Source organism: Calothrix sp. NIES-2100 (assembly GCF_963875285.1).
In the GTDB taxonomy this organism is placed as follows: Bacteria; Cyanobacteriota; Cyanobacteriia; order Cyanobacteriales; family Nostocaceae; genus Aulosira.
In genome coordinates this window covers 2,740,133-3,662,878 of sequence record NZ_CAWNLA010000001.1, presented here as the reverse complement: position 1 = coordinate 3,662,878, position 922,746 = coordinate 2,740,133, and the positions used below count along the sequence as shown (strand labels likewise).

The following is a 922,746-nucleotide window of genomic DNA, read 5'->3' as shown; positions in this document are numbered from 1 at the left end:
TTCCTTGAGTAGCGATCGCCATTTATCACTTTTATCTGGCTCCTCTCCACCTTTGGCACAGATTTCGTTGTCAGCGATCATTTCCCAGAGTGCGCGTTCATAATAGACAACATCACCTTTTTGATAAGTCTGGTGAGGTTTCCACACCCCATGAAATTTATCCTCTTTTTTATTTAGTAAAGAAGTAATTAACTCATGAAAATGTGTCACCGACAGATAAGTATTACTTGTGAATAAAATATTAAGTTCATTGCGATTTTTTAAAGTCATTTTATTAACAGTTGTGCTTAACATATAGGACTCCTATTTGATTTTGATGAAGCTAGATACACTTTTATTCCTTCTTTCCTGTTAAGAGTTAAGAGTTCACTCTCTACATCATATATTCAGGAATCAAATCGTACTACTATAGTTAAAAATTGGGTTGATTGTTGTTTATAATGTTTGGTTTATAGCTCTGAATTGTCAAAATTAAAGGTTTAAAACCTTACCCGTTATCACCTGTTGCCTGTTGCGTTTCCGACTGTTCTGGTTGTAAAATAATCTTCCCTAATGGCTCATATCCAAGAGTTCCAGAGAAGAATTTTTGATTATCAGCAAGTGTAATTGCTTCATTAATAATGTGAGTTGAACTAGTGCTGGCAATTGGTACTGAGGTGAGTATCGATCGCGCAGTTGAGGCGATCGCCTCCCGGACATCCCGTTGGTTTTCATGGTGCATCTGAAAATCCACAACATAGTCAACGTAATATTGCTGTTCAACAAAATTGAGAATAGAAGAACGGTAAATAACACCTCCAAAATTAATTTCTGCTTGAGGATCGATTGTCCAGGGTGTGAGAAAGTTGATAATTCCTCGATCCAATTCCTGGCGATAATAGCCAAAGTTGACGTTATATGCAGATTTAAACTTGACCGCAAACTCCACCTGGATATGCTCGTATATCGGATTCACAACCTGAATATCTGCCCAAGGGGAACCAAGAGCGAGCAAATATTCTTGAATTTTCTCGAGCAGATTAATGTTGACTTTGGGTTCCAGTTCCTGGGAGATGCGATCGGGCGATAATTTGGGAATCACCACCAAAGTTACAGTTCCAGGTACCAGTTCCTGAAACTGCTGATCCTCATCTACCTTTCCGTGGTTGATGCAACGTACCTTATAAATTTCCGGGAATTTTTCTAACACCAAGCGCTCATAATCAAAGATGGTGACAGCCCGACCTTTATGACGCAGGTGTTCGCTGATGCGGGTATAAAAATGACTCGGCTGTTCCTTAACCTTACCACCAAAGGAATTATAGGGTTGCTCAATTTTTTTGATTGCTGCTGTGGGGACAGCTAATTTGGCGATCGCACCCGATGGTAAAGGGGTGGCTAAATGGTTGGGATCGTTACCGACATCAAAAAAAGTTACCCGTGCAGCTTGGGTATGGACACCAATAATTTGACAAATAGCTCGACTACCTGATTTCACACTGGCTTTAATCCAGTGTAAATTTGGGTCAAGGATAGTATTGTTTTTGCTAATATCCCCGGGAATCCCCAAGTTGATGATACCAGAACTAATTAACCCATTAGTAAAATCGCTGACGATGCGATCGCTCAGGGATATCCAGTGATTATCTTTAAGGTAGTACCAATCTACATTTACCCTTGCCAAATTTGTGTCTGCACTTTCTTCCAGCACCTGAAACAGCAACGGTAACGCCGTAGGTGGATCGAGGTTTTCCAATCCGATCAGTAATTCGCCCTCATTAATAAATTGCGGTAAAAAATCTGGTTGTTGCTCATCCCAAGGAGCAAACCCCGCAAATGGGTAAAGATGGAATAGCGTGCAATCCTTTTGCTCTGCTATTGCTGTGTATTTGAGAGAAATTTCCTGAATTACAGGTGTATAAGGTTCGTTGATTGTAATAGGTGCGACATTTTTATTTTTTGGTAAATCATCATCACCAGTCCGCCATCGTTTGAAGGTGGAGGTTTTCTTTTGTTTGTCGTCAACTGTCACCACTTCATAAACAGCTTGATTCACATATTCCCCAGCCTGAAAATTTTTCGCTGAGGCTAATGTTTGGATGGTATATTTAGGAGCAAACTCATCGTGTAGAAAACTCTGCTTGAGTACGAAACGCAAGAAACCAGCATCGGTTTGTAGATTAAAGCTAGTTAAGTTGTCAATTTGATCGCCAGGTATAGGTGTTTGGGAAGCTGTCCTGTCTGCAAGAATGCGATAATCCTCATCTGATGGCTCAAAAAGGTTGTAGTCATTAGGTAAACTTTCTGATGACCAAGTGCGGTGAGTGAGTCGCTCCACCTTTGCCGCAAAATTCTTAAAGTTAGGCGAATTTGCTTCTCCCTCTAGATAATACCCACGATAATGAGTAGATAAATCAGTAGGTAATCCTTGCCATAAAATTTTAATTTTGAGTACAGAAAGATTTTTCTGAAAAACCTCCTTACTTCCTACATAAAAAGTTGCCCCTACTTTTGGGCTGACACCAAAGGGTTGAAAAGGTTTTGTGGGATTGATAATGGATAAATCATTTTGCAACACCAAATCACGGACTTCTATTTCCTTTGTACTGATAGTTAACCCGGTGAGTTTGAGATTGCGAAAATAACTATAAGCAGATAAACCATTTACTAGCACCTCATCTTGTAATTGCAATCTCGCCACGGCTTGATTGATCGAGAGTTTCGCTCCATCTAGTTCGGGATGGTAAATCTCGATTGGTTCCTTGTCAGCGCCAAGATTCACTGCCAATTTGAGGATTTGACCTTCTAGACTGGTTTCGCTAGTTTGGGATGGGAGAATTTCCCCTTTTATCCAGCCTTTTTTACCACTAAAATCAACAGTAAAAATATTCGCTAAATCGCTGGTTTTCAGCGTTACAGGTGCTTTGTCAAAAGTCAGGGTAAAAACTAGGGTACGGCTTCCTTCCCGCAGATAAAAAATATTTGAGGCGATCGCTAATCCTAACTTCCCGCGATCGCGTTTTTGATCGCCAAAAGGCAACCATGCTTTAACTGCTTGTTCTTTGGGAAAATCCCCACCTTTACCATCAAATGAGTTAACCTGGGGAGAGATGTGCAAACCCAACAGATTTTTTGGTTCCTGACCACTAGCAATTTCTTGTGAGTTTAAAAATAACCCTTTCAGACTAGCTATTTGGGCTTTGTGGATGACAGTTTCGCTATCCAGTTTGTAAGATAGCTCAACACCACTAGCATCAATACCTGCGATTAGGCGAGTTTCTCCATCTAGCTTATATTCTGTTTGTGATTTAGCCAGTTCAAAGATTAAGTGAGCATGGTCTGGTTCAGCTGGGCGATCGCTTAGGTGCAGCACTTGACGATAGAAAAAGTCAAGGTGTCTCTGGGTCATGCGATTCAGGTCATCTCTGGCTGGTTGCATCACCTCCCAAAAAGCAAAATATAAAGATAGGTGGGGCGGATGATCCTGTCGGTTTTTCAGGCTATCGCGGAGATATTTAGGAGCCAGTTGGATGATCTGGCGGTAATTTTGAAATAGCGTCTGAAATACAACGTCTAATTCTGCTCGGGCTTCTGGGATTGTCCCAAGCAAAAGTATTTGGGCAGTCTCTACTTGTGAACTAATTTGCAGATCAAATTCCTGAGCAAAATCTTGATAAAACTTTATTGACGATTCCTGAGCTATTTGTTCAAAAGACTGTATTCTCTTGAGAGCTTCCCTCAGATTTGTTTGCACCAATCCTTTAATCGTAGACTTTAGGGAAGTATAGGCTTCCAAATGCCGATGCCAATCCCAGATTTGCTGCAAAAGGTTATGCCAGGTAGCTATTATCGGCTTCAGAGTCTCAGGCAACCGATTTTTTAGAAAATTATCTAAATTTGCTGTATAGTCGTCTTTAACTTTTTCAGGACGGGTTTTACTAATCAAGGCGATCTGCACGGGAGTGCTACCAGCAAAAAATTCTTGCCAAGAATACGGCACAAATTTTTTGTTCTTATCTTCATAGTAATTTTTATTCTCGGTGTCGTAGTAACTAACTCGCTGACTAAGTTTGTGAGCAAAGACCAGAAAATCAGCCAAATCGCCCTCGTCAACCTTGACATAATCGGGTGATAGGGCTGGAATCTCTCGCTGATCCTGGCTCACACCATCGCGGATTAATGGATTTTTCGGTGGCTCGCGGCGGATGTTCATGGGTTTGGGGACTGAAAATCAAACATTGGAGATGCTCTCTACTTGCAGCCTAACAGGGACTTCACCTGTGCTAGCACCTGGAAGCAGGCTACCAGTACTTTCTTCCAGGTAGAAGGGATAGACCAAATTAAAGCGAGAATTAGTATTAATAATTGTGTAATCTATGGTGAGATTCACGCGCCCCTGTAATTGTTCATCAAGGCTAAGGTCTAGCCCGTTGAGCAGAATACGCGGTTCGTGATAAAGAATAGAAGTACGCAGTTGTTCTTTGATACTGCTGGTTATGGTGGGGCTGAGAGGTTCAAAGAGAAAATTTTGCAGATTACAACCGTAGCTTGGCTGCATCACTCGTTCTCCCAGGCTGGTGGATAACAGAATTTGCAAGCTCTCACAGATATCGTCTTCCGCACTCACTAGTTGCACACTTCCTGATGCTGTATAAAAGGTGGGAGGAAATCCCCAACCAGTTCCCAAGAAGGCTTTGTCGTTGTTTTCCATGTCAGGCTCCGGGTACTCCAATTGGCGGTGATGGGGGATAGGAGGGCAATTATTGGGGTGACGCTCGTTCCTCGCTACCGCTTCGCTAACGATACCCCGATAATTGCCAATTCATTGGTTTTTGATTTTCTTTCTAAGACTACGGATAAATTCACGAATTACCTCTGTTTGAGTTCTATCTTGTTGTTGGCAGTAGGTTTTTAATATTTCCAACTCTTGCTCTGGGAGTCTAATATCTATGCGAGTAGTCATACAAAAGTACGGATTAATGCTGTACAATAGTTATATGCTACTAACTTACCAGTTCAAACTCAACCCCACTCCCGAACAAGTTATCATTCTTGAGACTTGGGGAGAGTTGCTGCGTCGTCATTGGAACTACGCGCTAGGGGAAAGACTTGACTGGCTAATGCGTACAAGGTCACGGATAGACCGATGCAGCTTAGTTTCTGAACCAATTGGGGAGATACCAGAGAAAGCAGATTACTACACACAAGCAAGTGACCTCAAACGGACTAAAGAACTATTCCCCGACTACAAAAACATCTATGCCGACTGCCAACAACAAAACCTGATGAGATTGGACAAGGCGTGGAAACGATGGCTAACACCTGATAAGAAGGGTAAAAAGGGAGGAAAACCACGTTTTAAAAAGCGTGGTGATATAAGTTCATTTACTTTCCCGCGTGTTAATTCACCCAAAGCTGGCGCACATCTGGTAAGTAATATTCTTAAATTATCCAAGATTGGTGAAGTCGAGGTTATCTTGCATCGTCCGATTCCAGATGGTTTCGAGATTAAACAAGCAACAATTTTAAGTAAAGCTGATGGTTGGTATGTCAGTTTTTCTTTAGAAGATAAAACTGTTCCTGATTCTTTATCTGTTGATGAAATTAAGTCTGCCACAGGTATAGATGTCGGGTTAGAGAAATTTTTGACTACTGCTGATGGAGAAAGTATTGAAGTGCCGCAGTATTATCGCAAGGCACAATCAAAATTAGCACGTATTCAACGCCAACTTGCTCGTAAGGTCAAAGGGTCTAAAAATTACCAGAAGCAATCTAACAAGGTAGCTAGGCTTCACTTGCACGTTGCAAGGCAAAGAAAAGAATTTCATTATCATGTCGCTCATTGGTTGGTTAACTCTTATGACTTAATTGTTTTTGAAAACTTGAACATTAGAGGATTAGCTAGAACACGACTAGCTAAATCAATACTAGATGTTGCCTGGAGCGCGTTCCTCCAAATTATGCAAGCAGTAGCGGTAAAACGCGGCAAGCTGACACTTGGGGTTGACCCTAGAGGTACGAGTATTAATTGTTCGAGTTGTGGTGAGAGGGTCGAAAAAACTCTCTTCATTCGTGTTCATAGTTGTTCGTGTGGATTGGTCATTGACCGCGATTGGAACAGCGCATTGAATCTTTTAAAGCGTGGATCGGTTGGACTACCGATTTCTGGCTGTGGAGGCTTAGACAATAGTCAGCCCGTGAAGCAGCAAGTCTCATTTGTGAATTTGAGATGCTCCCGCTACATTGCTTGCAATTAGCGGTGAAAGTTGTCACGTCAGCCTCCGATCAGTACGGTGAATGCTCCTAACACAATCGAGCCTCCGTGAGATGTGGTATCTCCAATCCGAGCGGCGGGTTTTCCCCCGATCGTCACGGTTGTCGATCCCAGGATGATGGCATCTGGTGGCCCAGTACAGGTGCATGTATCACCCACTACAGCGGCTGGTATCCCAGCAATTAAGACATTTGGTACTCCTGGACTTACGATCGGGCCGCCAACATGGGGGACAACCCCAGTTACCATTGGACAGACATGCATATCAGTGAGGCGAGCAGCAGGTTTTCCCATAGGTTTTTCCTTTTTGAGTAGAATTAATGGTTCGGTTTATCCATTAATTAATCTGTACTAACGAGCCTTTCAACACCGCGATCGCACCTGTCGAAACTTCAGCCCCAGCATTACCTTCAGCTTTAAATTGAGCATTGGCTTTAGCATTCACATTCAAACCCTCAATACTGGTATCCTGTGTTGCTTTCAGCGTCAGCTTCCCTGTAGCCTCTAGGGTGATGTCTTTGGGACTTTTCATGGTGATACCGCGATCGTTCATAGTCATGGTATTGCCGTTTTGGTCTTTCAAGGTAATACCCTTATCCTCGTCGGAGATGATAATTTTGTTACCTCCTGGTGTTTCTAAGGTGATGATTTTCTTTTCGTCATCAAAGCTGACTTTCATTTGAGAACGGGTAAAAAAGCCCTTGTGATGATTCTCGTCAGCAGCTTTTAGGGGTGCTGGCTTAGCACTGCTGTTGAGCATCCCCAGTACGATAGGGTCGCGGGGATCGTCGTTGAGAAAGCCCAGGATAACTTCGTCGCCAATTTCGGGACGAAAAAAGGAACCGCGATTTTTCCCCGCATCTAAGGTGGCAATCCGAGACCATATTCCCTCGCTTTGAGAGTCAATAATCGGCGCTTTGACTAAGATTCGGTCTTCGCCGTTGGGGTCACCCTGCAACTGCACCACCACCCCAATTTGTAAGCCGTTGACACCAGGAAGTAGCCCTGATGCTTGTTTATCTACGATGTCTGTTTCCTGGTAAAACCACTGAGGTGCAAAACCAAGCTGCATATGGGTATACCAGGCTCCGCCAATCATCTCGTGCCGAACACCGGAGACGTAGGCTAACCCATTGAAGCGTTTACCTAACCCTTTGAGTTCAATTAAGGCATCAGGTTTGGCATCGGGGTAACCGACGGTCTTTACCCGTCCTTGAATCTTGGCTAACCGACTTTTCAGCAGTTGAGCATCAGCCCAGGCTTTGAGTTCTGGCTGTTGTATTCGACCACTGTGACGTAGTTCCCAGGTGCTGAGAGCGATCGCATTAGCCAATGTCTTACCTGACAAATTGCCCTGTTTATCGATGTTTGGCTCGCTCCCTTCTTCCTCAACCAATGTCTGATCGGTATAGCTCCAAGCCGTTGCTTTTACAGCTTGATACTGGTTTCTAGCATCCATTTCCGCTTCAAACTCCAGTAAGTTCCCACCATAAGTCAGGGTAACTAAAGGACTACCACTGGTGTTTGGGGCTTTCACCTGCAATTTGCCTTTATCCGCAAGCACAATCTGCCCATTTATCTGTGCCCGTGACAGAATAAAGTCCCAATCAGTAGCGTAGTATTGGACAATTTCTGGATGCTTGACCTTGGTAGCTTCCACTTTTGAGGATATACCACTGTAACTGCTGATAATTTGTGCAATGGCATCGCTGTCTTTAACTTCAGTAAAGTATCTACTGTGGCGACCGATGGTTAACTTTGTGGCAACATCTTTGCAATCGAGGATGAGTAGAGAATCACCATTTGCACCAACTTTAATTGCATGTTTAACAATCAGCCCTTTAAACATCCTCTTATCCTTGCCATCGTAACCGATGGCAATTTCCACTTCCTTACCTGGAATCAGGTCAGGAGCCTCGCTAGCTGCAAAGGTTTCTTCTGCTGTTGCACCATCCCGCAGCACAACTTTTGCTGTTGGCACTCGGTTAACTGCTCGGTTAACCGTCAGAGAAAGCACGGTATACTCATTCGTGATGTCTTTACCCTCAGAGAGTAACGTGAAGGTGGCAACATTGTAGAGCGAATTTTCCGGAATGATTAGATCGCTCATGGTTCCGTTTTTTCTAGTGGTGGGAATCTTAAATCGGAGTTGGTCACTAAACGGCGGAAATTCACCAAACCGTTAACTTTGGCAATCTGGAGATAATAAGATGGGTCGTCATAGATGCGATAAGTCATCAAGGGCAAGGTGTCACCTGCTGTTACCTTGCGCTGGTGGGTGAGATCTGGAGATTTTTTGTTTTCTTCTCGCAGTCTCCGCTTCATCTCGACATAGCTGCTAAAAGTGGCTTTCAGCTCGGCTCGCAGGGGCTTACCATCCGGAGCAAAGAGGGTGTATTTAATCTCGATATTGGTCAGGAGACAATTAAAGCCATACTCGCCGTAGCCAAAAGAAAAGTCCCCCCACAACAGACGCAGAAAATTAGGCTTGTGGGTCTCAGGATTCATTTTGTAGGTCAACCGGAAAAATTCCTGTAGTTGCCCGACAACATCTCGGTGAAATTTCCCAGAATTTTGCTTGTCAGGGACTACACCAGTGCCATCCAAGGTAAAGTCAAGCTTAAGTTCTTGCGGTCGAGTGAATTTATATTTCAGATCGTTGTGCTGAGAACCCTGGTCTTGGCTGCGGTTGTATTCGATGTGACACTGTTGGGAAAACTGCTCCGGATTGATGGGTAGATCGAACGCCCCGATCTTGCTTTGATAGCGATCGTCCTTATATGCCTCAAGCCTAACTTTGGTAAGTTCACCTGTTTTGGCGGGTTGGCTGAACATGAGTTATCGCTCCGATTTTTCTTTGAGAATTGCCAGTACCTGTTCTACGCAGGCAGCAATGATATCAGCTTGGTTATTTACATTAGTGCTGCTTTGTGCTGACCCTTGATTTGTGTTTTGTCCCTGCTCCCCATCATTGACGGAGGCTTTGATCACTAGTTCTCGGATTTCTAGAGGCATTGGAGAACCCTCCTAATTTTTTGAATGATTGCTACTTCATCGGCTCGAAATAGCTGTAGTTAAGTTCCATCGATTCAATCGCGATCGCATTTTGTTCAGCATTGAATTCTGAAACAGACCACTTTTTGGGCCAAGCATTGATCACTTTCCAAGTCATTAAGGGTTCGCTCTTTTCAGGGGGTTTTTGGGTATCGGAGCGCTTGAGATATAAGAGATGCACCACTATATTCATGGGCTGGATGTCAAAGTTAACAATGGCATCCATGCACCATTTCGACAGCTTTGAGTCCTTCACTAAGCCTCGCTTGAGAACCAGTGGAGTATATTTACTACGCACCGGAAGCGTATGCTCAAAGCGATTTTCGCCTCCTTCCTTCAAGGTCTCAGTCTGCATATCTACACTCAGTCCCGTCACGCTCTGAAATCCGGTTTTTACCTCACCTAATTTTCCGCCTTGAAAAATGACCTCAAAAAAGAAACTAACTGGAGGATAGGTAGGTGTTTTCATCAGAGATTATTTATTCTCAATAGTGAGTCCTTCGTAGACAATCTCAATGGTTTCGATCGCAACTTCGTTACCATCACTTTTAAGATCGGTGGAAGTTGCCTTCGTCGGCCAAGCCCGATTAACCTTCCAAACCACAACTGGCTCATGCTTCTCATTCAAGAGACTAATCGTCAGATCGCGACGCGTAATTGTGTTCAGAGCCACGGTATTCCACCAAGTGTAAAACTCGTTGTCCCCCTTGACAGTCCCCCGTTTCATTGTGATGGGGCCAAACTTCTGCATTCCAGGCATCTGTAGCTTGCTATATTGTTTCATATTTCCTTCACGGTATTCAATGGGCTGAGTTTCCAAATTGAGTCCAGAAACTTCGGTGAATCCTAAGCGTTTGCCGCCCCACTCTACTTGGAAATGAAACTTGGGTAATGGATAGTTAATGTCAGTCATAATTAGTTAATCAGTAAATGAGTAATTTCGATTGATTATTTATTTGTGATTATGAGCTAATTCGCTGATTAGCCCATGAGATGATTTGCTGGTCAGCTTTCCTGCATCTTGTGGGAGAACTTGAGGATGATGAATTCAGCTGGACGCACCACAGCCATGCCGATTTCGATGATCATGCGACCTTCAAGGATGTCTAGGGCAGTCATGGTTTCACTCAGCCCCACTTTCACATAAAAGGCTTGCTCCGGCTTGGCTCCAGCTAATGCACCAGCCCGCCATTGCAGGATGAGGAAGTTTTCGATCATGGCCCGTACTTTCACCCAGGTGTTGGCATCGTTAGGCTCAAAAACAAAGCCCTCAGTGGCTTTTTTGATCGATTCTTCTGCCATGTTGAAGAATCGCCGTACTGGGACATATCGCCATTCGTTATCGTTACCAGCCAGAGTACGGGAACCCCAAATTAAGGTACCTTTGCCAGTAAACGCCCGGATAGCGTTGATGGACTTGCCTGTGGTGTGAACGTTCAGCTGATCCTGCTGGTCATTTGTGATTTTGAGGGTAGGTTTGACTACTGAAGCCAGGGCAACATTGGCTGGGGCTTTCCACACACCACGAGCATTGTCGGTACTCGCATATTGACCCACCACTAATGGCGAAGGGGGGAGAACTAGAGGCATTTGATCAATTGCTGCTGTAATCAAGGCATATTGAGTGCCATCAGCGCCGGAGGTCGTAGCAGGGTTGAAGGTATTCATCTTACCTTCTTCCGTTTCAGCGCCCCCATTTACACTGCGGAAGATACTAACTTGATCCTCGTCGTAGAAATAGTTGAAGATTGTTTCAATGTTAGGGGTGTAAATTGCGCTGTATTTCAAGTTGTCCAAAGGTAGGCTTAAGTCCCGAAAAGCATTTGCTGCATCCAGGATGGTTTGGGGCGAGGCGAGGAGTTTGAGATCCATGACCGTAAACCGATCCTGTAACTTACCACACTGCTCTAAAGCGGCAGTCATTAAGCTAGCATAGTCAGCATCACTCAGACTTTGGCTTTCAGGAAAAACCAGCAGGGTAACTTCATCTTCCTTAGCAACTTCAGCCAGACCATTTCGCAGGGCGTTGACATCGATGGTGCCGCTCATCGGGCCTACTGAGACAATGTAGCAGGGACCGCCACCATTATCGAAAAAAGCCTGCATGGCGTAATACAGGTTGTTGGGATTGGGGGTGCCAATCCGGGCATTCACTTTGCGATCAATCAGTTTGCCATCTTTATTAGTGTCCTTGATCACAACTTGAATTGTCTTTTCACTGTTGGCTTTACCGAAAAATAATTCGTATTCCAGCAACGAAGTGATCCGTATTGGTCGCAGAATGGGATTAGCAGGATCGGCGTGAAAGTTTTCGACACCGTACTTAGCCATTTGAGTGTAGCCAATAAAGGCAGGAATGGCGGTTTCAACCTGGGCAACAGAGGGAGGGAATTTTGGAATTTCCTCGATATAAACGCCTGGAGTTTTGTAGGTACTTGCCATAGTTTTGTGCTTGGTAATTATGTGATTCGTTACAGATGTATATCAGAAAAAATGGCGATCGCTTCTTTCTCTGTTTCAGGATCAATCTGTGTTTCTGGCTTAATCAGCATCACTCCTGGTGCTGGTAGCAGATGGTCTTTACCGTCAATGAGTAAATACTTGGGTTGTCGCAGTAATCCCTGCGGTCGTTTAGTAAAGTAAGTTTTCTCATCTTTTAATTCAAAGTTAGGTAACTCGTCTTTGGTGAAGCCATGAGGCTTTTCGTAGCGATATCGCCAATGGGTGGCGCGGTTTTTAAAGCGGATGATATAGGTTTGGGGTTGAATTAGGGTCTGTTTGTTCTGAGGTTGCAACAGGGAAAAAGCTGATGGTACTAGCTGGGGATTCAGCAAGATTTCTACTAGCCCAAAGGCATTGGAAGCAGCCATCGGGTCTAATAGTACAAACTCATCTACCTGAGTACCATCTAGATATAGGCGATAGCGGCCTGGTATTTGCCCGGAAAAATTGAGGCTGGTGGCGATCGGCTCACCAGGAGTATGAGTATCTGGAACAGTAACTTCAAAGCTAAAAGATTTCTGTTTATTGACATCTAACAAGGTCAAACCAAATGTCTGATGAGGCGAGGCTCTAGGGATGGTATATGTTCGAGAAAGTCCTGATCGTGGTAGTTGGTCTAGTTCTGTCACATACTGACTCAAAGGCAAGGTATTCCAGTTTTTGACATCAGGCTTCGTACTATCAGAAGTATGATCGCGCAATGCTTCCAGAGTCTTACCATTGTGAGTTACCAATTGTCCCAGGTGGTATGTGGTATTGGCAGTGTAAACCGACAGAGGTTGAGTGAGGAATAAGGCATGACCTTGATTACCCGAGAGGTTGGAGAAATAATAAATTAGATGGCGAGGTATGCTCAGGGGTAGATTTGTGAAATTAGCAAAATAGCGATCGCGCACCACTAACCAAAATGTCAGCCGTTCAGGACGATTAACTGGTATTACAGTCCCAAAATCACTGGATGATACTTGTTCTACATGGGCAAAGATACTTGCACCCCTAGGCTGTGGGCGAAATATCCAATGTAGATTTCGCAATATCCGCAGACATTCTGGTGTAGGTACTACTGTCAATATCTCAGAAATATCATAATCAGGTGGTGGTGACTTAGGAGGATCGGGCTGGCCTAGGTAATAATCATGCCAGATATCCAAATCGAGGATTTTTTTGTATAGAACCTGCATAACTGGTTACCCCTCACTCATTAATAGAGATTCCAGAAATAACTTCGCTTTCGGCCTGCCGTTTTTGTGCTTCTACTGCTACAAGACGGGCACGATAGAGTACAAAGGGTACTTGTTTACCACCTAGAGATCCCCATAGTTGGTTAAGTTGTTCAAAGCTGAGGGAATATAGATCTGGTATGACTCGCACATTGCGCGAGATACTACCATTTCCAGGCGTAGAGGTAAATGAGATTTCCTGTTGCGACTGAAAAAACTCCACTACCCGCGTCAGCAGTCTCAGGGCTGTTTCATACTGATTATGTAATGAGCAAAAGAGAATAAATAGGTTGAGATTTACTGGAGGATTTTGGTAAATAGTGCGCCCGTTTCCTAATCGATAGTGACTGGCGTTTTTGAGGGTGGACTCTTCTTGGAGATTTACTAAACTCATCACCACACGCCCATTTAGCTGATTATTGGGTCCACCCAGTTCTTCGGCCATGCCAATGTTATCTATGACGACAACCTGACCTGGCCCAAGTTCTGGCTCAGTCTCAAGGATGTAACGTTGCAAAGCAACCTGTATTAACCTCATTGCATCAAATATCATAATCACTCGGTGAATGAATCAGCCGGATGCCTGGATGTTGGATTTATTACAGTAGTAGCCAAGAAAACATTAAGCAATTGATGAATAGATCCATCTGTTACTTAAGTTTTTCCAATTAGTAAGGTATTTCTGTTTTTATCAACTATTAAACTTCTTGCAAAAGTTCCACATTAATGAATAACTAAAAGTCTATATAGATGCCCTTTAGATGGCTGAATGCAGAGTACGATGATGAAATTAACTTATGCAAGAATTTTAATGAATTAAGTTCTTTTCTCTACAATTAAAGCATAATTTTTGGGATTTTTACTCAGGATTTTTTAAATTTGTAAAACTTAATGTCTCGTTTATTTTTGTTGAGAATAGAGTTTACTCATATCGCATACTATTACCAATCTTCAAATTATTCATCAAAAAAATGATGAATGACTGGTGATTTTACTGCACAAATAATAACATACATAAATTATGTATCGAGTTTTTATATTTTACTAGTACACCGGGCGCGTAGTTTTTCACTTTCCCCCCTAAAACAAGAGTTTGCAGTGTAAGTAAAAGTAGGGGTAACTATTGTGTAGTAATGTAAAAAATAATTGTGCAACAAAGCCCAAGCGCAAATGAATTGGGACTACTTCCAATCTCTGGACAAAGAGAAATTGGTAGAAGTTGCATAAAAGTTACTCAACAAATTTTTATTTTTCAGCTATGAGTTTTTCCAACTCATCTAAAATCTTGGTAATTCGCTCTTTGTTCTGAAGATTAATTAAAGATTTCTTCCTACGTAAAAGGTTGCTGATTTCACTAAACCTCTCAATTACGATATTCTTAGGCTGGCTTTCTGATTGAGATTTAAGTTCCTTAACTTTATTCCTGATTTCGCTCAAAGATAAGTTTTTTGCAATTGCTAGCTCGATCAATTCAGTACGCAGTTGTTGTGACTTTATCTGTGCAATCGCTTGGGCTTTTGTGTACTCAATCTCCCCTCGTTGGAGTACCGACAGGATATCGTGGGGAAGATTCAGTAAAGGAAGCCGAGTAGAGCGGAAAGTCCCAGCATTGAATTTTCCGATTTGCGATAATAAAGATTCAATCTTATTAAGTTGAATCTGAACGTTCGGATTCAATTCTTGACCTCTTTGCTTAGCGTTGAAACTCTGGTGCAAAATAGATACCACTTCCTTAGTATCTTTTTCCAGGGACAGTGCTAGCAGATCTAACACAGCTTTAGTTTCTTCCACCGGATTTAAATCTTCCCTCTGTAAGTTCTCCATCAGCGCAACTTGTAGGGCTTGTGTATCATCTAGTTCATGTAAGACAATTGGTATTTCAACTAATCCAGCTTCGCGTGCTGCTCTGATGCGTCGTTCACCAGCTACCAGTTCATATTTCCCATCATCCAATAAGCGAACTATAATAGGCTCCAAGATACCATGAAGCTTAACTGACTCTATAAGTAGGTCAAGCTTGTTAGTGTCAAAGTAGCGACGTGGTTGCTTGCGAGGTAATTGGATTTGGTCAATTGGAACTGTAGTAGGGCATTGTTTAAGAAGACTACTGTGGTTAATATCAATCCTATTCAAGGATGCTACTTGGCTTAAATTTTTCGATAGCATAATACTCTCCCTAACTTTTAAGTAATAAATATAGCTATTTACACAGCTAGTATTGAGATACATCAAGTGCTAGAAACTTTTATAAGTTTCAAATTTTCCTAGCCGAGCTGTTTATATACATGAAATTACGGAATAAATATGAGGAACTTGTGAAGATAGGCAGTAATATTACTTAATTATTATTTTGTTCAGGCACTTGATGAATTAGAGCGATCGCCTGGAAATATCCAAGAGAGAGGTTGGGTGCGATAGATTCATCGAACTCCCGTTAACTTAAATCTTGCCTCCTAGATCATCTTTCCCGCTTTGCTAAATTCCCGCTTGATCGCTTCTAGCAGATCCTGCTGATGAATGACTGTATCACCTCGCTGTAATACCTGTAGACAGCAGTATTGCACCACATTCATAATGTCAGACCCAGTCAGTTCATAGGCAGAAGAAAGCTGAGTTAGATCTACTTGATCAGCTAGTTTCACCTGGGACGGAAAAGCCATTTGCCACAGTTGTAGCCTTTCTTTGGTGTTGGGCAGAGGAAATTGGATGAGCGATTGAAATCTGCGAAGAAAGGCCTCATCGATGTTGCTTTTGAAATTGGAGGAAAGGATGACCAGCCCGTCGTAGTTTTCTACTCGCTGCAATAGATAACTGACTTCTTGATTGGCGTACTTATCATGGGCATCACGTACATTGGTACGCTTACCAAACAGAGCATCAGCCTCATCGAAAAACAGAATCCAATCCTTACTTTCAGCTCGCGCGAAGAGATTGGCTAGGTTTTTTTCAGTCTCACCAATAAATTTGGAAACCACCATAGAGATGTCTATCTTATAAACATCTTTACCAGTGTATTTACCTAATAAACTGGCTGTAAGAGTTTTACCTGTACCAGGAGGTCCGTAAAATAGGGCCCGATAGCCCAACTTCAGCTTTTTTTTCATACCCCATTGATAGAGAATAGTGGGGCCATGAATAATCCAAGCTTCCAGGTCGCGAATCTGTTGTAAGGTTTGGCTATTGAGAACCAGATCCTCCCACTCCATTTCAGTGGTGATGCGCTGGGCGGGAAAACCGATGCTGAAATGGGGACGGGAAAAGTGCCCCAGGGTAAACAGGTCAATGTAATCATGATTCATGACCAGTTTACCACTCATCAGTGGTTCACCCTCTGCTGGTGGATCGAGGTAAAGCACGCGATCGCGGGCAAAGGGATGTTCCTCACTAAAAAGTTGCTGGAGATGCAAGCGTTCCCGAAGTGACTCCTTCGGAGTATCGGCAAACTGACTACTCCCGAGGATGAACAGCACTGTTTCACCAGTTGGCAGAAAACCCCTATGAGATTTGCCTCGCCAGCCACCTATCTGGGGATAGTCCCCAGCCTGGGGCAACTGCGCCATGATCAGCTGATCAAAAAAATCAGGTTGCAGATGCGGAGCTAAGGCCATCAGTAGGGTGAGTTGAGCGGCAGTATCCAATTGATGCTTGCGAATAAACCAAGTCAGGGGAGTCTCTGCGCTCAACCATTCATCCGGTAGACTAGGTATTGCAACCTTTGCCTGTCCGTTATCGCTGAAGTAAGAGTTTAAGCGCCACTGAATGACTTGAGCTAGGTAATTTAGTGCTGTTTGTAGGCTTTGGATATCAGGCGATCGCATTATGCTACGTGCAGTTTAGAGGATCTGACCAATTTTAGATTTTATAATTTTGGAAAATGGAATTGAAAGATTCAAGATTAAAAATTTAAACCGGGTTTTAGCGCGATCGTAGTTTCAACTATCGCAAAATCAACCCTGACCAAGATATTTATTTTTTAACTAATGTATCAATTTTAGTTCTGATCATCTCATTCCATAATAAATTAGATTGGTGATGGAATAAAGAGCTTAGTTTAGTCACAAACGCTAGTGAAGATGTTTCTTCAAGTAAAGCAGATCAATCTGAAGCGGTGACAATACTAGAAACAATTAGTTTTTCTGCTAACGGAAATTTAGATAAAGTTTCACAACTTTATTGAATTGTCAAAATGTAGTTGTATCAAACTAAGAAACAGACTAAAATTTATGCCGGAAACAATAGTCCAACAAAGTCAGAAATCTCTAAAGAACCTTCCAGTCCTCCACCAACCGATTAACCTCAAGATAATACAGCCAAATCCCATTCAAGAATCTATACAGCTATGGGCAAATATTTGTGACAAGAAGACTATAGAAGTTTATCAACAAGCGGCTGGTAAAACATGGGATCTTTTCAAGCAAGCGATCTCCGTTATCTTATTTTTATGCAAATTACTGATTGCTTTGATTATCTGGGTGTCCGGTATCGCTTTTCAAATGGGCCAGATTTTTCGGAATAAACTTGAGGTTGAACAACCAAATCTTGAGCAGATCATATCTACTTTGCTCGAATTCTTCCTATGGCCTGTTGCGCGTGTATACGATTGGGCTGCTTCTTTCATTAAACAATATTTGGGATGGGATAATCCTCTAACAGAGAAAGCGTCTGCAATCCAGTCGGAAAAGACAGATAGTGCTAGTGGAGCATCAATAGAAAGTTCATCTGCAAATTAAAATATTCCCATCCCGTTGGCAGAATACCTAATTTTTCAGGTAGACCTGTAGTAGGAGCAAGTTGATAGATCATTCTATCTTTCTTTAAAGAATCACTTTGCATAAAGCTTATATTCTAAATATATGATGTAGGGTGTGTTGTCGCGAAGCGCAACGCACCTTGAATTTTTAATTTCTTCAACATCGTATTTATCGGCGTCAATATCGTTTTGATCGGCGTCAATACCGTATTTGGGACATCCAATTTTTTAAATACCCAATAAATTTGTAGTGCGAACGCGAGAGCGTGTCCGTAAAGCCTGCGGCATAGCTACGCTTAGGGCGCAGCCTCCCGCAGGGAAGGACAAACGTCTCGCTCGCTGGTGTTAAAAAGCGAGCTTTCCGGCTCGCACTACGGAATATGGGTAATTTATTTTTTGTAAGTGCGATCGCTTTTGAGTCAGACACAATCACCAAAAACACAGTATAAATTTTACACAGCTAAAGGTGGATTGTCTTCACCAAAATTAGCAACTTCTACAAAACGTGCAACCGCCAAACTTTTTCTATTACTTTTAATCTTTTCAATTTCATGCAAGGTTGCTGCTGTGAGGTAACTCTCGCCACATTCAGGACAACTGATAACAGGAATATTTTCAATTACTAGTAAATCTTTACCTTTACCATAAGTTCTGGATACCTTACGAATATTTACTCCTTCGGTGCCACAAAAGTCACATTTCATATAATATTTTCTCGTCTTATAGTTGATATACTGTATGCGTGGAATTTCTGCTTTTGGGTATTATAAAACCCCGGCTTCAGTTAACGCCTGACTGAACACATCAACAAGTCCTAAGTTTCCCGCCCATTCGGTAAGATAACTATAGTCTAATCTCTCAGCTTGTAGTTTGATTATCCCTAACACATCGCGCCACTGTTTTTCTGACTGACTGCTTCTACCCCACAATAACTTTTGCAGTACCATATCTTCAGGCGACGCAACCCAGAAAGGGGAAATTCCTTCAACATCAACTAACTGTCTGCGTGTCATCTGCGAGGTAGCAAATGGCGAATTATCCATTACAATCAGGTCAGCATTAGAAATTGTTACTGTATGGGTAATGCTGAGGGTGCGTTCTCGCCCCAGTTTTATATCCTCGACTGCACCAAGAGGACAGTAAAAACCCGCAGTTTCTAATGTCTGCACCAGTGAATCAATTTGTTCTCCCTGAACCTGTATTACTAAATCTAAATTGCGTGTGGAACGGGCTTCACCGTGAATCGAACTAGCAACTCCCCCACTCACGTAGTAGGGTATATTCATCGGCTCAAACAGCAAGTGCAATTCGCCAGCCAGTGCAATGGAATCTTGAATCCAAATAGTTTCATCACCCCCTATTGGTTGAAAGTCAAGATTGAATTTCTCTCCTAGTATTGCACGAGTGTAGTGTCGGCGGATTTCTGTAAGCGGTGCATTGCGATCGCGCATTTTTACGCCAGCAAGGGATAGTTTCTTGACTCCCCTGTCATGGGCGGCGAACATTTCTATCCTTTGTTTGAGGCATAATTGGCGTAATCGGGTAAACAGGTAGATATCTGCGTCGATGCTGATGTCGGATGCTTGCGCTCTATAACCTGGTTTAATGGTAATTGTGGTTATGTTGCTGGAAGGTATTTTTTCCATTCTATTGTTTGAGAAACAAGGCAGAAAAAGGAAAGCTAATGTACTATTTACTATCATCCAGGCAAAATTTGTGGGGATTTTTGAGAATAAATACACCGTTTTCCTTAATTAAGTCACCTGTGCAGTAAATTGGCAAGCGTTCTTGATAAGCTTTAAGTGCCAGGATGTAGTCACGGTCAACTAATTCTGTATGAATGGGGCGCAGTTTATTAACAACAATACCCAGCAGGGTGATTTCGCCACTGAGTTTATCGGCGTTGGGTGTGGCGATGTGCCCTTACGTGTCAACTTAACGCGAAACCCAGTTACCGCAAGGAACTGAAGTTCCTTGCTAATAGTAAAAGTCATCGTCAGATTCCTAAATATCCTCAAAATCTTGAGTCTACTTCAGTAGGGGCGGGTTTACAGATCATTGGTGTCAACTTAAGTCAAAACGCTTATTCCACAGGCATTTTACCCCACCCCTCAATCCCCTCCCCGTTTACGGGGAGGGGACGTTTTGCGTCAGCAAAACTGGGGTGGGGTAGCGCGGATCTTGGTGGTACGTGATTTTGTATCAAATCATATCCAGGCAAGGGTTTCACGTTAAGTTGACACCAATGGTTTACAGATATGCTCCAATAATTCACGACTATCTCGCTTAACCCGCCCCTACTTGGACTTTGTCCCTTGGAATTCATTCCCAGGCGGGTGACTCATCCATAGAGAAGGCGATCGCATTTGTGACCAACTAGATCGGGTTGTTTATCAACGAGTACTCATCCATAGAGAAGGCGATCGCATTTGTAACCAACCAGATCGGGTTGTCTATCAATGAGATCTCATCCATAGAGAACCTCAACTCCTTCATAACCAACTAGATCGGGTTGTCTATCAATGAGATCTCATTCATTGAGAACCCGATCTCATTTGTCACCAAGGAGTTGAGGTTAAGGGGAAAAAGGGGAAAGGGGACAGAAAAACCTTTAACCTTTAACCATGACGAATTCTTGCAATGCTGCTACTAGTCGATCAATATGCGTTGCTTGATGCGTCGCCATTGCAGATATCCTAATTCGGCTGGTGGGTACTGTGGGCGGGCGTATGGCTGGGGCGAAAATTCCGGCATCTTTTAAATATTTACCTGCTTTTAAGGCATCTGCGGCGGTTGGCAATTGAAAACATATTATAGGTGATTCGGAAGGTAGTAGTTTTAATTCCGATACCTGTTGTTGCATTAATTTTTTTAGGTAATCTACATTCTCCCACAATTGAGTACGGCGTTGTGGTTCTTGTTGTACTATCTCAATGGCGGCTAAGGCTGCGGCTGTGTCTGCGGGTGAAAGAGCTGTGGTGTAAATCCAAGTGGGGGCGCGATTGCGTAAGAAGTCAATTAAGGTGGCGCTTCCGGCGACGTATCCGCCTAAACTACCCAAGGCTTTACTTAATGTGCCGATTTGAATTAATTGCTTTCCGGTACAGTTAAAGTGTTCAACACAACCTGCGCCAGTTTTACCCATGACTCCTGTTGCATGGGCTTCATCTACTAGGAGCATACAGCTAAATTCTGCTGCTATATCTATTAATGTAGGTAAAGGACATAAATCGCCATCCATGCTGAAAACGCTATCGGTGAGGATTAAGCAGCGACGGTAATTTTGTCTTTGCTCAATTAACTGGTTTCGTAAAGCTGTAACATCACAGTGGGGATATTCGAGAATTGCTGCACCACTGAGAATTGCGCCATTTTTCAGGCTGGAATGATTGTACTGGTCAGAGAGGATTAAATCGCGCTTACCTACCAATGCGGCGATCGCACCTAAATTCGCTAAATACCCTGAACTAAATACTAATGCATCTTCGGTTTGTTTCAAAGATGCGATCGCTTTTTCTAATTTTCTGTGTAATTCCCGATTTCCACTAAGTAATCTAGAACCTGTGCTTCCTGTGCCAAATTCTTGAGTAGCTGCAACCCCGGCTGTAATTAAACGTTGATCCCCTGCTAATCCTAAGTAGTCATTGCTGGCAAAATTTATTACTTCCCGCCCTTCTAACAACACAGTAGCACCGCATCGCCCATCAATCGTTTGGACTGAGCGATACCAATCCGCCCGATGTATAGTTTCCAAAGACTGCTCTAGCCAAGCATAAGGATCTATGGGCATTATGAATTAGAGGCACAAGGAGGACAAGGGGGACAAGGAGGACAAGGAGGACAAATTACCAATGACAAATGACAAATGACCATTGACTATTAACCAATTTGTTCGCTACTACTAAGATGAGCGATCGCTTGTTTAATCCAGTCTTCTACATAAGCATCTTTAGGGAGTCCAATATCTTCGCTAACTACGTGTAAGGCGTGGCTGACTTCGTTGGCGGTATAGCCTAAAGCAAACAGTGTCATTTGCACTTCTTCGAGAATACCTGGTGCTGGCCCGCCTGTGGCGACGAAGAAGCCTGCTGATTTGCGCCACTCGATTAATTTGCTTTTGAGTTCTAAACAAATACGTTCGGCGGTTTTCTTACCCACACCTGGGGCTTGAATGAGAATTTGAATATTCGCCGCGATAATTGCTTGGACTAAATCTGGTAGTTCTAAGGTGTCTAACAGGGTAATCGCTAAAGCCGCACCAATACCGCTAACACTTTGCAAGTGGCGAAATAAGTCCCGTTCGGCTGGGGAAGAAAAGCCATACAATAAGGGCACTTCTTCCCGAACTTGGTAGTGGGTAAAGATTTGCACTACTCCCCCCGACTCTGGTAAAGACTTTGTTAGCCGTTGGGGAATTTGCAAATCATACCCGATGTTATTAACCTCAAGAGTCAGTATGACGCGATTACTGCTTATTGTTTGAACACCAGCAACGATACCTTTGAGATAACTAATCATTCTAAGAATCCAAAATATTTTAAGCCTTCGAGAATGCCACCAGCACAAAAATTTTGCGCTAGGTAACGGTAGTCAGCCGGATGCTCATTATGCCACTGAAGTAATTCAGGGCGAGCATTACCAACAATGATTCCCCGTTCGTCGCCTACAGCAAATAAAGCAATATCATTACCCGAATCGCCACAGACAACAGTTTGTTCGGCTGCAAATTTCCACTTTTGACGTAAAAATTGCATTGCCTGACCTTTATCGCTGGAAAGGGGAACAATGTCAAGATCAATTCCGCTACTATAGATTAACTTTTTCTGTAAATTATGTTTTTGTAACTCTAACTCAAGTTGCGATAAAACTCCAGGTGCTTCAGATTGTTGTAAGAAAAAGCTAACTTTAAAGGGGCGCTGTTCTGAATCTGGTTGCAAAATTAACTCAGGGTATTTTGCAGTTATTGATAGTATCAATTCGCGATTCCATCCGGGGGAAAGGATTTGAGACCAACCTGCATCTGGTGTATCACTCCCATCAAGGTAAATTTCCGTACCTACAGATAATACCAGTGCATCTGGTTGTAAAAGATTTTTTGCGATTTGTAATTCTCGGTAAAGTTTAGGCGATCGCCCGGTAGAATAGACTATTTTAGTACCATATGCTTGGCGATGTTGCTGTAGGCGATCGCTTAACTCTCTAAGAGCATCATCATTACCAGCGTCATGATCTACAAAAGTATGATCTAAATCAGATACAAATAAAAAATTAGTCATAGCAACTCCTTGTTTGAACCGAGGTCTGTTACGAAACGTAAATATACCTGAAAGCTTCACCAATGACAAATAACTTCAGAAAGGTAAAGCGCTCAAACTAGGAAAAATAAATTTTCCCTCTCGCTCGGTTTAGCGCAACTATCTTAAGGATGAAATATCAAAAAAACATGGATTTATATTAAGTAGGCGCAAGAAATAGGAAAATTATATGAAACTGAGCAAAAGCGAAAAAATGGGCAACGTAACTACCTCAATCACTATTACCAATCGAATTGATCAAATACTTGCAGAAAGAGGATTTATTCCCCCAGAGCAAATACGCACAATTACCTTACATGATGTTTTAGTTAACATATGTGCAACAAGACTGTGCTTACCTAAAAATATTATTTTCGATTTAGGATTACCTTTTCAAGGGGAAGTAGATGTAAAAATAGCTACAGGAGTACAAAAAGCTCTGATTTTTAAAATGTTAAATCTTTCTGTTGAGGGAAGAGAAGGGACATTTAATTGTATTGAATTACCAGAAGGTTCTGATCCCTTATTAGGATTAATACCTTTAGAAGATTTAGGATTAGAACCCGATTTACAAAATCAGAAATTGCGAGTTTTGCCAGTAGAAGGAAAAGATACTTATTTGATGGTTTTGTAAATAGTCAATGGTCAATAGTCAATAGTCAATGGTCAATGGTCAGTTGTCTTCCCCATCCTCCTTTTCCTCCTTGTCTCCCTTGTCCCTCTCATCCTCACTTCAGCAAGCAAATGTGTGATTGTCCATCCTTCAGACATTCATAGGCTATTTGTTTACCATCCTTTGACCAAACTGGATGTGAATCTTTACCTTGATTTGTTGTTAGTCGAGTTTGTTCAGAACCATCAGCATTCATGATATAAATATCTAAGTTGCCATCACGATTAGATTCAAAGGCAATTTGTTTACCATCCGGCGACCAAGCAGGATTTTGCGAGATTCCTTGGTCTGTAAGTTGAGTATTACCAGAACCATCAGCATTAATTACATAAATGTAACCATTATTCTTGGAAGGTTCAGGAGTTGAATGGTAAGCAATCTTTTGACTATCGGGTGACCAGACTGCACCAGCATTACTATTTGGGTCATTAGTTAAGCGAATTTGACCAGAACCATCAGCATTCATCACATAGATTTCTTCATTACCATCACGATCAGAAATGAAAGTAATTTTTTTCCCATCTGGTGACCAAGAAAGCACTGAATCATATCCCGGATTATTAGTGATTCTCGTAATATTAGAACCATCAGCATTCATCGTGTAGATTTCATAATCATTATTTTCCCGACGCGAACCAAAAGCAATTTTTTTGCCATCAGGTGACCATACATAAGGGTAATCACCTGCTGGATTTTTCGTTAAATTAGTTTGATTGGAACCGTCAGGATTCATCACGTAAACTTCCGGGTTGCGATCGCGTCCAGAGAGAAAGGCAATTTTATTACCATCAGGTGACCAGATAGGAGAGCGATCCTTGACTTTATTATTAGTAAGATTCTTCAGTTTTGAACCATCAGCATTCATCACATAAATTTCTTCATTACCAGGATTGTCCAAACTCATAAAAGCTATCTGCTTACCATCGGGTGACCACTGCGGTTCTTCGGCTAGTTGAATTTTGGGAGTTAAATCGGTTACGGTTTTTTGGGTAATAGGAGATTTTTTGGCAGAGATTTCAGCTTTCACATCTGTAAAATTCTGACCAGCACAACTGCTAAGGCTAAGTATCATTCCTAAGAATAAAGACCAGCGGATAGGGTGGTTATTTAGATTACACATTATTCTTCACTAATTTAAAATTACAATATTTGTTCTGTTGATGATGTGTTGGTTACACTTAATTATCTTGACTGTTTAAAGTTCAATTTTGTTCTCGATTTTCTCTGTGCTGATAGCTAAATTTTTTCAATAGCAAACTCAACAGTAATAGCTGAGAAAGCATCTAGCTAAACCTTAAGCATTACAACTACACACTGCAATCTGGTGATTCCGCATTTTTTCTCAATAAATTCGTAGTCAGGGCTTTATACCATTTCACTTTAATAATGATACAAATATTTGGGTAGGGGCACAGCAATGCTGTGCCCTCCGGGGAATCTATATGTATCACGATTTTCGTGAATTGGTATTAGTCCTAAATTTTAGGGATATAGTCGCTCAATACGAAACGTTATCAGAACTTACGCAAAAATTGCCAAAAAGCTTGATTTATCGAACTGCCAAGTACCTGTAGGGTGGGCATTGCCCACCATATCCGGGCTTTGGTGTGCATAAATTTATTGAGCTTACCCTATAGAAATTTTGAACGACTAGGTACTTACATGGTGTAACTTTACCAAAATTACCTGTTTAAAAACAAGCAATAAATTTATGAGTGACTTACTAAAGCGTTTGGAACATCTCTCGCCGCAAAAACGCGAACTTGTTCTGCAAAAGTTGTTAGTGCAAAAATCGGATACGATTAAAAATAAACATAAATTTCCCCGAATCGAATCCGTTAGCACTGATAAATTAATACCTTTGTCTTTTCCCCAACAAAGACTTTGGTTTCTCGACCAAATGGAAGGTAATAGTGCTGTATATAATATGGCGGCTGCGGTAGAAATCACTGGCAATTTGCAAGTATCTATCCTTGAACAAATAATTTCAGAAATCATTCAACGTCATGCCATTCTTCGGACTAACTTTAAAACCGTTGATGGTAATGCTGTCCAAATAATTACGCCTCAATTCACAATAAATATTCCAGTCATTGACTTACAAACATTGCCAGCAGCAGCACAATTTGCTGAGGTAGAACGTTTGGCGATCGCGGAACAATTAAAACCTTTTGACCTAGCAAATGATTGTTTGTTGCGAGTGACATTGTTGCATTTAGCACCAGAATCTTATGTATTGCTGGTGACAATGCATCATATTGTTTCTGATGGCTGGTCGATGGGAATATTTATTCAAGAATTCTCCACTTTATACACCGCTTTTTCGCAAAATCAACCTTCCCCACTCCCAGAATTAGCCATCCAATATGCTGATTTTGCTTATTGGCAAAGACAATGCTTGCAAGGTGAGGTATTAGAAAATCAACTCAACTACTGGCGACAGCAGTTAGCTGGTATTCCCCCCATTTTAGAATTACCTACAGACCGTCCGCGTCCGCCAGTGCAAACTTTTCAAGGTCAAAATTTATATTTTGAACTCAACCAAAATCTCACCAAACAACTAAATATCCTGTGTCAAAAGTCAGGGACAACTATGTTTATGACCCTGATGGCAGCTTTTGCAACTTTACTGTACCGCTACAGTCGCCAGTCAGATATTGTTATCGGTTCTCCTATTGCTAACCGCGATCGCCAAGAAACACATTCACTAATTGGTTTATTTGTCAATAGCCTAGTGCTGCGGACTAATTTAGAGGGAAATCCGAGTTTTGCAGAATTACTGCAAAGAGTCAAACAAGTGGCTTTAGATGCCTATGCTCATCAAGATGTACCTTTAGAGCGATTAGTCGAAGCTTTGCAACCAGAGCGATCGCTCTCGCATATGCCTTTGTTCCAAGTAGCATTTGCAATGCAAAATACACCGATGGGTAAATTAGAATTACCCAACTTGAGCTTAAATCTCTTAAAAATCGAAAATCGCACAGCGAAATTTGATCTGACACTATCAATGCAAGAAACCGAGTCAGGAATTTTAGGAGAATGGGAATTCAACACCGATTTATTTGATGCTACAACTATTAGCCGCATGGCAGGAAATTTCCAGACTTTGCTGGAAAATATTGTGGTTAATCCGCAACAAAGAATTGCGGAAGTATCATTATTAAATGCTAGCGAGCAGTACCAATTACTTGTAGATTGGAACAACACCGCCACTGATTATCCCCAAGGTAAATGTATTCATAATTTGTTTGAAGAGTGGGTAGAAAAAACACCAGATGCGGTGGCGGTAGTCTTTGAAAATCAGCAACTTACCTACCGAGAGTTAAACGATCGCGCCAACCAATTAGCACACCAATTGCAAACCTTGGGTGTCAAACCAGACGTATTAGTGGGGATCTGCGTTGAGCGTTCCCTAGAGATGATAGTTGGCTTATTGGGAATTCTCAAAGCTGGTGGTGCCTATGTACCTTTAGATCCTAATTATCCGAGCGATCGCTTGGCTTTTATGCTCAGTGATGCTCAATTACCAGTGTTATTGACACAACAGCGATTAGTGGAGAAATTACCAGAGCATCAAGCGATCGCAATTTGTTTGGATGCAGACTGGAACGAAATTGCCAAAAATAATAATTCTAATCCCACCAGTAAAGCTACCACTGCCAATTTAGCCTATGTAATTTATACCTCTGGATCGACAGGCAAACCAAAAGGCGTGATGGTGGAGCATACTGGGTTATGCAACTTAGTAACAGCGCAGATTCAGACTTATAACGTCCAAACTGATAGTCGTATTCTCCAGTTTGCTTCCTTTAGTTTTGACGCTTCTATTTTTGAAGTTGTGATGGCTCTGGGAACGGGTGCTAGACTTTACCTGGGAACAAAAGAATCTTTATTGCCCGGTTCATCGTTAATTGAGCTATTACAAAACTATGGCATTACCCACATCACTTTACCACCCTCAGCTTTAGCGGTCTTACCTGCCGAAGAACTCCCAGCTTTGCAAAATCTTACTGTAGCAGGAGAAGCTTGTCCTCCCGATTTGGTCGAGCGTTGGTCTTGTGGTCGCCGTTTCTTTAATGGTTACGGCCCAACAGAAGCCACTGTTTGGTCAACAATCGCAGAATGCAGCAGCCATAGCACTAACAAACCCCCCATTGGTCGTCCTATTGCGAATACGCAAATATATTTGCTCGATCAATATTTACAACCTGTACCCGTTGGTGTTCCAGGCGAACTGCATATTGGTGGTATTGGATTAGCCAGAGGTTATCTCAACCGTCCTCAGTTGACACAACAAAAATTCATTCCTCACCCTTTTAGCAATGAACCAGGAGCGCGACTTTACAAAACCGGCGATCTCGCCCGCTATTTAAGCGATGGCAACATTGAATACTTAGGACGTATCGATAATCAAGTGAAATTACGCGGCTTTCGCATTGAATTAGGAGAAATTGAAGCCTTACTCAGTCAGCATTCAGGTGTAATCCAAAATACAATTATCAACCGTGAAGATATCCCTGGTATTCAACGGTTAGTGGCTTACACAGTGCCCAATCCCGACCAAATACCAACAATTAGCGAGCTGCGACAATTCCTCAAGGAACGGCTACCTGAGTACATGGTTCCGTCAGCCTTTGTGATGTTAGATACTCTGCCTTTAACACCAAACGGCAAAATAGACCGTCGTGCATTACCTGCACCAGAATCCCGTCCTGAGTTAGCAGTCAACTTTGTCGCTCCACGTACCCCACAAGAAGAAAAGTTAGCGGCGATTTGGGCGGATGTGTTGAGATTGCAGCAAGTTGGGATTCACGATAACTTCTTTGAAATTGGTGGCGATTCTATCCTCAGCTTGCAAATTATTGCCAGAGCCAACCAAGCCGGAATTCAACTCAATATCAAGCAGTTATTTCAACATCAAACAATCGCTGAGTTGGCGGCTGTGGCAAACACGACACAGAGTATCACAGCAGAACAAGGTTTAGTTACAGGTTCGTTACCCTTAACACCGATCCAACATTGGTTTTTTGACCAGAATCTACCGCAACCAGCCCATTTTAATCAGTCGGTGTTGTTGGAAGTACCAAATGACCTGAAACCAGAAATCTTGGAATCAGCCTTGCAGCAATTATTATTGCACCACGATGCTTTACGGTTGAGATTTGTCCCAGAAGGGGAAAGTTGGTCACAAACTCACGCAGATGCTGATGCTACAGTAGCTTTAACTTATGTAGATTTGTCAGGGAAAGCTCCTCAAGCACAACAAACAGCCCTGGAAACTACCGCCGATCGGCTACACGCTAGCTTAAATCTGTCCCAACAGTTAATGCAAGCTGCTCTGTTCCACTTCGGTGCTACACAATCTGCTCGGTTGCTGATCATTGTGCATCACTTAGCTGTGGATGGTGTCTCTTGGCGAATTTTGGTAGAAGATTTATTTCATGCTTATCAGCAACTCAATCGTGGCGAAACAGTTCAGCTACCAGCCAAAACGACTTCCTTCAAAGAATGGTCGCAGCGATTGGCTGAATATAGTAACTCAAACGCACTCACAACCGAACTCGACTTTTGGTTGGCGCAGTCATCAGGCTCTACACCTTTGCCTGTAGACTATCCCCAAGCAGTTAATACTGTGGCTGACTCTGCACAAGTTTCGGTATCTCTCGATACAGAAAAAACTCGTGCCTTGCTGCAAGAAGTTCCGGCGATTTACAACACCCAAATTAACGATGTGTTGTTAACTGCTTTGGTACAAAGCTTGGCTCAATGGACTGGTGAATCTTCCTTACTCGTTGATTTGGAAGGCCACGGACGAGAAGAACTGTTTGCAGACATCGATTTATCGCGCACTGTCGGCTGGTTTACTTGCCTGTTCCCAGTAAAATTTGAATTGGCAACAGCCGATGCAGGTAAAACTTTAAAATCAATTAAAGAACAACTACGCCCTTCCCAAAAAAGGGGTATTAACTACGGTATTCTCCGTTATCTTAGCCCTAACCCCGCAATCCGTCATCAACTCACAACTGCACCCCAAGCACAAGTTAGTTTCAACTACTTGGGACAATTTGACCAAGAGTTATCGGAGTCTGGCGCTTGGAAATTGGCTCAAGAGTCTGCTGGTGCAGAACAAAGTACATTAGGCGATCGCTCTCACTTATTGGAAGTTAACGCCTTAGTAGCATCAGGTAAGTTGCAACTTAATTGGACTTATAGCCAGAACATTCACCAAAAATCTACTATTGAGGCTTTAGCTGCTAGTTTCATTAATGCACTTACATATATTATCCATCACTGTCAGTCTACTGATGTTGGCGGTTATACACCTTCAGATTTTCCCGAAGCTGAGTTAACTCAGGAATATCTGGATAACTTAGTCGCAGAAATGACAAACCGTGACACAGCCAGCCACAAGAAAAATATCGAGTCGATTTATCCCCTTTCCCCAATGCAACAGGGTATTCTCTTCCATAGCCTGTATGACCCAGAGTCCGGGGTGTATTGCGAACAGTTAAGCTGTACGCTCTACGGATCTATTAATACCACAGCGTTTGCACAAGCTTGGCAACGTGTAGTTGAGCGCCATTCGGCTTTGCGTACCTTCTTTGTTTGGGATAATCTGGATAAGCCGCATCAAGTTGTTTGCAAAACTGTCAATCTACCTTTTGTGGTTGATGACTGGCGTTCTCTATCGCCTACCCAGCAACAAGAACAACTGACAGCTTTTACCGCAGCAGATAGAAACAAGGGTTTTGAACTTAACCAAGCTCCCTTGATGCGTTGTAGTCTCATTCAAACAGCAGATGATACTTACGAATTCGTCTGGACATTCCATCATTTGCTGATAGACGGATGGTCTTTACCTATCGTGGTTCAAGAAGCTTTTGCTTTCTATGAAGCTGCGAATCAGGGGCATGATTTATATTTAAAAACACCTCGCCCCTTCCGCGATTATATAACTTGGTTGCAACAACAAGACCTTTCCCAAGCCAAAGAATTTTGGCTGCGATCGCTGCAAGGTTTTACAGCCCCAACGCCGCTCATGGTAGATAAATCTATTGTTCACAATTCCCAACAACAACAGACCTATCACGAGCAGCATCTTCAATTACCACAAGGATTAACAACTAAGCTGGAATCTCTAGCTAGACAAAATCAACTGACTCTTAACACCTTGGTACAAGGAATTTGGGCACTGTTACTCAGCCATTACAGTCATCAACAAGATGTAGTATTTGGCACAACTGTATCCGGTCGTCCCCCATCACTTGTGGGTGTAGAAACTATGGTAGGGATGTTTATCAATGCCTTACCAGTACGGGTACAAGTATTAGAAGATGATCAAATATTACCTTGGATGAAAGATTTACACACAAGGCAAGTAGAACGGGAGCAATACTCTCATACTCCCTTAGTGGAAATTCAAAGGGTGAGTGAAATAGCTAGCGGGACACCAATGTTTGAGACTAACGTCGCCTTTTATAACTACCCGGTAGATCCTGCTTTGCAAAATTCTAGTAGTGGCTTAAAAATTGCCAACATCAGTAATTATGAACGCACAAAATATCCTTTGATGTTGGTAATTATGCCTGGTGAAAATATATCTGTGGGACTAAGCTATGAAGGCAACCGCTTTACACACGATACTATTGCTAACATACTAGAAAACTTTGCCACTGTCGCCAACACAATTACCGCACAGCCTGATGCCAAGTTACAAACAATAGCAGAAATACTTGTCCAAGCAGACAAACAAAAACAACTCATTAAAGACCAACAATTAGCAGCAACAGCAATCAATAAATTGAACAAATTCAAGCGTAAATCAGCTTAATTTGCTGTAATTGCTGACCAACACTGACTTTTTCAAAAGCAGACATGCAAAGCATAATTTCTGTTCTTTAACTGTAATCATTTGCATCTCTGTCACTCTTTTCCTCTGATACCAAGTTGCTATCAAAGATAGTATCTGTCATTGTGACCGGAACGCAGTGGAGGGAAGCAATCTCATTAATCTCAAGCTACTACAACAGACCGCAACTTAGTATAAGCATCGGCACCTCTGAGTGAAACAAACAAATCTATTAACCAAAACAAATCAAAATGAACAACTTAGAATTCCCAACAAACAGCATCAAAAAACTACAAATTGGCAAACGCAAAGTAGTTGAAAAATTAGTCAACATAGAACCACTCAACTCAGATAATCCTTTACCGTTAGTTATTTCCCCTACTGTAGATGGGATTAATTTAATCAATTGGGCACAGCAAAATCGTGATTTAATTGAAACTAACTTACTGAAAAATGGTGGCATACTATTCCGAAATTTCCATGTCAATACAGTCGAAGATTTCCAAAACTTTGTGAAAGTAGCATCCACCGGAGAACTCTTAGATTACACCTATCGCTCAACGCCACGCACAGAAGTCAGCGATAAAATCTATACTTCAACTGAATATCCCGCCGATGAAATCATTCCACTACATAACGAAAATGCTTACTCTCCCGTTTATCCCATGAAGATATGGTTTTTCTGCGTAAAAGCATCAGAAATTGGCGGAGAAACACCAATTGCTGATAGCCGTAAAGTGTTTGAACGCATCAACCCGTCCATCAAAGAACGGTTTATCGAAAAGCAAGTCATGTATGTGCGAAATTATGGCGATGTCGATTTGCCTTGGCAAGAAGTTTTTCAAACCACAAATAAATCTGAGGTAGAAAGTCATTGTCGCCAGTTGGGTATTTCTTTTGAATGGACAGGAAACAATACCCTCAGAACTAGCCAAGTGTGTCCAGCTGTTGCCAAACACCCAAAAACTGGTGAAATGGTATGGTTTAACCAAGCTCATCTTTTCCATATTTCCAGCTTGAAAGCAGAAGTACGCGAATCATTATCTGCATTACTCAAAGAAGACGAGTTTCCCCGCAATGCCTATTATGGTGATGGTTCTCCTATTGAAGTTTCTGTTTTAGATGAAATCCGTGAAATATATCGCCAAGAAGCCGTTATTTATCCTTGGCAGAAAGGAGATGTCTTAATGCTGGATAATATGTTGGCTGCACATGGAAGGATGACATTCGTTGGTAAACGAAAGATTGTAGTGGCGATGGCAGAACCTTGTTGATCATTTGACCTGCCTTGAAAATAGTTTTGCAAGAGGGGGAAAGGGAAAAGGTTAAAGGGAAAGGGTTTTTTCACCAGCCGCTTTCCCCTTACCCTTTTCCCGACTTTTGCAAGAAGTCTATTCTAGGTGCGTTAGCGGCAGAACACACTCTACTGATTATGCTACCAAATGCTTATTCAGTAAGCATTTGGGAGTTTTTGTGTAAAATTTGGCGAATGGAGCATAAATTGATTTTGCTACTCCTATTAAAACATTGATGCAGGTGTCTGGCTTAAATTTACATAACTTGTATCACTAATATTTATTCATTTAATTGACGTTTTACTCTCTCAAAGGATTTCAATTTTATGCACACTGAAATGACTAATCTGATTCGCATTTCTCCTCAGCAAAAGCATTTATGGTTACAACAAAAAGATAATTATCAAGCGTACTGTTCCCAAATTGCAATTAATATCGCAGGTCATCTGCACTCCGATATTCTGAAATTAGCTTTAGTAAATATTAGCGATCGCTACGAAATATTTCGCACCGCTTTTCATTCCTTACCAGGTATGAATATCCCATTCCAATCAATTAGCGATGCTCATAAAGAAGCCTGCAATAATATTTTGCTGGCAGAATATGACTGGAGCAGTTTGAATTCTCAGGCACAACAAGCCAAAATTGATGCACTTTTTGAAGATGCCAACCTGCGAATTTTTGATTTTGAACAAGCTACAAATTTACATTTGGTTTTAAGCAAGCTAGCTACAGACAAGCATATATTGTTTATCAGCTTGCCTGCTTTATATGCAGATAATACAACACTCAATTATCTAATCTGCGAAATCGGTCGTGCTTATACAGCTTGTTTACAGGGCGAAAAACTATCAGATGATGTCATGCAATATGCAGATGTATCTGAATGGCTGAATGAATTATTAGAATCAGAGGATACAGAAACAGCTAGAAATTATTGGCAGCAACAAGATATTTCTGCTGTGTTAAATTTACGAATTCCTTTTGAAAACAAAAATGCCACTCAGTCATCTGAAAAAATTAGCTTTATACCTCAATCGCTCCGTTTGGAGATGAATCGCGATACGGTAGAAAAACTAGAAATTTTGCAGGAAAATTATAATAGTTCAACTGAAGCAATTTTATTAGCTTGTTGGCAATTGCTACTGTGGCGTTTAAGCGGTCAGTCGGAAATTGTAATTGGGGCGGCTGGTGATGGACGTGAATATGAGGAATTAAAAGAAGTTATTGGACTTTTAACTAAATACTTGCCGATTCATTCCCGCTTAGAGGATGTTTTAAAATTCTCAGAACTGATGGAAAGAGTTTCTGAGTCTTTGCGGTTTGTTAAAAAGTGGCAAGAGTATTTTGACTGGGAGAATCTCATCTCTACCAATGATAAATTTGCTGCTCGTCCTTTTTTCCCTTTCTGTTTTGATTTCACACCACAGTCACAGAGCTATGTAAATGGGGATATTGCTTTTTCGGAATATAAAAAATCTGCCAACATCGACAAATTCCAAATTAAGCTTTCTAGCGGTTATAGACAGGATAATTTGGTTGTAAATTTTGATTACGATTCCAGCTTATTTTCAGAGAATAGTATCAAAATTATTGCCGAACAATATCTGACATTAATAGCAAGTGTCACTTATAATCCAGAAGCAGCGATCGCGGATTTAAATATGATCGGTGAAAGCGATCGCCAAAAATTATTGATTGATTTTAACAATACAAAAACAGAATTCCCCCAAGATAAATGTATTCATGAATTATTTGCTGCACAAGTAGAACGCACTCCCAACAACATCGCCGTTGAATTCAATCACGAATCTCTTACTTATGCACAACTAAACGCCAAATCCAACCAGCTAGCGCATCACCTCCAAAAGTTAGGAGTAAAACCAGAAGTATTGGTAGGAATTTGTGTAGAACGTTCCTTAGATATGCTGATTGGTATCCTGGGTATTCTCAAAGCTGGTGGTGCATATATACCATTCGATCCCACCTATCCCCAAGAACGATTGGGATTTATGTTAGAAGATGCTCAAATTCCCATTTTGTTAACGCAACAAAAACTGGTAGATAAATTTGTTGAACATAATACCCAGATAATTTGTCTCGATCGAGACTTACCAGAAAATGCCACACTCAGCATTGACAACCCTGTCAGTAATGTCACACCGGAAAATTTGGCTTATATCATCTACACCTCTGGTTCTACAGGAAAACCCAAGGGAACGATGATTACCCACAAAGGCTTAGTTAATTATCTGAGTTGGTGTACAAATGCTTATGAGATCGCCCAAGGTTACGGTGCGCCAGTACAATCTTCCATCGGTTTTGACGCTACAATTACCAGCTTATTCTCACCGTTATTAGTCGGAAAAAGGGTTGTATTATTGCCTGAGAAGGAAGAAATTGAAGCTTTGTCTGCACTTTTACAATCTGATCAAAACTATAGCTTGGTGAAAATTACACCAGCACACCTAGAAATGCTCAATCAGATGTTACCTAACCACGAAGGTGTTACGGAAACGAGAGCATTAATTATCGGTGGCGAAGCATTATTGGGTAAAAGCTTGAAGTTTTGGCGCGATAATGCCCCAAATACCAGAATCATTAACGAATATGGCCCCACTGAAACAGTTGTTGGTTGTTGTGTTTATGAAGTGGATGAGCAAACTTCTTTATCAGGTGCAATTTTAATCGGTCGTCCCATTGCGAATACTCAACTTTATTTGCTAGATGACAATCAAAAACTTCTACCAATTGGTGTTCCTGGCGAACTATATATTGGTGGTGCAGGAGTAGCTAGGGGTTATCTCAATCGTCCAGAATTAACACAACAGCGATTTATCCCTAATCCTTTTAGCGATGAACCTAATTCTCGCCTATACAAAACAGGTGATTTAGCAAGATATTTACCTGATGGTAATATTGAGTACCTCGGACGCATTGACCATCAAGTGAAAATTCGTGGTTTCCGCATTGAATTAGAAGAAATTGAGTCTTTGCTGGCGCAACATCCCCTAGTAAATGCTGTGACTGCGATCGCGAGAGAAGACCAACCTGGAGACAAGCGTTTGGTAGGTTATATTGTGCCAAAACAGCCAGCGCCCACGAGTAGTGAACTGCGCCAATTTTTACAGTCCAAGTTACCGGAATACATGATCCCCTCTGCCTTTGTGATGCTAGAGGTCATCCCTCTCACCACTCATGGTAAGGTAGACCGTCAAGCCTTACCGCAACCAGATACATCTCGTTTGGATGAACTAAAAGTAGAATTTATCGCACCACGCGATCGCTTAGAACTAAAATTAGCCAATATCTGGGAAAATCTGCTCAATGTCCATCCTGTAGGCATCAATGATAGCTTTTTTGAACTCGGTGGTCACTCTCTGCTAGCTGTGCGCTTAATGGCTCATATTAACCAAGAGTTTGGTAAAAACTTAGCCTTAGCCACACTTTTCCAAAATCCCACAATCGAAAAATTGGCTAATCTGCTTCGCCAAGCATCAGAAATTTCATCTTGGTCTCCCTTAGTAGAAATTCAAACAGGTAATTCCCAATATCCTTTCTTCTGCTTACCTGGAGGCGGTGGTAATGTCCTTTATTTACATGATTTGGCGCGTGATTTAGGTGAAAATCAAACATTTTACGGCTTGCAAGCACCGGGTTTAAATGGAGAATCTGCACCATTAACTACTGTTGAAGAAATGGCGGCTTATTACATCCCGGCGATACAAACAGTGCAGCCTGAAGGGCCATATTTTCTCGGCGGTCACTCCTTTGGGGGTATTGTGGCCTATGAAATAGCTCAACAGTTAGTCAAATCAGGACATGAGGTGGCTTTAGTGGCGATTTTAGACGCTCCCGCCCCAGTTGCTAGTGACAAACCTATATATATTGATGTTGATGATGCAAGCAGACTGACCGAAACTGCTCGCCTAATTGAACGTTGGGCAGGTAAGAGCTTAAATATCAGCTATGAAATACTCCAGCCGCTAGAACTCGACGCACAATTGGAATATTTCAAGGAACAATTAATCGCCGTTGGTTTACTCCCTGCGGGTACTGATACAAAGCAAGTGCGTGGTTTGGTGCAAGTGTTCGAGGCAAATCTACAAGCTAGTATCAAATATTCACCCCAGGAAATTTATCCACATCGCCTGACACTGCTGCGGGCTAAGGAAGTGAATGCAGAAGATGTGGGACTTTTAACTGAGTTGCGCCAAGACTCCGCTTGGGGATGGAGTGAGTTTTCGGCTCAAAACGTCAATATTCACGTTGTTCCAGGCGACCATCTGACGATGATGACTCAACCCCACATCTCATCTGTAGCAGATCAACTCAGAATCTGTATTGAGCAAGCACATGTAGGTTCATGAGGAGTCTTGCAATGACCCAACATCCAAAAAATACAGGAATGCATATTTTTACCATCATCTGGTTTGGACAGATGATTTCCCTCATCGGCTCGCAGCTAAGTAATTTTGCCTTGGGTGTATGGGTATACCAGCGAACTGGTTCGGTAACACAGTTCGCCTTGATTTCCCTGTTTACCAGCTTGCCCATGATTCTGATTTCTCCCGTAGCTGGCACGCTGGTAGACCAATTCCCCCGCCGTTGGATGATGTTATTTAGTGACCTTGGAGCAGGTATTTCTACGGGGGTAATTGCAATTTTGTTAGCCGCTGACGATTTGACTATTTGGCACATATACGTAGGTGCTACTATTAGTTCTTGCTTTGCTGCCTTTCAATGGCCAGCTTATACAGCAGCTACTACCTTGCTTGTGCCACCAGCAAAATTGGCACGAGCCAACGGTATGCTGCAAGTGGGGGAAGCCGCAGGTCGCTTAGTTGCACCAATGTTAGGAGGTATACTGCTGCTGTTTCTGGAAATTGACGGCATTCTCTTTATTGACTTTGCTAGTTTTCTGTTTGCTTTGAGTACTTTGTTACTAGCTCCGTTTCCCAAACAGTACATTGATAGACATCGCGCCGAAAAAACTCCTTGGTTGAAGGAAGCATCTTACGGTTTGGTATATCTGGTTCAACGAAGAGGACTGTTTGCACTATTACTGTTTTTTGCTGTAAACAATTTCCTAGTCGGAATTGTGCAAATGCTAATTACGCCGCTAGTCTTGTCCTTTGGTTCGGCTACAGACTTGGGGACAATTATGACTACTGGCGGTATAGGAATGCTAGTGAGTAGCATCCTTGTGAGTACAGTGAAAACGCCACAGTATTTAACTCTCAGTATCTTTATTTTTATGCTGCTAGGTGGGATCTGCATTACCTGTGCAGGGTTTTACCAATCGATTTTAGTCTTAGCACTGATAGCTTTTTTGTTTTTCTTTGGTCTCCCAATTATTAACAGTTCAGCCCAAGTTATTTTTCAAAAGAAAGTACCCTCTAATTTGCAAGGTCGAGTTTTTGCGACAATAGGAGCGATCGCTAACGCATCACAGCCTTTGGCTTACACTGTCGCCGGTCCACTAGCAGATAAAATCTTCGAGCCATTAATGACTCCTGATGGGCTGTTGGCAGAAACTATGGGAAAAATTATTGGTGTTGGTCAAGGACGTGGTATCGGTCTGATGTTTATCGTCATGGGAATACTCACCGTATTGGCGACGATCATCGCCTATCAATATAAACCATTGAGACTAGTAGAAAAGCAACTGCCTGATGCTATTAACCCAAGTTCCTAGTAGAGCATCAATTCAAAATGAATAATTTTCATCTGGAAGTCCCCCCAGATGCTGTGCAACCAAGGCTAATTCTCTGTTTTCTGTTCCCTTTCTCAGGGGTTTAATCAAGCAACTGCATAAAAAATTTGCTTATCCCCTATCAAAATACAGGAGCAATTAAGTTAATTAACGCTCCATAAAATTAGCCGAATAACCAGAATAATCACAAATTACCCATACCTATAATCGCACTCATATTAATTGAGGTTAACCACCAATGGACATTTTTCGCAAAACAGTAAACTTTGATCCAAAATCCAAAAAATTGACACTAGCTTTCATAGTTCCTGTAGGATTAGCGGCTATTGGTGTGCCAGCTTATATTTTTGCTACTACCTCAAGCTTTAATGGGCAATCTAAAAAGCAGAGTAATGTTACCCCAACAGTAGCTCCAAAACCTGTAATTCCCACAGTGGCAGCGTTAGGACGCATTCAAACCAAGGATAAAATCATTAACTTATCTGGGCCATCAGCTTTGCAGACTGCTAGGTTAGATCAAGTTTTGGTCAAAGAAGGTGATAATGTTCGTCGCGGACAACTAATTGCTGTTTTGGATAACGTCAATCAACTGCAAACAACTTTAGAAAAAGCCAAAACGGGTGTTCGAGTTGCTCAATCACAACTGATTCAAGCCCAAGCAGGAACTACAAAACAAGGAGAACTGGCTGCTCAACTTGCACGCATTGCCAATTTACAAGCCCAGTATCAAGGGGAGATTAACATTCAAAAGTCTAAGATTGCTGGCTTAGAAGCACAATTGAGAAATGCCGAAACCGAATATGGACGCTTTCGGTCATTATATGAGCAAGGTGCTATATCTGCGTCAACAAAAGATACAAAATTACTAGCAGTAGAAACTTTGCAAGCGCAACTCAAGGAAGCTAAAAGTTCTCTCAACCAGAGTTTATCATCGTTTCCCAAACAGATTCAAGAAGCAAAAGCTAGTTTGGCACAGTTAAAAGAAGTTCGTCCTGTAGATGTGCAAGTGGCTCAAAGCCAATTGGAAACAGCCAAAGCTACTGTTTCGGAAGCACAAGCTAATTTAGCTCTTGCTTATGTGCGATCGCCGATGAATGGAACAATTTTGAAGGTTAATACTTTTGCCGGAGAAACTATTAGCGAAAAGGGGATAGTTGAGTTAGCTCAAACTCAACAAATGTATGTAGTTGCAGAAATCTATGAAACTGATGTCAGCAAAATTAAAGTAGGTCAAAAAGCAGAAATATCGAGTAAAGCACTACCTACAGGATTGACTGGAACTGTTGAACACATCGGAGTCGAAATAGGTAAGCGAAATGTGGTCAATAATGACCCTTCAATCAATATCGATTCAAGAGTTGCAGAAGTCAAAATTCGTTTAGATCCAAATCAGGCTAAAGAAGCTGCTAATTTTATTAATTTACAAGTTGATGTCAAAATTAAAACTTCTAATAACATTTAAATTCATTCAAAAATTTTAAATTATGGCTGCTATTACTCCTGTCGCTTGGTTGCAATTAATCCATCGTAAACCTCGTTTACTAGTTACCATTACTGGCGTTACTTTTGCAGTAATGTTGATGTTCATTCAATTGGGTTTTAGAGACGGACTTTTTGAAGATGCTGTGGTATTTCATAAAAAAATCCAAGCTGATTTAGTATTACTGCATCGTGATACAGAGCGTTTTTTTGATATGAAGGTGTTTCCGCGCCGCTATCTGTATAACATCTCATCTGTGGATGGCATAGAATCGGTTAATCCTTTCTATTTTTCGGTTACTAACTTCAAAAATCCTGAAACTTTTGTCAGCAGGCCAATTGCGATCGCTGGTTTTACACCCGATCAACCTGTGTTTAATTTGCCAGAAGTCAATCAACAAACAGAAGTCCTCAAAGCCGCTAATACCATATTATTTGATCGCCTGTCTCGACCTGAATTTGGCCCCATTGTTGAGCGTTTAGAGAAGAACGGCGAAGTGATAACAGATGTATCCAATCACCAAATTACAGTGAGAGGATTATTTTCTCTCGGAGGTGGGGTAATGACAGCTGATGGTGTAATTATCACCAGTGATTTAACCTTTTCTGCAATTTTAGACCAACCGTTAGAAAAAGTTCAGATGGGAGTGATTAAAGTTAAATCTGGTGTTGACCCCCAAAGCATTATCAAAAAAGTCTTACCAGACTTACCTCAAGAACTCAAAATTATGACTCTAGCAGATTATATCCAATTAGAAAAAGATGTTTTAGCACAATCAACACCCATTGGATTCATTTTTAATATGGGTACAGTTATCGGTTGTGTATTTGGTGGCATTATTGTTTATCAAATTCTCTACACACAAATTTCTGATAGTATCTTTATCTACGCCACATTTAAAGCTATTGGATATGCGAATTCATACTTAGTTAAGGTAGTTTTACAACAAGCATTTTTAATGTCCTTGATTGGATATATCCCTGGGTTCGCTATTTGTATGTATCTCTATAACTTTGTTCAAGAAGCTACTCGTTTACCGATGATCATGACTATCACTAGGGGTGTGATGGTGATGTTACTCACAATTATTATGTGTTCAATTGCTGGGATGCTAGCGATGAATAAACTTCGTTCTGCCGATCCTGCCGAACTTTTTGGCTAAATTCAAAATCTCTTAACCCTCAATGTGAGATTTGGAATTTTAAATTTTAGATTGTATTGTTCAATCCCAAATCCGTTTTTAAAATTTTCCTCCGGAGAGAAACCCAGCTAAAGAACTCTTGTATCCAAAACGCTACGCAAAATCTAAAATCTAAAGTTCTTCTGTCTCCTGCTTTATCCCAACTACAAATCCAACTACAAATATTTATGCAGTTCAACTGAATTTATAGGTAATCATCATGTCCCAGTATTCTATCATTTCTGTTCAGCACCTCAACCACCACTTTGGTAAAGGCTCATTACGAAAACAGGTTTTATTTGATATTAGTCTATCAATTAATTCTGGTGAAATTGTAATTTTGACAGGCCCTTCTGGTTCGGGAAAAACAACTTTATTAAGCCTGATGGCGGGTTTACGAAGTGTACAAGAGGGTAGCGTCAAAGTTTTGGACAAGGAAATATATCGAGCTGGTAATAATAAGTTATTGCAACTACGTCGTCAAATTGGATATGTGTTTCAAAAACATAATTTAGTCCCTTTTCTCACTGCTAGCCAAAATGTACAAATGACTATGGAATTGTCTCGCAATATGTCTCGTAAAGAAATGTGCCGTCGAGCAGAAGCGATACTGGAATTAGTAGGTTTAAATCACCGTATTAATTATTATCCAGATCAACTTTCTGAAGGACAAAAACAACGTGTAGCATTCGCACGCGCACTGGTTACTCAACCCCAATTAATTCTAGCTGATGAACCAACAGCATCTCTAGATAAAAATAGCACTCAGATAGTCGTCGAGACATTAAAAGAACGTGCCAGATATCAAGGTTGTTCTATTCTTTTAATTACTCATGATAATCGCATTCTGGATATGGCTGACCGCATCATTCACATGGAAGATGGTTATTTAAAGAATGATGTCCGCGCTGCTTAATTGATTTACTTAGACCAAAAACACCTAATTTCTCTCTATCTAAACTAACGAGGAGATATCTCTCATGATCGCTACCGAAAAAAGTTCTATTACAAGAATTTCTCATCCTAGCAAGCAAGAATTCTTAAATTTGTGGAAGCAAGGGCAAGCATTTATTATTAATGATGTAGCTAACCAATGGGATGCTTATAAAAATTGGTCAAATAGCTATCTAACAGATGTTTGTGGAGATAATCTAGTTCCTGTTGAAGCTTATAACCAAACCTTCTTCCAAAATTACAATTTTGCTGCTGCTGATTATTATCACGCTCGTAAGCAAATGAAATTTAAAGACTATATTAATATAGTTCAGGGTAATCAACAGGATGATAATTTATCTTACTACATGGCTCAGGTAGATTTTCTGAAGCACTTTCCTGAACTTGTTAAAGATATAGTTTATCCAAAATTTTTTGAGAAAAAGCCAAAAGTAATGTATTTCTTTTTTGGTTTTGCTAATAAAAAATCTACCTCAAAAACTTACTTACACTTTGACGATGTACATAACATTTTTGTCCAGATTCGGGGGCGCAAAAAATTTATTTTATTTCCGCCATCTAATTATCTATCATTTTATCCACCTATTAGAGAGAATGGTTTTTCACCTGCTTGGAGTAAAGTAAATCCTGTTGTTCCAGACTTAAAATCATACCCTGAATTTCCTTGGCAAGACAAAATTGAGGTAGTTCTAGAAGCAGGAGAAATACTTTATATTCCTCCTTTATGGTGGCATCATGTTACAGCTGTAGAGGAAAATATTTCATTAACTTTTTGGTATCCTCCAAGTATTAAAGATCTGTTTGCGCAGAAGGGATTTTTACCGACTTTGTTGCAAATAGCGCCTTATGTAATTCCTTACCAAATCAGACAGAACTTGAGAAAATCATAAGTACAGATAATCGTAAGGGCACGGCAATGCCCATTGGTGTCAACTTAAGTCAAAACGCTTATTCCACAGGCATTTTACCCCACCCCTCAATCCCCTCCCCTTGGCAAGGGGAGGGGAGGTTTTGCGTCAGCAAAGCCGGGGTGGGGTAACGCGGATCTTGATGGTAGGCGATTTAATTCAAAATCAAGTCCTGATAAGGCTTTCGCGTTAAGTTGACACGTATGGGCAATACCGTGCCCCTACCCGTGTACTTCATTTACATACAATACGCTGTATATTCTGGTCAAGAGTCAATGGTCAAGGCTTTTTGGACATTTGACTCTTGACCGGAGGCGGAGCGTCTCCGGCTCCGCTCTGGACGTTTTTGGCTGAAAAAATATGACACTTGCGTAAGTCCTATTGAGTTGTGAAAATTTTTTTTGAAACGAACCGCCAAGGGGAAGAGAAACAATTTAGAGTTTGTAAATTTCACAAATGATTTAGGGCTGCTATATTAACTCTAGCTAAGGGTTTTATCTGTTGGCTGGTATGGCTTATACCACAATGTCAACTTTTATATATTCGCCAACTGTATATTTTCTGCATAATTCTTGAGGATACAACACTATTATAAGTAGGGCGGTGCAATTAAACATAACTGGCGAGGACTGTCATTTGTCATTTGTCATTGGTAAGGGTTTCAAGCCAATTTACGTTTCGTAACATAGTTTGGTTTTTTTCCACCGACTTACTTATAAAAAATCATGTTGACACCAAATGAACAACGTATTAAAGATGAATACAGAAATTGAGGCAGGAACTTTAATACACGGTCGTTACCAGATTCAGAAGTTGCTTGGTATGGGAGGATGTGGACGAACTTATCTAGCATTAGATCATCAGCGATTTGATGAACCTTGCGTTTTGAAAGAGTTTGTCCCCACAGCATTACAAGCAAAAAATGTTTGTAAATCTAAAGAGTTATTTGAGCGCGAAGCCAAAGTTTTATATCAACTTCAGCATCCTCAAGTTCCTAAATTTTTAGCTTTGTTTACCGATAACGATCGCACTTTTATTGTTCAGGAATATATTGATGGTAGAACTTATTCTGAAATTCTATTTGAGCGGGTCGCAGAAAATGGTCAACCTTTTTCTGAAATAGAGGTGAGAACATGGTTGATAGATGTTTTACCAGTTTTAGATTATCTCCACGAGAGTAATATCGTTCACAGAGATATTTCACTAGAGAATATTATGTTACCTCATCATCAATCTAAACCAGTGCTGATTGATTTTGGGGTCGTCAAAGATAATGTGACTCAACTTCTGTCTCCTGATTCCATAAATTTTTCTAACTCAAATTACACTTCAATCGTGGGTAAGTATGGTTATTCCCCTCCTGAACAGTTGCGGTTAGGACTTTCCTATCCTTCTAGTGATATCTATGCCCTTGGTGTTTGTGCAATTGTTCTATTAACAGGGAAAATGCCACATTCACTTTTAGATGAATCACTTAATTGGCAATGGCGATCGCAAGTCAACATTGGTCATGATTTAGCAGCAATTATCGACAGAATGTTGATAGAATCACCCACTGAACGCTGCCAATCAGCTAAAGAAATTATTCTGAATTTGAATAAGAACCATAGTAATTCCTCTACTGTACCTCGTTTTGAATTCAAAATTGTATCTCCCTTAGAAGCAATTAAAACTCGTCAACAAGAAAAAGAGACCAACAAGGCATTAGAAGAGCTATTAATTCTACAAAATTTAGAACGCACCCTTAGACAATATCATGATAAATTGCCGAAACCTATTTATCTCAATTTAGATTTACCAGAGTATATGGAGAACCACGCAACTCCTGCTAGTGAATCTTCTGTTGTTAATTTAAAAATAACTTCTAAAATAGCTGCAAAAGTTATTAAATTTTTTACTAAAAAAAGTAACAAACCTATAATAAAAAAGGTGGTATTGACCAATAATAATATTCAAACTAATAACAATAAGTTTTTTGAAAACAAATCCATGAATGGCAATTCGCTACTTTTAGAAGTTATTAAAGAAGAATTTACTAACTTTATTGGACCAATCGCTGAATTAATTATGAATAGAGTATTGGTAAGCTTTCCAGATTGTTCTCCTAATGAATTTTTAGAAATTTTAGCAGCATCCATTCCTGACAAAATAACAGCAGAACGGTTCCAAAATGATACACATAACCTCATTAAATCGAAATTTAATCAAAATCATATATCGTGAATACTAATGAATAGCAGCTTTTCTACCGATTGAATAGTTGATAACTCAATTAGGTTAATAGGCAGTCAATCAACCATAAATAAACACAGCTTTATATAAATTTATCTATTTTTACAATCGTTGATTTTGAGTTTTTTATATAGGACTCATATTTGATTTCTGAAATACACGTAGGATGCTGTACCCTCAGGCGTAAGACACCAGTTAACGATTTAGGTGCGCGATTGCTACGCCATAACACACCCTACAGATACTGCCTGCTGTCTTCTTGAAATATGTAAGTCTATTTTCAAGCTTTTGAATTATTTTTTGATAAATGTCTTTTTTGAGTGCATAATTTCACAGTACTGATCCCTAATATCTGATATCGCTTATCTAAATGCCTACATGAATTTACTGGAGTTAATTTCACAATGAAGTAGGAAAACAATGAATAATTTAGTATTAATTGAGAAGCAGCCAGAAGAATTACACAAACTGATTAATGAAAGTAACCTCAAACAAGAATCTATCAAAGACATAATTACTATTAGAGGTTGCAACCATTGCACGCAAGCTATTGAACAATCTGTGAAACAAAGCCATCCATCCTTAAGACCAAATGCTGGAGTGGCATTTTCTGTAGAAATTAACGATCGAGAACGGTTAGTAGTTGTTCAAGAAGTGAAGAAAACTTATTTACGAATTCTCAATGTCGATGAGGTAATTAAAGCTATTCGTACTGCTATTTTAGAAGAACATGGATTGCAAATTTATGCTGTGGTACTTCTGAAAACAGGTAGTTTACCAAAGAAATCAGATAGAAAGATTGACCGCCATGCTTGTCAAAATACTTTTCTGAATGCTAATTGGAATGCGATACATACTTGGACAGTAAACCCTCAACAAGATTTGCAGCAACTACAAGCAGATGTAAATGCTTTATTAGAAACAGTACAAATGTGTGTTCAGCAAGCACAGTTAAAAGTTTCTTAACTTTACTATTAATGATCAACTCTGCGGATTATTTTATTTATTTTGAGGAAAAACTCAATGATTACTAACAATAATGTTGAATTTTCAACTTGGGTAGACTTTTTAAGATACAGAGCGCAAAATCAACCTACACAAACAGCTTATACTTTTCTGGTTGATGGAGAAACTGAAAGTATCAATTTAACTTATCAAGAATTAGATCAAAAAGCACGGGCGATCGCAACTCAACTTCTGCAACGGGGAGTACCAGGTTCACGGGCTTTGTTACTTTATCCACCGGGAATGGAATTTATCCCCGCCTTTTTTGGTTGTTTATATGCTGGCTTTATTGCTGTTCCTGCTTATCCACCCCGACGCAACCAAAAAATGTCTAGGCTAGAGGCGATCGCATCAGATGCTGAAGCTGTGGTAGCACTGACGACATCGGTGGAATTAACCTCCATAGCCTTACAGTTGGCTGAAAATAATACCTTGGCAGCGATACCCTGGATCGCAACTGATAATCTGAACACAGATATAGCTGAAGATTGGCAACGGCATCATATCAACAGCGATACTTTAGCATTTCTGCAATACACTTCGGGTTCAACAGGTACACCCAAAGGGGTAATGATTACCCACGGCAATTTATTGCACAATTCCCAACTCATCTATAACTTTTACCAACACACACCCAATAGCCAAGGTGTAATTTGGCTGCCTCCATACCACGATATGGGATTAATTGGTGGGGTTCTGCAACCGCTGTATGGTGGTTTTCCAGTGACTTTAATGGCTCCGGCCGCTTTTTTGCAAAAGCCTTTCCGTTGGTTGCAGGCGATTTCTCATTACAAAGCAACTACCAGTGGCGGCCCGGATTTTGCTTATGACTTAGCCTGTCGTCAAATTACTCCCGAACAACTAGCAACCTTGGATTTGAGTAGTTGGGAAGTGGCGTTTACCGGTGCTGAACCAATCCGCGCACAAACTCTAGATAGTTTTGCAGAAACTTTTGCTCCTTGTGGTTTCCGAAGAGAAGCTTTTTATCCTTGCTATGGGATGGCGGAAACAACCTTAATTGTCTCTGGGGGTTTGAAATCTGAAGCTCCCATTGTGCGACATATTGACACCACAGCTTTGTTACAAAATCAAGTCAGAGAAACTACTGCGGCGGCTGGTGGTAAAGCCATTGTGGGTTGCGGTAAAAGTAGCCCAGACCAAACAGTATTGATTGTCAATCCCGAATCATTGACACCTTGTGCAGATGGACAAGTGGGAGAAGTTTGGGTATCGGGGTCTAGTGTTGCTCAAGGTTACTGGAATCGCCCCGAACAAACACAAAATACTTTCCATGCCTACTTAGCAGATAATAAAACTGGCCCTTTTCTACGGACTGGAGATTTGGGATTTTTGCAGGATGGTGAGTTGTTTATTACTGGTCGTCTCAAAGATTTAATTATCATCATGGGACGGAATCATTATCCTCAAGATATTGAATTCACAATGGAAAATTGTCACCCTGCACTACGGAAAGCAGGTGGTGCGGCTTTTGCTGTCGAAGTTAACAACGTAGAAAAGTTGGTGATTGTCCAAGAAGTGGAACGTAGTTATCTCCGCAAGCTGAATGCTGATGAAGTCATCGGTGCTATTCGCAAGGCTGTAGCCGAACATCATGATTTACAAACTCATGCGATCGCTTTAATTAAAACTAACAGTTTGCCGAAAACTTCTTCTGGTAAAGTCAGACGTAGTACCTGTAAAGCTGAGTTAGCGGCTGGAACTCTGGAAATAGTCGCACAGTGGAGTGCTGATAATATATATCATAATTTGTCAGAAAAGTCAATTGCACCCCATGTAGAAAAAACAGTCAATACAGAAGCAGTTGCAGCTTGGTTATTAACAAAAGTGAGCGAACAATTACAAGTTCCTCCGCAAACAATCAACATTAACGAACCTCTAGCACAATATGGTTTGGGTTCTTTGGCAGCAGTGAGAATTTCGGGAGAATTGCAGGAATGGTTAGGACGGGAACTACCCACAACTCTGTTGTATGACTATCCTTCCATCGCTGCTTTAGCTCAATATTTAGGTGATGGAGTCCCACAACCAAAGATAGTCTCGCAGCAGCAAACAGATAATCATGCGATCGCCTCTGGCGGGGCTGCGCCCATCGCGATCGTGGGTATTGGTTGCCGTTATCCTGGTGCAAATAACCCGGAAGCCTTTTGGCAATTACTCCGCAATGGTGTGGATGCTATTAGTGAAGTTCCTCAACAACGCTGGGATGTGAATTCTTTCTACGATCCGAACCGCGCTACACCAGGCAAAATGAATACTCGCTGGGGTGGCTTCATCTCGGAAGTAGATCAATTTGATGCCCCATTCTTTGGCATTTCCCCACGGGAAGCAGAGTCTCTCGATCCGCAACAACGGTTACTTTTAGAAATTTGCTGGGAAGCACTAGAAAATGCAGGTAAAGCACCGAGTAAGTTAGCTGGAAGCAACACAGGGGTATTTGTGGGTATTAGTAATTTTGATTACTCCCAGTTGCTAGCTAAACAAGTGTCTGGATTAGATGCTTATAGTGGGACTGGTAATGCTTTTAGTATTGCCGCTAACCGCATATCCTATTTATTAGATTTACACGGGCCAAGTTGGGCAGTAGACACAGCTTGTTCTTCATCCTTAGTTGCAGTTCACCAAGCCTGTCAAAGTCTACGTCAGGGAGAATGCGAACTAGCTTTAGCTGCTGGTGTGAATTTAATTCTCACCCCACAGTTGACGGTGACATTTTCCCAAGCCGGGATGATGGCTGGCGACGGTCGTTGTAAGACTTTTGATGCTGATGCTGATGGTTATGTGCGGGGCGAAGGTTGTGGTGTAGTGGTGCTTAAGCGTCTGAGTGATGCTGATCGTGATGGCGATCGCATTTTGGCAGTAATTAAAGGTTCAGCCGTCAATCAAGACGGACGCAGCAACGGACTCACCGCCCCCAACGGACTAGCCCAACAAGCTGTAATTCGGCAAGCCATGCAAAATGCTGGTGTTGCACCTCATGAAATTGGCTATATCGAAGCGCATGGTACAGGCACGTTTTTAGGCGACCCCATCGAGATCAACTCCTTGAAAACAGTCCTCGCACCAGGACGTGAACCTGGAAATACCTGCGCGATCGGTTCAGTCAAAACCAACATTGGACATTTGGAAGCAGCCGCCGGCATCGCTGGTTTAATTAAAACTGTATTATCGCTACAGCATGAGGAAATTCCGCCCCATCTGCATTTCAAACAAATTAACCCCCACATTTCTTTAGCTGGGACTAACTTATCTATCGCCACTACACTGTTACCTTGGAATAGGGGCAATAAACGGCGGTTGGCTGGTGTATCTTCCTTTGGTTTTGGTGGTACTAATGCCCATATCATCTTAGAAGAAGCTCCTCTAGTTAGCCCCAAAGATACAGTCAGTGATGAACGTCCATTGCATTTATTTACACTCTCAGCTAAAAGTGAAAATGCTTTGCGTGATTTAGCAAAAGACTATGAGAATTATCTAGGTAATCACCCTGATGCTTCATTAACAGATATTTGTTTCACAGCCAACACTGGGCGATCGCATTTCGATCATCGCTTAGTGGCGATCGCTCAATCTAACATCCAATTACAAACCGTACTGGGTGCTTACGCAGCTGGAAAGAAAACCTCGCAATTGGTCAGTGGTAAAATCGCCAGCAAACAGCAACCGAAAATCGCCTTTTTATTCACAGGTCAAGGTTCTCAATATATCAACATGGGTCGCCAACTGTACGCAACTCAGCCGACCTTCCGCGCTTGCATTGACCAATGCGATCGAATTTTGCGGTCATATTTAGATAAACCACTGCTGTCAATTTTGTATCCTGACTCCGAAAGTACCTGCATCGATGAAACCGCCTATACTCAACCTGCAATCTTTGCTGTAGAGTATGCCCTAGCGCAATTGTGGAAGTCTTGGGGTGTAGAACCAACAGCAGTCATTGGTCACAGTTTCGGTGAATATGTCGCCGCTTGCATCGCTGGAGTATTCAGTTTAGAAGCAGGACTGAAACTAGTTACCAAGCGATCGCGCTTAATGCAAGAACTCAAATCAAAGGGTGCAATGGCTGCGGTATTTGCCAATGAGGAACAAGTGCAGACGGCGATCGCTGAATACAGCCCAGAGGTAACAATCTCTGCTGTTAACGCTCCTGATAATATTACCATCTCTGGTACAGTCGCTAAAATTGAGGCTGCGATCGCCAAATTCACAGCCCAAGGAATTGAGACTCGACGCTTGAATGTATCCCATGCTTTCCATTCGCCTTTAATGGATGAAATGCTTGATGGTTTTGAACAAGCAACCCGCCAAGTTGAATTCCAAGTACCAAATATTCCTTTAGTTTCCAACGTCACCGGGAATTTCTTACCAGCCGGACAAGTACCCGATGGTCAATACTGGCGATCGCATACACGCCAAGCCGTCAGATTTATGGACGGATTGAATACTTTATTGGCTGAAGGTTACGAACTATTCATAGAAATTGGTGCTAAACCAGTTCTTTGTAGTCTGGGTAAACGTTGTCAGGGAAGTGAAAATTCTGTTTGGTTGCCTTCTTTGAATGCCAAGCGAGATAATTGGCAAACATTGCTAGAAAGTTTATCAGCATTGTATCTACAGGGAGTAGATATTGACTGGATAAGATTTGAAAGTGATTATTCAGGTCAGGTAGTTCCACTTCCTACGTATGCTTTTCAAAGAAAACGTTACTGGATTGAATCTTCAAATACGGTTGACAATGCCCAAATAAATCACATGAGCAATAATTCTCAACCTGTCACTTCAGCTAATGGTGATAGTAGAGAACTACCATCTCAAACCTTGGTAGAAAAAATGCTCAAACAACAACTACAGATTATGTCTCAGCAATTGGAAGTTTTGCGTACTCATAATTTGACCACAAGTCAATTCTTGCCATTGCAAAATAGACACTTGCCAAAACCATCAAAGCTTAACCATAAGCCTAGTATTTAAAAAGGAAACAAGTGTAGGTTAGGTTGAGGCTTTGCAAAACCCAACATCTCGACGAATGTTGGGTCTCATTCTTTCTCCCTCTCTACAAAATTTATTGCTAACGCACCAGTTAACGATTGCTGGGGAACATGGAGAGAAGTCTGAGCGCCGGCTTCCGGCGTTAGCGAAGCGTTAGCGACGAAGGAGCGTCTGGCTTCTCCCAAGGGGAGACGCGCAAGGGACGCCAACGTCTACTCTTCGAGTTCTCCTTTGGAGTACGACGAACAGAACTTCGGGAGGACAAGGAAGAAAGAATCCTAGTTAAGTACACAAATTGGATAATTTATTTTTTAGAGTTCCCTTAAATCACAACTAAATTTTTCACCCCTTGCTCTGTTCGTTTAAGGAAGATAACTTAATCCGCCGACTTTCACGCGATAGTGGGACTAAAACTGGGGCTTGACTTTGAGCATTGCTTTCTTTAAAATTTTCCACCACTTTAGATATTTGTGCAATTGTTGCTCCTTCAAATACGCTACGCAAAGGTAACTCCACATGCAAGATGTCGCGCACTCTAGAGACAAGCTGAGTTGCTAGTAATGAATGACCACCTAATTCAAAGAAATTGTCATAAATCCCTACGCGCTTAAGTCCCAAAACCTCAACAAAAATTTTCACCAGTACGTGTTCAACAGGAGTTCGAGGTGCAATGTAATTTTCAGCTAATTGAGACTTGATTCCATCATGGAATGCTCTTAAGGCGCGGCGATTGACTTTACCATTAGCTGTTAGAGGTAAAGACTCCAATACTACAAAACCTGATGGCATCATGTATTCAGGCAGTTTTTCTGCTATGTAAGTCTGCAACTGCGGCACTAACTTATGCGCTGCTTTGGCTTGTAGGGGATTATTGGCGTAAGATTGCCAGGGACGAGAGAGAGCCGTGCTATGGGGAAAAATAGTCCTTTTACCTACTGCATCTTGTCTTACAAAAACCACATCATAATGTCCTTCAGTACTTGAATGAGACCAGGTAATATCAACCCTATAAGGTACGTTCAGCGCATAGAAATCTTCAGGTTCTACTCCGAAATTTTCTAGTTCTTGCAAAGCTTTACGTATTTGACCTACAGTTTTAAAACCTTCTACGTCTGATAAGCATTCTGCTGTTTTAATTGCTGACATCAGCCGCGCATTAGGTACATTGATAATGCTTAATATTTCTGGTTGATTCTCAATTAATAACTGACGCACTGCTGAGACTGTTAAATTATCTTCAGACCAGTTCACCACTGAATAATTTTTAGTATTATTAACAGTTTCAGTACTAACATGAAGAATCACATTGTAACGAAACTCAGTTAACTCATTGTGATGTTTACCCCGCATCAGTTGAATTTGTACATGATTAATTTGCGGAAAGCGTTGCTTGATTGCCGTAAAAAAATCTGGGTCAATAACTAACTCTGTTTCTTGAAATATTTGCCTTTGTACCCGTTGTTGCAACTCCAAGCAGGTAAGGGAAGGTTCAGCTTGATACAGTTGGACTGACGCATGGAAAGCTTGCAAGAGTGGCAAACTACGCACATCTCCTATGAAGATAAAGCCACCTGGAGCAGTTGCCTGTACAGCACCTTCTAATACACTAATCAGATAATCAATAGTAGGAAAATATTGTACAACAGAGTTCAGAATTACTGCATCAAAAGCTGCTGTTTCTACTTTCTCGAAGTCAGTAGCCATTTGCTGATACAGTGTTACCTGCGGCATTTGTTGTTTTTGTAGCTGTTGCTGAATGCAGTTAAGTGAAACTGAGGAAAAATCTGTTCCCCAATATTTAGTGCAGTGAGGTGCAATTCTAAATAGAATTAAGCCTGTTCCACAACCAATTTCTAACACTCGTTTGGGTTGCAAAGCCAAAATCTGCTCGACTTGGTTATCCACCCACTCACGCATCTGCTCTGCTGGAATAGGCTGATTTGTATAACTACTATTCCAGCCGACAAAATTGAATGTAGGATCTGAATTAGTAGATTGATTATAAGTTTCGTTATACAACATCTGCCATTGCAAAACCTGCTCATTCTGCAATTGCATTAATTGCAAATTCTCCTGTTCGTTACTGTATTCAGTTTTTGGTACTACATAAGCTACTATGCGCTTTTCCTGTTCATCCTCACGAGTTATTACTACAGTTTGCTGCACTGCTGGATGCTGACTCAATATCGCTTCAATTTCTCCCAACTCAATACGATAGCCACGAATTTTTACCTGCTCGTCGAGGCGGCCTAAAAATTCAATGTTGCCATCTACTCGATAGCGAACTAAATCACCTGTTTTATAAAGTCGTGCTTTTAACTGATTAGTAAAAGAATGATAAATGAAAGATTCAGCAGTTAATTCAGGATGATTTAAATAACCTCGTGCTAACCCATCACCACTTATGTATAACTCTCCCGGAACGCCAATAGGTACTGGTTGTAAATGTTTATCTAATATGTAAACTTTTGTATTAGCGATGGCTACGCCCGCCGCAGGCATCGCACGACCAATTACAGGTGCTAAATTACCTTGATTCTTAACAGAAACATATCCTGAAGTTGTAACAACTGTGTTTTCAGTTGGACCATAATTATTAAATACTTGAAAAGAATATGAAGGTAAAGGATATTGATTTAGTTTGTCTCCACCTGTGAGTAATATTCGTAAAGCTGCGTTCTGAGGAAAATCTAATAATAAAACTTTCTCTGCTAAAGGTGTGGGGATGAAAGAAATTGTTATTGCTTTTGATACTAGCCAATCTCGGAGATCGTCAGGCGATCGCCTGCTTTCATCATCTACAATATAAATGCTTGCCCCAGTACTCAGATAAGGCCAAATTTCCCAACCGCAAGCGTCAAAACCAACTCCAGAAATCTGCGTTGCTCGATCAAGGGGGGAAACTGCAAACGCTTTTTGATGCCAAAATACTAAATTTAACAATCCTCTATGTTCAATTTTCACCCCTTTAGGTTTTCCAGTTGAGCCAGAGGTATAAATAACATAAGCGAGGTTATCTACTGAAACTTTACTAGTAAGATTATCTTCAATCTCTTGAGAAATAATCTCCCAATCTTTATCTAAACAGATTATTTGTGAATTATAGTTTTTCAGGCGTTCAAGCCATCGCTCATGAGTTAATAGAACTGAGACTTGAGCATCTTCAAGCATAAAGTTTAAACGTTCAGATGGATAGCTTGGATCTAAAGGTACATAAGCTCCACCTGCTTTCAGGATGCCCAACATCCCGATTACCATATCAAAAGAGCGTTCTACACAAAGTCCTACTAAAACTTCGCTTTCAACTCCTAATTTTTTGAGATAATGTGCAAGTTGATTACTGCGTATATTTAAATCTTTATAGCTAAGTCGCTCATTGCCAAATACTAGTGCAGTTGCCTCACTATTCTGCTCTGATACGCTCTCAATTAACTGATGAATACACTTATCTTGAGGATAATTTGCCTGGGTATTGTTCCATTCAACTAACAATTGATGTAGCTCAGATTCGCTTAAAAGTGGTAAATGTGCAATTCGTTTTTCTGGATTTGCAACTATACCCTCTAGTAATATTTGGAAGTGTCCTATCATCCGGGTGATAGTAACATCATCGAATAAATCAGTGCTATAAATTACAAAACCACTAATTCCTTCTGAGCTATCTGCCCATAACCCATTTTGAGTATTTGACTCCCACAAGTGGAACTCTAAATCAAAGCGCGTTGTTTCCGTTTCAAATGGTAGCGGACTTAAAGTTAAACTAGGTAACTCTAAGGCTGTTATCGGTGCATTTTGAAGCGCAAAAACAACTTGAAAGAGAGGATTTTGATTCAAATTACGCTCTGGATGTAGTTCTTCTACAAGTTTTTCAAAAGGTAAGTCTTGATGAGCATAAGCTCCTAAAGCTACCTCTTTAACCCGACTCAATAAATCCCGAAAAGTTGGGTTTCCTGATAGGTCAGTACGCAGTACTAAGCTATTGACAAAAAAACCAATTAATCCCTCAATTTCACTACGGTTGCGATTGGCAATAGGTGAACCGATAGCAATATCTTCTTGTTGTGTGTAGCGGTAAAGTAAAACTTTAAATGCTGCTAGTAGGGTTATGAATAAAGTTACCCCTTCTTGTTGTCCGAAAGCTAAAAGTGCTTTGCTCAAACTTTTTGATAATTGCAGAGGTTGCCTTGCACCCTGATAAGTTTGAACAGCTAGTCTTGGTCTGTCGGTTGGCAAATTTAGCATAGAAATGCTGTCTAATTGCTTTTGCCAGTAACTCAGTTGCTTTTCTAATACTTCCCCTTGCAACCATTGGCGTTGCCAGTATGCAAAATCTGCATATTGGATTGTCAGTTTCGGTAGAGGAGAAGGCTGATTGCTGGCAAAGGCTGTGTAGAGTGCTGCTATCTCTTGAATCAGCACCCCTATAGACCAACCATCAGAGACAATGTGGTGCATAGTTAGCAGCAGGATGTATTGTGTCTCATCCAACCACAGCAGTTTTACTTGCAGCAACGAATCAGTTGATAAATTGAAAGGATGTTGAGCTTCTTGTGTAATGAGTCGTCGTGCTTGTATTTCTCGTTTGGCTTGTGGCAGTTGCCGTAAATCTATTATTGGTAAAGGTATTGTTAGGGTAGGATTAATTACCTGAACTGGTTGCCCTTTCTGTACGACAATAGTGGTGCGTAAAGCTTCATGTCGTTGCAAGATTTCGTTAAAAGTTTGCTCTAGCGCGGCTAATTTCAGCGAACCTGTTAAATGTAGTGCTAGTGGAATGTTATAGAAAGGATTATTAGGGATTAATTGGTCAAGAAACCACAGCCGTTGTTGAGCAAATGACAGAGGAATATTTCCTGACCGCGAAATAGGTGAGAGAGGTTTAAAACTCTGATTATTAGTACGACTAGATGCTTCTAAAAATTCAATAATTTCTGCTTTACGCTCTTGAATTTCTGCACGCAGTTCTGGTGTAAGAATTCCATCAGGGGCGTTAGCGCGAAACTTTTCACCATCAATAAAAACTTGAATATCTAAGCTGCGAAGATAAGTTAAAAACTCAACTGTATTCAAAATTAAACCCCTTCGCAAGTATTGTTATTTATTAGAAGTTAGTAGGCAGCTATGCTGTATAAATATTACTTGTGTCGTCAGTTTTTTAACATTTTTTAACTGGATAGTTCTTTTTGCCAAGGTGCACTGCTTATTACCTAACCCAACATTTTTATCACACTTCTAAGACTGGATAAATCATTCCTGGGAATGAAACTTGGATGATTATAACTATGGTATGAAGCTAAAAGACAACGCAGTTAATGACGTATCGCAAGGTTTAGGCTCATGCTGTTCATGCCTCATAATTTACTGCTCGTATGGTTGAGTCAACTGCTGTCGATTGGGGTACTTGGCGGGGGAATTTACATTTTCTATGAGTGGTACGAACGAGAACTTGTAGGAACATTTTACTTAGTAGCTGGGCTAATAATGGTTCTGTGGACTTTTGGCGGTCGTTTTATCAGTTTGCCACTGCTGCGCCGTCCTGGAGCCGATGAACCTAAGTTTATGCGTAGCAAAACTGTGCAACGTTTGCCACGACCGGATGGTAGTGTACTGCAAGTAGAGTTTTTTGGACCTGAAGATGGTCAACCGATTATCTTGTCACACGGTTGGGGGCCAAACAGTACTGTATGGTATTATGCCAAACGACAACTAAGCGATCGCTTCCGAGTAATTGTTTGGGATCTACCAGGGTTAGGAAAATCCTCCAAACCGAAAAACAACGATCATTCTATAGAAAAATATGCCCGTGATTTGGAAGCTGTTGTTGCCATAGCAGGAGATAAACCTGTTATTTTGGTAGGACACAGCATGGGTGGAATGATTAACCTCACATTCTGTCGCCTATTTCCAGAGCAATTAGGCACTCGGGTGGCTGGCTTAATTCTTGTAGATACTACTTACACCAATCCGGTTAAAACCTGTATATTTAGTAATTTGGTACGTAAATTACAAAAGCCAATACTTGAACCTGTGCTGTACCTGACTACTGTGCTGTGGCCGATTTTTTGGTTGATGACTTGGCTTTCGTATTTTAATGGTTCGCTGTACATCACCGTAGAACTATCTGGATTTACGGGTACTGAAACACGCGGTCAACTAAATTTTGCTGGTCTATTATCAGCATTGGGTTCGCCTGGTGTTCTGGCTCGTGGCACATTGGGAATGTTAAGGTTCGACGAAACAGACACACTTGCAACTATTAACGTACCTGTGTTGGTTGTTTGCGGCGCTTCAGATATAGCAACTAAACCTGTGGCGAGCGATCGCATGAAAGCAGAATTGCCTTATTCTCAACGAGTCACCCTAAAACCAGGTGGACACATGGCATTGATGGAACAAAACCAGCAGTTTGCCGAAGCAGTCAGCAGGTTTTGTACTGGCTGCTCATAGCTGCTTTCCTCACAGGCTAGATGTACTTAACACCTTTTGATTAGTTCCAAAGTAAAGTTCGCCCAATTCTTCCAAAGAAACATCGGTCTGCGATTGTGGATTAAGGAAGTAGGGATGGATGGGAAGGAGTTCAGCGCGAGGTCGGGTTTCTGATGAAGACAGAATCTGCTCAAGCAAAGTTAGGTAGTTTTCAGCAGTAGATTCCCAAGTGTACTTCTTCAGTACTCGTTGCTGACCAGCTTGGGCAAAATACTCCCACTCCTGAGCATCACATAGCAACCGTTCCAAGCCCCGCGCAATATCAGCAGGATCTTCTGGGTCAACGAGTACGCCATATTCCTTATTTCCCTGTTGGAAACTCTCGCTGGGGCCACCGTTCTTGGTTGCTACCACTGGCAAACCTGCAACTGCCGCTTCTAAGGGAGCAAGCCCAAAAGGTTCGTAGAGTGCGGTCAGCGCGAACACCGAGCGGTGTTTCACCATAAACCGATAGGCTGCTGCCAGTGACTCTTGAGACTGATCTGACAAGCCAAAGGCACTCACCTTGCCCCACAAGTCATTTTCTTTGATAACTTCCCGAATGGGAGCTAATACCTCTTCAGCTATGCTGTCACTAGCCTCCTCTCGTAAAGGATCGTCCAGCCCCCCTGTAATTAGCATCAAGTTAGCTCGTTCCTGAAGTGTTGGACTCATTGCAAAGGCTTGCACTAGCCCTAATATGTTTTTTTTAGGCTCTAATCGACTAGATGCTAGGATGACGGGCAAATCTCGACGGGCTTCTGCAATATCCCGTGCCAATCGTTCCTGAATGAACTCTTCGGTAGCTTCCTCATTTTCGGAACGTGCCTTTGCACCGAAAATCGAGAAATCGGCTCCCGGTGGAATTACTGCAAAGCAGTTGTCATTCTCTACATCCACTGCACCACCATAGACTCGATGAGAATACTGTTCAAAGCGTTCTTGTCTTGTACTGGTGATATTAATAGCCGAGCGATTCATGCTCAGGCGTTCGGCTAAAATGCGATATCTGAAATTAAATTGCTCGTCTATTTCTGGCAGATTTTCTGGGGTGATTTCCAGTTTGTCCATCTTTTGAGCGCCGAGAGAATGACCAGTAAAGGTAAAAGGTATGCCTGTCTCTTCTTCAATGAGAACGCCACACAATCCTCCATCACCGTAGTGGGCAGTCATTGCATCGGGTAAGCCACCTTGCTCTTGATAAAATTTAAAGATGTTGGGTACCCAATCACTAACCAGATGAGGCCACAATAACTCTTTAGAGAGAAATTCTTTTGGCCCTGCTGGTAAGCGGATAATGCGGACATTATCGATCCCTGGATAAGTGTCAATCGCTTCGGCAAACTCTGGCCATTCCGGGTCAATAATTTGACGGGTGAGAATATCAACTTTATGACCCATCTGAGCTATGGCTATAGCGACTTGCTTAACGTAGATCAGCTGACCCCCAAAATCTGGGTGTTTCGTAATATGACTATTGCCTGAATCAAAATTGCCTTGAGGGTTGAGAAATCCAATGTGCATAGCCCACTTCCTAATACAGGTTGATTTCTACTAGAGGTTTTTGCCTGAAGACGGCAGCAGAACACCTTAGTGAGCTTGTTAAAAACTCCCAAGACTGAAAAACACAGGCAGTGAGGCTGTAGATAAACGCCATAAAAAAGCAAGCTTTTCCACATGACGGGAAAAGTCAGTTTAGATTAAACCCAGCCAATTCGCGCATTTTCCTAATGCTTAAGTTAATCGCTACTGTGGCTCGTGCACATATATCGGATGGCATAAATGGCATAGCGATCGCTAACTTAGGGGTTTCTCAAAATTCTACTTCTTCTCGTTGAATTCCCGTAGTTTCAGCGTTATTTATACCTTTTGCTGTCCAATAGATTGTGTCTATATATCTAGATAGTTGTTCTACAGTCGGTGCTTCAAACAAGTTGCGTACAGACAAATCTATTTGGAAGGTATCACGGATACGGGAAGTTAGCTGAGTCGCGAGGAGAGAATGACCGCCCAATTCAAAGAAGTTGTCGTGGATACCTACTTGCTCTTTTCCCAAGATTTTAGCCCAAATTTGAGCAAGTAGCTTTTCAACTTGCGATCGCGGTGCCACATAATCTTGATGATTGAAAGTAATTGTATCAGGCGTAGGTAAAGCGCGGCGATCCACTTTGCCATTAAGTGTTAGCGGTAGAGATTCCAGTACCATATATGCTCTTGGCACCATGTATTCTGGCAACTTTTCTTTGAGAAATTGACGAAGTAAGGACGCAAAGCTTTGCATCTCTAACATCGGTATCTGTTCCTGATTGGGAACAACATAAGCCACCAAGTACTTATCATCAGGTACGTCCTCACCAGCAATAACAACAGTTTCTCTCACTGCTGGATGTTGGCTCAACACCGCTTCAATCTCTGACAACTCAATGCGAAAGCCACGGATTTTTACTTGATTATCAATGCGACCTAAAAATTCAATATTGCCATCTGGTAAATAGCGGGCTAAGTCACCTGTTTTATAAAGACGTGTTGTTGGTTTATTACTAAAAATATGAGGAATAAATTTTTCAGCAGTTAACTCAGTTTGATTTAGATATTCTCGCGCTAGTCCCTCTCCACCAATATATAATTCGCCAGTAACGCCAATAGGCACAGGTTGTAAATGGGGATCTAATATATAAATCTGCGTGTTTTGAATGGGGCGACCAATAGGAATAGATGTGACTGATTCTGGTAATTCTTCTACGTAATAGTAAGATGAAAAAGTTGTATTTTCTGTAGGCCCATAAACATGAATTAAATCTTTTGGCTTCCCATGTTTTATTATCTTTTTAACCCATCTTTTGTCAACCGTCTCCCCACCAAAGAGTAAACATCGCAAGGATGCAAAAGTTTCGGGAACATCTCTAGCAATCTGTTGAAATAAAGCCGTAGTCAAAAAGAGAATGCTAATCTTTTTTTGTTGTAGTTCTAATGCAAAATCCTTCGGTGAAAGCATGACATCTCTACTAATTCCTATAAGTTGAGCACCGTTAAGTAGCGCTCCCCAAATCTCGAAGGTTGCTGCATCGAAGGAAGTGTTTGAGACTTGGGAAATTTTATCGGATGGTGACAATTTTATATAGTTAGTATTGCACACTAACCGATTTACAGCTTTATGAGGTACAGCCACTCCCTTAGGCTTTCCTGTAGAGCCAGAAGTGTAAATAACATAAGCTAAATTATCACTATTTAAATCGCTTTTGCAATTGTCTTCCTTCTCTTGGGTAATAAATTCCCAGTCTTTATCTATAGAAATAATTTGATTTGAGAAACCTTGAAAATGCTTAATTAGATTTTCTTGTGTTAACAATATTGAAACCTGGGCATCTTCCAGCATGAACTTTAGGCGTTCTTGAGGATAGCTAGGGTCTAAAGGAAGATATGCTCCTCCTGCTTTCAGAATGCCTAACAATCCGATGATCATTTCTATAGACTGTGAAATGGAAATGCCGACTAAAGTTTCTGAACTTACCCCTAATTTTTGTAAATATTGTGCTAATTTATTACTACGGCTATTCAACTCTTGATATGTGAGTTGCTCGTTACCAAAGATTACTGCTATATCATCAGGATGCTGCTGTACCTGTTCTTCAAACAAATGATGGATACACTTATCTGAAGGATAATCAGCCTGGGTATTATTCCATTCCACTAATAACTTATATAACTCAGATTTACTTAATAGTGGTAAATTTGCTAGACGTTGCTCTGGATTTATCACAATACCTGATAATAGAGTTTTAAAATGTTCCAACATCCAGCTAATGGTAGCTTTATCAAACAAATCTGTCTTGTAAACCATCACACCTCGGATACCTTCAGAATACTCCCAGTTTGCACCCCATAAGCTCCTAAAATCCTCAGAACACTTCCACAAGTGTAGTTCCAAATCAAATCGTGTTTTTTTTAAATCAATATTCTTAAAGCTAGGCACTAATCCAGGCAGTTCTAGTGCCGACATTGGCGAATTCTGGAAACTAAAAACTACTTGAAATAACGGATGATGGCTCAAGTTTCGCTCTGGGTGTAGTTCTTCAACTAGCTTTTCAAATGGTAAATCTTGCTGACTATAAGCTCCTAGTGTTACCTCTCGTACTCTGCCTAGTAGTTCTCGAAAAGTGGGGTTTTCAGATAAGTTGGCACGTAGTACTAAACTATTGACAAAAAAACCAATTAACCCCTCAATTTCACTACGGTTACGATTAGCAATTGGTGAACCTACTGCGATATCTTCTTGATGAGTGTAGCGGTAGAGTAAAGTTTGAAATGCTGCCAGCAGCGTCATAAACAAGGTAACACCTTCTTGCTGTGAAAGCTTTTCTAGTGCATCAGTTAACTTTTTTGGTAACTCTAGAAATTGTGTTGCGCCTTGATAGCTTTGTATAGCTGCTCTTGGTTTGTCGGTGGGTAGATGCAGCCCAGAAATACCGTTTAATTGCTGCTGCCAGTAAGCTAACTGCGTTTGGAGTACTTCTTTTTGTAGCCACTCGCGTTGCCAGTGAGCAAAGTCGGCGTACTGAAGAGGTAGTTCTAATAGAGGGGAAGGTTGATTTTGTGCAAAAGCTGCGTACAGCGCTCCCATCTCCCGAATCAGCACCCCAATAGACCAATCATCGCAAATAATGTGGTGCATATTCAGTAATAGAATATGTTCTGTCTGGGAAAGCACAAGCAACTTCACTCGCAGCAATGGCCCTGAGGATAAATCAAAGGGATGTTCTATCTCTGCGGTAACAATGCTTTTGGCTTCAACTTCCCTTTCATCAGCTGGTAATTGCTGGATGTTTAATACAGAAATAGGTATTGTTAAGCTGGGTGCAATTGCCTGTAGGGGTTGCCCATCCCAGACTATAAATGTAGTGCGTAAAGTTTCATGGCGACGGACAATTTCGTTAAAAGTCTGCTTTAGTGCCGTTAAGTTAAGCAAACCTGTTAAGCGAATTACTGTCGGCACATTATAAAGAGTATTATGAGGGATCAACTGGTCAAAAAACCATAACCGCTGTTGAGCAAAAGATACGGGAAAAACGTAGACCTCTTCAGAAGACATATTGATTCTTATTTTAAAATTTGTGTTTTCTCAATACAGGCTTTTAACTGTGCGGCGAGAACCTGGATATGAGGTTTTCTCAGCATAGTTAAGTGATTGCCAGGAATATGATGAATTTCCGTTCCTTCTGCGGCTAGCTGATTCCAACCCAGACTCGGCTCTTTCTCGGCAATGGTTGACTGAACTTTTGTTCTGAAAAAATGAATTTGCTTAGGGTAGACTTGCGGAACGTAGTTGAGAACTGCTTGGCTATTAGCATAGAAAACACGAAGTATAGAGGGAATTGCTAACTCGCTTAACAGTCTTAACTGGGATTCTTCCGATATAAAGTTGACTGTTGCATCCTTTTTGAGAATGAAGTGGGAAAACAGATTTCTTTGGAGTATTTGCACAAACTTATTAAAATTAGGAAACCGAGAAATTAAACTGTTGATTCTGTTCTTCCCAGGAGCAGTAATTAAACAAAAATAATCGAGGAAAAAAGGCCATATATATCGCATTACTGTAGTCAAAAGAAACTTAAAACTCTTACTTAAAGAAGGTATATTGTCCTTAATTGGTGCTACAGTATCAAGCACAGCAAGTAGCGCTACTTCTTCACCAGCTTTTTGTAGTTGTTGAGCCATCTCAAAAGCAACCCAACCTCCGAAAGACCAACCTCCCAAAAAATAAGGGCCTTTCGGCTGTACTGAGCGCAATGCTTTAATGTAGTGGGTAGCCATATCCTCAATGCGAGTTAGTGGAGTTTCGCCATCAATGCCAATGGATTGTAACCCATAAAATGGTTGATTCTTTCCTAGATGATGAGCTAATTCGTAATAAGGAAAGACAACGCCAAAAATTGGATGAACACAGAAAAAAGGTGGATTTGAACCAGTCGTTTGAATCGAAACCAAGGGAGACCAAGGGATAAAATCTGTTTTTGAAGATAGAGAAGTTGCTAAACTTTCAATTGTTGGATTTAAAAATAAAGTAGATAGTGGCAATTCGCGCTCAAACTGTTTATTTATCTGTTGTAAACAACGTACAGTTAGTAGTGAATTTCCTCCTAAATCGAAGAAGTTGTCATGTATACCTACATCCTCAATATTAAGGATTTCAGCCCATATTTTTGCCAAGATTGACTCAGTTGGAGTCCGAGGAGCGATAAAGGCTTCATCTCTTGAGTAGCTCGGAGTCTCTAGTGCTGTTAGTGCATAAATATCCACTTTGCCATTAGCAGTTAGTGGTAGAGAATCCAGCACTACAAAAGCTTTTGGCACCATGTATTCTGGTAATTTTTCTTTTAAAAAATTGCGTAGTAGAGACGCGTTAGCGCAGCGGGACGAAGTACAATTTTTTGTCTCTACATTAGGGACAATATAACCTATTAAGTACTTATCGCCAGATACATTCTCTTGAGCAATTACTACTGCTTTTTGGACATTTCGATGCTGACTTAGTACTGTTTCAATTTCTGATAATTCAATGCGAAAGCCGCGAATTTTTACCTGATTATCGATGCGCCCTAAAAATTCAATATTACCGTCTGGTCGATACCGAGCTAAATCACCTGTCTTATAAAGTCGCGCTCCCTTTTGCTGATTAAAAGGATTGGCAAGAAATTTTTGGGCTGTTAATTCAGGATGGTTAAGATAGCCTCGTGCTAGTCCATCACCATCAATATATAATTCACCTGTAATTCCAATTGGTACAGTTTGTAAATGCTTATCTAATATATAAATTTTAGTGTTAGTAATAGGGCGACCAATGAAAGATTTTTCATTGACAGATTTAATTTCTGCAACGGTTGACCAAACAGTTGCTTCAGTAGGGCCGTAAGCGTTAAAAAACCTCCGGCTAGAACTCCACCAACGTTTTATTATATCGTCTGTACAAGATTCACCGACACAAATAATAGTTTGCAATATAGAGAGTGATTCTGTAGGTAAGACTGCTAATACCGCAGGTGGAAGAACGACATGAGTAATAGCTTTTTCGCGCAATAGTTGGAGCAAAGGTTGTCCGGGTAGAAGGGATTCTTTATTTGCTAAATAAAGAGTTGATCCTATTCGCAGTGCTATAGCAATCTCAAAAATTGAAGCATCGAAACTCAATGATGCAAATTGCAAAATACGATTACTCGATTGCAAGTTGAAAGTCTCAATCTGAGCTTCTACTAAATTAGATAATCCCCGATGTTCAATTAAAACACCTTTAGGCTTCCCCGTAGTGCCAGAAGTGTAGATGACATAAGCTAAGTTTTCAAATGTTACACAGTTGGTTGGATTTTCTTGGCTGTTTTGTGTAATAGCTGCCCAATCTTTATCTATACAAATAATGGGCTTTGAGAATTCCTCAAAATGCTTGAGTAACTTTTCTTGTGTGAGTACTACAGAAACTTGTGCGTCTTCTAGCATGAATTTAAGACGCTCTTGAGGTAGGCTTGGATCTAAAGGTAGGTATGCTCCACCAGCTTTGAGGATGCCTAATAGCCCGATTATCATCTCTAGCGAACGCTCTACGCAAATACCTACTAAAATGTCAGGGACTACCCCCAATTTTTTCAGATAATGTGCAAGTTGGTTGCTGCGTATATTTAACTGTTTGTAGCTGAGTTGTTCATCGTCAAATACTAGCGCGTTCGCGGAGCGTGCGCTAAGCGCAATCGCATCGGGAGTTTGCTCTACCTGTGCTTCAAATAACTGATGAAAACACTTATTATGCGGGTAACTTTTATAAGTGTTGTTCCAATCAATTAATAACTGTTGTCGTTCTCCTTCAGTAAGCAAAGGCAAATCTGAAAGGCGCTGTTTTGAATTGACGACAATACTTTCTAACAGTGTTTGGAAATGTCCCACCATTCGCGTAATGGTGGTGTCATCAAATAAATCGGTGCTATACACCACTTGTCCTTTGAGAGTTTCCAAATCTTGCCACAAATGGAACTCTAAATCAAACTTTGCAGTTTTGCTGTCGAACTCGAATAGCGAAAGCTTTAACCCAGGTAACTCTAGCGCTTCAATCGGAGTATTTTGCAGGCTAAATACAACCTGAAATAAGGGATGGTGGCTTAAATCTCGCTCTGGGTGAATTTCCTCCACTAGCTTTTCAAAGGGCAAATCCTGATGGGCATATGCTCCCAAAGTTACCTCTCGTACTCGATTTAATAATTCTTGAAACGTCGGGTTCCCTGATAAATCGGTACGTAGCACCAAACTGTTGACAAAAAAACCAATCAACCCCTCTAGTTCGCTACGGTTACGATTAGCAATAGGTGAACCTACTGCAATATCCTCTTGCTGCGTGTAGCGATAGAGCAAAGTCTGAAACGCTGCCAGCAGAGTCATGAACAAGGTCACACCTTCTTGGTAGCTAAGTGCCTCTAGCGCTTGAGTTAAGGACTTTGGTAGCTCTAGAAATTGTTTTGCACCCCTGTAGCTAGGAACTGCTGGTCTTAGTCGGTCAGTGGGGAGATTCAGCACTGAAAGCCCATCTAATTGCTTTTGCCAATAAGCTAACTGGGTTTGTAGAGGGGAGGTGCCGTTTGCCCCCACTCCTTGCAGCCACTCCCGTTGCCATTGGGCGAAATCTGCATATTGAATGGGTAGTTCTGGCAGGGGCGTAGACAGGGAGTTGTTAGAAGCGTCACCTGTTCGCCCAGCAAAAGGGCTTGCGATCAGACATCCCTCATCATCTGCAAAGGCTTTGTATAATACCCCCAGTTCTCTAATTAGTACTCCCATTGACCAGCCATCAGCAACAATGTGATGTAGATTTAGCAGCAGTACATATTCTGCTTCATCTAGTTGTAGCAGCTTCACTCGCAGCAATGGCCCGGTGGTGAGATTAAAAGGATATTGAGACTCTTGGGTTGCGATTTGCCGCATTTGTGTCTCACGTTCTTGGCTTTTGAAATTGCGTAGATCTATTAGGGGAAGAGATATGGTTAAACTGGGTGCGTTAGCGTAGCTTTCCGCAGGAATCGCCTGCACTGGTTGCTGGTCTACCATAACAAACCTAGTGCGTAAGGTTTCGTGGCGACGTACAATTTCGTTGAATGTCTGCCTTAAGGCGGTGAAGTTGAGGGAACCTGTCAGGCGAAGCGCTGTTGACACGTTGTAAAATGGATTGCCCGGTGCTAACTGGTCGAGAAACCACAATCGCTGCTGGGCGAAAGAAGTGGGAAAAACGAAAACCTCTGCTTCTTGAGAAAAATTGAGTTCTTCATCATCTGTGAGACTACTGAGAATATACTGGCTCATAAGTGAATGGCAAACAGTTGTGGTGGAATTTGCGGAAACTTTTTCTCAGTTCATCTTGTTGTCAAACCAGGAAATCGGTTATCAGTGATGCCTGTTTAACAAGCAGTGGCTTTGAAGATTTTGGCAATGGAAACTTCTTAAATGCCCGCTCAAAATAGAGATAGTTGTCCTGGCGATACATTTCCCCTCCGTCGCGGATGAAAACTGAGCAGTAACCCCTATTTTATAGATGGCATCCGTAGTCAATCTATGTCCAGAGTAGTGGAAAAATTTTTATGATGGTAAGAGGAGGTTGAGCCGAGATCCAAACTCAAACGGAAATAGTTCCTCAAAACCCTTGCTAAGTCTAGTTTTAGCGATTATATGTGATTTTTTATAAGAACACCCGCACATTAGACAGAACCTGTGACCTTTTTCTGGTTCTATTGGTATGCTCCCCAAAATATTGGCAATCATTCAGACATCTGCCGAGAGATGCAGCAAATTTACCCAAGAGCAGTTAACGCCAGCGCTACTATGCAAAATTGACTGAATATCTCTAAGATAAAGATAGTGCCATTCAACTGTTGTCAGTTGGCTCGCTTCATCCTTACACTTAGACTCCCGCGATCGCTTATGAATTTTTCGTCAGCGCGACAATATTTTTATCAGGAGATTCAGCAGCCTGACGAGCATATCGACCTGGTAAAGGCAGCTTTATATATTGCACAGGAAGAATATCCTCACCTTGATCTACAAGAATACCTCAATGCCTTTGAAACAATGGCAGCGGAACTACAAGAACGCTTACCAGAATCACGCTATCCGCTGCGGGTGATTCAAAGTATTAATCAGTATTTGTACGATGACTTGGGATTTGCGGGTAATAAAACAAACTACTACGATCCGCGCAACAGCTTTTTAAATGATGTAATTGACCGGCGGTTAGGAATTCCCATTACCTTAGCACTAGTTTATCAGGAAGTGTCCCGCAGAATTGATTTGCCAATGGTGGGCATAGGAATGCCGGGACATTTCCTCATCCGCCCAGATATTACAGATATGGAAATTTTTGTAGATGCATTCAATCAGGGTGAAGTGTTATTTCCCCAAGATTGCGAAGACAGACTATCGCAAATGTTTCAGCAAAGAGTGCAGCTACAGCCAGAATATTTAGCCCCAGTCAGCAATCGGCAATTTTTGGCGAGGATGCTGACGAATTTAAAATTTATCTATCTCAAAAAGCATGATTTAGAAAAAAGCCTAGCAGCGGTGGAACGAATTTTACTGTTGTTTCCTGGCGTGAGCATAGAATTACGCGATCGCGGACTGATTTACTATCAACTCGGTTACTACCCCCAAGCGGCTGAAGATCTGCAAACTTATCTCTCCAAAGTTCCTGATGCAGAGGATTCAGTCGCCATTCGACGGTTGTTGACTGAGTTGGGGAGATGAGGGGAGTGTTGACGGTTGACGGTTGACGGTTGACGGTTGACTATTGACTATTGACTATTGACTAAATCTGTTAGAATCTTTCCGCTATTGCTTTGAGGCGAAGCAGTTGGGCTTGCATATCTGCTTTTGTCCAGGATGCAGCGAAGGTATTGAAGCCCCAACTGACTAGGGGGTTGGGAATATCGAACTCAAAACGGTTGATGAGGTTTGTTCCTTGGGATATGGGTTGACATTCCCAGCGATCGCGTCCTTGGAAAAATCCTTTGAATCCCCAAACAACTAAACCTGGTTGGCGTTCGACAACCACGGTGTTTAAGGTGGGTTGAATGAAAGGAATTTGGATGATAAAGCGACTTTGACTCCCAATATCCGTACTCCAGACTTTGCCCACGGGTTCGCAACGTAAAACAGGGTTAAGCCATCGGTGCATGAGAGTTAAATCGGTAATACAATGCTCTACCACCGTGGCTGGGGCATTAATTTGAATCGATTGTTCCAAAACTTGGGACATTATACCTAGTTCATGGGGCTGCTGCAATTAGAGTAACTCAAAATCGCTTGTTGATCATAGGGGAGCAATGACCCCTGGGGGGATTTAGTTAAAAATTACTCATAATCCGAATGTCATATATGTTTTTACTGGTAAATTGTTAGGCAAAATCCTCGTAATCTTACGAGATTCCGGATTGTGCATCACAATCCACGCCAAAAACACCTTAAATGTTCTGGCTTCACAATTAACTTTTAATTCCGAAAAACCATGAATGCAACTTGGCTAGGAATAACCCAGGTAATAGATATTGGTTTGTCGATGAGGGTGCAGCGATTTTTGGCACAATCACCAAGCCTAACACCAGACTCACCAGCCGTGCAGCGGGGATTTGCTGATTTGCAAGGAATGGGCCAACAGATAGTTCTGTTTATGCCTCGATTGCTTGGTGCGGCGGCAATTTTGCTAATTGGTTGGCTACTTGCGGCGCTGATTGCAAAAGCGACGCGAACAATCCTCAATCGCACGAACATAGATAACCGCATTGCTTCCGGAATAACCGGTCGAGAAGATGTTCCCCAAGTGGAGCAATTCATCTCCGGCTTAGTTTTTTGGAGTATCATCCTGTTGACGGTGGTAGCTGTATTACAAGCTCTAGGCTTGGAAGTAGCTTCGCGACCGCTGAATAATTTTCTCGATCAACTTGTGGGCTTTTTGCCAAAGTTGGTTGGGACAATAATTCTTTTGGGTGTCGCCTGGGTAGTAGCTACCCTTGTCAAGGTTGTGACAATACGGGGACTCCAGGTATTAAGGTTGGATGAGCGGTTGAATGAAGAAGCACCGGATGCTACATCTGGCTTGTCTCAATTGTCTCCCAGTGAAACCATTGGCAATGCCCTTTATTGGTTCATCTTTTTACTATTTCTCGTCCCCGTTCTCGATACTTTGGGGCTAAGGGAGGCGCTACAACCAGTAAAAGCTCTGACTACAGAGATTCTGTCAATTCTGCCGAATATTTTAGCAGCCACACTCATTGCCGCTGTCGGCTGGTTTATCGCTAATATCGTCCGCCGAATTGTCACTAACTTGTTGATTGCAACCGGAATCGACCATTTAGGTAGTCGGTTTGGACTTTCTCCCAGTGCGGGGGCGCAACCGCTGTCGAATATTATCGGCACAATTATCTATGTTTTGATTTTGATTCCCGTAGCGATCGCTGCACTCAATGCTTTGAAAATTGAGGCGATTTCCCTGCCGGCGATCGCTATGCTACAACAGGTTCTCAATGCCTTACCTGCCATCTTTACAGCCTTAGCAATTCTGATTCTGGGCTATTTTCTCGGGCGGTTTGTTGGGGATTTGGTTACTAGTATTCTCACTAGTTTGGGCTTCAACAACATATTTTCTGTACTCGGTCTGCCATCACCGAGACGAGCAGCGGTATACACAGAATCTGGCGCACCAGTATCTACACCTACCCGTACCCCATCAGAAATTGTGGGGATTATCGTCTTAGTCGGTATTATGCTGTTTGCGACGGTAGCAGCCGTGAATATCCTGAATATTCCCGCGCTAACCGCATTAGTATCCGGCATTTTGATTATATTCGGGCGTATTCTCTCAGGATTAGTGGTATTTGGCATTGGTTTATTCTTAGCAAACCTAGCTTTTAACATCATTGCCAGTTCCGAGAGTTCTCAAGCCAGGATTTTAGGTCAAGTAGCACGCATTTCCATCATTACCTTAGTATCAGCAATGGCACTAAGACAGATTGGCGTAGCTAGCGATATTGTGAATTTAGCATTTGGACTCTTACTCGGCGCGATCGCTGTCGCTATTGCCCTAGCCTTTGGTCTTGGTGGTCGCGATATTGCCCGCGAACAAGTCAGAGAGTGGCTAGACTCTTTTAAAAGCAAAGGGTAATTGAATTAGGGCATGGGGGATGGGGCATGGGGGATGGGGCATTGGGCATTGGGCAATAGTTATTCCTTCTCTGCCCCCTTGTCCTCCTTGTCCCCCTTGTCCCCCTCTGCCCCTCTGCCCCCTCTGCTCCCCTGCCCCCTTGCCCCCTTGCCCCCCTGCTCATCTGCATTATCTGCTTCCCAAGGATCATCTAATGCCGGAGAGTGCGACACGATTACCAACTCAGCCTCTTGTTGCGGACTAGGACCCCATTGATCCAAAACATCTTTAATTAAAACTTCTTGCAACCAAATCTTGGCAACCACAGTTAGAGGTAGCGCCAAAAATAATCCTAAAAAACCAAAGAAAGTCACGAAAAATAATTGCGAAATTAAGGTCACAGCTGGTAGTAAGGAAACTTGATGAGCCATGACAATCGGTGTAATAAAATTACTTTCAAGCTGCTGAATAATAAAGTAGAGAATTAAGACCAGAACAGCTTTCCAAGGCGCATCCAAAAGTGCGATCGCCATTGCTGGAACTACACTCAATGTCGGGCCGAGGTTGGGAATCAAGTTTAAAAATCCGGCTAACACACCTAAAGCCAATGCGGCTTTGACACCTAAAGCCGATAAACCGATGACACTCAGCAGTCCGACTACGCCCATCGCAATCAGTGCGCCTATTACCCATCCCTCCAATGAAGTTTCGCACTGATCCAAAATCCCATTTACTCGCCGCCGATAAAATGAGGGGAAAAGACGCACAAATACTCGGCGATAAGCCCCGGGATTGGCTAATAACATTCCTGTTAAAACCAGCACCAGTAAAATTTTCAGCAAAGCTTCTAATGAGCCAGAAACAAAGGCAAAAGAGTTTCCTAATAGTCGATTGATGAATGGCTGTGCTTGTTGGATCAGACTGTCTATATCGGGAATATAAGGTACTAGCTGATTGGGAACCTGTGTTTTTAGTTGGTTAAACCAACTATTAAAGCGTTCCAAACCTTGGGGAACTCGGTAAGTAAGTTCGTGAAACTGCGCTGCAAACGGCGGTACAATTACCCGGAAAAAACCGACAATCAAGGCAAAAAATATTACCACCGCCAGCACAACGGCAAAACCACGCCTGACTCCCCAGCGTTGGAACCATCGCGCTAGGCGATTTAAGGTTGAAGCTAAGACAACTGCGGCAAACATCAGCAACAATACTTCTTTAATTTGCCACAAGATGTATAAAGACAGAACTATAGCGATTAAGCCGATCCATTGACCTAGATTCACAGGCGGACTCCAACCAGTTGGCAAGCTGCATTATCATGCATGATGCAGCTAAGTTAGCTGATTTTAGCAACTTCCGCCTATACAAAGATCAGCTATTTTGCCTTTGGGCCTGAAATCGCCATAATAATGCGATCGCCATAATCACAGGCGGTGACAAAACCATAATTAGGGCTACTGCATCTGTCCCCGGAATTAAAAGACTCGGTGCTGCATATTTAATCAAGAACGACAGCACTATCGAGAGTAGAAATACTTTAAACACCAAAAAGAGCTTATTTTCCATACAAGTTCGGCAATACGCATTGTTCTGTGGGGTATACACCAATTTGGTCTACGCCATCTAGTTTCTAGAATAGACCTAACAGATACAAAACTTTGCAATTCACGTTACTTTGTCATGGGGCATGGGGGGATGAAGGGGACTATTGACAACTGACCACTGACTATTGACCAATGACAAAATTAATTTGAGGGTACATCAAAATGCCTGTTGAAAAAAATAATAAAAATCAATTGAAACCTTCGAGATGGCGGCAGTTTGGTGGCAGCTTCTTGATATTTCTAACTGTATTGTTGCTGCTAAACTTTATTGTTCCTAGCTTCTTGGGGCCGAAATTGCCACAAGTTCCTTATAGCGATTTTGTTGTTCAGGTAGAAGCTGGTAAAGTCGAAAAAGCGATAGTCGGCGGCGATCGCATTGAGTATGTCCTGAAAACCCAAACTGCCGATGGCAAACCGGCACAACAGGTATTATCTACTACACCCGTAGCTCTGGATCTCGATTTACCAAAGATTCTCCGCGAGCATAATGTTGAGTTTGCTGCACCACTACCAGATCAAAATGGTTGGCTGGGTACTTTAGTTAGCTGGGTAGCGCCACCGTTAATTTTCTTTGGTATCTGGGGCTTTTTAATGAATCGTCAAGGAGGCGGCCCCGCAGCGCTGACGGTAGGTAAAAGCAAGGCGCGGATTTCTTCTGATGGCAGCACAGGTGTAAAATTTACGGATGTGGCTGGTGTCGATGAAGCCAAAGTTGAATTGGAAGAAATTGTTGATTTCTTGAAGAACGCGGATAAATACACCCGCTTGGGAGCGAAAATTCCTAAAGGTGCGTTGTTGGTAGGGCCTCCCGGAACAGGTAAGACATTATTAGCCAAAGCGATCGCTGGGGAAGCTGGGGTTCCTTTCTTCAGTATTTCCGGTTCCGAATTCATCGAATTGTTCGTCGGTGTCGGTGCGGCGCGTGTCCGCGATTTATTTGAGCAAGCGAAAAAACAAGCTCCCTGTATTGTCTTTATCGATGAATTAGACGCACTGGGTAAATCTCGCGGTGGTGCTGGTGGTTTTGTGGGTGGTAATGATGAACGCGAGCAAACCCTCAACCAGTTACTCACCGAAATGGATGGTTTTGATGCTAATACAGGTGTAATTATTATCGCCGCTACCAACCGTCCCGAAGTCCTTGACCCTGCATTGCGCCGTCCTGGACGTTTTGACCGCCAAGTTGTAGTCGATCGCCCTGATAAAATTGGTCGAGAAGCTATTCTTAACGTTCATGCCAGAAACGTTAAATTAGCTGATGATGTTAATTTAGCTACTATCGCTATCCGCACACCAGGATTTGCTGGAGCAGATTTAGCCAACTTAGTGAATGAAGCCGCATTGCTAGCAGCTCGTCAAAATCGGCAAGCGGTAGTTATGGCAGATTTTAACGAAGCCATCGAGCGCTTAGTGGCTGGTTTAGAAAAACGTTCTCGTGTGTTGAATGAAACCGAGAAAAAGACCGTAGCTTATCACGAAGTTGGTCACGCCATCATTGGTGCTTTAATGCCTGGTGCTGGTAAAGTGGAAAAAATCTCCGTTGTTCCCCGTGGTGTAGGTGCTTTGGGTTATACAATCCAAATGCCAGAAGAAGACCGCTTTTTGATGATTGAAGACGAAATTCGCGGACGAATTGCAACTTTATTAGGTGGACGTTCGGCGGAAGAAGTGGTTTTTGGGAAGGTGTCTACTGGTGCGTCTGATGATATCCAAAAAGCTACGGATTTGGCAGAACGGGCAATTACCATCTATGGCATGAGTGATAAACTAGGGCCTGTGGCATTTGAGAAGATTCAACAGCAATTTATCGAAGGCTATGGAAATCCCCGCCGTTCAATTAGTCCGCAAGTTGCAGAAGAAATTGACCGGGAAGTCAAGCAAACAGTAGATAATGCTCACCACATCGCTTTGAGCATTCTGCAACATAACCGTACATTGTTGGAAGAAACTGCTCAACAACTGTTGCAGGATGAAATTTTAGAAGGTACAGCATTGCGGGAACGCCTCCAGCAAGCTGTCGCACCAGAAGAATTAAATGAATGGTTGCGAACAGGGAAGTTATCGGAAGATAGACCTTTGTTGCAGACACTTTTAGTGTAAGGATTTGAGATTGAGTTAAAAAAGCGATCGCTGTTTGAAAAGGCGATCGCTTTTCAATACGGTTCGGTTAAAGGGAAAAGGGAAGTTGTTAAGTACATAAGCAAAAATATTTACAGTCATTGCGAGCGAAGCGAAGCAATCCCAGAGTCTTTGCGATTGCTTCGCTTCGCTCGCAATGACGTTAACCGAACCGTATTGGATCGCTTTTTTTCGCCTAACCACAAGCAAAAGGTAAAAGACGCTTGGACGAAAGCTGCCAAAATCTAATTAAGGGAAATACCTGTAAATATCTTTTCTTTGTAACGCTCTGACAAAAACAATTGCATTATCAGAGATTGTTAACCCAATTCTGTAATCTCCAACTCTAATCCGATAATAATCACCATCAGCTTTAAGTTTTTTAACATTATTCACTTCTGCAAGATTTTCAGCATTTTCGACTTCTTCAATTACTGTTTGTATTCTTTGCAGTAATGTTTCATCTTTAATTTTGCTCAAATCCTTTTCAAAGCTTTTGCGGAACTCAACAATTATCCCTTATTTCCTAAAATCTTAAAAATTGCCTCTCGGCTGACTGGTTCTGTATCTTCACCTTCTTTGATAGCTTTTTCTATAGCTATATCTTCGATAATTTCTGCTAACAAATCAGAAAATACTTCTTTCTGTTCTTGAATTACTTCGATAAGTGCGCTTTTAAATAGTTGCTTAATTTTCTCTTCGTCAAGGTTAAGTTTTGTCATATTATTCCTTCAATTTGGTTTGGATTAATATTAACATGCCTATTGGGGATAGGTTGAAGATATGTATGCGATCGCACTTTTCCAACATCCATCAGCGCAATGATTTATTAAATAAACATAAAACCACATTTCAGTTATCCACGAGTCATATATATTTTTTTTGACCAATCAAGAATAAATAATGCATCACTGTTTAAATGGCTAAAACACCTATTTCCTTATACCTTCAAGGCAATGCAACTTCTCCTAGAATGGATAATGTTAGACCAAATAAAGATATTGCCACATTTGAGGAGAACAGTGTCATTTTTGTTATGACCACTTTACCAGACGGCACATCACCCGGAGGTATTTCCACATTCGCTACTATAGGAAGAGGGAAAAATTGGTGGAAATTAGACCCGGCTACAGACATTGCTGCTGAACTAAAATTAGTTAACGATCGCGATAATCATTGGTTATGGCAACCTCAAGAGATTATGCCGCTTGCAAATTATAAAACTGCACTCAGGCAGATTGGAGAAAAGTTTTATAAAATTAATTAAAAGTCAAATATATACTTTGGTCAGGAAAAATGAAACTATCCTTTAAAGATATCCAGTTTATTATTGAAGCAATTGAAAATTTAATCAAAGTATATGAATCTCGTCTCAATAATGAAAATTTAGATGAAGATGAGTTATCAAATATTGGTAATGATTGTATGTTTTTAGAGACACTTCATGTGGATTTGTCAAATCATTTAAAGCAAGTGTTGGCACAGAAATCAAATACTGTGCAATCAGATTTAATAAATTTATCTGCACAGGATTTAAAGCAATCTGTTGTGCAATTACCGATTAGTCAGCGTTTGGTTTTAGTAGATGCGATTACTGAATCAATTAGACAAGAATTATCATTGAGTCAAAAGTAAGGCGATCGCAACTGGATAAAATAACAATAATGCAAAACAGTTGGCATATGACAACAGCAGCACCCTTGACTCTCAATGAATTTCTCACACTCCCAGAAACTCAGCCAGCTAGCGAATTTATTAATGGTCGCATTTACCAAAAACCTATGCCTCAAGGTAAACACTCGCGTCTGCAATTCAAATTTTGTGATGCTGTGAATCAAGTTGCAGAAACGCCACAAATCGCCTTAGCCTTTCCAGAATTACGCTGTACATTTGGCGGACGTTCGATTGTTCCCGATGCTAGCGTATTTCGCTGGGAGAGAATTCCGTTTGAGGTAGATGGTGAAGTACCCAACACCTTTGAAATTTTCCCTGATTGGACGGTAGAAATTCTTTCACCTGAGCAAAAAGCTACTAAAGTTATTAGCAATATTTTGCACTGTCTCAAATATGGTACTCAACTAGGATGGTTAATTGACCCAGATGACCGATTAATTTTGGCATTTATTCCCGGACAAGAACCTTTAGAATTAACTGGTAGTGAATCTCTACCAATCCCAAACTTCTTAACACTTGATTTGACAGTTGAGCAGGTTTTTAGTTGGCTGAAAGTCAATCGTTAAAAATTCCTCAGAAAATAATATAGCTTTTCCTAATCAAATGAGCTAAACAATAGGGGAGCATCCCAAATGTGTAAATTTATTTATTTGTAGTGCGGGCTTCTAGCCCGCTTCCTTTGTATTAGGGAGCAAGATGCTCCCACTACAAATTTTATTTTTGCAAAATTGGGATGCTCCCAACAATAGCCCCCTCCCCGCTTGCGGGGAGGGGGTTGGGGGTGGGGTGTATCTCACAAGGGACAAGAAATGCTATAGAATACCAATCTTATATCTTTCTTCGCTTACTCGGCGGTTAGTTAAAATTTTTATGCCCTTTAGGTTTGACATACCCTACCATTAATTTATCTACTGCTTTCATAACAGAAATTTGCTGACATTATGAATACTCTGCAATCTGCTCATCCGCCAAGGCTTGATAATTGCAATAACCAAACAATCCTCAATTATTTTGAGAATGCGTGGCAACTCGAAGACACCTTGATGAAAAGTCTGGTGGGGGAAGATACATTTTATCTCAATCCTGACCCATTGCGAAATCTTTTAATCTTTTATTTAGGACATTCGGCGGTTTTTTACATTAATAAATTAATCCGCGTCGAATTATTGTCCAGACGCTTGAATCCAGACTATGAAATTCTGTTTGAAATTGGGGTAGATCCGGAAATACCAGAAGAACTCAAAGATGCGATCGCTCATTTCAAATCGGCGCAAGTCCCACAGATTTGGGAGTACCGAAACAAAGCCTATGAAGTCATTTCGGAAGTGATTCAAAAAACGAAAATTACACTCCCAATTCATCCAAATCATCCCCTATGGGCGTTAATAATGGCGATTGAACACCAGCGAATTCACATTGAAACTTCTTCAATGTTAATTCGCCAACTTCCAATTGAGAAAGTCAAACGTCCCGAAAATTGGAAATATGCGCCTTTTAATGGTTACACTCCCGTTAATGAAATGATAGAAGTTGGGGGTGGGGTAGCAAAACTCGGTAAAGCCTTTGACGATCCAACTTATGGATGGGATATTGATTATGGTTCAAGTACTGTGGAAGTTGCACCTTTTTTAGCCAGTAAATATCTCATTACTAACGCCGATTTTCTCTATTTTGTCAAAGCTGGTGGCTACGAAAATCAAGAATATTGGGATGAAGCATCTTGGCGTTGGAAAACTCAATACAATATTCAATGTCCCAGATTTTGGTTACATGAAAATGGCAGTTATAAATATCGAGCCATGTTTGATGAAATGGATTTACCCTTAGATTGGCCAGTGGAAGTCAATCATTATGAAGCAATGGCTTACTGTCGCGCCCAAGGTAAAGATATCCGTTTAATGAGTGAAGCCGAATATAATTTAGCGACTTACGGTAATAATTCGGTAGCAGATGTAGACAATTACAATCTCAATTTCAAATTTGGCTCCCCCAGTCCCGTGGGTATGTTAGAAACCGCCAAAAGTCCCTCTGGATTGTACGATTTACGGGGTAATGTTTGGGAATGGTTAAGCGATAACTTAAACCCCCTTCCAGGATATCAACCTCATTTTCTTTATGAAGATAATTCAGCACTCTTTTTTGATACCAAACATCAGATGATGTTAGGGGGATGTTGGATAACTAATGGGACAGAAGCTTTAAAATATTATCGCAATTGGTTTCGACCAAATTTTTATCAGCATAGTGGGTTTAGAATTGTGAAAACCCAGTAAATCAGCGCCACTAATGTACATCATAGCCCCCTCCTCGCTTGCGGGGAACTCGGGGCCGCCTTTGGGGATTAGGGGCAGGGGTTGGGGGTGGGGTAAAATGCCTGTGGGATAAGCGTTAGAAGCTCAAAGCCACAAAAGATAGTACTTTTGACTTTTGCGCAGATATACTACTCGGTTACTACATTATCATTTGCTGTTTTCTCTGCGCTATTTTTATTTTTCAAGCGGGTTAATCTGCTTTTGCGGACACGTTCGCTTTGTTTAACGCCACCCGCAAGTTCATATTCATTGCTGTCTTTGCCATACTTTAAACCAACCCCAACCAGCATTTTATCGGAAATAATGTTTAAGGTTTTTTCCATGTCGTCAAGCTTGGTTCTAGAAGAGTCAATTACAGCAATAGCAGCATTATATTCATCAAGCATACTGTGAAACTGCTGTATTATTTGAGTCAGATTTTGTAAGTTGTAATTATCATCAAATGATATGTTTGGATCAATAGCTTTCAGTCCGGCAACTCTAAACTTAGCTTTTTCTAGAATCCGGGATGTACGTTTCTTTAAAGTCATAAATTTACTCCTTTTAGAGTTTTATATAGCTAGTTTGCCTCAATTAAGTTAGATTCTAGTTCAGCAAAAATATCCATTTTTTCACATAAATTTGGATTTATGTCCGTGATTTCTCGGAATTTATAGCGGTTCTCAGTTGGATGCAATACAAAATTATATCGTCGCGTGTAGGGGCATCGGCACTGCCGTGCCCTTACGAGTGTGGATAACACATATAATTTGTATTTTGCTATCCCCTTGACGAAATTATAGCGGTTCTCGTTTGGGTGCTATACACCATAGGGCACAGCATTGCTGTGCCCCTACGATTGATCTGTATTCTAAGCAATTGAGAACCGCTATAATCACCTAGTGCCGCTGCGCGGAAGTCAAAAGTCATCGCTTAAATTTTAATTCTTAATGGTCAAGGTTGAAGGTGATTTCCGAGAAAGAAATTACCTGTGTTGGCGAGTTTCGACACTTCGGCTAGCTCAGTGCATCGCTTCTCTGCGAGACGCTACGCGAACGCTCAACTCTCGACTCTGGAGTTGGTTGAGCGAAGTCGAAACCAACGGCGGCGGTATATTTATTCCTGTAAATCGCCTAAGTCTTAATGGTCAAGGTTTTGTTCTTAATGGTCGAGGTTTTGTTCTTAATGGTCGAGGTTTTGTTCTTAATGGTCAAGGTTTTGTTCTTAATGGTCAAGGTTTTATTCTTAATGGTCGAGGTTTTGTTCTTAATAGTCAAGGTTTTGTTCTTAATGGTTGAGGTTTTGTTCTTAATGGTCAAGGTTTAAGTCTTAATGTTGTAAAGTTGATGACTAAATTTTCTTGGCGATGCTAAAGACAGGCTACGCCTAGGCTGTAAACTCTTTGCCTGTTGGGTGAAAATTCATGCAACATATATGTCATTGCGAGCGGAGCGAAGCAATCGCCTGGGATTACTTCGCTCCGCTCGCAATGACTAGAGGGAGACTTTGCACGGAGAAAGAAACATAACTCCGCAGTGCCAGGTATCGGAAATCTGAAATGTTGATTCTACCGTGAATGAGGGGCTTGTAAAAAATCTTTATAAATTTCTGAAAGCCTTAAATGTTACAATTTTTAAGCCTGGATGCGAGAGAAGAGATACCCGGATCGCAATAGGTAGAGGTAAGTACCCCTCCGCCTCCCGGGAGGTGACCTCTAGGGGCAGAGGTATCATAAGTGTTGGTGTAACTTATCCACTTGCTTTTCACTCTCCATCCTACGCGATCGCTAAATTTTTCCCAGGCTTCTTCGTAATACTTACCGTCTGGCTTACCACCAACGCTCAAGTAAATTTCCTTTTGAACGCTGAAGCCAAAGCGTCCATTGCTATATTTTACCCATAAGCGGTCAATCGTGCGGAGGTCGGTACAAGGGAAGTTTAATAATTCTTCAGACGAAAAGTAATCACCTTCCTTCTTACCTAAAGCCTGAATCATCACTCGATATGTTTCATTATCAGCATCTTTCCACTTCCCTGCTGCTAGCAAGTCACGCAGTTTGCTATAGTCTACGCCTTTTTCAGAACTGAGGTCATCGTCTTCTTTAGCTGTTGGTTCTTTGGTGTCAATTGTTGAGATTGGCTTAATTGACTGCTGAGGAATTAAGCGATTATGTATAGCTGCAATATCCTCATCTCGAAGTTTGAGAATTTGCTGTAATCGCTTTAAATCATCAACAGTTCCATCACTGAGAGTTGGTTCTTCTTCTAATGCTTCAGTCAGGGTTTGTTCGTATTCCTGCAAGCTTTCCTGCAATTCACGGAATGGTTTGAGAACTTCTGCTTCTATCGCTGCTGCTATTTCCTGCTGTAACTTCAACTCCCTTTGTCTACGAATCAAAACCTTGCGTCCCACAACCGAGACGCGACCATTTCTAACACGTTGCTCAACTTCTTTGCGATACTCTAATTGCGGATCGCCTACTGGTGCTTTGGCTAGACGAATTGTATAACCTTCTTTAACTGCAAATATTTCTGGCTTCATTGCTGGTTTTGCTTCCTGCACCTTGCGCTTGGCATATTCATGCAGTTCAGCTACTGTAATGAAACCATCATTGTCACTATCAGCGGCTCCTTTTTCAATTCCCTCAACCAAATAGCGGGTGTAAACTCCGCCGCCTGAATCTTCAAAAGATTGTTGTGTAGCTGTTGATGAAGTTAACACGGCTCTACCTTCACCACCTAATTGCTCACGAATTTCATTTTTAATACTAAGATTAGCAACATCTTTGGCACTCATCCCCTCTGCAAAAGCACCACTAAAACAGCAGTCAAGAATTAAAACTTGTCGCTTAGACTTGCTGCGACTCATGTAATTTTGATGGATAAATTTAGCATCTACTGCTGTACCAATTCTGGGGAAACCTTGGGGATTGACTTGAGTGTTGCGGCTGATAAAAAATAGATTTCCGTCTTCATGTCTATAACCATGTCCAGAAAAATAAAGCAGCACTACGTCATCTTTCTGGCATTTTTCCATAAATAGCTGCTCAATTTCCGATCGCATGGTATCGGAATCAGGACTAGACAAAAATTTGACTTCATCAAATCCGCCTATCCCTGAATTCTCTAATACACGCTGCATTGCTTCAATATCTTTGACTACACCAGATAAGTTATTTATTTTTTGAGACTCATACTCACTCATCCCAATCAGCAATGCATATTTCGCCATTTTGCTTGCTTAGTTCCGTTAAAATACGCAAATTTTCTCTAATTCTATATTTTATACAGTATAAATCTCAAGGATTCCGTAAAATTGGGATGTTGCAGGTAATATAGCGGTTCTCGTTTGGATGCAATATACCATAGGGCACGGCAATGCTCATAGGTGTCAACTTAACGTGAAACCCATAGCCCGTCTCAGAATGAATTCTGAGTCTCATAGCAAAAGTCATCTAAAGATGACTGAAGATCCTGCAAAATCCTTAGCCTACTTTAGTAGGGGCGGGTTCACAGATATGCTCCCATAATTCACGACTATCTCGCTTAACCCGCCCCTACTTGAACTTTGATCCTTGGAATTCATTCCCAGGCGGGTGACAAAGCTAAGTTGTTCCACATTTAACTTACATAATTTGGGCGGGCAAGATGCCCACCCCACAAGATTTATTGACATTGTGTATATGTAAATTAGATGTGGTTTAGCTTATGAGAGAGTGCTTAAATATTTAGATGACAGCACTGAAGTGCTGACTACATTATTTCAACTTAAATTCATCAAACTTAACTACCTCAGAATCAGGTTTGCGCGTATCAAAACGGTAGCTGCTAATCGTACCTGTTCCCGTATCAAAAATACTAAAAACTGTGATGTCATTACTAGCAATATAAGGCATTGGTTTACCATCTTCCCCTAATAATGGGGCAATTGTTGGTACTATTGGTTCTAAATTATTAGGATCGCCCAAGACAACATATTCTTCTTGATATCCTATCGGAACTTCTCGCTTGTTATCACCCCAAGCTGCACCATAAGAGTTACCAACATTGGATGTTTCTAAAAAGTGCATTCCCGATGAGCTACAAAAGCGATTCCATAAATGAGAATGACCATATAAAACTAATTGCACATCAGCCGCTTCTAGTAACGGGATAACATCGCGGATAATATAATCAGCATCTTTGGGATATTCGTAACGCACTGCTTTGATGTTACCCAAATCATCGCGTTCAATTATCTGTACTGGATCTGTGTAAGCTGGAACAATATTATCACCCAAAGTATGGGGCGGATGATGAAACATCACAACTTTGTATTTCGCTTCTTTAAATTCATCACTATTCAGTTCTTGTTCTAGCCAATTGTACTGCTGACTACCTTTATTAATTGGTTCATAAATTAACTGTCCATAACCCCAATTTTCGGGATTATCTAAATCTTTTACTGCTTCTTTGTATCTACCTCGATACGGTGAATCAAATTTCGGCGTTCGCCACATATTTGTAATGTTAAGTACTACCAAACGCACATCACCAAAGGTAACAGCATAATATCGCTTTCCACCTGCTTTACTTGTTGGGAGGGTGAAAATCTCTTCGTAGGTATCAGTATTAAAGGAATTATCTTTTAAAGATTTACCGCTATATAATTTTTGCGCAACTGCACGGGGAATCGTATCATTAAATTCATCCCCTAAGCTGGGATTTCTTTGGAATCTTCCCATGACTTCATGATTGCCAATACAGGAAAACAATGGTGCATGTTGAATAATTTGTCCCCCGGTGTAGGTTGTATTTACACCGTCGTGGTTCATTGTATAGTTAGCGCGACCTTGCAAAGCGGGAAAAAACGCACCACCGCGATTATCATCAAACCATTCAGAAGCGCGATCGCTAATATTAACTAAATCACCAGCAAACCACACAGCATCAACTCGTCCGACTGTCTCCACCACCTTTTGCAGATTTGCTGCGGTCATCGGCTTGAGTTGATGGTCTGAGGTCAGTAAAATTTTTAATGGTGTCCCTGGTTTGGGATTAGGTGCAAGGGTAAAAACATCGCTGCTGACAGTTTCTCCATCTTCCCGCACACTCGTTACCCGATAATTCACCCGCACACCAGGCGTTAACCCAGTTACTTCAGCTTCATGTCGCCAAATGTCCCGCCAAAGCGTTTGTTGATACACTTGACCATTTTCGGTTTGGTTTGCAAAATGCGTAGGCGTAGCCCGCCGTAGGCATCGCTCATCTTCCCTGGTGCGACTCAGTTTAATTGTACTTGCCCTAGAAGTCAAAGCCAGATTATCGCCATAATTGACTAGATGTTGACTACCTGCAAATTCTGTAAACCAAACTACTCGCACTGAAGTTTCAGTTGGTAGCTGCAAAAATGGATCGGTCAGCAACTGCGGTGCTGATGTCATAATTGTTTCTCCAAATGAATGCACGCTTACCAGCGTAAAGCATATAGCCAGTATAATTAGTAAAAGACTGCATCTTTGGATTCTGTAACAACTCAATGGATAAGTCCCCCATCTGTTGGCTGAAGAAATTTATAACGGTTAATTCTCAATTAAAATTAGACTAAAATTGAATAGCTGAATAGCAATTAATTTCTTGTAATGAATCCCTACACTATCCTTAATCAGACCGAACTTCAGCTTGTTAGTGATGGCATGACCCGACCCCTACTAGAAAATTGCGACACTGCCTCACATATTCTGATTTTAGTCTGGCCACAACTTGGGGATTTTGATAGTCTTGAATATGCATGGTGGTTACAGCGCAAAGCTACACAATTACCACCGGAAAAACTCGCTATTCGTGCAGTGGGAATTGGCGATCGCGCTTCTGGAATAAAATTCTGTGAATATACAGGATTTCCACCCCAAAATCTATTTGTTGCACCTAATGCAGAACTACATCACCAACTCAAACTTTATTCAGGTCTGAATCTTTCTGTTCCTGGACTTTCTGTATCAGTGAAAGCTTGGCTAAATCTAATGTTAATGTGTGCAGGGTTTGGAAGTCCGGGAACGCTAAGAGAAGTTTTTCGGGGATACACGGGAGATCGTCAAGCTGCTCAACTGGTTGAAGATGATGAAATTATTCAAGGCACTCCTCTACCTGCTTTTAAAGGCTCGTTTTTCCAATTAGCTGGCGGAAATGGTTTTCAACGTCCCTTTGAATTAGCTACTCTACGGCTACGAAATATGATGGAAGTTCTGAGCAATTGGCAGACTTATGTACCAAATTCTGCCTACTTAACTCAACGCGGTGGGACTTTTCTATTTGATAGCAAAGGTCAGTTACTTTACTCTCATCGAGATCCAGGAATTTTGGGCTTTGCTGCTAATATGAGTCAGCCCCTCTCCTTTTTATCCTTAATTGAAATAGATAGCTTTACCTCAACTCACTGATTACTAATTACTGCGCCATACAGATTATATAGCGGTTTTCGGTTGAGTCCAATACACTCTTGAGGGCACGGCAGTGCCCATACGTGTCAACTTAACGTTTAACCCTTGCCAAGATGTAATGAGCGAATTCTCTCACTTAACATCATGATCCGCGTCACCCCACCCCGGCTTTGCTGACGCAAAACCTCCCCTCCCCGCAAGCGGGGAGGGGATTGAGGGGTGGGGTAAAATGCCTGTGGAATAAGCGTTTTGACTTAAGTTGACACCAATGGGCACTGCCGTGCCCCTACCCGCTAAACCACATCTATTTTGAGAACCATAGTTTTAAAAGTAGTGGGAGCATCTTGCTCCCTGCTCTTCGTAGCGGGCAAGATGCCCGCACTACTCCAGGTTTCAAAATGGACGAGGTTTAGTAGGGAATATTATGTTCCTGGACGAGAGCGAATATGATCGGGTAGATGATGGCGATCGCCTAAGATTTCTAGCAAAGGACCATTAACGTCAAATTTAACCATACTTACCGACGCGACCAAAATATTCACCCGATAGCGATAGCGTCCCAAATCAATTCCCAGTAAACTGCAAAGCATAATCCGAATCGTGGCTTTATGGGAAACTACTAAAACATTACCTTGGGGATGTTTTTCTTGAATTTCCGCAATTACAGGCATAGAACGGTTAGCAATCTCTACCGCAGTTTCTCCGCCTAGTGGTGCATTCCAAGCAGGTTCTGTCATCCATTTGAGATAATTTTGGGCGTAATTCTCTTGAGCAAACGATTTACTCTTACTTTCCCATTCGCCGTAACTACCTTCTCTAAGTCCGTCACGCAACTGCATATCCATACCGATAGCATCACAAAAAGGCTTGGCAGTTGCAATTGTCCGCTTCATCGGGCTAACATAAACGGCTTCCCACTTCAACTTTTGATAAACATTGGCAAAACTCTCTGCCATCTGCATCCCTTCAGAGGTCAACTCCGCATCAGTTTTACCGCAGAAATTACCACTTTGACTAAAAGTAGTTTCTCCATGTCGCAATAGATATAAATTGAGTGTCATGGCTTGTATCGCGATTAAGATAAAGGAGTTTTTGCAACAATAAACTACCATCAATCTAGCAATCTTTTCTGTACCGCCAGGACAAAGTAATCAACCAACAAAGTCAATCAACCACAAACTTTTGGCGCTTCGCGATTTTTATTGCCAATTGCCCACCAAAACATAAGGCGCCCAATAATAAGGATGGGGAGGAAGATTTTTCAATTCTGGGAAAGGTGGATTCGATTTCAAAGATTCTAATAGCGATAGTTGGGCGGTTCTGAGGGCTTCTATTTGTTTGTTTCCGGGCTTTTTGAGGTTTTGGTAGAATTGACCCATGAATAATGCTGTAGAAGTATCTCCCACAGGCCAAAGACTCGCAAGTGTACTATGGGCGCCGGAGCGAACAGCCATACCAGCTAAGCCTAAAACAGCGCGTTCATCGCCTGTGGCGGTTTCGCAGGCGCTCAACACTAGTAGTTCTATGTTTGTACCCGATTCTTTTAACAACTTACTCAACTCACCGATACTGATGCTTTTTCCATCTCCTGTTATAATAAAATTCCGCTGGGGATTGGAACTAAACAACCCATGAGTTGCTAAGTGAACAACTGGGAAGTTTGATTTTAGCTGTTTTTCAATAGTTTTGCTGGTAAACTCTTGATTTAGCAGCTTTTGGGAAGCGGGAAAAGTTTGTTTAATTTGCTCTAATTCTTTGGGTACATTAACTAGTGCAGCAAAAAATTCTCCTTGCACGTTAATTTGTTCGCTAACTCCAGCCGCTAATACTTTCAACTGTTTTCTGGGAAATTTTTGCGGAGAGATTAGTTGCAAGCTAGGAACCAGGGCGACGCTATATTTTTCGATGAGATATTTTTGTCCATCATAAAGTGCAGCTATTGGTACTCGCTGCAATCTCCCATTTAAGACAAAGACTAAGTTATTAATTTTGTTGGTATTTAACTGGCTCTCGAAAGGTTTAATTAACCAGTTATAAACTTCTGTGAGAATTGGTAACAATGTCTCAATATTTTCTTTTAATTCTCTGGGGTTGGGGTTAGAAGTAGAGAAAATATTGCGGGCTGAATTATTGATAGTAACGTTGTCTAAATAATCATAAAGTCGGTCTAAAGTTTCATTAACTTCTGATTCACTGAGAGGAATTTTTACTTCTTGTAAGGGATTCCCTGCTACAGACAGAATCACTTCTAAGCGGTCTGGTAACACAATGGGATAGATAACAGCAGCAGATGGATCAATATTATCAATTTGCACCGCAACATTTGCGGTTTCGGAACATGGGTCTTGAAAGAAGTTATCTAGTTCTGCTAATTGTAGAGACTCTATGACTCGGCGAGCTAATTCTAAACTTTCTTGGGAATTTTTGTTTTCAGCTTTTTCTTGCTTACGGCTGGGATTGGGTACGATGAGGTAATTTAATTCTTCTTTGCTGAGATTTGATTTTAAAAGCAAATCGACTAATTCTACATATACAGGTTTAACTTCTTGGAGAAAGTCAAATTGGACATCTTGATTGTTAGCATTTAAATCGCTGCGCAGAGATTGGAGAGTATTGAAGGCGGCGGTATAAGCGGCGATCGCTCCTTTGGAATCTTTCTGTTTTCGTAGTAAACGCCCTAACTGGGATTGCCAAAGATAAGTAATTTCCCTCGCATCACCATTGATATTTTGTTCCTGAGCTAATATCAGTGCTTGCTGCGTCAGTTTAGTTGCTTGAGTTAAGTCCCCTTGTTGATGATAAAATTTTCCTAGGTAGCCTAGGGCGTAAGTTTGGGATCGTCTATCTTGTAGAGTCCGCGCCTGTTGCAGTGCATTTTTTAATAAAGCTTCAACCTCTGATGTTTGGGCGCTTTGCATTAAAGATTCAGCAAAGTTAATTTGGGCATAGATGACAGCGCGACTAGGAGTCAGAGTCAGCAAATTCGGTGCAATTTGATTTTGCAATGTTTGTGCATCTTGACTCAGCTGTAACTGTAAATCAGAGATGAAATCTTTTGAGCGTTGGATTAATTTAGATTCAGCAAATCTCGTCCACGAAGCAATCCGGCGGTTAGTTTGTTCACCCCACCACCTTTGCATTTCTAGTAATAGCTGGAAATGATTAAGTTGCGCTTGAATTTTGGGAATGGGTGGCGCTGATGGGATATTTGCTGCTTGCTGATAGTAGTTAAAAGCTTGTTGGTAAGGCGCTAGTGCATCAGAGACAGATTTACGATCAATAATTTCCGTCACCACATCATAATCCCAGCGATCGCGGATTTGGTTACCTAAAGCGCGTTCGGTGTTACCTAAACTCAATAGCACAGCGCTTTTTGCTGGTGATTCGGGAATCGATGCTAAACTTAAGAGCAAAATTTCTTGCGACTTTTGCAACAACCCCTGTCTGCGCAGCACATCACCCAGACTCTGCAAACCAATTGCTTGAGTGAGAGTCAGAGAATCTCGTTTTGGCGTCAGAGTTTTCTGGAGTTGCTCAATTTGGCTTTGACTACAGTTGGGGTTATTGATGGCAAAAGCATCAAGTAAAGTATTACAAGCCTTGGGATAAAGCCCTAAATCTTGCAAAGCCTGAGACTTATTGATCAGACTTTTACTCATCCCCTCGCGATCGCCAATTTTTCGATAAGCCTCAGCCGCTTTTTGCCATAACTGTGCTGCTGCTGCTAAGTCTCCCCCATTGTAGCGGCGTTCACCTTCTGTGGCTAACTCTAAAGCATTGGCAGGCTGGGTAAATTGTACACTATCAGAATTCGACCAAGCGGGGATACTGAAACTCGATAACAGTCCCAATAAGCCTGAAAAAATGAAAATTAATAGACGACGGTATTTTTTTGTCATTTGTCATTTGTCATTTGTCATTTGTCATTTGTCATTTGTCCCCCTCATCCCTCTAGCCCCTAACCCCTAGTCCCTAGCCCCTAACCCCTAACCCCTCTCAAAACGCTTTATACTCCAATTGAAAATACACGCCGTTGTCTTGCCATGTCCGCTTGTCAGTATCAATATTGACCAATGGTATACCCCAATCAAGGCGGGCTGTGAATCGGTCGCCCATTTGCCAAAGTAAGCCTAATCCCGTACCTACTAGGGTGTTGGGGTGGGGATTTTCTCTATCTGTATTCCAAACAGTACCAACATCGATAAATGGTGCGACTTGTAAAGTTCCTTGCACTTCTGGGAAGCGGGCGATCGGTAATCGCAGTTCTGCGGAGGCAAAAATGCCATTGTCGCTGAGTAAAGTATCTTGGCGATAACCGCGCACTGTTCCTTGACCGCCTAAACTAAACTGTTCAATGGAAAGCAGAGAGCTAGTTGCCAATTGCACATTAGAACGCAACAATAATGTCGGGGCGATCGCTGTTTGGGTATTTGGCTGACCGAGGAGGCGTAAATAAATCATTTGTCCCCGCCAGAGGAAATAACGGCTATCTGGTTCAGTGTTATTAATTGTGGCTCTAAAGGCTCCAATCCCCAAATTAAATTCCGAACGCGCCGCGAAGACTTCTTGACGACTCCGCTGTAGCCATTCTTGGGCAAAACTCAATTCTGATACCCGTGTTTCTCCTTGGTTGTCAGCCCCAGGAAATACGGGAAACTTCACGCCTTGAATGGAAGAATCACTTTCCCTTCTCGCGGCGCTGAAACTCAAGGTGAGTTCTTGGCTGACTTCTGGGGTAGCTGTTTGCAGGATCGGTTGACGAAAAGTTAGTTCAAACTCACGAGAATCTACCTCGATATTCAAATCATTAAACGGGGGTTCAATAATTTTGTTGTTGCTAATCCGGTAGTTAAAAGCAACGCTGCCATTACGTGGATTTACAGGCAAAGTATAGCTGCCTTCAAAGCTATTGCTGCCATCGGTATTTTTGTAAGTAAAATTTAAGCGATCGCCTATTCCCAAGAGGCTAGCTTCTGATAATGCTATACCGCGCTCCAAACTCCCAACACTAGGGTTACGGTTATTATTAACATTGACTATGGCGTTGAAAGTTCTCGCTGCCTTGACTGTGACTGTAAGCGAATTTACACCGGGCTTAGTCCCCGCAGTAAGTTCAGCATCTAAGCTTTCAATCAGGGGATTGACTTGCAATAGTTGCAACGCTTCTTGGAGACGGTTGATATTCAGGGGTTTTTGAGTAGCGATCGCAATTCGACTCCGGACATAATCAGAGTTCAGCCGTCCTTTGGTAACATTGACTTGAATATCTTCTAAACTGCCTTCTACTACCTGAACTTTAATGATACCTGAGCGAAATTCTTGCGCTGGGATATAAGCACCAGAGGTAATATACCCTTTTTGCACATACAGGGCAGTGATTTGATTAGCAGCTTTGAGGAGTTCAGCAAAGGTAATCGGTTTGTTGGTAAAATTAGCGATCGCCGAATTTAACTCTTCTTGACTAAAGGCAGTATTCCCCACAAACTCGAACTTCTGCACCGTGATACTCCCAGGAATATCCAGAACTTCATCCGGAGTTGGCGGTGGGGTAGGCTGTATTTGAATCGGTGTATTTGTTGGTGGGAGGGGTAATGGTTGCGGTTGTTCCGGTGGCTGTGGGGTAACAGGATTAATCGATTGGGCGTAAACAGAGTTTGTCTGATACAAAAGATGCAACAGCAGCATCAAGCTCAAACAAGGAGACAAAGAAAATCTCTGTCGCCAAACACTCACCCCCACAGCAATTTTTATCCTCTGCAACTTTGCGACTGGGCGTGAGATAAAAGTAACCTCATCCCACCTCTGTTTAATTCTCATGACAATTAGATGAAGTTAACCCAGAATTATAAGGACTCGGATTAGGTGATTGACTGGCGAGAACTACCACACCTTGAGAATTCATATACCAACCTCTTGCAGGTAGTGGTAGTTGGGAAGTATTCTGCACCTCTTTTGCAGCACTAGCAGTCGGCTGAAAACTAATTAAAGCCCCACTACTTAGCTGTTCGCTTGGACGAGGTGGTAAACCTCCCCGTCCGGTGATGGTAAACTCGCTGCGATTTTGACTGGTTGTCGCGCGACAAGCTTGGGCTACAACTTGTTCAGGTTTCGCTACTTCTTGCGGTATATCGACAACTTCAAAGTTATTGGCGGCTTCTGGTGTATTGATGCTGATTTGTCCAGCGATTCCGAGTTGGGAACTAGCACTAATTTGGCAAGTTAAACAGACAAAGATTCCTCTAGTGTTGATGCTGATATTTCCTCCCCTTCCCTCCACAGCATCAGCAGTAATCTTACTTCCTTCCAGCAACGCCACAAAGTTGGCGGGACTAAAGCCAGTAATGTTGATATTACCCCCGTTACCACTGCCGCCGGCGGTAGCAGATATCTGACTGTTATGGCGCATCAGTACAGAACGTGTTTGCAGGGAAATGTTACCACCTTCACCAGATGTGGTCGCAGCAGATATGGTTCCTTGATTATCCAACAGGATAGAGTTAGCTACTACTTGCAAATTACCTGCATTTCCCGTCCCTAAACTTTGCACATCAATTTTTGCCCCATCCCGGACAATTAACTTGTCTGTAAACAGCTTGATGTCGCCCGAAGCACCAGTGGCTTGGAGTTCTGGTAAGTTAGCCCGACCAGCCGCCGCCGATATACTTCCTAATGTCAAGTCTCCGACGGTCTTACCACTTAGTTCAATGGACTCGGAAGCGTTGACAGTTAGAGTTCCCCCTGTACCAGCGCCCAAAGTAGCAGTTGATGCATCTGCCCCTTCGCGGAGAATCAACTTCTTGGTAGAAATCGTTAAATCTCCTGAACGAGAAGCACTAAACCCTGTAGTTCCCAAACCACTGGGAAATCTCGGATCGGGTAAGACTCCCGCAATTTCTACAGAGTCGCGAGCATTAACCGTGACATTGCCGCCCGGCCCCCCAAATGGAATCACACCCGCAGGGGTGGAACTTCCTGTATTACTGCCAATCACCCCGTCTTCGACAAACAGTTTGCCGGTATCAATTTGCAGGTCGCCACCCTTTCCTGTACCGAAGGTAGTATTGGTGTAGATACCAGTTAACAGCGCGGCTCCTGGTGGGGTTCTCTGTATTTGTATCGTGTCAGCAGCGTTAATTTCAATATTTCCACCTTGACCATTCCCTAAGGTGGCGCTGACGAAGGTGGCGCCATCTTGCAATGACAATTGCTTGGTATCAATTTTGATGTTACCTGCTGTGCCAGTACTGCCGATGACATTTCCAGTTTGGATGGCAGAACCATTCAAGTCTACGAAGTCGGAGGCACGAATATTCAGATCCCCGCCTATTCCCCCAGTAAATGTCAGATTAAATATGATGGCTCCGTTACGCATAATTAAGGAGGGAGTCTCAAGATTGAGGTCACCGGAAGTACCCGCACCGGCAGTGCTAATAAAAATGCCAGTTCCCCGGTCAGTGGGCTTGAGTGTGCCCAAAAGCGCTCCGACTTGAAAAGTACCTTGCATCTGTGCAAATCCATCGCCCAATATTTCTACTGAGTCGGTAGCGCGGATATTAATATCTCCTCCCGTACCATCACCAAAAGTTGATGCAGATAAGAAGGCGCGATCGCCAATTGTCAACTTACCTGTATCTATTATCAAGTTACCACCAGAGCCTGTACCTAGATTGTCCGCCGTGATCTTTCCTTGACTATTCAGTAAAATCGAGCCAGCATTCACCCGCAGCGTTCCTGCATCCCCCGTGCCATCATTCCTCACTGTCACTTGCGCACCATCTGTGACCAGCAATTGCCCAGTGTTAATTGTCACATCTCCAGAGTCTCCACTCGGTACAGGGGGCACTTGCAATAACTGTTGCAAAGCCGGATCAACAATGTTGCCGCTGGAGATGATCAGACTGGGATTAACAGAGCCAGGAACTGTCCCACTCACCTCTACAGCATCCTGAGCGTTAATCGTCACACTCCCAGCAGTGCCACTAGCTAAGGTGGAAGCATCCACTCTCCCGCCATCTTTGACGACCAAACGCTGAGTATTGATTGTCACGCTGCCCGCTTTTCCTGGGCCGCCAGTACCCGCCGTGACTGTGCTGGGGGTGAAAACGCCTGGTGTCACGCCAATCAGTTCTACCAACTTGGCGGCATTTAAAGTCAGATTACCACCATCGCCTGTACCAGCGGTGACGGAGGAAATACTTCCTCCTGAAAGTGCCGTCAACTGCTGTGTTGATATAGTCAGCGTTCCCGCATCACCCGCTCCAAAAGTTGAGGCAGTAATATTACTGAATCGACTTGGATTAAATGGTGAAAATCCTAACACTTTCACAGAATCTGCTGCTCTGATATCGACATTACCACCAGGAGCAGGAGTGTAAGTAGCCGCAGAGATCACTGCCCCATCTTGAACCAGTAAGCTGGGGGTAGAAACAATAATATCGCCACTCCTACCACCGCCAATAGTTTCTGTAAATAAGTTGCTGGAAATCTGTCCGTTTGTTGTAGTGCCAATCAAGGACAAGGATTCAGAGGCATTGACATTAATACCGCCTGCTGCTTCAGTACCCAGAGTTTGAATTAATACAACTGAGCCATCGCTAACGGCAATGTTTCTTCCTTGCAGCTGAATTGAGCCACTACCTATGCCACTGGTATCTGCTAATGCTTTTTGCGATAGGGAAATATCCTGAAAGTTGCTCACTCCCTGATAGCCTAAATTCCAGCCTTGAGGGCTGGGATCAAGACTTACCAAGCCACCACCTACGCTACCTAAATCAATGCGTCCGCCCTCGGCTGTAACAGTTCCACCCTCAAAGAAAATTCCCCCACCTACCAAGGCTAAGGTATTTCCTGGTTGCACCTCCAACCCGGTGCTGTCCCCCCTAGTGAATGGTGAGAATATCGGACTTTGCAAAGTTATGTTATGCCCATTCCCTTGGACACGAATCGGTTGCGGATTTTGCCCAAATTGCAAGCCAATGGGTACGCTAATTGTGAGTCCAGGGGAAGCTGAATCAGTGGCGCTAAATTCTGCACCATCAGCAAATTTGATACTATTGGCCGTACTTGCCAAAAACGAGCCACCAATATTCAGTTGGGCATTGGCACCAAAGTTAATGCCACTGGGATTGATCAGGATAAAATTAGCACCGAAGTTTTCTCTGATTAAGCCATCAATCTGGGAAATTGACCCACCGGTGACTCGACTGATGATGTTGGTAATGTTATTAATATTTGTGCTGTTTTTGAAAAAAGCCTCGCCACCATTGGGAACAGAGAATTCCTGAAAGCTATGAAAAAGATTGTTACCTAATTGTGTTCCTCCAGTAACTTCAAATAATTTACCAGATTGCGTAATATTGCTTGGAATAGGAAGTGTGTTATCTGACGATATTTGAGCTTTACAGGGGAAACTAGCAAATATACAGCAGATATAAATACTACCAGTAAATAAAATTTGGCGAGGTACTTGTTTCATTTTGCACAGGGGAAAAATCAATCCCACGGGAAAATTACTTGATGTTTTTTTAGTTTAATTTAGGTAAAATTAACTAAAAAGAATAATATTATTGAGTCTATATTCAAGCCTAAATATCGGTCAAGAAAGGGAGTTAAGTAATATGAACAAGTGGCAGTGGTGGCTAAGTATGGGGACAGTGCCAATATTAGCTCTGGGTGCTGTAGCCGCACTCTCCGCGCCGAGCAAGGCTAGCAACGTGCAAGTCACTTGCAAGACTAATGCCAGTACACCAACCGTGGTTTTGACTTTGATTCAAGCCGGAACTGCTAAAGATTACACTATGTTGAAATTTATTCCGAAATACTTCTCATCTACGGATGCTGTGGAAGATTGCCAGAATACAGCTAAAACTTTACAGAATATTTATGATACGGGTAGTTCTAAATACTTAACAACTGATAAGCTGAAAAACCAACCTGTTGTCTGTGCTGTAGAACGCAGAGGGATCGGTTGCGATCATTACAGTGCTCAAGTTTTATTTAGTTTAAAACCAGCTGATAACCCCTCTCAAGCTTTATACGAAATGTTGGGTAAAGATTTCAAGCAAGCACAACGTCCAGATGTCCGGACTATTAGCCGTACTTACACGGAGACAAAACCTTTTTGGTGGCCATTTTAACAAAAAGGCTATTGGGCATGGGGCATGGGGCATAGGGCATTGATTATTTCTCCCTCATCTCCCTTGTCCCCCTTGTCCCCCTTGTCCCCTACTCAATTGGGACAAGCTTTTTTCCCTTGTTCGGCGGCTTGGTAGTCTGGTTTGAGCTTCAGGGCTTGATCGAAAGCGGCGATCGCTCTTTCGGTTTGGTGGAATTTACACAGGCTTAATCCCAAATAATACCAGGCTTCTGCTTTTTCGGTATTAGTTAACTGGGGACGCTCTAGGAGAAAATAAAATTGGGCGATCGCTTGATCGTCTCGCTTTAAGTTTTGTAGGGCGATTCCTTTCCCCCGCAAAGCTGCAAAGTAGTTAGGATTGTATTTTAATGCTTGCTCAAAAGCTTTGAGCGCTCCAACATAATCCTGTTTTTGCAATAATACTTTGGCTAGATAGGTAAACCCAATAGCTAATTCTTTGGCATTTGCATCTTTGCCTTCAACTTCCCATACCTGTTTTAATAACTCTATGCCTTGATTAATCGTAGTCAGCGCTGTATCTGGTTGTTTCAGTGCTATTAGTGCTTCGGTTTTATTGATCCAGAATACAGGGTCTTTGCCGTTGAGCATAATAGCTTTATCAAAAGCCGCGAGCGCCTGGTTATATTGTTTTAAATTATACATCGCTTCGCCCCGGCAATTCCAGGCATAAACAGCTTCTGGATTGATGATAGTGGCTGTGGTACAGGATTCTAGCATCTGGTTATAGTCTTTTAGTCCGGCTAGGGCATAGCCTCGGTTAGTCCAAGATTGGTAGTAGTTGCTATCGAGTTTTAAAAGTTTATTATATTTGGCGATCGCTTGTTGATATTCTCCTTGCTGCAATAGCGCATTACCTCGTTTAAAAATTGCTTCTACTTGTAACCATCTAAAAACACTCAAACCAAAAACCATCAAGCTAGAACCACAAACCATTAACCCAGCTATTGCTAGCAACACCAACCACCGTTTAGTTCCTTTCGGTTCAGGTGATGTAAGGGTATTGCGGACATTCGGAGTATGAGTCGCTCTTACGGGATTATATATAGTTGTTTGTGCCAAGGAGGCTCTAATTATTTTCTCTAACTCCTGCCTTACCCAATTGCGATCAAAAACTGCTTGGTAAATGCGGTTTCCCAGTTTCAGCCGCTCTTTTTTTTGGACTACTAATCCGATGCGCAATAGTTCCGCCTGTTCCCGACTGCTATTGTCATTTGCAACTTCCCCTTGTTGCCAAATTTGCTGGTACAATTCCAACAGCAATAATGGATCGCATTCCTGATTGCCAAGCAGACTTTCGCGCACCCCTTGCAAATGTTCAGCTGCGGCTTGAGTTTGCCAATTGTCAATCAAGCGACTTTGGACTAGCTGTTGTACTGTTGCGGCTTCGTTCCCTGCACTAATAAAAATTTCTGACTCACAGAGCAATTGACAAAGCAAAGAAGTGAGAAGCGGTTGTCCATCTGTCCACAACAATATTTCTGAACTTACAATGTCGGGACAAGCAGCTTTTTGATCTAATTTGAATAATTTGATATTGCTGCGGCTAAATAATCTTAACCTTGCGGATTCCTGCTCTATCCAATTGCGATCGAAAACTTCTTGGTAAATGCGGTTCGCCACTTTTAGCTTATCTTCTTGTGGCGCTACCAAGCCGCTCCGCAACAGTTCAGCCTGTTGTAAACTGCCATTGCTGGGGAATTCGCCCTCAATGCAAATTTGCTGGTACAATTCCAATATAGATAACGGATCGCATTGCTGATTGTGAATGATACTTGCGCTGATCCCTTGCAAATGCTCAGCTGCGGCTTGAGTTTGCCAATTGTCAATCAAGCGACTTTGGACTAGCTGTTGCACTGTTGCGGCTTCGTTCCCTGCGCTAATAAAAGTTTCTGACTCCGCCAGCAATTGACAAAGCTTTTGGGTGAGAATCGGTTGCTCATTAGTCCAAAACCGTACTTCTGCCCATAAAACCTCAGGACAAGCAGCTTTTTCATCTAATTTGAATAAATTGAGCTTGCGGCTGCTCAATAGTCTTAACTTTACTGATTCCTGCTCTATCCAATTGCGATCGAAAACTGCTTGGTAAATGCGATTGGCAACTTTTAGCTGATCTTGTTGTTGCACTACCAATTTTAACCGCAACAGTTCTGCCTGTTCTGGACTAGCTTTGCTCTTAACTTCACCCTCAATGCAAATTTGCTGGTACGCTGCCAACAGCAATAACGGATCGCATTGTTGATTGTGAATGATACTTGCGCTCAATCCTTGCAAATGCTCAGATGCGGCTTGAGTTTCCCAATTGTCAATCAAGCGACTTTGTACTAGCTGTTGCACTGTTGCGGCTTCTTTCCCGGCGCTAATAAAAGTTTCTGACTCCGAGAGCAATCGACAAAGCTTTTGGGTGAGAATCGGTTGTCCATCTGTCCAGAACATGACTTCTGTCAGCAAAACTTCTGGACAAGCAGCTTTTTGATCTAATTTAAATAACTTGATAGTACTACGGCTAAACAGTTTTAACCTTGCGGATTCCTGCTCTACCGAATTGGATGCCACAACTGAATGTTCAACAGGGTTCGAGACTTTCAAATTGTTCTGGTTTGGCACTGCCATTTTCAAATATAATTGTTCTGTATGCGCTGGATTTTCATAGATTCGAGATGCTCCCTGTTGATTGATATGCTGCCGCAATTGAGATTCTAAAGCAAGATGCTCGAGAAAAAATTTAATGGTCGTGGGTTTCAACCATCCCTTAAGTACTGCTAATTCTCCAAAACGAAGTTGCTGCTGTGGTTGTTCAGCCAGAATCGTGCTGACTTGCTGTTCATTTAACAGCCCAGCTGCTGCTAAATACCTCCCCAAAGGCTGTTTTGGTGTCCGCTCCAGTAAAACCGGCCACTGCTGAGAGAAAAAATCAGCAGTTTCTTGTTTCACCCATCCATGCAAGGCGAGAATTTCACCAAGTCGCAACCCAGTAACTTGGCTTTGCTCTTGCAGAGCAATTTCCACCTGTTCAGATGAAATGAGGTCAGCCTGTTGTAAGACTTTACCAAGCGGCTTCATAATCAAAAGGAATATTAAGTTATGAAAATAACAAGATAGATTATTTTTTTATTTGATATCAAAAGCTGATCTTACCACTTACGTAATAATTCTGACTATGCTAATCTATTAAATTCAACCTAATTCTTCATAAAGAAATCTTAAAAGTTGGCAAGCGGCTTGACATCTAGCTGTGGATAGACGAGTTTAGCCTGTTTATATGCTGTTATCTGCTGCCTCAGTACTGCCGCAAAATATCTTTAAAATCTTATTGTTATAGCAATCATAACTTAATGTTATAGCAATCATAACTTTAACAGCAAGATCCCTTTTTTCTTTAAGAAGTCGGGATCTGAAGTTCACCGATGTTCACCAATCAAATAGAACAGCTATATTTTTATGTGAAGATAGACTTATATATTCATCAAAGTAGACGCGATCGCGGTAGGGACACCAAAAGCATCAGCATGAAGCCTTTGGTGTGGCTGCTCGCTCTAGACGATCAAATCCGATACCTGTTGAGCTAGAATGTTGAATCAGCGAATTAATTAAACGTGAGTTCGATGCACAGGATATTGACCTCACCCCCACCGCCTTTCCTCAAAGCAGAGGGTGAGGTCTTAATAATTCAAGTTAATTAACTTTGAAAGTTTCTACAGTTGCTTGTAATTCCTGGGAAATTTCTACAGTTTGTTTGAGAGATTGGGAAGCTTGATGGGAGTAGCGGCTAGTGAGATTCGACACTTGATAAATTTCTTGCATGAGTTTGCTGACTGATTGCGATGTTTTGACTTGAGATTCTGTGGCTAAAGAAATTGACTGTACTAAATCGTCAATTTGTTGGGATACATAGAGAATTTGATTCAGAGAATTTTTAGCATTTTCGACAATGTTAGTACCTTCTACTACCTGATTAGTTCCAACTTCCATCGCTGTGACAACTTCATTCGTTTCCCGTTGAATTTTATCGACAATTTGTGTAATTTCTTGAGTTGCATCAGAACATCTAGCAGCTAGTGCCGCAACTTCTTCTGCAATCATGGCAAAACCTTCACCTTCTACACCCGCTCTTGTGGCTTCTAGCCCAGCGTTGATCGCTAAAAAGTTAGTTTGCATAGCTATTTGATTGATCAAGGCGACTACTTGGGAAATTTGTTGTGAAGATTCTCCCAGACGCTTGACTTTCTTTGCTGTGTCGCCAATTGTTGAGCGCAGTTTGAAGATATTTTGTACAGCCAAATCCATAGCCTTGCCATTGTCTTGGGCAGTACCAGATACTGTGTGGGCGACTATAGCAGCTTGTTTGGCACGATCTGCTACAGCTGCAATCGAAAGTTGCATTTGGTCTATACTAACTAGACTGAGGCTAATATCGTCTGCTTGTTTGAGTACGGTTTCGGCTAGTTGGTGGATGGCTACTTCGTTGTCGCCAATGGCTGTATTCACCTGGATCGCAGATGCTTTCACTTTAGTCACGATCGCTCTGAGACTTTCAACAATCGAGTTAAAAAAGTCAGCGACAGTACCAAGTTCTCCCATTGTCACTTCCGATCGCACAGTCAAATCGCCTTGGGATGCACCTTCAATATCTCTGAGGAGTGTGAGTATTTGCTGTTGTAATGCTTCGTTGTGTTGGCGTTGTTCCATCGCCGCAGCTTCTGCGCGGAAACGGGCTGTGACTACTTGCTCTAAAAGATTTGATTGCTCTAAAGCATAGCCCACAGGAATTCCTACCTGTCTCAACAATTCAATTTCTAGTTCTTGCCATTTACGAGTACTGGAACATTGGTGAGCAATCAACAAGCCATATAACTTGTTGTCGAGCAAAATTGGTGCGACTAAATTCGCTTTGACGGCAAATTGTTCTAGTTGGTTAAGGTGACAATCAGTTAAGCCTGCGGCATAAATGTTTTCCAGGGCTTGAACACGGCCATCTTGGTATTTCTGAACATAATCACTGGCAAAACAAGGATCGGCAATTTCTTTTCCTAAGGTTTTCGGCCAATCCGGATCAACGGATTCAGCAATAATTGTACCTTGCCAATTTTCGTCAAAACAATAGACAAGCACCCGATCAGCGGCGATCGCTTCTCTGATACTGGTGACTGCTACATTTAAGATATGTTCTGTGTTCAGGCAACCACGGAAACGCCCAGTAATTTCATTGACTATCTGTGACAATTTGGCTTCATTTTCCAGGCTGGTAGCTTGTGCGCTAATGGTCTCTGCCATTTGATTAAAAGTGTTAGCCAATTGACCGACTTCATCAGTAGCAAAAATCTCAGTTCGAGCAGAGCGATCGCCACGGGCAAATTTCTTGGCTGTTTGCTCTATTTGCTCGATCGGTTTCACAATTGAGCGCTGCAAAATTACTGCCCACAATAAGATGAGCTTCAATCCTAAAATAATGGCGACTACTTCGATCCAAAAACTATTTTTTAGTAGCTGATTCGGCGCATTTTCGGCAGTTCCCCGCACTAAAATAGCTACAGATTTATCATCAAAAACATTACTTGTTTGCTCATCTTTTTCAATAATTTTATTGGGTACAGCTTTCGCTGCCATTGAGTAAGTTTGGTTACCTAATTGTATTTTAGCTGTAACTGCTTGCCCTTTTGCTGATACTGCTGCTTTCAATAAAGCTATCCCTGTTTCGGGTAATTTAACATTAGGTTGCGCTTGATTAACATCTTTAAATTGACCTTGGTCTAAAGCTGTTGCTAGAGCAAATTCACCCGTTGGCTGGTGTAAATATACAGCACTGTAGCCGCCGGCTGTAGCTTTTAATGTATCCTTGACAATCTGGTCTTTTCCATTGACAAGATCACCAGTCACTAAAGCTCCCACCACTGCTTGTGTATCTGGATCTTTGAGCGGTGTCACTGTGTAACGAATCAGCGCATTTTGGTTGTTAAGTCCCGGTGGTAACAACGGTAATTCTTGACTTAGCTCTGATAAATTGATAACTCTGCTAGCTTTAATTTGTTGAGGATTAGCTAAGACTTCACTCACCAAATTATCAGGATTAAAAATTTCCCCACTCCGGTTAGTATTGGCACTAACAATTACTTGCAAATCTTGACCTACTAGGGTCGCATACTCAATTTTATTCAGCTTGACTTCGGTTTGCAGAATTTGCTTAACTTCTGCTTGCAATTCCTGACTTAATGCTTGTCCAGATGTATGCAAAATTGCTGCCTTAACAATCTTTGGGTTTTCAGCTTGACTACGAAATCCCAATCCCATCTGATTAACTTTGATATTGTAATTAATCTCGGAAATCGCTAATTCTGACTTGGCTTTTTCTAGGGAGCTATTTTGTAAACTACTTGTTATTAAATATCTGCCTACTATACTGATACCTAGAATAGATATCAATTGAGATACTATTAATGCAACCAAGTGCTTGCGGCTAATAGAAAGATTAGAAAATCTCTGGAATAAAGATGGTTTTCCTGCTTGATATTCAACATTTTGGCGGTGATTTTGGGCAGAAATACCAACAGAAGAACCGTTATGAGTATCAACAGTAAATTGTGGGTTTAAAGAAGGTAGTTGAGATTTTACTCTCGACCCATTTTGCTCGGCATGAAATCCATTTTTCATAAATCAATTTTTACCTATCAGTCAATGAGTATACCCAAATTACTAAAGTCATTACTCAGCCACTTTCTTGAGAAAATAGAAGAGTAAACCGCAAACCTGTTTGTAAAAAAGCAACTGTAACTCGAAAAATCTTGATTATTTATGACTGAAGCCGTCTAGAATATCATCGAGCCATAATCACGTAGTAACGACTCCAAAAAATGTATAAATAACAACCTGATTTTATGGCTTGTTAATTCATAATAATAATCTAATATTACTATGATTATATATAAATAAATTAATGGTGAACTGGTAATTTTTTAAGTAACTTTTACTTACTAACAATTTATAAAAGTTACGGAAATAATTCCTGATGATGATAAAATCAGCATTTTTGAATAATTCCAGAAAAACTCTGCCTGAGATTTGCTTAGACCAATGATGAACAGAATAAAAATCCCTAAATTCTGTTCTTGACATTAGTGCTTGTTCTGTCACCCATAAAAATAGTCCGAGCAGCCAAAACTGATAGATGAGAATAGCAATATCTGGAAAAATCACCAGTGATACTATGTTGATATCAGGTTTGTAAATAGCTAAGTAGCAGGTTAACATCATTACTGTTTAATAAAGTGTGTTGCATGGCTATTTTTGTTACTTGTTAAATATTCGTAGTAGGTAATTTGATGTTTTACTATTTTGATAATTGTTAAAAAATTACACTTACCTAAATTAGAATTTACAATTTTCCGAGTAATTTTGTCAAGTCAAAATGGCAGGGGTAATAATTATTACATAAAAACAACATAAATAGGACTGATATCTTTGTAATTAAATTCAGGTTAAAACTATCACCTTTGGTAGCTTTGTCTACGATCCAATACAGAATAGATCTTCATGAAACTTTTACAAATAAAGGCAGCTATGCTATGCCAAGGAGAAAATTTTCATCACCATGCATCAATAAAGAAGGAGGACAGGGGGACGAGGGAACAGGACAAGGAGAATGTCAAATGACAATTGACCAATGACAAGACAGCGATACTAGCCATTTTTCTAGGGTAAATTCTCCCCATTTTTCCGATGCCACTGAAGAGTAAAACAGGACAGGATATGAGCATCTTGTGAAAATTTGTCGAGAAAAATAGATGTCTTCATTACTGGAATTTTCCAACAGTTTAGCCGATATCGTAGAACAAGCCGGAAGTGCTGTAGTTGCAGTGAATGCTGGCACAGGGATTTCCTCTAGTGGAATTCACTGGCGTAATGGGATCATTGTTACTTCTGATGAGTCCCTGCCGCGTGATGAAGAAATTACCGTCACGTTATCAGATGGTCGCTCTGTTGCTGCTACACATCTAGGTCATGACTCTAGCACCGATGTAGCTGTTTTCCAACTGCAAGATGTAGAAACACCAGTGGCGAAAATTGGCGATGGGACAACACTGAAAGTCGGTCATTTGGTACTGGGAATAGCTAGAAGTAACGAAGGTGACTTGCGGGCGGCTTTAGGTACGGTAAGTGTGGTGAGTGGTGCTTGGCGGAGTATGAGTGGTGGCAATATCGACCAATACATCCGTCCCGATATTACTCTTTACCCTGGCTTTGCAGGTGGTCCGTTGGTAGATGCGGCTGGTTATGTGGTAGGCATGAACACATCGGGAAGGCGGGGTACGGCTTTAACGATCCCAGCAGCGACAATCAATCGTGTAGTTGACCAATTGATTGCCAGAGGACATATTGCACGGGGTTATTTAGGTGTGGGGATGCAACCTGTACGCTTACCAAATAATCTGATCACATCTCTGAATTTAACTGCTGCTACTGGTGTGATTGTTGTCAATGTCGAGCCTGAGGGGCCAGCTGATAATGCAGGTTTGCTGCTGGGGGATGTGTTGGTGAAATTTGATGGTGTAAGCGTGAGTGATACAGGTGATGTGATGGCGTTGCTCAATAGTAGCGATCGCGTCGGTAAAACTGTCAGCGTCCAACTAGTGCGGGGTGGGGTGTTAGTTGAATTAGCGATCGCAATTGGCGAACGACCATTTGAGGAATCCCCAGGTTCAGAAAGTACTGAAAAACGCGATGATTACCGCCATCACAGACGCGGGAGACATGGTAGGAGAGGTTCTCGTTAATCATCACCATGTATGAAAGGGGGATGAGGGAGACAAGGAGAGAAGTCTGAGCGCCGGTGTCCGGCGTTAGCGCAGCGGTAGCGAGGTACGAGCGTCTGGCTTCTCCTAACGGAGACGCTGCGCGAACGCCAACGTCTTCTCCCAAGGGGAGACGCTGCGCGAACGACGAACAGAACTTCGGAGGGACAAGGGGGACAAGGGGGACAAGGGAGACAAGGGAGACAAGGAAGAAAAATAAGAAATGCCCCATACTTCGGCTCCGCTCAGTACAAGTGCCCAATGACAAATGACAAATGACAAATAACAAATGACTACCACAAAAATTACACACTTTAGCGATGAACTAGCACACCTCGCTGCTAAATTACGCCATAGCACAGTCAAGGTTCAAAGCAATTCTCAAGGAGTGGGTTCTGGTGTAATCTGGCAAGCTGATGGCTTAATTATTACTAACGCCCATGTAGCAACCAGTAACAGAGCAACGGTAGAATTGGCGGATGGACGAGTATTTGATGCTGTGCGCACCCACTTTGACCCCCAGCAAGATTTAGCTGCACTAAAAATTACTGCTACTGATTTACAGGTTGCAACTATTGGTGACTCTGATGCACTACGAGTGGGTGAGTTAGTCTTGGCGGTGGGTAACCCCTTTGCTGATAGTGGTGCCCTCACCGCAGGGATGATCCACACTCGTCATCAGCAAGCAGTGATGGCTGATATTCGGCTGTATCCTGGTAATTCTGGGGGGCCACTAGCTGACTGTCTCGGTCGAGTTGTCGGAATTAATACAATGGTTGTTCACGGTTTAGCTGTGGCAATTCCCAGTGTAGCTGTTAACCGCTTTTTGCTTGCTGCCAATCGTCCGCGACTAGGAGTAACCTTGCAACCTGTGTTAGTAGGTAAACGTAACTTTGGTTTATTGGTGTTGTCTGTCCTTGGTGACAGTGTAGCGGCGAAAGCTGGTGTGCAAATTGGTGATGTGTTAATTGGAGTTGCAGGGCAATTATTTACTCAAAAAGATGACTTAGGCAAATATCTCCACCAAAGCCAAGACAGCGAATCACTACCGCTACAACTTTTACGTGGTGGTGAGCAATTTGTGGTTTATGTGCAATTGCAGACTGGGAAAACTGCGGTGGAGGCTACATGATCCGGGTGATGGTAGTTGCGACTTCCTCTGTGGTGCGGGCGGGTTTAGCGGCTGTCGTTGGGAGTGCAAATTCCCAGATGACTGTGGTGGGGAGTGCATCCGATTTGGATAGCTTAACCAGGGAAGTTGGGCAATTACAACCCGATGTAGTACTGCTAGATTTAGGTAGTAATCTGCAACCATCAATCTGGGAAAAATTGCTGCTGATTCAAGAGGAGCAATATCCTATAGGATTCTTGGCGATCGCAGAGTCACTCGAAAGCCTTGATTTAGAAGCCGCAATTCGTTCTGGTGTCCGGGGTATATTACCCGGTATCAGTACAGAGTCAGAAATTATCGCTGCGGCGATCGCGATCGCTGATGGTTTATTCGTCCTACATCCAGATTTTTTGGAGTTACTACCCATCCGGCAAAAAGTCGCAACTACCCCCGTACAAACCTTGACACCAAGGGAAATTGATGTATTAGAAATGCTCGGTTCTGGTTTAAGTAATAAAGCGATCGCCAAACACTTGCAGATTTCTGAGCATACCGTGAAGTTTCACATCTCATCGATTTTTCAAAAGCTTGCTGTCTCCACCCGTACCGAGGCTGTAACTGTTGGTGTCAGGCTGGGTTTGATTATGTTGTAAAGGCATGGGGCATTGGGCATTTGTCCTCCTTATCCCTCCGTTCGCGCAGCGTCTCCCCTTGGGAGAAGTTCTGATGCCTGCGGCAAGCCGCTCCGCGTCTACGGAGGAAGCCTCCGCTCAGACTTCTCTCCTTGTCCTCCTTGTCCCCCTTCCCTTGTCCCCCCTGCCCCCCTGCTCCCTCATCCCCCTTAAATGGCGATTGTGGATGATGGAATTTGGTGATTATAATGCCAAATTAATTAGTGATGTATTTATTTCTATATATTTGGCAGTGTAATCTTTCATGATGGCAAATATTTTTTCTGATAACTCTGGATTGATATATAAATATACTAAGTTAATTTGGAAATGTTTACAGTTTCACTGGTTAGCAATTTTGAGCTTGGGTATTTGGATATCATTAGCAGATAAATCACAAGCTAATCAAATATATAAACACTCGGATTCATCCTCGAAATTGCTAGAAAAAATTACTTCTATAAATGATTTAGAACAATTTGATATATTTCCCGTTAATGAAAATGAAAATCACTCAATAACGCTGCCATATTTGATTGCTGCACCGGAGAATTTCAATCCAAGTTTGCAGATACCGCCCCCATTACCAGAGTTGCCAAAACCTTCTCAACCATCGTCAACTACAGCTGAACCAGAGAAACCGCTCGCAGTTTTGGAAAATATCCAAACAGATTTTCGCAATGATACAGATAACTTTGGTATACATAATTTGTTTATCGAACCAACATTTCAGTTTCGATTACCTAATGGCAATAAAATATTTGTCAAAACAGGTTTCAATTTTTTCGAGCAAATCGGTATAGAATCAATTAGCAATATTCCCATACAAATTGGCTGGCAAGGAAAAGTTGGGGACGTAAAGCTGCAAACAGCAGCAGGAGTTGATATTTTCAACCGGTTACCTCCGGCTATCAATCTCAATGCTCAGGTAGAAGCGCTAATTATACCGCCGAAAGTTTCTGATTCAGGTCAATTACTTTCGGGTTTAATAGTATCTGTGAATGTAGAGCAAGGGCCTTATAAATTTAACGCTCAAACTTTAGAAAATCAAATTACTGCTTGGCGATTTGGGCCTAATTTATATTGGCAGATTGATCGTGACACGAGTTTATTCTCATCATTACGCTTGGGTAATTACAGCGATCGCAATTCTGAGGTGCAGTCTTTCAGCAGGTTAGAGCGCAAGTTTGGACAATTTTCGCTCGCCGCTAACTTGTTCACATGGAGTTACGATCGCAATTTGGAACGCACAAGCGGCTATTTTTCTCCACCTGATTTTTTCGTATACAACGCTGAGGTGGCTTGGGAGGGAGAAGTTGTCAATTTCTTGCGCTGTCGGTTATCTGCTAGCTTAGGACAGCAACGGCTAAATGGCGAATTTGATAACGCCAATGCCTATCAAACTCGCTGTACAGCAAAGCTTTCACCTAGCATAGAAGCAGATTTAGGCTATAGCTTTAGTAATGTGCGCAATCAGGACACCGGGGGAAGTGCTTACGGTGGTAACTCTCTGACAGGACAGTTGCGAGTCAAATTTTAACATACATGAAAGGGGGATGAGGGGGATGAGGGAGAGTAATGACAAATGACAAATGACAAATGACAACTGACAAATGCCAAATGACTTTTTCAAGTGTGTTAGTTAGCTGTCAATGCTGGGAAACATGAACAAAGCAACAGTGACTAATAAAATAAAGGCTGAAGCATCATGAGTTCTGACTTTCAACCACCACCTAAAGGCTTGTCCATACTGGCTACTGTCGGAGGGGTAGTTACCGCAGTCATCGCGATCGCTGGGTTAAATTTTTGGTCTAGTCGTCTTTCTCAAAATACACAAACGCCTGCAATATCAACATCTCAAACTGTTACCCCGACAGCAAACTTGGAAACACAAGCGCAAAAAGTAGCAAAACTTGATGCTAACTCTATCGTGCTACAAGGAACACCTATTACTCCCAGTGAACTAATCAGCAAAGCACCTTTTATTACGCCTGGAGTCAAAACACTAGATGCAGTTGACATCGCAGCTGCGCGTCAGGCTTGGTTGTATTTCCAACGCAACTGGAACGATAAAACTGGCTTAGTAAATTCTGTTGATGGCTTTGCATCTGTGACTATGTGGGATCAAGCAGCTGCGATCGCTGCTTTGGTGAGTGCGAAAGAACTCAACATCATCCCCGCCGCAGAATTTGAAGCGAAGATGACTAAGATGTTGCAGACTCTAGCATCGCTACCTTTATATAAAGGTGAACTGCCCAACAAAGTCTACAACGCCAAAACTCTGATACCTGTGAATTATGGACAATTAGAGAAAAACGAAGAAATTGGTTGGTCAGCCATCGATTTGGGGCGGATGGCATTATGGTTGAAAATTGTCGAAGCCAAGTATCCCAAAATGCGATCGCCTGTGCAAGCTGTGTGGAAGCATTGGCAAGTTAAGCGCCTCACCAAAAATGGGCAAATGTACGGTACTGCTGTTGTCCAAGGTAAAGAACAGTACAACCAAGAAGGTCGCTTAGGCTATGAAAACTATGCCGCCTATGGTTTGAAACTGTGGGGATTAGATGTCAAGCAAGCCTTAGATTATAAGTCTAATACCGCCTTTGTCAATCTTTATGGACAGGGTGTGCCCTATGATCGCCGCGACGCTAACAACTCAGGTGCTAATAACTACGTTCTGAGCGAACCTTATATTCTCGATGGCATAGAAACTGGGTTCCAAGCATTACCGAAAGCTTACGCCGATAGAATTTTAGCTGCTCAACAAGCACGTTATCAAGCAACGCAAGAATTAACAGCCCTGACAGAAGACAATTTAGATCGCGAGCCTTACTTCGTTTACAACAGCTTGTTTGTTAACGGCAAACCTTGGGCAACAATTACAGATACTCAACAACAGCACAATAATTTACGCTTCCTTAGTGCTAAAGCTGCGATCGGCTGGCATGTACTTTACAACACCGATTACACGCACTCCCTATCAAATATTGTCTTCAATCAACTGAAATCTGATAAAGGTTGGTACAACGGATTGTACGAATCTCTGCGTCAGCCAAATAAATCTCTCACAGCTAACAATAATGGCGTAATTTTAGAGAGCTTTCTTTATAAGCAAGTTGGTAAACCTCTGATTGTTTGGGCGGGAGTAAATTGAAAAGGCGATCGCATAAGTCGATTTTTTGGATATCGAACCACAGATAAACACGGATGCACATAGATAAATATCGGTGTTTATCTGTGGTTTTTGCCAGAAGCCTAAATCATACCAAGTTGCTATCAAAGGTAGTATCTGTCATTGCGACCGGAAAGCAGTGGAGGGAAGCAATCTCATTAATCTCAAGCTACTACAACAGACTGCAACTTAGAGGATGTTTGAAAAGTGGTTTGCTGTGATTTTAATCACATTATTACCCCGATATATTGGGGGGAAACAAGAAAAATCCAGTTCCCTCCCCTTTATTGGTTATACGAATCGCAAAAGTTGGTTGTACGAGTTGCAAAAGTTGATTTACGAAGCGATCATCAGCAATGTGTTCACAAAGTTGGACATCGTCGAGATATGTAAAACTAATTATTTATAGCTACCTTATATCGTGTGAGCGATCGCCCATTGCTGCGATCGTTAGCTGTAGTCTAGTGTTGGTAAACTTTTGGTAACGCTTGTTTTCAGCAGCGGCAGACAAATTTTCGCGTCCGCTGTCACAGAGTTGTTATATTCACTACATTTAGCTGTTAATGTTCAAAACAAGGGCTAAAGCTTGGCTAATTCCTTGCATTGTCTCATCAGCCAAGGTTCCCACTTGCCCGATCAGTCTTTGCTGGGAAACAGAACGTACCTGAAACGCATCTGCAGCTGACAATTTGCTCAATCCATTGTCTGGTATAGGTTCAACCTTGACCATCCAGGGAATCTGGGCAAATGCTTCATTCCAGGCTGTAATGGGTACAACGATTTTCAACCGGAGAACCCCGATCTGATCGTTGCTGACAATCACACAAGGGCGAGTTTTACCAATTTCATCGCCAACGGTGGGATCGGCACGATAAAGCCAGATTTGACCTCTACGCATAGTCATGATATTCGTAAAAGTCTTCATTACAAGTATCAACAAACTCAGTTAGGTCACTGCCTTCTGCGTAGTAGGGATTCATGATTTCAGCAGCAGCCATCAAGCTAAGTTTTTCGGGTTTCTCCATGTCTTCGCGCACCAAACGCAGTGCAAATTCAATCACCTCTAGCCGTTCGACATTCGGCATTTGCTTGATTGCTTCTAAAATTTGAGATTTGATCATAGTTAATTATATCTACCTACTTAATGCCATAACAAATTCAGGCAACTGGCTGCCAGTCAATACATTTATCTTAATCTACAGCCAGCTGAGGATTTTATCTGAGATCTGACGCTGTTGTTATGCTGGCTGGCGATCGCAATCAGACAGTTTTCTCTGTTTGCTTTCTCTACGTGAGCGATCGCTATCACTGTTGAAATGCTAGTATCACGAAGAGTGATCGCTGATTGTTATGCTATGTGCATAATCATTTCAACATAACTAAGCTGACTCCTCAGTATCGAGATATGTTTTGTCTCCTATATATATTAATTCACCATCATCTTTAGCGATAGGTGCCCAAGCTACTTTCATACCATCTCGCTTCAATTTTTGGGCAACGAATTTTATATATTCCATATCAGTTGAGCCTGATATAAGTTTCAACAATTCTGTACCTGCTTTTGTTAACAGCCCAACTTTATTTTCGATTTTAGGTGTATCTTTCTCTCTTTCAAATAAGAGAACCAAAGAGGAGTAGAATAATCGAGATGTAGTGCCTGAGATGGAAGCCTCAAAAGAAAAATTTATAAAATCACTATCAGTTATAAGACCAGCTTCTCTTAAACTAAGAATTTCAGGAAAAGTAATCGTATTGTTTTTTTTAAAGATATATTCCTGTGGATCAAGGTAAAAAGCTATTTTCCTATTATTTAAAACATATTGCACTAGTTTGACAAAGTTTTCTGCTTCTTGTCGTGAAAGATTTTTCACTGTCTCAAGAGTCCGCAGCGAGAAAGAACCTGGTTCTGTAATCTCCCCAGCCAGGATTTTTCCCCACCAGTATTGGAGATCTTCTGTCGAAATTTTCTCTGCTATGTCGAAAAAATGATTAATCCATTCTGGTTCTGGCTTATTTTCTGGGATCTCACTTTTGTTTGCTAGTTCCTCAGCAGCGTTTGCACATATGGATTCTATATTCTGCTGCTTTCGTAACTCCTGGTATTCACTACGGCTTGTCACACGCTCAGGAAGTGAGAGGATCTGGCTAGGTGTTTCAGACGATGCCAACATCTTAATTTTTCCATCCTCATAATCAGCACCACCAAGCAACTTGCGGTTCTCAGCCATAGCTTCGGAAATAACTCGTATTTCGTAAGCTTTAGCTTCAGCATTTTTCTTGATCAGGTATGGGCGTGAAACTGCTCCGATCCCTTCAGCTATCACTTCAATCAGTCTCTTGAGTGGCTCACTAATGCCAGCTAAATCTTTGACTTCCATTTACAGCAGAGATTGAGTAAACAACTTAATACTGAATGCTAACAAAAATTTAGGCGTTGCTGAATCATGGGAAGATTTCGCCCAATTTGGAACGAATTTTCAATGGTTTCGACCGCCAATACATGCCGTATTTATGCAACGCCAAAATTTAATACTATGCTCTAACCAAGATCTCAAGCAGCATGAATATCCGCAAGATGCAGGAGTTACTAGGAAACATCAATAAAGCTCGATTTACGGATATAACTGTACAGACGGGTTACGACACTCCTAACTCTTTCTTCGTATATGCTATACAAGCACCATCAGCAAAAGCTGTTGAGATGGATTGCATTGTTCCTGGTTGGGACATTTCTGCAACTGTTGTTTTACATTCCAACGCCAGTCTTATCTCAAAATTCCAGTAGCTGTAGTAATATTACTGCTCCACTCACGCCGGAAGAACAAACTTATGCTCGTGCGGCTTGGCAATATTTTGTCAAAAATTATCAGCCAGCAACGGGATTTACCAATTCTACTGGGGGTTATCCTTCCGGTACGCTCTGGGATATGGGGAATTACTTGATGGCGTTGAATGCGGCGCGATGGTTGAATCTCACTGACCAAAAAGATTTTGATAACCGCCTCAACAAGTTTTTGACGACTCTTAGCAGCCTGAAGCTATTTGAAGATGCTTTGCCTAATAAAGTCTACAACGCAGCTACGGCAGAGATAGTTGATTATGGTAACAATAAGAGCGATCGCGGTATTGGTTGGTCTGCTTTAGATATCGGTCGGATACTGGCGGCGTTTGATGTGATTCGCACTTGTTACCCGCAATATAATGATTGGCTGAAAGGGATTGTAGCCAAGTGGCAGGTTGGGCGATCGCTCAAAGATGAACAACTGTTTGGTGCGATGGTTCTTCCAGATAATAAAACATTACTGGTACAAGAAGGACGACTCGGCTACGAAGAATACGGCGCTAGAGGTTATCAACTTTGGGGTTTTTCTGCACCAAAAGCGATCGCCTTGGAACCATATAAGATGGTGGAAATTAATGGCGTGCAAATTCCTGTTGATACCCGCGATTTTCAAAGCACTAACGCAAATAATTACGTTGTCAGTGAATCTTACATCCTTGATGGTATCGAATTTGGCTTGCAAGGTGAGTTAGCAGATTTTGCGGCTAGGGTTTTAGAAGTGCAGAAGCGGCGTTACGATGCTACAGGTCAGTTGACTGCGGTCACAGAAGATAACATCGACCAAGCACCCTATTTTCTTTACAATACTGTTTACGCTAACGGTAACGCTTGGGCAACAATTACAGATAACAACCAACCTTACCCGCAGTTTCGCAGCATTAGTACAAAAGCAGCTTTTGGTTGGCGGTATCTTTTCCCAGACAATGCTTATGCGCAAAAGCTGTTTGATGCAGTTAAGGATCTGCGCAGTCCTGATGACGGTGGTTACTATACTGGGATTTATGAGGAATCGAAGCAGCCGAATAAGGTTTTAACCGGCAATACTAACGGGCTAATTTTGGAGATTTTATACTACAAAGCCAGGGGGAATCGCCCTTTAATTGCATCTGCTGCTACGAATACACCAACCAAACCCCCTAGTAACAATAATTCGACTCCAACTCCGCCAGCAAATTCTAGCGTTCCAGCGGCGACACCAACCCCGCCAGCAAATTCTAGCGTTCCGGTGGCGACACCAACGCCTCCAGCAAATTCTAGCGTTCCGGCTCCAACTCCAACCCCTGGGAATACTCCCAAGGTGGTTGAGGTGGCTGTTGCGCCGATTCCACCAGTTGGGAGTCCAGAATCATTATCTAACCTGAAATTAGCTCGACCCTTAACGGTAATTGAACGGCGCTATGCAGAAGCCGCATGGAGATATTTTCAAGCAAATTATCATTCTCAAAGTGGGCTAATTGACGATCGCAGTGATTTTAAAGGAGCAACTGTTTGGGGATTAGGAGATTATCTCGCAGCGCTTCATGCAGCGCGATCGCTCGATATTATTTCCGCTAAAGAATTCGATCAGCGCACCCGCCATCTGTTAGCAGCTATAGCCAAGCTACCGTTGTTTGCTGGAGAATTGCCGAATCGGGGTTACGATACGCGATCGCTCCAACCAATAGATTACGGTGGTAACCCAGTTCCTGAAGGTAATGGCTGGTCAGCTTTAGATTTAGGCAGGATGTTAGCAGCGCTGTACAATTTGAAAAGCTATTATCCAGAATATACAAAAGCAGTTGATCAAATTGTCTTGGATTGGTCGTATCTCCGGGTAGTGCGGGATGGGATTCTCTCTAGCGCGACAACCGCCAAAGATCAACAAGGGCGAACCCTCACCCGCGTCAACCCAGAAACCCGCTTGGGTTATGAAGAATATGCGGCGCGTGCTTTTCAATTATGGGGTTTTGATGTTGCGGGTTCTGTTGTTGGGGGTGAATATCAAACGACTTTGGTGGAAGGGGTGAAAGTCCCAATCCAACGCCAGCGTCCAGATACTAACTCCAAAGTTAACCAATACACAGTTAGCAATCCTTTCTTACTGTATGCCTTAGAGTTTGGACTAGATCCAAAAATGCGATCGCTCTTTGAGCCAATTTTCCAAGCGCAAGCCGAACGTTACCGTCGCACAGGTATTTTGACAGCCTCAGCTACTACCTTAATAGATCGCAAGCCTTACACCGTCCACAGCACAATTACTGCACAGGACAAACCTTGGGTAGTTGTGGGTGCTTTGGGGGATGACGCACAGACTGTACCCCAACGAATGGTGAGTACAGCAGTAGCTTTTGCCTATTATGCGCTGCTGCCAGAAAATCAATATAGCCAAAAGTTACTGCAAGGAACAACTGACTTATATAACCCTTTAGCAGGTTTTTATGAAGGCTTTTATGAAACCACAGGTAAAACCGCAGTTGGTTTCACTGGAAGCACCAACAGTATGATTTTGCAATCCTTGCTATACACACTCATGAATCGCCAACCGTTAATTCGTCCTACGGCGATGAAATCTCCTTGGTGGGAGGCTGTCACCCAAGGAAATTCTGGGCGCGGTTTACCTAGGATTGCTAAATCAACAGCTAGGTTGATTTCTGATAGTTATGGAAATTACTGGGTATCTGATGGCGAAAATACCAGAGTTTCAAAATGATTGAGTAAGTGAATTCGGCGAACACCCACCCAGCGAATCTCTCCTACGAAGAGCTAAGGTGTCTAAATTCCTTGCTAATCAAACCAAATGCTCATCTTTTACCCTCTGTGTTCTCTGCGTTCTCTGTGGTTAGTAAAAAATGATTTTTTAACCGCAGAGGGCACAGCGAAAAGTCCGATCAGAACTTTTCAAGACAGAGAACACAGAGTAAAGAGCTTGGAGCTGAGGTCAAATATTAATGCGATGAACCACTGGACTGTTAGTTATGAATTTCACTAGGGAATACTTACTCTTAGGTCAATGCAAATTATTGCAACAGCGATGACAGAGATGATAACAAGTGTGCTTATGCCAACAATGTTATATGCAACTATTAATCAGGAAACCCTAGTTTGTCTTAGTCACAAGGTAGGAGAATGTGCTGATATAAATATTAATTTTCGTTTGAGGGAAACTGGTTTTGAACAACATCATCAATTAATTGCTGCGCCCGATAACTTTAATCCTGACTTAGATTTGCCCACACCCGCATCTGTACCTTCATCTCCAACTCCTGCTGTTCCTCCACCTATACCAAAACCAACAACAATTCCGCCTGCAATAACGTCTCCACCACGATTAACGCAAAAAGCCGATCAAATTGCTGCCCAACAAGCCTGGAAGTATTTTGAGCGTAACTGGAATCCGCAAACGGGTTTAGTGAATTCCGGAGATAATTTTCCTTGGACTACTTGGTGGGATCAGGGTAGTGCTTTACTAGGTATTCATGCGGCTTACCAGTTAAGGCTATTGCCAAAAGATGTGTTTCAGCAGCGAATGCACACATTACTTAACACATTAGAAAAATTACCGATACCGCAAACGGGTTTACCCAACAAAGCTTATAGCACTGATACTGCCCAAATGCGTCAACTCAATAACAAACCTGACCCCAAGGGTCTTAGTGGTTGGTCAGCTTTAGACATGGGGCGATTTTTGTTGGGATTGTATGTGATGCGATCGCATTATCCAGAATATAGCTCTCGCATTAACCGCATTGTCGCTCGCTGGAATTTAGCAAAACTAATCAAAGATGGTTGGTTAAATGGTGCTATTCCTGACTCAGGGGGCAAATTTCGAGAAGTCCAAGAAGGGCGTTTAGGCTACGAACAATACGCCGCCTATAGTTTAAAGCTGTGGAATCTTCACGCCCTAAAAGCTCTTTCTCATCCCCCAGTACAGACAGTACAAGTAGATGGTATTACTCTGTTAATCGATCAGCGCAATTTAAAAAATTCTGGAGCTACCAACTACTTAACAAATGACCCTTATGTGCTTTGGGGTTTAGAAATGGGTTGGCCGGATACCGTCAAACCTCAAGTGCAAAATCTCTTCCAAGTGCAAGCACAAAGGTTTAAGCGGACTGGAATTTTAACTGCTGTCAATGAAGATTCTTTAGATCGTCCTCCTTATTTCTTGTATTACAGTGTCTACGCCAATGGTCAACCTTGGCAAGCTACTAGTGTGAGAGAAAAAACCTATCCCCATCTGCGATTTCTTAGCACCAAAGCGGCATTTTCTTGGTATGCATTAATGCCAGATGAACCTTATAGTCAAAGGTTGCGAAACTTTGTTCAGGATTTAACTAGTAAAAATAACGGTTATTTTTCTGGGCGCTATGAAAATTCCCAACTAGGTATTAATAATTCATTAGATGTTAATACTAACGCAGTTATTTTAGAAAGCCTGCTTTACCAAGCAAGAAACAAACGTCCGTTAATTTTTTAATTTTATTTTTGGTAATACAATGACTTCAGTATCTGTGGTTAATAATTCACCTAACTTTTCTGGTAATAGCCGTTCGAGTCTGAAAAAAAGAACCTTACTCTTTCGCTATTTAGCAGAAATTAATTTAATTTTTGGTGCTTGGTATATATATTGGCGCATCACTCATTCCATCAACTTTGATTTACTTTGGTTGGCAATTCCGTTGCTGATAGCAGAAATTTATAGCTATATCGGCGGGATGATGTTTGTGATTGGATTATGGCGACCCCTAGAGAGGCAGATTAAATCACTTGAGTATCTAACACCTCCTTTATTAAAGTCTCATTGGCCAACTGTAGATGTATTTATAGCCTGCTACAACGAGCCACCAGAAATTGTTGAACAAACTGCCAGAGCCGCCCTCGCCATAGATTATCCTCCAACTAAGCTGCGAGTTTATATATTAGATGATGGCAATTCTTCCCAGATGCGAGCTATGTCAGAAAAGCTAGGGATTGAGGATTTACAGTCACCGCTATTACAACAGGAGGTGAATCGAATTGATAGCGAACTTGCTGATTTGATGAAGCGATCGCACGATTTAGAAAATCTCAAACCGACTTTGATAGATGCTGAACAATGGCTGCAAAACCTCCAAGCAGAAAATGTCAACATTGAGGAATATACGGATACAAAATTTGTATATAGTTTGCGACAGTTTCTACTTTGGTTAAATCCTCATCCCCAAAATCTTGATGAACGTATAGTTACTGAGCAGCAATTATTAGAACAAGCTATTCACCAAAAATCATTAGAACTAGTTTCTCTTTCCCGATTACGTTATATTGCCCGCCCCAAACAACCAGGTGTACCTCATCATGCCAAAGCAGGTAATCTCAATTACGCAATTTTTTCTGGAGAAACTTCTGGGGAATTTATTCTGACTTTAGATGCAGATCATATTCCTAAACCACAGTTTCTCAAGCGAGTATTACCATATTTTTATAACTACAATTTGTTTGTTGGGCAATATGAACAAAATAAAATCGCGTTTGTGCAAACACCCCAGGATTTTTATAATATTCCTGCTGGCGATCCCTTTGGACATCGAGCCAATTTATTTTACGGGCCGTTACAACAAGGTAAAGATGGCATGAATGCCGCTTTCTATACAGGAACAAATGCCATATTGCGAAGAGAGGCACTGATTAGTGTTGGACTACAATACTTTGTAGATGAGTATGCCAAAGATGAAAAACGCTTAGACGAATTTGAATTAATTGGTGGCGTATCTAGCAACAGTATTACCGAAGATATGAATACAGCCATGCGTCTGCATAGTGCTGGGTGGCAATCTGTTTATCATCATGAACTATTGGCAGAAGGTTTAGCCCCAGATGATTTGAGTTCTACACTCAAACAAAAGTTACGCTGGGCACAAGGAACTATTCAAGTATTAGTACGCGAAAATCCCTTGAGTAAACCAGGCTTAAGTTTTTGGCAACGGCTGCACTATTTCAAGACAATGTATAGCTATTTTTCTGGTTTTGCTACTGTGATTTTTATCTGTTGTCCAATTATCTATTTTTTTACAGGACTCATTCCAGTTAAAACCTATGGATATGAATTTGCCTTACACTTCTTTCCGGCTTTTCTTCTCAATAGATTGACATTTTTGATTGCTGGCTGGGGAATTCCGGCTAGGGAAATATGGCGTTCTGAACAATATGCGATCGCTCTCTTTCCTCTCTTAATCCAAGCAGTATGGAGTGTCATTTCCGGTAGATCAATCAAGTTTCAAGTTACACCTAAACAGCGTCAATCAGGTATTTATTTTCAGCTAGTTTGGCCACAACTGGTGATATTTACTTTGACGATTTTAGGCATGATTTGGAGCCTCTATCGCTTTGCAATTGGTAATTTACATGACCCTTGGGTACACTTACTTAATGGTGCTTGGGCTACATATAACTTATTACTTCTGTGGTCTATTATCCATGCTGCTTTTTGGCAGCCACCACAAGACGCTTGAGATCTGCTCATCACTCGCTACCAGATCCCCGACTTCTTGAAGAAGTCGGGGATCTTAATAAAAACATCTTGCAGTTTTCATGATGTCAATGCCAGAATAGCGATGTATAATCAACCACCAAAATAATAGGTCAATGTAGATATGGCAGTTACAGTGACAACAATAGAACTATCTGGTATTTTAAATGCTGATAGAGGTAATCAGTTGCGGCGTGATGTTAGTGATTTGATAGCGCAACAACAAAAATTTGATGTTTTATTGATTGACTTGAAAGATGTAAACTTTATTGATAGTTCTGGTTTAGGTGCTTTAGTATCGTCTATGCAAACAGTGCGCAATGCAAATGCAAAACTCTTTGTCTGTTCTGCTAGCGCTCAAGTCAAAATGTTATTTGAACTGACTAAACTAGATAGAATTATTCAAAACTTTGTGGATCGGGAAGACTTCAAACGCCAAGTACTTTCAGTACAGTAAACAATTACGTACCTTTGCGCGACTAACCAAAGTTAACCTTCAGCAAAGATAAGTCATCATCCAGATGTTCTTGAGCATTTAAGGACATAATGTGCGCTAAAACTTGCTTGAGTTGACTGGTATTGATATTGCTAGAATTTATTAGCAAATCAATCAAGGCATTGAGTCCCCAAATCTTACCATCTGGCTGATGGATTTCATAAGCACCATCACTAAAAATGAATAAAGTACTGTTGGTGGAGATGTCCAAAGCCGCATCCTCGAAGTAGATATCAGCTAAGAAACCAATTGGTAAATCTAAAGAACCTAGCTGTCTCACATCGATGTCTGTTTTATCTTTACCCGATATCAGTACAGCCGGAGGATGTCCAGCACTGGCGTAAACAAGTTGACGTTGAGGGAGGTGATAAACTCCATACCAGATGGTAAAGTATTTCTCACCGTGGTGGCTCATCTGAAAAGCTTGATTAAGAGCTTTGAGGACTTGACTAGGTTGACAAAAATTAGTGTTAGGTAGAGATTGCGATCGCAACACATTCAGCACAGATACAGATAATAGCGCTGAACCAACTCCATGTCCTGATACATCCAACAGATAAATTGCTAAATGCTCATCATCCAGCCAGTGATAGTCAAAGCAATCGCCTCCTAATTGGGTTGAAGGAATAAACAGCGCTTCTATAGTGACTTTTCCGGACAAAGATGGCGGTAAAAGCGATCGCACATAATCGGCTGCTTCAGCTAATTCGGCTTCTAAAATTTGCTTTTGAGTTTGCAAATTTTGATTAAGTTGCTCTAAAGCTTGCTTTTGAGTTTGTAAATCTTGATTGAGTTGGTGTAACCTTAACCCTGCTCTGACTCTCGCTTTTAATTCATTCATCTCTATTGGCTTGGAGACAAATTCATCTGCACCTGCATCTAATCCCTGAACTCTATCTTTTTCCTCTCCTGGTGCTGCGCCTTTAGCAGTCAACAAAATGAAAAAAGTAGTTGCCAATTCTGGATCGGCTTTAATGCGACGACAGACTTCTAATCCGTCGAGTTTCGACATCATCCAATCACAGATAATTAGCGCTGGATGTAAGCTTTTTGCTAAGATAATTCCTTCCTCACCATCGCTGGCTGTGGTAGTATCATAACCTTGGTTTAGCAGTGTTCTTTTGAGTACTGTACGTACTATCGGGTCATCATCAATAATCAGGATTTTTAACATAAATACATTGATTAATTTTCACTTATATTCGGCTATCAATAGTTATAAATTAACACATTTGTTAGCATAATATAACCGCGTATATCTAGCCAACAAGATGTATAATCCAAAAATTACATTAAATTAATTATATTTATTGAAAAATTTCCATTAATCAAGTTTTTATATTAGGGAATATGAGTACCAAAATCTTTCTCCAAGTCAATACAGACCTCAAAGAATCTTCAAAAGTTTTAACATGGTTTGAGCAGATAAATAATCCTCCTCTTCCTGATAAAAAAGTCTGGTGGGAATGTCAAACATTGCTGATAGAAGGCTTCGCTAATATTGTAGAACATGCACATGTCAATTTACCAATTCAAACGCCAATTGAATTGGAAGCTGTGCGGTTAAGGGAACGCATAGAAATTCGGATATGGTCGCAAGGTGTAGCTTTTAACTTAGAGCAGAAATTACAAAATGTGTCAGAATTTGAGGAAAATGAAGCAGCGCGAGGACGAGGATTAAAAATTATGGCAACGCTCGCTGATAAGTTGAGTTATGAACAAACAGCAGATAATCGTTACTGTTTATTTATCAGTAAATATTATTGATTTTGAATAGCTATTAAAAAAGCTTGAATTTGGTTGATGAATTCTGCTAACTCATTAATTAACTTAGCAGTACCTCTACGCTCTTGCTGATGAGCTAATTGTTCTAATTGCTCTGCGGCTTGTTGCATCGTTGTCGCTCCCACATTAGCACTAGCACCTTTGAGATGATGAGCTTCCTGTGCAACTCGCTGAAAATCATTATTATCGATGGCTGCTTTGGTTAATTCTAAATGAAATTTGCTATCTTCAACAAAGATTTGTAATAGCTCAAATTCAAATTCTGGATTATTTTCTGAGAGTTGATGCAAGTATTCCCAATTTATAGCTAGATTTGGTAGATCATTATCTGTTGTTGTTGGCTTTGCTGCCTGTGTTTTTAAGATTTCGCTTTCCCAATGCTTTAGTACTGCTGCTAATTTTTCTTTGATCACTGGTTTGCTTAAATAGTCATCCATACCTGCATCTAGACACATTTGTTTGTCTTCTTTCATGGCATTAGCAGTCATGGCAACTACCACAGGACGGCGACGACTAGCAAAAGCGCTTTCTTGCCAACGATGAATTTCTTTTGTGGTATCTAAACCATCGAGAATTGGCATTTGGCAATCCATGAGAATCAAGTCGTAGGGAATTGTTGCTAATAGCTGCAATACTTCTTGACCATTGGCAGCAACATCGGCACTGTAACCTAAGCTTTGTAGCTGTTTTAGGGCGACTTTTTGATTTACCAAATTATCTTCGGCTAGGATAATTCTTAACGGGGATTTATCAGAGTTATTTGTCTGGGTGATCCGGGGACATTTAGAAAAGTTTGTCACACTTAAAGCATCAGAATTATCTGGTTTTGGCTGAGTTTCTAAGTTAGTCATAATAGTATCGAGGAGGCGAGATGGTTTAACGGGTTTAACTAAATAAGCAGCAAATCCTATTTGCTGCGCCTGTTGTACTTCATCGCGTAAATTACTAGAGGTGAGCATAATCAACGGTATATTAGCGATCGCAGAATTGGCTTTAATTTGTGTGCCTAGAGTTATACCATCGGTATCGGGCATTTGCATATCAATCAAAGCGATATCATAGGGTTGTTTCTGCTCACAAGCTTGTTCTAGAGCAATAATTCCCGCCGCCGCACAGTCAGCGGTATCTACTCTCATTCCCCAACGGGTAGCTTGATGGTAGATAATTTTCCGGTTAGTAGCATTATCATCTACTACTAATAAACGGCGATTGTTTAACACTCCGCGATCGCGAATTACAGAATTAGGCTTTTGTTGCTTAGCAAAAGTCATTTCAAACCAAAATTTCGAGCCTTCCCCTATCTGACTTTCTACGCCAATTTCTCCTCCCATCAAAGTTACCAGTTGTTTGCAAATCGCTAATCCCAAACCTGTACCGCCATATTTGCGGGTAGTAGAAGCATCCACCTGGATAAATGGTGTAAAGAGTTTACCTTGATCTTCAGGCGCAATCCCAACACCTGTATCTGTGACAGTAAAGCGAATAGTGGCTGTAGTGGAGGAATGCGTTCGCAATTCTGCTCGTACTACAACCTCACCGCTGCTGCTAAACTTAATCGCATTGCTAATTAGGTTCACCAAAATTTGTCGCAGACGGCTAGCATCCCCCAATAGTTGCGTGGGAACGTTGCGATAAATTAAGGCGGCAATTTCCAATCCTTTATTGTGGGCTTGGGGAGCTAACAAATCTAAAACTTCTTCAAAACAAGTTGATAAATCAAACTCGAGAATTTCCAGCATCATTTCCCCAGCCTCTAGTTTGGATAAATCCAAAATTTCGTTGATCAGGGATAACAATGCATCGCCACTAATGCGAATAGTTTCTACAAAATCTCTTTGTTCAGAGTTGAGTGTAGTTTCTAACAACAAACCAGTCATCCCCAACACTGCATTCATGGGAGTGCGAATTTCATGGCTCATATTAGCGAGGAATCGAGACTTAAATTGTGAAGCTTCCACCGCCGCTTCTCGTGCTTCTACTAACTCATTAATTACGTCAGTCACCATAATTATCCCACCCACTTGGTCATTGTGATTTAGCCAAGGGTGAATTGCCCAACGTAGATAAATTTTCGAGCCATTTTCCCGATAAAATACATCTTCTGGGTTAGAGATAGCCTCACCTTGTAGAGCTAGCTGATGAATAGCTTTCCAATGTTCAGGGATATCTGGAAACACTTCATAATGGCTGCGATTAATAATAGATTGCTCTTGAATACCGTAATCTGTAAGCCACTTATTGCTATAAGCCAGATAACGCATTTCGGTATCAAACATAGCCATTGCTACAGGTGCAGAGGTGATAATTTCCTGGAGTTGTCGCCGTTCTCTTTCTAGTGATTCTTCTACCCGCTTACGCTCAGTAATATCTGTATGGGAACCTGCCATGCGTACTGGGTTGCCTGCTTCATCCCAAAGTGCTTGACCCCGATCTAAAATCCATTTATATGTGCCGTCTTTACAAAGCATTCGATGCTCACTGATATAAAATGGCGTTTTTTTAGCAAAGTGATCTTGGATTAGTTGTGTTACCCAGGCTAAATCATCTGGATGCACTCGCTTTGACCATTCTTCTACATGGTGAGAAATTTCCTGCTCTGCGTAACCCAGCATTTCTTTCCAACGAGTAGAGAAAAAAACCTCATTAGTTTTAACGTTCCAATCCCAAATACCATCACTGTTGCCACGCAAAGCTAATTGCCAACGTTGTTCACTTTCAGTCAATATATTGTTAACTAGTTGCAGGCGATTTTGACTTTCTAAAAGTTGTTCTTCTGCTTGTTTACGTTTGATAAACTGACCTACTTGATTACCAAGTGATGTCATGATTCGCAGCAAATCTGCGTCTTGTGGTTGAATTCTTTGCTGAAAAAATGCCATCACCCCAATAGTTTGATTCCCGCTACAAATCGGAAAAGCAAAAGCTGTGTGCAATCCCAATTGCGCTGCAACTTCTACTCGCAGAAACTTGTCATCATTCATCACATCACTCAGCCAAACAGGTTCACCACTAGCCCAGACACATCCAGGTAGTCCTACACCCAAAGCAAAAGTCATTTGCTGAGTGACAACTGCAAACTCTTGTAATTTTGAGGATGCTTTGTACCAGGTATTGAGACAGCGTAAAACATTAGCTGATTCATCCACTAGCCAAATCTCGCCCCAATCTAATATCAAATTCTCGCCAATTCCTTGCAAGATTCTGTTAGTAGCCTCCTGAATTGTCAGCGATTCTGCTAAAGCGCTGGTAGTGGCATATTCTGCTGCTAGATGTTGTTCAGCCCTTTTGCGTGCAGTGATATCAATCCCCGTAGCGATAATGTATTCAACGTTTCCCTCTTCATCTTTCAAGATAGTATTTGACCAAGCAATCAACCGTCGGCTACCATCTTTAGTTACCCAGTAGTTTTCGTAGTCTTTAGCACTTACTCCATTTTGTAGCTGTTGGAAAACTGCTTTGGCTGGCTCAACTTCTTCCGGGAGTACGAAAATATTCCAGAAATACCTACCTCTGACTTCATCAAATGAGTAACCAGTGGTTTGCTCACAAGCTTGATTGAAACGAACGATTTGCCCTTGTGCATCGAGAACTATGACTAAGGCGCTGGCTGTATCAAGCACCGCCGAAATAAAGTTGCGTTCTTCATTGAGTGTATCCTCGATCAATTTCCGTGCCGTAACTTCACCGTAAATTAGGTAATAAACTACGGCAAGAGTCAAAAAACCTGAGCCGATCGCGATCGCGATTATCCAAATTGTATTGTTAGCACTAGCTGTTGCAGCTTGGGACTGTTGCTGAAGTAACTCTTTTTCTTCAGTTTCCATCTCACGGATAACTTTGCGGATATCATCCATGAGACTTTGTCCTTTATTTGTGCGGATGAGCTGCAATGCAGCCTCCAATCCCTGACGCTGGCGCAAGTCGATAGTTTGCTTGATTTCGGTAAATTTTGCATCTACTAGGAGTTTGAGTGCATCGAGACGCTGCTGTTGTTGCGATTGGGCGGCTGCTAAATTTCTCAGTTCCTCAATTTCTGGATTTACCTTTGTCAGTGCTACTTGATATGGTTTTAAATAACTCTGTTGTCCAGTCAGAATGTAACCGCGTTGTCCAGTCTCAGCATCCTTAATGTGTGATAGCAGTTCTTCTAAATGGTGAATTTTCTCTTGGGTTCTTTTAACTTGATTAGTTGTATTAATCAATACTTTTGTACTGTGATCAGAAACTACGCCAATCAAGACTAAAATCACCGATGCTAATCCAAAACCGCCAGCAACCCTTTGAAAGAATTGCTGACGTAGCTTTTGCTTTTCTTTGCGTTCTTTAGTTACAAGTACCAAACTAGCCAAGTTCCGCCGCAGTTCCATTTGCTTAATTACTTGGCGCCCTAGAATTCGTAATGCTTCCACCTGTTCTGGAGATAGGTTTCGGGGTATTTGATCGATCACGCACAGTGTTCCCACACTATAGCCAAGAGCGTTGGTTAAGGGTACACCAGCATAAAACCGAACATTCGGCTCAGAAATAACTAATGGATTGGTCGCAAACCGTTCGTCATCTGTCGCATCAGGCACAATAAAAACGTCAGGTTGTAAAATGGCATGGGCACAAAATGCAATATCTCTTGGCGTTTCTAGTGCATCCAGCCCGACTTTTGACTTGAACCACTGACGATTTGTGTCAACTAGGCTGATTAAAGCAATAGGAGTTCCACAAATATACGATGCTAAACGAGTCAGGTCATCAAAGGCAGCTTCCGATGGAGTATCAAGGATTTTGTACTCTAAAAGCGACTCGATTCTCTGTTTTTCGTCATCAGGTAATGGTGCTTTCATCCTTGCCCCTTATCGACATTCACAGTTGCTATATTGCAACGTGCTAATCATTCTGGCACAAGGTTTTTAAGCTGTCGTGAAATTAGGGGCTAGGGGCTAAGGGGATGAGGGGGGACAAGGAGAGAAGTCTGAGCGGAGGCTTCCTCCGATCAGAACTTCGGAGGGACAAGGGAGTGTGGGGAGTTTTCTTCCCAATGCCCAATGCCCAATAAAAACAGTGCATGGTTTTTAGCTTCTGTCCCAATATAGTAAGTAAGGCATACTTGGCATTCAAAATTAATCATTAATTAAATAGCCTTCATCTCAAGGCTAAAAAAGGAGATAGCGACAATGATATTTCAAGAATTTTTTACCTTGCCTTTATTAAAAGAAGATGCAAAAGGACAGAAATTTATTTTTTGGCAGGTAGACCAAAAATTACAACAATATATCAATAGTATAGTTAGTCAAAAACCCAATATCAGTAAACCTGAATTAGTCAAAATTATTTTCCAAAATTTCCAGAAATATCCTGAAGATAAGTTAAACAGAAGAGTATGGATAGCTTTTTTAGCAAGATTTAGCTATAGAGCCGCTTTTCAAATTAGGACAAACATCATCAAAATTTCCACCAGAGTTTCTTTAGATTATGATTCCTTATTTCAGGATGTGTTTCAAATGGCTTTGACTAGTGCCTTACCTCCCGAAAAATGTCTGGGCAATTTGGTTAAAGATACTGAATTTGAAGAATTAGCATTAAATATTTGGTATTTTAAATTAGAAAAATATCTCAGGAAAAGAATTGAGGGATTACTCTGCGATAAATTGCGAGAAATCGAAGGATTCAGGACATTTCAAAGAAGTGATTTAGGTTTAGCATCCAGAGTAACTAAAACACGCGCGATCGCAGTTTTGAAACGCCTTGGTCTGAATGAAGTCACCATTTCACATCATACCTTAGCATGGCAATGTTTTCAAGAAGCTAAAGATGCCGGAATTATTAATATTAGTTCACCACAACCGCAAGCCTTTGAAGCCATTTTCCAGCGTTATCACCAATTTGCTCAAAAATTACCTAAATTATCTCCCAACAACCAAGCAGTAGATGGAACAGTTATTCAGCAATGGTTACAAGAAATTGGCAGAGCAATTCGTAATTACATTGATTTTTCTCAAGTTTCCTTAGATGAACCCATTTCTCAAGATTCGGAAACCTTAACATGGGTTGATTTAATTCCTGATGAAGATTCAATTATCCCCAAGGATACGATCTCACGTAATGAAATTGAAGACTTAGTCAAGGAATTAAGAGAATTTATCTATCACAAAATTGATAGCCTCAAAGCAGAAGAACAAAGAATTCCATTGTTTATGCATGGATTAGATTTATCACAAGAAAAAATCGGCATCGAACTGGCTGCTAATCAATCTACTGTCGGTCGTCGATACAAAAAAATGTTGCTGGAGTTATTAAGTCAATTAGGAACTTGGGTGAATGCATCTTTAAAAGTAGATTTAAACTCAGAAAAGCTGAACGAACTGAAAATTTATTTACAAGAATATCTAGATGTATTTTATCATAATTTAATGTATACATTTCTGGATCAGGCTATTCAATTACTGGAATTACAAACCAGAGAAATGATGCGACTATTTTGGCTCCAACAGATGCAGATAGAGCAAATTGCCGAATTAGTGAATTTTACCTTATTAGAAGTAGAGGATAAACTTTTATTATCTCATCAATCCCTGAAATTAGATATGATTCAACGAATCGAAAATCGCCTAAACCTATTCTTAAATCCTCAAGGAATAGTGTGTAATCAAGTGAATTATTTAATGGAAGAATGGCTAAAGATTGCACCTTTTGCGGATAAAAAGTAGTATACTGGGCATCTTTAACTCTTTCAAATTCTTCTCTCTGCGTTCTGGAGCATCCTCTGCGGTTCAAAAATAATTTATTTAACTACTCCAGGCGCAGAAATAACAGGTTATACCAATATGTATGAAGATGCGCTAACGAGCAAGAAATAAAAACTAACCGCTAAGACGCAAAGAAAGCGAAAAAAGGAGGTAGGGAGAGAATTTGGCGTAGCTTCAAAAATAAAGGGTATTACAGAATCCACATTGAAAGGCTAACTGTATTGATAAAATTTAAATTTCCAGGAACTGAACTATGAATAGTAATTGGCAAAATTTAAAAACTCTCACTTCCGAAAACTTGTGGTTAGAGTTTCTAGAAACAGAACACAAAGAAGCAGAAGCCGTGACACACTTACAAAGTAATCAAACTGCTCGTCATTATGCTTATATCAATCATCTTTGTCTCAAAGTCTTTTTCCGGTGGTTAAAAGAAAATTGGGAATTAGAATCTGCTGATGTATTTCCCAATGCTAAAGAATTAGCAAGTATTTGGGAAGTAGTGAATGGAACCGCCATAAATATTGGTCAAACTAGACTGGTGCTAATTCCTCATGATACGGTTGATACAGAAGAATTTTCTGTACCGCAAGAATGGGTTGATATTCCTAATTTTGCTGCTAACTATTATTTAGCAGCGCAGATAGATTTAGCACAAAACTGGATGCGGATTTGGGGTTATACAACTCATAAAACACTGAAAGAAAAAGGTAGCTATGACCCGATTTATCGCACCTATACTATTAAAGGTGACGAATTGATTGCTGATATAGATATTATTTTAGTAGCTAAAGAAATTTGTGGAGCAGAAACAGCAAATATTCCAACTCTACCTGCATTATCTGAGGAAACAGCCGCATCTATTTTAGCTCAAATCAGTCAGCCATCTCCCTATTCTCCCCGTTTGGATCTTCCATTTGCACAGTGGGGAGCATTATTAGGAAATGATCGGTGGCGACAACAACTGTATATTAAGCGAACTGCCACAGCACCAAGAAAGATGTTGGTAAATCTTAATCACTGGTTAACTAATAATTTTACAGAGTCGATCAAGCTGGGATGGCGTTCTGTGACAGAATTTTTAGCACCAGAACCAGAATTAGCGACTGTGAGAAATTATCCACAGTCTCATAGCGTTCAGCAAGCCAAGCTGTTAAATTTACAATTGCAACTTAAACAGCAAGCTGTAGTTCTTTTAGTAGCGTTAACTCCAGAAGCTGATGGTAGAGTTGGGGTTTCGATACAGGCGCATCCTTACGGAAATGAAAAACAACTACCTACTTTTTTGACTTTGGCTTTACTCTCAGACTCATTTCAACAGCTTCACACAGTAATTTCTAGAGAACGAGACAGCTATATCATGTTGCCGTATTTTCACTGCAAAAAGGGTACAAATTTTTATATAAAAATTGCGATCGCTGATGTTAGTTTGATGGAAGAATTTGTGATTGGTCAATAGTCAGTTGTCAGTTGTCAACCTTTCCTAGCCCCTAGCTTCTAGTCCTGGTTCCCCTAGCCCCTAGTTGACTAAAGCTTTACGTAATTCACGCAATTTCTGTGAATTCTTCATAAAAATTTAGTTCAAAAAACCGTATAAATACTATCAGAGGGTAAAAGTATCTCACAGAGAAATCAAGGTTATCAATTAGGAGCAACTACTTAGGGACTTCCGAGTAAAAAATATTTCATTGCTATTGTTGAGGGTTCACAGTTAACAGTCAACAGTCTGTAGGGGCGGGTTAACCGAGATTCCCGTTAACAATCGAAGATATTTGTGAACCCGCCCGTACGACTTTAACGGCATAATTTATTTTTTGGAGTTACCTTATACTTTTGTTCTCATTGTTAACACTTAATTTATGTGTAGTAGAGATTAAGCTGCATAGTAAAATAGCAATGAGTAAGCGCGTTGTCATCAATTTTGGCAGAGGTAGTTTTGAGGCGGGATTTTCGTCAGTTTCTGCTGAATTGTGGGAGACTGAAGGAGCGCGAGCGCAGCAATTATTTGGCAGCTTACCACCAGCACCAGAAATTATTACCTGTTATCGTGACTGGAAACTTTTATACAACGCTTTGGCACAACGTTTAACTCGCAGTGGTGGAATTGAGATTGAGCCTGCTAGTTTAACAAATATTTCTCAGGATGATTTATACAGTTTATGTCAGCGTTTACATGCAGAGATTAACTATTGGCTGAATGCAGAAACCTTCCGCAAAATTGACAAAAAACTGCGGACATGGCTGAGTCATACAGAGGAAGTACGGATTGTCATTGAAACTAGCGATGATTTATTGTGGCGCTTACCTTGGCATTTGTGGGAATTTGTCGAAGATTATCCCCAATCAGAAGTAGTTTTGAGTTTGTTAGAGTCAAAGCGGGTAGGTGAGGGAGCGCCGACATCTACCAATCAACTGCGCGTACTGGCGATTTTGGGAGATAGTCGCTTAATTGATATTAATGCAGATAAAAATCTCTTACAACAGCTACCAGGGATAGCACCCACCTTTTTATTGCAACCAGATCGCAAAATTATTAATGATGCATTATGGCAGCAAAGTTGGGATATCCTGTTTTTTGCTGGACATAGTTCCAGTCAAGCAAAGGATAGCCAAGCCAAGATTTACATTAATCAAAACCGAGAAAATCATAGTTTGAGCATCAATCAGCTAGAGTATGCTCTATCCAAAGCAATTAAGCAAGGTTTACAGCTAGCAATTTTCAACTCCTGTGATGGGTTAGGGTTAGCGCGACAACTGGCTAAGTTACACATCCCGCAAATTATCGTCATGCGCGAGGATGTACCAAACCTAGTAGCGCAGGAATTCCTCAAGTATTTTTTAGAAGAATTAGCGCAGGGTAAATCTTTGACGCTAGCGGTGCGACTGGCGCGGGAAAGATTACAAGGATTAGAAAATGAGTACCCTTGTGCTAGTTGGTTACCAGTGATTTGTCAAAATTCTACCAGTGAATTACCAACTTGGCAGGGGTTGCAAGACACAACGCCAAACTATCCTCCTGTTTCCCAACCAACTCCAAACCGCAAGCGTATTTTCATAGCCATGCTGCTAGTGAGTTTCATCGTTACCAGCTTGGTGATGGGAGTCCGTTATTGCGGATGGTTACAACCTTCAGAATTACATGCATTTGACCATTTTATGCACATGCGATCGCACATCTTACCAGAAAAACCAGACGATCGTTTTTTAATTGTCACTGTTGATGAAAAGGATCTCCGGTATCAAGATGCAAAAGGAATGCAAAGGTATCATTCACTTTCCGATCAAGCATTGCTGCAATTATTAGAAAAACTCGAGCAATATCAACCCCGAACCATTGGTTTAGATATGTATCGTGATGGCATAGTTACTGGTATAAATGCAAATTTACGGAATCGTTTTCAATCAGACGATCGCTTATTTACTGTATGTAAATTAGAGAATCAGGATGATAATGGTATACCATCTCCTCCAGGAGTTCCTAAAGTAAGACAGAGTTTTAGTGATTTCGTTGACGATCGTGATAAAGTTGCTCGTCGCCATCTTTTAAATAGTGAAACTCCGGCAACATCTCTTTGTACAGCCGAATCAGCCTTTAGTTTATCACTCGCGCTGCACTACTTACACCAAGAAGATAAAACATTAGATTGCACCCCATCAGGGTTGTGCCGAATTGGTGATGTAGAATTCAAACAATTAAAAGAACATAGTAGCGGCTATCAAAAATTTGATGATAAGGGTTATCAAATCCTGCTAAATTATCGTTCTCTTCCCTCTTTGGCAGAAATTGCCGAACCAATATCACTCAGAAATATTTTAGAAGATAAAATTTCTGAAGACTTTATCAAATCACACCAATACAGAATTATTTTAATTGGTCTGGGAAATGTGGCTAATAATGATGGTTGGGAAACTCCATATAGTGCTTTTACATCCAATCACCAAGAAAGTTTTGGAGTAATTGTACAAGCACATATGGTCAGTCAAATTATCAGTGCTGTCCTAGATAAAAGACCTTTGCTATGGTGGTGGAATGTTGAGAATGAAGCAGCTTGGATTTGGGGATGGTCATTAATAGGAGGAATTATAGCCTGGTTTTTATCCAAACCTTGGCATTTGGGAATAGGAATTTTCACAAGTATCTTGGCAATTTATGGTTGCTGTATTGGCATTTTTTTACGAGCCGGATGGATACCTTTGATTCCGGCATTATTAGGATTATTTCTAACTGCGATCGCTCTCTCTATTTGGTTAAAAATTTATCACAAAACTTCTGAAAAATGAAAAAGCATAACAGGAAAATTACCAATTATATCTTACTGATTTTCATCCCCTTATTAAGTATTATTCTTCCTAATAAGCAGATATTAACCGCTCAAAATCACCCCAGCATAAACAAAAAAGTTAATCAGAAAAAATTCCAACCTTTTCAATTACCGAGATTGCCCAAAAATGGTACTCCCACAGGTCGCCGTCGAGGTGGTGCAGGTCGTAATGAATGTCCTAGCCAATTGAGTAAAATTGTAGCTTTAGTACCAGGATTTACAGAAGAAACAATTGATAAATCTACCTTAGAAACAACAGCATCAGCATATCCCACTTTTTGGGTTTATGTGCCAGAACTGCCTAACAACGCCCGGTTTGCCGAATTTACTTTACAAGATATAGATAATAAAAGAAATATTTATTTGAAAAGTTTTGTCCTTTCAGGTCAAGCCGGGATTATCAGCTTTAATTTACCACCTCAGCCAGAATATTCCTTAAAAACAGGGACGAAATATCGGTGGATATTTACAGTTTATTGTAACGAAGAAACAGCCATATCTGAAGACTACGTTTCCGTCGATTCCTATATAAAAAGAGTAGTAATAAAAGCGAATATTAAACCAGATGATTATTTAACTTATGCAGAAAATAATATTTGGTATGACAGCTTAACTAAATTAGCTCAACTCCACCGCGAGCGCCCCAAAGATGAAATCATTAATCAAGACTGGCTAGACTTATTAACAGCCGTAAATTTAACAGATATTTCAACCGCAAAATTTATCGAAACTTATAACTTCGCCCAATAATTTCAACTTAAAACCTTTGCATCTTTGCGCCTTTGCGCCTTTGCGTGAAAAAATTGAGATAAAAATCAAAGCGAAAATCTATCAAAAAACCATGTACCAATGATTAAAAATTCCGTAATCTTAACTCTTTTATCATTATTAACAATAAGCGATCGCACTCTTGCCCAAGTCATCCCCGATAACAGCCTGGGAACTAAAGTAGAATCTCTCAACCCAAAAATCGACCAAATTACAGGCGGTTCCCAACGTGGTGCAAATCTATTTCACAGCTTCACAGAATTTAACGTCGATGCGGGTAGAGGTGTTTACTTCCAAAATCCCCACAGCGTCAACAACATTCTCACCCGAATTACAGGTAACAACCCCTCGCAAATTTTGGGTACACTTGGCGTATTGGGCAATGCTCACTTATTTTTGCTCAATCCCAACGGCATTATTTTTGGTGCAAATGCGCGTTTAGATATCAAGGGTTCATTCTTCGCCAGCACCGCCAAAAGTTTAGTATTTGAAAACGGCTTAGAGTTCAATACCACCAACCCCCAAGCGCCACCCCTACTAACACTTAACATCCGTCCTGGTTTGCAGACTGGTACACAGGGAAACATCACCAATGCAGGTAACTTAACAGTAGGTACAGGACAAAGCTTAACATTATTAGGAAACACAGTCACCAGCACAGGAACAATCACCGCGCCTGGTGGGAGAGTAGAAATATTTGGCGATCGCATCGGTTTATTAGACAATGCCAAAATAGACGTTTCTGCTGTCGGTGGCGGTGGTACAATCCTCATTGGCGGAGATTTTCAAGGAAAAGGTACAGTTCCCAACGCCTCAAGGACATTTATTGGTAAAAATACCAGCATCAACGCCGATGCTATTAATAACGGGAATGGCGGAAGAGTAATTGTTTGGAGCGATGGTAGTACCAAATTTTACGGAAATATCAGCGCTCGTGGTGGTGTAAATTCTGGTAATGGTGGCTTTGTCGAAGTTTCTGGTAAACAATTTTTAGATTACAACGGCTTAGTAAATACCAATGCTACTAACGGAAATATCGGCACTTTATTACTAGATCCGACAAATATTGAGATTGTCGCTGCTAGTGGAGAAACTTTCGATTTAAATGATGCTGATACTTTTAGTGATGCCGATATTGGTGGTGATGGTAACACAAAAATATTAGCAGATGCCTTTAATTTTGCCTTAGCTAATATTACTTTGCAAGCGACAGAAAATATCACGTTCTCTGCCCCAGTTATTACTTATTTCCCAGGTGTAGGCTTAACAGCCGAAGCTGGTAAGAATATTTTTGTGAATGCTCAAATTCTCAGTAATGGTGGACAAATTCAGTTAAACGCTGAGAAAGGTGATATAGAAATTAAAGCCAATGTTGTTTCTCTAGCAGGTAATATAGCAATTTCTACTAAAAATTTCACCATAAATCAAGGAACTCTTGCCACTCAAAATATTAATTCTCCTACCGTTGGCAATATCAAAATCAATGCTTCAGAAAATATTAATATTATTGGTGTAAAAAGTAATTTAATTAGCATCAGTTCTGGTTCTGCTACAGGAAGTAATGTAGAAATTGAAACAGGAACAATCAATATTCTAAATGGAGGATTTTTTGGGCTTCAAACTATAAATCAAGAAACAGCAGGTAATCTTATAATTAATGCCAGAAACTCTATTAATGTTATTGGTAAAGATGGTACTCGTGCTTCTAGCATAAGTACCCAAAATACAGGAACAAAAAATGGAGGTAACCTTTCTATATTTACAGAAAAATTATTAGTACAGGATGCTGGTACTATTGTTACATTAGGCAATCAGGCTAAAGCTGGTAATTTGTCTATTCAAGCTAGGGAATCTATAGATGTAATCAATAAAGGAACTATAAATTCACTTGCAATTCAGCTTAATGGAGTAGCAGGAGACGTTTTAATTGATACAAAAAATTTGAATTTGCAAAATCAATCTTTAGTGACTTCTAGCTCTGTTGGTTCTCAAAATCCTAGTGGTAAAGTCACAGTTCGCGCTCAAGAATCTGTTATTATAGACAATTTTAGTCAATTAGCAAGCACCTCTATTGGTTCGGGAAACGCAGGTGAAGTAAATATATTTACCGACACATTAACAATTAGCAATAAAGGTGCTGTCGCTTCCCAAACTTTAGGCACAGCCAGTGCCGAAAATTTGAATATATATGCTGATAATTCTGTCAATTTAATTCAGGGTGGAATTATATCTACATCTAGTTTTGGTACAGGTAGTGCTGGTAACCTTTACATTGAAACTAAAAATTTGAATATTGTAGATGGAAACAGTTCAATATCTACTATTAGTAGTGATGCTGCAACTCTATATAAAAGTTTACAAAATGATCCAGAATCCGATCTCGCAAAACTAATATCATTATTACCTTTAAATAGTCGTCAGTTTTTCTTTGAAAGTCTTGATGCAGCTAATCAAGAAAGCGGTATTCAAGGTAACTCTGGTAATTTGACCATACGCGCCACAGAATCAGTCAATATAGCTAATACAGGCGGAATATCTACAGCAGGTGCAGGTAAAGCATCTGGAGGCACTATCTTTATAGACACTCGCCAGCTAAATCTCCAAAATCAAGGCAACATATTTACCAATATCCTTGGTTCTGGAAATGCAGGATTTTTACATATTCGTGCTACAGATGCATTAGCAGCCAGTGGGAACAGTAAGATTTATACCGTAGCAGAACGAAATAGTACAGGTAACGCCGGCGGAATACTGCTGCAAACCGATAGCTTGGCAATTACAGATAGAGCAGATGTATCATCCGCAACTTTGGGCGCAGGACGAGGCGGCGATATTCAAGTACAGGCGAATTCTTTTTTCCTGACCAACACCGGACGGGTAAACAGTATCAGTGAGGGAACAGGTAACGCGGGCGATATCTTTATCGATATTACTGATAAATTGCAAGGAAACCAAGGACAAATCACAGCAACCTCCATCCTATCTGGGGGTGGAGATATCAATATTAATGCGAAAGACATCCGCCTCCGCAACAGTAGCGAAATCACAACCAGTGTTTTTAACGGTACAGGCGGCGGTGGTAATATCAATGTCCAATCTCAGGTATTTGTTGTTCTGGAAGACAGCGACATCCTAGCTAACGCCGATGCTGGGCCTGGAGGTAATATCACAATTAACGCCCCTGCATTTGTAGCGCAATATTCCCCCTCCGGTCTTAACCCCGGCGACTTTTCCCAATTTCGCGGTAACAATCAAGTTGATATCTCCGCAGATTCCCGTCTCGGACAAAGTGGCGAAGTTGTAATTAATAGTATCGACCCCAGCCGAGGTTTAGCAGCTTTACCACAAGTACCCGTAGATTCCCAAATCGCTGAAGGTTGTTACAGTCCAACTCAGACAGAAGGTAAATTTATTGTCACTGGACGCGGTGGATTACCCAGCAACCCCAAAGATGTCTTAACTACCGACGCTGTACAAGTTGATTGGGTAACCCTCAAACCCAAAACCGAAAATCGTTCCACAGCATCGATCAATAACCAAAGTGCGATCGCCTCAATCCCACAACCACTTATAGAAGCTACCGGCTGGATGGTGAACGAACAAGGACAACTCACCCTCACCGCAAATGTCCCCACAGTCAAACCCGATTCTTATTCCCAACAATCAGCAACTTGTAGCAAAGCATTGCAAAACTCAGCAAATTAAAATCTCAAAACCCTCATTCTTTCTGCGTCTCTGCGTCTCTGCGTGAAAAAACCATCCCACAAATATGTAACGCCCGTTTCAAAACTCCCCTCCCAACTTCACAATGAAAATTCTCAAACATTTTCTCCTTACACTATTAACAGCATCAATCTGTATCTTCCTCTCTCCCGTTTTCGCCATTAATAGTCCGCCAATTACCCCAGCCCAAACACTCTATCAAGCTGGGAAATATGCCGAAGCAATCAATGTTTTAAAACAAGCAGCAGCTACATTTCACCGCAATGGCGATCAACTCAATGCAGCCATGACATTGAGTAATCTATCCTTAGCTTATCAACAATTAGGACAGTGGCAAGAAGCAGAAGCAGCTATTACCCAAAGTCTGAATTTATTAGCAAAACTTTCAACTCCCGAAAGTTCACAAATTCTCGCTCAAGCTTTAGATGTCCAAGGGCGGCTACAATTATCTCAAGGACATACAGAAGTAGCCCTGAACACTTGGCAAGCAGCAGCTAAGATTTATCAACAATTAAATGATCAAGAATCTTTAATTCGCAATCAAATTAACCAAGCCCAAGCGATGCAAAGTTTGGGGCTGTATCTCCAAGCTGATAAAACATTAATTTCCGTTGCAGAAAGTCTCAATAAATTACCAGATTCCAGCGTTAAAGCTACAGGATTTCTCAGTTTGGGAAATATTCGCCGCTTAGTTGGTGACTTTAAGCAATCTCAGGAAGTTTTACAACAGGGTTTAGACGTTGCTAAACGAGTAAAATCGGAACAAATTACTAGTGATATTTTACTAAGTTTAGGCAATACATACCGCAGCCAGAGAGACATGCAAATTAATTTGGACAGTAAAGAAAATAAAGAAACTGCTAAATATACAGAAAAAGCAATTAATTATTATCAACAAGCGATCGCTCAATCAACAACCCCAGCCACAAGAATTAACGCCCAATTAAATTTACTCAATCTGTTGATAGAGGAAAAGAATTGGGACGCAGTATCACGTTTATTACCGGAAATTAAATCTCAGCTTGCAGAGTTACCTGTCAGCAGAACATCTGTATACGCTAAAATCAACTTTGCCCAAAGTCTGATTAAATATGCAGATCATGAATCTTCCAGCTTTAAACCTGCTGCTGAGATACTAGCACAAGCAGTTACAGAAGCACAAAACCTTAAAGATCAGCGAGGCGAATCTTATGCACTGGGCACTTTAGGAGGATTATACCAGAAAACGGGACAATTAACACAAGCTGAGAAACTAACTCAACAAGCTTTGGCGATCGCTCAAAGTATTAATGCTCAAGATATTGCCTATCAATGGTTATGGCATCTTGGCGGTATTCTAGAACAACAGGGAGATGGGAGAAATAAGAGTGCGATGTCTGACGACAAGCCACTTCGTGTCTACGCAGCTTATCAGCAAGCATGGAAAATCCTGCGATCGCTCCGCACCGACTTAATCGCAATGAATCAAAGTACCCAGTTTTCATTCCGCGAGAATGTAGAACCTGTGTATCGAGACTTCGTTGACTTACTCTTGAAAGATAATAATTCCCAAGCAACTGATATTCAACTTGCCAGGGAAGTGATAGAATCTCTGCAAATAGCTGAAATTGATAACTTTTTACGTTCACCCTGCTTACGCCCCACAACAGCAATTGACAAATTAGTTGAAAACGACAAATCCACAGCAGTCATCTATCCAATTATTTTAGATGAGCGGTTAGAAGTAATTGTTAAATTACCCGGTGCAGAAATTCGACATTACACAACTACTGTCCCTAAAAACGCAGTTGAAGAAACCATCAGCCAGTTACGAACTAATTTAACCCTGAGTAATCGAAATTTAGCAATTAACGAGTCTTCAGCCAAAATTTACTCCTGGTTAATTCTACCTGCTAAAACTGAGTTAGAAAAAAATCCGATAAAAACATTAGTTTTTGTCTTAGACGGCGCTTTGCGAAATATTCCGATGTCAGTTCTTTATGACAAAGAACAGCAAAAATATTTGATTCAAAACTATGCTATAGCTTTAGCTCCAGGTTTACAGCTAGTCGAACCCAAACCCTTAAAGAAGGTAAAATTAAATGCTTTAATCGGGGGAGTGGGAGCAGAGAATATAGTCGATGGGAAAATTTTTAGACCACTAGAAAATGTGAAAAGCGAAATCAAAGAGATTCGCAGCGAAATACCGCAGAGTCAAGAACTTCTAGATGAAGAATTTACTAAAATAAACTTAGACAAGCAGGTAAAATCTCATCCTTTTTCAGTAGTTCACTTAGCAACACATGGAGAGTTTAGTTCTCATCCCGAACAAACTTTCATTCTCACTTGGAAAGATAAACTCAAAATTAACGAGCTAGATAATTTATTAAAAACTAGAGATAAGACCAAACCAGAGAGTATAGAATTACTTGTACTGAGTGCCTGTAAAACTGCTAAAGGTGATAAACAAGCTGCTTTAGGATTAGCCGGAATAGCAGTCAAATCTGGCGCACGTAGTACATTAGCAACACTTTGGGTAGCCGATGATTCATCAGCGCGAAAATTAATGAGTGAATTTTATCAACAATTAAACAAAGGAGCGACGAAAGCTGAAGCCTTACAACGCGCCCAACTCAGCCTTTTCGCTAAACAGAAAGATTATCCCTACATCTGGGCACCATACGTTATCGTCGGTAATTGGTTATAAAATTTACTCGTCAATACTTCCTTCAACTGTGTGTGCATGGAAATCTGTATTCATCCCGATACATATACAGAACCAAAAAACACACCAGTACAAACCATGATTCATAAAACCAGATTTAACACAACACTAGCTCAACCCAAACACTGGATACTTGGGCTGATATCTACCGTGATAGTTTTCACCCCGGCGATCGCACTTGCTAACAATGAGTATTGGTTAAACAGCGTGCGCGAGCAACTCATCCGAGGTGCTTTGACTCTAAACTTGGGTGGTAACTACGAATTAACACACGATCCTTTCGTCGATCAACTCAGTAGCGAGCAAAATGACTATATAACTATAAATCTGCGTTCCGGTGTAGATTATGCGATCGTGGGAGTATGCGATCAAGATTGTCGAGATATCGACCTAAAACTTTACGACGAAGATGGTAACCTCATCGACTCTGACACTGACTCTGATGACAAACCTTTCGTTAGAGTCAGACCACGTTGGAGTAGTCAATTTAAGATTAAAGTAACTATGGCAAGATGTAGAGCAAATTATTGTTACTACGGTATTGGAGCATTTGGCAGATAGTAAAATCAAATTAAATTTTATTATTTCATCGCCAAATCAAACCAGGGATCACCCGATGCAACATACCACAATACAAGGTATGGGCACAGCAATGCTGTGCCCTTTTTTTAATTCATCCACCTACCAAAATAATTTACCAACAAAATTATTCAAATTTTCGTGCATGAAAAATGCCAACCTACCCGATTAAGTTAATCAAAGGGTTCAAACCTTCTTAAATTACAAAAAAAGGACTAAAAAAATGATTTGTCGCTCAGCTTCAATCGCCTTAACTACCCTTTTATCTTTACCTGTATCAGGTCTTATTAGTCAGTTATCAATCAATCCCGTGGCTGCTCAAACTAACAGATGTACTTTACTACAGCAACGTTGCAAGGAAGTCACTAATATACCAATTCAAACCTCGCCAAAAAAATCAAAATCTCGTCCACTTGCCCAAGCTCAAGTGAAAAATTGGGCTTGGGTATATAGTGTTATGGAAAAAGTGATTCGCGCTAATGAACTTGATGAACACACTTGGCGAGTGCGAGTAGTTAATCAATATATTGATAATGCTTTTGCCTCTGATGTGAATTTAGTGACTGTTTATGATGGGTTATTAGACAAAATTAATGGTGATGATGCCGCATTGGCTTTTATCATCGGTCATGAATTAGCTCACAACAGTCAACGTCATCTAGCTGTATCAGCCACTGTCAATGCAGAAGTATTGCAAAGATTGAACAATGAAGCAGAGACGGAAATACAAAAGTTGGTTGCAGATGAGCAACAGAAATTTCAACAGCAAGGAGAGGTGAGAGGTGGTGTTGAAATAGCTTGTGTAATTTTGGGTAGTTTTTGCAGAAAAGTACCAATACAAGCTGGAGCTTACTTATATCTCAATTCCCAAGGTCAGCCTGACCCCAACAGAATTGAACAACAAAAACAACAAATAATTGCTCAAAAGCAACAAGAGTTCAATAAACAACAAATTCAATTAGGTCGTCGCCAGGAAAGTGAAGCCGATGAATTTGGTTATTTATACATGGTCAAAGCTGGTTACGATCCAAAGGGCGCATTCAGGGCGATGGAAATTTTAGCACGGATACCTGTTCCAAACCCATCGATAGATGTCCATCCACCTGCTACCGAAAGAATTGAGGCTCTACAAACACTAACAAGAAAGGTTTCCTCACCAGCGTTAGTGGCTGAAGGTGCAGCTAAACTTCGGAAAACTAAGCCTCTAACTTATGCTGCTTCTAGCGATGGTCAATCTTTGCTAATTAACTCTCGATTTGGTTCTAAGTGAAATCGGCGCTGAGAAATTTAGATCCCCGACTTCTTTGAGAAGTCGGGGATCTAAGTTTCTTTTCCGTGAGGGTGCATGATTTTTCGTATCTTACCCGATACATAAGTAGAGGGGGAAAATCACTGTTTTTAATTAGCACTGGTTACCCCTTATTCATCTATCTAGGATTGGTATATGCCAGATTTAACAACAAAACAAATCTTCATATTTGGTGATAGCATTTATTTCCTATCTGCTTTAGGTACTTGGGGTGTTGCTCAGGCAGAAGCCCTGACTTTTGGTGGTAATCTTGTCACTATTAACGATGCCAAAGAACAAACTTTCTTGGCTGGTTTATTTGCTAATAAAAATCCTTGGATTGGTCTTTCTGATGCTGCTAAAGAAGGGACATATACTTGGGTTGGTGAGCAAAGTGCTTATCAAAATTGGGCACCAGGATTTCCAATTACTGACGTAAATAGGGACTTTATCTATTTAGGAAGCACTGGTTGGAGTCATGCTCCTCAAACTAGTAATTCTCAGGGTATTATTGAAATCAAAAATCCCACTACCCCAATTTTGGTGATTGAAGATTTGGGGATTATTGAACCCGCAAGCGGTACTAAACAAGTACAATTTAGGGTCAAGGTTTTTGGCAGTAGCAGCCAGCCTATTAAAGTAAACTATAACACTGTTATCAGCGATCAAGCTACTGCCTTACCTGGAATCAATTACGTTAATACCAGTGGTACTCTCACTTTTAATCCTGGGGAGAAAGTAAAACTTATTAATGTCACTATCCGCAATGATGGTGAAGCAATCAGTGGTAAACAATTTTTTGTGAATCTTAGTTCACCAACCAATGCTATTTTAGGAGATAGCCAAGCTACAGGCACAATTGCTGAAGCTACTGATGCATTCACTTTTGGCGGACACACTTATTTATTATCAAAAGCAGGTAGTTGGAGTCAAGCACAAGTAGAAGCCCAAAGTTTTGGTGGTAATCTCGTTACTATTAATAATGCCGCCGAACAAACTTTTTTAGCAGGTTTATTTGCTAGTCAAAATCCGTGGATTGGTCTTTCTGATGCGGGTAAAGAAGGGACATATAGTTGGATTGGGGAACAAAGTGCTTATCAAAATTGGGCACCAGGATTTCCAGTTTCTGATGTCAATAGGGACTTTATCTATTTGGGAACTACTGGTTGGAGTCATGCTCCTCAAACTAGTAATTCTCAGGGCATTATCGAGATTCCTACTGCTCTATCTGTTCCCATCCCTGATATGACTGGGAGAACAATTTACACATTTGGTAATAGTATATATCTGCTCAGTTCTGCGGCTAGTAGTTGGGGTAAAGCGCAAGCAGAAGCTCAAAGTTTACAGGGCAATCTTGTCACTATTAATGATACTAAAGAGCAAACTTTTTTAGCAGGATTATTTGCTAATCAAAATCCGTGGATTGGTCTTTCTGATGCGGGGAAAGAAGGCACATATAGCTGGATTGGTGAGCAAACTGCTTATCAAAATTGGGCACCAGGATTTCCAGTTTCTGATGTCAATAGGGACTTTATCTATTTGGGAACTACTGGCTGGAGTCATGCTCCTCAAACTAGTAATTCTAAGGGTATTATTGAAATCAAAAACCCCACTAAGCCGATTTTGGTGATTGAAGATTTAAGCATTGTTGAAGCTAACAATGGCACAAAAGAAGCTGTTTTTATTGTACGGCGCTATGGTAATAACAGTGGTAGTGCGACTGTGCAATACAGTACGTCTAATAATACAGCAGTTGCCAATAGTGAATACAAAGCTACAAGTGGGACGCTGACTTTTGCTCCTGGGCAGAGTGTACAAACAATTAGTGTAACTATCCTCAAGGATGCTGACACAATTACACAAGAAAGCTTTTTTGTCAATCTTACTGAGCCTACCAATGCTATTTTAGGCGACAATCAGGCGATCGCAACTATTTATGAACCTGGCGACGCAGTTACCTTTGGGGGTAAGACCTATTTGTTATCAAAATCTGGCAGTTGGAGTCAAGCGCAAGTACAAGCCCAAAGTTTTGGCGGTAATCTGGTTACTATTAATGATGCCGCCGAACAAACTTTTCTCTCAGGAAAGTATGCTAGTCAAAATCCGTGGATTGGTCTTTCTGATGCGGGGAAAGAAGGCACATATACCTGGATTGGTGAGCAAACTGCTTATCAAAATTGGGCACCAAGATTTCCTATTACTGACGTAAATAGGGACTTTATCTATTTGGGAAGCACTGGTTGGAGTCATGCTCCTCAAACTAGTAATTCTAAGGGTATTATTGAAATTGCCAATACTCTCAATTTAGTTGGCGGTGTAGATCCTGATTTCCTTTATGGCGGCGAGGGAAATGATACTCTTGATGGCGGCGAGGGGAATGATCAGCTGATTGGTAAGGCTGGGAGCGATCGCCTGATTGGTAACACGGGAAATGATAACCTGATTGGTAATAGTGGCAATGATACCCTGATTGGCGGTGCGGGAAATGATACCCTAACTGGCGGTAGTGGTGCAGATAGGTTTATCTTCAATTCTCGCACTGAAGATATTGACAAAATAACCGATTTCAGCGTGGTTGATGATGCGATCGCTGTTTCTGCTGTCGGTTTTGGTGGTGGGTTGGTTATTGGTACACTAGCAGCAACACGGTTTGCGATCGGTACAGCGGCTACAACTACTAGCCATCGATTTATCTATAACAAAACTAGCGGCGCACTCTTCTTTGACCAAGATGGGCTTGGTGGTACAGCACAAGTTCAGATAGCGTCTCTCAGTAGCGGCTTAACGATGACTAATGCTGATATTTTGGTGATAGCTTAGTTTGATAATTAGGAATTCGGAATTTTTGGGGAAACCTCTCATTGGCGGGGTTTCCCATTGGTGTCAACTTAAGTTCAAACGCTTACCCGATATACGTTTTACCCCACCCCTCAATCCCCTCCCCTTGGTAAGGGGAGGGGAGGTTTTGCGTCAGCAAAGCCGGGGTGGGGTAACGCGGATCTTGATGGTAGACGATTTGAGGCAAAATCAAGTCCTGATAAGGCTTTCGCATTAAGTTGACACAGGTGGGGGAAACCCCGCCCCTACAAATGCATGTGTGGTATTCTTTTTTTAAATTGGGGCGATTAATGGTATTCCCACAACAGTTATTTCTTTAAAAACCGCTGACGCAGACGAGATATAAAATTATTCACCTCTGGTATTTTTAGCCATGAGACAAAGATGGCAAACACAGCAATTCCCGCTAAGCCAGATATAGATAATTCTAACAGCAGAATCAGTAAATTTTCTGATGTGAATACCTGGCGACAACCGACTAAAGCAGCATAGCTAGCTACCCCAGAGACGATACTACCACCAGTTAAACCGATGATTGGGAGACTCCACTCACGCCAAGGTAAGCCGTTAAGTTTGCGATCGAGTATCCATAACAGCATTAATATGGAGCTACAATTAACACCTACTGTTGCTAAGACTAAACCGGGAGCGCCAAAAGGTTTCACGAAAAACAAATCTAGTACAACATTGAGGACGATGTTAAAGGTACTAATCCGAAAAGGTGTTTGACCGTCGCCTAATGCATAAAAGACTCGGACTAAAACATCACGCCCTAAATAGGCAAACATCCCAATACCATAAGCAATCAGTAATGAAGAAACTAGCTGTGTAGCCTCTTGCTTGAAAGCGCCGCGCTCATAGACTATTTGGACGATGGGAACAGATAAAGCTACCATCAGTGCCCCTAGCGGTAACATGGTAAAGGCGGTAAGTAGCAATCCTTGGCGAATGCGTAATTTGAGTTCTATCCAATTTTCAGGGGCTGCAAGTTTGGCAAACATTGGTAATAGGGGTAACAAAATAATGTTAGAAATAATCCCTAAAGGAGTTTGCACTAGCAGATTGGCATAGTTAAATCCAGCCGCCGCACCGGGGATGGGACTGGCAAAGTAAAGGTCTGTGGCGACGTTAATTGGCATCATTCCCGAAGAAATGGTTGCCGGTGTCATGATTTTAATCACTTCTTGAACACCAGGAGATTTAAAATCAAAACGTAGCTTTAATGTGCCTAGTCCTAACCGCCACTGCACAATTAATTGCACTAACCATTGGAGAATTGCTCCGGCTAAGGTTCCCCAAGCTAACATCATGCCACCGATGTAAGCGTATTCTGGCAGAATAATATCTTTGCCATATTGCAAAGCTAAAATTCCAATGCCGATAACAACGGTGATACTGGAAAGTAAGGGACTAATGGAGAGTAACCAATATTGATTAGCAGCATTGAGAGTACCAAAACCAATGCCGATTAAGCCAGAAAATAAAGCCATTGGAGCCATGATGCGGATCTGTTGAATGGCGATCGCTCTGGTGGTTTCTTTTAAACCATGACCGACGAAATCCACGATCGCATCCGCAAACAAAACTTGCGCGAAGGTGACTATTAACAGCACTCCGGTGACTAAGGTTGTTACTGTTTCCACTAACGGAGCCGCTTCTTCTTGCTTACGCTTCGCTAAAACGCTCACAATGGCACTGTGTAACGGCCCATTAACACCACCGAGTAAAATTAATAAAAAACCTGGAATAATATAAGCATAACTATAGGCAGTGGCAGCAGCACCTACACCAAAAGCCGCAGCGATCGCTTGCTGCCTTACTAAACCAAATATTTTACTAATTAAGGTCGCTATGGCAACAATGCCAGCAATTCCAGCGAAAGAACGAGTGGGTTTTTGGTCTTGTTTGGTCACGAATAATACCTGAAAACTCTTGCTGAGTCGATATCTGAAAACATTAACCTGAAATTGTAGGGTGTGTCAGGCAAATTTTCACCCTTGGGACTTCCAATTTTAAATTTTCCTCTCTGCTGTCCCAGGAATGTACGTGTGATTCGTAGTCAGGACTTTATACTCATGCTCCAAAATCAGCCAACCAATTTCGCCTCGTCGCCGTCAATGGTCAGTGGTCAGTGGTCAGTGGTCAGTGGTCAGTAGCAAAAACAACTTGTATGGGTGTCTTCACAGATATCCTCATTCATTAACAAAGATCTAAATTAACCCGCCCCTACTGACTGACCAAGCAGCTTAAGACTTTAAGGTGTTGGGGTGGGTGTGGGTGTGGGTGTTGGCGTTGGCGTTGGGGATGGTGTGGGTGTCGGCGTTGGGGATGGTGTGGGTGTCGGCGTGGGTGTGGGTGTTGGCGTGGGTGTGGGTGTTGGCGTTGGTGGGATAGGAGTTTCGGCTGTGATGCTCAGTTGATAATCTGCTGCTGGGGATGCTGTATTCACAACCACAAATTCATAAAATCCATCTTCGGGTAGATTGACTGATAAACTGCGTTGAGTAGAGTCTTCTAAAAATTTGATTTTGCCTGAAGGGGAATAAATTGACAGCAAAACTTGAGAATTGGCTTTGAGTTTCACTTCTAAAGATTGCTCTTTGGCAAGTCCAGCAATAAAAATTTTGCCGTTACCTGTCGTTAGATTACCACTGACTGTTTTACTTGTGGCTCCTTGGTCAAAGACGATTTTTTGAAAGGCGCTCTTAGCTAATATGGCACTGAGTTTGTCACTGACAAAGCCGTACCATACTTGTCCAGTAGGCTGATCGAGAAACTCCTTGTTGCGTTTTTGGGTGGGAAAGGCGGCGAAGAAGGCTGCATCGCCTAGATCGTATAAAGAACGACTACCAACATTGATTTGGTTAACTTCAACTTTCCAGCGATCGCGTTCTGCTGATGTGTAAGTTCCTAGTTGCTGGCGGGCTTTGGTACTCAGTTGTGCCAGTTTAGTTAATACTTCGCCTGCTAGTTTATCCCATTCTGCCCGCAAACTTTCATCCTCAGGGCGATCGCTCAGGGTCTTTCCTTTTAAACTGGGATTTTTCTCCCAGAATAGTTGATTTACTAAGTCTACATAAAAGTTATAGTTTATACTCAACTGTTGACGGCGATCGCGCAATTTATCTTTGCGTTCTTGTTCTGCTTGGGAATACTGGGGTGGGGTAGTAGTTGCACTCGGTTTTGGTGAGGGTGAAATCTGCGGATCGCCTCCTCCTGGGGAGTTAATGACATGATTTACTCCCCACGCACCTACGCCCACCATCCCCGCTGTAGCTAATGCTACAAGAATTGTTTGGGTTGATGTCCATGAATTTGCGGGTTGGGGGGGAGGTGATGGGAGCGGAGATGGGGAAGATGGGTAACGCGGGGAAGATATCGCTATCGTCTCCGATGTGGTGGGTGGAGTCGGCGCGGGAATAGGCGCTGGCGGCGGCGCTTGGGTAGGGAGTTGGGTGGGTATATAGCTCATCCCTGGCTGCTCTTTGAGTGCTTCTAGGACTTGACGAGCCGATTGGTAGCGATCGCCCGGTTTTGGCGATAGCATTGTCTTGAATAACTGCGTCAAAATTGGACTCAGGCTGACTTCTCTGTCCCATTGCCAACTCATGGTATAAGTATCAATTAATTCTTGCGGCGATTTCCCTGTCAGTAAAACTAACATGGTAGCGGCTAAAGCATAAAAGTCACTGTGGGGAGATACCAAACCAGTTTGCATTTGTTCTGGAGGTGCAAATCCCACTTTACCTAATAGAGTTGGCGCTGGGGGCGATGGGTCTACACCGGGCTGGTAATATTGGGAAGCTACCGTTGCTACTACTTGTTTAACACCGCCAAAATCAATTAATACTGGGAGTTGATCGACTTGGCGCAGAATTAAATTATCGGGGGAAATATCCCGATGAATTACGCCAAGAGAGTGGATATATTCTAAAACCGGGAGAATTTGCTGTAATAATTGCCTAATTTCCGCCTCTGTAAACCGCAAACCTTGTTGGAGGCGGGTACTTAATAAAGAATTATAAGTTTGTCCTTCAACATAATCTTGGACTAAAAATAAATATTCTTTTCCTCCCAAATTGATGTGAAAATTTTCCCGAAAGCGGGGAATTTGGGGATGTTGCAGTTTGTAGAGAACAGTTGCTTCTCTTTGAAACAGTTCTTCAGCCTTTTGTAAAACGTAAGCCGTTTGAACTTGAGGAGAAAATTCCTTTAAAACACAGAGTTCACGGAAGCGGTTGACATCTTCAGCTAAATAAGTACGCCCAAAACCACCTTGGCCAATTTGACGCACAATTAAATAGCGATCGCCTAAAACTTGTCCTGGTTGAATATTGTAACTGACTGGTGTATCTAATAATTTTTCGCCGCAATTCAAGCAAAAGCGACTACCTGCGGGATTTTCGTGTCCTTTGGAGCAATAAAAAGGATTCATATAAATTAGTCAATAGTCAATAGTCAATAGTCAACAGTCAACAGTCTAGTTGCCAGATTTTACCTTACTTACTTGATCGGCTGCGATCGCATACCAAATTTGACCATAAGTTTGTTGATTCTGTTTCCCACGCTGCTGATTGGGAAACAAGCGATCGAATTTGGCATTGGTATCTTTGATTAATTTATCTATTGTATAATCACCAAACTGTCCGGCTCGTGCTTGTCGCCTCCAGGTATCGACATCTTTCTCTTGGTAGCTTCCTAGTTTACGACGAGCTGGGGCACTGAGATTAGCCTGTTCCAGTTTTTGTAACAAGTTTTCGGCAATACCAGACCATTCATCCCGTAATGGAGCATCTTCTGCTTGAGAAGTTAGGCTACGTCCTTGTAATTCTGGCTTTTGCGTATAAAACAAATTATCTACCATGCGGATGAAAAATCCTTCGGGAATTTCCAGCTGTTGGCGACGACTTAAAATTTGACTGAGGCGACTTGTCTGTTTGTTTTGTTTGTCGCTCACTGGTTTACTGATAGGATTGGAGACTGTGGGAATAGTTGGCAGTGAAATTGACGATACACCGCGAATAATGGCATTTACTACCGCAAAACTCCCTGCGCCAACTAAAACTACCACCGACGTTCCCACCATACTCATAGCAAACGGACGCATCCAACCAGGAACCGGCATTTTGTTAGCTAGCAATTGCGTCTTGTTGTGAATTTTACTAATAATTTGATTGGGTTGTTTGCGTCCTGGGGCTACCACCATCGTCTTGATTTTGGTAAGGTGAGGATTTTGGGGTGGAGGCGCAACTTGTGACGACGGTAATTGTGATGACGGTAAATCTTTCAAGACTTGATTCGCATTTTGGTAGCGCGCACTCGGTTGATATGCCAACATCTTTTTTAAGACTGCTTCTAGTTTGGGACTGACTTTGATTTCTTTTCCCCAAAGCCAAACTCCTTGGTAACTGTCATACAGCGCTTGCGGTTCCTTCCCTGTCAACAGCACCACAGCTGTCACCGCTAATGAATATAAATCGCTACTAAAAGAAACTTTACCTTGGCGTAGTTGCTCTTCTGGAGCATAGCCTCTTTTCCCTAACAAAGTGTTATTGACAGCCAATTGGGTAAACCAAAAACCTTGAGAAGCCGGTAATTGCTTCACTCCACCAAAGTCAATTAGCACAGGTAGTTTATCAGAACGCCGCCAAATCAAATTATCTGGAGAAATATCGCGATGAACTACATCTTTAGAGTGGAGGTAGGTAAGCACAGGTAAGATTTTTTCTAATAAAGCTAGTACCTCTTCTTCCGTAAAAGTCTGCTTTTGACTTTGACGTTGTTCTAACAACTGGCGGTAATTATCACCATCTATATAATCTTGTACCAAAAAGAAAAAATCTTTACCCCCTAATTTCTCTTGTAGAGAGGCGTGAAACCTGGGGATTTGGGGATGCTGGAGTTTTTTCAGAACATTTGCTTCTCTCTCAAATAATTCTTTAGCTTTTTGTAAATCCTGCGCGTCTTCTACTTGCGGTGCAAATTCTTTGAGTACACATTGTTGATGAGATTGATTTTTATCCTCCGCCAAATAAGTACGCCCAAATCCACCTTGCCCTAATTGACGTATAATTTTGTAGCGCTTATCCACAAGCTGCCCGATAGGAAGAGGCAAAGGTTCACCGCAATGAGTGCAAAAACGGTTACTGCCATTATTTAGGTGTTGTTTAGTGCAATAGACTTGCATGGCGCTGAGGGATAAACTATGTTTTTAGAAATTGCTACAAGAGCCAAAGTTCCATTTACAGAAATTTTCGCAATTTCTCACTCTGTCTTGCAAGTAGATATGGCTTTGAGGCAATAACAAGGCGAGTATAAATTATTAATTCAAATTCAGCTAGAGAATGGTCGATCGCATTGTCCCAATGATAATTGTGCCCTGAGCGAAGTCGTTCGCGCTAGCGTCTTTGAAGGAGAAGGGCACAGTCAAACAACACTAAACAGCAGGTAAGCGTTTAGGCGATCGCAAGTCTGTTTAAAATTTGAAGTAGAGCGATCGCACTTATTCAGTCAAAAACCTGAACCTGTGTAGGTTGGATTGAGGAACGAAACCAAACATTTGGCGACATTTGTCAAGCGATCGCGATCGCACACCAGACAATGGAGAATTTTACACCATCATTCGCCTTGAGAACACCATCATTCCACCTCAGAACAGGAAACTACTAGCTCAGAACCGGAACTTTCTCGTTGAGAACAGGAAACTTCGAGTTCAGAACCGAAACATTCTCGTTGAGAACACGAAACTTTGACTTCAGAACACCATCATTCCACCTCAGAACAGGAAACTTCGAGTTCAGAACCGGAACATTCTCGTTTGGAACACGAAACTTGGAGATAAATAGCTCAACTTAATTAAACATAAAGTGTCATTACGAGCTCTACCCAGTGTAGCGTTCCCGTAGCGTCTCAAAGACAAGTAATCGCGAATAATTTATAGCGCTTGGAAGTTGGATGCAATCCAAAATTATATCCTTGCCGGTAGGGGCACGGCACTGCCGTGCCCTCAAGAGTGTAATCGACTCAACCAAAAACGCCTATATTTTACATTTTTTAAAGTTGACCTACTTAAAAGCTTGATTGATGAGGTGGGGAACTTGAATTTTACTGTTGTGGGGGGAATTGAGCGCGAAAATATGCTAAATTTTCACGTACAGTCACAGTATTGGGATGATTCTCCCCTAAACGTCGCTCAAAAATTTCCAAAGCTTCCAGGTACAGGGGTTCAGCTTCGCTGTATCTTCCTTGGGAATCGTAAAGTGAAGCCAGATTGTTCAGGCTAGAAGCAACTTTTGGATGTGATTCACCCAAGCTTCGTCGCCTGAGCTCTAAAGCTTGGACATACAAAGGTTCAGCTTCGCTGTATCTTCCTTGGGAATCGTAGAGTAAAGCCAGATTGTTCAGGCTAGTAGCAACAGATGGATGTGATTCACCCAAGCTTCGTCGCAATAGTTCTAAAGCTTGGACATACAAAGGTTCAGCTTCGCTGTATCTTCCTTGGGAATCGTAGAGTAAAGCCAGATTGTTCAGGCTAGTAGCAACAGATGGATGTGATTCACCCAAGCTTCGTCGCGTTAGTTCTAAAGCTTGGACATACAAAGGTTCAGCTTCGCTGTATCTTCCTTGGGAATCGTAGAGTAAAGCCAGATTGTTCAGGCTAGTAGCAACAGATGGATGTGATTCACCCAAGCTTCGTCGCCTGAGTTCTAAAGCTTGGACATACAGGGGTTCAGCTTCGCTGTATCTTCCTTGGGATTTGTAGAGTGAAGCCAGATTGTTCAGGCTAGTAGCAACAGATGGATGTGATTCACCCAAGCTTCGTCGCGTTAGTTCTAAAGCTTGGACATACAGGGGTTCAGCTTCGCTGTATCTTCCTTGGGAATCGTAGAGTCCCGCCAGATTGTTCAGGCTAGTAGCAACATTTGGATGTGATTCACCCAAGCTTCGTCGCCTGAGTTCTAAAGCTTGGACATACAGGGGTTCAGCTTCGCTGTATCTTCCTTGGGAATCGTAAAGTGAAGCCAGATTGTTCAGGCTAGTACCAACATCAGGATGTGATTCACCCAAACGTTTTTTGGTGACTTCTAGACAATTCTGACACCAAGTTACAGCCTGGTCATACAATCCCTGACCATTGTAAAATTTAACGTTACCGAAGAAAGGCCAAATTAAATCATCATCGCTGACGTATTGAATGAGATTGTTTGCAACTTCAGCTATATGAGGTATGGCGGGGGTGACATCGTTAATTTGCTCAAGGGTGGGGCTAAGAGGAATCTTCTTGGCTTCTGCTACCATTACTTTGCAAACAGAAAGCTTGAATTTCTCTGCTGGCTCTAAATCTTTAAGCTGATATTGAAAAAACTTCCGCAACAGGGGATGTAGTTGATAGATTCCCTCACCTTTGCGCTGGAGTAAATGCAAATTCAACAACTTATCATCTCTAATTTCTTCTAAATCTTCCCCGTCTTCCTCTGGTAAACACTGTTCTACCAAGTTCCAAGGTATAGGTGCGGCTGCAAATAAACTAAGCAAACACCCCAGTAGGGGCGGGGTTACCCCACCCCTACAATGGGCGTCTTCTAATTCTTGCCAACTTAACTCAAAAGCTGCTAACACACCCCGTTGTGCTGTCATGTCGGCTTCTGCTTTATTAAGCGCGGGTTGTTCTAGTCGCTTTTTCTCCAACCGTTGCAGCATTTCTGCTAAAGATAAATCTGGTTTCCGCGCCAAATACCGCCCCACCAACTCTAAACCTAAAGGTAAATATCCCAGCCACGCACATAACTGTAATGCTACCTGAGGGTGATGCTGATTTTCCTGTTCAACCCTTTGTTTCCCAATAATTGACTTTAATAATTCCAGCGCCACTTCTGGTTGCAGTACATCTAAGGATAATGTTGCTATCCGTCCCAACTGCTGACGGGTAGTCATCAGTATTTTAAACCGAGAAGATAGCGATATCAGGTAAGGTTTCACTTCCCGATAATCAGCAACATCATCCAACACCAGCAGCACTTCACCCTCAGGCCAATTGCGAAAGCAATATTGTACTTGCGCGGGTAAATCTACATCTGTTGGCGGGTTTAAATCAAGCTGCGTCCTCGCAAACTGGACAATTTGCACGCCCACATCCCCAGATTTTGGTAACAACCAGCAAATTCCACCTTGATAAGTGTCGCGGTGCTGGATTGCATATTGCAAAGCCAGTTCTGTTTTGCCAACTCCACCCATTCCTGCAATAGCAGCAATGGCTACCTGTTGATTTTGCTGCAAAAGTTGCTGGAGTTTTTGCAATTCTTCCCCACGCCCAACAAATTCTACCACCCCACTCAAGGGAATATTCTCGTAGTATGTGGGTGCGGCTTTAGCTTTTTTTTCACTACGCTGCACGCCTGGTAATTTTTCTCTGCGACTTTGCCATTCTCGATCAAACTGACGTAAATTTTCTTGTTTATTATTTTTGTCGTACCAAAGCGTCAGCTTAAAATGCCAATTCTCAGAACCTCGCTGATGTTCGCGCAAGTCTTCGACAATGCTTAAAAAATCCTCAAGTCGTTTCAGTGCTTCTCGGACATTATCTTTAGTTAAACCAGTGAGTTCTGCCAAAACTCGAAGCTGTGTCCTGATGATGACTTGGTTTGCTGTTTGCCAGTTGAGGTCAATTTTGAATCGTTCACAGTTATCTACCTCATCATTAGCATAAGCCAATAACTTCTCTAAAACCTTCCTGGTTCTGTCTTTGACATCATCACCGTAGCTAACACGCGCCATCAGTCATTATTGCCCAATTTTGTGACAAAGTTTGGGGATTCCCCAAACTAAATCTAGCATCCCCAAACTCTAAATTCAGAATATTCAAGCATTTCAGCCGATAAACCAGCGCTTTTGCTGTCAATTACTACCCCAAATCTACCTTGGCATCAGCGTTAAGGTAAAGCTCATGCTTAAGGCAAAAAAATCAATTAATTATAAAAAGCTGGTAGCGGTTTTAGTGTTTGTGATTCCCCTAATAGCAGATTGGTTAATCCCAGGTGCGGGTATTGCGATTGAATTGGTATTCCTGCTTTGGGAATTACTGCAAGCAGAGGAGAAAAAAGCCGATAATTTGCCGGAATAATCAAAACATCTGGCATTTCATACAGTTACACAACCTCACGCGGCTGTCTCCAAGGCAAACTTTCTATGTGTCCAGAAGTTGTAAGGGCGAGTTAACCAGAATTTTCCTTAATAATTGATTATATCTGTGAATATAGATTCCGTGGGTTTAAGTCCCCGGCTTCTACAAGCCGCAAGTTTTATAGTGGTGTCTAAATCTCTATGACAAAACTGTACTTGCGACTTGCGACTTGCGACTTCTTTACTCAGGCTTTCTCGCCACAATAGTCCGATGGCGAGGATCGCTAGCCACGGTAACTGGTAGCGCAAAACCTACAGCCTGCAATGCAGCTTCAATATCAAAAGTGTAGTAGTCATCGCTCCAGGGTTCGGTGCTTTTCATTAATGTAAATAACACTGGTGGCAGATTTTGGATCACCTGGGATTTTGGGTTATTATCTACCAGTGCGATCGCTCCACCAGGTCGCAATAATCTCAACGCTTCGGCGAAAATTGCTTGACTGGCGTACCCTGGTAATTCATGGGTGACAAACTGAAGTGTTACCAAATCAAAAGAATTATCAGGTAATTTTGTATCTTCGGCTTGTGCGTGAATCCACTGAGCTATCTCACCATTTACATCACGATTGCAGGCAACTGTGAGCATATATGGTGACAAATCAAGACCCACTGTACGTACAGGATGACTCTGCTTTTGTTGGTAGTAGCGGTGTAAGGCTAATGTAGAAACACCGACTGAGCAACCGATATCTAAAATATCTCGGACTTCTTGCGGCCCATAAGTAGCGAGAACTTCATGAAAGCTACCTCTAAGACGCGCATGGGCGACTTCCCAAGTCAGGTTTTCTTGCGGCCAAACCCGCAACGCCATTGAGTAGGTAGCTGACTCGGTTTCAAAAGCCGCATCCCAGCAAAGATTACCCTCACTGTAGGCGTGGAAAGGTACTTTGTAATAATCAGGATAAACAACATCGGGGTTAGTCATCTTGGCAATTTGCTGGGTTATTCCCGATGATTTCAGCGTCTCATAGTTTTTGCGCCAGGGAACGCCGTTTTTCTCAGCAGTTTTGATGAGTACTTTCCTGGCTTGCTGTTTCATCAATTTGTAGATCGGTTTAGTCTGGATCAGGAGATTGACAAACTGGGAAAGTTTATCTTCCCCAGCCCAGTCTGGTTTTAGCTTGTTGTTCATCGGCTGGCAAAAATAGCGGCAAGATAACTAATGTAGATAGGTCGAAACCAAGATAATTATCAGGTTTATCTGTTGCCTATTCTCATTAAATAAAAATGAGCAACCTCAATGCTCAGAGCGATCGCCTGTATTTTCATTGATTCATGCCTATATGCTTATATAGTACATTAACTAGTGCCCCAACTTTTGACAAATAAAAGCGATCGCACTTTCAGAAATGCGATCGCTAATACTGAGGTTAAGGAGTGAAAATTATTATGCAGCAGGCTCTAATAACTGGATGTTAGAGAAGATAAATTCTTGAGTGGTGACTTTACCTTCTACCTCGGTCTTAATTTCCCGGCGATTGAGAACGAAATACTTACCAACTTTTTCGTATTCATCGGTAAACTCACTTCTACCACCCTTTTGTTGACCTGTTGTGGGGTCATGGTATACAGAGTCATAGGTGTGAGATAGATAGCCTTCGCCAGTTTGGTGACTGCTAAAGGTATCAATGGTCACAAAAGTACCGTGAATCAGCCGATGAACGTGGCTGACTTCATTATTGCGGACTTTATATTTATCGCCCTCAGCCTTACCACCAACTAAGATTTCCACAGATCCATTGGCTTCTGTCGCACCATAGGTAAAACTATTTGCACCGTGGGTGTCTTCAAAGGAACGACGGACGCGGTGAATCGCGATTTCCCAAGCTTGATATTGAATCGCCTGCTTGGCTTGTTCATCCTCTGTGTCTGAGACTTCCGCCTTGAGATTGGCGCTAACGATTACCTTAGCTGTAGCCACTTGATCGTCATTCTTAAAGGTGACATCAGCTGTATACCCAGGAAAATCTTTGTCCCAAGTGTAACGATTTTCATAAGCAGCCCGGAAAAGTTCCTGAGCAGAAATTTGTGTAACAGTCATGTGTTTACCTATAAACAGTAGTGATATTAGCGTTTTTGCTTTGCTTGGTATTAGCATAGAAGTAATTGTGAAGCCCCGCATAGACCCCAACTGGGTACACTTATGGCTAATTCTCTTCATGCTGCATTTGCTGCGATCGCTAATGTCCGCAATGAGCAAGAGCTAAAACTCGCGCTCATGGACAAAATTGGCGAACATTTTGGCGTGCAACATTGGGGTATCGATCTCATAGATGACCAGTCAAAGACTCAGATTGATGTTCCCAGTATTCCCTCAGTTTGCTTACAAGGTAATCCCATAGGACGCTATGTAGTTGAGCGTCATGCGCCTGCTCATGAGCAATTAATACTATCAGAAGCAGATTGGAAGCATATTTGCCCACGCCACGACCACGAACATGTGATGACTGGCCCAATTGTCTGTGATGGTCGTCTGGTAGGAACCCTAAACTTAGCTCGTGCTAAGGGTAGTCCAGCCTTTGACGGTAACGATTTAGCTGATTTGAGTGCTTTATGCATTCACATTTCCGCAAAACTTGCTACTTTGCGGGCGAAACCAAAAACCAGCAAATCCTCTTTACCTCATCCACTGACACCGCGCGAGTTAGAAATTGCCGAATTAGTCGCCCAAGGCTTAACCAATGGGGAAATCGCCGCTAGGCTTTGGATTACCCACAATTCTGTCAAGCAAGCCCTCAAAAGGATGTTCCGTAAGCTAGGGGTATCAGCGCGTACAGAAATGGTCACAAAGCTGTATTCAACAATAATTCGTAATTCGTAATTCGTAATTCGTAATTCGTAATTCGTAATCCATGATTATTTCCCGTTATGGTTTGGGTTTAAATCTCGATCCATAACGTAATTACGAATTTTTCAGATCTTTTTCTCAACTCAAAAATAACAATTAAATTTTATGCTTTTATGAATCGCCCGCGCATTCTACAACCCGGTACAAGTTATACATTTAGCAAATATTTTGAATTGCCCTATGCGCTAGCCGACATCCTTGCAGAATTTAATTGTACTTATGAGCGTAAACGGCTTGATTTACCAAAATACGCAGGTAAACTTAACTGTTTAGATTTTTTAAGTCGCTATTTACAAAGAAATTTAGCCCACGTTAACCCGATAAGTGAAATAGCAAGAAGGGAAGTATTAATTGCCCCGACGCTATTAGAAATTTGTGTAGAAACTCAAACACAATTAAATATTGAATATCCCATTAATGTTAACGAACAACTAAAAGATAGCCTTGATTACTACATCAGCAGTGATGTGGGAATGTTAGTAGTTGAAGCCAAACAATCTGATTTAGGTAGGGGATTTACCCAACTAGCAGTGGAATTAATTGCCCTTGACCAATGCACACAATCGGAAACCCCTCTTCTTTATGGTGCTGTCACCACAGGAGAAAATTGGCGATTTGGCATATTTCACCGTCAAGAAAAACGCATTTCTCAAGATTTGAAACTTTATCGTGTTCCTGAGGAATTAGAAGAATTACTGCGGGTTTTAGTAGGAATTATTGTTGCGCCGACATCGTTAACTGAGGAAAATAGTTGAGTTAAAGATGAAAATGCTCCGGCGTAGCCCGTCGTAGCGAAAAGTCGGAGCGGCGGCTTCCGCCGATCTGAACTTTTCAAGACAGACATCGCCTGACTTTCTCAATTGACATGCGTTCGCGTAGCGTCCCGCTCTTAAGCACTGTAAATTAAAAGCTGTAGAGAAATACTCAATCATCTCTCTACGTAAAAACCGAATCAATATCTATGCCTACTACCACCTGGAATCGTCATCACATTCTTTCCCTAAGCGACTTCACTACCGTTGAATACGATGCTGTTTTGCAAACTGCTGCGAGTTTCCAAGAAGTGCTATCACGACGGACGAAGAAAGTACCAACTTTACAGGGACAGGTGGTGGCGAATTTGTTCTTTGAACCTTCTACACGGACTCGCAGTAGTTTTGAAATCGCCGCCAAACGCTTAAGTGCAGATACCCTGAATTTTGCCGCAGCCACTTCTTCTATGACGAAGGGAGAAACAATTCTGGATACGGCGAAGACCTATTTGGCGATGGGAACTGATATCATGGTGATTCGCCATCGGGAAGCTGGAGTACCAAATGCGATCGCTCAAGAAATGGATCGTTTAGGAGTGAAAGTCAGCGTGCTAAATGCCGGTGATGGTCAACATGAGCATCCTTCCCAAGGACTGCTAGACTTATTCACCATCTGTACTCTGCTTGACCCAGCCAATCCCCGGATAGAACTGTTAAAAGGGAAAAAAATTGCCATTGTTGGCGATATTCTCCATTCTCGCGTAGCGCGATCGAATATTTGGAGTTTAACTGCAAGCGGTGCCCAAGTTCATTTAGCAGCACCCCCAACTTTATTACCAAAAATATTTGCCGAGTATTTCTCTGAAGACGCAACCTCTCTCAATCGTCAGTTATTTTTACATTGGGAAGTTGAACCTGCTTTGCGTGATGCGGATTTTGTCATGACTTTGCGCCTGCAAAAAGAACGCATGACTGCCCATTTGTTACCCAGTTTACGAGAATATCATCAATTATTTGGTATTACACGCAATAAACTGCGGCTGTGCAAGCCTAATGTCAAAGTTCTGCATCCAGGCCCAGTCAATCGCGGTGTAGAAATTAGCTCCGATTTGATGGATGATCCGGAATTTAGCTTGATTCAAGCACAAGTTACCAGTGGTGTAGCTGTGCGGATGGCATTGCTGTATTTCATTGGTAGTGGCAAACTTTGACTATGCCCTCTGCCCTTCGGGTGACTTGTAGTGCGAGCGTCTCGCTCGCTGGTGTTCATTCATCGTGCAAGATGTTTGTCCTTCCCTGCGGGAGGCTGCGCCAACGGACACGCTACGCGAACGCACTACGGAATATGGGTAATTTATTTTTTGTAAGTCCCCTAATGCTGCGCTAACACCACTTGCTTGATGCTTACCTCCCAATACGGTTCGGTTAACGTCATTGCGAGCGAAGCGAAGCAATCGCAAAGACTCTGGGATTGCTTCGCTTCGCTCGCAATGACTGTAAATATTTTTGCTCATGTACTTAACAACTTCCCTTTTCCCTTTAATCGAACCGTATTGGCTCACCTCCTACCCTCTGCCTTCTTCACTTTTGTTTTTACCGTAATAACATTGAGGTAATAGTGCCATAAGATTCTGGTAGCGACTGCACGCCAAGGTCGCCATTGGTGGGCGATCGCTTCTAGTTCTGTGGGTGTGGGGCGTGTTGTCAAGCCTTTGAGCTTTTGTAAGGCGATCGCCACTCCTAAATCGCCTTTGGGAAAGACATCAGGACGTTGTAGCGCCATCAATAAGTAAATATCAACTGTCCAGTCGCCAATACCTTTGATCCGCTTTAATTCAGTTCTAATAATAGTTTCTTCCATTGTTTCCAAATGAATTAAATCAAGCTGACCTTTCATAATTGCATTCGCTAATTCACGACAATAAAGGATTTTTTGCCGACTAAAGCCAATTCCTCTTAATTGCATATCGTCAAGCGACAAAAAATTCTCTGGTGTTAGTGGTTGAACAACATCACATAGACGCTTAAATACAGCCTTTGCAGCCGCTAAAGAAACTTGCTGTTCTAAAATAATCCGCAGCAGCGTGGGAAAACCTGTTTCTCTTTCCCATAGAGGTGGTGTCCCAAATGTTTCTAAAATTTGCGCAAAATCGCTGTCAATATTAGCAAGCACCCTCAATGCATGGGTAAAAGTTTCTTGAGTCAATGATTCTAGTTCTGATGTTTGATTAATCGGTTCTTTTAAGGTCATCTTTTTTCTGAATTTATTCTGGTCACAGCTACCGTTAAAAATCAAAACTGATGCGAACCTACTAATTGCATATAGTATTGATATCAAAGTTGAGAATTGTTACGCCAAAATGGCTACAAAAGTGTCAGCAAAACAGTTACATTGTAAATTCAGGATTGAAATAAATTTATCAGCATTTAGAAAGGGTCTGAACCCTGCCAAATACCTTTTACTCAAATATTTCTTACTTAAAATATTCGCCTGTAATTCTCAATAAAGAGAAGGAAAATCAACATGAACGACAAGAAAAAACAGGGTAACAGTCACTTTGAAATTAACGACTTGATTGATGATGCTGTAAATAATGCCTTGGCACGCCGGAGCGAAGCCATACTGCCTTTGAGTGATGAAGAAGCAACAAGCATTTCCGGTGGAACAGCTCTTCCTACTACCATAATACATGGTGTGGTGATTAATCCTTGTCCTCAGCCTACTCCATTTCCCCCCACAATACATGGTGTGGTGATTAAACCCCCCACAATACATGGTGTGGTGATTAATCCTTGTCCTGGGTCTACTCCTTTTCCTCCGATCATACATGGTGTGGTTCTGAATCCCAATCCTCCTGAGACTGGAATCAATAATTCGTGAAATTGTCAGTAAATTTATAGTCTAAAATCCTCTTTCAGTTGGCTCAAGAAATGGAAGAAATTGCTACTCAAAAAACTACACTTTGCCCCAGTGCTAGAGCCGAGTCTGTGAATAGCATGGTTTTCGGAGTTGTTAGTGGAACTATTGCAGAACCTCGAGTGGCTTATTTGAAGCAGCCCCAACCTATCACAGATGAACTGATAGCAAAGGTTAGCCCAGTTACACCCACTGAAGTTTTTCGCATGGCGACACCTTGCGCTCATCAAGCTTGTCTGCATTTTGATGGTAAAGATTGTCGTCTAGCAAAACAAATTGCCGAAAAATTACCTGCTGTCACAGAGGAATTACCCCCCTGTTCTATTCGTCGAGATTGTCGATGGTGGAAGCAAGAAGGTAAAGCAGCGTGTATGCGTTGTCCGCAAGTTGTTACAGATATCTACAACCCATCTGAACTAGCAGTGACAGTGGCCAAACTAGCCGCAGGTTAAACAAAACTAACAACAGAAGCTGTTGGCTGCTAGTTGATTCACAAAAGTTAATGCCCTAATTCAGTAATTAGGTACGATTCAACTGAGCTATTTAAAGTTTAGCTGAATAACAGCTAAGGGGAAAAGGGTAAAGGTTTTATCCTTTTCCCCTTCTTAATATATTTATATTTATATTTATCTACCCTAATCTACTTAGATACCAATACTACTCGGTTAAGCGTTTTGAAACTAAAATTGGTTTTGGGTAAAAGGTGAAAGGGTAAGGGTTAAAGGTTTTTTCTTTCCCTTTTTCCATTCCCCTTTTTCCCCTTAACCGAAAAGTATTGACTTAGATACACCAAATTACACAGAAGCGTTTTGAATTTACATTAGGCGTAAATTCAAAATTAACAATCCCCCTTTTCTATAGCACTAGGTAATAGATACTCTGACAATAGATGTTTTTACGAATGATTCATAATTGGCAGATTACGAACTTGTAACTGTAAAATTATGGCTCTGCCCTAAACCCCAACAATCTCAATATTTAAGAATATTACGGTTTAAATAACCTGTGTATTGCTAACGGGAATAATAAAGCATAAACGCCTTTACATAAATGTTTAACCACACAATGCCTCTCACCGCATCAGAACTGAAGTCTGCGATTGTCCGCGATCCCCTGGTAGTTAAACTGGATACGATGGTGATGGACGCGATCGCCCAAATGAGCGGCGTGAGGGCTATCTGTAATGCTACGAAACTAGATGAACTCCATCTAGAAGCACGATCAAGTTGTGTGTTGGTAGTGGAAGAGGGGAAGTTGCTAGGTATCTTCACAGAGCGGGATGTGGTGCGCTTGTGTGCCCAGCAGCGTTTTTTGGAGAATTTGGCGATTCGGGAGGTGATGATCTCTCCAGTCATCACCTTGCATGAGTTTGAGTTCACCGATTTATTTTCTGCGGTTAATTTACTCCAGCAGTACCGCATTCGCCACTTACCTATTTTAGACGAGCAGGATCGGGTGGTGGGGCTACTAACTAATGAAAGTCTGCGGCAAATCTCTCGCCCTGTGGATCTGTTGCGGTTGCGGCTGGTGTTGGAGGTGATGACAAGTGAGGTGATTTGTGCTGCGCCAGATAGTTCTATGCTGGCGATCGCCCAACGGATGACAGAAAACAGGGTCAGTTGTGTGATGATTGTGCAACCCAGTGATAGCCCCGCCAACCAAGAGCAAATTCCGGTGGGAATTGTCACCGAGGGGGATATTGTGCAGTTTCAGTCCTTGGGCTTGAAACTGGCAACCTATCTGGCTCAGACGGTGATGAGTACGCCGATTTTTGCCGTTAGACCCAATGATTCGCTGTGGGCCGTACAGGAGATCATGGAGCAGCGCTTGATTCGTCATTTGGCGGTGACAGGTGAGCGGGGTGAGCTATTAGGTATTGTTACTCAAAGCAGTTTGCTGCAAGCCCTCAACCCTTTGGAGATATATAAACTGGCACAGATTTTGTCACAAAAGGTGGTGCGGTTAGAGAATGAGAAGGTTCAACTGCTGGAAACTCGCACCGTTGAACTAGAGCAACAAGTTGCAGCCCGGACAGCCGCCCTCAAGGCTAAGGTAGGTCGGGAGAAAATGGTATCCGCTCTCGCCATGCAAATTCGCTCGTCTCTAAGTTTGCAAACCATTCTGGACACGACTGTGGAGCAGTTGCGGCAATTGTTAGGTTGCGATCGCGTCAACATTTGGCGGTTTGAGGCAGATTGGCAAACCATCGTCGTGGCAGAATCCACCAACTCGTCCATGTCGCTGCTGGGCGAACAAATTAAAGAAACCTGCATGAGCCACAACTACAGGGAAATTTATCGTCAGGGGTTGATTCGTGTTGTGCCAGATATCTACACGACCGAAATGACAGACTGTCACCGGGAGATGCTGATCCGCCTCCAGACGCGAGCCAAAATTTTAGTACCACTTATGTGTGGCGATCAACTGTGGGGCTTACTCAATGTCAGCGAAAGCCAGCACCCCCGCCAGTGGCAGCCTGAAGAAGTTGAACTGCTGCAAGCCTTATCAGTACATCTGGCGATCGCCCTTCAGCAAGCTACTATCTACCAAAAATTGCAAGAGCAACTGATCAAGCTTCAGCAAAAGTCAGAGCGACTGCAACAGAGCGAACAGCGTTATATCACCCTCAATCAAGACCTAGAAGCCAAAGTCCAAGAACGCACAGCTAAACTCCAAGAACGAGAAGCCCAACTCCAAAAAATATCGGAGCGCTTGGCATTGTCCCTGAAATCTGGAGGGATCGGCTGTTGGGACTGGGACATTTTACAGAACACCATCCTTTGGGATGAGCGGATGTACGAGCTGTATGGTATGACAAAAACATCTGATTCTCATCTGTCCTACGAAATTTGGAAAAATGTGCTACATCCCGATGACCGTACACCCACAGAAACATTGCTCCAGCAGACACTTTTAGGACAGGCAGAATACGATACTGAGTTTCGGCTCGTACATCCCGATGGCAGCATCCGCTTTATTAAAGCCTATGGGGTGGTGGTGCGAGATGCCCAGGGTAATGCCGAGAGTATGATTGGAGTCCACTTTGATATTAGCGACAAGAAACGAGCTGAACTCGCCCTGCAAAGCAGTGAAATCCGGTTCCGTCGGATGTTTGATTCCCATGTAGTCGGGATGATCTTTGCCGATTTTCAGGGGAAAATTATCGATACCAACGATCACTTTTTACAGATGCTGGGCTACACCAGGGAAGAATTCAATACTGGGGCAATTAATTGGCAAGCATTGACACCAGTTGAACATGTCCCCGCTGATTTTGCCGCGATGATGCATCTGATGGAACATGGCGAGATCGATCCCTGGGAAAAAGAATATTATCGCCAGGATGGCAGCAGGATTCCTGTCCTAATAGGAGCGGCAATCCTCCCAGGCTCAGACGATCAAACTATTTGTGTAGTAGTGGATATTAGCAAGCGCAAAAAAGCTGAAGAAATTATTCGCCAACAAATAGAGCGAGAAAAACTGCTGCGAGAAATCACCCAGAAGATTCGTCAATCCCTAGACCTCCAGACCATTTTCGATACCGCTTGTCACGAAATCCGGCAAGTGATTCAGTCTGATCGGGTGGGCATTTTCAAGTTTTATCCCGAATCCAACTTTGATGATGGCGAATTTGTGGCTGAATCGGTTTTAGAGGGGTTTCCCTCAGTGATGGCGATTCGGGTACATGACCACTGCTTTGGCGAAAACTATTCATCTCTCTATGCCTTGGGTAGGTCTTATGTTGTTGATGATATTTATAACGCGGGGATGACAACTTGCCACACTGATATCCTGGCTCAGTTTCAGGTGCGTGCCAATTTGATTATGCCGCTGCTCTGCGGTGATGAGTTGTGGGGTTTGCTGTGCGTTCATCAATGTGGCACAACTCGCCACTGGGAGCAGTCAGAAATTGATTTTACCCAGCAACTTGCCAACCAGTTAGCGATCGCCATTCAACAAGCGAATCTCTATGAGCAATTACAGCAAGAACTCAAAGAACATCAGCATACAGAAGCAAAACTTACCCAGAGTAATCAACAACTGGCATTTTCTAACCAAGAACTCGCCCACGCCACCCGCCTCAAAGATGAATTCCTGGCCAGCATGAGCCACGAACTCCGCACCCCCCTCAACGCCATTCTCGGCATGAGCGAAGGGCTACAAGAGGGAGTTTTTGGCATCGTCAACGAGAATCAACTCAAAGCCTTGGAAACCATTGAGCGCAGCGGCTCTCATTTGCTGGAGTTGATCAACGATATCCTTGATGTGGCAAAAATAGAAGCAGGACAGATCACACTGAATTGCACCTTAGTTTCGGCGGCTCATCTGTGCCAATCCAGTCTAGCGTTTATCAAACAGCAGGCATTGCAAAAAGGAATTCAGCTTGACATTAAACTTCAGCACAATCTACCAGATCTACTCGTGGATGAACGACGTATTCGTCAGGTGTTAATTAACTTGCTCAACAATGCAGTCAAATTCACCCCCCAAGCAGGAAGCATTACCCTAGAAGTTCAGCAAATTTCCCCCGACATAGCCATTACCGATATCCCAGGGCAAAACTTCCTGCAAATTGCCGTGAGAGATACAGGTATTGGCATCTCGCTAGAGAATATCAATAAACTATTTCAGCCCTTTATCCAAATCGATAGTGCCTTGAATCGTCAATATGCGGGTACAGGCTTGGGACTAACATTGGTGAAGCGAATTGTTGAACTCCACGGCGGTAGGGTGGGACTAACCAGTGAACTGGGTGTAGGCAGTTGCTTCACTATCGAGCTACCTTCTACCTATGCTTGTCTGCTTTCATCGAATCATAAACCAGGCACTACTCCAGAACTCGATTCCCCAACTGCCGAAACAACCCCAAGCCATGCCCCCCTGATCTTGCTAGTAGAAGATAATGAAGCTAATATCAGTACAGTTTCTAGCTACCTCAAAGCCAAAGGCTACTGTATTCTGTTGGCAAATAATGGTCAAGAAGCCATCGACCTAACTACAAAGCACCAGCCTGACTTGATTTTGATGGATATCCAAATGCCGGGAATGGATGGTCTAGAAGCCATAAGACAAATTCGCCACGATCCTCAATTGGTTGATATTCCGATTGTGGCGCTCACAGCATTGGCAATGACAGGCGATCGCGATCGCTGTTTAGAAGCGGGAGCTAACGACTACCTGAGTAAACCTGTGAAGCTTAAACAATTGGCCTCCACTATTCAAGATCTGTTAAGTACCTAAACAAAATTAATACATACATAGTTTCCCTGTTCCCTTTATGCCCTCGATTTTAGTAATTGACGATGAACCCGATAACTTTGATGTTATTGAAACACTTTTAAACGAGCAAAATTATTTGCTGCACTATGCTGCTAGTGGTCAAGTTGCGATCGCCTCTCTCAACGTATTTCAGCCAGATGTGATTTTGCTCGATGTCATGATGCCGGAAATGGATGGCATCGAAGTCTGTCGGCAAATTAAAGCCATGCCCCAATGGCAACCAGTTCCCATCATCATGGTGACTGCTCTCAACAGCAAAGAAGACCTCGCTCGTTGTCTGAAATCAGGTGCTGAAGACTTCATTAGTAAACCTGTGAATTCGGTGGAACTACGGGCACGCATTCATTCCATGCTCAGAATTAAGCAACAGTACGATAATATCCAAAGCTTATCGAATATCCAAGCTAATAGCATCAAAGTCTTGGAAAATACCCTCAATGAGCTACGTGGTAACTTAGCTGCTACTTTACCCCATGAACTCAATACACCACTATATGGCATAGTCGGCACCATCAGCCTACTCATGGCAGATCTCGAGAACATGGATACTGCGGAAATCCGTGAACTTTTAGGCTTGGCAGATGAATCTGCTCGTCGCCTGGAAAAATTAACGCAAAAATTATTGATCTCTTTAGAATTAGAGCTATCAACACACCAAAAGCATATTATTAAACCTCAGTCAACTAAGTTTTCTATAGTAGCGATCGCCCCACCTTTGCAATCTCTGGCTCGCAGTGTTAATCGCAGCCAGGATCTCATGTTTGCAATCGAAGAAGCTGAGGTGTCAATATCAGCTCAATATCTAGCGATGATCCTTGATGAACTAGTCGATAATGCGCTCAAATTCTCCCAGACTGGCACAGCCATAACGATCAGTAGTCAGGTAGGGACAGGAATGCTCAATGTCTATGTTCATAATTGGGGACGGGGTATGACAGCAGAACAGATCTCGAAAATCGGTGCTTTCATGCAGTTTGAACGCAAAACCTATGAACAGCAAGGCTTAGGCATGGGCTTAAACTTGGTCAAAAAAATCGTCGAACGTTGTGGTGGGCAATTCTCCATTTCCAGTGTCTATAAACAGGAAACAACTATAAATATTAGTTTACCAATTTTAACTGTTGACGGTTGACTGTTGACTATTGACGGTTGACTGTTGACTAATATTAACTAATAAATAACCCGATTGGGTGAATGCGATCGCCGCAACCAGAATTACTCTGAAATAAGGAGCAGTTTTGCAGTTGACAGTGATGATTTTTGCAGCATCAAAATTGTCAAGATGGCAACAATTGCCACAATCAGATTAGTTGCTGGCTTTACAAAGGCATAAAAAGTGGATGAAACTGTAAAATTACTGCATAAACCAGATTTTCCACATGGGACTCTAACTTTGTTGGAAAAAATTGCTGCTAATTTACCGGGAATGATTTTCCAAGTCCTGCAACGGCGGGATGGTTCGGAGTTTGTGATGTATGTAAGTTCTGGTTGTCGCCAACTATATGAGTTAGAACCAGAAGTTATTCAAGCAGATTTGCAGGTTTTGCATCAACTGGTTCATCCACAGGATGTGAAAGCCTTAGCAGAATCTGTAGATGTTGCTAAAGCTACTTTATCACCTTGGCGTTGGTCAGGTCGCATCATTACACCTAGCGGCAAAATTAAGTGGATTCAAGGTGCTTCCCAACTAGAACAACAAGCTAATGGTGACTTACTTTGGGAAGGTTTGGTAATGGATATTACCGAACGCAAACAAGCAGAAGAACAGTTGCGCCACAGCCAGATGCGCTATGAAGCAATTTTAAATGCGATTCCCGATTTGATGTTTCGCCTCAGCCGTGATGGTGAATATCTAGATTTAAAAGACGATGATACAAGTATTGTGCTTCCTAGAGAAGAGATAGTCGGCAAAAATTTAGAAGATATCTTACCACCTGATGTGGCTGTGATTAGCCAGGAAGCGATCGCCAAAACTTTGGATGAAGAGAATTTGCAAACCTTGGAATATCAATTACCAACGCCTTTGGGAATTCGAGATTATGAAGCGCGGTTGGTAGTCAGTGGTACAGATGAAGTCTTAGCAATAGTCCGAGATATTACAGAACGCAAACAAGGAGAAGCTAAATTGCAAAGTCTCGCGCAAAAGTATGCTAAAGCTTTTCGTTGCAGTCCCAATGCCATTACCCTCAGCACTTTGCAAGAAGGACGCTACATAGAAGTTAACGATAGTTTTATCAGACTTGCAGATTTTGAGCGAGATGAAGTGATTGGGCGCACGGCTTTTGAATTAAATTTGTGGGTAGACAAGCGCGATCGCCTGAAATTATTGCAAGAGTTGCGGATGACAGGCTTTGTGCGCAACCTAGAAATGGAATTTCGCTCTAAATCAGGAAAACTAATTACAGCGTTGGTTTCAGCCGAAATAATTGATTTAGATGATATCCCCTGCATTCTTGCAGTCACTCACGACATTACCGAACGCAAACAGGTAGAAGCCCAATTGCGTCTCTCTGCCCAGCGCGATCGCTTGTTAACAGAAACTTTAGCGCGAATCCGCTCTTCCCTCAACTTAGACCAAATTCTCCAAACTACTGTAACCGAAGTCCGGCAATTTTTGCAAGCAGACCGAGTATTTATTGGTCTCAACGATCCCAAAGGGGGAGCCAAAACTGTTGCTGAATCAGTCAATCCCCAATATCCCGCCGTCTTGGGTTGGACTACTGATGATGAAACTTATCTCCAAGAATTAAAAAATCTCCTCATAACTAATCGTTTGCGGTTAGTCGAAGATGTTAACAAAATCGTCGTATCTCCCAAATTAAGGGCACATTATCAACAATTCCAGACGCGGGCTACCTTGGCTGTACCGATTATGCTCAATAATGAATTATATGGGGCGTTAATTGCTAATCAATGTTCCGGGCCTCGTGAATGGCAAACAATAGAAATTGATTTGCTACAGCAAATGTCAGAGCAATTAGCGATCGCGATTCAACAAGCTCGACTTTACCAAGAACTAGCCACACTTAATACTAATTTAGAACGCCAGGTAGAAGAACGCACTGCCCAACTACAGCAGAAAATGCAGGAACTAGAAGCAATGCAACGTGTTAAAGATGTGGTGTTGCATACCGTAGCCCATGATTTGCGCACTGCGGTGATGGGTAACTTAATGGTGCTGAAAAATTTACTCAAAACTCCGTCCTTGGGGACTGGTGAGTGGGAATTAGGTAAAGAATCAGGCTCACACCGAACCCCTAATTCCCAATCTTTCATTTCCGTATCTCGTTCAGTTATTGAACGCATGATTCAAGGTAACGATCGTCAACTAGGGATGCTTGACTCCTTGTTAGAAATTCATAGTTGCCAAGGTCAAGGAATTAATCTCCGCCGCGAGCTAGTACATTTTAACACGCTGCTAGGCTTGATTATTAAAGACTTGCAGCCCATGCTCAACCAAAATCAAGCAACTTTGAATAACTTAGTACCTGACGATTTACCCTTCGTCATGGCAGATCCAACTCGGTTACAAAAAGTTGTAGCCAATATATTTGCATATAGTTTGCAGAACAATCCCCCAGGACTAAGTTTTACCATCAAAACCAAAGTTGAAGGTGACATGATTCGCACTCTCGTTGAAGATAATGGTATATCCATGAGCAAACTAGAGTGCGATCGCCTCTTCGATTTGTACATCCCTGAACCACAAGCTTGTTGTTCTACAAGTATTGCCTTAAAAATGTATCTCAGCCGACAAGTGATCCAAGCACATGGCGGCGAAATTGGGATTATTAGTCACCGCAAACGCGGTTTAACTTTTTGGTTCACATTACCGCTTGTTTGACATTTTCGCCAAACTTCGCTTCCTATAGTGCGTAGACGCGGAGCGGCTTGTCGTAGACATCGCATCGGGAGCATCCCACTTTTTTGTATGTCATTGCGAGCCAAGCGTTCGACGAAGTCGTTCTCGAAGAGTAGCAATCGCAAAATCTCCAACGAAGAGTGATATCATGTCCGTTCAAATGCCCGTCATTGCGAACGAAGTGAAGCAATCGCAGAGTCCTTGTGATTGCTTCGCTCCACTCGTTCCGCTCGCAATGACATATTAAGGGTAATTAGGCGGACATCATATTTATTGGGTATTTCAAAAATTGGATGTTCCCAATGCCATTGCATCGGGTGACAATGCCATTGTATCGAGTAACAATGCGATCGCATCCCGTGACAATGCCATTGTATCCAATGACAATGCCATTGCATCGGGTGACAATGCCATTGTATCCAATGACAATGCCATTGTATCGAGTAACAATGCGATCGCATCGCCAAGGGACTGACAAAAAATAAATTACCTATATTCGGTAGTGCGAGCATCTTGCTCGATGAATGATCACCAGCTTCCGAGACGTTTGTCCTTCCCTGCGGGAGGCTGCGCCAACGGACACGCTACGCGTTAAGCGAAGCTATGCCGTTCGCGCAGCGTCTCCGCTAGGAGAAGGCTTTACGCACTACAAATTTATTGGATATTTCAAAAATTGGCTGTCCCCCAAGCAAAAATTACCAGAATGCGATCAATCGCCTTCCTCCCATAGCGGCTAATTGGCTACAGGAATTTATGGGATGTGGACTATTGACTCTTAATTCTCAATTTGCTATACTAAAATCGATAAGGAAGAACTATCTTACATATGCTTAGAGTGAAACAAAAAACCGCTTGCTTAATGGCAAGCGGTTTTTCTGCTGCTGAAGATTTAAAGTTGTGGGTCTTCGAGCCATAAATTGGTATTATTCCTACGCCGATTCAGAATAGTGCAAAATATCAGATAGGCAAAGTTGGTAATCAGCTAATGGCTACCTTATTGAGAACACTGCAAGGGTGGGGGAGAAAAGCGTTTAAAGCTTCAACATCAGAGAAAACGGCTGCTGTTGCTAAAAATCGCGTTCACGATCAACAGTGGCTAGCTGCTAGACGAAACTTTTTATGGCAAAGATTGCAGTTGTGGTTATTACTAGGGTTAATCTGCATATTAACCTTTACTTTGCGCAATATTTATGACATATTTTTCCCCTTAAAGGAGTTGGAAAAAGTACCAGAGTTCATAAGAACACAGGCATTATTCATCAATGTTTCCATGTTCGGTACTCTACTGGTTTGTTTTATTCTGCATAAAACTCAGTTTGGTCAACGTCATCCAGGATTGTTATTTTTAGGATCATCTTGGTCAATTAGTCTAGGAACACAGTTATTCTCTACCATCAAGGGTTTTGCCTTAGCTGATCCTCTAGCTTGGTCGCTGCTATTTTTGAGTCAAGCTACATTTATTCCTGTATGCTGGCGTTTGCATGTAATGTCCCAGGTGGGTTTGTTCATTTACTATTTTGGTGTCAATACAGCCCTAGGACTGAAAACACCCATACCTGAACATCCAGAAATCTATAATGTGACGTTTATCTTATATATTTTTTGGTTATGTGCTATATGCGACATAGGCGTTTACCTTTACGATCGCCTACAACGCTCAGATTTTTATGCCCATCAAGAACTAGAGTTTGCTTATGAAAAACTCAAAGTTGCAGAAGCTAAATATCGCAGTATCTTTGAAAATGCTGTAGAAGGGATTTTCCAAAGTAGTCCTGATGGCAAGTATATTACAGCTAATCCAGCCTTAGCCAAAATCTACGGTTATTCATCTGCACAAGAAGTCACAGCCAACTTGACAGATATTGGACATCAATTATATGTTGACCCCAACCGTCGAGCTGAGTTTGTCCGCTTAATTGAAAAGTATGGCAGCATTTCCGAATTTGAATCCCAAATTTATCGCCAAGACGGAAGCATTGTCTGGATTTCCGAAAAAGCCTACGCAGTTCGTGACGAACAAGGAAAACTACTTTACTACGAAGGATTGACGGAAGATATCACCAAGCGCAAGCAAGCAGAGGAAGCACTAAGAGTATTTTTTCATGCAGTTTCCCACGACTTACGCAACCCAGTACTGGGAACTTTAATGGTACTCAAGAACTTGCTAGCAAACCCAGACAGCAAAATCACAATTTCTCGGTCAATTTTAGAACGGATGGTTAAAAGTAGCGATCGCCAACTCAATTTAATTAATTCCTTGCTAGAAGCTCATATCAGTGAAGTCCAAGGCGTAGTATTACAACAGCAACCCGTGCAATTATATACAGTTGTCGAAGCAGCGATCGCAGATTTAGAACCGATGCTAGCAGAAAATCAAGCAACGCTGACAAATTTAGTTACCGCAGATTTACCCTTTATTAACGCTGACCCTACGCAACTATGGCGAGTCTTTTCTAACTTAATTGCCAACGCGATTAAACACAATCCCCCTGGTTTACTCTTAACAATCAACGCCACAGCTAAAGAAGACAAAATTTATTGCACTGTCAGTGATAACGGTGTGGGAATCAGTCAACAACAGAGCGAAAGACTTTTTGACCTTTATTACCGAGGTACTAACACCCGCAATTCTGTCAGCTTGGGCTTGGGATTATATCTCTGTAAGCAAATCATCCAAGCCCACGGTGGTGAAATTGGTGTAACTAGCGCATTGTCAGCAGGTGCGACATTTTGGTTTACATTACCGATAGTTAATGGGCATGGGGCATAGGGCATTGGCATAGGGCATTGGACAAGAAAGAAAAATTTGGCGTTGCTGAATCAAGGGATGAAATTGCACTTATTGAAATTTAAAACTCCTTATCCTCTCTGCGTCTTTGCGCCTCTGCGTGAGATAAATCATCCCGCATTTATGCAACGCCAAAAATTTTAATCTTGTCTCATAAGTTTCATTTTTATCGCGATCCCGATTGTTGTTCAGCGCAAATGGGTTAGCGTTGTCCTAGTTGATGCGGCTTAAAGCTCAAGCCGATTAGAGGGAAGCCGTCGCTTTTGAAATAAACTTGTCATATAAATTCCGCTAATTAGCAATCCCAGTAAACCCAGTCCATTAATAACCGGGAAAATACCATCCAATCCAAAAGTTTCTAGGGTATGTAGATGGATGAGAAAACCAGCTAATTCTCGCTGATGGAAAGCTTTAGCAATGGGAAAAGTCATACCAGTTATAACTGTTAGCAATAACGGTAGCGCACAAACAATTGCTAACCAACGATGATATTTGCGAAAAAAGCGACTCATAATAGCTCCAATATTAATTTAGATGGGGGCAGAGTTCCTGACAAAGGTGCTAACCCCCTACCCTTTTCTTGGCTTAGACTATCTGTTTCCCGCAGGCTCTGGGCGATCGCCTTCACTGGGAGGATGGGGAGGAACACCCAACGCATCTTTTAATTTTTGTTCAGTTACGCCTAGCTTTGCTGCTGCTGCTTTAAAATCAGGGCGAGGTGGGCGCTGACTTCTGTCACCTGGCGCGGGAGGATTAGCCGGAACACCCAACGCATCTTTTAATTTTTGTTCAGTTACACCCAACTTCGCCGCCGCTGCTTTAAAATCGGGATGGGGCGGATGTTGGCGATCGCCTTCGCCGGGAGGATTAGCCGGAACACCCAACGCATCCTTTAACTTTTGTTCAGTCACACCCAGCTTTGCCGCCGCTGCTTTAAAATCAGGGCGAGGTGGTCTTTGATTGCGATACTCCGAAGGAGTCGCTCCGCGAACGCCTTGTGCGGGAGGATTAGCCGGAACACCCAACGCATCCTTTAATTGCTGTTCAGTTACACCCAGCTTCGCCGCCGCTGCTGCAAAATCGGGGTGATGTGGTCGTCGCTGCTGTCCGTCTTGTGGTAGGTTCGGCTGTTGTGAAGCTTGGGCAATGCGATGGGATGGATTAGCAGCATTTACCTGATTCAGGGAAATCAAACCAAATGTACCAGCTAGAACCGAAATTGCTGCTACCACCACTGTTTTATTAACCTTCATAATCATCCTCCAAAAGTTAGATTGTTGATATTTCTCATTTAACCGACTCAAAATTACAGTTCGCCTTGCTACTTGATTACAGTTTTGTAATTTTTGTGCTTAGGCTATCTGAAGCCCAACATCAAAGGTTGCTGCATAGCCTTGTCCATTCTTGGTAAGCTTGAGTAACATTTGCTCGCCACCATCTTGAAAAATTCCGTCATCAGCATTTTTCAGGGTGCGTTGTCCGTTGCTGGCGTATGGTGCTTGGCTGTAGATGCGATCGCTTACCGCATCATCAAAATATAGCTGTGAGGTAAATTCGTAACCTTGTCCTGCTGTTCCATCTTTGCGGACTTTCAAGTGAATATGCACAGTTCTACCTGGATACCAACCAGGGTAAATGGTTGTAAACTGGACATTTCCCTGAGCATCGGTTACTTGATAGCCGCGCAGAAACTTTTTCCCCACAGTAGTAAAACTACGATCTGTCACGTCTGAATAAACACCCGATGCATCACAGTGCCAAATATCCACGATCGCACCTGCTAAAGGTGTGCAACCATTACTACCAACCTGAGAAACGTGCAGCGTCAGTTGCAGTGGTACACCTTCTTTCACCGAACCATCTGCCGGATCGGCGCGGATATCGGAACGGTTAAGCTTTTCGTCTACAAAATACGGCCCTTCAGTTTGCTGTGGACTGACGACACAGGCGGGTAATGTAGCAGACTTTACCGCCGATGCTGGTTTAGAGAAAGACTTTCTCGGTATGCATCCCACCACAAATATTGCCGTGGTGGCGGCTCTAAATAAAGTCAATGCTTCTCTTCGGCTCAAAATTCTACCCAAAGGGTGATTTTTATTGGTCATGTTGTATATTTAATTATTTCTAATTGACGTACCACTAACGGAAGAACAAACCGCAGAGGACGCAGCGAAAAGTCGAGCCAGTGCGTTCCTGAGCCACCCCCGTGCGGGGGTTCCCCCCGTTGAGAGGAGTGGCGTGTCGCCTTGCGTCGGAAAGCATCTGGCGTCGGAGATAAGGCTTCCTTAGATCTGAACTTTTCAAGACAGAAGACGCAGAGGAATAAGATTGTTTTGTAAAGCGGCACAAAATTCTCTTCATGTCTTATTTCTTCGCGTACTTGGCGTACTTCGCGGTTCGTTTTTTCCGAATAGCAAATTACACTTAACGATTATTCGGTCTTTCCACATTGGGATTTATTTGCTGAGAATGAGGTTGGGGAAGACGTTTTTTCTGTTGTGGACGGGGTTGGCGATGTTTTACCTGTGGTTTAGCTTGTGGTTTTTCATTCGGTCTAGCCTGTTGTTGTAGCTGATGTTGTTGCTGTTGTGCAATCTGTGGATTCTGATGGGGAGGAACTTCAGCATTTGCTTGATTGGGTGAAACAAAACCGAATGTTACAATTACAAAAGGAATCGCTAGCACAGCTAACACTTGACGAATCTTCATAACAATTAACCTCGCAAATCATTGTTGCTTACATTGATGATTAACCCACCCCAAAATGACAGTTAGCCTTGTTTCTAAATTACAGTTTTGTAATTTGAGCTAACAAGTAATCAATCTAAAATGGAACAATAAGTAAGTAATGAATGCTTGTGAATGTTCTGTTTGTCGAAGATGAAGCAAAAATTGCCAACTTCGTCCGGGCTGGACTGAAGGAGCAAGGATTTATCGTAGACTACTGCGATAACGGTGATGATGGCTATCTCCGGGCATTAGATAACGAATATGATGCAATTATTCTGGATATCATGGTGCCGGGAAAAGATGGACTGTCAATTCTCAAACAATTGCGACGGGAAGGGCGCAATGCTCCCGTGATTTTGTTGACGGCGCGGAATGAATTAGACGATCGCCTCCAAGGTTTGAACTTGGGAGCCGATGATTACATTGCTAAACCGTTTTTTGTCGAAGAATTAGCGGCGCGGATTCATGCGGTTGTGCGTCGCAGTGTAGGCGATCGCCAAAATTTACTGACAGTCGGCCCAATTAAACTCGATCGCATCGCCCGCGAAGTAACTTGCAATCAACGGGGAATTGAACTTACCAGCCGGGAGTTTAATCTGCTGGAATATCTTATGCGCTCTCCGGGACGAGTTTTTACCCGTACCCAAATCCTAGAACATATTTGGGGTTACGACTTTAACCCGAATACCAATGTTGTGGATGTATGTATTCAGCGAATTCGCAAAAAAATCGACCCCATCGATGAAGCTAGTTGGATTGAAAGTATTCGCGGCGTTGGTTATCGGTTTCGCAAACCAGAACAATCGTGAAACAACTGCGATCGTTTCGCTTCCGGATTGCTCTGTTATCTGCGGCTTTGGCTGGTAGCACCTTAGTCGGGTTTGGTGCTGTTTCCTGGTTTCAAATTTACAGTGCCAAAATCAGCCGTTTGGATGCAGAACTCTTAAATCAGTTGATGCGCGCCAGTCGTCCCCCAGAACGCGATCGCTTGCATCCCCGCCCAGAATTAGTACCCTTTGGCTTGGGAACTCATAGCACAATTCCCATTGCTGTGCTGGTACTTGATAGTAATGGCAATACAGTTTATCAATCTAATGCCCTACCTGATGACATAGAGGTGAAAAGTCTGCTGGTTAAGCGTCTTCAGTTAACGCCTTTACCACCACCACCTCCTAGAGAACGACGGCTAAACCCATCCGTAGAACCACCACCTTTTCGCCTCCTTCCACCACAATTTGTGACTGAAAACACAGCAAAAGCAACTTGGCGAATTGGTGCAGCTAAATTTCCTAATAGTCAGGTAGCGATCGCAGTTAGCTTGCAATCTGTTAATCAAGAGATGGCTAGCATTGGCAATATCTTTCTCGTTTCCATTCCCATAGCCTTGCTACTGGTTGCGGTGGGCGCATGGTTAATTTCTGGCGGTGCGTTGCGTCCCATCGGTCAATTAACGGGTGTGATTCAACAGGTGACAGTCAAAGGGCTAGATCAGCGCATTCCCATTGGAACAACGGATGTTGAGTTTGTGGAATTGATTGAGGTGTTTAACCAAATGCTCTCACGCCTAGAACGCAGTTTTACCCAAGCTTCCCGCTTCAGTGCTGATGCTGCTCACGAACTGAAAACACCCCTAACTATTCTCCAAGGCGAACTGGAAAGAACTTTACAACAGGTTGACCCTGGAAGTGAAGTGCAACAGCGTCTGAGTAATTTGTTGGATGAAGTGCGCCGTCTCAGTGGAATTATGCGCAAACTCTTACTGCTGTCTCTAGCAGATGCGGGACAAATGAGTTTGTATCTGGTTGCGGTGGATATGTCACAGTTGCTGATGGAAATGGTTGAGGATATAGAACTATTGGCTCCTCATTTAAGTGTAAAAAATCACATTCCTGCTGGATTGAAGGTACAAGGCGATCGCGATTTACTCATGCAAGTTTTGCAAAATCTCTTGAGTAATGCCATCAAATATAATCTTGCTAACGGCTGGATTGAGATTCAAGCTCAACAAAGGCAAAATACTCTCCACATTACCATTGCCAATGCATCTAAAGATATTCCGGTGAGCGATCGCGATCGCCTGTTTGACCGCTTTTATCGCGGCGATCCGGCGCGTACCCGCCAAGTCGAAGGAATTGGACTCGGACTCAGCCTCGCCCGGGAAATTGCTCGCGCCCACCGTGGCGAACTCACCCTGAATTCCACATCTGACGGTCAAACAGCCTTCACCTTGATATTACCGATAACTCATGCTCCAGAGGTAACACGATCTGGGCATTGACGAATAGGTATTTGGATCAAAATTTCAGTACCTCGATTGGGCGTTGAAACACAATTCAACTTTCCCCCATGTTTTTCTGTAATGAGTTGATAACTGATAGACATTCCCATTCCGGTACCACTACCAATAGCTTTAGTAGTAAAGAATGGATTAAACATTTGTTTTTGCACCTCATCAGTCATGCCTATGCCATTATCTGCGATCGCAATTTCAATCCAATCATTATCTATGACTGCGGTACGAATGATAATTTGATGAGGATTTGCTTGTATTTCCGCCAAAGAAAGTGTCTTATTTTTTTCTTCTATGGCATCAATGGCATTTGTAAAAATGTTCATAAATACCTGATTTAATTGTCCGGCATAACATTCTATTAAAGGTAATTTGCTATAGATTCTGCTAATTTCAATACTTGGGCTTTTTGCTTTTTCTTTGAGACGATGCTGTAAAATTAATAGCGTACTTTCGATACCTTCATGAATATCAACTTCCTTAAAATCAGCTTCATCCATGCGGGAGAAATTTCGTAAAGATAAAACAATTTCCCGAATACGTTGAGTACCCATTTTCATAGATTTAAGAGTTTTTGGTAAATCTGTCTGGATAAACTCTAAATCAAGCTCATGCAACAAGTTTTGAATTTGTGACTCATTTAAATTTTGTTGTTGATAAAAGCTAATCAAATACAATAAATCTTCGGTATATTGTTCTACATGGGTAATATTGCCGTGGATAAAATTGACGGGGTTGTTAATTTCGTGTGCTACTCCAGCTACCAATTGTCCCAAGCTCGACATTTTTTCTGATTGGAGCATTTGGATTTGGGTGCGTTTGAGTTCTTGAAGAGTGTTTTCTAAATCTTCTGCTTGCTTGCGAAGTTGGGTTTCCATTTGTTTGCGATCGCTCATATCTCTGGCGACAACAACCACAGTATCTTCTCCCATCACAGCTATACTGGCTTCAAACCAAACTTCTCGCTCGCCTATGGGTAAGCTATATTCTGCCTTCACAGTTTTTTTGGTGGCGATCGCCTGTAGAACGCAATCAAGAAAATAATCGGCAAAGGCAGACGGTAACACTTCATGCATAGTTTTGCCCACCATTTCTGCCGGGGGTTTATATAATGAAGGCGCACTACTAGGTGCGATTTTTAAGTATCTACCCTCAGTGTTGAGAACAAGAATGACATCTTCTATAGCATTAAATAATGCCAGTAATTCTGTTTGAGAACTATAAAGAGAATCATGTTCTTTTTGGGTGATAATAGCTTGATATTTATGATTAATTTCTGCTACCTGCTGCTTTAATTGCGCATTTTCGATTCGCAGCCAAGCGACTTCGTCATTTCTTGCTTCTTTTGCCAAGATATCACCTCTTTTTTATTGCTTAACAGGTATTTGAATTATCAACTCAGTACCTTTTCCTAGAAAGGAATTGCACTCTAGCAAACCAGCGTGTTTATCTACTATTATTTGACGAGCGATCGCCTATCATAACCCCGTACCTTACTTACTTATTTAATAGTAAATAAATTGTCAAAAATTCTTTGTTTTATTGCTTCAATCATGCCTATACCATTATCAGCAATGGTAATTTTCACTTGCTTATCTTCTAGTGAAGTTTTAATCGTGTTCACGTTGGGATTGGCTTTAATTTCTGCAAAAAGCCGTCCATCATTTGCTTCTTATAAGGATTTTTCAGCAGTTTCATCACTACAGGTTTGTCGTCAATCTCTCGGTATCCGCGATAAGCCAGAGTTCTCGAGCCGTTGTAGAGTTCTTCGTTAAATTGATATCCAGGAATTCTCAACATACCACTAAATCCTTAAGCCATTAGGATTTAGTATTCCCAGATATATGTTATCGAGTAACAGCAGCCAACATTTACACGGGAATTTCAATAAAAAATTCTGTACCCTCGCCCAAAACAGAGTTGCAGGTTAATTTTCCCCCGTGGGTTTCTTCAACTATTTGCCGCGCGATCGCCAATCCTAAGCCTGTGCCTTTACCTACAGATTTTGTAGTAAATAAATGGTCAAATATCTTTTGTTTAACTTCTTCATTCATCCCTTGACCATTATCAGCAATAGTAATCTTTACTTGCTTATCTTGGAATGATGTTTTAATTGTAATCTGGTTGACATTTGCTTGAACTTCTACAAAACTCTGCCCATTATTAGATTCTTCTAAAGCATCAATAGCATTTGCCAAAATGTTCATAAATACCTGATTTAATTGTCCAGGGAAGCATTCAACCTGGGGTAAATTCCCATAATCAGTAACCACCTCAATGGCGGGACGTTGTGTGTTAGCTTTCAGTCGATGTTTGAGAATTAAAATTGTACTATCGATACCTTCATGGATATTAAACGGCACTTTGTAATCTTTATCCGCCCGTGAGAAAGTGCGCAGACTCGTGCTAATATTTTTCAGGCGATCGCACGCCATGACCATTGCATCCATCATCTTCGGTAAGTCTTCTAGGATGTAATCTAGGTCTATTCCTTCGGCATGTTCAATAACTTCTTCACTGGGATTTGGTAGATTTATTTGATATAATTTCAGGTGTTCACTAATATCAGCAATTGTCGGTTTAGCTTGTTGGAGACTGGCATAAATAAAACCGAGAGGATTGTTCATTTCATGGGCTACACCTGCGACTAAATTACCCAAAGCTGACATTTTTTCACTTTGGACAATTTGTAGTTGGACTTGTTGTAAATCTTCTAGCGCTTGTTGTACTCTTTGATAAAGTTGCGCATTTTCTAAAGAAATGGCTGCTTGGGAGGAAAGGAGGTTAATGACTTGCAAGCGTTCTTGGGTAAATACTCCGCTTGTGAGTTTATTTTCTAGGTAGAGAATACCCAGCAAATGCCCTTGGTTAATAATTGGTGTGCATAATATACTTTTTGGTTGATGTGTAAGCACATATTCGCTAATTAGCCCACGAATATCTGTTTGACAATTATCTATAACAATAGATAATTGGGTATTCTTGACGTAATTGATAATTTTTCTGGGGACATCTCGACAAGTATCTAGTAATTGTAAGTCAAGGTTTGTTTGGATTTCACCTTGAGAATTAATAGAGGTAATTGCTCGAATTTGCCATGTATCTTCTTGCGGGAGAATCAAAACAGATTTTTTTGCACCGGAGTTTTCTAAGATAATTTTGGTGAGACTGGTGAGGAGTTGATCTAATTCGATACTGCTAGAAATAGTTTGAGCGGCTTTGAGTACGCTTGTAAAATCTAGGATTCCACAAATATCGGTGCTACTAGGAGTAGAACTATGAGCAGACGAAGATGTTTTAGGGAAAGCTATGGTGGAAATTGTTTCCCAAGGATTGAGGTTGATTCGTCGTTGTAGCAGGATCGGTTTTAGTAGTTGGGGATAACGTTTTTCTAAATCGTCGGTTTTGACTGGACTACCCCAACGGGAATAGCAATAGTAGGCTTGTTGCATATATCCGGCGGCGACTGTTTCTTTTTCCCAGTCAAGGTAAAATTTAGCCGCAAGTTCGTTGGCTAAAGCCTCTTCTTGAGTGTAACCGTTGCTTTTGGCAAGAGAAATAGCCCGATCGTAGCAATCTCCGGCTTCATAGTTTCTGCCTAAGACTCGATATTTTTCTGCATTTACCAAATTGAATTTATGTAAATAATTCATTGGCGCATGATTAGCCCAAACTTCCATTTTTTCCTGATTAGTTTGGATTTTTTCGAGAATAGCTTCTTGCTCAGAAAGTGAAACCCCAGGATACAACGCTAATCGTACTAAAGAATCGTAAAAATAGAACAGCGGCACAACAACTAATCCAGTAACTCCTCCTAAAGACTGTTCTGCCATTTCGGCATTATTTAATGCCAGTTCATAATTATTGAATAAATAACTGATGAAGAGTTTATTTACGAAAAGGTGATTTATTGTATATAAATCGTTGGCTTTTTGATGTATACCCAGCATTTTGTTTTCATCATAAGCTGTGCCAATCAAATCATATAAATGCTCAGATTTACCCTGGAGATTTAAAACACTCTGGTAATAAATTGAATTCCAATAGAAAGCGACTTGTTGCTTGATTTTTCTCAAAGATTCAACATAAACAGTAAAGTCTTTTTCCAGGTTTTCTAGTTCCTTACCTAACCAAAAAGAATGAACTGGATAAATATAAGCACAATAACCAGCATATTCGAGGTCGCCTGTTTCTATTCCTGTCGAATAACCGTCAATCGCAGGTGATAATGTTTCTTGAATATGCTGTTGCCAATGGGCTATATGAGCATTAACAACAGTCAATATTTTCGCTTTTAGATCTGAGGAATTAAATTTAGATAATATACCCAAAGCCAATTTTCCAAATTCACAGCCAGCGTTAATATCACCGAAGGCTCCACAAAGCAGCAATCCATACAAACTATAACCATAGGCAGAAACGGGCGTATTTCCGCATTTAATCGATAACTGAACCATTGCAAAAGTGATTAAGGGAACCATCACCGGGTCAATTTGAAAAGCAGCAGGTAGGACTCGCATTAAAATTTTCATTGCTGCGATATTTTCGGGTTTTGTCATTATCGGTAAATGAACTAAGTCAGCGATGGATTTACCTTGTAAATTCTCAATAACTTGTTGCAAACCTTGCTGAATATCCAAATTTGTTGGTTGTTCGGGAAAATTAATGCCTAATTGTTGGAGAATTGAACGGGCAATTTGGATTCCTTCTATTTGTTTGCTTTGAACAATGCAAGCAGTAATCTGAATTTCGTAAACAGGTACTTTATCTAGTAATGTTTTAGCATTTTGCAGAATAATTTCTGTATAATGTTGCATCTGCTCAAAATCGCCACTTAAGTAAGCAGATTCAGCAACTAAATCATGCAATTCCAATGTTAATTGGTATTGGTTTTTCCAGCTATCTGCGCTGAGGAATTCTAACCCAATCAGAGAATATTCCACAGCCGCAGTATAAGCAGTAGCAGCTTTGGCTTTTTTCCCAGCAATGAGATTTAATTGTGCTAATTGACTTCGTTCTTGGCTATCATCAATTAATACCCTACCAATATTTAACTGATTGACAATATCAAAAATATGTTCTCCTTGTTTAGCTGGGGAAATGCTTTGTAAAAGAGAACGCCCAATTTGCAAATGTGTCTTTTGTCTGTCTGCTTCCAGAATCAGAGAATAAGCTGCTTGTTGGATGCGATCGTGCAAAAATTTATACTTCGCGATGTGGCGATCGCTAATTTTCAGTTGGGTTTGTTCCTCAGCATCTTGATAAAACTTATAAACCGTACTTTGGGGCAAAACAAAATCTAACTGCAAAGCTTTCCACAAAGATGCAGCCGTTTCTACCGGAGATAATTGGCAAACAATCGCTAATGTTTCTAAATCAAAGGAATTGCCAATACAAGCAGCATATTTTAATACCTGTTGAGTCGATGCTGGTAATTTTCGTAATTGCAATACCATAAACTCCACAACATCGGAGGTGAGTGTTTGCTGATTGATTTGAGCAATATCACATTCCCAGCATCTTTCTCGCCAATTGAAATTAATTAATTCATCTTCATGTAATGACTTGAGAAATTGCGTAGCAAAAAAAGGATTACCTTGAGTTTTGCGGTAAATCAATTGTGAAAGCGGAACTGCCAAATCTTCGGCACACTTTAAGGTTTCAACTACAAGTTGATTTAAATTTAATTGACTCAGGGGTTGTAGGGTCAGTGTATTGACAATCGCCCCGACTTTGCTAATTCCATCTAATGTAATCATCAAAGGATGAGCGGTCGATACCTCATTATCTCGATATGCACCAATTAATAGTAAATATCCTTGATTTGTTTCCGCTATTAATAATTGAATTAACTTCAATGAAACCAAATCAGCCCATTGTAAATCATCTAAAAATATTACCAACGGATGCTCTTGGCTGGTAAATACTTGCAAAAATTTCTGAAATAATAAATTAAATCGATTCTGAGCCGCCGTACCAGATAATTCTGTTGCAGGTGGTTGTTGACCAATAATTTTTTCTAATTCGGGAATGACATCAATAATAACCTGTCCATCGTTCCCTAATGCTTGAATAATTTTACTTTTCCATTGGTGGATTTGCGCATCACTTTCGGCGAGTAATTGCCCCATCAAATCCCGAAATGCTTGGACAAATGCGGAAAAAGGAATATTCCGATTAAACTGGTCAAATTTGCCTTTAATAAAATATCCCCGTTGTTTAACAATGGGTTTATGAACTTCGTTAACTACCACAGTTTTACCAATACCAGAAAACCCTGCAACTAACATGAGTTCGCTATTCCCCTGGGAAACCCTGTCAAATGCTGCTAATAGTTGCTGAACTTCCGTTTCTCTACCATATAATTTTTCGGGAATGAGAAAGCGATCGCAAATATCTCGCTGAGCAATTTCAAAATAATTAATTTCACCAGTTTCTGCGATTTGCTCTAAACATTTTTCTAAATCATGCTTTAAACCTAATGCAGTCTGATAGCGTTCTTCGGCATTTTTCGCCATTAATTTTTGCACGATATCATCCAAAACTCGCGGAATATCTGACCTATTAACTGAAGGAGGTATTTTTGCAATGTGACTATGTACCAACTCCATCAGATCAGTTGATTGAAATGGTAATTGACCAGTCAATAATTCATAAAAAGTTACACCTAAAGAATAAAAATCAGTGCGATAGTCAATTACCCGATTCATTCTCCCTGTTTGTTCGGGTGATAGATAAGATAATGTTCCTTCCAAAACTTGCGGATTTTTCAGGGATTGGGTTTCTCTTGGTAGTAAGGAAGCAATACTAAAGTCAATTAATTTAACTTGTTTGGTTTCAGGATTAATTAGAATATTGGCGGGTTTAATATCCTTATGAATAATTCTATGACGATAGAGAAAATCTAAAGTATTGCACAGAGAGATAGCAATTGGTAAAAATTCCTGTAAATGCGTTAGATGTAAAGTCTCTTGGGTGAAATAATCCTTAAGGGAAATTCCCCCAAAGTCTTCCATTACCAATATATAACCATTGTCGTAAGCTTCTAAGCTATGGGTTTGGATGATTCCGCTGAAGTTAAGATTTTTCGCAATGGTATATTGATTACGAAATTGCACCACTTCCCGAAAGCTGGGATAAGGATTTTTCAGCAGTTTGATGACTACTCTTAAGGAATCTTGTTCTCGGATTGCTCGATAGACGATTGTTTTGGAACCATCATAAATGATTTCTTTGACCTGATATCCGGGAATACTAACTTGAGTGCTAATCATACTCATTGTCTATTTGCGAGTTTCGCACTTAGTATTCCCAAATACGCATGACTATTTAGCAGCCGAGTAAAATATTTACATCGGCATCTCGATGATCAATCTTGGGTAAAACCACAGGTAATAAGGTAAATAAGGAAGCAACATTAAATGAGAAAAAGCAAATATCAGAAGTTAATCAGTCTTCAGAGTATCACAACCTTAATAGCTGCGATTGCAACCGTAATTGTACTGATTGGAGGGACAATTGAACTTGCTTCTGCGTCACAACCCAATGCTAAATCAGACATTGAACAATTGGCTGTTTGCTACGCTTTGGGAACTGATGCGATTGGGCGAGGAGATATCCAAGTCGGAAAGAATATTTATCAAGACTGCTTTACAACAGATGCAAAAATTACGGCGATTTTCCCTGATGGAGTCACCACCGCGACACGTTTCGGGACAAATGACTGGGCGGATTTTGTTGCTTCCGTATTCCAAGGAAACGGCTATGTAGCTACACAGCACTTGATGGGTACATTCAACATCACTATTAACGGTAATACTGCAACGATGACTTCCTATCTAAATGCGACCCACAAACGTTCGGATACTAGCATTGATATTGCTAATGGTACTTATGAAGATGACGTTATCCAACAAAATGGGCGTTGGAAAATTCGCCGTCGCACACTTAAACTCATCACATTTCTGAACCTTGTTTCTCCTCCTAGTAATCCGGGTTTAAGAATGCCTGCTCAGTAAGTTAATATTTATTGTCAGTAATGGGAATAGTGATACTAAATTCTGTACCTAATCCCAATACTGACTCACAAGTCAAACTACCCCTATGCTTTTCTGTGATAATTTGGCGGGCTATAGCCAATCCTAAACCTGTACCTTTGCCTACTGCTTTGGTAGTAAATAAATGGTCAAATATTTTCTGTTTGACTTCTTCACTCATACCTTGAGCATTGTCAGCAATGGCAATTTTTACCAAATTATCTTCTCTAGAAGTGGTAATTATAATTTTATTGGGATTGGCGGAAATTTCTGCATAACTGTGCCCAGTATTTGCTTCTTCTAAAGCATCAATAGCATTTGCCAAGATGTTCATAAATACCTGGTTTAATTGTCCCGGGAAGCATTCAATTGCAGGTAAATCACCGTAATTGGTAAGAACTTCAATCGCTGGACGTTGTTCATTAGCTTTCAGGCGATGTTTGAGAATTAAAATTGTGCTGTCAATACCTTGATGAATATTAAAAGGTACTTTGTAATCTTTATCAGCCCGTGAGAAAATGCGCAGACTCATGCTGATGTTTTTCAGTCGATCGCACGCCATTGTCATAGAATTAATTATCTTTGGTAAGTCTTCTAAGCTGTATTCTAAGTCAATTGCTTCGGCGTGTTCTGTGATTTCCTCGGCGGGATTGGGAAAGCTTTCTTGATAGAGTTTTAGGTGTTCGGTAATATCAGCAATCGTGGGTTGAGCTTGTTTGAGACTAGCAGCAATAAAACCCAGAGGATTATTCATCTCGTGGGCTACACCAGCAACTAAGTTACCGAGTGCAGACATTTTCTCACTTTGGACAATTTGGACTTGTGCTTGTTGTAAATCTTGTAATGCTTGTTGTGCTTGTTGATAAAGTTGAGCATTTTCTAGAGATATGGCTGCTTGCGAAGAAAGTAAGTTAATTACTTGCAATCTTTCTTGAGTAAAAACTCCAGCAGTTATTTTATTCTCCAAATATAAAATTCCCACTAAATTACCTTGCTTGATAATTGGTGTGCATAATACACTTTTGGGTTGGTTTGTGAGGATATATTCGCTAATTATTTCCGGAATATCTGTTTGACAATTATCTATGGCAACAGTTTTTTGGGTATTTTTGACGTAATTAATAATTTTTCTGGGAATTAATCTACAAGTATCAATTGATTCCTGAATATTTATGATTTTTTCATATCTATCTGGGCTTTCGTGGTTAATAAAAACAACTGCTCGTACTTGCCAAATATTTGCTTGCGGCAGAATTAAGACAGCTTTTTTAGCCCCAGAGTTTTCCAGGATGATTTGAGTTAAGTTAATAATTAGTTCATCTAATTTGATACTACTAGAAATCGCTTGCGCACCTTTGATCGCAGAAGTCAAATCAAGCAAATCAGAAACACTCTTGCTATCTGTGCTGGAAGTCCAAGTTGATTTTAAAGTCTTACTACTGGTAATAGTTGCAATTGTTTCTAAAGGATTGAGTTTGATGTGTCTTGGTTGCAAGATGGGTTCTAGCAATTGCGGATAGCGTTTTTCTAAATCATCGGTTTTAGCTTTTGCTCCCCAGCGAGCGTAGCAGTAGTAAGCTTCTAACATATATACTTGGGCGACTTTTTCTTTGCCCCATTCGAGGTAAAATTTGGCTGTCAGTTCATTGCTGAGTGCTTCTTCATGAATGTATTCGTTGGCTTTTGCTCCAGCAATTGCTTGTTCATAAAGTTGTATAGCGTCAATTTTTTCTCCCAAAACTCGACATTTTTCGGCTGAAACTAAATCAACTTTATGTTGGTGATTCATGGGGGCGTATTGTGCCCAACTTTTGAGTTTTGCGAGATTTTCTGTAACGCGAGATAATAAAGCTTCTTGCTCAGTCAATGACGTATCTGAGTACAAAGCGAGGCGAGTCAAAGATTCATAAAAATAAAAATTAGGTATCAATACTAATCCAGTTATACTCGCCAAGTATTTCTCAACTATTGCGGCATTTTCTAATGCTTGTTTGTAGTCATAAAACAAATTACATAGCAGCAATTTACAGAAATGTACCTGACAAATTATACTGACTTGATTGGCAGCATAATGTAACGGTAACATTTTCGTTTCATCATAACTTTCTCCAATCAAATAACGAGGATTATCCACCATTCCCAACAAATTCAATACCGATTGATGATAAATATTATTAAAATTTACATAGGTGGTTTGCTTAAGTTGGAATATGACTTTACCATAGTTGCCTATGGTGCTTTCTAAATCGTGCAACTCTTGCCCACTTAAGTAAGCATATCTACTAAAAACATAAGCGGACATGGCTGCATATTCAATATCACCATGTTCTAACCCACAAGTGTAGGCTTCTAAAAGAGGATTTAATGTTTCTCGGAGATGGTCTTTCCAATGTCTAATAAAACAATTAACAGCAAATAAAGTTTTAGATTTCAGTTTGACAGCATTCAATTTTTCAATTAAATCTAATGCCACTTGCCCTAATTCATAAGCTGTATTAATATCTCCGAGAGCCGCAAAAATTATCAGTCCATAGGTTGCATAGGCATAGGTAGATTCTGGAGCATTGCCATAGATAATAGAAAGTTGAACCTGTTTAATGACAATTAACCTAAACAAAAATGGCGCTGCTTGGTAAGCAGTAGAAATAATGCTGGATAAAATTTGCATTGCTGCTAATATTGTCTCATCTTCCATTTCTGGCAGTGTCAATAAATCAGCCACAGATTTATCTGCTAGTAGCAAGCTGGTCTGCTCCATTGCTTGTACAATATCTTGTTGATTCGGCTGGTCTGGAAGCTCTACACCTAGTCTATGCAATACTAATAGAGCAGTTTGTAAGGCTTCTAAGTGGTTACTTTTTGCCATACAAGCTTGAATTTTGGTATTATAAACATGCACCTGTTCTAAAAAACTTCTAGAATTTTGCAGGACAATATTTGCATATTCTTCCATATTTTCAAAGTCGCCGCTGAGATAGCTAGCTTCTGCGATCGCTGTGTTTAATGCTAGAGTTAATTCATATTGGTTTTGCCAACTTTCAGCAGGTAGAAGTTGCCAGCCTGTTTGTAAATATTCAACTGCGGCGATATAAGCAGTTGCAGCTTTTGCTTTTATCCCTGTCAGCAGATTTAATTTGGCTAGTTGGGAGATTTCCACTGGCTCAATAATCAGTGCTTTGCCAATATTTAACTGATTGACAATTTCAAAAATTCTTTCTTCCTTTTCGATGTCTGGTGTACTGTGAAGCCAGAGTTTTCCGATGTGCAGATGGGTTGATTGTCTTTGTGCTTCGGGAATCAAAGCATAAGCAGCTTGTTGCACGCGATCGTGTAAGAATTTATAGGTAAAAATCCCCTGATTTTTTTTAGTAAAATCTTGATGTTTATCACCAACAAAAAATTTATATACTTCACTTTGAGGTAAAATCAATCCTGACTGCAACGCTTTCCACAAATCAGCAGATGCTTCTACCTCTGACTGTTGGGAAATAATCGCCAAAGTTGCTAAATCAAACTGATTACCAATACAAGCAGCTAACTGTAATATATTTTGAGTCGCTGTTGGTAGTCGGCGCAATTGAAAACTCATAAAAGCGACAACATCATCTGTAACCGCTTGCTGAACTACTTGTGTAATATCACATTCCCAACATCCTAAATCAAAGTTAAATTGAATCAGTTTATCTTGATGTAAGGCTTTGAGAAACTGAGTAGCAAAAAAGGGATTACCTTGAGTTTTCTGAAATACCAGTTTAGAAAGATTCCAGGCTAAATTTTCATGACATTTGAGAGTATCAGCAACTAATTTATTGATTTGGATTTCATTGAGTGGTGCTAAAGTAATTGTATTAACCTTGGCTTTGGTTTTGCTAATTTCGCTCAAAGTCAACATCAATGGATGGGCTGGGTTCACTTCATGATCGCGATAAGCACCCATTAACAAAAGATGCTCTGTATCAGCCATTAATAACTGCATTAACTTCAGCGATGCTGAATCTGCCCATTGTAAATCATCTAAAAATATAACTAATGGGTGTTCGCTACTAGTAAAAACTTGGGTAAATTTTTGGAATAATAAATTAAATCTATTTTGTGCCGCCGTACCTGATAATTCGGGTACTGGTGGTTGTTGAGCAATAATTATTTCTAATTCGGGAATGACTTCAATAATTACTTGTGCGTTATCGCCAAGTGCTGCTAATATCTTGCTTTTCCAAGACTGAATTTGCGGATCACTTTCGGTTAATAACTGCCCAATTAAATCTCGGAATGCTTGGAAAAAAGCACTGAAAGGAATATTCCGATTAAACTGATCAAATTTGCCTTTAATAAAATAACCGCGTTGTCTAACAATCGGTTTGTGGAGTTCGTTGACAACTGCTGTTTTACCAATACCAGAAAAACCAGCAACCAGCATCATTTCGGTTGCACCTTGGCTGACTCTGTCAAATGCTTGGAGGAGGATTTTTATATCGGCTTCTCGTCCATAAAGTTTATCGGGAATCATAAAGCGATCGCACAAATCTCTTTGAGCGATTTTAAAGTGTTCAATTTTACCAGTTGCTGTTAATTGTTCTAAGCATTTTTCTAAATCAAATTTGATTCCTAATGTACTTTGATATCTGTCTTCGGCATTTTTATCCATCAATTTCATCACAATATCAGAAAGTACTTGGGGAATGTTTTCACTTGGGATTGGCTTTGGTAATTGAGCAATATGACAATGGACTAACTCCATTGGATCATTGGACTTAAAGGGTAATTCTCCTGTGAGTAATTCATAGAAGGTGACACCTAAAGAATAGAAATCCGTCCGATAGTCAATTAAGCGATTCATCCGCCCTGTTTGTTCTGGGGAAATATAAGCCAGTGTCCCTTCTAAAAGATTGGGACTGATTAAGCTTTGTGTCTCCCTTGGTAGTAGAGATGCAATACTAAAGTCAATTAATTTAACTTGCTTGGTTTGGGGATTAATCAAAATATTGCTGGGTTTAATGTCTTTATGAATGATGCGATCGCGGTAAAGTATATCTAAGATGTTGCACAGCGCGATCGCTACTTGTAAAAACTCCTCTAAAGACGCAATATCTCCCATCTCTTTCAAGGAAATCCCCCCAAAGTCTTCCATCACCAGCATATAAGCATTTTGATACGCTTCTATGCTATAGATTTGGATGATTAAGGGATAGTGAAGATTTTTGGCAATGTTATATTGATTGCGAAATTGTACCAGTTCGTGGAAACTGGGATAAGGATTTTTCAGCAGTTTAAGTACCACTGGTTGTCGATCAGATTCTCGAACTGCTCGATAAACTAGGGTTCTGGAACCGTTGTAGAGTTCTTCCCTAACTTGATATCCGGGAATCTTGACAAGAGTGCTAACCATGCTACTAAATCCTGAGAATACTGGATTTAGTGTTCCCAGATAGGCGATGAGATTTACCAAATAACAAGACTCTTTATAGTGGAATCTCCAAGATAAACTCAGTCCCCTCACCAAGAATAGAATTGCAACTTAATTTTCCTCCATGCTTTTCTTCCACAATTTGTTTGGCGATTGCCAAGCCTAACCCTGTACCTTTATTTACTCCTTTGGTAGTAAATAATTGGTCGAAAATCCGCTGTCTTACTGCTTCACTCATGCCTGTACCATTATCAGTAATGGTAATTTTCACTTGCTGAGATTCTAGTGAAGTTTTAATCCTAATGACGTTGGGATGGGCTTGAATTTCCTGATAACTCCGTCCATGATTTGCTTCTTCTAAAGCATCAATAGCGTTTGCCAAGATGTTCATAAATACCTGGTTTAATTGTCCCGGGAAGCATTCAATTGCAGGTAAATCACCGTAATTGGTAAGAACTTCAATCGCTGGACGTTGTTCATTAGCTTTTAGGCGATGTTTGAGAATTAAAATTGTACTATCAATACCTTGATGAATATTAAACGGGACTTTGTAATCTTTATCAGCCCGTGAGAAAATGCGCAGACTCATGCTGATGTTTTTCAGGCGATCGCACGCCATTGTCATAGAATTAATTATCTTTGGTAAGTCTTCTAAGCTGTATTCTAAGTCGATTGCTTCGGCGTGTTCTGTGATTTCCTCGGCGGGATTGGGAAAGCTTTCTTGATAGAGTTTTAGGTGTTCGGTAATATCAGCTATGGTGGGTTTGGCTTGTTGGAGACTAGCAGCAATAAAACCGAGAGGATTATTCATTTCATGGGCTACCCCAGCAACTAAATTACCCAGTGCAGACATTTTCTCACTTTGGACAATTTGTAATTGTGCTTGTTGCAAATCTTGTAATGCTTGTTGGGCTTTTTGATAAAGTCTGGCATTTTCTAGGGAGATTGCAGCTTGGGAAGAAAGTAGATTGATAACTTGTAGCCGTTCGCTAGTAAATACGCCTGTTGTGATTTGATTTTCTAAGTAAAGAATTCCGACTAATTTACCTTGTTTAGTAATTGGTGTGCATAATACACTTTTTGGTTGCTGCTCTAACAGATATTCTCCAATTACCCCAGGAATATCTGTTTGGCAATTATCTATGACTATTGTTTGTTGAGTATTTTTGACGTAATTAATAATTTTTTTAGGTAGATATTGACAAGTATCAAGTGATTGTGAATTTATGATGGTTTGGATTTTTTCTGGAGAATTTGACTCCTGATTAATCAAGGTAATTGCTTTCACTTTCCAAGCGCCATTCTCGGGAATAATTAAGGCGGATTTTTTCGCACCGGAATTTTCCAGGATAATTTGGGTGAGATTTGTGACGAGTTCATTTAACTCAATACTGCTAGAAATAGTTTGAGCAGCTTTTAGTACGCTTGTATAATCTAGGGCAATGGAAATGTTTGTACCAGAAGTAGAAGTATGAGTGGATGAAGCAGTCCGAGGCAAGGTAATGCTACCAATGGTTTCCCAGGGATTGAGGGTAATTTGTCGCTGTTCCAGGATGGGTTTGAGTAGTTGGGGATAGCGTTTTTCTAAGTCGTCGGTTTTGGCTTTGGCTCCCCATTTTGCATAACAATAGTAAGCTTCTTGCATATAGCCTGCGGCAACTTTTTCTTTACCCCAGTTGAGGTAGAATTTAGCTGCAAGTTCGTTAGCTAGGGCTTCTTCATAGCCATACTTATTTGTTTGAGCTTGGGTAATTGCTTCATCATAAAGTTCAATAGCCTCTGTTTTTTCTTTGTTTAACCTGGCTTTTTCTGCTTGGATGAGTAGACATTTGTGCAGGATATTTTCCGGACAAGCCTTTGCCCACAAATTTAAGCGTTCTTCCAGGGGGATGAGTGCTGAAAGATGGTGTTGACGCTCAGAATATTCGGTAGCCACTTCAGCCAGAGCGAGATGGATTAATGCCACATAAAAAACGCTGGAAGGGACTTTTGCATGACTAGCAATAGTGTTTTCAATGATGCTCAGTTGGGGGATTAAATCAGGGTATGCGGCTTTATTGTCAAATAAATAAGCATGGCGAATTTTAACAGAATATAACCAAGCTAAGTGATAGGGAGCATTGACGTATTTTTGCAAATACTGGGCTTCACTAAAACTATCATCATCAAAGGTAAACGGTGTTTTGGTCAAACCAAGAAGTTGGCGTATCGGTTGAATTACTCCGACTCGTAAAGCATCTAGGTTATCTAAGCTTTTGATCTGATCAAGAAAAGCTGCGTGGTTTTGAGCGATCGCATATAGATCATCTAAATTTTTACCGTAAGTCAGGCGATCGGAACCACTCTGCATCATCATAAAGCCTACTGTTAGCCAGTTGCCAGCTTCCATTCCATATTTGTAGGCATTGTTATAGTATGTATCTGCCTCTCGAATGGGACGACTCCAGCTATGCACATCAGCCGCAAACAGGAAATTAGTCATACCGCGCACATCAGCATTATCAAACTGTTCACAAAGCTGAACTGCTATTTCCCCAAACTGATAAGCAGTAGCGGAATCCTTAAGTACACCATTAGCAATTAAGCCATAACCGACATAGCCAAAAGGAGACATATCGCTATTACCATACTCTAATGACAGTGTGGTCATCTTGGCCAGTGCTAGTAATGCTAAGGTGCTTTGACCGTCGAGCCATGCGGCATAAAACAAAATTTGTAAAATTCGCAGTATTTCTGCAATACTGGGATCTGCCATTTTGGGGGCTTGAAGAATGGATTCAATCGGATGTTGCGCTAGAAATTGTTGAACCGTGGCGATTTCTTCATCTAGGTTAGCTTGTATCATCTGAGGCTCTGTGGGCATCACCCACCCAAGCATCTGTAAACTTTGACGTTGAATAGCGATCGCCTCAGCATTTCTTCCCTGAAGCTGGTACTGAGTCATCTGCACGCGATAAACGATCGCTTGCTCCAGGGAGGTTTGAGCATGGGTGAGTGTCTGTGCATACAGGGCTTCGGCTTGGTCAAAGTTACCACAAAGGTAAGCTGCTTCTGAACCATCACGGTGCAAACTGTACATGAGTTTATAGTTTTTGTGCCAAGCATCTTGGGATAATAAAGCCATACCAATGGTGCAATAGTCCTGAGCCGCTTGATAGGCTGCTGAAAGTTTGGCTTTTTGTCCAGCTTTTAAATTGAGATTCGCTAGTTCTTGTTTTTGCTCATTGTTAGTCATAACAGCTTGTCCCATATTCAGCTGATTCACAATGTCAAAAATGTATTCCTCTTGTTCAGACTGGGATAGCCCTTGCAACAACAATTGACCAATTTTGTAATGGTTATACTGCTTTTGTTCTTCTGGAATCAATGAGTATGCTGCTTGTTGGACGCGATCGTGTAAAAACTTGTATCTCACAGTCTGAGAAATTTCTGGAGAAGCTGCTTGAGTTTCTTCTCCGACATAAAATCTATAAACATCACTAGTAGGTACAATCAAACCCTCTTGTAAGGCTTTCCACAAATTAGATGCTGCTTCGATTTCTAATTGTTCAGAAACAATTGCCAAAGTTGCCAAATCAAACTGATTCCCAATACAAGCCGCTAACTGCAATATATTTTGAGTTGATCGCGGTAGTCTTCGCAATTGAAATGCCATAAAGTCCACAACATCATCTGTCAGTGCTTGCTGAGTTACCTGTGTAATGTCACATTCCCAACACGCCAATTCCCAGTTAAATTGAATGAGATGATCTTGATGCAATGCTTTGAGAAACTGAGTAGCAAAAAATGGATTACCTTGAGTTTTCTGAGAGACTAGTTGAGACAAATTCCCTGCTATTGTTGTTGAACATTTCAGTGTATCAGCAACTAACTGATTCACTTGCATTTGATTGAGTGGTGCTAAAGTAATCGTATGAATCGTTGCTTGTGTTTTCTCAATTTCACTCAAAGTCAACATTAATGGATGGGCGGCTTGAACTTCATTATCACGATAAGCACCAATTAAGAACAAATGACCTGTATCTGCCATTAATAGCTGCATTAAGTTCAGTGATGCTGAATCTGCCCATTGCAAATCATCTAAAAACATCACTAAGGGATGTTTTTTGCTAGTAAAGACTTGGGTAAATTTCTGAAATAATAAATTAAATCTATTTTGTGCTGCCGTTCCAGATAATTCTAAGGCTGCTGGCTGCTTACCAATAATTCGTTCTAATTCGGGGATAAATTCAATAATTACCTGTCCATTGTCCCCAACAGCATTTAAAATCTCACTCTTCCATGACTGAATTTGAGCATCGTTTTCGGTTAATAATTGCTCCATTAAATCTCGAAAGGCTTGCACAAATGCACTGAAGGGAATATTGCGTTGAAATTGGTCATATTTCCCTTTAATAAAATAACCTCTTTGCTGGACAATGGGTTTATGCACTTCATTGACAACCGCAGTTTTACCTATCCCGGAAAACCCAGCAATCAGCATCATTTCCGTTGCACCATTACTGACACGTTCAAATGCTTGTAGTAGGGTTTCTACTTCTGTTTCTCGTCCATACAGTTTGTCGGGAATAATAAAGCGATCGCACAAATCCCTTTGAGCAATTGGGAAGTCTGCAATTGTGCCAGTTTCCTTGAGTTGAAGGGCGCATTTTTCTAAATCATATTTCAATCCCAAAACACTCTGATAGCGTTCCTCAGCATTTTTCGCCATCAATTTGCTAACAATTTCTGATAATAAAGAGGGAATTTGGGGATTTATTTCATGTACAAATGTTGCCGTTTTGGCAATATGACAATGTATCAACTCCATCGCATCTTCTGACGGAAATGGTAATTGTTTTGTCAGTAATTCGTAAAAGGTTACACCCAAAGAATAAAAATCTGTACGGTAATCAATCCCGCGATTCATTCGTCCAGTTTGTTCTGGGGAAATATAGGCGAGTGTTCCTTCTAGGACATTGGGACTGATTAAAGTTTGTGTTTCTCGTGGTAGCAGCGATGCAATACTAAAGTCAATTAATTTAACTTGTTTTGTTTCTGGGTTTATCAGAATATTGGCAGGTTTAATATCTTTATGAATGATGCAATTCCGGTACAGTATGTCTAAGGTATTGCAAAGTGCGATCGCTATTTCTAAAAACTCTTGTAGAGACATTGCTTGTACAGTATCTATATAAGCAAAATCCTTGAGGGAAATTCCCCCAAAGTCTTCCATCACCAACACATAGCTATTTTGGTAAGTTTCGAGGCTGTAGGTTTGGATGATACTAGGTGAGTGGAGATTTTTAGCAATGGTGTATTGATTGCGAAACTGTACCAATTCGTGGAAACTGGGATAAGGATTTTTCAGTAGCTTAATTACCACTGGTATTTGATCAGATTCTCGAACTGCTCGATAAACTAAAGTTCTCGAACCATTGTAGAGTTCTTCCCTAACTTGATATCCGGGAATCTTGACAAGAGTGCTAACCATTCTACTAAATCCTGAATCATACTGGAATTAGTGTTCCCAGATAGGCGAATATATTTACCAAAAAACAACACTCTTTATAGTGGAATTTCTAAAATAAACTCAGTTCCCTCACCAAGAATAGAATTGCAACTTAATTTTCCCCCATGCTTTTCTTCCACAATTTGTTTGGCTATTGCCAAGCCTAATCCCGTACCTTTACTGACTCCTTTGGTAGTAAATAATTGCTCAAAAATCCGCTGTTTTACTGATTAATTCATGCCTTTACCATTATCAGTAATGGGATTTTTCACTTGTTTATCTTCTAGTGATGTTTTAATTATAATCACATTGGGATTGGCTTGAATATCGGCATAACTCCGTCCATGATTTGGTTCTTCTAAAGCATCAATAGCATTGGCTAAGATGTTCATAAATACCTGATTTAATTGTCCAGGGAAGCATTCAATTGCAGGTAAATAACCGTAATTGCTGATAACTTCAATCCCAGGACGTTGTTCATTAGCTTTGAGGCGATGTTTGAGAATTAAAATTGTACTATCGATACCTTGATGAATATTAAACGGGACTTTATAATCTTTATCTGCCCGTGAGAAGGTGCGCAGACTCGTGCTAATATTTTTCAGGCGATCGCACGCCATCGTCATCGAATCAATTATCTTGGGCAAGTCTTCTAAGGTATAATCCAAGTCAATCTCTTCGGCGTGTTCTGTGATTTCCTCACTCTTGTTAGTAAAGCTTTCTTGATAAAGTTTTAGGTGCTCGGTAATACCAGCAATGGTGGGTTTAGCTTGTTTGAGACTAGCAGCAATAAAACCCAAAGGATTATTCATTTCATGGGCTACCCCAGCAACTAAGTTACCGAGAGCAGACATTTTCTCACTTTGAACAATTTGTAATTGCGCCTGTTGTAAATCTTGTAAAGCTTGTTGGGCTTGTTGATAAAGTCGAGCATTTTCTAGGGAGATTGCAGCTTGGGAAGAAAGTAGATTGATAACTTGTAGGCGATCGCGGTAAAGTATATCTAAGATGTTGCATAAAGCGATCGCAACTTGTAAAAACTCCTCTAAAGACGCAATATCTCCCATCTCTTTGCAGGAAATCCCCCCAAAGGCTTCCATCACCAACATATAAGCATTATGATAAGCTTCTATGCTATAAATTTGGATGATTAAGGGATAGTGAAGATTTTTGGCGATGTTGTATTGATTGCGAAATTGTACCAGTTCGTGGAAACTGGGATAAGGATTTTTCAGCAGTTTAATTACCACTGGTTGTCGATCAGATTCTCGTACTGCTCGATAAACTAGGGTTCTAGAACCGTTGTAGAGTTCTTCCCTAACTTAGTATCCGGGAATACTGACAAGAGTGCTAACCATACTACTAAATCCTGAGAATGCTGGATTTAGTGTTCCCAGATAGGCGATGAGATTTACGAAATAGCAACACTATTTATAGGGGAATTTCTAGGATAAACTCAGTACCCTCACCTTCAATAGAATTGCAACTTAATTTTCCCCCATGTTTTTCTTCTACAATTTGTTTGGCGATCGCCAAGCCTAATCCTGTACCTTTATTTACTCCTTTAGTAGTAAATAAATGGTCAAATACTTTTTCTTTGACTGCTACACTCATGCCGATACCATTATCAGTAATGGTAATTTTTACTTGCTGAGATTCTAGTGATGTTTTAATTCTAATCACATTGGGATGGGCTTGAATTTCCATATAACTACGCCCATGATTTGCTTCTTCTACAGCATCAATGGCATTTGCCAAAATATTCATAAAAACCTGGTTTAATTGTCCAGGAAAGCATTCAACAGCAGGTAAATCACCGTATTTGCTAAGAACTTCAATCGCTGGACGTTGTTCGTTAGCTTTCAGGCGATGTTTGAGAATTAAAATTGTGCTATCAATGCCTTGATGGATATTAAACGGGACTTTGTAATCTTTATCTGCGCGGGAGAAAGTGCGCAGACTCGTGCTAATATTTTTGAGTCTGTCGCAGGCGACGACCATTGCATCTATAATCTTGGGTACATCTTCCAAGGTATAATCTAAATCAATTGACTCTGCATGGTCAATAATTGACTCACTCTTGTTTTGGTATGTTTGTTGATAGAGTTTCAGGTGTTCGGTAATATCAGCAATCGTGGGTTTAGCTTGTTTGAGACTAGCAGCAATAAAACCCAGAGGGTTATTCATTTCATGGGCTACACCAGCAACCAGATTACCCAATGCAGACATTTTCTCGCTTTGGACGATTTGTAATTGGGCGTTTTGCAGTTGGTTCAACGCCTGTTCTAATTCAGATGATTTTTGCTGCAAGGCAACTTCAGCTTGTTTGCGATCGCTAATATCAATTACTACCCCATCCCATACAGTTACGCCATCGGCTTGTCGCGTTGGACGAGCAGCGGATTGAATCCATTTCACGCTTTTTGAAGGTAGGATAATCCGCCATTCTTCTACAAATGGTGTCAGATTTTGGGCAGAGTCGGCGAGTGCTTGGGCTAAAGTGGGGTGATCATCAGGATGATGCAAAGCATAAAGGCTATGTATTCCTGCCATTACAGCCTCTGGTTCTAACTCATACAAGTCCAAACAGCCGGAACTCACGTAGGGTGTTGAAGTTGAACCATCAACCGCCAGACGAAATTGGTACACCATACCCGGAATATTATTCGCCAAATTTTGAAAGCGAATTTCACTCTCCTGTAAGTTCGCTAAAGATTGTGCCAACTGTTTTGCATAATTCTGGGAATTTTGATAAAGTCGGGCATTTTCTAAGGAAATTGCGGCTTGAGTGCAAAGTAAATTCAGCAGTTCAATGCGATCGCTCGTAAATGCTCCCGTCGCTAAATTGTTCTCTAAATACAGCACACCTAACAGTTTACCTTGATGCAGAATCGGCGTACACAGCACACTCTGAGGCTGTTGCCGTAAAACGTAAGGCTCTGCTAACAGCGATGGATGCACCGTCGCATCGATGATCACAATTGGTTGTAAAGTGCGTTTGACAGTGTAAACCAGACTCACAGGCAGATCTTCGCTTGCTGATAGCGGGATGGACTGCAAAACCACCGGAGGTTTTCCCACCTGAGCTACTGCTTCAATATGGAGTTGATTGTGATTGAGCAATATCAACACACATTTATCTGCGCCTGCGGTGGCGATGACGATTTCTAAAAGAGCAGTTAGCAGCTTGTCAAGTTGAATTTGGCTCGATAGGTTTTGAGAGGCTTTGAGGACTGCACTCAAATCCAGAACTGTGGATACACTACTGCTGCTGCTTCCTGATGTGGAAGTTTGAGAGATCAATCGGTTTTCATTGGCATAGACAGTTTCCGTCGGCGTGAATGCCGTAGCAGATTGTTGGAGAATAGTTGCTAACAATTCGGGATAGCGTTGTTCCAAGTCGGCAACTTTGGCTTTTGCACCCCAACGGGCATAGCCGTAGTAGGCGGCAATTAAATAATCTTTAGCGATGCGCTCTTTGCCCCAATCGAGGTAAAATTTAGCGGCGAGTTCGTTGGCGATCGCTTCTTCTTGGATGTATTCGTTTTGTTTTGCGCCGACGATCGCGCGATCGTAAAATTCTATCGCTTGGGCTTTGTTACCTTGTACTCGCTCTCGTTCTGCCTCGACTAAATCAAATTTGTGCAAAAAATTCATTGGTGCATGATCCGCCCACAGCTTGAGCTTTTGCTGGTTGTTTGCCACTCGACTTAAAATATCTTCTTGTTGCGAGTCTGGCACCGATGAGTAAATTGCTAAGTGCGCCAAAGAATCATAGAAATGGAACATTAGCGCTAATAAAGTTCCTTGGGTGGCATCTAAATACTGTGCGGCTAGCAGTGTATTTTCCCAGGCTTTTGCGGATTCGCCAAACAGATAGCACAGCATCAGTTTGTTAAAATAAAACTGGAAAATCCCAGTGCGATCGTTAGCATTATTCAGCAGCAGTAAACAAGTTTTTTCATCGCAGATTTTACCCTGAAAACTGCATGGCTCTGCCGAGGGATTTAACAAGTTGATAACTACTTGTTGAAAAATGCCTAGTAAACATACAAGATGTTCTTGCTTGAATTGCTCTAAGACATGACTGCTGGTTGCCATTTCTTTTGCCAACACAGTTAATTCCTGTCCGACCAAATATGAGTTTTGGCATTTCATGACGGCAGCATAACCCACAAATTCTAAGTTGCCACTTTCTAAGCCGCTTTGATAGCTTTCCCAGAAAATTGGCAATGTTTCTTTTATATGTACTTTGCCGTAAATTGTCGAACATCCCGCCACCAAAAAAGCCGAGGCTTTCATTTCAGGAGCATTAAAGGTTTCTGATAAATTTAAGGCTAATTTGCTAAATTGATAAGCCGACTCTATATCTTGAAATTTTTCATTTAAAAGAATACCGTAACAAGCGTAACCATAGCTAGAGAATACTGAATTGCCGTAGTTGATTGATAAGTTAACCAGTTTGCAAATCACCAATGGAAACATTTCGGGTACAGCTTGATAGATAGCAGTGCCAATACTGTTTAACATCCTAGATGCGGCCAGCCTATCCATATCTATCATCAAAGGTAAGTTAATTAACTCTGCAATATTCTTGTCTTCTAGATAACTTGCAGTTTGTATAAGTGCTTGCTGAATATCTGAAGAATCGGGCGATTCGGGTAAAGTTACTCCCACTAGTGCCAAAGCTTCTAATCCAAATTTCACAGCTTGGAGCTTATTGGCTTGGGCAATTTCCGCTTGAATTTTCACAGCAAAAACTTTCATTTTGTCAATGGAAGTTTTTGCCTGTGGGAGAACAATATTTGCAAATTGCTCCATCTGGGAAAAATCCCCGCTCAAGTAGGCGGTTTCTGTTGCTAGTTCATACAGTGCTAAGGTGAGGTCATACTGTGTTTCCCAACCAGAATCTTCTGTGCCACAATTCAATAAATAAATACCTGTGGTGGCATACTCCAAAGCTGCGGTGTAAGCTGTTGCAACTCTGGCTTTTTTTCCAGCTTGAAGATTGAGTCCAGCAAGTTGTATTTGCTGTGAACGCTCAATTATCAGAAATTTGCCAATGTTGAGTTGATTGACAATCTCCAGCAGGTTTTCTTCTGGTGCTGTGGCTTTGGTATTCTTGAGTAGCAGTTGCCCAATTTTCAGGTGTGTTGCTGGTTTTTGATCATCTGGAATCAAGAAATAGGCGGCTTGTTGGACGCGATCGTGTAAAAATTTATATGTAATTGTGATTTGTTGTCCCTCGTCTACAAATGACTCTTGTTGATAAAACTTATAAACCTCACTTTGGGGCAGAATTAACCCTTCTTGTAATGCCTTCCACAAACAAGCAGCAGTTTCTAACTCTGACAGTTGAGAAACGATTGCTAATGCCTTTAAATCAAACTTATTGCCAATACAAGCCGCTAACTGTAATATCTCTTGAGTCGATTCTGGCAATTTTTGTAATTGCCATGCCATGAATTCCACTACATCATCTGTCAGGGCTTGCTGATTGATGCGAACGATATCACATTGCCACCCGCCTGTAGCCCCGTCTTGGTAAGGGGTTGGCGAGGTAAACTCGATTAACCCATCTTGGTGTAATGCTTTGAGAAATTGTGTACTAAAAAATGGGTTGCCTTGGGTTTTTTGATAGACCAATTTTGATAGGGGAAAGGCTAATTCTTCTCTGCACGCCAGGGTATCGGCTACTAACTGATTCAATTTTAAATGACTTAATGGGTGCAAGGTAATTGTCTGAATTTTTGCCCCCTTTTTGCTCATCTCATCCAATATCAATATTAAAGGATGTGCTAGTGATACCTCATTATCTCTATAAGCTCCTATTAATAATAAATATCCCTGATGAGCTTCAGCTATTAATAATTGCAAAAGTTTTAAAGAAGCCGCATCTGCCCACTGTAAATCATCTAAGAATATGACTAAGGGATGCTCTTTAGTTGTAAAAACTTGAATAAATTTTGAGAATAATAAATTAAATCTATTTTGGGCAGCAGTTCCTGATAGTTCTGGTGCTGATGGTTGTTGACCAATAATTAGTTCTAATTCGGGAATAACTTCGATGATTACCTGTCCGCTTTCACCTAGTTCGCCCAGGATTTTATCTTTCCATTGGGCAATTTGGCGATCGCTCTGGGTTAAAATCTGTTCCATTAAGTTGCGAAAGGCTTGCACAAAGGCATTTAAGGGAATATTCCGATTAAATTGGTCAAATTTGCCTTTGATAAAATATCCCCGTTGTCTGACAATCGGTTTGTGGATTTCGTTGACGACAGCGGTTTTACCAATTCCAGAGAACCCTGCAACTAACATCAGTTCGCTGTTTCCCAGCGCCACCCGCTCAAAGGAGTTTAGTAGTTCTTGGACTTCGTTTTCTCTACCATACAATTTTTCGGGAATGATAAAGCGATCGCTGAGATCTCTTTCACCGATGCTAAAAGGCGCAATTGTTCCTGTTTCTCGTAATTGCACCAAGCATTTTTCTAAATCAAATTTCAGTCCCAAAGCACTCTGATAGCGTTCTTCGGCCTTTTTCGCCATCAATTTCAGTACAATATCTCCAAGGACTTGGGGAATTTTTTCGTTTGTGAATTTATCTGGCATTTTCGCCAGATGACAATGTACCAATTCCATCGGCTCGTGGGTATTGAAAGGTAATTGTCCAGTTAGCAGTTCATAAAGAGTCACACCAAACGAGTAGAAGTCACTGCGGTAGTCAATACCCCGATTCATTCTTCCTGTTTGTTCTGGCGACAGATAGCCTAATGTTCCTTCTAATCCATTGGGATTTCTAATTTCTTGGGTTTCTTTGGTGAGTAGGGAAGCAATACTAAAATCAATTAGCTTAACTTGCTTAGTTTCGGGATGAATCAGAATATTGGCAGGTTTAATGTCTTTGTGAATTACACGATTTTGATAGAGAGCGTGAAAAATATCTGTCAGTTGTAACGCGATTTCCAATATTTCTATCACCGAAAGTAATTGCTGTTGGGCATATTGCTTCAAGGAAATACCGCCAAAATCCTGCATTACTAAAGCGTAACTGTTGCGGTATGGTTCTAAGCCCAAGAAACGGACAATTCCCGGAATGTCTAAGTTTTGAGCAATGGTGTATTGATTGCGAAACTGCAACAGTTCAGAGAAACTGGGATAAGGATTTTTCAGCAGTTTAATGACTACAGGTGTTCGATCAATTTCTCGATACCCTCGATAAACCAGGGTTCTTGAACCATTGTAAAGTTCTTGGCTGACCTTGTATCCGGGAATAATTACTGGAGACATTATCCTACTACTCAATCTTGACAATTTCTAGAGTTAGTGTTCCCAGAATTATGAATTTGTTTACAAACAGCCGTGCTAAAAACTACAACAGCGCGAAAACTATCGTAGTTTTGTGAGTATTTGCCTGATTTTCCGCGAAACTACGCCCTGTATTTAATTCATTATAAGTATCAATACTGCCGCTCACATACCAAGACTGTCCCCTTCTCCGCACGGGTGATGCGCAGTTCCTCATCAAGATAGATAATTGATAGACGACCTTTAGGCGTAGACGCGTTCGCGGAGCGTCTCGAAGAGAAGCGGCTTGTCGTCAGACATCGCTTCATACTAAAAGCAACTTCCCCTGTTTCTAAGTTCATTCCTTGGGGAGGAACCAAACCAAACATCAGCCGCACAATAGCCGACTTGAATTTTTCTTGCCAACTTATCCCGGAAGGTGGTTGTTGATTAGCAAACACCGCTTCCCATTGGGCCATGTTTGTTGATTCTTGCGGTGCTAAAGTACCTCCAGTAAACTGGACTTGCAGCACAGTATCATCCAGTGGTGAACAAACGCCTATGGTGCGAATAATACCAGCTAATTGAGGAAATGACTGATCGATAGTCGTAAATTCCACAATGATGTCGTGGCTACGCTCTTCTCCATTGCCCAGCAAAAACACAGGTTGTAGCACTCGCTTAATGGACAATTTCAGTTCTTTTGGTTGAAACATCTCAAAAGCCACACGCCCAAGAGTGTAAGCAAAGCTACCATCTGCCAGTTGCTCTCCGTCGGGGAAATTGGGCGCACTAATCAACAACCAATTACCATCTAGCAGAGTACCGCTACGAGTTGGTGCGATCGTTGGGTTGAGGGCTTGCAGATTCTCAATAGCATCAATTACTTGTTTGTCTTTGGTATTTCCACCACCAGCAGCAAGCGCCTGACGCAAATCTTGTTTTGCAGCTTCACATTGTTGTGCCCTTACCATGATCTGTACCTCACCAGTCCGATCCAAAAAAGCTAACTAATGCTAACAATAAGTCCCTAGCCCCTAGCCCCTATCGTCCCCACCATCACGCTGAAAAAATTGTTACATTTTGTATAGATGATGAAATCTTAGTTTGAAACTCCCACCATGTCTAACACTGTTTTACAGTCAGAGGAAGATTCTCTGAACGTAACATCTGAAACTCAAGCATTACAAGAGCTTCCTGCTGGTGGACGCGATCCAGAGCGGTTTGAGTTGCAGGAGGTTTGGTATCCTGTACATTACATCGAAGATTTAGATAAATCACAACCTACTCGCTTCACTTTACTAGAGCGCGATATTGTGCTGTGGTGGGATAAAAACGCCCAGACTTGGCGCGCTTTTGCAGACCAATGTCCACACCGTTTAGCGCCACTTTCCGAAGGTAGAATTAATGAGAGCGGCTGGCTGGAATGTCCTTATCATGGCTGGGCTTTTTCAGGAACGGGTAAATGCGAGGTAATTCCCCAACAACGGGAAGGCGGAAAAGCTGAAGTTTCCCAACGTGCTTGTGTAGATTCACTACCTACCACAGTTCGTCAAGGACTGTTGTTTGTATATGCAGGGCGTGCAGAAAATGCAGCCCAAGTCAAAGTTCCCATTGTTGATGTTTTGGAAGAAGATTCTGAAGGCTGGGTATGTCTGAATACATTTCGCGATATACCTTATGATGCGCTAACGTTAATAGAAAACGTCCTCGATCCCAGTCATATACCTTACACCCACCACCGCACCGTCGGTAACCGCGCTAATGTATCTGCGGTAGAATTAGAAGTTGTTGAATCTGGGAAATGGGGATTTAAAGGTACTTGGGCAGAAGGCCCCCGCAAAGGAACTTTAGGGCGACAAGATACTACCTTTATTGCACCCGGATTAATGTGGCATGACTTGACTTCTAAGCAATTTGGGAGAACGCTGACAGTAGTCTATGCAACTCCGACTCGCAAAGGCGAATGTCGGCTATTTGCCCGCTTTCCCTTCAAGTTCTCCTCCAAATTACCGGGGCTATTTCTTAAGCTGACTCCACGCTGGTACTCACACCTGAATCAAAATCATGTGTTAGAAGACGATCAGATTTTCCTACATTATCAAGAACGGTATTTAGAAAAATTCGGCGGTAGTGCTAATTTTAACAAAGCGTTTTATTTGCCAACCAAAGCTGATTTGTTTGTCTATCAGTTGCATACTTGGATTAATCAATATAAGGTTGAGGCATTCCCAGGCGAGGCTTTGTCACCAGCGCTACCTAAGGAAGTATTACTAGATAGGTATCATTCCCACACAGAAAAATGCGGTAGCTGCCGCCCTGCTTTACGGAACTTACAACGCTTGCGGCTGGGATTAGCTGTGGTTACAGCGGTGATTTGGGCGTTGCTTCCTTTATTGGTGGTGATTCAGAGTCAGGTATCTGTGTTAACTGTGGCGATTTGCAGCTTGGGAGTTCTGCTGAGTGGGGGAATTTGGTTAGGCTTGGGCAATTTAGAGAGACGATTTTATCAAGGACGAGAAACGCCGCCGCGAAATTTGCCCCAGAAAGGGAAAAGGTAGAGACAGATACATCATTCTGAGGGTACAGCACATTGGTGTCAACTTAACGTGAAATTAAGACGTGATAAGCGAATTCTCTCACTTAACATCAAGATCCGCGTTACCCCACCCCGGCTTTGCTGACGCAAAACCTCCCCTCCCCGCTTGCGGGGAGGGGATTGAGGGGTGGGGTAAAACGCCTGTGGGATAAGCGTTTGAGCTTAAGTTGACACAGGTGGGCACCGACAATCTTCTGGTACATATAATAATCTTACTGATGCCGTGCCCCTACGAAAGGATCTGTGGTTCAATTACCACCGAAACTGCTGTAAAGTAGAACGGCGTAATTAAACATAGGGACTTACAAGAAATAAATTACCCATATTCCGTAGTGCGAGCATCTTGCTCGCAGCTAATATATCTGTTTTAACCGTTAAAATAGCAGCAAACCCGCCCCTAATGACCCTTAACTGGATGACTATGGATGCCCAACTAACCAGCAATGAAATTAATGTAGCACGGGAGTTATTGGGAAATTACGCCCCAGCAAATCATGCATTGGATGTTTTGGAAAAACACAACGGTAATTGTGATACTTCCTTTGATGAACTGTGGGTAGAGAACAATGGGGTGTTAATAATGCCAGAGGGGAAATCGCTTTGGCAGACGACGCTGAAAGTATTGCGTCAAGAACTCTGCGGTGATGAAGGCTTTCGTGGTCAACTTAAAGAATATACTAAAAAGCCGGGAGATGCGCCTTTGCTGACAGGGTTAATTGTCTCCCTTGTGGGTGTAGCATCGGCGCATGGCTTACCGCTTGATCCTGCTATTGCAACTGTTATTGTTTTATATATTCTAAAAATCGGACTCAATATATTTTGCGACTACACTGAACCACCTGCTGGTAATTCTGGCACTCTCCCGCCAACGAACTAATGTGCTAAGATACCGCACAGTTAGCGGCAAAGTTGCCTGCTCTGGCTCAACATTCAGAGTAATTATAGAACGTAATACCAATTTTTTATGAAGCTGCATAGAATTCGATCCCCCCTAACCCCCCTTAAAAAAGGGGGGAAAAGAATCAAAGTCCCCCTTAAAAAGGGGGATTTAGGGGGATCGAGATATGTGCAACTTCACATTAAATTGGTATAAGTAGCAAAAGTCTGGGCATTCATGGCAAAAATTGAGCGATGAGTTCGCGTTTGTCATCAATATTTTGGTATTTGTGGCAAATGTCTTCATCTTTTCGATAAATAAGACGATATTCATAGTAAAGACGATCGTATTTATCGTAAATACGTTGATCTTCTTTATGGATAAGACGATATTTATCGTAAAGACGATCGTCTTTATCGTAAATACGTTGATCTTCTTTATGGATAAGACGATATTTATCGTAAAGACGATCGTATTTATCGTAAAAACGTTGATCTTCTTTATGGATAAGACGATATTTATCGTAAATGGGTTGATTTAGTTATCACTCCACATCTTCATTACCTGACTCAAAACTCTGCCTCACTTCCTCTACCGACACGCCAAAAATCTCGGATACGGCTGCTAATAAACTCTCATCCTGAGTAACTTGGTAGAAACGGGCAAGATTACGAAGAGAAATTCCTAAACCATGCTCATCATTAAACTCGACAAAAATCTGTAAAGCTTGCAGATAATAAGCTTTCGCTGACTCCAGTTCCCCTAATTCTTCTGCAAGTTTACCAAGTTGAAAATAGGTGCTGGCACAATTATAGCGATCGCCATATTCGATTTTAATATCCAAAGCTTGTTGATAATTGCGCCTGGCTTCTGCAAATTCCCGCAATTGTTGGGCAACATATCCCAACTGGTGGTAGGTGCTGGCACAACTATAGCGATCGCCATATTCGATAAAAATATCCAAAGCCTGTTGATAATTGCGCCTGGCTTGTTCAAATTCCCGCAACTCTTGGGCAACTCTTCCCAACTGTCCGTAGGTGCTGGCACAACTATAGCGATCGCCATATTCGATTTTAATCTCCAAAGCCTGTTGATAATTGCGCCTGGCTTGTTCAAATTCGTGCAATTCTTGAGCAACACTTCCCAAGTGGTGGTAGGTGCGGGCACAATTATAGCGATCGCCATATTCGATAAAAATATCCAAAGCTAGTTGATAATTGCGCCTTGCCTCTTCAAATTCCCGCAAATCTTGGGCAACATTTCCCAACTGTCCGTAGGTGCTGGCACAAGAAAAGCGATCGCCAAATTCGATTTTAATATCCAAAGCCTGTTGATAATTGCGCCTAGCTTCTTCAAATTCCCGCAAATCTTGGGCAACTACTCCCAACTGGTGGTAGGTGTTGGCACAAGAAAAGCGATCGCCAAATTCGATGTTAATATCCAAAGCCTGATGATAATTGCGCCTTGCTTCTGCAAATTCCCGCAAATCTTGGGCAACTGTTCCCAACTGGTGGTAGCCTGAGGCTTTGCAAAGTTGTTTTTGTCTTTCTTCTACACCATCTATAACATCAGATATTGTTAAAGCCTTTTCATAAGTTTGTCTAGCTTGCTGGTACTGCTGGGCATTCTGTTGACACATACCTAGTCTGGAAATTGCGAATGATATTTGATAACCTAATTCACCTTTGATAAATGCTGAGGGATAATTCTCTAAACGCTGACAAACTATTTTTGCTAAATTCAGGTTACTTTGGTTATCACTAATTAACTCAAAGTATTTATATAAACAAAAATATATGCTGATGCTTTCTCGATTTTCCAAACAAATCTGTAACGCATTGTAGAGATTTTCATATTCCAGCTTACAGAAAACTATCCCCCATTGCCGTTCTTGAGCATCTTTAGAATCCATGAACTGCTGATAGTCATCTGCCAATCCTTGATAGTGGTTTTTAAATCCCTCACGTAAAGCTGCACGAGTTGCTTCATCGATTGTATCTAACTTAGTCTTCAAAAAGTAGGGAAAAACAGGTTGAATCGTCAACAAGCGCGATTCTTCATCCATTGGTGAAAGCAAACCCCAGTTAATCGCCTCTTGAATTGCATCGGTGAATTTATCAAAAGGATAATCTTTTAATGGATCAAAACTTTGTAATTGCTCGATATACTGGGGAATAAATAGAGCGCAAATAAACTTACTAAACTGAGCTAAACACAACAGTAATTTTTGTGCTTCTGGCGATAAATTACTGTGAGAATATTCTACACACTGCAAAATACTTTTAGTCTTATCTTCACTCCCCGTATCTAAATCCACATCCCCAGCTTGCAACCCCTGCAAAATCTCCTGTGGCGATTGCTTTTGCAAATTTGTTAACACAACTTGCATCGCTAAGGGATATCCTGCTAACAATTTCATCAATTTCTGAAAATCCCCATCTTGGCGAATCCCAGCAATGCGGTGTGGGGGTACATTCCGTTCTAAAATCTTCTCTGCTAATTCCGTCCGGGCTTCATTATCTAAGCCACGCAACTCATAAATATTTTGTTTAAATGTGGTAGTTTGCAACCAATCTTCCCGACTGCGGGAACCTAAAATAACCTTGGTATTCCCACCTGGCAACCGCCCTAAAAAATCGCGGATTTGATGGCGTTCTGTCTCTGGTAAAGTATTTTGAATTGCCAGTTGTTGCCCTGTCACCGATTCTAAGTTATCTAAAATCAAAGCGTAAGCTTCAGCCCGCAGTTTTGCAACTAATTTTTGTACCTGCGCCGCCTGACTCATGGCTTGAAAATTAGCTTGTTCAAATCTGCCATATACCTGCTTACCAATTTCAAACAAAATTTGTGTGATTGTCCATGCCTTTTCGTCATAGCCAAAATAAAAGACATTCTTGACAAAATTTGTGCGTTGCCACCATTCCCGCAGATAATTTAACAGGGTAGTTTTGCCTGTTCCTCCCATTCCCTGCAATAGTAAAATGTTATGCCTGAGTACAGCTTTCTCAATTTTGAGAATCTCTAAATCCCGCCCGACAAAACCATATTCCGGCAACGGGAAGCGATACTGACTGCCAAAAGTTTCCCAATATTTTTCTTCTTCCTCTGGTGTAAACTGGCGTAAATTAAAATTTACTGTCTGATTGCAATACACCACAGGTAGCAACCAATCTTCTAAATCAATCGACTTATTAAAATAAGCTTTGCGTGATTTATTATTGAACAATTCCCGCCTACCCAAGCGAATCGCCTCAGTGATGGGTTGGTTATTAAATAAATGGCGATAAAGTTGTTCCATCATCAACTTAGCCGCCGACACGGTGACAGAATACCCCATCGCCACTACCATCTGCATTCCCGCCGTCATTAACCGACTTCCCAAGCTGGTTTCCCGGATATCTTCGTTGGTATTCATAACCCCGGAAAACCCCACCCCGACTGCGCCACCCCTCCCCGCAAGCGGAGAGGGGTTAAGAGAGAAAATCTGATTAGCTTCGTCGGCTACGGAGTTGGGTAAAGGGTGAACATTAGCATTCTCATTCACCCCCGCCTCGCTGACGGAATTAGCCTTAGCCCCCTCCTCGCCTGCGGGGAGGGGGTTGGGGGTGGGGTTCTTCACCTGCTTCCCAGATTGACAAGCATTGAGAATACAAACCGGAATTCCCTTCCCTGTGAGTAAATCGGCTAACTCCTGCGCCTCGACTAAATCAACTTTTCCCTGAGTCTCGCCCTCAAAGGATAAAAACGCCCTCAATCCGTCAAATTTCTGCCAATCATTCCGCCCATAGCGCCCTTGATATAAATAGCGTCCGGGTTTTTTGGGTTTTTGTGTTTGTTCATAAGTCATCAACGCCCCATGACAATCTAAATGGATGACATGGTAATATCCCGTACCTTTGGCTTCCAAATTTTGAGATAAAGCTTGGTAAGTTCCGGGACGCAGCAATTCTATATTCACCCGCAACTGGCTATTTTCAATCAACTCAATCAACGGGCGAGAAATTGTCCGATAACCTGCGTCCAGTTCTTCATCTGGACGCGCTACCACTACCAATAAATTAATTACTGGGGAAGTTTGCACTTCTGCATAGATGGGTGCTGGTTGGTTACGCTTACGCACCATCACACAATCTACTGCTAGGGGACGGGGTAAATCTGGATCGCGCAACGCTTCCCAATGCAGTGCTTGAAATTCTGGTGTTTTACCGACTATTTCTATTTGTAATTGACTTAAATTACCCCGCAGACGTTGATAGGCGCTGTAAGCATTGAAATCAACCCGAAAAACTTGCGCAAATAGCTGTTCGCCATAAGTTTTAATACTAGCTGCTGCTGCCTCTGCTTTCACAGTATCCAGCAGGGGACACATCAACCATTCCTCAAAATACCACTCTAGTTGTTTTTCTACCTTAGGTGTAAAGGGATCGGTAATTTTTACTAGATAATCTCCTCTACCATCAAAACTGAGAATGGCATTAAATCCACCTTCTGTTGTCGATTCTTCCCGAATAGTGATAATTGGCATGGTGTAGTCTGCTTGATGCTCAAGGCGATCGCATAGTCATATAGTACACAACAGATTTAGCGATCGCCTTTGAGGATACTTTTGGCGAATGGTAGGTTTTATTTATCAATATTTATATAAATATTTTTCGCTTACCCGACATACCGCCCGCAGGCTGGAAGCCACTGGCTCTCGTTACGAAGCCCACCTTTGTGGGCTTGGTTCGATTCTGGTACTGGTCAAGATGCCTTTGATACTCAGTGGGTATAAGTAAAGCTTAGATGAAGTGCGCAAAATAAAGCTTTCCCAATTGCGGAAGGCTCTATTTTGGTTTTGTAGTGATCAATCATACCTGTTGCAGAGCGCGATCGCTATGAGAACTAATCGACCTTGGATGTTTGCATTTTGGGTTTATTTAGGAATTTTGCTGTCTATCTCCCTATCAGCTTATTTAAGAATCATTCCTAGTGAAATTGCACAATTTCCTTATTACGATACAATTTTGCATTTTCTCTTACTAGGCATTGCGGCATTTTTGAGCCATTTAGCATTTAATAAACCTAAAGTTAAAATTTTTAATATTTCTCTACCACTTGCGCCCATTATTGTGATGTTTTTTTGTGTAATTGACGAAATAATTCAACATTTCGTACCTTACCGTTCTGCTGACTTAGTTGATTTAATTGCTGACTTTTGCGGTGTGATTTTATTTACTTGGTTAGCTGAAATAAAAAAGCTAAATAATATCATATCCGGGTAATTAGTTATGGTTCCCATCGTCACTGCACCCCTCCCCGTTTACGGGGAACTCGGGGCCCCCCTCTGGGGATTAGGGGCAGGGAGACAAAGCACAGCTTTGTCGGGGTGGGGTTCTTGGGATTTAGTAAGTAATCAAGCGGATATAATATAACGCTTAAAAAAAGCTAATTTGTAAATTTTGGATTGTGGAGTTAAAATTCAAATTTACTCAATCCAAAATCTAAAATCCAAAATCTAAAATTTTCTGCCTTGTCCCCTGGCTACTGGCTGCTGACTCATTTCTGGGATTAACCCAGCTTGCTCAATCGCCTTTTGTCCTTGCTCAGTGGCTAAAAGTCTGGTGTAGGCTTCTCCTACTTGTTGTTCTTTGCCCTGGTTTTGTTTAATAATGACAAATAATTTTGCGATCGCTGGATAACTACCATTTTTGATCGCTTCTGTATTTAGCTGATTACGCTTTTGCGGACATTCATTTGCTGGTACTAAGGGTTCCCGGTAGGGGGGAATTAGTTGAGCGGAAGTTACACCCAAAGGTAGAGGCTTAACTAAACATTGATAAACTATTCCCCGCGCCGAAGCATAATACAGCCCACCAGGGGTTTGATTAACACGGCGCAGGGCTTCTGTTGTCGAGTAAACATACTGGACATTCGAGCCAAGGGACTGCTTCGCTAAAACCTGCTTACCAGAGATTAATACCACATCTGCGTTTTCTGGATTTTGGGAGAATGGTGTAATCGGAATATCTGTCCCGCCTACCTCTTTCCAGTTAGTAATTTCTCCAGAATAAATCTTTTGCAATTGGTCAACAGTTAAGCCGGGAACTTTTAGCGCTGGGTTGACTACTACTGCTACCCCATCAATCCCTACTTGACGTTCTTCAAGTACAAAACCTCGCTGTTGAGCTAGATTTTTTTCTTCATCAGTTAGGGGACGAGAAGACTGAGTAAAATCTAATTGTCCATCCAGTAACATCCGAATACCAGAGCCAGAACCAGGGCTAGTGTTAGGGGGATTGACGTAACGCAACTGTAGCTCAGGACGAGTTACTTGGATCTGAGAATCTACTAATTGTCTGATTGGTGCCCAAGCTGTGCTACCACCGTAGTTAAATGCGCCTATGGGAATATTCTTGACATTATTAAAATTGGAAGCAGCAAGCGCAGAGGAAGTTGCTGTTCCTCGACCAGCAGAAAAAGCGCCGTTATCGACTTGCAGGCGTGGTCTTAGCCATAACCAAAGTCCACCAATGATAGCAACTGTCACAACTTCACCAATAATCAGACCTCTGATCATTTGCACAGCGTCTTGGCTGAGGGGCACACTTTTCCTGCTATCATTAGTCATCTTCCTTTTCTTCCTGTAATTAAAGTGAATATTCAGTAAGATAGAATCAAGACTGAGGTTAATCTTTTAGCCGAATTCTTATTTAATTTATTATCTAATCTTGTTGCAATTGCTAAATGTACTCTTCATCAAGTTTAGATAAGACTTCCGCTAAATTACGGTTAACTTCTTGAATAAAACTTTATATTCATGCCTATATATAGATTTTTTAAGTAACAATACTTAAATACAGCCTTCACAAAAAGCGTAACATGTTAAGCAGCAAGTTACTAGGCGATCGCTACCAGGTTGTGGAAGTTTTCAGCCAAGGAGCATTTTGTCACACCTACAGGGCGCAAGACACATACCTTCCCAATCACCCTAACCGCGTCGTCAAACATTTCTTACCTAGTAGTAAATATTCTATTTCCCTAGAAATCCGCAGAAGGCTGTTTACTAGAGAAGTAGAAGCTCTGAAGAAACTGAGCCACTATGACTTAGTACCGCGTCTTTTAGCTAATTTTGAAGATAACCTTGAGTTCTACTTGGTACAAGAGTTCATTGAAGGACATCCTCTGAGTGCGGAACTGTCGTCTGGTGAGTGCTGGTCGGAAAGTAAGGTGATTCAACTGTTGCAAGAAATTTTGACTATCTTGAATTTTGTTCACGGTCATGGGCTAATTCATCGAGATGTCAAGCCGAACAATATTATTCGGCGGAAGAAAGATAATCGGTTAGTGCTGATAGATTTTGGTGCTGTCAAGCCAATTTGGAATCACTTGATTAGAGGTCAAGAACAAACTGCAATCCTGACTCCAATTGAACAATACACCACGATTGCGATCGGTACACCGGGCTATATGCCGTCGGAGCAACAGCGAGGTAAACCACGCTTAAATAGTGATATTTATGCTCTTGGTATGATTGGCATTCAAGCACTAACGGGGATACATCCGACAAAATTACCAGAAGATGCCAATACTGGTGAAATTATTTGGCAACATTCAGCACAAGTTAGTACTGGACTAGCCGCAATACTTAATAAAATGGTTTGCTACCACTTTCAAGACCGATATAAATCAGCACAAGAAGTATTAGATGCATTATTAGAACTAAGCAATTTCTATCCAATCAAGCAGGAATCGGCTTTATTTACTGAGTTGGTCAACATTAAATTGGAAGAGCGGTTATCTTTAACTACAGAGGAAGCTAACCAAGTTTTTCCGGGTCAAGAATCAGCATCACTATTAGATCAAGACTCCAGCGATATTACATTATCAGAAACTCTGTTACCACCAACTCATATTTACGAGCCAACAGAAAATTCTCCCGTTTCTTCCTCAGCGCCAAATTATTATAGTAGCGAAACAAACAATACTACTATTTCTGCTGCTCCGAAACCATCTGCTTTGCTGATTGGTTTAGTAGTAGGCGTATTTTCTGGGCTAGTTTTAATGATTGTCAGCTACTGGTCTGTACAAATAGTTGCGCCCTCTCCTCAAGTCCAAGATTTGCGACTACAACAGCCAAACGAATCTCGATGAACTCTGATTATTATTGCCTTTGTTGGGCGGCTGATGGCTGAGGATCAGATTGCACACTATCTCTATGGATCAAAAACGCTACAATCCCGACGACAACAAAGTTAGTAATTAGCAGAGCAACAGCACTCCATATCCAAATTTTCGTTTTTGGGCTATCTGCCAATTCTGTTGGGTAGGGTTTGCGGTTCATGGGTTTTCTCCACAACAACCTCATCGATAATAATTTATTGTATCCCTACTTGAAACACACTTTAGAGAGCTGCAAAGTATGGCAATAGGCAGAAAGCTATTAAACCTCGCCAATGGTTAATAGCGCGCTCAAAGGCAAGTAACCTTGAGTGATTCTGCCATAATTTGTTACTTTTCAGGTTGTTTATGGTGATTAAACCTAATTCCTAAAAATATGTCGTAAACAAACTCAAAAAAATCTTTCTTTTGTAATAATCCTGAAGTTTGATAACAACCTTTTTCATCTAACAGCGGTTTCATCAAATGGTAGGTGGGCTGGTAATTATACCAGGGAATAGAAGGCCACAAATGATGAATTAGGTGATAATTCTGTCCGAGAATCAAGATATTGAGAATTGGGTTAGGGTAGACGCGGGCATTTTTCCAGCGATCGCGCTTTACAAATGGCCGATGGGGCAGATAATCAAAGAATAATCCTAGTGCTATGCCCACAATAAATGCTGGTATAAACCAAAAATTGAGAATATAGCCCAAAAAGTGGTACTGAACTGAGATATAAACAATTGCACCCACAATCAAACGGCTAATGAACCATTCCCATAGCTCATATTTACGCCACAGTTGCCGCTGAAAGAAAAATACCTCATGGTACAAAAACCGTACTGCAATCAGCCACAGCGGCCCACCCGTTGAGACATAATGATCGGGGTCATCCTTGGGATGATTCACATGGGCATGATGCTGTAAATGCACTCGCGTAAATACGGGAAAAGCAAAAGCTAGCATCAAAGCACTACCATGCCCTAACATCGCATTAATTACGCGATTGCGATGGGCAGCTTGATGGCAAGCATCGTGAATTACTGTCCCTGAACAATGCAAAGCCAAGGTATTAATACTAAAGCATAGCCAGTGCGGCCATTCCCACAGCCAGTAACCAAAGTTAGATAAGACCAGCATCGTCAACGCGGCAAAAAACAGCAGCATTGTTGGGTTAAAATCACCCGGAGGTGCTAAAAATTCCTTTGGTGGGATTGTCAGTGGCTTCTTTGCCTCCGACGTGAGCATTCTTGACTCCTTACTTTATCAAATATTACGAATATACGATAAATATTAGTGAATAATAAACTTTTATAAAATTTTGTATAGCAAGCTTTACCAGCAATTTAGCTAAATTGTATCGATAAATACGATATGATTCCAGACGGGACTTGAGTCTTCAGTATCTCTTGGGGTGTATAAAATACCAAGGATGAGATGCAAGAATATATTCCTTGGTAAGGATGGAACCAAGTTTAGTGTACGATATCTAGTCTATCCCACTGCCTAAAACCGCCCAGCTAGAGGGAGTCTCTCATAACTGACTGCTAATATAGCTTGGCCCAAATACAGATACTATTCAAGACAGCGCCAAAGCCCCAAATCAAAAACCTTTGATTTTTGACTTTCGCGTCACTTACTGGACTTTATTCCCCCCCTTTCTACCTGCTGCCATGATTGATATAGCAGTGACGGAAATAGAAATGCCCTTTAATTTACGATGGTTTCCTAGATAGATCCTAGAATCAGCCCCTATGCAACTAAGAGATTCTCTACGCCGCACAAAAATTGTCGCTACGATTGGGCCTGCTACTAGCAGTCCAGAAATGCTCAAGGCGATTATTGAAGCGGGTGCAACGACACTACGGCTAAACTTTTCCCACGGGACTCATGCCGACCATCAGCGTAGTATTCGCTTAATTCGGCAAACTGCTTTTGAACTAAATCAGCCAGTGGCAATTCTCCAAGACTTGCAAGGGCCAAAAATTCGCTTGGGGCGGTTTGAAAATGGGTCTATAGTTGTAGCAAAAGGCGATCGCTTTACCTTAACCAATCGCCCGGTAATTGGCACAGAAGAAATTAGCTGTGTTACCTACGACTACTTAGCCGAAGAAGTCCCCGTTGGCGCAAAAATTCTCCTCGATGACGGACGAGTAGAAATGCTAGTCGAGGAAATTAACCGCGATAAAGGCGATTTACATTGTCGCATTACCGTAGCTGGTAAGCTTTCTAACAATAAAGGTGTAAACTTTCCCGGAGTTTACCTTTCAATTAAAGCCATGACCGACAAAGACCGCGAGGATCTGATGTTTGGTCTAGATCAGGGCGTAGACTGGGTAGCACTGTCTTTTGTGCGCAATCCTCAGGATATCATCGAAATTAAAGAGTTAATTTCTAGCACAGGTAAAAATGTACCAGTAGTTGCCAAAATTGAAAAACACGAAGCCATTGAACAAATGGAAGCAGTTTTGGCTTTGTGTGATGGCGTTATGGTGGCTAGAGGTGACTTAGGCGTGGAATTGCCAGCAGAAGACGTACCTGTGCTGCAAAAGCGGCTCATTGCCACAGCAAACCGCTTGGGGATTCCCATCATCACCGCCACGCAAATGTTAGACAGCATGGTGAGTAACCCCCGCCCCACTCGCGCCGAAGTATCGGATGTGGCAAACGCGATTTTAGATGGTACAGATGCAGTCATGCTTTCCAATGAAACGGCTGTAGGTAGTTACCCGGTGGAAGCTGTAGCAACTATGGCGAGAATTGCCGAGCGGATTGAACAAGAAGAACGGCAAAACGCCAATCGTCTTTTAAGAGATACGAGACGTTCCATTCCCAACGCCATTAGCCTAGCTGTAGGACAAATTGCCGAAAATCTGGGTGCGTCGGCTATTATGACCTTAACCCAAACAGGAGCAACTGCTCGTAATGTTTCCAAGTTCCGTCCGCAAACACCGATTTTGGCAATCACGCCCCATGTGAATGTAGCGCGACAATTACAAATGGTGTGGGGAGTAAAACCGCTGTTAGTTTTAGAACTACCATCCACTGGTCAAACTTTTCAAGCTGCTATTAATGTCGCTCAAGAAAATAAGCTATTAACAGAAGGTGATTTAGTTGTGATGACAGCCGGTACACTCCAAGGTGTTTCCGGATCGACAGATTTAATTAAAGTTGAAGTGGTAACAGCAATTCTCGGCCAGGGAATTGGACTAGGACAAGGTTGTGTCAGCGGTCGCGCCAGGGTAGCTCACACAGGGATGGATGCAACTAACTTTAATCATGGAGATATTTTAGTTGCTCCCCGCACCAATGCCGATTTTGTCGAAGCAATTCGCAAAGCATCGGGAATTATTACAGAGGATGAAAGTCTTACCAGCCATGCAGCAGTAATAGCCTTGCGTCTTGGTGTTCCCGTAATTGTTGGCGTGAAGAAAGCGACACAAGTGATTAGAGATGGAGCGATTTTAACTATGGATATGAAACGAGGTTTAATTTACTCTGGCGCAGTGGGAACGCCCTAACCCCTTCGGGGAAATCAAAAGTCACGCATTCAAAAGATGAAATCTTTTTTCATCCTTCATCCTTTTGGTTAAAGTTGACTCGATCGTAAATCTGGCGATGAGGAATTTGGCAGTTGGCTGAAGCTAAAGTTAAAACTCCATCTTCATCGTCGGATTCTTTAAATAGCCAGTTACTTTCTGAAGTTTTGCTAAATTGTTCAATATGAAATTGATATTGGTCAATTAAAATATATTCTTGAAATTCGGGAATGGAACGGTAATAAGTAAATTTATCTCCTCTATCTCGACTGCTAGTAGATTTAGAAAGGATCTCAAAAATAATACTGGGATTTACTATCGTGTCGGTGCGTCCTTCTTGAAAGATGGGTTCACCTTTGATAATGAGAATATCTGGATATGTGTATTGCTGGTAACGAGGAATCCACAGACGTAAGTCACTAGTGTAGAGGAGGTAATCTTGTTGTCTAAAAGCAAGTCCGAGAGAAATGATTAAGTTGATAATAATTTGGTTATGATTAATTGAGCCACCAGTCATTGGTACAATTTCTCCGTTGCGGTATTCGCTACGATACTCAGCACTCTCTTCTAGGGTGAAGTATTCTTCAATAGAATATAGGCGAGGGGGAGTTTGCACTACCATAAGATTTATGGGATAAATATTTAGTAAGTTTACTTTAGCCTAGCACTCACAGATAGCGTGATAAAACTTCAGCGGTGGCAAGTCCTGTTTTCTCCCAGCTAAATTGCTTGGCTCTAATGATACCTTGAGTAGAAAGACGCGATCGCAGTGCTGAATCATTTGCGATCGCCTGCATAGCTGCTGTAATTTCCCCTGTATTGTAGGGATTTATGAGAATAGCCGCATCGCCAGCTACTTCCGGAAGGGATGAGATATTGGAAGTGATGACGGGAGTACCGCAGGCCATTGCTTCTAAAACAGGTAAGCCAAAGCCTTCCCAGAGACTGGGGAAGATAAGAGCGATCGCACCATTAATAATTTTTGGTAATTCGCTGTAAGCAATATAGTCCAGAAATTTCACTTGATTAGCAATACCCAATTCCTCAGCTTGCGCTTGTAAATTTGGGGTATAACGCTTATCCGATGGGCCTGCTAGCCAAAGTTCATAATTGCTATTGTTAGGTAAAGCAGCAAATGCAGCAATTAAGCGTTGAGAATTTTTGTGAGGATTATGTCTTCCTAAATAAAGAAAATAGTTTTGCTTTGGTAAATTTAAATAAGAAAAATTTTCGCTGTCATATGCTAACGGAATGGGAGTAATCTTATCTTCAGAAATTCCTAAAAAATTGCTCAAATCTTCAGCCGTAGTGATTGAATTACAAATTATATGCTCTGACTGTTGACTAACAGCAGCAACATAATAACTGCAATACATTCGTTGGTTTAGCGAAAAGTATTGCGGAAACCTTAAAGGAATTAAATCATGGACAGTAACAATATAAGCGCAAGATGAAAATAAAGGAGCTTCGGGAATCGGAGAAAATAATAATGTAGACTTAAGCTGATGATAAAACTTTGGCAAATAAAATTGTGTCCACCATAGGCGTTTTAAATGCCCTTTTATCCCAAACTCCGTCGTAATGTTTCTTGGAGATTTGTGACATCTCATTTCTCCAATTTTCATTGGACTTACTACATCTATATCTAAACCTTTTAAGGCAGGTAATAAATTAAGACTATAACTTAGCCAACCTGTAGGTTGTGTTGGAGCAAAAGATAAATTGGCTAATATAGACATAACAATATAAATTTTTATTGATTAGCGATTATCAAACAGCAGCTTTCTTCAGGTTAAATAATAAAATAATAATTTTCAAACAATTAGGGTTAGCTGTAGTAATAAACTCGCCCCAAAATTTAGAAAAAAGATATAATCGCAACACAAATTGCTCCCATAAAGGGCGATGTTTCTGATAGTAGTAAAGTTGGCTACGCCTATATTCAACAGCCATAGCATTCGCAGATTTTTGAATTGAGTATCCTTTTAAATGAATCAAAGATACATGAGGCGTGTAGAGTATTTTATATACCATGTTTTGCGCTCTTTGGCATAAATCTGATTCTTCAAAATACATAAAGAAGTTTTCATCAAATCCACCTAAAGCATGAAATAGACTAGAACGAACAAAGAAAGCAGCACCCACAACAATATCTACTTCTTGCATTTTTTGGAATTTCTGCTCAAGCAAATCTAGATTTGAGGCCTTTTGAGAAAATTGATGCAGCTGACGCGCTTGATATTCGCCTTTAATTCCTAGCGCTGGTGACACAGAAATTTGTAAGCTACCATCTGGATTTAGTAATTTTGGCCCAATAATTCCTACTTCTGGATGGCTATGCATCACCTCAATCAAATGCGGTAAAATGTTACTTATAAGTATCGTATCACTATTTAGTAAAAACAAAAATTCCCCTGTTGCTACTTTTGCTCCAGCGTTATTTCCTGCTCCAAAACCGCGATTTTCTGATTGTCTAATTAAGTGGATATGAGGATATTTCTCTGCAACTAATTCTGGACTACCATCACTAGAGGCATTATCTATAAGAATAATTTCATAATTAGGTGTATGAATAAATGTTTCTATAGAGTTTAAGCAATCTGGTAAAACATCTATGCCATTATAGTTAACTATAATAATTGATACTGAAATAGGGTGCTGATGGTTCATGTTTGTGGACATTGTTACTATTCTCTTATTGGCAAAGTCTTAAAGAAATATTTTTGAATTTGCTTAATATCGAATAATATCTTAAAAATCAAAATTCTCACCGCTATACCTTCAGCATCATAACCTCTTTGCCTACTTTGGTATAAAAGCTTGAGAATTCCTAAACCAAAATCTAATCTTTGATCATCCAAAGGATTAAACCAGTCAGAACCTAATTGTTGGTTAAAGCGTTGATGAAATGCTTTGCTCAAGTTAGAATGTATTAAATAACTTTTCCCTGTAATTCGATATTTTTTCCTTATCCATAGCATTAGTTCATTGTTAATTTTACCTGCATTTTGCATTGCTCCTACCGTATTAGAGTTGTGAAGTCTATAGCTGATTAAAGGTTGTCGAATGTGTACAATTTTTCCCATTTGGATTGCAACTAGTGCTACCCACCAATCATGATGCCAGCCAACTTCATTTTGCTGAGGAAAGGGAAGAATGGTGGATAACAGAGAACTACAAAACAGTAAAGAACACCCAGTTACAACGTTACGAAGTAGTAATAATTCAATCGTAGCGGCTTCAGGCTTACGTCCTTCAAAATTCCAGGTAGAAGGATGTATAGTTTGGTCATCACTATTTATAAGTTCCAAATCTGAATGCACTAACAGTGCTTGTTCAGAACGTAGTTTACATAGCAAAATTTCTAACTTGTCTGCGTGCCAAATATCATCTTGATCGCAGAAGCTAATTGCTGTAATTGTTTGGTCTTGAACGCAGTATTGCAAACCTCGCTCAAAATTATAGTAGTGTTTGAGATTTTGATTATGGAAATGACAAATAAACCGTGAATCATCTCCGACGATTTTTTGGATAGCAGCTTGAGATTCAGGTAAGGAGCAATCATCAACAATATGACAAACCCAGTTATGCCAAGTCTGGTTTTGAATGGAATGAATCTGCTTCTGAAAATATTCCAGTTGAGGATTGTAGGTAGCTAAAATAATACCAATTTTCTCTGGCATCAACATTGATTGTTAAATGAAATTAGTAATTTATATACTAAGTTTAAATCATTTGTAAAAAATCTTAGGTAGTGTATGGTAGGCAATTCCGACAATATTTTGGTTATTTTGGTTTTGCTAGGCTGTGCGAGCGCTTTAAGTAGGGTACTAATGTGTAGTTTGTTAAATAAATTTGGCTATGTAACCCTATTTCAAAAAAACAAAAGCATAAATTAAGAGGGGTAATACTTACGTTATTAACCCTCGGCTATTTTCAGTTTCAAATTTCCCTAACGTAATATTTTTAACTTAATAGCGTTGAGTCGGACAAATTCCCACGTTTTGGGGAACTTCTTTTTTAAAAGGCGCAAATACTGTCTTCTCTCCGAGAGAGAAACTGGCTTAAATAAATTAGAAGAAATTATTTGAATTGCACCTTTTGTATTTTCTTCTAGCTCAATTTTTTGTCCTAAAGACTTAGACATTCCTTCTTGTATTCTATTTTTTAAACTATGATATTTTTCAATTTTCAAATGAGCAGATTCTGTTATTTTCTCTCTTGATACATCATCATTTAAGTAGAAATCAAACTTATTTATTAAGTCATTTTCATTTTCAAAACAAACAAAATCAATATTCTCTATAAATCCTATTGTTTCCAGCGCATTCTTAGATGTTTTTTCTGTTAAGAGTAAGGTCTTACAAGCCATTAAATCAAATACACGAATTGGTAAGGAGTGATTTGATGCTTGATGATGCAGAATGTTGATTCCTATTTTTGAGATATTATATAGTGCTGCTAGTTCCTGTGCAGTTTTTATAGGACTGTATTGATACTTACTCAGGAGACTACTTTGAGAAATACTCAAATATTTAATCCACAAATGATTAGGCTCACCATATATTTTAATATTGAATTTGTTTAAAGCACTCATGAATCTCACTCTTTTTTCTATCGAAATTTGATCGTCAAATATCATCTGCCAAATTTCTTTAGGTTTTTCTGCGTATCTTTGATAACCTTTATCTTCTAAAGATTTGCTGATATCAAAGATATATTTCTGTTTATGAGACTCAAATACTTGAATAAAAGCTTCTCTAGCTTCTATATCATTAGCAATATTATTCAAAGTATCCACAAAAGATTCATTAGAAAATGCAGTTCCTACAAGGCAACCATCAATTATTCTCTCTTGATTATGCGGGTTAAAAATATTAGTGTTAGTAGCAAAAGGCGAAAATATTATTCTATTTTTATCAACTCCGTATCGATTACAAAAATTATCAGCATATTCATCTAAGCCAGTCAACCAAACAATATCTTTATTGGTAAATTGCAGCAGCTTTTCTGGTACTCTTTCGTAAGAATCAATAAACCAAGTAATATAGATGGCTTCAGGATTAATCACATCTGTTAGAGATGTGATTAATCCTGCTCGATTAATGGAAAATACAATATCGGGATTGAAGCGTTGAACATCATCTATTACCTTACTGAAATTTTTAAAAAATCTAATATCAGCACTGTTATTATGTAGAAAGTGGTTTGTGATAATCGCTTTAATCTCACTAGCGTATAAAGATAAAGTTTCTAATACCTCTTGTCTAAAAGGATCAAATGATCCATCTTGCATATAGGAATCTGAGAGAAAAAGGATTTTCATTGCTTTCAAAGTTTTGGTTTAAGTTATTGAATTTTTGTGATTATATTAAGTAGATGAAATTAGTCCAAAGTAGAGATGCAAGAAGAAAATAGAGATGAATCAAAACTGTAATCTTTGCTAGTACTTACAAAATATTGCTCCTCAGCAGCAGTATATGAAGGTACAGGATATATAAAAAGCGGTTGAATAATTATTTCCATCCTAATTTTAGTTTGAGTTGAACCAATAGTCTATAAATTTTCCAAAATTTACTACTTTCTATTGATGTAATTTTCATACTATTTGTCAAGTCTATATTTTTGGTAATTTCGTATAATTGAGGTAAACCAAAACCATATTTTTCTTTAGAAATAGACAGGAAAGAATTATTTTGTAACATGTTAAAAAGTTTTTCTACACCAATATTACGGAGAAACGTCAAATTTGCATTTAAATATAAAAAAGCTTTTTCTAACTCATATTCTATGCCATCTTGAAAATTATCTCTTGTTAAATTTTTAACAAACGCTTTTTTAAATAAGTCAATAGGAACATCATCAAGGAAATTTCTATATATTTGATATTTTTCAAAATAAGTACGCATGGAGTTATTATTTGGATGGCTTAAATTTTGGTTATCCCTGCGAACTCTATACTTGATTAATTTTTCGGGAAGTATAACAATTTCATACCTTTTTACTAATTTGATCCACATATCAAAATCTTGCAATTGAAGTGAGGATAGGTTAAATAGTCCAGCTTCTAAGATAATTTCTCTGTCTATAAAAGCAGTAACACTACATAGATAATTACCCTGAAAAAATAAGTGATTGAGGATTTCTGCTCTAGTTTTGTTCTGATAGTTAAAAAAGTTTTTAGCAAAATGATTGCCCATAATGAGATGACTATCATCATTGATAAAATCTACCCAAGAAAAAGCTATTTTTGTTCTGGTTGCCTCTAAATATTGATACTGCTTTTCTAAACGATCAGGATAGCAGACATCATCTCCAGACATTAAAGCAATGTACTTTCCTTCTGCTTTTATTATGCCGTTATTAACGGCAGCACTAGGTCCTTGATTTTCTTGAAAAATATAAACAATTCTCTTGTCATCCAAAAATAATTGAATAATTTCATCAGTTTGATCGGTAGAACCATCATTAACTATAATGAATTCAAAATCTGTGAAAGTTTGGGCTAAAACACTCTTAATTGCTTCAGCAATATACTGTTCGTGATTATAGGTAGTCATCACAACACTAACTAAAGGTGCATTGACTGCCACTTAAAATACCTCCATCAGACTTTTTATAACTGTCTGCACTTGTTCATCTGTCATATGAAATGACATCGGTATACTCAACACTTCTTTAGACAACTGTTCAGTAATCGGAAAACTACCTACCTGCCAGTTGTTGCCACTATATGCACCAGACAAATGCGGAGGAATTGGATAGTGAACAAGTGTACCAATACCAGACAGGCTTAAATGCTGTTCTAAAATAACTCGCTGGGGGTGACGCACAACAAATAAATGCCACACTGGTTCTGTCCAATCAGGTACTATTGGTAAAGTTAAGTTGGGACATTGGACGAGAGTTTTTAGGTATTGTTCCGCTACCTTTACACGACGAGCATTCCATTCATCCAGTTTGCCTAGTTTTACCCTTAAAAATGCCGCTTGTAGTTCATCTAATCGGCTGTTAAAGCCCTGAGTTTCATTTTCATATTTAATGCGGGAGCCGTAGTTACGCAGCAAACGTACTTTTTCTGCCAAATCAGCATTGTTGGTTGTAACTGCTCCCCCATCACCAATCGCCCCAAGATTTTTAGTAGGATAAAAACTGAAGCCTGCGGCATCTCCCAAACTACCCACTCGTCGACCTTTGTAGCGCGCACCGTGACTTTGGGCAGCATCTTCTATAACTTTGAGATTGTATCGTGCAGCAATTCCGTAGATTGCATCCATGTCAGCAGGTTGACCATAAAGATGCACTGCCATAATAGCTTTTGTACGTTCTGTAATTGCAGCTTCAATCAATAAAGGATTGATATTATAAGTCTTCTGATCTGGCTCGACTGGTATTGGTGTTGCGCCTGTGTAAGAGATTGCTAACCAAGAAGCAATGTAAGTATTTGCTGGTACAATTACTTCATCGCCAGAACTAATGTCTAATGCTCTGAGAATCAGATGTAAGGCATCTAAACCATTCCCTACACCAATGCAGTATTTTGTTTCACAATAATCAGCAAACTCTGCTTCAAAAGCTTCTAATTCTCTACCTAGAATATACCAGCTAGATTCCATCACCCTTCGGTAAGCAGCGTCCAATTCTTCCTTCAATTCTAAATAATAAGCATCGATATTAAGAAACGGAATTTTTATCATTTTGTTATCCCTAAATTATCTAAAAATTCTTGATAATCCCGATAATAATCAGCTTCATCATATAAGTTAGAAGCCAAAACCATACAAACAGAACCAGAGGAAAAATTATCAAGTTCTCTCCAAATCATGGGGCAAATATATAGCCCATAATAAGAGCGATTGAGATAAAAACGTTTTTTTTCAGTGCCGTCATCTAAAAGAACATCAAAACTACCTGACATGGCAATAATAAGTTGTTGTAATTCTTTGTGAGCATGACCACCTCGTTCTGCACCACCAGGAACATCGTATAAATAGTAAACTCTCTGAATCTCAAATGGAATATGTTTTCCACCTTCTACAAAAGTTAAGTTACCCCGAGGATCTTTGATTTTAGGTAGTTCAATAATTTTACACTTGTCAATCATATAATTGTTCGACTGATAAATATTAAATTCTAATCATTACTGGCAGAAATGTCAAATAATTATTGTTTCCCAACAATTCATGGCTCGTTAATCCTCATTTATTTTAGGCATTGTGGTAAGTTATTTGCTAATCATGTGTTGTGGATAACTCATTTATTTAATCAAACTTTTTGTCTTAGCAACTTTGATTATCCTTTTTCTGAGTGGAGTTTCAACAAAATAATACAGCAAAGAGGATATAGATAAATTGAAAACAAGTATAATTAAGGCTAAAATATAATTATTTTTTAAAATTGGACAAAGTGCAAGCATTAATTCATAGTTTTTCTCTGTAAAAAATATTGGTAGAGACTGCATTAGATAAAAAGAATAGCTAATTTTTCCTAATAAAACAAAAAAATTATTAGATAATAACCTATAAATAAAGCCCTGAGATATATGGGCACAATAGTATATAAATAAAGCAATTATTGGGATAACCAAAAAATTATGGCTTACATATATTAATGGTAAAGTATGTGCAAATAAACTTAAATAAGTAGTTAATAATAACAAGCAAAAAATTAACTTAAAAGTTATAGCTGCTGGGCGTTGATGGGAACGAGTTTTATCGATAAAGATAACAGCAACAATCATGCCTATAATACATTCTGGCAATCTATAAATTGGCAGAGCATATACTGTAGATGATAATACCTTAGGTTCCAGGGGAGACATAAATATTATCCCTGGTATAATAGAGAGAAAATAAAGAACAAACAGAAGCTTTTTTAATGATTTAATTGATATTTTTTTAAATACTGAAAGTATGTTAGGAAACAATAAATAAAAAAAACACTCAACGGACAGAGACCAAGTACTACCATTAATCCAATAGTTAAAAAGTGAAGGAAACCATGCTTGTAATAAAAATAAATTTATAATTACTACTATAAGATAGGTAAAACTTCGTAAAATCACATTTGGTATATCTGTTGAGATTTGAGGTATTACAAACCACGGTAAAGTAACTAAACTCGCTAGTATATAGATGGGATAAATTCTGGCAAAGCGTTTAATTACAAAATCTCTATATTCTTTTATTGGCTCTTGTTCAAAATAGTTATATGTCAGAATAAAGCCTGAGAGAATAAAAAAAATCGACATTCCTAGTGCCCCTTGAGAAACAATGTTAGACACAGGGACAGGTAACTTAAGGGGCCATCGCAATGTTATATGGAATAAAAAAACCCAAAATGCACTAATAAATCTCAGGCTGGTAAGTGGTAGCAGTTCCTGTTTAATCATTCTTCACTAAGAGTTTTAATTAGACGTGCTGGATTACCTGCTACCATTTTGCCCGCAGGCACATCTTTATTAACTACAGATGCAGCTGCAATAACAGAGCCTTCACCAATGTTTACTCCTGGAAGAATATTTGCTCCCGCACCAATCGCTACTTTATTACTAATTTTTGGCCCTTGAATACGTTCTTCTTCATATCCTAGTTTCCCAATAGCGCGGTCGTTGGTTGTCGCCACTAAAACACTAATAAATACATCATCACCTATTTCACAGTTGCCTGTAATATGGCTTAAATCCATAATTTTGGTGCGATTGCCAATGCGAGTATTATAATTTACTGTAACTCCCCTACTAAGAATACAAAACTCACCAATTTTAACTCCTTCCCTAATAGAAGCATTATCACCAATTAAAGTATTTCGGCCAATTTCTACATCATAATAAATTATGCTGTTTGGCCCAATAGAACAATTATCATGTATTATTATTTTTTTATCAAACTCTAATTTTCTTGTTGTTGCACCTGCTCCCTTTGGCTCTTTGCCAATATAAGCTCCTGGAAATATTTCTACTCTATCGCCAATAATGACACCGGGTTCTATAGTTACATGAGGATGAATAATAACATTATTTCCTATATGAACATCCGTGCCAATAACAACAAAGTTTTTAATCTCTGTATTTTTGCCAATAAACTGAGTTTTAACAACTGCATTTTCACTAATCATAAAATGTTTTTCCATTGCCAAATCAAGCATTTAGTTGTAGATATTTAATTTCCGCAGGAACATAAACTTTAGATGCAAAACGATCCAGCGTATCTTCAGGGATATTAACCTGAAAAACTACAGCGTCGTTAACCCAATCTAAAAAAATATGCTGTTGATTCAAGATAATTGGTCTTTCTACTGCAAATGTTAATGTATAGATCCCAGCATTGAGCATATTCTTAGATTTCATTTCTACAACATAAACTTCTCCTGCTGAAACTTGTGGCATATTTACTCTTTCAATTGATGTTACAGTCCCAATAAGATCAATTCCTTTAATATCTCTAATCAAATAGCCAAAACAAAAAGTAGGTAATTCCTGCTCAAACAGAATAGAAGCCTGAACAGTGAAATCTTCTTTCAATTCAAGTTGTTCTGTAGGTTTATGCTGACTATTTAACAGCTTAATATCTAATATTCTGGCCCCACCTTCTCCATACCGATGATTACCTTCAGCAAACTGAGCTTCTTGTTCAGTAGACACAAATATTTCAGATATGACTGAGTTATCAAGTAACTCACTAATTTGTTGGGGTTTTTGGTTGAGGATTGTTTTTTCTTTCTCGGTCTTCCCTTTTTTCTCTTTTAGTTGTAGTTTCAATTCTTGATTTATCTCACTATGTATAATACCAGCATAAAAAGATACCACTTCCGATGCTTTACCTATTTTTTGCAGTCTACCCTGCTCCAGAAACACACATCTTTGACATAAGCTCTTCACAGAACTAATATCATGACTGACAAACAAAACAGTTGTCCCTGAACTCATCATATGCTGCATCTGCGCCATACACTTAGCTTGAAAGAACATATCGCCTACGGATAGTGCTTCATCGACGATCAGAATATCTGGTTCAACATGAATAGCTGAGGCAAAAGCTAGCCTGACATACATCCCACTAGAATAAGTTTTTACAGGCTGCTCTATAAAATCTCCAATATCAGCAAAAGCAGCAATCTTATCAAAACGTTCATTCACCTCTTGTTGTGAAAGACCAATGATTGCCCCATTCATATAGACATTTTCTCGCCCTGTAAATTCAGGATTAAATCCAGCACCCAACTCTAACAGTGCTGCAACAGTTCCATTAACTTGAATTTCTCCACTCGTTGGGGTCAAAGTACCACAAATCATTTGCAGGAGAGTAGATTTACCTGCGCCATTGCGACCGATGATGCCCATTGTCTCGCCCTTCATCACTTCAAAAGATATATCTTGGAGTGCCCAAAACTCTTGGGCATAGCTTTTTCCTGGTAGTAGAATCTCTTTAAGCCGATCTACAGGACGAGCATACCGTTTATAGCACTTTGAGATATTCTTCAGGGCAATGGCAATTTCTTTTCCCATATAGCAGTTATCAATACTCAAAACTCACACACTTTAATTTAATAAATATAAATAGGGCTTGTGTAAGGCATTTATCTTTATTTTCTTAGATTAAGATGGTTGATAAAGATTGTACTTAAATATAGGGTTTCCCAGGCTACTGAAGTACACACGAACCTTTGATATCAAAATAAGTAGCTTTAAAAACGCACCTCAGTAGTACAGGTTGGCGGAAATAAGCAGACCATTCAAAGCTAAGAAAATTTCGCTACTCGCAAGGATTAAAGATGGTATGTGTATTTACGCCGTACGGTACTAGATTGAGAAACGCTATAGTTGTATGTTAAGTAGGTCAACATTGAAAAACGTAAAGTAGAGTTTTTGCGATTACTTCGCTTCACTGCGTTCCGCTCGTAATGACATTTCACATTTAATTAGATTGAGCTACTTATTGCAATCCTATCTGAATTGTGAAATTTCCAGTTGAGGCAGGCGTATGTAGATTTTTCTGATGCATGATTTAGGAGTGCTATATCTATTAAATGGTAATACCTTCACAATACATCAGCAAACGCCGGACGCAAACGTTTATATACCAAAAACCCGCTAAAAAACAGTACAGATGCAACTATTGAGGCTACTCCCCATTCGCCCCAATGTTTTACCTCCCCAACTAAAATTAAGTCACGATAAACTTCTGCGATCGCAGCGATTGGATTTAACCAAAATATCCAACTTCGCCATTGCTCTGGGATATTCGATGCTGGATAGACAAGTGGTGTTACATAAAACCAAATATTTAAAATTACTCCTAGTGTTTGGGGAATATCCCGCAAAAATACCGTTAGCCCTGCTGCCAAATAACCAAACCCTGCTGTTAACAATAACTGTGTTAACCAAACTAAGGGTAACAGTGCCAAGGTAGTATGTAAAGTATGGGAACTTAAGGCGACAAAAAAAATTAACGCCATTAAGCCAAAAGAACTTTCAATAAATGTGGACAAAATTGGCACTAAGGGTAACAAAGCCAAGGGAAAAACCACTTTCTTAACTAAATTTGGCTGTGCTACTACTGAATTAGCCGACTGCATTAGTCCACCTGTAAAAGCAATCCAAGGTAGTAACCCAGCAAACAACCATAACCCAAAAGTAAAGTTATTTTCTGGTAAACTCTTAAGAGTTAATTTAACTTTTAATACTATTGAGAATACGTATGTGTAAATCAGTAATTGCGATAGCTGATTGAGTAAAGGCCATAAATTGCCTAAGACAGAACCTTTGTATCGCGCCTCCAAATCTCGTCTTACCAAAGTTCTGAGTAAATCAAATTTTACCCATAATCGTTCATCTACTGGGAGAATACGCCTCAATCTTCCTGCATATCTGACAAATCCTCGCATTTTCCTTAGCAATTCTTGCTTCCTCGCTCACTACCTACACATCCCAGTGCTATTCATGAAGCTAATTAGCTATGAAAGTTCCTTTGCATTTTAATAGCAATATCACATTACTAGAAAATAGTCTCATAATTAACTGAGGGATGATACTTTAAGCTCATCCCACCCCTTCAAGGAGTGGGATTTCGCGTCAGTTGTTTTTCTTTACCACTGACCACTGACCAATGACCACTGACGGTATCTGTGACAAACATGGGTATATACCTGATTGGCTGTTGATTTTATTTTAGTCAACGGTCATTAGTCATTTGTCAAGAGTCAATAGTCCCCTGTGCCCCCAGCCTCCTCATCTCCGCAATCCCCTGGCTATTGCCGTGAATCTATGACAGAAAAGTCACGGATTCAGCTAAACTGAGACTTGGTTTATTGCATTGTATCTAGGCATGGAAATCGGACAGAAGGTTAAGGTCTTTCGTTTGCGCGATCGCGTATCTCCCCCTGTTGTCAAAAGATTAGGACAAGTCGGCACTGTTTTAGGTTACAAAGTCACCGATGGTAGCGGTGTAGGTGTAGTAGTGCAATTTGACGATAATTTCTCGACTTGGTTTTTTGAAGATGAACTTAAACTCGTACAGTAGGCGGAAGTTGAGAGGATTTGCTGAGTGCTAAGTTGGAGTTGACAACATCGGCGGTAAAGTGGAAATCAAGTAATGACCCTAATATTGACATTTTTGGGCAAAGGCGGCATTGCTCGTACCAAAATTGCGATCGCCGCTGCCAAATTATTGGCTAGCCAAGGTAAGCGCGTACTTTTAGCAGGACTTGCAGAACCAGCATTACCAATTTTGCTGGATACTACCCTAACGTCCGATCCCCAAGAAATTGCTCCTAATTTGCAAGTAGTACAGTTTAAAGCATCTGTACTCCTACAACGCCAATGGGAAGAAGTCAAAAAACTTGAGGCGCAATACCTCCGCACACCAATCATTAAAGAAGTTTATGGTGAAGAGTTGGTAGTATTGCCGGGGATGGATAACGCCCTTGCTCTCAATGCAATCCGTGAATATGATGCTTCCGGCAAATATGATGTGATTGTCTACGATGGCACAGGTGATGCTTCCGCCTTGCGGATGTTGGGATTACCAGAGTCTTTAAGCTGGTATGTGCGGCGCTTTAAGCAATTATTTGTCAACTCTGATTTAGGAAAGACAATTGCCGAATCGCCCTTGATTCAACCGCTGATTAGCACTTTGTTCAATTTTAATTGGACAGCAGATAACTTCGCTCAACCTACTAATCAAGTTAATAATTTCCTCGAAAAGGGTAAAGCTGCTGTGGCTAACCCCCAGCGCGTTGCTGCCTTTTTGGTAACTACACCAGAACCAATTGAGGTAGCAAGTACCCGTTATTTATGGGGTAGCGCACAGCAAATCGGTGTCACTGTAGGTGGCGTTATCGTTGTTTCTAGCGACGGTAGCCACAATCTCACAGAGGAATTTAGCCCCTTACCCATTAGTGTAGTGTCTGATGTGCCGACTGGCGAATGGCGATCGCTCATGGATGCCCTACCAGACTTTGCACAGCAAGCACTAAAAGCCCCTAAACCCATTGAAATAGATACCCACAACCGTCAGGTACGCTTATTCCTGCCTGGATTTGATAAAAAGCAAGTCAAGCTAACCCAGTATGGGCCAGAAGTGACAGTGGAAGCCGGTGACCAACGGCGTAATATTGACCTCCCCCCCTCTCTGAGTGGTAAACCCATCACAGGGGCGAAGTTTCAGAATAGTTATTTGATCATTTCGTTTTAAGTTAGAAATATTAGGGACTAGGGATTAGGGAGGGGCTAGGGACTAGGAGGACAAGGAAGAAATAATGCCCCATACCCCATACCCCATGCCCCATACCCCATGCCCCATGCCCTGTTTGCCCAATTTATCTTATGTCTGATTTAACTCCCATTACCCCAAATTCCAATTCGGCGGAAGCATTAGACGCAGTTAATCCCAGCGAAGAAATCACAGCAGTTGCCGATGATCGCAGTGCGAAAACTCGGCAGCTACTAGGGATGAAAGGCGCAGCACCGGGCGAAACCTCGATTTGGAAAATCCGGTTGCAACTGATGAAGCCCATTACCTGGATTCCCCTAATTTGGGGCGTAGTCTGCGGTGCGGCTTCTTCTGGTAACTACACTTGGACGCTGGAAAATGTGTTGAAAGCAGCTGCTTGTATGTTGCTTTCCGGCCCTTTACTGACGGGTTACACCCAAACGATCAATGATTTCTATGATCGCGAAATTGATGCCATCAATGAACCTTACCGACCTATTCCCTCTGGGGCAATTTCTGTACCCCAGGTAATTACTCAGATTGTTGTATTATTATTATCTGGTATTGGTTTAGCCTATGTGCTGGATTTGTGGGCTGGACATGAATTTCCCAATGTGACAGTACTGGCTATTTTTGGTACTTTTATTGCCTACATCTATTCAGCACCACCGCTGAAGCTGAAGCAAAACGGCTGGTTAGGAAATTACGCCTTGGGAGCAAGTTATATTGCATTACCTTGGTGGGCTGGTCACGCTTTGTTTGGCGAACTGAACTGGAAAATTATGGTGATCACCCTAGTTTACAGTTTAGCTGGATTGGGGATTGCCATTGTCAATGACTTCAAGAGTGTAGAAGGCGATCGCCAATTGGGATTACAATCACTACCTGTGATGTTTGGTGTGACTACTGCGGCCTGGATATGCGTAGTGATGATTGATGTATTTCAAGGATTAATTGCTGCTTATCTAGTTAGTATCCATGAAAATTTATATGCAGCAATTCTTGTACTGTTAATCTTGCCCCAAATCACCTTCCAGGATATGTATTTCTTGCGTGACCCGTTAAAGAATGATGTGAAGTACCAAGCCAGCGCCCAACCATTCCTCGTATTAGGAATGCTTGTGGCTGGTTTAGCACTGGGTCATGCTGGAATTTGAGTTATATTTCCTCAGCTAGAAGTTACAAATTGGGGTTAGGAGTTAAAATTACTTCTAATTCCCAATTTTTAATTATACCGATTTAATTAATGATTGCGTGTGATGGCAACTCGTCAAGGGTGGGGAGACCCCACCCCTACGAATACATCTGTCGCCTTCTTTTTGAAATTGGCATGAATATGAGAAATTGCCATGTTAAAACTTATTTCTGATCTGATTCATGGGATTCAATTTTTCTTAATCCCTATTTGCTTTGTTGTCGCTTGGTCTGTAATCATTCTCGGTGCTTGGAGTCTATGGGCCACAGTGCGAGATAGTGTTAATAAAGCCAAGCAAATGCATCAAATACCTTGTACTGGTTGCCAATTTTTCACTGATGATTACCGCCTAAAATGTACTGTACATCCGTCCCGCGCCAATACAGAAGAAGCTATCGATTGTACTGATTTTCACGCTAAAACCAATCCCATGCTTTATTAAAAGGATGAGGAAGCAGAGGGTACAAGGAGGACAAGGAAGACAGGGGAGAAATAACAACTGACAACTGACAACTGACCATTGACTATTGACTAATTTCCAACAAAACTTTTAAAACCCCCCGACTTTGAGCGTGTTTAAAAGCTGTCAACCCGTCGCTGAGTTGATAGCAAGCATGAATTAATGGTTCTACGTCAACTTGTTCTGTGGCGAGTAGTTGAAGTGCAGGTGCAAAGGGGCCGCAACGGGAACCAATGAGCGTGATTTCATCTACTACCAAAGACGAAGCATCTAAGCTGAGGTTCCCAGCATAAGTACTTTTAAGTACCAATGTACCTCTAGGACGTAAAGCACGACGAGCGATCGCAAATCCTTCTGGATTACCAGTACACTCTACTGAAATATCGAAAAATCTGTCTGTAACAGCAGCGGCTAAACCCGTTTTAATCCCTCTTGCCTCTAGATTACCAAGTTTTTCTTGATGACGACCAACTACCAAAAGTTCGCAACCTGTTAAGGCTATTGTCTGTGCTACCAGTTGTCCCAGCTTACCATCTCCCACTACCAGTACTCGGTGATTAGCACCTAACTCTACCTGTTGCTGAATTTCTAATGCTGCTGCTAATGGTTCAGTAAAGGTTGCTACTTCTGTAGGTACATTATCAGGTACGTGGTGTAAGTTCTCTATCGGCAAACAGAGATATTCAGCAAAGGCTCCGTGGCGATTAACGATACCTAATACACTGCGGTTTTCACAGTGAGTCGATTGTTTGCTCAGGCAAAATCGACAATGCCCACAAACAGCGTTAATTTCTCCCACTACCCGCTGGTTAAGTAGGTTTTCTGGCCCTTGTTCAACAACACCAACAAACTCATGTCCTAAAATACCACTGTAGGGATAGTAGCCTCTTAGCAGTTCTAAGTCCGTATTACAAATACCTGCACGCAAAACACGTACAAGGGCTTCTCCTGGTGGTGGTTCTGGAGTGGGAATGTCAGTGCGTAATTTTAATTGGTTGTTTTCGAGCCAGAGTCCTTTCATCAAAAACCTCCGAGAAACTCCAACCTCAACGGGATCTGGTTGGGGGTTAGGAAAAAATCATATTTCAGTATAAAATCACTTTGCATCTTTCTGAAGGATTGCAGTCTGGGTCATATTGTAGGAATTGGGCTGAGTTTTGCTTAACCAAGTCACTAGGTCATCTGCATGTACGGCTATCTCATTTCCTAAAGTTTTAATATATAGAAGTCCATCGCTAATAGTTAAATCTCTGATGGGATACCATGCATCTCGTGTACGGATCAGTAGTTCTAAAGGAATCCCTATTTGTAAAGCATATTTACGATATTTCCACCAAGCTCGCCATAGAAAAACCGATTTGGTACCGTGCATCTTATAGCCGTTAGGTACTTGGCAGTAGCGATACTCGTAGAAACCCCGACGATCTATTTCACCTGTAAGAATATAGCTATACTCAGCTAATACTTCATTAAGCGCTTCCCAGTACGATGAAGTTGCACTAATTACGAATATTGATGGTGTATAAGCTAATTCGGCACTAGCAATGACACCTTCTACTTTTGCTATTACTTGGGTACTTTGATATACTGTTTGCGCCGTCAAAAAAGCGTTGGACAGCAAAACTTCTTGTTTCTGGATAGAGTTATAAACAAAAACTCGCATCAATTCTAAATTAGACAACATGGCTTTTTTTATACTCAGTGTCCCACCGCAACATTATGGGAGTGACAACACAGTATAAATTAGGTATAACTAATTCCATCAACTGTAAATATAATGAAATCCTTATATATTAAGGATTATAAAGTATAATTTCACACTAAATATTCACTTAAGTAGTCATGCAAAATTAAATATACATCGTCCGTAGCGAGTGTAGCGATCCCTCTCAAGCGTTTCCTCTCTCAAGGGAGAGAGTTCCGCCTTTTTTAGAGTGAGGAGAAGCTTAAATTAGTCAAAAATGGTGTAAATACTGGAACCAATTCTGAATTGCTGACAACCAGAGTGGGAAAAGAGCGATCGCTGTAATCTTCCCCTGCTAACAGCGGAAATGGTTCTGATTTCAGGGATAACCAAGTACCGCCAGCGGCTTTGACAATTACCCAAGCGCCTGCTAAATCCCAAACTTTGGGCGTGGCTTCAATCCCACCCAAAGTTGCACCATTTGCTACAGTCAGGAAGTTATAGCTAGCTACACCCAACATGCGAATTTTACAGGGAAAACCTGGTTGCATAGCTGCCGTGCTGCGGGAACAGAGATTAAAAAAGTGATTATTGCTGGGAGCATCAGGACTGGTATGGATAGGGTGGTGGTTAAGAAACGCCCCAGTCGGTGTTGCTAATCCAGAAGCACCTTCCCAAAAACCATGAAAAGTTTGATTCAGTGTTGGCGCGTAGACAAAACCAAAAATTGGTATTCCCCGATACAATAAGCCTAGGGAAATCGACCAAATGGGAATGCCTCTTGTAAAGTTAGTTGTCCCATCCAAAGGGTCAATTACCCAGCACCATTCTGTACCTGGAAAAACTAGGTCTGCCTCTTCACTTAAAATACCGTAACCAGGGAAAGTAGAAGCGATCGCATCTCTCAGGGTTTGATCTGCCCATTTATCAGATTGCGTCACCAAAGTGCCATCAGCCTTTTGTGAAGCCTGCACCCGCCCAAAATCTTGCATTAATTGCTTACCCACTCTAGTGGTGGTAGTTTGGGCAAAATCGAGAATTGTATTCCAAAAATCGTTCATGTATCAGGGATGAGGGAGATGAGGTAGATGAGGGAGACAAGGAGGACAAGGGAGACAAGGAGGACAAGGGGGACAAGGGAGACAAGGAGGACAAATGACCAATGCCCAATGCCCCATGCCCCATGCCCCATGCCCATTTAATCTAAATCACTTTCCAAAACAGAAGCGATCGCTTGTTTGGTAGTTGTTTGGAATTCTGTCACATTTACGCGATTGAGAAACCAAATTGATACCAACATTCCTATAGCTTCTAAGACAAATACTAGTCCATAGGCTAATTGTAGGCTAGGTAGTAGCTTCTTTCCTGTATCTAATACAGCACCAGCAAATACAAATGCCAAACCTCTAGAAATAGATTGTGCTAGTCCCCATGCACCAATAAATGTACCTGCGGCTTCCGCAGCAGTCAAATCTAGCATCAAGCTAACTGCGGCTGTGGTTAAAACACCAGTAGATAAACCAAACAAAACTAGACCTAATTTGAGAAAGGCTGGATTAGCTGAAAATCCTGATATTCCTAGTAGTAGAGCAGAGAATGCTACTAAAATACAGCCCATTTTTGCAGTTCTGCGCTTACCTAGGCGTGGAACAACTAAAAAGCCAGCAACACCGTAAGCTATTAAAATGCCTATGCCGTAAAAAACATTAAGTCTGGTGCTTTCATCGTATTTCATGTTAAAAACATCAGCTGCATATAGTTCCACAATTGGATCTTGCATGAACAAGCTGATAGTCATAACTAATAAAAATGTGAAGAACAAGCCTGTTTGCGGACTAGCTGTGAGAATTTCCCATGCTTTAAATAAGGTGATGCTGTCTTCGCGATTAACTACTTGAGAACGCTTAGTGTATAGGGAATATTTTTTTTCTACACCTAATGTTGCGGCGATCGCTAACCCAAATACCAGAGCTGGCACAATCATAAATAATCTATTGACTGCTGCCTGCAAAGTTTCTATATTGGCTCCTGGCGTTAATTGCTTGAGTAAGCTAGAGCTAATAATCGCCCCAACAATAATACCTACCATTAGCATCGACCAGACAACACCAACGACTTTAGAACGGTTGTCTTCTTCCGACACATCCACCAACAAAGCAGCAAAAGCGGTACCACTGGCACAAAGGGCTAAACCGTAGATCGCAAATACTAAAGACAGAAGCGCAGTCCAGCCAATAGTTTGCGTTGTCCATACCCAAGTACCTGCATTTTCGACGGCAAAATCTAGCTGCCACATTACTTGTACAAATAAAAAGGCCGCGATCGCAAATATTGCTGCTCCTATCCAAACATAAGCTGTACGATGATAACCCCACATCGGTTTAGCATCTGATATCTGACCAAACCAGATGCGCGAAGGTGCAACAAATGCTTGTAGCGCCAGCACTAACGAACCTAACGTTGCAGGAATTGCTATTTCCTTAATCAGGACTCTGTTGAGTACCCCCAGAGTCAAGATAGACATCATACTCAACCCCATTTGAAACAAGCCTAGCCTAAACATGGTCAGCAGATTGACCCTGGGCACAGATGGGGAGTTACTTGAGGAATCAAATGCTTCACTGCTTGCCATAGCTACTTTATGCGATTTGGAATTTTATTGTCCCATTTACTCAAGATAAACCCTGACATTCCAGATTTCTCTAAAATTTGTCATTAGTCATTGGTCATTGGTCATTTGTTATTTCTCCTTGTCTCCCTTGTCTCCCTTGTCCCCCTTCCCTTGTCTCCCTCCCCTCCCCTGCGATTGATTACACACTTGGGGTGTAACGCTACACTAAAAAAGTAAAGAAATGTAACAATAAATATAATGTTGACAAACGTGGAAACCATCACTTTAGGGAAAAATGGCCCAGTTGTTACGCCGCTTTGTTTAGGAACTTGGGCTTGGGGTGATAAGCTATTTTGGAGTTATGGCGATGGCTACGGTCCAGAACAGTTAAAAGAAGCCTTCACCGCCGCCCTGGAGGCTGGTGTGACTTTCTTTGATACTGCGGAAGTTTACGGACTGGGAACTAGCGAAACTCTTCTAGGGCAATTTTTGCAAGAAACGCAGCAACCTGTGCAAATTGCCACAAAATTTGGGCCGCTACCTTGGCGATTTACCGGACAATCAGTTGCTGAGGCGTTAACAGACAGCCTCAAGCGCCTACAATTACAGCGAATTGAACTTTATCAAGTTCATTGGCCTTTTACCTTCTTTTTAAGCCACGAAACACTGATGAACGCCCTCGCTGATGAAGTGCAAAAGGGGAGAATTGGCGCTATAGGCGTGAGTAATTATTCAGCAGCCCAAATGCGAGAAGCCCATCAAATTTTGGCAGCTAGGGGAGTACCTTTAGCAGTGAATCAGGTACGCTACTCTTTGCTGTCTCGCCAAATTGAAAGTCAAGGTATTCTGTCTACGGCTCGGGATTTGGGTGTAACAATTTTGGCATATAGTCCTTTAGCTCAGGGATTACTCACAGGTAAATACACCGCTAATAGTAGCGAAACCCCAACGGGTGCAAGAAAAATCGACCCAAGATTTAGTAAAGATGGCTTGCAAAAAATCACACCAGTAATATCTTTGTTACAGAAATTTGGCGAAAAATACGATCGCACTCCTGCCCAAATTGCTTTAAATTGGTTAATTGCTCAAGGTAACGTCATTCCTATTGCTGGGGTGAAAACTGCGCAACAAGTTAAACAAAATGCTGGCGCTTTGGGCTGGAAATTAAGCGATGATGAAATTGGCGAGTTAGAACAAGTAACTCGCCCTTGGCTGTAATATTTTTTTTGGCAAATAATCAGGAATAACTCAAAATTAACGTGAGTTCGATGCACAAGATTTTGACCTCACCCCCAACCCCTCTCCTAAAAGGAGAGGGGAGCGAAAAGCTTAATTTTTCGTTACTCCTCCCTCTCCTGCGAGGAGAGGGAGGCCGGGTGGGTGAGGTCTGTCGAACTCACGTAAAATTAATGACACAACGTCGTTGCAAATGAAGCGATACAGAATGTAGATAAGAAATACTTTCCCGTTCCCTCAAACAGAAAACGGGAAAGCTCAAAAACTTCAGCGACCAATTTCAACATCCTCTAGGATACCCAGTGCGTCAGGAACGAGGACTGCGGCGGAGTAATAAGCAGTGACGAGGTAGGAAATGATGGCTTTTTCGCTGATACCCATGAAGCGGACAGATAAACTGGGTTGGTATTCGTCAGGGATACCGGTTTGATGTAAGCCGATGACACCTTGGTCTTCTACACCAGTGCGCATGACTAGGATGGAACTGGTTTGGCGATCGCTAATTGGGATTTTGTTACAGGGAAAAATCGGTACACCGCGCCAGGTGGATATCCTAGTCCCGTCTACGTCAATGCTTTGGGGATAGACACCCATGCGGTTACACTCCCGACCGAAAGCAGCAATAGTACGGGGATGTGCTAAGAAAAATTTTGACTTTCGGCGACGAGTCAGCAGTTCATCAAGGTCATCGGGGGTAGGTGGACCATTGCGAGTGTAAATGCGCTGTTTCAGGTCAGCATTATGCAGCAACCCGAATTCGCGGTTGTTGATTAATTCGTTTTCTTGACGTTCCCGCAATGCTTCGATGGTTAGCCGCAGTTGTTGTTCGGTCTGATTCATCGGTTCGTTGTACAGATCCGCTACCCGCGTATGTACCCGTAACACAGTTTGCGCCACACTCAACTCATATTCGCGAGGCTTAAGTTCGTAATCAACAAAGGTTCCTGGTAGTTCCGTCTCCCCCACATGACCAGAAGCGATCGCAATGGCGGCTTCTCCATACTTATTCTGTGGGGCTTGTAGGCGAGTTCGCAAGCTATCGATGTGAGCCTGCAATGTTTGGGACTGGTTGAGCAGTGCGCGAAATGATTGTTGTGGTATTGCCAATACCGTGGTGCGAGTAATAGCTTTGATTGTAAATTGCCATGTACTCTGGGGTTCTAGCAAAGTGCGATCGCCAAAATAATCGCCATCAGCTAATACACCTAACAAAGTCTGCTCATCATACTTACCTACACCAATTTTGTTCACCTTGCCATGAGCAATCAAAAACAGGCGATCGGCTGGCTGTCCTACTTCCACTATGATGTCATCCGGTGCAAACTCTTGCTGCACAAACTGACTCGCCAAAGCATTCAATACTTCGGTGTCCTCATATCCACGCAGCAATGGTAACTCACCCAATTCCTGGGGAATCACCTGTACCTCAGCCCCAGTATTGGTAAAAGTTATGCGCCCATCACCCAATGTATAAGTTAACCTTCGGTTCACCCGATAAGTACCACCCTTGGTCTGTACCCACGGCAACATTTTTAACAACCAGCGCGGGGTAATTTCCTGCATCTGCGGTGCAGATTTGGTTGTAGTGGACAAATTCCGCGCCGCAGCTGTACTTAAACTCAGTTGCGGTTGTCCATCAATATTTAAATTCGCTTCAATAGAATCTGTCATCACCTAATTCTCTATTTACTAACAAAAATGCTGGAAATAGGTGAGAGGGTAAGATGATAAAGCTTTTGTCAATAATTAGAGGACTTACGCAAAAAACCTCTGGAAATCTCATCTCTCTGTGTCCTCTGCGTCCTCTGCGGTTAATTTTTCCGTTACTTGTGCGTAAGTCCTGTAATTAATGTTGCTGAAAAATATTCCCAAAACCCTGGTAGCGAAACTCCTCACCCACAAAACGCTGCGAGAATCAAGGAGCTTCGCTAACCCATGCATCAACTTTGTACTGCTCATTCACTGTGAAATTGAAAATTCAGTACAAATTTGATTTTAATACTTGATTTTGCCTCTATTTTCAGTGTAATTTCTCATTGACAAAAGTCAATCACCTTAAACTCTCACCAATTCTCAAGTTCCAATTTGCACATCTTCGAGGATACCGAGTGCGTCAGGAACGAGGACGGCGGCGGAATAGTAGGCGGTGACGAGGTAGGAAATGATCGCCTTTTCGCTGATACCCATGAAGCGCACAGATAAGCTGGGTTGGTATTCGTCGGGAATACCAGTTTGATGTAAGCCAATCACCCCTTGTTTTTCTACACCGGTACGAAGTAAGAGGATAGAACTGGTGCGGTTACTGCTGATGGGAATCTTGTTGCAGGGAAAGATAGGTACACCGCGCCATGCAGGTACTTGGTTACCACCCATATCTATATTTTGTGGATAAACACCCATACGGTTAGCTTCCCGACCGATGGCCGCAATAGTACGAGGGTGAGCGAGGAAGAACCCAGGCTCTTTCCATACTGTGGCTAGTAGATCATCAAGGTCATCGGGGGTTGGCGGGCCACTGCGGGTATAGATGCGTTGTTTGAAGTCAGCATTATGCAGCAACCCGAATTCGCGGTTGTTGATCAATTCGTTTTCTTGACGTTCCCGTAAGGCTTCAATGGTCAACCTTAATTGTTGTTCGGTCTGATTCATCGGTTCGTTGTACAAATCCGCAACCCGCGTATGTACGCGCAATACAGTTTGCGCCACACTCAACTCATATTCACGGGGCTTGAGTTCGTAATCAACAAAGGTTCCTGGTAATTCAACCTCTCCAACATATCCAGAAGTAATCTCAATAGAGGCTTCACCAGATGCATTAGTTGGGGCTTCCTGGCGAGTTCGATAGCTATCGATGTGAGCCTGTAATGTCTGGGACTGGTTGAGCAATTCGCGGAAAGCTTGTTGTGGTAATGCTAATACAGTAGTGCGGGTGAGGGCTTGTACTGTGAATTCCCATGTACTTTCAGGTTCTAACAAAATGCGATCGCCAAAATAATCGCCGTCAGCTAACACACCTAACACGGTTTGTTCATCATACTTACCCACACCAATCTTGTTCACCCTGCCATGAGCAATCAAGAACACGCGATCGGCTGGCTGTCCTAACTGCACGATTGTGTCACCAGCGGCGAACTCCTGCTGCACAAACCGACCTGCTAAGGCAGTCAATACCTCAGTGTCCTCATATCCTCGCAGCAATGGTAACTCACCCAGTTCTTGGGGAATCACCTGTACAGCCGCGCCGGTGTTGGTAAAAGTCACGCGCCCATCGCCCAAAGCATAAGTCAATCTTCGGTTAACCCGATAAGTACCTCCCTTGGTCTGTACCCACGGTAATAGCTTCAACAACCAGCGTGAGGTAATTTCCTGCATCTGCGGTGCAGATTTGGTTGTTGTTGCCAAATTCCGGGCAGCAGGTGTACTCAAACTCAGTTGAAATCGTTCATCAACATTTAAATTCGACTGGTTAGCATCTGTCATAATCTCATCCTCTACTTTCTAGTTATTCAAAAAATCGATCTCGTGCGATCGCATACTCTATCCACCACCAAAAGAACCCGACTCTACTTGAGTAGGTACTGAATTTGAACCCCACGCACCAACCAAAGATTGAATCCGCGCCGCTGATGTCCCCAATCCTTTGGGACCTCTGAGCAATTGCCCTGCTGGCGTGTTATTACGCAATTCAAATTCCTTATAGCGGTCTACCGTTATATGCCACTTGAGTACGCCGCACATCCACTGCTGTAATTTTTGGACGTATCCATTCAGTTTTTCACGGGTGTTTGTATCCAGGTTGAAATCGTCGAACAGAATCGGCAATTCAGTAGCAACAATGTGTTCAAATTGACGCGCCCGCGAGGTCATCAGGTCGTTGACAACCTCGACGGCCTGTGAGGTATCGCAGTTGAGGAATTGCTGAACGACTAGCACACCGTTATTGAGTTCGCCCTCGAATTCGATTTCTTTCTGGTAAGAGAAGATATCGTTAGTCAAACAGGCGAAGTCGGCGGCGGAATTATCCAGCTGACGCATCGATCGGGTATGGTAGATTTCCAGCGGAATCTCGTCGCCTTGAGCTAATCGCGACAGGCTCATCGTCAGATCCGAGCCAAATGTCTTACGACGCATCTCAACATAATCTATCGGGTCTGGAATCCGATTTTGGATTTGGTTGGCGAGTTCCCACAACCAGCTTTCAGTCATGTCCTGAATAGCACGGCGGAACTCACGGCGGCCGATCTCCGACATCGGGCCAGCTGTACGAGACCACAGGTCAGCCAAACCACATTCCACCGGGTTGGTTGGGTCTGGAATCGGGCTGGAATCAACAGGCATAAATGCGGACAGTCGGGCATTGAACACTTTCGCACCAGCCATGTTGCGGTTGTGTCCGTAGAGTGCGGGGAAGTAATCGTCAGCATAGGTTCCCCAGACTAGCCAGCACGCCGTCAGATTTAGTTCCTCAGCAGACCCATTCGGATGGATGAACGCACCGCATAAAGCCACGTCAGCAACATCAAATTTGTGGTCATCCCAAATAACGGCTTCAGGAATACCAGGTAGTGAATCTAGCATCCCCATCTGACGCGCCCATTCCTTAGAATGATGCCTTGCAGTATTCAAGTGGCGATTCAAACTGGTAGTAAAAGGCATGTAAAACTTCGGTAGTTTCACAGTCCCTACAGCCTTGTAGGGAACGTGAGTGAAGCTTTTGAACCTTCCTATACCTAAGGTGGTGTATAGCGATTCTATACGTACCGCCGATGTCCCTAGTCCAGTCGGACCGCCCAAAAATAAGGTGGGTGTGGAAGAATTATCCCCTCCCTTGTTCATGTAGCGGCTCGATCGCATGTGCCACTCGTGACCGCCTGACTGCCAATCCTGAAGTCCTTTGATATATAGCAGAACGTTGATCCGTGCCACCGGGTCTAGTCCATGTTCCTCAAAGAGCGAGGGCAACTCAGTGACGGCGGTGTTATCAAACTGCTGTAATCGCGAGGTCAGCAGATCGTTGGTCAGGTTAGCGGCTACCTGGGTACTCACATTTAAGAATCGCTCTAATACCAACACACAGTTGGCGTTCTCTCCTTCATCCTCCACTTCTCGTTGGTAAGAAAACAAGTCATTACGCAGATGTACCCCATCTGCAAATGTATCTTTGAGTACACGCATCGGTCGAGTTGCGGCGATTTCCGCCGGGATCTCTACAAACGCAGCGTGTTCGACGAGATGGGCTGACCACGGCGCACCGCCTACCTTCCGCCGCATCTCGATGTATTCGATGGGGTTAGCAATCCGATCCTGACGAATATTGGAGAGTTCCCAAAGAGACTCTTCTAGTAAATGCTCGGTACTCTCCGCAAACCGCAACCGCCAGTCCACAGTTTTGCTAAATGCAGTACGAGACCACAAATCGGCTAAACCACGCTCCACCGGATTGGTGGGTACTGGGGGGGTGTCGGTGGGGTAAATTGGCATGAACGCCGGTAGTCTGCCAAGATACTCCTTCGCCCCAGCCATATCTTGGGTGCGCTTATAGATTTCCAAAAAGTGATCGTCGAAGAAGAACACCCAAACATACCAATCAGTCACTAAGTCAAGCTCCGTACCTGGCGCATCTGGATGGGTATAGGAACACAGCAAAGCGTAGTCATGGGCATCGAATGTCCGCTCGTCCCAGATAGCGGAGTTTTCCGCTTCTTCTTGTGAGCCAAGTATCCCCATCTCGTAAGCCCACGCTTTGGAATGCACTCGCGCCGCTTCCAAGTTTGGGTTCAACCGCGCGGGCCAAGGCATGTAAAAATCCGGCAGTTCAAAGGGTTGCATGATCTGCGCGTCACCTCCTGTAGAATTTTTTTGCTGAGCGTTGCTGAATTGAGTTATGAATCTAAATCTAGAGACGTTCCAGGAAACGTGTTTACAAGGGTTTTGTCAGAACACAAAATTATGTTCATACATGACATCAGCAACGCCTTTTGCTGTGTTGATTTCTTGCTTGAGCATCGTTGTGTTTCATGAGTATCCTGACCACCTGGGCTAGTCCCCACATCCGCTTAGCTTGTGGTGGCTCATGTTCAGGTGATAATACAAGATGCTCTTAACCAAATAACGAGCTATGTACGTTGTAGTTAAAGTTCTCTATACCCAAAGATCAGGTATTTGAAAAAGCAGTTTTAGCCATTAGTTATTTCTGCTTTTGGCAGATGAATTTTTAGCGATGTATTTATGTTGCTCTCATAATTTTTCATAGTCTTGTAAAAAAGTCAACAAGTAGATTACGACACTTAAGTAAGCGGGTAAATCATGAATTGAAGAATTATGAAGACAGTTAAGACACTTAAGCAAATAGTCGAATCATGAATTGAAGAATTAGAAGACACTTAAGACATTTAAGCAGGTAATTAAAATATTTAAGACAGTTATTGAATAATCATTACTAATTGTTAATTTCTCCCGCTAATAATCGCTGCTAAAACTAGCATTTACGCATTGACATAAAACTGCCTACGTGCATTTAATACAACTTTCTGTTTTAAGTAAGTATTCGTCATGAACGGTTAAGACGCTTCTAGATGCGTAACGGCTTAAAACAGGGTAGTCAGTGGTGTCATTGGTAAGGGTTTAGATCCCCGACTTCTTCAAGAAGTCGGGGATCTGAATCGCCATCAAGTCCAAGTGCGTAATTTTATCCCTGATACTTCTCTGGTTTCATTCGCTGCCAAGCAAAATTCATTTTTACCCATGCATCTTGCCAGTAACTTCTGAAGTCATATCCTCCTGCTTTGATAGCATGACGATGACCAAACCATACCAAAATTACTGTTAATAAAAAGAGAATTTTTTGTATTAGGTAAGTTAGTTGCCGTAACCAAATAGGTCGATTTTTATAAATAATAGCTAGCCGTTCATATTGAAAGCGGATGTGTTTAACTTCATCCCTTAATATCTGCTGACATAACTGTTGTAAAATAATAGAATTTGTGGCTTTTTGGATGGCTTTATAATAAACTAAAGCCAGTGTTTCTACAATGATGACTGGTGTTGTCCAAATCTCCATGTTTGGCGTTGAATAGCGTAGTAAACGGAATATTGTGTCACCCCAGTTACTTTTTAATCGGGGAATGTGGGCAAGATCAAGAAATCTTCCCAAATCGTTACCGTGGCGTTGTTCTTCCTTAATAAATAGTTCGATAACATCAATATATTTAGGATCGTTAATCTGCTTTGCGTACTTTCTAGTAGCAGCAAGTAAATGCGAACCATCTGATGTTTCACCCAATTGCCAAGCTGCTAGTGAAGCCGCTATTGCATTCCGTTCATCTTGTGTAATTTCTGCTCCTCGTTCCCAAGGAATATCCAACTGATATTCTGCATTGGCTTTGTAATATGCATACCACTGAGCAGATGTGGTTACTGAAGCTGAAGTGGGTAAAAGTTGGTGAGGATTCATCAACATTCTGACTGTTTATTAGATTGCTACTATCTGATTTTTCCCAAAATTAACTGCGAAAATTTAGAGGATTTGGGGCATGAATAAACAGTTTGACTACTTTGTGCCTAAGAAAGCGGGTTAATGCAAAAGTTTATCTTCAGATACCCGATAACTTCTGCGAAGTCGGGGATCTAAATCCAGCTTACTTTTTTTAATCAAATACAGGCGTCCACAGTTTTGATACTGTAAGCTCCCAACCAGGTAATAAATCGGGTAATGTCAGTTTATCGTTGTCTTGTAAAATTATTGGTTCTTGCTGAAGTCGGTAAACGGTTAATGTCAATTGATCGGGATCAATCAGGATACCAACTGTAGATCCAAGTTCTAAAAATAGTTAAATTTTTTCTATAAATGGTTTGGGGCGGTCTGACTTAGATTTTATTTCTACCAACAAGTCAGCTTCTCACTCATGGGAAAAACCCACAACCAAACATGAAAATATCTCTTCTTGCTTCCCCTAGCCCCTAGTCCCTAACCCCTATTTTCAAGCTAGGTACAAGTTCTACAAAGTCGCGTTGGTTTTTTTTGAGTCGATCAGCAATATTCTGAAAAAGTGCCAAAAAGTCGAAAGTCAAAAGTCAAAACTGTGAAGTACACACCACCAACCTAGTGGTTATAGTAAAAAACTTTTTGCTAACTCCAGTGAAATTCTAACTCTTGACTCTTGACTCTTGACTCTTGAAAGCCAGTTTACTAGACGGGGGTAGCCTCCGCACATCACTGGCTCCTCTTGATCGTGCCAATTTTAGATTTTGGATTTTGGATTTTGGATTGGGTTTTGCGAACCGCAGCAGGGAAGCCGCACAAATCTAAAATTGCTGGCTCTCAAATCCCTACCCTGCATACCAAAAGTGGTGCAGTCAATCTAAAATCGTAAATCTAACTTGAAAAGTTCAGATCTAAGAAAGCCTTATCTGGTGACTTTTCGCAAAATCCAAAATTGTTTGGCTTAGGAAGCCGATTCTCTAGCTGTAGATGAACCTAGCTTGTGATTAACAGGAGTAATGGCAGCATCACGACGGCCTGTCCGCAATTTTGGCTTGGGAGTACCACGTCTGTCATCATCCCCAATGTTGTTGTCTGATTTGCTCCAAGAAGACCGGGTGCGTTCAGAAGAACCATCACGACGCTGCTTGACGAGCTTGGGTTTGGGAGCGGAAAGATTTTCCTCTTGGGGAATTTCAATGTCTGAACTTAGCCAAGCGGGACGGGTTTGATCGTAAGCGATTTGCAGCGCTGCTGCTGCGATCGCCTGAGCGTCATATTTTTCGATCAGTTCGCTGACTATCGGTAAAAATGAAGCTAGGCGTTCGCCTGTCAAAGCTTCTCCTACCTGTTGCTGCAATTTATTGATGTGCCGCGCTTCAATTTGTGCCCTGGTGGGAATTGACAGCAATTGCCAACTTTGGCGGTTATGGCGTTCAAATATCTGTTGCTTGCGGCGCTCAAATGGTTGTACTAGGGAAATCGCTGTTCCTTCTTTACCAGCCCGACCAGTACGACCAATGCGGTGGACGTAGGTTTCTACGCTATCGGGTAAGTCGTAGTTGATCACATGAGACAGTTGGTCTACATCTAATCCCCGGGCGGCAATATCAGTTGCTACCACCCAGCGCACTTGACGATTGCGGAATCGGCTTAGTAAGCGCTCTCTAGCTTGCTGAGATAAATCACCGTGGTATTCATCGACACTATGTCCAGCTGCTTGCAGTTGACTGGTGAGTTCAGCAGCGGTGCGTCTGGTACGGACAAATATCAAAGCTGATTCTGGATCTTCCATTTCCAGAATTGGCTGTAAAGCTTTGGCTTTTGTCCAGTGACGGGGAATTAGGTAAGCTACCTGATTAATTTTCGTAGGCGCAGCTTTTGGCTGTTCTACGGTAACTGTCACAGGCGATCGCAAAAACTTGTTCACCAATTGCCGAATTGATGGCGGCATGGTAGCGGAGAATAAAGCTGTTTGGCGATCGTCGGGTGCTTGGGAAAGAATTTTGATTACATCGTCGATAAAGCCCATGCTCAACATTTCATCGGCTTCATCTAAGACAAACCACTTGACTTGATCGAGTTTCAGACAACCGCGATCTAGCAAGTCGATTACCCGTCCTGGAGTACCCACAACCATGTGTACACCACGTCTGAGTTGTAAAATTTGGCGATCAATTGATTGACCACCGTAGATTGCTAATACCCGCAATCCGTCATCGCCCATAAATTGAGCGATCGCATCATGGACTTGCATGGCTAACTCACGAGTTGGAGTCAAAACCAGTGCTTGCACGGCTCTTTGACTAATATCTAGTCGTTCTAAAATTGGCAGAGAAAAGGCTGCGGTTTTTCCTGTTCCGGTTTGGGATTGACCGACCACATCACGACCATCTAGCAGTTGGGGAATTGCTTGGGTTTGAATATTGGTGGGTGTGGTGAAACCGATTTTTTCTAGTTTTTCAACACGTTCTTGGGAAATGCCTAGTTCTTGAAACGAAAGAGTCATTAATTCTCCTAGATTTTATTTTGGATTTTTGGATTTAGTCATTCGTCCTCAGTCATTGGTCATTGGCGATTAGACAAGGGACTTTTGACAAATTAGTTATTGACAATTTGACCGTAAAGGTCGTATGTATCAGCACTTTGGATGTCTACTGGCACAAGTGTTCCTAACTTTGCCTGACCAACCACATAGACCTGCCCATCTATTTCTGGGGCAAATCTCGCCGAACGACCAATCAATTCTCCAGTTTCAGGATTTTCTTGCTCAATCAGGACATCAACAATTTTGCCTACTTCCTGTTGATTCTTTCGCCAAGTAATTGGTTGTTGGAGTTCCATGAGGCGGTTGCGGCGCTCATGCATGATGTCTTGAGGCAACTGATTTGGTAGCTTGTAAGCTGGAGTTTCCTCTTCTGGCGAAAAGGTGAACACGCCCACATGGTCAAATTCGTGCCGCTGGACAAACTTGAGTAGATGTTCAAAATGCTCGTCGGTTTCTCCTGGAAAACCAACAATAAATGTTGTTCTCAACACCGCTGATGGTAGCGCCATCTTGATGCGCTCAATAATCCCATCATTTACCTGTCCTTGCCAGGGACGGTTCATGGCGCGGAGAATTTCTCCATGAGAATGTTGTAAAGGCAAATCTAAGTAGGGCAGGACATTTGGTATTTCTTGGATCGCTGCTATGACATCAGGTGTCAGTCCGGTGGGATAAGCGTAGTGCATCCTGATCCACGGTACATCTACTTCTCCCAAAGCGCGGAGTAATTCGGCTAACTTTGGCTTACCGTAAATATCCAAACCATAATTAGTGGTGATTTGGGAAATCAGAATAATTTCTTGTACCCCTTGACTAGCTAACTGCTTGGCTTCAGCGACAATGGATTCAATAGTACGCGATCGCTGGTTTCCTCTTAGATGAGGAATAATACAAAACGCACAACGATAATCACATCCTTCGGCCACCCGCAGATAAGCTACGCCTTCGGTTGTAGTGCGGTAGCGCGGTGTAGTTTCATCGGCAATATAGGTTGGTTCAATACTAACCTGCTTGACCCGTTCTCCTTGTTCTACCCGCTCAATTACATTGACAATTTTGTGATAATCGCCTGTACCTACTACGGCCACTGCTTCTGGCAACTCTTCCAATAATTGTTCTTGGAAGTGCTGGGCCATACAACCAGTGATCACGATTTTTTTATTCGCCTCTGCCAACTCTACCAAAGTTTTAACAGATTCTTCTCTAGCTGCTTCAATAAAACTACAGGTATTGACAATAACGTAATCTGCTAACTCTTCATTACTATCTACGCCATAGCCTGCTTTGACAAGCAGTCCTAGCATATGCTCTGTATCAATTCGATTTTTCTCGCAGCCCAGGTGAGAAATTGCAATTGTTGGCTTGTCACCCATATTTTGCCAAAATTTTCCGTTTTTTTCTTTTCATCAAACACAAACAGCTCTTAGCTCTGTTTTCATTTGCACCCACATGCGGACAGTACTAAAGTGGAAGGGTAGCATTGCCCCGTCCCTATCCGCAAACCTATGACCTTAATCAAGTTTCAGGTCATGTTATGATGCTTTTATTAATCAGTTTTCCCAGGGTAATATAGAGTGTCTTGGGGTACATTTGACACTTGTTATGTTTTTTAACAATTCGCCTGTTGGTATTTTACATTACCGCAGCGTGTGCGTTGTTAATTTACCCATCGGGAAGCCGCCCAAAGGGCTGGTTGTGAGAAGTCGCTACCCTCAGGGAAATCGCACTTGCGACTACGCCTAATCAAGCAGTAACGCTACCCTTACAGATTAGGCTTTTCCTGCGAACAGGCGCAGGTGAGAGTCCTAAAACTGTGGGAAGCTGCCTCGCGTCTTGTGAGTTGCAAACTCCTCTTTGTAGTCAGGTTTTATCTTAACATATCTTATGGAAGGTTTGACCGCAATTTCCGCCTTAGGGTAGAGGCGGGAAAACCTACCACATAAAACAACATTTAATGCTAAGGAAGGGGCTAGAGATGAGGGACTAGGGGCTAGAGATGAGGGGCTAATGGTCTATCTCATTAATGTTTGAGGGGTAAATAAATTCGTAGTCAGTTAGCACTGCCTCACCGCGCTAGCTTACTACTAACTTATCAAATAACTTATCAAAACTTTTGAATGAACCACTTGGGAACTAAAGAATTATAAAATAAGAATTTTGAATTGCTAGCCTCTCACCCCTAGGCCCTGCTAACCTCTAACCCTGGTTCTCTTAGACCCTGGCCACTAATCGCTAACCCCTCCTAATAATTGACGTGGACTTATATCAGCTATTTAAAACTCGAACACCGATTATTGGCGTAGTACATTTACTACCACTGCCCACCTCGCCCCGCTGGGGAGGTAGCCTCAAAACAGTGATTGATCGCGCCGAACAAGAAGCAACCGCCCTTGCTAGTGGTGGGGTTGACGGTATCATTGTCGAAAATTTTTTCGATGCGCCGTTTACCAAAAATCAGGTCGATCCAGCCATTGTGAGTGCCATGACTGTAGTGGTGCAGCGTATTCAGAATTTGGTGACATTGCCTTTAGGCTTAAATGTTTTGCGGAACGACGCTAAAAGTGCTATGGCGATCGCCAGTTGTGTGCGGGCACAATTTATTCGCGTGAACGTCCTCACTGGGGTAATGGCAACAGACCAAGGTTTAATTGAGGGAGAAGCCCATCAAATACTCCGCTATCGGCGAGAATTAGGCTCTGATGTGAAAATTATGGCCGATGTCTTAGTCAAGCACGCCCGTCCTTTAAGTTCCCCAAATCTCACAGTCGCTGTCAAAGACACAATCGAAAGAGGTTTAGCAGATGCAGTGATTTTGTCAGGCTGGGCTACTGGTAGCCCTCCTAACATAGAAGATTTGGAACTGGCCTGTGGTGCAGCAAATGGCACGCCTGTCTTGATTGGCAGTGGAGCTAATTGGGAAAATATTGCTACACTGATGCAGGCAGCAGATGGTGTAATTGTTTCCAGTTCTCTGAAACGTCACGGTCGGATCGAACAACCAATTGACCCCATTCGTGTTAGTCAATTTGTAGAAGCCGCACGTCGGAGTTGGAACTCTAAGGGTGAAACTAAATCAATTTCTTCAATAACTATACGATCATAGGGCATGGGGCATAGGGCATGGGGCATGGGGCATGGAAGACAAGGGAAGGGAAGGAGGACAAGAAGGACAAGGAGATTAATCCCCAATGCCCAATCCCCAATTCCCAATTCCCAATGCCCAATCCCCAATGCCCAATCCCCAATGCCCATTACCTCATTCCCAATCACAGTTTATGATTCGCCGCCGTTCTACTCCTTGGATTCATAAATGGTCGCGTCCATTGATTGCCGCGATCGCTGGGCTTGGTGCCCTGGTCACAGGTTATCTGACCATCGAAAAGTTAACAGGAGGCAGTGCAGCGTGTACAGCACAAGCTGGTGTCAAAGGCTGTAACGATGTACTTTCTAGCCCCTGGGCAACGGTTTTAGGTCAGCCATTAGCCTTGTTTGGGCTGTTGGCTTATATCAGTATGCTGATATTTGCTTTGGCTCCCTTAGTATTGAAAGCCGGAGATAATAACCGCAAACAAATAGAAAATTGGACTTGGTGGTTGCTGTTAGTAGGCGCGATCGCCATGTCCATCTTTAGTGGCTACTTAATGTATGTACTAGCAACTCAAATTAAAGCCGTTTGTCCTTACTGTATCGGCTCGGCTATTTTCTCTATGAGTATGTTAGTACTCACTATTCTCGGTCGGACTTGGGAGGATGTCGGGCAAATCTTCTTTACCGCCATTATTGTCGGCATGGTTACACTGATTGGCACTTTGGGCATTTATTCTGGTATCAATACATCAAAGGATACAGTTACTTCAACTCCTGGCAAACCAGTACAAATCAGCTTCACTCCCAAAGTACAACCTAATCCACAATTTGGTTGGGAAATCACTACTACTTCCGGTGAAGCAGAAATAGCCCTAGCAAACCATCTTGTCAAAATAGGTGCTAAAGAATATGTTGCTTATTGGTGTCCGCACTGCCACGAACAGAAGCTAATATTTGGTAAAGAAGCTTACAAGATTCTCAATGATACTATTAAAGTAGAGTGCGCTCCCGATGGACTCAAAGGACAACCAGATGTGTGTAAAGCTGCCAAAATAGAAGGCTTCCCTACTTGGATAATTAATGGCAAAAGCTATAGCGGAGTGCAAAATTTAGAGGAACTCGCCAAAGTTTCTAATTATACAGGTTCCCGTAATTTCAAATATTTCAAGTAATCAGGCGATGACTGATACTGAATAGTCAACTGGCTGCATTAAGTAAATTTGCTTCCGGTTGACTTATTTTTTTTTGGTTAATTTTATACTTCATACTTCATAAGCTATTACGCAAATAAACTTGTATATTTCGCGCTCAGGTTGTCAAAAGTCAAGAGTCCACAGTCAAAGGCTAGCTTGGACTTTGGAATGCGTGACCCTGGACAACCTACAAGCGAGAATATTTAATCTAGGCGCGCATCAGCTTACTGAGCGTCTTTAGTTGACAGCCTCAACGATAAATCGACGACAAGTAGCTTTAGTCTTGTGAGTCATGAGTAATATACAGCTATCAGATATTATTTTGTATATTATTTATAGTTAATAATTTTCGGCAATCATTTCGTCTATAGTTGTAATACCTGAATAATCAAAGATATTCAAAATTTAACATTAAATTTAATTTAAGTGAATTCACTAGAATAAATGACTATATTTGTATTTTTTTACTCATGTTACACAAAAATGCAAATAGTTAACACCAATCTTAGGCTTTTAAAACTACCCATATATATACTACTGTTCTAAGCAAACACTATTTATACTAAATTTGTGATGTGAGACACAAAGGTTCCAATTACCCTTTGATTGGTTAGTCACAAACCCCGTGAACTGAAAAACTTGACCCTTCGGCTTGTGAGAGGGTAAACAGTAAGCGAAGCTGAACTGTTGATTTTTTCGCCCACGGCGGCTTGTAGCAATTCTCACTTCATTTTTCATCCTTTATCCTTTCTAGAATTAATGTAGCTCACCTGTAAGCTATATTCACCGAGTAGTTAATTGCGATCGCAAATAAAAAGTATTTCTCCCCACTAGGTAATGGGAATGAGTAAGCAGCTAGGCAAGCGTCTTGTGAAGTTCATATCTGGACTGAGAAAACCGCTTGATCGAGGACATAGGGAATTAATCACCGCCTCCTGCGTTGCAGTCTGCATCTTGCTTGTACGCTCTCTGGGATTATTCCAATCTTTAGAATTGGCAGCTTTAGATCAATTGTTCCGTTTACGTCCATATGAGCCACCAGAAGAGCGGATTACTATTGTCGCGATTGATGAAGCTTCTTTACGCCAAGTAGGTTCTTGGCCGATTCCCGATCGTGTAATTGCCGAATTGTTACAAAAATTAAAAGCTGCTAATCCCCGTGCTATTGGTTTAGATATATACCGGGATTTGCCAGTGGAGACTGGTTATGAAAATTTGCTCAAAACTTATAAGTCGATGCCAAATTTGATCGGCATTGAACAACTAGCAAATAACAAAAATACCGGTGTTTTACCCTCACCAGTGTTGAATCAACTTAAGCAAGTTGGTTTTAATAATGTTGTATATGACGCTGATGGCAAAATACGTCGCAGTTTGTTGTATTGGCACATTAATAATCAGGCACACGAAAGTTTTGCTTTGAAGCTGGCTTTAGTGTATTTAAAAACATCTGGTATCACTCCACAAAGCGCAGCTACCAAAGCTGAGTATTTGCAGTTAGGTAAGGCAGTGTTTACTAGATTTCAGGCTAATGATGGTGGCTATGTCAGAGCTGATGCTCAAGGCTACCAAATTTTGTCCAACTTTCCCAAACCAAGATGTCCAGATTCATCGCCAGAATCCTGTAGCTACCGCCAAGTATTGATGAGGGATGTGTTAGCAGACAAAATACCAAAAGAATGGTTTAGCGATCGCATTGTACTCATTGGTTCCACTGCTCCCAGTCTCCAAGATTTTGTATTTGTACCGCAATCTAGCAGGATGATGGGTGCAGCACAACCGATCACCGGAATTGAACTGCAAGCCCATTTTATTCATGAGTTAATCGCCGCAGCTCTAGAAGGACGACCGTTACTAAAAGTCTGGCCAACCTTCTGGGAATACTTGTGGATTTTTGGTTGGTCTTATTTGGGTGCTGTAACTGCATGGCGTATCCGACACCCAACCAGAAGCTTGATCGTCATTGTAGTTTGTTGCTTGTTGTTAATGTTGTCCGCCTACCTGGCTTTTTTGTTTGGTTGGTGGATACCAATTGCGCCTTCATTGCTCACTTTTGGCAGTTCAGCTATTTGGATTACCCGTTCTCTTGCTTACATGCAAGAAGAGTTAAAACGCTCTAAAGAGTTTTTACATCAAGTTATTAATACAATTCCTGACCCGATTTTTGTCAAAAATGAAGAACATCAGTGGATTGTGTTAAATGAAGCCTATTGTAGATTGATTGGTTATCCCAATCAGTTGTTAACTGAAAAGTCAGACTATGACTTTTTCCCCAAACATGAAGCTGATGTATTTCGTCAACAAGATGAGATAGTTCTACAAACTCAACATACTCAAGAAAGTGAAGAAGAATTTACCGATGCTTATGGAGTGACACACTTAATTGCTACGAAGCGTTCATTTCATAAAGATGCTGCGGGAAATTACTTTTTAGTTGGGGTAATTCGAGATATTACTATGCGCAAGCAGAGAGAAGAACAACTCCAGCGTAAAGCTGACGAGTTATCCCGCTCTAACAATGAATTAAAACGTAAAGAAGACCATTTGCGTTATTTGGCATATCACGATCCTTTAACTGGTCTATCCAATCGTAAATTTTTCATGGAACAACTTCATGAATCTTTGGATTGGGCAGCAAATAATAATTTATTATTGGGGCTATTGTTTATTGATCTAGATGGCTTTAAACAAGTTAATGATACTTTAGGGCACGAGCTTGGCGATCGCCTGTTAGTCACAGTGGGACAAAGGTTAAGCAACTGCTTGCGCGGTAGTGATACAGTCTCTCGTTTGGGCGGCGATGAATTTACTGTCATTGTCAGAGCAATTCCCAACATCCAAGTAGCTGCTAAGGTGGCTGAAAAAATCTTAGGTACTATTACAGAGCCAATAGTTTTGGATGGATATACTACTACAGTATCTGCTAGTATTGGCATCAGTATCTACCCTCTTAACAGCTGCGACACTGATAGTTTAATTAAACACGCAGATACCGCTATGTACCGTGCTAAGAATCAGGGTAAAAATCGCTATGAGTTTGCTTGATTAAGTTTTATTGTAACTGGATATCCATTTCTTAAGGTGGAAGATTTTTACTACTACAAATAGTTACGTTGAATGATGAACCTCTGTAAAAAGGAAGAGAATATCGGATGAACCTTGAGCTATTTTTCCAACGCACAGAAGTGTTGCATAAGCGGTTAGCAGATTTATACCAAACTGCTACGGTACTGCCTTGGGTACCAGCAGATATGCTACCGCAAGCTTTTCAGGAACTCCATAATAGCTCAAAAACATTGCAGTTAGCAGTGGAGGAACTGTATCAGCAAAACGAGGAACTAATACAATCACAAAATTTTTTAGAAACAGAACGCCAACGCTATCAAGAGTTATTTGAATTGGCACCAGATGGCTATATAGTCACTAATGCTTCAGGTACGATCCATGAAGCTAACCAGATGGCTGCTAAGTTACTCAATGTTTCAAAACACTTTTTAGTGGGGAAGCCCATTACTAACTTTCTTCCCATAGAAGAACGTCAGCAAATTCGCACCGAAATCAACCGATTAGCGGAAGCAGACAGAAGCACAGAATTATTAGTACACTTGCAGCAACGTCATGGTGAATGTTTGAATGCAGCTTTAACTGTGGCAGCTGTTCGCAATCAGCAAGGTCAGGTAACATCTCTCAGGTGGTTAATTCGTAATATTGCTGAGCGTCAGCAATGGGAACTGCCTAAAAGTAAGAATGTCAGCAGCATAATCAGGGATCGTCGCCTGTATAAATATTCTAAAACAGAGAATATTTCTCTCAACCCTTTACAAATTTTATATGTTTCTCAAGGTTGGGTCAAACTTAGTACTTACTGTGAAACAGGTGAAGAAGTACTCATAGGTTTGGTAGGGCCAGGAATGATTTTTGGCTCTAGTATGACATCACTGAAGATTTACCAAGCGATCGCCCTAGGCGAGGTGGAGTTGGTATCAATTCATGTGTCAGAGATAGCGGCTTCTCCTAGCCTCAGCCATAACTTTTTACCGAAAATAAATCAACGTTTACAACAAACAGAATCTTTATTAGCTATTTCTGGAAAGCGACAAGTACAAGAGCGGTTGCAGTATTTGTTAGAATTTTTTAAACAAGAAATTGGTGAACCTGTACCAGGCGGAACCCGTCTAAGTATTCGCTTAACTCATGAAGATTTGGCTAGTGCTTGCTGTGCGAATAGGGTAACAATTACAAGATTTATGAGCAAGTTGAAACAACAAGGATTAATTACTTTTGATTCTCAGAAACATATGATTTTGAAAGATGTTAATTAATTGTAGAAATTATAACAATTCAGCTTTCATCCTTCATTCACCATTGCCACAATGGTAGAGAGGGGGACTTCAGCAAAATACTCTCGCTGAAATTGTTCTTCGCGCACAGCAGCTAAAAATTTGGCAATAGCAGCATCGACAAGTAGGGTTAATGTTTCCCCAGAAGAAGTATTTTTGGTTTCTTGGCTGATGTGCAAATAACGGTCTTGGCGTTGTACTGTGAATCCTAAATATTTTAAAGCTTTCAGTCCCACAAGTAAGGTTTGGTCGCCGATGCCCAGTTTTTCTAAAAGTTGGACGCGGGTAACTAGTTGATTAGTGCGACTGAGGTATTTGGCAATTCCGACTAAGGTAAGCCAAATTTGATTAGGTGGTTGTTGGTTGGGTTTAGTCCAAGCGATCGCCAGTTGTTGATGATTATAGAGCGAGCGTTTCCACCATGCGCGTAAATCATCCCAACTAGTAGGACATTCTGCCAAAATAACTGCTGTTTCTTTAGTGTTAAGTTCTGGGTGTTGTTGATGTCGCCAATCTAATATTAGTTCTGAGTGCTGAGTGGCGAGTACTGAGTTAGCACTAGGACGGACAGCAATTAATCTAATTTCATAACGTTTTTTAAAGGTGTTATAGTCCAATTCGGCTATACAATCACATCTACCTATGGGTAATTCATCTTTGTAGTGTCCCCACCAAATACCGGGAAAGGGATTTCTCGTGGAATCATCCCGGATATCAAACTCGGTTTTAATATACTGTACTTTTTTTCCTTGGGAATCTTGTTGATTGCGATGCCAAGAATTTTCAAACCAGCAATTTTGAATTAATAGCTTGGGGACAGGATTACCCATTCCACAAGGTTCTAATATTTTCAATTCTAAAAATAAATCTTTGCCTAAATCTGCTACTGTAACGGCGATATCTGCTTGCACTGTGGGCGTGAGAGTTTTACCACCCAAAGATTGGCGTAACCTTTGGTTAATTGCTTGTGTAAATAAGGGAATATTCTCCACTAACATACTCAACCCAGCCGCATAGGGATGTCCGCCAAAGCGATGTAACAAATGTGCTTGGTCTTTGACTAATTGGTATAAATCGACCGAATTGATGGAACGGGCAGAACCACGGGCGAGGGGGGGGGATGGGGGGACAAGGGGACGCGGTGACAGGGAGAAATTTTCATTCTCCGCGTCTCCCTCTCTTTGCGTCTCCGTGTCTGCTAAAATCGCGTCTTCTGTACTTAATAAAATCGTGGGGCGGCCTGTTTCCTGTGCTACTTGTCCAGCTACTAAGCCGAGTACGCCTACAGGCCATTGGGCATCTGCTAAGACGATCGCACTTGTGGTTGATAAATCTAATTGACTCAGCTTTTGTGCTACTTGCGTTTGCACGTCTTTCTGTAAAGACTTACGGCGGGCGTTGGCTAGTTCTGTGTCTTCTGCTAGTTCGTGACACCGTTTAATATCACGGCTTGTGAGTAATTCTACGCAAAATCTCGCATCGCCTTGGATACGGCTAACTGCATTGATGCGCGGCCCCAAACCAAAGGAAATATCTGTGGGGCGATCGCCACTTTTCTGACACAATTCTAATAATCTGCCCACACCCGGCCGTCGTCTGGCTGTGGGTGGTTGTTTAAAATCTTCTTGTAATCTTTGAATTCCCAATTGCGCTAAATAGCGACAATCTCCGCTTAACTGCACTAAGTCAGCAATTAGCCCTACCGCTACTAAATCCAATAAATCCGCTAAGGGCTGTTTTGGTACATGAGGCAGAGTTTGATAAAGTGCTTCTACCAATTTGTAAGCTACAGCTACCCCAGATAAATTAAATAGTGGATGTTCCTGGGGTAAATTGCGCGGATTGATAATTGCTGTCACTCGTGGACGTTCTGCTGGTAAAGTGTGATGATCTGTAACGATGACATCGATACCTAGCTTTTGGGCATAAATAATTTCATCAATATTAGTGCTGCCAGTATCGCAGGTGACAATTAAAGTACAACCTTGTTTTTCTAAGTTATCAATCCCGGAATTATTCAGTCCGTGAGATTCTTTGAGACGATTGGGAATGTAGTAACTTAACTGGGAGTTTTGCCCAAAAAATTGCCCCAAACCATCCCAAAGCACAGATGTAGAGGTAATTCCGTCAGCATCAAAGTCTCCCCAAATCGCAATTTTCTCGCTAGCATTACGTGCTAGTTGCAAACGGGCGACGGCTAAATGCATTTCTTCCCCAAATTCAAAGGGGCTGGCTGGTTGATAAGCTTTATAGTTGACAAAAGCATCTAACTGTGATTTTTCCTGAATACCCCGTTGCCATAATAACTGTGCTGCATAAAGTCCACTGGATGCAGGAGTATACTTTTTCACGGCTTGGATAAACCACTCTGGGGGTTGTTCAGTTGCGGCTAGAGTCCACTGCATTTTGATACAAGGGAGTGAGGGGCTAGGGGCTAGGGAAGGGGGGAGCAGGGGGGACAAGTGGGACAAGGGAAGGGGGACAAGGGGGAAAAATGCCCAATGCCCTATTCATCATTAATCATGAAATCTATTTGCGGTTCAGTTACTAAGGGATTGAGGACTACTTCGTTAGAAAATCCCTCAGGTTTACGGGTGCGAATTGCTGCCGGACGCGATCGCCTATAACCGGCTCTTTCAGCTTTTTGATGTTCATAATCAATCAGTCTGCCATAGTATGGGTGTTTACTAAGATTCATCGACAAGAAAATATGCTGACGGATATTGCCAAAACCTTTGCGGTTAAAAAACTTGACTGCTGGTGTGTTGGTGGGATCGGTATCTACTAGCATAAACCGCGCCCCATCTTCAATCATGCGGGCGACGACTTTATCAACTAATTTATCAGCAACTCCCCGCCGCTGAAACTGCGGATTAACTCCCAGCCAGAGGATGTATCCGTAAGTCCAAGAGGCTTTGGTAATAATCGTTCCTAAAATAAATCCTGCTAGTTCGCCATCAATTTCTGCAACCAAGCAGTATTCGGGATCTGTGTTGTAAAGTCCAATTACTTCCCATTCATCCCAAGTTCTATATAAATAAGGATATAACTCACTGGTAAATAGCTGTTCTCCTAAATGGTAAACATCGGCTATATCATCAATTCCTAATTCACGCACATAAACGGCGTCCATCTCATCAACGTTAGTCATAATAGTTAATAGTCATTTGTCATTTGTCATTTGTCATTTGTCATTTGTCAGAGTCAACATTCAACAGTCAACCGCGCTCTTCTTTAGCTTGTCGAAGTGTCAACCGTCAACATATCTTCACAGTGATACTTCAGTTATACTGGCAAGATCTGGTAGCAAGTGGCGTTCCCCGAATGGGTTGCCGTAGCCATCGCTTTTTTGTTCAGTTGCTTGTGTGCGATCGCAGCGAGTGGCAAATTGACAATAGTTGCAGGCTTTATTTCCTAGTGGTAGTTGGGGAAATTGCTGTTTTTGCTGGTAACTTTCTAAGCAATGAGTTAAATCGTTTAACAGTTCTTTGAGGTCGTTGGCTGTTCGCTGGTGTTGCGTGGTATTGTAATTAAATTTAATATTTTGCGGTTGTCCTTGAGATTGGACAAACCAATAAGTCATGGAAATATTTTCTGGTAAGTATTCGCTAGTTTCTGCCAAAACATAGAGATAAAGACGGGTTTGCCAGTTTTTTTCTAACTTACTTTTGTGTGGTGGTTGGGGATAAGTTTTCCAATCGAGAATTTGCGCTTTTTGCTGATCGGCAATTAATAAATCATAGACAACTGTAAGCAGATAGTTTTGCACTTGCAGGGTGCGGTAGTGTTCGCTTTCTCGGAAAGTTTGACTATCAGCCGCAGGTGCGAGAATTTCTGGTGCAGCATTGGCAAAAGCTGACATCCAGGTTTGCAGTTGGCTATCTGCTTGCAAAAAACTCTGAATTGGTAAACCCATTTCTCGCTGTTGCATCAGCAGGTGAAAGCGACTACCTAAAGTTTGCCGTTCTTCCTGTTCGGGATCTGAGGGAGAATTGAGGTTTTCTAAGTAGGTATGTTGAAACTGACGGGGACAACGTTCTAGTAAGTTCAGTTGTCCTTGGGAAATTCGTAATAGTTGAGTATTAGTTGACAGCATTCTTCTATTTTAGAAGCGATCGCAGCTATGCAACTCACTAAAAAAGGGTGTAGAGGCTAGCTTGTTCAACTATACTTTTGACACCCATATTACCTTGTTTACTGTTTGTCTTTCGGCTTTCGAGAACCAAAGCTGTAAACCATCGCTATTTTCACAATATCAAAATATGCTGCTTGATTGTCCTTGTTGACAACTGCTAAAGAGATAGATCCTGCAACTAAAATGATTAAAAGCGGTGAGAGTATTTCTTCTGGGGAGCCGTTGCTGTTGTTGTTTGGCATTATATAATCTCCTGGTGGAAAGCCTCTGGCTGAGTAGCAGTTAGCCAAAGGCAATTTGATTGAGCTTCGCCATGAATATTGAATTGGTTAACCCCAAGACTCAATCATCATGGCGATTGCAAACAGGCAAAATAGGAATACCCCGCTCCGGAGAAACCAAATCCATACACTTGCTGAGAGCAGTATCCCAACTATCGAGACTGCACCAAAAGCTTGCGACACAACACACGCTATGAAAAAGCCCAGTACAGTCAGCAGAAAATATTTAAGTCCTCTACAAGCCCATGTGAACAGCAAATTTTGATCTTCTTTAAAATTGCTTTTCATCGCTTTTGTCCTGTTTTGAGAGTTAAATTTAGACAGCGAGCGTTACCTCGACTCTGCTAAATAAGGAGCGAATGCTTTATGCTTTGCCCCTACCCAGTCAAGGCACGCAACAGTCCCACTTCTGAGTAGAGTTGGAATGCTCACAAGGGTGTGTTGGTATTTACAGATGGAAAATAAACTCCTATGAATTCGGGTAATGTTGAAATTGAATAAATACATTCACCCTTTATATGCAATCCCTACAAGCACGCAGGAATTGATCTAACTCACTTAGTTTCGTTTAATTAATTTAAATCTTAACTAAGTTACCCAAAAATGCGATTAGACATAATATAAAGTAACTTAGTTACTTAGTCAAGGCAGAGTCAGGTAAAATTACTGGGAATCTGTCTAAAGAGTTATCTCCTCCTAACTTGTGACCAATAAATATCTCACTTTGTGAGATAACATGAGGGATGTAGTCTTGCTAGGGTGAGTATGAATGTCATTCCCAAACCATTTCTTCTGGCTTTAGCTCAAGAGCGGTGCTTGTCTGAAAGCGAAATAGAGGTCTTATTATATGCAGTTGAGGACAAATCACCCAATGCGATCGCCCAAGAACTCCATATCAGCGCTGAGGCGGTACGCAAACGCTTAAGTGAAGTGTACAAAAAATTTAAAGTAAGTGGCACTGGTCCCGGTAAGCTCACTAAGTTACAACAGGTGATTGCAGATGAGTATCAAGCATCTTTATCTGTTGTCAAACCAAATTCTCATGTGAAACAAGATTGGGTTGGAGCGCCTAGTATCTACCTTTTCTACGGACGGGTTGATGAACTACGCCAACTTCAGGAGTGGATAGTCAAAGATAAATGTCGGCTAGTGGCAATTTTAGGCATGGGAGGTATAGGTAAAACCTCTTTGTCTGTCAAGTTAGCCACACAAGTGCAGGAGAATTTTGAGTATTTGATTTGGCGAAGTCTGCGAAATGCTCCACCCTTGAAGGAACTCTTGGCAAACTTGATTAACTTTATATCTAATCAGCAGAATATTAACTTACCAGAAAGCACAGACGAGAGATTAACGCAGCTAATAAATTATTTACGAAAACACCGTTGCCTTTTGGTATTAGATAATGCTGAGACAATTTTACAAGGAGGCGATCGCGCCGGATACTATAGACCAGGATATGAAGATTATGGTCAACTACTCAAGCGCATAGGAGAAGAACTGCATCAAAGCTGCTTGCTGCTGACTTCGCGGGAAAAACCGAAAGAGTTTGCACCGTTAGAGGGAGAAGTATCACCAGTTAGAACTATATCCTTAGTTGGTCTGGGAGAAAAAGAAGGGCAAGACATTCTTAAAGATAAAGGCTTGTGTGGGACAAATCAAGCATGGACAAAGCTAGTTGAGAATTATTCTGGTAATCCCTTGGCATTAAAGTTAGTTTCTGAACCAATTCGCGAGTTATTTGGTGGTGATATTGATGACTTTTTAGATGCAGGCGAGATAGTTTTTGGTGACACCCGTCATTTATTGGATCAGCAATTTGAGCGCACTTCAAAACTAGAAAAAGAAGTTATCTACTGGTTGGCAATTAAACGCGAGTTAGTTTCCTTAGAGGATTTGCTCAATGATATTGTGCATCCCTTCACAAAAAGGGAATTACTAGAATCTCTAGAATCTTTACGCAGGCGATCGCTCATTGAGAAAAGTGCAGGACTTTTCACTCTTCAGTCTGTGGTTATGGAGTATATCATAGACCGACTGATTGAACAGATTCCTCAAGAGGTTACTACAGGTAAAATTACACTATTTATGAGTCATGCGCTGATTGAAGCGACTGCTAAAGACAATGTCAGAGATATTCAAATTCGCCTCATTCTCAAACCAGTTATTGAAAGATTCTTAAATCTATTCAGAAGTCCCGAAACTATTACAGAAAAGCTAACTCAAATTTTACAGAACCTAAAAGATAAATCTGCCTTACAACCAGGATATGCAGCTGGTAACGTTATCAATCTACTTTGTCATCTCAAAGTTAATTTAAGTAACTATGACTTTTCTTATCTGTCCGTTTGGCAAGCTTATTTACAAGGCGTGAATTTGCATAATGTCAATTTTGCTTATTCAGACTTATCTAAATCTGTTTTTACTCAAAGTTTAGGACCTATTTTGTCAGTCGCATTGAGCCAGGATGGAAAACTCTGTGCTACTGGTGATGCCAACAATCTAATTAACGTATTTAAAGTTGCCGATGGTCAATTACTTTTCACTTTTGAAGGACACAATAAGTGGATCAGATCAGTTACCTTTAGCCCCGATGGTCGGCTATTGGCAAGTGGCAGTGATGACCAAACCGTAAGATTATGGGATGTCCACACTGGTAAATATATCAAAACTTTATCGGTTGATAGTAGTCGGGTTAGGTCTGTTGCCTTTAGCCCAGATAGTCAGCTACTGGCAAGTGGTAGTGATGACCAAATGGTGAAATTATGGAATGTGAATGATGGGACATGCATTTTGACCTTACCAAAGCATAGTGATTGGGTTTGGTCAGTTACCTTTAGTCCCGATGGCAAGTTGTTGGCCAGTGGCAGTGAAGACAAAACAATAAAGTTGTGGAATGTCAGCGATGGCACTTGTCTCAAAACCTTGCAAGAGCATACCTATCCCGTATGGTCAGTCGCCTTCAGTCCCGATGGCAAGTTGTTGACCAGTGGCAGTGAAGACAAAACAATAAAGTTGTGGAATGTCAGCGATGGCACTTGCCTCAAAACTTTACAGGGGCATACAAGTTGGGTATGGTCAGTTGCTTTTAGTCCCGATGGCAAGTTGTTGGCCAGTGGCAGTGACGATCAAACAGTGAAGTTGTGGAATGTCAGTGATGGCAATTGCCTCATAACCTTACAAGGGCACAGCAATTGTGTTAGATCAATTGCCTTTAGTTCGGATGGCAAGTTATTAGCAAGTGCTAGCGAAGACCAAACGGTCAAGTTATGGAATATCAGTGATGGTAATTGCCTGAAAACTTGGCAAGGATATATTAATTGGGCAAGGTCAGTAGCATTCAGTCCTGATGGTACAACTTTGGCAAGTACTATTGGGGACAAAACAGTAAAGTTATGGAATGTCCACACTCGTAAGAGCTTTCAAATTTTGCAAGGCCATACTAGTTGGGTTAGGTCAGTGGCATTTAGTCCTGATGGTTGCACCTTGGCAAGTGGCAGTGAAGATAAAACAGTAAAGTTGTGGAATGTCAGCGATGGTAATTGTATCAAAACTTTGAAGGGTCATGCCAGTTGGGTACAGTCAGTGGCATTCAGTTCTGATAGTAGAACCTTGGCAAGTAGTAGTGATGACAAAACTGTGAAATTATGGAATCAAGAAACAGGTACTTGTCTCAATACTTTCAAGGGTCATGACAATCGGGTACAGTCAATCGCTTTCAGCCCATATGGGAAATGCTTGGTGAGTGGTAGTGAAGACCAAACTGTAAAATTGTGGAATCTTCAAACTGGTGACTGCTTAAAAACTTTCTTAGGGCATACTGGCTGGGTAAGGTCAGTTGCTTTCAGTCCTGATGGAAAGTTATTAGCAAGTGGCAGTGAAGACAAAACTGTGAAATTGTGGGATGTTCAAACTGGCGAATGTCTCCACACTTTGACAGGACATACCAGTTGGGTCAGATCAGTTGCCTTCAGTTACGATGGCAACATACTCGCAAGTGGTGGTGATGACCAAACAGTGAGGTTGTGGGATGTCCACACTGGTAAACCCTTAAAAGTTTTAGCGGAACATAAAGATTGGGTATGCTCAGTTGTTTTCAGTCCTGATGGTTGTACCTTAGCCAGTGGGAGCCAAGATGAGACGATTAAACTTTGGGATGTGAACACAGGCGATTGTTTTGGGACTCTGACCGATGAAAAACCTTATAAAAAGATGAACATTACTGCGGTTACAGGGTTAACACCCGCGCAAGTAGCAACACTGAAAGCTTTAGGAGCCTTGGAAGAGCAACAGAAAAAATAAAAAATAAAAGGCAAAAGGATGAATTTTGTGATATTCATTCATCCCTTTGCCTTTTTATGTACCTGATGCTTATTTAATGTTATCCCGTGCGTCCCTCACTGCGGCAAAGAAAAATAATCCTGTGAGTGGAATGCTTAAGATTAGGATAATAGCCGTGGCTTGGAAGCCTAAATCTGGTTGTCCGTAACTGAGTTCAAAAACCGAACCGACAGCCGCGATCGCACTTACACAAGAACCCGCTAGAAATAAACCGCTTTTTGGAGTTAAATACACTATGAGAACACCCTATGCTACAGGTTTCACCGCTTGATACGAGAAGCCATTTTTAGATAGTTCCTGTGCCAAAGTCAAGGAATTATCCACGCGATCTACAAATACCACGCCATTGAGGTGATCCATTTCATGCTGAATGCAGCGTGCGAGTAAGTCATTAGCTTTTAATGTCTTAGGACGGCCATATTCATCTTTATAGGAAATTTCCACGGTTTCCGGGCGCTTCACATCCAGATAAACGTTGGGAATGCTCAAACAGCCTTCTTGGGCAACGCAGATTTCTTTGCTCACCTGTTTAATGGTGGGGTTAATCAATACCAGTGGTGGATTAGCTGGGTTATCTGGTTCTAAGTCCATAACAATTAGTTGTTTATGAACTCCCACTTGGGGTGCAGCCAAACCTATCCCATCTTTGCTGTACATGGTTTGCAGCATTTCGCGTATCAGCTGGCGCAGTTCATCATCTATTTTGGTAATGCGCTTTGCTGGTTGACGAAGAACGCGATCGCCTAAATAGTGCAGTTCCAACGGAGGATTTTTTAACTTTTTTTTCTCGACAGCAATTTCGGAGGGCATGATTCCTTATCGGCTAGATTATGAAAATTCCTACTAGTTTAATTCTATCAATCGGCTAGGGACTAGGGGTTAGGAATTAGGGACTAGGGGCTAGGGATTAGGGGCTAGGGAGACAAACAATTCAAAATTCACGCATTCTGCCCTGTTAAGAGTTCCCTTTTACAAATGACTATTGACAAATGACAAATGACTATTGACCATTGACTATTGACAACTGACTATTGACAAATATTGTGTGTTGAAATTTTTCACGAAGTTTGACTACCTGCTAAAAGAAACTTTCCTCGGCTTGCTGCGCGGGGGTTGGATGAATTGGGCAGCTGTTAGCACTGTGACAGTGTTGCTATTTTTATTTGGTATGAGTTTACAAACTTCCTGGCAATTAGAACAACTGCTTTACCAGTTTGGTAGCCAAATGGAAGTATCAGTTTATCTTGATTCTGGGATATCAGCCGCCAGCCTTGAACCATTGGTAACAAATATGCCAGAGGTGGTAGCCACGAAAACCATCACCAAAGAGCAAGCTTGGAGTAAGTTAGTTACAGAACTGAGAATTTCTGATATTGAAGGTGCTAATGAGCAGTTAGGAGGAAATCCCCTAGTTGATGAAATCAAGGTCAAAGCACGTAATTCTCAAGCTGTGCCCAATTTAGCAACCCAGTTGGCTAAGTTACCAGGAGTGAGTACAGTCCAGTATATTGATGAAGTTGTTCAACGGATCGCCCAGTTGCGTAAAGGTTTGAACTGGATTAGCTTGACAATTACCGTTATTCTTACCTTAACTGCGATCGCTGTCACTAGCATTACCATCCGCCTGATTGTGATGGCGCGCAGACAAGAAATTGAAATCATGCAATTAGTTGGTGCAACTACTGCTTGGATTTACTTACCGTTTATTTTACAAGGTATAACTTTTGGCGTATTGGGTGGGGCGATCGCTTGGAGTTTTATTACTCTCATTCAACAGTTTCTCAAAAACCTGCTAGCCAACCAGCCTGAATTTATTCAATTTATTAGTCAAGGTTTACAACTCACACCCATACAAATTTTATTATTACCCTTGATTCTCCTCAGCTTTGGTGCAACTGTAGGATTAATTGGCAGTTTATTTGCTGTCCGACGTTTTGCTAGAACTTAGTCAATGGTCATTGGTCATTGGTCAATAGTCAAATTTCATGGGACAAATGACAAATGACAAATGACAAATGACAACTGACAAAGGACAAATACCTATGACATCTCAATGGGAAAGTTTGCTGCAAAACCTTGGTGTATGGGAAGGTTCATTCATTCGCTTCTCTCCTCAAGGTGAACTGCTGGAAGATATCAAAAGTGTTGTTTCTCTGGAAGGGCTGAACGATAATCAGACAATCCGCCAGATTGTTTGCCGTCAAGGACAAGAAGATTTGGTTTTAGAATACAGTTCTCTGGGAAAGAGTACTCTGTTTTTTGAAAATGGTGCATTTTCCCAAGGTTCAATCCAACTTGCACCATTTACCGAATTTGGCGCGGAATTAGGTTTGATTCATGAAAATCGCCGTTTGCGGCTAGTTCAATTATTTGATAAAAACGGTCAAATCAACAAACTCACCTTGATACCAGAACATTTAGCTGGTACTGAAGCCACAGCCAGCCCGACTGTACAGGTAAATGATTTGTTGGGAGAATGGCGCGGTGAAGCTACAACAATATATACAGATTTGCGATCGCCTACAACTACCCCTACGTCCCTCAAATTAGAATTAGATGACGCTGGGCGATTTGTCCAACATCTTTCTTTTGGTCAACACACAATTACCTCTAGTGCCACTATTAAAGGATCGATCATCCACTTCGATCAAGATCCGCAAAAGCAGATGCAAGTATTACTGCTACCTTATGGTGCTTCTGCTACTTCTCCACTGAAGGTAAATTTACGCCAAAGTTTAATCCTAGAAGTGGGTTGGTTAATCCAGCCAAATCTTCGCCAACGTATGGTTCGCAGCTACAGCGACAAAGGTGAATGGGTGAGCCTCACCTTAGTTACAGAAGAAAAAGTTTGAGATATTTCACCGTATATTCACTGATAAAAGTATAGTTCCACAACTGGCAAGCATAACAAAACGAAACAAAAAAGCGTAGGCGTAGCCCGTCGTAGACATCGCTTCTACCAGAGTTATGCGATCGCTCAATCATGGGAGTTCAACAGGTTGCATTTTGGGGAGGTTAGTTTATCCGTTAGATGAAGAAGCTTCAACTAATTTTTTAAATTTCATGTACGCTTCTGGTGCTGTGAGAGAAGTAGGAGTCTGTTCGTCAGGCAGATAAAATTCTGGGCTATCGGAGTAATGATGAACACTAAAAGAAGGAATCAGTCCCAAATTTACGGCTTTTTTTCCCAATTCTTCTGCTTGTTGTGCAAGACTCTTTGAATCGTGAAACAAGTAGTTACTCATAAAATTAACAACCCTTATTTTCTCTTTGTCAAACTTTACTTAACTAGGAGATAAGTAAATTTTTTAACTGCTGCTCATCTCCGTCAAACATGTTATAAGCAAAGAATTTGAGGAACTTGTGAGGAATCCTGCCAATTTTATTAAAAAATTCTATACACGTATCTTCTCGTAGCTATATTTATCATCCCTATTCACTGTTCACAGTCTGGTCATCCTCTTGAGCTTCCATCAGTAGATAGTGCGGCTGTAATAGTGATAGTCATCGCTGAATTTGGTTGTTAAACTTTAAGTTATCGATATAAGCATAATTGCGTGTTTGGTAAACCTATCCTCAAGTTATTGGTTGATCAAGGTAAAATCAATGGATGAACAGGTGCAAGTGATACGAGTTGCCTGGTGCAGTCCGATGGATTTGCCCCAACCACAAGATTTTCCCCTCAAGTTTGAGTGGATTCAAGTTGATGCTCCAGCTTTATCTGCAAAAGGTTTTGACATTCTTGTACTCGACATCAAAACTTTTGAAAATCTGGAGCAAATCAAATATTTGTATACCTCTGTGGGTTTACCGACAGTAATTTTAATAGACACTCTTGAGCAAGAATCTGCTGCTCTTCATTGGTTAGAACCAGGAGATGAAACCTGTCAACGCCAAGCAATTGATCAGCAAATAGGTTGGCGTTTACAGCGCAGTTTTTGGCACAGCCAGCAAAAGCATTCATTAAACCTTGATAAGCTCACAGGAATAGCGAATTTTCGTAAATTTAAAGATTATGCACTGAAGCTTTTAACATCGAAGGAAGATCAAGACCCTGTATGTTTGATTTACGTAGATATTGACCGATTCAAATTCATCAATGATCGTCATGGTCATGGTGCAGGAGATCAGCTATTGCAGGAATTTGGGCAAATTCTCCAACAATACGCACTCGGAGCAGGTATTGTTGCTCGCACAGGGGGTGATAAGTTCGCTATTTGTATGCTGGGCAATATTGAGCAGGGGAAAGCCTTCGCAGAATTTCTCAAGACTCAGCTACAGGATTATAAATTCCAGATTGATGAAAAGTCTTTTGTTCATTTAACAGCTTGCTTTGGAGTAGTGCCGATGAAGGGACATTCTTCGATGGAGCAACTATGGCAAGAAATCAATCAATGCATTTATGCTGCTAAGCAACGGGGACGCAACCAAGTTGTCACCATTGAGGAATTTGATGCGATCGCAGATGCAGCTGGACAAGACAAGCTGATCGCTGAATTTGAGCATCGCATCCGCGTAACTGCGCAACGAATGATTAGTGAAATGGTGCTTAAAGCTAGTCGCCTCGCTCAACAGTATCGAGCCGAAGCCGAACAGGATGGCTTGACTGAGGTTTTTAATCGCCGCTATCTTGACAGATTACTACCCCGTGAGATCGAAAAATCCCACAAGTATAAGCAATCACTAGTAGTTGTACTGCTCGATCTGGATAATTTTGGTGAAGTGAATCGAACCTATGGCTTTCCCACTGGCGATCAAGCTCTGAGAACGGCTGCACAAATACTTAAAAATAGCGTGAGAGCAGTAGATTGGGTTACACGTTACGGGGGAGAGGAATTTTGTATCGTCATGTCCGACACTGACATCAATACCGGGTGTCAGATAGCTGAACGAATTCGCCTAGCTTTGAGTAAGCAAATCGTCACGGCTTATAACGGTCAGCAGTTTCAAATGACCGCTAGCTTTGGGGTTGTCGAGCTGATGGAAGAAGATGTTCCTCTGTCTTTGTTGCAGCGTGCTAGCGACAAGGTTCGAGAGGCTAAGAAAAATGGGCGCAATCAAATCCGTTTCTGATCACACAGCCAATAACAGAACTTACTTGAAATCGCAGGGACTTTGCAACGCTTTCTGGAGTAGGGCTTGATATTCTTTATCCTGAATACGATAAGCGCCAAATCTTTCTAAATGAGGATTCATCATTTGTGCGTCAAATAGTACAAATTGCTTTTGACGCAATCTCTCTACCAATTTTACCATTGCTACTTTTGAGCCTTCAGGAATGCGGTAAAACATTGATTCGCCAATAAAAGCACCAGCGATCGCAATTCCTAAAATTCCGCCTGCGAGTTCGTCACCTTGCCAAGTTTCAAAACTATAAGCGTAACCATGCTGGTAAAGTAGCCAGTAAATTTCCTTTAATTCCCGTGAAATCCAAGTTGTCTCGCGGTTAGCACAGCCTGCCACCACCGCCGGAAAATCACGGTTAATTGCCACTGTAAACCGTTCTTGGTTCAAAACACGCCGCAGGGATTTAGGATAGCGAAATCTGTCATCTAAAGGAATTAACGTGCGATCGCGGCTACCATACCAGCCCAATCCCTCATCGTCGTCAGCCATGAGAAAATAGCCTTGAGCATAACCTTGAATAATCGCAGCGATATCATATTCCATAGTGAAGATCACAAGTAAAAAAGCCAGATTCAGAACGCAATTCGATGTTAACAGTCATCCTTTGCGTTCCTTTACATTTCCCGAAAGCGTTCCTCTGCGTTGAAAAAAAATGACACAACCAATTCCACCCATCACCCTACCACCATCGGAAAATCCCCAGCTTGAAAGCGAATGGCTACAACAACGCCTGCTGCGATGGCTGGATACAGAATTTCTTCCAGAAATCGTTAATCAAAAAATTGCTCAACGCGCCGCCCAGATTTTTATGCGCCAACGTATGGAAGGAGAAAACGACCTCGGTTCCTTGGTAATTGCCATTGTCACAGAGATGCAGGCGTTTGATTTTTCTAAAAGCTTTTATGGAGAGTTTGCGATCGCTAACGCTGTCAGCGATCTACTCTTAGAAAGTCTGGGAATTGATCGGTGTTGTGGTCAATAATCTTTGTCATTTGTCCTTTGTCATTTGTCCTTAGTAAATAACCAATGACTAATGACCAATGACTAATGACCAATGACCATTAACCATTGACTAATGACCAATGACTAATGACCAATGACCATTAACCATTGACTACCAGCTAGACTTAACCACTCCAGGTAACAGACCTTCGTGCGCCCATTCCCGCAGTACGTTCCGAGACAGCCCAAAGTCGCGATAAACACCTCTAGGACGACCAGTCAACCAGCAACGGTTGCGGCGACGGCTAGGTGCGCTGTTCCGGGGTAGTTGTTGAATTTTGCGGTGAATTTCTAGCTTTTCCAGGGGAGATTCAGCGTTTTGAAATTCTAGTTGCAATGCTTCCCGCTTATCGGCATACTTTTCCACCAACTTGGCGCGTTTTTTCTCGCGCTCAATCATGCTCTTTTTAGCCATACATTCTCTAATTTATTTAAAGACAGCATTTTCCATTCTACAGTTAGGATAGGTGTTTAGCCTTTATTCCTACCAATTCTAGGGCTGCTATTATAGCTTAGCCTACTGACGTTGGCTTATTAGCCGCTGGGCACAAAGAAGCTAATTCACAAGCAACACATAAGGGAGAACGAGCTTTACAGACAGCACGCCCATGATAAATCAGTCGAATTGACCAATTTTCCCAATCTGCTTGGGGCAATAACTTCATTAAATCTTGCTCAATGTGAACGGGGTCTGTATGTTTTGTTAAACCCAAATGATTGCTGAGGCGCTTAACATGAGTATCAACCGTCACCCCAGCATTAATGCCATAAGCATGAGCTAAAACTACATTAGCCGTCTTCCTAGCTACACCAGGAAGACGTAATAGCTGTTCCATTGTGTTGGGAACTACAGAGTTAAACTCAGTAACAATCATCCGACAAGCAGCTTGAATATTCTTAGCCTTATTCCGATAGAATCCTGTCGAACGTACCAACTCTTCTAACTCTGCTAAATCAGCATTTGCCAAACTTTCAGCATCAGGAAAGCGGGTAAATAAAGCTGGCGTAACTTTATTTACTCGCTCATCAGTACACTGTGCAGAAAGTATTGTTGCTACCAATAGCTGCACAGGTGTTGAGTAGTTCAAAGAGCAAGTTGCATCTGGATAAAGACGCTGTAAACGATTGAGAATTTCTAGCGCCCGTTGCTTCTTAGATGCAGCTTTGCGAGTAGTGGTCACTGGAACAATTTTTGTACCCACTCCAACTGTATGGTTAACTGAGTAGTTTCTTTAACGATCAGAAAAATACCTAGTCCTAACAGTAGCACCAAACCAGTTTGCATGACACCTTCTTGAATGCGCATAGGTAAGGGCTTACCGCGCAAACCTTCAATCAACAGAAAAGCTAGTTGTCCGCCATCTAAAGCGGGTAGAGGCAAAATGTTGATAATTGCCAAGTTAATACTAATGAGTGCTGCAAAGAAGAACAAACTGCCTGTATCATTTTGGGCAATATTCGCACCAATTTCCACAATTTTAATCGGCCCTGCTACTTGGCTTGCAGTTTCACCAAAGTTGGTAATTAGTTGTCCAAAGCCTTTAAATGTCATCACCACAATGCGCTGAAACTCTGTAGCACCCACTGACAAAGCTTCAACAGGGTTAGTAATGGGACGACGCTCAACTTTACCGTTGGGAGAAAGTCCAATCCCAATGGTACCGCCATTGGATTTGGCTTCTGGAACCACGTTTACCGATAGTTTTTGGTCACCACGGGCAATTTCTAGTTGAACTGACTTACCTGCACTAGTTTTAATTAAATCTCTAAAAGCGTCTATTTCTTGCAAAGAAGTGCCAAATTGTCTTTGATTAGCCGCTACAATGACATCTCCTGGTTTAATTCCCGCATTTGCTGCTACAGAACTAACTTCTGGTGCTAGCTGTTGGATTAACACGCCAGGTTGGTTGGCTTGTCCGATACCAACAAAACTAACTTGTCCCACCAGCAGCAAATAGGCAAATATTAAATTTGCGATCACACCCGCACTGATGACGATCGCTCTGTCTAATATAGGACGGTTACGCAGCAGATTTGGGTCATTGGGGGGAATATCGCTATCTGGATCATCATCGGGAAAGCCAACAAAGCCACCCAAAGGAAAAGCGCGGATAGCATATTCGGTTTCTGTACCTTGGTATTTCCAAAGAACCGGGCCAAAACCTAAAGAAAACCGGTTAACATGAATGCCCTGAGAACGTGCTGCAATGAAATGTCCTAGTTCGTGTACCAAGATCAAAACAGCCAAAACTGCGATCGCTGCTAAAACTGACATAGATCAAACAAGATATAAAGCTATATACATATTTCCATTCTAAAATGTGTAAATGGTTAGCATTGGTCTTGACACCCTGGAATTGAAGATTTTCCCTCTTAAGGTCAACAGTCAACAGTCAACAGTCAACAGTCAACAGTCAACAGTCGAGAAATTCTTGACCAATGACCAATGACCAATGACCAATGACTATTGACTACAATACCTCCCGCCCTAAGTAAGGTTGCAAGACTTCTGGTATCAATATCGTCCCATCGGATTGTTGATAATTCTCCAAAATTGCCGCCATAGTCCTGCCTACAGCCAAACCAGAACCATTTAGGGTATGCACAAACTGAGTGCCTTTTTTCCCTGCTTCTTTAAAGCGAATATCAGCCCGTCGAGCCTGGAAGTCAATAAAATTGGAACAACTGGAAATTTCTCGGTATTTCCCTGAAGAAGGTAACCACACCTCTAAATCATAGGTTTTGGTAGAAGAAAATCCTAAATCACCAGTGCATAAATTGATGACTCGGTAAGGTAATCGCAACGCTTGTAAAATAGTTTCCGCATTCCCCACCAGTTTTTCTAGTTCATCAAAGGAAGTACTAGGATGGACAAATTTCACCAATTCCACTTTATTGAATTGATGCAAGCGAATTAATCCCCGCATATCTCGCCCATAACTCCCAGCCTCGCGACGAAAACAGGGAGTGTACGCGCAATGGTAAATAGGTAACTCTTCCGCAGCCAGAATCTCTCCCCGGTAGAGGTTGGTAACCGGAACTTCTGCTGTCGGAATTAACCACAAATCATCATCAGCACATTTAAAGCTGTCTTCAGCAAACTTGGGTAATTGACCGGTTGCTGTCAAAGACTCGCTATTTACCAAAATTGGCGGACTGACTTCTAAGTAACCCGCTTCAATTTGACGCGCCAGCATAAATTGAATTAAAGCCCTCTCCAACGCCGCACCAGCACCGATGAGGTTCACAAAGCGACTTTGAGCAATTTTGACAGCCCGCGCCACATTGAGAATACCTAGCTTTTCGCCAATTTCCCAATGGGGGAGAATATTCGGGTTCTGAGGAAGATATTCATCGCCCCACCGTCGGACTTCTACATTCTCTTCTTCAGTCTTACCGACGGGTGTGGACTCACTAGGCAAATTGGGGAGTGCAAGCACTAGTTGCTCAATTTCCGCTTTGAGAGCTTTTTCTTGTGGCTCCAGTTCGCTCAATTGAGTTTTGATAGAATTCCCGTCATCCCGCAAAGATTGAAGTTCTGGAGACTGAGCATCGATTCCAGATTTAATCTTTTGCCCAACAATTTTACCTATTTCGTTACTCCGGGCTTGGAGTTGACTGCGTGTTGCCTCCAGTTCCCGTTGTTTTTGATTTAACTCTAATATTGGTTGAATATCGTATTTACCACTACGATTACTCAACCGTTGTTGAACTAATTGGGGGTTTTCCCTTATTTGCTTAATATCCAGCACAGATTTTTCTTTTATCTTTTGCCTAGTATCTCCTGCCAACACATCAGCATATACTGATTTTGGCCTGACATAACAGGATTTACAATACAAAATTTAATTAAATTCCGTCTATTTTGAAACCTATTTTGAAAATAGGGACGCTTAGGCTAGCGGGATGAGGGAGACAAGGAGAGAAGTCTGAGCGCCGGCGTCCGGCGTTAGCGAAGCGTTAGTGACGAAGGAGCGTCTGGCTTCTCCCAAGGGGAGACGCTGCGCGAACGCCAACGTCTTCTCCCAAAGGGAGACGCTGCGCGAACGACGAACAGAACTTCGGAGGGACAAGGGGGAGATATGCCCAATGCCCAATGCCCAATGCCCAATGCTAAGGTTTAGTAATTCGATTGAGAAGCCAAAGCGACGCAAGTAAGCCTCCAAAGTGAGCCATCACAGTATTAGTGTTTGCCTGTACGACAAACATATCCAAACCACTAATAAATGGTTGGTTCCCTTGGGTAGAAAAAATAAATTGAGTTTGGGTAATGGCTCTTGCTGCTAAAGTTCCCACGATCGCCTGTGCCCCTAAAAGAGTCAATAGTATTCCTACCAAATTTACTATCACTCCTAAGCGCAATACTTGTACCGTTTCGCTTTTACGCGGTCGGTTGTTGGGATTAGCAGATAGTAGTTGAGCGCCTAGTTTGGTGTAACGGAAAGCTAGATAAATTCCTACACCCAAGGTAACCAGCCCACAAATTGCCAGGAAAATGCCAAACCCTGCTCCCGCATTATTCCCCGCGCTACCAGGTCTTTGGCTAGAAATAGCAAATAGCAACAAAATCACGCCAGAAACTACGCCTAGTACCAACTGAATCCAAAAACTAATCCAACCTATCAGGCGAAACTTCTGGGCAATTGCCCGAAGAGTAGATGAAGATGATGTAATGTCGGGGTTTTGTGACATAAACTGATTACCAATTTGCTAGCCGCTTCAAAATATATCGGGGAAAGGGGATTGGGTATTAAAGCATTTGTCATTTGTCATTAGTTATTTCTTCCTTGTCCTCCCTTCGGGTTCGCAGTCGCCTGCGGAGGGAAACCCTCCCGCAGCGCTGTTTCACCTTGTCCTCCTTGTCCCTCCGAAGTTCTGTTCGTCGTTCGCGCAGCGTCTCCCTTTGGGAGAAGCCATCGCCGGACGCCGGCGCTCAGACTTCTCTCCTTGTCTCTAGTCCTTAGCCCCTAGCCCCTAATCCCTAGTCCCCATATTTTAAGGTTTGCACTGGCATAATCATTGTAAAAAAAGTGTTTATTAACTTTTGCAGACAAAACTGCATTTTACCTGTAAAATTTCTTCGATGGCATCTTATGCTTAAGCAGTTCTAACCAGCTCGGCATCACTTGACACTAAGGCATTGGCTTTGCCAATATCTTAAATTGCTCCTCACCACATCGTCTTGAGCTTGGGCAGGGATGCATATTCTGTTTCCCTGAAACTCACACACTCGTCCTACAACTTCAAGTGGCGTGGGATATCTTTTATGATGTCTACGCTTTGTAAATTATGCCTAAGTAGCGTTGTGTACTTACTTAAGCGTAAGTATTTTTATATACTGACTACTAGCATAGTAGATCTCACCCTAAGGCATTTTTTAGCCATTCACTAATTATGAAACTTGAGGATATATATCAATTCTTTGAGAATCCTCCGCCAACTTACCTTTGTCAGGAACTAGCAGTTTGTTACATACTGTATGTTTTGATACAAGGTGAATCTTACGGAACCGAGTTGATCCAGCGACTGGAGACTGAATATCCAACCTATCGGCTTTCGGATACCGTACTGTACAGTGCGATCAAATTTCTCGAAGACCAGAGGGCAATAAATGGATACTGGAAGAAACTCGAAGGGCGGGGACGCCCTAGGCGGATGTACCAAGTTTCTCCAGAATGGCAAGCTCAATCCCAGGATTTAGCTCAGCTTTGGCTCAATTACATACATCAAAGAACAAATTAACTAATAATTGATAAAGGAATGAATAAGTCCCCTCCAATCAAATAGTAACTTTTTTAGTTATGGATACTGCTATTCTGCCATCTACCTTCCTACTTACCTTGTTGTTGTCGGTTGGGCTGTTTTTCTTTATTCGTGCCTCTACTAAAGAGCGTACAAAGACAGCACAACTGATATCTGAGGAAGACGAAGCTACTTTAATGCCTCAACTCAAGGAGTATTTTCGCGGACGGTCTTATCGAGTGGCAGCGGTAGACCGCGAACAAAACCAAGTGACTTTTGAAGGGTTTGTTAAACCAAGCTGGTTTTTAGCTGTGTTTTTAACACTGCTAGCATTTACTGGTTTGATTTGTCTATCTCTGGTTTTGTCAATGCTTTTTCCGAGCCTTAGTACCATTTTTTTAGGGCTACTACTGCTCTCTCCTATGAGTGGTATTTATTATTGGAAAAAAGCTGGGAGACTTGAGAAAGTATCGCTCAAAATGGAAACAATCCTGAATCAGCAACACTCCTCAAGTAAAATAACTGTAACTGCTCATCGAGACGAACTCATAGAGTTGCAGAAGGCACTACATCTGAAGTACCTCAACTAAGCTAAGCTCAAGTTGAGGCTTCGCGTCTCGCCGTTGCTCTGTGTTCGTCACTCAAGAAGATCAGAGTCTTACACAGCGTCTCTCGGCAAAGCCGTTTATCTCCTCCAGGGAGAACCCGCGCAGCCGCCCTGTTTCCCAAGGCAGTTTGATTGTTTTGCTTCCAACACAGTTTGGTGTCTAACTTACGGCAATAGCCTGCCAGTGACCGTGTTCGTTCCCTCTTTCTCAGGCGCTTTTACCAAGGGTTTGTGTCTTACAACTACTGTGATGGCAGTCGCTTAGACTTTCCCTCAGTCCGGCGGTGTTTCGTTTTTATAAGCCTTATATTCCCACACCAACCGCTTCTCTACGAGACGCTACGCGAACGCGTTATGGTGTGGGGCTGACGGAAAGAAAGCTAACATTTTCCGGAAACACACATTAAGGATGTGAAATTACAATCTATAATATGTCAGTTTCCCTACGATACGAAGTCGTAGGGAAAAAAACTATAGCTGTTGACAAAGCGTCTTGAGCAATCTATCAAATTAACTTGCAAGTTAGCTCACGCTAGTAAACACTTTTCGCTTGCAGCTGACTTCCTTGTTGATCTTGAGGCTATAAATCAACCCATGCAAACCAGTTTGGTTTGAGACAAGTTGACTGTCCAATTACCTGGAATAGCTCTCTAGGCAAATCAGCTACAAACTAAAAAAAATGAATTTTTTGCATAACGTGAGCAATTTTGCCAGTTAAATGGTTGTCAGAAGTCACATAAATGCGTAAGATAACCACTGTTAGTTCAGCGACTAGCTAAAGCTAGCGTTTCCTGTCCAGTAGGAGCTTCTAGGGTCCTGAGGCTGGGAAACAAAAAATGGTTCTCTTCTACGTATTGAGCACCGAACAGTCCCTTTTCTGCCCAGAAATAACGGTCTGTGGTGTGTTCGTTCCGCTTTACAAGTAGCAAAGCAGGTGGTGCGATTCCTTCAGCTTGAATAAACTTTCTTGCTGCTGTCACAGGTTTTTCTTCACCACTTTCGATGCTATATTGAGGCACATGTTCTAAGATTCGTCGCCCTTCTTGGCGACGACGACTTTTCCGTTTACGTCTCCTTGCCAACCTATTTTCCTCCTCTTTCAAGCTATAGATTGTAGTGATAGCTACAAAATCCGTCGTAATTATATAAGTTCTAGTTCAAAAAATCAATAGTTTTTAAGCTTTTGATACAACAAAAATCAAATCTTTAAAAGTAGAAAAATCAAAATTAGGGAATATATTATTCCCTGGGGCAAAGCATTACTAAGAAGATTTAGTTAAGCTTTATTAAATAGGCGAGGAAAAAATTACCCTCTTCTTTAATCTACCCTCAAATTCTATAAACTTGAGCAAAAATCTGAAAAATGTTAATGTCTGCCAGTTCTGATTTTGTTGCTCTATGCCGAGAGCAAATAGCACTGTTAACCCAAGGGCTAGGAGCATCGTTAAGTGTGGTCTACTTAACGCAAGAATTGGTAGAGGCTCCGACAGGTGAGGCAAAACTGATTCCGGTGGTGGTATACCCAGAGACGTCTATATTAAGGCAAGTTGAGGGGACTGCTGGGCTAAAAACCCCAGAGCAACTGAAGGTACGGAATGTTTTGGCATTACCCCCGAATCAGGGAAAATTATTGACAGGGGTGGCAGAATCCTCCAGTTCATCACCGGAGCCTGAGACATCAAAAGAATATTTACTCAGTGAGAACCAAATTGTTTTACCCCTAATTCATGAGGGTGTGATGATGGGGTTACTGGTGACAGGTAGGGAAGACAGGACATGGAATGAGCAGGAACAAAGCGAGATTCAAAGGATAGCCCAAACTCTAGCGATCGCCTGTATTTTAGATCAGCGTCGAGCTTGGTTGCAGCAGCAATTGCATCAACAACAAATCCTGCAAGAACAGCAGCGGGATTTACTAGATAACCTCTTGCACCAGTTTCGCAACCCGCTAACGGCAATCAGAACCTTTGGTAAACTGCTGATGAAACGGTTGCGAGCGGGCGATCCTAACCGGGATGTGGCTGGTAATATCATTCGCGAAAGCGATCGCCTGCAAGAATTACTCCAACAGTTCGATCAAGTAATTGAGCTAACACCACCAGATTTAGCACCTCATACGCTTCCAGAAACTGAAGTAGTTGTAGAAGCAACTATCCAAAAAGAACCAAAACTTGCCCTGTTATTGCCAGGAACAGGAGAAAAAGCTACTGACTGTACGGCTTATGATTTACTCGCACCATTATTAGTATCTGCTAGGGCGATCGCCCAAGAACGCAATTTGCAAATCATCACGAAAATTCCGCGAAATTTACCTTTAGTCCGGGTTAACGTCAAAGCTTTACGAGAAGTTTTCAGCAATATTATCGATAATGCTTTAAAATACACCCCTGCTGGGGGCAAGATTTTGATCCAGGTAGGGCAAGAAAAAGATAACTTACAGGGAATCGCCATTAGTGACACAGGCCCCGGTATTCCCACAGAAGATTTAGAACATATTGGAGAACGCCATTACCGGGGCGTACAGGCGCAAACAGAGATTCCTGGTACAGGTTTGGGGTTAGCGATCGCCAAACAGTTAATAGAGCAAATGCAGGGCAAAATTGAAGTCTTTAGCCCTGCGATTAATTCCACAATCACATCACCCAAAACACCGGGAACTACATTTATTATTTGGTTGCCAGAAGTTGAGAATTAGTCAGTTGTCAATAGTCAGTTGTCAGTTGTCCAGAGTCAAGAGTCCATAGTCCATAGTCAAAAGTGTACAGTCTAGAATTTCTTGACCATTGACCAATGACCATTGACCATTGACCATTGACCATTGACTATCTGAGTGAAACTAACAAGTTTTGATTGATTGTCATTTGCAAGTCGGTGTCTGGATCGATAGCAATTAAGTCAACACTGTTCTTACCAAAGAACAGCCCAATTAATGCACCTATACCAGCGCCACCCAATACTTCTTCTGTAGCAATAGCGCGATCGCCTGTGACGGCAGATACGGCAGCGGCAGCGCCTGCACCCAATACAGTATTCTTGATAATGGCACCAGTACTTGTACCTTTTTTAACGGTTTCTGTTTTGGTAATCACTTCCGATGTAGCGTTGAGCTGATATTCTTGACCTGTGGTTAAAACTAGTTTTTGGGCAACGAATTGAGAACCACCAGCTTGAGCAGGTTTAAGTTGACCAATTACCTGACTACCAGCCGGAATTACTACAGATCCTTCTTGGGTGATCACGTTTTGGGCTACTGTCAGTGTCAAAGGTACTGTTTCATCCTTAGTGACAAGAATTTTCTCAGCCTTATCGTACTTCACAGGGATAGCAGTTCCTTGAGGAATTGTTACTGCCACAGGTGTGGGTGTGGTAGGTTGAACAGCGACGACATAAGGAGAGTTAATTGCTGAAGCTTGATTGGAACTAACTAACGCCTGATAGATGAAGGCTGCTACCTGTGCCCGTGTAGCGGTTGAGGTAGGATTGAGGAACTTCACATTGGGATAGTTGACCACAATTTGTTTTTCAGTAGCAGCAGCAATTGGGCTACGAGCATAGTCTGCGATGTTAGAAGCATCGTTAAAATATTGCAGAGTGCTATCTACATTCGCAGCAGGATTATATTCTAAACCGTTGGCGAGGGAAACCAAAACCTGCTGTCTGGGAATTGCTTGGTTTGGTTCAAAGCGATTACCAGGATATCCTGACAAGAAACCGATGGTATAGGCTTGCTGGATGGCGCTGTATGCCCAATAGTTACCTGGTACATCGGTAAAATTGATTGCTTGCCGTTGTTGTGATTTTTGGAAAGCTTTGTTAACCATAGCGGCAAATTGAGCGCGTGTCACTGGTTCTTCTGGGCGGAAACTACCATCAGGAAAGCCCGCAATTACACCACGCTGTGACAATTGTTGAATAAATTGTGCTGCCCAATAGTTAGATGAAACATCAGAAAAAGTAGTTTGAGCAAAAGAAGGTGCGGCTGTAATGAAGGGTGCTACAGTACCTGCTGTGACGCTCAAAGCCATTAATGCAGCGGTTCTTTGTTGCCAATTATTTAAAGCAAACATAGTTTTTTATCCTAGTAGAATTATTTGTTTTTCTCTTACTTACTTAGACCATTTCTCTTAGAGGATGTTCCCAATTTTTCAGTCTTTTAGTAAACCATTACTTAAGTCATAGATTTATTTCGGAACATTTATGAACAATCAGAAAGGTCATAGATAATCACGTAATTGGCTGGAGAATTAGTATGCCCAAAATCCCATGATCAATGAAGACGACAGAGAAATAAAATAGTTGCAGGCAAATGAGACTATTTAATTGCCAAAAATTAAGCGATCGCACACATATAACTAAGTGGCGATCGCTAATTACGGATGATTTGAGATCACGAGTGCAATTGAGTAAGCCTAGTAGCGTGATAGTACCAAACTAGAGTTCAATGTGATATCCAAATCTTGATCAGTCCGCAACACGAAAACATCAGCTTGCTTTTTCCGCAACAGTATACTTGCTAACGCACCAGCCGCCGCACCACCAACCGGTTCTAAAACTTCAATTTTGCGGTTACCTGTAATTAATGAAATGACAGTAGCCGCACCTGCACCAATAGCTGCATCCGTTAATATCCTGCCAGTATCACTTCCTTGAGAGATTCTTTCCGTTTGCGTAAATGTACGAGAAGTTGCATTAATTGCTTGTCGTTTACCAGAAGCAAATACTAATTCTTGGGCTACAAACCTCACACCCTTGTTGTTGTTATTATTTCTGTCAGTGGAATAAGTTCCATTCAAGTTTACAGGTTCTAGTCTGCCAACAACGTCAGTTCCACGAGGAATCAATACATTTCTGTTTTTATCGATAATATCACTTTCTATTTTCACAGTAAGCGGTAAAGTTTCCCCTGGATTAACAATCACTTTCTCTTTTTCGTAGGTAACAGGTAAAGTGACATTATAAGGAATAGTAATTGTTCGTGATTGGTTAATATTGTATTGAGCACTAGCAGGAGTAGAGGTGAATAGAGGAGTAATAGCACCTGTAGTAATTGCCATTGTCATCAGTGCAGCAGTTCCAGATTTCCAACGATTAAGGCGTGTCATAGTAGGGTTTCCGTTTTAGTCTGAGAGATATTTAATGACGCAGATTTACTGAGATTGTTTCTGAATATTTTTAAACCTATCTATAGGAATATTACTAAGGTAAAGTGTTTAGAAGACGCGGAATAGTTGTGATTGTTCCTCCAGCTTTTCCTAATAGTTTATTGCGCTTCCCTGCGGGACGCTTCGCGAACGCGTGTCAATGGTCAATGGTCAATAGTCAATAGTCAATAGTCATTCATTATTTCTCCGCGTCCCCGCGTTTCCTCTGCCCCCCTTCCTCCTGGCAATTTCCAGCCAAAACCAGACAACTAACTGTACACAATTAGGTACAAATGTACTATAATGAATATAGCGCCCACAAAGCCTGGTTAAGTTGAGAATGGCTCTGTGGAAGGTTTCTGGAAGGAAGATGGATTTAAAAATTAGTACTATGATGAAGCACTACATTCTCAACCTTAATCCCACTGCTAAGCATGAATGGGATCGGTGCATTTTACGCGATCCACTCACGGCGAAACGTCCAGATATTGCCAAATTAATCGCTGATGCGGTTGGTGCTGATACAGGAAGTTATTTGGTGAGTGTAAATATTGAAGTGACAGTATTGGAACAAGCGGCTGTACCGCAAGCCGAACAACTTTCGCTCTCATTTCCAGAGATGAGTCCTGCATCTCAATTACGAGAAGTGGCGTGAGCAGGGGGATGAGGGGGATGAGGAGGACAAGGGGGACAAGGGAGACAAGGGGGACAAGGGGGACAAGGAGGACAAGGAGGACAACTGACTTTTGAATGCGTGACTTTTGCCCAATGCCCAATGCCCCATGTCCAATGCCCAATTTTCCAGCAAGAGGAATATTATTTGATTATGCAACTGAGTTATTATCCGGATGCAATAGTACAAGCTGCCCATCGAGTGAATGAACTAGATTCTCAATTGATGGCAGTTCAGCAGCAAATTAACCGATTTGAAGGTAATGCTGATCGCAGCGCCTCCTTTGATATGGATTTAAAAAACGATGCACAACGTAAGGCGCGTCGCTTTGAAGTTCTGCTGGTAAATCAGGAATATCAAAAGGCGATAGATACACAGTTAAGATTAACCGCCGACAAAGCAAATGCGATCGCTCATTTGGAATATCTGCGGAACCAATTTAGTGTAGCGAAGTTGGAAGCCAGATTAGCGATCGCTCAACAACTCACTGATTTTGAATCTCGCGAACTTGTAGGATTGTAAGCGATCGCCTAACGCTTAACATCATTGAAGCTCCCCGACTTTACCAAAAAGTCGGGGAGCTTTTGATGAAAGGGGTCAAGAGCAAATTGTCTCACTTTTTTAACAATTTATTTGCAAAAAACACTGATAACGGCATGATTTAGCGCTTATCTTAGGAAAACAAACCAACCGCCAAGTACGCTAAGAATTGAAGAGAATTTGGCAAAGCTAACAAAGAAACGGTATCAGCAGTTTTAATTTAGCGCGATGAGACTTGGGGACTTACAAAAAATAAATTACCCATATTCTGTAGTGCGAGCATCTTGCACTACGGAATGAACATCACCTCGCGAGACGCTCGCACTACAATTAAATGGGTATTTAAAAAATTGGATGTCCCTTGACAGGCAAAGCTTCGAGTTGTGAACCGGAATGTTGGAGATATTTAGGCGAAGCTTCGAGTTGTGAACCAGAATGTTAGAGATATTTAGGCGAAACTTCGAGTTGTGAACCAGAATGTTGGAGATATTTAGGCGAAACTTCGAGTTCCGAACATGAATCTTCGAGATATTTACACGAAACTCCGAGTTCCGAACACAAATCTTCGAGATATTTAGGCGAAACTCCGAGTTCAAAGGTAGAACCTTCAAGTTTTGAGCTTAAATGATAGCGATCGGAACAGCAACTTGGTAACTTAAGTACAGCTGTCTTGAAAATCAGACAGAGGGCAGAACCACTTAAGTTAAAATTTAACTACTTCCATCCAGCCCCAAACAGTCTTTAATTACGAATTACGAATTACAAATTACGAATTATTGTAAAATCCTATGCTTGACCTGACAAAACTAGCGCGGCAAATGCAAGGGTTAAGTCAGCATCTGACAATAGAAGCTGCTCAAGGTCGCCAGCGTTTAGAATTAGCGCAACAGTATCTCCACAATGCTTACGCAGTTCAAAAAGATTTAATTGACCGTCAGGAGAAATGGCGCGATCGCATTCTCTTTGCTAATGCTACCCCAATAGAACCGCTGGAAACCTGTATTGATATCCCAGTTCCGCCGAAAATTCATACTGTAATTGCTACTGATGGTTCGCAAATTGCGCCTAACCACCACGAAATTGCTTATTGCTATCTGCTAAATATTGGCAGAGTCGTTTTACACTACGGACAAAATCGCCATCCACTGCTAGATAGTCTGCCAGAGGTATTTTACCGCCCAGAAGATTTATATATGTCTCGGCAGTGGGGAATTAGAACTGAGGAATGGATGGGTTATCGTCGCACCGCTAGTGAAGCGACGGTGTTAGCAGAACTCGCTTGTGCTGCGAAAACAGAAGCACCGGCTTTAGCAATGGTGGATGGTTCTTTAATTTACTGGTTTTTAGAACAGCTACCAATGGATGCGCGCGATCGCATTTTACCCCCCATCCTCGTAGCTTGGCAGCAGTTGCGAGAGGCGCAAATTCCCTTGATGGGCTATCTTAGCGCTTCTCGCAACATCGAAGGGATGAATTTTTTACGGTTGTTAGCTTGTCCCCATCAAGTACCAGACTGTATCAGTTATTGCCCTAATCAACTCGAAAAGATACCTTGTAAAATCTTTGAACCTTTGCGCGATACTACCCTTTGGTCAACGCAACTTAAACCGGGACAGCGCGGGCCTTTATGGCGGAGTAATGCCCGGATTTTAGATTTGTATGAAGGACAAACAATCTACTTTTGTTATATTCATGTAGGCACCGAAATTGCTCGGATAGAAGTCCCATCTTGGGTAGCAGAAAACACAGCTATGTTTGACCAAGCCCTAGGACTGATGCTGGCACAGGTGCAAAAAGGGTATGGTTATCCAGTTGCGATCGCAGAGGCGCATAATCAGGCTGTGGTACGTGGTGGCGATAAAACACGCTTTTTTGCTCTTCTGGAGAAGCAAATGATTAAAGCTGGCTTGAGAAATGTTGGTACTTCTTACAAAGAAGCCAGAAAGCGCGGAAGTATCGCATAATTACCCTCAATATGGCTGGAAAATCTCCGGCTTTTCCAGGTGATTGCTGATTATATAAATATCAACTCTAGCTAGTATTGGCTTTGATGAATTGCCATTTGATTTAGTTATATCAACTTGAAAAAAAAATGAGACAGATGTATCCCTAGGGGCGAGGTCTCCCCGACCTTGGCGACAATTTCGGATGTCACGATCATTAATTGAATCAGTATTAGATATTTAAAATAGAAAATTTTGATTCAAAGTGGCATAATAGCACATTCGATAAAGGTTGTGTAACACTTCTTAACTGAAATTCCCAAATTCAACGTTTACTTTTAAGTGTTTTAGGGAAATCTATATTTACATAGAAGATTAGCTGTACAGCAAGCTAGTAAGAAAAAGCAAAAGTCAAAAGAAAGAATACTTATTGTGTAAGCTTTATGCCTATTTTATAGGGTTGCTTGATTTCCGCCTTGTTGTACTAGTTTTTTAACTTCTAAATCAAACTCAATTGCGTACTTGGTGGTATACGCAACTTTTTAGACTATCAGTACGGTTCGTGAAGCAGTAGAAATTTGATGAATGCTTCACATCTCAATACTTACGAGATTTAGAATATAATACATTTGCTATTTTTATATGATCAAAGAATTAGAAAAACAACATTCGCGCTTTTTTTCGCTTTCCTTAGATTTACTTTGTATTGCTGGTTTTGATGGTTATTTTAAGCATTTAAATCCCATATGGGTAAAAACTTTAGGATGGACAACTCAGGAGTTATTAAGCAAACCATTTATTGAGTTTGTTCATCCTAAAGACCGCGAACCCACAATTTTTATATGTCAAAAACTTGCCAATTCTGTAGATACAGTTAACTTTGAAAACCGCTATATGTGTGCGGATGGTTCTTATAAATGGTTATCCTGGAATGCAACTTCTTTCGGTGAAGAGAAATTAATTTATGCAATAGCTCGCGACATTACAATTAATAAAGAAAATGAAATAGCATTACGGAAATCTATTCAAGAATTAGAAACTTTAAAATTTGCCTTAAATGCTCATTCTTTAGTAGCGATTACTGATAAAAAAGGAATTATAACTTATGCCAACGATAAATTTTGCGAAGTTTCTCAGTACTCTAGAGAAGAACTTTTAGGACAAGACCACCGGATAATCAATTCTGGTTATCAGACCAAAGAATTTTTTGCTGAGTTGTGGAGAACTATTGCTCAAGGTAAAATCTGGAGAGGAGAGATTAAAAATAGAGCCAAAGACGGTACTTTTTATTGGGTAGACACTATCATAGTACCAACATTGTCTGCTTCAGGTAAACCTGAGCAATATGTAGCAATTCGTACAGATATTACCCAGCGTAAGCATTCTGAGTTAGCAATTTTAGAGCGATCGCGTCTATCTCTGTTAAGTGCAGAACTTAGCTTATCTTTAGCTCAAAGCGGCACTCTGGCGGAAATTATTCAACACTGTACAAATACTATATCACAATATCTTGATGTTGCTTTTGTAGGCATCTGGACTTTTGATAAACAAACAACAAACCTGCAATTTCAAGCAGGAGTTAATTGTACAGATACTATCTGTAATCAGTTAAGTACTCTTCAAGAGTTTCCTAATCAGATGGTTGTCGTCAACAGCGTTATTGACACTATAGTTAACAAGCATGAAGCCATTGTTAATCGGGAAATTCAAAATTATTATCAAGACAAATTTCTCAATTCTAGTTTCTCTGCATACCCTTTGATTGTAGAACAAGAATTGGTTGGCATCATGGCTTTGTTTTACCAGCATTTTTTTACAGAAGCAACTCATCATTTGTTAAATTGGATTGCTAATAATATTGCTGTAGCTATTGACAGAATCTGGGCTAGAGAACAACTACTCAGTCGGAGAGAAGCCTTACTGTTAAGTTTAGCTAGCCAAATCCGCAGTTCTCTTGAACTCGATACTATTTTGGCTACTGCGGTTAATGAAATTCGGAGTTTATTACAAATTGACCGTTGCTATTTTCTGCGTTACTTAACAAATTCTTCTCAACCAACCTTGGCTATTACCCATGAAGCACGTCATCCTGATTTAAGCAGTATGTTAGGCATGATTCCCCTGCAAAAATCAACGTTTTTAGCACAAAATATGCTTAATCAAGAGCTAATTTGTATTCACAACATTCATAATGATTTTGCTCTCGATCCAAATATGCGAGAACTCTTAACTGAGTTTGGTATTACTTCCCAACTACTACTACCAGTGAAAAGTAATTCTGGAGAGTTAGGAGCAATTGTTTGTAGCCATTGCAGTGGTGAACGTGTTTGGAGTAACAGTGAAATTGGTCTGCTAAAAGCTGTTACAGATCAATTAGCAATTGCTATCGACCATGCACAACTTTATACTCAAAGTCGTGCTGCTACCTTAGTGGCTCAAACTCATGCAGAAAAACTCACTGAAGCGTTACATAAATTACAAGAAACCCAAGCTCAACTAATTCAGCAGGAAAAAATGTCTAGTTTAGGACAATTAGTGGCTGGAGTTGCCCATGAAATTAATAATCCAGTGAACTTTATTCATGGCAATCTATCGCCTGCTGAAGATTATGTTCAAGACTTAATAGAGCTACTAAAACTTTATCAAAAACATTATCCCCAACCAGATGCAGAAGTTCAAGATTTTTCTGAGGCAATTGACTTAGAATTTATTGTTGATGATTTGTCAAAAATTCTGTCTTCGATGAAAATTGGTACTAATCGTATTCGTGAGATTGTGCTAAGTTTACGAAACTTCTCACGTTTAGATGAAGCAGATATGAAAGTAGTCGATATTCATGAAGGTATTGATAGTACTCTGCTGATTTTACAAAATCGTTTGAAAGCAAAGCCAGAATATGCAGGAATTGAAATTATCAAAGAATATAGCAATTTGCCTTTAGTAGAATGCTATCCAGGGCAGATAAATCAGGTATTTATGAATATTATTAATAATGCCATTGATGCCCTTGAAAATTATCATGCCCAGCCAGATGATTTTAGACATCCCAGCCAAATTATAATTCGTACCGAACTTGCTAACCAAAATCGCGTAATAGTCAGAATTGCCGATAATGCTGGAGGTATAACGCCAGAGGTAATCGGAAAGCTATTTGACCCATTTTTTACAACTAAGCCTGTAGGTAAGGGTACAGGTTTAGGATTATCGATTAGTTACCAAATTGTTGTGGAGAAACATTCTGGTGTTCTCAGGTGTGAGTCAGAATTAGGGAAAGGAACTGAATTTTGGATTGAAATTCCTTTGCAACAGGAAGAAAAGCAGACTTTACCGCCAACGAAATCAGTCATGGCAATCTAACTGTTAACATGATTAAATTCAGAGTATAAACTGAATTTAGTAGCAGATATTGCTTCTTAAAAAATAAGCCATGCTGGAATTTTTGATGGTACATCGGTGCGGCGCTTGGCGACAACACACCCTACATTCAAATTTATTAAATATAGCTGGAAATATTAACAACGCTGTAACTGTGCTAACAAGACAACAATTTCATCAATTGCCTTTCGTAAATTGCTGACAGACTGCTCACTTTGATTCACCATAATACTAAAAACTAAAGGTTCATACTTAGCGCCATTCACATATCCAGACAAAGTAACTGCACCAGTTACAGTACCTGTTTTTGCTTGCACAATTCCCTCAGCAGGAGTATTGCGAAAGCGATTTTTTAAACTACCACTTTTACCTGCAACGGGTAAAGAGGCGCGATAAACAGCAGCGACTGGTGTTTTCGCCATTAAGCGCAAAGTTTGTACTAAAGCTTCTGGGGACAATAAATTACGCCGTGATAACCCAGAACCATCCACTAAAAAGTAACTTGTTGGATCAACTCCCAATTGAGTTAAACTCGTCTTTAAAACTTCTAAGCCAATATCAGCGGTAATTTTATTCTGCACTCTAGGTTGTTTAACAGCTAATGCCCTTAATAATGCTTCGGCATATAAATTATTACTCTTGACATTGGTTTCTGTTACCAATTGTGATACAGGAGGTGAATCAATAGCGGCAATTTCTTGTTGATTATTACCACCATTTAATACTAATGTTTGTCCTAACGTGATTTGCTGTGTGGCTAAAGCCGTACGGAAGCGACGCAGAAAGTAATAATTAGGGTCAACTACAGGTAAGGTGACTAAATAAGGTTGAGAATTTTCTGTTAGCTGCCCTTGAATTCGCAATACTGTTCCTGTTAAATCGCGGGTAACATTAATATAATTTGGCTGATTTTTGCTGACTGTTGTTGACTGATTAATGATGCGCCAACGTCTTTCTTCATTGTTATCATTCCAAGAAATTTGTAAAGGTTTACCGATAGCTTGAGGTAAAACCTTAAAACTAAAAATATTTTCATTCAAAATAAAACTGCTCACGGGTGCGCCATAGTCTGCTTGCACATCTTCCCATTCCCAAGTGGGGTTAACAATATCTCCTTGAATATAACTATCATCGGCAATTAATTGCTGAATTTGGGTTATCCCTTTTTGTCTTAATTGCTGTGCTAATGCTTGCAACTGATTATCACCTAAGCTGGGATCTCCTCTGCCGACAACACGCAATACTCCATTGGAATTCTGATAAATTGAGGTGCGAATGCGGAAGTTTGCACCTAAGTGTTGTAATGCCGCAGCGGTGGTCAGTAATTTTGTATTAGAAGCTGGTGTAAAGTATTTTTGGGCATCCCGACTGTATAGTGTTTGTCCAGATGAGAGAGGTTGTACTAATATTCCCCAACGCGCTCGACTAAATAAGGGACGATTGATAATAGCATCTATAGATGTTAAGAGTTGGGCAGGGCAAATTTGTTTTGTAGTGGTGGCTGGTGCTACTGGTGTTGGGGCTTGGGCGGTAGCTGTTTTTTGTGTAACGCTAATCTGGCTAGTAAGAAATAATAGCATCAACCCAACGGTAATTTTTTGAGTCATTAAATAGTGCTGAAAACTATTTGATGATAATAACTTATGGGTGCGTTTTTTTTAGCTTTCGGTTTCAAAATCCAGGATTTTAGTCCTGACTACGAAATTGCGATCGCTTGTTGCTTGCTAGCAAATAAAAAGCTCATGAGTAGCGATAATAACGCCATCATGAGCTATAGTTTTCTTGATTCTGCAACTTTATACATAAACGTTTGTCCCGTTCTTAGGTAACCCAGGCGACAAAAGCGGGACTTTAAGCAGCAAAAAAATTAATCGTCGTCTTCGTACTCCTGTTCATCGTCATCGCCAAAGATGTGGTCGATGATCTGTTGTGCGCGCTTGTTGGAAATATTCAAGGAGTCCTGAAGCTCAGAGATATACTCTTGTTCGCTTTCGGGTACTTCACCGTCAATCCCTACAACCAACAGGGCGGTAATGTACGCAGCTTCTCGATATTCTTCATCTGGTAAGGATGCGATCGCCTGTTCGATCACTTCTTCTGGGTCTTCTTCCTCTAGCAAGTCATAGACTTTTTGTGTCAATTTTTCAAAGTCTTTTTCGGAAAAATCTTCAAATTGAGAAATCCCCGCTAGCATTTCACTCAAAGCAAATTCTTCGGTTCTGCTGACACCTTCATCATCAGCTGCTGCAGAAAATAGCCCAATAACTGCGATCGCTACTTCTGGTTCTAAGGCGACGGAACTGTTGCTACCTCTGTTGGGAAATTTACGTTGAAACATAATTATCCTTTAAAAGTTATGTGATCGTTGGGAATGCTCTCTTTTCTCCTGAGATTTAGGATTCCCAAAAAAATCGCCAAACACACAACATCTGGAATTTTTGTGTAATTTGTCATTTGTCATTGGTCATTTGTCATTTGTTGTTGGTATTTTGTCATTTTTTATACTAAGCTGCATGAAAAAAACGCAGAGGATACAATCCCCTGCGTAGAAAGATACTTTTAGCACAAACAAATGACCATTGACTAATGACCAATGACCAATGACTACTTAAAGTTTATTACCACACTCAGAGCAGAAGTTATGGGTGGGAAGGTTTTTAGTGCCACAGTGGTTACAATAAACTGGCTCTGTAGCAGTTTTTGGCAGTTGTTTAGGCAAGCCTATCATTTGGGCGTTGTTCTTGCCTGGGGCTACCATTGGATAGCAGTTTTCATCTCTGGTGACGCGCACATCGACAACTACTGGGCCATTGTGTGCGAGCATTTCGGCGATCGCATCAGTGAGTTCTTCCCGTTTGCTAATCACCATGCCTTTAATACCATAGGCTTTGGTCAAATACTCAATATCTGGCATCCCGACTTCCATGTTAGAACAGGAGTAGCGCTCACCGTAGAAGGCTTGCTGCCACTGGCGTACCATTCCCTGCCAGCCGTTGTTGAGAATTACAGTCTTGACATTTAAACCGTATTGTGCTAATGTTCCCAATTCTTGTAAACACATCTGGAAACTAGCATCGCCGCTGATACAGATTACTTCTTCATCGGGAAAGGCTGCTTTTGCACCCATTGCTGCTGGGACACCAAAACCCATTGTTCCCAAACCAGCGCTAGAAATCCAGCGTCGGGGGCCATTCTTGAGAAATTGTGCTGCCCACATTTGATGTTGACCGACATCTGTAGTGTAGAAAGCGTGGGGTGCTTGGCGACCGATTTCGACAACTACCTCTTGGGGTGAGATACTGTCTGGATGCTGGGGCACTATTAAGGGGTATTCTTCCCGCCAGCGGTTAATCAGGCTCAACCATTCTTGGTTTTGGTTGGGTTTAGGCTTGATACTACTTTGCTTGCAGCGACGTAACAAGTCAACTAACACATGGCGCACGTCACCGACGATGGGCACTTCTGGGACGCGGTTTTTACCTACTTCGGCGGGGTCGATGTCGATGTGAATGACTTTGGCTTTAGAAGCAAATTCGTCTAACTTGCCAGTTACACGGTCATCAAATCTTGCGCCGACACAGATTAACAAGTCACAATCAGTAACAGCAAAGTTAGCGTAAGCTGTGCCATGCATTCCCAACATTCCCAAGGCGAGGGGATGATGTTCGTCAAAAGCACCGATTCCCATCAAAGTGGTGGTGACGGGTATATTAAATAACTCAGCTAATTCTTTAATTTCTTCGTGAGCGCCAGAAGCGATCGCACCGCCACCGACATACAATAGTGGTCGGTTACTGTCGCAAATTAACTGAATTGCGGCGTTGATTTGCCGGGGATTACCTTTTACTGTAGGACGATAGCCACGTAATTTCACTGAACCTGGTTCTACAGGTACATAGTCAAATTCTTCTAACGCTACATCTTTAGGAACATCAATTAAAACTGGCCCTGGCCGTCCGGTGCTGGCGATGTGGAAGGCTTCGGCGACAATCCGCGCCATATCCTTCGGGTCACGCACTACATAGGAGTGTTTGACAACTGGTAGAGTAATGCCATAAATATCAGTTTCCTGAAATGCATCTGTACCAATTGCTGCCCGTGGTACTTGTCCTGTGACGACAATCATGGGTATTGAGTCCATGTAGGCGGTGGCGATACCTGTTACCAAGTTAGTCGCCCCTGGACCGGAAGTACCAAAGCACACTCCGACCTTACCTGTAGCACGGGCGTAGCCATCAGCCGCATGGGAAGCACCTTGTTCGTGGCGCACAAGAATATGCTTAATGCCACTAGTTGCTTCCACTTTATAAAGATCATCATAAATTGGCAGAATGGCTCCACCAGGATAACCAAAAATATACTCAACACCGTGGCGTTGGAGACTGTCCAGGAGAGCAAAACCGCCAGAGGCCCTGGTAGGCGTGGCCACGACGGTTTGAATGCTGGTATTAGGCTGGGCGTGATTCTCGGTCTGTGGGGGACTGATTTTGGTTGGCGATCGCACTGTCAAACCTCTGACAATAGCTAAGTTAATGCTTGGATTCTGTAGTTAAGATTTCATTTTAATGTAAAACTTTAATAAAATCCGTACATCAATATCTATTTTTAATATCAGCTAAGACTATACAACTATGATTTGATTTTTGACAACAGGACTTAATCCTTGATTTGTCTAAGTTTCCGATGTTCTTTCTTCCGCAGTTAACAGTCAACGTCAACACTCAACAGTCAACAGTTAAATGACATCTTGCAAGACGCGGCGGGTATTTTTCCAAGCCCAAACACCCACAGCAGCGACTATCAGGCTCATAGCTACCAGAACAGTCCGTAACCCCAGAATATCAGTTAATGGCCCGGTAATTGCCAAAGGTAAAGACAGAGCAATATTCACGGCATGATTTTGAAACCCAAAAACTTTACCGTGCATGTTGGGCGGCGCTTGTTGTTGAATGAGAGTTTGCATCGGTACACCAATGAAGGAAGCACCTACACCTAATATTGCACACAATCCCAGTGCCAGTAATAAGTTGTGGGTGAAAGTAAACACCCCTAACACCAGCGCCATCAGCAAAAATCCGATTAAGGGTAAGGGCTTGCGATGCAATTTTACACCCCAGTGACCTAAAATTCCTGCACCTAACACCATACCTACCCCAGCTGCTGCTAAGAAAAAGCCAAATTGTTTTTCTTTTAAGCCAAAGTCTGCGGCTAATCTAATTGTCAACACTGTTAAGGCGGCAAACACGCAATATAAGGTGACAAGTTGCAGCATGGCATTTAACACCAGGCGGTTTTTCTTGAGATAGCGCAAACTTTCTGTAAATTCCGACCACAGGTGATTTGAGCCTCTATGCTCAACAATAGGTTTATCTTCCTTAAAATTAATCGGTTGCATAATTGCACCCGATAACAAATAAAGCGTACTGACTACTAATTCTTGACCGTATTCTTCACCCAAAAAGGTTTTCGCCCAGCTTAACATTGGCTCTCCAATGGCAAAGCCAACGATTAAAGCTCCCATCATTGTGCTGCTAAACAAGGCATTGGCTGCCATTAAATTCTCGCGCTTTACCAACAGGGGAATAGCCGCTTGTTCCGCTGGGGCAAAAAACTGCGTCACCGTGGATATGGCAAAAGTTAGTATCAAAAGAATTAAAAACTCTCGTGGTAAAAACGGAATCAATAATGTGAAAAACCCACGTACCACATCAGAGCCAACCATAATTAGCTTTTTGGGAAAGCGGTCAACAAAAATACCGCCCGCCGAACCAAACAAAATTGCTGGGACTGTAAAAGCCACCATCAATGTTGAGTACATCGAGTTTTCTGCTAATCCTGGAGGCGGTGGGTAATTTTCTAGCAGGGCAATCATCAACACGAAAAATACCTTATCTGCTAACTGGGAAATTAGTTGCCCAATCCACAGGAGCATAAAATTACGGTTTTTCAGCAGTGCGCCAAACCCGTTATTAACAGCAGCAGGTTCAGTAGGAAACATTTGATACTAAGTAAGAGGTACTAGGGTAGATGGGAGCAGGGGAGGGGGGGAGGGGAGATGGGGGAGGGGAGATGTGGTTCGACTGCGCTCACCAACCGGGAGATGGGGGAGAATTTTCTTCCTAATTCCCCTCATCCCCCTAATCCTCCTCATCCTCTTTATTTTTATCGCTCTATTGGAAAATTTTCCCTATTTCTCACTCCTGCTGGGCAAGTTTATTTTCCGGACTATTTTTCTTCATAGTGCTTTAGCAGCTGCTGTATGAATTGTGCGGCACTAGTGCGATCGCTTTTGGGGTAAAATTCCTCGGTAGGGTTTACCGCAAAACCTCGGACTGTTTGGGGCGATCGCCAAATAAATAAATGGTCAACTGCTGGTTGGGCATAAAAGTTATTGTTCCCACTACCCAATAAAGATGAACTCCAGTGGGTGAAATAATCATGGCTGATCCGGTGAATGGGAAAATCACCCCATAGTGGCACACCCCATCCATCTATAGCAATAAAAGCTGTGACTTTACCTCCGAGAAGTCGCCAAGAATTTGCAGCCAGTATCGCTCCGACTACACCAGCGCTAAAGCTAATGAAGAACACGGGCGATTCTAACCTATCGTCTAAGCAATTGTGTAAAAATTGTAAAATATGCACTGGTGATAGTGACAGTACACCCGGTTCTGGGTAAACTAGTATATTTACTTTTTCTTGAGTACTTGAACTATCAGAATTTAAATTTAAGCACCCTGCGATAAAACTTTCAGTTAATTCTGGCTCATGGATTCCAGGGCAAATGATGATGCTCATCTATCTTTATTATCTGGTTCAGAGCTATTACTTGTTATAAATATAACAGTAATATTTTCGGCAATTCAACGCTAATTTGCTCTCTGCAAAAAGTCTGAATTATTGAAGTAGTCAGCACTACCCTCCCTTCAGCCTCTGGGTGTCAACAAAAGGGCGCAAAAGCTGAGAATAGTCAGTCTTTTGACTGTTAACTTTTGACTGCCAAGACAGATGTACTGATTAATTGATTTAGGTATATTTAGGTAAATTTTTTTGTCTAGATCCTAACGGTAGAGGTATGAGACGCAATGCCCCGTTATGATATTTGTAATTATCCTATCCCCCCGGATGGGATTTATTTTACTCATCTGGGAAATAATTCATTATTTCCTTGATACTTCTCTCCATTCTGGTTATATTGAGGAACTCACTGTGGTAGCCACGCCGGAAAAAGTACAACACACCCACGAGCAATCATCACATCAAGACCGAGTCGCCGTATTGCTCATGGGCTACGGCGAAGTCGAAAGCTACGAAGATTTCGCTAACTATAACGAACAGGCTTTAAATTTACTGACAGCAAAATTTGCCCCAGTCCCTACCTGGATTTACCCACCCCTAGCCAAGTTGCTGGCGTTATTCGACCGTCATGAGTGGGGACACACCCATCACGATTTTATTTCTCCCCATAACGCCATCTTTGAACAGCAACGCGCTGGGATTGAGAAGCTTTTACAAGAAAAGTGGGGTGAGGGCGTTCAAGTTTTCAAGGCTTTTAACTTCTGCGCGCCTTTTTTGCCTAAACAAGTTTTGGCAGAGATTAAAAACCAAGGCTTCGACAAAATATTAATTTACCCCCTACTAGTTGTTGATTCTATCTTCACTAGTGGGATTGCGATCGAGCAGGTGAATAACGCTTTAGCTGAGTTGGCTGAGGGTGATGAACATTGGGTAAAAGGAATGCGTTACATTCCTTCTTTCTACAATGAGCCAGCTTACATTGATTTGATGGCGCATTTGGTAGAGGAAAAAATTAATGCTGATTTAGCAGCAACTTACCTTCCTTCCCAAATCGGTATTGTGCTGATGAATCACGGTTGTCCTCACAAAGCGAAAGGCTTCACCTCTGGGATTGTTGAAAGTCAATCGTTGTACGACTTGGTACGGGACAAGTTGATTAACAAATATCCTTTAATTTCTGTGGGTTGGCTAAACCATGACACACCACTAATTGAATGGACGCTACCAAATGCGGAGCAAGCTGCTAATAACCTGATTCAATTGGGTGCAAAAGTGATAATTTTCATGCCGATTGGTTTTGCGACAGAAAATCACGAAACTTTATTGGATGTTCACCACATTATCCATGCTATAGAGAAAAAGCATCCCGATGTGGATTATGTGCAAATGGCTTGTGTAAATGACCATCCAGAATTTTTGGCAATGGCTGCACAATGGGCTGATAAACATATTAGCGCGTTGAGGGCTGAGGAAGCAGTAACAGTTAATCCTCACCTAGATGGACATCATCACCATCATCACCATCATTAACGTGAATGATCAAGACCTTACCAACCCAGCCTTCCTCTCTTCTTAAGTCTTGACTCTGCGTCCCCTGCGTTCTCTGCGGTTGGTAAAAATAATTTTTAAACCGCAGAGGCGCAGAGAACACAGAGGGTAAAAGTGAGGATTGAGTATTAGTAGCAAGGGCTTTTTTTAGATATTGCTTGACTTTTGAGACTGTCGCTACTTATGGTAATTCGCCAAACTGTTCTCGATATCGAGAAAGTAGCGATTCTAATTCAGCGGCGCGTGTTTCTGCTTCTATACGTTTATCAGTCTCTTGTCTGAGTGCTGCAACCAACTCATCAGTTACTAACAGTTTTTCTTCATTATCTAGGCGATAAAAGCCAATGAGTTTTCCTTCTACAGCTAGACGTAGTTGTAATACTTGACTGCAACTATCGGTAATTGGCTCATAAATATCTCCCCTCAACCGATATCCTTGCAACTTTTGTTCAATCCATTCTCCTTTGGGATCAAATAACCAATATTCTTCTACTTCTAACCCTTCATAGAGATTTTTCTTAGTGGTTTTGTCTTCTTCCTGAGTTCCTTTAGATGTAATTTCAAAAATTACCTTTGGAACCTGTTTTTCTTGCCAAATTTTGTAGTTATCTCTTCCCCCTGGTTCAACGTCATAGATAACCATGACATCGGGTGCAACTCTTAATTTGGGAAACCCTTGTACATAATACAAGAATTGATTGGCTAACACTGTGGCGCGACGACCTTGAAGATATTGTCTGAGGACTTCTAATATGGTTAAAATTGCATATAAATGGTCGTAAGTTTCCGCCACAGGTTCTCCATCGCTGCTAGGATATATGATTTCTGATTTGGGAATAGCGGTGGTCATAACACATTTCTATATGTGTAAATGAATAATATTCTAGCAATAATTACGAATTAAAATCTGGTTTCATACTCAACAACAGCCCGCCCTTCATCTCCTAAATTAGTAGCACCACGGACACGTACTTCGTCATTTAAACGATAAATTACGTTGTAAAGTAAGGGTTCATTGCTAGCAAACACCCGCGATAAAGAAACAGAGAAGTTATTAGATACATCAAATACGCCTTCTGCTGCTAAACCGAGGACGGAAACATTGGTATTTCTATTAGTTACAAGTGTGGGAAATAGCCGCAATTCACTTAAGCCGATGGTTTCACCAATTTGGCTGATAGTTCCTTGTAAGTTAGAAAAAATTGCCGAACCAGCTATATTAATCAGTCCTAAACCTGTATCACCTTGCTGTAAATTGTTGAGGAATGAGCCTCCTAGTAAAGCAACGATTTCGCCTCGACTACGGCGAGGTTCGCTAGTGAGTACAAGGTTTCTAGATAATTGACTAGCTGGGCCTTTTGCTATGGCTTGAATACGAACGGTATTGAAAGTCCCAAAGTCAATTGCAGAAATATCTTGAATTTCGCTAGATATCCTTGAGGTTCGCCCTAAACTGCGCGTTGCTTCTGGAACTATTGTTACTAGGCGGACATCTAAGGTGGGATCAAATCCGCGACTGGGGGTAAATATTGCGGTTTGGTCGTAACCACGGGCTAAGGTAAATTGACTGGTAAATAAATTTATCTGGCCTCTCCTGAGACTAACTTCTCCTTGAGGAAGAGGTTTAGCTAAAGTTCCGTTGAGAGTGATATCACCTTGGGCGACAAAGCTGAATAGGGGTTGACGGGTAACGCGGACATTGTTAGCTAGAATTAACTGTAAGTTAGCAAATTCTATCGGTATTTTCGGTGTATTTACTGGTGTGGCTGGTGTCGCAGTATTAGTATTAGTGGCTGTTTCTGGGGTTTTAATGGTAATTTCTGGGGAATTTGCTGTCTGTGTGGTTGTATTTGTTGCCGCAGTGGCTGTTCCTAATAATACTTCACCATTATTTAGCTCAATTCTCCCGCCTAGTTGAGGAGCAAAGGCTGTACCTGTAATGACAGCATTACCGCTAACTCCGCCTTGATATAGGTTTTGGAAATTCAGCTGCAAGTTATTTATCGCCACCGTTAGGGGATTACTGGCTGCTTGTTGTTGGGCGGTTTGAGAAGCGAAAATTGGCAGAATTCCCGCCGCTGTTAGTTGTCCGCGACTGTATTCTGCTTGGAGTTTATCAACAATTAAGCGATCGCCTGCAAATTGCGCTGTGCCTGTAACATTAGTTAAGGGTTCTGTGAGGCTCTGGACATTAATGGTGGCATTATTAATTGTGGCAGTACCGGTGGCTTCTGGTCGGGCGAGTGTTCCCTGAACTTGGACGTTGACTTGTCCTTGTCCATCTACCCACTTGACTTGATTATTTAATAAGTTTAATACTGCCAAACCTTCATTTTGCACGTTGGCTTGAATGCTAATTTGATTACTATCTGGCTGGGTGGAAGCAAAAGGTAATTTAGCAGGGATACTACCATTAATTTGAATCGGTTGTGTGCTTGCGACTAAAATATTACTGTCAAAATTTAACCGCGCATTATTATAGTTAAAAGCAACTTGGGCTGATTGTACAGATTGATTATTTAAGCTACCATTTACTAGTGCTAATTCTCCGACAGCTTGGGGATTATTTAAATTTCCGCTGAGGGTAGCATTAGCATTGATATTTCCGGCAATATCTACAGGTAATTGGGGGAAGAAAGGTTTAATATCTGCTAGGGCTAAATTTTGGACTTGTGCTTGTCCCGATAAAGACGACTGACTTAATTGTCCGCTAAAAGCTAACAGGGAATTATTAAAATTGACTTGCACAGGTTGGAGAGTTAAATTCCCATTTTCATAATTGCCGCTAGCGACGACTTGATTAATATTATAATTGCCCCATACCCAATTATTACCTGTAAAATTAAAGCCAATATTCAAACCTGAGCGCAAACTCCCTGTTACGCCTAACCTACCGCTAATTATCCCTTGTAATTCTTCTAAGCTGGGAATGCGTTGTGATGCTTGCTGCTGGGTTTTTTCTTGGTTAACTTGGGTTTGAATTTTGGAGAGAAAATCTATTTGGGCTAATAAATTTCGATTGGGGAAACTGACAGGCTGAGTTTGTAAAGCCTCTGCACCAGCTAGTTTTGGCGGTTGTAAGCCTGTGCGGACATCTTGGAAATTGTAAATATTTAGGGTTTGCAGTAAATTTTCAATTTTGGCTTGTTCAAAGCTGACTTCAAACTGTAAGGGATTATTACCTGTGGTGGGTAAATTTCCGCTGAGTAAATAACGGGTGTCACCTTGCAGCAATTCTCCATTGGTTAAACTGAAATTGCCCTTACCATAACTGATATTACCGCGAAATTCATCGGCTTGAATTCTGCCAATTCGCGGTTGGGCGACGGCGACATTCCCCAATAAACTATAATCATTTAAGTTAACTGTTAAATTTCCTGATAACTGTCCGTTAATCGTGCCTAAATTGGCATTGGCAGGAATGAAGCTTTTGGCTAGAGATATGGGGAAATCTTGGACATTAACTGCAAGATTATCGCCGACGGTGCGTCCAGATGCAATAGTGGAGTCACGTCTGATATTAAATGCAGTGGGACGATTATCTGCACCTAAAGAAACCGCAATTTGGTCTTGTCTTCCAGTTACTTGAAATTGCGTTCCCTCTCCTTGTTGATAACTGACATTTCCAGTTAACACCGGCTCAAATGCTAAACCGTTGACTGCGAGATTTTCTAACTGAATTTTACCATTAGCAATTGGGGTAGTCGGCGTACCGGAAACTTGTCCATTAAAATCTACTCTCCCCGCCAAGGCAATATTTCCCGGAAGCTGAACCGGCAAACTTTGCAAATTATAATTCTGTGCCTGGACATTCAAATTTAACCCGGTAATTTGGGGAGTTGGTTGGAAAGCCACAGCAATATCACCCGCCGCTCTTAATCCTGGTGCAGTGGCTTGGACAATTTGCAGGCGCTGACCATTCCATTGAAACTGGGCGCTTAGTGGTTGTGTCAGTGCGGCTAAACCTTGGGAAAATCTCACATTACCCGCAGCTTGGATGTTTTGCGGTTGGAAAGAAGCCGTAGTTCCCCCAACTTGGACATCACCATTTAACCGTCCGCGCAAATTTTGTGATAAAGTACTTAATTGAAGCTGGGAAATAGTGGCTATAGCTCCCCAGTTGCCATTATTGAGATTGATATTTCTAACATTAACGCTTCCCCTAGCTAAACTTAACCGCGCATCGCCAGCAGCTTGAATGTTATTCAGGGCAAAGGAATTCGTATTACCAGAAATCTGTACGTTACTATTAACAATCTGCCCTTGGGCATTCTTCGCAAATTGATTGAGTTGGATGCGGGAAGCATTGGCGACAGCTTGCCATAGACCGTTATTCAAGCGGATATTATTCAGGTTAACTCTACCGCCAGCGACATTCAAATTTGCCTGTCCAGAGGCTTGAATGTTAGCAAGTTGCAAGGATTTTGTCGTTCCCGCTAAATTAAATTCCCCGTTTAAAGTCCCTTGGAATTGCGGTGGTAAAGCTGCATTAGAGTTTTCCTCACTGCGGGTGACTTGGGCTAAACTCTGGAGCGGAACTTGAGAAGCATCAACAACAGCTTGCCAGCGATCGCCTTTTAGTTGTCCCCTAGCTGCAACTGTCCCCCCCGCTATTTGTAAAACAGTATTTTGAATCTGAACGATTCCCTTGTTAATTGCTAATTCGGCTTTAGCGGGATAGGTAGCCATCGGTGCTTGGATTTGCACCAAGGTTTGTAAGTTAGCGAGAGTTCCTCTAACTTGGGTACTTGCAGCTATTGTACCAAGACGAATGTTCGGCGAACTAGTATTGTAAGTTTGAGCGATCGCATCTCCTGGTAAACTAGTAGCTTGCAAATTTATCGCCACTGTTCCCTGCTTTCCTAACCCAACTCTCCCCTTACCTGTAATTTGTCCACCTTGGGTTGGGGTAGCTTGAATCTGCGAAATAATAATTTCCTGCGGTGTTCCCTGAAATTGACTGGTAATTTTCTCAAAGCTAACACGGTCAATCACAGCAGGTTTAGTTGTACTCACCGCACCTGTAATCGTCGGCTTTTTAATTGCACCTTGTAACTTGATATTTGCTGTCCAATCCCCAGCCGTGGCGATTGGTAGTTTAGCATTAAAGGTTTGTAAAAGGTTCTGGGTGGTCACAGCTTTGACATTAGCTGTCAGATTATAACCAGTTTTGCTATTTATCGCCCCGTTAACTTGCACAGGAATGTTACCCAAGTTGGCGGTAAAATTTTCCAGTGCAACCTGCTGATTCTCAAACTGTAATTTACCTGTAGTGTTCGTGACTTTTGTCGGAAGATTATTAACTTGTCCAACTACTTGATTAACGTCAACCGTCCCAAATACCGTTGTTTGCGACTGATTTTTGGGTATATTAACAGTTAAATCGCTATTGATACTTCCAGCTTGTAAGCTAACTGGTGTCTGGACTAATTGCGATAGAGTAGCAGCTGGTAAATTAGCAGTGCGAATTTTTAGCGTTGTTTGTACTGTTTTGGGAAGCGTCTCACCAGAAAGCTGTAAACTTCCCCCAGTCATAGCTTGAGTACTAATATCAAAAGTGATGCGTTGATTTTGTTCTAAAAAACGCGCAACACCGTTAAGTTGATTAAACCCAACAATAACTCTCGGTTTACCTGCTTGCAGTAATGGTGATAACATCACAACACCATTTTGCAGATTCAGGGTTTCTAGTTCAGTTTTAATTAAACCAGCCTGTTCTTGAGTTGCAGTATTAATTCTCGTAGAAACCCAGCGCCCTTTTTCATCCTGTTCGATGTAGACATCTGGGCGAACTAAGGTAACATTGAGCTTTAAAGTCCGGTGAAAAACTAACTCCCAGGTATCAAATCCTACGTCTACTGCTTGTGCTACCAATGTATCTGCATCTGTAGTTGTTGCTGGGACTGATGTTGAGCCAAAACGCAGACTATTAGGCGAAAAACTTTGCACTGTACCTAACTTTACTGGTCTTCCTAGCAATTCCAACAGATTGCTTTCAATTAACGGTGCTAATTTTTCATGAATAAAAATATTCGCCCACCAAATACCCCCGACAATTCCAGCGATTAAAATCACCGCCAAAGCAATGCTGGTACGAGTTAATAACAGCAGCCATAAACGCCGATGAGAATTTGGAGAACGTGTCATCTTCTTTTTCCGAGAAGCAGTAGCAATGCTTCTTAAATACGCCTATGCATCAGGTCTACTTTATTAGACTGCCTGAAAATGTCGATTCTAAAATCATCTCTGCGGTAGATTGCATTTTTACCATGAAGTCTTCTACATCATACGCTGCTTGTGCGATCGCTTGACATTTAAGACAGCCATTCACGAAAAATCTCTCAGAAGAGTCAACACTCAACAGTCAACACTATTTTCAAGCTAGTCGATACCAGATAAAAGCCAATATCCAAAATCAGCTGAAATTTATTTACATTGATATATATAAATTACAACTAAAGATAGATTTATTAACAATTATTCATATTATATGTATTTTCTCATTATTATTAATGCAATAATCAAAATTCTTTTAATAAAATAATGATTTCTCCTTGGAAAACTCCTTTACCACTCGAAAGCTACTCATCAGCAAGAGTTGTGATATATTTTTACAACAATAACCGATGGGTGCCGATTAAGTACTGTTACTTATTAAAAGCACTTGAACTTTATGAAAACACCAGAAGTGTATTAGGTAAAGAAATTTTTTTATTTCCTCCTGACTTAGACCCGAATATATTCCATAGTTAATAAGCCAGGCAAATGTCTTTATATCAGCTTCAGTTGAATATTGATAGTGAGGCTGACGCAAAGACAACGGTACACAGGGAAATAACTATTGACCATTGACTAGAAAGTAATAACTTTTGCAAAGAGACGCTAATTTACGTGTTTCTATGGTTGTTATATGTAAAATTTATAGATGAGCATGGTAAGTGAGCTAAAACCAACTTTCTCAAAGATGATTTGACGATTTCACAAATTTCGCCAACTTGGGATTATTATGCTATGTCCAATTCATCGTTTATAGCTTCCAGCCAGAAAAATGCTGCAACAAAGCGGGATGTGAAGCAGGTTCCGTTTGTTGAGTTATTCAATCATCGTGTACAGGGAGTAGTTTCTAGCGGTTCTGATATTGAACGGGTTTACGTTTCATTTTTTGAAGCGGGAACCCTAGATTTTTATTGCAGTACAAATAATAACCGTCCTTGTGGGGGTTTGCAAGGCTATCCCTGTAAGCATTTGCAAGCTGTGATGAAAGAAGCGATCGCAGCTTATGGTATTGACCAGGTAATTAATTATCTTAAAGTTCCCGGTGACCCCAGTCAAATTACTTCCCCCCAGGATATTATCAACCGTCGCGGTACGGTAAAAAAAGAACCAGCCAGCGAAGTTTTCAGCCGCTTCTTAAATTACCTCCGCTACCTAGAATTACAAACCGCCAACTCTCCCCTCCCGGAAATGACTTGGTTTGTTTAATTGTCATTTGTCATTTGTCATTTGTCATTTGTCATTTGTCGCACAAAGAACTTACAGAGAATTAATTACGAATTACGAACTTGTACTGAGCGTAAAGCCTGCGGCATAGCTTCGCTTAGCGCGTAGCGTCTCGCAGAGAAGTCGAAGTATTACGAATTACGAATTAACATCATGGCTTTCCCCGGCGCATTACATCAATTAAGCGAAAGCAATCAAGTAATATTCGAGTTGATTGCTAGTTTAGATGAGTGTTTTATTACTGGTTTTGCGAATTTAGATGACCAACATCTGCAAATATTGCAGGCTTTAGAACGTGTATTTACTGGCACACCTCTACAGCAATCACTAGCTGATGCTACTGTGGCAATTAGCTCAAATGAGTTTGTAGATAAGCATTTTGCAATTTTAGCAAGTGCGCGTGCGTCAATAAATGGAGCATTATTTAATACATTGCAATCGCATGTCAGGACTTTGTTAGGGCGAGCGCAACTAACCGAGGTAGAGTTGGACTATGAAGCCAGCGAATCCCCAAATAACGTCAAAGTTCTGTTAGCAAGTGTGCGTCACTGGTTAATGGAAATTGCATTGATAGGCTATGCACGTTTAGATATAGCAACTTTAGTGCCGTTTTTAGGGACACTCGAACAAATCCAAGCCGAACCGTTGTTAGTTAGACAAGCTGCTTTACTGACTGGGTATTTTAATGAATTGATGGGAAATCTTCCCGTTGCTGATAGCCAAGCAATTCCCAAATATCGTTGGGTTGATTTATGGACGCAGGCGATGTTAGGGACGATGCGCCCAGCTATTTTACCAAAATCGCAGTTAATATCCGGGAATTTAGAAATTTTAGGTTTAGATTTACGCCAACACGCTAATTTAGTTAGCTTTACAGCCTACGGGTTGTTAGATGCAAATAATCAAACTCAGTTGGTGAGAGTTACCCAATCCGCTTACAAGGTAGATGCAATTAATAACGAGCAAATTTGGTTGTTATTTCCCAACGCGGCTATTTTATTGGATGCTTTCGCACAAAATCGCAGATTGCAAATTAAAGATGTACCCTTGCTACCTACTGGAGATTTACTGTGGCAAAGTCAAGGCGAACTTGGTGAAAATTATAATTTAATCAAACGGGCGGCGGAGTTTTTTGCAGAGAATACAGGGAATAGCTTGATTTATTCTACAGTTCCAGCGAGCGATCGCCATCCCATCCAACTCGCGGAACCGATATATCTCAGTAATTATCAAGTCGTGAAGAATGACGACAATATTATTTTAAGTTGGGGTGATGCAGGGGAACTGAGCATTGCTAGTGAACGTATCAGCGCATTATCAGAATTAAATTTAGACATAATTGCCAAATCTCAGCAAATCTTCGGCTTATTACGCTTCGATGCGGGGAAATGGTCAGTGCAACCTTTAGCAGTAGCAGTTAAAAACAAAACCACATATACCGGACAAACCGCCGCGTCAGTCATTGCGAAAAAAGATTCCATCAAAAATAGTGTTGTGGGAATCTTGCAAGAACGTTCTAGCCGCCTACTGCGTAAGGGTTGAGGAAAAAATTATGGATACAGAACAAATTGCCCAACGCCGTCAAGTTGTATACTGGCGCTTACTAACCAGTATGTTTGGCTTTAGCGAACAGGGTGCAAATTTTGAACACATGGCGACTGAAGTTGTTAGCGAGTTAAATTTACCCCAATTAATCCTCGACCCTAATATTAGTATTGAAAACTTACTCCACCGTTACCCAGAATTAGAAGCAGATTTTAAGAATCCCATTATTCCCGAAGACGATACAGCACCAGAAGTAGAAACCGCCACTCTGCGCCGAGGATTAGTTTTTTCTAAATTACTCCTAAATGCTTTTGGTCCCAACACCCAAACCGGAGTTGTCACCGCGCAACAATACGCGCAATGGTTGAAAGATGTGGGATTTTTGGAACAAGCTTTAGGATGTGCGCCGGGAAGTTTGCGAGGAAATAGGCCGGGAATTGGGAAAAACCAAGGTCAGCAAAATCAGGGACAAGGTAGCGGTAACAGTGGCGGTATGGGCGCAGGTATTGGTACTAGTGGCGGTTTCACCGTTACCGAAGAACAACTACGCGCCACCCTCAAAGCTTTGGAAGGTGAATTAATTCACCGCATGGCTTTACACGAAGTCCTCAAAGATGACAGATTAGCCAGTCAACTTACGCCATCAATGGCTTTGGTGGAACAACTTTTACGCGAAAAAGCGAATTTATCAGGAAATGCGCTGAAAAACGCTAAACGATTAATTCAGGATTATGTAGACGAACTAGCGCAAGTCCTGCGGTTACAAGTCGCCCAAGCTGTAGCCGGAAAAATCGATTATTCAACCCCACCTAAACGGATATTTCGCAACTTAGATTTAAAGCGCACGATTTGGAAGAATTTAACTAACTGGAATCCAGAAGAACAAAGATTATTTGTTGATAGGCTGTACTACCGCCACACCGCCAAGAAAAAAACACCAACTCGCATGATTGTAGTTGTTGACCAATCAGGTTCAATGGTGGATGCGATGGTGCAATGTACTATTCTCGCATCAATTTTCGCCGGACTTCCCAATGTGGATGTGCATTTGTTGGCGTTTGATACCCAAGTAATTGATTTAACAGCTTGGGTACATGACCCATTTGAGGTTTTATTACGGACAAATTTAGGAGGAGGAACACATATTTATGCGGCGTTAGTAGAAGCTGCACAAAAGATTTTAGAACCAAAGAATACGGCGGTGGTGTTAATTTCTGACTTTTACGAAGGTGGTAGCGACCAAGTTTTATATGACTATATTAAATCCTTGAAAGAGTCGGGATTACATTTTATCCCCGTTGGTGCGGTGACAAGTTCGGGATATTTCAGTGTGAATCAATGGTTCCGCGACAAGTTGAAGGAGTTGGGTATGCCGATTTTAACAGGGAGTCCGAAAAAGTTAATTCAAGAGTTAAAAAAGGTGATTGTTAACTAACCTCTTACCTCTGTGTTCTCTGCGCCTCTGCGGTTAGAAAAATAATTTTTGAACCACAGAGACATAGAGAACGCAGAGAAGAATTACAGATAATACTTTAGGAGATAAAAATGGCGAAGGCTAAAAGTAATACTACAAATGCTACTAGCAACGAGGTAATGTTAAGACAACCGGCGGAAATGAAATATGCAGAAGAATTAGAATATTTAGCCTCAATTGATAAAGGTACAAAGCCATTTTCTTGGCGACTGTCGCCGCAAATGGTGCGGACTTTTGTGTTGGGAAGTACGCCATCGCAAAAGTTAGACCGGCAAATTGAGCAGAAATGGTATGGAGATAGTGCGATCGCAGAACGTGCTATTGTCACTTTAGCTTCTGACCGTGGTTTATTGTTGATTGGTGACCCTGGTACAGGTAAAAGCTGGTTAGCTGAATTACTCGCAGCAGCGATTTCTGGTAATTCAACTTATGTAGTTCAAGGAACAGCAGGAACCACTGAAGACCAAATCAAGTATTCTTGGAACGTGGCGATGGTAATTGCGGCTGGTCAATCCCGCGATTCTTTGATTCCCTCACCAATTATGACAGCTATGCACACCGGGGCAATGGGCAGATTTGAGGAGTTAACCCGTTGTACTTCTGATGTGCAAGATGCACTGATATCTATACTCAGTGAAAAGTATATTTCTATTCCCGAATTGAAGACAGATAACGTAGCTTTTGCACAACCCGGATTTAATGTCATCGCTACAGCCAACAGCCGCGACAGGGGTGTCAACGAACTTTCTTCAGCCTTGAAAAGACGGTTTAATTTCGTACATATGCCGGTGGTGACGAATAAGAAGCAGGAAAAAGAAATTATCCTCTTCCGCACCAAAGAGTTAATGAACCGTCACGGCTTTGAAGTGGATGTTCCGCCAACACTGTTAGATGTATTATTGCAAACCTTCGCCGATTTACGCGAAACCAGCGCCGCCGCCAGTTCTGACGACCAGCGTTTAGAATCAGCGCTTTCCACCGCAGAACAAATCGGTGTTTTAGAAGATGCGATTTTACACAGTCGTTATTTTGGCGCTACCAATTTAGAAGCCGGTGCATTAGCAAAATCCTTGGTCGGTACTTTAGTACGTCGTCAACCAGAAGATATTTCCGTGATGAATCAATTTTGGCACGCAGTTGTTGAGAAGCGTAGTAAAGAAAACAAAGGTGAATGGGAAGCTTTTCTCGAAGGTGGTAAACAAGCGATGGGGTTATTTTAAAAACTCTTCTTTCTCTGCGTTCTCTGCGTCCTCTGCGGTTTATTTCTCTTTTATCTCACGCAGAGACACAGAGGCGCAGAGAGGAATGTAAAAGTGATACTAGTACCTCAATCAAACTCTACAGGCCATAAATCTGAAACTGCTACTTCCCAACCTGGAAGCAGTTCGGGAACAGTTAGTACATCGCCATTGTGCAGTACTATTACCTCTTTTCCCACATTGTAAACTTCCACAATTTGCGCATCAGGATTCAGCAAAATTCCGACCTTAGTTCCCAAACTCAGAAATTCTTGAATCTTCGCTCTGATATCCTCTAAATTATCGCTGGGAGACTTAACTTCAACAGTTAAATCAGGAGCCAATTGAGCAAAAGATTTGGGACTGCGACGCAAACGTTCGGCTAAAACAAATGAAGCATCTGGTGCGCGCAAATCTGAGTTTGGCAATCTAAAACCAGCGCTAGAAGCTGTTATTCGTCCTAGCTTACGCGGTTTAACCCAGTTACGTAACTGGGACACCATTTCAGCCGCAACCTCATCTGATTCGTATCCTGAGGGACTCATGACAATAACATTACCTTTAACTAGTTCCATGCGATAGTCGGGGTACTGTTGCTGCATTTTTTCTAAATCTTCAACTGTCAGTGACATAAAGCCTCCGATTCTGACATGGGTTGTATTTATATTATGAGAAATCCAAAACAAACAGGCGATGTCTACAACAGGCTACACCTACGCACAAATGACGAATTAATAAACTATGGTTAACCTCCCAACTGCATTCAACGCACTCCAAGAACAACTCCTCAATGCGGCGGAAAAATTCGCTACCGATGCTCAACCTTTAAGCGAAATGCTAACAGCTTTAATAGCAGATGTAGAAAAAGCCAGCAGCGAACCTCTAGAAATTTTCCCGGTGTGTCATCACTCCCCATCCTCCGCTTTGCAAATGGTGCGACGCTTACGGGAAAAACCGCCGAAAGTAATTTACTTGGAACTGTGCGAAGACTTACAAAACACTGTCGAGAATTTACGCGATTGTAAATTACCTGTAGCTTTACAAGCCTTCGCCGCCGAATCTGAGGATTTTCCACCTAAAATCATGCCGTTGAGTGTGGTTGCACCGATTACCGAAGCTTCCGCAGAATATCAAGCGATCGCCTTTGCTCTACAAAATCCCGAAACTCAGCTAGTATTTGTTGATAGGGCTGTGGATTTTGTCTTCCAATGGGAACCCCCCAATACTAAACCTGTGGAAGAGTCAGAAGAACCCCCCAGCGATGAAGCCAAAATGCACGGTTCAGCGGTAGGTGTAGAAGTAGGTAGCCTCATTCCCACTTTTGACCAATTTTTAAGCTTTTTACTCCGCAATTCCAATACCCGCCACTTTTCGGAATGGTGGGATGAGTATGTGGAAACAGCAATTATCGGCGCAGACTACGAAACCTACCGCCAAGTCATGTTCCTCATCGGTAGCTTGATGCGCCGTTTAGGAACTCGCAATAAAGATATCGAAAGCGATCGCCAGCGGGAACGCTATATGTGGACTTCCATGAAAAAACACATGGCGGCGCATAATATTGCACCATCGGAAGCTATCTATATATGTGGTGCAGCCCACTCAGCTAGCGATGTGGCAGAATATAGCGTTACTAATAATAATCTTTGGGAAATACCGGAACGCACCCAAACTAAATGGTTATACGGTTTAATTCCTTCCAGTTTTGCGGCTATCGAATACCAATTTCATCACCCAGCGGGTACAGTGTCGCTAGCGGAAGCAACTTGGAAAAAGAATCTCAAGGTTACAGGTTTAAAGGGATTTTCGCTCAATAAAGAAGAGAAAGCAAGCAAAACCAAAGCAATTCCTCTTACAGCTACAAATTCCACCCTCGCAGCCTTTTTAACCCGTCCCCCAGAACTAGCTAAAGCCGATACCGAACAATTATTGCAATGGTGTGCTGATATTGTCGGATTGGCGCGGAAAAATGCCTATTTAGCCAGTACAGCCGACTCTATCGCTATTTATCAAACCTCAATGCTGCTAGCGGGGATGCGAAATAGAATGCACCCCACGCCTTACGATTTCCAAGACGCAGCCATAACCTGTCTCGAAAAAGACCGCACCCCGAAAAAACGCAATATTTACCAACTTTGCCAAATTTTACTCGGAGGCGATCGCATTGGGACGGTTGGTTATGCTTCTTTACCTCCCCTGGCGCAAGATGTGTACGACAGACTTCAACCTCTGGGAGTCAACCTACTTGCACAAACCAACCAACGCGCCTTAATGGATTTTAAACAGCAGCCGGAACTTCTACCCTGTTCCGATGTGCTATGGCGATTGCATTATTTATTGGGTGATACGATTGTAAAACCAATTATGGGCGATCGCAGTCTTGGTTCCAAACCAATTCAAGAATCTTGGGAAATCCGCATCGGTAAATACCAGCGCCATATTATTATGCTCGGTTATGAGGGTGTCAGCATCGAGCAGGTTTTAGAACAGCGTTTGAAGAAATTGGCTTTTTCGCCCGAAGCACAAACCAGCGATGCGCTCAAAGCCACAGAAGATAGCATTTTATACGCACGCAGCCTCCGCTTAACACAAGAACTCGGAGAACACGCGATTTCTCTCCTCAAGCAGGAAACTGGTGTCAGCGACGCACCCCAAGTATTTGAACGCGTCCGCCGACTAGTACATTACTACCGCACCACACCCTCTGGCTTACAGGAATGGATAGAGCGTTTTGTCACCACAGGCTACGGACATTACGCCACATTACTACCCCAAGCCTTCGCAGATAGGGGAACAACCCCCGAACAAATCGCCGGGATGTTGAATTTTATCTTCACCCTGGAAAGTTTGGCATTATCTCTCGGTTGTAACCGCAGTCAATTATTAATCGGTGTTAAACAATCCAGCCAAGGTTTAGAAGACCCCGCCAAAATTGGTTTATTGTGGACAACGGAATGGTTACTAACATTAAGAAAATTAGAAGAAATTCGGAAATTCTTCAATGATGTGATTAACAATGAAATGTTAATTAAATCTTTCCCAGAATACTTAAATGGTTTCATCTTATCTCTGACATTTGCACCAAGAATTAGTAAATTTGTCGTAGAACTACTGAGTAAATTATTCGCCACCGTTCCCGATAAAATTTTATTACCTTGGTTACCCAGCCTGATTCTCAAATTGCGACCCCATGCCCAAATTCTCCAAGTATTAATCAAAGAAGCCGCTAGCAATTTCCCGAAAAATTTACCTGGCTTTAATACCTGGGTTCCCGCATGGTCAAAGCCGCAAGCAGAGATTAAAGAACAGGTAAATCGAGTTAAAAATGTCCCAACACTCAGCGAAAATGAATTAAAAATCCGAGAATTTATATTTAATTCTCCAGCCACAACCAATGCTTTAGCCAAATTATTAGGTATTGAAAATTTAACTTGGAAAGAAAATTTAGCAAACCATGAAAATGCTAGCGATAATTTATCTGAACCCGAACTAAAAACTCAAGCATTAATTACTGCTCATCCAGCAACCTTAAATTACTTTGCTGGCATTATTAATTCAACTCTTTAATTTACCTCGCTCCCATGCTCTGCGTGGGAGCGTAGATTTAGCAGGCTCCGCCTCATGAAATATTGCTTTATATAACTCACGCATAGACACGCGGCGGCTTCCGGCTTTCTTAGGCGCAAAGACCCAAAGATTGCTCGAATTATATTAAGCTAATTTTTACAGAGAATGCGTATTACACACGGAATATACAATATCCAAAAAACGCAAAAACAACTCACAACTGACAAACGAAGTAAAAGGTGGGGAACTCCCACCCCCACAAAATTTAAAAATCTTCCAAACCCAGTTTGAGAAATCTTTCAATTATTGGATCATTTTCTGTTATCAATTCCTTACTATAATCTGATTCAATAACCTCAACATGATGCTCAAGATGTGGTTCAATGGACTGAGAAATTAGTTGTATTGGCTGTGGTGGTTCTTCACTCACAGTAATTACAGAAGAAGCAGGCAGTAGTAATAACTGCGACCTTCGGACGTGAGATTTTGACTTAAGTTGTGTCACTTGTGTAGTTGCACCCAGTCCCAGCATTGCACCAGCAACTGTATACATTGCGGTCTGATTCAAGTATTGAACACCCAAGTATCCCAGTGCGATCGCAGATACTGTGGCGGTGATGCTTCCCATGATGACTTGCTGTTGTTTCAATTGTTTATCCTTGACTTTGCTGGTAGTTTATACTTATCTTTTCCTGATTTTAATGTAGCATTCATCACGATTTATCCTAGGGAATAACTACCTAAATGGCAAGTAATCCTGGCAGTCAAGCAGACCTAATACACTTAGTCGAGGTAAGCTGATTTTGGATAGCTTTTGCAGAGTAGAGAACAGGGAGAAGTGTTAAGCTTTAGCCCAACTCTTCCTTAGCCTGAGCTACTGGCAACGGTCAACCTTTTGCTACATATTGTTAGAGATAATACAGATACAGCATTTACTTCAAGTTGACAAGTATCTTTAAATACAAGATGTCATATTGTTCAATTTACCGTCGATTGGCATACAAGGTCAATATTCAACTCGACCCGCAAGGAGTCCGCGCGCGAAATCTTCGATTTGGTGTCGGGAGGAATTGCGGCAATCATCTAAACTGCTACGCATAGCCTTGTACTTCGATTGAGTGAAATTAAGAAATTGTCAAAATTCAGATAAACAGGAATTGAAATTGCGATCGCCCGAAATAACCAAGCAGCCAGTAGGAATTGCGGTTCATTGAATAAGGCAAAATCCGGCTAAAATCTATCCGTCTTCAATCAGCGTGTGTATCCTTTCAGCAATTGCAATCAACCCACCGTTGGCCAAATGCGTAGGCGCAGCCCGCCTTAGGCATCGCACGTAACAGAAATTTTCAGCCGACAAACTAACCTAAAATCAATGAACGCTTCAGGACAAACAGAATGTTAGAGAAAGATAAAGATATTTGGCAGAGCATTCGCGAAAAAGCGATCGCTTACGGAAGGGAGATGGTTCGCAAACAAACAGACATATCTCTCCCTCCTTTAAATACAACTGTTTCCACAAATCGTAGGCAGATTACCTTAAATTCCGTATCAGATAACGACTCCCAAAAATCGGCTTGAGCAAACGAATTCAACATTAGATAATCCTCTTGGGTCGTGGTATGAAGAGCGTTTTTTTGTTGCTCGTGATTTTTCAATTGGTGCTGCAAATCGGTAATAGCTAAATCAATAGCAGGGTTGCGGGGTAAAGTTTGGAGTGTTTGCAGTTGGTGAGTCAGGGTAATAACTGTTTCATCTGTTTTTACTTCTTTCTGCGTCCTGCTGTTTACCTCCCTTACTACATCCTGAGCATGTTGTGAGAGAACCGTTATTACCTTTTTTTTAACTATTGATTTTGCGATTATTTTTCCGTTTGGACAGGCAGTTTTACCTAGTCGCTTGTACTGGGAGCATTGAAACTGTTTCCCCGCTTTGGTTTTTGTCATTGCGCGTCCACAAACGCCACATTTGAATATTCCCGCAAGAATGTGTGGTTTAAACTTAGCTGGGTCTTTTTTGTTGACGTGAGCAGTTAGTTTTGATAAATCTTCATACTCTTGCTCAGATATTAACGCCTCATGCGTTCCGTAATGCCGTTCGATTTCTCCTGATTTTAGCTTATAAAATGTGTGTCCTCGCAGTGCGGGGTTATGTAACCAATTCCTTATGCTAGAAGGGTACATTTTGATTTCAAAACTTTCTAGAAGCCAACGGGAAATAGAACCGTAGGAGTTAGTGTAAAGCCTGTGAATAATTTCCTTGGCAATTAACCAGTTAGAAGGATGAGGAATGCATTTAGTATTTTCGTCCTTTGTGTAGCCAAATGGCGGACTCCCAAAGTATTTCAGATTGGAGCGGTAGTAATCAGTTCCGTGGGAGATACGTTCAGATAATAAGCGACTCTCAAACTCTGCCAACCCAGCAATATTATTAATAGTTAGCCACCCGAAAGCAGAATTTGTATCGCCTAGAGGAGAATCAAGGATAGTTAACTTAACCCCCGTTTGTTGGAGTACTTCTAATGTTTTATGAATGCTAATTACGTTACGCCCAAGTCTATCTAGTCGCGTCACAATTATTTCTGTTGCTACCCCATTCTTGGCTAGGGTAATTATTTGATTAAAGTTTTTCCTCGTGTCCTTTCTGCCAGATTCGATATCATATAGGATTTGCTCAGATCCAGCTTTTTCCAGGCGGCTTATTTGTTGGTCAAGCGCTTCTGTATCTGCTTGCTGACGAGTTGAAACACGAGCATAGCCTATACGCATTTTGGGGTTTTGGGGTTTTTATCAGGTTGAAAATCATAGTACCACAGCGTATTCAAAACACAAACAGTTATGGGAGTTCCCAAAGAACTACCACCAGGAGTCAAACCAAAAGACTACGCCTTACTCACAATGGTAGCCAAAGACATAGCACCAGCTTGGGCAGAAGAAGACTTTTTCACAATTTAGTCAAGAGTCCAAAGTCAAAAGTCCAAAGTCAAGTGACCATTGACCATTGACCATTGACTATTGACTATTGACCCTTGACAAATGACAACTGACAAAGGACAAACAACAAATGACAATTCAAACATTAGACATATCACCCGTCGGTAGAGTCGAGGGTGATTTAGATGTCCGAGTAGAAATTGAAGATGGGTATGTGGTCAACGCTTGGACACATGCTGAACTCTTCCGGGGATTTGAAATCATCCTCCGTGGTAAAGACCCCCAAGCTGGACTAATTGTCACACCTCGCATTTGTGGTATCTGCGGTGGTTCTCACCTGACTTCTGCATCTTGGGCATTAGATACACTTTGGGGTACAGAGGTTCCACGCAATGCGATTTTGGCGCGAAATTTAGGACAAATCGTCGAAACAATCCAAAGTATACCTCGTTACTTTTATGGTTTATTTGCGATTGACTTAACCAATAAAAAGTACCGTAGTAGTCGCTTCTATGACGAAGCCACCAAACGCTTTGCTGCTTTCACTGGGACATCTTACGAACTCGGTGTGACTATTTCTGCTAAACCTGTAGAAATTTATGCATTATTGGGCGGTCAATGGCCCCACAGCAGTTATATGGTGCCCGGTGGTGTGATGTGCGCCCCCACCCTGACAGACATCACCCGCGCTTGGTCATTGTTGGAATATTTCCGTACTAACTGGTTAGAACCTGTATGGTTGGGTTGTTCTTTAGAACGCTATGAAGAAATCAAGAATTATGATGACTTTATGGATTGGTTAGACGAAGACCGGAAACATCGGGATTCTGACTTAGGTTTGTATTGGCGCATGGGTTTAGATATTGGTCTCGATAGATATGGTGCTGGTGTCGGTAAATATGTCACTTGGGGATATTTAGCCCATGAGGACAAATACCAAAAGCCGACCATTGAAGGGCGAAACGCGGCGATGATCATGAAAAGTGGAGTGTACGATAGTTTTAATGACACTCACACCTTGATGGAGCAATCCTTTACCCGTGAGAATACCACTCACTCTTGGTATGATGAGGGGACAGCCAATGTTTTTCCTGGCGATCGCACAACTAATCCCATACAAAAGAATACCAAAGACTTTAATAATGCCTATTCTTGGGCTAGTGCTGTTTTGCACAAAGACTTCGGACGTTTAGAAGCAGGCCCCTTGGCGCGTCAGTTAGTTGCAGGTGGTAAGCATGGCGAATCTTGGCAACACTACGATGGGTTTATCCTAGACGTATTCAAGCAGATGGGTGGTGCTAGTATTCATGTGCGTCAGCTAGCACGAGTTCACGAAATTGTCAAGCTATATCGTCAAGCCGAACATTGCTTGCGCGAATTTAAGTTAAACGACCCCTGGTATATTAAACCCAAAGAAAAAGATGGCAAAGGTTGGGGTGCAACAGAAGCAGCACGAGGTTCTTTGTGTCACTGGGTAGAAGTAGAGGGAGGTAAGATTAAGAATTACCAAGTGATTGCCCCTGGTACTTGGAATATCGGCCCCCGTGATGGTGAAGGAAAGCGCGGCCCAATTGAAGAAGCTTTAATTGGCACACCTATATACGATTCTAGCGATCCAGTGGAAGTTGGTCACGTTGCGCGATCGTTTGATTCTTGCTTGGTCTGTACAGTTCACGCCCATGATGCGAAGACGGGCGAAGAGTTAGCACGTTTTCGGACTGCTTAGATGACGTTAATAGCTAATGGCTAATCATCATTAGCTATTTTCTGCTGAGAATTATGCGATCGCTCATATCTTAATTCGCCATAGCCAATATAACCAAAATACAATATGAAGAATTGCGATCGCCCAAAAGACAACTTGATAGGAAACTTTGCTACTTTTATGACGTAGTGTCTGTTGCGCCACAAACCCACCTAACCAACCACCAGTTAATTCACACAGATGTAAAGTCTTCTCTGGCACTCTCCATTGTCTTTGTTTTGCACGAGATTTATCATCAGCGTAAAGCGTAAAAGTAATGAAACTCATTACAGGATAAAGGATCAGCCCAATTGGGTTACTAGTTGTCAATGCAAGATGAATTGAACCTAAAGCAGGTAGAAGAGATAAAAGCAACGTCTTTAATGCTAATGATGAAAATTTCATCACAGACTTGGATTTAGATTTCCTCAGTGCGCTAGAAGATGAGGACTTAGGTATAGGTGTTGATGTCACCCCTTGAATCGAAGCATTACACGCGCTTACCTTACCGTTTTTATCAACAGTAAGTTGATAATGAATCAAATTTCCAACTTGGGGACGACGGTTAACATCTTTGAATCCACTGATGTGAATAAAGACTTCTTGACTACCATCGCTAGGTTGTATAAAACCAAACCCCCGATTATCTATCCATCTGATTATTTGACCTTTGCTGAAAACAGGTTTCATGAACAAGTATGATATCTATACCTGCTTTATAGTGTGCCCATTTTTCAACGAAGAAACAATAATAACTTTAGCTTTGCATATAGTCAATCATTGTGCATCGATTCTTCAGATTCAAGTAGATGCAATGAATCAAACAATGTACATTGATTGTTCAAGCTAGTATTTATTCTCTAAATTCCATAGTTCACACGTTAGAACCGCCACGAAAACGTTCGATGAATTCAGGATATTTATCCAAATCTTGCAATGACTCTAACGGTGGCATTTCAATCCAGTTTGCTTCCGCATGTAATTTGTCTACATAAGCATAAAAAGCTTCCTGGTCATCTCGATGAGCAAGAACGTAATCATGCAAGTCTTTTTGGCTCATTGCTTGAAAGTTAGGCTTACTCATCCTATGTACCTCCATCTTCCGTTAGGGTATATCTCTATAATATTTTCTTCACCTGCTAAAAAAAAGATATTTCCTGTCCTTTCATCCATACGAACGATATTGATAGGTAAGTAAAACTTCGTAAACCAACAGCACAATATATAGCACTGGGTTTTTTGTTCCGGTGTAGGAATAATTCTTAACTCCTCGCTGATGATGGTTGCTACAATCTCATTGTAAAAACAAGAGCGATGATGCTCTATTCATGTCCAATCCTCTGTGCGTAAATTGGCAATTTGCCCAAAATCAGCCGAATTTCGAGTCAATAGGATAGCTTGATTCACAAGCGCGATCGCCGCAATTTTCAAATCCATCGTTCCCAGTCTAGGATATAAAGCCTTAAGACGTTGAAATTCTTGGGCTGCTTGTGCATCAAATTCTAGGATTGGGATAGAGCAGTAATTAGTTAATTGCTTTTTCAACTGCTTGTAAGCTTCAACTTGTCCCTCAACAGTCCTAGCTTTTGTCACATAACTCAACCAGCCCCGCGTTTGTTCTTCGTAGCTAATGATGGTTGCTACAATCTCATTAGGATTGACATTTGCCAATCGGATGAGAAGACGTTGCGCTCCTACTCCTTTGCGCTCCAAAACACTGAGATGATCGGTATCGAGAATGTACATCTAAGCATCTCGTGATTCTACAGAAGCAGAACGCAAGGATTCACGATACTCGCGTCCTAGCTGCATGGCTTCATCATAAGCTGAGTTGTCAGCAAATGTACCAGCAATCCTCTCCCACCAAGGTTTTGTTGGCAAAGCAACAACTTCCAATTTATTTTTGAGGCTTGCAACTTCAGCCTCTAGAATTGCTACTCGTTCTTCTAGTTGCTGTGACACTGTTGACATAATTTACCTTGACTAATCTTTTTCCTTCATTTTCTAACATAGACTACAAGTAGTCTCATTCACCAAATTCTGCAAACAACTCCGCCAAAACTACATTAGAAAATAAAAAGCCTTGGGGATCGCTTAACCTCAATCTTCCTTCGATAACTTCCACCCAACCTTTATCAAAATAAGGCTGTAGAAATTGGTGAATATCTTCTACTTTCTTTTCCCCAAATTCCGCCCCTAAAGTTTCTAAACTCAAACCTTCAGCTAGACGCAATCCTAACATGAGAGTTTCTAACAAAACTTCATTAACTGGTGTAACTTCACAATCAACGATACAACCTGCTTCTACCCATTGGTAATACTCCTTAGTCTTTCGGGGACGAGTAAACCGTTTAGAGTCAACGTAGCTAGCCGCACCCATCCCAAAACCATAATATGGGCGATTTTCCCAATAAACCCGATTATGTTGACATTGATGACCGGGCTGGGCATAGTTAGATATTTCATAATGCTCGTAACCTGCACCAGTTAAAACTTGCTGTGCCATCTGGTACATTTGGACTGTGGTTTCATCTGTCGGTAAAGGGCGATCGCCTGGTTTGTAATAACGACCAAACGCTGTACCTGGCTCGATGGTAAGGTCATAAATTGAGATGTGAGTGGGTGCGATCGCCACTGCTTGGAAGAGTGAATCCTGCCAATCCTCTAAAGACTGATGCGGTAAACCAGAAATCAAGTCTAAACTGAATTCGGGAATCTCGACTTTGCGGAGTAATTCCACAGCTGCAAAAATATCTGCAATTGAATGCGATCGCCCAGCAACTTTGAGTAACTCTGCTTGAAAAGCCTGTACACCCAAACTTACCCGATTCACCCCTAGACTGCGGTAACCCTCTATATGTGCTAAATCAAACGTGCCAGGGTCCATTTCCATTGAAATCTCTGCCCCTGGTACAATACCAAAATGCCTTTCTAGTGAGGCTAGTATCTGCTGTAACTGGTCTATTGCCAGTAGGGAAGGAGTACCACCACCAAAAAAAATTGTTTTTAAGGGTTGACCAAATGACTGTGTAATGCTGATTTCTTGAATTAGCAGTTCTACATAATGGGAGATAGTACTAGATGTTTCACCACGGGAGCGATCGCCAACCACAAATATGGGAAAATCACAATAAAAGCACCTGCGTCTGCAAAAGGGAATATGCACGTAAGCAGAACTGGGAATGCTAGCAAAATTAAGTTTTTTATCCATTGTGAGAAATATTAAAATTAATCATCCTGAAATTTACCTACTATAAAAATTAGTAGTTTATTAACAAGTTTTATCGTTTTACAACAAAACGATTCATAATATGAAGTTAAAACTATTTGGTTATAATATTTGCAGATATTGCCTGCTTAAACCCCTAGAGTTGAGTAAACATTTATCAATCTAATTGCCGATGAAATAAAAACTACTTACACTCTTTCGGTTAATACAGTTGCAGGAAAACCACAAAACCATGCTAGACGCAATTATTATTCTCTCATTTATCCTAGCAGCAGCGGGAATAGGGTTCTATAGCATTGAACTACTACCCAATGGCTCGTTAGACCGGGTGACCAACCTAGAAGCCTTACGCTTAGTTGTTGCCGTGTTTGCTGCCATTATTGGCGGTGCAATTGGACTGAGTTTCCAAACGACCTATCGTCGCCTAGAAGCCCAAGTCAAAGAAATGCCTCTGGAAGTGATCTTAACGCGGGCGATCGGTTTGGTGATTGGACTATTGTTAGCCAACCTGATGCTAGCTCCGCTATTTTTGCTACCTATTCCCCCGGATTTTAGTTTTATTAAGCCCTTAGTGGCAGTTGTCGGCAGTATTATATTGTCGGTCACTGGCATGAATTTAGCTGATACCCACGGGCGAGGCTTGTTGCGATTTATTAATCCCAACACCGTAGAAACTATGGTAGCGGAAGGAACTCTCAAACCCGCCAATACGAAAGTTTTAGACACAAGCTGCATTATTGATGGTCGTATTGAAGCACTTTTAGAAACCGGCTTTCTGGAAGGGCCAATTATCGTCCCACAGTTTGTTTTGCAAGAATTGCAACAAGTAGCCGATGCTAGCAAAGACCAAAAGCGGGTGCGGGGAAGACGAGGACTAGAAATTCTCAACCGCATCAAAGAAGCTTACCCCGATCGCATTCTCATTAACCCAGCAGACTACGAAGATATTCCCACAGTAGATGCCAAGTTAGTGCGATTTGCTCAGGAAATCAACGCCACACTGCTAACTAACGACTACAATTTATCGAAAGTTGCTAGTGTGCAGAAAGTACCAGTATTGAATGTCAATGATTTAGTTAATGCTGTCCGTCCCACCTATTTACCAGGAGATAACCTAGATTTGAAGATTCTCAAGGAAGGGAAAGAACCCAGCCAAGGAATCGGCTACTTAGATGATGGCACAATGGTTGTCGTGGAAGAAGGTAGTAGTTATGTAGGTGGTGAACTGCGAGTGGTAGTCACCAGTGCTTTGCAAACTACAGCAGGACGCATGATTTTTGCTAAACCACAGGCTTCAGCATTGGCATAAGACAATAGTAATGTTTAATTCAAGTCAATTTAGCGATCGGTGTAGGTTAACTGCACCGATTGTTTATTTGTAGTGGGAGCATCTTGCTCCACAGTTAAAAGGGAACTCTTCACAGGCAACTTTTAACAGCCCTTTTAAATAAGTAGGTCAACATAATTAAATGTAAGATGTCATTGCGTAAAGCCTTCGGCATAGCTTCGCTTAGCGCGTAGCGTCTTGAAGAGAGGAGGAACGACGTTCGCGAAGCGTCTCGAAGAGAAGCAATCCCAGTCTTTGCGATTGCTTCGTTCCTCGCAATGACAAAACATATTATATTTATTTACGTTGAGCTACTTACCAGTATTAATTAGATTTCTTTCCACTTCAAGTAAAGCTTCTGCCTTCCCTTCGACTTCCCTTCAGCTTTCCCTGCTTATAGATAGATTGATCGATAATAAACGAGTAACTTTAGCAATCAAATATATTCAATAATAAGATACTCTAGTTGCAATTATCACTATTATTTGATAAATAACTGAGCCAATTAAATTGAAAATTGAGCAGAGCTATTTAGATAGATAATTCCTGTAAGTAGCACTAAGCGAGATGTTTACAAGCTTTGGATATTCCCTTTGAAATGCCAGCTATTTTCCATAAATTGTATCATAAAGTACTATTTTTTTGCAAGCGCAAAATTTTGCGCTCTACTGAAAGTTAGGTATTTACAAAAATACATTCATCTGTGTTGAGGAATGAATTTAACTAATATTATATTTTTTATTATATAAACAATAACTGTGATAATGATTATTTATAGGATTGGTGACAACTTTTATGTTGAAAATACTTAGGTACGTAGGTATTTTTTTAATTACTGGCTGTTTGCTATTTGCTTGCCATGCTTGGGCACCAACCGAATTAAAACGCCCTCCCTTGAAACTGGCATTTGCATCTTTTGTTGGCGAATATCCAGGTATCATTGCTCAAGAAAAAGGATTCTTCAAAGCTCAAGGGGTAGATGTGGAACTAATTTATAACCCATACACCCGATTAATATCTGCAAATTTCATTGCGGGTAAATATGATGTGATTACATCATCCTTGGGAACTTTTATGATCGTGAGTGCCACAAATCCTGATATACAAAGCGTGATGGTTATAGATGAATCAACAGGAGCAGATGTGGTAGTCGCCCAATCTCAAATTAAAACCGTCGCTGACTTAAAAGGGAAAAAGCTGGGTACAAATCTAGGTGGTTTTAGCGAAGTTTTTGTGACTGAGATGTTGAAAACTGCCAACTTAACCAGCGATGATGTGAATTTGGTTAAATTAGAGGCTGCGGAAATTCCGCAATACCTAAAAAATAATAATATTCAAGCCGGAAACACTTGGGAACCCCATCTTTCTAAAGCTATTAAATCTGGGGGACATATCCTATTTACCAGCAAACAAACCCCTGGCTTGATTATAGATATGATTGTCTGTCGCGGTGAGATTATCCGCGATCGCCCCGAAGACATTCGTGCATTTGTGCGCGGATGGCTGCAAGCTGTAAACTACTGGAAAGCAAATGTTCAGGAAGGAAACGCCATCGTTAGCAAAGCGTTAAACATTCCTAGCAATACAATCTCTTTGGCGGGAGTAAACCTCACTAATTTAGCCGAAAATCAAAAATTATTTCAACCTAGCAACCCTAACTCCATCTACAAAACTGCCAAGATATATACAGACTTTTTTATTCGCTCGGGAAACATCACTCGCATTCCTGAATTAAAAAGTTTGTTCAATTCTTCCTTCTTGAATCCTCCTTTCTAGTTTACAGCCATGCAGCAGGCTTTTTTGGGTAGCATCCGGAGAAAGTTGATCGCCTCATTTCTGATTGTGGCTTTGATTCCTTTACTGTTATTGGTATTTATTAACAAACAGACAACTGAAAAAGCACTGACTGACAACGCCCGACAAGCCTTATCTGCGGCGGCTAATGAAACTGCTAATCGAATAGATGCTTTTATTGATGCAAATCTCAATTCCGTGCGCGTAGAGGCGATTTTACCAGGTTTGGCACGTTATCTGAGCCTCACCCCAAAACAGCGAGATCACAGCCCGGAAATGAAATTGGCGACAGAAACATTAAGTAGTCTCAGTCGCAAAGATATGGTTAATATTCTCTCCTATGCTTTGCTCGACTTAAACGGGAAAAATATTTTGGATACCCAGATATCCAACATGGATAAAAATGAATCAGATGAAGATTATTTTAAAACACCAATGACAACTGGGTTATCCTTTGTTTCTAGTATGAAGAGATCGCCGAAAATTCCCGAGCTTGTTACCCTGTTTTTTAGTAGTCCGGTGCGCAATGCTAAGGGAAAGATATTAGGTGTATTGCGTGTTTCCTACAATGCTACTGTTGTCCAGCAGTTAGTCAATCGAGAAACTGAACGGGCTGGGGCAAAATCCTTGGCGATTCTTTTAGATGAAAATTATATTTATTTGGCACATAGCACGGCACCACAACTACTGTTTAAATCAATTGTACCTCTGCCTTTAGATGTTGTAAATCAACTGCAACGCCAAGGGCGTTTACCTAATTATCCTGTCACAGAATTGGTAACTAATGAGTCCCAGCTTCAGCAAGCATTGGATAATAAACAATCATATTTAATTGCATCTTTGTCAGCAACAGGTAATCAAGTTAATCTGATAGCGATCGCTCGGTTAAAATATCAACCTTGGTCTGTATTGTTCGCCCAGCCTCTTGATGTTGCCCTAGCACCAGTAAAAAAGCAAATTCGTGATGCTATGTTGCTATTTTCAATTATCGCTTCAGTAGTGACAATCATCGCTTTTTCTATTGTGAAACTACTAACTAAGCCAATAATTTATCTGACAGATATAGTTTTACAATTTACCGCAGGTGACTTAGATATCCGCGCCAAAATTAATTCTCAAGACGAAATTGGTCAACTAGCAAAATCATTTAATAAAATGGCACTTCAGTTGCAAACAGCTTTTGAAACTTTAGAACAACGGGTACAGGAGAGAACCGCAGAGTTGGTAATTGCTAAAGAAAAAGCAGAAGATGCAAATCAAAAATTAGAACAACTAGCAAATCTAGATGGTTTGACTCAAGTGGCTAACCGTCGCTGCTTCGACAAACGACTGCAAGCCGAATGGAACCGCCTTGCACGAGAACAACAACCCCTGTCACTGATTTTATTCGATGTTGATAAATTCAAATCTTATAACGACTACTATGGTCATCAGGGAGGCGATAATTGTCTCATCAGAGTAGCGCAAACAGTGCAACAGACAGTTTCTCGTCCTGGGGATCTCGTGGCGCGTTATGGTGGAGAAGAATTTTCCATACTCCTCCCTAATACTGACTTAGAGGAAGCGATCGCGGTAGCCCAAAGTATTCAGCAAGCAATTCACGATCTGGCTATTCCTCATTTACATTCTGATGTCAAGGATATCGTCACCATTAGTTTGGGTATTACTTCTGTTATACCCACTTCGGACATCAAGCCAGATATACTTATCACTTCAGCCGATAAAGCACTATACAATGCCAAACAACAGGGGCGCGATCGCTATTGTATAGCTGTAGCCAGATAGATTAGGACATCAAGCTAAGATAAAACCAAGTCTGTCAACAGGAGCCAGTGCGTTGGGCGGCTTTGCCGACTTGAAGCAACTGGCGTTCAACAGTCTGTAGGGGCGGGTTAACCGAGATTCGGGTTAACAATCGAAGATATTTGTGAACCCGCCCCTACAACATTCAACAATCAACAGTCAACAGTCAACAGCTATACTGTATAAATGCTGTATTGGCATCAGGAAAATGTCAGGTAAGATGCGAGTGAAATTGTGCGTTCGCTGTAGTCAATCTGCACCAATTTTGTACAGAGTGAAATATGAAGACGGTGGCAAATGGATATTTGTTTGTCCTGAATGTTGGCATTCAGTAAGTGACAACAACCCATTTTATGTTTACGGTGGAACTTGGAAAGCTCAGAAAAATAGAAGGTAAGTTCATGGCAGCGATCGCAATTATTTTCTATCTCTACCATAAAAATTATAACTAACTTCAAATGCTAGCTTTCATAAATTTCTAAAGGCAAGTTGTCAGGGTCTTTAAAAAAAGTAAATTTCTTGTCTGTAATTTCATCAATTCTGATATCTTCTACTTCTATACCTTGCGATTGTAAATCAATAACAGTTTGCTCAATATCATCAACTGCAAATGCCAGATGTCTTAAACCACAAGCTTCGGGAGTACTAGGTCTTTCGGGAGGATTGGGAAAAGAAAATAGCTCAATTTGGCTATTTTTGCCCACTCGTAAATCTAATTTATAGGAATTTCTATGAGCGCGAAAAGTCTCTTGGATAATCGGAAACCCCAAAACCTCTACATAAAATTTTTTTGAGCGTTCGTAGTCAGAACAAATGATGGCTATATGATGAATACTATTGATTTTCATAACATTTTTTCCTAATAGGGACTAGGCGCATTGCTGAATAATTCAGATTTCCCAAATAAATTACGAATTACGAATTACGAATTACTTGGGCAGGCGATCGCCCACCCCCTAGATTATTCTTGTAAAATCGTCTTTGAGACAATCCTGGTTTTCTTCCTGTCTGCTTCTGAGAGTTCTTCACCAGCTTGCAGGCGAGTAGCAGAACTTTGTAATACTGTCGCTGCACCTTTATCTCCGATTTGCAGGGCGGTTTTAGCTGCTGTTTGCAGCATAGTTGCTGCACCAATGAGATCGCCCTGTTGCAATTTGGCTTCTGCTAACTGAGTTTGGCGATACTTGGCTAGTGCTAAAATTGACTGCTGTACCTGGGGATTGATATTTGCTTGATAATGGCGAACCACATCTACATACACAGGGGCGATCGCCGACAGTAAGCCTTGTTTCTCTACTGCCGGATCGTCATAGCGAATTTGAATCTGCCCGATCTCATGTCTACCTTCCGGAAAATTACTTAGATAGATATTGGCTAAAATTACCCGGTTGACATTTTGCATCAAGTCTCCTATCCGCACAGCGAAGCGTCCATCTGCTTCTTGTTGCACTGGTAAATCAATTGTATCCGGGGCTACTTGGGCAATGGGTTTGAGTTCGGCTAACCGAACATTGGGCATCAAGGACAATAGCAAGTAGGCGTTAGTTAAACCAACAGATTGAATACGTCTAAATAAACGGCTAAATTCATTGACTGCTTGTTCCGGATGCTCAATATAAGCTAAAGTTCCACCACCAGCATCGGCGATTTTTTCTAGTAAATCAGAGTTCCAATTACTGCCAAAACCCAAAGTATTCACAGTCAAGTTCAACTTAGCCGCTTTCTGGGCGAGTTCTAGACAGCGTTTGTTGTCATCTGGGCCTAATTGCCATTTCCAGATGCGCCAGCCGCTTTCACCATGTCCATCTGTCAGTAAAAAGGCCTGGGAAACAGCACCTTTTGTACCCTTCATCAATTCTGTAATTCCCAGTTCTAAACCTTCAGCAATTACCGTACCACCGCTAGCTTTCAGTTTGTTTTTAATTTGTGATTTAATATTTCCTAGGTCTTGAACTACCTGATTAGGGACAATCACTTCCGCAGAACTAGCAAAAGCTACAACCGAAATGCGATCGCCAACTTTTAGTTGATCTAATAATCCCTCAACAGCTTGAATCACAGTGTTGATTGGTTTACCATGCATGGAACCACTCTTATCCAGAATCAAGCATAAGTTGAGGGGCAAATTGCTGTCAAATTCCCCAGCGATGGCAGAAATGGAAATTCCGAGTTGACGCTGGCTGGTTGGTTGCGCCAAGTCAACATGACTATCATTGAGTACCGACAGTAATTTTACTTTCATTGGTGAGGCGTATCCTGCAATACTGTTTTTGAGACAATCCGAGTTTTCTTGCGATCGCTTTCGGATAACTCTTCACCAGCTTGCAAGCGAGTGGCGGAAGTTTGCAACACTGTTGCTGCACCTTTATCTCCCATTTGCAAAGCAGTTTTCGCAGCTGTTTGTAACATTGTCGCCGCACCAGCGCGATCGCCTTGTTGCAATTTAGCTTCTGCTAACTGGGTTTGGCGATATTTAGCTAATGCTAAAATCGATTGCTGCACTTGGGGATCGGCAGATGGTTGGTAGGATCTGACGACATTCGCATAAATGGGGATGTTGGGTGTAAATAAACTCGTCTGGTTATTAGCGGGGTCATCGTAGCGGACTTGCACATTAGCGATCGCTTGTTTACCTTCAGGCAATTGTCCCAAATAAATATTAGCTAAAATCACCCGTTCCACATCTTTCATTAAGTCTCCCAACCGCACAGCAAACCGTCCATCTGCTTCTGATTGTACTGGTAACTCAATCGTATCTGGAGAAACTTGAGCAATTGGTTTAAGTTCCGCCAACCGGACATTTGGCATTAAGGAGAATAGCAGATAAGCATTAGTCAAACCAATTGTTTGAATTCGGTTAAACAAACGGCTAAACTCTTCTACTACCTGATTTGATTGTTGAATGTAAGATAGCGTACCTAAACCAGCATCAGCAATTTTTTCTAAAATATCTTGATTCCAGTTGTCACCAAATCCCAAGGTATTTAAAGTCAAATTATAACTAGCAGCTAATTGAGCAAATTTTAAACAGCGATTGTTATCTCCATGTTCATTTTCGCCATCAGTTAACAAAAAGGCTTGGGAAACAGTGTCTTTTTTACCCTTTGCCAACTCCTCAATACCCAAACGCAAACCTTCATCAATCGACGTTCCACCATCAGAACTCAGGCGGTTAATCTGCCTTTTGATCTGTTCTCGGTCATCGAGGACTTGATTAGGTACTAAGACTTTGGCCCGGTGATCAAAAACTACAACACTGAGACGATCTTCCGGACTTAGTTGGTCAACCAAACGAATTGCTGCTTGCTTGACAGTTTCTAGCGGTCGCCCATTCATCGAACCACTATGATCGAGAATCAGACATAAATTTAGGGGGACATTGCGATCCAAAGTTTCCCCAACCGCAGAAATCGAAAGCGATAACTGACGCTGACTGTTGGGTTGATTTACATCTAAACTACTATCATTCAGGGCAGGCTGCAAGTTAACTTTCATAAACCAAAGTTCCTATTGAGGATAGACATATTTATAAATAACTTCAAAGCGCAACATCAAAGCTACGGAAAACAAATAGATTAATAAGCTGTTACTTCTGGAAATGTCCAATGTCAAGAGTCAAAAGTCCAGAGTCCATAGTTAATAGTCCACAGTCTAGAATTTCTTCACCAATGACCAATGACCAATGACCATTGACAATTGACCCTTGATAACCTTAACGAAAAAACATGCAATTAAAAATCGAAGTAGCTTATATTCAAGAATATCCCAGAAGCTAAAGATTGGCAGATGCTCAGCCCCCTGAGCGATTAGCCAGAAATCCACACCTTGAAGATAGCTAGCATCGCGCTAGTATGTATTACAGTTAACGGCATAATTTCAGGCGATCAGTTGCTATGGACGTTTCCCCCATCAAGGCTGTTCAAGCCCCCTACTACGGCGATAATTCTTACCGGACGCCGCCGCCAGATTTACCTTCCCTGTTGTTGAAGGAGCGAATTGTCTATCTTGGGATGCCCCTGGTGCCTGCTGTCACAGAATTGATCGTCGCTCAACTACTGTATTTACAGTCCGACGACCCCGAGAAGCCGATTAAAATCTATATCAACTCTACGGGCACATCTGGTTATAGTGGCGATCCCATTGGCTTTGAAACCGAAGCTTTCGCTATCTATGACACCATGAAATACATCAAGCCACCCATTCATACTATCTGCATTGGTTCAGCAATGGGTATGGCCGCGATGCTACTTGGTGCTGGTACTAAAGGTTGCCGCGCCAGTTTACCCAACGCCAACATTATCCTGCATCAGCCCAAGAGCTACGCCCAAGGTCAAGCAACGGATATCCAAATTCGGGCGAAGGAAGTTCTGGTAAACAAAGCCTCAATGGTTGATATCATATCTCGCACCACCGGGCAAGCCGTAGAAAAAATTACCAAAGATATGGATCGCCTCTTTTACATGACTCCCTATCAAGCGAAGGAATACGGTTTGATTGATCGAGTTTTTGAAAAAGAAGAACTTGCCAATCCACCTTTACCTGCGAGCATTCTTTAATTCGTCATTTGTTCATTGTCAATAGTCCTTTGTCTAAAAACTTAATGACCAATGACTAATGACCAATAACTAATGACCAATGACTAATGACTAATTTACAAACGGAGTAACACAAATGCCTATAGGTGTTCCTAAAGTTCCTTACCGGATGCCGGGGGGTCAATTTACGGATTGGATTAGCATCTACGATCGCCTCTACCGCGAAAGAATTATTTTCTTGGGGCGAGACATTGACGATGAAATTGCTAACCAAATTATCGCAGTTATGTTATACCTGGACTCGGAAGATCCAGGTAAGGACATTTATTTGTACATCAATTCTCCGGGTGGTATGGTTACCTCCGGCTTGGCAATTTATGACACCATGCAACACATCAAATCAGATGTGGTGACAATTTGCGTTGGTTTAGCTGCCTCAATGGGTTCTTTCCTGTTGGCTGCTGGCACTAAAGGCAAACGCATGGCATTACCTCACTCACGGATTATGATTCACCAACCTTCTGGTGGTACCCGTGGACAAGCAACTGATATCGAAATTGAAGCTAGAGAGATTCTGCGGATTCGTCACCAGCTCAATCAGATTTATGCTAACAACACTACTCAGCCTTTGTCCAAAATTGAAAAGGACATGGATCGTGACTTTTTCATGTCTGCCGCAGAAGCTAAAGAATACGGTTTGATTGACCGTGTGATTGAAGAACGTCCCTAGGGGGATGAGGGGACAAGGGAAGGGGGACAAGGAGGACAAGGCAGAAAAATAATCAATGCCCCATGCCCCATGCCCCATGCCCCACCCCCAACTGTCAATCCTGAACATTAAATTATAATATTGGACTTTATTATTGATGACCTCAGACTTTAAGTTAAAAGCTTGAAGCTGAATATTGGATAGCTGATAGCTCAAGATGGATCTTGGAGATTGCTACCGTTTATTGGGTTTAAGGTCGGGAGCCTCTTTTGCCGACATCAAATCGTCTTACAGACGATTGGCGCAGCAATATCATCCCGATATCAACCCCGAAGACCACAAAGCTAAAGACAAGTTTATTGCCTTGACAGAGGCTTACAAATTCCTGTTGACTGTAGTCATACCAGAGGATACTGTTGGCGTTGCGGGTCAATCGCCTGCTTCTGCGCGTGAGGAAAAAAAAGCTACACCTCAGCACAAAGCACCAGCATCTGGGGTGAAAAACCCACAGGCGACCACACCAAAGCCACCTGGGGTCACAGCAATAGAACAGCGGCTCAAGTGGAATACTTACGAACAGTTACAGCGATTTTTAAAAGAAAAACGGTTTCCGCAAGCGATCGCACTGGTAGAAGCTTTGGCAGATCGCATACCTGAAGATCCAGAAGTGCGTCAGTGGCAAGCTATAGCTTATCAACTCTGGGGACGAGTACTGATTGATCAACATCAGATACTCAAAGCTAGAATTTATCTCAAAAAAGCTCTCAAGACTGACCCGAACAACAAAGCATTGTCAAATGAGGTGCAGCGGGATTTCGAGCGTTTGGATCAAATGTTTTGATAGGCAATCAGCAAAGTAGGGGCGGGTTAACAGATATCCTCAATTATTAATGAGGATCTTGGTAAACCCGCCCCTACATGTTTATACCAATTCAATTAACGATCGCGATTTACGGATTGTCGCAAAGGCGGAGGTTACCCCAGCCCGAAAGATGCTCTAAATCTTTAAATCTTGCAAAGCCAGACGAATTTGCTCTAAACGCCTGCGATTAACGCCGAGATCTGACTCTCCTACGCGCGAAGCCGATCGCACATGAATTACTGATTCATCAGCAGGAAAGTAAAACTCGACATCGTCAACAAATTTAAAGATACGGCTTTTAGAAAGAGCATGGATGTAATTATTTGTCTGTTCTACAACTTCTGTACGGGGAACAACAGTGAGAACTTTTAGTACGGTTTCTTTAGCGACATTGCGGTCTACATGATAAGCAATTGGGTTAATGGCGTGTTTAGAATCAGCCTCTTGACTGACAACACAGTTATCGGAAGCCGGACAAGAACTAAGATGACCATTATTCACTCCCAAGCCAGCAGCAAAGGCCCAGTTAGCAGTCGGAAATATCAGACTACTAGTCAGGGTGAAAAATATTGCCAAAGTTATACTTAGCAAGAGTCTCGGAAGAAATGCTCTTAGTAGACCGGACATGATAAATTTACTCCTCAAGGTGAAATAGCACTCAATTATTTTCGGTCATTTCAGATGCCAATCGCAGATAGGATTTATGTTGAATTTCAGAAAATATTAATTAGTCTCAAGCATTGAAAATAACGAGAAAAATCAGCTATATGAAACAATTATCAGGAGAGTGCTGGAAAATCCGCGATCGCTTTGTAGAATTGCGCTCAAGTTGGCTGACTGTGATTGGCGAACACCTGGAAGACAATCACGGACAAATTTTGGAATACTGGCGGGTTGAAAAAGCCGATTCTGTTGTGATTTTACCGATTCAGGCAAATCAGATAATTCTACCACCACCAAGCTACAGACCCGGATTGGGTAAACTCACTTTTGACTTTCCCGGTGGTCGCCTACCCGAAGGACAAAGCCCTGATGCTGTGGTTCCAGCTATTCTCCAAAGAGAATTAGGAGTTGAAACTGCGAAAATTAGCCAACTTATACCTTTGAATTCTGAAGGTTGGCCAGTAAATAGTTCTTTTTCTAACCAAAAACTTTACAGCTTTGTGGCTGAACTGCAACCTACGCCAATTATTTCCGATGAGTATGTTGGAGCAACTTATCCAGCGACTTCCACAGGTGTACATGATTTACTCCAAAGTCTCATTTGTCTACAATGTCGTGCTGTACTCATGGAGTGGTGGTTGAAAAAATTCGGAATTGATAATTAGTTTGTCGTCATGGGCGGGGTTACCCCAGCCCGACAATGCATCAGTCACATTCTTTTTTCAAATGACTGTTAAAAAGGATTGTAAATCAAAGAAAAATACAACCCATTTTCTTGCCAGGTGTTGTCCCTTGATTCCACAGATACTAAAGGAATACCCCAATCAAGACGCGCAGTAAAGCGATCGCCTTGTGTCCAGCGTAAGCCCAAACCAACGGATGCTAAGGTATTAGGGTCTGGGTTGTCTCTATTAGAACTATTCCAAGCAACGCCAAAGTCCACAAATGGTATGACCTGTAACATGCTATCTATTTGGGGTAAGCGCAGAATTGGTACTTGAACTTCTGCTGAAGCAAAAGCACCATTATCTGTTAACAAGTAATCTTGTCGATAGCCACGAACGCTGTCAATTCCACCTAAGCCTAACTGTTCTAAAGGTAGCAATGCTCTAGAAGCTAATTGCGTATTTGCCCGGATGATTAACAAGGTCTCTGGAGCTAAGAGCCGTGCCCATTGCGCTTGACCTTGCCAAGCAAAAAACTGATTATCAGGAGCGTCTTGATTAATAGTTGGATTTAATACATCTATGCCCAAGTTAAATTGCGATCGCAGGGCAATAACTTCACGGCTATTACGTGTTGTCCATTCTTGAAAAAATCGCAGTGCAGAGATGCGTGTTTTGCCTTCTGCATCAGATCCCAAGGAGGGAAAAGGTAACCGCGCTCCTTCAATATAACTAGCTTCGCTTTCCCGACGAGAAGCAGTCAAGCCTACAGCAAATTCTTGGGTAGGAGTTTGGATGATTGGTTGGCGGAATGTAATTTCGTAATAACGGGAAGAGGATTCAATATCGAGAATATTAAAAGGTTCTTCAATGACATTGCTGGATGTAGTGCCAAAGTTGAAAGAAAGTGTGCCGTTACGGGCATTGAGTGGTAATGTATAGCCTACATCAAAGGCATTGCTACCATCGGTATTAGTATAAGCAAAATTAAAGCCATCTCCGAATCCCAGCAAGTTAGCTTGATTGACTTGTAATCGGCGGCGGAAACTACCAACACTAGGCGATCGCCCATTATCCAGAACTATTTGCGAACTAAAGGTTTTTGCTTCCCTGACTTCTACTTGTAACACGCTCACACCGGGACTTGAACCGGCGGATAGTTCCGCAGAGAGGTTTTGAATCAAAGGATTCAGTTGTAATAGTTGCAGTGCTTCTAGTAACTTTTCTCGATTTAAAGGTGCGCCTGTGGCGATCGCTAAACGACTACGTACATAGTTAGGGTTCAACCGGCGAGTACCAGTCACCTGGATTTCTTCTAACTTACCTTCAACAATCTGAATTTTTACTACACCAGACTTAATAGTTTGCGGTGGAATGTACGCACCCGAAGTAATATAACCTTTCTTGACATATAAATCGGTAATTTTAGAACGCGCCTGAAATATCTCCGCCAGAGATATCGGTCTTTTAGTAAATTCTGCGAGTGCTTGGGCTAACTCTTCCTGGCTGAATACTGTACTACCAACAATTTCAAACTTATCCACCACAATAGTTTCTGGCAACTTTTCTGGAAAGGGTTGCTCAGGTGTGGGGTTAGGGCTAGGCGACGGGAGTAAATCTTCTGGTGGGGGTAATGGCTGTGGTGGGTTGGGTGAAGGAGATGGGGAAGGTATAGGTGGTTGTACATCTTGCGGCGGCGGCAGTTGTTGGGAGAGGATGGAACTACCATTTGGGATCTGTACAGTATTAATAGTCTGGGCTTGTGCTGCTCTGGAACTCATGCAGCCAAGCAACACCAATATACTCAGTTGTAACCACAATACTGCTTGCTTTGGAAGAAATTTATCGCTCATGCTCGTTGGTGACAATTCAAGGGATATTAAAATTTATGGGTCAGCAAGCTGACATTGCCGGGGAGCAGTTGGTGTAATATTTCTTGGTGCTACTCTCACCTAAATTGACAATTTAACCTAGAGTTTAAAGTAATACTCGGAATTTCACCATTATCTGGTATAGTTTAGTGATTTGCCAATAACATGAAAAACTCTGTTCAAAAGGGCAATTATCGAGAAATAAATATGTCGCAATCTTATAGCAATCCTATCTGAGTTGTGAAATTAGTCTGGGAGTGAGACAATAGGCACTCTGACAATAGGAAAGAGATTCTTTTGACGAATTGATTGAGGAGCGATATATTTAAGTCTCTAAAGTTTAAATTGGGCATTCCCAGCATCTCCAGGTTTTGTCAGGCATAGCCCTATCTAGCTGTAGTTCAAAATCAGATATAAATCCTATATATCCCTGAGCTAAGTAACGATAATTTTGATAAAAATTACACTTTCACCTAGATAAATTGTTGATAAAAATATTAGTTGTTTTTCAGAGGATGTCTGAGAACTATTAAATATTTCGCCCGCTCTCCTCAAAGCCCCTATTTTGACCCGAAACAGACATGTAATCAATCACACAACGAAGACATGAACATTGGGCATTGGGCATTGAGTAAACAAGGAGTGTGGAAGATGGGGGGAGCTAAGAAAGTGTGGTTCGTTTCTCCCCTCTCTCCCCTACTCCTCATCCCCCTACCTTTCTTAAAAACCTACTCTTTGGCAGTATTTTGTGAAGAGCCTTTAGGCATAATATCGGATTTTAACTTTTATTTCGTTAGATTGAAAAATCTATCATGCTTTTGGCTGTTACTGTGCGTTAATCGCCAGCTTATTGTCAGTTTATTACCACCAAATACAGTAAGATTTTCCGCTAGTGAAGACTCTATCAGAACTATTAGAAAAATCACCTCCTATAGAAGTAGAAGTAATCAAGCCCGCTCCAGCATCAGCACTCATACCTCAGACAGATTCGCCACCGAAAATCTCGAAGCAAGCTACTCGAACTAGTCTCAAGGCTTCCACTATAGATGGAGTGTTTGCCACTATTTTTTCTAATATTACTGGCGGCGTTTTGCTGGTTAACTTCTTACTCCAGTTGGGTGCTACCCCTGTGGAAATTGGCTTGCTATCTTCAATTCCCCTACTGGCGAATTTCTTACAACCACTAGGAGCCTATCTTGCCGATCGCACTTCTAGTCGCCATTGGTATACCATGATCGTGTTTGGCCCTTCCAGACTACTTTGGTTGATTTTAGTAGCGGGTATTACTTGGTTTTGCTGTTCTCATATTGAATCCCACCAATTAGTCATTTGGACGCTAGGAATCATTGTCGTCACTAATATTTTAGGAGGCTTAGGCGGTTGCGCTTGGTTTAGCTGGATGGCTGCTTTGGTTCCTCCTCCCTTGCGCGGGCGTTATTTTGGCTTGCGCAATAGTGCAGGTAGCTTGGCTAATTTCTTGTCTGTACCAGTTCTTGGATATGCTGTCTCGGCTTGGCCTGGTGGTGGCATCCAAGGTTATGGTGTACTGTTATTCTTAGGTGTAATCATCGGCCTAATCAGTTTGGCTTGTCAGTTTTGGATGGTGGATGTAAATCCCCAAGTTTATCGCGCTGGTAAAGCTTCGTCTCCACATGCGGAAAATCCCGACAGCCTCCAACCAAAAATATTCACCATTCTCAAAGACAGCAATTTCTTAAAATTTCTCCTCTACGTTGGTTTGTGGACATTCGCCGTCAACCTCAGCGCCCCGTTTTTTAACTTTTATATGTTGAAAAACTTAGAATTAGACTTGACTACGGTCACGATTTATGCAAGTTTGATTGCTGGGGCAAACTTAGTCATGCTTGTATTCTGGGGTAAGTTAGCCGATCGGGTAGGAAATCGACCAGTATTATTATTAGTTGGCGTTTTAATTGCTGTCACACCCTTATTCTGGCTGGGTGTTGGAAATGACATCATTTCTGTGTGGATATGGCTACCTCTGATACACCTAATTTGGGGTGGTTTTGGTGCAGCACTCGACTTGTGTAACAGTAATATTCAGATGGAAATCGCTCCTTTGGATCGTCCTTCGCAATATTTTGCGATCGCAGCTGCTGTTACTGGTGTTAGTGGTGGTTTAGGCGCAACTGCTGGTGGTTTCTTAGCCCAGCTAGATATTATTGGTGGTTTAAGTGGGCTATTTGCGCTTTCCGCTGCTTTGCGATTAATTGCGCTTTTTCCCTTATTATTTGTCCGAGAACCGCGCAGCAAGCCGATTGCTCATGTGATAGAAAAAATTCTGCCTTTTAAGCCAAAAGCAGAGTTAGTTTCCGCCGAAAAAATGGCAGTTTAATCCATATTTTCGCCAAAAAAGCAGAGGCTAGAAACTCATAATTTAAGCCTGATGTAAATTGCTGTAAATAACACAATCCTTCCCTCCTTGGGAGGGAAGGATTTCTTTTTTTCATGTTGCATGATGCGAAATAGTTACAGAGGGGAAAGTCTCATGGTGGAAACAACCACTGCGTCAGGCAGCGAAACTGAGAATATAAATGAGCAATTCGCAGATAATCCTTTAACAGATCCAAAACACGATCGATTATAGCGGTTTTCGGTTGAGTCCAATACACTCTCTTAGGCACGGCAGTGCCGTGCCCCTACCCGCCACGATATAATTTTGTATTGCATCCAACTGAGAATCGCTATAGAATACGCACCTTTTGCCAGATATCTAGCAGACAGTATTTGCAAAATGAATTTCCCCGGAGGATTTGCGATCGCAATTACCGCTCCTTGGGGCTTTGGCAAATCTACACTGTTAAATTTCTTAGTTCAATACCTTCAGGAAAAGCCAGAGGACGAAAAACCTATTGTTGTTACTTTTAATCCTTGGTTATTCCAAGCTTTTTTTGATGTCAGCGATCGCTTGCTAAATTCTGAAGCAGAACCGGAGGGGATATTTGATTTAGGAATTGACATGAGAGTTGAGCGAATTATTGCTCAACTGTTACGGCGGCTCAATGAACAAGAACAGTTTGAAACATTGAAAAATGCCATGTCAAATAGTAATTCTTTATCAACTCAAAAGATTGTTGATCGTAATCAAGATTTAGTAAATTTAGTGGAGCAGTTCCGCAACTAAGATTCTGAAATTGAGTTTTGTAAACTCCAATGCGGTATGATCTGGCTTATTTATTTTTCCCTAAGTTCATCAACCGATCGCGATCGCACAATCGAATCGTTGTACCGTTAATCTCAATGATGCCATCTTGACTGAGTTTATAAAAGGCGCGGGAGAGGGTTTCGGGAATTGTACCTAATAGTGCAGCAAGTTGTCCTTTAGCTAAATCCAACTCGAAAACATCAGCATTACCACGGCGATCGCTCAAATTTAACAAGTAGTTTGCTAAACGTTCGGGGACTTCCTTAAACGAAAGGGTATCAACCAAATGCGTCAATTTTCGCAAATGGCGGGCAAAAGTTCCTAAAATAGCGATCGCCAAAATTGGGTGTTGCTGCAAAACCATCAAAAATGCGGCGCGAGGTATAAACACTACCTCGGAATTTTCAATCGCAGCGGCTGAGGCTGGAAATTGTCCACCATCAAAAGCCGGAACCTCAGCAAAATGATCTCCCGCACCAAATATATGCAGAATTTGTTCTTTACCACCATTAGCTAGTTTAAAAACCTTAATTCTGCCAGATTTGACGATAAAAAACCCGCTACCAGGATCTCCTTCTAAAAATATTGTTGCACCTCTTTTATAACTCTGTAAGATAGCAATATTCGCTAATGCCTGTAATTGCTCATCTAATACACCTTGAAAAATCGGTGTACTTTGTAAAAATTGTTTAACTTCTAAGACACGTTCAGTTACAGTCATAGTTTGTCAGTAGTCAGTTGTCATTTGTCATTTGTCACTTGTCAACAGTCAACAGTCAACAATTATTTCTCCTCTGCCTTTTATTGTTACCAAACTTTATCTCTACTTTTGACTTAGATCAAGGATTTGCTTTTGGGTTCTCAATAAGCTGGAAGCATCAAGATTAGAGAAGAGAGAAGATTATGTTTTGCAACCAATGTGAACAAACAACTCGCGGCGATGTCTGTCATCAGTGGGGAGCCTGCGGTAAAAGTCCAGAAGTCGATGCTTTACAGGATTTACTAGTCCATTGTTTGCGGGGACTATCGCAAGTGGCTTTGCAAGCAAAATCTCTAGGAATTACGACTCGCGAGACGGATGAGTTTACTTGTGAGATGTTATTTTCTACGCTGACAAACGTCAATTTTGCGGCGGATGATTTTATTAGCTTTGTGAATCGCGCGATCGCATTACGTGAGAGTCTGAAGTTACAAATTCAAGCTACAGGTAATGCTGTTGTTGAGTCTGCAATCGCCAGTTTCCAACCTGCTAGCAGTTCAACACAACAAATTCAGCAAGGTAAAGACTTAGAATTTGAGTTTATCAGTCAATCAGCTAAAAATATAGATATTTTCTCACTCAAGCTCACAGTATTATATGGACTCAAGGGTGTTGCTGCCTATGCATTCCATGCTTGTGAACTCGATCAGCACGATGAAGGTTTATATATATTTTTCCATGAAGTTCTCGCTAATTTAGATGCCCAAGACAAGACTCTGCAAGATTGGCTCGATTTGGCTCTAAAAGTAGGACAGATGAACCTCAAAGCAATGGAACTGTTGGATGCAGGCAATACCATCACCTTTGGCCATCCTACGCCCACAGTTGTACAACTCGGCAACACAACAGGCAAGGCAATTCTTGTCTCAGGGCACGATTTACTCGCTTTGAAAGCTATCCTGGAGCAAACAGCCAAAACTGATATCAAGGTTTATACTCACGGTGAATTGCTACCTGCACATGGTTATCCCAAACTAAAGCAGACTTATCCTCACCTCTATGGACATTACGGCACAGCATGGCAAAACCAAACCCATGATTTTGAACACTTCCCTGGCGCAATTGTCATGACGACGAACTGTCTCGTACCTCCCCATGAATCTTACAAAGACAAAGTATTTACCTTGGGGCCTGTGGGTTATCCTGGATTGCAACATACCAGCATTGGCGATATTTCCGCAATTATTAACAAAGCTTTATCAATGCCCGGATTTGATTCAGAGTGCGATCGCGGTACAGTAACTACAGGCTTTGCTCGTAATGCCGTGTTAGGTGTAGCTGATACTGTAATTAATGCTGTAAAACAAGGTGATATCCGTCACTTCTTCCTAGTTGGTGGTTGTGATGGTGCCAAACCTGGACGTAATTACTACACTGAGTTAGTCGAACAAATTCCCGATGATTGTGTCGTCTTAACTTTAGGCTGTGGCAAATTCCGCTTTTTTGACAAAGATTTAGGTGATATCGGCGGTATTCCTCGCCTCCTCGATATCGGACAGTGTAACGATACTTACTCAGCGATTCAGATTGCTGTCGCCTTAGCAAACGCCTTCGGTTTCAGTGTTAATCAACTGCCACTTTCCTTGGTACTATCTTGGTATGAACAGAAAGCGATCGCAGTTCTCCTCACACTGCTTCACTTAGGTATCCAAAATATTCGTATAGGCCCCACACTCCCGGCTTTCTTCACACCTAATGTTGTCAAGTTGCTAACAGAGAAATTCAATCTCAAACTGATTACCTCACCCGAACAAGATTTAGCCGCATGTCTCGGATAAACCTTGAGTATTGCAGTCTTAATCAGCCGCTATCCTTTGTGAAAATAGCGGCTGACTTAAAAGAGTCAGTTGTCATTGAGCAAGAGGCAAAAGTCAAGAGTTCTTCGTTGTCCCCCTTCCCTTGTCCCCTCTGCCCTTGCTAATCTTCATTCCATGTTTCATTAGCTAACAAGTCAATAATCTTATCCCGTAACAAAAATTCATTTTTTTCTAGTTCTAACTCTAGACAAACCCAATCACGACCAGGAATAAACTTACATAATGCATAAATTGGTTCATTCCGCTTAATTGCTCCTTTCTTGACCAGATAGCGAGCTTCTTCTTTCAGAACTTCTAGGTCATATTTAACAGCAGTTTTCATAATAAGCACTCCCAATAAATTACTATTTGTAACACATTAGTCTAGTTCATTAATTTTGATGACTTCATAGTAAGTCAGTCAGCAATTGAATCTAATTATATTACGAAAAGTCCGATTTCAGGAAGGCTTCCTTAAATCAGACGGCAGTTTCTTTAAGCAGGGGAACCGCGCCCAGGGAATGCCTCAATTTTTTCCCAGAGGAGAAATGATTACCACTGCCAGTAGTTTCATAGCGTTGCCTTATTTAATCACAAACTGTACTTCAAACTTCACTCCTGAAGTCTTGACTACGAACTTATGAAACAGACCATACACCACAACATAAATCAACCACCGTTGGCAATAACTTAAAACCTTGACCAAATCTCATTACGAATTACGCATTACGAATTACGAATTACCTATATCTGTGTACTTGGCAATTCGCCATGCAGTTTGTAAACCCATCTTGCCAGCTTTTGTAAAAATCCAACAACCACGTTGAAATGAATCTTTACTTGCTTCGCATTTAGGTTTAACTCCGATTAATTTTTCTATTTCTTCACTTGTCAGCAACCAATTAGAAGATTGGGCACGTTCTAATACCTCCATGTACCATAATGGATTAGGAGATTGCCAGTTAGCAGTCAATATTTTCTCTAGCTTACTTAAAGATTGCGCTATTTCCCCCAGTACTTCAGCTAGCTGCTTGTTACTATTAACTGATGGCAATACTTCGGGAATTTGTTCTGCTTGCTGATCATCTAAATCATTTGTTGGCAATGCTGGAGAGGTTTTTAAAGAATCAGCTATTCTATTCACTGCTTCTTGAACAGTTTTATTGCTTAAAGTCTGGTGTTCTGACGAATTTTTTAAAGCGGAATTTGAGGAAGTCTGGTGGTGATTAGAGTTATTGTTTAACCGAGATAATAATTCTTTAAAATGTTTAACCTCCTGAGCTTGTTCATTGTTTACCGGATATTTAATTTGAGTTTCTCGCTCAAACTTGGGTTTGAGAATATCTGCTTGTTGTGCTAAATTACGACTTATTTGTGTAGCTAAATTACTTAAGTAAACAGCAGTATTATTTGCACCCCGTCCAGCCATTTGGCGTGCAACTTGCTTTAACAGGTGTACAAAGCGGGAATCAACTAAATCTTGATTTGCAGCTAAAACTTCACCTTCTTGACCATTGGTACAGTTTAAAAGTGCTTGAATTAAGTTTAAGTAAGCTTGTAATCGCTCGTTATCTTGATGATAATTAGCAGTTGGGGATAAAACATGATTTAATTGTCCTACCCAATAATACAAAAACTTTGCTGATTCCACCTCGCCGTCATTCACCATTTGTTGAGCAACTTGCTGCATTACTTGCACAAATTCGGTGTTTACAAGTTTTTCGTGCTGGTGCAAAATATTCCACTCCTCTCCATCGGCACAGGTGAGCAGTGCTTGAATTAAATTTAGATATGCACAGAGGCGTTGTTCGTTCATTTTAGCTAAGCCTCCAAAATATAAGCGATCGCGTCCTGCTAATTTAACAATTAGCAACAAATTTATTGCAACTCTCATATTGCTATACTTTGAAATTAGCAGAAAAATTTGAGGAACTTGTGAGCAATCAACCTAGTAGATTGCTAAGTGATAAAGTATAATTTTTAGCAAATTATTAAGATAATTTTTATCTAAACCTCGTCCATTTTGAAACCTGGAGTAGTGCGGGACCCAAAGCCCGCTACGAAGAGCTCTCTTGCAGATGCTCCCACTACTTTTAAAACTATGGTTCTCAAAATAGATGTGTTTTAGGACTAAAGTCCTGACTACGAATCTATAAAAAATATTGCCTACAATCACTGGGTGATTGGCATTAATACTGTTTCGGTTAAAAATAAGGAGCGAGAATCTTTTATACTGCCATTAATGCTACAGGATAACTCGCTTACCATTACTGACGTAGAATCTGCTGAGAAGCGGCTTTTAGGTATTGCCTACCATACACCTGTGTTAACGTCGAGGACAGTGAATGAACTGACTCAGAGTCAGGTGTTTTTTAAATGCGAAAATTTTCAACGCACAGGGGCATTTAAGTTTAGAGGTGCGTACAATGCATTAACACAGCTATCTGAAGCCCAAAAACAAAAAGGCGTTCTTACCTATTCATCGGGGAATCATGGACAAGCGATCGCACTGGCGGGAAAATTACTCAATATCCCCACAACTATTGTCATGCCCGATGATGCCCCCGCAGTTAAGCAAACAGCTACTCGCGGTTATGGGGCTGAGGTAATTCTCTATAATCGACACAATACTAACCGGGAAGAACTCGCCCAAAGTTTAGCAGGCGATCGCGGCTTGAAACTCATTCCCCCTTACGATCATCCCCATGTAATCGCCGGACAAGGTACAGCAGCTTTAGAACTGATCGAGGAAGTGGGCGAACTCGACTTTTTATTAGTTCCCTGCGGTGGTGGCGGCTTACTTTCCGGTTGTGCGATCGCAACTAAAGCCCTGTTACCAAAATGTCGGGTGATTGGCGTTGAACCACAATTAGCTGATGATGCTACCCGTTCCTTTTACAGCAAAACTCTGCAAACGGTCAATAACCCGAATACGATTGCTGATGGCGCACGTACTCCCAGCTTGGGGAAAATTACTTTTCCCTTAGTACTTAATCACGTTGATGATATGGTCACAGTATCAGAGTCTGCAATTGTCCGCACCATGTTTTTCCTCTGGGAACGCTTGAAAATTGTTGTTGAACCTACAGGAGTACTAGCCGCTGCTGCTTTACTAGAAGATGTGGTGACAGTCCCAGTTGCGAAGATTGGGATTATTATCAGTGGTGGCAATGTCGATTTGACACAAGCGCGTAAATTATTTTCTGTTTGATTTGAGTCTTTGGGGGCTGTGGTAGGTGTGGGAGATGAGGGAAGGGAGACAAACTGCATTGTGAATTGATTGCCTTTTGAGGCTTTTAGCTGCATTAAGGAACTTACAAACAAGGGACTTCCAAATAAAAAAATATTCCAATCATTAACCTACCAAACCCGCAACTCGTAGGGGCGGGGTAACCCATTGGTGTCAACTTAAGTCAAAACGCTTATTCCACAGGCATTTTACCCCACCCCTCAATCCCCTCCCCGCAAGCGGGGAGGGGACGTTTTGGCTTTTAGACAAAACTGGGGTGGGGTAGCGCGGATCTTGATGGTACGTGATTTTGTATCAAATCACATCCTGGCAAGGGTTTCACGTTAAGTTGACACCAATGGGGGTAACCCCGCCCCTACAATTTGGCATAATTTATTTTTTGGAGTTCCCCAATAAATTACCCATATTCCGTAATGCGAACGCGAGAGCGTGTCCGTAAAGCCTGCGGCATAGCTACGCTTAGGGCGCAGCCTCCCGCAGCGAAGGACAAACATCTTGCTCGATGAATGAACACCAGCTTCTTTTACGCTCGCACTACAAATTTATTGGGTATTAAAAAAATTGGATGTCCCTAACCAAGCTTTTAGCCTGAAACTTTGAGCTTGACAACTGACAACTGACTATTGACAACTGACCAATTGAACCTTTCTCTTAGCCATCCGGTCTAATAAATATCAGCCACAAATCGGATGGAGGCAAACACCTCAGGTGCTAGTTGTGCCAATCAGGCTTTCAAAGAATAGACAATTGCCCAGCAAATCCGTCAGCGAATCTGATAGTTATCTGGTACAGCAGTGCTTACAAGGTGACATCCAAAGCTACGGGCTGCTTTATCGTCGCCATCAGCAAAGGGTGCGCTCAATTTTGTATCAATGTGAACCATCCAGCTTAGATGATTTAGTACAGGAGGTATTTTTAAGAGCTTGGAAAGGATTACCCAAGTTTCGGCAAACAGCACAATTTTCTACCTGGCTATACCGCATTGCTTGGAATGTAGCTTGCGATCAGCGACAAGCAGAAGTTCAGCGACGGACTAAATTAAAAGCGCTTACAGAAAAGACTCCTACCCAACAAGAAGCCCCAGATTTGATGGCTCTGCATTATCAAGACTTGGTACAACAGGGGCTGACCAATTTAAGTTTTGACCATCGCACCATACTAGTTTTGCATGACTTGGAGGAATTACCGCAAAAAGAAATAGCAGAAATACTCGATATTCCTCTAGGAACTGTCAAATCTCGTCTATTTCATGCTCGTGCTGCTATGCGTCAATTTCTCCAACAACAAGGAGTGCAATTATGACTCAGTTTCCCCATGATGACCAAGATTTGGTGAATTTTCTCCGTGAACATCGTCCGCCAGTTCCCCCGGCTTCCCCGGATTTGGAACAACAGATTTTACAGCAGATACCAGCTTCAGTAGTTAAACCCCAACGCCATCTTGGGCGACTGTGGTTAGTTTCACCTGTTGTCGCTGCTTCCTTAGTAGCTGCTGTGGTTAGTTACCGTGTCTTAGTACCTCCTAAACCCAGTGCAGCTGAACTAGCGACTTTGGAAAGTTTCATGGAAAGTAATTGGCAAAGTACAAAAAGCGATCGCGCCGATAGTTATATATTGCATTTCACAGAGGTGGATACAGATTAGGGACTTACTCGTAAAAAAATATTCCCGAAGTGATTGTTGACGGTTCACGGTTCACAGTTAACAGTCAACCGTGAACCGTCAACATTCAACGACTTTAACGGAATAATTTATTTTTTGGAGTTCCCTTACTTAATCTTTTGGGGAGATCAGTTTAATTATGCATTTACGTCAGATTTCCATTGTGACGGCTATTTTAATTACCCTTAGTGGTGCTAGCGTTATTGCCCAGGTAAGTAATTCTCAAAAACAATTATCTGCCCAAACCCCGACAAATCCACCGACCCAGCCACGGAAATCGGGATGGCTACAGGATTTGAATTTGACACCACAACAACTAGAGCAAATTAAACAAATTCGCCGTCAATCCCAAGACCAAATCAAGCCGAAACAACAGGCTTTGCGTCAAGCACAGCAGGAATTACATAACTTATTAGCGGGACAGGCTTCTCCAGCAGAGGTGCGCACAAAATACAACCAATTCAAAATCCTCAAGCAGCAGCTTGCTGATGCTCAGTTTGAAAATACTTTGGCGATACGCGAGATTTTGAGTTTAGAGCAACGGCAAAAGTTTGCTGAATATATGTACAAGTCGCAACACAATTCTCCCAATCGTCGTCCAAATATCCCAATTAGGTGAAAAATAGCTTTATGAGCGCGAAGCCGAAATTCTTTGTCATGTCGCTGTTAATTTTACTGGTAGGAGTTACGCCCAGTAATGCAGCATCTCAAAGTGTTGATCCGAAAGTTCTACATCTAATTAACCGTTTGAGTTTTGGGCCTCGCCCTGGAGATGTGCAACGGGTAGAGTCTATTGGTGTAGACCGCTACATTAAAGAGCAACTCTCACCGGATACTATCCCAGAATCAGCCAGCCTCAAAAGTCAATTGGCGCAGATGGAAACTCTCAGCATGAAGCCGATGGAACTGTTGGCTTATGGCTCAGTTGGACAAAAACTCAGTCGAGAAGAAAAAAGAGCTGCCGATCGCAAACTTCAAGCAATTCTACAACAAACAACTCAAGCACGTTTATTACGGGCTACTAACAGTCCTAGACAACTGCAAGAAGTAATGGTGGACTTTTGGTACAACCATTTTAATGTGGATGCAGGTAAGGGACGCGATCGCTATTGGGTGGGAGCCTACGAACAACAAGCAATTAGACCATTAGCTCTGGGTCGCTTTCGTGACCTTTTAGGGGCAACGGCTCACCATCCGGCTATGCTATATTATCTAGACAATTGGCAAAATACTGCTCCTAGTAACCCTAAGGCTCGTCGTAAAACTCAGGGTTTGAATGAGAATTACGCCCGTGAGTTAATGGAATTACATACTCTCGGCGTGGATGGTGGCTATACTCAACAAGATGTCATCGCTCTAGCAAAAATTTTCACTGGTTGGGGAATTACTAGTCTCAAGCAGCCCAATATTAATAGTGACGGATTTTACTTTAATCCAAAACGCCACGATCCTAGCGACAAAGTTTTTCTCGGAACTACTATTAAAGGCGGTGGAGAAGATGAGGGGGAACAAGCTTTAGATATTTTAGCCCGGAGTCCGGCAACTGCTCGTCATATTAGCTACAAATTAGCTCAGTATTTTGTCAGCGATCGCCCACCCACAGCTTTGGTTAATCGTTTAGCACAGCGCTATCTCGCTACTGATGGCAATATTCAAGCTGTCCTCGATACTTTATTCCACAGTTCAGAGTTTTGGAACACAAAAAACTTTAACGCCAAGTTTAAAACACCCTATCAATATGCAATTTCAACAGTGCGGGCGACAGGGATGGAAGTTAAAAATACAAAACCAATAGTCAGTTTCCTACAACAGTCGGGAATGCCGGTTTATGGTTGTCCAACTCCTGATGGCTACAAAAATACAGAAGAAGCATGGTTAAACTCTGATGCTATGACTCGTCGGCTTAACTTTGCCACTGCGATCGCAGGCGGAAGATTACCGCTATCAAGTTTACCAGCACCAATGAACCAAGCTAATAATGTCCCCAAGGCAACTCAGTCAGCAGTGAAAGTAAGACCATCACCCATTGATAGCTTGCAACTCACAAATACATTAGGTAATTCTTTATCTAGCAAAACCCAAAGTGCGATCGCTTCTAGTCCGCCCCAACTCCATGCAGCTTTAATTTTAGGTAGTCCAGAATTTATGCGGCGTTAAGGGGCATGGGGCATTGGGCATCGGGCATCGGGCATGGTGTTAGAGGTGGGGTTAAGGACTAGGGGCTAGGGAAGAAGAATTTTTGTTGCTTAGGTATGGGATTGTCTTGTGAAAAACAGGAAACTTCGACTTCAGAACTCGACAATCCGAGTTAAAAGCATGAAACTTCGACTTCAGAACTCGACAATCCGAGATAAAACCATGAAACTTCCACCTCAGAACTCGACAATCCGAGTTAAAAGCATGAAACTTCCACCTGAGAACTCGACAATCCGAGTAAAAAACAAGAAACTTCCACCTCAGAACTCGACAATCCGAGATAAAACCATGAAACTTCCACCTCAGAACTCAACAATCCGAGATAAAACCATGAAACTTCCACCTCAGAACTCAACAATCCGAGATAAAAGCATAAAACTTAAACCTTTACCAATGACAAATGACAAAGGACAAATGACAGCCATTGCCATTTATCTTTAATTCCACCACCCTACTGAAATTGATATGAAAAGACGCAACTTTCTTCTCCAAGCAGGAATGTTTTCCGCCTCAGCGTTAGTCGCCGTAGGAACTAATGCTTGGATAGCTAGATCTGCTAGCGATAATAGTAATCAGAAACGCTTGATTGTGATTTTTCTGCGTGGTGGAGTTGATGGCTTAAACCTGGTGGTTCCCTACTCAGAAACAGCTTATTACCAAGCAAGACCGACTATTGCCATTCCCCAACCAGGTAAAGAAGGCGGAGTTCTGGATTTAGATGGTCGGTTTGGCTTGCATCCCGCCTTAAGTTCCTTGATGCCCCTGTGGCAAAAAGGTAGTCTAGCATTTATTCATGCTTGCGGTTCTCCCGATCCCACTCGTTCCCATTTTGATGCGCAATATTATATGGAAAACGGTGTTCCTGGGACAAAAAACACTAATGATGGTTGGATGAATCGTTTATTGGCTAGTATTTCCAACAAAACACCTATCCAAGCAGTCAATGTGGGACAGACAATCCCCAGGATTTTGTATGGTCAGATGTCTGTAGCCAGTTTACCACCAGGGAAAAAAGTTAATAATCCGCTGTCGCTTGATCGTCCGCAAGTAGGGGAAGCATTTGACCGACTTTATAGTGGTAATGATACCTTAAGTCAAAGCTATCAAGAAGGAAGGATGGCACGGCAAGCGATCGCCAAAGACTTGGAAGATGAAATGAAGATGGCAAATAATGGTGCGCCATTACCGGATGGTTTTGCTAGAGATGCCCAAAGGCTAGCTCGATTGATGGTCAAAGACCCTAAAGTTGAATTAGGGTTTATGGCTTTGGGTGGTTGGGATAGCCACGTTAATCAAGGTGGTAGTAAAGGCCCATTAGCCCAGAGGTTAAAAAAATTAGCAGAGGGTTTGGCTGTGATGGCACAAACTTTAGGGCCAATTTATCAAAACACAGCAATTGTCGTCATGTCTGAGTTTGGCCGCACAGTACAAGAAAATGGTAGTCATGGTACAGACCACGGACATGGAAATGTCATGTGGGTATTGGGTGGAAAAGTGCGCGGTGGTAAGGTTTATGGAGAATGGCCGGGATTATCTCCCGATCAACTTTACCAAAAGCGAGACTTAGCGATCGCTACCGATTTTCGTGATGTAATTTCTGCCGTGTTGAAAGATCATATGCAGCTTAATCCAGCCACACTCAACCAGGTTTTGCCCAGCTATACCCCAACACAGAAAATATCGTTAATTAATTCGTGATTTGTCATTAGTCATTAGTCATTAGTCAGTTGTCAGTTGTCAGTTGTCAGTTGTCAGTTGTCAGTTGTCAGTTGTCATTAGTCCTCCTTGTCCCCCCATTCCCCATTCCCCATTCCCCATTCCCCATTCCCCATTCCTCATTACCCATTCCCCATTCCCCCTTCCCCATTCCCCATTCCCCATTCCCCATTCCCCACCCACAGTGTTTTGCTAAAATTAGTTACATAATTTAACATTAACTTAGCAAATTGCGCCCATACTTGAGCATGACTCCTATGCAGACTGCGATCAAATCCAATCAACAAGAAGATACGCGATTGTTTTCTAACCTGGAATTTGATGGTAAGCGGCTAAGTCATCAACCAGGTAGTGTGCTAGGAAGCACAGCATTAATCGCGGGAACCACTGTAGGTGCAGGCATTCTGGCGCTACCTGCGGTAACTTTGCCATCTGGGGTTGTACCATCCACAGTGCTTTTAATTGCGGTCTGGTTATACACTTTAGTTTCAGGTTTATTGATTGCAGAAGCCAGCGTAAATACTATGCGTCTAGCAGGGCGTGCGAGTGTGGGGATGTTGGCAATGATTGAGAACACCCTCGGCTTTATGGGTGTACGAATTGCTGGTGGTACTTACCTGTTATTACACTATGCCTTGCTAGTAGCATACACTACCCAAGGTGGAGAGATTTTAGGATCTGCGATCGCCAAAGTATTAGGTGTGCAAAATACTGTCCCTGCATGGGTGGGGACAACTGTGTTCACACTCTTATTTGGTGGGATTATGTATTTTGGGCGAGACAAGTTTGTCGAAAAACTCAATAGCGTTTTTGTCGCCATTGTCTTGGCTTCATTTCTGGGACTCTTGTTACTCGCTGGAGGACAGGTTAAGACTACACAATTTTTATTTCAAAATTGGAGTGCTGTGGGCAGTGCTGTATCGGTGATGTCTGTAGCCTTGTTTTATCATAATATTGTGCCAGTGGTGGTGACTCAACTAGAAGGCGACACCCACAAAATCCGTCAATCCCTGTTTATTGGTTCTGTGATTCCCCTGATCATGTTCCTCGCGTGGAATGCAGTGATTTTGGGCAGTGTCAGTCCGGAAATCATGCAGAATACTGGTAATGGTAGGATATTTGATCCTTTGCAACTTCTGCGATCAGGTGGTGCGGGAGAATGGTTAGGAGTGCTAGTTTCGATTTTCTCAGAGTTTGCGATCGCTACATCATTCATTGGGTTTGTCTATGGATTGTTAGACTTCTTCCAAGAAATTTTCTTAGCTACCAAAGTGGAATTTTCTAGTCGCTTACCACTTTATTCAATGATTCTTTTACCTCCTATGAGTTTCGGGGTAATCAACCCCAAAATTTTCTTTACTGCCCTAGATTATGTTGGCACATTTAATATCTCAGTTTTAGGAGGAATAATTCCCGCCTTGATGATTTGGAAGCAACGCAAAGGACAGGAAAATTCAAATAAAATTTATCAACAACTTGTTCCCGGTGGACAAGTAACGCTGACAGTGATAATTTGCCTTGCATTAGCCATCATCGGCAAACAAATTTGGTCAACAATAATTCGTAATTCGTAATACTTCCCTGCGGGACGCTACGCGAACGACTTCGCTCAGTACAAGTTCGTAATTAAACCAATGACAAATGAAAAATGAAAACTAACAACCGACAACCGACACGCGCAGCGCCAGAAATCATGGATAATCGCTTACTTAAAATCAGCAAATACCTCAGCAAACATCTCCGCCACCAACCAGATAGTATTGGTATTAAACTCGCTGCTGGTGGCTGGGTAAATGTGCAAGAACTAATAGCAGCCTGTGCAAATCATCAATTTCCCATCACTCTGGAGGAATTGCAAGAAGTAGTAGCCACTAATGATAAAAAACGCTTTTCCTTTGACTCTACAGGTACTCTCATTCGGGCTAATCAAGGACATAGTGTAGAAGTCGATTTGCAGTTCCAACCAGTTATTCCCCCAAATGTGTTATATCACGGTACAGGACAAAAATCTGTTGAGTCAATTATGCAAACAGGAATTGCTAAAATGTCACGGCATCATGTTCATTTATCACTGGATATTGCTACAGCAAAAGCTGTCGGTGCTAGACATGGAAAACCCGTAGTTTTGGCTGTGGATGCTGCCGCAATGTATCAAGCAGGTTACCAATTCTACTGTTCAGATAATGGTGTTTGGTTAGTTGATAATGTACCGCCTAAATATCTGCAAAAAATTTGACTCGCATTTTTAGACACCGAGAAAGCTTAGATTGAAAAAAAAGTAATGAGAGATACAGGCTATGGGTTTAAAAATGAAGTAGAGGGTATTCAATCTCTAATTATTGATAGCCTGTCTGCGCATCAAAAGTTTTCTGAAAGCGAAACTCTTCACCTGGATTTATCACCAAATATTTTCCAACTTAGGCTTTCTTTTTGTCCAGAGATCATATGCTATTGTTCACAGTCAACAATCAACAATCAACAGTCAACGACTTTTTGGAGTTCCCTTGGGTTTGAGCCTAATTGCCAATAGTTTCATAAATTTTTCAGCAGTAGTTTGTTTAGTCCCTTAGCAGTCATAGGTGTAGACAATTTTATCCGTAGTTATACTGTTTTATTTTAGCTACAAAATTTCATAGCATATACATACAATGTACTCAGGATAGAAATATGTCAGACTTGTCGGTTCATTGCCAAAATTTAAAAGAACAAGTTGAGTATATATTACATCTTTTACAGCAAGAACCTACATTTCGTTCCTATGACATTACACCTGTACAAACTTCGTTAGCTAAAGCGATTTCTCCCAGATTTGAAATTGTCTTTGCAGGTGCCTTTAGTGCTGGTAAATCAATGTTAATTAATGCCCTCTTAGAAAGAGAATTGCTATACAGCGCTGAGGGACATGCTACTGGTACAGAGTGCAAAATTGAATATGCAGAACCAGATCAAGAACGTGTAGTATTTACATTTTTAAATGAAGCAGAAATTCGCGATCAAGCTTTGTCTTTATGTAAACAGCTAGGATTTAACACAGTAGCAAATATCAATCAAGCTGATGTAATTAACTTACTTAATCAAGGTTGTAAAGCTATTCTTCAGCAAGAGGGTGGGGAAAGTAAATCGGAACGTGCAAAACAAGCCAAAGCTTTAATGTTATTGCTGGAAGGCTATGTAGTAAATCGTCAACATATCCACACAGTTAATAATGCTACTTATTCGATGGCACAATTTAATTTTGCCAATATCAAAGAAGCTGCTAATTATGCGCGTCGTGGTAGTAATAGCGCTGTTTTAAAACGGATTGAATATTACTGCAACCATTCTCTTTTACAAGATGGTAATGTGATTATCGATACGCCAGGGATTGATGCACCAGTAAAGAAGGATGCACTGTTAGCTTATGAAAAAATTCAAGATCCTGATACTTCCGCAGTGGTGTGCGTGCTAAAACCTGCTTCAGCAGGTGATATGACAAAGGAAGAAACAGAACTTTTAGAAACCATGCGGGGTAATGGAGGAATCCGCGATCGCGTTTTTTATGTCTTTAACCGCATTGATGAAACTTGGTATAATACTCAACTAAGACAAAGATTAGAAGATTTAATTAGCGGGCAGTTTCGCGATACCAGCAGAGTTTATAAAACCAGTGGTTTGCTAGGATTTTACGGCAGTCAAATTAAGCAGACAAGTCAGAAAGATAGATTTGGCTTAGATTCTCTTTTTGCTGCTAGTATCAAAACTTTAGATGGTGGTGAGGAAACGCCACAATTTGTCAATGAATTTAATCGCTACTGTGCTAACTCTGGTAAATTATCAGGTAGTAAGTTCCGCATTTCTGTGAATAGCTTTGAAACCCCCAATGAAAACTATATCAGAATTTTAACAGAACAGGGTACACCATTAATTTTACAACTAATTCAAGATAGTGGCATTGAAGAATTTAGAAATGCTATTACTCGCTATCTTACCCAAGAAAAACGCCCTCAACTTTTTCTCAATCTGGCTGAGGATTTACAAGATATTTGTATTCAATTGAAAAAACATTATCAAACTGTATATCGTGATTTAGATAGTCAACCGCAAGAAATTGCGACGATGAAGGTGCAGGAATTACAACGGATCAATCAGCAATTACAGCAAGTTGCTAAAGACTTTATTGGGCATATTACAGAAGAAGTCAATCTAGTAATTAATAATACCTGCGATGAATTTGAGGCAGATTTTCGGCAATTGCAATCACGGATGATTCGTCGATTGGATGAATTGCTAGATACTTTTTCGGTTGCTGATGCTTATCGACGTGCAACTCTCAGTCATCCTCGCAATGCAACTGCACCTTTAATCGCCATTTTAGTAGAAGCATTTTATTATCTAGCAAATCAGTTAGAAGATATTTTGATTCTGTCTTCCCAGCAGTTAATTGCCAATCTTTTTCAGCAGCTAATGGAAAAGATGCGGAAATCAGAATATTATCGCCAATTGTATAGTTTATTAGGTCATGATGCCGGCATTGAACAAGAAGTAAAGATTGTCGAAAAGATGGTTTCCCAAGCCTTGATCAGTGCAGCTAGTGTAGAGTGCGATCGCTTTGTGAGAGAAAGCCCCAGATTTTACGATGAAGGCACTTTTTCTATATATCACTTCCGGCAAACATTGCAGCAAACTTCTCAAGGTTATGACTGCGAAAGTATGATAGAAGCCGAACCTGCAATTAGGCAGTTATTGAAATTAGATTTTGAGCCAAAAGTTTCCAAAACTATTCGCAAGTCTTTCCGCCAAACCATCAATCAAATAGTCAAAAATCAGTTATTGGAAATGGCTGATAAGCAAGCAGATTATATCTTGCAGCAGTATCCCCAAGCACGTACTTATTTAGAAAAAACCTTGGAACAAGAAGCCGAGAAAAAAATTCTCAACAATCACCGTTTACTGCAACTAGTTAAACAGAAAATTGCTGCATATAATTTAGCAGCTTCTAGCATTAATAATGGTTTGCAACTGATGCAAGTAAATGAGCATTTATTACCCTTAATTAATGATCTAGATTCGGAAATAGAAAATAGTGACAGTAGAATTTCTCGTAACGGATTTCTGATTTCCGATGGATTATTAGATGTTGTGGCGGAAACTTAATCTTTCAGAAAAAATATGGCTCAAAAGTCCTACATATCTGTACAAATAAATAGAATGGCATAGGAAGTGGAAAAGGGCTTTTAACCTTTTCCACTTCCTGTAGTTAATCACTTATTGAAGCAACAAATCTTGATAAGAGACTTGATTGTTCATGTGTTAGAGTTTATATGAAGGTTGACTCAATAAGAGATAACATTTTATCTCTCAAAGAGTCTAGTTTAAACTATCATGACGTTGCATAACAGGCGTAGTTCCGACGTATACAGGCCCATCCTCATCTGGCGATCCAACGTATATAGGCCAAGGGCCACCAGGCGATCCAAGTGGTACACCAAACGGATAGTTCTTCCCACCGACAACTTCCTTAAGTTCGCTGTCGTCGAGTTCATTTAACAGTGTAGATGCTGGCTCTAGATCGCTGATTTTGATGCTTTTTTGCGGTTTCATAGTTAGTTCTTGAATGTTTACGTCAGGAATACTTTTGATTCCCTGATGTAGCTTCAAATTTGAAAATGCTGTTTCCGGAAAACCGGATAATTTTATACTGAGAGTACATTCAGTTTCCACTGTTTTACTGCTATAAATGGCGTAAAATTCACCTCAGAAATGAGTATTTGACGCGGATAAAAGCGCCAAAAATCAATTTCTTCTCAGATATAGCGGTTCTCAGTTGGATGCACTACAAAGTTATATCGTTGCGGGTAGGGCCCTCAAGAGTGTATTGAACTCAACCGAAAACCGCTATATTATCGAGGCGAATCGAACATCACCGCTGAAAATTTTCAAGCCGGCAATGTATAGTATTGCGCGATCGCAGCTTTAATTGCATCGCGACTTTCACTAGCTGATTTACCATCACTATTTTCTATTTCTGCAACTTTATCTGCTAAGGATTCATCTTTAATCGCCTCTCTCAACCAACGGGAATAATCTCCGCGTTGTAGGTGAAATAACCAAGTTTCGTCATCAACACCTTCAGCAATTTGGGTGAATAAAATGAGGTTTTGCGCACGCAGATTTAATTGAGAATGAGGTCGCCGGAAGTAAAAGCTTTTATCTTCCCCTAACTCGCCTTCTGCATACTTGCGGACGTGACGACGGCGTTCAGTTCGTCCGGGAGTAATCCGAAAGCGGAATGGTTCTAAATCTTCAGTGCTAAACCAAGCTAATGCTTCCCCTGGTTCTAAAGTTTGGGGAGTCAATTGTGGTGGACAATGACCAATAGTTTCACAGAATGCTTTGATATTCCCTTCTGGTGAGTTACCGACGGTGAGAATAGTATCTACCAATGATAAGCCTGCTGATGCCACTTGATCGGGATGGACTGTAATTAAAATCATCCCCTTGAGTTGTTGGGGTAGGGTGAGAGAAGCTGGATTCCAAGATGCAGGGATGAGATGATGAGCTTCATCTACAACTATCCAATGGGGACGACCAGTACGCGATCGCAATTCTAACAACACTGCTAGAAGTTCCGCAAAAAACACCGGACGATCCTGTAAAGCGATACCCAGCAAGTTAACTACAATATTTTGATTCGGTTGTTCTAATAAATCTCTGACTTCTGCGATTCTCGGCGATCGTTCAGTATCGCCTAAAATGACTCCAGGCTCAAAGTTTTCATAGTCACCCTCTGGATCGATAATACAAAATTGGTAGTTTTGCTCGGCAATCCGTTCTAACAAAGCTGTGGCTAGGGTGGATTTTCCCCCTCCAGAGGTGCCAGCTAGTAAGATACTAGAACCATAGGCTTTAATATGAACTTCTGAATCGTCTGCTTTTGTACCCAACAAAATTTTGTGTCGTTGTAAGTGTTCATCCACCTCGGACACATCATCAGCAATCATTTTGTCAATTAATTCAACGACACCATCTCCCCGCTTACCGTCGGTAACAAAATCTACCTGTTCTTTCAGCGTCGGTAAAGCATTAGCTACAGCTACAGATAACTCGCTTAATTTGAGAAAAGCGTGGTCATTTTCCGCATCACCCACCCCAACAACATTGTGTGGTGATAACTTCATTTCATTCAAAGCTGCTAACAATCCTGCGGCTTTGTTGATACCAGAAGGTAGCACCATCACTGCACCTTTGTTAAAAATGACCTGCAATTCTAAGCCTAAATCGCGGATTGTTTGCAGCACAGTGGTTTCCTGGGGATGCCAAGTAGCAACAATGACTTTACCAACAGATAAAGGCTCGACATGGCGATCGCGCAATGCTTGAATAAACTCTCTTTGTGGTTGTGAACCTAATAACTTCTCCTGGCGAGAAGCTGGTGAATAAAGTAACGCACCATTTTCTGCTACCACATAATCAAATAAATCAAGGCGTTGAAAAACTTGCTGCAAATCATCTAATTGCCTACCTGTCACCAATATTAGCTTTCTACCGGAAGCCCGCAGACGTTCCAAGGCTGCTAAAGTCTGATCGTTGACTTGACCATCTGTGGCGATAGTGCCATCGTAATCAGTAGCTAATACAAAGTAACGCATGGGGTAAGTAGAAAACTGGCGATTTGGTTCATTTATTAGGATGACTCCCCCTAGCAGCTTTTTTTATCCAACTGGAGAGGTAAAAGTTATCCATGCGAGAATGAGAGCGATCGCTTTGGTTTCTTCGTCAGCACTTCATTGCTTCACAGTCCTGACGAAGAATTTATCCAATTTGCAAATCTGAATAATCATCTTTAACAAACATAACGCCCTGCAAATCCTGCTATGAGCAATCATTCTAGTCACACTTTTGTCATAATTTTGCAATAGCTCTGTCAATACTATGTGTCATAGTTTAGCCGATGTATATTTATTGATAACAAATATTGAAATAATTTAGTTTTTACTGACATTCATGGTAAGCTTATTTTTTATACTATATAATAATTAAAATTCACAAATAGTCTCACATTCATAGTGAGAGTTTTATTTATAGATATTAAATTATCTTGAGCTTTAGGTGTTTGTTTAAACTTATGTTAAGAGATGACTTTGAGAAATATATGTCAATCATGCTGTAGTTAATAATGCATGGTTGCCAAGAAGGGAAAATGTTAAAAATTATGGCTATAAATCAGAGCATTCAGAGCTTTTTGGAGGTATGAAGTGAGGAAAAATCACCAATCTATTTTTATCCAAAAAATATTAATTTTATCGCTTATGTTAGGTGCCAGTTTGAGTTCTGGCATCATAGTTTTATGCAAGCTCAACTCTTGCCTAGCAAAGAATAAAGAAGACACAAGTATCAACAATATAGCTAACAACATGAAAACTCAGCAGCGTCTTGAAGAATTAAAGACGACGATGCTCAATATTTGGCAGCAACAAGCACAAGCGAAAGGTTACTCCTATGCTGTGCCATCAAACTATCTTGGTAAAACAATTACAGCGGCAAAACTGACTCCAGAAAAGAAAGTAATTGCTTTGACCTTTGATGATGGCCCTTGGCCTGAGAGTACCAACCAAGTACTAGATATTCTCAAAAAAAATAATATCAAAGGCACATTTTTTGTTCTTGGACAGAACATCAAAAATTACCCAAACTTACTCAAACGTGAAAGTGCTGAAGGTCACGTAATTGGTAACCATACTTGGCATCATTGGTATCAATTCCTGAATCGACAGCTAGCTGCTTATGAAATTGACCACACAGCCGACTTGATTTATCAAATCACTGGTGTTAAAGCCAACTTGTTCCGACCACCAGGGGGAATCATGCACAATGGGGTAGCTGATTACGCGAGAAACAGTAACTATGCCATCATTTTGTGGTCAGCTGATTCTGTAGATTATTCACGCCCTCCGGTGACAAAGTTAATTCATAATGTTTTTAAAGAGGCAAAATCTGGCGGGATTGTACTGATGCATGATGGTGGCGGTAATCGCTCTAAAACTGTGCAAGCTTTACCGGAAATTATTGCCAAATTTCAAAAAGAAGGCTATAGCTTTGTGACTATTCCTGAGCTTTTAGAAATGCAAAATCATGACCAAAAGCTGGTTGCACATAGTAAATAGTAACAAAGCTTCTACTGAATAAATACGAATTTGTATTACTTTTTTTGTGTTGCAAATTTTGGTAATTCCTATTTGTGCTTGATGAGCATCCTGACAAATAGCCACCCACAATTCACAGTCCTGCTAGGATTGCTTTAGTATTACCAGTATTGGGTGATATTATATTCAAGCTTGTGACTTGTGTTAACAACTGATGCGAGCGGACAATATAGATCTTATTCAATACCTATCCCTAATTATAAAGACTTTATTTATGGGATAGGGTAGATGTCAGCAAAAATTCAGCAGTAAGTTTTGTTGATTAATTGCTCAAAAGCTTTATTTATGATGCTTTTGAGAGCCAATGTTGTTAACGTTGCCAGATATTGGCTGAAAAACAAGAGTAAATACCAAGAGGTGGCTAAAAAATTTATTGACACCGTCAAAAAGTCAATCTATCAAAAGGAGTATAAATTTATACTCCTTTTGATAGATTGTTTTAATGTTTAATTTTCTGGTAACTTTATTCCTGTTAGTTATCAAATAACAAAATCTTCAACTCAGGAAATTAATACGACTAACAAAATTACTTCCATTTTAATCATCTGGTAAAAAATCAGAATTGATGAATTTGGTTATTTTTGATTGATGAAATTCGGTTGAAGTGTGCATTGCCTTATTAATCCTAAATCTTACCCCATTGGCGTAAGCCCTGTAAGATAAAATTTTCAAGCTATTTCAAATAAACAATTTAGTAGTAGTTCTGCAACAGTTTTCTACTTTTGGTATTACATATAAAGTTACTCAGGAGCATCTGGTTTATTACTATACTTTCACATAGTAAATACACAGGATTACTTATTGAGCAATATGAAATTTCTACCTAACTCTATTTATATATCTAATTTTGTTGAGACAATTAAGGTAAAATTAATAGATGACTTACTTGTTCAAGTAACTTTTAGTAATGGTGTAAAAGATATAGCTAATTGGTGTTTAATCATTAGCGACCTTGATATTTCTATAAATAGCTTATTTAAAAAGCTGAAAATTCTTTCTAGCTCAAATGTTAGTGTTGAAAGAGTAGGAGTATCATTTAGTGTTTAAGTTTAGAAATGGTATTGTCCTACTTACAGTTATTTGCATTATTTCAATTGCTCTACCTGTCTATCTACTTGGGGGCATGAACCCAGAGCTAATTCAGACTTGGCTCAAATCTGCTGGCATTTGGTCACCTATTATATATGTCGCTTTGTATGTTGTTGCAACAGTATTGGTTTTACCTTCAACCGCACTTAATTTAACAGGTGGTGCAATCTTCGGGCCTGTACTTGGTACTGCATGGACTAGTGTTGGGGCAATCGTAGCAGCAATCGTATCTTTTGGGTTTACTCGCACAATTGGACGTGTTGCTGTAGCCAAACGATTGGCTGGGCGTTGGCAGGCTATGGATGCTGAGGTTCGTAGGGGCGGACTTTTTTATATGTTTGCCATTCGCTTAATACCGATTATGCCCTACGGTCTGGTTAACTTTGCTGCTGGGCTAACTTCTATTACCTTTAAGGATTATTTTCTAGGAACAGTCTTAGGTACTGTTCCCAGCGTTTTGCCCTTTGTACTACTAGGTAGTTCTGGCATCAAGGCAATTAAAACTGGAGATATCTTGCCACTGCTAGGCTCTTTAGCACTAACTGGAATTTTGGTAGCAGGCTCTACACTATATCGTCATCGTCGCCGCTTTCCTAAAAAAGCTACAGAAATTTTAGATAAGTCAAATAAATCAGATTCTAAGGATAGATAATTGTGAACCCCAAGTATTCTTTTATTATTCCAATTTACAACGAAGAAGAAACTATCCCAGAACTGTACAGACGGGTAAGTGCAGTAATGGAAGAACTGGATGATACAGCTGAATTAATTTTAGTCAATGATGGTAGTAAGGATCGCTCTCTACAACTAATGCGAAACCTGCATCAAAAAGACTCCCGTGTTTGCTACCTCAGCTTTGCTCGCAACTTTGGTCATCAGATTGCTGTAACAGCTGGTCTCAATTTTGTACGTGGTCAAGTAATTTTCATTCTCGATGCTGACTTACAAGATCCACCAGAACTGATCCCTGAAATGATTGAAAAATGGCGACAGGGCTATCACATTGTCTACGCTCAGCGTACCAAACGCCGTAAGGAAGGATGGTTTAAACGCTTCACTGCTTATGCATTTTACCGGATACTAAAGCAACTTGCAGATGTAGACATTCCTACTGATACCGGAGATTTCTGTCTTTTAGATCGACAAGTTGTGGATATACTTAATTCCATGCCAGAGCGCAACCGCTATCTTCGAGGCTTGCGTTCATGGGTTGGTTTTCGACAAACATCTGTGCAGTTCCAGCGTGACCCTCGCTTTGCTGGAGAAGTTAAGTATACTTTCCGCAAATCTTTAGCTTTAGCTATAAATGGTTTAGTATCTTTCTCAAGAGTGCCACTGCAACTCTCAACTTATGTTGGGTTATTATCAGCAATTGTGGCAATTTTAATGGCTATTTTAGTAATTTATTGGCGGATATTTACTCCCCATTCTCCTTTGACAGGATTTACCATTATTCTGGTTGCTATTTTCTTTATAGGATCTGTTCAATTAGTAAGTATTGGTATATTAGGCGAGTATATCGGAAGAATTTACGAAGAAGTAAAAGGCAGACCGCTCTACACTTTGGCAGAAATAAATGGTTTCTCTTTAGAGAATATCAATACAAAACAAATGACTGCTAGACAAGTAGTTAAAGCAGATCATGGTCGGAGCGATTAGAAGTAAGTATGGCTTTAAAAAAAGTGAAAATTGCAGCAAATTCACCTACAAACTTTGAAAATAATTCAAACATTAAAGTGTAACTATTTAAGAAAACATAAAGTACTAAATGCGAAATGGAAAATATTGTGAATTTAAGTTACGCATATTATTAATTACTTGATTTATAGTTGTTTCTCTAAAATTACTACTGCTTTTATTAAGAAAGTATTTTACCAAGAATTCTTTACGGGCAAGTTGGGGAAAATTAATCAGTTTATTCAAGGAAATTATAAAACGTGATAAATTTAGAAAAACTTGAAAGATTATTATCTATTCATGAGAAATTAACGATCATAATTATCTCAGTGCTTGGCTTAGTACTTCGACTTTATGGGATTAATTTCGGTTTACCTTATATTTACGATCCTGACGAACCGACTTTTGTGATTGCTGCTGTTAAAATCCTAGCTAGTCGCGATCCCAATCCCCATTGGTTTGGACATCCTGCCTCCACTGAAATATATATATTAGTTGCTCTTTATACAATAATATTTTTGATAGGTAAAAGCTTGGGTATTTTTGTCAATGCCGAGGCTTTTAAATCTCTTTATTTTCACGATCCAACAGTTTTTTACTTAAGTGGTAGATTACTGAGTGCGGTTGTCGGTACAGCGATAATTTTCCTAACCTATCTAATAGGTAGAAAGATTTTTAATAAAAATATAGGTCTTATGGCAGCAATATTGATGGCTATAATTCCTTTACATGTCCATTTTTCAAAATTGGTTCGTGCCGACCTTATCATGACATTTTTGATTTTGTGTGGGCTTTGGTATTGTTTGAAAATTTTAGAAAATAATAGCTATATTAATTATATTGGAGTTGGTTTTTTAACGGGTCTAGCTATTGTCACAAAATACCCATCTGTAGTATTCACGCTTACTATTATTTTGACATATATACTAAGCAAAGGATGGCAATCAAAAGGTGGTAAATTTTATCTACCTGTCAGCCTTCTAGCCTGTGTAACTGGAGCTTTTTTGGGTTCTCCTTTCCTATTTTTAGATTTCCAACAAGTCATCGCAAATGTTACCTTTGAATCAAGAGCAACACATTTAAGTGCAACTGGAGGAGGATTCATTTATAATTTAATATGGTATTTGCAATTTGCTGTTATAAAGAATTTTACTTTTTCTGGCTTGTTGTTGGCTGTATTTGGATTTGTTATTTGCCTAGCCTCAAAACAAAAGCATAAATGGCTATTACTAAGTTTTCCTTTATTTTTTTTGTTATTTATTTCTTCTCTTAACCTTATATGGGAACGTTGGATTATTCCCATTGTTCCTTTCACTTGTCTTATAGTTGCTTATGCTATTTACACAATAGCCAACTGGGTTGAACGTCGTTTAAATCCTCGATTAGCATTGTGGACAATTTTACTCTTGATGGTAATTAATTGTGTTCCTCTATCAACTCTAAGTATTGTGCAAGGACGAGAGATGTCTGGAGTAGACACCAGAACTCTAGCTGGAAGATGGATGATGAGTAATATCAAATCTGGAAGTTTTGTTTTGATGGAAGCTTACACACCACAACTTCCGAAAAGATCATTTAAGTTTTTTGAAGTTAATGGAGGAGCTATAGTTGAAATCAATCCTGATAGTCAAAAGCATGAGATATTCCAACCTCGGTTATCAAGCAAAATTGGAGAAATTAAAGAGGTTGAAGATATCCGCAAGAAAAATATAGAATACATTGTCATGAGTAATATGTGCGATCGATTTTTATTGGCAAGAGATAAATATATAGATGTAGTAGCTACTTGTAAAAAAATCATGACTTCAGCTAGTTTAATCTATGAAATTGAAAAAACTCCAAAAGTTAATCAGGGTCCAAAAATACGCATTTATAAAGTTCAAGGTTAGTAGTAGCAAACATTGATATAGCTAGGTTTTGGCAGGCTCTGCCTCTCGTCGGGATAAGACAAGAAATCAGAGCCTCTTGTAATAAACGCTCCTACGCACAGCATGGGAGGGAGTTATGATGGGGGTTTCACGTTAAGTTGACACTACTGAAACAAAGAGTATTACACTCGTGCAGGTAAAGATAATCTTTCTGGCTGGTTTAAATTCCGATTTTGATTATCATTAACTTCTTCCGCCGCTAACAAATCCCGAATGATTTTAGTTAAAGCCTTTTGCAGCAAGCGATTAGTAATTTGCTGACCTAAACGCTGTACCCCAGGATTTACTAATAATTGAGCAAGTTGGGGAGCAAGCTGCATTGGATCAAAGCCACGGGTATCGCGGAGAATATTCAAAATCCGTTTGATATGCTCTAAGGTTTGTTGTTGTTCAACTGTGGCTGCGGGAGTTTCGTTAATCGCTGTGATTCCTACTTGTTCGCGCAGTAGATAGGTGAAGTTATGCAAAACATTTTTGCCTAAAGCATTGATGCTGTTAACAAATTCATCTACCAATTTGTCGCGAATAAAACCGCCGCGTTCGGAAGCGAGAAAGTCTACCCCTTGATTGACTACCAAATTTAAATCGTAGTCTTCATTCCCTCGCGCATTTCGTAATAAGTTTTCTAAGCGATTCCAGCGGAATTTACCTTCTTTAAACAGTAAATCTTGTAGTGATGCTCTGAGTGCTGGTGCGGGGTCTGTTAACAAACGTTTGGCTACGTAAGGATAAGCTTCACTCAAAACTTTAAAGTTAGGATCTATATAGATTGCAATCCCTTCTAAAGTTACCAGAGAACGAATAATTAAAGCGTAGTAGGGAGGTACGCGGAAAGGATATTCATACATCAAAGCCGAGAGTTCATCGGTGATGCTTTTAATATTCAAATCTGCAACGCTTGCACCTTGAGCATCTGCAAATACTCTCGCAAAGGCGGGAATAATTGGTGTTAAGTCGGTGTCTGGTGATAAGAAATCTAGCTTAACGTAGTCTTTGGCTAAACCTTCAAAGTCACGGTTAACAACGTGGACGATCGCCTCTATTAAACCATAACGCTGGGGTGGCTGAATCTCGCTCATCATCCCAAAGTCGAGATAAGCTAGCTTACCATCCAAAGTGGCTAATAAATTACCTGGGTGGGGGTCAGCGTGGAAAAATCCATGTTCTAGCAACTGACGCAGAGAACACTGTACACCTATTTCGATTAAATATCGCGCGTCTATGCCTTTGGCTTTAATTTCGGGTGTTTGGGTTAATTTAATGCCGTTAATCCACTCCATCGTCAACACGCGACGATTGGTGTATTCCCAGTAGATTTTCGGAACATATATGTCTTTCATGTGACCATATAACTGGAAAAAACGCTCGGCATTTTCTCCTTCGTGTATATAGTCCATTTCTTCAAAAATGCGATCGCCTAATTCATCGAGAATCCCAACTAAATCGCTGCGCACCCGTTTAAAGCTTTTCTTTGCCCAACCAGCTAGGCGACGTAAAATATATAAGTCAATGGTAATCCGTTCTCTTAAATCAGGACGCTGAACTTTGACTGCGACTTCTTCACCAGTTTTCAGCTTACCTTTATAAACTTGCCCTAAAGAAGCCGCCGCAATTGGTTCTGGTGATAGTTCCGCGTAAATTTCATCTGGCGGTGCGCCGAGTTCTTCTTCAATAAATTGGTAAGCAATTTCGTTGGGGAAAGGCGGTAATTGGTCTTGTAGTTTGGTGAGTTCTTCCAGAAATGCGGGAGGAACTAAATCTGGTCTGGTGGATAAAGCCTGGCCAATTTTGATATAAGCAGGCCCCAGTCTGGTTAATAATTCTCGCAGTTGCGCTGCGCGCCTGCGGTCATTTTTCACCACAATTCCCCGTTTGCTATCCCACCACAACCCCAAAGCAAAGGAGAGTGTCGGCCTTAAAACTGACAAAATCCGCCCGAAAACTTCTAAGGGTCTTTGTTGATAATGCGCCGCAATCTCTACTGGATCGTAAAGCGTCATCTCGGTTTCGGCCTTGTTTGTTAAGGCTCTTTGTTGTTGGGCTGCTATCAGTCTTGGCGATTTCACCACCAAGCCTTGTGTGTCATTGTCTGACACAACTTCAGCAACGTATAGCTCGTCACGGCGGTTGTTGCTACCGCCATTGTCCTCCTCGATCGGTCGGGAAGTTGGGGGAAGTGTTTTCACAATCATGAAGAATGCCACCGGTCGAATTGATTATGTTAAGCATTGTAACAATATGTTTCGCATCCAGCACCCCGATTTAGTGAGAGAAAGTGGTTTGATCTCAAGGTTATCAGGATTTTCCTGTGCTAGTTGCCTCTGGCTTCATAAATTGGAATGTAATCATAGCAAACCACAATATTTGCTGGCATCTCTCATATTGAGCCAAAAATTCTTGTTTAACCTCATCCTCAAAAGGCAATTCCAGCAATTTTCAGTTGGGGAAACAGCAGAATGTAATAGACTTTGCTCGTGTTCCATCGCGTAACAGTACTAGGTTTGCTACACTTAAATGGGCCTGCTACTTCTATGGTAGTGGCTCATGCCTAGAGTCCCAGAAGTTGGAAGTATTCGGCATCTGCCTAGATGGAGAATTTGGCTTGATGTTGCTTTGCCTGAGAATTGAAAATTTTGCCCTAATTGACCAACTGGAATTGGAATTCGGCGCTGGACTGAATGTCTTGACAGGTGAAACCGGCGCGGGAAAATCGATTATCTTGGATGCGATTGATGCAGCGCTTGGCGGTAAGGTATCTAGTCGAGTGATTCGGACTGGAACCAGTCGGGCGATGGTAGAGGCTACCTTCAAATCAAATGCTAGCTTAGCTGCTTGGTTAAGCGAACAAGAAATTGATTCGATAGATGAAAACTCTGTAGTCATCAGCCGCGAAATTTCTGCCACTGCGAGTAATATCCGCAGTCGATCGCGGGTAAATGGCGTGTTGGTGAATCGCCAGATGCTGGGGGGACTGCGCGATCGCTTGGTGGAAATTACCGCCCAAGGTCAAACTGTACAAGTGGGACAATCTGCTCAAGTCCGCGATTGGTTAGATTTACATGGCGGCGATTCCTTAATGCAGCAGCGTCAAGCGATCGCTATTGTTTTTACGGCGTATCAACAGGCACATTTTGCCCTAGAAAAACGCCGGACATCAGAACGGGAACGTTTGCAACAACTGGATTTACTCACCTATCAAGTGCAGGAATTGGGAGCAGTCAACCTCAATGATGTCAACGAATTAGAACAGCTATTACAAGAACGAGAACGCCTCAATCATGTTGTAGATTTGCAACAGATGAGTTACAAAGTTTATCAGGCTTTGTATCAAAACGACGGTGAAGCCCCAGCCGCCGCAGATTTATTGGGAGACAGCGAAGCCACCTTAAATGATATGGTGGAATACGATGTGCAACTGCAACCATTGTTAGATTTGGTGCGGGATGCCCAAGCTACACTAATGGAAGTGGCTCGGCAAATTAATGCTTATGGAGAAGATTTAGAAGCCGATCCCCAACGGTTAGAGGAAGTCGAAGAGAGAATTAGGGAATTAAAGCAGATTTGTCGCAAATATGGGCCGACATTACAAGAAGCGATCGCCTACTATCAAAAAATCCAAGGTGAACTAGCTGAACTCAACGACACCGAACAATCTATCGAAAGTTTAGAACAGCAAGAACAAGCAAGTTTGGCGAAACTTACCCAAGCTTGTTATAAATTAACTCAATTGCGTCGCACAGCCGCCAACAAATTAGAGTCAAGATTAATCGCTGAACTCAAACCCCTAGCGATGGAAAAGGTGCAATTTAAAGTAGATATTGTACCTACTCCCCCAACGGCTACCGGTGCAGACAAAATTACATTTATGTTTAGCCCCAATCCCGGAGAACCAATCCAACCATTAACACAAATTGCCTCCGGTGGGGAAATGAGCCGCTTTTTACTAGCGCTGAAAGCTTGCGTATCTCAAGCCGATGCAGCTGGGACAATGGTATTTGATGAAATTGATGTCGGTGTTTCCGGGAGGGTAGCGCAGGCGATCGCCGAAAAATTACACCAACTTAGTCAACGTTCACAGGTATTGTGTGTTACGCACCAACCCTTAGTGGCGGCAATGGCAGATAGGCATTTCCGGGTAGATAAGCAAATTATCAATCAAAGCCCAGGTAATAAAAATAACAATGGTAGCAGCGAACAGCGTACTGTTGTGCGCGTCACAGCGTTGGATAATTTAACCACTCGCCGGGATGAATTGGCGCAGTTAGCTGGGGGGAAATCAGCCACAGATGCGATCGCTTTTGCAGAATCGCTGCTATTACAAGCTGCTAATCATCGACGGGGCGAGCAGTAATTTGATTTATTAGAAATAATAAAGAAAAATGGAAAATTGGCGGGATTTCGTCAAGAATAAAGAAAAGTAACCATAAAATAAAAATTTATACCAAATAAAAGTGGTTATTTAATCTTGGAAATATCTGCTATGAATATAAAACCCAATCAAAATAATCCATTTTATATCGGCGGTGCTGTTTCCCCAGATAAGTTTATGGGACGCAGAGCTGATATTAATGCTGCATTTGATGTAATTTGCAATCGGATGCATTTAGCAATTCAAGGCAGTAGTGGTATGGGTAAATCCTCACTGCTGCAATATGTCGCTACGCCAGAAACTTGGAAAGCGAAAAATCTTGAACCATCTGAAGCATTTATTATTTTGTTCAATTGTTCAGAGATTCAGCCTTCTTTTACTGCTATTAGCTTTTGGGAGAAGGTATCACTAGAGTTAGAACCAGAAAATAGATTAGCAAAGCGACACCTGAGTCATTTCTGAATTCGCTCATCCATCGATTAATAGTTTGAAACGCGCTTTAAATATTGATTACATCTTCGTAAATATCTGCCATTGTCAGAGTTAAGCCAATAGAATCTAAACGTAATTCATCATCTTTACCCAAAATTGTCAGTGACCAATTTCCTTGAGCATCTTTACGATAAACTTCTACTTTGATTTCTTCTTGGGAAACTAATACATATTCCTGCAAGCTTTCAATACTTTGATAATTCAGCCGTTTTTCTCGCTTGTCTATAGTTTTAGTCGAATTTGATAGCACTTCTACAATTAAAGTTGGACGAGTTTTAAAGTACCTTTCGCTATCGTTTAGGTCACAAGTAACTAAGATGTCAGGATAATAGAAAATATCAGCCTTTTGTGCTTTAACTTTAACTTTCATATCTGAAACAAAAGCACGACAAGGAGTTCCACGTAGATGAGGACGTAGTAAAGCGATGATATTAGTAGCTATTAAGTTGTGTTCCTCGCTAGCACCAGCCATTGCGAAGATTTCACCATCTACATATTCGTGACGGATATCGCTAGATTCTTCGGCTTTGAGGTACTCTTCAACGGTAAGAAAGTTGACAGGGGATTGCATAGGTTTTTCTCTAATTTTAAATTTTGATTGCATCTTCGTAAATTTCTGTCATTGTCATAGTTAAACCAATAGAATCTAAGCGTAATTCATCATCTTTACTTAAAATTGTTAGTGACCAATTTCCTTGAGTATCTTTGCGATAAACTTCTACTTTGATTTCCTCTTGGGAAACTAATACATATTCTTGTAATGTTTCTAAATTTCGGTAGTTAACAAGTTTTTCTCGTCTATCTGTTAGTTCTGTGCTTGGTGATAGCACTTCTATAATTAAACAAGGATAATTTAAATAAAAACGGTCTTGGTCTTGGGGGTCACAGGTAACTATGACATCGGGATAGTAAAATATGTTTTTATTTTGATTAGCTAGTTGTATCCTCACTTTCATATCAGCCATGAAGACGCTACAGGAACCACCCCGCAAATGCGATCGCACTCTGCTGGCAATGTTTAGGGTAATTGTATTGTGTTGTTTGCTACCGCCGGACATGGCGAAAACTTGACCACCAAAGTATTCGTGGCGAATTTCGCTGGTTTGTTCTAATTGGAGATATTCTTCAATGGTAAACAGGGTTATAGGGGATTGCATAGGTGTTCCCTCAATATTTCTTAATACTGTATGCGAGATTGTTGTTTTCTCTATTGTCCTACAGTCCATAGAGGGCGGCGACGCGTAGACGCGGAGCGGCTTGTCGTAGACATCGTCTATTTCTTTCTCCCATGTTTCACAGTCAACGCCTTTTGCGCAATTCCTAGAGCCAGTAGCTACTGGTTCAGCTTCACCTAAAATTGGTATATAAGCAAATTTTTGATTGTGGAGCGTAAATTACCTTTGGCAAGTAGCAATATAATTAAACTCGATCAGTTTTTAAAGTTGGTAGGTATAGCGCCAACTGGAGGACAAGCCAAATGGATTATTCTTGATGGTGCTGTCAAAGTTAATGATATAGTAGAAACCCGGAGAGGGCGGCAATTAGTAGCAGGCGATCGCGTCACGGTAGAAGGAAAAACTTATGATGTTGGGGAAATAATTGATAATTCGTAATTCTTAATTTTAAATTAATTTAGAGGGTAGGTTGGGGCAGCCATGCGTTGGACGAGTTTCCCGGCTTAAAACAAGTGGCGTTTGAGGAACTAAACCCAACATCCTCAAGACTTTGTTGGGTTGAGCGACAGCGAAACCCAAGCTAGTTTTGTGATGAACTGTCAAATTTATACTTGAGGAATAAAGGACTGATAATCTTCAATTTTCTTGGCTAAACGGGAAGCGAGAAAATCACTAGCCTCGTTCAAAGTTTGGTAAATTTGAATAGCTTCTTCTCGATATTTTGTAATTTTTTCTGTATTCCAATAATGTGGTGGTGCTTGGAGATTACTAATCCTATCTGCTAATTTCACCATCCAGATTTCTTTTGGTTGTTGTTTAATTCTTTCTAGGCTATCTGCCATTTGCAGGTGTTTGGCTAAACTATTATCTTTAGTTAAGGCAAGTACACCGTTAGCTACTGCTGCACCAAATTCGGTTGTTAGTTGCTCATAAGTTGTATTTGTATCTTCGATGGTATCATGCAAAATAGCACATTGAATTGCTAGATTGCCATCATATTCTTGATTTGCATTTAGTCCGGCAATTACTTCCATGCTGACAAAACTTAAATGCATGATGTAAGATATTTCTGAACCGGGTATTTTCTGACATTGGTGTGCTTGGGCTGCAAATTTATAGGCTTTAATATAAGTTTCTTGTGACCAGTTTTGTTTCATATATAAGAACTCTACTAATTTAATCATCGGGAAATTGCCAGGAGGAAATAGTTTCCACATCTTGACTACTGCATTGATTACAAGTAATATCAAATGTTGAATCCATCCATTCATAACCGCAAACACGACAATGACAAAAAATATTATTGCGGTTGGCATTTTTGATACCTTGATGCCATTGTTGTAATTCTTGAAGATTGGCGAAGGGAAAATTATCAGACATGAAAAGATACAAATAGGTGGTTCATGTAACTATTGTTTATGAATTATACTTGAGTTCGCTAAAATCTGCGATCGCTTGATTATTGCCCCACAAAGTATTTTTGTCAGTCAAGCAGGTGCAGAATCACCAAACAAACCTTGTAAGCTTCAGCAGCTTCATTGCCAAAACCACCAGCTTGGGTATGGTAGGTGGTGCGATCGCAAATACTAGACAAATCACCCCAAATTCAAAGCTTAACCGATTAGTTGAGCAACTCGCTTTGCAGATGCGATCGCGCCTTCATGTAAGCCATCTCCTAAGTAGGCTCCTGCATAATAAGTATTGTTCTCACCGTTAGTGGCAACTATTTCATCTCGGTATCGAAAAGATTCAGTGGTATACAACGGCGTGTGATGTTGCTGAATGTGAATGATGCAATCAGAAGCAATTAACTCTTCGAGTTGAAACGATAGGAAATGATGCTGTGGCGACGAGATGCCGCAAAGCTGATTCAAGCAGCAGTTATATCCCCATCTGGTATCTGTCTCAAAGAAATCAAATTCCGAGGGATGTCGGATGCCCTGTTTGTCATACATAGAAGTATCCTGATGAACTGTAGTAGTTGCATAATTGGCTTTCCAAGAAGAGAAGCGTTTAATTTCCGCATCGGTTGGGTCAGCTAAAAGTGCCATTATTTGGTCGGGTGGCGTGGCAAACACGACTTTATCAAACTCCTGCATTTCGCCGTTCACTCTCTGAATTTTCACAGCATCTGGGCTTCTGAAAATTTTGGCAATCTCCACATTCAGCAAGACTTCACCTTGAAAGCGTTCCAGAATTTTTTCAATGTAAGAATATACACCGCCTTCAATCCTGACCCAGTTGACCATAAGGTAGTCTCGTAACATGGGAATTGCCAATTGGGCGGGAAAATCGTCGATGAGGTCAAACGGTATCGAATAGCTATACATTGTCAGCAACTTCAGCCAGAGGCTGCTAGTACTATTGGCTTTCAGACAGCGAGATAGGGGCTGGTTGTAGAAATCCTGCATAGGAGCAAATTGCGTTTTCAACCATAATCTAGGGGAACACATCTGGAGACTATAAAATCGCAGATATTCGATCAGGCGTTGGTTGCCTGTGAAGTTTTTTGCGATCGCAACTTTCGATAAAAAGTGACTGCCATTTTTGGGAAACAGCGCTGAACCGATATCGACGGGTAATAGTTTTACTCCTAGCTCTTGCATCAGAGCAACAAAGTTATGAAATACAGTAGGAAATTCCAGCACTCCACTTTCCAAAATTTCATGGCACTGAGATTGGTTAGGTTTCACGTTTTTGTTGATTGTCCGAATGTGTCCCCCTAACATCGCTTGCCGTTCTAACACAGTGACATGATGCCCTTGTTTGTTGAGCCAGTAAGCTGTAGCCATACCACTGGCTCCGCCCCCAATGACCGCAATCCTCATAGTTCACCTCTAAGTTGATGAAATGAATCGTGCATGAAGGTCTGTTTAGTTATTACCTAAAATCACGTCCCCAGATAAGCGTTGATACAGTAATGCTCCTGTCCAAATGGTCGGAGCGAAACCTGGATAGCCGGATGAGGCATTGCAGAAATAGAAATTGTTGAGTGAGGTTTCGTGATTCAACCGTCCCAAACCCATGTTGCGCGGTGTGAGACTAGAGCCGTAGGAATTCCCCTGAGGACACCAACAGAAGCGTTCATTGGTGGTGGGGCTGCCTGTGATATGAAAGACCATGTGCTTTCTAAAATTCGGCACATAGTGTTTTTCCACGACATCCAAAATGGAATCTAGGATTTCTTGCTTTTTGAGGTTGTAGGTTTTGCGATTTGTCTCCCGCAATTGCTTAAAGTAGTCGTAATTGGCAACAGTGAGAAATTCGACAATCTGGCAGTCCTCTGGGCAATCCCGACTCGCCTCTGTCAATAAAGTGGGCGTTGTCATCGCAAAACTGGGATTGGAAAAGTCATGATGCTCATACATCTGCGTAAAGGCTTCATTCAGATCCTCATGCTCTGTATGAAAGAGATTCCACTTTCCAAATCCATAGTTGCGGAGGTCGATATCTTTGACGACGCAATAAGCCATGAAGTTGGATGGCGAATATTCATAGTTGAGTTTCCGGCGCAATTTTGGGGAGAACTTTTCCTCCCCAATCATTTTGGCGGCTTTTTTCGGGTCAATGTTGCAAATTACAGTTTCACCTGTAAATTCATGAGTTTGATGGGTGGTGAGATCCATCGCCTCAACTCCTGTGACCGTTTTGTCTGTGACTATAAAATTCGTGATTTCATGGTTAAGCAGCACCTGCCCCCCCTGTGATTCAATCACCTTGACAAATGAATTAATCACACGCTCAAAATGCTGAGTTGGGTAAAATGCTCCTGCTTGATAGCCGCGAAATAATAAGACCCAAGCATAAAATGAGAGTTGGTTGGGAGGCAGCAAAAAATCAGGCCATTGCAGGGCTAATAAAGTTTGGGCGGCTTGGGGTAGCTGAAACTTGTCAAATACATCCTGAAGTGTGCTGTTGAGATACTGGACAGCACAGAACACCTCATTGGGATGTTTCAGTAGTTCAGTTAGTTTAATTGGCGGAGCGAGTATTTGCAAGCCTGCACCAGTCTTTTCCACTTCGTTGACGAATTGGCGAAGGCGATCGCTATTTGCAGGAAATAGTGCCGACAATCGTCGAATCAGTTCCTCTGGTTGTGAAGGAATATCCAACGCATATCCTGGCATTCGCATATGGTCAAAGCCATCTGGATCATATCGCTCAAAAGTCACGTCCCGATCTAAGCCCAGTCTTTTGAGTACCTGATTCACCGTTTTTCCTTCACCGCAGTCCCAAACGTAGTGAAGTTGGGCATTAAACGTATATTTTTTAGCCATTGTAAACGTGTGTCCAAAGCCTCCTGGATGCTCATGGGCTTCGAGGATTTGCACAGACTTGCCAGAGTTTGCCATTAAAGCACCAAAGACTAATGCTGATAAACCACTGCCGACAATGAGATAATCCGGTTTCATAGGATGATTCCTCGGACGATTAAATGTAATTTTCCAAAAAACTATATGTATCTGCTTCTGCAATTGGGGGGAAGTTTCACATCCATGTCGTATTCACAAATTCGGTGGGTTTAAGTCCCCAGCAACAATCGCGCTGCAAGTTTTGTGGTGGGGTCTCAATCCCCATTACAAAACTGTACGAACGTCTTCCGACTTCATTTAACTCTTTACCTTGGTAATCTTTAGGATGCGTCTTACCAGCAAAAACAAACATGGATCTTGGATTTATTATATAATTGATAATATTAGTTGGAGCTTGTGAGGAATTTGTGAGGAAAGAAAAATTAAGTCTATCAAAAATAATTAATTGTAGCGGATACAGTAGAATATTTCACCTTTTAAATATTTTTAGAAAGTAGGATAAAAACCAATTATGTCAATATAATCTATCAGGCAAAATTTATTCTAAATTTTGTACGATAGGCTCAATATTTCAGTGTTAATGGTACATCTTGTATTAAGTGGGTCGAAAAGCAGGTAGTATTCGCAATCCGCATTGAGTACCACTCTGTATATAAAACATGTGTTTTGAATACGGTTCCGGGTTTGAGGTCGTAGAAGGGAAATTCAGGTTCGGTGCAACCTAAACAAGGCATTCCGGCGCGGGTTTTGGAGGAAACGCGGTTCCATAAGATGCGGTTGCAGGAAGAGTGGGTCATGGGGCCGCGACAGCCTAAGTCGTAAAATAGGCAGCCTTTACGCTGACCAAATTCGGCGGTTGATGCTTTGTAGGCAAAGTGGACGTTACGAGTACAACCTGTTTGGGTATAGGTATTGAAGAAGGTTTGGGGACGATGGAGTTCGTCTAAAGCAATATCATCAATGCGTCCGGTGGCGATCGCAACTAATATTTGACTAATCCAGTCAGGATGGGCGGGACATCCGGGTATGTTAATTACAGGTAACCCTGATTTGGTGCGGAAATCTTTGCCGAAAAAACCACCTTCTTGACGCTTAAGAAATTGCAACCCCTGCGACTCGCTGGGGTTGGGTGACATGGCGGGTATTCCTCCCCATGTCGCACAGTCGCCTACAGCCACAATAAAGCTAGCTACTTGGGCTAAATCTGTTAACCAGTCTTTCATGGGGCGATCGGCAAACCGATTCCATTCACCTGTACCGTTGGGGGCGTTGACAACACTACCTTCAAATACCAAGATATCTAAGGGAATTGTGCCGGAAATACAATCTCGTAGCAGTTGTTGTAAGCGATCGCCCAGTTCCAACCCTAAGGAAGGATGCCAAAGTAGCTTGATGCCAAAATCGGCAATTAAATCGCAGACTGTCGGTTCCTCAGCATTGAGAAATGACATACTATAGTCACTATAGAATAAAAATTTGGCAAGATGTCCGAGAAATGGTTTTATGGTCGGGTTTCGACGATCGAGCAACAAGAAGATCGCAACGCGCTCAAAAAACAACTAGAAAGGGGTAAGAATGTAGGATGCGATCGCTTTTACTGGGATATTCAAAGCCGCACAACCGAAGTCCGTAATGGGTTGCAGCAATTAATTGATGATTTAAAGATATCACCAAAGGGTATTGTTAGCGATCTAGTTGTGACCAGAATTGACCGGATTGGGTCATCATCGAAACTATTTTACTCGCTGTTGGAAGTGTTACGGAGTAAGGGTATTAGGCTTGTAGCACTAGACCAAACAATTGATACAGAAAGTTTGGGTGGTGAGTTGACGATTGATATTTTACTCGCAGCTAGTAAATTTGAAATCAAAATGTTGTCCAGCCGTGTATCTGCTGAACGCAAACATCGGATGGTGCAGCGGAAAAGCCATAGGTTTGCGCCTTTTGGCTGGAAGGTTATTGATGATTCCTATGTCAAGGATGAAAGTTGGTGTGTTTCCCTATTGGAAGGTAAGCGGAGTTTTCAAGTTTGGGAACTAGCTTTATTTATATTTGAAGTATTTGATAGTTGTGGGAGTGCGAGAAAAACTTGCAATATCTTAAATGAAATGTTTGGGGTAAGTGGGAAAGTAGACGCAAAAAGCACAAAATCAACAGGAAATCATCGGATTATGCCTGATGATATCGAGCAATTGGATTTATTACAAAATCATAAAAAAACTTATCAACGCTACCCTTGGACAGGGTTACAGTGGTCACCTGCGGGGCTAAAAAACTTCCTAGTAAATCCCGTACATGCAGGTGGAACGCCATTTAACGTCACCACATCGAGTCCTTCAGGTAAACAAATCAAGCATTTCGATCAGTGGGATTGCAACTGGGATACCCATGAGGGAATAATTAGCCGCGAACAACACGAACAAATAAAACGCACGATTCGCCACAATCGTCATAATAAATGGGCTGCACGCCAGGAAGATATTAACCCATTCGCTAATTTATTAAAATGTGGTAGATGTGGCGGCGCATTAACCCGGATGTCTTCCCGACGCGATCGCAATGGGCAATATACAGCCTACTATCAATGTACCTACTACGCCCTGGGACGTTGCGATGTCAAGGAAATGCTGAATAGTCGCAGTTTAGATTCACAGGTAGCTGATTTGCTAGTTAGTGAAGCCACTAGGCTGGCGGGTATGGTAGATTTTGACGAAGACAACAATCCTGAACCACAAGAAGTGCGAGAACTGCGCGAAAGCCTAGCGGGACTGGAGAAATTACCTACTAATGCTTTTGTAGAGACAGCCAAAGATGGTATCCGCGAACAAATCGCTAGTATCTTAAGTCTGCATGAAAACATCACAAAACGTAGCTTGTTGGTTAGAGAAGAGTTAGTGCAGATGTTTTGCGATCGCGAATACTGGGACAGTCGCACAGCTGAGGATAAAAAACGCATCCTAAATAAACTTGTCCGGCGGATTGTCATTGACGGAAGAGTTGTTTTGGGTATTGAGTTTCTTTAGTTTTCTTTGGCGGACAATTTCTCGGTATTCTTCTAATTGGCGTAACCAAAATTCTTTCTCTGATTCGATTCTCATTTGTAGCGTTCTCCAGCTATAAATTTAACGTGAATTATCAGGATCTCATCCACAACAGCGAATCTCTCCTGCTAGGAGAAATCAGAGCCAGAAAAATCAGCATTTTGCGCCTCTGGACTTGTAAAAGAGAGGTTTGAAGACAGGTGAGCATCCCACTTTTTTACATGTCATTGCGAGGAACGAAGCAATCGCAAAATCTTCCAGTTCAGAACGAGTCCATGAGATTGCTTCGTCGTTCCTCCTCTCTACGAGACGCTACGCGAACGCAATGACAGTTATTCTCTTATTGAGAAATAAAAACTGGGATGCACCCGGGAGAGAGTTCAAAATCATCATGCATCGAACTCACGTTAAATTTAGATTAGCTTTTAGTTGTAAAATTTCTGTTCTCTACGAACAGCGTTCATTTGTCGCCCCAGCGTCCCATCTGCTTTTGATACTAAGTGATAGCCAAGCACAGCAACCTCTGGAAGAGGAAACATCAAGAGATTGCTGAGTACGCAATAACAGCTAAATTTTTCGCCATCATATACAGCAGATTACAACTTTGTGATTACAGATCATTGTAGGGGCACAACAATGTTCATTGGTGTCAACTTAAGCTAAAAATAGCCTCTCTCTTAGCTTTCTCACCCGCCTGGGAATTAATTCCCAGGCTAATAGCCCAAGTCTACTGAAGTAGACTCAAAATTTCGGAGATAGTCCTGTTTATTTCAGACGAGATATCGCACTGACAACTCCTACTTATAAAAAAATCCCCTTCTGTTGCTAGGTGAAGAGGAATTATCATCAACAAATGAAAGTCAAATTTCAAAACATTCTTATTGTCATACCCGAATTAGATAATAGTTATCTGCATCGCTAGTTCCTGACTTATTATTGGCGATAAAATGCTTCTTGATGGCAAGATTACCATTCAAATTCCAGTTTTGATCCCATACATAAAAACCAGATACTCCATTCTCACTTCCATACCCAGCAAAGATGGCTGTATGGTTGCCAGAAGTGCTATAGTAAGAACCATTGGGGCCTAAGAAAGTGGCAATGGCAGTACCCACAGCAATGTTACCACTAGACATGACATTAGCTCCTGCTTTCCAATTATTGGCATTCCAATAAGTGCTAGAACTATTAATTCCTGTGGCATAAGCAACCAAATCCCAACATTGAGCGCCATATGCGCCATCGTAATCGATGTATTTACCGTTTAACTCTCCATTGATTAATTTGGTTAAATTGGTAGAAGTAGCCATTAAACCCGAGGGGGACTGTATAATATTTCCTGAATCATCTGCGGGAGTTAAACCTCCTCTTTCTTGCCATCCATTCCAATTTATTCCATTAAATGAATTACGGGTATAAATTCGGTCATCTGTTCCTTGTACTGCTTGAACTAATTGTCCATTAAATACTTCTACTTCTGGATCAGCTAGAGTAGCACCACCAAAGTTTTGCCAGCCACTCCAATTACTACCATCACCAGAGGAACGAAGATAAATTGCATTGTCAGTACCTCTTACTGATTGATAAAGTCTACCATTAAAGACTTCTAAATCAGGGCCACTAAGAGTAGCACCACCAAAGTTTTGCCAGCCACTCCAATTACTACCATCACCAGAGGAACGAAGATAAATTGCATTGTCAGTACCTCTTACTGATTGATAAAGTCTACCATTAAAGACTTCTAAATCAGGGCTACTAAGAGTAGCACCACCAAAGTTTTGCCAACCTGTCCAATTACTACCATCACCAGAGGAACGAAGATAAATTGCATTGTCAGTACCTCTTACTGATTGATAAAGTCTACCATTAAAGACTTCTAAATCAGGGCTACTAAGAGTAGCACCACCAAAGTTTTGCCAACCTGTCCAATTACTACCATCACCAGAGGAACGAAGATAAATTGCATTGTCAGTACCTCTTACTGATTGATAAAGTCTACCATTAAAGACTTCTAAATCAGGGCCACTAAGAGTAGCACCACCAAAGTTTTGCCAGCCTGTCCAATTACTACTATCGCTAGAGGAACGAAGATAAATTGCATTGTCAGTACCTCTTACTGATTGATAGATACGGTTGTTATATACTTCCATCGCAACCTTAGACATCTCAATGGAAATAGCTTGTCCATTTAAAGTGATGTTTGCTGTATCATCCTCAGCTTTCAGTGATAATAATTCACCACCACTAATACTTTCCCCCTGCACCAAACGCGAGAAAATATCCCCTTCATCGCCAGCGGCATCTTTTACATTAATCTGACTATCTATATAATGACCAAATTCCTCTAATAAAACCCCTTTAACTGTACCAATATTACCCAAATTATCCGCTACAAATTTTTGAGATAAATAAATAGTATTTGTTGACTTCGCATAAGCTCCATTAAAAGATTGACTAGATACTAATTGTATATCTGGTGTATTAGTAAAATCGTTTTGGGCTAAATGTTGCAATATTTGCGCAGCTAATTCTTTTTGATAATCTTGACCAAAAGCCACTCCCAAAATCTCATCAATTTGAGAATTGCTATTTAGCCCAATCAAGATATTTTTAGTTGCATCAATTGACTGAATAACCGTATCAAGAATAGGTTGTATATCAGGAAGTAATTGAGAAGACTGAGAAGGATTGAGGGTTAATAAAGGATCTTGATTATTATTTAATCCTGTAAATGGGTCGGTGGTGGATATTACGCCTTGCTGAGATTCCCATGATAACTCAAACATAAATGCTTTTTGATGTAAAACATAGTGATGTGTTACACAAAATTTTATGCGAACAAATATAAAAAAATATATATTTCGTATTAAAGATACTGTGAAAATTATGTGTATAAGTTATGTATTTTTGTGCTTATCTACAGATAATTTTTCACATTATGCGTGTTACTCAACTTGTTATGGCATGAATTTAAGATAAATGACATAACACAAAATTACGCTAAACCCTTATCAATGCTTGCTTTGAAGTATAATTGTATGTGCTAGGGAATATACCGAAATTTTATAAAATATTCTGCTGCTGTTAAAAATGACCTAATTCAACTTAAAGTAAAACCTCTGTACCGTAAGGAACTAAAGTTTCTTGCTCTTTCTTGAAAAGCCCTTACTATGACAATACGCTTGGTGTTAAGAATAAATGTAGGTTGGATTGAGGCAATGCGTTACCCAATAAACCCCGCCAAATGTTGGGTTTCGTTCCTCAAACGCCACTTGCTTTAAGTCGGGGAACCCGCCCAACGTAGTGGCTCCCCAACCTACGCAAAAATCAGGTTTTTGGCTCTAACTGAACTGTATTGCCTTATATGAGTCTATACCCAAGATCATCCAAAAAATCAGCGCTAAAATTAGTAATGTCAGTAATTTGCAATATTTGAGAAAATTATGATATCTGCTGACAAAAATTCTTCTCTTTTAACAATTCCACCCCTAGAAAATGGCGACAAGCTGACCCGTCATGAATTTGAGCGGCGTTATCATGCCATGCCTAATCTGAAAAAAGCTGAATTGATTGAAGGAGTTGTTTACGTGGCATCACCATTGAGAATCAAAAGTCATGGCGAACCTCATGCATACATTATGGCTTGGCTGGGAGTTTACAAAGCAGCTACATCAGGCGTGGGTTTGGCTGATAATACCACGGTGCTAATAGACGCTGATAACGAACCGCAACCGGATGCTTTATTAAGAATTGAGACAGACGGACAATCGCGTATTAATGACGATGATTATCTAGAAGGAGCGCCAGAATTAATTGTAGAAATTGCTGCTTCTAGTGCTTCTTATGATTTACATGAGAAATTGAAAGTTTATCGTCGTAATCAAGTCCAAGAATATTTAGTATGGCGAGTTTATGACCAACAATTTGATTGGTTTAGGTTAGATAGAGGAGAATATATCCTACTTGAACCCAATTCAGATGATATAATTTGCTCTCAAATTTTTCCCGGTTTATGGTTAGCTAAATCTGCATTATTGGCAGGAGATTTAGCTAAAGTATTAACCGTTTTGCAAAATGGATTATCTACACCAGAACACCAGAATTTTGTGCAAAAATTAGCTAGATAATTTTATACAGAATTGGTAGGAGAATGGTGCGTTAGCCTACGGCATAACACACCCTACGTATAATAAATAAAATGAAAGATTTAGTTTTTTTAGGGGCTCATCAATTGGCAAAAGCAATCCGCGATCGCCAAGTTTCTTCAACAGAAGTAATAGAAGCTTATTTGCGTCAGATTGCTCAATACAACCCAGAACTAAATGCGATTGTGACACTGGATGCAGAAAATACGATCGCGCTCTCGAAAGCGGCAGATCAAGCATTAGCGCAAGGAGAAAATTGGGGGATTTTACATGGAGTCCCCGTAACTATCAAAGACACCCTCGAAACCAAAGGATTACGCACAACCAGCAGTTATCAACCCCTAGCGAATTACGTCCCCAAGCAAGATGCTACTGTCGTTGCTCGACTACGCGCCGCTGGAGCCATTATTTTAGGTAAGACGAATACACCACAACTAGCTGATAACTTCCAGACTAACAGTCCTCTGTTTGGTAGAACAAACAACCCCTGGAATCATGAATATACCCCAGGTGGTAGCACTGGCGGTGGGGCGAGTGCGATCGCGGCGGGATTATCACCTCTAGAACTTGGTAGTGATATTGGTGGGTCGATCCGCGTTCCGGCTCACTTTTGTGGCATTTTCGGCTTGAAACCAACCGAGCATCGAGTGTCAACATTGGGGCATATTCCTGAGTTGCCAGGAACACCTAAAACCATTCGGCATTTACAGACAATAGGGACGCTTGCCCGCTCTGTGGAAGACTTGCGATTGTGCCTGTCACTGATTGAAGGTTCAGAACTGTACCAGCCAGAAGAAATGTTGATACCTCAACAAATCAATCCAGTGAATACTTTACAATCCTACCGCTACGCCTGGTCAGCAGGTTTTGGTGATATTCCCGCCACAGCCGAAACCAAAGCCGCTCTGGAGAAGCTGGCATCATCCCTAGCGGATTTAGGGTGCTGTATAGAGCAACACAACCAGTTGCCAAATTTTGATAGCAATGGGGTATGGGATACTTACCTCAATATTTATAATTTTGAATTGGGTTTATTACAGCCAGACCTGACGCAAATTCAACAGCAACAAAACTATATTACCGCCCTCAGTGAGCGTGATACTTTAATTGCAACTATGGAAAAATTCTTATCAAATTGGGATGCTTGGCTGTGTCCGGTGGTACCAGTCCCTGCCTTTACCCACCGTCAGCCAGGAGAACCGATTGAGGTGGATGGTTGCGAGTTTTCTTATTTGGAAGCAATCGGTGCTTACACCACAATTTTCAACCTCACTGGTAACCCTGCTGTAGTAATGCCTTTTACCCAGTCACAAGATGGATTACCCATTGGTGTGCAGGTAGTAGGGCAACGTGGGAGTGATATGAAGCTACTAGAAATTGCTGAAAAATTAACTCAAGTCACTGGTTTTTTTCAACGCCCACCTGGATATTGAAAACCTCAATTTCTATTTCTGGGCTATCTTGTGGCATTTCACCTAAAACCGTAAAATACAACCCCACTAATACCACAAAAAAGCCAACCCATGTCCAGAAACTCAGGTTTTCCCAGAAAATCACCCAAGCCAGGAATGTACTAAAAATCGGTTCTAACAGATGAACCAGAGAAACCCTGACAGATGATAGCCTCGTGAGGCTGAACGTTAAAAGTCCATGTCCGAGAAATTGACAAACCATTCCCATAGATAACATAGCTAACCAAACTTGGGATGATTGGGGAAAAATTGGCTCGTGATTCCATAGTAGAACAGGCAGGCTAGCCAACGCACCTGTGCTACATACCCACAGCTGGATGGTGGTGGGAGCAAATTTAGTCTGGAGGGTATCCAAAATCAGCAGGTATGCGGCTAACAACACAGCAGAGAGAATAGCATAGCCATCGCCTTGCACTCGACTAGGTGAAATTTGCATCTCTTGTAACTCCAGTATGAAGACTCCTGCGATCGCTAAACTCAAACCCATATAGAATCGGCGATCAAACTTGTGCCCCCACAGCCACCAAGCGCCAAAACTAGTGAAGATTGGGGATAGATTATGCAGCGCTGTTGTCATTGCAATACTGGTTTGGTTCAAAGCCCAATAAATACTTGCCAGATTCATCACCCAGAGTATACCTGCCAAAGGTAGCAGCAATAGATTTATGGGATGATAGGGGTTGGGTTCATCAGGACGGCATTGGAGATGTTGGTAAACTTTTGTACCTCCTGTCCAGAGACTAAAGGCGATCGCACCCACAACCAAGCGATCAAAAGCAATTCCTTCAGAAGTCAGATCGGGACTGGAAAATTTAGCAAAAATCGAGCCAAAGGACAGCGCGATAACGCCTACCAGACAACTAACCAGAGCGATCGCCGATTTACTGTAAGAATTCAATAACACAATTTATATCTTGTATATTTACCATTTCTCAATCTGGATAAGACTTAATAGAGTAACACAACTGAATAATGGTGCGTGATGCCAAAATTCCTTAACCTACTAGCATTTTTAGTTTGCCCTAAGTTGTCAGTAATTACCAGAATGCATATTTGTGGATTATTCATCATCAAATCAAGCCCTTCATTTTGTTGATTTAACGGCAGATTGACTTGATTGAGCTAAATATATACCTAATAAAATGACCACAAAAGTTATACAGTCAGAGAAACTGACTTGTTCATTGAAAACAGCCCAAGCAAAAAAAGAAGCAAGAACTGGCTCTAAAAGCAGCGTCACGGCGACAACTCCTGATGATAATTTACTCAAGCTGTAAGCCACAAGCGCTTGACCAAAAACCTGGCAGAAAAAGGCTTGGAAAATGATGAAAAACCACCCCATCCCAGTAGAGGGAAGCAATCTACTTTCAAATACAGGTAGGACAGGTAACAGAAAGACTGCTGTGAATCCGCTGCGCCACAGCATAATTGTTGCCGGGCCAAATCGGCTTCTTAGTCGTTCTACTAAAATCAGATATGTAGCAATAAAAATCGCAGTTAGTAGGGCTAGGAGATCGCCAAATATTTGATCGCTCGCAAATTGCACCTTACTGAGTTCATAAGCGATCGCACCACCGACTGCCATAACCATACCAATAATGAATCTGCGATCAAACCGCCGACCGAGTAAAAAATACCCCATTAAGCCGACAAATAAGGAGTTCATATTAGACAGTAAAGCCACGTTAGCAACACTGGTTTGAGTTACCGACCAAGCCCAAAGGATTGAGTATGTAGCGCCAGCAGTTCCTAATGCGAACAATAAGGTTATTTCTTCCTTAGTCCAAGGCTTCTGTTCGATGGGTTGGTCTTCAGACTTTTGACGGCGAACAGCTTCCAGCCCACACCACAAACCGAAAACGATTGTGGCGATCCAAGCCCGATGAAATGCTACAGCATTTGCGCCAATTTCCCGTTCGCATAATTTGACCAAAACTGGCGCTAAGGATATGGGAATCAGCGCTACAAATAATGAGGCTATACCGCTCAAGGCTGGTGTTTTGGAGAGTTGCTGATGTACTAATTCCTGTTTTGCTGTCATTAATTAAAACCACTTTAAAATTACGACTTACTCCTTGACAAAAAATACTAAATATACTTATTAGGAAAATTACATTTGTCGTAGGGGTTTAGGGCGTGTTTTCAAAGTCTTATATTCCCCATCATCCCCCTTAACCAGGGGGACTTTAAAGGCTTTTTGGGGGTATCTGCGCGGATTTTTAGGAATAACGATTAGTTTTAAAACACGCCTTAGCTGTGCTAAACCCCGAATGCGCGGATCAATTTACCATCGCAGCAATGATTAATCAAAGCCAGAAACTCCTGATTTTGGTGAAAGCATACCATGATTCATTTGTACAGTGTGTCAGTCCTACACATCATAAAACAGTTTTACATGTGATTACAAAAATTGAGAATCTAAATATAGATTTAGGTTTGGATATCGCGATCCCTACAGATTAATTACAGCCATTCAGATTTTGGACAATCTCATGAAAATGTGTCCAATTTGGACACATATATGCAACAGTTTTGTCAAAGCCTGAGAAGATTGCATCTGGTAAGTAATTTCGCGGCAACTGTACTATATTCACTTCTAACTAAATGGTTATAGGAGATTCTAAGTATATAGTTGGTTCTTGCATGCTAAATTCTCTGCCATGAACATGAAGTTTTGCCGAGATAGATTCATTAGCTAACTCTAACAAACGTTTGCGAAATTCCGAAATAAACCAGAAATTAATACACCGAAGCTGACAGCTATAGATAAGTCAGAAAAAAATTCAATAATTTGTAAAATCCTGTATATTGTTGAATTATATTGAGACAAACCCCCAGAAGAATTAATGTTGCTACTGTCTCCATAATCTGCACATCTGTATTGCGAATAACGTAAGGAGTTTGATGCCAAAAAATTAAACACCAAAAAATGTTAAGTAATGTTAAGTAAGGTTAAGTAATGAAATTTCAGCAGAGTCATCTTTGCAAAACTAGGCGAGGTCTGGATTTGAGCTATTTGAATATTGTTTGGTAAAAAATCTGGAAATTTAAATATTCAGGCTGTAGCTGAATATATCAATATGTTGTGATTGCTCCCTGAACAATGGACTTTGAAACAGCATTCAAAATATTAGATGCAGCAGTTGTCACCCAGACAAAAAGACATCTGAAAGATATTGAAGTCGCCATACTCCGCAGTTCTTGGCAAGGGAAGAAGTATGACGAGATTGCCCAAACGCATGGCTACACTACGGAATACTTACAGCACGATGTCGGACCGAAGCTATGGCAGATGCTATCAGAAGCATTTGGGGAAAAGGTCAGTAAAAAGAATTTTCAAGCAGCACTAGAGCGACAGCGGCTTTCACGTACTGGGGCTTCAGCAAAACAGTTAGAGGCAATTTTCCAGTCTCACAAACTGATGTCATCTTCACAACTAAAAATGGAGAACATGACATCGAATCACTTAGTTTCCCGAGGAAATCGGGAAGCATTACTAAGTGTAGACGCAAATGAGCGATCGCAACTAAACACAGAAGCAGAATTCCCCGTGGGACAAGTACCTCTAGGTTCTCACTTTTATGTTGAACGCCCGCCCATTGAAGAGCGCTGTTATCAAGAGATTTTGCAGCCCGGTGCTTTAATTCGCATCAAAGCACCTGGACAGATGGGCAAAACTTCGCTCATGGCGAGGATGCTCAATGAAGCCAGAAAGCATGGCTATCAAACAGTATCTTTAAGCTTTCATTTAGCAGATAAAGCTGTTTTCACCAGCTTGGATACATTTTTACGCTGGTTCTGTGAAAGTGTGGGACGGAAACTCAAGCAGCTGCATCACTTAGATGATTATTGGAGCATGTATGGCAGTAAGGATAAAACCACTGCTTATTTTGAAGAGTGTTTGTTAGAAGAAATCGATAGTCCATTAGTAATTAGTTTAGATGGTGTCGATCGCCTTTTTCCCTATCGCGACATTGCCGAAGATTTTTTTAGCCTGTTGCGCGCTTGGTATGAGTATGCTAAGTATGGCGATGGCAGTAGCGAACTCTGGAAAAAGCTCCGGCTAGTTTTGGTACATTCCAAAGAAGTTTATATTCCCCTAAATATTAATCAATCTCCCTTTAATGTTGGGTTGAGCGTTGAATTACAAGAGTTTAGTCTCGAACAAGTCCAAATTTTAGTTGCACGTCATCAGGGACTACATTGGACTGATGAGCAAGTGGAAAAACTGATGGACATGGTAGGAGGACATCCTTATTTAGTCCGGCTAGCTCTTTATCACGTTCAACAGCAAGACAGCACACTTGAGCAATTGTTACAAACAGCCCCAACAGAAGCGGGAATTTACAGCGACCATCTCCGAGGACATTTGTGTAATCTCGAACGTCATCCCAATTTAGCTGCAGCTTTTAGTCAAGTTGTCAACAGTTTAGCACCAATAGAAATAGACTCAGAGTCAGCGTTTAAATTAAACAGTATGGGTCTAGTGGTGTATTGTAATGAAAATAAGGTAATGCCACGTTGCGATTTGTATCGCCAATATTTTCAAAATCGGCTCAGTTAGTTATGGGGCATGGGGCATTGGGCATTGGGCATTGAGTATGAGTACTCCGATATAACAAATGAGTACTCCGATATAACAAATGAGTACCCCGATATAACAAATGGGTACTCCGATATAACAAATGAGTACTCCGATATAACAAATGGGTACTCCGATATAACAAATGAGTACTCCGATATAACAAATGGGTACTCCGATATAACAAATCAGTACTCCGATATAACAAATGGGTACTCCGATATAACAAATGGGTACTCCGATATAACAAATGAGTACCCCGATATAACAAATCAGTATCCCCAAACAGCAATTGAAGCAACAAAGCAGAATTAGCAAAAAACTCAATCACCAATGCCCAATGCCCCATGCCCCATGCCCAATGCCCAATGCCCAATGCCCATTGACAAATGACAAATGACAAATGACAAATGACAAATGACATCGGCTTATAAATATCAAGTCGGAGGGAGTCTACAAATTGATGCTCCAAGCTATGTGCAGCGCCAAGCTGATAAAGATTTTTATGCGGCGCTCAAGGCTGGGGAATTTTGCTATGTTTTTAATTCGCGACAGATGGGTAAGTCTAGTCTGCGAGTGCAAACAATGCGTAAGCTGCAAGCAGAAGGTTTTGCCTGTGGTGTGATTGATATTACAGCAATTAGTAGCCAAGATATCACCCCATCTGAGTGGTATCTGGGGGTACTGCGGAGGTTGGCGCGGAGTTTTATCCCCAAATTCAAAGTCCTGAGTTGGTGGAGCGATCGCTCTGGTTTATCTCCAGTGCAGTGCTTGAGTGAGTTTATTGAGTCAGTGCTGCTAGTAGAAGTCTCGCAAAATATTGTGATTTTTGTAGACGAAATCGATAGTATTCTCAAATTAAACTTCAAAGATGATTTTTTAGCTTTGATTCGCGCTTGCTATAACAAACGCGCCGATCATTCAGCTTACCAACGTCTGACTTTTGCACTCTTGGGCGTGACTACTCCCTACGATTTGATTGCAGACAAACACCGGAAACCTTTTAACATCGGTCGGGCAATTGAACTCAACGGCTTTCAATACCATGAAGCTCAACCATTGGCTGAAGGATTAGCGGGTAAATTCCTTAACCCGCAGATAGTGTTGCAAGAAATCTTAGCTTGGAGTGGTGGTCAACCTTTTCTGACTCAGAAGCTTTGTCAGTTAGCGATCGCTTTTGACTCTCCCATTCCCCAAAATGGTGAAGCTAATTATATTGCAAATTTGGTACATAGTCAAGTAATTGAAAACTGGGAATCCCAAGATGAACCGGCGCATCTGAGAACAATTCGCGATCGCCTTTTTTACCAGGGCGTTGATGAAAATGGGATTGTGAGCCATAAACAGCGCCCAAGGAAATTATTAAAGCTTTATCAGCAAATTTTACACAAAGGTCAAATTACAGCAAATAACAGTCCTGAGCAAATGGAATTACGGCTCTCAGGATTGGTAGTTAAGCAGCAGGGTGTGTTAACAGTTTATAATCGCATATATGCTGCTGTCTTTAATGAAAATTGGCTAGATAAAGCATTATCGAGCTTACCGCGTCAAAAATTGACTAGTCAGCGCCGGGTTTCAATGGTGCTGACTTTAGCTGCGATCGCCACAACCTTGGTTATGGGGGTGCGGTATCTAGGACTACTACAGCCATTGGAGCTAAAAGCCTTCGACCAATTGCTGCGGTTGCGCCCAAGCGAACAACCAGATCCCAGGCTGTTAGTAGTGACAATCAATGAGGATGATTTTCAGCTTCCAGAACAGGAGCAGCGAAAAGGCTCGCTTTCGGATCGCGCACTCGCTTTACTTGTGGAGAAATTAGAGCAGTTCCAACCACGAGCCATTGGCTTAGATATTTATCGTGATTTCCCTGTAGATTCCAGCGAAGCATCTCTAGCCACTTGGATGGGACGCAACAAAAACTTCATTGCTATTTGCAAAGCCAGCGACCCCCAGATTAACGAACCAGGTGTTTCACCTCCGCCGGAAATTCCTTTAGAACGTCAAGGGTTTAGCGATTTTGTCAAAGACACAGATCGTATTCTCCGTCGCCATTTAATTGCGATCGCACTCAAAAACTCATCCCCTTGTACTACCCCCTACGCTTTGAGCGCCCAATTAGCATTTCGTTATCTAGATGCAGAGGGGATTTCTGTCAAGTACAACAACAACAAAGAGTTACAAATTGGCAAAGTCGTATTTAATCGCTTGAAAAAGCATATGGGTGCTTATCAGCAACTGGATGACTGGGGTTATCAAATATTGCTGAATTACCGTTCCTTTCACTCACCCTCAAAGGCTATAGAGCAAATCAGCCTCAAAGATGCACTCAAGGGTGCGATCGCTCCCCATCAAGTGAAGAATCGCATCGTACTCATCGGCATTACTAACCAAAGTGCTGGTGATTATTTTCCCACACCTTACACTACTCACCAACAGCCAGAAATGCCAGGAGTGATTGTTCATGCGCAAATGGTGAGTCAAATTCTCAGTGCAGTTTTAGATGGGCGAACCCTGTTGTGGGTTTGGCCTAGTTGGGGTGAGGTTTTGTGGATCTTTTTCTGGTCTGTTTCTGGAGGAATAGTAGCATGGCGCATTCGTAATTTCTGGCTTTTAGGATTCGTGGGAATTGCTGTAATTGTAGTTATCTCTGCAATCAGCTTTGTTATGCTCCTGAAAGGTATTTGGATACCGCTAATTCCATCTGTACTAACATTGGTAGTTACAGGCACTAGCGTAGTAGTATTAATTTGTAATTTAGAAAGCCATATAGAAAAGGATAATTCCGAAATTATGTCTCATGATTTTGATGATCTAAATAGCCTTCATTAAGTAGCCATCATGAATTGCATACACCAAAACGCATGAAAAAATTTCTCATTCCCCTCCTCGCTTGCGGGGAGGGGTTAGGGGTGGGGTTCTTCGGATTTAGTAATTAATCAAGCGGACATGATATTACTCCTGAAGTCAACTTATTTTTTGCACGGCTTATACTAATTCTCCAAAAAAAGGCTAAGGATTCAAACCGGAAAACTTAGATTAAATATGACTTTATTAATTACGAATTATGAATTACGAATTACGAATTACTAACGCCTGCTTTCTCGCTTTAATATCGCTTAGCTTAACCCTACTACCAACACAGCCCGTAAAATCTCAGATTCCCGGAACGGAGATTTTTAACGTACCTCCACCACCTCCTGATATTAACGCACCCACCAATCGCACAGCAGGAGGAAAACGCGGCTGCTCGGTCATGACAAACCAATCCAACGAAAAGCAACTGACAGCGTTGGTTCCGGTTTATGGATCTCCAAAAGCGCAACTAGTCTTTGGATTAACGGCTAGCCCTAATCCAACTTTCTGGTTTTATGTTCCTTATGTAACCACAGCTAACGCAGAGTTATCTCTAGAGAATGAAGCGGGACAAACTTTATATAAAAGACCTGTTTCACTCTCTGGAAAACCAGGAATTGTCAGCGTTTCTCTACCATCAACAGCTTTCTCATTAGAAATTGGTAAGCGTTATCATTGGTATTTTGATGTTTACTGCGATCCACAACAACCACCTGTTTTTGTTGATGGTTGGATCAAAAGAGTTGAACTCAACGCCACTGTGAAAAATCAGTTAGAAAAAGCAACGCTAAAGCAACGCGCCACTCTTTATGCCACTAATAGTATTTGGTACGATTACTTGAGTGCTTCAGCTGAACTTCACCGCCTAGAGCCAAAACAAAATGATTGGGCTAAGATATTGCAATCTGTTGGTTTGAATGACATTGCTTCAGAACCGATAGTAGATTGTTGCCGATAATAACCAATTACCCACCATTTTTCCCCTTGGGAATGGTATCTTTATTTATCTGTTTCTTTGTTAGCTCTGCCAAATTCTCTTAATCTCTTATTTCTTAGCGCATATCGCAAGCGTTGCGAAGTGCGGCTATAAGCCGCACTTCGCAACATCAGCTTAGAATCCCCTGTGATTCCATCCAGGGGAGAAGTCAAGCAGGGTTGAATTGAGATCTGCGTTGTAGTAGTTGAATAATCGCAGCCTTTTCCAAAATCCCTACTAGTACGCCGTTTTCGCCAATCACATTCAACGCAGATAGCTGTTGTTGTTCTAGTAGCTGAACTACTTCTACTAATGGCTTGTCAGATTCGACTGTGGTAGATTCTGCAATCGGTCGCATTACTTGTTTGATTTGAGTTTCTGACCACTCGCCTGTGGGGATGGTGCGCAAATCATAAGATGCGATCGCACCTACTAATTGTCCTGCATCGTCAGTCACTAAGAAGCGCTCCCAGCTTTCTCCACTCAAGATGCGCTGATCGGCGAACTCTCTCAAGGTGAGATGAAGAGAAACAATCGGGCTATTGGGCGTAACCACATCCGCTGCTGTTAAACCTGTCAGTTTTTCCTGAACTTTGGCAAATTGCGCCGCATTCCCGGCATTTTGCAACAGAAAGAACCCGACTAACAAGTTCCAGATGTTAGCAAAGCTGCCAAATAATAGTAAAGGAATTAAACCAGTGGCGATCGCCACCCAACCAAATATCTGACCCACGCGGCTAGCAAATGTCACACCTTTATAAGGATTGCCTGTAATCTTCCAAACTAAAGCTTTCAGTATATTTCCCCCGTCCAAAGGCAAGCCAGGAATCAGGTTAAACAGTGCTAGGGCTAGGTTAACAGCAGCCAGAACACCAAGAATTGCGGCTAATGGCCCTGTGGCGGCGGTAGCATAACCAATGCCTGTGGTGAGACCGCATATCAGTAGACTAACTAACGGCCCTGCGATCGCTACCCAAAAAGCTTCACCAGGAGTTTTCGATTCTTTTTCTAAACTTGCTAAACCACCAAATATAAATAATGTGATTGATTTAACATCAATTCCTTGACGAAGCGCAACGAAGCTATGTCCTAATTCGTGGGCGACGACAGAGGCAAATAACAACAGCGCTGTCATCAATCCTAGTACCAAAGCTAGCCCCCCAGATAATTGGGGAAATTGTCCCATCAGTCCGCTGCTATAAGTCCAAGTGACTAAACCTAGCACTAAAAACCACGACGGATGGATATAGAAGGGAATCCCAAAGAGATTACCAACGCGTATTGTGCCATTCATGTCGTTCACCTTTGATTTCAGCATCTAGAGGTTTGCTTTCCTCTTGATGTTTCTAGTGTAACGAAATGTAAACAAAGATTAATCTTTCTTGCAGTAGGGGTGTCCGTCCTTTAAGGTGCGGTTATTTGGATGTAGATGTTTTTACATCTGCTGGCAAAGCGTAAAAACCCAAGTGATTGCCAACTGGACGTTCCCGCATCGGTAATTTGGTATGAACAGGAGCATTTAATACCTTTGCGTTATTAGCCTTTCCCATCACTAAGGTGACGGAACCGCCACCATCTAGGTTGAGTGCGGTATCAGCACCTAAATCTATAGCAGTTTTCGTTAACTCAGCCAGAGTCAGTCCGTCGCTATATAAAGGTTGTTTACCATCGACAGCAATTAGCCAAAGTTTATTACCCTCCCGATTGATTGCTGCTGCTAACCGGGGATAGGGTTTATTCTCAGAAATTCGAGAACTAACAGGCTTACCATCAACCACTAACATTTCTTGACCGGCAATTCCCTGAAATGTATCTTGAGGACATTTGCCAGCAGCGAAGATTTGGGCAATATTATTTTTAGCAAAGCAGATCACAGCCTTATCTGATAGTGCTTTAGTATAGCGCCGTCCATTAGAGATCGATTCTCCTTGAGGATTGGAAGGATCTCCACTATGGGGATAGTAATCCCAAGGTGATTTTTCCTTAAAATGATGAAAGTAGCTACCATTGACAGCCAATTGCAGCTTAAATTCACGCAGAAATTCAGAAGTAGTGCGGGCGAAAGTTTTTCTACCTTTACCGGTGTTTGGTGGAGTTACCAAAGGTTTGATTCCCGGTGCGGTTAAATCAACAGTGACGATATGCATCGTTACAGGACGCGGTTGGGAAATAGCACGACGTTGATAAACAATACCCTTAAACAATACTTGCTGTTGATCAGTCCGGGATGGACGTAACAAACACAACCAGCCGTAGAAGAGTGCGGGTGATAACAATAGACTGAAAACAGCCGCGATTAAAAATCGGCGGATGTAAACTCGGTAGGGATGTGGCATAAATTCATTGCGTAAAGTCAACTGATTTTTCATGCACCCCTATGTAATTATGACAAATGCCCAATCACCCATGCAGCCCTGGAAGTGCGATCGCCACTTTGCCGCAGATAATAAAAATTTTCTCAAAAACCCAAAAGTAAGAAATTCCCGTCTCGAATTTCTTACTTGGGCTGCAACAATCAAGGTAGCTCAATGCTTACCGGAGCCATTATCGCGCAGCTTTCTTGCTCAGCACTGGCTTTTAAGAAAATGCGATCGCTTTTTTAGGGACTTCCAGAAAATAAATTATGCCAAATTGTAGGGGCGGGGTAACCCATACGTGTCAACTTAACGTGAAACCCTTGCCAAGATGTGATTTGATACAAAATCACGTACCACCAAGATCCGCGCTACCCCACCCCAGTTTTGCTGACGCAAAACTTCCCCTCCCCTTGCCAAGGGGAGGGGATTAAGGGGTGGGGTAAAACGCCTGTGGGATAAGCCTTTTAGCTTAAGTTGACACCAATGGGGGTAACCCCGCCCCTACGAGTTGCGGGTTTGGTAGGTTAATGATTGGAATATTTTTTTATTTGGAAGTCCCTTAGGCGCGATCGCTAAAATGGATATGCATCTTATGGCACTTTTAGGATGCCCTAAAATCGGCTTGAAATCACTGGCTAATAGGGGTAGTGTGTAGCTGCAATCAGGGGCAAGATGAATGAACTGAGAAGAGTTTGAGGTTTTGATTATACGTAATGGCTCAATTGTGTAATCGTAGAAAGAACATTCGGGTGGTTTAACCACTACCTTTGTCTTAGCAAGGATTATGAGCGTCTACCAGAAATGAGTGAAGCAGCCATATATGCTGTCATGACTCGTATCATGTTGCGTCGTCTTGTCTCCTAAAGATTTACTTCATAAATAGTCTTTAATTTCACTATTTATTACTTGTTTAATCCGGAAACTGACAGAAGAGGGCTAATTGGGAGGGGCGGAAGATAATACTTCCCCTCGACCTAACTGATACTCGAAGAGGGATACACCACTTCAGTTTGATATTCAGCCAAAATGCTATCAATCCAAAGTTTTGCGCGATCGCTCAATTGAAAGTCATCCGTCATTACCCGATCGCGGACAATAATCCTGACAATATCACCCCCACAATAGCGATAGTTTCCTACGCCAGCCACTCGTTGAACTAAGGCTTCTGTTTTACTATTTAAGCTATGGCAACGATGGTCAAAGCGGCTATAGTCAAGATTACCAGCATCATCCATCGACCAAATTCCCGATTGGGGTGCTTTTATAACTTGCTCAATGCTGTCTTTGGTATGCTTAATAATTAGGGAACCCCAACAGTCCTTAGCTAATGAATCAGTTAGCCAAGCTGTATTAAACCCATGAACATCAAGTTCAAATTCAACATCCGCAAATTCCAGCAAATGAAATAGAAACAGGGGGATTTGAGCGGTGGCAAAGGCAGAATGGCTGGTCAAAGGAGTTACCCCGGAGATGCGGGGGTTAATCTCGCTGAGGTAAAGCTGACCTGACTGGCGATCAATAAGATAGTCAAGGTCAAAATAACCTCGGTAGCCGACTTTGCGTAACTGTTCGGCAAACTTAAGGGTATATTCTTGGGCTTGATGACAAATGGCTGGAGTAAACGCCCCTGAAAAAAGTTCATTCCCAGACCAACCACCGCGATCGGGCGTTAATTCTGGAAACCCAATCACTTCCGTTTGCAAGGGAGCAACAATCGTTCCGACTTTGGTAATGCAAGCTTCTTGAGTGGCTGGAGCACAATTGATCCGTTTCATGATTTTAACAACACCACTACTCCTAATCTTGTCTGCATAGTTTTTCCAGTCGGTTTCATTGGCAATAAAAAACGTAGTATGCCCAGAGTCGCCAAATGCGGTCTGAATCACAAGATCCTGACCAAGATTATGGATTCGGGCGAGGTCTAATAAATGAGGATAACTGTCAACGTTTGATAGGCAGTTAGGCACACTGGGAACACCTGCTAGATTGCCAAGACGAACCGTTTCAATTTTGTTATCGAGTTTGTTGCGGAGTTGAGCAGAGGGAAACCAAATCTCAATTTGATGTCGTTCGCATAAAGCTTCAGTTTCTTCGTCAAACATTAGAAATAGAGCGACCGATTGACTGCCAAACTGTTTGATATAGTCAATTACCTCTGGATGCCGGAGCAGGTAGTTATTATAGTCAACAACGTCCAGTGGTCCTTCTTGAAGATTGTGAATGTTTTCAAAAGGAGAGTCGTGCATTAATGAGGGCGTGAAATGATGGGGACATCGTTTATCCCAACAATCACGATAAGTAATACTGCTAAAATTTTTCACCCATTCATCCATGCCCAATAGATTAAAGTTGGTTGGACTTATGAAAAATAGAGGACGTTCATTAGCAAGTAAGAATCGGCGAATATCTGCAATGCTTTGTAGTTTCAGTGTTGATTGTGTCATAAATCGTTTCTAGTGAGGTTGGGCAGAATAATTCCAGCGACAATGAGTAACGAACCGATCCATTGATAATTAACAATATCCTCTTTGAGAAAGAAATAAGCGGCTATGAGTGCAAAGACTGGCTCAAAGGAGGAAAACAACGAAGCATAGGCAACCCCAATCTTTTCAATAGCTAGATAAAAGCAAATTCCACTCATTGCAGTAGGAACTAGACCTAAGCTGAACCCAACTACTAATTGATTGGCGTTCCAGCTTAATAAATTGGCTACACGACCGTTGAAGCCAAATAAGATTGCCATGAATAAAAAAGTGTAAAAAAGTGAACTGAGAGGATTAATTTCTCTCAACGATTTTTCCACTACAATCCAAGAAAAAGCAGAAATAATGAGAGTAGCAATAGCTAAACCAATACCCAAAATATTTAGTTGGCGGCTAAACGCATCGAAAAAGATAAAGGATGAGCCGACAATGACTAAAACCAATGCCGCAATAAACAAATGAGAAATTCTCTTTTTAAGCAATAAAATTGAGAATAAGCTAATCAAAACTGGATTTAGATAAACAATGAGGACAGTAGTTGAGACAGGAAGATACTTCAGCGATTGATAAAAAAGTAGGCTTTGAATAAAAAATAGGCTGCTAACTATAATGATTTTCCAGAAGGCTGACCTTTTAATTCGTAGAAAACTGGGGTTTTTCCAAATCGAAAAAATAAATACACAGATGGTAGCAACAACATAGCGAACTAGAAGAATATCCATCACCTGCATATTATTGCTGTAAGCGAGTTTGATCAGGATTGCAACCGTTCCATAGGCAACGGACGAAAGCAATGTTAACAATAAACCATGTATCAGATTGGCATTTAATCGAATGGTCAAAATATTTACTCCTGCTAATAACAAGTCATAATTTCTTCAATATCTTTGGTAATTAACTCAATCATGTCAAACGTCCAGTTTTGTTTCACAACTAAACGCAATACTTGGATCGTATTTGTTGTCAGGGGTAGGGCATAACTTGGTACAACCCAATGCCGTTCCCGCAATTTTTGAGAGAGTTCCACCGCAAATGTTGGATGGGCATAGGGATGCTTAAGACGAAGCACTAAAATTGGCAAGTAATTGGAATCACTAACAGTCTCGAAATAGCCTGTTGCCAGTAGCTTAGATTCCAGAGCTTGAGCCTTTTCCAAGGTTTCCAAAACAATCTGGCGATAGCCCGCCTTCCCTAAGCGGAGAAAGTTGTAGTACTGTAACAGCACCATCGCACTGGGACGTGAAAAATTCAGCCCATAGTTGGATAAAACATTACCCATATAAGACACATCAAAAACCAACTCCTCTGGTAGTACTGAGCGATCGCGAAACAACAGCGTACCCATGCCAGGGTAAACCAAACCAAACTTATGATTCGAGACATTGATCGATTTCACTTGTTCAAGGCGAAAATCCCACTGTAATTCGGGATGGGCGAAGGGTGTTATAAACCCACCAATAGCAGCATCCACATGGATGGGAATATCCCATCCCCGCTCTTGTTTAACGCTAAGGAGCAGGTCATTAATATTGGCAATTTCATCGAGTTGTGCCGTGTAGGTATTGCCTAAAACACAACTGACGGCAATGGTGTTTTCATCGATTTCTTTGGCAACCTGATCAGCAGTGAGAATGCACTGGTTCGTTTCTACGGGAATAACACGGCTGGGAACATCAAAATAGAGTGAAAATTTTTCCCAACAAACATGGACATTATTGCCCATCACAATATTAGGGCGGTCACTGGGCTGACGTGTCTGCTCACGCTGTCTACGCCAGGTAAATTTATGTGCCAGCAGCCCTAGCATGATGGCTTCGGATGAACCAACCGTTGCCGTACCAATCAGTTCGCATTTATCAGGAGCGTTGAACAGTTCCCCTATATGGCCAATCACTTGTTGATGGATTTCTTCAAGAATGGGATAGGCGAATTGGTCAATAAAGTTTTGACCAACCACCTGTTGCAGCAATGCTTCGGCTGAGTTCGCGAAATAAACTGGAGTTTGAGTGAAATCATGCCAAAAATAACCAACACACAAGGCAAAGTCTACCTAGTAGGTGGGGTGTTAGTACCATTGGAACAGAAAACCGGGATAAGCGTTATTACATGAATAATACAATTTTGTTTCAACGCTGAAACCCTTGTTTTCTCGTTAAGCAGCTACCTGGTGACTTGAAAAATCAGCTACTACAACCATAAATAAAAGCCTTACTACATAAGGATTTTAAGCTTAACCCGGTTCTCTGTTCTAATGATTCTCATACCCCAATGAGCGCTATTCGTCACATCAATATATATAGTCATTGCGTTACACAATTGGGCTATTATGTGTAATCAGAGCCTCAAAGCCTTCCCACTTCATTCATCTCCCACACGCGATCTCCGTCCCTAGGAGAAAAAGCCAATACCGCGCAAGGAAGTTGAACAGCATTGCTTCACCAAAAGCCCACCTGTAGGAAGGAAGCTTTACGGTGTTTACACACAGGCTTTCTTACTTTTTTCTTTCCGAGAATGAATAAAAAGATTTTATGAATTTTTGCTACGCTGCGAGATCCTCGAGACATACACGAAAACGAGGATCGGCGCAAGAGCAACCCCTAAAAAACTATGTGGTCAAGCAATAGTGTGGAAAACCGCCCTTGAGGATAGAGTTTGAAAAATTCCTACCTCCGGCACTAGCTAGATTTGTTAATCTAGGAATAATAAAAGTAGTACTAATGGTGCTGGCGTAGCTGGGCAACTGCTACCAAGCAGTAAATTGTTATTCAAACTGATACTCAGAGTAAGAATTATGACAGCATTTGAACCAAACAGTATCCGTTCTTATAGCCAAGAAGATGTACAGCAAATTCTTCAGTTGGCGATCGCTAGTCATGCTGAAAATACAGACAGAGAATTTTCTTACAATGAGTTGTTAGAAATCGCAGCTGAGTTAGAAATACCTCCAGATTCCTTAAAACTAGCAGAACGCGAGTGGCAGGTGCAACAGAGCGAAGTGCAAAGAAGGCAGGTTTTTCAGCTTTACCGCCGAGATAGATTTAAGAAACGGTTCGGCAAGTACGCGATTATTAATGTTTTCTTCATCTTAGTGGATTTACTTAGTGGTGGCGGTCTTTCTTGGTCGCGGTATATTTTGCTATTTTGTGCTTTTCTCGTAGGGCTGGATATCTGGAATACCTTCCAAACTAAAGGTGAAGAATACGAAAAAGCTTTCCAGAACTGGAATCGCAAGCATCAGATTAAACAAACTATCAATTCAGTTGTCAATAGATGGTTTAAAGCATTGCAGATTTAGACACCCTTCTAGGCTGCGGGCATTTGTTTATACTCGGCTGACTCTACCAACTCACAAGTAACTCCCAAAGCGGCGGTAAACTTTTGTTCAACAGCCTCTAATTCTTCTAAAGGAATGGCTTTCCACTGTTCTCGTGTTGCCCAACGAATGACAAATATAATTTCTGTAGAGTCGAGAGGATTGATCCAAACTTCTTTACCAATAAAACCAGGATACTCAGCCAGTGCTGTTGTCCAAATTTCTGCATCCTTGAGGAGAAAAGTTTCCCGAATCTCAGTAGCAATTTTAAACTTCAGTAATTCTATAACCACACCAAGCCATTCCTTGTACTTGCGAATTTGCCAAAATAGAGTTGTAGGCTAGAATAGCTACGCTTTTAGCATAGCTTGATTGCATACGCTCCAGAGCAAGGGTAGGCTGGTGGGAAATAACTTAAGAGGAAGGGAGTATGGATAATAACAATTGGATGCAGCAATTATTAATGCTTGGTATTGGCACAACGTCTTTAGTAGCAGACAAACTGCGACAAGTTAGTGATGAACTAGTTAAGGATGGTAAGCTCAATCCTGAGCAAGCAAAAGCTGTGATGGATGATATTGTACAGCAGTTGCGATCGGAACAGGGAACTTGGGAAGCGCAAATGCAACGGCAAATGCGCAATATGATGCAAGATTTAGGTGTTGCTCGTCAGTCAGAGGTGGACGAACTACGGGGTAGAATTGACCGTTTAGAGCGTCAAGTGCGCGATTTAGAAAATAAGCTTTGGCGCTAGGACATCCTTTGTGATTTAAACTAATTGTGTCCTGTTGGTCATGCTGTGACAAACTACCTAAGTAGGGAGGCTTAATTTTGAAAGCAATTTTACTCAGCGTTGGGTTAATGCTGGTATGTGTTGTCGTATTAGTGATAGCGCAAGTTGGCAGTAAACAGGACTCTGCCATTGCTGCTAATCTCACCGAAACTACACCAGCACCCACTACTATTACTGAAAACAATACTTTGATTGCGAGCAACACTATGTCTGATGCCAATACCGTAACTACCCCCTCTGGACTGAAATATGTTGAGATAAATGAGGGGACTGGGGAGACTCCTCAACGTGGACAAACGGTCAAGGTTCACTATACTGGTACTCTGGAAGATGGTAAAAAGTTTGATAGTTCACGCGATCGCGGCCAACCTTTTAGCTTTAAACTCGGCGTGGGACAAGTAATCAAAGGTTGGGACGAAGGACTTAGTACAATGAAAGTCGGTGGTCGTCGTCAGTTAATTATTCCGCCAGAATTAGGTTATGGCGCTCGTGGTGCTGGTGGCGTAATTCCACCTAACGCTACCCTAAACTTTGATGTGGAATTGCTAGGTATTCAATAAGAACTGAGATTTTCCACTATTAACTCAAATCTCGTCAAATCTGTACAGATATCTTCATCTTGTGCAGATTTTTAGTTTTAGCAGTTTTCATTGATTGAAAGCCCCTAACCCCTAGCCCCTAACGCCTAACCCCTAGCCCCTATTTTCAAGTTATTTCATGAAAAATTTATATATTTTTGCTCTTTTTTTATAAAGAATTTATTTAATATCAGTTTTTCTACTTAAATATTGATTACATTAATACCTGTAAATAACACTTAAAGTCACAAAAGCTAAGTATATTTATTCGCATTCATTGGCGAGTTAAAAGAAAAATGACATTAGCAACCAGACTATTGCAATGAACATTACTCACCTGAAATCAGCCAAATTGTTCAAAACCGAACCATTTTGGCTCTTAAGTATTGCCGCTGGACTACAGGCAATTTATCTTACCTTGGTTTGGAAAGCTGATGATGTCGGCCATTTAGGCATGAGCATTCTGTTTTTGTTCGCTATCAGCTCCATATTGTGGGATAAACGCCATACATTGAAGTTTGAAAGTGATGTTTTCTCCAGCATCGTAGGTTGGCTGATTATTAGTTGGGTATTATGGCAGAGTGCTACCCATATTTCCGAATATGCCCTGCGTGTTTTATCCTTCTCTGCTGCTGTTGGTGTGAGCTTGCTGGCTTCTGGTTTTAAGGGCTTAAAGCAATATTGGGAAGCATTGACTATTCTATTTTTCCTCGAAATACCCAGTGTACTGGCCGAGTTATTTTTGGATATTTCACCTTTAAGTGCTAAATTTGCTAGTCTTCTGTTATGGTACTTAGGCTTTGATGTCACGCTTAATGGTGTTAATATTTATCTGCCTACTGGTAGCGTCAAGGTAGTTCCTGGCTGTTCTGGCTTAGACACGATCAACTATCTATTAGGTATATCAGTTATTGCTCTCATCATGTTCCCCATCGCTAAGAATAAGCGGTTTTTTGTAGCGCTTTTTGCTATGTTCTTAGGTTTTGCTCTCAATGGAGTCAGGATTGCCATACTAGCAGTGATGGTAGGAACAAACGAAGCTGCTTTTCATAGCTGGCATGGAGGAAATGCCTCTTATTCCTTTGGTGTTTTGGCTATCGTGATATTTGGATTAGTTTACATGTTGCTGCTGAAGCAAGAAGAGCGGCAAATTCAGAATAAAGAACAATCTTGATATTGATCCATTTTAGCGGCAACAAAAACAAGCCCCACATCCAAAGAAAAGGCGGTGTGGGACTGAAACTCTGACATGCATCAGGTAAATCTAAAATCCACGCATCCAAAATTCTTTCACCTGTGAACAACCGATGTCAGTATTTGGTCAATAGCTGCTAATACATCCCCATTTAGCTGAACACCCGATGCAGCAGCATTATCAAAAATTTGTTCTGGACGGCTAGCACCGATAATTGCTGAAGACACACGCTCATCTGGCAGCACCCAACTTAGAGCTAACTGTGGCATACTCAACTTTAAGTCTTGGGCTATGGGTTTGAGTTTCTGTACTGCGGTGATTGTGCGATCGCTAAATAGATTCTCCATCATATACCAATTCATTTTTTCATTAGCTGCACGGGAATCTGGCGGTGGTGTCTGTCCTGGCTGGTATTTACCCGTAAGTACACCTTGAGCCAATGGCGACCACACAATCTGACCGATACCATTAGCTGCACACAAGGGAAAAACTTCTGCTTCCGGTTTGCGCCACAGCAGAGAATACTTATCGGGGGTAAGTAGTTAGCCCAATCTCTAGAGATCAGGACTTACGCAACTGGCACAGGCGATCGCTAATTACTGGTACCTTAGTACTATATAACTGACGCAACTGGCATAGGTGATCGCTTTAGAGGTAATGGATAGTTTATTTTGGGATGCACCAGAAGTAGTGCGCTTTGGTGTAACAGAAAACCTCTACGGTAGTGAAGAGATTCGCAATTTTCGCGCCTCTCGACCAAACCCAAAAATTGAGCGCGAAATTTCTAATCTTAAAGTTGTGACCTTTGGCAAGGAGACAGCAACTGTTACTCTAGAATTTCGCCGCATTATCAATAATGTAGAGCGTTTTGGCAGACAAAGCCAGACTTGGTACAGATTTCCTCAAGGATGGAAGGTAGTTTGTGCTCATGTTTCTTTGTTACCAGTATGACTAATATGACCGAATTCGTACCGAACCATAAATAGGTTAAAATGTGGATTCCTTAAATTGGAATATATTAAAGTCTAGATATCTAGTAAAAGATAAATGGCTTGCACATTGATGTTCTCACTTGTAGTAGCCATTTAATTGCAACAGTTTTGCGCGGTTGAAGCTAATTCAATATCGAATTTTTCCATTGTCTTTGAATGCGTAACATTTGAATGTTGTACAGACAATCATCAACGAGTCTTTTATCATGAAAATTTTCTTCAATAATCTGTAAATAATGCTCAATTTGTAAGGCATATAATCGATTAGCTACATATTGGAGTCTTTTACGCATTAAATCTATCCATAGCTCTGTTTCTTGTTGTTCTGTACTCATAAAATATTTCTCTTTCAATCAGCCAATATCTAATATTATTACTAAGCCATATATTAAATAATATACAATGCATCAATCAGGTGTGTAAATATTTTTACTTGAAAATTTGTTAAAGTAGCTCTAATGGCTTTAAACACACCTTGTTTAAGAGCGCTTTTATGTTATTAATATGACTTTCTTATTGGTATTACAATTGCAAATTTTTGTAGGATGGGTAATGACCACCGCCGATGATGACAAATTAAGATATTAGAAATGATATTTTATCTATTTTCAAAATAAAATAGGTCATGAGTAGTAGAGAAAAAACTCCTCCTATATCAAAAGGAATAGTACTATTCCCTAATGTGACGCAGTTAGATTTCACAGGGCCGTATGAGGTTTTTAGCAAATTACCCAATACAAGTTTATACCTGCTAGTGGAAACTCTATAACCCATCAGGAGCGATCGCGGTTTGACGTTTTTACCTGACACCACTTTTGCTCAATCCCCACCCTTGGATGTGTTGTTTGTCCCTGGAGGGCCTGGTATTGATGCCAAACTGGAAGATAGGAATTTTTTCAATTTCCTGAAAATTCAAGGATAAAACGCCCGCTATATGACATCCTTTTGCACGGGTTCTGTGCTGCTAGCTGCGGCTGGGTTACTCCAAGGCTATCGCGCCACTACTCACTGGCTATCCCTGGAGTTATTGGGGTTGTTTGGAGTTTAGGTAGTACCACAGCGAGTTGTGATTGCTCGCGATCGCATTACAGGGGTTGGTGTCACATCAGGAATTGACTTTGCATTAGTGATAGTAGGGGAATTTTTCCCAGAAGCGATGTCTGACGACAAGCCGCTTCTCTTCTCCGAACGAGACGCTGACGCGAACGCGTCTACGCCCAATCAAATCAACTAGGAATAGAATACAATCCCCAGCCTCGCTTTAACAGTGATTCTCCCCACACTGCGCCGGAGGTTTTAAGAACTAAAAACTAAAAAGTAAAAAGATAATCCCCATAAATAAATTGAGGGGATTTTATAAAGACGTATTATTTCTCGTTGCACTTTCCACTCGAAATAAATGTTTTTATTTCGTTTCCTAAATAAATTTAGGTGGCTCACAACCATTTTTATTTGCTGATTTGCCCAATCAAACCATCACAATTCATTTAGTTACAAGATATTTATAACCATACGATAAATCTGTCAAATTCAAGTATTATTTATGATTAACAAATGACCAATGACCAATGACCAATGACAATTAAGAAAAGTAGCAGTTCGGGAAGAGCAGCCAAACTGCTACTAGGAGCAGAAAGAATTAAAATCATCTGTTAATTGGGCGTAAGCGACTTCTTTTGTAGCTAAATAAGTCTTGATCGCTTTTACCAAATCATGCAAAACATCTTTGACATATTCCCAAGTCTGGGCTTAGTTACAACTGTGGGATTCGTGGTGCTAATAGCGATCGCAGTGTCATCCCATCTGATACCAATTCTATGTACTAGTTGGCAATACAGTATTTGGTTGCATTAACCCTTTAAATAGCTGGGATTCCATTGCAACCAGTAACTTTCCAAAGACCTAGCAATTACATCTGCTAATTTACCAAATAAAGCATATAGCAAAATGCTTAATACTACAACATCTGTTTGCATAAATTCTCTAGCGTTCATTGCCATATAGCCAATGCCAGAATCAGCCGCGATGGTTTCAGCAACAATCAGTGTCAACCACATGATACCTAAAGAGAAGCGTACACCCACCAAAATAGAAGACAATGCTCCCGGAAGAATAATTCGCCAAAATAAGCCCCAAGTATTTAAACCATAAACTTTTCCCATTTCAATTAATCCAGCATCTACACTGCGAATACCATGAAAAGTATTTAAATAAATGGGAAACATTACACCCAAAGATACAAGAAATAATCTAGCTTCGTCCCCAATACCAAACCATAAAATTACCAAGGGGATTAATGCTAAGTTAGGAATATTACGTAACATTTGAATAGAAGTATCTAACAATTTCTCAGCCAGGGGAGAAATGCCATTCACTAACCCCAGTATAAAGCCAATACTACCACCAACTAAAAAGCCAGAAATTGCCCTAGCAGCACTAATACCAATATTTTTAAATAATTCACCAGTTTGAGCTAAATGAACAGCAGCACCTACCACACTTAAAGGCGCAGGTAAAATTCGGGTAGGAATTACACCTATAGAAGATAGTAATTGCCAGACAACAATTATCGATAGGGGTACTAACCAGGGAATAAAGGATTGAACTTGGCGATTTTTGAGGAATTGATCCTTTAATTTTTGCTTTTTCATTGTCTGCCTTGATGAAAAACTATTAGAAGTAGAAGAGATAATTTTCATATAAATTCTCCCAAAAAATTTTCAGGTCAAAAAGATCTTTTTTTGGTGAGTGATTAACCGCACTAATTTTGAGAATAATATTTGTAGTCAGCACTTTAGTCTTCTATTCAATCAAAACTGTTGCGGTTATTCACTCACAATCTCAATTACTAAAACGGGCGACTTCCAGCTAAACTTATACGCTTCAATACCCGTCTTTCATTAGGGTCAAATGGTTGTCTGTGGTGCAAAGTAGCTTGATTATCCCAGTAAACAATGTCACCTATAGCCCATTTGTGTTGATAATAAAACCGTGGCTGATTGAGATGTTGGCGCAATTGAGCAATTAATTCTGCTCCTGCTTGCGGTTCTAAGCCAACTACTTCTACTTCTGTGGCGTAATCAAGGTATAAAATCTTTTTACCGCTTTCTGGATGCGTGCGTACCAGAGGATGAGGAAACACAGGGCTAATTAGGGGAATACTCTTATCAAGACGATAATCGGAACGAGGTGCATTCCGATCGCGCAAAAATGGATTGTAAGTAATTAACTGTAAATCTGCTATTCGCTGCTTGGTAGACTCATCTAACGTCTCATAAGCCAAATTCAAATTCAGCCAAGAAGTCTCACCACCTTGGGAAGGAACTTCTAAAGCATAGAGTAGAGAACCACTAGAGGGGTAGGGAGTCCAATGGTGATCGGAATGGAAAGCTAATTCACCTGTACCCGTATAACCACCATCGACGTTAGAAACAGGAATAATCACTGGTGTAACTCCTGTTTCTGAAGCTAAAACCGGGATATCTTCTGGTGGTACAAACAAGGAACCAAAGTAGAACGCAAAGTTCAAAAATTGCTCATCAGTTAGCCGTTGATTCTTGAAAATGAGAATATGGCGATCGCGCAATGCTTGTTTTAGTTGCAAAATTATTTCAGGTGCAACAGCTTGACTCGCATCTAATCCTGTAACAACAGCACCTAAAGGTGCATCTAAGGGAGTTATTTTAACTTCTGTTAACGTTAATGTGGGCATGGTGTTCTTCTTTGTGTTGTGAAAATGGTGAATGAGGAGTGGGGGAAATTTGTAATTGGTCATTGGCAGAAGGATTTTGATACCCTCTTTGTGGGGATATAGAAATTCCCTCTTGTCCCCATCATTCCCCTCATCTTCTAATTACTGCTTGGCCAATACATCTTGAGGTGTAATTTTGGTATATTCTTCAGGTGTCAAAAATCCATCTTTGACATTTACCTTTTTAGGTATGAGTTCCAAAGAAAACCATTTGTCAGCTACTTCTTGTTGTTTGGTAATGATTTTCTCCGTAATTGGTTCCAATGAGAAATCATATTTACCGTGCATAGCTTCTAAGGTTGGGACATCCAATTGCGTCACAGGTGCAAGTAATTCGGCGATTTCTTTTGGATGTTGTTTAGACCAAATTTGGGCTTTTTGTAGTTCGTCCAAAAAGACTTTAATTACTTCGGGATTTTCTTGATAGAATTTGCGGTTTGTGGAGTAAAAATTGTTAGTATCCCGCAATCCATTACCGCCATCTATCAGCACACGACCAACTTTGTTTTGCACATTTCTGGTAACAAATGGTTCCCAAATAAACCAAGCATCTATTTTGCCTTGGCTAAATGCGACATTCGCATCGGGAGGTGGTAGGAAAGCCGACTGGACATCAGATAGTTTCAGCCCTTCTTTTTCTAAAGCTCTCACTAATAGGTAATGACCAATAGATGCTTTTTGAAAACCAACTTTTTTACCTTTCAAATCTTTGACACTTTTAACTGTCGAATTGTTAGGTACTAACAGCGAAACTGCTTTACCATCAGAGGAATTAGCCGCTAAATATACTAAAGGAGTTCCGGCTGCTTGCGCAAAGACGGGGGGAGATTCTGCTGTGGAAGCAATATCTAGACCATTGGCATTTAATGCTTCTAATTGTTGTGGTCCCGCCGCAAACTCAGGCCATTCTAGCTTGTAACCAAGGTCTGCTAATTTTTTTTCTAGCTTACCTTGTTTTTCAAGAACAGCTAGGGCAGTCAGCTGTTTAGAACGTACAATTCTCACTACTTTCTGCCCACTACCAGATGTAGATGTATTAGCTGTGTTAGTAGTTGTATTATTTGTATTAGAAGCAGATGAATCTGCTTGTTTTTGAGGATTTTTATCTGGTGTACTGCAACTGAATAGTGTTGTTGATAACACTAAGCTGTAACCAAGAGCAAATAACGCTGACCGACGAGTAATATGTCCGCGTTTCCCAGATGCTAATTTAGCTTTCAGACCTTCCATTAATTGACTTACCTCTGCCTTAAAAATATTACAAAATACAAACTTAGACAAGACGAAATACCCTCAGCTAATGACTGCGGGTATCTACAAATTTTTTTATCTTGAATTCTAATTTCATAGGGTGTTGTTAAGCTTGAGCGAAATGCACTACAAAAATGTCTTGGATATAGATAGAACTACTTACTATCTAATTTTTGAAAATTAAGTTTGAATAAAATAACTACAGAGCCACAGCTTAGTTTTGATATCAGATTTGAGAAATTAAGGTGGAGTAAGCCACCTTAAGATAGATTCATGAGAGGGTTACTGTGATGGAAAATTGTAATTAAGGAAGCAGAATATGATTAATCTTGGATGAGCCATCTATATTTGGTAAGTATTGTCCGGGTATTTACTGGAAAAATTCAGAGAGGATTTTAGGAAATGGGGGGAAGAAAAATGTTCCGCTTGATGAGAGACGCAATTCTCCTCCCTAATGCCATGTGTGTTGAAGTTGACGAACCACTCAAGATGAAATATTTACCATCTGTGAAAAACTCTGATGGGGTTTTTGGACAGCCGTACCTTTGAAGAAGTCACGATTGAAACTGCTATCTAACTTCAATAGGTGGCTCAAATTTGAGGTAAGGGAAGCGCTGCGTCACTCTCCCGATGAATCGGGATTTACACAACGCTTCTCTGGCGGAGGCAAAGTGACCAATATATTTGTACTGGTAATTACTTAAGGCGATCGCTTTCTTTGTGTCTACAGCGATACATATCACAATTTATACTATCAAAGATGTGAATGACTGTGATTCTTGTAATGCTGGTTCGCGCTCTTGCTGACCCATTACTCGTTGTAAAAGTTTCTCCACAGTCTGAGCTAGTGCAACATCTCCTCTAACTCGTGGACGTGGCAAATTAATCTCTAAATCTAAGCCAATCTGACCGTTTTCAATGAGTAATACTCGGTCTGCTAGTACCACAGCTTCTTCCACATCATGGGTAATTAGTAATGCAGTAAATCCTTGCTCTTGCCATAATTTCTCTAGCAATTGCTGCATTTCAATCCGAGTCAGTGCATCCAACGCGCCCAGAGGCTCATCTAGCAGCAATAAAGCCGGACTACTTGCTAAGGCTCTGGCTAAGGCTACCCGTTGGCGTTGTCCACCAGACAAAACTGAAGGCCATTCGTGGGCCCGATCTTCTAATCCCACAGCACGCAATACTTGCAAAGCTGTTTGTTTTGCATACACTTGCGAGTTAGCACCTAACAAGCCTAACTCCACATTTGTTAGTACCCGTTGCCAAGGTAGTAACCGTGCATCTTGGAACATCATACGGATATCTGGGTTAATCCGATGATGAGAATGCTGATCGTTTAAAAACACACCACCCCCAGTTGGTGCATCTAGTCCAGCAATCAGCCGTAACATTGTACTTTTACCGCAACCACTGCGCCCAACTATGGCGACAAATTCCCCAGGCTTAATCTCCAAATCAATATCCTGCAAAACTGTCTTGTGCCCAAAGGACTTGTTTAGTCCTTGTAGTGTTAAACGCATTCCTCGTACTTCAGATGTCATTCTACAAATCTCCTTTTTTGCTCTCGCATCAGTAAACTGATTAAATGTCTCTATATGGCTAGAGCAGCCTCGTAGTCAAAAAAATACCAGCTAAAATATACCTATATGGTCTTTAGTAACTATATTTCTCATCCGATTCCTACGGTCATGAAGACCAGTTACTTAAGCGAATATCGGGCAAGAATGTCACTATCCTAAGTTGCGGTCTGTTGTAGTAGCTTGAGATTAATGAGATTGCTTCCCTTCACTGCGTTCCCGCCCCTTTTGACAGATACTACCTTTGATTGCAACTTGGTATTAACTACGGCTACAACAAGATTTTCTGCCTGACATTGCTTTTCCTCCCTTAAGTTTCTGTAATCTGAAAACCCTTTCAAGAAGACTCTTACATCAGCTAGCTACCTAGTAATTGTCTAATTGTTGATAAATCATCGCTAAAACTACGGTAACTTTGTCAAGTTTTAGTAGTATATTTCTAGTAGTCTCACATAGGTGGGGCAAAAAGGCAAGTAGATTTTTTATAAAAAAACTTAAAAAATGTGTTGATAGCTACACAATTTAGATATGCTGGATGAAAAAGGCGATCGCGTGATTATCTCTGCCGTGAAAGAATTAAATATCTTGATATATATGAATACCCACAGCTAGACTTACTAAAGTTTCGACTACGGACTCAAAAGGAAAGTAGAGATTTTTAGTAAGCATAAAGAGTCATCTTTGAGAAGATTCACATCAAAAAATTAACCCTACCTTCTTAGTATTGAAAGTAGGGACAATCCTCAAAATAGATTTAGCAAATAAAACTAGGTATCCTAGAAAAAATTAACGCAGTTCAAACCCCAAATTATTCAAAGCTTCCCGCAAGCGATCGCGCCCTGATATAGACTGAGCAAAAGCCACCCGTTTAGCAGAATGTTCTGTCCAATCACCAGGGACATTCATGTTTTGAGACTGGTAAAAAGCTTGCATTGCTTGGTTATAAACAGCGATATCTTCTTCTTGTTCTGCGAGTTTGTACGTTTCCCGATGTAGCACCGCCGTCTGGGGTAAGCGTGGTTTAATTGCTGTTTCCACAGTACCATTAGCATAACCGACACACAAACCAAAAACAGCAAATACCTGTTTTGGTAAACCTAAAACCTCCGCCACTTCTTCTGGTTTGTTACGCAACGCACCAATATACACCGTTCCCAAACCCAGCGACTCCGCCGCTACTACAGCATTTTGCGCCGCTAACGCTGCATCAATCGCCGCAGTCAAAAACATTTCCAGATAATCTAAGCCTTCATGGGGTAATCCCCGACTTTCAGCAATGTATGCGAGTCTCGCTAAATCTGCCAACCAGACAAGAAATAACGGAGACTGGCGAATATGGGCTTGATTATTAGCTAGTTGCGATAACTTTTCCTTGCGGTTTGGATCTTCTATAGCCACTACACTCCAAGTTTGGAGATTTGAGGATGTAGATGCTGATTGTGCTGCTGCTACTAAAGTTTCTAAGGTTCCTGACGGTAAAGCGTCCGGTAAGTAAGCCCGAATTGAACGGTGAGATAACAGAGAACCGATCAAGTCATTTCCAGGTAAATCTGTATTGACTGGGCTAGCGCCATAACGATGATTAAGCAACTCGGTAAAATTAGGCATGTGAAGAATAAAGAATGAAGGATAAAATTCAAGACCCTACATAAGTTTCTCTAACTTGGAATCAAGACGTTAAAAACTTCATCCCAGGGAGAATGGCTATATAGGAATCCTATAGTACGCGCCTATTGATAATTGATTGAGGATTGCGATAGTTTTTTTTCCAAAGTGATTTTTTCTCCTTCGTAAGCAAGAGCCTGATCGCCTGCTTCTGCAAATGTTTGGGCAAGTTCAATCAGCTTTTGTCGTTCTTGTTCATTGGCAATCCCATTTGGCGGAGGCATCCGTTTTTCTTGGATTTGGCGGACTGTTTCGTGTCGTAAGGTGAGTGCCTGATTGGGATAATTCAGGATTAATAAGGGATTCTGCTTACTGGTGTTGTCAGGACTATGACAAGCAAGACAAGAATGCGATCGCAGCTTGTCCTCGAATGCCCGATAAGCAGCATCAACTTTGGCTATGTGTGGGTTGGATGATGAAAATAAACGGGTATATAGTGTTACATAAGGCTGCTGTTTGCCACTAGCATCAGTCCAAACCCACTTACCGTCCCATGCATGATCTACCTTTGGACGTTTTGGATCAACGACAGCTGAACGCAGTGCCCCTTTGAGTTTTTTCTGTTCCAGAAAGAAAAGTAATTCTGTAGTTTGTTGGTAAGAATCCCACTTTTTTGATGAGTGCCAAAACGGATAAGGAAAATCTCCTATATCTAACTGATTGCGGAACTGAGTAGGGAGGTGGATGACGGTTAAGTTATTTACCTGTTCAACTAATGGTTCACCTTTAAACATAAATGTAGACAGGTAAGTATGTCGCCATACTAATGGATCAAATTGAGTGGTTTGAGTATCTTTAATATTGTAATTACCAACTTGACTTTGAGCGCCCCACAAAAATGGTGCATTCATGGTATCGCGGAGGGTTTTTAGCTGAGAGAGGTTGTCGGCGCATGAGTTGAAGGCTGCTAAATTTTTTGGCTCGTTAACCACAGGACAAGCAGTAATTATTTCTGCGCCTAGTTTCTTCGCTAGTTTTATATCTGGGGATATTTCCGGGGCTTGTAGTTTATAGATCAAAAGTGCGATCGCTAAAACTATACCCAAAAACACAAACCGCGATCGAGGGTAAAATTTCCGAAGCTGAGGCATGATGACATTCTTCGGCTAAATAGTCTGATATATGATAGTCAAAAGTTAGTAGGGATGGGGATAAGGCAAGGGAATAAGGGAGCGAATAAAATTCTCTGCCCTGATCTCCCTCATCTTACCCCTTTTCCCTAAATAACTCAGCAGTATTGGCAGTTGAAAAATTTTAGATGGTGACCTTTGTACCATCAAATTTGGTGAATGTGAAACCTGCAAATATTTCGCGGAAGGTGAGTTTCTCATCTCTGAGGATACCAATTGCGATCGCTTCCCCAAGTGCCAACGAGGCTGCTGCATCCGTGCGCCAGTGAATTCCCGCGCTATCACGACCCAAGCCAATATTCGCCGCTAGCTTGTTCAATTCTCCACCCACGGTCAACGGTGGCCCTTCATAGGGAATCAATTTGGTAGGATCTTTGGGATCTGGTATCACTGGATTAGGAATTACATAACTCTCATCAAATAGCGCCTTCAAAATCGTTACGCTAGCACCAGCAGAAACCGAAGCGCCCCCTGGATAAGAAGAGTGGAATGGTGCCCCTTCGGGAAAGGCTTGTGGCAGCAAGTAGGATTTGTTTTTGCTGTAAATGCGATCGAGTGCTTCTGACTTGAATACTTCCTGGTGAATCGGATAGTTCGTTTTATTCACCTTGTTGTTGTGAACCAACCCACCATAAGCCTCTGCCCGCAAACGACGGTGAACATAATACTTCTGCCAGTAGGCGGCTCTAATTGCGTGTGGACTAACCCAACCGATGAGAGATTGTGCATACCCAGGGCCAAATGTCCCTGAACCACCCACTTGAGTTTTTGACTTGTTATAAGGATTGCCAGGATTGTAAGGTGAACCAACGCCACCCGCTAGGGGATTATCACTGCTTGGTTTGGCGAGGAGAATTAACGCAGCATTTGTATAGACTGGTGGTGGCGTGTGGGCTATTTCTGATTGGTCGCGCCCATTGATAAAGTAGCGACGGGTTGAGTCAAACTTAATTGTTCGACCAGGATCACCACCATTTTGCACTAGTAACCATTCATCATAGTTTGTTTGAAATGTATTTTCGGGAATAGCTAGGGGCACACGATTAAGCTGAGGATAACTATGTGTTCCCGCAGGGACAGGACGCAGTAAGAACTGGGATACGTAAGGGCCGACTTCTACCCCTGGTAAGGTGTGGTAAGTCGTTTTACCAGAACCATCAGCGTAAATTGCCGTGCCTCGAAATAGTAGTTCTGGCGTTACCTTTCCATTCTGTTTCGGCCCTTTAAATGCTGATAACCGATTCAAATCTTGAACAGCTGCCAGAATCAGCGGGTTAGTTGTGTCATTACGGAACTCGCTAAAAGGTACATCCTGCAAGAGTTGTTGCCAAGCAATTTCCAGAAATTCCGCTGCTTGCTCTGCACTATCGAGGGTAGGGGGTACTGGAATCGCCAATTGGCAAGTATTTACCCCACTCAAACTAATTGCTAATGGTGTGAGTGGTTGTACCAGTTTCCGTTTGCCACCCAAGATGATTTTTTCATATTCGTTGGGGTCGCCAGAGTTCAGGGCATTAATAAAAGATTGATAAGCCTTCAGATCCACTTCGCCCAACTGATTATGGGGTAATCCGCGTGTATCTGTAGCAATTTTGTTGGCATATTTCGCCTCATCTCCATTGGTGGGATGGGGAGGAATGGGAATTTCCCGATTATTCTTGGCTGCTGTTGTACGGACTTGAAAAGCTTTCTCCCGTAAGTTGTTATGGTCGGACTTTACCCCAGGTTCGGCAGCCTGAACAATGTCTTCTCCCTTTTTGGAGGTAATGGGTGAACCTAAAACTCCAGCTACCACACTACTAGTAGTCAACAAACCGACACGCCCAAGAAAAGAGCGTCTACTAGCGCCACCAAGGAAGCGTCGGGGTCGCTTAACTTGGGGTGTTTCATGAGGAACTAAAGCATCCTGTTCGGAACTTTGGTGAGAATTGGGATCTACTGACATGAGATGTCTCCACTGGCAAAGAATTAGATAAAAAATTTGTAGTCAGGACTTCAGTCCTGAATACGAACTATCTCAACTACATTGGGGATAAAATCTGGAATTGTACTACTGGAAGGTAACTTTAGCTGTAGTGATTTAGTGCTGTTTCTCAAAGCGCGATCGCATAGCTACAACTAACAGGTTTTTCCCAGCATTTTTTAACTACGTTAATCCTAAAAATTTAAAGTACTTTAATCAAAATTTCCCATAAACAACAGCGAAAATCAAGTAGTTTTGATATCCCTTTGCAAAAAATACATTCATAAAAATTTAGATCCCCTGCTTTTGTAAAAAGTCGGGGATCTGGATAAGGCAAGATTTCACCAATTAAATAGGATTACTATATTTCTGAGCCACACCTATATTTTTGGTGAAAAAGCTGCATATTGTTCTGGTGAAAGCATTGCTTCCTTCACATCAATCTGTTTGGGAATCAATTTCAATTCATAGAATTTATCAGCGACTTTTTGCTGTAGAGTAATCAAGTTACTATCAATGGGTACAATGCCAAATTTCTTCCGCTGTGTAGCCTTTTGCATTGTTTCTAAATCAATACCTAACACTGGTGAGAGTGTAGAAGCTACCTCATCCCGATGCTTATCAGACCAATCTTCCAGGGTTTTAATTTCCTCTAAGATTGACTTAATTGTTTCTGGATTATCAGTAGCAAATTTACGACTAGCTAAGTAATATCCCCCTTGTTTATTAACTTCTGTACCATCAATCAAAACACGAGCATTGATGGCTTTTTGGGCGGCTGCATAAAATGGGTCCCAAATTACCCAAGCATCTAAGCTTCCCTTAACTAATGCAGCGCGTGCATCAGCCGGTGGTAGATAAATTGGTTGAATATCACTGTATTTCAAACCAAATTTTTCTAATACTTGCAACAGCAGATAATGAGCGCTAGAACCTTTCTGAAAGGCAATTTTTTTACCCTTCAAGTCAGTTACCGTTTTAATCGGAGAATCTGGAGGAAGGAGAATAGCTTGACCCGCAGGACTAGGCGCAATTCCCGCAATGTAAGTTAATGAAGCTCCCGCAGCTTGGGCAAAAATTGGTGGTGATTCTCCGGTATGTCCAAAGTCAATACTACCGACATTCATTGCTTCTAAGAGCTGTGGCCCGGCTGGAAATTCAATCCACTCAACAGAGACACCTTGAGGTTGTAAACGCTTTTCTAAAATGCCTTTACTCTTGAGCAGAATTGCCGATTTTTGATAACCAAATTTGACTACTGATGCTTTGTTTTGATGGGAATTATTAGCAGAATTAGCAGTATTGTTGCTGGAATTATTGGCTGTGCAAGCTGTAAATAATAAACTGAGACATAATCCAGTAATGAAAGCCCCAGCAACAGGAAGAGGTATAACCCATAAGAACCTGTTTTGACGCGCAAAGTGAGAAACCCAAAATCTCTTCCATGCCGCAATCAATCGTTGAAAAATTGAACTAATCATCAGAATTTACCTATCTGAGATTTATAATCATACAATAAATCTATCAATTTACCGTATTTTAAACTTCTAGTATTTGTAGAGTGCGTTAGGATGGAGTCAGTAACGCACCGTCTGAAGATTTTGGTGTCATACTGTTGCGAAGAACAGTAAACAGCGATCGCACATCGCGTTAAATAGTATTCTGTTAGAAAGTAAAGGTAGTACGGAGAGCGCCTACCCAAATCGGATCATTAGCAGAATTAGCCTCTGGGTTAGTAATGACAAACAACGTTGGAGTCACACTAATATTGTCATTCACCCTGTATGTGTAAAAACCCTCTATATGAAAAGAGGTGTCATTGTCTCTGCGAGTAGCTACATCATTGCTAGTAACTTTTGGTGGTATACCAAAGACAAACCCAGCTAGATTACCTTTTTTGCCTAAATCTGGCAGTGCCAGAGTCAGCGCCGCGTTAATGATACTAGCATCATTACTAGTACCTTCTTGATGGGCTTGTGTATAACCAAACCAACCACCTATATGGAAAGCATTACTAGGTTTCCAGTTAAATTGCAACCCAAAGTTATCAGATGAAGTGGGTGCTAAACCAAAAGGACGACCAGCGTTAGCCGTACCTGTACCACCAGTGATGTTATAACCAGACCCAGGGGCGACAACTACTGAACCGTTGGGGCCAGGAGAAACCGGGGTAGGGAAGTATTTGCGGGCGTAGGCGAAACTAATATCTAGACTGCGGCTGGGGGTGAAGGTTAACTGCGCCAGTGCTTCGTATGAATTACCAAACAATCCTCCTGTATTGGTGGCGTTTCCCCCAGGATTACTACCTAGAGCATCATCTACGATATAACCTGCGTTGAGTTGAAGTTGATTGCTAAATTTATGGGCAAAAGCTAAACCAGCACCATCAAAACCAGGTCGGTAAATCACAGGGTTGAAGAGTCCAAATCTTGAGAGGGTACCAGTTTGGGCATTACCAACTAAGGGATTGAGAGTAGGCGCAAAAGTCACCGGTTGCAGCGCCCTGGCACCTACCCAGACGGTAGTGTTTTTCCCGAATGGGAAGCGATAGAACAATCTATCAAGATAAAGATTACTGTCTGCTGCATAACTAGTGGTTCTTTCTGTATTAAATCGGGTTTGGTTAGTTCCCGTTAAAGGTGTCCCTCCAACAACAGTCGCACCTCCAAAAGCCACAAAGTTAGATGCTGTTAAGCTAGTTGTCAACTGGTCTTTGCCAGTAAAGCTAGTTTGGAGAGCGAGGGTTGCACGGTAGCTTAAAAAAGTATTGGTATTATCTCTATTATTACCGACACGATTACCAAAACTATCAGCGATAAAGAATTGTGCCAGCCCTTGCAGTTTGGTAGTTGTGGAAAATTGCGTGGCTTCTAACTTGGCAGAACGGGCTTCGAGAGAGTCTACTCTTCCTCGCAAAGTTGCGAGTTCAGCAGCAAATTGTTCTTGCAGCTTTTTGAGGGTTTCTAAGTCTTCCCGCCTAACTAACTCAGCAGTGCTAGTTGCAATTAATTCGTTAAGTCTATCAAGGGCTACATTTAAACCGGCGGCAAATTCATAGCGTGTCAGGGCCCGGTTTCCTTTAAATGTGCCATCGGGATATCCAGCAATTACGCCATAGCGCTCAACTAGAGACTGTAGGGCTTGGAATGCCCAATCTGTAGGCTGAACATCAGATAGTTGGGAGACAGAGGTGACTTGTCCTAGGTCGTCATTGGGTGTTGGGACGGTGGGTTGTACAACTGGAACTTGTGCGATGGGACTCAAGGGTGCTGTCTTGGCTGGGGCTGTTAAATCAGCCTCAACTACAGTTTTGTTCCCAGGCGGTAATGTCTGTGATGAAGTTTCTGCCTCTTTTTGTACAGGTACTTCTTGAGCAAGAGTTTTCGCGCTGGCTGCTAATAAAAACAGCACTAGAAACGTTGGTAAAGCTAGCAATGAATTCCCAAAAATTTTTTTCATTTTGATAGAACACACAATTTCGGTCTAGGACAAATATTTGGCAATTTTCTCCGCATCAGCCAGATGACATCAGCATTCGTAAATTTCTGGAAATTCTCTCCAGGTAATGCAATGAAGCCGTCAAGATTGCTGTTGAATAGCTATTCAGACTTCAGATTTTCATCTGATAGTTCTTCAAGAAATCTTTATTTTTTTCTCTGAGAGTCAGGAAATTAGGTAAGAGAAAAGCAATCTCTGGCAGGGACTAAACTACCTTATTTTTGCATACTCCGGTAATTCGGTCGAATTATAGTACTTTTATCTTACTAGATACAAGTATTCCAGAAAAACTGTAGGGGTATAGTATTTTTGGCTACACACAATATATATATTTATCAAAATAATAAATAAACTTGTGACGATGATTAATCTCTGGTAATATACGTATCCTAGATATTAACTACGCTAAATCGGTAGTTTTTTTGTATTTTATTTAGATTTGGCGTTTTATTACTTGAAGATTTGCCCAAGTAACTAAGAGAATTAGTTCCACAACTATGAAGTACAACCAACTCGGCGACAGTGACTTAAGGGTTTCGGAAATTTGTTTAGGAACCATGACTTACGGGCAGCAAAATACTATTGAAGAAGCCCATCAACAGTTAGACTATGCTATAGCCCAAGGGGTCAATTTTATTGATACGGCGGAAATGTACCCAGTACCCCCTCGCGGCGAAACCCAAGGAAAAACCGAAGCTTACATTGGCGAATGGTTGAAAAAACAGCAGCGAGATCAACTGATAGTTGCTACCAAAATTGCTGGGCCCGGTCGTCCAATTAATTGGCTGCGAGATGGAAATATCAAAATTGATAGTAAGAATGTTCAGCAGGCGGTAGATGATAGTTTGAAGCGATTGCAAACAGATTTTATCGATTTGTACCAAATTCATTGGCCTGATCGCTATGTTCCCACCTTTGGTCAGACAGAGTATAAACCGGAGTTGGAACGGGAAACTGTAGCCTTTTCTGAACAATTAGCAGCCTTTGCAGAAGTAATCAAAGCAGGTAAAGTCCGCTATATAGGTTTGAGTAATGAAACTCCTTGGGGTGTGACTAAGTTTGTTCATGCTGCTAAAAAGTTAGGATTACCGAAAGTAATCTCAATTCAAAATGCTTATAATTTGCTAAATCGCGTGTTTGATTCCGGTTTAGCAGAAGTTTCGCATTACACAAATGTTGGTTTACTCGCCTACAGTCCGCTTGGGTTTGGTTTGTTATCAGGTAAGTATATAGAAGGTAGCAAACCAGAAAATACCCGCTTGTCTCTATTTCAAGGTTTTGGACAACGTTATCTCAAACAAAATGTCAATGAAGCTGTAGCAGCTTATGTAGAAATTGCTAAAAAACATAATTTAACACCTGCTCAATTAGCTTTAGCTTTTGTGCGGAGTCGCTGGTTTGTGAGTAGCACAATTATTGGTGCTACATCACTACAACAACTACAAGAAAACATCGACAGTGTAAATGTAGTTCTTAACCCAGAGATTTTAGCAGAGTTAGACGCAGTTCATACACGTTATCCCAATCCAGCGCCATAATTTATGTAAAAACCTGTAGTCAGCACTTTAGTGCTTAAAAACAGCACCTTTGAAAGTGCTGAAGCACAAACTTGTAATCAGCACTTTAGTGCTTAAAAGCCCATTGGGAACAGCACTGAAGTGCTTACTACGCAATATATTTTTTATAAAAATTCATAAATTTAAGCTGATATTTAATATTTTACGCAAATAGATAAAACAGCGATAATAAGCCTATTTTAGGCAAAATATGCAGCTTTAGGCAGTAATTTTCTGATGTTAATCCTGAAAAACTCAGCTTTTTCTTGAGATTTGGAAGTTTGATAAAACTCCCTCTTGATTTTTTGAAAAAATTATGCAAGGCTTTAATTGAAAATAAATACAGTAACTTGACCGAGTAACCGTATTTTATGGTATTGTAAATACCAGTGCTGCAAAAATATGCATTTATCAACTGTATCTAATGACCATAGTTGCAGTTATAAATTGGTGTATTGATTGTGTAATTATCCAAGTTTTTCTGTAGTTCTTAAGTTTAAATATTGAGGCGAGGAATTCAATGAGTAGTCCCCATTGGCGATCGCAGAGTTCATCTACTATTGATGTTGACCATAACTTGCAAACAGATGTTCTAGTAATTGGAGGTGGCCCCGCTGGTACTTGGGCTGCTTGGAGTGCTGCATCTGCTGGTGCAAAGGTAGTTTTGGTCGATAAAGGCTACTGTGGTACAAGTGGCTGTGCAGCAGCATCCGGTAATGGTGTGTGGTATGTACCACCTGATGCTGAAGCGAGAGAAGCTGCAAAAGCCAGTCGGGAATCTTTGGGGGGATTTTTAGCCAATCGTACCTGGATGGATCAGGTATTGAATCAGACTTATACCAACGTCAACCTATTAGCAGAATGGGGTTATCCTTTTCCTGTTGATGACGAGGGAAAACCCTATCGGCGTAGTCTCCAGGGTCCAGAATATATGCGCCTGATGCGGAAGCAAATCAAGCGGGTGGGGGTAACAATTTTAGACAATAGCCCTGCCTTGCAATTATTAGTAGACGCAGAAGGTGCTGTTGCTGGTGCAACTGGAATTAACCGCCAAACAGGCAAGCAATGGGTTGTACGTGCAGGTGGAGTAATCATTGCAACAGGTGGTTGTGCTTTCTTGAGTAAAGCCTTAGGTTGCAATGTCCTGACTGGGGATGGATACCTCATGGCAGCAGAAGCGGGTGCAGAGATGTCAGGGATGGAGTTTTCTAATGCTTATGGCATCTCTCCCGCCTTTTCTTCGGTTACCAAAACCCTGTTTTATAACTGGGCAACTTTCACATACGAAGATGGTACACCAATACCTGGTGCAGGTTCTCAACGAGGGCGTTCAGTGATTGCCCAAACGCTGTTGACACAACCTGTTTATGCCATCTTGGATCAAGCGAATGAAGCAATACAGGCACAGATGCGCAAAGCACAGCCGAATTTCTTCTTACCTTTTGATCGCGCTGGGATTGATCCCTTTAACCAACGTTTCCCCGTCACCTTGCGTTTAGAAGGAACAGTACGCGGTACAGGTGGAATTCGGATTGTCGATTCTACCTGCGCTGCATCAGTTCCCGGACTTTATGCGGCGGGTGATGCGGCTACTAGAGAATTAATTTGTGGTGGCTTTACTGGTGGTGGTAGTCACAATGCAGCTTGGGCGATATCTTCTGGTTGCTGGGCGGGTAAATCTGCGGCTGAGTATGCCCAAAATTTGGGTGAGTGGGGAACACAGCGCTCTGTGCAAGCTGTTGGTGAAGCGGGATTGATTAGTGGTAGTCAACACCAAATCAAGGCGGGAGAAGTTATCCAAGCCACACAAGCGGAAGTTTTCCCGTACGATCGCAATTTGTTCCGTAAAGAACAAGGTTTGACTGCATCATTGCAGAGATTAAATCACCTCTGGCAAGAGATTCGTACTAGTCAAGCTGGGGATGGGCGCAATATTATTCAGATGCGGGAAGCTGCGGCAATGGTAGCTACAGCGCGATGGATGTATAGTAGTGCTTTAGAACGGAAAGAAACTCGCGGTATGCACAAGCATCTGGATTTTCCAGAAATGGATGCTAGCCAGCAACATTATTTAGTTAGTGGTGGGTTGGATGAAGTTTGGGTGAGAAGTGAGGGATTAGGGAGACAACAAGAATTGGTAGGCGCGTCTTCTTGATTGTTTTTTTTCTCACGCAGAGGCGCAGAGGCGCAGAGAGAAAGATTGGAGTTCTTGACTAATGCGCCTCATTCTTCAATCTAAAATCGAAAATCCAAAATTGTATGATTGAGTTAGTCAGCGCGTCGCGGTGTATTCAATGTAATATTTGCGTGAATGTTTGCCCGACAAACGTTTTTGACAAAGTACCAGATGCACCACCTACTATTGCTAGACAGAGTGATTGTCAAACCTGTTTCATGTGTGAATTGTACTGTCCGGTGGATGCTTTGTATGTTGCACCACAAGTTGATCCTCTAGATTCTATTGATGAACAATTACTGAAAGAGGCTGAACTTTTAGGAAGCTACCGGAGAAATGTTGGTTGGGGACGCGATCGCACTTCTCTAGCCAAAGAAGATTCTACACACCAAATTCTCAAGCTGATGAAATAGCATACATTAACTGGGTGATGTACAGATTATCCTCAGGGCACAACATTGTTGTGCCCCTACCTGGGTAACTTAACTATTTTCTTTTTTGTTTTGCGTTACGGGCAGTTTGCTCAAGTCGGGAAACCGCCCACGCAACTGCCCTCCTCTGTGTCTGAAGCGGTTCGTTTTCCATGCTTAAACTACCAACACTAGCTGTATCTGGCCTGTTATTTCTTAGCACAGCTTGTAGTTCCAATCAAACTGTTTCCCAAGCTGTACCCAATCCCACAACTACAACTAAGGCTGAAGTAAAAACTTCTACCTTGCGTTTAGGTTTTATTAGTAACGGTAAAATTAAAACACCCACTGGGCCGACAGGTTGGGCAATGCATCAAGGTAAACTTTTACCAGAATTGCAAAAATCGGGGATTACCGAAATCAAGACGCTGAATTTTCCCAACGGGCCGAACTTGAATGAAGCGTTAGTGGCTGGGGAAGTGGATGTAGGAATTTATGGTGATACACCTGCACTGGTTGGTAAAGCTAAAGGTTTACCCACACGTTTAATAGGTCAAGAACAAGTAGGCACAAATGCTTGGTTATTGGCTAAAAAAGATGGGCCTCGTTCTGTAGCGGAACTCGCAGGAAAGAAAGTAGCGACTTCCAAAGGTTCCTATATGCATCGCTATTTAATTGGATTATTGCAAAAAGCCGGGATAAGCGATCGCGTTAAGGTCATCCATATGTTACCTAGCGAAGCCCAAGCCGCATTAGAACGGGGAGATGTGGCGGCGTAGACGCGAAGCGGCTTGTCGATAGACATCGCGGCATCAACTGGAACCGGGCCGCTGTTAAAATCAAAAGGTTATCCTGTGATTGATGAAGCAATTCAACACCCAGACTTACGGGGAACTAGCGTTACTGTAGCCACGGAAGAGTTCTTGGCAAAACATCCAGATTTACCGCAAAAGTTGAATCAAATCAAACAAGCAGCTGTGAAAGATATTCAAGCTAACCCAGAAGCTTATTATAAATTTCATGCTGATGTATCAGGATATCCTCTTGATGTAGTGAAAGCTTCTTTCCCAATTACACAATTCCCAGTAGAACCTTTACCAGATCAAGGAGTGCAACTTTTAGAAGGAACAAAGAAATTTTTAGTCTCGCAAAAATTAGCCCAGTCTGATTTTAAATTGAATGATTGGATTGTGACGCAGCAGAAGTAATAAAAGACTTAAAATTAATTCAGGAAAAGGTAGCGACTGATGAAAAGGTAGCGACTGATGAAAAACTCAAAAGCTATTCTAGAAGAATTCAGTGAGTTTGGCACAAAGCACTATTTTAAACTGACAAATGGGCAAGTATATCAAGGGTGGATAATCGAAATCTTTGACGATGTACTCAGTTTCGCAGATTCAGGCCCACTAGCTTCCGAAGAAGACATTGAAGTTGCAATCTCAATGATAGATCTAGCTACATTATCCCACTGGGATGAAACGCAACAGCGTTGGCTTGATTCTCATTGGGATGTTGCTAAACAAACCTGGTTACATACTCATGCTAGATGATTAATCTAATATAAAGACTTCTAAATTAGACCAGCGTTCTTGTAGGATTCCAGATAATGAACGTAAACCCCACACTTCACTACAACGATGACCAACTGCGATCGCGCCTATTTTGGTTTCTTGTATTGCCTTTTGGGCTGGCTGGCGAATTTGTCCTGTGATATAAACATCAGCACCACGGGCGGCGGCTTCACGTACTAATGAATCTGTCATTGCACCAACAACAGCAATGCATTTAATATCATGATTAACTGCTGGTAATACTTGTTCTTGTCTGCCAAAAATTTGCATGACACAATTGCATAATTGTGCAAAAGATTTAGTCGGTATTTCTCCAATCATGCCAATGGCTCTATTTTCTTTTTCTCCCAATACTTCTAAATCAGACATTCTCAACACTTGAGCTAACCGGAGATTAAAACCCACTGTCAAGCATTCATCAAATGGGAGATGATAGGAAATTATTCCCAATCCTGGCGGAAGTTTCTCTACTTCTAATTTCCACGGTCGATGTAAGAATAATGCATCTAAACGTTTATCAATTACCCATTCCTGTAATTGCGTCTCTGGTTCAAGTGCTAATCCTAAACGTTCCACAGGATTTGATGTTGGTAAATATATACCGCCTCTTTCGTCCTCAGGAAATTTCTCAACATTAAAGAAGCTATTAAGGAACTCTACTATTTCTTCTATATAAATCGAATTGGATTGAATAGTCATTATTACAGCACATAATACTGGTAAATAATACAAGCATATTAGGATTAATAGTAAATTTTTCGGTTATCTAGAAAACATTTAACATAGATATAAATGGAGTAAGTGACTATGAAGCTAATTCTACCTATAGAAGTTGCTGATGAAATTGTACCGCATCTACCTGAAGATATAAAATATGTCCGGGCTGATGTGGATGGCAATATTGATGGTGATGCTACAGATGCGGAAGTTTATTTTAGTTGGCTTTATTATATAAAACCGACGACTTTACAGAAGGTTTTAGAATCTGCACCTAAATTGCGTTGGCATCAAGCAACAAATGCAGGTGTTAATAATATTCTGACACCACAATATTTAGAACGGGAAATTCTCCTGACTAACGGCGCAGGACTTCATGCAATTCCGATGGCGGAATTTGTGATTGCTTATATATTGTCTTACGCCAAGAATTTTCCCAAATTGCATGAACTACAAACTCAAAAAAGTTGGCAACGAGGACTTAGAAGTGAAGAACTGCTAGATAAAACATTATTAATTATCGGTGCAGGGGGAATTGGACAAGAAATTGCGAAACGTGCCAAAGGTTTTGGTTTTAATATTTATGGTAGTCGCCGTCATCCGCAACCATTACCCAACTTTGATAAAATAGTGGGTGCAAATGAATGGAAACCGCTATTAAGTGAAGCACATTATGTAGTTATTGCCACACCTTTAACTCCAGAAACCAAAGGCATAATTGATGCAGAAGTGTTTAGTTTGATGCGTCCCGATGCTTATTTAATTAATATTGCTCGTGGTGCAATTGTTGATGAACCTGCACTGATTAAAGCCTTGCAAACAAGTCAAATTGCTGGTGCAGCTTTAGATACAGTCTTTACAGAACCGCTACCGCCAGAAAGTCCCTTATGGAATCAACCAAATCTTTTTCTGACACCCCACTGTTCTGGACATTCCCCCAAAACCAGAGAAAGAGCGATCGCACTTTTTCTCGATAATTTTACACGCTATTACCACGGTCAACCCCTGCGTAATGTCGTTGATAAAATTGCTGGCTATTAAATCTAGTAGTGTTCAGATCCCCGACTTCTTGAAGAAGTCGGGGATCTCGCAGCACCGCAAAATTAATGCGATGAAGCACTACTTATCCAGTTAGAAGTCGTTTTGGTAAAATTGTAACCGAGCGACACCTAGAGATTGACCTTCTGTACCCTGCTCTGCGGGAGCAGCTTTGACATTAAACAGATAAAATCCTTCGTAAGCAGGATTACGGTAAGGCTTGAGAGCGATTGTTACCGTCTTACCAGGTGGTAAAGGCTGGGCGAACTGGAGTGTTACGGTATCATCTTGACTGGGGTTGCTAGCGATCGCAAATTGGAGATTTTCTCCACCGCGATCGCTTGTTCCCAAAAAGGCGCTACTTTGTTGAGCATCAAACTCAATATTTTCACCACCTTGAATCTGCGTCAGTGTCACTTGTTGCAAGGGTTTTGTTGCAGAAGCGGGTACTGCGATCGTGAAATAATATGTTGCAGTCGAAACATTGGTTTGATTATAGGTAGTCCTAGCAGCAAGAGCTACTGGAAAATCGGGGTTAGTGTTGGCATAGGTTTTGGAAATAGGCAGCAAACAGAGTCCAAAGCTGAAAGCCAACATAGCTTTGGATAATCTAGAAATATTCTTCATGGCAGTTACGGGATGGATATTTAAATTAGGCTTGAAAATTGGCAATTCAATTACAAAAGCATCCTCAAGTTATAGTCAATTTCTGACTATAAGCTGATGCCGCTTTTGTTGATATGCCATACGAGAGTAGATGATTAAACAACCTCAGGGTAATATATCTGAGGGTTTATCTTCTTACTGAAGACTTCATCTTTCCCAGCCTGATTTTCGGACATGGCAAATATATTCTGGCTTAATTATTGATATTTTTACAAGTGGAATACATCATTAAATAAAAAAAACGTTTACTTGTAAAAACACCCACAATCCTATGTGCATATAGGGCATTTAATTTCTCTTCAAAAAAGAGACTATTAATCGGAAGAAAGATATTTTATCCGGCATTGGGTATATACTTCATAGGCATCTTTTATCTAAAATCAAGCTAGAAATCTTTTAGTCTGGCGTTTAATACCTTGTATTTACAAGATAAAACTAAGCAAATAATTAAAGCAAATATTCTTTGTTCTTAAACTGATAAATAGAAATTATGGATAGTCACTGTTTTTGCCCTAAAGAAGTTACTTCCATACAATCTCACATCTTTGTCAGCAGGTTAGGTAATTTTGTAGTCATGACTAAAGGCTCTATGAACGATTAATAAATTCTGTTTATCGTTTAGACAAAAAATAATATTTGCTTTTATAGAGTGGCAAACCATAATATTAAGAGCATACACAGCAAAGCTAGCTTGCTAAAAAACAGCACAGATGTGATTGCAATCGCCATCAAAAACCACAAAATTTGATTTCAGAATCTGCTGAACTATTCTTACTTCTTCTATCAGCAGAGCAGAAATAGTCAAAAGAACATTGAATTATTGCGAGCAAAGACTATGGATTGGCTGATTGGGACATCAATTCTTGGGATATCTGCGGCTTTTGCCACTACCTTTGACGACAATATCTACTTAACGGCTTTTTTTGGCAAAGTTAATCATGTCTTTCGCCCTAAGCATATTATTCTCGGTGAATTTATTGGATTTACTGTATTAGTTGCTGCCAGTCTTCCTGGTTTCTTCGGTGGTTTAGTCCTTCCAGAAGCTTGGGTGGGATTACTAGGTATTCTTCCGATTACTATTGGTATTAGTAATCTCATGAGTCGAGAAGATGAGGAAGACACGATACAAGCTGTGTCATTAGATTTCAAACATTCAGTTAAATCTAAGCATCATAGAAACTCATTATGGGCAACTATTCGCGATCCCCAAACATACCGCGTTTCTGCTGTCACAATTGCCAATGGTGGAAATAATATTGGCATATATGTGCCGTTGTTTGCTAGTACTAATCTTCCCAGTTTAGGTGTCATTTTGTGTGTTTGTTATTTTACTGTTGGGCTGTGGTGCTTCCTTTCTTACAACTTGACTCGTAATCCTCTGATGGCTCCTGTTCTAGCCCGCTTTGGTCGAAAAATATTCCCTTTTGTGTTAATTTGGCTGGGAATTTCTATTATGATGAAAAGTGGGACGTTTCAACTATTACCAAGTCTGGCAACGCTTTTTAAGTAGATTTTGGACGCTCGCTTAGAGCGTCGCCTACTGTTTTTAAGTAATTTTAAATATTTTAAATTTATTGGATTTTTTATATGCTGAAAATTATAAGATGGGAAAATACATTAGCAAATTTATCTTTGAGGTAGCCCAGAAGATAGCAATGTATTGCTTTGGCTTAAAATCAAATTATTATGAGGGGAAAAAGATGAAGAAAGCAAACTCAAAAAAAATTACTTCCTGGATTTTTACAACTGTATTTCTAGCATTTGTCACAGTATTTTCTCTGTTTGATCAACCCAACGCCCTAGCGCAATCAGAAACGCAACCTATACCTTCTGTTCCTACTGAATCCATACCAGCCCCAGTAGTATCACCAGCGCCATTCACATATCCTACAATCTGGCCTGTAGATCCTGTAGCAGCAAATGTCAGCCGTTTATTAACAACTAATGAATGTGTGGGATGCAATTTGATTGGCGCACAACTAGAAAGAGCAAACCTACAAGCTGCTAATTTGGAAGGTGCGAATCTCCAAGATGCAGAATTAGAAAAAGCAAATTTACAGGGAACAAATCTACAAACAGCTAATTTGCAAGGAGTAGATTTGAGCAAAGCAAATATAGCAGGAGCAAATCTGCAAGGCGCTAATCTATATGATGCAGATTTAGAAGGTGCAAACCTACAAGGAGTAAATCTGCAAAGCGCTAATTTACAAAAGGCAGATTTACAAAAAACCAATCTCTTAACTGCGAACCTACAAGGAGCAAACCTGCTAGGGGCTGATTTAGAAGATGCAGCCCTACCACTAGGAATCATGACAAATAATTACTAAACCTTGTCCATTTTGAAACCTGGAGTAGTGCGGGCTGGAAAGCCCGCTACGAAGAGTAGGGAGCAAGATGCTCCCACTACTTTTAAAATTATGGTTCTCAAAATAGATGTGGTTTAATTCGTAATACTTCTCTTCTCTTCGAGAGGCTTCTCCTAACGGAGACGCTACTAGTACGAGTGTCTCGCGAGCTGATGTTCATTCATCGAGCTTTTCGGCTCGCACTACGGAATATGGGTAATTTATTTTTTGTAAGTCCCTGAGAGGTTATTTATTGAAGCGCCGGGAAACTGTATTCCAAGAGTGGGTGGACGAGGTTGTTTCGCCCGTCGCTTGGGACATTGGCCAAACAGTGGCGGTACAATCTTCCCCATGCCCAAAAACTCCATCTCCTTAAGGGTGGAGTTTTTTATTTATTCTATAGTGTCTACACTAATGACATTGTGTTACCCGAACAAGCACCACCCTGTAGCCATAGTACGTTAGTCATCGGCTATGTTTTTTCACTAGTTAGTATGCATGATTCAGGTGATAAGGATTGCAGCGTATCACCTGTTTATCACTGTTTATCTTTAAAATTAAAATATTTTTTTAAATTTTTCTCTCAGATTAAATAAAAATTAATAATTGCTGGCGGTTGCCATCTCAGAAAAATTTGATTACCAGGTTACAAATATAACTGTTTTTTGGGAAAAAAGCTGGATAATATATAGACCCTCATGAGATTAATTATTTAATTTAAATTTTTATTTTTCGCTAAAATGCAGTCATAGTAAGAATTTTAGCGGTATAAGAGCAAGAATCATGAGCAGATAAATGTTATTTTGTGATACAAATAAATTCTTGCTATTGGCTGAGATAATCACAAGAAATGTATATAATATAGTAGAAAAATTTAACTTGAATATCTACCTGTTTGTGAGCAGTGAATGTAAACTTGCTTAACGAATTTTTTAGGTATTTAAAAATTTCCTGAGTATTGGGAATTTCCCTCTAGATATTTATAAATAAATTGTTTTATAGTTTAAAAGCTTGATAAATTCAATTCCAGGATTGTTCTGTAGACTACTGGTAACAACACCTGACAATTGAAATTCTGGCTTCCCTGTTGTCATACCAACTCTAGGGTGAACAATCTACCTGTATGGTGTTTTGTTGCTAGTGGTGTTAAGAGATTCTTTCCCTGGTGAGGAGAGAAGAAAAGAGGAGGATAAACAGACAAAGTGATATTGGGGAAAATCAGGGAATTCCGCCTGAGAGATTCACAATCTGCGTAAATCGGCTGAGTATGTATAGCCCTTGATGAGATGCGTTTTCGTATCTTCATCACTCGTGGGCGTGGAAAAATTCAATTCCCCAACGGCCAGATTACGATAGTTATGACCCCTAGCATTAGAGATTCAGTAGTGAAGGCGGCGATCGCATCGGAGTCAGCAACTACAGAAGAAAAAATCCAAATGCTGATCGAGATGGGGCTAGGCTTTGAAAAACAGCCCCAAACTACCAAAGAATTGCGGAATGCACTTTCCCTATATTATCGGGCTTATTCCATGTGTGGTGAGGAATATCCCCTACTGAAAGCCAAGGCGCAAGTGGGGATGGCTCGGACATTACAGAGGATTCCGGATGTAGGTGCGCAACTGCTGCTGCAAGCGAAAGTCAGCTATGAAGAGGCATTGCCAATTTTACAACAGTTAGCTTCGCCAACAGAAGTGGCAGAAGCACAAATGAATTTGGGGTTGGTGTTGCAATCACTAGTACCCTTCAATTTGGCGCGGATAGTAGACAGCATCAACGCTTATCATCAGGCTTTGCGGGTGTTTACCTGGCAAGATTATCCGCAAGAATACGCCGTTTTATATAACAATATTGCGATCGCCTACCTTTCTCTACCTCTAGCCTCAGAACGGGAATATTTACGTCAGGGGCTAGCAATACAGTCATTAAAAGTGGCGCTAAAGCATATTCAGCTAATCGATCACCCTAGAGAATATGCGATGTTACAACACAACTTGGGTAACGCTTGGCAATATTTTGTGAGTTCCCATCCTTTAGAGAATAACTTAAGAGCGATCGCCGCTTACGACGAAGCTTTAAAAGTGCGTAACCCCAAAGACACACCCCTCGAATACGCTAACACAATTTCTCACAAAGCCAATGCCCTCAGCAAATTACCAGACAACCCCCAACAACCTCAAGCCGGTAATTTGCACAATCTCTTACAGTCTCGTGCTTACTATCAAGAAGCTTGGGAAATTTTCAGCCAACATCAACAGTTAAAACAAGCACAATTAGTAGCCCAAGCTATACAAAAAATTGTTACATACATTACAAAACATGATTAATAAATAGTTATTTGTTAACAGTTGTCATTCATTAGCTTGTGTACTGTTTACAGTTATAACAATCCTCAAAGATTTGGGTAAAAAGCTATTAGCTATTTTCCGGCAGAAGTTCACAACTTCAAGAGGATTGCTGCAAAAATCAACAAAACAATAAATATATTTCAAGGAAACCAAAAATGCTAGATGTTTTGAGCAATTTTTTATCGGGAGAACTTAACATTACTACAGTAATTTTGACGTTAATCATAGCAACTCTTGTATCCATGCTTGGTGGTGCTATTGGTGCAATGCTATTAGCTGGAAAAGATTTAGGTTATAAGTTTTCAGCAACATTGGGCGGATTATTTGGCCCTGCGGGTGTAATTCCAGCAGTAGTTTTAGGGCTAGCTGTACTTAATTTATTCACAAATTTTTAGGAGGTTTTATGTTTGAGCTTGGGTGGTTATCTGCTAAATTATTTTTCAAAGGAAAGTTACTGCGCGACCCAATATATTTTGTTCGGCAACTGGCAATTGGTATTAGCATAGGTTTCCTAATATTGGTTACACTTGCACAAACTGCCATGCCTTTTTGGTTACCAGTCATCATATCTAGCTTAGCAACCGGCGCAGCTATGCCATTTCTACTAAAAGACTTCAAGATGAAGTAAATTGTCATTTGTCAGTTGTCATTTGAATAAATGATAACTGATAACTTTGGGAGCATCCCAAATGTGTAAATTTATTTTTTTGTAGTGCGGGGTTCTAGGGCGCTGAATTGACATTAGGGAGCAAGATGCTCCCACTACAAATTTATTCAGGCGCTGAATTGATCTTAGGGAGCAAGATGCTCCCACTACAAATTTATTCAAGCGCTGAATTGATCTTAGGGAGCAAGATGCTCCCACTACAAATTTATTCAGGGCAAAATTGGGATGCTCTCATAACTATTGACAAATGACAAATGACAAATGACAAATGACCATTGACAAATGACCATTGACAAATGACCATTGACAAATGACAAATGACTAACCTAGAAGAATTGGTTCAAGAAATCAACCGATTTGAGGCAATTATAGCTGAGTGGGATGAAAGCCAAAGGTGTGTAGTTGTCGGTTTAAAAAGAGCAATTGAAGACTTACATAAAACAGCTTTGAAACGTTTAATTAAAAGCGTAAAATCAGAATCTATATCAGCCTTACGCCATGCTGTAGATGATGAAGTAGTCTATGCAGTATTGCTATATCATGAATTAGTCAAACCACCTACACCACCTTTAGAACACCGTCTGCAAATAGCCCTTGACGAAGTAAGACCAGGTTTACAAAGCCATAAGGGGGATGTGGAACTAGTAGCAATTAAACTACCAGATACAGTAGAAGTTAGGCTAATAGGAACTTGCAGTAATTGTCCTGCTTCTACTTTAACTTTATCTCAAGGAGTTGAACAAGCTATTAAATCCCATTGCCCGGAAATTACTAAAGTTATTGCTGTGAGTAGTGGGTCTGCTGTTGATAATTCTCAGTCTAACTTAACTAGTCCATTTGCGCTAAAAAGAGGTTCTACATGGCTGAGAGTCACAACTGTTGATCAAGTTCCCGAATCTGCTGTTTTAGCAGTACAAGTTGCCGGGAATTCGTTTATTTTATCTCGACAAGGTGATAGTATTAGCTGTTACCATAATGCTTGCACTCATCTCGGTTCAACTTTGGATGGGGGTAAGGTAGAGAATGGTATTATTACCTGTCCTGCCCACGGTTTTCAGTATAAGTTAGAAACTGGTGAATGTTTAACGGTTCCTGATGTGGCGCTTGGATCATATCCGTTACAAATTAAAGAAGGCAAGGTTTTTGTCCAATTGCGATGATTGGAAATAAGGCCATTTACAGGAATAAATATACCGCCGCCGTTGGTTTCGACTTCCCTGCGGGACGCTACGCGAACGCTCAACCAACTCCAGAGTCGAGAGTTGAGCGAAGTCGAAACTCGCCAACACAGGTAAGTAGGTCAACCTTAAAAAAGGTAAGATAGATTTTTTGAGATTACTTCGCTACACTACGTTCCGCTCGTAATGACATTTGACGTTTAATTAGTTTGAACTACTTATTTTCTTTCGCGGAAATCACCTAAGGCAGGAGGCAGAAGCGAATCAGATTTTTATACTGATAAATAATTAGGCTGTAGATATGTTTCCGGAAACGTCTCTACAAATTGCTTATTTAATAGTTAAAAGTTGGTGAATTGTAGCTGTTAGTTGTTTGAGTTTAACTGGTTTAGCAAGATATTTACTCGCTCCAGAGGCGAGACATTTTTCCCGATCGCCAATCATTGCCATTGCTGTCAGAGCAATGATTGGGATGGCGGCTAGTTGGGGATCTTGACGAATTCTTTCAATTGCTTGTAATCCATCAACTACTGGCATTTGGATATCCATGACAATCAAGTCAGGATGGTGGGTTTGGGTAAGGTTGATCGCTTCTTGTCCATTTTTCGCTACCAGCATCCGATAGCCTTTGGCTTCTAGGTAGCTAGAGATGGTGTTAATATTGGCTTCGTTATCTTCTGCTAACAGGATGAGGGGCGAATGGGGAGTTGTGGGTACAGTGATGACTTGTGTTGGGGCGATCGCTACTGAGTTTTGCTCTACATCAACAGATGGCGGTAAGCTGGAAGTTGACGTTTGCTGAAGTTGACAAGCATTATAAGGCAAGCTCACGGTAAAGCAGCTACCTTGACCGAGTTCACTGCGTAGGCTGACATTTCCCCCATGCAGTTCGATGATTCGTTTTACCAGCACTAACCCCAGTCCAGTACCTTCATATTTACGGTTAAGGCTGCTATCAATCTGCACAAAGGGTTGAAACAGTCTGGCTTGATCAGCCGGAGCAATACCAATACCTGTGTCGGTTACAGAAAACAGAATCCAGCTATGAGTATCTAACAATTCGCTGGAATTTTGCACAGTGACATCCAAGGTAACTTGACCACCATTAGGGGTAAACTTAATTGCATTGGATAATAGGTTAATCAATACTTGTTGGATGCGCCGCTCATCCGCAGAGATTTCTGCTTGGATTGTCGGCAAGGTGAAATTTAGTTGAATCTGTTTTTTAAATGCCTGTTGTTTAACAAAGTCCAAACTGATTTTGCAAAGCTGAGCAACTGAAACCGAGCTAACTTTCAATTCTAGCTTATCGGCTTCAATTTTTGAGAGTTCCAGAATGTCGTTAATCAAAGACAAAAGATGCTGACCGCTGCGTTCAATGGTGGCGATCGCTTCGTGCTGTTGGTGGTTGAGGGAACCGAATACCATCTCGATTAAGCTTTCCGACATCCCCAAAATCGCATTGAGGGGGGTGCGAAGTTCGTGGCTCATGTTGGCGAGGAATTCGTCTTTGAGGCGGGTAGCGCGGCGCAGTTCGGCATTTGTGCGCTCTAAGCGCTGTTCATATTCCTTGTGAATGCGCATATCACGCATGATGGTTGAGAAAAATTCTACTTCCCCTTGGGGGGATTTATGAGCCAGAAGCAATTGGGAGACGGGAATTTCTTGCCCTTGGGCATCTAGCAAGATGTTTTCTCCCAACCAACTACCGTTGGCGATCGCGGCGGGTAAAGCTTGCTGTTCGAGTAATTCCACACCCCTTTGGGGATGGTAATCAATTGGTTTTTGCTGACTAACTGCTAGATCGTCAAGCCCCCGGAAGCGTTTGAGTGCAGTATTGTTCCAGATCGCTGTACCGGCTAGGTCGGCAATCAGGATGAAATCAGTTGAGGCTTCCAGTATGGCAATCAAGCGATTTTGTGCTGCTTCCAAGCGTTTGCGATCGCTAATATCAGCACCATACCCGACAATTTCAATGGGATTTCTCTGCTGATCGCGGATTAAGCGTAGTTCATTCCGCATCCAGACATAATGTCCTGCTTGATGCAAGAAGCGGTATTCATGAATATGCTGCCCTTGCTCATACAATTGAGTCATGCCAGCCACTATCTGTGGTGCATCCTCCGGGTGAACATGGCTAGTCCAAAAGCCAGAATCCAAAACAAAATCATCCGGAGTATAGCCCAGCATTGTGCGGATATTATCACTGACAAAAGTAATTTCATTACTATTGGGTTTAACAGTAAAAATCACCGCCGGACTGGAAGAGAGTACAAATTGCAACCGTTCTTTCAGCAGTTGATTTTCCTGTTCAGCCAGTTTGCGAACGGTAATATCCTGGGCTGTACCGATGATCTGCTGGACTTGTCCCTCGGCATCGCGGCTAAATACCGCATCCCAACTGTAGAGCCAACGCCATTCGCCATTGGCATGTCTCATGCGATATTCATATTCGATAATTTCCCCATCCTTAGCTATTTTCAGGCGTGACAATTGGGCGGGTAGTCGGCTTAAATCGTCGGGATGTAACAAGATTTGAAACAAATTAGTCCCCATTGCCTGCGCAGCCTCAGGGCTGTAGCCCAGAATTACGCTAATCTCACGGTTTACGTAAACATTGCGCTGTGTTTGCAGGTCGCAAAGATACAGCATATTGGGTGTTGCATCGGCAATTTGTTGAATAAAACGCTGACTTTCTTGCAGCGCCAGTTCAGCAAGTTTGCGATCGCTAATATCGACAAAGTAACCCACAAATTCCTTCGGCGTTCCCTGCTGATCGCGCACTACACGGAGTTCATCCCGTATCCATATATAGTGCCCTTGCTGATGCCGGAATCGATATTCACAAGTATGCTGTCCCAATGCCAATATTTGGGTAGCTTCGCTCAACACCCTAGGCAGATCCTCTGGGTGAACACGATCAATCCAAAAGCTAGACTCAGCTAATAATTCTGCACTAGTGTAACCTGTCACATTGTAGATATTTTCGCTGACAAACGTAGCACCATAATCGCCCTCTGGTCTACAGGTATAAATTACAGCGGGGTTAGCGGCGAGTACAAATTGTAACCGTTCTTTTAACCGTTGATTTTCCTGCTCGGCAAGTTTGCGTAAGCGAAGCTCGTCGTAGACATCGCTAATATCGATAGTATAGCCGACAATTTCGAGCGGGTTGCCCTGGCGATCGCGAATGAGGCGGAGTTCATTCCGTATCCATATATAATGTCCTGCCTTATGTAAGAAGCGGTATTCATGAATATGCAGCCCTTGCTCAAATAAAGGGGAAATTTCCGCCATTACCCGTGGTAAATCCTCTGGGTGAACACGTTCAACCCAAAAGTTAGACTCAGCCATAAATTCTGCGGCAGTGTAGCCCGTCACATTGTAGATATTTTCACTGGTAAAAGTAAGACTATAGTCACCCCCAGGTTGACAGGTAAAAATCACAGCCGGGCTGGCAGAGAGTAAAAATTGTAATCGTTCTTGGAGCCGTTGATTTTCTAGCTCGGCAAGTTTGCGATCGCTAATATCGGCAAAGTAACCGATCCATTCTATCGGCGTTCCTTGCTGATTCCGCACTACGCGGAGTTCACCCCCTATCCATATATAGTGCCCCTGCTGATGCCGGAATCGATATTCATAAGTATGCTGTCCCGATATCAACAATGGGGCGTGAGCAAGCAAGGAAGGGAGATCATCTGGGTGAACACGATCGATCCAAAAGCTAGACTCGGCCAAAAATTCTGCACTGGTGTAGCCCGTCACATCGTAGAGATTATCGCTGACAAAAGTAGCACCATAATCGCCCCCAGGTTTACAGGTAAAGATGACGGCGGGGCTGGCAGAGAGTACAAATTGTAACCGTTCCTGAAGCTGTTGATTTTCTTGCTCGGCAAGTTTACGAGCGGTGATATCGGTTAATGTGCCAATGTAGCCAATAACTTGACCATTGGCATCAATTTCTGGTGCAACTTGGACGTAGAACCAATTAATGCTACCATCTGGACGTAAATGCCTACCCTCACCGTGGTCAATAAAATGATTACCTGAAGTCGCTTGGGCATAATTTTCAGTCCATTCAGCAAGGCGTTGCTCGCGATCGTCTGGATGTAAGGCTTCGATCCATCCCCTACCCAAGGCAGATTCTTTTGGTCTACCTGTCATTTGGCTCCAGCGATCGTTGACATAGACACAGTTTAAAGGCTGATCAAACCGAAAGATGGCAACTGGAGCAGCAGCGGCGAGAGTGCGATAACGGCGTTTACTTTCCCGCAGTTCTGCCTCAGCTAATTTGCTCTGGGTAATGTCTTTCTCGGAACCAGTCATGCGAACCACTTCCCCAGATTCATCGCGCAAAGCCTGACCCCGATCCAGCACCCACATATAACTCCCATCTTGACATTGAGTGCGATACTCAGTTTCAAAGAACTCAGTTCTGCCAGCACAGTGGTCATTAACGGCAGCCATGACGCGATCGTAGTCATCGGGGTGTATCCGGCTTAAGCAGTCATCCGGGGAATCACCAATTTCATCGTCAGTGAAACCACGCATTTGTTTCCAGCGCTGGGAATAAAAAATTTTGTTAGTCTTGAGATCCCAGTCCCAAATACCATCATTAGTTCCCTTGAGGACTAATTGCCAGCGTTCTTCACTAGCTTGTAAGGCAGCAGTGCGTTCTGCAACTCGGTTTTCTAAGTCCTGGTTTAATTGCTGTAAGGTTTGCGTTGCTAGATGCCGTTCAATGGCAATACTGGCAATATTTGCTGCTTGGGTCACAGTTTCTCGTTCTGGCATTTGGGGGACGCGGTTGTCTCGATAATAAACGCCAAAGACACCTAAAATTAAATCATCACTGCCAATAATCGGCACTGACCAGCAAGCTTTCAAACCTTGTGCTAAAGCCAATTCTCGGTAATTCTGCCAGAGTGGATCGGTAGCAATATCCGAAACGATGACGGTGTCTCGGCAAAAGGCGGCTGTACCACAGGAGCCAAATCCTTCATCAATTAGGATGCCATTGATTTGTTGCAGGTAGGCGGCGGACAATTGGGGAGTAGTTACCGAATACAATTTACCATCGCCATTGTGTAGCATGATGGAACATACAGCATCAACCAGTTGCATCTCGATTGCTTGCAGCAGATCCTGCAAAATTTCTGCTAGTGGTTCGGCTTTGGCAATGCGTTCCAATATCGCATTTTGAATTTGTAGCTGTTGGTAAGCGGTGGCTTGCTGAATTGCGATCGCTAATTGCAGGGAAATCTCCCCAAGCAAGCTCAATTCTGCCGCTTGCCAATGTCGATAGTCGGCACATTGATGCCCAATTAACAAACCCCACAGTTTCCCTGAGACTAAAATCGGCACTACCAACTTGGCTTTTACCTGATGTTGCTCTAACATTCTCAGGTAACAGGCGGGATAACCAAAGGTCTGGATGTTGTCAATGGCAAGCGTTTTGCCGTCGCGATATAAACCCGCCGCTAGGTGACGAAAACATGGATCTGTAATGTTAGCTTCTCGCAATGCTTGCCACTTTTCAGTCACAGACTCAGCAACGACGATGCCACTCCAATCTGGCTGGAATTGATACACTAGCAGGCGATCGCACTGCAAGAACCCTCTCAAGGCTGTCACCGCAGTATCTAAAACTTCTGCAAGGTTGAGGGAGCCGTGAATCTGGGTAGCGATTTGCGTCAGCAATTGTTCTCGTGCTACCTGTTCCTGGATCTTGCGGGTGCGTTCCTGCACCAACCGCTCTACCAAACCGGAGATTGCCATCGGGTTTAGTAGATTCAATAGCAAGCTTTGGGTGACAATGCCCAATAACTCACCGCGATCGCTCTTGACAATCACCTGATTGATTTGCCGCTGTTGCATTAATTGCCACACATCCCCCAGGGAGGTGTCTGATACCACAGATACCACAGACCGACTCATGATCGTCTGGGCTTGGACGATGGCGAAATCTAGCTCTAGAGCTAACAACCGCACAATATCCCGTTCAGTCACAATCCCAACCGGAATAACATATGACTCAGTAATATCCACAATCACCACCGCCCGAACACAATGGCTACTCATCAACTGGGTGAGTTCGGCTAGAGTCGCCGTAGGTGGTGCTTGAACTACAGCTCGATTCATCACCTCGGCAGTTTTGAGTAAATTCAGGATGTCAAACGGGCGCAATAGTGGGCGTAAGCTATCATGGGTGAGCAATCCCACCACCCTACCTTGAGCATCCACTAAAGGCAAATGACGAATGGGATAGTGCTGAAATAGACTTAGGGGGACAAAAATATCGGTGAAGTTGGCAGCTTGCAGGGTTCGCACCGGGGAAGACATGACTTGAGCGATCGCCACTTCTGCCAAATTTTGCCCAGAAGCAGTCAAGCGCACCAGATCCTGCGCCGTGACAATCCCTACTAGTTGAGTATCATCTATTACTAAAACACAACTTTGTTGCACCTGGGGTAGCAAAAGCCCAGATGCAGCATTGATTTCATCTGTAAAATTACCAGTTGTACTACCTGCATTCATTAAAGCGATCGCATCCACTACACTAGCATCCGGTGCGATCGTCAAAGGGTCAGTAACGATCGCAGTTACCAGTTCAGCTTGAAGCAATACAGTTGCAGGGGTAAACATACGTGAGCGCAAAACACTGAAAGAGCCTGAGACTGTAATTCAAGGCACAACAAACATCCAGTCTCACCAATGTCCAGCTATTTTACCTTGGATGGAAGTAACGCAGATTTCTGCAATGTCAACAATTTTTATCTATTGTGTAATCTTAGTAGCCAGGATTACATATTCCCTTAATAATTAGCTGGAAAATCAGGCAGAGGGAAAAAGGCAAAAGGCAGAAGGGGTAAGATTTTCATGCTTATTTGTGCCCACACTGGATGTGAATAACTATCTTGAGGCAGCAAATTAAATTTAATATTATTTTTATTTCATTAATTTCATTAATATTAATCAATATTTTTTGTTTAAGTTAAGTCGGTGCGAAAAAAGTAAAAATTTGGGAATTCATTTCGTAGTCAGGACTTCAGTCCTCTGGTGCATCCGTTGTGCGTAGCTTGCTTCCCCGCCCTCGGTTGTATTGCATCCAAGTGAGAACCGCTATAGTAGTCCTATTTGATTGGGTTTCAGATCCCCGACTTATTGAAGAAGTCGGGGAACTAGGAATTTGGGCAATTGCATCAAAAAATACAGATAATTCTCTAATATTAATTTACTAACATGATGTAGAGATTTGTTATTAGCTTTAAATGACATTAATTAATAATTAATTAATGTATTTTTTGATTCAAGTTGGCTATATAAATTTATTTATACATCAAAAAATTCAGTAGAGTATCTAATATCAATCTAATAAGATCGTGTAGCCTAAATAGCAGCATAATAAAAGATATTAATCAACAATTAAATTGTGTATATTTTGGTTAAAATAAGCTTGATAAATCTAGAAATTAAGCCGTAAATTACTCTAAAGTAGAAGCAACTTTCGCGCTAGGAAATCAATTGCGGCTAACCCTAAGTCAATTTAATAGGTAGAGAGCAGAAAAATCTTCTGCTTGAGACTGTCTAGCCTGCTTGAGTCGAGAATACTTGCCACTATGTGTACACCAATCATTTCATATTTGTTCAGATGATCCCTAGTATTACAGATTCAACAGTCAAGGCCGCGATCGCAGCGATTGCATCGGAGTCAGCAACGACACAAGAGAAAATCGAGATGCTGATTGAGTTAGGACAAGGTTTACAGAAAAAGCCACAAACTGCTCAAGATTTATGGAGTGCGATCGCACTTTATAAACGGGCTACGGAAATGTGCAGTGACGATTATCCCCTGATGAAAGCCCGCGCTAAAGTGGGTATGGCTGGGGCTTTAAAAACAATTCCCCAAGAGGGAACCGAGTTACTGCTAGAAGCGAAAGCAGCCTATACAGAAGCATTACCAATTCTGCAACAGTTAGCTTCTAAAGAGGAAGTAGCCGAAGCCCAGATGAATTTAGGGTTAGTGTTGCAATCCTTAGTACCGTTCAATTTGGCACAAATAGCGGATAGCATCAAAGCTTATCAAGATGCATTGCGGGTATTTACTGCGGATAATTACCCACAGGAATATGCAATTTTACACAACAATATTGCGATCGCCTATCTTTCCATTTCTGTGGGAATGGAACAAAAACAGTTGTGTGAAGGTTTAGCGGTACAAACATTTGAGGCTGCACTCAAGCATATTACCCTGATTGAAAACCCCAGAGAATATGCCATGTTACAAAATAATTTGGGGAATGCTTTACAATATCTTCAGAGTAACCATCCTGTAGAGAATAATTTGCGAGCGATCGCAGCTTACGAAGAAGCGTTAAAAGTTCGGAATGCTCAAGATACACCTTTAGAATACGCCAATACAATTTCTAACAAAGCTAACGCCCTATTCAACCTACCTGATGATCCTGCAAAGCCAGAAGCAGGTAATCCAGAAAATCTTGTCAAAGCCAGGAATTACTATCAAGAAGCTTGGGAAATATTCACTCAGCGTCAACATTTAGAACAAGCGCAAGTTGTTGCCCAAGCCCTGCAAGAAGTAGAAACAGAAATTCAAATGCAATATGAGAAAACATAGAATTATTAAGTACTAACGCAAAATTAAATGTACATTTGTCATTGCGAATGAAGCGAAGCGGAATCAAGCAATCGCAAGGGTTTGGAGATTGCTTCTCTGCGAGACGCTACGCGAACGCTACATTTTATTTCGTACCCTACGGGAAGGCTGCGCCTACGCAATGACATGAATAATTTTGCGTAACCACTTATCCTATAAATAGCCATTTGCAGGTGACACTAAAAATCTCCTTTCCTCTCTGCGCCTCTGCGTCCTCTGCGGTTTAAAAATAATTGATTTAACCGCAGAGGCGCAGAGAACACAGAGATAAGAGATTAAAAGGGATTTTTTGAACAAAATTTTTAAGCCAGTTGTAAATCAGAACAGTGTAGTTTTAGTGAAGTTGCAATGGCTGATACAGCAAGAATAAATCATTGGTGAAAAAATAAATACAAATGACAAATGACTAATAATAATTAGCATCACTCAGCATTCATCAGCGGTTAATGCCTAAATTTATTAAACTTAATTCCACACCTCCATTACCGCCAGAACTAACAGAAATTACCCCAAAATTACCCTTTTCCCTTCCAGGTGCCGAGGTAATTTTAGGTAATATTCTCGAACCAGGACAATTTGTCATTCCCATAGCGCCTAGTCCCACAACTATGTTTGGCCCTCGTGGTGCTTGTTTATTATCAGAAACAGGGCCATTATGGGTAGCTGATACAGGACATCATCGATTATTGGGATGGCAAAATTTACCTACTCAAGATAATCAAAGTGCTGATTGGGTAATTGGACAACCAGATTTTTACCATGAGGGACAAAATGCTAAAGGTACACCAGGAAAAGCAACTTTCAGTGTACCAACAGGGATTTGTGCCTGTGGTGAAGGATTAGCGGTTGCAGATGCTTGGAATCATCGGGTATTGATTTGGAAAAAATTACCAGAAGATAGTAATGTTCCAGCAGATTTGGTGTTAGGACAAGCTAATTTTACTGATAACGAACCAAATCGAGGTAGTCAACTAGCCGCAGCAAATACAATGCATTGGCCTTATGGGATTTGCTATCATCAAGGGCAACTATTTGTCACTGATACTGGTAATCGTCGGGTGTTAATTTGGCAGGAATTACCAACAGAAAATGGACAACCCGCCGATTTAGTATTGGGACAACCAGATATGATATCCCGTAATGAAAATGGCGGCGCTTCTCCCACAGCCTCAAGTATGCGCTGGTGTCATGATATTACCTTTTGGGGAGATAATTTAGTTGTTGCTGATGCTGGCAATAACCGGGTGATGATTTGGCAAGGGATGCCAACAGAAAATAATGCCGATTGTGCAGTGGTATTGGGACAAAAAAACTTTGATTGTGTAGAAATGAATCAAGGGGTTTATTCTCCCAGTGCGGCTAGTTTGAGTATGCCTTATGGTGTGGATGTTGCCGGCGATTGGTTGATAGTGGCGGATACTGCTAATTCTCGCTTGCTAGGATGGAAACAGCCAGAGTCAATTTTATCACTGCAAGGTGTGGCAGCAGATGGAGTTGCCGGACAAACAACTTTTAAAAATAAAGGTGAAAATCGTGATTTTGGATTGCCAACACGAGACAGTTTAAATTGGTGTTACGGAATTAAAATTTGTGGGAAAACTGCGGTAATAGCTGATTCTGGAAATAACCGAATTTTGCTGTGGCGATTTAATTAATTATGGCAAGTGAAGAAATTAGAGTTCGCGGTACAGTTCAGGGTGTGGGATTTCGCCCGACTGTTTACCGTCTAGCTAAAGCCTGCGGTTTGCGGGGAGATGTTTGTAATGATGGACAAGGTGTGTTAATCCGCGTAACTGGTAGCGAAGCCGCTTTAGGAGAATTTGTCCTCAGATTACAGCAGGAATGCCCACCTTTAGCCAGAATTCAAGAAATTATCAGAACTCCGGCTGTAGGTGAATTTAACTTTGAGGATTTTGAGGATTTTGCGATCGCTCATAGTGTCAGTGATACAGTAAAAACAGAAATTTCTCCTGACGCTGCTACTTGCCTTCAATGTCAACAGGAAATTTTTGACCCCTTTAGCCGCTTTTTCCGTTATCCTTTCACAAACTGTACCCATTGCGGCCCCAGATTGAGTATTATTCGCGCCATTCCCTATGACAGATGCAATACAAGTATGTCTGCATTTGCCATGTGTCCCGAATGTGAGAAGGAATACCACAACGTCGAAAACCGCCGCTTTCATGCGCAACCTCTAGCTTGCCATATCTGCGGGCCTCAAGCTTGGTTAGAACGTGCTGATGGTAAAGCGGTTACTGCTTCAATGTTCTCTATGTTAGATGATGTTGATGCTGTCTGTACCTTGTTGCAAAAAGGCGAGATTGTCGCCATTAAAGGATTAAGTGGTATTCATTTAGCTTGTGATGCAACTGTGGAAACCGCTGTGCAAAAACTGCGTCAGCGTAAAGGGCGCTATCACAAACCCTTGGCGTTAATGGCAAGAGATATAGAAATCATTGCCGAATATTGCACAGTTAGCCCTAAAGAAAGGGAATTATTAACAAGTTCCGCTGCGCCTATTGTTTTGTTGTCAAGGAAGGGAATAGGGAATGAGAAATTAACTCAATACTCTATCGCGCCTTCAGTTGCACCTGGGCAAAATCGCCTTGGTTTTATGTTACCTTATACGCCCTTACATCATTTAATTCTTAAGCGGATGAATCGCCCAATTGTCTTAACAAGTGGCAATTTATCTGATGAACCACAATGTATTGATAATGGTGAAGCCAGGGAGAGATTAAGCAAAATCGCTGATTATTTTCTCTTACACAATCGAGATATTATCAATCGCGTAGATGATTCAGTCGTGCGGGTTATGGGCGATAAAGTCCAAACAATTCGCCGCGCTAGAGGATATGCGCCAGCACCGATTAATTTACCACCTGGATTTGCGAAAGTACCGCCAATTTTAGCAATGGGTAGCGAGTTGAAAAATACCTTTTGCTTATTACGCGAAGGAGAGGCGATTCTCTCGCAGCATTTGGGAGATTTAGAAAATGCCGCAGCTTTTAATGCTTACGAAGAAACCTTAAATTTATACTTAAATTTATTTGAGCATCAACCCCAATCTATAGTTATAGATCAACATCCAGAATATCTTTCCAGCAAACTTGGTAAAGAACTAGCAGCCGCTAACCAAATCAAAATTTATTCCATCCAACATCATCACGCCCATATTGCTGCTTGCATGGCAGAAAATGGCATTCCTCTTAATTCCCAACCAGTTTTAGGTATTGCTTTAGACGGCTTGGGTTATGGCGAAGATGGTACATTTTGGGGAGGAGAATTTCTCTTAGCAGATTATCGCCAATTTCGGCGATTAGCTACATTTAAACCAGTGGCTATGATTGGGGGAGAAAAAGCAATTTATCAGCCTTGGCGTAATACCTACGCCCAACTCATAGCCGCTGATAGTTGGCAAAATTTAACACAGAAGTATGACAATTTAGAAATATTAAATTTTTTAAAGCAAAAGCCACTAAAGTTACTCAATCAGCTTATAGAGCAAAATATTAATTCACCCCTAGCATCCTCAACAGGGCGATTGTTCGATGCTGTAGCTGCCGCAATCGGCATTTTTCGAGAAGAATGTAGCTATGAAGGACAAGCTGCGATCGCAATGGAAGCATTAGCGGCTATCGATAGCTTAAATAATGATGAAGAAAAGCCAAACTATCCTTTTAATTTTACCTTTTTCGATAGTATTTATTGTATAGACTCTAGCCCCATGTGGCTTGCCTTGCTCACAGACTTGCAACAGCAAACATCTCCAGGGATGATAGCTGCAAAATTTCATAGAAGTTTAGCCAAAGCAATTGTCGAAATGGTCAAACATCTATCTCACGAAAATCTCATTAATCAAGTCGTCCTCACAGGAGGCGTATTTCAAAATTGTCTGTTATTAGAGCAAGTCATTCAGGGGTTACAAACATTAGAAATCAACGTCCTCACTCACAGCTTAGTTCCCCCAAATGATGGTGGTATATCTTTAGGTCAAGCAGTGATTGCCGCCGCTCATAATTTAACAGAAAACACACTTATTTAAGTATATATTCTCTCTGCGTCCTCTGCATCTGGGTGGTTCATTTCTCTTCAACAAGGAAAATAACAATGTGTTTAGGAATTCCCGGTCAAATTGTTGAAATAACAGACAATAATCATAAATTAGCCATTGTCAATGTCGGCGGTGTTAAGCGACAAGTAAACATTGCTTGTATCGTTGACGAACAACATCCCCCAGAAGCTTGTATTGGTGATTGGGTATTAGTACATGTAGGTTTCGCCATGAATCGCATTAACGAACAAGAAGCAGCAGAAACATTAAGACTGTTAGAAGAAATTGCCGCATATATCTAGCGTTACAATAATTATCTTTTCCTGCTTGACATCTTTGGCGGTTTCATAAAAGATTCATCTGTAAAAACTCTTCCCCACACCATCACAATATGAAATACGTTGATGAATTCCGCGAACCGGAAAAAGCTCTTGGTTTACGCCGTGAAATTACCAAAATCAGCCAGCAGCTAGAAAAACCAATCAAAATCATGGAAGTATGTGGCGGGCATACCCATTCTATATTTAAATATGGTATCGAAGAAATTTTACCCGATCGCATTGAATTAATTCATGGCCCTGGTTGTCCAGTATGCGTCATGCCAAAGGGGAGGATAGATGATGCGATCGCAATCTGCCAAAATGATAACGTTATCTTCACCACCTTTGGCGATGCCATGCGCGTTCCTGGTTCTCAAACTAGCTTACTGCAAGCCAGAGCCACAGGGGCAGATATCCGCATGGTTTACTCGCCCTTAGATAGCTTACAAATAGCCAAAGACAACCCAGACAAAGAAATAGTATTTTTCGCCCTCGGTTTTGAAACCACAGCCCCCAGCACCGCCTTCACCATCCTCCAAGCAGCAGCCGAAAACATTCCCAACTTTAGTATGTTTAGCAATCACGTTCTTGTGATTCCCGCCCTAAAAGCACTATTAGATAACCCCGACTTGCAACTAGATGGATTTGTCGGCCCTGGTCATGTCAGTATGGTAATTGGGACTGACCCTTATCAATTTATTTCTCAACAATATCATAAGCCAATTGTTGTTTCCGGCTTTGAACCCTTAGACATTCTCCAATCAATTTGGATGTTGTTGCAACAGCTATTAGAAAATCGTTGCGAAGTTGAAAATCAATATAATCGCATTGTGCAACCAGCCGGAAATCAAAATGCACTAGCAGCCATCAACCAAGTTTTTGTGGCGCGAGAAAAATTTGAGTGGCGCGGTTTAGGTGACATACCTGACTCAGGTTTACAAATTCGGCCAGAATATGCGCAATTTGACGCTGAATTAAAATTTACCATTCCCAACCAAAAAGTTGCCGACCATAAAGCTTGTAAATGTGGAGAAATTCTTAAGGGAGTCATGAAACCTTGGGAATGTAAAGTATTTGGTACAGCTTGCACACCAGAAACACCCATTGGTACTTGTATGGTATCTTCTGAAGGTGCTTGCGCTGCCTATTATAAATATGGCAGACTATCTACTCTTGCTAAAAAAACAATGCTAGAAAAACCAAAGCTAGCATTATCTCAAGAACCTCTGCCATCCTGTAGTACATCTTTGGTATAGCTAATCTCAACCACATATTTGAGGAAAAACTTTATGCCATTTGTCACAGTTAAAATTGCTAGAGGACACTCCATTGAAAAAAAGCGGCGGCTAGTAGAAGCCATTACTAATGCCTTAGTTACAGCCTTAGATACCAAACCCGAATGGATTACCATTCATATTGATGAATTTGAGAGAGAAAGTTGGGCTGTAAATGGCTTATTACTTTGTGATAGACATCGTGGCAGACACGATGAATCCGGTAGATAAACTAGGGGCACAACATTGTTGTGCCCTTATCAATCAAAGCGTAAAAAAATGAGGGGAATCTCCATGAATACTACCTATAATCAGCGTCAAATATGGCTACTTGTTTTAATAATCATTAATATATTTGCTTCCATTTTGCACTACGTTGATAATATTATTTTCTTTGATCAATATCCAGAACCATCTTGGTTTACGCCTCAGATAACAGATTCTATCTGGTTAATTATGACACCTTTGGGTTTAGCAGGATTTTATCAGTATATTAAAAAGGCATTTTCATCTGCATATTTATGCCTTTATCTGTATATCATCATGAGCCAGATTACTCTAGGGCACTATATTATTACCCCAATGTGGCATCTATCATTGAAAATGAACACCTTGATTTTATTGGAGTCAATTACAGCAATTCCTCTGTTAATTTTCGTTGCTTGGTCACAACTGTTTCTCAAAGAGTCAATAGTCAATAGTCAATAGTCATTGGTCATTAATCATTGGTTAGTTGTCAGTTGTCAAATTTCAACCGTTAACTGTCAACTGTCAACTGTCAACTGTCAACCGTTAACAGTCAACAATCAACCGTCAACCGTCAACATTCAATGGATTTATCACCAAATACCTCAGAACAAAATTCTTTATTTCAAAATCTGGAAAAAATTCGCCGTCGCCAAGGTAAAGTGCGAGATACTCATATTACTCTCGCACATGGTAGCGGTGGTAAAGCCATGCGCGATTTAATTGACGATATTTTTGTCAAGAGTTTTGATAATCCGATTCTTTCCCAATTAGAAGACCAAGCTAGTTTTAATTTAGCCCATCTCATGCAACAAGGAGATAGACTAGCTTTTACCACAGATTCCTATGTTGTAGATCCGTTATTTTTTCCTGGTAGTGATATTGGCGAATTAGCTGTCAATGGCACAGTTAATGATTTAGTCGTAAGTGGTGCTAAACCTTTATATCTTACCTGTAGTGTTATCTTAGAAGAAGGATTAGCAACAGAAACTTTACGACGGGTAGCCGCTAGTATGCAAGCCGCTGCTAAAAAAGCAGATATTCAAATTGTGACTGGTGACACAAAAGTTGTCCATCGTGGTGCGGCTGATAAACTATTTATTAATACCGCTGGTATTGGTGTTATTCCTAAAGGAGTAGACATTTCTGCCCGGAAAATTCAACCAGGAGATGCAGTTATTATTAATGGTGAATTGGGCAATCATGGGGCAGCCATTTTAATTGCTAGGGGTGAATTAGCTTTAGATACTGATATTAAAAGTGACTGTCAACCATTGCACAGCTTAGTAGCAACTATCCTTAGGGTTTGTCCAGAAGTTCATGCGATGCGCGATGCAACACGCGGCGGTTTAGCTACAGTCTTAAATGAATTTGCTCTCAGTTCTAATGTGGGAATTCGCCTTGATGAAACATCTATCCCAGTGAGGGAAGAGGTTAAAGGAGTTTGCGAAATTCTCGGTTTAGATCCCTTATATTTAGCTAATGAAGGTAAGTTAGTAGTAGTACTACCTAGGAAATATGCCGAGGCTGTTTTAGCAGCGATGAAATCTCACCCGGCCGGAAAAGATGCGGCAATTATTGGGGAAGCGATCGCTTCGCCGACTGGGGTGGTTTTATTAAAAACTCTGTTTAATTCTGAAAGAGTTGTTGATATGCTAGTCGGTGATCAACTGCCACGAATTTGTTAATAAATAAGTTGATAATTGCACCTACCTATATTACCAAACGTAAATGAGTTTTAACTCCTTACCAATGACAAATGACAAATGACAAATGACAGCCCTAGCCAGTATTTTCATTGGGACTACCTACTTATTTAATAGATATTTTGTATGCATGAACTAGGAATTACGCAAAATATTGTGGCGATTGTCAAAGAACATGCCAATGGCAATAAAGTCAGCCGAGTGTTATTAGAAATTGGCAAGCTATCAGCTATTATGCCTGATGCTATCCGGTTTTGTTTTGATATTTGCGCTCAAGGTACAGTTTTAGAAGGGGCAAAGTTAGAAATTTTAGAAATTCCTGGTTTGGCAGAATGTCGCCAATGTGGTGCAAAAATTCCTTTAGAAAAACCCTTTGGCATTTGCCAATGTGGTAGTGTGCAATTGAATTTAATCACTGGTGAAGAACTCAAAATTAAAGAAATCGAAATAGAGGAAATATGTGTGTAACTTGCGGTTGTTCTGAGGATGGAGAAAGCAAAGTCACTAATCTGACAACTGGTGAAGTTGATCATCATCACCACCATGATCATACTCACACTCACACTTTGGCTGATGGGACTGTAATGACTCATGCTCATAATCATGATGAGCATTCAGAGGCATCACAAATTCATGCCAAAATGCATGGCACAACAATATCATTAGAACAAGATATTTTAACAAAAAATAATTTACTAGCTGCCCAAAATCGGGGTTGGTTTAAAGGTAGAAATATCCTGGCTTTAAATTTAATGAGTTCTCCCGGTGCAGGGAAAACTACATTATTAACGCGCACGATTCATGATTTAAAATCTCAGATATCTATTAGTGTAATTGAAGGCGACCAAGAAACAACTAATGATGCGCAAAAAATTCAAGAGACAGGCTGTAAAGTTGTGCAAATTAACACAGGTACAGGCTGTCATTTAGATGCATCAATGATTGAAAGAGGTTTACAACAACTCAACCCGCCGTTAAATTCAGTGGTGATGATTGAGAATGTGGGTAACTTGGTTTGTCCCGCTTTATTTGATTTGGGAGAACAGGCGAAAGTTGTAATTCTTTCTGTGACGGAAGGGGAAGATAAGCCAATCAAATATCCCCATATGTTTCGTGCTAGTCAGGTGATGATTCTCACGAAAATTGATTTGCTACCTTATGTGCAATTTGATGTGCAAAAATGCATACAATATGCACGCCAGGTTAATCCAGATATACAAATTTTTCAAGTTTCATCTACTACAGGTGCTGGGTTGGATAGTTGGTATTCTTGGCTATCGCAAAAGGTTGGAGATTTGCAAACTCTTGTTAATGTATGAGGAACTTACAATTACAAAAATCTCCAATTTTTAGGGTTGTAGAGTGATGAATTGTCGTGATGGGCGGGGTTTCCCCGCCCCTACGGGGGTATTTTTGTTTGAAATTGGTATGATTGGCTGCTAGATCAACAAATTTGTTGTGAGTTGTCATATTCTAGCATTAAGAAAAAATGAAGCTGTTATTTACTGCACTGGCTATTACTTCAACTATCTTATTAACTCAAGGTTGCGCTTCAGTTGTTCAATCTACTGACAATTCAAAATCTGATCATCACAATCATTCTGATGGATCAAATAACCACGATCATCATGGAGGCCATTCCGAGTTAGAATCGGCTTCTACTATTGCCAAATTAACATTATCAGGCAAGATTGCTGCTAACACTCCTGTACCTTTAGTGATTGATGTTAAAGATAAGAATGGTCAGGCGATCGCATATTTTGATAAATTCCAAGAACAATTAATGCATCTCATCATTGTTGGTGATAATCTTGATACCTTCAATCATATCCATCCTACTTACAAAGGCAATGGACGCTTTGAAGTTCAAACTAGTTTTCCCCATCCAGGTAATTACACGCTGTTCAGTGATTACAAGCCAGCCGGCAAGGCTGAAGAAGTTTCTCTATTAAAAGCACAAGTTCCCGGTGAAGCGCCAAATACGCCGAAAATTGACTTTTCTAGCACTAATACTTTTGGTAATACTCTGGCTAATCTCAAGTTTTCCCAACCTACTTTAAAGGCTGGACAAGAAGTAAATGTAATTTTTAATTTACAAGATGCTGCTACTAAGCAACCAATTAAAGATTTGCAGCCTTATTTAGGCGAAAGAGGACATTTAGTTATTATCAAACGCACAAAATCATTAACACGAGCAGATTATATTCATGCTCATGCTTTGAAAGATACCCCAGATGGCGAGGTTAATTTTATCACTAATTTTCCGCAACGAGGAGATTACAAACTCTGGGGACAGTTTAATCGTAATGGCAAAATTATTACTGCTGAATTTTGGGTGACTGTGCAATAGTGAAAAATTAGATTCCCGACTTCGTAAAAGTTGTCGGGAATCTGGAAGTATCTGATATTAATTGCTGGAGACTTCTATCCCATTACTATATACATGAGGATCGACGGAAACGATCGCATCAAAGAATTCCTGATTATGTAAATCCTTAAAACCCTGAGTGTTTTTCATCGCCGCCAGCTGTTGTGTAGTTTCCCAATTAGCGATCGCGGTAACTCTTGTGCCATCATCGCTCTTGAGTAATTTAGCAGCAATAAATCCCGGTTGATGCTTGACAACCTCGAAATAAAGTTTCTGGATGTTTTTCAGCGCTTGTTCCTGCTTTTCTGGAAGGACGGTAAAAACATTGACAACAGTAATCATGATAGTCAGTAGTTACTAGTTTATAGTTTGGCTCTCCCTGGGCTAAAAGGCGCAGTAATTATGGCAATTTGTGGCGAATACACCTAAATTTTGGCTTTTTCGCTCACTATTCTCCTTGGTATGTGCCAACTGTTTTATCCTAGCTTGGGCAAGCCACCTCCAGAATATCAACTGAAGGCTGAAGTCTGTAGGACGAAGTCCTTCCCGTTCGCGTAGCGTCTCGTAGAGAAGGGTAGTATAAAATGACTCCACCCACAAAGCGAAAAGTCGAGGTAGTACGTCTACATCCTTTTTTGCTCAATCAATTTGGATGACAACTTTGCCAAAATGAGCGCCACTTTTGAGGTAATTGTATGCTGCTTTGGCTTCGGAAAATGGAAAAACTCGATCAATCACTGGCTGTAATTTATACTCTTGTATCGCGTGATTCATCGCCTCAAACATTTTGCGACTGCCAACATAAATGCCTTGCAGTGTTATGCTTTTGAAGAGTATGGGCATGGGGTCAATCACATCTCCTCTACCTGATAGCACCCCAATTAAGCTGACACGTCCCCCAATTCGGACTGCTTGTAAAGATTTTGGTAAAGTACCTGTACCACCTACTTCTACTACATGATCTACACCTGTGCGATTAGTCAGTTCGTAGACTTTCTTTTCCCAATCTGGCGTTAATTTGTAATTAATTGTCTCGTCTGCACCCAAATTTTTCGCTCTTGCTAATTTCTCATCACTGCTAGAAGTGAGGATAACTCTAGCACCGTATAATTTTGCAAATAACAGCGCAAAAGTAGATACTCCTCCTGTACCGAGCAATAATACACTGTTACCTTCAGTAATATTACCTTTGCTCACCAGTGCGTGCCAAGCTGTGACTGCTGCACAGGGTAAAGTTGCTCCTTCTACATAGGAGAGATGGTCAGGTAATATTACTACACCCTCTTGGAGTAAAACTACATACTCAGCCAACATCCCATCGATACCACCGCCTAAATCAGATTTCATTGACTCTCTGGTTAAAGCGCCAGCAATCCAGTCTTGGAAGAAAATACCAGCGACGCGATCGCCTACTTTCACCCTGGTGACACCTTCCCCCACCGCTACAACTTCCCCAGCACCGTCAGATAGGGGAATTAAGGGATATTTTACACCCGAACCGTAAGCCCCAACAGCCACCAGCAAGTCACGGTAATTCAGAGATACAGCTTTAACTTTGATGAGAACTTGTCCCACACTTGGTTGAGGTTGGGGGCGTGAGCTTAATGTCAGTGCATCAATTCCAGTATTACTTGACAGTACGTAAGCTTTCATGAAATTGCTCCTAGGCGAACAAAACAACAAAAAACCTAAAATTTGGCAAATTTCGCCTAATCACCAGAAATAGGCCTGTAGATAAACATGATGGCTTAAGTACAATCTAAAACTACAATTTCCAGTATGAATATTTCTTATAAAATATATCCGGAAAACTCTTGGAAATTTTTTCTTTGGAGTCAGCGGCTTTATCCTTCGTCTTGAAGACTAAAGTCAGAACTACGAACTTAAAATAATCTGCGAGTTGCTTAAGTCTTGAGTTAATTTTAGCTGTAAGAGGTTGTTTGAAAAGTCAAGCCGAGGTATTGCTATACGAACAAAACCTGCTTACCCTTCAAGTAAACAGGTTTGGCTTTTAGCCAGGGGCGTTTTTGCACATTTGGGATACTCAAAGCCGGAGAGGGAAGTTAGGGGACTTCCAAGTAAAAAAATATTCCATTGCTATTGTTCACTGTTGACGGTTGACGGTTGACGGTTGACTGTTAACTTTGAACAGTCAACCATCAACGACTTTAACAGCCGCTACGGGTCGGGTTTCATCCCCTGCTTAAAAGCGAGGGGTTCTCACCCTCCCGCACTATTTTTGATAGTTATTGCACTTGGTTGGGGAAAGCACCAGGTTGCACAGCTAAGTTGACATTCTGGCCATTGCGACGTAACTCTAGGCGCACCTCACCACCAATTTGGCTATTATCAACAGCTTGTTGGATACTGCTAGCGTCGGTGACTGCTTGACCATTGAGTTTTTGGATCACATCACCAGCACGAATTCCCGCTTTAGCTGCGGGAGAATTCGGTACTACTTTCACGACTAATACACCTTTATCTTCCTGAACACTCAAACCACTATTAGGATCTGAGTTAATGTTTTGCTTTAATTCAGGTGTCAAGCCCACCATTTGAATTCCTAAATAAGGATGTTGCGCTTTACCTGTAGTCGCCAGCTGATCAGAAATCCGTTGTACTGTGTTGATAGGGATAGAAAAGCCCAAGCCTTGCGCACCCTGGATAATAGCTGTATTCATACCAATTACTTCACCACGGGCATTAAGTAAAGGCCCACCAGAATTACCAGGGTTAATGGCTGCGTCAGTTTGAATAAATTGCACTCGTTTATCAGGCGCACCAATTTGATTGCTACTCCGTCCAGTAGCGCTGATAATCCCGGTGGTAACAGTATTATCTAATCCCAAGGGGTTACCGATCGCGATCGCCCATTGCCCTGGTTGCAGTTGCTCTGAGTTCCCTATAGTTACTGTTGGTAAATTCTCTGCCTGAATTTTTACCACAGCCACATCTGTTAACTCATCTTTGCCCAACACCTTACCTTGAAAACTGCGCCCATCCTTGAGGATCACTGTCACCGTATCAGCACCGTCAACGACGTGGGCATTAGTCAAAATCCGACCATCTTTACCGATGATAAACCCTGAACCCGTACCCCTTTGTACCTGATTTTGTTGTGGTGGTAGTTGGGAACCAAAGAAACGCCGGAAAAATGGATCGTTAAATTCGTCTGGTATTTGAGTTTTAACTGTGCGGGAAGAGTTAATTCGCACCACAGCAGGGCCGACCCTTTGTACCACCTCTGTAATAAAGTTAGGGTCTGTGGCTGCTGGTAATGGAGGTGCCGCATTTACTGGGCTAACTGCCAAATTCGATGCAGTCTGAGATAGCTTTTGAGGGTGTCCCGCTAAATAACCACCTGCCAATGTCATCCCAGATCCCAGCAGCACCAGCGATACAGAGGCAGCTGCCTTTTTCCAGGGTGCATAATTATGGTGTTTAGCGCTATCAGTATTCAATGAATTGTAGTTTGTGAGCTTTTCTCCGTCCCGTGGTTGGTTTTGCATTTGCTATCTGGAAGGATATTTTAGATGTACTACTAATATAGATAACCTTTTTGAAGCTTTTGTTGCAGGACTATTGCGCTGGTGTGAAACGCCTCTTTATGGTAAGCCCAGCTATCCGTGTTTTTACGCCATTGCCGCAACTCAGTATTCACCTCTAGCTTTTTTTGCACTAAAGTTAAGTCGGCAAAATAAAGCCAAACTATGTATCGCTTTCATCCAGGTCAAAATTAACCCGCTCATAAATATCCCGTAAGGAAATCTGGAAATTAACAGAATCCATTCCTAAAACTGCCGCTTCCCCTTCATACTCCCTAAAAATCCATTGACCTTCGGTTTGTTTAGCAAATTGTTCAATTGCAAAACTATACTGGTCAATCAAAATATATTCTTGAAATCCAGAAATTGAACGATAATATTTAAACTTGTCGGTTTTGTCATAATTCTTAGTTGAATTTGATAAAACTTCAACTATTAATAATGGGTTAATAATAATTGTTGTACTAGTTCCCTCGTAGATAGGTTTACCTTTAACAACCATCACATCAGGATAAGTGTAGATTTGATAATGAGGTATCGATAGCTTCACATCACCCATGTATATTTCATAATCTTCCTGTTGAATTGTCAAAGGGAATTTTCTACAAAAATTCAGAGCAATTTTATTGTGGTTAGTTGTACCACCTGCCATTGGCAAAATTTCTCCTCTTCTATATTCACTTTTATATTCAGTTTTTTCTTCTAATTCCAAATACTCCTCTGGAGTATAATGGCGTTTCTCTATTTGTAAAACCATATTCCTGACCTTTATTAACCAAATTATTTCCGAATAATTCAGTTTTTAGTTGTATTAATTCTAGCGACTTCGAGCGTCTGCTCCTTGTTTTCTCTGCTTCGCCGAAAATCCACTACAAAATCACAATTTTTATCCGCAACTATTGCTCTCTGTGCCCTCTGCACCTCTGTGGTTAATAACTTTTTAACCGCAGAGGCACAGAGAACACACAGAAGGGATTGTTCTACCGAGGGTTCAGATCCCCGACTTCTTCAAGAAGTCGGGGATCTCTCAGCCCAGCAAAATTAATGGGACAGACTACTAGCCCCTAGCCGATGACAAAATTCACCAACTTCCCAGGTACTACAATTACCTTTTTAATCTCTTTCCCCTCAATATAACGTTGAGCAACTTCTGATTCTCTGGCATATTTCTCTAAATCGGCTTTATCTGCTTGCGATGGTACTTGAATTGCACCGCGAGTTTTGCCCATGACTTGAATCACCAAAGTAATTTCATCAGCTACTAAAGCCGCCGGATCAAAAGACGGCCAAGTTTGAGTATGAACAGAATCACTATTACCCAATAAATGCCACAATTCATCAGCGATGTGTGGAGCAAAGGGGGCTAGCATTACTACTAAAGTCTGAATCCCTTCCGTGAAAATTAGTGAATTTTTACTGCTGGTATCAGCAAGGGCATTACTCAACTTCATCAATTCAGAAATAGCTGTGTTGAATTGATATTCGTCTTCTACATCTTCTGTAACTGCTTGGATAGCTGTATGAATTGCCCGCCGTAATTCTTTCTCTGGTTTCGTTAAATTTGAGATATCAGCTGTCTTTTTCGATACTCCAGCGGCAATATAATCTGTTACCAAGCGCCAAACCCTGTTCAAAAAGCGGAATTGTCCCTCAACATCAGCTTCATCCCATTCCAAATCTTTTTCTGGTGGCGCTTTAAACAAGATGAACATCCGCGCTGTGTCTATACCATATTTGCTAATTACGTCTTCTGGTGCGACACCATTACCTTTTGACTTGGACATGGTGGCGTACAGACGTTGTAATGCTTCCCCTGTCTGAGGATCTCGTGGATTGGCAGGATCAACTAAATGGGAGGGAATCCATTTATCTTTCCCGCCCTTATTAGGATTCATGTAAGTTAAACCCTGTACCATTCCTTGAGTCAACAGGCGTTGAAAAGGTTCGTCAAAGTTCAACAAACCTCTGTCACGCAGCACTTTAGTAAAGAAGCGCGAATATAACAAATGCAAAATCGCGTGTTCAATCCCACCCACGTACTGATCAACTGCCATCCAGTCATTGGTTTTACTGGACTCAAAAACCTGCTGTTCATTCTTCGCGTCAGTAAACCGTAAGAAATACCACGAGGAATCAATAAAGGTATCCATCGTGTCGGTTTCCCGCTTAGCTGGAGTGCCACAAGTTGGACATGGCACATTTACCCAGCTTTCTAACTGAGTCAAAGGTGAACCACCACGTCCAGTAAATTCCACTTCTTCTGGTAACTCAACTGGTAAATCCTTGTCTGGAACTGGGACTATGCCACAGTTTGGGCAGTGAATCACGGGTATTGGTGCGCCCCAGTACCGTTGCCGAGAAATCAACCAATCCCGTAAGCGATATTGTACCCGTGCTTTGCCAAAACCTTGTTGTGCGGCATATTCAACTATTGCTTGTTTGGCATCTGTGGAAGCCATGCCACTAAAATGACCGGAATTAATTAAAATTCCTGGTTCTGTGTATGCTTCGTTGTATTCAACCTGGATGATGTTGGAAACTTCACCGTTTTCATCGGGAATTGTGGCACTAAAATCTTTATCTGCAACTGCCTCTGGTTCGACAATGACAAACTCAATCGGCAAATTATATTTATTGGCAAACTTGAAATCTCGGGCATCGTGGGCAGGCACACCCATTACTGCCCCTGTACCATATTCATACAGTACATAGTCAGCAATCCAGATGGGCAGTTCTTCCCCGGTAAACGGGTTAATTGCCTTACCACCTGTGGGGATACCTCGTTTGGGTTTGTCTTCAGCAGTCCGTTCCAATTCACTTTGATTGGCAACTTCTTGAATAAAAGCTTCTACTACTGCTTGCTGTTGTTTTTCGGTAACACGCTTTGTTAAGGGATGTTCTGGTGCTAATACCAAGTAGCTCACACCATAAACTGTATCTGGGCGTGTAGTGTAAACGCTAATTTTTTCATCCAAGCCAACAATGGGAAATTCCAGGTATGCGCCTGTTGATTTGCCAATCCAGTTAGCTTGCATCAATTTGACTCGTTCTGGCCAACCTGTCAATTTATCCAAGTCATTGAGTAATTCTTCGGCGTAGTCTGTAATTTTGAAAAACCACTGCCGTAATAATTTACGCTCAACTTTAGCACCGCTGCGCCAGGAACGTCCTTCGTTATCAACTTGCTCGTTTGCTAATACTGTTTGATCGATGGGGTCCCAGTTAACTGCTGCTTCTTTTTGGTAAGCTAACCCCGCTTGCAAAAACTGCAAGAAAATCCATTGTGTCCACTTGTAATAGTCTGGTGAACAGGTAGCTAATTCGCTGTCCCAGTCAATGGACAAGCCAAGACGCTGCAATTGCAGCCGCATCTGGGCAATATTTTGATAAGTCCACTTGGCTGGTGGTACACCACGATCAATCGCGGCGTTTTCTGCTGGTAAGCCAAAAGCATCCCAACCCATTGGGTGCAGTACCCGGTAACCTTGCATTCGCTTGAGGCGAGCAATCACATCAGTAATTGTATAATTACGAACGTGACCCATGTGTAGGCTGCCCGATGGGTAAGGGAACATGGATAAAGCGTAGAATTTTGGCTTGGCTGTATCTGTAGGTGTCTTATCTAAGCCAAGTTCAGCCCATGTTTGCTGCCATTTTTCCTCAATCGCTGCTGGGGTATATCGGGAATCCACCAAAAAATGCTCCTACTGGAATCTTTGTCTGTATCTGCCTCCATAATTGTAATGGTAGGCAAACAAATTCAGTTGGTTAAAATAAGTTATGACTGAATTAAAAATAAAATCTTCTGGTCAAGTGCGTATTTTTGTCTACGGCACGCTCAAACCAGGTGAAGTCAATTATAAAAGATATTGTGCGGCTCAGGTGATAGATACCAAAAGAGCGATCGCTCCAGGTAAACTGTTTGCGATGCCAATGGGTTATCCAGCCATGACAATTGAAAATAGCCAAGTTCATGGATATTTACTTTCATTTGCTGACCCAGGAATTTTAAGTCAGCTAGATGAACTCGAAGATTACCACCCCCATAGAAACATGTCAGAAAATCTCTATAACCGTCAGCAAATTAAGATCCACGATTTGCAGGGACTATCCTTGGGGTTGGCTTGGGTTTACTTTATGTCTCCACAAAGAGTTCGCCAATTAGGAGGTGTCCCTCAACCTGATGGCTGGTGGAGTGGCTGCGGTTTGACAGCCAGCGAATTGCAGTTATGATGGGTTAATGAACTATTAACTGGGAAATTAGTTAATGTTCTGTTCCCAATCTCCCTGTTTAGGCTTTTGATGATGGGTTGGCTTAGGCGGAGAAGTTACTGCTGCTTTCGGAATTTCCACTACTGGTTTATTTAAAGTCACCATCAGTGGTGATACAGGCACAGCAGCAGGCTCTTTTGTTTGTTGTACTGGTTCTATTCGTTGTTGCGCCAGTTGTAGGGACTTATCCCCACCAGGAATAATACCTGCTAGTGAGCCAATGACACAAGCAGCAACGGCAGCGCCTCCAAATGCCCAAGCTAGCTGGGAACGACGACGTAAACGTGCCATCACATGCTGGACTGTTTTTTCTAGGGGCTGTTCGGAGGCTGGTACAGGCATACCCTGCAAGCCTTGCCTTAGCTTTAACAATCGAGCATACAAGCATTTGACGGAGGCATCGTTTGCCAGCCATTCTTCTACTTGTCTACGTTCAGCGGCTGTTACCTCTCCATCGAGGTAAGCACTCAATAACTCGAAGCGATCGCGCTTCACCATATCTTCCATAGCACCCGTTGATTCATTGGTATGCTTTGCCATTCCATCTGCTAAATCTTGAGAAATTTGCCAGCGAGAACGGTCGTAAAACTGAGAATCAGTAGTCATCTTAACATTATTACCAATTCATACACGGGTAAAGACGGGGAATATTTTTGAGAAATTCATCGATTCTCTTCCTAATGACAGACTCTCTTTAAGACTTCTACACAATTAGTAACAATTATTAATTAATGCTTAAATTCTGCCCAGGGGCAGCAGATAGATTCTGTAGATTAAGAGTCTAGGTAATTTTGCAACTGGGCTTGCAATCTGGATCTAGCTCTAGCGATTCTTGACTTCACTGTTCCTAAAGAAACGCCAGTGATTTCGGCAATTTCTTCATATGCCATACCTTCGATTTCTCTGAGAACAATGGTAGTGCGGAACACTTCTGGTAAATCAGCGATCGCTTCTCGCAGTTGTTCGTAAAATTCCCTCGTGGTCAGTTCTTCCTCAGGGCCTGGAGTATCTCCAGCAATTTCCCAATCCATCTCACCATCATCTACCGAGCGGGGAGCATCCAGTGATAAGGGGCTAACAACTCGCTTGCGTTTGCGCAACTCGTCGTAAAACAAGTTGGTAGCAATGCGGCTTAACCAGCCCCTAAACTTAGCTGGTTCTTGTAATCGGTTAATATTCCGATAGACTCGAATCCAAACTTCTTGAGCCAAATCAGCTCTGTCAGCCCAATCTGGTGCTAAGTGGTATAACACCCTATCGACCTGTGTCTGATAACGACGCAATAATTCCGCAAACGCAGCACGATCAGGACGCAGTCCAGTTTGACAGCGTAAAATTAAATCGTGATTAGAGAGTTTGTCAACTTGCACTGATGCTTCCGGAAACCCCGCATCAACCGTTGACCAGGATACAGTAATCGATTGACTCATAGATCGTACTGGCTGTAATTCATCCCTTACTATTAGACCTGTTAATTGGCTCTAAGTTCCTGAATCAGGGACGGATTTATGACTGGAACAATCAGGTATATAAGTTTGAGTCAAACTCTGGCAATGAAGTCAACTTTTTTTTGACTATAGATACTGCACAGCAAGCTTTTGAGCCATAGTGTACCAGATGCTAGAATTACAGCAATGTTACGTAAATCTGTGCTGCCACTAACATCTGGCACGATACGCTTGACATAAAGGGTAAAAATGGTTATAGCAGATCAGGGAAATTTGACAATTGTCAATAGTCAATAGTCAGTTGTCAGTTGTCATTGGGCATGGGGCATTGGGGAGGCAGTGCGTTGCTGGTTTCCAGTATTGTGCAAACTGCCGTCATTGGGCATTGAGAATTTCTTATTTATCTCCCTTGTCTCCCCTGCTCCCCTGCTCCCTTGCTCCCCTACTCCCTTGTCCCCTTCCGCGTCCCCATGTCTCCTTGTCAGAGCATCTGCTGTACTAGGCACAAACTCAGAATTCCTTTACGAGACGCTGTTGTAACTACTAGGACTGTTATTTATCTGGTCTTGTGACTAAAATTGTTGCTGATGTTTCTGTGTGCTGCTGATAAGTAGCACCAGTCTGTTCTTGATTGGGTACACGCACTTGCAAAAAGAAATTAAGGGAAAATGTAATCGTGACTGCTAGCAATAGTTTTTCAAACATGGTCTTACTCCCACCCACACCATTAATGATTGATTGCTGCACCCCAAGAGTTCCAAGTAATGAAGTTTCTTATTTAGAGTTATTCTTGCTGGGACTTCTGCATAGCCCTAGTGTGCCCAAAGGGATTAATAGATTCATAAGGGAACCAATAAGTATTGATAAATTTTTGATGAGTTAACGGTGAAGACAGCGAATTAGCCAACCGGATATGTCAGGGATCAACAAAAGGTGGTGGCAATGGTAAGAAATGAATCTGTAACGCGGATAATCATGTGGCTCTGTTTTGGGACAGCAATTTTATCTCTGGCTGTCCATTGGCGCGTTATGACAACAGGACAGCAGTTTGAGCAGCAAGCCTCCACGAAGACAAGCCATGAGAAGTCATCTCCAGGAGGCAGCTTCAGCGCTTTGGGAGCATCTGTACCCCCTGGTGAACGCAAACAGAGGATATCTACATCCCAATCCTCAGCAACAAAGCTTCATAATACTAAGTCGGGAACAGCCAGCAAAAATGTAGCTATAGCAACTGACGAGTCTCAAATAACGCCCTTAGTGTCGCCAGAAAAAAAACTCAACCCAACTAAGTCCTTTTTGCCGCAGTCGTTGTTACCTCAGGTTAGAGCTCAACTATTCAACACTGATAGGCAGATATCTAATACAAGGCAAGTGGTGGTTGATTTAAGCGATCGCCGCGCCTATGTTTACCATTCAGATGTTGTCATCGCCAGCTACCCAATTGCTGTGGGTAAGAAAGGGTGGGAAACGCCTACAGGTTCTTTTCAAGTGATGCACAAGCAACACAATCCTATATGGCGTCATCCGATTACTGATAAAGTATTTGCTCCAGGTACTGATAGTCCTCTGGGAGACCGATGGATTGGTTTTTGGTCAGATGGACATAACGAAATTGGCTTTCACGGTACGCCAGATACCAACGTTATGGGAACTGCTATTTCTCATGGCTGTTTAAGAATGCGTAATCCTGATGTCCGATTGTTGTACCAGCAGGTAAGCGTGGGAACACCAGTGATAGTACGCGAATGATTTTTGTCAATAGTCAACGGTCATTGGTCAATGGTCATTGGTCATTTGACTATGCACTCTGGACTGTTGACTATGGACTATTGACTCTTGACTATTAAGATTGGGATTTTTGCTCAAACGTGGGGGCGTAGACTTGTAGTAAGTTACTAACTTGGCGTAACACTTCATTGCCAGTACTTTTGCCCAAGACTGGGGTTCTGTTGTCATTGGGTTGGTCAAGGTTACGACCAATGGCCTCACCTATTTGCTGGGCAATTAATTCTTGAAGTTCTGCCTTAGCCCTTTGGCGCTGGTAGTTAGCACCTTCTTCGGTAGTGGCGTATAGGGGCGGAAGACGGTTCAGCGCGTAAGCAGCTATATCCCCAACATCTAAGGAGCTTTCGCTAGTAGCTTCTATTTCTGCTACTCTGGCGATCGCTTCTGTGAGTACCAACTCTTCCATGACGTTAATGAATTGTTTGCGAGGTACCGCCACAACCTCGCCCGTCAGTAGCGCTCCCATTAGTCGATCTAACGCCATATACTCTTCTATGGAGAGTTCGGAGGCGTTATCACAGATGCGCCCAACTTCTGCTTCCATTGCTGGTGTCAGATAACCATCCTGGAGAGCTTGTTCTACAATTTTTTCAATACTCATAACGCTAATCATCTTTAAGCCACCGCAGCAAGGTAGGGACGGTACCAATCTAGTTTATTTTGCCTAATTATAGGCAAAATAATATACAAATGATGTACAGTCGTGATTAATTTTATCTCTGTTATTCAAAAACCTTGGTGCGCCAAGGTGTTGGATCAACAGATAGTCCATTGACATACAGACCCCAGTGTAAATGAGGTCCAGTGGAAGCTCCCGTTGCACCTACTGCGCCAATTACCTGACCAGCTTTGACAATATCGCCTTCTTTGACATTGATGCGACTTAGGTGCATGAAAATACTTGTTACTCCTTGACCGTGATCGATGCCAATTACATTACCGTGAACCCGGAACCCTTGAGATACTTTGCCAACCAAAGCTACTTTGCCTGCGGCTGGCGCAATTACGGGTGAACCCTCTGCACCAGCGTAGTCAACGCCACGATGATAATAATCATTGGCGAATTCACCATTATAGTAGCGGCGTACACCGTAAATTGTACTTATTCGTCCCTGATTTGGCTTCAAAAACGAACCGTTCCAATACTTTTGGGGAGTTTGTAGTGCTTTGAAAGCTGCCACGCGTTTGAGTTCAAACTCTGTGGCATCTACTCCGGCTTTTCCTGGCGGTAAATTAATCCGTTGTACGGGAAATTTGTGATTTCGTACCTGTACAGAGAGGTTTTGCACCTGACCATCGCCGGATACTTGGATAGTTCTAGTTCCAGGTTTTTCTAGGGGCGTGGTGGGGATAAAAGCCCGATATTGATTGGGTGCGATTTCAAATGCTGGGTAAGACTTATCGCCACTAACCACTGTTGGGTTATTACCATTCCCTGGATTATCTAGATTAATCACAACTGAGACAGTATCACCCAACTGGGGATTATTAGGATTTACCTGTACCTGCAATGCATCTACAGGCAGAGCCAAAGCGACGGGAAAGGCTGCAAACATCCCCATCAACAGATTTGTTGTACAGCGATTGGCTGTCAAACCTTTGATATTAAAACCAAGCAACTTTGTTTGATTATTATCAGTCCGATCCTTAATAGTCATAGAGCCACAAAAAACTTTACTTCTGTGGACAACAGACTAGCTTACTACGACTCATGTTTCCTCATGGAAGTAAATGTTCTGTAGAAAGATAAATCTCCTTAAATTGTTCAGAGACTAAACTCTAATTGCCTTTTTGTCAAGAATCGGGAACGTTAATTAATTTAGCTGTACGACTACCTCAGATGTACAAGAGGTAGGCTGAGGCTAAAGAGATCTAGGGAACAACGGGTAGTTTAACTGTCTTTTTTATTTTAATCTATTGATCTGTGGCAATTATTTTTATACTGTTACAAATTTTAGCTGAACCAGAAAAGCCAAAGGGGAAGTGCTAGTAGTAATCCCACAAAAGTTAAGGCTATACTGCTCGCCAATAAACTCCGATCTAATTCATAAACTTCTGCCAAAATCAGTACAGACAGTCCTGTAGGTGTTCCAGACATGAGTACTAGTACTAGACGTGGTTCACCAATCACACCTAAATATGTAGCACATATCCCGACCAACAGAGGCACAATCACAACTTTCAGCATACTGGCAACTAAAGCCATCTGGAAATTTTTCCAGCCCTTAATTGATTGCATCCGTAGACCGACGAGCAATAAAGCAAAGGCGATTACTACCCAGACAGCTTGTTCAAGCCCTGACTCAACTACTGCTGGCAATTTGATAAACTGAGTATTCAACCCTATAAAAAATGTCCACAAACTGGGGACTGTTACCAAATCTCGCAGCTGAATCCACCAATGGTTTTTGGTTTGTCTGTTGCCAAAATAGCTGGCAATGAGGACAGCAATCCCGTATGTGCCGACAACGTTGTTGGTTACACTAAATAATACTGCCCAGTCCATATTTGCTGGGCTAATCAGCACTTGCGCCAATGTTAAGCCGACGAAGCCTGTATTGCCTAAAATAGTCGCTAAAATAAAACTGCCTAAACTTGCCCGTGATGGGGAGTTAACATGAGATAAGGAACTCTTGCTAGGCAAATGTGAACTTACCTGTTCTGGTGGTTTTTTTCGGCTTGCTAAGGATTGTAGACCCCACCAAATTAACAATGCTAGAACCAGACTCACTAGTAATATGAGTACTGCGATCGCGGGTATGTTTCCCCCATGAGATAAATCAGTGTGACGTGCTAGAACGAAAAGTTGCAGGGGAACTCCTACCCAGTAGAGCATATACCCCAGTAATTTGAGAAAACTATCGGGGATAAACCGAGACAGTATCAGTCCTAGACCAATCCAGGTTAACAGAGGAGTATAAGCATGGAGCAGGTTTTCAATCATCTAGTCAATGGTCAATTGTCAATTGTCAATTGTCAGTTGTCATTGGTTATTGGTCAAGGTGAATTACTCTGGACTTTTGACTAGAGACTATGGACTCTGAGACTCTTGAGTTTTGGCTGTAATTTGCCGTCTTCGAGATGGACAATGCGATCGGCGATATCAAGGATACGGTTGTCATGGGTCACCATGAGGATGGTACAGCCTTGTTCTTTAGCCAATTTTTGCATGAGGTTGACCACATCTCGACCAGACTGACTATCAAGGGCTGCGGTAGGTTCATCAGCTAGGACAATTTTAGGATGACTAACTAAAGCACGGGCGATCGCTACTCGTTGTTTTTGCCCGCCTGAGAGTTGTTCGGGATAAGAATCTAGGCAATTTCCTAATCCTACCTGTTCTAGTATCTGGGTTGAGCGCAGGTGTATTTCTGGTAATTTAATCTGCTGATGTAGTTCCAAGCCCATTTTGACATTCTGAAGTACGGTCAAACTACCATGTAAATTATGAGCTTGGAAAATATAACCGTTACAGCGTCTCACTTCTAGTAGTTCCAAAGGACTAGCACCGCATAGTTCTCGTTCTAATACTCGCAAACTACCAAACTGAGCAGAACGCAAACCACCTACTAAAGTCAACAGTGTCGTCTTACCTGAACCAGATGGCCCAGTCATCATAATAATTTCACCACTGTTAATCTCTAGATTGATATTAAATAAAACTTGCTTGCGGAGTTGACCATGACCAAAGTAGTGGTCAAGATTTTTAATTGAGATGGGCATGGGGCATGGGGCATGGGGGACAAGGGGGACAAGGGAGATGAGGGGGATGAGAAAGACAAATGACAAATGACAATTGACAAATGACAATTGACAAATGACCAATGACCAATGACCAATGACCAATGACCAATGACCAATGACCAATGACAAATGACAAATGACCAATGACAAATGACAATCAAAACATATCAGCGGGATCAGCTGATTGGAGTTTACGAGTGGCGATCGCACCTGAAATCATACACATAATTATTGTCAAAAATAGCACTTGTAATGCCCTGAGTGCAGTCATGTACATTGGTAAATTTGTGGCACTAAGAGTTATATAATAAAGTCCTAAAGATACGGCTGTTCCTGGTATAAAGCCTAAAATTGCTAAAATTACTGCTTCTTCAAAGACTACGCCAAGAAGGTATAAATTGCGATAGCCCATTGCTTTAAAGGTGGCATATTCTCTGACATGGGCGTTCACATCTGTAGAGAGGACTTGATAAACCAGAATTACCCCTACTGAAAAACCCATTGACACACCCAAGTTAAAAATAAATCCAATTGGGGAATTTCTGCTCCAAAAGTCATTTTCAAATTCAATGAATTCTTGGTGTGTCAGCACTTTGACTTCATTTCCTAGATGAGATTTTAATGCTGCTACTACTTGCTTTTGGTCAGCACCAGGTTGCAAACGAATCAAACCAAGACTGACATTCCCTGCTGGTTGTCGAGAAAATAACCGCAGAAAGTTTTCATCGCTAGTCATTAAAGTACCATCAGCCCCAAAGGAAGCCCCGACTTTAAATAGACCACTAATAGTCACTGTCTGGCGTTCTATTTCGGTTTTCACGGGGTTACCCTGTTCAATTTGGGCAATGGTTTTTTGATATTCTCCTCTAGCACCACGGTCAAAGATGACGGTGTATGGCTGTTTAATCACCTGCAATTGTTGATTAACTTCTGGTAAGTCAAAAGTTGGCTTGTCTGGATTGAAACCAATGACGAGAATTTCTGTGTCCCGCTTTGTTTGAGGATTTTTCCAGATCATTGTCCCGATATAAATTGCTGCTGCTGACTTTACTCCTGGTATGTCCATTGCTTGGTAAAGTCGCCGTCGAGAAAAGCTAGATATTCTTTGTAGGTTACGGGTTTGGGAACCGATAACAACGATGTCTGAGAGTAAGCTGCGATGTAGTCTGGTGTTACTGTCATACAAAGCACTCTGAAAGCCAAACTGCATGAACATGAGAACATCAGCAAAGGCTATTCCTGATAATGCTACTAGCAACCGACTTTTTTCATGACTCAGTTGTAGCCATCCTAAAGGTGTTCGTCGTCGCAGTTGTTGGATGAATCCCATCATTGAAAGTGCTGAGTAATACTAATTTGTCATTTGTCATTCATCATTTGTCATTCGTCATTAAGAAAGTCAGATTTAATTTGGGTTGTTAGGCTTTGAATTTATTGCCAAATTTGAAAGGTATAAATAAACCAATTTTTTTCTGGTGCAAAGGGGCAAAGTAGAAGGTTTTATAGTTGAATAACTACTTGGACTTGCATATTGGTAAATTTGGCTGCTTTATTGCTGGAAGACCGATCTAGACGCACACGAACTTCAATGACTCGGCCGTCAATGTTGCTAGAAGGGTCGGTATTGATGACATTTTGTCGGCGCACCTGTAAGCCAATCCAATCTACTGTTCCCTGTAATTCATGAGGGAGAAATTCATTCATTACTTGCACTTTTTGTCCGGAATGAACTTTGCTGATATCGCTTTCGTAAACTTCGGCGATCGCATACATTTGGTTGGTTTGTCCAATATTGGCGATTCCATCATCTGAAACTATTTCTCCTGGACGGGTATGGATCTCGAATACTTGTCCATCTTGGGGCGATCGCACGTAAGCTTGTTGTAAAGAAGCTTGTGCTAAATTCATGGCTGCTAGGGAACGTTGTACTTCTGCTTGTGCTGCGGCGATATCTACGCTGCGAACTTCCGCAATTTGTTCTAAATTGGCTGTGGCTTCTTTAATTTGTTGCTGGCTGGTTGATTGGATTTGCTGCAATTGTGCTTTTGCACCTTGCAAACTTGTGCGTTCTCTTTCTAGGGTGAGGCGTTTGCTGTCTTTTTGGGAGGCGGAAACTGCTCCTTGTTGATACAACTGCTGATAGCGGTTGTCTTCTTCTTGGGCGTTTTGCACTTGAGCTTGTAAGCGCTCAATTGTGGCTATTTGTGCTTCGATATTACCTTTGCGTTCTGCTGCTAAACGAGCGATCGCCGCTTTTTGGGCTAAAATCTCACCGGGTTTGGCTCCTGCTTGGATCTTAGCTAGATTCGCCTGGGCTACCTTCACTTGTTCTTGGGCTTCTTTTAATGCTGCTTGGAGGCGATCGCGGCTGTCTAAAATGGCAATAATTTGATTTTTTGTAACTGTATCTCCTTCCTCAACTAACAACTGCTCTACCCTGCTTCCTTGTGCAGATACAGTAGCAGAAACTTTGATTATTTCTCCTTTTGGCTCTAGCCTTCCCAAGGCTGTGACTGTTTTAATTTCTGGTAGTTTTTTTGCTGTTACTTGTGCATTGAAATTGCCGGAATCTTGCAACCGTTTCCCTGTATAAAAGCTAATTCCGCCAACCAATAAAGATGCAATTATACCGATCAAAACGGATGGACGCAGAATAGACTTAGGGGACAATGTGTACCCTAGTTTTGAGTTTTGCACCATACATTACCTCTTACTGGTGGCGCAGAAAGTTTGAAAATTTTGATTTTTTCCTCAGTTATGAATGCAACTTACTTAGATACTGGTGTTGATTAATTGGTGTTTTATCGCTTTAAATTCCATAAAAAATTGCTAATTTTTGATAGGTGGACTACACAAAAATCTGTGAATGTATACAGCAAAAACAAGCCTTTCCCAGAAATGAAAGACTTCTGCCTAAATGTATTGAAGTATATTAGACGAGGAAAATTTTCTGGGCTGTAACAGCGCCAACAATCACAGTGAAATAACTGTATTCGTTGACTTTCAGAGCTTACATCTTTTTTTTATAATCTCAGAGAGGTCATCTTGCGTAAAGTTTCACGATTAAATAGTTAAGTAAATAGTCAAATGTCAATACTTGTCGGTTAAGGCGAAAAAGGAGAATGGGAAAGGGGAAACAAAAAATCTTTAACCCTTACCCTTTAACCTTTTCCCCAAACCAAATTTTAAGTTCAAAATGCTATCCCTTGTAGTATTGAGTCAAGTGTTGTTTGCATTGAGTGCTAATGAACACCTTGCACTGAGATTAAGTTACATCTTCAGAACTGACACTATTTTAATGACCTGTACATAATATGAATTCGATAGATTCTGTTTCCCCAGCTGACAATTACGATCAACCAAAAATCCAGCGCCTGCTATCCATAGATTTATGGCGCGGACTTGTGATGGTGCTAATGGCTTTAGACCATGTGCGAGATTTTTTTACCAATGTCCGCTTTTCTCCTTTGGATGTCACCCAAACGACTATTCCTTTGTTTTTCACCAGATGGGTTACCCATTTATGTGCGCCCTCTTTTGTTTTTTTAGCAGGTATCGCCGCTTATCTTTCTTTTCAACGCCACAATAACAAGCGAAAACTTTCTCGGTTGCTTTTTACACGCGGACTATGGTTAGTGTTTCTGGAGTTGACAGTCATTAGCTTTGCATGGACTTTCAATACATCGTTTTTTGGAGCAAATGTGCTGTGGGCAATTGGTTGGTCTATGGTAGTCTTAGCAGGGCTGATTTATCTTCCAACTAGAGCGATCGCTACATTCGGAATACTGCTCATAGTCGGACACAATTTGTTTGATAATTTACATGTTGAACAACTAGGAAGTTGGGGTTGGATTTGGGCGGTGCTTCACGAACCAAAAATGTTCACGCCTTTTGGGGGAATTCGCTTTTTCATCGGCTATCCCCTGATTCCTTGGATTGGCGTGATGGCGCTGGGTTATGCTTTTGGCAGAGTATTGAATCTAGAAAAATCGCGGCGTAGCCAGTTACTAAAACGCCTTGGGCTAGGTCTAATTCTGAGCTTTATTATCTTGCGGACAATTAATATTTATGGTGACCCTAAACCTTGGTCATTTCAGTCCAACTTTGTACGCACTCTACTATCATTCCTTAATGTCAATAAATATCCACCTTCATTACTCTTTTTGTTGCTCACTCTCGGAATAGGAATCTTGATATTTAACTTGTTTGAAAATCGCCGATTTAGAATTCTCAAACCCCTCACAATCTTCGGTAGTGTTCCTCTATTTTTCTACATTATTCACTTGTGGCTAATCCACATCTCGGCTGTGATAATCGCTTTCCCTACTTACGGTTGGAAAGCAGTTACTCTGCCCTACCTGATTTCTACTCTTATGCCACCAAACTATGGCTATAATTTACCCAAGATTTATATCATTTGGATAGTCATACTGGTTATTTTGTACCCCATCTGTAATTGGTTTGCCAACTATAAGGCAAAACATAAGAGTTGGTGGTTGAATTATTTGTGAACTACTCTATTGAAGATGTTAATTACGAATTCCATCATTATCAATGGCGCTGTAGCTATCAGTACTCATCAGTCCTAACCAGGGGTCGGAACTAGGAGTTAAAAATAATTCGCTGTAAACTTTTTCATTCAACGTTTTCACATTATTTGTGGCATTTTCCTGCATAAACCACTGATGAATTTGGCTGTGCAGTGTATACTCATTTCTCACAGTATCTAATGCCATTGCTGTTTCAAAATTGCTGACAACACGCGGTAAATTATCAGCTTTGTTGCCGGAAAAACGTTTATTTTTAATTAATGCTACACTGTTATTATCTAACTTGGCATCTGCTGTGTAACGTTGGGCAATTTTTTGCCAGGTTGCTGCGTCAGTAATTTCTTGGAGTGCGGTTTGATTGCTGGTAGCACCATTAATGTTACGAAGCAGAGGAGATTCGACGCGCATTTTGCTGACAGCTAGTGTACCAGCTACGGGAGCGCTTGGTGTTTCATTACTATTAGTAATTTCGACAAGACGCGGTGGATTTTTGATACCTAATTTTGCTAAATCTGCTCGCCATTGACTTTGAGTAGATGCTAATTGTTGACGGTGGTAGTCACGTAAAAAGCTTTCACGGGCTACACCTTGTAAATTAGTATATTCTTTGACTGCTTTTTCGCCAGCAACTAACTGACGGAGAAAGGCTTGCGGCCCGTACAAACCAGGAATTGCATCCACGGGGACACCGGAACTATCGAGGATGTAGTGAATGCTATTTCCAGTCAGGGTGCGTTCTAGCTTGCGTCCATCGCCAAAATCTACGGTAACTTTTGGTACTGGGCGGACAGATTCCCAATGTAGAATATAGCGATCGCGCAGGAATTGGGAAATTTCTGCATTGGGATATAAAGCTACACGGAAAAAGCGACTGTTAGCACAACTTAAATCTTGGTCAAGATTTCCTAATAAACGTAGTGAAAGGATGGGTTTATTACTGGCTTTAGCAGCAGCTTTGGCTTGTTCTATATCGGTGTACCAGTAAAGCTTAGAGGCGTAGCAGTCCCGTTGCTGACAAAGTTTATCTAAGGCTTGGCGTATTTGCGGTGAAGGATTTTTCAGTTCTGCTGCGTGATTATTCAGAAATTTTTCTAACCCACTTGACCCCTGTGCGCGGAGTACCGTTACTTCTTGCGTTAGTTGTGCTGGTTGTGCGGTGGGAGTTTGTGTATACGCAATGTGTGAAAATCCCACACCGATCGCGCTGAGTGCGATCGCAGTTGAAATAGACTTAAGTTTCATATTATTAACTAGCTAATTTATCAGGTATATCTTTACCCAGTATGACTTTTGTCATGGTTATTAGTTCCATTTGTTAAGTAAAATTATCAACAGCTATTAATTCAACAGGATATTTGCTTGCAAGTTTTCATAATCCTGGGGAGTGTCAATATCAATTGCGCCTAATGGAAAATCAACACCAAATACTTGCTCGCGGTATTTTTTGATTAGATGTTTTGCACCAATACTCTCATTCAATGCGGCTAGTTCGGAAAAAAACTTACTGCTAAATAAAGCGGGTACTCCTAAAGCTTCTGCATATTGGGAAGCTACAATCGATTTTCCTGTGGAATCATATGCTGATACTAAGTTATTAATAATTTCTGGAGAAATAAAGGGTTGATCACATACAGTTATAACTGCTGCATCTATATTTTCAGAATAATTTGCAAGTGCTAAAATACCGCTACGAATTGAAGTACTCATTCCCAAATCCCATTGGGAATTCTCAACTATTTGTACCAAAGGTTGATTGATTTCCGCACGGATTTGTTGTGCATTAGCTCCTAAAACAACTATTACAGGTTTGCACAATGAAGCGATCGCACTCGCCACTATATGCTGAATTAGACTGCGTCCTTGATATAGTAATAGTTGTTTCGGCTGACCCATGCGAGTTGATGCACCCGCAGCTAGGATAATGATGGCAATATTTGCAATATACAATTCGTCATTGGTCATTGGTCATTGGTCATTCGTAATTACATTATGAAAATAATAGTAATTTTATATAGATCCCCGACTTCTTGGAGAAGTCGGGGATCTAGTTTTTAAAGAGTGATTTTGTAGAAATCTGTTTTACAGTAGGTTTTCATTACAAATTACGAACTTGTACTGAGCGACTCGCCCTGAGCGCAGTCGTACCCTACGGAAAGCAAGCTACGCGTAGCGTCTCGCACCAGAAGGGAGTCGAAGTATTAGTAATGATTTATGACAAACTAGGATTATCGGAATTTTTGATTTTTTGCAAAATTTGTTCAACTTGATAAGCTTTTTCACTTCTATTTTGGGCTTTGAAGATATCTAAAGCTTTTGTCAAAGAAGCGAGAGCCTCATCTTTTTTATTTGTTTGCCACAGTGCTAGTGCTAAATTAGTCAGTGCATCAGCATAATCAGGATTAATTTCCAAAGCTTTGCGATATTGACTCATAGCATCATCCCAGTGAGATTGACTAGCGTGAACAATCCCGATCGCATTGTAAGCAAGAGCATATTTTGGTTTGAGACGAATTGCTTCTTGGAATGAGCTAATTGCTTCATCTAGTCTGTTTTGGCGAAACAGTACATTTCCGAGTTGATAATGTCCAAAAGCGTCTTCGGGGAATCTTTTGAGGAATTTACGTAAACTTTCCTCTGCGCCTTTGAAATCTCCTTGACTGTATAAAGCATTAGCTTTTTGAATGAATTGCGATCGCTCTTGAAGCACTGAGTCTTCTTGAACCTGTGCTAGTTTTTGCTCTCTGGTGTTGAAGTTTGGCTGTCTGGGAGAATGTAAAGAATTTTGTGCAGTTACGGCAAATACTGATGGTGAGATAAAAATTGTAGTTACGATACTCAGTGTTATGTAACTAAGAGGTTGAACAAATACTGTTTTAAGTTGGTTGTTCAGCTTCATTGCCCTCATCCCTCAAGAGTGTTCTGATCCCTATAATAAATTGAGGTGCGTTAGCTCATCACAAACGCACCTCAATTAAAATTGACTGTTAATCCTGTGTTAAATGTTCCACAGTTGGTCATTAGTCATTGGTCATTGGTCATTGGTCATTGGTAAGTTGACTGTTGACTGTTGACTGTTGACTAAATATATTACGCGCCTTCCCGCAATTTATCTAAGACACTGCGGTCTTCTAAAGTTGAGGTATCGCCGGATACTTCTTGACCTGCGGCGAGATTTCGTAGTAAGCGGCGCATGATTTTACCCGATCGCGTTTTGGGTAATGCGTCTGTAAAGCGAATTTCACCGGGACGGGCGATCGCACCAATTTCTTGTACAACGTGTCGCTTGAGTTCTTTACTCAAATCTTCACTGGCTTGGTAAGTTCCTTCTAACGTGATAAAAGCGACAACTTCTTCCCCTTTGATGTCATCTGGTTTACCTACTACCGCTGCTTCTGCTACTGCGGGATGAGAGACTAAGGCTGATTCTACTTCCATTGTCCCCAGGCGGTGTCCTGATACATTGAGTACATCGTCTACCCTTCCCATTACCCAGAAGTAACCGTCTTCATCTTTTCTGGCTCCATCACCAGCAAAATAAGTATAGTTACCATCTTTGGGGGGTATGTGTTCCCAGTAGGTACGGCGGAAGCGTTCTGGATCGCCGTAAACTGTGCGCATCATTCCCGGCCAAGGATGGCGTATTGCTAAATAACCGCCTTGGTTGTTGGGGATAGAATTACCGTCTAAATCTACGATATCTGCAAGAATGCCAGGGAAGGGAAGTGTGGCTGAACCGGGTTTGGTGGGAATTGCTCCAGGTAAAGGTGTAACCATGATACCGCCAGTTTCCGTTTGCCACCATGTATCCACAATCGGACAGCGTTCACCACCAATGACTTTGTGATACCACATCCATGCTTCTGGGTTGATTGGTTCGCCGACGGTTCCCAGTAATCGCAAGGATGATAAGTTGCGGGCGTTGGGATGTTGTTCGCCCATTTTAATAAATGCGCGAATTGCTGTAGGCGCAGTATAAAAAATATTCACGCCATATTTTTCTATGACATCCCAAAAACAGCCGGGATTAGAAGCACGGGGCGCACCTTCGTACATCAGGGTTGTTGCACCGTTGGAAAGGGGGCCGTAAACAATGTAACTGTGACCCGTAATCCAACCGACATCAGCAGTACACCAGTATACATCTGTGTCTTGCAAATCGAAGATCCATTTTGTGGTCATGTGAGTATATAAGTTATACCCAGCCGTTGTATGTACCACACCCTTGGGTTTGCCAGTGCTGCCAGAAGTGTAGAGAATAAATAGTAAATCTTCGCTGTCCATTGGTTCGGCGGGACAATCTGCCGATACAGCTTTTTGTAAATCATGCCACCAATGATCGCGTTCTGGTTCCATGTGAGTTTCTTGCTTGGTACGCTGTACTACCAGCACATTTTTCACATTGGGAACGGCGTTATTGGCTAAAGCTTTGTCTACCTGTTCCTTGAGAGGAACGATCGCATCTTTACGCCAACCACCATCAGCCGTAATTACCAATTTTGCTTCCGCATCAACTAAGCGATCGCGCAAAGCTTCGGCACTGAAACCACCAAATACTACACTGTGGGGTGCGCCAATTCGCGCACAGGCTAACATGGCGATCGCGGCTTCGGGTATCATCGGCATATAAATACCGACGCGATCGCCTTTTTGAATTCCCAGTTGTTTCAAAGCATTGGCGAACTGGCAAACTTCCCGATGTAATTGCGCATAAGTCAAAGTCCGAGAATCTCCCGGTTCACCTTCCCAAATCAGTGCAGCTTTATTCTTACGCCAGGTGGTGAGATGTCTATCTAAGCAGTTGTAAGAAATATTTGTCTTACCGCCAACAAACCATTTTGCAAAAGGCGGTTGCCAGTCTAGAACTTTATCCCATTTTTGGAACCAATGCAACTCAGTTTCCGCTAATTCCCCCCAAAATGCTTGCGGATCGGCTTTAGCTTTGTCGTAGAGACGTTGGTAATCTGCCAGACTTTTAATATGAGCGTTTTGGGAGAATTCCGCAGATGGGGGAAATAAACGGGTTTCTTGTAAGATTGATTCTATGTTGGGCTGAGACATGATTTTAATAAATTAGTGCCTGAAAACTATTCTGTACTGCAAGTTACTCAGAAATGTTTTGCTTTTCGTTAAGAAATCAGAAGTATGGGCATGGGGTATTGGAGTGTCTACATCATGTGTATTTTGCGCTAGTCTGCCATTCTTCTGTATAAATGCTAAAAAAATAGCTGTTAATTTTACGGACATATTAAATTAATCTTTAAGCTCGTCCTACCCGTCAAAGGGAGTGATATGTCACGGGCGTGGGGCATCGAGAAAGAATCTCAATGCCCAATGCCCAATGCCCAATGCCCCAAGTCGGAAGACTTTCTATGAATCTAGATTTACAAAGATTTTTTGACAGTTGCAATCCTAGTAAGACTTTGGTCTTAGAAAATCCTGAAGAACGGCAATATTATATTGATTTTGCCTCTGTACGGGGTGGTAAAGTTATTGAAGCCCTGGGGCGAACGATTACCCGCCTTGCGCCAAATAAACCTACTTGCCAATTGTTTACTGGGCATATTGGTTGTGGTAAGTCTACAGAATTGCGGCGACTGGAAGTAGAGTTAAAGCAGCAAAACTTTCATGTGGTGTATTTTGAGTCCACCCAGGACTTAGATATGGCTGATGTGGATGTTACCGATATTATGCTGGCGATCGCACGCCAAGTAAGTGAAAGTTTAGAAGCTGTTAATATCAAGATTCGCCCTGGTTACTTTACCGGGTTGCTGAATGAAGTAATCGATTTTTTGCAAACACCGATAGAAGTAAAGGCAGAAGCAGAGCTTTCTTTACCGCTGAAAATTGCCAAAATTACGGCGAAAACCAAAGATAGCCCCAAGCTGCGCAGCCGCTTAAGGCAATACTTGGAACCGCGCACGAATAATATTTTAGAGTCGATTAATCAAGAAGTTCTCGAACGTGCCCAGCAGGAACTCAAAGCTAAGGGTAAAAATGGGCTAGTGGTAATTATTGATAACTTGGATCGGGTAGATCCACGCGCGAAAACTACAGGGCGATCGCAACCTGAATATTTGTTTGTCGATCGCGGTGAGCAGTTACGCAAACTCAATTGCCATGTAGTTTACACCATTCCTTTGGTGTTGATGTTCTCCAATGAAATTGAGGCGCTGAAAAATCGTTTGGGCGGCGGGATGGCTCCCAAGATTTTACCAATGGTGCCGGTGCAGTTGCGCGATGGCAGCGACTATGAGCAAGGTTTAGCACTTTTGCGCCAGATGGTGTTAGCTAGAGCTTTTCCTGGGATGAATCCTGACAGTAGATTAGCTTTAATTACAGAAATATTTGATACACCTGAAACTTTAGATAGACTGTGCCGCATTAGTGGCGGGCATGTGCGCAATTTGTTAGGACTGCTCTACAGTTGCCTTCAGGTAGAAGATCCACCTTTATCGCGGGAATGTTTAGAAAATGCTATCCGCGAATACCGCGAAGGTCTAGTATTAGCAATTACAGATTACGAATGGGATATACTGCGGTTAGTAGTGCAGAAACAAAGCGTTAGCGGAGAAGTTGACTATCAAATTTTATTACGCAGCTTGTTTGTCTTTGAATATCAGGATCAACAAGGGCGCTGGTTTGGGATCAATCCTGTCTTAGCTGAAGCAAAGCAATTTCAGGTATGAGTCAGCCAATCAACCCCGATGATGTAAGAGGATGTTTTAAAAGTCCTCTGCTTGGTAGCAAAACATTATAGATCCCCCTAAATCCCCCTTAAAAAGGGGGACTTTAAGAGTTTTTGCCCCCCTTGAAAAGGGGGGTTGGGGGGATCAAAACGTTGTGGGGCTAGGTTATGAGACTTGTGTGTACACCGTAGCCTTTTTAAGGGGGGCTAGGGGGGATCAAGCAGTGCTTAAAATCACAGCCAATTACTTTTCAAACAGCCTCTAACTGCTCAAAATGAGCGATCGCTTTCTACATTTGTAGGTTGGGTTGAGGCTTTGCATAGACCCGGAGCGGCTTCCCGCAGGGTAACCCAACAAAACCAGAGATTCTCTGGAGTAGTGCGGGACTCAAAGCCCGCTACTAAGATCAGGGAGCAAGATGCTCCCACTACTTTTAAAACTATGGTTCTCAAAATAGATGTGGTTTAGATGAGGGAAGAAGAATAAACAGACGCGGGGACGCAAAGAAATAACAAATGACCAATGACCAATGACAAATGACAAATAACAAATGACAAACCCCGATGATATCACTGCTCAAAATGAGCGATCGCTTTCTACTCTCGTTAGAGCTATTATCCATGCTCAAGGACGATTTTCGCTAATTTTAATCCGCTGTAATTATGGCGGTATCCAAGAACAGATATTAGCCCAAGTCCGACAGGATTCTGGGTTAGAGATTTTCGCAATTAAGCTGCAAAATTCCGAAAATAGCCTTTATTCTACCATGACAGATGCTATTGGTTCATCAACACCAAACGCTGTCATGGTATTTGGGATCGAGTCAGTCAAAAAATTAGATGATTTTTTGGTGGGGATAAATCGCTTGCGGGATGATTTCTTGCACGATTTTCCTTTCCCTTTGGTGTTGTGGGTTAATGATTTGGTGCTGCAAAAGCTGATCAAGTTAGCACCAGATTTTTATACTTATGCTGCTGTACCGATTCGGTTGGCGATCGCTACTTCGGAATTATTACATTTTCTCAACCAAGAAGCGGAGGAAATATTCACTAAAATCTTAGCTGTTGGAGCCGATCAATTTCTTGATAATGCGGCGCTTAACTTGGGAATGGTTGCAGGGAAACGCTTTGAAATTGAGTCAGCATTACAGGAATTGCAAAAGCGTGGGTGTGAACAACTAGAAATAGCCGCTAGCCAGAAATTTATTTTAGGGCGTGATGCTTATGCTAAAAATCAAATGGAAGAGTCCCGTGAACTTTATAGACAGAGTTTAGCATTGTGCTGGCAGCAATATATTGATGAAGTTCATCATCGAGCATCGGCAGATTTAATTCAAAGAAATTTACAAAAGCAAGCTTGTATCCTATTTTATCTTGGTTTATGGTGGCGGAGATATGCAGTTTTACATCGGGCGGAATATGATAAAGCTTGTCGCTGCGCCCGCAATTATTATCAGCGATGTATTAAAAGATTGCAAAAAGCCAATCGTCCCGATCTAGCAGCTAATTTTATCAATTCCTTAGGGGAAGTTCTGCAACAATTGGGAGAGTGGGATAGGCTTGAAAAACTGGCTAAAGATGCTATTATCTTACACACCAAATATTACCAGCCGATTAGATTGGCTAATGCTTATGCTACTTTAGCTGAGGTAGCGCTGGCTAAATTGCAATGGCAAAAAGCCCAAGAATATGCAGAAATAGCGATTAATAAAATTGCCCAAACTTCTCACCTAGACATTGAAAAAGGCAAGCCGCGCACTGAGCGGAGTCGAAGTGCGCCGGAGGCACAGAGCAGTATTCCTTCTGCCTCCCAGACTCTGCCCTCTGCCTTTCTTGATAATTGGGCGATTCAATATTATAGGAGTTGGCATTTATTATTACTAGCTCAAAGTAAACGCCATCTGGGACAGGCACAAGCAGCCCTCAATGATTTAGAAATTGCTAAAAGTGAATGTAAGCCTGAGTATAATCCTAAACTATATATTCGCATATTAGATGAAGTAAGAAAATTATATTTTGAACAACATCAATATTTAAAAGCATTTCATCTCAAACAAGAGCAAAGTTCTATTGAACAGCAATATGGTTTACGGGCTTTTATTGGTGCGGGTAGATTGCAGTCTCAAAAACAAGTAATTCATCCGGCTTTAGTTAGCTCAGATGAATTAAATAACTCTGTTTTACGGATAGAGTCTGAAGCCGGAACTATTGCTCAAGAAATAGTTGCTTATGGGCGCAAATATGATGTTGATAAATTAATTGAACGCATTAGCCGCGATGACCAAAAATTGATTGTTATTCATGGACAATCCGGTGTTGGTAAAAGTTCTTTATTGACGGCGGGATTATTACCAGCATTGCATCAAATTACTGTATTTGATGGTCGGAATATTTTGCCTGTGGTGGTGCAAATTTATACAGATTGGGTGGGGGAGTTGGGGATGTTGTTGCACCCCACCCCCAGCCCCTCCCCGCAAGCGAGGAGGGGGGTAGGAGAAGGAGAGGGGGGAGGAGAAGGGGGAGAGGGGGGACAAAGGGGACAGGGGGGACAAGGGGGAATTATTGAGGAATTGCGGGGAAATGTTGAGCGTAGGTTGGTGACTGTTTTAGTTTTTGACCAGTTTGAGGAATTTTTCTTTAATTGTCCTAACCCAGTTGAACGCAAAAATTTCTGGGATTTTTTACATTATTGTTTAGATGATTTTCATTTACCTTATGTGAAGGTAATATTATCACTGCGGGAAGATTATTTACATTATTTATTAGAATGCGATCGCCTGACTAACCTGGAAGTTACTGAACAGGATATTCTTAATAAAAAATTTCGCTATACTTTTGGTAATTTTACACCCTCAGCAGCTAAAGTAGTTATTCAAGATTTAACAGAAAGGTCTTTTTATTTAGAGCCTGCACTAATAGATGAATTAGTTAGAGATTTAGCCGGCGAATTGCAGGAAGTCCGCCCAATTGAGTTGCAAGTTGTTGGGGCACAATTGCAAGCAGAAAATATCACAACACTAGAGCAATATCAGCAAAGTGGACTGAAAGATAAATTAGTTGAGAGATTTTTAGAGGCAATAGTTAAAGATTGTGGTGCAGAAAATGAACGTGCAGCCCAGTTAGTTTTGTATTTGCTCACAGATGAAAATAATACTCGCCCTTTAAAAACTAAAGCTGAGTTAGTAGCAGCTTTAGCAGCAGAAGTCGATAAATTAGATTTGGTATTAGAAATTTTAGTGACATCAGGGGTAGTATTTTTAATTCCCCAATCTCCGGCTGACCGCTATCAGCTAGTTCATGATTATCTTGTGGCTTTTATTCGCCAACAACGGGGTGCTGAATTACTGGCAGAATTAGAAAGAGAAAAAGAACAGCGCAAATTGGCAGAAGCAAGATTAAATCAAGTTTTAAAACAGAAATTGCGCGAAGCTTATTTAGCAGGTTTGGGCTTGACAACATTAACAATTCTCGCTGGGATATTTGGCTGGCAATCATTTGTTGCTAATATTAATGCCCAAATTAACCTGATCAGTACCTCTAGTGAAGCGCTATTTGCCTCAGAACAAGATAGAGAAACCTTAATTGAAAGTGTAAAAGCAGCAGGGAAGCTGCAAAAAACACAAAAATTTTTGCTATCACCAGATACTAAAACTCAAGTTATAGTGGCATTGCGGCAAGCAGTATATGGAAGAAAAGACATAGAACTCAAAACCTTTAAAGGTCATAGCGATTCGGTTACTAGCGTCAGCTTCTCCCCCGACGGTCAGGCGATCGCTTCTGCTAGTGGTGATGGGACAATCAAACTCTGGAGTTTAGAAGGCAAAGAACTCAAAACCTTGAAAGGTCATAGCGCTTGGGTTTCTAGCGTCAGCTTCTCCCCGACGGAAAGGCGATCGCTTCTGCTAGTGCTGATAAGACAATCAAACTCTGGAGTTTAGAAGGCAAAGAACTCAAAACCTTGAAAGGTCATAGCGCTGAGGTTACTAGCGTCAGCTTCTCCCCCGACGGTCAGGCGATCGCTTCTGCTAGTGCTGATAAGACAATCAAACTCTGGAGTTTAGAAGGCAAAGAACTCAAAACCTTGAAAGGTCATAGCGCTGAGGTTACTAGCGTCAGCTTCTCCCCCGACGGTCAGGCGATCGCTTCTGCTAGTGCTGATAAGACAATCAAACTTTGGAGTTTAGAAGGCAAAGAACTCAAAACCTTGAAAGGTCATAGCGCTGAGGTTACTAGCGTCAGCTTCTCCCCCGACGGAAAGGCGATCGCTTCTGCTAGTGGTGACGGGACGATCAAACTCTGGAGTTTAGAAGGCAAAGAACTTAAAACCTTTAACGCCCCGGTTACTAGCGTCAGCTTCTCCCCCGACGGAAAGGCGATCGCTTCTGCTAGTGCTGATAAGACAATCAAACTCTGGAGTTTAGAAGGCAAAGAACTCAAAACCTTTAAAGGTCATAGCGACCAGGTTTCTAGCGTCAGCTTCTCCCCCGACGGTCAGGCGATCGCTTCTGCTAGTGGTGATAAGACTATCAAACTCTGGAGTATAGAAGGCAAAGAACTCAAAACCTTTAAAGGTCATAGCGCTGAGGTTACTAGCGTCAGCTTCTCCCCCGACGGAAAGGCGATCGCTTCTGCTAGTTATGATAAGACAATCAAACTCTGGAGTTTAGATGGCATAGAACTCAAAACCTTTAAAGGTCATAGCGCTTGGGTTTCTAGCGTCAGCTTCTCCCCCGACGGAAAGGCGATCGCTTCTGCTAGTGGTGATGGGACAATCAAACTCTGGAGTATAGAAGGCAAAGAACTCAAAACCTTTAAAGGTCATAGCGCTTGGGTTTCTAGCGTCAGCTTCTCCCCCGACGGAAAGGCGATCGCTTCTGCTAGTGATGACAAGACGGTAATTCTCTGGAATTTGGATTTAAATAATCTTGTGGTTTTGGGCTGTAATTGGCTGCAAGATTATTTACCTAATCATCCTGAGACTTTAGCAGAATTACAACTATGCCAAAACAAGTCTATGCTAATGGCAGCAGCGCTTACTTTAGTTACCCAAGGTGAGAAGTTAGCTAGTGCAGGTGAATTTGAGAAAGCAGTTGCCAAGTTTAAACAAGCTAAGGAATGGAATCCTGAATTAGTTATTAATCCAGAGACGAAAGCAAAAGTTCCCTCTCTGCTGTTTCAGGGTAAAGAACTAGCCAGCAAAGGAGATGTCAAAAAAGCCATTGCAGCCTATGCTGAATCTGAAAAACTCGACCCAAAACTAGAAATCTCTGCTGAAGATTGGAATAGCCTGTGTAAAGATGGTAGCTTGCATGGATATGCAGCTGATGTGATGTTTGCCTGTGAAAAAGCCGTTACCCTTGCACCCAAAGATGGAAATATCCGCGATAGTCGTGGACTTGCTAGGGCGCTAACTGGCGATAAAAAAGGCGCGATTGAGGATTTCCAAGCATTTATCCAATGGTCTAATAATTCTGAGCAGAGATCACAGCGCCAAGGTTGGGTTAATTCCCTCACTGCTGGTAAGAATCCGTTTACAGAAGAAGAGTTGAAGAAACTACGCCAGCCTTAGATAGGGAAGTTGGGTAGATTGCAGTACTTGTCGGTTAGCAATCACAAAAGCACGACGTAAACCATACACCCCTTCGCCATTGGTTGTGTTACCCACACCAGTCTGACAGGCGGAAAGTACGACTAATTTAGTACCTGATAAATTTAAGGAAGATGCTTCTAAAGCTGTCAGTACACCATCTTCATTACCACTGCGACGGTTGTTAAACCCAGCTAACGCAATACCGGAACGTAATAGGGGATTTTCCAGGTTTCTACTCACTCGCTGTCTAGAACCAGGTTTGACGATGATTCCCCGATTTCCCACGGCTAAATCATAAGTATCGGGAATTTCTATTTTTTCGTCAGTTAAAAAGAACCCGTGGGTAGCGATATGGAGAATACTAGGCGATCGCATTTGTTTGAGGGCGTTTTCTGTGGCTTGATTTCCTGTTAACAGGTTTACATTTATACCTTTTTGTTTCAGTATGGGTAAAATCGCATCAGCTTCTTGCTTTGTTCCCTGTAAGGGACTAAATGTGAGTCTGTTGATTTCTGAGGAGCGTTTTAAATCTTCTTTTGTACCTGGGGGTATAGGTGCGTTATTTACCGCATTATTAAAATCAATATTCGCCATCATCACAGGTGGTTGAACACTAGATGACTGATTAGATAATCGCAGTAAGTCACGCCCTGTCGTTAAATAATTAATAGTATAATTTTCTACTAAATAGCGGTTATTTTCATCGACTAAGGCAGCAAAGGGAATTAAATTAAGTTGGCTGTCGGGAGAAAGTAGCAGTTTTCGCTTGTCACCCAACAAGTTGCGGATGGGTTGCATTAATTGGGTATCCAGACGACGCGCTACTGGTTTAACATCGCGGGATTTGCTTTGCAGAACTGTACCAAATTCGGCTATTTCGCGATCAATGGTTTCTGCTTCTCCTAAATCTACCCATTGGGTTGAGCCTTGGGATGTCAGAATGTAGGCAGCATAGCGAGGTTTACCATAGCGATCGCTTCGTTTTGCTCCTTTGATGTTGGTTAAGGGTTTATACTGAACAAATTCTACTAAAGCTGTATCCGCAGGTATCAATTTTTGTACTGCTTCAATAGTTACAGGTTGAGTTGTGATGCGAAATTCCGCGCTGCGTTTAGAGAGTTGTGCTTCTAAATTCTCGGCTTTAGTCTTCAGTTGGGCAATTTCTTGACGATATTGTGTATTCGTAAAATTACTATTTCTGTTGTATAAAAGTCTTGCAAGCTGGGAGTTAGTGCTGGAAAGTTCGTCAAATAATTTTTGGTTTTCCGGGGTAAGATTTTGTCGCAACCAGTTTCGACTATCGCTCTCGACATCAAGTATGCGTCCTTTGCAACGGAGGATTGTAGTTAAAGCAAGGTTTGCTGCTTGGGGGTTATTGGGTGCTGACTGGAGGTGAGAGGAAATTGCAGTATCGCCTGATTCCACAAGTAACGCCATATAATTTTGTTTTTGGCGTTCCGAACCAATGCCAAGGATAATATTGAGATTGCGATCGCCTATTTCTAAACCACGCTTTCTCAACTCAATTGCACGAGATGTATCACCTTGGGCATTGTAGTACAAAGCTTGCATTCTCAAGTTATTCGCAAAATCAGGGTGTTCAGAACCAAAGATACTTTCTGTGATGTCAAGAGATTTTTGGGTGAATTCTATTCGTCTCAGGTAGAATTTCATAATCTTTCCTCAATCGTCGGCACCAGTTAACTCAACCAAAAGTTCGCTCAACCAACCAACGTTTAGGAAGTACAACAAAACCTTTCTGTTCCTCATGGCGGGTAACGACACTCAAAATCCATCGGTAGACATCCATCACCCAATGCTGAAAATCCTTACCGCGATAGCCGCCATCAACCCAAATTGTGATTAACCGACGGAAGCGATCGCGTATTGCGTCCAGCTTCAAAAGTACTTGTTTAGCGCCTGCTTGTTCACTAGTACTAGCAGCAGTGATCACCACGACTACCAGTAAACCCAAAGTATCTACGAGTATATGCCGTTTGCGACCCTTAATTTTTTTGCCGGAGTCGTAACCAACTTCTTGAGACACCATTGTTGCTGTTTCAACAGTTTGACTATTTCTTCCATTCCACCGACATAGCGATCGCCCTTCAGGAAGGTACGCGAATGCTCCAAGGAGGGCGATCGCTATCATCACAAATAAGGCTGACACAAAGCCATCGCGTCTCTACGAAACAGCATTAAGGACTATCTTCTGAGCCATCCTTCCATTATTCAATAGCTTTTAAAGCTGTGGTGCTTGTTCCGCATAGCTTATAGCTTTTCTTAGTGCCATTCCGCTATAAAAGTAATACCTCTGCCCAATTACGAGGGTTCAACGCCTGTAGAAACGAGAGTTTTTAACTTTTGACTTTCGGTTACTGGGCTTGTTGAAGTATAACTTCTGCCTTGCACTACTAGGGGATATTTGATTTATTATTGCGTGATATTACTAGTGCAATAATTCCATTTAAGTTGTAATATTGACTTTATACTTAAGTAAAAAAACTGTGGTTTGTTTTGCTAACTCATATCAGGTGGCAAACTACAAACATTTGTGATTAATTAAATGAGCTGACTAAAAATCCCGTTTTGGGTGGGATTATTAAAAATCTACCAATCATAAAATTAAAAACTCGCTGAGCGTGAACTATAGCGAGTTGCAAACGAGTGACATATACAGGTATGGGTGCAATAATGTTGCACCCTATTGAGGCCTGTACTTGATCTAATTGCAAATACTATATTCCTGTAACTTCACCACATACTAACCTTAAGATGACTACTCCTAACTTCATCAATACCCTTCTGTTTGTCGATCGCAATGTCGAGAATTACCAAACTATTATTGCTAATGTCCAAGCGGGAACTGAAGTTATTCTCCTTGATGCTAACCAGGATGGGGTAGAGCAAATTACCAATGTTTTAGCCCAGCGAAGTAATATCGCCAGTGTGCAGATTATCTCTCACGGAAGTGAGGGACAAGTTCAGCTAGGTTCAACTCTTCTCAACACAGAAACCATAGCTAACTACCGTCACTTACTAGAACAGTGGCGCAATTCTTTGACAGAAAATGCTGATATTTTACTGTTTGGTTGTGATGTAGCTTCAGGAGTAGGCGAGGAGTTTCTACAACAGTTAAGCGAAATTACAGGGGCTGATATTGCCGGTTCTACAGATATTACCGGGAATGTAAATTTAGGAGGAAATTGGAATTTAGAATTTCAGACGGGAAGTATTGAATCGAGTTTAGCAATTTCCGAAACAGCGCAGCAGGATTACACAAATATATTGGATTTAAAAGCACGATATTACAATGATCTGCAAAATGGTTCACTGACTGACTACAAAGGCACAGACACAGTTAATAATATTAATTATCCTTCTAGTAATGATAATATAAATTTCTTAAACGGAAATGATGATAGAGGAATAACCTGGGAAGGTTATATTTATATACCTACTAGCGGTTATTACAATTTCTATGCAGATATTGATGATCGTTTACGCTTATATATAAACAATAAACTCTATCTGGATTTATGGGATCGTAATTATAGTTCTGGTAGTTCAGGTAGTCAATACATAACAGGAGAAACATGGTATCCGATTTCGGCACAATTCTATAATGACGGAGGTGATTGGAAAGCCATTCTTAGCTGGAGTGGCCCTGGTTTTTCTAAGCAAGTTATTCCTACTTCAAATTTTATTATCCCTAATGATGTTCCATCTTACAAAGCCGTAGAAAGACAATTAAATCAGCAAGAGAGCAATCAAGTATATAGGTTTTTTGGTGGATATTTATGGAATGGGAAGCTAGTTGAACTGCGTGGAAGCAACTATTATTTAATAGAATATTTTCCCAACCCATATCAAGTTTCTATTACAACTTCTACATCAACACCAACAGAAGGCGAAACCGCGAGATTTACTATTACATCTGATCGTGCTGTTTCAGGAGAAGTAAAAGTTTTTTACAAGGTTGAGCCTATATCTGGAGCGGATAGTAATGATATTAATAATATTCCTCAATATCAGTATGTAGCCAAATACGTCATACTATCTGGGAATAGCGCAACAATAAATATCCCTATTACTGACGACTTACGCACGGGAGAATTTGGAGAGAAAGTAAGAGTAACCTTATTATCTGACCCTTCTAATGCTTACTCGATTAATACCAGTTCTGCTACCGTAACTATCAACGATAATGAACCCGTAATTAGCATCGAAAAAATCAAAGATGGTTCAGAAAACATCCAAAATGCTCAATTTAACCTAATTTTAGATTGCGCTGCTTCTCAACCGTTTACAGTTAATTTTAGCGTTAGTGGTAGTGCGACAATAGGTAATGACTATACCTTCTCCACTAGTCGTACAATAAATCCCGGTGATGGCACTAAAATTACCATTACAATTCCTATCATTAACGATGCAATTAGAGAAGGAGATGAAAGTTTTACAGTTTCCTTAAATTATCCTAGCTCTAGTGATGGATATACAATTAATTCTTCTCAGCGGATAATTAGTTTTAACCTCATTGATGATGAACCAAAAATAGGGATTACTAAACTCAAAGATGGTTCAGAGAATATCGGAGATAATGCCGAATTTGAGCTAACTTTTGACCGCCAACGAACCGAAGATTTTGTATTAAAACTAAACGTCGATGCTGTCACAAAGAAAGACGCATCAGACCCGAATAAATACCTAAAAACTACAGGTAGTCAAATTATTCGCGGCGATTATATCGACACAGCTAAAGGTGCTGACTATCTCTTTTATTGGCGCTACAAAGATGGTAGTAAAAAAGAATATATACCAGCCGATCAATTTACAGTTACCGCTAACACAGGACTTGGTGACAAAGCAATTATTATCGGCGTTGAACCGATTAATGACGAAGTAGCCGAAAATACTGAATCTGTAAAAGTCGAATTAGTTCAACAAACCTCTGGTAATGACAAACTCTACTATGAAGTTGATAGCAGTAAAAAATCTGCCACCATTAATATTAATGATAATGAACCAACCCTCGAATTAGTAACCGTCAAAAACGCCAAAGAATACGATACATTCTTACCTGATGGCGAAGATTCAGGAACAATTGGTTATATAGAATTAAAAGCTGATAAACCCGTTCTCAGTCCTTTGGGATTGTGGGTTAAGTATACCATTACGGCTGGTGATACCGTTATTGAAGGGGTAGATTATCTCAGTTCGCAATATCGTAAAGTTTCTTTCCAAGCCAGTACCCAAACAAAAGGGATTATAGTCCCTAACAGTGAAGACTTAAAGATTGCCGGTAACAGCGTTGTTGATGCTTCCAAAATCCGCATCTACTTTATGGCCTTACCAGATGCAATTAAAGAAAATCTTGAAAACTTAGATATTAAGATTCAACCCTATCACTTTGATTTAGATACGACAGGTAATAAGACAATCTCCAATTACTTCCTCAAACAAAATGGTACGATTGTCAATTCTATTAATACTACATTAAAAATTGAAGATAGCGGACTATATTCACCACAAGTATTAATTATCGACCAAACTGGTCAGTTAATTAGTGATAAAAATCCCTTAGCAGTTACAGACGGTAAAGCTACCTTTAAACTCAAATTAGGTAGCCAACCTTTAAATGATGTTACTGTTAAATTTAATCCCCCTGCACCAACAACATCTGCTTCTTTACCTACAGGTACAACTACAAAAACTGAAGGAACAGATAATAATGACCAACTGGTTAATGCTATTGCTATTACCACCAGTTCTTTCAGATTTGAGGGTGCAATCAGCAGTAACAAAGACATTGATACTTTTAAGATTGACCTCAAAGCAGGCGATAAACTTAAAATTGATACTGATGCAAGAAAACCCCAGTTATCAACACTAGATTCCCAAATAAATCTCTTAAACTCTCAGGGTGAAATAGTTGCTAAAAATGATGATAACCCCGGAGATGATTGGGATTCTTTACTAGAATATACTGTCAGCAAAGCTGATACTTACTATATTCAAGTTGTTTATAGTGAGTATTACGGTGCATCAGGTACAACATATAATAACGGTAAGTATAAATTAGCTGTAGATGTGACTCCTGTTAGTGTGGCGTTAAAACCTGGTAATAGTATCACTTTTAATGCGACTAATTGGGATAAATTGCAAACTGTAAATATTGAAGGAGTCACTGCTGATTTTAATTTACAAGCTCAACTTACTAGTAGTGATGCTAACTATCAAAACCTCAATCTCAGTCTTCCTGTTACAATTACGCCACCTCTACAAACAATAGTAAAAGAAGGTGTAGCAGCACAAAATTTAGGTACACCCAAAGTTAGTATTTTTGCTGTAGGTGATCCGACCTTAAACAATAAAGACCCACGCATTCAAGAAAATAGTTTAGAAGCGGCTCAATTTGTTGTTCAACTAGACCATGTAGTTGCTCAAGATTTAACAATTAGCTATAGCATTAATGGTACCGCAACTAAAGATATTGATTACTCCGGTACATTTCAAACAGGTGCTAACAATACTTATTCTGTCACAATTCCCAAGGGTGAAATTTCAGTTGCTTTACCTGTTGTGCCGATTGCTGACGATATCAAAGAATCACCAGAAGCAATTACCATTACCTTAAATTCTGGAAACAGCTACAATGTTGATGCAAATGCTAACAGTAAAACCATCACTTTAATTGATAGTAATATTGTTGGTTTTAAATTAGCCAATGTCAGCTTTGATGGCACTAACTTAGATGCACAGGGTAAACCTACAGCGATAATTGCTTCTAGCTTCCGTCCATTGCAAACTAAAGAAAGTGGCGAGAGTGAAACATTTGCTATTCGCCTAAAAACCAAACCAAATAGCAGTGTTACTGTAGATTTTACTGGACTAAATAGCAAAGAAAGTAGCCTCAGCACCTCTAGAGTTACCTTTACTCCTGATAACTGGGATCAATACCAATTAGTGACAGTTACGGGTAAAGCTGATAATCTGATTGATGGTGATATTACTTACGATATTCAAGCAAAAAGTAGCAGTAATGACTCTAATTACAATGGGTTAGGTATTCCCATTACCGTTACCAATGAGGATATCGACAATAGCATTGATAAACTTGTCACCTTAGAACGTCCCGATCCATCTCTACCGTTGGTAACACTCCAGGGAACTAATACTACCTTTGCAGAAAATAGCACTGGATTTACCACAGTAAAAGTAATTTTAGACCGACCTGCACCCCAAGGAGGATTACCAGTATTCTTTTCCTTTGATGGTAGTAGTGCTACTTGGAAACAAGATTTCACTGTTAATACTAACTACTTCCAGCCCCAAACCGAAGCGAAAAATCCTTTTAATAGTATTAATGTTGGTAAATTCAGTAATCCTAATTTTGCGGATCTCGATAAAGATGGAGATTTAGATTTAGTTGTTGGTAATGGTAATGGTGTTGTCCAGTTTTATCGCAACATTGGTAGTATAGCAACTCCCTTCTTTAGTGCAGAAACAGGTAGTAGTAATCCCTTCACAGCCATTAAGGTTGATGGTAATAGTACACCAACTTTTGCAGATATAGATCAAGATGGAGATTTAGATCTAGTTATTGGTAGTTCCACAGGTAATCTCTCTTATTCAGAAAATATTAGCGATAGTAAAGGAATTAAATTTGCACCACTGCAAAAGCTAGAAATAATTGGACAACCAACATTAACTAATAGTGCGCCTACTTTCGCAGATATTGATCGAGATGGTGATTTAGATGCAATTGTCGGTGCAGGCGATGGCACAATTAAATATTACCTAAATACAGGTACAAAAAATACAGGTACAAGCATACAACCAATCCTCATTCCCCAAGCAGACGCAAATAATCCCTTTAAGGGTATTGATGTTGGTGATGATAGTAAACCGAATTTCGTAGATGTTGATGGCGATGGTGATTTAGATTTATTTGTTGGTGGTAAAGATGGTAAAGTTTCCTTATACCGCAACATTGGTACAGCAAAAACCCCTCAGTTTAGCCTTGATAATAATACTCTTACTAATACCTGGAATACAGGGGGTAATAGTGCGCCCTTATTTATAGATTTAGACCAAGATAAGGACTTAGATGCAGTTATTGGTCGGGCTGATGGTACGCTGCAATATCAAAAACAATACCAAGCCATAGTTATTCCTGAAGGACAAACTACAGGGGAAATTACAGTTCAAGCTATTGACGATCAAATTCAAGAAGGTAATGAAACTATTAACCTAAAACTAGCTGAAGATGCTAGCTATCGGGTTAATAAAAATCAACCAGAAAATTATCGTCAAACTCTCTCCATTCAAGATAACGACAAAGCTGGATTACTACTAAAAAATGCTCAAGGACAACCTGTCCAAAGTCTGAAATACCAAACACAAGAAAATAGTAATACTCCTGTTAATTTCAGCCTTGAACTCACTAGTAAGCCGACAGATCAAGTTAAAGTCAGCGTCTTTAGTCAAAATGTCAGGGAAGGATTACTCCAGAAAACTGGAGATACCTCTGCTAATCAAGTTGTTGATTTAATCTTCACCCCAGACAACTGGAATAAACCTCAATCCTTTTCAATTATTCCCCAAGACGATCGCGTTCAAGATGGGGCAGTTGCTTATACACTAGGACATCAGGTTCAAAGTCTTGACCCTAACTACAATGACACCGCAGACTCTAAACTAGGTTTTGGTATCAGCGATAGATTAGTTGATCGGGTAAGTATTGCCGCAGATGGTACACAGGCAAACAACTATACCAGCATCTTTGATTCTCCAGCAATTAGCGCTGATGGACGTTATGTTATTTTCTCTTCTTTTGCCAACAACTTAGTAGAAAATGATAGTAACTCTAACTCAGACGTTTTCATCTACGATCGCAATACCAAAGAAACTGAACGCATTAGCGTCAGTAGTGATGCTACTCAAGGGAATAATTATAGTTTTCAGCCTGCGATCAGTGCTGATGGCCGCTACGTAGTTTTCACTTCTGCGGCTAGCAATTTAGTGTCGGGTGATACTAATAGCAAGACAGATATATTTATCTACGATCGCACTACTCAAGCAACCCAACGGCTGAACCTCAGCAATAATGGTACACAGGCAAACGCTGATAGTTATACCCCCGCAATCAATGCTGATGGACGCTATGTTGTCTTTGAATCCGATGCTAGTAATTTAGTATCTGATGATACTAATGGTAAGCGAGATATTTTCATCCGCGATCGCACTACCAATGAAACCCAACGGATAAACCTCAGCAATAGTAATCAACAAACAACTGGTAATAGCAATAATCCTGTAATTACTGCTGATGGTCGCTACATTATCTTTGAATCTGATGCTGATAACCTGGTAGCAGGTGATAATAACGGCAAAAAAGATATCTTCATTTACGATCGCACTACCACTCGCACCACCAGCTATAAAACTGTCACTAACCCCATTAACACCACTGACGGGACTATTTCTGTCTCTAGTACAAATTCCCCAACTGGTGAAGATAAAAGCAAAGCATTTGATGGCAATAACAGCACCAAATGGCTAGTTTTTGGTTCATCAGCTTGGATTCAATACGAATACCCTGCTAGTAATGTTGTCGCTAATAGCTACTCAATTACCTCAGCTAATGATTTTGCCGAAAGAGATCCAAAAGATTGGCAATTACTCGGCTCAAATGATGGTATCACTTTTGAAAAAGTTGATGAACAAACAGGGATTACCTTTAGCAGTCGCTTTGAAACAAAAACTTTCCAATTAAATAACACCAAACAATATCGTTACTATCGCCTGAATATTCTCTCTAATAAAGGTGGTAGTATTTCCCCATTATCTCAGTATGCTAATACGGTAATTGCTAAAAGCTCTGAATATTCCAGCAGCAGTTGGTCAGCACAACAAGCATTAGGCGTACCCAATGTAAACACATACGGGGACATTAAAGAAGCTTGGGCACCTTCTCCTACCAATAATGCTCAAAGATATGAGTTTCTGACAGTTGGCTTTAACACACCTGTTTATGCTAATGGTGTCACAATTCGAGAAAGCTATGGTAATGGATTTGTTTCTAAAGTAGAAGTTCTTGGTGTAGATAACACATACACAGAAGTTTGGGCAGGGAAAGATAACAGTCCTCAAGGTCAAATTGTTGATTTTAGAGTAGATTTTACTCAAACAACCTTCCTCGTCAAAGGTGTCAGAATTACCGTAGATACTAACGCCAGTAGTAGTTGGGAAGAAATTGATGCAGTGCAATTACATGGAACAACCTCCCAACCTAATGCGGTTCAATTAGCTGAATTTAAACTCAATGCTAATACCTCCACCACTGTCCCAGAATCTGTAATTACTGCCGGAGAAGGCATACAACGGATTAGTGTTAGCAGCGATGGTACACAAGCAAATGGCAATAGTGCGATCGCTTCAGTGAGTGCCGATGGACGCTATATTGTTTTTGAATCGGAAGCTAGTAACCTGGTAACGGGTGACACTAACGGCAAGAAAGATATCTTTATTTATGATCGCACTACTAAACAAACTCAACGCATCAGTGTTAGTAGCGATGGTACTCAAGGTAACGGCGATAGTTTAGATCCTACTATTAGTGCTGATGGACGCTATGTTGTCTTTGAATCGGAAGCTAGTAACTTAGTAGCAAATGACACCAACGGCAAAAAAGATATTTTCCGCTACGATCGCACTACCAAGCAAATCGAACGCCTCAATATTGCAAATAATAACGCCCAAGGGACTGATAACAGTTTCGATCCGGCGATAAGTGCTGATGGTAGCTATGTTGTCTTTGGTTCGCTAGCCGAAAACCTGGTTGCAGGTGATAGCAACAAATTTAGTGATATCTTCGTTTCTTCGCCTACTAACGATTTAGTTATTACCAATCTAGATGATAATGACACTGCGGGATTTGTCATTACTCCTTTACCAATTACTACTGAAGGAACTCAGGATGCCTTTAGTATTAAACTTGCCAGTCAACCCACAGGTAAAGTGGTTCTCACACTGACACCCCAGGATGATGAATTTTACTTTGTTGGTAAAAAACCCGGCGATACCATCACCATTACCTTTAACGCGCAAAACTGGGATAAAGCCCAAACCCTGCAAATTGCTGCCATTGATGATAACAAAGTAGAGTATTTACAAAGAAGTGCGATCGCCTTTGAGGTTAGTGGCGAAGATCCACTTTATAACAATATTGGTGCTAACCTTAAACCCATAACTGTCCTCATTCAAGATAACGATCTTCCCACAGCAAGTATCACAGCCGGCAGATCCGCCGCCGAAATTTACTCCACTCCGGGCTATTTTGTTGTCGAATTAAATCGCAATCTCCTCGAACAAGGTACATTAACGCTGGATGGAGTTGATGATTATGTTACTCTGGGCGATCCCAAAATTGGTGGTGATTTTACCCTTGAAGCCTGGATTAAGATTGACAAATATCAAGATTATGCAACCATTATTGATTTAGGAAATGGTCAAGATAAAGATAATATCCTTTTACAGTTTGATACTACAGGCAAACTACAGTTAAACACTCGCAACGGTAGTGGTAACCAGAAAATTATCACCACAAATCAAGTATTACCTATTGGTCAATGGATTCATGTCGCCGCAGTTAATGATGGTAAAGGTAATGCTTTTATTTACCTTAATGGTGAGTTAGCTACACAAGGAAGTGGTCAAACCATCGTCAACAATATTGGACGTACCAGTAACTATATTGGACGTAGTAACTGGGATAGCGATAAGTATTTTGATGGCAATATCACCGAAGTCAGAGTTTGGGATACAGCCCGTAGTAGCGATCAAATTCGGCAGAACATGAATCGTTTTCTCACCGGTACAGAAAACGGTTTAAAAACTTACTACAGCATTAATAATGCCAATCCCACTAACTTAAATCCCGAAACCTTAACCGACTATACAAATAACGGTATTGATGGCACTCTTAAAAATGGTGCAACTTGGCAAGTAGGTAATTTTGACGCGCCTGTTTATGCCCTTCCTGTTGATAATACAGGGCTGGAAATCAACTACAAAATTACAGGCGGAACTGCGACAAAAGACGCAGATTATCAATCAATTGGGACAGATGGTAACAACACAGGTAAAGTGCGGGTTTTTGGTAATCAAATTCTCATTCCTATTGTTCCTATTGATGATAAGAAAATCGAAGATGTAAGTTTTACGGTTAACAATGTTTCTACCGTATCTAGCAGTAATGGTAAGACAACTTTACGGCTAGATGTTCTGGGCAAAGCCATACAACCTTCCTTAAAAGTCAAGGAAATTAAGGTTGACAATACTACTTCTCCCACAGGAGAAGAACAAGAAAAAGCAGCTGATGGTAACATCAATACTAAATGGCTGACTGATATGAAGTCAGACAGCCCAAATATTGATAACTGGCTGCAATATAAATTAGAAAATGCGGCGGTTATTAAAAGTTATGCCATAACTTCAGCTAACGATCAATCAAGTCGAGATCCTCAAACTTGGCGAGTTTGGGGTTCAAATGATGGTCAAACATTTACCCCACTCGATGAGCGTAAAGGTATTACTTTTGCTAATCGCCTGGAAACTAAAACTTTTGATTTTAAGAACACTACACCATATCAATACTATCTTCTAGAAATCGTCAAAACCAATGGTGCAAGCTCAGTTCAATTAGCAGAATTTAAACTTCTGCCTACTGTTGATGTCAATTTACCAACAGGTAGTTTTGTTGATTTTGGTAATAACTTAACCGGAAACCTAACTCAGGATGTTACCCTGAATCAATTAGATCAAGGTTCATTCAGCTTTGATGGTACTAATGATTACGCTTCTTTAGGCAATACAAAAATTGGTGGCGATTTTACAATTGAAGCGTGGATTAAGATTGATAAACATCAAAACTATGCAACTATTATTGACTTAGGAAATGGTGAAGATAAAGATAATATTCTTTTACAGTTTGATGGTACTACAGGCAAACTACAGCTAAACACTCGCAACGGTAGTGGTAGTAGTAACAGGACAATCATCACTACAGACAAGGTGTTACCTATTGGTCAATGGATTCATATTGCCGCAGTTAATGATGGTAAAGGTAATGCTTTTATTTACCTCAATGGTGAGTTAATTAAAGAGGCTAGTGGTCAAAAAATCGTCAATAATATTACCCGCAGCAGTAACTTTATTGGTAAGAGTAACTGGAGTAATGAATACTTCGACGGGAATATTGCTGAAGTCAGAGTATGGGATACAGCCCGCAGCGCTGAAGAAATTCAGGAAAATATGAACCGTTTTCTCTCTGGTAAAGAAGACGGTTTAAAAATCAACTACAGCGCCAATACTGCTAATGCTAATGCCACAAATAAAACCATTGGCACAATTAACGATTTGACTGGTAATGGTATTAATGCCACCTTACAAAATGGTGCAGCTTGGAATGTTAGCAAACTTGATTGTCCTGTTAACAGTAACGTCATCAATTACACGGGAACATTAGAACTAACCGTTGATAATGCTGTTGCTAGTCAAATTAAAGCCGGAAATGCAGTAAGAATTCCTTCCGAAACAGTCACGGTAACATTACTTCCTGGTGACGGCTATAAATTAGGAGATACTAGTTCAAAAACTGCCAGCCTGAATATTATTGATAACGATGTTCCAGGGGTGCGGATTGTTCAAGGTGGAAATCGTACTATTGCCATTGAAGATGATTCGTTTAAAACCAATGATGGTGATACAATTCGCACTTCTCAGTTTGAACTCTCTCTACTCAGTGAACCTTCATCTGATGTCACCCTGACGTTAAAAACTAACACCACGAAGAAAAATGCCGCTGGTGAAGATAAGAAACAACTAGGCTTTATTGATAAAGATGGTAAGTTAGTTGATACGCTGCAAGTTACCTTTAAACCAGAAGAATGGTATCAATTAAAAACCATTACTGTTCAAGGTATAGATGATGGCATTCTGGAACCGGATTTAGAAACAAATATCGCTGTCATTGATTATAAACTGAGTAGCAATGATGCTAACTATGACAATCTGGCTGTTGTACCCCAAACAGTTTATATAGTTGATCGGGTTCTGGATAAAGTTGAAACCATCAAGGGGATTGAAGCTGGATTTGGTACACTTCAAGGTACAATTGATAACTTAGAATTACCCATTATTGGTTCACTCAAAGGACGTTCTCCAACTTTACTGCAAGATTTAGGCAGCATTGTAAGTAAAGGTGTCAGTCAAACCGATCCTAATCAACTGACAACAAAGTCGCTAGATAAGCTGATAGAAGATGCTTTAACTCAGTTGGGAATTTCTGGGGTAGATGTCAAAACTACAATGACAGATACCGATGTTTACTTTGAGTTTAATGCTAAGAAAAACTACGAATTTTTTAATCTCAATCTTTCCTCAGATTTAGGTGTTCCGGCTTTAGGGATTGGCTTTGAAACTCAAGGTAATTTAACGGGTAATTTTAATTATGATTTATCTGTTGGTTTTGGCTTAAATAAACTCCTCGGTTTCTATATTAATCCAGACAAAACTAAGTTTCATGCTGATGTCAGCCTGAATTTGAGCAAAGATTTTAAAGGTGTAGGTAATTTAGGCTTTCTGCAAGTTGATTTTGCTAACGATCCGAAGAATCCGACAAAATTAGGAATTTCTGCGGATATTAGCTTTAAAGATCCAGACGCTAGCAAGAAAAAACTTGTCACACCACAACCAATCACCACAATTGATGTCACAGCTACCAAGGTAGACAGTACCCCCGCCGATACTTTAGTTATTCCCACACCGCCACAGCTTCCACCTGCACCTACCGAAAAATTAGCGCCAAAATCACCAGCCGCTACCACACCAAATTTACCCACTCCGGTAAGTAAAACTAATCCTAGTCAAGAAATTGCAGAAATTCCCGTAGCCAACCCAGTTTTAGCGCAAACAGTAGATACAAAGACGGTAGAATATAACCGCAATCTGCAAACTATTCCCCAAGCAGCGCCTTTTACCTCTTCTTTCTCTAATGTTTCAGCATCAACACTAGCTGCATGGTTAAAGAATCAAGCGACAGCAACTGCGGGTATTCCCCAAGAGGTGCTGACAGCCTTAACAAATGCTTCCCCAGAAGTCAAAGTTCTGCTGCAAATTCTGTTAGCAGAAACCACTGGGGTAAATATTGCTTTTAACGATAAACAACTGCAATTTACCTATCCCGGATCGATTGATTTTGCGAAGTTAGCTACTGTGATTCCGGGAGTTAAGAATATACCCCTCAATGGCTTAACTTTGCCTGTTACAGGTGCAAAACTCACCATTAATAATCCGGGATTAGAAAATGCCGACTATACATTTAGTGCAGCTAGTTTACCAAAGGCACAGTTAGTTAGTTGGTTAAGTAATCAGGCAAAAACAGTAATACCGCAAAGCGTACAAGATGTCCTCAATTCATTACTAGCATTAACTAATAATGTTGATTTAGTATTAGGTAGAGATCAACTGCAAATTACTTATTTGGGTAATTTGGATCTTGCCCAAATTAAAGATAAAATTCCGGGGATTAAAGATTTACCTTTAACTGGCTTAACTTTACCTGTTACCAATCCCACAATTACCATTACTAATCCTGGTAATGCTAGTGCTAATTATGCTTTGTCGGCTGCGAGTTTACCCAAAGCACAGTTAGTTAGCTGGTTAGGTAATCAAGGCAAAACATTACTACCCCAAGGTGTACAGGATGTTGTCAATCAACTATTGGCGTTAACTAATAATGTAGATTTGGTATTAGGTAAAGAACAAATCCAAATTGCTTACCAAGGTAATCTCAACCTGACACAGTTCATAGGTATAATTCCGGGGATTAAAGATTTACCTTTAACTGGGTTGAATTTACCTGTTACCAATCCCAAGATTACAATTACTAATCCTGGTAGTTTTAATGCAGATTATGCCTTTGTTGCCGAAAAACTCCCGAAAGAACAATTAGTTAGCTGGTTAGCTGCTCAAGGTAAATCTTTATTACCCCAAGGTGTACAAGATGTTTTAAATCAACTCCTAGCACTCACTAACAATATTGATTTAGTGCTAGGAAACAATCAAATCGAATTTGCTTATCAAGGTAATCTTGATTTGGCAAAATTAGCAGCTTTGATTCCTGGGGTGAAAGAATTACCTTTAAATGGTTTAACTTTACCTGTTACTAATCCTCGCCTCACAATTACCAATCCTACAGGAACTAATCCAGATTATGCCTTTGCTGTTGATAGTCTACCAAAACGTCCAATTCTCAATTGGTTAACTAATCAAGCTAAATCTGTATTACCAGAAGCGGCTCAAAACCTCCTGAATCAGCTATTTATCGAGAACTTTGAACGAGTAGATTTGCTATTGGGTAGCAAGCAAATGCAAATTACCTACAAAGGTGATCTGCAATTGGATAAGTTAATCTCGGCGATTCCTGGGGTGCGAGATTTACCGTTAACAGGGTTAAATTTACCTGTGACAAATCCGAGTTTAACTTTATTAAATCTCGGTACACCTAATGTTGATTATGCCTTTAGTGTAGAACGTTTACCCAAACAAGAATTAATCAACTGGGTGAAAGGACAAGCAGTAGCTTTGTTACCAGAAGAAGTGCGTAATGTCCTGAATGGGTTACTAAATTTAACAGAAAATGTTGATTTACAACTGGGTAATAACCAGATTCAAATCGGTTATTTAGGTAAATTAGACCTGAGCAGTATTTTACAACAAGTTCCGGGGCTGAAGGATTTACCACTCAATACCCTCAAGTTACCTGTTACCAATCCGCGTCTGACAATTATTAATCCCAATAGTCAGGATATTGACTATAGTTTTGCGGTTGAACAGTTACCCAAACAAGAATTAGTTAATTGGCTGGTTCAACAGTTACCCACAGAAGCCCAATCTATTTTGAATACGGTTTCTGATGTTGCTCAACAGGTAGATGTTCTATTTAGTGACAAGCAATTAAAGCTGGCTTATCAAGGTAATTTAGATATTGCCAAAATTGCCAAAGTCATACCAGGAATTAAAGATTTATCTTTAGATGGCTTGGCGTTACCAGTTAGCAATCCCCAGTTGATTTTAAGTAACTTAGGCACACAGGATCTCAGTTACGCCTTTAAGAGCGATCGCTTACCCAAAAAAGAGCTAGTTACATGGTTAACAAACACAGTCACCAAGCTACTTCCGGCTGATGTGCAGTCGTTTGTCAAGCAACTGCTGAGTGTAGTTGAGAATATTGATTTGCAATTTGGGAATAATCAAATTCAAATTGGCTACTTAGGCGATCTCAACCTGAAAACCATCATCGATGGAATTACCAGTCAACTTGGCGATTTTCTGTTACCACTCAAGGGATTAAACGTCACCCTCACTAATCCCAGTATCACCATTACTAACCCCAATGTTGCACCAAGTTTTAGCTTTAATTTAGAGCGCCTCCCTGTAGCTCAAATTAAAACTTGGTTGGTGGATCAAGTTAAAACCCTAGTTAACGATCCGAGTGTGCAAGATTTCCTCACCGGATTATTAAACAACTTAACCAACATTGATTTAGTTCTCGGTGATAACCAAACCCAAATTACCTATTTAGGTTCAGTTGATTTAGTCAAAGCTTTAGATATTATTCCGGGTTTAGACTCTGTTACCCCCAAAAATTTAAGCTTACCTGTTCTCAATCCCAGCTTTACAATTAACAAAACCGGAAGCGATCGCAACTATAGCTTGACGGCGGAAAGTTTACCCAAAGACGAGTTAACCCAATGGCTGAGTAAAGAAGTCATGGCGCTGTTACCTACAGAAGTTGCAGGGATGGTGAAATCGCTGCTCAATGTAGCGCAACGCATGGATGCAATCATTGGGAGTAATCAACTGACGCTGAGTTATCAGGGTAATTTGGATTTAGCGACGATTATTAAAGAAATTCCTGGGTTAAATGAGTTACCCCTGAATAATTTATCTTTACCTGTGCTGAATCCCAAGATTGAGATTCTCAACCCAGGTAAGAATGCTAGTTATAACTTTAGTGCCGAGCAACTACCGAAGCAACAGTTACTCAATTGGTTAGTTCAACAGTTACCTGCTGAGGTGAAATCGGTATTACAGGCGATCGCATCTGAAGCCCAAAACCTGGATGTGGTTCTCGGTAATAGTCAGATTGAAATCGGTTATAACGGTAACATCGATTTAGCTAAACTCCTAGCGTTGATTCCTGGTGTTAAGGATTTACTCACCACTGGGCTAAGTCTACCTGTATTCAATCCCAAGCTTACCATTCTCAATCCTGGAGCAAATGCTAGCTACAGCATTGATGCCGAAAAATTACCGAAACAACAGTTAATAAATTGGCTCAGTTCTAAGTTACCCAGTGAAGTACAAACTGTACTGAGCAAGCTTTCTACTAATTTAGATATCAATATTGCCCAAAATCAACTGCAACTTAACTATCGTGGTGATGTTGATTTACTAGAACTAGCGGGAGTGATTCCGGGTGTTAAGGATCTACCTCTGCAAGGATTAAAACTGAATGTTACCAATCCCAGTTTTACCTTGATTAATCCTGGTAAAGCCAACGCAGATTATCTCTTCAATAGCGATCGCCTACCTACCAAGGATCTTCTCGCTTGGCTAAAAACGACAGCTACCAATAGCCTACCCGACGCGGTGAAATCGGTTCTCAATCAATTACTAGCGCTGGGAACCAATATTGATTTAGTTTTGGGTAAGGGACAAATGCAACTTGCTTATAATGGCAATTTGGATCTTTCCCAAGTGATCGGCTTAATCCCTGGAGTGAAAGATATTGGTGCTTTATCGGGGTTAAACCTCCCTGTTACTAATCCTAGTATCACCATTATCAATCCTGGTACAGCCACAGCACAGTATTTACTCAAGAGCGATCGCTTACCTAAAGAAGAACTGGTACAGTGGGCAAAAGAAAAAGCCACAGAATTACTACCCGCAGATTTAGTCAAGGTATTCAATACTTTGATGAATATTTCTGAAGGTATTGATTTAGAAGTAGGCAATAATCAGCTAGAAATTGCTTATGAAGGTTCGGTTGATTTAGCTACCCTCCTCAAAGAAATTCCCGGCTTAAATGAATTACCCCTCAATAACCTCAAATTACCTGTACTCAACCCCAGTTTAACTATTACTAATCCAGGTAAGAGTGCAAGTTATAGCTTTGCTGCTCAACATTTACCAAAACAAGAGTTAATTAGCTGGCTGAAAGACCAAGCAAAATCTTTAATTCCCACAGAATTACAGGGAATATTCAACGCTTTAGCGGCGGTAGGCGAACAATTAGATATTCGCTTTGGTGATAGTCAATTCCAGGTAAATTATCAAGGCAATCTCAATCTAGTAAATATCCTTAAAGAAATTCCTGGTATCAAGGATTTTGACTTTACTGGTTTAACTTTGAATGTTAAAAATCCCAGTATTACGATTACCAACCCAGGTAAGGATGCAGACTTTAGCTTTAGTGCCGAAAAACTACCAATTGCTGATTTACAAAATTGGTTGATTACTAAAGCTGGTAATGCTTTACCAGCAGAAGCTAAGGATATTCTTAATGGACTTAAGGGTTTAGCACAGGATGTTAATATTCTCCTGACGGATAAACAAATCCAAGTCCTTTATGACGGTACTGTTGATGTCGTTGGGTTAATTAAAAATATTCCTGGAATTAGTAGCGTTCCCCTACCACCAAATAATGCCCTTACTGTTACTAAACCAACTTTAACTCTCACAAGGGTAACTACAAATAACATTACCAGCACAGATTTTAACTTTAGTGCTGAGAAACTCAACAAAGAGGGATTGAAGAAATGGTTAATCGATCAAGCAGCGAGTGCGCTACCGTCATCAGTTAAAAATATTATTAGTTCTCTCATTACCACCGCCGCAGACTTTGAGGTTCTCTTCAAAAAGAATCAACTACAAATTAGTTACCCGGGAACTCTGGATTTAGCTAGTGTTATTAAACAGATTCCTGGCTTATCGGAATTACAAACCACTGGCTTAACTTTACCAATTACCAATCCAGTACTCAGCATTTCTAACCTAGATAAAGGTGCTTCTAATGCCAACTATTCCTTAACTGCGGATCATCTGCCAAAACAGGAATTAGTAGATTGGTTAACCAAACAAGCAAAAGCCGTTTTACCTGGGGAAGTACTTAACGTAGTTGAGGATTTGCTGGATTTAGCTAGAAGAGTAGATTTGCAAATTGGCGATAGTCAAATTCAGATTACCTATGAAGGTATCCTAGATTTGAGCGATGTTTTAGAGAAAATCCCAGGCTTAGATGCGCTCAATGTCAAGACTCTAGATTTACCAGTTACTAATCCTAGTCTCACCCTGACTAAACCCCTTGGCGCTACCAGTTGGCGAGATGCTAATTTTAGCTTTAAAGCCGATCAATTACCTACCAAACAATTAGCAGATTGGCTAATTTCCCAAGGTTCCGCATTAGTTCCTAGCAGTGTAGCTACGCCTGTAAAAGATTTACTCAATGCTTTTGGTAATGTGAATGTGGGGTTGAGTAATAATCAATTCCAATTCTCTTCTAACCAAATTAACCTCAGTCAAGTTATTAATGCTATTCCCGGAATTAATAGCATTTTCACTGCACCGCCAAATCTTACCCTGACTAATCCCAATCTACTGTTAACTAACTTTAAATCTGGGACTACTAGTTATCAGTTTTCCGCGTCTGGGGTTAATTTAGGTACTTTAGCGAGTTCTTTGGGGATTCCTACAAGTTTAAGTAGTAAGTTACCAACAGTCGATTTCTTTGTTAGTAACGATAAAGTGCAATTTTCTGCACCCCAAGGCATTGATTTGAAGTCTTTAGTATCTTTGGATAGTCTCGGTTTACCAGATGTAATTACCAAATACATCCCCGAAATTAAGATAGATAATCCGCAAATTACAGTAACAAAAGCTGCTAATTCCGCTAATAAAATTATTGACCTTTCGGGAACGGTTGCTGGGTTAAATATCGGCTTAAACTACGACGGTAATAAATGGATATCGAAAGGCATTGATGATGGTGGTCGCCTCAGCGCTTTAGATTTAATTAATGTCTTCAAGACAGCTAAAACTAATCAGCAGGGCTTCTATAACTTCATTGATTATCAACTTAAAGGTGAAGCCAACCTGGGTTTAAAAGCCAAAACCAGTATTAATGGTAGTCCTGTCTTTCCTTCCTTTAGTTTCGACGTGGCTGCTAATTTCCCCATTTTCAACTACGGTAATGTCCAACAAGCCAACAAGAATGGGACAAATATTAAACTCAATAATGTGGCGATTGATTTAGGCTCATTCATTAGTAATTTAATGGGGCCAGTCATCAAAGAAGTTAATAGTATTATTGAGCCAATCAAACCAGTTATTAAACTCTTGAATGCTGATACCAAGTTATTTACTCAACTCGGTTTAGGTGATTTATTTGATGCCAATCACGATGGTACAGTCACAGTTTTTGAAGTCGCTAAACGGTTAGCACCTCCAGAAGATCGGGCAAAATTAGAAAAATCTGAGCGCTTTATTAAAGCTGTAGGTGATATTGTCGATCTGATTACTGCACTCAGCAAGATTCCTGCCAATGAGCCGATTATTATTGATTTAGGTAGTTTTGCCCTCAGTGACTTGAAAGCAGCTAGCAAAGATACCACCCAAGCTGCGAATAAAGTTGATACCAGTTCTAGTAATACAGGCGGTTTACAAACTACCAAAACAGCAGCAGATCCCCTCACTAACGCCACCAATAAAACTAGTGGTAGTTCTACAGGTAGCTTCTTAAGTAAGCTGAAAAATATTGAAGGTTTAGAATTCCCAATTCTTACCAATCCCCTCAAAGCCATTGATTTGCTGTTAGGAAAAACCACCGACTTGGTGATTTATGATATTCCTGACTTGGAATTTAACTTTGGCATTTCCAAGAGTTTCCCAATTTGGGGACCGATTAAAGGTGAACTAGGTGGTAGTTTCTCGGCGAAAACTAACTTGGTTGTAGGTTTCGATACCGCTGGAGTTAATGATTGGAAAAATGATGATTTTGAGTTCAGCAGTATTTACAAAATCTTTGACGGTTTTTATCTCAAAGATTGGGACGCAAACGGTAAAGACGTTGATGAATTGTCTCTGAATGCCAAGATTACTGCTGGTTTAGGCTTAGATGTTGGCGTAGCTGATGCGACAGTGCGGGGTGGTGTTCAAGGTTATCTTGGTATTGATGTCGTAGATACTGGAGAAAATACAGGGACTAGCGATGGTAAAGTGCGCGGTTCCGAGATTATTTCCCGTATTAGCAAGCCTTGGGAACTGTTCAAGCTCAATGGTAGTATTGATGCTTTCCTGGAAGCAGAAATTAAAGTACTTTTTGTCGGGACTGTATGGAAAGAAGAATTTGCCCGCTTTAACTTAGCTAAATTTACCCTGAGTGCTGATGGTTTTACTTTCAGTGGCGCACTTTCCCAAAGCTATATTGCCGGCGCAACAATCTTCCTGGATACCAACTTTAATAATCAATGGGATGCAGGCGAAGTTAAGACAATTTCCGATGAATACGGTCAATTTAACCTGGATATTCCCCAAGAAGTCGATACCAATGGTGATGGTGAGATTGGTGTTGATGAGGCGCAATTAGTAGGATTAGGCGGCTTTGATACTTCTAGTGGTTTGTCTTCTGGTGCTTTAATTGCTTTACCGGGTTCGGCGATCGTCACACCTTTAACTAGCTTAGAAGCACGACTAGTACAATCGGGCTTGAGCCGAGAGGCAGCCGATGGCATCATTAAACAGCAATTGGGCTTAGATTTGGCATCAAATCTCGAAAGTTTCGATCCCCTCAAAGCTGTGGGAGAAAAGCAAGAAATTGGCTTAGATGTCTATTTGGCACATATTCAAGTACAGTCTCTGCTCAATGAAACCCGTGCTTTCTTAGATGGTTTGCAACAAGCTGCTACAGGTGTAGTCAATCCTAATAATTTACTAGAAGCGATTAATGCCCTAGCGGTATATCTGCAAAATAGCACTTATTCTCGCCTGGATCTGGCGAATACAGAGATTCTACAATCCTTCTTTAACTCAGTATTTGAGCGCAATCAATTAACTGCATCAGCTGAACAAGTAAGTGCTTTAGCTTTAGCCGCCGCCGCAGGTAATGAGTATTTAGGGAAAGTGGCGAAAGTGGGTGCATCAAAAGCTGTATCGGAAGCCTTACCAGTACTAGCCTCTCTCAAACGAGTTACCGAAGAACATATTCCTGTATTAGTACAGCAGATGGCTGCGGGGGAACTGACTACTGAGCAACTTATAGGTGCGATCGCCGCAACTTTTGATCAAAACTATTATTTAGTTGATGCTAACGGTAATAGCTTCGGTAATCGCTATGCTTCTGTGAGTGTATCGCCAGCACGGGTTTCTGAGGCTGATGCGACTAAGGTACAATTCCACATTGACTTAACCCAAGAAGCACCAAACCAAGGCTTAAAGATTCTCTATGATATCTCCGGTACAGCTACTTTAGGGGAAGATTATCAAATTGTCGGCGCAACTACAGGGGAAATCAATATTGCTCCTGGTGAAACCACTGCTGTGATTGAGATTCAAATTCTCAACGATAACTTGGCAGAAAACTTAGAAAGTATCACCTTAAATCTGAAATCTGTAGGTGAAGGTTATGCGATCGCGCCAAATGCTAAAGTCGCTTTGATCGATATTCAAGATGATGACCAAACAACCACAGATTCAGCGACTAAAGGAGTTGTTCTTAAGGGTAATTTGTTGGCTAATACCCTCACAGGTGGTGTTGGTAACGATCAACTCGAAGGTAAAGAAGGTAACGATTATCTTGATGGTAAAGAAGGTAATGACTTCTTACTCGGTGGTAGCAGTAATGATACCCTGATTGGTGGAGATGGTAACGACCAACTTGAAGGTAACGCTGGTGACGACTCCTTAGAAGGTGGCGCAGGTAGCGATAGATTAGAAGGTGGCGAAGGAAGCGATCGCCTTTTAGGTGGTGTCGGTAGCGATATTATCTTAGCTGGCTTAGGCGATGATTATTTAGAAGGTAATCAAGGTAATGATCAGCTAGAAGGTGGTGGTGGTAAGGACACCATTTACGGTAACGAAGATAATGACTGGATAGTTGCTGGCGATAGTAATGATGTCATCGTCGGTGGTACGGGAGATGATATCCTCAATGGCGGTGCTGGTGCAGATGTCTTCTTCTTTAACTCTCCCAATGACGGCTTTGACACAATTCTCGATTTCAATCCCGAACAGGGAGACAAAATCCAGATTTCGGCTTCAGGTTTTGGTGTGAGCGACCTCAGTGGTTTCCGCTTTATTAATGGTGTCTTAGACTTCCAAGGAAAAAATCTGGCACTGATCCAAAATCAAGGGAAAACCTACGCTTACTTTTCTCACCTTGAGAAAGTTGTGGAAATTGTTGACCAACCCACCCCAATTCCATCTACTGAAAATAAACTGATACAGGAAAACCTGTATAGCTTTAATGCTCCCGCAGTATTGAACGATCTAGTTCAAAGCAGCCAAGGAACTGCGGCTAACCTTTTAGAGACAATTTTACAAAGAGGTTATCTCAAAGTTGCTTCCTCCAGCCAAAATTCGATTCTCAGCTTTGATTTAGAGTTTGTTGGTGCTTTAGCAGCTGCTTTGTTTGGTAACAAAAACCAAGTCGAAATTGTTAACACCACCTCTAGCGATGGTTTTACTCAAGTTGCTAATAAAAACCTTGACCTCAGTGTTAGGCGAGTGACTGAGAATCTTGTCCGAGATGGTGGTTTAAATGTCGATTTTGGCCCGGTGTATCTTTACGATCACCAAGGTATTTTAGTCCCTACTGACGGCAAGATTCAAAAAATTGAAGATCTCAAAGGTGCAACAATTGGTGTTGTTAGTGGCAGTACAGCCTACGCTAATTTAGTAAATGTACTACAACCTTTAGGTATTAGCTTTACACCGCGCTGGTTTGACAATGGAGCGCAGATGTTTGCGGCTTACCAAAAAGGCGAAATTCCTGCGCTGTCTATTGATACAGCCTTAGTAGATAATTACTTACGTGACTTCCCAGATCCACAAAAACACAAGCTTCTCGATGGCGAATTTTCCAAAGAACCAATCGCCTTAGTATTACCAGAAAATGAATCTGCTTGGGCTGATGTGGTACGCTGGGTGACTTACGCCACAATTCAAGCGGAAGAATTTGGGATTACTTCTCAAAATATTGACCAAATCCTCAAAGATAATCAAGATGAAAACCCCAATAATGATTCTGATCCTGCTATTCGCCGTTTCTTAGGCTTGCAGGAAAAATTGGGGACTGCTTTAGGTTTGCGCGATGATTTTATAGTGCAAGTGATTAAGCAGGTTGGTAACTATGGCGAAATTTATCAACGTCACTTCCCCAATTTAGAACGCGATCGCAATCTTCTGTGGACTGATGGTGGTTTAATGTATACACCGCCTTTCTCAGGGACTCCGAAGGAACTGAACCTGATTGATAATGACAAACGCAACGTCTTAGAGGAAATCAAACAAAGAGGTGTACTGAATTTCGGTTTACCTGAACCCTTGAACTTCCCCGGTTTTACAGTCAAGCAAGCAGATGGCACACTCAAAGGCTTTGATGCAGATTTAGGTAGGGCTTTAGCAGCAGCCGTATTTGGCAATCCCAATCAAGTAGAATTTGTACAACAAGCCTTCGCCGATGGCTTTGGCAATACAGCTAATGGTGTGGTGGATGCTTCAGCCGCTGCGTATACAGAGAACTTAGTCCGTGATGCGAGTTACGGAATTGATTACAGTCCGATTTATCTCTATACCGGACAGGGTATTCTCACCCGCAAAAATAGTGGTATTAATTCCATCCCAACTCTTAATGGTCGTAAAATTGGGTTGCTTAATGGAATGTCAGGTACAACTGCATTGAGCAATTTGCAAGATGCATTGGTAAAATTTAGCGCCAGTCCTACCCTTGTCACTTTCGATAATTCTGCTGATATGTACGCCGCTTACGATCGCGGTGAGGTCGAAGCAGTCTTTAATGACGTTACACTCTTAGCAGGCAAAATTCCCACTTTATCTCAGCCACAAGAACACCAAATTCTCCAGGATACTTTTTCTAAAGAACCTTTAGGTTTAATCATTGATGAAAACCAATCGGATTGGGCTGATGTAGTTAGGTGGACAATGTATACTTTGGTGCAAGCTGAAGAATACGGCATTAGTTCCACTAATATTGATGACTTTATTGCTCGCAATACCGATACTGACCCCAATAATGATTCTACACCGGCAATTCAGGCATTCTTAGGAATTAAAGGTAATCTTGGTGCAAAGCTGGGACTGAATAATGATTTTGCAGTTAAGGTAATTAAGGCGGTAGGTAACGCAGGTGAACTATACGCTCGTAATTTTGATACTAATTTGTTACCTCGGGGACTGAATGAACTTTATACCAGTTCTGGCTTACAGTATGCAGCACCCTTTGGAGGTATCGAGCCACAACAGCCGCATCTTAGCTTTAATGCTGATACCAAAGTATTCCAACTAGATGGCGATACTGACTCAATTAATCTCAAGTTTAGTCTGAGCAGTAAACACCTCAACCGCCAAAACATTCACCAAATTGCGTTGGTTGCTTATGATAACGCCCAAGGGGAAGTTGATGGCTTCAAACCTGGACAAGATGGCTACCTCAATGCTGTACTCAAACGTTCTCAGGTGCTGTTCTCGGTACTCCCCGATGACTTTATTTCTAATCCAACAAAAATTATTCAGAGAGCCAGTCGTGAAAATTTGGGATTGCTGTTTTTCCAAAATACCAGCTTAGATGCAGTTATCAATGATAGCAGTCTGCTCAATCGTGTCTTCCTTGGTTCTCCTTTTGGCAATAGTTCTACCCAAGCGATGACGGTTGCATCTCTGGATAACAATCAATTTAGTTTGAGCTTTGAGGATCAATTAGGAGATATTGACCCTGATTTAGTAGTGAAGTTAGAGATTACTAATGAAGAAATTCCTTTAGGCGCGAAGTTACAAAAACAAGGTACAGAGGAACTAATTGACTTCACAGATTTACCTGGGTTACAAGTTCAAGTTTCTTTCCCAATTGTGAAAAGTGAAGCGGCTTATAATAACGTTGTCGGTTTCTACCAAATTGAAGATCTTCAAGGTACTGTGCAAGACTCCCTCACTGGTAAATTGATTCGTGCTGGTGAAGCAGGTTACGCTCAAGCCGCAATTCGCAACAGTCAACAGCATGGTATGACTATGAATGACCAAGGGGTATTAACTGGTGGTACCTTTGCAGGTGGGAAATTCTATGCACCATATCTGATTGCTAATGGCACGGTAGATGCTGGGCTGAAAGGCGATGTTTCTGTCTATTTTAGCTTTATTGGGGCAAATTCCGACCATACAGATCACTTCCTCTCACTCGGCAATAATGCTTGGGGTGTAGAGGATTTAGCAGGCGGTGGCGATCGCGATTTCAATGATATTGTGATTCAAGCCAATTTCAAAATTGTCTAAGTATGATTTGAAAGAAAAAATGAGGTATTGAGCCGAGATAAGGATACCGTTGGCGAATTCCCCAAACAGCTAAACTGAACCGATTTGTTCAAAAATGAAAACTTTTAGGCGATCGCGTAAAATTTCAAGTTCTGAAATAGTTAGCAACCCAACAGATTGTCTTTCGCTGGCGGTATCAGATGTTAAAGAAAACTCCCTCTGCCGTGTAATACTCGGTTGAGGTTCGTTTCCCCTTGATGGGAAGCTAAAAATTCTGAGTCTTCCCGTGTAATACTTGGTAGAGCATTATGTCTAACAATGTGTTCTAAATAGTCAGCAGGAGTTAAACCCAAACATTCAGAGGCTATCCCTAAGCTCTTCCAGGTATCATCAGTCAGTCGCAAAGAATGTACTTCACGATAATCATCATTCTTGAGTGCAAACTTTAGAATGACAAACGAACTGTGCTGTTCGCATAGCCACAACAAAGCAAAAGTGTTGCGAGGTTGCAGCTGCTGAAACCTTTACCACAAGAGATTGCCAGCTTTTTACTTGCTCACTATTTCTTAAGGAATTTTCTTACTTGGACTAGAGCAGCACTCTGCTGTCCCACAATGAAGACAGTATTGAATATATAGATACTTCAGCCCAAGCGTCAGTTCTCCATCCCAATTTCTCACGGTGCAACTGAAGTTATTCACTTGAGCGACAATCGCCCAGTAACCGCCTTTGCCCCTCAGTTCGGGATTGTCCTTGGCTAAGATTTGGCATACCTCACCCAACTGGTAGGTGTTGGGTACTTGGGTACGTTCCATGATGCGCTGCACTATATCTTTGACGATTTTACCAGTCGGCACTTTACCGCCAGCTTTCTGTACTGCTTGTTGCCACACTTCCTGTTGTTGCTGGGGTTCGAGTTTAGTGAGTGGGCGAATTTGTCCTTCGGCTGTCGGTAAAATTTGCGATCGGTTAGTTTCTACTTGACCCGATTTCTCGTTTTGGGAACATCTTGACGAAATAGATCAAAAGTTCTGTGTAGTACCTTATAACCCATTCTCACTCTCATTAGAACAGGAGGAGCTAAAATGTTAATTCCGTTTGGAGTATTGGAAGAAGGTTTCCGCTTATCTTAAAAAGCAATTGATTATTTAAAAGAATGGAATACTGAAGCGCAAATTGCTTCTAGTATTTCTCGAACAGCCCAAGAAGTTGTTGAAATATTGGTGAATGTGCCTGGTATGACTATGGCTCATAGTAGAGATTTTCAAAGAGCAACACCTTTTTTTACACTGAAAGATAAAACGGTAGTTAAAATTTTCATAAATCCAGCACAGGTAAAACACATATTCTTAGCAGATTACAACAATAAGATGATTTTTGGAGGCTATGTAGGTTGGATTCATACAAAAGAAATGAATAAAGCTATAGATAAAATCAAGAAATAATTTACTTCCGAGATTATATGAAATCTCAAGAGTCTATCATTTAAACTTTTTGTTGAACGATACTGTTAAAAAATAAAACCTTTTTAACAGTATCGTTCAACAAAAAATTAGTTTTTCAGCCTATCTTGCTGCCAATTACACCTAAATAAGGCTCAATGCCTAGACCGAATACTAGACTTGGAATGCCAGCAATACCTAAACTTACAACACTCAAAATATTACCGAATAAATTAACTATTTTTGTAAAATAATGATAGAGTCGTTACTAATATTAATAATATTTTTAAGGTTTTATGTAACTGTATCAATTCGAGTTTGCTGTGCTGTAAATACTTGTGTAATTCCTTGAAAAATTTTAATTGTTAAATCATTAAACTCTGTGCGAAGTGGTTCTTCAAATTCTTTACTTATTTTGGTATATTCATCTGGAAGTAGTATGACTCAACCCAATTCTGATTCAACTCAAAACACGTTTAACATATCTGGCAGTTCAGTTGGCAATATGTTGGGTAGTGGCACGATGAACATTAACGAAGCCACTCAACAACGAAAAACTGAAAATGCTTCCGCATCATCTGAGACAGTTCTGGAGGAACAGCAGAAGGTCATTCTGATTCTGGCAGCAAATCCGAAATCTACGCCTGCCTTGCGTTTGGATGAAGAAGTGCGAGAAATTGATGCAGGGTTACGACGAGCTAATCAACGCGATCGCTTCCATTTAGAACAACGCTGGGCAGTGCGATCGCGAGATGTTCAGAATGCTTTACTAGATCTCAAGCCACAAGTGGTTCATTTTTCTGGGCATGGGGAGAACGAGATCGGGTTGATCCTGGAGAATGAAGTTGGAAAAGCAGTGGCAGTTAGTACGGAGGCATTGGCTGGATTATTTGAGTTGTTTGCGGATCGAGTAGAGTGTGTGGTGTTGAATGCTTGCTACTCTGAAGTTCAAGCAGAGGCGATCGCCAATCATATTCCTTATGTCATCGGCATGAATAAGGCGATTGGCGATCGAGCGGCGATAGAGTTTGCTGTGCTTTTCTATGCAGCTTTGGGGGCTGGTAAATCAGTGGAGTTTGCCTACAAGCTCGGTTGTAATGCAATTCGCATGGCAGGGATTGAGGAGTATTTGACCCCTGTCCTGAAAAAGAAACCTGCCTAAGAGCCTTCAGGCGGAAGGAGGAGGGCTACTGGGATTTTCTGTTGCAGTCGGAGGCTGACTCAGGCTTGCGGATGCAGGCGGTGCAGGAAACCAGGTTGCACCTTGAATTAGACCGTGATTGCTGTCGGATTTAAGGTTACGTGCTTGGGTATTGCCTTCGCCGCCATCGTCCAGTCGCCAGTAACCTAAAAGATCTTGCCAATCACGATCTCTGCGGCTCAAGCGGCAGGTCATGTTGGTCTTGATCTCATCTTGAGTGCGAACTTTTTTCCAAAGCCGCACTTCAGCGATCGCCACATCGGAGTACCGCTCTTTCTCGGTTGTACCTCCGATGATGAGATCAGTTGTGAGGTCAGCTAGAGAGCCTGTAAACAACGCTGTACTTTTTGTTTGTCCGGCATAGGCGATCGACTTGGTTTGCCCTTCTATCACCACACAATCCTGCTGTCTGCCATCCACATAGATGAAAATTTCGTGTGAGGTTGCATCCCAGGTAAAGGCGATATGATGCCACACTTGGTCAACAGGAGCCTTCTCTTTGGTATCAACGATCGCTTTCTGTTTTGCAATCTTATCCAGAAGCATCACCCGAATTTTACCATCATGCCAGCAGAGAGAATAACCGTTGTCAACATAGCAACCCCGACTAACAATCAAACGATTCCCAAACTGATGTTTCACCCAGGCTTCGACGGTAATGGCATCATCAGTCGCATTCAGGCTTGGATCGTGACCACAATTGACCTTGACCTGATCGTCCTTGCCGTTAAACCTCAGTCCACAGGGTAAAGGTAAACTAGCAGGACATTCAGAGGCTTTTAACCATTGCACGGCTCCCAAAGCCACCCCAAAATCACCCTTACTTTTTTCTCGAACGACATATTGCGGCTGCAACCACGTTCCCCCATAAACTACTCCTGGCTGAACTTCACCAGCAAGATTAGCGGCTTCATTTCCGGTTTGCTCGTCTAGCCGCCAGTATCCTACTAATCCTACTAGGTTAGTGTCTTTAATTTTATCATCCAGCAGATACCTGGCATCCCGGATTTCTTGTTCAGAACGTGCTACCTTCCACAAACGAACTTCAGCGATCGAACCTTTGAAGTAATACCTATCAGTAATTGCCTTATTACGACCAATACATAAATTCATGCCAGATAATCCAATCGGACCGGCAAAAGATTCTTGATTACCGTGAGCAATATTTCCGTCAATATAGACGCAAATATTGCTCCCTTTGCTCCAGGTGAAGGCGATGTGGTGCCAATCGTCATCATCTGGCATAGGCACGTAATTTTTTGTGTGGATTTCAGTCTGATCACCCTGGAGTTCCACAACAATGCTATTGTTGTTCCACCACAGACTATACCCTTGTCGTTCCCAACATCCTCCTTGACCTGCAATAAAGCTCGGTTGATCTCTCCCGTTGGTGGGCTTTACCCAAGCTTCAAAGGTGATGGCTTTGTCAATTGCAACGCTGCCACAGTCGATATAATCGGTTTCTCCATTTAACTCTAAACCAAACTGAGGCGGAATTTTGGGAGGGGGCGTGGAAAGCTCGATAGATGGAACCTTCGATCCACGATCCGGGGAGGCAAGATTATAAATGTAGGTCTTACTGGCTTTATTTTCTTCAAATTGCCAATAACCAATCAACCCTTCTTTGCGGTCGCCCATTAACCGCCGATACATCGTTTCTTTAATTTGAGCTTGACTGCGCTCAGTGTTCCAAAGACGAACTTCGGCAATCGCACCGCTAAGGTTCGCTCCAAGCCGTCCTCCAATCCATACGGGTGCATCAACATTAATTGGACTTTTCAGAGGGATTTGTTCCTTCTTTAGAGGTTCTTGCTGTTCTCCATCAATATATATTTGAATTTTTTCTGACTTGCTCCATGTAAATGCAACATGATGCCATAGGTTATCTTGAGGTGCGGTATTTTTTGTGTCAACAATATATACCTTTCCCTCTGATTGAACCTCTACACGTATTTTTCCACTAAACCACCATATCCAATATCCACTTTTCATGCCAATTTCTCGGCTAAAAATAGCACCATTTTCATCATCGAGCTTTGCAACCCAAGCTTCAACAGTCATCGCTTCAGGGACATCTAAACTGTGATCATTACCGCAATTAAAACAGCCATTTTTTTGATTGCCACTCACTCCTTCGTTCAATCTAGCTACAGCAGGTAGAGGCGGATAGTTTAGCTGTTCAGCAGTAATCACAAAATCCTGGATAAAGCTTTTCAACTTGGGATTCGTAAAGCTTCGCTGCTTGAGATCTGCAACAATTCGACAAGTCCTAATACCTTGATGACACGCGATCCCAGGTCGATCTGATCCCTGGTTAGACGACTCTTCAGCTTTTTTAGGAACCGCAGCATGATGGAGCGCGACTAGTTCCCAACGAGTATTGAATGCAGGACTTCCAGACGAACCATAGTCTGCGTCTGCTTTATATCTCAAGAAGTTTTTGTAGAGTCCATTGGTGATGACTTCATTGTTGTTTAGAACAATCTGCTTTTGTCTGCCTTTCGGATGCTGCACCACAATCACAGCATCACCCTTCTGCTCTGTATCTGCCTTTTTTTCCATCAATTGACTTAGTTCTTTGATGAGTTTTTTGATTTTGTTAAGTTCATAAACCTGTGTTTCTGAGGAGTCAGCATCAGGATGCCAGATGATCAAAGAGTCTTCTGAGTCTATAATTTCGTATCCGTAGGATTTGAGCGCAGCGATCGCGCTTTCACCTGATTTGATTGCTGATTGCACTTGTTCGTGACTGCCCTTGAATTTAACGCAAACCAATCCAGGAGCGACATTCTCATCATTCTCAACTAGTTGAATCCAGCCAAACTCGAAACCTGCTTGTCGAGTAAACTGACCTGATTTAAGTTGTACTAGCGTGTAATCAAGTTCGGGATTGGAAACGAATAAGGTGGAATCAAACTCATAATCAACCGAGTTGCGACTTTCACCCTTTAGATTTCCGACAAAGCCGAACTGAGCAACACACTGAGCAGCGGTTTTTGCATCTGGAATCACATGATGATTTGTGAGCAGATGGCTGCCACCAACTAGAAAACCAGACCCGATCGGGATTGGTAGAATTTTGCCTAATTGATTTTCTGTAACTCCCTCAAGCACCTGAAGCGGAGTTTTTTCTTTTGCGTCAATTTGCTTTCGGATTGATTCACTAAAAATTTCTTCCGCAATTTGTTGAGGAATAGAGAAGACCTCAATCACTTTGTCAGCAGTATCAAAGTTGTGAGCAGTCAACTTTAGGTCATCGATAGTCTTTTCAAGATCCTTAACAAAGTCACGGAACTCTAACAGGGAAAAATATCTAGCAATCCGACAAACAGATGCACTTTGCTTGATCCCTTCCTCTAAAAACGAAATTGGTACAAAATCTTCATCTTCATCTTCAATCCCAACGCTAACCAAGGAGTGTTGCTTAGTACGCAACCGCGTTCTGACAATTTCAGATACTTTACTAGAACTCTCAACTTCAGGAGACTCAGCAGTACTCAATATACCGATGGATGATGTTGTTTGTATCCCCCCCCCCATCGACGGTACACCCCCCTGTAAGTGTAGAGCAGCCTGTTTTAATTGAGTCATATATTTAAGCCTGTACTTGAAACGGAAATATCATGACTGTATAGTAATACTGCTGAGGCTTACAGAACAATATTAATTACTCTATCATTCTGATAGTTTCAAAATGTTGAGAGCTTTAAAGATATATTGTCTGAACTTTTTGTTACCTCAATTCTATTGAGTAACTTCGATTCTCGTTCAGGGTGTGCAGAAATGAAACCAGAGCAGCAGAGACGCAAAGCTAGCAGCATTCAAGGCAAGCAGTTTTTGCAGGATGATTTATTAAATGCAGATTTTCAAAATAAGCTGGCGGGTCAACAGTTTTTACTCAAGTTTACTTTGGCTGCGATCGCTATCACCTTGAGTATCTTAGCACATCTGCTTTCGGGTTATGTTGGCGGATACTTTAGCTTATACTGCATAATCAATCATTCTACTCGTCTGCAATTTCATATAGCACTGGTCATTGTATTGATTGTATTTGCAACTGCTATTACTCAAGATACCATTAAAGTTACACTATCTCTAGTCATTAGTTTGAGCGTTGCTATTGTATTGTCAATACTATTGGCGTCTCTTAATCTGATTCAGGATTTTTCTTCATTTCTACTTGGTATCATATATGTAACAGGTCTATGTTTAGGATTAAGCATTGCCAGTTTTCTCATAATTCGTTTTACCCTTGCTGTCGCTGACATTTTATTTATCAATTCCAAAATACTCAAAATAAGTATTGTTACTAGCAGTACCTATTTTGCAATGATCAGTTGCCTCAGCGTGATTACTGATGCATTAAAGTACAGGCAACCATCTAGCGAAATTTTGCTCACTTCGCCGATAATCTATTGGACGGTACTTTTGCTGGGTGCTGGATACGGTGTGTCTCTTACACTCAGTGCTTGGGTTTCTAATTATCTTAAGAGAACACCTTGGTCATATCCAGAACTTCAACGATTCTGGGCACTGATTGTTGGCTCTTGGTGGGGAACTTCTTTCGTCAACCTGGATTTAAGTAATATCAACTTTAGAAATGCTAAGTTGGCAAATTCTGATTTACGGGCACGTAAACTATATCGGACTTGCTTTCAAGGAGCGATCGGGCTAGAAAGAGCCAGAGTTGATAATCAGTACCTCGATTTAGAGATCCCCAAAGTCCAGAAGTTACTGACTCATGCCTGTAGTGCCGATCGCAACTTTCGGGGGTTAAATCTCCAGGGAGCCTACCTGCAAGGGGCAGACCTACGAGGCTTCGATTTCACTGATACCAACCTGACCGGATCTGATTTGAAACAGGCAGACCTGCGAGAGAGTCGCTTAGTTCGGACACAGCTTGCAGGCGCAGACTTTCAGGGCGTTGATTTAAGGAAAAATGTGCTGATTGATGCCAATCTCACCGAAGCCGACTTTCGGGGAGCCGACCTGCGGGGTAGTATTTTTGTACGTACCCAAGTTGCCAGAGCCAACTTTCGAGGAGCCGATTTGACGGGTATTTGCATCGAAGACTGGAGTGTCAGTAATAAAACTTGCTTTACCAACGTGCGCTGCGACTACATTTACCGCAAATATGAGGATAATCAGCCCACCGATCGCTATCCGGTCGATCGAGATTTTGAAGCGGGTGAATTTGCATACCTCTATCAAGAATCAGAAGATGTGGTGGAGTTGGTATTCAAGGGCGAGTTTGACTTCAGTGCCCTCAGCCTTGCTTTTTACAAGCTGCAAACAGAAATGCCCGAACTGGAATTTGAGCTAAAGGGAATTGAACAACGGGAAAACCTCTGGGTTGTAAAAGCCAAAACGAAGGGGAGTGTTACAGAGCGCCTAATTGAAGCACAGCTCAATTTGACCTATCAAGCCACTGCTCGTGAAAGTACGGTAGAAACTACTATTCGAGACTCTATCTACCGGGACTATGAAGAAATCAAAGCACGACTGGCAGCCAGTGAACAGTTAGTCAACCAACTGGCAGGCGTAACGGGTGATCAAGCTGAAGCCTTAAAAGAATTGAGCAAGCGATCGCTGGGCAACAGCTTTTTTATCACGGGAAGTACCATCACCAATTTAGCTGGGTCTGGACAAATTGAATACACTGAAGCTGCCGATCAAATTCGTCAGGTGATGACGAATTCTAGCGATCCAAAGCAGGTGACTAGCATCCTTCAAGGCTTGATTACCCAGTTCAAACAACAAAATGTAGCGACTACCGTCAGCACACAACTGGAGCTAATTCAACAGATCATTGGCGTAGAAGCGGAGAAAGATCCGAGGTTCAAACAATTTTTGATTGAGCAATCCCAACAGGTGATTGGATCTATGCCCAAAGGTGAGGTTGCTACTGCGGTGGAAGCAGCGATTGCTCAACTGAGAATTTAAAGTTTTCCTTTCTGAAGACTGTCAAACTGACATAGGGGTTTTTTGTATAAACCTGTGATTTGAACGATGATTTGCTGTTCGCTCGACTCACTTTCAATTTATGTCTCATAGATTGCTGTGGCCCATCACTTGAGTCAATTTCTATTTGAGTCCCAATGAGACACATTTGCATGAGATTTTTGCGTTCGAGATGCAAGCGATGTCTACGACAAGCCAATGCAGCGTCTACGCTTTGTTCTTCTGGGGTTAATTCAGGTACTTCAACAGTAGTTACTGTAATAGCTTTAACATCATCATTTCATTACCCCCAATACGTGCAATATATCCCTAACGGCTGCTTTCTCTCGCTCCATCTGCTGAACTCGCTTCAGTAATCTCTTGGGAATGTACTTCGATGACTTGACCAAGCGATCGCCTTCGCTCCAAAACTCATAATGATAGTAAGCTTGCTGGTAATCCTTGCCGTTCTTGGTGATGGTTCGCCAATGAATACTGCCGCTTCCCTCCCCCTTGTTTCGTCGCATTTTACTAGGGGATGTGTCATTACTAGGGCTTGTTTCATCAGTTGCATTACTAGGGTTGATTGGTTTATCCCCTAGTAAATCACTAGGGTTTACCTCAACACCCAACAATCGTAATATCTCTAAGACTGGGCGTTTTGCGGTTTCGGCTTCTTGAATTTCCCCTAGTAATCTTTTGGGAATGTATTTTGTCCTTTTGTGTCCTTCTTTTTGCCAGTGATAGTAAGCTTGGGGGTAGTCCTTGCCGTTTTTGCTGATTGTGCGCCAGTAAATAGACCCGTTCCCCTCACCCTTTCGTCGCCGATTATTACTAGGGTTATTATTCATTTCCCCTAGTAAAACACTGCGTGCAAGGTTTGAGGTTTAGCCATTGTTGAATCTTTCAATCTCCTTTTTTTATTGCATGACAAAGACTGCAAGCGATCGCAGTCATACTTTAAATGGGTTGTTTTGTCTTTTTTTACTAATTTAGTTAGTACTATAATGTATCATGTCTACTAATCCAATTGGTGAACTAGGTAATGAATTAATGATTATCGATAAAAGCTTAATTGCATCTATTCGATGGAATAAGGAATTGGGTAAGAAGCTAAAAATCTTACGAGACAAAGAGTCTATGCAGTCTCTAGCTAAACGTGCTGGCTGTGCCTATCAATTAATTCAACATTTAGAGCGTGGACAATACCCACAGTCAAGCCCAAGAGATTCAGCCCCTACAGTTTCTACTGAAAAGCTAGAAGCTATATGTCAAGCACTTTCGGTAAGCATTGAGGATTTTTTGGGTTGTCCGTTAGTAAAATTACCTCAAAAAATTAAAGATATTGCTTGATTATTACTAACTAAATTAGTATAGCAAAGTCATAACAAAAGACGACCGCTCCGTCTCGCAAACAAGCGCGATCGCCTTTTAGCCCTTTAACAGGAATTACTATTATGACTTACCGGACATACACCCATCAACTTGCACGTACTACAAAGCTGGCGTGGAGCGTTTCCCAATTTGGTCAGCTACACTCGGTTTGTAGAACTGATGCCCTGGTGTTTAATGCTGTTATGTTGCTTTTTACATACACGTACAGGAGAAATCACTGGGATTAGCTTCATCGATTCTACGCCGATTAATGTTTGTCATAATTGTAGAGCACATTCTCATAAGGTATTTAAAGGATTAGTGAAATGGGGAAAAAATTCTGTGGGCTGGCACTTTGGATTTAAACTACATTTGATTATTAATGAACGTGGAGAACTACTAGCATTTCAGCTAACTCCAGCAAATGTGGATGACCGAAAGCGAGTCCCAGACATGACTAAGGACTTAATTGGTAAACTGTTTGGTGACAGAGGATATATATCTCAAAAATTATTTGAGGATTTATATGAGCGAGGATTGCAATTAGTTACAAAATCTAAAAAGAAAATGAAAAATCGCTTGGTAAAACTAATTGATAAAATTTTGTTACGTAAACGTGCCGTGATTGAGTCCGTCAATGACCATCTGAAAAATATATGTCAAATATAACACTCTCGCCATCGTAGTCCATTTAACTTTTTGGTTAACTTGATGGCTGGTTTAGCTGCTTATACCTATTTGCCTAAAAAACCTTCCATTGACATTTACCCAAAAGATTTGCCTGCACTGCCTCCTGCGATTTTTTAGTTCCGTCGAACTCACGTTAAATAATAAGCTCACTAAAGCAGAAGCACTAAGACTTGCACAATTACATGTGCTGTCAAATCCAGAATACCAACACCCTTACTATTGGTCAGGATTTGTTCTAGTTGGTAGCTGGCTTTAAAAGCCTGTGGTCTGACAACCATAAGTTGATCATTTTGTTTTAGCGTATACAGAAAAAATGGCTAGATACCTTTGTTTGTAAGGATTTTATTATAAATAAAATCTGAAACTATGATTCACGCCACAAGCTAATATGCCAGCCAGGGAATAAATTCCCTGTCTAAAAGCTAAAGTCCTCTGAAGAAACTGATACTAAGAATCGTATAGGACTCCTATTTGATTTCTGTTGGCGTAGCCTGCGCTTGCGCTTACAACCAAGTTGGTTATAAGCTTGCTATACAAAGGTTTGTTTCTCAGCATACTTAGCAAGATTCAAGCAGGATTCCTATAGGTTTATGGTGTGATGGGAACAACCCCAGTTAACTTACTCAACTTCTGCGGTACTAAGTCAGAATCTTTCGCATTAGTAATTTGAGATAAATAGCAATCAACAACAGCAATCAAAAATCCTTTGATGGCATCTTGATGATTGTTTTTAACCAAATCATCAGCCTTCTTCAAGAAATGCGATCGCCATTTGCTTTCGTTACTTTCGTACATGTCCACCAGATACAATCCAGCTAAATATTCGGCTAAAGGATCAAGGCAGAATTTAATTTTATCTTTTGCGGAGCCAATTGTTTGAATTAAATGTAGACTATTTTCCAGGTAATCAAGGCGTGCATCTGGATTGTCTGGGTTTAATGCAGCTAAAACAGCTAATAAATCCTCACGTTTTGCTGTTCCTGGTTGGTAATTTTCCCGCAAACATTCCCAAGCAATGACTTTTGCATCTTGATGTACAGTTCTATCATTCAATTTTTCCCCCATAACATAGCGATTTAACTCGTTTAAATATCCCAACATCAAATTGGGAACTGTTTCGGGGACACCACCATTTTGTACAGCAATGTTTGGAGACGCGATATTAGCAATTAATTTTTCGGCATATAATTTTGCTAATAACACCGTGATATTACGTTGTCCCACCATTAATGATAGTTTTGTACAAGCATCAAAAAATTCCTGGTCGGTAAATAAATCTCGCTTCCCTCGCTGCATTAAATACGCTTCCATAAACGACGAAAGCTTGTTTGCTTCAATCCTCAATGGCTTGATAATAGTCTTATTTACTTGTCCTAATTTTTCTTCCAACCGGGAAGTAATCACCAACGCATTTACCGGGAACTCTGGTGAATCTGGTTGTAAAGCTTCACGAGTAGCTGAATTTAGTTCTGAGAATCGATCAACTATGACTAAAATGCGTCTTTTTCTGAGCAGCTTTAACAGCAACTCTTCGCATATTGGTTCTGGTTCATCAATAAGCGATCGCAATTGTCCGCGAATGGCTTCAATTAGTGCCAACTTACCATCAACTTGGCGAAATTCGTCTTCTAAAAGCACAGGCAACATCAAATGTTCGCAAAGTCGTAGATCTTGCTGTGCTTCAATACTCCAATTGGCTATTTGACAAGCTAAACTGGTTTTGCCAATCCCACCTTCACCACAAATTACCAAACAACTGCGCTGTTTCTCAAAAGTTGGACGTAAATTCTCCGGCGTTAATTGGGGTAAGGTATTGCCATCTAAGACAACCGGAATCGGTATATAATTACTACGACTAGTAACTGTGTCTTTTTTGGGAAACTCCGATCGCGCTGACTCAATATACTTGTCTACCCATGCATCCAGCACTTGGGGATGGAAATGAAACCAACCAATAAATAACACGTACCTCAACGGCACATTAATACTGAGAAATGGCAGGGAAAAATCGGTATAAGGTTTTAGGGCATTATTAATTTGTAATAACCATAAAGGTTTGATTTGCAATAATATCAGCCACAGCGAAGGGAGGAAAACTACATAGATTATTAATCCTAGTAGTAGCTTATGTTTTAAAGCCCACGCGCTCGCAACATCAAATAAACGGGTTTCCTTCTCCGCTTTCAATGCTTCCAAAGGACGACGGATTCGAGCATTATCCACTTCGGTAAAATTATCTTTGTGTGATTCCAGAATTTGAATCACCTGCTCAAAATCCCCTATAACCTTCGCCAATTTTGCACTAGGCAAATTATCAGCCACATCCTGATAACCGCCAAGAATGCTACCCAAACCCTTAACTACTGCATATCGCACATAATATTCGCTATCATCCAACAAAGGAATTAAAACCTTTACCGCAGAATTAGCTTCAGTTCCCATTGCACCCAAAGCCAAAGCTGCATTTTTCCGCACCCGTGGATTACTATCTTTTAACGCATTAATCAAAGACGGAACCGCAACTTTTGCCTCCGTACCAATCCGTCTCAAAGCCGAAGCTGCATAAATGCGAACATATTGTTCCTTATCCTGCAAAGCTGCCATCAAAGCCGGAACCGCAGATTTTGCAGGTCTGCCAATTTCACCCAAAGCCAATACTGCATACATACGTACTTGAACATCTTCATCCTGCAAAGCTTCCGTCAGCGCACCCACCGCAGTCGCAGCTTCCGTACCCATATCACCCAAAACCCAAGCCGCACGCCAGCGAATGTTACAATCTGGGTTTTTGAGGTTTTCTACCAACGTCGGTACTGCCCCCGAACCAATACTCACAAGTGCATCATGTGCTTCTAAACGCACACGGGCATTGGTATCAATGAGTTTTTCAACTATGGGGGTGATTTTTATCTCACTAGGAATTTGTGCCCAGCTATTTCCCGTAAACATCAGGAATAACAACAAACACAGTACAGACAAGGTGTAGAATTTTTGGGCGATCGCTTTTGTGGCTTTCAGCAGTGTTATAGCTCCAGTTAGGTAACTGTATCTATTTTATTGTTTTTCTGCGATGCAGGAACAAATAAATACAATAGACCTGTCCGAAAATTCCCAAGCCAGACTGTTCAAAGCTTTGGGGCAAAACTTTGATATCTTCATAAAAACGGAGTTATAAGAGGCTATTTATAAAGTAAATCTAAAAGTCAGGAGAAAGGATTTCTGGTACCGATAAGATACTTTATATGCAGTGTATTTACATAGATAGTCGGTATGACACGAAAGTCTTACCCCACAGATTTAACTGATATGGAGTGGGAAATCTTGGCTCCCTTGATTCCACCAGCTAAAGAAGGAGGACATCCACGCACAACAGATATGCGTGAAATATGCAATGCCATCTATTATCACTTGAAAACTGGATGCCATTGGAAAAAGTTGAAATCATGTGGGTTGACTCGGGGTATGACGGCGATAAGTTTGCTCGCTAGTTGGTTGATGATTCAAGCTCATGTTGAGGTCATGGGCCGTACTGATAAAGAATTTGAAGTTTTACCCAAGCGTTGGGTAGTAGAAAGAACATTCGGTTGGTTTAACCAGTACCATCGTTTGAGTAAGGATTATGAACGTCTGACACCAAATGAGTGAAGCTGCCATATATGCCGTTATGACTCGTATTATGTTACGTCGTCTAGCCGTCTAAAGATTTACTTTATAAATGGTCTCTGAGCAGGTTAACAGTAATACTAAAAAAAACTGCTCACCAACACGATAACCCGACTCATTGGGTAGAAAAGTATTGGGTGCAGCGTGCAGGTAACAAATACTGGTATTACCGTTACACCTGGATGAGCGGGCGAAAACTTCAGCGCCGCTACATTGGCTCAGTCGAAAGCGCGATCGCAAAAAATCGAAAATCTGAAGTTGAAATTGCGATCGCGGATGGTCAAACCCCCGGCGAAATTCAGCAACTTATCAAAACCTGGAGTAATCAGCGATGCAAATGACAACAGAGGAATACTTACAATGGTCTAAACTTCGAGCAATTGAGACACTTGAATATTACAAAAGCCCCACACAAGCGTTTTTATCCTTGTGCAGCGATTTGGGGAAGCATCCCGAACTGAAAAAGCACTTAGCCATAGAGCTTGGGACTAATTTGTTGCTCTTGGGAAAAATAAATACGATCGAGACCATGCGCAGGTTTATTGAAGATTGCAACTAGCCTTTACCAAACAGCAACTGAGGATTCTCTTGCAACAGCTTCTGAAACTTCCGCAACTCGTCCCAGGCGCGGGTATTAATGTCGAGTTGGCGCGAATTCTGGTTTGGGTGATAGTTGGTACGCTTGTACTCAATATATTTGGCGATCGCCTCAAGAATCAAAAAAATATCCCCCGCTCGCCGGGAGATATCCACAGAAATGTTATGAAATCCATCAAGCTTTCTAGCATACCCCATGACCGGATTTTCTAGCGCGATGGGTACGCGAATAGTTTTAGTTTTCCCATGTCGCCAACTACTGCCACTTTCCCAGGTGGTGCTATTCCTTGCCATTCCATATTGCCTCAAGTGCCGTGTGACACGGCACTTGAGGCAATATCTCCGAACATTACCTAGCTAGCTCCGAACATTACCTAGCGAGTTGAGGTTTGTTATTTGTCCCCCTTGTCCCCCCTGTCCCCCTAGGGCGTGTCTTCAAAGTATCGAATGCAACTACATAAGGCTGACAACGGGACAATGGGACGCGGCGACGCGGTGAAAATTTGTTCAAAAAGCTCTCCGCGTCACCGCGTCTCCCCCTCTCCCCCTCCTCCCCTGATTCAAGAAATGAGTTTGAAAACACGCCCTAGTCCCCTATGCCCCTATAGTGTCAAGCATTCTCAATAAGGTAGTTTGAGGCAATCGCCATTTTTAGAGGCCCGCCCGTAGGGGTGAAAGCGTTGATTTTTCGTGATTATTTTCTGACAAAGTGCTTAAAAGCAAAATTATTATTGCTAGCTAGTTGCATTAAGGGAATGCGATCGCGCTCTCTTGGGATGGGGTGCATCATCAAACGCGATCGCGGCAAGCAAACAACAATGAGATAGATACAACCCTGACTCTACGGGTCGATTCTAAGCGATGGCTGGTAAATTTCATCAATCTCATCCCAAGCGAGGTCAGCTAAAGTTTGCAGCCCTTGAGCTAAATCTAACGGGTGGTCATATTCGCCCGCCTGGAGCCGAGAAAAGAAAATTTCAATTTGGAGAAAAAGTAGTTTGGCGTTCATAGAGTGGCGATCGCCTCCCTAGCGTCGTCGTCGGAAACTTCGATGTAACGCGATAAAACCTTTAAATCTGTGTGTCCTGTAATTTTTTTGATAGTCGTCAAACCGACTCCGCGCTTGGCCAGTTTGGTAATAAAAGTCCGGCGGGTGGTGTGCGAGCTAATGCAAGAGAAGCAGAAGATATTGCAACCGTTGCTGATGTTAAAGCACAAGCAGCGCAAGTTGATATTTTAAAACTACGAGCCAAGGTTAACACTTTAGAACAAAGTGATAAGAGCCAGGATTCAGAAATTCAGCAAGCCAAGCAAGCAGCACAAGCAGCTTTGCAATTAGGAGGAATTGCTTTAACAACAGCCGCCAATACTGCTCAAGGATTATCTATTCTACAAGGACAGATTGGGAATGCGATATATTTATGGCAACTCAGAGAAGCGCAAGCTAGCGGCAGAGCGTGACTTTAACCATCTTCGGAACAATCAAAAAGATATTTCCACTGGGATTGCTCATGGTTTCGACGAGGTGGAGGACAAGCTTGACGCGATCGCCCGTGACCTACTGGAAATCAAAGTTTGGTTTATGCGCAATTTCAAGGAACGCGATCGCGATTAGTTCATTTGGGGATTCCGCCCAGTCAAAATTAGAACAGTTCTTAGGCGAAGATTCAAATACACCAAAACCAAATCAACCCACTCAAAACCCATTTGCCAACAGAAAACCGATTAAGCATCTGCTGATTGGTTCAGCCAAAGCTGTTACCAGTACAATTCACTACTTGCAAGTAATTGGTTACGCCGGCGTAGGCGAATGGACTCCACTGCTACCCACCGAGAAACCAGATGAAGTGATGAGTATTTTAATTCGCCAAATTCTGATGCAATAAACCTCAATCTTAGATCCCCGACTTCTTGAAGAAGTCGGGGATCTAAATCTATTTAAGTATTTTTGTCCTTGATGTATTAGGACTTTTTTAAGAAAATGTTAAGACTTAGAGTGTGTCGTGCTACACTCAACAGACCCTACTTTCCTTGCGATCGCCTGAATGTAACAGTCTTCAGAATGCACTACAGCCAAGTTAAGCTGGATAAAAGAGCAATTTGTTGCACTTGTGAGGATAAAATTCGCGCTTTGCTGTTAATTTTTAAATTTCCCTGCTTGAGATACCTGGAATGCTAGACAAAATTTTTGATTATCTTCATTTTCACTTTACCGTTGAAGCTCCTATAGTTCTACTTATCCTGGTGTTTTTAGAGGCGGTGCTATCTGCTGATAATGCGATCGCCCTCGCTGCGATCGCCCAAGGATTGGAAGACAAAAAGGTTGAGCGTCAAGCCCTAAACCTGGGTTTGGTTGTTGCCTATGTGCTAAGGATTACATTAATCCTCACAGCTACTTGGGTACAAAACTTTTGGCAATTTGAACTTCTGGGTGCTGCTTATCTACTATGGCTAGTATTCCAACATTTCACATCCCAAGAAACGGATGAGGAAAATCATCATCACGGGCCGCGCTTTCAGTCGTTGTGGCAAGCAATACCAGTAATTGCCTTTACAGACTTGGCATTTTCTTTAGATAGTGTGACAACTGCGATCGCGGTTTCCCAAGAAAGGTGGTTAGTACTAACAGGCGCAACCATTGGGATCATTACCCTGCGCTTCATGGCGGAATTATTTATCCGTTGGCTAGACGAGTTTGAGAACCTAGAAGACGCAGGCTACATTACCGTGTCCTTCGTCGGTTTGCGTCTGTTGTTAAAGGTGGTGAATGATAGTTTAGTCCCACCAGAATGGTTAATGATTGCGGCGATCGGTCTGATCCTAGCTTGGGGATTTTCTAAACGTACTGAAATTAAAGTACCCCAAGAACTACCTGAAAAAAGTGAAGTAACAAAGTAGGAAATGGGGCATAGGGCATCCCTTCTGGTGCGTCCGCTACGCGAACGCCTCCGCTCAGGGCAAGTGGGCATGGGGCATTTCTTATTTATCTTCCTTGTCCCTCCGAAGTTCTGTTCGTCGAAGACGTTGGCGAAGCCATCGCCGGACGCCGGCGCTCAGACTTCTCTCCTTGTCCCCCCTGGTCGCCGAGCGAAGTCGAGGCGCTGCCCCTATGCCCTGGTCGCCGAGCGAACTTGAGGCGCTGCCCCCTGGTCGCCGAGCGGAGCCGAGGCGCTGCCCCTAACTCCCTACTCGTGCAACCAAGGAGTCAATTCTGGTTGCCAGTTAACTAATTCTTCGTCCTTAAACCACAGAGCAACTTCTTTTTGCGCTGTTTCTGGAGCATCGGAACCGTGGATGATGTTGCGACCAATGTTGATCCCCAAATCGCCGCGAATAGTTCCGGGTTCAGCGTTGAGTGGATTGGTTGCACCAATAATCTTTCTGGCAGAAGCAATTACGCCTTCACCTTCCCACACCATCGCTACTATGGGGCCAGAGGTAATAAATTCTACTAGTGTTGCAAAGAAGGGTCTTTCGCGGTGAACGTCGTAGTGTTGTTGGGCTAGTTCCCGAGTCGGTTTGAGCAGCTTCAAACCCACGAGGGTAAAACCTTTTTTTTCAAAGCGACCGATAATTTCACTTACCAGTCCGCGCTGTACTCCATCGGGTTTAATTGCCAAAAATGTGCGTTCCAAAGCTATCTCCGAAAACTTAATAAATTTTTCAAGATCAATTGTCCTTTGTCATCTGTCCTTGATTCTGAGTGATTTGTTGAGAGTTTCCGGATTTGCAACTCTTCACTAATTACTCATGATTGGTAACACATGACTCTTGACCAATCAGAGTTTATCTCAGAAATTATCTTTGGGTGCATATGCGATCGCAAATGAATGCGTTAAATTGATAATTCGTGGGTGAAACACAGAGGTCAGGAAGAAATGGGTGTTGAATCAACTGCTACATCTGAAGAGGTAGTTAAGCTGTTGTCCAATGGACACAAACCAGAAGTGAAAAACCATAAGCCCAAAAAGCTTTTACCACCTAGTACTAGTACAGAAGATTCGCCTCGTTCCTGGAAAATAGAGGACAGCGAAGACCTGTATCGCATTGAAGGTTGGGGACAACCGTATTTTTCCATCAATGCTGCCGGTCATGTCACTGTTTCCCCCAAGGGCGATCGCGGCGGTTCTTTAGATTTGTTTGAATTGGTTAACGCTTTGCAGCAGCGCAATTTAGGGCTGCCGATGTTGATTCGCTTTTCGGACATTTTGGAAGATCGGATTGAGCGGTTAAATGCTTGTTTTGCCAAAGCGATCGCTCGCTATAACTATCCTGGTGTCTATCGGGGTGTGTTTCCTGTCAAGTGCAACCAGCAACGCCATTTAATTGAGGATTTAGTCAGGTTTGGTAAGCCCCATCAATTTGGTTTAGAAGCTGGTTCTAAGCCGGAATTAATGATTGCTCTGGCTATATTAGATACCCCAGGCGCATTGTTAATTTGCAATGGCTATAAAGACCAGGAATACATCGAAACGGCAATGTTGGCTCAAAGACTAGGGCAAACACCAATTATCGTCTTAGAGCAAATTGAAGAGGTTGATTTAGTAATTGCTGCTAACCGCCAGTTGGGTATTAAACCGATCTTAGGGGTACGGGCTAAACTCAGTACCCAAGGTATGGGACGCTGGGGAACCTCAAGTGGCGATCGCGCTAAATTTGGTTTAACTATGCCGGAGGTAATCGAGGCCGTTGACAAGTTACGCGAAGCTGATTTACTCGATTCTTTGCAGTTGATGCATTTCCATATCGGCTCGCAAATCTCCGCCATTAATGTAATTAAAGATGCCATCCAAGAAGCCAGCCGCATTTACGTAGAGTTGGCAATGCTGGGGGCGGATATGAAATATCTGGATGTCGGTGGCGGCTTAGGTGTAGACTATGACGGCTCCCAAACCAACTTCTACGCCTCAAAAAACTACAACATGCAAAACTATGCCAACGACATCGTGGCAGAGTTAAAAGATACCTGTACAGAACGGCAGATTCCCGTACCAACACTGATTAGTGAAAGTGGGAGAGCGATCGCGTCACATCAATCGGTACTGATTTTTGATGTTCTCAGCACCAGCGATGTCCCCCTCGATACCCCAGAACCGCCACAAGAAGGCGAATCCCCAATCATTAATTATCTGTGGGAAACCTACCAATCAATTAACAAAGAAAATTATCAAGAGTTCTACCACGACGCTGCTCAATTTAAAGAAGAAGCCATTAGCCGCTTCAACTTGGGGATTTTGCGCCTCCGGGAACGTGCCAAAGCCGAACGCCTTTACTGGGCTTGTTGTCACAAAATTCTGAACATCACTAGGCAGCAAGAATACGTACCCGATGAACTGGAAGACCTTGAAAAAATTATGGCTTCCATCTACTACATCAATTTATCAGTGTTTCAATCAGCACCTGATTGTTGGGCGATCGACCAATTATTCCCAATTATGCCCATACACCGCTTAGATGAAGAACCAATCCGGCGGGGAATTTTGGCAGACCTTACCTGTGATAGTGATGGCAAAATCGACCGATTTATTGATTTGCGTGATGTCAAATCTGTTTTAGAACTGCACACCTTTAAACCAGGAGAACCCTATTATTTGGGAATGTTCCTCAGTGGAGCTTACCAAGAAATCATGGGTAATTTACACAACCTATTTGGCGACACTAACGCAGTTCACATTCAATTGACCCCCAAAGGTTACCAAATTGAACATGTCGTCAAAGGCGATACCATGAGCGAAGTAGTCAGCTACGTGCAGTATGACTCAGAAGACATGGTGGAAAACATCCGCCAGCGTTGCGAAAAAGCCTTGGAAGAAAAGCGCATTACTTTAGCCGAATCTCAGCGACTCCTACAAACTTACGAGCAGAGTCTCAGAAGATATACGTACTTGAATAGTTAGTCAAAAAGTCAACAGTCAACAGTCAACAGTCAACAGACTAATGACCATTGACCATTGACCATTGACCATTGACCATTGACTAACTAGCAGATGTATTGAGTAATTCGGCGATCGCTTGTCGTTCGACAGGAGTATGAGATGGTGGAGACTGGCGCGCATCGGTAATCAACCAGTCTAAAGCAGCAGCTTGGACATCAATAGTTGCGCCAGTTTTATCAACGCAGTAACGTCCAAACACCAGCTTATCAACTAGGCGGATTCCAGGCCCCAGACGCGACCATTCAAAAATCACGCTATTTTCTACAGTCGCACCACTACAAATCCAACAATTGGGGCCAATCATCGCCGGGCCGACAATTTTAGCCCCGTCTTCGATTCTGGTCATGCCACCAATGTAAACTGGGCCTGTGATATCGACTTTGTCCCAATTCACAGCCACGTTTAAGCCAGTGTAAATCCCAGGGGCGACTTCATGTCCAGGAATTTGCACGTTTTTAATTTCACCCATGAGTACACCCTGAATCGCCCGCCAGTAGTCTGGTACTTTACCAATGTCTACCCATTCAAAGTCCATAGGAATGGCGTGGAAAGGCGCACCAATTTCTACTAATTTGGGGAATAGCTCGCTCCCAATGTCGTACTCTACTCCAGAGGGGATATACTTAAATACCTCTGGCTCAAAGATGTAAATACCTGTATTGATGTTGGTGCTGAGGGCTTCTTCTGTTGAGGGTTTTTCTTGGAAAGCTTTAACACGACCATCTTCGTCAGTGACGACTACACCGTAGCTAGAAACCTCTTCCAACGGAACTGATTTGGAAATAATGGTAGCGATCGACCCTTTGGCTCTATGCCACTTTACTGCCTCTGTTAAATCTAAGTCAATCAAAGCATCACCGCACAATACCACAAAGGTATCGTCAAAAAATGGTGAGAAGTCTTGGATGCGCCGCATTCCGCCGGCTGAACCAATTGCTTCCCCAACTAATTTACCGTTGTCATCAATTTTGCCTTCAAAAGAATAGGCAATCTGTACACCAAACCTTTGACCATCACGGAAATAGTTTTCGATTTCTTCAGCCAAATGGCTAACGTTGACCATAATTTGGTCAAAGCCATGTTGGCGTAACAGTTCCAGTAAAAATTCCATCACTGGCTTTTGCAGGATAGGAATCATCGGTTTGGGGATTGTATAGGTAATCGGACGTACACGAGTACCTTTACCCGCCGCAAGAATCATCGCTTTCATAAATATTATTCCTCAACCACAAGCCAGGTTACTTTCAAAGAGTTATATTTCATCGATTTATTCGGTTTTGAGTCATCCCCGATAGCACAAAGACAGCGCAATTGTTGGTTGTTTCAACTAGAGTGATAGCAAAATCACAAGCGATCGGCCATATTTTCAATTTACCCAGATTTTGAGGTTGGCTCCAACAAAAGTCTATAATTTATATCTATCGATGAGTTCAGTTATTCAGTTCATAGGCTGCTCCACAGGTTTGTAGGGGTTAGCTGAATCTATGAGTAAGCGAATTTTAATCTCCTTGTAAAACTCCTCTTGCCATAGCTCTACCTTGGATTGAGCTGATAACAGTAGTAGTGCCCAGAAAACACTGACTAGATGGCTGTGTTCTGATACATGGGCCGTGCCATTTTGGGATGGTTGTTTACTTTGAGTCCATAAATCCACTAGCTGTTCTAAATTCAGCCAATTTTGCTCCAACTGTAGCTGTGCTGCCGAAACATGTAATACTTGTTCTAGTTCCCCGGCTACTTCCGTCAAATTCTCCTGGTGAGCTAATTCTAGCGCTGCTCGCATAGATTGGACACTAGGCTGCCGCCGAGGACGCACAGGTTTGGTGCTTTTTTGTACAAGTTTCAGCTGGTTTGCCATGATCTGCAATTGCGCGATTAATTCTGGCAGAGTCACCCGACGTTTTGACGGTGGCATGGCTGCTGGACGACGACGCAAGTGATGCTCTAAAGGCAAGCGAGGGGTTAAATGCAATAGGCCATTTTCACTTTCTAGCAGTTCTTCATCTAGTGTTTCTGCTTGTTCATCTGCTGCTGATTGTAACTGCATTAAGGTGTTTGCCTTAAATAACACCAGCATTGATGCTGATAAGAACGCCTGTCCCGATTGAGACAAGTCGGCTTCATAGCCCCTTGCGGTAGACTCCGGAGCCATTAGTTCTAAGTAACGGTCAATAACCTCAATTACCTGGACATCCCAAGGATCAATTTCCCCTCTCTGGGCCTGCTGGATTAGGAGTGTAATTGTTTCTAATAGCTCGGAAGCATCCATCAATTATTTTCTGTGATTAAGTTCAAACTACGTAGATTAAACATTGAGACATATGGATCGAGCAACGATGCTTTTTTGTGAAAGCATCACTGGCTACCATGTAGCTACAAATTAGCACAAAGCTCCTCTGTCTCATTAATACTCGATTAAAATGTATTAACTTACACATATTTTTTATACGAATTTTGGATTCAATACTATTGTGAATTGTGATTTGAGATTATGCAACGTTGATTCTTTAGTAATTTGAAATATTCATTAATTTTAATCTGACTAGTCAATGCTCTAATTTTCAGCATAATTACTCAAGAAAAATATAATATTTTTATACTTAAAATTAAGTAAATAGCAGTAATTTACAATACTTCCTTACTTAAAAATTTTAGGTGGACTGGGTCAAGGGGAGCCACTGCGGTCTTGGGGTTTCCCCAAGTAGAGCAAGTGGCGTTCAATGGTCAATGGTCAATTGACTTTGGACTCTGGACTCTGGACTATTGACTCTGGACTATTGCAGTTGGTGGATACTTCAGATTTTACTGTCTTCATCGAAGTCAGATTCATAAGTAAAGGTAAAAGGGGATACAAATTCGCCAGATTGGCCGCTCCTGAGAGCATCGAAAGTGCCTTTGATGGTACCAGCAATGGGAACAGAAACGAGTGTTCCTAACAAACCAGCAATTTCAAATCCCATCAAAATAGCAATAAAAATCCAGATGGGGTTAAGTCCAATAAAGTCGCCTAGTAATTTAGGCGCTAACAGGTTATCTTTGACTTGTTGCAAAAGAATTGCCGCTAAGGCTACTTGAACTGCCAACCACCAATTTTGTAGCAATACTAATAATGTCACTAAACCAATAGCGAGAGTTGCTCCGACAAAGGGAATTAATTCACCTATGCCAATGACTATGGCAAATAATAAATCAAATCGTACCCTCAGAATCATGAAAATTGGTGTTAGGGTAACTACCATAAATAGCCCCAACAACAACTGACTGAGAAAAAAGTTCTGAAAATTTAATCGTAAGGATGCGGTTAAAGGGATTCTAATATTAGGCGGTAAGAGGCTAACCAGACCCAACCAAACGCGATCGCCATATAGGAGCATATAAAACGCTAGCACAACCACTAACACGAGATTCAGTATCCCTGATAGCAGCGTCCCAGCAAAACCGAATGCACCCGAAGCTAGTGGCTGCACCAAGTTCTGAATGTTAGCATTAATTTGATTGGTCACCACTTCCATATCTATAGGTAACCGCCGCTGTCTGATTAAAGCTTCAATATGCTTGAGATTTGTTGAACTGTTATCTAACCAATTACTAATTGTCTTTGAGAGTAAATTTGCTTGTTCAATTAGCATTGGTACTAATGTGATCACCAGAATCACCACTACTGTTAAAGCGAACAGCAAAACAACGATCACCGCCTGCGTGTGCGTGATCCGCGCCCGTTTAAAGAACTGCACCGGATAATTTAATAAAAAAGCCAGAATTGCCGCAATGCTCACAATAGTAATAGGATGCTGAAAATACTTAAATACTAAGGACAGCAGCCAGACATTGAGAGCGATAATCGGACCGCTCAGACCATAAATTAATAAATGTTTTAGGGAGGCTGAACGGCGCATCATACTAATTTTTGATTAAATATTATCGATGTAAAGGATGTAGACACCCTCACAGGTGGCTTGGCGAAGTCTAGAATGAAAAAACGTCTGTACATGCTGCTGTATGCATAACAGCAACAATTTGTCAATACTCAAGCCTCGTCCCCTGGTGAGTGAGGTAACTTCAGACTTCATCCTCGATTCTTCAGATGAGTGCAAAGCAAAGCCAGCGATCGCAAACAATACTGCTTATACGAATTTGGTATCAGATGTCATCTTTTTTCCAGATTCTGGGAAATTAATTTGCTCAATTGCTGGCATTGGTGTCAATGATGATAATAGATATTTTAAACAAAGATATATATACGCATATCCGATCGCCAGGAAGTAAATCACCATGCATCCTACCATTGCCGACCTTCGCAAAGACTACACATTGCAAGATTTAAGTGAAACTGAGGTTGACCCTAATCCTTTTATACAGTTTAAACGCTGGTTTGATCAGGCATTAGCTGCCCAACTTCCGGAACCCAATGCTATGACTATAGCAACTGCTATGCCAGATGGTAAGCCTTCAGCCAGAATGGTGTTACTAAAAGATTTTGATGAGCGGGGCTTTGTCTTCTTTACCAACTATAACAGTCGTAAAGGGCAAGAACTGGCAGAGAATCCCCAAGCCGCATTGGTTTTCTGGTGGGCAGAATTGGAACGCCAAGTCCGAATTATTGGACATGTAGAAAAGGTTTCCCAACAAGAGTCAGATCGGTATTTTTACAGCCGCCCAGAAAACAGTCGCCTCGGTGCATGGGCTTCTAATCAAAGCGAAGCGATCGCCAGCCGCGAAGTTTTAGAACAAAATTTGCAGGAGTTGGAGCATAAGTATCAAAATCAGGAGATTCCTAGGCCTTCTCATTGGGGAGGTTTGCGAGTAATTCCTACAGAAATTGAGTTTTGGCAAGGAAGGCCCAGCCGCCTACACGATCGCTTGCTCTATTGTCGCTTAGATGATAAAAGTTGGAAAATTCAGCGATTGTCACCTTAATAATTACGATCACCAAAATAGCGATTTTAGTCCAGAAAATGGCAAATGCGATCGCACTTATCAACTGATGAGCTGCAAGATCCCCGACTTCTTCAAGAAGTCGGGGATCTGACTAAAAGCTGAAGCTTTATTCAGCAGCCACACTTTCAGAAACGGCTGCTTTCGGCGCAAACTGAAGCCTGGGATCTGGCATAAAGGTGTATCTCAGATATATTCCTCCCCAGACAAACAAGGAAATCAGCAATGCACCAATACCTAGGGGACTGGGAAGCCAGAAAACTACTTCTATGTGGTTTAATTCACCAGTTCTCAGCTTCCATACTAGTTGATTTTTGTTGATTTCCGGCTCGATCGCATTTTCTGCAATGGGAATATTTTTGGCTCCAAAAGGAGTTTTCAAGCTAAAATCCAAATCGAGAATTGAACCTGTGTTGGCGAGGACATTACCGTTGCTGGCAATTAAAGATAGCGATCGCAAATCCAAATCATAAATTAAGCGATTCTTTACTAACAGTAAAAAGTTGTTCTGCTCTATTAGCAAGTTAGATTCAATTTTTGGCAGTTCTGAATCTGATTCGTTCTCTACCGATTCAGGTTTTTGATTGACGTGGGAATTAAAAAAGTTGTTGAACTTTTCTTGTAGTTCTTGTCCATTAGTAAACGGAATTGACACAATAATTTCTTCTGGAGAAATTCGCCGAGTTTTTCCTTCTAGTTTCTTAGCGCGACGCTCTATACTATTTAACCATTCATATACGTAGTCGCCACTAAAACTAGTCAGCCTTTCTCCTAGTTTAATGTGTTGTACAAATTCCCCATGATTTGAGTGGTCAAAGTTTACTCCTACGTCATACTGGACGCAACCAGTTAAGAGCAAGGATGCAAACAGTACAAACCACAAAATAGGTTTGGGGATTTTGGTGTTTTGGCTGTTTCGTAGGGTAGGAAAGTTGCGGTTAATCGACTTTTGACCAGCAAATTTTGTGAATAATTCTTTCTTTCTGCTTACAAAACTTAATGAAGTAATTAACCGCCCTAAAATCTTTCCTAAATACGAGAAATTCATGATGATAATTCTCCGCAAGCATCAAATATTTAACCAATCTTCACTTCTAACTCTTAGCATGGTTTATGTAAAGAAAGTTTTCCTTAAAAACTCAACCACACCAAGTAGGAAAGCATTAATCCAATGACAATTAATGCCAGCCAGATAAAGCGATTATCCTTGGTATTGACCTGGCTCAGATCGACAAATTCTGGTTCCGCAGATTTGTTTTGTCCTGAAGATTGGTGAGGTTTAACAGTTACACGAATTTGCGATTCATTTTCTGGTAACTTGCCCAGATCAGGAATTTCCGTCATCCACTCGTTAGGTCTTTTCAGCTTTGGTGCTTTTAAAATGTATAGTAAATGCCGAGCTTGTTTGCTAGTTTCTGAGTAGGGATGGCGTTTAAGTTGTTCGCAAAGTGCGATCGCTTCCTCTGTTCTTCCAGCCGCTTCATAAGCTGTCACTAGCCATATATCAACTTCACCCCCAAAACGAGAATTGCGAGACAAGAGGGCGCTAGCTTTTTCCAGGTTTTCTACAGCTTCTCGGTAATGCCCAGTTTCAAAAGCAACTTTCCCTGCTTGGTAGCGAGATTTGGCAATTTCTAAACTTTCTGTACTCACGTTTTGTAGACAAATTAGTACTGCTTTAATTTATTGTGCCAATCTCCGCAATCTTTTTGGAATCTGGCAAAATTAAATTAGATAGAGATCTAAATTTTCATGAAGTAGCTACAGGTATTTTTTAGGTATTTGTAGCTAATAATTCCGCGTTATCAAATTTTTGGAGAAGCAAAATATGGATAACATCAAGAATTGGCTCGGTACAGGTATCACTCTGGCGTTGATCGGTGCTACAATCGCCCCCGCTTCTGCCGAAATGGTGATTATTATTAATGGTGTGAGACAACACTCGGATGGTGTGAGTTCATATGTTTACAGTAACTCGATCGCTACTCCCATACCTATCAATGGGGTAACTGAGCAAATACCGTGTAACACAGATAACTACTATCGTCGCCGCACTGAGTACTACCAACCCAGAACTACTGTTTATTCTGATCCTCCATACCAGCAAACTATCATCAATCCTAGTTTGACTTATCCCAATTTAGTTAATCCCATCTTCCGCAACTCGACACTGAGAAATCCTGTGTTTGAGCAGCGTTCTGAATATCATCAAAATCATCAACGATTTAGAGGGCGATCGCGCGGAATTTTGATTTATCCGCGTTAATCAGTCGCCGAGAATGAAGGTTCTAGTGGTCTATCGCATTAATTGTGATGCGTCGCGGATGTTCAGATCCCCGACTTCTTAAAGAAGTCGGGGATCTCGCAGCACCGCAAAATTAATGCGATGAACCACTAGGGATTAGAGATTTGCATATCCTCGTTTTGGGTGCGTTCGTTGTTCGCTAAACGAACGGCTGGTTTTGCTGCGGAAGGCTACGCGGTAAGCTAAGCTATGCCCGAAGGGCTTTACGTTCTTGGGAGACTGGCTTTTCGGCTATATCTAAGTGTATATACTTAAATAATTAATTTTAATTGACAATATTTTTACTAATTTGTACTCATTGAGAATGGATGCAAAAGTGCAACAGGGAAACTTGAGCAGTTGAGAGTTCAGTAACAGCGATCACATAACTCTTCTTAACATAAAAGAATTTTGCACTAACATAGATGATTACAGCTAATTTGTAATCCATCTGACAGAGTATTTACACAGAATAATATTAAGATTGTATTAAGCCATAAGCATTTAATCGCTGCTCATGTTTAAGCAATGCTTAAAAATATCTAACTTTAGACCGATGTTATAAACACAACCAAAACTATAATTCTAGATGTCAAGTGCGTTGAATAAAAACTACCGCTACATCAACTAGCCAGCTAATAAAAACTATTTTTTATCCAGCAAGTTTATCGAGTGCAACAAAAAATTAATAAAGATTTAATATTTTTTTTGAGACAATAAGTATAACTACCGTAAATAACATAGAGAAATGGCATGAAAACTGAAACAGTAAATTTACCCAGATCTATTACTCATCATCTGAGAATCACTAGTATAGCAATCTTATTGATCAGTGTTTACTTGGTAATTCCTAAAACTGCCAATACTACAGCAGACTTGAGTGTTGTGAATGTGAATAGTTTTAGCACTAGTGGTGAAAGCTTAACCACGCTAGGAGCTACTATTCAGGATTTAAAAAAAACTTATACACCACCGAATTATGGTGGGCCTGACAGTCAGCATGGTAGTGGTACTCGCTGAACTACCTACATAGATGCAAGCGGTCAGTGACTGGTTAATCATGGCTCGAAGATTTTTAATAGTTTAAGATTGGGCATTTCCACCAATGATTTTTTTGGACAAGGGTGTGAGCTTGCCAATCGAAGTCTGTCTCCGGATAATCTGAGCGGTAGTGTCCGCCCCGGCTTTCGGTTCTAAAAACAGCGCTTTTGAGAATTAAATCAGCCACATCTAGCAAATTACGAGTCTCAGCCCAAAGTCGCAATTGTCGTTCGACATCAGGTAATTTTAAACGAGCTGGTTCTGCTGGAGTTAAAGATAGCAGAAATTCACTCAAAGGTAAGGCAGCAAAATCTCGCTGCCAAGATTCAACAGTGGTGATCGCGGCTTCCAATCCTGACTGCGATCGCGAAATCCCTGCACTTTGCCAAACCAATCGCGGTAACTTCTGACGCAGTGTTTCTAAGTGTAATTGTTGTCTATTCCACTGCTCAACTTCTGTTTCAAATTCTCGGATTGGCAGCATTGATGTCTCTTTTGGCGCATCAACAGGCAAATCAATATTGGCCATCTGTGCGCCAAATACGATACATTCTAAAAGAGAGTTACTGGCTAAGCGATTGGCTCCATGCACTCCAGTACTGGCGGTTTCTCCCACAGCGTACAAACCAGGAATATTTGTCCGATTCATCAAATCTGTGACAATTCCACCCATCCAGTAATGAGCCGCCGGGGCGACAGGAATTGGTTCTTTAAAGACATCAATACCCCAATGTTGACAAACTTTAATGATGTTGGGGAAGCGATGACGAATCTTGTCAGCTGGGATGGGGCGCATGTCTAACCAGACATAGGCAGTGGAAGGATCAGCTGAAGTACGTTGCAAATGGCTGAAAATAGCTCTACTAACTATATCGCGAGGTGCAAGTTCACCCGCAGGATGGTAGTCAAAGGCAAAACGCCGTCCCTCATTGTCAACCAGGTGTGCGCCCTCACCGCGTACAGCTTCACTGATGAGAAAGCGATCGCTCCCTGGTTTAGTCAGGGCTGTAGGGTGAAATTGGACAAATTCTAAATCGCGGAGGATCGCCCCAGCACGGGCAGCGATCGCTACTCCATCACCTGTACTCACAGCCGGGTTAGTAGTTTGCGCAAATACCTGCCCACCACCACCAGTTGCCAGTACCACCGCACCAGCTCTAATCCAATGGATTTCGCCTTGATAAAATAGGCTAACTCCTTGAGTTTGATCACCTTGCGGTGTCATCCACAAACTCAAAGCCAAAGCCTGCTGAATAATTTGAATATTGGGGCGGCGCAATACTTGGGCAGTCAGGGTTGTGATCACTTCCCTACCTGTGGTGTCAGCGGTATGGAGAACGCGATTACGAGAATGGGCAGCTTCTAAAGTTAAAGCCAAAGTATTACCATGACGGTCAAAAGCTACTCCCAACTCGACTAGAGATTGAATACAGCTAGGGGCGTGTTCGGCAAGGAATTCTACCGCTGCTTTATCACACAAGCCTGCCCCTGCCCGCATTGTGTCTTCAATATGTAAAGTTGGAGAATCTTCAGGGGCGATCGCGGCAGCAATCCCACCTTGTGCCCAATCACTGGCAGACAAAGCAACTGTTTCTTTGGTAATTAAGCCGACTCGCAATGACTCTGGTAGACAAAGTGCTGTATACAGTCCCGCAGCACCTGCACCAACTACTAAGACATCAAATTGGCTAGGAATATCTAATTCAGGCAAGGTAAGAGATTTAGGGGTTTGGGGTGATGTGACAAGTATAAGTTTTTTTCAACAACGCGCTCAACCGGACTGGGAAGAAAAAGCTGTTTTCTCGGTTCCGATGAGAGTCTTGACTCATATTTTGAGTACAAACCTACACCTGTGAAGGAGAGGAGGAAGAGGGAACAAAGGCATATATTGTCCATTGTCCCCTACTTCTACCCATTTTTTAGCAAAAAATGCTACTCCAAAACAGTAGGAGTAAGCGCTGATTCACTACATTAACTGCACTTGCAGTTATCTATAAATGCCATTGTTAAAGCGATCGTCTCCCTCGTTGAAGGCAGGTTCTAGTTCTGTCACTGTAAATTTATCTAAATTGGCTTGCAAAGTTTGTTTTTGGCGATCGCTCAAGCCGGGAAGTTCCAAGACATCCTCTACCTTTTGGTATGGAGCATTCTTGATGATTTGCTTAGCTAGGGTAGGATACAAACCTGGATACTGTTGAAAAGCACGGACGTTGGTATTGTTCAAATCAATTTTTTTACCGAATTCCGTTCCTAGCTTAGCGTCTGCCCGATTCTGCCCAACTGCCAGAACCGAGACTTGGGGAAGAGTAAAACTATTGAAACTGGCAGCTTGGGCTACCTGAGTTGTTCCCAGCCATCCCCAACAACCGAGCAACAAGCTAAACACTGTTAATAAACGCACCAATCCTTTCACGATTTTTTTACCTCTTTCCATCAAACTGAAATAAAATTTTTAAGCTAACAGATGTCAACAGTCCAAGATCCATAGTCAAGATGATTGACTATTGACTTGTGACCCTTGACTAAAAGCTGTTTGCCTAATCAACACACAGCAGTCATCAGAAACTAATATACAGCTTAATGAACTACCCACAGTTGGCTTTGCCTGAACTGTGGGTTTCTACATCCCTCAGTTCGTGTTTAGCAAGGCTTTGTGTAGATTTTTGTCGCTTCTTCGCCCCTAGTTGCCGCATCTGTCAGCTTGCTTGCACTTACTGGTAGACGTGGTAGAGCTAGGCGACTCTGCGACTGCGAAGCCAGTTCCTGACTCCGGTAGAGTACCTTTTGCCCAGTAAAGCATTACTTGAGCAGCAGCAATATCCCGGTCTTGCGAATATCCACAAACAGCACAATTATGTACACGAATATCGAGGGTTTTCTTGTGTTGATGACCGCATTTTGGGCAAGTTTGACTAGGCTTTACTTTCTTGGTTGGAACTTCTACAAATACACCACCAATTTGCTCAACTTTGTATTTGATAGTGCTGCGAAGCATTCCAAAACCCACGTCAAGTATTGACTTATTCAGCCCAGCCTTCTGCTTTTTACGCTTGCCTTTTTTAGCTTTACTTGTCATCTTTATTACCTGAAGGTTCTCTGTTGCAACGAAGCTATTACCGCTAACAATGTCTGCTGCAACTTGATGTACCCAATTCTGGCGCTGATTAGCAACCTTGCGAGTTATCTTGCTAACCTTCGATTGAGCTTTTTTATATCTTCTAGAAGCCTTGATTTTCTTCTTTCTATTTGGTGCTTGTTTCCGTCGTTTATTCTTGGATGCTTTTTTAATTAGCTGTTCAGCGTTTCTCAAAAACTTTGGCGCTTGAATCTGTTGATGATTTTCCCCATCAGTAATTGATAATGCTGATTTACAACCTAAATCAATACCAATAGCACCAGTTGGTAAAATTTCAGTCTGTAGCACTTGGTCTAAAACATCAACTGTGATTGAGGCGTACCATTTTCCATTGTGATAAACGATAGTACAAGTAGTGGTAATTCCCCAATACTTAGCCTTACCACGCATCTGGATGCGTCCAATTTTTGACAGATTCAAATAACCATTTTCGCCATTAGATTCTACGGAATAACCGCTTTTGGCTGGATATGTCCACCCTGAGTAATGACGAATTGATTTGAACCGTGGACGCTTACCTAATCCTTTAAACCAACGTTCAAAAGCGAAATCAACACGCTTCAAAGTCGCTTGTAAAGCTTGGGAATTGATTTCCTTATACTCTGTCCAAACTTCTTTAAAAGCTGGTAAAGAGTTCTGTTGCTCAAAATAGCTAACAGAACGATTGAATTTTTGATATTGAGTAAATCTGTTGTACACAGCGCAGTTGTACAAGTCTTTGTGGAGCTTTCGGTGATACCTCAAAGACCAAAGAATTTGTTTGTTTGGGTATAACCTAAAAGTCATTCGCCTTGTAGCCACTGCTTTGCAATCTCCTGTTTTATTTGTGATGTTGATTATCACACAGGATTGGGGGATGGGGCATGGGGCAGAGGGGATGAGGGGACAAGGAGGACAAGGGAGATAAATAAGAAATGACCAATCCTCAATACTTCGACTTGCGAGAGTACAAGTGCCCAATGCCCAATGCCCAATGCCCAATGCCCAATTACCATTGACTATAATTTTTAGGTGGGGAATGGGTTTACAATTTATTGTTCCAGGGCGACTCGCTCCCGCGTCCAGCCATCAATAGCATCACCCAAAGCGGTAGTTAAGTTATTGCGGGTTTGGGCGTGGTTATCTTGTTCGGTTTTCAAAGCTTGCAAGAGGCGATCGCGTTCTTGAATGACTGTCAATAATTTAGTTTTCAATTCATCCGCTGATTGGAGTTGTGCGATTTCTTGTTGAATAGCTGTGACTGCTGTGCCATCAGGGAGTGCGCCTGTATCTAAACCTTGGACTTTTTGCAGTTCTGCTTTGAGGGATGCGATCGCCTGCTGAGATAACTGAGTATCAGTGCGTCGTTGTTCTGCCTCTGTGTTATACAGTTTACGCCATTTTTGGGCACTTTCCCAAGCTGCATCGCGCTCGTGCTGAATATCTACTATCTGCTGTCTGAGGGACTGGATTTCAGTCAACCATTGTGTTGTTAAGTCTTGACTCATAGTGATTTTTGATTAGTTAATAGTCAATAGTCAATGGTCAATTGTCAATGGTCAATTGTCAGTTGTCAGTTGTCAGTTGTCAATCGTCAATGGTAATTGGGCATTGGGCATTGGGCATTGTGCTATGGGAAGACATGGGGAAGAAAACTCCCCAATCAAGAGTTTCAGAATACCAAAATCATGTACCAGTATCGTTTTGTCCGCTTCTTTCGTCACCTCAACTGGCGGACGCTCAAGAAAACTTTTGCCAGGACAATGGAAAGACGACTTTTGGGACTTGCTTCGGAAATTGCTTTCAACGCTATGCTGTCACTATTTCCAGCAATTCTGGCTTTGGTGACAGCTATTGGCTTATTTGCAGAATCCTTGCAAGACACTTTTAAACAATTAGCGATGCAGTTGAGTCAAATTGCACCAGACGAAGTGCTAATTCTGATTAGTGATTTTGCCAGAACAGAAATCGCTAATTCCAAAAATAGCGGTTTGTTTTCTCTCAGCTTTGCGATCGCAATTTGGACTGCTTCGGGAGCGGTAAGTACTGCAATGACGGCTTTGGATCAAATTCATCAAGTTCCCCCACATCAAATGCGTCCCTTTTGGAAAGCCAAGCTGATTTCTCTGGGATTAACAATCGGTACTATGTTGCTGTTAGTATTAGCGTCATTTTTAGTTTTTATCAGTGACCTACTCTTGAAAATAGCAGTGCAAGAAAATAATTCTTTAATTTTCCTGTTTGATATTTGGGAATTGTTACGCTGGCCTGTAGCTTTAAGTATTGTTGCTTTTGCCTTTGGCTTTGTTTATCGCTATGGCCCTAGTATCTGGAATCCAGGGACACCAATGATGCCAGGAGCTAGTTTAGCAGCAGTTTTTTGGGCAATTTTGTCTGCTCTGTTTCGACTTTATGTCGCTAATTTTGGTAACTACAATAAAGTATATGGTGCTGTGGGGGCTGTGATTGTCTTAATGCTTTGGTTGTGGATGAGTGCTGTTGTTCTTCTCGTAGGCGATCAATTAAACGTCACAGTCGGTGAAGATATGCGCCCCCAAAAACAAGCAACTTTTCTTAAACAAAATTAATAATTTTACTGCTAATGACAAATGACAGCCAAAGTGCTGTAAATAACTATTGAACTTCCAAAAGCGATCGCACTCATGCCTGATTTACCTTCTCGATATCCGATGATTGAACCTGATGCTAAAGCACCTACTGTGCGGCGGCTACGTCAGCTAAGTAGGCTCTTGGATAACTTGATTACCATTCCCGGAACCCAGGTTGGTGTTGGTTTAGATCCTATTTTAGGATTATTACCTATTGGCGGTGATTTTGTCGGAGTTATACTTTCTTGCTACATTGTCGTAGAAGCAGCGCGGATCGGTGTATCTAGAGCTACTCTCGGCAGAATGGTAGTTAATATCATAGTGGATGGTTTGGTGGGCGCTTTCCCCATGCTGGGAGATTTGTTTGATTTTGCTTGGAAAGCTAACACTCTAAATATACAACTGTTAGAAGAACACTTAAAGTCTCCCCAACAAACTCAAAAAGTAGATAAGTGGTTTATCTTAGCACTTGTAGCGGGATTATTGCTAATTGCCATTATCTTAGTTATATTGCCTATGATAGTAATTAGATGGCTGTGGCAAGCCTTAACTGGTGGTTAATTAATTAACTTATAAATGAATGAAAGATTGGTGGCAAGCTACTTTTCCTAAAGGGCGGCAAAGTGTAATTATTACTGATAATCAAGGGTATCCTGTACAAATTGCTTATGGTGAAAAAGGTATAGGTAAGCCGCTAATTTTTTTACATGGCATGGGCACTTGGAGCTACAATTGGCGTTATAGTATAGCTCCATTATCTAAATATTGTCGGGTAATTTCTTTTGATGCCAAAGGCTACGGGTTTTCCGAAAAACCTTTGAGTAGACGAGAAAATAACGGTCATCAAATTGTTGAAATAGCGCGAATAATTCAGGAATTATGTGATGAACCACCTGTAATTGTTGCCGAATCTTTAGGGGGATTAGTTGCCCTTTCCCTGGCTCAAGAATATCCAGAATTAATCGGGCGGTTAGTAGTCGTTAATGTGCCTATTTTTGCCGAAAGATTACCTCATTGGGCAATGTGGATACTGGCGCAAACGCCTTTAGAAATCATCGAAACAATTGATTCTTTACGGCTAGCATATTTATTTGCACCGCTATTTAGAGAAATTATGGCGATGGAAAGGCGGCAGGTGCTATTTAATCCCTCAATCCTCACCGAGGAAGATATCCATTGGATAACTTATCCTTTTATTGAACTGCCTGGGACGATAGTCAAAGTTGCTGAAGAGTTACAAATAGCAGCCAGAGAAATTGAAAATTGGCAAGCTCAAAAACCAAATTTACTCAGTAAAATTCAAAGTAATTTAAGTGCTATTCAATGCCCCACACTAATTTTATGGGGTCAGCAAGATAGTTGGTTTCCTGCTAGTCATGGGGAAAAATTGCATAAATCTATTCCCAATGCAAAATTACAAATTCTGCCTAACTGTTGTCACGATGCCGCAGCCGATTCTCACCAAGAGGTAAATACAGCGATTGTTGAATTTCTCAAAGAGAGCAATTTCTTATAAGTCCCTGCCAAAAAAAACGATTTAGCCATGTTTGCCCTGATATCCCCAGAAAAAATTCAATTGCGCCCTGGTTCTGTGGTGCGGTTACCTGCTACTTGGCAAGAGTATCAATCTCTCTGTGAACAGCGGGGAGATGGTTCAATTCCCCGTATCAAATACCGCGATGGAGAAGTATTGCTGATGTCGCCTTTGCCTGTACATGGACGAGATGCTCATTTGGTTGCGGATATTGTGAAGACACTTTTGGATCATGATGAACGGGAATATGATGCGTTTACCCCTGTAACCATGACCTTACCAGAAGAAAGTGGTATTGAACCAGATTATTGTTTCTACATCGACAATTGGCAAGCGGTTTCGGGAAAAAAGCGGATTGATTGGACACAAGATCCGCCAGCGGATCTGGTGATTGAAATTGATGTGACTAGTTATTCCGATGTCCAAGATTATCTTCCCTACCGTGTACCGGAGGTTTGGTTATTCAAAAAGCAGCAGTTATTGATTTACCAGATACAAGGAACTGATTACCAACTGCAAACCCACAGCCGCTATTTTCCTGAGTTTGACTTGCAAAGTGCCATCGCCCGCTGTGTCCAAATTGCCTATGAACGTAACACCAGCGCCGCTATTCGTCACCTTAAACAACAATTAAGCAACAATTCTTAGTGTTATCCTGTGTTGGTTCCTGCTTCTATGGGTACGCAAAGCTGGATTTTACTGGGAACTGAAAGAAGCGATCGCTTACCACGCTTACCAAAATTACAACATATATAAGAAAAGTTACAACATTAAGTCTTAAAGTTACAACATTACTTATAAAAGTTCCAATATTAAGTCTTAAGGTTACAACATTACTTATAAAAGTTCCAATATTAAGTCTTAAGGTTACAACATTACTTATAAAAGTTCCAACATTAAGGCTTAAGGTTCCAACATTACTTATAAAAGTTCCAACATTAAGGCTTCAGGTTCCAACATTACTTATAAAAGTTCCAACATTAAGGCTTCAGGTTCCAACATTACAGCATCTTCCTGTAAATGAACCACAAACAGACCTCACTTCCATTCCTCTCTCCTACCTCTCCCTGTTCTCTCGCTTACCCGACATACCGCCCGCAGGCTAGAAGCCTGGGGCTAACGCTACAAAGCCCAGCTTCGTGGGCTAAATTTTCTTAGCCCACAAAGCTGGGCTTTGTTCGATTAGCCGCACCCGGAGGTGACGGCTCTATTGCGGGATAAGCGAGGGGTCTTACTACTTCTTTCAATATACAAGGGTGTGTTGCGCAGCGAAGGATTTAGCCCCCAGATCATTCAATTACGAATTACGAATTACGAATTACTTTAAAACGTCGGCTTTTCAAATAAAACTAAAGACAGAAAGAAATCCATCATAAAAATTGCCACCCAAGTAGTGACAACTGCTGTTGTGGCGGACTCTCCTACTTCCTTTGCTCCACCTCTGGTAGTTAGCCCCCAGCTACAGCCATTGACAGCAACTATAGCTCCAAAAAGAAATCCTTTGAGCAAAATAATCCACAAATCTGATGGTTCTAAAAAATTTCTGACGGAATCTAAAAATGCTTCTGGAGTAATTTGATAAAACTGTGAGCCGGCAAAAATTCCACCGATGATGCCTGTAACTAACCCAAAAATTGTTAATAATGGTGTCATCAAGCAGCAAGCAATCACTCTCGGAAGTACTAGATAATCAATGGGATCGGTTCTGAGCATATGCAGTGCATCAATTTGGTCTGTGACTCGCATTGCACCTATCTCTGCTGCAAAAGCTGAACCTACTTGACCGGCAATAATACTCGCGGACAATATGGGAGCCAATTCTCTGCAAAAAGCTAAGGCAAATGCACCACCTACAGCATTCAAAGCCCCAAATTGCACTAATTCTCTAGCTGTTTGAATGGTAAAAATCATACCAGCAAACCCACTGACAAGAAGAACTGGAGAAAGTGAAGCGGGGCCAGCAGTCACCATATGTTCGAGAATTTTACGATGATAAGTTTTTCCTTGGAGTAAACGTAGTAATACTTGACCCAAGAGAAACATTACGGCAAAACAGCGAGAAATCGAAAATTGCTTGATATTTTTTCTACATTGTACTTTTACTACCATCTGTTCATCCCTCAAAATGATTGTTCAAAATTGGCTTTTGCTGAAAATTTGGTTGTTGTAGGAGATTGAGGGACATATCTTGACTGTATGAATTTAAGGTAATCAAATAACAACGGCATGTAGTAATTGCTGAAGACGTTAAAAGAATACCCCATTCTAGTTGGTTGTGGTCAATTTTGGATATAGCGGAGATCTCGCAGATTAGGGGTATGGGGCATGGGGCATCCCTACCCTGCGGGAACGACTTCGTCGAACGGCTCCGCTCAGGGCAAGTGGGCGAGACAGGGGATTTTAATACCTGGTTGTGGGTAATTTCTTGCCCTTAAGGGCGGGATCTATTGATCGTCAGGTGGGCAGTGCCCACCCTACTATGATAAGGTGCAAGATGTTAGTTAACTAAATGTGCGAATAAAAGCACCCTGCCAAAATGCAACTTTGGCGGGGTGCTGTTGTTTTCTAATGGTCAACAAATTCTTGGGAGTCCCCAGGCTATCGCTATTTATTTCTGAATCAAAAGTTAGAGACGGTTACCTTAATACCAGAATCGAGAGGAGGAACTTTGAAATATTCAATTGGTTCAGCAAGCTGAGCTGTTGTTTTAGTTGTCGGCTGCTGACATGGCGTAAATAAAATATTCGGGTTTTTGATAATCTCAAATGGGTTAAGTTTTTTGCATTCTTTGTTTTGCTCTAGCGCAATTGTATTGGCAGTAGCTGGAAAAGAATTATTTTGGTTGAGACTATAACCCCATTTACCAAGCAGGGTTACTGGTTTTGTGGCTAAAACCCTAGCCTGATTATTTTGATTTGTTGCAATTGGAACATTTTTTTGATTAGCATAGGCACTCTGGGTGATGGTAAGCGCACCAATGACAACGGCTAAGGCTAGGGGAGCAGATTTCATAAATGCTAAGTTTAGCTTCTAATGTAGACTTCTGTTGTGTTGCTACATCAAAGACTTGCCATTTTTCGGAAGATGGGAAAGAAACTTGAGCATGGCTGCGGCGACAGTCTCCGGTGATTCAATCAAGAAGCCGTGACCACCATCTTCAAAAACGATTAGTTCGGACTTGGGTATACCTTGGGCTAGTTGTTCAGAAAATTTGACTGGGGTGAGAATATCTTGTTTACCTACCAGAATTAAGGTAGGACATTGGATATCTTTGAGGCGTTGTGTTGTATCACCGCCCAGGATAGCTCGGCTTTGATGATATAGTCCATGAGGGCTGGGCGAAAATGGGTAGTGAAGCCCTATATCGAGAATCATGTCAATCATCCCAGGGATAGAGTAGAAGGCATCGGTAAATATCCAAGGCAATATTACTTGCTGATAAAGTTTCCGGTCTAGGGTATGAGCGAGTTCACCCCAGGTCGAGATAATACTGTTGAATAAAGTATCACCTTTAGCTAAGGATGAGAGTAGTATCAAATTTTGTACTTTTTGTGGGTGTGCTAATGCTAGTTCTTGAGCAATAAGACCACCCATTGAATGGCCTGCGACATGTACCTTCCTGATGCCAATGTGTTCCAGCAGTGCGGCTGTATCAGTTGCCATTTGCTGAATAGTGTAGGGACTGTCAGGGGCGGAACTTCGCCCAAAGCCGCGATTATCCAAGCGAATTACCTGATACTGCTTCACGAGTGAAGGCATTTGCAATGACCAGTAGGTATGATCGCTAAAGAAACCTGAAATTAATAATAAAGGCTCGCCTGTTCCTTTAATGTCATAAAACAGATCGATGCCATTAACGTGAATTTTGGGCATAAGTCAGTAGGCGCAATTTAACCGAACTATGTAAAGTTAGGGGGAACTCGGGGCCCCCTGTGGGGATAAGGGGGAAAGGGGAAAGGTTAAAGGTTTTTCACCTTTCTCTTTACCCTTCTTAATATAGTTATGTTTATTTGCGTTGGTCTAACTTGAAAATAGGGGTTAGGGACTAGGGGAACCAGGGTTAGAGAAGAGAGATTTTCATGTTTGGTTGTGGGTTTTTCCCATGAGGGGCTAACTTGAAAATAAGACCCCGCTCCCAACGCCTAAGCGCAAGCGAGGAGGAGAATCAGAAATTTTTTAGTGTGTCCTGGTGTACGCAGTTCATGACGACTGCTTTTGCTTGACTAGCCAAAGGGAAAGTAAAGCGATCGCAATTCCTGTAATCATAAAACAAGCAATATAGCCGAAGCGATCGACAATCCTACCAAAGGCGGCTGCACCAATTCCCTGGCCGATAAATAAGTTAAACGCAAATAGTGACACCGCAGTACCCCTAGCTTCGGGTGCAAGTTCTGTGGCTTGGGTTTGGAGTGTGCTGTGCATCATGTAAAAGCCTAATCCCATAAGAATATTGAAGGGGATAAACAGCACCCAATTCTGCAATAATGCGATCGCTAAAAAAGAGATACACATCAACGCCCCACCAACTCCCATCAAGCCCCTTTCTCCCAATGAACGCACCAACCAGTTAACACAACGGCTGTAAATCAGTCCACCTAATCCAAAAGCACTGAGCATAAAACCGATCGCTACATAGGGTAAGCTGTATCTGTCTCTGAGGAATGCACCAACATAAGCAAATCCCCCAAATAAACAAAAACCTTCGATAAATACGCCGATAATTACAGTCTGGGCGACTGGTTGAGCGATCAGTTGGAAATAAGGGCCCAATGTTGCCCAACTAAAGGGAATTTGAGAATGTTGTCCATTGTTGAGTTTGCCCATCTTGCGCCACAATGCGATCGCAATCATCAGGGAGACAACGCCAAATACTAAAAAGATATCTCGCCAGCTAACATATTCCCCAAAGATACCGCCCAAACTACCGCCGAGAATTTGTCCTAACACCAGCGCACTCAGATATCTGCCAATCGCCGCTTGGCGTTGAGAGTAGGGGAAGTTGTCACCAATGTAAGCTAGGGTAATGGGGATAATACCCGCCGCCACCATGCCTGTGAGGAAGCGTAGTAGAGTTAAAAGCAAGATATTTGGCACAAAAGCACAAGCCGCAGTCCCCACAGCAAAGGCTGTCAGCGCGGCTGTAATGACTTTGAGTTTGCCAATGCGATCGCCCAATGGGCCGTAGACTAATTGAAATAGCCCATAAGGAATTGTGTAGGCACTGACAATAATCGCCGCACTACCGACACTCACCTTAAACTCGTCAGCGATAATGTGCAATAGTGGGTCAATTACCCGGACATCAGCAATTACCATAAAGGCAGCTGCACCCAACAGCCCTAATGAGACAGGCGTATTACCTGCGTTGTTCATAATTGAGAACAGTTTAAAGGCCAAAACATCTATTATCCGGCCGCTCAAGAAAATCCAAAAACCTAAAAATTCGTAGTCAGGACTTTGGTTTTCAACATCGGGACTGAAGCGGCGATATTTGTGAATTTTAATTAAATGTATTGATTAACACTACTAATTGCAGTTTATTTCTGGTGCATTACTAATAATTATGGTAAGTAATGAGTTAAAAATCGCTGTGATTGCAGGCGATATAAAAACTAATTTAGATGACCAAATTTTGCGGACATATCATGTTAATGTGATTGCAATTAATACAGGTATTATTGTCATTTAGATTCGCAAATGGTAGCTGGTGGCATTCATCGTTGGGAACATGAATACAATCCTTCAGACTTGGATTTAGTATTGGTGGAAAATGTTGTTAATTTAGTTTGTCCGGCTAAATTTGAAGTCGTAGAACACGCTAAAGTTGCGTTATTAAGTATTACCGAAGGAGAAGATAAACCTTTTAGCTGTCTGCTCATTAATTTCTTAAGTGTCTTAACTGTCCTTGTCAGGATATTTGATTACTGGTATATATTTAATGACTAAAATAAACAGGACTTAGGCAACGGGCAGACTAAATCAAGGTGAGGTTAGGCAAAAGTCCAGAGTCAAAAGTCCAAAGTATAAAATCTCTTGTTGACTATTGACTATTGACAACCTCAACTAAAAATTTACGACACCCAGCTTTAACCCTCACAAATTTTCCCAAAGGAAAAATAGCAATGTCTACAACCACAGTCGAAACATCAGATATCGCATCAGATATCCAAGTATTGCCATTCTTCGCCAAGTTCTTGCAAGTGCAATCTGCATCTGAAAATCCAGAAACTCCTACTCCCCCTCCTCCACCTCCTTTCACTTTCAAGTTTCCTTCTGATTGGGAAGACTACTAAATCAGAGCGATAACCATCGTTCATTCAAGGAGTAGCATTGCTCAAATCGCTGAATGCTACTCCTCAGACCCATCAACCGAGAATCTGGACAACCACTTTTTGAGGTAGTTCTGAACCACCTCAGAGCTAAAATTCAACCTAGAACATTTTTTATCCACCTGTCGCGTGACGTTGTTTTATTAATCACCCACAGTGGCAATTTTTCACAATAGGATGTCGGCGCATGGGAACATCATCAGCTGACTGATGAAATAGTGCGTCGTCTGCAAACTTTTATGGATAGTTTTGGGTAGATTTCATTTTCACAAATATTTTCCGAGCCATTCTTTGAAAAATTATTCGGTCAGCTAAAAGATATATTTATCCAGCCAAAATATTCTTCTGAAGGTATATAAGAAATTTTAAAGCAATATTTTGGTGATGCGCTGCTAGCAAATAATCTTAAAGAAGGTTTTGTTACTGCCGGAGAATTAGAACGATTGTTTGAACCTCTAAGTAAAGACAGTCCTAATTATTATAGTCAAATGGTTACATTATAACGAAGATATTTGTGACTCATCTGTAAATTCATTTGCGGAACCTCTGTCAATGGGAGCATGATGCGTCAAGACTTGGCTCATAAGGCAGATGCACTTGTTTTTTGCTCGGGTTAAAATTTGTAACCAAGATTTGTAAGCAAAAGTATAGGTGATGAGTACTATGAATCTTTCTGATATAGAAATAGAAGTTTTACTTTTTGGAAAATGGCGTTTTAATACAGATTGGGAAAAAATTTCTATTGAATTTAAAGATGATATGACTTATGAGCAAAGCAGGATTCAAACATTCATTTTATCTAAACCTAGAGAATTGATCACAGGTAATAAATTTAATGGTGTATGGTATGTCAATGATGGAAAACTGTGTTTGATTCTTAAGACTGTTCCCAAATCTTTTTTAAATTTACAGTTAGCGATATTACCTAAGGTTTTTCTTGCAGATATGGTAGTTAGTATCGCTTCTTTATTTCTTACAGAGAAATATGAACTTACTGAAATTAATAATTCTAAATTTATCATCAAAGATGAACAGCAACCAATTGTTGCCACAAAAATAAAATAATTTTGCAAATTACTGAGGTAGTTTCTACTCTTTTACATCTTTGACAGATTTTCTCTTAACTATTATACCCAAGTTTTTTAAAGCTTCATTGTTGCTGCTAGTCACATGAGTTAACTTTTTACCCAATAGATAAAAACTGCCACTAATCTGGACAGAATTGTACAGTCCATTCTTGGCTTTTTTAAGTGTTATGGTTGCGTTTTTCTGATTTCTTGCGCCTTTGAGGATTAAAACGCCACCAAAATTGAAGCTACCAGACACAATTAATTTACTGCTATTAACGCTTGCAATGATGTTAGCGAATTCGTAACCCAAAAACTTGAGATTTCCCGCAATACTGGCAGAATTACTAATATTACCATTAGTCCCTGGGTTGAAAGAGACTGTAGCACCATTGAAAGCTAAAATACCAAAATTGAAATTACTGCTAGCTTGAAACCCAGTTTCATTAAGACTAATACCTAACGAGGTGAATTGTTTTCCTAGGAAGGTAACATCGCCTAAACCAAAAAGTTTTTTATTCGTCAAGTCAAGTTTGAAACTAGGAACGTTCAGTTTCAGAATATCCCCTAAACCGAGAGAACTATTATTAATAGTCACCTGCTGAGTGTTAAATGATAAAGTTCCGCTACCCAAAGATTGATTAAAAGCAGTAATATTTGCGGTTCCCTCTGCACTTTGATTTGTCAAATTAACCATGAGGATGGGAATATCGACAGTCAAGAACCCTGCTAAATTGAATTTGGTATTCTTCAGCGCTACACTATTCTTAGTAACATCAAACGTTATACCAGCTAAGGTATTTCCTAAAACTAAAATCTTTCCTGAACCGCTACCACTACCAGATTTTAAATCGATACTGAGAGCATCAACATCGATACTTAGCAAATTAGCTAAATTCAGGTCAAAGTTTTTAAAGATAGCATTGGTAGGCGTAATTTTAAATTCAACATTAACAATTTCATTGTCAAGAATTTCTACATAACCATCACCCATGAAATATTGCTCGGTGGGTGTCACCTTCAGTGCTAAATCTAAAGTATCGTCATCCGTTCCGCCAATTTTTACCAATCCCAAATCAATTTCCGAAACTTTTAACAAACCTTCAATATTACTGAAAGTTTTGTCTCCCTGAAGGCTTAAAGTTGCGTCACGCTCCCAAGCCGTAATTTTACCATTAATTTCCAATCCTTCTGCTATCGGGTTACCTGCAATTGTCGTCGGGAAAGGAACATATTTAATTAAGGGGTTGAGTTCTCCATCTTTATCCCTATCAATTGATTCGATGTTTAAATCTACAAAGTTTTCTAAAAACCCTAATGCTTTGTTAACCAAATCAGGGTGAAAATTAGCTTGGTTGAGAATAAAAGCACTAACTGGCCCCCGCCACAAATCTACTAAGTTAACTACTTGATTGGTATTTAAAACTAAAGCTAATTTTTCCGGATCATTAGTATCAATGAGGAATGCTACCTTGAGGTCTATTTTTTCCCATCTCAAATCACCAATGAAGCCAAAGTTATCAAAATAGGGAGGTAAATAAGTCCCACCTAGCTGAAAACCGACATTGCGAAATTCAGTTCCCACCAGTCCATAGGGATTAGACCAAGATTTTTCACTTTTTTGATAGAAAAATGCGGTTAAAGATTCGGGTTCGAGGGAAAGATTACCAGAGAGAAATAATGTAGGTTCGTCTTTTTGCGTGGGATCATAGCCTTGAAGAATCAGATTTCCAGTTAATCCGAAGTTTGGCTCTAAATCAGAACCAATATTTAAACCAAGGAGCAGGTTATTAAAAGTAGCATTAAATTGTTCCACAGAAAATAGTTGCATATTCTGAGGAATATGACCTGTTAAGCTAACCTGTCCTCCAGGATCAAAGCTAATTAGTACTCTTAGGTAACTAGTTTCTAACTTGCTGTTAATAAAATTACTAAAATTTGTATCGAGATTATTAAAATTAACATCTCCAATAAAGTTGAATCCTCTGCTTAAGTTAATTTGACCTAACTTGGGATGGTCAAAAGGATAGCCAGTATTAGTTATGATTATTTCTGGTTTAATTAGCTTTAAATCTTTGATAATAGGGATGCTGTTCGTTAAATCACTAAAATCAATTGCCCGGTTTAATTGATATTTTAAGGTATTTTCTTTACCAAAGATAACTTCAATGTTTTGGCTATTCAGTAAGCCTGTAAAACTAAAGTCAAATCCTTTAATACTTTTAATAATACCGAAGGTTGGTGCGGAAATTATCAATTGCGAATTTCCGAAAATTCCAGCAATAATACTATCAAAAGCCTGTTCTATGAATGGGACAGGACTATGAATACTAAAAATATCGTCTAAATTTAACTGCAAATCATTGGCAAAGTTTAAGTAAATCCCCGAATTTGATAAGACTAAACCTACATTATCTAAAGACTCAAGTTGTAATTTTAAAGTCTCAGGTAAGGTAATGCCTGGTAAATCGCTGAGTAAGCTAATAATATATCTCGAATTCAGTTGGGGAATAATGACTTGATAGGATTGTTGGCGGTTAGCTACTACCTGAATATTAATACTGGGATTCCAGACTTTAAAAGTTTGCAACTTAGGTTTATTTCTACTTAAACCTAAGTTTAACAAATAGGCATTGAGCATTTCTTGAATCTCAATTTTTCCCAAGAATTTGAGATTGAGAAATTTATTGCCTAGTTGAAGTTCAATATTACTTTGATTAATAAAGCAGTCTTTGACAAATTGGGGTAAAACAGCGCTGTTATTCAATAGTGTGTTGGCTTCTGTTGGGGAAAGGTGGGAAATGTTGTTTGTCATTTGTTAGTTGTCAATTGTCAATTGTCATTTGTCAATTGTCATTTGTCATTGGTCATTGGTCATTGGTCATTTGTCTCCCTCATCTCCCTTGTCTCTCTTTCCCCCTTCCCCATCACTCCGGTAATCCCTCCAAAATCTCTCGCGCCACTGTTGCCCAATATAGCGGTTATCGGTTGAGTTCAATACACTCTTTTGGGCACGGCAGTGCCCATTGGTGTCAACTTAAGCTCAAACGCTTATTCCACATGCATTTTACCCCACCCCTCAATCCCCTCCCCGTTTACGGGGAGGGGAGGTTTTGCGTCAGCAAAGCCGGGGTGGGGTAACGCGGATCTTGATGGTAGGCGATTTAATTCAAAATTACGTCTTGATCAGGGTTTGGCGTTAAGTTGACACGTATGGGCAGTGCCGTGCCCCTACACGCGACGATATAATTTTGTATTGCATCTAAACCAGAAGCGCTATATTCATCTTTATACTCAACATATATCGCCAACGCTGTCTTTGCTTCTGCAAGCAATCCTAAAGCGTGGTAAGTGAGTGCTTGGTTATAGCGATCGCCATATTCGATTTTAATAGCCAAAGCTTGTTGATAATTGCGCCGCGCTTCCTCAAATTCTCGCAAATTTTGGGCAACTCTTCCCAATTGGTGGTAAATGTTCGCTAGCTTATTGTGAGCGCCTAGCTCTTGCTCTATCTCTAAACAATGCTGCTAAAATTTCTTAGCCTGTGCAAATTGCCTCAAGTCTAAGTAAGCTTTATTTCTTGAGGTTCCCTTAATTATAGTGGTTTTCACTTGGGTGCAATACAACTGAGGGCGGGGAAACCCCACCTCTACAGGCTTTGGGATTTAAAACTTTACCTCACTCAAACGAGAAACGCTATATTGCAAGCCGATGCGATCGCATAACAAGCCGATGCAATTCAATTGCAGCCCGATGCGATCGCATAACAAGCCGATGCAATTCAATTGCAGCCCGATGCGATCGCATTGTCACCTGACACAATCGAATTGTCACCCAATGCAATAACATAACAAGCCGATGCAATTCAATTACAGGTCGATGCGATCACATTGCAGCCCGATGCAATCAAGCCCGCCAGTGCAATAGTTGACTCTTCACCGGATTGACAAATGGACGACCTTCAGATATTGAACGCGCATATTCTCGCTTTAACTGGTAATACCATTGCGCTTGCACATCTGAATCTTTAATCAGTCGCAGTACTGGATCGTACTTGAGACCAATTTGCTGCTTTTTAACTACTGTGAGGTCTTGTCCCAGAAAAGCCCGCGCGAATATACGGATCAACGGCTTGGCAAATGTTGCCCAAGTTGGTGTCCAATAAAGAGCAAAGGTGACTTCGGTTTCCGTTTCGGAAATTGGTGTAATTGCTGTGAGGTTACAAACTTGATGCTTTGCAGTTGTGGTGTTTTCTATTCGCACTCCCGGTATGCGAAATGAAATCTCGGTTTCCGGAATTCCGCCGCCAATGAGCTGATAAGCTTTACCTGTATTGGCTGGTAATTGGTGTTTACGCATGGTAAACCCATAAGGTGAAGGGTCAAATTGCTTAATTTCGTCGTGGAGTTGTCCAGAACGCCACCACCATACTCGATGAACATAAGGTGAATGGGCTGGATCGATCAAGCCTAAGACTGCATGATCGATAAAACAGGGGAACCGCATCACTTCTACTAACTGCGGCGGGCGATCGCCAAAACCGGGAATCACCGGAATTTCCATATCTGAGGCGGGAGACTGAGATTTACCAGTTTCTGGCATATATATCCAGATATTACCCTGACTTTCCCGGATTTCGTAGGATTCCACATTGTAGCGGTTTAAATCTACATTTTGCCCTTCTACTAAAGAAGGAATCACAGTACAACGTCCAGCATGGTTAAAACGCCAACCGTGATAACAGCATTCTACTTCCTGCCCATCAAATCGCCCGCAACTTAAAGGTATACCACGATGGGGGCAAATATCCCGCACAGCAAACACCTTACCCTCTTGGCTACGACACAGTAATACTGGTTCTCCCAAGAAAGTACGGGCGATCATCTTCCCAGGCTTCAGGCGATCGCTAGGCAAAGCATAATACCAAACATTACGCAAGAAAAAGTTGTCTGTTGTCATTTGTCAATAGTCAGTTGTCATTTGTCATTTGTCATTTGTCATTGGGCATTGGGCATAAGTCATTTCTTATTTATCTCCCTTGTCCCCCTTGTCCCCCTTGTCCCCCTTGTCCCTAATCCCTAGATTGCTCACGTTGTTTGCTATACTCTCGCAGTTTCTGTAATAGCTGTTCTGAGGATGGTTCAGGGGTGGATAAATTCACCGGGGGCTGGGGGTTTTTATCTAGACTTTTTACAGCCGGGGTTACAGTGTTAATTGTTACTGCCTGTTGCTTTATGGCTGGAGTGGGAACTACTGCATCTGCTTGATTAATCGATGCTTTGAGTGCATCTAAGCTAGCTGCAACTTGTACTTGCTGCTCCATTTGTTGTGTAGAAGATACCAAATTACTCAGACCATTCACTAATTGGCGCAGATTGCTACGGAATTTGGGATCGCCTGTCAATTCATCTAAATCAGAGGTGATTTTTTGGGTGTTTTCAAATGTGAGTCTGGCGGAATCTAAGGTTTGTTGCAGTAATAAGGCGTTTTTTGGATCGTTTAAAGAGTTAGTGGCCGTGCGTAAATTTGCTGATGCTTGGGCTGCATTTGCTGAGAGAGTTTCTAAATTTTTGATGATTTCTCCTTGAGTTAGGCGATTGACCGCAGGTGATAAGGTAGTGAATGTAGTACGTAGTTGGTTGCTGGTTTCGGTGAGATTGTTCAACGCTGCAACTAAGGTCGAACGATTTGATGTGACTAGGTTATCAAGATTAGTTAATAGTCTACTTGCTTGCCCTGCGGTGAGACTAAATTGTTTTGCGGCTGAGCCAAGTTCATTAACTGTGCGAGTAGAAGATGTAGTTAGTTGATTTGTCGCCCGTTGTACGGAAGTTGCAGTGGCAGCAAATGTGCCTAGTTGACCTTGTGCGTTTTTAGACAAACTTTGCAGATTCTGGCTGAGAGCAGTGAGACTAGTTGCTGCGGCTGTGGAGGTTTCTAGTAGCCGCTTGACATCTCGCTTGAATTCTGGGTCATTGTATCTAGTTGCTAAATCAGTGCTGCTGCGAATCAGTTCATCAAGACTGATACCAATTTGACCTTTTAATCGAGTGCCGTTACAAATAATTAAATTTTCAGTCTGGCAATTTTTGTCTAGGGGTTTAGCGATCGCAGTCCCACTAGGTAGAGAACTTTTTGGTCTAATATCTATAATACTTTCACTAATCAATCCACTTTGATTGGCTTCTACTACCACATCCTTAGGAATGATTAAATCAGGTTGGAAGATTTCAATTTCGACTTCTATATTATTAGGCTGTGGGCGAATGGCGGAAATAGTGCCTACTTTCACGCCCCGGTAGCGGACTGTTGCGCCTTTTTGCATCCCGCCTGCGTTAGCAAATTCCACAATCGCCTTGTATGAACTGCGACTAGCGGTCACTCGATTCAACCAGACGACTATTAGCCCAAAGACTCCCAGTCCCATGAGGAATAAAAGCCCTACAGAACCTTCTCTAACTGTACGCGATCGCATAATTTTCCTCCATCCATCTAGCCGACAACCTGAATTGGGCCTTGCACACTTCCACTCATAAATTGTCTAATCAATGGATGGTCTGTGCTATCTATTTCATCAACTGTACCCTGCCATTGCACTTTACCTTGATACAGAAATATGATTTTGTCCGCAGTCCGACGAATGGTACTATCTTGATGAGTCACAATCGCGTAAGTACTGCAAACTCCTTGTGATTTTTGCAAATGGCGAATTAAATCTTCGATCACTGTGGAAGCAATGGGATCGAGTCCGGCGGTCGGTTCATCGTATAGTAAAAGTTCTGGCCCTTGTTTGTCGCTATCGGGGTTAGACATAATAGCACGGGCAAAACTGACTCGTTTGCGCATCCCGCCAGAAAGTTCCGATGGGTAAAGTTCACCGATTCCTGGTAAACCTACCATTTCTAATTTGGCATTGACCATGTCTCGAATCCGCGATCGCGATATTTTGGAATTTTGATACAGTAAAAACCCGACATTTTCTTCTACTGTTAAGGAATCAAATAACGCCGCTTGCTGAAACACCATCCCAATCCCAACATTCTCAGCTGCATCCTCAATCAAACCATTTCGCCGTACCCCTTGGATATAAATTTCTCCAGCATCGGGAAGCAACAATCCCGCAATTACCCGTAAAATTGTCGATTTACCAGTCCCAGAAGGGCCAATAATTCCTAGTGCCTCTCCCCGATAAATGGTCAAATCTATATTATCTAAAACCTTATTGCTACCAAAGGACTTAGACACGCCTTTTAATTCAATTAATGGTTCATTAGTCATTGGTCAGTTGTCATTGGTCAGTTGTCATTGGTCATTGGTCATTAGTCATTGATTTTAGACAAAGAACAAAAGACAAACGTAATTGGTTTTAGACAAAGGACAAAGGACAAAGGACAAAGGACAAAAATGCAAGATAAAGATTCTGTCATAGTAATTGGTAGCGGTATTGGCGGGTTGTGTGCTGGGGGATTACTTGCTTATTATGGCAAGCGAGCGATCGTCTGTGAAAGTCATCTAACTCCAGGCGGTGCTGCTCATAGTTTTAGACGACGGGGATTTGAATTTGATTCTGGCCCTTCTTTCTATTGTGGTCTGACTGACAGCCAAAGTTTAAATCCAGTCAAACAAGTTCTAGATGTTTTGGGTGAATCCATTCAAGTTATACCCTACGATCCTTTGGGACACTACCATTTCCCTGAAGGCACTATTGCAGTTTATAGCGATGCTAAGCGTTATTACCCAGAGGTAGAGCGCATTACGCCGCTAGGTGCTACAGAACTCCAAAGGTTTACGGAACGCTTGTTAGGCTTGTATGAAGCAATGCGGGGTATTCCCACTTTAGCGTTGCGGGCAGATTGGCAGGTAATATTAACATTACTTAAAAATTACTTACCTTCTTTAGTAAAAATGTTACCCTACTTGCCGCTGGTGCAAAGTTCAGCTGGTAATGTAATGGATGCAACAGTGCAAGATCCTTGGGTGCGACGGCTGATTGATTTAGAATGCTTTTTGCTCTCCGGTTTAAAGGCTCATGGAACAATAGCGCCAGAGGTAGCTTTTATGTTAGGTGAACGTTCCCGTGCTGGAGTTGAGTATCCTGTGGGGGGGAGTGGCGCAATTGTTCAGGCTTTAGTTAAGGGCTTAAAACGCTGGGGGGGACAGTTGCACTTAGGATGTCACGTTGAGCAAATATTGGTGGAATCAGGTAAAGTTGTGGGTGTGAGGTTGGAAAGTGGGGAAATCCTCAAAGCGCCGATTGTAATTTCCAATGCGAGTATTTGGGATACCTACAATCATTTATTACGTCCCGAAGATTTGCCGGCAAACTATCGCCAAGCAGCTTTAGAGACACCAGCGGTTGATAGTTTTATGCATTTACACTTAGGTATCCGCGCCGATGGCTTGGAGAATTTAACCGGACATCATGTGGTGGTTCATGATTCTCAGCAAGATATTACGGTACCAGGAAATACCTGCATGATTTCGATTCCCAGCGTGTGGGATGCTAGTTTAGCGCCAGAAAGACATCATGTGATTCATGCTTACACCCTGGAACCATATACTGGATGGGAAAGAAATCAGGAATATGAAGAAAAGAAACGACAGCAAGCCCAAAGTTTATATCGCGCTTTAGAGAAGATTATTCCTGATATTCGAGAGCGTGTAGTAGTGGAACTGATTGGTACACCGTTAACTCATGCCCATTATCTCAGAAGATATCAGGGAAGCTATGGCCCAGCGATCGCAGCTGGTAAAGGTATGTTTCCCAGTACCCACACGCCCATAAAAGGTTTGTATCGTGTTGGTGATAGCACCATACCAGGAATTGGTGTCCCCGCAGTCGCCGCATCTGGAATTTTGTGCGCTAATACTTTAGTAAATAGGCATTGGGAATAGTGACTTCAGAAAGCTTCCGATCAGTGGTGGGTTGCTCCATTTGTAAAAGCAATTGAGGCTGGGATTAAAGGAGAATCAACTTAAGTCAGAATTTAGGTGATTGTCCATTCAATCACCATGATTCCACCTCAAAGCTTCAACTTTCAACCTCAGATCTCAAAAGTTGCACTTCAGAACACGAAAATCCGAGATCGGAACACCAACATCCGAGTAAAAAGCTCAAACATTTCCCTTCTGAACTCCAAACTTCGCCTTCAGAACAGCAACGTTGAGCCTCTGAACTCCAAACTTCGACTTCAAAACCTGAAACTTCCCCTTCCGAACTCAAATATTCAACTTCAGATGTCAAAGTAGCGAGCAAAAAGCTGAGAATTTGAGTTACAAGAGATATAGCTTACTGGCATAAGGGTGAGAAAATGAGTAAAACTCAAACCCAATTACCAACAGATACATGGATTCCTGCTTCTTGGCAAGAATATTTACAAATACTCACCGATCTGCTGAACAATCAGGCAAAAAGTTATTACTATAAAGGACACATGAGGCTGGAGATGGCACCAGTTAGCTTTGATCATGGTCAAAACCATGTGGTAATTATCTTTGCGGTAACTTTATTTGCAGCCCTCAAAGGAATTCCAGCCACAGGTTTAGACACAACCACCTTTCGTAAAACTGGAATTCAGGATTGTCAGCCTGATGTTGCCTATTATGTGAGAGAACGTGCCCAATCTATCCCAACTGGTACAGGAATTGTCAACCTTGATTTGTATCCTGCTCCAGATTTAGTCATTGAGATTGCGAAAACTTCTTTACTGGATGACTTGGGTACAAAGCGAAGTCTCTACGAAGATTTGAATGTATCAGAATATTGGGTAGTAGATGTGCAAAATGCCCAAATCATCGCCTACGCTATAGCAGAGCAGGGTAGTAAACGTATTCAAGTATCACAGGTATTACCAGGATTAGCGATGTCTATCTTAGAAGAAGCTTTACGCCGTAGCCGGGAAATGAATCAATCTCAAGTTGGAAGTTGGTTAATCAGCCAGTTTCAGTAATAGTCAATGGGCATTGGGCATTGGGCATTGGGCATTGGGCATTGGGCATTGGGCATTTCTTATTTATCTCCCTTGTCCCCTAGCCCCTAGCCCCTAGTCCCTAGCCCCCAATCCCGAAAACCCGCACCAAAAACGCCCATTTATCTGTCACTTCCTCAATCATCTTCGCTGTGGGTTTACCTGCGCCATGCCCCGCCTTAGTCTCAATTCTAATTAGTACTGGTGCATCACCAGCTTGAACCGCTTGCAAAGTAGCTGCAAATTTGAAACTATGAGCAGGAACGACGCGATCGTCATGATCGGCTGTAGTAATCAAGGTTGCTGGGTAAGCTGTACCTGGTTTAATGTTGTGCAGTGGTGAATAGGCGTATAAAGCTGGAAATTCTTCGGGATTATCGGGCGAACCATATTCGGAAGTCCAAGCCCAACCGATGGTAAATTTGTGGAATCGCAACATATCCATCACACCGACTGCAGGTAAAGCTGCGCCAAACAAATCGGGACGCTGAGTCATACAAGCACCCACTAATAAACCACCATTGCTACCACCTGCGATCGCCAATTTTGCCGATTTGGTATATTTATTAGCAATTAACCATTCAGCAGCAGCAATAAAGTCATCAAAAACATTTTGCTTTTTCGACTTCATTCCAGCTTGATGCCATTCTTCACCGTACTCCCCACCACCTCGCAAATTAGGCGCAGCATAAACACCACCCATCTCCATCCACACCAAAAGACTTACAGAAAAAGTAGGTGTCATTGAGGCATTAAAACCACCATAACCCCAGAGGTAAGTAGGGTTATTTCCATCTAACTTAATGCCTTTTTTATGAGTAATAAACATTGGCACTTTTGTGCCATCTTTACTTTGGTAAAAAATCTGTTTTGTCTCGTAATCTGCTGGATTAAAATCCACCTTTGGTTGCCGAAAAACTTCACTTTTTCCCGTTACCATATCATAGCGATAGATAGTACCTGGTGTCGTGAAGCTAGTAAAACTATAAAAAGTTTCCGTATCATGGCGCTTGCCATCAAAGCCACTTACCGAACCAAGTCCAGGCAATTCTACCTCACGCACAAATCTACCCTTGAGGTCAAAAATTTTGACTTGGCTGCGAGCATCTTTTAAATAATCAGCAACAAAATGATTATTCAGTATACTTACACTTTCTAAAGTTTCTGCTGATTGGGGAATAACTTCCTGCCAGTGTTCTGGTGTTGGTTTTTTGATATCAATAGCAATTACTCTGCCACGAGGTGCTTTTAGATCTGTGCGGAAATAGAATATACTATCATCACGATCAATAAAACTGTAATCAGCTTCAAACTGGTTAATTAGTTCTACAACTTCAGCATGGGGATTAGTTAAATCTTTATAAAAAACTAAATTTTTAGAATCAGTTCCCAACCACACGGAAATTATTAAATATTTCCCATCTTCAGTCACATAACCACTAAAACCCCATTCTTTCTGGTCAGGACGATCATAAATTAATACATCTTCTGATTGTGGAGTACCCAACCGATGATAATAAAGCTTTTGATAATAATTAACATCTTCTAATTTGGTTTGTTCCTGGGGTTCATCGTAGCGACTGTAGAAAAAGCCTTGATGATCATTTGTCCAGGAAACGCCTGAAAATTTAATCCACTTCAGTTGGTCTTTTAAATCTTCACCTGTTTCGATATCGCGTACTTTCCACTCTTGCCAATCAGAACCAGAGGTAGATAGACTGTAAGCTAAAAATTGACTATTGTTACTAATGGATAAGCCGGAAAGGGCAACTGTACCATCTTCTGAGAGTTTATTAGGGTCAAGTAAAACTTTTGGTTGGGCATCAAGAGTTTTGAGAGTGTAGAGAACGCTTTGATTTTGCAGCCCATCATTTTTGAAATAAAAATAGCGTTCGTTGTCACTATTTTCCAAAGATTCGCCTTCTTTAAATGGGATACTATATCTTTCATAATTCCACAATTTAGTCAGGCGCTGTTTAATTTTTTCCTGAGCAGGAATCTGATTGAGGTAAGCAAAAGTAACTTGATTTTGGGCTTCAATCCAAGTTCTTGTTTCTGCCGAATCAGGATTTTCTAACCAACGGTAAGGATCTGCCACTAAAGTACCGTGGTAGTTATCAACTTGATCGCTTTGGCGGCTGGGTGGATAAGTCAGCATAGTTTTTGATGGGACTCTTTGCCGTGCGTAGTGTTTGCGGAACTGGTTCCTATTCACATTTTCCGCATCTGTTAATTTCTCAACTACTACCTGTGAAGGGAACTTTCTGGAAATTGTAGCATTAGCAACACCCGCAGGTAGCAACCATCGGCAGATTATCACTGTTGCCAAGAAGATTGCTAACAGCCGAGTCCATGAGACTTTGAGCATTATAAATTATGAATTGTGGCTTGTGTACAGGCATGGGGCATGGGGTATGGGGCATGGGGAAGAAAACTTATTACACTCCCCACACTCCCTTGTCCCCCTTGTCCCCCTTGTCTCCCTCATCCTCCTTCCAGTCGCCTATTTTTACGCACCAGTACTATGAATTAGTTTTTCTCCCTTGAGCATTCGTACTGCTGCTTCTAGTAGCGCTTCTTCTAGGTAAGGCTTGGTAAAGTAGCCGCTAGCACCGAGTTGGATTGCCATTTGTCTGTGCTTATCTGCACCGCGTGAAGTCAGCATGGCGATTGGCAATTGGTTGAGGTTGTGATCTTTCTGAATCCGAGAAAGTAACTCCAGTCCGTCGCAGCGGGGCATTTCAATATCACAGAATACGATATCGCAAGGCAATCCAGAGCGGAGTTTATCCCAAGCTTCTTGTCCATCACGGGCTTGTTCTACGCGATAACCTGCTTTGTTAAAGGTGAGAGAGAGTAATTCTCTGACTGTAATCGAGTCATCGACAATCAGCACAGTTGGATCAATTTTAACAGCAGTGATTTCTGGTACAGGAGGAGTGGTTTTATGTTGCCAAATACCACCATTTTGTTTAGACATCCGTCCTTGGAAGATGTCAATGATTTCTAGCACGTCAGCAATCGGCATAATTCGTCCATCACCTAGGACTGTAGCCCCAGCTACACCCAAGGGTTTGGGGGCAGGCCCTTCAAATTGCTTAATTACAATTTCTTGCTCACTCAGCACTTGATCAATTTGTAGGGCAATCAGGTTATTTGCCGATCGCACTACAACTACAGAAACCATGTCATCATCACGAGTTCCACCGTAGACATTACCCCGACTGAGTTGGCGGTTGAAGGCTAAAATATCTTTTAGGGGACGGAATGGCAATACTGTATCTCGCCAGGAAATATATGATTGCCCATCAGCAGTCTCTTGGATGTTTTTGACTGGAATATCTAGGGTATCTTCTACACCGTCCATTGGGAAGGCAATTCTAGCGCGATCGCTAACGCAGCACAGTGCTTTACAAATACTCAGGGTGAGTGGTAGCCGAATTGTAAAGGTTGTTCCTTTACCCAGGGTAGAATCGGTGTTAACTATGCCGCGAATTTCGCTAATTTCGGAGCGTACCACATCCATACCCACACCACGCCCGGAAATTTCATCTGCCTGATCTTTAATACTAAAACCAGCCTGGAACAGTAGATCGTAGATTTCTGGGCGGGTGATGGTTTTTGCCTGTTCTGCTGTGAGCATACCCAGCTTCAAGGCTTTGGCTTTAATTCGTTCTGTATCGATACCTGCACCGTCATCGCCTACAGAAATTACAGTTTGGTTACCTTGGTGAAAAGCACGAATTTTGATTTCTCCCACAGGCTGTTTACCAGAGGCTTGTCGCACTTGGGGGGTTTCAATTCCGTGAGCGATCGCATTATTCAGCATGTGAGTTAATGGATCTGTTAGGTGATCCAAAATCATTTTGTCAATCAAGGTGTCTCCACCTTCAATGACTAACTCTACTTGTTTGCCATATTTAATGGCATTGTCTCTGACTCCGCGCCGCAAGCGATCGATTGCTTGGGAAAACGGCACCATTCTTGCTCTTGTCAATCCCTCCTGGAGTTGGGTGGTTACTTGTCGGAATTGTCTAGCTACTCGCTCGGTTTCTTCCGTCACAAAGTCGATGTCACTGGCTGACTCCCGTACCCTGACGATCATTTCAATCATTTCTTGGGACAATGTATGGAAAGGCGTAAACCGATCCATTTCTAGTTCACTAAAACCCCTGTCAGAATTAGAATCATAGGATGGCACACCAGAATCTCTAGTTTTGCGGCTGGCTAAAAGTGAGGCTTCGAGGAGCGATCGCTCATATAATTCTTGCATCCTCGCCCCGACATCAGATAGAAGCTGTATCTGAATCAGCAAGTTATCTAATGATTGTCGCAAGCGTTCTTGATCCTGCTCTAAGGTATTACGATTTACTACTAACTCCCCGACTAAATTGCTCATATCATCCAGTTGCTTAACTGGAACTTTCATTGTTTCTTCAAATCTTGCTCCACGACGAGGAGCGGAGCGTGGTGTTTTGCCTGTGTTTGATTTAATTGATGGTGAGTGTGATATCGTTTGATCTGCTTCCGCTAGCAACTTCTCCAAATCACCAAATTCATCATCTATCTCTGGTAGGACATTGTTAGCAGTTGTTGGTGGTTGCAGTTGTTGTGGGTAAACTGGTGGCGGTGCAACGGCTACCTCCTCATTTTTGTCTCCATCTAGCAATGCTTCCAGTGCAGCAAAATCTTGATCTGGTATGGGGGATGCGAATTCCTCGTTTAATAATGATTCTAAGTCGGCAAATTCGTCTTCTTCCGCAACTGCTGGTGCTACCTCTAATTGATTATTAGCAACAACATTATTATCTTCCTCAGCTATTGTTGTAGCTTCAGTTGTCTGGGTTATTTTTAATTCGGTTACATTTTCTAGTAAGTCTTCTAAGTTTGCGTATTCTTGCAGGATATTTTCTGATAATTCATCAACTAAACTCAGTTCTGCACTCTCAGCAACAGTATTTTCTGCTTTTGATACCGCAGTTACCAAACTCTCGTCTAGATTTGAGTTAGCTTGAGACTGTTGCAAACTAGAAGGTTCAGCAAAATTAAAATCTAAAGTAGCTGCTGATTCATCGGCGACTAAATTTAATTCGGGAGTTTCCGCCACAATCGTTTCTGGCGTTTCAACGCTATCTAATTCCCCGAAATTCAATTCGTCGAGACTAGCTGTTGATTCATCGGCGACTAAATTTAATTCTCGAGTTTCCGCCACAATCGTTTCTGGCGTTTCAACGCTATCTAATTCCCCGAAATTCAATTCGTCGATACTAGCTGTTGATTCATCGGCGACTAAATTTAATTCGGGAGGTTCCGCCACAATCGTTTCTGGCGTTTCAAAGTCATCTAACCCCTCGAAATTCAATTCGTCGAGACCATCTGTTGATTCATCGGCGACTAAATTTAATTCGGGAGTTTCCGCCACAATCGTTTCTGGCGTTTCAACGCTATCTAATTCCCCGAAATTCAATTCGTCGATACTAGCTGTTGATTCATCGGTGACTAAATTTAATTCTCGAGTTTCCGCCACAATCGTTTCTGGCGTTTCAACGCTATCTAATTCCCCGAAATTCAATTCGTCGATACTAGCTGTTGATTCATCGGTGACTAAATTTAATTCGGGAGTTTCCGCCACAATCGTTTCTGGCGTTTCAAAGTCATCTAACCCCTCGAAATTCAATTCGTCGAGACCATCTGTTGATTCATCTGCGACTAAATTTAATTCTCGAGTTTCCGCCACAATCGTTTCTGGCGTTTCAACGCTATCTAATTCCCCGAAATTCAATTCGTCGAGACTAGCTGTTGATTCATCTGCGACTAAATTTAATTCTCGAGTTTCCGCCACAATCGTTTCTGGCGTTTCAACGCTATCTAATTCCCCGAAATTCAATTCGTCGAGACTAGCTGTTGATTCATCTGCGACTAAATTTAATTCGGGAGGTTCCGCAACAATCGTTTCTGGCGTTTCAAAGTCATCTAACCCCTCGAAATTCAATTCGTCGAGACCATCTGTTGATTCATCTGCGACTAAATTTAATTCTCGAGTTTCCGCCACAATCGTTTCTGGTGTCTCAAAGGTATCTAAATTGCCGAAACTCATCTCGATAATTGCTGCTGATTCATCTGCGATTAAATTCAATTCTGAGGAATCAATATTGAATAAATCATTTTCCAGATCGGTGACAGATTTGTCAGAATTTACAAATGGGTTTTCTGTTACCTGGTTGGTAAATTCAGGAGTAAAATCTAAAGGTTCTGGAGGTAAGGCTGTTGAAGGAATTAGTGTGTAAGCGCTTTGCTCTTGTAAGAAGCTGCTAATCTCTGTATCAGATACTTCTTGATCGTCAACGACAGGGGAAATTGTTGTGTTAGTTGGTGACAACTCGGCAAATAAATCAATCCCAGAATCTGATGACAATAGCAACTTTATCTGCTCATCTGTCTGCAAGAAAGTGCGATCAAAATCTTCCAGATCAAAATTTCCTGGTAGTGAGGGTAAGATTGAGGAAGTATCAGTCAGAAATTCATTAGCAGCCGTAAACAAGCTCTCCTCTAAGGCCTTAGCTACATCCTGATCGAGTGCCGAATCTAATTGTAACTGTTGTTCTGTTTGTGCTGCTTCATTCCAGAAGGTACTCAAATCGTCGTCTGCTGACAACGAAAAATCTTTGGCTATTGTTGGCGGCGTATCAAACAAATCTCCAATGTCCGACTCGCCTGGAGAAAGTGGTGTATGTTCTGACTGTTCCGTAAATAAATTATCTAAAGAAAAGCTTTCTGGTTGCGGTAATTTATGTTTTGATTCTCCGACTAAAGGAATTTTTTCTTCCAGATTTTCGTTGACATTTTCGGAAAATAATTCGGGAAAATTGCTTATTTGGTGAGGCGATATTTCTGTGAGGGCGATCACTTCATTTTCTGGTGGAGTTATTTCGCTTTCAGATAATGCCAGTCCCAATAAATCTTGTACCACATCTTCTGGTGCAATATCTCCAGGATATTCTAGGAGAAGGTCGGTAAATTCTTCTATACTTTCATCACTGGGAGAGTCTAAATTTAAATCATTTTTTGTTGTTGCTGTTTGTGAGTGTTGGTCCAGATTTTTTGGCTCTAATTGGGAATTATCAGCAAATAGTTCCTGGAAAGTTTCTGCTTGAATTATAGTGTTTTGCGGATTATCAAAAGATAGTAAATCCGCTATATCGCTGTCAGCATCCTCAGAATCGTTACTGCTGATATCGATGCCTAATTTACTGGCAGCATTAATGTCTAAAATTTCTTCTTGTTGCCAGGTTTCATCGAGTTCTGGAGTTTCACCTTCAAATAAATCAGCAAGTGTATTTAACTCAGCTATTCCCACTTCTGGCCCTTTAGGGTCAAGATTGTCATTGGTCAGCAGTGTATTATCTTCATTGCTAGACAAAGAGTTAAATAACAAAGGCGACTCTGTAGTGCTACGATCCTTTGTTGGCAGAATCGCCTGCTCTTGCTTAAGTTCCTTAGATAGCTCGGATAAGTTAGTGATGCTATTTTTGCTGTCACTAACAACATCATTGTTTGTCGAAGGTAGCTCAAAAGCGATCGCTTTACCTTGTGGCGCAGACTCATCGGGTAAATCAAAGTTAGCTATGTCGAATAACTCAACTTCTGGAAAGCTTAATAGTACTTCTAGCTGCTGACTAATGGTAATCTCAGCGTCTTTGCCTTTGAGTACTAATTCCTGCGCTGTTTTGATTTCTGTAATGACAATTTTAGCGAGAGTTAGATAAGTATTTTCCGGATTGGCGATCGCATTTGTCGCCGCTTGACATAAATTACACCATTTTGGCAAATTAAATGCCTCACCGAGCCGGACTAACTGTTGACAACATTGCTGGAGATTTTGCCGCGTTTGGGAGGTTGTCCCTTGTTTAAATAGTTGCAACATTTCCCGCAGTGTTTGCAGCACTTGGGTTTGGAATTCACTCCAGTTTTGTTGTTCTTGCGCCACCACAGGCTTTATTGTCTCCGGTGGCGATGTCAGGAACAATTCACCTGATACACTGCTGTCGTCTTCTTCTCCCTCGGAAAAATCCCGATGCATGAAAATAGCTGTCAGTGTGTTGTCATGATCCGCCACTGCGGCAAGTCGTTCAGTGACAGGAAAACTGTTGTCGCCACTGTTGGCTTTGTCTACAAGTAATTCTAGATGCTGATTCAGCCATTGGAAAACAGGCTCAGTTTCAGACATCAAAGTATTAGCAGTCTCTTCTGATAACCCATAGGGCCCGCTCAAATTTTCTAACAGCGCTTTGAGGGTATCAGCAACACCAAGAAACAAAGACTCTAATTTTTGATCAACCTGAATGGGATTTTCTTTGAGAATTTTGAAACAGTCTTCTAGGCGGTGAGACGTATGCTGGATGCTATTTAGACCAAGCATCGCTGCTCCCCCTTTAATCGAGTGAGCAGCCCGGAAGACTTCGTTGATCATTTCTGGGTCGTTCAGAGTGCCCTGGAGATTCAACAACCCCTGCTCAATCGTATTCAGGTGGTCTCTTGCTTCTTCAATAAAGTAACCCAAAATGCGCTGTTGTTGTTCCGGCAGCATAGTTTTTTCGCCAAGAGTCAAAGGTCAAAGGTCAAAGGGAGCCACTGCGGTCTTGGGGTCTCCCCAAGTAGAGCAAGTGGCGTTCAAAGGTCAAAGGTCAAGGGTCAAGAGTCAATTATTTGGACTTTAAACTATTGACTATTGACTAAATTATCTAGTTTCGAGTGTTTCCACCCGGAAACGTTCTACGGAAGCTATCAAGTTACGAGATACACCCACCAAGTTTTGTAGTGCGCCGGAAACTCGTTGTGCTTCCTGAGAGGTTTCCTGTGCTGTCAGTTCTACAGATTGCATAACGTGAGCCACAGCACGGGAGGTTTCTGTTTGTTCTACGGTATCAGAGGTAATCGAACGCACTAGAATATCAATACGATTTGCTACTTGTATAATATTTTCGAGCGATCGCTTGGCTTCTTCTGCCAATTTAGTGCCTTTAATTACCTGTTGTGTACCTTCTTCCATTGCCGTCATCACAGAGCCTGTTTCGCTCTGGATTTGCATCACAATTTGTTCGATTTCTTTTAAGGACTTGGCAGATTTATCTGCTAGCTGGCGCACTTCATCTGCTACAATCGCAAATCCGCGTCCGGCTTCTCCTGCCCTTGCTGCCTCAATACTGGCATTAAGTGCTAACAAATTGGTTCTAGAGGCAATTTGCGAGATTAAGGCGACAATCTTCGAGATTTCTTGGGAAGATTCTGCTAGCCGCTTGACTTTTCTAGTCGTTTCTGCTACTGTTTCCCGAATTTCCAAAATCCCCGCCACGGTGTTTTCCACTGCTTCCCCACCTTTGAGGGCGATCGTACTAGCATCACGGGCGACAGTTTCGGCTTCCCGCGCCGCTTCTGCTACCCGTTGAATTGAGTCTGTCATCACCTGAACGGAATTCAGTGTTACAGCTAACTCTTCTGCTTGTCGCAAGGCATCGCTAGATAAGGCTCTAGCAAATGTTTCGGAGTTAGTCGCACCTTTTGTTACTTCTTTGGCTGCCACTTTTACCTGCTGGACGATATCCCGCAAGTTTTGAATTGTCAGGTTAAAGGCATCAGCAACGGCTCCTAATACGTCTGCTGTTACCTCAGCTTGGACTGTTAAATCTCCCCTAGCGGCTCCTTCCACATCATCCAACAAGCGAATTACTTGGCGTTGCAGGTTTTCTTTGGCTTCTTCCTGTTCATCGGCTTTACGTTGGGCTTCATTGGTGGTAGTAAAAATCACCCGTGCCATTTCATTAAAGCCAGTGGCTAGCAATCCTAATTCATCTTCGGAATACACCGTGGCTTGAACATTCAGATTACCTTGACGCACAGCATCAAACTGAGCTTGCAAATTTTGGGTAGTGCGCCGAATTTGCTTAATTGTAAAATTACCCATAAAGGCGGCGGTAGCAAAACCAGCCAGCCCAGCTGCTAATGACATTGCCCAGCCTGTATTCCGCACCGATTCCCGTTGTTGGGGTGGAGAAAATGTCGTCGCGCCGAAGCTGACTACAGCTACAACTAGTGCCGAAACAATACCAACGCTACCCGCGATCAGCCATTGTTTCTTTTCTAGGGAAGCATTTTCTAAAGGTGCTAACCAACCTTGCTCGACGCTGACGGTGGGTTCTAACTTCGAGACATCGACTTGGGTAAAGACTGGAACTGGTTCTTGTGAACCAGTAATAGAAAAAAGTTCATCTTCGCGATCGCTATTTTGATCGAGTGCAGCAGGTTCGACACTTGAAGAACGAGAGTTACTGTCGATTTCCAGTGAACCAGAATGCATCGCTATATCGCTGAAGCTAGAGTCTGCATCTGCTAGATCAAACCCAGGAATATTACCCAAATCGTCAAATTCATCAAAGTCATCTAAAAACTCAATATTACTCTTGGAATTGCCTCCATGACGTAGACTGCTTGTATCTTCATCCCGGCTGAAACTTTCCGAGCCAAAGGCAGATTCAAATGCCTCCAAATCGAAATTATCGTCAATATCTAAGTTAGTTGTTTCTAGTTTTACACCCGGTTTAGGAAGATTTTCTTCTTGAGGAAAATTTTTGTTAGCACCAGTAGCTAGCTCTTTTAAGCTATTTTGGTCTTCTAGAGAACCCACCCAATTATCTGGTGTCGATTGAGATAAATTCTCCTGGTGGTTGGAATTTAAATTATTTGTTTTTGTAGGATTATTATCCTGAACAACTGTTTGACGCTTCGCTACAGTTTCTTGTGAAAAACTATTGCTTGGCAAATCCAAATCCACATCACTTGGTGGTTGATATTCTTCCCCCATTAAGAACTCTGTTGGGATTTCCCAACTGTTGCTTGTTGATAAATCAACTTCTGCAAACGAGGAATCGCTATCATCGCTGTCATCTGGAAAATTAGCGACACCTGATGAGGTGGAATTTGTCCCATGATCAAGAAAATGGTTATTCGTCGTCCCTGACTGCTCAATACCATCCTCTGTAATATCTTCTTGCCAGAACGCAGGCAAGTCCAATTCTTCTTGTTCCTCCCAACTATTAGCTGGGGATTCTTTTTGTGTTGCTTGGTGATTCAAATTAAACGGGTTATCGCTAAAAGAATCATCAGCATCCGCGCTGGAATTTAGTTCAAGATTACTGTTGGCAGAAATATTAAAGGGACTGTCCAAGGATGGCTCTTCTATTTCATCTCCCAGTTCTTGATATTCACCAAAAGGTTTATCGTCAAAACTGGATTCCAAATCTTGTGAATTTGGTTGATCGCTGAGCAAGGGATCAGAGATTTCTGGTGAAGATATTTGCTGATGATTATTCTCTATAGTAGCGACTTGATCTGGGAGGGATTGCTGATATTGATTAATACTTTCAAGCCCATGCTTAGCAAAACCAATGATTTCCCGATTCTCAGTTAACTGTAAAACTTTTTGATATTCGGCTTTGGCGACATCATACTGCTGTAAAACATAGTAGATGTGACCCCTTAACAAATGGGAGTTAGGGTCATTTGGTAAATTTTGCACAACTTGGTCAACTAAAGTGGCGGCAACATCATAATTTTGTTGCGCGTAAGCCGTACAAGCCTGCTTATATATCTCAAAGTGATCTTCTATACTTGCTGCCATTTCCACCCTCTCAATTTATCCTGCCCACCTGGCACTCCGCAAAATTGCCATTTGATCGAGTAGTCTTAAACACTGATTGTTTTTCGCATTTAATAACCACTCACCGCGCAGAAAGGGAGCCATAGTATCTGGTACATGATTTGGTAGCATCAGATTCTGTACATCCAGCCAGTCCATGCCACCGATTTCTTCTACCGCTAAGCCCACTATTGTGTCTTGCTCTTCGATAGCAATTACCGGAATTTCTGCTCTATCTGTGTTTAGCGCGGTTGCTTCCCCAAGAAATTGACCCAAATCAGCCACCCAAATTACTCGACCTCGTAAATTTAGAGTACCCAAAAGTAAAGGAGAAGCATTAGGAATGGGAGTGATTCTATCAGGACTCAGTTCCATTACCTCTCGAATCCCAGTTGCAGGTAGTGCAAACTCCTGGTGCGAAGGAATGTAAAACCGCAAATGTAATTCACCTTCAGGACTTTCTACTTGTAATTCAGGACGGAAGTGGTCGTGACTACCACCACTTAAAAAGTCCGGTTTGCTGATCATGTTATTTTCATCCTTATCCTCGCAGCAGTTGTTTGACTGTTCCTACCAACTCCGTTGGTTGAAATGGTTTGGCTATGTAAGCGTCTGCACCCTGTTTCATCCCCCAGTAGCGATCGAATTCTTCACCTTTGGAAGAACACATCACCACGGGGACGTTTTGAGTTTTTGGATCGGATTTTAACCGTCGGCAAACTTCGTAGCCGTTCATCCGGGGCATGACAATATCCAAAACCACCAAATCTGGCGGTGCTATTTGAATTGCTTCCAAAGCTTCTACTCCGTCACTAGCATGAGTGACTTTTAAGCCACTGGCTTTCAGGAGGTCTGTAATCATCTCCCTTTGTGCGATACTGTCTTCCACAATCAGAACTGTACTCATAAATGCCTATCTACCTCCTGATGTAGACGTTCCCATTTGGAACATTCCCTGATTTCCCCGCGAGCATTTAGTGTATAAATTTACTCTATTCCTTCACTAATTTATTAAATAATAAATTTGTACTATTGTACTGGGGCTGGCTGATTCTGTGATAACATTTTTTACCCCATCTTTTATGAAATCAACAAGTCTTGGATGTTTTTTCTCTGATCAGGCAATGCTCTATCTGATATATTTCTCTATGAGCATCAGTAACTCAGTATCTCGCACAGGCTTTGTCAAATAATCTGTAGTCCCGACTATCTTAGCTCTAAGGCGATCAATAAATTTATCTTGCTCGCTCAGCAGAATCATGGGCACTAGCCGAAATGCTGTTGACTGTCGCAGCATGGCACAAATCTCATATCCATCTAATTCTGTCATGGTCATATCACAGAAAATCATATCTGGCTTGAGTTGAAAAACGAGACTGAGAGACTCTAGGGGATTGGTTAAAGTTAACACTTCATATCCTTTTGGTTGCAAAATAGATTCTATAGTCTCACCGATAGTAGTTGCTTGTTGAATACTGACTATCCGTACTCTGCTCTTGACCTCCAAGGGCGAATTTTCTATATATATATCAACATCATCAGTATCTGAATATACTAAATGCAGCCAGCCCTGGAGTACGTAAGGATATATGGCCTTGGCGACTGTGTAAATGTCTCGGTTGAGACAGCGAGCTAGTTGACGCAGGGAGGTTTTACCGTCTGCCCAATGCTTGAGCTTATTAACTGTTTCTACTGGTAAACTCGAGTGGAATTGAACTTCGTCAGAAAGTATTGGCACTTGATTGGGTGACTGGATATGTGGATACATCTGCCGCCAATGTTGCAGTTGCTTGACAATTTTAGTTACTAGGGGAGTAATCTCCCAGGTAGTTAATTGGGGGATAACTGCTGGACCCTGGTGAAAACTAAAACTACCTTCATGCAAACTTAATAAATCAAACAGAGTTTCACATACAAGACCGTACATGATATCACGAGCTACCTTGGGGGTAATCAGATTATGCCCCAGCAGTTCCCAGAGATAGCTATACTCAGCTACATTCACTGAGTCTAGGGAGGTTAGTTGTGTATCGTCAAGCGGCATCTTGACTCGGTAATGTCGTAAATAATCGTCAATTCTCGATAAACTACCATCCCCTTGTTGGCAATAGATAATCTGGCCGTTCAGGAAAAAGATGAACCAATCCTGTTCGGGCTTGCAGTCCAAGGAATGATCATCTCTGTTGACCTGTACACTAGATTTTTGGCTATGGCGAAAGTTATGGGTTTTCACCAACAATTGACCTGTTCGCTGTCCCCACTCAATCAATTGCAGAATACTAGGAATATCAATTTCATTTAAATTTCCTTGCATTTAGCTCAAAGGTACTCCTTGCGATCCTGTTTACGTTCTGAGTTAATTTTGCCCAGTAATGTTTTCATATTTAACTAGCAGCACTACGTAGAATTTGTAATTCCCTATTAGCAAGGGTTTGGAACATTTCTCAAGAGAGGTTGACGGGCGCGATCGCTGTAGTAGATATTTTTTCTATCAAGCTGCACTAGTAGTCCGCCAAGGAAGGCTCTTGAGGAGCCAGCCGCCGTAGCGACCGCGTAGGGGCAAAGAAAGAAAGGGACGACGCAAGTGGTAGATGATTTTAAGTTCAAAGTTCTGACTTTTGTCAACAAAATCAGGTATAGTGTCGCTGACGACACAGAAAAAATGCGTGTTTTTTGTAACACCCTGCTTTAGTCATGGATATGTTGGAAATCCGGACTATCAATACCTCAACAACATCTCCAACAATGGAACACATTAAGCAATGTTCCTTAATTTTTTGTAATACACATTGATAATGCTAGTGATCACACGGTAGCCATCACTATTGCTAACAGCACAAAATATAAAGGCGCGATCCACACTTTCTATATGTAACAAGACATCATATGTCATGTCTATAAATAGTTTTGTTTGTCTTGTTTTCCCTGTTTGTGGTGAAATCAGACAAGCTAACAGCAATATCTAAGATATTACCCAAATCACGGACATCAAGTACACAAAAGGACTAACGGTGTGCTGTATTTAGCAGAAGTACAAAAGCAAAAAGGCAACTTACTCACGACGAATTTACTCAGTAGCAATACCAAAACGGAATTGAAACTCCTGGCTTGTCAGCGAACCGACCAGAATTGGAGTACTGTGCCGGAAGATGTGATTGCTGCTGAAGAAGCAAACAAATTAAATGATGGCGCACTCGTATTGGTGGAACTGACTCCAAATCGCCAGGTGCAGCGGATTCAAGAGGCTGGGCGTCCACTCGTTAATATATTGCAGAATTTTTCTCGGCAGGTGGAAAAATTTAAGCTCAAAGAAGAAGAGATTGATCAATGGAAGCAATCGTTAACCTTTCAGGCGCAAGAATTGAATCGCCGTGAAATGGAAATGGAAGTCCGCTTAGAACAGTTGCAACAAATGGAGGATGATTTTCAACAACTAGAGGCGCAAAAAGAGGAATTTTCAAATTCCCGTGCAGAAATTGAAAAGTTGCAACAAGAAATTGAGCGCAATCGTCAAGAACTGCAAGGAGCTTGGGAGCATTTGCGGGGTGAACAGCGTCGTCTGGAGGAGTTTCAAGCGGATTCCCAACAAGGAAAGGCTTTAGATGAAGAACAAAGTCGAGTGCTCAGTGAGTTACTCTCACGCTTGTCTAGCCAGGTTGCTCCAACAGAAACAGTCCGAGAACACTTGAATTTTGCTTTTGATTTAGTCGAAAGACAGCAAGGTACTTTAAATCAACACTGGGAACAACTAGAGCAGCAAAAAACTGTCGCTGCCGGGAAGCAAGAGGAACTTGAGCTACTCTCGCAAACTTTTAGCGATCGCCAAAATAGTTGGGAACAGGCACAAAATTCTTTATATCAACAAACAGCAGAGTTAAAAGTGACTACGGCAATTCTTGCTAGCAAGCAGGAATATGCTGGCATATTGAAAGTGCAATTACGAAATCAGGAAGATTTATGTCAGCAGATCCAGTCTTTGAGTGGAACATCTGGGGAAGGGATTCTTTGCCAAGTTGATCTGAAAGCTTTAGAAAACATGGCTTTAGAGGAACTGCAAAAAGTCGTGCAAGATTTCCAGGAGAAGCTTGAGATAGATTCTAGCTTTGTTCACGATCAAGAACAAGAACTAAAATATAAGCAAGAAACTATAGAAGAACTACAAAACAAGATTAATCACGCATCTGACCAAGACATAATTAATCTAGAAATGGAACTGGCAGATGAAAAAGACCACTACCAAATGTTAAACCAAAGTTTGGTGGGACAACGGCGTAATTTGCTACAACGGCAGCAGTTACTTAAGCAACACCAATCGGTACTCCTAAAAAAACAAGGACAGACTGTTACCAATGAACCAGAAGATAACACAATTGATTTGAGACCGATTCTGTTACAAAGCGAAAACCAGCGACAACAACAATCTCAAGAGTTGCAAAAGTTGGAACGTGAGATTGAACAGATGCAAGCGGGTATTGAGCTATCCCAAGGGATGATCGAGAATCAAAGCCATGACTTGGAAGAACAGCGCCAAGAACTGAAAACGATGGAGCAAAACTTGCAAAGCTTAAGAACAGCAACTACTGAATGCTGGAGTCGGGTGAATGTCTATCAAGAATCATTACAACCAATTCAAGACTGCTTGGATGGTTTACGCCAGAAGTTGCATGGAATGGTTGAATCCTTAGCTCAAGTTCAACAAATCGGTGATGATCAACTAGAGGCTATTACCCAGATACGCCATACGCTTTTAGGCTTAATATCTCAGCCAGAATTAGTAGCTTAAACAGGATCAGTCTGAAGTATGTAGACACCCTCTGGGTGGCTTGTCGCAGGCTAGGATTTCATACTTCATTCTTAATGTAGATCCAATCACCTTGTACTTGGGCGATCGCACCCCCGGGAAATGGATCGGTTTGTGAACGGTTGGGTGCTGTAATTAAATTAGTTAATTTCTCGATGTGTTCAAAACTGGGCGCATCTGGAAGTATTTGTTGTAGTACTTGACGCATGACACGACGTTGCAATGCTAGGGGTGCTGTTTGTAAGATGCGGCGATTGAGCCTTACGGATGGGGCGCATGGATCTTCCTGGCTCTTGATCGTGGCTTGTTCCCTCAACTTCTGGGCTGCTGTCTCTAAATATTCCACTTCCCCTTGTAGCAGTTCTGCTGTTTGCGCTAAAGCTGATTCGACTTTGGGGTTAAAATTTGCTTGCAGATATGGAATTAACTCTTGGCGAATACGGTTGCGGGCGTATTGTAAATCTTGATTTGTGGAATCTTCCCAAATTGGGAGATGGAAATCATCGCAAAATTGCTTTGTTTGTGTACGGGTAACTTCTAAAAGTGGACGTACTAAGGTAATGTCTAGAGTCAGTGGGCGTTCCCAAGTCAGAGCTTGTAAACCATCAGCCCCGGTTCCGCGAATTAAGTTATATAGGAGAGTTTCTGCGCGATCGCTTGCCGTGTGTCCTGTGACAATACAATGGTAATTATGTTCCTGCGCGATCGCACTTAAAACTTGATACCGCCAATTGCGTGCAGCCGCTTCACTAGTTAATTCCTGGGTTGCAGTTTCTAAATAAAATAATATATCCCAGCTTTTAGCAAGTTGTTCTACATGGATAGCATTAGCTTGGGAATCAGAACGCCAGCGATGATCGCAGTGAGCAATACCTAAATGCCATCCCCATTTGGATTGTAAATCTAAAAGTAATTTTATGAGGCACAAAGAATCTTGTCCACCAGAAACTGCCACTAATAGGCGTTGATGACGCTCAAATAAGCGGCGCGTTCGGATAGTGCGATGTATTTTTGCATGTAGATTAGTCCATCCCATTTTATATTGTGAACCCCAGAATGACGCACATCGTTGTCTATTTTATCTGTGGATTCTGGGTGGAATGGCACTTGAACTTGAGGATTTTATCAACCCCCAAGGTTTGTAGAATATGATATTCTTTCAGAAGGAAGGACTATGTTCGTTATCCCAACACTTATTATCATGCCACTCTCTTTGAGTATATTGACATTCGGAGGCATTATCAATCCAAGGTATTGATGTAGCATGAGGTGATTCTTTGCTGGAATTCAAGAAAGAGAATAGGGAAGAATAAGTAGAGGAGTAGAACAAAGAATAAATGATAATAAAAGTCGAGACTGGAAGACCTATGAACAATGCTGTGCCCAGGACGATGTTGTTGAAAGTCCAAAAAGGTTTACCTGTTTTAGACCGCAGAAATTTCTTCTTAATTTTGGAATTTGACAACACAATATTAACCTGAATAAATATCTACTTATTTTCAATCCGGCAGAGGATAGCTATATTTTATCTACTAAGAAGTGACATTAACCATGAGGATATTACCGTTTAGATTTTTGAAGCTTTGATTATTAGTAGCAAATATGCCATAAACACACAAGATGAAATAAGTTTTTTTGCTGAAATTTTTTCAAAAATCCAGTATATATTTAATCAATATTTTATAAATATTTTCTAGAAATTCATCAGAAGAATCCGGGCGCAAAAAATGCAAAAAAAACCTCCCCGTGGGGAGGCTGAAATAATTGAGCGTAGACAATTTTAGGGCTTACAGGCGAACAACAGCGATCGCTCCTCCTATTGCGGAGAAAATAGCGGAGACAACTGCTGTAGCAAATAACCACCAAGCTGCTGTGGCGGCGGCTTTGCGGGTTTCTTCGGCTTGTCGCTGTGCTTGATGCTTGACTTCTTCTAAACGGCGTTGTGCTTCGTGGTGTAAGCGTTCTGCCCGTTGGAGAACGGTGTTGCGAGCGCCTTCAATTTGGTCGATAATTCGGTTGGCATCTTCTTCGGAGATATCCTCACGGGAACTGATAATCGCCACTAAGGTATCGCGGTTGAAAGAAGATAGGCGATCGCGTAAGGCATCAAATCCTGCTTGCGGATCGTCCAATAATTGGCGGACATCACGCTTAATACTATCATAGTTCAGTTCTGGACGCTCCAAGGAGTTGAGATAGTTGCGGATGCGGGCAAAAACACCATCAATCGTATCTTGGATGCGGCGCTGAATCCCGCGTATTTGCTCGACAAATTGCTCTTGTACCGAGACGATGTTATCGGCAATTCTGGCTGCTTCTTCATCGGTAATATCTTCACGAATTTTCAGCAGCGCGATAATTGTGGAACGGTCAAAATGAGCTAGGCGATCGCTAAAACTTTCCATCCCCACACGCGGATCGTGCAGCAACAGTTGTAAGTCGCGCTTGATACCTTCGGGATTGAGTTCTTCTTTGCCTGTTTGCCGCAAATACTCTTCCAAATAGGCTTGGAAAGTTTCTACTCGTTGCTGGGTTCTGGTAGCAATTCGACGAGGCGCACGGACAAAATTGCGAATCGAATGTTGTACAGAATCAATGATTTCATTGACTTGCTGTTCGCTCAAATCTTGACGTTGTCCCAGTAATTTTACTAGTGTATCTCTGTCTACTTGGGACAAGCGACGGCGTAGAGCTAAGGCTCCTTCCTTGGGGTTTTCAAACAATCTGTTTAAATCTCGCTGAATACCTTCGGGGTTGAGTTCAGCTTGGCCAGTGTTGCGCAAGTAATCGGCGATGGTAGTACTTACAGAGTCGTATTGCTCCTTGGCTTTATCGACTACAGCTTGGGGTGCATGGCGGATACTGTGCCATGAATATTCAACAGTATCAACGATTTGATTGGCTTGTTCTTGGCTAATATCTTGGCGCTGACTCAGTAGTTTTACCAAGGTGTCGCGATCAAAACGAGCTAACCTAGCCCGAAGTGCGATCGCTCCCCCTTGGGGGTCTTCCAGTAGCCGTTTGAGATCGGCACGAATTGCATCGGGGTTGAGTTCGCCTTTGCCGGTATTACGCAGATATGACTCTAAATTCAACCACAGGGTTTCTGCTTGATATTTTGCTTGATCTGCCAACCCTTTAGATTCAATTAAAGCGCGATCGCGTTGTTTTTCTAAATCATCCAGAATCCCGTCTATTTCGTATGGCTGAATATCGTTGCGTTGAAACAGTATTTGCTGCATTTGGTGGCGATCAATCGCCGCTAACCGCCGGGAAAGGGTTTCATAATCTGCATCTGGGTCTGACAACAAAGCTCTAAAATCCCGTTCAATACCTTCAGAAGTCAAATCAGATTTACTGGTAACGAGGAGGTAGCTGGAAACGCGACGTTGCAAGTCTTCTACTATCTCTCGTTCTTCAACAGCAGTCACCGTCACCAACACTTCTTGGCGGACAGTTTCTAAGCGATCTGCAATCCGCTGAATTTGTCCTTGGGTCAGCAGTCCCCGTTGTTGTAAGATGTTGACAAAATCATTGCGCGAAAGCCGATCTAATTCCCGCCGCACTACTCCTGGGTCTGCGGCTGGATCGTAGATGACATCGCGGAATTCTTGACCAATTCTTTCGGGACTGAGTTGCCAAGCGTAAGTGTTATGCAGGTAGTTTTCCACATCAGCCCGAATGGGGCTATAAGGTTGGGAAGCTGCGGGTAAGCCCAGCTTATCAGCTTGTTCCGTGATTTTGTCTTTAGCAGTGGATAAAGATTGCCAAATTTTTTCGACATCCAAATCTGACAAGTCTGTTCTCCCCAAAACAATACCAGTCAAAGCCGAAAGCCCTTGCTGGATTGTACTCTGAATTGGGCCTGGGGCTGCTTTTTGGTCAGCTTCTTTAGAACCACGAGTTTCGGAAATTAACCTTTCCAGCTTGGCGTTGAGTTCATCTGTTTTAGTTTGTCCTGGTGGTACAGATTTCAGGTATTCAACTAACTCCCCTAAACGGTCTTGGGTGGGTGCTTGTTGACTCGCCACCTGCTGCCACAGTTTATATAATGTATCAGCAATGCGCTTCACATCGCGTTTAGAAAGGTCGGTGCGACTGCTGACTAAATCAATAAACTTTTGGCGATCGATATTGCGGAGATCTGGGCTACCTGCGATCGCTTGGAATTGTGGATCTTTGAGTAAATTTTCAAACTCACTGCGGATCTTGGATAGATCCAACTCTGGGGGACGCAACCTGTCTAGGTAATCCTCGACATTTTCCCGAATACTCGTAGGGTCGATTCCGCTTCCTAGTTCCCGGCGCACAGCAGATGCGGCGGCTTCAGCTGTCGCCACAACTTGATTACTGACAGTTTTTGCACCCAATGCAGCAGTCGCTGTCCCCATAATTGCTTGAAAGCCAGAGGTGGCTGTATTCACCACTGAGCCAATTAAGGAACCGACTGTAGTGGAACTTACCCACATCAGGAGTAAAAAATAAGCACCCCAGATTACTAGCCCCAGAGTTGCGCCCAGTCCTGGATCTAACACCAACAGACTGAGTTTTACTGCTAAAAAAGAAGCAATTAATAAGGCAACTGTGACAGTAACTAACGTCCAAATACCTACTGCTGTACCAATTTTGCGAATTGTACCGCCAAAACTTCCCGCTTCTTCATGATCTGAGTCCGAAGGTCTCCCTAGGTAGGAAATCCCCGCCGCCACCGAGAGATTTGTTAAAACTAATTGGAAAGCAAAAGCTAAAATCACACCAGAGATTAAAGCCACAAAAAAGCGGGGCCCAGAAGTGATAACCGATGCTTGTGCTGGTGAGACATTTGGGGAGTCTACTGGAACCTGTGCCACCCACAATAGTGACTTGTAGAGTCCCAGCATAATTTCTGTACTTTGAAACATTGTATTTCCTTTGTCTAAGCTTAAATTTGGGGAAATTAAGAATTACATGAGCATAAATTTTTGTGTCTATGGTCAAACAATCACGTCTGTAGCTTTCAGAATCGTGGAATTTGGGCATTGTCAGCATCTCTCCACAGTTTGAACAGCATATCTAGCGCAGGATAGAAATATTTATTAAATAGTTGGTTAAATTGTTTAATTTATTATTTTTAACAGCGTTAAATAGCTATATTTTTTATCAAAAAATTAAATCTAAAAAAATATGCGATCGCCACTGTATATGAATGGGCGATCGCATCAGCTAGCTAATACGGTCTACTTCACCTTGGCGCGGAAGCGAATGAAACCATAGGAATTAGTAGGTGTACCCGATACCGTCGCTTTTGGGATCGCATTTGCGCCTGAAACTACCTTGACGACAACAGCACCGTTGGTATTAGTCGCCGAACAGGTAGCGCCGCCAGTTCCGCTATTTGCAGAGAAAAATTGACCGCGATCGCCATCTGTATTATCGCTACTCATACGCTGAGTGGGAGTAGTAGGTAAACTCGTAGAACTCCAACCCAAAGCAATGCCTAAATCTGTACCTGTCGCCCCAGTGTCGATAGGAATACCCGTATCGCTATTAAAACTTTGAGTTTGGAAATTTGTATTTGCTGGAATTAAATCACAAATCGTCATATTTTTCGCATCAACAGCACCCTTAGAAAGGAAGTAGACCGTATATTCCAAAACATCACCAGGTTTTACAAAGCCACCATCAATTTTGCCACGTAGATAGGTATTATTCGGATTAGGCCAGTTAGAATCATTATCATCAGGTGCAGTGGGATCAGTAGCATTAGTATTATCTACAAATCCTGTGAGATCCACACCATTAATAGCTGTAATCCGTTTGACTAGCAATAACTTGGGTTTACTATCCAAAATAGTCACTAGATAATCTTCTACTTCTCCACTACCGATGATACCTGTGGGGGTGGAAGTAGTTACATTTCCATTACTTATCCGGAAACGAGCATAAGTATTACCTGGTGTCGTGCCACCTGGTACTGTCCAAGTCAGAGTTTTATTACTATTATTAGTAACATCAGCGATCGCTTGAGATACACCTTCACCAGCTTCAAAAACACCGTTTTTGTTAAAGTCAATCCAACCTACTAAAGTTGCAGCAGTACCTATATTATTGGTAACATTAACTGTAGCGCTATAGTTGCCACTTGTGGTTAAGGTATTAGTTAAGGTAACGCCATCTTCATCATCCGGTGTACCTGTATTATCATCAGCATTTGCTGTAATATTTTGTAATGTACCGTTATCTGCATCAGGAACATTAGCCCCTAGCTTGAGGTTTGTGTTAATTATATGAGCCGGACCACCACGGGAATTAATAGTATTGTAGTTCGTTGAATTATTGCCTGCTGTCCCTGTATCAGGTGCATCACCATAGTCATAGGTTGTAGATGCTCCAGCGATCGTGAGAACATAGTCTTCTACTTCACCATTTCTACCACCACCGATAAAATCACTGGTACTAAGTGGGTCATTGTTAATCCGAAACCGAGCATAGGTATTACCTGCCACTAAACCCTTTGAACCTAAACCTGTCCAAGTAAGAGTGGTGGTGTTATTAAAATTATTGGCTATAGTCTGAATAACACCTTCCGATGCTTCAAAAGTACCATTGCGATTAAAGTCTATCCAGCCACCTAAATAAGCAGAAGCAGCAACATTATTACGAACTCGTAGGGTAACACTATAAGTAGTATCAGTAGTAGATAAAAGATTAAAACCAGTTACACCATCTTCATCATCTGTGTTATTAATATCATCACCATGAGCATCAGCACCAGGAAAACCGTCTATTTCCGCATCTGCTGCTATTGTTCCTAAATAAATATTGGCACTGGTAAGATGACTAGCAGGTGTGCCACCAACAGTAATATCTTTGTTTGTACCATAAGTATCAGGTGCATCACCAAAGTCATTGCTATCTACATCACCAATAATGGCTGGAATATTACCTATAGCAAATTTACCATAAACGAAGGTATCAAGGTATCTCAGATCGCCCCAACTACTGCCGTTACTACCTTGTGAACCACCAGATGAAGTACTCCCCCAGGTATGACGACCATCAATAACTCCATTGGGGAGGGTAGTTGTTCCTGATGCACCGAGAATAGTTTTGTCATCCCAATAGACTTCGGTAGAAGCAGTACCAATTGAGGATGTAGCTTCCCGAATAGTTAAGCCAGTACCAGGTCCACTGGTTTCTACATCTCCAGCAATAAAGTGGTATTCACCAATAATTGCTTTAACTTGGGCATCGTACTTTCCTACACCTAAAACGTTACCAGCATTGTCTTTACCATCCCACTCGGCGCTGACATTGCCAATAGCATCGGTGTCTCCTCTTAACTGAACATCTCCTGCTCCAAAAATTCCATCTTTATTGGTGTCAACAATAATTTGATAAGTACCAGGGAGGCTAGAGGTAAATTTAAAGTAGCCTTTATCTTGGGTATTAATTGTTAAACCAGGGGTAAAGGTATTATCTTCTCCGTCACTATCTTCAAATCTTAAATTGCTAATTGAAGGACCTGCGGTTGATCTGACAAAGGTTTGATCTGGGTAACTCAGATATTGTCGGTATTGGGGATCAACTCTGTTCCCAGTAATAGGAACACTCAAGCCTCGAACATTAACGCCGGCTGCATTGGGTGAGTGAACACCTCCATTATTTGCCACCAATTCATAAACATATCCAGCAAAATTATTTAAGTCTAATTTCCAAACAAAGTTTGTACCCGGAGTACCACCAGGTACAACGACATAAAAATCTTGGTTGGTAGATTCAGTTTGGGCAAAAGATTTAGCATTAAAAGCCCAAACGTAAGACCAAACTCGTCCTTGGGCTATTTGGGGATCTGCGACAGCTGGTATTTTTGCACTTGGGCTAGTGGGGTTAGTGACTGAGATATCAAATTGACGAAAAACTGTATTATTATCAGTTGATGAAGCGGCATTATTGGTCAGGTTCTGTAAACGGATTTCATAAACTCCAGGTCCTGATGTGGCAGGAACTTTAATAACGCTGCCATCAGCAGAAAAATTACCGGGTGGCACGGCGGGGGTTGTTGTGTCCATGTCCGCCTTAGTTAACCTATTATAGGCATAACAATCACTATTATTGGCAGTATCTGTACCTGTACCAAAAGTCCCTTGACCTCTGAAGTTAGTATTAGTATTGGTTGCTGTTCCAGCTTGACCAAAAACTAATGCCCCAGAAGCAGGGGGATAAGTGGAATAAGCTCCATTAAAATTGAATGCATTACTGTCTGGTACAGGTTGAGAACCGACATAGTAAACATCTACTTCCCAGTCATCAGTCCAAGCATTTCCACAAGCACTGATATTGATAATTTCATTGCTATCTTTAATATCTACATAAATTGGACGTTTTAATGCACCAATATTAGTAGTTGAACCACCTGCATCATTATAGTTAGCATCATATTCAAATAAAGCTTGTCTGCTTTGACCAGCAGGACTTGGACCTAATGTGTAACTTCCTTCCGATCGCACAAGTTGTATCCAACCAGTGATTCCTGTAAATTGAATCGTAAATATAAATGTTAATAATGTGGTAATTAAGAAGCGAGTTAAGCGATCGCTATTTAATTTTTTGATTATTTTTTGTATAAATGTAAACATAGTTATATACCTAGTGGCTAGTATTTATGGAAAGTTTATATACTGTTCCACAGGACGAATTAATGCCGGATAGGCTGGCTCAGATGTTCCATACTGGGGATGAATAGCGATCGCACTTATGCGTTCTCCAGCCTTTAGGTTTCCCAATTTTACAGAGAATCTACCATCGCTATTAGTATTTACTGTGGCGATCGCTTGATTCAATGTGCCCATATTCCCATTCTTTTCACTGACTGTATAAATTTCGACTACTGAACCAGTAGCCGCAAAACCATCCAGCGTCACCGATCCATCTTGTAAGATAAAGAATTCCCGACTGAGAAAGCTTGGCGCATCAATCCCAAAATTACCCGCCTGACGATGACGCTGATAGCTGTCATGTACTGGGTTAGCGCCATCCCCTTGCTGGTAGTCACGAACACCAACATTTTGCTGACTTACTAGGTCAATACTTAGTCCTTGTAACTTAGCAAATTGGTTATTTTGAATCCGGTTACCTTGGCTTTGGGGGTAAGCGGCGATTGTTACCCCAGTGCCTGGTTGCTCGGTGATTTTGTTATTCACCACTTCATGTCCTTTCCCCATCAGGTAAATTGCTGCGCGATGGAACTGTTGACCGTTATTACTGATGGTATTATTGAGAATTTTTACTGAACCTTCAGGTTTAAATAAATACAACCCACTGCCAGCATTAAATTGAATTAAGTTGTCTGTAATCTTTGTGTTGTTAATTATACCTTCAAGGCGAATTGCATCGGGCATCCCCGCCAAGCCATTATGAGTAATAATGTTTTCCTTGACTTGTAAATTTTCTGCCCGGATTGAGGTAATAATGCCGCTACCATCATGATGGGCAATGCGATTATTTTGAATGGTTGTCCCAACACTATTAAAAACAGATACCCCAAAAGCCGAAGTTTTGGAGGGTAAACTGGCATCCGGTGGTATCCCCAGCCAGTTATTTTCAATAAATACATCTTTCGGCGGTGTGGAGAAGTGAGTTTTACCTTCTTTCATCTCGACAACTTCCGAAAGTGGTGCAATAAAAATATCTGCGGGGGGGAGACTCGCAGTAGCGCCATGATGAGCATTAAATCCATATATACTTAAGCCGCGAATGATGACACCATCAGCGACAACCGTAAAACCACGGATGATATCTGCATTACTATTAGACGTAATTGACACAACTGGTGATTTCGCCTGATCATATCCAGGTTGTGTAGTACCATCCACTAGCAAACCTGGACTAGCTAGGGGTGGTAACAATTCCTGAAGAGCGATCGCTCTTTCTTGAGGTGGTAAATTAAACTCAATGCGGGACTGTGCATTACTACCAAGGGTTTGCACCTGAGTTTTTTCGCGATCGCTCAACTGCTCAATTGGCAATGTACCATTAACAAGAGCGATCGCTTCTCGCAACGTTACTACATCATCAGCTTGTATCGCCCCATCTTGATTACTGTTCACCACTACTCTGATGGAGGTTTGTGGAGGCTGACTCATAGCTACTTCTGGTAATGCCAAAAGTAACAAGCAAACAGCTTTACTGAGGACAGACACATCAAAATTGATTAATCCAAGAAAAACTTTCATATTCTTAACTTCTCAGGTTCTCCTGTTTTATCAACCACTGGTTGCACCACAGATTCTTGTTGCTGGGGAGGCGCAATTTTCTGCTGTCCAAAACCATCAAATAATTCGTTGAGTTTGAGTGTTATACCCAAATAAGCGCCACCAGCAGAACGTGTACCAGAGAAATCGCGGTCATCGACTCGACCAAACACATATCCCGCCGCCATGCGCAGATTAGGGCTAAGGTAATAACCAGCTTCAATCACAAATCCTGTTTCGGTATAAGTAGATTGATTAATTACCCGCGCCTCACCTACCAAATCCATGCTGTATCCTAGGCGATAGGTAGCCCGAAATTGTGCCAAATTTACCGTACTCGTACCGACTAAATCGCTAGCTAGGTAAGAGGTACTTTGACGCAGGGCATATTTGCCATAAAATTCCCATTGCCAGTTAGGTGCATAGATAGCTTCTAAGGCAAAGGTATGGTCATTGGAACCTGAACCGCTACCTAAGAGGATAGTATCAGGGATGGTTGAGGGATTTTGGCGATATTCATAACGCAAGAGGGCGTTAAACTTATCGTCATTGGGGTCACGGTAAGCTAAACCCACCTTCAAGTTGACCGTATCTCCTAATCCTGTCAGCCTTTGATTAGAAGAATTTGCCTGTTGATAACGTATCAAAGCTGTGAGAGACGGAGAAATTTTCCCCGTAGCCGCTGCTGAGATGACGGTATTAGAACCACCAGAGGAACTACGATGTTCGTAGCGGGCGCTGGCTTGAAAATCAGGGTTATCACTGTATTCTAAGCCAACGCTGTAACTATCGCCACCATCAAATCCAATCGAAGCAGCGCTTTGACCAGGGGCGAAGGGTTGGGCAAATTGCTGACCTGCGCCAGTGCGTTGGAAGAAGCTACCAAATACGTGTTCGTAAGCCAGATTTAACCGCAAACCAGGAGCAATAGACCAGCGATTATTTAACCCGATCGCGCCTTGGGTAGTTAGTTCATTAGCACCACCTAAAATTGAGTAACGACCAGTGATAGTGGTATCTGTACCGAGTTTGTGTTCACCGTTGACACTTAAACTGGTGATGGAGTTACCAGAAAGTTGACCACCACTGTAAAACTGTTGCGCCAGACTAACATTAATCCCAGGAATCACAGCCCAATTCAAACCGAGAATGGTACGGTCTGGATAAACAGCATCTTTGGAGGAAGATAAAGTGACCTCATTTTGCGCTTGGAAAGTCAGGTTAGTTGCTAAGGGGATAGAAAGACGCGATCGCAGTTGGTCAGAATTACTTCGGAGATTATTTGTAGCTATCCTATCTTCTCTGTTGCGATGAATCCAATCAACATCAACAGTGACGCTACCAAATTTTTGCTGAATTCCAGCGGAAATTGTCGTTAAGGAGTTATCAACCTTACTACCAGGGACAGCTTGAGAACGAGGTGAAAATAGTTCTTCAAAGGTATCTAAAGGTTGGGGTGCAATGCCAAAATTATCTTCGTGGTCATATTGCAATCGGACATTTGTAGTTTGGGAAACTCGACCTGTAACCTGTGCGCCATAGCGAGTTTGACCGGGGACAAAGCTGATAGTGGCATTATTGGCAAAACCAGTATCTGCAAAACGATAATAAGCACGACCTTGGATACCTGGTAAAATCTGCCCTTGGGCTTCTACGCGATAAGCTGCACCAGTAACTTTACCCATCACATCAGAGTCATTGCTGGAATGGGCATATTCGGCGATGACTTTACCCTCTTGACCCAGAGTAATTATGGCATCAGCGCCGTAAAGTTCAAACCCACGCACCCCTTGATTTTCTTTAATGTAGGTTGCGCCGATCCAACTTTCACTATTAAAGTTGCGAGAAAAGTTATATTGCAGACGCGCCGCATAGATATTGCTGTCAGAGTCCTTGCTATCATATTGATAGGTAACAACAATCCGCCGGACTAAAACTTGACCATATTGATCAACATCTGTGCGGAGAATCGGTTGACGAAATAATAAAGTCCCGCGATCGTAGTCGATTTCGTAGTCTGAACCTCTGTTTAACTGCTTGCGTTCCAAGACAGTACCAGGACGATTCAGTTCTTCTAATTCTAGAAAGACATTTTCGCTACCTGAAAGCAAGATGCGGCGAGACAGGAAATAATAGCCGCTAGTACCGTCAGGCGCAATGGTATCACGTTGGAAACCTTCGAGATTGTTGCCGTAGAACCCTGTAAATTGGAAATTTCCTAAATTGTAGTTGGCTTTAAAACCGTGAAGTTGACGGGTAATTGCAGTGAATTGCTGTGACGAACGGGCAAATTCCTCAGTATTGTAGTCACCCCACATCACATAATCGGGGGTAGCACCGGGAATACCAGGGGAACGTTCTAAACGGACAAATACACTATCAATTGAAGGAGTGACAACATCAACTGTAGAACTATCGCCATAAACAGGATAGTTTTGCTCACTGAATTGGTTACTGCGAAACAGGCGATTATCGCAGTTGCAGTCTTCGTTGAGAGTCCGAGAACTATTGTATGCACCAGTAAACAACCAATCACCGATCGCACCTGTTGCAAATACCGCCGAGTGAAAATCTAACTGTGTTCTATGATCTTTGTCAGGGTTGAGAAAATCACGGAAACTCCCATAATAATTTGTCCCTCTAGCCCCTAAACGCAAATCCACCACCCCAGTCAAAATACTCGGACGCAGGGCGGTTTCAAATTGCACAGGAGTAAAGGCTTCTAACTCATTAGCATTGGCTTTAATTGTGACTGTTTGGGCATTTAAAGTGGATTTCAGCTTGGCTGTAAATTCCCCTTCCTTCACCTCTACCTGAAATCCCGGTTGATCCGGTTTAAAATCTGCCCCGATAAACTCCCCAGCACTGGCTGCTAAAGTGACAACAGTATCCCATTTAGAACGGTTGTTATTCGCATCCAACAACTGTCCTTTGATTGTGGCTGTAGAACGCCCATCTGCGGGAATCCGCGCCTCCACAGTCTCTAATTTCATCTGCGTGGGTGCGCCACGAACTACCACTCGCCTGCTCACGAGGGGTGCAGTTGAGCCGACTATTTGGGCAGTAATGGTATTTTCCCCTTCTTTTAAGGAAACCCCATACCATGTTTGCGTGACTAATTTGGTTGTCGCATCTGTAGCTGTACGTCCAATCTGCGAAGTATCTGCCAGCTGTCCATTCACACGTAATTCTACGGTGGCTCCCTGAGTAAATTCCAGAATTACCGTAGTCGCTGCCACATCAACTATTTCATCGGGTGTGGGAGTGAGAATTTTTACTCCTGTGGCAATATCTGGTGTTGGTGTCCCATTGGCGATTGTTTGTAAGCCTCTAGGCAACTTAATATCAGATGTTGCTTGAAAAGGTTGGATACCCCTAGTAATCTCAAGTTCAGTTGCAGACTCGTCAAGATTGACGGGGAAACCCTCGGACATGGAGATGCGGGGATTTGGGAAGAATAAATCACGATCCGAACTGAGTTCAGGACTCTCTGACGCAAAGACGGGGGGATCTGGGAATAATAAATCATGATCCGAACTTGAGATAACAGATTGCTGTTCGTTACTTACAGATGCTACTTGTTGTAAGCCTCTAGGTAATTGGATATTATCTGCTGGTTGAAAAGGTTGTATCCCAGCAGTAATATCAGGTTCACTTGCAGATTGATCGTTAGTACTGACAGGGAAAGAGGCGGAAGCAAAAACTTGGGGAGTGGGGAATAATAAGTGATTCTCTAAATTTGATGTACCAGATGCGATTTTTTGCAAACCCTTAGGCAATGGAGTATCATCTGCTGGTTGAAAAGTTTGTATCCCAACTGATTCCGTCTCGGATGTAGTCGATTCTAATTGCTGATCGAGAACAACTCCCCGTGTCATACCTAACTGTTGCGGAGAGTTTTCGTCAGTAAAGTTCTGTTGTTCTTGGATAACCGCAGTATTTTCAGCCTGAGCTATGACAGGATACAAAACCAAACTTACAGCCCCAGCTACAGCCCCGATTAATTTCAAATTGATAGTATTGGCATGGTGCAGTCTGGTTTTCATTTCTTCACCTCTGAGTTAAAGGTGGGAGTGACTGCAAAGTTCATGCGTACCATACCACCAGGTTCTAAACGCACCAAACGAGATTGGCTATTGCGTTCGCGGAAGCGGACGTTTGGTGCGAGGGTATAACCAGGAAGACTACTCAAGTCGAGAACACCTGTGTGACTTCCTGGTAAGACGTTAGCTAGGGAGAACAAACCATTTGGATCTGTGGTGATGCGGTTACCGTCTTCCATGAAAATCACCGCATTAGGTACACCAGGTTCACCAGGTTGTTGTTCACCATCAAAGTTTTTATCTACGAAAACGCGACCGATAATAGTACCGCAGTCAGATACTATTCCCGGTCGAATTTTTAACTGATGAGTAGCTGGCCCATCTTTAACAGCGAAATCGTTGTCAGTCCGTTGGGCGTTGACAATTGCAGAATTGCGACCCGAACCACGCACAGCATCAGGAGTCAGTTGGGCAGCATAGGCAATATTGATGATACTTCCAGGTGCGATCGCCTCTGTAGTCCGTAATATAATTTCTGAACCACTAGTTTCGGCGGTAAAGTTGACTGCTTGACCACCAGCCTCACCCCGCACAGATTTAGGTAAAAATTTGAAACCTAAAGGTAAAGTATCATTAACTACTAAATTATCTAAAGCAGTATCAGCAATATTTTTCAGAGATAGGCGATAGATCACCGTATCTCCAGGTTCCGCCGTAGCGCGATCGGCTGTTTTGATAATCTGCACTTGTTGTGTTTGACACAACCCTAAATCCAATTTTAGAGGTAATAAATCTAGCCCGATCCGTTCCGCATCCGATACTAAAACGGTGTTACTTAGTTGGGTTGTACCTTGCAGGCTAATTGGTAAGCCATCTATAGAAGTAGCGCTATACTGAACAATCTGGTTACTTCCTTCACCACTAATATTGACAATTGTTAACTTAATGCGTCTTTGCGTATAAATAGAATTGGCAGGCGGATTGACTACCAAAATATAAGTTTTACCTTGAGCAGTTTGTCCCTTATCTTGATCAAATAAGAAGTTGTAGTATCCCTCAGTTGCATTTGTCAGCAAAAATGGGTTACTATTTTCTGAATTTGGGTTGATACCTTTGGGAATATTATTATTGGGAATATCCGGGACTTCTGTCCGTGTTAGAGATACTAATTGTCCTAGTTCTGTACCCAGCGGATCGTTAGGATTTGGCTCGTACAAAGCCACAGAAAAGCCTTGATAATCAGGTAAAATTTGCCCACCACAACCGAGAATCCGCCCCAAAGGGTCAATTAAAGGTTTAGAATTAGCTTGATTTAGACCAGAACTACCTTGAAATGTATATTGACTAGTTGGATCTGTATAAGTATATGTAGCTTGGTTAGTGATTGCTGTAGGCGCAATCCCATTATTAAGTTGAGCAAAAACAGGTATTGGACTCTGTAAAAAACTTCCGACTAAAATGGTTGTCGCAAACCGCTTAAACCAGCCACCATCAGAAATCTGATGTTGCAAACTTTGACGGCGCACTGAATTTTTCTCCTGTTGTCAGTTGTTAGTTGTCAGTTGTCATTGGTCAGTTGTCATTGGTCATTATTTATTTCCCCGCGTCACCGCGTCTGGTTGTCTTCCGGTTGGTGAGTTTCGGCTACGCTCAACTACCGTGAAGTCGAACCACATCCCCTAGTCCCTAGCTATCGCACTTGAACTTGATAAGTCCCCTTAACAGTCTCTTTAGCCGCAACAGATGAGCCGAATTTCCAGCGGATATGAGTGTAAGCGGTTGCTGGTGCTGGACGAGTTTCTTCTTTACCATTGGGAAGGGTGACTTTGATTGTCGGATTTTCGACAAAGCTACGTCCGCTATCAATGCTGTAGGTAATCTTTGCGCCTTGTTTATCGTTGACGGTAGCAGATTTCAGTACATACACCATTCCCTGGGGAATTGCTTGATTGATGGTGAGGTTCTTGACGGCTTTATCGCCATTATTACCACCAGTGACTGTATAACGCAGCACATCTCCTCGCTGCACTGTTACTTGACCTTGCAAAGCTTGCCATGTAACTGTTTGTTTACCTTGGTTATCTTGTTGCACTACTTTCTTTTCTGCTTCTAAGCGCAACTGTACTGGCCCTTTTTTGGCGCTTTGGGCGATCGCACTACTGGACTGCCACGCAGATGTTAATATTGGTGTCTGTGTAATAAATGGTGCTAATGCAACGATCGCAACTGCGCCAATACTAGCAAGAGAAAAACCTTTCATGGATAATACCTTCTTTAAATTTCAAAAATTCTGATTTCAACGTATCTGTGTAGGTTGGGTTGATGTAAAGAAACCCAATATTATGGGTGTTTTGTTGGGTTGTGCTGTCGCTTAACCCAACCTACAATTTCCTACTAGTTCACCTTCCGTTTGAAAGTAAAAGTTCTTTGTACACCTGGAGCAATCTGTACACCGATAGTATTCACATACTTAGTGACATCAGTAGCCTGTGTTGTACCACTTTGCTCAGAAGGAGTATAAGTAATTGTTGCACCAGTACCAGAATCTACAGCAGAACCCATAACGTGACTGGTATCAATAATGCTGTTGCTATCCTGATCTAAAGCCCAATTACTGTTAGCGCCTAAAGTACCATCTTCAGTAATTACCAAATTGTTGACATTGAGAAGAACATTATTAGCTCCATTTGTATTATCTTCCGCAGCAATATTCTTGTAACGGATGAGATACTCAATAATTTCTCCAGGTAAAGGAGTTCTTGGTGTTGCAGTTCCAGTACCAACTACTGGTGTAGTTTCAAAATCACTTTGAGCTGCTCTTGCTCCTGTTAAGACATTTCCACTAGCATCTAAAATCCGAGAAAGTTTCACCAGTTTCAAGAAACCTGTGTACACTCGGTCAATAGTAATGTTGCTGGTAGTGCCACCAATAGTAGCGGTAATAGGTACAGGATAACCTTTACCTGTGTCTGTAGAGAGTGCAGTATTTGCTGGCAAGTCAACGCTGACATTATAGTTAGTTGGTGTATTAGCAGCAACGTTAGGAATAGAAATTGCTGTACCATTTGTGAGACTAAACGATGTACCATCGTAAGTATAGGTAGCTGTTTGAGCAGCATAAGTAATAGTTACTGTAGTACTAGCAGGTAAATCTCCTGCTGTTGCTGGTGGTGTAGGTACTAAAGTCACTGTACCTGCATTACTACCACCGTTAATAAAGGTGTTGGTAAATGTAACCGCAGATGGATCAATCTTTGTACCTGGTGCTGTATTTGCCGGAACCGTAGAAGACTTGTTAGTGAAGTCCGTATTATTATCATTGGTAGGCCCTAAAGCTCCTGGTTGACCATTGGGGCCATTGAGAAGGCTTGATGTATTAATTGTGAAAACATTAGCTTCACCAAGAGGCCCAGTACCATCGTTACCATTGTTAGTGGTTTCTGAACCTGTCTCTGGATTAGTTGGTGTATCAATATAACCATCCTCAACAGACCCAGCGGGTATAGTATCAGGAACACCATCACCATTGCTATCAGTTCCCGGAAAGCTTGACGTACCAGGATCGTAGTTGCTGGGGTTGTTGTCACCTGATTCATCATATACTGGCTGGTCATTACCAACTGTGCTACCAAATACTTGAGCTATGTTGGCAATAGTTAAAGGTGCTGTAGCTGTTGATTTAACTTTAACTTTTATAGAAAAGCCAGTAATATCTGTTCCATCAGCTGGAAGAGAAGTAATAGCATCTTTGTTGATGAAACCTACGCGAGTGACGTTTGCTACTGTATCACCACTTTGTAAAGCTCCACTATTAAAGCGTTTCCATGTGGCTGCATTAGCATCTATAGTTCCTACAGCACTGGTAGTATAAACAGGTTCCCAATTTGCATTAGGTGGTGTCGGTGCTGTACTTAAGTCTAATTCTGTACCTGCGGGAATAGCATCAGAAACCAAAATACGAGTTTCCGATCCAGTATTTAAAGTAATTGCACTACCCTTTAACGCAGAAGGTGTAATATTTGTACCTGTTATAGTATTGTTATCAACCTTCAAGCTTAATCCGTAGGTAATAGTGTCATCTGTGATAATACTTTGGGTACTATTGTTGTTATAGGCAGTTTGAGTTTTCTTTAAGATGGCCAAAGCGTAATCTTTACTACCAACAGTCGCAGTACTATTTGCGGATGCTTCTTTCTCTCCTCCTACTGGCGAGCCATTCACATCCGTAGGATCAGAATCTGCTAAGTCTTCTGTGTAGAGTTCTTGATTAGCAGTGGAAATACTTAATGGTTGGTTTTGATCGCTAGGAGTCGAGGGTGTATTACCTAATGTTACCTTAATAGTTGTACCAGGTGTTGCCGCCGCATTAACTGTTACGGGTACACGCACTAATACAGTTCCAGTTTTGACTGAAGTGGAACCTATATTAGTAGCTGGATTGTAAACTGGAATTGTCGATGTTAAGGCATTCGGATTAGTAACATTAATCCAAGTTACACCACCATCTATACTATATTGTACTGTGCCTACGGTACCAGCACCCGATACCGATTCTGTCAGGGTTACAGCACTAGGAATGCGGATTTGAGTCGGATCGTTACCAATGTTAGTAACACTAAAGTTATAGGTTAATACGTCACCTACTTGGACTGTACCATTTGTACTGTCACTGATAGCTCCAGCCGTAGCAGCAATACCCGTAACTTCCGCCACTGTTACGGTAACTGTGTTGGATGTAGAATCTATGGTTACACCTGGATTATTAGGATCTTCGTAAGTAGCAGTCGCGGTGTTACTGATTGACTGTCCCGCAGCGGTTCCTTCCGCTAATACAGGCGCAACAAACTGGAAAACGCCATTGGTTAATAATGCTGTTGCTACGACAGAACGGTAGAACCTGGATGACTGTTTGATAAATTTCTGTTTTTTTGGCATGATGGAAGTGTATATATTCAATCGAAATTCATCCTGCGGTGACACGCAGGATTTCTCTTAACAATTCATTGAGAACTTGCCCAGTTAAAATAACCCAAAGCTAAAAGCTTTAGGTATGGATATTTGAGGGATTAACTATTGATTGACCTCAAATATTATGCAAGCAGATATGCACAGATATTTTCCAGCCGTCATAGGTGCTTTGTTTTGGTACATCAACAATTGCACTCATGAATCACGGGAAATATTTGTATACGATGTTTGCTGATAAAAAAAATATACATTTCATCCCCTAAAAAATCTTCCGTAAAAATAATGATCTTTTTGATGGTCAATTAATAGAAATAAGCAGGAGTACAATATTATTTTTTATTCATAGTAATTTTATATGTAAATAGATAAATCCTCTAAAAATGCCAGTTTAAAACTTAAAAATGAGGAAAATGTGAGTATCTTTAAAATCGGCAATGCTCAAAGCTACTGGCTTTCAGGAATCGGTCTAAAGCAGTAGCTCGCCGATATATTATTTCCAAAATAAAATAGAAATTTTATATATGAAGCCTATAATATCAAGTTTAAAACTTAAAAATGAGGAGAATCTGAGGAACCTCAAGATCATTCGTGATTAATTTGGGCTTCTATTGGGAACTTTACAGGTTCTTTTGTTAAAGGTTGGTGTACTTTCCATAACGGAATTATAAAGCGGATAATTACGAAGCTTTCACTACTAATATCTAAAAATACATCGGTAGTAACGTAGCATCGCCATATTCTGACTTTAAATCGATATTTAACAGTATTTAAGCGAATTTATATTACTTTTTAGAGTAAATATTTGTAGTTAGATATATTACTTTAAACTTATGATCAGAGAAAGGGGGGTTATAGCCATCTTGACAAGAGAACATAAATACAAGTCATGACAGGAAGAGAATTTGAACAATAGGAATTACGAATTATTCAAAGCGATCGCACAGAACTCTCAACAAAGATCCCCGACTTCTTAAAAAAGTCGGGGATCTGAAGCTAACTGATTTTCACAAATTTTGACTGTTGACAAATCAAATTGGCAAGCGATTAATATCTTTATTGTGTCCAATAACCACCATCGCCGTACCACGCTCTAAACGCTTAGTGGGTTCAGGATTAATCAGAAATTTACCATCATGACTGACAGCCAGCAAATTCAACCCATAGCGATTACGCAGTTGGAGTTCGGTGATAGTTTTACCATGAAAATCGTCAGGGACAATCAACTCGACAATACTGTTATCTGGATCGAGGTCAAATCGCTCGATGATTGATGGTTTGGTGAGTGTGCGTGCTAAAGCACAACCTGCTTCGTATTCTGGAAACACAACATGATCTGCTCCCACTCGTTTTAATAGCTTTTGGTGAACTTCGCTAGAAGCTTTAGCCACTACATGGGGGACACCCCCCTCTTTCACATTTAAAGTAGTAATGATACTCTCTTGAATATAGTTGCCGATGGCGACGATCACTGTATCAAATTCAAAAATTCCTGCTTCTTTGAGTGCAGCAGATTCTGTGGAATCTAACTGTAAAGCATGACCTACTATACGCTCTGTCAATGCTTCAGATACTCGCTTTTCATCAATATCTGTTGCTAGTACCTCATAACCTAATCTATGCAGTGTAGAACATACAGAGCGACCAAATCGACCTAAACCAATCACTGCAAATTGGTGATTATTTTTGCCTAAACTGCGAAAAAAGCTTAATGCTGACAGATTCACAAGTTTTATCCTTAAATAGCGCTCCCTGGATTTAGGGCAAAAAATTACACTGATTTTATGCAAAAATATATTTGCCTATCAGTGTAAATTTTATCATTAGCTGGAAAATAGGAGCTAGGGGCTAGAGGCTAGAGAACAGAGATTTTCATACTTCATACTTCATACTTCATACTTCAGTTGACTTTAGCCGACTAACAAGTTTTCTTCGGGGTAGTGAATTCGGGTAGGGCGTGGGTCTCCGAGGATAGCAGACATCAAAAGGAGAATTCCCACCCGTCCAATATACATTGTGAGAATTAATATTAACTTGGCAGCTGTGGAGACAGTTCCGGTAATACCAGTTGAAAGACCGACTGTGGCAAAGGCTGATACTACTTCAAACAAAATTTGGATAAAATCTAATTCGGGATCTGTTAGGGCAATTAAAATTGTAGACCCAATCACGGTAGCTACAGAACCAACTAACACACCAACAGCTTTCAAAATGAGATTGATGGCTATTTTCCGTTCATATAACAAGACTTCTTCTTTACCTTGGAGAATTGATTGAGTGCAACTGGTGAGAACTCGCAATGTTGTAGTTTTCATCCCGCCACCTGTACCACCTGGACTAGCGCCAATAAACATCAGTGCAATGGTGATAAACAAACCTGCGGTGGTCATTTTACCAATATCAATGGTGTTAAATCCAGCAGTTCTCGGGGTAACAGATTGAAACCAAGCTGATAAAAACTGATCGCGTAAATTCATCCCTCCAAAGGTTTGTGGGTTTCTTGATTCGATAGATAAAAAGGCAATTGTCCCTATAAATAAAAGTATTAAGGTTGTGCTAGTTGCAACTTTAAAATCTAGCGAAAATACTTGGCGGGCTGTTTTTTTAAGAACGCGATCGCGTAACCAGAGGTACATTTCTAAAATTACCTGATAACCAATACCCCCAAAAATAATTAATGTGGTGACTGTGAAGACTACAAGCGCAGATGATTGATAGCCAATTAAATTATCCTTGAATAGGCTAAAACCTGCATTATTCCACGCATTGATACTATGAAAAATTGCCAACCATAGCCCTTGACTCCAACCATGATCGGGTACAAAAGCTGGTAAAAGTAAAAACACGCCAGTAATTTCAAAAATTAGGGTAGTGGCAATAATCGAGCGAATCACCTGGGTGCTACCACTCATCCCCGGTCGGTCTAAAGCTTGTTGAATGGCGATTTTGTCTCGCATGTCAAACTTGCGCCCAATGAGCAAAATCAAAAAGGTGGTCGTGGTCATGTAGCCCAAACCGCCAATTTGCGCTAATAGGGCAATAAAAAACTGACCCCAAAAGGAAAAATAAGTGCCAGGATCAACTACCGATAAACCAGTCACACAAACTGCGGATGTTGAGGTGAACAACGCCACAATCGGATCATTCCAATGACCGCTACTAGTTGAAAAAGGCAGCATCAGTAGGATAGCTCCTACAGTGATGACAGCGAAAAACCCTAAACAAATTGTACGGGCAACAGTCATACCAAGGTAAGATTCATAAATTTTGCTAAGGGAGTATGTATGGGGTTTAGCCTCCCGAAAATCAAAAACACCCTTATTTAATTAAAAACACACATGGTAGCCTACGAATATGTTTATTTAAATTCTGCTTTGTCTTAACACTGCTTTCCTTATGAGTGCAACACTTTATCAACAAATTCAGCAGTTTTACGATGCTTCCTCCGGTCTTTGGGAAGACATTTGGGGCGAACATATGCATCATGGCTACTACGGGCCGAATGGTACGCAAAAAAAAGACCGTCGTCAGGCGCAAATTGATTTAATTGAAGAACTGCTTAATTGGGCAGAGGTAGAGACGGCGGAAAATATCTTGGATGTAGGCTGTGGGATTGGTGGTAGTTCTCTTTACTTGGCTGACAAGTTTCATGCTAGGGCGACGGGAATTACTCTGAGTCCAGTACAAGCTGCTAGAGCTACAGAACGTGCCCAAGAGCTAAATTTGAGTAATCGCAGTCAATTTTTAGTGGCTAATGCGCAAGCAATGCCATTTGAGGATAATACCTTTGACTTGGTTTGGTCTTTGGAAAGTGGTGAACATATGCCAGATAAAACCAAGTTTCTGCAAGAGTGCTACCGAGTGCTAAAACCTGGCGGTAAGTTAATTATGGTGACTTGGTGTCATCGCCCGATTGATAACTCGCCATTGACAGATGATGAACAAAAACACTTGCAGGAAATTTACCGGGTGTATTGTTTACCTTATGTGATTTCCTTGCCAGAGTATACCGCGATCGCTCGTCAACTTCCTTTACAAAATATTCGTACTGCTGATTGGTCAACTGCTGTCGCCCCATTTTGGGATTTTGTGATTGATTCGGCGTTTACTCCTCAAGCTATTTGGGGTTTACTAACTTCCGGCTGGACGACGATTGTGGGGGCGCTTTCACTAGGTTTGATGAGTCGCGGTTATCAGCGCGGGTTGATTCGGTTTGGTTTGTTGTGCGGGAATAAGTAGAGCATGAATCAGTTTTCTGGGCAAAAGTCTTTTGGTGTGTGGGGTCGCTGGCTTTATGCTTTTTGGCAGTTTTCCCGTCCACACACAATTATTGGTACGAGTTTAAGTGTATTGGCTTTGTATTTGATTGCGATCGCTGGAGGTAATGGTAATTTCTCTTTGACACATATTTTGGGAGCTTGGATTGCCTGTTTGTGTGGCAATGTTTACATTGTGGGGCTAAATCAACTAGAAGATATTGAGATTGACAAAATTAATAAACCTCATCTTCCACTAGCTTCAGGAGTTTTTTCTAAAATTCAAGGACAATTAATTGTGGCGATTACTGGTGTTTTAGCACTGGTTATCGCTGGGCTAAATGGCCCTTTTTTGTTGGGGATGGTGGCGATTAGTTTGGCAATTGGGACTGCTTATTCTTTACCACCAATTCGTTTGAAACGCTTTCCTTTTTGGGCAGCTTTCTGTATATTTTCAGTGCGGGGGACGATTGTTAATTTAGGGTTATTTTTGCACTTTAGTTGGTTATTGCAACAAAACCAAGCAATTCCCGCGACAGTGTGGGTGTTGACAGTGTTTATTTTGGTGTTTACATTTGCGATCGCTATTTTTAAAGATGTTCCCGATATGGAAGGCGATCGCTTATACAATATCAATACCTTGACAATCCAACTTGGGCCAAGAGCAGTCTTTCATCTGGCGCTTTGGGTATTGACTATCTGCTATTTGGGGATGATTTTAGTGGGGATGTTACGTTTGGCCTCAGTGAACCCTCTATTCTTAGTGATTACTCATCTGGTAATGCTGTGTGTGATGTGGGTGCGCAGTTTAGCGGTAGACTTGCAAGACAAACGTGCGATCGCTCAATTCTATCAATTCATTTGGAAACTGTTTTTCATTGAATATTTGATTTTCCCCATTGCCTGTCTTTTGGCTTAAAAAAATGCTCGAAACCTTTCACACAACTGATATTCTGGCAATTGTGGCCGTAGTCTCCAGTATAGCGCTACTCATTTATTTTGCTGTCAAGACTTTGATCACTTCTAATTTATTTCAAAAAGGTGTCAATCTTTATCAACAGCAAGATTATAAAGGTGCAGAAACTGTTTTTCGGCAAGTGATTGAGCGTAACTCTACTAATGATATGGTGCGCTTGCTGTTAGGAGATGTTTTAAGAGAGCAAGGTAACATTGTCGAAGCAAAAACATGGTTTGAAGACGTAATTAGTCGCAGTCCGAAAAATCCTCAAGGTTACTTGCGTTTAGCGAATGTGCTAATGCAACAAGAACAGCGAGAAGCAGCTAAAAGTAATCTGCAACAAGCCAAAGAGTTATTGCAGAAACAACGTCAACCAGAAAAGGCTGAGAAAATCACTCGGCTGCTAGAAAAGATGAATGCTAAATCAAATTAACCATTTTCAGTTGTAAAAATTGATTGGCTCAGATCCCCGGCTTCATCAAGAAGTCGGGGTTCTTTTGTCGTAGCAATACCCATTTACTGGCTTAACACCAAGGGCGGATGAAAGGGGTATGAAAAGCGATCGCATATTCTGGAAGATTAGGACTTTGACACTCTCCGCCCCCTGACCTTGGGGAGAAATCAGGGACTTACAAAAAATAAATTACCCATATTCCGTAGTGCGAGCATCTTGCTCGATGAATGAACATTAGCTTCCTTTACGCTCGCACTACAATTGAGGATTGGTATAAAAATTAATATTTAATTAAATTAATACAACTATCCCAGCTTGATATTGTAGAAACAATTTAATTATGAAATGATTTGCAAATTACCAGTGTCAGCTTAACGAAACTATAGGTATAGTAGCAAATATGCTAAAAATCAAAACTCTGCTGCCTGCGGTTATGATCGGTTTATGTTTGACCCAGGCTAATGGTGCTTTGGCTACAACTTCCGCTCTGGGTTTAGCAAAATTCCCGAACTCTTATCAAGCAACAGGAACTCAGAATAAAAATGCTATTGCTATCTTTGAGCAGGGAATTAATCTCTATGCACAAGGAGATTTAAAAGGAGCAGAAGCGGCTTTTCGCAAGGCCATTGAAATAGAACCTAACTATGCGAAAGCTTATATTGGTTTGGGTAATACACTTGATGATTTAGGTAAACCCACTGAAGCGATCGCAATTTATCTGAAAGCGATTAGTATTGATCCTCAAGAACCTGGAGCCTATCTAAATTTGGGTTTAACTTTGGTAAAGCTCAATCGCTTAGAAGAAGCAATTGTAGAATATAAAAAAGCGATCGCTCTCGCTCCACAAAATGCAGTAGCTCACTATAAGTTAGGCAATGCTTTCTACAATCAAGATAAATTAACAGCGGCAATAGGTGAATATAAAACTGTCATTAGCCTGGAACCAAAAAATCCTCTAGGTTATGCTGCTTTAGGTCATGCTTTGTACGATCAAGGTAAGCTACAAGAAGCGATCGCTCAGTATCAAACAGCTATTAACCTCGATCCTAAGTATGTAGAAGCGCGCTATCACTTAGGCATCGCTTTTTACGAACAAGGGAAACTAGAAGCCGCAGTCAGTGAATATACGGAAGCTATTCGTCTGGAACCTAACTATGCACCGAGTTATGCCCGGTTAGGTAATGCTTTGTACGATCAAGGGAAAATTGCCGAAGCGATCGCCCAATACAAAAAAGCCATTAGCCTTGATGCTAAATATGCCGCCGTTCACTATTACTTAGGTATTGCCTACCATGAGCAAGGTAAGCTAGAAGCAGCAGTGGAAGAGTATACAGAAGCTATCCGCCTGGAACCACAAGAACCTTTAGGATATAGCCTGCTAGGAAATGCGCTGTATGCTCAAGATAAAGTTCAAGAAGCGATCGCCCAGTACAAAAAAGCCATTAGCCTCGATCCTAAGTATGCAGAAGCTCACTATGATTTAGCCAGAGCTTTATATGAGCAAGGTAAATTAGCCGAAGCAATTGCCGAATACACACAAACCATTCGCCTAGAACCAAATCATATCAGAGCTTATACAGGTTTAGGTAATGCGCTAGACGATCAAGGTAAACCACAAGAAGCGATCGCCCAGTACAAAAAAGCTATTAGTCTCGATCCGAACTCTGCGATCGCTTATTATAATTTGGGAGTCACTCTCGGCAGACAACAGCAACGAGATGAAGCCGTTGTCCATCTCAATAAAGCCAAAGAGTTATTTCAAGCTCAAAAAAACAAGGAGATGGTGGAGCGAGTTGAACAATTACTACAAAAAATTAACTCACAAATAAATTAAGGACAATATTAATTATTATTAAAGTACCCCACCCCCAGCCCTCCCCGTAAACGGGGAGGGCTGGTTTTGCGTTAGCAAAACTGGGGTGGGGGGAGGCGGATCTTGATGGTAAGCTAGAGAATTCGCTCATCAGCGCGATCGCACAAGCGATGACAGTTTCACCAAGATTCCCTTTACCTTTCCCGGTAAAACTACGACAGCTTGTCTTTTGACATCTACTATCAATAACCAGAAAAATAGCAATTGGTGCTGTTTCTACCTGGTGTGAGTAACGTGAATAAAAATATTTTTGTGCTTCCAGTTGTTGTGCAAACCTTACTGGTAGCTCATCCTGTTGTGGCTGCTGATGCTGAAATCAAGCAAAAACCAATAATTTCCAATATTCCCAATATAACTGATATTGATCTACCCTCTACAAATGCGGAATTATTAACACCACAATCTGTAAGCAATCAAATTAGTCAAGAAACTCAACCCGAACAGCCAACAACAGAACCAAGTTCTACAGATGATGCAGACATCACCATCGAAGCAATTGGCGAAGAAGATACTTTACCTAAATCCACTCCCACTTATGTAATTGAGCAAGAAGAAATTAAAAAACAAGGTGCTAATAGTGTAGCCGACATCTTAAAAAGAATGCCCGGTTTTGCTATTAATGATGCCGGACATGGTGCAGATATTCACACAGGTACATATTACCGAGGCGCTTCCATTAATCAATCTGTATTTCTGATTAACGGCAGACCTATTAATACTAATATTAACATTTATCATGGCGGCACAGATTTAAATAGTATTCCTGTAGAAGCGATTGATCGAGTAGAACTCTATAGCGGTGCAGCTTCCGCTTTATATGGTTCCTCAGCCTTTGGCGGAGTTGTCAATATCATCACCAAAGAAGGTTATGGGCAACCAAAAGTATCTAGTAGTATAGAATTTGGTTCGTTAAGCCAAAATAATCAACAATTTAGTTATGGTGGGGCTACTGGTTCTTTAAAGTATAACTTTAGCTTTGAAAGATACTTTACAGATAACCGTTACCGCGTCCCTGTAGGCGCAGCTAACCGCGATGCTGAAGGATTTTTCTTCAATGCGGATACAGCTACAAGTACTTATTTTGGTAATGTTGCTGTAGATTTAGATGCTAAGAATTCTCTGAGTTTTGATATTACGAAATTAAGCAGTCGCCGGGGTTTAATTTATTTCGGTTTTCCGCTCCAACGAGATAGATTAGACCATGATGGACTCAATGCTGGGTTATCTTGGAAAACTCGCTTAGGTAATGGCGAAAATTCTACCCTGACAACGACATTGGGTTATAACCAAGATTATTTCAGTACCTATGGCCCGACAGTTTTTCAAGGCAAAGAATATTATCGTACAGGTATTTTAGATACACAACAATTATCAGCTAGGGTGGATCACGAATGGAAATTTACCCCGAATAATCAATTGCGTTGGGGCTTAGATTTAAAAAATACTGATTTATATGGTGATACTTTAAGTACTAGCCCGAATAGAATTGCTACTAACGAAACAGAAAATCGCAGTATTTTCACCACAGCCTTATTTGCAGTTAATACTTTCAAATTCAACGAAAATTTTCTGGTAGATTTAGGACTCAGACAAAGTTTTGACGGACAATTTGGGAATTATCTTAATCCCAGTGTAGGTTTACGTTATGCTGTCGCCCCCACTATTGCTGTCCGTGGTAGTTGGGCTGGAGGACAGCGTAACCCTGGTTTAGACCAATTATATGTTTATGATACGGTTCATGGTTGGGAACCAAACCCTGATTTACAACCAGAAACCGGTTCATCTTGGACTGCGGGAATAGATATTAACTTTTCCGAAAATTTAACGGGACAGTTTACTTACTTCGGTAGTAGTTTAGATAATCGCCTGGGAGTAATCGCGGGAAAATGGCAAAACATTGGCTTGGTAGATACTAATGGTTTAGAAGCGGCGTTGCAATTAAAATTTGCGAGTAATTGGTCAACGTTTGTGAATTACACTTATACAGATGCCAAAATCCAAACCGGGACAGAAAAAGGTTTGCAATTAGGTTTAATTCCTTACTCTGTACTGCAAACGGGTATAGGTTACCAAAATTCAGGATGGCAGGCTAATTTGTATGTTACTTACAATAGTGGTGCGCGTCGCTCCGTTTTTAATAGAACGGGTGAAAGTCCCACAGATTTCGCGCCATCGTTCCTGAATTTAGATTTTAGCGGTCGAATTCCCATCACTGCAAATTTGGGATTGAGATTTTACTTAGAAAATTTACTTGGTGAACAATACGAACGTGTGAACCGGATTTATAGTCCTGGGTTTACTTTCCGCGTCGGTTTAAGTTCAGATTTATAGGAATGGGGCATGGGGCATTGGGCATGGGGCATCCCTTCTCTTCGAGACGCTACGCGAACGGCTTCGCTCAGGGCAAGTGGGCATTGGGCAATTGGTGATTCTTCCCTGTGCCCAAAAACTCCAACCCATTGTGGTCACTGAACTCTACCAATCAATTACAATGGCTAGATATGAGAGCCAGAATTGAAAACGAAGTACTAATCATCAACCACGAGGACTTACCAGAGTTTAAAAAGGGCGGTTCCGTGGTGAGAAATTCCTATTTTTGGGCGCTACGTTCCATCGCTGGTAAATCTGGGCGTTATCGTGATTGGGAATACGAAACAGAAGTATGGCTGGCTTTAGCGCGAATGCTGTTGTCGTTTGCGGAGTCTGGCTATTTAGGTTACAGAGAAACTCTATTAGAATTTCCCCAATCTCAAGAGCAAATTCCCGACTTACTGCGAGATGTTGCAACGTGGGAATGAATAAGCTAATCCGCTTTTAAGTTGCATAATCCCTAATTATCTTTTTTGGTAACTTTTGCTAATCGGCGTTTAAAGTTAACACCAAAAGCCAAAGCTGTGGCTGAACCAAGAACAGTCAGAGGTTCAGGACAATTGACAGATGATACAATAAATTTATCCAATTGCAAAGCATTTTCAAATTCATAAATGCCATTTACATCAGGATCAAATAGGGTTAAATTGGAGACAGGCCTAAAATATTTAGATGGATAAAGCTGCAAGAATCCTGATATTGTACTTGATGGCTGATTTAGACTTCCTAGTGTATAGGGAATAGTGATTGGAACACTTGAAAAATCAAAATCAAGTTCTGAAGGCTCACCATAGTTGAATGATGATTGAATAGAATTAGGTCTGAGTTTGAATGTGATTCCGAACCCAGCACCAACACTAATGTTAGTGTTTCCGTCCTCGCCAAATTCTCCTCCGCCACCAACATACACAGAAACACTTTCTCCTCCTAATTTTTCACTACATTCTAGACAAAAACGCCCCAATTTAAAAGTGAGCGGCTCTTTAGGTTTGGGTTGAGGAACAGGAAGTGGATTTGGATCTGGATTTTCTTTAGGATATTCAAAAAACCAAGGATAAGGCAATTCTAATAATGGTGGTGGTGGTGGTGGTGGTAGTGGTGGTGGTGGTGGTGGTGGTGGTGGTTCAACTGGTTGAGCAAAGGATGATTGTTGTAACGTTATCGTAAAAGAGGAAGACAAAATAAGTCCAATAAACCCTGCTAACAAGTGTCGTTGAATAAAATTATTCATGATTTTTACTTGTTTTTTAGTTTGTGATTCAGCGATCGCCTTCAGGTATCTAATCTTTGATATTACCAGTAAGCTATTTGAACTTAACGATAACCAAGACCATTCTTGACGGACTGAGCTCTGTTTAACCCAGTGAGCTACATGAACTTATCGGTTACGCATAACTATTTATTATACGTAAATTATCGGGTAATACTTAGTATTTTTGTTACAAAATAGAGAAGACTTATGCCCTCTGCCTTTTTCAAGCTAGTTCTTGCCTGTTTCCTGTTCCTGACTTAGTCAGATGGCAGAATGAATATGGACTATGACTTTTGGCGACCTATTCAAATATCCAAAACTGTGATAGGAATCAACAATTGATCATTTAGTTGTCCAATTCCCAAAAACAGAGTCTCTTCTTGATACACTCGCATCATCCCCGATATCTCTTCTTTTACAGGAATTCGCTGCCCTTGACGCCATTTTTGCGCCGATTCTGCTGGTAAAATTACTGTTGGCAGATGTAGTAAAGCAGCATCAGGGGCAATTGGTTGAAATGTCCCAGTTTGCAATTGAGTTTCTAAATCGCTCAAAGTTAAACTATCTGCTAAATCAAAACCGCTGCTTGCGGTGCGTATCAAAGCGGCGAGGGTTCCACCAGTTTGTAAGGTTGCACCTAAATCACGAGCGATCGCTCTAATATATGTACCACTACCACAAGCGATCGCCAAATCTAATTCGGGAAATTCTCCTTCGCGCCAAGCCACAATTTCTATCTGAAAAACTTCTACCGTCCTAACTGGAACTTCTACCTGTTCCCCACGCCGTGCTAAATCGTAGAGGCGTTGACCATCAACTTGAATGGCGCTGTAACTGGGGGGAATCTGCGCGATTTTACCCTCAAATTGCGGTAATATAGCTTTCACCTCTGGCAAACTCAAACCAGGACAAGGTGCAGAAGTAATAATTTCCCCTTGTAAATCGTCGGTTGTCGTTTGCACACCAAACCTGATAGTAGCCTGATACGCTTTATTACCTGGTAAATACTGCAATAATCTGGTAGCTTTACCAAATGCGATCGGTAACACACCAGTAGCGGCTGGATCTAAAGTACCTGCATGTCCCACACGTTTGAGGCGCAGGAGTTTACGCACCCGCGCCACACAATCATGAGAAGTCCAATCAAATGGTTTGTTTAAATTTAAAAAACCTTGCACAATAGAATTCAAAATTTTAGGATAGGCGCACTTTCAACAATAAATTTGGCGAAAGTCATCATATTAATTGTAAGTAGGTTGGGGCAATTAAAATAGTCATTTGTCATTTGTCATTTGTGGTGGCGTTATATTCGTTCTCAGCCTTCCACCGTCAGCATACAAGGTTAATCAGCTTACCACGGAAGCGAAATATCTCTAAAAACCTCTTTTCTTTGCGTCCTTTGTGTTCTACCCTGCGGGAAGCCACTGACGCTCCTTCTCCCAAGGGGAGACGCTACGCGAACGTCGCTACCGCTGACGCTCGAAGACTCGCTAACGCTAACGTGTCTAATGCGGTTCGTTTTTCTGTTAATACTGCATCAGACCCATAGGTGCATTTTCATACAAAAACTGGATAAAAACTTAAAAAAATAATCAAACAGATACATCTTTCAGGGCGGGGTCTCCCCACCCTTTACAAGCATCCTTAACCAGCAATAGTAGAAGAAATGGGAATAAAGATGAAATCTACGGACATAAACATTGTAAAGACGCAACAGATTCAGCATCTACAATATTTTTGCCGAAATTTACAGAAAAATCATCACATGCAGCAGTGTAACTCCCACATCCAACATCCAAAAACCAAAATTGACTATCGAGTTGGGTGATTTTTTGATAGCTAGTTTAGCTTCTTTGCGATCGCTGTATACAGCTTGTGCTAATTCTGTTGTTTGTAGAGACTGCACAAAACTAACACTCAGAGGCTGACTAGATATAGCTTTAGCGTAGCCGGCGTTGAGGTAGGGAGAGTATTTTGCTATTCTGGCAACGTAAGTTTGAAAGAAAGGTAAACTCAAAGCATTGATGTAGTGGCGTGCAAGATCCGGACGATCGCCAATTACTTGGGACATATCTCCTACTACCTCATTTCCTTGATTACCATTACCAATGGTGGAAAAGTGGGTTCCACCTACCAGCATCACCAGATATTTTTGGGAATTAGCAAACCAGGAGAACGGTAAAATTTGCTCGAATAAGGCAGGTGCAACTGTATCATCACTGCTACCAACGAGCATAACTGGAATTTGAATTTGCCTCAAGCCTGTTTTGCCAAAAATCGAACTAGTGATCGGGTTAACTGCGATCGCGGCTTTAACTCTCTCATCCCGTAAGTTCAGTTCTTTAACCCTACCTTGGTTTAACGCCAAAGCGCGACACTGAAGCAGTAAAGACATATTCCAGGTATCTTGCAGTATCTCTGGCTGACAATCTTTGTGCAATTGAGCAAAGTTAATCTCCGCACCAGCTAAGGCTAAGGCTGTGTAACCACCTAAAGATTGACCGAAAACTCCAACTTGTTGCAGATTTAACAGTCCCTGAAATCTTGGATCGGACTCGTTAGCTTTTTCCAGTTCATTGAGTATGTATTTTACATCTAATGGTCTGTCTGTAAATTCATCTGCGTCGGCATTGACATTCCCCTGTCTAGTTCCAGAATGATTGGGGACAACGACAGCGAATCCATAGGAAGCTAAATGATTGGCTAGGTAACGAAAGTTGCTGCTGTCTGTACCTAAACCATGAGAAATCACAATCACTGGCGCGGGACTTTTGACATGGGGAATATATAAATCAGTTAACAATTCCCGCTGTCGTGACAAGTCGGAAAACTTGAGTATATATTCTTGCGCCCTAAATTGCCCTTGTTGCCGTAAATCTGGCAATTGGGAGAAATTTATTGACTCTTGGGTGGTAGCTTCGAGATTGGACTTTTTGCTAACTTCCGCGATCGCCCGACTGGTTTCAGTGATGATTTGCTCTAATTCTCCAGCTATTCCCATGCTGTGGGCTAAATCGATGTTAATGCTGCTGGTGGGATACTTCCGCAATAGATTTAATAACGTTAGTCCTCCCGGTTCCCCAGCAGCCCAAATGAAAGCCGATCGCAAAGTTTGAAATTCTGGTTGCGATCGCGGCGATAGCGAAGCGCTGCCGCCTACGGCAGATCGCGTTTTAATCGCTGCTGCTAACCGTTTGAGGATAAATTCTCCTTGTGGCGTATAGAGAAATTGTGAAACCACTACCGGATTCACTTTCACAGGAGTCACTAAAATTCGCCGTAATTCTTCGAGTTTTTTTGCTGGTAGATACTGTTGATAGATGGTTAGCTTGTCATCAATTACACCAGTTTGGGCATAGTTTTCTAAAGAATTGATCGGAAGAGAAAGTTTTAGGGCTGAATAAGAACCATAAACTTGTTCTGCTGCCATTACAGAATTACTAATTGCAAATATTGGCAGCACTATTGACAGAACCAGCAATAGCACAATTTTTACCAGGGTGCTGGCCCAATTACCAAACGAACTAATCATCGCTCAACTGTTTCGGTGATGTTGTTTCACGAGGCGTTGGCTTTGGTAGTTATTCAGACACCCTGGTAAGGTTATTAAATATTAATCGCCTCTTGATTATGGATTTTTTTGAGTTTTTACCTCTTTGTTACAATGCCAAAAATTAAATGTAACAAAGCCATGCTGATATTAAACATATCTATTTGGCAAGAGATTTACTCAATTGGTTGATGCTTATCGTGAAATCATAACAAAGAAAAAAATACCTTGCCTCAGTATTTCTAATGTAACTTTGATCCAATGATTCATCTATTACAATTAATAACCAGTAAAAACTCTGAAATTATAGTAATTATTCGGTTTTTCCGAGAGCGATCGCCGCCGCCCCAGTCACAACTAAAACTGCTCCTAAAACTCCTAACAATGTGACTTTTTCCGGTAGTATTAGGGAGGGGGCAATTACTGAGACAGCCCACATTGCTATTAAAGTGACAATCGGAGCTAATGTTAATACAGCACTCACCCTTGATGCTTCCCAATGTGCCAATGATTCCGCAAAAGCACCATAGGCAATGAGAGTATTTAAAGCACAAAAAATCAATGCATAAAGCTGCAAATTGCTGAGTGTAAAAATTGTTTTAGCTGTACTAAATGGTGCGAATAAAAAAGCACATCCTCCGTAAACAATGAGCATAATTTGTGCAGAAGACAAAGACTGTAATAACTGCTTCTGCGCCAAAGCGTAAACAGCCCATGCTGCTGCTCCTAACACAATTAAACTACTACCATAAAGGTATGTATTGTGGGCTGTAAATAAATTAGTCAGTTGTTCGTGAAAAAACAAGATATAACCAAGAGTAAAAATACCAACTCCTAGCCATTGATAGATTTGATAACGTTCTTTAAAGATAACTAACCCTCCCAAACTTAAAAAGACAGAAGAAAATTGAATAATTACTTCAGCATTCGTCGGTGATGTCAGTGCTAAACCCTGTAAAAACAAAAAGTAATTCATCCCCAAAAAAATTGAGGCGATCGCTAATAATTTCAGAGAAGCAGAACGTAATTGCACTAGAGTTGGTAACTTACCCTGTGACCATAAATATACAGCCAACAAGCCAAAGGACACTGAGAAACGAAACCAAATAACTGTGTAGGCATCAAGTGCTTGCAGTGTTACTGTTAGGGCAATAGGTAGAATTCCCCACAAAAAAACAGTTAATAATGATAAAGCTAGCCCTAACTGCCAGCGACCAGAACTTTGATGCATAGTTAAGGTAAAGATAAAATTATATATTTTATCTAGTGGTCTGCCACATTAATTTTGATCGACTGCGAGATCCCCGACTTCTTCAAGAAGTCGGGGATCTGAACCCTCCCAACACCTCATAATTTTTGATGCTTGTGCTTGTTGAATCCACCGACTGAAGTCATGAGTGCGAATTTATAACATCAAACTACCAGCTTGAAAAATTTGTTGCGCAGTCAGATTTAGTTGGGGAAAAGTAGGTGATACAATGCGGTCATCACCTCTAAATTGGGTAACTTGGTATTCACCATCGATTAATAGATAAACAGATAGAGTAGGCTGTTTAGGGTTACCAGTAAACTTTTTAGCGCCTAGACCGAGATAATCTACAACCCAGTATTCAGGAATTCCAATACCCTCATACTTACCTTGTTTTGTATAGTAATCATCATCCCAGTTGGTACTAACTACCTCAACTACTAAAGGAATTGATGCTGCAAAGGATACAGTTGATGCTTTTTTCCACAAAGGCTCATTTACTAAATTAAGGCGATTGAGTAATAGTACATCTGGAGAATAAGCAGATTCCGAGGTAGAAGGTTTTATCAATGCAGTTTTGGGGATGATATAAGGTAGGTTTAATCTGTCAAATTCTACAGTTAGTTTTCTGGCTATAAAACCAACAACGTCTTCATGGTCTCCCGTTGGTTGTGCCATTTCCACAATTACCCCATCATGTAGTTCATACCTTCCGCCTTCAGGTCGCCAAGCTGCAAAATCTTCAAATGTTACTAGTTTGGCTTTGGCTTGAATCATAAATTGCCTACCTCGACTGCTATTGACCAGAACTAAGGTAAAAATAGAATTATATATTTTATCTCATGGTCTGCCACATTAATTTTGATCGGTCGTAGTTAGGACTTCAGTCCTCTGGTTTAGGACTAAAGTTCTAAGTACGATTCTTACAAGTTGTAAATGGGATTGCATAATCTCTCTCCTCAAAACATAGTATAAAAGAATACTTATTTATTAGTAATATGTTTGTAAAATTCAAAACTTTATTCAAACAGCCAGCGATTATTTCTAGCGCGGCGATCGCCGTTTTACTACTCTTAATTCAGAAAATAGGAGTGTTAGAGCCGTTAGAATTAAAAGTTTACGACCAGATGATGCAATTGCGTTCCGATCCAGGGACAGATCCACGGTTGTTAATTGTAGCTGTGGGTGAAAAAGACCTGCAAAAATGGAATTGGCCGCTCAAAAGTGAAATTCTCGACCGGGCATTAGGTAAACTTGAGGAATATGAACCACGCGCCATAGGTTTAGATATTTTTCGTGATTTACCTGTACAGCCCGGACACGAAAAACTACTCAAACGCCTACAAGAAAGTGATATTATCGTCCCCATCTGCAAACATTCGGAAACTGGAAGTGCTGGACATCCCGGAACACCACCCCCCCAAGGGATAGAAGCAGAAAGAGTCGGATTTAGTGATGTTGTTGAAGATACTGATGGGACAATTCGTCGCAATTTATTATTAGTCAGTACAGATGCTGCCGATCCTTGTAAAAGCCTTTCTTCCTTGAGCTGGCAATTAGCACTCAAATATTTGGCAGTAGGAGGGATTCAAGCACAATTCACCCCTAACCGAGAACTGCAACTAGGTAATATTATCTTAAAACCTTTACAACCCCACGCTGGTGGTTATCAAAAAGCCGATACAAGTGGCTACCAAATCCTGCTCAACTATCGTTCTGCGCGTCAAATTGCCCAGCAGGTTACAATTACAGAACTACTAAACGACCAAGTTAAACCAGATTTAGTCAAAGACCGCATCGTCTTAATTGGTTCCACCGCAGCTAGTCTGAATGATATTTTCAATACACCTTACAGCAGTGGTAAATCAGATAGTTCTGGCAAAATGTCAGGAGTAGAGATTCATGCTCAAAGTGTCAGTCAAATTCTGAGTATTGTTCTGAACAAACAGCCCTTGTTCTGGTTTTTACCTAGTTGGGGAGAAATTTTGTGGATTTGGGGATGGACTTTCGTTGGTGGATTAATCGCTTGGCGCATTCACCATCCAGTGAGCTTAGGACTGGCAGAAGTAACAACCCTATTAGTATTATTTGGGAGCAACTTTGTGATTTTTACGCAAGCGGGGTGGTTTCCGGTAGTATCTCCCAGTTTGGGGTTAATACTTGCTGCTGGTAGTGTCCTCGCTTATAGCTCCTATCAAAGTAAACAAGAACAGGCAGCAATTCTGCAACGGGTACAAGAGCAAAAAGAACTAATTGCGCAATTGCAAGCCTTTACTGTCCAAACTGGAACTCCCAGAGATGAACAACCGACACTAACCAGAACCTTATATCCAGCGCAGCAAGCAGTTCCATCAACCACAGTACTCAACAAGCGCTATCAAATCGTTAATAATTTAGGTGCTGGTGGATTTAGCTATACCTACGTGGCTGTTGATATTCAGCGTCCTGGTAATCCTCAGTGTGTAGTCAAACAGTTAAGACCTGCTCATCAAGATACAGAATATTTAAGTGTTCTGAGACGCTTATTCAAGACCGAAGCAGCAATTTTAGAAATTTTGGGTAAACATTCACAAATACCCCACCTGCTAGCTTTTTTTGAAGAAAATCAGCAGTTTTATCTAGTGCAAGAATTTATTTCTGGTCATCCGCTTTCGGAAGAACTCACTCCTGGTAAGCGTTTAAAACAAGCTGAAGTTATAGCCATCCTCAAAGAAATTTTACCAGTGCTGATTTTTATCCACAGCTACGGTGTAATTCATCGAGATCTCAAACCAGGTAATTTGATTAGACGCAAAGCAGATGGACATATAGTTGTAATTGACTTTGGTGCTGTCAAGCAAGTTCAACCACAAGAACAAGAAAATCAAACTATAGCCATTGGTACTCCTGGCTATGCGCCTGCGGAACAGATGAGTGGTCAACCAACACTTAACAGTGATATTTATGCATTAGGTATGATTGGTATCCAAGCTTTAACTGGTATATATCCAAAACTCTATCGCAGAGATGTAAATACAGGTGCAGTGATTATCCAAGTCGAATCTCAAACCAATGAACAAATATGGCAGTATTGGTGGGAGTTAGGGGAAACTACAGAAGAATTTAGAAAAATTATGAATAAAATGGTACACTTAGACTTTACGCAACGATATCAGTCAGCGATCGCAGTGTTGAATACTTTGGAAAATCTTTAGAATTGGGCATTGGGTATCTGAATAGATGACTACTGATGTAGCGACTGTCTTGTATCTTAACAGTTCTGCAACTTGCTCAGTGCTGTTGCCAAATATACATACTGTTCGGGAGTATTATAAATTTGCGCGGATATCCGCACTAATAGCCGTGGCGATTCATACCAAGGTACTACCTGGACTTGAATGCCAAAGTTATCAAATAACTCATCGTGTACAGCCAGAAAATGGCGATTGTCCCATGCAGCAGGCAATGGTATAACTGCCATAGAACCAATCATCTCCTCTGGACAAGGCGGTAACACTCCTAAAGCTTGACAAAGTACCTGTCTAGCTTCTAATACTAGCTGATGATTTCGTTGCCTTAACTCACTCCAACCACCTCTTAGCAATGAACCCATAAAAGCGATCGCATCCGGGATGCACATATAAGCGGTAGGATCGTCTGTACCAGTCCAATCGAATTCTAATTGAAAGCGTGTTTTATCAGTTCTCGGTGAATTTGCACCATGACTAATTGTCAAGGGACGTATTTGAGACTGTTTATCCCGTTGCACATACAAAAATGCTGCACCCTTGGGCGCACATAGCCATTTATGACAATTGCCAGTGTAATAAGTTGCGCCAATTTCGCGCAAAGAAAGCGCTATCATCCCAGGAGCATGAGCGCCATCTATAAGTATATCGACACCAAGCTGTTGCAATTGTTGAACTAATTGCTGAATCGGGAAAATTAATCCTGTTTGGCTGGTAATATGATCTAAAAGGGCTAATCGCGTCTGCGGGGAAACTCGCTCCATTACCGCTGCTATTACCTGCTGTGGCGAGTCAATCGGAAAAGGAATCTGTGCTATGACGATTCGCGCCCCAGTGCGACTGGCAATAAAATCTAGAGCATTACGACAAGCGTTGTACTCGTGGTTAGTGGTGAGAATTTCGTCTTCAGCACAGAACGAGAGCGATCGCAATACCGAATTAACACCAGTCGTGGCATTGTTGACAAATACTAAATCTTGGCTATCAGCACCAACAAACTCTGCCAGTTGATTCCTAGCATGATCTAGCAGTGGTTCCCATTCTCTACCAAAAAAGCGGATTGGTTCAATTTCGAGTTGTGATCGCAATTTTTGCTGAACAGCTAGCACCGCTTTTGGACAAGCACCAAAAGACCCATGATTGAGAAACGTCACTCCTGGATCGAGTGACCAAAATTCCTGAAAATCTGAAGTTTGAAGTGTGAATTTTCCTTCTTCATCCTTCATCTTTCATCCTTTATCCTTTTTTAACTCCCCAGGCTGGATTCGAACCAGCGACCAATCGATTAACAGTCGATCGCTCTACCACTGAGCTACTGAGGAACGCTCACGATTTATAATAGTAGAGTAAAACATAGGTTTTGGCAAGTACTCCGCCAAATTTTTTTTTAACTTCCGAACTGGAGGACTTTGGCAGCAGTAGACCCTAACTAGCAAGACTATTTCAAGCCCATTCGCAGTTCCGCCAAACGCTGGCGGGATTTGGCATCTATGGAATTAGCTAAAAATCTGCTATGAGATTTTTTGCGTGATTGATATTTATTTCGCATCCGACAAACTGTCATTTCCACATCGCCACATAATTGGTGTGCAGACAACCATTCAGCTCCATACCCTTGTACCATCAGCTGCTGTGCCCGATCTGAAGTGGCGACAATCACGCGAGAAATTCGAGATTGTGCTATTTCGTAGCGTAAAGAGGCACAAGATTTTTCAATGTATGTATCTGCCGTCTGCCCAAAATCAGTGTAATGAACTGATAAAAGCTCTGTAATAATTTCTTTATTGCTAGCGGAATTTTGATATTGGGCATCAAAAACTATTTGCGTGTCATAACCTTGAAACGAGCTGTAACTAGTCATCGTTTCCACTAATTCCATTCTTGCTGCTTCTAGCCCTGAATTATCACGGGTTCTCTTTAGACAAGGCCAAGCGCCGATTATATTGTAGCCGTCTACTAATAAAACGGCTTGGGATGAGGGACGAGGCATGGTTTTTAATCACAGTTATATAGAGTTGGCAAAATTCGTTCATAACTTTATATAGTAATTGAAGCATTGCTTGTAACACTATGTTACATTAGTTAAAACTTGTCCGATCGGATTATGTAAAAACTTGAAAAGCTCATTTTTCTACGTCTTTTGAGTTCTTTAAATTATTGGTGTTGGATTATGAGCTTAAGACAAAGAACTGAAAAATCTCTATTTTTCAGATGCAGCTTGATCTAGTTGCATCAAAGTTGCGGGTACTAGAAGCAAGCGCATGGAAGCAGAGATAGCCACAGGAGACTTTGACACATCCCTATAAAAATACTTACTGCTTGCGGAAAAAGCGATCGCCCAACAGAAAATCATTAATTTTTTTTAATTAGTAGCATAAGCTACTGAAAAAATATTGGGGATAAGAAAATAACCAACCAACAGCAAGCATAAGAGTTTTTACCGAAGAAAGGCGCTAGGCCTGGAGGCAGCTATGCTGAAGGAAGAAAATACATTTTTTGCCCTCTGCACCTCTAACGCACTGACTCACCTTTGCATGAGACAGAATTTATGGAAGTCGGCGGGAAACTCCCTCCCCTTGAGTGGGTGCAGAGGGATAGCCGCCCGCCGACTTGGGGCATTGGGCATTGGTGGTTTTTTTCCATGCCCCATGCCCCATGCCCAAAAACTCCATCCCAAGAGTGGGTGGAGTTTTTTATCCTGTGTAAATCTGGAATAGCGTCAGTTTTTATTGTTATTAGTTGTAAACTAGGGAAAAAGTATTTACCAAAAAGCTGAGGTTTTTGCCGAATCAAGAAAGCCGAGTTTTTAATTTTGGATAAAGTCGAACTAAGGACTTTTAAAACTTATTCTTATAGTTAATATTTAGTTTATAAAAAACATGGAATAAATCTAGTTATCAGAATTGAGAATTTGGATTTTATTAAAGCGCTTTATATCGGTTGCATTACTGGGGTTTGAGAAGATACTAAATGAATGAAGATAATTTAATCGGAACAATCCTGCGGAATCGCTATAGTATTATTGATTCCTTGGGGAATGGTGCATTTGGTAAGACTGATTTAGCTAATGATTTAGATTTACCAGGACAACCTGCGTGTGTTGTTAAGCATCTCAAACCAATTGATCCGAAAATTGTGGTTGCGACTTATGCTAAAGAGCGATTTGAGAAAGAAGCGCAAACTTTATATCGGCTTGGTAATGAACACAATCAAATTCCTCAACTTTTTGCCCACTTTCAGGAACACCAGGAATTTTATTTAGTTCAAGAATTTGTTGAGGGACATGATTTAACTAAAGAAATCAGTCCTAGTTCTTCTAAACCTGAAAAATTCGTTTTTAAGTTGTTAAACGATATCTTAACAGTTTTGGCTTTTGTCCATCAACAAAATGTCATTCATCGAGATATTAAACCGCAAAATTTAATGCGGCGAAAAACAGATGGAAAAATAGTGCTAATTGATTTTGGGGCGGTGAAGAAAATCAGCAAATGATGAGATTTGGCAAAAATTACGATTGGTAATTGTTCATTCCAAGGAAGTTTATATTCCCCTCAATATTAATCAATCACCTTTCAATGTGGGATTGCCAATTGATTTACCATAATTTAATCAATCCCAAGTACAAGAATTGGTACAAAAACACCAACTTAATTGGACAGAAGCAGAAATTACACAATTAATGAAAATGCTTGGTGGACATCCTTACCTCGTCAGGCGATCGCTCTATGAAATCGCCCGTAGCAGAATTACAATGTCGCAATTATTACGCACTGCACCCACGGAAGAAGGGATGTTCAGCGACCATCTGCGCCGCCATCTCTTGAATTTGCAGGAGGATGCCAATTTAGTTACTGCTATGAAAAAGGTGATTGCTAATACCAATCCTGTGCGGTTAGAAACTGCTCTAGCTTTTAAATTACGCAGTATGGGTTTAGTGAGGTTGCAGGGTAATGATGTCATACCTTTATGTGATTTGTATCGCTCATACAAGAAACAAAACCCCTGGCTTTTGGTTTAGCAACGAAAATTAAAAATCCCAAGGCGTTGTTAAGAGAGGTATTGAAATGGACAGGCGGACAACCTTTTATGACGCAAAAGATTTGTCGGTTGATATCTTCTACCTCACCGCTTAACTTCCTAACAGCAAGTCAGGAGGAGGGAGAAAATGGAGTGATGAATAATAATGATGTAATTGAGGAAGATAAAATTGCCGAATGGGTAGAAAATTTGGTGCAAAGCCTGGTAATTTATAACTGGGAACACCAAGATGAACCAGAGCATTTAAAAACTATTCGTGACCGAATTTTACGAGGTAGTGGAGAGCGGACAGGGAGATTGTTGGGGCTATATCAACAAATTTTACAAAACGAAGAATTAGCTGATGATAATAGTTTAGAGCAAACCCAATTGCGGTTAACGGGTTTGGTGGTGAGGCGTAATAGTAAATTGCGAGTTTATAATCGCATTTATGGAGAAGTTTTTCATGATAATTGGGTGGAAACTGCCCTGAGGGAATTGCGCCCTTATGGCGAAGCGTTGAGGGGTTGGATAGATTCAGGAAAGAAAGATGAATCATGGCTGTTACGTGGGCGAGTTTTGCAAGATGCTTTGGCTTGGGCATCTGGTAAAAGTTTGAGTAATGAAGATTATGAGTTTTTATCTGCCAGCCAAGAATTTGATAAATGGGAAATTAAACAGGCGAATGAAATATTAGAAAAAGCCAGAAAAAAAGCCCAGAGTCAAATTAAAATTGGCAGTGCAATTTTGATATTTTTTATCATTTTGGCATTAATCGCTGGGGTATTTGCAACTTATGTAACTCAACAAGCGCGGGACGCTAAGGAACAAGCGCAGGAAGCTCAGGAAGGCATCAAATTGGAACAAGCAGGAGTGACTGCGTTGGAAAGGTTCCAATCATTCCCGTCTGAACGCTTGGAAACATTAGTATCAGCGATGGAAACTGGGCAAAGATTGAAGGAACTGGTTAAGGACGGACGGCGATTAGAAAAATATCCAGCTACCAAGCCGATATTGGCTTTACAAACAATTTTGGACAATATTTGGGAACGCAATCAACTCCAAGGGCATCAGAGCAGAGTCTACAGTGCCGATGGAAAGCTGATTGTCACTGCATCAGATGACAAAACCGCCCGTGTGTGGGATATCACTGGCAAACTGCTCGCCGACCTCAAAGGGCATGAGGAAAGGGTCAACAGCGCTAGCTTTAGTGCCGATGGACAGCGGATTGTCACTGCATCATTGGACAATACTGCCCGTGTGTGGGATATCAACGGCAAACTTTTGGCTGACTTTAAAGTGTATGAGGGCGATGTCAACAGTGCCAGTCTTAGTGCTGATGGACAGAGAATTCTCATCGCATCAAGTTACGGTAATCCTAAGGTGTGGCGGGTTGGTGGGTTGGATGACTTGCTAGGGCGGGGTTGCGACTGGCTCAAAGATTACCTCGCCACCCATGACGAAGCACGGGAGAGGCTGAAAATATGTCAAAGCCCTAACGAAATCTAAAGTGTAATATTGAAACACGGTAGGGGCGGGGAGACCCCAGACCTACGACAATTGGAAATTACATCACCGAATGCGGATTAGTATGAGATGCGATTTTGCCAGCAATAAAGGGTTATGGGCGTTTTCCGTCCCTGTTTTCTCGTAAAATAGCGATCGCCTTGAGAGTGAAAATCAGTATATTGAAAAGTTCTTGTGAAGTTAGCTTGAAGAATCAGCGATCGCCCTGACATCGACATTTATAGTTGCTACTATGGGCATATATACAGAACGCCTTATACAGAACCTAATTATCCTGTTCTTTTCTCTGAAGAAATATGAACCAAATCAAAACCCCCCTTGAAAATCAAGGGGGTTATTTTTATCTGGGTAGTGGCATGACTACTGAAAAACACCCAATTTGATCACAAAATGGGTGCAACATCAATATAATATGTAATATCGACAAACAACAGCTAGCTGGGAGACACTTCCATCAACCGCTGTTTCAGACGCAGGGCTTCACCTTGATCTACAAGAGAACCTTTTTCTAACAAAAAAGCCCCATCACAGTAATTCAACTCATCAAGGCGATGGGTTACCCACAAAGCTGTGATTCCACGAGTTTTGACCAGGCGACGCACACTAGCCACCAAATCCAATTGGCTATCGGGATCTAATAAAGCAGTGGGTTCATCTAATAATAGGACTTCACAATGACGGGCGATCGCACCTGCGATCGCTACCCGCTGTTTCTGTCCCCCACTGAGAGCATAGATCGGCCGGCGTTGCAGAGATTGTAAATTTACTGCTCCTAAAGCCTCCTCGACTCTGGCTCTGACTGTAGCAGTTGGCAATTTTTCTTCCACTAATCCAAAAGCCACATCTGCACCAACTGTTGGCATTACTAGTTGATGATCGGGATTTTGGAAAACAAAGCCAACGGGATGCAAAACCCCAATTTCACCTGATGTGGGAGCTAATAGTCCTGCTAAGAGTCTGAGTAAAGTTGATTTACCACTGCCATTTGTCCCCAAAAGCATCCAAAACTCGCCCTTTGGTACTTCTAAAGAGCAAGATTTAATTGCTTTCTCGCCACTAGGCCAATTGAACTGTAAATCATGAACTGCAATGCCCACTTTCGCCATTTATCCAACCTGCTCACTCAGTAGTTAGAGCCACAAAACCAGGGGGTCTACCACTACTAGTAGTGACACCATCTTTCTGAAGAATCTGCACCCCAGAAATTTCACTAGCACGAACAGCAATTTTTTTCTCTGTCTTGCCCTCACATTTTAGTTCCACAATGTCAGGGTTACCAGACCGCATGGCTGCCAAAATTAACTGGTAGACAGCCTCAGCATCCTCTGCTGACTTACGTTGCACTGATAATGGATAAGCAGTGTTTCTGACCGTTAAGTCGATGGTAAACATTTAGCATTAATCAATTTAACTGTAGCACTCATTCTAGCGCTAGCTGCCGGAATACTGGTGTAGGGAGATGGGGGAAGGGGGAAGGGGGAAGGGGGAAGGGGGACAAGGGGGACAAATGACTATATGCCTATTGCCTTCTTGACAAATGACCAATGACAAATGACCAATGACCAATGACAATCTATACAAATCTTAAAAAAAATTAAAAATCACCTAGAAAAATTAGAGATTTGCACTTAATATGATTAGAGTCAGTAAAAAATTGTAAACTGGATTGACAACCCAGTAAACTTTCTGTTTATGGAGAGCTAAAAAATAATAGCGATCTATAATACAGAAGTAAAAACCTGTACTTATAAACTTTTGGAGATTTTCTGTAATGACCATCGCAGTTGGACGCGCCCCCAGTAGAGGGTGGTTTGACGTTCTAGACGACTGGTTGAAGCGCGATCGCTTCGTGTTTGTCGGTTGGTCAGGGGTACTGTTGTTCCCCTGTGCTTTCCTGGCACTAGGCGGTTGGCTCACAGGTACAACCTTCGTCACGTCATGGTACACCCACGGTTTAGCATCTTCTTATTTAGAAGGCTGTAACTTTATCACCGTAGCCGTATCCACACCAGCAGATAGTTTGGGACATTCCCTATTATTGCTGTGGGGACCAGAAGCACAGGGAGATTTCACCCGGTGGTGTCAACTCGGCGGCTTATGGCCATTCGTCGCCCTACACGGAGCCTTTGGATTAATCGGCTTCATGTTACGGCAATTTGAAATCGCCCGTCTAGTCGGAATTCGCCCTTATAACGCTTTGGCATTTTCTGCCCCAATCGCGGTATTCGTCAGCGTCTTCTTGATGTACCCATTGGGACAATCAAGCTGGTTCTTTGCACCCAGCTTTGGAGTAGCAGGTATTTTCCGGTTCATTTTGTTCGTGCAAGGTTTCCATAACTTCACCCTCAACCCCTTCCACATGATGGGAGTAGCAGGTGTGTTGGGTGGTGCATTGTTGTGTGCGATTCATGGAGCAACAGTCGAAAACACCCTGTTTGAAGACGGCGAAGCAGCTAACACCTTCCGCGCCTTCAATCCGACTCAATCAGAAGAAACCTATTCAATGGTGACAGCAAACCGATTCTGGTCACAGATTTTCGGGATTGCATTCTCCAACAAACGCTGGTTACACTTCTTCATGTTGTTTGTACCAGTAACTGGACTGTGGATGGCAGCAATTGGCATCGTCGGCATTGCACTCAACCTGCGGGCTTACGACTTTGTGTCGCAAGAATTGCGCGCTGCTGAAGACCCAGAGTTTGAAACATTTTATACCAAGAATATTTTGCTGAATGAGGGTATCCGTGCTTGGATGGCTCCTCAAGATCAGCCCCACGAACAGTTTGTATTCCCTGAAGAAGTTCTACCTCGTGGTAACGCTCTGTAACTATCGTGGGTTAATTGAGCTTTAGCTTTAATTAGTCTTCAGTTTCCCTCACCTTTCGGTGGGGGATTTTTTATCGGGTTTCAACTAAAACAAAAAAACCCCCGCTTCTGCTTCGCAGTGAGCGATGAGATGAATTTTTGGAATCTCAGGGAATCGCTTAGTTTAATTGGTTGAGAAGCCTACACTGTAGTGCTTGCAGTCAGTGTACGATTATGTCATTTAATTTATCAGAAATTTGGGTTTAAAACTCCGTCCATAAGGAGCGGCTTTGTGCTAGTATACTAATGTACCGCAGGGCTTGCGGGAGGCGAAAGCCAAAGTCTGTGGAGCAAACATAAGACCGGAAAATGCTTTGGGCATGGAGGCAGTTGCGAAAAACCCGTAAGGGAAAGAAACAGAAACCCAAATCGTGAGGCTTGGGAATCCCCATGCATTCAGGCAGGGGAGGATGTCAAGTGCTATAGTTAATGAAGGTTCAAAACCCAGAGTTAAATACTCTGCCTTATTGAAACTAAGACCGCTTAGGCAACAAGGAGGTGATGCCCATGATAGAAAGTAGTAAACGCATGGGTCATCAGGTTGCAGTTAGCCGGCTGTGTGCTGGGGCTGTTCTCTAAAAGTTAGCCTTAGTTCTTTTGAAGATACTAAGTTTGACTCAAGTAGCTAGGCTAAGCTAGGAGTTCCTTCCAGCAGTCTGGTTGCAACCTGAAGACCCGACTAGACCGCTCTGACTTAGATCCACCGATCTAAATCAGAGCGGATAGTTTTTTATAGGCGTAAAAATACAGAGACAGATTACGTCGGACAAAGAAATTGTCATAAATACTACTATAATTAAAGGGATATTTGCATATGGCACAGCTACTCACCGAAGCGGAAATTCAACAACGGGTAGGTGTACTGTCGGGTTGGGCAGTGGAAGGGTCTAAATTAAAGACTATCCGTACCTTTAAAGATTTTATCCAGGCAATTGAATTTGTCAACAAACTGGTGGAACCTGCCGAGTCCGCAGGACATCATCCTGATATAGAGATTTCCTATAACAAAGTGAAAATCCAATTAACCACCCACGATGCAGGTGGTTTAACTGAGAAAGACTTTGATCTAGCAGCAGTAATTTCCCACATTAACCAGTAATTTCTTCAGAAAAGTACAATTAAAAAAATACAGGAGATAGAAGACAAGAGAAGATTTGTATGCTTACTCGTGTACGCAATTCATACTGATTACTTAGGTGAATAGGAATTTTAGTGAATTCTCTAGCGCTAATCGCTGCTTGAATGTATTAGGTTATGAGTGTGACAGTTGTTGAGGCGATCGCTTGGATGTTGCCAAGTCCTTGAGATGTTTTATAATGTTATGCTATAAAGGAGTGTTTTTGCATAAGTTAATTACATCAGTAATTAACATCAAGTTAATCGTTTATTAGCTAGGCAAAAACTAAAATTGTAGTAGTGGCAACTATGCCTCATCCGGAAGTCCGAAAAAGATGGCGCATATTTGAGAATAGGTGCAACGAACACAATTATCTATACAAGGTGTGAGGAGAAGAGAAAAAATGTCTAAATCTATATTGTGGAAATCCCTGGTCGTTAGTCCAGCAGTTTTGGGAGCAACGCTGTTAGTTTCAACAGCAGCAATGGCAGCTCCAAATACCACAGCAGAAGTACCATCCGAGAAGCAAGGGGCGGCTGAACTGGCTCAAAAGCCAGCAGAAATCATAGCTCAAGCAGCTCCCGCTAGCGATGATGCCAAAGTTCTAGAGCAAGTTAACCGCTACAGCAAAGAAGGTAGTAGTAACTCCCAGGCGCAAGTCACATCAGTTTCGCAATTTTCAGATGTTCAACCAACTGACTGGGCTTTCCAAGCATTGCAGTCCTTGGTTGAGCGTTATGGTTGTATCGCAGGTTATCCCAATGGAACCTATCGCGGTAACCGTGCTTTAACCCGTTATGAATTTGCGGCTGGTTTAAACGCCTGTTTGGATCGGGTTAACGAACTGATTGCGACAGCGACAGCTGACTTGGTAACAAAGCAAGATTTAGCAACCTTACAGCGGTTGCAAGAAGAATTTTCCGCAGAACTAGCAACCTTACGCGGTCGTGTTGATTCCTTAGAAGCACGTACTGCTGAATTGGAAGCCAATCAGTTCTCTACTACCACCAAACTAGTGGGTGAAGCTATTTTCGCCGTTAGCGATGCTTTTGGTGGCAGAACTGATAATGCCAACAATACAGTTTTCCAGGACAGAGTACGTTTAGGATTGGAAACCAGCTTCACTGGTAGAGACAAGTTGACAACTCGTCTGGCTGCTGGTAACGCATCAGCTTTCTCATTGAGAGACGAAGCTGGTAACGCTGTTCCTACCGCAGAAGGTACACAAACCTTTCAAGTTGGTAGCACTGGCAGCAACAGTGTGAGAATTGACCGCTTGACCTACGAAGTTCCTATCGGACCGGCTCAAGTTTACCTCGCTGCAAGTGGTGGTCGTCATAGCCATTATGCTGCTGTCAACAACCCCTACTTCTTCGACAAAACAGATGGTGGTAACGGCGCTTTGACTACCTTTGCGTCTGAAAGTCCCATCTATCGCATTGGTGGTGGAGCTGGTATAGCGCTCAATATACCTTTTAGCAGTGGTGGCAGTATCTTCAAACCAAGTTCTATTACTGTAGGCTACTTGGCTTCAGATGCGAATAATCCTGGTACTACAGCTACAGGTGCAGGAGCAGGTTTATTCAACGGTAACTATGCTGCTTTAGGACAGTTGAACTTTGCTGTAGGCGATCGTTTAGCATTAGCTGCTACCTACGTCCACGGTTATCACAGTGCAGGTAGTGCCTTATTTGATTCAGGTATAACTGCTGGTAGTGGTGATTCACCAATTGGTGGTGTCGTCGGTACTCGTCAAGCAAACCTGCTAACAGCCGCAGCTAACAGTAATTCCTACGGTATTTCCGCAGCCTTCAGACCCAGTGACAAATTGTCAGTTAGTGGGTTCGTTACGTACCACGATGTCAACGAAGTTGGTGCTGGTAACGATTTTGAAGCTTGGAGCTACGGTGGTGGTATAGCCCTACCTGACTTTGGTAAGAGAGGTAACGTACTGGGTATTTTCGCAGGCGCCGAACCCTATTCTCGCGGACGTGCAGTTCCCGGTGTAGCTGTTGGCGGTAATGCACCAATCCACGTTGAAGGCTTCTACAAATATCGCGTATCCGATAACATCTCCGTTACTCCTGGTATTATCTGGTTGAGAGCGCCTGGTCAAAACGACGCTGAAGAAAACGCATTCATCGGTACACTCAGAACCACATTTACCTTCTAGAACGTAGAGTCTGGCTCTGGTTTCAATCAGTGTACATAAAAATTTGAACTTGATTAATCCCCGCCTGATGGTGGGGTTTTTTTATGCTGGGCTGCGAGATCCTCGACTTCTTTAAGAAGTCGGGGATCTGACACCTCGCAACCTCTCATAACTTATATAGTGAAACACTACCGGAAGGGTGAGGGGCTTTTTTGCTAAAAAGGGATACTCCCCAAAAACCCCAGTGAATAACCGGAGTATACTAGAAAAAGTATGAAGTATGAAAAATTTTGATCCTTCATACTTTATCCTTCATTCTTAATTGCTACTTGTGGAAATATCCTGTAAGTCTGAATACGCAATCCTAGCCTTATTAGAAATGGCAACTCATTATCAAAGCGGCGAACCGATGCAAATTCGGCAAATTGCTGCACAACAAAACATACCCGATCGCTATTTGGAACAGCTGCTAGCAACCTTGAGGCGTGGGGGTATAATCAAGAGTCAAAGAGGGTCTAAAGGTGGCTATCTATTGGCACGAGAACCCAAGAAAATTACTATTTTCGAGATATTGGAATGCTTGGAAGGAATGGATGTACGGGCAGAACCAGCAGACAATAATCGCAGAACTATAGATAGCGGAGTAATAGCAGAAATATGGCAAGAAGCTTGTCAGGCGGCAAACTCAGTGTTTCAAAATTATTCACTTCAGGATCTTTGTGAAAAAAGAGATTCTCGGCGGCAGTTGGATATCATGTACTACATTTAGTCAATAGTCAATAGTCATTTGTTAGATATTCAATGAGTTAGAACTATTGATCGTTGACCGTTGACTCATAACTAAATAACTAAGGAATAATTATGCGAATTGCTAGTAACATTACAGAACTCGTTGGACGTACACCTTTAGTCAAACTAAACCGTATTCCCCAAGCCCAAGGGTGTGTAGCCCAGATTGTGGTGAAATTGGAAAGTATGAACCCATCTGCATCAGTTAAAGACAGAATTGGGGTAAGTATGATTAGTGCTGCCGAAAAAGAGGGGTTAATTACTCCGCAAAAAACAATATTGGTGGAACCTACTTCAGGTAATACAGGAATTGCTCTGGCAATGGCAGCGGCTGCCAAGGGTTATCGGTTAATTTTAACTATGCCCGAAACGATGAGTGGGGAACGAAGGGCAATGTTGCGGGCTTATGGAGCTGAACTGGAACTAACACCAGGAATTGAAGGTATGAGTGGAGCGATTCGGCGGGCACAGGAGATAGTGAACACAACGCCCCATACCTATATGTTGCAGCAGTTCCGCAATCCAGCGAATGCTAAAATACATCAAGAAAGTACCGCCAAAGAAATTTGGGAAGATACTGATGGGCAAGTAGATATGATTGTGGCAGGAGTGGGAACAGGTGGTACGATTACTGGAGTAGCAGAAGTAATCAAAGCACGCAAGCCGACTTTTCAGGCGATCGCAGTTGAACCAAGTAATAGCCCAGTATTATCTGGGGGAAGACCAGGGGCACATAAAATTCAAGGAATTGGTGCTGGTTTTATTCCCCAAGTACTGAAGCTAGAATTGATTGATGAAGTGATTACGGTCACCGATGAAGATGCGATCGCTTATGGTCGGCGTTTAGCCAGAGAAGAAGGGTTACTATCTGGAATTTCCAGTGGTGCAGCTTTATGTGCCGCTGTTCGTGTTGCCCAGCGAAAAGAAAACGAAGGGCGTTTAATTGTAGTCATTCAGCCAAGTTTTGGAGAAAGGTATTTAACTACGCCATTATTTCAAGATTTGGAGGAGAGAGTCGCAACTAGCATCAGCTAGCTATAAATTTGGATTAATGGTCGATTATAACCACTACGAAATTCTCAAAGTTAACCCCAATGCTAGCCAGGCGGAGATTAAGCAAGCTTATCGCCGCCTGGTGAAATTATTTCATCCTGATAGTAATCAGCAAACAGCAGATAAAGAGCAGATTATCAGGATTAATGCGGCTTATGAAGTTTTAAGTGACACTGAAGCCCGCTTAAATTACGACCAACAACTAAAAGATAGTTCAGAGAAATTAAATAGCCGACAACAGCGTACAGCATCCGCACAAAGGCATTACCAAGCGACAAGAAAAACCGGGAAAGATGCTGATGAACTAGTTGAAGAATGGCTGCGCCTAGTTTATCAACCAGTCAACCGGATACTTTCTCATATTCTCAATTCTCTACAAGAGCAAATCGATGAACTAGCCGCCGATCCCTTTGATGACGAATTATTAGAAGAATTTCAAGAATATTTAGACAGATGTCGTCGTGATTTTAAGCAAGCACAAATTACCTTTCGTTCTCTACCCAATCCTCCTAGTTTAGCCAGAGCCGCCGCCCATCTCTACTACAGCCTCAATCAAGTTGGAGATGGTATAGAAGAATTGGCATATTTTCCCATGAATTATGATGAGCGCTATTTGCACACAGGACAAGAATTGTTTCGCATAGCGAAGAAATTGCACTACGAAGTGCAAGCTTCAGTTAAGTAAGAGGCTGTTTGAAAAGTGGTCTGCTGTGATTTTAAGCACCTATGTGGCGAAGTCTCCGCACCAGCAGCCAGCACAGTACTGAAACATTCATATTTGTAATTCCCAGTCTGATATTCAGGAATTTTATGGATATGGATATTATTCCCGTCGCTACAGGTAAAGAATTTAGTTTATGCTGGAAACAGAGAAACATTAAGAAATTTTAAATTTTGTTCCCAGTGTACTCATGCAATGTATCGTAAATCGCCGCGCTCAGTTTTCGGCAAGTCATCGCTATTGGTTGCCAGAACTGAGTGAAGCTGAGAACATTCAGCAATTTGGTGCCTGCTCTAAATTTCCCGGACACGGACATAACTATGTCTTATTTATTTCCCTGATTGGGGAATTGGATGAATATGGCATGGTTTTGAACTTGTCTGATGTGAAACAGGTAATCAAACAAGAAGTTACAAGCCTTCTGGACTTTTCTTATCTCAACGATGTGTGGACAGAATTTCAACAAACTCTGCCCACCACTGAGAATATTGCACGGGTTATCTGGCAACGGTTAGCACCCCACTTGCCTTTAGTCCGTGTGCAGTTATTTGAACATCCTGAACTTTGGGCAGATTATATGGGAAACTCAATGGAAGCCTACCTCACCATTAGCACTCACTTTAGCGCCGCCCATCGGCTGGCTCACCCGAATTTAAGTAACGAAGAAAATACAGAGATTTACGGTAAGTGTGCGCGTCCCCACGGACATGGACATAACTACCATCTAGAAGTCACCGTTAAGGGGGAGATTGATCAACGCACAGGTATGATTGTGGATTTAGGCGCGTTGAATCAGGTGATAGAAGATTATGTGGTAGAACCATTCGATCACACCTTTTTAAATAAAGACATTCCCTACTTTGCCGAAGTAGTGCCTACTGCTGAGAATATCGCACTTTACATTAGTAATTTATTGCGATCGCCTGTGCAAAAATTAGGAGCCAAGCTGCACAAGGTTAAGCTGATTGAAAGCCCGAATAACTCCTGCGAAATTTACTGTACTGATTCGGAAGCCAATTCAGTCAGTGCAACAGCAAATCAGCCAGTGTTAGCGCGGGTTTAACGAGAATGCTCCCGTAGGGGTGGGGTTTCCCCGCCCTTGACGACAATCCATGACACGCAATCATTTTGAAAAATGGTGCAAAATCTCAGTCAAGAGAATCCGAGACTAAAAAAATTTACTGACTAAGCAGTGGAATCCAGGTAGCAAAGGACTTGTCAATTCATCTTCACTAAATAAAGTGTACGCTAGCTTTAAAATTGCCTGTTCGCGACGATAAACTTCTACTTTCCTTTGAATGCGATCGCAAATCCAATATTCTTGAACTCCCTGTACTGAGTAAAGCTTCAGTTTTGACTCTTGATCGCGCTTCTCATTTTTTTCACCAGGAGATAGAACCTCTACCACTAACTCTGGTGCGCCTGTTAGGTGTCCCGCTTCATCTAACAAGCGTTCTAAGCGTTCATGACTTGCCCAAACTACATCAGGAATCACATTATCAGCATCTGAGAAAATAATTCCCGGTGCGATCGCTGCCTTCCCAAGACCAGTTTCATCTGACCAATTATTAAGAACTGTAACAATATTGCCACAACTCGATTGATGCTCCCAGTGAGGTGATCTAGTCACGAATAATTCTCCATCAATAATCTCATAGCGATTTCTGCGATCGCCTGCAAATAACTCAAGATCGGCAGTAGTCCAACGCACTGGAGTTGTTTGCATAAAACCCCCTAAGCAATTTCTTCATTATATTTTAGAAAAATTATTTATAAATATCGTCGTTTGGCTTGCCGTCGCAAATAACGATAGATGAAATAGGCGATCGCGGCAAAATTTAAATTTATTAACAACCGAGTCAGTACATACCACAGGACAATCGGAACAAAAACCTGCTGCCAACTTAGGGGACTGAGCTTTCTCGCTAAGAGAAAAAACCCAAAAATCGCATTTCCCCCTAACATCAGTGCAAATCCTACTAAACCCATTTGCCAGTAACGGTGCTGGGGTGTGTGAGCAGATATGAGAGTAATCGGCGGTTTACCTTCCACTCGGCGCAATAATTGTTCCATCCGCCAAAACATCCACAACTGAAATGGAAAAAAGGCATAGTTGAGGAATCGCAGAGAAGGTAAATACCCCCCAGCAATAGATAAAAAATTCACTATGGCATGACAGACAACAGAATTTAGCCAAGCACTGAACAAGCAATTTCTCTTGTGATTTAACCTCATGCCTAGGGCGTAGCCCCAAGGCGCAGAGAACATCGCATGAACTGGTGTACCAATAGTACGGTCAAGAATTGGTGCTGTGTTGTAAAAAAAGTAAATCCAGTTTTCTTCGGCAGTGAATCCCAAAGCCACAGCTATAGTGAATAGGAAAACAGTGCTGGGGCGTAATTGATACCTGCGTTGTAGATAGTAGGTGGGAATGATCACCGTTACTAACTTACAACCTTCTTCAATCGGCCCAATTTCCAAAAGTTGCCGCAAGGCAATACCAGGAAGTGAAGAGTTTATTTGTCGCCAATTCACAACCCAATTGGCGACAGTTTCAAAAGCTATTTCTAAGCGGAGGGCGACAAAACCAGATATTGCCCCACAGATAAATAACAACAGTAACCTGAATAATGCTGGGGCAGTGAAAACACGGTAATAGTAGTACAAAAGCAACAGTAGTGGTGGTATGACTGCCCACAGCAGGACAACAAAATCAGCCACGCACTTGCGCAATTACTGTACGATGACGGGGGCTGTTACTGGTGATTGTGGGAGTTTGGAAACCAGCCTCAACTAAGGCTTGTTCAATATCTAAGTTGAAGTATTCATCTAGATAAGGTTCAGTACTTTTAAGCAGCGTCAAAATATAAGGTGGCATTTTCACAAACGCTTCTGATTTAGGATTCATGTCCATAATTCCCAAGTGCCCACCGGGACGCAGCAAACGCCGCGCCTCTTTTAAAATCTGCTTGGTTGGCGACTGGGGTAATTCATGACAAACCAGAAAAATGGAAACTAAATCAAAACAAGCATCTGGTAATCCTGTAGTTTCGGCTGGTGCATGAACCCAGTTAATATTTGCCTGACGTTGCTGCGATCGATATTCGGCTACAGCTAAGAAGTAGGGAGATAAATCTAAACCTGTGATTTTGGCTTGGGGATAAAGTGCTTGTAAGGCAAAGGTACTCATACCCACACTGCATCCCATGTCTAAGATGTCTTGCGGTGGGTTAGGGATTTGGTTCTTTAAGATATCGTGGTAGTTTTGGCGTAATCTGACATCACCTTCCGCCTCAGCACCTTGCCAAATCTTAGCATGAACAGCATAAGCAGCAGGTTCTACCTCAAAAGCAGCTTGCCAACTTAAATTTCCGGTTTCATAGGCGTGGAATGAGGTGAGGTAGTAGTCTGGGTAGGAAAGCTGAGGATTTTCTACTTTAGCTAAATCATTTGTCCAATCACGCGCAAGAAGTAGAACAACTTCTTGCGTCCAAGGTACGCCCATTTTTTCGGCACGTTTAATCATCATCTGTCTAGCGCGGTGCTTGGCTAAGTTGGCTAAAGGCTTAATTGCCAATACGCCATTTACCAAGCGGGAAGCTAAACCAGGAGCATTATTTACAGCAGCAGTCATAGGATCAATTTGCGCTCAACAGCCTTTTTTACTTATGACATATTGGTGGAGGCCAGTCTAGGGGCTGGGGATTGGGGATGAGGAGACTGTTGACTGTTGACGGTTGACTGTTGACTGTTGACGGTTGACGGCGATCGCTGAGCAAAGCCGAAGTGTTGACTCTTGACTCTAGCCCTTTCAAGGTGGGTAAAAATTTTGCTCAAAAAATCTCTTTTTAATCTCTTATCTCTGTGTCCTCTGTGTCTGGAGTGGTTAAATAAATTACTATTTTAACCGCAGAGTCCGCAGAGAGCGCAGAGAAAAAACGGATTTTACGAGTCACCTTGAAAGGGGTACTCTTGACTCTTGACTCTTGACTCTTGACTCTTGACAAATTACTTTAAGCCTCCGGATTCATTCTGGTTGTATTTAAATTTTGAATTTTGAATTCTAAATTGTCTCTGGATCTATATTTAATTCTCGCAGTTTAGCAGCCAATTTCTCTGCTGTTTCTTCTGGGGTTGGTACTAGCTTTCCGGCTGGTGTAAAAAATCGTAAGAGTCCCTGATAAATTCCTAAATATAAACCAAGCTGCTGACTCCATAAATGTCCTTGAGCATTCGGTTCTAGGGGTTGGTATTGACCATCAACTAGGTGAAACCCTGCAAATTCTAGTGTGTAGGGGTCAAACCAAAAATAATCAGGGGTGCGAAAGGTATCTTGATAAATCTTTTTCTTTAAATCTTTGTCTGTATTCGCTGTTGATTCAGAAAGAATTTCGAGAATAAAGTGAGGATATTTGCCATCTTCTTCCCACACTACCCAACTCTTACGGGTTTTACGTTCGGTGTCTAGTACAACAAAAAAATCAGGGCCGCGAAAGCTCTCGGTTTTAAGTTTTTTCCAGCTGTAATAAATAGTCAGATTGCCAGCAGCGTAGAAATCCGTTCTGTCTCGCCACAACCATTCCAGACATTTAAGTAAGAGGATTATTTGCTCTAGATGCAGTTCAGTTTCTAAGGGAGGCTCATCGCTGTATAAGTCACCTGGAGGAAGAATAACATCTTCTTGGATGTCTTGGGCAGTGTCTAATTCTTTGGCGAGGGACATGGTTATGACATTGCGATTTATGGGTTTATTTTAACGTTAGGGGCTAGGGGCTAGAGGCTAGAGGCTAGGGGTTAGGGGGATAAGCTGGACATTTCCCTATAGTTTATCTGCCTTCTGCCTCCTGCCTTCTTTATTTTCCAGTTTTCGGTTTGAGAGCTAACAACATTTCTACTTGACTGATAGATTTATCAGGACTAGTAGCAGTTACACCTAAACCGCGAATGGAACTTAGTATGGCGATCGCTTGTGGTGGTACGGGTTGAATTGGGGGAAAACCATTAACTATAGTCATTGTTTTGTCCATATCCAGGTAGAAGTAGCCGCCATTGGGTTTTTGTAAGGAACCGGTCACGGCTTTAAAGGTGTCGCTATTGTCGAGAGATTGGTTTTTATTGTCTGCGATCGCATTGGTAATCGGACTACCAAGAGCTACAAATACAGTATCTTGATCTAGCCACCCATGAGCTAGTAAAGCTCCTTGTTGGGGAATTTGCCATTCAGTGATGTTTTTCCCGCCGATGTTTCTTTGCGCAACGTTGACCAGTCGCTTTTTGATCAGCTCGTCTAGTTTGCTGAGAGTGCTTTCTGCTGTTTTGCGATCGCTAGTTTTAAATAAGAAAGCTCCCCCAACACCAAAACTGCCTAATATACCTTGATTAGATGGCATTGCGCCTACAGCAAATTCTCCATCCATCCAGCCCAGAATTTCTTTATCTAAATCCAAATTGGCGAATGATTTTATTTGTTGGCGGACTTGTGCCACTGTTTGGTTAAATTCGGGATAATCTTTTGATTGTTTTAGCACGGTTGACCAAGCACTGCTAATACCTTGTCCGTTGACTAAAGCAAAGGTATCAGAAGGAAGTTGCCCAACTATTTTAGCCGGCGTATTTTGATACTGGAATGTTTTTAGTTGGGGATCTAAATTAGCGATCGCTTTAAAGCGCAAACCTGCATCGTCAACACCCACACCCGCCACCACAGATTTCACTTGCTGCAACTGCTTCAGGCTTTGGGGTGGTAATTTCGACACTTGGGAATTAGCGGCGGCTAACTGAAGAGCCATATCCCCATAGTCTGGTATGTAAATTTGAGCGAGGGTATTTTTTACATCCACACTTTTGCTCAGAATGCTATTTGCACCTTCTTTACTGGCAAAGGAAGGCTGACCTTTAAAAGTGTCAATTACCTGTTCTATGGCTTGCTTTTGGGGAGCTAATACTAATTGGCTCTCATTTAAAACTACGCTATAAGTCGCTTGTCCTTGATCTGTAGTTTCTGTAATTTTGACACCTTTATACTCAGTTTCCTGGAATTGAATATCTTTTTGGGCTTTCAATTTGTTAAAAAAGTTTAAAGCCGCAAGTTTGTCTTTGATTACCACTACTTGCAACAGATTCGGTTTCGACTGTAATTTGGCTGTGCCATTAGGTGCAGTGATCGGTGGATTAAATTGTGCTGGTTGAACTGGATTCGGTGGTAGCACAGCCACCATCACACCACCTACCCAAGGTTTTATATCTTTCTCTAAAGAAATATTACTATTTTTTAACATTTCTGGAACAAATGACTCTAAACCTTTGGCAACTAGCTGTTGTGCTTCTGTTGTGCCAAACTGCTGCAACTTTGCCCAAGCTTGCGGGTCAGTGGAGATGTAAGTTGCCATGATTGCGGAAGAAGGTACTACTTTCGCGCTGCCTATAGCACCCGCGCTATCAGAAACCGGGCTGCCTTTAAAATACATATAGGCAGCGATACCTCCTGTCAGAACTACAGCTACACCAATAGCAGGAATTAAAAACTTTGTTTTACTTGCAGTCATTATCGTTATCCTCTCTGGTGTCAATTGTCATGAAGGCTTGTAAAAACGTCATTGTAGAGTTTTCGGAATTATTTATAATTTTTACTAATTTAGTGGTATCCACTGAGAAAATTAGTAATACTAGACACCTGCCCTTGTGAACTAATCTGAGACTTATTACAACAAAGTGAGAAGCAAATCCGTAAAGACTATGTTATTTAACTTAAAAAATAGGCTGTTACTATTGAGCAGACTATCCTAAGCTATAAAAATACTTGGAAGTATTTGTACTTAAGTGGCATCTATGTCAACAGAGTGCAAGCTATCAACTTACATCAGGGAAAGCATATAAGGTAGAGAAAGGGGGAAAGATTAAAAATTCGTAACTAAGTTTCACCCCAGGGATTAAGACCCCATCTGAAACTGGGTAGACTAGAGAGTCCTTGGACTTCTCGCTTGTTTCTTAATTACGAATGACGTAGACACCCTCTGGGTGGCTTACTGAGAGGTTGTTTGAAAAGTGATTGGCTGTGATTATAAGTACTTTCAGATCCCCCCTAGCCCCCCTTAAAAAGGGGGGAACTGGACTCAAAGTCCCCCTTAATAAGGGGAGCCACTGCGCCCTTGCGGGTTTCCCGACTTGTTCGCGCAGCGTCTCCCCTTGGGAGAAGCAAGTGGCGTGGATTTAGGGGGATCTAGAATTTTTTGCTACCGACGACAGGACTTTTAAAACATCCTCTGAAGGGAATTACGAATTACGTTAATTCTGATCCTCAATCCCCAAAATCCTTCTTTGACTGTTGAGTTGATTTGGCTTTATGCCGATCGCACTATTTTTTTGACTACATCCAGCCCGTTTTATCAAGATATAAGGTTAGTACGCATCAATGTCCCATTTTTATTTTGATACAGAAAATAACGGTCACAGATCTTTTGAGTTACCAGGAGCAAAACCCCATTACAATCCCGATCGCCCTGGACAAGTAGAGCATATTTTTTTAGATCTGAGTTTGGATATTCCTCACCAAAGTTATTCTGGCAGTTGCAGCATTCGCCTGTCGCCAATCCGCAATGGAATTGATAGTTTGACGTTGGATGCTGTCAACCTGAATATTCAATCTGTGCAGGTGGATGAGGTAGAGGAAAAGTTTGACTACGATGGCGAAAAGCTAGCGATCGCACTTTCAACTCCGACGCAGGTGGGTACGCGGTTACTAATTGCGATCGCCTACTCTGTGGAAAAACCCCAACGCGGGATTTACTTTATTCAACCAGACAAACACTACCCCAACAAGCCTACCCAAGTCTGGACACAAGGAGAAGACGAAGATTCTCGCTTTTGGTTTCCTTGCTTCGACTATCCCGGACAACTTTCTACTTCGGAAATTCGCGTCCGTGTTCCTAAACATTTGATGGCGATTTCCAACGGCGAACTGATTGAGACGAAGGAAGATGGTAAATATAAAATCTACCATTGGTCACAACAAGAAATTCATCCTACCTACTTAATGACATTGGCGATTGGCGACTTTGCCGAAATTCGCGATGAATGGCGAGGTAAACCCGTCACTTATTATGTAGAAAAGGGTAGAGAAGCAGATGCAAAACGCAGCATGGGCAAAACTCCCCGCATGATTGAGTTTTTAAGTGAAAAGTATGGTTATACCTATGCTTTTCCGAAATACGCCCAGGTTTGCGTCGATGATTTTATTTTCGGCGGGATGGAAAACACCTCTGCAACTTTATTAACCGATCGCTGTTTAATAGATGAACGCGCCGCTTTAGATAATCGCAACACCGAAAGTTTAGTTGTTCACGAATTAGCACACCAATGGTTTGGTGATTTGCTAGTAATTAAACATTGGTCTCATGCTTGGATTAAAGAAGGAATGGCTTCTTATTCTGAGGTCATGTGGACAGAACAGGAATATGGTAGCCAAGAAGCAGCATACTATCGATTATTAGAAGCGCGAAGTTACTTTAGTGAAGATAGTGGACGTTACCGCCGACCGATGGTAACTCACGTTTACCGCGAAGCAATTGAACTTTATGACCGCCATATTTACGAAAAAGGTTCTTGTGTTTATCACATGATTCGGGCGGAATTAGGAGAGGAATTGTTCTGGCCAGCAATTCACACCTTTGTTCAGGATAATGCCCATAAAACTGTGGAAACAGTAGACTTATTAAGGGCTATTGAAAAAGCAACGGGAAGGAACTTAACCTTCCTCTTTGACCAGTACGTTTATCGTGGTGGACATCCTGATTTTAAAGTGGCTTATGCTTGGGATGGCGATGCAAATTTAGCCAAAGTAACTGTAACTCAAACTCAAGCCAAAGATAATAACAGTAAAGAGTTATTTGACTTAAAAATTCCCATCGGCTTTGGTTATAGCGAATCAAGTGCATCTCCCCAACTCAAAACATTTACCGTCAGGGTAAATGAACGGGAACAAAGTTTCTATTTTCCCTTAGAAACCAAACCTCAATTTATCAGTTTTGATGTCGGGAATAATTATCTGAAAACTGTCACTTTGGAATACCCAATTCCCGAATTAAAAGCGCAGTTAGAATTTGATCCCGATCCTCTGTCTCGGATTTACGCTGCTGAAGCTTTAGCCAAGAAAGGAGGATTAGAAGCCACAAAAGTTTTATCTGCGGCGTTAAAAAATGAGTCATTTTGGGGTGTGCGTGTCGAAGTCGCCAAACAACTAGCCGAAATCAAATTGGATCAAGCTTTTGATGGGTTAGTTATTGGCTTAGAAGATAAAAGTTCTTATGTGCGTCGCGCTGTTGTCGATGCGCTGGCGAAAACCAAAACTGCTGAAAGTTATAAAGCTATCAAAGGCTTAGTGCAAGATGGCGATCCCAGCTACTATGTAGAATCAGCAGCTTGTCGTGTCATTGGCGCGATCGCTGCTGCAAACTTAGACGAAAAACCCAAAGAAGAAAAAGTCCTGAAACTGCTGAAATCTGTTTTAGAAGAAAGACAAGGCTGGAATGAAGTAGTTCGCAGTGGGGCGATCGCTGGTTTAGCCGAACTCAAAACCTCAGAACCAGCATTAAACTTGTTGCTGGAATACACCAAACCCGGTGTCCCCCAAGCCTTACGCCTCGCGACAATCCGCGCTTTAGGCAAAATTTCTGTCGGGCAAAATCCCGTCAATTTAGAACGGATTTTAGAAAGACTAGCAGAACTAGCCAAAGAAACCTTCTTCTTAACCCAAGTCGCCGTAGTCATCGCCTTAGGACAAATGGAGACACCAAAAGCCATTGGCATATTGCGATCGCTAGCCGATCAAACACCAGATGGGCGTGTGCGACGCTATGCTGATGAAGAGATTAAGCGAGTGCAAGGTAATATTGGCACAGAAAATGCCCTGCGGAATTTGCGTGAAGAACTCGATCAAGTTAAGCAGCAAAATCAGGAATTGCGAAGCCGCTTAGAAAATTTGGAAGCTAAATCAAAGAGTTCTGCATCCTAATTAAATCTGCACAATTCATCAATTAAACAGGTAGGGGCACAACAATGTTGTGCCCTTATAATTATTCGTACTGATACCGATTATCTATAAACTCGCACTAAATAATTACATCCCTCTTCTTTCTCTTCTCTTGGCGTTCTTCTCTACGAGACGCTAACCCCGCATTTCTCACAAAAAGTAGGGGCGGGTTCACAGATATGCTCTCGTAATTTACGATTATCTGGCTTAACCCGCCCCTACGGCTGTGGACACGGAGAAGAAAAAATCTCGTGAGAAATCCGGGTAACGCGAAGGCATCTTGGCGGTTTATTTTCACCGCTCGAACTGTATATTTCTTTGACCGAACAATTTTAGATTTTAGATTTTGGCTTAATATGAAAATCTAAAATCGAGTGACGTTGATTACCTTGCTTGACATTGTCTATAGTAGATAGGGACTCAATTAAGTTGGATTTTAATCTACCCAACAACTTGAATCTTAGCCCTTCTCACCGAAGTTTCAAGTACTTAAACCACTACCGTTGTTCTTGCTGCTGCTTGCCGAACTTACGTTTAGTCACCCGATATTTCAGGAATCGCTATAACTCTTGCAAAAGTCTTTTGTGATATGAGAGTCAATCGGCTGTGATGCAGTCACAATTACCAAAGTATGAATTGCCAAAGGAGCGAAACTGATGAGTTCATTTGTGCTTGGTTTTCAATATGTTGATAAAACAAAACTCTCCTTTGTTGGGGGTAAAGGCGCAAACTTGGGTGAACTTTCCCAGATTGAAGGAATCCGCGTACCGGATGGCTTTTGTATTTCTACTGAAGCTTTTAAAAGAATCATTGGGGAAACGTCGTCGATTAACGAATTACTCGACCAGTTATCGCATCTGAAGGTAGAAGACCGTCATAAAATCGGTGAACTTAGCGGTGAGATTCGCTCTTTCATCGAAGGCATAACCATTCCTCAAGATATTAATGAAGAGATCGCCCGCCACCTCTCCAGGCTTGGAGAAAAAAATGCTTATGCAGTACGATCCAGCGCAACCGCAGAGGATTTACCCACGGCCTCCTTTGCCGGACAGCAGGATACGTATTTGAACATTATTGGAAAGGAGGCAATTCTAAAGCATATCAGCAAGTGCTGGGCATCGCTATTTACCGAGAGGGCAGTAATTTACCGCCTTCAAAACGGCTTCGACCACCGTAAAGTTCACCTGTCTGTGGTTGTTCAGAAGATGGTCTTTCCCCAGGTGGCAGGAATTTTGTTTACTGCCGATCCCGTCACGTCTAATAGGAAGGTGTTATCCATTGATGCCAGCTTCGGACTTGGTGAGGCTATGGTCAGAGGCATTGTGAATACTGATATCTATAAAGTGTGTAACGGCAAGGTTATTGATAAAAAGATATCCACCAAGAAACTGGCTATTTATGCCTTAAAAGATGGCGGTACAAAAGAACAGGAGATTGATCCTGAGCAGCAGAATTGGCAAGCACTAACGGATGAGCAGATTTTGCAGCTTGAGCGCATCGGTCGAACGATCGAAGCACATTTCGGCAGTCCCCAAGACATTGAATGGTGTTTAGTCGATGACACGTTTTATATTGTCCAGAGTCGGCCGATCACGACTTTATTCCCGATTCCTAAAACGAGCGATCGCGAAAATCACGTCTATGTATCTGTCGGTCACAACCAAATGATGACCGATGCCATGAAACCATTGGGATTGTCTTTTTTCCTGTTAATGACCCATGCACCCATGCACACTGCTGGTGGAAGGTTGTTTGTTGATGTTACAGCGACGCTGGCTTCACCTGTCAGTAGAGAAACAGTATTAAACGTCACATTGGGCAAATCCGATCCGCTCATGAAAGACGCACTTACAACCATCCTAGAGCGGGGAGATTTTATAAAATCGTTACCCGACGATCGGAGTTCCGGCAAAAGCGGTAAAGGTCGATCGCCTGCGGATTTTCAAACCCTAAACGACTACGATCCGGCGATTGTTGCTGATTTGATTCAACAGAGTCAAACCTCGACCGACGCGTTAAAACAAACCATCCAAACAAAATCAGGATCGGATCTGTTTGATTTTATCCTGGAAGATATCCAGCAATTAAAAAAGACCAACGCTGATTCACAGAGTTTTGGTGTGCTTATGACTGGGATGAATGCTTCCTCCTGGATCAATGAAAAAATGAACGAGTGGTTAGGCGAAAAAAACGCAGCGGATACACTTTCTCAATCAGCACCCAACAATATTACGTCGGAAATGGGTCTGGCACTATTGGATGTTGCGGATGCGATTCGTCCTTACCCGGAAGTCATTGAGTATTTGCAACAGGTAAAAGAGGATAACTTTCTAGGTGAATTGGTGAAGCTTGAGGGTGGACAGGAAGCCCAGAACGCGATCGCTACTTTTCTTCACAAATACGGAATGCGATGTGTTGGAGAAATCGATCTTACGAGAACTCGTTGGAGCGAAAACCCAACCACACTTGTTCCGATGATTCTCAGTAACATCAAAAATTTTGAGCCTGGTGAAAGCGAGCGTAAATTTGAGCAAGGGCAACAGTCAGCTTTAAAGAAAGAACAAGAGTTATTAGAGCGATTGAAGCAATTACCGGATGGTGAACAAAAGTCCGAAGAGACAAAACGAATGATCCGCCTAATCCGGAATTTCATCGGTTATCGTGAATATCCAAAATACGGCATAGTTAATCGCTACTTCGTTTATAAGCAGGCTTTACTGAAAGAAGCTGAACAACTTGTACAAGCCAACGTTATTCATGAAAAAGAAGATATATACTATCTCACTTTTGAAGAACTTCGCGAAGTCGTATGCACAAATAAACTTGATTACCACATTATCAGCAAACGAAAAGACGATTACAAATTCTATGAAAAACTAACTCCCCCACGTATTATCACGTCTGACGGTGAAATCATTGCGGGTAAGTACAAACGAGAAAATTTCCTAGATGAAGCTATTGTAGGTCTACCTGTTTCTACCGGAGTTATAGAGGGACGAGCGCGTGTCATCTTAAACATGGAAGATGCCAATCTAGAAGATGGAGATATATTAGTCACCTCCTTTACTGACCCTAGCTGGACACCATTGTTTGTATCCATAAAAGGTCTAGTCACCGAAGTTGGTGGACTGATGACTCATGGAGCAGTTATCGCACGAGAATATGGCATAAGTGCAGTTGTGGGAGTGGAGAATGCTACCAAGCTGATCAAAGACGGACAGAGAATCCGGGTGAATGGAACAGAAGGGTATGTAGAAATCCTATATTAGAGCGAAAATTCCCAAATTGGATTTTAAATATTGAGGATTAATCTTTCTGTTAATGTGGTAGCTTAACAATTCATTCAAGCCAATAGCGTTTATCGGCACGGCTTAATTCAAGCGTTATTCAGACTATGAACGACTACCCGAATTCAATCAACCACTGCCCGAATTTACAGCAGTTTTCACGTAGTTGAACCACACTCTCAGGGCACAGCACTGCTGTGCCCCTACGCCAAATGTGGTTTATTTACAGGAAGATGCTGTAAGTTGATATCAGTAAACATTGTTGTGCCCTGAAAATTACAGCAGTAATCACAGTGCATCAACGGATCACCTGAAAGTTAGATAAACCGTTGAGTTGAACCATTGTTTCGCCCAAATCCAGAATTAGTTGATTTTGATTCTTACTGGTGTATGCGCCGTAACTCCCTCCCAGTTTGTTAAGAACCCCGGTTAAATCAGCTAAATCTTCCAGATTCGTAACTCGCAGCGCACCGAGATGACCATAACGATTAGTTTTATCAAGTCCGGCAGCCGTCCAAGCTTGGGCAACTGGCATAATATTGTTGATATACAGTGCGTCAGTTTCTGGGTTAAAGTCTGTGATAGTATCCATACCGCCATCTCTGCCGTCGATATAAAAAATATCATTCCCGGAACCGCCTGTTAGATCATCATTACCTTTACCACCCACTAGTAAATCGTTACCATTCTGACCAGATAGTCTGTCTAAACCATCTTTGCCGATTAGTACATCGTCTTTATCTTCACCCTGGAATTTATTGTTGCCAGCATCACCTGAGATGAAGATGCTAGATTGACGTTTATTAGAGAAATTCTTATTACCAGAAATCTCCCTGAGTACAATGTCGTAAATGCCTTGTTGAGCTGCTTGGGAAGCTTTATCGGGACTGGTAAAGCGCGTCCAAAAATTATGATCTGCATAACCTAAATCCTCAGTTCGCTGCAAATCTCCCCATACCAGATTGCCTAAATCAGTCAAAATCTCTGTATTAGTACTATTGAAATAATCAGCATGTCCGCCCTTTCCATAGGTTAAATCATTGTTATCATTAGCTTTTCCTACCCAAGCAATTCGTCCAATCTCCCGTGACTCAGCTGCCAACATCATATTGACGCTCGCTTGCGTAACGTTTTTTCCGACATTTTCAGAGCCGTATTCCCCGACTATGACGGGAATATCCTGAGCCTGGAGTTTATCGAAATAAGCCCCAATATCCTGGTTCATCCACTGGTCGTAAACGTGGATTGAAAACACTATATTTTCGTTACCTGCAATAATATTGTGAGCATCACTAGCAATTGTCTGAGTTTGATAGTCTTGTCCCCACGCTTCTCCATCGATCACAATGACATTGTTAGCACCTTCAGATCGGATGATGTCAATTAATTGACGGTGATAATCTACCCATTTTTCAGGTTGAGCTTTACTGTTTCCCGGCTCGTTGTGTAAGTTAAACCAAACATAGGGATTATCTTTAAACTCCCTCGCCATGTCGCGCCAATAGTCTTTGAGAATTTCCCATTGATCGCCTTCGTAATATCCACCAATGCGATCGTGAGCGTCAAAAATGACTACTGCATCTTGACTCGTATAAACATTGACAATCTTGTGGTTTGTTTGATAATTGTCCTGTGCAGGGTGGGGCTGATTATAACTTCCTAATAAATAGTTAGGAACTCTAATAGTGTTAAAACCCCAAGTATCTAAATAAACAGAATAATCTTTATCCCAGGTGAAGGTATTGATTCCTTTGGCAATAAATTCTTGTCCATTGGGGTCATAAATTTTATTTCCAATTATCTTAAAATTATCAAATTTTAAGGATGTCAACATCACATTGACATTCTCTTGCGTAAAATCTTCTCCTTCATTGTCAGAGTCGTCTTCCCCGAACATGATGGGGTCATCCTGAGTACGGAGTTGAGATACATAAGCCCCAAGATTCTTATATCCATCGATGCGATCGCCAACTTTAAACATGACTACCGCATCTTGAATCGTATAAATATCTACAATGTTTTGGTAGGTTTGAATCTTTGCCTGTGAAGGTTGAGGTGGATTATTACTTGCCAATAAATTGTGAGAATAACTAATAGAGTTCAATCCCCAAATATCTAAATAAATATGATAAATATCATCCCAGTTGAAGGGATAGATGCTTTTGGCAATAAATTCTTGTCCATTGGGTGTCTGAACATTTGATAGGTTGGAAGTGGTAGATGGCATTTCTCTAAAAAGGTTATGAATGACAATTCAATACTTTCAGTTTTGCAAAATTCAAACAACGTAAAATCTACCGATATAAATATTTAATAAAAACCCTTATATTTACTTATTAATTTATATTAACAAATTGATATATTAGTAATATAATATCCAAAAAACGTGTGAATTTTTTGAGAGATAAATGAAGGGTAATGTAGATGGATTATAAGGCTCAACTAGCTGGCAATTGTTGAACACTATCCAGATACAACCAAGCTGAATACTGTGAGTAATGGGTTATGAATAACAATGATTAGGTCAGTATAATTACGATTTGTAGGGAATAACAAAAACAAAAACTAACAATACACCAAATCTTTTACTGATGATAGTAATTATGAGATTGAGCATGAGCAATAGATAATAGTAATACCAATTTGAAAAAAGAATGCGACAGATTGTAGGGGCACGGCACTGCCGTGCCCTCTAGAATATTATTGATTGATGTGTCGCAAACATTATTTGATTTGGTATAAACTGATCGCAAACAATCAAAACTATAAATAAAATTTCTCTTATTTTGGAGTTTATCGGCGTAATTCTGATGCACAAAAGACAATTCAGGCTGTTAACTATGCTGTTTGCAGCCATACTAGTAATCAGCCTCATCGCAGTGCAAAGTCATTCTCTCAAAGCGGCTTCACCTTTAGGTAAGGACTCGCTGACGATGGTTACTTCCCCAGATTACCCACCTTACGAGTTTTATGATACTCAAGGCGGTGAAAGACAAATTGTTGGCTTTGATGTAGATATTGCCAAAAGTCTGGCGCAAAAACTGGGGTTTAAACTCAACATAATGGAATCGGATTTTAATGGATTAATTCCTGCACTCCAAGCAAATCGCGCTGATTTTGTGATGGCGGGGATGACTCCTACCCCAGAACGCAAGAAAAATGTCGATTTTTCGATTATTTATTACGAAGCCAAAGATACTATTGTCGCTCCTAAAAATAGCAATCTCAAACAGCCGCCAGATTTAGCCGGGAAAAAAGTTGGCGTTCAATTGGGAACTATTCAAGAACAAAATGCCAAAAAAATTGCTCAAAAAGTTAAAGGTATTCAACTCAAGCAACTAAATAAAGTCCCGGAAATTATTCAAGAAATTAAATCAGGGCGAATTGATGCTGCAATTGTTGAGGATACTGTAGCTAAAGGATTTGCTCAAGCTAACCCAGAATTAGAGTTTAACGTCATTCCTTCCGAAGAGGCGAGTGGATCGGCGATCGCATTTCCTAAGGGTTCGGCTTTTGTCCAACCTTTTAATCAAGGTTTGCAACAAATGAAGGACAATGGCGAACTTGAAAAATTAGTTACTAAGTGGTTTACGCAAAGTACCTCCGCCCCGACTTTATCCTCACCTGCTAAAGGCGGTTTAAATCTAGACTTTACCCGCATTCTTCCGGAAATTCCCTTTATCCTCAAAGGTATCCCCCTAACCTTATTATTTACACTCTTCTCCGTATTTCTCGGCTTAATTTGGGGTACAGTTCTCTCTTTATGCAAAATTACCGGCATCAAGCCTCTTACCTGGCTGGCTAACGCTTACACCTCTGTATTTCGTGGCACACCTTTATTATTACAATTGGCGTTGGTTTACTATGCCACACCCCAGCTTACAGGCTATGACATCTCAGCTTTACAAGCGGGGGTGTTAACTTTTACACTTAACTCTGGGGCTTATATGTCGGAAACCATCAGGGGTGGAATTCAAGCTGTAGATAAAGGACAAACTGAAGCGGCGTTGTCGATGGGTGTTCCTTACCAATTGATGATGTGGGACATTATTCTACCCCAAGCGTTGAAAAACATTCTTCCCGCATTGGTAAATGAAACTATTGGACTATTGAAAGATTCGGCTTTAGTCTCAACAATTGGTGTAGTGGAAATATTACGCAGCGCCCAAATTGTTGGTGCAAATAAATATATTTACTTTGAACCACTGCTGTTTGCTGGGTTCATCTACTATGTTTTAGTTATGGGTCTTACCTTTGCTGCATCGGTTTTAGAAAGGAGATTGAGACAAAGTGAGTAAAGTCCTTATTCGTACAGAATTTTTGTGCAAATCCTTTGGCAAACTTGATGTACTCAAAGATATTTCTACAGAGATTAACCAAGGTGAAGTGGTGGCGATTCTTGGCCCTTCTGGTTCTGGTAAATCTACCTTTCTTCGGTGCTTGAATTTGTTAGAACATCCAACTAGAGGCAAAATTTATTTTCACGATCGAGAAATTACTAATCCTAAAATCAATATTGCTCAGGTTCGCCAACAGTTGGTGATGGTGTTTCAACACTTTAATTTATTTCCCCACATGACAGTAATGCAAAATGTCACCTATGCGCCGATTAAAGTTAAGGGAGTAGATAAAGAGTTAGCCAAAACTAAAGGACTGGAGTTACTGACAAAAGTAGGTTTAGCCGAAAAAGCAGATGTCTACCCATCTAAATTATCAGGCGGACAGAAACAAAGAGTAGCGATCGCCCGCGCTTTGGCGATGGAACCAGAGATGATTTTATTTGATGAACCCACTTCAGCTTTAGATCCGGAAATGGTTAAAGATGTGCTGGAAGTGATGCAAGCTTTAGCCCACACAGGAATTACAATGGCGATTGTCACCCATGAAATGGGATTCGCCAGAGAAGTCGCCAGTCGGATTATGTTTCTCGATAGAGGAATTTTGGCAGAAGATACCACTCCTAGCCAATTCTTCCACAATCCCCAGTGCGATCGCGCCCAGCAATTCTTAGAAAAAATGCTCTAGTAGGCAACAATTTTGCTAACTCCAACCTGACTCAAACTCAGACAAAAATACCCCTATCTAAAGTAAGAATTTGAAAAAATTTTTAGATATCTGCAAGTAGCTACGCCTATAAGCTCACTTTCCGCTTTCCTGCAACCTTCTGCCACGATTATCTGCTCTCTCACACTCTTCATTGATAAGCATTTTTTATATAATTTATGGTTTTTTTATATATTTTAGAAGTTTAGTTTGACGAATTAAAAGTAATATTAAGTTTAAAATGTTAAAGAATCCTGACATTGAATCATAATTAAATCAACTTCTTAAGTTTGCATTTCTGGGTAGATGTAAATCTTTCCCTAAAAATGCTGATTTATGCATTGAGAGCCTTGTCTAGCAAAATTGCGATTTAGGCTAAATTTTTGCATGTTAAATTCAGCAATTATTCAAGCTTGAGACATTCTTTTACCAATGAAATTGGCGGAATTTCCTTTGTTTATTCCTAAATTTTAGGGTTCGCAAGGTAGGTATTGTGCAGCTAACTTTTCCCAGTTTGCTGTTTTTTGATGTGGTTAGTCATGAGAATTTAAAAAGCCTATGTTACCCAAAGAGCGAATTAATTACACCTATCTGCCCAGGTTAAATTACAAAAGCATTTCATCAAAATGGAAAAATTACTGTGTTAAGCTCTGCGGAACTAAGCGTTCAGTACCTATAGATAGACCCCATCATAAACATATTTTCTGGTCTTGGCTGGGTAGTTTTATTGGCATAGCCGCCACAGCTTACCTTTCTGTGAAAACCAACTCACCACTGTTGATGGCTCCCTTTGGTGCCACCAGCGTTTTAATATTTGGCATACCTGACAGTCCTTTAGCCCAACCCCGGAATGTGATTGGCGGTAATCTGATAGCTGCCTTAGTTAGCCTAACTATTTTGCATCTTTTCGGTTCCGAACCTTGGGCTATGGGAATGGCTGTCGCTACCGCCATAGGGATGATGCAGTTTACCGGAACTTTACACCCGCCTTCAGGAGCAGTTGCATTAGTTGTCATGATGACAAAAGCTCAATGGCAATTTCTGCTAACACCTGCACTGGAAGGTTCCGTAATTCTGGTACTCTGTGCTGTAGTTTTCAATAACCTTGCACAAGAGAGGACTTATCCCAAACACTGGCTGTAACTTGTTACACACCTAAGTAAGCACATTAAGAAAGCAAGAGAGTAGAGGGACAGGAAAGCAGAGGAGCGTATCGGCAAGTTTTAGGCTTTATTGTGCCTTTATTGCCCATAGAGCTTCTCTATTACTCAAATTTTGGGTAATTTCACCTCTTTAAGAGCAGATTACGGTTATCTTTACATTGGCTTACAGTAATTACTGACTTTTTATTACCGCCAAGGCGATCGCTCTTGGACTAATATAGGTAATTGGTGATACAGCTAAATTAACTTTTTAAGGGAATACACAGGAGAAAAATTATGAAATTTGGTATTGATATGGGACACAATTGCCCTCCTGATACAGGAGCGCCAGGTATTCAAAAAGAAGATCATTTAACTAAAGCAGTGGGTACGCTGCTAATACAAAAATTAACAGCAGCTGGTCATACTGTGATTGATTGCACTCCTAAGACAGCTAATAGTGTCAAGGATTCTTTGCAGCAAAGAACTAATAAAGCGAATGCAAATAATGTGAATATTTTTGTTTCTATTCATTTTAATGCATTCAATAATAAAGTTCATGGCACAGAAGTTTTCGCTATGAGTAACGCCTCAAAAGGTATAGCGCAATCAGTTCTCAAAGAGATTGCAAAACTAGGGTTTGCCACTCGAGGCGTTAAAAATACACCTCTATTTGTCTTGAGAAATACACAAATGCCAGCTATTTTAGTTGAGTGCTGCTTTTGTGATTCCCAAACAGATATGGATATCTTTGATGCTGAAAAAATGGCTGAAGCCATCAAAGATGGATTAATTGGTGATTCAGGGGAAGATACAGCCAAATCTAATAAAGATCACATTTTGGAGATTAAAACGCCAACTGTGTTAAAACCATCTACAGATCAATCCTCAGATTTACCTCAAGAAACTCTAATTGATATTGCTCCCGGAAAATACCAAGTATTAGATGCTCGTTTTGAAGAACAGCATTATTGGGTAAAGTGGCCTGACAAAACCCAAGGAAACCGAGACGTACATTTTGTTTTTGCTGGACACTGCAAAATTCTCTAAGGGAACTCCAAAAAATAAATTATGCCAAATTGTAGGGGCGGGGTAACCCATTGGTGTCAACTTAACGTGAAACCCTTGCCTGGATATGATTTGATACAAAATCACGTACCACCAAGATCCGCGCTACCCCACCCCAGTTTTGCTGACGCAAAACGTCCCCTCCCCGTAAACGGGGAGGGGATTGAGGGGTGGGGTAAAATGCCTGTGGAATAAGCGTTTTGACTTAAGTTGACACCAATGCGGGGTTACCCCGCCCCTACGAGTTGCGGGTTTGGTAGGTTAATGATTGGAATATTTTTTTATTTGGAAGTCCCTAAGAGGATGTTTTAAAAGTCCTCTGCTTGGTAGCAAAACATTATAGATCCCCCTAAATCCCCCTTTTTAAGGGGGACTTTGAGAGATTTTCCCCCCTTTTTAAGGGGGGCTAGGGGGGATCAACCAGTGCTGAAAATCACAGCCAATTACTTTTCAAACAACCTCTAAGAGAATCTTTCTCAACTTGCAAAATTTGCTCAAAACCTCTCTCCTACAAGGAGAGAGGTTTTGAAATATTAATTTTCCATTCCCTTATAAAGTATAGCTGTTGACTGTTGACTGTTGACTGACTTGAAAGCCTTTTATTGTCAGGGTTTTATTTTAGCTTGATGTCCTAATCTATCTGGCTACAGCTATAAGTAGGCGCGATTAAACCGAACTATGTAAAGCTTTGTCGGGGGAAGGGGAAAGGGAGACAAGGATGACAAATGACAACTGACAACTGACAACCACCGCAGATTTACGCAGAAATATCTAGCCAACTAATTGCGCTGATTATGTTTAATTACCGAGGTTATAGTATAATGAGGTGTGATACCCCCGATCCTAGATAAGGGAAATTACTGTATTATTTAGTCAAATAACTTAGCTGAAAATATTCTCTGGTAAAAATAACTAGTGAATATAAGTAGCCGGCTCATAGGGTTACAACTATCGACCACAGATTTTGATCTCTGCTTAATGGTTCAGTGGTATGCGACCTAATATTAAGAAGGTAAGGCATAATACCAATTCTCTAAAATTCGGCAACAGATTCCAGCCCTAAAAACTAGATCGTGTCGGATTTTGGTAATTACGAATTACGAATTACGAATTACTAATTGATATCAGCCCTACCTACAATTAATCTGCATTTGTGTGAATTGTAAAGTTGTAGATTGTTTGCGACTTCGACCGCAAATTTTGTAAAAAATTTATTTTTTACAGTTTTACAGTTTCTGTCCTGTATAAATTGAGCGCACTTCGCCATTACGACGAACGATCGCTTCCCCGTTACTGACATCTACTAATGTCCAACCACTTGAACCGATGCTTTCACCAATAGCAAAGCGCTGTGTAGTGCCGTCAACTTTAAACAAAGCCGCAGACTTAGTTCCTAACTCTAGTATTCCCTCTAGGATATGGCTAGGAATAGGTTGTGTAGCGCTTGACACAGCCTGTTCCTGGGATACAGTAGTCACGGATGCTATAGGTGTAGGCAGTTGTGGGATTGCAGCACGGAAGGGCACAACTGGTAATGTCGGCAGCAGATTGGATGATTGCCCAACTACAATCGGTGCAGTGCGTACACTCACGGGTTTGAGATCTGGGCGCACAGCAGCAGCAAACATGTTGACGCTGACAGGTTTAGCTGGTTTCTTTTGAGAATTCAACGCCTGTTTCACCGCACCAGGACGGGACGTATTTGATACCGCCGCTACAGGTGATTTGGCTTTGGGAATACCAGGAAGTTGGGGTGGTGCATAGCGCATGGGGGCTGGTGCTTGATAAACAGGTATATATATCCGCTCAACAATATTTTTTGTGATTTTCCGGTCTGGTGGTGTATTATTTATTGCCAGAGTTTGTGGTAATCTTAAACTCTTTTGCTCGCTAGCCACAGCTAAGGCTGTTGACTTGGGAATTTCGCTCAGGGTAATTCCAGGGCTGGCGGAGCTTTGATTGTTTTTGGGTTTTTGCTGCTCAATTATTGACAATGCGCCTAGCATATAGTCAACCAACTCAGCTTGGACATCAACTTTTGTTGGCAACTGCTGCTGCGGTGCTTCGACATATGCGGACGTAATTGGCTTAGAAGTTGCCAAAGTTAGCAATTTCGAGTTGAACAAGTAGATAATACCAGCGATCGCCACACCGATAATGGTTGTTCCCACAATCAGCAATGTGCCAAAAGGACTCTTGGTTTTCTTCAACTTGCGAATCACTGCTTTTTTCGCAGGAGTGTCAACCACTACCTTGCTGAAAGGCTTTTCCCTCATTTGGGAAACTCCTTCTACAGCTTGATGCAGTTCATCTGGTAAAACAATCTGCGGCATTTTCACTGTTTGCAGAGGCACATACTCTACATTCACAGTTTGGTGGGGGAAATCCCCAGTAGCATCCAGAACATTGTCGAGGTCGGCAAAGATGTCATCCATCAAGCCATCAGCGTAGACTTCAATCGTCCAAGGCTCGTTGGCGATCAATTCATCTGATGGTTCTGGAATAATGAGATGAGTGCTGGCTTCTTTTAACATAAGGCTTGTGGGTGGTAGCTGCGAGGACGGATCAATAACGCCCCTACTGCCTGGGAAACAGGATTTTCTGTGAAATGTCCAATCTTCCGTCCAAACTAGACGAGTTGATTGTTTTGTGGTATTAAATTCAACTTAGAATCTAGAGACTGCTGATGATGCCATTTCTTGATCCATGTCATCTATCATACCCATCTCCTCCCTACTACTATACTCAAGCTTCATGAAGTTTTTTTGAAGCCAAAGCTGAAAACTCTGATTGGCTCTTTGTTTTACGTAATTCTAGATATATTAATAAAGCATTAACATCTGCTGGGTTTACGCCACCTATACGTGCTGCTTGACCGATTGTCAGTGGTTTTACTTTACTTAACTTTTCTCGCGCTTCTTTAGAAAGGGTATCAATTGTTGTGTAATCTAAATCAGCGGGTAACTGGCGGTGCGCCTGACGGGCAATCTGCTCAATCTGATGTTGTTGCCTAGCCAGATAGCCAGAATACTTAATGTCAATTTCTGCGCCTTCTTTCTCAACAGCTTTCAGGCTCTTATTTCCCAGTCCGTATCTATCGAGATTGATGTAGTGGAATCCCGGACGGCGTAGTAAGTCAGCTAAAGTAATTGAGCCTTTAATTGCTTGTTGGGTATCAGCTGCGATCGCTCTTCCTATTTCATCATGTTCTTTTACCCTTGTCCCGTGTAGCCGTTCTTTTTCAGCAATAATCTGTGCTTGTTTGCGGGTATATAAATCCCAACGGCGATCGTCAATTAAGCCAATTTCCCGTCCCAAAGGTGTCAATCGTTGGTCAGCATTGTCAGAACGGAGTATTAATCTGTACTCAGACCTGCTAGTAAGCATACGGTAAGGTTCACGTAAGTCTTTAGTACACAGGTCATCCACCAATGTCCCTATGTAACTTTGCTCACGCGGAAACACAATCATCTCCTGACCGCGCACAAACCGCGCCGCGTTTACACCCGCCACAAATCCTTGGGCTGCTGCTTCTTCATAGCCTGTTGTCCCGTTAATTTGTCCAGCACAAAACAGCCCCGCAATCTTTTTCGTCATCAGTGTGGGATAACACTGAGTTGCAGGTAAATAATCATATTCCACAGCATAAGCCGGACGTAGCATCACACAGTTTTCCAAACCGGGAAGACTCCGCAACATTTGGATTTGCAAATTTTCCGGTAACCCTGTGGAAAACCCTTGAATGTAAAGTTCGGGAATATCCCTGCCTTCTGGTTCAATAAAGATTTGATGGCTTTCTTTATCAGCAAAGCGGACAATCTTATCTTCAATACTGGGACAATAACGCGGCCCCTTCGCTTCTACCCAACCACCATATACAGGCGACAAATGTAAATTTTCTTGAATCAGGCGATGGGTTTCGGCGGTAGTGCGGGTAATGTAGCAAGGCATTTGCTCTCTTTCTACCCAGACTTCCGGGTCAAAGCTAAACCAGCGTACTTCTTCATCCCCTGGCTGGTGAGACATTTTACTGTAGTCCACCGATCGCTTGTCTACCCGTGCAGGTGTACCAGTTTTTAGTCTGCCGGTTTCAAAACCCAGGCGATTCAAAGTTTCTGTTAAGCCTTCCGCCGCAAATTCTCCGGCGCGTCCCGCCGCCATCGACTTATTCCCCACCCAAATCTTACCACCCAAAAACGTCCCAGTCGTCAAGATAACTGCTGTACACTTGAAAGTCACACCAAAGTAAGTCTCAACGCCAATGACTTCATCATTAGCACCCAGCACTAAGTCTGTTACCATTCCCTCGCGGATTGTTAAATTCTCTTGATTCTCGACAATCCCCTTCATCACGGCTGCGTATTCCCGCTTATCCGTCTGGGCGCGTAAAGCCCACACTGCTGGCCCCCGTGAAGAATTGAGAATCCGCTTTTGCAGGTAAGTCCTGTCTGCCATCTTCCCAATTTCCCCACCCAGGGCATCAACTTCATGGGTTAATTGGGATTTAGCAGGGCCACCCACTGCGGGATTGCATGGTTGCCAAGCAATTTTATCTAAATTCAGCGTCAACAGCATAGTCCGACAACCGAGGCGGGCAGTAGCAAGGGCTGCTTCACAACCGGAGTGACCTGCACCGACGACAATAACATCAAAAGCGTCTTGCTCAAAAGCTGTTTTGGCAATGGAATTGTGCATGGTCATACTTACAAAGTTAACAAACTTAGAGTTATTTTCAATTTTAGCTGATACCGTAGTTTCATGGATGTGCTTTGAATTGCCACCTGTGAAACCATTCAACAATTAAAAATTATTTATTCCTCATCAAATAACCTGACTAGTCTATACAATAAGATTTTATTTACATAACTTAATCATTATGGGAATATGCAACGAATCCTGCGGAAATTAGCCTTACTTACAATTATTTTCCTGATTACTTTTACTCTAGTTGCTAGTAATGGAATTGCTCACCATCAAACAGTTATTCAGACTGCACAATTTAACAATTGCTTAAATAATGCGCAATGTTTAGTTACTCCCGAACCGACAACTTCACCCACTCCAATTGCACCATTTACTCCCAATCCCGAATTAAACGAGCAACAGCGGTTTTTGTCGGCTATTGCGATTAAATTACCAGCAATTCCCCAACCTGGTACTTATGAATATATTTTATTGCGTAAATATGGAGCAGTATTTGTCAATCAAGAGCCAGAAATTAAACTACCAGAAAAAGTTATCTTGGCTAACGAACAAGAAACTCAGGAATTTCAATCAACGCTGACGATGATTAAAGTTGATGGTACTAACGATTGTTATTTACAACAAGCAGCAGGATTAGCTTTAAATAAAGCCAAAAAAATCCAAAAAATTCCGCTCAAATCAGGTTATGGTAGCGGTGATTGTACTCGCACTTTTACCACAAATCTCCGATTTTGGCAAAAATATGCTAATGATAGAACTTTAGAGAAAGTACGCCAGGGTAAGGAAACAGCAATTTTAGGGATAGTTGCACCACCTGGAACATCACAACATCTTTGGGGATTAGCCATTGATTTACGTGTATCCAGTCAAAAGCAAAGACAAGCTTTAAATCAAAATGGCTGGTTTCAAACTGTAGAAAGTGATATTCCCCATTGGACTTATTTAGGTTTAACTGAATCACAATTACCTCTGTTTGGTTTTCAGAAGAAATTGGTGAGAGAAATTACCTATTGGGTAACACCAATCTAGTTAATTCGTAATTCGTAATTCGTAATTCGTAATTAGGAAATTTGGACAATAAACCTTAAATTGTAGGGTAGGTTATAAGAGGTTGTTTGAAAAGTGGTTGGCTGTATCTTCACACTAATCGATCCCCCCTAGCCCCCCTTTTCAAGGGGGGGGGAAAACTTCTTAAAGTCCCCCTTAAAAAGGGGGATAATGGGGGGATCTAAAACGTTTTGCTACCCACGACAGGACTTTTCAAACATCCTCTAAACCTCGTCCATTTTGAAACCTGGAGTAGGACGGAAAGCCCGCTACGAAGAGTAGGGAGCAAGATGCTCCCACTACTTTTAAAACTATGGTTCTCAAAATAGATGTGGTTTAGCAAAGCTTAAGGCACAGTCTCAAATTATTTTATAGCCAATACGGTTCAGTTAAGACTACCACTTTCAATGAACCAGCTTCTCTGGGAGACGCTGCTCGTTCACGTAGTGTCTCGTAGAGAAGGCGGTACGTTAAAAAAATCTTTTCACAACTCATACCAATTCAACGTGAAGTTGCACATATCTCGATCCCCCTATATCCCCCTTAAAAAGGGGGACTTTAATAGATGTTTTTCCAGTTCCCCCCTTAATAAGGGGGGCTAGGGGGGATCGAATTCTATGCAGCTTCATAAAAAATTGGTATCAGATAGGATTGCTATATTTAAAATGTTTGCTATTACAAGGAAAAATCTCAAAACCAAAGATGAACATCTCTATTCCCTAGCCCCTATTTTCAAGATTGTTTTAATTGAGTCCATCACGAAAAAACACCATTTTATTGATGCAGTGATAATTGATATTTTAAATACCTTAATTGTGAATCGCCCACCTAGCGAACATCTACGTAGCGTAACTCGGCATTTTGAGTGACTTCATCAACATTTTGCAAATAGGTTTTAATTGCTTCTTTGATATTCTCTAAGGCCTCTTCTTCTGTTTCTCCCAAAGTCCAACATCCTGGTAAAGCAGGACACCAAATCGCATATCCTATCTTCGTTTTATTTAATTTGACTTTGTAACGCATATCTAAATAACCGCTTTTGTTTGTTATTCTAACTTCTTAAATTAAACAAAAATCGATCATGTGATACTGCACAAACTGGAACTATTAATTCTCAGGATGAGATTTGAGTATTTAGGGACACAAATCCTGAGCTTAGCCAAAAAAAAGAAGTTTATTGGGATTTATAAGGAGAAGCTACAAATTGCAGTAATTTTAATTGATTATTTTCCCATTTGTAGTAAAAACGCCCAATTCCTTTTTCTTGGTCTTTACCTCCAGCTTGACCAACAATTATGAGTAACTTGCTATTAGCACGATAGTGTAAACCACCGTCAGGTCTGGGAGGACTATATCCAGCACCACGTTGATCGTGATAACCATAAAGTTGTTTGGGTAGATATACTTGACCTGTCTTGAGATCGACGATCGCAGCTGTATCTACACCGCCCATAGCCCGATTGAGATGATCGGCGATCGCATAATGTCCAGCAAAATTCGTACCTTGATTAACACTCGCGTTCAGTTGCGGTTCGTAGTCTTTGATTTCTGGCGTGCTGGCGGTTAGAGTAGCTGGTTTTCCTTGAAATACTGGCTTTGCTGGATAATTCTGAAAATGCGGCTGTGAAACGCGAGTTTGCTGCTGGGATGCTGCCAATATTGGTATATTTTGGTTGACTACACTTAAGCCGATGAGTGTAGTCAAAGCAGCAATGGTCAAATTACGTTGTAACATTAAATGCCTACTCTACTAATAATTATAATTAATTTGTTTAGATTAACTACAAGCTCAGTGATGAAATTCCCTAAAATGATTTTCAGTAAGTTGTGATTTTGCACAGCAGGTGAAAACCATTTGCCAATGCTAAATATACTTATATGTATAGTGATAATTTAACTGGTTGAAAAGTAGAGTTTTGGATCAAAACCTATCTCATATCAAAGTGAATGCTTTCCGGCTAGGATAATAATTATTACAATAAAAGCACATACCTGAATCTGGAGTGCTGGCAGTGGGCTTATTTGATGATTTAAGTCGGTTTCTGGAAAACCGTTTAGAAGAATTCTTGCGTAATAATCCACATTTGGAATTAGAAGCACTGTTAGAACAGCTGCGGGAGCAAGAGGAAGATACTTTAAAGCTGGTTGCAGATTTACAATTACAGGAGAAGCGATCGCAAGAGGACATTCTGTCTACAGCGCAAGAAATTCAGCGTTGGCACATCCGTGTTCAAAAGGCAAAAGCTGCTGGTAGAGAGGATTTAGCCGTTGCAGCCCAAGAACGAGAAGCCGCCTTATTGCGCGAAGGTAATCAGCGCTGGGGACAGATGCAAGGGTTAAAAGAACGCATTAACCAATCTAAGGAATTACTACAAAAAATTCAAGTTCGACGACAAGAGGTACAATCCAAAGCTACCGCAGCGCAACAAGCCCGTGCAACAGCACAAGCGCAACAGCGTTTAGAAACGGATGGTTGGTCAAAAGCAACTAGCAGTTATTCTAGTAGTTTTGACGACTTAGAAGACAAGTTTCGCCGTTGGGAAACCCAAGATGAGTTGGAACAAATGAAACGTAATTTGGGTAAATAAATAGAAAATTCTTTCAACCCAGCAAGCAAAAATGGGAAAACTTAACACATCCACCATCTGCTGAGATTTTCCCAGAATATGCTTTACTGTTCAAATCCTAATTGCTTGAATACCTTTAGCCCTGATGGAAATAAGTTTTGCATTCAGTGTGGACAAACACTCGCACTGCTATTCAGAAACCGCTTCCGTGTAATTAGGCTTTTGGGCGAGGGTGGATTTGGTAAGACTTATGAAGCTAGAGATGTGGATAGGATGGATGAACCTTGCGTGATTAAGCAATTTTTCCCGCAGGTGCAAGGAACAGCAGCACTAGAAAAAGCAAAAGAATTGTTTAACCAAGAGGGGAAGCGTTTGTATGAATTGGGAGAACATCCGCAAATTCCCCGCCTCATTGCTTATTTTGAACAGGATAAGCGGTTGTATCTTGTACAAGAGTTGATTGATGGGCACAATTTACTACAAGAATTACAGCAGCAGGGAACATTTAGCGAGGAAAAGATAATACAGCTTTTGAATGATTTATTACCAGTCCTAAAGTTTATTCATGAACGAGGTGTTATTCATCGGGATATCAAGCCAGAAAATATTATGCGTCGTCAACATGATGGCAGGTTGATGTTAATTGATTTTGGTGTTTCTAAACAAGCGATAGGAACCATTATCGGTCAAGTAGGAACTACAGTTGGTACACCTGGATATGCGCCTGTCGAGCAAATGCGTGGTCAAGTTTTCCCCGCGAGTGACCTTTATAGTTTGGGTGTGACTTGTATTAGATTATTAACTGGATGTTTACCAAATGCAGATGGTTATGATGAACTTTATGATGCGCTACATGGAGTTTGGAGATGGCGCGAACGCTTACAAAATACTATAAATATTAGCCCGAATTTAGGACAAATATTAGATAAATTTATTCAAGATTATGTAAATAATCGCTATCAATCTGTAGAGGATGTTTTGCAAGTTCTTAATCCCATAACTCTTCAACCAGATCCTCTACCACCAGCAAGGAAAGTAGATTATACAAAGTTGCATGATCTGCTTATGAAAAACAAATGGCGAGAGGCCGATCAAGAAACGCTCGCTATTATGCTGAAGGTATCTAGACGAGAAAAACAAGGCTGGCTAGATGTAGAAGATATCAAAAAATTTCCCCTTGAAGAGCTAAGTACTATTGATGATCTTTGGAACACGCACAGCAAGGGAAAATTCGGCTTTAAAATTCAGACACAAATCTGGCTGAGTATTCAGGGGAAACTTCAAACAGATTATCAAATATGGTGTAGCTTTGGTAATCGTGTCGGATGGTGTCAACGATACTCTTGGAAGGGATATGATAACCTCACCTTCTCTTCTAAATCTCCAAAAGGCCATCTTCCTAGTGGAATTTTTATGTTATTTCAAGGTTTTGGTAATTGGGATTTAAGGCTATCTTCTCTCGCAGCAAGATTTATGAACAGATAAATCAATTAGTAGAAGTAGGGCTTAAAGTTATAAGATTCAGCACTTCGTAGGGTGGGCATTGCCCACCCTACAAAACTTGGTAACATCATAATACTTCTGCCTTTTCTTTCTCCAGCTGTCTCACTTTCTGCTTCTGCTTTCTACCTTTTTTATTCAACCCTTTCCGCAGCGATTCCATGTAGGTGTAGAAAACAGGAGTTATATACAGCGTTAGTAGTTGCGAGAACAATAACCCACCGACAACAGCTAAACCTAAAGGACGGCGAGATTCTGCACCTGCGCCTAAACCGAGTGCGATTGGGAGAGTACCCATTAATGCTGCCATTGTGGTCATCATAATTGGACGAAACCGCACTACGCAAGCTTCATATATGGCATCAAACGGCGTTTTACCTTGATTTTTTTGCGCATCCATTGCAAAGTCAATCATCATAATGCCGTTTTTCTTAACGATACCAACTAACATAATAATGCCGACAAATGCGTAGATATTCAAATCTACACCAAATAGCATTAAGGTGAGCAATGCACCAAATCCCGCTGAAGGTAAACTAGAAAGAATTGTGATCGGGTGAATAAAATCTTCGTAGAGAATCCCTAACACAATGTAAATTACCAAAATCGCAATTAACAGCAAAATTCCCAAGCTAGAAAGGGAAGATTGAAACACCTGTGCTGTACCTTGGAAGCTGGTACTAATAGTAGCGGGTAATGTTTCACTCGCTAGTTTTTCAATGGTTCCAGTAACGCTACCAAGAGAAACTCCAGGTTTGAGGTTAAAGGAAATAGTCACAGCAGAAAGTTGTCCTGAATGGTTAACTGTTAATGGCCCAACGCCTTTACTCAAAGTTGCAACTGCATTTAATGGTACTTCTTGACCGCTAGTTGAACGAACTGTTAATAAATCCAGGTCATTGGGACTGAGTTGATATTGTGGATCTACTCCCATCACTACTTGATACTGACCATCCGATGCATAAATAGTAGAAACTTGACGAGTACCATAGGCATTATTTAATGTGCTTTCAATTTGATTCGCTGTCAATCCAAAAGTTGCAGCTTGTTCGCGATTAAATTGAACGTTAATTTGTGGATTTTTGATTTGCAAGTCGCTGTTAACATCTTGCAATTCCGACATTTGGCGGATTTTCGCTTCTAAAGCTGGGGCGTATTGATACAACTCTTGTAAATTTGGGCTAGAAAGTCCAAATTGATATAATGCTTTTGTTTGTTGTCCACCCAAACGGATAGATGGCGGGTTTTGCACAAAGGCTCTAATTCCTGGTATTCCAGTTAGTTTTGGTCGTAGTTCATCTGCTACTTCATCGGCGCTTTTGTGGCGTTGAGAATGGGGTTTTAATTTGACAAAGATACGCCCTGAATTAGATGTGGCGTTGGCTCCACCTGCACCGACACTAGAGTTAATTGATTCCACATTGGGGTTACGACGCACAATGTTGGCTACTATTTGTTGATGCTTTACCATCTCCGCAAAAGAAATATCTTGAGCCGCTTCTGTGCTGACGCTTAATTGTCCGGTGTCATCGTTGGGAATAAATCCTTTGGGAACTATAACAAACAAATATATTGTGGCGACTAAAATTACTCCCGAAAGTATCATCGTTGTGCGGTGATATTTCATTGATAGCTTTAAGGTTGCTTCGTAACCCCGCAGCATTGTATCAAATACCCATTCCGAAGCATTATAAAGACGACGTTTCCAATTTTTAACTTTCGGGTTTTTAGGTTTATTTATTTGCTGTCCATTACCATTGTTGGATATGTCGTGGCTGTTGTCTGCATTCAAATTTTCATCATGGGATATTGTATGACCATTGTTAGATATGGCATAGCCATTGCTTGTACGATCAAATTCATCATTGGAGATAACAAGCTCATCGCCTACATGATTATGTTCATTATTTGAATGTTGATGCTCACCTTCATGCTGAAGAAACCGACTACAAAGCATTGGTGTGAGGGTGAGGGAAATAAACCCAGATACTAAAATTGAGACGCTAATAGTGACTGCAAACTCGCTGAATAGCCTTCCCAAAATGCCACCCATAAACATAATGGGAATGAAGACAGCTACCAAGGAAATTGTCATTGATAAAATGGTAAAACCAATTTCTTTGGAACCATTGAGGGCTGCTTGCATTCGAGTTTCGCCCATTTCCATGTGACGCACGATGTTTTCTAGCATCACCACTGCGTCGTCTACCACAAAGCCAACTGCTAGAGTTAGCGCCATTAATGAAAGGTTATCCAAAGAATAACCAAGTAATAGCATTACCCCAAAGGTTGCTACTAGTGATAAAGGTACAGCTAAACTGGGAATGATTGTAGCTGAAAGGTTGCGTAAAAAGAGAAAAATTACCAAAATCACCAAGCAAATGGTGAGGAATAGAGTAAATTTGACATCATTGACTGACTCGCGAATAGATTGGGATCTGTCATAGAGAATTTCCATATCTACCGCTGCGGGAATTTGTTCGCGGAAGCTAGGCAAAATTTTCTTGATACCGTCTACAACTGCGACTGTATTACTACCTGGTTGGCGTTGAATTGCTAAAACAATTGCCCGCTTACCATTAAACCAACTTGCTACTTTATCGTTTTCTACGCTATCAAATACTTTACCCAATTCTCGCAACTGAATTGGCGCACCGTTACGGTAAGCAACTACTAAAGAAGTATAAGCTTCAGCATTATTTAATTGTCCATTTGACTCAATAGTAAAGTTTTGGTTTTGTCCGTAAAGGTTACCAGTAGGTAAATTAGAATTTCCTTGAGAAATTGCATTTGCTACTTCATCAATTCCCAAACCTTTAGCACTTAATGATTGTGGATCTAGGTAAATGCGAACAGCATATTTTTGCGAACCATAAACCTGTACCTGTGCTACACCATCAACCATTGAGAGACGCTGGGCTAAGATTGTTTCCCCGTACTTATCGACTTCTGATAATGGCAGTGCTGTGGAGTTTAAAGCTATATATAAAATAGGTGAATCTGCGGGGTTGACTTTGCGGTATGATGGGGGGTTAGGCATACTCGTTGGTAACTGCCGCTGCGCTTTGGCGATCGCAGATTGCACATCTTGAGCTGCACTGTCTATATCCCGGCTCAAGTTAAATTGCAGTGTAATCTGTGCCGAACCCAGAGAACTTGTAGAATTCATCGAATCCAAACCAGCAATACTAGAAAATTGCTGCTCTAATGGCGTTGCTACCGACGAAGCTACTGTCTCCGGGCTGGCTCCCGGTAAACTAGCTGACACCTGAATTGTCGGGAAATCTACGGTAGGTAAGTCACTTACTGGTAGCAATTGATAACTCATCAACCCAAACAACATGATGGCTAGCATCACGAGTGTGGTCATGATCGGTCGGCGGATGAATAATGCAGAGATGTTCATAAGTTATGGGACAGGAGGCAGAGGAGACTGCTGACTGTTGACTGTTGACTGTGGTCACTGAGCGAAGCCGAAGTGTTGACTGTTGACTGTTGACTGTTGACTGTTGACTGTAAGTATAAATGTTTACTAATTAAAATCTATGGTGAGGGGTTTGGATTTCCTTGGTTAGTGGCTTCTGGTCTTTGTCTATTGCCTACTGGCTGTTTAATTTGCACTTTGGCTTTTGGTCTGAGGTTAAATTGTCCGTCGGTGATGACTTGTTCGCCTTCTTTTAGCCCTTGCTGTATGACTGATTCGTTACCAACTGCGTTACCTACGACAACTGGACGCATATCTACGGTTTGGTCGGTTGGATTTAATACATAGACAAACTGCCCTTGTTGTCCTGTTTGAATGGCTGTGGTTGGTACAACTATGGCGTTGGGTTCTTGTGTTAGCCGGACAACTACATTCACAAATTGACCTGGTGATAGTCTTCCATCAGTGTTGGTAAAGCTACTTTTGAGTTGAATAGTTCCTGTTGTGGGATCAACACCACTGTCTACAAAGAACAGTTCGCCATGTTCAGGATGCTGTTCGTCTCTGGGAATGAAAGCATCTACTGGGATTTTTCCCTGCGCCCGATATTTGTTCAGGTCTGGTAGTAGGCGTTGGGGAAGGGAAGTGGTAACGTAAATTGGGCTAATTTGACTGATTGTGACTAAGGGGTTGGTATCATTGTCTTTGACCAAGTTGCCCTGATTAACCTTTAAGCTACCTGTACGCCCGGTAATTGGGGAAAAAATCGAATTATAAGAAAGTGCGATTTTGGCGCTGTCAACTGCGGCTTGAGCGGCGCTAACTTCTGCTTTGGCATTATTTAAGTCTGCTTTTGCGGCATCAACTGCGGCGATCGCGTTGGCAATACCTTCATTGTCTGCCAGAACTGTTGCTTTTTGGGCATCTGATGCCGTACTAAATTGTTCTGCTTGCTCTTTGCTAATGGCTCCTTGAGTGAAAAGCGTACCATAGCGTTGTGCTTGGGCTTGGGCGTTTTTCGCTTGGGTTTGGTCTTTGAGGCGATTGGCTTTGGCTTGATTAACTTGGGCTAGAGACTGGGAAAGGTTAGCTTCCGCCTGTTTTACTTGAGCGATCGCTTTTTCTCGGTTCGCTTGGGCTTGCATTAAGGCGGCTTGCTGGGGTCGAGAATCTATTTTAAATAGCAGTTGCCCTTTTTTAACATTCTGACCTTCTTGAAAATAAACTCCTGTCAGTGGCCCTGCAACTTGCGATTTCACCCCTACAGTTGAATACGCCATTACGGTTCCTGTTTGTCGTAACTCAATGGGGATGGTTTTCCGCGTTGCTGTCGCCACTACCACAGGTACAGCCCGCTGCTGATTTTTGCCTTTTTGGTTATTGGACTGTGCTTCCGAAGCTGTACAACCACACAGCGCAATTAAACTTAACAGCACGATTCCTCTGCTCAACTGTTTTGCCAAAATCAGCTTTTGAGCGTCTAAATCAGGTCTATTCTTTAACTTAAAAGATAAATATCTCATACTGACCAGCGACAGCATTGATGAGAAGCCCTCTGATAAATGTTTAACAGATGTTTTTAAAAGATACACTTAATATTATCTAAAATTAATTAGCAATGCTAACTATTTGCCAAACATCTATCTCCAGAACCATTTCTGGTACAGTCTGCTAAAAAAAAGCTGGATGTTCCCAGCTATCTAGTAGATAAACATCAGGTTTTTACAGAGTTGCTTAGGTAGACTGAGGTACAGATAGATTGTCAGAGTACAACAATGTGCATACGTGTCAACTTAACGTGAAACCCTTGCCAAGATGTGATGCGTGAATTAAATAACTTACCATCAAGATCCGCGTTACCCCACCCCAGTTTTGCTGGCGCAAAACTTCCCCTCCCCGCAAGCGAGGAGGGGATTGAGGGGTGGGGTAAAATGCCTGTGGAATAAGCGTTTTGACTTAAGTTGACACCAATGAACAATGTGGTGCTACTACCTGTCTTGCAATACGGGAACTCCAAAAAATAAATTATTCCGTTAAACGTTGACTGTTGACTGTTGACTGTTGACTGTGAACTGTCAACACTGAACATTAGCAATGGAATATTTTTTTACTTGGAAGTCCCTACACTGTATAACTTTGCTTTGTGCTGACAACTTGAGCGATCGCCTCAACTCTTCGCCAAATCCCCAATCGAAAATTGTATGAGTCCCGAAAAACTAGCCCCAGAAGTCACCCCGGAACAATGCGCTGCCAAAATGATGGAAACAATTCCGATTATCATCAAGTTCTTTCGGACTGAGATGCGACGGAATGCTGCTTTTCTGCCAGAATCGCTTTCTGTCCCCCAATTTCGGACGCTGGCTTTCCTCGATCGTCACCCAAGTGCTTCTCTTTCCCAAGTGGCTGAACATTTAGGGGTAACTAGGGCTACAGCTTCAACGCTTACAGAGCGGCTCGTACAAAAAGATTTGGTTAGCAGAGTAGAAAATCCCCAAGAGCGTCGTCATGTCCTCCTCAATTTAACGGATGCAGGAAAGTATCATTTACAACAAATTAGGTCTTTGACAAGTGCAAGAATTGCCTCTGTTTTAACTAACCTACCAGAAGACCAAATGAAGAGTGTGGTAGAAGGTTTAACAGTGCTGAGTAGTACCTTTGAACATATTTTGCCAGAATAGCACGGGCGATCGCTGACTTGCATCGCCTGACAATGGGCAAAATGCGCCAGCTTTATCATTTACACATATTTAGGACTCATTTTTAAAGTTTTGGTAAACAAAAAAGGCGATCGCTTTCTCATTTACCTAAATCAAGTACTCATTTACAGGTTTTTAGTAAGCAAAAAGCCATTTCACCTTCTCGTTAAGCCTTAACAAGTTCTCATTTTGGTGTTTTCCGCAGATGAAATACCATTTCACCTTCTCGTTAAGCCTTAACAAGTTCTCATTTTGGTAAATCACGCACTCATTTTGGTGTTTTCCGCAGATGAAAAGCCTTAACAAGTTCTCATTTCGGTAAATCACGCACTCATTTTGGTGTTTTCCGCAGGTGTTAAGCCTTAACAAGTTCTCATTTCGGTAAATTACGCACTCATTTTAGTGTTTTCCGCAGGTGAAAAGGTATATTGCTGGCGCAAAGATGGGGATGTTGAACAATAAGCAACTGTGTAGCTAGGCTTTGTTATTTTTGGCGATGCTTAGGTTGGGCTACGCCGGAGCATTTGTTTTAATACCAATTTAAATTGGGTTTTTGGCACATCAATATATTCTAGAGGGCATGGCACTGCCCATACGTGTCAACTTAATGTGAAAGGCTTTGTTGCTCAAGATATTCGATCCCCCTAAATCCCCCTTCCCAAGGGGGACTTTGAATCTTTTCCCCCCTTTTTTAAGGGGGGTTAGGGGGGATCGAAAGTTTATGGGGTAAAGAGAGAGAACCCCATAAACTTACGTTGTATGCATCTAAGCTTAAGTTGACACCAATGTTGCCATACCCCCGAAGCGCATACATAATTTACGCGAAATACCCTGTATCTGGCATCAAAACGCAAAAACTGCATAAGTCCTCGCCCCTCACAGATAAAGAGAACAGAAGCGAGGAAAAACACCCATGAACAGACAACTTACCTTAAATTCGTTGCGAAAACTGAAACCAGCCTCAGCCAATATTCATCCAAGCTTTAAACTAAATCCCATCTAGCTCAGTATATATTCTGAAAATAACTTAATAATCCCAATTATCCCCAATCCAGCCACAGATTCACACCCAAACCCCTGAATACCTTCTCCTAACTCTTAATTACGAATTACGAATTACGAATTACGAATTACAAATTATGTTTAAGCTTTACACTTTAACCTGCTTGCTGAGTGTTGTTTTATTATCCGAGTCAGTGGGAGCAAAAGCCACACTTAAACAGGCGCAAATCGCACAGCAGCCAAACAAAACACAGCAAGATGCAAGCCGCGCCGCAGCACAAAAAGTCTTTGATGAGGGTTGGGCACTTTACAAACAAGGTACAGCAGAATCACTGCGACAGGCGATCGAAAAATGGCAACAAGCACTGATATTGTGGCAGAAGGTAGGGGATAAAGCAGAAGAAGCCAAAACTTTAGTCTGGCTTGGCTACGTTTACGACGCATTAGGGGAAAAGCAGAAAGCTTTGGAATTTTATAACAATGCACTGCCACTGCTGCGTGCGGTGGGCGACAGGGGTTGGGAAGCTACTACCTTGAGTAATATCGGAAAAGTTTACTCCGATTTAGGGGAAAAGCAGAAAGCTTTGGAATATTTCAACAATGCACTCCCACTCTTGCGTGCGGTGGGCGACAGGGGTGAGGAAGCTAGAACCTTGAATAATATCGGCGCAGTTTACACCGATTTAGGGGAAAAGCAGAAAGCATTGGAATATTACAACTCAGCACTCCCACTGATTCGGGCGGTGGGCAATAGGGGTGGGGAAGCTACTACCTTGAATAATATCGGCGCAGTTTACAACGATTTAGGGGAAAAGCAGAAAGCATTGGAATATTGCAACAATGCACTCCCACTGTATCGGGCGGTGGGCGACAGGGGTGGGGAAGCTACTACCTTGAATAATATCGGGAGAGTTTACGACGATTTAGGGGAAAAGCAGAAAGCATTGGAATATTACAACAATGCACTCCCACTGTGGCGGGCGGTGGGCGACAGGGGTGGGGAAGCTACTACCTTGACTGGTATCGGGAGAGTTTACGACGCAATTAGGGGAAAAGCAGAAAGCATTGGAATATTTCAACAATGCACTCCCACTGTATCGGGCGGTGGGCGACAGGGGTGGGGAAGCTACTACCTTGAATAATATTGGCGCTAGTTTACGACGCAATTAGGGGAAAAGCAGAAAGCATTGGAATATTTCAACAATGCACTCCCACTGTATCGGGCGGTGGGCGACAGGGGTGGGGAAGCTACTACCTTGAATAATATTGGCGCAGTTTACAACGATTTAGGGGAAAAGCAGAAAGCATTGGAATATTTCAACAATGCACTCCCACTCTCGCGTGCGGTGGGCGACAGGGGTGGGGAAGCTACTACCTTGAATAATATTGGCGCAGTTTACAACGATTTAGGGGAAAAGCAGAAAGCATTGGAATATTTCAACAATGCACTCCCACTCTTGCGTGCGGTGGGCGACAAGGGTATGGAAGCTACTACGCTTTACAACCTCGCCTACCTAGAACGGAGTCGCGGAAATCTCCAAGCATCTCGCACCAATGTAGAAGCCGCTATCAAAATTATCGAAGATTTACGCACCAAAATTGACAACAAAGACCTTCGCAGTTCTTACTTCGCTACTCAGCAAGGTGTTTACAAATTCTACATTGACTTGCTGATGGAACTGCACAAAAAAGAACCATCCCAAGGCTACGCTGCATTAGCCCTACATTACAGCGAACGCTCCCGCGCCCGCAGCCTCATTGAATTATTAAACGAAGCCAACGCCAAAATTCTTAAAGGCGCAAACCCGCAACTCATCGCCCAAGAACGGAATTTACGACAGCAAATAGACGCTAAAACTACACTGCAACGCAATTTAGAAACTTCAACCAATAAAAACGACTTAGTTACCAAAGCAGCTATTCAAAGACTGAGCCAAGACATCGCCAATCTCACCAATCAATACGAACAACTACAAGCCCAAATTCGGACTTCTAACCCAGAATATGCAAAATTAACCAACCCAGATCCAGACAAAGACATTCTCAAATTACCGCAAATTCAACAACAACTAGATAAAGACACCCTGCTGTTGCAGTATTCATTAGGCGAAGAACGCAGCTTTTTATGGGCTGTTACTTCTACATCAATGCAAGTTTACACCCTTCCCCCACGCCAAGAAATCGAAAAAGTTGCCACAAGATTTCATTCCAGTTTGCAACAAGAAACAGCAGGTGAATTTGCGATTGAAGAAGCCCAAAAACTGAGTAAACTTATCCTCGCACCTGTCGCCGAGCAATTACCAGGAAAGCGGTTAGTAATTGTCGCTGATGGTGGCTTGCAAACTATTCCCTTTGCAGCCTTGGCTGACGTAACCCCGCAAGGGAAGGGGGAGAAATCAAAGCCTCTCTCCTCCCAGGAGAGAGGTTTGGAGAGAGGTTCCGAATACCAACCACTGATGGTAAATCATGAAATCGTCAATTTACCCTCAGCCTCAACCATTGCATTTCAACGCCAACAACTTGCCAAGCGTCAACCCGCACCGAAAGCCCTCGCTATCCTTGCCGACCCGGTATTTAATGCTACCGATTGTCGATTTAAAGATGAAAATTGCCAAGAAGCGGATCAACCTCAATCTAGCAACAAAAATCTTGATGTTTCGGCGGAATTACAACAATCTCAGCTAAATCGTTCCGCCAAAAACCTCAAGCGCAATGGTTGGAACCGACTACCATTCACAGCCGAGGAAGCCAAAGCGATTTTAAAACTTATACCATCAGCCAATAGTCTCAAAGCTTTGAGTTTTGATGCTAATTACAATTGGGCGACTAGCGGCGCTTTAAATCAATATCGCATTCTCCATTTTGCCACTCACGGTATAGTCGATCCCAAAGAACCACATTTATCAGGAATTCTACTGTCTAGCTATGATAAACAAGGTAAATATTTAACCGAAAATAAATTAAGTTTAGGCGATTTGTTTAACCAAGATTACCCCGCAGAGTTAATTGTCTTAAGTGCTTGCGACACTGGACTTGGTAAAGATGTCAACGGTGAGGGATTGGTAGGATTGACACGCGGCTTGATGTATGCAGGTGCGGCGCGGGTAGCGGTGTCGCTGTGGCAAGTTAACGATGAAGGCACATCTATATTAATGCAGGAATTTTATCAGCAGATGTTGCAGCAAAATAAAAAGCCGGTTGAGGCGATGCGTGCTGCACAAAAGAAGTTATGGCAAGATGGGCGCAGTCTGAATGAATGGGCGGCGTTTACGGTGCAGGGGGAATGGAAGTAGGGGGAATGGGAAAAGGGGAAAGGGGGAAAGGTAGGGGGACAAGGCTTGAGGTTAAGTTTGTTTGCTGAAAATGTGCCAGCTTTATCGTTTACACATATTTAGGACTCATTTTTATATTTTTAGTAAACAAAAAAGGTGATCGCTTTCTCGTTTATCGAAATCAAGTACTCATTTTCCTATTTTAAGTAAGCAAAAAGCCATTTCACCTTCTCGTTAAGCCTTAACAAGTTCTCATTTTGGTGTTTTCCGCAAGTGAAATACCATTTCACTTTCTAGTTAAGCCTTAACGAGTTCTCATTTCGGTAAATCACGCACTCATTTTGGTGTTTTCCGCAGGCGAAAAGCCTTAACGAGTTCTCATTTCGGTAAATCACGCACTCATTTTAGTGTTTTGGGCAAGTAAAAAGATATATTGATTGCTCAAAAATGGCGATGTATGACAATAAGCTGCTGTGTAGCTAGGCTTTGTTGTTTTTGGCGATGCTTAGAGGTTGTTTTAAAAGTGGTTGGCTGTGATTATAAGCACTTATTGATCCCCCCTAGCCCCCCTTAAAAAGGGGGGGAAATCTCTCAAAGTCCACGGCAGTTGCTTCAAGTCGGGAAACCCGCCCAACGCACTGCCTCCCCTTTTTAAGGGGGATTTAGGGGGATCTAGAATTTTTTGCTACCGACGACAGGACTTTTAAAACATCCTCTTAGGTTGGGCTACGCCGGAGCATTTGTTGTGATACCAATTTAAATTGGGTTTTTGGCACATCAATATATTCTAGAGGGCATGGCAGTGCCATGCCCCTACCATGTGTCGTATTCGTTTTTTAAATTGTTCTGAAAAAAATGGGTAAATAAAAACACTAATAAATCAGAGATTTTGCTTAGGGCAAAGCGATCGCATTCGCTGGTGATGATTATGTATCGCCCGACAATACGATTGTAGGGGCATGGCATTGCCATGCCCCCGAAGCGCATACCGCAGTATGTAGAATTTCCGGGGTGTAAAAGCAAGACTAAGGCTAAAATTAGAACTTAATTTAGTCAAGTTCGATAATTTTGAGAATAATAAAGGGTAGCCTTTTTTACTTAGTTATTTATGCTGATATTTCGCCACTGCTGGTCTGTGTGTAGCGATGTCTTTCGTATGTTCCGCAAGATGTTACCTGTTCTTTTACTACCCTTTTGCTTGAGCGGTCTTCTGCTGTTGGTTGCTAGTCAACCAGCCATTTCACAAGAGATCAGCATCTCTGTGAATTGGAGCCAGCAGATGACTAATCCAACAACTTCACAGCCGTTAGTGTCAACTCCTTTGCACTTCGGACTCAACTCTTATCAGGGAAACATACCGGGAATAGCTAATGTAGGAGGTAATGCTAATTATCGTGATGGTCTTAATGCGATGCGACCTGGTTTAGTTAGGTATCATTACGCAGGGCAAATGGCAGACTCTACTACAGATATTCGTGGCTGGGTTAAGAACCCAAACACACCGAACTTTTCTTGGGATGTGGAAAAGATAACTGCGGCGATGAATGGAGCCTACCCTCATAATCCCACAATTATGATGAACCTCTCGAACTTCCCTGCTTACTTAACCGATGGGAGTGGTGTGCTTAAACAGTCGGAATATGTGAGATACGGACAGTTTTGTGCAGAGTTAGTGAGAATCTTAAATATACAACTGCAAAAAAAGCTTAAATATTGGGAAATTACCAACGAGCTGGATTCTCACCCCTTCTACCGAGATAACATGGCAGAGGTAGGGAAGATATTTGCGATCGCATCTCGTGAAATGCGCAAAGTCGATCCGACGATAAAAATAGGGGGGCCAGCCTTTGCACAATCTTATAACTCCTCAAGAATTGATGCTTTTGTATCGACCGCATTCCCCGAATTAGATTTTATTTCCTATCATACCTATGCCACTGGCTCTAAGACCAAAACCAACACCGACATTTGGAACTCCGCTCAAGAAAGTTCAGGGGGCGCTACAAAATATATCAGCGCTAGTGTCAAGAAGTTTACTTCCAAAGCGGTAGAATATTTCCATAATGAGTACAACATCAGTTGGTCTCCCCCTGATGAGAGCATGACTAACTATGTTAGTGCTATATTCGATGCCTTGGCGGTACGTTCGATTCTTTATGCTGGAGCAACCGGAGCTACGGCGTGGAACGAAGCTGACGGATGGTATGGAAAGCTTGGTGCTTCTCCGTCGTTTAACAAACGCCCAGCATCGTGGGTATTTGAGTATTTGAATCAGGGGTTTTCCGGTAAAGTACTTGAGTCAACAAGTTCCAACACTTCTGCTTTAGTACCTTTGGCAATTTTGGGCGAAGCTGGTGGTAAAAATTACTTATCGTTGATGTTAGTCAACAGATCGGGTGAAAATGTTTCCGCGCGTTTAAACATGATCGCCGCCCAGAGTTGGGCGTTACCTGGAGCCTCCAGTCAGCAAATACAACTGTACCGAGTTAACCAAAATGGTGGCGGCGCTGTAGCTGTTTCCAGCTTACCTTACGCAATGATTAGCGGACAGCCATTTTCGGTTGAAGCTAATAGTATTTTGTTCTTTACAGTCAAGCCTTGTTGTGGCGGGTGAAATTGCTGCACCAGTCTATATATTATATTTAATGGCTCTCTAGCCCGCTTCAAAGACATTAGGGAGCAAGATGCTCCCACTACAAATAATTTATCAAAATTTTTGGGTTGAAAACCCCGTCCTTATAGGACGGCTTTAAGTGGTAAAATAATGGCAACTCTAAGGGTAATTAACCTGTCTAAAAACCCGATTGCTGCCTAAAACGCAGACGCTGTACCTTGACAAATGAATCTTGCTGGTTCTACTTCGTAGTTCTAGTATCACCTGGAAGTAGGTAAAAGATTTACAGGTACTAGACGCTCAGTATTTCAAACAAACAAATTTTGGACGGCAGTTGCTTTAAGTCGGCAGAGCCGCCCAACGCACTGCCTCAGCAATCCAACTACCCTCGGGCAGAGGGAAAGTTAACGCTTGGGGAGAGAACCACCTCTGGGCTAGGTAACGCAAGGAACCTAATCTAAGTGGACTCGTGGAACCAAGAATCCTCGCCCGGAGGCGGTGGAGTGTCAAAGTGCTTCCCAATCTTCTCTGCTGATATTAGCTTGACGTAATATTCTATTGAGTAAGCTTGCGCTTATATCTCCCTGATGCGGGTTTGGAATTGTTAGCTTAAATTCACCTTTTAGCATGTACTGATGTTTCCCGCCGGAATAAGGCCCATCAAACCCTGCTTCTTTTAGGTAACGAATTAGATTCTGCCGATTAATTGCTCCAAAAGGTGGCATTAGGCAACCTCTTTCTGGACATTCAGGGTAATACCGTCAAGTATCGGTAAAGTATGACCCAAACGCAATCCTAAAATGATCCACCCTTCCAGAGCTTCTTGCAAATCATCCCGGCAAGCTTCTAGTGTCGCAGCATTTGCCCACACACCTGGACACTCAGGAATTTCACTATAAAAAGTTCTATCTTCCAGCAACTCATAAGTTGCTTTGTGCATTGCTGTATTGATGTAATCTGTCAACATTTCTATTTTTGAGACTGAAATATAATTACTATATTCTTTTTACAATATTGAAATTTCTGAGTAATTAACTATGAAATGACACTTCAGGTTGTAATATTCAGGCTGAAAATTGAGGCGATCGCGCTTTTAAAAGTTAGCAACGCGATCGCCAAGATTTACAACATCTAACCAATTAAATGCAGCTGAGCGACTACTGCATTTATTAGATGATGGGTAATCGGGAGGCTATCAACTACCATCCCCAGACACAACAGCATCATGTAGGAGATGGAATAGAGAAATAGCTGTCTAGCTATAGTCCGATCCTCTGGGTTTTGCAATAAGCGCCAAGCTTTGTGGATGAATATGGCTCCTAAAGAAAGTGCGATCGCTCCATAGACAATGCCACTATTGTGTAATGGGTAAACGAGTAACAGTGTTGTAGCTACTGTTACCAAAGTGTACCACCAAATTTGCTTTACAGTGGCGGGATCGCCCACGACCAAAGGTAACATTGGAATCCCAACTTTTGCGTAATCATCGCGAATCATCAACGCTAAAGCCCAGAAATGAGGCGGTGTCCAGAGAAAGACGCTGGCAAAAATTACCCATGCGCCCCAGTTTAATGTACCTGTGACAGCAGCCCAGCCTACTAATGCCGGAATTGCCCCAGCTGCCCCACCAATTACAATATTCTGGGTAGTATGGCGTTTGAGCCAGTGTGTATAAACTACAACATAATAAACTATGCCAGCGAAAGCCAGGAGGGCGGCGAGGAGGTTGGCGAAAACTGTCAGTAAGGAGAAAGAAATTACAGCCAGAGCGATCGCAAAAATCAAAGCGCCTCTGGGCTGTATCTTACCGGAAGGGATGGGACGATGGCGCGTCCGTTCCATTTCATAATCAATATCGCGATCGTAGATACAGTTAATCACCTGGGCGCTAGCAGCAGCCAAAGTGCCGCCAGTCATGGTTACCAGCAACAACACTATGTCTACTTGTCCCTTAGCAGCAATCCACATACTGCCAGCCGTGGTAATTAACAGCAACGGAATAATTCGCGGCTTGGTTAGCTGGTAGTAACTTTGAATTACCTGGAGAAATGTTTCGTGGTGGCGAGAGACATTAGTCTCAATCATTTTGGCTCTATTTCCTGATTTTTCAACAAGTTATGTGCAGCCCTTGCTCATAGAGAATCGCCACTGAGGCTAAGGGAGGATGAAGGGGAGTGTGGGGGGCAGGGGAGCAGGGGAGCAGGGGAGCAGGGGGACAAGGAAGACAAATGCCCAATGCCCAATGCCCAATGCCCCATGCCCCATGCCCCATGCCCCATGCCCATATTCAATGCGATCCATTCACTGGTGTGTTGGTTGCAGTTACCGTTACAGCTACAGGGTAATTGTTAGTTTCACGACTAGCAACCCAGTCACGTAATGCTAGTACCGTGAAAACGACTAAAGTACCGAGTAAAGCTGCGCCTACAGCTTGGTGAATGACGGTGAGAGGCTCGACTTGGAGGCGTAATTTAAAAGTGGCGACACCTAAGAGGATTTGCAGGAGCAGCAAGCCACCAGCCAGATTTGCCAGTCGTCGCAAAGCTGGATGGAGTGCTGGTCTTTGCCAAGATAACCAGACTAGTGCCAAGGTTGCTACTGTTGGAGGGACTAAGCCGAAGATATGGCTGTACATCACAGTACAAAGTTGGGATGTGCCCAAACATTGGTGTAGTGCCCAGCGAGACCCAATCAAGGCACCTAGTAGACTTTGGAGGTAAACCAAAATAGCGGCTGTTAAACCCAACCAAGGTAACTTACCAACGTTTCCAGTTCCTTGATAAGGGGTGAGTGCCGTGCCAATTATCAGTAGGGTGGTGAAAAATAACAGTGCTGTTCCGAGGTGGGCAGTTACGATATCAAAGCGTAACAGTTCGGTGACAGTGAGACCCCCTAAGATGCCTTGGAAGACGATTAAAAACAGGGCGAAAGTCGATGCCCAAGGTAGCCAATTAGGTAAAGCGCGACGATACCACCAACATAGACCGAAAAGTGCGATCGCGCTGACACCAATCAAAGCTGCATCCAATCTATGAAACCATTCCAAAAACACTTGGAAATTCATTTGCTTGGCTGGCACTAATTCCCCGTAGCACAAAGGCCAGTCTGGGCAAGCCAGCCCTGCATTCATCACCCGCGTGGCAGAACCTATTGCCATCAAAATCAAGGTAGCTATGCAGATCTTCCAAACCAAACGACGAATCATTTGGGACGGCTGTGGAGCTGCTGCTTCATTTTGTTGTTCTAGGACAAATTCACTCATGAACGATACCTTCTGCCCGCTCTTGAGTAGAGCTACTTAAAATTATTAGTTTGTCAGTCACGACCCATATCCACCCTAGCGTATACGACTAGAGTTGATAGATTAGCTTTCAGTTATACCTTTCACTTATACTTTGAATCACTCTTGCTACTTTTTGCTAAAAGCTTTAGGTATTTTTCAAGTTGTTCTTACCAATTCTCAATGACGCTGCGCCAGAGAAAAATTCTGCAAAATGTGCATATTTTCGAGGCAATTGATTAATCGCCCCTAGGTGAATCAAGCGCCACCTCACAGAGAATTCTTATCACACTTCTTTGATTGCTATAAAGTTTACTATCTAAAATTATTCTTAAATTTTTCCCATGATTTACATCTATCCTTGGCAATATCTGCTAGAACCCTTTTACTCAAAAATATTGATATAGCTAAAAAAATTAATAAAAATTTCAGACCAGAGTCGCCCAGAACTGATGGACTCGACTACCTTAGTAAGTGGGCAGCTATGAGATCACGTAGTAAATTCATTTAAGTGAGCCGTGAAAATTCCAAGTTCGATCTGGACATTACTAATTGGCATTGTGCTAACGCTCGTCAGCCTTTGGTACGGACAAAATCACGGTCTGTTGCCAGCGCAAGCCTCTGATGAAGCCGTCTTGGTTGATGGTCTGTTCAACACAATGATGATCATCTCCACAGGTATTTTTCTCATTGTCGAAGGTGTTTTGATTTATGCCGCATTTAAATATCGGCGGCGACCTGGTGACAACGAAGACGGGCTACCAGTTGAAGGTAACGTCCCTCTGGAAATTCTCTGGACGGCGATCCCAGCAATTATAGTTATTGGTATTTCTGTTTACAGTTTTGAGGTCTATAACGACATCGGTGGCTTCGATCCCCATGCTATCCATGAAGCCCCGATGACTCAGAATATGTCGATGAATATGCCCGGAGCTGCGATCGCCGCCACGTTAAACGATAATCAAGCTAAATCTGATGCGGCGATGCAAGACCCAGCCACCGCCGCAGTCCGGAATGCTGACCAAATTCCCCAAAAACAAAATGCACCGGGGATCGGTATTGTTTCTCCCAGCATTGGGGAAAGTCCAGACAACGCAGGTAAAGCCCCAGCATTGGCAATTAACGTCACAGGTCTTCAATATGCCTGGATTTTCACCTATCCCGAAACAGGTATTACCACAGGTGAAATGCACGTTCCCATTGGGCGGGAAGTGGAAATTAATATGACAGCCAACGATGTGATTCACGCTTTTTGGGTACCAGAGTTTCGCTTAAAGCAAGATGCTATCCCTGGTAGACAAAGCGAAATTCGGTTCACACCCAAAAAAGAAGGTGATTATGTCCTCATCTGTGCTGAACTTTGTGGCCCCTACCACGGCGCAATGAGAGCACCGATAGTTGTGGAAAAACAAGAAGCATTCGATAAATGGCAACAAGAGCAGCTAGTTGCTAGTCGCGAAACCCTGAATCAAGCTGTTGCTCTCAACCCAGCGAATTTATCCCCCGATCAATTCCTTGCACCTTACGTTAAGGAAATGGGAATTAAACCTGAATTACTCAATCAAGTTCACCATTAGTCATTAGTCATTAGTCATTAGTCATTGGTCATTAGTCATTGGTCATTGTTTTCAACCAACCAAGGACAAAGGACAAATGACAACCGACAAAGGACAAAGGACAAAAACCCTTATGACCCAAGCGCAAATCCAAGAAACTGCCAACATCCCTGCCCTGAGTGAAGAACCAGGGGTGAGAAAATGGCGAGATTACTTTAGCTTTAATACTGACCATAAGGTGATTGGTATTCAATACCTAGTCACTTCGTTTATTTTTTACTGCATTGGCGGTGTCATGGCGGAATTGGTTCGGACAGAACTAAGAACCCCTGATGTAGATTTTGTGACTCCAGAAGTCTACAACAGCCTGTTCACGCTACACGCCACGATCATGATTTTCTTGTGGATTGTGCCAACAGGTGCAGGGTTTGCCAACTTTCTGATTCCCCTGATGATTGGGGCTAAGGATATGGCATTCCCCAGGCTAAATGCTGTTGCTTTTTGGATGATCCCACCTGCTGGTGTATTATTAATTGCCAGTTTAGTTGTGGGTGATGCACCAGATGCTGGCTGGACTTCCTACCCGCCCCTGAGCTTGGTCACAGGCCAAGTAGGTGAGGGGATTTGGATTATGAGTGTCCTGCTACTAGGGACATCATCAATTTTGGGGGCGATTAATTTCCTCGTCACCTTGCTGAAGATGCGTATCCCCGGAATGGGTGTCCATCAAATGCCCTTATTTTGCTGGGCGATGTTTGCTACCTCAGCGCTGGTGTTAGTATCTACACCAGTCTTAGCAGCTGGTTTAATATTGCTGGCTTTTGACTTAATCGCCGGGACAACATTTTTTAACCCAACTGGGGGTGGCGATCCGGTTGTGTACCAGCACATGTTCTGGTTTTATTCGCACCCAGCGGTATATATCATGATTTTGCCCTTCTTTGGGGGGATTTCTGAGATTATTCCTGTGCATTCGCGTAAACCGATTTTTGGCTATAAAGCGATCGCTTATTCTTCCCTCGCAATTAGTTTTTTAGGGCTAATTGTTTGGGCGCACCACATGTTTACCAGTGGTATCCCCGGTTGGTTGCGGATGTTCTTTATGATCACGACGATGATCATCGCTGTACCCACAGGCATTAAAATTTTCAGCTGGTTAGCAACCATGTGGGGCGGGAAAATTCAGTTGAATAGTGCCATGTTGTTCGCAATGGGCTTTGTCGGCACATTTGTGATTGGTGGGATCAGCGGCGTGATGTTGGCGGCTGTACCCTTTGATATTCACGTTCACGACACCTATTTTGTCGTCGCCCATTTACATTACGTTCTCTTTGGTGGTAGCGTCCTGGGAATTTTCGCCGCAGTCTATCACTGGTTCCCCAAAATGACGGGACGAAAGCTCAACGAATTTTGGGGTAAGGTTCACTTTGCCTTAACCATTGTCGGTCTAAATATGACCTTCTTACCCATGCACAAACTGGGTTTAATGGGGATGAACCGCCGAATTGCTCAATATGACCCCAAATTTACATTGCTGAATGAAATCTGCACTTATGGTTCTTATATACTCGCAGTTTCCACATTTCCCTTCATTATCAATGCAATTTGGAGTTGGTTGTACGGAGAAAAAGCAGGTAATAATCCTTGGCGGGCATTAACCTTAGAGTGGATGACTACTTCACCACCAGCGATCGAGAATTTTGATAAAACCCCCGTACTAGCTACAGGCCCCTACGACTACGGCTTGGAAAAGGCTAACGAAGGTGTACCCTTATCAGATCCCAATCCCATCTTATCTGGTGGTGTTAATTCGGTCTTAAGAGCCGAACCCGACGAACCTTATCCAGCAATCACTGCTGAAAAAGAATAACGCAGTTGTCAGTTGTCAGTTGTCAAAAAGTCAACCGTCAACTGTCAACCGTCAACCGTCAACCGTCAACCGTCAACAAACATTCAACATTCATGCAAAGTCAAACTATTGACACAGCAAAAGCTGAACTCAATCATCACCACGCGGCGGAAACCGCCCATGCTGATCATGAAGCACATCCAGACCATCGGTTGTTTGGGCTAATTGTCTTCCTGATTGCGGAAGGGATGATTTTTATGGGGTTGTTCGGAGCTTATTTAGCTTTCCGTTCTACCTTACCTGTATGGCCTCCCGAAGGTACACCAGAATTAGAGCTTTTACTACCTGGAGTTAACACTGTTAATCTAATTGCCAGTAGTTTTGTCATGCATAATGCTGACACTGCTATCAAAAAGAATGATACCAAAGGTATGCGTATTTGGTTGGCAATTACGGCGGGAATGGGTGCGATTTTCTTGATGGGTCAGGTATATGAATACACCCATTTAGAATTTGGTTTAACTACCAACTTATTTGCCAGTGCATTTTATGTTTTAACTGGCTTCCACGGGTTGCACGTTACCCTAGGCGTTTTGGCGATCGCGGCCGTGTTGTGGCGATCGCGTCGTCCTGGTCACTACAGCAATGAAAAACACTTCGGTATTGAAGCCGCAGAAATATACTGGCACTTTGTGGACGTAATTTGGATTATTCTTTTCGGATTGTTGTATCTACTCTAAGTATTAGTAAGTAGTTGTTCACTCCACGCGAATAACTACGCCCCCTGTAGGGGGTTTTTTTATCGCTCAGTTGGCTAATAAGTCAATACCCAACATTTCTCACATACCCGACATACCGCCCGCAGGAACCGGTAGCCTGGGGCTATTGCTACAAAGCCCACCTCCGTGGGCTAAAGAGATTCAGCCCACGGAGGAAGCAGCAATTTATGGCGATCGCGGGATTTCGGGATCAAGAGGGGTATTAGGGACTTCCAAATAAAAAATATCCCAATTGTAGGGGCACGGCATCCATAAACTTTCGGTAAGAGGGATATTTTATCGGTGCCGTGCCCCTACACGCGACTATATAATTTTGTATTGCATCCAACTGAGAACCGCTATATTTTCTTTTTCGGCTGGTTTGGTTGACCATCTCTCTCTGGTGCTACAGTTTTGACTAATCCAGTCATTGCCATAATTACAGTTGCAACTCCTCCCAGACACAAAGAAGTTAAAATTGCTGCTGCGAGGATGATTTCTGTGGGACTGTACCCGTCGCGCATCCAAGCAGAGGGTTTTTCAATTGTTTGGGAAGATGTGGTAACTAACTGTGAGGTTTGGGTAGATGCTTGGGAGTTAGTAGAAGTATTTAGAAAAGTATTCATGGCGTGAACCTAAGTGAAATTTACTGTTTTAATCGTATTTCTGCCCTTAAAGACGGAGATTCCTGAGAAATAGAGATGAAGTAGAAGCAAGGTATAAGATAAGTAGAATCAAGCAAAATTTTTTCCTGCTGTCTATGCAATGGGATGAGTTTTTAAGACAAGAAGCTGCTACTCATGAGTTATCCCCAGAGCAAACAGCAGCCTTTTTAGTCAGGTTACAGACTGAAAACTTAGGTAAGAGTGAAGCGAAACTAGCAAGCAATATTAATATTGGTGCGGCTGCTTTCAAAAAGCGCATGACTGAGGTGTATGACAAGTTTGCTCAGAGTTGTCCTGAGTTAGCTACCTCTAAACGCGGAAAGCTAGAAACATTAAAAGCTTACCTAACAGCAAAATATAACGGTATTCCCCATACTCCTCAGATAACAAAAGAAATTCATCATAATATTCCCTGGAGTGGCGTGGTGGAGTTTGTCGGGCGAGAAACGGAATTACAAAACCTCCATCGGCTGTTGCAGGAAAATCAACAGGTAGCTATTGCAGGAATGGGTGGAGTCGGGAAAACAGAATTAGCTTTGCGATATGCCAACCAGCATCGTGAAACTTATATGGGGGGAATTTGCTGGTTACTGCCTAAATCTGGAGATGTAGGGATTCAAATCGTGCAGTTTGCTAGAACTCATTTAGATTTAAACATACCAGAAGGTTTAACAGAAAATCCTAAGCAAAAATTACTCGCGCAAGTGCAATACTGCTGGCGACACTGGCCTCAGGGTGAGGCGTTGCTAGTGTTGGATGATGTCCGCAACTACGAAGAAGTCAAGCCTTACTTACCACCTTCATCATCTCAGGTGAAAGTGCTGATGACTACACGCCTGTACTTTGGCGGCATAAAACAATTATCCTTAGATGTACTACAACCAGAGGCGGCGTTAGATTTATTAAAGTCTTTACTGCTAGAAACACCGGAACGAGTAGAAAGAGAATTAGCTGTAGCCAAGCAATTGTGCGAGTGGCTGGGATATTTGCCTTTAGGTTTGGAATTAGTAGGACGATATCTAGCGCGGAAACGGGATTTATCTGTAACAGAAATCTTGCAGCGATTAAAAGCCAAGCGATTAGATGAACGTTCCCTGTCTAAATCCAAATCAGAAGCGAACATGACAGCACAACGGGGAGTGCTAGCCGCCTTTGAGTTGAGTTGGCAGGAATTAGAGGAGGAAGATAAACAGTTAGGCTGTTTGCTGAGTTTATTTGCCGCCGCACCTATTCCTTGGTATTTGGTAGAACAGTGTTTACCAGAGAAAGAGAAGGAAGATTTAGAAGATATTAGAGATGATCAGCTATTGAATTTTCATTTACTTCAGCGTAAAGGTAACGGAATTTATCAACTACATACCCTGCTGCGGGAGTTTTTTCAATATAAGCTTAGAGGTTTAGAACAAGCAGAGGAATTTAAGCGAAGTTTTTGCGGGGTAGTGGTAAAAATTGCTAAAAAAATCCCTAAAAATCCTATATTTAAACAAATTAAGGTTTTCTTCCTGGTCATACCTCATATAGCTGAAGTAGCTAATCATTTGATTCAATACATTAATGATGAAGATTTAATTTGGCCATTCATCGCTAACGCTCGATTCTACGATGGTCAGGGTTTGTATATTCAGGCTGAACCTTGGTATAAGAAGTGTTTGGAATTTAGCGAAAAGCATTTTGGTAAAGAACATCGTAATTTTGCATCTAGCCTTAATAACTTGGCGTTACTCTACCATTCACAAGGAAGATACAGTGAAGCTGAACCTCTTTATAGACAAGCTTTGGAACTAGCGAGACACTTGCTGGGTGAAGAGAATTTAGATGTTGCATCTAGCCTCAACAATTTGGCAGCACTTTACCATTCACAAGGTAGATATAGCAAAGCTGAACCTATTTATCTGCAAGCTTTAGCACTGAGGCTAAAGCTGCTGGGTGAAGAAAATTTAGATGTTGCATCTAGCCTTAATAGCTTGGCAGAATTCTACCGATCTCAAGGTAGATACAGCGAAGCTGAACCCTTGTACATCGAAGCTTTAATACTCAAGCGCAAACTGCTGAAGGAAGAAAATCCAGATATCGCACTTAGCCTCAATAACTTGGCATTACTCTACTACTCTCAAGGAAAATACAGTGAAGCCGAACCCCTTTACCTGCAAGCTTTAAAAGTATGGCGACATCTGCTAAGTGAAGAACATCCCAATGTTGCATCTAGTCTCAACAACTTGGCGGTACTCTACTATGTTCAAGGCAGATACAGTGAAGCCGAACCTCTTTACCTGCAAGCTTTAACACTTAGGCGACACCTACTGGGAGAGAAACATCCAGATATTGCACTTAGCCTCAACAACTTAGCAGGACTCTACCGTTACCAAGGTAGATACAGTGAAGCTGAACCTCTGTTTTTGCAAGCTTTAGAACTATGGCGATGTCTACTGGGAGAGAAACATCCAGATGTTGCACTTAGCCTCAACAACCTAGCAGAATTCTACAGTTCCCAAGGTAGATATAGCGAAGCTGAAACCTTGTACATCAAAGCTTTGGATATTTTTGAGCAGCGCTTAGAGGCTAATCATCCCTATACTGTTACTTGTCGTGACAATTTAGCAAATTTGCGCGATCGCCTCAACTCACAACAGTAAAATTCCAGTTCCCCACCTTATCAGTCAAGCTTTTATCTCCAAGTTTCGTGTTCTGAACTCAAAGTTTCCTGTTCCAAACGAGAACGTTCCTGTTCTGAGGTGGAATAATGGTGTTCAAAGGGCGATCGCTCGTGTTTCAAACGAGAATGTTCCTATTCTGAGGTGGAATGATGGTGTTCTCAGTGCGATCGCTTTTGTTCTAAAGTGAAATCATGGTGTTCACAGTGCGATCGCTTTTGTTTTGTGAGGGAATGATGGCGTTCAGAGTGCGATCGCTTTTGTTGTGAGGTGGAATCATGGTGTTCATAGTGCGATCGCTCGACTTAAATTGTAGAATGATGAGCGATCGCTTGTGAGGATTGAGAGATAAGAGTCATTGCGAGCGCTTTTGTTGAGAGACAATGTTATAAACAGCTATATGACCAGGGTTTATCTAGACACGAGTGTTTATAATCGTCCATTTGACGACCAAACACAGCCAAAAATCTTTCTAGAAACACAAGCAATTATCTTAATTTTACAAATGGTAGAAGCAAGATTAATAGAATTAGTTAGTTCTTCAGTTCTAGAATATGAAAATAGCCGTAACCCTTTTATTGTCAATCAGCAATCAATGAAGCGATACTTACAAATAGCTACCTTGAGAGTATTAGTAGATGAAAATATTAGAATTAGAGCAGAACAACTAGAACAACAAGGAATTAAAGCTATTGATGCACTCCATGTAGCTTGTGCTGAAGCTTATCAAAGTGATTATTTTATCACTTGTGACAGAAGATTAATCAACCGATGTCAGAATTTATCACTCAAAGTCATCAATCCAAATAACTTTATTCTAGAGGGAGAAAATGACAATTAAAGTTATTAACGAACAAGAAAATTTACAAGAAGTCATGCAGGTTTTACTCACCCATTTAGAACCATCAAAGGTAATGAAATTCTGGGCAACCTGTAAAATAAGTGAAGGTGAGTATTTGCAACTTAAAGAAAAATTGTTTGAGCAAGAAACCGTTGCTAGTTTATTTACAAAAATCAAAGAATATCAAGATAAAGATAGTAAACAATCCCCAGAATCAAACCTATAGCCCTCAGAAATGTTGGGTTCTCACACGGTAAGCCCAACCTACGATTTATCCTTAAGTGAACTGTATTGTTCCAAACGCGATCGCTCTTATTCACAGGTGAAATAATGGTGTTCATTGTGCGATCGCTTTTGTTCTGATACCAATTTGAAAAAAGAATGCGACAGATTGTAGGGGCACGGCACATAAGTGTCAACTTAACGTGAAACCCGCTTTGTGAAAACGTTTTGCCCTTACCCCCAGCCCCTCTCCCTTAGGGAGAGGGGTGTTTTTAATCAGATTCCCCTTCTCCTTTAGGGAGAAGGGGTTAGGGGATGAGGGCGAGAGGGTATTTGCACAACGCTCGCCCTATATAGCTTTTAACTTAAGTTGACACCAATGGGCAGTGCCGTGCCCCTACAATTTGTCGCATTCTTTTTTCAAATTGGTATAACTAATGACCAATGACCAATGACCAATGACAAATGACCATTGACCATTGACTTTTGCTACCCTGAAATGAACACTGCAAACAGGAACTTGATTATGTCGCTTCCAGATAGTCCCAAAATGCCAAAATTCATGCAGCTATTGCAGTGGATTTACAATCCATTGCAGCTAATGGAAGCATCTCAGCAAACTTGTGGTGATTTTTTTACCCTCTGGCTAACTAACAAACAGCCAATGGTATTTATGAGCAATCCCCAAGCCATACAGGAGATTTTTACCACTCATTTAGAAAACCTAGACTCTAGAGCTTCAGCCGCAATTTTACAACCATTATTAGGAGATAACTCCTTATTACTGCTATCAGGGAAAACTCATCAACGCCAAAGAAAATTATTAACACCGTCTTTTCATGGCGATCGCATGAGGGCTTATGGCGATTTGATTACTCAACTAACCAAAAATGTCATCAGTAAGTGGCAAATTGGTGAGCCTTTTTCTGTATCTCATTCCATGAAAGAAATTACTTTGCAAGTAATTTTAAAAGCGGTGTTTGGTCTACATGAAGGCGATCGCTACAATCAGTTGCAAACACGCTTATGCTCAATTTTGGGGTTATCATCTTCTTCTTTACGCGCTACTTTATCTTTTATCCCTGCGTTACGGTTAAATTTAGGCCGCTGGAGTCCTTGGGGAAATTTTCTTTATCAACGGGAAGAAATTGACAAACTACTCTATGCAGAAATTCAAGAACGCAGAAATCATCCAGATCCATCGCGGAATGATATTCTTTCGCTGATGATGTCAGCCCGTGATGAAAATGGTGAACTCATGACTGATGTAGAGTTACGTGATGAGTTAATGACTCTACTTGTCGCCGGTCATGAAACTACAGCCTCAGCTTTAACATGGGCATTATACTGGATTCACCATTTACCCTCAGTGCGAGAGAAACTGTTAGCTGAGTTGGATAGTTTTCACAATGCAGATTTAAATGAAATCACCCGTCTTCCCTATTTAAATGCTGTATGTCAAGAGACACTCCGCATTTATCCCATCGCGATGATTACTATTCCCCGCATTGTTAAGTCACCTATAGAAATTATGGGTCATAAATTTGCACCAGGAACAATGTTACTCGGCTGTATTTATTTAATTCATCACCGTCCCGATTTATATCCCCAACCGGACAAATTTCAACCGGAAAGGTTTTTAGAAAAGCAATATTCATTCTCTGAATATCTCCCTTTTGGTGGTGGGAATCGGCGTTGTTTGGGTATGGCTTTTGCGTTATTTGAAATGAAACTGGTGTTAGCGACAGTTTTATCTCAGATGGATTTAAAATTGGTGGAGAATTATTCAGTTAAACCTATTCGACGAGGCGTAACTTTAGCACCTTCTAGTGGTAAATGGTTAATTGCAACGGGACAAAGGCAAAAAGCAGAAAAGTCTGCTATTCAGGTGTAATATCAATTCGTAATACTTCGACTTGCGAGAGTACAAGTGACCTCCTTTTAAGCTCAAACGCTTCTTCCACAGGCATTTTACCCCACCCCTTTATCCCCTCCCCGCTTGCGGGGAGGGGACGTTTTGGCTTTAGACAAAACTGGGGTGGGGTAACGCGTTGAGTGATGGTAAGTGAGTGAATTTAAAATTACATCTTCATAAGGGTTTCACGTTAAGTTGACACGTATGACTGGTGCCGTGCCCCTACAGCTTGGTATATTTATCTGAAAATAGCTGTAACTGGAGACGATATTACTTCCGGTTTTCCCGTCGCCACTTTCCCCGAACTAAGCGGATTTCATCAAAAGTATAACTCTCTCCCAATTGTTCGCGAATTGGGGTAAGCGCAATATCACCAAGGACTTCTAAAACTTGCCAAATTTTCTTTTGTTTTTCTAAAGGAACCAATTGATTTAAATCTACAGACTGGTTTTTCTCAACTAAATCTGAAAGGTGACGGATAATTGTTGTCGGGCGAATATTTCTTTTTCGGGCAATTTCGTCAACGCTGAAACCTTGTTGATGTAATTGTAATGTGACTAATTCTGTGTCGGAAGGCGAGCCAAGACTAACAACAGGTTTAAAATTATCTTGTGGATCGATAAAACCTTGTTCTTGACGATAGGCGCGAATTTCTGTGAGAAACTTCTCTCCATATTGCGCCAGTTTATGACTACCGACACCGGAAAGTTTAGCAAATTCAGTTAAAGTTTTTGGTTGCATCTGTGCCATTAATTTCAAGGTGGAATCTTGAAAAACTACGTAAGGTGGTACAGACTGTTCATCAGCTAATTGTTTACGCAGCGATCGCAATCGTTGCATTAAGATTTCTGCATCAGCGGCTTTTTCACTTCCCTCTTCCCAAGTAATCTTCTGTACTATGGGAACAGCCAAGCTAACTGTACGCTGTCGCCGCATTACTTCCCAACTCAAGGCGTTAAGCTTTAATACTGAATAGCCATCGCTGGTTTGTTCTAATAAACCTTGATGCAAAAGCGATCGCCCCAGCATTCGCCATTCATCCACGCTTCTATCTTTACCAATACCGTAGGTAGAAAGCTTATCGTGTTCGTTTTGGATAATTTTCTGACTTTTCCCACCGCGCAACACATCAATAATGTGCAACATCCCAAATCTTTCTTTACAACGCGCTACGCAAGATAAGAATTTCATCGCTTCAATTGTCCAATCTTGCATCGGTTTGGGATAACGACAATTGTCACAGTTACCGCAATTCCCAGGAAAGCGTTCGCCAAAATAACTTAACTGAATCGTCCGCCGACAATCTGTCCCCTCGGCATAATCTATCATCTGCCTTAATTGTTGTTTGGCGATTAACTGTTCTTGGGGATCGGTTTTTTGATCAATACTCCATTCAATTGTTTTAATATCACCAAAACTAAAAAATATTGTACAGCGCGATGGTTCCCCATCTCTGCCGGCTCTGCCTGATTCTTGATAGTAACTCTCTAAATTGCGAGGAATATCAAAGTGAACTACTAACCTGACATCAGGCTTATTAATTCCCATTCCAAAAGCAATAGTGGCTACCATTACCCTGACATCATCACGAATAAATCGCGTTTGATTTTTGCTGCGTTCATCATCAGGTAAGCCGGCATGATAAGATAAAGCCGAAATCTTATCTTTTTGCAGTTTAAAAGTCAGTTCCTCAACTTTTTTCCGAGTTAAACAATAAATAATGACTGCGCCGGAAGTGTCCCGAATTAATTCTAATAACTCAGCGTAAGCATATTTAGTTTTCGCCCGGACTTCATAATAAAGATTTTGGCGGTTAAAGCTAGCTATGTGGATACTCGGTTGCTTTAGAGCTAATTGTTGGATGATATCACCCCGGACGCGATCGGTAGCTGTGGCGGTTAGCGCCAGAGTGGGAACCTGAGGATAACGTTTCCGCACAGATCTTAATTGGCGGTATTCTGGGCGAAAATCGTGTCCCCACTCCGAGACACAATGGGCTTCATCAATCGCAAAGGTAGAAATCCCCATTTGGTGATTGATTAAATCCAGAAACGGGAGAAATCTTTCACTGAGAAGACGTTCCGGAGCGACGTACAGTAATTTAACTTTACCAGCGAGGATGGCTTCTTCCCGCGATCGCACTTGATAAGCATTCAAACTACTATTAAGGAATGTGGCTGAGATATTATTATTGCGCAGTCCTTCCACTTGGTCTTGCATCAAAGCAATCAACGGCGACACCACCACCGTTAAACCCTTCTTTAACAGCGCAGGTAGCTGAAAGCACAAAGACTTTCCCCCACCCGTAGGCATCACCACCAACAAATCCCGATTTTGCAGCGCATCTTCGATAATTTGCCGTTGTCCCGGACGAAATCGGTCGTAACCGAAGTGATATTTTAGCGCTTGTTCGAGATTGGGATACTGAAGCATAGCGATCGCTTTTTCTAGATCCTGCTGCGTGAGTAGTTATGATAACAGGATTTTAGCAATCTCTATGGAAAAAGGGACAATAAGGACAAGGAGACACAAGACTCAGTATTAGCTTAACCTTGTGTTTTGTGTCCTCATATTTTCCCAAGTCCAATAAATTTATAGAATTGGGTTATCAACCGTAATTCCCCACGAACTTCCTAATATCGGCTGATCCTGCAAAAACATTTGATCCAATGTAAAGTTGTCCGATAGTGCATTTACTTTATTATTAGAATTCAAACCAAATACTTGTTGTAATTCTAGTGATTGAGAAATATTTGCGGTATCTACTGCGATCGCATCAGCCAAGTAATCGCTTCCTACGACCAAAGTTTGGCGATCGCCTGTACCGATGAGGTTGTCTGTATAAGTGAAAGTATAGGTTGTTTTTGTATCAAAAACGCCATCACCATTGTAATCAAATCCTTCCACTGCACTGGTTTTGTTACCTTGGTCATTATAGAACTGAGCATCTATGTAATCAATAATACCATCCACCTCAAAATCTTCTTCAAATACCGAGCTGATTAAGATACCTTGGCTGTTATAGGCTCGATTAAAAGTGTCTCTGACATCCACGATACCATCAGCATTAAAATCATCTTCACGCACGAAGTTGATTAAGTTACCTTTTTTGTCATAACTATTAGTAGTATTTTCTTTCCAGTCGATGATTCCATCATTATTGCGATCGTCTGTATACAAAGAGTTGATCAAGTTACCTTTTTTGTCATAACTATTAGTAGTAATATCTTTTAGTTCGATAGCGCCATCATTATTTCTATCGAGTTCAAATACTGATTTTATTAAGTTATCTTTTTTGTCATAACTATTAGTAGTGATATCTTTTCTATCGCTGATGCCATCACCGTTGTTATCAATTTCAAACACTGATTTTATTAGGTTACCTTTTTTATCATAGGTCTTTTTAGTACTGCTTATGAAATCAAGAATGCCATCACCGTTGTTATCAACTTCATTGAGTAAATTGATTAAGCTACCTTTTTTATCATAAGTATAATCAGTAGTCCTTCTGAAATTAAGAATGCCATCACCATTATTATCAATTTCCGAGACAAAATTGGTGAGGTTACCTTTCTTGTCATAGGTATTTTTCTCAATGGATCTTGAATCAATCTTGCCATCTCCATTGTTATCAGATTCAGATATTGAACTGGTGAGGTTACCTTTCTTGTCATAGGTCTTTTTCAGACTGGATCTTGAATCAATGATGCCATCTCCATTGTTATCAAATTTAGATCTAGATCTGGTGAGGTTACCTTTTTTATCATAGGTCTTTTTCACGCTGGAACTTGAATCAATGATACCGTCATTATTGTCATCAAATTCAGATATTAATTTGGTGAGGTTACCTTTTTTCTCATAAGTATTTTTCTCAATTAATATTGAATCAATGATGCCATCATTATCGAAATCAGACTCATAAATCGATTTTTTTAGGTTACCTTTAGCATCATAGATATTAGTGATTTTACCAGTTGAATTAAAATCAATAATGCCATCTAAGTCGTCATCTGCTTCGTTTGCTACAACTATAGAGACAGTAGTATTTGAAAGCATAATTATCAATCTCCGAAAATTTTGGGAATAAGATAGGGACAAGTCAGGGTAAAAGTAATTACCCTGTAATGATTAGCCAGATATTTCCTAAAAGTTTTAATGTCAGTGTTTGCTCGTGATAAATTAGTTGATTTTTTTGGCGAAAAACAACTTCATGCTGAGAAATTTACTCACAGCAAAGACATCTCAACGCAAAGTTATAAATTTTGATAATTCTGCGCGCTTGTTAGGTAAATTTATCTGTTAGCCTCATGGTTTTGTCTCAAACATATCTACCTGTTTGGCTTTTATAGTCATCTTTTTCAACAACAAAATCGGATTCCTAGATGCCAAGTCAGTATGTTCTTGTCTGATACACCACTAGTGCAGATTTCACAGTAGACTAACTCTCTCTCAAGAATTTTTATAGTGAGTTTGTGCCAGTCTTTCAACTGTAATCTTACTAAGATAAAATTAGACTTTTGAGCAGCTAGACTATTAGCTTTACATGATTGAAGTAGACGCTTAATTGATGCTTGGTTAAAAGAATTATTAAAAACTGAGATATATTTTAAAAAGTAAGATATGTTGATATTCTCTGAGTTTTAGTAAAAATAAGTTGACTTTTGTCTCTGTGCTTTCTGTGCGCTCTGCGGTTAAAACAATCAATTTTGTGAACCATAGAGAACGCAAAGTAGAGATGTAATTCAGGTTGAGGTATGTAGACGCAAAGCGGATTAAGGCAGGATAACCTGGCGAGACATAAATTATTAGAAAGGACACTATATTGTTGTGCCCTTCCCATTTGTCATATTCTTTTGGCAAATTCGTATAACTGCGAGTGATTTATTCAAACACTACAGTCCTATTACCATAGACTAATACACGGTTTTGTAAATGCGATCGCACTGCTCTAGCTAAGACAACTCGCTCTAAATCTTTGCCTTTTCTGATTAAATCTTCAACTGTATCGCGGTGGCTGACTCGCACTACATCCTGTTCAATAATTGGCCCTGCATCTAAATCAGCCGTCGCATAATGGGCTGTTGCACCGATAATTTTCACCCCTCGTTCAAAAGCGCGGTGATAGGGATTTGCACCAATAAATGCAGGTAAAAATGAATGATGAATATTAATAATTTGGGGAAATTTACTAATAAAGTCTTCACTGACAATTTGCATATACTTTGCCAATACAACTAAGTCAATGTTGTATCGACGCAGTAATTCTAATTGGTAAATTTCCTGTTCTGCTTTGTTATCTTTAGTAAGGGGAATATGGTGATAATCAATGCCAAATTGCTCGGCTATTGGTTTTAAACCAGTATGGTTACTAATAATTAAAGGTATTTCCGCGATAAATTCTTTCGCCCGATGTCGCCAAATTAAGTCAAATAAACAATGGTCTTGACGACTGACCCAAATCGCAATCCGGGGTATAGTATCAGAAAAATGCAGTTCCCACTTAGCGCCCAAAGGTTGTGCGATCGCATTAAATGCAGGCCCAATTAAATCCCGTGGTAAATTAAACCCTGCTAACAGCCATTCAATCCGGGTGAGAAACAACCCCGCACCAAAATCTGTATGCTGATCGGCATGGATAATATTGCCGCCATTAGAATAAATAAAATTAGCAATTTTCGCCACCAACCCCCGTTGATCGGGACAAGAAATCAACAATGTTGCTGTTGGATTAGTCATTTGTCATTTGTCATTTGTCATTTGTCATTGGGCATTGGGCATTTGTCAGTTGTTAAGAAGTGAACCGTCAACAGTCAACAGTCAACAGTCAACATCAGTTACTTATCAGTTGGAGTTGGAGTTGGAGTTGGAGTTGGAGTTGGAGTTGGTGTATCGCTATTATTTGCGGGTTGTTTCCATTCTGATAAATCGCGATTTACAGCATTTTCAAAATCTTTAGATACCAACAGCACATCTATATTACCATCGGGTTTGACGGTTGGGTCAGCTTGCACGTATAAGGAACTGCCGTTAGGGTTAGGCTTTCCTAACAATAATTGATGGCTTTGCTGATTCTTCAGCTTGATATTGATAGTTGCTTGGGGTTGATCTAAACCGAAATCTGCTTTTTGACTAGGTGGGATAGATAAAATGCGATCGCTTTTTCCTTTCACCAACAAATCCATCAAATAAGAAACAATCGCATCATTCGCCGGTTCCGACACCGGAGATTTCAGCAACCATTTAGGCTGGCTACCTTGGGGATTACGTTCTAAAGACAAAGCCAGCTTTTGCGTCGTCACCGCTAAAGATTGCACATCATCAGCCGTAAAAGCGAAAATTTGCTGCTTTTTCTCCTTCACCTCTTCCCGCACAGTCCCCCCGCGAATTTCATAAAAGTAAACAAAAGCACCCAAACCCAGCGCTAACAATAGCAAAATTAAAGTCGTTCGCGAAAATTTCATTTTTGGTCATTTGTCATTGGTCATTGGTCATTTGTCATTTGTCATTGGGCACTGGTTATTTCTCCCTTCCCTTGTCCCCCTTGTCCTCCTTGTCCTCCTTGTCCCCCTTGTCCCGGTCGCCGAGTGGAGCGGAGGCACTGCCCCCTCTACCTCCTCCGCCACCAAATCAAAGCCCCGCCTACCAACCCAACCAGGGGTAGCAGTAGCAGCGATGATAATGTTAAAAAACCGGCTTGGGCGGCGTTGATGTCCAGGTTGCGGTCTTTGGCTTCTTTGGGGCGAATTGATAGGGGTTGCTTATCATCCTGTTGACTCAGCCAAGTTACTGAGTTGAGGAATACATCGCCGTTGAGTTGTTGTTGAAACAAGCCATCTTTGACAAATTCGGAATTACCAATCACTACTAACCTTGATTCGGTAGGAGTTGTTTCCGGTTGCTTGTTGGTTGGGATTGCAGAATTAGGGGGACTTGGTAAAGCTGTTGGACTAGGGCTGGCTTGACTGGCGGTGGTTGGTGATGGTGATGCAGCAGGAGTTGGCGTTGGACTAGTATCTGGTTTTCCTTGACCTCTAGCAATAGGCGATGGCGATGGCGATGGTGATGGTGTCGGTGTCCCTTGACCTTGGATTGTGGGTGATGGTAATGGTGAAGGTGTGGGGGTAGGTTGAGTTGCTGATGGTGCTGGGAGTTTTTTCTTCAACGCCACGCCCAAAGTTAGGGGCCCTTTCAGGTCTTTGTCAGCATTAAACTCTAATTTTTCACTTTTCAGGTCGCTTTCTGCCCAACTGTTGGGATAAGGTTTAGTTCGTAGCAAAGGCGTAGACTCAATACCAGGTACTGGAGTTGTTTCTATCGGTCTTGCTAACTGATAAAACGAAATACCATTGGCGAAATCTTTGGTAATTGGATGTTGACCGTAATCTGTGATTAGAGAAATTGCTGGCCCAATTTCCGCATTTCTTTTAGAAAGATCAACTGCTAAACGATTATCTAAACGCACACCCCAATCTTTAAGTAAGTTGTCGAGTTTGGGGTCTGTACCTAAGTCAATCATCAGCATTAAGTTACCGCCGCGATTGAGATATTGTTGTAAGGCTTTGACTTCACCTTCAAACAATCCTCGTTTCGGGCCTGCTACTACTACAGTCGTCGCGTCATCAGGAACTTTGGGCTGTTCAACTAAATTTAACGGCGAAGTTGTGAAATTTTTATCTGTTAATTCCTGAACCGCTTGAGAAATTGAATCTTCACTGGCTGTCAGTTGGCGTTCACCATGACCTTGGAGGAAGTAAACTTTAGCTGAGTTAGCTGTGGTGATTTGTTGCAAGCGATTAGTTAACCTCACTTCTGAGAGTCGTTCCCTGTCATTCACCACTTGCACTAACTGTCTTTTATCTTGATATTCTAGGTAAACTTCTCCGTAATCTTTAAAACCAAACTTTTTGGCTATTCCAGGTTTAGCATCGGGATCGACATACTCAAATTGCAACTTGGAATTTTGCCTACGATAATTTTCTAGCAAATCCCGGTCTTGAGGATTGGGATTTTTATCAAAAATCCAGACTTTTATCGGCTGTGATAGATTATTAACTAATTCCCGCGATTGCGGTGCTAAGCTAAATAACTGCGTTTCTGTTAAATCTGCCCGGTAGTGGTAGCGAGTACCTAAAAAGTTAATCAATCCCAAAATTGCTAATACTGCAATGGTTGCGACTAAAGCATTAGTACCTGCTTGGGTTGAACGTCGCGCCCACCATTGACTTTCTTGACTTTGCAAAATAATCCATAAGCCAATAACCACAATTCCAGTAATGAGAAATGCTAGGGAAATCGGCCCCCATGTTGAGGAAACTAATCCCGCAGTCAAACCTGCAACCAGGAAAAAAGGCCCAAGCCAAAATAGATATTTCCAATATTTCTTTTTAGCGACTATTTTCATGTGATTTGTGATTTGTCATTTGTGATTTGTCATTTGTGATTTGTCATTTGTGATTTGTCATTTGTGATTTGTCATTTGTGATTTGTCATTTGTGATTTGTCATTTGTGATTTGTCAGTTTTTTTTTACTTCTCTGCTTGGTGAATTCAGGACTTCAGTCCTGACTACGAACTTTTTCACTCTTGAAAATTAATTAGGAATTACCCACCAAAAACTAGATAATTCATCACCAATGACCAATGACCAATGACCAATGACCAATGACCAATGACAAACAACTATTGCCTCTGAAAGCGTAATGTATCAATCGATTGTGATGTCAAAAAGACACCGAGAAAAATGTAACTCACAAATAGCAGTATGGCGCTGCTATCAAAGATGCCCTGAATAAGTGTATTAAAATGCTTGAGCAAGGAAATATAGCTTAAAGCTTCGCCCAGAAAACCAGGGACAGCTTTAGCAATTAAATCAACGAATAACAGCAATAAAATCACTGCAAAGGTGAAGACCGCAGAAAGAATTGTACTGTCTGTTAACGATGAAATAAACATTCCTAAAGATAAAATTGCTGCTGCTAGCAAGATTAATCCTAAATGACCCACCAAAAAAATGGTCGGTGACATTGGTGGAGTTGATTTACTAATTACGAAAACTTCCAGTCCTACTAAGGGGACAATTAAGGTGATAAAAAAAGTTAGCACGCCTAATAATTTACCAACAGCTACCGCCCAGTTGGTGATTGGTGAAGTGGCTAATAGTTCTAAAGTGCCGCGTTTGCGTTCTTCAGCATAAAGTCCCATTGAAAGAATTGGCAACAAAAATAATAATAGCCACCCCATACGGTCTAAAAATGCCCGCACAAATTCATAGGGTACATCTATTGGTGGTAGGGGTACGCCCATTTGTTGTCCTTGTAATTTTATGGCGGCGACGGTTGGCAAAATCCCATCTGGCCCGATCAAAATCATGACTAAGAACAACCCAGATAAAAACCAGAATATGCCAGCAATTACATAAGCTAAAGGTGAGACAAAGTAACTCTGCAATTCCCGGCGATAAATGGCAATAATATTACTCAGTACTATACCCATCTACGCGGCTTCTCCTTCTGTGGTTGCTGAGTCTTGGATAGACTCTAAATTCTTTTCTTCTGTGGTTAGTTGCAAGAAAACATCTTCTAAGGTAGCGCTGACACGCCGCATTTCATGTAAAGCAAATCCAGAACGCACTAATGTTGAGACAATATCTTTTCCTGGTTCGGTTCCCGGTTGCGATATTACCCGCAGATAGGTGCGGTTTTCTGGCGCTGGCTGATGACTATGAGCTGTAGGAATTGATTCTACCAGACTCACACCCGATATATTTTGCAATACCTGTTTTGCTAAAGCAGCTTCTCCCTCAATTTCTATTTCATATCCAGAGCCACCTGTCAACTGTGTCATGAGATTTTCTGGTGTATTGGTGGCGACAACTTTACCGCGATTAATAATAGCAACGCGGCTACAAGTCATGCTGACTTCTGGGAGAATGTGGGTAGAAAGAATGATGGTGTGGGTTCCGGCGAGGCTTTTAATGAGATTCCGCACCTCAATAATTTGCCGGGGGTCAAGTCCTACGGTTGGTTCATCTAAAATGATTGCTGGTGGATCGTGAACGATCGCCTGAGCAATCCCCACTCGTTGCCGATATCCTTTAGAAAGCTTGCGGATAATCACCTTGCTCTTATCTTCTAAATTACAACGAGCGATCGCCGCTTGCACTTTATTATTGCGATCGCCTGCGGATACTCCCTTAATTCTGGCGACAAAATGCAAAAACCCTTCCACCGTCATATCTGGATATAACGGCGGTGTTTCCGGTAAATAACCAATCCGTTGGCGCACAGCCAAAGAATTATCATGGACATCAAAGCCGGCAATTTTCGCTTTGCCCTTGGTTGCCGGTAAATAACCCGCTAAAATGCGCATAGTAGTAGTTTTACCAGCGCCATTAGGGCCTAAAAACCCTAGAATCTCCCCAGGTTCCACATTAAAAGTCACATCAGTAATCGCTGGGGTAGAACCGTATATTTTACTCAGATGCTCAACTTCAATCATCAGTATCAGGCGATCGCATTTTTAGAGAATACCCAACAATATTAGATCACCATGTTTTGATTGCGAGCATTAATAGGGGCATGGGGCATGGCGCATGGGGCTAGTAATCTGTCAAGATAAAAATGATGAACTGTAGTGCGGACCGAAAAGCCCGCGTGAGCCAGGCGCTCACTGTCAAGATAAAAATGATGAACTGTAGTGCGGACCGAAAAGCCCGCGTGAGCCAGACGCATATCGTTACCAAAGACTCATTCATAGAGAATGCGATCGCATTCATAACCAACATGATCGGGTTGTCTATCAACGAGTACTCATCCATAGAGAACGCGATCACATTTATAACCAACGTGATCGGGTTGTCTATCAACGAGTACTCATCCATAGAGAACGCGATCACATTTATAACCAACGTGATCGGGTTGTCTATCAACGAGTACTCATTCATAGAGAATGCGATCGCATTCATAACCAACGCGATCGGGTTGTCTATTAAAGAGTACTCATTCATAGAGAATGCGATAGTATTTGTGACCAACGTGTTTTTGTGACGACACGATTATTTTAGCCAATTCGCTGAAGTACAATATTTGATAAAAGCGATACAAGGTTGCGGCAGATGCTCAAGCGGCTTTGGCGATGGCTCAAAAGGCTGATTCAGCAATTATTTGGTAGAAAAAAGACTGTTTCCCCGCCATTAGCAGAACCGAAGATAAGAGAAATACGCAAACAATTGACAGATACGGAGTATGAATCGTTATTTCTCCAGTTGTTGGCGGGAGTTAATGATGAAGGTTGGAGTCGGGGACGGGTAAAAGGTTTTTTGGATGGTAATTCCATCAATCAGGCGAATTTGGTGGATTGGTTGCGTGGCTTTGGTGAAAGTTTGCTAGCTTCAAGCACTGCAAATGATGAGTTAGCAAGGCGGATGATAAAGCTGGGTGAGTTGAGTACTGGGGAAGTTAGTGATATTGCCTATGATATTGGTGGGCGGTTGTTAGGGCAAGGGGGAGAAACGAACCGCGAAGACGCGAAGGACACAAAGGAAGAAGTAGAGAGAAATATTACAGATGATGCGGAGGCTTGGTTTAACCAAGGTAATGAACAATGTGAGGCGGGAGATTTTGCAAGTGCGATCGCATCTTATGAGAACGCCCTCAGAATTAAACCCGACAACGACTCAGCTTGGTTCAACCGGGGTGTGGCGCTGGCTAATTTAGGACGCAATGAAGAAGCGATCGCATCCTTTGACAAAGCACTCGCAATTCAACCTGATGATCACGAAGCTTGGTACAACCGGGGGGTTGTGCTATTTAATTTAGGACGCAATGAAGAAGCGATCACATCCTTTGACAAAGCACTCGCAATTCAACCTGATTACCAGGATGCTTGGAACAACCGGGGGATTGCCCTAGGGAATTTAGGACGCAATGAAGAACAGATCGCATCCTATGACAAAGCACTGGCTATTAAACCTGATGACCACGAAGCTTGGAACAACCGGGGGATTGCCCTAAAGAATTTAGGACGCAATGAAGAAGCGATCGCATCCTATGACAAAGCACTGGCTATTAAACCTGATGACCACGAAGCTTGGAACAACCGGGGGATTGCCCTAAAGAATTTAGGACGCAATGAAGAAGCGATCGCATCCTATGACAAAGCACTGGCTATTAAACCTGATGACCACGAAGCTTGGAACAACCGGGGGATTGCCCTAGGGAATTTAGGACGCAATGAAGAAGCGAGCGCCGACTATGACAAAGCACTGGCTATTAAACCTGATTTCCACCAAGCTTGGAACAACCGGGGGATTGCGCTACGGAAATTAGAACGCAATGAAGAAGCGATCGCATCTTATGACAAAACACTGGCTATTAAACCTGACTTATACGAAGCTTGGAACAACCGGGGGAATGCGCTAGGGAATTTAGGACGCAATGAAGAAGCGATCGCATCTTATGACAAAGCACTGGCTATTAAACCTGACTTATACGAAGCTTGGAACAACCGGGGGAATGCGCTAGGGAATTTAGGACGCGAGGAACAAGCGATCGCATCATATGACAAAGCACTGGCGATTAAACTTGACTACTACGAAGCTTGGTACAGCCGGGGGATTGCGCTAGGGAATTTAGGACGCTATGAACAAGCGATCGCATCCTATGACGAAGCCCTCAAATTCAAACCCGATTTTCCTGAAGCTTGGACGAACCGGGGGATTGCGCTAGTGAATTTAAATTTGTACCCAGAAGCTCTTAAATCCTTTGAAAGTGCTTTAAAAATTAATCCCAACTTCCCAGAGGTATTTAAAGCCTGGAATGGTAAGGGATCTGTGCTGGCTGATTTAAACCAAAGGGAAGAAGCGATCGCATCTTTTGACAAAGCACTGGCTATTAAACCCGACTACTACCCAGCTTGGAACAACCGGGGTGTGGCAGCAGGGAACTCAGTTAGTTGCGATCCATTGTTGGCTTTCTCTAGTGCTATTGCTAAACAAAATCCTCGGCTTAACCAGCGCGGCTATGAGGGACAATTAGCAAGCTATGAGGAAGGATTAAAATATTGTCACCAAGACACGCACCCAGAAGCTTGGGGGGAATTGCATCAAGCAATAGGTAATGCTCACTATTTCCGAGGACGAAGAGATTCTCATCCCCGCAGTTATTGGTACAAAGCCGTTAAAAGTTACAATGAGGCGCTAAAAACACTTACAGCAGAAGATTTTCCTGAATTGCATCTAGAAGTTTTGCAGAATTTAATTCGCGTTCAGTTGGATTTGAGGGAAACGGCTAAAGCTGAAGAACTACAGCGACGAGGAACCGATGTTTTACGGCGCTTGCTGGATGAATGCAAAATTCCTCACAGGAAAAAGCAGTTAGCTTTCAAGTTTGCAGGCTTTCAGCAATTGACTGTTGACTTAGCAGTAAAGTCAGAAAACTTTTGCACAGCATTGGAATTAGCAGAACAGGGAAAAAATGCTTGCTTGTCTTGGCTGCTGGATGGGTGGAGTGATGATTCCTCCAAATGGGAGGAGATGAAACAATTACTCAATCCCCATACTGCCATAGTTTATTGGCATCTCAGCCCAGCCGCCTTACATACTTTCATCCTCCAGCACAACGCCCCATCACCCATTGTTTTAAGAGAAACTATTCTCACTCCAGCGCAACGCCTACGTGACTTTGAAAGCTGGGTGAAAACTTGGAATGAAGAATACGCTAATTATCGCAAAGGTAAAGACAAACAGAGTGAAGACGCAGAAACTTGGCGCGACAAGTTACCCGCAATGCTTGATGAACTGCGTAAGATTCTCGATATCAACGCTGTTCTCTCCCAAATCTCAGATATTACCCAGCTAATTCTGATTCCTCACCGCGACTTACACCGCTTTCCTCTCCAGGCGCTATTTCCCCCAGAATTTACCATCAGCTATTTACCCAGCATTCAATTAGGTTTAATCTCCCAAACCTACAACAAAAATCAGCTAAGTAATCCGCAGCTACTTAGTATTGAACATCCCAACAGCGCAGGTTATCCCGGATTAGAATTTGCTCAAGTTGAATCAGAAGCAATTTGTCGCATCTTTCCCAACCACACCCGCAAGCGTTCTGAGGAAGCAACAAAAGATGCGGTAATCAATGCTTTGCCTCAAGGCTTCGGTATCTTACACTTTACCGGACATGGCGAATACAATTTCCATAATCCAGCTTTATCTCACTTGGCGTTAGCAGATGAGGATAAACTGACTCTCACAGATATCCGCGATTATGATTTGCGCAGCTATCAACTCGTAAGTTTAGCTGCTTGCGAAACGGCGATTACAGGTAATAACACCATCACCACTGAATATGTCGGACTTGTCAGTGGTTTTATGAGTTGCGGTGTAGCTGCTGTTGTCAGTACCCTTTGGACTGTGGAATCAGCTGCTAGTGCTTTGGTGATGATTCAGTTTTACCAACGGTTGCAACAAGGTAAATCAAAGGTGGTAGCTTTAACTGAGGCTACCCAATGGCTGCGGAATGTCACGGCTGAACAACTAGCAGAATGGTATACAGGGGAAATTGCTAAACTCCCAGAAGCAGAAGGTATCATGCGCCGTTTTTTGTTACGTCATTTAAATAACCTTAAGAATCAACCAGAACCTAGTAATCAACCCTATAATCACCCATACTTCTGGGCAGCTTTTACAATTACTGGTATCTTTCCATCATGCAACCAATAGAAGCCTCTGAACTGAAAGCCTTTATTTTGGCGCTATCCCAACTTGATGCACCATTACCAGATCATGTGCAAGCTAAGGTTAATACAATTAAGATTCCTGGGGATATTAGTAATCTGAATAAGATAGTTACTAGTTATCCTCCCCTAGCAACAGCATACGATCAAGCCTGGGAACATTTAGATGCGATCGCCCAACTCCGCAGTAAAGGTATTGAGAGTAAACCTAAGTATTGTCCCGAACCTATCAACACAGAAATTGACAATTCTGCTAGAGACATTAAAGCAGAGTTAGTCATGTTAGAGGAAAAAGTTAATCACAATCAGCTAGCTGCTTTATCTAAGCAAATCGTTCAGGCTTTAAATTCTGTCAAAACAGCAAAAGATGTCATTCAAACCATCCTTTCTCAGTAGTTGGGTATTTTAAAATATGAGTCAACAACATGAGTTAATTTACCCGAGTATTGATTTGTTTTTGTATAACCTCAAAGAAGGCTTAGGGCAAGATGAAGACAAAATCGCAGAGAATCGTCAACTATTTTGGCAAAAGATTTATGGTAGCCAGTTAGATAGTAAGAAACTAGAAGAACTCCAACAAGCAGAAATCGATGGTTCAGATTATCATGAGTTACTCAGTAATCCAAACACCCTAGACTTTCAGCCACCGCTAAATGGTTATTATTACCCTGTGCAATTGGGAGACACTTACGGACTCCAGATAGACTGCACTGCTAATTATATAAAAGATTATAAATACGCGCCGCAACCGATTACCTGTTTGCAAAAAGTACAAACAGAAATATTCTCTAACATCAATCAGCAACAAGGTAAAATTGGTCAAAGCTGGTTTATCTGGGGTCAATTAGCAACAGATAACCAAGACGCAGAAGCTACTGCTCAAGCTTGTTATGAACAATTAATATTAGACTCAGAGCCAAATTGGCAAGCTGATTTGCGAGGAAAAGGAGAATTTTTTGGCGGAACTATATTTGAACTGTGGCGGCTTCCTTCCGAAGCACAGCAAAGCGATGGTTATCACCTATTAATCTGTTTATTTCCCTATCAACTTAAAACAGATGCCATCAGAGAGATGAATCAAAAGCTGTATCCCGAACTGATGCAGTTATTGCGATACCGGAATAAAATTCTTTGGGCTTATTCTCAAAGCCGCACGATTAAAAGTAACTTGAAGACAGTATATAAAGTAGCCCAAAATATAATTAGTAATTTAAATCAAGAATCGCAAAATAAAGAAATTAAGATTAGTACTTTACAAAATATCCTCAAACAAACACCAGAAATTTTGTTAAAATATACTAATAATCTAACTTATTTAGATGACCAGCACCGGACTGTTGCTATCAACATCGGTAATTATGAAAAACGATCTTCAAAGCTGCAAGCATTAGAAGGTAATAGTGATTGGCAATTTTTGCAAACGTTCAGTGAGTTTGCTAAAGATAAATTCTTAGTACAAATCGAAACAGACCAAGCTTACTACAGTCCAGGATTGACCTTAGTCGAGAATTACATCAAGACCATCCAGGGGATAATCGACCTAGAGCAAACCAAAAGCGATCGCACTCTTAACACTACAATAGCGATCGCAGGTATTGGGCTAGCAACTAGTCAAATCGCCTCTGCTGTCATTTTGGCAGAAATTCCCAAAGACAAAAACCCTATCTCTTACCAAACCCAAGCCTTTAGTATCAGTTTGGGTATAGGCTTGATTTTTGCCATGTTAACCTATATAGTTCTTCGCATCTTTCGCCGCTAAACCCTGACAAATGTTGCGATCGCAACGTACTCAAGAATAGGAGAAATTGAATATTTGTGAATGCAACTGCATTTGCGATCGTGTAATATCATGTCCGCTCAACACGATTTGTCGAATTTTGGTAACGTTCTTTAGTTATAACAACCCTAACTCTTTGTTCAAGCCAACTTCAGCCTGGGGGCAGATATTTTAATTAGTACGTTTTTTCTACTATTCAGTCTGCACTTATAATTCTCAAAACAAATATGAGGCTGAGGTTTAAACGCCGACGGTTTGGCCAGGTGGCGATCGCCAGCACATTAGCAACTATGCTGGAGAGTTTCAGAAGTAAGGCTCTGGCACAAAGTCAGCCTCAGTCTCCTTCTGTACAAACACCTGCTATTAGTAATGTTGTGGATGTAAAACTACGTGTTAATGGTGTAGAACACGCATTAAAAATTGAACCGCGTGTGACGCTGCTTGATGCACTACGCGAACGTTTAGATTTGACTGGTTCCAAGAAAGGTTGCGATCATGGTCAATGTGGAGCTTGTACAGTGCTGATTGATGGGCGGCGTGTGAATTCCTGCTTGACATTTGCAATTATGCACACCGACTCTGAGATCACAACCATTGAAGGGCTAGCCAAGGGAGATAATCTTCATCCCATGCAAGCCGCGTTTGTTGCTCATGATGGATATCAGTGCGGCTACTGTACACCCGGACAAATTTGTTCGGCGGTGGGTTTGGTGAACGAAGGACAAGCCAAATCTGATGATGAAATTCGGGAACTGATGAGTGGTAATATCTGCCGTTGCGGTGCTTATCCCAATATTGTGGCTGCTGTGCGCGATGTCTTAGGAGGAAAAAAAGATGCAGCCGTTTAGTTACAAAAAAGCCGGACAAGCGAACGATGCTGTAACGTCGGTGGTTCCAGATGCTCAAGCCTCCTATTTGGCGGGTGGTACTAGCTTAATCGATTTAATGAAGCTAAATGTCCAAACGCCACAACAGTTAGTTGACATTAACCCGCTACCTTTAAGCAAGATAGAAATGCAGGCTAACGGTGTGCGCATTGGGGCAATGGCACGCAATAGCGATGTTGCTTATAATGCACTAATTCGAGAACGTTATCCTGTACTTTCAGAAGCGTTGCTATCTGGAGCATCACCACAATTGCGAAACATGGCATCAGTGGGGGGAAATTTGCTCCAACGTACCCGTTGCTATTACTTTCGGGATACGGCTTTCCCTTGTAATAAGCGTCTTCCGGGTTCAGGCTGTCCCGCAATTGAAGGTTACAACCGAATTCATGCAATTCTCGGTGGTAGCGATCGCTGTATTGCCACCCATCCTTCTGATATGGCTGTGGCAATGGTAGCCTTAGATGCCGTGGTGCAAACACAAGGGCCTAATGGCACGCGCAGTATTCCCCTGGTAGATTTTCATCTTTTACCGGGCAATACACCAGAAAGGGAGACAGTTCTGCAACATGGAGAGTTAATCGTTGCCGTGGATTTACCGACCTCGCCCTTTGCCAAGCGATCGCATTATTTAAAAGTCCGCGATCGCGCTTCTTATGCTTTTGCGATGGCATCGGTGGCGGCGGCATTAGATATTCAAAATGGTATTATTCGCGGCGCACGTTTGGCGATGGGTGGTGTCGGCACAAAGCCTTGGCGTGCTTACGAGGCAGAAAAGTTACTTGTTAACCAACCCGCAAACTCCGCAACATTTCAGGCGGCAGCAAATGCAGCTGTCACTGGAGCCAAACCGCAAAAATACAATGAATTTAAAGTCGAACTAGCTAAACGTACAATCATCCGGGCGCTGACAACAGTGGGAGAAATGGCATGAATACAGGGGATACAAACACAGTTGTCGGCAAACCCTTGAATCGGGTTGATGGCTATCTCAAGGTGACAGGCGGCGCACGTTACTCAGCTGAGTTTCCGGTAGCAAAGCTGGCATACGGGGTGACAATTCAAAGTGCGATCGCTAAAGGTAAAATTGCAGCAATTGATACCAAGGCAGCAGAGCAAGTACCGGGAGTACTGGCAGTAATTACCCATCTCAACGCACCCAAAGCCTCAGGCGAAAAAGGTGGCGGTCGTAAGTTGCAAGTGCTGCAAGATAACACTGTTCTATATAGCGGTCAGCATATTGGCATCGTCGTTGCCGATACCTTTGAACGCGCCATGCACGCCGCCTCTCTTGTGCAAATCCGCTATCAGGAAGAACAGCCGAAAATTAACATGCGGGAAAACCTTGCTCAGGCATACCTACCGCAAGGAAAAATCCCCAGAAACGAGCCACCTGATAAATCGCATGGCGACATCACCCAAGGACTAGCAACTGCGGCTTTCCGGGTAGAGCAAACTTATACTACCCCAGTGGAAAATCATAATCCGATGGAGCCTCATGCCACCACCGCAGTTTGGCAAGGCGATCAACTACTGTTGTATGATGCCACCCAGGGAATCTTTCAGGCTCAACAAAAAGTAGCGGGGGTATTAGGAATTGAGCCAGAGAAAGTCCGCGTCATGTCCTACTATGTTGGCGGTGGCTTCGGTTGCAAAGGCTCGGCTTGGTCGCACGTACCCCTAGCAGCAATGGCAGCAAAGCAGGTAAATCGTCCAGTGAAACTAGTGCTAGGGCGGATACAAATGTATGGGCCTGTGGGCTTCCGACCGCAAACCATTCAACAAGTCTCTTTAGGTGCAACCCGCGACGGAAAATTAACTGCACTGCGTCATGCTGGGATATCTCAGACTTCCACCTTCGATGAATTTATTGAGCCTGTTGCTAAGTCGGCACGCATGATCTACGCTTGCCCGCATATCGAAACTAGCCATCATTTGGTGCAGTTGGATACTGGTACACCCACCTTTATGCGTGCGCCAGGTGAAGCGTCTGGGTCGTTTGCCTTAGAATCGGCAATGGACGAACTAGCTTATGCACTCAACATTGATCCGATTGAACTGCGGCTGCGTAATTATGCTGAGATAGACCCTGATAAAAAACTGCCTTGGTCAAGTAAGTCACTCAGAGAATGTTACAGAATTGGCGCAGAAAAATTTGGCTGGCAGAAACGCAATTCTAAACCCGGTTCCATGCGAGACGGCAATTATTTAATTGGCTGGGGGATGGCGACAGCAACTTATCCTACCAACCGTTCCCCAGCATCAGCGATCGCGCAAATTATGGCAGATGGTACAGCCGTTGTTCGGAGTGGTTCACAGGATATTGGCACGGGAACTTATACTGTGATGACTCAGGTTGCAGCAGAAGCACTCGGTTTACCAGTAGAAAAAGTGCGTTTTGAACTAGGCGATACCAAAATGCCCGAAACCCCCGTTTCTGGCGGCTCACAAACCGCCGCCAGTGTCAGTTCGGCTGTGCATTTGGCAGGGAATGAAGCTCGCAGCAAGGTTTTACAATTAGCACTGAGCGATCGCAACTCACCGCTATATGGGGTAAATGCCGAGGATGTAATTGCCCAAGATGGCAGCTTGTTCTTAAAAAATAAATCTTCCCAAACCGAAACTTATGCAGGCATTCTGGCACGGCATGGATTAAAAATGATTGAAGCGCGTGCAGATGCCAAACCTGGAGAAGAAAAAGAGAAATATTCCATGCACGCCTTTGGATCGCAATTTGCCGAAGTCCGTGTTAACCCCGATTCCGGTGAAGTCAGAGTGACGCGCTGGGTAGGAACTTTTGGTGTAGGACGAATACTCAACGCGAAGACAGCCCGTAGTCAACTGATTGGTGGGATTGTTTACGGTATTGGCATGGCGCTGATGGAACACACAGTTACAGATCCCCATCGAGGACGTGTAGTTAATGCAGATTTGGCTGAATATCATGTGCCAGTAAATGCAGATGTACCCAATATTGAAGTGTTGTGGGTAGATGAGCGCGATCCCTATGTCAACCCCCTTGGTGTCAAAGGAATCGGTGAAATTGGCATTACCGGCACTGCGGCGGCGATCGCCAATGCTGTTTATCATGCCACAGGTAAGCGCATCCGCGATTTGCCTATTACACTAGACAAACTGCTGTAGATTAAGTTGCCAGGAAAAAATAAGTTATACCAATTTCAAAAAAGAATGCGACAGATGCTAGGGGCACGGCACTGCCGTGCCCTCTAGAATATATTGATGTGTCGCAAACATTATTTGAATTGGTATTAGGTGTGTTTCGCGTCAAGCTTCAATTACAACCCCTAACTCAAATTATCCCTTTCAAGGTGACTCGTAAAATCTATTGTTTTCTCTGCGCTCTGGAGCGTCCTCTGCGGTTTAAAAGTATTTTATTTAACTACAGTTACAGAGAAGGTACAGAAACAAGAGATTAAAAAGGAGTTTTTTGACTAAAATTTTTATCCACCTTGAAAGGGCTACCTAAATCAAATGTATAGGCTTGATTTTTGCCATGTTAACATATATAGTTCTTCGCAGCTTTCGCCGCTAAATTACTTAATGTACCAACGCGGTTAGTTCACCATGTCCCAACGCACAATCCAAAGCATATACACAGATGGCGCTTGCACAGGAAATCCTGGCCCTGGGGGTTGGGGTGTTGTCGTCTACTTCAGTGATGGCTCAATTCACGAGATAGGCGGTGCATCTGACCATACCACCAACAATAAAATGGAAATGCAAGCGGCGATCGCAGCTCTGCAATTTCTGCAAACATCTGGACAAAATCAACCCATCACCCTTTATACCGACAGTGAATACCTAATCAACTCCGTTACCAAGTGGATCAAAGGTTGGAAAAAGAAAGGTTGGAAAAAAGCCGATGGTAAACCGGTGCAAAACCAAGACCTTTTAGAAACTTTAGACGAACTTAATAGTTATATAGTAAAGTGGGAATATGTCCGGGGTCACTCTGGTAATATAGGTAACGAGCGATGCGATGTCATCGCTCGTACTTTTGCTAGTGGCAAAGTTCCATCACTCAAACAATCATCTCTGACAGATGATCACCAATCTTTACCACAAACAAATCAAATAAATGTAGCAAAAGTAACTGAATATCCAGCAGCCTCGACAATAATTGAAACAAATAAACCAGAAATCAGTTCCCTGGAATCACATGTAACCACTATGGAGCCAACTATCACAAACTCTTCTACCCCAATTGATGATAAGCCACCGGAAATGAGAGTGGCACAACTGCGCGCCCTAGTGGAAACTTTACGTATTGCTGATGAAATTGCCACTAAAGGATACTTAATCACTAGTTCGGAACTTGCTGACCTCATGGATGTTCATGCTAGCGCTGTTACCAGTCGCGGAGACCAATGGCGCTGGCGCAACTGGATTGTCTCACGAGTAAGACGTGAAGGAAATCAAATTCTCTGGGAACTGGAACGCGCTGATCAAGTAGGAGGTGAAGAAGAATAAGCAGGAAGAGGGGAGCAGAGGGGCAGGGGGGACAAGGAGGACAAGGAGGAGAAGAAATAACTAATTATTCTTCACTTTTGACTTTTGCCTTTTGCCTTTTGACTCTTGCCCCATGCCCTACACCTCAGTACTATACTTCCTTCCCCGCCATTCTCTGGGAGTGTGGAATGCAGAGAGGAAAATTCGCAGCACAGCTAGAGGATCGGCTAAAGGTGAAAGCCAGAACAACCAGCCACCTTTAGCACTTTTGCGATCATAGGAAGGAGCGATCGCTAATAGCATTGCAAAGCGAATCACGAGCAAAAATACATTTAGCCCCAATAAAAGTAGGATGGGAAGCACAGGAAGTTGAGGGGCAAGCAAACCATAACTCAGTAAAATTATCAGGGGTAAACCTTGCACTGCACAAAGTAGCCATAAATCCCCCCAAATCTGAGCGCGAGGCGATGCATCTTTGAGGTCGAGGCTGCGTCCCCATTCTTTCCATGTCTCAATTGCGCCCTCATACATCCGTACTTTTAGCACCTTCGCCCCATCTAAAAAACCGACCTTAAATCCTTGAGCAGCAATATACCGAGCTAAGGTAACATCATCGCAAAAAGAACTACTGGCACTTGTATAACCCTCTACCGCAGCTAAAACCGAACGCCGACATAAAAAGCACTGACCATTAGCCATGACTCTTTCTGGCTGTTCTGTGTTGACACCTGCTGGGTCAAATCGATAAAGCAGAGTCATCAACAAAGCCGGTTGTAGCAAACATTCCCCCGGAGATTTCAGAATAAACTGAGGTGAAAGGGATACCAAGTCATAACCTTCTGCTACGGCTGTCTGTACTAAACTAGCAACCAAACCAGGATGGGGTATAGTATCAGCATCCATCCCTAAAAACCATTCACTCTCTGGGGAAATCTGCAAAAAGCCATTATGTAACGCCCAAGGACGACCCACCCAGCGAGGGGGTAAGGGGTCATCTGTAAATAAACGAAAGCGAGGGTCTTGCTGTTGGGCGGCTTTGACCAAATCAGGCGTACCATCTTGCGACCTGCTGTCTACAATGATCGCTTCCCGCATTTCATAACTTTGCTGACTTAAGCCAGCTAACAATGGGCTAATACGTAATGCTTCATTCAGTGTGGGAACCACAACGCTGACACTACCCAAAATCTCAGGTGTAGGCTGTTGGGGTTGAATCGGCGGATGGCGTGTCGGCCCCTTGAATAGGCGTGAAAGTAAAATCGCTGTTGCTGGTATTTGCAGTAATAGTAATAAAAGCGATAAGCTGCTAACTAATATCAAAGCATCATCCACTGTAAAAATATTATGTTTTGGAATTGGGCATTGGGCATTGGGCATTGGGCATTGGGCATTGAGCAATAAGTATTAGTTATTTCTCCCCTGCCCCCTGGCCTCTAGTCCCTAGCCCCTAGCCCCTACTTCAAAGCTACCTTGACCTTGGCTACCGAAATGTCCTGAGTTGCTTCCACAGCCACAGCTTGTCCATTTGTACCTTGCCACCAAAGTGCTACAGCTGGAGCTACACCTAACAACAAACCTAGTACTACAGGGATAGAGAAGCCAGCAGCTAAACTCATGACAGTAGCGAAGCCAAAGTTGCTTAAGTAAACTACCAAGGGTACATTGAGTTGCGATCGCTCTAATTTAATCGGGTTGTTTCTCCATAGCAATGCTGCCACAGTCATAAATAGCGATCCCGTACCCATCCAGCCAGCAAAGTTTTGGTAAGGCATACCAAAGAATGGGCCTGGTTGTTGCCAATACCAGAAGGGGAGAGATGTTTGACTCATCGCTGGATCAAGTACAAAATCCCAAGAAGTTAATAACAAAGCACCTAATGCGATCGCACCTACATGACGCCACAAGCCAGGTTTTTTGTCTACTTCTAAACCAGCACGTGCCAGCAAGTAAGAAACACATCCCACATAAAACCATGACAAAGGAATTGTGAACGGAACTAAACCGGCAATTTTATAGCCCAGTCCACTTAGATAACTATAGTGACCAAAAGGAAAGCCAGTGCTGGTTCCTGACAGTTCGCTTCCTAAGGAAATCAACACTGAGGGCAGCATAAAAGCCAAAGCGCGACCCAATCCCAAGGTTCGATAGGCATACAAAAACACAGCCGCCGCACCCAAAATCATATAAACCACACCGCCTCCTGCCATACTCCACTGCATGGCGGTTTGTCCAACCTCAGTTAGGTTCATAATGATTTCCGCATTTGGCACGACTAGTAGTATGCCTACAAGTCCAAACACCATCGACACGATATGACCAATAAGGCATACGCGCTCAGCAATAACAAGTTGTTTCATGATACTTCCTTAACAAGATGTGACACGCGGCTACTCGGCTGCTAACAGTTTACAAATGTTTAAGAAAAAATTTAACAAATTTGTCTACGAATTTTCTGTAAACTTGCTTGGCTATTTTGACAAGAGCATAATCAACGATTGCTAGAGGCTAGAAAATATCAGATGATAGAGATATAGTCTAGAGCATTAGATTCAAAATCTATACCTCTGACTTAGTCGATTGACGGAAGATCGCCATCAAAAATTACCCAAGCCTCATCTAATCAAGCCTTTGGGTATCGCATTTAATTGCTACTACAAATCTAACCCATGTTGATTTTGCAACGAGTTCCTTGGGTTTCCCTGACACTATTAATACTTAGCTACAGTACCTTAGGTTGGGTAATATCCGAGACCAAAGCCCCTTTGTTCGCTTGGGCAGTAATTGCGATCGCTATTTTGCTGTTTGTCGGAATTTTAACCGTTCCCTGGACTAGAATGACAGATGTTTCTAGTATCTTGTTTAAATCAAGTACCAGGACTTTTATCTTTTCAGTTTTTGCAGCCTTCTTATTCTTTGTAATGATTGCCTGGTTTCGGATGTTTCTTGACACCTTACTGATCATTTCAGCGGCTATCTTAGCAAGAATTGACTTTCAAGCTGCCGGGTTTAAGGAAGGACAAGCTTTTTGGATAACATCTATCTTTTCATTGGCAGGTTTAGCTTTAGGTGCGGCTATGCAAATGTTATTGTTTAACCACTTGTTTATGCGTTAAACTACTGCCTACGAACTCATCACAATCATTACAGTTGACTGAGTATAAATTTTTATGCCTGGGCATTGCCCAGGCAAGTTTGCTAACTAGCGGTTGACTCAGCAACCGCAGATGGTGCGTAAACACTAACTTTCTTGCGGGTTTTACCCTTTCTTTCAAAGGTGACAACACCATCGATTAAAGCAAATAGAGTGTCATCGCTACCAATACCAACATTGTTACCTGGGTGAAATTTTGTACCGCGCTGACGCACGAGAATGTTTCCCGCCAGGACGACTTGACCACCGTAGCGTTTTACACCTAGACGCTGAGCATTAGAGTCACGACCGTTGCGTGTACTACCTGTTCCTTTCTTATGAGCCATAATTTCCTTTTGTTGTCAGTTGTTAGTTATCAGTTGTCAGTTGTCAGTTGTCAGCGATGCACGCTCGTTTCGACTCTGCGGTAATCGAGCGCAGTCGAGATTCAACTACCGCTTACCGAAGTGTTGTTTTTGGAAAGAGTCTCATACCCCGATCCGTGGGTGGTTTTTAGGTGTCGAAAGCCATTGATCGCTGACCACTGACCATTGACCAAACTCTATCCCCTTGTGGGTGGAGTTTTTTATTGATTATTCAGCAGCAGTTTCTAGAACGGGAGTTTCAGCAGTTATTGCTGCTGTTTCCACTGCTAGCACTTCACCATTGAGGTTAATAGAATTAATCAACAGTCTAGTGATTTCCTGGCGATGTCCGCGTTTTTTGCGGGTTTTCTTTTTCGGCTTCATTTTGTATACCAGGACTTTACGACCTCTAAAATGTCGTAACACCGTCCCTTCTACAGTCGCCCCTACCACTAGCGGCTGACCAATGTTGACTTCGCCGTCGTGCTGTATGAATAAGACCTTGTCTATTGTAACCTTCTCATCTTGTTCAGCAGTCAGTAACTCAATATCGTAAAAGCGGCCAGCCTCAACTTTTAGTTGTTTGCCGCCAGTTTCAATAATTGCGTAAGTCATGGAATCGTCCTTGAGGTTGCCGTACAGGTAGCTGGCCAGTGTTTGCTTTTAAAGAAGCGATTTACGCTTTTGCCAGCTTTTGCAGTATGTCTACCTGATCCGAGCAGGAATTAGACAGACAATCTAAAATCATATTTTATCAACTGGTATGGAGTCAACACTCTATACCAGTTTTAGGATTAAAAGTCTCAACGACAAAGCCGTTTGGGCGATCGCCCTGTAGATTGACAAAACAATCAGGGAATTTTTCCGGAAAAACTTTCACTTAATTGCCGAAATAGAAATTTGTGGATGTGTAGTTAATTGAGACACAGAACAGCACCGAAAAGTCTGAGCAGCAAATCTCGTTGCTCAGATTTTCTCTATTGTGCGATCGCAAAAAGTCTGTCTTAAAAATAGGGACTAGGGATTAGGGATTTTCATATCCTGGTTGTAGGCGATCCATCGCCCGTGGGTGTCTAGCTGAAAAATAGACACGGGGACGCGGTGAGGGGGAGACGCGGAGAATGATATTTTCATACTTGGTTGTGGGCTAAAGCCTGTAAGGAACTGAAATGAAAAGAATAGACGTTGAACAAAGAACAATTCTGATTGGCTTAGCAGGTAGTCACGGCTATGGATTAAATCGTCCTGATTCTGATTTTGATTACCGGGGTGTGTTTATCGCCCCTAAAAGGTACTACTTGGGATTTGATCGCATAGAACAAAAAGAAAATGGCTGGAATGAACCAGGAATATTTCCATTTTTGGATAACAATCAAGATACAGTTATCTATGAATTAAGAAAAATCCTTAATTTATTAGCTGGAGCTAATCCCAATGTTTTAGAATTGCTGTGGTTAGGTAACTATCCTGTACTCACAAACGTTGGGCAGCATTTAATCAATCACAAACAGCTATTTTTAAGTAAGAAAGTAAAACATACTTATTCTGGTTATGCTTTCGCCCAAATTAAAAAGATGGAAAGCCATCGCAAGTGGTTATTAAATCCCCCGCAAAAGAAACCAATCCCATCAGATTTTGGTATAGAAGACGAATTACCACTAATTAAAGATGATCTAAATGCTTTTCTGGAGTATCTTTATCTCTTAATTAGAGGCAGAATTGAATTTCTAGAAGAAGCGGAGCAATTATACAAACTGCTGACGGCAGACATTGATTTTAAAGGTGTACTCAAACAATATACTTTACCTGATGAAACACTGGAATACACACAAAATCTAACTAATAGCCGCAAAGATTTTATTCGCCTACTTCAGAAAAGTCAAAATTATCAAGTAGCTTTAAGAGAATGGAAATCTTACTTATCATGGCAGGAAAATAGAAATCCAGCTAGGGCAGAAATGGAAAGAAAGTCTGGGTTCGACCTAAAACATGGTATGCATTGCATTAGACTTCTACGTAGTGGAATCGAAATTTTGCAACAAGGAGAAATTACTGTTGATAGAAGAATAGCCGGTGATGCAGATGATTTAAAAGCTATTCTTCAAGGCACATATTCTTATGAGCAAGTGATGAAAATGGCAGAAGAATTAGTTGCCAACATGGAAACTGCTTACACAAAATCAACTCTGCCTCACAAACCTAACTTAGAGCAAATTAACCAATTGTGTATGGAATTAGTAGAGATGCAAGGATGGGAATAAAATACACAGTGAACTAGGGGTTAGGGGTTAGGGGCTAAGGACTAGGGAGACAAGGAGACCCTATGAAGCACAGAAATCATCAATGCCCAATGACGCCACTTGCTACCCTGCGGGAAGCCGCTCCGCGTCTACAAGCCGGGAAACCCTTTCGGCAGTTCCTCCTGGGGGAAACCACGCCACTTGCTCCACTTGGGGAAACCCCAAGACCGCAGTGGCTCCCCAAGATCGGACTGCCTCACCAACGCAGTGGCTCCCCAATTCCCAATCCCCCATTTCCAAAGTAATTTGTATCTACTTTGCACTTAACCTTCGTGATGAAAATATCAACTCGATTTAATTTACTTTTTGTATAAAAAAATATAGTCATAAGTGAAAAAACATTAAAAAATAGATTAATTTTGGCAAATTAATCTCAAAAAGTGATATTATTAAGGGATAATTTAAGAAAAAACTAACAAGTTATTTTGGGAGCACACTAATCAGCTTTATGTAAAGTGTGTATTTTTGGCTCCCGGCAACAGTCAATAAAGAGATAGCAGTGAAGGCTGATCCGTTTTTCAGTTTCGATTCAAAATATCTCATTTCTGTAAAGAGTACCTTTGAGTTCTAAATCTTAAACTCAAATTTTGAATGCTGATTAACGATATCAATTTACTGCTCTCACACATTGATCAGCAACCTTAAGTAGTAGCTAATTATATTGACTGCTGATTTTCAAATATTTCTGTTGAGCATTTATATGTATCAAATAAACGCCATAACAGGTTCAGAAATTAACTAAGTATGATAAGATATTTTTGACACACCTTATAATAGTATACTTTTTTAAGTATCTCACTTATCAAGCCTAGCAGAAGAAGGAAGTATTAATGCCTAAGTGATAATACGGTTACAGTCAATATAAATTACGCCAAGAGTATTTTTTGTAACTATGTGCCACAAAATACGCGGAAATTCACAATTATGACTAGCAACAACCTCATAGTTGAAGCATAATAAATAATCTGAAGTGAAAATATTGCCTTCAGTCGGGTGTATACTACTTACTTTCCTACGGCTAATAAATTTGTAAACGTGCTATTTAACTGTCTGTTATATGAGTAACGACATCGATCTGATCAAACGTCTCGGCCCCAGTGCAATGGATCAGATCATGCTTTATCTGGCTTTTAGTGCCATGCGGACTAGTGGGCACAGGCATGGGGCTTTTTTAGATGCAGCGGCTACAGCGGCCAAATGCGCAATTTATATGACCTACCTGGAGCAAGGGCAAAACCTGCGAATGACAGGACATTTGCACCACTTAGAGCCGAAGCGGGTCAAAATTATTGTGGAGGAAGTCAGACAAGCCCTGACTGAAGGGAAATTGCTGAAGATGCTGGGTTCTCAGGAGCCTCGCTATTTGATTCAATTGCCTTATGTCTGGATGGAAAAATATCCTTGGCGTCCAGGAAAATCGCGCATTCCTGGCACAAGTCTGACAACCGAAGAAAAAAGGCAAATTGAGCAGAAACTACCAAGTAATCTGCCTGATGCTCAGTTAATTACTTCTTTTGAGTTTTTAGAATTAATTGAATTTTTGCATAAGCGATCGCAAGAGGATATGCCACTTGAGCATCAAATGCCTTTGAGCGAAGCTTTAGCAGAGCATATCAAGCGCCGTCTGCTCTACTCCGGTACGGTAACGCGCATTGATTCTCCTTGGGGTATGCCTTTCTATGCTCTGACTCGTCCTTTTTACGCGCCAGCAGACGACCAAGAGCGCACTTATATCATGGTCGAAGATACCGCGCGGTATTTCCGGCTGATGAAAGATTGGGCAGAACGGCGACCAAATTCCATGCGAGCCTTAGAAGAACTGGATATTCCGCCAGAACGTTTTGAGCAGGCTATGGAAGAATTGGATGAAGTGCTGCGGGCTTGGGCAGATAGATATCACCAAGAAGGTGGCATACCGATGATTTTACAGTTAGTGTTTGGCAAGAAAGAAGACTAATAGCTTTGTCATTTGTCAATGGTCAATAGTCATTTGTCTTCCTTGTCTCCTCTGTCCCCGGGTCACTGAGCGCAGTCGAAGTGCTACTCCCGTGCCCTCTGCATGGGAGCTTCAATTACTACCTGGTTGTGTAGGAATTGGAGTTGTTTCAAAAGTAGGGCGAAATTCTGTGCCTCCTTGAACTTGCGGTAGTATCGAAGGTGTAGTGGCACTAACTCTATCACTGCCATTAATACAAGTTTCAAGTGTGGGAATCAGAGCCGACTTAATTTCACTACGTAAGCCTACGACACACTGACCAAAACTCACTGGCAATAAACTGCGGCCGCAGTAATTTAAAATTGTTGGGTTAGCTGCCTCCTTACTAGGATAGAGGCTAATACCAACTACACAGCTAGCTAACTCTTCAGGGCGACGAGCTTTGCTACAGGTAGTGAGAGCCTCTACAGCGTTAATTTGTGTCTCCTTGTTAATTTTAACTACGCAGGCAGACAAGTCCCGTGGACGTAGTGCGCCAGCACAAGCTTGTGATGCAGCATTGGCATTTATGTTGACACGCAATAGCTGACCAGCACAGGTACGGTAATCATTGCTGCTGTAGGAGGGGATGATAGCCATAGTAGGAACCATCGTTGCCAACCATCCGGCGATCGCTAAAACTGGCGCTGTCACCTTAACTGCTTTAGCCGACAAAATTTTATAGTCAGAACCGCCTTTTTTGCTCATCGATTTTTACTCCTTAAAATTCCCATTCTCCAAACACCCAAGGCTATGCTAACTCAATAAGTGCAATCAATCTTATCTATCTAGGTAATTTGGGCAGCATAGTCGAGCATAACTCATTAAAATTCAATAAGGGTCAGGGGTCGATAGTCAATAGTCATTGGTCATTGGGCATGGGGAAGAAAACTCCCCACACTCCCCATATCTCCCTCATCTCCTCATCCCCTGTGCTCAACAGCTTTTTACCCCTGAACTCTAGATGGAGTCTGGGATCAAACCCGCTGTAGGAGGAATTCTCCTGTTTCGATGTGCTACTATATTTTGATCGAAGATAAGTAGACAACGTAAAAAGTATTTCCGGGTGGAAATACTACGTGAACCAATCTAGCGATTGAGTAGTCTACGAAACTAGGAAACAAAAAACAATGGATTTGAGTACCTAGGGGCACTGGGGATTTTACGCTTGGGAGCCACTGCTTTGGGAAGGTATTGCTTTGGTTGCCAAAATTGAAGCAAATGCCGTCGGTTGTACCGACTTAAAGCAACTGGTGTCAAGAAAATATTTCTACTCTAGTAGAATCAATTCTGCTGGAGCAAGGATTTTCGCAGAACCAAGAATCCCCTGACTTGACGAACAAATCAGCGATCGCCTTATTTGTTTAGTCGGGGGAGTGTCACAATAAAATGTCTGGGTAAAGTTGAAACAGGATTAGATTAAGGAAACACATGTCCCGATATAGAGGGCCTCGCCTCAGAATTGTACGTCGCTTGGGCGACTTACCAGGATTAACTCGTAAAAGTGCTAGACGAGCTTATCCACCTGGTCAGCATGGTCAGAACCGCAAAAAGCGTTCTGAGTATGCTATCCGTCTAGAAGAAAAGCAAAAGCTACGCTTCAACTACGGTTTGACCGAAAAGCAACTGCTACGTTATGTCCGCAAAGCCAGACGAGTTACTGGTTCTACCGGACAAGTGCTGTTGCAACTGCTAGAAATGCGCCTGGATAATACGGTCTTCCGCTTGGGTCTAGCTCCAACTATTCCGGCTGCGCGTCAACTGGTAAATCACGGCCATATCACTGTGAATGGACGTGTAGTTAATATTGCTAGTTATCAGTGCCGTCCTGGGGAAGAAATTGCTGTTAGGAATAAAGAAGCATCCCGTAAGTTGGTAGAAACCAATCTCCAATATCCTGGACTAGCTAACCTACCCAGTCATCTGGAGTTTGATAAAACCAAGCTGGTTGGTAAAGTCAACGGTGTTATTGAAAGAGAATGGGTGGCGCTACAAGTTAACGAACTGCTGGTGGTGGAATACTACTCACGACAAGCGTAATAGTTATTTGTCTTTAGTCATTTGTCCTGAGTTATTTGCAAAGGACAAATGACAAAGCGCAAAGTCTGAGCTAAGGCTTCCTTAGATCAGAACTTTGTAAGAACGATTATTGACTAGCCGCCAATTTGGGACATAGTACGTGTATATGTACCTACAGTGCCAGATTCCCGTTGCTTAAAGTTTATTTCGGGCTTAATCCCTAATAAATGTCTCACTTGCTCTTGTAATTGTGCGGTACTGATACCAGCCCGGAGAGCATTTTTTAAATCAATTTGACCATTTTCATTTAATAAACAAGGACGCAGCCAACCGTCTGCACTCAAGCGCATTCGGTTGCAGCGATCGCAAAAACACTCGGACATCTGACTGATGAATCCCAATGTTCCCTTGGCTCCCGGAATCTGAAACACATCGGCTGGCCCAGCGCCACAAACTTGAGAATCTGTCAATCCCCAGCGATCGCGGATTTGTTGCCGTAATTGTGCAGAAGAAACCCATCCGCGATCGCCAAATAATTGCCAGTTACCAATAGGCATAAACTCAATAAACCGGACGTGCCAGTTGCGCTCAAGGGTCAAAGCAGCTAAATCGAGAACTTCATGGTCATTCACCCCAGGGATCACCACTACATTCAGCTTCAAGGGGTCGAAACCGACACGATAGGCGGCTTGAATTCCCTGCCAAACTTGCTCCCACCTTCCACGACCGCGATTGCCGATAATTTGGTCAAAGGTTTCTGGTTCTAGAGAGTCTAGGCTAATATTAATGCGTCGCAAACCTGCATCGTAGAGATTTTGGGCGATCGGGGCTAGTAAAAAGCCGTTAGTTGTCATGGACAAATCTTGGGTTTGGGGAAAAGATGCGATCGCTCTCACCAATTCCACCACATGAGGACGCAGTAAAGGTTCTCCCCCAGTCAACCGAAACCGGGTAAAACCAACAGGAATAAATACTTCTTGAATCAGGGTGAGGAGTTCCACATCACTGAGAAGTTGGTGCTGGAGAATATAGTCTATTTCCGCACCTTCCGGCATACAGTATTGACACCGGAAATTGCAGCGGTCGATTAAGCTAATCCTGAGGTAATCTACCTGGTTCATTTTTGAGCATGTTTATTTCTATTCTATTTCCGTAAGCGAAATGCAACCTGATAAACAGGCTCTCATCCCCCTCATCCTTCTTGTCTCCCCAGTGCCCATTTTCAAGCTAGCCATTCACGCTAGGTTGTGGCACAACCAAGGATGAAAATCTTAATCCTTCCTTCTGCCCTCTGCCATCTGCCCTGTGCCTTATTTTCAAGTTAGACGGTCGTGTAATAAATCACGCAACCAGGGCCTGAAAATTATATCCTTCCCGTCTCCCTTGTCTCCCATGCCCAATGCCCAATGACGGCAGTTGCTACCCTGCGGGAAGCCGCTCCGCGTCTACAAGCCGGGGAACCCGTCCAACGCACTGCCTCCCCAGTGCCCCATTTTCCAGCTAGTTACTTACTCAAAACTTTATGAAGTAACTATATTCTGAGCTTTTTCTATTAACTATTTGTCCTTGTTATTAAGTATAAATTAGTACAAAACTTCCAATTGTAGCGCCAAGGTAAGGCTAGTTAAAATTTAGCACAACTGTTTTAAACTCTACCTTTTTATAAGTTTTTTCTGATTCTGTCTTTTGTAATTTATTCATCTTATTCACTGAAAGTTTAGATTCACCCATATGACTTTGTAATTCTTTTATAAAGCCAGAGAAATACTATTATTTAGCCCTTGAATAAAGATTATTTAAATTTTAGCAAGAATAGCTATAATAACTGCACCCAAAAAATATTGAGGTGTACAATATTTTTTATACAGTGATGGTTAGTTGCTTCATGTTTGATGACAAAACAGGTTCAAAAATTTGATAGCTAGATAACCTCTGTAGAATTAAACAGTGATTTATCCAGTAATTATGGTCTTGTAAATAAGTGACAAAAAACCACATATCTATTGCATTTTTATCTAAGCAAATGAGCAATTAGGTTTCCAAAAATCAGGAAAAATAATTTTTAGTAAATGAATAACTCTACTGAACTATATAAGAAGGCGTAAATGAAAAAAAGCTGAGTAATTATAGACTAATTTATGAGATGTTAATAACATTCTCAACTTTCCTTAAGTTAGTTCAACATTTATTAACTGTAAGTAACCAAATTTATCATGAGGTAGTCATAGTCTACTGAATTGCAATATCAAATTTAGTAGAAAAAGTGAAAAACAAAATTACCAAAGTCTTGACCGCATAAACATCTCCATTTATGAGTATCAAGTACGCTTGCAGTAGTCAAATGATAGTGAAAACACTTTCTGCTGTGGAGAGTTAGCTGGTAGTGTGGACTTTCTGACTAGCGATCGCACAGCACATCTCTAACTAAAACACCTTGACCACGGCGCGTTTAAAAATAATGATTTCCTCTTTCCTTGAATGTGAGATGTTATGGTATTATGTTTCTTCCAGAGTTTTTTAGGAACTAGTCTAACGAGTCAGCGATATGCTTTTGTTGAAGAAAAATTTAGGAAATTTTGATTGAGTTAAGACTATGAACGCCCGTTGAATTAAAAAATTTAATCGCCAGACTTAGCCAAGATGCTTTTGCCGCTATAACTTCCTTTAACGGCAAGTGTGCGCTATTTTTCCTGTCACAACAGCAACGAATCAATTCTGCATTTTATATTTTATTGGAAAATGAACAACTTTTGAGAAAACTAGCTTTTTTATTACTAATGGCATACCTGGTTTACTGACACTAATCCTAAGAATATTATTTCTTTATTCTTTAGTTAGATGTTGTTCATGATGTTAATAGATAGCAAATAGCATGATAATGACAAATAAAAAGTGGGCCGTAAAACGTATAACAGTTAATCTTGCAGCACAGGAAGCTGAAAAACTGGAACAATATTGTCAGCTGACTGGTAGACCTGCAACCGATGTGATTCGGGAACTGATTAGAGGTTTATCCACCTCAGAAGACAATAAATAAGCCAGTAGGTAAGAAGTGTTTACCAAAAATACTGGAAATACTTGTCTTGATTCAGTATTTACCGAGTAAGTACTGAGTTACTTAATCCCTTGACTTGAGCTAGTGATGAGGTATTGCTCATGACTTAAGACTGCTAAAAGATGAGAGTGTGTAACCAGACACTGCTATGCCCCTAAATCCTAATTAACTGAATATTCAGTAGCAAATTCCGACACTAGGCCAGTTACAATCTGTAAAGAAACTGAAAAGGAACGACGGAATGCGCGTTGCAATCGTAGGTGCGGGACTAGCAGGGCTAGCAACTGCTGTTGATTTAGCGGATGCTGGCTGTGAAGTTCAGATTTTTGAGTCCCGTCCGTTTGTCGGTGGAAAAGTTGGCAGTTGGGTTGATAGCGATGGCAACCATGTTGAAATGGGGTTGCATGTATTTTTTGGCTGCTACTATCAACTGTTTGACTTAATGCAGAAGGTGGGGGCCTTAGATAACTTACGCCTGAAAGAACATACCCACACTTTTATCAACAAAGGAGGGCGCACTGGTGCTTTAGATTTTCGTTTCTTCACGGGTGCGCCTTTTAACGGGTTAAAGGCATTTTTCACGACTTCCCAACTATCACTACAAGATAAATTACAAAATGCGATCGCCTTAGGTACTAGCCCCATAGTTCGCGGTTTGGTAGACTTTGACGGAGCGATGAAAACCATTCGCGATTTAGATAAAATTAGCTTTGCCGACTGGTTTCGCCGCCACGGTGGTAGTCAAGGTAGCATTAAGCGGATGTGGAACCCCATCGCTTACGCCTTAGGATTTATAGATTGCGAAAATATTTCTGCCCGTTGCATGTTGACAATCTTCCAGTTTTTTGCGGTGAGAACTGAGGCTTCCATACTGCGGATGCTCGAAGGTTCGCCCCATGAATACCTGCACAAGCCAATCTTGGAATATTTAGCAGCTAGAGGTACTCAAGTTTATACCCGTCGCCAAGTGAGGGAAATTCAATTTGAGGAATCAAACCAAGAAACTCATGTCACTGGTATATTAGTTGCCCAAGGCGATCAAGAAGAAGTGATTACAGCTGATGCCTATGTCTTTGCTTGTGATGTGCCGGGGATTCAGCGGATAATACCTCAACAGTGGCGGAAGTGGTCAGAATTTGACAATATTTATAAATTAGATGCTGTACCAGTAGCCACAGTACAGCTAAGGTTTGATGGCTGGGTGACAGAACTGCAAGATGGGGAAAAACGCAAACAGCTAAATCATGCAGTAGGGATAGATAATTTGCTTTACACCGCCGATGCTGATTTTTCTTGCTTTGCCGATTTAGCGCTGACTAGTCCTGCTGATTATTATCGCCCAGGACAGGGTTCATTGTTACAGTTAGTGCTAACACCGGGAGATCCGTTTATTAAACAAAGCAACGAAGCGATCGCTCAGCATGTGCTTGGGCAAGTGCATGAACTATTCCCCTCGTCGCGAGAGTTAAATATGACTTGGTACAACGTAGTCAAACTTGCCCAATCTCTCTACCGCGAAGCACCGGGAATGGATGTGTACCGTCCCAACCAGAAAACACCAGTGCCTAATTTCTTCTTGGCAGGAAGTTACACTCAACAAGATTATATCGATAGCATGGAAGGAGCTACAATTTCCGGGCGACAGGCGGCAAAAGTGATTTTGGAGAATGTCAAAAAATAACCAACCGCACCAGGCGCAAAGGGCGCAGAGGGAGGAAAATGTCAGACTGGTTAGAGCATAGCGTGCAGGTAGAAGTAGAGACTCCGATAGATTTCGTCTGGAGTCTCTGGTCTGACTTGGAGCAAATGCCAAAATGGATGAAGTGGATTGATTCGGTGAAGATATCGCCAGACGATCCAGAGATATCTATTTGGAAGCTGAGTACTGGCGGTCTGGATTTTACTTGGAAATCTCGAATTATCAAAATCATTCCCAATCAGATTATTCAGTGGGAATCGATTGATGGCTTGCCAAATCAAGGCGCGATTCGCTTTTATGATCGTCACAGTAGTAGTATTGTCAAAATGACTATTTCCTACGCTATCCCTGGCTTTCTTGGCAAAATCATGGATAACTTGTTTTTGGGGCGGGTGGTTGAATCAACAATTCAGGCTGATTTGGAAAGGTTTAAGGAATACGCTTTGAATGCGAAAGCTGGGTGATATATGTAGTAAAAGCAGGCAGTAAATTTCTTACTGTCTGAAGGTGAAAATTGGATTTTTGCAGGATTGTAGTGAATGCGATCGCGCAAAGTTATTGTTTAAGTTGGGCAACAGATGCAACTAGATTAAGTTGAAAGACTCCAGATGACCCTTCTAGGCTTGCTGTTAGGAAATATGTAAGATTATGAATAAGAAAATTATTGACTAAATAGAATCAGGCTGTTGGATTAAGAATGATGGAGGAAAACCAACCAGACAACCCTGATGATGAGAAATTTAACCCAGTGACAGATCCTAGAGACTGGTCAGCGGCTGCAACAGAATTAGCTTGTTTTGCACTTGCAAGAAGTAAGGGTAAGCGATTGGTTAAAATCATCAATACGAAAAAGCCACCAATGCAATTTATTTGTATTTTTGAGGATTACCCAGAATGACTAGTTTACCTACTGAAATTTCAGTTAACACAATCATTCCCATATTTACTGCTATAGGAGATCGTCACTGGCAGACATTTAAAGACTTAGAAGCAGATTTTATCAGCCAGCATGGGGTGGAAGTGTGGCAAGAAGTATTTAATTTTCGAGTCTTACCAGCATTAGACAAAGACTCTAGTCGATGGCTGTTGATTCAGTGGTGTGGTGAGGGGATTATTTGGGAAAAAAATGTCAGGTAAGAAGCATTAGTCATCAATCAACTTGTTGCACCGTGCTGTACTAGCCGCATATCAGATTTGATCGATAATCATAGCGGCAATTATCCACATAGCATACCAAATACCCTATCTTGCCTTGTCTGCGCCACCCTGCGCGAACGGCAGAAGATCAGGCTTCAGGATCACCAAGTTGGATCGCTAAATAGATTAATGGTTAATTGTTCGCGTCCGGGTGGCACTGCTGTAATACAAGCGCGGATGGTGTCTCCATCTTCTAATTCCACAGTGCAAGCGTGACAAGTCCCCATCAAACAGCCAGTGGGGATAAATATCCCCGCCCGTTCTGCTACTTCCAACAGGGGTTCTCCGACTTCAGCATTGACTGTGACATCATCTGGTAAAAATTGGACGCGAACACTCATGAAATAGCAACCTCCCTAGGATAAAAAGGGTGTTAAGTCTAAATGATTTTCAACTTCGCTGGCTAGGGAATCTAAAGTATGCTCTCGCTGTTCGCGGTAGTTAGCAACACCAGTAGGCAGAGATTTTAAACCCCGTTGTTGACGTAGGCGATTTAACCAAGCACGTCGCCAAGGCCCATTGTCAAATAGTCCGTGGAGATAAGTACCCCAAACTGATTGACAACTATCCACTAACCCTAAGTTAACATCATCAAATAGGGGTTGGAAGGCTTGGGTATCTGCTTGCTGTTCGATGCGCGATCGCCCTTGATGAATTTCAAACCCATAAACTGGTAAGCCCATTTGTGGGAAATTCGAGCTAACTTGGCGCTGGCGGGCGATTTTCTGCCCTGTAATCACAGTTCTAATTGGTAATAAATTTAACCCCTGATATCTTCCGGCTTGTCCTTCTATCCCTTCGGGATCGGCGATCATCTGACCGAGCATTTGGTAGCCGCCGCAGATGCCTAAAACTGTACCACCAGAGGCTGCATAGTGTTGTATTGCTTCTGCCATACCACTTTTTTGCAGCATGATCAAGTCAGCAATTGTCGTCTTGGTCCCTGGGATAATGACTGCATCTGGGTGACCTAATTCTTGCTTGGGGTTTAGGTATCTCACAGATACGGTGGGTTCTGATTCTAAGGGATCAAAGTCGGTAAAGTTGGAAATTCTTGGTAAACGAAGGACGACAATATCAAGGTCAGCTAGGCTTTTATGGGAATTCCTCTCTAAGAGATTGAGAGAGTCTTCTGCGGGTAACATGTGTTCCAAGTAAGGGATTACACCGATGACAGGGATACCAGTCCGAGCTTCTAACCATTTTATTCCCGGATCTAAGAGCGATCGCTGTCCTCGGAACTTGTTAATTACTATACCTTTAATTAAGTCGCGTTCGTCCTGGTCTAATAACTCTAGAGTCCCAATTATATGGGCAAAAGCGCCGCCACGGTCAATATCAACTACGAGTATTGTTGGTGCATTCAAATATTTCGCTACCCGCATATTTGTCAAATCGCGGTGCTTGAGGTTAATTTCCGCAGGACTACCAGCACCTTCACAAACCAATAAGTCAAATTCTGTGCCTAAATGTTGTAGGGATTCTTCAATTGTTCGCCAACCAAGTTCAAAATATTGCTCGTAGTAATCTACCGCACTGACTTTACCTACAGGCCTACCCTTGAGAATTACTTGGGAGGTCATATCACCTTGGGGTTTGAGTAAAATTGGATTCATTTCTACCCAAGGTACAACTCCCGCAGCCCAAGCTTGTACTGCTTGGGCGTAGCCAATTTCTCCACCACTAGCAGTTACATAAGCATTTAAAGCCATATTTTGACCCTTGAAGGGAGCGACTCGCCAGCCACGCCGCGATAGAATGCGACAAATAGCTGTAGTTATCAATGATTTCCCTGCATGGGATGTTGTCCCCACAACCATAATTGATTTCATAATGACTTTCGGTTTTTTAATATAAGGGGCGGAATTTGTCGGTTGAACGGTAATCTGGCAATTCGCTCATCAACATTTAACAAGCCAGGGAGTTGATATTAGCACGGAAGGCGGAAGCGTACAGCTACTAACACCAGAGTATACCTTAGAGCTAACTATATCCTCTGTTACCCCATATATGTAGGTTAATCAGTACCTTTACTGTCCGCGCTCAGTTAGAGGCTAATGATAAAGGCTTTATAAATGGGGTCGATGCTTGCGTATATATTGTTCCCTTTTCGTAGCTCATCCTAACTTTTTGGACATGCAGGATTGATCAACAGTCAACAGTCAACAGTCAACAGTTACCTCTGCCGTGAGGATTTTAAATCTAAAAAGGCAATCTCAGCCAACGAGTGATAGCATTTTGTAGGCGATCGCTCCATGAAGGACTAGGCCAATTTTGATTTTGGTATTTTTCAGCTAACTTTTGACCTAGGGGAGTGAGGCGGTAACTATCTGTGATTCCTTGGCCATCGACTTCGCGCCGCAATACACCTACTTGAATTAGCCAATCTAAGGCGTTATCACAGGCTAATTCTGATAAAAAACGTTTGGTGTAGCCATGCTTGATACCGTTTTCCTGGGCGATCGCACTCAATGGTACACTTTGGTGATGCATTGCTGCTAATAAAGCTGGGTTGAAGAAAGAACACACAAGCGATCGCTCAGCTCGTGCTACGGTACTTTGAGGATAAGAAAAGATTTTTCGGTTTTGAGAATCAGCTACAGGCATTTTGAATTGGAGAATTTTGTGATTGGTCATTGGTCATTGGTCATTAGATTTTGGACTATGGACTGTTGACTGTTGACTAGTTTGATGGGTTTTGGAAGTAATTGATTTAATTATTGTAAATTATTGTAAAATTTCAAATGCCCCAACAATCTCAAACAGGGAAGGTTCATTATGCCTCTAGCAGTCGGTACGGATGCACCTGCTTTTACCGTCAAAGATACTAACGGCAACACTGTCTCTCTATCTGATTTTGCAGGTAAGACGGTTGTTTTATACTTTTACCCTAAAGATGATACTCCAGGCTGTACCAAACAAGCCTGTAGCTTTCGGGATGCCGTAGATGAGTATGTCAATAAAGATGTTGTAGTACTAGGGGTGAGTGCAGATGATGAAGCTTCTCATCAAGCATTCACTGCCAAATATAATCTGAATTTTCCTTTACTGGCTGATACCAATCACACTCTCATCCAGTCTTACGATGTTGATGGTGGTGGTTACGCTAAACGTGTAACCTATGTCATTGACGGCAATGGTAAAATTACCCATGTTGATACCAGCGTTAATACAGCTACTCACGCTAGTGATGTTTTAGCTGCTCTAGGGCTATAGCAATTTAAAATTCCAAAATACCCTAATGCTAGGGGCACGGTAGAGAAAGATTTTTGCTTTTGACAGAAATCTCTTCGTTGCCGTGCCCCTAATTAGTGAATAATTGATTGTTTGGGATTCTTTTAGTTTTTTGCTGGTACTGTCGGCTGTGCAGGTGTATTTTCTGGAAGTCTGATGATCGGTAAACTTTGGGGTGCGGCTCCTAGGTTACCACCATTTTGAATTGCTTGTTGTTGTCTTTTTCTAAACTCCAGGGCGGCTTCGTCTAGTTGCTGGTTTTGCTGATCTGAATTCCAGTTGAGAGTGCCAAAATTTGCCCGGTGAATCAGGTCAAACATATTAAAATCTGAACTATTGCCACTAGGAAAAGGATTGGCATTATTCTGATTGAGATCGCCGCTAGGAGTGGAATCAGGTGTACTTAATTGAGCGAAGCTAGGTTGAGCCGCTAGCAAAGAGGCAAAGCTAATTCCGGCGACGGTAATCGCCGCGAGTCTAGTCAGGGGTAGAAACATTTTTTTCATGGGATTCTTACCCAAAATTAATTGCAAGTGAATCATGCTTATATCTTAAGCAAGAGTTCGTCGCAATTGGGGCTGAATACTTAATAAAGCGACGACAGCAAAGCCAAGTAATATTAGTAATGCTTCCCCAAAGGTAACAGCACCCCAAGGAGCCTGCATGACTACACTACCCAGTCCCCAATTACTGTGAAGATAAAGATAGCGGATTGGTTCAATAGCGTAACTCAGAGGGTTGAGAGTGGCAACTACCTGCAACCACTGAGGCATAAAGGATAAAGGTGCTAAAGCAGTACTGGCAAACAATAGCGGCAGGTTGGTGACAAAAATTACCGCGATCAGTTCAATGTGTCCGGGGAGAGCAAAAGCTAAGCCTAAGGAGATAGCTGTGACTCCCAAAGCCAGGAGAAAGACAATTAAAGCGATCGCACTTAACCCAGCTGCATCCGGTAAGCCTGCGCCTAAAAATGCTGCTGCTGCGACAATTACCGCCGCTTGCAGTAAACTTTGGCTGATAATAAAGATTGCCGAAGCAAAGACAATTGAAAATCTTGATGCTAAAGGTGCTACCAGTAAGCGATTTAAAAAGCCAAACTCGCGGTCAAACATTACAGGCAATCCAGCATTTAAGGCTCCGGCGAATGCTGTAAAAACAATTACGCCAGCGGCGAGAAATTGACCGTAATTTGTCGTACTACCAAACAGTCCTTTGGGAGCATTTTGAAACAAAGCACCAAACAGCACCAGCCACATCACAGGCTGAACAATTCCCGCCACCAAAGTTGAAGGACGGCGTTGCAACTGAATAAACAAGCGACGAGTTAAAGCCAACGTCTCTTGTACTAATTCACCAAAGAAATTAGGCGTAGCATCAACATAACCTGGCGGCGATGTTGCTGGCTGCCAATTTATATCAGATTTAGGGGTAACGCTCATAATTTGTCATTTGTCATTTGTCATTTGTCATTTGTCATTTGTCATTTGTCATTTGTCAGTTGTCAGTTGTCAGTTGTCATTTGTCTCCCTCATCTCCCTCATCTCCCTCATCTCCCTCATCTCCCCTGCCCCTCTGCCCCTCTTTCTACCTCATATTCTGCTTCTTCTCGGCTTTCGGATCGCGATTGGCTACAGCTGCGAGTTCTGCATCCATTAAAGTGCGTCCGGTGGCGGCGAGGTAGACATCATCTAAGCTGGGGCGAGATTGGGCGATGCCAAAAATGGGCAAGCCGGCTGTATTTAGGGCTTGCTGGATGGTAATCAGTGCATCATTCTGGGGTGTAACTACCAAGTTCAGGGAATTACCTTGAGCGCTGTTGATGATTACTTCCTGCACTAATGGCAAAGCTTGCAGGAGGTGTTTGGCTTTTTCGGCTTCTTCTATGGGGGAGAATTCGCGGATTCGCAAAGTAATGCGATCGCCTCCTACTTGATCTTTTAATTGTGATGGTGTCCCAGATGCAATCACAATGCCGCGATCGATAATCGCCACGCGATCAGCTAAAGCGTCAATTTCTTCTAAATAATGGCTGGTAATTACTACCGTCGTTCCCGAGGCGCGTAACTTCCGGAGGAATTCCCACACTATAAAACGGCTTTCGATATCAAGTCCCACGGTTGGCTCATCCAACACCAAAACATCTGGTGCATGAAGCAATCCTGCCGCCAAATCGAGGCGCTTGCGTAAACCGCCTGAATAAGTTCCGGTTTTTTTATCAGCGTATTCTTGCAAATTGAGTAAATTCAACACTGTCTCAATTCGCTGTTTCCCGATCGCGTTGGGGAGGTGATAAAGCGCCGCTTGCAATTGCAGTAGTTCTCTACCAGTCAGCACCTTATCTAAAGCGACTTCTTGAGCCACATAACCCAGCTTTTGTCTTGCTACTTTGGGGTTATCTAACACTGAAATCCCAGATACTTCGATTTTACCAGCATCTGGTGTGGTAAGTGTACACAAAGCACGCAGAGTAGTTGTTTTGCCAGCGCCATTGGGGCCGAGTAAGCCAAAGATTTCTCCCGGTTCTACCCTAAAGGAGACATCTTTGACGGCTTCAACCGTACCATAGCGCTTTTGCAGATTTTCAATTAAAACGGCGGGAGCCATGACAGCTAATCCCCAACGATACAAATCTCAACAAAGTCTATCTATATTGTAGTGGAGTAGTGTGAAGTGGGGCGATCGCGTATGTGGGGTTTTACGAAAATCAGGGCTTGAGTGTTTGTTAATGTAAAGGCGATCGCAAATTTCCAGATTTCTCAGGCTAACAATATCAGCCCACTGCTGTATTCTCAACATCTAGGACTAAAGCAGTATACAAACTTGCATTTCTAAGATTCAAAGCAATCAGCAGATAGATGCGGGTAGAGAGAGCGAATGATAAATTGAAAGACTCAAAAGCAAATATCCGCCTGATTTAGGGAAAGTAGCTCTTATGATTGTTGTGCATCATCTAAATAACTCACGTTCGCAGCGAGTGCTGTGGCTGCTGGAAGAATTAGGTATCGAATACGAAATCAAGTTCTACGAACGCGACCAAAAAACGATGTTAGCACCGACATCGTTGCGAGAAGTTCATCCGCTGGGTAAGTCACCAGTGATTACAGATGCAGGGGAAACTATTGCTGAGTCAGGAGCTATTATTGAATACATAATAAAGCGATACGGTAACGGTCGGCTAATTCCGCCATCTGGTACACCGGAGCGTTTACGTTATACCTATTGGCTGCATTATGCGGAAGGTTCGGCAATGCCACCTTTAGTCATGAACCTCATCTTCAAACATTTTGGGGCTGGGGACAGTAGCGCAAATGACACATTTATCGCGCCTCAGATTAAACTTCACTTTGATTACATAGAAAGTGAACTAAGTAAGAGTACATGGTTTGTTGGGGAAGAATTCACCGCCGCTGATATCCAAATGAGTTTTCCTCTGGAATCAGCCGCTATGCAAGCCGAACTGATTGACAGCCGACCCAAGATTCAGCAATTTGTCGAACGTATCCATGCACGCCCTGCTTACAAACGTGCCACAGAACGTGGAGGTAGGTACGATTATGCCAGAGCTACAAGTTCGCATTAAATGCGAAAATTTACCAGACACGAAATTTCGGATCTGGTAAACTATTTTTTACTTAGGCATAAATCCTACACCGATGCTTCCTAGATAAATAGAAACTTTCTCTAAATATCAAGTTTGTTATCGCATTAGCTTACCAAGTCGGGGAATACTTCCTGTACCGCAGGATGCACTAAGCGATGATGATGGACATTTACACCCTTAGCCAATGCAGGGTTAACATCTAGCGCTTTAATGCCCAAGTTTGCTAACTGCACAACATAAGGTAAGGTACTGTTATTGAGTGCTTGGGTGGCTGTCCAAGGTACTGCGCCGGGCATATTGGGAACGCCATAATGTACCACACCTTCTTCCACATAGACTGGATTCGTGTGGCTGGTAGTGCGTAAAGTTTCTACACAACCGCCTTGGTCAACAGCAACGTCCACAATCACAGAACCAGGACGCATTTTTTGTACCAATTCGCGAGATACTAATATTGGTGCCCTACGTCCTGGGACTAAAACTGCACCAACAAGCAAATCAGCTTCTTTAACTGCGGCTTCAATATGGGCAGAGTTGCTGTAAAGTAATTCAACTCTAGAGCCAAATAGAGTTTCTAGGTAAGATAAGCGCTCGACATTTACGTCCAATATTTGCACGATCGCGCCCATACCTACAGCGATTTTAGCGGCTTCTGTTCCCACAACACCGCCGCCTAAAATCACTACTTTGCCCGGTTTCACTCCCGGAACCCCACCGAGAAGAACGCCTCGCCCACCTTTATGACGTTCTAAATAGGTTGCGCCGAATTGTACGGATAACCGCCCGGCAATAATGCTCATCGGTGTGAGCAAAGGTAATTTGTTTGCACCAGGTTGTTCTACGGTTTCGTAGGCGATCGCACAAGTGCCACAATCAATTAAATGTTCGGTCAATTTGCGATCGGCTGCTAAATGCAGATAAGTAAATAATATCTGCCCTTTTTGCAAAAATTGATACTCTGTTACTTGAGGTTCTTTAACCTTCACAACAAGTTCTCGATTCCAGGCTGATTCTGGTGTGGTAACAATCTCCGCCCCAGCACTGATGTAGTCATCATCAGTAAATCCACCACCAATACCTGCTTGTGTCTGCACGAAAACAGCATGACCATTTTCTTTCAACACCCGTACACTCGAAGGACTCAACCCGACACGAAACTCTTGATCCTTGGTTTCCTTGGGAACGCCGATTTCCATTTATAGCCTCTGATAAATTGTGGTTTCACTTTAGCCTGCCAGTACTAGACTGGCTACTTCCGTATTAAGGATTGCTAACTAAATTGTTCTAAGTTTCTTAACTTCCATTACGGTGCTACCAAGTCTTACCCTTGACTATTGCCCTAGTCTTTCTAAAATATATAAAGAATAATAAAAAATTGTAAACAGTTGTTTACATGGGTTCGTCCCAAACAGCTGCTGCTGGATTGCTGAAGCTATGTTGCTTGAGTTACCAGCATAGCAAGTCAGTTCCACACATAAGGAAGTTCTGATGTCTGAAGACTAAGTGCGATGATGCTAAGTCGAAAACGACTCAGCCAACAGCCGCAACGTCTACAGACTTTTCACGATCAATTTCGTTTGCCGAAAATAAGAGAGGAATTGTTAATGATGACACAACCAAAGCCAACTATTACACCCAAACTAGAAGAGCCTAAGCTGGGCTTTAATGAATATGCCGAACGATTAAATGGTCGAGCGGCGATGATTGGCTTCATCTTGATGGTGGTAATTGAATACGTCACCAATCAAGGCGTGCTATCATGGCTCGGTCTCAAGTAGATCTGCCACAACGCACAGGCGTTAAAGTTGTAAGCTAGTAATTAGAAGAGTTTGAACCAGCTGGGTATTCTAGCTGGTTTTAACTTAAGTAATAGATAGCGAAACTACCTCTGGCGACTTACCGTCTATGGCTAAGAGACACACCAAAAGTGCAGCTTTATCCAAAACTTGCAATTCTATCTGCAACAGGGTAAATTACTACACTTCCTCTCCTACTTAAGATAATTATAATACTTTGAATGCCTTGACCAACTGCGTCCAAAGGCAGAAGGAAAGACTTATTTTCATTGACAAAAAGCCAAACTAAATCAAATTAAGCTGTGATGAACGTTATATTTCCTCGTTTTTTGAAGTCATCCTACCGCAAAGAGCCAATCATCAGTTTATTAATCACTATGGGCATAGTAGATGCGCTGATTGGTGGTTTAGATGATAGCTGGTCGTTATTTACCTTTGGTTTAGTAACAGCCGGAATTAGCGTTGGTGTCAAACTCTGGCGCATCCAGCAAAGTCGCCCTTTACCAGAAGAGGAGCCTGTAGTCCAACATTACCTACCATCCCGTTCCTCTAGTACAACTTTACCCATGTTGTCTGTAACGAAGAAAAAACCACCCCATTAATCATTCAAAATTCACGCATTCAAAAATGAACATCAGCGAGCAAGATGCTCGCACTACGGAATATAGGTAATTTACAGCGTATTTCAGGTAAATGAAGTAGGCGAGTAGGGGCACGGCACTGCCCATTGGTGTCAACTTAAGTTAAAAGGCTTATCCCACAAGCGTTTTACCCCACCCCTTTATCCCCTCCCCGTAAACGGGGAGGGGAAGTTTTGCGTTAGCAAAGCTGGGGTGGGGTGACGCGGATCGTGATGGTAGGTGAGATAATTCGGTCATCACGTCTTGGCAAGGGTTTCACGTTAAGTTGACACGTATGGGCACTGCCGTGCCCTTACAATTATCTGTACCTCACCAACTTGCAATCTGCTGTATTTCTTGTAAGTCCCTTGTTGCTGCAATTGCTATTTGGGAGTACTCAATTGCTATTTCGGGAAACCCAATTACTATTTCGGGAAACCCAATTGCTATTTCGGGAAACCCAATTGCTATTTCGGGAAACCCAATTGCTATTTCGGGAAACCCAATTGCTATTTCGGGAAACCCAATTGCTATTTCGGGAAACCCAATTGCTATTTCGGGAAGGCCAATTGCTATTTCGGGAAAGCCAATTATTATTTCGGGAAACCCAATTGCTATTTCGGGAAACCCAATTGCTATTTCGGGAAACCCAATTGCTATTTCGGGAAACCCAATTACTATTTCGGGAAACCCAATTACTATTTCGGGATACTAAGAAGCTATTTGGGAGTACTCAATTACTATTTCAGGAAACCCAATTACTATTTCGGGATACTAAGAAGCTATTTGGGAGTACTCAATTACTATTTCGGGATACTCAATTACTATTTCCACCTCCCCATGCCCCATGCCCAATGCCCCATACGCAATGCCCCATACCTCAGTATACGCCCGGAGGACGGCGGCTCGAAAAGTAGAGTAAAGTGCGAGCAGGCGTTAGAAAATGAGAAAAAACAGTGAGCAGCAAGGGAAAAGTTAGGAATTATTCTGTGCTTCGCCCGTATATTGTCTTGGGAATTATGGCTGCTATGACTCTTCCAGCCACAATTTGGGAAGGGTTTTCCCACAAAACTGCTCATGCTGTCGTAGAAGCACCAAACTTACAACCTAGAAACAGCTTTGCTCATCCTCAGTTAATTTACACTCTTCAGGGACATGGGGGAACAGTAAAATCTCTAGCTTTTAGTCCAGATAGCAAAATTCTTGTTAGTGGTGGGGCGGAAAATGAAGGTGTAATTCGCTTGTGGAATCTAACAACAGGCGAACGAATGGGGACGATTCGCAAAGCACATAAAACAGCCGTGGAATCTTTGGTGATTTCCCCAGATGGACAAACCCTCGCTAGCTGTAGTAGTGACTACACAATTAATCTGTGGAATCTCAAAAATCAGAAATTTAAACGCTCTTTTGTCGGTCATAGTACTAATGTCCTGTCTTTAGCTGTGTCCCCGGATAATCAAGTTCTCATCAGTGGGGCGATGGATGGAATTCGCTTATGGGATTTACCACAGCAGCGTCCTTTAGCAACTTTAGCTAGTTTTGGTAACTTGATTCATACCCTCGCAGTTAGCCCTGATGGATACACTTTAGCTAGTGGAGACTATCAAGGTGTAGTGAAACTGTGGAACTTGAGTACAGAAAAATTAATTCGCGCCTATGTGGGACATTCGGATTTAGTCACCACTGTAGCTTTTACCCCAGACGGAGAAAATTTAATTACTGCTAGCCGCGATCGCACAATTAAAATTTGGCATATTCAGACTGGCGAACTAGTCCGCACTCTCACAGGACATAATAGCTGGGTAAATGCGATCGCCATTAACCCTGATGGGAAAACTCTCGCCAGTGCTGGTAAAGATGGGATTAAGCTGTGGGATTTGACTACAGGCGAGTTAATCACTACACTCAATGGCCATACAGATTGGGTAAGTGCGATCACTTTTAGTCCTAATGGGCAAATGTTAGCTAGTGGTAGTTTTGATAAACAAATTAAGGTTTGGGGAATTGCGCCAAAACGTAATTAACAGTTGTCAAAAAACAGCGATGTCTGAGATTTACAGTCTATTTTAGGTTGATCGGCGATCGCTTGATATCTGATACCTAATTCCAAAACCGAGTTTTTGACTCATCAGCACTGGATTTACAATAGATCTAGCCACGATGAAAAACAGGCAAGTAAATTTTATGACTAGTAACTTAGTAAAAAATGCAGCTAATGACTTATCTAAACTTAACTATTCCGTATTAGTAGAAGCTAAAGAAGACGGATATCAAGCAACAGTTTGGGGTTTACCAGAGTTTCAGGTATTTGCACAAACGCGAGAAGCCGCGCTGAATAATTTACACGAACTTGTGAATACTCGTCTAAAAAATGTAGAAATAGTGACTCAAGAAATAGAAGCACCAAAATCAGAACATCCTTGGATGAAATTTGCGGGTATGTATAAAGATAATCCTCTATTTGAAGATGTTGTATCAAACATCAAAGCTTATCGCCGCGAACTTGATGCAGAAATGGATGCAGAGGACGAAATTTGATGAGTTTGTGGATATTAGATACAGATAGTCTCACACTTTTTCAAAACCAGCACCCTTTGATTCAACAACGTATAAATCAGATAAATTTTGAAGACATTGCTGTCAGTGTAATTACAGTTGAAGAACAAATGCGTGGTTGGTTGGATGCTATCCGACAATCTTCAGAAGTCCAAAGACTAAGATGGGGCTATTTAGGATTGCGACAAGGAGTAGAGTTTTTTAACACCATCAGAATACTTGATTTTGACGAAAAATCTCTAAATTTATATGCAGAATTAAAACAGCAAAAAATCCGTATTGGGACGCAAGATTTACGTATCGCATCAATTGCAATTTCTCATCATGCGATTTTGGTAACGCGGAATCAGCGTGACTTTTCCCGCGTTCCGGGGTTGCAGTTTGAAGATTGGAGTGTAGAGAATTAGTGCGATCGCTAATTTCTCATCAGTACCTCAACAAAACGAATCACACTTCACTAGCGAACTCCAACAAAACCAGCTTGCTCAATAGCCTGTTGTCCTTGGTCGGTAAGTAAAAGATTGGCATAGGCATTTCCAACCTTCTGTTCTTGACCTTTGTTCTGTTTTATAATCACAAACAATTTCGAGCTAATTGGATAGCTGCCATTTTTGATCGCTTCAGTATTTATCTGGTTGCGCTGACGTGGACATTGTTCAGCTGACACCAGTGGTTCCCGGTAGGGAGAAACGAAATCGCTAGCAGTACGACCTATTGGTAAAGGCTTGACACTACACTGAGGTACTACTGCACGGGCAGAAGCGTAATATATACCACCGGGAGTTTTGCTGAGTTGGCGCACTGCGTCTGTAGTTGAGTACACGTACTTGACATTAGAACCAAGTTCTGGTTTTTTCAAGTCGCTGTTGCTAGAGAAAATCATGGTATCTGCATTCTCTGGTCTTTGAGAAAAAGCTGTGATGGGCAGATTTGGCCCGCCTACTTGATTCCAGTTAGTAATTTTCCCTAAATAAATTTGCTGCAATTGATCAACAGTTAAACCCTGCACAGAAAGCGATGGATTAACTACCACTGCTACCCCATCAACGCCAATCTGACGTTGCTCAAGTGTGAAACCTTGGGCTTTGGCGATCGCTTGTTCTTCATCTGTGAGGGGACGAGAAGACTGCGCAAAGTCCAATTGTCCATCAAGTAACATGCGGATACCTGAGCTAGAACCAGGGCTACCGTTCACAGGGTTTAAGTACTGCAATTGTAGTTCAGGGCGAGCGCTGAGGATTTGAGAATCTACTACTTGGCGAATAGGTGCCCAAGTTGTGCTACCACCATAGTTGAATGAGTTGGTTGGCACATCAGCCTGTGACTGAAAGGTTGATCCAGTATTAGAAGTGGATTTGATATTCAGGCTAGAGGAATTAGTATTATTGCCAGACAACAAGCCTGGCTTGAGTAACCACCATAGCAATCCGCCAATCACCATCAGTGTTAGCACTTTGCCAATAATTAAACCTCTCAAGAAGATGGCGATATCTTCTTTAATCAAAGCTTTTCCGTGGTTTGTATTGTCCATGTTTTTAAAGTTATTGCTTGCAATTGAATCTACAAAAATCTCAGTATCTTTAATCTATTAAGCACGCAGGTAATTATTAGTTGATGTCTGGAAAATTTCATTTATTTTTTTATTGTTTAGCCATTTTAATCATCCTCTTACTAGTTTTTATTTAACCATTTTTGAGCTACTGGGTTATCCACATTAGTAGATAGGTGAGCCACAAAATTTTCTCTCCAAGAATGTCTGGGTGTGGGTTGCTTTGGCGGCGATACACTCGTGCGCAAAAATATATATATTAAACCTAATATGATGACGCTAGTAATAATACCCAGTCCCATTCCTAGGAGCAAAATAAACTTTTTATAAAGTTGTAAAGAGTTATCCTCAGCATTTTCAGATTGAGCAGAAAATTCTGCGTACTGTGACAACCTGAACTCAGGAATCAGTGCTTGTAAAGCTTCTGCTGCCGATTGGTAACGCTGGCTATGGCGTTCGTGAACCATTGTGTCTAAAACATCTGCTAGCCGATCGCTTACCTGTGCTTTGTCACGCCAGATTATTTCTCCTGTATCGGCATCTTCTTGTAATTCTTCAGGCTTTAAACCTGTTAAAGCTTGAATCCCAATCATGCCTACTGCATAAATATCGCTACTCAGTTTTGGCTTTCCCTTGGCTTGTTCTGTTGGCATATAGCCAGGAGTCCCAACTGCAATTGTTAAGGTGGCTCCTTGAATACCCAGTTTCTTAATACTTCCAAAGTCTATCAGGACAATTTTTTGATCGGAGTGCCGCCGCATGATATTGTGGGGCTTAATATCTCGGTGAATAATTTTGTGTTGGTGGACGAAGTCCAACACTTCCAAGATGTCCTTCAGTAAATGTATAACTGCTTCCTCGCTCAGAGGTTTTCCGGGGACAATTTCTTGCGTCAAGTCATAACCGTCAACGAATTCCTGTACTAAATAAAAATCCCCATCTTCATGAAAGTGAGCAAATAATGTCGGGATTTGGTTATGGTTTTTGCCTAGCTGATATAAACTTTCTGCTTCCCGTTCAAATAGGTTTTTGGCAATCGGGATCACAGCAGGATGAGGATGTTTAGGATAAAAATGTTTGACAACACAGTAGGGTTGTCCTGGTAAATCCAAATCAACAGCTAAGTAGGTATCGCCAGATCCTCCCCTGGCCAAGAGTTGGATAATCTTAAAGCGATTGCGGAGTATTTTTTTGATCAGAGGATACTGTTGCTTTTTCTTTGGCTCGCCTGACAATAAGTAATTAATATTACTAGATACTCTACTCTTCAACTGTGTCACAGTCTCGTAGCGATGCCGGAGTGTTTTGATGATGCGAGGATACTGACGCATGTGGCGTATCTTAACCAACTAAGTTGCTGACAAGTTAGAGTTTGATTGTGGAGTGTCATGGTTTGTCATCAAGGGTGGGGAAACCACTACAAATGTACATGTTGTATTCTTTTTTCAAATTGGTATTACTTGGTTCACTTATGTGATTTTCGCATGTATCTTAGTATGCGCAAATGCATAAATTAAAGTTAACAAAAAAAATTTATCAAAAAAATATATCTTTTTTGGTATTGTTATTAGTGCTTAAGTAGCTCTTTGAGCAGAGTAGAGTTGAGAGTTGTTAATTTCAACACCTTTTGATAAACACCATTTAATGCAATTTTAATCTTAAATTTAACATATGATCTAACTGACCCCTGGCTTGTAGCCCTTGGCTTGAGGAGTAAGACTCAAGCATGAAAACGGAGTTTGGTACATACAGCTAAATACTTCTCCACTTTTGGCGAAACATCTAAACTGCGTTGGTCGCGGGGATTTAAACAGGTTTATCAGTAAAAAATAATACTTGAATTCATACGGCAAACAGCTTGATAGTTGCAAAGTTTTGCAGATGAGAGACAATTGAGCGATCGCACCAAATTAACATCAAAATCTTGATTCCTCTACTGTCTTGAGTAATAGACTGGAGACTACTGATGTGCATCTTCAACTGGGTTTGTCGGTGTGAGCAGCATCAATCAAGGAATTGAGCAAAAAAGTACTGAGGTAAGTTGCTGGAATTAAAGTAATATTTGTAACTTTAATTCTGATTTCGCTTTATAGCTTTTTAATAAGATTTTCAGAAAATATATCGATGTAATTAATTCTTGTATTTAACAAAATAGGAAGGGGAGAATAATTGTCATTTTTTCTATTTCTTTAGTTAATTACGCGGATACAATCAGCTTTTTTTCAACATAATGGCTGTTTTTGAGATTTTTTACCATTTAAACAGCTAATCTCCTATATCTTATCCAAGAGATTTAATCACAATTAAATCTCTAAACTTTAGTAACCAATTCCAATAATATGAACATTCAGAATTCAGGTCTACTTTTCCTAGACTCATCTGTAAGTGGCTATGAAACATTACAGGGAAGTGTTGTATCCGGGTTTGAGGTGGTAGTTCTTGACTCAAATCAAGATGGGGTTGAACAAATTACTCAAAAACTTTTACAGCGCCCTAGAGTTGAAAGTGTCCACATTGTCTGTCATGGTTCTCCCGGTTGTCTTTACCTGGGTAATACTCAACTCAGTCTGGGCACTTTAGAACGCTATACCGAAGAGTTACAAACTTGGTTGTCTCCACATCTCATACTCTACGGCTGTAACGTTGCTGCTGGGGATGCGGGTGAGGAATTTTTGCAGAAGTTGCACCGATTGACAAAAGCAAATATTGCTGCTTCTACCACACCCACAGGTAATGCGGCGTTAGGCGGAGATTGGAATTTACAGGTTCAAGTCGGACAAGATTTTCCCACCTCCCATCCTATAGCTTTGGCTTTCCAAAAAGAAACCCTTGCCACCTATACAGGAGTACTTGCTCTTTCTGGTGAAATCGATACGAGTTTTGGGATTGGTGGTAAAGTCACTACCAAAGTTGGTAATGGTGGATCTGCCTATAGTGTTGCAATTCAGTCAGATGGCAAAATTTTGGCAGTGGGCTATGCTTACATGCTTAACGGTTCCTTAAATGCTCCTGACTTTGCTCTAGCACGCTACAACCCAAACGGCACTCTCGATAATAGCTTTGCCAATGGTGGTATCGTTACTACTCATGTAGGTACTGCCAGCGATTATGGTTATAGCGTTACTTTGCAATCAGATGGCAAGATTGTTGTTGCTGGATATACTTGGGACAGTACGCAATCTAACCAACCAGATTTTGCTTTAACACGCTACAACACAGACGGTAGCTTAGACAGTACTTTTGGTAATAGTGGAAAAGTTATTACCAACTTTGGTGCGGACTTTGGTCAGAAAGTCTTAGTTCAGCCAGATGGTAAGTTGATCCTCGCAGGATACATCGGCAATGGTAGTCGAGATTATGTTCTAGTACGCTATAACACTAATGGCAGTCTAGACAATAGTTTTGGTATTGGTGGCAAAGTCAACGGCACAAATGGCTATGCTGCGGCAATTCTCCCAGATGGCAAAATTGTTGTTGGTGGAACTGCGTCCAATGGCACTAATAATGATTTTGCTTTAGCACGCTATAACAGCAATGGCACTCTAGATACTAGCTTTGGCAACGCTGGTAGGGTTTTAACTCCTATAGGTACGTCTTTTGACTGGGTTAATAGCATTGCAGTTCAGTCCGACGGCAAAATTGTTGTTGCTGGATATGCTTGGAGTGTATGGAATGGCTCTAACCAAGAAGACTTTGCGATCGCCCGTTACAATACTGACGGTAGCCTAGATACTAGCTTTGGTAATGGGGGTAAGGTCATTGCGCCTGTAAGCTTAAGTAATAATGACCGTGCCAATAGTTTGACAATTCAATCCAATGGCAAAATCGTTGTAGCTGGTTATGTTAAAAACGAAACTTCTATTGCAACTGTTTTATTAGCCTATAACCCTAATGGAACATTGGATAGCAGCTTTGGTACAGGCGGTCAGGTTATTACTTCGATTCAGAGTAACTACGAAGGAGGTAATATAGTTGCGACGCAATCCGATGGCAATATTGTTGTTGTTGGTAATGAAAATGGGAACTTTGCAGTAGCACGCTACATCGGTGTGTCCAATACAATACCTTCTCCTGCGGTTTATCATTCACTAGCAACCAGCGACTTTAGCCAAGACTGGTCAAATACAAATTTAATTAATGTTGATGATAATTGGAGTAACGTACCCAGCATTAGGGGTTTTCGTGGGGATGGGCTGGTAAGTAGCGCTGGTACTAACCCACAAAATTTACTAGCTGATGGCTCTGCAACTCCTATTGATGTTAATGCTAATCAAACTAATCCCAGTACCTACACAAATAGTGGGATTACAGAGTTTGATTTCATTATGAATAACCCAACTATTGCCCTTAGAGGTTCATCCACTGCGACAGCACCGCATTTAGTGATTTATTTAGATGCTACTGGAAGGCAGAATCTGCAACTTAGCTTCACGTTACGTGATATAGATACCTCAACACGGGATGCTATTCAACCTGTTGCTGTACAATACCGCATTGGGAATACAGGGAATTTTATCAACCTCCCAGCAGCTTTTGTTCCGGATGCTTCTAATAACGCCTTGACTTCTTCTGTTGCTTATGACACACGGGAAGCACGCTTGAGCGTTTTGTTACCACTGGAAGTCACCAATAAGGCGGAAGTACAAATTCGCTTCATTACTACTGATGCTAATGGGGAAGATGAGTGGATTGGGGTTGATGATATCAAGGTTACGAGTCAAGCTATTAGCACCAACCAGACACCTGTAGTAACAAATGATACTTATAATGTATCGTTAAATACTTCACTGACAACTGCTGCTGCGACTACGGCACTCACTTTAGATAGCGATCGCGGTAATTATATCGGTCAGAGTGATTACTATAGCTATACTACCGCCACAGGTAATTTCAAAGCTGTCCGTGCTTACCCCACAAATTCCAGTAGCAATAATGCTGTCCAAATTAGCTACTCTGAGCCTGCAACTAGTGGGGGTCAATGGTGGGATCTTTTCTTCGCAGCTCCATTTAACGCTCCACTGACAGCAGGAACCACATATACAGGTGTAGCACGTTTCCCATCCCAACCTACTAATCAGCCTGGTTTAAGTGTCGGTGGTAATGGACGCGGCTATAACAACCTGACAGGCCAGTTTACAGTTAACCAAATCATCTACGGTTATGGCGAAGAAATTCTTAACTTTGATGCTACATTCCAAGAATACGGCGATGGCGATTCCGCTAACACCAGCTTTAAAGGTCGCATTCAATACCGTGCTACACCTAATAATCTAGCAGCTGGTGTATTAACTAATGACACAGATATTGATAAAACCGCACTGAAAGCAATCCTAGTATCTGGGCCAAAGAATGGTAGCCTGATTTTCAATGCTGATGGGTCTTTTACTTACACTCCTAACACAGGCTTTAAAGGTATTGATACGTTCAGCTATAAAGCTAATGATGCGATGTCTACGACGGGCTACGCCTACGCAGATTCTAATATTGCCACAGTCACTTTAAATGTTGGGAATGAAGGGCCTACAATTACTTTACCAAGCACAAATCCCAGTTACATTGAAAATGCTCCTGCTATCTTCATTGATCCGAATGCAACCGTCGTAGACTTTGATTCCCAAGACTTCGATACAGGTAAATTGACTGTTCGCTTGAGTAATGGCGCTACTGCTGATGACCGTCTGAGCATTCAAACTACCACGACAAATTTAATTCAAGTCAGCAACAACATCATTTATTATAATACTAGCTGGATAGGTAATTTTACTGGTGGTATCGGCACACAAGATTTAGCCATCTACCTCAACTATAAAGCTACACCGACTGCGGTTCAAGCTTTGCTACGCAGTATTACTTACGCCAATGTCTCGGAAAATCCCGCCACTACTCCCCGTACTGTCAGCTTTGTCCTGACGGATGGTGATGGCGGTACTAGTAGCACCGTCTTGAAGACGATAAACGTTACTGCTGTCAACGATGCTCCTGTTATCAGTTTGCCAGGAACTAACCCCACTTACACAGAAAATGCTCCTGCTATCTTCATTAGTCCTAGTGCAACTGTCACAGACTTTGATTCCCAAGACTTCGACACAGGTAAATTGACTGTTCGCTTGAGTAATGGCGGCACTGCTGATGACCGTCTGATTGTTCAAAGTAGCACCACAAATCAAATTCAAGTCAATGACACCAGCATTTTGTACAATACTAGCCTCATCGGTAGTTTCACTGGTGGTATCGGCACACAAGATTTAGTAATTAACCTGACCTCTAAAGCTACGTCTGCTGCGGTTCAAGCTTTGTTACGCAGTATTAGTTACGCTAATGTCTCAGAAAATCCCTCTACTACTCTCCGTACTGTCAGCTTTGTCCTGACGGATGGTGATGGCGGTACTAGTAGCACTGTCTTGAAGACGATAAACGTTACTGCTGTCAATGATGCTCCTTTTATCAGTTTGCCAGGAACTAACCCCACTTATACAGAAAATGCTCCTGCTATCTTGATTGATTCTGCTGCAACTGTCGCTGACTTTGATTCCCAAGACTTCGACACAGGTAAATTGACTGTTCGCTTGAGTAATGGCGGTACTGCTGATGACCGTCTGATTGTTCAAAGTAGCACCACAAATCAAATTGAAATCCTCAGCGACAATAGCATTTTGCACAATACTAGCCTCATTGGTAGTTTCACTGGTGGTATTGGCACTCAAGATTTAGTTATCAATCTTACCTCTAAAGCTACGTCTGCTGCGGTTCAAGCTTTGCTACGCAGTCTTACTTATACAAGTGTCTCCGAAAATCCTTCTACTACTCCCCGTACTGTCAGCTTTGTCCTGACTGATGGTGATGGCGGGACTAGTACCACTGTCTTCAAGACGATTAACGTTACTGCTGTCAACGATGCTCCTGTTATTAGCCCAAATCAAAGCTTTACCGTTAATGAAAATAGCAGTAATGGTACAGTGGTTGGCACTGTAGTTGCTACCGATATAGAAGGAACTACCTTATTCTCCAACTGGACAATCATTGATGGCAACCTTGACCTCGATCAAGATGGTACAACTGCTTTTAGCATCAACCCCACTTCGGGACAAATTACGGTTAGCGATCGCGATGACCTTGACTTTGAGAGCAAACCTAACTTTCAATTACAGGTGACTGTCAGTGATAGCACTAACACCAGTATCATCCAAACTGTGAGTGTTAATCTCAATGATGTTGCGGAAAAGACCATTGATGGTACGTCTTTAGCCGATAAACTCAATGGCGGTACAACTGATGATACTATTTACGGCTATGAAGGAAATGATACACTCAACGGTCAGAATGGAAGCGATCGCCTGATTGCTGGTGTTGGTAATGACATCCTTTCTGGTGGTGCGGGTGACGATATCCTTGATGGTGGTGATGGCACAGATGCTGTCAGTGAATCAGCTAATGTCAACTTTACTTTAACTGACACACAACTAATCGGTAATGGTAGTGATAGCTTGAGCAATATTGAACGAGTCACCCTGACTGGTGGTGTTGGTGACAATACTTTAGATGCTTCCGGCTTCACAATTGGCAGTGTCTATCTGTATGGCGGTGTTGGTAATGATACTCTCATTGGCGGTAGTAACATTGACTATCTCAACGGTCAGGATGGTAATGATAGTCTGATTGCTGGTGCTGGTAATGACACCCTTTATGGCGGTGCTGGTAACGATAGCCTTGATGGTAGTGCTGGTAATGACACACTTTACGGTCAGGATGGTAATGATAGTCTAATTGCTGGTGCTGGTAATGACATCCTTTATGGTGGTGCGGGTGACGATATTCTTGATGGTGGCGATGGCATTGATGCTCTCAGTGAATCAGCTGATGTCAACTTTACCTTAACGAACACTCAACTAGTCGGCTTAGGTAGTGATAGCTTGAGCAGTATTGAACGAGTCACCCTGACTGGTGGTGTTGGTGACAATACTTTAGATGCTTCCGGCTTCACGATGGGTAGCGTCTATCTTTATGGCAGTGTCGGTAATGATACTCTCATTGGCGGTAGTAACATTGACTATCTTTATGGTCAGGATGGTAATGATAGTCTAATTGCTGGCGCTGGTAATGACATCCTTTATGGCGGTTTGGGTGACGATATCCTTGATGGTGGCGATAACATTGATTCTCTCAGTGAATCAGCTAATGTCAACTTTACTTTAACGAACACTCAACTAATCGGCTTAGGTAATGATAGCTTGAGCAATATTGAACGAGTCACCCTAACTGGTGGTGTTGATGACAATACTTTAGATGCTTCCGGTTTCACGATGGGTAGCGTCTATCTGTATGGCGGTGTCGGTAATGATATCGTAATTGGTGGTAGTAACAATGACACACTCAACGGTCAGGATGGAAGCGATCGCCTGATTGGTAATGCTGGTAATGACTACCTTTATGGTGGTGCTGGTGATGACACCTTAATGGGCGGTGCGGGTAATGATCTACTTTATGGACAAACAGGTGCAGATATTGTTGTTCTCGTCTCAGGTAACGGCACTGATAGCGTCTCTGGTTTTGAGGATGGTATCGACAAACTTGGTTTATTCGGTGGTTTAACTTATGGCGCTCTAACTATTTCTGCCAGTGGCAATAATACTTCTATTCGGATTACTGCCACAAATGAAGCATTGGCTGTTTTGAGTGGTATCAATTACAGCTTGATTACAGAGAGCGATTTTATACCAGTTGTGTAAAATCTACTTCAGTTCGATGACCTTGGGTGAAGTGCCATCGAACTGAAGTTAATTAAGCCGACTTACTCACAACGGCATATCGCTTATTAATCTCATCCCAATTCACCACATTCCACCAAGCTTCTAAGTAATCAGCGCGGCGATTTTGATAGTTGAGATAATATGCATGTTCCCAAACATCATTACCCAAAATCGGATATAATCCTTGGCTTAAAGGCGTGTCTTGGTTAGCTGTTGTCGTCACTTCTAACTTGCCATTTCTATTGCGCACCAGCCAAACCCAACCACTACCAAATTGAGCCGCACCAGCTGCGTTAAACTGTTTTTTGAAATCAGCAAAATTACCAAAATTTTCTTTTATAGCAGTTGCGATCGCCCCTGTGGGTTCACCTCCACCTTGGGGCTTCATAATTTGCCAAAACATCGAATGGTTGACATGTCCGCCGCCATTATTGCGGACAATTTTGCGAATATCTTCGGGCACTTTGTCAAGTTTACGTAACAGTTCTTCAACACTTCTGCTTTTGAGTTCTGGATGTTTCTCTAAAGCTGCATTGAGATTTTTCACATAAGTTGCATGATGCTTATCGTGATGAAACTGCATCGTTTTAGCATCAATGTGTGGTTCCAGTGCTTCATAGGCATAAGGTAAAGGTGGTAATTGAATCGCCCCTTTAGTGGTATCTGGTTTTGGTTCGGGACTTGTTGGGTTTCCAGTTGGGGATTGCTCTGCTGAAGCACAACCTTCTAAAGCCAAAGTACCCGTACCTGCGACAAGTAAAAACAAAAAATGGCGTCGATTAATAGTCATAAAAATTTTTGCAGCCAATGAATTATCTAGATAGCTTTTATTTTCTTAGATTCAGGCTGCAAAAAACTCGGGATTTGTCAGTTGTTAGTTGTCAGTTGTCAGAGAGAACAGGGCATGGGGCATGGGGCATGGGGCATTGTCTCCCTTCCCTAGGGCGTGTCTTCAAAGTATCGAATGCAACTACATAAGGCTGACAACGGGACAATGGGACGCGGCGACGCGGTGAAAATTTGTTCAAAAAGCTCTCCGCGTCACCGCGTCTCCCCCTCTCCCCCTCCTCCCCTTATTCAAGAAATGAGTTTGAAAACACGCCCTAGCCCCTAGCCCCTAGCCCCTAATTACCCAAAATGCTGAATAATAGCGTCGGCAAATTCCGAACATTTTAAGGGTTCTACTGGTGGTTCTAGCAAGCGTGCTAAATCGTAGGTGACTTGACCGTTGGCGATCGCATCTCCTAAACCTTTCTTAATCAGGTCTGCGGCTTCTTGCCAGCCCATAAACTCTAGCATCATCACACCAGACAAGATTACCGAACCGGGATTAATCCGATCTAAGCCGGCGTGTTTGGGTGCTGTTCCGTGGGTAGCTTCAAAGATGGCGCAGGCATCGCCTATATTCGCCCCTGGCCCCATTCCTAAGCCGCCAACAATGGCAGCAGCCGCATCGGATAGGTAATCGCCATTTAAATTCATCGTCGCCAGAATCGAATACTCATCAGGTCTGGTTTGGATTTGTTGAAAAATACTATCAGCAATCCGGTCATTGACCATGATTTTATCTTTCCACTTGCCGTTGCCGTGGCTATCCCAAATTGTGTTAAGAACTGTTTCTACTTCCTTGACAATTTGCGCTTTTTTCTCTGGAGTTAAGCCATCAAATCCAGGATCAACTTGACGGGCGTTGTCTTCTAAGGAAATATTGGGGTTTTTCTCCTTGTTGCTCAAAATCCAAGATTCCCGTTCTGTGACTGTTTCTTGGCGGAATTCGCTAGTAGCCAATTCATAGCCCCAATCGCGGAAAGCGCCTTCGGTGTACTTCATGATGTTGCCCTTATGCACCAAAGTCACTTGTTGCTTATGTTTGGGCAATGTCAGGGCATGTTTGATAGCACGCCGTACCAAGCGCTGGGAACCCTTTTTACTGATGGGTTTGATGCCGATGCCAGAATCTAGGGGAATTTGCTTTTTCCCGTGTTCTGGGGTGGCGGGTATAAGATCCTCATTGAGAATTTTAATTAAGCGATCGCCAATTTCGCTGCCTTGTCGCCACTCAATCCCCAAATAAATATCTTCTGTGTTTTCCCGATAAACAATCACATCAAGCTTTTCGGGGTTTTTGTGGGGTGAGGGTGTACCTGCATAGTAGCGGCAAGGACGCACGCAAGCATATAAGTCAAAAATTTGTCTTAGTGCCACATTTAAAGAACGAATGCCACCACCCACAGGAGTTGTTAACGGGCCTTTGATAGCAACACCATATTCTTCAATTGCCGTTAGTGTATCTTGAGGTAAATACTGGTATGTACCGTATAAATCGCAGGCTTCATCCCCAGCATAAACCTTCAACCAACTAATTTGCCGCTTACCGTTATATGCTTTTGCTACCGCAGCATCAAGTACTTTTTGGGCAGCAGGCCAGATGTCGATACCCGTTCCATCGCCCCGAATAAAGGGGATAATGGGGTTATCCGGTACAACCGGTTCACCATTCTTGAAGGTAATTTTTGCTCCAGTTGTAGGGGGTTTTATCTTGTCGTACATAACTCACACACTCCTGATTGATAGGCTATTGGTATCGGGTATTGGGCATGGGGCATGGGGCATGAGGCATGGGGCATGGGGCATGGGGCATGGGGCATTGCTCAAAGTACTTCTCCCTTGTCCTCCTTGTCCTCCCTGTCCTCCCTGTCCCTAGTCCTGGTTCCCCTAGTCCCGTGAAGCGCAGATTTTCCCCTGATCGGACTTAAGGTATGGGATGAAGTGAAATGATCGCTATTTTGTACGATCAAAAATAGTAAACTACATTTCGCTATCAGTGTTTCGCCTTTGGTAAAACCTCATAGCGATCGCTTTTTCACGCACCCGCTAAAACGAGTAATTGGCATGACAGACCCAATGATTGTATCAGGCCCTGCTAATGACATCGACTCCCTTCGACAAACGTTAATCGCTGGGTCTCTTCAAGTCCAACAACAAATTATCTCAAAGTTAGCTGACTTGGGTAATGAGGGATTGGATGTATTAATGGAATTCTTACGGAAACGTTCGGACACCCCGGCAACTTGGATTGATGGCAAAGCCTACCAAGTACTCTACAATTCTGATGCACCATTAGCCAAACAATTTCTGCTTTCCTCTTTTCCTGAGGGCATTGTACCTCTAAAATCAGAGTGCGGGATTAATTACCATCCCTTGCAACAGCTATTGGCTGTCCAAGACTTCCAAGCAGCAGATCGCCTCACCATCGAAAAAATGTGTGAAGTAGCAGGCCCCACGGCATTACAAAGAAAATGGTTGTATTTTACTGATGTGGACAATTTTCCCGCTGTTGACTTGCAAACCATTAATCATCTTTGGTTAGTCCACTCAGAAGGTAAGTTTGGCTTTTCAGTACAGCGAGATCTTTGGTTAGGTTTGGGAAAAAATTGGGATAATTTCTGGGCGAAAATTGGTTGGAAAAATGGTAATAACTGGACACGGTATCCGAATGAATTTATTTGGGATTTGAGCGCCCCTAAAGGGCATTTACCTCTGTCTAATCAACTCCGGGGAGTGCGAGTCATTGCTTCTTTATTTGCTCATCCTGCTTGGAAGTAGTCATGAGTTAATAGTCATGAGTCCTTAGTTATCAAGGACAAATGACAAATGACAACTGACAAATGACAACTGACAACTGACAAAATTCAGATAATGGCAAATGTTCGTCTAGAAGACATTAAACGTAGATTTAACAACGTGACGGCTATTGAGGATATTTCTTTGGAAATTCCCGATGGTGAATTTTGGGTTTTGGTAGGGCCTTCAGGTTGTGGGAAATCTACGATTTTACGAACGATCGCCGGTTTAGAAACAGCCACATCAGGTAAACTCTTTATTGGCGATCGCTTAATGAATAATATCCCAGCTAGAGCGCGGGATGTGGCGATGGTGTTCCAAAATTATGCTCTCTATCCGCATATGACAGTGGCACAAAACATTGCTTTTGGCTTGCAGATGCGGAAAGTTGACTCTAATCTGATTCAAGAACGGGTGATGAATGTAGCGCGATCGCTTTCCCTAGAACACCTGCTAGATCGCAAACCCAAACAACTTTCCGGGGGACAGCAACAACGGGTAGCCTTAGGAAGAGCGATCGCTCGTCAGCCACAAGTATTCTTACTAGATGAACCTTTGTCTAATTTAGATGCCCAGTTACGAGATGATACTAGGGCAGAGTTAAAACAACTGCATCAAAATTTGGAAATTACAACCATATATGTAACCCACGATCAAGTTGAAGCCATGACCTTGGCAGATAAAATTGTGGTGTTAAATCGCGGCAGAATTCAACAAATTGGTGACCCTCAAAGTATATATGCCCTTCCTGCGAATCAAATGGTGGCATCTTTTTTAGGCAATCCCCCGATGAATATTCTGCCTGCAATTTATCAATATTCAGGTTTTGATATTAGTGGGCAGTTATTAGAAATTCCTACCGCTTTACAGGCAAGTTTACAACTGCATCAGGGACAAAGTGTAGATTTGGGAATTAGACCAGAGCATATTTATATTAACGAACCACAGCAGCCCGAAAGTCAGGATGGAAAGGTTGTAAATTCAGCACAGTTGATGGTGGAAGTAAAGGTAGTAGAACCTTTAGGAAGGGAAACTTTAATTCGCGTGAGTTTACCGGATTCATCAGCATTATTGAATGTGCAGCTTGGTGGTGGTGTCCGTTTGCGTCCAGGCGATCGCCTTGTTTTGCAATTAGATTTAAATCAGTTGTTTGTCTTTGACGCTAATAGTGGCGATCGCATCTGGCCTCAGAACTCCCTCACCCCTAGTCCCTAGAAATGCCAAGATAAATTCAGCTGTTTCCGGAGGCCTTATGTCTCTTACTGTCAAAGACCTGGAGAAAATGCAGGCAAATTATCCTGACTATCGCATGGAATTAGTCGATGGAAATATAGTGATCATGAGTCCATCAGGTTATGAGTCTGAAGAAGTCGGAACTGAGTTTTCCCGACTTTTGGGTAATTGGGTAAGACCACGTCAACTAGGACGTGTAGCAGGTTCCAGCGCTGGCTTTAAATTACCCAACACAGATTTACGCGCACCGGATGTATCTTTTGTACGTGCAGACAGACTGAAACGTTCTACAGAAGACTACGCAGAATTAGTTCCAGACTTAGTAGTTGAGGTTAAATCTAAGACTGATTCCCTCGACAAACTCCGCCAAAAAATTCAGGAATTTATCAGCCTGGGTACGCAAATTGGAATTTTAATTGACCCCAAAACCAGAACTCTGGAAGTTTACCGTTCTGGCGAAAAAATCATCTTGCGAGATGGCGATGTGTTAACTCTCCCTGATTTACTTCCTGGTTGGGAAGTAGTTGTTGCTGAGATTTGGTCACCAGTATTTGAGTAATTTACCTGGAATTAACAACCTAGTGCATTGTCTCATTAATTTTGCGGTGCTGCGAGATCCCCGACTTCTTCAAGAAGTCGGGGATCTCGCAGCACCGCGACTCATCAGAGTGCGACTTCATCAAATCTTTATATAAAAATATAAAAGCTTTACTATACAGTATCCCAGAATATACGTAAGTAAATATAATTAGCTATATGTGACACCAAGTACCAATCATGACTGATACTATTGGCAATTCCTTAGAGCAAGCCAAAGAGCTTGGTTTGCTTGTGAGTCCGTTTAGCTTGAGTGAAGAGATAGGTGATAGTGATTATTACGACTATTACAGATTCCGCATCGATGCCAATAATACCGTCAATCTCAACCTCAGTGGACTGAGTGCAGATGCGAATTTAGGACTCTACAGCAGCAATGGCTCTGGAATTGCCTATTCTTCAAACTCAGGGACAACCAATGAAACAATTAGTAAAAATTTGGCTCCGGGCACTTACTATGTATTAGTTTCCCGTACTGCTACAGGTACTACCACTTATAACTTACAACTTGGCAAAACGGCTTTAGGCGCGACACCAACAGATTTAGCTGGGGATAGTTTTGATACAGCAAGGAATATTGGCGCGATCGCTAGTACTGCTCAATCTTACACCGACTTTAGCGGCGATTTTTCTGGACTGGCACAGGATAATTATGATTATTATCGGCTGCAACTCACTCAAAATAGCACCCTCAACCTCAGCCTGAGTGACTTAAGCAGCGACGCGAACCTATATTTATACAGTATTGGCGGAAATTACATTACCGCTTCCACTGCTGGGGGAAATACTAACGAGTCGATTATTCGCAACTTGACAGCGGGCACATATTATGCTTTGGTGCAAAAATCTGGTAGTGGTGGGACTAATTACAAATTACAAACTTCTGCGACTGGGTTAGGCGCTATCCCCGCTGACAGTGCCGGGGAAACTATAGAAACAGCGAGAAATATTGGTACGATTGGCACAACAGCCCAAACTTTTAGTGATTTTGTTGGTGATTTCAATGGGCTATCTCAAGATAATCGAGATTATTATCGTCTGCAACTGAGTGACAATAGTACGCTAAATCTCAGCCTGAGTGGGTTGAGTAGTGATGCCAATTTATATCTATATAATGGTGTCGGTACTTATATTGTTGGCGCAGCGAATGCGGGAATAGCTAATGAGTCGATTATCCGCAATCTTGGCGCGGGAACATATTATGTTTTAGTTGAAAAATCTGGTACTGGGGGGACAAATTACAGTTTACAAACTTCCGCCACAGCTTTAGGTGTAATTCCCAGTGATAATGCAGGTAGTACGCTAGAAACTGCGCGGAATTTGGGTGTAATTAGTACTACAGCCCAAAATGTGAGCGATTTTGTTGGTGATTTCAACGGGCTATCTCAAGATAATCGAGATTACTATCAAATCCAACTTAATCAAAATAGTACTCTGAACTTGAGTTTGAGTGGATTGAGTAGCGATGCAAATTTGTATTTGTACAATAGCGTCGGTGGCTATATTACGGGTTCGTCTGCTGCGGGAACAGCTAGCGAATCAGTTATTCGTAATCTTAACTCTGGTATTTATTATGTTTTAGTGGAAAAATCTGGGACTGGGGGAACAAATTACAATTTGCAAGCTTCCGCCAGTACTATTGGGGGAATTCCTGTTGATAATGCTGGTAATAATCGCGATATCGCCAGAAATATTAGTACTTTAACTAGTACTGTCCAAACATTCAATGATTTTATTGGGGACTTTAACGGCTTAACTACTGATAATGAAGACTATTATCAATTTAATCTGACTCAAAATAGCAATGTAACGCTGAATTTGAGTGGTTTAAGTTCTGATGCCAATCTATATCTATATAACAGTTTTGGTTCATATATTACAGGTTCTTCAGGTTCGGGAATTTCGCAAGAGTCAATTATTAGTCAATTGACACCGGGAAGTTATTATGTATTTGTGCAAAAAGTTGGCAGTGGTGGCACAAATTACAGTTTACAAGCTTCCGCAACGGCAGCAACTGGGACTATCCCAAATACTAGTTCAGTACTAGATACAGCAGTTAATTTAGGTGCTGTTAGTACTCTGCAAACTATCAATGACTCTGTTAATAATAGCAACACCAGAGATTATTATCGGCTACAACTGGCGCAAAATAGTACTTTGAATGTATTTTTGAGCGATTTCACGGCTGATGTCAACATTAATCTTTATAGTAGTGGTGGTAGTTATATCACTGGTAGTTCGGCGGCGGGGATTACCAATGAAGCAATTATTAGGAATTTAACTGCGGGAATTTATTTTGTTGAAGTCGTTAACAATAGTAGTAGTACGACTAACTATAAATTACAAGCTTCAGCTAATTCTCTGGGTGCAACTCCGGGAGATAGCGCGGGAAATGAGCGTGAAAATGCGCGAAATATTGGCGTAATTAGTAGTAGTCAAAGTTTTAATGATTTTATTGGCAATTTTAACGATTTAACTCAAGATACCTATGATTACTACCGTCTGGAATTATCTGAGAATAGTAAACTCAATCTGAATTTGAAAGGATTGAGTGCTAATGCGGATTTGTATTTATATAATCAGGCTGGTGGGACAATTACTTCTAGTTCAGCATCTGGAATCGCTAACGAATCGCTGATTACAAATCTCGCAGCCGGCACTTACTTTGCTTTAGTTTACAGAAATGATAACAGTGCGGGGACGAATTATACTCTCGATGTTTCTGCGACTACTTTAGGTGCAGTTCCGGTTGATAATGCTGGTAATGAAAGAGAAACGGCTAGATATATTGGTGCTGTCAGTAGTAGTCAAAGCTTCGGCGATTATATTGGCGATTTTAATGGGATTGTTCAAGATAACTATGACTATTACCGCTTAGATTTAACTCAGAACAGTACACTCAATCTTACCCTGAATGGACTCAGTTCTAATGCTGATATCTCTCTCTACAATTTCGCTGGTGGCTATCTAGCTGGAACATCTGCGGGTGGAACAGCAAACGAATCAATTATTCGCAATCTTAGCGCCGGGACGTATTTTGTTCAAGTCAATAAAAATGGGAGTGGCGGGACAAATTATAATCTCCAAGTTGCTGCGAATGCGTTAGGTGCAACGCCTGCTGATAATGCTGGAAATGATAGAGACACAGCCAAAAATATTGGCGTTATTACTACTACCCAAAGCTTTAATGATTTTATTGGCGATTTTAATGGTGTAGTTGCAGATAACTACGACTACTATCGTCTGCAACTGACACAAAACAGTACGCTAAATCTCAGCCTGAGTGGATTGAGTAGTGATGCGAATTTGTCCCTTTATAACAGCAATGGTGGATATATTACTCAAAGTTCGGCTAGCGGTTTAGCTAATGAAATATTAAAGCAAAATCTCCAAGCTGGTACTTATTATGCTTTGGTGCAGAAGTATGGGAGTGGTAAGACTAACTATAGTTTACAAGTAGGTGCAACTTCCTTAGGTGCGACTCCGGCTGATATTGCGGGGAGTACTTTGGATACGGCGAAAAATATTGGAATTCTCAACGGTACACCGCAAAACTTCACTGATTTTATTGGTGACTTTAATGGGTTAGCTAATGATGATTATGACTACTATCGCTTGCAGTTAGATCAAAATAGCACCGTTAATTTAACTTTGAGTGGGTTGAGTGCGGATGCAAATTTATCTCTCTATACAGTTGCGGGGGGATATATTACCGCGTCTAATAGTGCAAATACAGCCAATGAGTCAATTACTCGCAGTTTGACTGCGGGAACTTATTATGCGCTAGTTAGTAAAAATGGTGCTGGAAAAACAACTTACACTCTGCAAGCAAAAGCATTACAGTTAGACACAGCACAAAATATTCCGAATCTGAATAATGCTAACCTGACGGGGACTGTGAGCAATACTGATAATAGTGATTATTATCGGTTTCAACTGACAAGCAATAACACGGTGAGTTTTAGTCTTACTGGACTGAGTTCTAACGCCGATTTATATCTATATAATAGTAACGGAGAAGCGATCGCTTCCTCTACCCTCTCCAGCGTAAATAACGAAACCTTTTCTCCCACTCTCACCGCCGGAACTTATTACATCCACATCAATAAACCGGATACTGGTAGTACTAGCTATACTCTACAAGCAAGTACCCTTTCTCTGGGTGCGACTTCCCCAGATAACGCCGGGAATACTTTAGAAACGGCGAAAGAAGTTGGTGTTCTCACAAATACTGTCAATTTTAGCGAAAATGTTGGCGATAGCGATGCTTACGATTATTACCGCTTCCGTCTCAATGAAAACAGCACAGTCAATCTCAATCTCACTGGGTTAATTAACAATGCTGAGTTATACCTGTATCGTAGCGATGGTGGCTTAATTAACAATTCCCTTGGCGGTGGTACAGGAAATGAAATCGTTACCAGCAATCTCCTAGCGCCAGGAATTTACTATGCTTTAGTCTACCGCAACAGTGCAGGTAGTACTCCCTACAATTTACAACTTTCCCGCACTGCTTTAGGCACTATCCCCGCTGATCCTGCCGGTGATAATTTTGATAATGGGAGAAATCTGGGTACTATCACCACAACCCAGAACCTCACCGATTTTATCGGTAACTTTAACGGACTGGCAAACGATGACAATGATTACTACCGTTTGCAATTATCGCAAAATAGTACGCTGACACTCAACCTGAGTGGATTGAGTAGTGATGCCAACTTATATCTATATAGTAGTGGTGGTTATTCCCTTGCTAGTTCCTATGGCAATCTGTATAACGAGTCAATTATCCGCAACCTCGCGAGTGGAACTTATTATGTTCTCGTACAAGATGCTAGCAATAGCGGAACTAATTACAATTTACAAGTTTCTGCAACGGCTTTAACTGCCACACCTGCTGATAATTCGGGAAATAGCTTCGACACTGCGAAGAATTTAGGCGCGATTACCACCGCGCAAACGGTTACTGATTTCGTTGGCGATTTCAACGGGTTAACTGACGATACCTACGATTACTACCGCCTGCAACTTAACCAAAATAGCACCCTCACCCTCAACTTAAGTGGATTAAGTTCTGATGCCAACTTATATCTATATAATAGCGTTGGTACGAATATCATCAGTTCCACTGGTTCAGGAAACTCCAACGAGTCAATTATTCGTAACCTGAACGGGGGAATTTATTATGTCTTAGTGCAAAAATATGGTGAAGGTGGTACAACCTACAACTTACAAGCCGCTGCAACTGCTTTAAGCGCAATCCCCGCAGATAACGCAGGTAACACCATAGAGACAGCCAAGAATTTAGGCGCTGTCAGCACCACCGCGCAAACGGTTACTGATTTCGTTGGCGATTTCCAAGGGTTAACTGACGATAACTACGATTACTACCGCCTGCAACTCAGTCAAAATAGCACCCTCAACCTCGGCTTAGCTGGTTTAAGTTCTGATGCCAACTTATATCTATATGATAGCGTTGGTAGTAACATCACCTCTTCCAACGGTTCGGGAATCTCCAACGAATCAATCATTCGCAACCTCTTCGCCGGCATTTATTACGTTGGGGTGCAAAAATATAGCAGTGGCGGTACAAACTACACCTTACAAGCCTCAGCCACTTCCTTGGCGACAACTCCCGCTGATAATGCTGGTGAAAACCGCGATGTTGCGAAAAATATCGGCAATTTAACCAGCAACGCCCAATCTTTCAGCGATTTTGTTGGTGATTTTAACGGTTTAGTTCAAGATACTTACGATTACTACAAATTCCAAGTTACGCAAAATAGTAATGTTACCCTCAATCTCAACGGTTTGAGTTCTGATGCCAATTTGTACTTGTACAACAGTTTTGGTAGTTATATTACAGCTGCGACAGGTTCCAGTATTGTCAACGAAACAATTAATTACGCCTTGACAACTGGCACTTATTATGCATTAGTACAAAAAATTGGCAATGGCGGTACAAATTACAACTTTACTGCGGCGGCGACAGCGACAACGGCAACCATACCAAACACCAATTCTGCCTTAGATACCGCCGTCAGTTTGGGAACTCTCAGCACTCTGCAAACTGTTACGAACTCAGTTAATAACACCACCAACCCCAAAGACTATTATCGCATCCAGCTAGCAAATCCCAGCACAGTCAATTTAACGCTGAGTGAATTGAGTGCGGATGCTTATCTTTATCTTTACAGTAGCGGTGGTACTTATATTACTGGGAGTAATGCATCAGGAATAACCAATGAAAACATTACGCGCAATTTAGCCGCTGGTACTTATTTTATTGAAGTTAGCAACAACAACACAGGCACGGCTAACTATAAATTACAAGCTGCTGCCACTTCACTGGGGACAATTCCGGTAGATAATGCTCTAAGCGATCGCCAATCTGCAAGAAATATTACTATTACTAGTACCAGCCAAACCTTCAACGATTATATTGGCGACTTCAACGGCTTAACCCAGGATAACTACGACTTCTACCGTTTTGATTTAACTCAAAATAGTACCTTAACCCTAAATCTCACAGGTTTAAGTGCTGATGCTAGCTTATATCTGAGCAACCTGAATGGCGGTACAGTTGCCTATAGTAGCACCACTGGCAACGCCAACGAATCGATTACTAAAAACTTAGCACCCGGAACTTATTTTGCTTACGTCTACAATAATGGTACTGGCGGTACAAACTATTCTCTCCAAGCAACAGCTACCGCCTTAGCCGCAACTCCGGGAGATAATGCGGGAAATAGTCGCGAAACTGCGAGAAATCTCGGCGTAATTACTACCAGTCAAACCTTGAATGACTTTGTTGGCAATTTTAACGGTATTGCCGAGGATAATGAAGACTACTACCGCTTAGATTTAGCGCAAAATAGCACCCTGAATTTAAGTTTAACTGGGTTAACCGCCGATGGGAATTTGTACTTATACAGCCTCAATGGCAGCGGTATCGCCTATAGTACCAATTCTGGCACAGCGAGTGAGTCAATTATCAAAAATCTTGTCGCGGGAACTTACTTTCTGCGGGCGTACAGCAACGCTAGCGTCGGGACAAATTACGCTTTGCAAGTGAGTGCGACACCGTTGGGTGCCATTCCGTTAGATAATGCAGGAAGCGATCGCAATACAGCCAAAAACATCGGCACGATTACCACCAACCAAACCTTCAGCGATTTTGTTGGTGATTTCAACGGTATTGCCCAAGATGATTATGATTATTACCGCCTGCAACTCACCCAAAATAGTACCTTAAATCTGAGTCTGAGTGGATTGAGTTCAGATGCTAACCTCTATCTCTACAACAGCAATGGTGGTTACATCACCGGCACATCTGCAACTGGTACAGCCAACGAAAATATCAATTACAACCTCCTCCCTGGAACTTATTACGCCTTGGTGCAAAAATCTGGAACAGGTAACACCACCTATAATTTCCAAGTCGGGGCGACATCTCTAGGGGCGACACCAGCCGATTTAGCCGGAAATAACCTCGACACAGCCAGAGAAATCACAAACATTACCACCACCGCCCAAAGTTTCAGTGATTTTGTTGGCGACTTCTACGGTTTATATCAAGATAACTACGACTACTACCGCCTAGAGTTAGCAGGTAATACCAAAGTAGATTTAAAACTCAGCGGCTTGAGTGCTGATGCTAACCTCAATCTTTACACCATCGCTGGTAATTATATTACTGGTTCTAGCGGTGCTGGCATTTCCGAAGAGAATATCAGCCGCAACCTCGCCGGTGGCACATACTTTGTCAGGGTTGATAAATATGGCGCAGGTGCTACCAACTATAATTTACAAGTATCCGGAACCTCCTTACCCGCCACCCCAGCCGACAACGCAGGCAATATCCTCACCGCCGCCAAAGATATCGGCGTTCTGATTAATACCCAAACATTCAGTGATTATATTGGCAACTTCCTAGAACTTTCCCAAGACAACTACGATTATTACCGCTTTGAACTCACCAAAGACAGCAGCTTAACTTTAGCCCTCAGTGGATTAGCTACAGGAACTAGTACCAGTATCACCCTCCTCGATAGTGCCGGCAATGCCATTACCAGTGGCACAAACGCCATCAACACCTTATTATTTACTGGAGTTTACTACGCCCGTGTCGCTTCCACCTATGGAGTGGGAACAGACTATAAACTCACCGCCACAGCCACATCTGTGGAAGACTCAGCCGGTAACTCCCTCAGCGAAGCCAGAGATTTAAGCATCCTCACCGGAACCCAAACCTTAAACGATTTTGTTGGTGAGTTAGATCGTAACGATTATTATCGCTTTGAACTGACTCAAGCCAGTACCTTTAACTTAGCCCTCAACGGTTTAACTGCCGATGCCAATGTCGAATTACTGAGTAATAATGGCAGCACCCTTGCCAGTTCTACCGCCTTTGGCACATCCCCAGAATCAATAAGCAGAGACTTAGAAGCCGGAACTTACTACCTCCGCACTTATCGCAATAGCGGTAATACAAATTACAACTTAAATTTAACTGCCACACCCAAAACCACAATTACCCCCTTCCAAATTCGCCAAGTTAGCCCAAATACAGGTAGTAACGCCGGGCAAACTACTATCACCATTGAGGGAAATCAATTTACACCGGGTGCAGCCGTCAGTTTAATCGCCCCCAATAATACCATCCGCACCGCTAGCCAAGTTACCTGGCAAAATAGCAGCACCTTAGTAGCTAGCTTTAATTTAGCAGGATTGACTGCCGGAGCCTACGATGTGCGGGTAACAGATACTGCGGGGACAGCGACAGTCAACGATATCTTTAATGTTAACGGTGCGGCGCCCGGTCAGCTAGAAGTATTTGTTAGTGCGCCTGGAAGAATGCGCCCTTGGATGACAGGAGAAGCAATTATTACTTACCGCAATGCGGGTAACACAGATATTCCTGTTCCAGTATTTAGCTTAGATGGCAGTCAAATTTTATTTCGTCCCACAGGCGGAACTGGCTTTACTGATAGTGCAGTACAATTTTTGGGCATTAATACTCAGGGTGCAGCGGGAGTTCTCGCCCCTGGTGCAACAGGTAGCTACTCCTTCCTGTTCCGTCCCAAAGCCGGCGCTACTAGTGGCAGTTTGAACATCAGCACCCCCAGAAATGGTGCAACCATTGATTGGAATGCTTTGAAAGATAGTAGCCGACCTGCTTATGTATCAGCAGAAGCCTGGAATGTTATTTATAATAACTTTGTCAATGCAGTTGGCAATACCAGCGATAGCTATCAAGCAGTCATCAATGAAAATGCCAGCTATTTGGCTCAATTGGGTGAATCCACCACAGATATTGCCAAATTGCTGGGCTTTGAATTCCAGCAAGCTAGCAATACTTTCCCTGGCACAACATTAGCAACTGCAATTGATGCTACTGCACCCACACCGGGATTATCTTTAACCTTTGGACGCACCTATCTCCAACCCATAGCTGAACGTTTCAATTTAGGCGCATTGGGAAGAGGTTGGACGCATCCCTGGGACTTTACCGCAACTGCCGATAGCGATGGTAACGTGAGGATTAAAGGCTATGGCAGCTTGCGCTTCTTCAATAAACAAGCTGATGGTAGTTATAGCAGTGAATCAGGAGACTATGCTACCCTCAGCCTCATGTCAGGCGTGTATCGTCTCCAAGAAAAAGATGGGACTGTGCGCGTCTTCCGCAATGATGGCAAGCTGAACTATCTGGAAGATGCTAGCGGTAACCGGATTACGTTGGGCTATACAGGTTCGCAACTAACAAGCCTAAATCACTCCAATGGGGACAAATTCACTCTCACTTATAATGCCCAAGGTCGAATTAATAAACTCACAGACCAAGCAGGACGGATTACAACTTACACATACGATACCACAGGCGATCGCTTGCTCAGTGTCTCTGGCCCAGATGGCACAACTACCTACACCTACGACAGTAGTAACACTGGAGCCACAGCTTACGCCTTGCGCTCAATTACTTTACCTGGCGGTACTCATAACTACTTTGACTATGATACTCAAGGCAGGCTAATCAAGCAAAATCTTGATGGTAATGCGGAAGCCGTTACCTATACTTACGACTTTGCAGGCGGTATTACCGTCAAAGATACCACCGGAAATATTACCAAGCTATTAGTAAATGATGCCGGTCAAATTGGACAACTGCAAGATGCACTAGGTCGGATCACACAGTACCGCTACGATGAAAATGGTAATGTAGTCAGAATTATTGCACCTGGTAATACCCTATCTGCTTTTACCTACGACAGCAAAGGTAATTTGAATAGTAGCGTCGATGCTCTTGGTCAAAAACTAGAGTTTACCTATGATTCTAACTTTAATAAGCTGCAAACCTTAGAGGATCAGCGAGGTAACTTTACCAATCTGCAATATGACGGTGGCGGTAATGTCTCCAAAATTGCCTACGCAGATGGCAGTATAGAAACTTACAGCTACGACACTAAAGGCAATCTTACTGTTGGAGTTAACCGTCGAGGTCAAAACATTGTCTACAGCTATGACAGCCGAGGACTTTTACTCAGCAAGAGTTACGCCGACGGCACAACAGCTAGCTTTACCTACGATAATCGGGGCAATTTACTGACTGCTACTGATGCAGATAGTAGCTTTAGTTACACTTACGATAGTGGCGATCGCATCACTAAAGTCACTCAGGGGTCTGGGCGATTTGTGGAATTTACTTATAACGCCAATGGTCTGCGGACAAAGATGGTCGATCAAAGTGGTGCTACGACTAACTACGCTTATAATGCAGCGGGCAGACTTTCAGAATTAACTAATGGTAGTGGCACGCGAATTATTGCTTATACCTACGACGGTGCAGGTCGAGTAGTACGGGAAGACAACGGTAATGGTACTTACACAACCTACACCTATGATGTAGTTGGACAAATTACCAATGTTGTTAACTATAAAGCTGATGCCTCAGTAAATTCTCGCTTTGATTATACCTACGATAATTTAGGACGAAGGACTAGCCTGACTACCCTTGAGGGTAAAACTACTTATGGCTATGATGCGATCGGTCAACTGACATCTGTTACCTTACCAGGTGGACGCAAAATTGAATATGTCTACGATGCAGCAGGTAATCGGATTTCTGTCAAGGATAATAGTGTCACAACTGCCTACACCACTAACAACCTCAACCAATACACCAACGTTGGCGGAGTTAGTCGCATCTACGATCTAGATGGTAACCTGATTAGCAAAACTCAAGGTGGTCAAACTTCAACTTATACTTACGACCAAGAAAATCGTTTAATTGGTGCTGTCACCCCAGATGGTACTTGGAGTTACGAATATGATGCCCTAGGTAATCGCATTGCTAGTGTGAAAAATGGGCAACGAACTGAGTACCTCATCGATCCAGTTGGGTTGGCGAGTGTAGTTGGGGAATACAATGGTACAGGCAGTTTGCTTGCGCGTTATACCAACGGTGTCGGTTTGGTAAGCCGCACAGATAGTAGCAATGCCACAACCTATTATGATGTTGATGCGATCGGTTCGGTAGTAGGATTGACTGGTGGGACAGGCAGTTATCTTAATCGCTACAGTTACTTACCATTTGGCGAAGATTTAACCAAAACAGAAACCGTTGCTAACCCCTTTGAGTATGTTGGAATGTGGGGTGTGACCGATGAAGGTAACGGTTTGGACTTCATGAGATCCAGGTACTACGAAACCAACACCGGAAAATTTACTTCCATCGACCCCATTGGCTTCTTGGGTGGTAGCAGTAATTTATATGCCTACGTTGATAATAAACCCCTGGGAGCGATCGATCCTCAAGGTACTTTCCTAGTCCCTCTAGCTGTAGGCGGTGCGATTATTGGCGGACTTGTCGGTGCAGCTTCCTATGGAATCAGCACAGCCTTGACAGGTGGTCAATTTTCTGCGGGAGGACTAATTGGTGCTACCGTTGGCGGTGCAGCCTATGGTGGCGTTGTCGGCGGCACCGGCGGACTTGCAGCTTTGGGGACTGTGGGAGGTGCTATTGGTATGGCTGGCGTAGGCGCAGCTACCAATGCACTGGGATACGGTATTGAAAAAGGAATTGATGGTGGATTTAGTTGGGGTGGTTTAGGAACAGCCGCAGGATTAGGCGCTTTAACAGGCTGGATACCTTGGAAAATGCTGGGTTATAACGGCCGAGGCGCAACAGCTTTTGGTTCCAAATACATGATTCCGCCTAAGTTGTCGAATGTGCTGTCCGGAGCAACAAAATCAGGACAATCTTTATGGAAGAGTTTAGGTTTGAGTGGTTTAGCGGGAATAGGTGCAAACTTAGGTAAAGCAGGTCTTGAATTCCTCTTTGCTGTCGATCCCAACGATATCATCGGCCCCGCAGGTTACGGCACTCAAGGCTACTTCACCCCTTACCAAACCTTACCCTACCTGATTCGCTTCGAGAACCAAGCCTCAGCCACTGCACCAGCAGTCTTTGTCACCGTCACTCACCAAATTGACGCTGACCTCGACCTCAGTACCTTTGAACTCGGCGACTTTGGCTTTGGCAATATCTACATCGATGTTCCCGACGACCTCCAAGCCTACAACACCAGGGTCGATTTGCGCGATACCATCGGCTACTATGTCGATTTCAACGCCAGCCTTAACACTACCACCCGCACCGCCACCTGGAAATTAACCACCATTGATCCCACAACGGGCGAATTACCAACTAACCCCGATGCAGGTTTCTTACCCCCCAATAACGCTACCCACGATGGAGAAGGCTTTGTTAACTACAGTATCAAACCCAAAGCTAACCTGACCACTGGTACGCAAATTGACTCGGTTGCCAGCATTGTCTTTGATACTAATGACCCGATTGCTACACCACTATGGCGAAATACGGTTGACATCAGCGACCCGACTAGTACTATTTCTGCCCTACCCACAACCACGAATAGTTCTAACTTTACCGTTTCTTGGTCAGGAACAGACAACGGTAGCGGTATCGCTTCCTACGATATCTTTGCATCTGTGAATGGCGGTGCATTTACACTTTGGCAAGACGACATCACAGCTACCTCAGCCCAGTATAGTGGTGCAACTGGCAATACCTATGCCTTCTACAGCATCGCTAAAGATAATGTCGGCAATCTGCAAGCTGTTCCCCTAATTGCCCAAGCTACCACTAAAGTAATTGCCGGGACTACACCGTCAATTAGCATTAGCGATGTCACGGTAATTGAAGGGCTGAATCCAAATGCTGTAGTTACAGTCACCCTATCTGCGCCCAGCACTCAAACAATTACCGTTCAATATACAACAGCTAACGGCCGTGCGATCGCTCTTAGTGATTTCTCCACAGTTACTAACACTCTCACCTTTGCTGCTAATCAAACCAGCAAAACAATTAGCATTCCCATCCTTAATGACAATCTCAATGAACCTGATGAAACATTTACTGTTAATCTGAGTAACCCCAGCAATGCTACTCTCGCTAAAACTCAAAGTATCGTCACCATCAGTGATACCCTCACAGCCAATACAACCACTACATTACCAACTGGTGTAGAAAACCTGACTTTGTCTGGTACAAGTAACATTAATGGCATCGGTAATAGTGGAAATAACATCATCACTGGCAACAGTGGCAACAACAGAATCGATGGTGGTACAGGTGTTGATACTTTAATTGGCAGCACTGGTGATGATATTTATGTCGTCGATACAACTACTGATACGCTAACCGAAGCACCTAATTCTGGTACAGATACAGTTGAGTCTTCTGTTACCTTTAGCTTAGCCACAGCTGCTAATGTGGAAAACCTGACGCTGACGGGTACAGGTAATATCAATGGTACAGGGAATACTGGCAATAACTTAATTACAGGTAACACTGGCAACAACCAACTCGACGGCGGTACTGGGGTTGATACTTTAGTTGGTGGTGCTGGTAATGATATTTACAACATTGATAGCAGTGATACCGTCACTGAAGCGGCAAATGCGGGTACAGATACGATTCAAGCAGACTTTAGCTTTAATCTGACAACTTTCGCCAATGTAGAAAATTTGACGCTAACGGGTACAGCCAATATCAATGCTACAGGCAGTATTGGCAATAACTTGATTGTCGGTAATAGCGGTAATAACCAACTTGATGGCGGTGATGGCAATGATACCCTCAATGGCGGTGCTGGTGTTGATAGCTTGATTGGCGGTGCTGGTAACGATACTTACATCATTGATAGCAGTGATATCGTCACAGAAGCTGTAAATGCAGGTACAGATACAATTCAAGCAGACTTTAACTTTAATCTGGCAACTGTCGCCAATGTAGAAAACCTGACGCTAACAGGTACAGCCAATATCAATGCTACAGGTTCTGCTGGCGATAATTTAATTGTCGGCAATAGCGGCAATAATCAACTCAGCGGTGGCGACGGTAATGATACCCTTAATGGCGGTGCTGGTGTTGATAGCTTGATTGGTGGTGTAGGTAATGATATTTACATCATTGACACCAGTGATGTGATTACCGAAGCTGTCAACGGGGGCACAGATACAATTCAAGCAGGCTTTAGCTTTAATCTGGCGACTGTCGCCAATGTAGAAAACCTGACGCTGACGGGGACAAGTAATATCAATGCTACAGGTTCTGCTGACAATAACTTAATTACTGGCAATAGCGCCAATAACCGCCTCGATGGTGGTGCAGGGATAGATACTTTAGCTGGCGGTGCAGGTAATGATACTTATGTTGTTGATACAACTACTGATGCGATCCAAGAAAACAGTAATGCTGGGATTGACACAATTGAAGCTTACCTCAGTTTTAATTTAACTGCGATCGCGAATGTTGAAAACCTTACCCTCATCGGTAGCGCTAATTTGAACGCTACAGGTGATGGTGGTAATAACCTGATTGTAGGTAATAGCGGTAATAACCAACTCGACGGTGGCAACGGCAATGATACCCTCAATGGTGGTGCTGGTGTTGATAGCTTGATTGGTGGTGCTGGTAACGATACCTACATCATTGACAGCAGCGATATCGTCACCGAAGCTGTGAATGGGGGCACAGATACGATTCAAGCAGGCTTTAGCTTTAATTTAACAACAGTCGCCAATGTAGAAAACCTGACGCTGACTGGTACAAGTAATCTCAATGGTACAGGCACTGCTGCTAATAACTTGATTGTGGGTAATAGCGGTACTAACCAACTCGATGGTGGTGACGGCAATGATACCCTCAATGGCGGTGCTGGTGTTGATAGCTTGATTGGTGGCATTGGTAATGATACTTACATCATTGATAGCAGTGATATCATCACCGAAGCTGCAACTAGTGACATAGATACAATTCAAGCAAGCTTTAGCTTTAATCTGGCGACTGTCGCCAATGTAGAAAACCTGACGCTGACAGGTACAGCCAACATCAATGGTACAGGCTCTGCTGGCAATAACTTAATTACAGGTAACACTGGCAACAACCAACTCGACGGCGGTGCAGGAATAGACACTTTAGTTGGTGGTGCTGGTAATGATATCTACATCATTGATAGCAGTGATACCGTCACCGAAGCGGTAAATGCGGGCACAGATACAATTCAAGCAGGCTTTAGCTTTAATCTGACAACTGTCGCCAATGTAGAAAATCTGACGCTGACTGGTACAGCCAATATCAATGGTACAGGCACTGCTGCTAATAACTTGATTGTCGGTAATAGCGGTAATAACCAACTTGATGGCGGTGATGGCAATGATACTCTCAATGGCGGTACTGGTGTTGATAGCTTGATTGGTGGTTTAGGCAATGATACTTATATCATTGATAGCAGTGATGTGATTAACGAAGTGGCAAATAGTGGCACAGATACAATTCAAGCAGACTTTAGCTTTAATCTCACAACAGTTACCAATGTAGAAAACCTGACGCTAACAGGTACAGCCAATATTAATGGTACAGGCTCTGCTGGCGATAATTTAATTGTTGGCAATAGCGGCAATAATCAACTCAACGGTGGCGACGGCAATGATACCCTCAATGGCGGTGCTGGTGTTGATAGCTTAACGGGCGGGATTGGTGTTAATACTTACGTATTCCAATTTGGACAATCGTTGATTTCAGCCCCAGACAAAATTAATGGTTTCGCCATCGGTAGCGATCGCATTGATTTATTAAATAATAGTGGTGCAGCCTTAGCAGCACCAACTAATTTCACCCGCGCTACAGACAGCACTGCTGGCACTTTACTAGACTTAGTGAATCAAATATTTACTGATGCAGACGGTGCAACATCTGGTAACCAAGCTTTAGCTGTTAACAGTGCAGCATTAGTACAAGTTACAAGCGGTGCAATATTAGGTACTTATCTCATCGTCAATGACAACACAACTGGATTGCAGACAAATCAAGATTTATTAATTAATCTTACTGGCTATACAGGCACTTTACCCGCTTTAGGAACAGTACCAGTTAGCAATTTCTTCGCCTAATCAATTGTCTCTGTGTTCTCTGTGGCTGTGCGGTTAGATAAATTTCTTTTGAACCGCAGAGAACGCAGAGGCGCAGAGGGGACAAGGGAGATGAGGGAGTGTGGGGAGTGTTCTTCCCCATCTCCCCCCATCTCCCCTATCTCTTCCCAATGCCCCATGCCCAATATTGCTCTACAATTCCTTTGTTGGTTAAAAAAGTTTTGCTCAATTTATGACGAATCAAGCTCCTATCCCAGTGATTGTCAACGGTGCTGCTGGTAAAATGGGTCGCGAAGTGGTAAAAGCTGTAGCGCAAGCACCTGACTTAAACCTAGTGGGTGCAATTGATAGCAGTCCCGAACATCAAGATAAAGATGCTGGCGAGTTGGCTGGTTTAAGCGAACCTTTAGAAGTGCCAATTACCAATCAATTAGAGCCAATGCTGGGATATGTAGCTGGGGAAAGACAAGGGCCACCAGGGGTGATAGTAGACTTTACCCATCCTGATTCAGTTTATGACAATGTTCGCAGTGCGATCGCTTACGGTATTCGTCCTGTGGTGGGGACTACTGGCTTAAGTCCAGAACAAATTCAGGATTTGGCAGACTTTGCTGATAAAGCTAGTACAGGCTGCTTGATTATTCCTAACTTCTCCATTGGTATGGTACTGCTACAACAAGCCGCGATCGCCGCCTCCCAATATTTTGAGCATGTAGAAATTATCGAACTGCATCATAATCAAAAAGCTGATGCGCCCAGTGGGACAGCAATTCAAACCGCACAATTACTAGGAGAGATTGGTAAAACTTTCAACCCTGCTGTTGTCGAAGAAACAGAAAAAATCGCTGGCGCTAGGGGTAGTTTAGCAGACGGAGGCATTCGGATTCATAGCGTCCGCTTGCCGGGATTGATTGCCCATCAGGAAGTAATTTTTGGCGCAGCTGGTCAAATTTATACTTTAAGACATGATACGAGCGATCGCGCCTGTTATATGCCAGGAGTACTACTAGCCATTCGCAAAGTCTTACAGCTAAAGTCATTAGTATATGGATTAGAAAAGTTACTTTAAACTTCAAGGTCAATGGTCAATGGTCAGTGGTCAATAGTCTTTTGTCTCCCTCATGCCCAATGCCCAATGCCCCATGCCCCATGCCCCATGCCCCATGCCCCATTAATCAACCAAAATGCTTGTCCCACTGACTCGACAGAAATTTGAACAAGTTATCCCCTTGATTGCCAGTGGTCCCCAGTATAAGTACTACTGGGGCAAGTTTTCTAACTTCATACAGCGGCTATTAATTTCTGTAGTTGCTGTAGTTGTGGTTTTGCTGGTCAAAGTCTTATTCAAGTTTGAGTTTGATCTAATAGTATTTATCCTAGGGATCATTGGCGCATTTTTCTGGCTGTGGTATCCCGTTTTTCAGGCCAGTATACGCAATGCCAAATGTCGCCGTTACAAGTACTGCGGCTTTTTCCGAGGTCGAATACTAGATTGGTGGATTACAGATCGGTTGATGGGTAAGCAAGAAACTGTTAATAGTAAAGGGGAGTTGGTAATTGTCGAAAACCGAGAAAAGCGGATTAACTTAGAAGTAGGCGATGATACAGGATTTAGCATTGAGTTTGAAGCACCACTGCGACCTGCTTACAAAGTTATTACTCGTGGACTAATTGCCGAAATGATAGTCATGTCCAATAGCCGAGATTTGGGCAGGATTGAAGAATTCAGCGATGTCTATATTCCCAATCGTGACTTATGGGTAAGCGATTACCCTTATGTGCGACAGGATTTTTTTGGTGAAGTCAGTCGTCGCTTGCGTGAAGACCCAGAAGATAGACCCCGTCGCCGTCGTCGCCCACGGCAAGATAGGGACGAAGACGATGATGCATAGTGAACTACCCACACTGACTTGGAGTGCCAAGTACAGTGTTGGCTTCTGTACTCACGGGGGAGTGCCGCAACTTGGACTTTCGCCCTAGTTTTGGTCTTACCTCCCCTCCTACAGCAGAGACGGATGAACCTTCCGCCTTTAGCATTCTGATACCTTCTGCTCTAATATTGATCGCTGCGTTTCCATCCCTATCATGATGAGTACCACAGTGAAGGCAAGTCCACTCCCTCACATCTAATGGCATTTCGTTCACTTGATAGAAACAGTTAGAGCAAAGTTTGGAACTAGGAAACCACCTATCAATCTCAACTAATTTCCCACCATTGCGTTCTAGTTTGTAGGCTAAAAAATTAGTGAATGTTCCCCATCCACAATCAGATATTGCTTTCGCCAATTTGTGATTCCGAACCATGCCCAAGACATGAAGATTCTCTACTATGACAGCTTGACTATCGCTGACCAACTTATAACTAAGTTTATGTAGGAAATCTTGCCGCGAATTGCTAACTCGTTCGTACACTTTGGCAACAACTTTTCTATATCTATTTCTTGAATTACTCCCCTTTTGCTTACGGGCTAATTTTTTCTGCTTGCGCTTGAGGTTTTTTTCATGCTTGGCAATGTGTCTAGGATTGTCGTATTTAGAAACCCTCTCGCCGTCAGTGACAACAGCAAAATGCTTCAGTCCTAAATCAATACCGTAAATCTTTCCTTCTGCACCAACAGGGGCTTCCCCTTCAAGTTCAGTCAGAATAGATGCAAAATACTTGCCTGATGGAGTTTTGCTCACAGTAACAGTTTTAATTTTCCCCTCAACTAGTCTATGTATTTTGGCTTTGACTGTTCCGATATTGCCTGGAAGTTTGACGTTGCCATCTACAATTTTGACGTTTTGAGGATACTGAATAGACTGCTTACCATGCTTGGATTTGAATTTAGGGAAAAGGGCGCGTTTATCAAAAAAGTTTTTATAGGCTGTAGTTAGATTGAGTGTTGTAGCCTGCAAAACTTGACTATAACAATCAGCTAACCATGCAGTATTTTCTGCTTTTTTGAGTTCGGGAAGCAAAGCATTGAGTGCTGAACGTCCAAGCCCTTTACCCGTTTCTTTGTAAACTTCAATAGACTTATTTAGCGCGTAATTCCACCACCAACGGGCAGACCCAAACGTTTGAGCTAATAGTATCTGTTGTTCTTTAGATGGGTATAAACGGACTTGTACAGCCTTGTGTAGCACTCAAATCACCTGATTCATATATCTATCTTACCACGATATATATTTTTTGCTAAGAGTGCTATACATAATATTAGAAAAACCTCAAATGTTCTCTGCCCTTACTCGCGAAGCCAAGGATTGCTTGAGAACGATTTCGGTTTTTCCCACCTTATATCCCGCCACTAATTCGGAGTACCGAATGAGCGTGGGGGACGAGGGCGCGATTAAGTTAACTAACTCTCTTTTGATCTCGCCCATAGGCTTGCCAAGCTAAGTCTACCAACCCATCAACGATCGCAGCTGCGACAATTGCATTTCCTTTGCGGCTGTCAGTTGTAATGTATGGTACTAAGGATTCTTGCAAGCGTTCTTTAGCAATATCTACATCCACAAATCCCACTGGGGTAGCAATTACCAAAGCAGGTCGAATTTCCTCCGCCTCAATTAATTCAACAAGTGTGGTGAGTGCTGTTTGCGCCTGACCAATCACAAAAATGCCTTCTGGATAACGCTGCGCTAGAGTTTCTATTCCCCAAGCTACACGGGTTTTTTCTTTTTGCGGACGTGTTGGGGTTTCCAGGGCGCAATATACCGGATTAGCAAAGGTATTTTGAATATCATAGCTAATCCCTACTTGTACTAAGGGCACATCTACCACAATACTGCTATGTGCAGCTAGGGCTGCTGCTCCCGCTTGCAAGGCGTTCTCAGAAAAGCGAATTAAAGACTTATACTCAAAATCGGCAGTGGCGTAAATTACCCGCCTGACAATTTCATATTCCGCTGGCGAAAATACATGATCGCCAATTTCACTATCAATGATTGCTAAACTTTGAGCATCAGTTACGTGCCATTCCATTACAATTTAGATCTATCAATTTCAGCTTTCAGCTTACCAGCTTCAACTCATTCTTCCTACTCTGGCTGAAGAAAATAATTATTCACAGTTGATAAAATCTCTGCTTTGTGGGTAGCTTTTTTAATCAGTATTTTATGGTTACATACTAAAAAATGCAGCTATTGCCCTAAATACACTAGATATATTGGGCACTTAATCATTACTGAATAAGTCAAATAATCTAAGTTGCTGAGTCTGCTTTAGACAATCTCAAGTCGGTAGTGATGCACAGGGAAGGCATAACTACCAGTTAATCAATTCTCTAGTAGGCATAAATGCTTGTAGACTATATGACTAGTAGATTCCATCACCAAAGCCTGCGCGTGTGGGTAGCTAACGCATTATTCAAACCTATGAAACTAATTTTGAAATTAATTTCTGTTTTTCAAGGTTGGCGACGTAGACACGCGTCCACTTTTAGTCAAACATTGCACAAGCGTTTTTTCCCGATACTAGTCTTGATATCGTGTATGACGATATTACTGGTAGATAACTTCACAGCGGCGATCGCTCAGATTCCCCCACTACCCCGCGAAGAAATTCGCGGAGTTTGGATGACTAACAACGATATTGATATCCTTAAGGAACGAGCCAAAGTTACCGAAGCAGTCAGCAAACTGCGAAGGCTCAATTTCAACACTATCTATCCTGTAGTGTGGAATTCTGGCTATGTCATGTATCCTAGCGCCGTAGCCAAGCGTACAGGTATCCAACCATTCGTCTTGCTCGGCGCAGACGGACATGATATTCTTGCAGACTTAATCAACCAAGCCCATCGTCAGGGACTACTCGTGATTCCTTGGTTTGAATTTGGCTTCATGGCTCCCCCAACATCAGAATTGGTAATGGAGCATCCCAACTGGTTTACACAAAAGCAAAATGGTAGCCAAACTTCGATTAGTGCTGCGGGTGAGGTGATGTGGCTGAATCCTTTCCATCCAGAAGTCCAACAGTTTATCACTAGTCTGGTGCTGGAAAACATCACCCAATACGATGTTGATGGCATTCAGTTTGACGATCACATGAGTTTGCCAGTTGAATTTGGCTACGATAAATACACAGTTGCATTGTACACTCAAGAAACAAAGAAAACTCCTCCCAGCAGTCCTGAAGATCCAGCATGGGTGCGCTGGCGAGCCGAGAAAATCACAGCATTCATGGTAAAACTAAACCAAGCTGTCAAAGCCCAAAAACCTCGGTTGATTTTCTCCGTTTCTCCCAATTACTACGACTTTGCTTACAAATTTCAACTACAAGATTGGCTCAACTGGATACGGCTGAATATTGTCGATGAACTAATTGTGCAAATTTATCGTCCCAATCTCCAAAGTTTTGTAGCTAATCTTTCCCGTCAAGAAATTCAAGAAGCGCAGAAATCGATTCCCACTGGCGTGGGAATTATGGCAGGATTGCGAAATAATCCAGTACCAATGCAGCAAATTCAATCCCAGGTTCGGGCTGCTCAAGAACGGGGTTTAGGCGTAGCCTTTTTCTATTATGAAAGCCTTTGGGAAGATTCAAAAGAAACATCTGCACAAAGACAAGCAGCATTGCAAGCCCTCTTCCGCTCTCCGGCACTGCGTGCTAGAGTCGAATAATTTGTTAGGGCAGTCAAGATTCCAAAGGTAATTTTGACTTTGGACTCTTGAGTGCCTTGATAATTAGCTGTGCAACTTAGCTTTTCAACCTCGTTCTAGCATTAAATTTGTGTCCCAGGTATACAATCCAACTTTTTCCGGAACTCTAGAGAATCGCCCTGTACGATAACCTCGCGATAACTCATTCAGCACCTTACTTTTGATTTCTCTAAGTTCATCAGCATCTAGTTCTCCATAAAGTCCAGCAATCACTTCCGCAACTGTAAAAATTTTGCCCGAATTTTGCCTTAACAGAGAGGTGATGGCATCAATCAGAAATTGACCCTCAAATGCTCTGAGCATCGGGACTATTTTTGTCCTCGGAAGGATCAGCGGTTTCTTCTTCTTCTGTCCCAGTGTCTTGGTAGAAGCATTGCTATTATTTGCATTGAGCAACCTTAAATCCAATGTATAACAACCAGGTTCATCGGGAATCGCAGACCAACTACTGCCTTTACCCTGGGTGAGTGAAGATTGGACTCTACCTTTAACTACTTTGAAGATATTTGGTTCTAAATCTCCATATAGCGATCGCACAATGAAATCTATATGACATACCGTACCACTATATGCTTGCAACACCCTTTTGATCGCTTCTATCCGATTGATACAGTCTCTATACTCAGGTAACATCGGATAGTCATGTCCTTTGATTGATTGATCTCTAGAATCAGGGGAGGACTCACTAGCTCCATTGGTACTTGCAGATTCGGACTCGTTGTTATCTGTAATAACGGATGATATATTCTGTGGCGGCAAATTTTCCGACTCTTGCAGTTGGGAGTCAGTAGATGCTAGCAAATCGGTTTCGGAATCAGAAATGTCATCCAGCGATAATTTCTCTTGTGCATGAAGAGTGGGTGTTTCATCAGTCACATGAGATTTGGTAATCTGTTTAGTGGTATCTGATGTTGACCAGTTAGACAACAAGGCTTCTACATGATTGAGACGCGATCGCGCTTCTGTATATAAGCGTTCGTACTCTTCTACAATGCGAGCATAGTAGTCTCTTAATTCCAACAGTGGAGAGAGGTAAGTGTCAGGAGGAGGTTCTAATTGTCCCTTAACAGTCATAAGGCATTAATCAATCCAAATCAGATTTACTTTTGTAAGTCATCGGTCTTGGTTTAGCTTTAGCCGCTGGTTGCTGCGGTTTTTTTGGCGCTTGGGGAGGACGACATTGCTCACAATATAACGGTCGCGGTCCAAAAGTCTCGCGTTTTGTACTCTCATTACACTGCTTGCAGATAAAGTGAAAAACACGAGTGTGGATCTCTCTTTTATGTGCCCTAACCGTATACTCTCTAACGTCTATTAACTTACTAGCCATAATAACGAGTTGTGAATTTGTGTCCTATCAATATAGCTATTCAAGCAAATGAAATAGCATCAGTGTGTATCAAGTTGCCGATTTTCAGCAATTTTACTCCTCAAGCTATAGACTCTGTGATGACCGCAATCCTATTGAGGTTCTAAATAAAAATTATCTATCACCGTCAAAAGCTGTCTCAAAAGTCATTCTCGATACACCAAGCTAGTGAAGATTCCTCTAAATCGCCCTCGAAAAGGGAGACTTAAAGCTGCACTTCTCCCCTTTCACCGTTGGCTGGGGAGTAAGAACAAAATCTCTAATATTTCAAGATACAACCTCTCTGAAGAATTTTGCCTCTAAATTAAGTCATACTTTATCAAGAAAGTCAGGGAACAGCTATCTACTCCCAATGAAAAAATTTTCATCACCATGCATCAACGACAAGGGGGATGAGGGGGATGAGGGGGACAAGGAGACACGGGGACGCAGAGAATGACAACAGTAGGGGCGGGTTCACAAATATCAACGCTTATCAATGATGATCTGAATAAACCCGCCCCTACTGCAACTGACAACTGACCATTGACCATTGACCATTAATTTTGAAGCTGTGTTGCAAATATTAAAGAAGCTGAGGCTGATATAAGAGAATAGAGTTTGTTCAGAATTTGAGCAATATTGTTACCAGAACGCAGAATTCCCCACCCTCAACCCATAGGTAGGATGGGGTAGCGATCGCTGATAACGACAAAATAGAGGACAGAAAGGAATTCTTACACATCAATCCGGAGGGACTGAATCAAGAAGATCCAAGTTGATTTTTCTCCATAAATTTAAACTGCATAGCAGAGAACAGAGAACTGACTTTAAAACAAAAATTATACTTTTTCCTGCTGTCCCCTACTTGGTTAGTGAATCTCGACTTCGCGGTAGTTGAGCGGAGTCGAAACTCGATTTGGGCGAAGTCTAACCACTGTCCTCTGCTTTTCTTCAGTAACCTAAACTAAGTAAATACTTGGAATATGGATGTACTAAAGCGTCGCATTGGCCTTGAACAAGAGTTTTTCCTAGTAGATGAAGCGGGCGATCTCAGTCATCGTGGCGATGAGTTTTTGCAGGGTTGTCATTTGATGGCAGAAGCTGAAGGTTTAAACCCGCAATACTTTGTGCCAGAGTTCGTCAAAAGTATAATTGAAATTAATACGCCGCCAGCATACTCAGGTACAGAACTAGCAACAGAGTATCTCAAAAATCTCAACCTGGCACTAGCTGTAGCACGACAGATGGGTTTACGGCTGTATCCTCTGTCGAGCTACCCTTTGCATATTATGCCCGTCATGCGTGACCACCCCAATTACCATATTCAAGCGCGCACTGTCGGTTACGATCGCTTTTTGCACGCCGGAAAATGTACAGGTACACACCTGCATTTGGAAGTACCACCTGGGGTGATTGATCCTCTGGTGGCAGTATCCTACAACTCTACAGCCAAAGAGCGAGAGGAACTACTAAACATCTACAATTTGGCTACAGCTTTCGACTCAGCGCTGATTTCTTTGGGGCGGGCTTGTCCCTTTTATGAAGGTGAGGCGATTGGGCTAGCCGCACACACAATTCGTTATCGGGGTAGCGAAATCTTCGGTTGGGAGGGGGTTTATACAGGTTTGCAGCCCGTCGGTGGACTTATGCCTTATGCCGAGACTGTAGAAAGTTTAGTAGAGCAGCAATTTGCCCGTTATTATGCTTGGTTGCAAGCCTTAGATCAAGCCGGAATCGATCGCCACCTGTTCTTAGAAGCCGGAGGAAGCTTACTCAAATCCGCTTGGAATCCGATCCGACTCAACAAACTGGGAACTGTAGAAATTAGATGTATTGACAGCAATTATCCATCGGTAATTATTGCCATCATCGCCCTACTAGAAAAAGCTGCCCACCGCGTTAGAAGTGAGCAGTTGAAAGTCAGATCAGCCAAGGAAGTACATACTTTTGAACTGGATGAAAATTACCTTTGGGTACCAGATTTTGACTATTTAAATGGTGAACTACTATATGCGGCGGCGACAGAGGGAGTTAAAAACCCCAAAGTCAAGGCTTACGTCGATTCGATTTTGCAATTTGCGATCGCAGATGGTGGCGAAGGTGCCAAGTATTTAACAAAACTCAGAGTTCAATTAGATAAATATCAAACTATCGAAGCCGATATTCTGCAAGAGTTTACCCCTGCTACCGCCAAACTTACTCGCGATGAAGGTCTGCGTTTGGTGAGAGAATGTTGTGACAAGTTAGAAGCACAGGTTTCATGGTTAGATACTGAGCATCCTTTAGCCGCCTTGGATGAAGAGCTAGCAGTTTTGTGAACCGTTAAAAAAGCGATCGCATCTCAACTACAATCCAGATGCGATCGCTACCTTAGCCAAAGCTGAATTAACCGATATTAACCTTGACAGATTTTTGCTTATCTGACACTGATTTTGGTAAAGTTAACCGGAGAATGCCATCTTTATATTCCGCTTCTACCTTGTCATTTTCAACTTCGGTAGGTAATGGAATCACCCTTTGAAATCTACCATAGCGGAACTCAGAGCGGGCTATACCTTTTTCTTCGGTCTTAGTTTCCGATTTCCGCTCACCGCTAATAGAAACTGCGTCATGGGTGACTTCTACATTGATATCTTTAGCTGACAAACCTGGTACTTCTAGCTTTAGATGAATTGCGTCTTCAGTTTCTTCCATTTCCGCCGCTGGAACGAAGCCAAATCCAATACCTTCACCACCATTAGTTGTCGGCATTAATCTATCAAATAGGCGATTCATTTGCCGCTGTAAAGTGTCAATATCACGGAATGGTTCTAACCGTTCGATATCCCGGAATGGGTCCCAACGAATAAGTGCCATACTATCACCTCATCAGAAGCAATCTTTAGTTTTAAATAGCTTAATCTCAAGCTTCCTAATTAATAGATTAGACCAATATCAGAGCCTTGTGAGTTCGGTTTTATTGCCAAGACATATAGCAATACCCGTACCAGGTTTTCACTGTTGACTGTTGACTGTTGACTGTTGAGCGTTGTACGGGCGGGTTCACAGATATCCTCGTGGATCAACAATGATCTAAATAAACCCGCCCCTACAGACTGTTGACTGTTGACAATTATCTTCTCTGCAATCGCATAAAAACCGCACCAATAATTAATCCTCCCGCTTGTGTCCAGTAGGCGATGCTAAACTGATTAACGCCCCAAGGGGGAATATTTAAATTGCCAATGCCATAAAACAACTGTTGGATAAACCACCAAAATAAATACATAAAAGCTGGGACTTTGACAGGAATATATACAATTATTAAGGGAAGAATACTATCAATTTTGGCTTGAGGAAACTTCATAATATACGCCCCTAAAATAGATGCGATCGCACCATTGGCACCAATCAATGGGACTGACAAACTTGGTTCGGCAACAATTTGTACTAATGCTGTCCAAATACCACTTAATAAATAAAATCCTAAATAGCGTCCATGACCCAGAATATTTTCTAAAGTTTTGCCAAAAACCCATAAAAATAGGAGATTTCCTAATATTTGGCTAAAACTACCATGTAGAAACATGCTTACAGGCAAAGCAATCACCCGCCAGCAGAAAACCACCCAAGCTGCTGGGTTAGCGATCGCATTTGTAATTGCGCCAGTAATCTGGACGGGAATCACACCCCAACTATAAATAAATTCACCTAATTTATTACCTAATTCTAGTTGGATTTCCCATAAAAATATGACAATATTAATACCAATCAACCAGTAATTAATAATCGGCCGATGCCGAATGCGAATGTTATCACTAATAGGAATCATTTGTCATTGGTCATTGGTCATTTGTCATTGGTCATTGGTCATTTGTCTTTGTCTCCCTTGTCCTCCTTGTCCTCCTTGTCCTCCTTGTCCCCCTCATCCCCTAATCCCCTCTGAATCCGGGTAGCCTGTGTCAAGATTGAAATCAGATATTATCGCACTCAATTAGGCAAACCAGATGCTGGGAAACACACTTGTTGGCAGATACCAAATTATTAGTCATTTGGGAGGTGGTGGATTTGGTGAAACTTTTGTGGCTTGTGATACTCAATTACCAGGAACTCCTCAATGTGTTGTGAAAAAACTCAAGCCTCAGGCTAATGATCCAGTAACTTTAGAGACTGCTAGACGTTTATTTGATACAGAGGCTCAGGTTCTGTATAAATTAGGAACTCATGATCGCATTCCCCAACTTTTAGCATACTTTGAGGAAAACGCAGAATTCTATCTGGTACAGGAATTTATCGAAGGCCATGACTTGAGTCAGGAATTAGTAACTGGGAAAACTCACAGTCAAGATGAGGTAATTTCTTTTTTGACGGAAATTTTACAAATCTTAGAGTTTGTTCATCAACAAAAGGTGATTCACCGCGATATCAATCCGCGTAATTTACTCAGACGAAAGCAAGACGGTAAGTTAGTTTTAATTGACTTTGGTGCTGTTAAACAAATTACTACCCAAGTGGTTACTCCCCAAGCTCAAACTAAAGCTACTGTTGCTATCGGTACTCCGGGATATCTTCCGGGTGAACAAGCACAAGGTAATCCTAAATTTAGCAGTGATATCTATGCAGTGGGGATAATTGCGATTCAAGCTTTGACTGGATTACCGCCGGAACAATTAGAAAAAGATGCTGATAGTAATGAAATTATCTGGCAGAACCATGCCAAAGTTTCGCCGGAATTTGCGCAAATTTTAAACAAAATGGTATGTTATGATTTTCGGCAACGCTACAATTCGGCAACAGACGCATTACAGGCAATAAAAGAGTTAACAAAACCTGCTCTTAAAACAATAGCGTTAATTCCCGCGTTAGCATTGCCAAATTTAAAAACCTATCAATATAAAAAAGATCTAATTCCCAAGATTTTAGCAGGGATATTAATCCTGGGTGTCAGTGGTGCGGCGGCTATATTTATTATAGATGGCATTCATACTAAGAATGCTACAGAATTATATAAACAAGGCAATACGTTATATGATTTACAACGCTATCAAGACGCACTTGCTATCTACAATCAAGCAGTTAATATTAGACCAGATTATGCTCAAGGATGGTATGGTCGGGGTAATACTCTCTCCGCTTTAAAACAATATAAAGAATCACTGACAGCATATGACACAGCAATTCAACTTCAGCCAGATTACGTGGACGCTTGGACTAGTAGAGGTTTTGTTTTAGAAAAATTACAGCGCTACCAAGAAGCGATCGCCTCTTTTGATAAAGCTCTACAATTAGAAAATAACTCTCCCGAAATTTGGAATGCTAAAGGTGATGCTTTTAGTAATTTAAAGCAATACGAAAATGCCATCAAAGCTTACGACCAAGCGATTGAGTTGAAAAAAGATTATTACACAGCATGGTATAATAAAGGATTAGCACTACATAATTTAAAACGTTACGAAGATGCAATTACAGCATACGATAAAGCTATAGAAATTAAACCAGATTATGAAGCTTTGTGGTATAATCGCGGTAATTCTCTTGTAAATTTAAACCGCTATGAAGATGCATTTAGAGACTATGATAAAGCGGTACAATATAAACCCGATTATTACCAAGCTTGGTTATCTAGAAGTAATGTGCTGATGACTCTACGACGTTATCCCGAAGCAATTGCATCTTTTGATCAAGTAATTAAATACAATACCGATAACTACCAAGCGTGGTATAGCCGAGGCTGGGCGCTACATCAAAGTCAACGTTATCCTGAAGCAATTGAATCTTATAATAAAGCGATCGCATTAAAGCGTAACGATTATCAAGTGTGGTATAACCTGGGGAATGCGCAATACAATTTACAGAAATACGCAGAAGCGATCGCATCTTATAATCGAGCAGTGCGTTACCAGCCGAACCATGCCGAAAGTTGGTATAGTAGGGGCAATGCTCTGTTGAATTTAAAACGCTATCAAGAAGCGATCGCATCCTATACCCAAGCGATCAAATACAAGCCTGACTATCAACAAGCAATTGCAGCCAAAAAGCAAGCCGAGAATCAACTGCAAATTCAAAAACCACAGCCTGTAGTTGTCCCAACCATCCAAATTCCTAAGTCCTTATTTCCCAACCAGACACCACGTTAGATATTTTGTAGAGACATTAGATGTAATCCCAATTATCTCAAATTCGGCAACAAATTCAAACATTAAAACCTAAATTATGTGCAACTTTCTTAATTACAAATAGCCAAAACTACATTTAATACCAATTTGAACAAACAATGCAACTGTATGGGCGGGAAAATCCCGCCCTCCATAGCCGATTTAGCTATCTTAAAGATTTTTGGCATCAGTATTAATAGTAACGGCTATTTGAGTTAGATTTTTTCGGCACAGAATTGATTTTTGTAGCTACTTTATTAGGTTGCGATCGCAGGCGTTGCTTTTGGGTATACTCATTTAATTTGATTTGAGCTTGTGCATACACAGGCGTATTTTTCGGAACCTTTTGCAGAAATTTCACAGCATCATCAAATTTGCCAGCAGAGGCTTGATTATAAGCTTTTTGTAAAAAATAAGTAGCTCTAACTTTCTGCTTTTGATCGTACTCAGCCAATTTTTGTTGCACCATAGCGCCAGCAGAACTTTCCAAGGGAATTTGACGGAGATACTCGATAGCAGTGGAAAACTCTTTTTTATTGGCACTTTCGTAAGCTTTGGCTAATAAATCTTGTGTTTGGGCTTCCAGATGAGTGCGTGCTTGTGCAACTAGTTTATCCGTTTTAGATTGCCAATATAAAATATCCGGAACATTAGAAGCAATCCGCAGTACATCTGACCATCTACCAGCAACCGCAGCTGCTTCCACAAATTGATATTGTTCAGCAGCAACTTGCCATTGCTGTTGCCATTCTTCAGATGTGGCTTGAGCTTCTGGATAAATTTTACTGTCTTTTGGAATCGATTTGACGAGAGCGATCGCTTCTTTTAAATCTCCTGCTTGATATTCTTCCGTTGCTTGATATAAAGTTTCTTTTTCTGAATAGACTGGAGAATTAGTAAATACAGAATACATTCCCAATCCTAGCAAAACCGAATTAGCCGCTATCCCTACTTTCATTCCTGTTAGTAGGGGAGCCGATTTTGTCGATGTATAACTTTCAGGTAAACGGCTAACTTTGACTGCTGGCTCTAGGGACGATTGATCCTGTCCTTCGATGGCTGGTAGGTGTGTTTCCCATAGCATTTCCTGGAGTATATGCAATACCTCAGTCGCAGATTGAAAGCGCTCTTCGTAATCGAAGCGAATCATTTGGCTGAGAATAGCAGCTAAATAATCATTAACTGCGATGTGTGGAGAATGCCAAATAATCTCATTTGTATAAGGATCTAATTTAAATTGTAGTGGTGATAAACCTGTTAAAGCTTGAATAGCAATTATACCCAAAGAATAAATATCACTGTTGGGCTGTGTTTGACCAATGAATTGCTCTGGCGGAATATATCCCAATGAGGTAACAGGAACTGAATGGATCGGTAATTCTGAATCCTCGCCAAAATCTACTGGCTGGATTGAGCCAAAGTCAATTAGCACTAACCTGTCATCAAAAGCGCGCCTAATCAAATTTTCCGGTTTGATGTCGCAATGGATCACCCCTTGAGAGTGAACAAATTCGAGAATTCCCAAGACATCTTCCAGAAATTCAATAACTTGGCTTTCACTCCAAATCTCTCCACACTGTTTATGAATAGGTAATTCCTCGGTCAGTGGATGTCCTTCGATAAACTCTTGCACTAAGTAGAATCGCTCATTTTCTTCAAAACAGGCGATGAGTTGCGGAATTTGGTCGTGTCGTCCCAGACGCTTGAGGGTTTCGGTTTCCGTGAGAAAACGTAGTCTTAAGTCATCTAAATAACTGGGGTGCAAATTGCTAACTTTCAGTTGTTTAACAACACATTTGGGATTTTCTGGGTATTCTATATCTACAGCAATGTATGTTTGTCCAAATACCCCTGCACCTAGGCTTTGGACGATTTGGTAACGCGCTTGTAGTACTTTACCGATCATGGGGTGGGTCATGAGCTGGTTACTGAGTAAGTCCTGATATAGATTTTCTGACTTTCTCTCCCTGTTTCCGGAATACCTGCTAATTAATTCTACGGAGGGATGATCTCAGGAATGACAACTTTACTTCTTTAAGTAATATATACTAAAAAAATTAGTATACTAAGCTTTTTATTGTGCTTAAGTGCAGGACGCTCCGCGTTCAGCGTAAAGCCTACGGCATAGCTTCTCTACAAGAGGCTATGCTGTTAGCGTACCCCTACTATTCAGCAAGATCCTCGCAGTGTCTCGCTTTGGGAGAAGAGAAGGCTTTAGGCGTGTCAAAAGTCAATTGTCACTTGTTTGTGTCGCAGTGTTAAGATTTGATAAACTTGGTATCAATCTGTACTGATCGGCTTTGCTGGTTTATCAGTTTGATCTTTTCCAATATCACCATTTCTATCTCCTCTATCGGGGTTCCAAGCACTCGCACCTGCGCCAAAGCTTCCAGTAGCTAACCATTCGGCTTTGAGGATAGACCACCAATCGGCTGTTAATCCTTCCATGATGTAATCGTATGGTAGCCAGCCATAGCCACCTTGACCCCAACGAGTTCCCCAAGAGTTACGAATTAACAAGGCTCCCTTTGATGGTAAACCATTTTCATTTTCGATCATCTTGCGATCGTGATAACCAACTGCTACTACAGTGTGACCACCAATCACTTTGCTGCGTTTGTTGGGTAAAGGAATATGTCCTTTGAGGACATTTGCTTCATCGTAGACAGAATTGTAGAGGGTGAATCCAAATATACAGGGAATTTCTGATGCTAGTAATACTTTCACTTGACATAGGAGGGTGTAGCGCGAAATTTGTCCGTAATCTAGACGAAAATATTTGATTGTTTTGTAGTTCTCAGCAAAGGAATAGCAAAAAGCTGTTGGTTCTTCGTCAAACTTTTCTTCGTTATAAGGCCAATGTTCTTCGGGACAAACTCCAAAAGCCACCATCGCTTTAATTGTATCCCTGACAGAAGCTCCGGAATCTCCTTCTCTTTGCATTAAGTTGCGGGTAACTCGGTAGAGAAATAGCGCAGAAGAATCTGTATAACTTTCAGAACTTTTTTTCTGACCATATTCCATTAAAGCAACTCCAGCATGGGCTGTGCAAGAGTTCAATGTTCCTTGATCTTCAATTGGAGAACACCAATAGGTTAAATCTACAAATTCTGGTAAGGACAAAAATATACTTTTTTTACTATTGTCTTCACTGTTGTCTTGTTTTTCTAAAGCTTTAATCTGCTGGCGAATATTACTACTGAGAGGAAACTGTAAAATATTCTTTTGTTGCAGCGATGTTTGCTCATTGTTTGATGAAGTCTGCTCTCTGTAGGTTGTCCATGATGATATCGATGCCATATCAGTAATTTCAAACAGAGGTTTTTTAATAAGTTTGTGAATCGGATTTCCTAGTTCTTTGTTTGTTACTGTTAGCTTCTGTTCTTCTACTGCTTTTAACAAATATTCTTGGTTTATTTGAGTTTGATTTGCAGTGTTGGGATCTGATCTCTTTGTATTAAATTTTTCTAGTGCTGTTAAAATCAAGTCTTTTAAATTCAATTCCATCATCAGGCTATAATTTCTAGCTATACCCAAATTATATTCTTCTATTGTCTCGCGAATTAGACCTTTCATACCTGGGTAATTATTTGGTTTTGTTTGTTTTAAATTCAAAACTTTTTTAAAACCTTGCTCTACAGCTTCATGGAGGTTACTGTATTGTCCCAATGGCATCAATATCTGGGCTAAACTTTCAATAATTAATTCCAATAATTCATCAGGAATTGAATTATCTCTCAGAGCATCTATCAGTTGTTCTAGCGATATTTTATCTTCTTTTTTATCTAAGAGATGCGATTCTTTTTTATTGGTATAATTGTCAAGTTCTCTTTTGAACAATTCAACTAACACTTTAGGAATTGGTGGTGATATTGAATTTTCGTTTTTTTCAAAAATTTTTGATGGAATATCGGGCGGATAAGCCATATAAAGTAATCCCATCATTCTTTCAAAATCTTTAAGATATGTGAATAATTTTTCAGTTATTTTTGGCAGAAATTCTACTAGCTCGCCATAGCCTTTTTCATTCGACTTCTTATATTCTTGATATAAGTCTCGAAGAGGATCGATAATTTTTTTCTTTAATCCTTCTGGATTATCTGTGATATCTATGAAGTCTCTCAATTCATTTTTTTGAAAATCTTTAGCAATTAAATTATCTTGAAATTTCTTAATAAGATTAATGATAAAATCGCTATCTTGAGAAATTTTATTAACTGCTTCGTTCAGTTTTTCTAAGGGTTGAACTATATTAGCTTTCAACTGATTAACTGCTTCTTGCACATCTTCAGTTTGCTGTTTTTGCCTGTGTCGTGGCTTCTGTTTCTCTGGGGTTTTCACATAACAGGTATAAAGCTTAGAAAACAATGTATTCACTTCCCTTAAATTTACTATTAGAGGAAGTAAATAAACAGTTAACAATCCTTGACATATAACATTCAATTCTTCTTTCTCTGGAAAGGAATTTTGCTGTTCTTTATCTTTATATTCATCTAGTTCCAATTCATATTTTTCAGAATTTATTTGCATTAACTTCATAAATGGCTCTAGATCTCGATCTAGGTCTACACCATGAGCTAATAGGGTTAACGCTTTCATATCATCCGTATCGACGAAACCATCTACATGTAAATATCTTTGAGTTTTTAATATTTTTTCGACTGTTTCTTTTGTCTCTTTATCAAATGTAGTATTAGTTATGGCAGGTTGATATTTAATTTTAAATTGCTTCCATGTGGAAATAATACGTTGCAAGTAATTTTTAATCAGTAAAACTTCTGAATCAGCCATTCCTAGTTCAATAACACTATGAAGTTCTACTGGTACGAAACGAAGATTCCCTAAAATTTTTGCTTCTAGGTCATCTTGTAGTGAAGTTAGCTGATTCTTTTGTTGAGGCTGACTATCAATAAAATCTCCTAAAATTTCATAAATTTTTTGTGCTAGATCCTCAATGGAAGCAGTAGCACCTTGGCTTTGGACTTTGTTCGCTAAATTTTGAATTTCATCCCCACTTAATGAATAGTCTTTGATATCTGGATAATCGGGAATCCAACCTGCGCCTTTCTTTTTCATTTTAGTTCTCCTGAGATTAATTGCATAAGTTTGGTGAAACACTGGGATGAGTTTGCAGGTAATCGCGGATTTGTTTGCATCCTTGTTGACGCAATCCCTGCAAACTTAAATTAGATACATTCCATAGCAATACAATTCCGTCTTTACCGGCAGAAATTAACGATTTACCATCTTCACTGAAACTGACGCGATTGACATCCGATTGATGTCCAATCAATGTCATAATTAAACTCCCATCACGTCGCCAAAGTTTGATAGTGCGATCGCTACTGGCGGTAGCTATAATTTCTCCATTGGGGCTAATACTTGCATCCAACACCGTCGCTGTATGTCCTTTGAGTGTGGCGATCGCTTTTCCCTCTAAAGTCCACAGTTTCGCGGTGCGATCGCTACTAGCAGTAACAATTGTTTTTCCATCTTGACTAAAATTAACATTCCAAATTGTGCCGTCGTGTTTAATGGCAGATTTGATTGGTTGACCATCTGAAGTCCACAACTTGACTGTTTGATCGTCACCTCCAGAGGCAATGATTTTGCCATTGGGACTAAAATTAACACTCAAGACTCTGCCATTATCTGCTTTGAGAGTTAATGGTTCTTTACCGTTGAAATGCCAAAGCTTCACAGTGCCATCGTCACTGGCTGAAGCAAGTGTACCATCCGGGCTGAAGCTGACCATATTGACGCTATTTTTATGACCGGAGAATGTTTTCAGAGTTTTTTCCCCTGGACTCCAAATCGTGATGGTGTTGTTTTCATTGGCAGTGGCGAGCGATCGCCCATCTGGACTAAAGTTGACATCATAAACGCCATCTTGATCAATCTTTTGCGTGGAAAGTAACTTACCTTGAAGACTCCACAACCTGAGAGTTCCATCCTGACCGACACTAGCGACTTGTTGATTATTGCGGCTGAATTTGGCACTACTTACTGAGTCTTGATGTCCCACTAAAACAGTTAACCGATCGCGATTCACCCGCCAGAGTTTTGTAAATTTATCATTACTAGCAGTAGCAAGAATCTGCCCATCTGGACTAAAATCTAAACTGGGAATTTGTCCTTCGTGACCTGCCCATGTGTCAAGTAGTGTCCCATCGCGCCTCCACAGTCGCACGGTTCCATCAGCACTACCAGTAGCAAGTGTTTGTCCATCACTACTGAAACTCACACTCCATACCTCTTGGGGGTGGTTGAGGGTTTTTATGACTTTACCCTCTTGATTCCAAATTTTGACAGTTTTATCTAAGCTAGCAGTTGCCAGGAATTGGCTATCTCGGCTGAAGTCTGCACTCATAACAGTACCACTATGTCCGGGGAAAGGTGGCAATGGCTTGCCGTTGTTTTCCCAGAATCTTAAGGTTGTGTCACTGCTGATGGTGACAATGCGATGACCATTGGGACTAAAAAGTACCTGTCTCACCGGTTTGGTATGTCCGGTAAGTGTTGTTATCGGTTGACGATTAACTTGTCCATTAACTCGCCACAATTTAGCTGTTTTATCTTTGCTCGCAGTGGCGATTATTTGATTGTCACGAATAAATGCTACACTAAAAACTGAATTCTGATGCGCTTTGAAACTGTCGATAAGATTGCCATCACGCTGCCAAAGTTTTACTGTTCCACCTCGGTCAGCCGAAGCGATCGTTTGGCTATCGGAACTAAAAGCCACACTCATGACAGCATCTTTGTGTCCCTCCAAAGTTGTAATCAAACTACCATCTAATCGCCAGAGTTTAACTGTCTTGTCATAGCTAGCTGTCGCCAAAATCTTACCATCTGGGCTAAAACTGACATTCTGTACTATATATTGATGTCCTTGGAGACGGTTAAGTTCTCGCGTCCAGTAGACTGCTTCCGCCAAAGATGTCTGCACTTGCGCCTGTATTTCGGGAGTTTTACCCCAAAAAAGCGATCGCAGGCGTTTAGACGCATCCAAACCTCCCATTAACGCATCCAATGTATTGCGATTAACGGCAAAACGGGCGGCTGAGGTTTGTTCTAGGGCGGTAATTTGACCTAATTCTGCTCTTTGATACTGAATCGTCGAAAAAGCGGCTAATGCTAATGCTACAGTGGAAAAGACAGATAATCCAATAATTGTTCGCAGGCGTTGGCGATCGCGCACCTCCACGCTGCTATCAATAAACTTGTTTGCTGTTATACTAAAACCACCGAGAACTTGATTAAAATTTGGGTCTTTCCTTAATTCTAAAACCTGCTCTAACTTTGACCCACTCCAAAGTTCATCGGCTGTTTTTTTAGCTTGCCAACGTGTTACATCTTCGTTAAGACGGTTACGTAATGCGATCGCCTGGTGATTTTCTTGAATCCAGGTATTTAGAGTTGTCCAAGAACTCAGCAGGATTTCATGGGCAATTTCTATGGTAGATTCTGAGGATGGTGATTGGCGATCGCGAGATAATTCTCCAGTTGAATTACTTACCAAAAGATTTTCATTAATTAATTTCGCTAATAAATCTTTTTCTATTTGGTCGTTAAATTCGCAAACATTGGCGCGTCGGCGTACTGGCTTCCATCCACTCTCAAATTCATCATCTTCACCCACACCAACTAGTTTCAAAAATATTCTTTCAGCAGCTAGCTTTTCTGCTGTCGATAAGGCATCATAAATAATATCTACATGTTTTTGTAGCGCTCCCCTAACACCACCCAATCCTCGATAAGTACTAATATTTAATGTGCGGTCTTGAATACTATTAGTTTCTACTTCTGTCTCCCAGAGTAAATCTAAGGTGTATTGTAATAAAGGTAAATAACCTGCTTGTCCTTGGATATCGTTAATAATTTCTTCTACCAATCCAGTTTCTAATACTACCCCATGCTGGGCTGCGGGTTGCTCAATGGCTAACCGTAACTCATCTGGTTGCATTTCTGCAATCATCGGACGATGCTTATCTGTAGCTTCAATAAGTTGAGGATAGGGGCTTAATCTATCAAGAAAATCAGCCCGCATCGTCGCCACAATTTTTATATAATTACTCTTAGTTTTAGTTAATTGCACCAAACTAGCAATAAATTTGTCACGCTTTTCGGGCTGACTGAGAGTAAATAACTCTTCCAATTGGTCAATAAAAATTAAATAATAATCATCAGGCTGCTTTAACTTTGTCACCACTTGTGTTAAGGTATCAGCTTTAGCTTGACGGGCAATTTGGGCTTCAGCTTGCTTGTATTTTCCTAATAAACTGGCATATAAAGATTCAAACGGATCGTCATCTGGAGTAAACATTAAGTTAACTAACCGCGATCCCCATTTTTGTGAAAGCCAAGGAATTAAACCTGCACGGATAACTGATGATTTACCACTACCACTAGCGCCTAACAGTAAAATTAGGTTTGTTTGTTCTAATTCGTTAACTAAACCTGTGAGAAATTGGTCTCTCCCAAAAAACAAATCTTTGTCTTCTGGCTCAAATTTCTTTAAGCCTTTGTAGGGAGAGGTTTGAATAAATTGACGGGTTTTAATTTCTGCAACCGAGATTTGCAGAATTTGAGTTTGGTTAAAGGTGACAACGTTACTGTCACCAATTGAAACATTACTAATATTTTGCTGATTGCTAAGAAATTGCTGACTCATATCCCGACACATACCTTAGCAAGCAAAGGAGCTAGTTTCAAAATTGGATCGGCTAGTTCCGCTACTCCCGTTAAACCCTTTTTCAGGGCGGACATAGACTGTTCTACTAAATTTTTGTCTGGCTTGGGTTTATTTAATTCACCTTCAATTGTTCCTAGTGGGATTTCTAAAGTTTTCTTTTCAATTGGGTTTAAAGCATTACTTGTGGCTATATCTTGTTTCAATTTTGAGAGTAACGTTAGAGCTTCTTGGACATCAACATTCTGAAGCCTAGCTTGAATCTTACTTTGATTGATGTTGCTTCCCCGATCTGCTTGAAGCTGATTAAAATTAATACCGGAGTTACCGTTACCAATGGTGATACCTTCAACGTTCTGAGAGTGAGACTCTACAGCTTTAGCGGCGGTAGCTATAGTACCTAAAACACTAGGTAAAGACTCTTGTAGTTCCAGCTTTTCTGACTCTGTGAGGCTTTTGAGAATGTCTAAAACTTCATTAACGCTGTATTTCGGCATACTTATTACATGTGAAACTATTTCATATCGCCTGATTCATATTTAAATCGTACCATTTCCGAATATTTACGCAAAATCTGGCTAAATTTAACATATCTTAACCAGAAAACATTATGAATTTTTGTTAAGAGTCAATGGTCAATGGTCAAGAGTCAATGGTCATTTATCCTCGTTGTCTATAGTGCTGGTTCTCCTATTTTCAGGTTAAGTAGGCAATAATTAAATGTAAGATGTCATTGGCAGGAGGAAGGAAGCGATCGCATTACCGAACAGCTATGAGCGATCGCAATTTCTTTGTTTACCATTAAACATATCGTAGATAATCGTAGGTTGGGTTGAGGAACGAAACCCAACATTTTTCTAATTTTGGAAAATATTTCCTAGATGGGCAATATTTTGAGAAAAGTATTGGCAACTGTTTTTTGTTTAAGCGGCAGAAAAATCAATAATCACCCATCCATCTTTAATTAAAGCATTTTTGACTTCATTGTGGTAGATGTCGTAGGCATTTGTTAATAACAGATATTGAATATATTCGATTATCCTCCTATTAAGTAAGTATGTAGCTAATTCTGAGTTCCTTGCTCCTCATTTGCTTCTTCAACCACCTCAGAATTTCCTTGCAAAGGCTTGACTACGCGCGCGATCGCTTCTTGAACAAAAGCCTTAATAAATTCATCCCGGCGATTAATTTGGAACTGTCGCTGTACAACCTCTGTCATCCCGCCATCGCCCCAATCTTGATCGTGGCGAAAATATTCAATAAAACTTTTCCCTGCAATCCGGGTTAAATATGCTGCTGTTACACCTTGAATTGCCCGCCCAATAATAAACGTGGCAGGATTAGTTTGCAAAGCTGTAGATAATAATTGAATTGCACCTTTGACAATTCCCAAACTAGCAAGGGTTTTGGCTAAAGATAAAGCTAACTCGCGCCCCCGTTCCATATTCAATTCACAGCCGTAAATTCTGCCGATTTCCACAACCATTTGGGCATTTACAGCCGCAGTTGCCAGTAAATCTACCACTGGTAAAGGGGTGACTGAGACCACACCAGCCCCAATCCACTGAAACCTTTCGACTATCTTATCTGCTTGGCGGCGACGTTGGGCATCGATGAGTTTGCGGGCTTCTTCTCCCAAACGCAGAGATTGCAAGAGAATATTATCTGCCACCAAATCTTCACCCTCAGCCCGTAAAATCGCCGCCATCCGCCGCAACAAAGGGACAATATCTGGTTCTGGTTCAAAGATTTCGCCAGTTTCTAATTGGGCAGTTTGGGGATTAGCCGCGATCGCAACTACATCGTTAGTCGCAATAAATCCTCGCACCCGTTGACGCAACCTAGCCAAGATAGCTTCTTTATTTTCGTCTGTGTATAAATCAGTTTTATTAAGAATTAACAGCGATCGCTTGCCAATTTCTGCTAAACCCCGCAGTGGTTCATATTCGGAGCGGCGTAAATCATTATCGACCACAAATAATAGTAAATCAGCTTCCGTTGCTAAAGCCCTTGCTAGCTGTTCCCGTTCCGTTCCCGCCACCCCGGCTTCTAAAATTCCTGGGGTATCAGTAATTAAAATTTTCCGTTCTAATCCCTTCAACCGCAAACAATAAGTTTCGCCTACCTGGGTTGTACCCATCGGTGCATCAACTTGTCCCACCATGCGTCCCATGACGGCATTTACTAGGGAAGTTTTACCAGCACTTCCCGTACCAAATACCACAACTTGAATTTCCCCTCGTGCTAAATTGACTTCAATTTCCCGCGATCGACTGAGTAAAGCTTGTTTAGCAACTTCATCTTGAATTTGTGCCACCTGTTGGCGCACAGCTTGTAACGTTGTCGAAGCCGCATCAGATTTAGCTGCGGGAATTTGTGCAGGTGTCACACGGGGACGCTTACGGCGCGATCGCTGCTCACCCGCTTGTAATACCATCACATAATAAACAAAGGCTGCAACCAAGCCAGCAATAAGCACAACCAACAGCAGCAACAATAAATTGCCCAGCAGCGGCGAATAGGACAACTGCCAGTAGAGACGCGACAGGGAGTCAATCAGCCACAGGCTTAGCCCCAAAATAACTATCAAACCAACAATCAGCGTGACTATGCGCGACAGAGGCATAACGGGTATTCAGTAGGCGGATGCTTTTAATCTTAACTATTTGGGGAGTTTGAGGGGCTATAAGTCTGTTTGCAATTGCTGCATTAACCAATTTGCTGCTGCGGTATTGGTTCCTTCGGCTAATCGTTCCAGGGTTTGTTCTACAAGGGCGATCGCTAAACCCGTCAACACCTGGGAAACTTGGATTGGTTGATATATACCCGTTGCTGTTAAACCAAATGCAAACAGCCGCATTCCTTTGACATCAATTACCCAGTATTCAGCAATTCCTAAACTGGCGTAAAGTTGCTTCTGTTCATCAAGATCGATTCCCAAGGTTGTATCGGCAATTTCTCCAACTAAATCAGGTAGGCGATCGCGATCGAGAATAATCCGACGCGGCTGTCCGGTTTTCCATTTAGGAATATTTTCACCTTTGTACAGCACCAAGTCTGGCGCACAGGCGTGGGTGTCTGGCTTTTCAATTAAACAGCGTCCGTAAGATTGCAGCACTACCTCTGGGTGCAAGAATGCCCAAACAAAGAAAACTGCCGTCATCAAATCGCTAAAGGAAGAGTGTCCCAGCCCTTCTGTTCCCATATCAACCAATAACCATCCTTGATAAAATGCGATTTTACGCCAATCAATATCTGGGTTATCTCGAACTGCCACATAATCTTGCCAGGTCGCATCATGCTGCTGGAACAGTAGGGGGGATTGGCTTGATTGTTCTAGGGAGATGGTCATCGCTAGACACCTCGCAAGTCCGATTTAATGATTTCAGATAGCCTTTATGATAACGCCTTGATGAGCGATTCTTGGTCATTTGTCATTTGTCTCCCTTGTCCCCCTTCCCTTGTCCCCCGGTTGGTGAGTTTCGGCTACGCTCAACTACCGCGAAGTCGAACCACATCCCCTACCTTCAATACAGTAATTTGCTACGATTTGGATAATCGCTTGCTGGTGTATCCTTTTTAAGCTTGATGACTTCCGATTTTGTCGATTCTCTAATTCCTCAAACTGCACTGTCAGTAGCTGGGTTAACTGATTACATCCGCTTGCTATTAGAACAAGATGAACACCTGCGACAAGTTTGGGTGACTGGAGAAGTTTCCAGCGCTAATCACCATCGCAGTGGATTATTTTTCACTTTGCAAGATCCCGATGGTACAGCCGGAATTAAATGTGTAGCTTGGAATAGCCAATTGGCGAAACTCGCACAGACACCAATTCCCGGTGAGCAATTAATTATCTTAGGCAGTCTCAGAGTTTATCCGCAACGGGGAGAATATCAGCTATCGGTTTGGCAAGCTTTACCTGCTGGGGCAGGTTTGCAAGCCTTACGCTATCAACAGTTAAAAAACCGCTTGCTGTCTGAAGGCTTATTTGATCCCGAAAGAAAGCGATCGCTTCCTTCCCATCCCCAAACCATCGCTGTTATCACTTCACCCACGGCGGCGGCTTGGGGTGATATCCAAAGAACCCTCAAACAAAGGTATCCAGGGTTACATATATTATTCTCGCCAGCGACAGTACAAGGTGAGCAAGCACCAGAATCTATAGTCAAAGCAATTGAGCGAGTAGAAAAAGATGGTCGTGCCGAGGTGATAATTTTAGCTAGGGGCGGCGGTGCGGTTGAAGAATTAGCTTGCTTTAATGATGAACGAGTAGTGCGATCGCTTGCTAATTGTTCCATACCTGTGATTACTGGGATTGGTCATCAAAGAGATGAATCTTTAGCCGATTTAGTTGCAGATGTATGTGTGCATACCCCTACCGCCGCCGCAGAAATGGTTGTACCAGCGCTCTCAGAATTGTATACTCAACATCGGCAGCGCGTGGAGGCGTTACAGGAGGTAATGCAATACTCTAGCGAAACTGCGAAAAACAAATTACAAGTGTTGCAGAATCGGTTACGGCATTTACGCTTAGATCGACAAGTAAAGCAAGAAGTAGAAAAGCTAGCGTGGAAACGTCAGCAATTAATTCAAGCTACCACCAGGCGATCGCAACAAGCCAGCCAACATCTAGAAATGTTAAAGCAAAAATTAGCCACACTTGACCCCAAAGCCGTATTACAGCGTGGTTATGCTGTAGTTAGACAAGAAAATGGTGCGATCGCCCGTTCCGTTGCAGAGTTAGCTATAGGCGATGAATTATTGATTCAATTAGGGCAGGGAGAAGCTAAAGTGAAAGTTATGGAAGTGCAAGAATGATTAAACGTAATAAAGCTGATAATTCTGATGCAATGACAGCAGGGAATTATGAGGCTAAAGTTGCCGAAATCGAAAAAATTATCACTCGCATTGAAACAGGCGAGTTGGAATTAGAACAAGTATTTGACCAATTTACAGCCGCTGTGGAATATTTACGTCAATGCGAGACTTTTTTACAGCAGCGACAGCAGCAAGTAGATTTATTAATTGAAACCCTAAGCGATGATTGAAATGGTCAATGGTCAGATGTCATTTGTCAACAGTCAACCGTCAACCGTCAACCGTCACCCTCTGCCCAAAATTAAGCTAAAATTCAAGCATAGTAAGCATTCCCTGCCCGTCATGCCCCATGCTTGAGACCTTGCAAATCCAACTTTACAAACTAGAACAATTTGCCAACGCCCTTGTTGCTAATCAACTCGGACACCTCAGCTTGGTGAGTATTGGCATTATTTTCGTGGCTGGTTTACTTACCAGCCTCACGCCCTGTATGCTTTCCATGCTGCCGATTACCATTGGTTATATCGGCGGTTATGAAGCGAAAAGCCGTCTGCAAGCAGCAGCCCAATCAACTTGGTTTGCATTAGGATTAGCAACCACACTCGCAGGAATGGGTATTATAGCAGCTTTTGTGGGAAAAGTCTACGGTCAAGTGGGAATTGGCTTACCGATAATTGTCAGCATTATCGCCATTCTCATGGGGCTGAACTTACTGGAAGCATTACCCCTGCAATTTCCTTCTTTGGGTGAAACTAATTGGATTTCGGCTGATTTACCGCCGGGAGTCCGTTCTTATTCTATTGGTTTGACTTTTGGTTTAGTGGCTTCACCTTGCAGTACACCAGTTTTAGCTAGCTTATTGAGTTGGGTGGCAACTACCCAAGACTTAATTTTAGGCGCTGTTTTACTAATTACTTATACAGCCGGCTATGTTGCACCCTTAATTTTGGCAGGTACTTTTACCGCTGCAATTACAAGGCTGCTGGAATTGCGCCGCTGGTCTGGTTGGATTAACCCCGTTAGCGGTGTGCTATTGGTAGGATTTGGTGTGTTTTCTTTAATTTCGCGGATTCCCTTGGGAAGTTTTTAAGCCATGACAACAGACAATTCCACGACCCCAGAATCAACTTGGTGGTCATTACCTGGCCGATTCTTGCGGCGAGAGTTGTTACCTTTACTCACAGATTTACGATTAGCGATCGCACTTTTACTCACCATCGCCTTATTTAGCATCAGCGGGACTGTCATCGAACAAGGTCAGTCACCTGCATTTTACCAAGCTAACTACCCCGAACATCCCGCTTTATTTGGTTTCCTCTCTTGGAAGGTCATTCAAGTAGTGGGATTAGACCATGTATATCGTACCTGGTGGTTTCTGAGTTTGCTTGTCTTGTTTGGTACTAGCTTAACTGCTTGTACTTTTACTCGCCAACTTCCAGCTTTAAAAGCAGCCCAGCGGTGGAAATATTACGATGAACCGCGACAATTTCAAAAATTAGCTTTGAGTGCAGAATTAGATACAGGTTCTTTAAATACTCTCACTCAAATATTAAAGAACCAGCGTTATAAAATTTTTCAAGAAAAAGACGATATTCTTTACGCCCGTAAGGGAATAGTTGGACGCATCGGCCCGATTATAGTGCATATCGGCATTGTCACCATTCTTTTAGGAGGAATTTGGGGGGCAATGACTGGTTTTGTCGCCCAAGAAATGGTTCCCAGTGGTGATACATTTCAGGTTAAAAATATTATCGATGCAGGGCCTTTGGCATTATCTCAAGTTCCTAAAGATTGGTCTGTACGAGTTAATCGATTTTGGATTGACTATACACCTGCTGGGGGAATTGACCAATTTTATTCAGATATGTCTGTCTTAGATAAGCAAGGACAGGAAGTTGACCACAAAAAGATTTTTGTTAATCAACCTCTGCGTTATCATGGCGTAACTTTCTATCAAACCGATTGGGGACTTTCAGGCGTTAAAGTTCAATTTAATAATAGCCCGGTGTTCCAATTACCAATGGCACAATTAGATACCAAAGGTGCAGGGCGGATTTGGGGTACATGGATTCCCACAAAACCAGATTTAAGTGAAGGTGTTTCCTTACTCGCCAAAGACTTACAAGGTATGGTATTAATTTACGATGCCAGTGGTAAGTTAATTAATACTGTACGTGCGGGAATGTCTACCCAAGTGAATGGTGTAACACTGAAAATTTTAGAAGTAATTGGCAGCACAGGCTTACAAATTAAAGCTGACCCAGGTATACCTATTGTTTACACAGGATTTGGTTTATTGATGTTGGGTGTGGTGATGAGTTACTTTTCCCACTCACAAATTTGGGCTTTGAAAAAAGGCGATCGCCTTTTTGTTGGTGGTAAAACTAATCGCGCCCAAGTTGCTTTTGAACAGCAAGTTTTGGGGATTTTAGAGCAGTTGAGTCAGCCCCTAGAAGGTGACAATGGAACTGACACCGAATTAGCATCAGTTCGATGAACCTCTCCTACAAACAGAGATCCGAGTAACGAAAAATTAGGATTTTCACACCCCTTTAATAAGGGACTTACAAAAAATAAATTACCCATATTCCGTAGTGCGAGCATCTTGCACGATGAATGAACAACAGCGAGCGAGACGCTCGCACTACAAATTGATTGGGTATTTAAAAAATTGGATGTCCCTAATAAAAGCTGCTCTTTTCCCCTCTCCTCTTAGGAGAGGTTTAGGGTGAGGTGATTATCCGCTAATTTGGCGGCGTACATGATAAGTAGGAAATGTGCCATAACCTTTAGCAAAGGGGATTTGTCCTACATAATCACAAGTAAAATCCTCAACTCCCAAACTACAAGCTAGTGCAGCAAAAGCTTGACTACCATATACTTTACCAGGTGGAGTTATCGGTTCAATTCTGGCAGCATAGCTGACATGAGTGCCAATGTAGCTTGTATCTTTAGTCACAGGGTTAACATATTGATAAACTGGGCCTGCATGTAACGAGATCCGCAAATTCAGATTTTCCGGCAGACCTTTTTCTAACCAGTTAGTCTGTTGAATCAGATCGCATAAATCAAGGGCAAAATTGCCAGCATCATTGACTCTAGGAAAGACATAATATAGAGCATCTCCCCAAGTATTTTTTACTAATTGTCCATAATTTGATTTAGCTTCGAGTGAGGCAACAGCACCAAGAAAATATTCCACATATCGCGGGATTTGCTCTTCAGTTAGGGTCGAGTATTTCACAACATCAGCAAACAAAAGTGCCATCACTTCTTGAGATTCGCCATCATTGATTGATAGTTGATCAATGTTTAATTGGAGTGGGCAATCGGGAGATAAATGGTTATTGGCTAATAATGCTTTTTTCATCGATTCCAGGTAGATGATTTCTACTTCATAACCCCATGCTTGCCAAGTTTCAATTGTCCAAGCTGTACCGCCTGATCCATCACCTGGTTGACCATCCCAAACCGCCAGGTGAATCAGTTCTGTATCGAGCAATTCGGAGCGCATTTTGCCTAAACCATGTACAACATGATTGGCATATTCATACAAAACCTGACTGTGTTCTAAATTATGATTGGAGCAGATAATCACTTCATTAGCTTTTGCTAATAAATTTTCGCATCTTTGCCGCCAGTTAGTATTGGGAATAACATCGACTGAATCTTTAATAAATTCTTCTTGAGTGTAAGGCAATACAATATGAATCTCGCCATTGAGTTCTAAAATGGCTTCTAAAAACAAAATATCGGCACCACAAGCGGCGGAAGCATATCCGATTTTCGCATCCAGAGATGAAAGGCGATCGCGCATAGCTTGATAAACTTCTGTTTCCAATTCCGGAGGAAACCTGGGGATTTTTCTCCCCGGCTGGTCGATCATGTGTCCGGTAAACACCACCGTGCGGGGAATTTGAAACCATTCTCCCAGGCGCTGGCTATTTCCTTCCAAATACTCCAGTAGGAGTTTAGCATTGCGGCGGGTGGAACTAATATCTCCTAGCCTTCCTTTTCCGATTTCTACTGCTTGTGCATACCATTTTTCAGCTGCTGACCAATCTCGCAAAATTAAGGCGGCTTCACCCAAAGTTGCTAATAGCCAATAATCTTTTTCTGGTTGTTGTAAACATTGCTCTCGCACTTGAGTAACGATTTCTCTTGCTTTTGCTTCTTCTCCCTTTAACAGAAACATAGTAGCCGCATTAATTCCCGGATAGTAATTACCAGTTAATTCATAGGCTTGTTGATATCTTTGGGCTGCTAATTCAAGTTGGTTTTGTTTTTCTTGAGGGGTAGTTGCTTGCAAGTAAAGGTCTTTATGAGTCCGAGCTAGAAGCGAGATAGTTTCGCGATCTGAGGCTCCCGCTTTTACCATTTCTAATAACAGGCAATTAGCCCTTAAAGTTGAACCACTGCGGGCTAGAGCCAAAGCTAAAAGTTGCTTTAATCTAATATTATTTTCCCAGTGTTTTAGTCCTTCAGTAATGACATCATAAGCCATTAAAGGTTCGCCTAGTTGGAGAATTTTTTCTCCCAAAGCAATATAAATATCTGGGGAATGAGGTCTAATCTTAATTGTTTCTCTTTTAATCGCCAATAAAGAATTCAAATTTAATTGAGACGATTCTTTAAGATTTTTTAGCATTAAAGCCAATTGTTGGTCTTCGCGTTCATCTGCTAAGGGAGTTCTTTCTCCTTCAATGCGGTAGCCCAATGCTAAAAGCATCTTGATCACTCCTAGGGCTGTATTGCGATCGTACTGTTTTTCTGATTCTGATAATTCTTCATAAGGAACTAGCCCAGGATGTTCTTTGCGGACATCGTCTCGCTGTGTGCCAAACTTCCACCCTTCTTCTATGCGTTGCTGTGCCCAGATTTCATGTGTATTTTTCGCCAGTAATTCAGTCAATTTCAGGTGTTCAGTATTGATGGTTACCTTAGATGTATCTATTGGTTCTGGTTTATAGTTCATTTTTTGATGCTGCCCTACCTAGAAGCATTTTTATCATATGCTGCATCTAGGCGAGCGATCGCACCTTGGATGAAGGTTGACTCGTTGTACAATTGATCACAAACAATAAAGTCCTTAAGTGGCAACGCCTGAAACCCTGATTATGGCGTTGCTAAATTTTTGCTAAAGTTCTTTAGTAGAGAATATACTAACCGCCATACAAGTTGAGCCACAAACAATAAAGTTCTTAACTGTCACAGGTACAATTGTACTAATAAATAAAGGTTATAAGTTGCTTTGTGCCTGACAAAAAAGAGACGTGAATTCAACCACGTCTCTAGGTGATGGAAAAAAATTATGTTAAGGATTACGCTACATCCGCTACTAGCAACCCGTTGACGGCAAGGATGAAAAGCTGTGCTAATTCAGGGGTATCACAACAAGGTCTTTCATCCCTATTACAAGGTTGTGCTACCCATTTGCCATTAAGGTTTTGATAAAAAGTTCCCAGCAGATGATAGCTATTCCAAACTCGATACAGTTCTCCAAATTCATCTGGTACTGAATCAATTTCGATTTCTGGTGCTAATGCATCACCTAACTGATCAATGTCCCCAAACTCTGATTTCGCCAAAGTTTGGTTGTTAACTACTTCTTGTGTAATCATGTTAATGACCTCATCAATGGGGTTCTACAAAAGGCGATCGCATTCTCTTGCCGGAGGGTGATCGCCTTTGTTTTTGTCTATTAATTAATCTACGTGACACGTATACATAAGTCAAGCGTAGATTAATAACACTTAAAATGTTATTAATCTACTTGTAAATAGAAGACTGATAAGTAGATAAATCTACGCCTAGCAGCAACTAAACTGGGGATGTAGTGATATGCCTATGGATAAAGTGATTCGCTGGAAATTAAATGAAGTGATGGCACGGAAACGAGTTAGGAACAAGGACTTGGCAGAGGTGCTAGGGATAACGGAAAACTCGCTTTACAGACTTCGTAAGGTTGATGAAATGCCACGGTTAACACCAGAAAGGTTAAACGGTATTTGCAAGGCATTGAATTGTCAACCAGGTGAGCTTTTGGAATATGAGCCAGATGACAGCGATGACAAAGTAGATTCTATTGTGGATTGATTATAAGTATTTGTTACAGATGGTTCTCCTAAATATTCCAGATTCGATGCTGCTTTAATGCAGCATTTTTGTTGCATATTAATGTCTATCAATATTAGTTTTAGTATTAATAAAATTTAGCCTTCTTTGTTTGAAAAATTAAAATTTATCCGGTTCGGTAATCTTACTGAAGACGTATTTATAAACTGAGAGAATAATTAACTTTAGGTTAGCTATAATTATTTTAATTTTTCAGGATTCAGAATGAAACTTTGGCAGAAGTTAAGTACGAGCTTGGTTGCACTTTTAGCTATAGTTCTTATGTATTTAACAGCTATGTGTATAACCTCAACTCCGGCAGAAGCTAAAGTTGCTTCTACATCTGAAATTCACTTATTTCTATCTAATGAATGGAAAACAATAGCTAATCAACCTAGTTTAGAAGTTGCTGCTGCTATAAACCAGCGCCTTGATATTAGGCGAGACGAAATTGGTAGAGCTATTGTTCATATAATACATGGGCTAGGAACTTATCAAGCAACTGAACCAGTTTTCTTTGCTCATCATGATGGTGGGATTTACGTTTTTAGATTCGTAATTCATTGGGATAGGGATTTAAAAGTTACGAATAGAAAACATACCACTGTAGTTGATTGGGAAGTTTTAAATAATCAACATTATCGTGCTGTAGTTCAGTCAGATAATTCGACTTTCGCCGCTCAACATGTTGAATATCTGAATTACTTATTCTCTCAACTCATGGTCTCTAACCAAAACGTCTAAAGCAGTTGCGATCGCCTGCTTAACTAAACACAACTCTCTTGTCTCTGGGCGTAGACCTGCTCGACGTACCAATTGCCACCTCTGGGGAACAATATTTTCTTGATGGAAACAATCAGCAGCCCATTGAACTCTTCTGACTGCAAATTCTTCTCTAGTCTCGCTCAGTTCAGCTAGAACTTCTGCTGTTTTTGGTAGCCTTTTGAGATGTTTTTTAACCCAAGCACTTGCAGGATGAGCAAGAGAATTAGCGATCGCTGTCTTGCTGATCCAAATTGGTCGATTGACATCTTGCTTCAAGCGCTGAGCTGCAATCTTCACTGCTTCTACCGTTTCAGCATCTCGGTTATTCCAATCTACATATATAGTGCCATTGTTCGTTATTGGGGGTGGCAGATGCTCCACAAGCCAATCTTTATCGTATTTGTATAACTGACCATAAATTGCTGGTGCTTTACTTCGTAATTGTGTTCTTCCCGCCTCAGGATTAGCTTCAATTAGCTCTAACCATTGCTGACGGCAACTTTCAAGGACATCTGGAGCCTGAATAAATGAGAATGCACGAGGCTTAAGTGAGGGACATAACTCAGTTGCTCTCGCCTTAGTATTAGGTCGGGGAAAAGTAAGCTTCAGCCTATCTGCTTGACGAAGCACTGTCTTGACCTTAACTCCCAAAAGGTGACTAATCTCCTTAAGGGTAAGTGATGAGTCTTCCCAGAAAGTTTTTAAAGACTTTTCCCAAACAGAACCATAAACCTTGATTTTCGAGAATCGAAAGTGATCCTCTGGTGATTGATCGGGACTTATCCTAGAGTAAACAAAACCACAGCTACAAACAAATGTACCAGTTGGTTTGTGATTTTCCTGATTATATGTAATCTGACAATTCTTTATGTGCGGTTTTTTGAAATATTTGCAAACAGGGTTAAGGCAGCGCCAAGGACCATTACCGAATGGTTTTGGTGCTTCTTTTAGCTCAAAAAATTCTTGTGCTGTATATCCCAAGAAGTGGATAAATAGCAGATGACGTAGTGGATGGTGAACCCTTTTAGGCAAACGCACTAATTGAGCAAGCCAGTTATCGCGAATCTGCTCATCAAGTGGGCATTGCAACCGATCTAACACTTGGGAGGGGTAGTAATTTTTGAAGAGCCTCAATAATTCCTGAACACGAATCCTACCTGTGTAAGTCACTAACTCTGGATTGGTTTTTACCAAAGATAGGTATTTTTGATACAAAGCTTCTAAGCCAGGGACAAAGCGGCAATTATTCACAAGCCAGTCTATGTCTCTAGCAATCTTCAACAGAATTTTGTGAGCAGAATTTAAGGAGTCTATTGGACGAGGAGATATTACTTGATTTGCCTGTGCTGCGGAAATAAATTCATATATTCGTCTACGATTGTGGGTTAATACACCACTTTTCTCTAAAAAAACTCCATGAGTGGAACAGACTTCAACACCAGGTAATTGATGGAGACGATGCCAGTAGCACTCACCAAACTGCTTGCGATCATCTTCCACACACACTGGACAAAAGCGCAGGTAAGAAGGCATTTCAATAAATCCAGCCACAATTCCCAAGCGTGTATGAATTTTTGAGCCATCATCACCACACATATCTTCCCGAACAAGTTGAAGTCTCTCTGGGGGCAAGAATGGACTATAAAAAGGTAATAGAGTGTGTTTTTGGATGAAATCGTCAACTGTATAACAGCTTCCAGGAGGTAAGGCTGTAACAAGTCTATGAAGCCTGCTTGGTAGGTCAAAGATTGCGATCGCATTTTTTGTTTGGAATAAATCTTGTACTACTGAAATCTGGCTAGGATAGTTCATTCGCTCTTGGAAGCGAGCACAGATACTGTAGAACAATTCATCTGGATAGGCGTTAGGGAAGCAACCAAGCATGAAGTTTTCTAGATTCTACAAACAAAATATAAATATTTCAGAAATTTCTAGTAGGAGTAAGTGATTGTAGAGCAGTGTCTATTGCCTGTTTAATCTGCAATATAGGAGGAGATTTTGGTTGTATACCTGCAAAACGCTCTAGTTGCCTTCGTGTTGGACATATATTCGCTTGTCGAAAATATCTCACTGCCCATTCAATCCGACGAATAGCAAATTCTTCGTATGTCTCAAGTTCTTCAGCTAAAACTTTCTTTGTCAAGGGAAGTTTATCCAAATGTAAGCACAATGAGTGGTACAAATATTGCTCAATATATCTACTAATCTCTGCCTTGGTGATACGTATAGGACGTTCAGGAATACTTCTGATATGTACAACTGAAGCTTTAACATCTTCTGCCAGTTGGATATCGCGTTCTTCCCAGTCCACGATATATTTTGGCGGGAATTTTCCACTATGGTTAGGAGGAGGTAGATGAGCTTCTAGCCAATCATGATTGTACTTTTTAAGATATGCATAAGACGTTGGACATTTTGTCTGAAGTTCCTTTCGTCCTGCCAAATGATTTTTTTCTATGACTTCCAGAATACTGTTTTGATGAAATTGCAATTTTTGTATTTTTCTTGTTTCAAGATTTGTAGCACGAGGCTGATATGTAGGGCTATTCTGAATTGTTCTACCAACGCTAAGTCTTGGAAATGGGATCTGACACAAAACTGCCTGACGCTTAACAGTTCTCTGGGAAACTCCTAGCTGTTTTGCTATTTCATTGAGAGTAACTGACTCATCTTTCCATAACCTAATTAAAGTAGACTCCCATAGTGCGCCATAAATTGTCATATGGGTAGTTCTATTAAATTTATCTTCAGCCTTATTGTCTGGACCTGTTCGCGAATATATAAAATTACAATATAAACAATGAAATGTTCCTACTGGCTTAGTCTTTAGGCTATTAACTTTAATATCACATTTATCAATTACTAGTTTGTGAAATTGCTCACAAACTGTGTTTAGACATAGCCAAGGACCATTCCCAAAGGGTTTAAACTCATCAGGAAGTTGAAAAAAATCTTTAAGAGTATATCCTAAAAATTTAATAACTATTAGATGGCGTATAGGATGTTTAGTTGTGTTACTTAAACGAAATATATTTAGAAGCCAATTATGTTGGTTTCGTTTATCAAACTCGCATTGAAGCAGATGTAGAAGTTGTGGAGAGTAATAACTTGTGAATGCTTCTATTATTTTGTTTATATATAATTTACCGTTGAATGTACCCATACCATTTTCATACAGTAGTTTGACATAACGGTTGTGTATAGATGTGGTACTTGAAGTTAAGTTGCGCTGCTTCAAAAGCCAATCAGCGTCATGAGCAATATCGAGAAGATGTTCATAGTCACGAACAGATAAGTTCAATAAACGTTGTTGATTAGTATGTGTAGCTTGCTCAGCAGAAATAAATTGATACCTGCTTCTCCTATTTTGCCTAGATACTTGACTATTTTCCAAAGGAATTTTATGTAGTGGACAAAGTTCCACACCAGGAAGTTGATGGAGCCGATGCCAGTAGCATTCACCAAGTTGCTCTCTATCCACTTGAACACATAGAGGACAAAAACGTAGATAAGGGGGTAATGCCAAAGAACCTATGCCAATACCTAAATGTTTATAATAAGCTTGAAAGCGACTGCTTCTCATTTCTTGTCTAACTGACAAAGTGATCTCTGGTGGAGAGAACGAGCTATAAAAGGGTAACAGTGTATGGTAATCAATTATGTTCTCAACCGTATAGCAATTTCCTGGGGGTAAAGCTGCAACCAAATCATCTAAGTAGCGTGGTAGCTCTAAATTTACAACGATACGTTTATCACCAAAGAGTTCTTTGACAACAGAATGTTTAACTGGATATTGCATTCGATCAGAATATCGCGCACAAATACTGTACAGCAATTCATCTGGATAAGGTTCAGGAAAAAAACCAATCATCCTGCTATTTCCTCCATAAGATATTCAGAGGCAGATCGAATATAGTCGTTTTGCTTGAGCGCTACATAGGCAGTAATGCCCTGCTTCTCTGCTTGAACTATAATTTCTGATAATGTATTCTTCGCTCTTGTATTTTGACGATGCTTACTAGGTTTTATAGTTGGTTTAGATTCAACATGCCTAGTAGCCTCTTTAGGTTCTGTGACTGTTGTTAGGTTCGGTTCAATTTCTACAGAATTTACTTGGTTAACAAGTATCATCTCTAGTAATTTTTCATCCTGGAAATCAAGTTTGGTTTTTGCCTCTTCTAAAAATGGTTCAATATCAATTGGGTAGACATCCTCACAGTTGATTAACATCTGCCGCTTTCTGTCTTCATTAGTTTCTTTCAAAGCGTTAAGAACTTGCCTAGCTGTGCGGAGACAATCTTTAGCTACTGACTTGATAATTGATTCTGTAATTTTTTCTTTCCCTGTCGTGATAGCTCGTATTTGTGCTAGCATATAAAGCTTTACAGCAAAATCTGTAATACCTTGACATTCGTAATACAAGGCATGACTTAATTCTGGTGTCAGAGGGCAAGATGTTTTAACGTATTGGTAACGCCATAGGGTTTTTACAAAAGTCTGCCAAGTTTCATCTTCCTGCATTGGGTCCCAAATAAAATCTCCTTGACCTGTACCTCGACGTATTTGACGAAATTCACCACTTAAAACATTCCATGCTTTGTAAGTACCAACTAAAACAACTGGCAAACCGATAGTATTTACCAATTGCACAAAAAAATTAAGCATTCTGCTAGCTCCGCCACTCTTACTTGCACTCAAATTTTGAATTTCGTCAATTACAAGAATGCCAATAGCATGTATTGAAGCTACACGAGCTACATTGGGCATTAAGTTATCCACTGTTGAGAGTCTAGTAGTGTAATTTTTGTAGTATGAAGTACCCAAAATATCATCCATAGCTTGAAAAAAGTTAAGACAAAGACCTTTGATTGAGCCATCTTGTGGGCACTCAAGTTTTAGCCATACAAGTTGTCTGAAACTAAAATTTCTATCAAGATATTGGTTATGATTTATTACTTGTGGATAGGTATAAAGAATTTCTTCTATAGCTGTACTTTTACCTATACCACTCACACCAAGTATAGTTAAGCTTCTTGCCGTAGAACGTTGACTTCTTGGAACAAATCCATTGGAATCCATTAATTCCACTGATTGGTTAATGTTTTTCCAAAATCCTATCTGTATTGGATTTCGAGCTTGGTAACCAAGCCTAATAAGTCGCGAAACTGTCTGTTCTAGAGCAAGATGAATTCCTAGAGGAGTAAAAAATTGCAGAGTATTTTGAATCATATGTAAACGTAAGTGGTCAGGCTGATGCCTATCCTCATCTTGATAGTCTGGAAAGTATGCTAAACGTTTTATTACTTCAGGTTTACGTAATATGGGTGGCAAAGCTTCGATAAGTGGGTTGTTACGATAATTCGCAATTGATGGATCTCTATAAGTGGCAACAATCTCTTGCCCTCTACAGACTAAAATTCCAGTATTGTAGGGTCTGTTATTTACCATGATTCCACATTTCTCCAAATATTTCATTTAACATTTCAGTTTCTTGAGGTGCAGCTACATACCCCTCATTACTATCTTCTTTTTGAGTGATATTTGGCATTTGAATTACCTTTGCTGGCTGTCCAGAAAATGAATTTTCACCTAAAGTTTGAGTTTGAATTTTCCGCTCATGGTTACGTTCTTCTTCTCTGTTTTTATGTATATTTTTAATACGAGAACGTTTACTTTGCCCATCAGTAGCTTTTTGAGTTTCCTCTGTAGCTTTAGAAATTATATGTTTAGTGTGAGCATTTAATGCCGCTGTGGACTGTTGTTTTCGTGTAGTGGCAGCTTGCTGATTTATCCTTTGTTGTTTGTAATAGGTTTCTACTTCTCGAAAATCACAACCTTGAAACCTTTGATCTACTTCGAGTAAATAGCATATTTCCATGCGATTACCGCTGTCTAAACGTATATAAATCTGGTTAACAAGTCGCGGATCGTAAGCAACATCGATTCTCCAACTACCTTTATTCCTTGCACGAACAAACCATTGTTCATGCATAGCTAATTCACATGTATAATGCAGTTTGTTAAAAACAATTCCCTCACGGGTAATAGAAGCTTTTGCCGATGGGAGAAGGTTTAGGAGGATAAGGTCACGAGATTTCCAGTGTAGAGAACCTACTCTATTTTCAACTCCCCATTGCCAGAGATTGGCTGGATAAGGCTCAACCTCATCTTGTATCATGTATTGGCTCATAGGATAGTCATACATGCATTTCTCATTGTTGTGATCGAGAATGGACAAAATCATCAATTGTCTGAATTCATGTAAGGTTAAAACCCCATCCAGTCGATAATCTCTATCACCTCGCTCTGGAAGTTTCTTGACTGAACCAGGAAGCCAATGAATTCTCTCATTATTTAATTGATTAAAGCTCTGCTCAATAATACCTTTCATATCTGCCCGGTAAGGCGATGTATTATGGATATCAATATTGAGGATAGAGTTTACTAAATTATCAGCGTTATATCCTTCAAATTCCCCTCGATCTGCAATCAGTTCTTTAGGAAGGTGATGACTAGCCCATTCAGCTTCAGTAATGTTAATTCCGTATCCTCGACAGAACTCAACTTTATCTTCAGTAACGTTTTCTAAGGCTAACATTGCACCTAACCAACTAGAAGGTTCAAGAGTAACGACAAATCCAACTATTAGTCGGCTAAAAACATCAACAACTAAGTAAAGTGTAGGTCTACCGATGGTCTGACTTCGGTTGAGAGAACTTACTAAATAAACATCTGCAATCGTTGCATCGATTTGGAACACTGAACCAGGTCCAAATGCCATTTGAGTTGAGTCTCCCAAAGTTGCCCTATGGCGAAGGTTAAATCTTCGTTCCCCATGACGCGAAATTAATTTTTTAGTAATATCGCAATTTTTTTCATACCAATACTGAAACTGCCTAAAACTGGGCAGTTCTTCCGCTGGTGGCAGAATTGGAACTTTCACACTATTAGAGGATTCTCTATAGGCTATGGCAAAAAACTTTTCAAGTGTGTCCTGATAAGCTTTTGTCAAATATCTTTCTTGAGAATTCTCATAAAATAACCGGATACCTTTACGAAATTTATCCTGAATATCAGCATCAACATTGACTCCAAGTATTTGATCTTTGGCAATGGAGAGTAAACTAGGACGACCTCTTTTGGCACTATTAATTTGCCGCTCTTTGCCTTTTCCACCACACAAGTCAAAATTAGGTAGGAGTGAATTTTTTGTCTGTCCACCTTGCCAGTAACGTCGTAGATCCTTACGAATTGTTGGCTCTGAACGTCCTGTGCTATGAACTGCTTCCTTGATTATTCGACTTCGTTCATGGGGATAAAAAACTTTTTCTCCTTGAGCAATAATTAAGGAGATCGCTTTCCATGCTTCATCTCGATATTTGCGTTGAACATCTGAAAGCTGATTCGTAGGAATAATCTTAGCGCAGGGGTCGTTTTCTAAAATAGTTGCTCTATTGGCAACCAATGCCGCCTCTATATGGTTGTACTTATGAAAGATCGGTTGAGCATTTGGGTGATTGATATCAATAGTTATTACATCAGTACCTGAGGTATCAATCCAGAGCACACGCTCGATTTGGCGATTTTCTTCTAAATCGCTTATCCAGGACAGTAGTTGGTTAATGAAAATTTTCATCCAATTTCTCTTATTGGCTGATCAATATCTACAGATTGAACATTTAGTAGTAAAAGCTTTTGCCTGGGATTAATGGGTTGATTCATATCAACTAACCATTGGCGTGTAGCTAACAAATGCCAAGCAACTGATAAACTATCACCAGCTTCTAAGCCAAGCCTGTCATCACACTCGGCAGTCAGTTCTGTGAGTCTTTCATCCCTCTGCATTACCCACTGAGTTAGCAGTTTTTTTACCTGGGCAATCTCTCGCTCGGAGAGTGATAAGTCATCAGCATAGAAACGATTATGAAGGTGAGCAATGTTGTTGGTTAGAACGGAAGGAATTTCATGTTCTGTGACAATACCCCAACTAGTGTTTCTTGACTCCCAGTATCTGCGTTCAATCTCAAACTTTTCGATAGTTCGTTTGTTATCCAATTCTTTTGCAGGTTTGACTGTACGAGCTTGCTCGCAAATTCCAATGTTCTGAGGAATTGTGATTACAAAGTCAGTTGTCATCACAATAAATTCTTGGGTTTTAGGGTCTTTAGGATGAGGAATACCGCACTGTTCAGCAATTGCTACCGTTTCTTCCAACGGCAGTAATGGGTATTGTTCGCGAATGTCGTAAACTATTGGCGACCATTCAAGGGCATAAAAGTAGTTAAGCTCCATTTTGCTGAGCAAGTGATGGACTCTTTTTGTTTTCCAGCCCTTTGTCCGTGTTGCTAAACCTTGAGAAGCTACATCTTGAATCAGCAACCAGGGGGTGTAGTCGTGACCTCTACCTTCCCCACGACCTTGGCTGATACGTTTATCGATTACTGCCTGATTAGTTGCTCTGCGACGTTTAGCCATAGCATTATTTTGCTTTTTGCTGGACTACTTACAATAAAAATACCATACTTGTACGTTACTTTTAACATACAAAAATGGCATTACTAAGGATTGGCAAAAAAACTTTAGAAGTGTGAGAACACAACGAAAGTTAGCTTGGACAGTATTAATTTAGTTAAAATTGATACTTGTTATAGGTTAAAGCAAATCAAAAATCATATATAGAGTGTGGTATCATAACCAATAGATAATCAAGCGGGGAAGCTGACTATGACTGCCTTTAAGTATGTTTTCCCCGTGATCAGAGGGATTCAAAACGAAAGTGAATTTTACCTTTGTTGGTGTCCAGTTCAGGTCATACTAGAACTATTTACCTTCAAGGAAGAAATGGCGGTTCCAGCCAGCGTGCGGCGCTCTCTAAATTCAACCTTTAATGCGGAATTGGCGAAAAATATTATAACTAAGCCTCTTTATACAAGTTTTTACCCACTAATTATCTTTATTGATGGTGAAGTTACTTTTGAGGCAATTAATCTAGAAAAAGATACTGCAAATCTAGGTCACTTAAAAGTACCTATTGATACTAAAACTGTAGTTCTTCCGGTTCATAATCCTATTGCAGCGCTCAAACTTGCTCACGCTCAAAATCCAGATTTGGGAAATTTGCTTATCCCGCTACATTTTTATCAAGATATTGGTTTAAAGCGCCTTCAGCAATTGAAAACTGCTAAATCTATAATTTTGAATTGCATTAATCCAGAATTAGGCTATCACTCTCGTCCAATGATTTTGGCAATATCTGTAATCACAGAGGTCAACATCTTTAAAGATTTGACTGATGTTGAACGCAGCAGTTTACCTATGCGTTCCCAGAAATTGTTTACACTCAGTGGTATAAGAAATGCTACTCTGACTCTACTGGTCAATCATGAGAAGGCTGATTTAGAGACCCAGATTCAACTAGCAATTCGTTACTGGAATGCTGTCTGTGCTAATATCCCAGACTGGGAGCGAGTTCGTGAAGGTAAAATTAGTTCAGGCAAAATCCGTCAGGACTTTGTTCATGGTCATGGAGTAACGCTGGCAGCATTGGGACATCTGGGAGCTGAACTAATCTCACTCTACCCTGAAGACTGGGAAGTTTGGTTGCATAAGTTACAACAGATTAATTGGTCACGCTCGAATCCAGAATGGGAGAATCGAGTAATTTTTGGAGATCGTATTTCTAAATCTCGGACAAGTGTGAGTTTGTTAACGTCTTATCTTCAGAAATGTTTAGATTTACCTTTAACACCTAAGAGTAAGTCAGTACCAACAAAGAAGCATAATCAAGAGTAGAGTATAAGCGATCGCAAGAAATTAAGCTTTCCGTTAGAATGTCCAAACTGTGGCGCAAGCTGTAATCAGCTTTGTGCATAATCTTAGCTGTGCTTGATGACTTTTGTTCAGATAGCAGAACCTCAAAAGCCAATTTAGAAAGTTGAGGCGATGTCTAGCGACAAGTCGATGCGTATCTACCTAACCAGAAGTTTACCTTGGCTTGTTGCAGCAGCGATCGCACTATTATTTGCAGTAAACACTTTAATACCTGGGACAGTCACATAATCACCATCATCGGTAATTATCTGCGTGACTCCTGCTTTGTCCATCGCCTCCAGTATCAGCAAGTCGTAACCATCAAGCAATTGGGTTTGGAATCTGGTTAGCGCCGCATTGCTTGTTTCTTCGCTCACTAAAACGTCAGTACATACCGCAGTAGATGTCACCTGGCTCCAAGCTGCTTGAACTTCAGCAACAACTTTTGCTCTTTGTGTTGGGTAGTTATGGCGGTAATCCTTAGATGAAAATTTAGGATTAGGATTAAATATTTGTTTTTCTGTTTGCTCAATGTTGTGTGCTAATTCTGCCAATGAAAGACCGCAGTATAACAGCAATGAGTTAGCAGAAATAGCTTTGGCAATGTAGGAAGGATAATCTGTAATCTGATAAGGACGAGAAGAAATGCTGGCATTAGTATAGGTAAACCAATACCAGGCGTTTGTATCTACTAAGAAAATATCATCATTTTTCGGAGCGTCAGACCGGATATCAACCACTTCAGCCTGAACTGTGTAGTTGACTGGCATTACTGTGTATTTGCTTGTTCGCCGATCACTTGGTCTACTCTGCTACGAAAATCAGGATCGGAGTAATACCGCTTTGAATTTTCGATGACTAGTTTGAGTATTTGCTTACCGACTGTATTAAGATTGGAGAATTTCAACAGACGATTGAGGGTTTCTGGCTGAATATCGCGAAGTAATTGTCCAATAGCAAAGTTAAAGAAGGGAGAAGCAAAAATTTCTACTCCTGCAAAGTCTAGCTCAACTTCATTAAAAGCTAATAATTCTGGATGAACCAAATCATACACTTTCTGACCATCGCCAGGTGTAATACAGTTTTTGCCTATTAGGGTTAGGATTTCGTGTTTCATAGTCCGCACATCACCCTTAAAACAACGGCTCGTCATCTGGTTCAAGCTCCAAAGCATAATACGATTCGTCGCACAGGAGTGTAATATTTACCAGTGTTCCTCCAAATAAACTTTGTCTATTTTCGTAAACTTCCTGTTTTTCATCTATTGTCGCACATCCATCATGGCTTAAAATTTGAAGTTTTCCCTTATTTATATGAACGAATTGTTTTAAATAGTCAAGACCAATACCACCCGTGACTCGTCCACCCCTAGTAGTTGTCCCCTTTTGAAAAGCCCATTTTAATGCTTGGTCTGCTGATAAGTTGGGATTTTTCTGGAAATCGCGCACATTCTGAGGGATTCCTACGCCAAAGTCAACTACTGTCAGTTTAAGTTCTTTCAGTTCAGGATAATGTTGTCCGCAGCTAAAGACCCCTATATCTGTCCGTCCATGTTCAAAAGCATTGGCATAAATTTCTAAAACTGTTGCCACAATTAGCTTTTGCAAATCTGGGCTGACATGAACCCAGCCTCTACCCAGCCATTGCTCGGCTAGGTATTGAACCAACTCGTCTTTATTTTCCTTCGGGTCTTCTCGATACGGGATAGAGTTTCCCTGCCAAGGTGCCATATCCTGGCAAAAGGCATACATAAACCCATTTTGTTGCAGATTTATCTTGACTTTTTTATGAAGAGTATCTTGTTGAAAAGTGACTTTTCTACCTTGTGATTCAATTAAACGAATTAATCCACCCAGAAAAGCTACTGCATTTGGTCGTAGAAACCAACATTTGGAAAAGTCAAAGATTACTTCTGAGCAGTCTTCGTTGACTTTTTGCCAAAGTTGAAACAAGCTATCAAAGTCATCTAGGTTATCATTGACAGTCGGAATTTGAAGAGTAAGGCTCACAATTCCCTTTTTAATGCTTTGTTAAGTGTCGATCTTAGCAGGGGTTGTAATGGTAATTGGTGAGTTTTATCTATAATTCTCCTTTGAATGCTTTATCCAAGATAGAAGGTAGTAGTGCATCAAGTTCTTTCATCGCCTGTTCTCTTAGTTGTTGCATTGTGTCTAGTTTGGTTTGTAGTTCATCGAGGTAGGCGACAATGCGGCGTTGTTCTGGGAGAGGTGGAAGAGGAATTGGTATACGTCTCATATCAGCTACATTTAATTCAGTTAGACGGAAACCAACTTTTTCTCTTGTCCAGTCACCTTTTTCTCGGCTTCTTAACTGTACTTGTCCTTGAAAACCTTTTAAATATGCGTATAAGTATTCTGCTAGTATGATCTCTCTGTTTGCTCTAGCAATCGCTATATGAGTATCAGTTGAAGCCACTATTTCCGAAGCGGTATAATAAGCTACTCGACCTAAACAACCAGCAGCAGAACAAGCTATGAGAATATCGCCATGTCTAGCAATTGCCTCTGGAGAGACTTTAGCAGCAATGTCAGGTGCTAAAGTTATCTGAGGCTTGACATATTTGCCCATTTGAACATGCTGCGTTTTAATTAGGTAATGGTTGGATTCTCCTTGCTTCGATTGACGACCACGCGACAGATAAGTAGTCACATCTTGTAAAGTCGGGGCATTTTTTAAGCTTTCGTCAGTCCAAATTTTGACTTCTTCTGCACCCATTAAAGCTTCTACTTCCTTCAGAGCTTGTTGACGTAGCGATCGCACTTCCTCAATCTTCCCAACCAGTTCCTCAACCCGATCCACAACCCGCCGTTGTTCCTCCAGCGGTGGTAGAGGGATTTCAACAGTCAGAAATAAATCTGGTTTAATCCTATTTTTACCACTAGTACCTTGCGAAAGTTGAGCGCATTTATCCCAAAACTCTCTCGTTTTTGTATACCAATGTAACCACCTCGGTAAAACTTCATTTAAATCAAGTTCAAATGTTGGAAACTCTCCAGACGCAGCACATCCATCAACATCTTTTCCTGCAATTGCAATAGAGCCATGTCTAACCCATATTTTATTGATGATTAGGTCGTATTCTCTAACAATAGATAAAGTTTTAGCTGCTGTCTGAGAACCATCAATAGTTTCTCGTTCATATGCACCTTCTCCCCACCACTTAACACCTATAGTGCGATATGAAGTGCCAGGCAATACATCTATTGTTCGTAAAACTTGTTTTGCAATCTTCCTCAAAGGAATTGTGGTAATTATCATATCTCTGTCTATGTAAATAGCTGCTGAATCTCTTTCATAATCTCAGCAACCCGTCTATCTTTCTCCAAAATATCAGCTACCAACTGCTCAGGTGGTAAATGCTCAAAATCCTGCTGATTATTTGGATTTTTGCGATCAAGATTATAAATTGCCCAGTAAATAGCATCTCCTTTAGCATTTTCATCTTTAGCAATCTCGCGCTGATTTCGCTCCTCAGTTTGAGTCTGTTGCACCTCATCTTTGAGTACCTGAATCTGGTTCTTAATCTGTGCAACATCTTTCGGTGGTGAAAAGTCCAAAATTGAATTTTGTAAACCTTGAATTTTATCAGCTAATTCTTTAACTGTCTTTGCAAGCTGATTAGCTGTTTCCTCTGCTTTCTTAGCAGCATCCCAATGAGGTGTTGCTTCTTTTATTGCCTGATTATAAGCTTCCCTAAAGTTATGCTTCCAAGCCTGTTCCTTCTCTTCTCGATTCTTCCACCATGCCACACATTCAGCAAAATCTTCATCCTGTATTGGCTTAGTTTTAGTAAAAGTTTTTCGTCCTTCTGGCAAAGGTAATTCATAGTACCAAATCTCATCCGTTTGTCCAGAACGGTCAAAAAATAACAAATTTGTGGGAATGCCAGTATAAGGCGCAAACACCCCATTAGGTAAACGGACAATGGTATGCAGATTAAAATTATTGAGCAAATCTTCCTTGATTTTGGCGCACATATTATCCCCAAATAGCACCCCATTGGGAAAAACTACGGCTGCGCGTCCTGATTTGGGTCTTTGTCTGAGACGACGCATAATCAACTGAAGGAATAACAACGCCGTTTCTTTAGTTTGTCTATCTGGGGGAAAGTTATTTTTAATTCTGTCTTCCTCCTCACCCCCAAACGGCGGATTAGTGAGAATGATGTCCACCCAGTCTTTTTCACCCATTTCGGCAATAGTAAACCGCAGACTATTACCATCATCAATATCGGGATATTCAAATCCATGTAACAGCAAACTCATGTGCGCTAACATCAAAGGCAAGGATTTTGCCTCACCGCCAATAATGCTTTTTTGCAATATCTGCCAATCTTGGGCGCTACAATTCTTTTTCAGGTATTCATACGCCTCCACCAAAAAACCACCAGTTCCGCAAGCAGGGTCAAAAATGGTTTCTCCCAGTTTCGGTTCCATCACCTGTACAATAAACCGCACTACCGGACGGGGGGTGTAAAATTCTCCCGAATCTCCCGCAGCGTCCCGCATTTCTTTCAGCATGGACTCATAAAGGGTGCTGAGGAGGTTCACCTCTTCTGATTTATCAAAGTGAATATCATTTACCTTATTCAGCACATCCCACAGCAACGTCCCGCTAATCATGCGGTTAGTGACATCTTTGAACACCTTGGCGATGACATCAGCGCGATCTCGCCCGGTTTTGCTTTTGAGATTTCGCAAATAGGCGAGTAACCCTGCTCCTTTCGTGCCATCTGGTAAAATTGCTTCATCATTGTTGATGAAACTTTTCAGGCGATCGCTCGTAAAATTTTCATTAGCTGCCCAATCTCGCCAGCGATAAGGCGGTTGAATAGTTGGTTTATAGGAAATTCCTTCTAATTGTGCTTCCACCTCATGCAGTTTCTCGGAATCATCTAAAAGTTTCAAAAACATGATCCAAGTCAATTGTGGAAGACGGTCTAATTCTCCATTCAATCCTTTATCTGTCCGCATGATGTCACGCGCTGACTTAATCACGCTTCCTAGTTTTTGGGCTGTAGTTACGGGTTTATCGTTTTGTTTGGTAGTGCGTTTGGGCATAAATTAAGAATTAGTATCTTGCTTTAAAATCTTGAAAATTGACTTGAAAAGCATACATAAGTTTATTCAGATTATTAGTTTTACCTGGAACTATATAATGCGCCCATTTGTGAGGCTTATTAGCTAATAATTTAATTACATTCTTGGAAGTATTATTTGAAACAAAATAGCAATCACCTTCTAGTCTGGTTAATGTAGAGTTCAAACCAATAAAAGAACGAGCTAAATGCAAAGGTAAATCTGAACTGTAATGCTTACATTCTGCCACAATAAGCACTTTAGACGAACGGGGTTGTTCTCTCTTTCTTCGGCATCTTGAAGCTTCTTCCTGATACAGAACACATACATCACATTCTTGGGCGACTTGAGCTTGTCCTTTGACTTTGATTCCAATATGCACTTCTAACAATGGTTTATTATTGCCAAAATTAAGCACTGCATGAGTAAATGGTTGAGTATTCCAGTATATTTGTCCTGGACTTTGGCGGAAAATTAAATGATTAGTGTTTCTCTCAAAAATATCTTCGTAATAAACATTTGCACCTTCATTCTCTGCTGCTTTTATAATTATGCTAAATATATAAAACTCAAACAAATCTGATGTTGCATTAGATGTAGTTACTCCAATATTTACAGCACTTCCTAATCTGTTTCTAATACCTTGTATTAAGGAAGAATTAATTGACACTACGATTAACCTCGAATCGCAAATTGTTTAAATAATCTCTAAGTTCTCTTGCTGAAGATATCCGTTCTTCAAGTAGTCTAGGAGCAAATACAAAAAAATCCCCTTCTCGTTCATCTGAAGGATAAAATCTGACTTCCTGACTAAGTTCTTGAGCAGACAAGAATCTACTCATTTCAGTTGCTATTTCTAAAGTATTTACAACAGCTTGCTCAATGGCATTAATCAAAAGCAAAAGTTGCTCTTGAACAGAATATTCTTCTGTTCTATTTCTTCCTTGATTTTCTTCAATATTTTTGCCTTCACGAATAGTCTGATCAACTTGTTCAGTAACCCACTCTAGATCAAATGAATCTAAAATTTCTTCTAATTGCCTATAAGCAATAAAACAGTCTTCTTCGTCCACAAATTACTCCTAAGCTGAATACAATAAGTTTTGCAAGTGTTTTACTGCTTCCCTAAGTTGCTGAACTCCACCAAACCTTTGAGCAATTTCAGCCACATTTCCATATTTATCAAATTCGCGGTTAGCCTTAAATGTTGTTGGAATATTAAACTCCTCAACTCCTTTCTCTGCATACTTATCCAAAAGTATCTCTAAAATTGTCCTAGCATCCTCCCCATATCGCTCAAAAAAGTCAGCCTTACGACGCAACCTTTCAGCCCGTTGTTTGCAAGTCATCACCGGAGCATCAAAGGCAATATGACATAGTAAATCAAAAGGGTCTGCTTCGGGAAGATTAGTAACTTGTTTTAACTCATCAAAATCAATTCCCCGGTCTGCCAACAACTCAATAATCTCTGAACGCTGTTCTGGATCTGCCCAGCGTTGCTGTATTTCTATGGTAGAACGATAAAGAATTCTAACCTGCTCTCTGGTGTAGTCAATTAATCGAGACAAGCGCAGTTGATTGTCTGGGTTTAAATCATAAATTCTTTCTTCAACAATCTCTTCGCTCCCCCCATCAGCGTAATATTTCCGAGGTGGTGCGTCATCGTCATCTGGGAGTCCCCAAAATCCAGACTTGTCGTCATCATCTTCCAAATCTTCTGCTTCGTCTAACTCTGCTGACTCCAGTTCCTCCTCATGTTCAGAGAGAATTTCCCCCCGATCGTCTATCTCCGATTGATTAATGAGGGCGGGTTCTCCGTCAAAATCTCTATCTTCAAATAATACTGTGCTATTGGTGTAGTCGAGTATATTAAAAGACAGCTTACCCCGTTCTTCTCGCACACGAGTTCCCCGTCCAATAATCTGCTTAAAGTCTGTCATTGAACGAATAACACGGGCAAGCACAACATTTTTACAGGTGGGAACATCCACCCCTGTTGTTAGTAACCTAGCAGTTACAGCAATAACATGAGTTTCATTTAAGACATCTTTGAATTTATAGAGATGTCCCTTACCCACATCACCAGCTTCAGCAGTAATGCGAGTGATGTAGTCAGGATTTGTTCTGGTGATATCGCTGTTGAGGTTACGTAATTCCTTGATCATTGCCTTAACGTGCGGCTCATCCACACAAAAGACAATGGTTTTGGCATAGCGATCGCTACTTTTGAGAAAATCAGTAATATGTTGTGCGATCGCTTTTGTCCTTGCTTCTCTGACTAATTTGCGCTCAAAGTCTGGAGTTAGATAAACTTCATCAGGAATAGTTCTTCCATAGCGGTCAATTTGTCCAGCATTAGGTCGCCATCCTTCGCGATCGGAACGGGTAAGAACCCGATAAACTCGATAGGGAGCTAAGAAACCATCATCAATCCCTTGTTTGAGGGAATAGGTATAAAGGGGATTACCAAAGTAGCGATAGGTATCAACGTTATCATCTCGTAGCGGTGTCGCTGTCAATCCCAACTGATACGCAGGTTCAAAATGTTCTAGAATTTGTCGCCAGTTACTTTCATCCCTAGCACTACCCCGGTGACACTCATCAACAATAATCAAGTCAAAATAATCAGGACTGTATTCCCTGTAAAGTCCAAAGCTATCTTCTCTATCACCAATCGCTTGATAAATTGCAAAGTAAAGGTCACGTCCTTTTTTTGCTTCCCCCTGAATCTTGTAAATTTTCTCCTGATTAAAGGCAGAAAAATCCTTATTCATGGGATCATCTACCAGTACGTTACGATCTGCCAAAAACAGAATTCTAGGAGAACGAGATTCTCCAGAAACATTCCACTCCAAACTTGACAGTTTCCAAGCGATTTGGAAAGCAACAGTAGTTTTACCTGTTCCCGTCGCCAATGTTAGCAGTAGACGCTTTTGACCTTTGAAAATCGCCGCTAGTGCTGCATTAATAGCATTTCGTTGATAGTAACGCAGTGATTTACCTGGTGTTGGATAAAAGGGAGTCAGCAGTTTTTCTGCTATGTCTGGGCTAATTTGCTCATTAGCTTCCCCTTTTAACCTTTGCCAAAGTTCATCAGGGCTAGGAAACGAGTTCATCACATCAGACTGCTTACCTGTGATGAAGTCATACTCTACAATTCCTTCGCCATTGGTAGAGTAAGCAAACTTCACTTTGAGAATTTGAGCATAGGCGATCGCCTGTTCCAATCCCTCATCAGGAGTTTTATATTTCCTTTTTGCCTCTACTACTGCTAAGTGAAACTCGCTGTTATACAGTAGTAAATAATCTGCAAATTTCCGTTTACCACGAGGCTGACGCTTGTTTTTTGGGCGAATCTTGCCATCAGTGAAGTAATACTGCTCAGTATAATCGTGTGGTTCCTGCTCCCACCCCGCATCTCTTAATTTGGGTTCAACATACTTACGGCAGGTATTAGCTTCATTGCTCATCACATTTAATCCTACTGAATAAGCACAAACAAACACCTAACAGAGCTAGCAACAGCAGTATATTTGCCCTGTTACTATAGTTGATCCACCAATTACCGCAAATAGTAATCAGCCGTATAGAGGTTAGATACTAAAGTTTCAGCTTAGTTGGGTAGACATGCCGTATTTTAACCTTTACATTGTAATTATGACAAAAATTACCCATATTATCTTCAGTAGTAAATCAAATACTACCTCAACAAATCTGTCAATTGATTTTAATAAACAAAACAATGCTAGTTTTGACCTCGAAGCCTGATTTGCACCGATTCAAAAATTCAGAAGCACAACTCATTTTCAATCAATAAGTTCTCTCAATGCCTCAACCTTAATAACCTCTAAAAATTGAGGCGAGAGGTAGTGTGCCAGTTAGTAAAGAACTTTATTGTTTACTTAAGGACTTTATTGTCTACTTAAGAACTTTATTGTTTGTGATCAATTAAACCTGAAACCACGCGGTTAAAGCCACAGCCAAAGCATCGGACGCATCATCTGGCTTAGGAATCTCCTCTAAATTTAACTCCCGTGCCACAGCCTCTTGCACTTCGTATTTTTCGGCATTACCATATCCCGTTAACGCTTGTTTGATTTGGGCAGGGGTAAACTCCACATAGGGGAGATGACGCTGTGCTAAGACTAACATGAGTACACCCCGCGCTTGTGCAACTAGAATAGTGCTTGACATACGATAGAAGAATAACTTCTCAATCGCAACCAAATCAGGTTGCAACTCCTCGATCAGGGTGTGCAAATCGTCAAATAAGGTACACAATCGTTGTCCCATTTCCGTATTCGCAGGCGTGCTAATCACGCCAAAATCTAGCATCTCGACGGTTGTGTCTTGGATCTTGGCTTGATTTTGTTTGCAGGTAATTACCCCAAATCCTAAAATCGCCAGCCCTGGATCTAATCCTAAAATGCGTTTTTCCATTCAATTCACTTTGACCACAGAGGTGTTTTTTGACTAAAGAAGTATAAAGAATGAAGGATAAAAAAGTAACTCAGTACATCTCGCCGTGGGCGAAAAAATAGCTTTATGGGTAGTGTAATTTCGTACGGGCGAGTTTATCCAAAATATCGTGAATAATTGAGAATATCTGTGAACCCGCCCCTACTTCATACTTCATACTTCAGTTGATCGCTTACTCAAAGTCTACTGGAACGAAAAATTGTCATAAGTCTATGCTTGGTGTTTCAACCAGGTAGTGTACATTTTCTGTTAATCATTGTTTGTCCCACTGCACCGAATCAGGTATGTCAATTGCTTTTCTCAGACAAGCCCTCCACACTCTGCAACAGCAGTCGCGCCGGCGCACTCCCCATCGGGTGAACCAGTGGTTCAAGTGGTTATCTCCTGGGCTATCCATCAAACGTTGGTTGTTAATCAGTGTTGGCGGTGTACTGCTGGCGAGTCTGGGGTTGGCTATTTGGATTAAGCTGACTCCAATTTTTTGGGCAATAAAATTCCTGAGGAAGTTGTTGGGATTCATCACTGACATCTTACCCAACTATATCAGCGGCCCTTTAGTACTGCTGTTTGGCTTAATGTTGCTACTTTGGGGACAAACTCGTACTGTAGGCTCAATTACTAAGGTACTCAGGCCAGAAGGCGAAGAGGAACTGATTGATGTTCTTTTGGCCCATCACCGATTGTACCGAGGGCCAAAAATAGTGGTGATTGGCGGTGGTACAGGTCTTTCTACGTTGCTGCGGGGACTGAAAACCTACAGCGCCAATATTAGTGCTATTGTTACCGTAGCTGATGATGGTGGCTCTTCTGGGCGTTTGCGCCAAGAATTTGGTGTGCTACCACCAGGGGATATTCGCAATTGTTTGGCTGCACTAGCAGATGAAGAAAAGTTACTCACAGAATTGTTTCAATACCGCTTTCGGGCTGGGGATGGCTTAAGCGGTCATAGTTTTGGTAATTTATTTTTAACGGCAATGAGTGATATTACTGGGGATTTGGAACGAGCTGTTGCGGCTAGTTCCAAAGTCTTAGCAGTCAGAGGACAAGTTTTACCAGCTACCCTCAGTGATGTTCGTCTTTGGGCAGAATTAGCCGATGGTCGCCGAATTGACGGGGAATCTAGCATTCCCAAGGCGGGCGGTAGAATTGTGAAAATTGGCTGCATTCCTGCTAACCCGCCAGCCTTACCAGCAGCACTCAAAGCTATTAAAGAAGCTGATTATATTATTATTGGTCCAGGTAGCCTTTATACTAGCTTGATTCCTAATTTATTAGTACCAGAAATTGCTGATGCGATCGCTCAAACAAAAGCCCCCCGTATTTATGTCTGCAATATTATGACTCAACCTGGAGAAACTGAAGGCTATACTGTTGCCGACCATATTAGAGCCATTGATGCAGCTGTTGGGAATAGGCGGCTATTTGATGCTGTACTGGTACATAAAAAATCACCCTCTGCTAAGTCACTGATCCGCTACGCTCAACAAAATTCTCACCCCGTCTTCCTAGACAGAGAAGCTGTAACTCTTTTAGGGCGGAGAATTGTTCCAGCTAATGTTTTGTTTGAAGATGAAACAGGTTTCGTTCGTCACAATCCTGAAAAATTAGCAAAAGTGTTATTCCGGTGGTACAGTGGGGTTCATCATGGCAGATGAATTGAAAATTGTGCTTGCAGATGCAGAAGCCACCCTAAATTTGGGTATCACTTTTGGGCAATCTCTCGATGCTGGTAGTGTAATTTTGCTCTCTGGTGATTTAGGTGCTGGTAAAACTACTTTAGTACAAGGTATTGGCAAAGGTTTGGGGATTGCCGAACCAATTGTGAGTCCTACTTTTACAATTATTAATGAATACACTCAAGGACGGCTTCCCCTTTACCACTTGGATTTATACCGCTTAGAACCACAAGAAGTTGCAGCTTTAAACTTAGAAACTTATTGGGAAGGCTTTGAAGTTACACCGGGAATTGTCGCCATCGAATGGGCCGAAAAAATGCCCTACAAACCAGATAGTTATCTGATTGTCGATTTGTCTTATGGGAATGAAGGCGATCGCCAAGCTCAAATTACTTCATGTAATTATCCTCTTAGTGCAGTCATCGCCTCCATTGCTCCTAATTTCCAGGATGCTGAATTTTGACAACAGGGTTTTTTAAGTGGTTGATTACCCTGACACTTTGGCAACTAGTTAAAGAGACACTATGCTTTTACTATCTGCCACTACCACGCTCATCAGACTCATTAATTAACATAATTGTTTTAATTTCTCCTCAAAATCATGGAATAAGTAAACAACAGCAGACTAAGTGTTAGTCTTGACTAAAATCCTTCACATTCGGATTGGTATCCTCATACCAATTGGAAAAATGAGCGCTACAGATTACGGTTAGACGCTGTTTCACGAACCTACATATCTGTCATATTCTTTTCTCCAATTGATATTAGTAATTACTAGATGTAATCAATGCTTGTACTCAAGAAACAATTCCTCATGCAAATATTTCGGAAAAATTTTTAATTTCCTGGCACTATGCTTTTTCATCCTGAGATTACCTTGATAATTTACATGCTTGATTTTGGGCAAACAATTGTTGGGTAATTCCTGTAATCATTTGTCAAGCAGTACTATCAAGCTGTATTTGCCTGAGCAAGCAACTATTTTTTTTAACCACAGATTTTTAACCTGTGTTAATTAAGCATATATACACTTATCGCTCTTTGAGAACAGAGTTTTCACATACCAGATTCAAATTTATTTATCTAAATTATTTTCTCAAATTCACTGAAAAGGAAAAGAAAATACTGAAATAAGCAAAGCGCAAATCTAAAAATTAGGAAATCTCCCAGTTTTTATCAGCACTACAACCTATATTTAGACTAAATTTTTACCCAATGATTCAATGTTTATACAGATAAATATCAGATTAATCAGTTAATAGCCTGAATAAATTAATTAATTATTCTACCCAAAAAAGATATTTTTATACTCCTCATACCGATTTCATGAAGAACTCCACCCTTAACCCGCATTTCTCACAAGCTTTAAGCGTTTGATGGGGCGGAGGTCTATTGGGAGGAACCCTAACGCAGTACGGGGGGTAGAGGGGAAAGAACTTGTACAAGAACTCTCCCCTGCATAAGCGCACAAGCGCAGGCTTTGAGAGGTGTGGTGAGAAATCCGGGTTAAGGAGATCGAGTTTTTGGGCATGGGGAAGGTTTACCAATACCTGCCAGTTATCTCAAGCCGGCTCTTGAGCAACCTCGACCACCCACGGTTCGGAGTTTCCCGCCTACTGCCAATAAAAATTATTGTGAGTTTGTATTTATACGTAAACTTATGGTATTTATACGATATTTAGTTCCAGGGAGTTTTGTTGTTTATCTTTGTAAATGTATTTTTAGGTGGATACACTAGTTAATAGCAATAAAAGATGCGATCGCATCTTTTACATTCGGGCCTACATCATCTCTCGTATAGTAAGTATGTCCTTCATTAATATATGCAGATGTAGCATCTATCAATTGTTGAATAACCTCTTGGCGAGCGTCATCTATTTCTTCACTGACTTTTTTACCTGTATACTTGTTTTTTCGCTCTTGCGGTTTTAAGACGATGCGAGAATCCTTATATGTTTCTCCTGATTTCGCTTTAAATCTCTCATTTAAATCAAACTGAAGGCGTAAATAACGTTGAGATTCATATCCACCCATAATTTGTCGGCAAATAGTGCTATCAATTTCCGATGTCGGCTCCATAAAAATATCAGTAATATGTTGCGCCCAGTCTAAAGGCTTCCATTTGTCTAGTTGCTCAAATTGATATGGTTCACCAGTTTGTCCTGTGCCAATAGAAAGTATGGCGATATCTTTCATCTGGAGGTTTTCTAGTTGATATTTGCGCTTGATTTCGGGAGAAACAAACCGATCTGAAGATTGACTTATCCTCATCACCAAACTCAGTGCCGCTAAAGCAGGATTATTAGCCGAGACTCCACCATCGATATGAGGAAACACCCAATTACCAAATTTCTCTTTATCGACAGGCTCTAATTTATAGGGGGGAAAAAACGAAGGCGCTGATGCTGAAGCAGCACATATTTCCCATAGGTAACATTCATCATACCAACGGTATCCTAGATCTGGATGACAATTTGTAAAAAATGTTGTGTTGCGATAGAGCGTATCGTAAGCAAGAATCAAAATTATCGGACTATCTATATCTTTGATTCTCTTATATCCCAACTTATCTATTAAGACTTTAATCAGTCCTTCATGAGAATATTTGCTTGGGGAAAATGCTTCGAGAATAGGCTGTAAAAATGAAGGAAACCTCTGGTAGCGATTTTTTTGTTTGATTGGAAATATCCGCCTACCTTCGTTGATATATAGATCGACCAGTTCTGCACTTGTTTTACCTATAGCAATTCCGGCAGCGAGAATTGACCCAGTAGAAGTACCAGCAATCAGGTCAAAGTACTCATTTAAATTCTGACCTTTCTGCTTTCTCACCTGTTTCTCAACTTCTTGGAGTATCCGCGCTGAGATGACTCCACGCATACCACCACCATCTAAACTTAAAATTTTGAATGTCATATTTCTTATCCTGATTTTGTCATTTGTCAGTTGTCATTTGTCAGTTGTCGGATAACCAATGACCAATGACCAATGACCAATGACCAATGACCAATGACCAATGACTATTGACCATTGACCATTGACCATTGACCATACAATCTCTAGCAATGGCTTTGTCCGTTATACCATCACCTTGAAGTGTAATGATTTATAGTTTTACAGTACGTAACTTGGAAATAAAGATTGGCTACAAGAAAGTTAAAACTTGACCACGGACTTCTGTATTTAACTTACCTTTGTCATAGACAATTTCACCACCAACAATGGTGGTGACAGCCCAACCCGTCAAGTTCCAACCTTCAAAAGGACTCCAACCAGATTTAGTTAACAGTTCTTCACGCCGGACTGGGCGGTAAGTATCTAAATCTACAAGCACCAAATCAGCATCATAACCAGGAGCGATCGCACCCTTGTTGGGAATACCATAAGCAACAGCTACAGCCTTTGACATCCAATTCACAACTTGGGCAATGGTACACTTTCCTTCCATAGCTGCGGTTAACATTAAAGCAAGGGAAGTTTCCACCCCAGGCATCCCAGAGGGACTATTGGGATATTCTTGAGCTTTTTCTGCTAAGGTGTGGGGGGCGTGATCGGTGGCGATAAAATCAATGACACCATCTCGTAACGCTTGCCAAAGGACTTGATTATCATGGGGCGATCGCAATGGTGGATTCATCTGCGCCAGAGTGCCAATCTTTTCATAAGCACTGCTATTCAATACTAAATGCTGTGGTGTCACCTCTGCGGTTACCCAACTGGGTTTATCTTGCCGCAGTAAATCCGCTTCTTCGGCGGTTGACATATGTAAAATATGTAGGCGACGCTGGTATTTTTGAGAAAGTTTTAATGCTAACTTAGTTGCCAATAGTGCCGCTTGATTATCTTGAATTTGGGAATGAATCGCCGGATCGTGAATTCCTGCAAATTCTTGGCGACGTTGGTTAATTCTCGCTTGGTCTTCAGCGTGAACGGCAATCAAGCGATCGCCCTGAGCAAATATAGCCTCTAAAGCTGCTTCGGTGTCAACTAGTAACTGACCATGCATCGACCCCATAAAAATTTTAATTCCTGGTGTCGGGTTGGCGGTCAGTAAATCTGGCAGATTTTCTGCTGTTGCCCCAATAAAAAAGCCATAATTAACTAGGCACTTAGTGGAGGCACGTTGTAGCTTATCGTCTAGAGTTTGTTGATTAGTTGTGAGCGGACGAGTATTCGGCATTTCCAAAAAGGAAGTTACTCCCCCTTTGGCGCAAGCACAACTGGCGGTAAACAAATCTTCCTTGTGTTCCAGTCCGGGTTCGCGGAAATGCACCTGTGGATCGATGACTCCTGGCAACAAAGTTAACCCTGTTGCGTCAATTTCTCTAGTTGGGCTTAGTGTGGAGATTTCTGGTGCAACTTCGACTATTTGGCGATCGCGCGTCAGCACATCCCCAACCATGAATTCTCCATTAGGTAGAATTATCCGGGCACGGCGAATTAGTAAACTTTTTGGTGATGACATGGAGTTAACAATATTCAGATAGAGGACTATACTTCACAGACAACTATCTTTTTAGGTTAAACTTGGTTGCACTCTTAGTAGTCAATTTTTGCCGCAAGTGAGAAAAAGTTTATTGTTATATCTGTAGATTTCTGTAAAAATGGCGACGTAACTATCAAAGCAAAGTTTTGCCGTTAAAATTTATAAATATAGTTCCCTTGGCGAGTTAATTACCAGCATCTTTTCTTTACTTCAGTAATTTCATGCAAAATCAAGTGTCTGATAAAAATTCTAGTCAACAACCTGATAATTCCTGGATTGCAGAGCTAGGTAGAACAGTTATATTAAGCATAGTTCTAGCCCTAGGAATTCGTACTTTTGTTGCCGAAGCTCGCTGGATTCCTTCGGGATCGATGGAACCTACCCTGCATGGTACTCCAAACCAGTGGGAGGCAGACAAGATCATTGTGGATAAATTGAAGTATAAGTTTTCTCAACCTCAGCGGGGGGACATTGTCGTCTTTTCGCCTACAGACGAGCTAAAAAGAGAACAATACAATGATGCTTTTATTAAACGTATAATTGGCTTACCTGGGGAAAAAGTAGAACTCAGAAATGGCAAAGTCTATATTAACAACCAACCCCTCCAGGAAGATAAGTACCTCAGCGCCCAACAACGTACAGTCATTGATGTTTGTTCATCAACACAGCAAGTACCCTTCTTGGCAAAATCCCAGACTATACCCCCCAACTCATATTTAGTGCTAGGCGATAACCGTAACAGTAGCTATGACAGCCGCTGCTGGGGTGTTGTTCCTCAGCAAAATATCATCGGTCGTGCTGTGCTGCGTTTCTGGCCTCTCAATCACGTTGGTGGTCTCGATAAATCACCTTTATATCCGTAAACTTAGTGGTCTATCGTCAAAGTTTTAATCGGTTCGTAGAATCACATTAGTGCGGAAAAATCCACCGACTTAAATAGTGATTACAAACTTATAAGAAAATAGGCCGAAAAACTTTTGGTGAGGTACAGATAATCGTGGGGGCACAAGATGTTGTGCCCCCACCTGTATACTTCGTTAACCAGAAATACGCTGTATAATGCCATACTTAGCCAAGATTGTACTCTACCCCATTAAGTCCTTGGATGGCGTGGAAGTTGAAAACGTCCGAGTTCTTCCTAGTGGTGCGCTAGAGTATGACCGTGAATTTGCCATTTTTGATCAGGGCGGTAATGTAGTCAATGCTAAACGCCATGCCAAAATTCATTTATTGCGAACAGAATTTGCACTTCTTCAGAGAACCATATCTCTACAAATTCCCAGCAATGACTCACCAGAAATTTTTCATCTAGATCGGGAACGACAGTCGCTAGAGGCAACTTTAAGCGATTTTTTTGGTTTTGCGGTGACATTAGCGCAAAATTCACAGATGGGCTTCCCCGACGATCGCAACTGTCCAGGCCCGACTGTGATTAGTACCGCAACTTTGACAGCAGTGGCTTCCTGGTTTCCTGGTGTGAGTGTGGAACAAATGCGCCGTCGGATACGGGCCAATATTGAAATCGGCGGTGTACCAGCATTTTGGGAAGACCGGTTATTTAGCCCTCAAAGTGATGAGACTGTTTCCTTTCGGATAGGAGATGTCTGCTTTTTGGGAATTCAGCCTTGTAGCAGGTGCATAGTACCAACACGCGATCCTGACTCCTCTAAAGCTGACAGCAACTTTCAAAAAATATTTGTCCAGCAGCGACAAGCAACTTTGCCAGATTGGGCTGCTTCATCCCGGTTTAATCATTTTTACAGATTGAGTGTAAATACAAGACTATCTACCGCATCAGTTGCCAGAACGTTACAAATTGGCAACGAAATCGCAACACTTACTTAATATTTTTAATATTTCTTCAAATAAAAAAACAAATAGCAAAAATCTCCAAAATTTTTTAACTTTTTAATCGACTATATTATCTAGTAATTTTTCCAGTTTTGTAATTGAATATGTATGATTGTTTGCCTAAAACCAGAGATTTAGAGGCTGGATACTGAAGAGGTAAACAATTTAAAATTCCCTATCGGCTCTAGTGTCAATTGTAACAGTTAATCTGGATCTGCATACTGTAGTTAATTAGTTAAATTTCAACCAATATAGATGCGAATCCGAATCAGTGTAAATATATATTTTCCCTAATCAGAGAAAATATGCTGAGACATTTTCACAGAAAATTCAGCAAATTTGCCTGTTAAAAGCAAACTTTAAAATTGAGTAGAGGAGGAATAAAGTAAGAACAACAATTATATTCAACAGAAGTGCTGCTATTTTTGATACAAATTTAGGCGAAGTGCGTCATGGAATTTGAACCAAAAAATAGTACTATTTCTGATATTTTTTGTATTTTATATTACAATTGTATCCCTGGTGTAGCAATGGGGACAAAATCTAAAAACAATGTTATCTAAACTTCAGCCCGTCAAATCTCTCAATCGGTTAGTTGAGAAAACTTATATCAATATGATGCCCCTCAAATCTGTTTTAATTGTGCCTTTTGTGTTGCAATTTTGTGGAACTGTAGGGCTTGTGGGCTATCTTTCGTTTCACAACGCACAAACAGCGGTAAAAGATCTAGCAACTGAGTTAGAAAGCGAAATCTGCGATCGCATCGAACAATATCTCGATCAATACTTAACAACTCCTCGGGAAGTTAATCAACTTAACTCTGATGTCATGCAGTTAGGTTTGCTCAATCTTTCTGACTTGCAAACAACCGGATACTACCTTTGGAAACAAATGCAGGTTTTAAATCTTGGCGACAGCAAGTTTGCTAATCCCAAGGGTGAATTTATTGGTATTGAACGCCTAGATAAAGGTACACTTTTGATTCAGGAAGTTTCGCAAAAGCAGGGTATTGGTAAACTTTATGTTTACGCTACAGATCAGCAAGGGAATCGCAGCGATCTCAAGGAAGTCAAAAATTACGATCCCCGGCGAGACGCTTGGTATAGAAATGCAGTTAATCTTGGCAAGCCCGTCAGGAATCACACAGAAAATTTATCTCTATCTTCTAGTTATCCGCTTTACGATCGCACTCACAAACTGGTGGGAGTAATTGGGACAAATCTGCTATTGTCAAAAATTAGTAATTTTTTAGCTAAATTCAACGTCGGTCATGGGGGCAGAGTCTTTATTTTAGAGCGTTCTGGACTAATAGTAGCCGACTCTTCGCCCGAACTACCATACACTTTACCTTCAAGAGAAAGTGAAAATTCCTTAATCAAACTCACAACTCAATATTTGCGCCAACATTTTGGCAGCTTGGGGTTCGTGGTTGGCAAACAAAAAATTAGTTTTACAACCCAAAAGACTCGTTATTTTGTCAATATTAAAAATTGGCGTGATGAGTTTGGCCTCGACTGGCTGATTGTGGTGGTGCTTGACGAAGCTGACTTGTTCAAACAAATTAACCCTAACAACCCTACTAACTTTTTATTTCTAGTTGCCTTTTTAATAATTGCACAATTTGGTCTGATCACTGCTTGCTGGTTCATCAAGCTCATGATGCAATTCAATAAATCAGTCCAAAAAATCCCTGCCGGTAAGTTAGAACAGACAAGAGAACACCAGCCTGCTGACGAACTGGGTAAATTGGCTAAATCATTAAATAGTGGAGAAACTCATCTGCTCAAAACTGTAACTACCTTACAAGCAACACATACAGCCTTAAATCAATTTTTATCTATAAATCAGAGTCAACCGACTCAATTTTTAGCACCTCAGGGGCTAGGTAATTATGAAAATTGCGATCGCCTGAGCCAGCAGATTTTTAGTCGGGGTGCAACAGCAGTTGACCAAGTTTATATGGCCGACACTGAGCAAATCTACCGCAGCCTAGACAGGAAGCAGCTAGTTGTCAAATATCGCCTACCGGGAGCCAAAGCCTTACCAGGAAAAAGCTTCAGAATTAAAGAACTAGAAGTTCGCTATCCTGAGAAAACAATTCTGATTGAAGCCTTGAAAATGCCAATATATGACGAATTAGACAATGTTGTCACTGCGCCTAATTTATCCGAAATTCCTCAACCTCCACAACCAGACAAATTGTTAACACAATACAATCGCCTGTTAGAATCACAAGTCAAAAAACGTACCCAAGAACTCTTAAAAGTTATTCAACAACTGCAAACAACTCAAAAACAACTGATTCAATCCCAAAAAATTGCTGCCAGAGGAAGATTAGCTGCTGAGCGAGCCAACCGTGCCAAAAGCAAATTTCTTGCCAACATGAGCCATGAGTTGCGGACTCCACTCAATGCCATTTTAGGTTTTACCCAAGTCATGAGCAATGACAATTCTTTATCTTCTGAACATCAGGAGAATTTGGCAATTATTAATCGCGCTGGCGAGCATCTTTTGAATTTAATCAATGACATTCTCGAAATGTCTAAAATCGAAGCTGGCAAAACTAGCTTGAATATCAAGAGTTTTGACTTAATTCGGCTGTTGACAAGTTTGGAAGAGATGTTTTGTCTCCGCGCTGCTGCTAAAGATTTACGACTAGTATTTGAATATGCTCCGAATCTTCCCCGATATGTGCAAACTGATGAAAGCAAACTCCGGCAAATTTTACTAAATCTCTTGGGCAATGCCATCAAGTTTACTCATAAAGGCAACGTGATCGTTAGGGTCAGTGGAGGATCGCCAGAAGATCACGATCCCCGTCTTTACTTTGAAGTGGAAGATACTGGCCCGGGAATTGCTCCCCAAGAACTTCACCTTTTATTTGAAGCTTTTGGACAAACCGAAACTGGTAGACAATCGCAACAGGGAACAGGACTAGGCTTAACCATTAGCCGCAAATACATCCAAATGATGGGTGGAGATATTACTGTTACCAGTAATCCAGGTGAGGGAAGTAAATTTACTTTCGATATTCAAATTAGTCTGGCGGTTGCTAGTGAAATTCGTGGGGAGCAACATAAACAGCAAATTGTTGGTTTAGCACCAAATCAAGGCGAATATCGCATCCTAGTGGTTGACGATGTCAGAGAAAGTCGGCTGTTGTTAGTTAAAATGCTGACATCTATCGGATTTACTGTCCAGGAAGCTACTAATGGTCAAGAAGCGATCGCCCAATCTTTAGAATGGGAACCACACCTGATTTTGATGGATATGCGGATGCCGATCATGGACGGCTACGAAGCCACAAAAGTGATTAAAAAACAAATGGAGTATCAGGAAGAAATTTTACCATCTCATCACCAAACACGGAGATTAGGAAACTCCTCCACCCACCAGGCTGACCAATGGTTAACAATCCCAGTATGCACCAGTAGAGAAAATAACCATGTACCTATTATTATTGCCTTAACTGCCAGCGCCTTTGAAGAAGAACGACAGAAAATTTTGTCAATCGGTTGCGACGATTTTATTCGTAAGCCATTTACTCAAGAAGTCTTACTAGAAAAAGTTAGCGAACATCTGGGTGTAAAATATATCATCCCAGTAGAGACTGTAAATCCATCTGCTAGTCAACAAACAGAGATATTTCCTAGCGAAGCTGAACTTATGTGGCATTTGTCGCAAATGCCTAATCAATGGTTAAGAAATATACGTCATGCCGCAGCTAGCTGTAGCGATGACATGATTTTTGAGTTGCTGGCGCAAATACCTCCAGAAAAAAGTCAAATTTTCCGGCTTTTGGGGGAATTAGCCAACAACTATCAGTTTGAAAAAATTATGGAATTGACTAAAACAAACCTAGAATGAACTACGAGCGGTTAGAACCTGAGAAAAAAGATATTTTGCTCATTGACGACATGGCAGATAACCTGCGAGTTTTATCCTCGCTGCTGACCAGAGAAGGATATAACGTTCGCAAAGCTTTAAACTGGCAAATGGCTTTGACTGCTTGTCAAACAGTACTGCCAGATTTGATTTTACTCGATATTATGATGCCAGAGGTTGATGGCTACGAGGTTTGCCAGCGTTTTAAGGCTTGGGATATGACTGCTAATATTCCAGTAATTTTTATTAGCGCCTTAGATGATGTTTTTGACAAGATAAAAGCGTTTAAAGTAGGCGGTGTAGACTACATTACTAAACCTTTTGAATTGCAAGAAGTGTTAGTACGGGTGCAAAATCAACTGGCCCTTAGATCAGCACAACTAGAAGTAATTAAGCTCAATGTCGAACTCGAACAAAGGGTGAAACAGCGCACTTGGGAACTAGAAAAAGCTCTGCAAAAACTCCAGGCAGAAATCATTTCTCGTCAAGAACTGCAAAGTAAACTGCTAGATATAGCCTTGCATGATTCGCTGACTGGTTTAGCAAATAGAGTTTTATTTATCAGGCGGCTAGAAAAGGCTCTAAATCGTGCTAAGCAACAACCTAATTATCAATTTGCCATTCTTTATTTAGACTGCGATCGCTTTAAAGTGATCAATGATTCTCTAGGACATTTAGTCGGAGATGAATTACTGTTAGCCATTGCCCACAGGCTACAATCCTCTTTGAGTGCGATGGATACTATAGCTAGATTAGGTGGTGATGAATTTGGCATTTTGCTAGAAAATACCACCAATATCAATATGGTAATTGAAGTTGCAGAACGTATTCTTCAGCAGCTATCACTTCCCTTTAAACTCACAAGATATGAGGTATTTATGAATGTCAGTATTGGCATTGCTTGGGGAAATAAAGATTACGATCGCCCTGAGTATTTGCTTCGCGACGCTGACACAGCAATGTATCGTGCTAAGGCTTTGGGTAGAGCTAGATATCATGTTTTTGATCCCATAATGTATCAGGAAGCCATCCAGCTTTTAGAAATCGAAAACGATCTGCGCAGAGCTGTAGCACGCCAAGAATTTCTTGTTTACTATCAACCTATTGTTTCCCTGCTTACAGGTAAAATAGCAGGCTTTGAAGCCCTAGTGCGCTGGCAGCATCCAATTCGTGGTTTAATTCTCCCAGCAGATTTTATTCCCATAGCAGAAGAAACCGGATTGATTAACGCTATTAACACTTGGGTGTTACAGTCAGCTTGCCAACAATTACGTTTATGGCAAGATAACCCACTCATACCCGAAACCCTGACTATTAGCGTCAATTTGAGTGCGCGGCTGTTTTCACAACCGAATTTCATAGCCCAAATTGATGAAATTCTCTATGAAACTCAAGTCAATCCCGAAAAATTAGAACTGGAAATTACAGAAAGTGTAATTATGGAAAATAGTCATGCAGTCAAAACAATTCTCGAACAATTAAAAGAGCGGAACATTAAGTTAGTCATGGATGATTTTGGTACAGGTTATTCTTCTTTAAGTTATCTACATAGCTTCCCTTTGAATGCACTAAAAATAGATAAGTCTTTCGTCAAAAGAATGCAGGAAAATCAAGAAGATATAAGTTTAGTACCCGCCATGATTGGTATTGCTGACTCAATGGGAATGCGAGCGATCGCTGAGGGTGTGGAAACCATAGAACAGTTAGCCCAATTGCGAAGTTTAAACTGTGAATTTGCTCAGGGATTTCTCTTCTCTCGACCCATAGAACAGCAATCAGTTCTCAATCTACTCACAACCGCACCTCAATGGTAATTAATTTGTCATTTGTCATTTGTCCTTTGTCATTTGTATAAGTATAGTTGATCCATGTTCCATGACTAAAAATTTATGTCTAAATATCTAATCACTAATGACAAATACTTCAACCATTCGATAGACTGAGGGCATCGCTTCACTCAGTACAAGTGGCTAATGACAAATGACCAATGACAAATGACAAATGACAAATGACAAATAACCAAAACAATCATAAAGGGAATATTTTGGTGGTCGATGATACCCCAAATAATTTGCGTCTTTTATCAGCCATGTTAACAGCACAAGGCTATGAAGTTCGCAAAGCCTTAAATGGAAAAATGGCGCTGACTGCGTGCAGAGTAGTTTTACCAGATGTAATTTTACTTGATATTAATATGCCAGAAATGGATGGATATCAAGTTTGTCAACAACTCAAAAGTGACAAAATTACTGCGGAAGTTCCTGTGATTTTTATTAGTGCTTTAGATGATGTTTTAGATAAAGTTAAAGCCTTTGATGTGGGAGGTGCTGATTATATTACTAAACCATTTCATGGCGCAGAAGTTATATTACGCATTGAAAATCAAATTAATTTGCGGTTATACCAAGTTAAACTACAAGAAAAAAATCTTTTATTAGAACAGGCTCTGGCTAATTTGCAAGCTGCGCAAGTTCAACAAATTCAAAACGAAAAGATGGTAGCACTAGGTCAGTTAGTCGCTGGAATTGCCCATGAAGTTAATAATCCGATCAGTTTTATTTATGGCAATCTGCAATATGCTGGTCAGTATATCCAAGATTTAGTCAATATTATTACAGCATATCAACAAGAATATGCCAAACCTACTTCTAAAATTGAAAAAATCCTCAAAGATATAGATTTAAATTTTGTAACTAAGGATCTGCAAACTCTCATGGGTGCTATGTATAGAGGTGCAGAGCGGATCACCGACATAGTCCTCGCACTACAAAACTTCTCCCGACACGACGAAGCGGTGATGAAGCAGGTGAATATTCATGAAGGCATCAACAGCACTTTAGTAATGCTACAACATCGATTTCGGGAAACTGTAGATCGTCCGGCTATTGCTATAGTTAAAAATTACGGAGATTTGCCTTTAGTTACTTGTTATCCTAGTGAACTCAACCAAGTATTTATGCATTTATTAAATAATGCGATTGATGCATTAAACGGGTTGGCAATTAACAGCAAAATTATTGAAAATCCGCAAATTCAAATTTTTACACAGTTAACAGACAACAATACAGTCAAAATTGCGATCACAGATAATGGCCCTGGTATCGAGCAGTCCTTGCGATCGCGTTTGTTTGATCCATTTTTTACCACAAAACCCGTAGGCAAAGGTAGTGGGCTAGGATTGTCAATTAGCTATCAAATTGTGGTGCAAAAGCATCGTGGACAGATAACTTGTTCTTCATCCCCAGGACAAGGAGCAGAGTTTTTACTGGAAATTCCTCTACAACAACCTGAGTATTAAAGTTTTTGCTTTTACAATTAAATACACAATAATATGCTTAAACGCATTTATACTAAATTTAATTATTCGCGCTGATACAGGCTGTGATTAAGTTCTTTAATGTTAAATTTCTGATACCTCTTGTTTATATTTCGTCATCAGAGCCAAAGGGCACACATCATACTGAAAGAACAGTGAAATCTATTTCTAGCAAGGGTTGACAGCCGAATCCGCAATTGGTGAGTAAAACCCAAGAGAAGTAAAAATGGGGAAATCAGGATTTTTTCTCTATAAGAGACTACATTTTTCAGTCTCATAAAAGCATAATAGAGATGTGACTGATCTGTTTACCCCTTTACAATCCCTCAAAGAAGGTCACTGGTTCAAGCTCATCTGTGGAGCCAGTTTCCAGCATCTACCTGCGGTCAGAAGTTTAACATTAGCCTACACTTTGGCGGGCGCTGACTGTATAGATGTCGCAGCTGATCCGGCGGTGATTGCAGCGGCGCTTTCAGCGCTAGCAGTAGCCTCTAATCTAGCTTTTGATGCTCAGGAGCGAGGCTTTGCCTTTAAAGGGAACTTACCATTTTTGATGGTCAGCCTGAATGATGGAGAAGACCCCCATTTTCGCAAAGCAGAGTTTAATCCGACTGAGTGCCCCCAAGACTGTCCCCGCCCCTGTGAAAGGATTTGTCCAGCACAAGCAATTGTGTTTAACAGTATAAAAGATAACTACTCGGGTGTAGTAGCCCAAAAGTGTTACGGCTGTGGTCGTTGCATACCAATTTGCCCATATGATATAATTTATACAAGCTCATATATGTCAACGCCGGGAGCGATCGCACCATTAGTAATGTCAACAGGAGTAGATGCTGTCGAGATTCATACACAGGTAGGGCGGTTTGCAGAATTTCAGCGATTATGGCAAGCAATTTCACCGTGGGTGGATAAATTAAAATTAGTAGCGATCAGCTGTCCCGATGGCGAAGGCATGATTGATTACCTTCAAGCACTATATGACCTAATGCACCCCCGCCCCCATGCCTTAATTTGGCAGACTGATGGTCGTCCGATGAGTGGAGATATTGGCGATGGCACCACTTCAGCGGCGGTGAAATTAGGACAAAAAGTTTTGGCAGCTAAGTTACCCGGATATGTGCAGTTAGCAGGCGGCACCAACAGCTACACCGTTGCCAAGTTAAAGGCGATGGGACTGCTGAAGATAGCAGGAGAAGAGGACACAGGGACACGGGGACACGGAGACGCGGGGAATGTTTCTTCTAACTCCCTCACCGCGTCAGAACGTCTCCCACTCTCCGCGTCCTCGATTGCTGGAATCGCCTACGGTAGCTACGCCCGTGTACTGCTGTCACCAATTTTGGCACAGTTAGAAAATCAGGAGGTGAGTAAAACCAATGTTAAGGCGACTGTCCGCCTGGAAGAAGACGATGTATTACTCTGGCAGGCTGTAGAGCTTGCCCATTCTCTCGTTTCCCAGCTCAAGTCTCAACAGGAGCGCTAATCGCTCGTTCGTTATCTCTAAAAACGTCACCATAGAAAGCATGACGATTACAGACGATCTCCAAAAGTTGTTAGACATTTTGCCCCAAGACTTACGACAAGTACTAGAGGATCATCCCAAACGAGACAGTTTAGTAGAAGTAGTCTTGGATCTGGGCCGTCGCCCAGAGGCTCGCTTTCCTAATCAAGCTGAGTATCTGAGCGAAAAGCCTGTAACTCAAGAACAGATAGATGATTGCATTCAGCGAGTTGGAATTTTTGGCGGAGATAATCGGGCAGGAATTGAGCAAACTTTGCACCGGATCAGCGCCATTCGCAACCGCACAGGCAAGATTATTGGCTTGACCTGTCGTGTCGGTCGGGCGGTATTCGGCACCATTGGCATGATTCGCGATTTGGTAGAAACTGGTAAATCGATTCTGATGCTGGGGCGACCAGGGGTCGGTAAAACTACTGCCTTACGGGAAATTGCCCGTGTTTTGGCCGATGAACTCAATAAGAGAGTGGTAATTATCGACACCTCTAACGAAATCGCTGGGGATGGAGATGTTGCCCACCCCGCCATTGGTCGCGCCAGACGGATGCAAGTAGCTCATCCAGAGCTTCAGCATCAAGTAATGATTGAAGCAGTGGAAAACCATATGCCAGAAGTCATCGTCATTGATGAAATTGGCACAGAATTGGAAGCCTTGGCAGCTCGTACCATTGCCGAACGCGGTGTACAACTGGTAGGTACTGCTCATGGTAACCAGATAGAAAACCTGATCAAAAACCCCACACTTTCTGATTTGGTGGGGGGTATCCAAGCGGTGACGTTAGGAGATGACGAAGCGAGACGCCGGGGCAGTCAAAAGACTGTTTTGGAACGCAAAGCCCCTCCTACCTTTGAGATTGCTGTGGAAATGTTAGAACGGCAACGCTGGGTAGTACACGAAAGCGTTGCGGACACGGTAGATACTCTTCTCAGGGGTCGCCAACCTAGCCCGCAAACCAGAACTGTTGACGAACATGGCAAGGTGTCTATGACCCGCCAGCTGTCAGTGGTCAACGGTCGCGGTGGTGCAAGCCAAGCAAATGGGGAAGACTCTTTCGCTAGCTCTCGCCAACCTAATGGCTGGCGTTCATCTGGACAGATGGTAGCCTTACCAGCCCCATCTATAGAGCGGGAGAGAGTTACTGGGCGCAGTGAATTTGACCGCTTGCTGGATGAGTCGTTTAATTACGCAGATACGATTGATTTTAGTGTCGGCAAAAAACCAGGCCCCAATGGCGAAGATTTGCCACTGCACGTTTACCCCTATGGCGTTAGCCGCCACCAACTAGAGCAGGTAATTAGCGTGCTATCTTTGCCAGTGGTATTGACAAAAGACATCGATAGTGCAGATGCAATTTTGGCACTGCGATCGCATGTCAAAAACCATGCCAAATTAAGGCAAATGGCCAAAGCCCGTCATGTACCCATTCACATGATTAAGTCCAGCACCATACCGCAAATTACTCGTGGCTTACGGCGGTTGCTGAACATTGACGACCCAGAAATCGCCGATGACCGAGAACTACAACTGTTGTTACACAATGGTAGCGATGACGAAATGGATGCCCTAGAAGAAGCTAGACTTGCTGTAGAGCAAATAGTTATTCCCAAAGGACAGCCAGTTGAGTTATTACCCCGTTCTCCCCAAGTCCGCAAAATGCAACATGAGTTGGTAGAACATTATCGGCTCAAGTCCCATAGTTTTGGTGAAGAACCAAATCGCCGCTTAAGGATTTATCCGGCGTAATCTCACCCCTATCCCCTCTTCTAGTTTTAGGAGAGGGGAATTCACGGAACAAACTTCATGTCTTATCAAAAATTTGGGTTGAAAACCCCGTCCTACAAGGAGCGGCTTTTGGTAAAATATTACTTGTGGTAGGGTAATCAACCACATAAAAAACCCGATTGCTACCTAACACGTAGACGCTGAACCTTGACAATTAAATCTAGATGGTTCTACTTCGTAGTTCTAGTATCACCTGGAAGTAGGTAAAAGATTTACAGCTACTAGACTAACAGCATTGTACAGAAAGATATATCTTTCTCTAACAAACAAATTTTGCACGGCAGGTGCTTCAAGTCTGGCGACCGAACGCACTGCCTCAACAATGCAACTAGGGTAGGGCATACCCGAAGTTAACGCTTGGGGAGAGAACCACCTCTGGGCTAGATACCGCAAGGGGTCTAGGCTAAGTGGACTCACTGAACCAAGAATCCTCGCACCAATAGGCGCGAGGAGTGTCAAAGAGAATTCTCTTTAATAGCAAAAACGATCAGCCAATTCCCACAATCTACGGTAGACTTACCAGCGGTAACCTGTGGACATTCCTCAAGTTGGAAGCTAGCACTGTCACAATTGATTTAACTGAATACTTGATTCCCCCAGTAGAGAAGATATTAGGTATTTTGGTTTGGATGGTGCGATCTCAATCAAATTAGTATTAGACGTGGTTTACTTGTTAGTAGATCTGTTACCTACTGAGACCATTTGCGCCAGAAGATAGCCACTGAAATCGAAAAACTGATCTAGTAAACAGCCAATCACACCAATGTAAAATATTGCCTGGATCAGGTAATTAGTATTCCCAACTTTATAAGCATCCCAGGCCAGTAAGCCAAGTCCTTTTGGCCCGTTCAACATTTCTATAGCAATAACTGTAAACCATGCTACCCAAATGCTTACTTTGAAAGCATGAAATGTATGAAATATTGCTGCACGCAAGTTCTTATTCTGTCTGTAAAAATGCCGCATTCCGATCGCAGTATTCACAATCATTGACCAGAGAGTGCCAATGAAAATTACCACCACAGATGCAACTTCACTATCTTGAAATACAATCAGAGCAATCGGTAGCAACGCTATAGGAGGGATACTATGGGGTATTTGAAATATCCGCCTGCTTAGCTGATAGAGCGTATCATTTATACTGATGAAGTAGCCAATGAAACCACCTACAATAGCGGCGGGGATATAACCTACAAATAACTTTTGCAGGCTAGATAAAACATCTAGAGGTATACTGTGTTCCATGCCTCAGTTCTCATGAAAGCAAGTCTAGGGAATACTGCGGCAATTGCAAAAAAGAGCGAATAGATTTTCCACAAACAAGGCAGTGAGCAGATAAGGAGGACTGAAAGTCTTCTTAAATCAAATTTAACAATAGATGAAAGCTAACTTAATAAATTAAATAAAATTTCAATAATTCACTTTTGAGATGCTCTTAAGCTAAATAAGGAAAAAAGTCAATTAAATATAGAGCAGATTGCAATTTTGTGAGTCATAAGGGCACAACGGCCGTTCATTGATATCAACTTATGTGTCGCAAACATTATTTGAAATGGTATTAGCTCCCCGACTTCTTGAAGAAGTCGGGGAGCTGACGCTTCGCAACCCTAAATTAATGACACAGACCGAATCTCACAAAATTGTGCCGATTTCTTTCAAATAAACTCGTGTAAATGGCTCATCTTCTCCCAAGGTGTAATCTTCAATTAACCCTTTACGGCTAATAGAAACATTGTCTCCTTGCTTAATCACCACAGTAGAACCTTCTAAGACATCCCTGACTAAAATCCTTTCAATATCAGTGGGATTATCTAGAACCACCATATTACTATTTTGGTAAAACATCCCATCCCGATCTAATATTTCCTCCTCATATTCAGCAATTAGTAAATCAAGTTTGGGATTACGCAATAAACTTTGAATATTGCTGTTGTAATCTTTGCTTAAAACTTTTTTCGATCGATTGACAAAAACTCCATCACGACAAACAGCACCAATTGTCCACTCAGGATGTTGCAAAAGAATATGGTCTATTGTTTCTTGCAACTCTTGGACTGAGATTTTATTAAAGGTAATAATTGGTATCCTAGCTTCTGTACCTGATTCAAAAAAAGTTCCCAAGATATGGGCAGGTACATCAACACTATCACCAACCGCTGGGTTTAGATGCATCAAAATACCAGGGGCGGCGTTGATTTCTAAAATCGCAAAGTTACCAGATTTCCAAGATTCAGAAAGGCTTTTGGTAATTACATCAATCCCCAAACAAGTTAATCGGAAGTGTTGGGCAATGTCCTGCGCCAAGATAATATTGTCATGGTGAACTGTATCGGTAGCATTAATGCTGATACCGCCAGCTGAGAGATTAGCTACTTTGCGCAGATAAACAGTGCGGTCTTTTTCAATGACACTATCTAATGATAAACGCTGTTCTGTTAAGTACAATTCCATCGCTTCATCACGCTGGATTTTACTCATGGGAGAAGTGGGTGTATCCCAACGTGCAGGTTTGCGGTTTTCTTGGCGAATTAACTCATCAATAGTAGAGTCGCCATCACCAACAACCGATGCGGGACGGCGTTCTGTAGCGGCGACAAATTTACCATTGACGCACAGTAAGCGAAAATCTGCTCCGGATATGCTTTTCTCAACAATGATCCGCGTAGGCTGTTCTTCTGGGATGGCAACTACTGCTCTATCATATGCAGATTCTAGTTCTTCTGAGTCTTGTACCTCGGCTGTCACACCAATTCCTTTGTGACCTACCACAGGTTTAACTGCTACTGGATAGCCAATTTCTCTAGCTACCGCCATAGCTTCTTTTTCGGTAGTGACGATATCACCCTCAGGTACGGGGAAACCCAAGGTTTTTAAGAAAGCCTTACAGTCATCTTTACGAGTGGTAAAGTCAGAGTCTATATGACTATCACAATCAAAAGTTGTGGCTACACCACGAATATGTTTTTTGCCATAGCCGTATTGCATTAGTCCTTCTTCCCACAAATAAAAACTGGGAATACCTTTTTCGTAAGCTGTGCGCAATAAGGCGTAGACTGTGGGGCCACCGTAGACAGATTGCCTAAATCTATTTTGCAACCGTGTTAGTTCATCTTCAAACAGAAAGTCTGCATCTCGGTTAATCGCTTCAAACCAATCCCAAACAAAGTACACTACTCCTCTAGTTGTGCGTTCGTGAAGCGATTGAATGGCGATGCGCACAGAATCTGAATTTGGCTGTACACTCCAACGGGTGAGGTGTAAGCCCATTTCCAGTTTTCCTACTTCTGATAGAGTTTGGGCAAACAGATGGGCGTAGGATTCGTATTCTTGATTGGCTAAATTGGGATAGCGATCGCTAATAACTGTAACATAGTCCTCAATCGGCAGAGGTTTTCTATACTCAGTCATCACCAAATCGAATACTAAGGCCCCTACTTCCAGATAGGGGTTTGGGCCCATGTAATGCTTGAACTTGAAAATATCGAACACGTCAGTTTTTCTAGCATTGATGCGGACTGCATCGGTGCTTTTTTCTTGAAGCATTGATGATAAACCTCTAGCTAAACACCCTGAAGTCCGGACGCACAGTGGCGTTTACCCAGACCTATTTACGCTCAATTGATTCTCTTTATTGCTTGGGGAGCGATCGCTTGACCACTCAATTAGAGTATAAAACTCAACCTTCAATCAGACAGCTTAACTCTACTGAGAGATTTTTTCAGCTATCTCAGGGCATAATCAAGCAGTTTCTATATTTATGACTCAGTATGGACGAGACTAAGAATATTTTTACACCAATACTCTGCCTAAAAAATATAACCTTTGAAAGGTGCAAGCTACTTCCAATTTTTATATATCTAGTATACGTATATTAAGAGACAGCAAAGTATGAACAGCGCACAAGTTTCATTGAGAAATGAAGTTCGGCAACTTGCTGATCAAGCATTTCACCTCAAGTTGATTTCTGGTCATGGAGATGGAGCAGATAGCAATGAGTATCAAATTGTCTATCAAGGTAAACCCAGACATCTTCCCCTAGATCAAGCTCGTCTTTTTTTACTCAACTTGCTTTATAGAAGCCAAGTACATTAGACAATTTGAGAAAAAATCGACCTTTAAATATGCACATTTTTGTCCAAATCCTGCTCAACAAGCAAAAACTTTCTAGATTCTTGGCACTTTTCCTTATTAAGTAGATAATAAATGATTCGATAAGCCTCTAGAATAATTTTCTATAGGCTTATAAACTATCAATTTTATATGATGAAAATTAATTAAATTATCAACAAGGTGTAGAAATATAAATAAGCTTTAATCATTCAATAAAATTCGGACGCTTTAATCTTAAGTGTCAAGTAGTAATGTCCACCAAAACCAGGCTATGCTAGACATTGCCCAAACTACCTATATGTTAAAAAATTAAATATATTGATATAGTATAATTGAACTAATTAAGGATTTTTTTGATAAAACTTTAAATTTATCAGTTTAGTTATTAATCTGCCATATGGATGATTTTATAGATGTAATTGTCATGCTTTATTGAAAATACTTACATGCAATTTTAGGTGAGATCATGGTGACGACTGATGTTAAACGGCAGCTAGTGATAATTGGTGGCGCTGAAGATAAAGAAGGAGATTGTCAAATCCTGCGGGAGTTTCTGCGCCGTGCGGGAGGTACAAAGGCTCATATCGTCATTATGACAGCAGCAACAGAACTTCCTAGAGAAGTGGGAGAAAATTATATTAGAGTTTTTGAACGCTTAGGAGCAGAAAAAGTTCGGATAGTTGATACAGAAACTCGTGAAGATGCAACTTCATCAACCGCATTGGAAGCAATTAATGATGCAACTGGGATATTTTTTACAGGGGGCGACCAAGCCCGCATCACCAGCATCCTTAAGGACACTCAAATTGATGAAGCTATTCACAAAAGATTTGCTGAAGGTGTCGTTGTTGCAGGTACAAGTGCTGGCGCTGCGGTGATGCCTGACACTATGATTATCGAAGGTGATTCGGAAACAAATCCGCGAATTGAAATAGTTGATATTGGCCCTGGTATGGGCTTTTTACCAGGAGTCATCATCGATCAGCATTTTTCCCAGCGTGGTCGTCTGGGACGCTTAATTTCTGCTTTATTACAAGAACCTGCTGACTTAGGATTTGGTATTGACGAGAATACCGCTATGGTTGTTACTGATAACCAAATTGAAGTTGTTGGTGAAGGTGCAGTCACAATTGTTGATGAGTCAGACGCAACACACAACAATATTGACGAAATTTTGAAGGATGAGGCTTTGGCAATTTTCGGAGCTAAACTTCATATCTTGCCAAATGGCTATAAATTTGACCTAAAAACTCGCCAACCTATCCTCCAAAATGCCTCGATTGCAGATGCATCTGTACCTGTTGGTTCATCCAGTATCTAACTTTCAGTAGATGTCTGTTAACTAACTGGAAAGTAAATATTTATTCTTTAGTAATGTTAACCGTTTACCAGTCCCCCAACTACCGTGAAGCAAAGGAAACAAAATCCGGCTTTGCAAAAAGTTAGGGGGATTAATAACATTATCTTCACATGGCAATAAAAAATGTCCGTAGTCAGGACTTTAGTCCTGTTTTCAGTATTAATTGTAATTAAAATCCTTTAAAGTAATAAAAATGGTTAGTTTAATAGATTTTAAATTGTTTGCTCCTCGTAATAAACAAGCTAATTTAATCGGCTCATTTTCCGACTGGCAAGAAACGCCAATGGAGAAAACTGAAGATGGTTATTTTCAGACTCAATTAAATTTAGAAGATGGGATTTATCAATATAAATTTCGTGTACAAACTCAAAGTCCTAATTTTTCCCCAGATGAATGGGTAGATGTGATTGACCCTTATGCCACGGATGTTGATGAACAGCAAAAAATAGGCTTGGTTAAAATTAAAAATGGTAAAAGAATAGTTGATGATTATAGTTGGCGCTATGACGATATACCTTTACCAGAAAACGAGGCATTAGTAATATACGAAATACATGTTGCTGATTTTACTGGTGGTGAAGTTGATAGTGAAAAACGAGGACAATATCTAGATACTATTGAAAAATTAGATTATCTTCATGAATTAGGAATTAATGCAGTTGAATTAATGCCAGTTAATGAATATCCTGGCGATTATAATTGGGGTTACAAAGTACGCCATTTTTTTGCCACAGAATCTAGCTATGGGTCAACAGCAGATTTAAAGCGATTAATTGACGAGTGTCATAGTAGAGGCATTCGGGTGTTTATGGATGGAATTTATAACCATACTGATGAAGAATGCCCGTTAATGCTGATTGACAGGAATTACTGGTATTACGAAAACATGCACTACCCGGAAGATCCAGAGAATTATTGGGGTCCAGAATTTAATTACGATAACTATGACGAAAAATTAGATGTTAAACCTGCTTGGAAATACGTCGGGGATGTGGTGCGTTTTTGGACTCAAGAATATCACATTGATGGCATTCGTTTTGATGCGGTGCGTCAATTAGCTAACTTTGAATTTTTGCACTGGCTAGCCACACAAGCTAAAAAGAATGCTGTCGCTAAGCCGTTTTATAATATTGCCGAACACATTCCTGATACCAGCAAAGTCACAACACCAGAGGGTCCGCTGGATGCTTGCTGGCATGAAAGTTTTCGCTATTTTATAATTCCCCATATTTGTGGGGAAAAATTTGAATTAGATCATCTGAAGCAGGTTTTAAATCCGAGAGAGCAGGGTTATAAAACTGCTACCAACGTCATAAATTACTTGGCAACACACGATCGCGAACGTTTATTGAGAGAATTAGGTAACCGAGGTATCTTTGATCAAGCCGCATTTACACGCGCCAAATTAGCCGCTGTGCTGTTGATGACAGCAGTCGGTACACCCATGCTATGGATGGGAGAAGAGTTTGGCGAATACAAACGCAAAAGCGAAAAAGTGACTGAACCCCGGAAAATTGCTTGGTCATTGTTAGAAAACCCCGAAAATCGCGATTTATTCGAGTATTACAAAAAACTCATTGCTCTGAGGAAACATAATCGAGCTCTGCAAAGTGACAATATCGAGTTTTTCGCTGAAGATGCACAGAAAAAACTCTTAGCTTACGTCCGTTGGGATGAACGAGGTTCGCAAGTGGTAGTTGTGGTAAATTTCTCAAAGCAGAATCTCGCAGGTTATCATCTGGCAAACTTCCCAACTGCTGACCATTGGCAAGATTGGTTCACCAAAACTCCAGTAAAAGTAGGGAAAGATGGTTTGGTTGCTGACCTAGAACCCTACACAGCCAAGATATTCGTTGCTTCGTAGTCAGGACTTCAGTCCTGGATTCAGCAAGCACGCTTTGTGCTGACTACGAACTCATCAAAAATTCGGTGCTGGAAAAAGACTAAAAAACCTTTTCCCTTTTCCCCTTACCCTTTTCCCCGCCTTCCTTGGCGAACTACTACTGAAGTCAACTTGATTCACCCCATAGCTTGAGGGCTGTGATATTATTAGAGACTGCTGCATAAATTTAGAAAAACTAGAAATTAAATCGATCATGGCTCTGACGCAACAGCGCAAACAGGAACTCATTTCCAGCTATCAAGTTCACGAAACTGATACCGGCTCTGCCGATGTCCAAATTGCCATGCTCACTGAGCGCATCAACCGCCTCAGCGAACATCTCCAAGCAAATAAGAAAGACCATTCTTCTCGCAGAGGATTGTTGAAGCTAATTGGTCATCGTAAGCGTCTTCTCTCCTATGTCCAGCAAGAAAGCCGAGAAAAATATCAAGCTTTGATTGCTCGTTTGGGAATTCGTGGTTAAGGATACCGCTTATGTCTGCTGAAGAATCGGAACACAGCCCCTTACCTTTTGAACCGAATAAAAAGCGCCAAAAACCAGCAAAAGCGAAGAGTCAACCGCCAGCACAGTCCAAGGAATCTGGGCGACAAACAACTAAGCAACCACCCTTTAACAAAGAGGAAATGGCTATCCCAAAAGTGGTTAGCCAACGGATGATTCGGCGAGTAGCGGCATTTTGTGGTATACCAACAGCTTTAGGCATTTCCACATTGATTGTCAGCTATCTACTGACCATCTATACGGATATCAGACTAGCCCCCATTGCCGTGTTATTGGTAAACATGGCCTTGTTTGGTTTGGGAGTATTGGGAATTACCTATGGCGTGCTTTCTGCCTCATGGGATGAAGACAGAGTTGGCAATTGGCTAGGTGTGGCTGAATTCGGCATCAATTGGGGACGCATGGTTGATGTTTGGCGCGAAACTCGGCAAAAGAAAGTTTGATTTTTGGCGCTCAGCGATCGCAAGACTGTAATGTTGGGTAAATTTTAGAGTAAATGTTGAAGTTGAAATTTATAACTTCAACATTGCTAATTAAAAATTTATAATTATTTTATACCTTCAATATTCAGTAGCAGCACCACTGAGCGCTATATTTATCAATAATTAGAAGGTTACGCCACCAAGAAGGCAACTCAAATAATCAGGGAATTCATCATGATTGTCGTAATGAAAATCGGTTCCCCAGAGGCAGAAATCAACCGGATTAACGAAGAATTAACTGGCTGGGGGTTAACGCCGGAAAAAATTATTGGTAAACATAAAGTAGTTATTGGTTTAGTCGGTGAGACTGCCGATTTAGACCCTTTACAAATTCAGGAAGTTAGCCCTTGGATTGAGCAAGTTTTGCGGGTAGAGTTGCCTTACAAACGGGCTAGTCGTCAGTACCGCCACGGTGAAGCTTCAGAGGTGGTGGTTGATACTCCTGATGGGCCAGTTGTATTTGGTGAACATCATCCTGTAGTCGTGGTTGCTGGCCCCTGCTCCGTCGAAAATGAGGAAATGATTGTCGAGACAGCCCAGCGCGTCAAAGCATCGGGAGCAAAGTTTTTACGCGGTGGTGCATATAAACCCCGGACTTCCCCTTACGCTTTCCAAGGACATGGCGAGAGTGCTTTGGAATTATTGGCAAAGGCGAGGGAAGTCAGCGGACTAGGTGTAATTACAGAGGTGATGGATGCCGCCGACTTGGATAAAATCGCGGAAATTGCGGATATGATCCAGGTAGGCGCAAGAAATATGCAGAATTTTTCACTGCTGAAAAAAGTGGGAGCGCAATCGAAACCAGTGCTGTTGAAGCGGGGAATGGCAGCTACAATTGAAGATTGGTTGATGGCTGCTGAGTATGTTTTGGCGGCGGGAAATCCCAATGTAGTTTTATGTGAGCGCGGGATTCGCACTTTTGACAGGCAGTATACTCGCAATACTCTGGATTTATCGGTAGTGCCAGTTTTACGCAAACTGACTCACCTACCTATTATGATTGACCCCAGTCACGGTACAGGTTGGTCTGAGTTTGTTCCTTCTATGGCAATGGCCGCGATCGCAGCTGGAACTGATTCTCTCATGATTGAGGTTCACCCCAACCCGAAAAAAGCTTTGTCAGATGGCCCGCAATCCCTGACTCCTGATGCTTTCGACCACTTGATGCAAGAATTAGCCGTAGTAGGTAAGGCTGTGGGACGTTGGCAAACAGCAGTTGCTTTGGCTTAAGTGTCATTTGTCATTTGTCATTTGTCATTGGTAAAAGGTAAAGGCAAACAGGGCATTGTTTGTCCAGCTAGAATGTAGACACATCTCTACTCTGCGTCCTCTGCGTCCTCTGCGGTTGGTAAAAAATGATGATTTTAACCGCAGAGCGCACAAAGAACACAGAGGACAAAAGATAAGCATTTGCTGTTGCTAGTAAGGAATTTAGGGCTTGTGTGTACACCGTAGCCTATCCCCAAAAGGGGGGCGCGAGTCCCCCCTACTTCCTCATCCCTTTTCATGGATGGGGATGAAAATTGTTTGCTCAGGACTACCTTTCCTGTACCGGGATTAGCGCACATTCATTGATGTAGGCATAGGTTCTGCTGAAATTGGGACATTAACAGGCTCGTTTTGTGTTTCTTGAGGCTTTGCTGGTTGATTTGCCTGTTGTAGTAAGATTGACAACGCCGTGGGAGTGGATGGTTGACTGGCTTGCGCTGTCTGAGGTGCTGAAATCTGGGCAATTTGCACCATTAACTCGCCAATTTTTTCGGCTTGGGCGATGTTACCTTGGTCTTGGTATTCTTTGCGGGCACGCTTAAAGGCGCTGCTGGCTTGTTTCATCTGACCTTGATTGTATAAAGTCACCCCTAAATTGTAGAAAGCCACAGCATTTTTGGGGTTCTGACGAATAGCTTGTTGATAAACAGCGATCGCCTCAGATGTTTGGCCGTTCATCGCCATCAAGCTTCCCAAGTTGTTGTAAGTTGTGGGATTGCTAGGATCTTTTTGCAAAGCTTGTTGATAAGCAGCGATCGCTTCTGGAAGTTGACCTTGCTGTTGTAAGGCGATCGCTAAATTAAAGAAAGCATTGGCATTCTCGCCATCAAGATTAATTGCTTGCTGGTAAGCTGCGATCGCTTCCGGTATTTGTCCTTGTTCGTAAAGTGCTAACCCTAGATTATATTGGGCTGCTGCCATTGTCGGATCTACCACCAGGCTTTGACGATAAGCGGTAATCGCCGCTTCTCTTTGACCTTGTTGATGCAAAGCTAAGCCTAAATTGTAATGAGCATCCCCATAATTAGGATTTAACTTAATCGCCTCTGCATACTCTTGTACCGCAACATCTGGGCGGTTTTCCTGTAAGAGAATATTGCCCAAGTAATTTCTTGCTATTGCCAGGTTAGAGTCTCGCTGTAAGGCTTGGCGGAAGGCATCTTCTGCGCCCTGCAAGTCTTGGCGATTATAGCGCATGACTCCCTGCTGGAAAAAGCTGGCTGCGTCCAGATCCTTACTCACAACGTTCTGAGCCAAAAGCTTGCTTCCGGGTAAATTAATCATTGTTGGTGCAGCCAATACCAACAATACAACGGAAGTCGAGAGCAACTGACGGTGCAGCGCTACTTGAGACAAACTGCGGAACCACTGGTGAAGTTGATGTTGTTTAAACATGAGTGGCAGGCCTGTACTTATTGTTTAGATCCTTAAATTTAAAGTACCCACCACAATATGAAAAATTAACACTCAAACTTAAAAAGTTTAAATTCGTTAGTGAAGAAGGCAGAAGGCAGAGGGCAGAAGGCAGAGGGGCAAGGGGGATGAGGGGGATGAGGGGACAAGGGGGACAAGGAGGACAAGGGGGACAAGGGAGATAAATAAGTCATGCCCAATGCCCAATGCCCAATGCCCTTTATGGCAAAATCAGCATCGCATCGCCAAAGGAGTAGAAACGATATCGAGATGCGATCGCTTCTTGGTATATATCTAGTAATCTTTGTCTACCAATTAAAGCACTGACCAGCATTAACAAACTAGAGCGTGGCAGGTGAAAATTAGTGATTAGACCATCTACTACCCGCCATTGGTAACCAGGGTAGATAAATAAGTCGGTTTTACCACAAAATGGTTGTAAATTTCCCGATTGTGCTGCTCCTTCTAAAGCACGTACTGCTGTTGTCCCCACAGCAATAATCCGACCACCTGCTGCTTTAGTAGCCTTAATCTGCTCTACTGTTGAGGCGGGAACTTCAATCCATTCTTCATGCATTTGATGGCTAGTGACATCTTCCACTTCTACCGGGCGAAATGTGCCCACGCCAACGTGCAATGTTATAAAAGCTTGATTAATACCGCGATCGCGCAACCTTTCCAGTAATTCGGGAGTAAAGTGTAACCCTGCTGTTGGTGCGGCGATCGCGCCGGGATATTTAGCATAAACTGTCTGATACTGTTCATCGTCAGCTTCAGAGGCGGTGATATAGGGCGGTAAAGGTACTTCACCAAAGACATCCAACAATTGCAACAAAGAAACTCCCGCTGGTAAATCAAATTGCAATAACCGCCCCCCGGTTGCTTGATCTGTTTCTAGTACTGTGGCGGTGAGGGATGAGGGAGAAATGACTTCCTCATCGCCCCGGGCTGCACCTTCTTTTGGTTGAAAAATAATCTTTGCTCCCGGTTTGAAGCGTTTTCCTGGCTTGACTAAAGCCAACCAACAGTTATACTGGCGCTCCTCTAGCAATAACACCTCTATTTCCGCACCCGTAGATTTACTGCCATATAATCGAGCGGGTATAACTTTACTGTTGTTCATTATCAGTAAATCCCCTGATCTTAAAATTTCTGGCAGATCTCTGAAAATATGGTGTATACTTCGGTGATTTACCACCAGTAACCGAGAGCTATCTCTGGGAACAACTGGATTTTGGGCGATTAGTTCAGTCGGAAGTTCATAATCATACCCAGCTAATGAACAGTCTAATTCCACATTTTCTACTTGCATCTTCGAGGTTTGGTTCACATTGGTTTGTGTTGGTTGTTGCTTCATGTAGATTTAATCTGCCTTTGAGAAGACTATTTGAACTTTGCTGATTTAGGTAACTCTAGGGAATTGCTGCTCAATTTAATTCCTAGATTTTAGGTATTAATACTAATAAGTAACACGGAAACCTCAATATAAAAATTGGGTAAACCTCCCTATCTAAAAACGGGGGCTTTTACCCTACCGGAAACATGGATTTATTGAGGAATATAGATATGTAGGATTGGCTTTGATCCCAAGCACCAACATGGAATACTTGTATTACCTGGCAAATGCCAGTCTAACTCTGAGGGTTATACAATACCTGCACGGCAGACCCCAGATGCCTGTTTCTTTCGTCACCGTAATTCATCAAATAGATGGCTGGGTGGTAAGGATCAAACTCAAAGGTCAAGTTTCCCCCCAGGTTGATGGTGACTTTCGCGCTTTTCTGAGTGAATTAGGAATTAGCTACGAACCACCAATGCGGGTGCAAATGGCACTTTGGAGTTTGGAAGCAGGGCAGTGTCCTGTAGACGTGATGCGTCGCTACCAAGTAGCCATAGTTTCTCATGGTAGCCCAGAACGAGAAGAAATTGAAGCATTCCGGCAACAGTTTGTTCGCGGATTAGGCTACTGTCCCGAAACATTGGCGTGAGTTTCTTTAGCCATAAAGGAATACCACAAAATAAATTAATCCACAAGTAGGGGCACGGCATTTAAAGACTTTTGGTTATATAGATATCTTATATATGCCTTGCCCCTACAATTTGGAAACTGATTAGAAACTTGCGATCGTTGACAGTTGACGGTTGACGGTTGACGGTTGACGGTTGAACGTCTTTAAGGGTAATAATTTATTTTTTGGCGTTCTCTTAGGTGTTGTCTACTATAGAGTCGAAAGCGGCGCGAATGTATTCTTGTAGTTGAAACTCGTAACCAGCCACTAATGAACTGGCTAGAGGTTTTTGAGTAATTGTCACTTGAGAGATATTTTTGGGTATTGGCTGACAAAAGACAATAGCAACATCAAATCTACATGGGTAATCTGCCTTTTCGGGGTATTTAGCTAAAAACATTTCGGCGGTACGCCAAAGTTTTGTTTGCTTTTTGACGGTGATAGCGCTTCTTCCCCCTGCATCCCAATTACCTGAACTACGAGTTTTGACTTCCACGAATGCCAAGGTTGAGTTCTGAGTTACTCTGGCATCATCATATTGGGCAATAATATCAATTTCTCCCCAACGGCAAAAAAAACGCCGGTGGAGAATTAACCAACCTGTAGATTGCAGCCATTGTGCTACTAGGTCTTCACCTAAGTCACCAATGTCGGGATAATGAGATGCAGGAGGGTTGGTCATTGCCTAAAAATTTTTATGAATAAAAAATTAACTGTGCGGATTTGGACAAGTGTACTCAGTGTATTGCTGTGGGGATTAGTTGGCATCACAGCAATTATAGGTGTTGCGCCTACGGCTGTGGCACTGGAATACAATAAAGAAATTTTGATAGAAGCGGATTTCTCAGGCAGGGATTTAACAGACTCTAGCTTTACTAAGGCTAATCTCAAAAAGAGCAACTTCAGTAAAGCCAACTTGAGTGGTGTGAGCTTTTTTGCTGCAAATCTGGAATCAGCAAATTTGGAGGGAGCTAATCTGAGCAATGCTACTTTAGATTCGGCTCGCTTTATTAAAGCAAATTTGACTAATGCAGTGTTAGAAGGTGCTTTTGCGGCGAATGCTAAATTTGATGGGGCGATTGTTGATGGCGCAGATTTTACTGATGTGCTGTTGCGTCCAGATGAGCAAAAAAAATTATGTCAGGTTGCTAAAGGTACTAATCCCACTACAGGAAGGGATACAAGAGATACTTTGTTTTGCCCTTAAGAGATAATTTTAGGAATTCAAAGATTTAGGCGATCGCTTTTATCTCACATATAGCACCAGGTAACCTACAGAGATAGGGAAGATTTTTGCGCTAAAAATCACCTATTGGTGGGGAATTTTGCATTTGCTCAGATCCCCGACTTCTCCAAGAAGTCGGGGATCTAAATCCAATTGAGTTGCATCGCCTTGTTATATTAATACGTCGCCCTGTTATGGCATAACATCGCCCTGTTATATTAATGCATCGCCCTGTTATATTAAAACGTCGCCCTGTTATGGCATAACATCGCCCTGTTATATTAAAACGTCGCCCTGTTATGGCATAACATCGCCCTGTTATATTAAAACATCGCCTTGTTATGGCATAACATCGGCTTGTTATATTAAAACATCGCCCTGCAAAATTTAAGTTACAAAAATATACGCATATGTAGGGGCACGGCATCAGAAATTTTTCGGGACAGCAGATAATTTATTGGTGCGGTGCCCTTACGTATTGGACTTGACTCCTCAATGGCGATAATAAATAGTTTTCTCGCATACCCGAAATAACGCCCGCAGGAACCGGTAGCCTGGGGCTAGCGCTACAAAGCCCACCTTCGTGGGCTAAAGAATTCAGCCCACGAAGGTGGGCTTTGTTTGATTAGCCGCACCCTTCTAGGGTGACGGCGGGATTTCGGGATAGTGAGAGATTTAAAGGAAGCTGATTTTAATGATAAGCTGCGACGCATCTAATTTGTATATAAGATGCGTCGCATCTAATTTGTATATAAGACGCGGGCAAGATGCCCGCACTACAATTATTTTGCGTTTTTGATTTATATAATTTAGCTGCACATCAGCTTATTCCACCCTACAATTACTTTTCGCGAAAACTGCATAACCCCTCACCCCTGAGAGGTAAATATCAGGGAAGCGAGGAGAAACACCCATGAGCAGACAATTGATTGAAATTTTGTTGCGAAAACTGAAACCAACCTCAGCCAATTTTCATCCAAGCTTTAAACTAAATTTCATCTAGCTCAGTAGATATTCTGAAAATCATTCAATAATTTATCGCTGCACGCTGCATTGATGCGGTACGAATTTGGCTGTGCATAATTTAGCAACTTGAATATGAACAATAAAATGATAAGAAGCGATTTCTTCACCTATATCAAACCCAAATTTAAGCTTTACACTTTAACCTGCTTACTGAGTGTAGTTTTATTATCCGAGTCAGTGGGGGCAAAAGCCACATTTAAACAGACGCAAATCGCCCAACAGCCAACCACAACACAAGATGCAACCCGCGCCGCAGCAGAAAAACTCATTGATGAAGGGATCGCACTTTATAAACAAGGTACAGCAGAATCACTGAAACAAGCAAGAGAAAAATGGCAACAAGCGCTGATATTGTGGCGTAAAGCGGGGGATAAACAATGGGAAGCTGTTACACTCGTTTGTATTGGTAGAGTTAACTCCGATTTAGGGGAAAAGCACAAAGCATTGGAATATTACAACAATGCACTACCACTGTATCGGGCGGTGGCCGACAAGGGTGGGGAAGCTATCACCCTCAATAATATCGGGCTAATTTACAACGCATTAGGGGAAAAGCACAAAGCATTGGAATATTTGAACAATGCACTGCCACTGTATCGGGCGGTGGCCGACAGGGGTGGGGAAGCTGAGACCCTCAATAATATCGGGCGAGTTAACTCCGATTTAGGGGAAAAGCACAAAGCATTGGAATATTACAACAAAGCACTGCCACTGTATCGGGCGGTGGCCGACAGGGATGGGGAAGCTACTACCTTGAATAATATCGGGGGAGTTAACTCCGATTTAGGGGAAAAGCACAAAGCATTGGAATATTACAACAATGCACTCCTACTGAGGCGGGCGGTGGCCGACAGGGCTGGGGAAGCTGCTACCTTGAATAATATCGGGAGAGTTTACCAAGCATTAGGGGAAAATCAGAAAGCATTGGAATATTACAACAATGCACTGCCACTGTGGCGGGCGGTAGGCGACAAGGGTGGGGAAGCTACTACCTTGAATAATATCGGGGGAGTTTACTCCGAATTAGGGGAAAATCAGAAAGCATTGGAATATTACAACAATGCACTCCTACTGTATCGGGCGGTAGGCGACAAGGGTGGGGAAGCTACTACCTTGAATAATATCGGGGGAGTTTACTCCGAATTAGGGGAAAATCAGAAAGCATTGGAATATTACAACAATGCACTCCTACTGTATCGGGCGGTGGGCGACAGGGATGGGGAAGCTACTACCCTCAATAATATCGGGCTAGTTAACTCCGATTTAGGGGAAAAGCACAAAGCATTGGAATATTACAACAATGCACTCCCACTGTATCGGGCGGTGGCCAACAGGGGTGGGGAAGCTGTCACCCTCAATAATATCGGCGCAGTTAACTCCGATTTAGGGGAAAATCAGAAAGCATTGGAATATTACAACAATGCACTCCTACTGTATCGGGCGGTGGCCGACAGGGGTGGGGAAGCTGGCACCCTCAATAATATTGGCTATGTTTACTCCGAATTAGGGGAAAAGTACAAAGCATTGGAATTTTACAACAATGCACTCCCACTGCTGCGTGCGGTAGGCGACAGGGGTGGGGAAGCTGTCATCCTCAATAATATTGGCTATGTTAACTTCGATTTAGGGGAAAATCAGAAAGCATTGGAATTTTACAACAATGCACTCCCACTGTATCGGGGGGTAGGCGACAGGAGTGGGGAAGCTGTCACCCTCAATAATATCGGGCTAGTTTACGACGATTTAGGGGAAAAGCACAAAGCTATTGAATATTACAGCAATGCATTCCCACTGAGGCGGGCGGTGGGCGACAGGGGTGGGGAAGCTAGAACCCTCAATAATATCGGGCGAGTTTACGACGATTTAGGGGAAAAGCAGACAGCATTGGAATATTACAACAATGCACTGCCACTGTATCGGGCGGTGGGCGACAAGGGTGGGGAAGCTACTACCCTTGGTAATATCGCCAGTCTAGAACGCGATCGCGGAAATCTCCAAGCATCTCGCACCAATGTAGAAGCTGCTATCAAAATTATCGAAGAATTACGCACTAAAATTGATAGCAAAGATCTCCGCAGTTCTTACTTCGCCACTCAGCAGGATGCTTACAAATTCTACATCGACTTGCTGATGGAACTGCACAAAAAATCACCATCTCAAGGATACGACGCATTAGCCCTGCACTACAGCGAACGTTCCCGCGCCCGCAGCCTTATAGAATTATTAAACGAAGCAAATGCCAAAATCAAAAAAGGCGCAAACCCAGAACTAATACAACAAGAACGGGATTTACGTCAGCAAATTGATGCTAGAGATACGCTGCGGCAAAATTTACAAACCTCAGCAAATAAAAACGACACCATCACCAAAGCTGCTATTCAACGACTGAGCAAAGAAATCACAAATCTCCTCAGCCAATATCAGGAAGTGCAAAACAAAATTCGTACTTCTAGCCCAGCATACGCGAAATTGACAAACCCTAATCCTGAAAAAGATATTCTCAAATTACCGCAAATTCAACAACAACTCGACAAAGACACCCTACTTTTACAATATTCCTTGGGAAAAGAACGCAGCTTTGTGTGGGTGGTTTCTCCAAATTCTCTCGACACTTACGAACTTCCCAAACAACAAGAGATAGAGAAAAGTGCCATCAATTTATTTTGTTTAATTAGCGAGAACACTTCTAAACCCCCTTCTGCAACTGATAAAGAAGATGCTTGCGCTAATCTCAAAACTCGGCGGATTGATGTCGCTGCTAAAGAACTCAGTCAACTGATTCTCGCACCAGTAAAAGATAAATTGGGCACAAAACGCTTAGTCATTGTTGCGGATGGTGCTTTGCAATATATTCCCTTTGCGGCTTTAGTTGATTTAAATTCTCAACCGAGTTCTACACCACCACGAGAAGAAAAACCAAAAGATATTGTCTGTCATGGAGGTGGTATTAGTCTCTGTTCACCACCTGAGCCGCAGAATTGGAATTATCAACCGCTAGTAGTCAACCATGAAATTGTTAGTCTGCCTTCTGCATCAACGATCGCATTTCAACGTCAACAAATCGCCAACCGTAAACCCGCACCAAAAGCTTTAGCCATCCTCGCAGACCCAGTATACACCGCTAAAGATCCGCGAGTTACAGCGACATCGACAAAATCCGCTAAAACAGAAAAATCTCTACAAAGTTTAGAATTAGAACTCGAACGTTCTGCCTTAGAACGTTCCGCCAGAAGTTTGAAACGGGAAGGTTGGGAAAGGTTAATTAACACTGCAACGGAAGCCAAGGAAATTTTAAAATTAATCCCAGGCGGAAGCAGCTTCAAAGCTTTAAATTTTGATGCAAATTACAATTGGGCAACGAGTAGCGCTTTAAATCAATTCCGCATCTTACATTTTGCCACTCACGGCTTTGTCAATCAAGACCAACCGGAGTTATCGGGGATTGTACTGTCTTTAGTTGATCAACAAGGTAAACCCATCAGCGGTTACTTGCGGTTAGCAGATTTATTCAACCAAGATTACCCAGCAGAGTTAATTGTCTTGAGTGCTTGTGAAACTGGGCTGGGTAAAAACATCAACGGTGAGGGATTGGTAGGCTTGACACGCGGGTTAATGTATGCAGGGGCGGCGCGGGTGGCGGTGTCGTTGTGGCAAGTTAGCGACAAAGGGACATCAACATTAATGCAAGAATTTTATCAACAAATGTTGCAGCAAGGGAAAAAGCCGGCTGAGGCGTTACGTGCGGCGCAGCTGAAGTTATGGCAAGCGGGGCGTAGTCCGTATGAATGGGCGGCGTTTACGGTGCAGGGGGAATGGCGGTAGGTCACTTCGACTTCGCTCAGTGACCGGGCGGTTTGAGTTGGCTCAGTGACCGGGCGCTTCGACTGCGCTCAGTGACCGGGCGGTTTGAGTTGGCTCAGTGACCGGGCACTTCGACTGCGCTCAGTGACCGGGGGGATGAGGGGGAAGTTTGGGGAGGCGATCGCATTGGATTGGATCATAATTAATTGCGGCGAGGTACAATCTATATGTATGGACGCGATCGCTTTTTTGTTAAACGAAGCGGAAGATATAGGGGTAGCGATAGGAGACATCGCGATCGCTTAAAATTTTCACGATGGCAATAATCGGCATGATAATACTGATTAGCCCCAACCCCATCAACAGAAAAATCCCAATTCCCACTATGACCAGCAAGCCAAAGATAATTCCATAAATATAAAGGTTGATATGAAAATTTAGGGATTCTCTGGCATTGTCTTTCACAATCGGGTCGTCGCTGATTAACAAAATTGCAATGGGTATGCCAATAGAGACAATTGTAGAGCTAAAAAATATCGCTCCATGACTTAGGGCAGATAACAGCTTGCGTTGTGAGAAGTCTTCCATGACTCCATCCCTCCGGTTTGGTTCACCCCTTGATTGTATTGTTGTAAGTTGCAAGTTGCGATCGTTCTCTAAATATAATTCCTCATGATCTACAAAGATAAGGACTGAAGTCCTTACTACATTAATGTGAAGTACTAACCCCTAGAGTAAAATTTCTCCCACAACCACCCCAATAAACTCAAACCTAATAACAAGGGTGTTAACCAATCTCCCCAACGCACATATAAGGTTTGTGTTTGTCTTTGATAAATTGTTTCGGCATGGATTTGATAGGTATTATATCCAGATATCCACAAGGTTCTACCGTGAGGATCGATAAAGGCTGAGTATCCTGTATTTGTCGCCCGCACTGACCATCTATCGGTTTCAATCGCCCGCATGATATCCTGTGCATGGTGCTGGTATGGCATGGCGGCTGTAAAATGGGCATCGTTGGAGGAACTGAGGATAAATTTCCCTCCGGCTGCTGCTTGATGGCGAAATTGCTCAGGAAAGGCTGATTCGTAACAAATACCGACAATTACACGTCCAAAGGGGGTATTAAATATTTGATTGGGTGAACCGGGAACTTGATGTTCATCCAGTGGTGAGAGGCGTTGAATGATTTGTCCTAAAATCGCCTCAAAGGGGATATATTCGCCCAATGGTACTAGTTTGGTTTTGTCGTAGCGGCTAAAAGCTTTACCGTTACCTGTGTAGGTAAATAAGCTATTGGTATAACTGCGTCCTTGTTCGCCAAAAGCGCCAATCCAAGCAATTACGCCTTTTTCTTTGACTGCGGCGATGATGGGAGTTGTGCTTAAGTCACGCTGGAAAAAAGGTAAGGCTCCTTCTGGGGTAAGGACGGCATCGACACCTTGATCTGCTAAATTTAAATATCCATTGGTGTAACCTGCGATCGCTCTTCGTAATCCTTCTGGTTTGAGTTTAATAATGTTGGGAATGTTACCTTGAACAATTCCTATTTTTAAGGCTTGTTCTGGGGGTTTGGTGAGGGGAAGGCTGTATAAGCTAAAACCTATTAGGTGTAGGGTGATGAATAGTCCGGCTGCTAGTGCAAAGTATTTATTAATGAACCGCAGAGGCGCAGAGGACGCAGAGGAAGAGGTTTTGCGGTGAATCCAGGTTTCGGCAATTAAGCCATTGACGGCGACAATTGCGGCTGTAATGGCATTTGGCCCAGTGAGTTGTCCGAGGTGTAAAATTACTAAATTATGCGGGCTTTGAGTGTATGAAAGATAACTCCACCCTAAAGCGCCAGCACTCCAAAGTCCTTCTAATCCGCACCAGATGGCTGTGCCAATTAAGACTCGTAAAAGCGGCTTTTTTGTGGCAAAACGCACCATCAAAGCTGCCCAAGCAGTGGCGATCGCCGCGCCCCAAAGGGTAACGAATGTCCAACAGAAGGCGGTAATTGCTAAACTCGCCAACCAGGGGACACCCAACCAATTCATGGGATGGATGCCGGTAATCCAGAATAAAGCTAAACCGTGATAACCGATACCCCAAAGTAATGGTAAAAGCAAGAATTTTCGCTTTTTACCTTCTAATTGTGTACTTTGTTTGACAACCAATACCCACAGGGGGGCGAGGGCGATCCACGCGAGGAACCATGCACCGACAGGGGCTACTGTCAGCCCCATAAATACGCCGCTGATGAAGGATGAAGTGTAAAGGCTAAAGGATGAAAATAGCTTTTTTATTGGATACTTCATACTTCATCCTTCATCCTTCATACTTCATTCTATCTCCTCTAATTCACCTGTATCGCCAGTATCAGGAGGAACTATAGCTACTCCGGTGATGGCATCATCTTCGTCAAGGCGCTGTACTCTTACGCCTGTTGCCGATCGCGATTGTACGGAAATTGCATTCACGGCTTGCCGAATAATAATACCGCGATTGGTGACCATCATGATTTCATCATCGCTATTGACAATTTGCAAGGTGGCTAATTTGTCTTTGGTTTTGCGGTTTTTGAATTTGGTTGCCATTAAACCTTGACCGGCGCGATTTTGCAACCGGAATTGGCCTACTGGGACGCGCTTCCCATATCCACCCATTGTAATTACCAACACCCAAGGGCCAGTACTAGCGATCGCTGCTACTTCTGCGGATTCTTCATTTTCGACCTCTTCGACTTCGATGATTTCTTCGATGTCAATTTCGGCTTCGGTTTCGGTTTCTGTAACTGTACTCAAGGTGTCGAGAATGGCTGCGGGGAGGATATCCATCCCGACTAATTCATCACCGGCTTTTAGTTTCATGGATTTTACACCACGAGTTGCCCTACCTAGAGGACGCAATTGTTCGTGGTTACATCGAAAGTGAATTGCCATTCCATGACGAGAACCGACAATGACACTATCTTCTACTCTAGCGCGTCGTACCCAGCGGAGTTGGTCGCCTTCTTCTAAGGAAATCGCAATTAAGCCGTTAGCCCGGATGTTACTAAATGCTTCCAATACGGTTTTCTTGATATTGCCACCTTTGGTGAGCATTACCAAGAATTCTTCACTGCTAAACTCATCAACTGGGACAATGGAGGTAATTTTTTCTTCCTTGGGAATGGGCAACATTTGCACAATTGGTGTGCCGCGACTGGTACGGGAACCCACAGGAATTTGATAAGCTTTCAGACAGTAGACGACACCGCGATCGCTAAAAAACAGAACGCTGTCATGATCGCAGCAAGTCAGGAAATGTTCAATGGTGTCATCATCTTTTACCTTAGCCCCTGCTTTGCCTCTGGTAGCACGGCTTTGCGCTTCAAAGGTGTTGACTGGCATCCGTTTGATGTAACCTTGCTCTGTTAGCAAAATGATTGCTTTTTCATTGGCTATCAAATCAAGGTCGTCGATGTCTCCTTCTGCAAGGGTAATTATCGTGCGTCGGGGTGTGGCGAAGCTAGTTTTGATTTGCGAAACTTCGTCTTCAATAATTGTCAGCACTCTTTCCCGTCGTGCCAAAATATCTTGCAGGTCGGCTATTTGTGCTTGTAAATCTTCGTGTTCTTGACGAATTTTATCTGCTTCTAGGGCTGTTAAGCGCCGCAGTTGCATCTGTAAAATGGCATCGGCTTGGACTTCCGAAAGCCCATAGGTGGTAATTAGTTCACCTTTGGCTGTGGGTGCATCGGATGCATGGCGAATTAAGTTGATAATTTCATCTAAATGTGCTAAAGCAATTAATAAGCCTTGTAAAAGATGGTCGCGTTCTTCGGCTTTCCGCAGTTCGTAGCGTGTACGGCGGTTAATTGATTCAATGCGGAAATCGAGGAATACTTCTAAAAATTGCTTAATTGTTAATGTTTGGGGTTCGCCATTGACCAAAGCTAGCATATTCGCCCCAAAGTTAGCTTGCAGTGGGGTTTGCTTGTAGAGGTTATTTAAGACTACTCGCGGATAGGCGTCGCGCTTGAGTTCGATGACGATGCGCATTCCATCGCGATCGCTTTCATCCCGAATATCTGCAATTCCCTCGATGCGTTTATCATTCACCAACTCGGCGATTTTTTCAATTAATGCTGCTTTGTTGGTTTGATAAGGCAATTCGGTGATGATAATTGCTTCTCTTTCCGGTCGTCCCCGTTGTTCAATGGTTTCGATGTTAGCTACGCCGCGCATGGTAATTGAACCGCGCCCGGTGGTGTAAGCTTCTTTAATCGCCGCCGTCCCCAACACCTGGGCCCCTGTGGGAAAATCTGGCCCGTGGATATACTGCATTAACTGGAGATCGGTGATTTCTGGATTGTGAATCAATGCCACTAATCCATCAATCAATTCGCCCAAATTATGCGGCGGGATGTTAGTTGCCATCCCCACGGCAATTCCCGAGGAACCATTTAATAGTAACTGGGGGATACGGGCGGGGAGAACTGTGGGTTCTTGTTGGGAACCGTCGAAGTTATCAATAAAATCTACGGTTTCCGATTCGATATCGTGCAGTAAAGCTGTGCCAGTTAAAGCTTGCAAGCGACATTCTGTGTATCGCATTGCCGCTGGCGGATCGTTATCCACAGAACCGAAGTTACCATGCCCGTTGATTAAAGGCGATCGCATGGAAAAATCCTGCGCCATCCTTACCAAGGCATCATATACTGCCGTGTCACCGTGGGGGTGATATTTACCCAAAACTTCCCCAACCACACGGGCACATTTCCGAAACGGGCGATCGTGCGTTAAACCTAGCTCGTGCATTGCGTAGAGGATGCGACGATGCACAGGTTTCAGACCATCCCTGGCATCTGGCAGCGCCCGACCCACAATCACACTCATGGCGTATTCCAGATAAGACCGGGACATTTCGTTCCGCAGATCTGTCGGGATAATCCTCTCCTGTGAGGTTGTCATAACCTAAAAAACTCCAAAAATCGCAGATTTTAGCTCTTATATTTAAGAAATTGGAAATTTGTTCCAATTTACTCCTAAATAATTGCTATATTCTGGTACAATTCTAGCATATATTGCTTTTTCTTGCCGGGAGAGGTAAGTCAGAGGGCTAGAAAGAAACCTGACTAGGGAATGGTCAATCACTGTATCAAAGAGGCTTCTGGCTGAGTGTTAAGCACATCTAACTAAAAAGCCTGCCAAATATAAGCAATTCAAAATTCAAAACTCAAAAATAAAATAACGATTACACAGCAGGCATTAGAGCTACTGGAATTCAGTCAATAAGATGTGTGACAGAGGAATTATCTTCACTTAACTATAGACATTACAGAGCAAATATTAGATAACTAACTAAATTATTTGCATCAGTTTTTACTTTGATAACTTTTATCTTTATCGGTTGAGGCTCCCATGACTTTCCAACAATTACGAATTGGTGATTATTTTCGGATACCGGGTATAAGTTTTGGTTGCGTGTATAGAAAGGCTAGCAATTTATCTTGTAGCCGGAATTCTCTATTACAGCCGATTCGTCCAGCAACAACAGTAGTACCTTTGAATCAGGCACAAATTGCTAAACATATAGCAGAAAAGCAAAATTTCTGGAAAACTTTACAGGAATACTAGTTTTATTGGCGAAACAGTCGTCAACCAATTTGGGATTTGGGATTTGAGATTTTAGATTTGCTCCACAACTAAATCTGGAGGCTGGTAATATCAGGGAATGATGTGTCAAAAGAGAATTGGCTGATATATCCCCAAGTAATCAGGGAAAGAAAGATTGAAAATATCCAGGAAACGTGTTAGCAGTACATCGTCACATCTTCGCCACACTCATCTGCTAAATAAGTTAAAGCTTTGAAGCGTAGTTCCACAAACTGTTCGTAGAAAGGATTGAGTTTACATAGGGGAGGAATGTAAACAAGAGTGCGATCGCAGAATTTAATTTCCCGTTCAAAAGGACAACTGGCGGGAATCATCGTGCAGACGAACCGCGCTAATCGGGAATTTTCTATTTTCAAAGATTCAAGGCGTTGACGGACTGGTTGTAGTAGCACCTTGAGCAAATGAATTGCAGTGGATTTTTTGGTAAACATCATTTTCTTAGTGAATAAACTTGTGTGGGAGTGAGTAAGACTTTTTCCATTAAAAGTTGATCGGAATCAGAAGTATCTGCCATAATTACAGCTTTCGTATGCTCATGCAGCAAAATTTTACCTTGAGCATCAAAACTAAAGTCTTGGCTAGGAATAAATCCTTTATTAATCAGCTTATTGAGGATAAATTTAGTGACTTGTGCTAATAACTGAGCATAGGGTTTCCAACCAGATAAATTATCTAAAACCCAGTGAAATGTCTCAATATTGGTTATAGACAATTCTAGTACTGCTGCTGTTAAAAAAGATTCTGTATATTGAAAACCCATGTTACTGTTTAGCTGAGTTACCCAACATTCTGCTAATTTTTTATCTTTAAAGTTTAAAATGTAGATTGCTCTTTCTAGATGAAAGTGAAATAGTTCTAAATCTTCCATATTGCACCAATGAGTCACAGCAAAGAAAGGTAACCAACTCGTCCAAAAAGAGAAAGAAGGGTGGAGGTGAATTTGTTCTCCACCCTGCATAATGGTGTTATCAAGTTGGTGGTTTTCTACTTGCTTTTTACTTTAAAACTCAAAAATGCAGAAATTGTGCAGATGAAAAGAAGTTGGAAAAAATTTTTTGAGACTACCAGTTGAGAGCCGCTGCGATCTGAGCAGGTAACTTCATCGCTTTGAAAGGTTTGGTAATGATGGCTTTGACTGCGAGTTCAGCAAATCGCCGTTTTTCGGTGGCTTGAGCTTTCGCCGTCAGCAAAATCACGGGGATTGACTGAGTGGCAGGATTCGCTTGTAATGCTTGAAAGGTAGCAATTCCGTCCATATCCGGCATCATTACATCCAAGAGAATGGCATCTGGCTGTTCAGCAACTGCCTTTGCTACTCCCTCAATACCAGAAGCAGCGGTGGAAACTTGCCAAGCACCTACTGTTTTCAAAGCAAGTTCAGCTACTGCCCGGATATCATATTCATCATCAATGATGAGAATGCGTTTTGTAGTCATTTGTCATTTGTCATTTGTCATTTGTCATTGGTACAAGACGCGAAATTTCGAGTCTGTACAATAGTTAGTTGTCATTTCTCCGTATCTCCCTTTCATACATGGCGATGAAAAAATTTTCATCAGGCTGCTTTGTTCACTCTTGGCTGAGTTCGTTATGATTGCCAATCATGCGGTTGAGTAAGTTAATTACTCGCTGCTCAAATTCTTGGGGAGTAATGCGCCCTTTGGTAAAGAATAGAGTTTGCCCTAATTTTAAACGATCGCGATCGCTCTCATCTAAATCACGGGCTGTGTAGACAACTAAGGGCACTTGGCACAAACGTTGATGTTGGCGTAGCCAATCGACAACGGCAAAACCGTCGTTTTCTGTCAATCCTAAATCTAGTACCAACAAGTCAGGCATAATGTTCTGGCTGATCTGTATCGCTTCCCTTCCAGTTTGGGCATAAAAGGTGGCGATACCGTGACGATTAAACAGGGCAATGAGTACCTGTGCTAAATCTAGGTCATCTTCGATAATTAAAACTTTGATACATTGATTTTGGGTCACCGTAGCTTTTTCTAAGGCTTGACACAACAACTTGGAATTGGGGGGTTTGACAATCCAATCGCTAATACTGTGGGGCAAAATTTTATTGGCATCGGGTAACAAACCACTGAGAATGATCACAGGAATATTTTGGGTGTGTGGCTGCTGTTTGAGAATTGCTAGGGTTTCCCAGCCATCCATTCCCGGCATCATCAAGTTGAGAATAATTGCATCAGGATGATATAACTTTGCTTGCTCTACAGCTTCTTGTCCCGATGCCGCTACCATAACGCGGTAACCCTGTCGTTCTAGCATGGTTTGCACGACAACCCGAACCGAGGGATCATCATCACACTCGATTACTAAAGGGGAGAGTGGGGAAGCCATATTTGGCATCATCATAAAAGGGGAGAGATTTTCTTGCTCTTCCCGATCCCTTTGTTCGATTGTTCTCGTTTGTGCTTCTGAAAGCAGTGGCAAAGTAAACAAGAAACTGCTGCCTTCTCCCAAGGTACTTTCAACCCAGATTTGCCCGTTATGATGTTGCAAAATACTGCGACAAATAGCTAAACCTAAACCCGTTCCTCCCTTTTGGCGGGAGTCGGAAGCATCAACTTGTCCAAAACGCTCAAAGATAGATTCCAGTTTATCAGCCGGGATACCCCGACCTTGGTCTTTGACTTGGAATTGGATTTGTTTTGTGGCTGCTGAAATTTCCGCACTCAACCAAATTGTTGCTCCTGGGGGGGAAAATTTAATTGCATTGCTGAGTAAGTTGGTAAAAACTTGAATTATCCGGTCGGGATCAGCCCAAATTGGCGCTGATAGGGGAGAAACTAATAATGTTACCCCAGCTTGCTCTACCATTTCCTCAACGGTTTCTACTGACTGCGTCATCAAATCGCCAGCATCGCAGAGTTCCTGAGTCATTTCTACCTTACCTGATTCGATGCGTTCGATATCCAAGATGTCGTTAATTAGACGCACCAACCGCTCTGTATTACTAGCAGCAATATCTAACATCCGTTGCGCTTCTTCAGGTTCGGCTTGCAATACACCACCTGCTAATAAATCCAACGCACCGGCAATCGAAGTCAGGGGTGTGCGCAATTCGTGACTGACTACGGAAACAAATTCATCTTTGAGGCGTTCGATTTCGCGGCGATCGCTAATATCTTTCATAAAGCAATAATGCCCGATGAATTGCTGCTGTCGGTCGTAGGCTTTCACCATCACCACCTGTTTATCAAACACCGATTTGTCTTTGCGCACACCTCTAGCTTCTACTTCCACTTTGCCGGTGGTGAGCATTTGTTGATAGGCTGCATTCAATGTTTCTAAATCTTCCGGGTGGACGGTTAATACCCATTCCATACCAACCATTTCCTCTGGTTGATAACCAACCGCACTGGCATAAGCTGGATTTATCTTCAGATAACGTCCCTGAGTATCTAACTGGGAAATACCTTCAACTGCACTTTCTAAAGCCTGACTAAGGTGGCGAAGTTCTTCTGAGGCTTGTTGACGCTCGGTGATATCGTTATTAATCTCCAGAATTCTCTCAACTTTACCTTGCTCGTCGCGCTGCAATGCCCAACGACTGGAGACGATAACAGGGGTTCCATCACGTTTAGTGTGTATGAGTTCACCTTCCCAACGTCCGGTTTGCAAAAGTTGAGCTTGAATTTCTGTCATTGGCTGAGGAAATTGGGTTTGCAGGAATTCATGGGAAATTTGCCCAATTGCTTGGGCTTTCGTCCAGCCATACATCTCTTCTGCACCGCGATTCCAAAAGGTAATCCTGGCGTTGGCGTCGCGGACTACGATCATGTCGTGAGTCAAATCGAGGAGAAATGCTTGTTGTTGTAGTTCTTCTTCTGAGTGCTTGCGATCGCTAATATCTTCAACTACATAACAAAATCGCGGATGGCTACTGCGATCGCTATTAATTGCCGAAACTGTCGCTAAGAGCCATTTCTTAGCTGTGGGTGTCTCGTGAGCATATTCAAAGCGAACTGGAGCATGGCTGCGTTCGGCGGCGCGGTAATATTCAATCCACTGGTTGATGTAATTTTGTGGCGCACCCATTTCGCTGGCTAGCCGATTTTGCATCGCCGCTGATGTCATACCGTAAAATTTCGCGGCGGCGGCATTATCAGAAATATGTAAAATGTCATCATCGATCACCTCCACAACTCCCATCAGCATTGGTGCGCTGTCAAAGAAACTGCGGAGAGTGGCTTCACTTTGGCTGAGTGCTGCTTCTGCTAAAGTGCGTTGCGCAGCTTGCCGATAGGCATCGCTGATATCGCTGCCAATGCCGAGAAAGCCTGTAATATTGTTTTCAGCGTCACGCAAAGCTGTGACTGACAGCAGCACCGGAAACCGCGAACCGTCTTTGCGGATGTAAGTCCATTCGCGCTCATCTACCTGCCCAGATCGCGCCTTAGCCACAAATACCTCAAATCCCGGCTCAATAGTCACACCCAATTCTTGAGACAGTTCTTCTGCCACTTTCACAATTTCATCCCTGTCATGGATAATTGCTGGAGTTGTTTTCCCAACTACCTCATGGGCAGCATACCCTAGCCATTCTTCCGCCGCTGCATTAAACGTGAGGATGATACCTTCTGGTGTGGTGGAAATAATCGTGTAGTTAGCACTATTTAAAATCGCCCGTTGCAGTGATGTCATCTGCCTGAGCTCTGATTCTATGCGCTGGCGTTCAATAATTTGCTTTTGCAGTTCTTGATTAGTTGTTTCTAACTGGGCTGTAGTCGGCATTTCTAGCGCTATAGGCAATAATTTCACCAGTAGAAGCGCTGTGTAAACCGAAATCATTGCCGTAATTGCTTTAATCGCACCGGTTACCCAATAATTTGGATACCAAAGTGTCCAAATTGACATAATATGAGTTGTGCCACAAGCAACTATAAAAGCGCTAAATAGCAGAAATACTCTTTTTAAAGGAAACTTACTGCGCTTGTGGACGAAATAAAGCAACGTCAAAGGAATCGAATAATATGCCAGGGCAATAAGAGCATCAGACAATACATGTAACCATACCAGCCCTGGATTCCACAGATAACAATGCCCGTGGGGGATAAAGGGGCTTGAGGTCAAAAATGTGTGTAATAGTTTTAACATATAGGCTCCTATTGGGCATGGGGCATTGGGCATGGGGCATTGGGCGGGGCAGGGGTATTAAGGCTTGTTAACGGAGCTAAGGGACTGATAAATAAAAAATAACTTATCGCTGTGTCAGATCCACGGAGTTCCAGGAGGCTGTTGAAGCTGAGGAGGAAGATAAGGATCGTGGTGTTTGCTGTAAAAATTGAATAATTTAATTTTTGCAAGTCCTTTAATGGAGTTCCAAGCCTGATTAATGGAGTTCCAAGCCTGATTAATGGAGTTCAAAGCCTGGTTAATGGAGTTCAAAGCCTGGTTAATGGAGTTCAAAGCCTGGTTAACCGAGTTCAAAGCCTGGTTAACCGAGTTCAAAGCCTGGTTAACCGAGTTCAAAGCCTGATTAACGGAGTTCAAAGCCTGGTTAACGGAGTTCAAAGCCTGGTTAACGGAGTTCAAAGCCTGGTTAACCGAGTTCAAAGCCTGGTTAACGGAGCTAAAAGCCTCAAAAGGCTATCAATTCACAATGGAGTTTGTTCCTCTTCCCACACTTGCCACACTCCCCACACCCCCCACACTCCCCACACCCCCTCAACCTCCCTATCGCAGGACTGCATCAGCTGCTTGGTAAAGCGCTTGGAGATTAGCACCATCTTGAGGATACTCAACCACGCCTGTACTCAAGGTGGCATGAAAATTCTCACCATTGGCAGAGGTAAACTCTATTTGATGCCAGTTCTTGAGCAGTTCTAAAAGCCGTTGCGTTCCATCACTTTTGGTCATACCTGCCATTCCTACTACAAATTCTGTACCTCCCCAGCGTCCAACTACATCCTGAGTGTGGAATGTCTGGCGTAATAGTTCTCCTAGTCGGGATAACACGCGATCGCCCACCACATGGCCGTACTGGTGGTTAATTGCTTTGAGGTTGTCTAGCTCCACAATAGCGAAGCAGAAGGGCTGTTGATGACCCTGACTCAACTGAAGATATCGATTTAAATCTTCAGTGGACTTGCGCCGATTAGCAACTAAGGTTAATCCATCAAGTTCTGCTAAATTCCGCAGCCAGCGCGATCGCTCTAAACGATTCAGTATTCGTGTCATTAATTCTGGTTCTACAATGGGTTTGCTGATGTAATCGTCTGCACCTGCTAAAAATACCTGCTGTCTGGTTTTGGTATCGTTATGAGCAGTGAGAAACAAAATGGGCAATCCACTCCATCGCGGTTCATTTCTGATAACCTGGCATAATTCTATACCGCTTACTGCTGGCATTTCCACATCTAAAATCAGTAGATCTGGTTGAGCCACTGCTATTGCCTCTAAAAATCGCAGGGGGTTCTCTAGGGTATAAACCTTTAGCCCCCAAGGCATGAGTAAAGTTTGGAGTGCAGATAATATGTGGGGATCGTCGTCTACAACCATCACCCTAGCTTGGGTAGAGCGAGTCCGCTGTAGTATTTGAGTCACCGTGTCTAGAACTTGATTAGGAGACACAGGCTTTTGTAAAATACCGCTGCCACCCAAACGGGCGACTTTTACCCTGTCGAGTAAACTATCTTTGTCTGTTAAAACTAGCACAGGTATGGGGGATTGATTGGCGTTGAGTTCTGCGAGTAAAGCGAGAGTAGTTTCTGTAGTGTCGCTAGTTGAAAGGTCGAGCAAGACCACATCAGGAGAATTTTCCGTCATCAACTCCCTAGCGGCGATCGCATCTGGGGCGATTTGCGATCGCATCGCCCAACTATTTGTTTCTGTCGCCAATGCTTCAGCTAATTCCCGATCCTGGTTAACAATCAACAGCAGAGGTCGTTCATCTGTCAGTTGATGATCACAAAGGAACTCCTGGTTATACTCCGAGTGCAACAGTTGCAATTCTTGACGTAACGCTACAACCAATTGGGAAATTTGCTCTTTTGTTTCTGGCTGTAACTTAGTACCTACGTCCCAGAGGGTTTCTAGTTCTTGAGCTAAACGCGAACCTTCATCAGATCCAAACATTCCCATCGAACCAGCTAGCTTATGCGCCTCCATCTTGGCTTTTGACTGTATTTGGGCGCTGAGTTTACCTTGTAGCATCATCTGAGCAGCTTGCTCAATCGTCGCCACTCGTTCTTCAAGTTGCTGTGCTACCTGTTCCCAGATGTTTGCAACTCCAGTCATAACCTGATTTTGCACCTGATTTTGCACATTGGCTGGCGGCTTGTTTCCGTTGTTATCAGGGGCATAATTTTGCAGCCACTTGGGTGTAAAAGTTTCCTCCCTTGTAGACTGGGGAGATTGGGGTTGTTCTTTGCGTCCCCGTCGCCCATCATTAACAGTGGTTGAAGACTTTGATTTTCTCTTATTTACACCTTCTCTATCTGCTGGCTTGAGTTTATATCCAATCCCATAAACTGTTTCAATGGGATCATCTGCAACTCCCGCTGCTTTAAGTTTTTGCCGTAAACCTTTCATGTGCGATCGCACTGTATCATCTGTAGGCGGCTCTTCCAATGACCACAAATGATCGATCAACGCACTACAGCTAAAGATCCGGTGAGTATTGCGCAGAAACATCTCAAGTAAACCGTATTCTTTGGGAGTTAAATGCAAGAGTTTCTCGTTACAAGTGACTTCGCAAGTGCTAGGATCAAGCCGCAGATTTTTCCACTCCAACAGCGGCGGTAAAGCCGAACCGCCCCGACGTAATAAAGCACGAACACGAGCCAATAACTCTTGAAAATCAAAAGGCTTGGCAACGTAATCATCAGCACCAGCATCCAATCCCATGACCTTATTTGTGCTGTTGTCTTGGGCTGTTAATAAAAGAACTGGTGTTAGATTACCATTAGCTCGCAATCGCTGACAGAAGTTAATGCCGTTTAGCTTAGGCAGCAAAACATCGAGTAAAATCAAGTCATAAGTAAATAACTCAGCCAAATCCCAACCTTCTTGCCCATCCTTAGCGACATCCACAGCATAATGCTGGTTTATCAAGGATTTAGCAAGTGCTTCAGCAATGAGTTGATCATCTTCAACTAATAGAATTCTCATAGCGGTTGCTGACCGCAAATTAATAGTTATTAGCGGAAAGATAAAAATCTATACACATTTTACTGAAAATATCATCTTCAGCGTAGCGTACATGAAGCTGGGATTTTACTGATGTTTGTAAATGTCAACAATGCGATCGCTGCTAAGTAGCTCAACATAATTAAACGCCAGATGTCATTACGAGCGGAACGCAGTGTAGCGTAGACGCGTTAGCGAAGCGGTAGCGACGTTCGCGTAGCGTCTCCCCTTGGGAGAAGGAGCGTCAGCGGCTTCCCGAAGGGTAGTAATCGCCAGGAATCTATTTTACGTTTTTTAAGGTTGACCTACTTATTGTCTAGTCAAAAGCTAGGGGAGCATCCGAATTTAGCCCTGATTAATTGTAGTGCGAGCATCTTGCTCCCTAATTTCTTTGAAGCGCCAAGGGAGCCATCACTACAAAAAAATAAATTTACACATTTGGGATGCTCACAAAGCCAGAGATAAGCAGTAGCAATCCGATTTGATTTTTTCAAAAATTTCAGTATTTGTAGCGACTGTTTTAAAAGTCATGGGATGCGAGCGCATCAAGTCACAATGCCATTGTATCGAGTGTTCTCTTGGTATGGCACGTTGAATTGTTGATGGTGGATCGGTACGGTGCGTTTACTCCGTGAGACAACACACCCTACCTAAATTTTAAATTTAGAGAAAAATTGTGCTAATGAACCGTCTCTGTTTGGTTTTTGAGTTGAGATGCAATCAAGGGAACTTTCGGCGCCAGAAAAAATCCCATCAAGCTAGCAAAGAGTATGGGTGTGAATGGACTAAAGTTGGTTAGTTTTGATAGCAGCAAAGTGGTGCTGATCGGTGTACGTGTCACTGCTGCATTGATAGCAGCCATTGTACAAATCATCGCTAAAGTAGGATTGACTCCGGGAATTAACATTGCTATTGCTTTACCGACACAAGCACCAGTAAAAAATAGCGGAATAATAAATCCACCACGCCAGCCACCTGTAACTGTCATGCTGATTGTAGCCATTTTACCTAAGGCTAGTAGTAACAAGAAAATAGCAGTAAAGTTATTATTAACGACAAATTCTAATTCTTCATGCCCAAAATAACGCGTAAGTGGCAAAATAACTGCTAAAATGCCTATTCCTAAGCCAGCAACTGTAGTACGTACATAAATGGGGCCGGGGATACTGGTAAATAGGCGATCGCAACTGCGAAAAATCCCCATAAAAATCCATCCGACTACCGCCCCTAAAATACCAAAAGCGATCGCCACAGCAAAATCATCAATATTCGCTAAGTTGTATTGGGGAAAATTCCAAGTCGGTGCGATTCCTAAATGGGTAATTGCTGCAAATACCAAATAACTAGCGCAACTAGCCACAATCGCAGGCATTAACGCTTCGTAATATTCCACAATATGCTGATGATGCAAAATCTCTAAGGCGAACATTGCACCCCCAAGAGGAGAACCAAACAAAGCAGTGAAGCCAGCCGCCATTGCTGCTAGACTCATAGATCTGAGGTCTTCTCCTTGGAGTTTGAGGCGATCGCCTACCCAAGTGCCAAAAGAACCAGTTACTTGTACCAATGGCGCTTCTGGCCCAGCACTACCGCCAGCTGAGATACTGACTAGAGAAGCGAGAATCATCGAGGGATTTTTGCGCGTATCCAACCGTCCGCCGCGAAAGTGAATATTATCAACAATCACGGCGATTTCACCAGGATTTCCCAGAAAATGAATCACTAAGCCAATTAATAAACCGCTGAGTGGCATGATGAAAAGCAGACTCAAACCCTGAAATTGTCGCAGTTCATGAGTAATCAGCTCTAAAACATTCCAGTACAAACCAGCAAATAAACCACTAACAGTCCCGACAGCGGCCCAGCATAAAACCCAGCGTGAAATCATCAAAGGATGACGCTTTGCCAAGCCAAAAAGTTGAGAAAATGTCCAGCGTTGAGTTTGATTGCTAGACGGCGGCTTATTTGGTAGCACTGCTGATTTCCTATTTTGAAACGAAATATACAGAATCTTTACGTTTTCTATAGTAAAGGCTATTGGCTTTGAAAAATCATCTTGTGTCTCAAGAAGCTGTTATTTCAGTCTCCAGATAGTGTGTACCTCACAACCAGAAAATCTAAGCTTGGCGTATAAATTTGGGGAAATAATCATGAATAAGGAAACTGTGCCAAATCAAGCCGAAAAGATGAATCCCGAAGGAGATGCATCACAATTAAGCCCAGAGGTGCTGGACAAAATCAAACACCCCGCGAAAATGGACGATGTAATTCGAGAACAATCACCAGCAGAACGTAGATCTAACCCAGCTTTAGTACCAGAAATGTTGGATGAACCAACCGATGAGATGATTGGCTTCAGCGACGAGTGAGATTCAAGGAAGGTAGAAACTGTTGACGGTTGACTGTTGACTGTCTACTTTTGAGGTAATTGTGGCGGTTTGGTGTCAAACCATTTTTGGTAAATTTGCTCGTAAGTACCATTCGCTAGGACAGTGGCGAGGCCTTTGTTAATCGTCTCTAGGTAAGGAGAATCTTGAGGTGTAGCAATCCCGTAGAATTCTTCTGTGAGTAGATTGCTCACAACTTTAAGACCTTTGAGATGACCATCTTTAATGGCATACAATGTAGCGAAGGCATCGCTAATTACTGCATCAACATTACCATTTAGCAGGTCTTGGAAGAAATCAGGGCCGGAGTTAAATGTAATAATTTTGACGTTGGGGAGAGTTTTGGCAAAATCTGCCCCTGTTGAACCTATTTGCACACCTATCTTTTTACCTTGAAGGCTTTTCAAGTCTTGAATATCTTGGTTGTTGGCTCGAACTGCGATCGCTAGTCCTGCTTTAAAATAAGGTCGGGAAAAGGAAATTGTCTTCTGGCGTTCGGCGGTAATTGTGATGCCACTAATTGCTGCATTGACTGTTTTGGCTTGTAATGTAGATATCATGCCGTCAAAAGGTAGACTTTCCCACTCAACTGTTAAACCCCCTACCTGGGCTAGAGCATTCATCAGATCAATATCAAAACCTTCTAGATTACCGTTAGCATTTTTGCTCTCAAACGGTACAAATGTGGGATCTGTAGCTACTTTCAGCGTTTTGAATCCTGAGTTTGGGCTGATGGAAACTGGATGCAGCAAACCATTACAAGCAATCGTTAATAGCAGACAGCTTAAGCCCAAAATTAGTTGATGCCATTTCCACTTAATCGCTTTCACTGCTAATCAAATACAGAGGGTGCAAAGTTTATCTACATCATTATTGATGGTGTTTCCCAGTTAATGCAGATACCTGATTTCCGGATCATATCCTCATATTTGAATCTTTCTGTGCCGGCAGTCCGAATCATTGCATCTCTCCTGTTTCCTGTCAAATGCCTAGGAACTCGCAAAAATTCGCCAGAAAAAAATGTGACTTGACGATATATAAAGTAGTATTATAATTCCAAAAGAATTTTAGGTTTGAAATTAAGTCTAAAACATAACAATAATACCAGGCAAAGGTGAAAGCCTCTGCTGGAAGTTTGCAATCGGAAAACCAGAAATCCCCAGATTTGCGACTGGGGAAAAATAAATCTTATGTCTAATTCTGCAATTACTATAAACGTCAAGTTATTTGCTGCTTATCAAGAAGCTTATGGCAAATCAGAACTGGTGCTAGAATTTCCCGAAGGTACGCCGGTGAGCGCAGTATGCGATCGCTTAATTGCCGAACATCCAGAACTGAGCAAATTGCGAGATATTACCCGATTTGGGATTAATTTGATATTTGTCGAACCAGACACTCCCCTGCAAAATGGCGATGAAGTGGTGTTAATTCCGCCGGTGAGTGGTGGTTAAAGAAAAACTAGCGATCGCAGTTGGGGAACAGCCACTGAAATTTCTTAGACTAGTAGTGAAGTAGCAGATATTGCTCGAATATTTGCACCATAAATTGCAATTGGTCATGGTTACTACCTACGAAATGCCGAATAAACTTGCTGATGCACAAAATCTGCTTTCTGAGCTAATCGCCCGCTACTCCAAAAGTGTAGATTATTTGATGATTCGCTTAGAACAAGCAGAAGGTACAGATATCTTGTTGCGAGGAGACAAGGTAGAAACCTTGAGCGAAGGTATCTCAATGGGTGGACATATTCGCGCTTGTTATAAAGGTGGGTGGGGTTTAAGCTGTTTTAATCGGCTTTCGACAATTCAAGAACGGATCGAAGAAGCGATCGCAGCTGCACGCATGGTGGGCGATGAAGAAACTGTACTAGCACCTATTGACCCAATACAAACAGTATGCAAATTACCCCTCACGGGAACTGATCCACGGCAAATTTCCTTGATTCAGAAAAAAGAATTATGCGATCGCTATTCTGATGTACTCAAAAGTGTTGACCCACGAATTACGACAACTTCAGTCCGCTATGGTGACAGTTCCCAAAAAATTATCATCGCCACCTCAGAAGGTACATTTATTGAACAATCTTGGGTAGACATGGAAATGCGCTTCGCCGCCACAGCCAGAAACGGCGAAACAGTGCAAACCGGCAGAGAAACCACCGGTTCGCGCAAAGCCTATGAAGACTTAACACATTTAGATGAACAAGTTAAGAGTGCAGCCCAAAGAGCGATCGCAGCCTTATCTCTACCACCAGTAAAAGGTAACACTTATACCGTCGTCATTGACCCCATACTTACAGGTTTATTTGTTCACGAAGCCTTTGGACATCTATCTGAAGCTGATATGGCTTACGAAAACCCAGACCTGTTGGAAGTTATGACCATCGGGCGGCGATTTGGCCCCGACGAACTGCAAATTTTTGATGGTGCTGCACCGGAAGGACATCGTGGTAGTTATTTTTACGATGACGAAGGCACACCAGCCACCACAACCCAACTAATTAAAGATGGGATTTTAGTCGGACGTTTGCATTCCCGGGAAACAGCAGGCAAATTAGATGAAACACCCACAGGTAATGCCCGTTGTCTGAATTATCACTTTAACCCCATTGTTCGGATGACAAATACTTGGATTGAAAGAGGTAAAACACCAGTTGCAGACTTATTTAGTAACATCAAAGAAGGCGTATATGCCCGTAATTGGTTAGGTGGGATGACTAATGGCGAAATGTTTACCTTTAGTGCTGGCGAAGCCTGGATGATTAGAAATGGGAAAATCGCCGAACCTGTCAGAGATGTCACACTTTCCGGTAACGTTTTCCAAACATTAGCAGATATTGAAGCGATCGGTGATGACTTTTACTGGGATGAATCTGGTGGTTGTGGGAAAGGTGGACAAAATGGTTTACCTGTAGGTTGTGGCGGCCCCAGCCTCAGAATTCGCGATGTCGTAGTTGGTGGTGAAAGTTAAACAATTTGTAGTTCGTAATTGATAATTACGAATTACGAATTACGAATTAATAATTATGATCGAATTTGCCTGCACCAACCAGTAATCTGTAGGCTATGCTTTTAAGCATAGGGCAAACACATATAATTTTTGAACTGTTCCCACCATCAAGGACAGTTACTATCATTTCAATGCTCATAAAAATTTCTTGACATTGGTCATGCTTTGCGTAAATCCTGTGGTATTTGTATCAGCAATTGAGTAACAGAGGGGAAATTGCTAATCAAAATTCCTTTGCCCTGCTGTTAAACAGGATTTAGTGTGAGAGGTAGTTGATCAATGAATAAAACTTACAAAACGCAAAGCAGCGCCAGTAATTCCCTATTGAGAAGATTTAATTTCAGACTTACCAAGCAGAAAATTTTATTTAGTTCCTTGATTGTATTTTTAGCTTTGCTTAGTCTGGGTGGTTTCTGGTTTACCAGCAGGTATAAATTCACTAATAAAATGGCAGTCAAAATCAAAGAACTCTCGAATAGTGAGTATCCTGCTAATCCTGCTTTATTAAGCAAAAACTTCCAAAGATATGCTAATCGGAAATTAACCATTATCAAGAGAGATACTACTCACTTTGATTTTGTGTTAGAACCAACAAACACAAAAACAGCGAAGGTAGTTATCAAAAATGTTGACCTCAAACTATTCGTTCCTAAAGTACCAGAATCGGTTAAAAAAGATAAAAATTTAGAATTCATAGCTTTGATTGAACGGGAATGGAACAGACAGCAGGTGAGTTTTCCCGCTAATTCAGAAAATATAGAAATCAGTGGCGGCGATGGCTTTGAAAAGCAAAATATCTCGGAAATTGCTTTAAGCAACAATTGCTTAAATGCAGGCTACTGGGAAATTGCACTTTTTACGAAAGAAGATAACAATAAAACGCTTTACTATCAAGGCTGGTTTACTTTCCCATTAGGACATTACAAAAATCTTTTTGAAAATAACAATAAAATTTCTTATTGGGACTATTGGTGGCCATTAGAACATTGGCAAGAACCAAGCAATGCTGTAATTAAAATTAATCTCCTAAGAAATGTCATTGATGAACAAGCAGCTAATGTTACTTTTCCTTTGGACGAAAGGATAATTGCATCAGGAGAGCAGAGTAGAAAAATCCGAACTACACTTACCAAAAACCTGATAACTTGGCGAGATTTTTATAGCAATCAAAAAGTAGTTAAATTTGCCGCTTTTATTCCCCCAGGATTTTATCAACCTGAGCAAACTTGGAATACTCAATACTGGAGAATAGGCAAGTTTGAAAAAGCTATCTTGAGGAACGTTAAGCCTGTAAATAATCAAGCAAATTTACAGGAAATTGAGTTATTATTTACTGATACCAAAACGGGCGAAAAAAATAAATTAATTATCAGTGGGTTTAAATTTCAAGAGTTGCCTAGATTGCCAATTTCTGATTATGCTAAGGGCTTATCTATGCCACTAGGAATAGGAGTACCGCCATTTTTGCAAAGCTACGCAGAATTAAACAAGCAGCATCCAGATGAGAGCAATTATTTTAGTTTTCTGCTAGATTCTCAAAATAGATGGATTAATCATCACCAATTAGGCGTTGATGGTGCAATCATGCATCTGGATCAGGACAACCGCAATCTTTTGCATCTTTATTTACTGTCCTATGAAAGAAATACTTTAATTGCCCATTTTTTGGTAAATCGAGAATAAATATAATTAGGGCGGTGCAATGAAAATACTGATGTTCGCGCAGCGTCTTTGACAGGAGAGGACTGTCATTTGTCATTGGTCAAATACTACTTGCTTCAGCAAAGCTATCCACATATCTGACGGATCTGCATAGTACTCTATTTCCTCAACTTGATACCGATAATTTTTGTAGGCAGATTGCAAAATAATGTAATCACGGGGTTTAATACCTTTTCCGGTTGCGGTCATATAACCTCCCACGCCTTGTAGTGGTTCAAATATGTAATCTTGTCCCTCAATTAATTTGCTGTAATCATGTATTCTCTCCTTCAGATTTGATGCATTTGCTAAAGAAAAGATTGGTAATAGCACACTGAATAAAATCATGCTGACATTAATACCTGCTTTAAGAAGCGACATAAATTAGTTCTCCAAAATATTAAGTTTAAAAAAAGGGGATGAAAAATATTCAAAATTATTGGCTGTTAATAGGATGCATCAATAAGAATAATTTATAGGAATTTTCAGGTTTTATCTGACTGAAGCATCCTAAATATTGGATATTCTTAAATTTGGTAGTTTCTGTGGTAGTAAAAATCGCCACTCAGGGAGTAGAGATTTTGTCAGTGGTAGGGGAAAAGCAATGCTAAACCCATACTAGTCAGTTGTCAATGGCAAAGATATATTTTGCGCAGTAAAAATTTCCGCGTCTGGTAATACACAAATTAAATGCATATTACTTAAGCTAGGTAGAGATTAATTTGTGACAACAACTAATCTTTTCTAGATTATGTGTGAAATTTTCTAACCTAGGCAAGATTTTATCTGTTGATTTATCTCTTGCACCAGATAGCTTATGGTAATTGTTGTCGGGTTTGTATTATCCTAACTACACTTATTGATCGTGGTACAAGCTCTCAGTTGATAAACCAGTAACTGCGCTGATATTGGCTAAAAAATAAGTCAATATAGTTCAGTTATTGATGTTTATTCTGAAATCAAAAAAGTCAGCACCCTAAAAAACTAAACTTTGAGATTATAAAGCTTTATGTGAACCTTTTGGCAATATCAACTACAAATTTTTCAGTGTTTATTTGGGAACACACTAAAAATAATTTTCAATTTGGTATCTATAATTTCAAATTATTTTTACCTAACTTTAATAAGAAAATTATTGTTTAAGTGCCATGAGATACAATTTGTGTTGGTGATGATGACCCATATATAATGGCAAATATCTGGATCAATCTGGTCACTAATTAGCCATATAACCTCAAGATAAATGCTAGTTTATCCAAGATTTTACAGCAATATTAATATGTGCGTCTACTGTAAAATTACCAAGATATTATGTACAGTTAATTTCTTTATAGGTGTTTTTCCGGGAATTTGAAATTTAAATTAATTAACAAATACCTTGTGCTTTTTGCTATAAGGTAATCAGTATTGCGAATAACCAAAAACCTAGACTATCAGCTACCTTGGGTAAGAGCAGCATCTACCTGTTGCAGCAGTATTTCTCGTGTAGAGGAATTGTCTAACACCACATTTGCCAGAGCGGCTTTTTCTGCAAGAGGCATTTGGCTATTGATGCGAGCTTGTGCTTGTTCTGGAGTTAAGTGATTGCGCTGTATTAATCTTTGCAACTGCTGGGATGGGGAACAATACACTACCCAGATTTCTGTTATTAAATGAGTCATCTGTGCTTCAAACAGCAGAGGTATGACTAAGACTAATGTTGGTGCAGAGGATTGAGCAATTGCGCTCAAGAAGCGATCGCCTACATCAGGATGAATTAAACCCTCTACCCAATTGCGTTCCTCTGGACGCGCAAAAATAATTTCCCCCAGCTTTTGGCGGTTCAGGTTGCCATCTGGGAGTAAAATATCTGTGCCGTAACGCTGGGCGATCGCACTCAGAATCGGTGAACCCAGAGCTACTGCATCTCTGGCATAAATATCTGCATCAAAAATTGGCAGATTATAAGCACTAGCCAAATAATCAGCGACAGTGGTTTTACCTGTCGCAATACCTCCAGTTAAGCCGATGATGCGTTTGGTCATTTGTCATTTGTCATTTGTCATTGGGCATTGGGCATTGGGCATTGGGCATTGGGCATTTATCCTCCTTGTCCCCCTTGTCCCCCTTGTCCTCCTTGTCCCTTCATCCCCTCTTCTCCCTCGCCCAGATAATCAGCGCTTGGGTTAATCCATCTAAAGTATATTCTTCTGCTTCTACATCTACTCGTCCGATTAAATCATGACAAGTTTTTGAGGTTTGGGGGCCAATTGAGGCTATACAAATTCCTGCTAAAACATCTGCAAGATTGGCGAATCTGCTGTTAATTAGTTGGCAGAAAAATTGCACAGTTTTAGAACTGGCAAAGGTAATGATATCTACCGCGTGATTTTGCAGAGCTAATTCTGCGGTTTGGGGGATACTGCTGGGACAGCAAGATTGATATGCTGCAACTTCTATTACTTCTGCTTGTTTTGCAGTTAATTCCTTGACTAAAATTTCTCTTCCACCAGTTTCAACTCTGGGAAATAAAACTTTTTTCCCTGATAGTTCTTCTGGGAAGTTTTCCACTAAAGAATCAGCGACAAAATTCGGGGGAATAAAATCGGGTTGCAAACCACGTTTTTTCAAACTTTGGGCGGTTTTCTCCCCAACCACGGCAATTTTGACATTAGCTAAGGTACGGGTATCTTTACCCTGTGCGGTTAATCTATCAAAAAAATAGTCTATACCGTTAGTAGAGGTGAGAATTAACCAGTCGAAGGTAGTTAAATTTGCGATCGCCCGATCCAATGCTTCCCAACTCGAAGGCGGGCCGATTTCTAAAGTCGGCATTTCAATGACTGTAGCACCGGAGGCGGTGAGGCGATCGCAAAATTGGCTCGATTGTCCCACTGCACGGGTGACTAAAATAGTTTTACCATTGAGAGGAAGTTGGGAATTAGCTGTCATAGTTACAGGGCTGGGAATTTTGGCTATAGTTAACTGCTCTTTGGATATTTTCTCAGGTTGGAGGTAATTCCGTAGCCCAACAACCTCACCAATGACAATTACCACTGGTGAAAGCGGTAAGCCAGCTGTGGTTTCTAAAATATTGCCCAGTTGATCTGTCCAAATTTGTTGATTAACAGTTCCAGCCCAACGGATAATGGCAATGGGTGTGAGACGCGATCGCCCTTGGCGAATCAGGCGATGTACAATCTCTGCTAAATGTTGTCCACCCATCAAAATTACTAATGTTTCTAGCCTTGACAGCGCTTCCCAGTCTAAAGCTTCTGGTTCATGGGCTGTTAAGACTGCAAAACAGCGACTCAAAACTGGATCTGTCAAAGGAATTCCTGCAAGTAACGGTGCGGCTAAAGCCGAAGAAATTCCCGGTACAACTTCAAATGCACAGTCGGCTGCTTTCAAAGCTTCAATTTCCGCAGTACAGCGCCCAAAGATAAACGGATCGCCTGACTTGAGTCTGACAACTTGTTTCCCCTGCTGACAGTAATTTACTAATAATTGATTAATCTCTGCTTGGGGTGTGCTGGGTTTACCACCACGTTTGCCGACATCTAACTTCAGACAATTAGGTGATACACAATGCAATAATTGCTCATCTACTAAGGCATCGTATACTAATACCTGGGCTTGCTTCAACAGATTATCCGCTTTCACCGTGAGATATGCTACATCTCCTGGCCCAGCACCTACAAGGTAAACTTTGCCAATTGCTTCAGTCATAGTTGAAATTTGTCAGTGCGATCGCGTCCCGTTCCCGAATCATATCAAGTCTGGCTAATCACTGATGATTAAAATCTCCCCGTAAACGGCGAGGAGATTGAGGGGAGCCAGCCGCGTGGGCGGGTTTCCCGATTTGAGCGGACTGGCGTGTGGGGTAAAACGCTTGTGGTTTAGGTTTGAAGCTCAATTTAACACCAATGGGGAAAACCCCACCCACGAGCGATGGGTTTGGTAAATTAGACTTCTTGCAGAAGTCGGGAAAAGGGGAAGGGTAAAGGGGGAAAGGTTTTGTATTTTCCCCTTCCCCTTTAACCTTTTCCCTTTTCCCACCTCTTGCAAAAAACACTTTTGCAAGAAGTCTATTGATAATTGGGATGTTTTTTCGTTGGAAGTCCCTGATTACTTCGCTTCGCCAATTAACGTAAATGCAGCCCAAGCGCTGGGATGGGGATGCTGTTTCATCGTTGTCAACATCGCTTGACGTAACGCCCAAGCTTTATCTGGATTTTTCTGTAATTGGCGGTAAAATTCCCCCATTAATAATGCCGAAGGACTATCGGGAATTGACCACAAAGTTACAATTACACTCGGCGCACCGGCAGAAATTAAAGCGCGAGATAAACCAACCACACCATCGCCTGTGAGTTTACCTTGGGCGGTATCGCAAGCACTTAATACAACTAATTCGGCGTTGATGGTTAAATCTAAAATTTCATTCGCAGTTAGCAAGCCGTTATCTTTACCATCAGGGGCGAGGGCGACAGCACCGGGGACACCCAAACCTTTAAAATCATCAAGTAAGCCGTGGGTAGCTAGATGAATAAATCTCGCTTGGGGTAATCTTTGAATAAATGCGGCTTTGGTTGCTTCTTTACCTGTAATGGCTTTGGTGTTTAACAGTTGCGCTATTTCTTTAGCTTCCGTTTCCGCACCTGGTAAAGAAGGTAATTTTTGTGGTGCTTCGCCAACTTTGGGGGCAACCTTGGGCATGATAGGATTACCCAAAACTAGGGCTTGATTACCAGAAACTCTTTGTCTTTGTTTGTGAGTTAAATCTAATACTTGAATTGCTGGGGCAGTGAGGATAGTGTGTTTTGCAATTAAATATTTACCTTGGTCATCTTGTAAAGCGGCGAAGGGGACAAGGAATAAAGATGATTGCGGTATAAATGTTACTCGCTCATCAGGATTTTTTGGTAGCAAGTCAGTAACAGGATTAATGAGTAATTCGTACAGCTTTTGAAAGCGCTGTTTTACCTTAGTTGGATTGGGGTTGTAACTTACGTCAATACCGCCACGTCCTCTGACACCGATTGACTCGCGGCTGTTGGTGACTAATTGGGCTAAAGTTGTATTTTCTTTTTGCCATAAAGGTTTAAGGTCAGCTTTGCGGAAGGTAATTTCACCCGTGGGTTTGATTACCCAAATGTAGAGTTCTGATTCATGAGATTCTTCTTTACCCTGAACTTTGAAATCATTATAGATAATTGAATATTCAACAAGTGTCGCCTTTTGTTGTTTGGCGATTTGTTGCAGCAGGGATAATGTGGGTTCTACATTTGCCAGGGCATTTTTACCAGACAAACGTGAATTTAACAAATCCACCAGCGCCCTACTACGTCCTTGCTCGGAGATTAAGAGTGCATCGTTGATTTTATTCTGAGCAATCAGCACTTGTTGCAATATACGGTAGGTGCGAGCTTGTTCTTCAAAAATTGAGATTTTATAAGCATCGTTGTTACCCAAGTCTCCTCGGATAGATTTTAATACTTCAATACCAGCACGCAGGATTTTTTCAGCTTCTGGAAGTTTGCCAGATTTTTGGTAAGCTGCTCCCAGATTGTTCAGAGCAGTACCCTCACCATTACGGTCTTTAATTTCCCTGGCGATCGCCAATAACTGCTGCTGGTAGTCAATGGCTTTGGTGTAGTCTCCTAGTGCATCGTAAGCAATTCCCAGATTGCCCAGAGCATATGCCTCACCATTACGGTCTTTGATTTCCCTAGCGATCGCCAATGTCTGTTGTAGGTAGTCAATGGCTTTGGTGTAGTCTCCCAGTGCATAGTAAGCAAGTCCCAGACTGCCCAGAGATTGTCCCTCACCTTGACGGTCTTTGATTTCCCTAGCGATCGCCAAACTTGAGGAGTGGTAGTCAATGGCTTTGGTGTAGTCTCCTAGAGCATCGTAAGCATTTCCCAGATTGCCCAAAGCAGCACCCTCCCCTTTACGGTCTTTGATTTCCCTAGCGATCGCCAAACTTGAGGAGTGGTAGTCAATGGCTTTGGTGTAGTCTCCTAGAGCATGGTAAGCAAGTCCCAGATTGCCCAGAGCAGCACCCTCCCCTTTACGGTCTTTGATTTCCCTAGCGATCGCCAATGTCTGTTGTAGGTAGTCAATGGCTTTGGTGTAGTCTCCTAGAGCATGGTAAGCAATTCCCAGATTGCCCAGAGTATTTCCCTCCCCTAAACGGTCTTTGATTTCCCTAGCGATCGCCAATGTCTGTTGTAGGTAGTCAATGGCTTTGGTGTAGTCTCCCAGTGCTTGGTAAGCAATTCCCAGATTGCCCAGAGCAGCACCCTCCCCTTTACGGTCTTTGATTTCCCTGGTGATCGCCAATCTCTGCTGCTGGTAGTCAATGGCTTTGGTGTAGTCTCCTAGAGCATGGTAAGCAAGTCCCAGATTGCCCAGAGCATTTCCCTCCCCTAAACGGTCTTTGATTTGGCGATAGATAATCAGTGCTTGTTGCCAAGACTGTAATGCTGCTTCAAATTGACTGGTTTGATATTGCTCAATACCTTGCTGCAATAGACTATCTGCCAATAGTCTATGTGCTTCGGCTTTGCGGTCGGCTGATGTTTGCGCCAGTACTCGTAATTCTCCTGGTGAGGCGAAAAGGTTGAAAGTTATTGGTGTGGAAGCTGTGGCGATAATTAGAGCGAGTAAACTTAGACCAATGTTGTGAAAGCGCATACTGAAGGATGAAGGATGAAGGATGAAGGATGAAGTTAAATACAGGGGAGGTATGGGGATTAAGTGATTAGATTAAGCTATTTGATGCAGGAAGATGTTAAATAGTTGGTGAATATGGCTAAATTTTGGGATAATTTAACCGCAACACCAGCGTTATTTGCTGGCTTATTACTCTATAGCTCTGAGCAGGGTGGGGGTTATGCAATTTTGCGGGGAATAGGGACAGGGGACTGCACTTATACAAACCCACCAACCGGGTAGAGGAAGCTATAAATCAATCAGCTTGGTGTGAAGACGAATTGTAGGGGCACGGCTCCGATAAGTTATTTCTATAACCGAAAGTCTGTGGATGCCCATACGTGTCAACTTAACGTGAAACCCTTATGAAGACGTGATGCGTGAATTCCTTCACCTACCATCAAGATCCGCGTTACCCCACCCCGGCTTTGCTGACGCAAAACCTCCCTGCCCCTAATCCCCAGAGGGGGCCCCGAGTTCCCCTTGCCAAGGGGAGGGGATTGAGGGGTGGGGTAAAATGCTTGTGGGATAAGCCTTTGAACTTAAGTTGACACCAATGGTGGATGCCGTGCCCCTACGAGGTATTGCATCTGTGCTTAACTGAACCTTATTGTCTGACAAATGTCACGACTTGACATGGGTTTTATGTTAATTTGACAAGTATGCACTGCCCAGAAGTATTTCTAATGTTTGGTAGTGAAGCTCTGAGATTGCTTTGCTGCAAATTAAATATTCATTCACGGAGCTAAAAGCCTCATTCACGGAGCTAAAAGCCTCATTAATGAAGCTCAAAGCCTCATTCACGGAGCTAAAAGCCTCATTAATGAAGCTCAAAGCCTCATTCACGAAGCTAAAAGCCTCATTAATGAAGCTCAAAGCCTCATTCACGGAGCTAAAAGCCTCATTAATGAAGCTCAAAGCCTCATTCACGGAGCTAAAAGCCTCATTAATGAAGCTCAAAGCCTCATTCACGGAGCTAAAAGCCTCATTAATGAAGCTCAAAGCCTCATTAATTACGAATTACGAATTACGAATTACGAATTATCCGTGCATAAGTAGCGTACAATTATTGTCCATCCGGCATCTGCTACCCCCTCAACGCCCATGTATTGTGACTACCTGGTTCAAATCCTGACTGCCCGTGTATATGATGTTGCCCAGGAAACACCTTTAGAGTATGCCCCAAATCTGTCTCGCAGGCTCAACAATAAATTGTTGCTAAAGCGGGAAGATATGCAATCAGTATTTTCCTTTAAACTGCGTGGCGCTTATAACAAGATGGTAAACCTGCCACCAGATTTATTAAAGCAAGGTGTGATTGCCGCATCCGCTGGTAACCATGCCCAAGGTGTGGCTTTATCTGCCAGTCGCTTGGGAACGCAAGCAATTATTGTCATGCCCGTTACCACGCCCCAGGTAAAGATAGATGCTGTCAAAGCACGGGGGGGACACGTAGTATTACATGGCAATACCTACGATGATGCTTATGCCCATGCTCGTGAACTGGAAGCCGAAAAGGGACTGACGTTTATTCACCCTTTTGATGATCCTGATGTGATTGCTGGTCAGGGAACCATCGGTATGGAAATTTTACGGCAATATCAACAACCGATCCATGCCATTTTTGTCGCCATTGGTGGTGGCGGACTAATAGCAGGGATTGCGGCTTATGTCAAGCGGTTGCGTCCAGAAATTAAGATTATTGGTGTGGAACCGGTGGATGCGGATGCGATGAGTCAATCGCTGAAAGCTGGACAGCGGGTGAGATTATCCCAGGTGGGGTTATTTGCTGATGGGGTAGCAGTGCGGGAAGTGGGAGAAGAAACCTTTCACCTGTGTCAGCAATATGTAGATGAAATCATTTTGGTAGATACCGATGACACCTGCGCCGCCATTAAAGACGTATTTGAAGATACCCGATCAATTTTAGAACCTGCGGGAGCATTGGCGATCGCAGCTGCCAAAGCCTACGCCGAACGGGAGCAAATTGAGGGACAAACCTTAGTAGCTGTGGCTTGCGGTGCAAATATGAACTTCGACCGGTTGCGGTTTGTCGCTGAACGCGCCGAACTTGGGGAACGCCGGGAAGCGATTTTTGCGGTGACGATTCCGGAGGAACGGGGAAGTCTGCGGAAATTTTGTGAATGTATAGGCGATCGCAACTTAACTGAGTTTAACTACCGCATTGCTAGTGAACAAGAAGCACATATTTTTGTTGGGTTGCAAATTCAAAACCGCGCCGATGCAACAAAGACGCGAGAAACCTTTGAAGGTTGCGGCTTTAAAACTATCGACCTCACTGACGACGAACTGACAAAATTACATTTGCGCCACATGGTAGGCGGACATTCACCGTTAGCAGAACATGAATTACTTTACCGCTTTGAATTTCCCGAACGCCCAGGCGCGTTAATGAAATTCGTCGGTTCCATGAGTCCCAACTGGAATATTAGTATGTTCCACTACCGCAACAATGGGGCAGATTACGGGAAAATTGTCGTCGGTATCCAGGTTCCACCGCAGGAAATGGCAAAGTGGCAGGCATTTTTGGATACCTTGGGGTATCGGTATTGGGATGAAAATCAGAATCCAGCCTACAAGCTATTTTTGGGGTAGAGCGATGTGTAGGGTGTGTTGTCGCCAAGCGCCGCACCTTCTGATGGTGCGTTAGCCTATGGCATAACACACCCTACATCTTCAGTCCTTTTAGATAAAGGCGAGGCAATAATTTATGAGTCAAACCTTACGCAAAGTAGTTACATTTGATGAATTCGTTGCTAAATATCCAGATAACACAGGGAAACGTTACGAATTACATGATGGAGTAGTAGTCGAGATGTCACAGCCATTGGGTGATCATGAAGAGGTAGTTGTATTTTTAGCGACAAAAATCACGTTAGAATATAGTCGTCTCAATCTGCCCTATGGCATACCAAAAACAGCATTAGTTAAACCACTGGAAAACGAATCAGCTTACTCGCCAGATGTGCTAGTACTAAATTTACCTAATTTAGTCAATGAGTCTCGCTGGAAAAAAGCATCTACTGTCAACCTTGCAGCATCTATTCCTTTAGTAATTGAAGTAGTAAGTACTAATTGGCGTGATGATTATCATAAAAAATACGCCGATTATGAAGAGATGGGAATTCCTGAATATTGGATTGTGGATTATGCTGCTTTAGGCGGGAGAGAGTTCATTGGTAAACCCAAAGAACCGACAATCTTAGTTTGCTGTTTGGATGAAGGTGAATATCAGGTGAGGAAATTTCGCTCTCAAGAACGCATTGAATCACCAACTTTTCCAGAATTGAATTTAACCGCCGAACAGATTTTTCAAGCTGGAGGTTGATTAACTTAGAGACTAAGCGAACTCTGATGTTTCAATCAACTAGTAGAGAGCCAAAATTTAACAGCTTGGTAGAATCCTTTACTATAAACTTACTTCGTGAAGTAGAGCTTTTGAGGATTAGCGCCAGCCAGAAACAGCAGCAAAAACGCAAAGCAAAACTCGGTCAATTTTTCACTCCTGCGCCAGTAGCAGAATTAATGGCTGGGATGTTTAACAGGCTGAATCTGACTCACATATCTTTACTGGATGCTGGCGCAGGAGTTGGTTCATTAATTGCGGCGTTTGTGACTCATCTTTGTCAGCAGCCACAACGCCCAGCTAATTTAGATATTGTTGCTTATGAAATTGATCCTTTTCTAATTAGCTATTTGCAGCAGACTTTAGAATTATGTAAAACAGAATGTCAACTAGCTGGTATTTCCTTGAAATATCACATCCGAAATCAAGACTTTATTCAAGATGCTGTCAGATTACTTCAGCCTAGTTTGTTCGATAATCCTGATAATTTCAGATTTACACACGCTATTCTTAATCCGCCATATTTAAAAATCAATGCTCAATCTCAGGTGCGTAGCTTATTACGTTCTCTGGGATTAGAAACCAGCAATCTGTATCCAGGTTTTATGGCTGCTACCGCCCAACTGCTTCAGCCAGGAGGGGAGTTTGTCGCTATTTCACCGCGTAGTTTTTGTAATGGCCCGTATTTTCAAGACTTCCGTAAAATGTTTTTGGAAATGATGGCTTTAGAACAGATACATCTTTTTGAATCCAGAGAAGAAGCTTTTAGGGAAGATGAAGTTTTACAAGAAACTATTATTATTCATGCAATAAAACAAAAACAAAAATTTGATCGTGTACTCATCACTACATCTGCAAATGCTGATGATGATTTTGTGATGTCCAATTCCTTAGCTTATGCTGAAATAGTTCATCCCAACGACAAGCAACAATTCATCCATATTATTCCAGATACCCTAAGTCAGCAGGTAATTCAGCAAATGGCGAATTTCACCTGTACATTACAAGACTTGGGATTAACTGTTTCCACAGGACGTGTTGTAGATTTCCGTGCTAAAGAATATCTGCGTCTCCTCCCAGAAAAAAACACTGTTCCCTTAATATATCCATTGAATTTATCAGCAGGATATGTTGAATATCCCAAGCTAACTAAAAAACACCAAGCGCTGGTTTATGCAGAACCAACTTTTTCTCTGTTAGTACCGAACGAAAATTATGTGTTGACTAAAAGATTTTCCACAAAAGAGGAAAAAAAGCGAGTCGTTGCAGTCGTCTATGATGCTGACAGAGTTAATTGTGATTGGGTAGGTTTTGAAAATCACCTCAACTACTTTCACAAGGATGGAAAGGGGCTAGATATTACTTTAGCAAGAGGTCTTACAGTTTATCTAAACTCCAGCCTCGTAGACGCATTTTTTCGTTTATTTAATGGACATACTCAGGTTAATGCAACGGATTTACGCAATTTAAAATATCCGACAACAGAGCAGTTAATTAGCATAGGGCTAAGTATAGGAGAAGATTTTCCCGCACAGCCAGAAATTGATCAACTTGTACAAGCACTACTCAGGATGACAAATCAATCTGAAAACAACCCTTTAATAATTAAAGCCCGTATTGATGAAGCTCTACAAATATTAATTGAACTTGGATTACCACGGGCACAAATTAATGAACGTTCAGCCTTAACTCTCCTGGCTCTCCTTGACTTAAAGCCCAATGATCCTTGGTCTGCTGCTGCATCTCCTTTAATGGGAATTACACCCATGATGGAATTCATGGCACAGCAATATGGAAAATCATATAAACCGAATACGCGGGAAACTGTTCGCCGCCAAACAGTTCATAAATTTTTAGATTCAGCTTTAATCATTACAAACCCAGATGCTTCTGAACGTCCCATTAACAGTCCAAAAACTGTATATCAAATTGAAGAAAGTATACTGGAATTACTACGTACTTATGGAACTTCTGAATGGCAAAAAAGTATCCATACTTACCTTGCCTCAGTTGAAACTTTGTTCGATGCAGTATCCAGTTAGTTTAAAGGATACGTTGAGATTTGCCGTGCTATTGCATCAGTGAAATCTTCCACGGCTGCTGAGTATTTCGGTTTGTCTCCGATGATGGAAAAGCGGGATAGGTGTGGGAGTCTCAACATTAATACATCATGATTATCACGGACGAGATATGTTTTCGTATATGTTGTATCTTTCCAGCCAGTCAATTTGGAGACGCTTTGCTGTTCAACATAACCCAGTTGTAGTAACAAATTCCTGAATTCATCAAAAGTCTTATGAGTCAAACAGATAAAAACTGAAGGATGAACGATGTGTGTGAGTAGATGAAACCAGAGCTTTCGTGAAAACTCCTCGGACTTCTTACGGTTCGGTAATGATTTCCAGTCACTGGAACGGAACGGACAGAAGTTTGTAACCAGTGAATTATCCATCAAAATATCTCTGTTGACAGTTCCAAGTTTGTTAGCAACTTTTTCATAGAGCAAACAAACCTGCCGCTGTAATTTATCATGATGATGGACATCTTTCCAGCCTTCCACAAGGTAGGCATTGCCTTCTTCTACACTTGCTTTTGGCGGTTCGTAAGAATTGCCACCAGGATTAAGCCCTGCAAAAAAGATGGGAACATTACTTGAAAGCGTGCGAGATGGAGAGTATAAGAAGCGCCAACCCAGTTTATGATTTAGCTCATCATAAGCATCTTCTATTTGTGCAACTGCATCGGTAAATAAATTCATTTATCAAAGCCAAACTATGACTATAGATTAGGTTGCCCAAAAAGAAGCAACGTTTACGGTTATAGTCATAAGTAAAGTAGCAGAAATTAGCGATCGCACTTACCAATTGACAAATTACGCTGATTTCAACCGATAAGCTAGTGCAACCCATTCATCTTGGCGTTCACAATCGACAGATTCAAATCCTGCGTCTGTGAATGCTACAGCTAAATCTGACTCATAATCGACAGTAAAACCAGCTAAAATTACTAATCCGCCATTGATATTAGTTGGAAGCAGCGCTTTTTGATAATCAGCAGCCAAGGCAATATGTATTCTCGCTGGGATATTGGCAACGATCAGGTGAAATTGATTTTTTGCTTCAACTGTGGGCACATTATTAATAGAATCTCCCCCTAGCCAATGTCCTAAATCGCTACCAGATCCTAAACTACCTTCTATGACGGTGACTTGCTGCTCTACGCCATTACGAGATACAGCGTCTTGAGTTGCTTGCACAGCAATTATGTCATTATCTAAGGCTAAAACATTTGCTCCCAGTTTGGCGATCGCCACAGTCAAAATACCAGAACCCGACCCCAAATCAAGAACATTCATTTCCGGGGTAATATGACGCTCAAGCAATTGTAGGCTGAGTATGGTTGCTGGATGTAAACCACTCCCAAAAGCGAGGCTGGGTTTAAGTCTTAAGGTAATTTCCTCTGCTGTTGAACTATAAGGCATATCAGCGGAAAGAACAACGAACTTTTGCCCAATTCGCTTGACTAGTTCTTCTGTATGCGCTGGTTTTTCTGCAACTACAGCCATGTGCAAATCTGTAGCCAGTCCTGTGCGTTGCAATGACGAGAGTAATTGGGCGATTTCTGACCCACGGATATCTGCATAAACATCATCTGGTAGGTATAAGCTGATGGTAAACGCCCAATCCGGTGTGATTTCATCATTCTCTGCTACTGTATATTTCTGAATATGAACGTCACTAGTAAAGTTGTTTTTAGCCAGTAGCGTACATACCCAATCAACCCCTTCATTCGTGGTATCAAGGCTTAATTCCATCCATGACATATTTATTTCCTTTGGTCATTTGTCATTTGTCATTTGTCATTTGTCATTTGTCATTTGTTATTTATCCCCCTTGTCCTCCTTGTCCTCCTTGTCCCCTCATCCCCCTTGTCTCCCTCATCCCCCCAATCCCTAATCCCCAATCCGCAGCCCCATAATTACTAAGTCACGTTCAACACCATCAAGTTCGGCGATTTGAGGTAAATGTCCCCAAGGTTTAAAGCCGAATGTTCTAAACAGGTTTAAACTGGGCTGATTATGGGCAAATATGAAGCCGATTAAAGTCTTTAAGCCCAAGCTGGGACTTTGCTCAATTGCTTGTCCTAGGAGTTTTCGTCCTAAACCACACTTTTGAAAGTTTGGCGAAATGTAAATACTAATTTCGGCTGTCTTATTGTAGGCTGGACGCCCATAGAAGGATTGAAAACTTAGCCATCCGGCAATTATACCGTCTACTTCTACCACCCACAGCGGTCTTTGTGAAGGCGATCGCCCCCGAAACCAATTGAGGCGGCTTTCTACAGTCACTGACTCTAAATCAGCGCTGGCCATGCGGCTAGGAATTGCAGCATTGTAAATTGCGACAATAGCAGGTAAGTCAACTTCAGTCGCATGGCGGATAGTCATTGTTAGCGTCTTGAGAGGAATTCTTACAAAAATAATTAAAAATCATACAGCCTTAGCGCCAGCAATTCTATAGGTTGCTCCTCTTTTAAATTAGATACCCGACTTCTCAAAGAAATCGGGTATCTGAAGGCAGCGACTTTTCACCAATCATATATATACTTCTTCTGTCTGATTATTTTTATGATTATTGTTAATTTTCATACCCGAGTATGAATGGATAATTGTATTTTAAATTGCTCTTGAGATTGAATAACATATATATAGTAAATTTGACTGTTTATTGACAGTTAAAACACAAAATATTTGTTGCTTGTATTTACAGCTCAAGGTAGAGGTTGATCCCATTAGGCATAGTTAGGATCGAGGTAATTCAAGATATTAACTTTTAGGGTCAGCAATATTTGATTCTTAATTACTATGTCTATTAATCTAATTCAAAAAGATAGTGATGAAGCTGCTAAAAGTGGTACTCCATCGCTAGAGATAGAACTTGCTCTTTTTATCCTCAAACTCAAAAATGGTATTTGGCTAGCTGGGATTCCATCGTGGCTTTTTGGCATCACCGATAGAAGTTTAGCCGCGTTTGCTGATGGTTATATCTCGGCTTTGGAAGTGTTTCAGCTATTTACCGCCTCATTTTTCTTTTTGAGTTGGCTGTATTTAAGACCAGAAAATGAATTAAATAATACTCAAGCATATCTCTGTCCAACTCAAGACCAGAGGTTTGAGTTGAAGAAGCGGCATATGATCAGTCAGGAATATATTTTACCTTTTCCTTACCTGTGCCAAATTTATCATTTGTTGAATTTAAAACATTTAGAAACGATTCATAAATTTAGCCTGAACAATTTGCGGGTGATTAATATTAGCTCTTTCCAGCCTACAGTCGGCGGTGGTATCATTAAATTTCAAACCGTGTTAGAGTCGCCACTGAATGCTTTAAGAATTTGGCGACAACCTATTGTTGAGGTGGATTTAATTTTACATACTCCCTATACCATTGAACTCAGTATTCCGGTATACAATGGTAAGAGAATAACTGTCATGTTTTATGCATTACCTCTGACGCAGAGTGAGCATTATCTATTTATAGAAATTTACAGCGACTTAGACTGGCCTAAACCAATACTGCAAATTCTATTGCATTGTGCTTCTTGTTTAACTCTCTTTGAAGATTTGCCTTATTTACGCAATCTCTATGAGAAAAATATTGAGCGTCTATTCAACGTGAGTTTAGCTTCCAATCATCAAACGATGTTGCTGTTTAAGAGATTTGTTGAGTTATATGGTTCCAATCCAAAAGCACCGAAATTAATTGAGGGAAGTAATTCGTAATAGGGGCATTGGGCATTTATTATTTATCTTCCTTGTCCCCCTTCCCTTGTCCCCTCTGCCCCCTTGCCTACACAGTAATAGGATATTTTTTTAAAGACCGGGCTTCTCTGCGAGAGGCTGCGCCAACGACTGCGCTCAGCCCTCGACGCTCAGCCCGTGGGTTGAGCGCAGTCGAAACCCACGCTCCTGGATATTAGGTACTTTATTTCCATGCACATCCCTAGGGCGTGTCTTCAAAGTATCGAATGCAACTACATAAGGCTGACAACGGGACAATGGGACGCGGCGACGCGGTGAAAATTTGTTCAAAAAGCTCTCCGCGTCACCGCGTCTCCCCCTCTCCCCCTCCTCCCCTGATTCAAGAAATGAGTTTGAAAACACGCCCTAAGCCCTTGCTAATAAGGGCGCAGCGGCTAGTAAAGTTTTAGTGTAAGGATGTTGGGGATTGGCAAAAATTCTTTTTGTGGCGCCAATTTCGACAATTTTACCGCCATTCATGACGGCAATGCGATCGCACAAAAATCTGGCTAACCACAAGTCATGAGTAATAAATAAATAGGTTAATTCAAATTCTTGCTTTAATTGCAACATCAAATCCAGCACTTGTGTCTGGACGCTAGCATCTAACATACTCACTGGTTCGTCGCAGATTAATAGTTTAGGACGGGTAATTAACGCACGGGCGATCGCTACTCGTTGCTGTTGTCCACCAGATAAATCGGCGGGATAACGCTGATAATAAACTTCTGCTGGTGTTAAACCGACTTTTTCCAACATCCATAATACTTGTTCTTGGGCTTTACCCGCATCGGCAAGATGGTGAATTAATAAAGGATCGCCTATACTTTGCCCTACTGTCATGGCGGGATTGAGACAAGCGTGAGGATCTTGAAACACCATCTGCATTTGTCGCCGTGAGGAACGAATTTGTTGGCGTGATAATGTGGTTAATTCCTGTCCCAAAAATTCCACTTTCCCAGATGTAGGGCGAATTAGTTGTAAAATTGTCCGGGAAAGGGTACTTTTACCGCAGCCTGATTCGCCCACTAATCCTAAAATTTCCCCTGGATACAATTCCAAGTCAATTCCATCTACGGCTTTAATTGTCTGACTTTGACCTTTAAATAGTCGTTCAATCAAGTTAGGTTCTATAGTGTAATGCTGCTTGAGTTCAGTTACACGCAAGATTGGCGATTGTGCTTGTGGGTTAGGTAATTGCTGTTTTTCATCATTCGCAATCATCAATTCGCCACTTTCATCTACTGCTTGGATATGCAAAGCTGCTTGTAAAAGCGATCGCGTGTATTCGTGTTGGGGTTGGCGAAATACTGCTTGGGTGTCACCCATTTCTACCATTTTACCTTGGTACATCACGCCAATGCGATCGCAGTACTCGGTAACCATTGCTAAATCGTGAGAAATCAACAGCAAACCCATGTTTTCTTCACCGCACAGCCGCGTTAATTCCTGTAATATCTGGGCGGAAACGGTGACATCTAAGCTGGTAGTTGGTTCATCAGCAACAATTAATTTGGGATTGAGAAGTAAAGCCAAGGCGATCGCTACTCTTTGTCGCATTCCGCCGCTAAACTCATGGGGATACTGATTCCACCGACTCGCCGGAATCTTCACCTTTTCTAAAGTGGCGATCGCTTTTTCTTTCGCTTGTCGTGTTGATAATTCTGGTGAGTGGGCTTGGAGTGTTTCGATACAATGCTTACCAATAGTCATCAATGGATCAAGGCGTGTCATCGGATCTTGGAAAATCAGCGCCACTGCTTCCCCGCGAAATTTCCGTATTTCTGATGGTGTTAAATCAAATACTCGCTGACCCTGAAATGTCACTGTCCCTTCAATGCGGCTAGATGTAGGTAGCAACCGCATTACAGCCCTTCCCAATGTTGATTTACCACAACCGGACTCTCCCACCAATCCCATTCTTTCACCGGCTTGCAGTGTAAAAGATACATCATCCACTGCCCATGTTAGTTCTTCTCCACTAGTCTCTTGATAAGCAACTCGGAGATTTTCCACACAAAATAAGGCTTCACTCATATCACTCATATATTAATTATCAGCCCTGAGCCACTAGTTTTTATATTTGGAAATTTAGGCTAGTCTACCAGATTAGCATTCAGTCATTTCTGGGCTGACGCTCCTGCTTGATGCTGGGTGGTTAGGCGCAAAGCGAAATTTACTCCACGGGGGGAGTAAACTGCTGTCAGAGTTGATTTATAACATAAATCTAAAGAAGGCAAGATGAAAACAAGCGATCGCAGCTGACTACCGTGGCATAAAAAAGGTTCAGCGCCCCGACTTATCTAATAAATCGGGGCGCTTACAAGCAATCAAAATTAATGACATGAACCACTAATAATCAGGATCTGAGTGTTACTCTGGTGGCGGTGGATCGGTTGGCGGTGGTTCGTCGTTTGACGGAGTTTTGACTTGAGTTTGCAGGGCTTTACCGAGAACGTAAGAGGTACTGCTAATACCTAATAAACCTAAAATCTGATCGGGAATTATTTTCGGAAAAGATGGTGGTTGATTGCTAGCGACAATCAATACTAAACTCATGGAAATCACAAAGGTAAATATCAATAGCTGAAAGCGTGCTAGGCTTGCATCACCTGTGCTTTCACTAATCAACATATCGATATTAATTCCTCTTCTTTTATCAGATTTAGAATTCCAAGTCCCTTCCCAAATAAATATGAGAAGGAATATTTCTAAAACAGCTACAAAAATCGTTAGAGTACAACCGATAACCAGCGCCAGAATTATAAAAATATTGTGAATGTCAGGCACGCTCTGACCTCCGTTCTTTCAAAATTGCAGATAACTTACCCCAAAGGTAGGCAAAGTTACTTCCTCCCAATGCAAACAGAAATTCTGAGCGAATTTGTGGCATAATACAAGGCTCATTGCCTAATTTACAGACATTTAAGTTATGCCTAACATCAAACAGGTAGTAAACAACAAATATCAAAGTAAATAACAATAGCTGCAATCGCTCTGGGCTATATTTGTGATTACTTGTTTTCTCAAAAAGTAATCCTCTCAGATTGATTTTCTTTTTAAACATCAGAAAAAAAATCGAGGACATTAAGCCTACGAGAAATAGCCAAATTTCAAACTGAATCAGTTTAGATAGGAAATTTAATCCCCATTGCATTTCCAAAATTAGGCCTCCTCGAAATTGCTGCTAAGACAGTCAATATACTAAAGGCTGATTTTTTTTTATACAATAGTTTATATAAAATTTATTTTTAAATAAAAAAAGTTAGTTTTTCTTAAAAATTATTCACTTAAATTTCCCAGGAAATAATTGCGATCGCCTTTTTTGCACCAATGTCAGACATTGACAATGGGTGCTTTATGTATACACACTCTGCACTTAATTAAACTGCTACATAATTTACCCTACATCATTCTTAAAGTTAAATAGACATAATGGCTGGTGATATATGATAAAATTGCGCAAGCACAATAGTTAAATTAGTCTCGCGAATGGTTGTTAGGAAACAAATAAGCGATCGCCGCACAACCAGAGGCAGTTAATAAACTAACCAAAAATGCAGCTAAGATAAAAGTAGACATATCCATTATTAGTTAGTTACAGTGATCTAGCTTGAAAATAGGGGCTAGTGACTAGAGACTAGATACTAGGGACTAGGGAAGAGGGATTTTCATGTTTGTTTGGTTGTCAAATGTTGCCGTGATTATTTTTTAAGGTAGCAATTGGATATGACACAGCCATGACTACCTTGTGACAATCCATTGTATATTTAGCAATTTGCATTGTAGAGGTCAATTTAATTGACGGCTAATAACAGATGGGTTTGTGTAACTAGATTTTAGTAATTTAATAGAAACTTAAGGGACAAATGTTTTATTTTCCAGATAAAGCGCCAATTCTTATACCCTGTTCTCCTGCTTTGTCAATATGTTGGGTGCAGGAGCGATACCCAATTTTCAGCCTTTATAGGAATTTTCCTTAAAAGCCCAGCACCTGCATTGATTTTTCCAGTACTTCCTTGGGGCGGAATGGTTTAGTCAGATAAAGGTCAGCACCAACATCAAGCCCTTTTTGTTTATCAAATTCCTGTCCTTTAGCTGTTAACATCACGATGTAAATATCAGTCATTTGCAAGTCGTGTTTCACTGTCTGACAAACTTCTAGACCATTCATTTTCGGCATCATTACATCGAGAAAAACTAGATTTGGTTTTTCAGTTTTAATAGTTTCTAGAGCCTCTTCTCCATTTCTGGCAGTTAGCAGTTCAACTCCCTCATCTTCTAAAGCTTCTAGAGCTTGTTCCATCAACGTCACGATATTAGGTTCATCGTCAACAATCAGAATTTTCTGAGTCATACAGTTTCTAAGTTTTGTTTGTGAGTTGTCAGTTGTCAATGGGGCTTGGGGCATTGGGCAAGCTCGATGTTTCAGGTTTCAAGGCTCGTTAATGGAGTTCTAAGGCTGGTTAACCGAGTTCCAAGACTCATTAACCGAGTTCCAAGACTCATTAACCGAGTTCCAAGACTCATTAACCGAGTTCCAAGACTCATTAACCGAGTTCCAAGACTCATTAACCGAGTTCCAAGGCTCATTAACCGAGTTCCAAGGCTCAAAAAGTATTGTCAGTTCACAATCCAATTTATCCCCCTTGTCCCCCTTGTCCTCCTTATCCTCCTCATCCCCGATTGGTGAGCGAAGTCGTACTGCGTTCGCGCAGCGTCTCGTAGAGAAGCAGAACCCGCAGGGTACCACATCCCCCCTACCCCCTGCGGAAACTAGCGATCGGATAGCATGATGAACAATACATTTTCCAACTCCTTCTCAAACTTGAGCGTTTTCACCAAGTCGGCTTGTTGAGAGAAGATGGAATCGATGATGATCATGTCAGGTTTGACTGAAAGGGCTTTGTTGATGCATTCTTGGGGATCGGAGGCTTCAATTACGTTATACCCTTGAGTTTGCAGTACATCTGATATGGTTTTTAAGGTTGATGCATTTTGATCGACAACTAAGACCTTTTTACTAGAAGTACCCTGAGAAAGCAGTGAGCCAATTTCGCTGCGGAGTCGCTCGGTGTTGATTGGCTTGGTGAGATAGCGATCGATGCCAATGTGGTAACCTCGTTCTTTGTTTTCAATAATTGACAGCATAATGATTGGAATATCTGCGGTATGAGGATCATTTTTGAGAACGGCGGCGACATCAAAGCCGTTGATTTGGGGCATCATCACATCAAGGAGAATTAAATCGGGACGGTTGATTTTGATTTGCTGAATCGCATCCACACCATCTTTGGCTTCCCGAACGTTATAACCTTCATTTTCCAGTTGTTGACGGAGCAGTTCGCGAATATTGATATCATCATCCACTACCAAAATAGTTTTGCGATTTTCGTTCAGCGCCTTATTTGTGGTGATGACGTGTTCTTTGAGTTGTTTAACTAGTGCATCTAAATTGAGATTGGCACTGGCTTTGTGATGATTGGTGTAAGTGGGAATCAGGAACGAGAATGTACTACCTTTGCCCGGTTCACTTTCTACCCAAATTCTACCGCTGTGATGCTCAACAATTTGTTTGCAGATGGGCAGCCCTAACCCTGTACCTTTGGGTTTGTCGGTGAGGGTGTCACCAACTTGACGGAATTTCTCGAACACTTTCGGCTGATCTTCCGGTGCAATACCGATACCTGTGTCGATGACGCTGATGCAAATGCCATCATTGTGTTGTTTAATGCGACAGGTAACAGAACCAGCTTTGGTAAATTTTACGGCATTGGAAATCAGGTTGATCAACACTTGCAACAAACGATTGCGATCGCCGACTATGTGCGGTAACCCTGGTTCCATTTCGCTGATTAACTGCAAGCCATTAGTTTCAAATAATGCTGATGTGGAAGTGGTTGCCCAATCGAGTAATTCACTGGGATCGAGAGGCTGCATCTGCCATTCCACTTTACCTGCTTCCATTTTGGCGATATCTAAAACATCGTTAATCAAAGATGTCAGCCGTTCGGCTTCCGAGACAATAATGTTGAGGTTATCACCCACCCGCTTAATCGTTTTTTGCAGCTTGCGGTCTTCGCTGGTAATTATGGGGAAGACATCGGTTTCTAGCTTTTCTTTAATGATGGACGCAAAACCGAGGACAGAAGTTAGTGGTGTCCGCAGTTCGTGGGAAACTGTGGAGATGAAATCTGTCTTCATCTTGTCGATTTCCTTTTCCGCTGTCACATCCCGAATCAGCAACGCCGAACCGAAACAAGCAGTGGGTTCGTTGTTTACCCCTTTCTTGAAGATGGCGGTTGCTACTGCTTGACCAATGCGTTCCTTCGCCAAGGCAATTTCGGCAGCAAATACCTCTTGGGGATAAGACTGAGTTTGTTCAATTAACGTTGCTAAACCGGATATCGGCAGTTCTCGATAGTGCCCCTTGAGGTTGGAGGTTGTCAATCCATGCATGGCTAAAAACGCAGGATTGAAATGAGTGATTTGTCCGGTAATATCTGTCACCAGTAAAGCATCAGCTAAGTTATCCAAAATAGCATTTAAACCTTGGGCTTCTGCTAAGGTATTTTCCAGGGCCGCTGTGCGTTCTGCTACTCTGGCTTCTAGTTCTTGATTAAGTTGCCGGAGAGCGATTTCTGCTTGCTTACGGGCAGTTATATCGGTATTAATTTCTAGTATGGCGCTGGGTTGACCTTCCATGTCTCGCTGCAATGTCCATCGACTTTGCACGGTAATTTGTTTGCCATCATGGGTGAGGTGTTGTACTTCTCCTTCCCAATTTCCTTGCTGTAATAACTCGGCGACGATTAATTCCTTTGGTTTGGGAAAGGTTTTTTTGATATATTTGTGAATATATTGGTCTATTATTTCCTCACGCATCCAATTGTAGAGTCTTTCAGCACCTTGATTCCAGTACAAGATTTTGTCGGTCATGTCACGTACAATGATGGCATCGCTGGAATGATTCAACATATCCAATAACCGTTGATTTTCAGCTTCTGCCAGCTTGCGATCGTGAATATCTGTACAAGTGCCAATCCACTCCCGAATGCTGCCGTCTGCTTCTAAAACAGGGGCGCCACAAACCGAGAAATAGCGGTAGATGCCATCCTTACCACGTAGCCGATATTCGGTTTCATAGAGACCTCGGTTCGCCACAGCCGTACTCCAAGCATCAAAGGAATGGGCACGATCATCGGGATGAACAGGCTCGATCCAGCCCCAACCCCCAACTTCCGCCTCAGTCTGACCTGTGTAGGCCATCCAAGTGACCATTTCACTACTTATCCCCAATCCTTCGGGAGTAGCCCCCCAAACGATTTGTGAGGTAGCTTTTACCAAAGAGCTATATCTTTCTTTTAAACGCTGATTCTCGGCTTCTGCTAGCTTGCGATCGTGAATATCGGTGCAAGTACCAATCCATTCGCGAACGCTACCATCTTCTTCGATGACGGGAGCGCCCCAGACCCAGAAGTAGCGATAGTTACCATCCTTTCCACGGATACGGTATTCAATTTGATATTGGCTGAGGTTGGTGACAGCAGTAGTCCAAGCTTCTCCGGTGTAGCCTTTGTCGTCGGGATGAAGGGCTTCAATCCAGCCGCCGTTTTCTGCTTCGGCTAAAGTTTGCCCTGTATAGGCGATCCAGTCTTTGAGTTCAAAGCAAATTCCTTCTGGTGTGCTAACCCAGATAATTTGCGTGTTAGTTGTTACCAGAGAGCGATATCTGGCTTCGCTCTTTTTCAAGATTTTTTCAGATTGTTGGCGTTCTAATTGGGCAAGCTTCAGGTCGCTGATGTCCTCTACACTCAACCAAATTAGCGACTCGTCATCCTGTTCAACGATCTGCAAAGAAACCCTGACTGGAACCAAGTGCCCATCAAGATGCATTAACTCCTGTTCAATAGGGCCATAGCGACCAGTTCGTTGCAAATTTTCTAGTATGGCTTTTTCGATGGCATAGCTGAAATTAAGAGTTTCCGGGACAGTACGCCCTAAAATGGCAGCATAGGTGGGGTTGATATAAATTAGCGTCCCATCCATGCGGCACAGTACCAGACCAACAGGACATTTTTCCAATAGCTGACGGTTGTATTCCTCAAGTTGGCTAGACATAGTTATTTCCTTAGTGGTGTAGTTCGATGGGGTTAGTACAACAAAACCAAGACAATAAGGTGGCGTAAAGCTTTAAGGAAATCGGGTGGCGTTGGAACATTTGGTAAATTTGCTCAGGTGATGCAGTCCCAACACCTGGACTCTGTTGCGACAGTCGCCGCAGCAGTTGAGTATGGCGCATTAGCAAATCTGTCGGTTTCAGCATGGGAGTTGTGGAGGGAATGAAGCCTTCGGCATCAGGGGTGGGAGATGAGGCGGTTGGGGAAATTACTGGGGTTGCTGGGTCAGAAATTGTACTAATCTGTTCCGTAATAGTTTCTACCATTGCCGGATTCACCGGAATTTGAATCCAGAATTCTGTACCTTTACCTATTTGAGAACGACACTTGAGAATTCCCTGGTGTTTTTCCACCACAATTTGGTGACTAATTGCCATACCTAACCCGGTTCCTTTGCCAAGTTCTTTGGTGGTGAAGAAGGGGTCATAAATGCGTCGCACGATCTCCTCTTTCATCCCCGGGCCGTTGTCAGCAATGCGAATCACTACCCACTGATTGTTGAAAAGTTCGGTGCGAATGGTAATAGTTGGGGGTGTCATTTGTCCTCTCTTACAAAGTTCTGAGCGCCGGAAGCCGGCGATCAGACTTTGCGCTTGGTCATTTGTCATTTGTGATTCGTTTGCCAATGACGACTGACCAATGACTAATGACTCTTCTAAAGCATCGATCGCATTTGCCAGGATGTTCATAAATACCTGATTTAACTGTCCGGGATAGCATTCAATCAGGGGAAGTTCTACATATTCTTTGATGATTTCAATCTCTGGACGGTTAACAGCCGATTTCAGGCGATGGCGCAAAATCATCAGCGTTCCGTTGATACCATCGTGGACGTTGACGGCTTTCATTTGGGATTCATCATGGCGGGAGAAGTTTTTCAGGGATTGGACAATTTCGACGATGCGATCGCTGCCTATTTTCATCGAATCCAGTAGTTTGGGCAGATCCTCCATAATAAATTCCAAATCAATGCTGTCTAGTTCTGATTCCAGATCTGGTGGCATTTCAGGTAAGAATTTTTGATACTCTTGCAGCAGGTACAATAAGTCTGTGGCGTACTCGGTAACATACCTTAAATTGCCACAAATGAAATTTACTGGGTTGTTGATTTCATGGGCAACTCCAGCTATGAGTTGTCCTAAACTCGACATTTTATCACTTTGCACTAACTGGGTTTGGGCTAATTGCAAATCATGGAGGGCTTGCTGAAGTCTTTCTGTTTGGGCTTGTGCTTGGGCGGTTGCATGAATACTTTGCTCGTAAAGTAAAGCTTTTTCAATGGCGATCGCAGTTTGGGAGGCAAAGATACTCACGAGTTTCAGGTGTTCAGCCTTGTATGCGCCGGTTTTGGTTGTGCCAATTGCGATCGCTCCTAATATCCGCTCTTTTGCTCGCAACGGTACGCAAATCAGCGAATTAATGTTTTTCTCGTTTCCGAATCGCGGATCGGCTTGCACATCATTGACAAGTTCAGCCCGACCAGATTGCACAATATCCCCAATAATTCCCTTTCCCGGTTCTGGCTGATTTTGCCCAAAAAATTCCCCAAAATCACCAATGCTTTCAAACACAGTTGCATTTGCATTCAAAAGCAAGATTGTTCCGGCAGAAGATTCCATCAATTGACTCATTTCGTGAAGTACGAGTTGAGCAATCTGTCGCCGATCCAAACTTGTTGTCAGTTGGGTCGAGATATCCTCAAACAAATCAATTTCTTGATATCTCTCTAGGAGTTCTTTAGCCAGTTCTTTCTTTTCAGCTTCCTGCTTTGCTAAAAGTGAGAGGAAACTGGCGATTAAAGTTGCTTGTTCTTCCCCTATAACCCAACCGATGATTTCTCCTGAGGCTTGGATAGGATAGCGGTTTTCACAAGTTTGCTCGCCAATGCTGATCAGTTTTGTGCCGTCTACCAGTTCTATAGCGATCGCAATTTTCAGCTGGTAGGCTAAGTTTTCCAGCAGAGGCGGTAATTCTTGTTTATTCAGAATCTTTTTGAGGTTAATTGCGGACATGAAACACCTCATCTAGAGCAGGTTGTAACTTGACCGCACTTCGACTCGCAAGAGCGATCGCATTCCATACCCCCGCTAGGAAGTTTTTGATGGCGAACAAAATCTCTGTGTGTAAGTTGAGGATTTCGCTGCGATCGCCACTACAAGCTTCTGTAAACTGTTTGATGACAACGAGGAATTGGTCAGCATCGCCAACTAGCCGATAAACTTCTTTGGTGATTTGATAGCCAAAAATCTGAACAGTTGTTTCAGCGTAGCTATCCGTTCGCCTAGCATCCCTGGAAAACAGAGGAATTACCATAACAGTCTAGGAATATACCATTTTCTTAATTAAGAATAGTTTTCCCAGAAACGTTGGTTGCATAACGGTGAGGTCAATGGTCAATAGTCATTGGTTATTGGTCAGTTGTCTCCCCTACCCCACACTCCCCACACTCCCCCCCTGCCGTGGACTCTTGACTATGGACTATTGACTATTTAAGCTAGGCTAAAGGCAGAGAAAATTGAAACTTACTACCAAATCCTTTTTTGCTTTCTACTTGAATCTTGCCGCCTTGGAGTTCAACTAGACGCTGAGAAATAGTTAAACCAATACCTGTTCCTCCAGAATGGCGATCGCGCGATGAGTCAGCACGCCAAAAGCGTTCAAAGACGTGGGGTAATTCCTCAACAGCGATACCAATACCTGTATCCACTACCGCAATCCACAGTTGCGATGAGTCACTCCAAACATGGACGGTAATTGAGCCTTTTGTAGTATATCTTACTGCATTACCTAGAAGATTCACTAGTATTTGTTCTGTGCGATCTAGATCCGCCAATACCAAAGGCAGTGAAGACGGGCATTCCAAAAGCAGAACCGGACCATCCTCTAATAACTGGTCTGTAAATTTTTCTACTAGTGCCTCTAACAAAGGACGCAAATTTACTCGCTGGATATTAATTGCTAAATAACCAGCTTCGGCCTTAGAAAGTTCTTGCAAGTCGTTGACCAACCGCTCTAAGCGCTTAGTTTCTTTAGCTAACCGTCGATAAACATCTGGAGATGGTTCAATTTCTCCATCAGCTAGTTGCTCTAAGTAACCACGTACAACTGTCAGAGGTGTTCGCAGTTCATGGGTCATGTCTCCAATCAATTCCCGTCGCCGCGCTTCTACCCCTTCTATACTATCTGCCATGCGGTTAAAACTAGCACCTAGTCGCTTAATTTCGGGAATATCAGACATGGGTAGACGTGCTTCAAAATGACCGGAAGCAAACTGTCCGGTAATTTGCTCCATATCGGTCAATCCCTGCATAATCCTTCTCGATACCCAGTAACTTAAACCACCAGCCGCAGTAGTACCAACTAACACCGACCAGAGAGTGCTGCGCCGCCAAGCTGTCTCAAATCCTTGCACCAATTCGGCACGGATATCTATTAAATCTAATCCTTGATTTTCTAGTCGCTCCAAGTGAAGGACAAAGAAACGGGGAGAGGATATTTTACTGATGATTACCAGACTAAAGACTCCCACTATCATCACTACCAAGTGGGAAAATAACAGGCGCGATGCTAAAGGTAAGGACTTTGTCAAACGCCAGCCCCTTTTCATTTGTTTACGCCATAGTGGTGTCATCAAATTTATAGCCTACTCCGACTACAGTTTTAATAAAAGTAGGATTAGCTGGATCTGGTTCAATTTTTTTACGCAACCGAGCTATGTGAGTATCAACTACGCGCTCATCACCAAAAAAGTTATCACCCCAAAGTTTGTCAATTAGTTGGGTACGGTTCCAAACTCGACCTGGATTGCTGACAAAGGTACTTAACAAGTTAAATTCTAAGGTCGTTAAGTCTAAGATTTCTGCTGGCTGAGAATCTAACTGGCGACTAGCAGTGCGCTGGTCTATATCTACGATAAAGTGTTGGCTGCGATTAACTTGATTTTGTCCGCCTTGGCGGAGACTACGCCGTAATAAAGCCCTGACTCTTGCAACTAATTCTCTGGGGCTGAAGGGCTTAATCATGTAATCATCAGCACCAGTAGATAAACCAATCACGCGATCAATTTCTTCACCTTTAGCTGTGAGCATTAAAATATAAGGATCTTTTGCACCGGGTTTCTGACGAATTCTGGCACAAACCTCTAACCCATCTAATCCAGGAATCATTAAATCTAAAATGATTAAATCTGGTGGTTGCTCTTGAAACATCCGCAAGGCATTTATACCATCACGGCTAATCCGGCAGATAAATCCTTCTTTTTCTAAAGATAATTGGATTAATTGCGCAATTTCTAGTTCATCTTCAACAATTAAAATATCCATCTCGATTATGGGAAGCAGTATACGCAGAGTTATTCCTGGGATGTAATTTTAAGCTAATGCGCTGACATCTCGCATTTTTTACTCTCATTGGTCAATTGTCTTTTGTCTTCCCCTGTCTTCAGCCGCTAGTGCGTCTATGTGAACACAAATGACTAATGACTAATGACTAATGACTTTTGCACCATAGATGTAAAATTTAAATTTACACACTACTATTGGATAGACTGCGATAATTATATCCAGATTTAGAATCTTTTTGGATGTATTTTTTAATGCTATCTAAATCAATGAAATAGTCAGCTACATCAATTAAGTTATCGTTGGTCATTGTGCGTAAACTAACGACTTCTACTCTGGCTCCTGTGCTAGTGACAGCATTTACTGCATAAGCTAAATCTCCATCGCCACTTACTAAAACCGCAGTATCATAGTAGGGGGCTAGATTGATCATGTCTACAGCAATTTCTACATTCAAATTGGGTTTTTTATAATTCTCTGAAGGTTGGAATTCTTTGGTGACTACACGATAGCCATTCCGACGCATCCAGAAAAGAAATCCCTGTTGCTTTTCCTGGGAACGTAGCCGAATGGCTGGTGGTCGTGAGATATCGATTCCCGTATAGAAAAATGCACGCAATAGCCGCGAATTTTCAGTTAAAAGACAAAGTAATTTCAGATAATCAATTTCCAGACCAACTTGCAATGCTGCATGGAATAGATTTATGCCATCAATAAAAATAGCTACTCTCCCACGATGAATGCCTTGGAAAAGCAAACTTGATACCGCAGAACTTTGTTTTTTGATTTCTGCAATTTCTGTTTCTTGCCAATCTATCTCCTGGGTGAGGAATTTATCTTTATCTTTTTCTTTGGTAAATGTATGAATATCCATTGTCTGATTCCTCTAGATTGTCATTGGTTATTGGTCATTACTCATTGGACATTCGTTTTTAGCTCATTGTTTCAACGGTTGCCAATGGGTGCTTTATTTAGGCGATCGCTTTCCTAGCCAGAAATACTATGCTGTTAATTGCTGCATATAAACCTCAATGCCGTTGATTGCGCAGATCTCCAAGTCAACAGCCTGAGAGTTTTGATTTGTTGTTGAGATAGATTTAACGAAATATCCCCAATATTGATGAATAGACCACTATTTACTCAATCGTACTGACTGTAGGTTTTGCACAGAATATGCAGATTCAACGCGTTCTCATTTCTGTGGCAGAATCGCTTGAGGAGTCTATCAACATTTATTTGTATTGTACATCCATATTTCACCAAGCTGACGGGAAAATAGGGATTGGGGCATGGGGCAGGCAGTGCGTTGCGGAGCCAGTCGCGTGGGCGGGTTTCCCGACTTGAGCGAACTGGCGTTGAGGTCTCCTCCGTTGTAGCAACTGCCGTCATGGGGCAGAGGGGGCGATATGTTAGATCCCCGGCTTCTTAAAGAAGTCGGGGATCTTGCTGCGGATCAAAATTAATGTGGCGGAGTCCTAGTCTTCTGGAGTTTCCTGGGAGAACTTCTTATGTATGGTTTTTGTCTGTTTTCCATGTGCAGAAGTTGCTGTCATTAGGTACTCGATGAAGCTATCACTGAAGGGGACACGGAAATGGAAGGTTCCATCTGGCTTAATTTTAATGGGGTGTCCGGCAATATTTACGGTTGCATCTGGCTCTGTTGCTCCGTGGACAATGATCTCAGCATCGGCCACAAACCAAAAATCTGGGTAGGGACGGCTGAAGATGCGAACAGTGGCGGAACGGGCTAGTGATTCCCAACGATCGCCTTCTGTAACATAGCCAATTTCTACGATGTAGTCGCGATCGCTGTTGGGAATGGCGACAAAGCGATCGCGTGAGAATACTTCACATTCATACTGCTGTACTAGCTGGGGATTTTGATAACTCAGGTCGATACCAGTGACATCAAAGAGCTTGATTACTAGTTGGGAAATCCCACTATCAAGCAATACTTGCTCTTGAGGTTCTGGTATGTACCAAGTTACATAAGCCCATTTGGCAGTCCGGGGTGTGAGGATAATGCTGCTTTCGAGATTTGTCTCATTTGTATCTATTAAGCCAGCATCATCTTTGTCTTTGCTGCCATGATGGCTGAAAACGCGCACCATCTCGGAACGAGCTATTGATACCCAGTGTTCGCTATCTGTAGCATAGCCAATTTCGGCGATGTAGTCGCGATCGCTCTGGGGAATTGCGACTACGCTATTTTCTGTTGTGGGGTCAATTTCATACTGCTCGATGAACTGAGGAGTTTGGTAGCTGAGATCGATACTGGTGACATCGTATATCCGCAGTGCCAATGAATAACCTGTATCCTGCAATACTTGTTTGTTCACATCGGCAAGCTGCCACGAGACAGTAGCTGATTCTTTTGTTTGGGGTGTGAAGATAATGCTGTCTTCGAGATTGTTGTCTGCTAAATCAGCGGTTTCTTCACCTGGGATGAAGGGATTGCTAAAGACACGCACAATTGCGGAATGGGCTATTTTCACCCAGCGATCGCCTTCTGTCACATAGCCTATTTCGGCGATGTAGTTGCGATCGCTCTTTGGTATTTCCACAAAGCGATCGTGTGCTGTGGTGTCACATTCGTACTCTTGCACCAGATGGGGACTCTGATAACTCAGATCCATATCCGTAACATCAAACAGCCGCAGCGCTAATCGGGAACTGGAATCTTGTATTGCTTGCTTTTGATTGTCGGAAATAAGCCACGACACATAAGCCCATTTGGGTGTGTGGGATCTGAGGTTTACACTATCCTCAACTATTGCTGCATCATTGCTGTTATTGTTTTCTGAATCTTCGTTACTGTCATAAATTTTCGCCCAAGCGCCAATTCCTGCGCCTGCTGCTACCGCTGCGCCACCAGCTAATGCTCCTAAGTTACTCACAGATACATCTTCTGGCAGATTTGATGCTGCTTCTGTTGTCTGTTCTGGCAGATTTGAGACTATTTCGATGATCTCTTCTTCTGTCCCGTCAGCAGTTGATTCTGCTTCGTCTGCAACTGCATCTAATGCTAAGTCTGGAAAATCCGGTAAATCGGGAATTGTCGCTGCTGTCTCTATTACTGGTAATTCCCCATCCGTTGTCTGTTCTGGAAAATCCGGTAAATCGGGAATTGTCGCTGCTGTCTCTATTACTGGTAATCCCCCATCCGTTGTCTGTTCTGGAAAATCCGGTAAATCGGGAATTGTCGCTGCTGTCTCTATTACTGGTAATCCCCCATCTGTTGTCTGTTCTGGAAAATCCGGTAAATCGGGAATTGTCGCTGCTGTTTCTATTACTGGTAGATCAGAGTCTGGTGAATCCCATAGAGAATAGTTGCTATTTCCTGTTGGATTTGTGTTATCATAGAAGTTAGACTCTTCAATACCACTACCGCCAGTTGCGGCAAGATTTTCTGTAATGTTAGATTCTGGCTGTGGTTGTTCTTCGTGCCAATTTTCGATATTGGATGCAACTATAGGCTCTTCTGAATGATCGGCAGTAGATGCTACAGAGGCCTTTGGCAACTCGCTATCAGATGCTACTTTAGGCACTTCCGGCAGGTGTGGATAAGAAGTATTGACAACTGCTGCGGGAGCTTCTGTATGCCATGCCGCTTCGCCGTTATTTGTTGTATCCTCAGTTAATCCTGGATCAGAGGTTATGGCTACCCCTGCGCCTGCGGGTAATTTCGCGTCTTCGGCAGTGGAAGGAAGAGTTGATTCGGAATCTTTGTCTGCAATCTCAGCTGTCGATGGTCGTCTTTTCGTCCACAAATAAGATAATCCACCCAAAACACCAAGCACCAACAAAGGTAATAGTAGCAAAAAAGGTGTGTCTATTGACACAGGGTTTTTGTTATTAGCCGGAGGATTTGCTGAGGTATCGGTAGGGGCAGTAGTTGCATTAGCATCTATAGCAACGGTTGTCGCTTCAGCTGTAGGCGAGGTAGCAGCAGTTGTCGCCAATGCTTGTAATTCGCCTTGGGCGAAAGCAGCTGCTTGAGTTGTTCTGGCTGCTTCTATGGCTTGCTGTCCTGGTGGTGCGATCGCAAAGCCTAAAAAACCTGCCGTGCCGATGCTGGGATTTTTTTTGTAGACGTAAACTAAAGGTTGGGAGAAGGGATATTTAGCCTCTGTTGGAGATAGTTGATCTACCTGGAGAACTCGCACACCAGGTAGCTGGGATACCTCATTGGCTAAGGCGTAGCTAATTCCGTCTTTACCCAGTTGTTTGACAATTTCTGTGGTGTTATCATCAGCTACTTGAGTTGCCGTAGCGCCTGTAGCAAAGTTAGCAGTCTTAAAGCTAGGATAAGTCCGAAAAGTATTGCGAGTATCGCTAGTTGTCGGGCGATCGATCACACGAATTTTCCCCTTAGCGCCTCCCAATTGCGACCAATCTGTAATTTGTCCCCGGAAAATCCTGGCGAATTGCCTACTAGTCAAGCTTTCCTTGAAAGGATTCTCCTCACCCACAATAATCGCAATTTTTTCTCGGTACAAGCGCACTTGCTCTAGACCTTGTGCTTGTTCTTCTTTGGTCAAGCCACGACCGAGTGCTGCTATATCTACTTTTCCATCTAGCACAGCTTTCAGTGCCGCATCAGTGCCGTTAGCTGCAACTTCCACCTTCGTACCAGAAAACTGTTTTTCAAAACTTTGTTTGAGGTTTTCGTTGATTGCACTTAAGCCACTGGAACCATCAATCCGCACTGTAGTCCCATTTTCCAATGTTTTTGGTAGTGGAAAAGCGGGAGCATCAGTTGCAGATTGTGCCAGTATCTGTGTTGGTACTAAAAGATTTACTGCCATAGGCATAGTTCCTATCGCTAGCAGTAATGCCAAACGGACTATTGCACTATCTTGTGTTTCTTTTTGCCACATATGCTCCTTATCAGGGTACAGAAAACAGAAATTCGGCCAGCCTTAAACGAAATGTTTTGATGTTATTAAGGAAGAGACGGGCTTATTATACAACTCTATTAGGCTTCTTCTAAATTGCGGCGATCGTGATTTATATGTATTCTGCGTCTAACTTTATCTTGTCTGTTACCCAGATTCCTAGACTGTTTATTTTTATTAAAGTATCTGAAGTGAGCATTTCCAGCTAAGTTTGCAGATAAAGCAGATGGGGCATGGGGCATGGGTGTCAACTTAACGTGAAACCCTTGCCAAGACGTAATTTTGCCTTTTCTCGCAACAATCAAGATCCGCCTCCCCCCACCCCTGTTTTATCTAAACCCAAAAAATCCCCAACAGAGCTTGCTCTGTTGGGGATTGAGGGGTGGGGTAAAATGCCTGTGGAATAAGCGTTAGAAGCTCAAGTGGACATGTATGGGCAGGGCAAAGAGAGGGGGAAGAAAACTTTCCACACTCCCTCATCTCCCGGTTGCTGAGTTTCGGCTTCTGGTGCGTCCGCTACGCGAACGCTCAACTACCGCGAAGTCGTTGGTGCAGCCTCTCGTGCCTTGCGCGTCTCCCTTTGAAAGAAGAGAAGCACATCCCCCTAACCCCTACTCTCTACTCCCCGTTTTCTCCTGTTTCTGAATCCCATTGAGGAACATAGGCACAAATTTCTCCATAAATGCTTGGGGGTCTCGCTGCCAAGCTTTTTGTGCTGCCTCAACCCTTACTAACTGCAACTCAGGTGCTAGCAATGTTTGTGGTAACCGTTCCATGAGGTACTGGGGACGTTGCCACAGAGGTAAGGTATTTGCTACTTCCACTAACTTGGCAACCCGCCGCAGTTCTGCACCTAAGGTGATATCGCCCGACTCAAACGCCGCTTGTTCAATTGCGGCATACTTAAGCTTGGCTTGCTCAACTTTTTGCCGATGTTCTGGACTTTTATCTGCTATTTGTGCTAGCCAGCGATTACCCCAGCGGACGTGTCCGGCTTCTTCTGGCAGAATTTTTTCAATGGTTTCGCGAATCTTAATGTTTTCTTCAGTTTGTGGTGCTTTCTTCAAGGCGTAGATGTGGGCAGAGAAATACTCGCAACCCCGCTTTTCGGTAATGTTAATTGCTGCTAACGCGGCAATGATAGCGTCTTCTAAGTCACTTTTGGTGGTATATGATTCTCGGTCTATCAGCCGATCGAATTCGTCGATATAGGAAGTACCTGGTGGCTTACCAATATCTGCCCCCAAATCTACCAGCAAATCTGTCAACCACATCGCATGACGCGCTTCATCGGATATATGGTGGGATAAATCCTTGATCAGTTCCTTGGGTTGTCCATCTAGTTGTTCAATTATTTCTGTCAAGTCTTTACAACTGCGTTGTTCGCTGTAGCGATAGCGATTGAGGGTAATGAGATGCAGTTCGCGATCGCTTACTACTCTTTTGAGGATATCTCTCGCACTCATCGCATTCTGAAATTTCCGGGGGTAAATAACTGTCATAGCTTGATTAACTTTTGTTAATTAGGTTTTCATCTGCTGTTGATGGTAAAGTAGTACTCTCTCAAGACAACAGCAGTCTGGAGAAAAATGATTTTGGCTGCGATCGCCGCCGTGGGCAGAATCGATGATCAAAGAACATCTGAGCAAGCACGGTTTTGAACTTTCTGAGAATTTCCTCCTCAAATATAAATAAGTGTAACGAATAAGCGATTGACCTTAAGGCAGATGTACAGCTGTGTGCGATCGCATCCCTAAGCCAGATGTCTGAGTTTAATAGGCATTTGGGAATAAATAAACATGGTTTTCTTTCCTAGCAAAGTAAGATTTTATGTTAAATTTTGTTGCAAAAATCAATTTTGTAGTCATTGTTACAGAATTGTTTGCTATATTAAATTCATAGAGACAAAAAACAATTATCTATAAATAAAAAACTAGGGAGGACTTAGTTATGTCTATTGAAGAAAAATCTCGTGCAATCATGGCGCGTCAATATCAAGAAGTCAAGAAACGTCAACAATCGATGCTGATGCGTAGCGCACAAGAACTCGGTCTTCCTGAAGAAATGTCCCACTACTGGAACCCCACTCAAGGAAAGATAGACCAAGCTACTCGCACACTTTATGGCAGCAGCCACGCTGGTATGAGTTAGGTTGCAAGTATTATTAGCTGAGTTGAAGGAGAAAATAACACACCATGAATGACAAATCAGGTGTCTCAGCTTTCATAAATGCCCCCTTGATTCTGAAGGGGGTTTTGCATCCTGACAGTAATTAACTCTAAAAAAAAAGCCACCCCTAAAGGTGGCTTAAAAATTAGCAGCAAGAAATATCAGTTGCAAAAGGTAAAAAACTTATCTCATCAGCTTTCTTTCCTTTTGCCTCCTGATGCTAGTTATGAGAATTAGCAATCGTAATACAGATAAAATTCGTAGGGATGAGGACGCAGTTGTAACTGCTTAACTTCGTTAACTAGCTTGTACTCAATCCAATTTTGGATAAAGTCTTCTGTGAATACACCGCTGTCTGTCAAGAAAGCGTGATCGTTTTCCAGTGCTGACAACGCTAAATCCAGAGAACCCGGAGTTGAAGGAATCTTCGCCAGTTCTTCTGGAGATAGTTCATAGATGTTCTTATCTAAGGGTTCGCCGGGATGGATTTTATTCTTGATACCATCAATACCAGCACAAAGCATAGCCGCAAATGCTAAGTAAGGGTTAGAGGTAGCATCCGGACAACGGAACTCTAAACGCTTGGCTTTGGGGTTAGTACCAGACAGAGGAATGCGGACAGAAGCTGAACGGTTACCTTGGGAGTAAGCCAAGTTCACAGGTGCTTCATAACCAGGTACTAAGCGCTTGTAAGAGTTGGTGGTGGGGTTAGTGATTCCCAATAATGCTGGTGCGTGTTTGAGAATACCACCGATGTAGTAGAGTGCCATTTCACTCAAACCAGCATACTTATCACCGCCAAATAAAGGTTTGCCATCTTTCCAGATAGACTGGTGACAGTGCATACCCGAACCGTTATCACCAAAAATTGGTTTTGGCATAAAGGTAACGGTTTTACCATATTTTCTGGCAACGTTCTTGATGACATATTTGTAGGTCATCAGCCAGTCAGCAGCTTCGATTAGCTTACCAAATCTGAAACCCAGCTCGCACTGACCACCAGTAGCAACTTCGTGGTGCTGCTTTTCAATCGGTACGCCGCAAGCTGCCATTGTTAACAGCATTTCTGTACGGATATCTTGGAAGCTATCAGTTGGCGGAACTGGGAAGTAGCCTTCTTTGAAGCGTGTTTTGTAACCCAGGTTGGGGCTTTCCTTTCTACCTGTGTTCCAACGACCTTCTACAGAATCTACGTGGTAGTAGCCTTCGTTGGCGGTTTGGTCGTAGCGGACATCATCAAAGATGAAGAACTCAGCTTCTGGACCAAAGAAAGCTGTGTCACCAAGGCCAGTGGAGGCTAAATAGTCTACTGCTTTTTGGGCAATCACACGGGGACAGCGGTTATACCATTCGCCTGTACGAGGTTCTTTAATGCTACAAATTATACTTAGTGTTGGCTCTTTCATGAATGGATCGATCCAGGCAGTATTTGGATCGAGAACCATTGTCATGTCTGACTCTTCGATGCCTTTCCAACCCCGAATACTGGAACCGTC

The 922,746-nt window shown here is 41.7% G+C and carries 652 protein-coding genes, 1 tRNA gene and 8 pseudogenes (2 of these 661 only partly in view); 303 read left to right on the top strand and 358 right to left on the bottom strand.

The window, feature by feature from the left end; translation table 11 throughout:
• From AACU32_RS15080 to AACU32_RS15065, 4 genes are all read right to left on the bottom strand, one after another.
• Positions 1-294, bottom strand: partial view of a carbohydrate-binding protein gene (locus AACU32_RS15080; protein ID WP_096600760.1) — the 5' portion only. It extends 195 nt beyond the left edge of the window; 294 of the gene's 489 nt are visible here — the first part of the coding sequence; it begins with the start codon at positions 292-294; its stop codon lies off the left edge, out of view.
• Between the two features lie 193 nt (positions 295-487).
• The gene (locus AACU32_RS15075) at positions 488-4,192 is read right to left on the bottom strand and encodes a baseplate J/gp47 family protein (RefSeq protein WP_096600758.1); all 3,705 of its coding nucleotides are present in this window, start codon (positions 4,190-4,192) and stop codon (positions 488-490) included.
• 18 nt (positions 4,193-4,210) lie between these two features.
• Positions 4,211-4,690, bottom strand: coding sequence for a GPW/gp25 family protein (locus tag AACU32_RS15070; protein ID WP_096600756.1), 480 nt, complete (start codon positions 4,688-4,690; stop codon positions 4,211-4,213).
• Between the two features lie 111 nt (positions 4,691-4,801).
• Positions 4,802-4,942 carry a ribbon-helix-helix protein, CopG family gene (locus tag AACU32_RS15065; protein WP_096600754.1) on the bottom strand — a complete coding sequence of 47 codons (141 nt, stop codon included), beginning with the start codon at positions 4,940-4,942 and terminating at the stop codon, positions 4,802-4,804.
• 34 nt (positions 4,943-4,976) lie between these two features.
• Between AACU32_RS15065 and AACU32_RS15060 the strand changes: the two genes are divergently transcribed.
• Entirely contained in the window at positions 4,977-6,236 is a 1,260-nt protein-coding gene (locus tag AACU32_RS15060) for an RNA-guided endonuclease TnpB family protein (RefSeq protein ID WP_096608025.1), read from the top strand.
• Positions 6,237-6,253: 17 nt separating this feature from the next.
• On the opposite strand, the gene AACU32_RS15055 is transcribed toward AACU32_RS15060, so the two are convergent.
• The 11 genes from AACU32_RS15055 to AACU32_RS15005 all read right to left on the bottom strand — a co-directional run bounded on the left by AACU32_RS15055 (position 6,254) and on the right by AACU32_RS15005 (position 16,847).
• Positions 6,254-6,547, bottom strand: coding sequence for a PAAR domain-containing protein (locus tag AACU32_RS15055; RefSeq protein WP_096600752.1), 294 nt, complete (start codon positions 6,545-6,547; stop codon positions 6,254-6,256).
• Positions 6,548-6,590: 43 nt separating this feature from the next.
• Positions 6,591-8,363 carry a type VI secretion system tip protein VgrG gene (gene vgrG / locus AACU32_RS15050; protein WP_096600751.1) on the bottom strand — a complete coding sequence of 591 codons (1,773 nt, stop codon included), beginning with the start codon at positions 8,361-8,363 and terminating at the stop codon, positions 6,591-6,593.
• A complete protein-coding gene (locus AACU32_RS15045) occupies positions 8,360-9,088 on the bottom strand; it encodes a CIS tube protein (protein ID WP_096600749.1) in 729 nt (242 codons plus the stop codon). Before AACU32_RS15045 ends, vgrG begins: the two co-directional genes overlap by 4 nt.
• A 3-nt stretch (positions 9,089-9,091) precedes the next feature.
• Positions 9,092-9,268, bottom strand: a complete 177-nt coding sequence (locus AACU32_RS15040; RefSeq protein WP_339377912.1) for a DUF5908 family protein — start codon at positions 9,266-9,268, stop codon at positions 9,092-9,094.
• 31 nt (positions 9,269-9,299) lie between these two features.
• Positions 9,300-9,776 (bottom strand): phage tail protein, encoded by a 477-nt coding sequence (locus AACU32_RS15035; RefSeq protein ID WP_096600747.1) that lies wholly within the window; start codon positions 9,774-9,776, stop codon positions 9,300-9,302.
• Positions 9,777-9,782: 6 nt separating this feature from the next.
• Positions 9,783-10,220 (bottom strand): phage tail protein, encoded by a 438-nt coding sequence (locus AACU32_RS15030; protein WP_339377911.1) that lies wholly within the window; start codon positions 10,218-10,220, stop codon positions 9,783-9,785.
• Between the two features lie 92 nt (positions 10,221-10,312).
• On the bottom strand, positions 10,313-11,749 hold the full coding sequence (locus AACU32_RS15025) for a phage tail sheath family protein (RefSeq protein WP_096600745.1): 1,437 nt from the start codon (positions 11,747-11,749) through the stop codon (positions 10,313-10,315).
• Positions 11,750-11,778: 29 nt separating this feature from the next.
• The gene (locus AACU32_RS15020) at positions 11,779-12,990 is read right to left on the bottom strand and encodes a hypothetical protein (RefSeq protein ID WP_096600743.1); all 1,212 of its coding nucleotides are present in this window, start codon (positions 12,988-12,990) and stop codon (positions 11,779-11,781) included.
• A 13-nt stretch (positions 12,991-13,003) separates the two neighbouring features.
• On the bottom strand, positions 13,004-13,567 hold the full coding sequence (locus tag AACU32_RS15015; protein WP_339377910.1) for a DUF4255 domain-containing protein: 564 nt from the start codon (positions 13,565-13,567) through the stop codon (positions 13,004-13,006).
• Positions 13,568-14,274: 707 nt separating this feature from the next.
• Positions 14,275-15,195 carry a ParB/RepB/Spo0J family partition protein gene (locus AACU32_RS15010; protein WP_339377909.1) on the bottom strand — a complete coding sequence of 307 codons (921 nt, stop codon included), beginning with the start codon at positions 15,193-15,195 and terminating at the stop codon, positions 14,275-14,277.
• Between the two features lie 287 nt (positions 15,196-15,482).
• Positions 15,483-16,847 carry an ATP-binding protein gene (locus AACU32_RS15005; protein WP_096600737.1) on the bottom strand — a complete coding sequence of 455 codons (1,365 nt, stop codon included), beginning with the start codon at positions 16,845-16,847 and terminating at the stop codon, positions 15,483-15,485.
• A 405-nt stretch (positions 16,848-17,252) separates the two neighbouring features.
• On the opposite strand from AACU32_RS15005, the gene AACU32_RS15000 reads away from it, so the two are divergent.
• Positions 17,253-17,759 (top strand): hypothetical protein, encoded by a 507-nt coding sequence (locus AACU32_RS15000; RefSeq protein WP_096600736.1) that lies wholly within the window; start codon positions 17,253-17,255, stop codon positions 17,757-17,759.
• A 472-nt stretch (positions 17,760-18,231) separates the two neighbouring features.
• Here the strand turns inward: AACU32_RS15000 and AACU32_RS14995 are convergent, their stop codons facing one another.
• From AACU32_RS14995 to AACU32_RS14975, 5 genes are all read right to left on the bottom strand, one after another.
• On the bottom strand, positions 18,232-18,483 hold the full coding sequence (locus AACU32_RS14995; RefSeq protein ID WP_096600734.1) for a type II toxin-antitoxin system MqsA family antitoxin: 252 nt from the start codon (positions 18,481-18,483) through the stop codon (positions 18,232-18,234).
• Positions 18,484-18,543: 60 nt separating this feature from the next.
• Entirely contained in the window at positions 18,544-19,425 is an 882-nt protein-coding gene (locus AACU32_RS14990) for a hypothetical protein (RefSeq protein WP_096600732.1), read from the bottom strand.
• Between the two features lie 965 nt (positions 19,426-20,390).
• Positions 20,391-21,569, bottom strand: a complete 1,179-nt coding sequence (bioF, locus tag AACU32_RS14985; protein WP_096600728.1) for an 8-amino-7-oxononanoate synthase — start codon at positions 21,567-21,569, stop codon at positions 20,391-20,393.
• A gap of 89 nt (positions 21,570-21,658) precedes the next feature.
• Complete coding sequence (gene ruvA, locus AACU32_RS14980; protein WP_096600726.1) at positions 21,659-22,297, bottom strand: Holliday junction branch migration protein RuvA; 639 nt, start codon at positions 22,295-22,297, stop codon at positions 21,659-21,661.
• Positions 22,294-23,055 carry a sucrose-phosphate phosphatase gene (locus AACU32_RS14975; RefSeq protein ID WP_096600724.1) on the bottom strand — a complete coding sequence of 254 codons (762 nt, stop codon included), beginning with the start codon at positions 23,053-23,055 and terminating at the stop codon, positions 22,294-22,296. The genes ruvA and AACU32_RS14975 overlap by 4 nt, the downstream gene beginning before the upstream one ends.
• 208 nt (positions 23,056-23,263) lie before the next feature.
• On the opposite strand from AACU32_RS14975, the gene AACU32_RS14970 reads away from it, so the two are divergent.
• Positions 23,264-23,707 carry an aspartyl protease gene (locus AACU32_RS14970; RefSeq protein ID WP_096600722.1) on the top strand — a complete coding sequence of 148 codons (444 nt, stop codon included), beginning with the start codon at positions 23,264-23,266 and terminating at the stop codon, positions 23,705-23,707.
• A 94-nt stretch (positions 23,708-23,801) separates the two neighbouring features.
• Here AACU32_RS14970 and AACU32_RS14965 read toward each other — a convergent pair whose 3' ends face one another.
• Positions 23,802-24,866 (bottom strand): DPP IV N-terminal domain-containing protein, encoded by a 1,065-nt coding sequence (locus AACU32_RS14965; protein ID WP_096600720.1) that lies wholly within the window; start codon positions 24,864-24,866, stop codon positions 23,802-23,804.
• A gap of 591 nt (positions 24,867-25,457) precedes the next feature.
• On the opposite strand from AACU32_RS14965, the gene AACU32_RS14960 reads away from it, so the two are divergent.
• The 11 genes from AACU32_RS14960 (at position 25,458) to AACU32_RS14910 (ending at position 51,354) form a co-directional block, all read left to right on the top strand.
• Complete coding sequence (locus AACU32_RS14960; protein WP_339377908.1) at positions 25,458-31,577, top strand: amino acid adenylation domain-containing protein; 6,120 nt, start codon at positions 25,458-25,460, stop codon at positions 31,575-31,577.
• A 269-nt stretch (positions 31,578-31,846) separates the two neighbouring features.
• Entirely contained in the window at positions 31,847-32,869 is a 1,023-nt protein-coding gene (locus tag AACU32_RS14955; RefSeq protein ID WP_096600718.1) for a TauD/TfdA family dioxygenase, read from the top strand.
• Between the two features lie 347 nt (positions 32,870-33,216).
• Positions 33,217-37,260, top strand: coding sequence for a non-ribosomal peptide synthetase (locus AACU32_RS14950; RefSeq protein WP_096600714.1), 4,044 nt, complete (start codon positions 33,217-33,219; stop codon positions 37,258-37,260).
• 11 nt (positions 37,261-37,271) lie between these two features.
• The gene (locus AACU32_RS14945; protein ID WP_096600712.1) at positions 37,272-38,588 is read left to right on the top strand and encodes an MFS transporter; all 1,317 of its coding nucleotides are present in this window, start codon (positions 37,272-37,274) and stop codon (positions 38,586-38,588) included.
• A 256-nt stretch (positions 38,589-38,844) separates the two neighbouring features.
• Positions 38,845-40,068 carry an ABC exporter membrane fusion protein gene (locus AACU32_RS14940; RefSeq protein ID WP_096600710.1) on the top strand — a complete coding sequence of 408 codons (1,224 nt, stop codon included), beginning with the start codon at positions 38,845-38,847 and terminating at the stop codon, positions 40,066-40,068.
• Between the two features lie 22 nt (positions 40,069-40,090).
• Positions 40,091-41,248 (top strand): ABC transporter permease DevC, encoded by a 1,158-nt coding sequence (gene devC / locus AACU32_RS14935; RefSeq protein ID WP_096600708.1) that lies wholly within the window; start codon positions 40,091-40,093, stop codon positions 41,246-41,248.
• Positions 41,249-41,486: 238 nt separating this feature from the next.
• Positions 41,487-42,182 carry a DevA family ABC transporter ATP-binding protein gene (locus AACU32_RS14930; RefSeq protein ID WP_096600706.1) on the top strand — a complete coding sequence of 232 codons (696 nt, stop codon included), beginning with the start codon at positions 41,487-41,489 and terminating at the stop codon, positions 42,180-42,182.
• A gap of 64 nt (positions 42,183-42,246) precedes the next feature.
• Entirely contained in the window at positions 42,247-43,110 is an 864-nt protein-coding gene (locus tag AACU32_RS14925) for a cupin-like domain-containing protein (protein ID WP_096600705.1), read from the top strand.
• Positions 43,111-43,884: 774 nt separating this feature from the next.
• A complete protein-coding gene (locus AACU32_RS14920; protein WP_339377907.1) occupies positions 43,885-45,351 on the top strand; it encodes a serine/threonine-protein kinase in 1,467 nt (488 codons plus the stop codon).
• A 429-nt stretch (positions 45,352-45,780) separates the two neighbouring features.
• On the top strand, positions 45,781-46,326 hold the full coding sequence (locus AACU32_RS14915; protein ID WP_096600701.1) for a hypothetical protein: 546 nt from the start codon (positions 45,781-45,783) through the stop codon (positions 46,324-46,326).
• Between the two features lie 57 nt (positions 46,327-46,383).
• A complete protein-coding gene (locus AACU32_RS14910) occupies positions 46,384-51,354 on the top strand; it encodes a type I polyketide synthase (protein WP_096600699.1) in 4,971 nt (1,656 codons plus the stop codon).
• 65 nt (positions 51,355-51,419) lie between these two features.
• On the opposite strand, the gene AACU32_RS14905 is transcribed toward AACU32_RS14910, so the two are convergent.
• Positions 51,420-51,581, bottom strand: coding sequence for a hypothetical protein (locus tag AACU32_RS14905; RefSeq protein WP_339377906.1), 162 nt, complete (start codon positions 51,579-51,581; stop codon positions 51,420-51,422).
• A gap of 133 nt (positions 51,582-51,714) precedes the next feature.
• Positions 51,715-56,442, bottom strand: a complete 4,728-nt coding sequence (locus AACU32_RS14900; protein WP_096600697.1) for a non-ribosomal peptide synthetase — start codon at positions 56,440-56,442, stop codon at positions 51,715-51,717.
• A 276-nt stretch (positions 56,443-56,718) separates the two neighbouring features.
• Here AACU32_RS14900 and AACU32_RS14895 point away from each other — a divergent pair, with 276 nt between their 5' ends.
• Positions 56,719-57,819, top strand: coding sequence for an alpha/beta fold hydrolase (locus AACU32_RS14895; RefSeq protein WP_339377905.1), 1,101 nt, complete (start codon positions 56,719-56,721; stop codon positions 57,817-57,819).
• A gap of 9 nt (positions 57,820-57,828) precedes the next feature.
• On the opposite strand, the gene AACU32_RS14890 is transcribed toward AACU32_RS14895, so the two are convergent.
• The 3 genes from AACU32_RS14890 to AACU32_RS14880 form a co-directional block, all read right to left on the bottom strand.
• Positions 57,829-59,361, bottom strand: a complete 1,533-nt coding sequence (locus tag AACU32_RS14890; RefSeq protein ID WP_096600694.1) for a glycosyltransferase — start codon at positions 59,359-59,361, stop codon at positions 57,829-57,831.
• 289 nt (positions 59,362-59,650) lie between these two features.
• Entirely contained in the window at positions 59,651-62,926 is a 3,276-nt protein-coding gene (locus tag AACU32_RS14885; RefSeq protein ID WP_096600693.1) for a non-ribosomal peptide synthetase, read from the bottom strand.
• Between the two features lie 8 nt (positions 62,927-62,934).
• Positions 62,935-67,170, bottom strand: a complete 4,236-nt coding sequence (locus tag AACU32_RS14880; RefSeq protein ID WP_096600691.1) for a non-ribosomal peptide synthetase — start codon at positions 67,168-67,170, stop codon at positions 62,935-62,937.
• A gap of 615 nt (positions 67,171-67,785) precedes the next feature.
• Between AACU32_RS14880 and AACU32_RS14875 the strand changes: the two genes are divergently transcribed.
• Positions 67,786-68,604, top strand: coding sequence for a SirB1 family protein (locus AACU32_RS14875; RefSeq protein ID WP_096600689.1), 819 nt, complete (start codon positions 67,786-67,788; stop codon positions 68,602-68,604).
• 70 nt (positions 68,605-68,674) lie between these two features.
• Here the strand turns inward: AACU32_RS14875 and AACU32_RS14870 are convergent, their stop codons facing one another.
• Positions 68,675-69,115, bottom strand: coding sequence for an SRPBCC family protein (locus tag AACU32_RS14870; RefSeq protein ID WP_096600687.1), 441 nt, complete (start codon positions 69,113-69,115; stop codon positions 68,675-68,677).
• 249 nt (positions 69,116-69,364) lie between these two features.
• Here AACU32_RS14870 and AACU32_RS14865 point away from each other — a divergent pair, with 249 nt between their 5' ends.
• On the top strand, positions 69,365-71,017 hold the full coding sequence (locus AACU32_RS14865; protein ID WP_096600685.1) for a mechanosensitive ion channel: 1,653 nt from the start codon (positions 69,365-69,367) through the stop codon (positions 71,015-71,017).
• Positions 71,018-71,076: 59 nt separating this feature from the next.
• Here the strand turns inward: AACU32_RS14865 and AACU32_RS14860 are convergent, their stop codons facing one another.
• Both AACU32_RS14860 and AACU32_RS14855 read right to left on the bottom strand, forming a co-directional pair.
• Entirely contained in the window at positions 71,077-72,279 is a 1,203-nt protein-coding gene (locus tag AACU32_RS14860) for an AI-2E family transporter (protein WP_096608022.1), read from the bottom strand.
• A gap of 88 nt (positions 72,280-72,367) precedes the next feature.
• The gene (locus tag AACU32_RS14855) at positions 72,368-72,562 is read right to left on the bottom strand and encodes a hypothetical protein (protein ID WP_096600683.1); all 195 of its coding nucleotides are present in this window, start codon (positions 72,560-72,562) and stop codon (positions 72,368-72,370) included.
• Between the two features lie 200 nt (positions 72,563-72,762).
• On the opposite strand from AACU32_RS14855, the gene ftsH reads away from it, so the two are divergent.
• Positions 72,763-74,700 carry an ATP-dependent zinc metalloprotease FtsH gene (gene ftsH, locus AACU32_RS14850; RefSeq protein WP_096600681.1) on the top strand — a complete coding sequence of 646 codons (1,938 nt, stop codon included), beginning with the start codon at positions 72,763-72,765 and terminating at the stop codon, positions 74,698-74,700.
• Positions 74,701-74,715: 15 nt separating this feature from the next.
• Here the strand turns inward: ftsH and AACU32_RS14845 are convergent, their stop codons facing one another.
• The 3 genes from AACU32_RS14845 to AACU32_RS14835 are packed head-to-tail and all read right to left on the bottom strand — an operon-like array spanning position 74,716 to position 75,440.
• On the bottom strand, positions 74,716-74,922 hold the full coding sequence (locus tag AACU32_RS14845; RefSeq protein WP_339377904.1) for a hypothetical protein: 207 nt from the start codon (positions 74,920-74,922) through the stop codon (positions 74,716-74,718).
• Positions 74,923-74,967: 45 nt separating this feature from the next.
• Positions 74,968-75,231 carry a type II toxin-antitoxin system RelE family toxin gene (locus AACU32_RS14840; RefSeq protein ID WP_339378687.1) on the bottom strand — a complete coding sequence of 88 codons (264 nt, stop codon included), beginning with the start codon at positions 75,229-75,231 and terminating at the stop codon, positions 74,968-74,970.
• A complete protein-coding gene (locus AACU32_RS14835; protein WP_096600677.1) occupies positions 75,231-75,440 on the bottom strand; it encodes a hypothetical protein in 210 nt (69 codons plus the stop codon). The genes AACU32_RS14840 and AACU32_RS14835 overlap by 1 nt, the downstream gene beginning before the upstream one ends.
• 197 nt (positions 75,441-75,637) lie before the next feature.
• Here AACU32_RS14835 and AACU32_RS14830 point away from each other — a divergent pair, with 197 nt between their 5' ends.
• The 4 genes from AACU32_RS14830 to ovoA all read left to right on the top strand — a co-directional run bounded on the left by AACU32_RS14830 (position 75,638) and on the right by ovoA (position 78,665).
• Complete coding sequence (locus AACU32_RS14830; RefSeq protein ID WP_096600675.1) at positions 75,638-75,985, top strand: Tse2 family ADP-ribosyltransferase toxin; 348 nt, start codon at positions 75,638-75,640, stop codon at positions 75,983-75,985.
• A gap of 29 nt (positions 75,986-76,014) precedes the next feature.
• Complete coding sequence (locus AACU32_RS14825; protein WP_096600673.1) at positions 76,015-76,353, top strand: hypothetical protein; 339 nt, start codon at positions 76,015-76,017, stop codon at positions 76,351-76,353.
• Between the two features lie 47 nt (positions 76,354-76,400).
• The gene (locus AACU32_RS14820) at positions 76,401-76,958 is read left to right on the top strand and encodes a Uma2 family endonuclease (protein WP_096608021.1); all 558 of its coding nucleotides are present in this window, start codon (positions 76,401-76,403) and stop codon (positions 76,956-76,958) included.
• A gap of 375 nt (positions 76,959-77,333) precedes the next feature.
• The gene (gene ovoA / locus AACU32_RS14815) at positions 77,334-78,665 is read left to right on the top strand and encodes a 5-histidylcysteine sulfoxide synthase (protein WP_096600671.1); all 1,332 of its coding nucleotides are present in this window, start codon (positions 77,334-77,336) and stop codon (positions 78,663-78,665) included.
• Between the two features lie 167 nt (positions 78,666-78,832).
• On the opposite strand, the gene AACU32_RS14810 is transcribed toward ovoA, so the two are convergent.
• A complete protein-coding gene (locus tag AACU32_RS14810) occupies positions 78,833-79,234 on the bottom strand; it encodes a hypothetical protein (RefSeq protein ID WP_096600669.1) in 402 nt (133 codons plus the stop codon).
• Positions 79,235-79,633: 399 nt separating this feature from the next.
• On the opposite strand from AACU32_RS14810, the gene AACU32_RS14805 reads away from it, so the two are divergent.
• Complete coding sequence (locus AACU32_RS14805) at positions 79,634-79,981, top strand: hypothetical protein (RefSeq protein ID WP_096600667.1); 348 nt, start codon at positions 79,634-79,636, stop codon at positions 79,979-79,981.
• Between the two features lie 319 nt (positions 79,982-80,300).
• On the opposite strand, the gene AACU32_RS40725 is transcribed toward AACU32_RS14805, so the two are convergent.
• Both AACU32_RS40725 and AACU32_RS14790 read right to left on the bottom strand, forming a co-directional pair.
• Positions 80,301-81,914: a caspase, EACC1-associated type gene (locus AACU32_RS40725; protein ID WP_445223179.1), complete on the bottom strand. Its 1,614-nt coding sequence runs from the start codon at positions 81,912-81,914 to the stop codon at positions 80,301-80,303.
• 526 nt (positions 81,915-82,440) lie between these two features.
• Complete coding sequence (locus AACU32_RS14790; RefSeq protein ID WP_096600665.1) at positions 82,441-84,105, bottom strand: purple acid phosphatase family protein; 1,665 nt, start codon at positions 84,103-84,105, stop codon at positions 82,441-82,443.
• 198 nt (positions 84,106-84,303) lie between these two features.
• Here AACU32_RS14790 and AACU32_RS14785 point away from each other — a divergent pair, with 198 nt between their 5' ends.
• Complete coding sequence (locus tag AACU32_RS14785) at positions 84,304-85,101, top strand: peroxiredoxin-like family protein (RefSeq protein ID WP_096600663.1); 798 nt, start codon at positions 84,304-84,306, stop codon at positions 85,099-85,101.
• A 422-nt stretch (positions 85,102-85,523) separates the two neighbouring features.
• Here AACU32_RS14785 and AACU32_RS14780 read toward each other — a convergent pair whose 3' ends face one another.
• From AACU32_RS14780 to AACU32_RS14765, 4 genes are all read right to left on the bottom strand, one after another.
• Entirely contained in the window at positions 85,524-86,162 is a 639-nt protein-coding gene (locus AACU32_RS14780) for a histidine phosphatase family protein (RefSeq protein WP_096600661.1), read from the bottom strand.
• Positions 86,163-86,300: 138 nt separating this feature from the next.
• Positions 86,301-89,000, bottom strand: a complete 2,700-nt coding sequence (locus AACU32_RS14775) for a CHAT domain-containing protein (protein WP_096600659.1) — start codon at positions 88,998-89,000, stop codon at positions 86,301-86,303.
• Positions 89,001-89,097: 97 nt separating this feature from the next.
• Positions 89,098-90,918 (bottom strand): ShlB/FhaC/HecB family hemolysin secretion/activation protein, encoded by a 1,821-nt coding sequence (locus tag AACU32_RS14770; protein WP_339377902.1) that lies wholly within the window; start codon positions 90,916-90,918, stop codon positions 89,098-89,100.
• Positions 90,908-94,576 (bottom strand): two-partner secretion domain-containing protein, encoded by a 3,669-nt coding sequence (locus tag AACU32_RS14765; RefSeq protein ID WP_096600655.1) that lies wholly within the window; start codon positions 94,574-94,576, stop codon positions 90,908-90,910. The genes AACU32_RS14770 and AACU32_RS14765 overlap by 11 nt, the downstream gene beginning before the upstream one ends.
• A gap of 142 nt (positions 94,577-94,718) precedes the next feature.
• Here AACU32_RS14765 and AACU32_RS14760 point away from each other — a divergent pair, with 142 nt between their 5' ends.
• Positions 94,719-95,237, top strand: a complete 519-nt coding sequence (locus tag AACU32_RS14760) for a COP23 domain-containing protein (protein WP_339377901.1) — start codon at positions 94,719-94,721, stop codon at positions 95,235-95,237.
• Between the two features lie 92 nt (positions 95,238-95,329).
• Here the strand turns inward: AACU32_RS14760 and AACU32_RS14755 are convergent, their stop codons facing one another.
• The gene (locus tag AACU32_RS14755) at positions 95,330-98,317 is read right to left on the bottom strand and encodes a tetratricopeptide repeat protein (RefSeq protein ID WP_339377900.1); all 2,988 of its coding nucleotides are present in this window, start codon (positions 98,315-98,317) and stop codon (positions 95,330-95,332) included.
• Positions 98,318-98,661: 344 nt separating this feature from the next.
• Between AACU32_RS14755 and AACU32_RS14750 the strand changes: the two genes are divergently transcribed.
• Complete coding sequence (locus AACU32_RS14750; RefSeq protein WP_339377899.1) at positions 98,662-98,823, top strand: hypothetical protein; 162 nt, start codon at positions 98,662-98,664, stop codon at positions 98,821-98,823.
• Between the two features lie 106 nt (positions 98,824-98,929).
• On the opposite strand, the gene AACU32_RS14745 is transcribed toward AACU32_RS14750, so the two are convergent.
• Positions 98,930-101,902 (bottom strand): methyl-accepting chemotaxis protein, encoded by a 2,973-nt coding sequence (locus tag AACU32_RS14745; RefSeq protein WP_096600653.1) that lies wholly within the window; start codon positions 101,900-101,902, stop codon positions 98,930-98,932.
• 1,130 nt (positions 101,903-103,032) lie between these two features.
• On the opposite strand from AACU32_RS14745, the gene AACU32_RS14740 reads away from it, so the two are divergent.
• From AACU32_RS14740 to AACU32_RS14720, 5 genes are all read left to right on the top strand, one after another.
• A complete protein-coding gene (locus tag AACU32_RS14740) occupies positions 103,033-104,022 on the top strand; it encodes a S1C family serine protease (protein WP_096600649.1) in 990 nt (329 codons plus the stop codon).
• Positions 104,023-104,329: 307 nt separating this feature from the next.
• Entirely contained in the window at positions 104,330-105,172 is an 843-nt protein-coding gene (locus AACU32_RS14735; RefSeq protein WP_096600647.1) for a S1C family serine protease, read from the top strand.
• Between the two features lie 8 nt (positions 105,173-105,180).
• Positions 105,181-105,804 carry a response regulator transcription factor gene (locus AACU32_RS14730; protein WP_339377898.1) on the top strand — a complete coding sequence of 208 codons (624 nt, stop codon included), beginning with the start codon at positions 105,181-105,183 and terminating at the stop codon, positions 105,802-105,804.
• 283 nt (positions 105,805-106,087) lie between these two features.
• On the top strand, positions 106,088-107,362 hold the full coding sequence (locus AACU32_RS14725; RefSeq protein WP_096600641.1) for a cellulose synthase subunit BcsC-related outer membrane protein: 1,275 nt from the start codon (positions 106,088-106,090) through the stop codon (positions 107,360-107,362).
• Positions 107,363-107,530: 168 nt separating this feature from the next.
• Positions 107,531-108,976, top strand: a complete 1,446-nt coding sequence (locus tag AACU32_RS14720) for a DUF3131 domain-containing protein (RefSeq protein WP_339377897.1) — start codon at positions 107,531-107,533, stop codon at positions 108,974-108,976.
• A 571-nt stretch (positions 108,977-109,547) separates the two neighbouring features.
• Here AACU32_RS14720 and AACU32_RS14715 read toward each other — a convergent pair.
• The 3 genes from AACU32_RS14715 to AACU32_RS14705 form a co-directional block, all read right to left on the bottom strand.
• On the bottom strand, positions 109,548-109,898 hold the full coding sequence (locus AACU32_RS14715; RefSeq protein WP_339377896.1) for a type II toxin-antitoxin system PemK/MazF family toxin: 351 nt from the start codon (positions 109,896-109,898) through the stop codon (positions 109,548-109,550).
• On the bottom strand, positions 109,885-110,115 hold the full coding sequence (locus tag AACU32_RS14710; RefSeq protein ID WP_096600635.1) for a hypothetical protein: 231 nt from the start codon (positions 110,113-110,115) through the stop codon (positions 109,885-109,887). The genes AACU32_RS14715 and AACU32_RS14710 overlap by 14 nt, the downstream gene beginning before the upstream one ends.
• Positions 110,116-110,373: 258 nt before the next feature.
• Complete coding sequence (locus tag AACU32_RS14705) at positions 110,374-111,372, bottom strand: DUF2806 domain-containing protein (RefSeq protein ID WP_096600633.1); 999 nt, start codon at positions 111,370-111,372, stop codon at positions 110,374-110,376.
• 288 nt (positions 111,373-111,660) lie between these two features.
• Between AACU32_RS14705 and AACU32_RS14700 the strand changes: the two genes are divergently transcribed.
• The 4 genes from AACU32_RS14700 (at position 111,661) to AACU32_RS14685 (ending at position 118,777) form a co-directional block, all read left to right on the top strand.
• Positions 111,661-114,525: a DUF3131 domain-containing protein gene (locus AACU32_RS14700; RefSeq protein ID WP_096600631.1), complete on the top strand. Its 2,865-nt coding sequence runs from the start codon at positions 111,661-111,663 to the stop codon at positions 114,523-114,525.
• A 348-nt stretch (positions 114,526-114,873) separates the two neighbouring features.
• The gene (locus AACU32_RS14695; RefSeq protein ID WP_096608017.1) at positions 114,874-116,292 is read left to right on the top strand and encodes a DUF3131 domain-containing protein; all 1,419 of its coding nucleotides are present in this window, start codon (positions 114,874-114,876) and stop codon (positions 116,290-116,292) included.
• 19 nt (positions 116,293-116,311) lie between these two features.
• Positions 116,312-118,303 (top strand): glycosyltransferase family 2 protein, encoded by a 1,992-nt coding sequence (locus tag AACU32_RS14690; RefSeq protein ID WP_096600629.1) that lies wholly within the window; start codon positions 116,312-116,314, stop codon positions 118,301-118,303.
• 141 nt (positions 118,304-118,444) lie between these two features.
• Complete coding sequence (locus tag AACU32_RS14685; protein ID WP_096600627.1) at positions 118,445-118,777, top strand: STAS domain-containing protein; 333 nt, start codon at positions 118,445-118,447, stop codon at positions 118,775-118,777.
• Positions 118,778-118,799: 22 nt separating this feature from the next.
• Here AACU32_RS14685 and AACU32_RS14680 read toward each other — a convergent pair whose 3' ends face one another.
• Positions 118,800-119,990, bottom strand: coding sequence for a SpoIIE family protein phosphatase (locus AACU32_RS14680; RefSeq protein WP_096600625.1), 1,191 nt, complete (start codon positions 119,988-119,990; stop codon positions 118,800-118,802).
• Between the two features lie 176 nt (positions 119,991-120,166).
• On the opposite strand from AACU32_RS14680, the gene AACU32_RS14675 reads away from it, so the two are divergent.
• Complete coding sequence (locus tag AACU32_RS14675; RefSeq protein ID WP_096600623.1) at positions 120,167-120,583, top strand: ATP-binding protein; 417 nt, start codon at positions 120,167-120,169, stop codon at positions 120,581-120,583.
• Here AACU32_RS14675 and AACU32_RS14670 read toward each other — a convergent pair.
• Positions 120,577-125,436, bottom strand: a complete 4,860-nt coding sequence (locus tag AACU32_RS14670) for a PAS domain S-box protein (RefSeq protein ID WP_339377894.1) — start codon at positions 125,434-125,436, stop codon at positions 120,577-120,579. The two genes, AACU32_RS14675 and AACU32_RS14670, sit on opposite strands and share 7 nt — an antisense overlap.
• A 330-nt stretch (positions 125,437-125,766) precedes the next feature.
• On the opposite strand from AACU32_RS14670, the gene AACU32_RS14665 reads away from it, so the two are divergent.
• The 9 genes from AACU32_RS14665 to AACU32_RS14625 all read left to right on the top strand — a co-directional run bounded on the left by AACU32_RS14665 (position 125,767) and on the right by AACU32_RS14625 (position 143,539).
• Positions 125,767-127,299, top strand: coding sequence for a hypothetical protein (locus AACU32_RS14665; protein ID WP_096600621.1), 1,533 nt, complete (start codon positions 125,767-125,769; stop codon positions 127,297-127,299).
• A 292-nt stretch (positions 127,300-127,591) separates the two neighbouring features.
• Positions 127,592-128,794 (top strand): DUF1822 family protein, encoded by a 1,203-nt coding sequence (locus tag AACU32_RS14660; protein WP_096600619.1) that lies wholly within the window; start codon positions 127,592-127,594, stop codon positions 128,792-128,794.
• 437 nt (positions 128,795-129,231) lie between these two features.
• A complete protein-coding gene (locus AACU32_RS14655; protein ID WP_096600617.1) occupies positions 129,232-131,616 on the top strand; it encodes a CHASE2 domain-containing protein in 2,385 nt (794 codons plus the stop codon).
• Positions 131,613-132,407, top strand: a complete 795-nt coding sequence (locus AACU32_RS14650; RefSeq protein WP_096600615.1) for a DUF928 domain-containing protein — start codon at positions 131,613-131,615, stop codon at positions 132,405-132,407. The genes AACU32_RS14655 and AACU32_RS14650 overlap by 4 nt, the downstream gene beginning before the upstream one ends.
• A gap of 99 nt (positions 132,408-132,506) precedes the next feature.
• The gene (locus AACU32_RS14645; protein WP_096600613.1) at positions 132,507-136,130 is read left to right on the top strand and encodes a two-partner secretion domain-containing protein; all 3,624 of its coding nucleotides are present in this window, start codon (positions 132,507-132,509) and stop codon (positions 136,128-136,130) included.
• A 103-nt stretch (positions 136,131-136,233) separates the two neighbouring features.
• Positions 136,234-138,834, top strand: coding sequence for a CHAT domain-containing protein (locus AACU32_RS14640; protein WP_096600611.1), 2,601 nt, complete (start codon positions 136,234-136,236; stop codon positions 138,832-138,834).
• A gap of 36 nt (positions 138,835-138,870) precedes the next feature.
• Positions 138,871-139,413 carry a hypothetical protein gene (locus AACU32_RS14635; protein WP_339377893.1) on the top strand — a complete coding sequence of 181 codons (543 nt, stop codon included), beginning with the start codon at positions 138,871-138,873 and terminating at the stop codon, positions 139,411-139,413.
• Positions 139,414-139,654: 241 nt separating this feature from the next.
• Positions 139,655-140,701: a M48 family metallopeptidase gene (locus AACU32_RS14630; RefSeq protein ID WP_096600597.1), complete on the top strand. Its 1,047-nt coding sequence runs from the start codon at positions 139,655-139,657 to the stop codon at positions 140,699-140,701.
• Positions 140,702-140,875: 174 nt separating this feature from the next.
• Positions 140,876-143,539, top strand: a complete 2,664-nt coding sequence (locus AACU32_RS14625) for a lectin-like protein (RefSeq protein WP_096600595.1) — start codon at positions 140,876-140,878, stop codon at positions 143,537-143,539.
• A gap of 326 nt (positions 143,540-143,865) precedes the next feature.
• On the opposite strand, the gene murJ is transcribed toward AACU32_RS14625, so the two are convergent.
• The 4 genes from murJ to fxsT all read right to left on the bottom strand — a co-directional run bounded on the left by murJ (position 143,866) and on the right by fxsT (position 153,331).
• A complete protein-coding gene (gene murJ / locus AACU32_RS14620) occupies positions 143,866-145,470 on the bottom strand; it encodes a murein biosynthesis integral membrane protein MurJ (RefSeq protein WP_096600593.1) in 1,605 nt (534 codons plus the stop codon).
• A gap of 341 nt (positions 145,471-145,811) precedes the next feature.
• A complete protein-coding gene (locus tag AACU32_RS14615; RefSeq protein ID WP_096600591.1) occupies positions 145,812-147,992 on the bottom strand; it encodes a serine/threonine-protein kinase in 2,181 nt (726 codons plus the stop codon).
• A gap of 45 nt (positions 147,993-148,037) precedes the next feature.
• Complete coding sequence (locus AACU32_RS14610) at positions 148,038-149,744, bottom strand: serine/threonine-protein kinase (protein ID WP_096600589.1); 1,707 nt, start codon at positions 149,742-149,744, stop codon at positions 148,038-148,040.
• 917 nt (positions 149,745-150,661) lie between these two features.
• On the bottom strand, positions 150,662-153,331 hold the full coding sequence (gene fxsT / locus AACU32_RS14605) for an FxSxx-COOH system tetratricopeptide repeat protein (protein WP_096600588.1): 2,670 nt from the start codon (positions 153,329-153,331) through the stop codon (positions 150,662-150,664).
• Positions 153,332-153,500: 169 nt separating this feature from the next.
• Between fxsT and AACU32_RS14600 the strand changes: the two genes are divergently transcribed.
• Positions 153,501-153,677: a hypothetical protein gene (locus AACU32_RS14600; RefSeq protein ID WP_339377891.1), complete on the top strand. Its 177-nt coding sequence runs from the start codon at positions 153,501-153,503 to the stop codon at positions 153,675-153,677.
• A gap of 240 nt (positions 153,678-153,917) precedes the next feature.
• Here AACU32_RS14600 and AACU32_RS14595 read toward each other — a convergent pair whose 3' ends face one another.
• Positions 153,918-154,868, bottom strand: a complete 951-nt coding sequence (locus AACU32_RS14595) for a class I SAM-dependent methyltransferase (protein ID WP_096600586.1) — start codon at positions 154,866-154,868, stop codon at positions 153,918-153,920.
• 255 nt (positions 154,869-155,123) lie between these two features.
• Positions 155,124-155,777, bottom strand: a complete 654-nt coding sequence (locus tag AACU32_RS14590) for a DUF3386 domain-containing protein (protein WP_096600584.1) — start codon at positions 155,775-155,777, stop codon at positions 155,124-155,126.
• 102 nt (positions 155,778-155,879) lie between these two features.
• Between AACU32_RS14590 and AACU32_RS14585 the strand changes: the two genes are divergently transcribed.
• The 3 genes from AACU32_RS14585 to AACU32_RS14575 all read left to right on the top strand — a co-directional run bounded on the left by AACU32_RS14585 (position 155,880) and on the right by AACU32_RS14575 (position 158,547).
• Complete coding sequence (locus AACU32_RS14585; RefSeq protein ID WP_096600582.1) at positions 155,880-156,557, top strand: helix-turn-helix transcriptional regulator; 678 nt, start codon at positions 155,880-155,882, stop codon at positions 156,555-156,557.
• A gap of 140 nt (positions 156,558-156,697) precedes the next feature.
• A complete protein-coding gene (locus AACU32_RS14580) occupies positions 156,698-157,339 on the top strand; it encodes a hypothetical protein (RefSeq protein WP_096600581.1) in 642 nt (213 codons plus the stop codon).
• 206 nt (positions 157,340-157,545) lie between these two features.
• A complete protein-coding gene (locus AACU32_RS14575) occupies positions 157,546-158,547 on the top strand; it encodes an aspartate carbamoyltransferase catalytic subunit (protein ID WP_096600579.1) in 1,002 nt (333 codons plus the stop codon).
• 347 nt (positions 158,548-158,894) lie between these two features.
• Here the strand turns inward: AACU32_RS14575 and AACU32_RS14570 are convergent, their stop codons facing one another.
• Positions 158,895-159,587: a DNA-3-methyladenine glycosylase family protein gene (locus AACU32_RS14570; RefSeq protein ID WP_096600575.1), complete on the bottom strand. Its 693-nt coding sequence runs from the start codon at positions 159,585-159,587 to the stop codon at positions 158,895-158,897.
• A 273-nt stretch (positions 159,588-159,860) separates the two neighbouring features.
• Between AACU32_RS14570 and AACU32_RS14565 the strand changes: the two genes are divergently transcribed.
• The 5 genes from AACU32_RS14565 to AACU32_RS14545 all read left to right on the top strand — a co-directional run bounded on the left by AACU32_RS14565 (position 159,861) and on the right by AACU32_RS14545 (position 169,377).
• A complete protein-coding gene (locus tag AACU32_RS14565) occupies positions 159,861-160,217 on the top strand; it encodes a hypothetical protein (RefSeq protein WP_339377890.1) in 357 nt (118 codons plus the stop codon).
• A 50-nt stretch (positions 160,218-160,267) separates the two neighbouring features.
• On the top strand, positions 160,268-160,705 hold the full coding sequence (locus AACU32_RS14560) for a nitrogen fixation protein (RefSeq protein ID WP_096608014.1): 438 nt from the start codon (positions 160,268-160,270) through the stop codon (positions 160,703-160,705).
• Between the two features lie 598 nt (positions 160,706-161,303).
• Positions 161,304-165,494 (top strand): GAF domain-containing protein, encoded by a 4,191-nt coding sequence (locus AACU32_RS14555; protein ID WP_096600573.1) that lies wholly within the window; start codon positions 161,304-161,306, stop codon positions 165,492-165,494.
• Between the two features lie 37 nt (positions 165,495-165,531).
• Positions 165,532-166,665 carry a hybrid sensor histidine kinase/response regulator gene (locus AACU32_RS14550; RefSeq protein ID WP_096600571.1) on the top strand — a complete coding sequence of 378 codons (1,134 nt, stop codon included), beginning with the start codon at positions 165,532-165,534 and terminating at the stop codon, positions 166,663-166,665.
• Positions 166,666-166,869: 204 nt separating this feature from the next.
• Entirely contained in the window at positions 166,870-169,377 is a 2,508-nt protein-coding gene (locus AACU32_RS14545) for a sensor histidine kinase (protein WP_096600569.1), read from the top strand.
• 300 nt (positions 169,378-169,677) lie between these two features.
• Here AACU32_RS14545 and AACU32_RS14540 read toward each other — a convergent pair whose 3' ends face one another.
• Positions 169,678-169,830: a hypothetical protein gene (locus AACU32_RS14540; protein WP_339377889.1), complete on the bottom strand. Its 153-nt coding sequence runs from the start codon at positions 169,828-169,830 to the stop codon at positions 169,678-169,680.
• 550 nt (positions 169,831-170,380) lie between these two features.
• Here AACU32_RS14540 and AACU32_RS14535 point away from each other — a divergent pair.
• Positions 170,381-172,165, top strand: coding sequence for a PAS domain-containing sensor histidine kinase (locus tag AACU32_RS14535; protein ID WP_096600565.1), 1,785 nt, complete (start codon positions 170,381-170,383; stop codon positions 172,163-172,165).
• Between the two features lie 245 nt (positions 172,166-172,410).
• Here the strand turns inward: AACU32_RS14535 and AACU32_RS14530 are convergent, their stop codons facing one another.
• From AACU32_RS14530 to AACU32_RS14515, 4 genes are all read right to left on the bottom strand, one after another.
• The gene (locus AACU32_RS14530; RefSeq protein ID WP_096600563.1) at positions 172,411-172,695 is read right to left on the bottom strand and encodes a peptidase; all 285 of its coding nucleotides are present in this window, start codon (positions 172,693-172,695) and stop codon (positions 172,411-172,413) included.
• 78 nt (positions 172,696-172,773) lie between these two features.
• On the bottom strand, positions 172,774-173,436 hold the full coding sequence (locus AACU32_RS14525) for a hypothetical protein (protein WP_096600561.1): 663 nt from the start codon (positions 173,434-173,436) through the stop codon (positions 172,774-172,776).
• A gap of 99 nt (positions 173,437-173,535) precedes the next feature.
• Entirely contained in the window at positions 173,536-174,288 is a 753-nt protein-coding gene (locus AACU32_RS14520; protein WP_096600559.1) for an intradiol ring-cleavage dioxygenase, read from the bottom strand.
• A gap of 319 nt (positions 174,289-174,607) precedes the next feature.
• Positions 174,608-174,892 (bottom strand): hypothetical protein, encoded by a 285-nt coding sequence (locus AACU32_RS14515; RefSeq protein WP_096600557.1) that lies wholly within the window; start codon positions 174,890-174,892, stop codon positions 174,608-174,610.
• Between the two features lie 149 nt (positions 174,893-175,041).
• Between AACU32_RS14515 and AACU32_RS14510 the strand changes: the two genes are divergently transcribed.
• Positions 175,042-175,722: a winged helix-turn-helix domain-containing protein gene (locus AACU32_RS14510; protein ID WP_096608013.1), complete on the top strand. Its 681-nt coding sequence runs from the start codon at positions 175,042-175,044 to the stop codon at positions 175,720-175,722.
• Positions 175,719-177,191, top strand: a complete 1,473-nt coding sequence (locus AACU32_RS14505; protein ID WP_096600555.1) for a sensor histidine kinase — start codon at positions 175,719-175,721, stop codon at positions 177,189-177,191. Before AACU32_RS14510 ends, AACU32_RS14505 begins: the two co-directional genes overlap by 4 nt.
• On the opposite strand, the gene AACU32_RS14500 is transcribed toward AACU32_RS14505, so the two are convergent.
• The 3 genes from AACU32_RS14500 to AACU32_RS14490 all read right to left on the bottom strand — a co-directional run bounded on the left by AACU32_RS14500 (position 177,158) and on the right by AACU32_RS14490 (position 184,477).
• Positions 177,158-178,555, bottom strand: coding sequence for an ATP-binding protein (locus AACU32_RS14500; protein WP_096600553.1), 1,398 nt, complete (start codon positions 178,553-178,555; stop codon positions 177,158-177,160). The genes AACU32_RS14505 and AACU32_RS14500 overlap by 34 nt on opposite strands.
• Positions 178,556-178,823: 268 nt before the next feature.
• Positions 178,824-179,003, bottom strand: coding sequence for a hypothetical protein (locus tag AACU32_RS14495; RefSeq protein WP_096600551.1), 180 nt, complete (start codon positions 179,001-179,003; stop codon positions 178,824-178,826).
• A 71-nt stretch (positions 179,004-179,074) separates the two neighbouring features.
• Complete coding sequence (locus AACU32_RS14490; RefSeq protein WP_339378686.1) at positions 179,075-184,477, bottom strand: ATP-binding sensor histidine kinase; 5,403 nt, start codon at positions 184,475-184,477, stop codon at positions 179,075-179,077.
• A gap of 147 nt (positions 184,478-184,624) precedes the next feature.
• On the opposite strand from AACU32_RS14490, the gene AACU32_RS14485 reads away from it, so the two are divergent.
• Positions 184,625-185,221 carry a nuclear transport factor 2 family protein gene (locus tag AACU32_RS14485; RefSeq protein ID WP_096600548.1) on the top strand — a complete coding sequence of 199 codons (597 nt, stop codon included), beginning with the start codon at positions 184,625-184,627 and terminating at the stop codon, positions 185,219-185,221.
• Between the two features lies 1 nt (position 185,222).
• Here AACU32_RS14485 and AACU32_RS14480 read toward each other — a convergent pair whose 3' ends face one another.
• The 5 genes and pseudogenes from AACU32_RS14480 to AACU32_RS14460 all read right to left on the bottom strand — a co-directional run bounded on the left by AACU32_RS14480 (position 185,223) and on the right by AACU32_RS14460 (position 204,392).
• A complete protein-coding gene (locus AACU32_RS14480) occupies positions 185,223-190,625 on the bottom strand; it encodes an ATP-binding sensor histidine kinase (RefSeq protein WP_096600546.1) in 5,403 nt (1,800 codons plus the stop codon).
• Between the two features lie 73 nt (positions 190,626-190,698).
• Positions 190,699-196,116: an ATP-binding sensor histidine kinase gene (locus AACU32_RS14475; RefSeq protein WP_096600544.1), complete on the bottom strand. Its 5,418-nt coding sequence runs from the start codon at positions 196,114-196,116 to the stop codon at positions 190,699-190,701.
• A 74-nt stretch (positions 196,117-196,190) separates the two neighbouring features.
• Positions 196,191-197,123: pseudogene (locus AACU32_RS14470) on the bottom strand (sensor histidine kinase); the annotation flags it as partial.
• Between the two features lie 442 nt (positions 197,124-197,565).
• Positions 197,566-203,421 (bottom strand): trifunctional serine/threonine-protein kinase/ATP-binding protein/sensor histidine kinase, encoded by a 5,856-nt coding sequence (locus tag AACU32_RS14465; RefSeq protein ID WP_096600542.1) that lies wholly within the window; start codon positions 203,419-203,421, stop codon positions 197,566-197,568.
• 170 nt (positions 203,422-203,591) lie between these two features.
• Positions 203,592-204,392: a PAP/fibrillin family protein gene (locus tag AACU32_RS14460; protein ID WP_096600540.1), complete on the bottom strand. Its 801-nt coding sequence runs from the start codon at positions 204,390-204,392 to the stop codon at positions 203,592-203,594.
• 147 nt (positions 204,393-204,539) lie between these two features.
• Between AACU32_RS14460 and AACU32_RS14455 the strand changes: the two genes are divergently transcribed.
• Together AACU32_RS14455 and AACU32_RS14450 are read left to right on the top strand one after the other, a co-directional pair.
• Entirely contained in the window at positions 204,540-205,979 is a 1,440-nt protein-coding gene (locus tag AACU32_RS14455) for a Rieske 2Fe-2S domain-containing protein (RefSeq protein WP_096600538.1), read from the top strand.
• A 459-nt stretch (positions 205,980-206,438) separates the two neighbouring features.
• Positions 206,439-206,894, top strand: a complete 456-nt coding sequence (locus tag AACU32_RS14450) for a hypothetical protein (protein WP_096600536.1) — start codon at positions 206,439-206,441, stop codon at positions 206,892-206,894.
• Positions 206,895-207,438: 544 nt separating this feature from the next.
• Here AACU32_RS14450 and AACU32_RS14445 read toward each other — a convergent pair.
• A complete protein-coding gene (locus AACU32_RS14445; protein ID WP_096600533.1) occupies positions 207,439-211,419 on the bottom strand; it encodes a tetratricopeptide repeat protein in 3,981 nt (1,326 codons plus the stop codon).
• A 352-nt stretch (positions 211,420-211,771) separates the two neighbouring features.
• Between AACU32_RS14445 and AACU32_RS14440 the strand changes: the two genes are divergently transcribed.
• Positions 211,772-212,158, top strand: coding sequence for a VanZ family protein (locus AACU32_RS14440; RefSeq protein WP_096600531.1), 387 nt, complete (start codon positions 211,772-211,774; stop codon positions 212,156-212,158).
• Positions 212,159-212,391: 233 nt separating this feature from the next.
• Here the strand turns inward: AACU32_RS14440 and AACU32_RS14435 are convergent, their stop codons facing one another.
• Positions 212,392-213,504, bottom strand: a complete 1,113-nt coding sequence (locus AACU32_RS14435; RefSeq protein WP_096600530.1) for a PstS family phosphate ABC transporter substrate-binding protein — start codon at positions 213,502-213,504, stop codon at positions 212,392-212,394.
• 251 nt (positions 213,505-213,755) lie between these two features.
• Between AACU32_RS14435 and AACU32_RS14430 the strand changes: the two genes are divergently transcribed.
• Positions 213,756-215,027 (top strand): serine/threonine-protein kinase, encoded by a 1,272-nt coding sequence (locus AACU32_RS14430; protein ID WP_096600528.1) that lies wholly within the window; start codon positions 213,756-213,758, stop codon positions 215,025-215,027.
• Positions 215,028-215,037: 10 nt separating this feature from the next.
• Here the strand turns inward: AACU32_RS14430 and AACU32_RS14425 are convergent, their stop codons facing one another.
• Together AACU32_RS14425 and crtR are read right to left on the bottom strand one after the other, a co-directional pair.
• A complete protein-coding gene (locus AACU32_RS14425) occupies positions 215,038-215,217 on the bottom strand; it encodes a hypothetical protein (RefSeq protein ID WP_096600527.1) in 180 nt (59 codons plus the stop codon).
• A 167-nt stretch (positions 215,218-215,384) separates the two neighbouring features.
• On the bottom strand, positions 215,385-216,284 hold the full coding sequence (crtR, locus tag AACU32_RS14420) for a beta-carotene hydroxylase (protein WP_096600525.1): 900 nt from the start codon (positions 216,282-216,284) through the stop codon (positions 215,385-215,387).
• 506 nt (positions 216,285-216,790) lie between these two features.
• Here crtR and pyk point away from each other — a divergent pair.
• On the top strand, positions 216,791-218,557 hold the full coding sequence (gene pyk / locus AACU32_RS14415) for a pyruvate kinase (protein WP_096600524.1): 1,767 nt from the start codon (positions 216,791-216,793) through the stop codon (positions 218,555-218,557).
• A 49-nt stretch (positions 218,558-218,606) separates the two neighbouring features.
• Here pyk and AACU32_RS14410 read toward each other — a convergent pair whose 3' ends face one another.
• The 12 genes from AACU32_RS14410 to AACU32_RS14355 form a co-directional block, all read right to left on the bottom strand.
• Positions 218,607-219,197: a Uma2 family endonuclease gene (locus AACU32_RS14410; protein ID WP_096600522.1), complete on the bottom strand. Its 591-nt coding sequence runs from the start codon at positions 219,195-219,197 to the stop codon at positions 218,607-218,609.
• Between the two features lie 46 nt (positions 219,198-219,243).
• A complete protein-coding gene (locus tag AACU32_RS14405; protein WP_096600521.1) occupies positions 219,244-220,314 on the bottom strand; it encodes a glycosyltransferase family 4 protein in 1,071 nt (356 codons plus the stop codon).
• Between the two features lie 31 nt (positions 220,315-220,345).
• Positions 220,346-221,257 (bottom strand): glycosyltransferase family 2 protein, encoded by a 912-nt coding sequence (locus AACU32_RS14400; protein ID WP_339377888.1) that lies wholly within the window; start codon positions 221,255-221,257, stop codon positions 220,346-220,348.
• Between the two features lie 5 nt (positions 221,258-221,262).
• Positions 221,263-222,258: a glycosyltransferase gene (locus AACU32_RS14395; protein ID WP_339377887.1), complete on the bottom strand. Its 996-nt coding sequence runs from the start codon at positions 222,256-222,258 to the stop codon at positions 221,263-221,265.
• A gap of 269 nt (positions 222,259-222,527) precedes the next feature.
• On the bottom strand, positions 222,528-223,901 hold the full coding sequence (locus tag AACU32_RS14390; RefSeq protein ID WP_096600516.1) for a glycosyltransferase family protein: 1,374 nt from the start codon (positions 223,899-223,901) through the stop codon (positions 222,528-222,530).
• A gap of 190 nt (positions 223,902-224,091) precedes the next feature.
• A complete protein-coding gene (locus tag AACU32_RS14385; protein WP_096600515.1) occupies positions 224,092-225,168 on the bottom strand; it encodes a glycosyltransferase family 2 protein in 1,077 nt (358 codons plus the stop codon).
• Positions 225,169-226,272, bottom strand: coding sequence for a DegT/DnrJ/EryC1/StrS family aminotransferase (locus AACU32_RS14380; RefSeq protein ID WP_339377886.1), 1,104 nt, complete (start codon positions 226,270-226,272; stop codon positions 225,169-225,171).
• Positions 226,269-226,679 carry a sugar 3,4-ketoisomerase gene (locus AACU32_RS14375; protein WP_096600513.1) on the bottom strand — a complete coding sequence of 137 codons (411 nt, stop codon included), beginning with the start codon at positions 226,677-226,679 and terminating at the stop codon, positions 226,269-226,271. Before AACU32_RS14375 ends, AACU32_RS14380 begins: the two co-directional genes overlap by 4 nt.
• 153 nt (positions 226,680-226,832) lie before the next feature.
• Positions 226,833-227,966, bottom strand: coding sequence for an acyltransferase family protein (locus AACU32_RS14370; RefSeq protein WP_096600512.1), 1,134 nt, complete (start codon positions 227,964-227,966; stop codon positions 226,833-226,835).
• The gene (locus AACU32_RS14365; RefSeq protein ID WP_096600510.1) at positions 227,963-228,721 is read right to left on the bottom strand and encodes an N-acetyltransferase; all 759 of its coding nucleotides are present in this window, start codon (positions 228,719-228,721) and stop codon (positions 227,963-227,965) included. Before AACU32_RS14365 ends, AACU32_RS14370 begins: the two co-directional genes overlap by 4 nt.
• A complete protein-coding gene (locus AACU32_RS14360; protein WP_096600509.1) occupies positions 228,714-230,081 on the bottom strand; it encodes an ABC transporter ATP-binding protein in 1,368 nt (455 codons plus the stop codon). The genes AACU32_RS14365 and AACU32_RS14360 overlap by 8 nt, the downstream gene beginning before the upstream one ends.
• Positions 230,082-230,614: 533 nt before the next feature.
• Complete coding sequence (locus AACU32_RS14355; RefSeq protein ID WP_096600507.1) at positions 230,615-231,460, bottom strand: ABC transporter permease; 846 nt, start codon at positions 231,458-231,460, stop codon at positions 230,615-230,617.
• 440 nt (positions 231,461-231,900) lie between these two features.
• On the opposite strand from AACU32_RS14355, the gene petP reads away from it, so the two are divergent.
• The 4 genes from petP (at position 231,901) to AACU32_RS14335 (ending at position 234,923) form a co-directional block, all read left to right on the top strand.
• On the top strand, positions 231,901-232,095 hold the full coding sequence (gene petP, locus AACU32_RS14350) for a cytochrome b6f subunit PetP (protein ID WP_096600506.1): 195 nt from the start codon (positions 231,901-231,903) through the stop codon (positions 232,093-232,095).
• A 72-nt stretch (positions 232,096-232,167) separates the two neighbouring features.
• Complete coding sequence (locus tag AACU32_RS14345) at positions 232,168-233,268, top strand: Get3/ArsA fold putative tail anchor-mediating ATPase NosAFP (RefSeq protein WP_096600504.1); 1,101 nt, start codon at positions 232,168-232,170, stop codon at positions 233,266-233,268.
• A gap of 131 nt (positions 233,269-233,399) precedes the next feature.
• Complete coding sequence (gene chlG, locus AACU32_RS14340; protein ID WP_096600503.1) at positions 233,400-234,443, top strand: chlorophyll synthase ChlG; 1,044 nt, start codon at positions 233,400-233,402, stop codon at positions 234,441-234,443.
• Positions 234,444-234,635: 192 nt separating this feature from the next.
• Positions 234,636-234,923 (top strand): hypothetical protein, encoded by a 288-nt coding sequence (locus AACU32_RS14335; protein WP_096600501.1) that lies wholly within the window; start codon positions 234,636-234,638, stop codon positions 234,921-234,923.
• 82 nt (positions 234,924-235,005) lie between these two features.
• On the opposite strand, the gene AACU32_RS14330 is transcribed toward AACU32_RS14335, so the two are convergent.
• From AACU32_RS14330 to AACU32_RS14315, 4 genes are all read right to left on the bottom strand, one after another.
• The gene (locus AACU32_RS14330) at positions 235,006-235,962 is read right to left on the bottom strand and encodes an MDR/zinc-dependent alcohol dehydrogenase-like family protein (protein ID WP_096600499.1); all 957 of its coding nucleotides are present in this window, start codon (positions 235,960-235,962) and stop codon (positions 235,006-235,008) included.
• A gap of 75 nt (positions 235,963-236,037) precedes the next feature.
• Positions 236,038-236,625, bottom strand: coding sequence for a hypothetical protein (locus AACU32_RS14325; protein ID WP_096600497.1), 588 nt, complete (start codon positions 236,623-236,625; stop codon positions 236,038-236,040).
• 245 nt (positions 236,626-236,870) lie between these two features.
• Positions 236,871-237,686, bottom strand: a complete 816-nt coding sequence (locus AACU32_RS14320; protein ID WP_096600495.1) for an inositol monophosphatase family protein — start codon at positions 237,684-237,686, stop codon at positions 236,871-236,873.
• A 137-nt stretch (positions 237,687-237,823) separates the two neighbouring features.
• Positions 237,824-239,257, bottom strand: a complete 1,434-nt coding sequence (locus tag AACU32_RS14315; protein WP_096600493.1) for a BCD family MFS transporter — start codon at positions 239,255-239,257, stop codon at positions 237,824-237,826.
• 249 nt (positions 239,258-239,506) lie between these two features.
• Between AACU32_RS14315 and AACU32_RS14310 the strand changes: the two genes are divergently transcribed.
• Positions 239,507-240,454: an aldo/keto reductase gene (locus AACU32_RS14310; protein ID WP_096600491.1), complete on the top strand. Its 948-nt coding sequence runs from the start codon at positions 239,507-239,509 to the stop codon at positions 240,452-240,454.
• A 285-nt stretch (positions 240,455-240,739) separates the two neighbouring features.
• On the opposite strand, the gene AACU32_RS14305 is transcribed toward AACU32_RS14310, so the two are convergent.
• The 7 genes and pseudogenes from AACU32_RS14305 to rimO form a co-directional block, all read right to left on the bottom strand.
• The gene (locus tag AACU32_RS14305; RefSeq protein ID WP_096600489.1) at positions 240,740-242,143 is read right to left on the bottom strand and encodes a family 2B encapsulin nanocompartment shell protein; all 1,404 of its coding nucleotides are present in this window, start codon (positions 242,141-242,143) and stop codon (positions 240,740-240,742) included.
• Positions 242,144-242,545: 402 nt separating this feature from the next.
• Positions 242,546-243,952: a family 2B encapsulin nanocompartment shell protein gene (locus AACU32_RS14300; protein ID WP_096600487.1), complete on the bottom strand. Its 1,407-nt coding sequence runs from the start codon at positions 243,950-243,952 to the stop codon at positions 242,546-242,548.
• Between the two features lie 57 nt (positions 243,953-244,009).
• Positions 244,010-246,301 carry a family 2 encapsulin nanocompartment cargo protein terpene cyclase gene (locus tag AACU32_RS14295; RefSeq protein ID WP_096600485.1) on the bottom strand — a complete coding sequence of 764 codons (2,292 nt, stop codon included), beginning with the start codon at positions 246,299-246,301 and terminating at the stop codon, positions 244,010-244,012.
• A gap of 859 nt (positions 246,302-247,160) precedes the next feature.
• Complete coding sequence (locus AACU32_RS14290) at positions 247,161-247,931, bottom strand: ferritin-like domain-containing protein (RefSeq protein ID WP_339377884.1); 771 nt, start codon at positions 247,929-247,931, stop codon at positions 247,161-247,163.
• A 187-nt stretch (positions 247,932-248,118) separates the two neighbouring features.
• Positions 248,119-248,364: pseudogene (locus tag AACU32_RS14285) on the bottom strand (Uma2 family endonuclease); the annotation flags it as partial.
• 552 nt (positions 248,365-248,916) lie between these two features.
• Positions 248,917-250,461 (bottom strand): DEAD/DEAH box helicase, encoded by a 1,545-nt coding sequence (locus AACU32_RS14280; RefSeq protein WP_096600481.1) that lies wholly within the window; start codon positions 250,459-250,461, stop codon positions 248,917-248,919.
• A gap of 92 nt (positions 250,462-250,553) precedes the next feature.
• Positions 250,554-251,873, bottom strand: a complete 1,320-nt coding sequence (gene rimO, locus AACU32_RS14275; RefSeq protein ID WP_096600479.1) for a 30S ribosomal protein S12 methylthiotransferase RimO — start codon at positions 251,871-251,873, stop codon at positions 250,554-250,556.
• 881 nt (positions 251,874-252,754) lie between these two features.
• On the opposite strand from rimO, the gene btpA reads away from it, so the two are divergent.
• From btpA to AACU32_RS14255, 4 genes are all read left to right on the top strand, one after another.
• Entirely contained in the window at positions 252,755-253,603 is an 849-nt protein-coding gene (gene btpA / locus AACU32_RS14270; protein WP_096600477.1) for a photosystem I biogenesis protein BtpA, read from the top strand.
• Positions 253,604-253,775: 172 nt separating this feature from the next.
• On the top strand, positions 253,776-254,759 hold the full coding sequence (locus AACU32_RS14265; protein ID WP_096608011.1) for a vitamin K epoxide reductase family protein: 984 nt from the start codon (positions 253,776-253,778) through the stop codon (positions 254,757-254,759).
• A gap of 864 nt (positions 254,760-255,623) precedes the next feature.
• Complete coding sequence (locus AACU32_RS14260) at positions 255,624-257,825, top strand: CHASE2 domain-containing protein (protein ID WP_096608010.1); 2,202 nt, start codon at positions 255,624-255,626, stop codon at positions 257,823-257,825.
• A 107-nt stretch (positions 257,826-257,932) separates the two neighbouring features.
• Complete coding sequence (locus AACU32_RS14255) at positions 257,933-259,102, top strand: PAS domain S-box protein (protein WP_096600475.1); 1,170 nt, start codon at positions 257,933-257,935, stop codon at positions 259,100-259,102.
• A 26-nt stretch (positions 259,103-259,128) separates the two neighbouring features.
• On the opposite strand, the gene AACU32_RS14250 is transcribed toward AACU32_RS14255, so the two are convergent.
• The 4 genes from AACU32_RS14250 to AACU32_RS14235 all read right to left on the bottom strand — a co-directional run bounded on the left by AACU32_RS14250 (position 259,129) and on the right by AACU32_RS14235 (position 263,497).
• Positions 259,129-261,525 (bottom strand): single-stranded-DNA-specific exonuclease RecJ, encoded by a 2,397-nt coding sequence (locus AACU32_RS14250; RefSeq protein ID WP_096600473.1) that lies wholly within the window; start codon positions 261,523-261,525, stop codon positions 259,129-259,131.
• Between the two features lie 101 nt (positions 261,526-261,626).
• Positions 261,627-262,271 (bottom strand): GNAT family N-acetyltransferase, encoded by a 645-nt coding sequence (locus AACU32_RS14245; RefSeq protein WP_096600471.1) that lies wholly within the window; start codon positions 262,269-262,271, stop codon positions 261,627-261,629.
• Between the two features lie 117 nt (positions 262,272-262,388).
• Positions 262,389-263,216: a PD-(D/E)XK nuclease family protein gene (locus AACU32_RS14240; RefSeq protein WP_096600469.1), complete on the bottom strand. Its 828-nt coding sequence runs from the start codon at positions 263,214-263,216 to the stop codon at positions 262,389-262,391.
• A 98-nt stretch (positions 263,217-263,314) separates the two neighbouring features.
• Positions 263,315-263,497 carry a hypothetical protein gene (locus AACU32_RS14235; RefSeq protein ID WP_096600467.1) on the bottom strand — a complete coding sequence of 61 codons (183 nt, stop codon included), beginning with the start codon at positions 263,495-263,497 and terminating at the stop codon, positions 263,315-263,317.
• Positions 263,498-264,301: 804 nt separating this feature from the next.
• Here AACU32_RS14235 and AACU32_RS14230 point away from each other — a divergent pair.
• On the top strand, positions 264,302-267,835 hold the full coding sequence (locus tag AACU32_RS14230; protein WP_096600463.1) for an NB-ARC domain-containing protein: 3,534 nt from the start codon (positions 264,302-264,304) through the stop codon (positions 267,833-267,835).
• 69 nt (positions 267,836-267,904) lie between these two features.
• Here AACU32_RS14230 and AACU32_RS14225 read toward each other — a convergent pair whose 3' ends face one another.
• On the bottom strand, positions 267,905-268,108 hold the full coding sequence (locus AACU32_RS14225) for a hypothetical protein (RefSeq protein WP_096600461.1): 204 nt from the start codon (positions 268,106-268,108) through the stop codon (positions 267,905-267,907).
• A 12-nt stretch (positions 268,109-268,120) separates the two neighbouring features.
• Positions 268,121-268,684 carry a peptide deformylase gene (def, locus tag AACU32_RS14220; protein WP_096600459.1) on the bottom strand — a complete coding sequence of 188 codons (564 nt, stop codon included), beginning with the start codon at positions 268,682-268,684 and terminating at the stop codon, positions 268,121-268,123.
• Between the two features lie 235 nt (positions 268,685-268,919).
• Here def and AACU32_RS14215 point away from each other — a divergent pair, with 235 nt between their 5' ends.
• Complete coding sequence (locus tag AACU32_RS14215) at positions 268,920-269,822, top strand: permease-like cell division protein FtsX (RefSeq protein ID WP_096600457.1); 903 nt, start codon at positions 268,920-268,922, stop codon at positions 269,820-269,822.
• Between the two features lie 94 nt (positions 269,823-269,916).
• A complete protein-coding gene (locus AACU32_RS14210; protein WP_096608009.1) occupies positions 269,917-270,726 on the top strand; it encodes a DUF3598 family protein in 810 nt (269 codons plus the stop codon).
• A gap of 168 nt (positions 270,727-270,894) precedes the next feature.
• Here the strand turns inward: AACU32_RS14210 and AACU32_RS14205 are convergent, their stop codons facing one another.
• Positions 270,895-271,119 (bottom strand): hypothetical protein, encoded by a 225-nt coding sequence (locus tag AACU32_RS14205; RefSeq protein WP_096600455.1) that lies wholly within the window; start codon positions 271,117-271,119, stop codon positions 270,895-270,897.
• A 361-nt stretch (positions 271,120-271,480) separates the two neighbouring features.
• Between AACU32_RS14205 and AACU32_RS14200 the strand changes: the two genes are divergently transcribed.
• Positions 271,481-272,947 carry a diguanylate cyclase gene (locus AACU32_RS14200; protein WP_096600453.1) on the top strand — a complete coding sequence of 489 codons (1,467 nt, stop codon included), beginning with the start codon at positions 271,481-271,483 and terminating at the stop codon, positions 272,945-272,947.
• Positions 272,948-272,968: 21 nt separating this feature from the next.
• Here AACU32_RS14200 and aat read toward each other — a convergent pair whose 3' ends face one another.
• Entirely contained in the window at positions 272,969-273,544 is a 576-nt protein-coding gene (aat, locus tag AACU32_RS14195) for a leucyl/phenylalanyl-tRNA--protein transferase (RefSeq protein ID WP_096600451.1), read from the bottom strand.
• 109 nt (positions 273,545-273,653) lie between these two features.
• Here aat and AACU32_RS14190 point away from each other — a divergent pair, with 109 nt between their 5' ends.
• On the top strand, positions 273,654-273,983 hold the full coding sequence (locus AACU32_RS14190; protein WP_096600449.1) for a hypothetical protein: 330 nt from the start codon (positions 273,654-273,656) through the stop codon (positions 273,981-273,983).
• A 132-nt stretch (positions 273,984-274,115) separates the two neighbouring features.
• On the opposite strand, the gene rpsN is transcribed toward AACU32_RS14190, so the two are convergent.
• The 5 genes from rpsN to AACU32_RS14165 form a co-directional block, all read right to left on the bottom strand.
• Positions 274,116-274,418, bottom strand: coding sequence for a 30S ribosomal protein S14 (gene rpsN, locus AACU32_RS14185; RefSeq protein ID WP_096600447.1), 303 nt, complete (start codon positions 274,416-274,418; stop codon positions 274,116-274,118).
• A 97-nt stretch (positions 274,419-274,515) separates the two neighbouring features.
• Entirely contained in the window at positions 274,516-275,184 is a 669-nt protein-coding gene (gene nth, locus AACU32_RS14180) for an endonuclease III (protein WP_339377882.1), read from the bottom strand.
• Positions 275,181-276,278 (bottom strand): RIP metalloprotease RseP, encoded by a 1,098-nt coding sequence (gene rseP, locus AACU32_RS14175; RefSeq protein ID WP_096600443.1) that lies wholly within the window; start codon positions 276,276-276,278, stop codon positions 275,181-275,183. Before rseP ends, nth begins: the two co-directional genes overlap by 4 nt.
• A 196-nt stretch (positions 276,279-276,474) precedes the next feature.
• Positions 276,475-277,755, bottom strand: coding sequence for a serine--tRNA ligase (gene serS, locus AACU32_RS14170; protein WP_096608008.1), 1,281 nt, complete (start codon positions 277,753-277,755; stop codon positions 276,475-276,477).
• A gap of 361 nt (positions 277,756-278,116) precedes the next feature.
• Complete coding sequence (locus AACU32_RS14165; RefSeq protein WP_096600441.1) at positions 278,117-278,695, bottom strand: DUF3611 family protein; 579 nt, start codon at positions 278,693-278,695, stop codon at positions 278,117-278,119.
• 702 nt (positions 278,696-279,397) lie between these two features.
• Here AACU32_RS14165 and AACU32_RS14160 point away from each other — a divergent pair.
• Together AACU32_RS14160 and AACU32_RS14155 are read left to right on the top strand one after the other, a co-directional pair.
• A complete protein-coding gene (locus AACU32_RS14160) occupies positions 279,398-279,745 on the top strand; it encodes a PadR family transcriptional regulator (protein WP_096600439.1) in 348 nt (115 codons plus the stop codon).
• Positions 279,746-279,804: 59 nt separating this feature from the next.
• Positions 279,805-280,335 (top strand): cofactor assembly of complex C subunit B, encoded by a 531-nt coding sequence (locus AACU32_RS14155; RefSeq protein WP_096600437.1) that lies wholly within the window; start codon positions 279,805-279,807, stop codon positions 280,333-280,335.
• Positions 280,336-281,116: 781 nt separating this feature from the next.
• Here the strand turns inward: AACU32_RS14155 and AACU32_RS14150 are convergent.
• The gene (locus AACU32_RS14150; RefSeq protein ID WP_096600435.1) at positions 281,117-281,434 is read right to left on the bottom strand and encodes a DUF3155 domain-containing protein; all 318 of its coding nucleotides are present in this window, start codon (positions 281,432-281,434) and stop codon (positions 281,117-281,119) included.
• A 281-nt stretch (positions 281,435-281,715) separates the two neighbouring features.
• Between AACU32_RS14150 and AACU32_RS14145 the strand changes: the two genes are divergently transcribed.
• Positions 281,716-283,047, top strand: a complete 1,332-nt coding sequence (locus AACU32_RS14145) for a sensor histidine kinase (protein ID WP_096600433.1) — start codon at positions 281,716-281,718, stop codon at positions 283,045-283,047.
• Positions 283,048-283,174: 127 nt separating this feature from the next.
• Here the strand turns inward: AACU32_RS14145 and AACU32_RS14140 are convergent, their stop codons facing one another.
• Both AACU32_RS14140 and AACU32_RS14135 read right to left on the bottom strand, forming a co-directional pair.
• Entirely contained in the window at positions 283,175-284,419 is a 1,245-nt protein-coding gene (locus AACU32_RS14140; protein ID WP_096600431.1) for an S-layer homology domain-containing protein, read from the bottom strand.
• A 342-nt stretch (positions 284,420-284,761) separates the two neighbouring features.
• Complete coding sequence (locus tag AACU32_RS14135; RefSeq protein WP_096600429.1) at positions 284,762-285,454, bottom strand: conjugal transfer protein TrbI; 693 nt, start codon at positions 285,452-285,454, stop codon at positions 284,762-284,764.
• 430 nt (positions 285,455-285,884) lie between these two features.
• Between AACU32_RS14135 and AACU32_RS14130 the strand changes: the two genes are divergently transcribed.
• From AACU32_RS14130 to AACU32_RS14115, 4 genes are all read left to right on the top strand, one after another.
• Positions 285,885-286,148: a hypothetical protein gene (locus AACU32_RS14130; RefSeq protein WP_096608007.1), complete on the top strand. Its 264-nt coding sequence runs from the start codon at positions 285,885-285,887 to the stop codon at positions 286,146-286,148.
• 168 nt (positions 286,149-286,316) lie between these two features.
• Entirely contained in the window at positions 286,317-286,688 is a 372-nt protein-coding gene (locus AACU32_RS14125) for a hypothetical protein (RefSeq protein ID WP_096608006.1), read from the top strand.
• A gap of 806 nt (positions 286,689-287,494) precedes the next feature.
• Positions 287,495-288,670 (top strand): DNA double-strand break repair nuclease NurA, encoded by a 1,176-nt coding sequence (locus AACU32_RS14120; RefSeq protein WP_096600427.1) that lies wholly within the window; start codon positions 287,495-287,497, stop codon positions 288,668-288,670.
• A 621-nt stretch (positions 288,671-289,291) separates the two neighbouring features.
• A complete protein-coding gene (locus AACU32_RS14115) occupies positions 289,292-292,006 on the top strand; it encodes a PAS domain S-box protein (RefSeq protein ID WP_096600425.1) in 2,715 nt (904 codons plus the stop codon).
• 155 nt (positions 292,007-292,161) lie between these two features.
• On the opposite strand, the gene dacB is transcribed toward AACU32_RS14115, so the two are convergent.
• Entirely contained in the window at positions 292,162-293,631 is a 1,470-nt protein-coding gene (gene dacB, locus AACU32_RS14110) for a D-alanyl-D-alanine carboxypeptidase/D-alanyl-D-alanine endopeptidase (protein ID WP_096600423.1), read from the bottom strand.
• A gap of 36 nt (positions 293,632-293,667) precedes the next feature.
• Between dacB and AACU32_RS14105 the strand changes: the two genes are divergently transcribed.
• A complete protein-coding gene (locus tag AACU32_RS14105; RefSeq protein ID WP_096600421.1) occupies positions 293,668-293,853 on the top strand; it encodes a hypothetical protein in 186 nt (61 codons plus the stop codon).
• Positions 293,854-293,891: 38 nt separating this feature from the next.
• On the opposite strand, the gene AACU32_RS14100 is transcribed toward AACU32_RS14105, so the two are convergent.
• From AACU32_RS14100 to AACU32_RS14085, 4 genes are all read right to left on the bottom strand, one after another.
• Positions 293,892-294,362: a tellurite resistance TerB family protein gene (locus AACU32_RS14100; protein ID WP_096600419.1), complete on the bottom strand. Its 471-nt coding sequence runs from the start codon at positions 294,360-294,362 to the stop codon at positions 293,892-293,894.
• Between the two features lie 270 nt (positions 294,363-294,632).
• Positions 294,633-296,528 carry a biosynthetic-type acetolactate synthase large subunit gene (gene ilvB, locus AACU32_RS14095; protein WP_445223178.1) on the bottom strand — a complete coding sequence of 632 codons (1,896 nt, stop codon included), beginning with the start codon at positions 296,526-296,528 and terminating at the stop codon, positions 294,633-294,635.
• A gap of 231 nt (positions 296,529-296,759) precedes the next feature.
• Positions 296,760-298,022 (bottom strand): MFS transporter, encoded by a 1,263-nt coding sequence (locus tag AACU32_RS14090; RefSeq protein WP_096600415.1) that lies wholly within the window; start codon positions 298,020-298,022, stop codon positions 296,760-296,762.
• Positions 298,023-298,249: 227 nt separating this feature from the next.
• On the bottom strand, positions 298,250-298,822 hold the full coding sequence (locus AACU32_RS14085; protein WP_096600414.1) for a hypothetical protein: 573 nt from the start codon (positions 298,820-298,822) through the stop codon (positions 298,250-298,252).
• Positions 298,823-299,233: 411 nt separating this feature from the next.
• On the opposite strand from AACU32_RS14085, the gene AACU32_RS14080 reads away from it, so the two are divergent.
• Positions 299,234-300,352: a ferrochelatase gene (locus AACU32_RS14080; protein WP_096608005.1), complete on the top strand. Its 1,119-nt coding sequence runs from the start codon at positions 299,234-299,236 to the stop codon at positions 300,350-300,352.
• A 199-nt stretch (positions 300,353-300,551) separates the two neighbouring features.
• Here AACU32_RS14080 and AACU32_RS14075 read toward each other — a convergent pair whose 3' ends face one another.
• The 3 genes from AACU32_RS14075 to AACU32_RS14065 are packed head-to-tail and all read right to left on the bottom strand — an operon-like array spanning position 300,552 to position 306,701.
• Positions 300,552-301,220 (bottom strand): Uma2 family endonuclease, encoded by a 669-nt coding sequence (locus AACU32_RS14075; protein ID WP_096600412.1) that lies wholly within the window; start codon positions 301,218-301,220, stop codon positions 300,552-300,554.
• A gap of 50 nt (positions 301,221-301,270) precedes the next feature.
• The gene (locus AACU32_RS14070; protein ID WP_096600410.1) at positions 301,271-306,517 is read right to left on the bottom strand and encodes a translocation/assembly module TamB domain-containing protein; all 5,247 of its coding nucleotides are present in this window, start codon (positions 306,515-306,517) and stop codon (positions 301,271-301,273) included.
• Between the two features lie 55 nt (positions 306,518-306,572).
• Entirely contained in the window at positions 306,573-306,701 is a 129-nt protein-coding gene (locus tag AACU32_RS14065) for a hypothetical protein (protein ID WP_339377881.1), read from the bottom strand.
• A 680-nt stretch (positions 306,702-307,381) separates the two neighbouring features.
• Between AACU32_RS14065 and AACU32_RS14060 the strand changes: the two genes are divergently transcribed.
• The 4 genes from AACU32_RS14060 (at position 307,382) to AACU32_RS14045 (ending at position 312,109) form a co-directional block, all read left to right on the top strand.
• Positions 307,382-307,852, top strand: a complete 471-nt coding sequence (locus AACU32_RS14060; RefSeq protein WP_096600406.1) for a hypothetical protein — start codon at positions 307,382-307,384, stop codon at positions 307,850-307,852.
• Positions 307,853-308,023: 171 nt separating this feature from the next.
• Positions 308,024-309,412 (top strand): hypothetical protein, encoded by a 1,389-nt coding sequence (locus AACU32_RS14055; protein ID WP_096600404.1) that lies wholly within the window; start codon positions 308,024-308,026, stop codon positions 309,410-309,412.
• 10 nt (positions 309,413-309,422) lie between these two features.
• Positions 309,423-310,850, top strand: a complete 1,428-nt coding sequence (locus AACU32_RS14050) for a VWA domain-containing protein (RefSeq protein WP_096600402.1) — start codon at positions 309,423-309,425, stop codon at positions 310,848-310,850.
• A 110-nt stretch (positions 310,851-310,960) separates the two neighbouring features.
• Complete coding sequence (locus AACU32_RS14045) at positions 310,961-312,109, top strand: ATP-binding protein (RefSeq protein ID WP_339377880.1); 1,149 nt, start codon at positions 310,961-310,963, stop codon at positions 312,107-312,109.
• A 107-nt stretch (positions 312,110-312,216) separates the two neighbouring features.
• Here AACU32_RS14045 and AACU32_RS14040 read toward each other — a convergent pair whose 3' ends face one another.
• On the bottom strand, positions 312,217-312,759 hold the full coding sequence (locus AACU32_RS14040) for a Uma2 family endonuclease (RefSeq protein ID WP_096600400.1): 543 nt from the start codon (positions 312,757-312,759) through the stop codon (positions 312,217-312,219).
• A gap of 109 nt (positions 312,760-312,868) precedes the next feature.
• On the opposite strand from AACU32_RS14040, the gene AACU32_RS14035 reads away from it, so the two are divergent.
• A complete protein-coding gene (locus tag AACU32_RS14035) occupies positions 312,869-315,694 on the top strand; it encodes a DUF5682 family protein (RefSeq protein ID WP_096600398.1) in 2,826 nt (941 codons plus the stop codon).
• A gap of 265 nt (positions 315,695-315,959) precedes the next feature.
• Here the strand turns inward: AACU32_RS14035 and AACU32_RS14030 are convergent, their stop codons facing one another.
• On the bottom strand, positions 315,960-316,343 hold the full coding sequence (locus AACU32_RS14030; RefSeq protein WP_339377879.1) for a hypothetical protein: 384 nt from the start codon (positions 316,341-316,343) through the stop codon (positions 315,960-315,962).
• 799 nt (positions 316,344-317,142) lie between these two features.
• A complete protein-coding gene (xisF, locus tag AACU32_RS14025) occupies positions 317,143-318,459 on the bottom strand; it encodes a fdxN element excision recombinase XisF (protein WP_096600394.1) in 1,317 nt (438 codons plus the stop codon).
• Positions 318,460-318,504: 45 nt separating this feature from the next.
• Between xisF (AACU32_RS14025) and AACU32_RS14020 the strand changes: the two are divergent.
• Positions 318,505-318,645 (top strand): annotated as a pseudogene (locus tag AACU32_RS14020) (hydrogenase); the annotation flags it as partial.
• A 109-nt stretch (positions 318,646-318,754) separates the two neighbouring features.
• Positions 318,755-320,350, top strand: a complete 1,596-nt coding sequence (locus AACU32_RS14015) for a nickel-dependent hydrogenase large subunit (RefSeq protein ID WP_096600392.1) — start codon at positions 318,755-318,757, stop codon at positions 320,348-320,350.
• 63 nt (positions 320,351-320,413) lie between these two features.
• Here AACU32_RS14015 and AACU32_RS14010 read toward each other — a convergent pair whose 3' ends face one another.
• From AACU32_RS14010 to hemW, 6 genes are all read right to left on the bottom strand, one after another.
• Positions 320,414-321,058, bottom strand: a complete 645-nt coding sequence (locus AACU32_RS14010; protein ID WP_096600390.1) for a DUF1294 domain-containing protein — start codon at positions 321,056-321,058, stop codon at positions 320,414-320,416.
• 184 nt (positions 321,059-321,242) lie between these two features.
• Positions 321,243-321,452, bottom strand: coding sequence for a DUF6887 family protein (locus AACU32_RS14005; RefSeq protein ID WP_096600388.1), 210 nt, complete (start codon positions 321,450-321,452; stop codon positions 321,243-321,245).
• Positions 321,449-321,625: a DUF6888 family protein gene (locus tag AACU32_RS40720; RefSeq protein WP_445223225.1), complete on the bottom strand. Its 177-nt coding sequence runs from the start codon at positions 321,623-321,625 to the stop codon at positions 321,449-321,451. The genes AACU32_RS14005 and AACU32_RS40720 overlap by 4 nt, the downstream gene beginning before the upstream one ends.
• A 69-nt stretch (positions 321,626-321,694) precedes the next feature.
• Positions 321,695-322,114, bottom strand: coding sequence for a type II toxin-antitoxin system VapC family toxin (locus tag AACU32_RS14000; RefSeq protein WP_096600386.1), 420 nt, complete (start codon positions 322,112-322,114; stop codon positions 321,695-321,697).
• Positions 322,115-322,339: a hypothetical protein gene (locus AACU32_RS13995; RefSeq protein ID WP_096600384.1), complete on the bottom strand. Its 225-nt coding sequence runs from the start codon at positions 322,337-322,339 to the stop codon at positions 322,115-322,117.
• A 55-nt stretch (positions 322,340-322,394) separates the two neighbouring features.
• On the bottom strand, positions 322,395-323,579 hold the full coding sequence (gene hemW / locus AACU32_RS13990) for a radical SAM family heme chaperone HemW (protein WP_096600382.1): 1,185 nt from the start codon (positions 323,577-323,579) through the stop codon (positions 322,395-322,397).
• A 250-nt stretch (positions 323,580-323,829) separates the two neighbouring features.
• Here hemW and AACU32_RS13985 point away from each other — a divergent pair, with 250 nt between their 5' ends.
• The 3 genes from AACU32_RS13985 (at position 323,830) to AACU32_RS13975 (ending at position 328,503) form a co-directional block, all read left to right on the top strand.
• Complete coding sequence (locus tag AACU32_RS13985; RefSeq protein ID WP_096600380.1) at positions 323,830-324,906, top strand: PIN/TRAM domain-containing protein; 1,077 nt, start codon at positions 323,830-323,832, stop codon at positions 324,904-324,906.
• Between the two features lie 813 nt (positions 324,907-325,719).
• Positions 325,720-326,700, top strand: a complete 981-nt coding sequence (locus tag AACU32_RS13980; protein ID WP_339377878.1) for an ABC transporter substrate-binding protein — start codon at positions 325,720-325,722, stop codon at positions 326,698-326,700.
• Positions 326,701-326,709: 9 nt separating this feature from the next.
• The gene (locus AACU32_RS13975; protein ID WP_096600378.1) at positions 326,710-328,503 is read left to right on the top strand and encodes a diguanylate cyclase; all 1,794 of its coding nucleotides are present in this window, start codon (positions 326,710-326,712) and stop codon (positions 328,501-328,503) included.
• A 479-nt stretch (positions 328,504-328,982) separates the two neighbouring features.
• Here the strand turns inward: AACU32_RS13975 and gloA2 are convergent, their stop codons facing one another.
• The 3 genes from gloA2 to AACU32_RS13960 all read right to left on the bottom strand — a co-directional run bounded on the left by gloA2 (position 328,983) and on the right by AACU32_RS13960 (position 332,016).
• Positions 328,983-329,369 carry an SMU1112c/YaeR family gloxylase I-like metalloprotein gene (gene gloA2, locus AACU32_RS13970; RefSeq protein ID WP_096600374.1) on the bottom strand — a complete coding sequence of 129 codons (387 nt, stop codon included), beginning with the start codon at positions 329,367-329,369 and terminating at the stop codon, positions 328,983-328,985.
• Positions 329,370-329,482: 113 nt separating this feature from the next.
• A complete protein-coding gene (locus AACU32_RS13965; RefSeq protein WP_096600372.1) occupies positions 329,483-330,763 on the bottom strand; it encodes a vWA domain-containing protein in 1,281 nt (426 codons plus the stop codon).
• A complete protein-coding gene (locus AACU32_RS13960; protein WP_096600370.1) occupies positions 330,760-332,016 on the bottom strand; it encodes a vWA domain-containing protein in 1,257 nt (418 codons plus the stop codon). The genes AACU32_RS13965 and AACU32_RS13960 overlap by 4 nt, the downstream gene beginning before the upstream one ends.
• A 398-nt stretch (positions 332,017-332,414) precedes the next feature.
• Between AACU32_RS13960 and AACU32_RS13955 the strand changes: the two genes are divergently transcribed.
• The 3 genes from AACU32_RS13955 to AACU32_RS13945 all read left to right on the top strand — a co-directional run bounded on the left by AACU32_RS13955 (position 332,415) and on the right by AACU32_RS13945 (position 334,606).
• Positions 332,415-333,077 carry an ATP-dependent Clp protease proteolytic subunit gene (locus tag AACU32_RS13955; protein WP_096600368.1) on the top strand — a complete coding sequence of 221 codons (663 nt, stop codon included), beginning with the start codon at positions 332,415-332,417 and terminating at the stop codon, positions 333,075-333,077.
• 115 nt (positions 333,078-333,192) lie between these two features.
• Entirely contained in the window at positions 333,193-333,786 is a 594-nt protein-coding gene (locus AACU32_RS13950) for an ATP-dependent Clp protease proteolytic subunit (protein ID WP_096600366.1), read from the top strand.
• A gap of 196 nt (positions 333,787-333,982) precedes the next feature.
• On the top strand, positions 333,983-334,606 hold the full coding sequence (locus AACU32_RS13945) for a J domain-containing protein (protein ID WP_096600364.1): 624 nt from the start codon (positions 333,983-333,985) through the stop codon (positions 334,604-334,606).
• Between the two features lie 156 nt (positions 334,607-334,762).
• Here AACU32_RS13945 and AACU32_RS13940 read toward each other — a convergent pair whose 3' ends face one another.
• Entirely contained in the window at positions 334,763-335,254 is a 492-nt protein-coding gene (locus tag AACU32_RS13940) for a DUF1499 domain-containing protein (protein ID WP_096600362.1), read from the bottom strand.
• Between the two features lie 140 nt (positions 335,255-335,394).
• On the opposite strand from AACU32_RS13940, the gene AACU32_RS13935 reads away from it, so the two are divergent.
• Positions 335,395-335,955: an NUDIX hydrolase gene (locus AACU32_RS13935; protein WP_096600360.1), complete on the top strand. Its 561-nt coding sequence runs from the start codon at positions 335,395-335,397 to the stop codon at positions 335,953-335,955.
• 68 nt (positions 335,956-336,023) lie between these two features.
• Here the strand turns inward: AACU32_RS13935 and AACU32_RS13930 are convergent, their stop codons facing one another.
• On the bottom strand, positions 336,024-337,808 hold the full coding sequence (locus AACU32_RS13930) for a ShlB/FhaC/HecB family hemolysin secretion/activation protein (protein ID WP_339377875.1): 1,785 nt from the start codon (positions 337,806-337,808) through the stop codon (positions 336,024-336,026).
• A gap of 910 nt (positions 337,809-338,718) precedes the next feature.
• On the opposite strand from AACU32_RS13930, the gene AACU32_RS13925 reads away from it, so the two are divergent.
• Both AACU32_RS13925 and AACU32_RS13920 read left to right on the top strand, forming a co-directional pair.
• Entirely contained in the window at positions 338,719-340,182 is a 1,464-nt protein-coding gene (locus AACU32_RS13925; RefSeq protein ID WP_096600358.1) for an MFS transporter, read from the top strand.
• A gap of 324 nt (positions 340,183-340,506) precedes the next feature.
• A complete protein-coding gene (locus tag AACU32_RS13920) occupies positions 340,507-340,971 on the top strand; it encodes a P-loop NTPase fold protein (RefSeq protein WP_339377874.1) in 465 nt (154 codons plus the stop codon).
• 46 nt (positions 340,972-341,017) lie between these two features.
• On the opposite strand, the gene AACU32_RS13915 is transcribed toward AACU32_RS13920, so the two are convergent.
• Complete coding sequence (locus AACU32_RS13915) at positions 341,018-341,713, bottom strand: Crp/Fnr family transcriptional regulator (protein ID WP_096600354.1); 696 nt, start codon at positions 341,711-341,713, stop codon at positions 341,018-341,020.
• A gap of 182 nt (positions 341,714-341,895) precedes the next feature.
• On the opposite strand from AACU32_RS13915, the gene hcp reads away from it, so the two are divergent.
• On the top strand, positions 341,896-343,530 hold the full coding sequence (hcp, locus tag AACU32_RS13910; RefSeq protein ID WP_096600352.1) for a hydroxylamine reductase: 1,635 nt from the start codon (positions 341,896-341,898) through the stop codon (positions 343,528-343,530).
• A 139-nt stretch (positions 343,531-343,669) separates the two neighbouring features.
• Here the strand turns inward: hcp and AACU32_RS13905 are convergent, their stop codons facing one another.
• Both AACU32_RS13905 and AACU32_RS13900 read right to left on the bottom strand, forming a co-directional pair.
• Positions 343,670-343,891, bottom strand: coding sequence for a DUF4327 family protein (locus AACU32_RS13905; protein WP_096600350.1), 222 nt, complete (start codon positions 343,889-343,891; stop codon positions 343,670-343,672).
• A gap of 390 nt (positions 343,892-344,281) precedes the next feature.
• Positions 344,282-345,442, bottom strand: coding sequence for a hypothetical protein (locus AACU32_RS13900; RefSeq protein WP_339377873.1), 1,161 nt, complete (start codon positions 345,440-345,442; stop codon positions 344,282-344,284).
• 348 nt (positions 345,443-345,790) lie between these two features.
• Here AACU32_RS13900 and AACU32_RS13895 point away from each other — a divergent pair, with 348 nt between their 5' ends.
• The 10 genes from AACU32_RS13895 to AACU32_RS13850 all read left to right on the top strand — a co-directional run bounded on the left by AACU32_RS13895 (position 345,791) and on the right by AACU32_RS13850 (position 357,504).
• Complete coding sequence (locus tag AACU32_RS13895) at positions 345,791-346,759, top strand: threo-3-hydroxy-L-aspartate ammonia-lyase (RefSeq protein ID WP_096608000.1); 969 nt, start codon at positions 345,791-345,793, stop codon at positions 346,757-346,759.
• A gap of 786 nt (positions 346,760-347,545) precedes the next feature.
• Positions 347,546-348,100 (top strand): sigma-70 family RNA polymerase sigma factor, encoded by a 555-nt coding sequence (locus AACU32_RS13890; protein WP_339377872.1) that lies wholly within the window; start codon positions 347,546-347,548, stop codon positions 348,098-348,100.
• Positions 348,097-348,441 carry a hypothetical protein gene (locus AACU32_RS13885; protein WP_096600346.1) on the top strand — a complete coding sequence of 115 codons (345 nt, stop codon included), beginning with the start codon at positions 348,097-348,099 and terminating at the stop codon, positions 348,439-348,441. Before AACU32_RS13890 ends, AACU32_RS13885 begins: the two co-directional genes overlap by 4 nt.
• 157 nt (positions 348,442-348,598) lie before the next feature.
• The gene (locus AACU32_RS13880; RefSeq protein WP_096600344.1) at positions 348,599-349,078 is read left to right on the top strand and encodes a Spy/CpxP family protein refolding chaperone; all 480 of its coding nucleotides are present in this window, start codon (positions 348,599-348,601) and stop codon (positions 349,076-349,078) included.
• A gap of 11 nt (positions 349,079-349,089) precedes the next feature.
• On the top strand, positions 349,090-350,616 hold the full coding sequence (locus AACU32_RS13875) for a DUF1800 domain-containing protein (RefSeq protein ID WP_096600342.1): 1,527 nt from the start codon (positions 349,090-349,092) through the stop codon (positions 350,614-350,616).
• Between the two features lie 159 nt (positions 350,617-350,775).
• On the top strand, positions 350,776-351,096 hold the full coding sequence (locus AACU32_RS13870) for a hypothetical protein (protein WP_096600340.1): 321 nt from the start codon (positions 350,776-350,778) through the stop codon (positions 351,094-351,096).
• 24 nt (positions 351,097-351,120) lie between these two features.
• Positions 351,121-352,353 carry a DUF1501 domain-containing protein gene (locus AACU32_RS13865; protein WP_096600338.1) on the top strand — a complete coding sequence of 411 codons (1,233 nt, stop codon included), beginning with the start codon at positions 351,121-351,123 and terminating at the stop codon, positions 352,351-352,353.
• Between the two features lie 266 nt (positions 352,354-352,619).
• On the top strand, positions 352,620-353,945 hold the full coding sequence (locus AACU32_RS13860) for an aromatic amino acid transport family protein (RefSeq protein WP_096600336.1): 1,326 nt from the start codon (positions 352,620-352,622) through the stop codon (positions 353,943-353,945).
• Between the two features lie 74 nt (positions 353,946-354,019).
• On the top strand, positions 354,020-354,607 hold the full coding sequence (locus AACU32_RS13855) for an RNA 2'-phosphotransferase (RefSeq protein WP_445223177.1): 588 nt from the start codon (positions 354,020-354,022) through the stop codon (positions 354,605-354,607).
• Between the two features lie 431 nt (positions 354,608-355,038).
• Positions 355,039-357,504, top strand: coding sequence for a dynamin-like GTPase family protein (locus tag AACU32_RS13850; protein ID WP_096600334.1), 2,466 nt, complete (start codon positions 355,039-355,041; stop codon positions 357,502-357,504).
• 213 nt (positions 357,505-357,717) lie between these two features.
• Here AACU32_RS13850 and AACU32_RS13845 read toward each other — a convergent pair whose 3' ends face one another.
• A complete protein-coding gene (locus AACU32_RS13845; protein WP_339377870.1) occupies positions 357,718-357,951 on the bottom strand; it encodes a hypothetical protein in 234 nt (77 codons plus the stop codon).
• Positions 357,952-358,286: 335 nt separating this feature from the next.
• On the bottom strand, positions 358,287-359,999 hold the full coding sequence (locus AACU32_RS13840) for an HAD family hydrolase (RefSeq protein ID WP_096600330.1): 1,713 nt from the start codon (positions 359,997-359,999) through the stop codon (positions 358,287-358,289).
• A gap of 606 nt (positions 360,000-360,605) precedes the next feature.
• Between AACU32_RS13840 and AACU32_RS13835 the strand changes: the two genes are divergently transcribed.
• From AACU32_RS13835 to AACU32_RS13815, 5 genes are all read left to right on the top strand, one after another.
• Complete coding sequence (locus AACU32_RS13835; protein WP_445223176.1) at positions 360,606-361,514, top strand: polysaccharide deacetylase family protein; 909 nt, start codon at positions 360,606-360,608, stop codon at positions 361,512-361,514.
• A gap of 849 nt (positions 361,515-362,363) precedes the next feature.
• On the top strand, positions 362,364-362,600 hold the full coding sequence (locus AACU32_RS13830; RefSeq protein WP_096600326.1) for a hypothetical protein: 237 nt from the start codon (positions 362,364-362,366) through the stop codon (positions 362,598-362,600).
• 76 nt (positions 362,601-362,676) lie between these two features.
• Positions 362,677-363,294, top strand: coding sequence for a VTT domain-containing protein (locus tag AACU32_RS13825; RefSeq protein WP_096607998.1), 618 nt, complete (start codon positions 362,677-362,679; stop codon positions 363,292-363,294).
• 2 nt (positions 363,295-363,296) lie between these two features.
• Complete coding sequence (locus AACU32_RS13820; RefSeq protein WP_096600324.1) at positions 363,297-364,301, top strand: glycosyltransferase family 2 protein; 1,005 nt, start codon at positions 363,297-363,299, stop codon at positions 364,299-364,301.
• A gap of 278 nt (positions 364,302-364,579) precedes the next feature.
• On the top strand, positions 364,580-366,208 hold the full coding sequence (locus AACU32_RS13815) for an ArnT family glycosyltransferase (protein ID WP_096600322.1): 1,629 nt from the start codon (positions 364,580-364,582) through the stop codon (positions 366,206-366,208).
• Between the two features lie 161 nt (positions 366,209-366,369).
• Here the strand turns inward: AACU32_RS13815 and AACU32_RS13810 are convergent, their stop codons facing one another.
• Complete coding sequence (locus tag AACU32_RS13810) at positions 366,370-368,439, bottom strand: ABC1 kinase family protein (RefSeq protein ID WP_339377869.1); 2,070 nt, start codon at positions 368,437-368,439, stop codon at positions 366,370-366,372.
• Between the two features lie 413 nt (positions 368,440-368,852).
• Here AACU32_RS13810 and recN point away from each other — a divergent pair, with 413 nt between their 5' ends.
• Both recN and AACU32_RS13800 read left to right on the top strand, forming a co-directional pair.
• Entirely contained in the window at positions 368,853-370,598 is a 1,746-nt protein-coding gene (gene recN / locus AACU32_RS13805; protein ID WP_096600320.1) for a DNA repair protein RecN, read from the top strand.
• Positions 370,599-370,727: 129 nt separating this feature from the next.
• Positions 370,728-371,078, top strand: a complete 351-nt coding sequence (locus AACU32_RS13800; protein ID WP_096600318.1) for a hypothetical protein — start codon at positions 370,728-370,730, stop codon at positions 371,076-371,078.
• Between the two features lie 37 nt (positions 371,079-371,115).
• Here AACU32_RS13800 and AACU32_RS13795 read toward each other — a convergent pair whose 3' ends face one another.
• A complete protein-coding gene (locus AACU32_RS13795; protein ID WP_096607996.1) occupies positions 371,116-371,679 on the bottom strand; it encodes a Uma2 family endonuclease in 564 nt (187 codons plus the stop codon).
• Positions 371,680-371,695: 16 nt separating this feature from the next.
• Positions 371,696-372,265 (bottom strand): Uma2 family endonuclease, encoded by a 570-nt coding sequence (locus AACU32_RS13790; RefSeq protein WP_096600316.1) that lies wholly within the window; start codon positions 372,263-372,265, stop codon positions 371,696-371,698.
• A gap of 258 nt (positions 372,266-372,523) precedes the next feature.
• On the opposite strand from AACU32_RS13790, the gene AACU32_RS13785 reads away from it, so the two are divergent.
• On the top strand, positions 372,524-372,721 hold the full coding sequence (locus tag AACU32_RS13785) for an RNA-binding S4 domain-containing protein (protein ID WP_096607995.1): 198 nt from the start codon (positions 372,524-372,526) through the stop codon (positions 372,719-372,721).
• 167 nt (positions 372,722-372,888) lie between these two features.
• On the opposite strand, the gene AACU32_RS13780 is transcribed toward AACU32_RS13785, so the two are convergent.
• The 5 genes from AACU32_RS13780 to AACU32_RS13760 form a co-directional block, all read right to left on the bottom strand.
• On the bottom strand, positions 372,889-373,440 hold the full coding sequence (locus AACU32_RS13780; protein WP_096607994.1) for an HD domain-containing protein: 552 nt from the start codon (positions 373,438-373,440) through the stop codon (positions 372,889-372,891).
• 19 nt (positions 373,441-373,459) lie between these two features.
• Positions 373,460-373,663 carry a hypothetical protein gene (locus AACU32_RS13775; protein WP_096600314.1) on the bottom strand — a complete coding sequence of 68 codons (204 nt, stop codon included), beginning with the start codon at positions 373,661-373,663 and terminating at the stop codon, positions 373,460-373,462.
• Positions 373,664-373,896: 233 nt separating this feature from the next.
• Positions 373,897-375,111 (bottom strand): FAD-dependent oxidoreductase, encoded by a 1,215-nt coding sequence (locus AACU32_RS13770; protein WP_096600312.1) that lies wholly within the window; start codon positions 375,109-375,111, stop codon positions 373,897-373,899.
• 45 nt (positions 375,112-375,156) lie between these two features.
• Complete coding sequence (locus AACU32_RS13765; protein WP_096600310.1) at positions 375,157-376,695, bottom strand: phytoene desaturase family protein; 1,539 nt, start codon at positions 376,693-376,695, stop codon at positions 375,157-375,159.
• A 464-nt stretch (positions 376,696-377,159) separates the two neighbouring features.
• Positions 377,160-378,047 carry a hydrogenase gene (locus tag AACU32_RS13760; RefSeq protein WP_339377867.1) on the bottom strand — a complete coding sequence of 296 codons (888 nt, stop codon included), beginning with the start codon at positions 378,045-378,047 and terminating at the stop codon, positions 377,160-377,162.
• Between the two features lie 33 nt (positions 378,048-378,080).
• Here AACU32_RS13760 and xisF (AACU32_RS13755) point away from each other — a divergent pair, with 33 nt between their 5' ends.
• Together xisF (AACU32_RS13755) and AACU32_RS13750 are read left to right on the top strand one after the other, a co-directional pair.
• Positions 378,081-379,619, top strand: coding sequence for a fdxN element excision recombinase XisF (xisF, locus tag AACU32_RS13755; protein ID WP_096600308.1), 1,539 nt, complete (start codon positions 378,081-378,083; stop codon positions 379,617-379,619).
• 409 nt (positions 379,620-380,028) lie between these two features.
• Complete coding sequence (locus tag AACU32_RS13750; protein ID WP_339377866.1) at positions 380,029-380,190, top strand: hypothetical protein; 162 nt, start codon at positions 380,029-380,031, stop codon at positions 380,188-380,190.
• A gap of 331 nt (positions 380,191-380,521) precedes the next feature.
• Here the strand turns inward: AACU32_RS13750 and AACU32_RS13745 are convergent, their stop codons facing one another.
• Positions 380,522-382,423: a BPSL0067 family protein gene (locus AACU32_RS13745; RefSeq protein ID WP_096600306.1), complete on the bottom strand. Its 1,902-nt coding sequence runs from the start codon at positions 382,421-382,423 to the stop codon at positions 380,522-380,524.
• 657 nt (positions 382,424-383,080) lie between these two features.
• Here AACU32_RS13745 and AACU32_RS13740 point away from each other — a divergent pair.
• Positions 383,081-383,764, top strand: a complete 684-nt coding sequence (locus tag AACU32_RS13740) for a Uma2 family endonuclease (RefSeq protein ID WP_096600304.1) — start codon at positions 383,081-383,083, stop codon at positions 383,762-383,764.
• Positions 383,765-383,835: 71 nt separating this feature from the next.
• Complete coding sequence (locus tag AACU32_RS13735; RefSeq protein WP_096600302.1) at positions 383,836-385,215, top strand: amidase; 1,380 nt, start codon at positions 383,836-383,838, stop codon at positions 385,213-385,215.
• Here the strand turns inward: AACU32_RS13735 and AACU32_RS13730 are convergent.
• A complete protein-coding gene (locus tag AACU32_RS13730) occupies positions 385,181-386,158 on the bottom strand; it encodes a DMT family transporter (protein ID WP_096600300.1) in 978 nt (325 codons plus the stop codon). The two genes, AACU32_RS13735 and AACU32_RS13730, sit on opposite strands and share 35 nt — an antisense overlap.
• A gap of 180 nt (positions 386,159-386,338) precedes the next feature.
• A complete protein-coding gene (locus AACU32_RS13725) occupies positions 386,339-387,295 on the bottom strand; it encodes a DMT family transporter (protein ID WP_096600298.1) in 957 nt (318 codons plus the stop codon).
• 1,062 nt (positions 387,296-388,357) lie between these two features.
• Here AACU32_RS13725 and AACU32_RS13720 point away from each other — a divergent pair.
• The 3 genes from AACU32_RS13720 (at position 388,358) to AACU32_RS13710 (ending at position 393,647) form a co-directional block, all read left to right on the top strand.
• Positions 388,358-389,818: an AAA-like domain-containing protein gene (locus tag AACU32_RS13720; protein WP_096600294.1), complete on the top strand. Its 1,461-nt coding sequence runs from the start codon at positions 388,358-388,360 to the stop codon at positions 389,816-389,818.
• Between the two features lie 435 nt (positions 389,819-390,253).
• Positions 390,254-392,665, top strand: a complete 2,412-nt coding sequence (locus tag AACU32_RS13715) for a CHASE2 domain-containing protein (protein ID WP_096600290.1) — start codon at positions 390,254-390,256, stop codon at positions 392,663-392,665.
• 235 nt (positions 392,666-392,900) lie between these two features.
• Positions 392,901-393,647 carry a DUF928 domain-containing protein gene (locus tag AACU32_RS13710; protein ID WP_096600288.1) on the top strand — a complete coding sequence of 249 codons (747 nt, stop codon included), beginning with the start codon at positions 392,901-392,903 and terminating at the stop codon, positions 393,645-393,647.
• Positions 393,648-393,834: 187 nt separating this feature from the next.
• Here the strand turns inward: AACU32_RS13710 and AACU32_RS13705 are convergent, their stop codons facing one another.
• Positions 393,835-394,959 (bottom strand): site-2 protease family protein, encoded by a 1,125-nt coding sequence (locus tag AACU32_RS13705; RefSeq protein ID WP_096600286.1) that lies wholly within the window; start codon positions 394,957-394,959, stop codon positions 393,835-393,837.
• A gap of 121 nt (positions 394,960-395,080) precedes the next feature.
• Positions 395,081-396,034 (bottom strand): phosphodiester glycosidase family protein, encoded by a 954-nt coding sequence (locus AACU32_RS13700; RefSeq protein ID WP_339377865.1) that lies wholly within the window; start codon positions 396,032-396,034, stop codon positions 395,081-395,083.
• A gap of 16 nt (positions 396,035-396,050) precedes the next feature.
• Here AACU32_RS13700 and AACU32_RS13695 point away from each other — a divergent pair, with 16 nt between their 5' ends.
• A complete protein-coding gene (locus tag AACU32_RS13695; protein WP_339377864.1) occupies positions 396,051-396,302 on the top strand; it encodes a hypothetical protein in 252 nt (83 codons plus the stop codon).
• A 449-nt stretch (positions 396,303-396,751) separates the two neighbouring features.
• Positions 396,752-396,886: pseudogene (locus AACU32_RS13690) on the top strand (transposase); the annotation flags it as partial.
• Positions 396,887-396,996: 110 nt separating this feature from the next.
• Here the strand turns inward: AACU32_RS13690 and AACU32_RS13685 are convergent.
• The 3 genes from AACU32_RS13685 to AACU32_RS13675 are packed head-to-tail and all read right to left on the bottom strand — an operon-like array spanning position 396,997 to position 400,543.
• Positions 396,997-398,466: a biotin carboxylase gene (locus AACU32_RS13685; protein ID WP_096600282.1), complete on the bottom strand. Its 1,470-nt coding sequence runs from the start codon at positions 398,464-398,466 to the stop codon at positions 396,997-396,999.
• Positions 398,463-399,371, bottom strand: coding sequence for an EamA family transporter (locus AACU32_RS13680; RefSeq protein WP_096600280.1), 909 nt, complete (start codon positions 399,369-399,371; stop codon positions 398,463-398,465). The genes AACU32_RS13685 and AACU32_RS13680 overlap by 4 nt, the downstream gene beginning before the upstream one ends.
• On the bottom strand, positions 399,362-400,543 hold the full coding sequence (locus AACU32_RS13675) for a glutamate decarboxylase (RefSeq protein ID WP_096600278.1): 1,182 nt from the start codon (positions 400,541-400,543) through the stop codon (positions 399,362-399,364). The genes AACU32_RS13680 and AACU32_RS13675 overlap by 10 nt, the downstream gene beginning before the upstream one ends.
• Positions 400,544-401,296: 753 nt before the next feature.
• Between AACU32_RS13675 and AACU32_RS13670 the strand changes: the two genes are divergently transcribed.
• Positions 401,297-401,800, top strand: a complete 504-nt coding sequence (locus tag AACU32_RS13670; RefSeq protein WP_096600276.1) for a 2TM domain-containing protein — start codon at positions 401,297-401,299, stop codon at positions 401,798-401,800.
• Positions 401,801-401,808: 8 nt separating this feature from the next.
• On the opposite strand, the gene AACU32_RS13665 is transcribed toward AACU32_RS13670, so the two are convergent.
• Positions 401,809-402,111 carry a TIGR03792 family protein gene (locus tag AACU32_RS13665; RefSeq protein ID WP_096600274.1) on the bottom strand — a complete coding sequence of 101 codons (303 nt, stop codon included), beginning with the start codon at positions 402,109-402,111 and terminating at the stop codon, positions 401,809-401,811.
• Between the two features lie 137 nt (positions 402,112-402,248).
• On the opposite strand from AACU32_RS13665, the gene AACU32_RS13660 reads away from it, so the two are divergent.
• The 3 genes from AACU32_RS13660 to crtA all read left to right on the top strand — a co-directional run bounded on the left by AACU32_RS13660 (position 402,249) and on the right by crtA (position 404,363).
• Positions 402,249-402,572 (top strand): phasin family protein, encoded by a 324-nt coding sequence (locus tag AACU32_RS13660; protein ID WP_096586857.1) that lies wholly within the window; start codon positions 402,249-402,251, stop codon positions 402,570-402,572.
• A 77-nt stretch (positions 402,573-402,649) separates the two neighbouring features.
• Positions 402,650-403,171 carry an FKBP-type peptidyl-prolyl cis-trans isomerase gene (locus AACU32_RS13655; protein ID WP_339377863.1) on the top strand — a complete coding sequence of 174 codons (522 nt, stop codon included), beginning with the start codon at positions 402,650-402,652 and terminating at the stop codon, positions 403,169-403,171.
• A gap of 340 nt (positions 403,172-403,511) precedes the next feature.
• Positions 403,512-404,363, top strand: coding sequence for a cyanoexosortase A (gene crtA, locus AACU32_RS13650; RefSeq protein WP_096600272.1), 852 nt, complete (start codon positions 403,512-403,514; stop codon positions 404,361-404,363).
• 116 nt (positions 404,364-404,479) lie between these two features.
• Here crtA and AACU32_RS13645 read toward each other — a convergent pair whose 3' ends face one another.
• Positions 404,480-404,899 carry an aldo/keto reductase gene (locus AACU32_RS13645; protein WP_339378683.1) on the bottom strand — a complete coding sequence of 140 codons (420 nt, stop codon included), beginning with the start codon at positions 404,897-404,899 and terminating at the stop codon, positions 404,480-404,482.
• A 142-nt stretch (positions 404,900-405,041) separates the two neighbouring features.
• Between AACU32_RS13645 and AACU32_RS13640 the strand changes: the two genes are divergently transcribed.
• Positions 405,042-405,335 carry an AtzH-like domain-containing protein gene (locus AACU32_RS13640; RefSeq protein WP_096600268.1) on the top strand — a complete coding sequence of 98 codons (294 nt, stop codon included), beginning with the start codon at positions 405,042-405,044 and terminating at the stop codon, positions 405,333-405,335.
• 163 nt (positions 405,336-405,498) lie between these two features.
• On the opposite strand, the gene AACU32_RS13635 is transcribed toward AACU32_RS13640, so the two are convergent.
• Entirely contained in the window at positions 405,499-405,711 is a 213-nt protein-coding gene (locus tag AACU32_RS13635; RefSeq protein WP_096600266.1) for a hypothetical protein, read from the bottom strand.
• Positions 405,712-406,166: 455 nt separating this feature from the next.
• On the opposite strand from AACU32_RS13635, the gene AACU32_RS13630 reads away from it, so the two are divergent.
• A complete protein-coding gene (locus AACU32_RS13630; RefSeq protein ID WP_339377862.1) occupies positions 406,167-406,298 on the top strand; it encodes a hypothetical protein in 132 nt (43 codons plus the stop codon).
• Between the two features lie 122 nt (positions 406,299-406,420).
• Here the strand turns inward: AACU32_RS13630 and AACU32_RS13625 are convergent, their stop codons facing one another.
• The 11 genes from AACU32_RS13625 to AACU32_RS13575 form a co-directional block, all read right to left on the bottom strand.
• A complete protein-coding gene (locus tag AACU32_RS13625; RefSeq protein WP_339377861.1) occupies positions 406,421-406,546 on the bottom strand; it encodes a hypothetical protein in 126 nt (41 codons plus the stop codon).
• A gap of 680 nt (positions 406,547-407,226) precedes the next feature.
• Entirely contained in the window at positions 407,227-408,027 is an 801-nt protein-coding gene (gene ssuC / locus AACU32_RS13620; protein WP_096607991.1) for an aliphatic sulfonate ABC transporter permease SsuC, read from the bottom strand.
• 197 nt (positions 408,028-408,224) lie between these two features.
• The gene (locus AACU32_RS13615; protein ID WP_096600264.1) at positions 408,225-409,088 is read right to left on the bottom strand and encodes a TauD/TfdA dioxygenase family protein; all 864 of its coding nucleotides are present in this window, start codon (positions 409,086-409,088) and stop codon (positions 408,225-408,227) included.
• A gap of 141 nt (positions 409,089-409,229) precedes the next feature.
• Positions 409,230-410,357 carry an aliphatic sulfonate ABC transporter substrate-binding protein gene (locus AACU32_RS13610; protein ID WP_096600262.1) on the bottom strand — a complete coding sequence of 376 codons (1,128 nt, stop codon included), beginning with the start codon at positions 410,355-410,357 and terminating at the stop codon, positions 409,230-409,232.
• 590 nt (positions 410,358-410,947) lie between these two features.
• Positions 410,948-411,121: a hypothetical protein gene (locus AACU32_RS13605; protein ID WP_339377860.1), complete on the bottom strand. Its 174-nt coding sequence runs from the start codon at positions 411,119-411,121 to the stop codon at positions 410,948-410,950.
• Positions 411,122-411,124: 3 nt separating this feature from the next.
• Positions 411,125-411,925, bottom strand: a complete 801-nt coding sequence (locus AACU32_RS13600; protein WP_096600260.1) for an ATP-binding cassette domain-containing protein — start codon at positions 411,923-411,925, stop codon at positions 411,125-411,127.
• Positions 411,926-412,747: 822 nt separating this feature from the next.
• A complete protein-coding gene (locus tag AACU32_RS13595) occupies positions 412,748-413,569 on the bottom strand; it encodes an NADPH-dependent oxidoreductase (protein ID WP_096600258.1) in 822 nt (273 codons plus the stop codon).
• Positions 413,570-413,691: 122 nt separating this feature from the next.
• Positions 413,692-414,717: a hypothetical protein gene (locus AACU32_RS13590; RefSeq protein ID WP_096600256.1), complete on the bottom strand. Its 1,026-nt coding sequence runs from the start codon at positions 414,715-414,717 to the stop codon at positions 413,692-413,694.
• 163 nt (positions 414,718-414,880) lie between these two features.
• On the bottom strand, positions 414,881-416,701 hold the full coding sequence (locus AACU32_RS13585; RefSeq protein WP_096600254.1) for a vanadium-dependent haloperoxidase: 1,821 nt from the start codon (positions 416,699-416,701) through the stop codon (positions 414,881-414,883).
• Positions 416,702-417,099: 398 nt separating this feature from the next.
• Positions 417,100-418,200, bottom strand: a complete 1,101-nt coding sequence (locus AACU32_RS13580; protein WP_096600252.1) for a sulfonate ABC transporter substrate-binding protein — start codon at positions 418,198-418,200, stop codon at positions 417,100-417,102.
• Between the two features lie 184 nt (positions 418,201-418,384).
• Positions 418,385-420,178 (bottom strand): iron uptake porin, encoded by a 1,794-nt coding sequence (locus AACU32_RS13575; protein WP_096607990.1) that lies wholly within the window; start codon positions 420,176-420,178, stop codon positions 418,385-418,387.
• 536 nt (positions 420,179-420,714) lie between these two features.
• Between AACU32_RS13575 and AACU32_RS13570 the strand changes: the two genes are divergently transcribed.
• The 6 genes from AACU32_RS13570 (at position 420,715) to AACU32_RS13545 (ending at position 425,909) form a co-directional block, all read left to right on the top strand.
• On the top strand, positions 420,715-421,755 hold the full coding sequence (locus AACU32_RS13570) for an NADP(H)-dependent aldo-keto reductase (protein ID WP_096600250.1): 1,041 nt from the start codon (positions 420,715-420,717) through the stop codon (positions 421,753-421,755).
• A 538-nt stretch (positions 421,756-422,293) separates the two neighbouring features.
• The gene (locus tag AACU32_RS13565; protein WP_096600248.1) at positions 422,294-423,928 is read left to right on the top strand and encodes an FAD-dependent oxidoreductase; all 1,635 of its coding nucleotides are present in this window, start codon (positions 422,294-422,296) and stop codon (positions 423,926-423,928) included.
• Between the two features lie 104 nt (positions 423,929-424,032).
• Complete coding sequence (locus AACU32_RS13560) at positions 424,033-424,362, top strand: 4Fe-4S dicluster domain-containing protein (protein ID WP_096600246.1); 330 nt, start codon at positions 424,033-424,035, stop codon at positions 424,360-424,362.
• A gap of 170 nt (positions 424,363-424,532) precedes the next feature.
• Entirely contained in the window at positions 424,533-425,138 is a 606-nt protein-coding gene (locus tag AACU32_RS13555; protein ID WP_339377859.1) for an ABC transporter substrate-binding protein, read from the top strand.
• A gap of 12 nt (positions 425,139-425,150) precedes the next feature.
• Entirely contained in the window at positions 425,151-425,567 is a 417-nt protein-coding gene (locus AACU32_RS13550) for a hypothetical protein (RefSeq protein ID WP_339377858.1), read from the top strand.
• Positions 425,568-425,624: 57 nt separating this feature from the next.
• A complete protein-coding gene (locus AACU32_RS13545; RefSeq protein ID WP_096600244.1) occupies positions 425,625-425,909 on the top strand; it encodes a hypothetical protein in 285 nt (94 codons plus the stop codon).
• Here the strand turns inward: AACU32_RS13545 and AACU32_RS13540 are convergent, their stop codons facing one another.
• The gene (locus tag AACU32_RS13540; protein WP_096600242.1) at positions 425,910-426,629 is read right to left on the bottom strand and encodes a Nif3-like dinuclear metal center hexameric protein; all 720 of its coding nucleotides are present in this window, start codon (positions 426,627-426,629) and stop codon (positions 425,910-425,912) included.
• A gap of 108 nt (positions 426,630-426,737) precedes the next feature.
• Between AACU32_RS13540 and AACU32_RS13535 the strand changes: the two genes are divergently transcribed.
• The gene (locus AACU32_RS13535) at positions 426,738-427,688 is read left to right on the top strand and encodes a D-2-hydroxyacid dehydrogenase (RefSeq protein ID WP_096600240.1); all 951 of its coding nucleotides are present in this window, start codon (positions 426,738-426,740) and stop codon (positions 427,686-427,688) included.
• A 90-nt stretch (positions 427,689-427,778) separates the two neighbouring features.
• Here the strand turns inward: AACU32_RS13535 and AACU32_RS13530 are convergent, their stop codons facing one another.
• Complete coding sequence (locus AACU32_RS13530; RefSeq protein ID WP_096607989.1) at positions 427,779-428,312, bottom strand: DUF2808 domain-containing protein; 534 nt, start codon at positions 428,310-428,312, stop codon at positions 427,779-427,781.
• A gap of 874 nt (positions 428,313-429,186) precedes the next feature.
• Between AACU32_RS13530 and AACU32_RS13525 the strand changes: the two genes are divergently transcribed.
• The 6 genes from AACU32_RS13525 to AACU32_RS13500 all read left to right on the top strand — a co-directional run bounded on the left by AACU32_RS13525 (position 429,187) and on the right by AACU32_RS13500 (position 434,868).
• On the top strand, positions 429,187-429,861 hold the full coding sequence (locus AACU32_RS13525) for a cadmium resistance transporter (RefSeq protein WP_096600238.1): 675 nt from the start codon (positions 429,187-429,189) through the stop codon (positions 429,859-429,861).
• A 190-nt stretch (positions 429,862-430,051) separates the two neighbouring features.
• Positions 430,052-430,678 (top strand): pentapeptide repeat-containing protein, encoded by a 627-nt coding sequence (locus AACU32_RS13520; protein WP_096607988.1) that lies wholly within the window; start codon positions 430,052-430,054, stop codon positions 430,676-430,678.
• Between the two features lie 1,376 nt (positions 430,679-432,054).
• Positions 432,055-433,020 (top strand): hypothetical protein, encoded by a 966-nt coding sequence (locus AACU32_RS13515; protein ID WP_096607987.1) that lies wholly within the window; start codon positions 432,055-432,057, stop codon positions 433,018-433,020.
• A gap of 176 nt (positions 433,021-433,196) precedes the next feature.
• A complete protein-coding gene (locus tag AACU32_RS13510) occupies positions 433,197-433,436 on the top strand; it encodes a hypothetical protein (RefSeq protein ID WP_096600236.1) in 240 nt (79 codons plus the stop codon).
• Between the two features lie 8 nt (positions 433,437-433,444).
• Positions 433,445-433,669: a hypothetical protein gene (locus tag AACU32_RS13505; protein WP_096600234.1), complete on the top strand. Its 225-nt coding sequence runs from the start codon at positions 433,445-433,447 to the stop codon at positions 433,667-433,669.
• Between the two features lie 356 nt (positions 433,670-434,025).
• A complete protein-coding gene (locus tag AACU32_RS13500; RefSeq protein WP_096600232.1) occupies positions 434,026-434,868 on the top strand; it encodes a NifU family protein in 843 nt (280 codons plus the stop codon).
• Positions 434,869-435,216: 348 nt separating this feature from the next.
• On the opposite strand, the gene AACU32_RS13495 is transcribed toward AACU32_RS13500, so the two are convergent.
• Complete coding sequence (locus AACU32_RS13495; protein WP_096600230.1) at positions 435,217-441,531, bottom strand: PAS domain-containing protein; 6,315 nt, start codon at positions 441,529-441,531, stop codon at positions 435,217-435,219.
• A gap of 1,006 nt (positions 441,532-442,537) precedes the next feature.
• Here AACU32_RS13495 and AACU32_RS13490 point away from each other — a divergent pair.
• The 11 genes from AACU32_RS13490 to AACU32_RS13440 all read left to right on the top strand — a co-directional run bounded on the left by AACU32_RS13490 (position 442,538) and on the right by AACU32_RS13440 (position 453,510).
• Positions 442,538-443,521, top strand: a complete 984-nt coding sequence (locus tag AACU32_RS13490; RefSeq protein WP_096600228.1) for a hypothetical protein — start codon at positions 442,538-442,540, stop codon at positions 443,519-443,521.
• 485 nt (positions 443,522-444,006) lie between these two features.
• A complete protein-coding gene (locus tag AACU32_RS13485) occupies positions 444,007-445,215 on the top strand; it encodes a hypothetical protein (RefSeq protein ID WP_339377856.1) in 1,209 nt (402 codons plus the stop codon).
• A 2-nt stretch (positions 445,216-445,217) separates the two neighbouring features.
• Entirely contained in the window at positions 445,218-447,605 is a 2,388-nt protein-coding gene (gene hypF, locus AACU32_RS13480) for a carbamoyltransferase HypF (protein WP_096600226.1), read from the top strand.
• Between the two features lie 65 nt (positions 447,606-447,670).
• Positions 447,671-447,916, top strand: a complete 246-nt coding sequence (locus AACU32_RS13475) for a HypC/HybG/HupF family hydrogenase formation chaperone (RefSeq protein WP_096600224.1) — start codon at positions 447,671-447,673, stop codon at positions 447,914-447,916.
• 89 nt (positions 447,917-448,005) lie between these two features.
• Entirely contained in the window at positions 448,006-449,190 is a 1,185-nt protein-coding gene (hypD, locus tag AACU32_RS13470) for a hydrogenase formation protein HypD (RefSeq protein WP_096600222.1), read from the top strand.
• Positions 449,191-449,223: 33 nt separating this feature from the next.
• Positions 449,224-449,439 carry a tautomerase family protein gene (locus AACU32_RS13465; RefSeq protein ID WP_096600220.1) on the top strand — a complete coding sequence of 72 codons (216 nt, stop codon included), beginning with the start codon at positions 449,224-449,226 and terminating at the stop codon, positions 449,437-449,439.
• A 63-nt stretch (positions 449,440-449,502) separates the two neighbouring features.
• The gene (locus AACU32_RS13460; RefSeq protein WP_096600218.1) at positions 449,503-449,916 is read left to right on the top strand and encodes a hypothetical protein; all 414 of its coding nucleotides are present in this window, start codon (positions 449,503-449,505) and stop codon (positions 449,914-449,916) included.
• A 122-nt stretch (positions 449,917-450,038) separates the two neighbouring features.
• Positions 450,039-451,142, top strand: coding sequence for a hydrogenase expression/formation protein HypE (gene hypE, locus AACU32_RS13455; protein ID WP_096600216.1), 1,104 nt, complete (start codon positions 450,039-450,041; stop codon positions 451,140-451,142).
• Positions 451,143-451,286: 144 nt separating this feature from the next.
• Positions 451,287-451,628 carry a hydrogenase maturation nickel metallochaperone HypA gene (gene hypA / locus AACU32_RS13450; RefSeq protein WP_096600214.1) on the top strand — a complete coding sequence of 114 codons (342 nt, stop codon included), beginning with the start codon at positions 451,287-451,289 and terminating at the stop codon, positions 451,626-451,628.
• Positions 451,619-452,479 carry a hydrogenase nickel incorporation protein HypB gene (gene hypB / locus AACU32_RS13445; RefSeq protein ID WP_096600212.1) on the top strand — a complete coding sequence of 287 codons (861 nt, stop codon included), beginning with the start codon at positions 451,619-451,621 and terminating at the stop codon, positions 452,477-452,479. Before hypA ends, hypB begins: the two co-directional genes overlap by 10 nt.
• 170 nt (positions 452,480-452,649) lie before the next feature.
• Complete coding sequence (locus tag AACU32_RS13440; RefSeq protein WP_096600210.1) at positions 452,650-453,510, top strand: hypothetical protein; 861 nt, start codon at positions 452,650-452,652, stop codon at positions 453,508-453,510.
• Between the two features lie 57 nt (positions 453,511-453,567).
• On the opposite strand, the gene AACU32_RS13435 is transcribed toward AACU32_RS13440, so the two are convergent.
• The 5 genes from AACU32_RS13435 to leuS form a co-directional block, all read right to left on the bottom strand.
• Positions 453,568-453,870, bottom strand: a complete 303-nt coding sequence (locus AACU32_RS13435) for an antibiotic biosynthesis monooxygenase family protein (RefSeq protein WP_096600208.1) — start codon at positions 453,868-453,870, stop codon at positions 453,568-453,570.
• Positions 453,871-454,167: 297 nt separating this feature from the next.
• Positions 454,168-455,181 (bottom strand): zinc-dependent alcohol dehydrogenase family protein, encoded by a 1,014-nt coding sequence (locus tag AACU32_RS13430; protein WP_096600206.1) that lies wholly within the window; start codon positions 455,179-455,181, stop codon positions 454,168-454,170.
• A 593-nt stretch (positions 455,182-455,774) separates the two neighbouring features.
• Positions 455,775-457,037 (bottom strand): HhoA/HhoB/HtrA family serine endopeptidase, encoded by a 1,263-nt coding sequence (locus AACU32_RS13425; RefSeq protein ID WP_096600204.1) that lies wholly within the window; start codon positions 457,035-457,037, stop codon positions 455,775-455,777.
• Positions 457,038-457,236: 199 nt separating this feature from the next.
• A complete protein-coding gene (locus AACU32_RS13420) occupies positions 457,237-457,830 on the bottom strand; it encodes a Uma2 family endonuclease (protein ID WP_096600202.1) in 594 nt (197 codons plus the stop codon).
• 307 nt (positions 457,831-458,137) lie between these two features.
• Positions 458,138-460,765, bottom strand: a complete 2,628-nt coding sequence (leuS, locus tag AACU32_RS13415; protein ID WP_096600200.1) for a leucine--tRNA ligase — start codon at positions 460,763-460,765, stop codon at positions 458,138-458,140.
• 88 nt (positions 460,766-460,853) lie between these two features.
• Here leuS and AACU32_RS13410 point away from each other — a divergent pair, with 88 nt between their 5' ends.
• Complete coding sequence (locus tag AACU32_RS13410) at positions 460,854-461,306, top strand: gamma-glutamylcyclotransferase family protein (protein WP_096600198.1); 453 nt, start codon at positions 460,854-460,856, stop codon at positions 461,304-461,306.
• 27 nt (positions 461,307-461,333) lie between these two features.
• Here the strand turns inward: AACU32_RS13410 and AACU32_RS13405 are convergent, their stop codons facing one another.
• The 3 genes from AACU32_RS13405 to AACU32_RS13395 form a co-directional block, all read right to left on the bottom strand.
• Complete coding sequence (locus tag AACU32_RS13405) at positions 461,334-461,951, bottom strand: anti-sigma factor family protein (protein ID WP_096600196.1); 618 nt, start codon at positions 461,949-461,951, stop codon at positions 461,334-461,336.
• A 167-nt stretch (positions 461,952-462,118) separates the two neighbouring features.
• Positions 462,119-462,775, bottom strand: coding sequence for a sigma-70 family RNA polymerase sigma factor (locus AACU32_RS13400; RefSeq protein ID WP_096600194.1), 657 nt, complete (start codon positions 462,773-462,775; stop codon positions 462,119-462,121).
• Between the two features lie 570 nt (positions 462,776-463,345).
• Positions 463,346-463,498: a hypothetical protein gene (locus AACU32_RS13395; protein WP_339377855.1), complete on the bottom strand. Its 153-nt coding sequence runs from the start codon at positions 463,496-463,498 to the stop codon at positions 463,346-463,348.
• 237 nt (positions 463,499-463,735) lie between these two features.
• On the opposite strand from AACU32_RS13395, the gene AACU32_RS13390 reads away from it, so the two are divergent.
• Positions 463,736-464,542 (top strand): L,D-transpeptidase, encoded by an 807-nt coding sequence (locus tag AACU32_RS13390; RefSeq protein WP_339377854.1) that lies wholly within the window; start codon positions 463,736-463,738, stop codon positions 464,540-464,542.
• A gap of 94 nt (positions 464,543-464,636) precedes the next feature.
• Here AACU32_RS13390 and AACU32_RS13385 read toward each other — a convergent pair whose 3' ends face one another.
• From AACU32_RS13385 to AACU32_RS13360, 6 genes are all read right to left on the bottom strand, one after another.
• Positions 464,637-465,179 carry a late competence development ComFB family protein gene (locus AACU32_RS13385; RefSeq protein ID WP_096607985.1) on the bottom strand — a complete coding sequence of 181 codons (543 nt, stop codon included), beginning with the start codon at positions 465,177-465,179 and terminating at the stop codon, positions 464,637-464,639.
• Positions 465,180-465,300: 121 nt separating this feature from the next.
• On the bottom strand, positions 465,301-466,236 hold the full coding sequence (locus tag AACU32_RS13380) for a M23 family metallopeptidase (protein WP_096600188.1): 936 nt from the start codon (positions 466,234-466,236) through the stop codon (positions 465,301-465,303).
• 296 nt (positions 466,237-466,532) lie between these two features.
• The gene (locus tag AACU32_RS13375; RefSeq protein ID WP_096600186.1) at positions 466,533-467,522 is read right to left on the bottom strand and encodes an AEC family transporter; all 990 of its coding nucleotides are present in this window, start codon (positions 467,520-467,522) and stop codon (positions 466,533-466,535) included.
• 80 nt (positions 467,523-467,602) lie between these two features.
• Positions 467,603-468,301, bottom strand: coding sequence for a DevA family ABC transporter ATP-binding protein (locus tag AACU32_RS13370; protein WP_096600184.1), 699 nt, complete (start codon positions 468,299-468,301; stop codon positions 467,603-467,605).
• A 178-nt stretch (positions 468,302-468,479) separates the two neighbouring features.
• Complete coding sequence (gene devC / locus AACU32_RS13365) at positions 468,480-469,652, bottom strand: ABC transporter permease DevC (protein WP_096600182.1); 1,173 nt, start codon at positions 469,650-469,652, stop codon at positions 468,480-468,482.
• A 170-nt stretch (positions 469,653-469,822) separates the two neighbouring features.
• Complete coding sequence (locus AACU32_RS13360) at positions 469,823-471,019, bottom strand: efflux RND transporter periplasmic adaptor subunit (RefSeq protein WP_096607984.1); 1,197 nt, start codon at positions 471,017-471,019, stop codon at positions 469,823-469,825.
• Positions 471,020-471,636: 617 nt separating this feature from the next.
• Here AACU32_RS13360 and AACU32_RS13355 point away from each other — a divergent pair.
• On the top strand, positions 471,637-472,833 hold the full coding sequence (locus tag AACU32_RS13355) for a DUF1624 domain-containing protein (protein WP_096600180.1): 1,197 nt from the start codon (positions 471,637-471,639) through the stop codon (positions 472,831-472,833).
• Positions 472,834-472,851: 18 nt separating this feature from the next.
• Here AACU32_RS13355 and AACU32_RS13350 read toward each other — a convergent pair whose 3' ends face one another.
• The 4 genes from AACU32_RS13350 to acs form a co-directional block, all read right to left on the bottom strand.
• Entirely contained in the window at positions 472,852-474,114 is a 1,263-nt protein-coding gene (locus AACU32_RS13350) for a hypothetical protein (protein ID WP_096600178.1), read from the bottom strand.
• Positions 474,115-474,210: 96 nt separating this feature from the next.
• Positions 474,211-474,834, bottom strand: coding sequence for a nucleotidyltransferase family protein (locus AACU32_RS13345; RefSeq protein ID WP_096600176.1), 624 nt, complete (start codon positions 474,832-474,834; stop codon positions 474,211-474,213).
• Positions 474,835-475,081: 247 nt separating this feature from the next.
• Positions 475,082-475,768, bottom strand: a complete 687-nt coding sequence (locus AACU32_RS13340; RefSeq protein WP_096600174.1) for a tetratricopeptide repeat protein — start codon at positions 475,766-475,768, stop codon at positions 475,082-475,084.
• A gap of 191 nt (positions 475,769-475,959) precedes the next feature.
• Positions 475,960-477,930, bottom strand: a complete 1,971-nt coding sequence (gene acs / locus AACU32_RS13335; protein ID WP_096600172.1) for an acetate--CoA ligase — start codon at positions 477,928-477,930, stop codon at positions 475,960-475,962.
• Positions 477,931-478,217: 287 nt separating this feature from the next.
• Here acs and AACU32_RS13330 point away from each other — a divergent pair, with 287 nt between their 5' ends.
• From AACU32_RS13330 to AACU32_RS13320, 3 genes are all read left to right on the top strand, one after another.
• A complete protein-coding gene (locus AACU32_RS13330) occupies positions 478,218-479,558 on the top strand; it encodes a P-loop NTPase fold protein (RefSeq protein ID WP_339377853.1) in 1,341 nt (446 codons plus the stop codon).
• A gap of 550 nt (positions 479,559-480,108) precedes the next feature.
• The gene (locus tag AACU32_RS13325) at positions 480,109-483,495 is read left to right on the top strand and encodes an nSTAND1 domain-containing NTPase (protein WP_339377852.1); all 3,387 of its coding nucleotides are present in this window, start codon (positions 480,109-480,111) and stop codon (positions 483,493-483,495) included.
• 20 nt (positions 483,496-483,515) lie between these two features.
• Positions 483,516-485,126, top strand: a complete 1,611-nt coding sequence (locus tag AACU32_RS13320; RefSeq protein ID WP_339377851.1) for a WD40 repeat domain-containing protein — start codon at positions 483,516-483,518, stop codon at positions 485,124-485,126.
• Here the strand turns inward: AACU32_RS13320 and AACU32_RS13315 are convergent.
• Positions 485,112-486,821 carry a CHAT domain-containing protein gene (locus tag AACU32_RS13315; protein ID WP_339377850.1) on the bottom strand — a complete coding sequence of 570 codons (1,710 nt, stop codon included), beginning with the start codon at positions 486,819-486,821 and terminating at the stop codon, positions 485,112-485,114. The two genes, AACU32_RS13320 and AACU32_RS13315, sit on opposite strands and share 15 nt — an antisense overlap.
• Positions 486,822-486,852: 31 nt before the next feature.
• Entirely contained in the window at positions 486,853-487,317 is a 465-nt protein-coding gene (locus tag AACU32_RS13310) for a transposase (protein ID WP_339377849.1), read from the bottom strand.
• Positions 487,318-487,922: 605 nt separating this feature from the next.
• Between AACU32_RS13310 and AACU32_RS13305 the strand changes: the two genes are divergently transcribed.
• A complete protein-coding gene (locus AACU32_RS13305) occupies positions 487,923-512,777 on the top strand; it encodes a DUF4347 domain-containing protein (RefSeq protein ID WP_096600167.1) in 24,855 nt (8,284 codons plus the stop codon).
• Positions 512,778-512,959: 182 nt separating this feature from the next.
• Here AACU32_RS13305 and AACU32_RS13300 read toward each other — a convergent pair whose 3' ends face one another.
• Both AACU32_RS13300 and AACU32_RS13295 read right to left on the bottom strand, forming a co-directional pair.
• Positions 512,960-513,160 (bottom strand): hypothetical protein, encoded by a 201-nt coding sequence (locus AACU32_RS13300; protein ID WP_339377848.1) that lies wholly within the window; start codon positions 513,158-513,160, stop codon positions 512,960-512,962.
• Positions 513,161-513,322: 162 nt separating this feature from the next.
• Entirely contained in the window at positions 513,323-513,649 is a 327-nt protein-coding gene (locus AACU32_RS13295) for a hypothetical protein (protein WP_339377846.1), read from the bottom strand.
• Positions 513,650-513,994: 345 nt separating this feature from the next.
• On the opposite strand from AACU32_RS13295, the gene AACU32_RS13290 reads away from it, so the two are divergent.
• Complete coding sequence (locus AACU32_RS13290) at positions 513,995-514,201, top strand: hypothetical protein (RefSeq protein ID WP_339377844.1); 207 nt, start codon at positions 513,995-513,997, stop codon at positions 514,199-514,201.
• Between the two features lie 436 nt (positions 514,202-514,637).
• Entirely contained in the window at positions 514,638-515,360 is a 723-nt protein-coding gene (locus tag AACU32_RS13285) for a CHAT domain-containing protein (RefSeq protein ID WP_096600165.1), read from the top strand.
• 6 nt (positions 515,361-515,366) lie between these two features.
• Here the strand turns inward: AACU32_RS13285 and AACU32_RS13280 are convergent, their stop codons facing one another.
• Positions 515,367-518,990 carry a LamG-like jellyroll fold domain-containing protein gene (locus AACU32_RS13280; protein ID WP_096600163.1) on the bottom strand — a complete coding sequence of 1,208 codons (3,624 nt, stop codon included), beginning with the start codon at positions 518,988-518,990 and terminating at the stop codon, positions 515,367-515,369.
• Positions 518,991-519,182: 192 nt separating this feature from the next.
• On the opposite strand from AACU32_RS13280, the gene AACU32_RS13275 reads away from it, so the two are divergent.
• Positions 519,183-521,342, top strand: a complete 2,160-nt coding sequence (locus AACU32_RS13275; RefSeq protein WP_096600161.1) for a pentapeptide repeat-containing protein — start codon at positions 519,183-519,185, stop codon at positions 521,340-521,342.
• A gap of 293 nt (positions 521,343-521,635) precedes the next feature.
• Here AACU32_RS13275 and AACU32_RS13270 read toward each other — a convergent pair whose 3' ends face one another.
• Positions 521,636-522,190: a hypothetical protein gene (locus AACU32_RS13270; protein ID WP_339377842.1), complete on the bottom strand. Its 555-nt coding sequence runs from the start codon at positions 522,188-522,190 to the stop codon at positions 521,636-521,638.
• A gap of 163 nt (positions 522,191-522,353) precedes the next feature.
• Here AACU32_RS13270 and AACU32_RS13265 point away from each other — a divergent pair, with 163 nt between their 5' ends.
• The 3 genes and pseudogenes from AACU32_RS13265 to AACU32_RS13255 all read left to right on the top strand — a co-directional run bounded on the left by AACU32_RS13265 (position 522,354) and on the right by AACU32_RS13255 (position 523,659).
• Positions 522,354-522,692, top strand: coding sequence for a helix-turn-helix domain-containing protein (locus tag AACU32_RS13265; protein ID WP_096600159.1), 339 nt, complete (start codon positions 522,354-522,356; stop codon positions 522,690-522,692).
• 132 nt (positions 522,693-522,824) lie between these two features.
• Positions 522,825-523,520 (top strand): annotated as a pseudogene (locus AACU32_RS13260) (IS982 family transposase); the annotation flags it as partial.
• 67 nt (positions 523,521-523,587) lie between these two features.
• Entirely contained in the window at positions 523,588-523,659 is a 72-nt protein-coding gene (locus AACU32_RS13255) for a hypothetical protein (protein ID WP_339378682.1), read from the top strand.
• A gap of 332 nt (positions 523,660-523,991) precedes the next feature.
• Here the strand turns inward: AACU32_RS13255 and AACU32_RS13250 are convergent, their stop codons facing one another.
• The gene (locus AACU32_RS13250) at positions 523,992-526,382 is read right to left on the bottom strand and encodes a HEAT repeat domain-containing protein (protein WP_339377840.1); all 2,391 of its coding nucleotides are present in this window, start codon (positions 526,380-526,382) and stop codon (positions 523,992-523,994) included.
• Between the two features lie 291 nt (positions 526,383-526,673).
• On the opposite strand from AACU32_RS13250, the pseudogene AACU32_RS13245 reads away from it, so the two are divergent.
• Both AACU32_RS13245 and AACU32_RS13240 read left to right on the top strand, forming a co-directional pair.
• Positions 526,674-527,103: pseudogene (locus tag AACU32_RS13245) on the top strand (transposase).
• A 100-nt stretch (positions 527,104-527,203) separates the two neighbouring features.
• Entirely contained in the window at positions 527,204-527,407 is a 204-nt protein-coding gene (locus tag AACU32_RS13240) for a hypothetical protein (RefSeq protein ID WP_339377839.1), read from the top strand.
• A gap of 214 nt (positions 527,408-527,621) precedes the next feature.
• Here the strand turns inward: AACU32_RS13240 and AACU32_RS13235 are convergent, their stop codons facing one another.
• The 3 genes from AACU32_RS13235 to AACU32_RS13225 all read right to left on the bottom strand — a co-directional run bounded on the left by AACU32_RS13235 (position 527,622) and on the right by AACU32_RS13225 (position 528,773).
• On the bottom strand, positions 527,622-527,957 hold the full coding sequence (locus AACU32_RS13235) for a hypothetical protein (protein ID WP_096600151.1): 336 nt from the start codon (positions 527,955-527,957) through the stop codon (positions 527,622-527,624).
• A 547-nt stretch (positions 527,958-528,504) separates the two neighbouring features.
• Positions 528,505-528,672, bottom strand: a complete 168-nt coding sequence (locus AACU32_RS13230) for a hypothetical protein (RefSeq protein WP_339377838.1) — start codon at positions 528,670-528,672, stop codon at positions 528,505-528,507.
• On the bottom strand, positions 528,669-528,773 hold the full coding sequence (locus tag AACU32_RS13225) for a hypothetical protein (protein ID WP_339377837.1): 105 nt from the start codon (positions 528,771-528,773) through the stop codon (positions 528,669-528,671). Before AACU32_RS13225 ends, AACU32_RS13230 begins: the two co-directional genes overlap by 4 nt.
• A 48-nt stretch (positions 528,774-528,821) precedes the next feature.
• Here AACU32_RS13225 and AACU32_RS13220 point away from each other — a divergent pair, with 48 nt between their 5' ends.
• From AACU32_RS13220 to AACU32_RS13205, 4 genes are all read left to right on the top strand, one after another.
• Entirely contained in the window at positions 528,822-529,124 is a 303-nt protein-coding gene (locus tag AACU32_RS13220; RefSeq protein ID WP_339377836.1) for a hypothetical protein, read from the top strand.
• A complete protein-coding gene (locus tag AACU32_RS13215) occupies positions 529,072-529,278 on the top strand; it encodes a hypothetical protein (protein ID WP_339377835.1) in 207 nt (68 codons plus the stop codon). Before AACU32_RS13220 ends, AACU32_RS13215 begins: the two co-directional genes overlap by 53 nt.
• Complete coding sequence (locus AACU32_RS13210) at positions 529,274-529,549, top strand: hypothetical protein (protein WP_096607983.1); 276 nt, start codon at positions 529,274-529,276, stop codon at positions 529,547-529,549. Before AACU32_RS13215 ends, AACU32_RS13210 begins: the two co-directional genes overlap by 5 nt.
• Positions 529,550-529,835: 286 nt before the next feature.
• Positions 529,836-530,561, top strand: coding sequence for a TerC family protein (locus AACU32_RS13205; protein ID WP_096600149.1), 726 nt, complete (start codon positions 529,836-529,838; stop codon positions 530,559-530,561).
• 287 nt (positions 530,562-530,848) lie between these two features.
• Here AACU32_RS13205 and ndk read toward each other — a convergent pair whose 3' ends face one another.
• The gene (ndk, locus tag AACU32_RS13200; protein WP_096600147.1) at positions 530,849-531,298 is read right to left on the bottom strand and encodes a nucleoside-diphosphate kinase; all 450 of its coding nucleotides are present in this window, start codon (positions 531,296-531,298) and stop codon (positions 530,849-530,851) included.
• Between the two features lie 243 nt (positions 531,299-531,541).
• Here ndk and speA point away from each other — a divergent pair, with 243 nt between their 5' ends.
• Positions 531,542-533,560 (top strand): biosynthetic arginine decarboxylase, encoded by a 2,019-nt coding sequence (speA, locus tag AACU32_RS13195; RefSeq protein ID WP_096600145.1) that lies wholly within the window; start codon positions 531,542-531,544, stop codon positions 533,558-533,560.
• 79 nt (positions 533,561-533,639) lie between these two features.
• Here speA and AACU32_RS13190 read toward each other — a convergent pair whose 3' ends face one another.
• The 3 genes from AACU32_RS13190 to AACU32_RS13180 form a co-directional block, all read right to left on the bottom strand.
• Entirely contained in the window at positions 533,640-534,809 is a 1,170-nt protein-coding gene (locus AACU32_RS13190) for a sugar phosphate nucleotidyltransferase (protein ID WP_096600143.1), read from the bottom strand.
• Positions 534,810-535,037: 228 nt separating this feature from the next.
• Entirely contained in the window at positions 535,038-535,868 is an 831-nt protein-coding gene (locus tag AACU32_RS13185) for a segregation/condensation protein A (protein WP_096600141.1), read from the bottom strand.
• A 526-nt stretch (positions 535,869-536,394) separates the two neighbouring features.
• Positions 536,395-537,495, bottom strand: coding sequence for an AI-2E family transporter (locus AACU32_RS13180; protein WP_096607982.1), 1,101 nt, complete (start codon positions 537,493-537,495; stop codon positions 536,395-536,397).
• Between the two features lie 103 nt (positions 537,496-537,598).
• Here AACU32_RS13180 and AACU32_RS13175 point away from each other — a divergent pair, with 103 nt between their 5' ends.
• Both AACU32_RS13175 and pdxH read left to right on the top strand, forming a co-directional pair.
• Positions 537,599-537,865, top strand: a complete 267-nt coding sequence (locus tag AACU32_RS13175) for a hypothetical protein (RefSeq protein ID WP_096600139.1) — start codon at positions 537,599-537,601, stop codon at positions 537,863-537,865.
• Positions 537,866-537,871: 6 nt separating this feature from the next.
• Positions 537,872-538,516, top strand: coding sequence for a pyridoxamine 5'-phosphate oxidase (pdxH, locus tag AACU32_RS13170; protein ID WP_096600138.1), 645 nt, complete (start codon positions 537,872-537,874; stop codon positions 538,514-538,516).
• A gap of 127 nt (positions 538,517-538,643) precedes the next feature.
• Here pdxH and AACU32_RS13165 read toward each other — a convergent pair whose 3' ends face one another.
• Together AACU32_RS13165 and AACU32_RS13160 are read right to left on the bottom strand one after the other, a co-directional pair.
• Positions 538,644-539,582, bottom strand: coding sequence for a DUF3153 domain-containing protein (locus AACU32_RS13165; protein WP_096600136.1), 939 nt, complete (start codon positions 539,580-539,582; stop codon positions 538,644-538,646).
• Between the two features lie 83 nt (positions 539,583-539,665).
• On the bottom strand, positions 539,666-540,187 hold the full coding sequence (locus tag AACU32_RS13160; RefSeq protein WP_096600134.1) for a tetratricopeptide repeat protein: 522 nt from the start codon (positions 540,185-540,187) through the stop codon (positions 539,666-539,668).
• A 175-nt stretch (positions 540,188-540,362) separates the two neighbouring features.
• Here AACU32_RS13160 and AACU32_RS13155 point away from each other — a divergent pair, with 175 nt between their 5' ends.
• Positions 540,363-540,800, top strand: coding sequence for a hypothetical protein (locus tag AACU32_RS13155; RefSeq protein ID WP_096600133.1), 438 nt, complete (start codon positions 540,363-540,365; stop codon positions 540,798-540,800).
• A gap of 771 nt (positions 540,801-541,571) precedes the next feature.
• Positions 541,572-541,838 carry a hypothetical protein gene (locus AACU32_RS13150; RefSeq protein ID WP_339377833.1) on the top strand — a complete coding sequence of 89 codons (267 nt, stop codon included), beginning with the start codon at positions 541,572-541,574 and terminating at the stop codon, positions 541,836-541,838.
• A 55-nt stretch (positions 541,839-541,893) separates the two neighbouring features.
• On the opposite strand, the gene nadB is transcribed toward AACU32_RS13150, so the two are convergent.
• The 4 genes from nadB to AACU32_RS13130 form a co-directional block, all read right to left on the bottom strand.
• Positions 541,894-543,570 carry an L-aspartate oxidase gene (nadB, locus tag AACU32_RS13145; protein WP_096600131.1) on the bottom strand — a complete coding sequence of 559 codons (1,677 nt, stop codon included), beginning with the start codon at positions 543,568-543,570 and terminating at the stop codon, positions 541,894-541,896.
• A 276-nt stretch (positions 543,571-543,846) separates the two neighbouring features.
• Positions 543,847-544,272, bottom strand: coding sequence for a photosystem II complex extrinsic protein PsbU (gene psbU / locus AACU32_RS13140; protein WP_096607980.1), 426 nt, complete (start codon positions 544,270-544,272; stop codon positions 543,847-543,849).
• A 267-nt stretch (positions 544,273-544,539) separates the two neighbouring features.
• Positions 544,540-545,781 (bottom strand): RNA-guided endonuclease InsQ/TnpB family protein, encoded by a 1,242-nt coding sequence (locus AACU32_RS13135; RefSeq protein WP_339377832.1) that lies wholly within the window; start codon positions 545,779-545,781, stop codon positions 544,540-544,542.
• 245 nt (positions 545,782-546,026) lie between these two features.
• Complete coding sequence (locus tag AACU32_RS13130; protein WP_096600129.1) at positions 546,027-546,482, bottom strand: hypothetical protein; 456 nt, start codon at positions 546,480-546,482, stop codon at positions 546,027-546,029.
• A gap of 180 nt (positions 546,483-546,662) precedes the next feature.
• On the opposite strand from AACU32_RS13130, the gene AACU32_RS13125 reads away from it, so the two are divergent.
• The 4 genes from AACU32_RS13125 to AACU32_RS13110 all read left to right on the top strand — a co-directional run bounded on the left by AACU32_RS13125 (position 546,663) and on the right by AACU32_RS13110 (position 549,765).
• The gene (locus tag AACU32_RS13125) at positions 546,663-547,562 is read left to right on the top strand and encodes a YihY/virulence factor BrkB family protein (protein ID WP_096600128.1); all 900 of its coding nucleotides are present in this window, start codon (positions 546,663-546,665) and stop codon (positions 547,560-547,562) included.
• Positions 547,563-547,637: 75 nt separating this feature from the next.
• Positions 547,638-548,144, top strand: coding sequence for a DUF4112 domain-containing protein (locus tag AACU32_RS13120; RefSeq protein WP_096600126.1), 507 nt, complete (start codon positions 547,638-547,640; stop codon positions 548,142-548,144).
• A gap of 19 nt (positions 548,145-548,163) precedes the next feature.
• The gene (locus AACU32_RS13115) at positions 548,164-549,099 is read left to right on the top strand and encodes an alpha/beta fold hydrolase (RefSeq protein WP_096600123.1); all 936 of its coding nucleotides are present in this window, start codon (positions 548,164-548,166) and stop codon (positions 549,097-549,099) included.
• A gap of 27 nt (positions 549,100-549,126) precedes the next feature.
• Positions 549,127-549,765, top strand: a complete 639-nt coding sequence (locus AACU32_RS13110) for a Uma2 family endonuclease (RefSeq protein ID WP_096600121.1) — start codon at positions 549,127-549,129, stop codon at positions 549,763-549,765.
• A 675-nt stretch (positions 549,766-550,440) separates the two neighbouring features.
• Here the strand turns inward: AACU32_RS13110 and AACU32_RS13105 are convergent.
• The 4 genes from AACU32_RS13105 to AACU32_RS13090 all read right to left on the bottom strand — a co-directional run bounded on the left by AACU32_RS13105 (position 550,441) and on the right by AACU32_RS13090 (position 554,490).
• Entirely contained in the window at positions 550,441-551,226 is a 786-nt protein-coding gene (locus AACU32_RS13105; protein WP_096600119.1) for an MlaE family ABC transporter permease, read from the bottom strand.
• 510 nt (positions 551,227-551,736) lie between these two features.
• Entirely contained in the window at positions 551,737-552,129 is a 393-nt protein-coding gene (locus AACU32_RS13100; protein ID WP_096600117.1) for a hypothetical protein, read from the bottom strand.
• Between the two features lie 42 nt (positions 552,130-552,171).
• Entirely contained in the window at positions 552,172-552,990 is an 819-nt protein-coding gene (locus AACU32_RS13095) for an alpha/beta fold hydrolase (RefSeq protein WP_096600115.1), read from the bottom strand.
• Positions 552,991-553,317: 327 nt separating this feature from the next.
• Positions 553,318-554,490, bottom strand: a complete 1,173-nt coding sequence (locus AACU32_RS13090) for an MFS transporter (protein WP_096600113.1) — start codon at positions 554,488-554,490, stop codon at positions 553,318-553,320.
• A gap of 190 nt (positions 554,491-554,680) precedes the next feature.
• Here AACU32_RS13090 and AACU32_RS40715 point away from each other — a divergent pair, with 190 nt between their 5' ends.
• The 4 genes from AACU32_RS40715 to AACU32_RS13075 all read left to right on the top strand — a co-directional run bounded on the left by AACU32_RS40715 (position 554,681) and on the right by AACU32_RS13075 (position 556,511).
• Positions 554,681-554,806: a hypothetical protein gene (locus AACU32_RS40715; protein WP_445223175.1), complete on the top strand. Its 126-nt coding sequence runs from the start codon at positions 554,681-554,683 to the stop codon at positions 554,804-554,806.
• 8 nt (positions 554,807-554,814) lie between these two features.
• Positions 554,815-555,063: a hypothetical protein gene (locus tag AACU32_RS40710; protein ID WP_445223174.1), complete on the top strand. Its 249-nt coding sequence runs from the start codon at positions 554,815-554,817 to the stop codon at positions 555,061-555,063.
• Between the two features lie 176 nt (positions 555,064-555,239).
• Positions 555,240-555,410, top strand: a complete 171-nt coding sequence (locus AACU32_RS13080) for a microviridin/marinostatin family tricyclic proteinase inhibitor (protein WP_096600111.1) — start codon at positions 555,240-555,242, stop codon at positions 555,408-555,410.
• Between the two features lie 699 nt (positions 555,411-556,109).
• On the top strand, positions 556,110-556,511 hold the full coding sequence (locus AACU32_RS13075) for a hypothetical protein (RefSeq protein WP_096600109.1): 402 nt from the start codon (positions 556,110-556,112) through the stop codon (positions 556,509-556,511).
• Between the two features lie 24 nt (positions 556,512-556,535).
• On the opposite strand, the gene AACU32_RS13070 is transcribed toward AACU32_RS13075, so the two are convergent.
• From AACU32_RS13070 to AACU32_RS13045, 6 genes and pseudogenes are all read right to left on the bottom strand, one after another.
• Positions 556,536-559,328: a hypothetical protein gene (locus AACU32_RS13070; RefSeq protein ID WP_339377831.1), complete on the bottom strand. Its 2,793-nt coding sequence runs from the start codon at positions 559,326-559,328 to the stop codon at positions 556,536-556,538.
• A gap of 349 nt (positions 559,329-559,677) precedes the next feature.
• Positions 559,678-560,028, bottom strand: a pseudogene (locus AACU32_RS13065) (tetratricopeptide repeat protein); the annotation flags it as partial.
• Between the two features lie 181 nt (positions 560,029-560,209).
• Positions 560,210-560,362, bottom strand: a complete 153-nt coding sequence (locus AACU32_RS13060; protein ID WP_339377830.1) for a hypothetical protein — start codon at positions 560,360-560,362, stop codon at positions 560,210-560,212.
• Between the two features lie 57 nt (positions 560,363-560,419).
• Positions 560,420-561,472, bottom strand: a complete 1,053-nt coding sequence (locus AACU32_RS13055) for an aromatic ring-hydroxylating oxygenase subunit alpha (protein WP_096600105.1) — start codon at positions 561,470-561,472, stop codon at positions 560,420-560,422.
• Between the two features lie 112 nt (positions 561,473-561,584).
• Positions 561,585-562,988, bottom strand: coding sequence for an MlaD family protein (locus AACU32_RS13050; RefSeq protein ID WP_096600103.1), 1,404 nt, complete (start codon positions 562,986-562,988; stop codon positions 561,585-561,587).
• 17 nt (positions 562,989-563,005) lie between these two features.
• A complete protein-coding gene (locus AACU32_RS13045) occupies positions 563,006-563,791 on the bottom strand; it encodes an ABC transporter ATP-binding protein (RefSeq protein WP_096600101.1) in 786 nt (261 codons plus the stop codon).
• 126 nt (positions 563,792-563,917) lie between these two features.
• Here AACU32_RS13045 and AACU32_RS13040 point away from each other — a divergent pair, with 126 nt between their 5' ends.
• Positions 563,918-565,408: a phytoene desaturase family protein gene (locus AACU32_RS13040; protein ID WP_096600099.1), complete on the top strand. Its 1,491-nt coding sequence runs from the start codon at positions 563,918-563,920 to the stop codon at positions 565,406-565,408.
• Between the two features lie 416 nt (positions 565,409-565,824).
• Entirely contained in the window at positions 565,825-566,463 is a 639-nt protein-coding gene (locus tag AACU32_RS13035) for a Uma2 family endonuclease (RefSeq protein WP_096600097.1), read from the top strand.
• A 100-nt stretch (positions 566,464-566,563) separates the two neighbouring features.
• Here the strand turns inward: AACU32_RS13035 and AACU32_RS13030 are convergent, their stop codons facing one another.
• The 6 genes from AACU32_RS13030 to AACU32_RS13005 form a co-directional block, all read right to left on the bottom strand.
• Positions 566,564-568,849 (bottom strand): prolyl oligopeptidase family serine peptidase, encoded by a 2,286-nt coding sequence (locus tag AACU32_RS13030; protein ID WP_445223173.1) that lies wholly within the window; start codon positions 568,847-568,849, stop codon positions 566,564-566,566.
• A 141-nt stretch (positions 568,850-568,990) separates the two neighbouring features.
• Complete coding sequence (locus AACU32_RS13025) at positions 568,991-575,068, bottom strand: hybrid sensor histidine kinase/response regulator (protein WP_096600096.1); 6,078 nt, start codon at positions 575,066-575,068, stop codon at positions 568,991-568,993.
• Positions 575,069-575,218: 150 nt separating this feature from the next.
• Positions 575,219-578,155, bottom strand: a complete 2,937-nt coding sequence (locus tag AACU32_RS13020) for a methyl-accepting chemotaxis protein (protein ID WP_096600094.1) — start codon at positions 578,153-578,155, stop codon at positions 575,219-575,221.
• Positions 578,156-578,170: 15 nt separating this feature from the next.
• Complete coding sequence (locus tag AACU32_RS13015) at positions 578,171-578,701, bottom strand: chemotaxis protein CheW (protein WP_096600092.1); 531 nt, start codon at positions 578,699-578,701, stop codon at positions 578,171-578,173.
• A gap of 13 nt (positions 578,702-578,714) precedes the next feature.
• Positions 578,715-579,080 carry a response regulator transcription factor gene (locus tag AACU32_RS13010; protein ID WP_096600090.1) on the bottom strand — a complete coding sequence of 122 codons (366 nt, stop codon included), beginning with the start codon at positions 579,078-579,080 and terminating at the stop codon, positions 578,715-578,717.
• 222 nt (positions 579,081-579,302) lie between these two features.
• On the bottom strand, positions 579,303-580,487 hold the full coding sequence (locus AACU32_RS13005) for a response regulator (protein ID WP_096600088.1): 1,185 nt from the start codon (positions 580,485-580,487) through the stop codon (positions 579,303-579,305).
• 699 nt (positions 580,488-581,186) lie between these two features.
• Here AACU32_RS13005 and hmpF point away from each other — a divergent pair.
• On the top strand, positions 581,187-582,956 hold the full coding sequence (gene hmpF / locus AACU32_RS13000; protein ID WP_096600087.1) for a pilus motility taxis protein HmpF: 1,770 nt from the start codon (positions 581,187-581,189) through the stop codon (positions 582,954-582,956).
• Positions 582,957-583,014: 58 nt separating this feature from the next.
• Here hmpF and tilS read toward each other — a convergent pair whose 3' ends face one another.
• From tilS to AACU32_RS12950, 10 genes are all read right to left on the bottom strand, one after another.
• Complete coding sequence (gene tilS / locus AACU32_RS12995) at positions 583,015-584,010, bottom strand: tRNA lysidine(34) synthetase TilS (protein WP_096600085.1); 996 nt, start codon at positions 584,008-584,010, stop codon at positions 583,015-583,017.
• A gap of 751 nt (positions 584,011-584,761) precedes the next feature.
• Positions 584,762-587,875 carry a hypothetical protein gene (locus AACU32_RS12990; RefSeq protein ID WP_096600083.1) on the bottom strand — a complete coding sequence of 1,038 codons (3,114 nt, stop codon included), beginning with the start codon at positions 587,873-587,875 and terminating at the stop codon, positions 584,762-584,764.
• A gap of 315 nt (positions 587,876-588,190) precedes the next feature.
• Entirely contained in the window at positions 588,191-591,592 is a 3,402-nt protein-coding gene (locus tag AACU32_RS12985; protein WP_096600081.1) for a GEVED domain-containing protein, read from the bottom strand.
• A gap of 24 nt (positions 591,593-591,616) precedes the next feature.
• Complete coding sequence (locus AACU32_RS12980) at positions 591,617-593,188, bottom strand: right-handed parallel beta-helix repeat-containing protein (protein WP_096600078.1); 1,572 nt, start codon at positions 593,186-593,188, stop codon at positions 591,617-591,619.
• Positions 593,185-597,252 (bottom strand): Ig-like domain-containing protein, encoded by a 4,068-nt coding sequence (locus tag AACU32_RS12975; RefSeq protein WP_096600077.1) that lies wholly within the window; start codon positions 597,250-597,252, stop codon positions 593,185-593,187. The genes AACU32_RS12980 and AACU32_RS12975 overlap by 4 nt, the downstream gene beginning before the upstream one ends.
• A complete protein-coding gene (locus tag AACU32_RS12970) occupies positions 597,249-598,775 on the bottom strand; it encodes a DUF11 domain-containing protein (protein WP_096600075.1) in 1,527 nt (508 codons plus the stop codon). The genes AACU32_RS12975 and AACU32_RS12970 overlap by 4 nt, the downstream gene beginning before the upstream one ends.
• Before the next feature lie 164 nt (positions 598,776-598,939).
• On the bottom strand, positions 598,940-599,509 hold the full coding sequence (locus AACU32_RS12965) for a DUF11 domain-containing protein (RefSeq protein WP_096600073.1): 570 nt from the start codon (positions 599,507-599,509) through the stop codon (positions 598,940-598,942).
• Between the two features lie 134 nt (positions 599,510-599,643).
• Positions 599,644-602,184 (bottom strand): beta strand repeat-containing protein, encoded by a 2,541-nt coding sequence (locus AACU32_RS12960; RefSeq protein WP_096600071.1) that lies wholly within the window; start codon positions 602,182-602,184, stop codon positions 599,644-599,646.
• Between the two features lie 1,061 nt (positions 602,185-603,245).
• The gene (locus AACU32_RS12955; protein WP_096600069.1) at positions 603,246-603,941 is read right to left on the bottom strand and encodes a potassium channel family protein; all 696 of its coding nucleotides are present in this window, start codon (positions 603,939-603,941) and stop codon (positions 603,246-603,248) included.
• A 183-nt stretch (positions 603,942-604,124) separates the two neighbouring features.
• Positions 604,125-605,459, bottom strand: a complete 1,335-nt coding sequence (locus AACU32_RS12950) for a TrkH family potassium uptake protein (protein ID WP_096600067.1) — start codon at positions 605,457-605,459, stop codon at positions 604,125-604,127.
• Between the two features lie 151 nt (positions 605,460-605,610).
• On the opposite strand from AACU32_RS12950, the gene AACU32_RS12945 reads away from it, so the two are divergent.
• The 6 genes from AACU32_RS12945 to AACU32_RS12920 all read left to right on the top strand — a co-directional run bounded on the left by AACU32_RS12945 (position 605,611) and on the right by AACU32_RS12920 (position 612,553).
• A complete protein-coding gene (locus tag AACU32_RS12945; RefSeq protein WP_096600065.1) occupies positions 605,611-606,453 on the top strand; it encodes a methyltransferase domain-containing protein in 843 nt (280 codons plus the stop codon).
• Between the two features lie 3 nt (positions 606,454-606,456).
• The gene (locus AACU32_RS12940) at positions 606,457-607,389 is read left to right on the top strand and encodes a homogentisate phytyltransferase (protein WP_096600063.1); all 933 of its coding nucleotides are present in this window, start codon (positions 606,457-606,459) and stop codon (positions 607,387-607,389) included.
• Between the two features lie 4 nt (positions 607,390-607,393).
• Complete coding sequence (locus tag AACU32_RS12935) at positions 607,394-607,861, top strand: tetratricopeptide repeat protein (RefSeq protein WP_096600062.1); 468 nt, start codon at positions 607,394-607,396, stop codon at positions 607,859-607,861.
• Positions 607,862-608,282: 421 nt separating this feature from the next.
• The gene (locus tag AACU32_RS12930) at positions 608,283-609,716 is read left to right on the top strand and encodes a tetratricopeptide repeat protein (protein WP_096600060.1); all 1,434 of its coding nucleotides are present in this window, start codon (positions 608,283-608,285) and stop codon (positions 609,714-609,716) included.
• 273 nt (positions 609,717-609,989) lie between these two features.
• Positions 609,990-612,086, top strand: coding sequence for a TonB-dependent receptor domain-containing protein (locus AACU32_RS12925; protein ID WP_096600058.1), 2,097 nt, complete (start codon positions 609,990-609,992; stop codon positions 612,084-612,086).
• Between the two features lie 170 nt (positions 612,087-612,256).
• Entirely contained in the window at positions 612,257-612,553 is a 297-nt protein-coding gene (locus AACU32_RS12920; protein ID WP_096607977.1) for a hypothetical protein, read from the top strand.
• A 32-nt stretch (positions 612,554-612,585) separates the two neighbouring features.
• On the opposite strand, the gene AACU32_RS12915 is transcribed toward AACU32_RS12920, so the two are convergent.
• The 5 genes from AACU32_RS12915 to AACU32_RS12895 all read right to left on the bottom strand — a co-directional run bounded on the left by AACU32_RS12915 (position 612,586) and on the right by AACU32_RS12895 (position 618,953).
• Complete coding sequence (locus AACU32_RS12915) at positions 612,586-613,356, bottom strand: PEP-CTERM sorting domain-containing protein (RefSeq protein WP_096600056.1); 771 nt, start codon at positions 613,354-613,356, stop codon at positions 612,586-612,588.
• 326 nt (positions 613,357-613,682) lie between these two features.
• Positions 613,683-614,555 (bottom strand): tRNA pseudouridine(55) synthase TruB, encoded by an 873-nt coding sequence (gene truB / locus AACU32_RS12910; RefSeq protein ID WP_096600054.1) that lies wholly within the window; start codon positions 614,553-614,555, stop codon positions 613,683-613,685.
• 569 nt (positions 614,556-615,124) lie between these two features.
• Positions 615,125-616,909, bottom strand: a complete 1,785-nt coding sequence (locus AACU32_RS12905) for an alpha/beta hydrolase (RefSeq protein WP_096600052.1) — start codon at positions 616,907-616,909, stop codon at positions 615,125-615,127.
• Between the two features lie 331 nt (positions 616,910-617,240).
• Positions 617,241-618,158 (bottom strand): DMT family transporter, encoded by a 918-nt coding sequence (locus tag AACU32_RS12900; RefSeq protein ID WP_096600050.1) that lies wholly within the window; start codon positions 618,156-618,158, stop codon positions 617,241-617,243.
• Positions 618,159-618,332: 174 nt separating this feature from the next.
• Positions 618,333-618,953: a Uma2 family endonuclease gene (locus tag AACU32_RS12895; RefSeq protein WP_096600049.1), complete on the bottom strand. Its 621-nt coding sequence runs from the start codon at positions 618,951-618,953 to the stop codon at positions 618,333-618,335.
• Positions 618,954-619,174: 221 nt separating this feature from the next.
• On the opposite strand from AACU32_RS12895, the gene AACU32_RS12890 reads away from it, so the two are divergent.
• Entirely contained in the window at positions 619,175-621,370 is a 2,196-nt protein-coding gene (locus tag AACU32_RS12890; protein ID WP_096600047.1) for a CHASE2 domain-containing serine/threonine-protein kinase, read from the top strand.
• A 56-nt stretch (positions 621,371-621,426) separates the two neighbouring features.
• Here AACU32_RS12890 and AACU32_RS12885 read toward each other — a convergent pair whose 3' ends face one another.
• The 4 genes from AACU32_RS12885 to AACU32_RS12870 all read right to left on the bottom strand — a co-directional run bounded on the left by AACU32_RS12885 (position 621,427) and on the right by AACU32_RS12870 (position 623,756).
• Complete coding sequence (locus tag AACU32_RS12885) at positions 621,427-622,629, bottom strand: aminotransferase class V-fold PLP-dependent enzyme (protein WP_096600046.1); 1,203 nt, start codon at positions 622,627-622,629, stop codon at positions 621,427-621,429.
• Between the two features lie 24 nt (positions 622,630-622,653).
• Positions 622,654-622,725, bottom strand: a tRNA-Asn gene (locus AACU32_RS12880).
• 116 nt (positions 622,726-622,841) lie between these two features.
• Positions 622,842-623,393 carry an NYN domain-containing protein gene (locus AACU32_RS12875; RefSeq protein ID WP_096600044.1) on the bottom strand — a complete coding sequence of 184 codons (552 nt, stop codon included), beginning with the start codon at positions 623,391-623,393 and terminating at the stop codon, positions 622,842-622,844.
• A gap of 210 nt (positions 623,394-623,603) precedes the next feature.
• Positions 623,604-623,756: a hypothetical protein gene (locus AACU32_RS12870; RefSeq protein WP_339377828.1), complete on the bottom strand. Its 153-nt coding sequence runs from the start codon at positions 623,754-623,756 to the stop codon at positions 623,604-623,606.
• Positions 623,757-624,373: 617 nt separating this feature from the next.
• Between AACU32_RS12870 and AACU32_RS12865 the strand changes: the two genes are divergently transcribed.
• From AACU32_RS12865 to AACU32_RS12855, 3 genes and pseudogenes are all read left to right on the top strand, one after another.
• Positions 624,374-624,895, top strand: coding sequence for a protein kinase domain-containing protein (locus tag AACU32_RS12865; protein ID WP_096600041.1), 522 nt, complete (start codon positions 624,374-624,376; stop codon positions 624,893-624,895).
• Positions 624,896-624,917: 22 nt separating this feature from the next.
• Positions 624,918-625,421 (top strand): annotated as a pseudogene (locus AACU32_RS12860) (AAA-like domain-containing protein).
• Positions 625,422-625,489: 68 nt separating this feature from the next.
• Positions 625,490-626,929: a WD40 repeat domain-containing protein gene (locus AACU32_RS12855; protein ID WP_096600039.1), complete on the top strand. Its 1,440-nt coding sequence runs from the start codon at positions 625,490-625,492 to the stop codon at positions 626,927-626,929.
• A 77-nt stretch (positions 626,930-627,006) separates the two neighbouring features.
• Here AACU32_RS12855 and AACU32_RS12850 read toward each other — a convergent pair whose 3' ends face one another.
• The 3 genes from AACU32_RS12850 to AACU32_RS12840 form a co-directional block, all read right to left on the bottom strand.
• A complete protein-coding gene (locus tag AACU32_RS12850) occupies positions 627,007-627,165 on the bottom strand; it encodes a hypothetical protein (protein WP_339377827.1) in 159 nt (52 codons plus the stop codon).
• Positions 627,166-627,381: 216 nt separating this feature from the next.
• Positions 627,382-628,053, bottom strand: coding sequence for an ABC transporter ATP-binding protein (locus AACU32_RS12845; RefSeq protein ID WP_096600037.1), 672 nt, complete (start codon positions 628,051-628,053; stop codon positions 627,382-627,384).
• A 13-nt stretch (positions 628,054-628,066) separates the two neighbouring features.
• Positions 628,067-628,339, bottom strand: coding sequence for a hypothetical protein (locus tag AACU32_RS12840; RefSeq protein ID WP_096600035.1), 273 nt, complete (start codon positions 628,337-628,339; stop codon positions 628,067-628,069).
• Between the two features lie 379 nt (positions 628,340-628,718).
• Here AACU32_RS12840 and psbD point away from each other — a divergent pair, with 379 nt between their 5' ends.
• The 7 genes from psbD to AACU32_RS12805 all read left to right on the top strand — a co-directional run bounded on the left by psbD (position 628,719) and on the right by AACU32_RS12805 (position 636,707).
• Positions 628,719-629,774, top strand: a complete 1,056-nt coding sequence (psbD, locus tag AACU32_RS12835) for a photosystem II D2 protein (photosystem q(a) protein) (protein ID WP_096600033.1) — start codon at positions 628,719-628,721, stop codon at positions 629,772-629,774.
• A gap of 852 nt (positions 629,775-630,626) precedes the next feature.
• Positions 630,627-630,911, top strand: a complete 285-nt coding sequence (locus tag AACU32_RS12830) for a 4a-hydroxytetrahydrobiopterin dehydratase (RefSeq protein WP_096600031.1) — start codon at positions 630,627-630,629, stop codon at positions 630,909-630,911.
• Between the two features lie 421 nt (positions 630,912-631,332).
• Positions 631,333-633,102 carry an iron uptake porin gene (locus AACU32_RS12825; RefSeq protein WP_096600029.1) on the top strand — a complete coding sequence of 590 codons (1,770 nt, stop codon included), beginning with the start codon at positions 631,333-631,335 and terminating at the stop codon, positions 633,100-633,102.
• 310 nt (positions 633,103-633,412) lie between these two features.
• Complete coding sequence (locus AACU32_RS12820; protein WP_096600027.1) at positions 633,413-633,850, top strand: RrF2 family transcriptional regulator; 438 nt, start codon at positions 633,413-633,415, stop codon at positions 633,848-633,850.
• A gap of 92 nt (positions 633,851-633,942) precedes the next feature.
• The gene (gene cysK, locus AACU32_RS12815; RefSeq protein ID WP_096600025.1) at positions 633,943-634,905 is read left to right on the top strand and encodes a cysteine synthase A; all 963 of its coding nucleotides are present in this window, start codon (positions 633,943-633,945) and stop codon (positions 634,903-634,905) included.
• A gap of 16 nt (positions 634,906-634,921) precedes the next feature.
• Complete coding sequence (locus AACU32_RS12810; RefSeq protein WP_096600023.1) at positions 634,922-635,608, top strand: J domain-containing protein; 687 nt, start codon at positions 634,922-634,924, stop codon at positions 635,606-635,608.
• Positions 635,609-635,834: 226 nt separating this feature from the next.
• Positions 635,835-636,707 carry a 6-carboxytetrahydropterin synthase gene (locus AACU32_RS12805; RefSeq protein WP_096600021.1) on the top strand — a complete coding sequence of 291 codons (873 nt, stop codon included), beginning with the start codon at positions 635,835-635,837 and terminating at the stop codon, positions 636,705-636,707.
• A gap of 105 nt (positions 636,708-636,812) precedes the next feature.
• Here AACU32_RS12805 and AACU32_RS12800 read toward each other — a convergent pair whose 3' ends face one another.
• From AACU32_RS12800 to AACU32_RS12775, 6 genes are all read right to left on the bottom strand, one after another.
• Positions 636,813-637,370: a Uma2 family endonuclease gene (locus AACU32_RS12800; protein WP_096600019.1), complete on the bottom strand. Its 558-nt coding sequence runs from the start codon at positions 637,368-637,370 to the stop codon at positions 636,813-636,815.
• A gap of 44 nt (positions 637,371-637,414) precedes the next feature.
• Positions 637,415-638,365 carry a PrsW family glutamic-type intramembrane protease gene (locus AACU32_RS12795; protein ID WP_096600017.1) on the bottom strand — a complete coding sequence of 317 codons (951 nt, stop codon included), beginning with the start codon at positions 638,363-638,365 and terminating at the stop codon, positions 637,415-637,417.
• On the bottom strand, positions 638,358-639,278 hold the full coding sequence (locus tag AACU32_RS12790) for a class I SAM-dependent methyltransferase (protein ID WP_096600015.1): 921 nt from the start codon (positions 639,276-639,278) through the stop codon (positions 638,358-638,360). Before AACU32_RS12790 ends, AACU32_RS12795 begins: the two co-directional genes overlap by 8 nt.
• A 28-nt stretch (positions 639,279-639,306) precedes the next feature.
• Positions 639,307-639,459 (bottom strand): hypothetical protein, encoded by a 153-nt coding sequence (locus AACU32_RS12785; protein ID WP_339377826.1) that lies wholly within the window; start codon positions 639,457-639,459, stop codon positions 639,307-639,309.
• A gap of 248 nt (positions 639,460-639,707) precedes the next feature.
• Positions 639,708-640,367, bottom strand: a complete 660-nt coding sequence (locus tag AACU32_RS12780) for a Uma2 family endonuclease (RefSeq protein WP_096600013.1) — start codon at positions 640,365-640,367, stop codon at positions 639,708-639,710.
• Positions 640,368-640,497: 130 nt separating this feature from the next.
• Positions 640,498-642,189, bottom strand: a complete 1,692-nt coding sequence (locus tag AACU32_RS12775) for a DUF3352 domain-containing protein (protein ID WP_096600011.1) — start codon at positions 642,187-642,189, stop codon at positions 640,498-640,500.
• An 866-nt stretch (positions 642,190-643,055) separates the two neighbouring features.
• Here AACU32_RS12775 and AACU32_RS12770 point away from each other — a divergent pair.
• Positions 643,056-645,653, top strand: coding sequence for a M1 family metallopeptidase (locus AACU32_RS12770; RefSeq protein ID WP_096600009.1), 2,598 nt, complete (start codon positions 643,056-643,058; stop codon positions 645,651-645,653).
• A 674-nt stretch (positions 645,654-646,327) separates the two neighbouring features.
• Positions 646,328-648,940 (top strand): phosphoenolpyruvate synthase, encoded by a 2,613-nt coding sequence (ppsA, locus tag AACU32_RS12765; protein WP_096600007.1) that lies wholly within the window; start codon positions 646,328-646,330, stop codon positions 648,938-648,940.
• A gap of 316 nt (positions 648,941-649,256) precedes the next feature.
• Here the strand turns inward: ppsA and AACU32_RS12760 are convergent, their stop codons facing one another.
• The gene (locus tag AACU32_RS12760) at positions 649,257-651,185 is read right to left on the bottom strand and encodes a cellulase family glycosylhydrolase (RefSeq protein WP_096600005.1); all 1,929 of its coding nucleotides are present in this window, start codon (positions 651,183-651,185) and stop codon (positions 649,257-649,259) included.
• A 583-nt stretch (positions 651,186-651,768) separates the two neighbouring features.
• On the opposite strand from AACU32_RS12760, the gene AACU32_RS12755 reads away from it, so the two are divergent.
• From AACU32_RS12755 to AACU32_RS12740, 4 genes are all read left to right on the top strand, one after another.
• On the top strand, positions 651,769-653,256 hold the full coding sequence (locus tag AACU32_RS12755) for an ABC transporter permease subunit (RefSeq protein WP_096600003.1): 1,488 nt from the start codon (positions 651,769-651,771) through the stop codon (positions 653,254-653,256).
• Positions 653,249-653,983, top strand: a complete 735-nt coding sequence (locus AACU32_RS12750; RefSeq protein WP_096600001.1) for an amino acid ABC transporter ATP-binding protein — start codon at positions 653,249-653,251, stop codon at positions 653,981-653,983. The genes AACU32_RS12755 and AACU32_RS12750 overlap by 8 nt, the downstream gene beginning before the upstream one ends.
• A gap of 576 nt (positions 653,984-654,559) precedes the next feature.
• Positions 654,560-655,144, top strand: coding sequence for an HPP family protein (locus AACU32_RS12745; RefSeq protein ID WP_096599999.1), 585 nt, complete (start codon positions 654,560-654,562; stop codon positions 655,142-655,144).
• 296 nt (positions 655,145-655,440) lie between these two features.
• Positions 655,441-656,193 carry an N-acetylmuramoyl-L-alanine amidase gene (locus AACU32_RS12740; RefSeq protein WP_096599997.1) on the top strand — a complete coding sequence of 251 codons (753 nt, stop codon included), beginning with the start codon at positions 655,441-655,443 and terminating at the stop codon, positions 656,191-656,193.
• A 1,244-nt stretch (positions 656,194-657,437) separates the two neighbouring features.
• Here AACU32_RS12740 and AACU32_RS12735 read toward each other — a convergent pair.
• Both AACU32_RS12735 and mnmG read right to left on the bottom strand, forming a co-directional pair.
• Positions 657,438-658,745, bottom strand: a complete 1,308-nt coding sequence (locus tag AACU32_RS12735) for a hypothetical protein (protein ID WP_096599995.1) — start codon at positions 658,743-658,745, stop codon at positions 657,438-657,440.
• Positions 658,746-658,956: 211 nt separating this feature from the next.
• Entirely contained in the window at positions 658,957-660,912 is a 1,956-nt protein-coding gene (mnmG, locus tag AACU32_RS12730; protein WP_096607976.1) for a tRNA uridine-5-carboxymethylaminomethyl(34) synthesis enzyme MnmG, read from the bottom strand.
• 183 nt (positions 660,913-661,095) lie between these two features.
• Between mnmG and AACU32_RS12725 the strand changes: the two genes are divergently transcribed.
• Positions 661,096-661,944, top strand: coding sequence for a D-alanyl-D-alanine carboxypeptidase family protein (locus AACU32_RS12725; RefSeq protein ID WP_096599993.1), 849 nt, complete (start codon positions 661,096-661,098; stop codon positions 661,942-661,944).
• 846 nt (positions 661,945-662,790) lie between these two features.
• Here the strand turns inward: AACU32_RS12725 and AACU32_RS12720 are convergent.
• Positions 662,791-662,985, bottom strand: a complete 195-nt coding sequence (locus AACU32_RS12720) for a type II toxin-antitoxin system HicB family antitoxin (RefSeq protein ID WP_096599992.1) — start codon at positions 662,983-662,985, stop codon at positions 662,791-662,793.
• A gap of 151 nt (positions 662,986-663,136) precedes the next feature.
• Positions 663,137-663,697 (bottom strand): hypothetical protein, encoded by a 561-nt coding sequence (locus tag AACU32_RS12715; protein WP_096599990.1) that lies wholly within the window; start codon positions 663,695-663,697, stop codon positions 663,137-663,139.
• Between the two features lie 277 nt (positions 663,698-663,974).
• Here AACU32_RS12715 and AACU32_RS12710 point away from each other — a divergent pair, with 277 nt between their 5' ends.
• Positions 663,975-664,550, top strand: a complete 576-nt coding sequence (locus AACU32_RS12710) for a TIGR04376 family protein (protein ID WP_096607975.1) — start codon at positions 663,975-663,977, stop codon at positions 664,548-664,550.
• A 78-nt stretch (positions 664,551-664,628) separates the two neighbouring features.
• Positions 664,629-666,014, top strand: a complete 1,386-nt coding sequence (locus AACU32_RS12705; RefSeq protein WP_096599988.1) for a serine/threonine-protein kinase — start codon at positions 664,629-664,631, stop codon at positions 666,012-666,014.
• Between the two features lie 85 nt (positions 666,015-666,099).
• Here AACU32_RS12705 and AACU32_RS12700 read toward each other — a convergent pair whose 3' ends face one another.
• A complete protein-coding gene (locus tag AACU32_RS12700) occupies positions 666,100-669,435 on the bottom strand; it encodes an efflux RND transporter permease subunit (protein ID WP_096599986.1) in 3,336 nt (1,111 codons plus the stop codon).
• Between the two features lie 137 nt (positions 669,436-669,572).
• Entirely contained in the window at positions 669,573-670,976 is a 1,404-nt protein-coding gene (locus tag AACU32_RS12695) for an efflux RND transporter periplasmic adaptor subunit (RefSeq protein WP_096599984.1), read from the bottom strand.
• A gap of 678 nt (positions 670,977-671,654) precedes the next feature.
• On the opposite strand from AACU32_RS12695, the gene AACU32_RS12690 reads away from it, so the two are divergent.
• From AACU32_RS12690 to AACU32_RS12675, 4 genes are all read left to right on the top strand, one after another.
• Positions 671,655-672,131: a MarR family winged helix-turn-helix transcriptional regulator gene (locus tag AACU32_RS12690; RefSeq protein ID WP_096599982.1), complete on the top strand. Its 477-nt coding sequence runs from the start codon at positions 671,655-671,657 to the stop codon at positions 672,129-672,131.
• A gap of 1,157 nt (positions 672,132-673,288) precedes the next feature.
• A complete protein-coding gene (locus tag AACU32_RS12685; RefSeq protein WP_339377825.1) occupies positions 673,289-674,293 on the top strand; it encodes a tetratricopeptide repeat protein in 1,005 nt (334 codons plus the stop codon).
• A gap of 45 nt (positions 674,294-674,338) precedes the next feature.
• Entirely contained in the window at positions 674,339-676,444 is a 2,106-nt protein-coding gene (locus AACU32_RS12680) for a CHAT domain-containing protein (protein ID WP_339377824.1), read from the top strand.
• 1,258 nt (positions 676,445-677,702) lie between these two features.
• The gene (locus tag AACU32_RS12675; protein ID WP_339377823.1) at positions 677,703-679,037 is read left to right on the top strand and encodes a GH39 family glycosyl hydrolase; all 1,335 of its coding nucleotides are present in this window, start codon (positions 677,703-677,705) and stop codon (positions 679,035-679,037) included.
• Between the two features lie 506 nt (positions 679,038-679,543).
• On the opposite strand, the gene AACU32_RS12670 is transcribed toward AACU32_RS12675, so the two are convergent.
• The 4 genes from AACU32_RS12670 to AACU32_RS12655 form a co-directional block, all read right to left on the bottom strand.
• Positions 679,544-679,762, bottom strand: coding sequence for a type II toxin-antitoxin system HicA family toxin (locus AACU32_RS12670; protein WP_096599978.1), 219 nt, complete (start codon positions 679,760-679,762; stop codon positions 679,544-679,546).
• The gene (locus tag AACU32_RS12665) at positions 679,762-680,004 is read right to left on the bottom strand and encodes a type II toxin-antitoxin system HicB family antitoxin (protein WP_096599976.1); all 243 of its coding nucleotides are present in this window, start codon (positions 680,002-680,004) and stop codon (positions 679,762-679,764) included. Before AACU32_RS12665 ends, AACU32_RS12670 begins: the two co-directional genes overlap by 1 nt.
• Positions 680,005-680,168: 164 nt before the next feature.
• A complete protein-coding gene (locus AACU32_RS12660; protein WP_096599974.1) occupies positions 680,169-681,122 on the bottom strand; it encodes a heme o synthase in 954 nt (317 codons plus the stop codon).
• 202 nt (positions 681,123-681,324) lie between these two features.
• On the bottom strand, positions 681,325-682,299 hold the full coding sequence (locus AACU32_RS12655) for a COX15/CtaA family protein (RefSeq protein WP_096599972.1): 975 nt from the start codon (positions 682,297-682,299) through the stop codon (positions 681,325-681,327).
• Between the two features lie 536 nt (positions 682,300-682,835).
• On the opposite strand from AACU32_RS12655, the gene AACU32_RS12650 reads away from it, so the two are divergent.
• From AACU32_RS12650 to AACU32_RS12640, 3 genes are all read left to right on the top strand, one after another.
• Entirely contained in the window at positions 682,836-683,894 is a 1,059-nt protein-coding gene (locus AACU32_RS12650; protein ID WP_096599970.1) for a cytochrome c oxidase subunit II, read from the top strand.
• Positions 683,895-684,006: 112 nt separating this feature from the next.
• A complete protein-coding gene (ctaD, locus tag AACU32_RS12645) occupies positions 684,007-685,743 on the top strand; it encodes a cytochrome c oxidase subunit I (RefSeq protein WP_096599968.1) in 1,737 nt (578 codons plus the stop codon).
• A gap of 92 nt (positions 685,744-685,835) precedes the next feature.
• Positions 685,836-686,462 (top strand): cytochrome c oxidase subunit 3, encoded by a 627-nt coding sequence (locus tag AACU32_RS12640; RefSeq protein ID WP_096599966.1) that lies wholly within the window; start codon positions 685,836-685,838, stop codon positions 686,460-686,462.
• Positions 686,463-686,839: 377 nt separating this feature from the next.
• Here the strand turns inward: AACU32_RS12640 and AACU32_RS12635 are convergent, their stop codons facing one another.
• Positions 686,840-687,106 carry a hypothetical protein gene (locus AACU32_RS12635; RefSeq protein ID WP_096599964.1) on the bottom strand — a complete coding sequence of 89 codons (267 nt, stop codon included), beginning with the start codon at positions 687,104-687,106 and terminating at the stop codon, positions 686,840-686,842.
• A 134-nt stretch (positions 687,107-687,240) separates the two neighbouring features.
• Between AACU32_RS12635 and AACU32_RS12630 the strand changes: the two genes are divergently transcribed.
• The 4 genes from AACU32_RS12630 to AACU32_RS12615 all read left to right on the top strand — a co-directional run bounded on the left by AACU32_RS12630 (position 687,241) and on the right by AACU32_RS12615 (position 692,753).
• Entirely contained in the window at positions 687,241-689,778 is a 2,538-nt protein-coding gene (locus AACU32_RS12630) for a tetratricopeptide repeat protein (protein ID WP_339377822.1), read from the top strand.
• A gap of 418 nt (positions 689,779-690,196) precedes the next feature.
• Positions 690,197-690,637, top strand: coding sequence for a PIN domain-containing protein (locus AACU32_RS12625; protein WP_096599962.1), 441 nt, complete (start codon positions 690,197-690,199; stop codon positions 690,635-690,637).
• Entirely contained in the window at positions 690,627-690,863 is a 237-nt protein-coding gene (locus AACU32_RS12620; RefSeq protein ID WP_096599960.1) for a hypothetical protein, read from the top strand. The genes AACU32_RS12625 and AACU32_RS12620 overlap by 11 nt, the downstream gene beginning before the upstream one ends.
• Positions 690,864-691,385: 522 nt before the next feature.
• Positions 691,386-692,753 carry a cytochrome P450 gene (locus AACU32_RS12615; RefSeq protein WP_096607973.1) on the top strand — a complete coding sequence of 456 codons (1,368 nt, stop codon included), beginning with the start codon at positions 691,386-691,388 and terminating at the stop codon, positions 692,751-692,753.
• A gap of 291 nt (positions 692,754-693,044) precedes the next feature.
• Here AACU32_RS12615 and recQ read toward each other — a convergent pair whose 3' ends face one another.
• The 7 genes from recQ to AACU32_RS12580 form a co-directional block, all read right to left on the bottom strand.
• On the bottom strand, positions 693,045-695,207 hold the full coding sequence (gene recQ / locus AACU32_RS12610) for a DNA helicase RecQ (protein ID WP_096599958.1): 2,163 nt from the start codon (positions 695,205-695,207) through the stop codon (positions 693,045-693,047).
• A 159-nt stretch (positions 695,208-695,366) separates the two neighbouring features.
• The gene (locus AACU32_RS12605) at positions 695,367-696,830 is read right to left on the bottom strand and encodes a hypothetical protein (protein ID WP_096599956.1); all 1,464 of its coding nucleotides are present in this window, start codon (positions 696,828-696,830) and stop codon (positions 695,367-695,369) included.
• Between the two features lie 825 nt (positions 696,831-697,655).
• Positions 697,656-698,510 (bottom strand): formyltetrahydrofolate deformylase, encoded by an 855-nt coding sequence (gene purU / locus AACU32_RS12600; RefSeq protein ID WP_096599954.1) that lies wholly within the window; start codon positions 698,508-698,510, stop codon positions 697,656-697,658.
• 98 nt (positions 698,511-698,608) lie between these two features.
• Positions 698,609-699,235, bottom strand: coding sequence for a DUF4340 domain-containing protein (locus AACU32_RS12595; RefSeq protein WP_096599952.1), 627 nt, complete (start codon positions 699,233-699,235; stop codon positions 698,609-698,611).
• A gap of 146 nt (positions 699,236-699,381) precedes the next feature.
• Entirely contained in the window at positions 699,382-701,175 is a 1,794-nt protein-coding gene (locus AACU32_RS12590) for a GldG family protein (protein ID WP_096599950.1), read from the bottom strand.
• A 277-nt stretch (positions 701,176-701,452) separates the two neighbouring features.
• Positions 701,453-702,265 carry an ABC transporter permease gene (locus tag AACU32_RS12585; protein ID WP_096599948.1) on the bottom strand — a complete coding sequence of 271 codons (813 nt, stop codon included), beginning with the start codon at positions 702,263-702,265 and terminating at the stop codon, positions 701,453-701,455.
• Positions 702,266-703,270, bottom strand: coding sequence for an ABC transporter ATP-binding protein (locus AACU32_RS12580; protein WP_096599946.1), 1,005 nt, complete (start codon positions 703,268-703,270; stop codon positions 702,266-702,268).
• Between the two features lie 616 nt (positions 703,271-703,886).
• On the opposite strand from AACU32_RS12580, the gene AACU32_RS12575 reads away from it, so the two are divergent.
• The 7 genes from AACU32_RS12575 (at position 703,887) to rnhA (ending at position 714,658) form a co-directional block, all read left to right on the top strand.
• Positions 703,887-707,492, top strand: coding sequence for a CHAT domain-containing protein (locus AACU32_RS12575; protein WP_096599942.1), 3,606 nt, complete (start codon positions 703,887-703,889; stop codon positions 707,490-707,492).
• Positions 707,480-707,902, top strand: a complete 423-nt coding sequence (locus AACU32_RS12570; protein ID WP_339377821.1) for a hypothetical protein — start codon at positions 707,480-707,482, stop codon at positions 707,900-707,902. Before AACU32_RS12575 ends, AACU32_RS12570 begins: the two co-directional genes overlap by 13 nt.
• A 16-nt stretch (positions 707,903-707,918) precedes the next feature.
• Positions 707,919-709,265, top strand: a complete 1,347-nt coding sequence (locus tag AACU32_RS12565; protein WP_096599939.1) for a hypothetical protein — start codon at positions 707,919-707,921, stop codon at positions 709,263-709,265.
• Positions 709,266-709,510: 245 nt separating this feature from the next.
• Positions 709,511-710,131, top strand: a complete 621-nt coding sequence (locus tag AACU32_RS12560) for a (2Fe-2S)-binding protein (RefSeq protein WP_096599937.1) — start codon at positions 709,511-709,513, stop codon at positions 710,129-710,131.
• Complete coding sequence (locus AACU32_RS12555; protein ID WP_096599935.1) at positions 710,118-711,101, top strand: FAD binding domain-containing protein; 984 nt, start codon at positions 710,118-710,120, stop codon at positions 711,099-711,101. Before AACU32_RS12560 ends, AACU32_RS12555 begins: the two co-directional genes overlap by 14 nt.
• A complete protein-coding gene (locus tag AACU32_RS12550) occupies positions 711,098-713,311 on the top strand; it encodes a xanthine dehydrogenase family protein molybdopterin-binding subunit (RefSeq protein WP_096599933.1) in 2,214 nt (737 codons plus the stop codon). The genes AACU32_RS12555 and AACU32_RS12550 overlap by 4 nt, the downstream gene beginning before the upstream one ends.
• Before the next feature lie 441 nt (positions 713,312-713,752).
• Positions 713,753-714,658: a ribonuclease HI gene (gene rnhA / locus AACU32_RS12545; RefSeq protein ID WP_096599932.1), complete on the top strand. Its 906-nt coding sequence runs from the start codon at positions 713,753-713,755 to the stop codon at positions 714,656-714,658.
• Between the two features lie 117 nt (positions 714,659-714,775).
• On the opposite strand, the gene cruG is transcribed toward rnhA, so the two are convergent.
• Together cruG and cruF are read right to left on the bottom strand one after the other, a co-directional pair.
• On the bottom strand, positions 714,776-716,014 hold the full coding sequence (gene cruG / locus AACU32_RS12540; protein ID WP_339377820.1) for a 2'-O-glycosyltransferase CruG: 1,239 nt from the start codon (positions 716,012-716,014) through the stop codon (positions 714,776-714,778).
• A 77-nt stretch (positions 716,015-716,091) separates the two neighbouring features.
• Entirely contained in the window at positions 716,092-716,994 is a 903-nt protein-coding gene (cruF, locus tag AACU32_RS12535; RefSeq protein ID WP_096599930.1) for a gamma-carotene 1'-hydroxylase CruF, read from the bottom strand.
• Positions 716,995-717,303: 309 nt separating this feature from the next.
• Between cruF and AACU32_RS12530 the strand changes: the two genes are divergently transcribed.
• Positions 717,304-717,750, top strand: a complete 447-nt coding sequence (locus AACU32_RS12530; protein WP_096599928.1) for a hypothetical protein — start codon at positions 717,304-717,306, stop codon at positions 717,748-717,750.
• An 82-nt stretch (positions 717,751-717,832) separates the two neighbouring features.
• Here AACU32_RS12530 and rpmA read toward each other — a convergent pair whose 3' ends face one another.
• Both rpmA and rplU read right to left on the bottom strand, forming a co-directional pair.
• Positions 717,833-718,114: a 50S ribosomal protein L27 gene (gene rpmA / locus AACU32_RS12525; RefSeq protein WP_096599926.1), complete on the bottom strand. Its 282-nt coding sequence runs from the start codon at positions 718,112-718,114 to the stop codon at positions 717,833-717,835.
• Positions 718,115-718,360: 246 nt separating this feature from the next.
• Positions 718,361-718,747, bottom strand: coding sequence for a 50S ribosomal protein L21 (rplU, locus tag AACU32_RS12520; RefSeq protein WP_096599924.1), 387 nt, complete (start codon positions 718,745-718,747; stop codon positions 718,361-718,363).
• A 554-nt stretch (positions 718,748-719,301) separates the two neighbouring features.
• Here rplU and AACU32_RS12515 point away from each other — a divergent pair.
• Together AACU32_RS12515 and hetR are read left to right on the top strand one after the other, a co-directional pair.
• A complete protein-coding gene (locus AACU32_RS12515) occupies positions 719,302-720,393 on the top strand; it encodes a nucleotidyltransferase domain-containing protein (protein ID WP_096599922.1) in 1,092 nt (363 codons plus the stop codon).
• 1,096 nt (positions 720,394-721,489) lie between these two features.
• Positions 721,490-722,389 (top strand): heterocyst differentiation master regulator HetR, encoded by a 900-nt coding sequence (hetR, locus tag AACU32_RS12510; RefSeq protein ID WP_096599920.1) that lies wholly within the window; start codon positions 721,490-721,492, stop codon positions 722,387-722,389.
• Between the two features lie 111 nt (positions 722,390-722,500).
• Here the strand turns inward: hetR and AACU32_RS12505 are convergent, their stop codons facing one another.
• The gene (locus tag AACU32_RS12505) at positions 722,501-723,115 is read right to left on the bottom strand and encodes a hypothetical protein (RefSeq protein WP_096599918.1); all 615 of its coding nucleotides are present in this window, start codon (positions 723,113-723,115) and stop codon (positions 722,501-722,503) included.
• Between the two features lie 723 nt (positions 723,116-723,838).
• Between AACU32_RS12505 and rpsD the strand changes: the two genes are divergently transcribed.
• A complete protein-coding gene (gene rpsD / locus AACU32_RS12500; RefSeq protein WP_096599916.1) occupies positions 723,839-724,447 on the top strand; it encodes a 30S ribosomal protein S4 in 609 nt (202 codons plus the stop codon).
• A gap of 113 nt (positions 724,448-724,560) precedes the next feature.
• Here the strand turns inward: rpsD and moaA are convergent, their stop codons facing one another.
• Positions 724,561-725,547 (bottom strand): GTP 3',8-cyclase MoaA, encoded by a 987-nt coding sequence (gene moaA / locus AACU32_RS12495; RefSeq protein ID WP_096599914.1) that lies wholly within the window; start codon positions 725,545-725,547, stop codon positions 724,561-724,563.
• A gap of 1,751 nt (positions 725,548-727,298) precedes the next feature.
• Here moaA and AACU32_RS12490 point away from each other — a divergent pair.
• The 5 genes from AACU32_RS12490 (at position 727,299) to AACU32_RS12470 (ending at position 730,317) form a co-directional block, all read left to right on the top strand.
• The gene (locus AACU32_RS12490; RefSeq protein ID WP_339377819.1) at positions 727,299-727,463 is read left to right on the top strand and encodes a CopG family transcriptional regulator; all 165 of its coding nucleotides are present in this window, start codon (positions 727,299-727,301) and stop codon (positions 727,461-727,463) included.
• A 259-nt stretch (positions 727,464-727,722) separates the two neighbouring features.
• The gene (gene zds, locus AACU32_RS12485) at positions 727,723-729,162 is read left to right on the top strand and encodes a 9,9'-di-cis-zeta-carotene desaturase (protein WP_096599910.1); all 1,440 of its coding nucleotides are present in this window, start codon (positions 727,723-727,725) and stop codon (positions 729,160-729,162) included.
• A 38-nt stretch (positions 729,163-729,200) separates the two neighbouring features.
• Positions 729,201-729,644 carry an SRPBCC family protein gene (locus AACU32_RS12480; RefSeq protein WP_096599908.1) on the top strand — a complete coding sequence of 148 codons (444 nt, stop codon included), beginning with the start codon at positions 729,201-729,203 and terminating at the stop codon, positions 729,642-729,644.
• Positions 729,645-729,877: 233 nt separating this feature from the next.
• Complete coding sequence (locus AACU32_RS12475; protein ID WP_096599906.1) at positions 729,878-730,078, top strand: hypothetical protein; 201 nt, start codon at positions 729,878-729,880, stop codon at positions 730,076-730,078.
• Positions 730,075-730,317, top strand: coding sequence for a hypothetical protein (locus tag AACU32_RS12470; RefSeq protein ID WP_096599904.1), 243 nt, complete (start codon positions 730,075-730,077; stop codon positions 730,315-730,317). Before AACU32_RS12475 ends, AACU32_RS12470 begins: the two co-directional genes overlap by 4 nt.
• A gap of 161 nt (positions 730,318-730,478) precedes the next feature.
• Here the strand turns inward: AACU32_RS12470 and AACU32_RS12465 are convergent, their stop codons facing one another.
• The 3 genes from AACU32_RS12465 to AACU32_RS12455 all read right to left on the bottom strand — a co-directional run bounded on the left by AACU32_RS12465 (position 730,479) and on the right by AACU32_RS12455 (position 732,984).
• Entirely contained in the window at positions 730,479-730,718 is a 240-nt protein-coding gene (locus AACU32_RS12465) for a 2Fe-2S iron-sulfur cluster-binding protein (RefSeq protein WP_096599902.1), read from the bottom strand.
• 15 nt (positions 730,719-730,733) lie between these two features.
• Positions 730,734-732,209, bottom strand: coding sequence for a cobyric acid synthase CobQ (gene cobQ, locus AACU32_RS12460; protein ID WP_096599900.1), 1,476 nt, complete (start codon positions 732,207-732,209; stop codon positions 730,734-730,736).
• 370 nt (positions 732,210-732,579) lie between these two features.
• Positions 732,580-732,984, bottom strand: coding sequence for an Npun_F0494 family protein (locus tag AACU32_RS12455; RefSeq protein WP_096607971.1), 405 nt, complete (start codon positions 732,982-732,984; stop codon positions 732,580-732,582).
• A gap of 171 nt (positions 732,985-733,155) precedes the next feature.
• Between AACU32_RS12455 and AACU32_RS12450 the strand changes: the two genes are divergently transcribed.
• On the top strand, positions 733,156-733,593 hold the full coding sequence (locus tag AACU32_RS12450) for a peroxiredoxin (RefSeq protein WP_096599898.1): 438 nt from the start codon (positions 733,156-733,158) through the stop codon (positions 733,591-733,593).
• A 122-nt stretch (positions 733,594-733,715) separates the two neighbouring features.
• On the opposite strand, the gene AACU32_RS12445 is transcribed toward AACU32_RS12450, so the two are convergent.
• From AACU32_RS12445 to AACU32_RS12435, 3 genes are all read right to left on the bottom strand, one after another.
• Positions 733,716-734,153: a hypothetical protein gene (locus tag AACU32_RS12445; protein WP_096599896.1), complete on the bottom strand. Its 438-nt coding sequence runs from the start codon at positions 734,151-734,153 to the stop codon at positions 733,716-733,718.
• A gap of 9 nt (positions 734,154-734,162) precedes the next feature.
• Positions 734,163-735,050 (bottom strand): ABC transporter permease, encoded by an 888-nt coding sequence (locus AACU32_RS12440; RefSeq protein ID WP_096599894.1) that lies wholly within the window; start codon positions 735,048-735,050, stop codon positions 734,163-734,165.
• A gap of 145 nt (positions 735,051-735,195) precedes the next feature.
• A complete protein-coding gene (locus AACU32_RS12435; RefSeq protein WP_096599892.1) occupies positions 735,196-736,215 on the bottom strand; it encodes an ABC transporter ATP-binding protein in 1,020 nt (339 codons plus the stop codon).
• Between the two features lie 328 nt (positions 736,216-736,543).
• On the opposite strand from AACU32_RS12435, the gene AACU32_RS12430 reads away from it, so the two are divergent.
• Positions 736,544-737,191 carry a glutathione S-transferase family protein gene (locus tag AACU32_RS12430; RefSeq protein ID WP_096599890.1) on the top strand — a complete coding sequence of 216 codons (648 nt, stop codon included), beginning with the start codon at positions 736,544-736,546 and terminating at the stop codon, positions 737,189-737,191.
• 125 nt (positions 737,192-737,316) lie between these two features.
• On the opposite strand, the gene ald is transcribed toward AACU32_RS12430, so the two are convergent.
• The gene (gene ald / locus AACU32_RS12425) at positions 737,317-738,408 is read right to left on the bottom strand and encodes an alanine dehydrogenase (RefSeq protein WP_096599888.1); all 1,092 of its coding nucleotides are present in this window, start codon (positions 738,406-738,408) and stop codon (positions 737,317-737,319) included.
• Positions 738,409-738,819: 411 nt separating this feature from the next.
• Here ald and AACU32_RS12420 point away from each other — a divergent pair, with 411 nt between their 5' ends.
• From AACU32_RS12420 to AACU32_RS12395, 6 genes are all read left to right on the top strand, one after another.
• Positions 738,820-738,990, top strand: coding sequence for a chlorophyll a/b-binding protein (locus tag AACU32_RS12420; protein ID WP_096607970.1), 171 nt, complete (start codon positions 738,820-738,822; stop codon positions 738,988-738,990).
• Between the two features lie 323 nt (positions 738,991-739,313).
• Positions 739,314-739,610 (top strand): hypothetical protein, encoded by a 297-nt coding sequence (locus AACU32_RS12415; protein ID WP_096599887.1) that lies wholly within the window; start codon positions 739,314-739,316, stop codon positions 739,608-739,610.
• 313 nt (positions 739,611-739,923) lie between these two features.
• Positions 739,924-740,343, top strand: a complete 420-nt coding sequence (locus AACU32_RS40705) for a hypothetical protein (protein ID WP_445223172.1) — start codon at positions 739,924-739,926, stop codon at positions 740,341-740,343.
• Positions 740,344-740,647: 304 nt separating this feature from the next.
• Positions 740,648-741,652, top strand: a complete 1,005-nt coding sequence (locus tag AACU32_RS12405) for a WD40 repeat domain-containing protein (RefSeq protein ID WP_096599883.1) — start codon at positions 740,648-740,650, stop codon at positions 741,650-741,652.
• A 160-nt stretch (positions 741,653-741,812) separates the two neighbouring features.
• Positions 741,813-742,166: a HicB family protein gene (locus AACU32_RS12400; RefSeq protein ID WP_096599881.1), complete on the top strand. Its 354-nt coding sequence runs from the start codon at positions 741,813-741,815 to the stop codon at positions 742,164-742,166.
• A complete protein-coding gene (locus AACU32_RS12395) occupies positions 742,166-742,591 on the top strand; it encodes a type II toxin-antitoxin system VapC family toxin (RefSeq protein WP_339377816.1) in 426 nt (141 codons plus the stop codon). The genes AACU32_RS12400 and AACU32_RS12395 overlap by 1 nt, the downstream gene beginning before the upstream one ends.
• 50 nt (positions 742,592-742,641) lie before the next feature.
• Here the strand turns inward: AACU32_RS12395 and AACU32_RS12390 are convergent, their stop codons facing one another.
• The 3 genes from AACU32_RS12390 to AACU32_RS12380 form a co-directional block, all read right to left on the bottom strand.
• Complete coding sequence (locus AACU32_RS12390) at positions 742,642-743,715, bottom strand: PstS family phosphate ABC transporter substrate-binding protein (protein WP_096599877.1); 1,074 nt, start codon at positions 743,713-743,715, stop codon at positions 742,642-742,644.
• 140 nt (positions 743,716-743,855) lie between these two features.
• A complete protein-coding gene (locus AACU32_RS12385) occupies positions 743,856-745,064 on the bottom strand; it encodes a serine/threonine-protein kinase (RefSeq protein ID WP_096599875.1) in 1,209 nt (402 codons plus the stop codon).
• Positions 745,065-745,575: 511 nt separating this feature from the next.
• Complete coding sequence (locus tag AACU32_RS12380; protein ID WP_339377815.1) at positions 745,576-745,707, bottom strand: hypothetical protein; 132 nt, start codon at positions 745,705-745,707, stop codon at positions 745,576-745,578.
• Positions 745,708-746,072: 365 nt separating this feature from the next.
• Here AACU32_RS12380 and AACU32_RS12375 point away from each other — a divergent pair, with 365 nt between their 5' ends.
• A complete protein-coding gene (locus AACU32_RS12375; RefSeq protein WP_096599873.1) occupies positions 746,073-752,459 on the top strand; it encodes a DUF4347 domain-containing protein in 6,387 nt (2,128 codons plus the stop codon).
• A 52-nt stretch (positions 752,460-752,511) separates the two neighbouring features.
• On the opposite strand, the gene AACU32_RS12370 is transcribed toward AACU32_RS12375, so the two are convergent.
• Both AACU32_RS12370 and AACU32_RS12365 read right to left on the bottom strand, forming a co-directional pair.
• Positions 752,512-753,270, bottom strand: coding sequence for a superoxide dismutase (locus AACU32_RS12370; protein ID WP_096599871.1), 759 nt, complete (start codon positions 753,268-753,270; stop codon positions 752,512-752,514).
• Between the two features lie 338 nt (positions 753,271-753,608).
• A complete protein-coding gene (locus AACU32_RS12365) occupies positions 753,609-755,030 on the bottom strand; it encodes an NADP-dependent isocitrate dehydrogenase (RefSeq protein ID WP_096599869.1) in 1,422 nt (473 codons plus the stop codon).
• A 342-nt stretch (positions 755,031-755,372) separates the two neighbouring features.
• On the opposite strand from AACU32_RS12365, the gene AACU32_RS12360 reads away from it, so the two are divergent.
• From AACU32_RS12360 to AACU32_RS12335, 6 genes are all read left to right on the top strand, one after another.
• On the top strand, positions 755,373-756,086 hold the full coding sequence (locus tag AACU32_RS12360) for a GUN4 domain-containing protein (RefSeq protein ID WP_096599867.1): 714 nt from the start codon (positions 755,373-755,375) through the stop codon (positions 756,084-756,086).
• A 93-nt stretch (positions 756,087-756,179) separates the two neighbouring features.
• A complete protein-coding gene (locus AACU32_RS12355; RefSeq protein WP_096599865.1) occupies positions 756,180-757,319 on the top strand; it encodes an ABC transporter ATP-binding protein in 1,140 nt (379 codons plus the stop codon).
• 37 nt (positions 757,320-757,356) lie between these two features.
• Entirely contained in the window at positions 757,357-757,896 is a 540-nt protein-coding gene (locus tag AACU32_RS12350) for a Uma2 family endonuclease (RefSeq protein WP_096599863.1), read from the top strand.
• A 218-nt stretch (positions 757,897-758,114) separates the two neighbouring features.
• Positions 758,115-774,410, top strand: a complete 16,296-nt coding sequence (locus AACU32_RS12345; RefSeq protein WP_096599861.1) for a pre-peptidase C-terminal domain-containing protein — start codon at positions 758,115-758,117, stop codon at positions 774,408-774,410.
• 211 nt (positions 774,411-774,621) lie between these two features.
• Positions 774,622-775,458, top strand: a complete 837-nt coding sequence (gene dapB, locus AACU32_RS12340; protein WP_096599859.1) for a 4-hydroxy-tetrahydrodipicolinate reductase — start codon at positions 774,622-774,624, stop codon at positions 775,456-775,458.
• Between the two features lie 115 nt (positions 775,459-775,573).
• Positions 775,574-776,281 (top strand): phosphate ABC transporter permease, encoded by a 708-nt coding sequence (locus tag AACU32_RS12335; RefSeq protein WP_096599857.1) that lies wholly within the window; start codon positions 775,574-775,576, stop codon positions 776,279-776,281.
• Positions 776,282-776,285: 4 nt separating this feature from the next.
• Here AACU32_RS12335 and AACU32_RS12330 read toward each other — a convergent pair whose 3' ends face one another.
• Together AACU32_RS12330 and AACU32_RS12325 are read right to left on the bottom strand one after the other, a co-directional pair.
• Positions 776,286-777,518, bottom strand: a complete 1,233-nt coding sequence (locus AACU32_RS12330; RefSeq protein ID WP_096599855.1) for an RNA-guided endonuclease InsQ/TnpB family protein — start codon at positions 777,516-777,518, stop codon at positions 776,286-776,288.
• Between the two features lie 208 nt (positions 777,519-777,726).
• On the bottom strand, positions 777,727-778,356 hold the full coding sequence (locus tag AACU32_RS12325) for a precorrin-8X methylmutase (protein ID WP_096599853.1): 630 nt from the start codon (positions 778,354-778,356) through the stop codon (positions 777,727-777,729).
• A 329-nt stretch (positions 778,357-778,685) separates the two neighbouring features.
• Here AACU32_RS12325 and AACU32_RS12320 point away from each other — a divergent pair, with 329 nt between their 5' ends.
• Positions 778,686-779,993, top strand: a complete 1,308-nt coding sequence (locus AACU32_RS12320; RefSeq protein WP_096599851.1) for a family 10 glycosylhydrolase — start codon at positions 778,686-778,688, stop codon at positions 779,991-779,993.
• Between the two features lie 84 nt (positions 779,994-780,077).
• On the opposite strand, the gene AACU32_RS12315 is transcribed toward AACU32_RS12320, so the two are convergent.
• A complete protein-coding gene (locus AACU32_RS12315; RefSeq protein WP_096599849.1) occupies positions 780,078-781,106 on the bottom strand; it encodes a hypothetical protein in 1,029 nt (342 codons plus the stop codon).
• Between the two features lie 10 nt (positions 781,107-781,116).
• Entirely contained in the window at positions 781,117-781,362 is a 246-nt protein-coding gene (locus tag AACU32_RS12310) for a hypothetical protein (protein WP_096599847.1), read from the bottom strand.
• A gap of 1,004 nt (positions 781,363-782,366) precedes the next feature.
• On the opposite strand from AACU32_RS12310, the gene AACU32_RS12305 reads away from it, so the two are divergent.
• Entirely contained in the window at positions 782,367-783,701 is a 1,335-nt protein-coding gene (locus AACU32_RS12305) for a glutamate-cysteine ligase family protein (protein WP_096599845.1), read from the top strand.
• A 67-nt stretch (positions 783,702-783,768) separates the two neighbouring features.
• Here AACU32_RS12305 and AACU32_RS12300 read toward each other — a convergent pair whose 3' ends face one another.
• Both AACU32_RS12300 and AACU32_RS12295 read right to left on the bottom strand, forming a co-directional pair.
• Positions 783,769-784,239, bottom strand: coding sequence for an Hsp20/alpha crystallin family protein (locus AACU32_RS12300; RefSeq protein ID WP_096599843.1), 471 nt, complete (start codon positions 784,237-784,239; stop codon positions 783,769-783,771).
• Positions 784,240-784,495: 256 nt separating this feature from the next.
• The gene (locus AACU32_RS12295; RefSeq protein WP_096599841.1) at positions 784,496-785,194 is read right to left on the bottom strand and encodes a rhomboid family intramembrane serine protease; all 699 of its coding nucleotides are present in this window, start codon (positions 785,192-785,194) and stop codon (positions 784,496-784,498) included.
• A 175-nt stretch (positions 785,195-785,369) separates the two neighbouring features.
• Here AACU32_RS12295 and AACU32_RS12290 point away from each other — a divergent pair, with 175 nt between their 5' ends.
• Positions 785,370-787,499, top strand: coding sequence for a serine/threonine-protein kinase (locus AACU32_RS12290; protein WP_096599839.1), 2,130 nt, complete (start codon positions 785,370-785,372; stop codon positions 787,497-787,499).
• A 211-nt stretch (positions 787,500-787,710) separates the two neighbouring features.
• Here AACU32_RS12290 and AACU32_RS12285 read toward each other — a convergent pair whose 3' ends face one another.
• The 8 genes from AACU32_RS12285 to AACU32_RS12255 all read right to left on the bottom strand — a co-directional run bounded on the left by AACU32_RS12285 (position 787,711) and on the right by AACU32_RS12255 (position 799,561).
• The gene (locus AACU32_RS12285; protein WP_096599837.1) at positions 787,711-789,435 is read right to left on the bottom strand and encodes a serine/threonine-protein kinase; all 1,725 of its coding nucleotides are present in this window, start codon (positions 789,433-789,435) and stop codon (positions 787,711-787,713) included.
• 362 nt (positions 789,436-789,797) lie between these two features.
• A complete protein-coding gene (locus tag AACU32_RS12280) occupies positions 789,798-792,593 on the bottom strand; it encodes a C1 family peptidase (protein ID WP_096599835.1) in 2,796 nt (931 codons plus the stop codon).
• Positions 792,594-792,609: 16 nt separating this feature from the next.
• Positions 792,610-796,191, bottom strand: coding sequence for a WD40 repeat domain-containing protein (locus tag AACU32_RS12275; RefSeq protein WP_339377812.1), 3,582 nt, complete (start codon positions 796,189-796,191; stop codon positions 792,610-792,612).
• On the bottom strand, positions 796,188-796,706 hold the full coding sequence (locus AACU32_RS12270) for a hypothetical protein (RefSeq protein WP_096599832.1): 519 nt from the start codon (positions 796,704-796,706) through the stop codon (positions 796,188-796,190). The genes AACU32_RS12275 and AACU32_RS12270 overlap by 4 nt, the downstream gene beginning before the upstream one ends.
• Before the next feature lie 233 nt (positions 796,707-796,939).
• Positions 796,940-797,062, bottom strand: coding sequence for a hypothetical protein (locus tag AACU32_RS12265; protein WP_339377811.1), 123 nt, complete (start codon positions 797,060-797,062; stop codon positions 796,940-796,942).
• Between the two features lie 70 nt (positions 797,063-797,132).
• Positions 797,133-797,228 carry an element excision factor XisH family protein gene (locus AACU32_RS40700; RefSeq protein WP_445223224.1) on the bottom strand — a complete coding sequence of 32 codons (96 nt, stop codon included), beginning with the start codon at positions 797,226-797,228 and terminating at the stop codon, positions 797,133-797,135.
• Positions 797,229-797,272: 44 nt separating this feature from the next.
• The gene (locus AACU32_RS12260; protein ID WP_096599831.1) at positions 797,273-798,835 is read right to left on the bottom strand and encodes a YcjF family protein; all 1,563 of its coding nucleotides are present in this window, start codon (positions 798,833-798,835) and stop codon (positions 797,273-797,275) included.
• Between the two features lie 57 nt (positions 798,836-798,892).
• Positions 798,893-799,561, bottom strand: coding sequence for a Uma2 family endonuclease (locus AACU32_RS12255; protein WP_096599829.1), 669 nt, complete (start codon positions 799,559-799,561; stop codon positions 798,893-798,895).
• A 236-nt stretch (positions 799,562-799,797) separates the two neighbouring features.
• Here AACU32_RS12255 and xseA point away from each other — a divergent pair, with 236 nt between their 5' ends.
• From xseA to AACU32_RS12235, 4 genes are all read left to right on the top strand, one after another.
• The gene (gene xseA, locus AACU32_RS12250; RefSeq protein WP_339377810.1) at positions 799,798-801,030 is read left to right on the top strand and encodes an exodeoxyribonuclease VII large subunit; all 1,233 of its coding nucleotides are present in this window, start codon (positions 799,798-799,800) and stop codon (positions 801,028-801,030) included.
• Complete coding sequence (gene xseB / locus AACU32_RS12245) at positions 801,027-801,260, top strand: exodeoxyribonuclease VII small subunit (protein ID WP_096599826.1); 234 nt, start codon at positions 801,027-801,029, stop codon at positions 801,258-801,260. Before xseA ends, xseB begins: the two co-directional genes overlap by 4 nt.
• A 119-nt stretch (positions 801,261-801,379) precedes the next feature.
• Complete coding sequence (locus AACU32_RS12240) at positions 801,380-802,120, top strand: cytochrome c biogenesis protein CcdA (RefSeq protein WP_096599825.1); 741 nt, start codon at positions 801,380-801,382, stop codon at positions 802,118-802,120.
• A gap of 3 nt (positions 802,121-802,123) precedes the next feature.
• Complete coding sequence (locus AACU32_RS12235; protein ID WP_096599823.1) at positions 802,124-803,527, top strand: cytochrome c biogenesis protein; 1,404 nt, start codon at positions 802,124-802,126, stop codon at positions 803,525-803,527.
• Between the two features lie 240 nt (positions 803,528-803,767).
• Here AACU32_RS12235 and AACU32_RS12230 read toward each other — a convergent pair whose 3' ends face one another.
• Together AACU32_RS12230 and AACU32_RS12225 are read right to left on the bottom strand one after the other, a co-directional pair.
• Positions 803,768-806,005, bottom strand: coding sequence for a TRAFs-binding domain-containing protein (locus AACU32_RS12230; RefSeq protein WP_096599822.1), 2,238 nt, complete (start codon positions 806,003-806,005; stop codon positions 803,768-803,770).
• A 346-nt stretch (positions 806,006-806,351) separates the two neighbouring features.
• On the bottom strand, positions 806,352-806,651 hold the full coding sequence (locus AACU32_RS12225; RefSeq protein ID WP_096599820.1) for a hypothetical protein: 300 nt from the start codon (positions 806,649-806,651) through the stop codon (positions 806,352-806,354).
• Positions 806,652-806,871: 220 nt separating this feature from the next.
• Between AACU32_RS12225 and AACU32_RS12220 the strand changes: the two genes are divergently transcribed.
• Both AACU32_RS12220 and AACU32_RS12215 read left to right on the top strand, forming a co-directional pair.
• Positions 806,872-807,126 (top strand): helix-turn-helix domain-containing protein, encoded by a 255-nt coding sequence (locus AACU32_RS12220; RefSeq protein WP_096599819.1) that lies wholly within the window; start codon positions 806,872-806,874, stop codon positions 807,124-807,126.
• A 315-nt stretch (positions 807,127-807,441) separates the two neighbouring features.
• Complete coding sequence (locus AACU32_RS12215; RefSeq protein WP_339377809.1) at positions 807,442-807,888, top strand: hypothetical protein; 447 nt, start codon at positions 807,442-807,444, stop codon at positions 807,886-807,888.
• On the opposite strand, the gene AACU32_RS12210 is transcribed toward AACU32_RS12215, so the two are convergent.
• From AACU32_RS12210 to AACU32_RS12190, 5 genes are read right to left on the bottom strand one after another with little or no spacing between them, the layout of a single operon-like run.
• The gene (locus AACU32_RS12210; protein WP_096599816.1) at positions 807,850-809,793 is read right to left on the bottom strand and encodes a TnsD family Tn7-like transposition protein; all 1,944 of its coding nucleotides are present in this window, start codon (positions 809,791-809,793) and stop codon (positions 807,850-807,852) included. The two genes, AACU32_RS12215 and AACU32_RS12210, sit on opposite strands and share 39 nt — an antisense overlap.
• 37 nt (positions 809,794-809,830) lie before the next feature.
• Positions 809,831-811,780: a TnsD family Tn7-like transposition protein gene (locus AACU32_RS12205; protein WP_096599814.1), complete on the bottom strand. Its 1,950-nt coding sequence runs from the start codon at positions 811,778-811,780 to the stop codon at positions 809,831-809,833.
• The gene (locus tag AACU32_RS12200; RefSeq protein WP_339377808.1) at positions 811,777-813,357 is read right to left on the bottom strand and encodes an ATP-binding protein; all 1,581 of its coding nucleotides are present in this window, start codon (positions 813,355-813,357) and stop codon (positions 811,777-811,779) included. The genes AACU32_RS12205 and AACU32_RS12200 overlap by 4 nt, the downstream gene beginning before the upstream one ends.
• Positions 813,347-815,545 (bottom strand): Mu transposase C-terminal domain-containing protein, encoded by a 2,199-nt coding sequence (locus AACU32_RS12195; protein WP_096599811.1) that lies wholly within the window; start codon positions 815,543-815,545, stop codon positions 813,347-813,349. The genes AACU32_RS12200 and AACU32_RS12195 overlap by 11 nt, the downstream gene beginning before the upstream one ends.
• The gene (locus tag AACU32_RS12190) at positions 815,542-816,384 is read right to left on the bottom strand and encodes a TnsA endonuclease N-terminal domain-containing protein (protein WP_096599810.1); all 843 of its coding nucleotides are present in this window, start codon (positions 816,382-816,384) and stop codon (positions 815,542-815,544) included. The genes AACU32_RS12195 and AACU32_RS12190 overlap by 4 nt, the downstream gene beginning before the upstream one ends.
• A gap of 249 nt (positions 816,385-816,633) precedes the next feature.
• On the opposite strand from AACU32_RS12190, the gene AACU32_RS12185 reads away from it, so the two are divergent.
• Positions 816,634-817,701 (top strand): DNA sulfur modification protein DndB, encoded by a 1,068-nt coding sequence (locus AACU32_RS12185; RefSeq protein WP_096599808.1) that lies wholly within the window; start codon positions 816,634-816,636, stop codon positions 817,699-817,701.
• Positions 817,702-817,877: 176 nt separating this feature from the next.
• On the opposite strand, the gene AACU32_RS12180 is transcribed toward AACU32_RS12185, so the two are convergent.
• From AACU32_RS12180 to ruvC, 9 genes are all read right to left on the bottom strand, one after another.
• Positions 817,878-818,489, bottom strand: coding sequence for a hypothetical protein (locus tag AACU32_RS12180; RefSeq protein ID WP_096599806.1), 612 nt, complete (start codon positions 818,487-818,489; stop codon positions 817,878-817,880).
• Positions 818,489-818,836 carry an STAS-like domain-containing protein gene (locus AACU32_RS12175; protein ID WP_096599805.1) on the bottom strand — a complete coding sequence of 116 codons (348 nt, stop codon included), beginning with the start codon at positions 818,834-818,836 and terminating at the stop codon, positions 818,489-818,491. The genes AACU32_RS12180 and AACU32_RS12175 overlap by 1 nt, the downstream gene beginning before the upstream one ends.
• A gap of 16 nt (positions 818,837-818,852) precedes the next feature.
• Positions 818,853-819,728, bottom strand: coding sequence for an ATP-binding protein (locus tag AACU32_RS12170; RefSeq protein WP_096599803.1), 876 nt, complete (start codon positions 819,726-819,728; stop codon positions 818,853-818,855).
• 70 nt (positions 819,729-819,798) lie between these two features.
• On the bottom strand, positions 819,799-820,998 hold the full coding sequence (locus AACU32_RS12165) for a restriction endonuclease subunit S (protein WP_096599801.1): 1,200 nt from the start codon (positions 820,996-820,998) through the stop codon (positions 819,799-819,801).
• Between the two features lie 8 nt (positions 820,999-821,006).
• Positions 821,007-822,800, bottom strand: coding sequence for an N-6 DNA methylase (locus tag AACU32_RS12160; RefSeq protein WP_096599800.1), 1,794 nt, complete (start codon positions 822,798-822,800; stop codon positions 821,007-821,009).
• A 10-nt stretch (positions 822,801-822,810) separates the two neighbouring features.
• A complete protein-coding gene (locus tag AACU32_RS12155) occupies positions 822,811-823,488 on the bottom strand; it encodes a hypothetical protein (protein ID WP_096599799.1) in 678 nt (225 codons plus the stop codon).
• The gene (locus AACU32_RS12150) at positions 823,478-823,891 is read right to left on the bottom strand and encodes a hypothetical protein (RefSeq protein ID WP_096599798.1); all 414 of its coding nucleotides are present in this window, start codon (positions 823,889-823,891) and stop codon (positions 823,478-823,480) included. Before AACU32_RS12150 ends, AACU32_RS12155 begins: the two co-directional genes overlap by 11 nt.
• A 9-nt stretch (positions 823,892-823,900) precedes the next feature.
• On the bottom strand, positions 823,901-826,288 hold the full coding sequence (hsdR, locus tag AACU32_RS12145; RefSeq protein WP_096599797.1) for an EcoAI/FtnUII family type I restriction enzme subunit R: 2,388 nt from the start codon (positions 826,286-826,288) through the stop codon (positions 823,901-823,903).
• Between the two features lie 478 nt (positions 826,289-826,766).
• Entirely contained in the window at positions 826,767-827,258 is a 492-nt protein-coding gene (gene ruvC, locus AACU32_RS12140) for a crossover junction endodeoxyribonuclease RuvC (protein WP_096599796.1), read from the bottom strand.
• Between the two features lie 323 nt (positions 827,259-827,581).
• On the opposite strand from ruvC, the gene AACU32_RS12135 reads away from it, so the two are divergent.
• Positions 827,582-828,952 (top strand): gluconeogenesis factor YvcK family protein, encoded by a 1,371-nt coding sequence (locus tag AACU32_RS12135; protein WP_096599795.1) that lies wholly within the window; start codon positions 827,582-827,584, stop codon positions 828,950-828,952.
• 1 nt (position 828,953) lies between these two features.
• Positions 828,954-829,436, top strand: a complete 483-nt coding sequence (gene tsaE, locus AACU32_RS12130) for a tRNA (adenosine(37)-N6)-threonylcarbamoyltransferase complex ATPase subunit type 1 TsaE (protein WP_096607969.1) — start codon at positions 828,954-828,956, stop codon at positions 829,434-829,436.
• A 1,271-nt stretch (positions 829,437-830,707) separates the two neighbouring features.
• Here the strand turns inward: tsaE and AACU32_RS12125 are convergent.
• Both AACU32_RS12125 and AACU32_RS12120 read right to left on the bottom strand, forming a co-directional pair.
• Positions 830,708-831,889: a patatin-like phospholipase family protein gene (locus AACU32_RS12125; protein WP_096599794.1), complete on the bottom strand. Its 1,182-nt coding sequence runs from the start codon at positions 831,887-831,889 to the stop codon at positions 830,708-830,710.
• 229 nt (positions 831,890-832,118) lie between these two features.
• Complete coding sequence (locus AACU32_RS12120) at positions 832,119-833,438, bottom strand: dihydroorotase (protein WP_096599793.1); 1,320 nt, start codon at positions 833,436-833,438, stop codon at positions 832,119-832,121.
• 242 nt (positions 833,439-833,680) lie between these two features.
• Between AACU32_RS12120 and lepB the strand changes: the two genes are divergently transcribed.
• The 8 genes from lepB (at position 833,681) to AACU32_RS12080 (ending at position 846,466) form a co-directional block, all read left to right on the top strand.
• Positions 833,681-834,322 (top strand): signal peptidase I, encoded by a 642-nt coding sequence (lepB, locus tag AACU32_RS12115; protein WP_096599792.1) that lies wholly within the window; start codon positions 833,681-833,683, stop codon positions 834,320-834,322.
• 196 nt (positions 834,323-834,518) lie between these two features.
• Positions 834,519-835,304 carry an MOSC domain-containing protein gene (locus AACU32_RS12110; protein ID WP_096599791.1) on the top strand — a complete coding sequence of 262 codons (786 nt, stop codon included), beginning with the start codon at positions 834,519-834,521 and terminating at the stop codon, positions 835,302-835,304.
• Positions 835,305-835,862: 558 nt separating this feature from the next.
• Complete coding sequence (locus AACU32_RS12105) at positions 835,863-839,177, top strand: hybrid sensor histidine kinase/response regulator (protein WP_096599790.1); 3,315 nt, start codon at positions 835,863-835,865, stop codon at positions 839,175-839,177.
• Positions 839,174-841,009, top strand: a complete 1,836-nt coding sequence (locus tag AACU32_RS12100; protein ID WP_096599789.1) for a two-component system response regulator — start codon at positions 839,174-839,176, stop codon at positions 841,007-841,009. Before AACU32_RS12105 ends, AACU32_RS12100 begins: the two co-directional genes overlap by 4 nt.
• Positions 841,010-841,203: 194 nt before the next feature.
• Positions 841,204-842,493: a hybrid sensor histidine kinase/response regulator gene (locus AACU32_RS12095; RefSeq protein ID WP_096599788.1), complete on the top strand. Its 1,290-nt coding sequence runs from the start codon at positions 841,204-841,206 to the stop codon at positions 842,491-842,493.
• A gap of 313 nt (positions 842,494-842,806) precedes the next feature.
• A complete protein-coding gene (gene ldpA / locus AACU32_RS12090) occupies positions 842,807-843,994 on the top strand; it encodes a circadian clock protein LdpA (protein ID WP_096599787.1) in 1,188 nt (395 codons plus the stop codon).
• Between the two features lie 40 nt (positions 843,995-844,034).
• Positions 844,035-845,774, top strand: a complete 1,740-nt coding sequence (locus AACU32_RS12085) for a R3H domain-containing nucleic acid-binding protein (RefSeq protein WP_096599786.1) — start codon at positions 844,035-844,037, stop codon at positions 845,772-845,774.
• A gap of 491 nt (positions 845,775-846,265) precedes the next feature.
• Positions 846,266-846,466: a hypothetical protein gene (locus tag AACU32_RS12080; protein WP_096599785.1), complete on the top strand. Its 201-nt coding sequence runs from the start codon at positions 846,266-846,268 to the stop codon at positions 846,464-846,466.
• A 13-nt stretch (positions 846,467-846,479) separates the two neighbouring features.
• Here AACU32_RS12080 and AACU32_RS12075 read toward each other — a convergent pair whose 3' ends face one another.
• Complete coding sequence (locus AACU32_RS12075) at positions 846,480-847,058, bottom strand: nitrate transporter (protein WP_096599784.1); 579 nt, start codon at positions 847,056-847,058, stop codon at positions 846,480-846,482.
• Positions 847,059-847,445: 387 nt separating this feature from the next.
• Positions 847,446-849,356 (bottom strand): acetate--CoA ligase family protein, encoded by a 1,911-nt coding sequence (locus AACU32_RS12070; RefSeq protein WP_096599783.1) that lies wholly within the window; start codon positions 849,354-849,356, stop codon positions 847,446-847,448.
• 345 nt (positions 849,357-849,701) lie between these two features.
• Here AACU32_RS12070 and AACU32_RS12065 point away from each other — a divergent pair, with 345 nt between their 5' ends.
• The 6 genes from AACU32_RS12065 (at position 849,702) to aroF (ending at position 855,400) form a co-directional block, all read left to right on the top strand.
• Positions 849,702-849,905, top strand: a complete 204-nt coding sequence (locus AACU32_RS12065; protein WP_096599782.1) for a hypothetical protein — start codon at positions 849,702-849,704, stop codon at positions 849,903-849,905.
• A gap of 484 nt (positions 849,906-850,389) precedes the next feature.
• Positions 850,390-851,244, top strand: coding sequence for a cyanophycinase (locus AACU32_RS12060; RefSeq protein ID WP_096599781.1), 855 nt, complete (start codon positions 850,390-850,392; stop codon positions 851,242-851,244).
• A 232-nt stretch (positions 851,245-851,476) separates the two neighbouring features.
• Positions 851,477-853,147, top strand: coding sequence for an alpha-amylase family glycosyl hydrolase (locus AACU32_RS12055; protein ID WP_096599780.1), 1,671 nt, complete (start codon positions 851,477-851,479; stop codon positions 853,145-853,147).
• 232 nt (positions 853,148-853,379) lie between these two features.
• The gene (gene rpsO / locus AACU32_RS12050) at positions 853,380-853,649 is read left to right on the top strand and encodes a 30S ribosomal protein S15 (RefSeq protein ID WP_086768429.1); all 270 of its coding nucleotides are present in this window, start codon (positions 853,380-853,382) and stop codon (positions 853,647-853,649) included.
• Between the two features lie 11 nt (positions 853,650-853,660).
• Positions 853,661-854,131, top strand: a complete 471-nt coding sequence (locus tag AACU32_RS12045; protein WP_096599779.1) for a PAM68 family protein — start codon at positions 853,661-853,663, stop codon at positions 854,129-854,131.
• A 213-nt stretch (positions 854,132-854,344) separates the two neighbouring features.
• Positions 854,345-855,400: a 3-deoxy-7-phosphoheptulonate synthase gene (gene aroF, locus AACU32_RS12040; protein ID WP_096599778.1), complete on the top strand. Its 1,056-nt coding sequence runs from the start codon at positions 854,345-854,347 to the stop codon at positions 855,398-855,400.
• A 327-nt stretch (positions 855,401-855,727) separates the two neighbouring features.
• Here aroF and AACU32_RS12035 read toward each other — a convergent pair whose 3' ends face one another.
• On the bottom strand, positions 855,728-856,834 hold the full coding sequence (locus AACU32_RS12035) for a tetratricopeptide repeat protein (protein WP_096599777.1): 1,107 nt from the start codon (positions 856,832-856,834) through the stop codon (positions 855,728-855,730).
• Positions 856,835-857,072: 238 nt separating this feature from the next.
• Entirely contained in the window at positions 857,073-858,209 is a 1,137-nt protein-coding gene (queA, locus tag AACU32_RS12030; RefSeq protein WP_096599775.1) for a tRNA preQ1(34) S-adenosylmethionine ribosyltransferase-isomerase QueA, read from the bottom strand.
• 241 nt (positions 858,210-858,450) lie between these two features.
• Between queA and AACU32_RS12025 the strand changes: the two genes are divergently transcribed.
• A complete protein-coding gene (locus AACU32_RS12025) occupies positions 858,451-858,840 on the top strand; it encodes a hypothetical protein (RefSeq protein ID WP_096599774.1) in 390 nt (129 codons plus the stop codon).
• Positions 858,841-859,057: 217 nt separating this feature from the next.
• Here AACU32_RS12025 and AACU32_RS12020 read toward each other — a convergent pair whose 3' ends face one another.
• Positions 859,058-859,543: a YraN family protein gene (locus AACU32_RS12020; RefSeq protein WP_096599773.1), complete on the bottom strand. Its 486-nt coding sequence runs from the start codon at positions 859,541-859,543 to the stop codon at positions 859,058-859,060.
• Positions 859,544-859,558: 15 nt separating this feature from the next.
• Here AACU32_RS12020 and AACU32_RS12015 point away from each other — a divergent pair, with 15 nt between their 5' ends.
• The 3 genes from AACU32_RS12015 (at position 859,559) to AACU32_RS12010 (ending at position 864,934) form a co-directional block, all read left to right on the top strand.
• A complete protein-coding gene (locus AACU32_RS12015; RefSeq protein WP_096599772.1) occupies positions 859,559-860,068 on the top strand; it encodes a pentapeptide repeat-containing protein in 510 nt (169 codons plus the stop codon).
• Positions 860,069-860,261: 193 nt separating this feature from the next.
• Positions 860,262-860,477 (top strand): hypothetical protein, encoded by a 216-nt coding sequence (locus tag AACU32_RS40695; protein ID WP_445223223.1) that lies wholly within the window; start codon positions 860,262-860,264, stop codon positions 860,475-860,477.
• 707 nt (positions 860,478-861,184) lie between these two features.
• Positions 861,185-864,934, top strand: coding sequence for a CHAT domain-containing tetratricopeptide repeat protein (locus AACU32_RS12010; protein ID WP_339377806.1), 3,750 nt, complete (start codon positions 861,185-861,187; stop codon positions 864,932-864,934).
• Between the two features lie 231 nt (positions 864,935-865,165).
• Here AACU32_RS12010 and AACU32_RS12005 read toward each other — a convergent pair whose 3' ends face one another.
• From AACU32_RS12005 to gyrA, 3 genes are all read right to left on the bottom strand, one after another.
• A complete protein-coding gene (locus AACU32_RS12005) occupies positions 865,166-865,501 on the bottom strand; it encodes a DUF4870 domain-containing protein (protein ID WP_096599770.1) in 336 nt (111 codons plus the stop codon).
• 134 nt (positions 865,502-865,635) lie between these two features.
• Positions 865,636-867,216, bottom strand: coding sequence for an apolipoprotein N-acyltransferase (gene lnt / locus AACU32_RS12000; protein ID WP_096599769.1), 1,581 nt, complete (start codon positions 867,214-867,216; stop codon positions 865,636-865,638).
• 24 nt (positions 867,217-867,240) lie between these two features.
• Entirely contained in the window at positions 867,241-869,853 is a 2,613-nt protein-coding gene (gyrA, locus tag AACU32_RS11995) for a DNA gyrase subunit A (protein WP_096599768.1), read from the bottom strand.
• 450 nt (positions 869,854-870,303) lie between these two features.
• On the opposite strand from gyrA, the gene AACU32_RS11990 reads away from it, so the two are divergent.
• Positions 870,304-870,519 (top strand): hypothetical protein, encoded by a 216-nt coding sequence (locus AACU32_RS11990; protein WP_096599767.1) that lies wholly within the window; start codon positions 870,304-870,306, stop codon positions 870,517-870,519.
• A 176-nt stretch (positions 870,520-870,695) separates the two neighbouring features.
• On the opposite strand, the gene AACU32_RS11985 is transcribed toward AACU32_RS11990, so the two are convergent.
• The 7 genes from AACU32_RS11985 to AACU32_RS11955 all read right to left on the bottom strand — a co-directional run bounded on the left by AACU32_RS11985 (position 870,696) and on the right by AACU32_RS11955 (position 880,678).
• Complete coding sequence (locus tag AACU32_RS11985; RefSeq protein WP_096599766.1) at positions 870,696-870,989, bottom strand: Mo-dependent nitrogenase C-terminal domain-containing protein; 294 nt, start codon at positions 870,987-870,989, stop codon at positions 870,696-870,698.
• On the bottom strand, positions 870,989-871,516 hold the full coding sequence (locus AACU32_RS11980; protein ID WP_339377804.1) for a hypothetical protein: 528 nt from the start codon (positions 871,514-871,516) through the stop codon (positions 870,989-870,991). The genes AACU32_RS11985 and AACU32_RS11980 overlap by 1 nt, the downstream gene beginning before the upstream one ends.
• Positions 871,517-871,619: 103 nt before the next feature.
• Positions 871,620-871,994, bottom strand: a complete 375-nt coding sequence (locus AACU32_RS11975; RefSeq protein WP_096599765.1) for a response regulator — start codon at positions 871,992-871,994, stop codon at positions 871,620-871,622.
• A 133-nt stretch (positions 871,995-872,127) separates the two neighbouring features.
• Complete coding sequence (locus AACU32_RS11970; RefSeq protein WP_445223171.1) at positions 872,128-875,670, bottom strand: PAS domain S-box protein; 3,543 nt, start codon at positions 875,668-875,670, stop codon at positions 872,128-872,130.
• A 114-nt stretch (positions 875,671-875,784) separates the two neighbouring features.
• Positions 875,785-876,129: a hypothetical protein gene (locus tag AACU32_RS11965; protein WP_339377803.1), complete on the bottom strand. Its 345-nt coding sequence runs from the start codon at positions 876,127-876,129 to the stop codon at positions 875,785-875,787.
• 120 nt (positions 876,130-876,249) lie between these two features.
• The gene (locus AACU32_RS11960) at positions 876,250-878,685 is read right to left on the bottom strand and encodes a response regulator (RefSeq protein WP_096599763.1); all 2,436 of its coding nucleotides are present in this window, start codon (positions 878,683-878,685) and stop codon (positions 876,250-876,252) included.
• A gap of 697 nt (positions 878,686-879,382) precedes the next feature.
• On the bottom strand, positions 879,383-880,678 hold the full coding sequence (locus AACU32_RS11955) for a chloride channel protein (protein WP_339377801.1): 1,296 nt from the start codon (positions 880,676-880,678) through the stop codon (positions 879,383-879,385).
• Positions 880,679-880,853: 175 nt separating this feature from the next.
• Between AACU32_RS11955 and AACU32_RS11950 the strand changes: the two genes are divergently transcribed.
• Positions 880,854-881,072 carry a hypothetical protein gene (locus tag AACU32_RS11950; protein ID WP_096599762.1) on the top strand — a complete coding sequence of 73 codons (219 nt, stop codon included), beginning with the start codon at positions 880,854-880,856 and terminating at the stop codon, positions 881,070-881,072.
• 44 nt (positions 881,073-881,116) lie between these two features.
• Here AACU32_RS11950 and AACU32_RS11945 read toward each other — a convergent pair whose 3' ends face one another.
• Complete coding sequence (locus AACU32_RS11945; protein WP_096599761.1) at positions 881,117-881,920, bottom strand: basic amino acid ABC transporter substrate-binding protein; 804 nt, start codon at positions 881,918-881,920, stop codon at positions 881,117-881,119.
• A 360-nt stretch (positions 881,921-882,280) separates the two neighbouring features.
• Between AACU32_RS11945 and AACU32_RS11940 the strand changes: the two genes are divergently transcribed.
• The 3 genes from AACU32_RS11940 to AACU32_RS11930 all read left to right on the top strand — a co-directional run bounded on the left by AACU32_RS11940 (position 882,281) and on the right by AACU32_RS11930 (position 885,782).
• Positions 882,281-882,541: a MoaD/ThiS family protein gene (locus tag AACU32_RS11940; RefSeq protein WP_096599760.1), complete on the top strand. Its 261-nt coding sequence runs from the start codon at positions 882,281-882,283 to the stop codon at positions 882,539-882,541.
• A 124-nt stretch (positions 882,542-882,665) separates the two neighbouring features.
• The gene (locus AACU32_RS11935) at positions 882,666-884,060 is read left to right on the top strand and encodes a metallopeptidase TldD-related protein (protein ID WP_096607966.1); all 1,395 of its coding nucleotides are present in this window, start codon (positions 882,666-882,668) and stop codon (positions 884,058-884,060) included.
• 318 nt (positions 884,061-884,378) lie between these two features.
• Complete coding sequence (locus AACU32_RS11930) at positions 884,379-885,782, top strand: hypothetical protein (RefSeq protein ID WP_096599759.1); 1,404 nt, start codon at positions 884,379-884,381, stop codon at positions 885,780-885,782.
• A gap of 72 nt (positions 885,783-885,854) precedes the next feature.
• On the opposite strand, the gene AACU32_RS11925 is transcribed toward AACU32_RS11930, so the two are convergent.
• The 5 genes from AACU32_RS11925 to AACU32_RS11905 form a co-directional block, all read right to left on the bottom strand.
• Positions 885,855-886,181, bottom strand: coding sequence for a hypothetical protein (locus AACU32_RS11925; RefSeq protein ID WP_339377800.1), 327 nt, complete (start codon positions 886,179-886,181; stop codon positions 885,855-885,857).
• Positions 886,182-887,233: 1,052 nt separating this feature from the next.
• A complete protein-coding gene (coaE, locus tag AACU32_RS11920) occupies positions 887,234-887,824 on the bottom strand; it encodes a dephospho-CoA kinase (protein ID WP_096599758.1) in 591 nt (196 codons plus the stop codon).
• Between the two features lie 100 nt (positions 887,825-887,924).
• Positions 887,925-889,508 carry a uroporphyrinogen-III C-methyltransferase gene (cobA, locus tag AACU32_RS11915; RefSeq protein WP_096599757.1) on the bottom strand — a complete coding sequence of 528 codons (1,584 nt, stop codon included), beginning with the start codon at positions 889,506-889,508 and terminating at the stop codon, positions 887,925-887,927.
• Between the two features lie 399 nt (positions 889,509-889,907).
• A complete protein-coding gene (locus AACU32_RS11910) occupies positions 889,908-892,478 on the bottom strand; it encodes a CHAT domain-containing protein (protein WP_096599755.1) in 2,571 nt (856 codons plus the stop codon).
• Between the two features lie 666 nt (positions 892,479-893,144).
• A complete protein-coding gene (locus tag AACU32_RS11905) occupies positions 893,145-893,498 on the bottom strand; it encodes a hypothetical protein (RefSeq protein WP_339377799.1) in 354 nt (117 codons plus the stop codon).
• A 66-nt stretch (positions 893,499-893,564) separates the two neighbouring features.
• Here AACU32_RS11905 and ilvA point away from each other — a divergent pair, with 66 nt between their 5' ends.
• From ilvA to AACU32_RS11890, 3 genes are all read left to right on the top strand, one after another.
• Complete coding sequence (ilvA, locus tag AACU32_RS11900; protein WP_339378681.1) at positions 893,565-895,112, top strand: threonine ammonia-lyase, biosynthetic; 1,548 nt, start codon at positions 893,565-893,567, stop codon at positions 895,110-895,112.
• Between the two features lie 115 nt (positions 895,113-895,227).
• Complete coding sequence (locus tag AACU32_RS11895) at positions 895,228-895,845, top strand: Uma2 family endonuclease (RefSeq protein WP_096599753.1); 618 nt, start codon at positions 895,228-895,230, stop codon at positions 895,843-895,845.
• A gap of 26 nt (positions 895,846-895,871) precedes the next feature.
• The gene (locus AACU32_RS11890) at positions 895,872-897,905 is read left to right on the top strand and encodes an Eco57I restriction-modification methylase domain-containing protein (protein WP_096599752.1); all 2,034 of its coding nucleotides are present in this window, start codon (positions 895,872-895,874) and stop codon (positions 897,903-897,905) included.
• Here AACU32_RS11890 and AACU32_RS11885 read toward each other — a convergent pair.
• The 3 genes from AACU32_RS11885 to AACU32_RS11875 form a co-directional block, all read right to left on the bottom strand.
• Positions 897,902-898,621, bottom strand: coding sequence for a hypothetical protein (locus AACU32_RS11885; protein WP_096599751.1), 720 nt, complete (start codon positions 898,619-898,621; stop codon positions 897,902-897,904). The two genes, AACU32_RS11890 and AACU32_RS11885, sit on opposite strands and share 4 nt — an antisense overlap.
• A gap of 114 nt (positions 898,622-898,735) precedes the next feature.
• The gene (locus AACU32_RS11880) at positions 898,736-899,686 is read right to left on the bottom strand and encodes a 50S ribosomal protein L11 methyltransferase (protein ID WP_096599750.1); all 951 of its coding nucleotides are present in this window, start codon (positions 899,684-899,686) and stop codon (positions 898,736-898,738) included.
• Positions 899,687-899,815: 129 nt separating this feature from the next.
• Positions 899,816-900,310: a GNAT family N-acetyltransferase gene (locus tag AACU32_RS11875; protein WP_096599749.1), complete on the bottom strand. Its 495-nt coding sequence runs from the start codon at positions 900,308-900,310 to the stop codon at positions 899,816-899,818.
• A 417-nt stretch (positions 900,311-900,727) separates the two neighbouring features.
• On the opposite strand from AACU32_RS11875, the gene AACU32_RS11870 reads away from it, so the two are divergent.
• Positions 900,728-901,645 carry a hypothetical protein gene (locus AACU32_RS11870; protein WP_096599748.1) on the top strand — a complete coding sequence of 306 codons (918 nt, stop codon included), beginning with the start codon at positions 900,728-900,730 and terminating at the stop codon, positions 901,643-901,645.
• A gap of 384 nt (positions 901,646-902,029) precedes the next feature.
• Here the strand turns inward: AACU32_RS11870 and AACU32_RS11865 are convergent, their stop codons facing one another.
• From AACU32_RS11865 to AACU32_RS11805, 13 genes are all read right to left on the bottom strand, one after another.
• Positions 902,030-903,700 carry a dipeptide ABC transporter ATP-binding protein gene (locus AACU32_RS11865; RefSeq protein WP_096607964.1) on the bottom strand — a complete coding sequence of 557 codons (1,671 nt, stop codon included), beginning with the start codon at positions 903,698-903,700 and terminating at the stop codon, positions 902,030-902,032.
• A gap of 336 nt (positions 903,701-904,036) precedes the next feature.
• Positions 904,037-904,453 (bottom strand): hypothetical protein, encoded by a 417-nt coding sequence (locus AACU32_RS11860; RefSeq protein ID WP_096599747.1) that lies wholly within the window; start codon positions 904,451-904,453, stop codon positions 904,037-904,039.
• Positions 904,446-904,820 (bottom strand): hypothetical protein, encoded by a 375-nt coding sequence (locus tag AACU32_RS11855; RefSeq protein ID WP_096599746.1) that lies wholly within the window; start codon positions 904,818-904,820, stop codon positions 904,446-904,448. The genes AACU32_RS11860 and AACU32_RS11855 overlap by 8 nt, the downstream gene beginning before the upstream one ends.
• An 822-nt stretch (positions 904,821-905,642) precedes the next feature.
• Positions 905,643-906,020, bottom strand: a complete 378-nt coding sequence (locus AACU32_RS11850) for a response regulator (RefSeq protein WP_096599745.1) — start codon at positions 906,018-906,020, stop codon at positions 905,643-905,645.
• Positions 906,021-906,439: 419 nt separating this feature from the next.
• Positions 906,440-909,784, bottom strand: coding sequence for a PAS domain S-box protein (locus AACU32_RS11845; protein WP_096599743.1), 3,345 nt, complete (start codon positions 909,782-909,784; stop codon positions 906,440-906,442).
• A 10-nt stretch (positions 909,785-909,794) separates the two neighbouring features.
• Positions 909,795-911,855, bottom strand: a complete 2,061-nt coding sequence (locus AACU32_RS11840) for a GAF domain-containing sensor histidine kinase (RefSeq protein WP_096599742.1) — start codon at positions 911,853-911,855, stop codon at positions 909,795-909,797.
• Positions 911,842-912,156, bottom strand: a complete 315-nt coding sequence (locus tag AACU32_RS11835) for a hypothetical protein (RefSeq protein ID WP_096599741.1) — start codon at positions 912,154-912,156, stop codon at positions 911,842-911,844. Before AACU32_RS11835 ends, AACU32_RS11840 begins: the two co-directional genes overlap by 14 nt.
• A 181-nt stretch (positions 912,157-912,337) precedes the next feature.
• Positions 912,338-913,474 carry a sensor histidine kinase gene (locus AACU32_RS11830; RefSeq protein ID WP_339377798.1) on the bottom strand — a complete coding sequence of 379 codons (1,137 nt, stop codon included), beginning with the start codon at positions 913,472-913,474 and terminating at the stop codon, positions 912,338-912,340.
• Positions 913,455-914,165 (bottom strand): response regulator, encoded by a 711-nt coding sequence (locus AACU32_RS11825; RefSeq protein WP_096599740.1) that lies wholly within the window; start codon positions 914,163-914,165, stop codon positions 913,455-913,457. Before AACU32_RS11825 ends, AACU32_RS11830 begins: the two co-directional genes overlap by 20 nt.
• A 202-nt stretch (positions 914,166-914,367) precedes the next feature.
• Complete coding sequence (locus tag AACU32_RS11820; RefSeq protein ID WP_096599739.1) at positions 914,368-915,057, bottom strand: LabA-like NYN domain-containing protein; 690 nt, start codon at positions 915,055-915,057, stop codon at positions 914,368-914,370.
• Positions 915,058-915,658: 601 nt separating this feature from the next.
• Positions 915,659-919,063 carry a DUF4912 domain-containing protein gene (locus tag AACU32_RS11815; RefSeq protein WP_096599738.1) on the bottom strand — a complete coding sequence of 1,135 codons (3,405 nt, stop codon included), beginning with the start codon at positions 919,061-919,063 and terminating at the stop codon, positions 915,659-915,661.
• 98 nt (positions 919,064-919,161) lie between these two features.
• The gene (locus tag AACU32_RS11810) at positions 919,162-919,386 is read right to left on the bottom strand and encodes a hypothetical protein (RefSeq protein WP_339377797.1); all 225 of its coding nucleotides are present in this window, start codon (positions 919,384-919,386) and stop codon (positions 919,162-919,164) included.
• Between the two features lie 306 nt (positions 919,387-919,692).
• Positions 919,693-920,583 carry a ferritin-like domain-containing protein gene (locus tag AACU32_RS11805; protein WP_096599737.1) on the bottom strand — a complete coding sequence of 297 codons (891 nt, stop codon included), beginning with the start codon at positions 920,581-920,583 and terminating at the stop codon, positions 919,693-919,695.
• Positions 920,584-921,031: 448 nt separating this feature from the next.
• On the opposite strand from AACU32_RS11805, the gene AACU32_RS11800 reads away from it, so the two are divergent.
• Positions 921,032-921,232, top strand: a complete 201-nt coding sequence (locus tag AACU32_RS11800; protein WP_096599736.1) for a hypothetical protein — start codon at positions 921,032-921,034, stop codon at positions 921,230-921,232.
• Positions 921,233-921,483: 251 nt separating this feature from the next.
• Here the strand turns inward: AACU32_RS11800 and glnA are convergent, their stop codons facing one another.
• Positions 921,484-922,746, bottom strand: partial view of a type I glutamate--ammonia ligase gene (glnA, locus tag AACU32_RS11795; protein ID WP_096599735.1) — the 3' portion only. Its footprint extends 153 nt past the window's final position; 1,263 of the gene's 1,416 nt are visible here — the last part of the coding sequence; its start codon lies beyond the right edge, outside the window; the stop codon is at positions 921,484-921,486.

Coding starts and splice junctions, on each gene's coding strand:
- AACU32_RS15075 (WP_096600758.1), bottom strand. CDS start 4,192: ATGAACATCCGCCGCGAGCCACCGAAAAATCCATTAATCCGCGATGGT.
- AACU32_RS15070 (WP_096600756.1), bottom strand. CDS start 4,690: ATGGAAAACAACGACAAAGCCTTCTTGGGAACTGGTTGGGGATTTCCT.
- AACU32_RS15065 (WP_096600754.1), bottom strand. CDS start 4,942: ATGACTACTCGCATAGATATTAGACTCCCAGAGCAAGAGTTGGAAATA.
- AACU32_RS15060 (WP_096608025.1), top strand. CDS start 4,977: ATGCTACTAACTTACCAGTTCAAACTCAACCCCACTCCCGAACAAGTT.
- AACU32_RS15055 (WP_096600752.1), bottom strand. CDS start 6,547: ATGGGAAAACCTGCTGCTCGCCTCACTGATATGCATGTCTGTCCAATG.
- vgrG (WP_096600751.1), bottom strand. CDS start 8,363: ATGAGCGATCTAATCATTCCGGAAAATTCGCTCTACAATGTTGCCACC.
- AACU32_RS15045 (WP_096600749.1), bottom strand. CDS start 9,088: ATGTTCAGCCAACCCGCCAAAACAGGTGAACTTACCAAAGTTAGGCTT.
- AACU32_RS15040 (WP_339377912.1), bottom strand. CDS start 9,268: ATGCCTCTAGAAATCCGAGAACTAGTGATCAAAGCCTCCGTCAATGAT.
- AACU32_RS15035 (WP_096600747.1), bottom strand. CDS start 9,776: ATGAAAACACCTACCTATCCTCCAGTTAGTTTCTTTTTTGAGGTCATT.
- AACU32_RS15030 (WP_339377911.1), bottom strand. CDS start 10,220: ATGACTGACATTAACTATCCATTACCCAAGTTTCATTTCCAAGTAGAG.
- AACU32_RS15025 (WP_096600745.1), bottom strand. CDS start 11,749: ATGGCAAGTACCTACAAAACTCCAGGCGTTTATATCGAGGAAATTCCA.
- AACU32_RS15020 (WP_096600743.1), bottom strand. CDS start 12,990: ATGCAGGTTCTATACAAAAAAATCCTCGATTTGGATATCTGGCATGAT.
- AACU32_RS15015 (WP_339377910.1), bottom strand. CDS start 13,567: ATGAGGTTAATACAGGTTGCTTTGCAACGTTACATCCTTGAGACTGAG.
- AACU32_RS15010 (WP_339377909.1), bottom strand. CDS start 15,195: ATGCTATCGAAAAATTTAAGCCAAGTAGCATCCTTGAATAGGATTGAT.
- AACU32_RS15005 (WP_096600737.1), bottom strand. CDS start 16,847: ATGCGATCGCCTGATATCCAAAGCCTACAAACAGCACTAAATTACCTA.
- AACU32_RS15000 (WP_096600736.1), top strand. CDS start 17,253: ATGCCGGAAACAATAGTCCAACAAAGTCAGAAATCTCTAAAGAACCTT.
- AACU32_RS14995 (WP_096600734.1), bottom strand. CDS start 18,483: ATGAAATGTGACTTTTGTGGCACCGAAGGAGTAAATATTCGTAAGGTA.
- AACU32_RS14990 (WP_096600732.1), bottom strand. CDS start 19,425: ATGGAAAAAATACCTTCCAGCAACATAACCACAATTACCATTAAACCA.
- bioF (WP_096600728.1), bottom strand. CDS start 21,569: ATGCCCATAGATCCTTATGCTTGGCTAGAGCAGTCTTTGGAAACTATA.
- ruvA (WP_096600726.1), bottom strand. CDS start 22,297: ATGATTAGTTATCTCAAAGGTATCGTTGCTGGTGTTCAAACAATAAGC.
- AACU32_RS14975 (WP_096600724.1), bottom strand. CDS start 23,055: ATGACTAATTTTTTATTTGTATCTGATTTAGATCATACTTTTGTAGAT.
- AACU32_RS14970 (WP_096600722.1), top strand. CDS start 23,264: ATGAAACTGAGCAAAAGCGAAAAAATGGGCAACGTAACTACCTCAATC.
- AACU32_RS14965 (WP_096600720.1), bottom strand. CDS start 24,866: ATGTGTAATCTAAATAACCACCCTATCCGCTGGTCTTTATTCTTAGGA.
- AACU32_RS14960 (WP_339377908.1), top strand. CDS start 25,458: ATGAGTGACTTACTAAAGCGTTTGGAACATCTCTCGCCGCAAAAACGC.
- AACU32_RS14955 (WP_096600718.1), top strand. CDS start 31,847: ATGAACAACTTAGAATTCCCAACAAACAGCATCAAAAAACTACAAATT.
- AACU32_RS14950 (WP_096600714.1), top strand. CDS start 33,217: ATGCACACTGAAATGACTAATCTGATTCGCATTTCTCCTCAGCAAAAG.
- AACU32_RS14945 (WP_096600712.1), top strand. CDS start 37,272: ATGACCCAACATCCAAAAAATACAGGAATGCATATTTTTACCATCATC.
- AACU32_RS14940 (WP_096600710.1), top strand. CDS start 38,845: ATGGACATTTTTCGCAAAACAGTAAACTTTGATCCAAAATCCAAAAAA.
- devC (WP_096600708.1), top strand. CDS start 40,091: ATGGCTGCTATTACTCCTGTCGCTTGGTTGCAATTAATCCATCGTAAA.
- AACU32_RS14930 (WP_096600706.1), top strand. CDS start 41,487: ATGTCCCAGTATTCTATCATTTCTGTTCAGCACCTCAACCACCACTTT.
- AACU32_RS14925 (WP_096600705.1), top strand. CDS start 42,247: ATGATCGCTACCGAAAAAAGTTCTATTACAAGAATTTCTCATCCTAGC.
- AACU32_RS14920 (WP_339377907.1), top strand. CDS start 43,885: ATGAATACAGAAATTGAGGCAGGAACTTTAATACACGGTCGTTACCAG.
- AACU32_RS14915 (WP_096600701.1), top strand. CDS start 45,781: ATGAATAATTTAGTATTAATTGAGAAGCAGCCAGAAGAATTACACAAA.
- AACU32_RS14910 (WP_096600699.1), top strand. CDS start 46,384: ATGATTACTAACAATAATGTTGAATTTTCAACTTGGGTAGACTTTTTA.
- AACU32_RS14895 (WP_339377905.1), top strand. CDS start 56,719: ATGCCTCATAATTTACTGCTCGTATGGTTGAGTCAACTGCTGTCGATT.
- AACU32_RS14890 (WP_096600694.1), bottom strand. CDS start 59,361: ATGCACATTGGATTTCTCAACCCTCAAGGCAATTTTGATTCAGGCAAT.
- AACU32_RS14885 (WP_096600693.1), bottom strand. CDS start 62,926: ATGTCTTCTGAAGAGGTCTACGTTTTTCCCGTATCTTTTGCTCAACAG.
- AACU32_RS14880 (WP_096600691.1), bottom strand. CDS start 67,170: ATGAGCCAGTATATTCTCAGTAGTCTCACAGATGATGAAGAACTCAAT.
- AACU32_RS14875 (WP_096600689.1), top strand. CDS start 67,786: ATGAATTTTTCGTCAGCGCGACAATATTTTTATCAGGAGATTCAGCAG.
- AACU32_RS14870 (WP_096600687.1), bottom strand. CDS start 69,115: ATGTCCCAAGTTTTGGAACAATCGATTCAAATTAATGCCCCAGCCACG.
- AACU32_RS14865 (WP_096600685.1), top strand. CDS start 69,365: ATGAATGCAACTTGGCTAGGAATAACCCAGGTAATAGATATTGGTTTG.
- AACU32_RS14855 (WP_096600683.1), bottom strand. CDS start 72,562: ATGGAAAATAAGCTCTTTTTGGTGTTTAAAGTATTTCTACTCTCGATA.
- ftsH (WP_096600681.1), top strand. CDS start 72,763: ATGCCTGTTGAAAAAAATAATAAAAATCAATTGAAACCTTCGAGATGG.
- AACU32_RS14835 (WP_096600677.1), bottom strand. CDS start 75,440: ATGACAAAACTTAACCTTGACGAAGAGAAAATTAAGCAACTATTTAAA.
- AACU32_RS14830 (WP_096600675.1), top strand. CDS start 75,638: ATGGCTAAAACACCTATTTCCTTATACCTTCAAGGCAATGCAACTTCT.
- AACU32_RS14825 (WP_096600673.1), top strand. CDS start 76,015: ATGAAACTATCCTTTAAAGATATCCAGTTTATTATTGAAGCAATTGAA.
- AACU32_RS14820 (WP_096608021.1), top strand. CDS start 76,401: ATGACAACAGCAGCACCCTTGACTCTCAATGAATTTCTCACACTCCCA.
- ovoA (WP_096600671.1), top strand. CDS start 77,334: ATGAATACTCTGCAATCTGCTCATCCGCCAAGGCTTGATAATTGCAAT.
- AACU32_RS14810 (WP_096600669.1), bottom strand. CDS start 79,234: ATGACTTTAAAGAAACGTACATCCCGGATTCTAGAAAAAGCTAAGTTT.
- AACU32_RS14805 (WP_096600667.1), top strand. CDS start 79,634: ATGGTCAAGGTTGAAGGTGATTTCCGAGAAAGAAATTACCTGTGTTGG.
- AACU32_RS40725 (WP_445223179.1), bottom strand. CDS start 81,914: ATGGCGAAATATGCATTGCTGATTGGGATGAGTGAGTATGAGTCTCAA.
- AACU32_RS14790 (WP_096600665.1), bottom strand. CDS start 84,105: ATGACATCAGCACCGCAGTTGCTGACCGATCCATTTTTGCAGCTACCA.
- AACU32_RS14785 (WP_096600663.1), top strand. CDS start 84,304: ATGAATCCCTACACTATCCTTAATCAGACCGAACTTCAGCTTGTTAGT.
- AACU32_RS14780 (WP_096600661.1), bottom strand. CDS start 86,162: ATGACACTCAATTTATATCTATTGCGACATGGAGAAACTACTTTTAGT.
- AACU32_RS14775 (WP_096600659.1), bottom strand. CDS start 89,000: ATGACAAAAAAATACCGTCGTCTATTAATTTTCATTTTTTCAGGCTTA.
- AACU32_RS14770 (WP_339377902.1), bottom strand. CDS start 90,918: ATGAGAATTAAACAGAGGTGGGATGAGGTTACTTTTATCTCACGCCCA.
- AACU32_RS14765 (WP_096600655.1), bottom strand. CDS start 94,576: ATGAAACAAGTACCTCGCCAAATTTTATTTACTGGTAGTATTTATATC.
- AACU32_RS14760 (WP_339377901.1), top strand. CDS start 94,719: ATGAACAAGTGGCAGTGGTGGCTAAGTATGGGGACAGTGCCAATATTA.
- AACU32_RS14755 (WP_339377900.1), bottom strand. CDS start 98,317: ATGAAGCCGCTTGGTAAAGTCTTACAACAGGCTGACCTCATTTCATCT.
- AACU32_RS14750 (WP_339377899.1), top strand. CDS start 98,662: ATGTTCACCAATCAAATAGAACAGCTATATTTTTATGTGAAGATAGAC.
- AACU32_RS14745 (WP_096600653.1), bottom strand. CDS start 101,902: ATGAAAAATGGATTTCATGCCGAGCAAAATGGGTCGAGAGTAAAATCT.
- AACU32_RS14740 (WP_096600649.1), top strand. CDS start 103,033: ATGTCTTCATTACTGGAATTTTCCAACAGTTTAGCCGATATCGTAGAA.
- AACU32_RS14735 (WP_096600647.1), top strand. CDS start 104,330: ATGACTACCACAAAAATTACACACTTTAGCGATGAACTAGCACACCTC.
- AACU32_RS14730 (WP_339377898.1), top strand. CDS start 105,181: ATGGTAGTTGCGACTTCCTCTGTGGTGCGGGCGGGTTTAGCGGCTGTC.
- AACU32_RS14725 (WP_096600641.1), top strand. CDS start 106,088: ATGATGGCAAATATTTTTTCTGATAACTCTGGATTGATATATAAATAT.
- AACU32_RS14720 (WP_339377897.1), top strand. CDS start 107,531: ATGAGTTCTGACTTTCAACCACCACCTAAAGGCTTGTCCATACTGGCT.
- AACU32_RS14715 (WP_339377896.1), bottom strand. CDS start 109,898: ATGACTATGCGTAGAGGTCAAATCTGGCTTTATCGTGCCGATCCCACC.
- AACU32_RS14710 (WP_096600635.1), bottom strand. CDS start 110,115: ATGATCAAATCTCAAATTTTAGAAGCAATCAAGCAAATGCCGAATGTC.
- AACU32_RS14705 (WP_096600633.1), bottom strand. CDS start 111,372: ATGGAAGTCAAAGATTTAGCTGGCATTAGTGAGCCACTCAAGAGACTG.
- AACU32_RS14700 (WP_096600631.1), top strand. CDS start 111,661: ATGCTATACAAGCACCATCAGCAAAAGCTGTTGAGATGGATTGCATTG.
- AACU32_RS14695 (WP_096608017.1), top strand. CDS start 114,874: ATGCCAACAATGTTATATGCAACTATTAATCAGGAAACCCTAGTTTGT.
- AACU32_RS14690 (WP_096600629.1), top strand. CDS start 116,312: ATGACTTCAGTATCTGTGGTTAATAATTCACCTAACTTTTCTGGTAAT.
- AACU32_RS14685 (WP_096600627.1), top strand. CDS start 118,445: ATGGCAGTTACAGTGACAACAATAGAACTATCTGGTATTTTAAATGCT.
- AACU32_RS14680 (WP_096600625.1), bottom strand. CDS start 119,990: ATGTTAAAAATCCTGATTATTGATGATGACCCGATAGTACGTACAGTA.
- AACU32_RS14675 (WP_096600623.1), top strand. CDS start 120,167: ATGAGTACCAAAATCTTTCTCCAAGTCAATACAGACCTCAAAGAATCT.
- AACU32_RS14670 (WP_339377894.1), bottom strand. CDS start 125,436: ATGAAAGCACCATTACCTGATGACGAAAAACAGAGAATCGAGTCGCTT.
- AACU32_RS14665 (WP_096600621.1), top strand. CDS start 125,767: ATGATATTTCAAGAATTTTTTACCTTGCCTTTATTAAAAGAAGATGCA.
- AACU32_RS14660 (WP_096600619.1), top strand. CDS start 127,592: ATGAATAGTAATTGGCAAAATTTAAAAACTCTCACTTCCGAAAACTTG.
- AACU32_RS14655 (WP_096600617.1), top strand. CDS start 129,232: ATGAGTAAGCGCGTTGTCATCAATTTTGGCAGAGGTAGTTTTGAGGCG.
- AACU32_RS14650 (WP_096600615.1), top strand. CDS start 131,613: ATGAAAAAGCATAACAGGAAAATTACCAATTATATCTTACTGATTTTC.
- AACU32_RS14645 (WP_096600613.1), top strand. CDS start 132,507: ATGATTAAAAATTCCGTAATCTTAACTCTTTTATCATTATTAACAATA.
- AACU32_RS14640 (WP_096600611.1), top strand. CDS start 136,234: ATGAAAATTCTCAAACATTTTCTCCTTACACTATTAACAGCATCAATC.
- AACU32_RS14635 (WP_339377893.1), top strand. CDS start 138,871: ATGGAAATCTGTATTCATCCCGATACATATACAGAACCAAAAAACACA.
- AACU32_RS14630 (WP_096600597.1), top strand. CDS start 139,655: ATGATTTGTCGCTCAGCTTCAATCGCCTTAACTACCCTTTTATCTTTA.
- AACU32_RS14625 (WP_096600595.1), top strand. CDS start 140,876: ATGCCAGATTTAACAACAAAACAAATCTTCATATTTGGTGATAGCATT.
- AACU32_RS14615 (WP_096600591.1), bottom strand. CDS start 147,992: ATGAATCCTTTTTATTGCTCCAAAGGACACGAAAATCCCGCAGGTAGT.
- AACU32_RS14610 (WP_096600589.1), bottom strand. CDS start 149,744: ATGCAAGTCTATTGCACTAAACAACACCTAAATAATGGCAGTAACCGT.
- fxsT (WP_096600588.1), bottom strand. CDS start 153,331: ATGGCGCGTGTTAGCTACGGTGATGATGTCAAAGACAGAACCAGGAAG.
- AACU32_RS14600 (WP_339377891.1), top strand. CDS start 153,501: ATGCTTAAGGCAAAAAAATCAATTAATTATAAAAAGCTGGTAGCGGTT.
- AACU32_RS14595 (WP_096600586.1), bottom strand. CDS start 154,868: ATGAACAACAAGCTAAAACCAGACTGGGCTGGGGAAGATAAACTTTCC.
- AACU32_RS14590 (WP_096600584.1), bottom strand. CDS start 155,777: ATGACTGTTACACAAATTTCTGCTCAGGAACTTTTCCGGGCTGCTTAT.
- AACU32_RS14585 (WP_096600582.1), top strand. CDS start 155,880: ATGGCTAATTCTCTTCATGCTGCATTTGCTGCGATCGCTAATGTCCGC.
- AACU32_RS14580 (WP_096600581.1), top strand. CDS start 156,698: ATGAATCGCCCGCGCATTCTACAACCCGGTACAAGTTATACATTTAGC.
- AACU32_RS14575 (WP_096600579.1), top strand. CDS start 157,546: ATGCCTACTACCACCTGGAATCGTCATCACATTCTTTCCCTAAGCGAC.
- AACU32_RS14570 (WP_096600575.1), bottom strand. CDS start 159,587: ATGACCTTAAAAGAACCGATTAATCAAACATCAGAACTAGAATCATTG.
- AACU32_RS14565 (WP_339377890.1), top strand. CDS start 159,861: ATGAACGACAAGAAAAAACAGGGTAACAGTCACTTTGAAATTAACGAC.
- AACU32_RS14560 (WP_096608014.1), top strand. CDS start 160,268: ATGGAAGAAATTGCTACTCAAAAAACTACACTTTGCCCCAGTGCTAGA.
- AACU32_RS14555 (WP_096600573.1), top strand. CDS start 161,304: ATGTTTAACCACACAATGCCTCTCACCGCATCAGAACTGAAGTCTGCG.
- AACU32_RS14550 (WP_096600571.1), top strand. CDS start 165,532: ATGCCCTCGATTTTAGTAATTGACGATGAACCCGATAACTTTGATGTT.
- AACU32_RS14540 (WP_339377889.1), bottom strand. CDS start 169,830: ATGGCATTGTCATTGGATACAATGGCATTGTCACCCGATGCAATGGCA.
- AACU32_RS14535 (WP_096600565.1), top strand. CDS start 170,381: ATGGCTACCTTATTGAGAACACTGCAAGGGTGGGGGAGAAAAGCGTTT.
- AACU32_RS14530 (WP_096600563.1), bottom strand. CDS start 172,695: ATGAGTCGCTTTTTTCGCAAATATCATCGTTGGTTAGCAATTGTTTGT.
- AACU32_RS14525 (WP_096600561.1), bottom strand. CDS start 173,436: ATGAAGGTTAATAAAACAGTGGTGGTAGCAGCAATTTCGGTTCTAGCT.
- AACU32_RS14520 (WP_096600559.1), bottom strand. CDS start 174,288: ATGACCAATAAAAATCACCCTTTGGGTAGAATTTTGAGCCGAAGAGAA.
- AACU32_RS14515 (WP_096600557.1), bottom strand. CDS start 174,892: ATGAAGATTCGTCAAGTGTTAGCTGTGCTAGCGATTCCTTTTGTAATT.
- AACU32_RS14495 (WP_096600551.1), bottom strand. CDS start 179,003: ATGTTGAGAATTCCTGGATATCAATTTAACGAAGAACTCTACAACGGC.
- AACU32_RS14490 (WP_339378686.1), bottom strand. CDS start 184,477: ATGATTAGCACTCAAGTTAGTATTCCCGGATATCAGGTCAAAGAAATC.
- AACU32_RS14485 (WP_096600548.1), top strand. CDS start 184,625: ATGAGAAAAAGCAAATATCAGAAGTTAATCAGTCTTCAGAGTATCACA.
- AACU32_RS14480 (WP_096600546.1), bottom strand. CDS start 190,625: ATGGTTAGCACTCTTGTCAAGATTCCCGGATATCAAGTTAGGGAAGAA.
- AACU32_RS14475 (WP_096600544.1), bottom strand. CDS start 196,116: ATGGTTAGCACTCTTGTCAAGATTCCCGGATATCAAGTTAGGGAAGAA.
- AACU32_RS14465 (WP_096600542.1), bottom strand. CDS start 203,421: ATGTCTCCAGTAATTATTCCCGGATACAAGGTCAGCCAAGAACTTTAC.
- AACU32_RS14460 (WP_096600540.1), bottom strand. CDS start 204,392: ATGGTAAGGGCACAACAATGTGAAGCTGCAAAACAAGATTTGCGTCAG.
- AACU32_RS14455 (WP_096600538.1), top strand. CDS start 204,540: ATGTCTAACACTGTTTTACAGTCAGAGGAAGATTCTCTGAACGTAACA.
- AACU32_RS14450 (WP_096600536.1), top strand. CDS start 206,439: ATGGATGCCCAACTAACCAGCAATGAAATTAATGTAGCACGGGAGTTA.
- AACU32_RS14445 (WP_096600533.1), bottom strand. CDS start 211,419: ATGCCAATTATCACTATTCGGGAAGAATCGACAACAGAAGGTGGATTT.
- AACU32_RS14440 (WP_096600531.1), top strand. CDS start 211,772: ATGAGAACTAATCGACCTTGGATGTTTGCATTTTGGGTTTATTTAGGA.
- AACU32_RS14435 (WP_096600530.1), bottom strand. CDS start 213,504: ATGACTAATGATAGCAGGAAAAGTGTGCCCCTCAGCCAAGACGCTGTG.
- AACU32_RS14430 (WP_096600528.1), top strand. CDS start 213,756: ATGTTAAGCAGCAAGTTACTAGGCGATCGCTACCAGGTTGTGGAAGTT.
- AACU32_RS14425 (WP_096600527.1), bottom strand. CDS start 215,217: ATGAACCGCAAACCCTACCCAACAGAATTGGCAGATAGCCCAAAAACG.
- crtR (WP_096600525.1), bottom strand. CDS start 216,284: ATGCTCACGTCGGAGGCAAAGAAGCCACTGACAATCCCACCAAAGGAA.
- pyk (WP_096600524.1), top strand. CDS start 216,791: ATGCAACTAAGAGATTCTCTACGCCGCACAAAAATTGTCGCTACGATT.
- AACU32_RS14410 (WP_096600522.1), bottom strand. CDS start 219,197: ATGGTAGTGCAAACTCCCCCTCGCCTATATTCTATTGAAGAATACTTC.
- AACU32_RS14405 (WP_096600521.1), bottom strand. CDS start 220,314: ATGTCTATATTAGCCAATTTATCTTTTGCTCCAACACAACCTACAGGT.
- AACU32_RS14400 (WP_339377888.1), bottom strand. CDS start 221,257: ATGTCCACAAACATGAACCATCAGCACCCTATTTCAGTATCAATTATT.
- AACU32_RS14395 (WP_339377887.1), bottom strand. CDS start 222,258: ATGCCAGAGAAAATTGGTATTATTTTAGCTACCTACAATCCTCAACTG.
- AACU32_RS14390 (WP_096600516.1), bottom strand. CDS start 223,901: ATGAAAATCCTTTTTCTCTCAGATTCCTATATGCAAGATGGATCATTT.
- AACU32_RS14380 (WP_339377886.1), bottom strand. CDS start 226,272: ATGATAAAAATTCCGTTTCTTAATATCGATGCTTATTATTTAGAATTG.
- AACU32_RS14375 (WP_096600513.1), bottom strand. CDS start 226,679: ATGATTGACAAGTGTAAAATTATTGAACTACCTAAAATCAAAGATCCT.
- AACU32_RS14370 (WP_096600512.1), bottom strand. CDS start 227,966: ATGATTAAACAGGAACTGCTACCACTTACCAGCCTGAGATTTATTAGT.
- AACU32_RS14365 (WP_096600510.1), bottom strand. CDS start 228,721: ATGCTTGATTTGGCAATGGAAAAACATTTTATGATTAGTGAAAATGCA.
- AACU32_RS14360 (WP_096600509.1), bottom strand. CDS start 230,081: ATGGGAAAAGAAATTGCCATTGCCCTGAAGAATATCTCAAAGTGCTAT.
- AACU32_RS14355 (WP_096600507.1), bottom strand. CDS start 231,460: ATGCGAGGATTTGTCAGATATGCAGGAAGATTGAGGCGTATTCTCCCA.
- petP (WP_096600506.1), top strand. CDS start 231,901: ATGGAAATCGGACAGAAGGTTAAGGTCTTTCGTTTGCGCGATCGCGTA.
- AACU32_RS14345 (WP_096600504.1), top strand. CDS start 232,168: ATGACCCTAATATTGACATTTTTGGGCAAAGGCGGCATTGCTCGTACC.
- chlG (WP_096600503.1), top strand. CDS start 233,400: ATGTCTGATTTAACTCCCATTACCCCAAATTCCAATTCGGCGGAAGCA.
- AACU32_RS14335 (WP_096600501.1), top strand. CDS start 234,636: ATGTTAAAACTTATTTCTGATCTGATTCATGGGATTCAATTTTTCTTA.
- AACU32_RS14330 (WP_096600499.1), bottom strand. CDS start 235,962: ATGAAAGGACTCTGGCTCGAAAACAACCAATTAAAATTACGCACTGAC.
- AACU32_RS14325 (WP_096600497.1), bottom strand. CDS start 236,625: ATGTTGTCTAATTTAGAATTGATGCGAGTTTTTGTTTATAACTCTATC.
- AACU32_RS14320 (WP_096600495.1), bottom strand. CDS start 237,686: ATGAACGATTTTTGGAATACAATTCTCGATTTTGCCCAAACTACCACC.
- AACU32_RS14315 (WP_096600493.1), bottom strand. CDS start 239,257: ATGGCAAGCAGTGAAGCATTTGATTCCTCAAGTAACTCCCCATCTGTG.
- AACU32_RS14305 (WP_096600489.1), bottom strand. CDS start 242,143: ATGACAGATTCTATTGAAGCGAATTTAAATATTGATGGACAACCGCAA.
- AACU32_RS14300 (WP_096600487.1), bottom strand. CDS start 243,952: ATGACAGATGCTAACCAGTCGAATTTAAATGTTGATGAACGATTTCAA.
- AACU32_RS14295 (WP_096600485.1), bottom strand. CDS start 246,301: ATGCAACCCTTTGAACTGCCGGATTTTTACATGCCTTGGCCCGCGCGG.
- AACU32_RS14290 (WP_339377884.1), bottom strand. CDS start 247,931: ATGTTGATGAATCCTCACCAACTTTTACCCACTTCAGCTTCAGTAACC.
- AACU32_RS14280 (WP_096600481.1), bottom strand. CDS start 250,461: ATGACTCTTTCGTTTCAAGAACTAGGCATTTCCCAAGAACGTGTTGAA.
- rimO (WP_096600479.1), bottom strand. CDS start 251,873: ATGGGTGACAAGCCAACAATTGCAATTTCTCACCTGGGCTGCGAGAAA.
- AACU32_RS14265 (WP_096608011.1), top strand. CDS start 253,776: ATGATTCGCCGCCGTTCTACTCCTTGGATTCATAAATGGTCGCGTCCA.
- AACU32_RS14260 (WP_096608010.1), top strand. CDS start 255,624: ATGAGTAAGCAGCTAGGCAAGCGTCTTGTGAAGTTCATATCTGGACTG.
- AACU32_RS14255 (WP_096600475.1), top strand. CDS start 257,933: ATGAACCTTGAGCTATTTTTCCAACGCACAGAAGTGTTGCATAAGCGG.
- AACU32_RS14250 (WP_096600473.1), bottom strand. CDS start 261,525: ATGCAGTGGACTCTAGCCGCAACTGAACAACCCCCAGAGTGGTTTATC.
- AACU32_RS14245 (WP_096600471.1), bottom strand. CDS start 262,271: ATGACTAACGTTGATGAGATGGACGCCGTTTATGTGCGTGAATTAGGA.
- AACU32_RS14240 (WP_096600469.1), bottom strand. CDS start 263,216: ATGCTGTCAACTAATACTCAACTATTACGAATTTCCCAAGGACAACTG.
- AACU32_RS14235 (WP_096600467.1), bottom strand. CDS start 263,497: ATGCCAAACAACAACAGCAACGGCTCCCCAGAAGAAATACTCTCACCG.
- AACU32_RS14230 (WP_096600463.1), top strand. CDS start 264,302: ATGAATGTCATTCCCAAACCATTTCTTCTGGCTTTAGCTCAAGAGCGG.
- def (WP_096600459.1), bottom strand. CDS start 268,684: ATGCCCTCCGAAATTGCTGTCGAGAAAAAAAAGTTAAAAAATCCTCCG.
- AACU32_RS14210 (WP_096608009.1), top strand. CDS start 269,917: ATGACATCTCAATGGGAAAGTTTGCTGCAAAACCTTGGTGTATGGGAA.
- AACU32_RS14205 (WP_096600455.1), bottom strand. CDS start 271,119: ATGAGTAACTACTTGTTTCACGATTCAAAGAGTCTTGCACAACAAGCA.
- AACU32_RS14200 (WP_096600453.1), top strand. CDS start 271,481: ATGGATGAACAGGTGCAAGTGATACGAGTTGCCTGGTGCAGTCCGATG.
- aat (WP_096600451.1), bottom strand. CDS start 273,544: ATGGAATATGATATCGCTGCGATTATTCAAGGTTATGCTCAAGGCTAT.
- AACU32_RS14190 (WP_096600449.1), top strand. CDS start 273,654: ATGACACAACCAATTCCACCCATCACCCTACCACCATCGGAAAATCCC.
- rpsN (WP_096600447.1), bottom strand. CDS start 274,418: ATGGCTAAAAAGAGCATGATTGAGCGCGAGAAAAAACGCGCCAAGTTG.
- rseP (WP_096600443.1), bottom strand. CDS start 276,278: ATGTCAGTTTTAGCAGCGATCGCAGTTTTGGCTGTTTTGATCTTGGTA.
- AACU32_RS14165 (WP_096600441.1), bottom strand. CDS start 278,695: ATGTCACAAAACCCCGACATTACATCATCTTCATCTACTCTTCGGGCA.
- AACU32_RS14160 (WP_096600439.1), top strand. CDS start 279,398: ATGAAACTTGAGGATATATATCAATTCTTTGAGAATCCTCCGCCAACT.
- AACU32_RS14155 (WP_096600437.1), top strand. CDS start 279,805: ATGGATACTGCTATTCTGCCATCTACCTTCCTACTTACCTTGTTGTTG.
- AACU32_RS14145 (WP_096600433.1), top strand. CDS start 281,716: ATGTTAATGTCTGCCAGTTCTGATTTTGTTGCTCTATGCCGAGAGCAA.
- AACU32_RS14140 (WP_096600431.1), bottom strand. CDS start 284,419: ATGTTTGCTTTAAATAATTGGCAACAAAGAACCGCTGCATTAATGGCT.
- AACU32_RS14135 (WP_096600429.1), bottom strand. CDS start 285,454: ATGACACGCCTTAATCGTTGGAAATCTGGAACTGCTGCACTGATGACA.
- AACU32_RS14130 (WP_096608007.1), top strand. CDS start 285,885: ATGATGAAGCACTACATTCTCAACCTTAATCCCACTGCTAAGCATGAA.
- AACU32_RS14120 (WP_096600427.1), top strand. CDS start 287,495: ATGCTTGACCTGACAAAACTAGCGCGGCAAATGCAAGGGTTAAGTCAG.
- AACU32_RS14115 (WP_096600425.1), top strand. CDS start 289,292: ATGATCAAAGAATTAGAAAAACAACATTCGCGCTTTTTTTCGCTTTCC.
- dacB (WP_096600423.1), bottom strand. CDS start 293,631: ATGACTCAAAAAATTACCGTTGGGTTGATGCTATTATTTCTTACTAGC.
- AACU32_RS14105 (WP_096600421.1), top strand. CDS start 293,668: ATGGGTGCGTTTTTTTTAGCTTTCGGTTTCAAAATCCAGGATTTTAGT.
- AACU32_RS14100 (WP_096600419.1), bottom strand. CDS start 294,362: ATGTTTCAACGTAAATTTCCCAACAGAGGTAGCAACAGTTCCGTCGCC.
- AACU32_RS14090 (WP_096600415.1), bottom strand. CDS start 298,022: ATGTTTCCTACTGAACCTGCTGCTGTTAATAACGGGTTTGGCGCACTG.
- AACU32_RS14085 (WP_096600414.1), bottom strand. CDS start 298,822: ATGAGCATCATCATTTGCCCTGGAATCCATGAGCCAGAATTAACTGAA.
- AACU32_RS14075 (WP_096600412.1), bottom strand. CDS start 301,220: ATGACCACCGCTATTCCCAAATCAGAAATCATATATCCTAGCAGCGAT.
- AACU32_RS14070 (WP_096600410.1), bottom strand. CDS start 306,517: ATGACACGTTCTCCAAATTCTCATCGGCGTTTATGGCTGCTGTTATTA.
- AACU32_RS14060 (WP_096600406.1), top strand. CDS start 307,382: ATGTCCAATTCATCGTTTATAGCTTCCAGCCAGAAAAATGCTGCAACA.
- AACU32_RS14055 (WP_096600404.1), top strand. CDS start 308,024: ATGGCTTTCCCCGGCGCATTACATCAATTAAGCGAAAGCAATCAAGTA.
- AACU32_RS14050 (WP_096600402.1), top strand. CDS start 309,423: ATGGATACAGAACAAATTGCCCAACGCCGTCAAGTTGTATACTGGCGC.
- AACU32_RS14045 (WP_339377880.1), top strand. CDS start 310,961: ATGGCGAAGGCTAAAAGTAATACTACAAATGCTACTAGCAACGAGGTA.
- AACU32_RS14040 (WP_096600400.1), bottom strand. CDS start 312,759: ATGTCACTGACAGTTGAAGATTTAGAAAAAATGCAGCAACAGTACCCC.
- AACU32_RS14035 (WP_096600398.1), top strand. CDS start 312,869: ATGGTTAACCTCCCAACTGCATTCAACGCACTCCAAGAACAACTCCTC.
- xisF (WP_096600394.1), bottom strand. CDS start 318,459: ATGCGTATAGGCTATGCTCGTGTTTCAACTCGTCAGCAAGCAGATACA.
- AACU32_RS14015 (WP_096600392.1), top strand. CDS start 318,755: ATGACAATTCAAACATTAGACATATCACCCGTCGGTAGAGTCGAGGGT.
- AACU32_RS14010 (WP_096600390.1), bottom strand. CDS start 321,058: ATGAAACCTGTTTTCAGCAAAGGTCAAATAATCAGATGGATAGATAAT.
- AACU32_RS14005 (WP_096600388.1), bottom strand. CDS start 321,452: ATGAGTAAGCCTAACTTTCAAGCAATGAGCCAAAAAGACTTGCATGAT.
- AACU32_RS14000 (WP_096600386.1), bottom strand. CDS start 322,114: ATGTACATTCTCGATACCGATCATCTCAGTGTTTTGGAGCGCAAAGGA.
- AACU32_RS13995 (WP_096600384.1), bottom strand. CDS start 322,339: ATGTCAACAGTGTCACAGCAACTAGAAGAACGAGTAGCAATTCTAGAG.
- hemW (WP_096600382.1), bottom strand. CDS start 323,579: ATGGATAAAAAACTTAATTTTGCTAGCATTCCCAGTTCTGCTTACGTG.
- AACU32_RS13985 (WP_096600380.1), top strand. CDS start 323,830: ATGCTAGACGCAATTATTATTCTCTCATTTATCCTAGCAGCAGCGGGA.
- AACU32_RS13980 (WP_339377878.1), top strand. CDS start 325,720: ATGTTGAAAATACTTAGGTACGTAGGTATTTTTTTAATTACTGGCTGT.
- AACU32_RS13975 (WP_096600378.1), top strand. CDS start 326,710: ATGCAGCAGGCTTTTTTGGGTAGCATCCGGAGAAAGTTGATCGCCTCA.
- gloA2 (WP_096600374.1), bottom strand. CDS start 329,369: ATGAAAATCAATAGTATTCATCATATAGCCATCATTTGTTCTGACTAC.
- AACU32_RS13965 (WP_096600372.1), bottom strand. CDS start 330,763: ATGAAAGTAAAATTACTGTCGGTACTCAATGATAGTCATGTTGACTTG.
- AACU32_RS13960 (WP_096600370.1), bottom strand. CDS start 332,016: ATGAAAGTTAACTTGCAGCCTGCCCTGAATGATAGTAGTTTAGATGTA.
- AACU32_RS13955 (WP_096600368.1), top strand. CDS start 332,415: ATGGACGTTTCCCCCATCAAGGCTGTTCAAGCCCCCTACTACGGCGAT.
- AACU32_RS13950 (WP_096600366.1), top strand. CDS start 333,193: ATGCCTATAGGTGTTCCTAAAGTTCCTTACCGGATGCCGGGGGGTCAA.
- AACU32_RS13945 (WP_096600364.1), top strand. CDS start 333,983: ATGGATCTTGGAGATTGCTACCGTTTATTGGGTTTAAGGTCGGGAGCC.
- AACU32_RS13940 (WP_096600362.1), bottom strand. CDS start 335,254: ATGTCCGGTCTACTAAGAGCATTTCTTCCGAGACTCTTGCTAAGTATA.
- AACU32_RS13935 (WP_096600360.1), top strand. CDS start 335,395: ATGAAACAATTATCAGGAGAGTGCTGGAAAATCCGCGATCGCTTTGTA.
- AACU32_RS13930 (WP_339377875.1), bottom strand. CDS start 337,808: ATGAGCGATAAATTTCTTCCAAAGCAAGCAGTATTGTGGTTACAACTG.
- AACU32_RS13915 (WP_096600354.1), bottom strand. CDS start 341,713: ATGACTGTAACTGAACGTGTCTTAGAAGTTAAACAATTTTTACAAAGT.
- hcp (WP_096600352.1), top strand. CDS start 341,896: ATGTTTTGCAACCAATGTGAACAAACAACTCGCGGCGATGTCTGTCAT.
- AACU32_RS13905 (WP_096600350.1), bottom strand. CDS start 343,891: ATGAAAACTGCTGTTAAATATGACCTAGAAGTTCTGAAAGAAGAAGCT.
- AACU32_RS13900 (WP_339377873.1), bottom strand. CDS start 345,442: ATGAGAGTTGCAATAAATTTGTTGCTAATTGTTAAATTAGCAGGACGC.
- AACU32_RS13895 (WP_096608000.1), top strand. CDS start 345,791: ATGCTACAGGATAACTCGCTTACCATTACTGACGTAGAATCTGCTGAG.
- AACU32_RS13885 (WP_096600346.1), top strand. CDS start 348,097: ATGACTCAGTTTCCCCATGATGACCAAGATTTGGTGAATTTTCTCCGT.
- AACU32_RS13880 (WP_096600344.1), top strand. CDS start 348,599: ATGCATTTACGTCAGATTTCCATTGTGACGGCTATTTTAATTACCCTT.
- AACU32_RS13875 (WP_096600342.1), top strand. CDS start 349,090: ATGAGCGCGAAGCCGAAATTCTTTGTCATGTCGCTGTTAATTTTACTG.
- AACU32_RS13870 (WP_096600340.1), top strand. CDS start 350,776: ATGAAACTTCGACTTCAGAACTCGACAATCCGAGATAAAACCATGAAA.
- AACU32_RS13865 (WP_096600338.1), top strand. CDS start 351,121: ATGAAAAGACGCAACTTTCTTCTCCAAGCAGGAATGTTTTCCGCCTCA.
- AACU32_RS13860 (WP_096600336.1), top strand. CDS start 352,620: ATGACTCCTATGCAGACTGCGATCAAATCCAATCAACAAGAAGATACG.
- AACU32_RS13855 (WP_445223177.1), top strand. CDS start 354,020: ATGAAAACTAACAACCGACAACCGACACGCGCAGCGCCAGAAATCATG.
- AACU32_RS13850 (WP_096600334.1), top strand. CDS start 355,039: ATGTCAGACTTGTCGGTTCATTGCCAAAATTTAAAAGAACAAGTTGAG.
- AACU32_RS13845 (WP_339377870.1), bottom strand. CDS start 357,951: ATGAAACCGCAAAAAAGCATCAAAATCAGCGATCTAGAGCCAGCATCT.
- AACU32_RS13840 (WP_096600330.1), bottom strand. CDS start 359,999: ATGCGTTACTTTGTATTAGCTACTGATTACGATGGCACTATCGCCACA.
- AACU32_RS13830 (WP_096600326.1), top strand. CDS start 362,364: ATGAAATTTCTACCTAACTCTATTTATATATCTAATTTTGTTGAGACA.
- AACU32_RS13825 (WP_096607998.1), top strand. CDS start 362,677: ATGAACCCAGAGCTAATTCAGACTTGGCTCAAATCTGCTGGCATTTGG.
- AACU32_RS13810 (WP_339377869.1), bottom strand. CDS start 368,439: ATGATTGTGAAAACACTTCCCCCAACTTCCCGACCGATCGAGGAGGAC.
- recN (WP_096600320.1), top strand. CDS start 368,853: ATGTTGCTTTGCCTGAGAATTGAAAATTTTGCCCTAATTGACCAACTG.
- AACU32_RS13800 (WP_096600318.1), top strand. CDS start 370,728: ATGAATATAAAACCCAATCAAAATAATCCATTTTATATCGGCGGTGCT.
- AACU32_RS13795 (WP_096607996.1), bottom strand. CDS start 371,679: ATGCAATCCCCTGTCAACTTTCTTACCGTTGAAGAGTACCTCAAAGCC.
- AACU32_RS13790 (WP_096600316.1), bottom strand. CDS start 372,265: ATGCAATCCCCTATAACCCTGTTTACCATTGAAGAATATCTCCAATTA.
- AACU32_RS13780 (WP_096607994.1), bottom strand. CDS start 373,440: ATGAAACAAAACTGGTCACAAGAAACTTATATTAAAGCCTATAAATTT.
- AACU32_RS13775 (WP_096600314.1), bottom strand. CDS start 373,663: ATGTCTGATAATTTTCCCTTCGCCAATCTTCAAGAATTACAACAATGG.
- AACU32_RS13770 (WP_096600312.1), bottom strand. CDS start 375,111: ATGAGGATTGCGGTCATTGGGGGCGGAGCCAGTGGTATGGCTACAGCT.
- AACU32_RS13765 (WP_096600310.1), bottom strand. CDS start 376,695: ATGAAACCGGATTATCTCATTGTCGGCAGTGGTTTATCAGCATTAGTC.
- AACU32_RS13760 (WP_339377867.1), bottom strand. CDS start 378,047: ATGTCATTTCTCAATGCTGAGGAACCGACAGTCTGCGATTTAATTGCC.
- xisF (WP_096600308.1), top strand. CDS start 378,081: ATGTCCGAGAAATGGTTTTATGGTCGGGTTTCGACGATCGAGCAACAA.
- AACU32_RS13750 (WP_339377866.1), top strand. CDS start 380,029: ATGCATCGAACTCACGTTAAATTTAGATTAGCTTTTAGTTGTAAAATT.
- AACU32_RS13745 (WP_096600306.1), bottom strand. CDS start 382,423: ATGTTTGAGTTATCATGGGAATCTCAGCAAGGCGTAATATCCACCACC.
- AACU32_RS13740 (WP_096600304.1), top strand. CDS start 383,081: ATGATATCTGCTGACAAAAATTCTTCTCTTTTAACAATTCCACCCCTA.
- AACU32_RS13735 (WP_096600302.1), top strand. CDS start 383,836: ATGAAAGATTTAGTTTTTTTAGGGGCTCATCAATTGGCAAAAGCAATC.
- AACU32_RS13725 (WP_096600298.1), bottom strand. CDS start 387,295: ATGACAGCAAAACAGGAATTAGTACATCAGCAACTCTCCAAAACACCA.
- AACU32_RS13720 (WP_096600294.1), top strand. CDS start 388,358: ATGGACTTTGAAACAGCATTCAAAATATTAGATGCAGCAGTTGTCACC.
- AACU32_RS13715 (WP_096600290.1), top strand. CDS start 390,254: ATGACATCGGCTTATAAATATCAAGTCGGAGGGAGTCTACAAATTGAT.
- AACU32_RS13710 (WP_096600288.1), top strand. CDS start 392,901: ATGAATTACGAATTACGAATTACTAACGCCTGCTTTCTCGCTTTAATA.
- AACU32_RS13705 (WP_096600286.1), bottom strand. CDS start 394,959: ATGAATGGCACAATACGCGTTGGTAATCTCTTTGGGATTCCCTTCTAT.
- AACU32_RS13700 (WP_339377865.1), bottom strand. CDS start 396,034: ATGAAAAATCAGTTGACTTTACGCAATGAATTTATGCCACATCCCTAC.
- AACU32_RS13695 (WP_339377864.1), top strand. CDS start 396,051: ATGACAAATGCCCAATCACCCATGCAGCCCTGGAAGTGCGATCGCCAC.
- AACU32_RS13685 (WP_096600282.1), bottom strand. CDS start 398,466: ATGACACAATCAACACTGAAACTACAAAGCATTGCAGATATTCGCCGA.
- AACU32_RS13670 (WP_096600276.1), top strand. CDS start 401,297: ATGACAGCATTTGAACCAAACAGTATCCGTTCTTATAGCCAAGAAGAT.
- AACU32_RS13660 (WP_096586857.1), top strand. CDS start 402,249: ATGGATAATAACAATTGGATGCAGCAATTATTAATGCTTGGTATTGGC.
- crtA (WP_096600272.1), top strand. CDS start 403,512: ATGAACATTACTCACCTGAAATCAGCCAAATTGTTCAAAACCGAACCA.
- AACU32_RS13640 (WP_096600268.1), top strand. CDS start 405,042: ATGGATAGTTTATTTTGGGATGCACCAGAAGTAGTGCGCTTTGGTGTA.
- AACU32_RS13635 (WP_096600266.1), bottom strand. CDS start 405,711: ATGAGTACAGAACAACAAGAAACAGAGCTATGGATAGATTTAATGCGT.
- ssuC (WP_096607991.1), bottom strand. CDS start 408,027: ATGAAAAAGCAAAAATTAAAGGATCAATTCCTCAAAAATCGCCAAGTT.
- AACU32_RS13615 (WP_096600264.1), bottom strand. CDS start 409,088: ATGCCCACATTAACGTTAACAGAAGTTAAAATAACTCCCTTAGATGCA.
- AACU32_RS13610 (WP_096600262.1), bottom strand. CDS start 410,357: ATGGAAGGTCTGAAAGCTAAATTAGCATCTGGGAAACGCGGACATATT.
- AACU32_RS13600 (WP_096600260.1), bottom strand. CDS start 411,925: ATGACATCTGAAGTACGAGGAATGCGTTTAACACTACAAGGACTAAAC.
- AACU32_RS13595 (WP_096600258.1), bottom strand. CDS start 413,569: ATGCCTAATTTTACCGAGTTGCTTAATCATCGTTATGGCGCTAGCCCA.
- AACU32_RS13590 (WP_096600256.1), bottom strand. CDS start 414,717: ATGCCTCAGCTTCGGAAATTTTACCCTCGATCGCGGTTTGTGTTTTTG.
- AACU32_RS13585 (WP_096600254.1), bottom strand. CDS start 416,701: ATGTCAGTAGATCCCAATTCTCACCAAAGTTCCGAACAGGATGCTTTA.
- AACU32_RS13580 (WP_096600252.1), bottom strand. CDS start 418,200: ATGATTAGTTCAATTTTTCAACGATTGATTGCGGCATGGAAGAGATTT.
- AACU32_RS13575 (WP_096607990.1), bottom strand. CDS start 420,178: ATGAAAAAAATTTTTGGGAATTCATTGCTAGCTTTACCAACGTTTCTA.
- AACU32_RS13570 (WP_096600250.1), top strand. CDS start 420,715: ATGAAGTACAACCAACTCGGCGACAGTGACTTAAGGGTTTCGGAAATT.
- AACU32_RS13565 (WP_096600248.1), top strand. CDS start 422,294: ATGAGTAGTCCCCATTGGCGATCGCAGAGTTCATCTACTATTGATGTT.
- AACU32_RS13560 (WP_096600246.1), top strand. CDS start 424,033: ATGATTGAGTTAGTCAGCGCGTCGCGGTGTATTCAATGTAATATTTGC.
- AACU32_RS13555 (WP_339377859.1), top strand. CDS start 424,533: ATGCTTAAACTACCAACACTAGCTGTATCTGGCCTGTTATTTCTTAGC.
- AACU32_RS13545 (WP_096600244.1), top strand. CDS start 425,625: ATGAAAAACTCAAAAGCTATTCTAGAAGAATTCAGTGAGTTTGGCACA.
- AACU32_RS13540 (WP_096600242.1), bottom strand. CDS start 426,629: ATGACTATTCAATCCAATTCGATTTATATAGAAGAAATAGTAGAGTTC.
- AACU32_RS13535 (WP_096600240.1), top strand. CDS start 426,738: ATGAAGCTAATTCTACCTATAGAAGTTGCTGATGAAATTGTACCGCAT.
- AACU32_RS13530 (WP_096607989.1), bottom strand. CDS start 428,312: ATGAAGAATATTTCTAGATTATCCAAAGCTATGTTGGCTTTCAGCTTT.
- AACU32_RS13525 (WP_096600238.1), top strand. CDS start 429,187: ATGGATTGGCTGATTGGGACATCAATTCTTGGGATATCTGCGGCTTTT.
- AACU32_RS13520 (WP_096607988.1), top strand. CDS start 430,052: ATGAAGAAAGCAAACTCAAAAAAAATTACTTCCTGGATTTTTACAACT.
- AACU32_RS13515 (WP_096607987.1), top strand. CDS start 432,055: ATGACCCCTAGCATTAGAGATTCAGTAGTGAAGGCGGCGATCGCATCG.
- AACU32_RS13510 (WP_096600236.1), top strand. CDS start 433,197: ATGCTAGATGTTTTGAGCAATTTTTTATCGGGAGAACTTAACATTACT.
- AACU32_RS13505 (WP_096600234.1), top strand. CDS start 433,445: ATGTTTGAGCTTGGGTGGTTATCTGCTAAATTATTTTTCAAAGGAAAG.
- AACU32_RS13500 (WP_096600232.1), top strand. CDS start 434,026: ATGACTAACCTAGAAGAATTGGTTCAAGAAATCAACCGATTTGAGGCA.
- AACU32_RS13495 (WP_096600230.1), bottom strand. CDS start 441,531: ATGTTTACCCCTGCAACTGTATTGCTTCAAGCTGAACTGGTAACTGCG.
- AACU32_RS13490 (WP_096600228.1), top strand. CDS start 442,538: ATGATCCCTAGTATTACAGATTCAACAGTCAAGGCCGCGATCGCAGCG.
- AACU32_RS13485 (WP_339377856.1), top strand. CDS start 444,007: ATGCCTAAATTTATTAAACTTAATTCCACACCTCCATTACCGCCAGAA.
- hypF (WP_096600226.1), top strand. CDS start 445,218: ATGGCAAGTGAAGAAATTAGAGTTCGCGGTACAGTTCAGGGTGTGGGA.
- AACU32_RS13475 (WP_096600224.1), top strand. CDS start 447,671: ATGTGTTTAGGAATTCCCGGTCAAATTGTTGAAATAACAGACAATAAT.
- hypD (WP_096600222.1), top strand. CDS start 448,006: ATGAAATACGTTGATGAATTCCGCGAACCGGAAAAAGCTCTTGGTTTA.
- AACU32_RS13465 (WP_096600220.1), top strand. CDS start 449,224: ATGCCATTTGTCACAGTTAAAATTGCTAGAGGACACTCCATTGAAAAA.
- AACU32_RS13460 (WP_096600218.1), top strand. CDS start 449,503: ATGAATACTACCTATAATCAGCGTCAAATATGGCTACTTGTTTTAATA.
- hypE (WP_096600216.1), top strand. CDS start 450,039: ATGGATTTATCACCAAATACCTCAGAACAAAATTCTTTATTTCAAAAT.
- hypA (WP_096600214.1), top strand. CDS start 451,287: ATGCATGAACTAGGAATTACGCAAAATATTGTGGCGATTGTCAAAGAA.
- hypB (WP_096600212.1), top strand. CDS start 451,619: ATGTGTGTAACTTGCGGTTGTTCTGAGGATGGAGAAAGCAAAGTCACT.
- AACU32_RS13440 (WP_096600210.1), top strand. CDS start 452,650: ATGAAGCTGTTATTTACTGCACTGGCTATTACTTCAACTATCTTATTA.
- AACU32_RS13435 (WP_096600208.1), bottom strand. CDS start 453,870: ATGATTACTGTTGTCAATGTTTTTACCGTCCTTCCAGAAAAGCAGGAA.
- AACU32_RS13430 (WP_096600206.1), bottom strand. CDS start 455,181: ATGAAAGCTTACGTACTGTCAAGTAATACTGGAATTGATGCACTGACA.
- AACU32_RS13425 (WP_096600204.1), bottom strand. CDS start 457,037: ATGCAAAACCAACCACGGGACGGAGAAAAGCTCACAAACTACAATTCA.
- AACU32_RS13420 (WP_096600202.1), bottom strand. CDS start 457,830: ATGGTTTTACAAATAGAGAAACGCCATTATACTCCAGAGGAGTATTTG.
- AACU32_RS13410 (WP_096600198.1), top strand. CDS start 460,854: ATGACTGAATTAAAAATAAAATCTTCTGGTCAAGTGCGTATTTTTGTC.
- AACU32_RS13405 (WP_096600196.1), bottom strand. CDS start 461,951: ATGACTACTGATTCTCAGTTTTACGACCGTTCTCGCTGGCAAATTTCT.
- AACU32_RS13400 (WP_096600194.1), bottom strand. CDS start 462,775: ATGAGTCAATCGATTACTGTATCCTGGTCAACGGTTGATGCGGGGTTT.
- AACU32_RS13395 (WP_339377855.1), bottom strand. CDS start 463,498: ATGTTTGAAAAACTATTGCTAGCAGTCACGATTACATTTTCCCTTAAT.
- AACU32_RS13390 (WP_339377854.1), top strand. CDS start 463,736: ATGGTAAGAAATGAATCTGTAACGCGGATAATCATGTGGCTCTGTTTT.
- AACU32_RS13385 (WP_096607985.1), bottom strand. CDS start 465,179: ATGAGTATTGAAAAAATTGTAGAACAAGCTCTCCAGGATGGTTATCTG.
- AACU32_RS13380 (WP_096600188.1), bottom strand. CDS start 466,236: ATGACTATTAAGGATCGGACTGATAATAATCAAACAAAGTTGCTTGGT.
- AACU32_RS13375 (WP_096600186.1), bottom strand. CDS start 467,522: ATGATTGAAAACCTGCTCCATGCTTATACTCCTCTGTTAACCTGGATT.
- AACU32_RS13370 (WP_096600184.1), bottom strand. CDS start 468,301: ATGCCCATCTCAATTAAAAATCTTGACCACTACTTTGGTCATGGTCAA.
- devC (WP_096600182.1), bottom strand. CDS start 469,652: ATGGGATTCATCCAACAACTGCGACGACGAACACCTTTAGGATGGCTA.
- AACU32_RS13355 (WP_096600180.1), top strand. CDS start 471,637: ATGAATTCGATAGATTCTGTTTCCCCAGCTGACAATTACGATCAACCA.
- AACU32_RS13350 (WP_096600178.1), bottom strand. CDS start 474,114: ATGAAACTTAAGTCTATTTCAACTGCGATCGCACTCAGCGCGATCGGT.
- AACU32_RS13345 (WP_096600176.1), bottom strand. CDS start 474,834: ATGACCAATGACGAATTGTATATTGCAAATATTGCCATCATTATCCTA.
- AACU32_RS13340 (WP_096600174.1), bottom strand. CDS start 475,768: ATGAAGCTGAACAACCAACTTAAAACAGTATTTGTTCAACCTCTTAGT.
- acs (WP_096600172.1), bottom strand. CDS start 477,930: ATGTCTCAGCCCAACATAGAATCAATCTTACAAGAAACCCGTTTATTT.
- AACU32_RS13330 (WP_339377853.1), top strand. CDS start 478,218: ATGCCCCAAGTCGGAAGACTTTCTATGAATCTAGATTTACAAAGATTT.
- AACU32_RS13325 (WP_339377852.1), top strand. CDS start 480,109: ATGACAAACCCCGATGATATCACTGCTCAAAATGAGCGATCGCTTTCT.
- AACU32_RS13315 (WP_339377850.1), bottom strand. CDS start 486,821: ATGAAATTCTACCTGAGACGAATAGAATTCACCCAAAAATCTCTTGAC.
- AACU32_RS13305 (WP_096600167.1), top strand. CDS start 487,923: ATGACTACTCCTAACTTCATCAATACCCTTCTGTTTGTCGATCGCAAT.
- AACU32_RS13290 (WP_339377844.1), top strand. CDS start 513,995: ATGACTATGGCTCATAGTAGAGATTTTCAAAGAGCAACACCTTTTTTT.
- AACU32_RS13285 (WP_096600165.1), top strand. CDS start 514,638: ATGACTCAACCCAATTCTGATTCAACTCAAAACACGTTTAACATATCT.
- AACU32_RS13280 (WP_096600163.1), bottom strand. CDS start 518,990: ATGACTCAATTAAAACAGGCTGCTCTACACTTACAGGGGGGTGTACCG.
- AACU32_RS13275 (WP_096600161.1), top strand. CDS start 519,183: ATGAAACCAGAGCAGCAGAGACGCAAAGCTAGCAGCATTCAAGGCAAG.
- AACU32_RS13270 (WP_339377842.1), bottom strand. CDS start 522,190: ATGAATAATAACCCTAGTAATAATCGGCGACGAAAGGGTGAGGGGAAC.
- AACU32_RS13265 (WP_096600159.1), top strand. CDS start 522,354: ATGTCTACTAATCCAATTGGTGAACTAGGTAATGAATTAATGATTATC.
- AACU32_RS13235 (WP_096600151.1), bottom strand. CDS start 527,957: ATGGCAAGGAATAGCACCACCTGGGAAAGTGGCAGTAGTTGGCGACAT.
- AACU32_RS13230 (WP_339377838.1), bottom strand. CDS start 528,672: ATGAACGCCAAACTACTTTTTCTCCAAATTGAAATTTTCTTTTCTCGG.
- AACU32_RS13215 (WP_339377835.1), top strand. CDS start 529,072: ATGCGATATATTTATGGCAACTCAGAGAAGCGCAAGCTAGCGGCAGAG.
- AACU32_RS13205 (WP_096600149.1), top strand. CDS start 529,836: ATGCTAGACAAAATTTTTGATTATCTTCATTTTCACTTTACCGTTGAA.
- speA (WP_096600145.1), top strand. CDS start 531,542: ATGGGTGTTGAATCAACTGCTACATCTGAAGAGGTAGTTAAGCTGTTG.
- AACU32_RS13190 (WP_096600143.1), bottom strand. CDS start 534,809: ATGAAAGCGATGATTCTTGCGGCGGGTAAAGGTACTCGTGTACGTCCG.
- AACU32_RS13185 (WP_096600141.1), bottom strand. CDS start 535,868: ATGGATGCTTCCGAGCTATTAGAAACAATTACACTCCTAATCCAGCAG.
- AACU32_RS13180 (WP_096607982.1), bottom strand. CDS start 537,495: ATGCGCCGTTCAGCCTCCCTAAAACATTTATTAATTTATGGTCTGAGC.
- AACU32_RS13175 (WP_096600139.1), top strand. CDS start 537,599: ATGCATAACAGCAACAATTTGTCAATACTCAAGCCTCGTCCCCTGGTG.
- pdxH (WP_096600138.1), top strand. CDS start 537,872: ATGCATCCTACCATTGCCGACCTTCGCAAAGACTACACATTGCAAGAT.
- AACU32_RS13165 (WP_096600136.1), bottom strand. CDS start 539,582: ATGAATTTCTCGTATTTAGGAAAGATTTTAGGGCGGTTAATTACTTCA.
- AACU32_RS13155 (WP_096600133.1), top strand. CDS start 540,363: ATGGATAACATCAAGAATTGGCTCGGTACAGGTATCACTCTGGCGTTG.
- AACU32_RS13150 (WP_339377833.1), top strand. CDS start 541,572: ATGAAAACTGAAACAGTAAATTTACCCAGATCTATTACTCATCATCTG.
- AACU32_RS13135 (WP_339377832.1), bottom strand. CDS start 545,781: ATGACTTTTAGGTTATACCCAAACAAACAAATTCTTTGGTCTTTGAGG.
- AACU32_RS13130 (WP_096600129.1), bottom strand. CDS start 546,482: ATGAGTCAAGACTTAACAACACAATGGTTGACTGAAATCCAGTCCCTC.
- AACU32_RS13125 (WP_096600128.1), top strand. CDS start 546,663: ATGTACCAGTATCGTTTTGTCCGCTTCTTTCGTCACCTCAACTGGCGG.
- AACU32_RS13120 (WP_096600126.1), top strand. CDS start 547,638: ATGCCTGATTTACCTTCTCGATATCCGATGATTGAACCTGATGCTAAA.
- AACU32_RS13115 (WP_096600123.1), top strand. CDS start 548,164: ATGAAAGATTGGTGGCAAGCTACTTTTCCTAAAGGGCGGCAAAGTGTA.
- AACU32_RS13110 (WP_096600121.1), top strand. CDS start 549,127: ATGTTTGCCCTGATATCCCCAGAAAAAATTCAATTGCGCCCTGGTTCT.
- AACU32_RS13105 (WP_096600119.1), bottom strand. CDS start 551,226: ATGGTAGTAAAAGTACAATGTAGAAAAAATATCAAGCAATTTTCGATT.
- AACU32_RS13100 (WP_096600117.1), bottom strand. CDS start 552,129: ATGAAATCTGCTCCCCTAGCCTTAGCCGTTGTCATTGGTGCGCTTACC.
- AACU32_RS13095 (WP_096600115.1), bottom strand. CDS start 552,990: ATGCCCAAAATTCACGTTAATGGCATCGATCTGTTTTATGACATTAAA.
- AACU32_RS13090 (WP_096600113.1), bottom strand. CDS start 554,490: ATGAACAACGCAGGTAATACGCCTGTCTCATTAGGGCTGTTGGGTGCA.
- AACU32_RS40715 (WP_445223175.1), top strand. CDS start 554,681: ATGGTAAGTAATGAGTTAAAAATCGCTGTGATTGCAGGCGATATAAAA.
- AACU32_RS40710 (WP_445223174.1), top strand. CDS start 554,815: ATGGTAGCTGGTGGCATTCATCGTTGGGAACATGAATACAATCCTTCA.
- AACU32_RS13080 (WP_096600111.1), top strand. CDS start 555,240: ATGTCTACAACCACAGTCGAAACATCAGATATCGCATCAGATATCCAA.
- AACU32_RS13075 (WP_096600109.1), top strand. CDS start 556,110: ATGAATCTTTCTGATATAGAAATAGAAGTTTTACTTTTTGGAAAATGG.
- AACU32_RS13070 (WP_339377831.1), bottom strand. CDS start 559,328: ATGACAAACAACATTTCCCACCTTTCCCCAACAGAAGCCAACACACTA.
- AACU32_RS13060 (WP_339377830.1), bottom strand. CDS start 560,362: ATGTTATTGCATTGGGTGACAATTCGATTGTGTCAGGTGACAATGCGA.
- AACU32_RS13055 (WP_096600105.1), bottom strand. CDS start 561,472: ATGACAACAGACAACTTTTTCTTGCGTAATGTTTGGTATTATGCTTTG.
- AACU32_RS13050 (WP_096600103.1), bottom strand. CDS start 562,988: ATGCGATCGCGTACAGTTAGAGAAGGTTCTGTAGGGCTTTTATTCCTC.
- AACU32_RS13045 (WP_096600101.1), bottom strand. CDS start 563,791: ATGACTAATGAACCATTAATTGAATTAAAAGGCGTGTCTAAGTCCTTT.
- AACU32_RS13040 (WP_096600099.1), top strand. CDS start 563,918: ATGCAAGATAAAGATTCTGTCATAGTAATTGGTAGCGGTATTGGCGGG.
- AACU32_RS13035 (WP_096600097.1), top strand. CDS start 565,825: ATGAGTAAAACTCAAACCCAATTACCAACAGATACATGGATTCCTGCT.
- AACU32_RS13030 (WP_445223173.1), bottom strand. CDS start 568,849: ATGCTCAAAGTCTCATGGACTCGGCTGTTAGCAATCTTCTTGGCAACA.
- AACU32_RS13025 (WP_096600096.1), bottom strand. CDS start 575,068: ATGCTGCCGGAACAACAACAGCGCATTTTGGGTTACTTTATTGAAGAA.
- AACU32_RS13020 (WP_096600094.1), bottom strand. CDS start 578,155: ATGGCAGCAAGTATAGAAGATCACTTTGAGATATATAAGCAGGCTTGT.
- AACU32_RS13015 (WP_096600092.1), bottom strand. CDS start 578,701: ATGATCAGCAAACCGGACTTTTTAAGTGGTGGTAGTCACGACCACTTC.
- AACU32_RS13010 (WP_096600090.1), bottom strand. CDS start 579,080: ATGAGTACAGTTCTGATTGTGGAAGACAGTATCGCACAAAGGGAGATG.
- AACU32_RS13005 (WP_096600088.1), bottom strand. CDS start 580,487: ATGCAAGGAAATTTAAATGAAATTGATATTCCTAGTATTCTGCAATTG.
- tilS (WP_096600085.1), bottom strand. CDS start 584,010: ATGGGATGGACTAATCTACATGCAAAAATACATCGCACTATCCGAACG.
- AACU32_RS12990 (WP_096600083.1), bottom strand. CDS start 587,875: ATGTTTCAAAGTACAGAAATTATGCTGGGACTCTACAAGTCACTATTG.
- AACU32_RS12985 (WP_096600081.1), bottom strand. CDS start 591,592: ATGTTTACATTTATACAAAAAATAATCAAAAAATTAAATAGCGATCGC.
- AACU32_RS12980 (WP_096600078.1), bottom strand. CDS start 593,188: ATGAAAGTTTTTCTTGGATTAATCAATTTTGATGTGTCTGTCCTCAGT.
- AACU32_RS12975 (WP_096600077.1), bottom strand. CDS start 597,252: ATGAAAACCAGACTGCACCATGCCAATACTATCAATTTGAAATTAATC.
- AACU32_RS12965 (WP_096600073.1), bottom strand. CDS start 599,509: ATGAAAGGTTTTTCTCTTGCTAGTATTGGCGCAGTTGCGATCGTTGCA.
- AACU32_RS12960 (WP_096600071.1), bottom strand. CDS start 602,184: ATGCCAAAAAAACAGAAATTTATCAAACAGTCATCCAGGTTCTACCGT.
- AACU32_RS12950 (WP_096600067.1), bottom strand. CDS start 605,459: ATGACTGTTGCCCGTACAATTTGTTTAGGGTTTTTCGCTGTCATCACT.
- AACU32_RS12945 (WP_096600065.1), top strand. CDS start 605,611: ATGAGTGCAACACTTTATCAACAAATTCAGCAGTTTTACGATGCTTCC.
- AACU32_RS12940 (WP_096600063.1), top strand. CDS start 606,457: ATGAATCAGTTTTCTGGGCAAAAGTCTTTTGGTGTGTGGGGTCGCTGG.
- AACU32_RS12935 (WP_096600062.1), top strand. CDS start 607,394: ATGCTCGAAACCTTTCACACAACTGATATTCTGGCAATTGTGGCCGTA.
- AACU32_RS12930 (WP_096600060.1), top strand. CDS start 608,283: ATGCTAAAAATCAAAACTCTGCTGCCTGCGGTTATGATCGGTTTATGT.
- AACU32_RS12920 (WP_096607977.1), top strand. CDS start 612,257: ATGAGAGCCAGAATTGAAAACGAAGTACTAATCATCAACCACGAGGAC.
- AACU32_RS12915 (WP_096600056.1), bottom strand. CDS start 613,356: ATGAATAATTTTATTCAACGACACTTGTTAGCAGGGTTTATTGGACTT.
- AACU32_RS12905 (WP_096600052.1), bottom strand. CDS start 616,909: ATGATTAGTTCGTTTGGTAATTGGGCCAGCACCCTGGTAAAAATTGTG.
- AACU32_RS12900 (WP_096600050.1), bottom strand. CDS start 618,158: ATGCATCAAAGTTCTGGTCGCTGGCAGTTAGGGCTAGCTTTATCATTA.
- AACU32_RS12895 (WP_096600049.1), bottom strand. CDS start 618,953: ATGATTCAAGCCAAAGCCAAACTAGTAACATTTGAAGATTTTGCAGCT.
- AACU32_RS12890 (WP_096600047.1), top strand. CDS start 619,175: ATGTTTGTAAAATTCAAAACTTTATTCAAACAGCCAGCGATTATTTCT.
- AACU32_RS12885 (WP_096600046.1), bottom strand. CDS start 622,629: ATGAAGGATGAAGAAGGAAAATTCACACTTCAAACTTCAGATTTTCAG.
- AACU32_RS12875 (WP_096600044.1), bottom strand. CDS start 623,393: ATGCCTCGTCCCTCATCCCAAGCCGTTTTATTAGTAGACGGCTACAAT.
- AACU32_RS12870 (WP_339377828.1), bottom strand. CDS start 623,756: ATGATTTTCTGTTGGGCGATCGCTTTTTCCGCAAGCAGTAAGTATTTT.
- AACU32_RS12865 (WP_096600041.1), top strand. CDS start 624,374: ATGAATGAAGATAATTTAATCGGAACAATCCTGCGGAATCGCTATAGT.
- AACU32_RS12855 (WP_096600039.1), top strand. CDS start 625,490: ATGACGCAAAAGATTTGTCGGTTGATATCTTCTACCTCACCGCTTAAC.
- AACU32_RS12850 (WP_339377827.1), bottom strand. CDS start 627,165: ATGTCGATGTCAGGGCGATCGCTGATTCTTCAAGCTAACTTCACAAGA.
- AACU32_RS12845 (WP_096600037.1), bottom strand. CDS start 628,053: ATGGCGAAAGTGGGCATTGCAGTTCATGATTTACAGTTCAATTGGCCT.
- AACU32_RS12840 (WP_096600035.1), bottom strand. CDS start 628,339: ATGTTTACCATCGACTTAACGGTCAGAAACACTGCTTATCCATTATCA.
- psbD (WP_096600033.1), top strand. CDS start 628,719: ATGACCATCGCAGTTGGACGCGCCCCCAGTAGAGGGTGGTTTGACGTT.
- AACU32_RS12830 (WP_096600031.1), top strand. CDS start 630,627: ATGGCACAGCTACTCACCGAAGCGGAAATTCAACAACGGGTAGGTGTA.
- AACU32_RS12825 (WP_096600029.1), top strand. CDS start 631,333: ATGTCTAAATCTATATTGTGGAAATCCCTGGTCGTTAGTCCAGCAGTT.
- cysK (WP_096600025.1), top strand. CDS start 633,943: ATGCGAATTGCTAGTAACATTACAGAACTCGTTGGACGTACACCTTTA.
- AACU32_RS12810 (WP_096600023.1), top strand. CDS start 634,922: ATGGTCGATTATAACCACTACGAAATTCTCAAAGTTAACCCCAATGCT.
- AACU32_RS12805 (WP_096600021.1), top strand. CDS start 635,835: ATGCAATGTATCGTAAATCGCCGCGCTCAGTTTTCGGCAAGTCATCGC.
- AACU32_RS12800 (WP_096600019.1), bottom strand. CDS start 637,370: ATGCAAACAACTCCAGTGCGTTGGACTACTGCCGATCTTGAGTTATTT.
- AACU32_RS12790 (WP_096600015.1), bottom strand. CDS start 639,278: ATGACTGCTGCTGTAAATAATGCTCCTGGTTTAGCTTCCCGCTTGGTA.
- AACU32_RS12780 (WP_096600013.1), bottom strand. CDS start 640,367: ATGTCCCTCGCCAAAGAATTAGACACTGCCCAAGACATCCAAGAAGAT.
- AACU32_RS12775 (WP_096600011.1), bottom strand. CDS start 642,189: ATGACTGCAAGTAAAACAAAGTTTTTAATTCCTGCTATTGGTGTAGCT.
- AACU32_RS12770 (WP_096600009.1), top strand. CDS start 643,056: ATGTCCCATTTTTATTTTGATACAGAAAATAACGGTCACAGATCTTTT.
- ppsA (WP_096600007.1), top strand. CDS start 646,328: ATGAGTTCATTTGTGCTTGGTTTTCAATATGTTGATAAAACAAAACTC.
- AACU32_RS12760 (WP_096600005.1), bottom strand. CDS start 651,185: ATGCCATCTACCACTTCCAACCTATCAAATGTTCAGACACCCAATGGA.
- AACU32_RS12755 (WP_096600003.1), top strand. CDS start 651,769: ATGCACAAAAGACAATTCAGGCTGTTAACTATGCTGTTTGCAGCCATA.
- AACU32_RS12745 (WP_096599999.1), top strand. CDS start 654,560: ATGTTACCCAAAGAGCGAATTAATTACACCTATCTGCCCAGGTTAAAT.
- AACU32_RS12740 (WP_096599997.1), top strand. CDS start 655,441: ATGAAATTTGGTATTGATATGGGACACAATTGCCCTCCTGATACAGGA.
- AACU32_RS12735 (WP_096599995.1), bottom strand. CDS start 658,745: ATGTTAAAAGAAGCCAGCACTCATCTCATTATTCCAGAACCATCAGAT.
- mnmG (WP_096607976.1), bottom strand. CDS start 660,912: ATGACCATGCACAATTCCATTGCCAAAACAGCTTTTGAGCAAGACGCT.
- AACU32_RS12725 (WP_096599993.1), top strand. CDS start 661,096: ATGCAACGAATCCTGCGGAAATTAGCCTTACTTACAATTATTTTCCTG.
- AACU32_RS12720 (WP_096599992.1), bottom strand. CDS start 662,985: ATGCGTTACAAAGTCAAATTAAATAAAACGAAGATAGGATATGCGATT.
- AACU32_RS12715 (WP_096599990.1), bottom strand. CDS start 663,697: ATGTTACAACGTAATTTGACCATTGCTGCTTTGACTACACTCATCGGC.
- AACU32_RS12705 (WP_096599988.1), top strand. CDS start 664,629: ATGCTTTACTGTTCAAATCCTAATTGCTTGAATACCTTTAGCCCTGAT.
- AACU32_RS12700 (WP_096599986.1), bottom strand. CDS start 669,435: ATGAACATCTCTGCATTATTCATCCGCCGACCGATCATGACCACACTC.
- AACU32_RS12695 (WP_096599984.1), bottom strand. CDS start 670,976: ATGAGATATTTATCTTTTAAGTTAAAGAATAGACCTGATTTAGACGCT.
- AACU32_RS12690 (WP_096599982.1), top strand. CDS start 671,655: ATGAGTCCCGAAAAACTAGCCCCAGAAGTCACCCCGGAACAATGCGCT.
- AACU32_RS12685 (WP_339377825.1), top strand. CDS start 673,289: ATGTTTAAGCTTTACACTTTAACCTGCTTGCTGAGTGTTGTTTTATTA.
- AACU32_RS12675 (WP_339377823.1), top strand. CDS start 677,703: ATGACTAATCCAACAACTTCACAGCCGTTAGTGTCAACTCCTTTGCAC.
- AACU32_RS12670 (WP_096599978.1), bottom strand. CDS start 679,762: ATGCCACCTTTTGGAGCAATTAATCGGCAGAATCTAATTCGTTACCTA.
- AACU32_RS12665 (WP_096599976.1), bottom strand. CDS start 680,004: ATGTTGACAGATTACATCAATACAGCAATGCACAAAGCAACTTATGAG.
- AACU32_RS12660 (WP_096599974.1), bottom strand. CDS start 681,122: ATGATTGAGACTAATGTCTCTCGCCACCACGAAACATTTCTCCAGGTA.
- AACU32_RS12655 (WP_096599972.1), bottom strand. CDS start 682,299: ATGAGTGAATTTGTCCTAGAACAACAAAATGAAGCAGCAGCTCCACAG.
- ctaD (WP_096599968.1), top strand. CDS start 684,007: ATGACCCAAGCGCAAATCCAAGAAACTGCCAACATCCCTGCCCTGAGT.
- AACU32_RS12640 (WP_096599966.1), top strand. CDS start 685,836: ATGCAAAGTCAAACTATTGACACAGCAAAAGCTGAACTCAATCATCAC.
- AACU32_RS12635 (WP_096599964.1), bottom strand. CDS start 687,106: ATGAATACTTTTCTAAATACTTCTACTAACTCCCAAGCATCTACCCAA.
- AACU32_RS12630 (WP_339377822.1), top strand. CDS start 687,241: ATGCAATGGGATGAGTTTTTAAGACAAGAAGCTGCTACTCATGAGTTA.
- AACU32_RS12625 (WP_096599962.1), top strand. CDS start 690,197: ATGACCAGGGTTTATCTAGACACGAGTGTTTATAATCGTCCATTTGAC.
- AACU32_RS12620 (WP_096599960.1), top strand. CDS start 690,627: ATGACAATTAAAGTTATTAACGAACAAGAAAATTTACAAGAAGTCATG.
- AACU32_RS12615 (WP_096607973.1), top strand. CDS start 691,386: ATGTCGCTTCCAGATAGTCCCAAAATGCCAAAATTCATGCAGCTATTG.
- recQ (WP_096599958.1), bottom strand. CDS start 695,207: ATGCTTCAGTATCCCAATCTCGAACAAGCGCTAAAATATCACTTCGGT.
- AACU32_RS12605 (WP_096599956.1), bottom strand. CDS start 696,830: ATGCTTTCAAATACTACTGTCTCTATAGTTGTAGCAAACGAAGCAGAT.
- purU (WP_096599954.1), bottom strand. CDS start 698,510: ATGACTAATCCAACAGCAACATTGTTGATTTCTTGTCCCGATCAACGG.
- AACU32_RS12595 (WP_096599952.1), bottom strand. CDS start 699,235: ATGAAATTTTCGCGAACGACTTTAATTTTGCTATTGTTAGCGCTGGGT.
- AACU32_RS12590 (WP_096599950.1), bottom strand. CDS start 701,175: ATGAAAATAGTCGCTAAAAAGAAATATTGGAAATATCTATTTTGGCTT.
- AACU32_RS12585 (WP_096599948.1), bottom strand. CDS start 702,265: ATGGGTATAGTACTGAGTAATATTATTGCCATTTATCGCCGGGAATTG.
- AACU32_RS12580 (WP_096599946.1), bottom strand. CDS start 703,270: ATGATTGAAGTTGAGCATCTGAGTAAAATATACGGTTCTACCCCAGCG.
- AACU32_RS12575 (WP_096599942.1), top strand. CDS start 703,887: ATGCTCAAGCGGCTTTGGCGATGGCTCAAAAGGCTGATTCAGCAATTA.
- AACU32_RS12570 (WP_339377821.1), top strand. CDS start 707,480: ATGCAACCAATAGAAGCCTCTGAACTGAAAGCCTTTATTTTGGCGCTA.
- AACU32_RS12565 (WP_096599939.1), top strand. CDS start 707,919: ATGAGTCAACAACATGAGTTAATTTACCCGAGTATTGATTTGTTTTTG.
- AACU32_RS12560 (WP_096599937.1), top strand. CDS start 709,511: ATGAGGCTGAGGTTTAAACGCCGACGGTTTGGCCAGGTGGCGATCGCC.
- AACU32_RS12555 (WP_096599935.1), top strand. CDS start 710,118: ATGCAGCCGTTTAGTTACAAAAAAGCCGGACAAGCGAACGATGCTGTA.
- AACU32_RS12550 (WP_096599933.1), top strand. CDS start 711,098: ATGAATACAGGGGATACAAACACAGTTGTCGGCAAACCCTTGAATCGG.
- rnhA (WP_096599932.1), top strand. CDS start 713,753: ATGTCCCAACGCACAATCCAAAGCATATACACAGATGGCGCTTGCACA.
- cruG (WP_339377820.1), bottom strand. CDS start 716,014: ATGCCCAATGCCCAATGCCCAATTCCAAAACATAATATTTTTACAGTG.
- cruF (WP_096599930.1), bottom strand. CDS start 716,994: ATGAAACAACTTGTTATTGCTGAGCGCGTATGCCTTATTGGTCATATC.
- AACU32_RS12530 (WP_096599928.1), top strand. CDS start 717,304: ATGTTGATTTTGCAACGAGTTCCTTGGGTTTCCCTGACACTATTAATA.
- rpmA (WP_096599926.1), bottom strand. CDS start 718,114: ATGGCTCATAAGAAAGGAACAGGTAGTACACGCAACGGTCGTGACTCT.
- rplU (WP_096599924.1), bottom strand. CDS start 718,747: ATGACTTACGCAATTATTGAAACTGGCGGCAAACAACTAAAAGTTGAG.
- AACU32_RS12515 (WP_096599922.1), top strand. CDS start 719,302: ATGAAAAGAATAGACGTTGAACAAAGAACAATTCTGATTGGCTTAGCA.
- hetR (WP_096599920.1), top strand. CDS start 721,490: ATGAGTAACGACATCGATCTGATCAAACGTCTCGGCCCCAGTGCAATG.
- AACU32_RS12505 (WP_096599918.1), bottom strand. CDS start 723,115: ATGAGCAAAAAAGGCGGTTCTGACTATAAAATTTTGTCGGCTAAAGCA.
- rpsD (WP_096599916.1), top strand. CDS start 723,839: ATGTCCCGATATAGAGGGCCTCGCCTCAGAATTGTACGTCGCTTGGGC.
- moaA (WP_096599914.1), bottom strand. CDS start 725,547: ATGAACCAGGTAGATTACCTCAGGATTAGCTTAATCGACCGCTGCAAT.
- AACU32_RS12490 (WP_339377819.1), top strand. CDS start 727,299: ATGATAATGACAAATAAAAAGTGGGCCGTAAAACGTATAACAGTTAAT.
- zds (WP_096599910.1), top strand. CDS start 727,723: ATGCGCGTTGCAATCGTAGGTGCGGGACTAGCAGGGCTAGCAACTGCT.
- AACU32_RS12480 (WP_096599908.1), top strand. CDS start 729,201: ATGTCAGACTGGTTAGAGCATAGCGTGCAGGTAGAAGTAGAGACTCCG.
- AACU32_RS12475 (WP_096599906.1), top strand. CDS start 729,878: ATGATGGAGGAAAACCAACCAGACAACCCTGATGATGAGAAATTTAAC.
- AACU32_RS12470 (WP_096599904.1), top strand. CDS start 730,075: ATGACTAGTTTACCTACTGAAATTTCAGTTAACACAATCATTCCCATA.
- AACU32_RS12465 (WP_096599902.1), bottom strand. CDS start 730,718: ATGAGTGTTCGCGTCCAATTTTTACCAGATGATGTCACAGTCAATGCT.
- cobQ (WP_096599900.1), bottom strand. CDS start 732,209: ATGAAATCAATTATGGTTGTGGGGACAACATCCCATGCAGGGAAATCA.
- AACU32_RS12455 (WP_096607971.1), bottom strand. CDS start 732,984: ATGCCTGTAGCTGATTCTCAAAACCGAAAAATCTTTTCTTATCCTCAA.
- AACU32_RS12450 (WP_096599898.1), top strand. CDS start 733,156: ATGCCTCTAGCAGTCGGTACGGATGCACCTGCTTTTACCGTCAAAGAT.
- AACU32_RS12445 (WP_096599896.1), bottom strand. CDS start 734,153: ATGATTCACTTGCAATTAATTTTGGGTAAGAATCCCATGAAAAAAATG.
- AACU32_RS12440 (WP_096599894.1), bottom strand. CDS start 735,050: ATGAGCGTTACCCCTAAATCTGATATAAATTGGCAGCCAGCAACATCG.
- AACU32_RS12435 (WP_096599892.1), bottom strand. CDS start 736,215: ATGGCTCCCGCCGTTTTAATTGAAAATCTGCAAAAGCGCTATGGTACG.
- AACU32_RS12430 (WP_096599890.1), top strand. CDS start 736,544: ATGATTGTTGTGCATCATCTAAATAACTCACGTTCGCAGCGAGTGCTG.
- ald (WP_096599888.1), bottom strand. CDS start 738,408: ATGGAAATCGGCGTTCCCAAGGAAACCAAGGATCAAGAGTTTCGTGTC.
- AACU32_RS12420 (WP_096607970.1), top strand. CDS start 738,820: ATGACACAACCAAAGCCAACTATTACACCCAAACTAGAAGAGCCTAAG.
- AACU32_RS12415 (WP_096599887.1), top strand. CDS start 739,314: ATGAACGTTATATTTCCTCGTTTTTTGAAGTCATCCTACCGCAAAGAG.
- AACU32_RS40705 (WP_445223172.1), top strand. CDS start 739,924: ATGGGCACTGCCGTGCCCTTACAATTATCTGTACCTCACCAACTTGCA.
- AACU32_RS12405 (WP_096599883.1), top strand. CDS start 740,648: ATGGCTGCTATGACTCTTCCAGCCACAATTTGGGAAGGGTTTTCCCAC.
- AACU32_RS12400 (WP_096599881.1), top strand. CDS start 741,813: ATGACTAGTAACTTAGTAAAAAATGCAGCTAATGACTTATCTAAACTT.
- AACU32_RS12395 (WP_339377816.1), top strand. CDS start 742,166: ATGAGTTTGTGGATATTAGATACAGATAGTCTCACACTTTTTCAAAAC.
- AACU32_RS12390 (WP_096599877.1), bottom strand. CDS start 743,715: ATGGACAATACAAACCACGGAAAAGCTTTGATTAAAGAAGATATCGCC.
- AACU32_RS12385 (WP_096599875.1), bottom strand. CDS start 745,064: ATGCGTCAGTATCCTCGCATCATCAAAACACTCCGGCATCGCTACGAG.
- AACU32_RS12380 (WP_339377815.1), bottom strand. CDS start 745,707: ATGCACATCAGTAGTCTCCAGTCTATTACTCAAGACAGTAGAGGAATC.
- AACU32_RS12375 (WP_096599873.1), top strand. CDS start 746,073: ATGAACATTCAGAATTCAGGTCTACTTTTCCTAGACTCATCTGTAAGT.
- AACU32_RS12370 (WP_096599871.1), bottom strand. CDS start 753,270: ATGACTATTAATCGACGCCATTTTTTGTTTTTACTTGTCGCAGGTACG.
- AACU32_RS12365 (WP_096599869.1), bottom strand. CDS start 755,030: ATGTACGACAAGATAAAACCCCCTACAACTGGAGCAAAAATTACCTTC.
- AACU32_RS12360 (WP_096599867.1), top strand. CDS start 755,373: ATGACAGACCCAATGATTGTATCAGGCCCTGCTAATGACATCGACTCC.
- AACU32_RS12355 (WP_096599865.1), top strand. CDS start 756,180: ATGGCAAATGTTCGTCTAGAAGACATTAAACGTAGATTTAACAACGTG.
- AACU32_RS12350 (WP_096599863.1), top strand. CDS start 757,357: ATGTCTCTTACTGTCAAAGACCTGGAGAAAATGCAGGCAAATTATCCT.
- AACU32_RS12345 (WP_096599861.1), top strand. CDS start 758,115: ATGACTGATACTATTGGCAATTCCTTAGAGCAAGCCAAAGAGCTTGGT.
- dapB (WP_096599859.1), top strand. CDS start 774,622: ATGACGAATCAAGCTCCTATCCCAGTGATTGTCAACGGTGCTGCTGGT.
- AACU32_RS12335 (WP_096599857.1), top strand. CDS start 775,574: ATGCTTGTCCCACTGACTCGACAGAAATTTGAACAAGTTATCCCCTTG.
- AACU32_RS12325 (WP_096599853.1), bottom strand. CDS start 778,356: ATGGAATGGCACGTAACTGATGCTCAAAGTTTAGCAATCATTGATAGT.
- AACU32_RS12320 (WP_096599851.1), top strand. CDS start 778,686: ATGACTAGTAGATTCCATCACCAAAGCCTGCGCGTGTGGGTAGCTAAC.
- AACU32_RS12315 (WP_096599849.1), bottom strand. CDS start 781,106: ATGACTGTTAAGGGACAATTAGAACCTCCTCCTGACACTTACCTCTCT.
- AACU32_RS12310 (WP_096599847.1), bottom strand. CDS start 781,362: ATGGCTAGTAAGTTAATAGACGTTAGAGAGTATACGGTTAGGGCACAT.
- AACU32_RS12305 (WP_096599845.1), top strand. CDS start 782,367: ATGGATGTACTAAAGCGTCGCATTGGCCTTGAACAAGAGTTTTTCCTA.
- AACU32_RS12300 (WP_096599843.1), bottom strand. CDS start 784,239: ATGGCACTTATTCGTTGGGACCCATTCCGGGATATCGAACGGTTAGAA.
- AACU32_RS12295 (WP_096599841.1), bottom strand. CDS start 785,194: ATGATTCCTATTAGTGATAACATTCGCATTCGGCATCGGCCGATTATT.
- AACU32_RS12290 (WP_096599839.1), top strand. CDS start 785,370: ATGCTGGGAAACACACTTGTTGGCAGATACCAAATTATTAGTCATTTG.
- AACU32_RS12285 (WP_096599837.1), bottom strand. CDS start 789,435: ATGACCCACCCCATGATCGGTAAAGTACTACAAGCGCGTTACCAAATC.
- AACU32_RS12280 (WP_096599835.1), bottom strand. CDS start 792,593: ATGAAAAAGAAAGGCGCAGGTTGGATTCCCGATTATCCAGATATCAAA.
- AACU32_RS12275 (WP_339377812.1), bottom strand. CDS start 796,191: ATGAGTCAGCAATTTCTTAGCAATCAGCAAAATATTAGTAATGTTTCA.
- AACU32_RS12270 (WP_096599832.1), bottom strand. CDS start 796,706: ATGCCGAAATACAGCGTTAATGAAGTTTTAGACATTCTCAAAAGCCTC.
- AACU32_RS12265 (WP_339377811.1), bottom strand. CDS start 797,062: ATGTTGGGTTTCGTTCCTCAACCCAACCTACGATTATCTACGATATGT.
- AACU32_RS12260 (WP_096599831.1), bottom strand. CDS start 798,835: ATGCCTCTGTCGCGCATAGTCACGCTGATTGTTGGTTTGATAGTTATT.
- AACU32_RS12255 (WP_096599829.1), bottom strand. CDS start 799,561: ATGACCATCTCCCTAGAACAATCAAGCCAATCCCCCCTACTGTTCCAG.
- xseA (WP_339377810.1), top strand. CDS start 799,798: ATGACTTCCGATTTTGTCGATTCTCTAATTCCTCAAACTGCACTGTCA.
- xseB (WP_096599826.1), top strand. CDS start 801,027: ATGATTAAACGTAATAAAGCTGATAATTCTGATGCAATGACAGCAGGG.
- AACU32_RS12240 (WP_096599825.1), top strand. CDS start 801,380: ATGCTTGAGACCTTGCAAATCCAACTTTACAAACTAGAACAATTTGCC.
- AACU32_RS12235 (WP_096599823.1), top strand. CDS start 802,124: ATGACAACAGACAATTCCACGACCCCAGAATCAACTTGGTGGTCATTA.
- AACU32_RS12230 (WP_096599822.1), bottom strand. CDS start 806,005: ATGAACTATAAACCAGAACCAATAGATACATCTAAGGTAACCATCAAT.
- AACU32_RS12225 (WP_096599820.1), bottom strand. CDS start 806,651: ATGATTACACAAGAAGTAGTTAACAACCAAACTTTGGCGAAATCAGAG.
- AACU32_RS12220 (WP_096599819.1), top strand. CDS start 806,872: ATGCCTATGGATAAAGTGATTCGCTGGAAATTAAATGAAGTGATGGCA.
- AACU32_RS12215 (WP_339377809.1), top strand. CDS start 807,442: ATGTGTATAACCTCAACTCCGGCAGAAGCTAAAGTTGCTTCTACATCT.
- AACU32_RS12210 (WP_096599816.1), bottom strand. CDS start 809,793: ATGCTTGGTTGCTTCCCTAACGCCTATCCAGATGAATTGTTCTACAGT.
- AACU32_RS12205 (WP_096599814.1), bottom strand. CDS start 811,780: ATGATTGGTTTTTTTCCTGAACCTTATCCAGATGAATTGCTGTACAGT.
- AACU32_RS12200 (WP_339377808.1), bottom strand. CDS start 813,357: ATGGTAAATAACAGACCCTACAATACTGGAATTTTAGTCTGTAGAGGG.
- AACU32_RS12195 (WP_096599811.1), bottom strand. CDS start 815,545: ATGAAAATTTTCATTAACCAACTACTGTCCTGGATAAGCGATTTAGAA.
- AACU32_RS12190 (WP_096599810.1), bottom strand. CDS start 816,384: ATGGCTAAACGTCGCAGAGCAACTAATCAGGCAGTAATCGATAAACGT.
- AACU32_RS12185 (WP_096599808.1), top strand. CDS start 816,634: ATGACTGCCTTTAAGTATGTTTTCCCCGTGATCAGAGGGATTCAAAAC.
- AACU32_RS12180 (WP_096599806.1), bottom strand. CDS start 818,489: ATGCCAGTCAACTACACAGTTCAGGCTGAAGTGGTTGATATCCGGTCT.
- AACU32_RS12175 (WP_096599805.1), bottom strand. CDS start 818,836: ATGAAACACGAAATCCTAACCCTAATAGGCAAAAACTGTATTACACCT.
- AACU32_RS12165 (WP_096599801.1), bottom strand. CDS start 820,998: ATGATAATTACCACAATTCCTTTGAGGAAGATTGCAAAACAAGTTTTA.
- AACU32_RS12160 (WP_096599800.1), bottom strand. CDS start 822,800: ATGCCCAAACGCACTACCAAACAAAACGATAAACCCGTAACTACAGCC.
- hsdR (WP_096599797.1), bottom strand. CDS start 826,288: ATGAGCAATGAAGCTAATACCTGCCGTAAGTATGTTGAACCCAAATTA.
- ruvC (WP_096599796.1), bottom strand. CDS start 827,258: ATGGAAAAACGCATTTTAGGATTAGATCCAGGGCTGGCGATTTTAGGA.
- AACU32_RS12135 (WP_096599795.1), top strand. CDS start 827,582: ATGTCAATTGCTTTTCTCAGACAAGCCCTCCACACTCTGCAACAGCAG.
- AACU32_RS12125 (WP_096599794.1), bottom strand. CDS start 831,889: ATGACATTCAAAATTTTAAGTTTAGATGGTGGTGGTATGCGTGGAGTC.
- AACU32_RS12120 (WP_096599793.1), bottom strand. CDS start 833,438: ATGTCATCACCAAAAAGTTTACTAATTCGCCGTGCCCGGATAATTCTA.
- lepB (WP_096599792.1), top strand. CDS start 833,681: ATGCAAAATCAAGTGTCTGATAAAAATTCTAGTCAACAACCTGATAAT.
- AACU32_RS12110 (WP_096599791.1), top strand. CDS start 834,519: ATGCCATACTTAGCCAAGATTGTACTCTACCCCATTAAGTCCTTGGAT.
- AACU32_RS12105 (WP_096599790.1), top strand. CDS start 835,863: ATGTTATCTAAACTTCAGCCCGTCAAATCTCTCAATCGGTTAGTTGAG.
- AACU32_RS12100 (WP_096599789.1), top strand. CDS start 839,174: ATGAACTACGAGCGGTTAGAACCTGAGAAAAAAGATATTTTGCTCATT.
- AACU32_RS12095 (WP_096599788.1), top strand. CDS start 841,204: ATGACAAATAACCAAAACAATCATAAAGGGAATATTTTGGTGGTCGAT.
- AACU32_RS12085 (WP_096599786.1), top strand. CDS start 844,035: ATGACGATTACAGACGATCTCCAAAAGTTGTTAGACATTTTGCCCCAA.
- AACU32_RS12075 (WP_096599784.1), bottom strand. CDS start 847,058: ATGGAACACAGTATACCTCTAGATGTTTTATCTAGCCTGCAAAAGTTA.
- AACU32_RS12070 (WP_096599783.1), bottom strand. CDS start 849,356: ATGCTTCAAGAAAAAAGCACCGATGCAGTCCGCATCAATGCTAGAAAA.
- AACU32_RS12065 (WP_096599782.1), top strand. CDS start 849,702: ATGAACAGCGCACAAGTTTCATTGAGAAATGAAGTTCGGCAACTTGCT.
- AACU32_RS12060 (WP_096599781.1), top strand. CDS start 850,390: ATGGTGACGACTGATGTTAAACGGCAGCTAGTGATAATTGGTGGCGCT.
- AACU32_RS12055 (WP_096599780.1), top strand. CDS start 851,477: ATGGTTAGTTTAATAGATTTTAAATTGTTTGCTCCTCGTAATAAACAA.
- rpsO (WP_086768429.1), top strand. CDS start 853,380: ATGGCTCTGACGCAACAGCGCAAACAGGAACTCATTTCCAGCTATCAA.
- AACU32_RS12045 (WP_096599779.1), top strand. CDS start 853,661: ATGTCTGCTGAAGAATCGGAACACAGCCCCTTACCTTTTGAACCGAAT.
- aroF (WP_096599778.1), top strand. CDS start 854,345: ATGATTGTCGTAATGAAAATCGGTTCCCCAGAGGCAGAAATCAACCGG.
- AACU32_RS12035 (WP_096599777.1), bottom strand. CDS start 856,834: ATGTTTAAACAACATCAACTTCACCAGTGGTTCCGCAGTTTGTCTCAA.
- queA (WP_096599775.1), bottom strand. CDS start 858,209: ATGAAGCAACAACCAACACAAACCAATGTGAACCAAACCTCGAAGATG.
- AACU32_RS12025 (WP_096599774.1), top strand. CDS start 858,451: ATGGAATACTTGTATTACCTGGCAAATGCCAGTCTAACTCTGAGGGTT.
- AACU32_RS12020 (WP_096599773.1), bottom strand. CDS start 859,543: ATGACCAACCCTCCTGCATCTCATTATCCCGACATTGGTGACTTAGGT.
- AACU32_RS12015 (WP_096599772.1), top strand. CDS start 859,559: ATGAATAAAAAATTAACTGTGCGGATTTGGACAAGTGTACTCAGTGTA.
- AACU32_RS12010 (WP_339377806.1), top strand. CDS start 861,185: ATGAACAATAAAATGATAAGAAGCGATTTCTTCACCTATATCAAACCC.
- AACU32_RS12005 (WP_096599770.1), bottom strand. CDS start 865,501: ATGGAAGACTTCTCACAACGCAAGCTGTTATCTGCCCTAAGTCATGGA.
- lnt (WP_096599769.1), bottom strand. CDS start 867,216: ATGAAGTATCCAATAAAAAAGCTATTTTCATCCTTTAGCCTTTACACT.
- gyrA (WP_096599768.1), bottom strand. CDS start 869,853: ATGACAACCTCACAGGAGAGGATTATCCCGACAGATCTGCGGAACGAA.
- AACU32_RS11990 (WP_096599767.1), top strand. CDS start 870,304: ATGACTTTCCAACAATTACGAATTGGTGATTATTTTCGGATACCGGGT.
- AACU32_RS11985 (WP_096599766.1), bottom strand. CDS start 870,989: ATGTTTACCAAAAAATCCACTGCAATTCATTTGCTCAAGGTGCTACTA.
- AACU32_RS11980 (WP_339377804.1), bottom strand. CDS start 871,516: ATGCAGGGTGGAGAACAAATTCACCTCCACCCTTCTTTCTCTTTTTGG.
- AACU32_RS11975 (WP_096599765.1), bottom strand. CDS start 871,994: ATGACTACAAAACGCATTCTCATCATTGATGATGAATATGATATCCGG.
- AACU32_RS11970 (WP_445223171.1), bottom strand. CDS start 875,670: ATGTTAAAACTATTACACACATTTTTGACCTCAAGCCCCTTTATCCCC.
- AACU32_RS11960 (WP_096599763.1), bottom strand. CDS start 878,685: ATGAGAATTCTATTAGTTGAAGATGATCAACTCATTGCTGAAGCACTT.
- AACU32_RS11950 (WP_096599762.1), top strand. CDS start 880,854: ATGAATAAGGAAACTGTGCCAAATCAAGCCGAAAAGATGAATCCCGAA.
- AACU32_RS11940 (WP_096599760.1), top strand. CDS start 882,281: ATGTCTAATTCTGCAATTACTATAAACGTCAAGTTATTTGCTGCTTAT.
- AACU32_RS11935 (WP_096607966.1), top strand. CDS start 882,666: ATGCCGAATAAACTTGCTGATGCACAAAATCTGCTTTCTGAGCTAATC.
- AACU32_RS11930 (WP_096599759.1), top strand. CDS start 884,379: ATGAATAAAACTTACAAAACGCAAAGCAGCGCCAGTAATTCCCTATTG.
- AACU32_RS11925 (WP_339377800.1), bottom strand. CDS start 886,181: ATGTCGCTTCTTAAAGCAGGTATTAATGTCAGCATGATTTTATTCAGT.
- coaE (WP_096599758.1), bottom strand. CDS start 887,824: ATGACCAAACGCATCATCGGCTTAACTGGAGGTATTGCGACAGGTAAA.
- cobA (WP_096599757.1), bottom strand. CDS start 889,508: ATGACTGAAGCAATTGGCAAAGTTTACCTTGTAGGTGCTGGGCCAGGA.
- AACU32_RS11910 (WP_096599755.1), bottom strand. CDS start 892,478: ATGCGCTTTCACAACATTGGTCTAAGTTTACTCGCTCTAATTATCGCC.
- AACU32_RS11895 (WP_096599753.1), top strand. CDS start 895,228: ATGAGTCAAACCTTACGCAAAGTAGTTACATTTGATGAATTCGTTGCT.
- AACU32_RS11890 (WP_096599752.1), top strand. CDS start 895,872: ATGTTTCAATCAACTAGTAGAGAGCCAAAATTTAACAGCTTGGTAGAA.
- AACU32_RS11885 (WP_096599751.1), bottom strand. CDS start 898,621: ATGAATTTATTTACCGATGCAGTTGCACAAATAGAAGATGCTTATGAT.
- AACU32_RS11880 (WP_096599750.1), bottom strand. CDS start 899,686: ATGTCATGGATGGAATTAAGCCTTGATACCACGAATGAAGGGGTTGAT.
- AACU32_RS11875 (WP_096599749.1), bottom strand. CDS start 900,310: ATGACTATCCGCCATGCGACTGAAGTTGACTTACCTGCTATTGTCGCA.
- AACU32_RS11870 (WP_096599748.1), top strand. CDS start 900,728: ATGTCTATTAATCTAATTCAAAAAGATAGTGATGAAGCTGCTAAAAGT.
- AACU32_RS11865 (WP_096607964.1), bottom strand. CDS start 903,700: ATGAGTGAAGCCTTATTTTGTGTGGAAAATCTCCGAGTTGCTTATCAA.
- AACU32_RS11855 (WP_096599746.1), bottom strand. CDS start 904,820: ATGCAATGGGGATTAAATTTCCTATCTAAACTGATTCAGTTTGAAATT.
- AACU32_RS11850 (WP_096599745.1), bottom strand. CDS start 906,020: ATGACTCAGAAAATTCTGATTGTTGACGATGAACCTAATATCGTGACG.
- AACU32_RS11845 (WP_096599743.1), bottom strand. CDS start 909,784: ATGTCTAGCCAACTTGAGGAATACAACCGTCAGCTATTGGAAAAATGT.
- AACU32_RS11840 (WP_096599742.1), bottom strand. CDS start 911,855: ATGTCCGCAATTAACCTCAAAAAGATTCTGAATAAACAAGAATTACCG.
- AACU32_RS11835 (WP_096599741.1), bottom strand. CDS start 912,156: ATGGTAATTCCTCTGTTTTCCAGGGATGCTAGGCGAACGGATAGCTAC.
- AACU32_RS11830 (WP_339377798.1), bottom strand. CDS start 913,474: ATGACACCACTATGGCGTAAACAAATGAAAAGGGGCTGGCGTTTGACA.
- AACU32_RS11825 (WP_096599740.1), bottom strand. CDS start 914,165: ATGGATATTTTAATTGTTGAAGATGAACTAGAAATTGCGCAATTAATC.
- AACU32_RS11820 (WP_096599739.1), bottom strand. CDS start 915,057: ATGGATATTCATACATTTACCAAAGAAAAAGATAAAGATAAATTCCTC.
- AACU32_RS11815 (WP_096599738.1), bottom strand. CDS start 919,063: ATGTGGCAAAAAGAAACACAAGATAGTGCAATAGTCCGTTTGGCATTA.
- AACU32_RS11805 (WP_096599737.1), bottom strand. CDS start 920,583: ATGACAGTTATTTACCCCCGGAAATTTCAGAATGCGATGAGTGCGAGA.
- AACU32_RS11800 (WP_096599736.1), top strand. CDS start 921,032: ATGTCTATTGAAGAAAAATCTCGTGCAATCATGGCGCGTCAATATCAA.